General features: G+C 62.7%; 826 protein-coding genes, 6 tRNA genes, 1 other RNA gene, 16 pseudogenes and 2 riboswitches (1 of these 851 cut by a window edge). Of the genes and pseudogenes, 430 read left to right on the top strand and 419 right to left on the bottom strand.

Features of this window, described 5'->3' with window-relative positions:
- The 3 genes in view from MSIL_RS19255 to MSIL_RS19245 are tightly spaced (at most 1 nt apart) and all read left to right on the top strand, a layout consistent with a single transcriptional unit that may run on beyond the window.
- Positions 1-456, top strand: the final stretch of a protein-coding gene (locus MSIL_RS19255; RefSeq protein WP_012592741.1) for an HlyD family secretion protein. Its footprint begins 591 nt before the window's first position; only the last 456 of its 1,047 coding nucleotides appear in the window; its start codon lies off the left edge, out of view; it ends in the stop codon at positions 454-456.
- On the top strand, positions 453-3,191 hold the full coding sequence (gene rbbA / locus MSIL_RS19250; RefSeq protein WP_012592740.1) for a ribosome-associated ATPase/putative transporter RbbA: 2,739 nt from the start codon (positions 453-455) through the stop codon (positions 3,189-3,191). Before MSIL_RS19255 ends, rbbA (MSIL_RS19250) begins: the two co-directional genes overlap by 4 nt.
- 1 nt (position 3,192) lies before the next feature.
- Positions 3,193-4,365, top strand: coding sequence for an ABC transporter permease (locus MSIL_RS19245; protein WP_012592739.1), 1,173 nt, complete (start codon positions 3,193-3,195; stop codon positions 4,363-4,365).
- Between the two features lie 28 nt (positions 4,366-4,393).
- Here MSIL_RS19245 and MSIL_RS19240 read toward each other — a convergent pair whose 3' ends face one another.
- Complete coding sequence (locus tag MSIL_RS19240) at positions 4,394-5,827, bottom strand: helix-turn-helix domain-containing protein (protein ID WP_012592738.1); 1,434 nt, start codon at positions 5,825-5,827, stop codon at positions 4,394-4,396.
- A gap of 225 nt (positions 5,828-6,052) precedes the next feature.
- Between MSIL_RS19240 and MSIL_RS19230 the strand changes: the two genes are divergently transcribed.
- Genes MSIL_RS19230 through scpA form a run of 4 tightly spaced genes read left to right on the top strand, consistent with a single transcriptional unit; the run spans position 6,053 to position 13,671 of the window.
- Positions 6,053-7,585 (top strand): acyl-CoA carboxylase subunit beta, encoded by a 1,533-nt coding sequence (locus MSIL_RS19230; RefSeq protein ID WP_012592737.1) that lies wholly within the window; start codon positions 6,053-6,055, stop codon positions 7,583-7,585.
- 7 nt (positions 7,586-7,592) lie between these two features.
- Positions 7,593-9,599: an acetyl-CoA carboxylase biotin carboxylase subunit gene (locus MSIL_RS19225; protein ID WP_012592736.1), complete on the top strand. Its 2,007-nt coding sequence runs from the start codon at positions 7,593-7,595 to the stop codon at positions 9,597-9,599.
- Positions 9,596-11,461, top strand: a complete 1,866-nt coding sequence (locus MSIL_RS19220; protein WP_012592735.1) for a methylmalonyl-CoA mutase family protein — start codon at positions 9,596-9,598, stop codon at positions 11,459-11,461. The genes MSIL_RS19225 and MSIL_RS19220 overlap by 4 nt, the downstream gene beginning before the upstream one ends.
- Positions 11,458-13,671, top strand: a complete 2,214-nt coding sequence (scpA, locus tag MSIL_RS19215) for a methylmalonyl-CoA mutase (protein WP_049768223.1) — start codon at positions 11,458-11,460, stop codon at positions 13,669-13,671. The genes MSIL_RS19220 and scpA overlap by 4 nt, the downstream gene beginning before the upstream one ends.
- Positions 13,672-13,853: 182 nt before the next feature.
- Here the strand turns inward: scpA and MSIL_RS19210 are convergent, their stop codons facing one another.
- Positions 13,854-14,249: a VOC family protein gene (locus MSIL_RS19210; protein ID WP_012592733.1), complete on the bottom strand. Its 396-nt coding sequence runs from the start codon at positions 14,247-14,249 to the stop codon at positions 13,854-13,856.
- Between the two features lie 244 nt (positions 14,250-14,493).
- Here MSIL_RS19210 and MSIL_RS19205 point away from each other — a divergent pair, with 244 nt between their 5' ends.
- The 3 genes from MSIL_RS19205 (at position 14,494) to MSIL_RS19195 (ending at position 17,047) form a co-directional block, all read left to right on the top strand.
- The gene (locus MSIL_RS19205) at positions 14,494-15,171 is read left to right on the top strand and encodes a TetR/AcrR family transcriptional regulator (protein ID WP_012592732.1); all 678 of its coding nucleotides are present in this window, start codon (positions 14,494-14,496) and stop codon (positions 15,169-15,171) included.
- Positions 15,172-15,360: 189 nt separating this feature from the next.
- Positions 15,361-16,110 (top strand): electron transfer flavoprotein subunit beta/FixA family protein, encoded by a 750-nt coding sequence (locus tag MSIL_RS19200; protein WP_012592731.1) that lies wholly within the window; start codon positions 15,361-15,363, stop codon positions 16,108-16,110.
- A 1-nt stretch (position 16,111) separates the two neighbouring features.
- On the top strand, positions 16,112-17,047 hold the full coding sequence (locus tag MSIL_RS19195; protein ID WP_012592730.1) for an electron transfer flavoprotein subunit alpha/FixB family protein: 936 nt from the start codon (positions 16,112-16,114) through the stop codon (positions 17,045-17,047).
- A 23-nt stretch (positions 17,048-17,070) separates the two neighbouring features.
- Here MSIL_RS19195 and MSIL_RS19190 read toward each other — a convergent pair whose 3' ends face one another.
- From MSIL_RS19190 to MSIL_RS19180, 3 genes are all read right to left on the bottom strand, one after another.
- Positions 17,071-17,562: a ferritin-like domain-containing protein gene (locus MSIL_RS19190; RefSeq protein WP_012592729.1), complete on the bottom strand. Its 492-nt coding sequence runs from the start codon at positions 17,560-17,562 to the stop codon at positions 17,071-17,073.
- A gap of 79 nt (positions 17,563-17,641) precedes the next feature.
- On the bottom strand, positions 17,642-18,010 hold the full coding sequence (locus MSIL_RS19185; RefSeq protein WP_012592728.1) for a 2Fe-2S iron-sulfur cluster-binding protein: 369 nt from the start codon (positions 18,008-18,010) through the stop codon (positions 17,642-17,644).
- A gap of 343 nt (positions 18,011-18,353) precedes the next feature.
- Complete coding sequence (locus MSIL_RS19180) at positions 18,354-19,469, bottom strand: NAD(P)/FAD-dependent oxidoreductase (protein ID WP_012592727.1); 1,116 nt, start codon at positions 19,467-19,469, stop codon at positions 18,354-18,356.
- A gap of 192 nt (positions 19,470-19,661) precedes the next feature.
- Between MSIL_RS19180 and MSIL_RS19175 the strand changes: the two genes are divergently transcribed.
- Positions 19,662-20,405: an SDR family oxidoreductase gene (locus MSIL_RS19175; protein WP_012592726.1), complete on the top strand. Its 744-nt coding sequence runs from the start codon at positions 19,662-19,664 to the stop codon at positions 20,403-20,405.
- Positions 20,406-20,442: 37 nt separating this feature from the next.
- Here MSIL_RS19175 and nirD read toward each other — a convergent pair whose 3' ends face one another.
- From nirD to MSIL_RS19135, 8 genes are all read right to left on the bottom strand, one after another.
- Positions 20,443-20,766 carry a nitrite reductase small subunit NirD gene (nirD, locus tag MSIL_RS19170; RefSeq protein ID WP_012592725.1) on the bottom strand — a complete coding sequence of 108 codons (324 nt, stop codon included), beginning with the start codon at positions 20,764-20,766 and terminating at the stop codon, positions 20,443-20,445.
- A 1-nt stretch (position 20,767) separates the two neighbouring features.
- On the bottom strand, positions 20,768-23,209 hold the full coding sequence (gene nirB / locus MSIL_RS19165) for a nitrite reductase large subunit NirB (protein WP_012592724.1): 2,442 nt from the start codon (positions 23,207-23,209) through the stop codon (positions 20,768-20,770).
- Positions 23,210-23,239: 30 nt separating this feature from the next.
- Positions 23,240-23,590: a hypothetical protein gene (locus MSIL_RS21520; protein ID WP_012592723.1), complete on the bottom strand. Its 351-nt coding sequence runs from the start codon at positions 23,588-23,590 to the stop codon at positions 23,240-23,242.
- 11 nt (positions 23,591-23,601) lie between these two features.
- Positions 23,602-25,728, bottom strand: coding sequence for a molybdopterin oxidoreductase family protein (locus MSIL_RS19155; RefSeq protein ID WP_012592722.1), 2,127 nt, complete (start codon positions 25,726-25,728; stop codon positions 23,602-23,604).
- A 5-nt stretch (positions 25,729-25,733) separates the two neighbouring features.
- Complete coding sequence (locus tag MSIL_RS19150) at positions 25,734-26,948, bottom strand: nitrate/nitrite transporter (protein ID WP_012592721.1); 1,215 nt, start codon at positions 26,946-26,948, stop codon at positions 25,734-25,736.
- A 109-nt stretch (positions 26,949-27,057) separates the two neighbouring features.
- The gene (gene cobA, locus MSIL_RS19145; protein ID WP_012592720.1) at positions 27,058-27,960 is read right to left on the bottom strand and encodes a uroporphyrinogen-III C-methyltransferase; all 903 of its coding nucleotides are present in this window, start codon (positions 27,958-27,960) and stop codon (positions 27,058-27,060) included.
- A gap of 271 nt (positions 27,961-28,231) precedes the next feature.
- Positions 28,232-29,455 carry a CmpA/NrtA family ABC transporter substrate-binding protein gene (locus MSIL_RS19140; RefSeq protein ID WP_012592719.1) on the bottom strand — a complete coding sequence of 408 codons (1,224 nt, stop codon included), beginning with the start codon at positions 29,453-29,455 and terminating at the stop codon, positions 28,232-28,234.
- Positions 29,456-29,482: 27 nt separating this feature from the next.
- Entirely contained in the window at positions 29,483-30,070 is a 588-nt protein-coding gene (locus MSIL_RS19135) for an ANTAR domain-containing response regulator (RefSeq protein ID WP_012592718.1), read from the bottom strand.
- A gap of 196 nt (positions 30,071-30,266) precedes the next feature.
- Between MSIL_RS19135 and MSIL_RS19130 the strand changes: the two genes are divergently transcribed.
- The 22 genes from MSIL_RS19130 to MSIL_RS19025 all read left to right on the top strand — a co-directional run bounded on the left by MSIL_RS19130 (position 30,267) and on the right by MSIL_RS19025 (position 49,834).
- Positions 30,267-32,609: a heavy metal translocating P-type ATPase gene (locus MSIL_RS19130; RefSeq protein WP_012592717.1), complete on the top strand. Its 2,343-nt coding sequence runs from the start codon at positions 30,267-30,269 to the stop codon at positions 32,607-32,609.
- Between the two features lie 68 nt (positions 32,610-32,677).
- The gene (locus MSIL_RS19125; protein WP_012592716.1) at positions 32,678-34,123 is read left to right on the top strand and encodes a sigma-54 dependent transcriptional regulator; all 1,446 of its coding nucleotides are present in this window, start codon (positions 32,678-32,680) and stop codon (positions 34,121-34,123) included.
- Positions 34,124-34,132: 9 nt separating this feature from the next.
- A complete protein-coding gene (locus tag MSIL_RS19120; RefSeq protein WP_012592715.1) occupies positions 34,133-34,375 on the top strand; it encodes a hypothetical protein in 243 nt (80 codons plus the stop codon).
- A 226-nt stretch (positions 34,376-34,601) separates the two neighbouring features.
- A complete protein-coding gene (locus MSIL_RS19115; protein WP_012592714.1) occupies positions 34,602-35,564 on the top strand; it encodes an NADH-quinone oxidoreductase subunit B family protein in 963 nt (320 codons plus the stop codon).
- A gap of 60 nt (positions 35,565-35,624) precedes the next feature.
- Entirely contained in the window at positions 35,625-37,223 is a 1,599-nt protein-coding gene (locus tag MSIL_RS19110) for a nickel-dependent hydrogenase large subunit (RefSeq protein WP_012592713.1), read from the top strand.
- An 89-nt stretch (positions 37,224-37,312) separates the two neighbouring features.
- Positions 37,313-37,627 (top strand): hypothetical protein, encoded by a 315-nt coding sequence (locus tag MSIL_RS19105; protein WP_012592712.1) that lies wholly within the window; start codon positions 37,313-37,315, stop codon positions 37,625-37,627.
- Positions 37,628-37,666: 39 nt separating this feature from the next.
- Positions 37,667-37,990, top strand: coding sequence for a hypothetical protein (locus MSIL_RS19100; RefSeq protein WP_012592711.1), 324 nt, complete (start codon positions 37,667-37,669; stop codon positions 37,988-37,990).
- Between the two features lie 10 nt (positions 37,991-38,000).
- Entirely contained in the window at positions 38,001-38,477 is a 477-nt protein-coding gene (locus MSIL_RS19095; protein ID WP_012592710.1) for a hydrogenase maturation protease, read from the top strand.
- Positions 38,474-38,794, top strand: a complete 321-nt coding sequence (locus MSIL_RS20415) for a hypothetical protein (protein WP_012592709.1) — start codon at positions 38,474-38,476, stop codon at positions 38,792-38,794. The genes MSIL_RS19095 and MSIL_RS20415 overlap by 4 nt, the downstream gene beginning before the upstream one ends.
- 101 nt (positions 38,795-38,895) lie before the next feature.
- On the top strand, positions 38,896-39,909 hold the full coding sequence (locus MSIL_RS19085) for a hypothetical protein (protein WP_012592708.1): 1,014 nt from the start codon (positions 38,896-38,898) through the stop codon (positions 39,907-39,909).
- Between the two features lie 49 nt (positions 39,910-39,958).
- On the top strand, positions 39,959-40,171 hold the full coding sequence (locus tag MSIL_RS19080; RefSeq protein ID WP_012592707.1) for a hypothetical protein: 213 nt from the start codon (positions 39,959-39,961) through the stop codon (positions 40,169-40,171).
- Between the two features lie 8 nt (positions 40,172-40,179).
- On the top strand, positions 40,180-40,404 hold the full coding sequence (locus MSIL_RS19075) for a hypothetical protein (RefSeq protein ID WP_012592706.1): 225 nt from the start codon (positions 40,180-40,182) through the stop codon (positions 40,402-40,404).
- 1 nt (position 40,405) lies between these two features.
- Positions 40,406-41,278: a NifU family protein gene (locus MSIL_RS19070; RefSeq protein WP_012592705.1), complete on the top strand. Its 873-nt coding sequence runs from the start codon at positions 40,406-40,408 to the stop codon at positions 41,276-41,278.
- Entirely contained in the window at positions 41,275-42,471 is a 1,197-nt protein-coding gene (locus tag MSIL_RS19065) for an NHL repeat-containing protein (protein ID WP_012592704.1), read from the top strand. Before MSIL_RS19070 ends, MSIL_RS19065 begins: the two co-directional genes overlap by 4 nt.
- A complete protein-coding gene (hypF, locus tag MSIL_RS19060; RefSeq protein ID WP_012592703.1) occupies positions 42,468-44,897 on the top strand; it encodes a carbamoyltransferase HypF in 2,430 nt (809 codons plus the stop codon). Before MSIL_RS19065 ends, hypF begins: the two co-directional genes overlap by 4 nt.
- A gap of 3 nt (positions 44,898-44,900) precedes the next feature.
- A complete protein-coding gene (locus MSIL_RS19055) occupies positions 44,901-45,182 on the top strand; it encodes a HypC/HybG/HupF family hydrogenase formation chaperone (protein ID WP_012592702.1) in 282 nt (93 codons plus the stop codon).
- Positions 45,183-45,247: 65 nt separating this feature from the next.
- Complete coding sequence (gene hypD, locus MSIL_RS19050; protein ID WP_012592701.1) at positions 45,248-46,405, top strand: hydrogenase formation protein HypD; 1,158 nt, start codon at positions 45,248-45,250, stop codon at positions 46,403-46,405.
- Complete coding sequence (gene hypE / locus MSIL_RS19045) at positions 46,402-47,469, top strand: hydrogenase expression/formation protein HypE (protein WP_012592700.1); 1,068 nt, start codon at positions 46,402-46,404, stop codon at positions 47,467-47,469. Before hypD ends, hypE begins: the two co-directional genes overlap by 4 nt.
- Positions 47,470-47,487: 18 nt before the next feature.
- Positions 47,488-47,826, top strand: coding sequence for a hydrogenase maturation nickel metallochaperone HypA/HybF (locus MSIL_RS19040; RefSeq protein WP_012592699.1), 339 nt, complete (start codon positions 47,488-47,490; stop codon positions 47,824-47,826).
- Complete coding sequence (gene hypB, locus MSIL_RS19035) at positions 47,826-48,785, top strand: hydrogenase nickel incorporation protein HypB (protein WP_012592698.1); 960 nt, start codon at positions 47,826-47,828, stop codon at positions 48,783-48,785. The genes MSIL_RS19040 and hypB overlap by 1 nt, the downstream gene beginning before the upstream one ends.
- A 62-nt stretch (positions 48,786-48,847) precedes the next feature.
- Complete coding sequence (locus MSIL_RS19030; RefSeq protein ID WP_012592697.1) at positions 48,848-49,447, top strand: HupE/UreJ family protein; 600 nt, start codon at positions 48,848-48,850, stop codon at positions 49,445-49,447.
- Positions 49,448-49,642: 195 nt separating this feature from the next.
- Positions 49,643-49,834: a hypothetical protein gene (locus MSIL_RS19025; protein ID WP_012592696.1), complete on the top strand. Its 192-nt coding sequence runs from the start codon at positions 49,643-49,645 to the stop codon at positions 49,832-49,834.
- On the opposite strand, the gene MSIL_RS19020 is transcribed toward MSIL_RS19025, so the two are convergent.
- Positions 49,831-50,436, bottom strand: a complete 606-nt coding sequence (locus MSIL_RS19020) for a TetR/AcrR family transcriptional regulator (protein ID WP_012592695.1) — start codon at positions 50,434-50,436, stop codon at positions 49,831-49,833. The two genes, MSIL_RS19025 and MSIL_RS19020, sit on opposite strands and share 4 nt — an antisense overlap.
- Before the next feature lie 528 nt (positions 50,437-50,964).
- Complete coding sequence (locus MSIL_RS19015; protein WP_012592694.1) at positions 50,965-51,708, bottom strand: Crp/Fnr family transcriptional regulator; 744 nt, start codon at positions 51,706-51,708, stop codon at positions 50,965-50,967.
- Positions 51,709-51,970: 262 nt separating this feature from the next.
- On the opposite strand from MSIL_RS19015, the gene MSIL_RS19010 reads away from it, so the two are divergent.
- Positions 51,971-52,279, top strand: a complete 309-nt coding sequence (locus tag MSIL_RS19010; RefSeq protein WP_012592693.1) for a hypothetical protein — start codon at positions 51,971-51,973, stop codon at positions 52,277-52,279.
- Between the two features lie 546 nt (positions 52,280-52,825).
- The gene (locus tag MSIL_RS19005; protein ID WP_012592692.1) at positions 52,826-53,536 is read left to right on the top strand and encodes a Crp/Fnr family transcriptional regulator; all 711 of its coding nucleotides are present in this window, start codon (positions 52,826-52,828) and stop codon (positions 53,534-53,536) included.
- 4 nt (positions 53,537-53,540) lie between these two features.
- Here MSIL_RS19005 and MSIL_RS19000 read toward each other — a convergent pair whose 3' ends face one another.
- Positions 53,541-53,924 carry a response regulator gene (locus MSIL_RS19000; protein WP_012592691.1) on the bottom strand — a complete coding sequence of 128 codons (384 nt, stop codon included), beginning with the start codon at positions 53,922-53,924 and terminating at the stop codon, positions 53,541-53,543.
- A gap of 921 nt (positions 53,925-54,845) precedes the next feature.
- Positions 54,846-55,343, bottom strand: coding sequence for a hypothetical protein (locus MSIL_RS18990; RefSeq protein ID WP_012592690.1), 498 nt, complete (start codon positions 55,341-55,343; stop codon positions 54,846-54,848).
- Between the two features lie 274 nt (positions 55,344-55,617).
- On the opposite strand from MSIL_RS18990, the gene folE reads away from it, so the two are divergent.
- Positions 55,618-56,190 (top strand): GTP cyclohydrolase I FolE, encoded by a 573-nt coding sequence (gene folE / locus MSIL_RS18985; protein WP_012592689.1) that lies wholly within the window; start codon positions 55,618-55,620, stop codon positions 56,188-56,190.
- 6 nt (positions 56,191-56,196) lie between these two features.
- Here folE and MSIL_RS18980 read toward each other — a convergent pair whose 3' ends face one another.
- The 14 genes from MSIL_RS18980 to MSIL_RS21785 all read right to left on the bottom strand — a co-directional run bounded on the left by MSIL_RS18980 (position 56,197) and on the right by MSIL_RS21785 (position 71,021).
- A complete protein-coding gene (locus MSIL_RS18980) occupies positions 56,197-56,724 on the bottom strand; it encodes a chromate transporter (RefSeq protein WP_012592688.1) in 528 nt (175 codons plus the stop codon).
- Between the two features lie 7 nt (positions 56,725-56,731).
- Positions 56,732-57,325 (bottom strand): chromate transporter, encoded by a 594-nt coding sequence (locus MSIL_RS18975; protein WP_012592687.1) that lies wholly within the window; start codon positions 57,323-57,325, stop codon positions 56,732-56,734.
- Positions 57,322-58,161 carry a hypothetical protein gene (locus MSIL_RS18970; RefSeq protein ID WP_012592686.1) on the bottom strand — a complete coding sequence of 280 codons (840 nt, stop codon included), beginning with the start codon at positions 58,159-58,161 and terminating at the stop codon, positions 57,322-57,324. The genes MSIL_RS18975 and MSIL_RS18970 overlap by 4 nt, the downstream gene beginning before the upstream one ends.
- A 138-nt stretch (positions 58,162-58,299) precedes the next feature.
- Entirely contained in the window at positions 58,300-59,013 is a 714-nt protein-coding gene (locus tag MSIL_RS18965) for a substrate-binding periplasmic protein (protein ID WP_187148678.1), read from the bottom strand.
- Positions 59,014-59,089: 76 nt separating this feature from the next.
- On the bottom strand, positions 59,090-59,488 hold the full coding sequence (locus MSIL_RS18960; RefSeq protein WP_012592684.1) for a c-type cytochrome: 399 nt from the start codon (positions 59,486-59,488) through the stop codon (positions 59,090-59,092).
- Positions 59,489-59,652: 164 nt separating this feature from the next.
- The gene (locus MSIL_RS18955; protein WP_012592683.1) at positions 59,653-61,341 is read right to left on the bottom strand and encodes a pyrroloquinoline quinone-dependent dehydrogenase; all 1,689 of its coding nucleotides are present in this window, start codon (positions 61,339-61,341) and stop codon (positions 59,653-59,655) included.
- Positions 61,342-61,390: 49 nt separating this feature from the next.
- Positions 61,391-62,314, bottom strand: a complete 924-nt coding sequence (locus MSIL_RS18950) for a transporter (protein WP_012592682.1) — start codon at positions 62,312-62,314, stop codon at positions 61,391-61,393.
- A 392-nt stretch (positions 62,315-62,706) separates the two neighbouring features.
- Entirely contained in the window at positions 62,707-63,825 is a 1,119-nt protein-coding gene (locus tag MSIL_RS18945; protein WP_012592681.1) for an acetoin dehydrogenase dihydrolipoyllysine-residue acetyltransferase subunit, read from the bottom strand.
- Positions 63,826-63,837: 12 nt separating this feature from the next.
- Positions 63,838-64,860: an alpha-ketoacid dehydrogenase subunit beta gene (locus MSIL_RS18940; protein WP_012592680.1), complete on the bottom strand. Its 1,023-nt coding sequence runs from the start codon at positions 64,858-64,860 to the stop codon at positions 63,838-63,840.
- Positions 64,861-64,880: 20 nt separating this feature from the next.
- A complete protein-coding gene (locus tag MSIL_RS18935) occupies positions 64,881-65,864 on the bottom strand; it encodes a thiamine pyrophosphate-dependent dehydrogenase E1 component subunit alpha (RefSeq protein WP_012592679.1) in 984 nt (327 codons plus the stop codon).
- A 17-nt stretch (positions 65,865-65,881) separates the two neighbouring features.
- A complete protein-coding gene (locus tag MSIL_RS18930; RefSeq protein WP_012592678.1) occupies positions 65,882-66,958 on the bottom strand; it encodes an ATP-NAD kinase family protein in 1,077 nt (358 codons plus the stop codon).
- A 320-nt stretch (positions 66,959-67,278) separates the two neighbouring features.
- Positions 67,279-69,237: a sigma-54-dependent Fis family transcriptional regulator gene (locus tag MSIL_RS18925; RefSeq protein WP_041369526.1), complete on the bottom strand. Its 1,959-nt coding sequence runs from the start codon at positions 69,235-69,237 to the stop codon at positions 67,279-67,281.
- A 439-nt stretch (positions 69,238-69,676) separates the two neighbouring features.
- Positions 69,677-70,606 carry a glutaminase gene (locus tag MSIL_RS18920; protein WP_012592675.1) on the bottom strand — a complete coding sequence of 310 codons (930 nt, stop codon included), beginning with the start codon at positions 70,604-70,606 and terminating at the stop codon, positions 69,677-69,679.
- A gap of 274 nt (positions 70,607-70,880) precedes the next feature.
- Positions 70,881-71,021 carry a hypothetical protein gene (locus tag MSIL_RS21785; protein WP_187148733.1) on the bottom strand — a complete coding sequence of 47 codons (141 nt, stop codon included), beginning with the start codon at positions 71,019-71,021 and terminating at the stop codon, positions 70,881-70,883.
- On the opposite strand from MSIL_RS21785, the gene MSIL_RS22405 reads away from it, so the two are divergent.
- From MSIL_RS22405 to MSIL_RS18895, 4 genes are all read left to right on the top strand, one after another.
- Positions 71,002-73,656 carry an erythromycin esterase family protein gene (locus tag MSIL_RS22405; RefSeq protein WP_012592674.1) on the top strand — a complete coding sequence of 885 codons (2,655 nt, stop codon included), beginning with the start codon at positions 71,002-71,004 and terminating at the stop codon, positions 73,654-73,656. The genes MSIL_RS21785 and MSIL_RS22405 overlap by 20 nt on opposite strands.
- 170 nt (positions 73,657-73,826) lie before the next feature.
- The gene (locus MSIL_RS18905) at positions 73,827-74,357 is read left to right on the top strand and encodes a flavin reductase family protein (protein ID WP_012592673.1); all 531 of its coding nucleotides are present in this window, start codon (positions 73,827-73,829) and stop codon (positions 74,355-74,357) included.
- Positions 74,358-74,595: 238 nt separating this feature from the next.
- Complete coding sequence (locus MSIL_RS18900) at positions 74,596-75,186, top strand: TetR/AcrR family transcriptional regulator (protein WP_012592672.1); 591 nt, start codon at positions 74,596-74,598, stop codon at positions 75,184-75,186.
- Between the two features lie 16 nt (positions 75,187-75,202).
- Positions 75,203-75,928: an MOSC domain-containing protein gene (locus MSIL_RS18895; protein ID WP_012592671.1), complete on the top strand. Its 726-nt coding sequence runs from the start codon at positions 75,203-75,205 to the stop codon at positions 75,926-75,928.
- A 6-nt stretch (positions 75,929-75,934) separates the two neighbouring features.
- On the opposite strand, the gene MSIL_RS18890 is transcribed toward MSIL_RS18895, so the two are convergent.
- Positions 75,935-76,960 carry an ATP-dependent DNA ligase gene (locus tag MSIL_RS18890; RefSeq protein ID WP_012592670.1) on the bottom strand — a complete coding sequence of 342 codons (1,026 nt, stop codon included), beginning with the start codon at positions 76,958-76,960 and terminating at the stop codon, positions 75,935-75,937.
- A gap of 7 nt (positions 76,961-76,967) precedes the next feature.
- Positions 76,968-77,213, bottom strand: a complete 246-nt coding sequence (locus tag MSIL_RS18885) for a DUF3072 domain-containing protein (protein WP_012592669.1) — start codon at positions 77,211-77,213, stop codon at positions 76,968-76,970.
- Positions 77,214-77,305: 92 nt separating this feature from the next.
- Here MSIL_RS18885 and MSIL_RS18880 point away from each other — a divergent pair, with 92 nt between their 5' ends.
- Complete coding sequence (locus tag MSIL_RS18880; RefSeq protein ID WP_012592668.1) at positions 77,306-77,593, top strand: DUF3175 domain-containing protein; 288 nt, start codon at positions 77,306-77,308, stop codon at positions 77,591-77,593.
- An 11-nt stretch (positions 77,594-77,604) separates the two neighbouring features.
- Here MSIL_RS18880 and MSIL_RS18875 read toward each other — a convergent pair whose 3' ends face one another.
- Complete coding sequence (locus tag MSIL_RS18875) at positions 77,605-78,636, bottom strand: bile acid:sodium symporter family protein (RefSeq protein WP_012592667.1); 1,032 nt, start codon at positions 78,634-78,636, stop codon at positions 77,605-77,607.
- 102 nt (positions 78,637-78,738) lie between these two features.
- Between MSIL_RS18875 and MSIL_RS18870 the strand changes: the two genes are divergently transcribed.
- Positions 78,739-79,605 (top strand): LysR family transcriptional regulator, encoded by an 867-nt coding sequence (locus tag MSIL_RS18870; RefSeq protein WP_012592666.1) that lies wholly within the window; start codon positions 78,739-78,741, stop codon positions 79,603-79,605.
- Positions 79,606-79,710: 105 nt separating this feature from the next.
- On the opposite strand, the gene MSIL_RS18865 is transcribed toward MSIL_RS18870, so the two are convergent.
- Entirely contained in the window at positions 79,711-80,736 is a 1,026-nt protein-coding gene (locus tag MSIL_RS18865) for an extensin-like domain-containing protein (protein WP_012592665.1), read from the bottom strand.
- A 105-nt stretch (positions 80,737-80,841) separates the two neighbouring features.
- Here MSIL_RS18865 and arfB point away from each other — a divergent pair, with 105 nt between their 5' ends.
- Positions 80,842-81,264, top strand: coding sequence for an alternative ribosome rescue aminoacyl-tRNA hydrolase ArfB (arfB, locus tag MSIL_RS18860; RefSeq protein WP_012592664.1), 423 nt, complete (start codon positions 80,842-80,844; stop codon positions 81,262-81,264).
- Positions 81,265-81,314: 50 nt separating this feature from the next.
- On the opposite strand, the gene MSIL_RS18855 is transcribed toward arfB, so the two are convergent.
- From MSIL_RS18855 to efp, 3 genes are all read right to left on the bottom strand, one after another.
- Positions 81,315-81,809, bottom strand: coding sequence for a DUF2852 domain-containing protein (locus MSIL_RS18855; protein ID WP_148213148.1), 495 nt, complete (start codon positions 81,807-81,809; stop codon positions 81,315-81,317).
- Between the two features lie 277 nt (positions 81,810-82,086).
- Complete coding sequence (locus MSIL_RS18850; protein WP_012592662.1) at positions 82,087-82,878, bottom strand: inositol monophosphatase family protein; 792 nt, start codon at positions 82,876-82,878, stop codon at positions 82,087-82,089.
- Positions 82,875-83,444 (bottom strand): elongation factor P, encoded by a 570-nt coding sequence (gene efp / locus MSIL_RS18845; protein ID WP_012592661.1) that lies wholly within the window; start codon positions 83,442-83,444, stop codon positions 82,875-82,877. Before efp ends, MSIL_RS18850 begins: the two co-directional genes overlap by 4 nt.
- A 152-nt stretch (positions 83,445-83,596) precedes the next feature.
- Here efp and MSIL_RS18840 point away from each other — a divergent pair, with 152 nt between their 5' ends.
- The 3 genes from MSIL_RS18840 (at position 83,597) to MSIL_RS18830 (ending at position 84,680) form a co-directional block, all read left to right on the top strand.
- Positions 83,597-83,809, top strand: coding sequence for a type II toxin-antitoxin system VapB family antitoxin (locus MSIL_RS18840; protein WP_012592660.1), 213 nt, complete (start codon positions 83,597-83,599; stop codon positions 83,807-83,809).
- Entirely contained in the window at positions 83,806-84,195 is a 390-nt protein-coding gene (gene vapC, locus MSIL_RS18835; RefSeq protein ID WP_012592659.1) for a type II toxin-antitoxin system VapC family toxin, read from the top strand. Before MSIL_RS18840 ends, vapC begins: the two co-directional genes overlap by 4 nt.
- A gap of 245 nt (positions 84,196-84,440) precedes the next feature.
- On the top strand, positions 84,441-84,680 hold the full coding sequence (locus MSIL_RS18830) for an antitoxin MazE-like protein (RefSeq protein ID WP_049768222.1): 240 nt from the start codon (positions 84,441-84,443) through the stop codon (positions 84,678-84,680).
- Between the two features lie 281 nt (positions 84,681-84,961).
- Here the strand turns inward: MSIL_RS18830 and MSIL_RS20410 are convergent, their stop codons facing one another.
- The 3 genes from MSIL_RS20410 to dnaN form a co-directional block, all read right to left on the bottom strand.
- Positions 84,962-85,732 (bottom strand): hypothetical protein, encoded by a 771-nt coding sequence (locus MSIL_RS20410; RefSeq protein WP_049768220.1) that lies wholly within the window; start codon positions 85,730-85,732, stop codon positions 84,962-84,964.
- An 80-nt stretch (positions 85,733-85,812) separates the two neighbouring features.
- Positions 85,813-86,220: a hypothetical protein gene (locus MSIL_RS21515; RefSeq protein WP_148213147.1), complete on the bottom strand. Its 408-nt coding sequence runs from the start codon at positions 86,218-86,220 to the stop codon at positions 85,813-85,815.
- A gap of 109 nt (positions 86,221-86,329) precedes the next feature.
- Complete coding sequence (gene dnaN / locus MSIL_RS18820) at positions 86,330-87,448, bottom strand: DNA polymerase III subunit beta (protein ID WP_012592657.1); 1,119 nt, start codon at positions 87,446-87,448, stop codon at positions 86,330-86,332.
- A gap of 218 nt (positions 87,449-87,666) precedes the next feature.
- Here dnaN and MSIL_RS20405 point away from each other — a divergent pair, with 218 nt between their 5' ends.
- Positions 87,667-88,695, top strand: a complete 1,029-nt coding sequence (locus MSIL_RS20405) for a trypsin-like serine peptidase (RefSeq protein WP_012592656.1) — start codon at positions 87,667-87,669, stop codon at positions 88,693-88,695.
- A gap of 126 nt (positions 88,696-88,821) precedes the next feature.
- A complete protein-coding gene (locus tag MSIL_RS18810; RefSeq protein WP_012592655.1) occupies positions 88,822-90,960 on the top strand; it encodes a transglycosylase domain-containing protein in 2,139 nt (712 codons plus the stop codon).
- Positions 90,961-90,969: 9 nt separating this feature from the next.
- Here MSIL_RS18810 and pyk read toward each other — a convergent pair whose 3' ends face one another.
- Together pyk and MSIL_RS18800 are read right to left on the bottom strand one after the other, a co-directional pair.
- A complete protein-coding gene (gene pyk / locus MSIL_RS18805) occupies positions 90,970-92,463 on the bottom strand; it encodes a pyruvate kinase (RefSeq protein WP_012592654.1) in 1,494 nt (497 codons plus the stop codon).
- A 21-nt stretch (positions 92,464-92,484) separates the two neighbouring features.
- On the bottom strand, positions 92,485-92,916 hold the full coding sequence (locus tag MSIL_RS18800) for a DUF1036 domain-containing protein (RefSeq protein WP_012592653.1): 432 nt from the start codon (positions 92,914-92,916) through the stop codon (positions 92,485-92,487).
- A 268-nt stretch (positions 92,917-93,184) separates the two neighbouring features.
- Between MSIL_RS18800 and MSIL_RS18795 the strand changes: the two genes are divergently transcribed.
- The 3 genes from MSIL_RS18795 to MSIL_RS18785 all read left to right on the top strand — a co-directional run bounded on the left by MSIL_RS18795 (position 93,185) and on the right by MSIL_RS18785 (position 95,586).
- Positions 93,185-94,009, top strand: a complete 825-nt coding sequence (locus MSIL_RS18795) for an N-formylglutamate amidohydrolase (protein ID WP_012592652.1) — start codon at positions 93,185-93,187, stop codon at positions 94,007-94,009.
- A gap of 117 nt (positions 94,010-94,126) precedes the next feature.
- The gene (locus MSIL_RS18790) at positions 94,127-94,381 is read left to right on the top strand and encodes a DUF2312 domain-containing protein (protein WP_012592651.1); all 255 of its coding nucleotides are present in this window, start codon (positions 94,127-94,129) and stop codon (positions 94,379-94,381) included.
- Positions 94,382-94,491: 110 nt separating this feature from the next.
- On the top strand, positions 94,492-95,586 hold the full coding sequence (locus tag MSIL_RS18785) for an alkene reductase (protein WP_012592650.1): 1,095 nt from the start codon (positions 94,492-94,494) through the stop codon (positions 95,584-95,586).
- Between the two features lie 39 nt (positions 95,587-95,625).
- Here the strand turns inward: MSIL_RS18785 and galU are convergent, their stop codons facing one another.
- Complete coding sequence (gene galU / locus MSIL_RS18780) at positions 95,626-96,513, bottom strand: UTP--glucose-1-phosphate uridylyltransferase GalU (protein ID WP_012592649.1); 888 nt, start codon at positions 96,511-96,513, stop codon at positions 95,626-95,628.
- A gap of 295 nt (positions 96,514-96,808) precedes the next feature.
- Here galU and galE point away from each other — a divergent pair, with 295 nt between their 5' ends.
- The 4 genes from galE to MSIL_RS18760 all read left to right on the top strand — a co-directional run bounded on the left by galE (position 96,809) and on the right by MSIL_RS18760 (position 99,937).
- Positions 96,809-97,798 (top strand): UDP-glucose 4-epimerase GalE, encoded by a 990-nt coding sequence (gene galE, locus MSIL_RS18775; RefSeq protein WP_012592648.1) that lies wholly within the window; start codon positions 96,809-96,811, stop codon positions 97,796-97,798.
- A gap of 116 nt (positions 97,799-97,914) precedes the next feature.
- The gene (bufA2, locus tag MSIL_RS18770; protein WP_012592647.1) at positions 97,915-98,199 is read left to right on the top strand and encodes a BufA2 family periplasmic bufferin-type metallophore; all 285 of its coding nucleotides are present in this window, start codon (positions 97,915-97,917) and stop codon (positions 98,197-98,199) included.
- 86 nt (positions 98,200-98,285) lie between these two features.
- A complete protein-coding gene (gene bufB / locus MSIL_RS18765) occupies positions 98,286-99,125 on the top strand; it encodes an MNIO family bufferin maturase (RefSeq protein ID WP_012592646.1) in 840 nt (279 codons plus the stop codon).
- The gene (locus MSIL_RS18760; RefSeq protein ID WP_012592645.1) at positions 99,122-99,937 is read left to right on the top strand and encodes an HvfC/BufC N-terminal domain-containing protein; all 816 of its coding nucleotides are present in this window, start codon (positions 99,122-99,124) and stop codon (positions 99,935-99,937) included. The genes bufB and MSIL_RS18760 overlap by 4 nt, the downstream gene beginning before the upstream one ends.
- On the opposite strand, the gene hemH is transcribed toward MSIL_RS18760, so the two are convergent.
- Both hemH and irrA read right to left on the bottom strand, forming a co-directional pair.
- Complete coding sequence (hemH, locus tag MSIL_RS18755) at positions 99,934-100,980, bottom strand: ferrochelatase (protein ID WP_012592644.1); 1,047 nt, start codon at positions 100,978-100,980, stop codon at positions 99,934-99,936. The two genes, MSIL_RS18760 and hemH, sit on opposite strands and share 4 nt — an antisense overlap.
- Positions 100,981-100,995: 15 nt before the next feature.
- A complete protein-coding gene (gene irrA / locus MSIL_RS18750) occupies positions 100,996-101,472 on the bottom strand; it encodes an iron response transcriptional regulator IrrA (protein ID WP_012592643.1) in 477 nt (158 codons plus the stop codon).
- Between the two features lie 123 nt (positions 101,473-101,595).
- Here irrA and grxC point away from each other — a divergent pair, with 123 nt between their 5' ends.
- From grxC to MSIL_RS18735, 3 genes are all read left to right on the top strand, one after another.
- Positions 101,596-101,859 carry a glutaredoxin 3 gene (gene grxC, locus MSIL_RS18745; protein ID WP_012592642.1) on the top strand — a complete coding sequence of 88 codons (264 nt, stop codon included), beginning with the start codon at positions 101,596-101,598 and terminating at the stop codon, positions 101,857-101,859.
- On the top strand, positions 101,856-102,356 hold the full coding sequence (locus MSIL_RS18740; RefSeq protein WP_012592641.1) for a DUF1178 family protein: 501 nt from the start codon (positions 101,856-101,858) through the stop codon (positions 102,354-102,356). Before grxC ends, MSIL_RS18740 begins: the two co-directional genes overlap by 4 nt.
- 98 nt (positions 102,357-102,454) lie before the next feature.
- Positions 102,455-103,048: a DsbA family protein gene (locus tag MSIL_RS18735; RefSeq protein ID WP_244406183.1), complete on the top strand. Its 594-nt coding sequence runs from the start codon at positions 102,455-102,457 to the stop codon at positions 103,046-103,048.
- Between the two features lie 72 nt (positions 103,049-103,120).
- On the opposite strand, the gene MSIL_RS18730 is transcribed toward MSIL_RS18735, so the two are convergent.
- A complete protein-coding gene (locus MSIL_RS18730; RefSeq protein ID WP_012592639.1) occupies positions 103,121-105,190 on the bottom strand; it encodes a M3 family metallopeptidase in 2,070 nt (689 codons plus the stop codon).
- Positions 105,191-105,473: 283 nt separating this feature from the next.
- Between MSIL_RS18730 and MSIL_RS18720 the strand changes: the two genes are divergently transcribed.
- Complete coding sequence (locus MSIL_RS18720; protein WP_012592638.1) at positions 105,474-107,603, top strand: histidine kinase dimerization/phosphoacceptor domain -containing protein; 2,130 nt, start codon at positions 105,474-105,476, stop codon at positions 107,601-107,603.
- A 3-nt stretch (positions 107,604-107,606) separates the two neighbouring features.
- On the opposite strand, the gene MSIL_RS18715 is transcribed toward MSIL_RS18720, so the two are convergent.
- Entirely contained in the window at positions 107,607-108,602 is a 996-nt protein-coding gene (locus MSIL_RS18715; protein ID WP_012592637.1) for an aldo/keto reductase, read from the bottom strand.
- Positions 108,603-108,703: 101 nt separating this feature from the next.
- Here MSIL_RS18715 and MSIL_RS18710 point away from each other — a divergent pair, with 101 nt between their 5' ends.
- Positions 108,704-109,651: a LysR family transcriptional regulator gene (locus tag MSIL_RS18710; protein ID WP_012592636.1), complete on the top strand. Its 948-nt coding sequence runs from the start codon at positions 108,704-108,706 to the stop codon at positions 109,649-109,651.
- Here MSIL_RS18710 and MSIL_RS18705 read toward each other — a convergent pair.
- The 3 genes from MSIL_RS18705 to MSIL_RS18695 are packed head-to-tail and all read right to left on the bottom strand — an operon-like array spanning position 109,603 to position 112,324.
- The gene (locus tag MSIL_RS18705; protein ID WP_012592635.1) at positions 109,603-110,478 is read right to left on the bottom strand and encodes an SDR family oxidoreductase; all 876 of its coding nucleotides are present in this window, start codon (positions 110,476-110,478) and stop codon (positions 109,603-109,605) included. The two genes, MSIL_RS18710 and MSIL_RS18705, sit on opposite strands and share 49 nt — an antisense overlap.
- The gene (queG, locus tag MSIL_RS18700) at positions 110,475-111,635 is read right to left on the bottom strand and encodes a tRNA epoxyqueuosine(34) reductase QueG (RefSeq protein ID WP_041369514.1); all 1,161 of its coding nucleotides are present in this window, start codon (positions 111,633-111,635) and stop codon (positions 110,475-110,477) included. Before queG ends, MSIL_RS18705 begins: the two co-directional genes overlap by 4 nt.
- The gene (locus tag MSIL_RS18695) at positions 111,632-112,324 is read right to left on the bottom strand and encodes a glutathione S-transferase family protein (RefSeq protein ID WP_012592633.1); all 693 of its coding nucleotides are present in this window, start codon (positions 112,322-112,324) and stop codon (positions 111,632-111,634) included. The genes queG and MSIL_RS18695 overlap by 4 nt, the downstream gene beginning before the upstream one ends.
- A 233-nt stretch (positions 112,325-112,557) precedes the next feature.
- Between MSIL_RS18695 and MSIL_RS18690 the strand changes: the two genes are divergently transcribed.
- Positions 112,558-112,851, top strand: a complete 294-nt coding sequence (locus tag MSIL_RS18690; protein WP_012592632.1) for a GYD domain-containing protein — start codon at positions 112,558-112,560, stop codon at positions 112,849-112,851.
- Positions 112,852-112,878: 27 nt separating this feature from the next.
- Here MSIL_RS18690 and MSIL_RS18685 read toward each other — a convergent pair whose 3' ends face one another.
- The 4 genes from MSIL_RS18685 to MSIL_RS18670 form a co-directional block, all read right to left on the bottom strand.
- The gene (locus MSIL_RS18685) at positions 112,879-113,778 is read right to left on the bottom strand and encodes a transglutaminase family protein (RefSeq protein WP_012592631.1); all 900 of its coding nucleotides are present in this window, start codon (positions 113,776-113,778) and stop codon (positions 112,879-112,881) included.
- Positions 113,775-116,294 (bottom strand): circularly permuted type 2 ATP-grasp protein, encoded by a 2,520-nt coding sequence (locus tag MSIL_RS18680; protein ID WP_012592630.1) that lies wholly within the window; start codon positions 116,292-116,294, stop codon positions 113,775-113,777. The genes MSIL_RS18685 and MSIL_RS18680 overlap by 4 nt, the downstream gene beginning before the upstream one ends.
- A 6-nt stretch (positions 116,295-116,300) precedes the next feature.
- Positions 116,301-116,846, bottom strand: a complete 546-nt coding sequence (mog, locus tag MSIL_RS18675) for a molybdopterin adenylyltransferase (protein ID WP_012592629.1) — start codon at positions 116,844-116,846, stop codon at positions 116,301-116,303.
- A 318-nt stretch (positions 116,847-117,164) separates the two neighbouring features.
- The gene (locus tag MSIL_RS18670) at positions 117,165-117,653 is read right to left on the bottom strand and encodes a hypothetical protein (protein WP_012592628.1); all 489 of its coding nucleotides are present in this window, start codon (positions 117,651-117,653) and stop codon (positions 117,165-117,167) included.
- Positions 117,654-117,887: 234 nt separating this feature from the next.
- Between MSIL_RS18670 and MSIL_RS18665 the strand changes: the two genes are divergently transcribed.
- Positions 117,888-118,703 (top strand): lytic murein transglycosylase, encoded by an 816-nt coding sequence (locus MSIL_RS18665; RefSeq protein ID WP_012592627.1) that lies wholly within the window; start codon positions 117,888-117,890, stop codon positions 118,701-118,703.
- 30 nt (positions 118,704-118,733) lie between these two features.
- On the opposite strand, the gene MSIL_RS18660 is transcribed toward MSIL_RS18665, so the two are convergent.
- Positions 118,734-119,552: a lytic murein transglycosylase gene (locus tag MSIL_RS18660; protein WP_012592626.1), complete on the bottom strand. Its 819-nt coding sequence runs from the start codon at positions 119,550-119,552 to the stop codon at positions 118,734-118,736.
- Positions 119,553-120,212: 660 nt separating this feature from the next.
- Between MSIL_RS18660 and MSIL_RS21510 the strand changes: the two genes are divergently transcribed.
- Positions 120,213-121,802: a hypothetical protein gene (locus tag MSIL_RS21510; protein WP_012592624.1), complete on the top strand. Its 1,590-nt coding sequence runs from the start codon at positions 120,213-120,215 to the stop codon at positions 121,800-121,802.
- An 8-nt stretch (positions 121,803-121,810) separates the two neighbouring features.
- On the opposite strand, the gene uvrB is transcribed toward MSIL_RS21510, so the two are convergent.
- Entirely contained in the window at positions 121,811-124,450 is a 2,640-nt protein-coding gene (gene uvrB / locus MSIL_RS18645) for an excinuclease ABC subunit UvrB (RefSeq protein ID WP_012592623.1), read from the bottom strand.
- Positions 124,451-124,525: 75 nt separating this feature from the next.
- The gene (locus MSIL_RS18640) at positions 124,526-124,714 is read right to left on the bottom strand and encodes a hypothetical protein (protein WP_012592622.1); all 189 of its coding nucleotides are present in this window, start codon (positions 124,712-124,714) and stop codon (positions 124,526-124,528) included.
- 210 nt (positions 124,715-124,924) lie between these two features.
- Here MSIL_RS18640 and MSIL_RS18635 point away from each other — a divergent pair.
- Positions 124,925-125,951 (top strand): annotated as a pseudogene (locus MSIL_RS18635) (cytochrome-c peroxidase).
- A 208-nt stretch (positions 125,952-126,159) separates the two neighbouring features.
- On the opposite strand, the gene MSIL_RS18630 reads toward MSIL_RS18635, so the two are convergent.
- From MSIL_RS18630 to MSIL_RS18555, 16 genes are all read right to left on the bottom strand, one after another.
- Positions 126,160-126,408 carry a hypothetical protein gene (locus tag MSIL_RS18630; protein WP_012592621.1) on the bottom strand — a complete coding sequence of 83 codons (249 nt, stop codon included), beginning with the start codon at positions 126,406-126,408 and terminating at the stop codon, positions 126,160-126,162.
- A gap of 161 nt (positions 126,409-126,569) precedes the next feature.
- Entirely contained in the window at positions 126,570-127,685 is a 1,116-nt protein-coding gene (locus MSIL_RS18625) for a hypothetical protein (RefSeq protein WP_012592620.1), read from the bottom strand.
- On the bottom strand, positions 127,682-127,831 hold the full coding sequence (ccoS, locus tag MSIL_RS18620) for a cbb3-type cytochrome oxidase assembly protein CcoS (RefSeq protein ID WP_012592619.1): 150 nt from the start codon (positions 127,829-127,831) through the stop codon (positions 127,682-127,684). The genes MSIL_RS18625 and ccoS overlap by 4 nt, the downstream gene beginning before the upstream one ends.
- Positions 127,828-130,077: a copper-translocating P-type ATPase gene (locus tag MSIL_RS18615; RefSeq protein WP_012592618.1), complete on the bottom strand. Its 2,250-nt coding sequence runs from the start codon at positions 130,075-130,077 to the stop codon at positions 127,828-127,830. Before MSIL_RS18615 ends, ccoS begins: the two co-directional genes overlap by 4 nt.
- Positions 130,078-130,279: 202 nt before the next feature.
- Positions 130,280-130,789: a FixH family protein gene (locus MSIL_RS18610; RefSeq protein WP_012592617.1), complete on the bottom strand. Its 510-nt coding sequence runs from the start codon at positions 130,787-130,789 to the stop codon at positions 130,280-130,282.
- A 17-nt stretch (positions 130,790-130,806) separates the two neighbouring features.
- Positions 130,807-132,252 carry a cytochrome c oxidase accessory protein CcoG gene (gene ccoG, locus MSIL_RS18605; protein ID WP_041369506.1) on the bottom strand — a complete coding sequence of 482 codons (1,446 nt, stop codon included), beginning with the start codon at positions 132,250-132,252 and terminating at the stop codon, positions 130,807-130,809.
- 119 nt (positions 132,253-132,371) lie between these two features.
- Positions 132,372-133,256: a cytochrome-c oxidase, cbb3-type subunit III gene (gene ccoP, locus MSIL_RS18600; RefSeq protein WP_012592615.1), complete on the bottom strand. Its 885-nt coding sequence runs from the start codon at positions 133,254-133,256 to the stop codon at positions 132,372-132,374.
- Between the two features lie 4 nt (positions 133,257-133,260).
- A complete protein-coding gene (locus tag MSIL_RS18595; protein ID WP_012592614.1) occupies positions 133,261-133,413 on the bottom strand; it encodes a CcoQ/FixQ family Cbb3-type cytochrome c oxidase assembly chaperone in 153 nt (50 codons plus the stop codon).
- A gap of 9 nt (positions 133,414-133,422) precedes the next feature.
- The gene (ccoO, locus tag MSIL_RS18590; RefSeq protein WP_012592613.1) at positions 133,423-134,190 is read right to left on the bottom strand and encodes a cytochrome-c oxidase, cbb3-type subunit II; all 768 of its coding nucleotides are present in this window, start codon (positions 134,188-134,190) and stop codon (positions 133,423-133,425) included.
- Between the two features lie 12 nt (positions 134,191-134,202).
- Positions 134,203-135,876 carry a cytochrome-c oxidase, cbb3-type subunit I gene (ccoN, locus tag MSIL_RS18585; protein WP_012592612.1) on the bottom strand — a complete coding sequence of 558 codons (1,674 nt, stop codon included), beginning with the start codon at positions 135,874-135,876 and terminating at the stop codon, positions 134,203-134,205.
- A gap of 297 nt (positions 135,877-136,173) precedes the next feature.
- Positions 136,174-136,431: a formate dehydrogenase subunit delta gene (locus MSIL_RS18580; RefSeq protein WP_012592611.1), complete on the bottom strand. Its 258-nt coding sequence runs from the start codon at positions 136,429-136,431 to the stop codon at positions 136,174-136,176.
- Positions 136,421-137,278, bottom strand: a complete 858-nt coding sequence (fdhD, locus tag MSIL_RS18575; RefSeq protein ID WP_012592610.1) for a formate dehydrogenase accessory sulfurtransferase FdhD — start codon at positions 137,276-137,278, stop codon at positions 136,421-136,423. The genes MSIL_RS18580 and fdhD overlap by 11 nt, the downstream gene beginning before the upstream one ends.
- On the bottom strand, positions 137,275-140,121 hold the full coding sequence (gene fdhF / locus MSIL_RS18570) for a formate dehydrogenase subunit alpha (RefSeq protein ID WP_012592609.1): 2,847 nt from the start codon (positions 140,119-140,121) through the stop codon (positions 137,275-137,277). Before fdhF ends, fdhD begins: the two co-directional genes overlap by 4 nt.
- Positions 140,122-140,133: 12 nt before the next feature.
- Positions 140,134-141,684 (bottom strand): formate dehydrogenase beta subunit, encoded by a 1,551-nt coding sequence (locus MSIL_RS18565; RefSeq protein WP_012592608.1) that lies wholly within the window; start codon positions 141,682-141,684, stop codon positions 140,134-140,136.
- Positions 141,681-142,166: a formate dehydrogenase subunit gamma gene (locus MSIL_RS18560; protein ID WP_012592607.1), complete on the bottom strand. Its 486-nt coding sequence runs from the start codon at positions 142,164-142,166 to the stop codon at positions 141,681-141,683. The genes MSIL_RS18565 and MSIL_RS18560 overlap by 4 nt, the downstream gene beginning before the upstream one ends.
- A 222-nt stretch (positions 142,167-142,388) precedes the next feature.
- Positions 142,389-142,571, bottom strand: a complete 183-nt coding sequence (locus tag MSIL_RS18555) for a hypothetical protein (protein WP_083772317.1) — start codon at positions 142,569-142,571, stop codon at positions 142,389-142,391.
- A gap of 312 nt (positions 142,572-142,883) precedes the next feature.
- On the opposite strand from MSIL_RS18555, the gene mscL reads away from it, so the two are divergent.
- The 4 genes from mscL to MSIL_RS18535 all read left to right on the top strand — a co-directional run bounded on the left by mscL (position 142,884) and on the right by MSIL_RS18535 (position 145,221).
- Positions 142,884-143,288 (top strand): large conductance mechanosensitive channel protein MscL, encoded by a 405-nt coding sequence (mscL, locus tag MSIL_RS18550; RefSeq protein ID WP_012592605.1) that lies wholly within the window; start codon positions 142,884-142,886, stop codon positions 143,286-143,288.
- A 260-nt stretch (positions 143,289-143,548) separates the two neighbouring features.
- A complete protein-coding gene (gene irr, locus MSIL_RS18545) occupies positions 143,549-144,025 on the top strand; it encodes a Fur family transcriptional regulator Irr (protein WP_012592604.1) in 477 nt (158 codons plus the stop codon).
- A 196-nt stretch (positions 144,026-144,221) separates the two neighbouring features.
- Positions 144,222-144,647 carry a group II truncated hemoglobin gene (locus MSIL_RS18540; protein WP_012592603.1) on the top strand — a complete coding sequence of 142 codons (426 nt, stop codon included), beginning with the start codon at positions 144,222-144,224 and terminating at the stop codon, positions 144,645-144,647.
- Positions 144,631-145,221 carry a hypothetical protein gene (locus MSIL_RS18535; protein WP_012592602.1) on the top strand — a complete coding sequence of 197 codons (591 nt, stop codon included), beginning with the start codon at positions 144,631-144,633 and terminating at the stop codon, positions 145,219-145,221. Before MSIL_RS18540 ends, MSIL_RS18535 begins: the two co-directional genes overlap by 17 nt.
- 192 nt (positions 145,222-145,413) lie before the next feature.
- On the opposite strand, the gene nifA is transcribed toward MSIL_RS18535, so the two are convergent.
- The gene (gene nifA / locus MSIL_RS18530) at positions 145,414-147,144 is read right to left on the bottom strand and encodes a nif-specific transcriptional activator NifA (protein WP_012592601.1); all 1,731 of its coding nucleotides are present in this window, start codon (positions 147,142-147,144) and stop codon (positions 145,414-145,416) included.
- 294 nt (positions 147,145-147,438) lie between these two features.
- Between nifA and MSIL_RS18525 the strand changes: the two genes are divergently transcribed.
- The 14 genes from MSIL_RS18525 to MSIL_RS18460 all read left to right on the top strand — a co-directional run bounded on the left by MSIL_RS18525 (position 147,439) and on the right by MSIL_RS18460 (position 156,255).
- Entirely contained in the window at positions 147,439-148,281 is an 843-nt protein-coding gene (locus MSIL_RS18525; protein ID WP_012592600.1) for a hypothetical protein, read from the top strand.
- A 480-nt stretch (positions 148,282-148,761) separates the two neighbouring features.
- A complete protein-coding gene (gene nifB / locus MSIL_RS18520; RefSeq protein WP_012592599.1) occupies positions 148,762-150,321 on the top strand; it encodes a nitrogenase cofactor biosynthesis protein NifB in 1,560 nt (519 codons plus the stop codon).
- Between the two features lie 137 nt (positions 150,322-150,458).
- Positions 150,459-150,686, top strand: coding sequence for a 4Fe-4S dicluster domain-containing protein (locus MSIL_RS18515; protein ID WP_012592598.1), 228 nt, complete (start codon positions 150,459-150,461; stop codon positions 150,684-150,686).
- Positions 150,683-151,039, top strand: a complete 357-nt coding sequence (locus MSIL_RS18510; protein WP_012592597.1) for a HesB/IscA family protein — start codon at positions 150,683-150,685, stop codon at positions 151,037-151,039. The genes MSIL_RS18515 and MSIL_RS18510 overlap by 4 nt, the downstream gene beginning before the upstream one ends.
- 7 nt (positions 151,040-151,046) lie before the next feature.
- Positions 151,047-151,589, top strand: coding sequence for a hypothetical protein (locus MSIL_RS18505; protein WP_012592596.1), 543 nt, complete (start codon positions 151,047-151,049; stop codon positions 151,587-151,589).
- Positions 151,579-152,430, top strand: a complete 852-nt coding sequence (locus MSIL_RS18500) for a 4Fe4S-binding leucine-rich repeat protein (protein WP_012592595.1) — start codon at positions 151,579-151,581, stop codon at positions 152,428-152,430. The genes MSIL_RS18505 and MSIL_RS18500 overlap by 11 nt, the downstream gene beginning before the upstream one ends.
- Complete coding sequence (locus tag MSIL_RS18495; protein ID WP_012592594.1) at positions 152,427-152,732, top strand: nitrogen fixation protein NifZ; 306 nt, start codon at positions 152,427-152,429, stop codon at positions 152,730-152,732. The genes MSIL_RS18500 and MSIL_RS18495 overlap by 4 nt, the downstream gene beginning before the upstream one ends.
- Positions 152,729-152,968 (top strand): nitrogen fixation protein NifZ, encoded by a 240-nt coding sequence (locus MSIL_RS18490; protein WP_012592593.1) that lies wholly within the window; start codon positions 152,729-152,731, stop codon positions 152,966-152,968. The genes MSIL_RS18495 and MSIL_RS18490 overlap by 4 nt, the downstream gene beginning before the upstream one ends.
- Before the next feature lie 68 nt (positions 152,969-153,036).
- Positions 153,037-153,249: a putative nitrogen fixation protein NifT gene (gene nifT, locus MSIL_RS18485; protein ID WP_041368185.1), complete on the top strand. Its 213-nt coding sequence runs from the start codon at positions 153,037-153,039 to the stop codon at positions 153,247-153,249.
- Position 153,250: 1 nt separating this feature from the next.
- Positions 153,251-153,520, top strand: coding sequence for a DUF6129 family protein (locus tag MSIL_RS18480; RefSeq protein WP_012592591.1), 270 nt, complete (start codon positions 153,251-153,253; stop codon positions 153,518-153,520).
- Positions 153,520-154,668, top strand: coding sequence for a DegT/DnrJ/EryC1/StrS family aminotransferase (locus MSIL_RS18475; RefSeq protein ID WP_012592590.1), 1,149 nt, complete (start codon positions 153,520-153,522; stop codon positions 154,666-154,668). The genes MSIL_RS18480 and MSIL_RS18475 overlap by 1 nt, the downstream gene beginning before the upstream one ends.
- A gap of 35 nt (positions 154,669-154,703) precedes the next feature.
- The gene (locus tag MSIL_RS18470) at positions 154,704-155,000 is read left to right on the top strand and encodes a 2Fe-2S iron-sulfur cluster-binding protein (protein ID WP_012592589.1); all 297 of its coding nucleotides are present in this window, start codon (positions 154,704-154,706) and stop codon (positions 154,998-155,000) included.
- A gap of 95 nt (positions 155,001-155,095) precedes the next feature.
- Entirely contained in the window at positions 155,096-155,320 is a 225-nt protein-coding gene (locus MSIL_RS18465; RefSeq protein ID WP_012592588.1) for a hypothetical protein, read from the top strand.
- A 38-nt stretch (positions 155,321-155,358) separates the two neighbouring features.
- Positions 155,359-156,255 carry an SIR2 family NAD-dependent protein deacylase gene (locus tag MSIL_RS18460; RefSeq protein WP_012592587.1) on the top strand — a complete coding sequence of 299 codons (897 nt, stop codon included), beginning with the start codon at positions 155,359-155,361 and terminating at the stop codon, positions 156,253-156,255.
- A 158-nt stretch (positions 156,256-156,413) separates the two neighbouring features.
- Here MSIL_RS18460 and MSIL_RS18455 read toward each other — a convergent pair whose 3' ends face one another.
- On the bottom strand, positions 156,414-156,848 hold the full coding sequence (locus MSIL_RS18455) for a response regulator (protein WP_012592586.1): 435 nt from the start codon (positions 156,846-156,848) through the stop codon (positions 156,414-156,416).
- A gap of 456 nt (positions 156,849-157,304) precedes the next feature.
- Here MSIL_RS18455 and nifH point away from each other — a divergent pair, with 456 nt between their 5' ends.
- The 20 genes from nifH (at position 157,305) to MSIL_RS18355 (ending at position 175,217) form a co-directional block, all read left to right on the top strand.
- Positions 157,305-158,186 (top strand): nitrogenase iron protein, encoded by an 882-nt coding sequence (gene nifH, locus MSIL_RS18450; RefSeq protein ID WP_012592585.1) that lies wholly within the window; start codon positions 157,305-157,307, stop codon positions 158,184-158,186.
- Between the two features lie 74 nt (positions 158,187-158,260).
- Positions 158,261-159,727, top strand: a complete 1,467-nt coding sequence (nifD, locus tag MSIL_RS18445; protein ID WP_012592584.1) for a nitrogenase molybdenum-iron protein alpha chain — start codon at positions 158,261-158,263, stop codon at positions 159,725-159,727.
- Between the two features lie 72 nt (positions 159,728-159,799).
- Complete coding sequence (nifK, locus tag MSIL_RS18440) at positions 159,800-161,359, top strand: nitrogenase molybdenum-iron protein subunit beta (protein WP_012592583.1); 1,560 nt, start codon at positions 159,800-159,802, stop codon at positions 161,357-161,359.
- 167 nt (positions 161,360-161,526) lie between these two features.
- Positions 161,527-162,975, top strand: a complete 1,449-nt coding sequence (gene nifE, locus MSIL_RS18435) for a nitrogenase iron-molybdenum cofactor biosynthesis protein NifE (protein ID WP_012592582.1) — start codon at positions 161,527-161,529, stop codon at positions 162,973-162,975.
- Positions 162,976-162,986: 11 nt separating this feature from the next.
- Complete coding sequence (gene nifN / locus MSIL_RS18430; protein WP_012592581.1) at positions 162,987-164,381, top strand: nitrogenase iron-molybdenum cofactor biosynthesis protein NifN; 1,395 nt, start codon at positions 162,987-162,989, stop codon at positions 164,379-164,381.
- The gene (nifX, locus tag MSIL_RS18425) at positions 164,378-164,779 is read left to right on the top strand and encodes a nitrogen fixation protein NifX (RefSeq protein WP_012592580.1); all 402 of its coding nucleotides are present in this window, start codon (positions 164,378-164,380) and stop codon (positions 164,777-164,779) included. Before nifN ends, nifX begins: the two co-directional genes overlap by 4 nt.
- Before the next feature lies 1 nt (position 164,780).
- Positions 164,781-165,248 (top strand): NifX-associated nitrogen fixation protein, encoded by a 468-nt coding sequence (locus MSIL_RS18420; RefSeq protein ID WP_012592579.1) that lies wholly within the window; start codon positions 164,781-164,783, stop codon positions 165,246-165,248.
- A gap of 71 nt (positions 165,249-165,319) precedes the next feature.
- Entirely contained in the window at positions 165,320-165,520 is a 201-nt protein-coding gene (locus MSIL_RS18415) for a CCE_0567 family metalloprotein (RefSeq protein ID WP_012592578.1), read from the top strand.
- Positions 165,520-165,837, top strand: coding sequence for a ferredoxin III, nif-specific (gene fdxB, locus MSIL_RS18410; RefSeq protein WP_012592577.1), 318 nt, complete (start codon positions 165,520-165,522; stop codon positions 165,835-165,837). The genes MSIL_RS18415 and fdxB overlap by 1 nt, the downstream gene beginning before the upstream one ends.
- A gap of 4 nt (positions 165,838-165,841) precedes the next feature.
- Positions 165,842-166,537, top strand: coding sequence for a nitrogen fixation protein NifQ (locus MSIL_RS18405; RefSeq protein WP_012592576.1), 696 nt, complete (start codon positions 165,842-165,844; stop codon positions 166,535-166,537).
- A 195-nt stretch (positions 166,538-166,732) separates the two neighbouring features.
- On the top strand, positions 166,733-167,053 hold the full coding sequence (locus MSIL_RS18400) for a HesB/IscA family protein (RefSeq protein WP_012592575.1): 321 nt from the start codon (positions 166,733-166,735) through the stop codon (positions 167,051-167,053).
- Between the two features lie 26 nt (positions 167,054-167,079).
- On the top strand, positions 167,080-168,087 hold the full coding sequence (nifU, locus tag MSIL_RS18395) for a Fe-S cluster assembly protein NifU (protein ID WP_041369492.1): 1,008 nt from the start codon (positions 167,080-167,082) through the stop codon (positions 168,085-168,087).
- Positions 168,088-168,097: 10 nt separating this feature from the next.
- Positions 168,098-169,300 carry a cysteine desulfurase NifS gene (gene nifS / locus MSIL_RS18390; RefSeq protein WP_012592573.1) on the top strand — a complete coding sequence of 401 codons (1,203 nt, stop codon included), beginning with the start codon at positions 168,098-168,100 and terminating at the stop codon, positions 169,298-169,300.
- Positions 169,301-169,308: 8 nt separating this feature from the next.
- Complete coding sequence (locus tag MSIL_RS18385) at positions 169,309-170,481, top strand: homocitrate synthase/isopropylmalate synthase family protein (RefSeq protein ID WP_012592572.1); 1,173 nt, start codon at positions 169,309-169,311, stop codon at positions 170,479-170,481.
- Complete coding sequence (gene cysE / locus MSIL_RS18380; protein ID WP_012592571.1) at positions 170,478-171,233, top strand: serine O-acetyltransferase; 756 nt, start codon at positions 170,478-170,480, stop codon at positions 171,231-171,233. Before MSIL_RS18385 ends, cysE begins: the two co-directional genes overlap by 4 nt.
- On the top strand, positions 171,230-171,586 hold the full coding sequence (gene nifW, locus MSIL_RS18375) for a nitrogenase stabilizing/protective protein NifW (RefSeq protein ID WP_012592570.1): 357 nt from the start codon (positions 171,230-171,232) through the stop codon (positions 171,584-171,586). The genes cysE and nifW overlap by 4 nt, the downstream gene beginning before the upstream one ends.
- Positions 171,587-171,608: 22 nt before the next feature.
- Positions 171,609-172,460 carry an electron transfer flavoprotein subunit beta/FixA family protein gene (locus MSIL_RS18370; RefSeq protein ID WP_012592569.1) on the top strand — a complete coding sequence of 284 codons (852 nt, stop codon included), beginning with the start codon at positions 171,609-171,611 and terminating at the stop codon, positions 172,458-172,460.
- A gap of 10 nt (positions 172,461-172,470) precedes the next feature.
- Positions 172,471-173,577: an electron transfer flavoprotein subunit alpha/FixB family protein gene (locus MSIL_RS18365; protein ID WP_012592568.1), complete on the top strand. Its 1,107-nt coding sequence runs from the start codon at positions 172,471-172,473 to the stop codon at positions 173,575-173,577.
- A 16-nt stretch (positions 173,578-173,593) separates the two neighbouring features.
- Entirely contained in the window at positions 173,594-174,901 is a 1,308-nt protein-coding gene (locus MSIL_RS18360) for an FAD-dependent oxidoreductase (protein WP_012592567.1), read from the top strand.
- A 22-nt stretch (positions 174,902-174,923) separates the two neighbouring features.
- Entirely contained in the window at positions 174,924-175,217 is a 294-nt protein-coding gene (locus MSIL_RS18355; protein WP_012592566.1) for a ferredoxin family protein, read from the top strand.
- A gap of 6 nt (positions 175,218-175,223) precedes the next feature.
- Here MSIL_RS18355 and MSIL_RS18350 read toward each other — a convergent pair whose 3' ends face one another.
- Positions 175,224-176,147, bottom strand: a complete 924-nt coding sequence (locus tag MSIL_RS18350; RefSeq protein WP_012592565.1) for a LysR family transcriptional regulator — start codon at positions 176,145-176,147, stop codon at positions 175,224-175,226.
- Positions 176,148-176,260: 113 nt separating this feature from the next.
- Between MSIL_RS18350 and MSIL_RS18345 the strand changes: the two genes are divergently transcribed.
- The gene (locus MSIL_RS18345; RefSeq protein ID WP_012592564.1) at positions 176,261-177,049 is read left to right on the top strand and encodes an SDR family NAD(P)-dependent oxidoreductase; all 789 of its coding nucleotides are present in this window, start codon (positions 176,261-176,263) and stop codon (positions 177,047-177,049) included.
- A gap of 51 nt (positions 177,050-177,100) precedes the next feature.
- Here MSIL_RS18345 and MSIL_RS18340 read toward each other — a convergent pair whose 3' ends face one another.
- The 4 genes from MSIL_RS18340 to MSIL_RS18325 all read right to left on the bottom strand — a co-directional run bounded on the left by MSIL_RS18340 (position 177,101) and on the right by MSIL_RS18325 (position 180,771).
- Entirely contained in the window at positions 177,101-177,949 is an 849-nt protein-coding gene (locus MSIL_RS18340; RefSeq protein ID WP_012592563.1) for a M91 family zinc metallopeptidase, read from the bottom strand.
- Between the two features lie 142 nt (positions 177,950-178,091).
- Positions 178,092-179,147 carry a dimethylamine monooxygenase subunit alpha gene (locus MSIL_RS18335; RefSeq protein ID WP_012592562.1) on the bottom strand — a complete coding sequence of 352 codons (1,056 nt, stop codon included), beginning with the start codon at positions 179,145-179,147 and terminating at the stop codon, positions 178,092-178,094.
- An 86-nt stretch (positions 179,148-179,233) separates the two neighbouring features.
- Positions 179,234-180,187: a PDR/VanB family oxidoreductase gene (locus MSIL_RS18330; protein ID WP_012592561.1), complete on the bottom strand. Its 954-nt coding sequence runs from the start codon at positions 180,185-180,187 to the stop codon at positions 179,234-179,236.
- Positions 180,184-180,771, bottom strand: a complete 588-nt coding sequence (locus tag MSIL_RS18325) for a dimethylamine monooxygenase subunit gamma (RefSeq protein WP_012592560.1) — start codon at positions 180,769-180,771, stop codon at positions 180,184-180,186. Before MSIL_RS18325 ends, MSIL_RS18330 begins: the two co-directional genes overlap by 4 nt.
- Positions 180,772-180,813: 42 nt before the next feature.
- Between MSIL_RS18325 and MSIL_RS21780 the strand changes: the two genes are divergently transcribed.
- The 7 genes from MSIL_RS21780 (at position 180,814) to MSIL_RS18295 (ending at position 189,527) form a co-directional block, all read left to right on the top strand.
- A complete protein-coding gene (locus tag MSIL_RS21780) occupies positions 180,814-181,203 on the top strand; it encodes a hypothetical protein (RefSeq protein ID WP_187148677.1) in 390 nt (129 codons plus the stop codon).
- On the top strand, positions 181,169-182,884 hold the full coding sequence (locus MSIL_RS18320) for a trimethylamine N-oxide permease (RefSeq protein ID WP_012592559.1): 1,716 nt from the start codon (positions 181,169-181,171) through the stop codon (positions 182,882-182,884). Before MSIL_RS21780 ends, MSIL_RS18320 begins: the two co-directional genes overlap by 35 nt.
- A 171-nt stretch (positions 182,885-183,055) precedes the next feature.
- Positions 183,056-184,192, top strand: a complete 1,137-nt coding sequence (locus tag MSIL_RS18315; RefSeq protein WP_012592558.1) for an aminomethyl transferase family protein — start codon at positions 183,056-183,058, stop codon at positions 184,190-184,192.
- A gap of 41 nt (positions 184,193-184,233) precedes the next feature.
- Positions 184,234-185,589 (top strand): NAD(P)-binding domain-containing protein, encoded by a 1,356-nt coding sequence (locus MSIL_RS18310; protein WP_012592557.1) that lies wholly within the window; start codon positions 184,234-184,236, stop codon positions 185,587-185,589.
- A gap of 52 nt (positions 185,590-185,641) precedes the next feature.
- Positions 185,642-187,927 (top strand): trimethylamine N-oxide demethylase, encoded by a 2,286-nt coding sequence (locus MSIL_RS18305; RefSeq protein ID WP_012592556.1) that lies wholly within the window; start codon positions 185,642-185,644, stop codon positions 187,925-187,927.
- Between the two features lie 66 nt (positions 187,928-187,993).
- Positions 187,994-188,824 carry a TorF family putative porin gene (locus MSIL_RS18300; RefSeq protein ID WP_012592555.1) on the top strand — a complete coding sequence of 277 codons (831 nt, stop codon included), beginning with the start codon at positions 187,994-187,996 and terminating at the stop codon, positions 188,822-188,824.
- 382 nt (positions 188,825-189,206) lie between these two features.
- Entirely contained in the window at positions 189,207-189,527 is a 321-nt protein-coding gene (locus MSIL_RS18295; protein WP_012592554.1) for a hypothetical protein, read from the top strand.
- 384 nt (positions 189,528-189,911) lie between these two features.
- Here MSIL_RS18295 and MSIL_RS18290 read toward each other — a convergent pair whose 3' ends face one another.
- The gene (locus tag MSIL_RS18290) at positions 189,912-191,603 is read right to left on the bottom strand and encodes a serine hydrolase domain-containing protein (RefSeq protein WP_041368184.1); all 1,692 of its coding nucleotides are present in this window, start codon (positions 191,601-191,603) and stop codon (positions 189,912-189,914) included.
- A 280-nt stretch (positions 191,604-191,883) separates the two neighbouring features.
- Positions 191,884-193,611 (bottom strand): carboxylesterase/lipase family protein, encoded by a 1,728-nt coding sequence (locus MSIL_RS18285; RefSeq protein ID WP_012592552.1) that lies wholly within the window; start codon positions 193,609-193,611, stop codon positions 191,884-191,886.
- Positions 193,612-193,856: 245 nt separating this feature from the next.
- Here MSIL_RS18285 and MSIL_RS22110 point away from each other — a divergent pair, with 245 nt between their 5' ends.
- From MSIL_RS22110 to MSIL_RS18270, 4 genes are all read left to right on the top strand, one after another.
- Entirely contained in the window at positions 193,857-194,270 is a 414-nt protein-coding gene (locus tag MSIL_RS22110; RefSeq protein ID WP_341871995.1) for an Arm DNA-binding domain-containing protein, read from the top strand.
- A gap of 442 nt (positions 194,271-194,712) precedes the next feature.
- Complete coding sequence (locus MSIL_RS22105; RefSeq protein ID WP_148213146.1) at positions 194,713-194,946, top strand: hypothetical protein; 234 nt, start codon at positions 194,713-194,715, stop codon at positions 194,944-194,946.
- Between the two features lie 375 nt (positions 194,947-195,321).
- On the top strand, positions 195,322-197,406 hold the full coding sequence (locus tag MSIL_RS18275; protein ID WP_012592551.1) for a catalase: 2,085 nt from the start codon (positions 195,322-195,324) through the stop codon (positions 197,404-197,406).
- A gap of 105 nt (positions 197,407-197,511) precedes the next feature.
- A complete protein-coding gene (locus MSIL_RS18270) occupies positions 197,512-198,768 on the top strand; it encodes a glycosyltransferase family 2 protein (protein WP_012592550.1) in 1,257 nt (418 codons plus the stop codon).
- On the opposite strand, the gene MSIL_RS20975 is transcribed toward MSIL_RS18270, so the two are convergent.
- Genes MSIL_RS20975 through MSIL_RS18255 form a run of 3 tightly spaced genes read right to left on the bottom strand, consistent with a single transcriptional unit; the run spans position 198,674 to position 201,146 of the window.
- Positions 198,674-199,252: a class I SAM-dependent DNA methyltransferase gene (locus tag MSIL_RS20975; RefSeq protein ID WP_012592549.1), complete on the bottom strand. Its 579-nt coding sequence runs from the start codon at positions 199,250-199,252 to the stop codon at positions 198,674-198,676. The genes MSIL_RS18270 and MSIL_RS20975 overlap by 95 nt on opposite strands.
- Positions 199,249-199,989, bottom strand: coding sequence for a PIG-L deacetylase family protein (locus MSIL_RS18260; RefSeq protein ID WP_012592548.1), 741 nt, complete (start codon positions 199,987-199,989; stop codon positions 199,249-199,251). The genes MSIL_RS20975 and MSIL_RS18260 overlap by 4 nt, the downstream gene beginning before the upstream one ends.
- Positions 199,989-201,146 carry an acyl-CoA dehydrogenase family protein gene (locus tag MSIL_RS18255; protein ID WP_012592547.1) on the bottom strand — a complete coding sequence of 386 codons (1,158 nt, stop codon included), beginning with the start codon at positions 201,144-201,146 and terminating at the stop codon, positions 199,989-199,991. Before MSIL_RS18255 ends, MSIL_RS18260 begins: the two co-directional genes overlap by 1 nt.
- Before the next feature lie 652 nt (positions 201,147-201,798).
- Between MSIL_RS18255 and MSIL_RS18245 the strand changes: the two genes are divergently transcribed.
- The 7 genes from MSIL_RS18245 to MSIL_RS18215 all read left to right on the top strand — a co-directional run bounded on the left by MSIL_RS18245 (position 201,799) and on the right by MSIL_RS18215 (position 210,794).
- A complete protein-coding gene (locus MSIL_RS18245) occupies positions 201,799-202,815 on the top strand; it encodes a YihY/virulence factor BrkB family protein (RefSeq protein ID WP_148213144.1) in 1,017 nt (338 codons plus the stop codon).
- 119 nt (positions 202,816-202,934) lie between these two features.
- The gene (locus MSIL_RS18240) at positions 202,935-204,887 is read left to right on the top strand and encodes a hybrid sensor histidine kinase/response regulator (RefSeq protein ID WP_012592545.1); all 1,953 of its coding nucleotides are present in this window, start codon (positions 202,935-202,937) and stop codon (positions 204,885-204,887) included.
- Between the two features lie 188 nt (positions 204,888-205,075).
- Positions 205,076-205,615: a (2Fe-2S)-binding protein gene (locus MSIL_RS18235; protein ID WP_012592544.1), complete on the top strand. Its 540-nt coding sequence runs from the start codon at positions 205,076-205,078 to the stop codon at positions 205,613-205,615.
- Positions 205,612-206,628, top strand: coding sequence for an FAD binding domain-containing protein (locus MSIL_RS18230; RefSeq protein WP_012592543.1), 1,017 nt, complete (start codon positions 205,612-205,614; stop codon positions 206,626-206,628). Before MSIL_RS18235 ends, MSIL_RS18230 begins: the two co-directional genes overlap by 4 nt.
- 26 nt (positions 206,629-206,654) lie before the next feature.
- On the top strand, positions 206,655-208,895 hold the full coding sequence (locus tag MSIL_RS18225) for a xanthine dehydrogenase family protein molybdopterin-binding subunit (RefSeq protein ID WP_012592542.1): 2,241 nt from the start codon (positions 206,655-206,657) through the stop codon (positions 208,893-208,895).
- A gap of 397 nt (positions 208,896-209,292) precedes the next feature.
- Entirely contained in the window at positions 209,293-210,537 is a 1,245-nt protein-coding gene (locus MSIL_RS18220) for a DUF2252 family protein (RefSeq protein WP_012592541.1), read from the top strand.
- Positions 210,534-210,794 (top strand): PQ-loop domain-containing transporter, encoded by a 261-nt coding sequence (locus MSIL_RS18215; protein ID WP_012592540.1) that lies wholly within the window; start codon positions 210,534-210,536, stop codon positions 210,792-210,794. The genes MSIL_RS18220 and MSIL_RS18215 overlap by 4 nt, the downstream gene beginning before the upstream one ends.
- Positions 210,795-210,800: 6 nt before the next feature.
- On the opposite strand, the gene MSIL_RS18210 is transcribed toward MSIL_RS18215, so the two are convergent.
- Positions 210,801-211,304, bottom strand: coding sequence for a cytochrome P460 family protein (locus MSIL_RS18210; RefSeq protein WP_012592539.1), 504 nt, complete (start codon positions 211,302-211,304; stop codon positions 210,801-210,803).
- A gap of 137 nt (positions 211,305-211,441) precedes the next feature.
- The gene (locus tag MSIL_RS18205) at positions 211,442-212,266 is read right to left on the bottom strand and encodes an alpha/beta fold hydrolase (protein ID WP_012592538.1); all 825 of its coding nucleotides are present in this window, start codon (positions 212,264-212,266) and stop codon (positions 211,442-211,444) included.
- 145 nt (positions 212,267-212,411) lie between these two features.
- On the opposite strand from MSIL_RS18205, the pseudogene MSIL_RS18200 reads away from it, so the two are divergent.
- Positions 212,412-212,707: pseudogene (locus MSIL_RS18200) on the top strand (transposase); the annotation flags it as partial.
- Between the two features lie 511 nt (positions 212,708-213,218).
- Here MSIL_RS18200 and MSIL_RS18195 read toward each other — a convergent pair.
- Positions 213,219-213,647 (bottom strand): hypothetical protein, encoded by a 429-nt coding sequence (locus tag MSIL_RS18195; protein ID WP_012592535.1) that lies wholly within the window; start codon positions 213,645-213,647, stop codon positions 213,219-213,221.
- A 74-nt stretch (positions 213,648-213,721) separates the two neighbouring features.
- Positions 213,722-213,988 (bottom strand): NAD(P)H-binding protein, encoded by a 267-nt coding sequence (locus MSIL_RS22415; RefSeq protein WP_012592534.1) that lies wholly within the window; start codon positions 213,986-213,988, stop codon positions 213,722-213,724.
- A gap of 112 nt (positions 213,989-214,100) precedes the next feature.
- On the opposite strand from MSIL_RS22415, the pseudogene istA reads away from it, so the two are divergent.
- The 3 genes and pseudogenes from istA to MSIL_RS18175 all read left to right on the top strand — a co-directional run bounded on the left by istA (position 214,101) and on the right by MSIL_RS18175 (position 216,376).
- A pseudogene (istA, locus tag MSIL_RS18185) lies at positions 214,101-215,446 on the top strand (IS21-like element ISMsi1 family transposase).
- Entirely contained in the window at positions 215,416-216,144 is a 729-nt protein-coding gene (gene istB, locus MSIL_RS18180) for an IS21-like element ISMsi1 family helper ATPase IstB (protein ID WP_012590514.1), read from the top strand. The pseudogene istA and the gene istB overlap by 31 nt, the downstream one beginning before the upstream one ends.
- A gap of 22 nt (positions 216,145-216,166) precedes the next feature.
- Positions 216,167-216,376, top strand: a complete 210-nt coding sequence (locus tag MSIL_RS18175) for a hypothetical protein (protein WP_041368180.1) — start codon at positions 216,167-216,169, stop codon at positions 216,374-216,376.
- 227 nt (positions 216,377-216,603) lie between these two features.
- Here MSIL_RS18175 and MSIL_RS18170 read toward each other — a convergent pair whose 3' ends face one another.
- The 11 genes from MSIL_RS18170 to MSIL_RS18125 all read right to left on the bottom strand — a co-directional run bounded on the left by MSIL_RS18170 (position 216,604) and on the right by MSIL_RS18125 (position 226,900).
- Complete coding sequence (locus tag MSIL_RS18170; RefSeq protein WP_041368179.1) at positions 216,604-216,819, bottom strand: hypothetical protein; 216 nt, start codon at positions 216,817-216,819, stop codon at positions 216,604-216,606.
- 380 nt (positions 216,820-217,199) lie between these two features.
- A complete protein-coding gene (locus tag MSIL_RS18165; protein ID WP_012592532.1) occupies positions 217,200-220,130 on the bottom strand; it encodes a type I restriction endonuclease subunit R in 2,931 nt (976 codons plus the stop codon).
- The gene (locus MSIL_RS22100; protein WP_244406182.1) at positions 220,127-220,486 is read right to left on the bottom strand and encodes a hypothetical protein; all 360 of its coding nucleotides are present in this window, start codon (positions 220,484-220,486) and stop codon (positions 220,127-220,129) included. The genes MSIL_RS18165 and MSIL_RS22100 overlap by 4 nt, the downstream gene beginning before the upstream one ends.
- A gap of 21 nt (positions 220,487-220,507) precedes the next feature.
- The gene (gene darG / locus MSIL_RS22095; RefSeq protein WP_244406181.1) at positions 220,508-221,161 is read right to left on the bottom strand and encodes a type II toxin-antitoxin system antitoxin DNA ADP-ribosyl glycohydrolase DarG; all 654 of its coding nucleotides are present in this window, start codon (positions 221,159-221,161) and stop codon (positions 220,508-220,510) included.
- A 12-nt stretch (positions 221,162-221,173) separates the two neighbouring features.
- The gene (gene darT, locus MSIL_RS18155; RefSeq protein ID WP_012592531.1) at positions 221,174-221,827 is read right to left on the bottom strand and encodes a type II toxin-antitoxin system toxin DNA ADP-ribosyl transferase DarT; all 654 of its coding nucleotides are present in this window, start codon (positions 221,825-221,827) and stop codon (positions 221,174-221,176) included.
- 2 nt (positions 221,828-221,829) lie between these two features.
- Positions 221,830-222,321, bottom strand: a complete 492-nt coding sequence (locus MSIL_RS18150) for a HEPN family nuclease (RefSeq protein WP_012592530.1) — start codon at positions 222,319-222,321, stop codon at positions 221,830-221,832.
- Positions 222,321-223,697, bottom strand: a complete 1,377-nt coding sequence (locus tag MSIL_RS18145; protein WP_012592529.1) for a restriction endonuclease subunit S — start codon at positions 223,695-223,697, stop codon at positions 222,321-222,323. Before MSIL_RS18145 ends, MSIL_RS18150 begins: the two co-directional genes overlap by 1 nt.
- Positions 223,694-225,637 (bottom strand): type I restriction-modification system subunit M, encoded by a 1,944-nt coding sequence (locus tag MSIL_RS18140; protein WP_012592528.1) that lies wholly within the window; start codon positions 225,635-225,637, stop codon positions 223,694-223,696. The genes MSIL_RS18145 and MSIL_RS18140 overlap by 4 nt, the downstream gene beginning before the upstream one ends.
- 34 nt (positions 225,638-225,671) lie before the next feature.
- A complete protein-coding gene (locus MSIL_RS18135) occupies positions 225,672-225,887 on the bottom strand; it encodes a type II toxin-antitoxin system Phd/YefM family antitoxin (RefSeq protein ID WP_244406180.1) in 216 nt (71 codons plus the stop codon).
- A 28-nt stretch (positions 225,888-225,915) separates the two neighbouring features.
- A complete protein-coding gene (locus tag MSIL_RS18130; RefSeq protein WP_041368177.1) occupies positions 225,916-226,353 on the bottom strand; it encodes a hypothetical protein in 438 nt (145 codons plus the stop codon).
- A 471-nt stretch (positions 226,354-226,824) separates the two neighbouring features.
- Positions 226,825-226,900 (bottom strand) — tRNA-Ala (locus MSIL_RS18125).
- Between the two features lie 154 nt (positions 226,901-227,054).
- Between MSIL_RS18125 and MSIL_RS18120 the strand changes: the two genes are divergently transcribed.
- Positions 227,055-227,345 (top strand): YggT family protein, encoded by a 291-nt coding sequence (locus MSIL_RS18120; RefSeq protein WP_012592526.1) that lies wholly within the window; start codon positions 227,055-227,057, stop codon positions 227,343-227,345.
- Positions 227,346-227,386: 41 nt separating this feature from the next.
- A complete protein-coding gene (locus MSIL_RS18115; RefSeq protein ID WP_049768216.1) occupies positions 227,387-227,698 on the top strand; it encodes a DUF167 family protein in 312 nt (103 codons plus the stop codon).
- 16 nt (positions 227,699-227,714) lie between these two features.
- Here MSIL_RS18115 and MSIL_RS18110 read toward each other — a convergent pair whose 3' ends face one another.
- On the bottom strand, positions 227,715-228,710 hold the full coding sequence (locus MSIL_RS18110) for a CE1 family esterase (RefSeq protein WP_012592524.1): 996 nt from the start codon (positions 228,708-228,710) through the stop codon (positions 227,715-227,717).
- A gap of 306 nt (positions 228,711-229,016) precedes the next feature.
- On the opposite strand from MSIL_RS18110, the gene sdhC reads away from it, so the two are divergent.
- The 9 genes from sdhC to MSIL_RS18065 all read left to right on the top strand — a co-directional run bounded on the left by sdhC (position 229,017) and on the right by MSIL_RS18065 (position 241,024).
- On the top strand, positions 229,017-229,427 hold the full coding sequence (sdhC, locus tag MSIL_RS18105) for a succinate dehydrogenase, cytochrome b556 subunit (RefSeq protein WP_049768215.1): 411 nt from the start codon (positions 229,017-229,019) through the stop codon (positions 229,425-229,427).
- A 57-nt stretch (positions 229,428-229,484) separates the two neighbouring features.
- Entirely contained in the window at positions 229,485-229,874 is a 390-nt protein-coding gene (gene sdhD / locus MSIL_RS18100; RefSeq protein WP_012592522.1) for a succinate dehydrogenase, hydrophobic membrane anchor protein, read from the top strand.
- Between the two features lie 68 nt (positions 229,875-229,942).
- Positions 229,943-231,781: a succinate dehydrogenase flavoprotein subunit gene (sdhA, locus tag MSIL_RS18095; RefSeq protein WP_012592521.1), complete on the top strand. Its 1,839-nt coding sequence runs from the start codon at positions 229,943-229,945 to the stop codon at positions 231,779-231,781.
- Positions 231,782-231,841: 60 nt separating this feature from the next.
- Positions 231,842-232,621 carry a succinate dehydrogenase iron-sulfur subunit gene (locus MSIL_RS18090; RefSeq protein ID WP_012592520.1) on the top strand — a complete coding sequence of 260 codons (780 nt, stop codon included), beginning with the start codon at positions 231,842-231,844 and terminating at the stop codon, positions 232,619-232,621.
- A gap of 204 nt (positions 232,622-232,825) precedes the next feature.
- A complete protein-coding gene (locus MSIL_RS21840; RefSeq protein ID WP_012592519.1) occupies positions 232,826-234,112 on the top strand; it encodes a lytic transglycosylase domain-containing protein in 1,287 nt (428 codons plus the stop codon).
- A gap of 193 nt (positions 234,113-234,305) precedes the next feature.
- A complete protein-coding gene (locus MSIL_RS18080; protein ID WP_012592518.1) occupies positions 234,306-235,487 on the top strand; it encodes an efflux RND transporter periplasmic adaptor subunit in 1,182 nt (393 codons plus the stop codon).
- A gap of 26 nt (positions 235,488-235,513) precedes the next feature.
- Positions 235,514-238,657 carry an efflux RND transporter permease subunit gene (locus MSIL_RS18075; RefSeq protein WP_012592517.1) on the top strand — a complete coding sequence of 1,048 codons (3,144 nt, stop codon included), beginning with the start codon at positions 235,514-235,516 and terminating at the stop codon, positions 238,655-238,657.
- Positions 238,654-239,856 carry a lytic murein transglycosylase gene (locus MSIL_RS18070; RefSeq protein ID WP_012592516.1) on the top strand — a complete coding sequence of 401 codons (1,203 nt, stop codon included), beginning with the start codon at positions 238,654-238,656 and terminating at the stop codon, positions 239,854-239,856. The genes MSIL_RS18075 and MSIL_RS18070 overlap by 4 nt, the downstream gene beginning before the upstream one ends.
- Positions 239,857-239,920: 64 nt before the next feature.
- The gene (locus MSIL_RS18065; RefSeq protein WP_012592515.1) at positions 239,921-241,024 is read left to right on the top strand and encodes a linear amide C-N hydrolase; all 1,104 of its coding nucleotides are present in this window, start codon (positions 239,921-239,923) and stop codon (positions 241,022-241,024) included.
- A gap of 33 nt (positions 241,025-241,057) precedes the next feature.
- Here the strand turns inward: MSIL_RS18065 and MSIL_RS18060 are convergent, their stop codons facing one another.
- The 8 genes from MSIL_RS18060 to MSIL_RS18025 form a co-directional block, all read right to left on the bottom strand.
- On the bottom strand, positions 241,058-241,705 hold the full coding sequence (locus MSIL_RS18060) for a glutathione S-transferase family protein (protein WP_012592514.1): 648 nt from the start codon (positions 241,703-241,705) through the stop codon (positions 241,058-241,060).
- Positions 241,705-242,841 (bottom strand): tRNA guanosine(34) transglycosylase Tgt, encoded by a 1,137-nt coding sequence (tgt, locus tag MSIL_RS18055; protein ID WP_012592513.1) that lies wholly within the window; start codon positions 242,839-242,841, stop codon positions 241,705-241,707. The genes MSIL_RS18060 and tgt overlap by 1 nt, the downstream gene beginning before the upstream one ends.
- Positions 242,838-243,923 (bottom strand): tRNA preQ1(34) S-adenosylmethionine ribosyltransferase-isomerase QueA, encoded by a 1,086-nt coding sequence (queA, locus tag MSIL_RS18050; RefSeq protein WP_012592512.1) that lies wholly within the window; start codon positions 243,921-243,923, stop codon positions 242,838-242,840. The genes tgt and queA overlap by 4 nt, the downstream gene beginning before the upstream one ends.
- Positions 243,924-243,966: 43 nt before the next feature.
- Positions 243,967-244,422 (bottom strand): peptidylprolyl isomerase, encoded by a 456-nt coding sequence (locus tag MSIL_RS18045; RefSeq protein ID WP_012592511.1) that lies wholly within the window; start codon positions 244,420-244,422, stop codon positions 243,967-243,969.
- 178 nt (positions 244,423-244,600) lie between these two features.
- A complete protein-coding gene (locus MSIL_RS18040) occupies positions 244,601-245,161 on the bottom strand; it encodes a peptidylprolyl isomerase (RefSeq protein WP_012592510.1) in 561 nt (186 codons plus the stop codon).
- Positions 245,162-245,190: 29 nt separating this feature from the next.
- A complete protein-coding gene (gene coaD / locus MSIL_RS18035; RefSeq protein WP_012592509.1) occupies positions 245,191-245,694 on the bottom strand; it encodes a pantetheine-phosphate adenylyltransferase in 504 nt (167 codons plus the stop codon).
- 30 nt (positions 245,695-245,724) lie between these two features.
- Positions 245,725-246,762 (bottom strand): NAD(P)/FAD-dependent oxidoreductase, encoded by a 1,038-nt coding sequence (locus tag MSIL_RS18030; RefSeq protein ID WP_012592508.1) that lies wholly within the window; start codon positions 246,760-246,762, stop codon positions 245,725-245,727.
- 218 nt (positions 246,763-246,980) lie between these two features.
- Complete coding sequence (locus MSIL_RS18025; protein ID WP_012592507.1) at positions 246,981-247,301, bottom strand: 2Fe-2S iron-sulfur cluster-binding protein; 321 nt, start codon at positions 247,299-247,301, stop codon at positions 246,981-246,983.
- 476 nt (positions 247,302-247,777) lie between these two features.
- On the opposite strand from MSIL_RS18025, the gene MSIL_RS18020 reads away from it, so the two are divergent.
- Entirely contained in the window at positions 247,778-254,761 is a 6,984-nt protein-coding gene (locus MSIL_RS18020; RefSeq protein WP_012592506.1) for an apolipoprotein A-IV repeat region-like domain-containing protein, read from the top strand.
- A gap of 52 nt (positions 254,762-254,813) precedes the next feature.
- Here MSIL_RS18020 and rnpB read toward each other — a convergent pair.
- An RNA gene (rnpB, locus tag MSIL_RS20440) (RNase P RNA component class A) lies at positions 254,814-255,196 on the bottom strand.
- 186 nt (positions 255,197-255,382) lie between these two features.
- Between rnpB and MSIL_RS18015 the strand changes: the two genes are divergently transcribed.
- Together MSIL_RS18015 and MSIL_RS18010 are read left to right on the top strand one after the other, a co-directional pair.
- A complete protein-coding gene (locus MSIL_RS18015; protein WP_012592505.1) occupies positions 255,383-255,721 on the top strand; it encodes a hypothetical protein in 339 nt (112 codons plus the stop codon).
- Positions 255,722-255,740: 19 nt separating this feature from the next.
- Positions 255,741-256,475, top strand: a complete 735-nt coding sequence (locus MSIL_RS18010) for an N-acetylmuramoyl-L-alanine amidase (protein WP_244406179.1) — start codon at positions 255,741-255,743, stop codon at positions 256,473-256,475.
- Between the two features lie 32 nt (positions 256,476-256,507).
- Here the strand turns inward: MSIL_RS18010 and metH are convergent, their stop codons facing one another.
- Genes metH through MSIL_RS17995 form a run of 3 tightly spaced genes read right to left on the bottom strand, consistent with a single transcriptional unit; the run spans position 256,508 to position 262,170 of the window.
- Entirely contained in the window at positions 256,508-260,245 is a 3,738-nt protein-coding gene (gene metH / locus MSIL_RS18005; protein ID WP_012592503.1) for a methionine synthase, read from the bottom strand.
- Positions 260,246-261,166 (bottom strand): methylenetetrahydrofolate reductase [NAD(P)H], encoded by a 921-nt coding sequence (gene metF / locus MSIL_RS18000; RefSeq protein ID WP_012592502.1) that lies wholly within the window; start codon positions 261,164-261,166, stop codon positions 260,246-260,248.
- Complete coding sequence (locus MSIL_RS17995) at positions 261,163-262,170, bottom strand: ArsR family transcriptional regulator (RefSeq protein ID WP_012592501.1); 1,008 nt, start codon at positions 262,168-262,170, stop codon at positions 261,163-261,165. The genes metF and MSIL_RS17995 overlap by 4 nt, the downstream gene beginning before the upstream one ends.
- Positions 262,171-262,348: 178 nt before the next feature.
- Between MSIL_RS17995 and MSIL_RS17990 the strand changes: the two genes are divergently transcribed.
- The 3 genes from MSIL_RS17990 to MSIL_RS17980 all read left to right on the top strand — a co-directional run bounded on the left by MSIL_RS17990 (position 262,349) and on the right by MSIL_RS17980 (position 264,182).
- Entirely contained in the window at positions 262,349-262,600 is a 252-nt protein-coding gene (locus MSIL_RS17990; RefSeq protein ID WP_012592500.1) for a PsiF family protein, read from the top strand.
- Positions 262,601-262,835: 235 nt separating this feature from the next.
- Positions 262,836-263,588, top strand: coding sequence for a lysophospholipid acyltransferase family protein (locus tag MSIL_RS17985; protein WP_012592499.1), 753 nt, complete (start codon positions 262,836-262,838; stop codon positions 263,586-263,588).
- A 102-nt stretch (positions 263,589-263,690) separates the two neighbouring features.
- Complete coding sequence (locus tag MSIL_RS17980) at positions 263,691-264,182, top strand: hypothetical protein (protein ID WP_148213143.1); 492 nt, start codon at positions 263,691-263,693, stop codon at positions 264,180-264,182.
- Positions 264,183-264,260: 78 nt separating this feature from the next.
- On the opposite strand, the gene MSIL_RS20400 is transcribed toward MSIL_RS17980, so the two are convergent.
- Positions 264,261-264,950, bottom strand: a complete 690-nt coding sequence (locus MSIL_RS20400; protein ID WP_012592497.1) for a helix-turn-helix transcriptional regulator — start codon at positions 264,948-264,950, stop codon at positions 264,261-264,263.
- 683 nt (positions 264,951-265,633) lie between these two features.
- Between MSIL_RS20400 and thrS the strand changes: the two genes are divergently transcribed.
- Positions 265,634-267,580, top strand: coding sequence for a threonine--tRNA ligase (gene thrS / locus MSIL_RS17970; protein ID WP_012592496.1), 1,947 nt, complete (start codon positions 265,634-265,636; stop codon positions 267,578-267,580).
- 304 nt (positions 267,581-267,884) lie between these two features.
- Entirely contained in the window at positions 267,885-269,351 is a 1,467-nt protein-coding gene (locus MSIL_RS17965; RefSeq protein WP_012592495.1) for an undecaprenyl-phosphate glucose phosphotransferase, read from the top strand.
- Positions 269,352-269,532: 181 nt separating this feature from the next.
- Here MSIL_RS17965 and MSIL_RS17960 read toward each other — a convergent pair whose 3' ends face one another.
- Positions 269,533-270,585: a DUF2125 domain-containing protein gene (locus tag MSIL_RS17960; RefSeq protein WP_012592494.1), complete on the bottom strand. Its 1,053-nt coding sequence runs from the start codon at positions 270,583-270,585 to the stop codon at positions 269,533-269,535.
- A gap of 70 nt (positions 270,586-270,655) precedes the next feature.
- Here MSIL_RS17960 and MSIL_RS17955 point away from each other — a divergent pair, with 70 nt between their 5' ends.
- On the top strand, positions 270,656-271,180 hold the full coding sequence (locus tag MSIL_RS17955; RefSeq protein WP_012592493.1) for a gamma-glutamylcyclotransferase: 525 nt from the start codon (positions 270,656-270,658) through the stop codon (positions 271,178-271,180).
- A gap of 8 nt (positions 271,181-271,188) precedes the next feature.
- On the opposite strand, the gene MSIL_RS22400 is transcribed toward MSIL_RS17955, so the two are convergent.
- Positions 271,189-271,602 carry a DUF6197 family protein gene (locus MSIL_RS22400; RefSeq protein WP_425277106.1) on the bottom strand — a complete coding sequence of 138 codons (414 nt, stop codon included), beginning with the start codon at positions 271,600-271,602 and terminating at the stop codon, positions 271,189-271,191.
- Positions 271,603-272,015: 413 nt separating this feature from the next.
- Between MSIL_RS22400 and MSIL_RS17945 the strand changes: the two genes are divergently transcribed.
- The 5 genes from MSIL_RS17945 to dksA all read left to right on the top strand — a co-directional run bounded on the left by MSIL_RS17945 (position 272,016) and on the right by dksA (position 277,173).
- Positions 272,016-273,578 carry a CYTH and CHAD domain-containing protein gene (locus MSIL_RS17945; protein ID WP_012592491.1) on the top strand — a complete coding sequence of 521 codons (1,563 nt, stop codon included), beginning with the start codon at positions 272,016-272,018 and terminating at the stop codon, positions 273,576-273,578.
- 122 nt (positions 273,579-273,700) lie between these two features.
- The gene (locus MSIL_RS17940; protein WP_041368175.1) at positions 273,701-274,441 is read left to right on the top strand and encodes a metallophosphoesterase family protein; all 741 of its coding nucleotides are present in this window, start codon (positions 273,701-273,703) and stop codon (positions 274,439-274,441) included.
- A gap of 68 nt (positions 274,442-274,509) precedes the next feature.
- On the top strand, positions 274,510-275,259 hold the full coding sequence (locus tag MSIL_RS17935; RefSeq protein ID WP_012592489.1) for a hypothetical protein: 750 nt from the start codon (positions 274,510-274,512) through the stop codon (positions 275,257-275,259).
- A 101-nt stretch (positions 275,260-275,360) separates the two neighbouring features.
- Complete coding sequence (locus MSIL_RS17930; protein WP_012592488.1) at positions 275,361-276,584, top strand: NADP-dependent isocitrate dehydrogenase; 1,224 nt, start codon at positions 275,361-275,363, stop codon at positions 276,582-276,584.
- A gap of 181 nt (positions 276,585-276,765) precedes the next feature.
- Positions 276,766-277,173: an RNA polymerase-binding protein DksA gene (gene dksA / locus MSIL_RS17925; RefSeq protein WP_425277120.1), complete on the top strand. Its 408-nt coding sequence runs from the start codon at positions 276,766-276,768 to the stop codon at positions 277,171-277,173.
- 84 nt (positions 277,174-277,257) lie between these two features.
- Here the strand turns inward: dksA and MSIL_RS20395 are convergent, their stop codons facing one another.
- On the bottom strand, positions 277,258-278,586 hold the full coding sequence (locus MSIL_RS20395) for a flagellar biosynthetic protein FliO (protein ID WP_187148675.1): 1,329 nt from the start codon (positions 278,584-278,586) through the stop codon (positions 277,258-277,260).
- Between MSIL_RS20395 and MSIL_RS17915 the strand changes: the two genes are divergently transcribed.
- Both MSIL_RS17915 and cckA read left to right on the top strand, forming a co-directional pair.
- Positions 278,561-278,842, top strand: coding sequence for a hypothetical protein (locus tag MSIL_RS17915; protein WP_187148674.1), 282 nt, complete (start codon positions 278,561-278,563; stop codon positions 278,840-278,842). The two genes, MSIL_RS20395 and MSIL_RS17915, sit on opposite strands and share 26 nt — an antisense overlap.
- A gap of 106 nt (positions 278,843-278,948) precedes the next feature.
- Positions 278,949-281,468 (top strand): cell cycle histidine kinase CckA, encoded by a 2,520-nt coding sequence (cckA, locus tag MSIL_RS17910; RefSeq protein ID WP_012592485.1) that lies wholly within the window; start codon positions 278,949-278,951, stop codon positions 281,466-281,468.
- 49 nt (positions 281,469-281,517) lie between these two features.
- Here the strand turns inward: cckA and MSIL_RS17905 are convergent, their stop codons facing one another.
- Positions 281,518-281,832 carry a hypothetical protein gene (locus tag MSIL_RS17905; protein WP_012592484.1) on the bottom strand — a complete coding sequence of 105 codons (315 nt, stop codon included), beginning with the start codon at positions 281,830-281,832 and terminating at the stop codon, positions 281,518-281,520.
- 92 nt (positions 281,833-281,924) lie between these two features.
- Positions 281,925-282,422: a hypothetical protein gene (locus MSIL_RS17900; RefSeq protein WP_012592483.1), complete on the bottom strand. Its 498-nt coding sequence runs from the start codon at positions 282,420-282,422 to the stop codon at positions 281,925-281,927.
- 405 nt (positions 282,423-282,827) lie between these two features.
- Between MSIL_RS17900 and recA the strand changes: the two genes are divergently transcribed.
- From recA to MSIL_RS17865, 7 genes are all read left to right on the top strand, one after another.
- Positions 282,828-283,895 carry a recombinase RecA gene (gene recA / locus MSIL_RS17895; protein ID WP_012592482.1) on the top strand — a complete coding sequence of 356 codons (1,068 nt, stop codon included), beginning with the start codon at positions 282,828-282,830 and terminating at the stop codon, positions 283,893-283,895.
- 184 nt (positions 283,896-284,079) lie between these two features.
- Positions 284,080-286,767, top strand: coding sequence for an alanine--tRNA ligase (gene alaS / locus MSIL_RS17890; protein ID WP_012592481.1), 2,688 nt, complete (start codon positions 284,080-284,082; stop codon positions 286,765-286,767).
- Positions 286,768-286,851: 84 nt separating this feature from the next.
- On the top strand, positions 286,852-287,247 hold the full coding sequence (phaP, locus tag MSIL_RS17885) for a phasin family protein (RefSeq protein WP_012592480.1): 396 nt from the start codon (positions 286,852-286,854) through the stop codon (positions 287,245-287,247).
- 151 nt (positions 287,248-287,398) lie between these two features.
- Entirely contained in the window at positions 287,399-287,926 is a 528-nt protein-coding gene (locus tag MSIL_RS17880; protein ID WP_012592479.1) for a SixA phosphatase family protein, read from the top strand.
- Positions 287,927-287,982: 56 nt separating this feature from the next.
- Complete coding sequence (locus tag MSIL_RS17875; protein ID WP_012592478.1) at positions 287,983-289,032, top strand: hypothetical protein; 1,050 nt, start codon at positions 287,983-287,985, stop codon at positions 289,030-289,032.
- Between the two features lie 128 nt (positions 289,033-289,160).
- Entirely contained in the window at positions 289,161-290,663 is a 1,503-nt protein-coding gene (locus MSIL_RS17870) for a YcjX family GTP-binding protein (RefSeq protein WP_012592477.1), read from the top strand.
- Positions 290,664-290,854: 191 nt separating this feature from the next.
- Complete coding sequence (locus tag MSIL_RS17865) at positions 290,855-291,922, top strand: YcjF family protein (protein WP_012592476.1); 1,068 nt, start codon at positions 290,855-290,857, stop codon at positions 291,920-291,922.
- Positions 291,923-291,961: 39 nt separating this feature from the next.
- Here MSIL_RS17865 and MSIL_RS17860 read toward each other — a convergent pair whose 3' ends face one another.
- On the bottom strand, positions 291,962-292,417 hold the full coding sequence (locus MSIL_RS17860) for a hypothetical protein (RefSeq protein WP_012592475.1): 456 nt from the start codon (positions 292,415-292,417) through the stop codon (positions 291,962-291,964).
- A 157-nt stretch (positions 292,418-292,574) separates the two neighbouring features.
- Between MSIL_RS17860 and MSIL_RS17855 the strand changes: the two genes are divergently transcribed.
- Together MSIL_RS17855 and MSIL_RS17850 are read left to right on the top strand one after the other, a co-directional pair.
- The gene (locus tag MSIL_RS17855) at positions 292,575-293,567 is read left to right on the top strand and encodes an AraC-like ligand-binding domain-containing protein (RefSeq protein ID WP_012592474.1); all 993 of its coding nucleotides are present in this window, start codon (positions 292,575-292,577) and stop codon (positions 293,565-293,567) included.
- Between the two features lie 92 nt (positions 293,568-293,659).
- On the top strand, positions 293,660-293,863 hold the full coding sequence (locus tag MSIL_RS17850) for a hypothetical protein (RefSeq protein WP_012592473.1): 204 nt from the start codon (positions 293,660-293,662) through the stop codon (positions 293,861-293,863).
- 43 nt (positions 293,864-293,906) lie between these two features.
- Here the strand turns inward: MSIL_RS17850 and MSIL_RS17845 are convergent, their stop codons facing one another.
- On the bottom strand, positions 293,907-294,941 hold the full coding sequence (locus MSIL_RS17845; RefSeq protein WP_041369466.1) for an aspartate-semialdehyde dehydrogenase: 1,035 nt from the start codon (positions 294,939-294,941) through the stop codon (positions 293,907-293,909).
- A gap of 299 nt (positions 294,942-295,240) precedes the next feature.
- On the opposite strand from MSIL_RS17845, the gene MSIL_RS17835 reads away from it, so the two are divergent.
- Both MSIL_RS17835 and MSIL_RS17830 read left to right on the top strand, forming a co-directional pair.
- On the top strand, positions 295,241-296,101 hold the full coding sequence (locus tag MSIL_RS17835; RefSeq protein WP_012592471.1) for a hypothetical protein: 861 nt from the start codon (positions 295,241-295,243) through the stop codon (positions 296,099-296,101).
- Between the two features lie 49 nt (positions 296,102-296,150).
- The gene (locus MSIL_RS17830) at positions 296,151-296,507 is read left to right on the top strand and encodes a hypothetical protein (protein ID WP_012592470.1); all 357 of its coding nucleotides are present in this window, start codon (positions 296,151-296,153) and stop codon (positions 296,505-296,507) included.
- A 184-nt stretch (positions 296,508-296,691) separates the two neighbouring features.
- Here MSIL_RS17830 and MSIL_RS17825 read toward each other — a convergent pair whose 3' ends face one another.
- From MSIL_RS17825 to acnA, 3 genes are all read right to left on the bottom strand, one after another.
- Complete coding sequence (locus MSIL_RS17825) at positions 296,692-297,261, bottom strand: cytochrome P460 family protein (RefSeq protein WP_012592469.1); 570 nt, start codon at positions 297,259-297,261, stop codon at positions 296,692-296,694.
- 257 nt (positions 297,262-297,518) lie between these two features.
- Positions 297,519-298,631 carry a 3-isopropylmalate dehydrogenase gene (leuB, locus tag MSIL_RS17820; protein WP_012592468.1) on the bottom strand — a complete coding sequence of 371 codons (1,113 nt, stop codon included), beginning with the start codon at positions 298,629-298,631 and terminating at the stop codon, positions 297,519-297,521.
- 277 nt (positions 298,632-298,908) lie between these two features.
- Positions 298,909-301,635 carry an aconitate hydratase AcnA gene (acnA, locus tag MSIL_RS17810; RefSeq protein WP_041369464.1) on the bottom strand — a complete coding sequence of 909 codons (2,727 nt, stop codon included), beginning with the start codon at positions 301,633-301,635 and terminating at the stop codon, positions 298,909-298,911.
- 138 nt (positions 301,636-301,773) lie between these two features.
- Here acnA and ccmA point away from each other — a divergent pair, with 138 nt between their 5' ends.
- From ccmA to MSIL_RS17770, 7 genes are all read left to right on the top strand, one after another.
- Entirely contained in the window at positions 301,774-302,379 is a 606-nt protein-coding gene (ccmA, locus tag MSIL_RS17805; protein WP_041369462.1) for a heme ABC exporter ATP-binding protein CcmA, read from the top strand.
- Entirely contained in the window at positions 302,376-303,095 is a 720-nt protein-coding gene (gene ccmB, locus MSIL_RS17800) for a heme exporter protein CcmB (protein ID WP_012592465.1), read from the top strand. Before ccmA ends, ccmB begins: the two co-directional genes overlap by 4 nt.
- 134 nt (positions 303,096-303,229) lie before the next feature.
- Positions 303,230-303,886: a hypothetical protein gene (locus MSIL_RS22215; protein WP_012592464.1), complete on the top strand. Its 657-nt coding sequence runs from the start codon at positions 303,230-303,232 to the stop codon at positions 303,884-303,886.
- A 470-nt stretch (positions 303,887-304,356) separates the two neighbouring features.
- Complete coding sequence (locus tag MSIL_RS17785) at positions 304,357-305,121, top strand: heme ABC transporter permease (protein WP_012592463.1); 765 nt, start codon at positions 304,357-304,359, stop codon at positions 305,119-305,121.
- On the top strand, positions 305,118-305,288 hold the full coding sequence (gene ccmD / locus MSIL_RS17780; protein ID WP_012592462.1) for a heme exporter protein CcmD: 171 nt from the start codon (positions 305,118-305,120) through the stop codon (positions 305,286-305,288). Before MSIL_RS17785 ends, ccmD begins: the two co-directional genes overlap by 4 nt.
- Entirely contained in the window at positions 305,285-305,881 is a 597-nt protein-coding gene (locus MSIL_RS17775) for a DsbE family thiol:disulfide interchange protein (protein ID WP_012592461.1), read from the top strand. The genes ccmD and MSIL_RS17775 overlap by 4 nt, the downstream gene beginning before the upstream one ends.
- A 192-nt stretch (positions 305,882-306,073) precedes the next feature.
- Positions 306,074-306,463, top strand: a complete 390-nt coding sequence (locus MSIL_RS17770; RefSeq protein ID WP_012592460.1) for a PRC-barrel domain-containing protein — start codon at positions 306,074-306,076, stop codon at positions 306,461-306,463.
- A 132-nt stretch (positions 306,464-306,595) separates the two neighbouring features.
- Here the strand turns inward: MSIL_RS17770 and MSIL_RS17765 are convergent, their stop codons facing one another.
- From MSIL_RS17765 to MSIL_RS17695, 15 genes are all read right to left on the bottom strand, one after another.
- On the bottom strand, positions 306,596-308,392 hold the full coding sequence (locus tag MSIL_RS17765; RefSeq protein ID WP_012592459.1) for a sulfatase family protein: 1,797 nt from the start codon (positions 308,390-308,392) through the stop codon (positions 306,596-306,598).
- Complete coding sequence (locus MSIL_RS17760; RefSeq protein WP_012592458.1) at positions 308,389-309,408, bottom strand: amidohydrolase family protein; 1,020 nt, start codon at positions 309,406-309,408, stop codon at positions 308,389-308,391. Before MSIL_RS17760 ends, MSIL_RS17765 begins: the two co-directional genes overlap by 4 nt.
- Before the next feature lie 157 nt (positions 309,409-309,565).
- Positions 309,566-311,668, bottom strand: coding sequence for an NAD-dependent DNA ligase LigA (gene ligA, locus MSIL_RS17755; RefSeq protein WP_012592457.1), 2,103 nt, complete (start codon positions 311,666-311,668; stop codon positions 309,566-309,568).
- Between the two features lie 61 nt (positions 311,669-311,729).
- A complete protein-coding gene (locus MSIL_RS17750) occupies positions 311,730-313,352 on the bottom strand; it encodes a YncE family protein (protein WP_012592456.1) in 1,623 nt (540 codons plus the stop codon).
- Between the two features lie 341 nt (positions 313,353-313,693).
- Positions 313,694-315,355, bottom strand: a complete 1,662-nt coding sequence (gene recN, locus MSIL_RS17745; RefSeq protein WP_012592455.1) for a DNA repair protein RecN — start codon at positions 315,353-315,355, stop codon at positions 313,694-313,696.
- Between the two features lie 151 nt (positions 315,356-315,506).
- Positions 315,507-316,373: an outer membrane protein assembly factor BamD gene (locus MSIL_RS17740; RefSeq protein ID WP_012592454.1), complete on the bottom strand. Its 867-nt coding sequence runs from the start codon at positions 316,371-316,373 to the stop codon at positions 315,507-315,509.
- Between the two features lie 249 nt (positions 316,374-316,622).
- Complete coding sequence (gene ftsZ, locus MSIL_RS17735; protein WP_012592453.1) at positions 316,623-318,332, bottom strand: cell division protein FtsZ; 1,710 nt, start codon at positions 318,330-318,332, stop codon at positions 316,623-316,625.
- A gap of 194 nt (positions 318,333-318,526) precedes the next feature.
- Complete coding sequence (gene ftsA, locus MSIL_RS17730; protein ID WP_012592452.1) at positions 318,527-319,843, bottom strand: cell division protein FtsA; 1,317 nt, start codon at positions 319,841-319,843, stop codon at positions 318,527-318,529.
- A complete protein-coding gene (locus MSIL_RS17725) occupies positions 319,840-320,760 on the bottom strand; it encodes a cell division protein FtsQ/DivIB (RefSeq protein WP_341871978.1) in 921 nt (306 codons plus the stop codon). Before MSIL_RS17725 ends, ftsA begins: the two co-directional genes overlap by 4 nt.
- A gap of 26 nt (positions 320,761-320,786) precedes the next feature.
- Entirely contained in the window at positions 320,787-321,710 is a 924-nt protein-coding gene (locus tag MSIL_RS17720; protein WP_012592450.1) for a D-alanine--D-alanine ligase, read from the bottom strand.
- Between the two features lie 124 nt (positions 321,711-321,834).
- Positions 321,835-322,212, bottom strand: coding sequence for a GIY-YIG nuclease family protein (locus MSIL_RS17715; RefSeq protein ID WP_012592448.1), 378 nt, complete (start codon positions 322,210-322,212; stop codon positions 321,835-321,837).
- A gap of 15 nt (positions 322,213-322,227) precedes the next feature.
- Positions 322,228-323,175, bottom strand: a complete 948-nt coding sequence (gene murB, locus MSIL_RS17710) for a UDP-N-acetylmuramate dehydrogenase (protein WP_012592447.1) — start codon at positions 323,173-323,175, stop codon at positions 322,228-322,230.
- Between the two features lie 40 nt (positions 323,176-323,215).
- Entirely contained in the window at positions 323,216-324,622 is a 1,407-nt protein-coding gene (gene murC / locus MSIL_RS17705) for a UDP-N-acetylmuramate--L-alanine ligase (RefSeq protein WP_012592446.1), read from the bottom strand.
- Positions 324,619-325,734 (bottom strand): undecaprenyldiphospho-muramoylpentapeptide beta-N-acetylglucosaminyltransferase, encoded by a 1,116-nt coding sequence (gene murG, locus MSIL_RS17700; protein WP_012592445.1) that lies wholly within the window; start codon positions 325,732-325,734, stop codon positions 324,619-324,621. The genes murC and murG overlap by 4 nt, the downstream gene beginning before the upstream one ends.
- Positions 325,731-326,927 carry an FtsW/RodA/SpoVE family cell cycle protein gene (locus tag MSIL_RS17695; RefSeq protein WP_012592444.1) on the bottom strand — a complete coding sequence of 399 codons (1,197 nt, stop codon included), beginning with the start codon at positions 326,925-326,927 and terminating at the stop codon, positions 325,731-325,733. Before MSIL_RS17695 ends, murG begins: the two co-directional genes overlap by 4 nt.
- Before the next feature lie 246 nt (positions 326,928-327,173).
- On the opposite strand from MSIL_RS17695, the gene MSIL_RS17690 reads away from it, so the two are divergent.
- Positions 327,174-327,395, top strand: coding sequence for a FitA-like ribbon-helix-helix domain-containing protein (locus MSIL_RS17690; RefSeq protein ID WP_244406177.1), 222 nt, complete (start codon positions 327,174-327,176; stop codon positions 327,393-327,395).
- Positions 327,392-327,784 carry a type II toxin-antitoxin system VapC family toxin gene (locus tag MSIL_RS17685; RefSeq protein ID WP_012592442.1) on the top strand — a complete coding sequence of 131 codons (393 nt, stop codon included), beginning with the start codon at positions 327,392-327,394 and terminating at the stop codon, positions 327,782-327,784. Before MSIL_RS17690 ends, MSIL_RS17685 begins: the two co-directional genes overlap by 4 nt.
- Before the next feature lie 61 nt (positions 327,785-327,845).
- On the opposite strand, the gene murD is transcribed toward MSIL_RS17685, so the two are convergent.
- From murD to MSIL_RS20385, 10 genes are all read right to left on the bottom strand, one after another.
- Positions 327,846-329,231, bottom strand: a complete 1,386-nt coding sequence (murD, locus tag MSIL_RS17680) for a UDP-N-acetylmuramoyl-L-alanine--D-glutamate ligase (protein ID WP_012592441.1) — start codon at positions 329,229-329,231, stop codon at positions 327,846-327,848.
- A 2-nt stretch (positions 329,232-329,233) separates the two neighbouring features.
- Entirely contained in the window at positions 329,234-330,316 is a 1,083-nt protein-coding gene (mraY, locus tag MSIL_RS17675) for a phospho-N-acetylmuramoyl-pentapeptide-transferase (RefSeq protein ID WP_012592440.1), read from the bottom strand.
- A 1-nt stretch (position 330,317) separates the two neighbouring features.
- Positions 330,318-331,814 (bottom strand): UDP-N-acetylmuramoylalanyl-D-glutamyl-2,6-diaminopimelate--D-alanyl-D-alanine ligase, encoded by a 1,497-nt coding sequence (locus MSIL_RS17670; protein ID WP_012592439.1) that lies wholly within the window; start codon positions 331,812-331,814, stop codon positions 330,318-330,320.
- Positions 331,811-333,283: a UDP-N-acetylmuramoyl-L-alanyl-D-glutamate--2,6-diaminopimelate ligase gene (locus tag MSIL_RS17665; protein WP_012592438.1), complete on the bottom strand. Its 1,473-nt coding sequence runs from the start codon at positions 333,281-333,283 to the stop codon at positions 331,811-331,813. Before MSIL_RS17665 ends, MSIL_RS17670 begins: the two co-directional genes overlap by 4 nt.
- Positions 333,283-335,082: a peptidoglycan D,D-transpeptidase FtsI family protein gene (locus MSIL_RS17660; protein WP_012592437.1), complete on the bottom strand. Its 1,800-nt coding sequence runs from the start codon at positions 335,080-335,082 to the stop codon at positions 333,283-333,285. The genes MSIL_RS17665 and MSIL_RS17660 overlap by 1 nt, the downstream gene beginning before the upstream one ends.
- Positions 335,083-335,104: 22 nt before the next feature.
- On the bottom strand, positions 335,105-335,485 hold the full coding sequence (gene ftsL, locus MSIL_RS17655) for a cell division protein FtsL (RefSeq protein WP_012592436.1): 381 nt from the start codon (positions 335,483-335,485) through the stop codon (positions 335,105-335,107).
- Positions 335,486-335,499: 14 nt separating this feature from the next.
- Complete coding sequence (gene rsmH, locus MSIL_RS17650; protein WP_012592435.1) at positions 335,500-336,540, bottom strand: 16S rRNA (cytosine(1402)-N(4))-methyltransferase RsmH; 1,041 nt, start codon at positions 336,538-336,540, stop codon at positions 335,500-335,502.
- Entirely contained in the window at positions 336,537-337,031 is a 495-nt protein-coding gene (locus MSIL_RS17645) for a division/cell wall cluster transcriptional repressor MraZ (RefSeq protein WP_012592434.1), read from the bottom strand. Before MSIL_RS17645 ends, rsmH begins: the two co-directional genes overlap by 4 nt.
- A gap of 369 nt (positions 337,032-337,400) precedes the next feature.
- Entirely contained in the window at positions 337,401-337,574 is a 174-nt protein-coding gene (locus tag MSIL_RS21770) for a hypothetical protein (protein WP_012592433.1), read from the bottom strand.
- A gap of 63 nt (positions 337,575-337,637) precedes the next feature.
- On the bottom strand, positions 337,638-340,148 hold the full coding sequence (locus MSIL_RS20385; RefSeq protein WP_012592432.1) for an ATP-binding protein: 2,511 nt from the start codon (positions 340,146-340,148) through the stop codon (positions 337,638-337,640).
- Between the two features lie 229 nt (positions 340,149-340,377).
- Here MSIL_RS20385 and MSIL_RS17630 point away from each other — a divergent pair.
- Positions 340,378-340,454 (top strand) — tRNA-His (locus MSIL_RS17630).
- Positions 340,455-340,962: 508 nt separating this feature from the next.
- Here MSIL_RS17630 and MSIL_RS17625 read toward each other — a convergent pair.
- From MSIL_RS17625 to MSIL_RS17610, 4 genes are all read right to left on the bottom strand, one after another.
- Positions 340,963-342,057, bottom strand: a complete 1,095-nt coding sequence (locus tag MSIL_RS17625; protein WP_012592431.1) for an ABC transporter substrate-binding protein — start codon at positions 342,055-342,057, stop codon at positions 340,963-340,965.
- A gap of 15 nt (positions 342,058-342,072) precedes the next feature.
- On the bottom strand, positions 342,073-343,113 hold the full coding sequence (locus tag MSIL_RS17620; protein WP_012592430.1) for a hypothetical protein: 1,041 nt from the start codon (positions 343,111-343,113) through the stop codon (positions 342,073-342,075).
- An 8-nt stretch (positions 343,114-343,121) separates the two neighbouring features.
- Complete coding sequence (locus tag MSIL_RS17615; RefSeq protein ID WP_012592429.1) at positions 343,122-345,308, bottom strand: TonB-dependent siderophore receptor; 2,187 nt, start codon at positions 345,306-345,308, stop codon at positions 343,122-343,124.
- A gap of 134 nt (positions 345,309-345,442) precedes the next feature.
- Positions 345,443-346,903, bottom strand: a complete 1,461-nt coding sequence (locus MSIL_RS17610) for a nitrogenase component 1 (protein ID WP_244406176.1) — start codon at positions 346,901-346,903, stop codon at positions 345,443-345,445.
- A gap of 385 nt (positions 346,904-347,288) precedes the next feature.
- Between MSIL_RS17610 and MSIL_RS17605 the strand changes: the two genes are divergently transcribed.
- Both MSIL_RS17605 and MSIL_RS17600 read left to right on the top strand, forming a co-directional pair.
- The gene (locus tag MSIL_RS17605) at positions 347,289-348,308 is read left to right on the top strand and encodes a FecCD family ABC transporter permease (protein ID WP_012592427.1); all 1,020 of its coding nucleotides are present in this window, start codon (positions 347,289-347,291) and stop codon (positions 348,306-348,308) included.
- On the top strand, positions 348,301-349,098 hold the full coding sequence (locus MSIL_RS17600; protein WP_012592426.1) for an ABC transporter ATP-binding protein: 798 nt from the start codon (positions 348,301-348,303) through the stop codon (positions 349,096-349,098). The genes MSIL_RS17605 and MSIL_RS17600 overlap by 8 nt, the downstream gene beginning before the upstream one ends.
- A gap of 28 nt (positions 349,099-349,126) precedes the next feature.
- Here the strand turns inward: MSIL_RS17600 and MSIL_RS17595 are convergent, their stop codons facing one another.
- Positions 349,127-350,044, bottom strand: a complete 918-nt coding sequence (locus MSIL_RS17595; protein WP_041368166.1) for a TonB-dependent receptor domain-containing protein — start codon at positions 350,042-350,044, stop codon at positions 349,127-349,129.
- Between MSIL_RS17595 and MSIL_RS22265 the strand changes: the two genes are divergently transcribed.
- The gene (locus tag MSIL_RS22265; protein ID WP_341871977.1) at positions 350,031-350,459 is read left to right on the top strand and encodes an iron chelate uptake ABC transporter family permease subunit; all 429 of its coding nucleotides are present in this window, start codon (positions 350,031-350,033) and stop codon (positions 350,457-350,459) included. The genes MSIL_RS17595 and MSIL_RS22265 overlap by 14 nt on opposite strands.
- Here the strand turns inward: MSIL_RS22265 and MSIL_RS17590 are convergent.
- The 10 genes from MSIL_RS17590 to MSIL_RS17545 form a co-directional block, all read right to left on the bottom strand.
- On the bottom strand, positions 350,426-351,409 hold the full coding sequence (locus MSIL_RS17590; protein ID WP_012592424.1) for a GlxA family transcriptional regulator: 984 nt from the start codon (positions 351,407-351,409) through the stop codon (positions 350,426-350,428). The two genes, MSIL_RS22265 and MSIL_RS17590, sit on opposite strands and share 34 nt — an antisense overlap.
- Positions 351,410-351,604: 195 nt before the next feature.
- The gene (locus MSIL_RS17585) at positions 351,605-352,363 is read right to left on the bottom strand and encodes a CbtA family protein (protein WP_012592422.1); all 759 of its coding nucleotides are present in this window, start codon (positions 352,361-352,363) and stop codon (positions 351,605-351,607) included.
- An 11-nt stretch (positions 352,364-352,374) separates the two neighbouring features.
- Positions 352,375-352,596 carry a CbtB domain-containing protein gene (locus MSIL_RS17580; RefSeq protein WP_012592421.1) on the bottom strand — a complete coding sequence of 74 codons (222 nt, stop codon included), beginning with the start codon at positions 352,594-352,596 and terminating at the stop codon, positions 352,375-352,377.
- Positions 352,597-352,667: 71 nt separating this feature from the next.
- Positions 352,668-353,015 (bottom strand): nitrile hydratase accessory protein, encoded by a 348-nt coding sequence (locus MSIL_RS17575; protein WP_012592420.1) that lies wholly within the window; start codon positions 353,013-353,015, stop codon positions 352,668-352,670.
- A 7-nt stretch (positions 353,016-353,022) separates the two neighbouring features.
- The gene (gene nthA / locus MSIL_RS17570) at positions 353,023-353,640 is read right to left on the bottom strand and encodes a nitrile hydratase subunit alpha (RefSeq protein WP_012592419.1); all 618 of its coding nucleotides are present in this window, start codon (positions 353,638-353,640) and stop codon (positions 353,023-353,025) included.
- 17 nt (positions 353,641-353,657) lie between these two features.
- Positions 353,658-354,395 carry a nitrile hydratase subunit beta gene (nthB, locus tag MSIL_RS17565; RefSeq protein ID WP_012592418.1) on the bottom strand — a complete coding sequence of 246 codons (738 nt, stop codon included), beginning with the start codon at positions 354,393-354,395 and terminating at the stop codon, positions 353,658-353,660.
- A gap of 28 nt (positions 354,396-354,423) precedes the next feature.
- Positions 354,424-354,924: a DUF1097 domain-containing protein gene (locus MSIL_RS17560; protein ID WP_012592417.1), complete on the bottom strand. Its 501-nt coding sequence runs from the start codon at positions 354,922-354,924 to the stop codon at positions 354,424-354,426.
- A gap of 32 nt (positions 354,925-354,956) precedes the next feature.
- Positions 354,957-355,925: a CobW family GTP-binding protein gene (locus MSIL_RS17555; protein ID WP_012592416.1), complete on the bottom strand. Its 969-nt coding sequence runs from the start codon at positions 355,923-355,925 to the stop codon at positions 354,957-354,959.
- A gap of 262 nt (positions 355,926-356,187) precedes the next feature.
- The gene (gene xth, locus MSIL_RS17550) at positions 356,188-357,099 is read right to left on the bottom strand and encodes an exodeoxyribonuclease III (RefSeq protein ID WP_012592415.1); all 912 of its coding nucleotides are present in this window, start codon (positions 357,097-357,099) and stop codon (positions 356,188-356,190) included.
- A 46-nt stretch (positions 357,100-357,145) separates the two neighbouring features.
- Complete coding sequence (locus MSIL_RS17545) at positions 357,146-357,883, bottom strand: TetR/AcrR family transcriptional regulator (RefSeq protein ID WP_012592414.1); 738 nt, start codon at positions 357,881-357,883, stop codon at positions 357,146-357,148.
- Positions 357,884-358,074: 191 nt separating this feature from the next.
- Between MSIL_RS17545 and MSIL_RS17540 the strand changes: the two genes are divergently transcribed.
- Together MSIL_RS17540 and MSIL_RS17535 are read left to right on the top strand one after the other, a co-directional pair.
- Positions 358,075-359,217, top strand: coding sequence for an HlyD family secretion protein (locus MSIL_RS17540; RefSeq protein WP_012592413.1), 1,143 nt, complete (start codon positions 358,075-358,077; stop codon positions 359,215-359,217).
- On the top strand, positions 359,204-360,763 hold the full coding sequence (locus tag MSIL_RS17535; protein ID WP_012592412.1) for an MDR family MFS transporter: 1,560 nt from the start codon (positions 359,204-359,206) through the stop codon (positions 360,761-360,763). The genes MSIL_RS17540 and MSIL_RS17535 overlap by 14 nt, the downstream gene beginning before the upstream one ends.
- Positions 360,764-361,027: 264 nt before the next feature.
- On the opposite strand, the gene MSIL_RS17530 is transcribed toward MSIL_RS17535, so the two are convergent.
- The gene (locus MSIL_RS17530) at positions 361,028-362,134 is read right to left on the bottom strand and encodes a calcium:cation antiporter (protein ID WP_012592411.1); all 1,107 of its coding nucleotides are present in this window, start codon (positions 362,132-362,134) and stop codon (positions 361,028-361,030) included.
- Between the two features lie 635 nt (positions 362,135-362,769).
- Between MSIL_RS17530 and MSIL_RS20960 the strand changes: the two are divergent.
- Positions 362,770-362,970: pseudogene (locus MSIL_RS20960) on the top strand (ATP-binding protein); the annotation flags it as partial.
- Between the two features lie 347 nt (positions 362,971-363,317).
- Here the strand turns inward: MSIL_RS20960 and MSIL_RS17520 are convergent.
- Together MSIL_RS17520 and MSIL_RS17515 are read right to left on the bottom strand one after the other, a co-directional pair.
- On the bottom strand, positions 363,318-363,686 hold the full coding sequence (locus tag MSIL_RS17520) for a hypothetical protein (RefSeq protein WP_012592410.1): 369 nt from the start codon (positions 363,684-363,686) through the stop codon (positions 363,318-363,320).
- Between the two features lie 17 nt (positions 363,687-363,703).
- Positions 363,704-364,828, bottom strand: a complete 1,125-nt coding sequence (locus tag MSIL_RS17515; RefSeq protein WP_012592409.1) for a hypothetical protein — start codon at positions 364,826-364,828, stop codon at positions 363,704-363,706.
- A gap of 727 nt (positions 364,829-365,555) precedes the next feature.
- Between MSIL_RS17515 and MSIL_RS22075 the strand changes: the two are divergent.
- Positions 365,556-365,866, top strand: a pseudogene (locus tag MSIL_RS22075) (IS3 family transposase); the annotation flags it as partial.
- A 195-nt stretch (positions 365,867-366,061) separates the two neighbouring features.
- On the opposite strand, the gene MSIL_RS17510 reads toward MSIL_RS22075, so the two are convergent.
- The 19 genes from MSIL_RS17510 to MSIL_RS17425 form a co-directional block, all read right to left on the bottom strand.
- Positions 366,062-367,942, bottom strand: coding sequence for a S53 family peptidase (locus MSIL_RS17510; protein ID WP_012592408.1), 1,881 nt, complete (start codon positions 367,940-367,942; stop codon positions 366,062-366,064).
- 364 nt (positions 367,943-368,306) lie between these two features.
- Entirely contained in the window at positions 368,307-368,711 is a 405-nt protein-coding gene (locus MSIL_RS17505; protein ID WP_049768210.1) for a DNA-3-methyladenine glycosylase family protein, read from the bottom strand.
- A 76-nt stretch (positions 368,712-368,787) separates the two neighbouring features.
- Positions 368,788-371,013, bottom strand: coding sequence for a helix-turn-helix domain-containing protein (locus MSIL_RS17500; protein ID WP_012592407.1), 2,226 nt, complete (start codon positions 371,011-371,013; stop codon positions 368,788-368,790).
- Between the two features lie 87 nt (positions 371,014-371,100).
- The gene (locus MSIL_RS20380; RefSeq protein WP_012592406.1) at positions 371,101-373,593 is read right to left on the bottom strand and encodes a pyruvate, phosphate dikinase; all 2,493 of its coding nucleotides are present in this window, start codon (positions 373,591-373,593) and stop codon (positions 371,101-371,103) included.
- Positions 373,586-374,206, bottom strand: coding sequence for a hypothetical protein (locus MSIL_RS17490; RefSeq protein WP_012592405.1), 621 nt, complete (start codon positions 374,204-374,206; stop codon positions 373,586-373,588). The genes MSIL_RS20380 and MSIL_RS17490 overlap by 8 nt, the downstream gene beginning before the upstream one ends.
- Before the next feature lie 3 nt (positions 374,207-374,209).
- Positions 374,210-375,619 carry a hypothetical protein gene (locus tag MSIL_RS17485; RefSeq protein ID WP_012592404.1) on the bottom strand — a complete coding sequence of 470 codons (1,410 nt, stop codon included), beginning with the start codon at positions 375,617-375,619 and terminating at the stop codon, positions 374,210-374,212.
- Positions 375,620-375,663: 44 nt separating this feature from the next.
- Positions 375,664-376,080, bottom strand: coding sequence for a PEP-utilizing enzyme (locus tag MSIL_RS17480; RefSeq protein WP_012592403.1), 417 nt, complete (start codon positions 376,078-376,080; stop codon positions 375,664-375,666).
- Between the two features lie 50 nt (positions 376,081-376,130).
- The gene (locus MSIL_RS17475; RefSeq protein ID WP_012592402.1) at positions 376,131-376,934 is read right to left on the bottom strand and encodes an HAD family hydrolase; all 804 of its coding nucleotides are present in this window, start codon (positions 376,932-376,934) and stop codon (positions 376,131-376,133) included.
- Between the two features lie 5 nt (positions 376,935-376,939).
- Positions 376,940-377,932: a DUF7064 domain-containing protein gene (locus tag MSIL_RS17470; RefSeq protein ID WP_012592401.1), complete on the bottom strand. Its 993-nt coding sequence runs from the start codon at positions 377,930-377,932 to the stop codon at positions 376,940-376,942.
- Positions 377,933-378,068: 136 nt separating this feature from the next.
- Positions 378,069-378,905, bottom strand: a complete 837-nt coding sequence (locus tag MSIL_RS17465) for an HpcH/HpaI aldolase/citrate lyase family protein (RefSeq protein WP_012592400.1) — start codon at positions 378,903-378,905, stop codon at positions 378,069-378,071.
- Positions 378,902-379,351: a MaoC family dehydratase gene (locus tag MSIL_RS17460; protein ID WP_012592399.1), complete on the bottom strand. Its 450-nt coding sequence runs from the start codon at positions 379,349-379,351 to the stop codon at positions 378,902-378,904. The genes MSIL_RS17465 and MSIL_RS17460 overlap by 4 nt, the downstream gene beginning before the upstream one ends.
- Positions 379,351-381,231 (bottom strand): acetyl/propionyl/methylcrotonyl-CoA carboxylase subunit alpha, encoded by a 1,881-nt coding sequence (locus MSIL_RS17455; RefSeq protein WP_012592398.1) that lies wholly within the window; start codon positions 381,229-381,231, stop codon positions 379,351-379,353. The genes MSIL_RS17460 and MSIL_RS17455 overlap by 1 nt, the downstream gene beginning before the upstream one ends.
- 49 nt (positions 381,232-381,280) lie before the next feature.
- The gene (locus MSIL_RS17450) at positions 381,281-382,876 is read right to left on the bottom strand and encodes a carboxyl transferase domain-containing protein (RefSeq protein ID WP_012592397.1); all 1,596 of its coding nucleotides are present in this window, start codon (positions 382,874-382,876) and stop codon (positions 381,281-381,283) included.
- Positions 382,877-382,920: 44 nt separating this feature from the next.
- A complete protein-coding gene (locus MSIL_RS17445; RefSeq protein WP_012592396.1) occupies positions 382,921-384,345 on the bottom strand; it encodes an aldehyde dehydrogenase family protein in 1,425 nt (474 codons plus the stop codon).
- A gap of 12 nt (positions 384,346-384,357) precedes the next feature.
- Positions 384,358-385,881 (bottom strand): class I adenylate-forming enzyme family protein, encoded by a 1,524-nt coding sequence (locus tag MSIL_RS17440; RefSeq protein WP_012592395.1) that lies wholly within the window; start codon positions 385,879-385,881, stop codon positions 384,358-384,360.
- A 9-nt stretch (positions 385,882-385,890) separates the two neighbouring features.
- Positions 385,891-387,015 (bottom strand): NAD(P)-dependent alcohol dehydrogenase, encoded by a 1,125-nt coding sequence (locus MSIL_RS17435; protein ID WP_012592394.1) that lies wholly within the window; start codon positions 387,013-387,015, stop codon positions 385,891-385,893.
- 371 nt (positions 387,016-387,386) lie between these two features.
- Positions 387,387-388,325, bottom strand: a complete 939-nt coding sequence (locus MSIL_RS17430) for a transporter (protein WP_012592393.1) — start codon at positions 388,323-388,325, stop codon at positions 387,387-387,389.
- A gap of 448 nt (positions 388,326-388,773) precedes the next feature.
- Entirely contained in the window at positions 388,774-389,019 is a 246-nt protein-coding gene (locus tag MSIL_RS21495) for a hypothetical protein (protein WP_148213138.1), read from the bottom strand.
- Positions 389,020-389,193: 174 nt separating this feature from the next.
- Positions 389,194-389,796: an outer membrane protein gene (locus MSIL_RS17425; protein ID WP_012592392.1), complete on the bottom strand. Its 603-nt coding sequence runs from the start codon at positions 389,794-389,796 to the stop codon at positions 389,194-389,196.
- 192 nt (positions 389,797-389,988) lie between these two features.
- Between MSIL_RS17425 and MSIL_RS17420 the strand changes: the two genes are divergently transcribed.
- The 4 genes from MSIL_RS17420 to MSIL_RS20375 all read left to right on the top strand — a co-directional run bounded on the left by MSIL_RS17420 (position 389,989) and on the right by MSIL_RS20375 (position 393,155).
- Positions 389,989-390,639, top strand: a complete 651-nt coding sequence (locus tag MSIL_RS17420) for a TetR/AcrR family transcriptional regulator (protein ID WP_012592391.1) — start codon at positions 389,989-389,991, stop codon at positions 390,637-390,639.
- Between the two features lie 383 nt (positions 390,640-391,022).
- On the top strand, positions 391,023-391,559 hold the full coding sequence (locus tag MSIL_RS17415; protein ID WP_012592390.1) for a DUF2147 domain-containing protein: 537 nt from the start codon (positions 391,023-391,025) through the stop codon (positions 391,557-391,559).
- Between the two features lie 123 nt (positions 391,560-391,682).
- Positions 391,683-392,378: a DUF3313 domain-containing protein gene (locus MSIL_RS17410; RefSeq protein WP_012592389.1), complete on the top strand. Its 696-nt coding sequence runs from the start codon at positions 391,683-391,685 to the stop codon at positions 392,376-392,378.
- A 216-nt stretch (positions 392,379-392,594) separates the two neighbouring features.
- Positions 392,595-393,155, top strand: a complete 561-nt coding sequence (locus tag MSIL_RS20375) for a cupin domain-containing protein (RefSeq protein ID WP_049768208.1) — start codon at positions 392,595-392,597, stop codon at positions 393,153-393,155.
- On the opposite strand, the gene MSIL_RS17400 is transcribed toward MSIL_RS20375, so the two are convergent.
- Positions 393,143-394,348: a M14 family metallopeptidase gene (locus tag MSIL_RS17400; RefSeq protein WP_012592388.1), complete on the bottom strand. Its 1,206-nt coding sequence runs from the start codon at positions 394,346-394,348 to the stop codon at positions 393,143-393,145. The two genes, MSIL_RS20375 and MSIL_RS17400, sit on opposite strands and share 13 nt — an antisense overlap.
- Before the next feature lie 229 nt (positions 394,349-394,577).
- On the opposite strand from MSIL_RS17400, the pseudogene MSIL_RS22395 reads away from it, so the two are divergent.
- Positions 394,578-394,815 (top strand): annotated as a pseudogene (locus tag MSIL_RS22395) (hypothetical protein); the annotation flags it as partial.
- 108 nt (positions 394,816-394,923) lie between these two features.
- Here MSIL_RS22395 and MSIL_RS17395 read toward each other — a convergent pair.
- Both MSIL_RS17395 and MSIL_RS17390 read right to left on the bottom strand, forming a co-directional pair.
- Positions 394,924-395,112 (bottom strand): hypothetical protein, encoded by a 189-nt coding sequence (locus MSIL_RS17395; protein ID WP_041368161.1) that lies wholly within the window; start codon positions 395,110-395,112, stop codon positions 394,924-394,926.
- A gap of 14 nt (positions 395,113-395,126) precedes the next feature.
- Positions 395,127-395,744, bottom strand: a complete 618-nt coding sequence (locus MSIL_RS17390) for a TetR/AcrR family transcriptional regulator (RefSeq protein ID WP_012592387.1) — start codon at positions 395,742-395,744, stop codon at positions 395,127-395,129.
- Positions 395,745-396,281: 537 nt separating this feature from the next.
- Here MSIL_RS17390 and MSIL_RS20370 point away from each other — a divergent pair.
- Positions 396,282-396,974: pseudogene (locus MSIL_RS20370) on the top strand (molybdopterin-dependent oxidoreductase); the annotation flags it as partial.
- Between the two features lie 161 nt (positions 396,975-397,135).
- Positions 397,136-397,822, top strand: a complete 687-nt coding sequence (locus MSIL_RS17375) for an alpha/beta hydrolase family protein (RefSeq protein ID WP_148213137.1) — start codon at positions 397,136-397,138, stop codon at positions 397,820-397,822.
- 444 nt (positions 397,823-398,266) lie between these two features.
- On the opposite strand, the gene MSIL_RS17370 is transcribed toward MSIL_RS17375, so the two are convergent.
- The 3 genes from MSIL_RS17370 to MSIL_RS17360 all read right to left on the bottom strand — a co-directional run bounded on the left by MSIL_RS17370 (position 398,267) and on the right by MSIL_RS17360 (position 403,552).
- Entirely contained in the window at positions 398,267-399,208 is a 942-nt protein-coding gene (locus MSIL_RS17370) for a hypothetical protein (protein ID WP_012592384.1), read from the bottom strand.
- Positions 399,209-400,334: 1,126 nt separating this feature from the next.
- The gene (locus MSIL_RS17365) at positions 400,335-401,804 is read right to left on the bottom strand and encodes a sensor histidine kinase (protein ID WP_148213136.1); all 1,470 of its coding nucleotides are present in this window, start codon (positions 401,802-401,804) and stop codon (positions 400,335-400,337) included.
- A 98-nt stretch (positions 401,805-401,902) separates the two neighbouring features.
- The gene (locus MSIL_RS17360) at positions 401,903-403,552 is read right to left on the bottom strand and encodes a hypothetical protein (protein WP_012592382.1); all 1,650 of its coding nucleotides are present in this window, start codon (positions 403,550-403,552) and stop codon (positions 401,903-401,905) included.
- A gap of 344 nt (positions 403,553-403,896) precedes the next feature.
- Here MSIL_RS17360 and MSIL_RS17355 point away from each other — a divergent pair, with 344 nt between their 5' ends.
- The 5 genes from MSIL_RS17355 (at position 403,897) to MSIL_RS17335 (ending at position 410,590) form a co-directional block, all read left to right on the top strand.
- Positions 403,897-408,285 carry an efflux RND transporter permease subunit gene (locus tag MSIL_RS17355; protein WP_012592381.1) on the top strand — a complete coding sequence of 1,463 codons (4,389 nt, stop codon included), beginning with the start codon at positions 403,897-403,899 and terminating at the stop codon, positions 408,283-408,285.
- Positions 408,286-408,508: 223 nt separating this feature from the next.
- Positions 408,509-409,219 carry a response regulator transcription factor gene (locus tag MSIL_RS17350; RefSeq protein ID WP_012592380.1) on the top strand — a complete coding sequence of 237 codons (711 nt, stop codon included), beginning with the start codon at positions 408,509-408,511 and terminating at the stop codon, positions 409,217-409,219.
- A 202-nt stretch (positions 409,220-409,421) separates the two neighbouring features.
- Positions 409,422-409,739, top strand: coding sequence for a hypothetical protein (locus tag MSIL_RS17345; RefSeq protein ID WP_012592379.1), 318 nt, complete (start codon positions 409,422-409,424; stop codon positions 409,737-409,739).
- Positions 409,740-409,890: 151 nt separating this feature from the next.
- Positions 409,891-410,160, top strand: a complete 270-nt coding sequence (locus MSIL_RS17340; protein WP_012592378.1) for a hypothetical protein — start codon at positions 409,891-409,893, stop codon at positions 410,158-410,160.
- Between the two features lie 148 nt (positions 410,161-410,308).
- Positions 410,309-410,590, top strand: a complete 282-nt coding sequence (locus MSIL_RS17335; protein WP_041368156.1) for a hypothetical protein — start codon at positions 410,309-410,311, stop codon at positions 410,588-410,590.
- 377 nt (positions 410,591-410,967) lie between these two features.
- Here the strand turns inward: MSIL_RS17335 and MSIL_RS17330 are convergent, their stop codons facing one another.
- The 7 genes and pseudogenes from MSIL_RS17330 to MSIL_RS22390 all read right to left on the bottom strand — a co-directional run bounded on the left by MSIL_RS17330 (position 410,968) and on the right by MSIL_RS22390 (position 416,523).
- Positions 410,968-411,492, bottom strand: a complete 525-nt coding sequence (locus tag MSIL_RS17330) for a GFA family protein (RefSeq protein ID WP_041369426.1) — start codon at positions 411,490-411,492, stop codon at positions 410,968-410,970.
- A 550-nt stretch (positions 411,493-412,042) separates the two neighbouring features.
- Positions 412,043-412,753 carry a cation efflux transmembrane domain-containing protein gene (locus MSIL_RS17325; protein WP_012592376.1) on the bottom strand — a complete coding sequence of 237 codons (711 nt, stop codon included), beginning with the start codon at positions 412,751-412,753 and terminating at the stop codon, positions 412,043-412,045.
- Positions 412,754-413,205: 452 nt separating this feature from the next.
- Entirely contained in the window at positions 413,206-413,547 is a 342-nt protein-coding gene (locus MSIL_RS21490) for a hypothetical protein (protein ID WP_148213135.1), read from the bottom strand.
- A gap of 1,468 nt (positions 413,548-415,015) precedes the next feature.
- Complete coding sequence (locus MSIL_RS17315; protein ID WP_012592373.1) at positions 415,016-415,300, bottom strand: hypothetical protein; 285 nt, start codon at positions 415,298-415,300, stop codon at positions 415,016-415,018.
- On the bottom strand, positions 415,284-415,511 hold the full coding sequence (locus MSIL_RS21485) for a hypothetical protein (RefSeq protein WP_012592372.1): 228 nt from the start codon (positions 415,509-415,511) through the stop codon (positions 415,284-415,286). The genes MSIL_RS17315 and MSIL_RS21485 overlap by 17 nt, the downstream gene beginning before the upstream one ends.
- A 341-nt stretch (positions 415,512-415,852) precedes the next feature.
- Positions 415,853-416,047, bottom strand: a complete 195-nt coding sequence (locus MSIL_RS20365; RefSeq protein ID WP_049768207.1) for a carboxylesterase family protein — start codon at positions 416,045-416,047, stop codon at positions 415,853-415,855.
- An 81-nt stretch (positions 416,048-416,128) separates the two neighbouring features.
- A pseudogene (locus MSIL_RS22390) lies at positions 416,129-416,523 on the bottom strand (carboxylesterase family protein).
- Between the two features lie 236 nt (positions 416,524-416,759).
- On the opposite strand from MSIL_RS22390, the gene MSIL_RS17300 reads away from it, so the two are divergent.
- On the top strand, positions 416,760-416,939 hold the full coding sequence (locus tag MSIL_RS17300) for a hypothetical protein (protein ID WP_148213134.1): 180 nt from the start codon (positions 416,760-416,762) through the stop codon (positions 416,937-416,939).
- Positions 416,940-417,051: 112 nt separating this feature from the next.
- Here the strand turns inward: MSIL_RS17300 and MSIL_RS17295 are convergent, their stop codons facing one another.
- The 3 genes from MSIL_RS17295 to MSIL_RS17285 form a co-directional block, all read right to left on the bottom strand.
- Complete coding sequence (locus MSIL_RS17295) at positions 417,052-418,203, bottom strand: DSD1 family PLP-dependent enzyme (protein ID WP_012592371.1); 1,152 nt, start codon at positions 418,201-418,203, stop codon at positions 417,052-417,054.
- On the bottom strand, positions 418,200-421,169 hold the full coding sequence (locus MSIL_RS17290) for an FAD-binding and (Fe-S)-binding domain-containing protein (RefSeq protein ID WP_012592370.1): 2,970 nt from the start codon (positions 421,167-421,169) through the stop codon (positions 418,200-418,202). Before MSIL_RS17290 ends, MSIL_RS17295 begins: the two co-directional genes overlap by 4 nt.
- A 135-nt stretch (positions 421,170-421,304) precedes the next feature.
- Positions 421,305-422,075: a GntR family transcriptional regulator gene (locus MSIL_RS17285; RefSeq protein ID WP_012592369.1), complete on the bottom strand. Its 771-nt coding sequence runs from the start codon at positions 422,073-422,075 to the stop codon at positions 421,305-421,307.
- Positions 422,076-422,226: 151 nt separating this feature from the next.
- Here MSIL_RS17285 and MSIL_RS17280 point away from each other — a divergent pair, with 151 nt between their 5' ends.
- The 3 genes from MSIL_RS17280 to MSIL_RS17270 all read left to right on the top strand — a co-directional run bounded on the left by MSIL_RS17280 (position 422,227) and on the right by MSIL_RS17270 (position 425,668).
- The gene (locus MSIL_RS17280) at positions 422,227-423,435 is read left to right on the top strand and encodes a pyridoxal-phosphate-dependent aminotransferase family protein (RefSeq protein ID WP_012592368.1); all 1,209 of its coding nucleotides are present in this window, start codon (positions 422,227-422,229) and stop codon (positions 423,433-423,435) included.
- A gap of 38 nt (positions 423,436-423,473) precedes the next feature.
- Entirely contained in the window at positions 423,474-424,256 is a 783-nt protein-coding gene (locus MSIL_RS17275; RefSeq protein ID WP_012592367.1) for a 2-keto-4-pentenoate hydratase, read from the top strand.
- 131 nt (positions 424,257-424,387) lie between these two features.
- Positions 424,388-425,668 (top strand): MFS transporter, encoded by a 1,281-nt coding sequence (locus MSIL_RS17270; RefSeq protein WP_012592366.1) that lies wholly within the window; start codon positions 424,388-424,390, stop codon positions 425,666-425,668.
- A 50-nt stretch (positions 425,669-425,718) separates the two neighbouring features.
- On the opposite strand, the gene MSIL_RS22385 is transcribed toward MSIL_RS17270, so the two are convergent.
- Positions 425,719-425,916: a helix-turn-helix domain-containing protein gene (locus MSIL_RS22385; RefSeq protein WP_187148671.1), complete on the bottom strand. Its 198-nt coding sequence runs from the start codon at positions 425,914-425,916 to the stop codon at positions 425,719-425,721.
- A gap of 266 nt (positions 425,917-426,182) precedes the next feature.
- Here MSIL_RS22385 and MSIL_RS17265 point away from each other — a divergent pair, with 266 nt between their 5' ends.
- The 3 genes from MSIL_RS17265 (at position 426,183) to MSIL_RS17255 (ending at position 431,408) form a co-directional block, all read left to right on the top strand.
- Complete coding sequence (locus MSIL_RS17265) at positions 426,183-426,827, top strand: carboxylesterase family protein (protein ID WP_148213133.1); 645 nt, start codon at positions 426,183-426,185, stop codon at positions 426,825-426,827.
- A gap of 172 nt (positions 426,828-426,999) precedes the next feature.
- Positions 427,000-428,277 carry an efflux RND transporter periplasmic adaptor subunit gene (locus tag MSIL_RS17260; protein WP_210160576.1) on the top strand — a complete coding sequence of 426 codons (1,278 nt, stop codon included), beginning with the start codon at positions 427,000-427,002 and terminating at the stop codon, positions 428,275-428,277.
- The gene (locus MSIL_RS17255) at positions 428,274-431,408 is read left to right on the top strand and encodes an efflux RND transporter permease subunit (protein ID WP_012592364.1); all 3,135 of its coding nucleotides are present in this window, start codon (positions 428,274-428,276) and stop codon (positions 431,406-431,408) included. Before MSIL_RS17260 ends, MSIL_RS17255 begins: the two co-directional genes overlap by 4 nt.
- 43 nt (positions 431,409-431,451) lie before the next feature.
- Here MSIL_RS17255 and MSIL_RS21475 read toward each other — a convergent pair.
- A pseudogene (locus MSIL_RS21475) lies at positions 431,452-431,680 on the bottom strand (IS3 family transposase); the annotation flags it as partial.
- Positions 431,681-432,055: 375 nt separating this feature from the next.
- Between MSIL_RS21475 and MSIL_RS21470 the strand changes: the two are divergent.
- The 9 genes from MSIL_RS21470 (at position 432,056) to MSIL_RS17205 (ending at position 440,272) form a co-directional block, all read left to right on the top strand.
- Positions 432,056-432,307, top strand: a complete 252-nt coding sequence (locus tag MSIL_RS21470) for a hypothetical protein (RefSeq protein WP_148213132.1) — start codon at positions 432,056-432,058, stop codon at positions 432,305-432,307.
- A gap of 475 nt (positions 432,308-432,782) precedes the next feature.
- Positions 432,783-433,865, top strand: coding sequence for a type III polyketide synthase (locus tag MSIL_RS17240; protein WP_012592362.1), 1,083 nt, complete (start codon positions 432,783-432,785; stop codon positions 433,863-433,865).
- On the top strand, positions 433,865-434,584 hold the full coding sequence (locus MSIL_RS17235) for a methyltransferase domain-containing protein (protein ID WP_012592361.1): 720 nt from the start codon (positions 433,865-433,867) through the stop codon (positions 434,582-434,584). The genes MSIL_RS17240 and MSIL_RS17235 overlap by 1 nt, the downstream gene beginning before the upstream one ends.
- Entirely contained in the window at positions 434,581-435,759 is a 1,179-nt protein-coding gene (locus tag MSIL_RS17230; protein WP_012592360.1) for an NAD(P)/FAD-dependent oxidoreductase, read from the top strand. The genes MSIL_RS17235 and MSIL_RS17230 overlap by 4 nt, the downstream gene beginning before the upstream one ends.
- Before the next feature lie 42 nt (positions 435,760-435,801).
- Entirely contained in the window at positions 435,802-436,134 is a 333-nt protein-coding gene (locus tag MSIL_RS17225) for a hypothetical protein (protein ID WP_041368152.1), read from the top strand.
- Positions 436,135-436,427: 293 nt separating this feature from the next.
- Positions 436,428-438,233, top strand: coding sequence for a methanol/ethanol family PQQ-dependent dehydrogenase (locus tag MSIL_RS17220; RefSeq protein ID WP_012592359.1), 1,806 nt, complete (start codon positions 436,428-436,430; stop codon positions 438,231-438,233).
- On the top strand, positions 438,214-439,032 hold the full coding sequence (locus tag MSIL_RS17215; RefSeq protein ID WP_012592358.1) for a substrate-binding domain-containing protein: 819 nt from the start codon (positions 438,214-438,216) through the stop codon (positions 439,030-439,032). Before MSIL_RS17220 ends, MSIL_RS17215 begins: the two co-directional genes overlap by 20 nt.
- 131 nt (positions 439,033-439,163) lie before the next feature.
- A complete protein-coding gene (locus MSIL_RS17210) occupies positions 439,164-439,472 on the top strand; it encodes a c-type cytochrome (RefSeq protein WP_244406171.1) in 309 nt (102 codons plus the stop codon).
- Positions 439,469-440,272 (top strand): cytochrome c oxidase assembly protein, encoded by an 804-nt coding sequence (locus MSIL_RS17205; RefSeq protein ID WP_244406170.1) that lies wholly within the window; start codon positions 439,469-439,471, stop codon positions 440,270-440,272. The genes MSIL_RS17210 and MSIL_RS17205 overlap by 4 nt, the downstream gene beginning before the upstream one ends.
- On the opposite strand, the gene MSIL_RS17200 is transcribed toward MSIL_RS17205, so the two are convergent.
- The 8 genes from MSIL_RS17200 to MSIL_RS17165 form a co-directional block, all read right to left on the bottom strand.
- The gene (locus tag MSIL_RS17200) at positions 440,269-440,631 is read right to left on the bottom strand and encodes a c-type cytochrome (protein ID WP_012592355.1); all 363 of its coding nucleotides are present in this window, start codon (positions 440,629-440,631) and stop codon (positions 440,269-440,271) included. The two genes, MSIL_RS17205 and MSIL_RS17200, sit on opposite strands and share 4 nt — an antisense overlap.
- Positions 440,631-441,098, bottom strand: a complete 468-nt coding sequence (locus MSIL_RS17195) for a hypothetical protein (protein WP_012592354.1) — start codon at positions 441,096-441,098, stop codon at positions 440,631-440,633. The genes MSIL_RS17200 and MSIL_RS17195 overlap by 1 nt, the downstream gene beginning before the upstream one ends.
- 4 nt (positions 441,099-441,102) lie before the next feature.
- On the bottom strand, positions 441,103-441,717 hold the full coding sequence (locus MSIL_RS17190) for a cytochrome c oxidase subunit 3 (protein WP_012592353.1): 615 nt from the start codon (positions 441,715-441,717) through the stop codon (positions 441,103-441,105).
- A complete protein-coding gene (ctaD, locus tag MSIL_RS17185) occupies positions 441,710-443,641 on the bottom strand; it encodes a cytochrome c oxidase subunit I (protein WP_244406169.1) in 1,932 nt (643 codons plus the stop codon). The genes MSIL_RS17190 and ctaD overlap by 8 nt, the downstream gene beginning before the upstream one ends.
- Before the next feature lie 49 nt (positions 443,642-443,690).
- Complete coding sequence (coxB, locus tag MSIL_RS17180; RefSeq protein ID WP_244406167.1) at positions 443,691-444,572, bottom strand: cytochrome c oxidase subunit II; 882 nt, start codon at positions 444,570-444,572, stop codon at positions 443,691-443,693.
- Positions 444,573-444,752: 180 nt separating this feature from the next.
- Positions 444,753-447,299 (bottom strand): malto-oligosyltrehalose synthase, encoded by a 2,547-nt coding sequence (gene treY, locus MSIL_RS17175; protein ID WP_012592350.1) that lies wholly within the window; start codon positions 447,297-447,299, stop codon positions 444,753-444,755.
- 788 nt (positions 447,300-448,087) lie between these two features.
- Positions 448,088-449,401, bottom strand: coding sequence for an alpha/beta hydrolase (locus MSIL_RS17170; RefSeq protein WP_148213131.1), 1,314 nt, complete (start codon positions 449,399-449,401; stop codon positions 448,088-448,090).
- 71 nt (positions 449,402-449,472) lie between these two features.
- On the bottom strand, positions 449,473-451,086 hold the full coding sequence (locus tag MSIL_RS17165) for a carboxylesterase/lipase family protein (protein WP_244406166.1): 1,614 nt from the start codon (positions 451,084-451,086) through the stop codon (positions 449,473-449,475).
- 403 nt (positions 451,087-451,489) lie between these two features.
- On the opposite strand from MSIL_RS17165, the gene MSIL_RS17160 reads away from it, so the two are divergent.
- Genes MSIL_RS17160 through MSIL_RS17150 form a run of 3 tightly spaced genes read left to right on the top strand, consistent with a single transcriptional unit; the run spans position 451,490 to position 455,474 of the window.
- A complete protein-coding gene (locus MSIL_RS17160) occupies positions 451,490-451,957 on the top strand; it encodes a (2Fe-2S)-binding protein (RefSeq protein ID WP_012592347.1) in 468 nt (155 codons plus the stop codon).
- A 9-nt stretch (positions 451,958-451,966) separates the two neighbouring features.
- Positions 451,967-454,162, top strand: coding sequence for a xanthine dehydrogenase family protein molybdopterin-binding subunit (locus tag MSIL_RS17155; protein ID WP_012592346.1), 2,196 nt, complete (start codon positions 451,967-451,969; stop codon positions 454,160-454,162).
- Positions 454,163-454,208: 46 nt separating this feature from the next.
- Positions 454,209-455,474: a cytochrome c gene (locus MSIL_RS17150; RefSeq protein ID WP_012592345.1), complete on the top strand. Its 1,266-nt coding sequence runs from the start codon at positions 454,209-454,211 to the stop codon at positions 455,472-455,474.
- A 325-nt stretch (positions 455,475-455,799) separates the two neighbouring features.
- Here MSIL_RS17150 and MSIL_RS21760 read toward each other — a convergent pair.
- A pseudogene (locus MSIL_RS21760) lies at positions 455,800-455,970 on the bottom strand (FAD-dependent oxidoreductase); the annotation flags it as partial.
- A 163-nt stretch (positions 455,971-456,133) separates the two neighbouring features.
- Positions 456,134-457,272, bottom strand: a pseudogene (locus tag MSIL_RS17140) (IS3-like element ISMsi5 family transposase).
- A gap of 50 nt (positions 457,273-457,322) precedes the next feature.
- Here MSIL_RS17140 and MSIL_RS17130 point away from each other — a divergent pair.
- Positions 457,323-457,505, top strand: a pseudogene (locus tag MSIL_RS17130) (nuclear transport factor 2 family protein); the annotation flags it as partial.
- A gap of 142 nt (positions 457,506-457,647) precedes the next feature.
- On the opposite strand, the gene MSIL_RS17125 reads toward MSIL_RS17130, so the two are convergent.
- Positions 457,648-458,544 (bottom strand): LysR family transcriptional regulator, encoded by an 897-nt coding sequence (locus MSIL_RS17125; protein WP_012592342.1) that lies wholly within the window; start codon positions 458,542-458,544, stop codon positions 457,648-457,650.
- A gap of 228 nt (positions 458,545-458,772) precedes the next feature.
- Here MSIL_RS17125 and MSIL_RS17120 point away from each other — a divergent pair, with 228 nt between their 5' ends.
- From MSIL_RS17120 to MSIL_RS17090, 7 genes are all read left to right on the top strand, one after another.
- Entirely contained in the window at positions 458,773-459,507 is a 735-nt protein-coding gene (locus tag MSIL_RS17120; RefSeq protein WP_012592341.1) for an SDR family NAD(P)-dependent oxidoreductase, read from the top strand.
- A 48-nt stretch (positions 459,508-459,555) separates the two neighbouring features.
- Positions 459,556-460,308: an SDR family NAD(P)-dependent oxidoreductase gene (locus MSIL_RS17115; protein WP_012592340.1), complete on the top strand. Its 753-nt coding sequence runs from the start codon at positions 459,556-459,558 to the stop codon at positions 460,306-460,308.
- Between the two features lie 29 nt (positions 460,309-460,337).
- Positions 460,338-460,940 carry an NADPH-dependent F420 reductase gene (locus MSIL_RS17110; RefSeq protein ID WP_012592339.1) on the top strand — a complete coding sequence of 201 codons (603 nt, stop codon included), beginning with the start codon at positions 460,338-460,340 and terminating at the stop codon, positions 460,938-460,940.
- Positions 460,941-461,022: 82 nt separating this feature from the next.
- Positions 461,023-461,436 (top strand): nuclear transport factor 2 family protein, encoded by a 414-nt coding sequence (locus MSIL_RS17105; RefSeq protein WP_012592338.1) that lies wholly within the window; start codon positions 461,023-461,025, stop codon positions 461,434-461,436.
- Between the two features lie 107 nt (positions 461,437-461,543).
- Positions 461,544-462,176 carry a class I SAM-dependent methyltransferase gene (locus tag MSIL_RS17100; protein WP_012592337.1) on the top strand — a complete coding sequence of 211 codons (633 nt, stop codon included), beginning with the start codon at positions 461,544-461,546 and terminating at the stop codon, positions 462,174-462,176.
- Between the two features lie 990 nt (positions 462,177-463,166).
- Positions 463,167-463,586 carry a CopG family transcriptional regulator gene (locus MSIL_RS17095; RefSeq protein WP_012592335.1) on the top strand — a complete coding sequence of 140 codons (420 nt, stop codon included), beginning with the start codon at positions 463,167-463,169 and terminating at the stop codon, positions 463,584-463,586.
- 49 nt (positions 463,587-463,635) lie between these two features.
- Positions 463,636-464,895, top strand: coding sequence for an extracellular catalytic domain type 1 short-chain-length polyhydroxyalkanoate depolymerase (locus tag MSIL_RS17090; RefSeq protein ID WP_012592334.1), 1,260 nt, complete (start codon positions 463,636-463,638; stop codon positions 464,893-464,895).
- Between the two features lie 213 nt (positions 464,896-465,108).
- Here the strand turns inward: MSIL_RS17090 and MSIL_RS22380 are convergent, their stop codons facing one another.
- Positions 465,109-465,483: an Arm DNA-binding domain-containing protein gene (locus MSIL_RS22380; protein ID WP_083772263.1), complete on the bottom strand. Its 375-nt coding sequence runs from the start codon at positions 465,481-465,483 to the stop codon at positions 465,109-465,111.
- A 439-nt stretch (positions 465,484-465,922) separates the two neighbouring features.
- On the opposite strand from MSIL_RS22380, the gene MSIL_RS17085 reads away from it, so the two are divergent.
- Positions 465,923-466,366, top strand: coding sequence for a BA14K family protein (locus MSIL_RS17085; RefSeq protein ID WP_012592333.1), 444 nt, complete (start codon positions 465,923-465,925; stop codon positions 466,364-466,366).
- Positions 466,367-466,450: 84 nt separating this feature from the next.
- The gene (locus tag MSIL_RS17080) at positions 466,451-466,957 is read left to right on the top strand and encodes a DUF1993 domain-containing protein (RefSeq protein ID WP_012592332.1); all 507 of its coding nucleotides are present in this window, start codon (positions 466,451-466,453) and stop codon (positions 466,955-466,957) included.
- 48 nt (positions 466,958-467,005) lie between these two features.
- Here MSIL_RS17080 and MSIL_RS17075 read toward each other — a convergent pair whose 3' ends face one another.
- Positions 467,006-467,248, bottom strand: a complete 243-nt coding sequence (locus MSIL_RS17075; protein ID WP_012592331.1) for a hypothetical protein — start codon at positions 467,246-467,248, stop codon at positions 467,006-467,008.
- Positions 467,249-467,491: 243 nt separating this feature from the next.
- Between MSIL_RS17075 and MSIL_RS17070 the strand changes: the two genes are divergently transcribed.
- A complete protein-coding gene (locus tag MSIL_RS17070; RefSeq protein ID WP_012592330.1) occupies positions 467,492-468,085 on the top strand; it encodes a hypothetical protein in 594 nt (197 codons plus the stop codon).
- Positions 468,086-468,147: 62 nt separating this feature from the next.
- The gene (locus MSIL_RS17065; protein ID WP_012592329.1) at positions 468,148-468,702 is read left to right on the top strand and encodes a hypothetical protein; all 555 of its coding nucleotides are present in this window, start codon (positions 468,148-468,150) and stop codon (positions 468,700-468,702) included.
- A gap of 96 nt (positions 468,703-468,798) precedes the next feature.
- Here the strand turns inward: MSIL_RS17065 and mtnA are convergent, their stop codons facing one another.
- Together mtnA and MSIL_RS17055 are read right to left on the bottom strand one after the other, a co-directional pair.
- Positions 468,799-469,899 (bottom strand): S-methyl-5-thioribose-1-phosphate isomerase, encoded by a 1,101-nt coding sequence (gene mtnA, locus MSIL_RS17060; RefSeq protein WP_012592328.1) that lies wholly within the window; start codon positions 469,897-469,899, stop codon positions 468,799-468,801.
- Positions 469,900-469,969: 70 nt separating this feature from the next.
- A complete protein-coding gene (locus tag MSIL_RS17055; protein WP_012592327.1) occupies positions 469,970-470,212 on the bottom strand; it encodes a hypothetical protein in 243 nt (80 codons plus the stop codon).
- A gap of 256 nt (positions 470,213-470,468) precedes the next feature.
- Between MSIL_RS17055 and MSIL_RS17050 the strand changes: the two genes are divergently transcribed.
- From MSIL_RS17050 to MSIL_RS17040, 3 genes are all read left to right on the top strand, one after another.
- Positions 470,469-471,518 carry a hypothetical protein gene (locus tag MSIL_RS17050; protein WP_012592326.1) on the top strand — a complete coding sequence of 350 codons (1,050 nt, stop codon included), beginning with the start codon at positions 470,469-470,471 and terminating at the stop codon, positions 471,516-471,518.
- Positions 471,519-471,988: 470 nt separating this feature from the next.
- The gene (locus tag MSIL_RS17045; RefSeq protein WP_012592325.1) at positions 471,989-472,492 is read left to right on the top strand and encodes a hypothetical protein; all 504 of its coding nucleotides are present in this window, start codon (positions 471,989-471,991) and stop codon (positions 472,490-472,492) included.
- Positions 472,493-472,530: 38 nt separating this feature from the next.
- On the top strand, positions 472,531-473,319 hold the full coding sequence (locus MSIL_RS17040; protein WP_012592324.1) for a bestrophin-like domain: 789 nt from the start codon (positions 472,531-472,533) through the stop codon (positions 473,317-473,319).
- Positions 473,320-473,893: 574 nt separating this feature from the next.
- Here the strand turns inward: MSIL_RS17040 and MSIL_RS17035 are convergent.
- On the bottom strand, positions 473,894-474,610 hold the full coding sequence (locus tag MSIL_RS17035; RefSeq protein WP_012592323.1) for a helix-turn-helix transcriptional regulator: 717 nt from the start codon (positions 474,608-474,610) through the stop codon (positions 473,894-473,896).
- A 213-nt stretch (positions 474,611-474,823) separates the two neighbouring features.
- Between MSIL_RS17035 and MSIL_RS17030 the strand changes: the two genes are divergently transcribed.
- From MSIL_RS17030 to MSIL_RS21755, 3 genes are all read left to right on the top strand, one after another.
- Positions 474,824-475,069: a hypothetical protein gene (locus MSIL_RS17030; RefSeq protein WP_012592321.1), complete on the top strand. Its 246-nt coding sequence runs from the start codon at positions 474,824-474,826 to the stop codon at positions 475,067-475,069.
- A 351-nt stretch (positions 475,070-475,420) separates the two neighbouring features.
- Positions 475,421-475,687: a hypothetical protein gene (locus MSIL_RS17025; RefSeq protein ID WP_012592320.1), complete on the top strand. Its 267-nt coding sequence runs from the start codon at positions 475,421-475,423 to the stop codon at positions 475,685-475,687.
- Between the two features lie 265 nt (positions 475,688-475,952).
- A complete protein-coding gene (locus MSIL_RS21755; protein ID WP_187148670.1) occupies positions 475,953-476,117 on the top strand; it encodes a hypothetical protein in 165 nt (54 codons plus the stop codon).
- Positions 476,118-476,358: 241 nt separating this feature from the next.
- Here MSIL_RS21755 and MSIL_RS17015 read toward each other — a convergent pair whose 3' ends face one another.
- From MSIL_RS17015 to MSIL_RS16990, 6 genes are all read right to left on the bottom strand, one after another.
- Positions 476,359-478,425 carry an FUSC family protein gene (locus tag MSIL_RS17015; protein WP_012592318.1) on the bottom strand — a complete coding sequence of 689 codons (2,067 nt, stop codon included), beginning with the start codon at positions 478,423-478,425 and terminating at the stop codon, positions 476,359-476,361.
- Positions 478,426-478,505: 80 nt separating this feature from the next.
- On the bottom strand, positions 478,506-478,745 hold the full coding sequence (locus MSIL_RS17010) for a hypothetical protein (RefSeq protein WP_012592317.1): 240 nt from the start codon (positions 478,743-478,745) through the stop codon (positions 478,506-478,508).
- An 87-nt stretch (positions 478,746-478,832) separates the two neighbouring features.
- Entirely contained in the window at positions 478,833-479,069 is a 237-nt protein-coding gene (locus MSIL_RS17005; RefSeq protein ID WP_012592316.1) for a hypothetical protein, read from the bottom strand.
- A gap of 293 nt (positions 479,070-479,362) precedes the next feature.
- Positions 479,363-480,262 carry a LysR family transcriptional regulator gene (locus tag MSIL_RS17000; protein ID WP_012592315.1) on the bottom strand — a complete coding sequence of 300 codons (900 nt, stop codon included), beginning with the start codon at positions 480,260-480,262 and terminating at the stop codon, positions 479,363-479,365.
- Positions 480,263-480,514: 252 nt separating this feature from the next.
- Positions 480,515-481,459, bottom strand: a complete 945-nt coding sequence (locus tag MSIL_RS16995) for an efflux RND transporter periplasmic adaptor subunit (RefSeq protein WP_012592314.1) — start codon at positions 481,457-481,459, stop codon at positions 480,515-480,517.
- A 4-nt stretch (positions 481,460-481,463) separates the two neighbouring features.
- Positions 481,464-481,664 carry a DUF1656 domain-containing protein gene (locus tag MSIL_RS16990; protein ID WP_012592313.1) on the bottom strand — a complete coding sequence of 67 codons (201 nt, stop codon included), beginning with the start codon at positions 481,662-481,664 and terminating at the stop codon, positions 481,464-481,466.
- 447 nt (positions 481,665-482,111) lie between these two features.
- On the opposite strand from MSIL_RS16990, the gene MSIL_RS16985 reads away from it, so the two are divergent.
- The 8 genes and pseudogenes from MSIL_RS16985 to MSIL_RS16955 all read left to right on the top strand — a co-directional run bounded on the left by MSIL_RS16985 (position 482,112) and on the right by MSIL_RS16955 (position 490,809).
- A complete protein-coding gene (locus MSIL_RS16985) occupies positions 482,112-482,678 on the top strand; it encodes a DUF308 domain-containing protein (RefSeq protein WP_012592312.1) in 567 nt (188 codons plus the stop codon).
- 132 nt (positions 482,679-482,810) lie between these two features.
- Positions 482,811-483,791: an aldo/keto reductase gene (locus MSIL_RS16980; RefSeq protein WP_012592311.1), complete on the top strand. Its 981-nt coding sequence runs from the start codon at positions 482,811-482,813 to the stop codon at positions 483,789-483,791.
- A gap of 139 nt (positions 483,792-483,930) precedes the next feature.
- Positions 483,931-486,015, top strand: coding sequence for an ATP-dependent helicase (locus MSIL_RS16975; RefSeq protein ID WP_012592310.1), 2,085 nt, complete (start codon positions 483,931-483,933; stop codon positions 486,013-486,015).
- A gap of 169 nt (positions 486,016-486,184) precedes the next feature.
- Positions 486,185-487,594, top strand: a complete 1,410-nt coding sequence (gene selA / locus MSIL_RS16970; protein ID WP_012592309.1) for an L-seryl-tRNA(Sec) selenium transferase — start codon at positions 486,185-486,187, stop codon at positions 487,592-487,594.
- Positions 487,581-488,357 (top strand): tetratricopeptide repeat protein, encoded by a 777-nt coding sequence (locus MSIL_RS16965; protein WP_012592308.1) that lies wholly within the window; start codon positions 487,581-487,583, stop codon positions 488,355-488,357. Before selA ends, MSIL_RS16965 begins: the two co-directional genes overlap by 14 nt.
- Positions 488,354-490,186: pseudogene (selB, locus tag MSIL_RS16960) on the top strand (selenocysteine-specific translation elongation factor); the annotation flags it as partial. The gene MSIL_RS16965 and the pseudogene selB, both read left to right, overlap by 4 nt.
- 114 nt (positions 490,187-490,300) lie before the next feature.
- Positions 490,301-490,396: transfer RNA gene (locus MSIL_RS21460), tRNA-Sec, on the top strand.
- Between the two features lie 29 nt (positions 490,397-490,425).
- Positions 490,426-490,809 carry a hypothetical protein gene (locus MSIL_RS16955; protein WP_012592306.1) on the top strand — a complete coding sequence of 128 codons (384 nt, stop codon included), beginning with the start codon at positions 490,426-490,428 and terminating at the stop codon, positions 490,807-490,809.
- Between the two features lie 6 nt (positions 490,810-490,815).
- On the opposite strand, the gene selD is transcribed toward MSIL_RS16955, so the two are convergent.
- Positions 490,816-491,862, bottom strand: a complete 1,047-nt coding sequence (selD, locus tag MSIL_RS16950) for a selenide, water dikinase SelD (protein WP_012592305.1) — start codon at positions 491,860-491,862, stop codon at positions 490,816-490,818.
- Between the two features lie 168 nt (positions 491,863-492,030).
- Here selD and MSIL_RS16945 point away from each other — a divergent pair, with 168 nt between their 5' ends.
- Positions 492,031-493,083 carry a permease gene (locus MSIL_RS16945; protein ID WP_012592304.1) on the top strand — a complete coding sequence of 351 codons (1,053 nt, stop codon included), beginning with the start codon at positions 492,031-492,033 and terminating at the stop codon, positions 493,081-493,083.
- A 9-nt stretch (positions 493,084-493,092) separates the two neighbouring features.
- On the opposite strand, the gene fdhE is transcribed toward MSIL_RS16945, so the two are convergent.
- Genes fdhE through fdnG form a run of 4 tightly spaced genes read right to left on the bottom strand, consistent with a single transcriptional unit; the run spans position 493,093 to position 498,725 of the window.
- A complete protein-coding gene (gene fdhE, locus MSIL_RS16940) occupies positions 493,093-494,022 on the bottom strand; it encodes a formate dehydrogenase accessory protein FdhE (protein WP_012592303.1) in 930 nt (309 codons plus the stop codon).
- Between the two features lie 22 nt (positions 494,023-494,044).
- Positions 494,045-494,731 carry a formate dehydrogenase subunit gamma gene (locus tag MSIL_RS16935; RefSeq protein WP_012592302.1) on the bottom strand — a complete coding sequence of 229 codons (687 nt, stop codon included), beginning with the start codon at positions 494,729-494,731 and terminating at the stop codon, positions 494,045-494,047.
- Entirely contained in the window at positions 494,728-495,636 is a 909-nt protein-coding gene (gene fdxH / locus MSIL_RS16930) for a formate dehydrogenase subunit beta (protein WP_012592301.1), read from the bottom strand. Before fdxH ends, MSIL_RS16935 begins: the two co-directional genes overlap by 4 nt.
- An 11-nt stretch (positions 495,637-495,647) precedes the next feature.
- The gene (gene fdnG, locus MSIL_RS16925) at positions 495,648-498,725 is read right to left on the bottom strand and encodes a formate dehydrogenase-N subunit alpha (RefSeq protein WP_210160574.1); all 3,078 of its coding nucleotides are present in this window, start codon (positions 498,723-498,725) and stop codon (positions 495,648-495,650) included.
- Between the two features lie 572 nt (positions 498,726-499,297).
- On the opposite strand from fdnG, the gene MSIL_RS16910 reads away from it, so the two are divergent.
- Positions 499,298-501,535 (top strand): TonB-dependent siderophore receptor, encoded by a 2,238-nt coding sequence (locus MSIL_RS16910; protein ID WP_012592299.1) that lies wholly within the window; start codon positions 499,298-499,300, stop codon positions 501,533-501,535.
- 86 nt (positions 501,536-501,621) lie between these two features.
- Entirely contained in the window at positions 501,622-502,236 is a 615-nt protein-coding gene (locus tag MSIL_RS16905; RefSeq protein WP_012592298.1) for a sigma-70 family RNA polymerase sigma factor, read from the top strand.
- A 20-nt stretch (positions 502,237-502,256) separates the two neighbouring features.
- On the opposite strand, the gene MSIL_RS16900 is transcribed toward MSIL_RS16905, so the two are convergent.
- From MSIL_RS16900 to MSIL_RS16890, 3 genes are read right to left on the bottom strand one after another with little or no spacing between them, the layout of a single operon-like run.
- Complete coding sequence (locus MSIL_RS16900) at positions 502,257-503,435, bottom strand: PLP-dependent transferase (protein WP_012592297.1); 1,179 nt, start codon at positions 503,433-503,435, stop codon at positions 502,257-502,259.
- On the bottom strand, positions 503,435-504,904 hold the full coding sequence (locus MSIL_RS16895) for an MATE family efflux transporter (protein ID WP_012592296.1): 1,470 nt from the start codon (positions 504,902-504,904) through the stop codon (positions 503,435-503,437). The genes MSIL_RS16900 and MSIL_RS16895 overlap by 1 nt, the downstream gene beginning before the upstream one ends.
- On the bottom strand, positions 504,901-506,043 hold the full coding sequence (locus tag MSIL_RS16890; RefSeq protein WP_012592295.1) for a GNAT family N-acetyltransferase: 1,143 nt from the start codon (positions 506,041-506,043) through the stop codon (positions 504,901-504,903). The genes MSIL_RS16895 and MSIL_RS16890 overlap by 4 nt, the downstream gene beginning before the upstream one ends.
- A 266-nt stretch (positions 506,044-506,309) precedes the next feature.
- Between MSIL_RS16890 and MSIL_RS16885 the strand changes: the two genes are divergently transcribed.
- From MSIL_RS16885 to MSIL_RS16865, 5 genes are all read left to right on the top strand, one after another.
- Entirely contained in the window at positions 506,310-510,341 is a 4,032-nt protein-coding gene (locus MSIL_RS16885; RefSeq protein WP_012592294.1) for a non-ribosomal peptide synthetase, read from the top strand.
- A gap of 66 nt (positions 510,342-510,407) precedes the next feature.
- Positions 510,408-511,733: a lysine N(6)-hydroxylase/L-ornithine N(5)-oxygenase family protein gene (locus MSIL_RS16880; protein WP_012592293.1), complete on the top strand. Its 1,326-nt coding sequence runs from the start codon at positions 510,408-510,410 to the stop codon at positions 511,731-511,733.
- A gap of 718 nt (positions 511,734-512,451) precedes the next feature.
- Positions 512,452-513,747, top strand: a complete 1,296-nt coding sequence (locus tag MSIL_RS16875) for a PepSY-associated TM helix domain-containing protein (RefSeq protein WP_049768296.1) — start codon at positions 512,452-512,454, stop codon at positions 513,745-513,747.
- 147 nt (positions 513,748-513,894) lie between these two features.
- Complete coding sequence (locus MSIL_RS16870; RefSeq protein WP_012592291.1) at positions 513,895-514,410, top strand: RNA polymerase sigma factor; 516 nt, start codon at positions 513,895-513,897, stop codon at positions 514,408-514,410.
- A gap of 167 nt (positions 514,411-514,577) precedes the next feature.
- The gene (locus MSIL_RS16865) at positions 514,578-514,922 is read left to right on the top strand and encodes a FecR/PupR family sigma factor regulator (protein WP_012592290.1); all 345 of its coding nucleotides are present in this window, start codon (positions 514,578-514,580) and stop codon (positions 514,920-514,922) included.
- A gap of 178 nt (positions 514,923-515,100) precedes the next feature.
- Here MSIL_RS16865 and MSIL_RS16860 read toward each other — a convergent pair whose 3' ends face one another.
- Positions 515,101-516,063, bottom strand: coding sequence for an SDR family NAD(P)-dependent oxidoreductase (locus tag MSIL_RS16860; protein WP_012592289.1), 963 nt, complete (start codon positions 516,061-516,063; stop codon positions 515,101-515,103).
- A 146-nt stretch (positions 516,064-516,209) separates the two neighbouring features.
- Here MSIL_RS16860 and MSIL_RS16855 point away from each other — a divergent pair, with 146 nt between their 5' ends.
- The 6 genes from MSIL_RS16855 (at position 516,210) to MSIL_RS16835 (ending at position 522,551) form a co-directional block, all read left to right on the top strand.
- Positions 516,210-516,839: a TetR/AcrR family transcriptional regulator gene (locus MSIL_RS16855; protein ID WP_012592288.1), complete on the top strand. Its 630-nt coding sequence runs from the start codon at positions 516,210-516,212 to the stop codon at positions 516,837-516,839.
- Between the two features lie 210 nt (positions 516,840-517,049).
- A complete protein-coding gene (locus tag MSIL_RS16850; RefSeq protein ID WP_012592287.1) occupies positions 517,050-517,412 on the top strand; it encodes a response regulator in 363 nt (120 codons plus the stop codon).
- A 100-nt stretch (positions 517,413-517,512) separates the two neighbouring features.
- Positions 517,513-519,657: a PAS domain S-box protein gene (locus MSIL_RS16845; RefSeq protein WP_341871993.1), complete on the top strand. Its 2,145-nt coding sequence runs from the start codon at positions 517,513-517,515 to the stop codon at positions 519,655-519,657.
- Between the two features lie 12 nt (positions 519,658-519,669).
- Positions 519,670-520,287, top strand: coding sequence for a response regulator (locus tag MSIL_RS21830; RefSeq protein ID WP_341871992.1), 618 nt, complete (start codon positions 519,670-519,672; stop codon positions 520,285-520,287).
- 382 nt (positions 520,288-520,669) lie between these two features.
- On the top strand, positions 520,670-521,752 hold the full coding sequence (locus tag MSIL_RS16840) for a Dyp-type peroxidase (RefSeq protein ID WP_012592286.1): 1,083 nt from the start codon (positions 520,670-520,672) through the stop codon (positions 521,750-521,752).
- Positions 521,745-522,551 carry a family 1 encapsulin nanocompartment shell protein gene (locus tag MSIL_RS16835; protein WP_012592285.1) on the top strand — a complete coding sequence of 269 codons (807 nt, stop codon included), beginning with the start codon at positions 521,745-521,747 and terminating at the stop codon, positions 522,549-522,551. The genes MSIL_RS16840 and MSIL_RS16835 overlap by 8 nt, the downstream gene beginning before the upstream one ends.
- A gap of 14 nt (positions 522,552-522,565) precedes the next feature.
- Here MSIL_RS16835 and MSIL_RS16830 read toward each other — a convergent pair whose 3' ends face one another.
- From MSIL_RS16830 to MSIL_RS16815, 4 genes are all read right to left on the bottom strand, one after another.
- A complete protein-coding gene (locus MSIL_RS16830) occupies positions 522,566-522,997 on the bottom strand; it encodes a nuclear transport factor 2 family protein (protein ID WP_012592284.1) in 432 nt (143 codons plus the stop codon).
- Between the two features lie 39 nt (positions 522,998-523,036).
- Entirely contained in the window at positions 523,037-526,186 is a 3,150-nt protein-coding gene (locus tag MSIL_RS16825; protein ID WP_012592283.1) for an efflux RND transporter permease subunit, read from the bottom strand.
- A gap of 3 nt (positions 526,187-526,189) precedes the next feature.
- A complete protein-coding gene (locus tag MSIL_RS16820) occupies positions 526,190-527,320 on the bottom strand; it encodes an efflux RND transporter periplasmic adaptor subunit (RefSeq protein WP_012592282.1) in 1,131 nt (376 codons plus the stop codon).
- A 160-nt stretch (positions 527,321-527,480) separates the two neighbouring features.
- Positions 527,481-528,068, bottom strand: coding sequence for a hypothetical protein (locus tag MSIL_RS16815; protein WP_012592281.1), 588 nt, complete (start codon positions 528,066-528,068; stop codon positions 527,481-527,483).
- 167 nt (positions 528,069-528,235) lie between these two features.
- Between MSIL_RS16815 and MSIL_RS16810 the strand changes: the two genes are divergently transcribed.
- On the top strand, positions 528,236-528,967 hold the full coding sequence (locus MSIL_RS16810) for a Crp/Fnr family transcriptional regulator (RefSeq protein WP_012592280.1): 732 nt from the start codon (positions 528,236-528,238) through the stop codon (positions 528,965-528,967).
- Positions 528,968-528,980: 13 nt separating this feature from the next.
- Here the strand turns inward: MSIL_RS16810 and sthA are convergent, their stop codons facing one another.
- Positions 528,981-530,369, bottom strand: coding sequence for a Si-specific NAD(P)(+) transhydrogenase (sthA, locus tag MSIL_RS16805; protein ID WP_012592279.1), 1,389 nt, complete (start codon positions 530,367-530,369; stop codon positions 528,981-528,983).
- A gap of 305 nt (positions 530,370-530,674) precedes the next feature.
- Here sthA and MSIL_RS20355 point away from each other — a divergent pair, with 305 nt between their 5' ends.
- Together MSIL_RS20355 and MSIL_RS16795 are read left to right on the top strand one after the other, a co-directional pair.
- On the top strand, positions 530,675-531,427 hold the full coding sequence (locus tag MSIL_RS20355; RefSeq protein ID WP_012592278.1) for an extensin family protein: 753 nt from the start codon (positions 530,675-530,677) through the stop codon (positions 531,425-531,427).
- 328 nt (positions 531,428-531,755) lie between these two features.
- Entirely contained in the window at positions 531,756-532,445 is a 690-nt protein-coding gene (locus MSIL_RS16795; RefSeq protein WP_012592277.1) for a Crp/Fnr family transcriptional regulator, read from the top strand.
- A 23-nt stretch (positions 532,446-532,468) separates the two neighbouring features.
- Here MSIL_RS16795 and MSIL_RS16790 read toward each other — a convergent pair whose 3' ends face one another.
- The 3 genes from MSIL_RS16790 to MSIL_RS16780 all read right to left on the bottom strand — a co-directional run bounded on the left by MSIL_RS16790 (position 532,469) and on the right by MSIL_RS16780 (position 535,501).
- Positions 532,469-534,289 (bottom strand): AsmA family protein, encoded by a 1,821-nt coding sequence (locus MSIL_RS16790; protein WP_041368143.1) that lies wholly within the window; start codon positions 534,287-534,289, stop codon positions 532,469-532,471.
- 344 nt (positions 534,290-534,633) lie between these two features.
- Positions 534,634-534,969 carry a response regulator gene (locus MSIL_RS16785; RefSeq protein WP_244406163.1) on the bottom strand — a complete coding sequence of 112 codons (336 nt, stop codon included), beginning with the start codon at positions 534,967-534,969 and terminating at the stop codon, positions 534,634-534,636.
- Between the two features lie 136 nt (positions 534,970-535,105).
- Positions 535,106-535,501 (bottom strand): DUF423 domain-containing protein, encoded by a 396-nt coding sequence (locus MSIL_RS16780; protein WP_012592274.1) that lies wholly within the window; start codon positions 535,499-535,501, stop codon positions 535,106-535,108.
- Between the two features lie 230 nt (positions 535,502-535,731).
- Here MSIL_RS16780 and MSIL_RS16775 point away from each other — a divergent pair, with 230 nt between their 5' ends.
- Positions 535,732-536,364: an invasion associated locus B family protein gene (locus MSIL_RS16775; RefSeq protein ID WP_012592273.1), complete on the top strand. Its 633-nt coding sequence runs from the start codon at positions 535,732-535,734 to the stop codon at positions 536,362-536,364.
- A gap of 46 nt (positions 536,365-536,410) precedes the next feature.
- Positions 536,411-537,334 carry a penicillin-insensitive murein endopeptidase gene (gene mepA / locus MSIL_RS16770; protein WP_012592272.1) on the top strand — a complete coding sequence of 308 codons (924 nt, stop codon included), beginning with the start codon at positions 536,411-536,413 and terminating at the stop codon, positions 537,332-537,334.
- A gap of 35 nt (positions 537,335-537,369) precedes the next feature.
- Here mepA and MSIL_RS16765 read toward each other — a convergent pair whose 3' ends face one another.
- The 3 genes from MSIL_RS16765 to MSIL_RS16755 all read right to left on the bottom strand — a co-directional run bounded on the left by MSIL_RS16765 (position 537,370) and on the right by MSIL_RS16755 (position 539,007).
- A complete protein-coding gene (locus tag MSIL_RS16765; RefSeq protein ID WP_041368142.1) occupies positions 537,370-537,597 on the bottom strand; it encodes a hypothetical protein in 228 nt (75 codons plus the stop codon).
- A gap of 183 nt (positions 537,598-537,780) precedes the next feature.
- On the bottom strand, positions 537,781-538,431 hold the full coding sequence (gene msrA / locus MSIL_RS16760; RefSeq protein ID WP_012592270.1) for a peptide-methionine (S)-S-oxide reductase MsrA: 651 nt from the start codon (positions 538,429-538,431) through the stop codon (positions 537,781-537,783).
- A 261-nt stretch (positions 538,432-538,692) separates the two neighbouring features.
- On the bottom strand, positions 538,693-539,007 hold the full coding sequence (locus MSIL_RS16755) for a hypothetical protein (RefSeq protein WP_012592269.1): 315 nt from the start codon (positions 539,005-539,007) through the stop codon (positions 538,693-538,695).
- Between the two features lie 284 nt (positions 539,008-539,291).
- Between MSIL_RS16755 and MSIL_RS16750 the strand changes: the two genes are divergently transcribed.
- The gene (locus MSIL_RS16750; protein WP_012592268.1) at positions 539,292-540,011 is read left to right on the top strand and encodes a DUF1013 domain-containing protein; all 720 of its coding nucleotides are present in this window, start codon (positions 539,292-539,294) and stop codon (positions 540,009-540,011) included.
- A gap of 161 nt (positions 540,012-540,172) precedes the next feature.
- Positions 540,173-540,583, top strand: a complete 411-nt coding sequence (locus MSIL_RS16745) for a hypothetical protein (RefSeq protein WP_012592267.1) — start codon at positions 540,173-540,175, stop codon at positions 540,581-540,583.
- A gap of 291 nt (positions 540,584-540,874) precedes the next feature.
- On the opposite strand, the gene MSIL_RS16740 is transcribed toward MSIL_RS16745, so the two are convergent.
- Positions 540,875-541,384 carry a DUF2244 domain-containing protein gene (locus MSIL_RS16740; RefSeq protein WP_012592266.1) on the bottom strand — a complete coding sequence of 170 codons (510 nt, stop codon included), beginning with the start codon at positions 541,382-541,384 and terminating at the stop codon, positions 540,875-540,877.
- 62 nt (positions 541,385-541,446) lie between these two features.
- On the opposite strand from MSIL_RS16740, the gene nth reads away from it, so the two are divergent.
- Positions 541,447-542,169 (top strand): endonuclease III, encoded by a 723-nt coding sequence (gene nth / locus MSIL_RS16735; protein ID WP_012592265.1) that lies wholly within the window; start codon positions 541,447-541,449, stop codon positions 542,167-542,169.
- 12 nt (positions 542,170-542,181) lie between these two features.
- Here nth and MSIL_RS16730 read toward each other — a convergent pair whose 3' ends face one another.
- Positions 542,182-542,595, bottom strand: a complete 414-nt coding sequence (locus MSIL_RS16730) for a hypothetical protein (protein WP_148213127.1) — start codon at positions 542,593-542,595, stop codon at positions 542,182-542,184.
- A gap of 405 nt (positions 542,596-543,000) precedes the next feature.
- Here MSIL_RS16730 and MSIL_RS16725 point away from each other — a divergent pair, with 405 nt between their 5' ends.
- The 3 genes from MSIL_RS16725 to MSIL_RS16715 all read left to right on the top strand — a co-directional run bounded on the left by MSIL_RS16725 (position 543,001) and on the right by MSIL_RS16715 (position 547,180).
- Entirely contained in the window at positions 543,001-545,094 is a 2,094-nt protein-coding gene (locus MSIL_RS16725) for a PHA/PHB synthase family protein (RefSeq protein WP_012592263.1), read from the top strand.
- A gap of 207 nt (positions 545,095-545,301) precedes the next feature.
- Positions 545,302-546,192 carry a tRNA glutamyl-Q(34) synthetase GluQRS gene (gene gluQRS / locus MSIL_RS16720; protein ID WP_012592262.1) on the top strand — a complete coding sequence of 297 codons (891 nt, stop codon included), beginning with the start codon at positions 545,302-545,304 and terminating at the stop codon, positions 546,190-546,192.
- Between the two features lie 280 nt (positions 546,193-546,472).
- Positions 546,473-547,180: a DUF6134 family protein gene (locus MSIL_RS16715; RefSeq protein WP_012592261.1), complete on the top strand. Its 708-nt coding sequence runs from the start codon at positions 546,473-546,475 to the stop codon at positions 547,178-547,180.
- A 35-nt stretch (positions 547,181-547,215) separates the two neighbouring features.
- On the opposite strand, the gene MSIL_RS16710 is transcribed toward MSIL_RS16715, so the two are convergent.
- Positions 547,216-549,213: a M23 family metallopeptidase gene (locus MSIL_RS16710; protein WP_012592260.1), complete on the bottom strand. Its 1,998-nt coding sequence runs from the start codon at positions 549,211-549,213 to the stop codon at positions 547,216-547,218.
- A gap of 724 nt (positions 549,214-549,937) precedes the next feature.
- Between MSIL_RS16710 and rplU the strand changes: the two genes are divergently transcribed.
- The 5 genes from rplU (at position 549,938) to proB (ending at position 553,911) form a co-directional block, all read left to right on the top strand.
- Positions 549,938-550,315, top strand: coding sequence for a 50S ribosomal protein L21 (rplU, locus tag MSIL_RS16705; protein ID WP_012592259.1), 378 nt, complete (start codon positions 549,938-549,940; stop codon positions 550,313-550,315).
- Positions 550,316-550,470: 155 nt separating this feature from the next.
- Positions 550,471-550,746 carry a 50S ribosomal protein L27 gene (gene rpmA, locus MSIL_RS16700; protein WP_012592258.1) on the top strand — a complete coding sequence of 92 codons (276 nt, stop codon included), beginning with the start codon at positions 550,471-550,473 and terminating at the stop codon, positions 550,744-550,746.
- 180 nt (positions 550,747-550,926) lie between these two features.
- Complete coding sequence (locus MSIL_RS16695) at positions 550,927-551,571, top strand: GNAT family N-acetyltransferase (protein WP_012592257.1); 645 nt, start codon at positions 550,927-550,929, stop codon at positions 551,569-551,571.
- Between the two features lie 139 nt (positions 551,572-551,710).
- Positions 551,711-552,751 (top strand): GTPase ObgE, encoded by a 1,041-nt coding sequence (obgE, locus tag MSIL_RS16690; RefSeq protein ID WP_012592256.1) that lies wholly within the window; start codon positions 551,711-551,713, stop codon positions 552,749-552,751.
- Positions 552,748-553,911: a glutamate 5-kinase gene (gene proB, locus MSIL_RS16685; RefSeq protein ID WP_012592255.1), complete on the top strand. Its 1,164-nt coding sequence runs from the start codon at positions 552,748-552,750 to the stop codon at positions 553,909-553,911. The genes obgE and proB overlap by 4 nt, the downstream gene beginning before the upstream one ends.
- A 6-nt stretch (positions 553,912-553,917) precedes the next feature.
- Here proB and MSIL_RS16680 read toward each other — a convergent pair whose 3' ends face one another.
- Complete coding sequence (locus tag MSIL_RS16680; protein ID WP_012592254.1) at positions 553,918-554,901, bottom strand: aliphatic sulfonate ABC transporter substrate-binding protein; 984 nt, start codon at positions 554,899-554,901, stop codon at positions 553,918-553,920.
- A 130-nt stretch (positions 554,902-555,031) separates the two neighbouring features.
- Complete coding sequence (locus MSIL_RS16675) at positions 555,032-555,589, bottom strand: gamma-glutamylcyclotransferase family protein (protein ID WP_148213126.1); 558 nt, start codon at positions 555,587-555,589, stop codon at positions 555,032-555,034.
- 94 nt (positions 555,590-555,683) lie between these two features.
- Here MSIL_RS16675 and MSIL_RS16670 point away from each other — a divergent pair, with 94 nt between their 5' ends.
- Positions 555,684-556,973 carry a glutamate-5-semialdehyde dehydrogenase gene (locus tag MSIL_RS16670; protein ID WP_012592252.1) on the top strand — a complete coding sequence of 430 codons (1,290 nt, stop codon included), beginning with the start codon at positions 555,684-555,686 and terminating at the stop codon, positions 556,971-556,973.
- Between the two features lie 133 nt (positions 556,974-557,106).
- Positions 557,107-557,769, top strand: a complete 663-nt coding sequence (locus tag MSIL_RS16665) for a nicotinate-nucleotide adenylyltransferase (RefSeq protein ID WP_012592251.1) — start codon at positions 557,107-557,109, stop codon at positions 557,767-557,769.
- Here the strand turns inward: MSIL_RS16665 and cobD are convergent.
- On the bottom strand, positions 557,766-558,824 hold the full coding sequence (gene cobD / locus MSIL_RS16660; protein ID WP_012592250.1) for a threonine-phosphate decarboxylase CobD: 1,059 nt from the start codon (positions 558,822-558,824) through the stop codon (positions 557,766-557,768). The two genes, MSIL_RS16665 and cobD, sit on opposite strands and share 4 nt — an antisense overlap.
- A 66-nt stretch (positions 558,825-558,890) precedes the next feature.
- Here cobD and cbiB point away from each other — a divergent pair, with 66 nt between their 5' ends.
- A complete protein-coding gene (gene cbiB / locus MSIL_RS16655) occupies positions 558,891-559,871 on the top strand; it encodes an adenosylcobinamide-phosphate synthase CbiB (RefSeq protein WP_148213124.1) in 981 nt (326 codons plus the stop codon).
- Here the strand turns inward: cbiB and MSIL_RS16650 are convergent.
- Complete coding sequence (locus MSIL_RS16650) at positions 559,855-561,297, bottom strand: cobyric acid synthase (RefSeq protein WP_012592248.1); 1,443 nt, start codon at positions 561,295-561,297, stop codon at positions 559,855-559,857. The genes cbiB and MSIL_RS16650 overlap by 17 nt on opposite strands.
- Before the next feature lie 35 nt (positions 561,298-561,332).
- On the bottom strand, positions 561,333-561,950 hold the full coding sequence (gene cobO, locus MSIL_RS16645) for a cob(I)yrinic acid a,c-diamide adenosyltransferase (protein ID WP_012592247.1): 618 nt from the start codon (positions 561,948-561,950) through the stop codon (positions 561,333-561,335).
- A 188-nt stretch (positions 561,951-562,138) separates the two neighbouring features.
- Between cobO and MSIL_RS16640 the strand changes: the two genes are divergently transcribed.
- The 7 genes from MSIL_RS16640 (at position 562,139) to cobJ (ending at position 570,948) form a co-directional block, all read left to right on the top strand.
- Entirely contained in the window at positions 562,139-562,654 is a 516-nt protein-coding gene (locus tag MSIL_RS16640) for a c-type cytochrome, methanol metabolism-related (protein ID WP_012592246.1), read from the top strand.
- A gap of 35 nt (positions 562,655-562,689) precedes the next feature.
- A riboswitch (cobalamin riboswitch) is annotated at positions 562,690-562,896 on the top strand.
- 110 nt (positions 562,897-563,006) lie between these two features.
- Positions 563,007-564,056, top strand: coding sequence for a cobalamin biosynthesis protein CobW (cobW, locus tag MSIL_RS16635; protein WP_012592245.1), 1,050 nt, complete (start codon positions 563,007-563,009; stop codon positions 564,054-564,056).
- Positions 564,057-567,404 (top strand): cobaltochelatase subunit CobN, encoded by a 3,348-nt coding sequence (cobN, locus tag MSIL_RS16630; protein WP_012592244.1) that lies wholly within the window; start codon positions 564,057-564,059, stop codon positions 567,402-567,404. It begins immediately after the preceding gene.
- Positions 567,398-568,669 (top strand): precorrin-3B synthase, encoded by a 1,272-nt coding sequence (gene cobG / locus MSIL_RS16625; RefSeq protein ID WP_012592243.1) that lies wholly within the window; start codon positions 567,398-567,400, stop codon positions 568,667-568,669. Before cobN ends, cobG begins: the two co-directional genes overlap by 7 nt.
- Positions 568,670-568,784: 115 nt before the next feature.
- A complete protein-coding gene (locus MSIL_RS16620) occupies positions 568,785-569,432 on the top strand; it encodes a precorrin-8X methylmutase (RefSeq protein ID WP_012592242.1) in 648 nt (215 codons plus the stop codon).
- Positions 569,429-570,172: a precorrin-2 C(20)-methyltransferase gene (locus tag MSIL_RS16615; protein ID WP_012592241.1), complete on the top strand. Its 744-nt coding sequence runs from the start codon at positions 569,429-569,431 to the stop codon at positions 570,170-570,172. Before MSIL_RS16620 ends, MSIL_RS16615 begins: the two co-directional genes overlap by 4 nt.
- The gene (gene cobJ / locus MSIL_RS16610) at positions 570,169-570,948 is read left to right on the top strand and encodes a precorrin-3B C(17)-methyltransferase (RefSeq protein WP_012592240.1); all 780 of its coding nucleotides are present in this window, start codon (positions 570,169-570,171) and stop codon (positions 570,946-570,948) included. The genes MSIL_RS16615 and cobJ overlap by 4 nt, the downstream gene beginning before the upstream one ends.
- Here cobJ and MSIL_RS16605 read toward each other — a convergent pair.
- A complete protein-coding gene (locus MSIL_RS16605; protein ID WP_012592239.1) occupies positions 570,915-571,676 on the bottom strand; it encodes a cobalt-precorrin-6A reductase in 762 nt (253 codons plus the stop codon). The two genes, cobJ and MSIL_RS16605, sit on opposite strands and share 34 nt — an antisense overlap.
- A gap of 32 nt (positions 571,677-571,708) precedes the next feature.
- Here MSIL_RS16605 and MSIL_RS16600 point away from each other — a divergent pair, with 32 nt between their 5' ends.
- From MSIL_RS16600 to MSIL_RS16560, 10 genes are all read left to right on the top strand, one after another.
- Positions 571,709-572,950: a bifunctional cobalt-precorrin-7 (C(5))-methyltransferase/cobalt-precorrin-6B (C(15))-methyltransferase gene (locus MSIL_RS16600; RefSeq protein ID WP_012592238.1), complete on the top strand. Its 1,242-nt coding sequence runs from the start codon at positions 571,709-571,711 to the stop codon at positions 572,948-572,950.
- Positions 572,947-573,330: a cobalamin biosynthesis protein gene (locus tag MSIL_RS16595; RefSeq protein ID WP_012592237.1), complete on the top strand. Its 384-nt coding sequence runs from the start codon at positions 572,947-572,949 to the stop codon at positions 573,328-573,330. Before MSIL_RS16600 ends, MSIL_RS16595 begins: the two co-directional genes overlap by 4 nt.
- 10 nt (positions 573,331-573,340) lie before the next feature.
- Positions 573,341-574,102 carry a precorrin-4 C(11)-methyltransferase gene (gene cobM / locus MSIL_RS16590; protein WP_012592236.1) on the top strand — a complete coding sequence of 254 codons (762 nt, stop codon included), beginning with the start codon at positions 573,341-573,343 and terminating at the stop codon, positions 574,100-574,102.
- Entirely contained in the window at positions 574,099-575,436 is a 1,338-nt protein-coding gene (locus MSIL_RS16585; RefSeq protein ID WP_012592235.1) for a cobyrinic acid a,c-diamide synthase CobB, read from the top strand. Before cobM ends, MSIL_RS16585 begins: the two co-directional genes overlap by 4 nt.
- 383 nt (positions 575,437-575,819) lie before the next feature.
- Complete coding sequence (locus tag MSIL_RS16580; RefSeq protein WP_012592234.1) at positions 575,820-576,434, top strand: GNAT family N-acetyltransferase; 615 nt, start codon at positions 575,820-575,822, stop codon at positions 576,432-576,434.
- 154 nt (positions 576,435-576,588) lie between these two features.
- The gene (locus tag MSIL_RS16575) at positions 576,589-577,959 is read left to right on the top strand and encodes an ABC1 kinase family protein (RefSeq protein WP_012592233.1); all 1,371 of its coding nucleotides are present in this window, start codon (positions 576,589-576,591) and stop codon (positions 577,957-577,959) included.
- Positions 577,960-578,082: 123 nt separating this feature from the next.
- Entirely contained in the window at positions 578,083-578,232 is a 150-nt protein-coding gene (locus tag MSIL_RS20925) for an aa3-type cytochrome c oxidase subunit IV (RefSeq protein ID WP_012592232.1), read from the top strand.
- A 79-nt stretch (positions 578,233-578,311) separates the two neighbouring features.
- Positions 578,312-579,658 (top strand): Re/Si-specific NAD(P)(+) transhydrogenase subunit alpha, encoded by a 1,347-nt coding sequence (locus MSIL_RS16570; protein ID WP_012592231.1) that lies wholly within the window; start codon positions 578,312-578,314, stop codon positions 579,656-579,658.
- An 81-nt stretch (positions 579,659-579,739) separates the two neighbouring features.
- On the top strand, positions 579,740-580,177 hold the full coding sequence (locus MSIL_RS16565; RefSeq protein WP_012592230.1) for an NAD(P) transhydrogenase subunit alpha part 2: 438 nt from the start codon (positions 579,740-579,742) through the stop codon (positions 580,175-580,177).
- Positions 580,178-580,180: 3 nt separating this feature from the next.
- Positions 580,181-581,584 (top strand): NAD(P)(+) transhydrogenase (Re/Si-specific) subunit beta, encoded by a 1,404-nt coding sequence (locus MSIL_RS16560; RefSeq protein WP_012592229.1) that lies wholly within the window; start codon positions 580,181-580,183, stop codon positions 581,582-581,584.
- 67 nt (positions 581,585-581,651) lie between these two features.
- On the opposite strand, the gene hisN is transcribed toward MSIL_RS16560, so the two are convergent.
- Positions 581,652-582,449, bottom strand: a complete 798-nt coding sequence (hisN, locus tag MSIL_RS16555) for a histidinol-phosphatase (RefSeq protein ID WP_012592228.1) — start codon at positions 582,447-582,449, stop codon at positions 581,652-581,654.
- Positions 582,450-583,724: 1,275 nt separating this feature from the next.
- Between hisN and MSIL_RS16545 the strand changes: the two genes are divergently transcribed.
- From MSIL_RS16545 to MSIL_RS21105, 4 genes are all read left to right on the top strand, one after another.
- Positions 583,725-584,666 carry an EamA family transporter gene (locus MSIL_RS16545; RefSeq protein ID WP_012592227.1) on the top strand — a complete coding sequence of 314 codons (942 nt, stop codon included), beginning with the start codon at positions 583,725-583,727 and terminating at the stop codon, positions 584,664-584,666.
- A gap of 295 nt (positions 584,667-584,961) precedes the next feature.
- Positions 584,962-585,273, top strand: coding sequence for a septal ring lytic transglycosylase RlpA family protein (locus MSIL_RS16540; RefSeq protein WP_012592226.1), 312 nt, complete (start codon positions 584,962-584,964; stop codon positions 585,271-585,273).
- A 439-nt stretch (positions 585,274-585,712) separates the two neighbouring features.
- The gene (locus tag MSIL_RS16535; RefSeq protein WP_012592224.1) at positions 585,713-589,132 is read left to right on the top strand and encodes a helicase-related protein; all 3,420 of its coding nucleotides are present in this window, start codon (positions 585,713-585,715) and stop codon (positions 589,130-589,132) included.
- Positions 589,133-589,215: 83 nt separating this feature from the next.
- A complete protein-coding gene (locus tag MSIL_RS21105) occupies positions 589,216-589,776 on the top strand; it encodes a hypothetical protein (protein WP_012592223.1) in 561 nt (186 codons plus the stop codon).
- 204 nt (positions 589,777-589,980) lie between these two features.
- Here MSIL_RS21105 and hpnN read toward each other — a convergent pair whose 3' ends face one another.
- Entirely contained in the window at positions 589,981-592,629 is a 2,649-nt protein-coding gene (gene hpnN / locus MSIL_RS16525; RefSeq protein WP_012592222.1) for a hopanoid transporter HpnN, read from the bottom strand.
- A gap of 750 nt (positions 592,630-593,379) precedes the next feature.
- On the opposite strand from hpnN, the gene hpnH reads away from it, so the two are divergent.
- On the top strand, positions 593,380-594,528 hold the full coding sequence (gene hpnH, locus MSIL_RS16520) for an adenosyl-hopene transferase HpnH (protein ID WP_012592221.1): 1,149 nt from the start codon (positions 593,380-593,382) through the stop codon (positions 594,526-594,528).
- Here the strand turns inward: hpnH and MSIL_RS16515 are convergent.
- The 6 genes from MSIL_RS16515 to hpnA all read right to left on the bottom strand — a co-directional run bounded on the left by MSIL_RS16515 (position 594,418) and on the right by hpnA (position 601,444).
- A complete protein-coding gene (locus tag MSIL_RS16515; RefSeq protein WP_012592220.1) occupies positions 594,418-595,179 on the bottom strand; it encodes a phosphorylase family protein in 762 nt (253 codons plus the stop codon). The two genes, hpnH and MSIL_RS16515, sit on opposite strands and share 111 nt — an antisense overlap.
- A gap of 2 nt (positions 595,180-595,181) precedes the next feature.
- Positions 595,182-597,200 carry a squalene--hopene cyclase gene (shc, locus tag MSIL_RS16510; RefSeq protein ID WP_012592219.1) on the bottom strand — a complete coding sequence of 673 codons (2,019 nt, stop codon included), beginning with the start codon at positions 597,198-597,200 and terminating at the stop codon, positions 595,182-595,184.
- A gap of 218 nt (positions 597,201-597,418) precedes the next feature.
- Entirely contained in the window at positions 597,419-598,678 is a 1,260-nt protein-coding gene (gene hpnE, locus MSIL_RS16505; protein ID WP_012592218.1) for a hydroxysqualene dehydroxylase HpnE, read from the bottom strand.
- Positions 598,679-598,692: 14 nt separating this feature from the next.
- Complete coding sequence (hpnD, locus tag MSIL_RS16500; RefSeq protein ID WP_012592217.1) at positions 598,693-599,577, bottom strand: presqualene diphosphate synthase HpnD; 885 nt, start codon at positions 599,575-599,577, stop codon at positions 598,693-598,695.
- Positions 599,574-600,449 (bottom strand): squalene synthase HpnC, encoded by an 876-nt coding sequence (hpnC, locus tag MSIL_RS16495; RefSeq protein WP_012592216.1) that lies wholly within the window; start codon positions 600,447-600,449, stop codon positions 599,574-599,576. The genes hpnD and hpnC overlap by 4 nt, the downstream gene beginning before the upstream one ends.
- Positions 600,446-601,444 carry a hopanoid-associated sugar epimerase gene (hpnA, locus tag MSIL_RS16490; protein WP_012592215.1) on the bottom strand — a complete coding sequence of 333 codons (999 nt, stop codon included), beginning with the start codon at positions 601,442-601,444 and terminating at the stop codon, positions 600,446-600,448. Before hpnA ends, hpnC begins: the two co-directional genes overlap by 4 nt.
- Before the next feature lie 222 nt (positions 601,445-601,666).
- On the opposite strand from hpnA, the gene MSIL_RS16485 reads away from it, so the two are divergent.
- Both MSIL_RS16485 and MSIL_RS16480 read left to right on the top strand, forming a co-directional pair.
- A complete protein-coding gene (locus tag MSIL_RS16485; RefSeq protein ID WP_012592214.1) occupies positions 601,667-602,962 on the top strand; it encodes an aspartate aminotransferase type Ic in 1,296 nt (431 codons plus the stop codon).
- A gap of 162 nt (positions 602,963-603,124) precedes the next feature.
- Positions 603,125-605,020 carry an ABC transporter transmembrane domain-containing protein gene (locus MSIL_RS16480; RefSeq protein ID WP_012592213.1) on the top strand — a complete coding sequence of 632 codons (1,896 nt, stop codon included), beginning with the start codon at positions 603,125-603,127 and terminating at the stop codon, positions 605,018-605,020.
- 82 nt (positions 605,021-605,102) lie between these two features.
- Here MSIL_RS16480 and MSIL_RS16475 read toward each other — a convergent pair whose 3' ends face one another.
- The 4 genes from MSIL_RS16475 to MSIL_RS16460 all read right to left on the bottom strand — a co-directional run bounded on the left by MSIL_RS16475 (position 605,103) and on the right by MSIL_RS16460 (position 608,917).
- On the bottom strand, positions 605,103-605,405 hold the full coding sequence (locus MSIL_RS16475) for a hypothetical protein (RefSeq protein WP_012592212.1): 303 nt from the start codon (positions 605,403-605,405) through the stop codon (positions 605,103-605,105).
- Between the two features lie 169 nt (positions 605,406-605,574).
- Positions 605,575-606,063: a GNAT family N-acetyltransferase gene (locus tag MSIL_RS16470; RefSeq protein ID WP_012592211.1), complete on the bottom strand. Its 489-nt coding sequence runs from the start codon at positions 606,061-606,063 to the stop codon at positions 605,575-605,577.
- Positions 606,064-606,086: 23 nt separating this feature from the next.
- Positions 606,087-607,937, bottom strand: coding sequence for a dihydroxy-acid dehydratase (gene ilvD / locus MSIL_RS16465; protein WP_012592210.1), 1,851 nt, complete (start codon positions 607,935-607,937; stop codon positions 606,087-606,089).
- Between the two features lie 59 nt (positions 607,938-607,996).
- Positions 607,997-608,917 carry a LysR family transcriptional regulator gene (locus MSIL_RS16460; protein WP_012592209.1) on the bottom strand — a complete coding sequence of 307 codons (921 nt, stop codon included), beginning with the start codon at positions 608,915-608,917 and terminating at the stop codon, positions 607,997-607,999.
- 130 nt (positions 608,918-609,047) lie between these two features.
- Between MSIL_RS16460 and MSIL_RS16455 the strand changes: the two genes are divergently transcribed.
- Entirely contained in the window at positions 609,048-610,196 is a 1,149-nt protein-coding gene (locus tag MSIL_RS16455) for a TDT family transporter (protein WP_012592208.1), read from the top strand.
- Between the two features lie 14 nt (positions 610,197-610,210).
- Here the strand turns inward: MSIL_RS16455 and cobF are convergent, their stop codons facing one another.
- Entirely contained in the window at positions 610,211-610,969 is a 759-nt protein-coding gene (gene cobF, locus MSIL_RS16450) for a precorrin-6A synthase (deacetylating) (protein WP_012592207.1), read from the bottom strand.
- Positions 610,970-611,103: 134 nt separating this feature from the next.
- On the opposite strand from cobF, the gene MSIL_RS16445 reads away from it, so the two are divergent.
- The 3 genes from MSIL_RS16445 to MSIL_RS16435 all read left to right on the top strand — a co-directional run bounded on the left by MSIL_RS16445 (position 611,104) and on the right by MSIL_RS16435 (position 612,785).
- Positions 611,104-611,532, top strand: a complete 429-nt coding sequence (locus tag MSIL_RS16445; protein ID WP_049768201.1) for a nucleoside deaminase — start codon at positions 611,104-611,106, stop codon at positions 611,530-611,532.
- A 475-nt stretch (positions 611,533-612,007) separates the two neighbouring features.
- On the top strand, positions 612,008-612,382 hold the full coding sequence (locus MSIL_RS16440; RefSeq protein WP_012592205.1) for a hypothetical protein: 375 nt from the start codon (positions 612,008-612,010) through the stop codon (positions 612,380-612,382).
- A 61-nt stretch (positions 612,383-612,443) separates the two neighbouring features.
- Positions 612,444-612,785, top strand: a complete 342-nt coding sequence (locus MSIL_RS16435; RefSeq protein WP_041368137.1) for a hypothetical protein — start codon at positions 612,444-612,446, stop codon at positions 612,783-612,785.
- 103 nt (positions 612,786-612,888) lie between these two features.
- Here the strand turns inward: MSIL_RS16435 and MSIL_RS20350 are convergent, their stop codons facing one another.
- Both MSIL_RS20350 and MSIL_RS16425 read right to left on the bottom strand, forming a co-directional pair.
- Entirely contained in the window at positions 612,889-614,229 is a 1,341-nt protein-coding gene (locus MSIL_RS20350) for a S53 family peptidase (protein WP_012592203.1), read from the bottom strand.
- Positions 614,230-614,359: 130 nt separating this feature from the next.
- Positions 614,360-615,253 carry an alpha/beta fold hydrolase gene (locus tag MSIL_RS16425; RefSeq protein WP_012592202.1) on the bottom strand — a complete coding sequence of 298 codons (894 nt, stop codon included), beginning with the start codon at positions 615,251-615,253 and terminating at the stop codon, positions 614,360-614,362.
- A gap of 150 nt (positions 615,254-615,403) precedes the next feature.
- Here MSIL_RS16425 and ispH point away from each other — a divergent pair, with 150 nt between their 5' ends.
- A complete protein-coding gene (gene ispH / locus MSIL_RS16420) occupies positions 615,404-616,363 on the top strand; it encodes a 4-hydroxy-3-methylbut-2-enyl diphosphate reductase (protein ID WP_012592201.1) in 960 nt (319 codons plus the stop codon).
- Between the two features lie 31 nt (positions 616,364-616,394).
- Complete coding sequence (gene miaA, locus MSIL_RS16415) at positions 616,395-617,306, top strand: tRNA (adenosine(37)-N6)-dimethylallyltransferase MiaA (protein WP_012592200.1); 912 nt, start codon at positions 616,395-616,397, stop codon at positions 617,304-617,306.
- A gap of 3 nt (positions 617,307-617,309) precedes the next feature.
- On the opposite strand, the gene ftsY is transcribed toward miaA, so the two are convergent.
- The 4 genes from ftsY to MSIL_RS16395 form a co-directional block, all read right to left on the bottom strand.
- Positions 617,310-618,761, bottom strand: a complete 1,452-nt coding sequence (ftsY, locus tag MSIL_RS16410; RefSeq protein ID WP_012592199.1) for a signal recognition particle-docking protein FtsY — start codon at positions 618,759-618,761, stop codon at positions 617,310-617,312.
- 103 nt (positions 618,762-618,864) lie between these two features.
- Positions 618,865-620,061, bottom strand: coding sequence for a DNA replication/repair protein RecF (gene recF, locus MSIL_RS16405; protein ID WP_012592198.1), 1,197 nt, complete (start codon positions 620,059-620,061; stop codon positions 618,865-618,867).
- Between the two features lie 101 nt (positions 620,062-620,162).
- Complete coding sequence (locus tag MSIL_RS16400; protein ID WP_049768200.1) at positions 620,163-620,975, bottom strand: CDP-diacylglycerol diphosphatase; 813 nt, start codon at positions 620,973-620,975, stop codon at positions 620,163-620,165.
- Positions 620,976-621,062: 87 nt separating this feature from the next.
- Positions 621,063-622,589, bottom strand: coding sequence for an FAD-dependent oxidoreductase (locus tag MSIL_RS16395; RefSeq protein ID WP_012592196.1), 1,527 nt, complete (start codon positions 622,587-622,589; stop codon positions 621,063-621,065).
- Between the two features lie 220 nt (positions 622,590-622,809).
- Between MSIL_RS16395 and MSIL_RS16390 the strand changes: the two genes are divergently transcribed.
- Positions 622,810-623,808, top strand: a complete 999-nt coding sequence (locus tag MSIL_RS16390; RefSeq protein WP_187148669.1) for a DUF58 domain-containing protein — start codon at positions 622,810-622,812, stop codon at positions 623,806-623,808.
- Positions 623,809-623,886: 78 nt separating this feature from the next.
- Here MSIL_RS16390 and MSIL_RS16385 read toward each other — a convergent pair whose 3' ends face one another.
- The 4 genes from MSIL_RS16385 to MSIL_RS16370 form a co-directional block, all read right to left on the bottom strand.
- A complete protein-coding gene (locus MSIL_RS16385) occupies positions 623,887-624,204 on the bottom strand; it encodes a DUF2853 family protein (RefSeq protein ID WP_012592194.1) in 318 nt (105 codons plus the stop codon).
- Positions 624,205-624,335: 131 nt separating this feature from the next.
- Positions 624,336-624,737 carry a DoxX family protein gene (locus MSIL_RS16380; protein ID WP_012592193.1) on the bottom strand — a complete coding sequence of 134 codons (402 nt, stop codon included), beginning with the start codon at positions 624,735-624,737 and terminating at the stop codon, positions 624,336-624,338.
- A 36-nt stretch (positions 624,738-624,773) separates the two neighbouring features.
- The gene (gene wrbA / locus MSIL_RS16375) at positions 624,774-625,373 is read right to left on the bottom strand and encodes an NAD(P)H:quinone oxidoreductase (RefSeq protein ID WP_012592192.1); all 600 of its coding nucleotides are present in this window, start codon (positions 625,371-625,373) and stop codon (positions 624,774-624,776) included.
- A gap of 82 nt (positions 625,374-625,455) precedes the next feature.
- The gene (locus MSIL_RS16370; RefSeq protein ID WP_012592191.1) at positions 625,456-626,157 is read right to left on the bottom strand and encodes a pirin family protein; all 702 of its coding nucleotides are present in this window, start codon (positions 626,155-626,157) and stop codon (positions 625,456-625,458) included.
- Positions 626,158-626,273: 116 nt separating this feature from the next.
- Here MSIL_RS16370 and MSIL_RS16365 point away from each other — a divergent pair, with 116 nt between their 5' ends.
- From MSIL_RS16365 to MSIL_RS16335, 7 genes are all read left to right on the top strand, one after another.
- Entirely contained in the window at positions 626,274-627,173 is a 900-nt protein-coding gene (locus MSIL_RS16365; RefSeq protein WP_012592190.1) for a LysR family transcriptional regulator, read from the top strand.
- Between the two features lie 81 nt (positions 627,174-627,254).
- The gene (locus MSIL_RS16360; protein ID WP_012592189.1) at positions 627,255-627,731 is read left to right on the top strand and encodes a membrane protein; all 477 of its coding nucleotides are present in this window, start codon (positions 627,255-627,257) and stop codon (positions 627,729-627,731) included.
- A gap of 13 nt (positions 627,732-627,744) precedes the next feature.
- Positions 627,745-628,206 (top strand): group III truncated hemoglobin, encoded by a 462-nt coding sequence (locus tag MSIL_RS16355; RefSeq protein WP_012592188.1) that lies wholly within the window; start codon positions 627,745-627,747, stop codon positions 628,204-628,206.
- Positions 628,207-628,386: 180 nt separating this feature from the next.
- Positions 628,387-628,767, top strand: a complete 381-nt coding sequence (locus tag MSIL_RS16350) for a tautomerase family protein (protein ID WP_012592187.1) — start codon at positions 628,387-628,389, stop codon at positions 628,765-628,767.
- Positions 628,768-628,919: 152 nt separating this feature from the next.
- The gene (locus tag MSIL_RS16345) at positions 628,920-629,948 is read left to right on the top strand and encodes an aldo/keto reductase (RefSeq protein WP_012592186.1); all 1,029 of its coding nucleotides are present in this window, start codon (positions 628,920-628,922) and stop codon (positions 629,946-629,948) included.
- Between the two features lie 78 nt (positions 629,949-630,026).
- Positions 630,027-630,485: a MaoC family dehydratase gene (locus tag MSIL_RS16340; protein WP_012592185.1), complete on the top strand. Its 459-nt coding sequence runs from the start codon at positions 630,027-630,029 to the stop codon at positions 630,483-630,485.
- 139 nt (positions 630,486-630,624) lie between these two features.
- On the top strand, positions 630,625-632,493 hold the full coding sequence (locus MSIL_RS16335) for a CHASE3 domain-containing protein (RefSeq protein ID WP_012592184.1): 1,869 nt from the start codon (positions 630,625-630,627) through the stop codon (positions 632,491-632,493).
- A 39-nt stretch (positions 632,494-632,532) separates the two neighbouring features.
- Here MSIL_RS16335 and MSIL_RS16330 read toward each other — a convergent pair whose 3' ends face one another.
- The gene (locus tag MSIL_RS16330; RefSeq protein ID WP_012592183.1) at positions 632,533-633,159 is read right to left on the bottom strand and encodes an HdeD family acid-resistance protein; all 627 of its coding nucleotides are present in this window, start codon (positions 633,157-633,159) and stop codon (positions 632,533-632,535) included.
- A gap of 378 nt (positions 633,160-633,537) precedes the next feature.
- On the opposite strand from MSIL_RS16330, the gene MSIL_RS16320 reads away from it, so the two are divergent.
- Positions 633,538-633,993, top strand: a complete 456-nt coding sequence (locus tag MSIL_RS16320) for a universal stress protein (RefSeq protein ID WP_012592182.1) — start codon at positions 633,538-633,540, stop codon at positions 633,991-633,993.
- Between the two features lie 25 nt (positions 633,994-634,018).
- Here the strand turns inward: MSIL_RS16320 and MSIL_RS16315 are convergent, their stop codons facing one another.
- Together MSIL_RS16315 and MSIL_RS16310 are read right to left on the bottom strand one after the other, a co-directional pair.
- Positions 634,019-635,791 carry a bifunctional protein-serine/threonine kinase/phosphatase gene (locus tag MSIL_RS16315; RefSeq protein ID WP_244406159.1) on the bottom strand — a complete coding sequence of 591 codons (1,773 nt, stop codon included), beginning with the start codon at positions 635,789-635,791 and terminating at the stop codon, positions 634,019-634,021.
- 121 nt (positions 635,792-635,912) lie between these two features.
- Positions 635,913-636,836, bottom strand: a complete 924-nt coding sequence (locus MSIL_RS16310; protein ID WP_012592180.1) for a LysR family transcriptional regulator — start codon at positions 636,834-636,836, stop codon at positions 635,913-635,915.
- 114 nt (positions 636,837-636,950) lie between these two features.
- Between MSIL_RS16310 and MSIL_RS16305 the strand changes: the two genes are divergently transcribed.
- From MSIL_RS16305 to MSIL_RS16285, 5 genes are all read left to right on the top strand, one after another.
- Positions 636,951-637,568 (top strand): YceI family protein, encoded by a 618-nt coding sequence (locus MSIL_RS16305; protein WP_012592179.1) that lies wholly within the window; start codon positions 636,951-636,953, stop codon positions 637,566-637,568.
- Between the two features lie 15 nt (positions 637,569-637,583).
- Complete coding sequence (locus tag MSIL_RS16300; protein ID WP_012592178.1) at positions 637,584-638,177, top strand: cytochrome b; 594 nt, start codon at positions 637,584-637,586, stop codon at positions 638,175-638,177.
- On the top strand, positions 638,174-638,734 hold the full coding sequence (locus MSIL_RS16295; RefSeq protein ID WP_012592177.1) for a YceI family protein: 561 nt from the start codon (positions 638,174-638,176) through the stop codon (positions 638,732-638,734). Before MSIL_RS16300 ends, MSIL_RS16295 begins: the two co-directional genes overlap by 4 nt.
- Before the next feature lie 4 nt (positions 638,735-638,738).
- A complete protein-coding gene (locus MSIL_RS16290; protein WP_012592176.1) occupies positions 638,739-639,551 on the top strand; it encodes a DODA-type extradiol aromatic ring-opening family dioxygenase in 813 nt (270 codons plus the stop codon).
- A gap of 89 nt (positions 639,552-639,640) precedes the next feature.
- The gene (locus MSIL_RS16285; RefSeq protein WP_012592175.1) at positions 639,641-640,063 is read left to right on the top strand and encodes an OsmC family protein; all 423 of its coding nucleotides are present in this window, start codon (positions 639,641-639,643) and stop codon (positions 640,061-640,063) included.
- A 223-nt stretch (positions 640,064-640,286) separates the two neighbouring features.
- Here MSIL_RS16285 and MSIL_RS16280 read toward each other — a convergent pair whose 3' ends face one another.
- From MSIL_RS16280 to madL, 5 genes are all read right to left on the bottom strand, one after another.
- Entirely contained in the window at positions 640,287-640,799 is a 513-nt protein-coding gene (locus MSIL_RS16280) for a hypothetical protein (protein WP_012592174.1), read from the bottom strand.
- An 830-nt stretch (positions 640,800-641,629) separates the two neighbouring features.
- Entirely contained in the window at positions 641,630-641,773 is a 144-nt protein-coding gene (locus tag MSIL_RS21750; protein WP_187148668.1) for a hypothetical protein, read from the bottom strand.
- Positions 641,774-641,919: 146 nt separating this feature from the next.
- Positions 641,920-642,633 carry a GntR family transcriptional regulator gene (locus MSIL_RS16270; RefSeq protein WP_012592172.1) on the bottom strand — a complete coding sequence of 238 codons (714 nt, stop codon included), beginning with the start codon at positions 642,631-642,633 and terminating at the stop codon, positions 641,920-641,922.
- Positions 642,634-642,647: 14 nt separating this feature from the next.
- Positions 642,648-643,412 (bottom strand): malonate transporter subunit MadM, encoded by a 765-nt coding sequence (gene madM, locus MSIL_RS16265; protein ID WP_012592171.1) that lies wholly within the window; start codon positions 643,410-643,412, stop codon positions 642,648-642,650.
- 5 nt (positions 643,413-643,417) lie between these two features.
- Positions 643,418-643,867 carry a malonate transporter subunit MadL gene (gene madL / locus MSIL_RS16260; protein ID WP_012592170.1) on the bottom strand — a complete coding sequence of 150 codons (450 nt, stop codon included), beginning with the start codon at positions 643,865-643,867 and terminating at the stop codon, positions 643,418-643,420.
- Between the two features lie 531 nt (positions 643,868-644,398).
- On the opposite strand from madL, the gene mdcA reads away from it, so the two are divergent.
- The 10 genes from mdcA (at position 644,399) to MSIL_RS16205 (ending at position 652,619) form a co-directional block, all read left to right on the top strand.
- On the top strand, positions 644,399-646,045 hold the full coding sequence (mdcA, locus tag MSIL_RS16250) for a malonate decarboxylase subunit alpha (RefSeq protein WP_012592168.1): 1,647 nt from the start codon (positions 644,399-644,401) through the stop codon (positions 646,043-646,045).
- A gap of 11 nt (positions 646,046-646,056) precedes the next feature.
- Positions 646,057-646,374 (top strand): malonate decarboxylase acyl carrier protein, encoded by a 318-nt coding sequence (mdcC, locus tag MSIL_RS16245; protein ID WP_012592167.1) that lies wholly within the window; start codon positions 646,057-646,059, stop codon positions 646,372-646,374.
- Positions 646,371-647,300, top strand: a complete 930-nt coding sequence (locus tag MSIL_RS16240; protein WP_012592166.1) for a biotin-independent malonate decarboxylase subunit beta — start codon at positions 646,371-646,373, stop codon at positions 647,298-647,300. The genes mdcC and MSIL_RS16240 overlap by 4 nt, the downstream gene beginning before the upstream one ends.
- Complete coding sequence (locus MSIL_RS16235) at positions 647,287-648,024, top strand: biotin-independent malonate decarboxylase subunit gamma (RefSeq protein WP_012592165.1); 738 nt, start codon at positions 647,287-647,289, stop codon at positions 648,022-648,024. Before MSIL_RS16240 ends, MSIL_RS16235 begins: the two co-directional genes overlap by 14 nt.
- Positions 648,017-648,754, top strand: a complete 738-nt coding sequence (gene mdcG / locus MSIL_RS16230) for a malonate decarboxylase holo-[acyl-carrier-protein] synthase (protein ID WP_012592164.1) — start codon at positions 648,017-648,019, stop codon at positions 648,752-648,754. Before MSIL_RS16235 ends, mdcG begins: the two co-directional genes overlap by 8 nt.
- On the top strand, positions 648,751-649,680 hold the full coding sequence (gene mdcB / locus MSIL_RS16225; RefSeq protein WP_012592163.1) for a triphosphoribosyl-dephospho-CoA synthase MdcB: 930 nt from the start codon (positions 648,751-648,753) through the stop codon (positions 649,678-649,680). Before mdcG ends, mdcB begins: the two co-directional genes overlap by 4 nt.
- Complete coding sequence (locus tag MSIL_RS16220) at positions 649,677-650,615, top strand: ACP S-malonyltransferase (protein WP_012592162.1); 939 nt, start codon at positions 649,677-649,679, stop codon at positions 650,613-650,615. The genes mdcB and MSIL_RS16220 overlap by 4 nt, the downstream gene beginning before the upstream one ends.
- Before the next feature lie 140 nt (positions 650,616-650,755).
- Complete coding sequence (locus tag MSIL_RS16215; RefSeq protein ID WP_012592161.1) at positions 650,756-651,586, top strand: quinoprotein dehydrogenase-associated SoxYZ-like carrier; 831 nt, start codon at positions 650,756-650,758, stop codon at positions 651,584-651,586.
- Positions 651,561-652,163 carry a rhodanese-like domain-containing protein gene (locus MSIL_RS16210; protein ID WP_012592160.1) on the top strand — a complete coding sequence of 201 codons (603 nt, stop codon included), beginning with the start codon at positions 651,561-651,563 and terminating at the stop codon, positions 652,161-652,163. The genes MSIL_RS16215 and MSIL_RS16210 overlap by 26 nt, the downstream gene beginning before the upstream one ends.
- A 42-nt stretch (positions 652,164-652,205) precedes the next feature.
- Positions 652,206-652,619, top strand: coding sequence for a thioredoxin family protein (locus MSIL_RS16205; RefSeq protein ID WP_041369351.1), 414 nt, complete (start codon positions 652,206-652,208; stop codon positions 652,617-652,619).
- 71 nt (positions 652,620-652,690) lie between these two features.
- Here the strand turns inward: MSIL_RS16205 and MSIL_RS16200 are convergent, their stop codons facing one another.
- Complete coding sequence (locus MSIL_RS16200; protein WP_012592158.1) at positions 652,691-652,972, bottom strand: DUF427 domain-containing protein; 282 nt, start codon at positions 652,970-652,972, stop codon at positions 652,691-652,693.
- 75 nt (positions 652,973-653,047) lie between these two features.
- Positions 653,048-654,790: a di-heme-cytochrome C peroxidase gene (locus MSIL_RS16195; RefSeq protein WP_012592157.1), complete on the bottom strand. Its 1,743-nt coding sequence runs from the start codon at positions 654,788-654,790 to the stop codon at positions 653,048-653,050.
- A 209-nt stretch (positions 654,791-654,999) separates the two neighbouring features.
- Here MSIL_RS16195 and MSIL_RS16190 point away from each other — a divergent pair, with 209 nt between their 5' ends.
- Positions 655,000-656,088 (top strand): catalase family protein, encoded by a 1,089-nt coding sequence (locus MSIL_RS16190; RefSeq protein ID WP_012592156.1) that lies wholly within the window; start codon positions 655,000-655,002, stop codon positions 656,086-656,088.
- On the opposite strand, the gene MSIL_RS21100 is transcribed toward MSIL_RS16190, so the two are convergent.
- From MSIL_RS21100 to MSIL_RS16160, 5 genes are all read right to left on the bottom strand, one after another.
- The gene (locus MSIL_RS21100; RefSeq protein ID WP_148213123.1) at positions 655,997-657,946 is read right to left on the bottom strand and encodes an ATP-binding protein; all 1,950 of its coding nucleotides are present in this window, start codon (positions 657,944-657,946) and stop codon (positions 655,997-655,999) included. The genes MSIL_RS16190 and MSIL_RS21100 overlap by 92 nt on opposite strands.
- Positions 657,883-659,169: an ATP-binding protein gene (locus MSIL_RS21095; protein ID WP_049768196.1), complete on the bottom strand. Its 1,287-nt coding sequence runs from the start codon at positions 659,167-659,169 to the stop codon at positions 657,883-657,885. Before MSIL_RS21095 ends, MSIL_RS21100 begins: the two co-directional genes overlap by 64 nt.
- 1,155 nt (positions 659,170-660,324) lie before the next feature.
- Positions 660,325-661,797 (bottom strand): undecaprenyl-phosphate glucose phosphotransferase, encoded by a 1,473-nt coding sequence (locus MSIL_RS16170; protein WP_049768195.1) that lies wholly within the window; start codon positions 661,795-661,797, stop codon positions 660,325-660,327.
- Between the two features lie 72 nt (positions 661,798-661,869).
- Positions 661,870-662,628 (bottom strand): DUF7007 domain-containing protein, encoded by a 759-nt coding sequence (locus MSIL_RS16165; protein WP_012592152.1) that lies wholly within the window; start codon positions 662,626-662,628, stop codon positions 661,870-661,872.
- A 266-nt stretch (positions 662,629-662,894) separates the two neighbouring features.
- Entirely contained in the window at positions 662,895-664,274 is a 1,380-nt protein-coding gene (locus MSIL_RS16160; protein ID WP_012592151.1) for a hypothetical protein, read from the bottom strand.
- A gap of 244 nt (positions 664,275-664,518) precedes the next feature.
- Between MSIL_RS16160 and MSIL_RS16155 the strand changes: the two genes are divergently transcribed.
- The gene (locus tag MSIL_RS16155) at positions 664,519-664,920 is read left to right on the top strand and encodes an Hsp20/alpha crystallin family protein (RefSeq protein ID WP_012592150.1); all 402 of its coding nucleotides are present in this window, start codon (positions 664,519-664,521) and stop codon (positions 664,918-664,920) included.
- Between the two features lie 11 nt (positions 664,921-664,931).
- Positions 664,932-667,364, top strand: a complete 2,433-nt coding sequence (lon, locus tag MSIL_RS16150; protein WP_012592149.1) for an endopeptidase La — start codon at positions 664,932-664,934, stop codon at positions 667,362-667,364.
- 25 nt (positions 667,365-667,389) lie between these two features.
- On the opposite strand, the gene MSIL_RS16145 is transcribed toward lon, so the two are convergent.
- Together MSIL_RS16145 and MSIL_RS16140 are read right to left on the bottom strand one after the other, a co-directional pair.
- Entirely contained in the window at positions 667,390-668,346 is a 957-nt protein-coding gene (locus MSIL_RS16145; protein ID WP_012592148.1) for a D-2-hydroxyacid dehydrogenase, read from the bottom strand.
- Positions 668,347-668,396: 50 nt separating this feature from the next.
- On the bottom strand, positions 668,397-669,773 hold the full coding sequence (locus MSIL_RS16140; protein WP_012592147.1) for a phospholipase D-like domain-containing protein: 1,377 nt from the start codon (positions 669,771-669,773) through the stop codon (positions 668,397-668,399).
- A 336-nt stretch (positions 669,774-670,109) separates the two neighbouring features.
- Here MSIL_RS16140 and MSIL_RS16135 point away from each other — a divergent pair, with 336 nt between their 5' ends.
- Positions 670,110-671,357: a L,D-transpeptidase family protein gene (locus MSIL_RS16135; protein ID WP_012592146.1), complete on the top strand. Its 1,248-nt coding sequence runs from the start codon at positions 670,110-670,112 to the stop codon at positions 671,355-671,357.
- Between the two features lie 138 nt (positions 671,358-671,495).
- Here MSIL_RS16135 and MSIL_RS16130 read toward each other — a convergent pair whose 3' ends face one another.
- The 3 genes from MSIL_RS16130 to MSIL_RS16120 form a co-directional block, all read right to left on the bottom strand.
- Positions 671,496-672,065 carry a hypothetical protein gene (locus MSIL_RS16130; protein ID WP_012592145.1) on the bottom strand — a complete coding sequence of 190 codons (570 nt, stop codon included), beginning with the start codon at positions 672,063-672,065 and terminating at the stop codon, positions 671,496-671,498.
- A 1,272-nt stretch (positions 672,066-673,337) separates the two neighbouring features.
- A complete protein-coding gene (locus MSIL_RS16125) occupies positions 673,338-674,198 on the bottom strand; it encodes a transglutaminase-like domain-containing protein (protein ID WP_012592143.1) in 861 nt (286 codons plus the stop codon).
- Between the two features lie 139 nt (positions 674,199-674,337).
- Positions 674,338-674,685, bottom strand: coding sequence for a c-type cytochrome (locus MSIL_RS16120; RefSeq protein ID WP_012592142.1), 348 nt, complete (start codon positions 674,683-674,685; stop codon positions 674,338-674,340).
- 371 nt (positions 674,686-675,056) lie between these two features.
- Between MSIL_RS16120 and MSIL_RS20335 the strand changes: the two genes are divergently transcribed.
- Complete coding sequence (locus tag MSIL_RS20335) at positions 675,057-675,653, top strand: FecR family protein (RefSeq protein ID WP_049768194.1); 597 nt, start codon at positions 675,057-675,059, stop codon at positions 675,651-675,653.
- On the opposite strand, the gene MSIL_RS16110 is transcribed toward MSIL_RS20335, so the two are convergent.
- The gene (locus MSIL_RS16110; protein WP_012592140.1) at positions 675,640-677,571 is read right to left on the bottom strand and encodes a CHASE2 domain-containing protein; all 1,932 of its coding nucleotides are present in this window, start codon (positions 677,569-677,571) and stop codon (positions 675,640-675,642) included. The genes MSIL_RS20335 and MSIL_RS16110 overlap by 14 nt on opposite strands.
- 230 nt (positions 677,572-677,801) lie before the next feature.
- Between MSIL_RS16110 and MSIL_RS16105 the strand changes: the two genes are divergently transcribed.
- From MSIL_RS16105 to dinB, 3 genes are all read left to right on the top strand, one after another.
- Positions 677,802-678,401: a hypothetical protein gene (locus tag MSIL_RS16105; RefSeq protein WP_012592139.1), complete on the top strand. Its 600-nt coding sequence runs from the start codon at positions 677,802-677,804 to the stop codon at positions 678,399-678,401.
- A 195-nt stretch (positions 678,402-678,596) separates the two neighbouring features.
- Positions 678,597-679,289, top strand: a complete 693-nt coding sequence (locus MSIL_RS16100) for a Crp/Fnr family transcriptional regulator (protein WP_012592138.1) — start codon at positions 678,597-678,599, stop codon at positions 679,287-679,289.
- A gap of 161 nt (positions 679,290-679,450) precedes the next feature.
- On the top strand, positions 679,451-680,530 hold the full coding sequence (gene dinB / locus MSIL_RS16095; RefSeq protein ID WP_012592137.1) for a DNA polymerase IV: 1,080 nt from the start codon (positions 679,451-679,453) through the stop codon (positions 680,528-680,530).
- Between the two features lie 25 nt (positions 680,531-680,555).
- Here the strand turns inward: dinB and MSIL_RS16090 are convergent, their stop codons facing one another.
- The gene (locus MSIL_RS16090; protein WP_012592136.1) at positions 680,556-681,323 is read right to left on the bottom strand and encodes a fumarylacetoacetate hydrolase family protein; all 768 of its coding nucleotides are present in this window, start codon (positions 681,321-681,323) and stop codon (positions 680,556-680,558) included.
- 100 nt (positions 681,324-681,423) lie between these two features.
- Positions 681,424-682,842 (bottom strand): helix-turn-helix domain-containing protein, encoded by a 1,419-nt coding sequence (locus MSIL_RS16085; RefSeq protein ID WP_012592135.1) that lies wholly within the window; start codon positions 682,840-682,842, stop codon positions 681,424-681,426.
- Positions 682,843-683,029: 187 nt separating this feature from the next.
- On the opposite strand from MSIL_RS16085, the gene MSIL_RS16080 reads away from it, so the two are divergent.
- Entirely contained in the window at positions 683,030-684,658 is a 1,629-nt protein-coding gene (locus MSIL_RS16080; protein ID WP_012592134.1) for an isocitrate lyase, read from the top strand.
- 79 nt (positions 684,659-684,737) lie between these two features.
- Here MSIL_RS16080 and MSIL_RS16075 read toward each other — a convergent pair.
- The 7 genes and pseudogenes from MSIL_RS16075 to MSIL_RS16045 all read right to left on the bottom strand — a co-directional run bounded on the left by MSIL_RS16075 (position 684,738) and on the right by MSIL_RS16045 (position 692,134).
- A pseudogene (locus MSIL_RS16075) lies at positions 684,738-686,067 on the bottom strand (MFS transporter).
- A 45-nt stretch (positions 686,068-686,112) separates the two neighbouring features.
- The gene (locus tag MSIL_RS16070; RefSeq protein WP_012592133.1) at positions 686,113-686,511 is read right to left on the bottom strand and encodes a MarR family winged helix-turn-helix transcriptional regulator; all 399 of its coding nucleotides are present in this window, start codon (positions 686,509-686,511) and stop codon (positions 686,113-686,115) included.
- A gap of 185 nt (positions 686,512-686,696) precedes the next feature.
- Positions 686,697-686,891 (bottom strand): hypothetical protein, encoded by a 195-nt coding sequence (locus MSIL_RS16065; RefSeq protein ID WP_012592132.1) that lies wholly within the window; start codon positions 686,889-686,891, stop codon positions 686,697-686,699.
- Positions 686,881-687,198: a hypothetical protein gene (locus tag MSIL_RS16060; protein WP_012592131.1), complete on the bottom strand. Its 318-nt coding sequence runs from the start codon at positions 687,196-687,198 to the stop codon at positions 686,881-686,883. The genes MSIL_RS16065 and MSIL_RS16060 overlap by 11 nt, the downstream gene beginning before the upstream one ends.
- A gap of 391 nt (positions 687,199-687,589) precedes the next feature.
- Positions 687,590-687,874, bottom strand: a complete 285-nt coding sequence (locus tag MSIL_RS16055; protein ID WP_012592130.1) for a hypothetical protein — start codon at positions 687,872-687,874, stop codon at positions 687,590-687,592.
- Between the two features lie 359 nt (positions 687,875-688,233).
- Positions 688,234-689,595: an ATP-binding protein gene (locus tag MSIL_RS16050; RefSeq protein WP_012592129.1), complete on the bottom strand. Its 1,362-nt coding sequence runs from the start codon at positions 689,593-689,595 to the stop codon at positions 688,234-688,236.
- A 115-nt stretch (positions 689,596-689,710) separates the two neighbouring features.
- On the bottom strand, positions 689,711-692,134 hold the full coding sequence (locus tag MSIL_RS16045) for a TonB-dependent receptor (RefSeq protein WP_012592128.1): 2,424 nt from the start codon (positions 692,132-692,134) through the stop codon (positions 689,711-689,713).
- A gap of 565 nt (positions 692,135-692,699) precedes the next feature.
- Here MSIL_RS16045 and MSIL_RS16040 point away from each other — a divergent pair.
- From MSIL_RS16040 to MSIL_RS16020, 5 genes are all read left to right on the top strand, one after another.
- Entirely contained in the window at positions 692,700-694,595 is a 1,896-nt protein-coding gene (locus tag MSIL_RS16040; RefSeq protein WP_012592127.1) for a methanol/ethanol family PQQ-dependent dehydrogenase, read from the top strand.
- Between the two features lie 133 nt (positions 694,596-694,728).
- Positions 694,729-696,435 (top strand): quinoprotein dehydrogenase-associated putative ABC transporter substrate-binding protein, encoded by a 1,707-nt coding sequence (locus tag MSIL_RS16035; RefSeq protein ID WP_244406157.1) that lies wholly within the window; start codon positions 694,729-694,731, stop codon positions 696,433-696,435.
- A 64-nt stretch (positions 696,436-696,499) separates the two neighbouring features.
- Positions 696,500-697,072 (top strand): c-type cytochrome, encoded by a 573-nt coding sequence (locus tag MSIL_RS16030; RefSeq protein WP_012592125.1) that lies wholly within the window; start codon positions 696,500-696,502, stop codon positions 697,070-697,072.
- A 62-nt stretch (positions 697,073-697,134) separates the two neighbouring features.
- Positions 697,135-698,322, top strand: a complete 1,188-nt coding sequence (locus MSIL_RS16025) for an ABC transporter substrate-binding protein (RefSeq protein WP_244406156.1) — start codon at positions 697,135-697,137, stop codon at positions 698,320-698,322.
- Positions 698,304-699,287: a PQQ-dependent catabolism-associated beta-propeller protein gene (locus tag MSIL_RS16020; protein ID WP_012592123.1), complete on the top strand. Its 984-nt coding sequence runs from the start codon at positions 698,304-698,306 to the stop codon at positions 699,285-699,287. Before MSIL_RS16025 ends, MSIL_RS16020 begins: the two co-directional genes overlap by 19 nt.
- 61 nt (positions 699,288-699,348) lie before the next feature.
- On the opposite strand, the gene MSIL_RS16015 is transcribed toward MSIL_RS16020, so the two are convergent.
- Positions 699,349-700,047: a response regulator gene (locus tag MSIL_RS16015; RefSeq protein WP_012592122.1), complete on the bottom strand. Its 699-nt coding sequence runs from the start codon at positions 700,045-700,047 to the stop codon at positions 699,349-699,351.
- Positions 700,048-700,662: 615 nt separating this feature from the next.
- Here MSIL_RS16015 and MSIL_RS16010 point away from each other — a divergent pair.
- Positions 700,663-701,364, top strand: coding sequence for a septation protein A (locus tag MSIL_RS16010; protein ID WP_012592121.1), 702 nt, complete (start codon positions 700,663-700,665; stop codon positions 701,362-701,364).
- Positions 701,365-701,573: 209 nt separating this feature from the next.
- On the opposite strand, the gene MSIL_RS16005 is transcribed toward MSIL_RS16010, so the two are convergent.
- From MSIL_RS16005 to MSIL_RS15990, 4 genes are all read right to left on the bottom strand, one after another.
- Positions 701,574-702,296: an outer membrane protein gene (locus tag MSIL_RS16005; RefSeq protein ID WP_012592120.1), complete on the bottom strand. Its 723-nt coding sequence runs from the start codon at positions 702,294-702,296 to the stop codon at positions 701,574-701,576.
- A 55-nt stretch (positions 702,297-702,351) separates the two neighbouring features.
- Positions 702,352-704,799, bottom strand: coding sequence for a TonB-dependent receptor (locus MSIL_RS16000; RefSeq protein ID WP_012592119.1), 2,448 nt, complete (start codon positions 704,797-704,799; stop codon positions 702,352-702,354).
- A 473-nt stretch (positions 704,800-705,272) separates the two neighbouring features.
- Positions 705,273-705,914, bottom strand: a complete 642-nt coding sequence (locus MSIL_RS15995; protein ID WP_244406154.1) for a helix-turn-helix domain-containing protein — start codon at positions 705,912-705,914, stop codon at positions 705,273-705,275.
- A gap of 240 nt (positions 705,915-706,154) precedes the next feature.
- Complete coding sequence (locus tag MSIL_RS15990; RefSeq protein ID WP_012592117.1) at positions 706,155-706,589, bottom strand: RrF2 family transcriptional regulator; 435 nt, start codon at positions 706,587-706,589, stop codon at positions 706,155-706,157.
- 254 nt (positions 706,590-706,843) lie between these two features.
- Here MSIL_RS15990 and MSIL_RS15985 point away from each other — a divergent pair, with 254 nt between their 5' ends.
- The 5 genes from MSIL_RS15985 to MSIL_RS15965 all read left to right on the top strand — a co-directional run bounded on the left by MSIL_RS15985 (position 706,844) and on the right by MSIL_RS15965 (position 710,409).
- Positions 706,844-707,620 (top strand): TonB family protein, encoded by a 777-nt coding sequence (locus MSIL_RS15985; protein ID WP_012592116.1) that lies wholly within the window; start codon positions 706,844-706,846, stop codon positions 707,618-707,620.
- A gap of 51 nt (positions 707,621-707,671) precedes the next feature.
- Positions 707,672-708,415, top strand: a complete 744-nt coding sequence (locus MSIL_RS15980; protein WP_012592115.1) for a MotA/TolQ/ExbB proton channel family protein — start codon at positions 707,672-707,674, stop codon at positions 708,413-708,415.
- On the top strand, positions 708,396-708,836 hold the full coding sequence (gene tolR, locus MSIL_RS15975; RefSeq protein ID WP_012592114.1) for a protein TolR: 441 nt from the start codon (positions 708,396-708,398) through the stop codon (positions 708,834-708,836). The genes MSIL_RS15980 and tolR overlap by 20 nt, the downstream gene beginning before the upstream one ends.
- A 71-nt stretch (positions 708,837-708,907) precedes the next feature.
- The gene (locus MSIL_RS15970; protein WP_012592113.1) at positions 708,908-709,426 is read left to right on the top strand and encodes a c-type cytochrome; all 519 of its coding nucleotides are present in this window, start codon (positions 708,908-708,910) and stop codon (positions 709,424-709,426) included.
- 185 nt (positions 709,427-709,611) lie between these two features.
- Entirely contained in the window at positions 709,612-710,409 is a 798-nt protein-coding gene (locus MSIL_RS15965) for a cytochrome b/b6 domain-containing protein (RefSeq protein ID WP_012592112.1), read from the top strand.
- A gap of 274 nt (positions 710,410-710,683) precedes the next feature.
- On the opposite strand, the gene MSIL_RS15960 is transcribed toward MSIL_RS15965, so the two are convergent.
- The 3 genes from MSIL_RS15960 to MSIL_RS15950 all read right to left on the bottom strand — a co-directional run bounded on the left by MSIL_RS15960 (position 710,684) and on the right by MSIL_RS15950 (position 715,084).
- On the bottom strand, positions 710,684-711,091 hold the full coding sequence (locus MSIL_RS15960) for a hypothetical protein (RefSeq protein ID WP_012592111.1): 408 nt from the start codon (positions 711,089-711,091) through the stop codon (positions 710,684-710,686).
- A gap of 136 nt (positions 711,092-711,227) precedes the next feature.
- Positions 711,228-712,676 (bottom strand): DUF1501 domain-containing protein, encoded by a 1,449-nt coding sequence (locus tag MSIL_RS15955; RefSeq protein ID WP_012592110.1) that lies wholly within the window; start codon positions 712,674-712,676, stop codon positions 711,228-711,230.
- Between the two features lie 29 nt (positions 712,677-712,705).
- Positions 712,706-715,084: a DUF1549 and DUF1553 domain-containing protein gene (locus tag MSIL_RS15950; RefSeq protein ID WP_012592109.1), complete on the bottom strand. Its 2,379-nt coding sequence runs from the start codon at positions 715,082-715,084 to the stop codon at positions 712,706-712,708.
- Positions 715,085-715,527: 443 nt separating this feature from the next.
- Here MSIL_RS15950 and MSIL_RS15945 point away from each other — a divergent pair, with 443 nt between their 5' ends.
- The 5 genes from MSIL_RS15945 (at position 715,528) to MSIL_RS15925 (ending at position 718,455) form a co-directional block, all read left to right on the top strand.
- Positions 715,528-716,418 (top strand): dienelactone hydrolase family protein, encoded by an 891-nt coding sequence (locus MSIL_RS15945; RefSeq protein WP_012592108.1) that lies wholly within the window; start codon positions 715,528-715,530, stop codon positions 716,416-716,418.
- Between the two features lie 55 nt (positions 716,419-716,473).
- Positions 716,474-716,950, top strand: a complete 477-nt coding sequence (locus MSIL_RS15940) for a rhodanese-like domain-containing protein (protein ID WP_210160570.1) — start codon at positions 716,474-716,476, stop codon at positions 716,948-716,950.
- A 130-nt stretch (positions 716,951-717,080) separates the two neighbouring features.
- Entirely contained in the window at positions 717,081-717,635 is a 555-nt protein-coding gene (locus MSIL_RS15935; protein WP_012592106.1) for a peroxiredoxin, read from the top strand.
- A gap of 35 nt (positions 717,636-717,670) precedes the next feature.
- Entirely contained in the window at positions 717,671-718,168 is a 498-nt protein-coding gene (locus MSIL_RS15930; protein ID WP_012592105.1) for a GlcG/HbpS family heme-binding protein, read from the top strand.
- 122 nt (positions 718,169-718,290) lie between these two features.
- A complete protein-coding gene (locus MSIL_RS15925; RefSeq protein WP_187148667.1) occupies positions 718,291-718,455 on the top strand; it encodes a hypothetical protein in 165 nt (54 codons plus the stop codon).
- Positions 718,456-718,567: 112 nt separating this feature from the next.
- Here the strand turns inward: MSIL_RS15925 and MSIL_RS15920 are convergent, their stop codons facing one another.
- Together MSIL_RS15920 and MSIL_RS15915 are read right to left on the bottom strand one after the other, a co-directional pair.
- Positions 718,568-721,993, bottom strand: coding sequence for a tetratricopeptide repeat protein (locus MSIL_RS15920; RefSeq protein WP_012592103.1), 3,426 nt, complete (start codon positions 721,991-721,993; stop codon positions 718,568-718,570).
- 167 nt (positions 721,994-722,160) lie between these two features.
- Entirely contained in the window at positions 722,161-722,910 is a 750-nt protein-coding gene (locus MSIL_RS15915) for a DNA-3-methyladenine glycosylase family protein (RefSeq protein ID WP_012592102.1), read from the bottom strand.
- Positions 722,911-723,533: 623 nt separating this feature from the next.
- Between MSIL_RS15915 and MSIL_RS15910 the strand changes: the two genes are divergently transcribed.
- The 5 genes from MSIL_RS15910 (at position 723,534) to MSIL_RS15890 (ending at position 729,992) form a co-directional block, all read left to right on the top strand.
- The gene (locus MSIL_RS15910) at positions 723,534-725,183 is read left to right on the top strand and encodes an arylsulfatase (RefSeq protein ID WP_012592101.1); all 1,650 of its coding nucleotides are present in this window, start codon (positions 723,534-723,536) and stop codon (positions 725,181-725,183) included.
- Between the two features lie 157 nt (positions 725,184-725,340).
- Positions 725,341-726,240 (top strand): SphA family protein, encoded by a 900-nt coding sequence (locus MSIL_RS15905; RefSeq protein ID WP_187148666.1) that lies wholly within the window; start codon positions 725,341-725,343, stop codon positions 726,238-726,240.
- A 93-nt stretch (positions 726,241-726,333) separates the two neighbouring features.
- Positions 726,334-727,278, top strand: a complete 945-nt coding sequence (locus tag MSIL_RS15900) for a formylglycine-generating enzyme family protein (RefSeq protein WP_244406153.1) — start codon at positions 726,334-726,336, stop codon at positions 727,276-727,278.
- A complete protein-coding gene (locus MSIL_RS15895; RefSeq protein ID WP_012592098.1) occupies positions 727,275-728,339 on the top strand; it encodes an HAD family hydrolase in 1,065 nt (354 codons plus the stop codon). The genes MSIL_RS15900 and MSIL_RS15895 overlap by 4 nt, the downstream gene beginning before the upstream one ends.
- Positions 728,340-728,708: 369 nt before the next feature.
- Entirely contained in the window at positions 728,709-729,992 is a 1,284-nt protein-coding gene (locus MSIL_RS15890; RefSeq protein WP_012592097.1) for a tyrosine-type recombinase/integrase, read from the top strand.
- Positions 729,993-730,630: 638 nt separating this feature from the next.
- Here MSIL_RS15890 and MSIL_RS21745 read toward each other — a convergent pair.
- Positions 730,631-731,452: a hypothetical protein gene (locus MSIL_RS21745; protein ID WP_187148665.1), complete on the bottom strand. Its 822-nt coding sequence runs from the start codon at positions 731,450-731,452 to the stop codon at positions 730,631-730,633.
- 188 nt (positions 731,453-731,640) lie between these two features.
- Here MSIL_RS21745 and MSIL_RS15875 point away from each other — a divergent pair, with 188 nt between their 5' ends.
- Complete coding sequence (locus MSIL_RS15875; RefSeq protein ID WP_012592094.1) at positions 731,641-734,166, top strand: AAA family ATPase; 2,526 nt, start codon at positions 731,641-731,643, stop codon at positions 734,164-734,166.
- Between the two features lie 275 nt (positions 734,167-734,441).
- On the opposite strand, the gene MSIL_RS21445 is transcribed toward MSIL_RS15875, so the two are convergent.
- Positions 734,442-734,684: a hypothetical protein gene (locus MSIL_RS21445; protein ID WP_148213116.1), complete on the bottom strand. Its 243-nt coding sequence runs from the start codon at positions 734,682-734,684 to the stop codon at positions 734,442-734,444.
- Here MSIL_RS21445 and MSIL_RS22375 point away from each other — a divergent pair.
- The 3 genes from MSIL_RS22375 to MSIL_RS15860 all read left to right on the top strand — a co-directional run bounded on the left by MSIL_RS22375 (position 734,568) and on the right by MSIL_RS15860 (position 736,123).
- Entirely contained in the window at positions 734,568-735,098 is a 531-nt protein-coding gene (locus MSIL_RS22375) for an HGGxSTG domain-containing protein (protein ID WP_041368124.1), read from the top strand. The two genes, MSIL_RS21445 and MSIL_RS22375, sit on opposite strands and share 117 nt — an antisense overlap.
- Complete coding sequence (locus tag MSIL_RS15865; protein ID WP_012592092.1) at positions 735,095-735,439, top strand: hypothetical protein; 345 nt, start codon at positions 735,095-735,097, stop codon at positions 735,437-735,439. The genes MSIL_RS22375 and MSIL_RS15865 overlap by 4 nt, the downstream gene beginning before the upstream one ends.
- A gap of 132 nt (positions 735,440-735,571) precedes the next feature.
- Complete coding sequence (locus tag MSIL_RS15860) at positions 735,572-736,123, top strand: hypothetical protein (RefSeq protein WP_210160569.1); 552 nt, start codon at positions 735,572-735,574, stop codon at positions 736,121-736,123.
- Here the strand turns inward: MSIL_RS15860 and MSIL_RS15855 are convergent.
- Together MSIL_RS15855 and MSIL_RS21740 are read right to left on the bottom strand one after the other, a co-directional pair.
- Positions 736,093-736,647, bottom strand: a complete 555-nt coding sequence (locus MSIL_RS15855) for a recombinase family protein (protein WP_012592090.1) — start codon at positions 736,645-736,647, stop codon at positions 736,093-736,095. The genes MSIL_RS15860 and MSIL_RS15855 overlap by 31 nt on opposite strands.
- Before the next feature lie 1,257 nt (positions 736,648-737,904).
- Positions 737,905-738,582 (bottom strand): hypothetical protein, encoded by a 678-nt coding sequence (locus MSIL_RS21740; RefSeq protein WP_187148663.1) that lies wholly within the window; start codon positions 738,580-738,582, stop codon positions 737,905-737,907.
- Between the two features lie 79 nt (positions 738,583-738,661).
- On the opposite strand from MSIL_RS21740, the gene MSIL_RS15835 reads away from it, so the two are divergent.
- The 5 genes and pseudogenes from MSIL_RS15835 to MSIL_RS22365 all read left to right on the top strand — a co-directional run bounded on the left by MSIL_RS15835 (position 738,662) and on the right by MSIL_RS22365 (position 745,029).
- Positions 738,662-740,599, top strand: coding sequence for a hypothetical protein (locus tag MSIL_RS15835; RefSeq protein WP_012592087.1), 1,938 nt, complete (start codon positions 738,662-738,664; stop codon positions 740,597-740,599).
- Positions 740,596-741,090 carry a hypothetical protein gene (locus MSIL_RS15830; RefSeq protein WP_012592086.1) on the top strand — a complete coding sequence of 165 codons (495 nt, stop codon included), beginning with the start codon at positions 740,596-740,598 and terminating at the stop codon, positions 741,088-741,090. Before MSIL_RS15835 ends, MSIL_RS15830 begins: the two co-directional genes overlap by 4 nt.
- Before the next feature lie 68 nt (positions 741,091-741,158).
- Entirely contained in the window at positions 741,159-741,848 is a 690-nt protein-coding gene (locus MSIL_RS15825; RefSeq protein ID WP_012592085.1) for a hypothetical protein, read from the top strand.
- A pseudogene (locus tag MSIL_RS22370) lies at positions 741,793-743,370 on the top strand (NACHT domain-containing protein); the annotation flags it as partial. The gene MSIL_RS15825 and the pseudogene MSIL_RS22370, both read left to right, overlap by 56 nt.
- Positions 743,371-744,024: 654 nt before the next feature.
- Positions 744,025-745,029 (top strand): pentapeptide repeat-containing protein, encoded by a 1,005-nt coding sequence (locus MSIL_RS22365; protein ID WP_425277119.1) that lies wholly within the window; start codon positions 744,025-744,027, stop codon positions 745,027-745,029.
- Positions 745,030-745,312: 283 nt separating this feature from the next.
- On the opposite strand, the gene MSIL_RS15810 is transcribed toward MSIL_RS22365, so the two are convergent.
- The 7 genes from MSIL_RS15810 to MSIL_RS15785 form a co-directional block, all read right to left on the bottom strand.
- Positions 745,313-745,564: a hypothetical protein gene (locus MSIL_RS15810; protein ID WP_012592083.1), complete on the bottom strand. Its 252-nt coding sequence runs from the start codon at positions 745,562-745,564 to the stop codon at positions 745,313-745,315.
- Entirely contained in the window at positions 745,552-745,761 is a 210-nt protein-coding gene (locus tag MSIL_RS15805; protein ID WP_041368118.1) for a hypothetical protein, read from the bottom strand. The genes MSIL_RS15810 and MSIL_RS15805 overlap by 13 nt, the downstream gene beginning before the upstream one ends.
- A 210-nt stretch (positions 745,762-745,971) precedes the next feature.
- Positions 745,972-746,982 carry a non-homologous end-joining DNA ligase gene (gene ligD, locus MSIL_RS15800; protein WP_012592081.1) on the bottom strand — a complete coding sequence of 337 codons (1,011 nt, stop codon included), beginning with the start codon at positions 746,980-746,982 and terminating at the stop codon, positions 745,972-745,974.
- Positions 746,983-747,301: 319 nt separating this feature from the next.
- The gene (locus tag MSIL_RS21430; RefSeq protein ID WP_012592080.1) at positions 747,302-748,021 is read right to left on the bottom strand and encodes a hypothetical protein; all 720 of its coding nucleotides are present in this window, start codon (positions 748,019-748,021) and stop codon (positions 747,302-747,304) included.
- A 141-nt stretch (positions 748,022-748,162) separates the two neighbouring features.
- Complete coding sequence (locus MSIL_RS15795; RefSeq protein WP_012592079.1) at positions 748,163-748,756, bottom strand: SOS response-associated peptidase; 594 nt, start codon at positions 748,754-748,756, stop codon at positions 748,163-748,165.
- A 108-nt stretch (positions 748,757-748,864) separates the two neighbouring features.
- Complete coding sequence (locus tag MSIL_RS15790; RefSeq protein WP_012592078.1) at positions 748,865-749,470, bottom strand: ImmA/IrrE family metallo-endopeptidase; 606 nt, start codon at positions 749,468-749,470, stop codon at positions 748,865-748,867.
- Positions 749,471-749,539: 69 nt separating this feature from the next.
- Entirely contained in the window at positions 749,540-749,740 is a 201-nt protein-coding gene (locus MSIL_RS15785; protein WP_012592077.1) for a hypothetical protein, read from the bottom strand.
- Positions 749,741-750,380: 640 nt separating this feature from the next.
- Here MSIL_RS15785 and MSIL_RS15780 point away from each other — a divergent pair.
- The 5 genes from MSIL_RS15780 (at position 750,381) to MSIL_RS15760 (ending at position 754,294) form a co-directional block, all read left to right on the top strand.
- The gene (locus MSIL_RS15780) at positions 750,381-751,667 is read left to right on the top strand and encodes a tyrosine-type recombinase/integrase (RefSeq protein WP_012592076.1); all 1,287 of its coding nucleotides are present in this window, start codon (positions 750,381-750,383) and stop codon (positions 751,665-751,667) included.
- Positions 751,668-751,758: 91 nt separating this feature from the next.
- Positions 751,759-752,292 carry a hypothetical protein gene (locus MSIL_RS15775; protein WP_148213113.1) on the top strand — a complete coding sequence of 178 codons (534 nt, stop codon included), beginning with the start codon at positions 751,759-751,761 and terminating at the stop codon, positions 752,290-752,292.
- 62 nt (positions 752,293-752,354) lie between these two features.
- Positions 752,355-752,561: a hypothetical protein gene (locus MSIL_RS15770; RefSeq protein ID WP_012592075.1), complete on the top strand. Its 207-nt coding sequence runs from the start codon at positions 752,355-752,357 to the stop codon at positions 752,559-752,561.
- 204 nt (positions 752,562-752,765) lie between these two features.
- Entirely contained in the window at positions 752,766-753,056 is a 291-nt protein-coding gene (locus MSIL_RS15765; RefSeq protein WP_012592074.1) for a hypothetical protein, read from the top strand.
- On the top strand, positions 753,053-754,294 hold the full coding sequence (locus tag MSIL_RS15760) for a virulence-associated E family protein (RefSeq protein ID WP_012592073.1): 1,242 nt from the start codon (positions 753,053-753,055) through the stop codon (positions 754,292-754,294). The genes MSIL_RS15765 and MSIL_RS15760 overlap by 4 nt, the downstream gene beginning before the upstream one ends.
- Positions 754,295-754,301: 7 nt before the next feature.
- Here MSIL_RS15760 and MSIL_RS15755 read toward each other — a convergent pair whose 3' ends face one another.
- Both MSIL_RS15755 and MSIL_RS15750 read right to left on the bottom strand, forming a co-directional pair.
- A complete protein-coding gene (locus MSIL_RS15755) occupies positions 754,302-754,781 on the bottom strand; it encodes a hypothetical protein (RefSeq protein WP_012592072.1) in 480 nt (159 codons plus the stop codon).
- Positions 754,778-755,089 (bottom strand): hypothetical protein, encoded by a 312-nt coding sequence (locus MSIL_RS15750; RefSeq protein WP_012592071.1) that lies wholly within the window; start codon positions 755,087-755,089, stop codon positions 754,778-754,780. The genes MSIL_RS15755 and MSIL_RS15750 overlap by 4 nt, the downstream gene beginning before the upstream one ends.
- A gap of 614 nt (positions 755,090-755,703) precedes the next feature.
- Between MSIL_RS15750 and MSIL_RS15745 the strand changes: the two genes are divergently transcribed.
- The 9 genes from MSIL_RS15745 to MSIL_RS20330 all read left to right on the top strand — a co-directional run bounded on the left by MSIL_RS15745 (position 755,704) and on the right by MSIL_RS20330 (position 762,887).
- Positions 755,704-756,048 carry a hypothetical protein gene (locus MSIL_RS15745; RefSeq protein WP_244406151.1) on the top strand — a complete coding sequence of 115 codons (345 nt, stop codon included), beginning with the start codon at positions 755,704-755,706 and terminating at the stop codon, positions 756,046-756,048.
- Positions 756,045-757,517 (top strand): hypothetical protein, encoded by a 1,473-nt coding sequence (locus tag MSIL_RS15740; RefSeq protein ID WP_012592069.1) that lies wholly within the window; start codon positions 756,045-756,047, stop codon positions 757,515-757,517. The genes MSIL_RS15745 and MSIL_RS15740 overlap by 4 nt, the downstream gene beginning before the upstream one ends.
- Positions 757,518-757,530: 13 nt before the next feature.
- The gene (locus tag MSIL_RS15735) at positions 757,531-757,998 is read left to right on the top strand and encodes a hypothetical protein (RefSeq protein ID WP_012592068.1); all 468 of its coding nucleotides are present in this window, start codon (positions 757,531-757,533) and stop codon (positions 757,996-757,998) included.
- On the top strand, positions 757,998-758,609 hold the full coding sequence (locus tag MSIL_RS15730; RefSeq protein ID WP_012592067.1) for a DUF2213 domain-containing protein: 612 nt from the start codon (positions 757,998-758,000) through the stop codon (positions 758,607-758,609). The genes MSIL_RS15735 and MSIL_RS15730 overlap by 1 nt, the downstream gene beginning before the upstream one ends.
- Positions 758,610-758,644: 35 nt before the next feature.
- Complete coding sequence (locus MSIL_RS15725; protein ID WP_012592066.1) at positions 758,645-759,298, top strand: hypothetical protein; 654 nt, start codon at positions 758,645-758,647, stop codon at positions 759,296-759,298.
- A gap of 159 nt (positions 759,299-759,457) precedes the next feature.
- On the top strand, positions 759,458-759,742 hold the full coding sequence (locus MSIL_RS15720) for a hypothetical protein (protein WP_012592065.1): 285 nt from the start codon (positions 759,458-759,460) through the stop codon (positions 759,740-759,742).
- On the top strand, positions 759,739-760,677 hold the full coding sequence (locus MSIL_RS15715; RefSeq protein WP_012592064.1) for a phage protein: 939 nt from the start codon (positions 759,739-759,741) through the stop codon (positions 760,675-760,677). Before MSIL_RS15720 ends, MSIL_RS15715 begins: the two co-directional genes overlap by 4 nt.
- Complete coding sequence (locus MSIL_RS15710; protein ID WP_148213112.1) at positions 760,670-761,014, top strand: OTU domain-containing protein; 345 nt, start codon at positions 760,670-760,672, stop codon at positions 761,012-761,014. The genes MSIL_RS15715 and MSIL_RS15710 overlap by 8 nt, the downstream gene beginning before the upstream one ends.
- Before the next feature lies 1 nt (position 761,015).
- Complete coding sequence (locus MSIL_RS20330) at positions 761,016-762,887, top strand: transglycosylase SLT domain-containing protein (protein ID WP_012592062.1); 1,872 nt, start codon at positions 761,016-761,018, stop codon at positions 762,885-762,887.
- A gap of 8 nt (positions 762,888-762,895) precedes the next feature.
- Here MSIL_RS20330 and MSIL_RS20905 read toward each other — a convergent pair whose 3' ends face one another.
- Positions 762,896-764,071, bottom strand: a complete 1,176-nt coding sequence (locus tag MSIL_RS20905; protein WP_012592061.1) for a retropepsin-like aspartic protease family protein — start codon at positions 764,069-764,071, stop codon at positions 762,896-762,898.
- 831 nt (positions 764,072-764,902) lie between these two features.
- Here MSIL_RS20905 and MSIL_RS22055 point away from each other — a divergent pair.
- Complete coding sequence (locus tag MSIL_RS22055; protein WP_012592060.1) at positions 764,903-765,142, top strand: hypothetical protein; 240 nt, start codon at positions 764,903-764,905, stop codon at positions 765,140-765,142.
- A gap of 150 nt (positions 765,143-765,292) precedes the next feature.
- On the opposite strand, the gene MSIL_RS15695 is transcribed toward MSIL_RS22055, so the two are convergent.
- From MSIL_RS15695 to MSIL_RS15685, 3 genes are all read right to left on the bottom strand, one after another.
- Positions 765,293-765,574, bottom strand: coding sequence for a hypothetical protein (locus tag MSIL_RS15695; RefSeq protein ID WP_187148662.1), 282 nt, complete (start codon positions 765,572-765,574; stop codon positions 765,293-765,295).
- Positions 765,575-765,912: 338 nt separating this feature from the next.
- Positions 765,913-766,125 carry a hypothetical protein gene (locus MSIL_RS20895; protein ID WP_012592058.1) on the bottom strand — a complete coding sequence of 71 codons (213 nt, stop codon included), beginning with the start codon at positions 766,123-766,125 and terminating at the stop codon, positions 765,913-765,915.
- A 26-nt stretch (positions 766,126-766,151) separates the two neighbouring features.
- A complete protein-coding gene (locus MSIL_RS15685) occupies positions 766,152-766,409 on the bottom strand; it encodes a helix-turn-helix domain-containing protein (RefSeq protein ID WP_041368110.1) in 258 nt (85 codons plus the stop codon).
- A 91-nt stretch (positions 766,410-766,500) separates the two neighbouring features.
- Between MSIL_RS15685 and MSIL_RS15680 the strand changes: the two genes are divergently transcribed.
- The 3 genes from MSIL_RS15680 to MSIL_RS15670 are packed head-to-tail and all read left to right on the top strand — an operon-like array spanning position 766,501 to position 767,546.
- Positions 766,501-766,968 carry a hypothetical protein gene (locus MSIL_RS15680; protein ID WP_012592056.1) on the top strand — a complete coding sequence of 156 codons (468 nt, stop codon included), beginning with the start codon at positions 766,501-766,503 and terminating at the stop codon, positions 766,966-766,968.
- Positions 766,968-767,216, top strand: coding sequence for a hypothetical protein (locus MSIL_RS15675; RefSeq protein ID WP_012592055.1), 249 nt, complete (start codon positions 766,968-766,970; stop codon positions 767,214-767,216). Before MSIL_RS15680 ends, MSIL_RS15675 begins: the two co-directional genes overlap by 1 nt.
- A gap of 3 nt (positions 767,217-767,219) precedes the next feature.
- Positions 767,220-767,546 carry a hypothetical protein gene (locus MSIL_RS15670; protein ID WP_012592054.1) on the top strand — a complete coding sequence of 109 codons (327 nt, stop codon included), beginning with the start codon at positions 767,220-767,222 and terminating at the stop codon, positions 767,544-767,546.
- Positions 767,547-768,210: 664 nt separating this feature from the next.
- Here MSIL_RS15670 and MSIL_RS15665 read toward each other — a convergent pair.
- The 26 genes from MSIL_RS15665 to MSIL_RS15545 all read right to left on the bottom strand — a co-directional run bounded on the left by MSIL_RS15665 (position 768,211) and on the right by MSIL_RS15545 (position 791,263).
- Positions 768,211-768,471, bottom strand: a complete 261-nt coding sequence (locus MSIL_RS15665; RefSeq protein ID WP_012592052.1) for a PepSY domain-containing protein — start codon at positions 768,469-768,471, stop codon at positions 768,211-768,213.
- 192 nt (positions 768,472-768,663) lie between these two features.
- A tRNA-Glu gene (locus MSIL_RS15660) sits at positions 768,664-768,739 on the bottom strand.
- A 92-nt stretch (positions 768,740-768,831) separates the two neighbouring features.
- The gene (gene recJ, locus MSIL_RS15655; protein WP_012592051.1) at positions 768,832-770,643 is read right to left on the bottom strand and encodes a single-stranded-DNA-specific exonuclease RecJ; all 1,812 of its coding nucleotides are present in this window, start codon (positions 770,641-770,643) and stop codon (positions 768,832-768,834) included.
- Between the two features lie 80 nt (positions 770,644-770,723).
- Positions 770,724-771,179 (bottom strand): arsenate-mycothiol transferase ArsC, encoded by a 456-nt coding sequence (locus MSIL_RS15650; RefSeq protein ID WP_012592050.1) that lies wholly within the window; start codon positions 771,177-771,179, stop codon positions 770,724-770,726.
- A gap of 40 nt (positions 771,180-771,219) precedes the next feature.
- On the bottom strand, positions 771,220-771,708 hold the full coding sequence (locus MSIL_RS15645; RefSeq protein WP_012592049.1) for a UPF0262 family protein: 489 nt from the start codon (positions 771,706-771,708) through the stop codon (positions 771,220-771,222).
- A complete protein-coding gene (hisD, locus tag MSIL_RS15640; RefSeq protein ID WP_012592048.1) occupies positions 771,705-773,006 on the bottom strand; it encodes a histidinol dehydrogenase in 1,302 nt (433 codons plus the stop codon). Before hisD ends, MSIL_RS15645 begins: the two co-directional genes overlap by 4 nt.
- A gap of 661 nt (positions 773,007-773,667) precedes the next feature.
- Positions 773,668-775,548 carry an MOSC and FAD-binding oxidoreductase domain-containing protein gene (locus MSIL_RS15635; protein ID WP_083772254.1) on the bottom strand — a complete coding sequence of 627 codons (1,881 nt, stop codon included), beginning with the start codon at positions 775,546-775,548 and terminating at the stop codon, positions 773,668-773,670.
- A gap of 211 nt (positions 775,549-775,759) precedes the next feature.
- The gene (locus MSIL_RS15630) at positions 775,760-776,044 is read right to left on the bottom strand and encodes a hypothetical protein (protein ID WP_012592046.1); all 285 of its coding nucleotides are present in this window, start codon (positions 776,042-776,044) and stop codon (positions 775,760-775,762) included.
- Entirely contained in the window at positions 776,031-776,258 is a 228-nt protein-coding gene (locus tag MSIL_RS15625) for a hypothetical protein (protein WP_012592045.1), read from the bottom strand. The genes MSIL_RS15630 and MSIL_RS15625 overlap by 14 nt, the downstream gene beginning before the upstream one ends.
- A gap of 3 nt (positions 776,259-776,261) precedes the next feature.
- Entirely contained in the window at positions 776,262-776,714 is a 453-nt protein-coding gene (locus MSIL_RS15620; protein ID WP_012592044.1) for a hypothetical protein, read from the bottom strand.
- Entirely contained in the window at positions 776,711-777,079 is a 369-nt protein-coding gene (locus tag MSIL_RS15615; protein ID WP_012592043.1) for a hypothetical protein, read from the bottom strand. Before MSIL_RS15615 ends, MSIL_RS15620 begins: the two co-directional genes overlap by 4 nt.
- 21 nt (positions 777,080-777,100) lie before the next feature.
- The gene (locus tag MSIL_RS20325) at positions 777,101-777,883 is read right to left on the bottom strand and encodes a glycoside hydrolase family 108 protein (protein ID WP_012592042.1); all 783 of its coding nucleotides are present in this window, start codon (positions 777,881-777,883) and stop codon (positions 777,101-777,103) included.
- Between the two features lie 110 nt (positions 777,884-777,993).
- Positions 777,994-779,106 carry an SGNH/GDSL hydrolase family protein gene (locus tag MSIL_RS15605; protein ID WP_187148661.1) on the bottom strand — a complete coding sequence of 371 codons (1,113 nt, stop codon included), beginning with the start codon at positions 779,104-779,106 and terminating at the stop codon, positions 777,994-777,996.
- A 151-nt stretch (positions 779,107-779,257) separates the two neighbouring features.
- Complete coding sequence (locus MSIL_RS15600; RefSeq protein WP_012592040.1) at positions 779,258-780,265, bottom strand: hypothetical protein; 1,008 nt, start codon at positions 780,263-780,265, stop codon at positions 779,258-779,260.
- 14 nt (positions 780,266-780,279) lie between these two features.
- A complete protein-coding gene (locus MSIL_RS21825) occupies positions 780,280-780,753 on the bottom strand; it encodes a hypothetical protein (protein ID WP_012592039.1) in 474 nt (157 codons plus the stop codon).
- Between the two features lie 78 nt (positions 780,754-780,831).
- A complete protein-coding gene (locus MSIL_RS20320; RefSeq protein ID WP_012592038.1) occupies positions 780,832-781,755 on the bottom strand; it encodes a hyaluronate lyase N-terminal domain-containing protein in 924 nt (307 codons plus the stop codon).
- Positions 781,752-783,887 (bottom strand): phage tail protein, encoded by a 2,136-nt coding sequence (locus MSIL_RS15590; RefSeq protein WP_012592037.1) that lies wholly within the window; start codon positions 783,885-783,887, stop codon positions 781,752-781,754. The genes MSIL_RS20320 and MSIL_RS15590 overlap by 4 nt, the downstream gene beginning before the upstream one ends.
- Positions 783,884-784,231: a hypothetical protein gene (locus MSIL_RS15585; protein WP_244406150.1), complete on the bottom strand. Its 348-nt coding sequence runs from the start codon at positions 784,229-784,231 to the stop codon at positions 783,884-783,886. The genes MSIL_RS15590 and MSIL_RS15585 overlap by 4 nt, the downstream gene beginning before the upstream one ends.
- A gap of 113 nt (positions 784,232-784,344) precedes the next feature.
- Positions 784,345-785,250, bottom strand: coding sequence for a DUF2163 domain-containing protein (locus MSIL_RS15580; protein ID WP_244406149.1), 906 nt, complete (start codon positions 785,248-785,250; stop codon positions 784,345-784,347).
- On the bottom strand, positions 785,208-785,816 hold the full coding sequence (locus MSIL_RS15575) for a DUF2460 domain-containing protein (RefSeq protein ID WP_012592034.1): 609 nt from the start codon (positions 785,814-785,816) through the stop codon (positions 785,208-785,210). Before MSIL_RS15575 ends, MSIL_RS15580 begins: the two co-directional genes overlap by 43 nt.
- On the bottom strand, positions 785,813-788,077 hold the full coding sequence (locus MSIL_RS15570) for a baseplate megatron protein TIM-barrel domain-containing protein (protein ID WP_012592033.1): 2,265 nt from the start codon (positions 788,075-788,077) through the stop codon (positions 785,813-785,815). The genes MSIL_RS15575 and MSIL_RS15570 overlap by 4 nt, the downstream gene beginning before the upstream one ends.
- Before the next feature lie 4 nt (positions 788,078-788,081).
- Positions 788,082-789,344, bottom strand: coding sequence for a hypothetical protein (locus MSIL_RS15565; protein ID WP_012592032.1), 1,263 nt, complete (start codon positions 789,342-789,344; stop codon positions 788,082-788,084).
- 68 nt (positions 789,345-789,412) lie between these two features.
- Complete coding sequence (locus MSIL_RS15560) at positions 789,413-789,715, bottom strand: hypothetical protein (RefSeq protein WP_244406148.1); 303 nt, start codon at positions 789,713-789,715, stop codon at positions 789,413-789,415.
- Positions 789,712-790,017 (bottom strand): hypothetical protein, encoded by a 306-nt coding sequence (locus tag MSIL_RS15555; RefSeq protein ID WP_012592030.1) that lies wholly within the window; start codon positions 790,015-790,017, stop codon positions 789,712-789,714. The genes MSIL_RS15560 and MSIL_RS15555 overlap by 4 nt, the downstream gene beginning before the upstream one ends.
- On the bottom strand, positions 790,017-790,754 hold the full coding sequence (locus MSIL_RS15550) for a hypothetical protein (protein WP_012592029.1): 738 nt from the start codon (positions 790,752-790,754) through the stop codon (positions 790,017-790,019). Before MSIL_RS15550 ends, MSIL_RS15555 begins: the two co-directional genes overlap by 1 nt.
- 62 nt (positions 790,755-790,816) lie before the next feature.
- Entirely contained in the window at positions 790,817-791,263 is a 447-nt protein-coding gene (locus MSIL_RS15545; RefSeq protein WP_012592028.1) for a hypothetical protein, read from the bottom strand.
- Between the two features lie 145 nt (positions 791,264-791,408).
- Here MSIL_RS15545 and MSIL_RS21420 point away from each other — a divergent pair, with 145 nt between their 5' ends.
- Positions 791,409-791,729 carry a hypothetical protein gene (locus tag MSIL_RS21420; RefSeq protein ID WP_148213110.1) on the top strand — a complete coding sequence of 107 codons (321 nt, stop codon included), beginning with the start codon at positions 791,409-791,411 and terminating at the stop codon, positions 791,727-791,729.
- 5 nt (positions 791,730-791,734) lie between these two features.
- Here MSIL_RS21420 and MSIL_RS15535 read toward each other — a convergent pair whose 3' ends face one another.
- From MSIL_RS15535 to MSIL_RS15500, 7 genes are all read right to left on the bottom strand, one after another.
- Entirely contained in the window at positions 791,735-792,553 is an 819-nt protein-coding gene (locus tag MSIL_RS15535) for a phage head-tail connector protein (RefSeq protein ID WP_012592026.1), read from the bottom strand.
- A gap of 592 nt (positions 792,554-793,145) precedes the next feature.
- Complete coding sequence (locus MSIL_RS15525) at positions 793,146-794,660, bottom strand: hypothetical protein (RefSeq protein ID WP_012592025.1); 1,515 nt, start codon at positions 794,658-794,660, stop codon at positions 793,146-793,148.
- Positions 794,661-794,828: 168 nt separating this feature from the next.
- Entirely contained in the window at positions 794,829-795,914 is a 1,086-nt protein-coding gene (locus MSIL_RS21735) for a hypothetical protein (RefSeq protein WP_012592024.1), read from the bottom strand.
- A gap of 73 nt (positions 795,915-795,987) precedes the next feature.
- Entirely contained in the window at positions 795,988-797,337 is a 1,350-nt protein-coding gene (locus MSIL_RS15515) for a phage portal protein (RefSeq protein WP_012592023.1), read from the bottom strand.
- A 43-nt stretch (positions 797,338-797,380) separates the two neighbouring features.
- Positions 797,381-798,688, bottom strand: coding sequence for a phage terminase large subunit (locus MSIL_RS15510; RefSeq protein WP_012592022.1), 1,308 nt, complete (start codon positions 798,686-798,688; stop codon positions 797,381-797,383).
- 1,098 nt (positions 798,689-799,786) lie between these two features.
- The gene (locus MSIL_RS15505; RefSeq protein WP_012592021.1) at positions 799,787-800,302 is read right to left on the bottom strand and encodes a hypothetical protein; all 516 of its coding nucleotides are present in this window, start codon (positions 800,300-800,302) and stop codon (positions 799,787-799,789) included.
- A 2-nt stretch (positions 800,303-800,304) separates the two neighbouring features.
- Positions 800,305-800,646 (bottom strand): hypothetical protein, encoded by a 342-nt coding sequence (locus MSIL_RS15500; protein WP_012592020.1) that lies wholly within the window; start codon positions 800,644-800,646, stop codon positions 800,305-800,307.
- A 116-nt stretch (positions 800,647-800,762) separates the two neighbouring features.
- Between MSIL_RS15500 and MSIL_RS15495 the strand changes: the two genes are divergently transcribed.
- The 5 genes from MSIL_RS15495 (at position 800,763) to MSIL_RS15475 (ending at position 805,172) form a co-directional block, all read left to right on the top strand.
- Complete coding sequence (locus MSIL_RS15495; protein ID WP_012592019.1) at positions 800,763-801,398, top strand: S24 family peptidase; 636 nt, start codon at positions 800,763-800,765, stop codon at positions 801,396-801,398.
- An 89-nt stretch (positions 801,399-801,487) separates the two neighbouring features.
- The gene (locus MSIL_RS15490) at positions 801,488-801,811 is read left to right on the top strand and encodes a hypothetical protein (protein WP_012592018.1); all 324 of its coding nucleotides are present in this window, start codon (positions 801,488-801,490) and stop codon (positions 801,809-801,811) included.
- 232 nt (positions 801,812-802,043) lie between these two features.
- Positions 802,044-803,333 (top strand): ergothioneine biosynthesis protein EgtB, encoded by a 1,290-nt coding sequence (gene egtB, locus MSIL_RS15485; protein ID WP_012592017.1) that lies wholly within the window; start codon positions 802,044-802,046, stop codon positions 803,331-803,333.
- Positions 803,333-804,304 carry an L-histidine N(alpha)-methyltransferase gene (gene egtD / locus MSIL_RS15480; protein WP_012592016.1) on the top strand — a complete coding sequence of 324 codons (972 nt, stop codon included), beginning with the start codon at positions 803,333-803,335 and terminating at the stop codon, positions 804,302-804,304. The genes egtB and egtD overlap by 1 nt, the downstream gene beginning before the upstream one ends.
- Positions 804,305-804,503: 199 nt before the next feature.
- Positions 804,504-805,172: a sterol desaturase family protein gene (locus MSIL_RS15475; RefSeq protein ID WP_012592015.1), complete on the top strand. Its 669-nt coding sequence runs from the start codon at positions 804,504-804,506 to the stop codon at positions 805,170-805,172.
- Positions 805,173-805,193: 21 nt separating this feature from the next.
- On the opposite strand, the gene MSIL_RS15470 is transcribed toward MSIL_RS15475, so the two are convergent.
- On the bottom strand, positions 805,194-806,357 hold the full coding sequence (locus MSIL_RS15470; protein ID WP_012592014.1) for a glycosyltransferase: 1,164 nt from the start codon (positions 806,355-806,357) through the stop codon (positions 805,194-805,196).
- Positions 806,358-806,596: 239 nt separating this feature from the next.
- Between MSIL_RS15470 and mutM the strand changes: the two genes are divergently transcribed.
- Entirely contained in the window at positions 806,597-807,475 is an 879-nt protein-coding gene (gene mutM / locus MSIL_RS15465) for a bifunctional DNA-formamidopyrimidine glycosylase/DNA-(apurinic or apyrimidinic site) lyase (RefSeq protein WP_012592012.1), read from the top strand.
- 67 nt (positions 807,476-807,542) lie between these two features.
- Here mutM and MSIL_RS15460 read toward each other — a convergent pair whose 3' ends face one another.
- A complete protein-coding gene (locus MSIL_RS15460) occupies positions 807,543-808,292 on the bottom strand; it encodes a L,D-transpeptidase (protein ID WP_012592011.1) in 750 nt (249 codons plus the stop codon).
- Positions 808,293-808,534: 242 nt separating this feature from the next.
- Between MSIL_RS15460 and MSIL_RS15455 the strand changes: the two genes are divergently transcribed.
- A complete protein-coding gene (locus tag MSIL_RS15455) occupies positions 808,535-809,104 on the top strand; it encodes a PadR family transcriptional regulator (protein WP_244406147.1) in 570 nt (189 codons plus the stop codon).
- A 19-nt stretch (positions 809,105-809,123) separates the two neighbouring features.
- Here MSIL_RS15455 and MSIL_RS15450 read toward each other — a convergent pair whose 3' ends face one another.
- Both MSIL_RS15450 and typA read right to left on the bottom strand, forming a co-directional pair.
- Entirely contained in the window at positions 809,124-810,116 is a 993-nt protein-coding gene (locus MSIL_RS15450; RefSeq protein ID WP_012592009.1) for a phosphoribosylaminoimidazolesuccinocarboxamide synthase, read from the bottom strand.
- Positions 810,117-810,136: 20 nt separating this feature from the next.
- A complete protein-coding gene (gene typA, locus MSIL_RS15445) occupies positions 810,137-811,954 on the bottom strand; it encodes a translational GTPase TypA (RefSeq protein ID WP_012592008.1) in 1,818 nt (605 codons plus the stop codon).
- A gap of 399 nt (positions 811,955-812,353) precedes the next feature.
- Here typA and MSIL_RS15440 point away from each other — a divergent pair, with 399 nt between their 5' ends.
- The 3 genes from MSIL_RS15440 (at position 812,354) to MSIL_RS21090 (ending at position 815,424) form a co-directional block, all read left to right on the top strand.
- Positions 812,354-812,944: a gluconokinase gene (locus MSIL_RS15440; protein ID WP_012592007.1), complete on the top strand. Its 591-nt coding sequence runs from the start codon at positions 812,354-812,356 to the stop codon at positions 812,942-812,944.
- 3 nt (positions 812,945-812,947) lie between these two features.
- A complete protein-coding gene (locus MSIL_RS15435) occupies positions 812,948-814,300 on the top strand; it encodes a GntP family permease (protein ID WP_012592006.1) in 1,353 nt (450 codons plus the stop codon).
- Positions 814,301-814,581: 281 nt separating this feature from the next.
- Positions 814,582-815,424, top strand: coding sequence for an SH3 domain-containing protein (locus tag MSIL_RS21090; RefSeq protein ID WP_012592005.1), 843 nt, complete (start codon positions 814,582-814,584; stop codon positions 815,422-815,424).
- Between the two features lie 155 nt (positions 815,425-815,579).
- On the opposite strand, the gene MSIL_RS15425 is transcribed toward MSIL_RS21090, so the two are convergent.
- Complete coding sequence (locus MSIL_RS15425) at positions 815,580-816,905, bottom strand: TAXI family TRAP transporter solute-binding subunit (protein WP_012592004.1); 1,326 nt, start codon at positions 816,903-816,905, stop codon at positions 815,580-815,582.
- Between the two features lie 92 nt (positions 816,906-816,997).
- Complete coding sequence (gene cysG, locus MSIL_RS15420; RefSeq protein WP_049768289.1) at positions 816,998-818,458, bottom strand: siroheme synthase CysG; 1,461 nt, start codon at positions 818,456-818,458, stop codon at positions 816,998-817,000.
- 72 nt (positions 818,459-818,530) lie between these two features.
- Here cysG and MSIL_RS15415 point away from each other — a divergent pair, with 72 nt between their 5' ends.
- On the top strand, positions 818,531-819,415 hold the full coding sequence (locus tag MSIL_RS15415) for a transporter substrate-binding domain-containing protein (protein ID WP_012592002.1): 885 nt from the start codon (positions 818,531-818,533) through the stop codon (positions 819,413-819,415).
- On the opposite strand, the gene MSIL_RS22205 is transcribed toward MSIL_RS15415, so the two are convergent.
- Both MSIL_RS22205 and MSIL_RS22200 read right to left on the bottom strand, forming a co-directional pair.
- Complete coding sequence (locus tag MSIL_RS22205) at positions 819,409-819,657, bottom strand: SCO family protein (protein WP_049768188.1); 249 nt, start codon at positions 819,655-819,657, stop codon at positions 819,409-819,411. The genes MSIL_RS15415 and MSIL_RS22205 overlap by 7 nt on opposite strands.
- Before the next feature lie 97 nt (positions 819,658-819,754).
- A pseudogene (locus MSIL_RS22200) lies at positions 819,755-820,003 on the bottom strand (SCO family protein); the annotation flags it as partial.
- A gap of 231 nt (positions 820,004-820,234) precedes the next feature.
- Between MSIL_RS22200 and MSIL_RS15405 the strand changes: the two are divergent.
- From MSIL_RS15405 to thiD, 4 genes are all read left to right on the top strand, one after another.
- A complete protein-coding gene (locus tag MSIL_RS15405) occupies positions 820,235-821,311 on the top strand; it encodes a CobW family GTP-binding protein (protein WP_012592001.1) in 1,077 nt (358 codons plus the stop codon).
- A gap of 32 nt (positions 821,312-821,343) precedes the next feature.
- The gene (locus MSIL_RS15400) at positions 821,344-822,342 is read left to right on the top strand and encodes a WD40 repeat domain-containing protein (protein ID WP_012592000.1); all 999 of its coding nucleotides are present in this window, start codon (positions 821,344-821,346) and stop codon (positions 822,340-822,342) included.
- A gap of 73 nt (positions 822,343-822,415) precedes the next feature.
- Entirely contained in the window at positions 822,416-822,931 is a 516-nt protein-coding gene (locus MSIL_RS15395; protein ID WP_012591999.1) for a DUF2937 family protein, read from the top strand.
- A gap of 32 nt (positions 822,932-822,963) precedes the next feature.
- On the top strand, positions 822,964-823,776 hold the full coding sequence (gene thiD, locus MSIL_RS15390) for a bifunctional hydroxymethylpyrimidine kinase/phosphomethylpyrimidine kinase (protein ID WP_012591998.1): 813 nt from the start codon (positions 822,964-822,966) through the stop codon (positions 823,774-823,776).
- 9 nt (positions 823,777-823,785) lie between these two features.
- Here thiD and MSIL_RS15385 read toward each other — a convergent pair whose 3' ends face one another.
- Positions 823,786-824,220, bottom strand: coding sequence for a DUF1810 domain-containing protein (locus MSIL_RS15385; RefSeq protein ID WP_012591997.1), 435 nt, complete (start codon positions 824,218-824,220; stop codon positions 823,786-823,788).
- A 169-nt stretch (positions 824,221-824,389) separates the two neighbouring features.
- Here MSIL_RS15385 and MSIL_RS15380 point away from each other — a divergent pair, with 169 nt between their 5' ends.
- The 5 genes from MSIL_RS15380 to MSIL_RS21410 all read left to right on the top strand — a co-directional run bounded on the left by MSIL_RS15380 (position 824,390) and on the right by MSIL_RS21410 (position 828,841).
- Positions 824,390-825,982: a peptide chain release factor 3 gene (locus tag MSIL_RS15380; RefSeq protein ID WP_012591996.1), complete on the top strand. Its 1,593-nt coding sequence runs from the start codon at positions 824,390-824,392 to the stop codon at positions 825,980-825,982.
- 417 nt (positions 825,983-826,399) lie between these two features.
- Complete coding sequence (locus tag MSIL_RS15375; RefSeq protein WP_244406146.1) at positions 826,400-827,230, top strand: hypothetical protein; 831 nt, start codon at positions 826,400-826,402, stop codon at positions 827,228-827,230.
- The gene (locus MSIL_RS15370) at positions 827,230-827,505 is read left to right on the top strand and encodes a hypothetical protein (protein WP_012591994.1); all 276 of its coding nucleotides are present in this window, start codon (positions 827,230-827,232) and stop codon (positions 827,503-827,505) included. Before MSIL_RS15375 ends, MSIL_RS15370 begins: the two co-directional genes overlap by 1 nt.
- A gap of 140 nt (positions 827,506-827,645) precedes the next feature.
- Positions 827,646-828,575 carry a hypothetical protein gene (locus MSIL_RS15365; protein ID WP_012591993.1) on the top strand — a complete coding sequence of 310 codons (930 nt, stop codon included), beginning with the start codon at positions 827,646-827,648 and terminating at the stop codon, positions 828,573-828,575.
- A complete protein-coding gene (locus MSIL_RS21410) occupies positions 828,572-828,841 on the top strand; it encodes a hypothetical protein (RefSeq protein WP_148213109.1) in 270 nt (89 codons plus the stop codon). The genes MSIL_RS15365 and MSIL_RS21410 overlap by 4 nt, the downstream gene beginning before the upstream one ends.
- A gap of 406 nt (positions 828,842-829,247) precedes the next feature.
- On the opposite strand, the gene ilvC is transcribed toward MSIL_RS21410, so the two are convergent.
- The 3 genes from ilvC to MSIL_RS15345 form a co-directional block, all read right to left on the bottom strand.
- A complete protein-coding gene (gene ilvC / locus MSIL_RS15355) occupies positions 829,248-830,285 on the bottom strand; it encodes a ketol-acid reductoisomerase (protein ID WP_341871975.1) in 1,038 nt (345 codons plus the stop codon).
- Between the two features lie 88 nt (positions 830,286-830,373).
- On the bottom strand, positions 830,374-830,937 hold the full coding sequence (ilvN, locus tag MSIL_RS15350) for an acetolactate synthase small subunit (RefSeq protein ID WP_012591990.1): 564 nt from the start codon (positions 830,935-830,937) through the stop codon (positions 830,374-830,376).
- Between the two features lie 5 nt (positions 830,938-830,942).
- The gene (locus tag MSIL_RS15345) at positions 830,943-832,700 is read right to left on the bottom strand and encodes an acetolactate synthase 3 large subunit (protein WP_012591989.1); all 1,758 of its coding nucleotides are present in this window, start codon (positions 832,698-832,700) and stop codon (positions 830,943-830,945) included.
- A 325-nt stretch (positions 832,701-833,025) separates the two neighbouring features.
- Here MSIL_RS15345 and MSIL_RS15340 point away from each other — a divergent pair, with 325 nt between their 5' ends.
- From MSIL_RS15340 to MSIL_RS15330, 3 genes are all read left to right on the top strand, one after another.
- On the top strand, positions 833,026-833,772 hold the full coding sequence (locus tag MSIL_RS15340; RefSeq protein ID WP_012591988.1) for a haloacid dehalogenase type II: 747 nt from the start codon (positions 833,026-833,028) through the stop codon (positions 833,770-833,772).
- 196 nt (positions 833,773-833,968) lie between these two features.
- Complete coding sequence (locus MSIL_RS15335; RefSeq protein WP_012591987.1) at positions 833,969-834,793, top strand: RMD1 family protein; 825 nt, start codon at positions 833,969-833,971, stop codon at positions 834,791-834,793.
- A 429-nt stretch (positions 834,794-835,222) separates the two neighbouring features.
- Positions 835,223-835,504: a hypothetical protein gene (locus MSIL_RS15330; protein ID WP_041368102.1), complete on the top strand. Its 282-nt coding sequence runs from the start codon at positions 835,223-835,225 to the stop codon at positions 835,502-835,504.
- Between the two features lie 95 nt (positions 835,505-835,599).
- Here the strand turns inward: MSIL_RS15330 and MSIL_RS15325 are convergent, their stop codons facing one another.
- Positions 835,600-835,995, bottom strand: a complete 396-nt coding sequence (locus MSIL_RS15325; RefSeq protein WP_012591985.1) for a hypothetical protein — start codon at positions 835,993-835,995, stop codon at positions 835,600-835,602.
- 274 nt (positions 835,996-836,269) lie between these two features.
- Between MSIL_RS15325 and MSIL_RS15320 the strand changes: the two genes are divergently transcribed.
- Together MSIL_RS15320 and MSIL_RS15315 are read left to right on the top strand one after the other, a co-directional pair.
- Entirely contained in the window at positions 836,270-836,662 is a 393-nt protein-coding gene (locus MSIL_RS15320) for a CidA/LrgA family protein (RefSeq protein ID WP_012591984.1), read from the top strand.
- On the top strand, positions 836,659-837,372 hold the full coding sequence (locus MSIL_RS15315) for an LrgB family protein (protein ID WP_012591983.1): 714 nt from the start codon (positions 836,659-836,661) through the stop codon (positions 837,370-837,372). Before MSIL_RS15320 ends, MSIL_RS15315 begins: the two co-directional genes overlap by 4 nt.
- Positions 837,373-837,406: 34 nt before the next feature.
- Here MSIL_RS15315 and MSIL_RS15310 read toward each other — a convergent pair whose 3' ends face one another.
- The 3 genes from MSIL_RS15310 to MSIL_RS15300 all read right to left on the bottom strand — a co-directional run bounded on the left by MSIL_RS15310 (position 837,407) and on the right by MSIL_RS15300 (position 840,391).
- Positions 837,407-838,414, bottom strand: coding sequence for a zinc-dependent alcohol dehydrogenase family protein (locus MSIL_RS15310; RefSeq protein WP_012591982.1), 1,008 nt, complete (start codon positions 838,412-838,414; stop codon positions 837,407-837,409).
- A gap of 70 nt (positions 838,415-838,484) precedes the next feature.
- Complete coding sequence (locus MSIL_RS15305) at positions 838,485-838,922, bottom strand: nucleoside deaminase (RefSeq protein WP_012591981.1); 438 nt, start codon at positions 838,920-838,922, stop codon at positions 838,485-838,487.
- A complete protein-coding gene (locus MSIL_RS15300) occupies positions 838,919-840,391 on the bottom strand; it encodes an acetyl-CoA hydrolase/transferase family protein (protein ID WP_083772253.1) in 1,473 nt (490 codons plus the stop codon). Before MSIL_RS15300 ends, MSIL_RS15305 begins: the two co-directional genes overlap by 4 nt.
- 214 nt (positions 840,392-840,605) lie before the next feature.
- A riboswitch (TPP riboswitch) is annotated at positions 840,606-840,705 on the top strand.
- Between the two features lie 69 nt (positions 840,706-840,774).
- On the opposite strand from MSIL_RS15300, the gene thiC reads away from it, so the two are divergent.
- Entirely contained in the window at positions 840,775-842,604 is a 1,830-nt protein-coding gene (gene thiC / locus MSIL_RS15295) for a phosphomethylpyrimidine synthase ThiC (RefSeq protein ID WP_012591979.1), read from the top strand.
- Positions 842,605-842,716: 112 nt separating this feature from the next.
- Here the strand turns inward: thiC and MSIL_RS15290 are convergent, their stop codons facing one another.
- From MSIL_RS15290 to MSIL_RS15280, 3 genes are all read right to left on the bottom strand, one after another.
- Positions 842,717-844,543 (bottom strand): PDZ domain-containing protein, encoded by a 1,827-nt coding sequence (locus tag MSIL_RS15290; protein WP_012591978.1) that lies wholly within the window; start codon positions 844,541-844,543, stop codon positions 842,717-842,719.
- 124 nt (positions 844,544-844,667) lie between these two features.
- Positions 844,668-845,393: a beta-ketoacyl-ACP reductase gene (phbB, locus tag MSIL_RS15285; protein ID WP_012591977.1), complete on the bottom strand. Its 726-nt coding sequence runs from the start codon at positions 845,391-845,393 to the stop codon at positions 844,668-844,670.
- Between the two features lie 185 nt (positions 845,394-845,578).
- Entirely contained in the window at positions 845,579-846,757 is a 1,179-nt protein-coding gene (locus MSIL_RS15280; RefSeq protein ID WP_041368100.1) for an acetyl-CoA C-acetyltransferase, read from the bottom strand.
- Between the two features lie 382 nt (positions 846,758-847,139).
- Here MSIL_RS15280 and phaR point away from each other — a divergent pair, with 382 nt between their 5' ends.
- Complete coding sequence (phaR, locus tag MSIL_RS15275; protein ID WP_012591975.1) at positions 847,140-847,736, top strand: polyhydroxyalkanoate synthesis repressor PhaR; 597 nt, start codon at positions 847,140-847,142, stop codon at positions 847,734-847,736.
- Between the two features lie 27 nt (positions 847,737-847,763).
- On the opposite strand, the gene MSIL_RS15270 is transcribed toward phaR, so the two are convergent.
- The 6 genes from MSIL_RS15270 to rpsM form a co-directional block, all read right to left on the bottom strand.
- Complete coding sequence (locus MSIL_RS15270) at positions 847,764-849,077, bottom strand: replication-associated recombination protein A (protein WP_012591974.1); 1,314 nt, start codon at positions 849,075-849,077, stop codon at positions 847,764-847,766.
- A gap of 48 nt (positions 849,078-849,125) precedes the next feature.
- On the bottom strand, positions 849,126-850,556 hold the full coding sequence (locus MSIL_RS15265; protein ID WP_012591973.1) for a Do family serine endopeptidase: 1,431 nt from the start codon (positions 850,554-850,556) through the stop codon (positions 849,126-849,128).
- A gap of 148 nt (positions 850,557-850,704) precedes the next feature.
- Positions 850,705-851,133, bottom strand: coding sequence for a 50S ribosomal protein L17 (gene rplQ / locus MSIL_RS15260; RefSeq protein WP_012591972.1), 429 nt, complete (start codon positions 851,131-851,133; stop codon positions 850,705-850,707).
- Positions 851,134-851,233: 100 nt separating this feature from the next.
- A complete protein-coding gene (locus MSIL_RS15255; RefSeq protein ID WP_012591971.1) occupies positions 851,234-852,250 on the bottom strand; it encodes a DNA-directed RNA polymerase subunit alpha in 1,017 nt (338 codons plus the stop codon).
- Positions 852,251-852,393: 143 nt separating this feature from the next.
- Positions 852,394-852,783 (bottom strand): 30S ribosomal protein S11, encoded by a 390-nt coding sequence (rpsK, locus tag MSIL_RS15250; RefSeq protein ID WP_012591970.1) that lies wholly within the window; start codon positions 852,781-852,783, stop codon positions 852,394-852,396.
- A gap of 79 nt (positions 852,784-852,862) precedes the next feature.
- Positions 852,863-853,231, bottom strand: coding sequence for a 30S ribosomal protein S13 (gene rpsM, locus MSIL_RS15245; protein ID WP_012591969.1), 369 nt, complete (start codon positions 853,229-853,231; stop codon positions 852,863-852,865).
- Positions 853,232-853,819: 588 nt separating this feature from the next.
- Between rpsM and MSIL_RS15235 the strand changes: the two genes are divergently transcribed.
- A tRNA-Gly gene (locus tag MSIL_RS15235) sits at positions 853,820-853,894 on the top strand.
- 352 nt (positions 853,895-854,246) lie between these two features.
- Here the strand turns inward: MSIL_RS15235 and MSIL_RS15225 are convergent.
- The 6 genes from MSIL_RS15225 to MSIL_RS15195 all read right to left on the bottom strand — a co-directional run bounded on the left by MSIL_RS15225 (position 854,247) and on the right by MSIL_RS15195 (position 864,570).
- Positions 854,247-855,260, bottom strand: coding sequence for a dihydroorotate dehydrogenase-like protein (locus MSIL_RS15225; protein WP_012591968.1), 1,014 nt, complete (start codon positions 855,258-855,260; stop codon positions 854,247-854,249).
- 9 nt (positions 855,261-855,269) lie between these two features.
- Positions 855,270-858,923, bottom strand: a complete 3,654-nt coding sequence (gene nifJ, locus MSIL_RS15220; protein WP_012591967.1) for a pyruvate:ferredoxin (flavodoxin) oxidoreductase — start codon at positions 858,921-858,923, stop codon at positions 855,270-855,272.
- Complete coding sequence (locus MSIL_RS15215) at positions 858,920-860,578, bottom strand: NAD(P)-binding protein (RefSeq protein WP_012591966.1); 1,659 nt, start codon at positions 860,576-860,578, stop codon at positions 858,920-858,922. Before MSIL_RS15215 ends, nifJ begins: the two co-directional genes overlap by 4 nt.
- 19 nt (positions 860,579-860,597) lie before the next feature.
- Positions 860,598-861,872, bottom strand: coding sequence for an MFS transporter (locus tag MSIL_RS15210; protein WP_012591965.1), 1,275 nt, complete (start codon positions 861,870-861,872; stop codon positions 860,598-860,600).
- An 804-nt stretch (positions 861,873-862,676) separates the two neighbouring features.
- Entirely contained in the window at positions 862,677-864,272 is a 1,596-nt protein-coding gene (locus MSIL_RS15200) for a Na+/H+ antiporter (RefSeq protein WP_012591964.1), read from the bottom strand.
- A gap of 221 nt (positions 864,273-864,493) precedes the next feature.
- Positions 864,494-864,570 (bottom strand) — tRNA-Arg (locus MSIL_RS15195).
- A 338-nt stretch (positions 864,571-864,908) separates the two neighbouring features.
- Here MSIL_RS15195 and ffh point away from each other — a divergent pair.
- From ffh to MSIL_RS15175, 4 genes are all read left to right on the top strand, one after another.
- Positions 864,909-866,531, top strand: a complete 1,623-nt coding sequence (ffh, locus tag MSIL_RS15190) for a signal recognition particle protein (protein WP_012591963.1) — start codon at positions 864,909-864,911, stop codon at positions 866,529-866,531.
- Between the two features lie 72 nt (positions 866,532-866,603).
- Entirely contained in the window at positions 866,604-866,972 is a 369-nt protein-coding gene (rpsP, locus tag MSIL_RS15185) for a 30S ribosomal protein S16 (RefSeq protein WP_012591962.1), read from the top strand.
- Positions 866,973-867,065: 93 nt separating this feature from the next.
- Positions 867,066-868,049, top strand: coding sequence for an asparaginase (locus tag MSIL_RS15180; protein WP_012591961.1), 984 nt, complete (start codon positions 867,066-867,068; stop codon positions 868,047-868,049).
- A gap of 74 nt (positions 868,050-868,123) precedes the next feature.
- Complete coding sequence (locus tag MSIL_RS15175) at positions 868,124-869,800, top strand: SulP family inorganic anion transporter (RefSeq protein ID WP_012591960.1); 1,677 nt, start codon at positions 868,124-868,126, stop codon at positions 869,798-869,800.
- Positions 869,801-869,829: 29 nt separating this feature from the next.
- On the opposite strand, the gene MSIL_RS15170 is transcribed toward MSIL_RS15175, so the two are convergent.
- The 5 genes from MSIL_RS15170 to fabI all read right to left on the bottom strand — a co-directional run bounded on the left by MSIL_RS15170 (position 869,830) and on the right by fabI (position 876,334).
- Complete coding sequence (locus MSIL_RS15170) at positions 869,830-870,354, bottom strand: DUF4142 domain-containing protein (protein WP_012591959.1); 525 nt, start codon at positions 870,352-870,354, stop codon at positions 869,830-869,832.
- A 148-nt stretch (positions 870,355-870,502) separates the two neighbouring features.
- Positions 870,503-871,717 (bottom strand): acetate/propionate family kinase, encoded by a 1,215-nt coding sequence (locus tag MSIL_RS15165; RefSeq protein WP_012591958.1) that lies wholly within the window; start codon positions 871,715-871,717, stop codon positions 870,503-870,505.
- Positions 871,714-873,126 (bottom strand): bifunctional enoyl-CoA hydratase/phosphate acetyltransferase, encoded by a 1,413-nt coding sequence (locus MSIL_RS15160; protein ID WP_012591957.1) that lies wholly within the window; start codon positions 873,124-873,126, stop codon positions 871,714-871,716. The genes MSIL_RS15165 and MSIL_RS15160 overlap by 4 nt, the downstream gene beginning before the upstream one ends.
- Positions 873,123-875,501 (bottom strand): DUF3141 domain-containing protein, encoded by a 2,379-nt coding sequence (locus MSIL_RS15155; RefSeq protein ID WP_012591956.1) that lies wholly within the window; start codon positions 875,499-875,501, stop codon positions 873,123-873,125. Before MSIL_RS15155 ends, MSIL_RS15160 begins: the two co-directional genes overlap by 4 nt.
- Before the next feature lie 59 nt (positions 875,502-875,560).
- The gene (gene fabI, locus MSIL_RS15150; RefSeq protein ID WP_012591955.1) at positions 875,561-876,334 is read right to left on the bottom strand and encodes an enoyl-ACP reductase FabI; all 774 of its coding nucleotides are present in this window, start codon (positions 876,332-876,334) and stop codon (positions 875,561-875,563) included.
- Between the two features lie 429 nt (positions 876,335-876,763).
- On the opposite strand from fabI, the gene MSIL_RS15145 reads away from it, so the two are divergent.
- The 4 genes from MSIL_RS15145 to MSIL_RS15130 all read left to right on the top strand — a co-directional run bounded on the left by MSIL_RS15145 (position 876,764) and on the right by MSIL_RS15130 (position 879,657).
- On the top strand, positions 876,764-877,054 hold the full coding sequence (locus MSIL_RS15145; protein ID WP_012591954.1) for a hypothetical protein: 291 nt from the start codon (positions 876,764-876,766) through the stop codon (positions 877,052-877,054).
- 188 nt (positions 877,055-877,242) lie between these two features.
- Positions 877,243-877,878 carry a TetR/AcrR family transcriptional regulator gene (locus MSIL_RS15140; RefSeq protein WP_012591953.1) on the top strand — a complete coding sequence of 212 codons (636 nt, stop codon included), beginning with the start codon at positions 877,243-877,245 and terminating at the stop codon, positions 877,876-877,878.
- A 130-nt stretch (positions 877,879-878,008) separates the two neighbouring features.
- Complete coding sequence (locus tag MSIL_RS15135; protein WP_244406145.1) at positions 878,009-878,854, top strand: aminotransferase class IV; 846 nt, start codon at positions 878,009-878,011, stop codon at positions 878,852-878,854.
- Positions 878,851-879,657 carry a ComF family protein gene (locus MSIL_RS15130; RefSeq protein ID WP_012591951.1) on the top strand — a complete coding sequence of 269 codons (807 nt, stop codon included), beginning with the start codon at positions 878,851-878,853 and terminating at the stop codon, positions 879,655-879,657. Before MSIL_RS15135 ends, MSIL_RS15130 begins: the two co-directional genes overlap by 4 nt.
- Before the next feature lie 6 nt (positions 879,658-879,663).
- On the opposite strand, the gene MSIL_RS15125 is transcribed toward MSIL_RS15130, so the two are convergent.
- Together MSIL_RS15125 and MSIL_RS15120 are read right to left on the bottom strand one after the other, a co-directional pair.
- Positions 879,664-880,326: a 3-oxoacid CoA-transferase subunit B gene (locus MSIL_RS15125; RefSeq protein ID WP_012591950.1), complete on the bottom strand. Its 663-nt coding sequence runs from the start codon at positions 880,324-880,326 to the stop codon at positions 879,664-879,666.
- Between the two features lie 28 nt (positions 880,327-880,354).
- Positions 880,355-881,062 carry a CoA transferase subunit A gene (locus MSIL_RS15120; protein ID WP_012591949.1) on the bottom strand — a complete coding sequence of 236 codons (708 nt, stop codon included), beginning with the start codon at positions 881,060-881,062 and terminating at the stop codon, positions 880,355-880,357.
- 166 nt (positions 881,063-881,228) lie between these two features.
- Between MSIL_RS15120 and MSIL_RS15115 the strand changes: the two genes are divergently transcribed.
- A complete protein-coding gene (locus MSIL_RS15115) occupies positions 881,229-882,128 on the top strand; it encodes a class I SAM-dependent methyltransferase (protein ID WP_012591948.1) in 900 nt (299 codons plus the stop codon).
- A 5-nt stretch (positions 882,129-882,133) separates the two neighbouring features.
- Here MSIL_RS15115 and MSIL_RS15110 read toward each other — a convergent pair whose 3' ends face one another.
- A complete protein-coding gene (locus MSIL_RS15110) occupies positions 882,134-882,886 on the bottom strand; it encodes an SIMPL domain-containing protein (RefSeq protein ID WP_012591947.1) in 753 nt (250 codons plus the stop codon).
- 121 nt (positions 882,887-883,007) lie between these two features.
- On the opposite strand from MSIL_RS15110, the gene rlmN reads away from it, so the two are divergent.
- Positions 883,008-884,207, top strand: a complete 1,200-nt coding sequence (rlmN, locus tag MSIL_RS15105; RefSeq protein ID WP_012591946.1) for a dual-specificity RNA methyltransferase RlmN — start codon at positions 883,008-883,010, stop codon at positions 884,205-884,207.
- Here the strand turns inward: rlmN and MSIL_RS15100 are convergent.
- Entirely contained in the window at positions 884,173-884,688 is a 516-nt protein-coding gene (locus MSIL_RS15100; protein ID WP_012591945.1) for a disulfide bond formation protein B, read from the bottom strand. The two genes, rlmN and MSIL_RS15100, sit on opposite strands and share 35 nt — an antisense overlap.
- A 7-nt stretch (positions 884,689-884,695) precedes the next feature.
- A complete protein-coding gene (locus tag MSIL_RS15095) occupies positions 884,696-885,277 on the bottom strand; it encodes a YqaA family protein (RefSeq protein ID WP_012591944.1) in 582 nt (193 codons plus the stop codon).
- Between the two features lie 274 nt (positions 885,278-885,551).
- On the opposite strand from MSIL_RS15095, the gene MSIL_RS15090 reads away from it, so the two are divergent.
- A complete protein-coding gene (locus tag MSIL_RS15090) occupies positions 885,552-886,193 on the top strand; it encodes a hypothetical protein (protein ID WP_012591943.1) in 642 nt (213 codons plus the stop codon).
- On the opposite strand, the gene MSIL_RS15085 is transcribed toward MSIL_RS15090, so the two are convergent.
- Positions 886,172-886,573, bottom strand: coding sequence for a DUF2237 family protein (locus tag MSIL_RS15085; RefSeq protein WP_012591942.1), 402 nt, complete (start codon positions 886,571-886,573; stop codon positions 886,172-886,174). The genes MSIL_RS15090 and MSIL_RS15085 overlap by 22 nt on opposite strands.
- Before the next feature lie 119 nt (positions 886,574-886,692).
- Entirely contained in the window at positions 886,693-887,895 is a 1,203-nt protein-coding gene (locus MSIL_RS15080) for a pyridoxal phosphate-dependent aminotransferase (RefSeq protein WP_012591941.1), read from the bottom strand.
- Between the two features lie 332 nt (positions 887,896-888,227).
- Between MSIL_RS15080 and MSIL_RS15075 the strand changes: the two genes are divergently transcribed.
- Positions 888,228-888,488, top strand: a complete 261-nt coding sequence (locus MSIL_RS15075) for a hypothetical protein (protein WP_012591940.1) — start codon at positions 888,228-888,230, stop codon at positions 888,486-888,488.
- 155 nt (positions 888,489-888,643) lie between these two features.
- Here MSIL_RS15075 and dapB read toward each other — a convergent pair whose 3' ends face one another.
- The 5 genes from dapB to dnaK all read right to left on the bottom strand — a co-directional run bounded on the left by dapB (position 888,644) and on the right by dnaK (position 894,611).
- Positions 888,644-889,462: a 4-hydroxy-tetrahydrodipicolinate reductase gene (dapB, locus tag MSIL_RS15070; protein WP_012591939.1), complete on the bottom strand. Its 819-nt coding sequence runs from the start codon at positions 889,460-889,462 to the stop codon at positions 888,644-888,646.
- A gap of 12 nt (positions 889,463-889,474) precedes the next feature.
- Positions 889,475-890,209, bottom strand: coding sequence for an orotidine-5'-phosphate decarboxylase (gene pyrF, locus MSIL_RS15065; RefSeq protein ID WP_012591938.1), 735 nt, complete (start codon positions 890,207-890,209; stop codon positions 889,475-889,477).
- The gene (locus MSIL_RS15060; protein WP_012591937.1) at positions 890,206-891,060 is read right to left on the bottom strand and encodes a class I SAM-dependent methyltransferase; all 855 of its coding nucleotides are present in this window, start codon (positions 891,058-891,060) and stop codon (positions 890,206-890,208) included. The genes pyrF and MSIL_RS15060 overlap by 4 nt, the downstream gene beginning before the upstream one ends.
- Positions 891,061-891,203: 143 nt before the next feature.
- A complete protein-coding gene (dnaJ, locus tag MSIL_RS15055; RefSeq protein ID WP_041369281.1) occupies positions 891,204-892,331 on the bottom strand; it encodes a molecular chaperone DnaJ in 1,128 nt (375 codons plus the stop codon).
- Positions 892,332-892,706: 375 nt separating this feature from the next.
- Complete coding sequence (dnaK, locus tag MSIL_RS15050; protein ID WP_012591935.1) at positions 892,707-894,611, bottom strand: molecular chaperone DnaK; 1,905 nt, start codon at positions 894,609-894,611, stop codon at positions 892,707-892,709.
- Between the two features lie 416 nt (positions 894,612-895,027).
- Between dnaK and MSIL_RS21080 the strand changes: the two genes are divergently transcribed.
- Positions 895,028-895,912: a hypothetical protein gene (locus MSIL_RS21080; RefSeq protein WP_012591934.1), complete on the top strand. Its 885-nt coding sequence runs from the start codon at positions 895,028-895,030 to the stop codon at positions 895,910-895,912.
- Between the two features lie 150 nt (positions 895,913-896,062).
- Here the strand turns inward: MSIL_RS21080 and MSIL_RS15040 are convergent, their stop codons facing one another.
- Entirely contained in the window at positions 896,063-898,195 is a 2,133-nt protein-coding gene (locus MSIL_RS15040; RefSeq protein WP_012591933.1) for a molybdopterin-containing oxidoreductase family protein, read from the bottom strand.
- Positions 898,196-898,547: 352 nt separating this feature from the next.
- Here MSIL_RS15040 and MSIL_RS15035 point away from each other — a divergent pair, with 352 nt between their 5' ends.
- The 7 genes from MSIL_RS15035 to MSIL_RS14990 all read left to right on the top strand — a co-directional run bounded on the left by MSIL_RS15035 (position 898,548) and on the right by MSIL_RS14990 (position 908,504).
- Positions 898,548-898,760 carry a hypothetical protein gene (locus MSIL_RS15035; RefSeq protein WP_012591932.1) on the top strand — a complete coding sequence of 71 codons (213 nt, stop codon included), beginning with the start codon at positions 898,548-898,550 and terminating at the stop codon, positions 898,758-898,760.
- A gap of 825 nt (positions 898,761-899,585) precedes the next feature.
- Positions 899,586-900,725 carry an HlyD family secretion protein gene (locus MSIL_RS15020; RefSeq protein ID WP_148213108.1) on the top strand — a complete coding sequence of 380 codons (1,140 nt, stop codon included), beginning with the start codon at positions 899,586-899,588 and terminating at the stop codon, positions 900,723-900,725.
- Positions 900,722-903,553, top strand: a complete 2,832-nt coding sequence (gene rbbA, locus MSIL_RS15015) for a ribosome-associated ATPase/putative transporter RbbA (RefSeq protein WP_012591930.1) — start codon at positions 900,722-900,724, stop codon at positions 903,551-903,553. Before MSIL_RS15020 ends, rbbA (MSIL_RS15015) begins: the two co-directional genes overlap by 4 nt.
- 15 nt (positions 903,554-903,568) lie before the next feature.
- On the top strand, positions 903,569-904,717 hold the full coding sequence (locus tag MSIL_RS15010) for an ABC transporter permease (RefSeq protein WP_012591929.1): 1,149 nt from the start codon (positions 903,569-903,571) through the stop codon (positions 904,715-904,717).
- A gap of 634 nt (positions 904,718-905,351) precedes the next feature.
- The gene (locus MSIL_RS15000) at positions 905,352-906,998 is read left to right on the top strand and encodes a Na/Pi cotransporter family protein (protein WP_012591928.1); all 1,647 of its coding nucleotides are present in this window, start codon (positions 905,352-905,354) and stop codon (positions 906,996-906,998) included.
- A 250-nt stretch (positions 906,999-907,248) separates the two neighbouring features.
- Positions 907,249-907,407 carry a hypothetical protein gene (locus tag MSIL_RS14995; RefSeq protein ID WP_425277104.1) on the top strand — a complete coding sequence of 53 codons (159 nt, stop codon included), beginning with the start codon at positions 907,249-907,251 and terminating at the stop codon, positions 907,405-907,407.
- Positions 907,408-907,511: 104 nt separating this feature from the next.
- Positions 907,512-908,504, top strand: coding sequence for an alpha/beta fold hydrolase (locus MSIL_RS14990; RefSeq protein WP_012591927.1), 993 nt, complete (start codon positions 907,512-907,514; stop codon positions 908,502-908,504).
- On the opposite strand, the gene MSIL_RS22045 is transcribed toward MSIL_RS14990, so the two are convergent.
- Complete coding sequence (locus MSIL_RS22045) at positions 908,438-909,007, bottom strand: manganese catalase family protein (protein ID WP_041368091.1); 570 nt, start codon at positions 909,005-909,007, stop codon at positions 908,438-908,440. The two genes, MSIL_RS14990 and MSIL_RS22045, sit on opposite strands and share 67 nt — an antisense overlap.
- Positions 909,008-909,241 lie beyond the last annotated feature (234 nt).

Below are 909,241 nucleotides of genomic sequence, written 5' to 3'. Positions count from 1 at the left end.
CTGCAATCGATCCTGGTCGATCTCGTGCTGGTGTCGCCGCGCAGCGGCCGCGTGCAATACAGGCTCGCGCGCGCAGGCGAGGTGGTGGCGCCCGGCCAGCGCATCCTCACCATCCTCGATCTCAACGATGTTTATATGACGATCTATCTGCCAGCGTCAGAGGCCGGCAAGCTCGCGCTCAGCGACGAGGCGCGCATTATCGCCGATCCCATTCCGCAATATGTGATTCCGGCCTCGATCAGCTTTGTCGCGACCGACGCGCAGTTCACGCCGAAAAGCGTCGAAACCGAGGATGAGCGGCAAAAGCTGATGTTCCGCGTCAAACTACAGGTCGATCCCAAGGTGCTGGAGAAATACCACCGGCAGGTCAAGACCGGCGTGCGCGGCATCGGCTTCGTGCGCACCGCATCCGGCGCCGATTGGCCCGACGATCTCAAGGTGAAACTGCCGCAATGACGCAAGATGTCGTCGCCGCGCTGAGGGGCGTCACCCATCGCTACGGCAAAAGGGTCGCGCTCGACGACGTCAGCCTCGATATTCCCGCCCGCTGCATGGTCGGCATGATCGGACCGGACGGCGTCGGCAAATCGACGCTGCTCGCGCTCGTTTCCGGCGTCCGCGCCATCCAGAGCGGCGGGGTCACGGTGTTCGGCGACGACATGGCCGACGAACGCCTGCGCTTTTCCAATTGTGGACGCATCGCCTACATGCCGCAGGGGCTCGGGCGCAATCTCTACCCGACGCTCACTGTTTTTGAAAATGTCGATTTCTTCGGCCGGCTGTTCGGGCAATCTGTTTCCCAACGTCGCGCGCGCATCGACGAATTGTTGCGCGCGACGGGTCTCGACCCGTTCATGGACAGGCCGGCGGGGCAGCTCTCAGGCGGCATGAAGCAGAAGCTTAGCCTTTGTTGCTCGCTGATGCATGATCCGACGCTGCTCATTCTCGACGAACCGACGACCGGCGTCGATCCGCTCTCGCGCCGCCAGTTCTGGGATCTTATCGCTTCGATGCGCGCGCGCCGCCCGGACATGAGCGTCATCGTCGCGACAGCCTATATGGACGAGGCGGCGCGCTTCGACTGGCTTGCGGCGATGGACGCGGGAAAAATCATAGCGCAGGGCCCGCCGCGGGACATTCTGGAGCGGGCGCATGAGACCTCTCTCGACAGCGCCTTCATCGCGCTTCTGCCGGAGGAAAAACGCGCGCAGCACAAGAAGGTTTTGGCGCGACCACGCCCCGACGGCGCTGACGAGCCGCCGGCGATCGAGGCCGAGGGGCTGACGCGGCGGTTCGGCTCCTTCGTCGCCGTTGACCATGTGAGCTTTCGAATCGCACGCGGCGAAATCTTCGGCTTTCTCGGCTCGAACGGCTGCGGCAAATCCACCACAATGAAGATGCTGACCGGCCTGTTGCCGGCGACCGAAGGCTCCGCGAAACTATTTGGCAAGCCGATGGCCTCCGACGATATGGCGATGCGGCAAAACGTCGGCTACATGTCGCAGGCCTTCTCGCTCTACGTCGAGCTCACCGTGCGCCAGAATCTCGAGCTGCACGCGCATCTTTATCATTTGCCGGCGAACGAGATCACAGGGCGCATCGACGAATTGTTGCAGCGCTACGATCTTCGCGAGTCCGTAGAGCAGCGGCCCGACAGCCTGCCGCTCGGCGTCAAGCAGAGACTGCAGCTTGCCGTCGCCGTGCTGCACCGGCCCGCCATATTGATCCTTGACGAACCGACGTCCGGCGTCGACCCGATCGCGCGCGACGCCTTCTGGCGCACGCTCATCGATCTGTCGCGCGACGATGGCGTCACCATCTTTATCTCGACGCATTTCATGAACGAGGCCGAGCGCTGCGACCGGATTTCGCTGATGCACGCGGGCAAGGTGCTTGCGGTTGGAACGCCGCGCGAGCTGGTTGAGAAGCGCGGCGCCGCGACGCTCGAGGACGCCTTCATCGGCTATCTCATCGACGCCGAAGCGACGACCCGACCTTCCGCGCCCGCAACAACTGAGGCGGCGGCGCCGCCGCCGACCGCGGACCATTCCGGCAAGACGAGGCGCTTCGATCCAAGGCGCCTTTGGGCCTATGCGCGGCGCGAGACCATGGAGCTTCTGCGCGATCCGATCCGGCTTGCTTTCGCTCTTGTCGGCCCGCTGATATTGATGATGGCTTTCGGCTATGGCATTTCCTTCGACGTCGAGAATCTCAAATATGCCGCCTTCGATCAGGACCGGACGCCGGAAAGCCGGCGGCTGCTCGAAAGCTTCTCTGGATCGCGCTATTTTTCCGAACAGCCGCCGATCGAGTCGCCGGCCGAAATGGAGGAGCGCTTCAAGCGCGGCGAGCTGAGCCTCGTCGTCGAAATTCCCGCAGGCTTCGGCCGCGATCTGCAAAATTTGCGCGCGCCCGAAGTCACCGTGCTGATCGACGGCGCGATGCCGTTTCGCGGCGAGACGGCGCGCGGCTATGTGAGCGGGCTCGCCGTGCAATATCTGAAGGAGCGAGCAGTCGAAAGACTTGGCGCCAACGCGGTCGTCTCCACCGTGAACATCGAGACGCGCTTTCGCTATAATCAGGCCTTTAAAAGCGTCAACGCCATGGTTCCCGGCGTCATCGTGCTGATGTTGATTCTCATCCCGGCGATCATGTCGGCGGTCGCCGTGGTGAAGGAAAAAGAGACGGGCTCGATCGCCAATTTCCGCGCGACGCCGATCAGCAAGTTTGAATTTCTGTTCGGCAAGCAGCTGCCCTATGTCGGCGTCGCCATGGCGAGCTTTTTTCTGCTCGTGCTGCTGGCGGCCCTCCTGTTCGGCGTCGAGGTCAAGGGATCCTTCGCGACGCTCGCGCTCGCGACCCTCTGCTATGTCTTCGCGACAACCGGCTTCGGCCAGCTCGTCTCGACTTTTACGCGCACGCAGGTCGCGGCCGTTTTTGCAACCGCCATCCTCTGCTTCATAACGGCGGTGAATTTTTCTGGCCTCTTGACGCCGGTCGCCTCGCTGTCCGGCGGCGCGCGGCTGATTGGCCTCTCCTTTCCGGCCGCCTGGTATCACCCCATCAGCATCGGCGCCTTCACGAAATCGCTCGGCCTGTCCGAACTCTGGTTCAACATCGTCGTGCTTCTCGGATTTGCGCTCGCCTATCTCGCCGCCGCTCAATTCCTTCTGAAGAAACAGGAGCCCTGACGTGAAGGCGGCCGCCAAGACTGGGTCGGGATCGGACACGGGCGGGCTCCGCGCGCGCCTGTCCACGATCTACCGGCTGATGGTGAAGGAGCTGCGCAGCATCAAGGCCGATCCCGTGATGCTGATCCTCGTCGTCTATGCCTTCACCGTCGCGATCTATACCGTCGCGAATGGCGCGACGACCGAGGCGACCAATCTGTCGGTCGGCATCGTCGACGAGGATCGCTCCGAGCTGTCGCGCCGGATCGCCGACGGGCTGACGCCGCCGCTGTTCCAGCGCGCGGTCGAAGTTTCGGCCGGCGGCATCGACAAGGTCATGGACGAGGGCCAGCTCGTCTTTGTGATCGAGATTCCACCGCGATTCCAGGCCGATATCCTCGCCAGCCGCGCGACGTCCGTGCAGGTCAACATTGACGCCACCGCCATCACGCAGGCGGGCAATGGCGCCGTCTACATTCAGAACATCATCGCGACCGAAGTCGCCAATTTCCTCTCGGGGCGGGAAGGAACCACCGAGATCCCTGTCAACGTCGTCACCCGCGCAAAATTCAATCCGAACTTGAAATCGAGCTGGTTCACCTCGGTGATGCAGGTCATCAACAATATCACGCTGCTCACCGTCATCCTGACCGGCGCGGCGCTGATCCGCGAAAGGGAGCAGGGAACCGTCGAGCATCTTCTCGTCATGCCGGTGACGCCCTCCGAAATCATGCTCGCCAAGATCCTCGCCAACGGGCTCGTCATTCTCGCCGCCGCCGGCCTGTCGCTGGCGCTCGTGGTGCAGGTGGCGCTGTCCGTGCCTATCGCCGGCTCGATTCCGCTGTTTCTCGGCGGCTCGTGTTTCTACGTCTTCACCGTGGCTGCGCTCGGCATTCTGCTCGGCACCATCGCCTCGTCGATGGGGCAGTTCGGCCTGCTTGCGATTCCCGTGCTGCTCATCATGCAGCTTTTATCTGGCAGCAGCACGCCGATCGAAAGCATGCCCGTCTGGTTGCGCTATGTGATGGAGACGATCAGCCCAACGCCGCATTTCGTCGCTTTCGCCCAGGCTGTTCTCTACCGCGGCGCGGGCCTCTCCATCGTCTGGCCGCAACTTGTCGCCGTCGCGGTGATCGGGGGGGTCTATTTTGTGTTCGCGCTGCGCCGCTTCCGCCGCGTGATCTTCGGCGCGTAAACAAGCGCCCACCCAGCACACCAACGTCTCACCCGCCGCTTCTGAGCCGGTAGGGCACCATGCCGCGTTCGTTGGCGTCGACCTCGATTGCCGCGTCGAGCGGCGGCACGGCGCGCTGCAGGCAGTCTTGCCGTTCGCAGACGCGGCAGGCGACGCCGATCTTGGCGACCGTTGCGGAGCTGCGAAGATCGATCGCGTCGGAATAGACGAGATCTTGCGCATGATCGATCTCGCAGCCAAAGCCGATCGCGTAATTGCGCTGCGGCGAGCCGAACGAGCCACCCTTCTTGGCGATCGAGCGCGCCACCGAAAGATAGCGCACGCCATCCGGCATTTCGGCGACCTGCACGAGGAAGTGGTTGGGCCGCTCGAACGCCTCATGGATGTTCCACAAGGGACAGGCGCCGCCATAGCGGGCGAACTGGAAACGCGTCGCGCTGTGGCGTTTGGTGATGTTGCCGGCCCGGTCGACCCGCAGAAAATAGAAGGGCGCGCCCTCGCGGCCGGGTCGCTGCAGCGTCGAGAAACGGTGGCAGACCTGTTCGATGCTGACGCCGAACTGCCGCGACAGGCGCTCGACGTCATGGCGGGCCGCGCGCGCTTCGCCGGAAAAGCGCGCATAGGGCATCACAAGCGCGCTGGCGAAATAATTGGCGAGCGCGAGTTTGGCGATCTCCGCCGAGGCCGGGCTCTTGAACCGCGCGGCGCCGGCGAGCTCGTCGATTTTTTCGTGCTGCGTGCGCGCCGCGATGTGGCAGGCGAGCAGGAATTTCTGCGTCGCCGGCTCCTGATCGCCGTCAAGGAACAGGGCGCCGATGGCAGGGTCGTAGCGGCTGATCGGGCCGCCGGCCGTCTTCGGAGTCGAAACGATCACGCGCGCGCCGAGCTCGCGCGCGGAATAGTCGGCAAGGCTCTGATAGGAGACGGCGTTCTCGCCCCAAAGCCGCTCGGCCAGCGCCTCGGCGCTGCGGTCCAGCGCATCGCAGTAATTGCCCATGAAATGGAAGAAATCCCGCACTTCGTCGAAGGCGAAGGGACGCCTTTGCGCCTCGATCGGGCCCTCGCCCTGGCGCAGGGCGTCGTCGAGCCCGCGATAGCGCTCCTCCATGCGGCGATAGGAGGAATGCAGATCGAGCATGGCGCGAACGAGATGGGGCGCTGCGGCCGAGATCGCCTTCAGTTCGCGGCCGCTGACGCTCGCGTGCTCGAACAGGGGATCGGACAGCATCTCGCGCAGATTGGCGGCGAGTCGTTCCGGCCCATCGTCGTAAAGATCGGCGACCTGCAGCTTCAGGACGCGGGTGACCTCGACGAGGATCGCTGCGGTCAGCGGGCGCTGATCGCTTTCGATCTGGTTCAGATAGCTTGGCGAGATCCCGAGGCGCCTGGCGACGAGCGCTTGCGGGAGGGAGAGCTCCTCGCGGCGGCGCCTCAGGATCTGGCCGGCGAACAATTTCTTCATTTTGTAAATCCATTTGATTTACAGATTTGCAAATTTGCCCGATTTGCATTGATCGCGCCGCTCACTGCAGTAGAACGCAAGGGCCGGATCGACAACAAAAATCGGCTGCGCGCCAGCCGAAACAGGCAAAAGCCGCGTCCCTTTCAAATCGGCTGAAAATTTGTGAAGATTGCGCACGTCCGCTTCGCCAAATGCGGCGGCGGCCGCAACAGGAGACGTCTCGCCATGCGACATGTCATTGAGGAGCTTGAACGCCGCCGCGACGAGGCGCTGGCCGGCGGCGGCGCGCGGCGCGTCGGCGCCCAGCACGCCAAGGGCAAGCTGACCGCAAGAGAGCGCGTCGAGCTTTTGCTCGATAAGGGCTCCTTCGAGGAGTTCGACATGTATGTCGAGCATCGCTGCTCCGATTTCGGCATGGAGAAGCAGAAGATCCCGGGCGATGGCGTCGTCACTGGCTGGGGCACGATCAACGGCCGCGCCATCTTCGTTTTTTCCAAAGATTTCACGGTGTTCGGCGGCTCGCTCAGCGAGGCCCACGCCGCCAAGATCATCAAGATTCAGGACATGGCGCTGCGTATGCGCGCGCCGATCATCGGGCTGTTCGACGCCGGCGGGGCGCGCATCCAGGAAGGCGTCGCGGCGCTCGGCGGCTATGCCGAAATTTTTCGCCGCAACGTCGAGGCCTCGGGAGTCATTCCGCAGATCTCGGTGATCATGGGCCCTTGCGCCGGCGGCGACGTCTATTCGCCGGCGATGACCGATTTCATCGTCATGGTGCGCGACACGAGCTATATGTTCGTGACCGGGCCCGACGTCGTCAAAACCGTCACCAATGAATCCGTCACCGCGGAGGAGCTCGGCGGCGCGCGCATCCACACGACGAAATCCTCGATCGCCGACATCGCCTTCGACAATGACGTCGAAGCGCTGCTGCAGTTGCGCCGCCTGATCGATTTTCTTCCCGCCAACAACACCAGCGGCGCGGCGCATTGGCCGAGCTTCGACGACGTCGATCGCGTCGAGCCGAGCCTCGACACGCTGGTTCCCGACAACGCCAACAAGCCCTACGACATCAAGGAGCTGATCGAGAAGACGGTCGACGAGCGCGACTTTTTTGAGATTCAGGGCGCCTTCGCCGGCAATATCGTGACCGGCTTCGGCCGCATCGACGGGCGCACGGTCGGCTTCGTCGCCAACCAGCCGATGGTGCTCGCCGGCGTGCTCGACTCCGACGCTTCCCGCAAGGCGGCGCGCTTCGTGCGCTTTTGCGATTGCTACGATATTCCGATCGTCACTTTCGTCGACGTTCCGGGGTTCCTGCCCGGCGTCGCGCAGGAATATGGCGGACTGATCAAGCATGGCGCGAAATTGCTGTTCGCCTACTCGCAATGCACCACGCCATTGATCACCGTGATTACGCGCAAAGCCTTCGGCGGCGCCTATGACGTCATGGCCTCAAAGCATATCGGCGCCGACGTCAATTACGCCTGGCCCTCGGCGCAGATCGCAGTGATGGGCGCAAAGGGCGCGGTCGAGATTATTTTCCGTCAGGACATGGACGATAAGGATAAAATCGCGGCGCTGACCAAGAGCTATGAAGACCGCTTCCTATCGCCCTTCGTCGCCGCCGAGCGCGGCTATATCGACGAAGTGATCAAGCCGCGGGAGACGCGGTTGCGGATCGCGCGGGCGCTCGCCATGCTGCGCAGCAAGACAGCCGAAAAGCCCTGGCGCAAGCACGACAACATTCCGCTGTGAGGACGTAATGTTCGGAAAGATCCTGATCGCGAACCGCGGCGAGATCGCCTGTCGCATCATCAAGACGGCGCGCCGGCTTGGCATTGCGACTGTCGCCGTCTATTCCGACGCCGATCGCGACGCAAGGCATGTCGAGATGGCCGACGAGGCGGTTCATATCGGTCCGGCGCCGGCGGCGCAAAGCTATCTCATGATCGACAACATCCTTGAGGCCTGCCGCAAAACGGGGGCCGAGGCCGTGCATCCCGGCTATGGCTTTTTGTCGGAGCGGGCGGCTTTCGCCGAGGCGCTGGCGACGGAAAATATCGCCTTCATCGGCCCGAATGTCGGCGCCATCGCGGCGATGGGCGACAAGATCGAATCGAAGCGCTTCGCGCGCGCCGCCGGCGTTTCGACGGTCCCGGGCAATCTCGAAATCATCAAGGATGGCGCGGACGCCGCGCGCATCGCCGCCGACATCGGCTTTCCGGTCATGATCAAGGCGTCGGCCGGCGGCGGCGGCAAAGGCATGCGCATCGCAAGATCGGCAGGCGAGGTCGAGGAAGGATTTGCGCGCGCCAAATCGGAAGCCAAATCCTCCTTCGGCGACGACCGCATCTTCATCGAGAAATTCATCGAAAATCCACGGCACGTCGAGATTCAGATCATTGGGGACAAGCATGGCCATGTGATACATCTCGGCGAACGCGAATGTTCGATCCAGCGGCGCAATCAGAAGATCATCGAGGAAGCGCCCTCCCCGCTGCTTGACGCAGCGACGCGCGAACTCATGGGCGCGCAGGCGGTGGCTCTCGCGCAAGCGGTCGGCTATGATTCGGCCGGCACCGTCGAATTCGTCGCGGGCCAGGACCGGAGCTTCTATTTTCTCGAGATGAACACCAGGCTGCAGGTCGAGCATCCCGTCACCGAACTGATCACCGGCCTCGACCTCGTCGAGCTGATGATCCGCAGCGCCGCCGGCGAGCCGCTGCCCCTCGCGCAGGAAGATGTGCGCCTCTCTGGCTGGGCCGTCGAAAGCCGCGTCTATGCCGAAGACCCGACCCGCGGCTTCCTGCCCTCGATCGGGCGGCTCACAACCTACCGTCCCCCGGCCGAAGGCAAATTCGGCGAGCTCACCATCCGCAACGATACGGGCGTCGCCGAAGGCGGCGAGATCGCGATCCATTATGATCCGATGATCGCCAAGCTCGTGACGCACGCGCCGACGCGGAGCGAGGCGATCCACGGCCACAGCGCCGCGCTCGACGCCTTCGCCCTCGACGGCATCCGCCACAACATCCCTTTTCTTTCGAGCCTCATGTCCCATCCGCGCTGGCGCGAGGGGCGGCTCTCGACGGGGTTCATCGCCGAGGAATATCCGGAAGGCTTCGCCAATCCGGCGCCTGCCGGCGCGATCGCCCTGCGCCTCGCCGCAATTGCGGGGGCGATCGACCACCAGCTCAATCAACGCAAGCGCCGGATTTCCGGGCAGATGCCGGTCGCCAAAGCGGTCACTTTCGAGCGCCGCCGCCACGTCGTCGTCGGCGCGGAAGACTTCGCCTTCGAGATCGACGAAACGCCAAAAGGCCTCAACCTTGCCTTTGAGGACGGACGGCTGGTTTCGGTCCTCTCCTTGTGGAAACCGGGCGAACCGGTGTGGCGCGGCGTGGTCGACGGCGAACGCATCGCCGCGCAGGTCCGCCCCATTTTGAACGGCGTCCTGCTCGCACATGGCGGATTTTTTGCCGAAGCGCGCGTCTATACCCAGCGTGAAGCCGAACTCGTGCGGCTCATGCCGGAAAAACGCGCGGCGGACAGCGGCAAGCATCTGCTCTGCCCGATGCCCGGCCTCATCCGCGAGGTTCTGGTGAGCGAAGGACAGGCCGTAAAAGCCGGCGAAGCGCTGGCGATCGTCGAGGCGATGAAGATGGAGAACATCCTGCGCGCGGAACGCGACGCGACAATCGGCAAGGTCTATGCGGCGGCCGGTCAGAGCCTTGCGGTCGACGCCGTCATCATGGATTTTGCGGCGTGACGGCGCTCGCTTTTTCCGACGCCGCGGGCGAAGCCGCCTGGCGCGCCGCAGTCGCGCGCATCATAGCGAAATCGCCCTCCGGCGCGCTTCCGGCCTTCCAAACCGATGACGCGATTCCGATCGCGCCGCTCTATCCGAAAGCCGACCCCGCGCCACAGCCCTGGCGCGCCGGAAACGCCTGCCGGATCATCGCCCGCCTCGATCATCCCGATCCCTTCGCGGCGAAGGCGCTCGCGACCGCCGATCTCGAAGGCGGCGCCGGCGGATTGACGATCAGCTTCGAGGGCGCCGCTGCCGCGCGCGGTTTCGGCCTTCACGCCCAGAGCGCCGAGGACCTCAACCAGGCGCTCGGCGGCGTTCGTCTCGATCTGATTTCCATTCGCCTCGAACCGGCGCCCGGCGGCGTCGGAGCCGCGCTGCAATTCGCCGATCTCATCGAGCGGCGCAGCCACGATCCGGCCTCGATCGACGTTGACTTCGGCTTTGATCCGATTGGCGTGTTCGCCGCGCGGGGCGGCCCCCCGACCAATTGGAAGAATGAGGAAGCCGCCGTCGCCAACGCCTGCGCCACGCTGCGCGAACATGGCTTCGCCTCCCCTCTCATGCGCGCGGACGCGCGGCCCTACAACGAGGCGGGCGCGACCGAGGCCGAAGAGCTCGCCTCCGTGCTGGCGACAGGCGTCGCCTATCTGCGCGCCCTCGCCGGCGCCGGCCAGCTGGCCAAAGCGTCGACCGCGCTCAGCTTCGTGCTCGTCACGGAAGCCGACGTGTTGACGGGAATCGCCAAACTGCGCGCCCTGAGGCAACTTTGGGCGCTTGTCGAAAAATCATGTGGCGTCCCGAGCGCGCCGCTGCGGCTTCATGCCGAGACGTCATGGCGGATGCTGACGCGGCGCGACGTCTACGGCAATCTGCTGCGCGGCGCGCTCGGCTGCGCCGCGGCGATGATCGGCGGGGCCGACAGCGTGAGCGTGTCGCCCTATACGGCGGCGCTTGGCCTTCCGGATGAATTCGCGCGGCGGCTCGCCCGCAACACCGGCGCGATCCTCTTGGATGAAAGCTATTTGACCCGCGTCGCCGATCCGACCGCGGGATCTGGCGCGATCGAGGCGCTGACTGTCGGCCTCTGCGAAAAAGCCTGGGATCTGTTTCAGAGAATCGAGACGGCGGGCGGCTTCCCGAAGGCGCTCGCCTCGGGCTTCTGGCAGGATACGCTCGCTCTCTCGCGCGCCCGGCGCCGGCAGGATTTCGCCTCGCGCGCGCGCGCGCTCACCGGCGTCAGCATCTTTCCGGATCTTGGCGAAATCGTTCCGCCCGTGCTGTCGTCGAACCGGCGCCCGGCCGCCGCTTCGCGATCGGCGCGCGGGGCGCTCCCGTGCCAGCGCGACGCCGAGCCGTTCGAACGTCTGCGCGACAAATCGGATGCCTGGCTCGCCGCCCATGGCGCGCGTCCGCGTATTTTCCTGGCAAGGCTCGACGCCAACGCCGAATCCGGGGCGCGCCGCGACTTTGCGCGGGGCGTGTTCGAGGCCGCCGGCTTCGAGACCGCCGAGCTTGAGATTTTCGCCGATCTCGAAACGCTGACCGACGCCTGCCTCGCCTCCGGCGCGCTCGCCGCATGCCTCTGCCCGAGCGAAGCGGCCTATGCCGCGAGCGGCAATGGCCATGAACATGTCTCGGGCAGCCGCCTTGAAGCAGCCGCGCGCGAACTTTCCGCGATCGGCGTCCGGGTCGTGGTCGCCAGTTGGCCCGGCGAGTTCGAGGGCGCGCTGCGCCGCGCCGGCGTCGAGGATTTCATCTTCGCCGGAAGCAACGCCGTTTCCTTCCTGCGCCGGATCTGGAACAAAAAGCCGAGGGCATGATGCGGATTCCTGACTTCGCCAAGATCCCGTTCCATTCCGTGGCGACCAAGGCGCCGGCCGCGGAGGGCGAGCGCGCCGAGCCGGCGTGGCTGACGGCGGAGGGCGTCGCCGTCAAGCCCGCCTATTCGCCGCAGGACCGCGCGGGCCTTTCGGCCGTCGACAGTTTTCCCGGCCATGCGCCCTATCTGCGCGGCCCCTACCCGACCATGTATGTCAATCAGCCCTGGACGATCCGGCAATATGCCGGCTTCTCCACTGCGGAGGATTCCAACGCTTTCTACCGGCGCAATCTCGCGGCGGGGCAGATGGGCCTCTCCGTCGCCTTCGATCTCGCGACGCATCGCGGCTATGATTCCGATCATCCGCGCGTCGCCGGCGACGTCGGCATGGCTGGCGTTGCGATCGATTCCATCTACGACATGCGCACGCTGTTCGACGGCATCCCGCTCGACCGCATGTCGGTGTCGATGACGATGAACGGCGCGGTCCTGCCGATCCTCGCCCTTTACATCGTCGCGGCGGAAGAACAAGGAGTGAAGCCGGAGCAGCTGCAAGGCACCATTCAAAACGACATTCTCAAAGAATTCATGGTGCGCAACACCTATATCTATCCGCCCGGCCCGTCGATGCGGATCGTCTCCGACATCTTCGCCTACACATCGGCGCGCATGCCGAAATTCAACTCGATCTCGATCTCGGGCTACCACATGCAGGAGGCCGGCGCGCCGGCCGATCTCGAACTCGCCTACACGCTCGCCGACGGCGTCGAATATGTGCGCGCCGGGCTTGCCGCCGGCCTTGACATCGACGCTTTCGCACCCCGCTTGAGTTTCTTTTTCGCGATCGGCATGAACACCTTCATGGAGGTCGCAAAGCTCCGCGCGGCGCGTCTGCTGTGGAGCCAGCTTATGGCGCAGTTCGCGCCGAAATCGGAAAAGTCGCTGATCCTGCGGACGCATTGCCAGACGTCGGGATGGTCGCTGACGGCGCAGGATGTTTTCAACAACGCAATGCGCACCACGATCGAAGCGCTGGCCGCGGCGCTCGGCGGCGCGCAGTCGCTGCACACCAATTCGCTCGATGAAGCTTTGGCTCTGCCGACCGATTTTTCGGCGCGGATCGCGCGCAATACACAGATCATGCTGCAGCTGGAAAGCGGGATAACGCGGACGATCGATCCTCTCGGCGGGTCCTATTATCTCGAACGGCTGACGGCCGATCTCGCCGCGCGCGCGCAAAGCCATATCGCTGAAATCGAGACGCTCGGCGGCATGACCAAAGCCATCGAGGCCGGCGTGCCGAAACTGCGCATCGAAGAGGCCGCGGCCAAGACCCAAGCGCATATCGACGCCGGGTTGCAGACCGTCGTCGGCGTCAATCGATTCAAGCCCGAGAGGGAAGCTCCGCTCGAGGTGATGAAGGTCGATAATTCGGTCGTCCGCGCGGCGCAGATCGCCAAGCTCGAGCGGCTGCGCGCCGAGCGCGACGCGGAGGGAGTCGAACGCGCCCTGGCGAGGCTGAAGGAAGCGGCCGCGTCGGGGACCGGAAATCTTCTGGAGCTCGGCGTCGAGGCGGCGCGCGCCAAGGCGACCGTCGGCGAGATCTCGGCCGCGCTCGAAAGCGTCTACGGGCGCCACGCCGCCTCGACCAAGGTGATTTCCGGCGTCTATCGCCGCGAGGCTGGCGCCGCCAATGAGGCCGTTCACCGGGTCGCGGACCTGACCGAGGGATTCAGCCACAATGAGGGCCGCAAGCCGCGCATCCTCGTCGTCAAGCTCGGCCAGGACGGTCATGATCGCGGACAGAAGGTGATCGCCTCGGCCTTTTCCGATCTCGGGTTCGACGTCCGCATCGGGCCGCTGTTCGCAACGCCCGCCGAAGCGGCGGCGCAGGCGATCGACGAAGAGGTCCATATCATCGGCGTCTCGTCGCTCGCCGCGGGCCATATGACGCTGTTGCCTGAGCTCAAGGCCGAACTTGAAGCGCGCGGCCGCGGCGACATCATGCTTGTCGTAGGCGGCGTCATTCCGCCAGCCGACGTCGACCCCTTGCTCGACGCAGGAGTCGCCGCCGTGTTCCTGCCGGGGACGGTTATTCCGGAGGCGGCGGAGCGCCTCATCAACGAACTCAGCATACAGCGCGGCTATGCGCAAAAGCTGCCGTCCGCCTATATGGAGAAGCCGGCCCGCGGCGCGCGGCCGGCGCCCTGAACTCGGATAGGAGCGCCGCCTACCGCCTGATCACGTGCGGCGCCGGGCAGCGCCGCGAAATCCGCAAGGCTTTCGAGCGTCGATCGACGCGGATGTATCGATGAAGCCGTCCGGCCTGTGTTGATGAGGATGGCGTCCCCAAACACAATCGCCCTGACGCCGACTCGCTGCGGCTGGCTCGGCTAACGGTAGCGCCCATGGCGTTGCAAGACTTCAATCTTGTAGCCATCCGGATCCTGAATGAAGAAAAACCGCGCCATCAGAGCGCCGTCGTGAAACATTTCCTTGATCGGATTAGGGGTCAATCCGCGTGACGTTATCAGGTCACGTTCGCGCTCCAGATCATCGACGACAAAAGCGAGATGGCCATAGCCGTCGCCAAGCGCATAGGGCTCGGTCCGGCCATGGTTGACCGTCAGTTCGAGTTCAAAATCAGCGTCGGCGTTGCGCAAATAGATCAGCGTAAAGTCGTCGAAGGGGATTCGATCGGCGATCTTCAGCCCGAACGCGGCGTCGTAGAACGCCACCGAGCGCTGCTCCTCCAACACCCGTATCATCATGTGAATGGCTTTTGTCATACGTCTGTCGAGCTCCCTCGATGAATGGGCGTGTGCGATCCGGCGGCGCCGCGCCGGCTCAGGATCAATATAGCCGGCGCAAAGCGTAAGCTTCGCTGCTGCCGATGTGTAAGACAAACTATGCTTAGTCGAACGGCTCTTAAGTCGCAATCAGGCCACACAAAGGCGTCATAGAAGGTTGAGTTAAGTCTTATACGGAGTTATGTCGTTTGAGGTTTAGAAACACGCAGGTAACGGTAACGCCATGACGACGTCCCCGGCCCGGAAATACCGCGCTTCGGAAAAGCGCGAATGCACGCGCCAGCAAAACAGCGCCGACATTCAGGCCGCGGCCTGGCGCGTGTTCTGCAACGTTGGAATGGACGCGGCGAATGTACGCGACATCGTCAAGCTGAGCGGTCTCTCTCCCGGCACCTTTTACAATTATTTCCGCACGAAAGAGGCGATCTTCGAAGTGATCGCGCAGGATCTATTTGAGCGGTTGCGGATCGAGACTCGCGCCGTCCGCGCGCGGGCGACGAATGCGGAAGAGTTGCTGTTTCTTGCCTATAGTTCTTATCTCGATTTCGTCCAGTCGATCGACGGCGCAATGGATTTCATCCAGCGCAATCAGCACTACATCCGCTCGGAGGTCTATCCGTCGACGGCGATCCACAGCCTCTCGACCGATCTCGAACGGGATTTGCGGCGCTTCATCCCCCCGTCCGCCATGTCCGACGAGGAAGCCGGGCTGTTCGCCGCCATGATTATCGCGGCCGGCGCCGAGGCCGTTTTTCGCGCGACACAGCCGCCAGAAATCCGCATCGAAACGCTGCGCGCGTTCCTGACGAAATTTATGCTGGGCGGATTGAACGCATGGCGGCCGGCGGAGGCGCAAGCGGCGTCGCCCGATCGTCGGCCTTCGGTCGCCAACGACGCGTGAACTGTCTTTATAATCCGCGCCCGCGTCCCCTGGCGCGATTTGACGCGCGCGTGATGTCGCCAGCGTAATCGACGCCGCGCCGGCTGTCGCTGTATAGTGCGCCCGAGCGACGTTGACGTTTGACATGCTGCGGCGGCTGCGCTCCTTATTCTGCTGCGCGCAGAATTCCAGGAAAGGTTACGCATCGCGATGAAAGCCCTCGTGGCGGTGAAGCGGGTCATCGACTACAATGTCAAGATCCGCGTGAAGGCCGACAATTCCGGCGTCGAGACGGCGAATGTAAAATTCTCGGCGAACCCCTTCGACGAAATCGCCGTGGAAGAAGCGGTGCGGCTTAAGGAGGCCGGGATCGTCTCGGAGATCGTTGTGGTGACGATCGGCCCGGCGGCGGCCCAGGACGTGCTGCGCTCGGCGCTGGCGATCGGCGCCGACCGCGCAATCCTCATCGAGACCAACGAAGAGATACAGCCGCTGGCTGTCGCTAAAATCCTCAAGGCGCTCTGCGAACGGGAAGCGCCGCAGATTGCGATTCTCGGCAAGCAGGCGATTGACGATGATTCGAACCAGACCGGACAGGCGCTCGCCGCCTTGCTTGGCTGGCCGCAGGGAACCTTCGCCTCAAAGCTGGCAATCGCCAACGGACGCGCCGAGGTGACGCGGGAAATCGACGGCGGCCTCGAGACGCTGTCGCTGGCGCTCCCGGCCGTCGTCACAACCGACCTTCGCCTCAACGAGCCGCGCTACGCAAGCCTCCCCAACATCATGAAGGCGAAGAAGAAGCCGCTCGACATCATCGCCGCCGCGACGCTCGGCCTCGATCTCGCGCCTCGTCTCGCCACGTTGCGGGTGGAGGCGCCGCCAAAGCGCAGCGCCGGAATCAAGGTGAAGACCGTCGCCGAACTCGTCGACAAATTGAAGACCGAAGCGAAGGTGATCTGATATGGCTGCATTGGTGCTCGCCGAACATGACGGCCATCATCTGAGAGCCGCGACGCTCAGCGCCGTCACGGCCGCCTTGCGCCTCGGCGGCGAGGCGCATCTTCTCGTCGCCGGACATAATGTTCGCGAATTGGCCGAAGCCGCCGCCGCCGTCGCCGGAGTCACGAAAGTGCTTACCGCCGACGATCCGCTCTATGCTCACCCGCTGGCGGAGACGCTGGCCCCGCTGCTGATCGCACTTGCCGCGGATTATGCGGCGATCGTCGCCGCCGCTACAACATTCGGCAAGAATATCCTGCCGCGCGTGGCGGCTAAATGCGACGTGCAGCAGATTTCGGAGATCGTTGCGGTTGTGTCCCCCGACACATTTGTGCGCCCGATCTATGCCGGCAACGCCCTCGCCACGGTCCAGTCGAAAGACAAATTAAAGGTCATCACGATACGCGCGACCGCTTTCGAGCCCGCGGCGACCGCTGGCGGCGCCGCGCCGATCGTGACGACGCCTGCGGCGCCTGCGGAGGCGGACGCAAGCTTCCTGCGCGATGAGCTCTCCAAATCGGAACGCCCGGAACTGACCTCTGCTCGGATCGTCATCTCGGGCGGCAGGGGCATGCAAAGCGGCGATAATTTCAAGCTGATCGAGCCGATCGCGCAATCCCTTGGAGCGGCGATCGGCGCCAGCCGCGCCGCCGTTGACGCTGGCTTCGTATCAAACGATCTGCAGGTCGGCCAGACCGGCAAGATCGTGGCGCCCGACCTTTATATTGCAGTCGGCATATCAGGAGCCATACAGCACCTCGCCGGCATGGGAGAGTCGAAAATCATCGTCGCGATTAACAAGGATGAAAGCGCGCCGATCTTCGATGTCGCCGATTATGGCCTTGTCGCGGATTTGTTTCAGGCGCTGCCTGAACTCGCGGCCGCCCTGAAATCTTGATGGTTGAAGCGCGAGCCGCCGCTTCAGAAAACGCGCAGGCGATCAACAGGCAGCGGCCCGCCGGCCTTATGCGCGGCGATCCATTTGTTGATCTCGGCGACGTGCTGGGTTTCCTCCTCAACAAACTCCTTGGCGAGAACGCGAACCTCGGAATCGTTGGTCGTCTGATAGATCTTGGTGTAATAATCGAGGCTCGCCTGTTCCGCGTCGCGCGCGATCTCCAGCGCCTGATCGCGGCCGATGAAGGGGTCGGCGGCCCAGATCGCCGCGGATTCCGGACTTTCGAAATCAGGCCACGCGAATTCATTCGGCCTCATCTCCGGGATGTCGCGAAAGCCCGACCGCGCCTTTGCGTCGGCAAGATGCAGTCTTGAATAATCGGAGAGGCGCCGGAACAGCTTGCCGACATCGCCATTGCCGCAGCTTTGCATGACGTCCGCAAGCTCGCCAAATCGAATCGCCGCCTCTTCCTCTAGCTTGACAGCATAGGCAAGAAACTCTTCGACGGTGTGCATGTGACTGCCCCTTATGCGTTACGCGACGCGCGGTTTGTGTTCATCCTACCTGGCGAGGCGGTTTAGCGCCACGCAAGATTCAGGCTCCAGCCGGCTCGCCGGTGAAGTGGATGATAATCTCTTCTTCGCGGACGATGAACTGGCAGGCGAGCCGGTAGGGCGGCGCAATATCGTTGGTTTCAGCGTCTTGAATTTGCTGAGCGGTAATCTTCCCAAGCTCGCGGAGCTTGATCTTCTCCTTCTCCGTCAGCGCGATCGCCATTTTCGGCTTGCCTTCAACATATTTGACCTCGATCAGGCAGGAGCCGCATTCGCCGTCACGGCAATCATGCGGGATTTTGACGCCCTGCGCGAGAGCGACGCTGAGCACCGTGCTGGTGTCGCCCGCTGTGGCGTAAGCCCGCACGTCCCGATGCAGCGTCTCCGAAGTAAAAGTTACAACCGGCATAATTTAATCCCCATCTTGTAAGCATCGCCTGACTTGTTACGGCGTCTTTGCGCTTGTCTGTCAGTTTCAAAACATTTCAGCGTCCGTTTTGTTGTAAAACGACCCTTCTTTGGATCATTTTACAACAAAACGGCCTGTCTGATTTGGTCACATTGCCAACTCAGCAAGGCCTATGCCATTTGATCTGCCTCAACTTGGCAGTCAATGCGCGAAACAATTAACGAATTCTCGAATAATCCGCGGCGTCCCACACGACATTGTTCTGGCTCAACCGGCCGCGCCGCTCATTGAAAAATTCGTCTCCGGCGCCGTTGGAAAGGAAGAACGAAGCGTCGCCGTCGGCTCACGCCGCTTGGGGTTCGTCGATCAGCCGGACGACATGATCGGCGATGGCCAGCGCCGCCGTGAGGCCGGGGGACTCGACGCCAAACAAATTGACCAGCCCGCGAACGCCATGCTCGCGCGGCCCGCTGATGCGAAAATCCTGCGCCGGCGCCCCTTCCGGCGCGAGTTTGGGCCGGACGCCGCAATAGGCCGGCTGCAGCGCGCCATCCTGCAAGCCGGGCCAATAGCGCCGGATTGCCTCATAAAAGCCGCGCGCGCGGTCCGGGTCGACCGTGTAACTCTCCTGCTCGATCCATTCGACGTCGGGGCCAAAGCGCATCTGATGCGCGAGGTCGAACGTGAGATGCACGCCAAGACCTCCCGGCGCGGGCACGGGGTAAATCAGCTGGGCGAATTGCGGCCGCTGGCCGGAAAGTGAGAAATAATTGCCCTTGGCGAGATAGGTTTCGGGAACATGGGCCGCGTCCAACCCCTCGAGGCGACGCGCCAACGCGCTCGCGCCGAGTCCGGCGGAATTCACCACCGACCGGCAGTTGAGGCGCATCGGATCGGCGCCGCCGATCTCGAGTTCGATCCCCTCGTCCCGCAGCCGCCCGCCGAGCGCCGGGCTCTCCAAGGCGAGGACGCCCCCATGCGCCTCCATCTCCGCCTGAAGCGCGAGCATGAATCCGTGGCTATCCAATATGCCGGTCAAAGGCGAAAACAGGGCGCCGACGCAGGCGAGCTCCGGGTTGAGCCGCCGCGCTTCGTGAGACGCCAAATAAGTCAGTTCCACGCCGTTCAAGGCGGCCCGCTTTTGAATGGCGCCGAGCGAGCCGGCTTCCGCCTCATTCGTCGCCACGATCAGCTTGCCGCAGGTCTCGAACGCAATGCCCTGGGAGCGGCAATAGGCATAAAGCGCCTGCCGGCCGGCGACGCAGAATTTCGCCATCAAGCTGCCCGGCGGATAATAGATACCCGCATGGATGACTTCACTGTTGCGCGAGGAATTGCCGGTTCCGATCCCGCGCGCAGACTCCACGACAATGACCTCGCGGCCGCGCATCGCCAGCGCGCGCGCGATCGCAAGACCGACGGCTCCTGCCCCGATCACGACACAGTCAACGGTTTCCACAGCGACAGGCTCCTGCAAACGGGGTGAGGCGGTGAGGATCCGGCGGCGCGACGCACTAATCCGGCGAGTTTGGCGCATTCCGATCGACAAGAATACTATTGAGCGCGGCGCCAAGAAAATCCGGGGCGGGCGCCATCCTCCCAGCGCGCCAGCCAGCGCGGATGTCCCGCGCGAAATGAATGAGAAGCCGATATGACCGACAGCAGCAGCAACAAAATTGCGATCGTGACGGGCGCCTCGCGCGGCATTGGCGCGGCGGTGGCGACCCGGCTCGCCGCCGACGGCTTCACCGTCGTCGTGAATTATTCCAGCGAAGCCGCGCCAGCGGAAGCGCTAACCCGTGAGATCGAAGCCAGGGGCGGCCGGGCTCTAAGCGTCAGAGCCGACGTCAGCGACGCGCAAGCCGTGCGGAGCACGTTCGACGCCACGGAGGCGGCCTTCGGCGGCGTCGACGTGCTCGTCAACAACGCTGGAATCATGGCGCTTGCCGCCATCGCCGATACGGATGACGCCAGCTTCGAGCGCCAGATGAACGTCAATCTCAAAGGGACGTTCAATACGCTGCGCGAGGCGTCGCGGCGGCTGCGCGACGGCGGCCGCATCATCAATTTATCGTCGAGCGTCGTCGGCTTGCTGCAACCGACCTATGGCGTCTATGCGGCCACGAAAGCAGCCGTCGAAGCAATGACGAGCGTCCTCGCCAAGGAGCTCCGCGGACGCTCCATCACGGTCAACGCCGTGGCGCCGGGTCCGACCGCGACCGATCTCTTCTTGAACGGCAAACCGGAAGAACTCGTTGAACGTCTGGCGAAGCTCGCGCCGCTCGAAAGGCTCGGCCAACCCGCCGACATCGCTGCGGCGGTCTCTTTTCTCGCGGGTCCCGACGGCGCCTGGATCAATGGCCAGACATTGCGCGCCAATGGCGGAATTATCTGAAGCTCAGCCCTTGCGCGCGCCGAGCCCCTCGAAGCGGCTAAGTCGCCGCTTCGACCTCCATCGCGATGCGTCCATCCTCCGTCAAACTGACGGGATAGATTTGGATATCGGTACAATCGCCGCTCAGATTCTGTCCGGTGCGAAGGTCGAACAGGCGATCATGCAGGGGGCATAGAATCGTCGCGCCGCCGATGAGGCCGTCGGCCAGCGGCCCCTGCTTGTGCGGACAGCCGGGTTGCGTTGCATACACTTCGCCGGCATGGGTGTGGTAGACAGCGATCTCCCTGTCGCGCACGATGAAATTGCGCGCCTCCCCCTTGGGGATCTGATCGAGGCTGCCGATAAAGATTTTCGTCGTCATGTTAAGCCTCCGCCGCTTCGATCACCGAAGCAAATTGGTTTGCGGTCTTTGGCGCGAGCGCCTCTTTCCACGGATCATAGGCGGCGTCGACGGAGGCCTGCATCGCCGCGTCAAGCGCGTCGGCAATTCCGTCGCTGTCGTCGACGATGACGGCGCGGATTCGTTCGATCCCGATCCGCGGCACAAAGTCATAGGTGCGCTCGCGCCATTTGGCGTTTTCGCGATAATATTGCATGAAGCGGCCGCCGAGAGCGATCGCGTCTTCCTCGCTATCGACCGTGCACATGAGATCGCCCTTGCGCACATGCGCGCCGCCGGCGCCGCCGATGTAGAGCTCCCATTTGCCGTCGCCGACGGCGACAAATCCGACGTCCTTGATCAAGGCTTCCGAGCAATTGCGCGGACAGCCCGTCGTCGCCAGTTTCAGCTTTGCCGGGCTGTCGATGCCGCGGAAGCGCTTTTCGATCTTGGCCGCGAGCCCCATGCTGTCGCCAAGGCCGAAACGGCAGAATTCCGTGCCGATACAGCTCTTGCAGGTACGGTAGCTCTTGCCCCAGGCGGAGCCCGCCGGCATGCCAAGATCGCTCCAGACCCCGGGCAGCTGATCCTTCGGAATGCCGACAAGATCGATGCGCTGGCCGCCGGTCAGCTTCACCAGCGGAACATTATATTTCACGGCGACGGAGGCGATCCGCATGAGTTCGTCGGGCGTGCAGACGCCCCCCGGCATTTCCGGCACAACCGAGAACGTGCCATCTTTCTGGATGTTGCCGTGCACGCGATCATTGATGAAACGGGCGTCGCGCTCGTCGTCATATTCATCGGCCCAGATCGTCGCCAGCAGGGAGGCGAGCGCCGGCTTGCTCGCCGCGTCTTCGACGCCGCCGGCCAGCGCCTGAAAAACGGAGGACACCGACTTCAGCCCCTGTTCGCGCGCGGCCGCGATCAGCTGCGGCTTGGTGAGCGGAACGCCGGGAACGTAATAATGGACGGAGGGATCTTCCTCGATCGCGCCGCCGCAGAACCATTCGACCACTTCGCCGACGAGACTTTTGCAGGAGCCACAGCCCTTGCCGGCTCTCGTTGCGTCCATGACCGCCTTTGTGGTTTTCGCGCCGCTGGCGACGCAGCCGCCGATGGCCGATTTGGTGACGCCGTTGCAATTGCAGACCTGCATGTCGGCCGGCATTTCATCGATCGTCACCTTCTGACTTGGGGCGCCGAAATCGAACAGCAGAGACAGGCGCTCCTCCGGCAACGGCGAGTCGCGATCGAAGGCCTGCATCAGAAAGGCGGCCTTCGAAATATCGCCCATCAATATGCCGCCGACGAGCCGTCCGTCGCGCACGATGAGTTTCTTATAGGTGCCTTTTTTGGGCTCGCTAAACTGGATGAGCTCGTCGCCCTCAAGCGGCTCGGTAATGCCCATCGAGGCGAGTTCGACGCCCATGACCTTCAGCTTGGTGGCGAGCTTTGAACCATGATAGGCGGCGTCGAGATTGCGCTGCGTGATATGGTCGGCGAACACTTTTCCCTGCTCCCACAGCGGCGCGACGAGCCCATAAACCTTGCCGCGATGCTGCGCGCATTCGCCGACGACATAGACGTCGGGATCGTCGATCGCGCGCATATGATTGTCGACTACAATCGCCCGCTCCACCGTGAGGCCGGCGCTGCGGCCGATTTCCGCGTTGGGACGGATGCCGGCAGCGACCACCAGCATGTCGCATTCGATCGTCGAACCGTCCTTGAAGGCGAGCCCGCTCACATGCCCGTCGCCGAGCACTTCGGTCGTGCTTTTTTCAAGATGCACGTTAACGCCCATCTTCTCCATGCTCGCCTTGAGCAAGGCGCCGCCTGGCGCGTCAAGCTGCATCTCCATCAGATGTTTGGAGAGATGAACCACATGCACTTCGCAGCCATGATTGAGGAGGCCGCGGGCGGCCTCGAGCCCAAGCAGGCCGCCGCCGATGACAGCGGCGCGCGCGCTTTTTTGCGCCTGCGCGACGATGCCATTGCAATCGTCGATGTTGCGGAAGCCGAACACGCCCGACTTCAGCTTCTGGTCCGGTCCGAAGACGCCTGGAATCGGCGGAATGAAGGCGCGGCTACCCGTCGCGATCAATAATTTATCGTAAGGCTCCTCGACGCCGGCCTCCGACGTAACGATGCGCGCGGCGCGATCGATCTTGACGACGGGCGAGCCGGCATGCAGCGTTATATTGTTCTCGGCATACCAGTCGAGCGGATTGATGAAGATCTCGCTCGCGTCCTGGGCGCCGCTGAGAATATTCGAGAGCAAAATCCGGTTGTAATTGCCATAGGGCTCATCGCCGAACATCACGATGTCGAACTGATCGGCGCCGCCACGGCTCAAGACTTCCTCGACCGCCCTCGCGCCCGCCATGCCATTGCCGACAACTACGAGCTTCAGTTTTGTCATGGGGTCATTCCTCTTCTTTGCGCCGCGCAATCAGATCTCGACGAAGCCGACGTCGAGCACGATCGACCCGGCGGCGCCGGCCGGCGCGCCAAGAAAAACATCGAGCTTCGTCGTCGGATCGAGATCTTCGACGACGGCGAGCGAGACGTGAATCCCGGAGGCCGCGCCGACGGGAAAATAGCGCATCGGCGCGCCGTCCTTCATAATGATGACATAGATCATGTCATCGGACGAATTGCCGGCGCGAAAATAGGTTAGCTGGCTCCGCCTGTCCGGCGGCACGGAATAGGAGAGCTTGTCGCTCAGCAGCAGGGGCTTTTCATAGCCGGCGCCCGTAAAGGAATAGACGCCGTTGAGAAACTTCGGAATCGACTCGCGCATAATGCTTCCTCTCAGTTGTTGGATATTGGGTTGAGGCGCCGGGCCGCATCGGCGCCGACTTTCTCGATCCGGACGGCGCAGATCTTGAATTCGGGTATCTTCGACACCGGATCGAAGACGGCGTTGGTCAAGGCGTTCACCGAGCCCGCGCCCCAATGAAATGGAACGAACAGCGTGTCGAAGCGGATGTCGGGCGTCAGCCGCGCCTTGAAGACGATGCGGCCGCGGCGCGTCGTCAGCGCGACGAGATCGCCGTCCCCGACGCCAAGCGTTCTCGCCGTCTCGGAATGAATCTCGACGAAGGGTTCGGGCGAGGCGGCGCGCAATTCATCGACGCGCCGGGTCTGCGCGCCCGAATTATAATGCTGGAGCACGCGCCCGGTCGTCAGCAGATAGGGAAAGCCCGCATCCGGACTTTCCGCCGACAGCCTGTGCTCGACGGCGTGAAACCGCGCCTTGCCGTCCTCGGTCGCGAAGCGGTCGAGAAAAAGGCGTGGCGTGCCGGGATGGCCGGGCGAAGGACAGGGCCAGAAGACGCCGTCCTCGGCGTCGATCCGCTCATAGGTGACGCCGGCGTAATCGGCGCCGCCGCCGCTGCTGGCGCGGCCCAGTTCTTCAAACGTTTCGCGCGCATCCGACGTAAAATAGCGCCCCTTGCCGAGGCGGTCGGCCAGCCCTTTCAGAACCTCATTGTCGGTCCTGACGCCGTCCGGCGGCGGCCTTACCGGGCGGCGTAACAGAATGCGCCCTTCGAGATTGGTCATCGTGCCTTCCTCCTCCGCCCATTGGGCGACGGGAAGCACGACGTCGGCGAGCGCCGCCGTCTCTGACAAAAACATGTCGGCGACAACAAGAAGATCAAGCTTCCCCAGCCGGTCGAGGAGACGGGACGAATCCGGCGCGGCGACGACAATGTTGGAGCCCATCACCAGAAGCGCCTCGACGCCCCCCGGCTGTCCAAGCGCGTTCAGAAGCTCGACGGCGGACAGGCCGGCCTTTGGCAGGTCGGCTGGATCGACGCCCCAGACGGCGGCGACCTCGTCGCGATGCTGTGGATTATCGATCCGGCGATAGCCCGGAAGCTGGTCGGCCTTTTGGCCGTGTTCACGCCCGCCCTGGCCATTGCCCTGCCCGGTCAGGGCGGCATAACCGCAATGGGGCTTGCCGGCTTTTCCCAGCGCCAGCATAAAATTGACGAACGACAGCACATTGTTGACGCCTTGGCTCTGCTGCTCGGGGCCGCGCCCGGTCAGCAGCATGGCGGTTTCCGCCTCGCCGATCATATGCGCGGCCTGCTCGATCTGCCGCGCGGGCACGCCGGTGATGCGCTCGACCCGGTCCGGCCAGTAGCGTGAGGCCGTGCGCCGCGCCGCCTCAAATCCGCTCGTGCGCGTCTCGATAAAATCGCGGTCGATCAGCCCGTGCTGGATCGCAACATGCAACAACCCATTGGCGAGCGCGGCGTCGGTTCCGGGCGTCAGCTGCAGGTGCAGGCTGGCGCGTTTCGCCGTTTCCGAGCGGCGCGGATCGACGACGATCAGCGTTCCGCCCGCTTCGCGCTGCGCATCGAAATATTGCATCATCACCGGCAGGGTTTCGGCCGGATTGCCGCCGATCGTCAGGATCGCCTGCGTCCTGCTGATATCCTCCATCGGAAATGGCATGCCGCGATCGAGGCCGAACGCCTTGACGCCGGCCGCGGCGGCCGAAGCCATGCAGAAGCGTCCATTGTAGTCGATATTGGCCGTCCCAAGCCCGATGCGGGCAAACTTGCCGAGCATGTAGGCTTTTTCATTAGTGAGGCCGCCGCCGCCGAAAATTCCGATCGCGTCCGGCCCGGAGCGCTCAGAAATCTCCTCGAGTCTTGTGACGACATGATCCAACGCTTCATCCCACGACGCCGGCCGAAGCTTGCCCCCCTTGTGATCGCGCATGAGCGGCGTGCGCAGACGATCGGGGGCGTCAAGCAGCGCCGCAGCGGTCCAGCCCTTGCGGCAAAGTCCGCCCCGGTTGGTCGGAAAGTCGCGCGAGGCCACAGACCAGCGCTCGCCGTCATTGACGAGCGCCATGCCGCATTGCATGGCGCAATACGGGCAATGGGTGAGCACCGTCGTCGCTTTCGGCGTGGCGTCGTGCATTCGCGTCAAATCCGCGCGACGCCCATGCCCGCCGCGCCCCATGTGGTGCGCCAGCGACGCTTGATGCTGGTCAATCCGATCAGCGCCGAGACGGCGAGAATGGCGAAGACAAGCAGGCCAAGCTGATAAGTTCCGGTGAATTGTTTCGAATAGCCAAGACTGGAGGCGAGATAGAAGCCGCCGACGCCGCCCGTCATGCCGACAAGCCCGGTCATGACGCCGATTTCATGCCGGAAACGCTGCGGCACAAGCTGAAACACCGCGCCATTGCCCATGCCGAGCGCCAGCATGGCGACGACGAAGACGGCGAGCGCCGCGCCCATTTGCGGCAGCCGAAAGCTAACGATCGTCAGCGCGGCGGCCGCGACGCAGTACATGATCGTCAAGGCGCGAACGCCGCCGGTGCGATCGGCGAGCGCGCCGCCGATCGGCCGCACCAGCGATCCGGCGAAGACGCAGGCCGCGGTCGCATAGCCAGCCGCAACAGGGCTCAGCCCGTATTCGCTGTTGAAATAGATCGTCAGCGACGAGGCAAGGCCGGAGAAACCGCCGAATGTCACGAAATAGAAAAACATGAACCACCAGGCGTCGGGCAGTTTAAGCACCGCCGCATAGTCAGCGAAGGACTTCGGCGCAGGCTGGTTCGGGGCGTCCTTGGCGAGCAACAGATAAACGACGAGCGCGATAGCGACCGGAATGGCGGCGAGGCCGATGACGTTGATCCAGCCAAAATGGGCGGCGAGCGTCGGCGCAAACAGGGCCGCGAGGACCGTGCCGGAATTGCCGGCTCCAGCGATGCCGAGCGCGACCCCCTGATATTGCGGCGGATACCAACGTGAGGCGAGCGGCAGGGCGACGGCGAAGGATGCGCCGGCGACGCCCAGCACCACGCCAAGGGCCAGAACGCCGCCAAAGCTCGAAATTCCCAAAGACCAGGCGACGAGCAATCCGGCGATGACGATGAGCTGGCCGATCACGCCCGTGAGCTTTGGCTTGATGCGATCAACCATCACGCCCATGACGACGCGAAGCAGCGCGCCGGCCAGGATCGGAATTGCGACCATCAACCCCTTCTGACCGGCGTTCAGCCCGAGATCGCCGGCGATCTGCACCCCGAGCGGTCCCAGCAGAACCCACACCATGAACGCCATGTCGAAATAGAAAAAGGCGGCGAATAGCGTCGGGGGGTGTCCTGCCTTGAAGAATTCCTTACCGATCATCCCGTTGTCTCCATTGAATGTTATTTGTCATTAAATGCCGCGGATGGCGCCTTGCCCGCGCCTGAGTGTGACTCGCGTAGCCAGATCGTCGGGAGCGACGGTTCTTTCTCTATCCGCGCATCACGGCGCGCGCGTCTGACTGCGGATGAGCAGCGATCGACGCCGCGGCTGTCGCCTCGCCGACGACAATGATGAGGGGGACGCCTGGTGGAAACAGATCGACCGCGGGCTGTAGTTCGCAAAGGCAGGCGCGCAGGCGCATTTGACTTGGACGACTGACGTCGCTCATCAACAGGACCGGCGTGCGCGCGCCCAGCCCATGCGCCATCAGCCTGGCGGCGATCTGCGCGGCGGCCTCGCGCGCCATGTAAAAGACGGTTGTCGCTTTGTCGTCGGCAAGGCTTCGCCAGTCGAGCGCGAGCTCCTCGCCGGCCCGCGCGTGGGCCGTGACGAATTGCACGCGGCGCGCTTCTCCGCGTGTCGTCAAAGAGACGCCGGCGGCGGCCGCGGCGGCTGAGGCGGCGGTGACGCCGGGAATGATTTCAAAGGGGACGCCGGCGGCTTCAAGCGTGGCGATCTCCTCGCCAAGCCGCGCGAAGATCAGCGGATCGCCGCCCTTGAGCCGTACGAGCTTTCGCCCCGGACGCGCGAGACGCACAAGCATGCGGTTGATGTCGCTCTGGGCGATGCAGGGCGCGCCGGCGCGTTTTCCGACGGCGATGCGCTTTGCGCCGCGCTTGATCAAACGCAGGACGTCGTCGCTGACGAGCGCGTCATAGAGAACGACGTCGGCCGCGCCGAGCAGCTTCAGCGCGCGAACCGTCAGAAGATCGGGATCGCCCGGGCCTGCGCCGACGAAGAAGACCGATGGCGTTGCGGCCTCGGGCCTGACGCCAACAGGCTCAAGCGCCATTGAGACAAGCGCGGGCGATGCGTCATCCGAACGAGTAGGGGCAGGAAAAAACAGCGTCGGGCCGACGTCGGCCTGCGCCGAGTCTCGCGGTAGCTTCATTGGGGGTTCGCTCGTTGCTGCAGCGCTGAAGCGCGGCCGGACATCATCCGGAACGAACCGCCATTGGCTCGCGAAACTATTCGAGGACGATATACACGCCCGCTATGAAAACGCGCCCTTCTTTGGACGATTTCCAGCCGCGCAAAACAGGCGCAGCGATCATACCATGCAACTTGGAGGCCAACCCGCCGGGGGAGCCGCTACAGATAGGAGAAATCTATAAGCGGAGCGGCGCGGGCAATGCGATGCTTAAACGCGCCGCATCATCTGATCAAAAATTGCGCCGCGCAGCGTCAATCAAGGCGCCTGGGTCGAATATAGCCCCATCGCAAAACAAATCGGCGCTCATCGAAATCGGCGCGGGCGAAGCATCCAGCAGCCAGGGGGCGGCATGGGCGCCTTCCCTCTTCGCGTCGACGAGCGGCGTCGGAATGTCGAGCGGCTTCACGGCCGATCTGTAAAGATCGGGACGATAAACCCGCGCGGCCAACGCCGGAAGGTCGAGGCCGGCCTCGATCAACCCCCAGCGCGTCATCTCGCGCAGAAACCACAAGGCATGCGACCGCCAAGGAAAGGTCGCGGCGTTGCGATAAAAGCTCGACAGATTGTCCCGCGCGATGCCGCCGCCGGGCAGCGAGGGCAAGATCGCATGACTATCGACATTCAGATATTTCTGCCGTGAGAGAAGCGAGGCCGTATAGGATGCGTTTTCCGGCGCGTCGCAAAATTGCGCCGCGCGAACCAGCGCGCGGACGGCGCCGCCCAAAGCGTCCGGACGCTGATCGATCCAGGATTCGCGGACGGCGAAGGCCTTCTCCGGCGCGTTCTGCCAAATATCCCTTGAGGTCGCGACTGTGACGCCAACACCCGCGCGCGCCGCGATTTCGCCCCACGGCGCGCCGGCGCAAAAGCCGACAATCTGGCGCGACCGCAAAGCGTCGACGGCGAGGGCCGGCGGCACGACGGCGAGCGTCGCCTCGCGCCCGATATCGACGCCGGCCGTCGCCAGCCAATAGCGCATCAGGAGATTATGCGTCGAATAGGCGTGGACCACGCCGAAGGGCGGCGGCGGCGCGCTTTGCGCGCGCAGCCAGCCGGCGAGCGCATCGGCCGTCGATCGCCCGTCTCGCTTGACGAGGGCGCGAACCTCCGCGGCCACATCCCGCGCGAGCGTAATCGTATTGCCGCCGAGGCTGATCGCGCAGGGAACGATCAGAGGCTGCGCGACGCCGCGAAGCCCGAGTTCGATGGCGAAGGCAAGCGGCGGCACGATCACCGCGGCGTCAAGAAATCCATAGACCAGCTTGTCGGCGATATTCGCCCAGGACGGCTCCGGCGCGAGCTCGGCGTCGATGCCCTCTTCGGCGAAATAGCCGAACTCCTGCGCGACGATCAGCGGCGCGGCGTCGGTCAGCTGCAGGAAGCCGATCCGCATCCGCGCCGGACCGGCGCCGCGCGCGGCAGCCGGCGCAGTTTCTGGCTCCCCCCGACTCATTGAACGGGACTCCGCGCCACGGACGAGTCATTTGCCCCGCGCATCGGCTTCTTCCTTCTTTACGAACGCGGCGGCGACCAGAAACAATTTGCTGTTCTCGTTCATCGCCTTGCGTTGAAGCCAGCGATAGGCCTCGGGCTCCGTCATTTTCCGGCCTCGCATCAGCGCCGCCTTGGCCCGTTCAATGAGCCGGCGCTCGTCAAGTTGAGCTTTGGCGGCGGCGAGTTCGCTTTCGACATGCCGATAGCGCTGGAACAGCGCGATTGCGGAAGCGACAATTGGCTTCACCTCCCGGTTTGCGACGCCCGACAGATTGTAGGAGCACACGCCCGCAGCGATCGCCTCGCCGACGAACGCCGGATCGTCCTCATCAGAAAACATCACGATCGGACGCGGCGCATTGGCGGAAAGATGGCGGAGATCCTCGAGAGCGTCGCGGTCCGGCAGGGCCATGTCGATAATGATGAGATCGGGCAAGAGCCGCTCGACCGCCGCAATCAGGTCGCCCCCGCTCGGCGCCCGCGCGACATCGACGAAGCCCGCTTCGGAAAATTTCTTTTCCAAAGCCTCCGCGCGCTCGGAATCCGTGTCGATGAGCAGAATTTTCAGGGACATAATCTGAGTCTTGCGCGAAAAATCGCCCTTTTGCAAAGCCGGACCGCGGCTTGCCGAAGACGCTCCCTTGCAGTTTGGCCCATCGTCGTCGCTGGATCGGCCCGCATTGCGCGAGCTCAACGACAAGTTTCAAATAACATTTGTTCTGCTGGGATAGGCTATCGTTTTTTCGGCGTGATTACGGAGATCGTCTGGCATGTTCAATGAACGGCTGGCCCGGCGCGCTCTGATCGGGATCGCCTTGCTCGGATTGGCCGGAGGCCTTGCCGCCGCGCTGTTGAACCGCGCCGAGCTCGCGCAATGGATTTGGGCCGCCGGCGCCATTCCCGTGGCGGTCAGTCTCGCCGTCTCCATTGTTCGGGACTTGCGCGCCGGCCGCGCCGGGGTCGATTCGGTTGCATTCATCTCCATGACGGCGGCGCTCGCGCTCGGCGAGCCGCTGGCTGGCGCGGTCGTGGCGGTCATGTATGCCGGCGGAAGCGTGTTGGAGGATTTCGCGGTCGGGCGCGCCGAGCGGGAGTTGAAGTCGCTGGTCGACCGCGCGCCGCGCATCGCCCATCGCCGCGTGGCGGACTCCGTCCAGGACGCGCCGATTGATGAGGTCGCGATCGGAGACCGGCTGCTTGTGCGGGCGGGCGAGATCATCCCGGTCGACGGTTTGATCACGAGCGAAAGCGCATCGATCGACGAATCGGCGTTGACGGGCGAGCCGATGCCCGTCTCGCGCCATGCCGGCGAAGCGGCGCGCAGCGGCACAGTCAACGCCGGCGAGACGTTTGAGATGCAGGCTTCGGCGACGGCGGGCGCAAGCGCCTACGCCGCGATCATCGGCCTCGTCACCGCGGCGCAGACCGCCAAAGCGCCTTTCATCCGGGTCGCGGACCGCTTCGCCCTGCTGCTTTTGCCGGCAGCGCTGGCGCTGGCCGGCGCCGCCTGGGGCTTTTCGCACGATCCCCTTCGCGCGCTCGCCGTCCTCGTCGCGGCGACGCCCTGCCCTTTGATCCTCGCCGCGCCCGTCGCCTTCATCGCCGGAACATCCCGCGCTGCGCGCCGCGGCATTCTGATCAAGGGCGGCGGTCCGCTGGAGGCGCTGGCGCGCGCGCATACAGTCATGTTCGACAAGACCGGCACCTTGACGGTCGGCGGCGCGCGGCTGGTTTCGATCGAAGCGGCTCCCGGCGCAAACGCCGATGAAGCGCTGCGGCTCGCGGCTTCGCTCGAGCAGGCCTCGCACCATGTCGTCGCCGCCGCCATCGTTGCGGCGGCGCTGGAAAAGGGCCTCTCCCTCGAGATCCCTACCTCCGTCCGTGAGACGATGGGATCGGGACTTCAAGGCGTGATCGAGGGGCGAAAGATCTGCGCCGGCTCCTATTCGCTCGTCTCCGGCGACCGTCGGCCAGAGGACTGGGCGGCTCGCGCGCTGCGGCGCGCCTCCTGGCGCTCAGCCCTCAGCGTTTTCGTCGCCATCGACGGGCGCGTCGTTGCAGCCTTGCTGCTGGCGGACGAGCTGCGGCCCGAGACTCCGCGGGCGATCGCCGCCCTTCGCGCCGCCGGCGTGAAGCGGATCGTCATGGTCACCGGCGACCGCAGGGACGGCGCCGAAACGATCGGCGCGGCGCTTGACCTCGACGCCGTGCTCGCCGATCGGGCGCCCGCCGACAAGGTTGAAGCAGTCGCCGCTGAGCGGCGGCTGAACCCCACCGTGATGGTCGGCGACGGGATCAACGACGCTCCGGCCCTGGCGGCGGCAGATGTCGGCATGGCCATGGGCGCGCGCGGCGCGAGCGCCTCCTCGGAAGCGGCCGACGTCGTCATCCTGGTCGATCGGCTGGACCGCGTGTCCGAGGCGGTCGCCATTGCGCGGCGCACCCGCGCTATCGCCCTGCAAAGCATCATCGTCGGCATGGGACTCTCCGCTGTGGCGATGGCGGCCGCGGCGCTCGGCTTTTTGCCTCCCGTCGCCGGCGCGCTGACGCAAGAGGCGATCGACGTGGCGGTGATCCTCAATGCGCTGCGAGCGCTCGGGGGCGGCCGCGCTTCCGAACGAGCCCTGATGCCGACCGCAACCGCAAGCAGCCTGCGGCAAGGCCATCAGGACCTCAAAACGCGCCTCGACCGCGTGCGCCAGATTGCCGACGCTCTCGACGACGCGACGGGGAAGACGGCGGCGGAGCTGATCGTCGAGGCGAACCGCATTATCGAAACCTATATTGTCGCGCATGAGCGCGACGACGAGGGCGCCGTCTATCCGCAGCTTGCAAGCATCCTTCCTGACGCGCGGGGCCTTGCCGCCATGAGCCGCGCCCACCGCGAGATCCTTCATCAGGGGAGGCTGCTCAGCCGCCTCGCGGCAGAGCTTCAGCCGGAGGAAACCGACGGCGCCCTCGTGCGGGATGCGCAGCGCATCATCGATTCGATCGATACTCTGGCGCGGCTGCACAATGCGCAGGAGGAAGACATTTATCAGAATGTCGTCGCCGATTGGGACGCCGACATTGCGCCGCGGACAGACGGAGCCGGCGCGAATCACGGCGCATAAACGCCTGCTCGATTGAAGTCGCCCGCACATCTTGCTAACCAAGTAAGCAAAGTGGAAGGCGTCATTGCATGGAAGAGCCCGGCACAGTCGTCATCATCGCGCGGCCCGGCAGCGACTGGAGCTCGTCGCTCGAGGTGCTCTCCGAGCGCTACGCCTATCGCGTCGTGCTCGCCGGCTCGGCTGCGGAAGCGTTGACGACGCTGTCTTCGATTCACGTCGATCTCGCCATCGCCGAGGACAATGAAAACGAAAGCGGCGGCCTCGATTTCCTTGCCGGCCTGCGCGTCTCGCACCCCGATATCATCCGTGTTTATGTGACGCCGAAGTCTGGATCGATGTTGGAGCAGACGCTGGCGAAGGCGGCGATTTTTCAGTTCCTGCTTAAGCCGCTCGACGCCGCGCAGCTTGGCCTCGTCGTCGAGCGCGCGCTTGAAACTCGCGAACTCGCGCGGCGCCACCGCATCCTCTCGCGCGAGTTCAAGATTTCCGGCGGCGCGCTGATGTTCGCCGAGCGCAAGACCGCATTGTTCCGGCCGGAAAGCCAGCGCTTCGAGAAGCTCGTCTATGTCAGCGAGCAAATGGCCGAGATGTGCGATCTGGCGCGGCAGGCGGCGCAAACCGAATTGCCCATCCTGATCCAGGGTGAGACCGGCACGGGAAAAGAACTGCTGGCGCGCGCGATCCATTATAATTCGCTGCGCCGCGGGAGCCCGCTTCTGGTGCAAAATTGCGGCGGGATGCCGGACGAGCTGCTGCAATCGGAATTGTTCGGGCATAAGCGCGGAGCTTTCACCGGCGCGATTTCGGACCGGCTCGGCCTGTTCCGCGCGGCTGACGGCGGCACGGTGTTTCTCGATGAGATATCGGAGGTCTCGCCCTCGTTCCAGGTCAGCCTGCTGCGGTTCCTGCAGGAAGGAGAGGTGAAGCCGCTCGGCTCCGACAAGGTGCTCCATTGCGACGTCCGCATCATCGCTGCGTCGAACCGGCCGCTGAAGGCGCTGGTTGAGCGCCGCGAATTCCGGCAGGATCTCTATTTCCGGCTGAAAGGCTTCGAGTTCGAAGTGCCGCCGCTGCGCGCGCGCCCGAACGACATCGCCCCGCTCGCCGAGTTCTTCGCCGCCAAACATGCCGACGCGCTCGGCCGGAAGATCCTTGGCGTCAGCGCCAGCGTCATCGACAAATTGAGCAATGGCGAGTTTCCCGGCAATGTGCGCGAGCTGGAAAACGAGATTCGACGCATGGTGGCGCTCGCCCGGGACGGCGAATATCTGACGACCCGCAATATGTCGCCGGCCCTGCTGGCCGCTGCGCCCCGTGAGAGGCCCGGCGCCGGCGGCTTCCAGCCCGAAGGCGTAACGCTCAAGGACCAGGTCGAAAGCCTGGAAAAGCAGATCGTCGGCCGGGCGCTCGCCCGCAACCACTGGAACCAGAGCCGCGCCGCGACCGAGCTCGGCTTGTCGCGCGTCGGCCTCGCCAATAAGATCAAGAGATACAATCTTGTTCCAAGCGGTTGAGATCCAGCGATGAGCGACGGCGACGAATCCGAGGCGGACCCCGACGCAAGCGTGCTCCGTTTTCCGCAGTCGCGCACTTCGCCCGCGGGCGCCGGCAAGCCAACCAGATATCTTGGCCTCGGCGCGATGGCGAAGATCCTCGGCGTTCCGGAACAACAGGCGACCGGCCATTGGTGCAGCCGCTGCCGCGGCCTTTGGTACGGCTATCTGCTCGAAGTGACCTGCCCGGCATGCGGAAACCGCCACGGCTAGGCGCGCAACATGCCCGCCGGTCGCGCCCGAAACTTACTTTTCACCTGCATACAAAGTATACGCAAAGACGCGCCTGTATTGTTGCGGCGCGGCATCTTGGTATTTAAGCAAGTCATTGTAATATCATAGTAATTTCTGGCCGTCAAAAGATGGCGCCGCCATTGCGTCTAAGCTTCCAAAGCGCGCCGCACACAAAATTGCGGCGCCGAATCGGAGGGAGGACTTTATGGCCAATCTGTTGTGGCTCCAGGGCGGAGCCTGTTCCGGCAACACGATGTCGTTCCTGAACGCAGAGGAGCCGAGCGCCTGCGACCTAGTCACGGATTTCGGCGTCAACGTCCTGTGGCATCCCTCCCTCGGCATGGAGCTCGGCGACAATCTGAAGAAGCTGCTGCGGGCGCTGACCTCAGGCGAGATCGCGCTCGATATTTTTGTCTTCGAAGGCACTGTGGTCAACGCGCCGGACGGCACAGGCGAATGGAACCGCTTCGCCGGACGGCCCATGAAGGACTGGGTCGCCGACCTCGCCAAGGTCGCGAGCTTTACGGTCGCGATCGGCGATTGCGCGACATGGGGCGGCATTCCGGCGACCGCGCCCAATCCGTCAGAGAGCCAGGGCCTGCAATTTCTCAAGCGCGCCCATGGCGGCTTCCTCGGCAAGGACTATAAATCCAAGGCCGGTCTGCCGGTCATCAACATCCCTGGCTGCCCGGCGCATCCCGACTGGATCACGCAGATCGTCGTGGCGGTCGCCACCGGCCGCGGCGGCGATTTGACGCTCGACGAATTTCAGCGTCCCAAAACTTTCTTCACCTCGTTCACCCAGACCGGCTGCACGCGCAACATGCATTTCGCCTACAAGGTGTCGGCAACGGAATTCGGCCAGCGCAAGGGTTGTCTCTTCTACGATCTCGGCTGTCGTGGACCGATGACCCATTCGCCGTGCAATCGCATCCTGTGGAACAGGCAATCGTCGAAAACTCGCGCCGGCATGCCGTGCCTTGGCTGCACCGAGCCGGAGTTCCCCTTCTCCGAACTCGCGCCCGGCACTGTGTTCAAGACGCAAACGGTGATGGGCGTGCCAAAAGACATGCCGAGCGGCGTCGACAAGACCGGCTACGTGAAGCTGACCGCGGCCGCCAAGGCCGCCTCGCCGCGCTGGGCCGAGGAAGACATCTTCGTCGTCTGAGCCCGCAACAAGATCATCGCCGTCGCGAACCCAAGCTCATTGCAGAAAGGTCATGAGGCCATGCCCGCCGCTGTACAGACACTCGATATTTCGCCGGTCGGCCGCGTCGAAGGCGACCTCGACGTCCGCGTCGACGTTCAGGATGGCGTCGTCGTCAACGCCTGGACCCAGGCCGAACTCTTCCGCGGCTTTGAGGTGATCCTGCGCAACAAGGACCCGCAAGCCGGGCTCATCGTCACGCCGCGCGCCTGCGGCATTTGCGGCGCCTCGCACCTCACCTGCGCGGCCTGGGCGCTCGACACGGCATGGGGGACAACCGTGCCGCGCAACGCCATCCTTGCGCGCAACCTCGGTCAGGTGGTCGAAAGCATACAGAGCCTGCCGCGACACCACTACGGGCTCTTCATGATCGACTACACCAACAAGAATTATGCGAAGTCGAAATATTATGAGGAGGCCGTCAAGCGCTGGGCGCCCTTTACCGGAACAAACTATGAAATCGGCGTGACGATTTCCGGCCGCCCTGTCGAAATCTACGCCTTGCTCGGCGGTCAATGGCCGCATTCAAGCTATATGGTGCCCGGCGGCGTGATGTGCGCTCCGACGCTGACCGACGTGACCCGCTCCTGGGGCATTCTCGAACATTTCCGGCGCAATTGGATCGAGCCGATATGGCTTGGCTGTTCGCTGGAGCGTTACGAGGAGATCAAGTCGCTTGACGATTTCAAGGCCTGGCTCGACGAACGGCCGGAACACGCCAACTCCGATCTTGGCATGTTCTGGCGCATGAGCGAGGATATCGGCCTCGACAAATACGGACAGGGGCATGGTCGCTTCGTCAGCTGGGGCTACCTGCCGCACGAAGACAAATACAACAAACCCACCATCGAAGGCCGCAACGCGTCCTTGTTCATGAAGAGCGGCGTCTATGATTCCAAGACCGACGCCCATCAATTGATGGATCAATCCTTCACGCGCGAAGACACGATTCGCGCCTGGTACGACGAACCCAGCGGAAAGCATCCGTTCGACCGCACGACCGCCCCGACCCGCAAGAATACGGTTGATGCGGAAGGCAAATATTCCTGGGCGACGGCGGTGCGGCATGCGCAGGCGGGCCGATTGGAGGCGGGACCCCTCGCCCGTCAGTTGATCGCAGGCGGCCCGCATGGCGAGGAGTGGCAGCATTATGATCCGCTCGTGCTCGATATGTTCAAGAAGCTGGGCGGCGCGAGCGTGATGCTTCGCCATTTCGCGCGCATGCATGAATGCGTGAAACTGTACCGCCGCGCGGAATATTATCTGAAGGAATTCAGACTGAACGATCCCTGGTATATCAAGCCGACGGAGCGGGACGGTCGCGGCTGGGGCGCGACGGAAGCGATCCGCGGCGCGCTGTGCCATTGGATCGAGATCGAAGGAGGCAAGATCAAGAATTATCAGATCATCGCCCCGACCACATGGAATGTCGGCCCGCGCTCGGACGATGGCGTGCGCGGACCGATGGAGGAGGCGCTGATCGGCGCGCCAATCGCCGATCCAAGCGACCCAGTCGAGATCGGCCATGTCTGCCGGTCCTATGATTCATGCCTCGTTTGCACGGTGCACGCCCACGACGCCAAGACAGGAAAAGAGCTCGCGCGTTTCAGAACCGCTTGATCGAAGACGCTTGTCGTTGGACATTTGGAGCTAGATATCCAGGGGCGGTTGGGGCCGCGCTCCGACGCGAACCCGGACGAGGCGGCGCAATGAATAGCGAGCAGCAACGCGCTCAGCTGAAAAAAATAGCCGGCCTGATGCGGAACGGGCTGAAGACGCAGACCGAGCCCTTTCCGGAAACGGAACGGGAGTTCGCGGCGATCCTTGATCAGCTGCGCACCCTCGATCCGGAAGATCTCGAGGCGAAGCTGGTGATCAGCGGCTTTGTCGATCACCCCTACGGCCCCGACAAGCAGCGCTGCATGGAATGCATGTATTATCTCGTGCATCGCGAATGGTGCGACCTGCCCGAACTTGCGGTTCCGGTCGATGCGGATTGGTGGTGCCGGCTGTGGCGAATCTGAGACGAAAGCTGACTTGAAACGGCGGCTAACGGAGGCGACATGAGTCAAGCAGCAACCCTTGACGCCGAAGTCCTGGAGCGCATCCGCTCCCTGCTGGCGAGCGGCCTCGAGACCGAGGCGTTCCCGCGCGCCGACACACAGGAAATGACGCGCGACATCATCAACAGGCTGGCGGCCGCCGGGGACGATCTCGAAGCCAAGCTGGCGATCTCAGGCTTCACGCTCCAACCCGTCGAATATGGCGGTCTGGAGCAGGCTTGCGAGACCTGCATGTATTATCTCGTGCATCGGCAATTCTGCGAACTTCCCGAGCTCGCGGTACCCGTCGAGCCACAATGGTCGTGCCGGCTCTGGCGAATCTGAGGGCGACGCGATGATCGCCATTATCGGCTGCGGAAACGCCAACCGGCGCGACGACGGCGTCGGCCCGGAAGTCATTCATGCGCTGCGCGCGCGCGGATTGGAAAGCGCTGGCGTCAAACTGTTCGACGCCGGGACCGACGGCATGGCGGTCATGTTCGCTGCGCGCGGATGCGCCGCCTTGATCATCGTCGACGCTGCGAATTCGGGGAGCGAGCCCGGCGCGCTTTATGAGGTCCCGGGGCATGAGCTCGAACGGCCCTATACGCCCAGCCTCAACCTGCATGATTTTCGTTGGGACGCGGCGCTCCACGCCGGCCGGCAGATCTTCCGCGACGCATTTCCGCAAGACGTCACGGTTTTTCTGATCGAGGCGCAAGAGCTCGGCTTGGGAATTGGCTTGTCGCCTGCTGTCGCGGCGGCCGCCGACAAGGTCGCGCAACGCATCGAGGCGTTGATCGGCGCGCGCGTCGAGCAATTTCAGACATGAGCGACCCGCCCGGCATCGTGCAGTTGAGGCGCGGCGGCCTCTATTTGTCGTCGGCGCTCTGCGCGAAATTTTTCCCGGGTCTTGAGACGGTGATCCTGCTTCGCCGCGATCGCGATCTGCTCATTTTGCCGGTGCGCCATGCCGCTGCGGGCGGCTATTTGTTGAAGCTTCGCAACAGTGCCGGAGACCGCGTGGTCTTCGCGCCGGATTTCTTTCGCGAGCACGGATTTGAGGATCACGTGGCGTGCGAGTTCGCCGTGGATTGGGACCCTGAGGTGGCTGCCTTGACTGTCCGGAACGCGTTTCCTGCAAACTAGGTTTTCAGTTTGTAATAGATGTAGACTGGCGCGCCAAAGCGGATTAGCATTCCAGGCAATCAAGTAAGCTGCATCTCAACGCAGCCGGGGAGGATGCCGAATTGAACGGCGATCGCGTCGACGATGAGTTGCGGGCGGCTTTCGCTGCGGCCGAGGATGACGCCGCAAGCCCGGCCGAACGCGCCGAAATGCTGATGGAGATTGCCATGGGCCTCCAGCAGCGACCCAAAACGCCGCAGCAGATTGCCGCCGCGATTGACCTCTACGATCGGGCGCTGACGCTCGTCCCTTCGAGCGAACCTCTGCTTCTCGCCCGCATCGCCGCGCGCCGGGGAACCGCGCTGCTGGCGACGCCGGGGGATGGCGCCGAGGCTCTCGTCGCCGCCCGCGCCGCCTTCGAGGCAGCCATTCCCCATTTCGTCGATCTCGGCCGCGCGGAGGAATTGGCCGAGGCCGAAATGAACCTTGGCCTCGCCATCCAAAATCTGGCTGGCCTGCAAAAAGCGCGCATCACCGATGCCATTTCCGCCTATCAGCGCGCGCTTCGCACCTTCGACAAGATCCGTTTCCCCAAGGAGTTCGCGATCTTGCAGAACAATCTGGCGACCGCTTTCCTGTCGATGCCATTCACCGACTCCCGCGCCAAAATGCGCGAGGCGCTGGCCGTTCAGGCCTTCGAAGAAGGGTTGAGGATCGTCAACATCATCGATCATCCGGCCGAATACGCCATGCTGCAGAATAATCTCGGCAACGCGCTCCAATACGCCTCATCGAGCCACACGGTCGAGAACAATCTGCGCGCGCTCGACGCCTATGATGAAGCGCTGAAGGTGCGCACCCGTGAGGCCATGCCGCTCGAATACGCCAACACCATCGCCAACAAGGCGAACTGCCGGTGGAACCTGCCGGACGATCTCGAAAAAGCCGATGCAGGCAACCGCGCCAACATGTTGCTGGCGCAGGAGTGCTACCGCGAGGCCCGCGAGATTTTCAGCGGCAGCGGCGAATTCGAAAAGGCGCGCATCGTCACGGAAGCCTGCGATCAGATCGGCCGCGAGCTGCTGTCACTTACCCCGGCGCGCGACGCCGGCAGGCAGGAAAGGACCGCGTCGTGATGATTGCGTTCCCCATTTCTCACCACAGACATCGCAAGGAGGCCAACATATGACGCCAGTGATTCTCACGGCGGGAAGTTTTACGCTCGCGCTGGTCGTCGGTCTGATCGCGTCTTGCATCGGCGGCGCGCTTGGCGGCGTCGCGACGGGCGGGGCCGCGCTCGGCAATGAGCTCGCGGCCATGATGGGCAGTTTCTACGGGCCGCTCGGCGCCGTCGCGGGCCTCGTCCTCGGCCTCGTCGTCCTCGCTCTCATCGGCTGAGGCGCGTCATGCTGGAAATGGCCAAAAGCTCGATCGTCCTTTTCTTCCGCGGCAAGCTCTTTTCCGATCCGTCCAAAGTCTACGGCCAGATTGCTAAGGGGGCCGCGGCGACGGCGATCATCCTCATCGCGCTCGCCAAGATCGGGCTGCCGCTGGCGGTCGCCGCCGGCGTCGCCGGTCTCATCGGCGGAGCGCTGCAACCCTATCTCTTCAAGGATTTGCGGTATCGCTGACATGAACGCAGTCGACATCATTGCAACAAAGCGCGACGATCTTGCTGGCTACGCCGGCGATATCGAGCGGCTTGAAGCAATCTTTTCGACCTGGAATGCGACGCAACGCGGCGCGGTAGAGACGTATCGCCGCGCCATCGAAGATCTGAACGGCGAGGCGCTTCGCCGCCTCGTGCGCATGCTGAAGCAGGAGCCTGCCGCGCTCGCCGCGATGAAGCAGGCGGCGACCGACGAAATTGTCTACGCGGTGCTGCGCCGTCACAACATCTTGAAGCCCAGTCTCAGCGAACGTATCGAGAGTGCGCTTGAGGGCGTGCGGCCCATGCTCGCCGCGCATGGCGGCGACGTCGAACTGGTGAGCGTCCGTCCACCGGCAATCGAGGTGCGTTTCGTCGGTTCCTGCGACGGCTGCCCGGCCTCATCGATGACCTTCCACGCGGGCGTCAAGAAAGCCGTCGCGGAGGCCTGCCCCGAGATCACCGACATCCTTCAGGTCAAGGGCGTGAGCCATGCCGCCGGCGCTGGAAACGTCCATTTCGTCAGCCCCTTCGCGCATGGCGCAGCCGATGGCTGGCGCTTCGTTTGCGGCATCGAAGAGATCCCGCAAGGCGGCGTCAACGCCGTTGTGATCGACGGGCGGAATGTGATCCTCTCGCGCCAGGACGCTGTGCTGTCCTGCTTTGAGAACGCCTGCGCCCATCTTGGCCTGGCGTTGGACGGCGGCGAGATCGCCCACGGCGTCATCACCTGCCCCTACCACGGCTTCCAATATGATCTCTTAAGCGGAGAATGCCTGACCGCGCCGGAAGTAGCGCTACAGCCGCACGCCGTTCGCGTCGTCGGCAATTGCGTCGAGGTGAGGCTGTCGTCATGACCCGCCTCTCGCTCGCGCCCGCCTACCGCCGCAACCCGCCGCCCCACATGGGCCGGCCTGCGCCAATGCTCGATCCAGCAGGCGCGCGCGTGATCCTCGGCGACCATGTGCGCGCGGATGGACTGCCGGTCGAGGTCGCCCCCAGTCCGGCCACGCTGTTTGGACCGCGCGGCCTCTGCCTCGCGCCCGCCGACGGACCATTGGTCGTCGCCGATACCGGCCACCACCGATTGATGATCTGGCGAAACGCGCCGCACGACGACAATGCGCCCGCCGATTTTCTTATAGGCCAACCCGATTTCTTCAGTGAGGGACGCAACGCGCGCGGGGACGTGGGCGCAGCGACGCTGAACATGCCGACCGGCCTCTCGACCGACGGCGAGACGCTCGTGCTTGCCGACGCCTGGAACCATCGCGTGCTGATCTGGCGCGCCCTGCCCGAGCGCTCGAACCAACCCGCCGATCTCGTGCTGGGGCAAGCCGACTTTTGTGGCGGCCTCGCCAATCGCGGCCGGCCGGACGCAGCCGCCGACACGCTGAACTGGTGCTATGGCGTCACCTTGGCGGATGGCCGCCTGTTCGTGGCCGACACCGGCAATCGCCGGGTGCTGGTGTGGAACGCCCTGCCGGAACGCAATGGCCAGCCGGCCGATCTTGTGCTCGGTCAGACAAATACGACGACTCGCGACGACAACGCGTCCGGCGCCGGCGCGGCGATTGGCATGCGCTGGCCGCACAGCATCGCGGCGGCGAACGGCCGAATCCTCGTTACGGACGCCGGCAACAACCGCATCATGGTCTGGAATGCGATGCCCAACGCCGACGGCGCGCCATGCAGTTTTGTGCTTGGGCAAAAGACGTTCGAGACAAATGACCGCAACCGCGCCAGCTACATTCCCGATGATCGCGCGCTCAACATGCCCTACGGGCTTGTTGTCAACGATAACGCCCTTTATTGCGCCGACACCGCCAATTCGCGGCTGCTCGCCTATCCGCTCGGCTCCCTAGCGATGGACGCCGCAGCCGACGGACTGGCGGCGCAGCCCGGCTTTTCCGACGAAGGCGACAATCGCTGGCGCTTCGCCGCGCGCGACAGCGTCTGCTGGCCCTTCGCGCTCGCCGCGCGCGGGACCACGCTAGCCGTCGCCGACACTGGCAACAACCGCGTGCTGTTATGGGAGACGGCGCCATGAACACGCCGCTGCGGACGCCCTTCGCCGAGCCAATTCAGACGGTGGAGATCCGGGTGCGCGGTCGCGTGCAGGGCGTCGGCTTCCGGCCGGCGATCTGGCGCATCGCCCGGAAAATCGGGCTCGACGGCGAAACGTTCAACGACGGCGAAGGCGTGCTGATCCGGGCGCGCGGGGCAGCCTCACAAATTGCCGCGCTGATCGACGACATACGCGCCGCGCCGCCGCCCCTCGCCGAAATCGCCTCCATCGACACGCGCGACTATCATGGCGACGTCGGATCAGGCTTTGTCATCCCGGAAAGCAGCTCGGGCGCCACGCGCACGGAAGTCTCGCCGGACGCCGCGATTTGCGAGGCTTGCGCGGCCGAAATTTTCGATCCTTTCGTCCGCCGTTTCCGCTATCCCTTCACCAATTGCACTCATTGCGGGCCGCGCCTCAGCATCGTCCGCAGCGTTCCCTATGACCGCGCCACGACCTCCATGGCGCCCTTCCCCTTATGCGAGGCCTGCGGCGGCGAATATCGCGATCCCGCCGACCGGCGCTTCCACGCCGAGGCGACCGCCTGCCATGTCTGCGGGCCTCGGGCGAAACTGATCCGCTTCGACGGCCGCGCCTTTTCGTTCGAGCAGCATTCGATGCTCGACGATGTCGATGCGGCGCTGAGCCTCATCCAGAAAGGCGAGATTGTCGCGATCAAGGCGCTTGGCGGCTATCAGCTCGCCTGCGACGCGACCAACGCCGAGGCGATCGCAACGCTGCGCGAACGCAAGCGGCGCGATCGAAAGCCCTTCGCGCTGATGGCGCGCGACCTCGAGGTTGTTCGCCGCTACGCGACGGTCGGCGCTGATGAGGCAGCCGCGCTGACGAGCCGTGAAGCGCCGATCGTGCTGCTCGTCGCAGGCGGAAGCGAAAGACTGCCCGATCAAATCGCGCCGGGTCTTGCCACGCTCGGCTTCATGTTGCCGTCGACGCCGCTGCATCTCCTGTTGCTTCGGCGCATGACGCGGCCGGTGGTCATGACCAGCGGCAATCTCTCCGATGAACCGCAGGTCATAGGAGACGCCGAGGCCGCGCAAAAGCTCTCCGCCATCGCCTCCTACGCGCTGATCCACAACCGCGAGATCGCCAACCGCATCGACGATTCCGTCGTGCGCCGCATGGGCGGCAGGCTGCGCGTGCTGCGCCGCGCCCGCGGCTATGCGCCAGCTTCAATCGCCTTGCCGCAAGGGTTTGAGAAGGCGCCCGAGATTCTCGCCTATGGCGGCGAATTGAAATCAAGCTTCTGCCTTGTCAAGGACGGGCGCGCCGTTCTTTCGCAGCATCAGGGCGATCTCGAAGACGCTTTGACCTATGACGACTACCGCAAAAACCTCGCGCTCTACCGCGAGCTTTTCGACCATCGGCCGACAGCTCTCGCCGCCGATCTGCATCCCGACTATCTCTCGTCCAAACTCGCAAGGATGGCGGCAACAGGCGACGGACTTCCGCTTATCGAGATCCAGCACCATCACGCCCACGCCACCGCCTGCCTGGCGGAGAATGGCCGCCCGCTTGACGCAGCGCCTGTCCTCGCCATCGTGCTCGACGGGCTCGGCTATGGCGCGGACGGCGCCATCTGGGGCGGCGAGTTTTTGCTTGCTGACTACCGCGGCTTCGAACGGATCGGAACCTTCAAGCCGGTCGCCATGCCGGGCGCGGCGCAGGCGGCGCGCGAACCGTGGCGCAATCTCTACGCCCATCTCATGGCCGAGATGGGCTGGCCGGCGTTCGCCATGAATTTTGCCGAGCTCGACGTCTTTGCGGCGCTGTCGGCCAAGCCGCTGGCGACGGTCCAAGCGATGCTGAAATCCGCGTTCAATTCGCCTCAAGCGTCATCTTGCGGGCGTTTGTTCGACGCTGCCGCAGCCAGCGTCGGCCTGTGCTTCGACCGCCAAGCCTATGAGGGCGAGGCGGCGGCGCGCTTCGAGGCTATCGTCTCGTCGAAAACGATGGCTGAGGAAGGCGAAGAACTCGCCTATCCGCTGTCGATCCCCAACCTCAAAAGCTCCGGCCTGCCCTATATCGAGCCGCTTGGCATGTGGAACGCGCTGCTTGGCGATCTGATCTTGAAGACGCCGGCGCCGGTCATCGCAGCCCGCTTCCACAAGGGCCTGGCGCGAGCGATCGCCGCTATGGCGCTAAAGCTCGCCCGCCGCGGCGACGCTGAGGGCCGCCCGCCGCGCTTCGATACGATCGCGCTCTCGGGCGGCTGCTTCCAGAACAAGGTCCTGTTCGAAAAGGTTCTTGGCCGTCTTCAGGCGCTGGATTTCGAAGTTTTGACCCACTCCCGCACACCCGCCAATGACGGCGGGGTCGCGCTCGGCCAGGCGGCGATCGCCGCCGCTCATCTGATCGACGCCGGCGCTGACCGACGGAAAGCGAGCTGACCCATGTGCCTTGGCATTCCCGGACGGATCGTCAAGATCGACGACCCTGTGAAGAAACTGGCGACCGTCGACGTCAGCGGCGTCAGGCGCCAGATCAACATCGCCTGTATCGTCGACGATAACCATTCGGTCGATGACTGTGTCGGCGATTGGGTGCTCGTGCATGTCGGCTTCGCCATGAGCCGCATCGACCAGCGCGAGGCGGCGGAGACGCTGAAGATCCTTGCCGAGCTCGGCGAGGCGCAATCCGAAATCGAGGCCATGCGGCTCTCGGCTGCGCAATAGCTGAGCCGCGCAAACACATTGCTCGCCGACGCGCGCGGTTCGGCCGCGCAGAAGGGACCAGCGCAATGAAATATGCCGACGAATTCCGCGACCGCGAGAAGGCGGCGATTTTGATCCGGGAGATCGACAAGCTCGCCGCCACGATAGAGATCGCCAAAACCCGGCCAATCAACATCATGGAAGTCTGCGGCGGACATACCCATTCGATCTTCCGCTATGGACTGGAAGGCCTGCTGCCCGGCGCCATCGAACTGGTGCATGGACCGGGCTGCCCCGTCTGCGTTCTACCGATGGGCCGGGTCGACGACTGCGTGTCCATCGCCGAGCGGCCGGAGGTCATCTTCGCCACCTTTGGCGACGCCATGCGCGTGCCCGGATCGAAAAAAAGCTTGCAACAGGCCAAGGCCCAAGGCGCCGACGTCCGCATGGTCTATTCGCCTCTCGACGCGCTCGGCCTGGCCCGCAAAAATCCCGGCCGCGAAGTGGTCTTCTTCGGGCTCGGCTTCGAGACCACCATGCCGTCGACCGCCTTGACGGTGCTGCAGGCCGAGGCTGACGGCGTCGAGAATTTTTCGGTGTTCTGCAACCACATCACCATCGTGCCGACGATGAAGGCGATCCTCGACAGCCCCGAGCTCAACCTCGACGGCTTCCTTGGACCCGGCCATGTCTCGATGGTGATCGGCGCGGCGCCCTATCAATTCATCGCCGATGTCTACAAGCGGCCGATGGTGATCGCCGGCTTTGAGCCGCTCGACGTGCTGCAATCGATCTGGATGGTGCTGAAGCAGATCAAGGAGGGCCGCGCCGAGATTGAGAACCAATATGCGCGCGTCGCCCCCGCGGCGGGCAACGCGGCGGCGCTGAACGCTGTCGGCAAAGTCTATGAGTTGCGCGAATTTTTTGAATGGCGCGGCCTCGGCTCCATCGATCATTCCGGAGTGAAAATCCGCGACGAATATGCGCGTTTCGACGCGGAGCGGAAATTCGCCATTCCCAACGTCAAGATCGCCGATCCGAAATCGTGCCAATGCGGCGATGTGCTGAAGGGCGTCATCAAGCCGTGGCAATGCAAGGTCTTCGGCGCAGCCTGCACGCCGGAGACGCCGCTCGGCGCGCTGATGGTGTCGTCCGAGGGCGCCTGCGCCGCCTATTATCAATATGGCGGCGTCAAGCGCCATGGCGCCAGTGAGGCGGCTCCGCAACTGGCGACAGCATCATGAACATGCATCCAATTTCGCCGCGACGCGCGCTGGGGCGCGTTTTCGTGCCGATGGTGACGCTCGCCCATGGCGGCGGCGGCAAGGCGATGAAGGATCTGATCGACGACGTGTTCATCAGCGCCTTCGCCGATGCGACGCCGCAAGTGCTGGAAGATCAGGCGCGGTTCGACCTTGCGGGCCTCGCCGCGCACGGCGACCGGCTGGCTTTCACCACCGACAGTTTTGTCGTCGATCCGCTGTTCTTCCCGGGCGGCGACATCGGCAAGCTCGCGGTCTGCGGCACGATCAACGATCTCGCCGTCGGCGGCGCCAAGCCCCTCTATCTCTCCTGCGCCGTGGTCATCGAGGAAGGGATGCAGGTGGAGCTGCTGCGTCGCATCGCGCAATCCATGGCGCATGCGGCGCGCGAGGCGGGCGTTTCCATCGTCACCGGCGACACCAAGGTGGTGCAGCGCGGCGCCTGCGACAAGATCTTCATCACCACGACGGGCATTGGCGTGATCGCGCCGGGCGTCGACCTTGGCGTCGATCGGGTGAGGCCCGGCGACGGAATATTGGTCAATGGCCTGCTCGGCGACCATGGCGCCGCCATCCTCTGCGCGCGCGGCGACCTCGCGCTGGAGACAGCGATCGAAAGCGACTGCGCCGCGCTGCACGGCTTGATCGCGGCGCTGCTGCGGGCCGCGCCGGGCGCGCGCTGCATCCGCGACGCGACGCGCGGCGGCCTCGCCACGGTGCTCAATGAAATCGCCGACGCCTCCGGCGTCTCGATCGAGATCGAGGAAGCGCTGACGCCGCTGCGCGAGGAGGTGCGTGGTTTCTGCGAAATCCTTGGCCTCGACCCGCTCTATCTCGCCAATGAGGGCAAGATCGTCATCGCCGTGCCGCGAGACGAGATCGCCGCGGCGCTGGCTGCGCTCGGCGCGCATCCGCTCGGCGCGGGCTCCGCGCTGATCGGCTATGCCGGCTGCGGCGAGCCGGGGCGCGTGACCATGCAGACCGTGTTCGGCGGGCGGCGCATCGTCGACATGCTGGTCGGCGAACAGCTGCCGCGAATCTGTTGAGGGCCGAGGGAAACGCCCATGCATGAACTCGGCATCACGCGCAACATCGTCTCGATCGTCGAAGAGGCGGCGAAGGGACGCCGCGTTACCCGCGTCACGCTCGATGTCGGCCAGCTCTCCGGCGTCATGCCCGAGGCGATCCTGTTCTGCTTCGACATCGTCGCAAAGGGAACGCTGCTCGACGGCGCAAAACTCGACATCAACAGCATCGCGGGGCGGGGGCGCTGCCGCGCCTGCGGGAGAGCCTTCGAGACAAGCACGCTGTTCGAGCCTTGCGGCTGCGGCTCGCGCTCGATCGAGCGGCTTGCCGGCGAGGAGTTGAAGATAAGAAACATGGAAATCGAGGAGGCGGCCTGATGTGCGGAACCTGCGGCTGCGGCGCGAAGACGCAAGCGACGATCCTCAATCTCGAGACCGGGGCGGAAACGACATTGGACGGCCATGTCCGTTCGCACACGCAAGACGATGGCTCAGCGCGCCAGCATGAGCATAGCCGCCCTCATGCGCATCCGCACGACCATGGCGCCGACCATGTTCATGCGCGTCATCACAATCACGATCACATGCACGATCACGAGCACCTGCACGATCATGAGCATGGCGACCACGATCATCAACATGATCACCGTCATGACCATGACGACGGCCATGCCCGCTCTTCGGTGATCGAACTCGAAGCGCAGATCCTCGCCAAGAACGATGCGCTCGCCGCCAAAAATCGGGGCTGGTTTCTGGGCCGCGAAATTCTGGCGCTGAACCTTGTCTCCTCGCCGGGCGCGGGCAAGACGACGCTCTTGGAGCGCACCATCCGCGACCTCAAAGACAAGATTCCGATCTCGGTCATCGAGGGCGATCAGGCGACCTCGAAAGACGGCGAGCGCATTCGCGCGGCGGGCGCCGCCGCCGTTCAGATCAACACCGGCGCCGGCTGCCACCTCGAAGCGGATATGGTTGAAAAGGGTCTCGCCGAATTGAAGCCGCCCTTCGGCTCGATGGTGATGATCGAGAATGTCGGCAATCTTGTCTGCCCGGCGCTGTTCGATCTTGGCGAAAGCGCCAAGGTGGTGATCCTCTCGGTCACCGAAGGCGACGACAAGCCGCTGAAATATCCGCATATGTTCAAAGCTGCCGAGATCATGATCGTCAACAAGGTCGATCTCCTGCCTCATGTCGATTTCGACGTCGGCGCGGCGATCGACAATGCGATGAAGGTCAATCCGGCCATTCTGGCGCTGCGCGTTTCGGCAAGAACCGGCGAAGGGTTGGACGATTGGTACGCGTGGCTCGATCGCCGCGCGCGGGCCTGCCGGCTTTGAACGACGTTCGCGCGCTGCGCGATTCCAGGCTGGGAATGAGGGTTTTTTGGAGGATTGGACAGATGAAACCGACTCTTAAATTGGCGCTTCTGGCGCTCGCGCTCGCCGGACTTCCAATCAGCGCGGACGCCCATGTCGGGCTCGGCGACGCCCATGGCTTCATGCATGGGTTCAGCCACCCGCTCGGCGGCCTCGACCACGTCCTTGCGATGGTCGCCGTGGGCATGTTCGCGGCCTATCTCGGCGGACGCGCGCTTTGGCTGACGCCTGCCGCCTTCTTTCTGATGATGGGCGTGGGCGGCGCGCTCGGCCTTGCCGGAGTGGCGTTGCCCTTCGTCGAAATCGGCATCGCCGCCTCCGTCATCGTGCTGGGGCTTGCCGTCGCCCTGCAATGGAGCTTGCCGACCGTCGCCGCGATGGCGCTTGTCGGCTTTTTCGCAATTTTTCACGGCCACGCCCATGGCGCGGAAATGCCCGCTGACGTATCCGGGCTCGACTATGCGCTGGGCTTCATGCTGGCCACGGCGTTGCTTCATGTCGCCGGCATCGGCATCGGGCTCGGCGTCGGCCGGATCGGCGCGCAAACATCCCGCCTCGCCTTTCGGGCCAGCGGCGGCCTGATGGCGCTGGCCGGAGTCGGCCTCCTGACCGGCTATCTCTAAGCCCTGCAATCGGCGCGACGGGGCGGAACCGAACGCTCCGTCGTGCTCATCATGCCCGGCGGAAGGGATCAAAGCGATTGAAATTCCTCTCCGCCCAGCTTGTCTGAGAAGCCGCCAGTGGGCATTTCTTGCTCGGTCAGTTTATATGAGGGCATGCCGTGTTCCGGCGCCTCCGAATCGAGCAAGGTACAAATCATGGAAATCGTCGCCACCCTCTCTGAGATTGACCAACGCATCGCCGATATAAGGGAGAATATCCGCGTGCTCACCGAGCAGGCAGCGGCGTTTTCCGGCGCGGCCGACGAGGATCGCACATCGGACAGGATCGCCGAGCAGGAAGCGCTGCTCGCCGAGCTCCTGAAACATCGCGAAACCCTGACGCATTAATCGGTGATGGCCGCGAGACAAAAATCCATCATTTGGTCGAGCGTTGGCGTCGTCTTCCTGCGGCGCTCCTCAATTAAGCGAGGATGAGGGAATCGAACGCAGGCGTTGTGCACGAGAATCGCCGCCAAATCGCTATCGTTGACGCGGAACTCCCCCGTGTGGGCGCCCTGCGAGATGATCCCGGATAGCGTTTTCTCGATTGTCTGAACGTGATCGGCGGCGCTCGGCCAGCTTTCGTCAAATGCGATTTCGATCAGCTCATGCAACGCTGGGTCGAAAAGGAAGCGTCGCGCATTGCTTTCCTCAATGGCGGTGATGCACGCTCGCAATCTATCGCTCGCTGAAGCCCGGCGTTTGGCAATGGCGATGACGGACGCTTCCATTTCATTCAACAATCGGCGTCCAACGGCGTCGTTAAGCTCCGCCTTCGTGCCAAAAAAGCGATAGATATTTGCCGGCGACATACGAAGCTGGCGGGCGATGTCCTTGATGGTTGTTTTTTGAAATCCAACCCGTCCGAATAATGTCAATGCAACGTCGATAATTGCGTCTCGAGTGCCATTTTGGGTGCGGCGAGCGTCGATTGAGGCGGAATGTGTCATCTTCGATCCCAAAGAGATAGGTTAGCCACATGGCTATCTCTCGACGCCCGTGATGGTTAGCGACATTGTCATCGTAAAATGAGCTGAAAGAATCCCTTTCTTATTATTAAGATGACACGCTTTTTCGACACTGAACAGCAAAAAACATCCCGATTGCGCGAGGTTTGACCTTTGCGTGGGTAGAGTTGGCTAAGCCAGAACTTAATTGGCCTATTATAAAACTTGACGACCGTGTCGCCCTATCTATGGCAGACAATTTCTTTATAATACTTATCGCGTTATATATTGCCCGCATAAGCGACAAAGCCTTGCAACCGAGCGATCGTAGAAAAAGCTGCGGTTTATTCAAATATTTCTTAAATCGATGTTTTCTGGACCAAGCTATTGGAATAGAATTTGTCTCGGAATAAGCAAATATAGCAAAAGTCGTAACTTAAGGAATATACTTGGTTTTACGTGTACAATCTCGCCTCGAGGCCTTAGCCGAGCAGGTTCGTCGCCAAGCTTGCGCCGGCTTCCGACAGCGCGTCAGGCGCATTCCCTTGTCGAAGGGGGTTTGTTCAACTCGGGCGTCCAGCCCGTCAGACGCTGGTAGTGTGAATTGATCGCGTTATAGCACTCGCAAGTGGCCTCACGGAGCCCTTCCAGGTCGAGAATTTGGATGTGGCCTCTTCGATAGCTGATCAAGCCCGCGCTCTGAAGGCTGCGGGCCACCAATGTGACGCTGCTGCGCTGAACGCCGAGCATCTCGGACAAAAACTCCTGCGTCAGCGGCAAGCTGTCGCTCTGGATCAAGTCTCGCACTTGCAAAAGCCAGCGGCAGAGCCGCGCCTCTAATTCATGTACGGTGTTACATGCGGCGACCTGTTGCACATGCGCGAATATCGCCTGCTCGTAGGCCGCAAGCAATTTGCGAAGCGTTTCGCTTCGATCCACCAGGCCTTTGAGAGCCGACCGCTCGCCGACCATTCCTGAGCCTTCGGCCTGGCCTATTGCCTGATTGAGCGCAACTGAACCATCCAGCAATGCGCTGGCGCCGATCACGCTGTTTCTGCCAAACATCCCAGCTTCCACGAATTGTCCGCTGCTTACGCCTACGATAAGCGAGACCACGCCGCTGGACGGGAAATAGACGCGATCGATGATGTCCTCAGCCCTGTAAAATATGACCCCCAGGGGCAATTTCATCGGCCTCAAATGAGTGCGCAGCAATTCGCCGTCTTTCGACGACAGGGACGCGAGAAAATGATTGGGCGAGTTCGAAAAAGGCATAATGGCTCTCCGCACCAAATGGGAGGGGAGCACAGGAATGTCTCTCAGCCGCCGGCGCGTTTAAGAGGTCTGCTGCCAACGATAATGCTAGAATAGCATGAAACGGCGTCAGTGGCTACGCAACATTATTTCTTCGCTCTGTCGTGCGCCCGACGGACGGTAACCCATATAGAGTGTACTAATACTTTTCAATGGTCACGGCTCTTGGCAATATTCTCAACCTTTGGTTGGAAGATGCAGTGCATGAGGAAGATGTGAACTTATGGATAGCCATACGCTTTCGATTTTAAGCGAAGTTCTTCAGCAAGCGGAAGCTAAGCTTTCGACTGAAGGCCTGACGGATGAAGTTCGGACTGGCCTTGCCACACGGATTCTGATTGTGGCTCAAACTGGCGAACGCGATCCAAAGCGATTGCTAACGGCGGCGCTTTATTGGGCCAGAGCTCGCACAAACGATGCTGAGGCGGCCGCGCTCGCGCTTGCCGAAACAGAAACTCAGAACGCTGCCGACCGTCGCCCAGGGCTTCCCAATTATTCAGAGCCGCTCAGCGAGAGACTCGGGCTCGTCTGAAGCTAACGAGTTCAAAGCCGACGTCCGACGGTTTGGAACGACGGCTATGGACGCTCTATCAAATATTTTCGCCGACGCGTCCCTCGGTCGATTAACAGCGTCGCTCAACTTCCGGCAAGGGCGCGCCGCGCATCTCGGCGCGATGATCCCCCGCCAACGCGCGCCACAAGGCGGCCGGGAAGACTGAAGGCGCCAACCGGAAGTTATCGTCGCGCTTTGGCCGTGTTTGGCGATTTCAGAGAGCTGCGAGTCAAAATCCTCATCCGACTCGTCAAGCGAAACGTGGCGACCCCGCGATGATGGGCATCCGTCAATATGATAGACGCCATTTGGCTGGGGCGACAGCCAAAGCCAATTGGCGAGCCGGCGAATATAAGGCTTGGACTAGGCCACTCCGTCGGATAGCCGACCGACAAACCGAAGACCATCGGTTAGGGCTTTGCATCCTTTGGTGCTATCTTCGAATGATCGTCGGCAGCTGGACACAGGACGCCGACGGCTGAGAGACATTTCCGTGCTCCCCGCCATGCTTTGCGGAGAGCGCTCTTGTCAGCATTTTCGGATTCGCCGAATCATTTTCTGTCGTCACTTTCCGAGAGCGACAGCGCGCTTTTTCAGCCGCATTTGCGGCCGATGGAATTGCCGCAAGGCGCCATCCTGTTCAGCGCGGAGCAGTCGATCAGCCGCATCTATTTCCCGCACGGCGGCGTCGTTTCGATCGTCATTGGGCTTAGCACCGGCCAATATATTGAAGCTGGCATGTTCGGCAGAAATAGCGTGATCGGCGTCGGGGCGTTGCTGGGTGAGCCCTTCGCTATTAATCAGGCGATCGGGCAAGTTGGGGGAAGCGGCCTCGTCGGCGAAACAACGACGCTGAAGCGCCTCGTCGAGCAAAGCGAAACGCTACGCCCTTTGATCGCCAAATATGAACAAAGCACGGTGGCGCAAATCCAGCAGGTGGCCGCCTGCAACGCCGTGCATACGTTGGAAGAGCGCCTCAGCCGATGGCTGCTTCAGGTGCGCGATCTGATCCAGAGCGAGGATCTTCCTTTGACGCAGGAATTCCTGTCCCAGATGCTCGCGGTTCAACGCAGCAGCGTCACGCTCGTCGCCCGCTCGCTGCAGGAAGTCGGCTTGATCACCTATCGGCGCGGCCGAATCCATATCGTCGATGGCGACGGCCTGAGCGAGACCTGCTGCGAATGCCACGGCGCGATCAACGCGCATTTCCATCGGCTGATCGGATGGAAGCCCTAACTAGCTAGGCGGCCATTTGCTGCAAGGCTTCCACGACGTCCGCCGGCCGATACGGTTTGGCAAGAAACCGGCCTCGAACAGGAATGTCCTCGGGCGACACCAGGCGCCGTCCCGAGGTGAGGATCAGATCGATCGGAGGCCAACGGCCTCGAATGGCGCGCGCGAGCTTCACGCCATCCATGGAGCCCGGCATTTCGATGTCGGTAAAGACCACTCGTATGTCGGTCCTTTGCTCCAGAATCAGGATCGCCTCGTCGGCGTTTCCTGCAACAAGAGCGGTAAATCCGGCATCTTCGATAATGCAAACCGCATTCATTAAGATCAACGGCTCGTCTTCGACGATCAGAACGACTGTCCCGGATTGAAAATACTTGTAAGGAGACATCATGGGGCCCGAGCGTTCCTGACGAGGGCGGTGCAGCGTCCCCAACTGTAAAGGTTCGCCTGCTCAATGTACGATACCCGACATAGTTCCTCGGGCCCTCGCCGTTCTTTTTGATTCGCCGGCTGACGCTTGGAAGGTCGACGAGCGAATCGGCTCTGGCCTATCTATCCTTCGCGGGGCGCTCGCCTCCCAGCCTCGCGCTGGTCTCAAGCCGTTTTCGGCGATGAACTCGATGCGGCCCTCAATGCGGCGGCGATTGCCGATCGCTTCATTCGAAGCCGAAACGTCGCGCGCTGGCTTTCAGCCGCTTGGCGGCAGCGGATGAAGCGAAATCAAGCGGGCAAAGAGCGCGTCCGCGCTCGCGTCGGGAGTCGAAGGACGCCTGCTCTCGCGACTTCGCCGGCGTCATTGGGCGCGCGACGTGAAAGGCGCCCCGGAAAGGAAGCCAGGTTTTGAGCCTGGCTTCCATCCGTGCAATGCGGGCTGACGTCGGGAGCCCCCCGCTCGCCCGGAGCGCATCTGCCTCGGTCGTCTACGCTCCCCAGATATCCACTTCTGGACAATTGATAGATATGCCCATTTTTCATTTTACGATAGAGTTTTGTCGGGTACCAGACATAATTATTGGTGACCAGAGGCTCTTGGGCCACATCCATCCACGGGGTCGATCCGCGCACGCCGATCGGCGCGCCGACGGATGCATAAAAACTTTCCAAATCGGAAACGCAGCAGCGGAATTACACGTGACAATGCGTCACGCATCGGCTATTTAGCCTCACGCTAAATGCGCGCGCTGTTCTGTAAATCGGCGCTATGTCCAAGTCCTGGGAGGACGCCGATTGCATGCTTGCGCCGCTCCGCGGCGCTTCTCATGACGCGGTCGTCTTCGGACGGCTGATCTGCAGGCAAAGCGCGCAAGAGGATTTAAGGGTAGAAGCCGGACTGGGGCGGGAATGCCATGCATTCTCGCCCCTTTCTGTTGGAGCTTTTCCGCTTGGCTTTCGTGGCGCTTATTTTGGCGTCGTCGCGGCGTCGGGCGGGACGGCCGGCGCGTCGGCCCGGCGCCGCCCCCCCGAGCGGGCGCGTCTGTTCGCCCCGCCGATTCAGCGCGCCGACATTGTCGTACATCTCGATGCAGGTCAAAATCTCGACATAGCTCGGCATGGGCGAAATGCCCTGGGCGATGCAGGTCGAGCGGGTCTCCGGCTTGTAGCGCGACCAGTCGCGTTGCAGCTGCGCATAGGCGTCGTTTTCATCCTGCATGCAGCCTTTGAAGGCGAGCTTGGCGTCGCCGCCGCCGCCAAAATCACCGGCTTCCTTGCAGGATCGCGCGACATCGAGTTTTGGCGCGCCCTCGGCCATCGCGCGGCCGGCAGACAAAGAGAGCAACGCCAAAGCCAGCGTCGCAGACAGGCGTTTCATGCAAATCTCCTGCGCGTTCGATTGCGCGGGGGCGAGCCTTGCGCGACTCGACGCGCAATCGCCAAAACCTTCCGACGCGTGGCGCAATCTGGACTGACGCCTCGCGTTCTGCAAGCCGCGCCGGTTGTCGCAGCCGCCCGCGGCGGCGCGCTCCTGTCCCTAGCCCGTTCTTTTGTCGACGCTTTCGGTCTCAAACCGGCAATCTCCCCTTTCGCATCGGGGCGCGGCGCAGCATAAAGATCGACGCGGGTCTGGCTGCAAGGGAGAAACAGGAATGGCGAAACCGACCGAGGCCGACGCCGAAGCCGCCGTGAGAGTGCTCATCGAATGGGCCGGCGACGATCCCGATCGGGAGGGGCTGCTCGACACCCCGCGGCGGGTCGCGCGCTCCTATCGGGAACTGTTCTCCGGCTATGTCGCCGATCCGCGCGCCTATCTCGAACGGACGTTCGAGGAGGTCGGCGGTTATGACGAACTGGTCGTCTTGCGCGACATCCGCGTCGTCAGCTTCTGCGAGCATCACATGCTGCCGGTGCTCGGCCGCGCCCATGTCGGCTATCTGCCGACCAACAAGGTCGTCGGCATCTCCAAGCTGGCGCGCGTCGTTCATGGCTTCGCGCGCCGCCTGCAGATTCAGGAAAAACTCACTGCCGAGATCGCCGACGCCATTCAGGATATTCTGGAGCCGCAGGGCGTCGGCGTCGTCATCGAGGCCGAACATAGCTGCATGTCGCTGCGCGGGGTCAATACGATCGGCGCGACGCTGATCACCAGCCGCCTGCTCGGCGTCATCCGCGACGATCCCCGCACCCGCGAAGAATTTCTGCGGCTGACGCGGGGGACATAAAAATCTTCAGCGCAGGGCGGCGAGGCCGATCAGACCGCCGGCGAGAATGAACAGAGATGGATTGACCCGCTTGACGAAGGCGACGCCAAGAAACGCCCCGACGGCGAGCGCAATCGTCGCCCAGCCGTCGATCGCCGTCCGCGCGATGGCGATCACCCCGGCGATCATCAGCCCCACCACCAGCGGCGCCATGCCGTCCTGAAGCGCGCGGCGCCAGGGCGAGCCCTCGAAATGGTCCCAGAGCCGGGATCCGACGAAAGAGATGAGGCCCGCAGGCAGGAAGAAGCCGAGAAACGCGAGGAAGGCGCCAAGAAAGCCGGTGACGTGATAGCCGATCACGATGACCATCAGCATATTCGGACCCGGCGCCATCTGGCCGAGGCCATAAATGTCGCGGAACTGATCGTCATTCAGCCAATGATGGGTCTCGACCACCAGCGTCTTCATTTCCGGCAGCACGGCCGAGCCGCCGCCGACCGCCAGCACGGACAACAGGGCGAAGACCCCGAATACGCCGAGATTTTGATCCTGCATGCGGCTGCTACTCCGGCGGCTGCGCGCCGCCGCCCCGCCGCGGCCGGTAGATCAGAACGGCGAGCGGGCCGACCGTCAGAAGAACGATCACCAACGAGATGTGGAAGAAGCTCACCATCGCGACGGTGACAAGGATGATGGCGAGGTCGACCGGCCGCCGCAGCTGCTTGCGCCCGATCTGAAAGGTCACGGCGCTCAGCATGCCGACTGCGGCGGCGCCGACGCCGATCAGTCCCGCATTGACGTAAGGATTTTCGGCGTTCGAGGCATAGAGCACGCCGAGCGTCATCACCAACGCGGCGCCCGGCGCCGTCATGCCAATAAAGGCGAGCGCGGCGCCTGGCGGACCGCGCAGCCGGTCGCCGACGATGACGCTCATATTGGTGGCGTTGAGCCCCGGCAGAGCCTGCGCGATCTCCAGCGCCGACAGAAACTGCTCCTCGTCGAGCCAGCCGCGGCCGATCACCAGCGCATTGCGCAGATAGGCGACGACCCCACCGCCAAAACTCGTGGCGCCGATGACGAGAAAGGCCAAAAATATCTCAGGCAGGGAAGCCCGCCCCGCCGCCCCGGAGCGGTCGGCCTCGCGCGCTTTTGTCATTCGCGCCCGCACGCGTCTTTATGGCCGAGGCCATAGACCACCGCGGTCTTGGTCGCGCCGAGCGCCACCCAATCCGGGGCTCTCGTCTGAACATCCTTGAAGAAGTCTTCCGAACGCGCCTTGGCCTTTATATGCAGGGCGTCATAATTGTCGAACTTCACCTGAAACGCGAACTCGCCGATGAGCGATGTTTCCGTGGCGCGGTTACGCCAGATCGCGATGGTGGCCTTGGCTTCGAGGCCATGGCCGAAGTCGAAGGATCCGACATTGACCTGCACCTCCTGCACGGGAAGGTTGTTGACGAGGCTGACCTTCGCATTTCCGGAGGGGCCGGTCAGGCGGCCGATGCAGGGGAACACCGCCGCGATGTGCTCCAGCCCCTGGTTGATCTCGAGCGCCGGAGTCATCAGCACGCAATTGTGCGAATAGAGGCTGCGCATGCCGCCAACCTGATCCTTCAGAGGCAGGACCTCTTCCTTGAATTTGATGGCGGCATTGGCCTCCATATAGGGGGTCACGTCGACGTCCGCGGCGGTCTTCATGTCAGCGTGGCGAAATTTGAACGTGAGCTCATGCTCCGGATCTGGCCAGCCATCTGTGTAAAAGGTGCGCTTGCGCAGGATGAAAGCGTTTCGATAAAGGTCGCAAGTCTCGGTGTCGTAGAACAGCACTTCCCGCACATGGCGGTGAAACGCGTCCTTGTTCGTCACCGCGCCGACTTTGTGGAGTTCAGCGACCGCGCAAAGCTTCTTCCAATAGACCTCGAACTGGGTCGGGTTGAAGAAGCGCTCCGGCCGCAGCAGAATTTTGTATTCGCGATAGTGGATATCGTCCATTCCCGCCCTCTCGCCCTGCCTTCCCGGCAGCGGTCGCGCCGCGCGCATATCCTATGGCGCGTTCGCAGCGGATGGGCAATTGGCTTTGGACGTTTTGATTGCGCCCCCGGAAAAGCGGAAGCGCGCCAATGTTCAGCGCTAGTCGCGCCGCGCCTTTTCGGCGACGGGGATTGATTGCGGCGGCTCGTAACTGAGGCCGTAGCGGGCAAAAATCTCGGCGATGCGTCCGTCCCGCATCATCTCCCGTAGAATGTCGTCGATCCGATCGACCGCAGCATTGTCGGCGCGCCGAAGACCCATCGAGGCCGGATAGTCGAAGCTCGGATCGAGCTTCACCGCCTCCTCGACCCGCAGCGGCAAGGCTGGATCTTCGCGCAAGCGCGTTTGGAACGCGAAAAGCGGAACGACGCCCGCGTCCGCGTCGCCTTTCGCCACCGCATCGAGAATCTCGTCATTGGTGAGGAAGCGCACCCAGAGATTGTATCCTTCGCCGTTCAGCACATGCCTCGCCCAGGATGTAGCGAGCACCGCAATATGGCCGTCGCGCAATTCGGAGAGGTCGCCGATCGGCGGATGATCCCTGGCCACGGCAAGGACGGAGCGCACCTCCATATAGGGAATGGTCTGCCGCAACGGATCGTCGCCCTCGATCTGCGCGACGGCCGGAATGAGATCGCAGCCGGTCTTGCGGATGTATTCCGCCGAAAACAGCCAAGTGTATTTTACCTCGACCCCGAGACGCTTGCCGATTGCGTCGCCAAGATCGATGAAGACGCCGGCAGGCTTCGGACGCTCGCTGGAGAACGGCGCGTTGTCTTCCTGAACGCAGATCTCAAGGCTTTTCGAACTCAATATGTCTTCGAGCGGCCGGGCGAAAGACGGACCGGCGAAAACGCAGAACGCGGCAGCCACGATGCCGGCGAGCAGCTTACTTCGCCGCTGCCTCGGGCTTTGCCTGCAAAGACACGACATAGGCGACAAGCTTCCAAATCGTCGGCTCATCAAGGGAATCCTTCCACGTCGGCATGACCAGGGAGCCGGCCCTCTTGCCATTCGAAATCGTCGTAAACAGATAGTCTTCGGTCAGGTCCGTGCGGCCGGCGATCGGGCCCGCCTTGCCGCCGCTGCCGGCATTGCCGTGACAATAGACGCAGGTCTGCGCGAATTGAACGCGGCCTTCATCGACGATTGCGGGATCGGCAAGATCGAACGGCGGCTTCGGTTCGCTCTCTTCCGCCCAGAGCGTCGCGGCGCCGAGACAGCCTGTGACGGCAAAGAAAAGCCCCGCGCCAGCGTTAAGACCGCGCCTGTAGACGCAATCAATCATTCAACATCTCCTCTTGAAGACCCCGCCATCAGGCGGCGGCGTCTGAGGCCCAAAGACCCCGACGCGACGAAATCGGCCGCGCGGGCGTAAAGAAAGAGCATGATCGATCCGGAGGCCAAACGATCATGCCAAGTTGGGAGGAGGCGGCTTTCCGGCCGATAGGTTTATTCCAGCACGAACGTCACGATGGCGGCGCCGCCTTGCAGCTTGCTCACATCCGGGAAGGCGCTCGCCATGAAGCCCGGCGCCAGCGATCCCCACCCAGCCGGCACGGAGATATATTGCTTGCCGTCGACGGCATAGCTGATGATGCCTGCGCGCACGCCCGACCCGACGTTGAAGCGCCACAGATCCTTGCCGGTCTCCGCATCATAGGCGTGCACCAGCCCTTGCGGATCGCCGTTGAACACAAGGCCGCCTGCTGTGGTCAGCACGCCGCCAAGGCCCGGGATCGAATAGGGCACGCTCCATTTCAGCTTGCCGGTCAGCGGATCGCGGGCGTCCAGCCTTGCGCTTGCCGGAGCGTTCGGCGGCGCGACCGCCTCAAGCTTCGAAACGCCGAGATAGAGCCCGGCGATGCCGATCTTGGAGACGTCCTGCTTGGCCGGGACCAAGGTCTGGCAGACCTCCATCGCATTGGTGTACCAGAGCTTGGTCTTGGGATTGTAGGCGCCCGCGTTCCAGCTGCGCACGCCAAGCAGATAGGGACAAAGCACCGTCTCCTTATCAAGCGGAAAGTCGCCAAGCTGGCCGACAAGTTCGCCCGTCTTCGGGTTGATGCTTTTCACCCAATTGTAGTTTTCCGCAAGTGGCCACACATTGAAAAGCTTGCCGTCCTCCTTGTCCATCACGAAGACGAAGCCGCTCTTGCTCAAATGCATGATGAGCTGCTTGCCCTCGTGGTCGATGACGACGGCCTCATAGGAGGCGTCGTAGTCGTAGTGATCGCCCGGCACTTCCTGGCGGTGCCATTTGAGTTTGCCCGTTTTCGGATCGAGGGCGAGGAGCGAGGCCGAATAGAGATTGTCGCCGTGGCGGTCGTTCCAATAGAAATCCGGCGCGGCGTTGCCGACCCCGATGAACACCGTGTCGGTGGTCGGATCATAGGTGCCGACATTCCAGGCCGTGCTGCCGCCGACTGCGCCCGTATCCCCCGGCCAGCTCTTCGGATCGTCCTTGGTCGTCTTGAACGTCCAAAGCAATTTGCCGGTGTGCGCGTCAACGCCGAAAATCTGGCCGGCGATCGGCTGGTCGCCGCCCGTCGTGCCGCCGACGAGCACATCGCCCGCGAGGACCGGCGTCGACGAGAAAAGACAGCCATAGCATTTCTTGAGATCGACCAGCGGGACAGAGGACCACGCCTCCTTGCCGGTCTTCTGGTCGATCGCGACCACCCGCCCGTCAAGCGTGCCAAGATAGATGAAGCCATGCCCCATCGAAATATTGCGAATCTGCGAGGCGTAGAAACTCTGGCTCGCCACCGGAGCAAGCTTTGGTTGATAATGCCACAGCTTCTCGCCTGTCGCGCCATTCAACGCGAACACATTGTCGTTGGCGGCGACATAGTAGAAAATACCGTCCGCGACGAGCGGGGTCGACAGCAAGCCGCTGGTAATATCGCCCGGCTGATGGATCCAGGCGACGCGCAGCTTGCCGACATTCTTGGCGTTGATCTGATCCAGCGGGCTGTAACGCCAGGCGTTCCAGGTGCGATGATATTCCGGCCAATCGTTCGGACGGGCGTTCCCGGCGCTCAGCGAATCCGCCGCGCGCGACGGCAGAGTCGCTGCGCAGACAATCGCGGCCATGGCGACGCCCGCAAACGCGAGGCGGCGCAACACATCATGTCCCATTTTCTTTCTCCTTTTTTGCGTCATGATGGCGCGCCGGTTGACGGAGGCGTCACCACACATAGGCGAGTTTGAAATAGCCGGCGTTGGTCATGGTGACGGCCTTGCCCTCTACCGAATGCGAGTAGCGCACCGTCAGCGACATCGTCGGCGAGAATTTGAACATTACGCCCGCGCCGAGCGCCGTCTCTTGGCTATGGGGCGCGAGAATGAGGCCGTTTTCCACCTGATAGGCGCTGCTCTGCGTCTGCCAGTCGAGCGCGAGGAACGGCTCGAAAATCGTTGCGTTGACCCAGCCAAGACGGACGTTGAAATGATACGTCGTGCCGGGCACGGCCTCCGGCGAGCCGTTCGGCAGATATTGATTCGAGCGCGTGACGACGCCAAGGTTTCCGGTGAGGCTGGCGATCGGCCATTGCGCGTCAAAGAAGATGCTCGCGTAATTGGCCCAATAGCCGTTGGTGACGTCCTTCATGCCCACGGGAACCTGTACGAAGTTCTGCACGCCAAGGGTCGAGTTCGGCGTTGGCTTGAACCACATGGCGGGTCCCGTCAGCGTGTCGCCGACGCCTCGGACGCCGCTGCCGGTGCCCGGACCAGTCACGCCAACTTCCGGCGTGATCACTTCATAAGCGAAGCCGATGTCGGTGATGTTCGGAAAGCACCAGAAGTAGACATATTTGGACAGGCCGACGAACTGATTCTGCCCGCTGCCCGGAACGGAGTTTCCGTATTTGTCGAAGGCGCGGTTACCGGTGTTGTTCTCGCCATATTGCACAAACACGTTGAACGGCTTGAAGTCGACCGGAAGATCATATTCATGCGGCCCGATGACCGCGAAGGTGATGTTGTCGGCGAGAGCCGGCGACGCGCCGAGCCCGACCGCGAAGGCCGCAGCGAGCAGCGCCGAGGTCCCGCTTGAAACCTTCTTATGAGCTCCATCATCAGCAAGATCTTCGTATGATTTTTCCGACATTTCCCCTCTCCCTCTTTCGACGCTTTCAACATGTAAGATCGGTCGTGCCTCGACAACGAGCGCAGCCGCTAGTTTTGAAGCGCCGACGAAGCTTTCCATGAAGATCCGCGTGGGGAAAGCAGTAAAGGCGAAAACATACTTGAATCTCCACGTAAGTGTCTGAAATACAACAATTTTCATCGTCTTGTATTGAGCTCGCGCTCCATCGGCCACGCTGGCGTTACGCCGGCGCGGAGTGCTTTGATCGGGGTTACTTGCTGTTGCTTTGCAGAGGCTTCGCCGCGCGGCCGAAAGGACGCGCAGCGGATGTCTCGATCTACCTCGGCCGCGGCCGCCGCATTAACTGACTGTTACGCATCATATTCACTTGAAAACCCGCCCGCGCCTTCCTGCTACACGCCAACGCCCTGACGAATCAGCGCGTTCACAGCAGCCGCTTTCTCCATCTGAACCATGTGGCCTGCCCCATTGATCACTTCGGCGCGCCAGCCGGCCGGCAGCGTCGCCGCGTGGGAAGCCGGAATGATCTTGTCCGACGCTCCCCAGATGACGGTGACGGGGCGCTTCGTCCTGGCCGCCTCGTCGGCGAGCACAGAAGTCTGTTTGCCGCCGGGGAACATGCTTTTGGCCAAAGCATTCAAGGCTTCGCTGACCCCGTCGAGCCGCTTGTATTTGAGCAGATCGTCGATCAACTGCCGGCTGACAAGATTTGGATCCTCAAACAGCTGTTCAAGCGCGGGCTTCAGCTCGCGCCGCGAGGACGCGCCGGCGAATCTTTCGATATAATCGATGTTGATATCTTCGCCGATTCCCGCCGAGCTGATCAGCGTCAGAGATTTGACAAGGTCGGGGCGATCGATCGCGGTCCGCAAACAGATCGCGCCGCCCATGGAATGACCGACAAGGTGGGCTGCCGAAACGCCGAGTTTGTCGAGAAAATCGGCCAATGCCTTCGACATTCCGCTCAATGAGGCGTCTGCGAGCGACTTGGTCGATTGACCATGTCCCGGCAGATCGAGCGCATAGACCGTCGCATGTTCGGCGAGCGCGTCGATGTTGAACAACCAATTGTCGAGATCGCCGCCAAAGCCGTGGACGAGAACGATCGTCTCCGGCCCGCTCCCGCGCTTGGCGTAGCGGAGCGATCCGGCGGGCGTCTCCGCGAACTCATATTGCGGGCCGGCGTCCTCATCCGAGCCTTCCTCGGCTGCGGGGGTGACATAGCCCGCGACGAAGGCGTCGATCTCGGCGTCCGGCACATCCGAATCGGCCAGCACTCCGATCAAAGCCTTGACCGGGTAGATAGTGTCCGGCTCGCCCAGAATGCGGCGCAGGACGCCGGCGTCGCCGGCTTCGACGACATTGGTGATTTTGTCCGTTTCCACCTCGAGAAGTTCGTCGCCGACCTTGATGGCGGCGCCGGGCTTCTTGAGCCAGCCCGTGACCTTGCCTTCGGCCATGGAGAGACCCCATTTCGGCATCACCAACGGCTTTATGCGTTCATCGGTCATTACGCTTGATCCTTAGGCTGCGACCATCTTCTGGACGATGGTTTTCTTGACGGCGCCCGCAATGGTTTCTGCGGACGGGATGTAGATGTCCTCAAGCGTCGGCGAGAACGGCACCGGCGAATGCGGCGCGGTCACCATTTGCGGCGCCGACTTCAGCGCCTTGAAGGCGTGTTGCGCGACGAAGGCCGTAATGTCGGAGGCGATCGAGCAGCGCGGGTGCGCTTCGTCGACGGCGATCAGCCGGCCGGTTTTCTCGACGCTTTCGATGACGGTGTCCCAGTCCATCGGCGACAGGGTGCGCAGGTCGATGACCTCGACGTCGACGCCCTCCTTGGCGAGCTTCTCGGCGGCCTCGAGCGAGCGATGCACCATCAGCCCGTAAGTCACGATCGTCGCATCCTTGCCTTCGCGGGGGATCGCGGCCTCTCCGAAGGGAATCGTGTAGGATTCCGTCGGAACGTCGACCTCATGCGCGTAGAGATTTTTGTGCTCGCAGAAGATCACCGGATCATTGTCGCGGATCGACTGGATCAGCAGTCCCTTGACGTCATAGGCGTTTGAGGGGCAGACGACCTTCAGTCCCGGAATGTGGGTGACGAGCGGCGTCAGCATCTGGGAATGTTGCGCGGCGGCGCGATAGCCCGCCCCGATCATGCAGCGGATCACGACCGGTGTTTCAGCCTTGCCGCCGAACATATAGCGGAACTTCGCCGCCTGATTGAAGATCTCGTCGAAGCAACAGCCGATGAAGTCGATGAACATCAGTTCGGCGACCGGCCGCATGCCGCAGGCGGCGGCGCCTATCGCAGCGCCGACATAGGCCGACTCCGACAGCGGCGTGTCCATGACGCGCGCGCCGTGCTTGGCGAAGAGCCCCTTGGTGACCCCGAGCACGCCGCCCCAGGCGTCGTCTTCGCCGGGCGCGCCGGCGCCCCCGACAATGTCCTCGCCCATCAAAATGACGGTTGGGTCGCGCGTCATTTCGAGGTCGAGCGCCTCGTTGACGGCCATCTTATAGCTAAGCTTGCGAGCCATAACTCCGTTTTTCCTTCTAATCAATACGAGACGTAGACGTTGGACATCAGATCTTTCGGCGACGGCAGCGGCGCGGCTTTCGCGCTGGCGACCGAATCCTCGATCAGCTCCGCCACTTCGGCGTCGATGGCGTCGAGCTCCGCATCGCTGACGACGCCGGCCTCCGTCACTTTGGCGCGGAAAATTTTCAGGCAATCGCGGTTGGCGCGGTTGTATTCGTTTTCGCCCTTGGCCTTGTAGGTTTGCGCATCGCCCTCGAAATGGCCGAAGAAGCGGATGACCTCGCACTCCAGCAGCGCCGGGCCGCCGCCCTCGCGCGCGCGCTTGATGAGTTCGCCGACCACCTCGTAAACCGCGAAGAAATCCGTTCCGTCCGCAACGACGCCGGGAATGCCGAAACCCGCGCCGCGATCGACATAGGATTTGACGGCCGTTCCATAGTCGCGCGAGGTCGCTTCCGCGTAGCCATTGTTCTCGCAAACAAAGATCACCGGCAGGTTCCACACCGCCGCAAGGTTCATGCTTTCGAGAACCATGCCCTGGTTCGCGGCGCCGTCGCCGAAGAAGGAGATCCCAACGCCGCCGTCGCCGCGAAACTTCGCCGCAAGGCCGGCGCCGCAGATCAGCGGCGCGCCGGCGCCAAGAATGCCGTTCGCGCCCATCATGCCCTTGGACAGATCGGCGATATGCATGGAGCCGCCGCGGCCCTGGCACGAGCCCGTCACCTTGCCGTAGATTTCGGCCATCATTCCATGAACGTCGACGCCCTTGGCGATGCAATGCCCATGTCCGCGATGGGTCGAGGCGATCCGGTCGCGATCATTCAGATGCATCATGATTCCGGTCGCGACCGCCTCTTCGCCGGCATAAAGATGGACGAAGCCGGGTATGTCGCCTTTGGCGAAATCGATGTGCAGCCGCTCCTCGAACTCGCGGATGGTCTTCATCATGCGGTAGGCTTCGAGAAGCCCGGCCTTGTCGATTGGAAAGGGATTGTCGCTCATTTCTTTCTCCGTGATCCTTATGGCGAGGCGGACGCCGCCATCAGCAGCGGTCCGTCGCCGGCGTCCTCGTTCGTCGTGTCTTCGCGCAACAGGCCGTGTGTCGCGGCGGCGCGCATGCAGGCGGCAATATCGACGCTGCGAAACGCCCCCTCGCGCAGCGTGATCGAAACCTTGTCCTTGTGTGAAAAGGCGATCTCGCGCTCTCCGTCAAAGGCGAGCGAACCCGCCTCGAGACGCGGAACGATCGCCTCGCCGGGCGCGATCCTGCGCCAGTCGGCGACGCCGATCGGCGCGATCAACCCCGGAGCGATCGGGGCGCGCAGCCGCGCGCGCGCCGCCCTGCCCTCGCCGGCGAACAGGATCTGGAGGCCGAAAGCCTCCCGCCGGGACACGGGTTCGATCAGACCGGCGATGGCTGACATTCCGATCAGCGTCGGATCAGCGAAAGCGACATATAATTCGCGGAAGGTTTCGGGACGCCACAGCGCTTTCGCGCCGACATGGCGGTCGCTGACCAGCGCAATATCGACGAGGGCGATATGCGTCTGCCCGCCGATCACGGCGTCAAGGCGCTTGTTGGCGCGAAAGGCGAGCGCGGCGGGGAGTTGGCCCGTTACGGCGAGGCCGACGGCAAGGCCGACGACGGTCGGCTCGCATTGTTCGGCGTAAGCGTTGTTGGTTCCTGTCGAGATCGCCGCGATCGGGGTCGCGCCGCAGGCGGATATGACGGCGCGGTGGGTGCCGTCGCCGCCGAGAGCGACGATCGCCCCGGCGCCCCCCGCGCGCATCAGGGCCGCCGCCGTGCGCGTATCTTCGACAGTTCCGAAGAGCGGCATATCGAGAGGCGAGACCTCCGGATAGCGTTGCAGACCTTGATTTCCCGCCCGGGCTATTCCGCGCAGCACGTGCTGCATCAACCCGGCGCGATCCGGCATCATGACCGCGTGGCGGACGCCGCATGCAAAAAGCCCGGCGAGCACGCGCAGCACCGCATTGGCGCGGTCGGCGATTTGCACGCCCGACGCATCGGCGACAACGCGGCGAATGTCGCGCGCCGAAAACGGATTGGCGATGATGCCAACGGTGAGCGTCAAATCCTGTCCCTCAATCCCGCTTGCTTGTTGTCGGGCGCAGAGGGAACAGCAAGGGTGATGCCAAGGCGGCTCTTGACGACAAACTCTAATAAAAACAGACAACTAGAAAAGTCTGTCTGTTGCATGAATTTATCTTCGCCGCCTCGCCTGTGGCGGGCGGCGCAACAGGTGTGGCGCCTGCCGCAACGTCGCTTTGCCGATTGGGGCTTCGCCCTGTTGCGACGCAACACAGCCCGTTTTTGTGCAAACGCGTTGCCTAATTCAAGCGACTGGAGCTTTTCACGCGGCCGAATAAAGTCTCGATGCCATCGAGCCGCCGGTCAGAAATCCCGCTTTTGCGGCGGCACAAGGCCAAGCCGCCGCATCCGCCGATGCACCGTCGAGCGATCCACCGCAAGCGCGCGCGCGACCGCGGAGACGTTCCAATGATGCTCGCGCAACGCCTCCTCGAGCCCGTTCAAAGCGTCGGACTGCGGACTCTCGTCTCCGGCGCGATCCGCCGCCAGCGCAGCTGGGCCGGCGCCGTTGAGGCTCTTGATGATCGATTCAGGCAAATCCTCGACCTCGATCTGCTGCTCGGAGCAGACGGCGCTGGCGTAATCGAGACAATTGACCAGTTCGCGGACATTGCCGGGCCAGGAATAGGCGCAGAGAGCGGCAAGGGCCGCGTCGCTCAGATGGCGGCGCGCGCCATCCCGGTTCGACCCTCGTTGCAAGAGACGCTCGATCAGCCATTTGACGTCGATGCGGCTGCGCAGCGGCGGCAGAGTCAGAACAGCGCCGTTGAGCCGGAAATAAAGATCCTCGCGAAAACTCTTGGCTTTGACGAGTTCGACGAGGTCCCGGTGGGTCGCAGCGATCACCCTTATGTCGATCGGGATCGGCTTGACCTTGCCGAGCGGCGTCACCTCGCGCTCGGCAAGCACGCGCAAAAGACGCGTCTGCGAGGCCAGCGGCATGTCGCCGATCTCGTCGAGGAACAGGGTGCCCCCCTCGGCGCCAAGCACCAGTCCCTTCTTGCCCTTGCTCGCCGCTCCGGTGAATGATCCCGCCTCGTAGCCGAACAATTCGCTCTCGATCAGGCTCTCCGGCAGCGCCGCGCAGTTTACCGCAACGAATGGCTTGTCGGCGCGGGGCGAGGCCGCGTGCAGCGCCTTGGCGAGATGCTCCTTGCCGGTCCCTGTCTCGCCCTGGATGAGGATGCTCATTTGCGTGCCGACGATCTTGGCAGCGCGCCGCAACGCCTCGAACATCATCGGATCGCCGGAAAACATTTCGCGCAGCGGCAACGGCAGATTGGGGCCTGGCGTCGCCGGCTGGCGCGGCAGAGAGGCGAGCGGCGGCGGCATCGCCTGCGCGAACAACATCGCGCCGCCGCTGACAAGCCGCATGGTGCGCTGATCGCTTGGGCGGAACCGGGCGAATCGCGGCAAGGTCGAGACGTCGCATTCAAAAAACGCCGACAGGGGTTCGCCGATGAAACGATCCTTCTCATCGCCGAGCCGACGGGATTCGCGGGCGAGCAGCTCTCGCGTGCGGCTGTTATGGCCGATGATGCAGCCGTTGGCGTCGACCGCGAGGATGTATTCGGGATCGATGTCGAGGAATTCCTGGGCTTTCGACAGCTTCAAAATCCACTCGCCGCGAAAGCGATTGAGCAAATTCGCATTTTCGATCTTATGCGTGAAGCTTCGCACGAGCTGCAGCGCCAGATGCTGGCTAAGCTTGGGCTCGGGCGAATGAAGCGCCGAGATATCGAGCGCGGCGGCAAGGTCGCCATTGGTGTCGAAGATGGGCGCGCAGGTGCAGGTCAGCGAGATGTGCGAGGCGTCAAAATGATCGCTTTGATGCACGATGAGGGGTTCGCCGGTGGCGATGCAGGTGCCGACCGCGCATGTCCCTGCAAGCTCCTCGTGCCAATCGGAGCCGAGATAGAGGCCCGCCTTGCGCAGATAGCCGCTATAGGTCGGATCGCCCATGAAATCGACGGTGACGCCCTTGGCGTCCGTCAGCAGCATCACATAATCGAGGCAGGACACTTGGCGATATAGCGTTTCGAGGCCGAATCGCGCCGTGTGCAGAAATTCTTCCATCGCGTCGCGATGTTCATTGAGACGCTCCTGCGGCAGGATATAGGCGTCGCGCGAGGCGATCGGATCGAGCCCGTGCTCCGTCACGCAGCGGCGCCAGGATTCGTGAATGACCCTGTCACGCTCCGAAGTCTGGCCCATCATGAGGCCGAGCACTTCATCGATATGAGCGACGCGGCTTTGCCTAATCAAGGGCGTCCTCCCGGCAAAGAATGCTGATTCTTATTTTCGCCAAGACGTAAAAGCGTTTGCGTAAATGTTCAAGTGTAAAAGACAGCTCTTGCGCGGCCTACAAGAGAACTTGATGGCTTTCGTCTTTGGCCGCATTGAAAACACGAGGCGCCCTTGTTCCTGGAGCAGAACTATTGCTATCTAAGTCGTAGTTCGCCTTACGGCCGCTCCGAATTCGTCCAAGGATTCACTTTCGTTCATTTGGCGCTCGATCTCGAAGGCTGAATCTCAAGAACATGCTCCGAAAGAGCTGCAGCTTTTTCCAAGAAAGTTCATGCGATAAAACAAGGGATTAAGAGGGGAGGCGATTCAGCCTGGACCCATCCCGCTCGAGACGTCAGGCGGCTTTGAACGCGGGCGGCGGCTCCCGCAAGGCGGGCGCCGCGCCGCCGCTTTGTCAATCTCCAAAAACCGACCAGCGCATGGCCTTCGCCAGCTGCTCCAGCGCGAGCGAGCCCAGCACAGAATTGCCGTTCTGATCGAGACCTGGAGACCAGACCGCAATGGAAGCCTTGCCGGGCGCGACGGCGAGGATGGCGCCGCCGACCCCGCTCTTTGCCGGCAGGCCGACCCGGAACGCGAAGTCGCCCGAGCCGTCGTAATGTCCGCAGGTCAGCATCAGCGCGCTAATGCGCCGGGCCCGTTCGCTGGAGACGACCGAAACATTCTGGCCCGGCAGCCGTCCAGAAAAAGCAAGATAGCGCCCCGCCATGGCCAGCTGGCGGCAAGTCATGGCGATGGAGCAATGGTGAAAATAGACGCCAAGCACATGGTCCACCGGATGTTCCAGCACTTTGAACGCGCGCATGTAATTGGCGAGCGCCGTGTTGAGGAAGCCGGTCTGCTTTTCCGAACGGGCGACATGCTCATCAATCGAGATCGTATCGTCGTCGGCGATAAAGCGGACGAAGTCGAGGATCTCCCCCAACGCTTCCTTCGGCGCGTGTCCCGCGAGCAGCGTGTCCGTGACCGCGATCGCGCCCGCATTGATGAAGGGATTGCGCGGCTTGCCTTTCTCATATTCCAGCTGAACGATGGAATTGAAGGGATCGCCCGAAGGTTCGCGGCCGACCCGGCTCCACAGCCGGTCGCCGACTTTCCCGAGCGCCAGAGTCAGGGTGAACGCCTTGGAGACGCTCTGAATGGAAAAGGGCGTCTCGGCGTCGCCGGCGACGAACATTTTGCCGTCGGCCATGAACACAGCGATGCCAAACTGATCAATGGGCACCCGCGCGAGTTCGGGAATATAAGTCGCGACCTTGCCGCGGTCGGTGCGGCGCGACAGGCTTTCCGCGATCTCCGCGACGACGGATTCGATGTCAGGCAAATAAGCTTCTCCCGGATCGGATTGGGTCTTCGCCCGACTATAGCCGAAAACTTATCCCTCATATGCTGCGGGCCAAATTCGGCGCCTGATCGGCCAAGGGCCGCCGCAACGGAGCTGAACTCTGGCGGCGCCTCAAGTCGCTCGGCGTCCGGGCTCGCGAGGGAAGCAGGCGAATGGGCGACCCGACGACGACGCGCCGAGCGCGCCAGCCGCCAACATTTGCAGACAGCGCTTTTGCGCAAACGATCGCCGGACCGTTGACCATCGCGCGCGATCATCCATGCAACGCGGAAACCAGCGCCATCGCGGCGCGTGAAGCCGGCGCGCCGATGCGCGCCGGGATCACATTGACCTGAATCAATGCGGCGCCCAGACCGATGACTGGTAGTAACTCAATGGCTGGCTTGCCCTTCAAATTTCTCGACCGGGCCGACGCTGGCCGCCAGTTGGCGGCCAAATTGGTCACGATGCAGCTTGATCGCCCGGCAGTCTACGCGTTGCCCCGTGGCGGCGTGCCGGTAGCTCTCGAAATCGCGCGCGCCCTGCGCGCCCCTCTCGATCTCATTCTGGTGCGTAAGATTGGCGCTCCGGGCGCGCCGGAATTGGCGCTTGGCGCCGTCGTCGAAGGCGAAATTCCGCAGACCGTGATCAACGAAGACGTGCGGCGAGCTTCCGGCGCGGACGACGCTTATCTTGAGCGCGCGCGGCAGCGTGAACTGGCGGAGCTCGAACGCCGGCGCGTCCGATATTTGGGCGACCGCGCGCGACTGCAGCCAACCGGACGCACCGCCATCATCGTCGATGATGGGCTTGCCACCGGGGCCACGGCGAAAGCCGCCCTCATCGCGATCAAACGCCAGGGCGCCGCCAGGATCATACTCGCCATTCCCGCCGCGCCGGAGGAAACGCTGGCCGAAATGCGCCAGTATGCAGATCTTGTTGTGTGTCTACATCCCGCCAGGCATTTCCAGGGGGTCGGCGCATTCTACAGCGATTTCCACCAACTCACCGATGAAGAGACAATCGGGTTGCTGCGTCAGGGCTGGGCGGAGACCGGCGAGGCCGAGTCCGGTTCAGCCAGGCGTCAGATCGCGGTCCCGCCGCTCGGTTTGGTCGGCGATCTCTACGTGCCGCCGGACCCGCGCGGCGTCATTCTGTTCGCCCATGGAAGCGGATCGAGCCGCCTCAGTCCGCGCAACGCCGCCGTCGCCCACACTTTGAACGCACAGGGCTTCGCCACGCTTCTGCTGGATCTGTTGACCGAGAAAGAGGCGAAGGACCGCCGTAACGTCTTCGATATTCCACTGCTCGCGGAGCGCCTGCTGGAGGCGGCGATATGGATCCGCGCCGAGCCCGACATCGCCGATCTGCCGCTGGGCCTGTTTGGCGCGAGCACCGGCGCGGGGGCAGCTATGCTGGCCGCGGCGGAGCTTCTGGGCGGCGTGGCGGCGGTGGTCTCGCGCGGCGGACGCCCCGATCTGGCCGGCCCCCGGCTGGCGGAAGTCCGCGCGCCGAGCCTGCTGATTGTCGGCGGCGACGATCGGCAGGTCCTCGCGCTGAACCGGCAGGCGCTGGCTGCGCTGAAATGTGAAAGGCTGCTGAAGATCGTTCCCAACGCCACCCATCTGTTTGAGGAGCCTGGCGCGCTGGAGCTGGCGACCGACATGGCGAGCGCCTGGTTCCAGCACTATCTGACGCCCCCGGCGCCCAGCCGCGCGCCAGCGCCCCCAGCGGCGCGGCCGACGCCACAGATATCGACAGCGGCCGTGCTGCGCGCCGCCGCCGAGCCGTTGCTTTCGTTGGACGACCCGACCTTCGCCGCCGCCTTTGACCGCTTTGCCCAGTCCCGCGTGGTGTTGCTTGGCGAGGCTTCGCACGGGACCTCGGAATTCTACCGCGCCCGCGCCGCCATCACGCGGCGCCTGATCGAGCGGCACGGTTTTACGATCGTGGCTGTCGAGGCGGATTGGCCGGACGCCGCTGCAATCGACCGCTATGTGCGGCGCAGCCCGCATCAGCCGATGAGCTCAACGCCATTCGCCCGCTTCCCAAGCTGGATGTGGCGCAACAAGGATGTCGACGCCTTCGTCGGCTTTCTGCGCGGCCACAACGCCGCGACGTCGCCCGGCGACGAGGTTGGGTTCTATGGCCTCGACCTGTACAACATGACGGCCTCGATCGCCGCCGTGCTTGCCTATCTCGATCGCATCGATCCCAAGGCTGCGGAGGCGGCGCGGGCGCGCTACGCCTGCCTGTCGCCGTGGTCGCGGGAGCCGGCGGCCTATGGACGGGCCTCGCTCACCGAAGGCTATGCGCTGTGCGAACAGCCGGTGACGCGTATTCTCGTTGATCTTTTGGAGAAGGAACTCCAATACGCGCGCCTCGATGGCGGCCATTTCTTCGACGCAACGCAGAACGCCCGACTGGTGGCCGACGCGGAGCGCTACTACCGGGCCATGTATTACGGCGCCCACGAATCCTGGAATCTGCGCGACCGGCACATGTTCGACACACTGCAGAACATCCTCGCGCAGGCCGGTCCAGACAAGAAGGCGGTTGTCTGGGCGCATAATTCCCACATCGGGGACGCGCGATTCACGGACATGGGCGCGGAGCGCGGCGAGCTGAACATCGGCCAGTTGTGCCGCCAGACATATGGACGCGGCGCGGCCTTGATCGGCTTTGGCACGCATACCGGCACCGTCGCGGCTGCGTCCGAATGGGACGCGCCGATGGAGGTCAAGGCCGTCAGGCCATCGCGTCCGGACAGTTACGAGGCCTTGTGCCACGAGGTAGGCTCCGAACGATTCCTGCTGGACCTACGAGCGGGGCAGCATGACGATCTCCGCCGCGTCATGGCCGAACCACGACTTGAACGCTACATTGGCGTCATCTATCGGCCCGAGACCGAGCGCTGGAGCCACTACAGCTACGCGACGCTTCCCGACCAGTACGACGCCTTCGTGTGGTTCGACGAGACTCATGCGGTGATCCCGTTGCCGACGAAGGTAACCGCCGGCGAGGATGAGACCTATCCCTTCGGCCTCTGAAACAAAATCAACAGACTGCGCCGCATGTCATGTTCCCGCGCGCCTGTCGTTAGGAGCGCAACCGACGGACCAGGATGCGCGCCTGGAAATCGACCTGACGCGTTGGTTCTTTGGAATGCATAGACGCCCGCGGCTGAACCCCAAGCGACCGATGATTGGAGACCCGCGCGATGAGAGACCTGCCGCTGTCGAAGGTCTACCAGTTGCTCGAACCGGGCCCTGTCGTCTTGCTGACGACCGCCGCCAAGGGCCGCGCCAACGTCATGACGATGTCCTGGCATATGATGGTCGAATTCGAGCCGCCGCTCGTCGCCTGCGTCGTCAGCAGCGCCAATCACAGCTTTGCCGCGTTGAAGGCGACGAAAGAATGCGTGATCGCCGTTCCGGCGCTGGAGCTGGCGTCCAAGGTCGCGGAAGTTGGAAACTGCTCGGGCTGCGACGTGAACAAATTCGAGACGTTCGGACTGACGCCGACGCCGGCCGGGCGCGTCGCTGCCCCTCTGATCGCCGACTGTTTCGCCAATCTCGAATGCAAGGTGGTCGATACGCGGCTCGTACGCTCATACAATCTCTTCATTCTTGAAGTGCTGAAGGCCTGGAGCGATCCGGCGCAGAAGCAGCCCAAGACGATCCATCATCATGGATATGGCCGGTTTGTCGTGGACGGCGAGACGATCAAGCTGAAATCCAAGATGCGATAGGCGGCGGCCCCGAGGAGTTCGGCGAACAGCGTCGGATTGCACGAACGATACGAGGCGCGAGCAATTTCCAAGATTTAAATGTTAATATGACTAGTCATATTAATTTCGATATAATCCTGTCGGCGACTTCAATTTCGCTTCGCTCTCCGCCAAATTGACGTTTTCGGCAATTCTTTCCTTGCAATTAATCAGACCGGTCATATTATAAAGCAATAGAAAATAAAATCGGGAGAAGAGGATGGCCAGAGCCAGCCTACGCGAAAACATCGTCGACGCCGCGCTGGAGCGTTTTCACGCCCAGGGCTTTAATGGCTGCAGCGTGCAGGACATCACCGAGGCCGCCGGCGCGCCCAAAGGATCATTCTACAATCATTTCAAGACGAAGGAGCTGCTGGCGCTGGAGGCGCTCGCGCGCTATCGAGACGACAGCCGGATGGGCATGCTGTTCGAGGGCGACAAGCCGCCGCTGAAGCGGCTGCGGGCGCATTTCGAATTTCTGGCCGCAAGACTGAAAGGCTGGAATTTCGAGCGCGGCTGCATGATCGGCAATTTTGCGGCGGATATGGCCGATGACTATCCCGTCATGCGGGAGGCGTTGAACGAGACGCTGGCGCGGTGGAGCGGCGCCGTCGGCTCGCTGTTGCGCCAGGCGCAGGCCGAGGGCCAGCTCGCGCAAGACCGAGACCCGGAGGTTCTGGCGCGTTTCTTGGTCAACTCCTGGCAGGGCGCGGTGACGCGATCCCGGCTGACAAAGAGCCGCGCGCCGCTCGATGATTTTTTAACCTGCGCCTTCGACCTCATTCTGGTTCGACCGCTGATCGACGCCTGAAACGAGGTTCGCGCCGATGAATGTCGCCGAACCGCAGCCGCCGCCAAAATCCAGCGCGCGAATCGATCATCTGCTGATCGGCGCCATCGGGCCGCTTGGCGACAAGCGCGCTCCGAGCGGCATCGACAAGCATCCCGTCACGCGTCGCTTAAGGCTCGGCCGGGAGGGATTCGAGGGCGACTTTCAGGGCGACCGCAAGAATCACGGCGGCCGCGACAAGGCGGCGCATCACTATCCCTTCGAGCATTATGCGGCGTGGCGCGCGGAGATCGGCGGCCTGCCGCGTCTCGACCAGCCGGGCGCCTTCGGCGAGAATTTTTCCGCGCGCGGTCTCGATGAAGACAGCGTCGCGCTTGGCGACGTCTTCCGGGTCGGTTCGGCCGTGATCGAGGTCGCGCAGGGGCGCCAGCCCTGCTGGAAGCTCAATGTCCGCTTCAGCGTCCCCGACATGGCGATGCGGGTGCAAAAGAGCGGGCGCACCGGCTGGTATTACCGCGTGCTGGAGGAGGGATTTGTCGCGCCCGGAGACGAATTGCGCCTCATCGATCGCCGCTCGCCCGACTGGCCGATCAGCCGTCTGTGGCGCGCGCTCTATGTTGACGCCCAGAATCCCAACGAACTCGCCGCGATGGCCGCGCTCGCCCGGCTCCCCGAGGGGTGGCGGCGCATCGCCGAGCGGCGCCTCGCGACGCGGACCGTCGAGGACGCGTCCGCGCGGCTCACCGGCGCCGATCGGGCATAAGCCGTTTCAGTTCAATTGCGCCATCTTGCATTGGCGCGGCGATTTATCGGGCCGCCAGCGCATGAGCCTTGTCCCATGGCGAAAGCGCCCATCGGTGACTTGATCGAAACATACTTCGACCACCAGTTCCGGCCGCAGCGGCTCCCATTTGGAGCTCCGCTCCGTGCTCCAACGGCTGGGGCCGCCGGGCGCGCGGCCGGTGAAGCCGGGCGGCCCGCGCAACGCTTCGAGCTTCTCTGTTAAAGCTTGCCGCTCCGCCTCGCTGATCGCGGAGGTGAAGCCGACATGATCGAGCTTCCCGGCATCGTCGTAGAGGCCGAGAAGCAAGGAGCCGACCTTGCGCGAATTGGCCGCGTAGCGAAATCCGCCGACGACGCAATCGGCCGTGCGCTTGCGCTTGACCTTGATCATGGCGCGCGCGCCGGGCTCATAGAACCCGTCGCGGCGCTTCGCCATCACGCCGTCGATCGCGCCGCGCCGCGAGTCCTCGAGCCATCGATGCGCCTTCTTGGGGTCGAGCGTGACGGGCGAAAGCTCCAGCTGACGCGATGGCGCGCCGGCCCGCGCCATAAAAGCTTCGAGCGCCCGCCGCCGCGTCAGTAGAGGCTCGCCGATCAGAACGGCGCCCTCGGCGTCAACCAGCATGTCGAATAGAATGAAGCGGGCCGGCGTTTCGCCGGAGAGCCTTCGAATACGGGAGGCCGCCGGATGCAGCCGAGCCTGCAGGGCCGCGAAGGAAAATTCGCCGTCTATTTCGATGATGAGTTCGCCATCGACGACGAAGCGCCCGGCGGGAATCTGACGCAGATAGGCGGCGACCTCCGGGAAATATCGTTGCAGCGGCTTTCCCGATTTCGCCCTGAGTTCGAGGTCTTCGCCCGCCCGGAAGGCGAGACAGCGAAACCCGTCCCATTTCGGCTCATATTGCCAAGCCGAATCTTCCGGCAGCAGGTCGGCGAGGCGAGCCTCCATCGGGGCCGTCTCGACGGGAATGCCAAACACCGGCCGGTCATCTGGCGATGTTTGCGTCATGCGGTTTTCACGCGCCGCGCTCCCGCTCCAGTTGATGCTTCAGCGCGTCGATCCGCCTGCTCGCCTCCGCCTTTGAAAGGTCCGGCTCGAATTGCTCGGGCGCATGCGCCTGTTCCGACAGGGTTTTCAAATAGGAAGATTGCGCGCCGGTCATTGGATCATCGCCTGAAACCCATTCGTCGGGGTCTTTTTCAAGATTTGTCGGCGGGTCGGGATCAAGCTTTGGATTGTCGGTGTGCAGTTGTTTTGTCATCCGTCCTCCGTTCGCCAATTGTTCCGGTCGAACGCCGAGGCCCGAGAAGCGTTCCAGCGCCAGTCGAAGCCGCGCCGGCAAGGGAGAAGCGCATGACCCGTCAACGCAAATGGTCGAACGACGTGACGCAAAACAGCGACGCGCTCGATCTTGAAAAGGATATCTTCGCCTCGGACAGCCCCGAGGCCATCGCGCAATCGCTCAAGCGATCCGTCGAACAGAGCCACAGGCGCAAAGCGGAGCCATTTCGCTCGGCGATGTCGATGCTGACTTTCTATGTCAACCGCGCCGGCCGCAATCTGTCGCAACGCCGGCGAAAGATCCTCGAAGCCGCGAAGACAAGGCTTCGCGCTGCCTTCGGCCGACCGCAGCCGAAGTAGAGCCAGGATTTCTATTCGGCGGCCAGACGCTGCTCTGGCGGCGTAATCTGCGCGTCGGCGCGCACGGGCGCCGCGGGACGGCGGGCATAGCGCTGGGCCAGAATGGCGCAGGCGAACAGCTGCACCTGATGAAATAGCATCAGCGGCAGCACGATGAGGCCGAGCGGCTGCCCCGGAAACAGGATGCTCGCCATCGGCACGCCGCCCGCCATGCTTTTTTTCGAGCCGCAGAAGACGATGGCGATCTCATCCTCTTTCGAAAAACCAAGCCGGCGGCTGAGGAGCGTCGACGCGACGAGGACAAGCGCCAGAATGAGGCAGTCGAGCGCAAGAATCAGCGCCAGTCCCTGCCAGCTGAGCTGCGCCCAGACGCCGGCGGCGGTCCCCTCGGCGAAGGCGACATAGACGATCAGCAGGATCGAGCCGCGATCGACGATCGACGTCATCACCTTATGCGCCAGGAGCCAGCGGCCGATCAGCGGCCGGGCGAGCTGCCCGAGGGCGAAAGGCAGAAGAAGCTGCAAGGCCACATCCTCCACGGCCGCGACGTTGAAGCCGTGGCTCTGCGTCGACAAAAGCAAAGCGACAAGCATCGGGCTGATGAAAACGCCGAGCACGTTGGAGGCCGAAGCGCTGCAAAGCGCCGCCGCGACATTGCCGCGGGCAATTGAGGTGAAGGCGATCGAGGACTGGATCGTCGAGGGCATCAGGCAAAGGTAAAGCAGGCCGACCGCAAGCGGCGGCGACAGGAAGGGGCGCAGAGCCGCCGTGAGGGCGATACCGATCGCCGGAAACAGAACAAATGTCAGGAACAGCACTGTCGATTGCAGCCGCCAATGGGAAAATCCCTCGATGACGGCACGCGGCGCGAGGCGCGCGCCATAAAGGAAGAACAAGAGCGAGACCGCGCCATAGGCCGCGTAGCCCGCCACTTCCGCCGCGGCGCCGCGCGCGGGAAAAATCAGCGCGAGCGTCACCGTGGCGATGAGCGCGAAAAGATAGGGATCGATCCCCAAGCGGGACAAGAGCTGCCGGTCGAACATGGCGTCACCGAAATTAAGGAGAATGTTTTTCTAACATGTGCGCCGTTATGAACAAACGTGATAAATTAGATAATAGTCATTTCGAACCGTGATGAAGAGTCCATGGCCGATCCGATCGATCCCATCCTCCTGCGCAGCCTGGTCGCGGTCGCCGAGGCAAAAAGCTTCACCCTCGCCGCCCGGCAACTCGGCCTCAGCCAGTCAACCGTGAGCCAGCATATCAACAGGCTCGAATTGAAAACGGCGCGGCGTCTGCTGGCGCGCGACACCCATTCCGTGAGCCTGACCCCGGATGGGGACGCCGTGCTGCCTTTCGCGCGGCAGGCGCTCGAAGCCAACGCGCGCATCGCCAGCCTGCTCGCGGGCTCGGATCTGCGCGGACATGTCAGGTTTGGCACGTCGGAGGATTTCGTCGCCACCGCTTTGCCAAAGGTGCTCGCGGAATTTACCGAACAGCATAGCGCCGTCGATCTCGAATTGACGGTCGGCCTCAGCGGCAATCTCTATGAGCGCTATGACGCCGGCGAACTCGACCTCATTTTCGTGAAGCGGCGGCGCGGCGACGAGCGCGGCCGCTTCGGCTGGAAGGAAGAACTGGTCTGGATCGGCCGCCCGGGTTTCGAGATGAATATGGATGCGCCGCTGCCGCTGATCGCACTGCGTCCGCCGAGCATAACCCGCGCCCATGCGCTCGCGGCGCTGGAAAAGGCCAAGCGGAGCTGGCGCATCGTCTGCACCGCCGACAGTCTGAGCGGGATCAGGGCGGCGGCTCTCGCGGGGCTCGGCGTCGCCGCCCATTCGGAGCGGCTGATTCCGGAAGGCCTGACGCCGCTGCCGGCTTCCCGCGCCTTGCCCGCCTTGGGACATATCGAATTCGTGGTCGTCGGCGGCGGGCGCGGCAATGCGGCGGCCGAAGCGCTCGGCCGCGCGATCCTCGACAATGCGAGCCGCATCCGCACGGCCGCCTGATAGCTAGAGCAAAAGCCGATCAGATTGAAGCGGGCTTTTGCTCTAACTCATTGTTCCAACACATCTGCTCTACGCGAAAAGTCCACAACTTTTCGGGCGGATGCTCTAGCGGCGCGGCGCGACGGTCGAGGTCAGATCCCATTGCGACGGATCGCCCTCGGGGAGCTCGCCTCTCGGCGGCGCGGAGGAAGGCCGGCCCATTGGCGCGACTGGCGCATAAGCGCTGGCCACGGCAGGCCGCGTCGGGATCGCCGCGGGCGGACGCATCGCCGCGGCGAAATAAGCGTCCGGGATGCGCGCCGTCGGCCCTGGTCCCGGGCCGACCTGGAGCGCTTCGGCGTCCTGCTTCAGAACATTATTATGGGCGACGTCGAGGTCGTCGTCGATGTCGGGCGCCTCGGGCAGTCCGTCGGAGGGCGCAGCCGGCGGCGGCGCAACGGCAGGATTGAGCTGGAGGAACGGCTTGCAAATGCGGCGCGGTCCGGTCGAAGTCGCGCCATGCATCGCAAGATCGACGTGAATATGATTGTAGTGAAAGACGTTGGAGCCCGGCCCCAGCACCGTCGTGAAATGCGAGCAGGCGCCCATATGGACCTCCTGCAAAAAAGCGCGGGCCTGCTCGTCGCCGCGCGTCCAGTCGCGCACCACGGTGATCTCGCGTCCATCGGCGAGGCGAAAGCCGCCGATGTCGAGGGCGTTGCCGAACGCATGTTCCGACAGGCGCCCATAGGCGGACCCGTTGATGCCGCGGCAGGAATAGGAGCCCATGCCGATGATTTCGATGATGCGCTGGCCGAAGCGGGCCTGCGCCGTCGGCTGCACGACCTCGCGCACCCATTCGTTCAGGCTCGCGACCATCGGACAATCCAGAGTATAGCCAGTCTGAAAGCCGACCGTCCCATTGTCGAGGGCGTAGACTTTTAGAGGGCGGGTCAGCCCGCAAATGCCGGGGCCGCTGATTTCGCGCGCCGGCTGGATATAGGATGAGAGCTCGAACGGACGCCGCGCAAAACAGGCGTTTTCAGCCTGCTCGCGCCAGACCGGCCGGCGCGCGCGCTCATAGTTGGAGCAGCCGGCCAGCGATCCAATCAGGGCTGCAGCAAAGGCGAGGAGCAGGATCCGGCGCGCCATCGCGGCAGATTGGCTGCGATTCTTTAACCTCGGCTAAAGCAATTAGGTTAACCAGTGCTGAAAATCGAGGCCGGCCCCCAGCGCCAGCAGTCGAGAGAAGGTTAAATGGCAAAAATCGCGGCGGGGCCGGACCTCTTCATCGACGAGGATGAGATCGCGCTCTCCTATGCGCGCGCCTCGGGGCCGGGCGGGCAGAACGTCAATAAGGTCGAGACGGCGGCGCTGCTGCGCTTTGATGTTGCAAATTCGCCCTCGCTCGAGGCGCCTGTGAAGCGCCGGCTGCTGCGCCTTGCCGGAGCGCGCGCGACCAAGGACGGCGCGATCGTGATTTTCGCGCAAAGCTTTCGCTCGCAGGAGATGAACCGCAAGGATGCGATCGGCCGGCTTTTGGCGCTGATCGCCGGCGCGGCGAAACCGCCAAAATTCCGGGTTAAAACCCGCCCCTCGATGACGGCGCGGAAGAAACGCGCGGACGAAAAGACGGCGCGGGGCGCGGTGAAGAAGCTCCGCCGCGCCCCGGACGATTGATCGCGCATAAAAAAGGCGCCGCTCTTGTGCGGCGCCTTTCGACGGGGTTGTCAGACCGAGGTCGTATTGTCGCGCGAGTGGCGCTCCTGCATGAAGCGATCGAACTCTTCGCGGTCACGCGCGCGGCGCAGAGTCTCCATAAACTCCGTAAATTCGCGCTCCGCGGCGACGAGCTTGCGGCGCTCCTCCTCGAGACGGGCGAGTTCGCCGTCGCGCCATTCGTCAAAGGCGCGATTGCCGCTCGAGCCGAAGCCCGCGCTGCGCCAGCCGCGCTCGGCAAAGCCGCGGGCCGAACCCGAAAACCGCCAATTCGAGGCGCTTTCCCATTTTTCGCGGCCGAAGGAGAACAGATCGCCCTGGTAGCCGCTCCGCTTCTGCCAGAATTTAAAGCCAATCACGGCGACGCCGAGCGGCCAGTACAAGGCAAAGCCAAACACCATCGCGGCGATCTCAAGAGGCTTCCATCCAGCGCCGCACACAGCCGCGCGGGCGCTGGCGCGGGAAAAGCCCGGATCATAAGGTTTTCTTCCCAACTCTTCGCTCATCGACAAAAGCTCCAAAGGCTCGCCGGGACGCCCGCTTCGCGCGGACCGGTGATGGGCAAGATGTAAGAGGCCTTTTGCTTTCGTCGAGATTTGGCGCTCAAAATTAATATTGAGCGCCTCCCCTTGTCCTGCCGGCCCTCCCCTCATCGTGGGGAGGCCGCGGGTCCGTCTCGAAGGACGAGGGGCGCGTTATTGCCTCCCTCGTGGTTCGAGACGGCCCTGCGGGCTCCTCACCATGAGGGATTTCAGGACAACAACGCATTATAAAGTCAAAGGCTTACGCCTGCTTTACCAGCGCGAGCAAAGCGCGGTGGATGAGGTCGTTGCCGGCGCAGACCGTGCCCTTCGCCAGCGGATCCGGGCCTCCGTCGGCGTCGGTGATATAGCCGCCGGCTTCCTTGACCATGATGATTCCGGCGGCGATGTCCCATTGCTGCAGGTCGCGCTCCCAGAACCCGTCGTAATTGCCGGCGGCGACATAGCAGAGATCGAGCGCCGCCGAGCCGAGCCGGCGGATATTGGCGACATTCGCCATCACGGCGGAAAACTCCTGCTTGAAGCGGGCGTGGCCGTTCGCCTTGCCGATATGGGGCGTGCCGCAGCCGATCAGCGCCTCACCGAGGTCGCGGCGGGCGGCGACGCGCAGGCGCCGGTTGTTGAGATAGGCCCCCTGCCCCTTTTCGGCGACGAACATGTCGTCATTGGCGGGATTATAGACGAGCCCGGCGACGACCTGTCCCTCGCGCACGAGGCCGATCGAGATCGAGAAGATCGGCAGGCCATGCAAAAAATTGGTGGTGCCGTCGAGCGGATCGATAATGAAAGTGTGGCTCTTGTCGGAGCCCTCGACCGCGCCCGATTCCTCCATGAGGAAGCCATAGCCGGGGCGCGCCTTGGACAGTTCCTCGAACAGCACTTTTTCGGCGCGCTTGTCGGCGGCGGAGACGAAATCGCCCGGCCCCTTCACCGAGACCTGCAGATTTTCAACCTCGCCGAAGTCGCGCTTCAAACCGCGCCCGGCCTTTAAGGCCGCGCCGGTCATCACATTCATGAGGGCGGAGCGGATCATGCTTCGGCCCTGCGCAAATAGGCGACCTCATTGGTGTCGACGACGATTTTCTCGCCGACGCCAATGAAGGGCGGCACGAGCACGCGCAGACCGTTTTCGAGAATGGCCGGCTTATAGGAGGAAGCCGCCGTCTGGCCGCGCACGACGGGATCGGCCTCGACGATTTCGAGCGTGACCTGCTGCGGCAGGCGGATCGAGATCGCGCGCGCCTCATGCATCTGCAGCGTGACCTTCATGCCGTCCTGCAGAAAAGCCGCGCGCTCGCCGACAAAATCCTTGGGGAGTTCGATCTGGTCGTAGGATTCCAGATCCATGAAAACGAGATTGTCGCCCTCGGCATAAAGAAAGCTGAAGTCCTTCAGCTCCAGATCGACCGTATCGACCGTCTCATCGGCGCGAAATCGCTCGTTCAGCTTGCGGCCGTCGATCAGGTTCTTGAGCTCGACCTGATTGAAGGCGCCGCCCTTGCCGGGCTTGACGCTATTGGTCTTGACCGCAACCCAAAGGCCGCCGTCATGGCTGACGACCGCGCCGGGCGTGATCTGGTTTCCGTTGATTTTGGGCATTTGCTTTCGAAGGTTTTCTTTTGGCGCGCGCGCGGCGTCTTGTCAGGCGCTTCAATGCCCGCCGGGGGGCGATGCGTCAACCGGAGCGACTCCTATTGCCTCTCGTTGCGGGAATGTGTATTGATTTGTAATAATATACACATCAAGACATCATGCGCACCAATATCGAGATCGACGACGAACTGCTCGCTGAGGCCATGGCGGCGACGGGGCTTTCGACCAAGAAAGCCACCGTCGAGGAGGCTTTACGCGCCCTCGTGCGGCAAAAGCGTCAGCGCCGCGCCATCGCCGATATGATCGGCCTTGGCTGGCAGGGGGATCTTGACGCGTCGCGGCAAGGCGGCTCCGACCATCCAAAATCTTGATCGTCGTCGATAGTTCGGTGTGGATCGCCAATCTGCGCGATCTCGACACGCGAGCGGTGCGCGCGTTGCGATCGATCGAAGACCCCAACGAAATTTTGATCGGCGACCTCATTTTGCTGGAAGTGCTGCAGGGCGCGCGGAGCGAGGCGCATGCGGCGCGGATCGAGGCCAGTCTGCGCCAGTTCCGGATCGAGCCCCTGCTCGATGCCGAGCTTGCCGTTCACGCCGCGCAAAATTATCGCGCGCTACGCGAAAAGGGCGCGACCGTGCGCAAGACCATCGACCTCATCATCGGAAGTTTTTGCCTCGCCCGAGGCCACGCCCTGCTCCACGACGACCGCGATTTTGCGCCGATGGCGGAGCATCTTGGGTTGCGGGTGATCTGATTGGGTTCGCCATGTTCTGACAAGCAAACCTACGACATGTAACATGTCACGAGATTCGAGGGCTTAGAGACCATTTGAAAATGCTGGCGTCCTCCAAAGCCCTCATGGTGAGGAGGGCTCGAAGAGCCCGTCTCGAACCACGAGGGCGTCAAGAGAGCACACTGAACACATCCTTCGAGACGCCATTTCTCACGAAATGGCTCCTCAGGATAGGCGAAACGAATTTTCAAACGGTCCCTTAGAATATGCCACGCCGACCCGACCAATTCAAAAGCCCCGCGTCGCCGCCAAAGCGAATGGCAAGCTATCGCCAGAGGATGCGCGCGGCGGGTTTGCGCCCCGTTCAGATCGGGGTTCCGGACAGCCGTGCGCCGGATTCTGCCGATAAATGCCGCGCTCAGGCGCGCGCCGTCGCCGGCAGCGATCCGGCCGGCGACGAGATCATGCGTTTTGTCGCCGGCGTTTATGAATGGCCGGATTTTTAGTCCGGCGCGGGCAATGCGTGGTGCTTACGACCTCTGGCGATTACGGCTGGCCGCGCATCGTGCAAAGCGATCTGTTCGCCGAATTGCCTTCCGCCGTTATCTCTCCGTTAACGACAATGCTTCGCGACGACGCCGATCTGTTCCGGCTCGAAATCGCGCCTTCCCTGCTCAACGGGCTGCGCGAGGCGTCTCAATCGCCATCGACAAGACACCGTCGTTCCCGTCGTCAAAATCGGCGAGGCGATCGGCGACGCCGACGGTAGCCCATTGATTCTGCGCATTTACGGACTGAACAGATGTCCAAATTTCCTTTGCTGTTCCTTGAAACGATCCGACGAATACATTTCTAGCCGAAGTGCAGTTTCTCTTTCAAAGAGCGAGCGGAACCGTGATTCAAAATCGTCGCACCACACAATCGCATTTATGTCGTTGTTCACACCGTAAAATAAGTCGATAAGTGAAATTGCGATTCCTGCAGCCATTAATAGCTCGCCTTGCTCGAAATACCCATCCTCAATGTCAAAAAACGGCACGATAAATTCGCTGCCATTATCAGCTACGCGAAAATTTTTCTGGGTGTAGACAATGTTTGCATGAGCGGCAGAACTGTTGATCTTTTCCTTCGTTGCCTTTATATACGATGACTCTTTCGGGAAATTCTCGTCAAGCCATTTGTAACGCTTCGCGGTCAGTTCTTGTGATGCATCGAGTGTTCCTCCGGGTGCGGGCTTTGCGAAGTGATCTTGATGTGGATTCGCGATCGCGAATGCCGCGCAAGCCCCAGCTTCAAGCACTTGACGCAGATTCATCATCGCCTGAGTTTGGTGTAAACGAACGATCGCAAATATGGCGAGCAAGTGGTGGTTTTTGACTTGCGACAGAAAGCGGCCGAAAATCTCGTGCTCTCGATCTAACGACTTTACAGCTACGGAAAGGAAAGCTGAAACATCAAGTGCAACGGCATAATAAGCACCATATCGTCGAGGCGCAGCCAAGATCATCAAATGCTCGCTCTCAACGATGTCCTCGATTGTTTCTTGTTTGAACGCCATTGTTGCATTACTGTGTTGTTTAACTGAATAGACCAGTATTTTACTTCTTTATCCACTTGCCTTGAGCACGGAGGACACATTCACTGTTGCGCGCTACGCTTTTTTCGCGGGCCGCATAGTAGCGATAGGCCAAAAACGCCCACAAAAAATATAGCGACCGCGGCGAGAGCATCGCGCCACCACGGTTGTCCAAGTGCAATCCCAGCGGCCATCACCGTCGCCGAGAGAAGCTGTCCGACATTGACGAGGTTTCTGAACCAAACTTGTCTGTCAAAAAACTCATCATCTTCTCCTGTCTCGGGAGTATTGGCTAGCCGCCTTATCGAAGCTCCAATTACGCCGTTGAAAAATCCTGCTGCCAACCAGACAGCCGCGAACAACCACTCCTGACGAACGATTCCGACGATAATTCCAGAAATACATATGACAAAAAAGAATATGAGAATGCGATCCAGTCGTCTGTGAGCTTCAGAATAGGCGGAGGTCATTTAGCGGCGCTCTCTATGGCAGGCGCGAAGCACCACGTGTGCTGCCCTGTTATTGAACCGCACATTTTCGTCTTTGGCGTCGCTTATCGCTGCTCCTTCCCCGCTAAGTCTACACCCGCATCGGCATCAGCACATAAAGCGCGCTGGCCCCGTCGCGGTCCTGCACCAGCGTCGGCGAGCCGGGGTCGGCGAGTTTGAATAACGCCGTGTCGCTGTCGAGCTGTTCGGTGATGTCGAGCAGATATCTCGCGTTGAAGCCGATATCGAGCGGCGTCGAATCATAATCGACGTCGAGTTCTTCCTGCGCCGAGCCGGAATCGGGGTTTGTGACCGACAAGGTCAGCTTGCCGTCGGCGATCGCCAGTTTCACGGCGCGGCCGCGCTCGGAGGAAATCGTCGAGACGCGGTCGACGGCGGCGGCGAAGGGTCCGCGCTCGACGATGAGCCGCTTGTCATTGCCGGCCGGAATGACCCGCATATAATCCGGAAAGGTGCCGTCGATCAGTTTTGTGGTCAGCACCACATCGCCAAATGTAAAGCGCGCCTTCGTCGTCGACAGTTCGACGCGGATGTCGGCGGAGAGATCCTCGATCAGCTTCTGGACCTCCGTGACCGCCTTGCGCGGCACGATCACGCCCGGCATGCCGGAGGCGCCCTTCGGGCAGGCGATTTCGACGCGCGCCAGCCGGTGGCCGTCGGTCGCGACCGCCCGCAGCACCGAGGCGCCCTCCGCCTCCATCGAATGCATGAAAATGCCGTTGAGATAATAGCGCGTCTCTTCATTCGAGATGGCGAATTGCGTCTTTTCGATCAGGCGCTTGAGATCGGCCGGGGGCAGCAGGAAATCATGGCTGAAATCGCCCGCCGCAAGGTCGGGAAAATCGCTGTCGGGCAGGGTCTGCAGATTGAAGCGCGAACGGCCCGAGCGCAGCAGCAGCTGGCCGCTGTCCCCGGCGATCTCAAGCGAGACCTGCGAGCCGTCAGGCAGCTTTCGCACAATGTCATAGAGCGTATGGGCCGGCAGCGTCGTCCCGCCGGCGACGCCGACGTCGGCGGCGAGGCGCTCGGTCACCTCAAGGTCGAGATCGGTCGCCTTCAGGAGCAGCGACTTGCCTTCGGCGCGCAGCAGCACATTGGACAGGATCGGAATGGTGTTGCGGCGCTCGACCACGCGATGAACATGGCCAAGCGATTTGAGCAGGGCCGCTCGCTCAAGGGTGACTTTCATAGCGCGTCCATCCATTCAGTTCTTGCCGCGCGCAAGCCAGATCGCCTCCCGCCGGGGGCGAGACTTTGGCGCGGCGCTGCAAAATGCGCAAGCGCCGAGGCGGAGTTTTCAAGGGCTTCCGCACCGCTTGTCGCCCGCGTGACCATTGGCACAGGCCCGGGTCGCCCGGCCCTCTATGCTTGTCGCTCTATTTTGATTTTCAAATAAGGCGGACGCCAATGTCGATTGAAGAGTGCTGCTATACTAAGAAAGTCGCACGCCGGCCAAGGGGCGGCGACGCCATTCCCGATATTTCGGCCGTCATGCCGATGCCCGAGGAAATGCTGCGCCTGCTAAGAGCGGGGCGCGAGCCGCGCGGCGGCCAAAGCTCCGGCTTCATCGGCCCACGCGATCTCCATGGCGTTGCGCGCGAAGGCGACGCCGGGCCGATGCGCCACGCCTGGCTCGCCCAGACCGGAGCGCCGCGGGCGCGCGCCGCCGCCGCCGAAATGACGGCGAGCCGCCTGCGCGATCTCTCCAGCATCGCTCTGCCCCCGGCCGGAGCCATGCGGCTGATGCGCCAGGAGCTGCTCGATGCCGGCTATCCATGGTGCACGGTCGGGCGCGTCTTTGTCGGGATCAATGAGGATTACGTCAACTGGACGCAATCGGGCACGGGCGTGCTCATCGGTCATAATATCATCCTGACGGCGAGCCATGTCGCGCCCTGGGATCAGGCGAGCTGGTGGATGCGCTTCGTGCCGGCCTATCGCGACGGCGCCGCCCCGCTCGGCCAGAGCTATGTCCAGCAATTCCGCGGCTACAAGAATTCCGACGAGATCAAGGGCAGCGACTATATCGTCGCCAAACTCTACAATCCGCTCGGCGACGCGCTCGGCTGGATGGGGACGCACAGCTTCGGCGACGAGGACAATTACAAGGACGTGCCCTGGCAGAGCATCGGCTATCCCGGCGATTTCTTCATGGCGCAGCGGCCGGCGCTGCAGCCCTTCGTCGCGGTCGAGGACATCGACGATGACGATGGCGGGCTGGAGCTGGAGACGACGCCCTTCACCAGCAACGGCTGGTCGGGCGGCCCGCTGTTCGGCTGGCCGCGCGGCGTGACCGGGCCGCGCGTCGCGGGCGTCTGCTCCGGGCGCGAGGAGGAATTCTCCTTCTGGGATTTCTTCACCGCGACGCATAGCGTCTTCGCCGGCGGCTCGCAGATGGTCGATCTCGTCAAATGGGCGATGGCCAATTGGGGGTGAGCCACAAAATCGCCGCGCCCGCGCGATTTACGGCCCGTTAAGCTTAAACCCTCTAGATCAGCTTCATGATTTTGGAGCCTTCAGCTCCAAAATCGCTGTTCTGATCGGATCGACGCGGGACCGCCGATGGCCACTCAAGGCTCCAGCCGCGGAGAGCGCGGCCCCGCCCGCAGCGGCCCGGCGCGCAAGAAGCCGCGGCGCCGCGGCTGGAGCCTCGCCGGCGCCGCCTCGCTGCTGCTGACGCTCGCGGTCTGGGCCGGCGTCGCGGGCGCGGCGATCATCGCCTTCTACGCGACAAAGCTGCCGCCGATCGACCAGCTCGCGGTGCCGAAGCGCCCGCCCAACATCGCGATCCTGGCCGACGACGGCAGCCTCATCGCCAATCGCGGCGACACAGGGGGCGCGAGCGTGCGGCTCGCCGATCTGCCGCCCTATCTGCCAAAGGCCTTCGTCGCCATCGAGGACCGGCGCTTTTATTCCCATTGGGGCGTCGATCCGATCGGCATCTTGCGCGCTTTGACCCGCAACGCCGCGGGCGGGGCGACGCAGGGCGGCTCGACGCTGACACAGCAACTTGCAAAGAATCTGTTCCTGACGCAGGAGCGCACGGTTTCGCGCAAGATCCAGGAGGCGATCCTCGCGGTCTGGCTCGAACATAAATATTCGAAAAACCAGATCCTCGAACTCTATCTCAACCGCGTCTATTTCGGCTCCGGCGCCTATGGCGTCGAGGCGGCGGCGCAGAAATATTTCGGCCATGGCGCGCGCAATCTGACGCTGGCCGAATCGGCGACGCTGGCTGGCCTCATGAAGGCGCCGACAAAGCTCGCGCCCAACCGCAACGCCGCCGGCGCGCGCGAGCGCGCCGCCCAAGTCATCGCCGCCATGGTCGACGAGGGCTTTATTACCGACGCCATGGGAAAATTCGCTCTCGCCCATCCGGCGGAAGCGACAAAATCCGATGGCGCGGGCACGGCCAATTACGCCGCCGATTATGTGATGGACGTTCTCGACGACACCATCGGCGCGATCGAGGAGGATATCGTCGTCGCGACGACGATCAGTGCGGCGCTGCAAGCCAATGCCGAAAAGGCGCTGACCGAGGAACTCGACCAGAAGGGCGCGAAATTCGGCGTCGGCCAAGGCGCTTTGGTGTCGCTCGATCCGACCGGCGGCATCAAGGCGCTGGTCGGCGGGCGCAATTATGCCGACAGCCAGTTCAACCGCGCGACCGCCGCAAGACGCCAGCCGGGATCGGCGTTCAAACCGTTCGTCTATCTTGCGGCGCTCGAACATGGGCTGACCCCGGCGAGCGTCCGCGAGGACGGCCCGATCAACGTCCGCGGCTGGCAGCCGGAAAATTACTCGCGGCAATATTTCGGCCCCGTCACGCTGACCAAGGCGCTCTCGCTGTCGCTGAATACGGTCGCGGTGCGGCTCGGCGTCGAGGTCGGCCCGAAAACCGTCATCGCCACGGCGCATCGGCTCGGGATCGGCTCGGAACTTAGCCCCAACGCCTCGATCGCGCTTGGAACGTCGGAGGTGAGCCCGCTCGAACTTGTGGCCGCCTATGCGCCCTTCGCCAATGGCGGCATCGGCGTGCAGCCGCATATCATCGTCCGCGTCAAGACGGCCGCCGGAAAGCTGATGTATGCGCGCAAAGGGTCGAGCAACGGCCGCGTCATCGACGGCGCCTATCTGCCGATGATGAACGTCATGATGCAGGAGACTCTGCTGACCGGCACGGCGCGCAAGGGGGATGTCCCAGGCTGGCAGGCGGCGGGCAAGACCGGCACCAGCCAGGATTGGCGCGACGCCTGGTTCGTCGGTTACACGAGCCATCTCGTCACCGGCGTCTGGCTCGGCAATGACGACAGCTCGCCGACGAAAAAAGCGTCGGGCGGCACTCTGCCGGTGGAGATCTGGTCGCGTTTTATGCGCGCGGCCCATCAGGGAATTCCGCCCCAGCCGCTGCCGGGCGGCCTGTGGCAGGCGCCTCTCGTCGCGCCGCCCTTCTGGCCGGATGCGCCGACGTCCGTCGGCGCTCCCCCGCCCGTGGCGGACGCGGGCGGGCCCGCGGCACCGACCGGCTATCCGGCTTTTCCAGGAGCGCAGCCGCGCCGGACCGAGGCCGACGCTTCCCCGCGCGGACGCAGCGGCGGGCTCGTGCCGCCCGGGCTTATTCCCAACCCGGGCGATTCCGCGACGGCGCGGCCAGCGCCGCGCGAGCGCAATTTTTTTGAAAATCTGTTCGGCGGCGGTTAGGCGAAGGTTTTATTGCTGCTGCTGCTGCGCCTGCGCCGCCTGTTCCAGCGGGACCGCGGTTGAATCGCTTGAACTCATCGTCGCCGCTTCTTCGACGAAATCGATCCGAACCATATTGGTCGCGCCCGGCGTGCCGAAGGGCACGCCGGCGACGATAATGATGCGGTCGCCGACGAAAGCGAAGCCCTCGCGAAAAGCAAATTTCGAGGCGCGCGCCGACATGTCGGCGATGTCGTTCGCGTCCTTGGTGACGACGGCGTGAACACCCCAGGCGAGCGCAAGCCGGCCGGCCGTCTCGGGAAAGGGCGTCAGCGCCAGGATCGGCGCGGCGGGCCGCTCGCGCGCGATCCGCAGCGCGGTCGATCCCGACGCGGTCCAGGCGACGATCGCCTTGAGATCGAGCGTTTCGGCGACGTTGCGCGCCGCCACCGCGATGGCGTCGGCCCCCGTCGCCTCGGGAGTCGTGCGCTGCGCATTGATGATGCCGCGGAAATAAGCGTCGCGCTCCACCTCTTCGGCGATGCGGTTCATCGTCGAGACCGCCTCGACCGGATAATGGCCGGCGGCGCTTTCGGCCGAAAGCATCACGGCGTCGGCGCCCTCGAACACCGCCGTCGCGACGTCGGACACTTCGGCGCGGGTCGGAACCGGCGCATTGATCATCGATTCCAGCATCTGCGTCGCGACCACAACCGGCTTGCCGAGACGGCGGGCGGTGCGGCTGATGCGCTTTTGCAGGCCGGGCACCTTTTCCAGCGGCATCTCGACGCCAAGATCGCCGCGCGCGACCATCAGCCCGTCGGAGATTTCGACGATCTCTTCGAGCTTGGCGATCGCCTGCGGCTTTTCGATCTTCGACATCACCGCCGCGCGGCCGCGGGTCAGTTTCTTGACCTCGGCGACGTCTTCTGGCCGCTGCACGAAGGAGACGGCGACCCAGTCGACGCCGGCCTCGAGCCCCGCCTCCAGATCCGCGCGATCCTTATCTGTCATCGGCGAGACCGGAATTTCGGTATCCGGCAGGCTGACGCCTTTGCGGTTCGATATTTCGCCGGCGACGTCGACAACGGCGACGGCGTGCGACGCATCGGCGGTCACCACGTGGAGGCGCACCTTGCCGTCGTCGATCAGCAGCGTATGGCCGGGCACGAGGGCGCGCAGGATTTCCGGATGCGGCAGGCAGACGCGGGTCTCATCGCCGGGCTCCGAATTGGAGTCGAGCGTAAAGGTCGCGCCGCGCGCGAGTTTGACGGCGCGGTCCTTGAACAGGCCGATGCGCAGCTTCGGACCCTGAAGGTCGAGCAGAATGCCGATCGGCCGCTTGAACTCCTTCTGCACGGCGCGGATCATCCGCACCTGCTCGCGCATGGCGTCGTGAGAGGCGTGGCTCATATTGATGCGGAAGACGTCGGCGCCGGCCTTGAACAAGGCCGCCAGCGTCTCCTGCTTCGCCGAAGCCGGTCCTATCGTCGCAATGATCTTGCACCGTCGCAGTCGCCGCATGACAGCCTCTTCGTAAAAAAGTCAGGGAGTTGGCTTTTGAGGCGCGGGATCGGTCAGTTGCACCGTCCAGTTCTTGGCTTCCTTGCCCGTATCGACCTCAAAGAAGCCGGTCCGGTCGAAGCCGCGGACGTAACAATCCTCGCGTCCCAGGATGCGGAATTCACGGTCGCGCGTGCACATGAAAGCCTTACCCTTCCATTCGCCGCCACGCTCATCCATCGCGTAGACATAATAGAATTCAGCCGCAAGCGGCCCGCGAACGAGGGTTTCACAGGCGCCGGGCTTCAAATTCCACCAACCCTCGCTCACCCAAATCTCGCCGTCGGTATAGGCCAGCGAAATGCTGGTCCTGCTCGCGGTGTTATTGCAGAGACGAAAGTCGGCCGACGCAGGGAGGGCCGAGGCCAGAAAAAGCCCAAGCCCTATCGTCGCGGGAGTAATCGCTTGTTTCATCGCCGTCAAGGTCGTGGTTGAAATTGGCCGGACATGGGCTCTTTTCTGGAATGATTTTCTTGTCGCCGCTTCGGCGCTTCTAACCCGGCGGCCGGGGATTGACTAGCAAACCGCGCCCGCGAGAGGGCGACGCCCGCCGGCAAATCAGCCGCCGCAACGCCGATAGACGCAAATCCGGGCAAAAACGGGTTGCGGCGGCGCGCCTGCGGGTTATTTTCGCCGCCCTGAGCGCAAGACGCCGCGCCTCTTTTTTGAAGGAGCCGCACCTATGACCTTGACCAAGCGCGCATCGGCCCAGGAGGCCGCCGCGTTCGAGCCGGTCGAGCGGATCGAGGGCGCGCGCGACGGCGGCGTGCTTTTCATCTGCGATCACGCCTCGAACGCGCTGCCGCCCCCCTATGGAACGCTGGGCTTGCCGCAAAGCGAGCTCGAACGCCATATCGGCTATGATATTGGCGCGCGGGCTCTGACGCTCCGCCTCGCCTCGCTGTTCGGCGCGCCGGCGGTTCTGTCGCGTTTTTCGCGGCTGCTGATCGATCCGAATCGCGGCAGCGACGATCCGACGCTGGTCATGCAGCTGTCCGACGGCGCAATTGTCCCGGGCAATGCAGCGATCGCCGCGGAGGAAATCGAACGGCGCATCGCGCTCTATTGGCGTCCCTACCGCGACGCCGTCTCGGTTGCGGTCGATATGATGACAGCCGCCGGCCCCCTCCCCGTGGTCCTGTCGATCCATTCCTTCACGCCATGCTGGCGCGGCGTAACGCGGCCGTGGGAGATCGGAATTCTGTGGGACAGCGATGCGCGTCTTGCCGCGCCGCTGATCGCAGCCCTCGACGAGGCGGGATTTTGCGTCGGCGACAATGAGCCTTATGACGGCGCCCTTGTCGGCGATACGCTGGACGAGGAGGTGACGCGGCGCGGCCTCGCCGGGTTGCTCGTCGAGGTTCGCCAGGATCTGATTTCGACAAAGGAGCAGGCGGAGCGCTACGCCGATCGCCTTGCGCCGATCTTCGCATCCGTGCTGGCGCTGCCGGAATTGCGGCAGCTCGCCTTTTTGCCGAGCCGCACAGGGCGGCACGCGGAGCGCTGAGGGCGACGCCGTGAGCCGGAAGCGCAAATAGCGGGGATTACCGCGCCTCGCGCCTTGACGCGCGCGCCGCAACGCCACATGGCGGACGCGAGAACCAATCCTGAAGGACCTTCGCCAATGACGAAAGATATCGCCGAAAGCGGCGTCGCCGCCGCCGAACTCACCCAGTTCGTCGAGCGCGTGGAGCGGCTCGAGGAAGAAAAGAAGGCGTTGTCCGACGATATCCGCGACGTCTATGCCGAGATGAAAGCCCGCGGCTTCGACGTCAAGGTCGTCCGCCAGATCGTCCGGCTGCGCAAGCAGGATCACGCCGAACGGATGGAGATGGAGGCGATCCTGGAACTTTATATGTCCGCGCTCAACATGAAATAGGACCTTTTTCCGACGCCGGACGCCTATGCTGCTTTGCGGCAACGCAAGGGGCGTTCATGCGTTTTCAGTCATCCTGCGCCCCCGTTCGCCACCGAAAGTTGGAGCAATCGATGACCGCTGACGCCAATGTTCTGTTTTCGCCTTTCACGCTCGGCGACCTTCGCCTGCCGAACCGGATCGTGATGGCCCCGCTGACACGCAGCCGCGCTACGAAGGGCACGCTGGCCCCCTCGGATCTCAATGCGACATATTACCGCCAGCGCGCTTCCGCGGGCATGATCATCAGCGAGGCGTCACAGATTTCGCAGGAAGGCCAAGGCTATTTCGCAACGCCCGGCATTTATAGCGAGGAGCAGGTCGAGGGATGGAAAAAGGTGACGGACGCCGTCCATGAGGAGGGCGGGCTGATTTTCATCCAGCTCTGGCACGTCGGCCGGTACTCGCATGTGTCGCTGCAGCCGGGCGGCGGCGCGCCCGTCGCCCCCTCCGCGATTGCGGCGAAGGGCCAAACTTTTATCGAAAGCGGCCTCGCGCCCGTCTCGGCGCCGCGCGCGCTCGCCCTCGATGAAATCCCGCGCGTCGTCGCGGACTATCGCCGCGCCGCCGAGAACGCCAAGCGCGCCGGCTTCGACGGCGTCGAGATCCACGGCGCCAATGGCTATCTGATCGACCAGTTTCTGAAGGACGGGACCAACAAGCGCGACGATTCTTATGGCGGATCGGTAGAAAACCGGACCCGTTTCGCGCTCGAAGTCACCGACGCGATCCTTGCCGTTTGGGACAAGTCGCGCGTCGGGATCCGGCTCTCGCCGGTCAGCCCCGTCAATGACGCGGTCGACAGCGCACCCGAAAAAGTCTTCTTCCCGCTCGTCGCGGCGCTGAGCCAGCGCGGCCTCGCCTATATCCACGTGATCGAAGGCGCGACGGGCGGCGCGCGGGATAATGCGCCATTCGATTTTCCGGCGTTTCGCAAATCCTTCAGCGGCGCCTATATCGCCAACAACGCCTATACGCGCGACCTCGCGATCGAGGCGCTGGAAGCCGATCGGGCCGACCTGATCGCCTTCGGCAAATTGTTCATCTCCAACCCCGATCTCGTCGAGCGGCTGCGCGAGAATGCGCCGCTCAATGCTCCCCATGTCGAGACTTTCTATGGCGGCGCAGCCGAGGGCTATACGGACTATCCGGCGCTCGACGACGCGTAAGACGGGGCGAGGCCGGCCGCCGCCGGCCTCGCGAAACTGCTAGAAAGGCCCGAATTTCTTCAATTCGGCCTTGAAGGCTCCGGCGATATCGGGATTGGACAGCGCGAAGGCGACATTGGCCGAAAGAAAGCCGAGCTTCGAGCCGCAATCATAGGTCTTGCCGTCGAAGCGCACGCCGTGAAAGCTCTGCGTCGCGGCGAGCTCCTTCATGCCGTCGGTCAGCTGGATCTCGCCGCCTGCGCCCTTCTCGACCTTTTCCAGAATCTTGAAGATTTCCGGGCCGAGCAGATAGCGGCCGGAAATGATGCAGTTCGACGGCGCGGTTCCCTGCGGCGGCTTCTCCACCATGCCGGTAATCTCGAAAGATGAGCCGAAATCCCTGCCGATCGATACGATTCCATATTGGTGCGTCTCTTCCGGCGCGACTTCCTCGACGGCGATGATGTTGCCGCCGTGCTTTGCATAGGCTTCAATGCATTGGGAGAGGCAGCGGCCTGAACTCTGCGGGCCGGCCATCGTCACCATGTCGGGCAGCAGCACGGCGAAAGGCTCGTCGCCGACGAGCTCCCGCGCGCACCAGATCGCATGGCCAAGGCCGAGCGGCGCCTGCTGGCGCGTAAAGCTCGTCGCGCCGGCGGCTGGCAATTGCTCCTTGAGGGCGTTGAACTCTTTCAGCTTGCCGCGTTTCTGCAGCGTGTCGTCAAGCTCATAGGCGATGTCGAAATGATCTTCGATGACCGCCTTGCCGCGTCCGGTGACGAAGATGAAATGCTCGATGCCGGCCTCGGCCGCCTCCTCGACGACATGCTGAAGCACGGGACGATCGACGATCGTCAACATTTCCTTCGGGATCGATTTGGTCGCCGGAAGAAACCGCGTGCCGAGGCCCGCGACCGGAAAAACAGCCTTGCGAATCCGTTTCGTCATCGAGTGTCCCTGAGATGAGCGCCGTCCCGTGGAAAGGCGCCGAATGAACGGCGGCGCGATCATAACCAAGATCGGCCTGTCAAACTAGCGAGCGCAACCGCAGCATTATGTCGTATGGCTGAGCCGCGCATTATCGAGCAGGACTAAAGCTTGGGGGCGGCCACAAGTTCCGCAATAATTCCGTCATGAGGCGGCGGAGAAGCTTGCTCGACGGCGCCGGGCTATCACGATGGACTATGATTTCCACTTCGCGGCAAATTCATTAAATGGCGGCTGCGTCTTAGAGGGGTAATTCATGACGGTGCTCGTTACGGGGGGAGCCGGCTATATCGGCGGCCATATGGCGCTGGCGCTGCTCGATCAGGGCGAGGAGGTCGTCGTCCTTGACAATCTCTCGACCGGTTTCGCCTGGGCGGTCCCGCCGGCGGCCAAGCTGATCGTGGGAGACTTCGGCGACAGCGCGCTTGTCGATCAGATTTTCGCCGACCACCGCATCGATGCGATCGCCCATTTCGCGGCGAAGATCGTCGTCCCGGAGTCCGTCTCGGACCCCCTCGCCTATTATCTCAACAACACCGCCAAGGCGCGCAACCTGCTCGAATGCGCGGTCAAGGCCGGCGTCAAACAGTTCATCTTCTCCTCGACCGCGGCCGTCTATGGCGAGCCGGCGGAAAATCCGGTCTTCGAGAATGTCGCGCTCGCGCCGATCAACCCTTATGGCCGCTCGAAGCTGATGGTCGAATGGATGCTCGCCGACGTCGCGGCGGCGCATCAGCTGCGCTATGTGGTCTTGCGCTATTTCAACGTCGCTGGAGCCGATCCCGCCGGGCGGCTCGGCCAGTCCTCGCCGGTCGCGACCCATCTCATCAAGGTCGCGGTGCAGGCCGCCCTTGGCCATCGCGACGGCCTTGACGTGTTTGGAACCGATTATCCGACGCCCGACGGCTCCTGCGTGCGCGACTACATTCAGGTGACCGATCTCGTCGACGCACATTTGCTGGCGCTGGCGCATCTGCGCGCGGGCGGCGGCAGCCTCACCTGCAATTGCGGCTATGGCCGCGGACTATCCGTGCTCGAAGTGGTCGAGGTTGTAAAGAAAGTGTCGGGCGTCGATTTCGAGGTGCGGCTGAAGGGGCGGAGGCCCGGCGATCCGGCCTCGCTGGTCGCCGGCGCCGACCGCGTCAGGCAGGAGCTCGGCTGGACGCCGAAACACGACAATCTCGCCGAAATCGTCGAGCAGGCTCTGTCCTGGGAGCGCCGCCTGCACAACCGCAAGGCCGGGTAAACCGATCACAATCGCGTGATCGCGTAACCATCCGCATCGCCCCGCGTAAAGCTTGTGTGGGCCGCAAGGGCTCGCGCAACGCCCGCGCCGCCGCGGGTTTTTCTGGGGAGAAAACCATGACCAGCAGCCACGATTTGGGCGTTCGGACCAGCAAAGTCGCCTCTGGCGCAAGCCTCGCCATCGCCGCCATCGCGCTTGCGATGAATGGGGCCGCCTTGAGCCCGGCCGCCGCCAAATCGGCGAAAACGGTTCATTGCATGGGGATCAACTCCTGCAAGGGCACAAGCGCCTGCAAGACGGCGGAAAACGCCTGCAAGGGCCAAAACAGCTGCAAGGGCCATGGCTGGCTGCCGGCGAAGTCAACCAGCGCCTGCACGTCGAAAGGCGGCACGGTTATCTGATATAACCGCTCAACTTTGCGGGGCGCGGCGGCGTGATCGAACCGCCCGCGCCTCGTGCGATGCGCCGACGGATACCGGGAGCGACGATGCAAAAGCCTGCCCCTCTTGGCTTCGGTCTTGGCCTCCGGCATCGCTACTATGCCGAAATCATCGAACAGCGGCCCGACATCGACTGGTTCGAGATCATTTCAGAAAATTACATTGGCCGCGGCGGTCGCCCGCTGGCGATCCTCGACGACATACGCGCCAATTACCCGATCGTGATGCACGGCGTCTCAATGTCGATCGCATCGACCGCGCCGCTCGATTTCCACTATCTCGGCAAATTGCGGGATCTCGCCCGCCGCTGCGAGCCGGAATGGATTTCCGACCATTTGTGCTGGACCGGCGTCCATGGCGTCAATCTGCACGACCTCTTGCCGATCCCTTACACGCGCGAAGCCCTGCATCATGTCGCCGAGCGCATTTTGCGCGTTCAGGATTTTCTGCAACGCCGCATCGCCATCGAAAATGTGTCGAGCTATGTGACCTTCGCCGAATCCGAGATGACCGAAGAGGTCTTCTTGCGCGAACTCGCCGAAAAAGCCGATTGCTGGCTGCTTCTCGACGTCAACAATGTCTTCGTCTCGAGCTTCAACCATGGCTTCGACCCGGCCCGCTTTCTCGACGACATTCCGCAAGAGCGCGTGCTCCAGTTTCACCTTGCCGGACATTCGGACCATGAGACGCATAAGATCGACACCCACGACCAGCCGGTGATTGAAGAGGTGTGGTCTTTGTTTGAACGCGCCTGCCGCCGCTTTGGCGCAATCTCGACCATGATTGAGCGCGACGACAATTTCCCGCCGCTTCAGGAGCTCGTCGCCGAACTCGATCGCGCGCGGGCCGTCGCCCTGTCGGCGTCCGCAAAGCAGGCTGCCGAATGACGCTGAAGCAATCGCAGAGCCTATTTCAGAGCGCCATTCTTTCCGGCGGCGAGGCCGCCCCGTCAGGCGTCGAGGACGGGCCAAGGCTCAATGCGGCGGCGCGCTTCAAGATCTATTCGGACGCCTATCGGCTGCGGCTGGCGGAATGTCTTTCCGCCGAATATCCCGCCTTGCGCGAAAGGCTCGGCGACGAGGCCTTCGGCGCGCTGTTTGAAGCCTACCTCGAACAGCGCCCCTCGCGCGCCTTCGCGGCGCAGGATTATTGCCGCGGTCTGCCGGATTTCATGCGCGAGGATCCCGATTGGCGCGAACGGGACGAGGCCCTCGGCCTTGCCGAATTCGAGCGCGCTTTGTCGCATGCCTTCGACGCGCCGGACGCGCCCCAGCTTGCGATCGAGGTTCTCGCAGCGCATTCCCCCGAGGAATGGCCGGAGCTGACATTCGCCTTGCACCCTTCGGTGCGCATGATCGCGCTGCCGCACGCCGCGCGCCGCGCTTATGAGCTCAGCCAAAGCGAGCCGATCGAGGCGGCCGACGCCGCGAATGCGAATGACCTTGAGTCTTCCCCGATGGAGACGATGCTGTTCTGGCGCCAGCGCGATCTGTCTTTCTACCGCGCGCTCGGCGGCGAGGAGGAGCTTGCCCTGGCCACCTTGATGCGCGGGGCTGATTTTGGGCTGATCTGCGCCGTTCTGGCGCAAAATCGCGGCGTCGAAGACGTCGCGGGCGAGGCCGCGGGGTTTTTGGCGCGCTGGTTCGCCGACGGCCTCATCGCCGGCGTCGGCGCAGAGCCGGCCGGAAGCCGTGCCTAAATCCATCCTTCGAGTTCGCGCGAGACGATATGACGGATGACCTTCATCCCAAGCGCGCTGTCATTGAGGCAGGGGATCAATGCGAATTGCTCGCCGCCAGCCTCGATAAAGAACTCGCGATTCTCGACGCCGATCTCGGAGATGGTCTCGAGGCAATCGACGGAAAAGCCCGGCGTTAGCACCGCCATGCGCCGGACGCCCTTGCGCGCCAGCTCCTTGACAGTCTCGTCCGTGTAGGGCGAAAGCCATTCGGCGCGCCCGAACCGCGACTGGAAGGTGAGCGGACAGCGCTCGGGCGAAAAGTCGAGGCGCTCGCGCAGCAGCCGCCAGGTCTCGACGCATTGGTCGTAATAAGGATCGCCCGCCTCGACATAGGATTTCGGGATGCCGTGGAACGACACGAGGACGACTTCGGGCTCGAAATCGAGCGCGGCGAGCCCCGCGCGAACCGACTGCGCCAGCGCGTCAATGTAGACAGGGTCGTTATAATAAGGCGGGACGCTGCGCATGTCAGGACGCCAATTCATCCGCGCCAGCGACTCTTCCACCTTGTCGGCGACGCTCAAAGTCGTCGCGCCGGCAAATTGCGGATAGAGCGGGACGATGAGCACGCGCCCGCATCCCTGCTCCCTCAGGCGTTGCAGGGACGAAAGGATCGACGGATTGGCGTAGCGCATCGCCCAGTCCACGACGATGTCTCCGCCGGCGCCGAATTCACCGGAAACAATTGAGCCGGCAAGTTGCTCCGCCTGCGACCGCGTGACGGTCTTCAGCGGGCTCTCATTGCGCTGCGAGTTCCAGATCGTCTCGTAATTCTTGCTGCTTCTTTGCGGCCGCGTCGTCAGGATGATGAGATTGAGAATCGGCCACCAGATCAGGCGGGGCGTGTTGACGACGCGCCTGTCGGACAAAAACTCTTTCAGATAGCGGCGCACAGGCCAATAGCCGAGCGCATCCGGCGTGCCGAGATTGACGAGCAGCACGCCAACCCTCTGGGAGCTGGCGACGGGACGCGCGTCGACAGCGGCGGTCTCAGCGGTCATGGCGGGCGTTTTCTCTCAGGCGGACGCGTCGCGAAGATGTACGACCACTTCGATCGCCGCGACGCGTTTTCCCGGCGGCGGCGGCGGCAGATCAAGGGGATCGATTTTCACTTCCGGAATGTCGACCAGCGTCCCATCTATCAGAAAATGGTGGTGGATCAGCGTATTGGTGTCGAAATAGGTTCTGGTGCCGTCGACGGCAACCTCGCGCAGAAGGCCCGCGCCGCTGAACTGGTGCAGGCTGTTGTAGATGGTCGCGAGCGAGACCGGAACGTTGGAGGCCTGCGCCTCTTCGGCCAGATTTTCGGCGGTCAGGTGCCGGTCCCCGCGCGAGAACAAAAGCCAGCCGAGGGAGAGCCGCTGCCGCGTCGGCCGCAGCCCCGTGGCGGCGAATTTGACGCGGAGTTCGTGAAACGGGCACCCGCGAAGCTGTCCCAGCGGCGCCTTCTGCTGGTCTGCGGCGCGGCGCGATTTCGAGTTCAATCTTGGCATCAAGCGCTCTCATGAGAACAGGAAATCAAGAATAGGGCGCCCCCGCCCGATCGGCAACCGCGCGCCGCCGGCGCTTGTGAAACCGATATTTTTTCTTTTATAGTCGGCGAAGAGGATCACCGGATGGCGCAAATTACGATCTATACCACGTCGACCTGCCCCTATTGCATCAGGGCCAAGGCGCTGTTGGAAAAGAAGAAGCTTGAGTTCACCGAAATCTCCGTCGACGGCGACCCAAAACTCCGGAGCGAGCTGGCCGAGCGCACCGGCCGCAGCAGCGTGCCGCAGGTCTTCATCGGCGAAAGCCATGTCGGCGGCTGCGACGATTTGTATGAGCTTCACTACGACGGCAAGCTCGAGCAGCTGATCGCCGATCACGCGCAATGATCAAATTTTCGCTGCGTTGCGCCAATGGTCACGAGTTCGAAAGCTGGTTCAAAGAGGGCGTGGCTTTTGACGCGCAGGCCGAAGCCGGCCTGATTTCCTGCCCGACATGCCAGAGCGCCTCCGTCTCCAAGGCGATCATGGCTCCCGCGCTGGCCCGCCGCGACCGGGTTGAAGGGCCGCCCGCCGCTTCGGCGCAGGGCGCGCCTGCGCAAAGCGCGCCTGCGCCCGATGTGCCGGCGCCTGCCGGCGGCCCGGTCGAGATTTTCAGCGCCGCGGACACAAAATTGCGCGAGATGATCGCCGAGTTCCGCCAGCGCGTGCTCGATAACTCCGACGATCTCGGCGACAAATTTGCCGAGGAAGCGTTGAAGATCCATCACGGCCTGGCGCCGGATCGGCCAATCCACGGTCAGGCGAGCCACGACAACGTTCGCCTGCTGATCGAAGAGGGCGTCAACATCCTGCCGCTGCCGCGCGCGCCAGGCGAATTCAACTGAAGAGCGCGCCGCCCTCCCCGGACGGAAGGCCAAATTCCCGCGCGGAGCTCACTGAAATGCTGAATGTTTCGCGGCGGGGCCTGCTGGCAGGCGCCGTAATGGCTGTTTGCATCGGCGCCGCGTCCGCCGCGCCGCTCTCCGCGGACGATCCCGATCTCAGCCGCGAAGCCCTCTTGAGCGATCCCGCGACCCCCGTCGGCGGCGATCCGAACGGCGACGTCACCATCGTCGCCTTCTTCGATTATAATTGTCCCTTCTGCATGAAGTCGGAGCCGGCGCTGGAGCGGCTGATCGCGTCCGATAAAAATATCCGCCTCGTCTATAAGGACTGGCCGATCTTTGGCGGGGTTTCTGTCTACGCCGCCAAACTCGCGCTCGCGGCGAATTTTCAGGGCAAATATGCCGCCGCGCATCACGCGCTGATGGCGACGTCCCGCCGCAAGTCGAGTGAGGCCGAAGCGCGCCAACTTGTCGCCGCGGCCGGCGTCGACATGGCCCGGCTCGACGCCGATTTCTCCGGAAAAGCCGCGCAGATCGACGCGATATTGAAGCGCACCGAGAAGCAGGCGACCGGCATGGGCTTTGCCGGAACGCCGGTCTATCTGATCGGGCCCTTCCTCGTCGCGGCGGCGCTCGATTTCGACGGCTTCAAGAAAGCCGTCGCCGACGCGCGGGCGAAGCGCGAGCCCTGAGACTTCATTCGGCGCGCTGTTGCCGCCCTCGTGTCCTGAGCTTGCCGAAGGACGCCCCCGTTTCAAACGGAGCTAACTCGCCGCCGCCGCACTATCCAGGCCGCGCTTTCGCAGCAGCGCCTGTGGCGAGGGCGCCCGCCCGCGAAATCCTGCGTAGGCGTCCTCATAGTCGCGGCTGCCGCCGGCGGCATAGACGAAATCATGCAGCCGCCGCGCCGTCTCCGTATGGAAGATGTCGCCGGTCTCGTGGAAGGCCTCAAAACCGTCGGCGTCGAGAATTTCCGACCAGAGATAGCTGTAGTAGCCGGCCGAATAGGATTCGCCCGAAAAGATGTGCTGGAAATGCGGCGTGCGGTGACGCATGGCGATGGCCTCCGGCATGCCGATGCGCGCCAGCTCCTTCTGTTCGAGCGCGACGACGTCGAGATCCTCCGGCGTCGCGTTCAGATGCAGGCTGAGGTCGACCAGCGCGGAGGCGGCATATTCGAGCGTCGCGAAGCCCTGATTGAATTTTCGCGCGGCGACGAGCTTTTCGATGAGCGCCTCCGGCATCGGCTCACCCGTCTCATAATGCAGCGCGAAGCGACGCAAAATCTCGGGCTGCTCCAGCCAATGCTCATAGAGCTGCGAGGGAAATTCAACGAAGTCGCGCGCGACATTGGTGCCCGAAAGCGTCGGATAGGTCACGTCGGACAGCATGCCATGCAGACCGTGGCCGAATTCATGGAACAGCGTGCGCGCGTCATCGAAGCTGAGCAGGCTTGGCTCGCCCTCGCCGCCCTGCGCAAAATTCATGACATTGACGATGATGGGCAATTGCGCGCCGTCGAGTTTGTGCTGGCCGCGAAAATCGCTCATCCAAGCGCCGCTGCGTTTGGACGGCCGCGCCAGATAATCGCCGATGAACAGCGCGACCGGCTTGCCGTCCCGCGCGACTTCAAAGGCGCGCGCGCCCTTGTTGTAGAGCGGAATGTCGAAGCGTTCGGTAAAACTGAGCCCAAACAGCCGGCCCGCGGCGTAGAAGGCGGCCTCGATCAATTTGCCGAGCTGCAGATAAGGCTTGATCTCGCCCTCATCGAGGTCGAATTCGGCCTTGCGCTGCTTTTCCGCGTAATAGCGCCAGTCCCAGGGCGCGATGCGGAAATTCTCGCCCTCGGCGGCGGCGAGCTTTTGCAGCGCCTGCTCCTCCTCCGCGGCGCGCTGCACCGCTGGCGTCCAGACCGATTGCAGAAGATCGAGCGCCGCCTCGGGCGTCTTGGCCATGGTGTCGGCCAGGCGAAAATGGGCGAAGCTTTCATAGCCAAGAAGCGCCGCGCGCTCGGCCCTGAGCTTGACCATTTCGGCGGCGATCGGGCGATTATCCGTATGGCCGTCGCTTTCGCCGCGCGCAGACCAAGCGCGGAACGCCCTTTCCCGCAGATCGCGCCGGTTCGAGAACTGCAGGAACGGCTCGATGCTGGAGCGCGACAGGGTGATCCCGTATCGGCCGGGATGGCCGCGCTCGGCGGAGATGCGGGCCGCGCTCGCAACCAGGAAATCGGGCAGGCCGCCGAGATCCTCGATGTCGAGAATCAGCAGATAGGCTTTTTCGTCGGCCAGAACATTCTGGCCGAATTGCGCGCCAAGGCTGGCGAGGCGCTCGCCGATATCGGCAAGGCGCGCCTTGGCCTCAGAGGGCAGGCCGGCGCCATTGCGCGTGAAATTCAGATGATAGCGTTCGAGCACGCGCGCCTGCTCGGCGTCGAGCCCCAGAGAATCGCGCTGCGCATGGAGCGCGGCGACCCGCGCGAAAAGCGCCTCATTCAAAAAGAACGCGCTGCGATGACGCGACAGGATCGGCGCCATGTCGCGCTCGACCGCTTCCAGCGTCTCATCGGAATCCGTGCCGACGAGATTGAAGAAGACGCTTGCGACCTTGTCGAGATTCTTGCCGCTGCGCTCGATCGCCTCGATGGTATTGGCGAAGGTCGGCGGCTCGGGATTGGCCGCGACGGCGTCGGTCTCCGCCCGCGCCTCGGCGAGCGCGCGATTGAAGGCCGGACGAAATTCATCGGAGCGGATCAGTCCGAAGGGCGGCGCCTCGAACGGCCCGGTCCAGGGTTCGAGCAGCGGATTCGCCTCGCCCGGGTGCGTCTTGGTCATCGATGGCCTCCAGGTCCAAAATAATTGTCCAAGAATTTGCGGCGATGATAGCCGATCGAGTCGAGCGCGGCCAATGCAGCGCGCGCGAAGCAAGCCGTCTCGAAGGTCCGCCGGAACCGCTCGCGACGATCCCCGTTAAGCGCAGCGTTCCCGCCGGGCCAATGCGTCCGATCCAGCCAGATTGATTCGTTTGCTGAGCCAATTTTCCAAGGTTTCCCCGACCCCGACGTCGCCGCGGCTTCCGCAAGCAGCGCATACGTGCGCAGATGTCTGACGAGGCGCCATGGATCTCATAAATATCACGGCCTGCGACCGCGAACCGATTCACATTCCAGGGGCCATCCAGCCGCACGGGCTGCTTCTGGTCGCCGATCGCGCGAGTTTGAGCGTAAATATGGCGGCTGGCGACATCGAAGGCCGCCTCGGCGCTGGGGATTGGCTGTTTCGCCCCCTCTCTGACTTCATCGGCGTCGCGCTCGCCGCGCGGGCGGCGGGCGCGCCCGAAGGGCCGGCCGGCCTCTTTCTGGGGCGGATCGAAACAGCAGGAGCGGAGCGGCTTGACGTCAGCGTTCACGCCACGGCGGACGCGCTTTTTGTCGAGTTCGAGCCAGCGTCAACGGATCCGTCGCCCGCCGCGTTTGTTCTCTCGGAGCTCGAGGCGGCGACGACAGAGTTTCAAAACACGGACAATATTCAGGAGCTTTGCGACGTCGCGGCTAAAAAATTCCGCGCGCTGACCGGCTTCGACCGGGTGATGGTCTACCGCTTTCTTGATGACGAGTCAGGCCGCGTTGTCGCCGAATCGCGGCGCGAAGATCTGGGGTCTTTTCTGCATCATCACTTTCCCGCCTCCGATATTCCGCGTCAGGCGCGAGCGCTTTACGTCCGCAATCTCGTGAGGACGATCCCAACGATCGACTATCAAGCCGCGCCGCTGCGGCCCCCGGGGCCAGCGGCGGCGCTCGACATGAGCGATTGCGCGCTGCGGAGCGTCTCTCCGATCCATTTGCAATATTTGCGCAATATGGGGGTTTGCGCCTCCGCCTCGGTTTCGATCGTGACGGGCGGCCGGCTTTGGGGGCTGATCGCCTGCCACAATATGCAGCCGCTTGGCCTTCCTCACGATGCGCGCAGCGTCTGCCGGGCGCTCGCCGTCGCGCTCGCGCAGCAGATCAAGGCCAGGGAAGAGAGGGAGACCTATCGCGAGCAGATGCGGCTGACCAATTTGTCCGCCGGACTCGTCGAAGTGCTCGCGCGGGAAGGGCCGCTCCATGAGGCCGTCTCGAACCATCTCGCCGAACTCGCCCGGATGTTGCGCAGCGACGGCGTCGCCATCCTGCGCGGCTCCGATCTGATCGCCAGCGGAGAAGGCCCGAAAAATCAGGAAATATCCGCTCTCGCGCGCTGGATCGCTTCGCGCGGAAAAACGTCCTTTTCCACTGACCGGCTGGCGCAGCTCTATCCCGAGGCCGCGGCCTACCGGGCGCGGGCCAGCGGCGTCGCCGCGGCGGTGCTGTCTTTCGAGGAGCCCTGGCTGATCCTGTGGTTTCGGGCCGAGAAGATCGAAATCGTCAAATGGGCAGGCAATCCGCACAAAGACGCCCAGGCCGGCGCGGCCGGCGAGCTGACGCCGCGCGCCTCCTTCGAGATGTGGTCCGAGACAGTGCTCGGCCGCGCGCGCGACTGGAGCCTCGCCGAGATCGAGGCGGCGGGGCGGCTCGCCAGCGCCGTGCTTGAAGCGCGTCAGAACTGGCGCGTGCGCGACCTCAATCGGCGCCTGACCGATACGCTGAAAGACAAGGATCTGCTGCTGGAGCAGAAGCAATATCTGATCGGGGAAGTGAACCACCGCGTTCAGAACAGCCTGCAGCTCGTCTCCAGCTTCCTGACCCTGCAAGGCATGCAGTCTCAGGACGCCAATCTGCGGGGATCGATTGACGAGGCGAACCGGCGCATCGGCGCCGTCGCCCTGTTGCACAGGCGGCTCTATCGCGGCGACCAGATCGAAATCGTCGAACTGAGCCGCTATTTCGAGGAGCTTGTCGCCGACGCGATTGTCGCCCTCGGATCGGGCTGGGCCGAGCATATCACGCTCGACCTTGCGCCCGTCTCGGCGTCGACCGATCAGGCCGTCGTTCTCGGCCTGATTTTGACGGAGCTTTTGATCAACGCCAACAAATACGCCTATGGCGGCGCGCCGGGCCCGGTGGCGCTCAAACTGGGCGAAGAGCATGGCCGCCTGCGCCTCGTCCTCTCGGACAAAGGCGCCGGCAAGGGTCCGGCCGCGCGCAAGGGATTCGGGGCGCGGATGCTCGAGGCCCTCGTGTCGCAGCTGGGCGGCGAACTCACCTATGAGGACAACAAGCCGGGCCTGCGCGTCACCCTGTCCGCGCCGCTGCGCGGACCGGCCTGAACCCTACCCCCGCTCGCTGTCGAGAAAGGCCATTTGCGGGGCGTCGTAGCGCTCGCCCGCGGCGGCGCCTTTGGGCGCGATCGCCTCGATCGCAGAAATATCCTTCGGCGTCAGCGTGACGTTGAGGGCGCCAAGAGCCTCAGCGAGGCGGTCGCGCCGCCGCGCGCCGATGAGCGGGATGATGTCCTCGCCCTGCGCCAGAACCCAGGCGATCGCAATCTGCGCGACGCTTGCGCCCTTCTCTGCCGCCAGTTTCCGCAGCGCCTCGACGAGCTGGAGATTCTTGTCGACATTGCCCTCCTGGAAACGCGGGCTGCGCGAGCGAAAATCGCCTGGCTCGAGCGGCCCGGGGCGCCAATGCCCGCTGATCAGCCCGCGCGACAGTACGCCATAGGCGGTGAGCGCAATCCCAAGTTCGCGACATGTGGAGAGAACGCCGCCCTCGATGCCGCGCGAGATCAGCGAATATTCGATTTGCAGATCGGCGATCGCATGCACGGCCGCCGCGCGCCGCAGCGTCTCGCTGCCGACCTCGGACAGGCCGATTTCCCTGACATAGCCGGCCTTGACCATATCGGCGATGGCGCCGACCGTGTCCTCGATCGGCACATGCGGATCGAGGCGAGCCGGGCGATAGACGTCAACGTAATCGAGCCGCAACCGGCGCAGCGAATAGGTCAGCGAAGTCTTCACCGCCTGGGGGCGCGCGTCGAACCCGATCCAGGCGCCGGAAGGATCGCGTTGCGCCCCGAATTTGACGCTGACCTGAAAGGCCTCGCGGCTCACCCCCTGCAGCGCCTCGGCGATCAGCATCTCATTATGGCCCATGCCATAGAAATCGCCGGTATCGAGCAGCGTCACGCCCGCGTCGAGCGCGGCGTGGATCGTCGCGATGCTTTCCTCGCGATCGGACGGTCCATAGAAATCCGACATTCCCATGCAGCCAAGGCCAATGGCCGAGACGGGCGGCCCTTTGGCCCCAAGTTGACGCGTTTTCATTGGCAAGCTCCCATGTCTTTTACTCGAAGAAAGATTATGGGGCGTGGCGGCCTGTGCGATAATCCGTTCAATGCTGAACGCAGCGTACGGAGAAACGAACAATGCCTCCCAATCTGTCCGAGCTCGACGCCTTCGTCGCCGTCGCTCAGGCGCGAAGCTTTCGCGGCGCGGCGGCGCTGCGCGGCGGCTCCGCCTCTTCGCTATCGGAGTCGCTGCGCCGCCTCGAAGCGCGGCTCGGCGTGCGCCTGCTCAACCGAACGACGCGTAGCGTGACTCCGACGGAAGCGGGAATGCGGCTGATGGAGCGGCTGGCTCCGGCGCTCGGCGATATCGCGGGCGCGCTCGACGCCGTCAACAGCTTCCGCGACAGCCCGAGGGGCGTGCTGCGGCTCAACGCGCCGGGAATCGTCGCGGCTAAAATCCTGCCGGCGATCGCCTGCCGATTCCTCGCAGCCCATCCGGGCGTCACGCTCGAAGTCGTGGCCAGCGACAGTTTCATCGACGTGCTTGCTGCGGGCTTTGACGCCGGCGTGCGCTATGAGGAGCGCTTGGCGCGCGACATGATCGCCGTGCCGATTGGTCCGCGCGTCCAGCGTTTCGTCGCGGCGGCCGCGCCCGCCTATCTCGCCGCGCACGGCCGGCCGGCGCATCCGAAGGAGCTCGTCGACCATCGCTGCATCCGCCATCGTTTCGAGAGCGGCGTCACGCCGCCCTGGGAGTTCGAACGCGACGGCGAAACGGTGAAGCTCAGCCCCGAAGGCCCACTCCTCGCCAATACGGCCGAGCTCGAAGTCGCGGCGGCGGTCGCAGGGCTAGGGGTGATCTATGGCTTTGAGGAGTTTCTGCGGCCGCGGATCGAGACCGGCGAGCTTGTCGCCATCCTCGAGCCCTGGGGCCAGAGCTTTTCCGGCCCCTTCCTCTATTATGCGAGCCGGACCCACATGCCGGCGCCGTTGCGGGCCTTTGTCGACTTCATCAAGGCGGACGCGGAGTTGCGATCTCAGCGCCCTTCGCCGGCCTCCCATAGCGCCTCGAGCCCGACGCGATAGGTCGGGAAGGCGAGGTCGACGTGGAGCTCCTCCTTGAGCTTGCGGTTCGAGGCGCGCTTGTTCTCGGCGTAAAAACTGCGCGTCATGGGCGAAATATCCTGCGCCTCCTCGATTGCCTGCTCCGGCGGCGGCTCGATCCCCATCAGGCTTGCGGCATAGGCGACGACGTCCTGCGGCGGCGAGGGCGCATCGTCCGAGACGTTCCAGACGCCCCCCGGCCCCTCATGGGCGATGGCGGCGGCGATCGCGCGGCTGATATCCTCGACATGGACGCGATTGAACACCTGATCCGGCTTGATCAGCCGATGCGCCCTGCCCTCCTTGAGGTTCAAGAGCGCGTTGCGGCCGGGGCCATAAATGCCGGCGAGGCGCAGAATATGCACCGTCTTGTCGCGGCTGCGGCCGATCGCGGCCCAGGATTTTTCGGCGTTGAGCCGCGTCTTCGAGCGCTGCGAGGTCGGCGTCGGAACGCCGCTCTCATCAACCCATTCGCCCTGCCGGTCGCCATAGACGCCGATCGTCGATAGATAGACGATGATCTGCGGCGTGCGCAGGCTGGCGATTTTTTGGCCGTAGCGCGCCAGCACCGGATCGACCGAGACTCCGGGCGGGATCGAGATCAGCAGCACATCGGCGGCGAGCATTTTCTCCGTGATGCCGGGGTCCTCGCGGTCGGGACCGAAGACGAAGACCTCGACGGTCTCGCTCGCCAGCTCCTTCGCCTTGTCGGCGCTGCGCACGGTGCCCGAAATCCGATCGAACAGATCGCCGAAGCGCGCGATGAAATCCTGCGCGCAATAGCCAAGACCAAACGCAAAAAGCTTCATGACAGCCGACCCTTTTTAATATCCGCAGCGCTTTGCGCCGCCGCCCATTCCCGGCGCACGTCAACATCCGTTTCGCGCGTCGCCAGAGCGCCATGATCCGCGAGCGAGTCCGGCGCGAGTCGCGACAGCGCCCAGACCGCCATCGCCCGAACCAGCGGCGAGGGCGACGGAAGATGACGCACGACCTCCTCCGACAGTTCAGCGGCGCCCGAATTGCCCGCCGCGATCAGCACGTTGCGCATGAACCGCGCAAAGCCGATGCGCTTGACCGGGCTGCCCGAAAACAGAGTTCTGAAGGCGGCCTCATTGAGCCGCAGCAGCTTGGCGAGCGGCGGCGCGCGCAAATCGTCGCGCGACTGGAGCGCGATCTCGCGCGCGTCCTGCGCGAATTTATTCCACGGGCAGACCGCGAGGCAATCGTCGCAGCCATAGATCCGGTTGCCGATCTTGTCCCGAAATTCTCGCGCGATGTGGCCCTTGTGCTCGATCGTCAGATAGGAGACGCAGCGCCGCGCATCGAGCACATAGGGGCCGACGAACGCCTGCGTCGGGCAAATGTCGAGACAGGCGCTGCAATTGCCGCAATGATCGCGCTCAGGCTCATTTGCCGGAAGATCGAGGCTGGTAAAAATCGAGCCGAGAAACAGCCAGGAGCCGAACTCGCGCGAGACGAGATTGGTGTGCTTGCCCTGCCAGCCGAGCCCTGCCGCCTGCGCCAGGGGCTTTTCCATGACCGGCGCGGTGTCGACGAAAACCTTGATCTGCGGCGCATCGAGCCCGGCGCCGCGCGCCGCGGCCGAGAGAAAACCTGCAAGCTGCTTGAGGCGCCCCTTGATGAGATCGTGATAGTCGCGGTTGCGGGCGTAGACGGAGAGATTGCCGGCGCTCTTTTGCGCAAGGCCCGCGAGCGGATCCTCCGCCGGGCCGTAATTGACGCCGAGCATGATCGCCGAACGCGCCTGCGGGAAGATCCGCGCAGGCTCGGCGCGGCGCTCGGCCGTCTCCGCCATCCAGTCCATTTCGCCGGCAAAACCCGCCTCGACCCATTCGGCGAGGCGCGCCCCCGCGCCGCCGACGGATGGCCGCGTGATTTTCAAGACGTCAAAACCGAGTTCCTTCGCTTTCGCTTCGAGGCGCGCCGCAAGGCGCTGGCTCAGAAGTCGAGATCCGCGTAGACCGGCGCCGGGCTCATCCCCGGCAGGCGATCGGCGAGCAGCGAGCGGAACGCCGGACGTGATTTCACTTTCGAGTACCAAAGCTTCGCCGTTTCATAGTCTTCCCATGGGACGTCGCCCAGAAAATCGACGCAGGACAATTGGGCGGCGGCGGCGAGGTCGGCATGCGACAGCCGCTCCCCGGCGAGCCATTTCCGTCCGCCCGCCAGATATTCAATATAACGCAAATGGGTGCGGATGTTGGCGCGCGCGGCGCGCACGAGATCCATGTCCGGCGCGCCGCCGCCGCGCTCGCGCGGCCGAAAGCGCTTATAGACTTTTTCGGTCACGAGCCAATCGGTGACCTCGCGGAAGAATTTTTGGCCGAACCAGTCGGAGAGACGCCGCACTTCGACGCGCGACAGCGGATCCTCCGGCAGCAGCCTGTGCTTACCGAGCGACACGCCGCGCGTCTCGTCGAAATATTCGGCGATTGTCGCCGCCCCCGGCACGACGACGGACGGATGCTCGATCAGCACCGGCGTCTGGCCGGCGGGGTCGAGGATCAGAAAATCGCGGCGGCGCTCGAAGGAATCCTCTTCGATCAGGCGCGGCTCGATCCCATATTCCCCCAGCAGCAGCCTGACGAAACGCGAATGGGCGCAGAGGGGATGATGATAAAGGGTTATCATTCAGCTTTCGGGATCGGGGTGGGACGGCTGTCCTCAGCAGATCGGATCTTTGCGGCGGAATAAATTCGCCGGGACAGGCTTCCCAACTTAGGGTGAAGAATTCGTTAAGAACGAATTTGTGGAGGAGGCGTCTTCGTCGTCGGGCGCGGCCCGCGCAGTGAAGTCGGCGGTCCAAGCCCAAAATGTAGAGCCGGCGCGCGAAAGACGCCGGACGTACAGCCGGGAGGTCTGCAATGACTACCTATGTTCTGTTGATTAACTGGACCGATCAGGGCGCTGCTCAGGTCAAGGATTCGCCCCGGCGTCTCGACGCCGCCAAACGCGCGCTGAAGGACATGGGCGGCGAATTCAAACATATCTTCCTGACGATGGGGGCGTACGACCTCATCGGCGTCTACGAGGCGCCAGACGACGCCGTGGCGGCGCGCTTCGCCATGCAGCTCGGCATGCTCGGCAATGTCCGAACGCAAACGCTGAAGGCGTTCCCCGAGACGGCCTATCGCGAGATCATCGCCTCGCTCGCCTGAACGGCGGCTCGGCGAGGCGGATGGCGCCTATTCGACCTCGACCTCGACTTCCTCGCGCGGAATGACGTCGACCTGCACGTCGACGTCCTGCTCCTTGGCGCCGAGGATGATGCCGGCGACGGGCGAGATGTCGGCGTAGTCGCGCCCCTTGGCGAGGGTGATGTGGTCGTTGCCGATCATCATCGAATTGGTCGGATCGAGATCGACCCAGCCGGCCTTCGCGCCGCACCAGACCGAAACCCAGGCGTGCATGGCGTCGGCACCTTCGAGCCGCTTTTTGCCCGGCGGCGGAATGGTGCGGATATAGCCGCTGATATAGGCCGCCGGCAGGCCGAGGCCGCGCAGCGCCGCGATCATGATATGGGCGAAATCCTGACAGACGCCGCGGCGCTTTTCGAACGCCTCGGAAATCGGCGTCGAGACGACGGTCGCCTTCGGGTCATATTTGAAGTCGCCGCGAATGCGCCGCATCAGCTCCGCCGCGCCTTCCAGCACCGGCCGTCCGGGCGTAAAGCTCTCCCGCGCATAGTCCACCGCGGGGGCGAAGCGCGGCACATAGCGGCTCGGCTGCAGGAAATGCACCGGCGAGTCCTTGTCGAGCGACTCGCTGTCATAGGCTTCTTCGCGGACGTCCTCGAACGGCGGCGTCGACGACGGTTCGGGCGGCGGCGGACGATCGACGTCGACGCTGGTGTCGACCTCGACGACGAGTTCGCTGTGCTCGGTCGAAATCGTCATCGACGAGACGCGATTGCCGAAGAAACAGAGCCGCTCGATCATCTGCGAGGGCGTCGGATCGATCGTCAGCCGGTTCGAGAGGACTTTCTGACCCGGCAGATCGATCGGCGATAGCCGCAGCGAGCAATGCGCATAGCGCACCGGCGTGCCATATTCATAGGTCGTCACATGGTGAATGTCGTAGATCAAGCGAGGCCGCTCCAGCGGTCCGCGCGGGCGTTGTGCGGACCTTGCAGGAAATAGCGCGCCGCGACAGCTTCCGCCAGTTCAAGAAGACGTTTTTCGAAGCTGAGAATGAGATCGGTGTCGAGATCGGCGGCGACCGCCGTCGTGACCTCGGCCGCGATCTTGATGATCTGCCGGCGCGGTTTTTCCAGCATGCCGTCATCGCTGAGAACGGGGAGATTTTCGAGATGCTCGCCGAGCCGCTCCAGCTGGAAGGCGACCGAGCGAGGGTTGAACGGATCGAGCACGACCATGTCGCGCACCGTATTGAGCTCGACTCCCATCAGATAGCGCGAGCGGTAGGTGATCTGCGAATCCGCGAGGTCGAGCAGCACCTCAAGATCGTCCGCCGGCGCATTGGCGCCTGAGAACTGGCGGGCGAAACGGCAGGAATTGATCGCCCGCTCGAGGCGCCGGCCAATATCGAACAGACGCCAGCCGGCGCCCCGGTTCATGTTTTCCTGCGCAAGTCCCGACAGCGCGGCGATGGTCCGCAGCGCAGCGTCGGCCTGCTCATAGGCGTCGGCCTCGCTGAGCACCGGCTTGCGGTTCTCGCCGATCGATTGATGCAGTTCGTCGATCAGCCGCAGCGTGTCGGGCGAGAGCCTTTCGCGGATGACCGACGCGGCGCGGCGCGCGTCCCGCACCAGCGACAGCGCGGAGCCGTAATCCGTCTCGCTGTGCAAAGCGATGCCGCAAAGTTTCAGGAGATCGCGCGCCGCCGCTTTCGGCGCGGCGTGCCAGGCGACGAGAAGCCCCGTCACCTTCTTGATGGTCCAGCCGGCAAGGCCGGTTTCGGCGTCGATATTGATCATCCGGCCGGCGAGGCAGCGGATCAGGCGCAAGGTCGCCTCGACCCGCTCAAGGTATCGCCCGAGCCAGAACAGATTGTCCGCGGCCCGGCTCGGCAGATTGCCCATCAGGCGCCGGATGCGCGCGGTCTCATTGGTCGGCAAAAGGGTGATCATTTCGACCGGCTTGTCGGCCAGCACCCAGACATCCGCCGATTGCACGCCGGCGCCCATCGACACTGCGCGCGCGTCGGCGCGATCGGAGATGCGGCAGAAGCCGCCGGGCATGATCGACCAGCCCTTGGCCGTACGCGCCGCATAGACGCGCAGCACAAAGGGCCGCGGCGTCAGACGGTCCTCGTTCCAGACCGGGGTGGTCGACAGATTGACGACCTCCTGCCCGACATAATCGATGCCGCGCTCCTTGATCGCGGCGATTAGCCTTGTCTTTTCGTCGGCGTTGAGAAGCCCGGCGATCACCGGCTGATTCTGCGGGAAGCGCAGCACGGGATTACCGAAGGCGCCGGCGATGGCGAGGTCGTCGAGATCCTCGATGACCGAGGCGCGCTCCTTCTGCTGGCCGCACCACCAGGTGGCGATGTTCGGCAAAAGCAGATCCTCGCCAAGCAGCTTGCGGCAGAGCTTCGGTATGAAGCTCAGCATGGCGGGACCTTCAAGAACGCCGGAGCCGAGCGCGTTGGCGAGCACGACGCCGTTCTCGCGCAGGGCGTCGACGAGCCCCGCGACGCCGAGGCGGGACTGGCTGTTCAGCTCCAGGGGATCGGCGAAATCGCCATCGATGCGCCGCCAGATCACATCGGCGCGCTTCAGCCCAGCGATGGTGCGCACATGAACCTTGCCATCGCGCACGGTGAGATCGCCGCCTTCGACAAGGATGAAGCCGAGGTAGCGGGCGAGATAGGCCTGCTCGAAATAAGTCTCGTTGAGAGGCCCCGGCGTCCACAGGCAGATGCGCGGATCGGAGCGCTCCGAGAGCGCCGTCAGGCCGTAGCGGAACGCCTGAAAGAAGGGCGCGAGCCGTTCGACGTTCATGTCGCGGTAGAGCGCCGGAAAGGCGCGCGACAGCACCAGCCGGTTGGCGAGCGAATAGCCGGCGCCCGACGGCGCCTGGGCGCGGTCGCCAAGAACCCACCAGCGCCCGTCCGGGCCGCGGCCGAGGTCGACGGCGATGAAGTGCAGGAATTTGCCGCCGGGCGGCGTCACCCCATGCAGCGGATGCAGAAAATCGGCCGAACTCGCCACCACTGCCGCGGGCAGATCGCCGGCGGTGATGAGTTCGCCCGGTCCATAGATATCGGCGATGATCCGCTCGAGCAGTTCGGCGCGCTGCTCGACGCCGCGCGCAATCTGGTCCCATTCGGTCGCCTCGATCAGCAGCGGCAGATGCGACAGCGGCCAGGTGCGCTCGCGCGTGTCGCCATAGCTGCGGTAGGACACGCCGACGTCGCGGATATGGCGGTCGGCTGCGGCGAAACGGCGGCCGATGTCGTCTTCGCCAAGGCCCGTCAGCGAATTCAGATAGCGCAGCCAATAGTCGCGCGGGCGCCCGTCGGCGCCGATGAATTCGTCGGGAATGCCGGGCAGCGGCTTATAGCCGGCGATCATCGCCGTCAGCCGCTCGGCTGCCGTCGTCTCTTGGGTGTTCGTGGGGGCGTCGCTGATGCTCATGCCAATCTATTGCTTCGGCCGAAAGGATTTAAGCACTGCGGCGTCCGTCTCGAGCCTCGCCGCGCCGATGAGATCGAGGCAATAAGGCACCGCGGGAAACACGGCGTCGAGACAGGTTGCGATTGAGGCGGGTTTTCCCGGCAGATTGATGACGAGGCACGCCCCCCGCAGCGCCGCGATCTGACGCGACAAAATGGCGGTCGGAACCTGCTTCAGGCTTTCCTGCCTCATCAATTCGCCAAAGCCCGGCAGCACGCGGGGCGCCGCCGCCTCGGTCGCTTCCGGCGTCAGATCGCGTGGCGAGGGGCCGGTCCCGCCCGTCGTCAGAATGAGGTCGCAGCCGGCCGCGTCGACAAGATGAATCAATTCGTCGCGCACGCTTTCAAACCCATCCGGAACGGTGCGGCGGACCAGCTCGAAGGGCGAAGTCAGGATTTTCGTCAGATAGGCGGCGATGGCAGGTCCGCTCAAATCCTCATAGATCCCGGCGCTGGCGCGATCGGAAATCGTCACGACGCCGATTATGGCCGCGCGCTTGTCCTCACCCGCCATTGCGTTTCCTCATGGCGCTCCGCCCGTTCCAGCGCCGGCCTTGTTATAGCTCAAAGCGAACAGATCCCCCCGGCAAAAAGACAGGCGCCGCCCAGCTTATGTCGGCTATCCACGAAATTTAATTTACTAGTGGTCATTTTCGCGCGGGCGCGGCAATACGTCGTTTGACCGCAGGCGCGAGCGCGACGCAGCCATTTCGCAAGGTTCAATACTGTCTCTGGATTGAAACAGGCGCCGCTTTAAGCAAAACGCCTATATTTTGCGCAATGGCGGCGCGATTTCCCTGGCGAAGCCGATCGGCGCCCTAGGCGCGCGGCCTTAGTCCTTGGCCGCCGGCGCGAAAATCTGGTTGCCGAAGGGCGAGGATTTCGGCGGAGCGATCGTTATGAAGCCAACGCCGGCGGCCTGATGGCAGGCGTTGCACGCCGTCGTTAAGTTGGCGAAGGCGAGCTTCGCTTTGGCCGGATCCTTTTGCGCGGCGGGATCCTGCAACGCGACAAGCGGCTTTGCCGCCGCCTCGACGAATTCGATCGGAATCGCCTGATAGAGCATCGCCGAAGCGACCAGATTATCCGCCATCAACCGCGCCTCGAAGGCGGCGAGCGGCGCATTTCCCGCCGAAATCGCCTCGCCGAGCTTGATGTGGCGAAGCTGCACGAAGGTCATGATGTCGGCAAGGCTCATGAGGTAGGATTCGCCCGGCCGCACGGACCGCGCGAAAGGCACGTCATCCGCCAGCGCCAAAGCCCCCATCGAGACCGCCGCCAGCGCAGCAAACCCCCATCGCATTCTATTGGTCCGATTCATCGCGTCCTCTCTGCAAAGCCAGCATTCCGCCCGCAAGCTATAGAGTTTTTAGCCCCGCGCGAATGCGGCAGAACATGCCAGGACGCGCCGATTGTTTGGCGCAGCGCTTCAGTTCGCCCCCTCAATTCTTCGGGAGCGCGGCGGGCGCAGCGATTGTCCGGCGCGGCCGGCGCCCTTAGAGAGGGGTCGCCGCGCTTGTCCCGCCTTGTCCAATCCCGCCCCGGAGCTGATCGCATGCGATCGATGATTCGTCTTATGATCCTCGCCCTCGGCCTGTCGGGCTTTTGCCTCTCCTCCGCCTCAGCAGCGACCTGCCGCGACCCGGCGGGATTTGCCGCCTTTATCGCGGCCATCAAGAGCGAGGCCGCAGCGCAAGGCATTTCAAGCGGTGCGATTGCCGCGCTCGACGGCGTCGCCTACAGCCCGAGCATCCTCGCCAAGGATCACGGCCAGCGCGTCTTTCAGCAGAGCTTCGAGCAATTCTCGGCGCGGATGATCAGCCCCAATCGCCTGCGCCGGGGCTCTACGCTCTTGAAAACATATGCGTCCGCGCTGAGCCGGATCGAGGCCGCCTATGGCGTGCCTGGCCCCGTCATCGTCGCGCTGTGGGGGCTCGAAACGGATTTCGGCGCCGATAGCGGCGGCGAGGCGACGCTGCAGGCGCTGGCGACGCTCGCCTTCGACTGCCGCCGCACGGAAAAATTTCAGGCCGAATTGCTCGACGCCCTGCGCCTCGTCGAGCGCGGCGACCTTGCCCCCGCGGCCATGCGCGGCGCCTGGGCGGGCGAACTCGGACAGACCCAGTTCATGCCCTCGTCCTATCTGAAATACGCCGTCGATTTCAACGGCAACGGGCGCCGCGACCTGATCCACGACCCGCTCGACGCGCTCGCCTCCACCGCGAATTATCTGAAAGCCCATGGCTGGCAGGCCGGCGCCGGCTGGGAGCCGGGACAGCCCAATTTCGCGGTCATTCAGAAATGGAATGAATCGGAGGTCTATGCGAAGACCGTCGCGGCCTTCGCTACAAAGCTGGCGGCGACGCTTTAGGTCGCAGCCCCATCGCGATATTGATTGGCGTCAGCGCCGCGCAGCCGCGTCGCCGCCATCGATCTTCTGGCCGACCATTGCGATCGCCTGCTGATAGACGCTCGCCGCGTTCCAGGCCTGAAGCGCCGCGAAATTGGCTTCGCCCGGCTGATAGCCGGCGCCCGGCGACCATCCATGCGCTTTCAGGAATGCTGCAGTCGCATTCAGGGCGCCGGACGGGGTGTCGAGGTTTGCCCCGCCGCCATATTCCAGAATATTTTTCGGCAGGAACTGGGTCTGACCGATTTCGCCATGCATCGAGCCGCGCTCATTGGCCGACATCAGCCCGCGATCGATCAGGGTCAGCGCCGCATAGAGCTGATCCGTGAAATAGGCGGAGCGGCGGCAGTCATAGGCGAGCGTCGCCACCGCCGAAAGAGCGTGCTGATTGCCGTGAACCGCGCCGAAGCCGGTCTCAAAGCCCCAGATCGCGATCAGCGGACCCGCCGGCACGCCATAGCGCTGCTGGATGGAGGCGAACAGCCCGGCATTGGACTGCTTCAAGGCGCGTCCGCGCGCGGCGATGGTATTGCCGCCGCGCTTGGCCATAAACTGATCGAGCGAGAGGCGGAAGCCATGCTGGCCGCGGTCGGCGCCTATTGTCGCCCCATTGTAATGCGTCCCCTGGATGGCGGCGATTCCGGCCGCGCCGACGCCCCGGCCTTTCGCTTCATTGGCGAACTGGGACTTCCACGCCTCAAAACCTGCGGCGGAATTGCCGCATTGCGCGGCGCTCGCCTGCCCCGGCGCGATTGCGAAGGCCATCATGGCCGCGACGACGACTGTCCTGAACTGCCCGCCCTTGGTCATCTAAAATCCCCCTGCACGCCCTTTGGGTCAGACGAAAGCCTGTCCGCCATCCTTCCCGGGATGAGGCGTGAATCCGCGCTCCCGCGCATAGCCTTCCGCGCCCTCCGTGTCAAAATGTAGCGGCGCAGGCTGGAGCGGATAGCGCGATCGCCAAAGACCCGACGGGACCGCCAATCCCCCATCCAGAGGAGCGCCCGAAAGGCGCGTCTCGAAGGATGAGATGACGCGCAGCGAAGGATGCCGATTCGGCCGCTCGAGACTGCGCCTATCTCGGGAATTGGTGATACTGCCGCCAATATGGCGTTCGCAGCAGTCGCTGATGTTTCCGAACGCCGCCCGTCTCCGGATTGCCAAGCGCGTTCGGCCCCAGCGTTTGCGGGACCGGATCGGGCTTCAGATGCTGATGCCTTGAGACCCGCGGCGCCCCTTCCGGCAGGATCGCCGTGCTGCCGAATGATTCGGGATAGGGCGCGGGGATGAGAGTTTGGGCGGCGCTGGCGGGATACCAAGCGAGGATGAGTGCCGCCCATATCAACGCTCTAGCGTTCATAACAAACCTGTATATTTTGTATTCAATTGGCATGATAAATTGTGGCGTCCCGAGAAAATGTATTTAAAGTTGCGTAGTTCAATTATCGAATCTTTTTAAGCGGAATTTCAATGCCAAAAGCAGAAGTTTATCTAATTCAAAGCGAGGCAGCTACGAAATTAGCCACACTCGTTGAAGCATCAACGCGCTCATCCGAGGAAGGGACAAAATACTTTCTGGAGCCTGCGCCCGGAGTTCTAAGTAGAGCTGTAAATAAGCGTCATCATATAATTTTTGGACGACGCGGCTCTGGAAAATCAAGCCTGCTAAGAAAGGTTGTCGCCGATTTAACTGTAAATCGCACACCCGTTGGATACGTTGACCTTGAGGAGTTCAAGGGACACAGCTATCCTGACGTACTCATAAGTGTTTTGATTAAGACACTCAAAGAATTCAAGATTTGGCTCGATACCGCTGCTGTCAATTCCGCCAATAAAAAATCGTTTTGGGGCAAGTTTTTTGGTGGAAAACCAAAAAGAGGTAGCCTCAACAAGAAAATAGCCAAACAACTTTCAGATGAAATCGGGGCAATGCTTTCAGAACTGCATACTATCCTTACTCAAGCTGATAGCAGACAATTCACGCAGACAGAAAAATCCGATTCGGAAAATGAAAATAAGATGCGCGCCGGAGCTAGCGCTAAAGCTTACCTGTCGGAACTTAATGCATCGGTGGAGACATCTGAAACAGATAAAAAATCTATAGAGACAAAAACGGAATATATACATCGAAAAATTGAAATTCTCCATCAGAACATAATGAGATATAAGGATTTATTTAAACGTATCTCGGATATCTCCGGTGGAGAAAGCTATTTGCTTCTGGACGATCTTTATCACATCCGCCGATCAGACCAAGCAGAAGTTGTTGACTACTTTCACAGAATTGCCAAAGGGTCAAATCTTTGGCTTAAAGTAGGAACTATTCGGCACCGCTCTCGATATTACTTCTTAGGTGATCCGCCAAAGGGCATGAAGCTCGGCGATGATGCTGACGAGATAGATCTAGATATTACGCTAGAGAAGTTTGATTCGACAAAGAAATTTTTAATGCAAATTATTGAGGGTTTTGCTAGCGAATGCAAAGTAGAGATTGACGAGATATTGACGGACGGAGGCAAAGAAAGACTTATTCTCGCAAGTGGAGGGGTCGCCCGAGACTTTTTGACAATTTTTAGGCGAGCGGTTGACGTTGTTAGGGAGCGTATTGACCGTAACGATTTGGGCCGAGGAGGCAAGATCGGAGCAGAAGATGTAAACGTTGCCGCAGGGACACTAGACGATTTTAAAAGAGAAGACTTCAATAGAGATACCGATTCCAACGAAGACCGAGACAGTTTAACGAAATCGTTTACGAAGATAGTTGAATTTTGTACAAACGACGCCAGAGCAAATTGCTTCTTAATTGAGAAGGACCACGCGAGTTATGATACAAAGGCAATACCTGATCTCGTAGATTTTAAGTTTTTACACAGAGCCAGATCGCGGGTTACAATTCGAAATCGAAAAGGGCGTCTCTACGATGCTTACATGCTAGACTTGAGTCAGTACACGGGTGAAAGAGCGCGTAAAAACTTCACAATTGTCAAATTTTGGGGGAGCGACGGTGACGAGTCCCTGAGAAAATTGTCGTATGTGTTCTCAGAAAAGGATGGTGAGTAAGTCCGGTCTCACCGCGCCTTCCCCTTGAAAACCCGCGTTCCCCCCTTCCCTCCCGTACTTCTTGGCGCCGGCCGCGCCCCGGCCCGCGGCTTGGCTTCCCCTCCGCCGAAATTATGCGGCCCCATCTCGTTGTCGGTCGGCTTGTGCGGCCGATTGGCCGGCATGTTCGCCGCTGCGCCATATTTGCGCTCGCCGGCATAGGAGCCGGCTGAGGCCTCCACGTCGCGCTGGCTCGTCATTGGATCGGCGCTGATCGCGAGCTCCACCGCCTGCAGCCGTTTCAACTCGTCGCGCAGACGGGCCGCCTCCTCGAAATCGAGGTCGGCGGCGGCGGCGCGCATGCGCTTTTCGAGGTCCGTGACCGTCGCCTTGAAATTATGGCCGACGAGCGACTGCGCCCCGACCAGGCCGGCGTCGACCGTCACATGGTCGCGCTCATAGACCGAGCCCAGAATGTCCTGAATGCCGCGCTTGATCGAGGCCGGCGTGATGCCGTGCTCAAGATTATAGGCCGTCTGCTTGTCGCGCCGCCGCGAGGTTTCGGCGATGGCGCGCTGCATCGATCCAGTCTCGCGATCGGCATACAAGATAACCTTGCCGTCGATATTGCGCGCGGCGCGGCCGATGGTCTGCACCAGCGAGGTCTCGCTGCGCAAGAACCCCTCCTTGTCGGCGTCGAGAATGGCGACGAGGCTGCATTCCGGGATGTCGAGCCCCTCGCGCAGCAGATTGATGCCGACCAGCGCGTCGAAGGCGCCGAGCCGCAGATCGCGGATGATCTCGATGCGCTCGATGGTGTCGATATCCGAATGCATGTAGCGCACGCGCACGCCATGCTCATGCAGATATTCGGTGAGGTCTTCGGCCATCCGCTTGGTCAGCACGGTGATCAGGCTGCGATAGCCGCGCAGCGCCACTTCGCGCACTTCGCCAAGCAGATCGTCGACCTGGCTGCGGGCGGGACGGATCTCGACCGGCGGGTCGATGAGGCCGGTCGGGCGGATGATCTGCTCGACGAAGACGCCTCCCGTGCGCTCCATTTCCCATGAGCCCGGCGTCGCCGAGACATGGATGGTTTGCGGCCGCATCGCCTCCCATTCCTCGAAGCGCAGCGGCCTGTTGTCGAGGCAGGACGGCAGGCGAAAGCCATATTCGGCCAGCGTCGCCTTGCGCCTGAAATCGCCGCGATACATGGCGCCGATCTGCGGCACCGTCACATGCGATTCATCGGTGAAGACGAGGGCGTTGTCGGGTAGGTATTCGAACAAGGTCGGCGGCGGCTCGCCGGGGCGGCGGCCGGTGAGATAGCGCGAATAATTCTCGATGCCGGCGCAGGAGCCCGTCGCCTCCAGCATTTCGAGATCGAACATGCAGCGCTGTTCGAGCCTTTGCGCCTCGAGCAGGCGCCCGCCCGCGTAAAGCTCGGCGAGACGCTGCTTCAGCTCGATCTTGATGCCCTTGATCGACTGCAACAGGGTCGGCCGCGGCGTCACATAATGCGAATTGGCGTAGATTTTGACGAATTCGAGATCCTGCGTTTTTTTCCCGGTCAGCGGATCGAATTCCGAAATCGTCTCGATCGAATCGCCAAAGAAATTAATGCGCCAGGCGCGGTCCTCATAGTGGGCGGGAAAGAGGTCGATGGTGTCGCCGCGCACGCGAAACACGCCGCGCGAAAAATCGCCGGCCGAGCGCTTGTATTGCAGCGCGACGAGATCCGCGATGAGCTGGCGCTGGTCGATCCGCTCGCCGGCCTTCACCGTAAAGGTCATCGCCGTATAGGTTTCGACCGAGCCGATGCCATAGATGCAGGACACCGAGGCGACGATGATGACATCGTCGCGCTCCAGCAGCGCGCGCGTCGCGGCGTGGCGCATGCGGTCGATCTGCTCGTTGATCGAGCTTTCCTTCTCGATATAGGTGTCGGAGCGCGGCACATAGGCTTCCGGCTGATAGTAATCATAGTAAGAGACGAAATATTCGACGGCGTTGTCCGGAAAGAAGCTTTTGAATTCGCCGTAGAGCTGCGCCGCGAGGGTCTTGTTCGGGGCGAGCACCAGCGCCGGGCGGTTGGTCCGCTGGATCACCTGCGCCATGGTGAAGGTCTTGCCCGAGCCTGTGACGCCGAGCAGAACCTGATCGCGCTCATGCGCCGCAATGCCCTTGACCAGCTCTTCGATGGCCGCCGGCTGATCGCCCTTCGGCTCATATTCGGAGACGAGCTTGAACTTGACGCCGCCTTCGCTCTTGTCGGGGCGGTCGGGCCGATGCGGCGTCCAGGGCGTTTTCTCGCGCAGATTGGGGTCGCCGCGCTCCAGCAGATCTTTCAAGGATTCGACGGTGGCGACGGCGCCGCTGAGGCCCGGCGGCTGATAGAGCGGAGCCGAAGATCCGTTCGCGCCACGGTCGGGAGAACGGCCAAGCGATTCGGCAAGCTGCGCGTCGATGCGGGAGACCGGGCTCGCTTCATAGGCGGCGGGCGCCTCGGCGAAACCCGGCTGCTTCTGGTTCAGCGCCGGGTTCAGCAAGGCGGCAAGATGTTCGCCGAGCGGCTTGACCTCGGGCTTCGAGGCCTTGGAGCGCGGCGTTTTCGTCGCCTTGGCGGCGGCGCGCTTGGCGGGGACGGAAGATTGGGGCGGCTTCGACATCGTCCCAATATGGGGCGAATCGGCCGGCGTTGGAAGGGCGCCAACCGGCCGGAAAGGCGGGCGCGGCTGCGGTGGTTACAACCCCTCGACGATCACGCCGAGCAGCAGCGCCAGATAGGCGCCCGCCAGAACCCAGAAGCGGTGCGAGCTGACATAGGCGCCCACCACCGGCACGCGCCAATAGAGCGTCGCAATGGCGAGCCCGGCGAGAACGACCGAAACGACGAAAACGGGAAAGCCCGGAGGAGACAGTCTGAAGCGCATGGGAATCCCGAATCGGCGAGGTCGCGGCAATTTACCCGAAGGCGCCGCGGCTTTGAACGATTCGCTGGCGGCTTCAAGACGAAGATGACCGCTCGTTTGCGCGGCTACATAAAAACAACATCGGATTAATTTAGATCAAATCTAAGACAGCTCTGAAAGCGCTAGCTTTAGAGCGATCTAGATTTTAGATTGGGTCTAAAGGAGTTGACAATGAAGCGCTTGGCAGTTGCGGCGGCGGCGATCCTTTGTGCGCAAATCGCCTCAGCGGATGACTTGCGCAAGGACGCGCTGGCGGTTTTCAAGCCCATTCCATCCACGGTTCCGGAGGTTCGGGGCAATCCGGTCACCCCCGAAAAAATCACTCTCGGCCGAAAGCTCTTTTTCGATCCGCGGCTCTCGGGCAGTCAGGCGCTCAGCTGCAACAGCTGCCATGATGTTGGCGCGGGCGGTTCCGACGCCGGCCCGACCTCGGTTGGGCATGGCTGGCAGCGCGGTCCGCGGCGGGCGCCGACTGTGTTCAATTCCGTGTTCAACATCGCCCAATTTTGGGATGGCCGCGCTGCGGATCTTGCGGCGCAGGCGAAAGGGCCGCTGCAGAATCCGATCGAGATGAACGCGACCGCGGATGTCGTTCTGGCGGTGCTGAAATCGATGCCGGAATATGTCGCTGACTTTCAGCGCGCCTTTCCCAAAGACGCGGACCCCGTGACGTTCGACAATGTCGCCAAGGCGCTTGAAGCGTTCGAGGCGACGCTGATCACGCCGGCCTCGCCCTTCGACCAGTTTCTCGCGGGCGACGACAAGGCTCTCACCGTCACGCAAAAATCCGGCTTGCGTCTGTTCATGGATAAGGGCTGCTCGGCCTGCCACAATGGCGTAAACATCGGCGGCGACGGCTATTTCCCATTTGGCGTGATCGAAAAGCCCGGCGCGGACGTCCTGCCGCGCGACGACCACGGCCGCTTCATGGTCACCAAAACCGCCTCGGACGATTACGTGTTCCGCGTCGCCCCGCTGCGCAATGTGGCGCTGAGGGCTCCCTACTTTCCATTCGGGCCAGGTCTGGAGCCTTGAACAGGCGGTCGCCGTCATGGGCGTCGCGCAGCTTGGAACAGAATTGACGCCGCAAGAGGTGAAGGACGTCACAGCTTTTCTGGGCAGCCTGACCGGAGAACAGCCCCGGATCGAATATCCGCTGCTGCCGCCGCGCACGAAAGAGACGCCGATCCCGCACTGAGCCTGTCTGGATCAGATCGGGTCAAACCGATCCAAGAGGATATGCTCGAAGCTGGAGCGATGTCTTATCGATCGCATGATTCCATTCGGTCGATAAGCGCTTTAGATCACGACGCCTTTGGATGGACACATCCAAGGGCTCCGAACGCCGCCGGCGGCCGGAGCCGCCGGCGAGGAAATCAGCACCGGCTCTTTCAATTGGAGCCCGTTCAATTGAGGCCAGGCGCCGGATTTCTGCCTTCCAGAATCGCGCCGAGGCTGCCGCTCGCGCCACGCGGGTTCGAGATGACGCCATATTGCACCGCGAAGTCCGGCGCCCCGCCCGCGGCGGGGCCCTGATACAGGCCATAATATTGATCAGCGCGGGCGGGCGGCGGCGCGCGGCGCATATCTTTCCCCACGGCTGCTCCGTAAATCAAAAGCCCGCAGCCAATCAGCGCTATATTGAGAAATCTCATTGTCGTCTCCTTCGTTGGGGCGAGCCGGCGACGCGCCGGCGGTGTCGCGCCTTGTGCGGAAGAGACATCCGGACGAGCGCTTTTATTCCGACCGATCGCCGGGCGCCGGCTCAAAAACAGGTGATGCAGGGGGACGACGCTCGATCAAACCGCCGCGGTAACTAGACGATGACGGCGCCGAGCAGCGCGCCGGCGACAGCCGCCGCGAACAGAATGAAATCATGGAGCGCAAGCATCGCCCGCGGCGCGCCGCGCTGATGCAGCCATTGCGTCGCGCCGAGGGTCGCCAGCGACCAGCCGCATCCGCCAACGATCAGCGCCAGGTCGAAACCGACGGCGCTGTTTTGTCCGCGCGCCGCGAGAATGCCAATGGTCAAAAGAGCCAGCCCCGCAAGGGTCGTCGCCGCGGCGGGCGGGCGCCAGCCGGAGGCGGCGATGGCGGCGGCGGGCGCATACATGGCGAGCAAATGCCAGGCGATCCCGCCCGACGCTGCGCCGAGGCCAAGGCCGCAGCCCGCCATCGCCAGCGGCGCGCCGGCCATCAAGGCCATCATGCCGAACCAGGCGAGCGCGGCCGCGCTGGTGATCGCGGCGAAGCGTCGGGCGAAATCCGCCGCCGCGGAATCGCCGGCGCTATCCGGCGGCGACAGCTCGACCGTCGCCGGCAGCGGCGCGGCGAGCATCAGCACGCCCAATTGCGCCAGCGCCGCGCCGATCAGCGCGCCGGCCGGCGCGAGCGGCCCCGCGACCGCCTGAGAGAGGCCGACGACAGCCGGCGCGGCGAAAGCGGCAAGGCTCGCCGATCCGAGCACAATGGCGGCGGCGCGGGCGCCGCCCCCGACGGCGTGGCGGTAGAACAGCCCAAAACCCTGCGCGACGCCAAGCCAGAACGCGCCAAGGCAGAGCGCCGCGAACTCGCCGGCGACGAGGCCGAAGGCGGCGAGCGCGGCGCCGGCGACGCCAAGACTGGCGCCGAGCGCGAAGGCCGAGCGGCGGCCGAACAGCCCGGTCAGAAACGCTGCGGGAAAGGTCGCCGTCGCCGCTCCCGCCAGCATCAGGGCGACCGGCGCCGTCGCGGCCTCCGGCCGCGGCGCAAGCACGGCGCCGGCGATCGGCAAAACGGCGAAGGCCAGCGCCTGCGCCAGTACGGAAAAGGCGAAGCCCGCGGCGATCAGCGCGAGCGGCTGCGCCCGCGCATCGAGAGCCGATTCATCTGGAACGTCAAAGTCGCAGGCGCAGCTGAGCAGGCCGGCCCGGCGCTCGCGCAGGGCGGTCATGGCGGCAAATCGTCGTCGGATAAAACCCGCACGGCTGCGCCGTCGAGATCCTCATACTGGCCGTTGCGCAACGCCCAAAGAAAGGCGGCGAGGCCAAGAAATCCGAGCGCAAGAGCGAGCGGCAAAAGAAAAAGCAGGATCGTCATGGCCTTGCCTCATTGAGACGGCTTGCGCCGCGCGCCGCGGCGGAGGCGGCGCCCGGCGAGACGGGTCTTGCGGCGCCCCTCGCCCGCAGCGAATTGAGGGTGACGACGATCGAGGACCCGGACATCGCCGCAGCCGCAATGAGCGGCGTCGCCAGTCCAGCCACGGCGAGCGGCACGGCGACCATATTATAAATCACCGCAAAGGCGAGATTCTGCCGCATCAGGCTTTTTGCGCGGCGCGAGATATCGAGCGCCGCATCCACGGGCGCGAGCAGATCGCCGAGGAACAGCGCGTCCGCCGCTGCCTGAGCAAGGCCCGAGGCGGTGATCGGCGATAATGAGGCATGGGCCGCGGCGAGCGCCGGGGCGTCATTCATGCCGTCGCCGACCATCAGCGGCTTGCGCCCGTTTTTCTTGAGTTCGGCCAGAAACGCGAGTTTCTCGCCCGGCCGCATATCCGCGCGCCAATCGGCCACCCCAAGCGCCTGCGCGCAGGATCGCACGGCTGGGGCGGCGTCTCCCGACAGGATGACGATTTCGAGTCCGCGTCGGCGCAACGCCGCGACGACGCTCGCGGCGTCCGCGCGCAGCTTCTGCCGGATGCGAAAAATCGTCGCTTGGCCGCCGTGCCGAAAGGCGATCAGCGAGGCGCCGGGATGAGTTTCTCGCAGACGCGCCGCCTCGGCCTCAAGGCCGCAAAAACCGGGCGAGCCAAGGCGCGCCTCCGCTCCGTCGATCATCGCCCGCACGCCGGAGCCCAAAAGCTCCTGCGCATCCGCGACAGGCGTCTGCTCCCGCGACAGGCGCGCGAGCGCGACGGCGAGGGGATGATGCGAGGCGAGCGCAAGGCGGGCCGCGCGTTCGACAAGGCCGGACGGCGCATCGTCGTCGGCTTCGACGCCCAGCTCCGGCAGGGTCAGCGTGCCGGTCTTGTCAAACACAACCATGTCGACGTCGGCGAAGCGTTCGATGGCGTCGCCGGCGCTGAGTATGATTTTCGCGCGAAAAAGCGCGCCGGCGGCGACGACCTGCACCGCCGGAACGGCAAGAGCGAGAGCGCAGGGGCAGGTGATGATCAAAACCGCGATCGCCGCGATGATCGCGTCATGGACGGAAGCGCCGGCGACGAGCCAGAAGATCACGGTCAGCGCGGCCATCGAATGGACCACCGGCGCATAGAGACGGGCTGCCCGGTCGGCTAGGCGGACATAGGCGCTTTTCTGCTGAATCGCGCCATCGAGCAGCCGTTCGATCTCGTCGAGAAAGGTCCCCGCGCCGGCTGTCTTGACGCGAATGCTGAGAGCGCCGCCGAAATTCAGCGAGCCGGCATAGACCTCATGACCGGCGCCGACGGCGACCGGCGCGGTCTCGCCGGTGACGAGGCTCTGGTCGATCTCGGATCTGCCCTCGACGATGATCCCGTCGACCGGCGCGCGTTCGCCGGGGCGGAGCAGGACGATTTCGCCCGGCCGCAGCGCCGCCGCCGGCACGAGCGCGACAGTTCCGTCGGCGTCGATGCGCGAGGCGGTCGGCGCGCGCAGGGCGGACAGATTGGCCGCGTAGGAGCGCGTCTTGCGCCGCATCGCCTGATCGAGATAGCGGCCGGCAAGGAGGAAGACGAGCAGCATGATGGCGCTGTCGAAATAGGCGTGCTCGGCGTGTCGCAAGGTTTCGAATACGGAAATCGCCAAAGCGAGCAGCACGCCGAGCGAGATTGGCACGTCCATATTGAGCGAGCGCCGGCTGAGCGCCCGGATCGCGCTGCGAAAGAAGGGCTGCCCGGCGAAAGCCGCGGCGGGCAGCACGACGAGCGCCGAGACCCAATGGAAGAAATCGCGCGTTTCCGGCGTGATGTCGCTGACATTGCCGGCCCAGACCGAGATCGACAGCAGCATGATGTTCATCGCCGCGAAAGCCGCGACGGCGAGGCAGCGCAGCAGCCAGCGCGCCTGCGCGGCCTCGAAATCCTCCTCGCGCAGACGCGGCGAGAAAGGATAGATGCGATGGCCGAGCGCGCGGACCCGCTCGACGATTAACGCCGGTTCGAGGCCGTCCGTCCATTCGACGAGAAGGCGCTGTTCGGAAAAATTGACCCGCGCCCTCGTCAGTCCGGGCAGAGGGCGGAGCGCATGTTCGATCGCATGGATCGCGGCGGCGTCCTTGACGCCCTCGACGGCGAATTCGATCCGGCAGCCGCCTTCCTCGAGGCGCTGCACAAAAGCGGAAAGATCGAGCGCCTCGGTCATGATCGCCTTTCGGCGGCGATCGTCCCGACGGATTCTTCCCCGGGAGGTTGCGCCAACCAAATCCAATGGATTGCGCGGCGTGCGGCTTCAGCGCCGCCGCCGGCAAGGCCATCGCATAATTTCATCTATTTACCGCGCGCCGCGCCGCCGCGTCTATGCGATGACGCAATAATGACGGGCCGCCTATCCCCTCTTAAGAGGGCTAGCGTATCTCGACGCGGTTGTTGGATTTGAACACGCGCTCTCCGTCGCGGCGCGCGTCAATCAAGAGATCCCATTGGCCCGGCCTTGCCGCAACGAGGCCAAGATAGACGCCGGGTTCGATTTCTTTCAGCGTCAGATCGGCGTCGAGCTTTATGTCGGCGGGCGAGTCAAATCCTGCAGAGACCGCAAGGCCCGGCACCGGAGCGCCGCCACGATCCTTGAAGCGCGCCTCGATCGCCTCCTTGCCGCTGGCGTCGCGCGTCAGATGGGCGGAGACGTCCCAGCCGAGCGCGTCCTGGGCCTTGGCGGCAAGGATATCCTTCTCATAGGCGAGCCCATGCTCATAGGGGCTCGGGTCGGCGAGCCCCGTAAAGGTCGAGACGGCGTAATAGGCCATCAACCCATTGACCGCGAAGACGACTCCGAAAGCAGCGAGCGTCATCGCGAACACCATCCAGCCGGTGAGCGGCCCACGGATTTCGGGGAACGAAAGATCCCGCTTTGACATAGGCCGTCCTCCAGCTTTCAGGGCGCGAAGAAATTATCCGTCGCTGTCGTCGATGCGCCGCTCGCGGCGTCCTTCAATTTGAGGACCAGCTCCTGGCTCGGCGGCAGCGCGTCGTTGCGCGGCACGATGACGAAGACGCGCACTTCCCGAACCTGGTCCGGCCCGACCTCGATGATCGGCGCGGCCTCAGCGTTGTCGACGCCGACGACGACCACCTTGGCTCCCGCCGGCCGTTCGACTTCGATCGAGAAGCTGCGTGGGGTCGAGTGGCGGTTGACGATATGCGCGGTGACGGCGTTGCGGATCGATCCATCTGACGTCTTGACGAACATCGGATTGCGGTCATGCATGACCGAAAGGCTCATATCCTTGCGGCTGAGCAGCGTCGCCAGCATGATTCCGCTAACGGCCAAGATGACGACGGCGTAAAGGATTGTGCGGCCGCGAATAAATTTGAACGCATTGGGCTTGCCCGAGAGGCGCCGCGCAACATTGAGGTCGGTGTCATAGGCGATGAGGCGCGGCGGCCGATCGATCTTGGCCATCACCGTATCGCAGGCGTCGATGCAGAGCCCGCACTGAATGCAGCCGAGGCTTGGCCCCTGGCGGATATCGACGCCGGTCGGGCACACCGCCACGCACTGACCGCAATCGATGCAATCGCCGACCTTCTGGCCTTCGCCGCGCAGCAGCTTCGACTTCTTGAGCGATTCGCGCGGTTCGCCGCGATCGTAGCGATAAGTGACGTTCAGCGCGTTTTCGTCGGTGAGCGCAGCCTGGATGCGCGGCCAGGGGCACATATAAAGGCAGACCTGCTCGCGCATGAAGCCGGCGAGCACATAGGTCGTCGTGGTCAAAATCGCGATCCAGATCAGCGCCGTCGGCGGCGCCTCGAAGCGGGCCATCTTGCCGACGAGCGTCGGCGCGTCGGCGAAATAGAGCACCCATGCGCCGCCTGTCCACCAGGCGACCGCGAGCCAGACAACATGCTTTAAGGTTTTCTCGCGCACGCGCTGGAAGGTCCAGGGCCCGGCGTCCTTGAGCATCCGCTCCCGGCGATCGCCCTCAAAGAGGCGCTCCGTCCAGAAAAACAGATCGGTCCAAACGGTCTGCGGGCAGAGGTAGCCGCACCAGACGCGCCCGGCGAGAGCGTTCATGAGGAACAGAGCCATCGCCGCAAGGATCAGAAGCCCAGTCAGATAATAGACTTCCTGCGGCCAGATCTCGATGAAGAAGAAGTAGAATTTTCGATTGGCGAAATCGATCAGAACGGCCTGGTTCGGCGCATCCGGCCCGCGATCCCAGCGTACGAAAGGCAGGAAATAATAGATGCCCAGCGTGACGACGAGGAGGATCCATTTGATCCGCCGATAAGTCCCCGCCACCTTCTGAGGGTAGATTTTGGGAGCTGAAGCGTAGAGCCGTTCGTCGTCTGCGAGCTCGCTCGCATGTGCTTGCGTCATGATGAAGCTTCGGCCTGTCGGAGCGGGCGCCATATGCGCCTCGCGCCTCTTGTTTCAATGCGTGATCTTTACTCCAAAACGTAGTTTGGTTCTAAAAATCATGCAGGCTTGGCGAGCGGCTATTTGCCGCCGCCAAGCGTATGGACGAAGACAGTCAACGCCTTGATCGTGGTTTCGTCGATGCGGCCCTTCCATGCGGGCATCACGCCGCCGCCGCCAACCTCGATGCGGTGCATGATATCGGCCTTGGTCGGCCCGTACAGCCAGACCTGGGTCGTGAGATTCGCCGCGCCCATCTCAACGTTGCCTTTGCCGTCCTCGCCATGGCACGGGGAGCAATTGTCAATGAACAATTGCTTGCCCTTGGCGAGGTCGGCTCCGGCGTCCGGAGCGTTGCCGGACAGCGTGCGGACATAATCGGCGATCGTGGAGATTTCCTCCTTATTCAGGAGTCCGTCGCGGCCGAAAGACGGCATGACGCCGGCATGGGTGTCGGGATCGGCGGTCCATCGCGCGCCATGGGTGATCGTCGTGTGGATCTGATCGAGCGTGCCGCCCCACAGCCAGCGATCGGCGTTGAGGTTCGGATAGCCGCGCGAGCCCTGGGCGCCGGCGCCGTGGCAGGGCGAACAATTCTGCGCAAAGGCGGCCGCGCCCTCGGCGCGCGCGAAAGCGAGCAGTTCCGGCGTTGCTTCAATCTGCTGCAGCGAGGCGGCGGCGAGCTTCTCGTTCATGGCGCTGCGCGAAGCCCTGAGCTCGTCCATTTCGCGTGCGACGACCGTGCGTGAATTCCAGCCAAGGAGACCTTTCGTCGCGCCGCCGAACCATGGCCACGCCGGAAACAGCACCCAGTAGATCATCGCCCAGACGATGCAGCCGTAAAGCGTGTAGAGCCACCACCGCGGCAGGGGCGTGTTCAGCTCCGAGATGCCGTCCCAGCTGTGGCCCGTGGTTGTCTTTCCGGTCGCGGCGTCATAGTCGCCGCCGTGAGCATTGTCTGCCACGGGATCAATCCTCTCTGAGGGGAATGCGGGCCGCTTCGTCGAAGGCGGCGCCTTTCGAGGGCCAAAGCGCATAGACGACGACGATGATGAAGATCACTCCGAAATAGAGGAGGCCCCAGGTCGCCGCAAACTGCCGCATGATTTCATAGGTGGACATTAAAGCGCCTCACCGGATGTTGGCTTTGTTGTCGTATATCTTGAAGTCGATTTGCGTGCCGAGTTGCTGCAGATAGGCGATCACCGCGTCGGCTTCGGTCAGCGGCCGCTTGTCCGCGCCGAACTCATGCGCGCTCGCCTTGGGATAGCGCGCCTGCAGATCGGCGACACCCGGCGAATCCGGCGAGCCCTGGGCCGAAAGATCTTCCTGCGCCTTGTCGATCATATCCTGCGTGTAGGGGACGCCGACGAGGGCGAGCGTCTTCATATTGTCGGCGATATGGGCGCCATCGAGCGGCGTCTCCTCGAGGAATCCGTAGCGCGGCATAATGGAGGCCGGCACCACCGCCTGCGGATGGCGCAGATGGTCGCGATGCCAGTCGTCCGAATATTTGCCGCCAATGCGGGCGAGATCCGGGCCGTTGCGTTTCGATCCCCATTGGAAAGGATGATCATACATGCTCTCGGCGGCGAGCGAGTAGTGGCCATAACGCTCGACCTCATCACGCAAAGCGCGAATCTGCTGCGAATGGCAGAGATAGCAACCCTCGCGCACATAGATGTCGAAGCCGGCGAGCTCCAGCGGCGTCTTGGGACGGACGCCGTCGACCTTTTCAATCGTGGCCTTGAGGAAGAACAGCGGGACGATTTCGACGAGGCCGCCGATCGAAATAGCGATCAGAATGCCAATGACCAGAATGATCGAATTCTTCTCGAAGATCGCATGGTAATCCCACAGCGAGCGCTTCGGCGTCGGAGCTTGGTTTGTCGCGGACACGCTATAAGTCTCCTACTCGGCAGGGGCGAGACGCGGTTGCGGCGAGGGCCGCGATTCCGGCACCTCTGCGGCGTCCGGCGAGACGATGGTCATATAAAGATTGTAGGCCATGATCAGCGCGCCGACGAGGAACAGGAAGCCGCCGAGCGCGCGGATCACATACATCGGATGCATCGCCTCGACCGTCTCGATGAAGGAATATTCGAGAAAGCCGAGCGAAGTATAAGCGCGCCACATCAGACCCTGCATGATGCCGGCGACCCACATCGAGCTGATGTAGAAGACGATGCCGATCGTCGAAATCCAGAAGTGCCAATTGACGAGCTTGAGCGAATAGAGGCCGCGACGGTTCCACAGCCAGGGCACGATGCAGTAGAGCGCGCCGAAGGAGATGTAGCCGACCCATCCGAGCGCGCCGGAATGGACGTGGCCGATGGTCCAGTCGGTGTAATGGCTCAGAGAATTGACCGTCTTGATCGACATCAACGGACCTTCGAACGTCGACATTCCGTAAAAGGCGATCGAGACGACGAGCAGACGCAGCACGGGATCGGTGCGCAGCTTGTCCCACGCTCCGGACAGCGTCAGCATGCCGTTGATCATGCCGCCCCAGGAGGGCATCCACAGAATGATCGACATGGTCATGCCGAGCGTCTGCGCCCAATCGGGAAGCGCCGTGAAGTGGAGATGGTGCGGGCCCGCCCAGATATAGATGAAGATCAGCGCCCAGAAATGGATGATCGACAGGCGATAGGAATAGACCGGCCGCCCTGCCCGCTTGGGCACGAAATAATACATCATGCCGAGGAAGGAGGCGGTCAGATAGAAGCCGACCGCATTATGCCCGTACCACCATTGGATCATCGCGTCCTGGACGCCCGACCACACCACGTAGGATTTCGACGAGAACAGCGAAACGGGAATGGCCGCATTATTGCCGAGAACGAGGACCGCAATGGTGACGATGAAAGCGAGGAAGAACCAGTTCGCGACATAAATATGCGGCTCGGACCGCTTCATGATCGTGCCGAGGAAGATGCCGAAATAGGATAGCCAGACGGCGACGAGGAGAAGGTCGGCGTACCATTCCGGCTCGGCGTATTCCTTTGAATGGGTGATGCCGAGCAGATAGCCCGTGCCGGCGATGACGATGAAGAGATTGTAGCCGAGCGCGACGAACCAGGGCGTCAGATCGCCGGGAAGCCGGGCGCGCGAGGTGCGCTGGACGATATAGAGCGAGGTTGCGAGCAGGATGTTGCCGCCGAACGCGAAGATGACCGCCGAGGTGTGCAGCGGCCGCAACCGTCCGAAGTTGACCCAGCGCGCGAAATTAAGGTCGGGAAAAGCCAGTTCGAGCGCAATGTAGAGGCCGACCGTGAAGCCTGCGATGCCCCAGAAAACCGAGGCGAGGGTGCAGAATTTGATCGCGCCAAAATTATAGTTGGGAACGCCATCCAACTCCTGCGGCGGCCAAGCGGCGTCGCGGGTCTGATAGCGCTGATAGATCGCATAAATGCCGGCGACGCTGGCGAGACAGATCACCACCATGTGGAAGGCATAGCCCGGCGTCCACGCCTTGACCGCGATAAAGGCCGTCAGCAGAGCGAGAACAGCAAGCACGCCCGCGAGGCCAATTTCGCCGAACCTTGGGGTTTTGGCGACGGCGGGAGAAAGCGTTTGTGACATGAAAGGCGCCCCGTTCGCAGCGTTCAATGTGTGAGATTATCGAGACAGCACAGACGCTGCCAAGCGGAGAGAAGCGGAACTTGGACGAATCAATGGGACGAAGCAATGCGTTAAATCAATTCAAAATTGCGCCAAAACGTCGCCGAGACAAGGCAATACTCCAACAGTCGCAGACCGTGGATGTAAAATGGCGGCTGCATCGGCTGAGCCGCGGCGCACAAAAAAGCCGCCGCAAGCTGAGAGCTGCGGCGGCGTCTGGGCGCGAATGGTAAAGGCGTTAGAGGCGCTTTGGCGGCGCTATTTCGCGACGCTTTCGAGAGCGCCAGCTTGTTCGACGCGGCTTGCCGGCTGAAGCAGGCCGACCGCCTGCCGGACGTCGGGATCGAGATCCGCGCCGCCTTCCTCGAGATGCTTGATGATCTTCGCCCGCATCGCCGGATCCCAGAACTTCCGCAGATGATCGGCGATGCCGGCGGCCGGGTCGGCGTGCTTCTGCGAGGAAAAATATTTCCCGATCTGATTGGCCATATAGACAAGTTTATTGCTAGGCGACATTGACGGCGACCCGATCGATAATGCGCGCGTGATGCGTGAAGACCTCGAAATCCCTGCCGCGCGCGACGGCGACGAGGGTGACGCCGCAGGCGTCGGCGAGCCGGATCGCGGCTGCGGTGGGGGCCGAGATGGCGACGACGGCGGGAGCGCCCATCCGGGCGACCTTCTGAATCAATTCGACCGAGACGCGGCTGGTCAGCAGCACGAGCCCCTCCCCCGCCGGGACTCCCTCTCGCAGCAACGCGCCGGCGAGCTTGTCCAGCGCATTATGACGGCCGACATCCTCGCGCGCCGCGACAAGGCCGCGCGCCGGCGTCCAGAACCCCGCCGCATGAACCGCATGTGTTTTTTCGTTCAAAAGCTGCCCCGCGGCGAGCGAGGCGATCGCCTCCGTAACGTCGCGGCGGTCGAAGCTCAGCGCGCTCGAGACGCGCGGCGCGGCGCGCATGGCCTGTTCCAGACTTTCGATGCCGCATAAGCCGCAGCCGGTCGGACCGGCCATGGCGCGGCGGCGCGCCGCATAAGCGTTGGCGCGCTCGGCCGGCAGCCACCCGCGCAATTCGACGCCGAGATTGGTCGGAATCATTTCAAACCCGGACAGGTCCGAGACTTTGTCGATGAGGCCTTCCGTAAATGCAAAGCCGATCGCAAAATCCTCAAAATCGGCCGGCGTCGCCATCATGACGGCGTGCGTCGCGCCATTGAAGGATAAGGCGATCGCCGTCTCCTCCGGCACGTCTCGCGCCGCAGGCGCGAACATCGCCCCGCGCTGCGCGACGCAGGGCGCCCGCACGACCGGAGCGGGCGCTTCGGACGCCAATGCGCCGTCGCAGTCGAAATCGCTCATTCCGCCGCGTCCGCCTCCTGCAGGATGCGGCGGCTCTGCTCGGCCTGCTGGCGATAGCTTTCCTGCCATTCGGACGGGCCGTTCGAGGGCGAAATCTGAACCGCCGTCACCTTGAATTCCGGACAATTGGTCGCCCAGTCGGAAAAATCCGTCGTCACGACATTGGCCTGCGTCATCGGGTGATGGAAAGTCGTATAGACGACGCCGGGCGCAACGCGATCGGTAACCAGCGCGCGCAACGTCGTTTCGCCGGCGCGGCTATGCAGCCTCACCCAGTCGCCGTCCTTGACGCCCCTCAGCTCCGCGTCATGGGGATGGATCTCAAGAAGATCCTCCGGATGCCAGGCGACATTGGCGGTCCGCCGCGTCTGCGCCCCGACATTATAATGGCTGAGGATGCGTCCGGTGGTCAGCAGCAGCGGGAAGCGCGGCCCCGTCCGCTCGTCGGTGGCGACATATTCGGTGATGACGAATTTGCCCTTGCCGCCGGCGAAGCCGCCGATATGCATGACTGGCGTACCTTCGGGCGCCGCCGCATTGCAGGGCCATTGCACCGAGCCCATCTCGTCGAGCTTGGCGTAGGAGACGCCAGCAAAGCTCGGCGTCGACAGCGCAATCTCGTCCATGATCTCGCTTGGATGCTTGTAGGACATCTTGAAGCCCATGGCGTTCGAGAGCAGCATGGTGATCTCCCAATCGCCATAGCCGTTCTTCGGGCTCATCACCTTGCGCACGCGCTGGATGCGGCGCTCGGCGTTGGTGAAGGTGCCGTCCTTTTCGAGGAAGGTCGAGCCCGGCAGGAAGACATGGGCGTAATTCGCCGTCTCGTTCAGGAAAAGATCCTGGACGATGACGCAGTCCATCGCCTTGAGGCCCGAGGCGACGTGATGCGTGTCGGGGTCCGACTGCAGAATGTCCTCGCCCTGGATGTAGATGCCGCGGAACGTCCCCTCGACGGCGGCGTCGAGCATATTGGGGATGCGCAGGCCCGGCTCGTGCTCGAGTTCGACGCCCCAGAGGCTTTCATAAACGTCGCGCGCGGCCGTGTCCGACACATGGCGATAGCCCGCGAATTCATGCGGGAACGAGCCCATGTCGCATGCGCCCTGAACATTGTTCTGGCCGCGCAGCGGATTGACGCCGACGCCCGGCCGGCCGAGATTTCCGGTCGCCATGGCGAGGTTTGCGATCGCCAGCACGGTCGTCGATCCCTGGCTGTGCTCCGTGACGCCGAGGCCATAGAAGATCGCGGCGTTGCCGCCGGTCGCGTAAAGCCTGGCGGCGCCGCGGATGAGACCGGCGGGCACGCCTGAAATCTTCTCGACCTCTTCGGGGCTATGGCGCGGCTCGGAGACGAAAGCCGCCCAATCCTGAAATTCCGACCAGTCGCAGCGCTCGCGCACGAAGGCTTCGTTGACGAGGCCTTCGGTCACAATGACATGGGCGAGCGAGGTCACGACTGAAACATTGCAGCCCGGCTGCAGCGGCAAATGGAAATCCGCCTTGACATGCGGCGTTTCAACCAGATCGATGCGGCGCGGATCGATGACGATCAGCTTCGCGCCGGCGCGCAGACGCTTCTTCATGCGCGAACCGAACACCGGATGCCCGTCGGTCGGATTGGCGCCGATCACCAGCATCACGTCCGTCTCTTCGATCGAATCGAAATCCTGCGTGCCCGCCGAGGTGCCGAAGGCGGTCTTGAGGCCATAGCCTGTCGGCGAATGACAGACGCGCGCGCAGGTGTCGACATTGTTGTTGCCGAAGCCGGCGCGGATCAGCTTCTGGACGAGATAGGTCTCTTCATTGGTGCAGCGCGAGGAGGTGATGCCGCCGATCGCCTGCTTGCCGTGTTCCGCCTGGATGCGCCTGAACTGTGACGCGGCGTAGCCGATCGCCTCGTCCCAGGACACCTCCCGCCACGGATCCTCGATCGACGCGCGGATCATCGGCTTCAGGATGCGATCGCGATGCGTCGCATAGCCATAGGCGAACCGTCCCTTGACGCAGGAATGGCCGTGATTGGCCTTGCCGTCCTTATACGGGACCATGCGGACGAGCTCCTCGCCGCGCATTTCCGCCTTGAAGGTGCAGCCGACGCCGCAATAGGCGCAGGTCGTCACCGCCGAATGCTCCGGCAGGCCGATCTCGATCACCGATTTTTCCATCAGCGTCGCGGTGGGGCAAGCTTGAACGCAGGCGCCGCAGGAGACGCATTCCGACTCAAGGAAAGGCTCGTCCTGGCCGGCGGCGACGCGGCTGCCGAAGCCGCGCCCGTCAATGGTCAGCGCGAAGGTGCCCTGCACTTCCTCGCAGGCGCGCACGCAGCGGTTGCAGACAATGCATTTGGCCGGGTCATAGGCGAAATAGGGATTGGACAGATCCTTGACGCTGTCGAAATGATTGGCGCCCTCATAGCCGTAGCGGACGTCGCGCAGACCGACCGCGCCAGCCTGCGTCTGCAATTCGCAGTCGCCATTGGCCGAGCAGGTTAGGCAGTCGAGCGGATGGTCGGAGATATAAAGCTCCATCACGCCCTTGCGCAGGGCCTTCAGCCGCGGCGTCTGCGTCTTGACCGACATGCCGGGCGCGACCGGCGTCGTGCAGGAGGCCGGCGTGCCGTTGCGCCCCTCAATTTCGACAAGGCAGAGCCGGCACGAGCCGAACGCCTCAATCGAATCGGTCGCGCAAAGTTTTGGGATTTCCGTGCCCATCTCCATCGCCGCGCGCATGATGGAGGTCCCCTCGGGCGCGCTGACTTCGACCCCGTCGATCGTCAGCGTGACCATTTTCTCGGATTTTGGGGCGGGAGTGCCGAAATCGATCTCGGTGATCAAAGCCATCGCTATCTTCCTTCACTCAGCCGCGATTGCGTGCCGCGGGGCAAAATCTTCCGGGAAATGACGCAACGCGCTCGTCACCGGATAGGGCGCAAAGCCGCCGAGGGCGCAGAGCGAGCCAAATTTCATCGTGTTGCAGAGGTCTTCCAGCAGCGCGATGTTCTCCTGGACTTTCACGCCGGCGCGGATGCGGTCGACCGTTTCGACGCCGCGCGTCGAGCCGATGCGGCAAGGCGTGCACTTGCCGCAGCTCTCGATAGCGCAGAACTCCATCGCGAAGCGCGCCATCTGCGCCATATCGACGGTGTCGTCGAAGACGACGATGCCGCCATGGCCGATGAGCGCGTCCTTTTTGGAAAAGGCCTCATAGTCGAAGGGCGTGTCGAATTGCGACACGGGCAGATAGGCGCCGAGCGGACCGCCGCATTGCACCGCCCGGATCGGACGCCCGGAGCGCGTTCCGCCGCCGATATCCTCGACGATCTCGCCAAGCGTCAGGCCGAAGGCCGTCTCGAACAGGCCGCCGAAGCGGACGTTGCCGGCGATCTGCAGCGGCATCGTCCCGCGCGAGCGTCCCATGCCGAAGCTAGCGTAAAATTCGCCGCCCTTAGCCAGAATATGCGGCACGGCGACGAGGGAGAGCACATTATTGATGACTGTCGGGCGGCCGAACAAGCCCTTATGCGCCGGCAGCGGCGGCTTGGCGCGGACAATGCCGCGCTTGCCCTCGAGGCTGTCGAGCAGCGCCGTCTCCTCGCCGCAGACATAAGCGCCGGCGCCGACCCGCATTTCGAGCTCGAAGGCGAAGCCGGAGCCAAGAATATTCGGCCCGAGATAGCCCGCGGCCCGCGCCAGGACGATCGCCTCGTTGAAGGTCTTGACCGCATGCGGATATTCGGAGCGGCAATAGACATAGCCCTTGGTCGCGCCCACGGCGACGCCGGCGATGGCCATGCCTTCGATCAGGGCGAAAGGGTCGCCCTCGAACATCATGCGGTCGGCGAAGGTGCCGCTGTCGCCCTCATCCGCGTTGCATACGATGTAGCGGCGGTCGGCCGGAGCGTCGGCGACCGTTTTCCACTTGACGCCAGTCGGAAACCCTGCCCCGCCGCGTCCGCGCAGGCCTGATTTTGTGACCTCGGCAATGGTTTCCGCCGGCCCGACCTCGATGGCGCGGGCAAGGCCCTTCCATCCGTCGTGCGCGGCGTAATCGACGAGCGAGACCGGATCGATTATGCCGCAGCGGGCGAAGGTCAGGCGCGTCTGGCGCTTGAGATAGGGATGATCCTCGACCCGGCCGACGCCAAGGGCGTGCGCGCCGCCGGAGAGGAGGCCCGCGTCGAATAGCGATGCGACGTCGCGGGCCTTCACCGGCCCGTAGCCGATGCGGCCGTCAGCCGTCTCGACCTCGATCAAAGGCTCAAGGAAAAGCATGCCGCGCGAACCGGTGCGGACGATCTCGATGTCGAGCCCGCGCGCCTTGGCCTCGGCGGCGATTGCCGCGACGACCTTTTCGGCGCCCAGCGCCAGCGCAGCGGCGTCTTTCGGGATGAAAAGCCGGGTCATGCGCTCACCGTGTTAACCGCTTCGGCCAGCGTCTCCTCATCAAGCGCGCCAATCAGTTCATCGTCCAGCATGGCCGCCGGGGAGCAGGCGCAAAGCCCGAGGCAATAAATCGCCTCGACAGTGAGATCGCCGTCCGCCGTCGTCCCGCCCCATTCGATCCCGAGACCAGTCAGGAATTTGCGCGCAAGTTCCTCGCTGCCCATGCTCTGGCAGGATTCGCCGCGACAGAGTTTCAGCACATGCCGTCCAGCGGGCTCGTGGCGGAAATCATGATAAAAACTTGTGACGCCATGCACTTCGGCGCGGCTCAGATTGAGCGCTTTGGCGATCATCGGCACGGCGTCGCCGTTCACATAGCCGAACTCCTCCTGCAATGCATGCAGGATCGGCAGCATCGGCCCCTCAAGGCCGAGATGTTCGTGTATGATTTCCGCGGCCCGCTCGGCGTTCCAATAGGACGCCCCAGACAATGTTCCACCCATGTCGCCTACTTTTCCTTATTATAGGCAAAAGGTGGCCTGCCGGCCCCGAAAGATCAATGGGCTTGTTTCATCGGTTGATAGAAGGCTTCTATATATACGGGCTTTGCAACGCCCTTTCAGCAGTTAATCATCGCCTGAAGCCGACCGAGGGCGCGGAAACGCCGCCAGCGCTTTAACGCCGGCGGCAAAGGTCGAGTCAGCCGCGCTGCGGCGGCCGGCCTATCAATAGCGGCGATAGACGCCGCGCGGCGCATAGACCCTGCGCGCGCCATAGACCGGGCGCGCGTAGACGCCGCGGCGGGCGACGACCGCGCCATTTGGCCCGGCGCAGCCGGCGCGATAGACGCCGCGCGCGCAAACGACGGCGCCGGCCTCCTCCACTGACGCCGCCATGGCGCCCATCATGACCAAAGCGGTCGACGCCGCGAGAATGAATCGTTTCATTGTCAGTCCCCCTTGAACAGCCGCCCCCAAATGGGCCGCCGATGCATCGTCAGGCGCTTGCCTGCGAATTGACTCGCAACACATTTTTCACATTCCGCGTGTCCGGAATCATGCGGCGTTTCCCCTTTAGTTGAGCGCTGTGTACCAGTCTTTGCGATACGTTGCATCCGGCTTCGCGGCGCGCAAACGCTCCGCCGCCGGCCGGCTTGAAACGGCGCGCCCCCTCCAGCGGGCGGCCGCGCTCACGCGATCCATTCCAGCGGGAGAGCCGCCATGCTCAAGGAATTCAAGGAATTCGCCCTCAGGGGCAATCTGATCGACCTCGCCATCGGCTTCATCATCGGCGCCGCCTTCAGCGGGTTGGTGCAGTCGGTGGTCAATGACATCATCATGCCGATCGTCGGCCGCATCACCGGCGGCGTCGATTTTTCCAATCTCTATTGGCAGCTGTCCGGCGCGCCGCAGCCGACCCTGGCGCTGGCCCGCCAGGCCGGCGCGACCATCGCCTATGGGAATTTCATTACGCTTCTGATCAATTTCCTGATCGTCGCCTTCGTCCTGTTCCTTGCCGTTAAGGCCCTGAACAAGGTGACGCCGAAGCCGGACCCGGCGTCGACCCAGCCGCCGAAGCAGGAAGTTCTGCTCGAACAAATTCGCGACCTGCTGGCGCGGAAATAAAGCCATAGGCTCCGCGTCGAGGTTTGTGTCCATTTCCCGACACTCCCCTATGTCGAGAAAACGACGCCGCCGCCGCGCCGTCGCCCGCCGGGCCAATTTCCTAGAGGGAAGCCCGCTCTTGCGGTGGATCAATGCGGGATTGGCACGGCCCGTGCTGTTCTGTCTGGAAGGCCTTCAGTCGACGCCATTTTTGAGCGAAATGCGACGGGAGGCCAGGGGCGCGCGGCGCGCCCGTAGCGTCGAACCTTGAGACAGGCCAAATGACATCGCAAGCCACGCCCCAGCCATATGGAGGACCGGACTTCGCTCCGAAGGGACGCGATTTCCAGGCGGCCATGCGCGCCAAGCTGCGGACGGCCGGACTGCGGCCGACCCGCCAACGCCTGACGCTGGTCGCGCTTTTATTCGCGAACGGCGATTGTCACGTGACCGCCGAGACGCTGCACGCCAGGTCGAAGCAGGCGCGCCCGCCGATTTCGCTTGCCACCGTCTATAATGCGCTGAACCAGTTCACCGAAGCCGGGCTGCTGCGCGAGATCGCCGTCCAGGGCTCGCGAACCTGGTACGACACCAATACGGGGCCGCATTATCATTTCCTGCTCGAGAACGAAGAGGATCTCCTCGATATTCCTCCGGAAGCTGTCGGCGTGCTTGGCCTGCCGCAGCCGCCTGAAGGCATGGAGATCATCAGCGCCGACCTCATCATCCGGGTTCGCAAGATCGATCCGCGCCGCTGAGCCTGACTGTTCGCCGGCCCCTCCGCTTTGATCCGCAAGGGGCTCGGCAGCGCAGGCATGACGCAAAGTAAAGGCCTTCGGCCAAGCGTCATAGGTCGATAAAAAGCTTGAAACAACGAAGCGGCCAAGCGTCGTTTCCGCCGCCGGTTCATTACCCGCGCCGACGATCGGCAGGGCCTGGGATCAGACTGTCGCTATGGTTGACCAAGAGTTGCAAACCGCAGTCCGGGACTTCGATCTCATCGGAGGCGCCGCCGCTGTCGACCATCTGGTCGAATCTTTCTACCGCAACATGGACGAGCGGCCCGAGGCGCAGGCCATTCGCGCCATACATGCAGAAGACCTCGGATCGACGAAAGCGATCCTGAAACTTTATCTCGGCGAGTGGCTTGGCGGACCGGCATTATATTCGCAAAAGCGGGGACATCCGCGTCTGCGCATGAGGCATGTCCGTTTCTCCATCGGTCCCCGCGAGCGCGACGCCTGGCTCGCCTGCATGAACGCGGCGCTGGATGAGGTCGTTGCGGAGGTAAAACTCCGCGACCGGCTGAAGAGCGCCTTCCTTAAACTGGCCGACTGGCTTCGCAACGATCCGGAAAACGCACATGACAAGCATCACTGAAACGCCTTTCGCCTCTCTCGAAGCCGAAGGCCGGCTAATCAACGCGGTCTTCAAGGGCGCCACGGAAAAGCCCGGCCGCTTTGGCTATCGCGGCGGGATCGCGCTGAAATTCCAGCAGTCCTACGCCGACGAGAAGCGCCCGCCGGAACTTGCCTGCGAACAGGTGATCGCGGTCGCCGACGCCGGCGCCGAGACGATCCCCTTTCTGACCGCCAATTTCCTGTCGTTCGAACATCTGCAAAGCTTTGCCGACGTCCTCAAGGGCAAGCTCAGCCCGACCGGCAAATATTTCGCCTTCTGCAACAACATCGATCTGCTCGCGAAATACCACGTCGAGATCGACGGCATTCCCTTCTATGTGCTGCCGCTCGACGAATCGACCGTTTACAATGAAGTGCTGGAGCTGCTGCGGCTCGACAAAACCGATCTGAAGAAACTTACGATCGGCGGCAAGACGGATGCGGTGGCGGACGCGGCCCTGGCTTTCGACGATTCCTTCGACGCCATCAGTTTCGCGCAGGGGCTGGAGCGGATGGGGCCGGTCAAGAACCGTTACGAGCATCGTCCGGTTTGATCCGCAAGGATTTCGCGCAAGTCGCGACGCAACGCGCCGCGCTCATCAAAGTTTGAGTGTCGATGAATTCGAAAAGGCGGCGCCGCAAATCTTGCGGCGGCGCTTTTTTTCTTTGCGCCAAGGCCTTCGTCGCTTGCCCGACCTTGCGCGGGCCGCGAGACCCGCCCGCGCATGCTGTTCAGGCCCGACCTTTTAGAATTTCTTCACGCGTATATTGTGCTTTCTCAGCGCATAGCCGATCTGCCTTGGCGTAATACCCAGCACGCGCGCGGCTTTGGCCTTGACCCAGCCGGCGCGCTCCATAGCGTCGACGATCCGCTCGCGGTCCGACCGGAACGCCCCCTCTCCCGCCGGCGGCAAGGCGCCATCGGCCAAATGGGGAGGCGCTGCGGCGTCGTCGGGCGGGCGGATGTCGCGCGCCGTCTCGACCGGCGGCAGTCGCGCCGGGCCTACAGGAGCCTCGACGTGCCTGTGGCTGACTTGCGGCGCGTCGGACCCTTTCCACAAGATCGCTGACAGGCAACCATCATTGTGGCAGGCGAAATCGTTTTGCTCGATCTCGTCGCCCGGCGCCATCGTCGCCGTCCGGCGCACGCAATTTTCGAGTTCGCGAATATTGCCGGGGAATTTGCATTCCTTCAGCACGGCGATCGCAGAGGCCGTCAACACAAGGTCGGTTTTCTGCTCGCTGTTGAAGCGGTGCAGAAACTCATTGGCGAGCGGCAGAATGTCGCCTTCGCGCTCGCGCAGCGGCGGCAGAAAGATCGGAACCACCGTGATGCGATAATAAAGGTCGGCGCGGAATTCGCCGCGCTTGACGGCGTCCTCGAGGTTTTTGTTGGTGGCGCAAACCAGCCGCACATCGACCTTCAGCGGACGCGCGCCGCCGACCCGTTCGAATTCGCCCTCCTGCAGCACGCGCAGCAATTTGACCTGGAACGCGGGTGAAATATCGCCGATCTCGTCGAGGAACAGCGTGCCGCCGTCAGCCAGTTCGAACCGGCCCTTGCGCGTCGCGAGGGCCCCCGTGAACGCGCCGCGTTCGTGACCGAACAGCTCCGACTCCAGCACGCTCTCCGGCAGAGCCGCGCAATTGAGCTTGATGAAAGGCTTGCCGCTGCGCGGCGACAGATTATGGATCGCGGCCGCAAAAAGCTCCTTGCCGGTGCCGGATTCGCCGCGCAGCAGCACGGTCGAACGGCTCTTTGCGACGATCCGGATCTTCTTGACGACGGCGCGCACGGCCGGGCTGTCGCCGACGATGCCCTCGATGCCGCTGAATCGCGTCTCGGGCGAGCGAGGACGGGCGCTTTTTTCGAGCCGCGCATTTTCCTGCATCAGCCGCTCGCGATCGCGCGCGACGAGCTTTTGCAGGCGGAGGGTCTGGCCGACCAGATTGGCGATCATGGTCAAAAAACGCACATCATGATCGAATCTGACGCTGGTGCGGTTTGTATTGTTACGATCGACAGTCAAGGCGCCTATAACTTCATCGCCATCCTTGATTGGAACGCCGATCAGAGCGAAGGGCTCGCCATCCGCCCGTCCCCAGCCGGTGAGGTCCGACCCTTCGAACAGGGGCGAAGCGTAAACATTTTCAACGACCAGCGGCATTTTGGTGGTGACGATCTGGCCGATCGCCCGTTCCGGCAGGCGGTCGAAATAAAGCTTCGCATTCTGTTCCGACCAACCGGAGCCGACGACGATTTCCGGCTTGCCGTTTTTATCCAGGAGGGCAATCAGCCCATGCCGCATCTCGAGAAAGCTGGAAAGCAACGTCAACACGCCGGCCAGGGACACCTCAAGCCTGTTTACCGACGCAAGAAGCTTCGAAATTTCGTAAATGCCGACGAGAGTCGTTTCCCCCGGATCGGCGGCGCGGCCGATCGGCTGTGGCGCCGTAGGTGTCTGTGCATGAATCATCGAGAGCCTCGTTTTTGAGGACCGTTAAGCGACAATCCAAGCAAGCTCCATGCCGATTGTTCGGAATCCTACAAAGCAATCGGATCGAAACGAACAAAAGGCAAAACGGCCGCCACGATCCAATTGTCAGCTTCCGCCGCCGTTCTGTTGCGAAACAGACAAAGCAGACCACCCTCGCAAGCTATTCCTTCATAGATATAGCTATAACCTCCCGTTTTCGGCCCGCTTCAGAGGAAAATCATAGCTTTGCGCCACTGGCCCGCCGCTTGCTATTCGGTCGCTGGAGGGCTTGGCATGGTCGATTACTCACATTTTTCCTCGGGTCGTTCGAGCAGACCCTTTGCCGTCATTCTGGGAGTGAACGAGGTCGCCTCGGCCATCGCCGTCCATCTTGACAGAAGCGGATGGAGCGCCGCACTCTCCCGCGATTCCAATCCGCCGGTGTACAGGCGCGGCATGTCGTTTCACGACGCTCTGTTCGGCGACCGGGCGATGATCGCCGCGATTTCCGGCGAACGCGCCGAAACCGGCCTCGAAGTGCTCGCCGCCGTCTCGCGGCCGGATTGCGTCGCGGTGACGACGCTCGGCCTGCTCGACCTTCTCGTGCTGCGTCAACTCGATCTTGTCATTGACGCGCGGCTGCAGCCCTTTGCATTGCGGCCGGACCTGCGCAATCTCGCCAGACTGACAATCGGCGTTGGGCCCGGGTTCGACGATAAACTCAACTGCGACGTCGCGGTGCCGCTGGGCCAGCCCGCCCCCGTCAAGCTTGCCGGCGGCGCGACAGAGGACTCCGCCGCCGGATCAAAAAACTTCGTCTTCGCGCATCGGCGCGGCTCCTGGCGAACGGCGGTCGATCTCGGCTCACGCGCCTTCCGCGGGTTCGTCGTCGGCCATGTCGGCGGCGAGCCGCTGGCGGCGGCGGCGGACGGCATTCTCATCGGCATTGTACGGGATGGAACGGAAGTGGTTGAAGGCGACGTTCTCGCCGAAGTCGATCCGCGCACCCGTCAGGCCGCCTGGACCGGAATGGACGCCACAGGGCGCCTCACCGCCAAGGCGGTCATGCGCGCCCTTCAGAAAAACGCGGCGCCCGCGCCAAAGCGATCGGCCGTCATCGTTCAGGAAGCCCGCTAGATCATTTTGATTGTGGATCCGATCGATCCACAATCATGCGTGCGACTGTTTCGGACTAATCGGAGCGTGATGTGGCCCGGAAACGCTGCAATTCTTCAATTTCGCCAGCCTCGCGGGCCGGCTTTGTGGATGTCGTCCGGGCGCGCCGCAAATTGATTGAGATCATTGCCGCGCGATCGCAGCTGTGAGTTTATCGCGCCGTCGGCAAGGTCGCGGCGCGGATTTTCGGAACTTGGGCCTTAATTTCCGAAGTGTCGATTAACTGACATGGCGGCATTCGCTTTCCGACAGTGTCAGCATCGCGACATCGCCCCATCCAATCTAAAATCTCTCTAAATATCAGCTGCTTGCTTGGTTCAACAGCGATGGCACGGTTGTTGCCGAACTCTCCCTGCACGGTGCTTTGCTCGGCTGGTCAAACCGCAAAGTCGAGCCGCGATCCGAGAGTTCTGGCGCAGAGCCTACCCGCGAGGAACTGATATGGAAGAAGCCTATCAAAACATTGAACATGACGCCGGCGACCCCGAGGCGCTCGACGATCTGATGCAGAAGATCGCCGACCACAAGGGATGTGGAACGTCCGGCGGCAGCGGCAAATCGAGCTGCGGCACAGGAGCCGGGGCCAATGACCTCGCCCCCGAAATCTGGGAAAAAGTCAAAAACCATCCCTGCTACAGCGAAGAAGCCCACCATCACTACGCGCGCATGCATGTCGCCGTCGCGCCGGCCTGTAATATTCAATGCAACTATTGCAACCGCAAATATGATTGCGCCAATGAATCGCGCCCCGGCGTCGTCAGCGAGAAGCTGACGCCGGAACAGGCGGCCAAGAAAGTGCTGGCCGTCGCCTCGACGATCCCGCAGATGACGGTGCTCGGCATCGCCGGCCCCGGCGATCCGCTCGCCAATCCGGAAAAGACGTTCAAGACCTTCGAACTGATTTCCCGGACCGCGCCCGACATCAAGCTCTGCCTGTCGACCAACGGCCTCGCCCTGCCCGATCACGTCGACACCATCGCCAAATTCAACGTCGATCATGTGACCATCACGATCAACATGACCGACCCGGAAATCGGCGCCAAGATCTACCCGTGGATCTTCTGGAAACACAAGCGCATCACCGGCTATGAGGCGGCCAAGATCCTGACCGATCGCCAGCTGCAGGGCCTCGAAATGCTGACGGAGCGGGGCATCCTCTGCAAGATCAACTCGGTGATGATCCCCGGCGTGAACGACAAGCATCTCGTCGAAGTCAACCGGGCGGTCAAATCCCGCGGCGCATTCCTGCACAACATCATGCCGCTGATCTCCGCCCCGGAGCACGGCACGGTATTCGGCCTCACCGGCCAGCGCGGCCCCTCGGCGCAGGAGCTGAAGGCGCTGCAGGACAGCTGCGAAGGCGAAATGAACATGATGCGGCATTGCCGCCAGTGCCGCGCCGACGCCGTCGGACTGCTTGGCGAAGATCGCAGCGCCGAGTTCACCACCGACAAGATCATGGAGATGGAGGTCAACTACGACCTTGAATCGCGCAAGGCCTATCAGAGCAAGGTCGAGGAAGAGCGCATCGCCAAGGTCGAAGCCAAGAACGCCGAGCTCGAAACTCTGGCTGGCGCTTCCAGCGACATCCAGATCCTGATCGCCGTCGCGACCAAGGGCAGCGGCCGCGTCAACGAGCACTTTGGCCACGCCAAAGAGTTCCAGGTCTACGAACTCAGCACCAAGGGCGCGAAATTCGTCGGCCACCGCCGCGTCGATCTCTATTGCCAGGGCGGTTACGGCGAGGAAGACGCGCTCGAGACGGTCATTCGCGCCATCAATGATTGCGCGGCTGTCTTCGTCGCCAAGATCGGCGGCTGCCCGAAAGATTCGCTGCGTGCGGCCGGCATCGATCCGGTCGATCAATACGCCTTCGAATTCATCGAGCAATCGGCGATCGCCTACTTCAAGGATTACCTCGCCAAGGTGAACAGCGGCGAGATCGCGCATGTCATCCGCGGCGACGCCGACATCCGCCAAGGCGCTTACGTGCCGGTCTGACCGGGGCGAAGCATCTTGTCGCGGACGTTGCAAACGTCGGCGACAAGAAGATGCGTCACATCGAAAGAGATCGAGCGCTTTCACAAGCCGATGGCGAAAACGCTCGATCATAAAGTCCGTCAGGAAAGGAGTGAGCCATGACCTACAAGATCGTCGCCTCGCAATGCACGTCATGTTCGGCGTGTGAGGCTGAATGCCCCAATGTCGCGATCAGCGAGAAAGGCGGCACCTTCGTCATCAACCCGAAGAAATGCACCGAGTGCATCGGCTATTTCGATATCCCGCAATGCGTCGCCGTCTGCCCGGTGGACAACACCTGCGTCATCGACAACTCGCTGCCGCGCTACCAAGGGAATGCGGCATGAACATCACCCTGACCCCCGCCGCTCATAAATTCGTTCGCCGCCTCGTCATGTTCGACGGGGGTCCCGGCAGCGGTCTCCGGCTGCAGGTGACGCCGGGCGGGTGCTCCGGCCTCAGCGCCGAGTTCAGCGTGCAGCCGGCGCCGGCCGCCAACGAGCAGGTCTTCACGCAGGACGGCGTCAGCCTGTTTCTTGGCGCCGAAGCCCGGCTTCTTCTCGACGGCGTGACGATCAATTTCGTCGATACGCCGGCAAAGACCGGCTTCGACTTCATCGATCCGAAAAAGGCGTCATGCGGCTGCAGCAGCACCGCGCCGGCGGCTTTGGAAGAGCCGGCTCTCTCGTCGGCGAAATAGGGCCAGAATGTTCGCGAGCGACGACATAGACGCAAAGGCGCCCCCCGCGCTCGAGATCGACGCCATTGCGGCGTCGATTCTCGGGGAGGGGCTGCCCGCCGCCGCGGAGCGCCGCCTCCGCGAAGCGGCGGCGTCTTATCATCTCGACGACGTCGCCGAGACATTGCTGCTCGAAGCGCTCGCAGCGGCGCCGCAACATCCTGCGGTGCTGATCGGGCTCTACCGTTTCTATTTCTACAAGGGGCGCCTTTTTGACGCCATCGGGGTGGCGCGCGCCTGCCTCGACAAGGCGCTGAGCGAGCTTGGCCTTGCCCGCGACTGGCGCGCCGTGCAGCCGGACGACGCCGATTTCGGCTCCTATTCCGCGGTGCTGCCGCGCTTCTTCACCTTCACGTTAAAAGGCTACGCCTATTTGCACATGCGCGTCGGCGAAATCGACGAGGGCCGCGAAGCCGTGACAAAACTCCTGGCGCTCGATCCCTCCGACAAGATCAACGCGGGACTGCTGCTCGACATCGCCGACAGGATGGGAGCTGAAGATGAAGACTGACATCGACGAAGCCCTTGACTGGCGCGGCGAGGCGGTCATTTGCGCCAATTGCGCCCATATCGAATTGTTGAATTCCCGCTGCCAGCCGCTGAAGGCCTGCGTGCACGACCGCTATGCGCGGCGCATCGACCGCTTCTTCGACTGGAATCCCAGCCTCGCCAACAGCTATCTTGAGCATCCTTATTTCGAGGTGCGCGCCTGCGGCGCCAAAGCGGCTGACGTGTTCCATCTGCCGCCCCTGCTCGACGATCCCGAGGAAGCCGTCCGCTGGAGCGCCGCGCGCCGCCTGCCGAACCGTTATCTTCTGCGGCTGCGCAACGATCCGCACCGCGAAGTGCGCATCCGCGTCGCGCAGCGCCTCGAAGGCGCCGACCTGATGGCCATGATCGCCGACCCGGACTATTACGTGCGCCAGACGGTCGCGCGAAAAATCCCGGCCGACCTCCTCGTCTTGATGATCGGCGACGCCGATGTCGAAGTCCGGCGCGTCGTCGCTGTGCGCATCGGCCTCGAGCATCTTTCGCGCCTTGCCGCCGACCCCGAGGCCGGCGTTCGGCTCGAGGCGGCGCGACGGCTCGAGCCCGCCAATCTCGCAAAACTGACCGGCGATCCCGACTGGCGGGTCCGCTACGAAATCGTGCTGCGCGCGGACATAGAGGTCGTGCGCGGGCTCGCCGAGGATGAAGATCCGCTGGTGCGCGCCGCCGCGCAGGACCGCATTTCGGCCGGCCGGCGCGACGGCGATCCGCACGCCGGGGATGGCGTCTTTCCCGTTCTTGCGCCGCTCGGCAGCGCCTCGCCCGAGGCGCTGGAGCGCCCAACCGCTGAGGATTTGAGATGACAAACATCAGTCGCGATAGCGAAGTCGTCGAGCTCAATCAGCCGCCGCTCTATAATTACGGCCAGAAGGTGCGGGCGAAGAAAACCGTCCGCAACGACGGCACCTTCATGGGCAAGGAGATCGGCGAGGTGCTCTGCAAGAAGGGCGACGAAGGTTATGTCGTCAGCATCGGCACCTTTTTGCAGCAATTCTACATCTATGGCGTCGAATTCGTCGCTACAGGCTACCGTGTCGGGATGAAGCGCAAGGAGCTCGATCCCGTCGAAACCATCACCACAACAGCTAGCGGGGCTTCATCATGAGCGCTTCTTCGCCCGGAAAATTCGAGTGGGGACAAAGGGTCCGCGCCACAGCCGATCTGTTCAACGACGGCTCCTATCCCGAGCAGCCGGAGAACGCTCTGCTGGTCCGGGCCGGCGACGCCGGAGAAATCGTCCAGGTCGGCTCGCATGTCGAAACCGAGACCCCCGTCTATCTCGTCGAATTCGGCGAGCATCGGGTCGTCGGCTGTCTCGAAGACGAGATCACGCCGCTCTAGTTGCCTGACGGACCGGCGGCGTCGCCGCCGGCCGTCCTTTTTATAAACATAACCCATAAAGGCGCCCCGTGAAAATCATGATCCGCAGAAGCTCGGAAGGCATCCTCTCCGCCTATGTGCCGAAGAAGGACCTCGAAGAGCCCATCGTCGAGATGGAAAAGCCGGACATGTGGGGCGGCACGATCACGCTGCAAAACGGCTGGCTGTTGGCGTTGCCGGAAATGGGTCCCGAAACGACGCTTCCCATCACGGTGGAAGCGCGGCGATTGAGCGGCGATTAATATGACGCTTGACGAACAAAGTCTTGGCGCGATCAGCGCTTTTCTGGCGACGGCGGAGCTTGATCCGGCGGCGCTCGCCGAATTGCGCCGCCGTTTTCCCGGCCTCCCGCTCAGCCGTTGCGACGCCTCGGACGTCGCCGACGAGACGCCCTACCGATCGTTCGAGCGCTGCAATCTCTATCTGCTCGACGGCCGCGATCATTGCGTCAAGCTGACAACCGATCCGAGCTGCGCCACCGGAGTCGTGCTGGCGTCGAAAGGAGCGAGGTGATGGATACGACCTGGCTGACCCTGTCCGACCCCGACATGTCGGAGATCGAAGCCGCGGCCGCACGTGACGTGCTGGTCTCGGCCAGGATGTCGTCTGGGCCGGTCACCGAGGGATTCGAGGAGGCGTTTGCGCAATATCTCGGGCGCAAGCACGCCATCGCCGTGTCGAGCGGCATCATCGGTCTTTATCTCACCCTGCAAGCCTATGGCGTCGGCCCCGGCGATGAAATCGTCGCGCCCTCGCATTCCTTCCGCGAAACCGTCCACGCCATCGCGCTGACCGGCGCGCGGCCGGTGTTCGCCGATGTCGATTACTGGACCGGAGCCTTGGCGCCCGACAAGGCCGCGGCCTGTCTCACCGAGCGCACGCGCATGATTGTCGCCGGCAATCCCGCCGGCCACCCGGCGCCCTGGGCGCCGCTGCGCGAACTCGCCACAGGCGCGGGCGTCGCCTTGATCGAGGATTCCACCGAGGCGATCGGCTCGGTCTACAAAGGCGCGCGGGTCGGCTCCTTCGGGGATTGTTCGATCTTCGATTTCTCACAGCCTGGCGCGCTGATCTGCGGCGAAGGCGGCATGATCGTCACCGACGATGACGACCGCGCCCTGGCGATTCGCCGGCTGCGTTCGCGCAAGCTCGAAGAGCGGACTTCGGTCGTGATCGGCGCCGTCGCGCCGCTACAGGCGTCCCTGAGCGACCTTGCGTCGGCGGTTGGCCTTGCGCAATTGCGCCGCCTCGACGTTCTGCTGGCGCGGCGCAAGACCATCGAGGCCTATTATGGCGATTATTTCCGGTCGTTCGAAGGGATCAAGGATCCCTACATCGCGCCGGACGTGGACGAGGTTCACTGGTTCCTTTTCGTCGTCCATCTCGGCACCCGCTTTTCCCGGTCGAGCCGGGATTCGATCATCGACGATCTGAAGACCGAAAAGATTGAATCGGCCGCCTATTCTCAGCCGCTTCATCTCCAGCGCCGATATTTCGACATGGGATATCGCCGGGGCGATTTCTTCGTCACGGAGAAAGTGGCGGACCGGGCGGTGGCGCTGCCGTTCCACGCTCATCTCACAGAAGAGCAGATCGCGTTCATCGTCGGCACGATGAAGGACGCTTCCATCAACAACGGCGCCGGCGCCGCGATCTATTGACGCGCCCCGAGGCCATTCATCAACAGGAGAAGACAATGCCGCTTTTAACCATTCAGCCATCCGGAAAAACAATCGAAGCCGCCGAAGGCACCTCGCTGCTCGACGCCCTGCTCGCCGCCGGCGAAAAGATCGTCTCGAAATGCGGCGGCAACGCCAAATGCGGCCAATGCCACGTCTTCGTTCAGGAAGGTCGCAAGACCATCTCGAAGATGACCCGCGTCGAGAATGAAATGCTCGACACCATCATCGGCGTTGGTTCGAAGTCGCGCCTCGCCTGCCAGGCGATGTTCGGGACCGAGCCGGTCACCGTCGAAGTGCTGAGCTTCGTCTGAAAGCGGACGAAGAGCAATTCCCTGATCCGATCGGGCGCCTTGTACGCGTTGTAAATGCGACATTGCCTGATTGCATTCAATGAAAGGCCGAGACAATGAGCGAAGAGAAAAAAGTTATCCTTCACGTCCGCTTCTATCCCGATGGCACCGTCAGCGAAATCCAGGATCGGCCGGCAGGCCTCGCGCCGCAGGAATGGTTCGACCGCTTGATCAACATCAACAAGACCGGCGAGAGCTTTGAAGCGCTTTCCGGCGGCCGCGGCGTCTTCCGCTACCCCGCGGCGGAAATCGAAGCGCTGAAAGCCGCCGCCCTTCAATAGGCTGACGTCGCCAGCGACCCTCCGCAGGAGAAGATAAAATGATTGACCAGATTCTCGCGGCGATGGATCGCGGAGACGTTGTTCCCTATCTCGGGCCGGGGGCCCTTGCCCTCGCCGGCGAGGCCGCCCCGCCGCATTCGCCCGAAACGCTGGTGACCCAATTGACCGCGGCGGCGACGGTGCCGCACAAGATTCGCAACAATCTGACGGCGGCTGCGCAGTTCATCGAAAATTTCAAGCACCGCAAGACGGTCGCTCAGACGATGACGAAAGCGTTCACCAATGCGACGCCACCGACCGCGCTGCATACGTGGCTCGCCAGCCGCGCGAAACTGCCGGTCCTCGTCAACGCCTGGTACGACGATCTGCTGCAAAAGGCGTTCGCCGGCCGCGCCGACTGGGGCATGGCGCAAGGCGTCAGCCAGGCGGAGCATTTTGGCGAATGGGTGCATTATTTCCGCGCCGACGGCTCACAGGTGCCGGGCGTCTCACGCATCCAGGACGGTTCGGGCGCAAAAGCGCCGGCCGATGCGCCGGACGAAACGCTGAAATGGACGACGCTGATCTATCAGCCGATCGGCTCGGTTTCTCCAGCGGCCAACTACATCATCTCGGATTCGGACTATGTCGAGGTTCTGACGGAAATCGACATTCAGACGCCCATTCCCGAGGCGGTGCAGTCGATCCGGCGCGGCAAGAGCTTCCTCTTCGTCGGCTGCCGCTTCTCAAGCCAGATCGAACGCAGTTTCGCGCGGCAGATCATGAAACGCTCGTCCGACCGCCACTGGGCTGTGATGGCGGGGCCGCTCACGCGCAATGAGGAACGCTTCCTGCGCGAGCAGAACATCGAATGGATCGACCAGCCGCTTGACGTTTTTGTCGCGAAACTGACCGACAGCGCCGCGAGCCGCCCGGAAATGGCCTCGATCGCCTGACGCAAACAGATCCCGGACGGCGGCGCCTTCCGGGATCGACTTTTTGATCTGAATCTCTCGCCTCGTGCAGGATGACCCTGGATTTCCGTAAATCCTGGATTACAAGGCTGCGCCTGCCGCCTTCAGCTGTTCCCCAGCGACCAGTTCCCCCGGCGGAGTCAGGACGTCTTCAGGACGCTGAGCGGCAAAGCAAAGCCAGCGCGCCGTCCAAGCAGCACGTCGACCCTCTCGCGCACCGTCTCGAGCTTTAACGGCTTCGCAAGCAGGCTATGCGCGCCGGCGGCAAGACATTGCTTGCCAAATTCATCGCCGGCCGACTCGACGATCACAAGGATCTTGGCTCCCGGGATCTTCTGCTTGATATCCGACAAAACGCCGACGCCTTCGCTGCGCACGATCGACGACGCGAGCAGGAGGAGATCCGGCTTCCCATCCGGCAATTTCTCGAACGCCCGCTGCACCGATCCGACTTCATGCGTCTCATTTTCGTCATGGAGCATGAATTGCAGGGCGGCGCGGATGATTTCGTCATCGTCGACGACGAAAATGCGCTTGTTTTCAACCGCTCGCGACGTCTCTACGCCGATCTGCATGATGTTGTCTCCATGATTTGAGCTCCGTCCCAGATTGAGCTCCATCCCAATTAGCAATTTACATACCGATGGCGGCTGCAACCCGCATGCGGGAACTCCAACGACCAGCCGGCGCGCGGCGGCGGCGCGGCGGCGGAAAAACGTTCCGAATGCTCCATTTAGCGCTGTTCGTTTCCGCCGAATTGAGACAGCAATGTCGGCTTTGGGACACGGCCATCAATGCCCGCCCTACATCTTTTTATTCGTTTAAAATCAGTAAGTTGATTGCCTAATTTGGCTCTGGCACGGTGTTTGCGGAATAGGGTCTGCGTGGGGCGGGTTGTCGCCGTTTAGGCACTTCTCGGGAAAGCGCACCCTCGGCGCCTGCGCCCGGCGCCGCACGGCTTAGGCAACATTCCAGATAGTCGGCCGACGTTAGGGGCGCCGAGGCAAATTAACGGGATCAAGGAGCAAGCAATGTCAGATCTGCGGCAAATCGCATTCTACGGCAAGGGAGGCATCGGCAAGTCGACGACCTCCCAGAACACCCTCGCGGCTCTCGCCGCCATGGACCAGAAAATTCTCATCGTCGGCTGCGACCCCAAGGCCGATTCGACCCGCCTCATCCTCCACTCCAAGGCGCAGGACACCATCCTGAGCCTCGCGGCTGAAGCTGGCAGCGTCGAGGACCTCGAGCTCGAAGACGTCATGAAAGTCGGCTTCCGCGACATCCGTTGCGTCGAGTCGGGCGGCCCGGAGCCGGGAGTCGGCTGCGCCGGCCGCGGCGTCATCACCTCGATCAACTTCCTCGAGGAAAACGGCGCGTACGAAGGCGTCGACTATGTCTCCTATGACGTTCTCGGCGACGTGGTCTGCGGCGGCTTCGCGATGCCGATCCGTGAGAACAAGGCGCAGGAAATCTACATCGTCATGTCCGGCGAGATGATGGCGATGTATGCCGCCAACAACATCTCCAAGGGCATTCTGAAATACGCCAATTCCGGCGGCGTGCGCCTCGGCGGTCTCGTCTGCAACGAGCGCCAGACGGACAAGGAATATGAGCTGGCGGAAGCGCTGGCCGAAAAGCTCGGCACCAAGCTGATCTATTTTGTCCCGCGCGACAATATTGTCCAGCACGCCGAACTGCGCCGCATGACAGTCATCGAATACGCGCCCGATTGCGCGCAGGCCGAGCATTACCGCACGCTGGCGACGAAGATCCACGCGAACAAGGGCAATGGCGTTATCCCGACCCCGATCACGATGGACGAACTCGAAGACCTGCTGATGGCTCACGGCATCATGAAGGCCGTCGACGAATCCCAGGTCGGCAAGACCGCCGCCGAACTGACGGCCTAATCAAACCGGCCGGACGCCGGCTCCGTCAGGAGCTGGCGTCCTCCTCCGATCAACCGATTTTGAAAGGTGCGACCATGAGCCTGGCGCCTGCTGAATCCATCGAAGACATCAAAGCCCGGAACAAGGCCCTCATCAAGGAGGTCCTCGAAGTCTATCCGGAGAAAACAGCCAAGCGACGCGCCAAGCATCTCGGCACGTTCGAGGAAGGCAAGCCTGACTGCGGCGTTAAGTCGAACATCAAATCGATCCCCGGCGTCATGACGATCCGCGGCTGCGCTTATGCCGGCTCGAAGGGCGTCGTGTGGGGTCCGATCAAGGACATGATCCACATCAGCCATGGCCCCGTCGGCTGCGGTCAGTATTCCTGGGCCTCGCGGCGCAACTATTACATCGGCACCACGGGCGTCGACACCTTCGGCACGATGCAGTTCACCTCCGATTTCCAGGAGAAGGACATTGTGTTCGGCGGCGACAAGAAGCTCGCCAAAATCATGGACGAAATTCAGGTCCTGTTCCCCCTGAACAAGGGCATCACCGTTCAGTCCGAGTGCCCGATCGGCCTCATCGGCGACGACATCGAGGCGGTCTCCAAGGCCAAGTCGAAGGAATATGAAGGCAAGACGATCGTTCCCGTCCGCTGCGAAGGCTTCCGCGGCGTGTCGCAGTCGCTCGGCCACCACATCGCCAACGACGCCGTCCGCGACTGGGTGTTCGACAAGCAGGAGGGCAAGCCCGCCCGCTTCGAGCAGACCGACTATGACGTCGCGATCATCGGCGACTACAACATCGGCGGCGACGCCTGGTCTTCCCGCATCCTGCTCGAGGAAATGGGTCTTCGCGTGATTGCGCAATGGTCCGGCGACGGCACCATCGCCGAGCTCGAGGCGACGCCGAAGGCGAAGCTGAATGTGCTGCACTGCTACCGTTCGATGAACTACATCTCGCGCCACATGGAAGAGAAATACGGTATACCGTGGGTCGAGTATAATTTCTTCGGGCCGACCAAGATCGAAGAATCGCTGCGCAAGATCGCCAGCCATTTCGACGACAAGATCAAGGACGGCGCCGAGCGCGTCATCGCCAAATATCGCGCGCTGACCGACGCCGTCATCGCCAAATACCGGCCGCGCCTCGAAGGCAAGACCGTTATGCTGTTCGTCGGCGGCCTGCGTCCGCGCCACGTGATCGGCGCTTACGAGGATCTCGGCATGGAGATCGTCGGGACGGGCTACGAGTTCGGCCACAACGACGACTATCAGCGCACCACCCACTATGTGAAGGACGGCACGCTGATCTATGACGACGTGACCGGCTACGAGTTCGAGAAATTCGTCGAAAAGATCCAGCCCGATCTCGTCGGCTCCGGCATCAAGGAAAAATACGTCTTCCAGAAAATGGGCGTGCCTTTCCGCCAGATGCACTCGTGGGACTACTCGGGCCCCTATCACGGCTACGATGGCTTCGCGATCTTCGCGCGCGACATGGACATGGCGATCAACTCGCCGGTCTGGAAGCTGGCCAAGACCCCCTGGGCGGCCTGATCGGCTTCTTAAATAACGCGCTCTCCTCCGGGAGAGCGCGCCCCCCGGCTTCGGAACCAAAAGGGTTTAACTATGCCACAGAATCCTGACAACGTTCTCGACCATTTCAACCTGTTCCGGCAGCCGGAATATAAGGAAATGTTCGAAAACAAGAAAAAGAACTTCGAAAATCCCGTCGCTGACGAAGAGCTCGAACGCGTTCGCGAATGGACCAAGACGGAAGAATATCGCGAGAAGAATTTCGCTCGCGAAGCGCTGACCGTCAATCCGGCGAAAGCCTGCCAGCCGCTCGGCGCCGTGTTCGCCGCCGTCGGCTTTCAGGAGACGATCCCCTTCGTCCATGGCTCGCAAGGCTGCGTCGCTTATTATCGCAGCCATTTTTCTCGCCATTTCAAGGAGCCGACCTCTTGCGTCTCCTCCTCGATGACGGAAGACGCGGCGGTGTTCGGCGGCCTCAACAACATGATCGACGGCCTCGCCAATACCTACAATATGTACAAGCCGAAGATGATCGCGGTGTCGACGACCTGCATGGCGGAAGTCATCGGCGACGATCTCAACGCCTTCATCAAGACGGCCAAGGAAAAAGGCTCGGTCCCGGCGGAATATGACGTTCCCTTCGCCCACACCCCGGCTTTCGTCGGCAGCCACATCACCGGCTACGACAATGTGATGAAAGGCGTCGTGGAGCATTTCTGGGACGGCAAGGCCGGCACCGCGCCGAAGCTTGAGCGCGTTCCGAATGAGAAGATCAATTTCTTCGGCGGGTTTGACGGCTACACGGTCGGCAATCTGCGGGAGATCAAGCGAATCTTCAACTCGATGAATATCGAGTACACGATTATGGGCGACAACAGCGACGTCTGGGATACGCCGACCGATGGCGAATTCCGCATGTATGACGGCGGCACCACGCTCGAAGACGCCGCCAACGCGATCCACGCCAAGGCGACGATTTCGATGCAGGAATATTGCACCGAAAAGACCCTGAAGTTCATCGAGACGACGGGCCAAGAGGTTGTGTCCTTCAACCATCCGCTCGGCGTCAAAGGCACCGACGAGTTTCTGATGGCGCTTTCCCGTATCACCGGCAAGCCAATCTCGGCGGAGCTGACCCGCGAGCGCGGACGCCTCGTCGACGCCATCGCTGATTCGAGCGCGCATATCCACGGCAAGAAATTCGCCATCTATGGCGATCCCGATCTCTGCATCGGCCTCGCCTCCTTCCTGCTCGAGCTCGGCGCCGAGCCGACCCATGTTCTGTCGACCAATGGCGGCAAGGCCTGGGAAGCGAAAATGCAGGGCATCCTCGACGCCTCGCCGTTCGGCAAGGGCTGCCACGCTTATGGCGGCAAGGATCTGTGGCACATGCGTTCGCTGCTGTTCACGGAGCCGGTCGACTTCCTGATCGGCAACACCTACGGCAAATATCTCGATCGCGATACCGGCACCCCGCTGATCCGCATCGGCTTCCCCATCTTCGATCGTCACCACTATCACCGCTATCCGGTGTGGGGCTATCAGGGCGCGATGAACGTCCTCGTCTGGATCCTCGACAAGATCTTCGACGAAATCGACCGCAACACCAATGTCGTGGCGAAGTCCGACTACAGCTTCGACATCATCCGCTAACAGCGTCGGCGCCTTCCGGGGCGCCGCGTCCGGCTCCGCCGCGCCACGCCTTGACCGTGGTCGCGGCGAACCGCCGCCAATATAATACGCATGCAACTTGTCTGATCGACTGGCGCAACCCGGGGGCCACCCACTTAGCGCCATGGCTCGTAGTCGAAGAGGTAGGCATGACCAGTTTAGCGAACAAGATCCAGGACGTTTTCAACGAGCCAGGCTGCGACAAGAATCAGGGCAAATCCGACAAGGAACGCAAGAAGGGCTGCACCAAGCAATTGCAGCCGGGGGCCGCTGCCGGCGGCTGCGCCTTCGACGGCGCCAAAATCGCGCTGCAGCCGATCACCGACGTCGCCCACCTCGTTCACGGCCCGATCGCCTGCGAGGGCAATTCATGGGACAACCGAGGCGCCAAATCCTCTGGATCTCAGCTTTACCGAACCGGCTTTACGACCGACATCAACGAGACGGACGTCATCTTCGGCGGCGAGAAGCGGCTGTTCAAAGCGATCAAGGAAATTATCGACAAATATGATCCGCCGGCCGTGTTCGTCTATCAGACCTGCGTGCCCGCGATGATCGGCGATGATATCGGCGCCGTTTGCAAGGCCGCCGCCGCCAAATTCAACAAGCCCGTCATCCCCGTCATTTCGCCAGGTTTCGTCGGCCCGAAAAATCTCGGCAACAAGCTCGCCGGCGAGGCCATCCTCGATCATGTGATCGGCACGATGGAGCCCGAGTACACGACGCCCTACGACATCAACATCATTGGCGAATATAATCTCTCCGGCGAATTGTGGCAGGTGAAGCCGCTGTTCGACGAACTCGGCATTCGCATTTTGTCCTGCATCTCGGGCGACGCCAAATATAAGGAAGTCGCCTGGTCGCATCGCGCCAAAGCCTCGATGATGGTCTGCTCCAAGGCGATGATCAACGTCGCCCGCAAGATGGAGGAGCGCTACGACATTCCCTTCTTCGAGGGCTCTTTCTACGGCATCGAGGACACCAGCGACTCGCTGCGCGAGATCGCCCGTCTGCTGATCGAAAAAGGCGCCCCGGCCGAGCTGATGGAGCGCACCGAGGCGGTGATCGCCCGCGAGGAAGCGCTCGCCTGGAAGAGCATCGAGCCCTATCGGGCGCGGCTCGCCGGCAAGCGCGTGCTGCTCATCACGGGCGGCGTCAAATCCTGGTCGGTCGTCGCCGCGCTGCAGGAAGCCGGATGTGAAATCGTCGGCACCAGCGTCAAGAAGTCGACCAAAGAGGACAAGGAAAAGATCAAGGAGTTGATGGGCCAGGACGCCCATATGATCGACGATATGACGCCGCGCGAAATGTACAAGATGCTGAAGGACGCGAAAGCCGACATCATGCTTTCCGGCGGCCGTTCGCAGTTCATCTCGCTGAAGGCGAAAATGCCCTGGCTCGACATCAACCAGGAGCGCCACCACGCCTATATGGGCTATGTCGGCATGGCCGAGCTCGTCAAGGAGATCGACAAGGCGCTCTACAATCCCGTGTGGGAACAGGCGCGCCGCGCCGCCCCCTGGGAGACGAAGCCTTCGGAAATGTTTTCGGAGCCCGAGCCGGAACTTGCGGCGCCAACAGCGCTCGCGGCGGAATAGGGGCGAGAGCCATGGCGACAGTCCAGAAACCCAAAAAGGCCTGCACGGTCAATCCGCTCAAGATGAGCCAGCCGATGGGCGGCGCCATGGCGATGATGGGCGTCCAGAACTGCATGCCGATGCTGCACGGCTCGCAGGGCTGCACCTCTTTTGGCCTCGTCCTGTTGGTGCGTCACTTTCGCGAAGCCATTCCGCTGCAGACGACGGCGATGAGCGAGGTCGCGACCGTCCTTGGCGGTCTCGACAATGTCGAACAGGCGGTGCTGAATATCGTCAAGCGCGCCAAGCCCGCGATCATCGGCATCTGCTCGACCGGCGTCACCGAAACCAAGGGCGACGATGTCGAAGGCTTCATCCGGCTGATCCGCGACAAACATCCTGAGCTCGATGGCGTCGAAATGGTCTATGTTTCGACCCCTGATTTCAAGGACGCCTTTCAGGACGGCTGGGGCAAGACCGTCGCCAAGCTTATCCAGGATCTGACGCCGGAGCGGGCCAAGAGCGCGCCGCGCGACCTGAGCCGCCTTAACATCCTCGTTGGCTGCCATCTCACCCCGGGCGATATCGACGAGCTGCGCGGCATCGTCGAGGACTTCGGCCTGACGCCGGTCTTTTTGCCCGATCTTTCGGGCTCGCTCGACGGACATATCCCGGACGATTTCACGCCGACGACGCTCGGCGGCACGTCGCTTTCCGAAATCGCGACGCTCGGCGAGGCCGCCATCACGCTCGTCATCGGCGAGCAGATGCGGCTCGCCGCAGAGACGCTCGAAGCCAAGACGGGAACGCCCTTCGTTCTGTTCGACCGTTTGACCGGCCTTGCGCCCAACGATGATCTCATCTCCTTTCTCGCCAAAACGAGCGGGCGGGAGGTTCCGGCGAAATATCGCAAGCAGCGCGGCCAGCTCGTCGACGCGATGCTCGACGGACATTTCTTCTTCGGCGGCAAGCGCGTTGCGATCGGCGCCGAGCCTGACTTGTTGTGGAACATGGCCGGCTGGCTGACCGATCTTGGCGCCGTGATCGCGACGGCGGTGACGACGACGGAATCGCCGCTGCTGGCAAAGCTGCCGGTCGAGACCGTGCTGATCGGCGACCTCGAGGACCTCGAGGAGCGCGCCAAAGACTGCGACTTGCTGATCACCCATTCGCACGGACGGCAGGCGGCCGAGCGGCTTCACATTCCCTTCTTCCGCGCCGGCGTGCCGATGTTCGACCGGCTTGGAGCCGGCCACGAGACGTCGATCGGCTATCGCGCGTCGCGCAATCTGATTTTCGAAATCGGCAATCTTTTCATCGCGAATGCGCATGAACCGGATCCCGACAGCTGGCGGACGGATCACGGCGCGGCCGCGCAAACGAGGCCAGAGACGTTAAGCGAACCTGCAAGAATGGAGGCGTTATGAAAGTTGCATTTGCAACCCAGGATCTGAAGCGGGTCGACGCTCACTTCGGCTGGGCCAAGAACATCATGGTCTATGAGCTGACGCCCGAAAGCGCCTCCCTAGTCGAGACCTTCGAATTCCAGGGCGATCTGCAGGAAGACGGCAATGAGGACAAGCTCGGGCCGAAGCTGGATGCGATCAAGGATTGCGCGATCCTCTATGTCGCCGCCATCGGCGGCTCGGGCGCGGCCCGTGTGGTCGCGGCGAACATCCATCCGATGAAGGTCAATCAGCCGGAGGAAATCGACGATCTCCTCGACAAGCTTAAGGCCGTGCTGAACGGCGTGCCCCCGCCATGGCTGCGCAAGGTCATGATGAAGGGCCAGGAACGGAAAATCGAGTTCGAGGAAGAGGTGTAAGATGGTTGAGACCGTAGACGTCGCGGAAGTCCCCGCAGTCGACTCCCCGTTCGTCAAGGAGTTGATCAAACAGTGGCGCGCGCAGGACACGCATGGAAGCTGGGACAACAAGAGCGATCTTGATCTCATCGCGCCCTATATCGTCGACAAGGAAGCGCGCAAGCAGCTCCCGATCATCGGCGATCCCGACCCGGAAATTCTGTGGCGGGTGGAGCTTTTCTTCAACGCCGTCGGCCTCGCCATCGAGCGCGCCACCGGCTGCATGGTCTCGCCGATGATGAAGATGAGCCATGAAGGCTTCGGCCGTCAGGTGCTCATGGCCGGGCGGCTCATCGTCGTCAACAAGCAGCTGCGCGACGTGCATCGCTTCGGCTTCCTCACACTTGAAAAGCTTGCCGAGGAAGGCACGAAATATGTGCAGCAGGGCGTCGAGATGATCGAAAAATTTCCGGAAGTCGCAAAATACTGAACCGGACTTTTCGCAACAGCGCCTCCGGGGCGAGCGCCCCGGAGCCCGCGCTCAACCCTTAGGAGGACGATTTGAGCTCCATCGACGAAGTCAAGGCCGAGATCAGGAAGCTCTCGTCCAAGGCGGTCAATATGAAAATGGCGCTTCACGATCTATCGGAAGATCTGCCGATCAACTGGACGACCATCAACGACGTCGCCCAGCAGACTTATGACGCTTACAAGGCTCTCGAAGACGCCCGCGCGCGGCTCAAGGCTCTGGAGGACGCGTGATGTCCGAGTTCAAAACCCGCGGCGGCGCCGCATGGACGCCGCTATATCTCACCGAAATCGATCCCGTCACCTGCATCGGCTGCGGCCGCTGCTTCAAGGTGTGTCCGCAAAACGTCATGACCCTCTATGGCGTCAATGACGAGGGCGAGATTCTTGGCGCCGTGACGCAGGACGACGACGATGATTTCGACGGCGATCTCAACCGCAAGATCATGGCGGTGGAGCACCCGGATTCCTGCATTGGCTGCAACGCCTGCTCCAAGGTCTGTCCGAAAAATTGCCAGACGCACGTAAGCGCCGACGCTTTGTCGGCCTAGCGCGATGATAATTGCTGCGGCTCACGGATCGACGCCGGCGCCCAGCCTTAACGCGGTCGGGCGCGGCGAGCGCGCGCCCGATCCCGCCGCGTTCTACGACGCCCTGCGCGCCGCGCCCGCGCCAGCCGCGGCGGCGGATCCTTTTACCGCCCATGTCCTGGCCTGTATCCTCGCGGTCGGCCTTCACGAGGCGGCGCTGGACGGCTCCTCGCTTGGCCGCGCCGTCGGACTTGATCGCGATCAACTCGCGCAGCTGTTGCGGGATTGGCTTCCCGCGGGCCTTGCCCAAATCGACCTTGCCGCCGAGCCGTCGACAGCCGCCTTCGACGATGAAGAAGAACAGCTGCTGCAGCTGCTGCAAAGCCACCAGGCGGATCAATCCGCGCCGGCGCGCTGGTTGACCGCGATGGTCGTGCGCCGCTCCATGTCTGACAATCATCTGTGGCAGGATCTCGGCCTCATCGAACGGGCAGAACTTACGCGGCTCATGGACGAGCGTTTTCCGCATCTTGCCGGCCGCAACGTCTCCAACATGAAATGGAAGAAGTTCTTCTATCGCTCGCTTTGCGAGATGGAAGGCTTCACGCTCTGCACGGCGCCAAGCTGCCGCGAATGCGCCGATTTCGACAATTGTTTCGGCGAGGAGACCGGCGAAAGCGCCCTCGCCCGCATCAGACGCGACGCCCCCCGCGCCGGGTGAAGCCTTTTTCCGGCTTCGCGCGCCCGCTCCGGCTTATTTTAGAACCTCCTTCGTTTGTCCTTTTCCAGACATTTGATGGAATTCAGACACGGCCCCCGCCGTGACGCAATCCTCTATTTTTCAATATGTTAGCTAATGGCACGGCTATTGCGAAACAGGGTCTGAGGCAGGTCCAAAAATTTAAGGAATTTCACCATGATCCAGCTAACGGACGGCGCAGTGGACGCGGTGCGCCAGGCGATCGAAGGAGCGGGCGCGCAGGTCGAGGGCCTTCGCATCATGGTCGAGGCGGGCGGATGCGCGGGCCTCAAATATATGATGGGCCTCGTCAGCGACATTAACCCCAACGACATCCTCGTCGAGCGCGACGGCGTCAAGGTCTATGTCGACGAGGCGAGCCTGCCGCATCTTTATGGCACGACCGTCGATTTTGTGTCGGGCCTCGAAGGCGCTGGCTTCACCTTCAACAATCCGACAGCCACCAATAGCTGCTCCTGCGGCAAATCCTTCAGCTGATGACCGAAAGCGCCGGGACCCCCGCCATGTTGGACTACAGCGACAAAATCAAGGATCATTTCTTCAATCCGAAGAATGCCGGTCCCCTCGCCGACGCCAATGCGGTCGGAGAAGCTGGGGCGCTCTCATGCGGCGACGCCTTGAAGCTGATGCTGAAAGTCGACCCGCTGACAGAGGTCATTCTCGACGCCCGCTTTCAGACATTCGGCTGCGGCTCGGCGATCGCTTCCTCTTCGGCGCTGACCGAGCTCATCATCGGCAAGACAATCGTGCAAGCCGCCGGACTGACCAACCAGCAGATCGCAGAGTCCCTTGGCGGCCTGCCGCCGGAAAAAATGCATTGCGCGGTCCTCGGCCATGACGCGCTGCAGGCGGCGATCGCGAATTTTCGCGGCGAAGCCTGGACGGCCGGCGACGCGCCCGGCGCCCTGATCTGCAAATGCTCCGGCGTCGGCGAAGGCGCGCTGAAGCGCGCCATCCGGATGAACAGGCTGACAAGCGTCGACCAACTCACCGCCTTTACCAAGGCCGGCGCCGGCTGCTTCACCTGCTACGACAAGCTTGAGGCCGTCCTCGCGCAAACCAACGCCGAGTTGGTCGCCGAAGGATTGATCGCCAAGGAGGCCGCCTTTTCTCTGCAAACCCGCGCGCCAAGGCCGGCGCCGGCCGCAGTCGCAGCGGCGCCCGAGACCCCAGCGCAGCCGGTCTCGCGCCCCAGAGTGCAGATTTCGCCGCTCGCCCCTTCGGCGCCCGCGGGCGAACCGGCGATGACGAATTTGCGCAAGATCAAGCTGATCGAGGAGACGATCGAGGAGCTGCGCCCGTTCCTGCGCAAGGATGGCGGCGATTGCGAATTGATCGACGTCGACGGCTCGAATGTCCTCGTCAAAATGTCGGGCGCCTGCGTGCTCTGCAAACTCGCCAGCGCGACGATCTCCGGCATTCAGGAAAAACTGGTCGAAAAGCTAGGCGTCCCGCTACGCGTCATCCCGGTCGGCAAGACCCCTTTCGGCAAAGTCGCCGGCGGACATTGAGGAGGCGCAGATGAAGCCGATCTATCTCGACAACAACGCCACGACCCGGGTCGATCCCGCCGTCCTCGAGTCGATGCTGCCGTTTTTTACCGAGCAATTCGGCAACGCCTCGTCGACGCATTCCTTCGGAGAGAGCGTCGCCGGCGCGATCAAGACCGCGCGCAAGCAATTGCAGGAGCTCCTCGGAGCCGCCCATGATCACGAGATCATCTACACCTCGGGCGGAACCGAAAGCAACACGACCGCGATCATGGCGGCGCTCGAAGCCATGCCCGGCCGCGATGAAATCATCACGAGCGCCGTCGAGCATCCCTCCGTGCTGCAGCTTTGCGAGCATCTGGAGAAGACCGGCCGCGCGAAAGTTCACGTCATCGGCGTCGATTCTTACGGGCGGCTCGATCTTGACGGCTACCGCGCCGCTCTGTCGGACAAGGTCGCACTCGTCTCCATCATGTGGGCGAACAATGAGACCGGAACGATCGTTCCCGTCGATGCGCTCGCCGATCTCGCCAAGGCGGCCGGCGCCCTGTTTCATACCGACGCCGTGCAGGCGATCGGCAAGCTTCCGGTCGCGCTGAAAGATACGGCGATCGACATGCTGTCCCTCTCCGGCCACAAGCTGCATGCGCCGAAGGGAATCGGCGCGCTTTATGTGAAGCGCGGCGTTCGGTTCAAGCCGCTGATCCGCGGCGGCCATCAGGAGCGCGGACGGCGCGCCGGAACGGAGAATGTTCCCGCAATCGTCGGCCTCGGCAAGGCGGCTGAGCTCGCCATCCAGAATTTCGCCGACGAGCAGGGGCGCGTCAGGGCTTTGCGCGATCGGCTCGAGCAGGCGATCTTGGCCAGCGTGGCGAATTGCGCGGTCAACGGCGATCTGCATGATCGGCTGCCCAACACGTCCAATATCGCTTTCGACTACATCGAGGGCGAGGCCATTTTGTTGCATCTGACGCGAGCCGGCATTGCCGCCTCGACCGGATCGGCCTGCACCGCGGGATCGACCGAGCCAAGCCATGTTCTGCGGGCGATGAATGTCCCGGAAGCGGCGCTCCACGGCGCGATCCGTTTTTCCCTATCGCGCGACAACAACGCGGCGGACGTCGATCGGGTGATCGAAGCGCTGCCGCCGATCGTCGACAAGCTCCGCGCGCTGTCGCCGTTCTGGTCCGATGGAAAGTCGCCCTCCGGCGACGCCACGCCACTTTACGCATGAGGCGCAAGATGTCGGACGAGAACCCCCTGATTTCGATCAACGACACCACGCTGCGGGACGGCGAACAGGCGCCCGGCGTCGCCTTCTCGGCGCGGGTGAAACTCGCCATCGCGCGTGAGCTCGCCGCCGCCGGCGTCGATGAGATCGAGGCCGGCACGCCGGCGATGGGCGCCGATGAGATCGACTCGATCGGCGCCATCGCCGCCGAGGGTCTGCCCTGCCGCGTCGTGGCCTGGTGCCGCCTGAGCAAGGGCGACGTCGACGCCGCGCTCGCCGCCGGCGTCAGCCATGTCAACATTTCCGCGCCCATGTCGCGCGTTCAGATGACGGTGAAGCTGAACGCCGACGTCGCCGAGATCGCCGCGCGCGTGCGCCGCGTGGTAGGCTATGCGGTCGAACACGGACTGACCGTCGCGCTGGGCGGCGAGGATTCCTCCCGCGCCGATCCCCGCGACATCGGCGAGATCGCCCGCGCCGCGGCCGGCGAAGGCGCGACGCGGCTTCGCTTCGCCGACACGATGGGCATGCTCGACCCGTTCTCGACCTTCGAAGCGGTGCGCCGCGTGCGCGAGGAGACCGATCTCCCGCTCGAGTTTCACGGTCATGACGATCTTGGCCTCGCCACCGCCAACACGCTCGCGGCGCTGCGCGCGGGGGCCTGCCACGCCAGCGTCACGGTTCTGGGCCTTGGCGAACGCGCCGGCAACGCCGCCCTCGAGGAAGTGGTGATGGGTCTTGGCCACGCCGTCGCCGGCCGCTCCAACGTCGATCCGCTGCGGTTGCGCGCGCTGGCCCGTCTCGTCGCGCAAGCGGCGAACCGTCCGATCGGACGCGCGAAAGCGATCGTTGGGCCCGATATATTCACGCATGAATCCGGCATCCATGTCGCCGCCTTGATGAAGGATCCGCGGACCTATCAGGGCCTCGATCCGGCGATCCTCGGGCGGCGCAACAAAGTGGTCATCGGCAAGCATTCCGGCCTGTCGGCGATCACCGGACTTTGCGCTGAACTCAGCATGGAGATCGATCGCGACGAAGCGGCCGAAGTGCTGCTTCTCGCCAAGCGCCGCGCCTTGATCGATCATCGTCCGCTCGGGCGCGGCGACGTCATCGAACTCGTCGCGCAGGTTCGCAGGGCGCATCAACCCGCAACGACGCCAGTTCCGGGAGCCGCCTCATGAGCGTCGTGGCGATCGAACACACAACAGCGGCGCCAAAATCGCTGTGGCGCATGATCCGCGACGATGTCGCCTGCGTGCACCAGCGCGATCCGGCGGCGCGCAACACGGCAGAGGTCGCGCTCCTCTACCCCGGCGTGCATGCGATCGTGCTGCACCGCATCTCGCATGGTCTGTGGACGGCAAAGCATAAATTCCTCGCCCGCCTGCTGTCGTTTACGGCGCGGTTTCTGACCAACGTGGACATTCATCCGGGCGCCAGCATCGGCGAGCGATTCTTCATCGATCATGGCGCCGGCGTCGTGATCGGCGAGACGGCGATCGTCGGCGATGACGTGACGCTCTATCATGGGGTGACGCTCGGCGGCTCGTCCTGGTCGCCCGGCAAGCGGCATCCCACTCTCGAAGACGGCGTGCTGGTCGGCGCCGGCGCGAAAATTCTCGGCGACATCACGGTCGGCCGCAACGCGCGGATCGGCGCGAATTCGGTCGTCATCGAGGATGTCGCGCCGGAAGCCACCGTCGTCGGAATCCCTGGCCAGATCGTGCGCAAGGCGCGGCCGCGCTCGGGACCTGGCGGCCGCATCGATCTTGAGCATCATCTCATTACCAATCCCGTCGCCGATGCAATGTCGATCATGATCGATCGCATCGACTTCCTCGAAACACGCCTCGCACATTTGCAACAGAAGGTCGGCGCAAGTCTTGCCGACAAGGGGCGTCCGCAGATTCAAACGGAGGATCAAACGTCATGAGCGCAATCGACCAACTTCGCTCGCTCTCTTCCGCCGAAGATTTCTTCGACACTCTCGGCGTCGCCTATGACCCAACCGTCCTTCGGGTGGCGCGGCTGCACATCCTGCGCCGCATGGGCGAATATCTCTATACCAACGAGGCGGTCGGCAGCGACGACGACATCTGGCTCGCCTGCCGCGCTTTTCTCGAAAACGCCTACAATGATTTCCTCGAGTCCTCGCCCATCGAGCAACGCGTGTTCAAGGTGCTGAAGGACGCGGTGAAGCCAAAGGAAGAGCCCAAACCATCCTTCGTCTCGCTGAGCCCGGTTGTCGTGAGCTCGCACGACATGGAGCGGCAAAACTCGGTCTGACGGATTTTAAAGGACATTTATCATGCATATCCTCGTCTGCATCAAGCAGGTGCCAGATAGCGCGCAGATCCGGATCAATCCGGTCACTCAGACGATCATGCGTCAGGGCGTGCCGACGATCATCAACCCCTATGATCTGTTCTCGCTCGAAGAAGCCTTGCGTCTTCGCGATCAGTTCGGCGGCGAGGTGACGGTTCTGACCATGGGTCCGCCCATGGCCTCGGATTCGCTGCGCAAGGCGCTCGCTATCGGCGCAGACAGGGCCGTGCTTCTCACCGACCGGTTTTTCGCGGGCTCCGACACGCTGGCGACAAGCTTCGCGCTGACGCAGGCGATCGTGAAAATCAGCGAGACGTTCGGCGCGCCGGACATCGTGTTCACCGGCAAGCAGACGATTGACGGCGACACCGCCCAGGTCGGGCCGGGCATCGCCAAGCGGCTCGACCTGCTGCAGCTGACCTATGTCGCCAAGATCGTCGAATGCAATCCGGACAAGAGGGAGATCATCGTCGAGCGGCGGTCCGAAGGCGGCGTGCATGTGCTCAAGACCAAATTGCCCTGCCTCATCACCATGCTCGAAGGATCGAACGAGGTGCGTCGCGGCGCCATGAAGGATGCTTTGCGCGCGGCCCGCGCCGAGATCGTCACCTGGAGCGCCAAGGACGCCGGCATCGCCGACATCACCAAATGCGGCCTTAAGGGATCGCCGACGGTCGTGAAAAAGGTCTTCGCTCCGCCGCCGCGCTCGGAGCGCGCTTTCTTTGTGCCGACCGCGGATGTGGCTTCGCAGGAAGCGGAAAATCTGATCACGACCCTGTTCGAGCGGCAACCCGCTCTGGAGCAGGATCTCACAACCACCGCCGCCGGATTCTGAGGAGATCGATATGTCGGACAAGCCCGCCGCCCCCGCATCGGCTCCCAGCCGGGCCTCAATGAAGAAAGAGCTGCCCGAACATTTCCGCGGCTATAAGCACGTTTGGGTTTTGATCGAGATCGAACGCGGAACGATCCATCCGGTCTCCTTCGAGCTGCTTGGCGCGGGACGCAAGCTCGCCGACTCGCTTGGCGTCGAACTCGCCGCCGCCATTCTCGGCGCGCCGGGCGGGGCGATGCGCGAGGCGGCCAAGGAAGCCTTCGCCTATGGCGCCGATCTCGCCTATCTCGTCGAGGACGAGACTCTCGCCGACTATCGCAACGAACCCTATTCCAAGGCGATGACGCAGCTCGTCAACGCGCATAAGCCCGAGATCCTGTTGCTTGGCGCGACGACGCTCGGACGCGATCTTGCCGGCTCGGTCGCAACCACCCTTTTGACCGGTCTCACCGCGGATTGCACCGAACTTGCCGTCGACGCCGACGGCTCGCTCGCCGCGACGCGCCCGACCTTCGGCGGATCGCTGCTTTGCACGATCTACACGCTGAACTACCGGCCGCAAATGGCGACGGTGCGGCCGCGCGTGATGCCCATGCCGCCGCGCGTCGAGGGCCGCGAGGGCCGCATCATTTCCTTCAAGCCCGATCTCGACGAGGAGCAGATCCTCACCAAGATCCTGAAATATGTGCCCGATCGCGACAGCGCCAAATCGAATCTCGCCTATGCGGACGTCGTCGTCTCCGGCGGCCTCGGACTGCAGAGCCTCGAGAACTTCCAGCTCGTGCGCAATCTCGCCAGCGTCCTCGGCGCGGAATTCGGCGGCTCGCGTCCATTGGTGCAGAAGGGCTGGATCACCTCGGACCGCCAGATCGGCCAGACGGGCAAGACGATTCGCCCAAAGCTCTACATCGCAGCGGGCATTTCGGGAGCGATCCAGCATCGCGTCGGCGTCGAAGGCGCCGATTGCATTGTCGCGATCAACACCGACAAGGACGCGCCGATCTTCGATTTCGCTCACATCGGCATCGTCACCGACGCCATCCGTCTTCTGCCGGCTCTCACCGAAGCCTTCAGAAAACGTCTTTCGCCCCATAGCCGCGACCGGCTTGCAGGCTAAGCTCAAGGGGATTGAAATGATCGAGGAAAGATTCGACGCGATCGTGATTGGCGCCGGCATGGCCGGCAACGCGGCCGCTCACACCATGGCCTCGCGCGGCCTCAAGGTGCTCCAGCTCGAGCGCGGCGAATATCCCGGCTCGAAGAATGTGCAGGGCGCGATTCTCTACGCCGACATGCTCGAGAAGATCGTGCCTGAATTCCGCGAGGAGGCGCCGCTCGAGCGCCGTCTGATCGAGCAGCGCATGTGGATGATGACCGACAAGTCGCATACCGGCATGCATTATCGCTCGGATGAATTTAACGAAGAGAAAGCCAATCGCTACACGATCATAAGGTCGCAGTTCGATCGCTGGTTCTCGAAAGAGGTTCAGGCCAAGGGCGCTCTCGTCATCTGCGAGACGACGGTCACGGAACTCGTCAGCGACGCCTATGGCAAGGTGATTGGCGTGCGCACCGACCGCGACGCGGACACGATCTTTGCCGACGTCGTCGTGCTCGCCGAAGGCGTCAACGCCTTGCTCGGCACGCGAGCCGGCCTGCGCCCGGCGCCGAAGCCCGAGAATGTCGCGCTGGCTGTCAAGGAAATGCACTTCCTGCCCCAGGAGACCATTGACGCCCGCTTCAATCTGCGCGGCGACGAGGGCGTCGTCATCGAAGCCGTCGGCACGATCTCCAAGGGCATGACCGGCATGGGCTTCATCTACACCAACAAGGAGTGCCTCTCGCTCGGAATCGGCTGCCTCGTATCCGACTTCGCTGAAAAGCAGCAGACCCCGTACGGCCTGCTCGAAGCCTTCAAGAAGCATCCTTCGGTCGCTCCGCTGATTCAAGGATCGGAAGTTAAGGAATATGCCGCGCACCTCATCCCGGAAGGCGGATATAAAGCGATTCCGGATCTCTTCGGCGAGGGCTGGGTCGTCGTCGGCGACGCGGCGCAGCTCAACAACGCCATTCACCGCGAAGGTTCGAACCTCGCGATGACCTCTGGTCGCCTCGCCGGCGAGGCGATCTTCCAGATCAAATCGCGCCGCGACCCGATGACGAAGCAAAACCTGTCGCTCTACAAGACCTATATCGACGACAGCTTCGTCATGAAAGACCTCAAGAAATACAAGGATATGCCGCATCTGCTGCATACCAATTCGAAGAATTTCTTCCTGACCTATCCGGAGCTCATTTCGACCGCGATGGATAATTTCCTGCGCGTCGACGGGAAGCCGAAGCTCGAGAAGGAAAATGCCTCGATCCGCTCCTTCGTGAAGCAGCGCTCGCTGATGGGGCTCTTTGGAGACGCCTTCAAATTCGCACGCGCATGGCGTTGACGCCAAGTTTTAGGAGGATGACATGGCAAAGGAACTCGGACGGGTAGAGGAAAAACTCTACCAGAACCGCTACATCGTAGACGCCGGCAAGCCGCATATTGCGATTGAGCCGCATACCATCCCTTCGCGCAATCTGTTAGCGATGACGAAAGTCTGCCCCGCGGGCTGCTATGCGGAAACCGACACGGGACAGGTGGAAATCGTTTCGGACGGATGCCTCGAATGCGGCACCTGCCGCGTTCTTCTTGAGCCGACCGGCGAGATCACCTGGAGCTATCCGCGCGGCGGCTTCGGCGTGCTGTTCAAATTCGGCTGATCGAGCTCAGCTCCATCCGGCGCCCAATGGTTCGCGCAACGTTTCGCGCAGTCGCGGCGTCATGAAATCGAGAAATGCGCGCACCCGGCGGGGCGCGTGCTCGCGGCCCAGATAAAGGGCGTGGACCGCCTCGCTATCCACCAGCGCATCGTCGAGGACCGTAACAAGACGTCCGGCCTTGAGATCCTCCTTGATGTGGAATTCGGCGAGCCGAGCAAGGCCGAGCCCGAGCGTCGCCAGACAACGCAGAGTCTCGCCATTATTGGCGGTGATCGCGCCCTGCGCCTCGCGATCGGTTAACCGGCCGCCGGCCTGCAGCGGCCAGACCGCCGCGGCCCGGCGAAAGTTGAAGCCGAGACATTTATGGCGATCGAGATCGGCCACGGTGCGCGGGATTCCATATTCCTCAAGATAGGTTTTTGAAGCGACGATACGGCGGCGCGCATCGCCCAGCCGAATCGCCAACAGCTCGGAATCCGCCAATTGGCCAATGCGGAACGCAATGTCGGCGCCCGTCGCATAGAGATCGACGACGTCGTCTGTCAGCGTGAGGTCGAGGCGAATCTTCGGAAATTCCCGCGCGAACGCCGGCAGCTGCGGCATCAGGCAATGCTGGCCGAAGGGAACCGAGACATTGATGCGGATCAGCCCGGTCGGCGCGCGCGCCTCGCCGACGACCTCCGCGTCAAGCGCATCGAGATCGCCAAGGATCGCCTCCGCGCGTTCGCGGTAGAGCTCGCCTTCGGAGGTCAGCCGCAACGAACGGGTCGAGCGTTCGATCAGCCGCGCGGCGAGCCGGCCCTCGATCCGGCCGATCAGCTTGGCGGTCGATGAGGGCGTCATGCCGACGATGCGTGCGGCGGCGCTGAAACTGCCGGCGGCGACGACCTGAAGGAAGACCCGCATTTCCCACGCACGCTGATCGCTCATCGCATCATCCTGTCATTCAATGACAAGATGATAGGCATGTCTGCGCCATTCAACCCTATCGGATGAAGGCTTATTGCTTGCCCATGACGCTAAATTCAAACAGGAGCAGCGCGGTGGATCTGCAATTGCACGGAAAAACAGCTCTCGTCACCGGCTCGACGGCCGGCATCGGGCTCGAAATCGCGCGAAAACTGGCGGCCGAGGGGGCGGACACGATCATCTGCGGCCGGACGCAGGCCAAGCTTGATTCAGCGCTTGCCGATCTCGCCGCATCTGGCGGCAAAATCCGCGCGATCCTGGCGGATCCCGCAACGGCCAAGGGCGCGGCGACGCTGACGGCGGTCGTCCCCGCCGTGGATATTCTGGTCAACAACCTTGGGATCTATGAATCGAAGCCATTCGCCGATATTTCCGACGAAGACTGGCTCAGATTGTTCGAAGTGAATGTGCTCAGCGGCGTCAGGCTGGCGCGGCAGTATTTTCCGGCCATGCTGCGGCAAAATTTCGGGCGCATCATCTTCATCTCCAGCGAGTCCGCTCTGATGACCCCCGCCGAGATGATCCATTACGGCATGACGAAGACGGCGCAGCTCGCCGTCTCGCGCGGTCTTGCGCAACTCACAAAAGGCACGCGGGTGACGGTCAATTCCGTCCTGCCCGGCCCGACCCGCTCCGAGGGCATTGTCGATTTCCTGAAAAGCGTCGCCGCCGACCCGAGCGCCCCGCCGGCGGAGCTCGAAGCGCAGTTTTTCCGCGACCATCGCGCGACCTCGCTGATCCAGCGCATGATCGAGCCGGACGAGATCGCGAGCCTTGTCGCCTTTGTGGCGAGCCCGCTTTCGGCCGCAACGAATGGCGCTGTCCTGCGCGCCGACGGCGGCATTACGCCGACCGCCGTTTAGAGCCTGATGAGTCGGTAGACGCAGCGGCGATCCGCCTGAGCGCGCAGTCGCCTACCCGCGCTCGATTTTTGCGATCAACGCCTTCTCTTCCACGTCGACCTGCGCGATCGGGTTGAAACTCGCCTTCACATGGGCGAGCGCGGCAAAGAGCGTCGGCTGAGTCTTCCGCATGAGGCCGAGCAGGAGACGAGGCGACGTGCTGAGTTTCAGATCCAGAAACGTCGCCGAGTCGATATAATGACCATGGTAATCAATCGGCCTCTTGTGGTCCTCCGACCTGTAGATATTCTCGACGACCTGCGCGTAAAATTCTTCAAAATTCTTGTAGCCTCCGTCCAGGCGAACGAGGCTATTCACGCCCTGGATATCGCGCGAGGCGTGAAGAAGTTCGTGCAGCAGAATCTGGTCGGCGGTTTCCTTCGACGTGACGCGGGTCGTGCTGTAGTAAATCAGCGCGTTGCTGCCGGTCCCCTCGCCGAGCAACAGGTCGCCGTCATCATCCGTTGCATAGGCGAGGCCCTTCATCGTCGCCTTGCGCTCGCTCTTAAAATCCTCCACCGCGATTTCGTCAAAATCCCAAGGCATGTCCTGAAAGACATAGGGGAGAATTGTCACCGAAGGCGACTTCGCCTTCATCTGCCCGAGCACAGCCCTGCCCGTGGCGTGGTGATGGATGAGATCCAGCTGCCGCGTCACGGAGCGCTCGTGAGCGTCTCTCATGTCGGCAAATTTTTCCCGGTTGGCTGGCTCGACCTTCATTTTGTACGGATCGTACAGGCGGCGCCAATCGCGGAAGACGGGATAACCGATCAAAACGCCGGCAGCGGTCGCATAGGGCGTTGTGTGGACCGGCCGCGTGATGGGTTTGACCGGCAGGCCAAACATCGTCTTGTCAACCATCCGGCTCTCCCGCACCCCTCCCAGTTACCTCCCCCTTTGTGCCCTCAAATTCCTTGCCGCGATGTGCGCCGTCGTACAGCGGCCAACCGCGGACCGCTATTATCCTGCCTTGCTTGCTTGTTGCGTCGCGGCGCGCGCCGCCTCAGAGCGTCGACTGGCCGGGCGCGATGCCGCTCGGCAGCATGGCGCCGTCGTCAAGCGGCGCCAGATAATCGACGACCGTCTGCCGGTAGCGGGTCAATCCCTTATAGTCCTGCAGTTCGGTTGGCAGATCGCGCAACACGCGATGAAGCCGTTTGCCCCATTTCTCGACGCGGGCGATATCGCCGACGCTGAGCAAATAGCAGCGGATGCCGAACAGAATCGCATTGGACCGCGGCAGTCGAAACAGCGTCTGCAATTCGACGCGCAAGAACGCCTTTTCGGCAACATTTTCCGGGGTGAGGGTCGTGCGGTCCGTTCCCCACAACGGATAGTTCTCGGGGCTTGTATCGAGCCGCGGATTGATCGTCATCGTCCAGTTGAGTCGCCGCACCGGCTGGCCATATTGCAGCCTCATCAGAAATTTGAGCGCGCGATCGAACACGCCGAGCTGATGGGCGAGCGGCACCGGTCCGTGCCACTCATGGAAGGTCATGCCGATGTTGAATTCGAGCGACCAATCGGCCTGCGTCGTGACCATGCCGCCATCGACGAAGAGATTGTCTTCGCGCTGATCCTGTAATGTAAAATCGCCCTGCGCCTGCCGGGTGATATATTCGAACGGCTCACAGGGCAGGGTTTTGGCGTCGCCAAACACAAAGGACTGCTTGATCCCGAGCGGGCGATTCTCCCAGACCCAGTTCGTTCCCTCCTTTGTGAGGGAGAAATCCTGCGGATAGTCGCGCGCCAAGCTCTCCATGATCAATTCGAGCGTGTCCCACTGCGCCGCCATCATATGCGGCAGCACCTTGCAGCGGCCCGGGTCTTCCTCGAGCACGATCGCCCGCTCCGCGCATTCGGCGACATAATGCTCATCGACGTCGAAAGCGGCCTGAAAGGCTGCGGTCGGGCCGCCCGGCGTATGCGGCTCGATGTTGACCGAATACATGTAGGAATCTTCCGGAAACGGAAACGGGAAACGCAACACCGCCTCGTCGCTGTTGCGGAAGGTGAAGTCGCGCCGGAACGTTTCCGCCGGCTTGAATCGCTGGTTCATCCGAATCCTCCGATTGACTCCGGCCTCAAGTCCTTCGGGCGTCCCGCGACGCCAGCGAAGCGTGAGGTCCGGTTCTGGGTCCAGTCCTACAGGTCGAGCACGATGGTTTGCGTCTTCGCCCGCGACACGCAGATCATGATCGAGCGATTGGACGCCCGTTCGGCGCCGCCCAGAAAATGATCGCGGTGATCCGGCTCGCCCTCGAGCACATTCGTCAGGCAAACGCCGCAGGCGCCGCCGCGGCAGAGGCAGTCGGGCTCGAGCCCCGCCTCCTCGATCGCCTCCAAAAGGGTCTGGTCGTCGCGCACGGCGACCTGCAGACCCGATTTCTTCAAGATGGCGGTGAAGGGGAGGCCGCCGGCGTGAGCGCCGCCGAAGGATTCCGAATGCAGCTTCGAGGCCGGCCAGCCGTGATCGCGCGCAGCCGAGAGCACCAGCTCCATCAGCGGCTCCGGACCGCATGTATAAAGATGCGTTCCAAGCGGCTGCGCGGCGAGCGCCTGCGACAGATCGAAGGGCGCGGAGGCCGGATGGATCGTGATCTTGCCGGCGTCGAAGCCGGACAGCATCCGCTCGAAGGTCGGAATTTCCTCATCGCGGCAGAAATGGCGCAATTCAAAGTCGGCGCCGGTCGCTTCGATGGTCTTGAGATAGGCGAGAAAGGGCGTCAGTCCGATGCCGCCGCTGACCATCAGATGCTTGCGCGCGATATGCGACATCGGAAAGAGATTGCCCGGCTCATGCGCCGCGATAACCGCGCCTGGATGGACGGTTTCATGCAAAAAGGCGGAGCCGCCGCGGGACTGCGCGACGCGACGCACGATGATCGCCAGATGGCTGCGGTCGGCGGGAGCGGAAACAATCGAATAGGCATTCTTCCAGCGCCGTCCCTCTCCCTCAAGGGTCAGGCGCAGATGGGCGCCGGCGCCGGCCGGCGGCAGCGCGCCGCCATCGGCCGCCTCAAATACGAAGCGCTTCAGCAGCGGCGAAATCAGCTCGGTTTCGCGCACGCGCAGGGGAAGATGGTCGGCGCCGCTCATGGAAAGGCCTCTTCGATCGGGGGAACCTCGCCGGGAGCTTCCGCATCGATCTGGAAGCCCATGAAAGCGGCGAGCCGGCGCGAGAAATGATCGCGGACAAACAGATTTGCGCCACAGCCGCTGCAGGCGACGACATTGGTCGCGACATTCTCGGTGATGGCGCGGCAGTGAACGCAATAGACGCGGCGGCGGTTTGAGCCGACATGCGACAGCCGATATTCGCTGCTGTCCATGCCAAGTTCGCGGGCGAGCCTCGCGACGTCCCAGACGAAAGATTCGAGGCCAACGGCGTAGAGCCTCAGACCGACGCGCTCACGTTCCAGACGATAGACAAGCGCGTCAAGAAGCTGCGTCGTCGACCGAAAATCGCGCGAGAGGGCGTTGGCCCGGGGACTGGCGCCAGAGCCGATGCGAGCCTCGCCAAGCGCGCGCCAGAGCTCGACCGGCGCCTCGGCAGGGAGCGCGGCAAAGACGCTCGGATCTGGCTCGAAGGCGTGATCGGCGACAAAAAGGTGACGCCGGCCGGCGGGGTCGATCGTCAGCGGCCCATAGGTCGGCCGGCTGACAATTCCGGAAACGGGCATATCGGACTCCTTGACCGTCGTTGCGATCGTGGGAAACTGAATTTGCGCAGCGGCGCAGGATCGGATGTTTTGTCGCCCGCCGGCAAGGATAGTGCGTCGCGATTGCTCACGGCGCCCGCCGCTGGAGCCGAGCGACGTCATCCTATGCGCCCGGCAATGCTTGTCAATATTATTTCGTACGAAGAAACATACCGTTCTTTCGGCTGCAGCTGCCTCGGATCCGTCTTTTCCGCCTATATCGCAGGCATTTTGCCGAAAGGAGTTTCTTTAAAAGAAAATCTTTTGACTTTTAATTCTCGTCGATGTTTCGTCTGGACATTCGCCGCGCTCATCCCATGGGCCGCGATTTCTTATTTCACTCAACGTTCCCGTGAAATCCGCAAGGAGGGAAAGCGCCATGACAAGCATAGCCGAGGCAAAGGCAGGAATTGAGACGGAAGGAACGCTTCATCGAACGATCGATTGGCGCGGCGCCTTTTGGGTAGCAAGCGGCGTTCCGGCGCTTGTTCTATTTTCTATTGGCGGAATCGCGGGAACGACCGGAAAGCTTGCCTTTCTGATCTGGACCATTTCGATTATTCTTGGGTTTCTACAGTCCTTTACTTATGCCGAAATCGCGGGATTGTTCCCGAATAAATCAGGCGGCGCCTCCATCTATGGCGCCGCAGCCTGGGTGCGCTACGCCAAACTCGTCGCTCCGCTCTCGGTGTGGTGCAACTGGTTCGCCTGGAGCCCCGTCCTCTCGCTCGGCTGTTCGATTGCGGCAGCCTATATTCTCAATGCTCTAGCCCCCGTTCCGCTGGCCGCCGGCCCCGAAGTGGCGCAATGGATCGCGGCCCATGGCGCGAGCATCGCGGGTTCGGACGCCGATAAGACAGCGGCCGCCGTCGCGGCGCTGACCCCGGCGATCCGCGAGTGGACCGCCTTCACCCATAGCATCGGCCCGGTCAGCTTTTCGTTCAACGCCTCCTTCTTCGTCGGCGCCGTCCTGATGCTTCTGGTTTTCGCCATCCAGCATCGCGGCATTCTTGGCACCGCGAATGTCCAGAAATGGATCGGCCTCACCGTCATCATTCCGATGGTCATCGTCGGTCTCGTCCCGCTGCTGACCGGCAAGGTGGATTGGAGCAATTTCTCGCCGCTCGTTCCTCTCGCCGCGGCCTCTGCGCCAGATCCCGGCAGCTGGAACATCGCGGGCTGGACGCTCGTCCTGGGCGGCATGTTCATCGCGGCCTGGTCGACCTACGGTTTTGAGACCGCCGTCTGCTACACCAGCGAATTCCGCAATCCCGGCACGGATACGTTCAAGGCCATTTTCTATTCCGGGCTGCTCTGCATGGGCCTGTTCATCCTGGTCCCGTTCACCTTCCAGGGCGTGCTTGGCCTGACCGGCATGCTTGATCCCACAATCGTTGACGGCTCTGGCGTCGCGCAGGCCATGGCGCATATGGTCGGCGGCGGCAAATTCATCGAAAGCATCCTTGTGATGCTGATGATTCTGGCGCTCATCCTCTCCATCATGACCGCCATGGCGGGCTCGTCGCGCACGCTCTATCAGGGCTCGGTCGACGGCTGGCTGCCGCGCTACCTCAGCCATGTCAACGAGCACGGCGCGCCGACGCGGGCGATGTGGACCGATCTCACCTTCAACCTGATCCTTCTCGCCATCGCCTGCGCCGACGCCACCAGCTTCTTCTTCATCCTCGCGGTGTCGAATTGCGGCTACATCATCTTCAACTTCCTGAACCTCAACTCCGGCTGGCTCCACCGCATCGATTCGGGCCATGTGCCGCGTCCCTACAAGGCTCCGAACTGGATCATCGGCCTCGCCGCGATTCTCGCCTTCGTCAACGTCGTCTTCATGGGGGCGGGCGCCAAGGTGTGGAATCCCATCGCACTCTGGGCCGGCCTAATCACCGCCGCCATGATCGTTCCGGTGTTCTGCTACCGGCATTACATTCAGGACGGCGGCAAGTTCCCGCATGAGACCTTTGAGGATCTGCAGATCGGCGACGGAACCGCTACTGTAAAAAGGGCCGGAGCGCTGCCCTATCTGACCCTCGCCGGCGGATTGGTCGTTTTGTTGCTGTCGAACTGGTTCTTCCAGCTCTGACTTTTGAGGCCCCGGGGAACGCCTTCCCGGGGCCATGCAATGCAACATAATATTCTTTAGAAGAAAGTTTCTTGACGCTTACGATGCTAGGCGCCATTGTCCCGCGGAAATGGAGAGCGGACGCAACGATCTCTCCTGACGCGGACGGAACGCCACCAAGAAGGCACTGCGATGAACACTCACGTCTATTCCCGACAATCCATCTTGAATGATCGCCACAGAGCGCTTGGGACCCAGTTCGAAGCCTCGTGGAACGACATGCCGATCCCGCAGAACTATGCGGCCGACCCCTATGTCGAGACCGAAACCGTGCGCAATAACGCAGGCCTGTTCGACGTCAGCGCGCTGCGCCTCATTGACGTATCGGGCCCTGACTCGCTCGCCGCGCTGAACGCGATGCTGACCTCCGACATCGCCAGGATCAAGCCCGGCCAATCCTCAATCAGCAACATCGTCGACGACGAAGGCTCGCTCATCGACGACGTGCTCGTCTATTGCGACGGTCCGAACGCCTACCGCATCTCGCATGGCGGCGGCGCGCTGGAAGACGTTCTGCCCGCCTTCGCGGAAGGCCGCAACGTGCAATTCCGCAAGGATAATGACACGCATATCCTCTCCTTGCAGGGGCCGAAGGCGCTCGAAATCCTGGCGCCGCATACGCCAATGAACCTTGCCGATCTGCGCTACTTCGAGCATCAGCGCACGACCCTGTTTGGCCGCGACGTGTCGATCGCCCGCGGCGGCTATTCGGCAGAGCGCGGCTATGAGGTCTTCTGCAAGGCCGCCGACGCCGTGTTCCTGTGGGATCAGATCCTCGAAGCCGGCAAGCCGTTCGGCGCGACGGCTGTCTCCTGGTCCTGCCTCGACATCGTTCGCGTCGAAGGCGCCCTCTTGTTCTTCCCCTTCGACATGCCGGAAGGCGACACCACGCCATGGGAGGCGGGCGTCGATTGGTCTGTCGATCTTTCCAAGCCCGCGTTCCGCGGCAAGCAGGCGCTGGAGCGCCGCCGCGCCGAAGTGCGGACCGCACAGGCCGGTATTGAGATCGACCATCACGAGGCGGTCGAGCCCGGCGCCAAGATTTTCAAAGACGGCCGCGAAATCGGCGTCGTCAATTCGACGACCTATAGCCGCCATCTGATGCGTTCGCTGGCGCTGGTTCATATCGCGCCAGAATTCAAGTCATTTGGAACAGAGGTTGAAGTCCGCGGCGATGGCGGCAGCTTCAAGGCCCGCGTCGTCAAGACGCCGTTCTACGATCCGCTGCGTCTTCGCACCCACCCGCTCGAAGAACGCGCTCCGCGCTGAGCCTTACGATTGACATCCTATTTGATTGACGAGGTTTTCTCATGACTCGTGTTGCAATTATTGGCGCAGGACCGAGCGGCCTGGCGCAGCTTCGCGCTTTCCAATCCGCCGGCAAAAAAGGCGCCGCAATTCCCGAACTCGTCTGCTTCGAAAAACAGTCCGACTGGGGCGGTCTGTGGAACTACACCTGGCGCACCGGCGTCGACGAATATGGCGAGCCCGTCCACGGCAGCATGTATCGCTATTTGTGGTCGAACGGCCCGAAGGAATGTCTCGAATTCGCCGACTATTCCTTCGAGGAGCATTTCGGACGCCCGATCCCGTCTTATCCCCCGCGCGCAGTGCTGCATGACTATATCATGGGCCGCGTTGAAAAAAGCGACGTGCGCAAATTCGTGCGCTTCAGCACGGTCGTTCGCTGGATCGATTTCGATGAAACGACCCAGTTGTTTACGGTGACGGTCAAGGATCTGAAGAAGGACGAGCTCTACTCGGAAACCTTCGATTATGTCGTCGTCGCCAGCGGTCATTTCTCGACCCCGAACGTGCCGCATTTTCCTGGCATCGAAGTCTTTCCCGGCCGCGTTCTGCACGCGCATGATTTTCGCGACGCCAATGAATTCGTTGGCAAAAATCTGCTTGTGGTCGGCAGCAGCTATTCGGCCGAAGATATCGCCAGCCAATGCTATAAATATGGCGCGAAGTCGATCACCTTCAGCTACCGTTCAAAGCCGCTGAATTTCGACTGGCCGGAGTGTTTTACGGTAAAGCCGCTGCTGACGAAACTGACCGGCAAGACGGCTCATTTCAAGGACGGCAGCGAAGCCGTGGTCGACGCCGTGCTTCTTTGCACCGGCTATTTGCATCATTTCCCCTTCCTTGCCGATAATCTGCGCCTCAAGACAAACAACAGGCTCTATCCGGCCGGGCTCTACAAGGGCATTTTCTGGCAGGACAATCCAAAGCTGATCTATCTTGGCATGCAGGATCAGTATTTCACGTTCAACATGTTCGACGCGCAGGCCTGGTACGCCCGCGACGTGATCCTCGGACGCATCAAACTGCCCGCGGCGGAGGAGCGGCAGGCGGATATCGACCATTGGCGCGGGCTCGAGGAGAAACTCGAGACAGCCTTCGACGGCATCGATTTTCAGACCGAATATATGCGCGACCTCATCCCCGCCACCGACTATCCGATGTTCGATCTCGACAAGGTGGCCGCTCTGTTCAAGGAGTGGGAGGAAGACAAGGTCAAGAGCATCATGGGATATCGCGATAATTCCTATGTCTCGATCATGACCGGCAACAAGGCTCCGCCGCATCACACAAAATGGATGGAGGCGCTCGACGATTCCTTCGACGCCTTCCAGAACCGTCCGGAAGCCGCCGCGGAATAAAGCGTCGTCGCGGGCGAGGATGCAATCCGACAGGCATTGAAAAGGCTCGGCCATGAATGTTAATGCGGCGGCCCCAAAGGGGTCGTTCGACCTGGACGCGCCCCGGCGCGTCCAGACCCTTTCGGCGGCGGGCGGCGGCGGGGTTCAGTTCGACCTTTCGGCCGGCGACGAAGCGATCATTACAAATCTCGAGGGGGGCCAGGCCGGCGAATTGCTGACCGCCTCCGGCGAGCCACTCCGGCTCACGCCGGGGTCGGCGCCGACCGACGAGGCCGGCGTCCGCGCCGTCGCGGGCGATCTCGCCGCCGCGTTCCTCGCCGCGCGGCAGGGAACCGAACGGTTTCTGGCGACGCCGCTTTTTCATGCCGCCGCGGAGCCGGGCGAAACCTTCCGCTTCAAGGCCGAGGCCGATATGCGCTGCCTTCTATTGGCGCCCGGCGAGCCGATGGCCCCCGACGCGCAGAATCCACCGACGGAACTGCGCCTCGATATTTTCTCAAGCCGGCCGACGGGCGGCGCCGCGCCGCCTTCGCTTGCCCCAGTAAAGCTCGATCTCAGGGTCGACGCCGCAACCGCGCGCGCTTATCGCGTCAGCGCCGGCGATTATATCCAGATCATCGACGTGGACGGCCGGCAATGCTCCGATCTCGTCGCCTTCGACGCCAGGGCCCTGGCTGAGGGCCGCGAGCTTGGCGTCGATCCGACAGTAACGCGCACGCTGATGGGCTCGGCGACGCCGGGCCCCGGCCTCCACGCGAAATATTTCGACCAGGACATGAATCCTCTCTTTGAGATCGTCCGCGACACCGTCGGGCGGCACGACACATTCATGCTCGCCTGCAACGCGAAATATTACGACGACATGGGCTATCCCGGCCACGCCAATTGCACCGACAATTTCAACGCCGCGCTTGCGCCCTTTGGCGTCGCGCCGCGTCGCGGCTGGCCGGCAATCAATTTTTTCTACAACACCTTCGTCGCCGAAGACAACACGATCGGCCTTGACGAGCCCTGGTCGCGACCGGGCGACTATGTGTTGCTGCGCGCTTTGACCGACCTCGTCTGCGCGTCCTCGTCCTGCGCCGACGACATTGATCCGGCCAATGGTTGGATGCCGACCGACATACATGTGCGCGTCTATGACGCCGCCGCCAGCTTCTCCAAAGGGATCGCTCATCGCATGACCGCTGACGCCGCCCCCCGATTGACGCGTGAATCCGGTTTCCATTCAAGGACTTCCGCGCTGACTCGGTCCTTCGCCGACTATCGCGGCTTCTGGACGCCGCAATGCTACGCCTCCGAGGGACCCATCGCCGAATATTGGGCCTGTCGCGAGCGCGCCGTCCTCATCGATCTGTCGGCGCTGCGCAAGTTCGAGATCACCGGACCGGACGCCGAAATCCTGTTGCAAAGCGCCGTCACGCGCAACATTCGCAAGCTTGCGGTGGGTCAGATCGTCTACACAGCGATTTGCCACGAACATGGCGGCATGCTGGATGACGGAACGGTGTTCCGTCTCGGCGACAATAACTTCCGGCTCGTCTGCGGCGAGGATTATTGCGGCGTCTTTCTGCGCGAGCTCGCGGCGCGTCAGGGTTTGAGGGCCTTTGTCAGATCCTCGACCGATCAGCTGCATAATGTCGCCCTGCAAGGCCCAAAATCGCGCGACATCCTGCGCGAAATATTGGTCACGCCGCCCCATCGCGCCTCAGCCGACGAGTTAAAATGGTTCCGCTTTACCGTCGGCAAGATCGCGGGCCTGCCTGTGCTTGTTTCCCGCACGGGCTACACCGGCGAGCTCGGATATGAGATCTGGCTGCACCCTGGCTCCGCCGTGGCGGTCTGGGACGCGCTTATGGCGGCGGGGAAGCCCTATGGGATCGCGCCCTTCGGTTTCGCCGCGCTTGACATGGTGCGCATCGAGGCCGGCCTGATCTTCGCCCATCACGAGTTTTGTGACGAGACCGATCCCTTCGAGGCCGGCATCGGCTTTGCCGTTCCCGCCGAGAAGGCGGACCCCTATGTCGGGTCGGAGGCGCTGGCGCGCCGGCGCGCCAGCCCGATTCGCCGGCTCGCCGGGCTCGACGTCGCCGGCAATGAAGCGGTCGCCCATGGCGATCCGGTCTTTGCCGGCCGCGCCCAGGTGGGAGTCGTCACCAGCGCGATGCGCTCGCCTGTCCTCGGCCGCACCATCGCCCTCGCCCGCCTCGACGCCGCTTGCGCCTCGATCGGGACCGACCTCGAGATCGGCAAGCTGGACGGACGTCAAAAGCGCATCGCCGCAACTGTGGCGCGATTCCCACACTATGATCCAGAAAAGGCGCGAGTCAGGGCATAGGGCCGCTTTGACTGTAGGCATGGCGCGGACTTCGCTTTAGATTTAGTCGAAAGGGGAGTCTCGAATATGACGAACATGATTAAATCTGTGATGACCGCCGCTGCAGGCGTTCTGCTCGCAAGCGCTGCTTCCGCTGCTGACCTTGCGGTGACTCCTGCGGCCCCGCCGCCGCCGCCGATCGATCTCGGCTTCGGCATGAAGCTGGCCAACGACTATGTCTTCCGCGGCATCGATAATTCCAACGGCCATTTCGCCGCGCAAGGCTATCTCGAACTGCGCGCGATCGACTGGATCTACGCCGGCGTCTGGACGTCGAACGTCAGTTTCCCGACCGCCTATGGCCTCAACAACCCGTCGGCTGAGATCGATCTCTACGGCGGCCTTCGCCATACCTGGGGCGCACTGACCCTCGATCTCGGCGGCCTCTACTACGAATATCCCAGCCAGACGATTCCGGCTGGCGGCTTCACGATGAACTACTACGAGCTGTATTTTAAGCCGACCTATGTGATCAACGATACGTTCACAATCGGCGGCAATGTCTACGGCACAACGAACTTCGCCAACTCGGGCTCGTCGGGCATCTACGCCAGCGGCACCTTGAAGGTTAACTTCCCGACCTTCCTTCCCTGGAAGGGAGTCGCCACCTACGCTTCCGGCGAATTCGGCGGACAGTTCCTCGATGACAACCGTTTCGGGGTCAAGCTGCCCACTTACGCGACCTGGAATGTCGGTCTGGGCGCGACCTATGACATCTGGACGCTCGACGTGCGTTATTCAGGGTCGAGCCTGTCGCAGAACAGCTGCGCGCTCCTGTCGGGCGTTCGCAACTGGTGCGGCAATCGCTTCATCGCCAGCATCGCCGTCGATACGTCGATCCTGTCGCTCATGAAATGATCTAGCTCGCGAGATCTCCCCGACCGCCTCCGGCCAAACAATCAACCGGCACGGCGATCCTCGCGACACAGTTTCGACTTCGGACCTAAGAGGATGTTGATCTAACGATCATCATCCTCTTTTTTTGTGCGCACATGAGCCGATTTGCGCATATCCGGCCCTGGCGTGGCCGGATGCGGGGAGCGCGCAGGGCAAAATGAAGACCAAGCCCGCGACCTCGCAGGGCGGTTTTCCGACGAGGTCATGCGCCAACTTGTCAATCAGGGAAGGATTTGGGTTGGGCGAAGTTTCAAGGCAATTCTGTCAAAAATCATCCGGCTCTGGCGTTTGCGGTCCGCCCGGCGTTCAATCGCTGGGACCGCGCCATCGGAGGAGAGAAAAAATGCTCAGTTTCATCAAAAGCAGCGCCCTCTTTTTCAGCATAGTGACCGCCGCCTCCGCAGCCGATAGCGGGGCGACTTATCTCTTTCGCGTGGATTGCCGCGACGAAGCCTTTCTTGCGCGCTGGATTCCGGTCCCCGGCGATCCGGACAAAGACTATTTCCGCAGCGCGACCGGAACGCTCAATCTCGATTGCTCGATTTCTGATTACAATCCGAAGACGGACAGGGGGCTGCCGCAGCGGATCTGCAGCGACCCCGGCGGGATCATTAACGGCTTTCCCCCTGCCCTGATCGTCGCTGGCCTTACGCACTGCAACTGATCGCGCGCTTTGGCACGGCCCTTGGGAGGCCATCTGCGCGCGATGGCGGCGCCTCTGTTGAGGCGCTTCGCATAGTATCGAGGCGGCGCCCGATCAATGAGGCAGCAGACCCGCCTGAGCGCTCCCCGAGCAAGCTGAACGGGGCGTTCCCAAGGCGAAGGTTCGGCCCGGCGGATGGGAGCTGGGGCCGCATTCGGCGATCGGCGATCAACCGATTCGTCGGGTGTCAAACGCTCACCAATTGGGATGCGAGTCGCCGTCGCGGCGCGCGCCGGCGCCAAGGGAACAGGGCCCGCTTGCGTTGCTCCGACGCTCTTCCGGAACTGTTAGACGGCGCGCTCAATCATTTTTCGGAGCGGCGTGACGGCGCGGACCCGTTTGGATTCACCTTGGCGGGGAGGCGCCGCCCCCGCCCAATTCGTAGAACAGCGCATAGAGCGCCCCGCGCGCAATCAGGGGCGCTTCTCCGGTCGATTTATTATCTGAAACCTCATTGCCGTTCGAGTTCGCAAAAACCACTACGCCCAGGCCACGGGCAGGCATCAACATGACTTCGGTCGAAAAGCCCGTTAAGCCGCCGTTCTTCAAAACGATCGCGGGAACATGATTGATTTTATCCTCCGGGATCGTCGCCCAGGCGAGGTCGGACAGCCAAATGTTCGCCGGACACTTTGGGAGAGAGGGCTTTGGACCGGTGCACGCCCGAGGGGTCTGCGCGATTTTGAATCCGGCCGCAAGGGCGGGCGGAACGAAGACTCCGGGAGAGCCGAGCGCAGCTTGCGCAAAGATCGCCATGTTCTGCACCGTGGAATGCAGCGCTCCGGCCGGCGCCCAGATTGGAACGACGTTCGTGAAGCCGTCGCCGGGATCCACGACGACGCTCAGCGGCGGCGCATATCCAGCGCCGCCGTCGGCGATTCCGACATAGGCGACTTCTCCGCTCGCGATCTGGACCGTGCCGGTTGCGTTGCGCCCGACGCCGCCGCCAAAGCCCCCTGAAAAAACCACTGTAGGGGCCGCGGCGTAGCCAGCGCCATGCTCGATGATGCTCACGCCGATGATTTTTCCGCCGGAGACGACCGCCTGCCCGCTCGCTGACGCGGCGGGAGGGGGAAACCCGGGCGCCGGGACGAATGTGACCTTCGGCGGAGCCACATATCCTTGTCCGCCCTGCACAACAGTAAATCCGGTCACGGAGCCGTTTGCGCCGACCTTCGCCGTCGCCTGCGCCCCCACGCCGGCGCCGCCGGAAATGGCGACCTTTGGCGGATCTGCCGCAGAGCGGTACCCTGCCCCGGCCACGACCAGATTGATCGCGCTCAGCGCGCCGTTGACGAGGACCGGGGCGCCAATCGCCTGTTGGTATCCAAGCGCGGAACTCGAGCTCGTCGGAGGATACAAAGCGGTATCGCGCATGTTGAGCGGACCAAGAATCTGCTTTTGCAGCATGCCTTCCCACCCTTTAAGGGCCGCATTGCTGAGCGGCGCATTCGGACTGGCGCCGAGGATCAGGCCGAGCAGCCCGACGGTGAAATCGGAATAGAAATAGGGCGCTGGAAGCGCCTTCACCGACGGCGGCGGCGGCTGAAAGTTTTGCGGCGCCGCATTCTGAAAATAACGCAGAAAGTCCTGCGCGGTATACTCGCTCGTCGGAGGACGATCCGTCTTTAGACATCCAGGCGGTTGATTTTTGTCGTTGCAGATCGGCGCGAGGCTCGGAAATCCCGCCGTGAAATCAGCGAGCTCGCCAAGCGTGACTTTTGCGGTGAGGGCCTTGAACGAGCCGAGCATACGGGGAAAAGCCGAGATCGGCTGGTTGAGGGCGAGCCGGCCGCCGTAAATCGCCTGGCCGAGCAAATTCGTGGTGAAGACCTTGGTGACGGAGCCGATTTCAAATGAGACATCGGAGCCAAACAGCACTTTGTCCGCCTTGTTGGCGTAGCCATAGGAAAAATAGGCCGGGGCCTCGCCCGGCGCGATGAGCGCGAGCCCAACGCCGACCGCCGCTCCGCTGTCGACCGCCGATTTGCCGAATGTCTGGGCGATGAGGCTCAGCAGCGCGGCGTTGTCGGCCAAAGCGGGGCTCGCGCCGCAAGAGATAAGCAAGGACGCGACGAGGCTATGCCAAGCGGACCCCATCATCATTCTCCTCAAAAAGACTTGGATCGACCGGGTGAGCGAGGAAATTGGCGAACTTAAGGGAGCCTGACAAGCCCCCAAACGGGACGCGCGCAGCCCAGTTCGATGGCAGCGGGAACGCTCCGAATGGAAATCCGAACGGAAACATGGCCCCAAAGAAAAAGGGAGGCCCCTGGCCCCCCTTTCTTAATCCTCAGAGTTTGCAAATTGGCCGCGATCAATCCGGAATGATCAGGGTCTTTTCCCAGAAGTCGCATTTATGCGCAGCGGAGAATTGCGCATCCGTCATCGTCGTCAAAACCGGGATATTTTGCGACAGGATGACAGGCTTGCTTCCGGTCGCTTTGTAGACCGGCCACGGGTTGTTTCCCTGTCCATTGGGATTGCCGGTCCAGGCAAAATTCGTCCAGGCGTCAACAAGCTGATCGGAAAGCGCCGCCTGCTTCTTGTTCAATTCGTGAATCTTGCCCTGGGGGCCGCCATGCCAAAGCGGGAACAGATATTGGATGTCGGACGTGTGGTAGGCAAGGAACTGGAAGCCTGGAAGCTTGGGATAATAGGTCGGCGCCGTGCGCTCATCGAATTCATAAGCGTAGTAAGGCACCTGCGGACCGAGGATCTTCGTGTAGTGACGATCCCTACATGCGCCCGGATCGGTCTGGACTGCATCCAACGCCAATTGTGGCGACGCATAGGCGTAGAGCGGATATTTGGCGAGGACTTTGTTGACGGTTCCGGCCGGATAGGTCGGAGGCGTATTGACCGGGCCAGCGTTGCCCGAGTAGGTCGTCGTGACGTAGCTGGTAAAGTCAGCTTCCGTATAAGGAACTTGCGGATCCTTGAAATATTCGGTGTTGGCGAGGCCGAAATTCGCCTCGTCCTGCACGCGACCGTCCATCATCGGGATATGCGCGAACTGCCCGTTTGACCAGGCCTGCCACGGTTGCTGCGTGATGACCGTCCCATCGACGAATGGTCCGGTGATGTAGGCGCTCGTCGCGCTTTGCGTTCCCGCCAGCGTCTCGACCTGCTCGGGCGTCAAATTGCGCAGGCATTGCGCAGTGGCTTTGTCCGCCCCCGAACCGCATCCCGCCGCGACCGACATGGCGATGCCCCGCGCCAACGCGATCTCTGCCGTCGGTATCGTGCTCGGCACGCTGCTTTCGTAAATCGCCCGATGTAATAAGCCTTGCGAGAGCGGCGAAATCACATGCATGCCGGTGTCTTGCGCGCCTGCGGATTGACCGCCGACAGTGACGTTATTTTTGTCGCCGCCAAACCGGTCGATGTTCCGCTGCACCCACTTAAGGGCAAGCTGCTGGTCCATGATGCCGTAGTTGCCGAAAACCCCCTTGTTCAGGGCCGGGTGCGACAGCCATCCCATCAGGTTCAGGCGATAATTGATCGTCACCACGACAGTGTGGCCGTCGGCGGCAAGCTTCGTTCCATCGTAGCCGGTGCTCGCTCCGTCAAAATTTCCGCCGCCGTGAATCCAGAAGATGACAGGCAGCTTTCCTTTCCCCGTTGGAGCGACGTTCGGGGTGAAGACGTTGAGATACAGGCAGTCTTCGTTTGCATTGGGAGGCCCGGCGAAGGGGCCAAGGGTGGTCACCTGAGCGCAGATGGGACCGTAATTTGACGCATCGAGCACATTCGTCCACGGCGCCTTGCGCTTCGGCGGCTGCCAGCGAAGATCGCCTACCGGCGGTTCCGCGTAAGGAATGCCATAAAACACCGACACGCCGTTCTGAATGACGCCCTTGACCGTCCCGTCCTGGGTTGCGACCTTCGGGCGGTTCGCCGCGCTCGCTGACGTTACCTCCGCCGCGCTCGCTGGCGTCGCTGCCGCTGCCGCGCCGAGCGCGAGGCCGATTGCGCAGGACAATTTCAGCAAGGATCGTGATCTGACCGCGCTGAGCTGCGCGGTTCGGGATAGCTTATACATAAATCCCCCCAAGTATTTTTTTTCTGCCTGGGTCGTATGGCAGTGGGGGCGTTTTTATGACTTCGTTTGACCCCAATCTTCCATGAAGTTCCGATTTTTATCACAATCTAGATTTCGGCTGCCTGAAGGCCCGTTCGCATGCGAACCGCGCTCTCGGAAACAACGTGCCAACAATCTCCGAAAAGAATCTCGTCAGGCCGGCATGAAGCTCACCGGCATGGTCGTCGTGAGCCAAGGCGCACTCGATCCGGCTTGCGGCCGAGCTTTCGGCGCCAGGCGTCGATCGAGAAAGTGCCTTTCTTCCTGGTTCTTCCCCAAGTCCCGCGCTCCAATGGGAAGCCTTAACTGAGCTGACGGCTCGGGCCGTCGCAAGCCTCAAGGAGCCGGGGCGTCACGCCGATGGCGGCGGCCTCTGTCTTCAGATCCGACCCACAGGCTCGAATTCATGGCTCTTCCTTCTCCGGCAGGACGGGAAACGGCGGGAGATGGGAATGGGCGCAGCGCCGGACGTGGGCCTCGCTGAAGCGAGAGAGAAGGCGGAGGAAGCTCGACGCGTCTTCGCCGACAGCCGAGACCCTATCGAAGCTGACATGCCGCCCATCCAGCTCGGAAAGAAACCGATGCGGCCCCGACCTTCGGCGCATTCGCCGACAAGCTGATAGAGAGCATCAAGGGAACCAATGGAAGCAGACGTTCGGGCCACGCTATTGCTCAACCATTCGCGACGAAAAACTAGCCGACCTCGATATCGATGCCGTTCCTGCGATGCCGAAGCCTATTTGGCTGGAAAAGAATCAAACGGCGTCACGCCTGCGGGGCCGCATCGAAAGGGTTTGACGCGGCCACAGCCAAAGGCCTGCGGTTGGAAGAAACCCAGCCCGCTGGCGGGGCCATCTCAGCACACTCTTGCCACAGCGCCAGAAACTCCAGCGCGGCGATCAAAAGGCTATGCCATATCTAGGCATTCCAGCTTTCTTCGGGCATTTGCGCGCCCTCCCGGCGATCGCGCAAGAGCTTTGGAGCTCGCAATCTTGACAGCCGCGCATACAGCGAGACGTTAGGCGCGACTTAGGGGAGATCGACCTCAAGGCGAAGGTTTGGATGGTGCCAGCCTGCAGCATAAAGGCGGGGCGTGGGCATCGCGTCCCGCTCTTCCACACGGCCATGGCGGTTCTGGCGGCGACGGCGGCGAAACGCTCCGATGCAAACGACGCTGGCGCTTACGTCTTTCCTGGCCAGCGCGCCGGCAAGCCGCTTAGCAATATGGCGATGGAGATTCTCCTATGCCGCCAGAAGCAGGACGCCACCGTGCATGGCTTCCGGTCCAGCTTCTGAGGTCGGTCGGAAGCGACTGATGTTCGGCGCGAGATCGCCGAGGCCGCGCTGGCTTATGTTGTGGGAGACGCGACCGAACGCGGCTACCTGCGCGGCGACGCTGGAGAAGCGGCGTTGATGAAAGCGTGAGCCGCCTATTGCACGTCGAAAGTCGCCAACCTGTCGCAGGGCTGATGTGCGCGCCCATGCCGCCCACTTGCATCGCCGCGCTTTAGACAGAACATACGACCAATCGGCATGCGCGCCGCCAGGGCGGACCTCGTGCAGTTAGCGCGCCTTGGCGGGATGATCAAGCCGAAGACGCGCATCCGTGGTCACGCAGGAACTATTGGCCGCTGCCTCAGTTGATCCGCGCGTTTCGAACGGAGCAGGGTTATGGCCGAGATTGAGTATGAGGAAGGACTAGGGGAGGGCGGCGAGGTTCACCAGCAGGTTCCTACCGGCGGCCCGCATGGTTCTGAGGGGCATTTGACCACCAATCAGGGCATTCGGATTTCCGATAATCAGAATCAGCTCAAAATCGGCGCGCGGGGTCCGGTCCAGCTCGAAGATTTCGTGCTTCGCGAAAAAATCTTTCACTTCGATCATGAGCGAATTCCGGAGCGCATCGTTCACGCCCGGGGCACGGCCGCGCATGGCTTCTTCGAGACCTATGATTCGCTGTCTGACTTGACCAAGGCTGATCTGTTTCAGCGCGCCGGCGAGCGCACGCCTGTCTTTACGCGCTTCTCGACCGTAGCGGGCGGCGCCGGTTCTGTGGACACGCCGCGGGACGTCCGCGGCTTCGCCGTCAAATTCTACACCAAGGAAGGAAATTGGGATCTTGTCGGCAACAACATCCCGGTTTTCTTCATCCAGGACGCGATCAAATTCCCAGACCTCATCCACGCGGCCAAGATGGAGGCTGATCGCGGCTTTCCGCAGGCTGCGACGGCGCATGACACCTTCTGGGACTTTATCAGCTTGATGCCTGAATCGACCCATATGATCATGTGGGCGATGTCGGACCGGACCATTCCGCGATCGCTGCGAACCATGGAAGGCTTCGGGATTCACACCTTCCGCTTCGTCAACGCAGAGGGAAAATCGACCTTCGTGAAATTCCACTGGAAGCCGAAGCAAGGCCTGCAATCGACCGTCTGGGACGAGGCGGTAAAGATCGCCGGAGCCGATCCGGATTTTCAGCGGCGCGACCTTTTTGAGGCGATCCAGCGCGGCGAATTTCCTGAATGGGAGCTTGGCGTTCAGGCTTTCGACCAGAAGTTTGCGGATTCGCTTCCCTTTGATGTTCTTGACGCCACAAAGATCATTCCGGAGGAGATTCTTCCCGTTCGCCTTATCGGGCGCATGGTTCTTGACCGTTATCCGGACAATTTCTTCGCCGAGACGGAGCAGGTCGCCTTTTGCCCGGCCAACATTGTGCCGGGCGTTGACTTCACCAATGATCCGCTGTTGCAGGGCCGCCTGTTCAGCTATCTCGACACGCAAAAGAGTCGGCTTGGCACGGCGAATTTCCACCAGCTGCCAATCAACGCGCCAAAATGTCCGGTGATGAATTTCCAGCGCGATGGTCAAATGCAAATGAATGTGCCGAAGGGCCGCGCCAATTATGAGCCAAACAGCCTTGCGGACGCCGGGGAAATTGGCGGTCCGCGCGAGTGTCCGATGACCGGTTTCACCAGCTTCCCTTCTCCCGAAGGCGGGGAGAAGTTGCGTATCCGGCCTGCGAGTTTTGCCGATCACTATAGCCAAGCGCGATTGTTCTTCCGCTCGCTCGATCCCGCCGAGCAAGCGCATCTTGCCTCAGCGATCGTGTTTGAGCTGTCTAAGGTTTCAAACGAGGCAATCCGCACGCGCATGCTGTCCAACCTGGTCAATGTCGATCCCGCGCTGGCCCGCCGCGCGGCGGGAGGCCTCAATATGCCCTGTCCGGAAGCCTCAGCGGCGGCGCCAATACAGGATCTCGAATTGTCGCCGGCGCTTCGCATCATTCGCGGACCGCTGGAGATCCATACGCTGAAGGGCCGATCCGTCGGCATTCTGATCGCCGACGGATCGGACGGCAGATCCATCGACAAGCTACGGAGCGCGATCGAAAAGGCAGGCGGGCGCGCCGTCATTGTCGCGCCAAAGGTGGGGGGAGCGACGCTGGAGGATGGCTCCGTTCTGAAGGCCGATGCGCAGCTCGCAGGCGCGCCGTCCGTCATCTTCGACGCCGTGGCTCTCGCCTTGTCCGACAAGGGCTGCGAGATGCTGCTTAAGGAGGCCGCCGCGGTCCAGTTCGTCATGGACGCTTTTGGACATCTCAAAGCGATCGGCGCGAGCGAGGGAGCCCAGCCGCTTTTGAAGAAGGCGGGCGTTAAACCGGATGAGGGCGTGACGGGTCTCGATAACGCCTTTGTCAAAGCGGCCGCAAAACGCTTCTGGGATCGCGAGGCCAGCGTCCGCACTCTGGCCTGAGATGTCCTTCCCAAATGCTCCGTTCTGGCCGCGGCGTCCCTTCCAAACGCGGCGCGAGTTGTCTTGCGGTTATTCGCGCTTTGCGCCGCGCCGCCTGGAGAAGACATGAACGCGATGGTAGAGAGTCCGGCCGAATTGCGATGGATCGAGCGCCGCTACCACGCGTCAGCTCAACGAACGCCGCCGCGGATCGTCGTCGCGATCCCCGCACGCAATGAGGCGGATCGAATTGGCAATTGTCTTCGCTCTCTCGCAGAGCAACGCTCGACGCCGGATGGACCCGCGCTCGACGAATCGTTCGGCGTCCTCCTCTTCGTCAACGGATCGTCGGACGAGACTTTTGAAATCGCCGCTGCGCTGGCTCCACGGCTTGGCTTTCCGATCCGAATTTATGACGCGGTTCTATCGGCAAACGTCAACCACGCTGGCGGGGCGCGCCGCATCGCCATGGATCTTGCAGCGGGATGGCTTGAGGAGACCGAAGCTGGCGCGGCATATCTTTTGACGACGGACGCTGATAGCCGACCCGCGTCGGATTGGATCGCCGAAAACCTGCGCGCCTTTGCGCGGGGAGCCGACGCGGTCGCCGGCCGCATCGAACTTGACGCCGCGGACGAGGCGAGGCTCTGCGACGAACTCCGCGCGCGCGGCGCGCTTGAAGCGAGCTACGAGGATCTGCTGACGGAAATCTTTGCGCGGCTCGATCCGCGTCCGCATGATCCGTGGCGGCGCCATGCCGCCGAGCCGGGGGCCAGCTTTGCGCTCTCACTCTCCGCCTATCGCAGCACTGGCGGATTGCCCGCGATCCCGTCCGGCGAAGACCGCGCGCTCGCGTCGCTCATCGAAACGCGTGAACTAAAGCTCCGCCACGAGCCGGCAGTCGTGGTCGTGACCTCCGGCCGACTTGTCGGTCGCGCCAACGGCGGCGTCGCCGACGCGCTATGTTTCAGGACCGCGCATCCCGACGCCGAATGCGACCCCTATCTCGAGCCAGTCTTACGGGCCATCGTCCGCGGCTTTTGGCGCGGCAGACTTCGCCGGCTCCACGCCGCAGGCGAACTGACAAAAAACGAAAGCTGGACGCAATATTTGAAAATCGACGCTGTCGCCGCGTGTGGCGTGGCGCGACTCACTCCGTTCAGCCGCTTCTGGGAGTTGGCCGAATCCTTGAGCCCTTCGCTGCGGCGCCGCAGCATGCGTCCCCACGAATTGCCGCTGCAAATTATGCTTGCTCGGCTTGCGCTTGGGGTGATCAGGCGCCTTTCCGTCAACGCGCTTGAAGGAGGTCCAATCGATATTCTATCTGGCGCTGTTGCAGACGAAGCGAAGCAAAGTCTTGAGCCGCGACAAGAAACGCAGTGACGGCGTCATCGCCGCTGAGCGGATAATCCGTGTCACCCAGCCAGTGAACGAGGATGATGTGGCCGCCCGGCCTGATTGACGCCTTGACCCGCTGAACAAGCAAGTCGAGCATCGCGGGGGCGAAGTAATAAACGACCTCCGATAGGACGACGAGATCGAACGACCCAGCAGGCCACTGCTCAGGCGCGGCGATCTGCGCGAATTCCACATTTGGCAAATTGGCGCAGCGCTGACGCGCGGAGTCGAGCGCCTGCTCCGCGCAATCGATCGCCAGCAGGCGCCCGCATCGCCTGGCGAGGCGCTCGGTGAAAACGCCAATCGAACATCCGACTTCGAGCGCCGACGGATATATTGGAATGGGCAACGCCTCGAGCGTCGCTTCATATTTCGCCAGCTCGTAGGCGCTTGATTCAAATCGCCACGGATCCCGGGCTTCAGCGTAGAGCTTGTCAAAATAGCTTGGCTCAATCCGGGTTCGCCTCATGGGCTTCCTCTAAGGAAAATCTCATAGGTCCGTTTGAAAGGCTCCAGCGCCGATTCGGGGAGGATCAACACGGGCGGATCATTCTCGACGATGTCTGTCACCTGCGAGCGATGCGCCGCGATCGCGCGTTGCTTTAGCGCCAGCACGTCGTCGATGGCGAGCCGCCACCCCTCCGGCGCCGCGCCAACCTCAGCGTCCGGCGGCAGGCTCCAGCCCCAGATCGGATAGGCGAGCAGCGCTCGATCGGTCTGGAGACGGCGATGCGCCATGGCCGCGATGCGCCAGGCCGCCTGATGGTCGCAATGCGGATCATGCGCCCAGGTTGCAAGAATGGCGGAAGCGTCAATGTTGCGGGCGACATCCGCGATCGCGTCCGCCGCCTCTTCCGCCGCCGCGCCGTCCTGCGGCACAGAGCGGTCCGGCAGCCCCAGAAACAAAACGCTCGATGATTCGAGGCCGAGCGCGGTCGCCGCCTCACGGGTTTCTTCCTGGCGAAGCGCGCGCAATCGTTCCGGCGGATGAGATCGCGAATTCGGATGCGAGCCGCAACCGTCGCTGACGATGATAACGACGACGGCGCGCCCCTGCGCTTGCGCCAGCGCGATCAAGCCGCCGCAACCGAGCGATTCATCATCGGGATGCGGCGCGACGACGATGACGCCGCCGGGCCCGACGATGTGATCTAGCGGCGCGATCGGCAGGCCTTGAGCAGCCTCAAAGAAATCTTTCGCGCGCATCAGTCCGGGGCGTCCTCATTTTCCCATATCTCCGCAATCGGTCGCGGCGATGTAACGAGAAAGTTCGCGGCCTCGCAGAGCGCTTCGTCGGGCGCAGGCTGGCGCAAATAGGTCGCAAGATCGCGGCTTAAACGCTCAATCGGGTGCGGCCGCAAGAATGCGGCGAGACCCACCGAACGGTGCGCAAGTTCGAGCGCCTCAAGACCGGCGCGTTCGACGGCGAGCCGGGCGAGGTTGACATAAGCGACGCTGGCCGCCGGATCGCCAGAACCGTGCGACCGGGTAGCCGCTTCAAAAACCCAGAGCCTTGCCGTTTCGACCGCGATTGCGGCCGCGCCCAATCGCGCCAGCTGATGCGGGTCTCCAGCCCTGTCCGCCTTGACGAGATGAGCGCGCGCGAGATCGAAAAGGGACGCGACGGCGCCATATTGGACCGCGGCGAAACGCCATGCGCCCGTCGAAAACATCGGCTGGCGGTGGAAATCATCGGGACCGCCGATGATTGAGTCATCGCCGACCCCGAGATCCGAGAAATCGACAGCGCCAGAGGCCGAGGCGCGCATGCCATGCGCGCGCCATTGCGAGAGATCGACGCGGGCGTTGGCGGCGTCGGGGATCACCATCAAAAGGTCGCCCGCCTCGGTCCTGGCGGTGATCAGCGGATAGCGAACGAACCCGGCGCCGGATGCGAAGATTTTAGCGCCCTGAAGCCGCCAGCCCGCGCCTTGCGCCGCGAGACGCACGCCCGGCTCCCGTTGTGTGTTCCACACCGCGAAGAGATGGCCCTCGCGCGATTTTGCGGCAAACATCTCCTGTTGCTCGATGCGGCCGTAGGCGAGAATCAGCCCTATTGCGTTGACGTGGCCCTCATACAATCGTCCGAGCGGAAGGCTCCCGGCGCCGATCGCGGAAAGAACGAGGGCGAGCGCCTTGCTTCCGTCCCGCTCAAGCAGGCCGGCGCCGCCCCATCGCACTGGCAAGGGCGCCGCAAGCAGACCATGTTCGGCCAAGGCGCGAACCTCGGCCGCCGGAAATGCGCCGTCGACGTCAAGCTCCTGCTGCGTGCGTCGCGCGCTGGCGGCGATAAGCCGTGCCGCGGCGACAGCCGCCGCCCGCCGGGAAGAAGCAGAGGCGAGATCATCGTGCAATTGGGTCAATAATACAGCCTTACGATCGCAATCGCTTCTCAGTTGATCAGCCCGCCGCCCGTAGCGGCGATCATCGCGCCGGACATTCATCGCTCGCGGTCATGACGCGGGCCGAAGCGAGCTCCTTCGGCTGCGCCGTTTGGCCAATTGCCGAACGCCGCGGGGGTTCCGCAACGCAAGTCGAATCGACAATAACGAAACGGCGGCAGCGAACTTTTTTCACCAGAGTTGGTTCAGGGCGCGAACGTCGCAGGCTAAAGGGATCGCAGATGAGACTTTGCGCAATCATATGTTTGACGGTTCTTTTCGTTTCTCCTGTCGCCTTCGCGCAAAATCCCGGAGGCGCGGCGGGTAACGCGGCTGCTCTGCCTGCGTCAGGGAATTCGACGACGACGGCAGGAACGAAAAAGGACGAGATGGAAAAGCAGTGGACCACCCACCCCGCTGCAAGCGATTCATCGAACGGGACCCAGGGCGCAAGCGAGCATCGAGAGCCTGGCAGCAAATAAAGCGCTCAAAGGCGCAGCTCTCGATTGCGAACCTGGATAGAAGCTTCGCTACGCTATTTGTCCGAATTGGTTAGGGAGAGGAAAACGTGGGGTTTAGACGCAGCGGATCCACGTTTGAAGGCGCCCCGTCTCGCTGGTGGCCCGACCGGCAAATGCAAAGCGCGCTCATCGTGGCGCTTGGGATCGCTGTTGTCGCGATCGCCGATCGGCGCAGGCCAAACGCCGCGCTGGCGCTATCAGCTACCCCCTCTCCATTGCACCGCAGGGCTCTGCCCGACTCCCCTTCGGTTGAACCAACGCCGGTCACGCATCCCGGCGAAATCCCGGCGGAAGGCTGGAAGGGCGTCTTGCAGCGCACATGGCGCGGTTTCAACACGGACCGGATTCTTCTCGTCGCCGCGGGCGTAACCTTTTATCTCCTCCTCGCGATATTTCCGGCTGTGTCAGCGCTGGTTTCATTATACGGCTTTTTCGCCGATCGTAGCGGCGTCGGAGCGCAGATCGACCTTCTTGTAGGGCTGCTTCCAGCCGGCGGCCTCGACCTTCTTCGCGACGAGGCGACGCGCATCGCAACAAGCGGCCAGAGCACATTGAGCGCGGTCTTTCTTTTCGGACTGGCGGTCTCGATCTGGAGCGCAAACGCGGGCATGAAGGGACTCTTCGAGGCGATGAATGTCGTCTATGAGGAACAGGAAAATCGCAGCTTCATTCGGCTCAATGCGTGGTCGCTCGCCTTTACCTTTGGCGCTCTTCTTTTTGCGCTCGCTGCGCTTGGCGCGATCGTGTTGGTGCCGATCATTCTTGATTACGTCGGACTCGAGCGTAGCGGCGCGGCGATCCTGTCTCTTGCGCGTTGGCCGCTGCTGTTTTTCAGCTTGGTGCTGGCGCTCGCAATTCTTTATCGCTACGGCCCCAGCCGCAATCCTGCGCCGTCATGGCGATGGATCACCTGGGGCAGCGCCGCCGCCTCAGCTCTCTGGCTCGTCGCGTCGATCCTGTTCTCGTGGTACGTCGCAAATTTCGGCAGTTACAATGCGACTTACGGGTCGCTCGGCGCGGCGATTGGCTTCATGACGTGGATATGGATTTCGATCACCGTCGTGCTTGTCGGCGGCGAGCTAAATTCGCAAATCGAGCGCCAGGCTGGGCGGAAGACAACGCCGGATTGACCCTCGGCCGCCGAACTTGGAAAATCGCCTCTTGCTCAAGGCCCGCAGAATCTACGACGCGATCCGGAACTCTGGCGGATCCGGTTATTTTCAGGCCAGGATCGAATAGTGGGACCGTTATGAACCAGGACGAGCGATTGAGCGGATCGGAGGCCGAAGAGGGGCGGTTCCGACTCCTGCTCGACGCCGTAACCGACTATGCGATCTATATGCTTGATCGTGATGGCGTCGTCACAAGCTGGAACACGGGCGCGCGGCGGTTCAAAGGGTACGAAGAATCCGAAATTCTCGGGCGGCATTTCTCGACGTTTTATACCGAGGAAGACCGCAAGGCTGGATTGCCCGCCAGAGCGCTCGAGACTTCGGCCAGGGAAGGGAAATTTGAAGCCGAGGGTTGGCGTCTGAAAAAGGACGGTTCGCGCTTCTGGGCGCATGTCGTCATCGATCCCATCCGTCAGTCGGGAAAACTTGTGGGATTCGCCAAAGTCACGCGCGATCTCACGGAACGGCGCGCCGCGGAGGCGGCGCTTCGGCGCACCGAGCATATGTTTAAGCTGCTCGTTCACGGCGTGACGGACTATTCAATCTACATGCTCGATCTGGATGGGCGCGTGGCCACCTGGAATCAGGGCGCACAACGGATAAAGGGCTATCTGCCGGACGAAATCATAGGCGAACATTTCTCGCGCTTCTATACACAGGAAGATCTCGCTACGGGCGAGCCGCGGCGCGCGCTTGAAACAGCATACCGAGAGGGACGATTCGAAAAGGAGGGATGGCGGGTCCGAAAGGACGGCAGCCGTTTTTGGGCCAATGTCGTCATGGACGCCATCCGCGACGAAAGCGGCGCCGTGCTGGGTTTTGCTAAAATTACGCGCGATATCACGGAGCGGCGCGACGCCCAGCGCGCGTTGGAACTGGCGCGGGAGGCGTTGTTCCAGTCACAGAAATTGGACGCCATAGGGCAGCTTACGGGCGGCGTGGCGCACGACTTCAACAATCTCCTGATGGCGATCTTGGGTAGTCTCGAGCTCGTTCAGAAGCGTCTTCCCGCCGATCCGAAAATCGCGTCCCTGATCGATAATGCAATCTTGGCGGCCCAGCGTGGCACATCGCTGACACAGCGCATGCTCGCTTTTGCGCGGCGCCAAGAGCTGGAGCTCGAGCCGGTGGACGTATTGGCGCTCGTGCGTGGAATGACGGATCTTCTCCAGCGCTCCATTGGCCCCTCTGCGCCGATCGAGGTGCGATTTCCGCTGGCGCTCGAGCCTGTTCAGGCGGACGCCAATCAGTTGGAGCTGGCGCTGCTCAACCTCGTCGTAAACGCGCGGGATGCGATGCCGAACGGGGGCGCGATCATCATTGCTGCCCGACAGGAAGCGATCGTCGAGCAAGCCGCCGTGGGCCTCGCCCCGGGCCGCTATATTTGTCTGTCGGTCCAGGATACGGGCGAAGGCATGGATCAAGCGACGCTGGATCGAGCAAAAGAACCGTTTTTCACAACCAAGGGGGTCGGCAAGGGCACGGGTCTGGGATTGCCGATGGTTCACGGCGTCGCCGAGCAGTCGGGCGGGCGCCTGATTTTGAAGAGCCAGAAAGGCGCCGGCACGACGGCAGAGATTTGGCTGCCTGCTGCGACAACGGCGTTGCAGCCTTCGCTCGCCAAACTTACGCCTTCAGAGAGTTGCCCGGTCACTCATCCGCTAACGGTGTTGGCCGTCGATGATGATCATCTTGTTCTGACGAATACCGCTGCGATGTTGGAGGATCTTGGGCACAAGGTCTTTACCGCGCTGAGCGCTGAGCAAGCCCTTAACGTTTTGAGATGCGAGAAAACGGTCGATCTTCTCATAACGGATCAGGCCATGCCGTTCATGACAGGCACGCAACTCACCGACGCAATTCGCGAAGAGCGGCGAGATTTGCCTGTGATCTTGGCGACCGGCTACGCCGAGTTTCCGCCAGGAACGGCGGAGGATCTGCTACGGCTTGCAAAGCCATTCGGTCAAATGCAGCTCGCGCGCGCCATCTCAAGGGTGATTGGGACGCGTGGCCAAAGGCGGGAGCCTTAACGCGATTTTTCGAGGGCCGGCGCTGCGTGCGAGCGCCCAGCCGAGCGACGCCTGCCTCGCGCGAGAAACAAATCCCGCCAATAGGACGTGAGGTCTTTAAGCGGCTGGAACGCGGTTTGAGGCGATGGAACGACTCCGCAAGAAGTTCGTTGGCCGCCCGTCCCGACCGGAACGCCCGGAGTCGCCTTATGCATTCACGCGCCGAGTCCGTCGCCCCTGCGACGGCCACACGCACCACACGCCTTACAATCAACGGAACGGTCCATGAGCTCAGGATCGAGCCATGGGTCTTCCTCGTTGATCTGCTGCGCGAAACGCTGGGCCTGACCGGCACGAAAAAAGGCTGCGATCACGGCCAATGCGGCGCCTGCACGGTTTTGATTGGCGGCAAGAGAATCAATTCCTGCCTGGCGCTCTCAGTGATGCAGGATGGCGCCGAGATCACAACCATCGAGGGGCTTGGCGCGCCCGGCCGGCCGCATCCGCTGCAACAGTCCTTCATCGCGCGCGACGCCTTCCAGTGCGGCTATTGCACGCCCGGACAGATCTGTTCGGCGGCCGGGATGATCGCGGAAGGCCGCGCCCACAGCGATGAAGAGATCCGCGAGGCGATGAGCGGCAATCTCTGCCGTTGCGGCGCCTATCCGAACATCGTCGCTGCGATCAAGGATGTTTTGACGCCGGCGTCGAGGGATGTTTCGACCCACGCGGCGGAGGCGGCGGAATGAACCGATTTTCCTATCTTCGCGCCGAGAGCGTCGATGAAGCGGTGCGCGCCGTGGCCGCCGACCCCGCGGCGCGGTTCATCGCCGGCGGCACCAATCTGCTCGATCTAATGAAATATGACGTCGAGCAGCCGGGCCTGCTGGTCGACATCACCCGTCTGCCGCTTCGCGGCGTCGAAGAGACGCCTGCGGGCGGATTGAGAATCGGCGCGCTGGTTGGCAACGCGGAGCTTGCTTTCGATTCTCGCATTGAGGCCGGCTACCCTTTGCTGGCGAGCGCTCTGCTTTCGGGCGCCTCGGCGCAATTGCGCAACGCCGCAACGGTCGGCGGCAATCTGCTCCAGCGCACGCGCTGTTATTACTTTTATGATGCGGCGACACCATGCAACAAGCGGGAGCCGGGGACTGGATGTCCCGCCATCACGGGGGTCAATCGCATCCACGCCATTCTAGGCGCGAGCGAGCATTGCATCGCGACACATCCGTCCGACATGTGCGTGGCGCTGACGGCGCTCGAGGCGATTGTGCATGTCACGGGTCCGGACGGCGAACGTTCCATCGCCTTCGACGCTTTTCACCGGCTGCCAGGCGATCGACCGGACATCGACAACACGCTGGCTCATGGCGAAATTGTCACCGGGATTGAACTGCCGCCGCCACGCTTTGGCCGGAACTGCACCTATCTGAAACTACGCGACCGCCTCTCCTATGCGTTTGCCCTCGTGTCGGTCGCCGCCGCGCTTGAGCTTGAGGGCGGGCGCGTCGCGAGCGCGCGACTTGCCCTTGGCGGGGTGGCCCATAAGCCGTGGCGCGACAGATCGGCGGAGCAACTGCTTGAAGGAGCTCCGGCGTCGGCAGAGTCGTTTGGGCGCGCTGCGGACCACCTACTCGAAGCGGCTCGCGGCTACAAGGATAACGCTTTCAAGATTGAGTTGGCGCGGCGGGCGATTGTACGCGCGCTGGCGCAGGCCGCTGGCGAAACGCCGCAGTCGCAGAACGTCAAGAGCGTGAATTAGGCGACGCCATAAAAAGGAAAGCCGGAATGTCGATTGCCGCAGCAAAATCTCATGTTGGCGCGGCGCGTCCGCGCGTTGACGGGCCTTTGAAGGTTTCAGGGCTCGCTCGCTACGCAGCCGAATTTGCGACGGATGACTGCCTTTGCGGCTATGTCGTTTCAGGCGCCATCGCCAAGGGCCGTATCACGAAAATCGACTGCGCCGAAGCGCTCGCCGCGCCTCGCGTTATCGCCGTCTTTACGCATGAGACGAGGCCGCAGGGATCGACCTCGGCGTCGAAGTATCGCGATCAGGTCGCCCCGCCCGGCGATCCGTTCATGCCTCTCCTCAACGAGCGGATCTTTTTCAGCGGCCAGCCCGTCGCGCTCATCGTCGCCGAGGATTACGAAAGCGCGCGCGACGCGGCTTCGCTTATCAACATTGCTTATGAAGAGGAGGCGGCCAGCATCGACGTCGCTGCGCGTAAGAGCGCCGCCTATACGCCGCCGAAAAAGCGCAGCGGCATCGAGCCGCCGCCAAAGCCGCGCGGCGACGCCGAGGGCGCCTTTGCGTCTGCGCCAGTCCGGCTCGAGAACCAGTATCGCGTCGCCGTCGAATTTCACAACCCGATGGAGATGCACGGCTCCACAGTCATTTATGAAGGCGACGGCAAGCTGACCATTCATGACAAGACGCAGGGCGCTCAGAATACGCAAGGCTATGTCGCCAGCGTCTTCGGCCTCTCGCCGGAGAATGTGCGGGTGATCAGTCCCTTTGTCGGCGGCGCGTTTGGATCGGGCCTGCGTCCGCAATATCAGCTTTTCCTCGCGGTCATGGCGAGCCTTGCGCTGGAGCGATCAGTCCGCGTGACGCTCACCCGTGATCAGATGTTCACCTTCGGCTACCGCCCGGACACGATCCATACGGTCGGCCTTGCCTGCGGCCATGACGGGCGACTGCTGTCGGTCATGCATGACGCAGTGGCTGGCACGTCGGCTTTCGAGGATTATCAGGAGAACGTGGTCAACTGGTCCGGCCTGCTCTATGCGTGCCCGAACGCCAAATTGAGCTATTCGCTGACGAAGCTCGATGCCTATACGCCGGCCGATATGCGAGCCCCTGGCGCGACCCTCGGCGTTTTTGCGCTTGAATCCGCAATGGACGAACTCGCCTACGCCGCCAGGATCGATCCGTTGGAGTTGCGCTTGCGCAATTACGCGGAGCGTGACGCCGCGGCGGACAAGGACTTCACCAGCAAGGCGTTGCGCGACTGCTATGAGCAGGGCGCCCGGCGTTTCAACTGGGCAAAGCGTCAGCCCGATCCGCGCTCGATGCGCGAGGGCCGAGACCTTATCGGCTATGGCATGGCGACGGGCGTCTGGGAGGCGTTGATGCGGCCGACGACCGCAAGGGCGCGGCTGGCGGCCGGCGGGCGGCTCGAGGTCGCGACCGCGACGGCCGATATCGGGACCGGAACCTACACGATACTTAGCCAGATTGCGGCCGACGCTTTGGGTATTCCGCTCGAACGAGTGACAGCGCTGGTTGGCGATTCAGCGCTTCCGAAATCTCCGGTCGAGGGCGGCTCCTGGGCCGCCGCCTCGGCGGGGGCGGCGGTTCAACTTGCCTGTTTCCGACTGCGGCGCGAATTGCTGGCGATCGCCCGGGCGATGGAAAATTCGCCTCTCGCCAATGCCGATCTGCAGCATGTGACCTTCGCCGATGGGGCGATCGCGCTTGCCGCCGAGCCGTCACGCCGCGTCTCCATCCTCGAGGCGATGCGCGCCTCGGGCGCCGAGTTTCTCGAGGCGGAAGAGACAGCGAAGCGGGACGCGTCGGTTGACAAAAGCTATTCAGCCTACACCCATTCGGCCGTATTTGCGGAGGTGCGGGTAGATGAGCAGCTCGGGGTCGCGCGCGTGACGCGCGTCGTCAGCGCGGTCGCCGCCGGCAAAATCCTCAATCCGCTCACGGGGCGAAGCCAGATCATTGGCGGCGTTGTGATGGGGATCGGCATGGCCCTGCATGAGGAAGCTCTGCCGGATCTGCGCCTTAGCCGCTTCATGAACCGCAATCTTGGCGAATACCATATTCCGGCGCACGCCGATATTTGCGACATCGATGTGATTTTTGTCGACGAGCGCGACGACAAGGTTAGCCCGATGGGCGTAAAGGGGCTCGGTGAAATCGGTATTGTCGGAACGGCGGCGGCTGTAGCCAATGCGATTTTTCACGCCACAGGAAAGCGCGTCCGCGAATTGCCTATTACGATCGACAAGCTGCTTTGAGCCATATGGCCGGAACGCTTGTCGCCACGACCTTGGGAATGCAGCGATCGTAACTGGCCGGGCAATCACTCGCCTTCATCGTTTGACGACCGACTCTTCTACGCCCATCGAGCCATTTGCAGCGTCGGCCGTCATCAAGGGCTAGCGCTATTCTCCCAGGCGATTGCGCTCGATATGGGATCACCCGTCGACGCGTTGATCCCTGGCCCGTTCGATGCCCGCCTCTCTCTGCCGCCGCGCCCAGACGACATGCCGTAGGGCCATAAGAACTTGAATCCGCTAGCATTTATCAGAGCTTGGCGGCCGAAGCGGAAAGCGCGCGTCCCATGCAACCGTAGACGCCAACTTTCGTTTCAGCACCAGCGATCGCAGCCTGCGCCCGCCGACAGGACGCCGCATGAAATCGAAGTTTTTCCAAATTCCGGGGGTCGACGAGCGCGATCCGCCGTTGACCGTCGCGCGCAATCTCAAAATGGCCCGGTCCGCGCACGCCTACGTTCGTGGCAATACGATTCAGTTTTATGAATGGCTCGACGGGCTGGACGTGGGCGCGTTGCCGGAAGGACCGGCGATCTGGATTTGCGGCGATTGTCACGTCGGCAATCTCGGCCCCGTCGCCGATGCGAATGGAAAGATCGAGATCGAAATCCGAGATCTCGATCAGACTGTGATCGGCAATCCAGCGCATGATCTCGTTCGGCTTGGCCTCTCGCTCGCTTCCGCGGCGCGCGGCTCCGATCTGCCGGGCGTCACGACGGCGCAAATGCTTGAGCAGATGATCGAAGGCTACCAGCAGGCTTTCGACGCGCCCGACGGGCAACTCACGGCCGATCTCCCGCAAACGGTGCATTTTGCGATGAAGCAGGCGGCCCGTCGGTCCTGGAAGCATCTGGCGCGCGAGCGCATCGCCGATGCCGATCCAATCATCCCGCTCGGCAAGCGATTCTGGCCCATTTCCGGCGCGGAGAAACGCGATATCGTGCGGCTCGTCGAGGCCGCGCCAGTTCGCCGCCTCGCGACGATGCTGAGATCGCGCGATGATGACGCGACGGTCCAGTTGCTCGACGCAGCCTATTGGATGAAAGGATGCAGCTCTCTGGGGCTGTTGCGCTATTGCGCGCTGCTTGGCGTTGGGGGGCCCTCATTCGCCGACATGGAGATGTGCTTGATGGACGTCAAAGAGGCCGCAAAGGCCGCGGCGCCCCGGTCCGCCCATGCCGACATGCCTTTGGATGACGGTGAGAGGGTCGTCGAAGGAGCGCGGCGCTTGTCGCCTTTTCTCGGCCAGCGCATGCGCGCCGCCCATTTGCTCGATCGCCCCATCTTCATCCGCGAACTGCTGCCACAGGACCTCAAGCTCGAGATCAGCGCCATGTCGCACGGCGAGGCGATGAGGGCCGCGCGCTTCCTCGCGGCCATTGTCGGAAAGGCGCATGCCCGGCAAATGGACGAGGGGACGCGGAGGGGGTGGCGAACGGAATTGAGCAAGAGCCGATCAAGAACGCTCGAAGCGCCGTCGTGGCTCTGGTCGAGCGTCGTCGACCTGCTTGTCAGCCATGAGCGCGGCTACCTCGAACATTGCCGCGTTCATTCGTCCGCGGCCGGCGCCGGCGCCGCGCCGCCGCCCCGGAGCGCTCCATGACGGAACTCGTCGGGTGGTCGGCCGCGGCGATCCTGCTTCTGACGATTTGTCGGCAGGTATACACCCAATGGCGCGACCGCAGTTCTGAAGGCGTCTCTCGCTGGCTGTTCATCGGTCAAATTACGGCGTCGATCGGCTTCGTTATTTATAGTTGGCTTCTCGGAAGCTGGGTCTTTGTTGCGACCAACGCCGCGATGTTGCTCACCGCTGTGGCGGGTCAGGCCATCCATTCCCGAAACCGGCGATTGTCGAAATAGTGGTCGTCAAGGCGCATAGCGGGTGAAGACAAAGTCGCGTGCTTCAACGGGCGCGTGGCAGGCAAAGCAGCCGCCGAGCATCGTATCGTCGACGGGTTTGCCGTCGTTAAACTGCGCGAACCCCCAGCCGCCGGTCGAGGCGAATTTTTTTGAGTCCTTGACCATGAACTGAACATTCGTGGGCGCGCCGGCGACGAAGGATTGCTCGCGGCCGAAGACTGCGTTGTTTTCTTCCGAAGGAAGGTAGCGCCAGGCGAGCCGGGCGATGATCGCGCCATCTGGAAACGGAAGCGTCCCCTCTCGATAGGCCTCGATCGCTATGTCGTTGCCAAGAACGGCGCGTAGGTCGTTGAGGTCGCCCGCTTCATGGGCCACGGATATCAGCTTCCAGTCGCGGTATCCGGGCGGGATTTTGACGCCAAAGAGCGGAGGCGCCGCCCCTTCGGACTGTCCGGATGCCGGGGCCAGGGCGGCGAGGGCGCCGGACAGCGCCGCAATTGCGGCAAGCACGAAAACAATCCGTTTCAGGCAGTCCTCCTTCAGCTCCCTGCGGTCTTCTGCAGGACCGCGGTCAAGACCTGTTGATGTTCTCCGAGCGAGGCGGCGGTGACGAAGGCGCGCTGGCCCGCAGCTCCTGGACTATGCCGTTACGACTTCAGGAAGGCCAGCAGATCGGCGTTGACCGTCTCCGCCTGGGTGGTGATCATGCCGTGGGGGAAGTCCTTGTAGGTCTTTAGCGTTGCGTTCTTCAACAGTTTGGCGCTTAGCGGGCCGGCAGCGACATATGGCACGATCTGATCGTCCTCGCTGTGCATCACGAGCACCGGCACGTTGATCTTTTTGAGGTCTTCGGTGAAGTCCGTCTGCGAGAAGACGACGATCCCGTCATAATGCGCCTTGGCGCCCCCCATCATGCCCTGTCTCCACCAATTGGTGATTGCGGACTCCAGCGGTTTCACGCCCGGCCGGTTGAAGCCATAGAACGGGCCTTCCGGCAGGTCGCGATAGAATTTCGACCGGTTTGCCGCGAGCTGCGCCTGCAGATCGTCGAACACCGCCTTGGGCAGGCCGAGCGGGTTGGCCGGCGTCTGCACCATCAGGGGCGGAACCGCGCTGATGATCGCCGCTTTGGACACCCGGCTTTCGCCGTGCCGGGCGAGATAATGGACGACCTCGCCGCCGCCCGTCGAATGCCCGACATGGATCGCGTCCTTCAGGTCGAGATGCGCCGTCACCGCCGCCAGATCGTCGGCATAGTGATCCATGTCATGGCCTTCGCCCGTCTGGGTGGATCTTCCATGGCCTCGGCGGTCATGGGCGATGACGCGATAGCCATTGTTGAGAAAGAACAGCATTTGCGCGTCCCAGTCGTCGGCCGAAAGCGGCCAGCCGTGGCTGAAGACGATCGGCTGTCCCGCTCCCCAGTCTTTGTAGAAGATCTCGACGCCGTCTTTGGTTGTAACCGTGCCCATGTGATGACTTCCCTGGATTTGCGGACGAGCTAATACAAGCTATTGTGGCTTCGAAAATCCTTGTGCGCCAGAGCCGTCTGCGCCGCGCCCCTTGAAGTGATCCATCCCGTATGTTGGTCCGCGGACCCTTTGGAGGGATGGAGCGATGGGAATAAAGCGGCACAAGCCGGAGGAGATCGTCGCCAAGCTGCGTCAGGTTGATGTCCTGACGGCGCAAGGCAAGTCGATTGCCGATGCGGTGAAAACGATCGCTGTGACGGAGGCGACGTACTTCCGCTGGCGCGCGGAGTATGGCGGCCTGAAGAGCGGCCAGGTCAAGCGGCTGAAGGATCTGGAGCTGGAGAACGCCCGGCTGCGGCGGGCGGCGTCGGACCTGACCCTGGACAAGCTGATTTTGACCGAAGCCGCGTGGGGACACTTCTAAGCCCCTCCCGTCGCCAGATCCGCTGCACCCGCTTGGCGTTCACGACCCAGCCAGGATGGCGCAGCAAAGCCGTGATCCGCCGATAGCCGTAGCGGCCATAAGCCAAATCGACCGACCACGTCGTCGATCGATCCGCCTCCCACCAGTGTCGATAAGGCCTCAAATCCGCCGTCGATCTTCTCGCCGATCATGAGGCTGGTTTCCGCGTCGTTGCGGGGCCGTCCATCGCCAGTTTCAAAAACCGAAGCCCAATCACGGTGTTTGATTCGATGAGCAGTGAGATCAAGGCGCTCAAGGTTCTCAGCATCCAGCAGCTCCGATAAGACGACATGGTGCAGTGCATCAATTGCTCCATGCCGCAGAGGTTCAGTCGTGTCACGCCGACTGGTCGGGCCCGTCAGCCGTTGATCATGAGACGATCTGTCTAATGGGCTTTGCCCGGCTCCGGACAAATGCACATTTCTACACGTCACAAGGTGGCTTCGGGCCCCCGCAACCAACTTTGTATACTGAACCGGAAGGTCGCTCTCACCGAGCGGCCTTTTGGCTTTTGTAGCCAGCGACAAAATGCGCGCCAAATGGCCGTGCGTGGTCGATGGACAGGCCCTTTGCGCCTTCCCCGGTTTCCGGCGTCAGGACGATCTTTTCGACCAGCTTGCGGATTAGGTCCGACGCCTGCGCGTGTTCGTCGGTCAGGGCCTCCCGCAGGGCGGCAATCTGGTCGTGGTAGTGATGCGCCATGTTCGGATGGATCAGGACCGGGATTTCCGCCGCGTCGTTCAGCCGCGCCTCGGCTTCCGCCTTGCGGCCCTCAAGTTCCGTCATCTTGTCCTTGACCCGGCTGGCCGGGACGCCGTCCATGATGGCCTGTACGAGCCGGTCCAGCTCGCGGTCGATCTTTACGAGCGCGGCTTTGTCCGGCAGGAACGTGCAACAGCAATGGGCCCTTGGGGCCATCTGGTTCTACGAAATGGCGGCGCCAATGCAAGGCGCTAAAGTTCTGAGGACGGAGAGCGCAGGCCAGTTGGATGTCAATGGCAACCGATTTGCGCCTCGACGAACGGCAAGGTGAGCGCGTCCTTTTCTTCAGCGGCCTTGGTGAGCACCGTTTCGGGGAGGAACAGAAGTGGTCTGCGACCCTGGAAGGGCTCGCCCTCCTGTGTGATGCGGTATGGCCTTCCGATTTGCGCTTGAACCAGCCGGCCGCACCGCAGGATCGTGTAGTTAAGATCGGATGCCTCGATCAGCGCCGCGGAATGGGTGAAGATGAGCACGCCGCGGTACGTTTCGCCCGGCACCTCTGTGAGATCGCGTGGAATGTTGTCCCCTTGAGGGGCTGATTTCGCGTTGAAGATTGTCCCCCTAGTTCGGCTTTCAGCGATCCTTCCGGCTTTGCGGAGGGCTCTGGGGATGATGGGCGTGGAGACGATCGCGCGGATCCGGTTCGAGCATTTCCAGAACGGCAAAGGGATCAAGCGGATCGCGCTGGAGCTGGGGATTGCGCGCGACACGGTCCGCAAAATTCTGCGCTCCGGCGTGACGGAGTTCGCCTACAAGCGCACGGTTCAGCCGCAGCGCAAGCTGGGCGACTGGGTGGAGACGCTGACAGCGATCCTGGAGGCGGAGGCCAAGCTGCCGCGACGCGAGCGGCGCTCGACCATCCGTTTATTCGAGGAACTCCGCGGCCGGGGCTATGACGGCGCGCATGACAGTGTGCATCGGTTCGTCAAGAGCTGGCGCGCCGAACGGGCCCGGGCGCCGGCGCAGGCTTTCAGTCCGCTGCGGTTCGATCCGGGCGAAGCCCATCAGTTCGATTGGAGCCATGAGGCGATAGAGCTTCAGGGATTGCCGCTGACGGTGAAGCTGGCGCAGATGCGGCTCGCTTACAGCCGCATGCCTTTCGTGCGCGCCTATTTCCGCGAGACGCAGGAGATGGTGTTCGACGCGCACGATCGCGCCTTCGCTTTTTATGGCGGCGTCTGCCGGCGCGGGATTTATGACAACATGCGCACGGCGGTGGAGGCCGTCTTCGTCGGCAGCGCCCGCACGTATAACCGGCGCTTTCTCCAACTTTGCTCGCATCATCTCGTCGAACCTGTAGCCTGCACGCCTGCCGCCGGTTGGGAGAAGGGCCAGGTCGAGAACCAGGTCGGCACGATGCGCGACGTGTTGTTCCGGCCAAAGCCAAAGGTGAAGTCGCTGGATGAGCTGAATGCTTGGCTGGCCGAGCAATGCGTCTCCTACGCCAAACGGGTCAAGCACCCCGAGTTCAGGGATCGGACGATCTTTGAAGTGTTCGAGGAAGAACGGCCGCGCCTCATGCCCTTCCTCGGCCCGTTCGCGGGTTCATCGAGAAGCCGATGCGCGCGACGACAACCTGCCTGATCGCGCATGATCGGAACAAATACAGCGTCGACGCCAAGGCGGCGGGGCGCGCTGTGCTGGTGCGCGTCTACGCCGATCGCATTGTGGCTCTCCTCGGCGAGGAGATTGTCGCGGATCACCCACGCAGCTTCAAGCGCGATCAAGTTGTCTACGAGGCTTGCGCCGAAGCCTTGGAGGCCGGCGTCGCCAATGGCGACGTCGTTGTGGCGATCCTCGCCCGCAACCGCCAACCTCCGGCGCCGCCAAGCATCACAACGCCCGAGGCGCTCAAACTCAAAGCCGAGCCCGTCGCCGACTGCGCCCGCTACGACAATCTGCGCAAAAGAAGGGAGGATGCGCTATGGAGCGTCATCAGATCATCGACGCCATGACCGGATTGAAGCTTTACGGAATGCGCGCCAGTTTCGACGAGATCGCCGGCAAAGGGCTGGCGCGGCGCGAAGAACTCTACCCGCTGCTCGGCAGCCTGATCCGCGCCGAACTGGCGCATCGCCAGTCCAGATCGATCAACTACCGCATCAGCGGCGCCAAGTTCCCCGTGCTGAAAGATCTCGACGCCTTCGTCTTCAAAGACACGCCTGCCGACGAAGGCCTGATCCGCGAACTCGCCACCGGAGACTTCATCGACGCCAAGTGTAATCTCATCCTGATCGGCGGCACAGGCACAGGCAAAACCCATCTGGCGATCGCCATCGCCGCCGCCGTCATTCGCGCCCGAGCGCGCGGCCGTTTCTTCAACCTTGTCGACCTCGTCAACAAGCTCGAACAGAAAAAGGCCGCCGGAAAAAGCGGCAGGATCGTCGAAGCCATGCTGCGTCAGGATTTGATCGTCATCGACGAACTCGGCTATTTGCCGTTCAGCCACGCCGGCGCGCAGCTGTTGTTCTATCTGATCAGCAAGCTCTATGAAAACACCTTGATCATTATCACGACCAATCTTGCCTTCGCCGATTGGCCGCAAGTCTTTGGCGACGCCAAAATGACCACCGCCATGCTCGATCGGCTCACGCATCACTGCGATATCGTCGAGACCGGCAACGAGAGCTGGCGCTTCAAGAACCGCGTCTGACCATCAACCAACAAAGCGCCCCATGGCCGGCGAAACAGCCGCGGCTCTGCAACCCCGACCAGCGACGCCGCCGCTGTTCCCGCTCTCCCGGGCTCTAACCGAGGGGGCTAACATTCAAAGCGAAAGCGGGGACAGCTTTCAAAGCGAATTGACAATCAAGGCGGTGCAAGGCACGTCGATCAAGCCCGTTCAGACGCCGCCAGACAGCTTGCCGCCGCAAATGGTGAACTGAGTCGATGCCTACCTTTCAGACGCGCTCAGCGCCGCGATGCGTCGTGGGCAGCCGCTCGGCGTCGCAAGGCTGAGACCCGGCCCGCTATGGCGCAAGGTTGCGGCTTCGTTGGAAGCGCGGTCGCCTTGGAAGCCGCTCATAGGCCCTTAACTATGTGCTTCTTGCCGATCCGGCTGAAGCCTTTGGGCAGATCGGGCCGGCTCGCCCCGCCCATCCTCCGCACAACCTCAGAATTCCAGTCCCATCCCGGATCGGATGCCTATCGGCGGTGCCGGACCGATTCCTGTGGGCAACGGATATCCACTGAGCAACCATGCGATCTCAGCCTTGCGCTTCTCCACCGGAACGGCGTCGAGCAGCACCGTGGTGAAGGCGAGCATCCCAGCGTCAATCTCTTCGCGTGTTGGCGATGTGAAGTCTTCCGACTCGGCAAGTCGGGCCATTTGCAACGGTGCCAGTCGGAGAACAGTAGGCGATCGGCTTCCTCTTTGCCGATTTCGCCGCATATCGACCAACAGCGCCGACCCCAGAGCTCGCCGCGAGCGTGTGGCTCTTCCGTCTGCATGAACTCGCAGTAAGGGTTCGGGCCGGACAGGGTGCGCAAATAGCGGCGATCAAGCCCGTGGATCACGAGCGAGGCGCATTTGCCGACGATCGGCCAGTCCTTAAAACTGCAGCTGAAAATATTCACCGAGGCTTTCCAAGATTGCGATATAAATGTGGTGCGACGGCTCTCAATCTTGCCTATTAGGGAGCAGGCGGCGTCGGCCGGTCATAGGTCAATGAAAAGATCGTGTCGGTCAGCCAGCGCTTGAATTCCTGGTTATCGCTGAACTGCTTGAACAGTTCGGTGTCGTCCTTCATCAGCCCGATGATTACGCCAGCCAGCGCTTTGTCGTGTTCGATCCGGGCGTTCTGTTTGTCGGAGTTTAACTTCGCGTTCTGATAGGCCGCGTTGGCCGCAACCTTGTCGGGGATCTCGATGGCGATCAGGCGACGAATACGATCGGTGTCCGCCCATGTGATGTTGCCGAAGAGATCGTTGAAGCTTCGAATGATATTTGACAGCCGATTGAGTTGGGGTTCGGCCTTGTGGCCGCCGCCTTCGGCTGGGATGGGATCGATTTCCGCGTCTTGATCGGACAATTGCACTCTTTGCGCGGCCTGCTTCTCCACGCGGTAGCTGTCCATATCGATGGCTTCGAGAATTCCCTTGGAGAGGTCTTCCTCGCGCGGCGCCGGCAGCTTTGGCAGCAAGAAGTTCAATAAGATCGAGGGCTTTTCCCATTCCGGTCGTGTAGGGAAGAATCGCGGAAATGAATGCGTAGGTCCGTGCGAATGCCTTTGCTTTGCCCTTGAAGTCAACCTGCCCGTCCTCGTCGAGGCTGTCGTTGTAAGTGGTGACGCAAGCATCGAGGATCGGATCGAGCTGATCGCGATCAGCGCCCGAGAGATACAAACCAACGAGCTGGTCAATCTGGGCCGGATCGTAGACCTGATACCCGTCCAGCGTGGCCTTGAGATCGTGAAGCCGGTTTGGATCGGTTTCGTCGCTCAGGATCGTTGTTCGATAGAACTTGTCGAACGATGCGCGGATCGTCTCGGTATCGTTCATGAAATCCAGAACGAAGGTGTCGTACTTCTGGGGGTGTGCGCGGTTGAGACGCGACAGGGTCTGAACCGCTTTGATGCCCGACAGGGCCTTGTCCACATACATGGAATGCAGAAGCGGCTGGTCGTACCCGGTCTGAAATTTGTCGGCGCAGATCAGGAATCGATACGGATCGGTTTCGATCTGATCGACGATATCCTTCGAGGGAAACCCGTTGAGGCTGGCCTCGGAGACTTTCACTCCGCAGAATTCATGCTCGCCCGAAAAGGCGACGATCGCACGATAAGGGCTCTTGCGTTCGACCAGATAGGCGCTCACCGCCTGATAGTACTGGATCGCGCGTTCGATTCCTGAAGTCACCACCATCGCCCGCGCCTGGCCACCGATCTTGTTCAACGCGAGCACCTGCTCGTGGAAGTGATCGACCATGATCTCAGCCTTGAGCCTGATGGCATGGTCGTTGCTCTCGACATAGCGGCGAAGCTTCCTTGTCGCGCGTTTCGTATCGAACTCCGGATCCTCGTCGACCGTCTTGACCAGCCGATAGTAGCTGTTAACGGGCGTGTAATAGCGAAGCACGTCCAGAATGAAGCCTTCCTGGATCGCTTGCTTCATCGTGTAGCTGTGGAACGGGCGGTGTTTGACGACATCGCCTTCGGGGAACGGCTCGCCAAATATCTCAAGCGTCTTGTTCTTCGGCGTCGCTGTAAACGCGAAATAGCTTGCGTTCGGGAGCATCTTCCGTTGCTCCATGATCGCATTGATCTTGTCTTCGACGGTTTCGTCCTCGTTGCCGTCTTCCGCGCCGGTCAACGCTGCGTTCAAAGCCGCCGCCGCTTTGCCGCCCTGGCTGGAATGCGCCTCGTCGATGAGGATCGCAAAGCGTCTGTCTTTGTGCTGCGCGCCGATGTCATCGAGGATGAACGGGAACTTCTGAACCGTGGTGATGATGATCTTCTTGCCGTCGGCGATGAAGCGGCGAAGATCGCCGGAATGCTCGGCATGCCCGACCGTCGCGCCAACTTGGGCGAACTGCTTGATGGTGTCGCGGATTTGCTGATCGAGAATTCGGCGGTCGGTTACAACGACCACGGAATCGAAGACCTGACCTCCGCCATTCGCCAACCGCACGAGCTGGTGCGCCAGCCACGCAATTGAATTTGATTTCCCTGATCCCGCCGAATGCTGGATCAGCACGCGCCGGCCAGCGCCCTTCGCCTTCGCATCCGCGAGGAGCTTGCGCACCACATCGAGCTGATGAAAGCGCGGGAAAAGCTGATCCCGCTTGGTCCGGTTGGTCTTCGGGTCTTTGCGCTCAACGATCTGGGCATAGTTCTCGATGATGTCCGTCAGGCTGAGCGGCGTGAGGATATCCTTCCAAAGATAGTCGGTCTTGATGCCTGTGGGATTCGGCGGGTTGCCGGCGCCATCGTTCCAGCCCTTGTTGAAGGGCAGGAACCACGATGCCTTGCCCTTCAGCTGGGTGCAGAACTTCACCTGCGCGTCGTCCACCGCAAGATGCACGATACACCGGCCGAATTCGAAGAGCTTCTCACGCGGATCGCGGTCGCGTTTGTATTGCTCAACGGCGTCTTCGACTGTCTGTTTCGTCAGGCTGTTCTTCAGTTCGAACGTTGCGATCGGCAAGCCATTGATGAACAGCGCGAGATCGAGCGCATGGGCGGTATCGTCACGGCTGTAGCGAAGCTGGCGCGTGACCGAGAACCTGTTCAGCGCAAAGCGTTCGGCGGCCTTGGCGTTGCCCGGGGACGGAGTGCCATAGAACAGGTCCACATCATGCGCGCCATGCTTCGCGCCGTGGCGCAGAACGTCGATGACGCCGCGCTTGCCGATTTCGCCTTGAAGCCGGGCAAGGAATTTCTGCCGCGCCGGGCTGTCGTTGTCGAGATCGAAGGCTTCCACCAACGGCCGTTGCGTGGAGCCCACAAAGGCGCGCAATTGCACAAGATCGACCGTCCATGCCCGATCATAGTCCTTCGGATTTCCGAGCAACCAGTTATGCAGGCCGACGAAGGGCTCCGGCTCCTCGGAGAATCCGCCGCCGGACGGCGCCGAGGTGCGGCCCGTCATTCCAGCGACGATCAGGGCCTCGAGTCCCTTTTCCGAGGTATCTGTTTTCATGCGGCCGCCAGCCACCCTTTCGCACGAAGGGTTTCGAACGCGATGCCGATTTGGCGCGGCGAGAAGCGCTTCTTACGTTCGTTCCAGGCATAAACCTTGGCGATGGCATCTTCGGGGCTTGTCGCGCTCTCGCGACTTGCCACCCAATGGACTGTCGCAAGCAGTTCCAGGCCGAAAGGAGTTTCGAAGCCTTCAACCAGCTTTCCGACCCGGTCAAAACGGGTCTTGGTGTCGCCGTCATCGCTCAAGAAGGCTTCCGCGTCCTTCACAGCGCCGGGCACGAGTTCAAGTTCCTTCTCGGGAGCGTCGCCGCCATCGTGATAGCCGGACACGAGGTGGCCATCGATCTTGGTCAAGACGTGCCGCAGGTTGTCGGCTTAGGGGCCGTAATGGTGCTTGATATAGTTCAGGCGCAGCGGCTCCCCCGCCTCCTGCATGAAGTACATGAGCTTCTGAACTTCGATGAGCGTCACGAACGGGTCCATCAATCCGCCGAGATAGCGGTGCATCAGCACCACGAGCGCGGCGCGGCCCGCCGTCATGTTTGGAACATCGCACGACTTGGTGGCGACTGGTGCGCTGTTCGGTTCGAATACCATCACCTTCAGATCGTTGAGGCTGCGCAATGCCTCGACGATGCGCGGGCGCACGTCGGCCCAGTTGAGCCCGCCGAGCCCGCTGCCAAGCGGCGGGATAGCGATGGAACGAATGCCCCGGACGCGGATCTCCTCGACCAACGCCTTCAAGCCGGAATCGATATCTTCCATCCGGCTCTTGCCGCGCCAATGGCGCTTGGTCGGGAAGTTGATGATGAATTTCGGGTTGGTCATCGTCCGTGTCTCGAACACGAACATCTCGCCCGGCTGCACCTCTTCGCGCTTGCAGGCGGCCTCGTAAGCCTTGAAATTCTCCGGGAAGTCGTTCTTGAACTGAAGGGCGATGCCGCGGCCCATGATGCCGACGCAGTTGACGGTGTTGACGAGCGCTTCCACGTCCGCCCTCAAGATGTCACCTGTTATGAATTCGATCATCGCCATCCTCCCTCAATAGTACCAATCTCTTCTTATTTCGATCTCCGGCCTGTGGGCTGCGCCTTGCATCGCCTGTGATACGGGTTGCACGTATCCCTGCGAGAAGACGCCAATCCGCTCAACGAGGCGCCATGGGAACGCCCTTTCGATCAGGAATTCTGCTTGCTTGCCTTCCTTCACCGACCGGGAAACGGCATTCCCGGACCATTGGCGCGCTTGAACGGCGTCCCAATTGATCGCCAAGCTGCGCAGTGTCCGACCGGTCCTCAAAGTAATACGCACCGGCATTCGACAAAGTAAACGCCCAGCGCCGATTGTTCTGTTGCGCCCAAGTAATCGTCGCGTGGAGATCAACTTCCAAATGGACGATCGGCTCTTGCCGCCTTTGTAGGTGAGCTCCTCATTCCTTCGATAGATCAGGTACAACATCACTGATCTAGAACAAAAATAGAACGGAGTGCAATGCCCAACGCGCAAGTGCGGGTGGCAGCTCAAGGTAAGCTCGTTCAAACGGCGGGCCTTGATGTTGCTCATGCCGATTGTCGTGCCGACGCCCTGGCGCTGAGCCATTGCCGCATCCGGCCACAGGAAACCGTCCGCGATGATTGATGCCAGGCGGTCGGAGTGGATAATGTGGTAGATTTTTGGCTGGGCGGGAGCGGGCATCGTCAGGCGACCCCTCGTTCATACCAGCCGAAATCGCTGTGGCGGCGCTCGATCAAATCCACGAACAAGCCGAGGAATCGCCGCACATCGGCAATAGGAACAACCGTTCCCCATGTGCGCGCGCCTGTCCTCGGATGGGTATTCCAGACGCGCAGCGCGTGAATCTGGCCCTTGCCGTCAGACAGGTAATCCAGATTGCCGTGCGCCATGCCGTTGCGCATCAGGCGAATCAGATCACCCAGCGAGGCGGGTTCTCTATCGGAAGGGCGCTCCTTGTTGATCGTCGGCCAGCCCAGCACAGCCGCGTCGGCAAGCGGGAGCGCCATGAGATCATCCCGCATGGCCTCGAAGGGGTGCGCGAGCGCCCCGAGGAATGTGTTGATGAGTTGCGTCACCTCGTAAGGGCCGGCCGGGCCAGCATGCGTTTCGACGAAGGCGAGGTTCGCCATCGATCGGCGCATGATGACGAGTAGTGGCTCGGTCGGCATACCCATCAGGCGGCAACCTCCTTATTTTCGGCATCGTCAATGGCTTCGTCGAGATCGTCGTCCTCAACAAGCTCTTCGGTGGCCTCAAGTTCGGCGGATTCAGGCAGGCTGGCCGCAGCGGCCCTCACGTCGAGCTTACCGGTAACGACATCGGCTATCAGGCGGGTGCGGAATTCCTGAATAAAGATAAGCTCTTTACTTGCCACGTTTATCGCGCGGACCAGTTCGGACACTTCCTCATCGCAGCTTTGAATGATTTCTAGCTGCTTGTGCCCAGGCGGAACTGCGATTGCGATCCCCATAAGGCGATCCTGAGTTAGTTTTGGTTGTGCTGCGCCGGATATCCATGGAAGGAAATTCAGTCCCTCAAGAATTGCGGCGAGAAATCGAATGTCCCCACGACGAGGCTTCAAAATATGAGCGTGGTTGTTTACCCAAAACTTTCCTTCGGCGATGATCGCTAAAGGGAGGTTTCTAAGGACCAAATTTGCGCCATCTTCCGCTATCAGCAGAAGTTTGTCGTCGAACAAAAATTCGTCGACCTTATCGATTACTCCTGATGCCCCGTAGTAATCGTATTGGCGAACAGTCATTCGTCCCCGCTCTGTGCCACTTAACGGAACTCGTCGGTAGTTGAGGCACTGAAACTCAGTCTTTACGCGCGAAACCTCCCAATCTTCAGGGATGTCGCCGAGCCAAGGGATGCCTGAGGGCTTGAGGCGGACATTGGGATCGAGGCCGCGGGTGACGGCGCGGTGGATGATCGCCTGCTTCTGCTCGTTCAGAAGCGCGATGATCTTCTTCTTCGCGCGGATCAGCTTCGCCGTCTGCGCCCCATGCCAATCCAGAAACCGCACAATCAGCCGCTGCTCATCGAGCGGCGGATAGGGAACAGGGATCGGGCCGAACCTATCTGTGTAAAGGCGAAGGAACCCGGATTCTCCGGTGCCTAAGCCCTTCGATTCCGCTCGGAACACCGCTGACAGTGACGGCAATCGGAATGCTTGAAGGAGGTAGGGATTGAACGCTTCGGGCAATGGTTCGAAGACGGCGTAGTCCGGGCTCACCAATCCGCGCACATTCGCAACGCCGAACAAACCGGCAGCGGCCCTCATGCGGTTCATGACCACCTGTCCGGGCTCGACGATCTTGAAATTAACCAGTGACTCCGGCGGGATCAGCTTCCCGCCCGCATCGATGTGATCGACAAGCCCTTGTCTCATTCTCAGCGACAGAAGCCGTTCTTCTCCTGTCTTGCTGCGACTATCGACCTCCCTAAGCAGCGTTTTGATACGCCGAACATTCCAATGCGCCGGCACGTCACCGAGCCATGGCAGACCGGTCGGATTTGTGTCGGCGTAAGGGCGAAGGCCATCAATCATCGCCTCGCCCCGATGATGTCCGCCATCAGACCGTCGGTTTCACGTTCCAGCGCAAGAATATCGGCGCGGATGGCGTCCAGCGGGCGCAGCGGCTGCGGTTTATAGAAATAACGGGTGAAGCTGACTTCATAGCCGATCGTGGTCTTGGCCTCGTCGATCCAGGCGTCGGGTGCATGCGGCAACACCTCCCGGCGGATGAAGGCCTCGATGCCGCCCGGCTCCTTCAACGGCACTGTCTCGGTGTCGCGCAAGTCGCTATCGGGCTCGTATTCCACAACACATCGCTTGCCGTCGATGGTGAGCGGGAAAAGCCCGCGCAGCGGATCGGCCTCAACCTTGCCCGGCTTGTGAATGCGGCGGATGACCGGCGCGCCGTCCTCGGCGGTCCGGCCGTCATCCTTCAGCGCCTTGATCTCCTTCGGCGCATACGCGCGAGTGGTGTCGATTCCGCGCGCGCGCAAGGGCCGCTCGACCGTGACCTTCGAATAACCGAACTCCGCATTGTCGAAGATGCGGGATTGCTCGGTCGGTTGGAAGGCGATGAAGGCTTGAAGAATGCGCTCGATATCGGCGTCGGCCAGTTCGCAGTTCTTTTTGCCGAGGTTCTTGCGCAGCGGTCGGAACCACGCGGTCGCGTCTATCAGCTGCACCTTGCCGCGCCGGTTGCCTGGCTTACGGTTCGACAGCACCCAGACATAGGTGGCAATGCCGGTGTTATAGAACATGTTAAGCGGCAGGGCGACGATGGCCTCACACCAGTCGTTCTCGATGATCCAGCGCCGCACATTGCTTTCGCCAGAGCCCGCGTCGCCGGTGAACAGCGACGAGCCGTTGTGCACCTCGGCGATGCGCGAGCCCAGCGGCGTGTTGTGCTTCATCTTCGACAGCATGTTCGCCAGGAACAGCATCTGTCCGTCGCTGGAGCGCGTGACGAGGCTATATTCGGCATCGCCCGCGTGCTCGATCACGAAGCGCGGATCGCGCATGCCGGACTTGCCGCCCATGCGCTCTTGGTCGGATTTCCAGCTCTTCCCATAGGGCGGGTTCGACAGCATGAAGTCGAATTCCTTCGACGGGAAGGCATCATTCGCCAGCGTCGACCATTCCGGCCCGCCGACGATATTGTCGGCCTCCTCGCCTTCGCCCTTGAGCAGCAGATCGGCCTTGGCGATAGCGTAGGTCTCGCCGTTGATCTCCTGCCCGAAGAGGTGAGTCGAGACCTGCTTGCCGTGCTTTTCGGCAAGTTCGTTCAGTGTTTCTTCGGCGACCGTCAGCATGCCGCCGGTTCCACAGGCGCCGTCATACAGGAGGTAAGTGCCGGATTGAATTTGATCGGCGATCGGCACGAAGATCAGCTTCGCCATGAGTTTTACGGCATCGCGCGGCGTCCAGTGCTCGCCCGCTTCCTCGTTGTTCGCTTCGTTGAAGCGGCGAACCAGCTCCTCAAAGATCGTCCCCATCGCATGGTTATCGAGACCGGGATGCTTCACCGAGCCGTCGCCGTTTAGCACAGGCTTCGGGCCGAGATTGATCGAGCTATCTAGGAACTTCTCGATCAGCGTTCCGAGCACGTCGGCCTTCGAAAGCTTCGGCAACTGATTACGGAACTCGAAGTTGTCGAGGATCTCCTGCACGTTCGGCGAGAAGCCGTCCAGGAAGGCCTCGAAATCGGCCTTCAACTGGGATTGCGACGCGCGATTGCGAAGATCGCGAAGTTTGAAGCGCGACGTGTTATAGAAAGCCTGCCCCGCCGCCTGGCGAAGCGCGGCGTCCTGATTGGTGATGCCCGCTTTGTCGAGGTTGTCCTTCATCGAAAGGACGGCGGCCTTGGTCGGTTCCAGCACCGCATCCAGACGGCGCAGAACCATCATCGGCAGGATCACATCGCGGTATTTGCCGCGCACATAGAGATCGCGCAGGGCGTCATCGGCGATCCCCATATGAAGTTTGTGATCCAGTTGAGATCGCCGTTGCTCATGCCCGTTCCGTTCTCGTACGCTTCGCCGCCGGCTTGATGGGCGCCGCAACCGATGGCGTTGCGGCGCCGCTCGCACCGTCGCGCAGGCGCGCATATTCCTCGATCGCCAGCACCACCACGACGGGACGACCATGCTTTTCAACCACGACCGGCTCCGAACGCGCGAGATCAATCAGGCGTCCGAAGCCGTATTTGGCGTCCTTCGCCGACATGCTTTGCATGGCGTGGCCCTTGTCCGAATCAAAGGTTACTTTTGGCCATTTTGGCCCCTTTATCAAGTTGGCTTTGGACGGGTCCTCCAGGCCCGCGCCTGATCCCGCGGGCGGGCATAGTCCGGCATCGCCTGTTCCAGCGCCGCGCCGGGTGGCTGGCGCTGGATTTCGTCGGCGCCGTCGCGCGGACGGTCAGCGAGAGCGTCGCGTCACGAGGGGCGGCAGCCCCCGCTTCAAGCATCCGGTCCTTGGCATCGGAAGGCTTCTTTCGCGATTTGCGTTCAGCCTCGCGGGCTTTCGCCGTTTTGGCGGCGGTGTTCGCCTTTCGGCCGGCACGGGCATCGCTGTAATCCCGCGCGCTTTCCCTTGACCCATCTTCGCCCGTCAAAATGGAGCGCAGGTCCCGATATTCGCCATCCTCGAGTTCAGTGAGATTGGCGCAGGCCCGAAATCGAACGAACGCCACGCCCCAGCGCCGTCAGACCGAGAGGACATGAGGCCATCGACGCGGGCCAGATATGCAGCAAGCCAGGCTCCAAGCTCACGCCACTTTCTGGAAATGTCATCCGTCCAGAAAATAGATCCCTCTAACATATTGAAAAATATTCATGTTCTCCAATTAAGGAATAGGCTTCCTTATTTTCTGGATCTCGCCATTTCAGAAAACAATCTCTTAAAATCATTTAAATACATACACTTACTTAATTCTGGATTATCAGGATTTTCTGACGCCCAAATGAAGCATAGAAAAAATTAAGAGACCCGAAATCATCGGAGAGCGGGCGGCGCGCGACGGGCGCGAGCATGGCGGCCCATTTGGGGCAGAGCCCAAAGCCAAAGAGGATAAATGGATTGGTAGATAGTGGGGCTAAAAGTGGGGTCGAAGACCAGCGCCAATAAAAATAGCCCACAATATCAATCTATTAGACATGATACTTGGTGGAGCTGAGGGGAATCGAACCCCTGACCTCTGCAGTGCGATTGCAGCGCTCTCCCATCTGAGCTACAGCCCCGGCCAGCCGCTGTTTACGCGACTGCGCGGTGAGGCGCAAGGGTCTGCCGCGCGCTCCGTTACGCCTTGCCGAATAGGCGGTTTCAGCGGCCGTCTTGCCAGTTCGGCTCAAGCCGCGTAAACGGGACACGCGGGCTCAAGGCTTCGGAGATCCAATGCGCGCTCTTCTAGATGTTATTCTGCTCGTTCTCGACCTTTATACTTATGTCGTGATCGCCGCCGTCATTCTGTCCTGGCTCGTCGCCTTCAACGTCATCAATACTTATAATGACGTCGTGCGCGCCATCGTTAACGCGGTCAATGCGTTGACCGAGCCTGTGCTGCGTCCGATCCGGCAGATGCTGCCAAGCTTCGGCGGCCTCGATATTTCGCCTATCGTCCTGTTTCTGATTATCTTCCTGATCCAGCGAATCATCATTCAATATATCTATCCGAACGTCTTTTGAGCGCTTGCGCCAACCCGGGCGAGGCTACGCCGATTCCCTGGATGCGGCGCGGCTCCGACGTCGTTCTGACGGTGCGGCTGACGCCCAAAAGCGCGCGCGACGAGATCGAGGGCGCCAGTCAATTGTCCGATGGGCGCGCCGTGCTCAAGGCCCGGGTGCGCGCGGCGCCGCAGGACGGCGAGGCCAACGCCGCGCTGATCCGGCTCGTCGCCAAAGCATTGCGGCTCGCGCCCTCCGCTGTGCGCGTTGAGGCCGGCGCGACGGCCCGCCTCAAAACCCTATGTCTCACCGGCGATCCTGAAACGCTTCAGCAAAGCCTTGCGGAATTGGCGGCGCGCGCGGTTCGGGCTTAAGCGCCGCGCAAGACCGTCAGCCCCCAGCCTTGCGGAAAAAGTCCCAGATCAGCCGCGCGGCTTCAAGGTCGTTATTGTGGGGCCCCGAGCGCGGCGCATCGCCCGTGAGCGGACGCCCCGGAAGCGAATGACCGCCGCCTTCGACGCGCAGCAATTCGACCGGAACTTTGCAGCCGTTCAGCCGGTCGACATAGGCCCGCGTGCCGTCGCGCGGGTCGCGGTCGGGGATCGCCGTGGTCGTGCGGCTCTCGCCGCAACCCGCGGCCTTTCCAAAGATCGCCAAAATCGCATCGACCGAGGCGACGTCGCTTTTTTGATCGGTAAGACTGCTCTTGCCGCCGGCAAAGGGAATCACGGGATCCGCCGTGCCGGCGATGATCATGAAAGGAACCGGCCGCGACGGTTTGCAGGCCGCGGCAACATCGACAGGCATGGCGCTGATCGCGGTCGCAACGCCGGCCAGACTCGGCGCATTGTCGCAGGCGAGCTGGAGAGCGGGAAAGCCGCCGTCGCCGATTCCGACCAGGAAAACCTTGCGCCGATCGACAAGCCCGTCGGACACCAGCTGTGCGATCAGATCCCGGATGAAGGCGGCGTCGGCGCCGGGCCCTGAGCTCCAGCGGCCGCCGAGCGGATCCGGATAGACGAGAATCGGGCCGCCGGACCCGGACATTTCCTCAAGCCCGAACAGCCGTCGCTGATGCGGCCCTTTCTCGCGGGCCTGCCGCAGGATGACGACCAGCGGGCGGCGGGCCTGTTTCAGCCTGCGCTGCTGCACGAGCAGCGCCGTCCGCGCAACTCCGCCCGACTGGACGGTGATTCGCCCGGAAGCGGCCGCGGCCGGCGGCGCGCCGATGGCGAATAGCGACACGACACACGCGAGCCCGACGGCGAGCGCGCCGCGGCGCTCGCGACAGATCCGCGCGCGAAAAATCGGCGCAAGATCGAGCGGCGAGCCGAAGGGCGGACGGGGAAAGCCTCCGTCGGGCGCGTTGCTCGTCTCTTTAGCCATCGCCCGATCTCTTAAGGAGGACAATCTCTCACCCGCAATCTCCGCCACGCCCCGACGCGCGTACGACGCGGCAGGGCGACAAGGAGGCGGCTCCCGATCGCGGCAAGACCGCGGCCGAAACGCTTCTGGCGGCGTCATATTCTTCTACTGCGGCGCGCGCTTTGGCAACAAGCAAAGCCGTTGCTGCAGGCGCCCGAAGAGGCGCGAGCCGCCCGCCATTTTCGCGCCTCGATTAGGTTTGCCCGCCATCCGGGTTTGCGATAAGGAAAGGCGAAGCTTAGCTCATGACAATCGGGTGCAGCGTAAATGACCGAGGTCGAGTTGAAATCCGGCGGACCCGCGAGCCGGCCCTTATCGCCGCATCTGCAAATCTATCGGCCGACCCTGACCATGATGATGTCGATCGTCCATCGCATCACCGGGGCCGCGCTCTATGGCGGAACCTTGCTGCTGGCCTGGTTTCTGATCTCCGCCGCCTCCGGCCCCGGAGCCTTCGCCGCGGCCTCGCACGTCGTCAGCTCCTTTTTCGGCAAGCTCGTTCTGTTCGGCTTCACCTGGGCCCTGTTCCACCATTTGCTCGGCGGCGTCCGCCATCTGATCTGGGATCTCGGCTATGGCCTCGACGATCCGGAACGCGAATGGCTGGCCTGGGCTACGCTCATTGGCGGAATTGCGCTGACCCTGCTTGTGTGGGTATGCGTGGCGTTGCGCGCCTGACCGGCGCGCCGCAGCGCGCCGTCCCCGCGTGGCCGACGCTTCAGGAGCCGCATTCTCATGGCGCATGACAAATCATCTTCCCGCAGCCCCGTGCGAAAGGGCTTTCTCGGCTCGGCCAAGTCGGGCGCGAGCGACGCCTGGAGCATGCATGTCACTTCCGTCGCGCTGCTGCCGCTGGCCATCGGCTTCGTCTGGGTCATGCTTTCGCTGATGCATAAAGACTATGCCGGCGTGAAAGCCGAACTTGGCCATCCGCTGCCGGCGATTGTGCTGCTTCTCTTCATCCTCGCCGGATGCTGGCATATGAAGCTCGGCATGCAGTCGATCATCGATGATTACATTCACGCCCCGCACGCCAAGGAATGGGCGCTCGTCGGCAATTTCTGTTTCAGCGCGGCGATCGCCCTCGCCTCCGTTTTCGCGGTCGTCAAGCTCGGGCTGAGCTGAGCCCGAGCTGGCGCAGCGCCGAACAATCTGACAGCCGATAGCAAAAAAAGAAGTGGAAAGGCGATAGAATGGCGTTAGGCAGCACGTCGAACGGCGCCGCCGGACCGGCGCGGCTTGGAGCCGCTTATCCGATCATCGATCACAGCTTTGACGTGATCGTCGTCGGCGCCGGGGGCGCCGGCCTTCGCGCCACCGTCGGCTGCTCGCAGGCCGGACTTCGCACGGCCTGTATCAGCAAGGTCTTTCCAACCCGCTCGCACACGGTTGCGGCGCAGGGCGGCGTCGCCGCATCGCTCGCCAATATGGGGCCGGACAATTGGAAATGGCACATGTACGACACCGTCAAGGGGTCGGACTGGCTGGGCGATCAGGATTCGATCGAATATCTCTGCCGCAACGCGCCGGCCGCCGTCTATGAACTCGAACATTGGGGCGTGCCGTTCTCCCGCACGGAAGACGGCCGCATCTATCAGCGCCCATTCGGCGGCATGACCACCGATTTCGGCAAGGGCCCGCCGGCGCAGCGCACCTGCGCCGCCGCCGACCGCACCGGCCACGCCATGCTGCACACGCTGTATGGCCAGGCGCTGCGCTATAACACTGAATTCTTCATAGAATATTTCGCCATCGACCTCATCATGGAGGACGGCCGCTGCCGCGGCGTCGTCTGCCTGAAACTCGATGACGGCACCATCCACCGCTTCCGCGCGCAGCTCGTCATTCTCGCCACCGGCGGCTATGGCCGCGCCTATTTCTCGGCGACCTCAGCGCATACTTGCACCGGCGACGGCAACGCCATGGTTTTGCGCGCCGGACTGCCGCTGCAGGACATGGAATTCGTGCAATTCCATCCGACTGGCATCTATGGCGCAGGCTGCCTCATCACCGAGGGCGCGCGCGGCGAAGGCGGCTATCTGACCAATGGCGCCGGCGAGCGCTTCATGGAGCGCTACGCGCCCTCCGTCAAAGATCTCGCGCCGCGCGACATGGTCTCACGCGCCATGACGATGGAAATCCGCGAAGGCCGCGGCGTCGGCAAGAACAAGGATCACATCCACCTCCATCTCGATCATCTCGACCCGAAAATCCTGCATGAGCGTCTGCCCGGCATTTCCGAAAGCGCCAAGATTTTCGCTGGCGTCGACCTCACCAAGGCGCCGATCCCGGTGCTGCCGACGGTGCATTACAATATGGGCGGCATCCCGACCAATTATCACGGCGAAGTCGTCATCAAGAAGGACGGCGACCCGGACGTGATCGTGCCCGGCCTGATGGCGCTTGGCGAGGCCGCCTGCGTCTCCGTGCATGGCGCGAACCGGCTCGGCTCCAATTCGCTGATCGATCTTGTCGTGTTCGGCCGCGCCGCCGGCATCCGCGCCGCCGAGATCGTCACCGCCGGCGCGAAACAGGCCGAATTGCCGGCCGACTCGGCCGATAAGGCGCTCGCCCGGCTCGACGGGTTGCGCTTCGCCAAGGGCTCGATCCCGACGGCGGAGCTGCGGCTGCGCATGCAGAAGGTGATGCAGGACCATTGCGCCGTTTACCGCACCGGCGAGGTTCTGGAAGAGGGCTCGAAACGGATTCATGAGGTATGGCGAGCGAAGGATCAGGTCGGCGTCACCGACCGTTCGCTGATCTGGAATTCCGATCTCGTCGAGACGCTGGAATTCGACAATCTCATCATTCAGGCCGTCGTCACCATGGACGGCGCCGTCAACCGCACCGAATCGCGCGGCGCCCACGCGCGTGAAGACTACACACAGCGCGACGATGTGAACTGGATGAAGCATACGCTGGCCTCGATCGATCCGGACGCACATTCGGTCTCGATCGATTACCGCCCCGTGCACAGCTACACCATGACCAATGAGATGCAGTACATCGAGCCGAAGGCGCGGGTGTATTGATGCGGGTCGCGTCCGCCCGTCCATATAAAGCCCCGCACGTCTGACACCGGGAACGCAATAATGGTTGAATTCGCTCTCCCCAAAAACTCGCGTCCCGTTTCTGGCAAGAGCTGGCCAAGGCCCGGCGCTGCGACGCGGACGACCGAGTTCAACATCTATCGCTGGAGCCCGGACGACGGCGCCAACCCACGCATCGACACTTATTATGTCGATCGCGACGATTGCGGGCCGATGGTGCTCGACGCCATCATCTGGATCAAATCCAAGATCGACCCGACGCTGACCTTCCGCCGCTCCTGCCGCGAGGGCATTTGCGGCTCCTGCGCAATGAACATCGACGGCGCCAACACGCTCGCCTGCACCAAGGCGATCGACGACATCAAGGGCGCGGTGAAAATCTACCCGCTGCCGCATATGTCGGTGGTGAAGGATCTCGTGCCGGACCTCACCAATTTTTATGCGCAGCACGCCTCAATCGAGCCTTGGCTGCAGACCAAATCACCGACGCCCGAAAAAGAATGGCGTCAGGCGCCCGAGGATCGCGCAAAGCTCGACGGCCTCTATGAGTGCATCCTGTGCGCCTGCTGCTCGACCTCCTGCCCCAGCTATTGGTGGAACGGCGATCGCTATCTCGGCCCCGCCGTGCTGTTGCAGGCCTATCGCTGGCTGATCGATTCGCGCGATGAAGCGACGGGCGAACGGCTCGACAATGTCGAGGATCCGTTCCGTCTCTATCGCTGCCACACCATCATGAATTGCGCGAAAACCTGTCCGAAGGGGCTCAATCCGGCGAAAGCGATCGCGAAGATCAAGAATATGATGATCGAGCGCCAGCTCTGATCCGAATTTTCGCCGAACCGCCTTTGCCTCAGGCCGCCGCACAAATTTCTTGCGCAAGTCTTTCGTCTTGCCGCCCTCGCGCGCGAATGAAGGGGACCGAGACCTATTTGCAACAGGTTTCGCGCTTCGCGAATCCTGCGCTCAAGCCGCCACTTTCCCGCCATACTCGGGCAGCAACGTCCGCGCGTTGGGGGAATCTTAACCATGCGGCGTCTCTGTCTCAGCCTGTATTTTGTAACCTTCGCCTCGGCGTCGGCGCTCGCCTACAACGAGAATCACCCCACGCTCTATGATGATTTCATTGCGCGTCAGGCGCAAAAGCATGGCGTGCCGGAGCGGCTGGTCCATCGCATCGTCCAGCGCGAAAGCCGCTACAATCCCCGCGTGACGCACAACGCCTGCTTCGGACTGATGCAGATCAAAATCGGCACGGCCCGGTCGATGGGATACAAGGGCGACGCGCGCGGTCTGCTCGATCCGCATGTCAATATGACATACGCCATTCCTTATCTCTCCAACGCCTATCGCGTCGCCGGCGGCGACGAGGATCGCGCCGTGCAGCTGTTCGCCGCCGGCTATTATTTCACGGCGAAGAACAAGCAGATGCTGTCGGAATTGCGCACCGCGGAATCGCCGCCGCTGACGCCCGAGCCCGCCGCCCCCCCGGCGCCCGAGCCGCCGAAAACCTCCGTCTCCGGCCTTCTGGCATTTTTGGGCGGCGCTCCGTCGCAGCCCGCGCCAAGGACCGATTATCCGCAGGGCAGCGCGGTCGCCGCGATCGCCGCGGCCTCGCCTGCCGCCGCGCCGCAGACCGCAGACGCCCAAACCGTTTCGGCTGGCGCTGCGCCCGGCCAAGCCGCCGCCACAGCCGCGAGCGCAGCTTCAACGGCGCCGGCGCAAGACGCCCAGGCCCAGGCCCAGGCAGCGCAAATCTCTTCGACAACCGCCGCCCCGGCCGAAGAACCCGCGCCGGACCATCAGCCCGCAAAGACGCATAGGGACGGCAAAAAGGCCTCGGCAAAGACGGCGACGAAAATGGCGGCAAAGGCCGTGAAGCAGCCCGACTCCGCCAGGACCGTCGAAACGGTCCCCGCCCCCAAGCGGCAAATGGCGCTCGCCAACTCCCAGCCCTCTGCCGCGCTCTCGCCTTCGACGCCCTCCAACGCGACGCCGACGGCCCTCCCCGGCGCGAGCACGGAAGAGAACGCCCCGCTTCCGCCGGCAAGGCCCGCGGCCGAGCGGAAATTGCCGGCGAAACACGCGGGCGCCAAAACGGCCCCCCATACGCCGACCAAAGCCGCTGCGCCCGCGATCGACGTCGCCTCGACAGAATCGACCGAGGCCCAGCCGGCGGCGACGCCAAAGCACGCGGCTCCCCACCGCGCAAGCCACGCGAAATCCAAAGCGCCGTCCACCTCCGGGCATGTCGCGGTCGCCGCCGTCGATCCGCGCGCTCCAGCCGAGACGCGCGACGACGCCGCGTCGAAATAGCGGCGTTCCTCGCTCGCGGCGCGTTCGGCTACAAGATTGTGTTTCGCGTTGCGCCGCGAACAAAATCCTCTAACTTCTCACGCGTTCCTGGCTTCGATGGGAAGGCGCCTTGTATCGATCGACGCAACTCCTGAAGCCCCCGCGTCAAATTGGGACGGCCGATAGCCTCCTGAAATCCGGAGCGCATTTGCCCATGCGTCAGCGCAACGCCGGCAGCCTTGCGGCAGGCGGGATCGCGGCATGTCTCGTCGCGATTTTTTCGGTCGCCGCGCAGGCGCAGGCGCCGGGCGGCGCTCCGCCGAGCGTCGGCGTCGTACGGGCCGAACTGAAGCCGATCACCCAGACAAGCCAATTCATCGGCCGCGTGCAGGCTGTCGACCGGGTCGACATCGTCGCCCGCGTCACGGCGTTCCTCGACAAAGTGGAATTCCGCGACGGCGCCGAGGTCAAGAAAGGCGACGTGCTTTACCGGCTGGAGCGCGGTCCGTTCGAAGCGGACCTTGCGGCCAAGACGGCCGTCGCCCAGCAATTCCAGGCGCAGCTCGAAAACGCCAATATTCAGCTCCAACGCGCGCAAACCCTGCTGCAGACGCAATCGGGCGCGCAGGCCACCGTCGACACGGCGCTGGCGACGCAGCGCAGCATCACAGCGCAGCTTCTTGGCGCGCAGGCCAACGTCAAGCAATCGCAGATCAATCTCGACTACACGACCATCGCGTCGCCGATCGACGGCAAAAGCGGCCGCACTGCGATGACGCCAGGCAATGTCGTGACGCCGACCAGCGGCGTCCTCGTTACCGTCGTCAGCCAGGATCCGATGTATGTGCTGTTTCCGGTTTCGGTGCGCACGCTGCTGTCGCTGCGCGAGCGTTACGCTCCGCTCGGTGGCTTCAGCGCGGTCTTGATCAGGCTCGGTCTGCCGGATGGACGCATCTATGATCAGCCCGGAAAAATTGATTTCGTCGACAATACGGTGCAGACCTCGACCGACACCATCATGGTGCGCGCGGTCATTCCAAACCCGCCCTTGCCGGTCAAATTATCGTCAAGAGCCACGCTGCGCGAATTGACGGATACGGAATTCGTGAGCGTCTTCTTTGAAGGCGTAAAGCCCGTCGAGTTTCTTGCCGTTCCCCGCGCCGCGCTCCTGTCGGATCAGCAAAGCGATTATGTCTATATCGTCGATGCCGACGGCAAGGCGCAACGGCAGAATGTGAAGCTGGGCCAATCGACGCCGACGACGGCGGCGATCGAATCGGGCCTCAAAGCCGGGGATCTCGTCATCGTCGAAGGATTGCAGCGCGTGCGGCCGGGCATCGCGGTTCAGGCCTCGCCGGCGACGCCCGGACCGCCGGCTCCCGAGCCGCCAAGATAGGCGGCGCGCAAACCTAAGGCTGGCGCATGATTTCCTCGGTTTTCGTCGATCGGCCCAGGCTCGCCATCGTGATCGCGATCGTCATCACGATCGCCGGCGCGCTGTCGCTGCTGCGCATCCCCTTGTCGCAATTCCCCGACATCGTGCCGCCGCAGGTGCAGGTGACCGCCTCCTATCCCGGCGCCTCGGCCGAAGTCGTCGAAGCCTCCGTGGCGCAGCCGCTCGAAGCGCAGATGGTCGGAGTCGACAAGGCGATTTATATGAAGTCGTCGAGCGGCAATGACGGCAGCTACAATCTGACCGTCAGCTTCGAGCTCGGCACAAACCCCGACATCGCCACCGTCAACGTCAACAACAGGGTCCAGACCGCCCTCGCGCAATTGCCGGAGACGGTGACGCATCAGGGCCTGACCGTGCAAAAGCGCTCCTCCGCGATTTTGCAGTTCATGATGCTCTATAGCGAGAATGGCGCGCAGGACCCGCTGTTCATCACTAATTTTGCGACGATCAACGTGCTCGACGAACTGGCCCGGACGCCCGGCGTCGGCCAGGCGATGCTGTTCGGCAAGCTCAAATATTCGATGCGGATCTGGTTCGACGTCGAACGGCTGATCAGTCTCAATCTCGCGCCGTCCGACGTCATCGCGGCGGTGCAGTCGCAGAACACCCAAGCCGCGATCGGCCGCATCGGCGCGCGCCCGATCGAATCCGACCAGCAATTTCAGATCAATCTGCAAACCCAGGGACGCCTGACGACGCCGGAGCAATTCGGCAATATCGTCATCCGCGCCAATCCCAACGGCTCGCTCGTCCGCGTCAAGGACGTCGCGACGGTCCAGCTGGGCGCGCAGAATATGGATAATGAAAGCCGCCTGTCCGGCAAGCCGGCGGTGGCGATCGGCATCTATCTGTCGCCGGGCGCCAATGCGGTGCAGACGGCCGCTGCGGTTCAGGCGAAGCTCGACAAGCTTCAGTTGCGGTTTCCGGAAGGGTTGAAAACGAAGGTCGTCTATGATTCGACCACTTTCGTCTCCGACACGATCCACGAAGTTCTGAAAACGCTGATCGAAGCCTTCGTCCTCGTCGTCTTCGTCGTGTTCGTCTTCCTCGGTTCGATGCGTGCGACAATCATTCCGGCCATCGCGGTCCCCGTCAGCCTCATCGGCACATTCGCAGTGCTGCTGGCGGTTGGCTTTTCCGCCAATACGGTGTCGCTGCTGGCGCTCGTGCTGGCGATCGGCATCGTGGTCGACGACGCCATCGTCGTCGTCGAGAATGTCGAGCGCGTCATGGAGGAGGAGCCCGAGCTCTCGCCGGCCGACGCCACCAAGAAAGCGATGGCGCAGATCACCGCCCCGATCATCGCGATCACTTTAGTGCTGCTGTCGGTGTTTGTGCCGGTGGCCTTCATCCCCAGCGTCTCCGGCCAGCTATTCCGCCAGTTCGCGGTGACGATCAGCGTCGCAATGCTGATCTCGGCGGTGAACGCCCTGACGCTGTCGCCGGCGCTTTGCGCGATCGTGTTGCGGCCGGGCCGCCACAAGGGACGGATCATGTCCCGCGTGCTCGGGGCGATCGACAAGACGCGCGACGGCTATGCCCATATCGTCTCGCACATCGTGCGGCGGGCGCTGGTCTCGATCCTGCTCGTGCTCGTCGTGGGAGCGGCGATCTACGGTCTTTCGCTCAAGACGCCAGTGGGCTTTCTGCCGGAAGAAGATCAGGGCGTGTTCTTCACCGTGGTCCAACTGCCGGACGGCGCCTCGGTCGACCGCACCAGCGAGGCAATGAAAAAAGTCGAGAAGATCGCGCTCGATATGCCGCAGGTCGACGCCACCTTCTCCATCATCGGCTATTCCTTCCTCGACGGCGTCAGCCAGTCGAACGCCGGCTTCATCGTCGTGAAGCTGAAACCCTTCGCCGCGCGGCCGACCGAGGCCGATTCGGCGCAGGCGCTGATCCGGAAAATCACCGTAGAGGCCGCGGCGATCCGCACCGCCTCGGTGATCGCCTTCAATTTGCCGCCGATCATCGGCCTCTCGACGACCGGCGGCTTCGAATATCAGCTCGAGGCTCTGGAGGGGCAAGATCCGGCGTCGCTCGCAAGCGTGATGCGAGGCATGATCGCCGCCGCCAACGCCGACCCGGCGCTGACCCGCGTGTTCTCGACCTTCACCGCGACCAATCCGTCGATCTTCCTCGATATCGACCGCGAAAAGGCTCAGGCGCTCGGAGTGGACATCGGCCAGATTTTCACCGCGCTACAGGCGACTCTCGGCGGAACCTATATCAACGATTTCAATCTCTACGGCCGCACCTGGCAGGTCAATCTGCAAGCCGACGAACAGGACCGGCGCGACTATTCGTCGATCTGGCAGATCTACATCCGCAACAAATCGAACACGATGGTGCCGATGGCCTCGCTCGCCGCGATGCGCACGATCGTCGGGCCGCAGGTCATCAGCCGTTACAACAACTACCGCGCGGTGACGATCAACGGAACGCCGGCGCCAGGCGTGTCTTCGGGCGCTGCGCTCGCGGCAATGACGGCGCTTTCGGCCAAGACGCTCCCCCCGGGCTATTCCTTCGAATGGACCGGCACGGCCTATCAGGAGGCGCAGGCGTCGGGGCAGACCGGGACCATCCTCGCCCTCGCGCTTTTGTTCGCATTTCTCTTTCTCGTCGCGCTTTATGAAAGCTGGGTCATTCCGGTTCCGGTGCTGATGTCCGTCTCCGTCGCGGTGCTCGGGGCCTTCGCCGGCGTGTTGATCGCGCAGCTGTCGCTCGATCTTTACGCGCAGATCGGCCTCGTCGTGCTCATCGCGCTCGCCGCGAAGAACGGCATTCTGATCGTCGAGTTCGCCAAGGAGCAGCGCGAACAGGGCATGGACATTCGCGAAGCCGCGATCCTTGGCGCGCGCATGCGGTTTCGCGCCGTGATGATGACCTCGATCGCTTTCGTGCTCGGCCTCGTCCCGCTGGTTTTCGCGCATGGCGCCGCGCAGGTCAGCCGGCGCGGCGTCGGCACGCCGGTGTTTTCCGGCATGATCGCGGCGAGCGCGCTCGGCATCTTCCTGATTCCCATGTTGTATGTGGTGTTTGAAACGGCGCGGGAATGGAAATGGAAGGGCAAGGAGAAGCCGCAACCGGAAGCCGGCGGCGCGGAATGATGCAGCTTCTTACGCGGCGCCGGTTTGCCGGCTCAGCCCTGGCGGCCGCATTGCTCATCGACGTCGCCGGCGCCCTGGCGCAGGGCGATCCGGCGTTCCAGCAATTCCTGCTGGCGCTCTGGCCGCGCGCCGAGGCCGCCGGCGTCAGCCGGGCGACGTTTGACGCGGCGATTTCGGGGCTGACGCCAGACCCATCCGCGCCCTCCGCCGCGGCGAAACAGGCGGAGTTCGACAAGCCGCTCAAAGACTATCTCGCCTCCGCTGTCTCCAAGGCGCGGATCGCCCGCGGCCGCGCGGCGCTGCAGAAATGGGGCGGCGAACTGACGCGCATTTCCCAGCGCAGCGGGGTCCCGCCTGAAATCATCCTCGCCGCATGGGGCATGGAGACGGATTTCGGCGCGGCGCGGGGCGGCAAAGACATCATCCGCACGCTGGCGACGCTCGCCTATCAGCGTCAGGACCGCGAGCTGTTCCGCGACGAATGGATTGCGGCGCTGCTCATCCTGCAAAAGGATTCCGTGCCGCGCGAAAAACTCAAAGGCTCTTGGGCCGGGGCGATGGGCGACCCGCAATTCATTCCCTCCGCCTATCTCAAATATGCGGTGAGCTATGACGGCGCCTCCTTCGCCGATATCTGGGACAGGCCGCAGGACAGCCTTGCCTCGATCGCCAATTTTCTGCGCCAGTCCGGATGGAAGCCGGCTCTGCCATGGGGCATGGAAGTCAGGCTGCCGCAAAGCTTTGCCTTTTCCTCGCTGCATGGCGGCTTTGGCGCCTTCGCGGCGCAGGGCGTCGTCAACGCCGACGGCAGCCCGCTGCGGGCGCAGGGCGACGCCACCCTATTCCTGCCCTCCGGCGCGGCGGGTCCCGCTTTTCTGCTATCCGACAATTATTGGGTGTTGAAGGCCTATAATAATTCAGATTCCTATGCGCTGTCCTTGAGTCTGCTCGCCGACCGGATTGGCGGCGCCGATGGTCTGCGCGGGCGCTGGCCAATGGGCGAGGTGTTTCTCAGCCGCGCCGAGAAATCGACGATCCAGCGTGAATTGCAAAAGCGGGGGTTCTACAAGGGAACGATCGACGGACGCTTCGGGCAGGCCTCACGCGACGCCATCCACGCGTTCCAGCTCGCCGAAAAGATCGCTCCGGCAGATGGTTTTGGAACGCCGGATGTGTTGCGGCGACTGGCGCAGCAATAGGGCGCGCGCCACCTCCAGGCTTTGTTTCAAGAAAACGCCAAAACAATGAAAAAGGGGGAGAGCCATGATCCAGAACCGGATACACAGAACCATTCTTTCGACCGTCGCGGCCTGCGCGCTGCTGCTCAGCAGCGTTGCGCCATCGGCGGCCTGCACCGGCATCCGCCTCACCGCGCAGGACGGCTCGGTCATCGCCGCGCGAACGCTGGAATTCGCCATCGATCTCCATTCCGATGTGCTCGTGATTCCGCGCGGCTATGCGCGGACCGGAACGACGCCCGACGGCAAGGACGGAATGAAATGGACCGCCAAATACGCCAGCGTCGGCGCCAATGGCGTCGGCATGCCGGTGCTGTTCGACGGATTCAATGAGAAGGGCCTTTACGCCGGGCTGTTCTATTTCCCGACCTCCGCCGGTTACATGCCCTATGCGCCGGACGATGCGAGCAAGACCCTCGCCCCCTGGGAGCTCGGCTCATGGATGCTTGAGAACTTCGCCAGCGTCGAAGAGGTCAAGGTGCACATCGGCGATATCGTCGTCCCCACCGTCGTCTTCGCGCAATGGGGCTTTGCGCCGGAAGTGCATTTCCGCGTGCAGGACGCTTCGGGCGGCAGCATCGTCATCGAATATCTGGATGGCAAGCTCAAGGTTTTCGAGGCGCCTCTCGGCGTGATCACCAACTCTCCGGCGTTCGACTGGCACATGACCAATCTGCGCAATTATGTGAATTTCTCGATGACCAACCATCCGCCGATCCAACTCGGGCCGGTGACGCTGGAGCCGTTCGGACAAGGAACCGGAATGCTCGGCATGCCGGGCGATTTCACGCCGCCGTCGCGCTTTGTCCGCGCCGTCGCCTTCAGCCAATCCGCCTTGCCGTCAAAGACCGGCGACGACGCCGTGCTCGACGCCTTCCATATTCTGAACCAGTTCGACATTCCCAAAGGCTCAGCCCGCGATCAGGAGAAAGACGCGCACGGCAATATCCAGGCCGACTACACGATCTGGACCGCAGCCAGCAACCTCAAGGCGCTGCGCTATTATTTCCGCACTTATGACAACAGCCAGATTCGCGTGCTGGATCTTACAAAGATAAATCCCGACGCGAAGGACATCGCGACGTTCTCGATGAAGGGGGAAGAGATCATCAAATCTCTGAACCCGTAAGCGCGATTTGAGAGATCAATTCATGATCGTCATCTAATAATCGAGGCGCCCGCGCATTTCATCAAACGGGACCATCACATGCTCGCGATAGGCCGGGCGCTGCTGCAGCCGGTGGCGCCAGGCCTCGACGTTCGGAAGGCTCGGGCGTTCGATCTCAAGTTCAAAATAGCGATACAGCAAGGCGCCAGCCGGAATGTCGGCGAGCGAGAGGTTGTCGCCGGCGAGATACGGCCGCGTCGCAAGGATATCGTCAAGAATCTTCCAATAGCCGGCGCATCGGGCGAGGCTTTTTTCGATCGCCGACCAGTCGCGCTGCGCTTCGGGCGTGCGATAGAATCCATAAAAGACGCCGTTGAGAAATTCGGGCTGCAGCGCGCTCTGCGACCAATCCATCCAGCCGTCGATCCTCGATCTAACAGCGGGTTTCTCGTCCCAGAACCGGCCTTGCCCATATTGCGCAGCCACATATCTGAGGATCGCATGGGACTCCCAGGCCCCAAGATCGCCATCTTCGAGCACCGGCACACGGCCGTGCGGCGTCAGCGCAAGAAAGCGCGGGTCGTGCATGCGCCCGAACGGACCCCCCGCCGGGATGTTCTCATAAGAGAGACCCAGCTCGCCGATCAGCCACAGGACTTTCTGAACATTGAGCGAATTGCGCCGTCCCCACACGACAAGCATCAGAACTCCTCCCCCGCAATCATGCCGCCGCGCCAGCTTTCTTTCGTCTCAGCGCGAAACGCATCGAAGCAACCGGCCGCAATTGCGGCGCGCATGCCCGCCATCAGCTCCTGATAATAGGCAAGGTTGATCTCGGTCAGCAGCATCATTCCGAGAATTTCGCCCGACTTCACGAGATGATGAAGGTAGGCGCGCGAATAGGTTCGCGTCGCCTCATTCGGCGAATTGGCGTCGACGGGGGCCGGATCGCCGGCGTGGCGCGCATTGCGCAGATTGAGTTTTCCCGCGCGCGTGTAAGCCAATCCGTGCCGCCCTGCCCGCGTCGGCATCACGCAATCGAACATGTCGATCCCCCGCGCGACGCTCTCGATCAGATCGTCGGGCGAGCCGACGCCCATAAGGTAGCGCGGCTTTGGCGACGGCAGCTGCGGCGCCGTGCAATCGATCATCGCCAGCATGACGTCCTGCGGCTCGCCGACGGCAAGGCCGCCCAGCGCGTAGCCGTCAAACTCCATTTCGACCAGGGCGCGGGCGCTCTCCCGCCGAAGCGACTCGGAGGCGCCGCCCTGCACGATGCCAAACAGCGCCCGGCCCGGCTGACGCGCAAACGCTTGCTTCGACCGCTCGCCCCAGCGCAGCGACAGCTCCATGGCGCGGCGCGCCTCAGCTTCCGTGCAGGGCAGCTTCACGCATTCGTCGAATTGCATCTGGATATCGGCGCCGAGCAGATCCTGGATCTGCATCGAACGCTCCGGCGTCAGCACATGGCGCGAGCCGTCGATATGCGATTGGAATGTGACGCCGTTCTCGTCGAGCTTGCGCAGCTTGGCGAGCGACATGACCTGAAAGCCGCCGGAATCGGTAAGAATCGGCCCCGGCCAGTTCATGAAGCGGTGCAGGCCGCCAAGCTCGGCGATCCGTTCAGCGCCGGGACGCAACATGAGATGATAGGTGTTGGCGAGCACGATATCGGCGCCGAGCGCCTTGACCGCTTGCGGATGCATCGCCTTGACCGTCGCCGCCGTGCCGACCGGCATGAAGGCCGGCGTGCGGATTGTTCCGCGCGATGTGGAGATCGCGCCGGTACGCGCGGCGCCGTCCACGCCGAAAATCGCGAAGGCAAACTCCTCGCTCATGCGGCGCCTCGCGGCGCAGCAGGATAGAGCAGGCAGGCGTCGCCATAGCTGTAGAACCGATAGCCGGCCGCGATCGCGTGGTTGTAGGCGTCGCGCATGGTCTGAAGTCCGCTGAAGGCGCAGACCAACATGAATAAGGTCGAGCGCGGCAGATGAAAATTGGTCAGCAGCAAATCGACGGCCTTGAAACTGTAGCCTGGCGTGATGAAGATCGACGTATCGCCGGAAAAAGCCGCAACAGCGCCGTCCGGCCCCGCCGCTGATTCAAGGATGCGCAGGCTTGTGGTGCCGGCGGCGACAACGCGTCGCCCCGCGCGGCGCGCCGCATTCAAAGCCCCTGCCGTCTCGGCGCTGACTTCGCCCCATTCGGCGTGCATCCTGTGATCGTCGGTATCCTCCGCCTTGACCGGCAGGAAGGTGCCCGCGCCGACATGCAGCGTGACGCGCTCGATTTGGACGCCCTTTGCGACAAGCGCCGCAAGCAACGCGGGCGTGAAATGAAGGCTCGCGGTTGGCGCCGCGACGGCGCCCGGGCGATCCGCGAACAGCGTCTGGTAGTCGGCGGCGTCGCTTTCGTCGGCGCCGCGCTTCGATGAAATATAGGGCGGAAGCGGCATGCGTCCGACGCGTTCGAGCGCAAGGTCGAGCTCGGCGCCCGACAGCTCAAAGCCAAGAAGAACCTCGCCGTCCTCGCCCTTTTCGACGACGCGGGCGGCCAACTTGGCATCGCCTGACGAAAACAGGATGGTCTCGCCGGCTCTCAGCTTTTTCGCCGGACGCAGGAAGGCGCGCCAAAGATCGCCGCCCTCGCGCTTGTGCAGCGTCGCCTCGATCCGCGCCAAAGCCTCGCCCCGGGCGCGAAACCCGTCGAGTCGCGCGGGAATGACGCGCGTGTCATTGACGACGAGCACATCCCCGGCGGCCAGCAATTCCGGCAAATCGCGAATGAAGCGGTCGTCGAGCGCAGCCGGAGACAAGCGGCCGGGGCGCACGACAAGGAGGCGGGCAGCGTCGCGTGGATGCGCCGGACGCAAGGCGATGGAGGCGTCCGGCAGATCGAAGTCAAACTGATCGACGCGCATGCGCGATGGCCGTCAGGCCGCGCTGCGCCGGGCGGCCAAAAACTCAGCTCAAGGCAGCGCTGATGATTTTGTCCGGATCGCGCACGGGTTCGCCGCGCTTGATCTTATCGACATTCTCCATGCCGCTGACGACCTTGCCCCAAACCGTATATTGCTTGTCGAGGAAGCGGGCGTCGTTGAAGACGATGAAGAATTGCGAATTGGCGGAGTTCGGATCCTGCGCCCGCGCCATGGAGACGACGCCGCGAACATGCGGCTCGGCGTTGAATTCCGCCTTGATGTTCGGATATTTCGATCCGCCCGTGCCGGTCCCATGCGGGCAGCCGGTCTGGGCCATGAAACCGTCGATCACGCGATGAAATACGACGCCGTCGTAAAATTTTTCTTCGACCAGTTTCTTGATATGGGCGACGTGACCTGGCGCGAGATCCGGCCGCATCTCGATGACGACCGGACCTTTGGTGGTCTCGAGGGTGAGGGTGTTGCCGGCTTCCGTCATGGGAAACTCCTGCATGAGAAATGAGAGGCGCGACGGCGACAGGAAATCGCCTGATGATGGCGCGGCGGGTGAAGAGAGCGGCGGCCGCGCGAAGATTTGGCGGCGGCCGCCTTTGGCGATCACATAGCCGATGCGCTCGCCAAGGTAAACCGGCGCCAAAGGCAAACCGGCGCGCGCCTTATTTCTTGGCGGCGTCGCTCGCCATCTGCATCTTGACGATCTTGTCGGGCGCGGTCACGGCGCCATTGTCGGCTTTCGAGCCCTTCTTGATCTTGTCAACGACGTCCATGCCGGAGACGACTTTGCCGACGACGGTGTAATTCTTGTTCAGGAAAGAGGCGTCGGCAAAGGTGATGAAGAATTGCGAATTGGCCGAATCCGGGTCCTGCGAGCGCGCCATTCCGACCGTGCCGCGCACGAAGGGCTCGTTGGAGAATTCAGCCTTGATGTTCGGCAGCTTCGAGCCGCCCGCGCCGGTGCCGGTCGGGTCGCCGGTCTGCGCCATGAATCCATCGATCACGCGGTGGAACACGATCCCGTCGTAAAATCCCTGTTTGGTCAGCGCCTCGATCTGCGCGACATGCTTTGGCGCAAGATCAGGGCGCAACTGGATCGTGATCCGCCCATCCTTGGTGTCGAGGTAGACAGTGTCCTTGAGGTCTTGCGCGCGCGCGGGAGCGCCCGCCGCCAGAAGCGTCAACGCCAGGCTGAGGCCTGCAATCAATCGGTTCAGCATCATTGGATTCCGGTCCCTGTTTTTGACGAACGTCAGCCGTCCGTTTTGCTTTTTGCCTCGAGCGCGCGCAGCACGGGCTGCGGCACGAAATGCGAGACGTCTCCCCCCATCGCGGCGATCTGGCGCACCAGTGTCGCCGTAATGTGGCCGACCCCCGGCGAGGCCACGAAAAACACAGTCCGGATCTCCGGCGCCATCGCCGCGTTCATGCCGGCCATCTGCGCTTCGTAGTCGAAGTCAGAGCCATTGCGCAGGCCGCGGATCAATATCCGCGCCCCAGCCGCCCGCGCCGCCTCGACGGCGAGGCCGAAAAACGGCTGCACGGACAGGCGGCAGGAGCGCTCTTTGAGAAAATCCCGGCACGATCGGTCGATCAGCGCGGCGCGCTCGTCGACGCTGAACAAGGGCGCCTTGGACGGGTGCGCGCCAATGCCGACGACGAGTTCGTCGCAGATGGAGGCGGCGCTCGTGATCACATCAAGATGGCCGTTGGTCAACGGATCGAAGGAGCCGGTATAAAGCGCGATCCGGTTCATGGCGGCCCCTTCGGCGTAACGCCCGCGGCGTCAATGGACTCCGAGCTTCTTCTGCAGATTGGTTGAGGACGTCGTGTACTGGAAGGTCAGCTTCTTGTCCGGATAGACGTAGCGGTGAATTTTCTGAGCCGCCAGCGCCCCCTCATGGAAGCCGCACAGTATCAGCTTCAGCTTGCCGGGATAGGTGTTGATGTCGCCGATCGCGAATACCCCCGGCACATTGGTTTCGAATTTCTCGGTGTCGACCGGAACCAGATTTTCATGCAGGTTCAGTCCCCATTCGGCGACCGGCCCGAGCTTCATGGTGAGGCCGAAGAAGGGGATGAGCCGCTCGCAGGCGATGTCGCGCAAGGCGCCGTCGGCGCCCTTCAGCGTCAGCCCGCGCAATTGCCCGCCCTCCCCCGCGAGCGAGGCGACCTGGCCGATATGAAGATCGATGAGGCCGTTGGCGACCAGTTCGCGCATCGCCTTGACGGAATGCGGCGCGCCGCGAAAATCATCGCGGCGATGGATCAGCGTCAGCCGTTCGACGATCGGCTGGAGATTGAGCGTCCAGTCGAGCGCGGAATCGCCGCCGCCGACGATGACGACGTGTCTGCCGCGGAAATCCTCCATCTTGCGCACGGCGTAGAAGACGGAGTTCCCCTCATAGGCCTCGATGCCTTCGATCGGGGGTTTCTTGGGCTGGAACGAGCCGCCGCCCGCCGCGACGATGATGGATTTGCACTCGAATATCTTGCCGCCGGTGGCACTCACTTTGAAGAGCGGAGCCTCTGCCGTTCCAAGCGGTTCGATCGCCTCGACCATCTCGCCGTAATGGAACGTCGGATGGAACGGCTCAATCTGCTGCAGCAGATGGTCGACGAGGCCCTGGCCGGTGACGATCGGATAGCCCGGAATGTCGTAGATCGGCTTTTCGGGATAGAGCTCGCTGCACTGGCCGCCAGCCTTCGGCAGGATGTCGACGAGATGGCACTTGATGTCCAGCAGACCGAGCTCGAAAACCGCGAAAAGCCCGGCCGGCCCGGCGCCGACGATCAGCACGTCGGTCTTGATGGTCTCACTCATAAAATGCTCCTTGCGCCGGTCGCGAATGGCGATCCCGCCTGCGCCGCGGCGGGCCTCCACGGAGGCGCAATCCTCTCTTTAAACATCAGAAATTCGGCGCGTGATCCTCTTTGAGGCATGCTCTAGCCGCAGCTTGCCCGCGTTGCAAATCGCCACGTGGCGGCGGCTTCGGCCGGCGCAGGTCTTTCAAGAGCACGCCGCCAATCCGCAAATCGGGGCTAACCCTGACGGTCGGGCGTCGTCACATGCAGGCCGTCGAGCTCTTCCGTCACCGTGATCTGGCAGGAAAGCCGCGAATTCGGCTGCACCGCATAGGCGAAGTCTAGCATGTCTTCTTCCTGATCGGAGGCCTTGCCGGTCAGCTTCCCCCAAGGGTCGTCGACATAGACATGGCAGGTCGCGCAGGCGCAGCCGCCGCCGCACTCGGCGGCGATCTCGGGAATGGCGTTGCGGATCGCGGCCTCCATCACGGTCGAGCCCACTTCCGCGTCGACGGTGCGGGCTTCGCCGAGCGAGTCGACGAAAGTTATTTTCGGCATGAATGTCGCTTAAGCTCTGTTGCGGCGGAGAAATTCCGGACGCCAGCGGCGTCCCGCAAATGATCCGGCCTCGGACAAGGACTAAGGTCTAATCTTTCAGCCGCAGTTCATGGCCGAAGTTCGCCGATCCTGCAAGGCCGGAATAATCGATCCTGCAACAGCCGAATAAAGGAAGCGCGCCGCCCCGGCAGTCAAGGCTCAGGCAGCCGCTCAGCGGCGGCGACCGTCCAACCGCATCGTCGCAACAACGCCACAATCAGGCCGACGCATGGCGATGGCGGCGCGCCCCTTTTCATGCCCTCGCCCGAGGGTGGCGGCTGCCGCGTTAACGATGTTTTCAGTCGCTTTCGAGCTTCGGTTTGAATCCATCGGATGTGGATGTAAAGTAAGACTTAATTAACTTTACGCCTGCGTTGCGCTGCTCGACCGCCGCTAGACCTTAAACGCCCTCGTGAATGTCTTAGAAGAGGAACCAGATGGCGCGCTCTCCCAAAATCCACGATCCGGCTGCGGAGGCGCTTCTTGCCATCGAAGAAGCGCTGAACCTGCGCGGCGGCGATCCCTTTGGAGCTTCGGAGGAGCCCTCGGTCGATGCGGCTGCGGAGGCAAGCCACAGCGAAAAGCCAGCCCTTCGCGGCAATGGGCCGCGCATGCCTTCAACCAGCGAAGACCCGCTGCTGCCCTCGCCGGGATCGAGCTTTGCTGCGGCCGTCGCCGAAGCCTCCTCCGGCCAGATCCGGCGCAGCGCATCGCCCGCCAATGACGACCGCCATTCGGCCGGCGAGATGCTGCGCAAGCTTCAGGCGCGGCCGAGCCGGACCCCGACCATCGTCGCCGCGATCGCGTCGCTCGCCTGGGTCGCGCTGACTCTCGGCTATCTGCTGGCCCACCGCGAGGCGCTGTTTGCCGGCCCGGAGGGCTCGACCCTTCCGGTCGGCGCGCTTTATTTCCTGACAATTGCCGGACCGGTCGTGTTCTTCTTCATCACCGCGATGATGATCCGACGCGCCCAGGAGATGCGGGTCACCGCCCGCTCTATGACCGAAGTCGCGCTGCGGCTCGCGTCGCCGGAGACGGCGGCGACCGAACAGATGGTGACGCTGTCGCAGGCGATCCGGCGCGAGGTCGCCTCGATGGGCGACGGCATCGAACGGGCGCTGGCCCGCGCCGGCGAGCTCGAGACGCTGGTGCGGTCCGAAGTCTCCAATCTGGAACGCTCCTATTCCGATAATGAGCGGCGCGTTCGCGCCCTGATTGACGAGCTCGCGGCGGAGCGGGACTCCGTGCTCGCCAACGCCGACCGCGTCCGCGGGGCGATTTCCCAGACCCATGAGGCCGTCTCGCGCGATATCGAGACGGTCTCGACGCGGTTTTCCGAGCGCGTCGGCGCGGCGGCGGCCGAAGTCGGTGCGTCGCTGAACGCCAAGGGCGAGGAGATCACAAATGCGCTCAGCCGCGGCCGCGACGATCTGATCGAGAGCCTCTCCAACCACGGCAACGACCTCGTCGGCCGGCTGACCCAGCGCGGCGAGGCGGCGACCGCCGATCTTGCGCAGGCGAGCGCCAGCGTCGCGCAGACGCTCGACCAGCGCCTCGCCGAGATCAACGCCCGGCTGAGAGACGCTCAGGAAGCGCTCGCCGCCGATCTTGGCGCGCGGGGAGATTCCCTCTCCCAGCGGCTCGCCGTCGTCGGCGCGGGCATTGCCGACACCGTGTCCTCGCGCGGCGACAGCCTCGCAGCGCGGCTTGAGGAAACAAGCGGGCGCCTGCATGAGGTGGTGGCGGTTCAGGGCGGCGCGCTCGGCGACCACCTCGCGGAAGCCGGCGAACGCTTCAGCCGAATGATCGCGGAACGCGTCAGCTCCGCGCGCGAGACGCTCGACCAGTCGGGCCAATCCCTGGTCGCGCTGTTCGAAGCGGGCGGCGGCCGCCTGCAGTCGGAATTCGACCGCAACGGCGGCGACTTGCAGCGAAATCTTCTAACGGTCGCCGAATCGACCGCTGCGACCCTGTCAGCGCATACCGAGAGCCTGCGCGGAAGCCTCGCCCATTCGGTCGAGGAAACGGTCAGGCGTCTCGACGATCACGCCAACCGCGTCCATACGCATCTGTCATTGACTGCCGATGACGCCATCGCCGCTTTTGCCGGCCGCAGCGAGCAGCTGAGCGAGCAGCTCGCCTCGACGCTCGAAAGCACGCTTGGCGCGCTCAACGATCATTCGGCGTTCATGAGCGAACGGCTGGATTCTGCCGCCGAACAGGCGGCGACGGATTTCGCCGGCCGCTCCGAAGCGCTGCATGAAAGGCTGACCGCGACGATCGACGACACGCTCGGCGCACTCGCCGAACGCTCCGAACAAGTGGCCGCCGGACTAGACGCCTCCTCGCGCCGCTCGGCCGCCCTGTTCGGCGATCAGACCGAAGGATTGCAGCAGCGGCTTTCGGAAACGCTGGACACGCTGCATACGCGGCTGGCGGCGACGGTCGAGGAAACCCTCGGCGCGCTCGCGGACCGCTCCGGGCTGGTCGCCGAAGAGCTCGACGCGTCCTCGCGCCGCTCCGCCGCCCTGCTCGGCGATCATGCGGAGAGCCTGCAGCATCAGATCGGCGCGACGCTCGAAGCGCTGGACCGCCATGCCCAGGATCTCGGGGGACGGCTCGGCGCGTTGAGCGAGCATTCGCTCGACGCTTTCGTCAGTCAGACCGAATCTTTGCACGAACGTCTCAACGCCGCGATCAACGCCCTCGACGATCATTCGAATTCGATCAGCCGCCGCCTCGCCGCCAGCGCGCAGGAATCGGCCGGCGCACTCGCCGCCCAAACGCAGACGCTGCAGGAGCGCCTCGCCGCCGCCGTCGACACGGCCAGCGAACGGTCGGACGAAATTGCCCGCCGCATCGCCGACAGCACGCGCGACCAGACCGAAACCCTCGCCAGCCGGACCGATGAGTTGCATGCGCAGCTCGGCGCGACCATTGACGCGGTCGACGCGCATCTGGAGGAGATCAGCCGCCGCCTGGCCGTGGTTTCGGAAAGCTCCGTCGGCGCCCTCGCCGAACAGACAGCGGCTTTGCAGGACCGGCTCAGCGCGGTTGCAAGGACGGTCAACGAACACGCCGGCGAGATCAGCCGCCGACTGGCTTCGAGCGCGCGCGACTCGGTCGGAACCCTGGCCGAGCGCACGCAGGCGCTGGAGCAGCGCATCGAGGCCGCGCTGAGCCTCCTCAACGAAAAATCGGACGCCATCGGCGAACGGCTCGCCTCGACTGCGGAACAGTCGGCTGACGCCGTCGCCGGCCAATCCGAGGCGCTGCGCGAGCGGCTCGGCGCCGCCATCGCCGCTTTGACGGCGCATAATGAAGAGATCGCCCGTCGCGTCGAGGCCGCTGCGCAGCAATCGGCCGGCGCGCTTGCCGGCCAGGCGGATTCGCTGCAGGAGCGCCTTGGCGCCGTCGTCGCCGCGATCGACGAGCATTCCGACGCCATCGCGGGGCGCCTCGCGGCCACCGCGGATCTGTCGGCGGGCGCGCTCGCCGAACGGACGGACGCGCTGCACGAAAGACTCGGCGCCGTGGTCGGCGCGCTCGACGAGCATTCCATCGAGATGAGCGAGCGCCTCGAGGCGACCGCGCATTATTCCATCGGCGCCTTCGCCGAACACAGCGAAGCGCTGCATCAGCGCCTCAACGACACGCTCGCCGAGACGCTCGGCGCCCTGACGCAGCATACGGAATCGATGAGCGGCCGCCTCGAATCGACGGCGCAGTTCACGGTCAACGCCTTCAGCGGCCACGCCCAAAGCGTGCATGAACGGCTCGAGGCGACGCTGTCCGAGGCGCTCGCCAGCCTCACCGCACATACCGACGACGTCAGCACGCGCCTGTCCGAGACCGCCCGCCAGTCGGCCGACGCGCTGACCTCTCCGGTCGAAGCGTTGCGCGAGAGGCTTGCAGGAGCCGTCGCGGCGACGCTCGGCGCGCTGAGCGACCACGCCGCCGAAATCAGCGAGAAGCTCGCAGCGACCGCCGCCAATTCCGCCGGCGCGCTGACGAGCCAGACCGACGCCCTGCGCGCGACGCTCAGCGAATCGCTGGCGGCGCTCGACGCCCACCTCGCCGAGATCGGCGCGCGGCTAACGTCGAGCGCGGATATTTCCGCGAACGCCCTGGGCGCCCGCACCGAGGCGCTCAGCGAGCGGCTCGCCCTCGCTGTCGGCGAGACGCTCGGCTCCCTGACAAAGCATGCGGATGATGTAAATCAACGCCTTAACGCGACTGTCGGCGAGACGCTGCTCACCCTCGGCGCCCAGACCGACCGCGTCAACGAACGCCTTGAGGCGACGACGCAGCGCTCGCTCGGAGCCCTCGCTAGCCACACCGAGTCGTTGCAGACAAGGCTGGCTTCGACGCTTGGCGAGACGCTCGGCGCGCTGTCCGGCTATTCGGATGAGATGCAGGATCGTCTGCAAGGGATCGGCAGCCAGTCGCTCGCCGCCTTCGCCGACCATACGTCGGGCCTCGAGGAGCGCCTGACGCTGATGTTGGGCGAAGCCTTCAACACGCTGACGATCCAGGCGAGCCAGTTGACCGAGAACCTCTCGGCGCGCAGCCAGGAGGCCGTGCAGGCTTTCGCCGGCGAGACCCAGGCGCTGCAGGAAAGCTTCGACGCCACGGCGCAGCAGGCCGCGGCCGCCATCGGCTACCATGCAGGCGACCTCAACGACCGCTTCACGGAAACGGCCTCGCAGGCGATCGACGCGATTGCCGTCCATAGCGAGCGCATCAATGAGGCGCTGTCCTCGCGCCTCGCGATGTTCGAGGAGACGTTCCTTGGTCATGGCGGCGCGGTGGCCTCGAATCTGAGCGACCAGACCGAGCGCTTCACGGCGACGCTGTCCGACCGTCTTGGCGCGATCGAGAACACGCTGACTGTGCGCGGCGGCGATCTCAACGAACGGCTGGCCCGGCGCGCCGGCGAAACGGCGCGGGCGCTCGAAGGACAGATCGGCGACTTCGAAAATCGGACCGCAGCGCGGGCGCAAGAAATCGGACAGACGCTGCAGGCGCTGACCGAACGCTTCGACGCCGGCTTCGAATCGCGCGCCACGGCGCTCGACGCCGCCCTGAGCGCGCGCGCCGGCGAACTCGCCCGGATGCTGGGCGAAGGCAGCGACAATGTGATCCGCGCCCTCGACGGCAAGGCGAGGGAGATCCAGGCTACGCTCGCCTCCAGCGCCGCCGCTCTGGCGCAAAGCCTGGCGGATCGCGCAGCGGAGATCGACGCGACCTTCGCGGCGCAGGCGCGTTCAATCGCGACGGCGCTCGATACGCGCGTGTCGGAATTTGAAACGCTGATCGCAGGCCGGCTCGACCTCACCGCGAGCGAGCTCGAATCACGCGGCCGCGCTGTGGCTGAAGCGATCGCGGCCCGCACGAGCGAAATCGGCGATACGCTCGGGCAGCATGCAAGCGACATCAATGCGGCGCTCGACCGCGAGCACGGGCACGTCGCCGCCTCGCTGTCGGGACGGGCGGCCGAAATCCGCGATCTGCTCACGCAGGCGACCGAGGATCTCGACGCGACCCTTGCCGGCCGCGCCGGCGAGATCGGCGACGCGCTCGGCGTGCGCGTCAATGAGATCAGCCTGGCTCTGGCCGATCGGCTCTCCGATATCGAGGGCGCGCTCGGCGGACGCGGCGAAGCTCTGCATCAGGGTCTGCTCGAAAGCGCCGAGAGCCTGCGCGACCTGTTCGACCGGCGCGGCTTCGATCTCGTCGCAGCGCTCTCCGCGCGCGGCGGCGAAATCGCCGAAGAGATGACGAATGTCGGCGATCTTGTGACGCAGACGATCGAAAGCCGCGGCTCGGCCATCGTGCAGCATCTTGGCGCCAAGCAAGAGGAGCTCGCCGAGGCCATCGACCGCTCGGCGGCGCATCTGCGCGACGCTTTCGAGGCCGGCGCCTCCGCATCGCTCGGCGCGCTGATCGACGCCAATGGCAAGCTCGGCGCGGAAATGAATGAAGTGATCGACCGCCTCGTCGCCGGCAGCGCCTCGCTGCAGGAGCAGATCTCGAGCGCAAACCTCAATTTTGCCGGCGTCGAGACGACGCTCGGCCGGCGCATGGATGAATTCCGGACCGTGCTCGCCGCCGTTTCGGGCGAAGTCGCGCGGCTGAACGAAGCCGCCAGCGAAACGGTGCGCGAGGCGGGCGGCCTTGCCGAAACGATCGCGGCGCACCGGGACAGCATCGCTTCTTCCGCAGACGATCTCGTCCGCTCGCAGGACCAACTCGATCAATCCCTCGGCGCGCGCCGCGCCTCGCTCGAAACGCTGATCGGCGCGCTGGATCTGCGCCGTCGCGATTTTGAAACGATGCTGAGCGCCTTCTCGGGATATATGGAGCAGGCCTTCGAAACGGTCGAAGGCCGGGCGCGCGACGTCAGCGCCTTTATGTCCGAGAGCATCGGAGCCGCCGCCAGCGAGGCAGACCAGCAATTGGCCAGCGTCCGCGCCAGTGTCGTCGAGGGCCGCGAACGCGCCGCTGAGGCGATGCGGCTCGCCTGCCTGGAGGCCAACGCCGAAATCGACGGCTTCTTCAGCCAGAGCTCGGAGCGCTTCCAGTCGGCGGTCAGCGACCTGCGCGACATGGCGCGGACCATCCAGGACGAACTCGCGACGACGCGCGAACTCTTGAAGACGAGCGTCGCCGAACTGCCGCAGGAAACGGCGCAGCAGGCCGCGTCGATGCGAAAGATCGTCGCCGACGAAATCAAGGCGCTGAAGGAATTGAGCGACATCGTCACCCGCTCCGGCCGTTCGCTCGACGTCTCGGCGGCGCCTGCGCCAGCCGAACGGCCCAGCGTCGCGCCGGCGCGCCGCCCGTCGCCGCCAGTTCGTCCGGAAGAGCCCGCGCGGGCATCCGAGCCGCCGGCGCCGATCGAGCCGCGCCGCCCGCAAAATCCGGCGCCTACTGAGCGCAGCGGATGGCTCTCGGACCTGCTCGCGCGCGCCTCGACCGAAGAGACCGCGCCCGCGCGCCCTCTGCGTGATCTGCGGCCGAAGGCCCTCGCGCCGGCGCCGATAAGTTCTCCGCCCGCGACCACAACGCAAAACACCAGGCCGCTCGAAGCGATCTCGCTCGACATCGCCGGAATGATCGACCCCGACGCCTTCGCCGAGGCGTGGGATCGCTATCGCCGCGGCGAGCCGCGACCCTTCTTCGAGCAAATCTATGTCGGCCGGGGCCGCCAGACCTTCGATGAGGTGCGCCGGCGCTACCGGCTCAATCCCGAGTTCCGCGCGACGATCGACCGTTATGTGCAGGAATTTGAACGGCTGCTCAACGAACTCGATCGCGACGGCGCCGACGCCGCCATGACGCAGAACTATCTCGCCTCCGAAACCGGCATGGTCTACACCATGCTGGCGCATGCCTCGGGCCGGTTCGGTCAGGGATAAAATCGCGAAACATTGGAGCCGCGGCCGCCGCGGCTCCAATCTCGCCGTGAGGGGCGCCAGCCGGCCTTTAAGCCGGGTTCTGTAAGGCGCCGCGGAGTCCGCGGCGCGCGATGGCCATTCCTCTGGGACGGCCGTTACCGGCCGCCTCGAGCAACCAACCCGGGCGACGATCCAGAGAAGGATCTGGGGCCTGCGCCCCGCGTCGCCCCTATTCGGTTTTGCTCCCGGTGGGGCTTGCCGTGCCGCTCATGTCGCCATGCGCGCGGTGCGCTCTTACCGCACCGTTTCACCCTTACCTCCGGCGCAAGCCGGATGGCGGTCTGTTTTCTGTGGCGCTTTCCCTAGGGTCGCCCCCGCCGGACGTTATCCGGCACCGTTTCTCTGTGGAGCCCGGACTTTCCTCCGCCCTGAGGCGGCGGCCATCCGGCCGACTGGCTCCTTGCGGATAGGCTTGAAGCCGCTTCCCGTCAATGCGCTTCGCTTTTCTGTCGCAGCCGAAGCCCGATGTGCCGAAAAAGGCGCATGACCGTAGCAAATCCTTAATAAAACCGGGTTCTGACTTGACCCTCTCGCCTTCGTCGGGAGATTGGCGCGACGATTCACGCAATGCTAGGATCAGGTATGAAGAACACCCTTCCCTTCGTCGTCGCCGTCGCCGCCTCGATGGCGCTCGCGGGCTGCGGCTACACGCCAGAACAACGGGCGCTCAGCGGCGCCGGCCTTGGCGGCGCGACCGGCGCTGCGATCGGCGGCCTTGCTGGCGGGAATGTCGGTTCCGCGGTGCTTGGCGGCGTGCTTGGAGCCGCGACCGGCGCGATCGTCGGCGCCAATACGCGTCCGCCCAACCCGCCGCCGCCGCCGCCCGGCTATTATCCGCCGCCGCCGCCGCCGCCCCGTTGCGCCCGCGTCGTCTGGGACGCTTATGGCAACCCGTTCTGCCAGGGCTATGCTGGTTACTAAGACTCATTCCGCTCTGCCGATGACGCTTCGCGCTTCGCCCAACCACGGCGAGCGCAAAGGCGGCAAGACGCCGAACTCGCTCATCCTGCATTACACCGGCGTGCCGACGGGCGAGGCCGCGGTCGCGCTGTTGTGCGACCCGGCGAGCGAAGTCTCAGCCCATTACGTCGTCATGCCGGACGGCGAGATCATGCTGCTGGTGCCGGAGGCGCGGCGCGCCTGGCACGCCGGCCGCGGCATCTGGGCCGGCGAGACCGATATGAACGATGTCTCGATCGGCATCGAAATCGCCCATCCGGGCCACAAGAACGGCCGCGCCGCGCATCCCTATCCTGAGGCGCAGATCGCCTCGGTGACAGCGCTTTGCGGCGATATCGTCGAACGCTGGCGAATCGCGCCCGACCGCGTGCTCGCCCATTCAGACATCGCGCCCGACCGCAAAATCGACCCCGGCGAGTTTTTCCCCTGGGATTGGCTCGCCCACGCGGGGATCGGCCATTATGTCGCCCCCTGCCCAATCTCCGCCGGACCTCGCCTCGACCATAATTCACGCGGGGCCGAGGTCGAGGAATTGCAGGCGATGCTCGGCGCCTATGGTTATGGCGCGCCGGTCAGCGGCGCCTATGACGCGCGGACGCAATGTGTCATTCGCGCCTTCCAGCGCCATTTCAGGCCGGCGCTGGTCGATGGGATCGCCGATTTTTCGACGGTCGCAACTTTGCGAAAATTGCTGGCGATGCGGCCGGGCGTCTAACAGGCGGTCTTCGCCGATTTGGCGCGTCGCGCCTATTCCGCCGCGGCCGCCTCCGCGACGCTCGCCGGATCATAGTTGAGGATCGGCGCCAGCCAGCGCTCCATCTCGGCGACGCTCATCCCCTTGCGCAGCGCGTAATCCTCGACCTGATCGCGCTCGATCTTGGCGACGCCGAAATAATGCGCCTGCGGATGCGCGAAATAGAGCCCCGACACAGAGGCGCCCGGCCACATCGCAAAGCTTTCCGTCAGCGAAACGCCAATCCGTTTTTCTGCCGCCAGCAGTTCGAACAGCGTCGCCTTTTCCGTGTGGTCGGGCTGAGCCGGATAGCCGGGCGCGGGACGAATGCCGCGATATTCTTCGCGCAAGCGGTCATCCTCGGAGATCGCCTCGTCCGGCGCATAGGCCCAGAATTCGCGCCGCACGCGCTCGTGCATGCGCTCGGCCAAGGCTTCGGCGATGCGGTCGGCAAGCGCCTTGACGAGGATCGAGCCGTAGTCGTCGTTGGCTTTGGCGAAGCGGTCGGCGATCTTGCCTTCCTGCGCGCCCGCCGTGACGACGAAAGCGCCGATGTAGTCGGGTTTGCCGCCCGCGGGCGCGATAAAATCCGACAGGGCGATGTTGGGTTTTCCGTCGCGGCGCGTCAGCTGTTGCCGCAGAGTATGGAAGGCCGCAAGTTTTTCCGAACGCGATTCACCTGTGTAGAGCGCGATGTCATCGCCCACGGAATTGGCCGGCCAGAAGCCGATCACCGCCTTCGGATCGAGCCAATGCTCCTCGACCATGCGCTTCAGCATCGCCTGCGCGTCGTCAAAGAGGCTGCGCGCCGCCTCGCCCTGTTTGGGATCGTCGAGGATGGCCGGATAGCGGCCGCGCAGCTCCCAGGTCTGAAAGAAGGGCGTCCAGTCGATGTAAGGGATGAGCTCGGCGACGTCATAGCTGCGAAACACGCGCGAGCCGGTAAAGGTCGGACGCGGCGGCGCATAGTCGTCCCAATCGATCTTGAGCGCATTGGCGCGCGCCTTGCCGATCGGCAGGCGCAGCTTTTCCGCTTCGCCGCGGCGATGCGCCGCCGCCACCTTTTCATATTCGGCGCGGAAGGTCTCGGCCGCATCGCGCGCGCTCTCGCCAAGCAGCGACTGCACGACGCCAACTGCGCGGCTGGCGTCATTGACATAGACGGTTTGTCCGCGCGTGTAGTTGGGGTGGATCTTGACCGCCGTATGCACGCGGCTTGTTGTGGCGCCGCCAATCAACAAGGGCAGATCGAAACCCTCGCGCTCCATTTCGGCGGCGACATAGCACATCTCGTCGAGCGAAGGCGTGATAAGGCCGGACAGGCCGATGGCGTCGACTTTTTCCGCCCGCGCAACGCTGAGAATCTTCGCGGCGGGAACCATGACGCCAAGATCGATGATCTCGTAATTGTTGCAGGCAAGCACGACGCCGACGATATTCTTGCCGATATCGTGCACGTCGCCCTTGACCGTCGCCATCAAGATCTTGCCGGCGGTGGAGCGCTCCGAGCCGCCATTCTTGCGCTTCTCCTCGTCCATATAGGGAAGAAGATAGGCGACCGCCTGCTTCATCACGCGAGCCGATTTGACGACCTGCGGCAGGAACATCTTGCCGGCGCCGAAGAGATCGCCGACGACATTCATTCCGGCCATCAGCGGGCCTTCGATCACGTCGAGCGGGCGCTTGGATGCGGCGCGCGCCTCTTCGACGTCGAGCTCGACAAATTCGGTGATGCCATTGACCAACGCATGTTCAAGCCGCTTGATGACCGGCTGCTCGCGCCAGACAAGGTCTCTTTCGGCTTTTTCGACTCCATGGCCGCGAAACCCTTCGGCGATCGCAAGCAGGCGCTCGGTGGCGTCGGGACGCCGGTTGAGCACGACGTCCTCACAGGCCTCGCGCAGCCCCGGCTCGATCTCGGCGTAGACCGCGAGCTGCCCCGCATTGACGATGCCCATATCCATGCCGGCCTGGATGGCGTGGTAGAGAAACACGGCGTGCATGGCCTCGCGCACCGGCTCATTGCCGCGAAACGAGAACGATAGATTGGAGACGCCGCCGGAAATGTGCACGAGCGGGAAGCGCTTGCGAATCTCCCGCGTCGCCTCGATGAAGTCGACGCCGTAATTATTGTGTTCCTCGATGCCCGTCGCGATGGCGAAGATATTCGGATCGAAGATGATGTCTTCGGGCGGAAAGCCAGCCTCCTGCGTCAGGATCTGATAGGCCTTGGCGCAGATCTCGACCTTGCGTTCAAAGGTGTCGGCCTGGCCCTTCTCGTCGAAAGCCATGACGACGACGGCGGCGCCATAGGCGCGCACCGTGCGGGCGTCGGCGATGAATTTTTCGACCCCCTCTTTCATCGAGATCGAATTGACGACCGACTTGCCCTGCACGCATTTCAGCCCGGCCTCGATCACCGAGAATTTCGAGGAATCGATCATCACCGGCACGCGCGCGATGTCCGGCTCGGCGGCGATGAGATTTAGGAATTCGACCATCGCCTTTTCGGAGTCGAGCAAGCCCTCGTCCATATTGACGTCGATGATCTGCGCGCCGGCCGCGACCTGATCGCGCGCAACGTCGAGCGCCGCGGCAAAATCGCCCTGTTTGATCAGCTTCCGGAATTTGGCCGAGCCGGTGACATTGGTGCGCTCGCCGACATTGACGAAGGGAATTTCAGGCGCGAGCACGAAAGGCTCGAGGCCGGACAGGCGCAGCAAGGGCGCGATCTCCGGGATCTCGCGCGGCGCGACCCCCTCGATGCGTTTGGCGATCGCATGGATATGGGCGGGCGTCGTGCCGCAGCAGCCGCCGACGACATTGACTAGCCCCGAGTCGGCGAATTCGCCGACAAGGCTCGCCATATATTCGGGGCTCTCGTCGTAAAGGCCGAATTCGTTCGGAAGACCGGCGTTTGGATAGGCGCAGACGAGCGTATCGGCGATGCGCGAGAGTTCGGCGAGATGGGCGCGCATTTCCCGCGCGCCGAGAGCGCAGTTGAGCCCGATCGTCAAAGGATCGGCGTGGCGCAGGGAATGCCAGAAGGCTGTCGGCGTCTGGCCGGACAGGGTGCGGCCGGAGAGATCGGTGATCGTGCCGGAAATCATGACCGGCGCTTCGACGCCAAGCTTGGCGAAAGCATCGCGCACGCCGGCGAGCGCAGCCTTGGCGTTCAGCGTGTCGAAGATTGTCTCGATGATCAGAAGGTCGGCGCCGCCCTCGATCAGCGCCCGCGCGGCCTCGTCATAGGCGTCGCGCAATTCATCGAAGCTGACGGCGCGAAAGCCCGGATTGTTGACGTCCGGCGAAATCGAGGCCGTGCGGCTCGTCGGACCAAGCGCGCCGGCGACAAAGCGGCGCTTGCCGTCGTGTTTCTCCGCGGCGTCGGCGGCCACCCGGCACAGCCGCGCCGATTCCCGATTAAGCTCGAAGACAAGCTCCTGCATGCCATAGTCGGCCTGCGAGATGCTTGTCGAATTGAAAGTGTTGGTCGCGATGATGTCGGCGCCAGCGTCGATATAGGCGCGATGGATCTGTTCGATCGCCTTCGGCTGGGTCAGGCTCAAGAGATCATTGTTGCCGCGCAGATCGCTCGGCCAATCGGCAAAGCGCTCGCCGCGAAACTGCTCCTCGGTGAATTTATGCTGCTGGATCATCGTCCCCATGGCGCCGTCGAGCACCAGGATTCTTTTCCGCGCAGCGTCAAGGAAGGCGGCTCGGGTTTCTGCTCCGTCAAAGCGATGGGTCATTCAGGCGGCCTCTTTTTGTTCAGGTTTCGGCCGCAGCCCGAGGAGATGGCAAATGGCGTAGACGAGATCGGCGCGATTGTTGGTGTAGAAATGAAAGTCCCGCACGCCGTGATCGACAAGATCGAGCACCTGCTCCGCCGCGACGGTGGCGGCGACGAGCCGCCTTGTCTGAGGATCGTCATCCAATCCCTCGAAGCGGTCGGCGAGCCATTGCGGCACGCTGGCGCCAGCCTTCTTGGCGAAGCCCGCGGTCTGCTTGAAATTTTGCATCGGCATGATGCCCGGCACGATCGGAATATCGACGCCCGCCGCGCGCAGCCGGTCGAGATAGCGCAGATAGATTTCGTTCTCGAAGAAGAACTGGGTGATTGCCCGGCTCGCGCCGGCATCGACCTTCGCGCGCAGGAAGTCGATGTCGGCGTCAAGCGACAGGCTTTCCGGATGGCGCTCCGGATAGGCCGAGACGGAAATCTCGAAATCGCCGATGCGCTTGATGCCGGCGACGAGCGCGCAGGAATTCTTATAGCCCTGCGGATGCGGCTCGAAGGTCGCCCCAAGCCCGTCCGGCGGATCGCCGCGCAAGGCGACGATATGGCGAACGCCGGCGTCCCAATAGCCTTGCACGATGCCGTCGATCTCTTTCATCGAGGCGCCGACGCAGGTGAGGTGCGCGGCGGGCCGCACAACCGCTTCCTTGGCGAGACGCGCGACAGTCTGATGGGTGCGCTCGCGGGTCGATCCGCCGGCGCCATAGGTCACCGACATAAAGCTCGGCCCGAGCGGGGCAAGGCGATTGATCGATTCCCAGAGCAGCGCCTCCATGGCGACCGTCTTCGGCGGGAAAAACTCAAACGAGACGCGGATATCGGGGCAATGCGTGCGGCTCGCGCGCGGCAATTCACAGCTTGGATGTTCGCTCATGCGACTTCTCGCGCGGTCAAAGGAAGTTGATCGGTGATGATTCGTCGGTCTTGTCCGAGCCAGATCGACACGGTGAGCTTGCCGCCCTCGCTGAGGTTGGGGGCGAGATCGCGGCGCAGCGCGACGTCGAGGCCGGACGCCTGCATGAAGCCCGCGATCTCCTCGGCCGCAAAGCCGAGGCGGCGATGCGCATGGGCGGCGCGCAAATGCTCCTCATGATGCGGCGCGAAGTCGACGATGAGGAGACGCCCGCCCGGCCGCAGCGCCCGCGTCGCCTCGCGGATGGCGCGCAGCGGATCGTCAAGATAATGCAGCACCTGATGCATGACGACGAGATCGTAATGGTCGGGCTCGACCGGAAGCGCGTAAATATCGCCCTGCCGCAATTGCGTGTTGCGCAGGCCTGCGCGCTCAAGGCGCGCGCGCGCGACGGCCAGCATCTGCGGCGACTGATCGACGCCGACGGCGCGCGCGGCGAGCGGCGCGAGAAGTTCAAGCATCCGCCCCGTGCCGGCGCCAAGGTCGAGCAGCGCATGGATCGGCGATTTGCCGACGATGTCGACGATCGCCGCCTCGACGCGCTCCTCGGGAAGATGCATCGCGCGCAACTCGTCCCAATTCGCCGCATGGGCTGCAAAATAGCGCGCCGCCTGCTCGGCGCGCGCCTGGCGCACTTCGGCAAGGCGCGCCCGGTCTGCGCCGAGGAGAGGCTCCCCGGGGGCGAGCCTCGCGACGATGTCGCGCGCAAAGCCGGCGGCCGGTCCGTGCTGGCTCATCAGAAAGAACACCCAGGAGCCCTCGCGATGGCGCTCGACGAGGCCGGCTTCGGCGAGCAGGCGAAGATGCCGCGAGACGCGCGGCTGAGACTGGCCGAGAATGGTGACAATTTCGGTGACGGTCAGCTCCGCCTCGGCGAGAAGCGCCAGCAGGCGCAGGCGGGTCGCCTCCCCGGCGGCGGCAAGCGCGTTCAAAACGACGTCGAATGGAGCGTGAAATTGAGTCATGGCGTCCACGTGCGAAGACAGCTACATATATATGCAGATATCTTTATATGTAAAGGCAAAAATACTCGCGCACGTAACAAGAGCGCCCTGCCGCCTTTCTTTTGCCGCCAGTGCGACCTTAAGGTCGCGGCCGCCTGTTCGACCGCGGGCGAATCGTTATAATTGGAAAGGCGCTTCCATGAAGCTCATGCTTTCTTCTCTCCTTGCCGGCTCGCTCATTTTGTCGTCCGTCGCAGTTGGCTTCGCCCAGCAAACGCCCGCGGCGGCGCCCGCAAGTCCCGCCGCAGCTCCTGCCGCGGCGAGCAAGCCGAGCGGCCTCTCCGATGACGCCAAAAAGGCGAAAGCCAAGGAATGTTCGACGCAGGCTGACGCCAAGGGGCTGCACGGCAAGGAGCGCAAGGCCTTCCGGCAGAAATGCAAACAAAGCTGAACCGAGGCGGGTTTTGCCCAAACGGTTATTAGCGCGTCGGCCGATCCGGCTCGGCGCGCACCGCCTTAGAGAAAACGGAAACCGCTTTGCGGGCGATCCTCTCTAATTAATCCATGAGAGTCATGTGGCGCGGCGCGGCTTTCGGACAGGGCGCTGCGCCTGTATAAGATCCGCCCGTCGCCTCCCCCGGATCGCAACGCGCCAGCACGTTTAAGGCGCGACCCAACAAAGACCCATGACCGTCATCCGCTCGATCCTTTTCAACATAGCGTTTTACGTCAACATCACAGTGTTGGCTTTCGCCGGCCTGCCGACCCTCTTCATGAAGCGCGACGCCGTGCAGGACCTTGCCCGTCTGTGGGCGCGCAACTCACTGTGGCTGCTCGACAAGCTCTGCGGCGTGAAAGTCGAGTTTCGCGGCCGGGAGAATTTGCCCCCCGGCGCCTGCATCATCGCAGCGAAACATCAGTCGGCGCTGGAAACCTTCGCGCTGACCACGCAGATGAATGATTTCACCTTCGTCCTCAAGCGCGAACTGATGGCGATTCCGTTTTTCGGCTGGTACCTGAAAGGCGCCGGCCAGATCGGGATCGAACGGGCAAGGCGCGGCCAGGCGCTGGCGGAACTGACCCGGCAGGTTCGCGAAGCGATCGACGAGCAGCGCCAAGTCTTCATCTTTCCGGAGGGAACGCGAACTCTCCCCGGCGCCGCGCCGGACTATAAGTCGGGCGTCGCCCATCTGTGCGCCGCAACGGGGGCAGTCTGCGTGCCGGTCGCGTTAAATTCCGGTCTGTTCTGGCCGCGTCAAGGATTCCTGCGGCGGCGCGGGCGCGTGGTGATCAAATTTCTGCCGCCGCTCGCCGCCGACGTCGACAAGCAGAAGTTCATGCGCGTTCTGCAAAGCCGCATCGAGGCGGCGACGGAAGAATTGATCGCCGAGGCGATCGCCGCCGATCCCTCCCTGTCTGTGGAGCTGGCGACCGTTTGATTTTGGCGCGACGTCAAGGGACTCGCGCAGAAATCAAGAACAAAACCGCATATAAGGTTGACAAAATCCCGCTTTGTTCTATGTCTGTTCCGAATGTTTTTGATGGAGCTGGAACAGATGGGCGTCGTCCTTCGTCTTTCGCAAAAAGGCCAGCTCCCCGAATGCGCCGAGACGCTTGCGCCTTTCTGGGGCGCAGAGAGCAGCTCCGATCGCCGTCAGCCCTTGCGAAACGCGCCGCTGCATTGCCTTGCGGGGGGCAACCTCGCCGGTCGCTTTCATAAATGGCGCGCCGCCTCCGGCCGCTCCTATATTTTCTCCGTCTTTCCCGTTTCCGCCGCCCATGATTTTGACGACAGCGATCTTGGCGGTCTTCCGGCGTTTGAAAGCGCGGTCGTTCTCGCCATGGGATTCAACGCAGTCGGCCAGCGCCGCAGGCTCGGCGCTTTTGAGCTCTGCTGTTCGGGAGGGGCCTCTGCCGACGCAAGCGAGACAGTCGCGGCGCTGATCCGCCTCGGCGCGCGTGAGTGGCATGTCCATCTGCTGGCGGAGGGGAGCAAGGCGCGGCGGGCGCTCCTCGCCGATTTGACAGATTAGCGCATGTTCAAACGCCGCAGAGCTTAGGCCTTCGCGGCGCGGCCCCGCCGTTCGCGATAAGACCGAAACCCAGCCGCGTCAGACTTGCAGCAGAAGCGCGACCAGTTCGCCTTGCCGGTGGGTTCCCGTCTTGGCGAAGATCGACTTCAACTGGTTGCGGGCCGTCTCGCGCGAAATGTTGAGTTCGATCGCGGCCGTGTCCGGGCCGACGCCTCGCGCGATGATCGCCGCGAGCTTGGCTTCGGACGGCGTCAGCGAGAAGATCTTGGCGAGCAGAGCGGCGGGCGGCCCCGGACGGGGCCCGAGGGAACTCAAGGTCAAAAGCGCCCGAACGTCCGAAGACGGCCAGCGCGCGCCGCTGTCGATCGGCCAGATCCGCACCAAGACCGGCAGCTTGTCCTGCCGCGGCACAATGATCGGCTCGATCGACGGGGCAAAGCGCGGCGTCGCATATTCGAATTGATCGACATAGATGCGCAGCTTGTTGCGCGCTTCCAGATCGCGGATAAAAAGCCGGCGCTGGCGCACCCTGATGTCATTGTCGAACAGGGCTCCCGCCGCGGTGTTGCTCTCGACGACGCAGCCGTCAAGGTCGAGCAGAAGCGCCGGCAGCGACAGAATATTCAGCGGATCGGTTGTGTTTAGATCGCCGACCGGCGAACGCGAGAGGAGCCCAATCTCGGCGACGCGCCGCGTCAAGCCGGCGTGCGCGCGCTTTTCCTCGCATTCCAGGTTGATTTCGTCCAAATACATCGCGAAGGGAGTCATGATCTAATTCTACGCCTGTAAGGAAGCGCAAACGCGCGGAATACGAATGATCGTTGGACCGTCGACGCTTCGAGCGCCCAAACAATTTCGATAAAAACCGAATGACTCTGCGCTAAAAAAGCTCCGTAGCTCATTCAAAGCGCGGCTGATCGGTCTTTATCGCTCCTGTTTCTCTAAAGTGATTTAATACTTGCCTGCGGGCCGCGGTGTGCGACAACGCACACCGGCCTTGTTATTACAGGAATTTCACTTCACGACCGTAATATTGCGGCCGCTTAACCTACATTAAGTTTAGTTTAGGCGGACCCAAAACAATGATTCCCCCGTAGACGCCAAGCATAGCGCCCGCTCTCGTCCCCGCTGACTTGCGGCTAAAGTGTGGCACAACACCGCCGGCCTGTCATCCGAACGCGACGCCATTCCGGCGACTCCATGCTGATTATGGCGAAGCTGTGTTGAAAAAGCGACAGAAGCTGGACGGGTTCAGTCGAGGGCTTGAGCCGCGCGGGCAAACCGCTTATGTCCAGCGTCCGGGACGAGATCGCCCGAGCGCAAGCGCCGGCGCTCGTCCCGTCCCGACCACAAACGGAGCGGCGAGGGACGCGGCCCCACACCGGGCATTCTGAAGCTGCGCATTCGCTTACGCCGATTGGTTTCGGCGACTGAGCCGAGGAGTTCACGATATGATCGATGTTACCTTTCCCGATGGCGCCACGCGTCAGTTTCCCGCCGGCGCAAGCGGGTTCGACATCGCCAAAGCCATTTCCCCCTCGCTCGCCAAACGCACGGTCGCCATGATCGTCGACGGCTCCCTAAGCGATCTCGCCGATCCCGTCCGCCACGGGGCGCGCGTGGAGTTCATCGGCCGCGAGGATAAGCGCGCCCTTGAGCTCATCCGCCACGACGCCGCGCATGTCCTCGCCGAAGCGGTGCAGACGCTCTATCCGGGCACGCAAGTGACGATCGGTCCCGTCATCGAGAACGGGTTCTATTACGATTTTTTCCGCAACGAGCCGTTCACGCCGGACGATTTTGCCGCCGTCGAAAAAAAAATGGCCGAAATCATCGCGCGCGACAGGCCCTTCACGAAGGAGGTCTGGAGCCGCGATCAGGCGCGCTCCTTCTTCGAGACAAGGGGCGAGGCGTTCAAGGTTGAACTCGTCGACTCTATTCCGGGCGACGAGGATCTGAAGATCTACCGGCAGGGCGACTGGCTCGACCTCTGCCGCGGCCCGCATATGACCTCAACCGGCAAGATCGGCGACGCATTCAAGCTGATGAAGGTCGCCGGCGCCTATTGGCGCGGCGATTCGAACCGCCCCATGCTGCAACGCATCTATGCGACGGCCTTCGCCACGCGCGAGGAGCTCGCGGCCTATCTGAGGCAGATCGAGGAGGCCGAGAAGCGCGACCATCGGCGGCTCGGGCGGGAAATGGACCTGTTCCATTTTCAGGAGGAAGGCCCCGGCGCGATCTTCTGGCACCCCAAGGGCTGGACCCTGTTCCAGACCCTCATCGCCTATATGCGGCGACGCATGGAGGCTGACGGCTATCTCGAAGTGAATACGCCGCAGGTGCTCGACCGCGCCCTCTGGGAAACCTCCGGCCACTGGCAGACTTTTCGCGAACACATGTTCCTTACCAAGACCGAGGACGAGCGGATCTTCGCGCTGAAGCCGATGAACTGTCCCGGCCATGTGCAGATCTTCAAGAACGGCCTCAAATCCTATCGCGACCTGCCGCTGAAGATCGGCGAGTTCGGCGTCGTGCATCGCTATGAGCCGTCCGGCGCGCTGCATGGGGTCATGCGGGTGCGCGCCTTCACGCAGGATGACGCGCATATCTTCTGCACGGAAGATCAGATCATGGCTGAGAGCCTCAAGGTCAATGATCTGATTCTCTCGATCTATCAAGACTTTGGCTTTGACGACGTCATTATCAAGCTCTCGACGCGCCCCGAAAAACGCGTCGGCTCGGAAGAGGCCTGGGACAAGGCGGAGGCGGCCCTCGGCCGGGTCGTCGACATGCTGGCGGCTGGAGGCGCGAAGACCGGCGTCAATCCCGGCGAGGGCGCGTTTTACGGTCCAAAGCTCGAATATACGCTACGCGACGCGATCGGCCGCGAATGGCAATGCGGGACGACGCAAGTCGATTTCAATATGCCCGGCCGCTTCGGGGCCTTCTATATCGACGCCGACAGCGACAAAAAGACGCCAGTCATGATCCATCGCGCGATCTTCGGATCGCTCGAACGATTCACCGGCATTCTGATCGAGCATTTTTCAGGCAATCTGCCTTTGTGGCTGGCGCCGGTGCAGGTGATCGTCGCGACGATCACCCAGGACGCCGACGACTATGCGCTCGAAGTGGCGGCGGCGGCCCGCAAATACGGCCTGCGCGTCGAAGCGGATTTGCGCAACGAAAAGATCTCCTACAAGATTAGGGAGCATTCCCTCGCCAAGACGCCGGTGCTGATCGTCGTCGGCAAACGGGAGGGGCTGGAGCGCACTGTTTCGATTCGGCGGCTCGGCGCTTCCGATACGACAAGTCTGAGCCTCGAGACGGCGCTGGAGCGCCTCGCGGACGAAGCAACGCCGCCAGATCTCAGGCGCCTTCGCAGCGCAGCATGAATATTGCTTCGCGTCAGAACGAACCCTGCAACCGCGCTGTCGCGAAGATTGCGCGCTTGCTACCGTAGGATGTACTGTGAGAGGACTGCGGCGGTCGCTAACGTTCTTCAATGAAGGAACGATGAATACTCGCATTCGTAAATAGTTCAGACGCGTTTGGCGGAGTGATATTTTCGTGAATACGACGTGCTGTCGCGCACATAGCGGGCAGAATGACCACTCCAAGGCTGGCTTTTAGGTTGATTTTTCGGGGTTACCGTAGCCTAATGCTAACAGAGACCAGCGGAACATTGCGAGTCTGGGAATGTACTTTAATCGCTTAAGCCAGATTGCTGAATCCGAGATTGACGGGGACGTGGTAGCCGCTTCCTCTGCAAAACTTTATGTATCCTATAAAAACATTGAGGTGATCGCGGGCTGCGTCGATATATTCTTGATTACCCTGTCCAGCGTATTGGGCGTCCTTTTCTATCAGTATATTTGGTCGGGCGAGAGCGCCCCTATCGAAATAAGCCTCGGCGTCGGGCTGTCTCAGGCGTTGCTCTATACCTATGTCGCCAGCTCCCGCGGTCTTTACCGCCTGCCGGTTTTACTTGCGCCCTCGCGATATTTAGGCCGCATCTTCATGACCTGGGCGGTCGTCGTGCTGTTTGTGGCGATCTTTCTGGTTTTCCTGCGCGGCGAGACCGTGCTGCCGCGCGGAGCCATGACGGCCGCCGCCGTCATGCAGATTTCTCTGCTTCTCGTCGCGCGCTGGCTCGCCGAGAAGACGTCGCGGTCGCTGATGGCCAGGGGCGGCCTCGCCGGCCGCCGGGTCGTCACGCTCGGCGAGCCCTCCGAACTGCTGCGGCTCTCGACGGCTGTCCTGTTCCGTTATTTCGGCCTCACCGAAGTCGCCCGCGTCTCATTGGCGAGCGGAAGCGGGGCATCCGCGGAGGATGTGCTGGTGGATCTCGACCGCGCCTTGCACGAGGCTCGTGAATCTCACGCCGATCAATTCGTGGTGGCTCTGCGCTGGAACAACGCCGCGCTGCTCGAAACGGTGCGGGAAAGATTGCGCGCGTCGCCGCTGCCCGTGGAGCTTCTTCCCGATTATACGATTCGTTCGGTTCTGGGACGCCGCCTGCTGTCGACCAGCGGGCCTGGCCTGACGCTCGAAATCCAGCGGGCGCCGCTGACCCGCGTCGAGCAGACGATCAAGCGCACGCTCGACATCGTCTGCTCCTCAATCGGCATTGTGCTCCTATCGCCGCTGTTCGTCATGATCGCCGTTTTGATCAAGCTCGACAGCAAAGGTCCCGTCATCTTCAAGCAACGCCGCAACGGCTTCAACGCCCGGCAGTTCCAGATTTACAAATTCCGTTCGATGACGGTGCAGGAAGACGGCGACAAGATTGTGCAGGCGAGACGCAACGACCGCCGCGTGACGCGCGTGGGTCAGTTTCTGCGCCAGTCCAGCATGGATGAGCTGCCGCAGCTGTTCAATGTGTTGAAGGGCGATATGTCGCTGGTGGGCCCGCGCCCGCACGCCCTCGCGCATGACAATGAATATAAGGTGCTGATCGCGAAATATGCGTTCCGCCATCACGTCAAGCCGGGGATCACCGGCTGGGCGCAATGCAATGGCCTGCGCGGGGAAACCGGCCAGCTCGAGCAGATGATCGAGCGCGTCAAACTCGACCTCTGGTACGTCAACCATTGGTCGATCGCGCTCGACATCAACATCCTGCTGCGCACCTGCTTTGAAGTGCTGCGCAACCGCGCCTATTGAACGTTTCCTCTCCCAATTCTCTCCCTTGGCGCAAACGAAGCCGATAATTTTGCACAAGGATGATCCTTCAAAAAGAGGGTCATCCTTTTTGCTTGTGCGGACCTGACCTCCCCGGAAGCAAGGCGCCGAAAAGCGCCCGCCTTCCGAATCCGTCTGAGATCGTCCGGCCTTCGTCGCGCAGTCAATAGAGCGCTGGCAGACGCAACGGCGTGCGGATCGGTCCGATCGACACATAGCCGTCGGCGATGCGCAGGGGCAAATGGATCGCCTGCGGCCCCTCCTCCTTGCCGGGCGACCCTTTCAGGAAGTTTGTCAGCAGCGAGCCGGCGGCAATCAACCCGGGGTTGACGCCAAAGCGGCGCAACGTCGGATCGAGCCCACGCAAGGACGCGTCGAGTTCGCCGCGCGGCCGCCGCCCCTCGTCGAGATAAAGGCTTCCCGTCGCCTTGAGCTCCGCGGCCCCGCTGACGAGCCGCGCCGATTTGACGTCGATCCTGCCGCCGTTGGCGCGCCAGCGCTCGACCCGGTCCAAAAGCGGTCCGGAGCCGGGAAAATCGGCCCCGACGACCACCGCCGAGACAGTTGCGTCAAGCGGCGCCTGCAACGCCAGCACATTGCTCAGCAGCGGCGCGGACGCCCCCTTGAGCATGATCGAGACATCCTGCGCCGCCTGAGCGCCCGGCGTCGGCGCCAGCGTCGCCTGCGCGGTTTCCGCCGCCGCTTCGATCGGCGCGCCGGCCGCGGTCGCCCCTGTCAGCGCTAGCCCGGCGCCATCGAGCGTCAGCCGCGGCGCCTGTTCGGAGCCGCCCTCAACCTCGAGCTGCAAACTCCGCCACTGCAAAGCAAAATGATCGCCCTCATGCGTCCGCGCCGTGAATGGCGGCTCGATTCGAATGTCGATCCGCCGCGGCTGGAAGACGTTCGAGGCGGCGCGGAATCCTCCGACCGATCCCGAAAAGCTGCGGTCGAGGATCATTCCCTCAAAATCCAGCGCCGGGCAGATCACCTCGACGGCAAAGGGATAGCCGCCGATGTGGCGCTTGGGGCAGCTCCATTGACGCCCCGCTTGCGCCTCCTCCGTGATCCAGGACGTCAGCACCGCGTCGGTCTGGCTGGCGGCAAGGCTCCAGAAATAGTACCAGGCGGCCAGGCCAGCGGCCACGCCCAGCGCCAGAGCGACGCCGACGAGCCGCGAGGCGCCGGAGCGCCGCGGCTGCGGTTTTGTCATCAGCATTATGCGCTTCCCATCTTTTCGCGCCGGCCCTCATCGTTTATAGCGCGGGTTCGCCAGGAGCAAATCGAGGATGAGCGTCGCACAGGATCTGTGGGTCTTTGGCTATGGCTCGCTGATGTGGCGGCCCGGCTTCGCCTTCGTCGAACGGCATGGCGCTCTCGTGCGCGGCTACCATCGCTCGCTTTGCGTCTATTCTCATGTTCATCGCGGGACCGCCGCAGTTCCGGGGCTGGTGCTTGGCCTCGATCGCGGCGGCTCATGCAAGGGCGTCGCCTTTCGCGTCGGAGCAGGTGACGCCGCGCAAACGCTCGCTTACTTGCGCGCGCGCGAGCAGGTGACCGCCGTCTATCGCGAGGTTTCTCTCTCCGCGCGCCTTTCTGACGGCCGCCTGGTTCCCGCGGTCTGCTATGTCGCGGACCGTGGACACCTCCAATATGCGGGGCGGCTGGAACGGGAAGAGCTCTTGCGCCTGACGCGGCAGGGCGTCGGCCTGTCCGGCGCAAACGCCGACTATGTGCGCAACACGCACGCCCATCTCGCCGAATTGATGATTTCCGACGACACGCTGGATTGGCTCGTCGGGCGGTTCGACTGAACGTCGCCTCAGGCGGAGATTTCCTTGGACTTTGGCCGCCGCTGAAGAAAACTCGGGATCGCCGCCGCATCCTCGCCGGCGACGTCCACAATGACGAGATCGATCAGGCTCAGCACGTCTTCGCAGGAGGTGGCGACGTGGTCGTTCCACTGCGTCAAGGTGCGATCATAGCCATATTGCTTGCGCAGCACCGTCGAAAATTTTCGTTCGAAATATTGGAAATAATATTCCTCATGGGCGGCGTCGAGCATTCGCCACGCCTTGCAAAGCGCCCCGGACAAACAATAGCGGCATGCCGACCCGCTATTGGCGTCAACCACATTGCCGGTTTCGTCGCGGGCGATACAAAACTGATTCCAGCCGCTGCGCTGGAGCAACGACCGCGCCTCTAGAAGAATTTCAACTATGATTTTCTTTTCCACGCGTCATCTCTTGAGAATCACAGCAGCTACTTCCAGACAATGCGACGATCTATTAGCAACCCAAGCCCTTTAGTGGACGCCTTCCATTCTGTTTGGCTATTTAATAACATTAGATTCGCAGTCTGGATTAAATTGTGAGTCCGCTCCAGTCTACGACGCCGCCTCTATTGAATTACGAAATTCGTCATTCATCATAACGAAAATTTCGCTAATATTCGACAACCTAGATGAGCCCTATCCCCCGCACAAGCAGCGATATCCAGCGGCGCGGCCGCGTTATATTTGGATACACCTGATTGCGCCCACGATAACGTTGATTTTACGCTGATTTCAGTCTTGCAGCCGGGCGCGGCGCGGATGGCCGCATGCCCGGACCGTCGACCCGTCGCCGCCAGCCATGTTAAGCTCTCGCCATGACCGAAATCGAACTGAAGCTCGCCGTTTCGGCCGATCCCGCGGCCCGCGCCCAAACGCTGGACGCCCTGAAGGACGCGATGGCCCGCGCCCGCGCGCAAACGCTCGACTCCTGGTATTTCGACACCGCCGATGAAGCGCTGCGCGATGGCGGATTCACTCTGCGGGTCCGGCGAGCCGGAAAACAGCTGCTGCAAACGATCAAGCAGGACAGCGGATCGGTTTCCCAGCGTGGCGAGTGGGAGCGCCCCATCGACGGCAAGGCGCCGACGCGCAGACAAGGCGCGAGCGCCGCCTGCGTCGATTTTGCGATGATTAGCGAGACGCCCCTTGCCGAATTGGCCGAGGCGGCGCGTCCGGATCTGCGCCAGGCGTTTCACATCTCGGTCAAACGCGCCTTTCTCTCGCTCAGCGAAGAGAATGCGCAGATTGAGGCTGTCCTCGACAGCGGCGAGATCACGGTCCCCGGACCAACCGCCGCCGAGGCTATCTTCGAGGTCGAGCTCGAACTGAAAAGCGGCGGCAAGAGCGCCGTCTACACCTTGGCGCGCCGGCTGGCGGCGAGGGCCCCCTTGTCGATCAGCCTGATCAGCAAGGCCGAGCGCGGCTATCGCCTAGCGGCCGGAGCGTCGATGCGTCCGGCCAAGGGATCGCAGCCGCGCCTGGGCGACGCGATGACGGCCGGCGCCGCGTTCGAGGCTATCTGCAATGTCTGCCTGCACGACTTCATGTTGAATGCGCGCCTCCTTACGGCGCGGCCCGCGCCGGCCCATCCCGTCGAGGCAATCCATCAGGGCCGCGTCGCGCTGCGGCGCCTCAGGGCCGCGCTCGCTCTGTTCCAGCCCATTGCTGGCGACGAATATTTTGCTGCGGCGAACGACGAATTGAAACGCATGGCGCGATTGTTTGGCGCTGCGCGAGATCGCGACGTCATGCATGAAGCGGAAATCAAGGCCGCCCGCGGCGAGCTCACAGGCGAGGCGCGCGAATTTGCCGCTTGGCGCGACTCCAAACGCCTGGCCCTGCGCGCCGCCCTGATCGAGGCGATCGAAGCAAAACCCTGGCGGATCTTTTTGATCGATTTCTGCGAATGGCTGGGAAGCGGCGGCTGGCGGGCGAAAAAGGCCGAGCGCGCCGACACGGCGAAATTCATTCGCAAGCGGCTCGCCAAGCGGCGTAAGGCGCTCCTGCAACAGGGGGAAAACCTCGAGGGCCTCGATCCGGAGGCGCGCCACAAGGTGCGGATCGACGCCAAGAAGCTGCGCTATATGGCCGAGTTCTTCATCGACTGCCCGGAGGTCGCTGACAAAAAGAGCCTCGGCGCGCTTTTGAAGCGCCTTGAGACGATCCAGTGGTCGCTCGGCGAGATGCATGACGCCGAAACGAGGCTGGATGCGGACGAAGCGGATCTTCGCCTTTGGCGTCAAGAAACCGGTCGAGTTGAATCCGGCGAACTCGCTCTCGCCGACGCGCCCCTCGCCGCGCCGGCCGAGGACGGCCAGAAATGGCTCGGCGAGGCGCTGCGGGCCTTCGCCAAACTCGCGAAGGACGACCCGTTCTGACTATCTCTCGTGTTGAAAATGCTCTAACACAAAGGCCTGCGGCTGGATTGCGCGGCGCCTTGGCGCCTTGACGGCGGAACCCGGTCAGGATTTTATTGAGCGCGCAGGCAAAACTCGCACGAATGTGGAAACCGCGTCTATTCGGAGCCGCGCCGGCGACGCCGACTCTTCCCGCCGGCGTGCGAATTTACGCGATCGGCGACATTCATGGCCGCGCCGACCTGCTCGATCAGGTTTTTTCGCGGATCGACGCGGATCTGGCGCGTTATCCCATCGCCCATCCGCTGCAGATTTTCCTTGGCGACTATATCGATCGCGGCTCGCATTCCGCTGACGTCGTGACCAAACTCATCGACCGCGCAAGGCATCACAAGGTCGTCTGCCTCAAGGGCAATCACGAGATCTATGTCCTGGAGTTTCTGCGCAATCCGCCGATCCTGAGATCTTGGGGACAATATGGCGGTCTTTCGACGCTCCTGTCCTACGGCCTCGCGCCGAGCTTTTCTCCCACCCCCGAGGAGGAAGACGAACTCGCGCGGGAGCTCGCCCGAGTTCTGCCAAAAAGCCATTCGCATTTTTTCAGCTCTTTGCCGGTTTCCTTCGCCTGCGGCGACTATTTCTTCGCTCATGCAGGAATCCGTCCGGGCGCGCCGCTCGCGCGCCAGAGCGAGGAGGATCTGCTCTGGATCCGCGAAGAATTCCTCTCCTGCGAAGAGTCCTTCGAAAAGGTCATCGTCCATGGCCATACGCCGGTGATGGAGCCGGAGGTTCGCCGCAACCGCATCAATGTCGACACCGGAGCCTACGCCACGGGACGGCTCTCCTGCGTCAGGCTGGAAGGCGATCAGATCAGTTTCATCTAGATTTTTTTGCGTCAGAGTCTATTCAATCGCAAAGCGAAGCTTTACGGCAAGACCATGGGGAGTGAGCGATGAGCCTCGAACCGCCTCGACCGAACTTCATGTTCGAGCGAGAACCCGGCCCCGCCGCCCTCGAAGAACCTTTAAAGCTACGCATCGGCCTTATCGTTTTCGCCGGCGTCCTCGCTGTCGGCGCCGTCTGGATGCTGCTTGTGGCGCTGATCGCCCCGCCGGCGATCGCCCTGCCGTCGGACCGGCAAAGCGCGAGCGCGGCCGCGGCGCACAGGACCAGCGCGCAATGGGCCGCCTGGCTCGGCCTCATCAGGGGCGATCTCTATGCGCAGGCCGCCTTCGCCGACGCCGAGCTTGCCTATCTCGACAAGGCGGGCGCGGAAGACCCAGCCAATGCGGCGCGCATCGCCCGGGCCCGCTCCAACGCGCTCACGGCGACGTCCCTGTCGCCCGTCAATGGCGCAGCGTGGCTTTTGCTGGCCGAGTTGCCGGCGGCCTCCGGAAAAGGCGCCGACGCAAATCCGGCCGCGCCACTTTTTATGTCCTATTTCACCGCCCCGAACGAGCCGACGCTGGCGCGGGCCCGCCTCGACCGCGCGCTCGCGACGCGCGCAGGCCTCGACAAGGACCTGCAGGAATTCATGAAAAGCGATCTACGCCAGATCCTCGCCGACGGTCCGCAGGGCAAGGCGGCGATCTTCGCGGCCTATAAGGCTGCGTCGCCGCAAACCCAGGCCGTTCTCGAATCCCTCTCGGCCGACGTCGATCGCGATTTCGCGCGGTCCCTCCGCGGCGAGCCGCCGAAATGAGCAGGCTTCCTCGCCTCCCCTCGCGAGCTGCGCCTCGTCGATTGTCCGCAGCGGCTGGCGAGCGAAATTTTTCATAAACTCCAGATGAAAAGGTCGAACTAATGAGCAAGATCAAGGTCGCAAATCCCGTCGTCGAACTTGATGGCGATGAGATGACCAGGATCATCTGGCAATATATTCGCGATAAACTCGTTCTCGCTTATCTCGACCTCGACCTCGAATATTACGATCTTTCTGTCGAAAATCGAGACGCTACCGCCGATCGGGTGACGGTGGACGCGGCGAACGCCATCAAGAAGCACGGCGTCGGCGTCAAATGCGCGACGATCACGCCCGACGAAGCGCGCGTGAAGGAATTCAACCTAAAGCAGATGTGGAAGTCGCCGAATGGCACGATCCGCAATATTCTCGGCGGCGTCATTTTCCGCGCGCCGATCATCTGCAAAAACGTTCCCCGCCTGGTGCCGGGCTGGACGCAGCCGATCGTGATCGGCCGCCACGCCTTCGGCGATCAATATGCGGCGACCGATTTCAGGGTGCCAGGCAAAGGCAAGCTCACTATCAAATTCGAAGGCGACGACGGAACGGTCATCGAAAAGGAAGTCTATAAATATCCAGGCGCCGGCGTCTCGCTGTCGATGTACAATCTCGACGATTCCATCCGCGATTTTGCGCGCGCCTCGCTGAATTATGGCCTCGACGCCAAATATCCCGTCTTTCTCTCGACCAAGAACACCATTCTCAAGGCCTATGACGGGCGCTTCAAGGATCTGTTCCAGGAGGTGTTCGAGGCCGAATTCAAGGAAAAGTTCGACGCCGCCGGCATCATCTACCAGCATCGTCTGATCGACGACATGGTCGCCTCGGCCCTCAAATGGTCCGGCGGCTACGTCTGGGCCTGCAAGAACTACGACGGCGACGTGCAGTCCGATACGGTGGCGCAGGGCTTTGGTTCGCTCGGCCTCATGACCTCCGTGCTGCTCAGCCCCGACGGCCGGACTGTCGAGGCCGAGGCCGCCCATGGGACGGTGACGCGCCACTATCGCGAACACCAGAAAGGCAAGGAGACCTCGACCAATTCGATCGCCTCGATCTTCGCCTGGACGCGCGGCCTGTCGCATCGAGCCAAGCTTGACGACAATCCGGAACTCGCGGCCTTCGCGCAGACGCTCGAGAAGGTCTGCGTCAAGACCGTCGAATCGGGCTTCATGACGAAGGATCTCGCCCTGCTCGTCGGCGCCGATCAAAGATGGCTTTCGACCACCGGCTTCCTCGACAAGGTTGACGAGAATTTGCGCAAGGCGATGTCTGCGCCCAAAGCGTGAGTCTGGCCGCTCCGGAATCGCGCCTTCCATCGCAGAGGCAATGGCCCGCTCGCCTATCGTCGCGCGGAGGAGCGAGGGGGGAATAACTCAAGGCGGCGGCGTGACTTAGATTGAACAAGCGCGCCGCGATATGTATAAGGCAGCCATTCATCACGACGGAGGCTTTCCGGTGGCTGCCGATATGGTCGATGACGGCTATACGCCTTCCGAATCAGAGACGTTCATGAATGAACGCCAACGCGATTATTTTCGCCGCAAATTGCTCGCCTGGAAGGAAGACATCCTGCGCGAGAGCCGCGAAACCCTGGTCGCGCTGCAAACCGAAAACGAGAATCATCCCGACGTCGCCGACCGCGCGTCGTCGGAAACGGATCGCGCCATCGAACTTCGCGCGCGCGACCGCCAGCGCAAGCTCATCGCCAAGATCGAATCGGCGTTGGGACGGCTCGACGACGGCACTTATGGCTATTGCGAGGAAACCGGCGAGCCGATCAGTCTGAAGCGCCTCGACGCAAGGCCGATCGCGACGCTGTCGGTGGAGGCGCAGGAGCGCCACGAGAAGCGCGAGCGAGTCTATCGCGACGGATAGCGAAATCCACGCCGATTGCGCGCTGACGCGCAAGAAACGGCAAAGTCAGAAATTTTGAGCGGGAATGTCGGCGCCTGCGATGCTTCAGACGCCGCCCGACCCACGCCCCAGCAGCTTGGCCAGCTCTTCCTCAAGCGAATCGTCCGCAGGCGTCGCGGCGAAGCTTTTCACAAGGTTGACGCGTTTTTCGGCAGGCGGCGGTGGAACGTCGATCGGATTGTCGGTTTCCGCCCGCCTCGTCGAAACATTGGCCTCAGCTAGCGGCGTCCCCACGAGATCCGGAAGCCGGGGCGGCGCAATCAGCGGCGCCTCTTCGGGCTGCTCCAGAGCGGCGGCGACGGCCGCGACGAAGTCGAACGGCTCGCTCGCCCGCGCAGGCGCCGCCGGCGTGATCGGCGGCGCGGGTTGTTTGGCGCCCGCCTCGACGACGTCGCGCCGCGGCTGCCGATCGCTGCCTTGCAAAGGCTCAGTCGCCGACGCTGGATCGGCGCCCTGCCCGATTTGCGGCATATCCGCCTCGGCCGGCCCGGCCGGCTTGGCGGGCTGCGCGCCCTCGATGGCGCCGACAAGGGTCGTTTGCTCGGAAACCGGCGGCTCCGTTGGCGGCGTCTGCGCCGGCGCGCCCGCCGGCGGATTGATCTGCCGCGCAAGCGTCTCGGCAAGCTGGCGCGGCGGCGGCGGGCGCAGGAAAGGCGTCGCCAGCGAGGCGCGCTGGAAGGAATTCGGCGCCGCGCCCTCAGAAGAGCGCAGAGGTGGATCGGCGCGAAGCAGCGGTTCGCGCGGCGGCCTCGGCGCAACGGCTGCGGCCGGCGCCGGGCGGCGCGCCAGCGAAAAAGCCGGCGTCCGCGCCGCCGGCGCGAGGCCGGGTTCGCTCAAGGGCGCGCCCGCCTCATTCGCCGCAGCGGCGGCTGGAAGCTCGGCGCCGCTCGTTGCAGCCGCCGGCGCGGCGATTGGCGAGAGCGGAGCCTTCCACGCCGGCGGCTGATTCGCCGTCCGCGCCGCGACGGTTTCGGTATCGGGCTGCCACGCCGGGGCCGGCGCGGCGCCCGACCCGAATGGGGCCGCGACGGGCGTCAGAGCGGGCTCTTTTTCGCGCAAGTCCTTTTCGCGCGGCTCCTTCTCGCGATGCCGCTCGCGCGCCTCGGCTCGGATGATCTCCGATTCGATGACAAGGTCGTTGGGGCCGCCGATCATCAAGAGATGCTCGACGTTGTCGCGTCTGATGATGACGAGCTGGCGCTGACGGTCGAGGTCGAAGGCGTCGACGACGCCGAGCCGGGGCAGCCGCGTCCGCCCGCCGCCCGGCGCCCTGACCCGCCGGCCGAAGGCGAGCCGGATCGCGAACAGAACCAGCGCGCCGGCCAGAAGGAGGGCGACCGCCGCCGCAATGAAGGTAAGCGGCTTGTTTTCCAAGATTTTGTCGATAAGGCCCTGCATCGGCTCGGCTCGCTGGGGAAAAATCTGCGCCAATGGGATCGTGATTCGTTCGATCGCGGGCGAGCAACAAAAGATGGCGCACACAATAGAAAATGCGCTCCCGCCAATCAAGGCGCACTGTCGCCGCGCGTCAGAAAAGCAGCATATTCAACTATTTTATGTCGTGGCCCTGGGGCCTGCGCGTAATGCGGGCGCGATCGGCCGCGATTTCGAGCCCAGCGCCGCTGAATGACATTTGCGCGCGACGCGTTTATTGAGAAAATTGACGGCGCAACCCTAGCGCCGGGCGAGTCGGCCAAACGACAGGGCCGGACGCGCGCGGCGCGCGAGGATTAAACATGATGATCGATCATCGGGGCGCCTTCGGCAGGACGGGCCGCGCCGGGCGCCCGGCGTTGATCCTTGCGCTTGTGATCCTCATTGGCGGCGCGGCCGCGCTGGTCCTGCTCGCGCCGCCGCAGACCGCCGCCATGATCGCCACAGCCGCGCTTGCGCTGTTCGCCGCGATCGGCGTCTTCGCCGCCTTCGCCCTCTCGGCTGGCCTGCTTCGGGTCGCGGGGCGGGAGGCCGGCGGCGACGATTTGCCAAAACGGATCTGCGACGAAAATCCGGACGGGCTGATCGCGACCCAGGCGAACGGCGGGATCCTTTACGCCAACCCCGCCTACCGGGCATTTTGCGCCTCTTCCAGCCTCGCCGAATTGCGCCCGGTCGAGCGGCTCATTGGCGGCGGATCGCCGGAGGCGTCCGAGGCGGTCTACAGGCTCGCGCAGGCCGCGCGCGAGGGCCGCGCCCACGTCGAGGAGACGCGCCTTAAGCCTTCGGCCGGCGGCGCAGCGGGGTGGCGGCGAATCGAGACGCGCCCGCTCCAATTTCCAGGGGCAAAGCGCGCGACCCTCTGGACCGTCGCAGACATCACGCGCGACCGCGAGCGGCAGGAGGCCGCCTTCCAGGAGCTCCGCCGCGCGATCGATTGTCTCGACAATGCTCCCGCAGGTTTTTTCTCCTGCCGCGGGGACGGGACGGTCGACTATGTCAATGCGACGCTGGCCGCCTGGCTTGACTATGATCTGGCGGAGATTGGCTCCGGCGGACTGACGCTCGGCGCCTTTCTTTCCGGCGATGCGGCCCAGCGAGTCGCCGCGCTTGCCGGGGCGCCGGGCGAGGTAAAAACCCAAATTCTCGATCTCGAGCTCAAACGGCGCGGCGGCCAAACTCTGCCCGTCCGCCTCATTCATCGCGTCACTTTCGACGCCGATGGCGCGGCCGGCCCCTCTCACAGTCTGGCGCTGGATCGCGCCGGCATCGCGGAGCGGTCCGACGATCCGCGCCGCGCCGAAACGTGGTTTCCGCGGCTTTTCGAGGCGACGCCGATCGCCATCGCCCTGCTCGATGGGCAGGGTCGCATCGTTCGCTCGAACGCCGCTTTCGCGCGCGTCATGCCCGACGCCGCTAAGCCGACGGACGGCGCGGAGCGCGGCGCCATCTACGCGGGAGTCGCCGCACGGGATCGCGCCGCGCTGGAATTGGCCCTCGCCGCCGCCGCCAAAGCGCGGCGCGACATCGCGCCCGTCGACGTCGCGCTGGCCGGCGAAGGCGACCGCTCGGCGCGCCTGTTCATTTCCGCCTCGGAAGAGGGAGACGGCTCGGGCGCAGCCATTTTCGCCCTCGACACCACGGAGCAGCGCGCGCTGCAGAGCAATTTCGCGCAGTCGCAGAAGATGCAGGCGATCGGTCAGCTCGCCGGCGGCGTCGCCCATGATTTCAACAATGTCTTGACGGCCATCATCGGCTTCTCCGATCTCTTGCTCGCCAATCATCGTCCGACCGACCCCTCCTTCCGCGACATCATGCAGATCAAGCAGAACGCCATCCGCGCCGCCGGACTGGTGCGTCAGCTGCTCGCCTTTTCCCGCCGCCAGACGCTACGGCCGCAGGTGCTGCAACTCGGCGACGTTCTGTCCGAATTGCAAATGCTGATGCGCCGCCTCGTCGGCGAAAAGATCCATCTCGAATTGCGCCACGGACGCGATCTCTGGCTGATCCGGGCCGATCTCAACCAGTTCGAGCAAGTGATCGTCAATCTCATCGTCAACGCCCGCGACGCCATGCCGGACGGCGGCGAAATTCTCCTGAAAACCCGCAATGTCGCGCCACATGAATGCGATGGCTTCGAGGAGAAATCGCTGCCTGCCGCCGATTATGTCGCGATCGAGGTCGAGGACTGCGGCCATGGCGTCCCGCCCGAGGTGAGGGACAAGATCTTCGAGCCGTTCTTCACCACCAAAGAAGTCGGCAAGGGAACAGGCCTTGGCCTCGCCATGGTCTATGGCATCGTCAAGCAGACCGGCGGGTTTGTGTTCTGCTCGAGCCCGCCCGGAAAGGGCGCGACCTTCACCGTGCTGCTGCCCCGCTATATTCCCGAGGCGGCCGAGACCGAGGCCCCTGCACCGGCCGAGCGGGGGAAGCCGGCGGCGGACCTCACCGGACGCGGCGTTATCCTGCTGGTCGAGGATGAGGAGGCCGTGCGCGCCTTTGCGGCGCGGGCGCTCGCCTCGCGCGGCTATAGCGTGCTGCAAGCCGGCTCCGGGATCGAGGCGCTCGAGGTCGTCGACCGCAATCCCGGCAAGATCGACCTCGTCGTCTCGGATGTGGTCATGCCCGAAATGGACGGGCCGACCATGTTCGGCGAATTGCGCAAGCGCGGCGTCAAGGCGAAGGTGATTTTCGTGTCCGGCTATGCCGAGGAGGCCTTTTCGAAAAACCTGCCGGAAGGGGAGGATTTCGCCTTCCTGCCAAAGCCCTTCTCGCTGAAGCAGCTGATCGAGGCGGTGAAGGGAACGGCGGCGGCGAGCTGAACCGCGCCGCCGCGCCGCCGGCCTTTCGTGCCGAAGCCTTTTCGACGGCCTACTCTATGCCCGCCGCCCGGGCGCGCGAATTATAGGCGTCGCGAAAGCGCTTTTCGATCGCCGCCTTGTCGGTTTCGGCCTCCGTCGCCATGGCGAAGGCGCCGCGCACGAGCGAGGCCTCCTCGACCGTCAGCACGATCGGCCCGGCCATGAAAGCGGCGTTCGGAAGCGCGTGCAGGATCGCCTGCTTGTTGGGATGCGAGGCGACCTCGACAAGCTGGTCCGCGACTGGGTCGCGGTCGACGCAGACATAGGGGCCGATCACTTCGATCTTGCGGCCGTCGGAGGTTTCTCTGATGAATGTCGCTTGCATCTTCGCCTCACAGTCCTTTCACTTTACGATCACTTCTGTCGCAACGCCTGGGTCCGATCGCAGGACGCCGCCGCGTTGCGAAAGAATCCGTCTTAATCCACGCCTGCCGCGAGCGCCGCGATGACGCTGCCGCCAACCGTCTCCATCGCGCCGAGCTCGGCTATCTTGTCGAGGCAGCGCTGCGCCCGCGCTTTCTCGTTGCGGCGCAAATGGATGAAGGCCAGCGCTTTCAAGGTATAGAGCGCGAAATGGCCCGGTCCGTTGACGTTGCTTGCAATGTCGCCGCGCCGCCACGCCGTCCAATCCGGGTCGATCCCGGCCTGGCGCGCCGCCTCGGCAAGGCCCGCCCGCGCGATCGCCAGCGATTCGTCGAGATTGCCCTGATAGGTATGGATCTTATACAGGCAGAGATAGGTCGGCAGGGCGTCAGGGCGCAGCTCGAGCGCGGCGCGGAAGGCGAGATCGGCCGCCGCCCGGTCTCGACGGTACAGCGCGACGCCGCGTTGCAGCATCGCATTGACCTCGGGAAGGACCTCGCCGAAATCGACAAGATCGTCCATCCGGACGAGATTGTCCGTTTCCTGCCGCATCGAGTGTCGCGTCTCCGACATGCCTTGCGCCGCCGCCGGGAAAGAGGGCCGCGCTCCCTTCGCCGCAGCAAGAGCCGTGCCCGCCCTCGCCGGCGGCGCTGCCCCATTGGCGCTGCGGCGCCGCATATTAACCATCCGTGATTTTTTTCGGCGGCTGCGGGGCGCATCCGATTCGCGCCGATTTCGTCCTTTCTCCCGTCACGCGCGCTTTGTCGCGCCCGCGCCGGTTGCAGGCTCCTCTAAGGCCGCTTCGCGCGGCGGTATTGACTGAAAATTGTGCGCCGAGAATAGAACATAAAAAGAACTTGCGAGTGAGAACAAACCAGATACATTTATCAGCAACGCGGCTCGCCAAGCCGATTGCATTGCACATTTCGCCAAGCCTGTGTCAGAAGGATCAATCCAATGAGCCAAGCCAAACTTCGCCTTGTTGAAGGAACATCCGTGGACAAGACCAAGGCCCTCGACGCCGCCCTGTCGCAGATCGAACGCGCCTTCGGCAAAGGCTCGATCATGCGGCTCGGCAAGAATCAGAAGGTCGTCGAGATCGAGACGGTGCCGACCGGCTCGCTCGGCCTCGACGTCGCGCTTGGCGTCGGCGGCCTGCCGCGCGGACGCGTCGTCGAGATCTATGGTCCGGAATCTTCCGGCAAGACGACGTTGACCTTGCATGTCATCGCCGAAGCCCAGAAAAAGGGCGGCGTCTGCGCCTTCATCGACGCCGAACATGCGCTCGACACGATTTACGCGCGCAAACTCGGCGTCAATCTGGAAGATCTCCTCGTCTCGCAGCCCGACACCGGCGAACAGGCGCTCGAAATTACCGACACTCTGGTGCGCTCGGGCGCGGTCGACGTGTTGGTGATCGATTCCGTCGCCGCTCTGACCCCGCGCGCCGAGATCGAGGGCGAGATGGGCGACAGCCAGCCGGGCCTGCAGGCGCGCCTGATGAGTCAGGCGCTGCGCAAGCTCACGGCCTCGATCTCGCGCTCGAACACCATGGTGATCTTCATCAATCAGATCCGCATGAAGATCGGCGTGATGTATGGCAGCCCCGAGACGACGACGGGCGGCAACGCGCTCAAATTCTACGCCTCGGTGCGGCTCGACATCCGCCGCATCGGCTCGATCAAGGACCATGAGGAAGTGATCGGCAATCAGACCCGGGTCAAGGTCGTCAAGAACAAGGTCGCGCCGCCCTTCAAGCAGGTCGAATTCGACATTATGTATGGCGAAGGCATCTCGAAAATCGGCGAATTGATCGATCTCGGCGTAAAAGCAGGCGTCGTCGAGAAGTCGGGCGCGTGGTTCTCCTATGACAGCCAGCGGCTGGGTCAAGGCCGCGAGAATTCAAAGGCCTTCTTGAAGGCGCATCCCGAGATCGCCGACAAGATCGAACTGGCGATCCGCGAGAATGCGGGGATGATCGCCGACAAGATCCTTGATGTCGGCGAGGAGGAAGCCGAGGATTGAGGCGATCGAGCGAGTCGGCGCGCTCGCTGATCGTCGGGCGCTGACCCGAGCGATCCCGCTGCCTCGAAGCCGCGCGCGTGACGCGCCCGCGCGCTTGCGTTTTGACTTCGCGCCACGCATTTTGCGTTGACACATGATTAAAGGCGCGGCGCGGAAAAAACGCGGCCTTCAAACGGAATAGCGAATGAACGGCGTTAACGAAATACGGGCGGGTTTCCTCGATTACTTCAAGAAGAACGGCCATGAGATCGTGGCGTCTTCGCCGCTCGTGCCGCGCAATGACCCCACCCTAATGTTCACCAACGCCGGGATGGTCCAGTTCAAGAATGTCTTCACCGGCCTCGAAAAGCGCCCCTATACGCGCGCCGCGAGCGCGCAGAAATGCGTCCGCGCCGGCGGCAAGCACAATGATCTCGACAATGTCGGCTATACTGCAAGGCACCACACCTTCTTCGAGATGCTCGGCAATTTCTCCTTCGGCGATTACTTCAAGCCGCTGGCGATCGAGCTGGCCTGGAAGCTGATCACGCAGGAATTCGGTCTGCCGAAAGATCGTCTCCTCGTCACCGTCTATCATACCGACGACGAAGCCTTTGATTTATGGAAGAAAATCGCCGGCTTTCCCGATTCGAAGATCATCCGCATCGCCTCTTCCGATAATTTCTGGGCGATGGGCGACACCGGCCCCTGCGGCCCCTGCTCCGAAATTTTTTATGACCAGGGCGAAAGGCTGAAGGGCGGCCCGCCCGGCAGCCCCGACGAGGATGGCGACCGGTTCCTCGAATTCTGGAACCTCGTCTTCATGCAGTTCGAACAGCTCGGGCCAGGCGAACGGATCGATCTGCCGCGCCCCTCGATCGATACCGGCATGGGGCTCGAGCGCATCGCCGCGCTGCTGCAGGGCGTCACGTCGAATTATGACATCGACCTCATGCGCGCGCTGATCGTGGCGATCGCCGCGGCGACCGGCGTCGATCCCGACGGGCCGCAGAAGGCCAGCCATCGCGTCATCGCCGACCATTTGCGCGCCTGCGCCTTCCTCATTGCCGATGGAGTGACCCCCTCCAACGAAGGCCGCGGTTATGTGCTGCGCCGCATCATGCGCCGCGCCATGCGCCACGCGCAGCTGCTTAGCGCGCGCGAGCCATTGATGTGGCGGCTCGTCCCCGTGCTCTCGCGCGAGATGGGGCAGGCCTATCCCGAGCTGATCCGCGCCGAGTCGCTGATCGTCGAGACCCTGCGGCTCGAAGAGGCCCGCTTCATCGACACGCTGGCGCGCGGCCTCTCGATCCTCGACGAAGCCGTGCGCGACTTACCCGAGGGCGCCCCCCTGCCGGGGCAGGTGGCGTTCAAGCTCTATGATACCTATGGTTTTCCGCTCGACCTGACGCAGGACGCGCTGCGGGCGCGTTCGCTCGCCGTAGACGTGGACGGCTTCAATACCGCGATGGAGCGTCAGCGCGCCGACGCGCGCAGGGCTTGGGCCGGCTCCGGCGAGGCTGCGACCGAAACCCTCTGGTTCGCGATCAAGGACGAGGCGGGCGCGACAGATTTCCTCGGCTATGAAGCCGAACAAGCGGAAGGCGTCGTCGCCGCGCTCGTCAAGGACGGCAAGCCGGTCGAACGCCTCAACAAGGGCGAGACCGGAGCCATTATCCTCAACCAAACGCCGTTCTATGCCGAATCAGGGGGACAGGTCGGCGACACGGGCGTGATGAGCGCCGCCGGGGTTCGCTTCCGCGTCACAGACACCAAGAAGAAGCTTGGCGATCTGTTCGTGCATGAGGGAATCGTCGAGGAAGGCGAGATCACGCCCGGCCTCGCGCTCGAACTGTCGGTCGATCACGCGCGCCGCTCGGCGATCCGGGCCAATCATTCGGCGACCCATCTCCTGCATGAATCGCTGCGGCTCGTGCTCGGAGATCACGTCGCGCAAAAAGGCTCGCTCGTCGCCGACGACCGTCTGCGGTTTGACTTCACCCATCTGAAGCCGATCTCGCCGGAAGAGCTCACGCGCGTCGAGGACATCGCCAATCGCGCGGTCACCGACAATGCGCCCGTCGTCACCCGGCTGATGGCGGTCGACGAGGCGATCGCCTCCGGCGCGCGCGCTTTGTTCGGCGAGAAATATGGCGACGAGGTCCGCGTCGTAACGATGGGCTATGCGCAGGACCGCGAGGACAGCGGAGACGGCGGCGCCAACAGGGCCTTTTCCGTCGAGCTCTGCGGCGGCACCCATGTTGCGCGCACGGGCGACATCGGCCTTATTGCGATCACGTCGGAATCGGCCGTCGCCGCCGGCGTGCGGCGCATCGAGGCGAAGACGGCGGCCGCGGCGCGGCGCCATCTCAACGCGCGCTCCGACAAGCTTGAGCACATCGCCGTCCTGCTCAAATCCTCCGAGGACGACGCCGAAAAACGATTGGCCGCTCTCCTGGAGGAGCGGCGCAAGCTCGATCGCGAGCTGGCCGATGCGCGCAAGAAACTGGCCATGGGCGGCGGCGAAAAAGCCGCGGCCGAGGCGCAAGAAATCGGGGGCGTTAAATTTTTTGGCCGCGCCGTTTCGGGCGTCGATCTGAAGGATCTGAAATCGCTCGCCGACGAGGCCAAACAGACGGTTGGTTCGGGCGTCGTCGCCATCGCCGGCGTCGATAGCGACGGCAAGGCGGGTGTCGTCGTCGGCGTGACCGCGGACCTCGTCGAGCGGTTCGATTCTGTCGCGCTGGTTCGCCTCGCCGCCACGGAGCTCGGCGGCAAGGGCGGCGGCGGCCGGCGCGACATGGCGCAGGCGGGCGGCCCGAACGGCGCTGGCGTCGACGCGGCCCTGGCTGCGATCGCCAACGGACTGCGCGGCGCTCAAAACGCCGCCTGACGCCCCTTTCGGAGCTTTATTTGCGGCAGGTCAAAACCGGACCGCGGGGCTGGCAGTTAACTCCAGACCTGTGGAGGAGACGACATGTCAGACACCAACCAGAAGACGACCGATCAAGCGGCGCAGGTCAGCAATGCGGCGGCATCTATCGCCACCAAGAATTTGCAGGCTTTCGCCGCCGAATGTGCGGAGATATCGCGTCAGTCGATCGAGCACACGACTGAGACGGTCGAAAAGCTGCGCCACGCCAAAGGCCCGGCCGAAGTTCTCTCGATCCAGTCCCAATTTCTGCGCGAGGCCTTTGAAAATTTTACGCAGCACTCGCGCCGGTTTATCGAACTCGTGGCCGCATTTCCGCTGGAAATGACCAAGACTTACACCGAAGCCTGGACCCAATCCATGAACGCCGCGGCGGACAAGACGCGCGAGGCCGGCGAAAAAGTCGCCTCCAACGTCGAGCGGCTGACGAAGCCATCCTGAGAGCAACCGGCTGAGCTGAGGGCGCGGAAGATGTCAACACGGCCCGTCGATTTTGGCGGCTGGCATGGGAGGCTGCGTCGTCGCGGACCGAGACGCCTGTTTTTTTCCGTGTCATAACTCCGCGTCTCGTCGCTGCAAAGTTGCCTCGTCCATGCTTCGGCTTCTTCTTCTTCGCCACGCCGAAGCTGCGCCCGCCGCGGGAGGGGGCGATATCAACCGGCGCCTGACGGCGGGGGGTCGCGCCGCAGCCTCGCGCATCGGCGCCTATTTGCACAAAGCGCAACTTGTGCCCGAGCTTGCGCTGGTCTCTCCGGCCCGGCGCACGCTCGAAACATTCGAGGAGCTTCAGTTCGGCGCCGCATGCGAAATCCCCCGCATCGTCGCGCCCTCGCTTTACAACGCGAGCATGGGGACAGTGTTCGCGCTATTGCAGGAAACCCCCGCCAATATCGAGCGCCTTCTCTTGATTGGCCATAATCCAGGCTTGGCTGAGGCGGCGGTTTTGTTGTCGCGGGAGGGCGAGCGGGCGGTGCTTGCCCGGCTTCGCGCCCAGTTTCCGGCGCCGTCCCTGGCGATTATCGATTTCGACGCTGTCGACTGGAGGCAGGCCAGTCAGGACGCGGGCCGCCTCGATATCTTTCTCACTTTGACGTCGAACGAGTTGCAGGGCGGCGCATAAGCTGCAAAATCCGCTTGCCCGCAGCAAGCGCGCCGCCGCCTCGCCCGGGAACGCCCATGCTTCTCGAAATGCTGAGTTTACTCGCGCTCGCACTTGCCCCCAACGCCTCTCCGGGCGGCGCGCTAAGCCTTGGCCCGGAATTTATCGCAGCGATAGCGGAGCGACCGCTACAGGCGCCCTTCCCCGCCGCGACATTTCAGCCGGCTCCGCGCGCCGTATCGAACTGGCGGTTCGAGGCGGCCCGGAATCTTGACGCGCCCGTCGCCCAGCTGGCGAAGCTCGTCGCCCCGGACGCGTCTTCCCCGCGATGCGTAAAACTTAACAATTACTGGTGCGTCAAAAAGGCGGGATGGGCCGGCGAGATCGCCGCCGACGCCGATGGACATGTGGCCTTCGCCTCCGCCACGGAAGGCGCCGTCGTCGCGGCGATGCTGCTGCGGCGCTACTATCTTGTCTATAATTTGCGCTCGGCGCAGGCGATCCTGTCGCGCTGGGCGCCGGCGCAATGCGGCGGTGGAGCGCTGTCGCGCGGCCGGGGCGGCGGCTTGCTGCTTGGCGCGCTGGCGCCGCGCGGGATCGGCAATACGCTGCGCGCGCGCTGGCTGGCCGCGCATCGGCCCGGATCGGCGCTGAAGAAAACCGCCAAAGGCGCCGGGCCCGGCGCGCCTGCGCCAAAAATCCGGGTCTCGATCATCGCCGACCGAAAGATGCGGATGATCGAAGCGCCCGAAATCGCCGTCGGCATGGGCGAGCGAAGCGCCACGCCGCAGCAGCCCTTCAAATTGGCCTTGCTCGAAATGCCGAGCCTTGCGCCGCTGCTTGCCGCGCCGAGCTGCGTCGACGAGACCGCGCGCATCCGCCAATATGCGCTGCGCGCGATCGAGGGGCGTCGTCTCCAGTCCCGACGACGATCTGATGCTTTTCACGGCCGAGGGGCGCCCCCGGCCCCCAATTTGCCGCTGGTGATGCAGAATATGGCGAAGGTCGAGATCGGCCCGCTTGCGGCGCGATTCGATTTGATCTCGGCCGCGGTCGAAACCGAAGCGAGGCGGGAGGCGCAGGCCCGCGGCGTCCCTTCGGCCGCCGCGCCGGCCGAAGGGAAATAGGCCGGCACTGAGCTAGGACTCAGGCGCCGCTTGCGGGCGGCTTGATTCATACCTATCCCTTTGCCAATCCCTCCGCTTTATCTTCCGCGCGGGCGCGCAGACGCCCGCCAACGCCGCCTGGACCTCAATTGGCTCTCTTTTCCGATCTCCTTTTCGAAGCGCGCGCCGTCGCCCAAAGCCTCGTCAATCTGTCTGCGGGAACGCATATCAGGCTGGGGGTCACCGGGCTTTCGCGCGCGGGCAAGACCGTTTTCATCACCGCGCTGATCGAGCATCTGACCAAGGCGACAAGCCCCAGCCTGCGCGGCCGGAAGAATACGCTGCCTGTTTTTCGCGTTCACGCCGAAGGCCGCCTGATCAGCGGCGCGCTGGAGCCGCAGCCGGACGATAATGTGCCGCGCTTTGCCTATGAGGAGCATGAAGAGGCGCTGAACGGCGAGGGCGGCAAGGCGGAGCGCCGCATCTGGCCGCAATCGACCCGCCGCATCTCCGAGGTGCGGCTGCGGCTGCAATATCAGCAGAAGGGCGGCATGAACCCAGGCCGGCGCGCGCTGACGCTCGACATCGTCGATTATCCCGGCGAATGGCTGCTCGATCTGCCGCTGCTTGAGAAATCCTTCGCGCAATGGTCGCAGGACTCGCTCGCCGCCGCCTCCGGCGCCGCGCGGGCGCCGCTCGCAGCGCAATGGCGCGGCTTTTGCGCGCAAAGAGACCCGAGCGCGAAATTTTCCGAGGACGACGCGCGCCGCGCGGCCGAGTTGTTCACGGCCTATCTGCGCGCCTGCCGCGGCGAGGAATTCAGCTTTTCAAGCCTGCCGCCCGGCCGCTTCCTGATGCCCGGCGATCTCGCCGGCTCGCCCGCGCTGACCTTTTCGCCGCTGGCCATCGATCCAAACCGCGCCTATCCGCCGGATTCGCTGGCCGCCATGATGGAGCGGCGCTATGAGGCCTATAAGTCGCATGTCGTAAAACCGTTCTTCCGCGATCATTTCTCACGGCTCGACCGGCAGATCGTTCTCGTCGACGCACTGGCTGCGCTGAACGCGGGCCCCGCGGCGATGCGCGATCTCGAAACCGCGCTCGGCGACGTGCTGACCGCCTTCCGCGCCGGCCGCAGCAATATTATCTCGACCGTGTTCCGGCCGAAGATCGACCGCATCCTGTTTGCGGCGACCAAGGCCGATCATCTGCATCACACCAGCCATGACCGGCTGGAGGCCATTTTGCGCCATCTGACCGCCAAGGCCATCGAGCGCGTGAAGGGCGTCGGCGCCGAGGTCGACGTCATCGCGCTCGCCGCCGTGCGCGCGACGCGGGAGGCCAAGGTCAACGGCCATGGCGGCCCGGCGCTAGAGGCCGTGATCGGCACGCCGCTCGACGGCGAGCGGATTGGCGACGAGGTCTTCGACGGCAAGACGGAGGCCGCGATTTTTCCCGGCGAACTGCCGCAGGACCCCAAAGCCGTGTTTCGCGACGCCGGCCGGAACGCGGCGCCGGGCGAGGTCGACTATCGCTTCGTGCGCTTCCGGCCGCCGATGCCGATCCGCGCCGCCGACGGCTCCGCTCTGCCGCCGCCGCATATCCGCCTCGACCGCGCCTTTCAATTCCTGTTCGGCGACAAGATGACGTGACGCAGGAGCATGATGCCGAAAAGTTGCAGACTTTTCGGATCGACATCATGCTTCAAACTCTTGGGATCGATCACGTTCACGATTTTGGATCGATTCGATCCAAATCATCGTGATCTGAAGGCGATCGCCGCAATACTGATCCGCGTCCCGAAGAGCGCGCCAAAAACAGCAAGCCGTAAAGAGCCGCCCCGATGTCCGAAGACCAGAAGCGACCGCGCGCGTTTCGCCTGCAAGACCTCAACCTCGAGGAAACCGAGGCGCGGGAAAATCCGCGCGGGCCGATCCTGATCGAGCCCACGCGCGATCCATTCGAGGCCGAGGCCGAAGCGCTGACGGGCGCGGCGCCCGCCGACGCTGAAGAAGCCGCGATCGAAATCGCCCAGCAACAGGGCCTGCGCCGGCACTGGCTGATGTCCTGGGCGGGCGTCTTCTGGTCCGCCGCGAGCGGCCTGATCGCGCTCAGCTTCGGCGTCTGGATCAACAACCTCATCGACGATCTGTTTTCGCGCGCCCCCGCCCTTGGCGTCGTCGGGCTCGTTCTCGCTGGGCTCGCCGGGCTGGCGCTGCTCGTTCTTGGCGCGCGCGAGGCGGCCGGCGTGTTACGCCAGCGCCGCATCGCCGAGCTCCACGCCGGCCTCGCCGCGGCGCGCGAAGCGGACGATTTCAAGGAGGGGCGTCGGCTGGTGCAGGAACTCAGCGCGCTTTATGCGGCGCGCGCCGAAACCGCGCTCGCGCGCGACCAGTTGCGCGACCTCGCGCAGGACATCGTTGACGGACGCGACCTCATCGATATCGCCGAGCGCACGCTGATCCATCCGCTCGACCTCAAGGTGAGGCAGGAGATCGCCGACGCGGCAAAGCGCGTCTCGATGGTGACGGCGATCGCGCCGCGCGCCATCATCGACGTGGTCTTCGTCATCGCCCAGGCGATCCGGCTGATCCGGCGCATCTCGACGATTTATGGCGGCCGGCCCGGTTTGCTTGGATTCTTGAAGGTGTTGCGCTCAATCGGCGCCCATATCGCGATCACCGGCGGCATGGCGGCCGGCGACAGCATCGTGCAGCAGGTGCTCGGCCATGGCATCGCCGCCAAATTGTCGGCGCGGCTCGGCGAGGGCGTGCTGAACGGATTGCTCACAGCACGAGTCGGCCTCTCGGCGATGGCCGTCTGCCGCCCGATGCCCTATGCGGTCTCGCGCGCGCCGGGCATACGCGACGTCGCGCCATTTTTGTTCAGCAAGAACGAGACGAAGGCGTAACGTCTCGCCCGATCCAGATACGGACGGACAGCCGTCGGGTCATTTGATGGGTCTGGCGTCGAACGTCGAGCGGAACACGATGACCGCCGCCTTGCCAAAGCCGTAGCTTGTTACGACGAGGCTTGTCAGGAGATAGACAAGAAAGATTTTAGGAAACACGCCCTCCGGCGGCGTCGGACTGTCCAGCGCGGGAAACATGGCCTGCAACAGAAACAGGCTCGAATTGGTGAAAGCGCCGACAACCATCGCCCAGCGCACATGCCATGGCAATGGCGTCTTCGCCGCGTAAAGGCCGAGGATCAGCGCCGTCATCAGCAGGAAGTCGATGTGGGCCTGAAGCACTCTCGTCGTCTTGCCCGGAAATATATCCTTGATGAGGGGCAGGCCGAAATTAAGCGCGACGAGAGACCAAGCCAATATTAGCGCTGCCAACAGCCAGAGGCAGCCTCCCCGCAGCAAGACGACGTTGCCGGCATGTCTTGGATCTTCCTTCATCGCTTCGGTCCTCAAATGAGCCGGCATTTGGCGTAGCGAGTCCAAGACAAAATCGGCAGGGACGAGGCGGCGCAAAAAATTGACTGTGACGGCTGTTCTCTGAAAAAAAGGAGCAAGATCCCTCCTCAAGGGGCGGCTCGGGAGGCGATATCGCGCAATGGATGCTCTCCAAACGTCGAACCCGGCGGCGAGCCGGGACCAGCGGCGCCCGCTGCGGCTGTCCACGAATGACATCGCGCCCGCTGAGCGATCTGGCTGGCTGCGCGATGTGATTTGCCGCGAATACGCGAATGTCGAAGTGACGTCGCCGACCTGCCAGATTCTGTCACAGGATCTGACAATCTACCCTTGGGACCGTTCTCGACTGTCCGTTATCCGGTCATCCGCCGTCGGCCTGAGGCGCCTGCCGCGCGAGCCGCTGCTCGCCGGTCAGGACGCCTATTTCGTGGTCGTGCTGCTTTCAGGTGATTACGTGCTTGAGCAAGAGGGCAAGGAGGTTGTCCTGCAGCCCGGCGATATGACGATCTATGACGCGACTCGGCCGCACAAAATCCATTGCCCACGGGACTTTTCGAAGCTCATTCTAGCGATCCCCCGTTTGCTGCTGCGAGAGCGGATGGCGGGCGTCGAACATTGCGCCGCTCTGCGAATTCCGGGCTCCGGCGGGATCGGTTCGGTCGCCTCGCGTTTTTTGCAGTCCTGCGGCAAGAACGCCGACGAATTTGCGCCAAACGAAATTTTGGCGCTCGCCGACCAGGCCGTCGATCTTGTCACCCTGGCGGCGGCGTCGGTCCGGCCCGGAGGCTTTTCGCTGTCGAGAAGCCGCGCGCTTTCGATGCGTCGCGTCAAGGCTTTGGTTGAAGAGCGCCTGGCCGATCTCGAACTCGACACGGCCAAAATCGCCCGTCTCGCCGGGCTCTCGGCGCGCTATCTCAACGGCCTTTTCGGCGATGAAGGGACTTCGATCATGCGCTATGTCTGGTCCCGCAGGCTGGAGAATTGCGCGAAGGATTTTTCGGATCCCCGTCGGGCGGGCGATCCCCTGTCCGAAATCGCCTTTCGCTGGGGGTTTAGCGACGCGTCCCACTTCAGCCGCGCATTCAAGCAGCGCTTCGGTTGCGCGCCAAGGGAGTTCAGGCGACGCCGCTAGCCCACGGAATGGATCGGGTCGATTGACGCGTCTGCGGAACCCGCAGCGCCGCCGTGAATTTCCCCCCGAAATCTTGGTGAAAGGGGAAGACCATGGCGAAACTGACGAGCAAACAGCGGGACAAACTGCCCGAGGACAAATTCGCAGGGCCCGGCCGGACCTATCCAATTCCCGATAAGGCGCATGCTGCGGACGCCAAGGCTCGCGCCTCCCAGGCCGTCAAAGCCGGCCGTATGGGAAAAGCGCAGGAAGCCAAGATCGACGCCAAAGCCGATCGCGTGCTGAAGAAGGGCTGAACCACCATCCTGAAAAGCGCTACTTTTCGGATGATGGTCAGACTCACGCCGCCTTTTGCTTCGGAACGATCAGCTTGCGGTTGATTAGCGTTTCGGCGATCTGCACGGCGTTGAGCGCCGCGCCCTTGCGCAGATTGTCGGCGACGCACCAGAGGATCAGGCCGTTTTCGACCGTCGGATCCTCGCGGATGCGCGAGATATAGGTCGCGTCCTCGCCCGCAGCTTCATGCGGCGTGATGTAGCCGCCGGGCTCGCGCTTGTCGATGACAAGGCAACCGGGCGCCTCGCGTAGAATATCGCGCGCCTCATCCGCGCTGATCGGGTTCTCGAACTCGATATTGACCGCTTCGGAATGGCCGATGAACACCGGCACCCGGACGCAGGTGGCCGAGAGTTTGATCTTGGGATCGAGGATTTTTTTCACCTCGACCATCATCTTCCATTCCTCCTTGGTCGAGCCGTCTTCCATGAAGACATCGATCTGCGGAATGACGTTGAAGGCCATGCGCTTTGGGAATTTGTTCGACTGCACCGGGTCGGATACGAAGATCGCGCGGGTCTGGGCGAATAATTCGTCCATCGCCTCCTTGCCCGCGCCCGAAACCGACTGATAGGTCGACACCACGACGCGCAGGATCTTCGCCTTGTCGTGCAACGGCTTCAGCGCCACGACGAGCTGGGCCGTCGAACAATTCGGATTGGCGATGATGTTCCGCTTCGAAAATCCGATGATCGCGTCGGCATTAACCTCGGGCACGATCAGCGGCACATCGGACTCATAGCGCCACGCCGAGGAATTATCTATGACGACGCAATGTTGCGCGGCAATCCGCGGGGAGTACTCCTTGGAAATCGCGCCGCCCGCCGACATCAGGCAAATGTCGACGCCGCTGAAATCGTAATTTTCGAGCGACTTGCATTTCAGGGTCTTGTCTCCAAACGAGACTTCCGTGCCGATCGAGCGAGAGGAGGCGACCGCGATCACCTCATCGACCGGGAACCGCCGCTCAGCCAGAATATCGAGCATCTCGCGGCCGACATTTCCTGTCGCGCCGACGACTGCAACCCTGAAACCCATGATCGTCTCCACGCGGCGGCGCATCGCCGCCGCCCTCATTTGCGCTGCGCCTCCGCAAAAGCAAAGGCGATCGAATATAAATTGCTTGGCCTGAACATAGGCGATGCGGCGCAGCCCCGCAATGCGGCTCAGCCGGCGGCAATTTCGGTCAAGCTCAAGAAGCGGTTAATGCCGGGGCCAATCGTAAAGGCCGCGATAAGCCTATTCCCAAACAGGCGGCACACGTAACGTTTGGCGTAAGCCTCGGCTTCTATAGTTGCGCCGAAGCCGCCGCGGGGGGCGGCGAAGGGCAGCTCTATATGGCGCATGTAGCTATCGACGACGACGGGGCGGCGACGGGGTTTTCTCCGCGGGAGCGGCGGCGCGCCATAATACAAGCAAAAGGGCGCGGATGGACGCGCTTCATCGCCGTGGCGGCGCTCGCGGCCATCGCCTTCGGCTGTCTCGTCGCTTTTTACGATCAGGAGAAAGAGGGCCCCCGCCCGCGCGAGGCCCGGATCGCCGCGCAGGCCGGTTGGGTCGTCAATCGCGCCGCTCCGGCGATGTTCAGGGTCGCGGCGCCAGACGGGGCGCGTGAACCGACATCGCATGAAATTCGCGTCCGGGCTGGCGGCGGCCGTCAGGACATCTTCGTCTTTGGCGACATAAACGGCGACGGCCCTATCGCGCGGCTGACGCTCATCCAACAAGGCGAGGCGAACGCCTCCGCTTCGCCTTTCTTCGTCGCTCTGGCGCGCATGGCCGCGGAAGCCGGGCGAAGCGTCGCCCTCGCGGCGCAGCCCGCCGCCCTTCCGACGCGGCTCGGGGTATTCGAGGCGGCGGAAGCTTCGCTTAGCCGCAGCGGCGGCGGCGCGTCGAAATGTGTCGGCTTCCGCAATATTCGAGAGGCTGCATCGCCGCAGGAGGCCTCGCTTAGCGTCGCGGGATTCGCCTGCGCCGCATCGGAGCCCGACGGCGCCGCGCCAGCCATGGGAGAGACCGCGGCCTGCCTCATCGACGCCATCGAGCTCTTGCCGGGGATTGACGATCCCGGCCTCGCCGCCGCCTTCGCCGAGCGGGATTTGCGCCAGACCACTGCCTGCGCCGGCCAAGCCGAGGAATTTGGCGCGCCCGTCTTACGAAAATCGCTGGATCATGGATTTTCTTTATCTGCGCGATGAACGAAAACGCAGCGGCTGCGTTGTAAGCGTAGCAATAGAGGGTTTTTCCATGGCCATTGGCGCGTCTTTCAGATTTGCTTCGCTCTTTCTCGCCGCCGCGACGCTCGCTGCATTCTCGGGTTCGGCGTCCGCGGAGACGAAAACCCGCCATCGTCAGGCGACTCCTGCCGCCTATGCTGACGAGCGCCCGCCGCTGACCGTCAACAAGCGCAGCTTTCTCGATCCCGGCCCGGTCGTGCCCGTCGGCAGCATGTCGAACTATGTGACGGCGAATACGATCTTCAACCGCACGCCGGATCAGGTCGCGCAGCGCTCGAAATACGGCAATGAAATCCTGCCGGCGCCGCTCGAAGTGCCCGGCCGTCAGACGCCGATCTTCGAATTCGATTCGCCCCGCATCGACTAAATCGGGCTGAACCGAGGGGCCTGAGCACTAGCTGGCCTTCGACAGAAGGCGCGTTGTTGCGTCAGGCAGAACAGATGAGCCAAAAAAGCGGCGCTTCTCTACGGAGAGGCCGCTTTTTTTTGTGCCGTCTGGGGAAATCGCCGTCTGCGGATCAATGCCGCAAGTTAAAAACCAGGGTGCTCGGTTACCGCTTCCCATAGGCCGTGAAGACGTAATCCTTCGCCTTCACGATCGTATGGCACGCGAAGCCGCAATCAGCGCCGCTTCCAACGGGCGTGAACGAACCGGAGGCGGGGTCAGAGTCGAACTGGGCGTATCCCCATCCGCCGATGTCCGGAAATCTCTTGCTGTCCCGCACCATGAAATCGACGTCATGCAGCGCGCCCGGCACAATCGTCGGAGAGGGGGCCTCCTCGCTCTTTTTCGCGTTCCAATGGATCTTGGCCAGTTTGGAGCCGTCGGGAAAAGGCTGGCCATTTTCGGGCGCGCCGGCCCGATAGGCCTCAATCATCACGGGGTTGGCGAGGATCGCCTCGATCAGATCGCCGCTCTGACTCACGGCGACAGTCGCCCAGTCTTCGAATCCCCTGAATTCAGAGAATGCGAGCCCGTCCGGGACTGCCAGGCTGTACTTGTCCTGCGCGGCGACGGCGCCGCCGCCGAGGTTGGCGACCAATGCTGCGATGGCCGCGCAAATTGCCGCGGACGCAGTCAGAACGCTGCGCTGGGCCCGGAACGACGATTTTTGGCGCATGATCGTCTCCTCGGCTGGCGTGAGCGAAGCTGAAGAACTTTTCAGAGCCGGTCACGCAACCACAGGCGGCTTGGCTCTCAAAACTATTCTAGGGTGAGCCGACCGCTGCGAGGCCGCCGCCGGGCAGAGCTCTTGATTTCGCCGCTTCCGCCCGATCTGCGCCGCTTTCGGCCAATCGCTCGCGCATTCAAAAACGACGAATTCGCAAGCCATGTTAAAAAATCTCAGGACACGATCAAGCTTAAAATCATCCCGTTCTAATGCACGGCGATCTTCAATTCTTCCAAAATGGCGTCGCCCATTTGCGCCGTCGAGATCGTATTTTGCGCGCCTCCGGCGATGTCCCCGGTCCGCAAGCCTTTTTCCAGCACGGCCGCGATCGAGCGGTCGATGCGGTCGGCAAGATCCTCCAAATTGAAGGAATAGCGCAGCGCCATCACCAGCGACGAGATCATCGCGATCGGATTGGCGATTCCCTTCCCCGCAATATCCGGCGCTGAGCCATGCACCGGCTCATAGAGCGCCTTGCGCGCGCCGGTCGTCGCGTTGCGTTCGCCAAGCGAGGCCGACGGCAGCATGCCGAGCGAGCCCGTCAGCATCGCGGCGACGTCCGACAGCATGTCGCCGAACAGATTGTCGGTGACGATGACGTCGAACTGCTTCGGCCGGCGGACGAGCTGCATGCCGAGGGCGTCCGCGAGCTGATGCTCAAGCTCCACGTCGGGGAATTCGCGTGTGTGCAGCGCCGAGATGACCTCATGCCAAAGCACGCCCGACTTCATGACATTGCGCTTTTCCGACGAGGTCACCTTGTTGCGCCGCTTGCGCGCAAGCTCGAAGGCGATGCGGCCGATGCGCTCGATCTCGTAGGTGTCGTAAACCTGCGTGTCGATTGCGCGCTTCTGCCCGTTGCCGAGATCGATGATCTGCTTCGGCTCGCCGAAATAGACGCCGCCGGTGAGTTCGCGAACGATCAGAATGTCGAGGCCGTCGACCACTTCCCGCTTCAACGAGGAGGCGTCGGCGAGGGCGGGATAGCAGATCGCGGGGCGAAGATTGGCGAAGAGCTGCATATCCTTGCGCAGGCGCAGGAGCCCCGCCTCCGGCCGATTTTCGTAAGGAACCTGATCCCATTTCGGGCCGCCGACCGCCGCCAGCAAGACGGCGTCGGCTTCCTGCGCCCGCGCCATATCGTCTTCGCTGATCGCCGCGCCATAGACGTCATAGGCGCTGCCGCCGACCAGACCTTTCTCGATCTCAAATTTGACGAGACCCTCATAGGTTAAAAAGGCGGCGATCTTCTCGACCTCCGCCATCACCTCGGGGCCGATGCCGTCTCCGGGAAGGACGAGGAGCTTATATGTGGTCATTGGTCTAAGGCCCCGATTTGTTTTCTTTTTGCGTCCGGCGCAACCGGGGCCGACCAGGCTCCGGCGCAAGCCTACGCATTGCTGCTTTAACGCTGAAACGGGCAAAAGGTCAGCAAATTTTCGCGGCCCCGCGCCGGATCGATCGTCGGGACGGGGCGCGCCAAATTCACAATCCTTCGCTCGATTCCGATCTTAAAAATTGGACTTGAAGCGCGGCGCGTCCGAAGGCGCGTCGGTCCAACTTTTTGACTCTCACGCCGGCCCGAAGGCTGACGCGTCACGCCACGGCGAGCTGGCGCAGCACGAAGGGCAGGATGCCGCCATTCTTGAAATAATCGAGCTCGTCGAGGGTGGCGATCCGACACAGCAAAGGCGTCTTTTTCTTTTTGCCGTCCGGATAGGTGATCTCCATCTCCATCATCTGACGCGGCTGCAGCGAATCGCCGAGGCCGTGGATGGTGACGAGTTCATCGCCCTTGAGCTTGAGGCTCTTCCACGACGTGCCGGGCTCGAAGGTCAGCGGCAACACGCCCATGCCGACGAGGTTCGAGCGATGGATGCGCTCGAAGGATTCGGCGATCACCGCGCGCACGCCGAGGAGACGTGTGCCCTTGGCCGCCCAGTCGCGCGAAGAGCCATTGCCATATTCGGCGCCGGCGAAGATGACCAGCGGCGCGCCCTCGGCCTGATATTTCATCGAGGCGTCGAAGATCGACATTTCCTCGCCATCCGGCCAATGCTTGGTGTAGCCGCCTTCCGGCACCGCGCCGTCCTTCTCGCGGATGAAGTTCTTGATGCGGATATTGGCGAAGGTGCCGCGCATCATGATTTCATGATTGCCGCGCCGCGTGCCGTATTGGTTGAAATTTTCGGCCGAAACCTGACGTTCGAGCAAATAGCTGCCGGCGGGCGAGGCCGCCTTGATCGAACCGGCCGGCGAAATATGGTCGGTTGTGATCTTGTCGCCGAAGATGGCGAGAATCCGCGCGCCGTCGATCTCCTTGACAGGCTCCGGCTCGGCCGTCAGCCCGTCGAAATAGGGCGGGTTCTGCACATAGGTCGAGCCCATGTCCCATTTATAGGTTTCGCCCGCCGGCGCCTTCACCTTGCGCCAATTGACGTCGCCGTTGAACACGTCGGCGTAGCGCTCCTTGAAGACCTTGCGCGTCACATATTGCTCGGTGACTTCGGCGATCTCTTCATCGGAGGGCCAGATGTCTGAAAGATAGACCGGATTGCCCTTCTTGTCGTGGCCGAGCGGCTCGATCTTCAGATCCTTCGCGACGGTGCCGGCCAGCGCATGGGCGACGACGAGCGGCGGCGAGGCGAGATAATTCGCCTGCACATCGGGGCTGATGCGGCCCTCGAAATTGCGGTTGCCGGACAGGACCGCCGACGCGACGATTCCGTTTTCGTTGATCGTCTTGGAAATCTCGGACGCGAGCGGACCCGAATTGCCGATGCAGGTCGTGCAGCCGAAGCCAACGAGATTGAAGCCGAGCTTGTCGAGCGATTTCTGCAGGCCCGAGGCGGCCAGATATTCGGCGACGACCTGGCTCCCGGGCGCAAGAGAGGCCTTGACCCAGGGCTTGACGCTGATTCCCTTTTCGACCGCGTTGCGGGCGAGCAGGCCCGCGCCGATCAGGACGCTGGGGTTCGAAGTGTTCGTGCAGGAGGTGATGGCGGCGATGACGACGTCGCCGTGGCCGAGCGTAAAATCCTTGCCCTCGACCTTGAAGCGTTTATCGGCTTCGCCCGGCTTGCGGTATTCGGTCTCGAGCGCCGTCTTGAACCCGGCGCCGACGCTTTCGAGCGCAATGCGGCCTTCCGGCCGCTTCGGCCCGGCCATCGACGGCTTCACCGTGGTCAGATCGAGTTCGAGCGTATCGGTGAACACGGGATCGGCCGCGTTGCGGGTCCGGTAGAGACCCTGCGCCCGCGCATAGGCTTCGACGAGCGCCACCCGGGCGGGGGTCCGGGCCGAGGTGGTGAGATAGGCGAGCGTTTCCGAATCGACCGGGAAGAAGCCGCAGGTCGCGCCGTACTCCGGGCCCATATTGGCGATCGTCGCGCGGTCCGCGAGCGAAAGGTGGTTGAGGCCGGAGCCGTAGAATTCGACGAATTTACCGACGACGCCTTTCTGACGCAGCATCTGCGTCACGGTGAGGACGAGATCGGTCGCCGTCACGCCTTCGTCGAGCTCCCCGACCACCTTGAAGCCGATAACTTCCGGCAGCAGCATGGAGAGCGGCTGGCCGAGCATGCAGGCCTCGGCCTCGATGCCGCCGACGCCCCAGCCGAGCACCGACAGGCCGTTGACCATTGTGGTGTGCGAATCGGTGCCGACCAGCGAATCGGGATAGGCGACCTCGACCGTCTCGGCCTTGCCGCGCGCGGGCTTGTATTTTTCCTTCCGCGTCCAGACCGTCTGAGCGAGATATTCGAGATTGACCTGATGGCAGATGCCGGTGCCCGGCGGCACGACGCGGAAATTATCGAACGAGCTCTGGCCCCATTTCAGAAAACGGTAGCGCTCGCCGTTGCGGGAATATTCGAGATCAACATTGGCCTTGAGCGCCTTGCTGCTGCCGGCGACGTCGACGATGACGGAATGGTCGATGACGAGATCGACCGGCACCAGGGGATTGATCTTCTGCGGATCGCCGCCGAGCTTGGTCATCGCGTCGCGCATGGCGGCGAGGTCGACGACGGCGGGAACGCCAGTGAAATCCTGCATGAGCACGCGGGTCGGGCGGAAGGCGATCTCGCGCTCCGTCTTGCCCTTATTGTCGAGCCAGGCCGCGACCGCTTCGATGTCTTCCTTGGTGACAGAGCGTCCGTCCTCGAAGCGCAAAAGATTCTCAAGCAGGATCTTCATCGAGAAGGGCAACTGCGAGATTCCGGCAAGCCCATTCTTCTCGGCGGCCTTCAGGGAATAATAATGATAGGTCTTGCGGCCGACGGTGAGTTTCTTGCGGCATTTGAAACTGTCGAGCGAGGCCATGAGCATTTTTCTCCGCAAGTCGGACGAGAACAGGAAAAGGAAAAAGCCGGAGGGCTTATAGGGGATATGTACGCTGAGAGCCATGCGGATGCTAGACAGTTCGCCTAAGCAATTTGGGCAATATGAGGACGCTTTATGATGCGGCTTTCGGCATCGCGCCTAACGATCGAACGCGGCGGCCGCACCATCCTTCGCAATCTCGATTTCGCCGTCGACTCCGGCGAAATGCTGATCGTGACCGGCCGCAACGGCGCCGGCAAATCGACGCTGTTGCGCGCGCTCGCCGGCCTCCTGCCGCTGGCGTCGGGCGCGCTTGCGTTGAGCCCTTCGTCCGAAGACAGCATCGCCGAACAGACGCATTACATCGGCCACGCCGACGCCCTGAAAAATTCGCTCACCGCCGCCGAGAATCTTGAATTTTTCGCCGCCCTGCTCGACCTCGGGCGCGGCGGCCTTGAGCCCTATGCGGCGCTGGACTCCTTTGGCCTCCGCCATGTCGCCGATCTTCCGGCGGCCTATCTTTCGGCCGGTCAAAAACGCCGCGCCGCCCTCGCCAAGCTGCTTGTCGCGCGCCGGCCGATCTGGCTTCTCGACGAGCCGACGACGGCGCTCGATACAGCCTCGCAAGCGCTGATCCTGTCGGTCATCGGCGCGCATCTGGCGGCCGGCGGACTTGTCGTCGCCTCGACCCATGCGCGCCTCGATCTGCCGGCGCGCGAACTGCAGCTTGGGGCAGCCGCTTGAGCGCCGGCGCGGCCAACCCCGCGGCCGACGGTGAAGCCGCGCGGCGCTCGCCGCTGCGCGCGCTTTTTATGCGCGAATTGCGAATCAGCCGGCGCATCGGCGGCGGCGGAAGTCTTGGCGTCGTCTTCTTCCTGATGCTCGTCGTGCTGACGCCCTTCGCGGTCGGCCCCGATCTCGCTTTGCTCGGCCGCATCGCGCCGGCCATGCTGTGGATCGCCGCCCTGCTCGCCACCCTGCTCGGCCTCGACAGGCTGTTCCAATCCGATCACGACGACGGCTCGCTCGATCTTCTCTTGATGAGCAAGGCGCCGCTCGAACTGATCGTCCTCGTCAAATGCCTCGCCCATTGGCTCGTCACCGGCCTGCCGCTGGTCGCCGCGGCGCCTTTCTTCGGCTTGATGCTGGCGATGCCGGCGGGTCAGCTGTGGAGCGTCACCCTCTCGCTGATGATCGGCACCCCGGCGCTGACGCTGATCGGCGCGATCGGCGCGGCGCTGACGGTCAGCCTGCGCCGCGGCGGCCTTCTTCTGCCCGTGCTGATTTTGCCCTTCTGCACGCCGGCGCTCATTTTCGGCGTCGCCGCCGCGGCGGCTGGAGCGGCGGTCTCTCCCGCGCCGGCCGCGCCGCCATTCTTGATTCTCGCCGCGATCAGTCTCCTCGCGCTGGTCGGGGCGCCGATCGCCGCCGCGGCGGCGTTGCGCCAGATGAGCGAATAGAGCCGCGCCGGCGCCGCGAAGCAATCATCCACTCATTTGCAATTTTATGCATTGATTTTGCAGAGCTTTCAGGCCTCGAGCGCATCAATCCAGAGCACCTTGCTCCAATTTGCTCTGTCTTGAGGGTTCCAGCCATGAATCGCAGTCTCGTCGCCGGCGCAGCCATATTGACCCTCGCGCTTTTGCTCGGCGCGGCGACGTCCGCGGGAGCCTTCGAGGGCGGCTTTCGCGGCGGCGGCAGGGGCGGCGCGGGCGGAGTTGGCGGCGAAGGCGGCGTCGGCGGCGCTGACCGCGGCGGCTTCAACGGCGGCGCCGCTGACGCCAAAGGCGGCGAATATCACGCGGGCGGCGCCGAAGGCGGCGCTTGGCATGGCGCCGGAGCGGCCGCCGGCGGCGCCTGGCATGGCAGCGGATGGAGTCGCGACGCCTGGCAGGCTGGCGAGGAGACAGCCGCGAGCATTATCGGCGCGGACGCCATCCTCGGCGGGACCGCCGCCGGGGGCGCAGGCGCCTCTTATGGCGGCTCAGGCGGCGCGGCCTATGGCGGCGGCGCGGCCGCAACGGGCGGCGGCTATTATTCCGGTCCGGGCGGCGAAGGGTGGAGTTCTGGCGCCGCGGCGGCCGGCGGAACTTGGAGCGGAGCCGCCGCTGCTGGCGGGGCGGCCTCTGGCGCCGGCGCCGCGGGCGGCGAACGCCACGCCGAAGGCGGCTTCGACGACGGTCGGAGCGCTGGCGGATTCGGCGGCGGGGCGGGACGCGGCGGGGCCGGCGGCTTCGGCGGGCGCCGCTAGACGGTCATTGCAATTCGTTGATCGCTGTCGGCCCGCTTCCCTTGGCTCTTGGCGTCGATGCTTTGAGGAGGCTGAAACTAGCCGGCCTGCTCGATGGCGGGCAAAGTTGAGAATTTGAGGCGGTCAACGTTGACGCGCAGGAGCCCTCATTCCTGACGCCTCCGTCGAGCCGCCTCAAATCCTCGTTGTCGCAAAGCGATGCGACGGAGAGGACTCTAGCGTGATGGATCCGCCGCGATCTTCCATGAACTTCCGCTCCTTATAAAGATCTGGATATTAAATGAGCCGCAGCCAATCCAAAGCTTGGCTCAAGGCGAGCGCTTTGGACGCCTGCGACGATCGAGGCGAGAGGCGCAGGCAAAGCCGCGCCAACGGTCGGCAATTGCGTTTCAAGAGAGGGCGGAATAGAGAGTTTCTCGCGATCGTCCGGCAAAACAAGGGCCCGGATCGCGGCAGCGCGATGGAAAAACATGCGGAACTACGCCAATCCGACGAATTTCCTGGCGGCGGCCCGCGTGGCGACGCCGATCCTCGCGACGCTGACCGGCGCGCTCTTGGCCGTCGGTCTTTACCTCGCATGGTTTGTCGCGCCGCCGGATTATCAGCAGGGCGAGACCGTCCGCATTATGTATCTGCACGTGCCCGCCGCGTGGCTGTCGATGTTCATCTATGTGACGATGACGTCGGCGGCGCTTGGCAGTCTCGTCTGGCGCCATCCGCTCGCCGACGCCGCGCAAAAGGCCGCCGCGCCGCTCGGCGCGGGCTTCACTTTTCTCTGCCTCGTCACCGGCTCGCTGTGGGGCAAGCCGATGTGGGGCGCCTGGTGGGTCTGGGACGCCCGGCTGACCTCCGTGCTGGTGCTTTTTCTGATTTATCTGGCTCTTGTCGCGCTCTGGCGCACGATCGAGGACCCCGGCAAGGCGGCGCGGGCGGCGGCGATTTTCACGCTTGTCGGCGCTGTCAATATTCCGATCATCAAATTCTCGGTGGATTGGTGGAACACGCTGCATCAGCCAGCTTCGGTCTTCCGCATCGGCGGCCCGGCGATCGCGGGCTCGATGCTCTGGCCGCTGCTCGTGATGGCGCTGGCCTTTACCCTGCTGTTCGTGACCCTGCATGTCATGGCGATCCGCAATGAAATCTTGCGCCGGCGCCTGCGGCGGCTGTCCATCCAGACGGCGGACGCCGATCGCGGCGAATTTTCCGCGCCCGCCTCGCTCGGGACGGCGCAATGACGCAGGACCCGCATTTCCTCTACGTCGTCGCGGCCTACGCCCTCGGCTTTGTCGTCATCGGCGCGATGATCCTGTCCATCCTGCTTGATTATTCCAGCTTGAGGCGGGCTCTGGCGCGCTTTCCGCAGCGCGCGAGCGCGGACGATCCTGAGCGTCCGGCGCGATGACTTCGACCGATCATCCCGCGGTCGCGCCCAGAAAACGGCGTTCATGGCTGGTGTTCCTGCCGCTGCTTTTGTTTGCCGCGCTCGCCGGGCTGTTTCTGCTGCGGCTGTTTGCGGGCGACGCCTCGCGCCTGCCCTCGGCCCTGGTCGGCCGCCAGGTTCCGGCCTTCGCTCTGCCCGGAGTCGAGGGCCTGCCCCGCGCCGACGGCTTTACCGACGCCGATCTGCGGCAGGGACATGTCACCGTCCTCAATGTGTTCGCCTCCTGGTGCGTCCCCTGCCGCGAGGAGCATCCGGTGCTTACGCGCATCGCCGACAATGCGGCGCTGAAGGATCAGGGCGTGCGCCTCGTCGGCCTCGCCTATAAGGACGCGCCGGACAATGTCCGGACGTTTCTCGGCAAGCTCGGCAATCCTTACGCGACCATCGGCGCCGACGAGAAAGGCCGCGCGGCGATCGACCTCGGCGTCTATGGCGTTCCGGAAACCTTCGTGATCAAGGGCGACGGAACCGTGGCCTATCGGTTTGTCGGCCCGCTTTCCGACGAGGATGTCGCCAAGACTCTGCTACCAGAGATCGAGAAGGCCGGGCGTTAAGCTGCCCGCCTGGAGCATTGTCAGCGCAAGCGCAGACTGTAAATTCCCATGCGCTGAAAGCCGCAAAGACCAGCAGCCCAGTGGCGTGGTTCACCCGCCAAAAAAACTTCCGAACACGCTAGAGCGCGGCGCGAACGATTTCGTCGCGCGCCCGTTCGCGTTCCATCTAACAACCAACAAGATGGAGGCATTATGGGACAGTTTGACACGCCGCGGACCGATCTCGCCGACTCGGAAACGGCCAGTCTGATCGCAGCCAGCAAAGTCAACGGCACCCATGTCTATAATTCAGCCGGCGACTCTCTGGGCTCGATCCATGACGTCATGATCGACAAACAATCCGGAAGGGTGGCCTACGCCGTCATGTCCTTTGGCGGTTTCCTTGGCATCGGCGAAGAGTATCATCCCCTTCCCTGGAATGTTCTTCATTACGACGAACAAATGGGCGGCTACGTCATCAATGTCGCCCCAGAGCGTCTGAAGGAAGGCCCGGCCTTTTCGGCGAATGAGTCGCCCGACTGGTCGACCGGCTACGGAAAGCGGGTTGACGATTACTATGGGTCGGGACAGGCGATCATGTAGCCTATAGCCCATATCGGGCTCTGCAATCGAAGCGGTCCGCGCGGCGCGCGGACCGCCCTTCGCTGCGCCTGACCCGCTTTAGCAAGTCCGCTACACCCTTGACCGCGCCGGCCTAAGGCCGGTGTGACCGCGCTACCGCTCGCTGGCGCTCGGAAAGCGCCACTTGCTGTCCCGCAAGGGCAAGAAGGCGCCGTCGTCCGCGCCCACTTCTTGCGCGATTCGGGCGTTGAGCTTTTCATTCATCGCCATGATCAACTCCGCATTGGCCTTCGGCTTCGCCGCCAGATTAGTAACCTCGTCTTCGTCCTCCTGAAGATCGTAGAGTTCGAGGTCGTTCTGGGCCAAAAGCTCCTCAAAACTCGCCGGCGTGTTGAACGCCAATGGCGAGAAATAGCGGCTGAAGCGGTAGCGCCCGTCGAAGACGCTGCGGATCGCGCAGCGATTGTGGAAATCCGGCTCCTCTTTCAGCAGAATCGCGATTTTCTGTGCGAGCGGCATGTCCGAGTGCTTCAAAAACTCGTCCATCCTCTTGGCCCATTTCGCATCCTGAAACGACAGCATGTTGTAATTGTACAATGAACCCGGCCGCAGGGAGTCAAAACTCGCCTTCTCCGGAGCAGCCAACAACCTCGAGAAATCGCGGCCGACCAGATCCGCCCCGGCTGCCTTTAGGCTCGGCGCGCCGGCGCCGGTCAAAGCCATCAGCGTCGGCGTCAAATCGATCTGCGACGTCACCGCCTTGCAGATTCGTCCGCCCGGATAAGCGGGGTGGACGATCATCAATGGCAAATGGTTCTGTTGCCTGTAGGCGGAATTGCCCTTGCCGCGCATTTGATGATTGCCGCCGAGTTCGCCATGATCCGCGGTGAACACGATGATTGTGTTCTTGTCCATGCCATTGGCTTTGAGCGAATCCAGCACGCGGACTACTTGCTGGTCGCAGTCGCGGATGCAGTTGTAATAATAGTTTCGCAGCAGCCTCCAGCGGCGGTCTTCGTCCGGCCATGCGCCGACCAGAACGTCCTGGACGTCCTGATAGATTTTCTGCGCGCTCGGGCGCCCCGGCGCATCAAACGCCTGGCTTCTCGTGGCTGGCAAGGGCGTATCCCACTCGGCCTGATAGATTGCGCTGGCGGGCGGCCGGGCGATCGCCATGGCCGTGTCCTTGCCCTGAACGGTTTCGCCGGGGAGATCCGAATTGACATACATGACGTCATGCGGATTGACGAAATTGACCGCAAGATACCAGGGCTTGCCCGCCTCCCTCAGCTCTTCGCCCTTGGTGCGCAGCCAGCGCGTGACGAAAGCCGAGGTGGTGTCGTCGAAATTATAGCCGCCGAGCGTCGTGTCGTTGATATCTCCGACGCCAAAGAAATCCTTAAAACCGTAGCTCTCGATGATCTGCCTGTATTTGCTGAAGGGCGCATCGATTGCGTGCTTGGCCTGATCGAGGTTGACGCTGAGATGCCATTTGCCCTGATAAGCAGCGTAATATCCAAGTTCGGTCATGCGGTGGCCGATGGTCTTCACCGCCATCGACATGTCGGCCTGCCACAGGGAATTTGCGTTGTCGAAAATGCCCGTGTGCTGAATGTGCAGCCCGGTATAGATCGTCGACCTCGCCGGCGAGCAGACGCAGGACGCCGCCTGATGATTGACGAAGGTGACCCCGTTCGTCTTGATCCACTCGCGGCCGGGGACGGGCATCGGCCAATCCTCGAAGAAATGCTCCTGATCGACCAATATGAACAGGATATTATAGCCGCCCGGGGGCGAATCCGGCGCGATGGGAGAGGAGCCAGCCGCCTCGCCCGTCGACGCGTCAGCCATGGCGGCGCCGGGCAGAAGATTGGCGCCGAGAAGGCCGGCCCCGGAAGCGACGACAGCGCGCCGCGACAGATTGCGGCCGCGGTCGGGCTTCTCTGTCACGCGGACCTCCAGTGAAGCTGACCTTCTTGCTCGTGGGCTGGACTTAGTTTGAATAGCCGCTGCGCATTCAACCGTCCAATTTTCTGGCGATCTTCTTCGCTGATGGCGCAATGGTCGAACCATTCAACCGCCTGCTCCGTCCGCTCATAGGGATAGTCGATCGCAAACATCACGCGATCCGCGCCTATTTCGGCGATGACGTTCAACAAGGTCGGCGTATGAAAATTGCCGCTGGTGGTGATGTAGAAATTATCCTTGAGATATTGCGCGACCGGCTTTTGCAGCCTCCTGCCGAATGAAGCGTAGTCGAAGCGGTTCTGAAAGCGCCACATCATGGGAATAAGGCCCTCGCCAAGATGGCCAATGACGATTGTCAGCTTGGGAAAGCGGTCGAACAGCCCGCTTGTGATCAGCCGCAGCGCATGGGTCGCTGTTTCGACCCCAAAGGCCCAAGCGGGGCCAAGAAGCTCCTTGTGGCCGTCATAGATCATCTGCTGCGAGTCGAGAGGGCCGCGCGGGTGCAGGTAGAATGGAACGCCGAGATCAGCGACGCGCTCCCAGAACGGCAGAAACTTGCGCAGATCGTAATATTCGCCGGTATCGAGATCGCCGATATTGCTGAAGCCATTCGCAAGCGCGCCGACAAATCCCAGCTGCTTGACCGCGCGCTCGAGTTCATCCGCCGCGGCTTTCGGATCTTGAAGCGCGACGGCGGCAAAGCCAGCGAAGCGCGTCGGATGTCTGGCGACAAAGCGCTCCGCGAGCTCATCATTGGCGCGGCTGGCGATCATGGCGGCCTTGTCGCGATCGGGCTCTATCTGGACGCCGTCCGCAGTCAATGACACCAGCTGCATTTCGACGCCATGCGCGTCCATGTCCGGCAACCGATATTGCTCGACGTCGACGAGACCGTCGTCGATCCTTTTCTGGACTTCGGGCCTCACCCCGAGCGCCGGCAAATAGGCCTTCGCGTCTTCCGACACGAAGTGCTCCTCGAGTGCAATTTTTCCGATCATGGGATGGGGGTGGCCGCCGAGAGTGGGGAAGATTTCGGCTGCGATGATAGGCCGCTGACGCAAGTTGTCGAGACAATCGCGAACCGGCGTGCGCCGGCGCGGCTTTTCCCAAATGGGTTGCGCAGCCCGCGCCAAGCTCTCGATCAGGCGCGGCGGACTATGCCCGCCCCACCAGCTTCAGCCAGTCCTCTTCGCTGATCGTCTCCACCCCGAGCTCCGCCGCCTTGGCGAGTTTTGACCCCGCCCCCGGCCCGGCGATCACGAGGTCGGTCTTCTTCGACACCGAGGCCGCCACCTTGGCGCCTAAACGCTCGGCCATGGCCTTGGCCTCGTCGCGCGTCATGCGCTCCAGCGCGCCGGTAAACACCACGGTCTTGCCGGCGACGGGAGTATCCGAGACGATCTCCTCCATCGGCTGCGGGTTCACATGGGCGAGCAGCGCATCGAGCGCCTCCTCGTTGTGCGGCTCGGCAAAAAAATCGGCGACCGCCTCGGCGACGACTTCCCCTACCCCCTCGATATTATTGATCTCGGCGCGCGCCTCCGAGCCGGGCGCCGCGGCGCGGCCAGTCTCCCGCAGCGCCGAAAAGGAGCCGAAATGGCGGGCGAGCCGGCGCGCATTGGTTTCGCCGACATGGCGGATTCCAAGCGCATAGATAAAGCGGTTCAAGGCCGGCGCGCGGCGCTGTTCGATCGCCCGAAACAGATTGCGGGTCGAGGTTTCGCCATAGCCCTCGCGGTCCTTCAGCTTTTTCAGCGCGGCTTTGTCGCGCGCTTCGAGCGTAAAAATATCCGCGGGCTTCGTGATCAGCCCGTCATGATAAAACTGCTCGATCTGCTTGTCGCCCAGCCCTTCGATATCGAGCGCATTGCGCGAGGCGAAGTGTTTCAGTCGCTCGATCGCCTGCGCCGGGCAAATGAGGCCGCCGGTGCAGCGGCGCACGACATCGGCGACGCCGGTTTTTTCGTCGATCTCGCGGATCGCGGCCGAGCCGCAGATCGGACAATGATCCGGAAACACATAAGGCTTCGCCTCGGCCGGGCGTTTGTTCAGAACGACGCCCAGCACCTGCGGAATGACGTCGCCCGCGCGCTGGATCCTGACCGTGTCGCCGATGCGGACGTCCTTGCGCGCGATCTCGTCCTCATTGTGCAGCGTGGCGTTGGCGACGGTGACGCCGCCGACGGTCACGGGATCGAGCCGCGCCACGGGCGTCAGCGCGCCGGTGCGGCCGACCTGGATTTCGATATCGCGCAAAACCGTCGTCGCCTGTTCGGCCGGAAATTTATGCGCCACGGCCCAGCGCGGCGAGCGCGAAACAAAGCCAAGCCGCTCCTGAAGCACAAGAGAATCAACCTTGTACACCACGCCGTCGATGTCATAGCCGAGCGCGGCGCGCTTCTCCTCGATCGAGCGGTATTTCGCGATGAGTTCTTCCGCCGAATGGCAAAGGACCATCAGCGGATTGACCGGGAGCCCGTAGGATTTGAACGCGGCGACCATGCCCATTTGCGTGCCGGCCGGCGGCGCGGGCAAAATCTCGCCCCAGGCATAGGCGAAGAAATGCAGCGGCCGGCCGGCGGTGATATTTGGATCGAGCTGGCGCAGCGAGCCGGCCGCGGCGTTGCGCGGATTGGCGAACAGCGGCTTGCCCGCCTCCTGCTGGCGAACATTCATCGCGGCGAAATCAGCGTGGGTCATATAGACTTCGCCGCGCACTTCGAGGACTTCGGGCGGCTCCCCCTTGAGACGCGCGGGGATCTCCGCGATGGTCCGCACATTGGCGGTGACGTCCTCGCCCTCAAAACCGTCGCCGCGCGTCGCCGCCTGGACAAATTCGCCGTTCTCGAAGCGCAGCGAGCAGGAAAGCCCGTCGATTTTCGGCTCGGCGGTGATCGCCAGCGACGCCTCGGTGGGGAGGCCAAGAAAGCGCCGGACCCGCGCGACAAAATCCTCGACTTCCGCCTCGCTGAACACATTGCCGAGCGAGAGCATCGGAATCCTGTGGCGGATTTTCGCGAATTTTTCCGATGGCGCGGCGCCGACTTTTTTGGTGAGCGAATCCGGGCTCGCGAGTTCGGGAAAGGCGCTCTCCAGTTCGCCGTAGCGGCGGCGCAGCCGATCATATTCCGCGTCGGAAACCGTCGGCGCGTCCTCGCGATAATAGCGCGCATCATGCGCGGCGATCTCGGCGCCGAGCCGCGAATGTTCGCGGCGCGCCTGCGCAAGCGTCATCGCGTCAATAGGTTTTGCGCTCATCTCGCCAGAATTAGCATGGCGCGCGCAGTGAGAGAAGACGGCGGCTGCGCGCCAATCACCCCTATCGGCTGACAGACATCAAAGGCGGCCTGATGATCGCCTGCACCGCATGCACGCCGCTATCGTCGCCGATCGTCTGCTGCACCTGAACCGGATTTGCGAGCGGCGGCAGCTTGAGGCCCGACTGCAGCAAATGCACGACGTAGGACGAAACACCCGCCGGCTTAATGTAGGCGTTGTAGAGGACGCCGTTGATGCGGTCATTGTAGACAAACGAGCCGTCCGACTGTTTCTTGAACTTCCCAGACGCCACCGTCGCGACGAAACCGCCGAAATCGAGCCTCAGCCCTTCGAGGTCCGGACGAATGCCGTTGCTTGCGTTGTTCAGCGTGGTGCTGGAATAAAAACTGAATGCGTCCTCGTTTGGTTTGGCGCCATACGTAAACTCCAGATGCGACATCCTGTAGTCGGTAAACGGCAGACCGGGCGGCGCTGGAACGATGGCGACGTTGCCGGCGAGGTTAACAAGCGTTGCGGCGACCGTGTTGTTGGAGCTGTTGAAGACCCACATTTTCGACGAATCGGTAGCGAACGCCGGGAACAACGGCACGTAGATCTGTTTGCTATCGGGCGTCGCGGCCGCATAGCCGGGAACAGCCGGCACGGCTTTGCCGGCCGTAATCAGGTTCGTCCGCGTGTCGAGGATGGATATAAATCCTTGAGCCTCACCCCATGCAGTAGCATAAAATCCCGTAACATAAACGTATTTTCCGTCCGGGGTCACGGTCATCTGGGCGACGTTCCGTGGAAGACCCACAAAAGCAATGAGCGTATTGATCTTCAGATCAATCACGCCGATTTCACAAATATCGATCCCCGCCACGCATCCGGTAACGTAGACGCGCTGACCATCCGGATTGATCGCGAGATCGTAGGTTTGGGTGAAGTTACTAAGGTCAACCGCCGCCGCCGCCACGTTGAGATTGAGGTCGACGATAACGAGATCTGAGTACGGGCCGAGATTGCGCACGACGACAGCGCGCTTCTGATCTGGCGTCACGGCCAGCCTGTCCGGCGCCCCGCCGAGCGGAATTGTCGTCACCGTCTTGCCGGTTGCCGTATCGATAACTTGAAGGCTATCGGCGGACCCGACATAGATGCGCTTGCCGTCTTGCCCTGCGACCACATTGCGGCCCAGGATCGAGCCCGTCACCCTGTTTGTGGCGGCGTCGATCACCGCTATGTTATCCTGCAGAGGTCCATATTCATTTTTCTTATATGCGACATAGACGCTTTTGCCGTCTGGGCTTATCACGATGCTGTTTGGGATTCCCGCCACCTGCACCCGCGCCGCAACCGCGTTGGTTCTCGTATCGATCGCCGCGATGTTTTCCTTACTGCCAGACTTCTGGCATATGGCGTATACGGTCTTGCCGTCCGGCGAGACCTGGCTATTTGCGGGGAGGCACCCGAGCTCGATCTTGGCGACGACCTTGTTGGTTCCCGTGTCGATCACTGACAGGGAATCTCCGCCGTTCACATAAGCGAAGGGCCCGACTGGCTGCGGCCACGCAGACGCCTGCTCCAGCCATGCCATCGCTCCGAACGCCGCGATGACAATGGCGAGCAATGTCACGACGTTAACCGATGCGAACGCCGACTTGCTGCGGTTTATGATGTGCATAATCATACTCCGTCTGCGCCTCCGCCATATAGACATGGCGCGGCCTCGGCCAATTCGTTTCGTTAAAAAATCTGGGGGAAGCGTAGTGTTGTCGTTTTCTGGCGTCAAGTGGGCCGGTCAAAAGGCTTTGAACGTGGCGTGTCAAGCAAATGACATGAATAGAATCGCAGCAAATCCTCTGCGCAAACGCCAACAACATACTTTTGGAAAGCGCATCGGCAGATCGCCGCCTCTGCACACGAAATGATCCAAAGTCTCCGCAATTTTTGAGCGGCCGTTCCAAGGACGCCTGCAAGGTCACAGCTGCGGCGGCAGACTTCAAGCAGGCAGCGCGTCCCGGCTCACTTCGCGCGCTGCATCAGCCGCGCCGCGGCGGCACGAGCCTCATTGGTGATGGTTGCGCCGGCGAGCATGCGCGCGACTTCCTCGCGCCTAGCGTCCGCCGCCAGCGCCATGACGCGAGTCGCCACGCGGCCGGGCTCTGCGGCGTCCTTGGCGATGCGGAAATGGCTTTCCGCCTTGGCCGCGACCTGCGGCGCATGGGTGACGGCGAGCACCTGCACGCGGCGGCCGAGCCGCTCAAGCCTTTGGCCGATGGCGTCGGCGACGGCGCCGCCGACGCCGGTGTCGATCTCGTCGAAGACGAGGGTCGGCGCGGACCCCCTTTCAGCGAGCACGACTTTCAGGGCCAGCATGAAGCGCGCGAGTTCTCCGCCGGAGGCGATCTTCATGAGCGGCCCGGGCCGCGTGCCGGGGTTGGTCTGAACCCAGAATTCGATCGCGTCGATCCCTTCGGGGCCGGCCGCCTCTGGCCCAATCGCGGTCGAAAAACGCGCTCCTTCGAGTTTCAGCGGCGCGAGTTCGGCGTTGACGGCGCGATCGAGCGCGATTGCAGCTGTTTTCCGCGCGGCCGACAGCTCTTTTGCAGCCTTCCCATAATCGGCCTCGGCCAGCGCCACATCCTTCGTCAAAGCCTCGAGCCGCGCCTCGCCGGCGTCGAGCTCCTCAAGCGCGGCCGCAAAATTTTCCGCAAGCTGCGGCAGGCTATCGACGGGCGCGGAATATTTACGGCTCGCGGCGCGAAGGGCGAACAGACGCTCCTCGACCTGCTCCAGTTCGCGCGGGTCATAGTCGGCCTCCCGCAGCGCCTGGGCCAGCGCCTCGCCGGCGAGGTCGAGCGCGGTCAGGACCGCGTCCAGCGCCTGCGCCGGCGGCTCGATCAGCTGCGGCGCCTGCGCCTCTCGCCGCTGCAGCCGGCGCAGCGCCGCCGACAAAGCCGACATCGGCGAATGATCGCCTGCAACGGACTCATAGGCGTCGCGGAGATCGGCAGCGACCTTTTCCGATTGCATCATCAAAGTGCGGCGCGCCGCGAGCGCCTCCTCCTCGCCGGGTTCGGGGCTGAGTTTGTCGAGTTCGGCAAAGGCGTGGCGCAGGTAATCGGCGTCCGCGCGCGCCTTGGCGATGCGGACCTCCTCGCGGGCTTTTTGCGCCGACAAATCGCGCCATCTGCCATGCGCGGCGCGGGTTGCGAATAATTGCGGCTGAAGCCCGCCATAGGCGTCGATCAGGGCGCGGTGCGTCGTCGAATCGACCATCGCGCGGTCGTCGTGCTGGCCGTGGATCTCGACAAGTTCGCGGGTGACGAGGCGCAGCGCCTGCGAGGTGACGCGCTGGTCGTTGACGAAGGCCCGCGTTCGCCCGTCGGCGAGTTGCACGCGGCGCAGGATCAGAGAGCCGTCGGTCTCGATATCCTGCGCGTTGGCCGCCTTCAGGGCCGGATGGTCGGGCGCAAGGTCGAAGGCCGCGGTGACCTGGCCCTGCGCCTCGCCTTCGCGGACAAGGGAACCGTCGCCGCGCGCGCCAAGGGCGAGGGAAAAGGAATCGAGCAAAATCGATTTGCCGGCGCCGGTCTCGCCGGTCAGCACGCTGAGGCCGCCGGCAAAACTCATGTCGAGCCGGTCGATCAGGACAATGTTGCGGATGGAGAGCTGAACCAGCATCGCGGCGCCGCTTTTCCCGCCCGGGGACCTTGTGTCAAGCCGCAGGCGGGGAAAGCCGCGCGACATGCGTTCTTAACGCATGGCGCTGAAAAATTGCAGAGATTTCACGCTGGCACAAGGCTCAGCAGCGATCGGGTGCGGACGGTGCGGCCTAGCCGAGGCCCAGTTTCGAGAAGGCCTTGGAGATCCACGAACCCTTGTCCTCGGTCGGCTCCAGCCCATCGGTCCGCAGCAGCGCGTAAGCGTCTTTGTACCAGACCGAATCGGGGAAGTTGTGGCCAAGGATCGCGGCCGCGGTCTGCGCCTCCTGCGGCACGCCCAGGGCCAGATAGGCCTCAGTCAGGCGCATCAAGGCCTCCTCGGCGTGGCGCGTCGTCTGATATTTGGCGAGCACTTCGCGGAAACGGCCGACGGCGGCGACATAATTGCGCTGATTAAGATAGAAGCGCCCGACCATCATTTCCTTGCCGGCGAGCTGATCGCGCGTCACCTGCAGCTTGTAGCGCGAATCGTCGACATATTCGGATTTCGGATATTTCTCGATGATCTGCGCAAAAAGATCGGCGGCCTTGGCGGAGCGGTCCTGATCGCGGCTGATGTCGGGAATCTGGTTATAATAGGACATCGCCTCGAGATAATAGGCGTAGTCGACGTCCGCGGCCTGCGGAAACAGCCCGATATAGCGCTTGGCCGAGCCGATAGCGTCCTCATAGGACCCGGCTTGATACTGGGCGAAGGTGGTCATGATGAGACCTTTCCTCTGCCATTGCGAATAGGGGTATTGCTTGTCGAGCGCGGCGAAGGACTTGGCCGCGGCGGGATAGTCCCTCACCTTCAGGCGGGCAAGCCCCTGATTATAGAGATCCTCGGCCGGCGTATCCTTGAGGATTTCCGGCTTGTATTTGTCGCCGCTGAACCAGTTCATCGGGTTCAGCGAGTCAAGCATGTCGGCGCTGGCGGCGGCGGGCAGCGCGAGCGCGCCGGCAAGTCCGAGCGCCAAGCGCCAAGAACGCCCCATAGAGCGCCTGATGGAGCGCCGCGCGGGGGAAATGCGAACAGCCTTCAATGCATGGGTCATGCGGATCGCTCGATCGTCGTCCGTGAAAAACACTTGTGTCTCACGCCGGACGGCCGCTGAGGGCCATTCCTGCGCGGATTTAGCTGTGCGGCGTCACAAAGGCATTAGTGTGGCGCCGCCGACCCTCGTGAAGCCCCGCGATCATTTTTCCAAAGCGATGGCGCCGTCGCCGACCGGGAGACGCCCCGTTCAGCTCGACTGCCGGCGCAGGAAAGCCGGGATTTCGAGCTGGTCCTCTTCGCTGACGCGGGTCTGATAGGCGGCGCGCGGATCGGGTTGCGGCGGCCGCTGCTGCGGCGCCGGCTGCTGCGGCCGCTTGCCATATTCGGCCTGCACCGGGTTTGGCCCCTGCGGGCGCGGCTGCGGCAGCCGGAGCTGCGGCGCCTGCTGGCGCTGCTCGGGCGAGATGGCGACGCCCGGACCTTCGTCCTGGCGGCCGGCGCCGAAGGAGGCAAGTCGCTCCAGCAGCGAGCGGCGCTTCGCCTCGGGGTGGGGGTGTTGCTGCGCCGGGGCCTCGCCACGCTGGGCGCGAAGCTGGTTTTGCGCCGGCAGCGGCAGATCGTCGATCTGCGGCATTCTTTGCGGCCGCACCACGGGCGATTCCGGCGCCGCGGGGATGAATGGGCCGGGATCGAAATGATCGTCGATTCGCGCCTGCGGCTTGGCCGGCTCGGCGTAGCGATGCTGCGGCGCCTGGGCCTCCTCAATATAAACGCCCTGCGGCGCGGCGGCATATTGCGGGCGCGTCTGCGGCTGCGGAATGCGCTCCTCATAGGCTTCGCGGACTGGCGGCGCATAGACTTCTGGCGCTGCGGCATGTTCGAACACGGGCGCGGGCGCCGTCTCGATCGGCCGCGCCGCAGTCTGCGCGCGCAGCCGGTTGGCGACTTCGGTGATGCGGTTCTCGGCGGCGTTGAGCTCATAGACGCCGGCCGGCTGGTCGATGCCGGTGGCGACGACCGAGACGCGCACGATGCCGTCGAGCGAGGAATCGAAGGTCGCGCCAAGGATGATATTGGCGTCCTCGTCGACTTCCTGACGGATGCGGCCGGCCGCCTCGTCAACCTCGTAAAGGGTGAGGTCATTGCCGCCGGTGATCGAAATCAACAGACCCCGCGCGCCCTTCATCGACACTTCGTCGAGCAGCGGATTGGCGATCGCGGCTTCCGCCGCGAGAATGGCGCGCCGGTCGCCCGATGCCTCGCCGGTGCCCATCATCGCCTTGCCCATCTCGCGCATAATGGCGCGCACGTCGGCGAAGTCGAGATTGATCAGGCCTTCCTTGACCATGAGGTCGGTGATGCAGGCGACGCCCGAATAGAGCACCTGATCGGCCATCGCGAAGGCGTCAGCGAAAGTGGTCCGCTCGGTCGCGATGCGGAACAGATTCTGGTTCGGGATGATGATCAGCGTGTCGACGGCTTTTTGCAACTCGTTGATGCCGGATTCCGCGAGCCGCATCCGGCGCGAGCCTTCAAACTGGAACGGCTTCGTCACGACGCCGACCGTCAGGATGCCCATGTCGCGCGCGGCCCGCGCAATGACCGGAGCCGCGCCCGTGCCGGTGCCGCCGCCCATGCCGGCGGTGACGAAGCACATATGAGCGCCGGACAGGTGATCGCGGATTTCCTCGATCGCCTCTTCCGCCGCGGCGCGCCCAACCTCAGGCTGCGAACCAGCGCCGAGGCCTTCGGTCACTTGCAGTCCCATCTGGATGATGCGTTCGGCGCGCGACGAGGTCAGCGCCTGCGCGTCGGTGTTGGCGACAATGAAATCGACCCCGATCAGCCCCGAGACGATCATATTGTTGACGGCGTTGCCGCCGGCGCCGCCAACGCCGCACACCATGATGCGCGGCTTGAGCTCGCGGAGCTCGGGTGCTTTGAGATTGATCGTCATCGTCTGGCCTCTCGACGTTGGAGCGCCGGTGAAGGTCGCCCAGGATTGGTTTGGTTCATTTGGACGAAGCGCTCGAGGCCGCCACCCCTTGCGTTCCGCTTTCGACTTTTTTGCCCGACCGCTTCGCGCGGCGCTCAGGCGATCCTTTCGATCACAGGGCTTTGGGAGGTCCGCTCCTCCCTAAACCCAAGCGATCAGAAACTGCTCTTCAGCCAGCGCCCGACGCGCCCCATATAGCCCGGCGACTCAGAAGCCGCGATGCTCGGGACCCGCGAAGGCCGGAAATGTTCGTTGCCGCTGACTTGAGGATAGACCAGCAGGCCGACCGCCGCCGAGAAGGCCGGGTTCTTGGCCGATTCCGGCAGCCCTTGCACGCCGAGCGGGCGTCCGAGGCGAACCTGGCCCGACAGGATGCGCTTGGCCGCCTCCGGCATGCCGGAAAGCTGGCTCGCCCCGCCCGTCAGCACGATGCGCCGTCCGGCATGAGCCGGAAACCCCGAAGCCTTCAGCCTGTCGCGCACGACCTCGAGGATCTCCTCGACGCGCGGCTTGATGATGGAGATCAGATTGGATTTCGGCAGATGCGCCGGGTGGTCGCCGTCCTCGCCGACCTGGACGACCGCGACGGTCTCGCGCTCGTCGGAGGCTGAGGTCATGCAGGCGCCGTAAAGCGTCTTCAGCCGCTCGGCGTCGGCGAGCCGGATGCTGAGGCCGCGCGCGATATCGGTCGTGACATGATTGCCGCCAAGCGCGAAGCCGTCGACATAGGTGAGATTGCCGCCGGCGAACATGCTGACGGTGGTGGTGCCGCCGCCCATGTCGATGAGGGCGGCGCCGAGTTCGGCTTCATCGTCGGCCAGCACCGAAAGGCCAGCGGCGTAGGGCGTCGCGACCATGGCGTCGACGCGCAGATGGCAGCGCTCGACGGCGAGCATCAGATTGCGCGCCGCCGCAGCGTCGCAGGAGAGCACATGCATCTCGGCGCCGAGCTCTTCGCCGATCATGCCGCGCGGATCCTCGATATGGCGCGTCTCGCCGATCGAGAAGCCGATCGGCAGGGAATGGAGGACCGCGCGCCCATCGCGCCCGCCGTGCGCCGTGCAGGCTTCGAGCACGCGATGGATGTCGGGCTGCGCGACCGCGCGGCCGCCGATCGCGACCTTGGCGTCGAACAGCTGCGAGCCAAGACGGCCGCCGGTGCCGTTGATGATCACGCTTTCGACCTCGACCCCAGCCATGCGCTCGGCGGCGTCGACGGCGCGCCGGATCGAATCCTCGATCGCGTCCATATCGATGATCGCGCCGCCCTTGACGCCGCGCGAGCGCTGGTGGCCGATGCCGAGAATGCGACAGCGATGCGTGCGCCCCCTTGGAGCCTCGGACGACGTATTGGGATTGAGCCGCGCGATCAGGCAGACGACCTTCGAGGTGCCGATATCCAGCACGGATAAAATCGCGCTTTTGCGTTCCGACAGGGGACGCAGGCGCGGCGGCAGGGTCTCGAAACTCATATCTGGCCGCCTTTCGACTTTGGCTTATGCGCGGCGGCCGCAGCGGCGCGCTCGGCGCTCGCCTCTTCCGTCAGCCGTGCGGTCATGCGGCCCGGCTGGCGCAGGTCGATCGAGAGCACCGCCTTGTCGAGAACGCGTGATTCGCGCTGTAGCCGGACGAGCGTTTCGACCGCCGCGGCGGGATCGGTTTCCGGCAGCAGGACATCGACGCCATCGGCCATCTTGAGGTTCCAGCGGCGGCCTGAAACGAAAACCCCGGCTCTGATTTTTTCGCGCAGGGGGCCAGCCGCCTCCAGAATCGCGCGATAGTCGTCAAGCCTCATATTGGCGTCGTCGCCGACGACGAGCGGCAGATTGGCGAAGCGCTGGTCGCGCAGATCGTCGATCATCATGCCGTCGGTCGCGACGATGTGGACCGTTCCATCTTTCTGCCAGAGCGCCGCGGGCTGGCGCTCCTCGATCTCGATCAGCAGGCGATTGGGGTAGAGCTTGGCGACGCTAACTTCCTTGACGAGGGGAATCGCGCGCAACCTGTCGCGCACCCTGGCGACATCGAGGAAGGGAAGCGAATTGCGCTCGCCAATGCCGGCTGCGGCCAGGATTTCCGCTTCCGTGAGCTCGTTCTGGCCGGCGATCGTCACGGCCTTGATGCGAAAACCGAGCGCCCGCGCCATGATGTCGGCGGGCTCGCCATAGGCCTCGACCATCGCCTGATAATGACCGCCCCTCACCGCGCCATAGACGCCAGTCGCGGCGAACAGCGCTACGACGAAGACGAAGGTCGCGCCGCTCCCGCTCAGCCGCGCGAGCAGACGATGACGCGCGCCCTGCCTTGGCCGGCGCGCCCGCGGCTTCGCCATTTGCGCGCGCCGGGCAGCCGCCGCCGGAGCGGCGAGCGCCGCGCCGAAAGGCGCCATCTGCGCAAATTCGCCCTGCCTCGCGGTTAGCGATCGCAGGAAGCGTCTTCGACCATCCATCGAACAAGCTCACCAAAAGATATGCCGGCATATGCCGCGATCTCTGGCACCAGCGACGTCTCGGTCATTCCGGGTTGGCTGTTGACTTCGAGCACGACGAGCTCGCCTGTCCCTTGAGGCGTATCGTCGTAGCGAAAGTCAGTCCGGCTTACCCCGCGACAGCCGAGCGCTCTGTGCGCCACAAGAGCTAACTCTTGTACATTTTGGTAAACAAATTCTTTAAGATTTGCCGGAAGGATGTGGATCGAGCCGCCAGCCTTGTATTTTGCGTCATAATCGTACCATCCGCCGTCCGCGGCGCGGATTTCGGTGACGCCATAGGCCTTGTCGCCGATGACGGCGCAGGTCAGTTCGCGTCCGGCGACGAAGCGTTCGACCAGAACGAGGTCGCCATAGGCCCAGTCGTCGCGCGTCAGCTCCTGCGGCGGATGCGTCTGATCGGCGCGCACGATGATGACCCCGAAGGACGAGCCCTCGCCGAGCGGCTTGACCACATAGGGCGGCGTCATGACATGCGCCTTGGCCGCCTCGAAGCGCCCGATGGTGACGCCCTCGGCCACCGGCACGCCGGCGGCGCGCAGAACATCTTTGGCGCGATCCTTCTGCATGGCGAGCGCCGAGGCGAGCACGCCGGAATGAGTATAAGGAATGGCGAGCATTTCAAGCACGCCCTGGATCACGCCGTCTTCGCCATAGCGTCCGTGCAAAGCATTGAGGGCGGCGTCGGGCCGCAGCGCCGCGAGCTTTTGCGCGATGTCGCGGTCGACGTCGAGCGTCGTGACCCTAAATCCTTCCGCTTCGAGCGCCTTGGCGCAGGCGGCGCCCGAGCGCAGCGAAACCTCGCGCTCAGCCGAGAGTCCGCCCATCAGAACGGCGACATGTTTGCTCATTGGGACTTCCGTTTTTTGGTGAAGGCGGCATTGCGGAGTTTTAGGAAATCCTCGTCCTGAGGAGCCGCGCCTTCAGCGCTGCTCAGGATGAGGGTTTTGAGAGGGAGCGGGATTGAGGAATGATTCAAGATCCCTCATCCTGAGGAGCAGGCGAAGCCTGCGTCTCGAAGGACGGGGGATCGCTCGTCGGCTGTTCGCTCTTTCCCCTGCGCCGCGCCAAAGCGGACAAAGCGGCAAAATCGCCCCGCATGTATGCTTCCTTCTTGGCGCGCGACCACCCCCTGATGCGGCGCTCAGCGGCGACCGCTTCATCGGCTCGCTCATAAAATTCGTCAAAGACAAGTTCGATTGGCAGTCGGGTTTTTGTGTAACTGTCGTCGATCAATCCCTGCGCATGCTCGCTCACGCGCTCTGCGACCGAACGGCGCGTGACGCCAGTGTAATAGCCGCCGTCCGCGCATCGCAGAATGTAGATTGAGGCGCCTGCATCTGGAATCCCCATCCTTCGAGACGGACGCTACGCGTCCTCCTCAGGATGAGGGATTCGGAGAGGTCCCTCCCCCACCCGCAAAATCTCCCATTCCAGCGACACGCCGCTTGTCGCCTTGACCCGGGTGCGGACCTCCTCGCCGAGGGCTTCAAGATCCGCCGCCGCAGCGGACCCCTGATTGATCAGAAAATTGCAGTGGAGCTGCGAGATTTGCGCGTCGCCGATTGTTAGGCCGCGGCAGCCGGCGGCGTCGATCAGCGCCCAGGCTTTGTGGCCCGGCGGATTCTTGAAGGTCGAGCCGCCGGTGCGGCTGTTCACAGGCTGGGTCTTGCCCCGCTCGGCAGTGATCTCCGCCATCTCGGCCATCAGCTTTTCGGGCTCGCCGGGCAGGCCTTCAAACGTCGCGCCGGTGAAAATGACGTCCGGGCCGATTGCGCTGTGGCGATAGGAAAAGCCCATATCGGCGTTGGCAAATTCGATGATTTTTCCGGCGCGGTCGACGACGCGGCAGCAAATCAGGCGATCCTTGATCTCTGACCCATAGGCGCCGGCGTTCATGCGCAACGCGCCGCCGATCGATCCCGGTACGCCGCGCAGAAAGGAAAGTCCCGCGACGCCTGCGCGGCCCGCGACAAGGGCGAGCTTCATGTCGCGCGCGGCGGCCCCTGCCGTGACGCGCAAACCTTCGATCGCGATTTCCTCGAACGGGCGCCCGAGCCGGATGACGACGCCCTTGATCCCGCCGTCGCGCACAAGCAGATTCGAGCCCGCGCCAAGGGTCATGACATTGAGGTTTGGGTCGAGGCGCTGCAGGAAATAGGCGAGATCGGCTTCATCGGCCGGTTCGAACAAAATTTGGGCCGGGCCGCCGGTGCGAAAGAAGGTCAGTCCCGACAGCGGCGCGTTGGGGCTAATCGCGCCGCGCAGATCCGGCATCGCCCGCCGCAGCTCCGGCGTCAAATCCGGAAACGCCAAGGGGCGAGGCTCCAATAAGTCGGGCTGCGGTCGCAAAGGCTTACGCCGCGCTCGCCGCGAGTTCGCCCGGCAAGGCATAGGCCCATTGGGTGATGTTGCCGGCCCCGAGCAGCACGATGTAATCGCCGGGCCGCGCCAGCTGGCGGACCAGCCGCGACAGATCGGCGGGACGGGCCAGCGGCATGGCGAGGCGATGGCCGCGCGCCTTGATGGCAGCGACGAGGCCGTCGCGGTCGGCGCCTTCGATCGGCGCCTCGCCCGCCGGATAGACGTCGGCGACGATCACCGCGTCGGCGTCGTTGAAGCAGGCCGCGAATTCATTGAACAGCGAATGCAGGCGCGTGTAGCGATGCGGCTGCACGATTGCGATGACGCGGCCCTTGGTCGAGGCGCGCGCGGCTTTGAGCACAGCGGCGATCTCGACCGGATGATGCGCGTAATCGTCGAACACGATGGCGCCGTTCCATTCGCCGGTGCGGGTGAAGCGGCGCTTGACGCCGCCAAACCCCGCGAGCGCGCCCCGGATCTGGTCGGGGCTCATGCCGAGCTGATGCGCGACGGCGATGGCCGCCGTGGCGTTCAGCGCATTATGCAGGCCGGGCATCGGCATGAGGATTTTTTCAATCACGGTTTCGCCGCCGCTCTTGCGGTCGCGCACGACCACCGAAAAGCGCGACATGCCGCCGGCAAGGTCGATATCGACGAGCCGCACGTCGGCGTGCGGATTCTCGCCATAGGTGATGACGCGCCGGTCCTCGATCTGGCCGACGAGCTCCTGCACCGTCGGATGATCGAGGCACATGACGGCGAAGCCATAAAAGGGGATGTTTTCGACGAAGGAGCGGAACGCCTTGCGGATATTCTCGAAGGTGCCGAAATGGTCGAGATGTTCAGGGTCGATATTGGTGATGATGGCGACGTCAGCCGGCAGTTTTAAGAAGGTGCCGTCGCTTTCGTCGGCCTCGACCACCATCCAGTCGCCGGCGCCTAACCGGGAATTGGTGCCATAGGCGTTGATGATGCCGCCATTGATCACCGTCGGGTCGAAGCCGCCCGCTTCGAGCAGCGTGGCGACGAGCGATGTGGTCGTGGTCTTGCCATGCGTGCCGGCGATGGCGACGCATTGCTTCAGCCGCATCAGCTCGGCCAGCATTTCGGCGCGGCGTACGACCGGCAGGCGCAATTCGCGCGCATAGGCGAGCTCGGGATTGTTGCGCTTGATCGCCGTCGACACCACGACGACTTCGGCGTCGCCAAGATTGTCGGCGCGATGGCCAATATGGATGATCGCGCCCTTGCGGCGAAGACGAAGCACATTGGCGTTCTCGGCGGCGTCGGAGCCCTGCACGGAATAGCCGAGATTGATCAGCACCTCGGCGATGCCCGACATGCCGATACCGCCGATGCCGATGAAATGGATCGGCCCGAGTTCATGCGGAAGTTTCATGGCGCGACCCTCTCCTTCTGCCCGGCGACGCTGAGGACGAGATCAGCGAGGCGGTCCGCGGCGTCGGGAATCCCGGCGCCCCTGGCCGCCTCGGCGCGGCGGGCGAGGCCCGCCAGATCTTTTTGCGCCTCGCTCAAGGCATTGGCCAGCCATTGCGGCGAAAATGCGCTCTGCGCGACGACGCTCGCGCCGCCCGAGGCCGCGAATTGCCGCGCATTGGCCGCCTGATCCTGATCCAGAGCATGCGGCAGCGGCACGAGTATGGCGGGACGGCCGATGACGGTCAGTTCGGAGACCGTCGAGGCGCCGGCGCGGCCGATCACAAGATGAGCCGCCGCGATCCTTAACGGCAGATCGGAAAAAAAGGATCTGACCTCGGCCTCGACGCCAAGTCTTTGATAGGCTTCGCGCACCCGCGCCTCGTCCTCGCCGCGCGCCTGCTGCGTGACGATCAGGGCTTTGCGCTCGGCTTCGGACAAAAGTTCGATCGCGGCCGGCACGATGTCCGACATCACCCGCGCCCCCTGCGAGCCGCCGGTGACGAGCAGCCGCAGCCTTCCGTCGGAAAAATCGGGAAAGGGAATTTTCGCCGCCTCGATCACCATCGGCCGCACCGGATCTCCGGTCAGATGGGTTTTTTCAGCCAGCGCGGCGCTGAGGCCGTCGAGCGTCGCAAAGCCTTTGGCGATGGCCTTCACGCGGGGGGCGAGGAAGAGATTCGCCTTGCCGATGACGGCGTTGCCTTCGTGGATCACGGTCGGAACGCCAAGCTGGCTCGCCGCCAGCACAGGCGGCACGCTCGGATAGCCGCCAAAGCCGATCAGCGCCAGCGGACGAATGCGCGCGATGAGCTTTCGCGCCTGCATTGTGCCGCGAGCGAGCGCCAGAGCCGCCGTCGCTCGCGAGATGAGCCCCGAGCCGCGCGGCGAGGCGGAGCTGACGATATGGATCGCTCGCGCCGGAAAATCCTGTCCGTATTGTTGCGCCCGCTCGTCGGTGAAGAGTTCGACCGCAAAGCCGCGCGCGGCGAGCGCCTCGCTGGTCGCCTGCGCCGGAAAAAGATGCCCGCCCGTGCCGCCCGCCGCGAGCAGAATGGGACGATCTTCGCTCACGGATAGATTTCCCGCCGGGCCGCCTCATAGCCTTTGAGCGCGGACATTTGGCTCCCGCGCTGCGCCGCCTGTGCGCTGGCGATGATGCGCTCGCCCGGCCGCTTGCGTGTGACCGCAATCAGGAAGCCGATGCCGATCGCCAGGGAGACCAGCGAGGAGCCGCCATAGGAGATAAACGGCAAGGTCATGCCCTTGGCCGGGATCAGATGAAGATTGACCGCCATGTTGATGGCGCTCTGGATGCCGAACATCATGACGAGGCCGGCGGCGGCGAAGCGGCAGAACGGGTCGTCGTTGCGCGAAGCCTGGAGAAGCCCCCGCAGCACGATAAAGGCGAAGATCGCGGCAATGAACAGGCAGGCGGCGATGCCGAATTCCTCGCCCGTCACCGCGAAGATGAAATCGGTATGCGCGTCCGGGAGGATGCGCTTGACCGTGCCTTCGCCGGGGCCCTTGCCAAACCAGCCGCCGGACAGAAAACTGTCGAGCGCGGTGTCGACCTGAAAGGTGTCGACGATGCCGCCGCCCGAGCCGGGATCGAGGAATTTGAGGACGCGCGAGCGCACATGCGGCACGAATTTATAGGCGAGCAGCGCGCCGCCGAAGCCCGCCCCGCCGATGCCAAAAACCCAGAACCAATGCAGCCCGGCCATGAAGAACAGCGCGCCCCAGACGATCGAGATCAGCAGCGTCTGGCCGAAATCGGGCTGCAGGATCAGCGGCGCGATGGTCATCGGCAGGAGGATGATAGCGAGGAAGTTGCCCGGCACGTCCTTTCGCTTGCCGCCTTCGGAAAAGGCCCAGGCGGCGAGAATGACGAAGGCGGGCTTGAGGAACTCCGATGGCTGGATGCCGAAAATCCAGCGCCGCGAGCCCTTGACCTCATGGCCGAACAGGAGCGCCGCGATAATGAGGCCCATCGCGATCATGAAAATGATCAGCGCGGCGCGACGAACCTGACGCGGACTGAGAAAAGAGACAAGCAGCATCACCGCGATCGTCGGGAAGATGGCGAGCGCCTGACGATGAACGAAATGGAACGGCGGCAGGCCGAGCCGTTCGGCGACAGGCGGGCTGCCGGCCATGGTGAGGACGAGGCCAATGACGATCAACGCGCCAATGGCGGCGAGCATCCAGCGATCGATCGTCCACCACCAATTGGCCAGAGCCGATCGTTCCGTGCGCGCCGCCATGCCTGATCCTCGAAGCCTCGATTGCGAGCGACTTTGTCGCGTTTTGGTTAATGTTTTGCTAGGGGCTTTTGCGATGGGGTTGAAACGACGAGAAATTCACAAGTTTTGAGGCGCAAGCGATCTCCTAACCTGAAGGGCAGTTCGGCGAGACCACCATACCCATCGCTAAGCGAACGGGAGCGACGAACATCGCTTTCGAGCATTGACATGTGTAGAACATGCTTCCATGTGTAAAACATGGGAGTAATGATCCAGATCCGCAATGTCCCCGAGGCGCTGCATCGCGAGTTGAAGTCGCGCGCCGCTCTGGCCGGCATGTCATTGTCCGACTATCTGCTCAGCGAGATTCGTCAGACAGCGGAGCGGCCGACGATTGAAGAGTTGCGGGCGCGCTTGCGCAGCCGCACGGAAACGGATCCTTCCGTGCCCCCAGCCGAAGCGGTTCGCGCCGAGCGCGACCGCAATTGATCGTCGTCGACGCTTCCGCGCTTCTTGAAGCCCTTCTACGCACGCCCTCGGCGAAAACGGTGGAAGATCGGCTGTTCGCCGCTGGTCAAACGCTTCACGCGCCGCATCTGCTCGATGTCGAAGTCGCGCAAGTGATCCGGCGTTACGCGTTGAGCGGCGAGATCGACAGAGCGCGCGGCGGCTTGGCCCTCGCCGACCTGGCGGACCTTCCTTTGCGGCGATATCCGCACGATTTTCTTCTGCCGCGCATTTGGGATTTGCGGAACAATCTGACGGCTTATGACGCCGCCTATGTCGCGCTGGCCGAGGCGCTTGACGCTCCGCTGCTGACGCGTGACCGGCGTTTAGCCGCGGCCGCCGGCCATCGCGCGCGGATCGAACTGGTTTAACTTCATTGCGAAATTGGGAGCCGGGCGTCATCGGACCTGGCCGAAAGCCACGGCCGCCGGCTCAGTATGCCTTGATGAGAGCGCGCGCGATTTCGCAAAAACGGTCGCCGCGTTTTTCGAAATCGGGAAACTGGTCGAAGGAGGCGCAGGCGGGGGAGAGCAGCACGACGGGCTCGGCCCTTGCGCTCTCGATCGCATCGCGCGCGGCGAGCGGCAAGGCGTTTTCGAGCGTCTGACAGAAGGCGACCGGAAAGGCGTCGCCGATGGTCTTGGCGAAGTCGTGGCTCGCCTCGCCGATGAGATAGCCCTTGGCGATTTTGCCGAACAGCGGCTTCAAGGATTCGATGCCGCCCTGCTTGGCGCGGCCGCCCAGAATCCAGAAGATATTGTCGAAGGAGAGAAGCGCTTTTTCGGCGGCGTCGGCGTTGGTCGCTTTCGAATCATTGACGAGCAGCGCCTTGCCATATTTTCCGACCTCCTCCATCCGGTGGGCGAGGCCGGCGAAGGAGCGAAGGCCCTTGGCGAGGCCTGCGCCGTCAAGGCCGATCGCATGCAGGACAGCGACGGAGGCGGCGGCGTTCTGGCCGTTATGCGCGCCGCGCAGCGAGCCGACGCCGGAAAGATCGGCAATGAGGTCGAGGCGCCGGCCGCCGCGCCAATAGAGCGCGCCGCCCTCGAAAACGACGCCGTCTCCTTCGAGCATTCCGGCGGCCGAAACGCCGATGACGTCATGGCCCTCGGCGCGCAGTTTTTTTGCGATCGCCGCGCAAAAGGCGTCGTCGACGCCGATGACGGCATGGTCGGCGGCGGAAACGAGCCGCGCCTTGATCGCCGCATAATTCTCCATTGTCCCATGGCGATCGAGATGATCCGGGGTGACGTTCAAAAGAACGCCGACGGTCGGATCGAGCGAGGGGGCAAGATCGATCTGATAGGACGAGCATTCGACGACATGCACCCGCTCGGAGCTCGGCGGCTCCAGCGCCAGGATCGGCGTGCCGATATTGCCGCCAATTTGAACGTCAAAGCCGAGCGTCGCAAAGAGATGCGCGATCAACGCGGTGGTGGTCGATTTGCCATTGGTGCCGGTAATGGCGATCAAAGGCGCGTCCGGCGCGATGCGCCGCCGCTCGCGGCAGAACAGCTCGATATCGCCGATGACCTCGACGCCGGCCTCCCGCGCCTTGACGACGGTCCAATGCGGCGCCGGATGGGTGAGAGGAACGCCCGGCGACAGCACGAGCGCGCTGAATCCCCGCCAGTCGACGCTCGCAAGATTTTCGATCCTGAGGCCGGCGGCGCGCGCCTTTTCGCGCGCATGTTCATTATCGTCCCAGACGTAGACGCTGGCGCCGCCCGCCACCAGCGCCTGCGCGGTGATGAAGCCCGAGCCGCCGAGGCCGAACACCGCGACGGACTGATCGCGGAACACGCCAACCGGAATCATGTCTACCTCAGCTTCAGGGTCGAAAGGCCGATCAGCGCCAGCACGAAGGCGATGATCCAGAAGCGGACCACGACCTGCGGCTCCGACCAGCCAAGCTGTTCGAAATGGTGATGGATCGGCGCCATCTTGAAGACGCGCCGGCCGGTGAGCTTGAATGAGATCACCTGAACGATCACCGAAAGCGTTTCCAGGACGAACAGACCGCCGACGATGGCGAGCACGATCTCATGCTTGACGGCGACGGCGACGGCGCCCAGCAGGCCGCCAAGGGCGAGCGAACCGGTGTCGCCCATGAAAATCTGCGCCGGCGGCGCGTTGAACCACAGAAATCCGAGCCCCGCGCCGATGACGGCTCCGGTGACGACGGAGAGTTCGCCAGCTCCCGGGACGAAATTAATGCCAAGATAGGTCGAGAAAATCGCATTGCCGGCGAGATAGGCGATGACGCCGAAGGTGCCGGCGGCGATCATCACCGGCACGATGGCGAGGCCGTCGAGGCCGTCCGTCAGATTGACGGCGTTGCCGGCCGAGACGATCACGAAGGGGCCGACGACGAGGAAGAACAGGCCAAGATCCACGGCGAAGCCATTGATCGCCGGAAAGGCGAGCGATGTGGTGTGCGGCGTGCCAAGCAGCATCATCGCATAGCAGGCGGCTCCCGCGATGCCGACTTCGAGCAAGAGCCGGATCCGTCCCGGAAAGCCCTTATGCGATTGCTTCGAGACCTTGAGATAATCGTCATAGAAGCCGATCAGCCCGAAACCGGTCGTGACGAACAGGACGACCCAGACATAATGGTTGCGCAAATTGGCCCAGAGCAGGGTTGATACGATCAGCCCCGAGAGAATCATCAGGCCGCCCATCGTCGGCGTGCCTTTTTTGGTGAGGAGATGCGACTGCGGCCCGTCGAGGCGGATCGGCTGGCCCTTGCCCTGCTTGATGCGCAGCGCGGCGATGATGCGGGGGCCGAAGAAGAACACGAAGAACAGCGCCGTCGCCGTGGCGCCGCCGGTGCGGAAGGTGATGTAGCGGAACAGGTTCAGCGGCTGGAAGTGCGGCGAAAACTGGGTGAGCCAGGTTAGCATGTCAGGCGGTCCGCCCCTCGTTTGAGCCGTTGCTTGCGGCGTGTTTCAGCGCTTCGACGACGGCGCTCATCTTCGAGCCGTTCGATCCCTTGACGATCACGAGATCGCCGGCATGAACCGCGGCCGCCACGGCCGGCGCGATCATCTGCGCGTTTTCGCGCCACTCCCCTCGCATCGCGGCGGGCAGCGCGTCGAACAGATGCTTGCAGAGCGGCCCGGCGGCGAAGACGAGGTCGAAATGATTGGCGGCAAGATCCTGCGCGAGCCCCGCGTGCATGTCGGCGGCGTGGGACCCGAGTTCCAGCATGTCGCCAAGGACCGCGACGCGCCGTCCGGGCGAAGGAGGCGCCAGCGCGCCGGCGAGATCGAAGGCGGCGCGCATCGAAGCCGGATTGGCGTTATAGCTCTCGTCGATCAGCGTAAAGGCTCCATCGGGCGCCTGAAGCTCCAGCCTCTGGCCGCGGCCGGGCTGCGCGGCGAAAGAGGCGAGCGTCTGCGCTGCCTCGCGCGGATCGACGCCAAGCGCCTTGGCGGCGAGCAGCACGGCGAGCGAATTCATCGCAAGGTGTCGCCCCGGTGCGCCGAGGCGATAGGTCAGCAATTGTCCGCAAATATCGGCCTCGACCATGGAATGATCCGCGGCGAGGCGCACGTCCAGAAGACGGGCCTCGGCGTGCTTGTCCGCGCCGAAGCTCGTCACAAGTCCCGCCGCCGAACGCTTCGCTGCAGCGGCAAGCCGCTCGAACTGCGGATTGTCGGCCGGCAGAATGGCGACGCCGCCCGGCTCCAGCCCCGCGAAAATCTCCGCCTTGGCGTCGGCGATCGCCTCGACGCCAGTGAAATTTTCCATATGCACCGGAGCGACGGTGGTGATGATCGCCACATGCGGGCGCACCATGCGCGTCAGCGGCGTGATTTCACCTTGATGGTTCATGCCGATTTCGAACACGCCGAACTCTGTCTGCCTTGGCATGCGGGCGAGCGTCAGCGGCACCCCCCAATGATTATTATAAGAGGCGACCGAGGCGTGGGTTCGCCCCGCCGCGGAAAGGGCGAGGCGCAACGCCTCCTTGGTCGAGGTCTTGCCCACCGAGCCGGTGACGGCGGCGATGCGCGCGCGCGTCCGCGCCCTGGCGGCGACGCCGAGGCGTTCGAGGGCGGCGAGAACGTCGTCGCGCACGACATAAAGCGGGCCGAGGCGCGCAAGCGACTCCGCATGAGCCTCGTCGACGACGGCGGCGAGGGCGCCCTTTTCCAGCGCGGCCGCGACATAATCATGCCCGTCGCTGTTGAAGCCGCTGATCGCAAAGAAGAGATCGCCCGGGCAAAGCGTGCGCGTATCGATGGAGACGCCCGTCGCGCCGCGCCGAGGCGCGCCGCCGCTGATCCGCGCTTCGAGCGGCGCGACAAGGCCAAGCCCGGTCCAGAGCGGCTCCTGCGGCTCGCTCCGGCGCGCAGTTTCGGAGGAGCTTGCTTCGCGGATCGCTATTTCGCTCATTCGGCAAGATCCTTTTGCGCCGCATCCTTCAACGCCGCTCTCGCGCAGTCGGCGTCGGAAAATGGCAGGGTGACGTCGCCTATGATCTGGCCCGTTTCATGACCTTTCCCGGCAATAAGAAGACAATCGCCTGAATTAAGCGCCGCAACCCCCGCGCGGATGGCGCTCGCCCTGTCGCCGATTTCGCGCACCGTCGCGGCGCCGGCGGCCCCTTTCAAGATGGCGGCGCGGATCGAAGCCGGATCTTCGCTGCGAGGATTGTCGTCGGTGACGATGACGAGATCGGCGAGCTTTGCTGCAATCTCGCCCATGATCGGACGCTTGCCCGCGTCACGATCGCCGCCGCAGCCAAAGACGACGAGAAGCCTGCCTGCCACCGCGGGACGCAGTGCGCAGAGCACTTTTTCGAGCGCGTCAGGCTTATGGGCATAATCGACATAGATCGGCGCCCCGTTGCGCTCGCCCACTTTTTCAAGGCGCCCCGGCGCGCCCTCGATATGTTCCAACGCCGTCAAGGCGCGTTCGGCGGAAACGCCGCAGACGATGGCGAGGCCCGCGGCGACAAGGGCGTTCGAGGTCTGGAAGGCGCCGGCCAGCGGCAGCTCCAGTTTATAAATCCGGCCCTCATGGGCGACTTCAATTCCGGTCGCAGCGGCTTTCGGCGTCGCGCGCAGAAGCTTCAGGCTTTCCCCCTTCGATCCGACCGTAAAGATTTTCAGGCCGCGGGCTTTGCAGGCGGCGATCACCTCCGTCGCGACATCGGAATCCGCGTCGATCACGGCCGGCTGGCCCGGATCAAGCAGGCGCTGGAACAGCTCGAGCTTTGCCGCAAGATATTCCGCCATCGTCGCGTGATAGTCGAGATGATCGCGCGACAGATTGGTGAAGGCGCCGGCCTTGAGGCGGACGCCGTCGAGCCGGCGCTGCGTCAATCCGTGCGAGGAGGCCTCCAGCGCAAGATGAGTGACGCCGGAAGCTGCAAGCCCGTCGAGCGTTTCGTGCAGGTTGATCGGGTCCGGCGTCGTTAGAGAGCCATAGACCGAACCATTCGGCGCGACGACGCCGAGCGTGCCGAGCGAGGCCGCGGCAAAGCCGTTTGCCGCGAAGAGCTGCCGGACAAACGCCGCGACGGAGGTTTTGCCGCTGGTTCCGGTGATGGCGACGATCGTCTCCGGCTGGCGCGGAAAAAAGCGCGCCGCCGCCTCGGCCAGCGCCGCCCGCACGTCGGCGACGGCGATGACCGGCGCGCCTTCGATCGAGGCGGCGGATTTTCCTTCAGCGACGATGGCGACGGCGCCCTTTCGCGCCGCCTGGGGCGCGAAGGCGAGCCCGTCCGCTTTCGTTCCGGGCACGGCGAAGAACAGGGCTTTCGGCGCAACCTTGCGGCTGTCGCAGCTGAGCGCGGCGACATCGAGGGAGGCCAGATCGTTTGTGAGGGATGCGCCGGGAAGAAGCTCGGCGAGCCGCATTAATGCTCCCTTCCGCCGCTCTGTGGAATGTTGGCCATCCCATAGCCCAGTTTGGCGAGAAGGGGAAAGGGTTGCGTCGGAAGCTCGAAGCGCGGCGGAAGGCCGAGCAAGGGGCCGACGCGTTCGATGATCCTGCCTGTCACGACGCCGGAATTCCACGCCGCTGTGCGATAGCCGGCGGTTTCCGGCAGGCCCTGCGGCTCGTCCATCAGGGTCAGGATTAGATATTTCGGCTTGTCGGCCGGCATGAGCGCCATGAAAGTCGTAAACACCCGGTCCTTGGCGTAGCGGCCGTGCACGATCTTGTCGGCGGTGCCGGTCTTGCCGCCGATGAAATAGCCCGGGATGTCGGCCTTTTTCGCCGAGCCGATTTCAGCGTTGAGGCGCATCAGATAGCGCAGGGATTCGGACGTCTCGGGCTTGATGACGCGAGGCGCGTTGCGCTTGGCCGCCTGCTCGTCGCGCTTCAGGAAGGTCGGATTGACGAGAAGGCCGCCATTGGCCAGCGCGCCGACCGCCATCATCGCCTGCAGCGGCGACACGTTGAGGCCCTGGCCGAAGGCGATGGTCATGGTGTTGAGCTCGCCCCAATTCTTCGGCACGAGCGGATCAGCGGTCTCCGGCAGTTCGGTGTGCAGCCGCGTCAGCTGTCCGACCTTGCGCAGAAAGGCTTTGTGTCCCTCGACGCCGACCATCAGAGCGAGCCGCGCCGCGCCGATATTGGACGAAAAAGTGAACACTTCGGGCACGGTAAGGACGCGGTTCTGCGCGTGGAAATCATGGATGGTGAAGCGCCCGTAGCGAAGCGAGGATCGCGCGTCGACCCGCGAATTCAAATTGACTTTGCCCTGGTCGAGCGCCATCGCGACAGAGATCGCCTTGAAGGTCGAGCCCATTTCGTAAACGCCGACGGAGACGCGGTTGATGTGGTTCGGGTCGAGCGCATCGGCGGGGGTGTTCGGATCATAGTCGGGCAGCGACGCCAGCGCGACGACTTCGCCGGTATTGACGTCAAGGATCACCACCGCGCCGGCCTTCGCCTTGAATTTGGCGACGCCCTTGGCGAGTTCGTCGCGCACCGCATAGGTCGCCTTGAGGTCGAGCGAGGATGTAATCGGGGCGAGACTTTCGGGCGTCAGGCTGAAGCCCGCGCCATGCAGATCGGCGAGCCCCTGCCCGTCGATATATTTTTCAAGCCCCGAGATGCCGACGCCGTCGAGATTGGCGAAGCCGAGAACATGGGCCGCGATCGGGCCGTTCGGATAGACGCGCTTGTTCTCGGGCAGGAAGCCGACGCCCGGCAGGCCGAGGCGATAGACCTCCTGCTGCTGCTGCGGCGTAACTGCGCGCTTCACCCAGATGAAGCCCTTGCGCGAGCCAAGGCGCTTGCGCAAATCGCTGGCGTCGACGTCGGGCAGCACGGCGGTCAGGAGTTCGACCGCCTCGTCCTTGTCGATGATGCGGCGAGGCTCCGCGAAGACCGACATCACCTTGATGTCGGTCGCGAGCACGTCGCCGTTGCGGTCGAGAATGTCAGGGCGGGCCGCCGCGACGATATCGCCGCTGCGCTTGGAGCCGATCGACTGCTCCTGATGCAGGCCGAAATAGATCAGCTTGCCGGCGATGACGGCATAAAGGCCAATGAAGACACAGGCGACGAGCTTGATGCGGAGCGGACTCTTGCCGAGGTTGGTCGAAAACAGCGTGACCAAATACGCCTTCAGCCGGCCGGACGCCGCTTTTGGCGCGCCGCCTGCGCTCCCCCCCACATTTCGATCCGTCTCGCGCCCGTCTGCCATCTCGTCTCAATCTGGATCTTGTTTATCTCACGGGCGTCACAGGCGCTCCCGCCCCGCCGCCCGGCGTATTGGTCGGCTCGGACAGCCCCAGAGCCTCGAGCTTGTCGCCGATGGCGTCGCCCTTGGCGCCTCGCGCCGGCAGGGCGTCGGCGCTGACGATCTGGCGCAAGCCGAGCGGCTGCAGATCCAGAAATTTATCCGCCAACGCCTGCACCCGTTCCGGCCGCGTCAGATGCGACCATTCGGCCTTCAGCATGGCGATCTGATCCTGCTCCTTCTTGATCTCATGTTTCAGCTTAACGATTCGTTCAGCGTGAAAGATTGTTTCGTATTTGATCGAATAAGCGTAGATCGCCGATCCGATCAGCGCGAAGACGGCGAGGACGTTCAAGAGTCTGACCATGGCGGCGTCCCTGTCTATCTGCCCTTGGCGGCGCGTTGCGGAAGCGCCGCCAGCGCCATGAGATCCCGGCCAGGCGCCCTTGCAGGCGCCGAGGTGCGGACGCCATGGCGAAGCTTGGCGGAGCGGGCGCGCGGATTGGCGGCGATCTCGGCGGCGGACGGCGTCACCGGCTGACGGCCGCTGACCGCAAATGTCGGCGGCGGGGGAATGGGCTCTCCCGGCAGCCGGCGCGAGGGCGCCTCGCCGCGGCCGGATCGACCCGCGAAGAACAGTTTCACGATGCGGTCCTCGAGCGAATGGAAGGTGACGACGGCGAGCCGGCCGCCGGGCTTCAACCTCGCCTCGGCGCCGGCGAGGCCGGCGACCAATTCGCCGAGTTCGTCATTGACAGCAATGCGCAGCGCCTGAAACGAGCGGGTCGCGGGATGGATATCGCCCGGCTTGCCGGGGCAAACGCGCGCGATCATGGCGGCGAGGGCGGCCGTCGAACGGAACGGGGCCTTGGCGCGATCCATGACGATGGCCTTGGCGATGCGCCGCGAGGCCCGCTCCTCGCCGAAGTAATAGAGAATATCGGCCAGCGCCTCTTCGTCCGCGTCATTGACGATATCCGCCGCGCTTGGCCCGGATTGCTGCATTCGCATGTCGAGCGGACCGTCGAAGCGGAAGGAGAAGCCGCGCGCGGCCTCGTCCAGCTGCATTGAGGAGACGCCGATGTCGAACAGCGCGGCGTCGAAGGCGCCAAGCCCCAGCCTCTCCGCGACTGCGGCAAGATCGGAAAAGCGCGCCTCGACCAACGTGAGGCGCCCGTTCGACTCGGCGATGAGGCCCGCGCCGGCGGCGATAGCGCCCGGATCGCGATCGATCGCCAGGACGCGCGCGCCTTGCGTTGCGAGCAGCCCGCGCGAATAGCCGCCGGCGCCGAACGTGGCGTCGAGATACAGGCCGTCCGCTTGGGGAGCGGCGAGCTCTAGAATTTCATCACGAAGCACGGGAATGTGCCGGGCCGGTCCGCCAGCGGCGAGAGAATCCTCATCGCCGCGGCCCGCAGTCATTCCCGTGCTCCATGTGATCGCAGCGGCGGAGCATCCGGCGCTGCGTGCCTGGCGCTGAGCTGTCTTCGTAAATCGCGCACCCGGTTTCTGGCCTCCTCCAGATGCGCGCGAAAACGTCCCGGCTCCCAGATCTGAAACTTGTGTCCATGTCCGACGAAGGTGACCTCGCCGGTAATTCCCGCATAGCTCTTGAGGGTTTCGGTCAGAATTGTCCGGCCCTCGGAGTCGACTTTCAAAATCTCGCTCGTTCCGATGAGCGCGGTTGAAAACAGATCGCGCTCCTCCGAATAGGGCGACAGCCCCGATAGAAGTCCGTCGATCTCCCGCAACAGGGCGTGACCACCACAATCGAGCGCCTCCTGATCGATCGAGGGATGCACGTAGAGCCCATCGAAACCGTCACGCACGAGCACCGCCCGGAAGGGAGCCGGGATCGATACGCGGCCCTTGGCGTCAAGTTTGTTGGTGTAGTGCGAGACATAACCGTCCACCCCACCACCTCAAAACCCTTCGCCCGCGGCCGAAACATTCGCCGCGCGCCGCGACGCATACGCACTTCAAACGGGACAATTTGGGATAACATGGGATGATATGGGGGTCAACGCGATTCACGGGCGCGTGACAGGGATCGCGCGGGACGGCGATCTGGCGAAAGCGGTTTTTGGGAGGAAGACTTCGCCGGTCCAACGCGAGGACGTGGGCGATATGGGATTTGGGGCGCCGGCGCGCTTTAGCCGCCAAGGGGACTTGCCGCGCGAGGCGGAGGCATCACCGTCTAACGCCGAATTTGCGGCGCGCTGACGCCTGTCGTCGCCGCATCAGAAAATGACGCGGCGACTGACGCGATCGGCTTGAAAAAATTACTTTTTCTTATTTTTGTGATCCGGCGCGCCCGGAGCGACATTCGGCTGTGTCTGCGACGGCGGATCGCTGGCAGGAAAGGAGTCTTCGAGCTCCTCGTCGAGTTCCGCGTCCTTTTCCTCGGCCGTCAGCTCTTTTTCGTCTTCTTTGCCGGATTTGGTTTTCTCGATCATTGCATCTGTCCTCAGCCCCAGAGATGCAAGATGAACGGCCGCGCTCGCGAAGCGTTCCTTCGTTCAGCGCTGCGGCCCATGGCGCGCGCCATTCTCCGCCGCAACCACCCGCGCCGGCAAAAAAGCGACTTCGACCAGCGTCCCGTCCTGGACCTTGCTCTTGATCGAGAAGGAGGCGCGATTGGCCTCGACCAGGGCCTTAGTTAGCGGCAGCCCGAGACCCGTGCCTCCGGAGCCGCGCGCGCGCGGCGCCTGACCGAACGGCTCCAGCGCGACTTTGAGATCGCCCTCGGACATGCCGACGCCGGTATCGCGGATGCGCAAGGCGGCGCAATTTTCGTCGTTGAGCGCAGTCGATACGATGACCTGCCCGCCGCCCTGGGTGAATTTGATGGCGTTCGACAGAAGATTCAGCACGATCTGCCGCACCGAGCGCTCGTCGGCGAAAATATGCGGCAGCTGCGGCGCGAGCGACAGCCGGATGACGACGCGCGCGCTGCTCGCCTGCGGCTGCATGATCGACACGCATTCGGTGACGATGCGGTTGGCGTCCACCGCCTCGAAGGACAGATCCATCTTGCCGGCCTCGATCTTGGACAGGTCGAGCAGATCGTTGACGAGGCTCATCACCAGCGAGCCGGAACTATGGATGTCCTTCAGATAATCCTTGTAGCGGGCATTGCCGATCGGTCCGAAGCGTTCCTCCATGATCACCTCGGCAAAGCCGATGATGGCGTTGAGCGGCGTGCGGATTTCATGGCTGACCTTGGCCAAAAAATCCGATTTGAGGGCGCTCGCCCGCTCCGCCTCGCGCCGGGCGTCGTCGAGTTCGCGCTCGACTTTTTTCCAATGGGTCATGTCGCGCAGCAGCGCGCAATAGCGCTGATCGATCCCGGAGGCGGCGCTGGAGCCGATCTTGCCGAGCGTCATGAAAATCGGGATCTGGCCGCCCTGCCGCGTCAGTCCGAGAATTTCGCGGCCGTCGTTGAAAACCTCCGCGACCCCGTTCGACTTCAGCCCCTCGAAATAGGCGAGCGCCCGCTCGCGGCTTTCGGGCGCGACAAGAACCGTGAAGGGTTCTCCCGCAACCTCGGCCTTGTCGTAACAAAACAGCGCCTCGCCGGAGCGGTTAAGGCTTTTGATGCGGCCCGCCGAATCGATGACGGCGACGCCTTCCATCGCCGTATCGAGGATCGCATTGAGTTCGCGGGCCTCACGCTGAAGGCGCTTAAGCTCGGGCTCGGCGCCGGAGCGCGCCGCGGACGGTTGCGGCGCCAGCGAAATCGCCTCCAGCCATTCCGGCCCGTGCGGGAGCGGCGCCCGTGCGACGCGCAGGCGCACGGCGCGGCCGGAGCCGTCGCGAAGCTCGAGATATTCGGCGGAAGCCGGGCGCGTCATCACCGGCTGGATCGCCTCCCGAAATTTGGCGCTGGCGAAATCGGCGCAGCCGAGAAGATCAAGCAGAAACCGGTTGGCGAAGAGCGCCGCGCCATTGCCGCAGACGAGAACGCCGATCGGCAGGACGTCAAACGCCGCCTTTGCTCCGTTCGGTAGCGGATCGGGCTCCGCCGCGCTTTGGCGCGGGTTTGCGCGCGGCGGCGCCGGCCACTCCTGTTCGAGCCGCGAGGCGAGATCGGCGAGCCGCGCCCGGCTGCCCGAGATCGAAGCATCGTCGGCGCCCTGCTCGGGGCCTTGCGGCGCGGACGGCCCGGCGCCGGCCTCCAGGGGCGAGCGCAGCACAATAATTTTGGATTCCGGGATTCTCGAATCCGGTGCAGCGGCCCGGCGCGGATGGATCAGGCCGAAGCCGCGAAAGCCGAGCAATTGGCGGCGATGGTCGAACACTGGCGAGCCGGCGATCGTCACCGGCGCGATAAAATCCTCGCCCGCGACCGGCCAGGCGAGGTCGAGGCCGCTCCAGCTCTCGCGCGCTTCGAACAGCCGGGCCAGCTCCATGCCCTTGTCGGCGTCAAAGCCGGCGACGAGCCGCGCCAGCTTTTGACCCAATAGCTCGGCCTTGGGTTCGCCAATGGCTTCGGGGAGCCGCGGCCCGACCTCGATCAGGCGATCCTCCGCGTCGGTACGCCACAGGAACCGCGCCGGGCCGCCGCGATCCGGCCGTCCCACGCTGGAGATCTCGGCGGGCGCCTCTGGCGGAGCCGCGACGGAGCCGCGCAGATCATGCGGCATATCGAGCGCCGCCGCGAGAAACAGCGGCGGGGCGCCCGCGACGCCAAGCCTGCGGCAGAGAAAGATGATTGGCCGCTTGACCCCTTCAAAGCGCAGCCGCTCCAGCCGGGCCGGCCCGTTGAGCGGCAGCGTTTGCGACAGCTGACGCAGCCGCGCCGCCGCCCCATCGGACACGCCGATCGCGCCCGACAATTCCGGGAGTCCCGATACGCCGAACAGGCGCATGATGGCCGCGCTGGCGAAAACAGCCTCGCCCGCGTCAAGGGCTCCGCGGCCGCCGATCCCCATCGCCGGCGTATCGGGCGCAAGACGCGGCGACAGGCTGCATAACGCCGTCGCGACATCCGCTGCCCCTAATCCGGGGCTGAAGCAAATCTCGGTCATCCCTGCGGCTTTCTTCAAGACGGCTTAACAGAATGCTAACCACGTCCCGACCTGCGGTCCATTAAGAGAGGTATTTTAAGCAAAAATTGATTAATTATCCTTAACCATCGGATCCTATGCGTGGAACCCTCGATCTGGCGCCCGGATGATCTGCGGGCCCGCCGCAGCGGCGCCTTCGCGCTTGCAATCGGCGGGCGTTCCTTTTAGGGTCCGCCGCCTATTCGGTCGCGCCGCCATAGCTCAGTTGGTTAGAGCGCTAGATTGTGGATCTAGAGGTCCCCCGTTCGAGCCGGGGTGGCGGTACCACCTAAGCGATTGTTCTATCTTATGATTTCTAATCGAACTTTATCCAGATATCCTTAGGTTAACCGTCGACTCACCAATAACTCACAACTTCCCTGGGCAACGATAAGACCTTCTTTTCCCGACGAAGCCTTCTCCAAGAGAAGCTTGTGTGCTGAACGCATGGCCGATCTTCGTCTGCATGCGCGTGATCGTCGCGGAAGGAAAGCAGGCCAACACCGAAATCGAGTTCGCGGCTCATCATCAGAGCCTCGAAGCGAGTCGCTGCCGCCGGCCGAGATTTCAAACATTACGACGCCGCTGATCGGCCCGTCCGGACAGGGGGAGGTTGTTCTTGTGAGGGAACGGCGAGCAACCGGTGGAAAAGGCGACGGCCGCTCTCTCCGATGTCGGCGAAAAGCCTGTCCGCAAGGCCGCCGCCGACGAGGCCTGCCGCCGGGCCGCTGGATCAAGTCGCTCGTTCCCGGCGCTCACAACCGCAAAGAAATGCATCAAGTTCTACCGGAACCTTTCATCTTGCCGGCTGCGCCAGGAAAGGCGCATGAGAGGCAGAAGTCGAGTTCTCCACGACATTGAGAACACGATCGATCTCGGCCTCACCGATTCGATAACCCCAGACATCCAGATAGGAAGCGCGAACCAAGTTCCGCAGCTGCCCCGGCGCCGTTTCAGGATGCAGAGTTTCGGCGAGCCACTGGATGAGCAGGGGATCGAAGACGGGGCCTGCAAAGGCCGGAAAATGCGGCTGCAGATAGACTCGTCTTTCGCGCGTTGCACGCAACATGCGCCATTGCTTCTGCCTGTAGAGATCGGCCGGGACGAGATTGGCGAAATTAGTGGATATCAGGATGACATCCGGATCGATCCGGGCGATCTGCTCAATGTTGAACAAAGACGCCCTCGCGGAGGTTGCGACGTTCTCGGCGCCGGCCAAGGCGAGGCGCGTGGTCAGCGAATGGATTCTTGGGCCGATCCACATCCCTTGCAGATTGGACACAAGAATGAGAACGCGCGGCCGCGCCACCGTTTCGCTGGCGAGGCGCGACGCGATGGCGGCCAGCGTCGCATCGCCGCGAGCGCGCAGGGCCTCGGCCGCGGCGGACGCGCCGCTGATCTGGCCCATGAAATCCCAGAGTCTGGCGTCAGCGTCCAGCGTCCCGTCGGTAGCGAAGGCGACAAAGGCCGGAAGCGCAGCAGATTCTATCGCGGATTTCTGGAAGGCCCAGCCGAATATTGCGTCAGGGGCAATTAGCAGCGCTCTTTCAGGATCGAGCGACGTGCCCGCGCCGGCGAAGGCGATGTCGCGCGAGGCCGGAAATATTTGCTCAAGCAGCGCGCCGTCCATTCCGGACCGACCCAGCCATGTCGCCGCTGCGACGCGCCCGACGCCGCCCGCCAGGGTCGCGAAGGCGGGCATGACATTGGCTGAGAAGAGGATGCGGCGTGGCCGGCCATTAAGGGCAACGCGCCGGCCCGTCATATCCTCGACGAATGCAGGCGCGTTGCCGGAACCTGCGTGAGTCCTGGGGGCGGCCAAAGCGAGAGCGAGCGCGAAGGCGCAAATGCAGGCGAGACCCGAGACGCCGTAATCTCTCGCAAAGCGCATCTTCTTCACTTTTTCCTAGCCGAGCTGCAAATGCGTGAGCTGCCGCTCGAAATGCGTTGGATGCTCGGCGAGATGCCGGTCGAGCCACTTCAGCTCGACGCAACGTTCGAGCTCATAGACAAGGCGGCCGTCGCGGTCCGCATAGCGATCGCAAAGCTCGTGAAGGCTAGGCAACGCGGCATAGGCCGCGCGCGTTCGAGTCTCATATTCGGCGACGATCTCCCCGCAGCTCATGCTTTCGAGACGATCGATGTTATCGTCCGTCAGGATCAAGTCGAGGCTAAGCTTTGCCGGCTGCGCAGGCGTATCACGCAGATGCATGATCCACTCGCGTTCGGAACGCCAGACTCCGCTGGCCGCGCCGCGCTCGATCAAGGGATCGAGCCAGTCGGGCAAAGCGTCCCTAAGCTCCTCGTCAAGCCGCTCGTCTTCAAAGCGGGCGCCCCAGCCGAGATAAAAGAAGGGTTGCGCATAGCGCCAGTCGCCTTCGTGCCTTGGCAGACAATCAAGCTTTTCGTTCAGCGCCTCGAGCGAAGATAAGGTGCTCCTGGCGACGAACAGCCTCGCCCCAAGCGCCATTCCAAGCTCTCCGGCAAGACGCAGGGTCATCAAAAGAAAATCGAAATTCCCTTCGCGTCCGTTCCAATGATCATGCAGCGCGCCGACGCCTGCGAGCGAGGCATGGGCGGTGCGGCAGCCAAAGCTTTGCCGCTCGATGAGCCAGGCGCGCATATCGGCCTCTGAGCGTTGACGCAGTCCGCCGAGCGTGATCCCCCCGAGCGGATATTTGGATGGGAAACGTTCGTTCAGGCCGCGCAACATTTCAAGGGTCGCGCGGTCATATTCGTCGCTATAGTTCAGAGAATACTCGACAGCGAAATCGGAACGCTTCCTCTTGTCTCCCCATTCAAGAAAGCGCAGGACGAAGGTGGAGAAGCGCTCATTGGAAATGGATGACAGCTTCTTGTCCCCCATCAGGCAATATTTGCAGCTGTGGGCGCACGCGGATTTCTTCGCATGGATGTTGATCCCCGAAAACGCGACCTCCCGCGCCATTGCCGCCCCTAGAAACGAGTCGCCAGAGAGAAGGAGATTTCGCGCGGCGCGCCGACAAAACGGTTCGACATCCAGTAGCTATGATTGGTGACGTTGCTGACATTGAAGCGGGCGGTGAGCGGTATGCCGTTCAGCTTCGTTTCATAGCGAAAACCAAGGTCGCCTGTGGCATAGCCCGGCAGATACTGGGTGTTGTCCACGGTCGCAGCGTATTTCCCATAATAATACACGCCGCCGGTCAGCGTCAGCCCCGGGACGAAGGGCAGCGCATACTCCGAATACACCTTGGCCATCCGGCTCGACACATTGATGGGCTGCAAACCATCGAGCGTCGGATCATTTGTCACCCGTGGATCGAGAAAAGTGACGCCGCCGAAAACAGTCCACTCGGGCAGAACCTTGCCGGACGCGCCGAACTCCACGCCTTTATGCTCCTCGCGGCCTGCGGACTTGAACACATTGTCCGAATCGAGAAAAGCGTAGGCCTTGTCAATGTCGAAAAAGGCGAGCGTCAGCAGCGTCGCGCCGACATTCGCCTTGGCGCCGACCTCATATTGGCGGTCGAGCGAAGGCGGAAAGGTTTCGCCCGCGTTCAGCGCGCCGACCGGCGCGGTGTCTCCCGCTTCCAAGCCCTCGATATAGGTCGCGTAAGTCGAAAGCCAGGGCGTGACCTTGAACAGGACCGACGCGCTCGGGGTAAAGCGCCCCTCGTCATACTGGCTCTCGAGAGTCCGGGACACGCCGATCGGCGGCAGGTACGTGTAGTCGCTGGTCTGGATCTGGGCGTGCGTCACGCCGGCGATGACGGAGAGCGGGCCGTAATCGATCTGGTCGCCCAGAACGGCATTCTGGTTGCTGCGCGTAAAGAAGAGCGACGAAGGCCGCGTTCCAATGGCGTCGAAGCTGGGCATCGCGGCATAATAGGGGCGGCCAAAATTAAAATTTCCCGTCGTGGAGGCAAAAGACGCCGCGTCCTCGGGAAGCACCGACTGATAGCGCTGCGTAAAATAGCCGCCCGTGACCTTGTGCTTCAGCGGGCCTGTCTCAAAATCGGCGTCGATAAAGCCGTAGCCGGACAGCGTCGTCAAATCGCCCGCCGCATTGTTGTTCAGGCTCTGGGAGTATGTGCCATCGTTGGAGAAAACGAGATTGTTCACGGAGATTTCGGGCTGTGAGCTGTGGATGTAGAGAAATCCGCCGCGCAGCGTCAAGATGTCATTTGGCTTCCAGGTCAGCTTCGCCTCGGCGCCGTTCTGTTCGTTGCGGTAATAGGCCCAGGGCTGGCTCCAGCTTCTTTGCGCGGACGGCGCTTGGCCCTGAATGGCCGTACCGCCATAGAACCAAAAGGGATCCGGCGCGTCCACGCGGTAGTAGCTGTGGAAAACATTGACCTGGGCCAGCGCCTCCGGGGCGACATGCCAGTCGAGCGCGGCGCTGAAATAGCTGCGCTGCAGGCGCTGCTGGTCGACGGCTGTGTCGCCGCTCTGCCCGACGATGTTGATGCGGTAGCCAAAGCGACCTTCCTTGTCGATCGGACCGCCGAAATCGCCATGAACATAGCCGGCTCCGCCAGTAAAAGGTCCAATGCCATAATCGCCCACGGTCAATTGCGCAAAGGGCGCGGCGGTTGGACGCTTGACGACGAAATTGATGAGGCCGCCCGGATCGGCCGCTCCGTAAAGAAAACCGGAAAGCCCGCGCACCACTTCGACGCGCTCCATGCCTTCGATGTCGATGACCGAGGTATTCCACAGCCGCATGTTATCGAGCGTCGTTTCGCTCGTCGCAAAGCCTCGGATATTAACCGAAAAGGGGTTGCCCCGGTTGACCGGGAACACATTCTGCGTGAACGGGTCGAGCTTGAACACATCATCAGTCGATTGCGCTTGCGTATTCTCCAGCAGCTCACGCGAAATGACGTCGATCGAATAGGGCGTGTCGATAATGGGCTTGGCCCCAAGCGGACCGACGCCTGACAGAAACTCGGGCCTGTAGCCCTGCGCAGCCGTGGCGTCCGACTGCAGCACGGCGTCGACATTCAAGGGCGTCAGCGAAATCGGACCCGGACTTGCGACCAACACAGGCGGAAGGTCAGCTGGCGTCTGGGCCAGAGCCGGAGCGACCGCTCCGGCGGCGAAAAAGGAAACGCCGTTTGCGAGGATGCGCATGCGGAGCCGCGCTGCGGATTTAGACATGGATGAAGCTCCTATCGGCGAAACTGAGGGTTATGTTTTTTCCGGCGACCGGCGCGCAAGACAGCATATGGCGCCGCTTCACAGCCGCCAGGGTTGTCAGATCAAATTGTAAGCAAGCTGAGACGCGCGATGCGTCAGTCGGATCGCCGCCAAGGCGGCTTCAGCAGTTTGCGCCATGGCGTATTGAGCGCGTGGTCAAGCGCGGCGGCGAAAAGCTCGAAGCCGTCGTAAGCCCAGTAGGCATTGCCCCGTCGGTCGAAGAGCGGCGTCAGGGACAGCGCATTCTGTCCGCGCTTGCGCCATTCATATTCGTCGCGCTCGAAATGCAGCACGAGATCAGGCCTTGACTCGCGAATGTAGGAATCAACAGCCTTCTCGCTGGGATTCTCCGCGTCGCAGGCGAGCCGCGGCGTTCGCCGCGCTCCGGTCTTCGCTGTCCAGCCTGAGGCGTCGCCGATCCTGAGCCCGAGCAGTCGATAGGGTTCAAGCTGCTCTTGCGACATCGGGGTGAAATGGACGGCCAGCCGGCCCTCGAGGCGCGACCGATACCGTGCGACGATGGCTTCGACTTTTTTGCGGTTTGCGGCGATCACGCGCTCGGCCTGATCGCGGACGCGCGGGCCAAAATGCGCGGCGATCGCCCGCAGCGAAGCGTCCGTCGCAGCTGGCCCCGCGAAACAGGCGGGTTGAATGGGCGTTCCGAACCATTGGTTCAGCAGGCCGGCAAAGCCGCCGAAAAAGCGATCGGGCGGCGCGTCGAGGCTTTCGGCAAAGCCGACGACAAGCTTGCATCCGCTGATGCGGCCCATGTCGCTCACGCTTGATCCCGTGACCTCATGCACGGGCGTCAGGCCGATCTCGCGCAACAATTTGCTGACGATCCACACAAGTCCCGAGGCTTCCCTGTAGAATGGCAGCGCGACGTCATACCGCTGCGCGCGCCGCGGCGGCGCACGGTTTGCGGCCGCCTTCAGAGTCGCCGCCGCCTCGACCACCCAACGCCGCTCCACTCTGATGCTTTCACAAGAGAGCGGCAGGATCAGCCGGCCGAGCGATCTCGCCTTCTCCTTCGCAACGCCTTTGACGTTGGCGTCGATGAGCGCGATCGGATCCTCATTGAGGATGGCGAACCCCTTTGCGAGAGGAAACAGGATGGAGAGCTCGTCGAGCGCCTGCGCCAGCTTCATATCGCCGCCGTCGTCGAGGTCGCCAAAATTGAGATCGGTGCAGGCGTGGATTGCGGCGAAACTTTCGACGCCCTGCACGAAGCCCGGCAGGCTGAGGCGAGACGCGCCCGTGAACAGGCCGCAACCGACGGGCCCATGCGACAGGGCGGCGAGGTCGATCGCCGCGCCCCAGCCCGAGACGCTCTCGCCGAGGAAACTGCCGGCGCAAAAGCTCAGGCGTCCCGCATCGGAATGGGCGCGCCGAACGGGAGGCTGGCAAAGGTCGGCCGAGTTCGCTCCGCGCCGCTCTGCCGCATGCGCCAGACCTTTCGGCTTTCGTCCCCTCGGATCCTTGCGGTAGGTGACGGAGTGTGCGTCGAGCTCCAGCGCGATGGCGGGTTCGGCCGGAGGCAGCGGCGGAACGCCCACGGTCCCCTTGACGGCTCCTGATCGCCATCGGATGCGTTGCTGGGGGAGAAGAGTATTACGCGCCACGCTGTCCTCAAGAACTTGTGAAGCTATATCCTCTTTGGAATAGCAATTTCTTGTCAATAACAATTTATTTGTCCGAAAGCCGCTATAGTTTTGTCAGATATGCGACACCGACAAACCGGTTCTCGCCATTGTCTTTTCGGGCGTCGCGCGGCTTGACGAGCCCGTCGATTCCTCGATACCCCGTGATTGACGAGAAATCTGGTTCGTCCATCCTGGCGATCGTCGGAGACGGGCCTTCCCCGATTCAGGTCGGCTGCGTGCGGACAACCTCCGGGGTCCTTGTTTGACTGCCTTTTTGTCGATGACTGTAGGGAAGAGGATGGACGCGACGAAGATTGTCCCCGCCTTCCTGTTTCTGATCCTCGCCCTGCTGGTATTGTTCTCCCTGACGCTTGGACGCTATCCGGTTCCCTTTCCTGAAGTCGTGCGCATTGTTTTGACGACGTCTCCTCTCGGCGCCCATATCGACGACGCCGACACGCCGCGCATTGTGGTCGAGATCGTGCGCGCGCCCCGCATCCTGCTGGTAACTTTGTGCGGAATGGGCCTTGCGCTGTCCGGGGCCGCGATGCAGGGAGTCTTCCGCAATCCGCTCGTCGGACCCGAGATCGCAGGGGTTTCCTCCGGGGCGGCGCTCGGCGGCGTTGTCGCCATTCTTCTCTCCTGGCCCCCACTTGCGGTGACGGGTCTTGCCTTCGCCTTGGGGCTTCTGGCGCTTGCCGCGGCCTTCGGTCTCGCACGCATCGCCGGACGCGCGAGCACGCTTGCTCTCGTGCTTTCAGGCGTCATCGTCGGCGGCTTCTGCAGTGCGCTCGTCGGCCTCGTCCAGACGCTGGCCGATCCCACTACCAGGCTGCCCTCGATCGTCTATTGGCTGCTCGGCAGCTTCATAGGAGCGACCTCCAGCCAGGTCGTGATCGTCGCTTCCATCACCCTATTCGCTGGCGGGCTACTCCTCGCGCTGCGCTGGCGGATCAATTTGCTTTCGCTTGGCGATGCAGACGCATCCTCGCTCGGCGTCAACATTGAGCTCCTGCGCTGGAGCCTGATGGGCCTCGTCGCCTTGATCGTCGCAGCCCAGGTCTCGGTTTCCGGCGGCGTCGGCTGGGTAGGTCTCATCGTGCCCCATCTTGCCCGCATGCTGGTCGGTCCTGACCATGTCAGGCTGCTTCCAACGGCGGCGTTTCTTGGCGGCATCTACCTTCTTGCGATGGACGACGTCGCCCGTAGCGCAACGGAACAAGAAATCCCAATCGGTCTGCTGACCAGCGTCATCGGCACGCCGATCTTCGCCTTTCTGTTCTGGAAGACACAGTCGAAAGGCTGGACGCGTGAATAGTCCCGCAGTCCTCATCGGCGATCTCGGCTATTTCTACCAGGCCGAGCGCTGGATTCTCCGCCATCTCGACCTGTGCGTCCCCCGAGGATCGATCTTCGCCATTCTGGCTCCCAATGGACGCGGCAAGACTACACTGTTGCAGCTTCTTCTCGGCGCGCTGAAGCCGCGTGAAGGCTCGATCAAGGTCGATGGCCGCTGCGCCTTCGTGCCGCAACTGTTCGAGGTCAGCTTCGATTACTCCGTCCTCGACATGGTGTTGATGGGCCGCGCGCGAAGAATCGGGCTGTTCTCGCAGCCCGCGCGCGAAGACGAGGCGGCGGCCCTCGAAGCCCTTGAGCGTTTCGGGCTGGGAGATTATGCTAGCAGGGCCTTCCATGAGCTCTCGGGCGGCCAGCGCCAGCTCGTCGTCTTCGCCCGCGCCATCGTCGCAGAGGCCGAAATCCTGATCCTCGATGAGCCCACCTCGGCGCTCGACCTCAGGCATCAGGCGCTAATCCTCAAATGGGTCGGGACCCTCTCCCGCGAACATGGGCTGACGATCGTCATGACGACGCATCATCCCCATCATGCTCTGGCCGTCGCCGACGCCGCGCTACTAATGCAGGGCGAAGCCGACTACACAACAGGCCCAGTCTCACAAATCCTGACGGAAGCCTCGCTCGGGCGCCTCTATGGCGCGCCGCTTAAGCGCCTTTCCTTCGAGCATGAAGGCCGACGAATCGAGACCTTCGCCGCCATCCCGCCAGTACGTAGCTCCGCTGGAAAGGACCACTGGGGCGACGCCTCCTAAAGGTTAATAGATGGACCGGGCGCCGCCGTCAGAACTTCATGGCGATCTTGCCCACGACGGCGCGCGGCGCCCCCGGATAGTAGAAGGCGTTGGTCAGAGTCGACTGCTGAAAGTAGGAATTATTCATGAATCCGATGTATTGCGCGTTGAACAGATTGCTGATGGTGAGGCTGGCTTCGAGCTTGGCGGCCGGAAGCTTGAACTGATAGGTGAAGTTGAGGTCAACCGTCGCATAGCCTGAAAGATATTGCGTCCGCGTCGTATCGCGCCAGCGCGAGCCCGTGAAATTGGCGACGGGCGTGAAAGCGAAATCCCCGTAGCGCCACGTGCCGCCCAGAGCCGCGGTCCATTCCGGAACGTTCGGAAGCTGCGTGCCGGTGACATTGGCGCCGGCGACAGTCGCCGCCGATGCGCCGGCAAGCACTGGCGGATTGGAGACGAAGACGTTCCGATCATAGGACATGGAGGCGAAAATATCGAGCGTGTCGATCGGCTTCCAGCGACCGAGCAATTGCGCGCCATAGGCGAGCGACTGGCCGACGTTCTGCGCATATTGGATGCCAATGCCGGGATCATAGGTGACGCCCTTGTCGTCGTTGCGCGAAACATAGCCCGTCGGTTCGATCGAGAAGACGCCGAGGCCGGAGACTTCATGGGTCCAGCGCAGGCCAGCGTCGAGCGCCGCTGACGTTTCGAGCTTGATCTGCTGCCACAGCTGATTGGCGGTGATCCCCTTCGCCGCAAAGGCGGCGGCGTTCATCTGATAGAATACACGACGGGCAAGCTGAATCGCGGACGCATCGATCGCCGGATTCGCCGGCGGCCTTGCCGCGGCTGCGCTCGGCGTCGGCGTCGCCAATCTGGCCAGCCCGGCGTCGACGATCATGTTGGTTCTCGGCTGATTGATCAGCGGCGCCTTATTCGCGGCGCTGTTGACGATCGTCAAGTTTGTCGCCGATCCCTATAATCAGCTGCCGGTGATCATCTACTGGCTAATGGGGAGCCTCGCCGTGCTGACCGCCTGCGGGCGAGGTCTCGACGGGCTCTCGATGGGGGACGACGAAGCGAGGACGCTGGGCGTTCCGGTCGGCCTGTTGCGCTATAGCGTCATCGGAGCGACGACGCTCATCTGCGCGCTCGCCGTCTCGACCGCCGGAATGAAATCGAATTCTCCATGCCATCAATTACATGCGCTCCTGTTTGGCGGGGTCACGCCTGGAGAACCCGCAGCCAGAAACTGTCCACCTCGAGTGGCGCGCCCCATGCGCGCCTGGGCGGACGGTTCCAGTTGCGCGCTTTTTCAGTGGCTCGCTGTGGCGGGTGTGGATCAGCTACAACCGCGTTCAACGCCCTGCTTATAGAGCGCGCTCCGGAATCGCCGCCGGTAGTCGTAAGGACTGACGCCAAGGGTGCGAACGAAAGCTCGGCGCATCGCGTCGCTGTTGCCGAATCCGCAAGCCGTGGCGATGTGCTGAAGCGGCGTCAGCGAATCCTCGAGGCTTCGGCGAGCGGCCTCAAGACGCGCCGCCTCGACGAAATCGGCGGGCGTCATCTTGATCTCGCGCCGGAAAACGCGAGCAAAATTGCGGACGCTCATTCCCGCCTGCTGCGCCATGGCTGTGATCGACAGCGGCGTCGCGAGGTTTTGCAGCGCATATTCCTGCGCCTGCTGGATCGCGCTTTTGCCGGACATCTGCGCGGCCAGATGGGTGCTAAACTGCGACTGGCCGCCTGGCCGCTTGAGAAACATCACCATATAGCGCGCGACGATCAATGCGAGATTGCGGCCATAGTCTTCTTCGACCAGAGCCAGGGCGAGGTCCATGCCGGCGGTGACCCCAGCCGTCGTGCATAGCGCGCCCTCGCGAATGAAAATCTGGTCGGCGTCGACGATGACATCCGGATATTCGCTTTTCAGTTTGGCCGCACATTCCCAATGGGTCGTGACCCTGCGGCCGTCGAGCAGGCCGGCGGCGGCAAGCAGAAATACGCCGGTGCAGACGGAGCCATAACGCCGTATCGTCGGCGCGCGGCGGCGCAGCCACGCCGTTACCTTCGGATCGATTTCGTCGAAGGAAGGGTCGCCTCCTACCAGCAGCGTATCGATCTCTTGGTCCGGATCGTCGATGGTGCAATCTGGCAGAAAGCGGAGGCTTCCGGTTCCTGAGATTGGCTCGGCCGTTGCGCCCATGACGACGACCTCATAGGCGAAAGGATCACCAAGCCGCCGCGCGGCCTCCCAGAACACTTCCGCCGGCCCGACAACATCAAGCGATTGAACCCCTTGGGGAGCAAGGATCACAATCCGCATCGTTCAGCCTCAAACAGCAGGAGACGCGTCGCGTTGAAGAACGCGGCAAAAGGCGGCGTCAAACACGCGCTGGCCGGACGCAACGCCGTTCTGAACGCGTGGATCGACTCCCGCAGCGGCGGCGGCGGATGCCTAGCGCCGTCATGATAAACTGATTTTCCCAATAAGAAAGACTTGCGTCGCTTCAGCGCGCGGTCAGCCGAATTCCCGCGTCCTAAGGGCGGCGACGGCTGACGCGGCGACAGCAATCTGCGCAGAGCCGCGTTCCATCAACCAGCCGAACACAAGGCCGATGGTCGCCCAGAGCAGGGCGTGGAGGCCCAGCGACGCGATGCGGAACCGCCAAAGCAGCGGCGCCGAGAATTGTGCGGGGATTTCATTGATTTCGGGCAGAGCGTAGGAAGCTACCGCGATCGCGCCGATGAACGCCACGCCCGCGAGGATCGCGGCGTTCCAAACGCCAAGCCGCGGCGCCAGTTGTCGCGCGGCCGCAACGGCGCCGGCGAGCGCAGCGACCGAGACGATCACCATGACGAAATAGAGCCCTGTCCGAACGCCGATCGTGTCGGGATCGCCAACCGACGGCGGATTTGCAGGATATTTCAGAAAGGGCGCAATCGAGATCGCGACGAAGGCGGAAATCGCCAGCAGCGCCGATGTCCCGCGGGGTCCCAGCGATCCGATGCGGCCATTGACGAAAGCGAATATGAGCGCAAACAATCCCCCAATCGATGCGCTATAGACCAAGACGCCTGACGCAAGGCCAACCCCGGCCTGGGTCTCCCGAGAAACCAACGCAGGCTCTTGGGCCTCGCTCGTGCCTTGCGCCATCTGCTGTTCGAACGCGATCGCCCGCTCGATCTCCGGCTCGCCGAAGACGCGGGCAAATCCGAAGACGAGCAATCCGGCAAAAAGGCCGGTCAACATGCCGCGCAAAAGAAGGGCTCCAACCATGTTTACCTCCGTCAGTGGCAGGGGAAGCCGAGGAGATGACGCCCGTCATGGAGATATTCATGGACATACATGCCGGGAATGAGGGAGGTTGCGCCCTCTTCCGCGCCGACGAAATATACTGCCAGCAGCAGCAGCAGGCCGCCGAAGACGGCCCATGGCAGGATCTCGCCTACGGGAATCGGCGCAGGACCGACGGTGGGGGCTGCGCCACTGGAAATCATCGATGCGGGCATGGAGTGCTCCTCTGAACGAATTGCGGACTGTAGCGTTTGCGGCGGCGGCGCCCCGGCCTGTAGGGACAGGATCAGACCGGCGAAGCGGTTTGCAGTTCGCTCGCGCGCGCGTCGATTTCCGCTTCGCTCACGAGACCCTTGCCAACAAGCAGCTTCTCGAACGCGGCGAGCCATTGCTCATAGTAGTTCCACGATGGATCATCGAGCGCGTGCGCGCTTTCCCATTCGCCGATCGAGGCGATGAGATTCTGGCGAAACTCCTCCCACTCGAAATGACCGTCCCGCGCCAGCGCGAGCGCGACGCCAAAGGCTTCCCGCTCCCATTGCTGCGAGAAACAAAGGGAGCCATTCGCGCGCGGGGGCGTGTCTTGTGCGCCCATCATGCTCGTGACGGCGAAATGCTCGAAGCGCGTCAGCATTGCGCCCTCACGCCGCCTTGGCTAGCGCGACCCCCATCATCGCTTCCGGGGTCACCAGCGCCGCCAATTGCTCCTCGCTCATCCCCTCGGTTCCGGCCGGGCGCTCCGGCACCACGAACCAGCGGATTTGTGCGCTTGAATCCCAGACCTTGATCAGCACGTCGGGCGGAACATTGACGCCAAATTCGCTCAGCACTGCGCGCGGCTCGCGCGCAGCCCGGCTTCTGAACGTCGGATCCTTGTACCAATAGGGCGGCAAGCCAAGCACCGGCCACGGATAGCAGGAACAGAGCGTGCAGATGATGAGATTGTGCACGTCAGGTCCATTGGCCACGGCCTTCATATGCTCGCCCTCGGCGCCCGCCATCCCGGTCGGAAAGTCGAGCTCCGCGATCGCCGCCGGCGTGTCGGCGACAAGGCGATCCTTGAAACCGGAATCGACCCAGGCCCGAGCAACAACTTTTGCGCCATTGAACGGCCCCATCTTAGTTTCGAAATAGCCAAGCACCGTCTCGACCGTGTCGCCCGTTATGACGCCTTTTTCGATCAGCAGCGCCTGTAGCGCTTTGGCGCGGGCGGCGTTTCTTTTCTCGCGGTCGGGTGGATATCCGAATTGATCGCTCATGTTGCGGCTCCGAAGGTTCACGCGGCCGAGGCCAGTTCGGCGGGCGCGGTCAGATAGGCCGCGTAGAGATCGGCATAGATGAAAAAATTCTTTTCGGCGTTGCCGGGCCACAGCTCTTCCGGATCGAAGCGGACGCAATAGCACGCCATGGCTTCGCCGACGCCGTCCGGACCGGTGTCGCAGAGGTAGACATAAGCGCCCGGATAAACTTCCTCGATGACGCCGGTGTGGTTTCTGAGGAAGCCCGGCAGCCTCGTGTGTTCGACCGTCGGCGGATTGCCGACGCGCACAACATCGCCTTTGGCAAAGAGAGGCTTGGGATCGACGTCGCGTTTCGGCGAGTCGCCGTCGACGAGATATTGTATGACACGCTCGTCGATTTGCGTTGCGCCGCCTGTAGGCAGCGGCTTATCAGGGTCGGCGTAGTATTCTTCCGTCTTCGCGTCGAGCTCCGCCTGGGTGATATAGCCATTGGCGACAAAATAGCCGGAGATGCCGCCAAGCCATTTCTCGTAATAGCGGTATTTGAAATAGTCGAACGGATTCATCGACTCCGCGCCCTTGCGCAGGTCGGCCCATGTCCAGATCGTGCGGAAAACGCTCGGGGTCTTTGGCAACGGCAATTGCGGGCTCAACGCCATCATCGCCGTGTGGATGCCAAATATGCCCTTCTCCCACTCCTCGACGAAGACACGCGTCTCGGTCCAGACCGGGCCGAGCCCTTCGAGTCCTCCAAGCGTATGTTGCAGCTTCATGAACGCGCTCCAGATTCGACGATGTAGTTCAGGCGGTTGCAGTCTTCTTGGCCGTGAGCATGTTAGTCCCCATCTCGGAGAGATATCCGAACGCGGCGCCTACCACCATCGCCACCGCGGCGACGATGGTTGGATGACTGATGTCGCCGGTCAATATGCCCTTGCCTGTCGCAGCCATGGTGCCGACGGTCGATGCAAAGCCGAACACGATCGCCGGCGGGAAAGAAAGGATCGGCAGCGCCGAGGCGGCGACCATCGCCGAGGTGCCTAGTCCGACGCAGATCGCAGCGAAGATCGGATGCGCTGGCAACAGCGCGATGAAAAGCAAAGTGATCGAGGCGATGGCGATGCCGGTCCAGTTGCGCAGAACCGATTTTATAAAGCCGTCCTTGCCCCCTCCGCAGGCAAAGAACGACGCCCAGGCGATGAAGGTGACCCACACCGGCACAGGCAGGATGGTTGCCGTTATGAACGTATCGATCGCGCCGAGCACTCCAAGGCTGATCATTGCGGCGACAAGTGGCGACATGGCGATCTCCGGCGAGAGTGGACGATTTTGCTTCACGCAGCTGTAGCGATGGCTCGACAAGCCTCAAGCCCCTGCAGCAACGCCTCGCGGTCGAGTTGGCGGCCGATGAACACGATCTGGCTGACGCGCCGCTCCTCGTTCAGCCAGGGGCGGCCGGGACGGCCGTCAAGCGTCATGTGCACGCCGTGAAAGACGTAGCGGCGCTTGTCGCCGGAAAAATTCAGCACGCCCTTCATGCGCAAGATATCGGCGCCCCGATCCTGCAACAGGCGGTTCAACCACCGATTGAAGGCGTCCGGATCGAGCCCCTCCTCGATCGTCAGGGCGACACAGCCGATCTCGCTGCTGTGCTCATGCGCGTGATCTGCCAGCAGGTCGGGGTCGAGCGCCAGGAGATTTTTGAGATCAAACGCGCCAAGGTCGAGCACCTGCCGGGCCTCTACCGCGCATTCTCGCGTGCGCAGAAAGCGGGCGAGCGGATTGAGCCGGCGCGCCGCGCATTCGGCCGCCTCGCTGGCGGCTTCGTCTTCAAGGTCAATCTTGTTGAGCAGCAAGATGTCCGCGAAAGCGATCTGCTCCCGGGCCTCGTCATGCTGAAGCTGCCTGGCGATGTGGCGGACATCAACGACAGTCACAATGGCGTCGAGTTGCACATGGGCGCTCATGAGATCGTCGAGGATGAAGGATTGAATGACCGGCGCCGGATCGGCGAGGCCCGAGGTCTCGATGATCAGGCGGTCGATTGGCCGGTCGCTTCTGATCAGATCGCTGATCGCGACGACGAGATCGCCGCGGACAGTGCAGCAGATGCAGCCATTGTTCAATTCGACGATCGCCTCGGCCGTCTCGACGACAAGTTGTCCATCGATGCCAACTTCGCCAAATTCATTGACGATGACCACTATGCGCTCGCCGGCCGCTTGCGCGAGAATTTCATTAAGCAGCGTTGTCTTGCCGGCTCCAAGAAATCCGGTAATAATCGTAGCATTTATTTTTTTCATAAGGCGCTCCGCACGAGTTTTTACTTGTCGACAGAATACATATGCAACACGCCGCCTCAGGCTTGCTGAAAGCTATATTCTGACACTTGCGGAATACTTCCCGATAATCTCGACAACCGCTGCACGTGATCATCAGGCTCGGCTATTGCACCCCAACATCCCGCTCGGCGCAATAGCGCCCGTCCGCCTTTTTCGGCCAAAGAGAGCAAGGAAACGGACAAAATCCGAGAAAACTCCATTAATGCCTAACATTTAGGCGCACTCAATCCGGGCACGCCTCGGCCGACTTCGCTGCTTCCCAGCATGCAGTATGATGAGAGCAATCTGGAAAGTGGGCGCGAAGCGCTGCGGGTCGCGCCACGCCCTTCGAGCTTGCTGACGGGCGGCGCAAAGGCCGTGCGGCATCCGAAAGCTCGATCCAGACAGGCGCGTGGTCGCTGGCCTTTTCCCAGCCCCGGACGGCGCGGTCGACATCGGCGGCGATGAGGCGCTTTGTCACCGGCGGGTTAAGCAGGAGGTGATCGAGGCGCAAACCGGCATTCCGGTCCCAGGCATTTCGGAAATAGTCCCAGAAGGTGTAGACGCGCTCGCCCGGATGAAGCGTGCGCAGCGCGTCCGTCCAGCCCTGGCTGACCAGAATCTGAAACGCCTCCCTCACTTCTAGCCGAAACAGCGCGTCATCGACCCATCGCTCGGGCTTATAGACGTCCAGCTCGGTCGGGATGATGTTGTAGTCCCCGGCGAGGATGACGGGAACTTTCAGCGCAAGGAGCTCCGCCGCGTAGTCGGTCAGGCGCTGGAGCCATTGCAATTTGTAGTCGAACTTCCGACCGGGCGCGGGATTGCCGTTTGGCAGGTAGAGACACGCGACAACGATTCCATCGATGGCCGCCTCAAGATAGCGGCTTTGGCTGTCATCAGGGTCGCCTGGCAGTCCCCGCCGGGTTTCGATGGGCTTGCCGCTAGCGGAGAGGATGGCGACGCCATTCCAGCTCTTCTGACCATGCCAGATGGCGCCATAGCCTGCGTTTTCGAGCTCGCGGATCGGAAAGCGTTCATCGGGCGCCTTCAGCTCCTGGAGGCAAACGACGTCCGGCCGAGTTTCTTTGAGCCAGCGCAAGAGCACGGACAGACGTCCGTTGATGCCGTTAACGTTGAAGGTGGCGATTTTCATCGCTCGGCCCCAGCTCGTGATCCGCTCAGCCCGGGTTGAAACCGCTTCAGATGATCTTGAGATGGTCCCCATCGCCGACAAGGATGTTTCTCGGAGCGCCTGTCAGCCATCGGGCGGGTCGATCAGCATGCCTCTCACGAACAGTCGCACCGCCTCGACGGCGCGACATTCGAGCGTTTCGGACTCGATCGGGACGCCGAGCATGGCGACCCGGGAAATGCGGCCGAGCACGATGCTTCAGGAACAGATCCGCGGCTAACGTCAGATCGCTAAGCGCATAATGATGGCTCGCGGCAAAGCGGAGGAAGACCGCCTCGACAAGTTTGATCTGGCGCTCCGCGCCCTCCTGCATGGCGAGTTTTGCGAGTTCCGGGAAACGCTCCGCCTGCGCCGCTATAATGCGAATGAGGGCGGCTGAATCGGGCGCCGCCGCCTTTTGAAGGAAGCGACGCGCGAGGATCAGAAGGGCTTCCTCCAGGCTCGTTCCGTCGAGCTCCGTTTGAAGCTCGTTCTCCAACTGACCATAGGTCGACATGACGCGTCGGCGCAGGACGTCGGCGAAGAGCGCGGCCTTGTCCGCATAACGCGCATACAGCGTCGCCTTGCCGATCATCGCCGTTTCGGCCAGCCGATCCATCGAGGTGCCATCGAAGCCGCTTTGCAGGAACATGTCGGTTGCGATCTCGAGCAGGCGCTCATCCCGCAAGATCGCCGCCGCCCTGGTCGGGCGGCCGCCTCGCGGTTTCGGCCGCTCGACCGGCGAAGCGTCCAAAGCCTCGTTCATGTGCGCCTCAAAATTTTAACTTGATATTGAACCAAGCCGATTATAGAACAGAACTGTTCAGTTCCCAATAGGCAGGCCCCATGCTCGCCCCATCCAGCTCTCGGCCTCTTGATACAGACGAGGCCAGCGACAATGCCTCAATCATCCCCGCCATAACAGCTCGCTCGCGCCATAATTTTCCGCCGGCGGCATTGGCCCCTGCGACGGAAGGCGACGTCAAGGCCGCGGCGGCGAAAGCGCGCGCGGGGTTCGGCAAACGCACGCTCGGCGTCATCGTTGTTCTTATCGCACTCGCCGCGGGCGGTCATTTTGGATGGCGTTGGTGGGTGACCGGCCGCTTTCTGGAATCGACCGACAACGCCTTTTTGCAGGCCGATAAGGTCGTGGCGGCGCCGAAGGTCGGCGGCTATGTCGCCGAGGTGCTGGTCAGCGACAATCAACGCGTGCAGGCGGGCCAGATTCTGGCCCGCATCGATGAGCGCGATTATCGGATCGCCCTGCTCCAGTCGCAGGCCGATCTCGACAAGGCGCGCGCCAGCATCGACGGCGTCGCCGCCGCGCTGATCCAGCAGGCGGCGAAGATCGAGGAGGCCAAAGCCGACATCGCGACGGCGACGGCGGCGCTCGACTTCGCAACCGAGGAGGAGAGGCGTTACAGCTCTCTTCTGCAAAAGGGCGCGGGCACGACCCAGCGCTCGCATCAGGCCACGTCTGATCTCTTGCAGAGACAGGCTGCGCTGGACAAGGCGCGCGCAAGCTATGACGCCGCCGAGAAACAGACAGACGCCCTGCGCTCGCTGGAAGCGGCCGCGCGCGCGAGCCTGCAACGGGCCGAAATCAATCTCGATCAGGCCAAACTCAATCTCGACTATACCACGATCAAATCGCCCATCGACGGCGTCGTCGGCGATCGGTCGGTGCGCAAGGGCCAGCTCGTGCAGCCGGGATCCAACCTGCTGACGATTGTGCCGATGGGCGAGGCGATTTATCTCGTCGCCAATTTCAAGGAAACCCAGCTCGGCGGAATGGTCGAGGGCCAGACCGCATCCTTCACGGTGGACGCTTACAGCGGCCATGTGTTTCATGGGCGCCTCGACAGCTTCGCGCCGGGAACAGGCGCGCAATTTGCTCTGCTGCCGCCGGAAAATGCGACGGGTAATTTCACCAAGATCGTGCAGCGCGTGCCGGTCAAGATCGTTCTCGACGGCGGCGATCCCATGATCTCGCGGCTGCGGCCGGGGCTTTCGGCGGAAGCGACCGTCGATACGCGCGCTCGCCCCGACAAGGGCTCGCCGCAGTCCGTCGCATTGAAGGCGGACGATGAGCGGCGGTGAATCGAAGGCGAGCGCGGGCGACTGGCTCGCGGTCGCCGGCGCCATTCTCGGCGCCTTCACCGCGATTCTCGACATTCAGATCACCAACGCCTCCCTCGCCAATATCGAGGGAGCGATCGGCGCATCGGCTGAACAGGGCAGCTGGATTTCAACGGCCTATCTGATGGCCGAGATCATCGTGATTCCGCTGACGGGCTGGCTCGGTTCGATCTTCGGCCTTCGCCGCTATCTTTCGGTCAACACGTCCCTGTTCGTCATCTTTTCCATCGCCTGCGCGCTGTCGACGTCGCTTGCGCAATTGATCGTTTTCCGCGCCGGGCAAGGATTTACGGGCGGCGTTCTCATCCCGACCGCAATCACCATCGTGCGGATGCGCCTGCCAAAGTCGCAACAGGGCATCGGCATCGCGCTTTTTGGCCTGACGGCGACTCTGGCGCCGGCGCTTGGCCCGACGATTGGCGGCTGGCTGACGGATCGTTTTTCCTGGCGATATATCTTTTACCTGAACCTGATCCCGGGACCGGCCGCCGTCATCATTCAGCTCAGCTCATTGTCGAAGCAAAAGGCCTTGTGGCGGGAACTGCCGCGCGGCGATTGGTTCGGCATTGGCGCCATGGCGGTCGGGCTGGCGAGCCTCACTTACGTGTTGGAGGAAGGCCAGCGAAAGGAGTGGTTCGAGTCGGATCGGATCGTCCAGTTGTCGCTCCTGGCCGGACTGGGGATTTCCTGTTTCATTCTGCGCGAGCTGACGGCGGCGAAGCCGTTCATCAACCTTCGCGTGCTCGGCAACCGAACGGTCGGCGTCTCGACTGCGCTGATGTCGATTGTCGGCGCCGTCACGCTGGGTTCGACTTATGTGATCCCGCTCTATTGCGCGCAAATCCAGGGCTACAACGCCGAACAGATCGGCTATGTGGTAATGTGGAGCGGCCTGCCGCAACTCGTGCTGTTCCCGGGCATGCCTTTCCTGATGAAAAGGATCGACGCGCGAATTCTGGTCGCTTTGGGCACGCTGCTCTTTGCGGCAAGCTGTTTCATCAATGTGAATCTGACGCATGACGTCGGCATGGATCAGCTCATTCTACCGCAGCTTCTGCGCGCCGCTGGGCAGCCGCTGTTTTCGATTCCCTTGTCGCAGCTTGCAACCGCCAATCTCGCGCCGCGCGATACGGCCGACGCCTCGGCCTTGTCCAATATGATGCGCAATCTCGGCGGATCGGTTGGCATTGCTCTGCTTTCGACGATGATTGAGCGGCGCGAGCAGTTTCATTTTTCGATGCTTTCCGAGGCGATGACGCAAAACGCGACCCGCGTCCAGGAGCGCATTGCCGCGCTCATGGCCGGCATGTATGAGAAGTTCGCCGATCCAGCCATCGCCAAGGGGCATGCGCTTCAGATGATTGCAGCGCAAGTTCGCCGGGAAGCCTACGTCTCCGCCTTCTCCGACGCCTTCTGGGTCGTCGGCGTCGCGCTGATCATCAGCCTTGCCGCGATCACGCTGCTCGGCAAGCCAACGCGCGCCGCCGGCCCACTCGAAGCGCACTGAGTCTGGCGTCGGCGCGGGCCCCCCTCTTCGCAGGATCATGACGTAACACCGCAAAGCGGCAAAACCTCTGGGCTGAGCTGGACGACTCTCGGCGCTGCGGACATTTGGACATGGATCAACTCAGGGAGATCGCGGCGCCGCGCAATGCGATTTTTTTTCCTTTGGCGTTCGCGTCGAGGCCGCCACTTTCCGCTTCGGTAGAAATTCGGCGCGTCGTTCAGCCTGTTCGGCCACACCGTTAACGATGGGCAAGAAGGGCGGAGTTCAGGGAATTGCAGACAGAAGAAGGAAGGTCGCAAAGATCACCAAATGGATGGCTCCTTGCAGAACAGTTGTGCGGCCGGTTCCCAGCGTGAGCGTGCTGACGAACAGGGTCAAAACCAGCAAGACGATGCTCTCGGGGATGAGCCCGAGCGTGAGTTTCGAGCCGGTGATGAGTGAGACGACCGCCACTGCGGGGATCGTCAGACCTATGCTGGCCAAGGCCGACCCCAGCGCAAGATTTATGCTGTTTTGCAGCCGGTTGAACAGCGCCGCGCGGATCGAGGCGATGCCCTCGGGCAAGAGGACGACCGTTGCGATCACGACGCCGACGAAAGTTTTCGGCAGACCGGCTGAGGTGATGGCCGCGTCGAGCGGGTAAGAGAGGATTTTTGCGAGAAGCACCACCGCAGCCAGGGAAACCAGAAGCAGGCCAGCGCTGGCCGCCGCTGTGCTGGTCGTCGGTTTGCCAGGCGCGGCCTGATCGGAAGCAAGCTCCGGCTCTGTCGCGTCGAGAAAATAGTCGCGATGGCGAATGGTCTGGACGAAAACGAAGACGAGATAGAGGGCCAGCGAGACAGCGCCGATAAAGATGAGCTGGACTGGCGAATACTCGGGGCCGGAAATCGCCAGTGTGTAATTCGGCAGAACCAACGCCAAGGTCGCGAGCGTGCCGAGGACGGCGAGCGCCGCCGAAGCTCCGTCGAGGCGGAACGATTGTTCGTAGTGACGCTGGCCTCCGAAAATGAGGCATAGGCCGACAACGCCATTCAGCACGATCATCACGGCCGAAAACACCGTGTCGCGCGCGACCTGGTCGCTGCCTTCGGCCCCTGACACCATGATCGAGACGATGAGCGCCACTTCGATGACGGTGACCGCGAGGGCGAGAAGGATCGAGCCGAAGGGCTCGCCGAGCCGGAGCGCCAGGACCTCCGCATGATGCACCGAGGCAAACACCGCACCTCCCAGAAGAGCAGCGGAAAGCGCCAGCGCGATGCCGGAGCTTACGTCGACGAGGCCGGCAAATTTCGCAAAAAGCAGAATGCTTGCCGCGGCAGGGGCGAGCCAGGTCCACATGGCGTTGGAACCGTGGGATTCTTGAGACATTCGCTCGCGCCGCTCCTATCGATTCGCTTTCGTAGGCGCGCTCCTATGTGTTTGGAACGCGTCAGATCGGCGGCCCCCTCAGTGGCATTGGCGTCAAGGGCCGGAGCTAGCAGCTTCAGCAAGAAGCTCGCGCAGCCGCCTTTTCCCGCTTTTCTGCTACGGCCTCCCGGCCGCCGAGCCGGCGACTCTCGGGTTGCTGCAAGTCCCCTCCCTTTGAGGCGCCTGAACGATTCTCGCCGCGCCCTTATGGCCCACTGCTCGGCAAGCGGTCAAATCTGGGCTCCGCCACTGAATGCGTCGGTTTCATGAAGCTCGACCCTGGCCAGATTGATTACGACCGCTCATACAATCGCGTGGCGGCCACTGCTCCCGACTCGAACGCCGCCCGCCAGCGAGAACAGAACACTTGCGGCCCCGGGGCCTTGGCGCCGCTGACATTCCCGCCGGGCGAGGCTTTTCCGTTCGACTGGTCGGGACATTGGGCGGTCATCGGCGGCGAGCGCATCAAATTGCAGGTCGGCCCACTTCAAGCTCTCCTACAGCCGCGCCTTCATTCTCTGGGCCTATCCGCGACAAGCCCATGAGATGCGGTTCGACCCCAATAATGACGCCGTCGGCGAGCGTGACTATCTGCCTTCAGCGCGTCGGCCGGAGCCTTATTCTTCCACCTCCTCGGCCAACTCTACGAGCGGACAGGCGCCATCATCACGACTAATCTCCGCTTCGGCGAGTGGGCCGTCGTGTTCGGCGACGCCGACATGACGACGGCGCTGCTCGACCGCCGATCACCGCTCCCACATCATCATCTCACCCAGATTGTCGCGCTATATTCTTAGCCAGCTGCGATCATCAGCAAGCGAAAGTATGATGGTGACCATGCTGTGCGTTATCTGGTCTGGCGGCCGCTACGATGCGATCAGCAAACGAAGGCGTTGGTCCACCTCGCGTAAAATTAGAATCCCGTCATCCGACGACAGCAGTCCACCATCGAATTTGACAAGGATTGTCTTGCCGGAGCCAGGTGACAGGCCGGGCGGCAGCACAGGATCGGTCAGGGGGGTATGGTCTCGCGGAAATAGCGTTGATTTGAGTCGGCAGCCAAATCCTACGTTAAATCAGCTGTTTTCACCGCGTCCGTCTACCCGCGCTGCATTATTCGGGTTAGCTGCTTATCCGGCTCCGCCTACTCCAACTTTTCGAGGCAGATCGGCGAGACCGGCAGGTCTTGGGGGGCGGCCTCGGCAAGCGCCATCTCATCGTCAAGGGCCTTGATCGTCATCCTACCGACGATGTCGTCCTCGTGCTGTTGATACGCCTTGTTGATGATCTTTCGCTTCTGCTTGAACTTGAGGACTGCGCCGGCAGTGGACGGCCCATAGGTTTGCGTTGTCAGTTCGGACTCGTCAATGGTGAGATCATCGAGGAAGATCAGCGCTGTCTGAACTTTGCCAACGAAGTCGCCCTTTACCGGCTGGATCAAGTGGGCGCTGTCTTGCACAAGGCAGGCCTCAAGCCGCTCGTCTCCCGCTAGCAAGCTGGATTTCAATGGCACTGGCGTCTCCCTTGTTGTCAGAGATCGAACTGGCGAAGCGACCCCGTGCTCCGATGTAGGTCTTCGACTTGAGCGCCGTTGAGCCGATCGGACACAATAAGGGTTGTCGGGAACATCAGATTGTGGAAGCTTGCATTGAAAAACACCGGATTGATTTCCTTGCCGATAAGCGTCGGGGGCAAGTCCACGATCTCGGAGGGGTGATGTCTGAGCCCTAGCAAATGACCAAGCTCATGGGAAATGGTGTTCCGCAACTGGCGGAGCGGAGAGGGTCGGCGCCCGCCTTGCTTCGCTCTGGGCAGAACGATCTTTGGGCCGAGGAACAGGAAGTTGAAGCGCTGCCCGTCCGCTTTGCGCCATGTTATGCCCATACCCAGGATTTGAGAATTCGCTTCCTTCTTTTTGACCACCAGAGGCACCGGAATTGGCAGAATTATAACGTTCGCATCCCGCCGGAGCGTGGGAAACTTGGCGTTGAGCCCATCGATAATCCGGCCGATCAGTTGATGATCGATCAAGTCGAACGTCTTTCCCATCGTGCCGTTCAAGGTCAGCGTGCGCGCCTGCGTGTTCGCCGCAACGCCATCGATGTTTATGATCCCGAAGTTTGCCTGATCGAGATAAACCTTGTTCGATGCCTCGATGTGGCCGGCGAAGTCCCCGCGCGCCCCGGTGTCTCGATTGACTCGATCGAATAAGTAACAGACCGCCACGCGGCGAATCTGGAGCGTCTTCACGGCAATGAGCAGCTGCAAATCCGGTTTGAGGGGAGGCCCGCCCACGGGCCGATCTCGGCCCTCAAGCACCGTGAGGCCAGGCGCTCGCCCGAAAAGCGTGAACTGCACCACCGACCGCTCAGGCAAGGCGATCCGACGCACCGGCACTCCAGGGCCGGGCAGCGGGAACAAACTCGGACTCGTCTGTCTCAGGATTCGAAAATCCGACATGCTGGAGATGTCGCCCATCGCCAAGTTTAGCTCTGCCTTGAAATCCCCCGTCTGCACGACCATTTCGCGGCTTTTGCCGAGCGGTATCATTTGATACGGCATCAACGGATCGAAGCCGTCCGTGCTATGCATGGTTGGATTGTCGGACGACGGTGGCCTGTCGAGTTCGCCGAGCGGCTTGACGAGGATTGGCATCGTTGGCCTCTGCGGTGCAACTCGTGATGTCTGTAACTGCGCAGATCAGGTAGTTACCACGCTCCAAGAGAGTGGCGCCGCCGCACTATGTGTACGGATAGGGGGGCTAACCATTGAGTATATCGACGGGCGCTTCTCTTTGTCCAGCCTCCTCTGGCATTTATGACACGCAAAGCGCCACGCCCGCGTGGTTTCTCGCGATTTCGTTTCCTCGTAGACGCGCCGGGTCTTTTCCCGCTTCGAGCCGGGCGTGAGGGCGGAGAATGTTTGCCATAGACTCGTATCGATGTCCGCACTGTCGAATGCGAACGGCGCGTCAGTTGAAATAGTTCTGCAAAAGTGATGCTACGCTTTGGTGACAAAGTGCGTCCAAAGCCTGACGGCAGCGATTTGGACGAACCCAAGATGACTTGTTGTATCGGCTCGCCAGGCATCGCACGTTTTTGAGCTTATTGAAGCGGTGCTCAATGCGGTTACACAGGACATAGACGTGGCCATCGACCGGAATTTATGCTTTGCGGTTCCTATGCGCGGAATGACAGCCGCCACACCCTTTTCCTCTGGCGTCTCGCGAATATGATCAGAATCATAGCCGCAATAGGCAAAAACGACTTTGGTCTCCGGGCCGTCCACTTCCATCAAGGGGCTAATAAGTGCTATACAATAGGAGAACACGCTGGTCGAAACGCCACCGATCGCTTTCAGGACGGCGGCGGCCCGGCACGGCGACAATGGCTCCAGCTGCATCACCTACGAACTGGTCGGATATATTAAGGGCCAGCGCATGAGCCATGTCCGCGGCGCCCGTCGTGCCGCCGACCCAGGAGAGGATTGAACTCTTGTATCAGACCCTCAAGAGCCCCGTCCTGCTGGACTTCCTGCCAGGCGACCTTGAGCCCAGATAGCGGCGTTCATCGAGCACTACAACCACCAATGCTACCACAAGAGTCTGGACAATGTGACCCGGCCGACGCCTGCTTCGGCAGAGCCTCAACCATCATCAAGCGACAAGAAAGGATCAAGCGGAAAACCGTCTAACATCGTTGCTTGCAGCCCTGCAAGATCGCGGCTTAACATGAACCTCAGACAAGGCCGACACTCCGCTAATCTACGCCGCGGTCTGCGCCAGCTGTTCTGACGACGGACATAGCGGCCGATTTGTCGGTACAGGAAACACAGCAGGGCGGCCAAAATTAACGTGACCGCCTGCGTGTCCGGTTGCTTTGGCCGCCGCTAGAATCCAGGTTCGGTTGCTAGTTTCGTCACGTCGAGCACGCCGGCCCCGGCGGCCGGGCTATAACCCTGTGCGCCTTTGTAAAACCAATTGTCGCCGGTCGCGATGGATCTTATTGGTCCGCCTGCCTTCTTGCCAGCATTCGCTCTCACTAAACTGTAGAGAGGGTTATTGATCAAACCGAGCCTGCTATTTGCTTTCTGGCAGAGCAGAGCCGTGACGCCATTAAATTGAGGCGCGACGAAGCTGGTGCCGCCATTGAAAGTAGTCGTGCGGAAGCCGTGAATGTTAGAGGTATAATCCATCGAATATCCGGTATTGGGATCGGCATTTGCTGAAATGTCCGGCACGTTGCGCCCCTGGAAACCAGCCGGCAGCCGCGCGCCTTGCACTGTCTCCCCCTTTGCGCTTGTCTTTATCCCCGGAATCGGCACAGCGCCTTTTCTCTTGGTCACTGTTTGATAATCAGGAATGCCAAACACAATGCTGACCCCGCCGCCACCGCCCACGGAGAAGATGCCGCAATCGATTGGGTCCAATTTTCGTTTTTTGCAGACAGGATCAAGATAGTCCCAGCCCCACACGCGCTCCTTGGCGACATTGATGACAAGGGGACGTCCATTGACGGTAAACGCCTGCTTGCCGGCAAGCGTCGTGCCCCCTGCCGCTGTTATGGCCGGATCGCTCGCCGGATAATCGACCGTCACGCCGCCTGCCTGGACGCCGATCGCGCGATCGACGTCGTAGGCGCCATCATCGCCAGCGGCGGCGAAGAAGCTCTGCCCTTGTACGGCAGCCTGAACGAGCAGGCTATGCAGCGAATTGGTAAATCCGGTTGACTGATCAAATCCCTCCCAAGCGCCCCAGCTGACCGATACCGTATCGGCCGTATTATCGTTGACCGCCTTGGCGAAGGCGTCGAAGAAAGCCTGGTTCGTGTTAGGCGCCAAATAAACAATCATCCTGGCCCCCGGCGCCAATCCGCCGGACTGCTCAACATCCAGTGTGGTCTCGTCGGAGCCGGAAACGTCACTCGGGGCGCCCGGGCCGCCATCGATGTTGACGAGGGTCATTCGGTTGGACGCGACCGCAAGCCCGACCCTTGTCCAATAATGGAAAGCGTCGCTCGGAGTGAAATTCGCAAGAGTGATGATTCCCAGCGTCCGGCCGTTGCCCGCGACGCCGGCGGCGTAGAGCGGCTTCACGTCGTAATACTGGGCGAAATCTGCCACCGTAAGCGACCCCAAAGGGTTTATAAGGCTTGGGTTGCCGCTTTGCTGCTGCTGCCCCTCGACGGCGCTTAGCTCCGCCGGAGCCTTCTGAACGTGGGGCCGAAAATGCGGCTTTGTATCCAGACCGACGATGCCGGAGATAAGCCCGGCCACCGCGTCCGGCGCGGTCGGAGGCGTCGCCGGCGCGTGATAGCTGTAGGCGGCCGCGCCGCCCTGCGCCGGAACATCGAACTGGTGCAGGCTTACGTGAAAGGCGCTTTCAATTTTGGCAGGAGTTCCAGTTGCGCGCAGCGTGAAAGGCGTCGCCTGCTCGACCCGAAGGCCATAGCCCTTCAGTGTCGCTATCACCTTCGCGACATCCGCCGCGCTCGGGCCGAATTTCGCGGCGAACTGTTGCGGAGTGAGAAATTTGTGAAACTGAGGGTCATCCGGCGTCGTCAGCGCGCTGAGCAACTCTTCCGCGCCGTTTGGGTCGCGCGGCCGCAGCGCGACCGTCACCGAGATTTCACTGCTGCTCGCCAGGCTTTTCATTAAGCCCCGGTCGATCGCTTTAGGGGTCGCCGCCGTCGGGTAGGGAATCCCGGCTTGCGCCCCCGTCACACCAAAAATCATTGCCGCAGCAAAATAGTTGCGCAGTGATCGGTTCATGATGAGATTTCCTCTTGCAAAAACTGATAATACTTAACATTCATAAGCTGTGTAGAGACTCGGCGAATGCGAGCAGACTGCAAGTTAGCAGAATATAAAACACCTCAGGTCAAGCTCACGCGGCGAACGCTGGCGCGTCTTCTCCCAATCACTATTTGAGGCATAGCGTCTCTCGTCGTTTTATAAACTAGCCCGAACGAGCCTATACCTGACGCCGCCATTTTGGCAACGAACTCTCCGCAAGCGCGGCAGCGGGAAGCAGTTTTATTTTTATGCGATCCCCAATGGCGAGCGACGACACGCTCCGTCCTCGCTGACTTCGACCGCTTCGGTTTCACGGCGATCTGCTTCGACGCACGCGCCGTCACGAGCCTGACGCTATCCGACACGCGGGGGCCCTTCGCGATCTTGTAATGCGCCCGGAGCACCTTGGCGGCGACGGCGCGCCATGGGCGCACTCGGCGAGCGTGACAAGTTCGGTGACGCTCGGCCGCGACGCCATTCCATAGGCGAGACGCGCGGCCTCCTGCAAGGCAAGGTCGCCCAAGGCAAATGCGTCGGAATGGCGAAGGCAGAACATGAGATAGATGTCGGCCGTCCAGGGGCCGATGCCTTTCACCGCCGTCAGCGCGGCATGGGCCACGTCGGCCGGTAAGGCGCCAAGTTCGCCGAGCGGCAGCGCGCCGCTTGTAATCGCCTCAGCGGTCTGAAAGGCCGCAAGCTTCAGTTCTTCATCTTTCGCAGAAGGACGATGCCCTCGGTTCGGCATCGCTCCAGCGTCGGCAAGGGAACGCCTTCGGCGTTTGCGCCATTGTCGGACTATACGCGCCCAAATGCTTGGCGCTTTATTTCGCTTCAAGCGTCAGGCTCAGGCGAATCCCAATATCTGCGAGCAGCCTATCCTGGTGCCGCGCGAGATCGAGGCCTGTAAGGCGGGACACTTTGCCAAGGCGATAGGCGATGGTCTTCTGATGCACTCCGAGCTTGGCGGCTGTCGCAATCTGCGAGCAGTCGCATTCGAAGAATGTCTGCATCGTCTCCAACAGAATTTTGCGCGACGGCTGAGGCTCCGAAGTAAGCTCGCCAAGGATCTCCTCGCTGACGCGCCGGATATCCGTTTTGCCGCGTAAGTTAATCAACAGGCCGAGTACGCCAATGTCGCTGTAGCAGGCGACGGGCTGGCCATGACGATATTGCGCCACCTCGAGAGCGACGGTCGCTTCGCGGAAACATGCCGGCAGCTTGCGCAGATCGCCGCATGGTCCGCTAATGCCTGCCTTGAGCGACACGCCCGAGGCCTCGAGCCTGATGTCGTGGATCATCCGAGCCGCCGCGGCGCAAAGCGACTCCGCGTCAGCGGCCTTGCAGATCATGCGAAGCTGGTCGCCGCGCAAGCCCACCATATGGGCGCTGCGTCCGAGGTCGGCGAGACGGGCGCGGTCAAGCACACGATCATGGGTGGTCCCGTCGGGCAGGCCGGCGCCGCGGTCCTTGCCAGGACCGAAGCTCTCCAGCGTGGCGACAAGCACGCAGACCTTACCCTTGAAAGACACGTTCATTTCCCTTGCGCGATCGAGCGCCGCCGCGCTAACCACTTCATCGCCCTCAAGCAGATCCCAGAGCACCGCCTGGACGGTCTCGGCCCGCGCGCGGGCGGCGCTGCGACGTTCGAGCAGCAGCATCGCGACCGCGAGCGAAACATGGCTCAACGCCAGCCTCGTCGTCTCGGACGGCTCGGCGTCGCCGCGCCAGACAATCCAACCGAGCAATTCGGCGCCGGCGAGAACAGGCTGCGCCAGCACATGATCGTCCCCCGCGCCCATAACGATCGCCTGATCGGGAATGCGGTTGACTTTCTTGATGATGGACCGCGCCAGATCAAGTATCGCGCCCGCGCTTTCTCCCGGGTCAGGCTGCGCCGTCTCGATCGCGAGGTCGCGATCGAGCACCAGCACGGTTCCCTCGACATGCTCCGCCGTCGTCGCCGCCAGGACAGAAAGAGGCCGTCCGCTCAACATCAGCTGTACGATTTTTTCCTGAAATTTGGCTGAATTCTCGATCGTGGCGCAGCGTTGCGCGAGCGTGGCGTTGACGACCGCGAGCTCCGCGGCGGCGCAAGCGCGCGATTGCAAGAGTTCCGCGTTCACAATCGCAAGCGAAGCAAGTCCGGCCAGCGCGAGAAGCAGGTTCGCATCCTGCTCGGTATAGGTCGAAGGACGCCGCCGCCATACTTCAAGGACGCCAATCACCGCGTCACGCGAAACAATCGGCGCCGCCGCCGCCGAGCGCACCTTCTCAATCCGCGCGAGGGGAATGAAATCCGGACTGATCGCGTCGCTTTCGACATAATTAGCGACCGCGAAAGGCTCGCTGGTGGCGAGCACGCGGCCGGCGACGCCCTTGCCGGGCTTCATGCGCAGCTTGGCCAGCTCCGCCGAAAAATGTCCGACACAATTTCGCATCACCACTTCGTCGCCGACGCGCATCAGCACGCCGCAAATATCCGACGCCAGCAACCGCTTGGTTTCGTGGCTGACGAGAAGCAGGATCTCCTCGATATCCGAACTCTGGAGGATGCGACCGGCGACGTTCTGAAGCGCCTGCATCTCCGTCGCATTGCGACTTGAACTGTCTTGGCGCTCACCGGTCGTGATCGCAAGATCGATGCAATTTGCGGCGACGTTCAGCGCCTGCCGGCGCGCTTCGCCGATCGCGGCGTGGTCGATCAATGCAACGATACACCCGGCGCGGATGGTCGCCACGATGCGGTCGTCGGCGAGAAGCGGAGCGCCCGGGGCAAGTTCGGGCGCCGAATCAGAGCGCGGCGTGTCCGGCGTGTCGAGCTGGCGCCACGGACGCCAGCTTCCCGCCGCATTGACGAGGATACGTACGGCGCGAGCCTTGGCAAACTCCGCGAGAGCTCGCTCGGCTTCTGCGAACACCCCATGCGAGCCGCCTTCGACCGACGCCGCGACGCGCTTCGTCAGCGCCTCCAGCGCCATCAGCGGATCGGCGCCGGCGTCCTGCGGCGGCGGCATTGCATGCGCGTGATCCAGCCTGGATGCAGCCACGGCGTTTCCTCATGTTTGCCGCGGCCCAAACCGACCACGGGGGCCCCAGGCTACTTTGAGCCCGTTTGGCGTAATTCTTGTCGGCCACTATAGGTTAAATGCAGCCTCCTGTCCCAGCACCAGGCAAACCACCTCGCGGTTGCAGGGGGGAACGCCGAACGTCCGGAAGCCTTCCCTGTAGAGAGCGCGGAGCAAGCCGAGATCGCAGCCGGCGCCGCAATCGACGCCGACGCGTTCGGCGGCGTCCGACGCATTTGCCAGCCTGTTCAGGAGAGAGGCGAGAAAGGGCTTCAGGGCGCTTCGCGGATTGGCGCTCATGAGGCCTTGATGGACATAATCGTCAAGCGCGGTCGCAACCAGATAATGCTCGGGCACGAATCCATGCGCGGATAAAAGGATCTCATCCATGTCGAGCCACAAGGTCGCGCCTTCTGCGAGCATTGCAGGCGCTGCGTCGAGGCAGGCCACATTCTGCACGGTGACGCCGGCGGCGAGATTTGGAAACGCTTCAGCCTCATTTCGGAAACGGCGCCATTCGCCAACGTCTGTGACGCCGCCAATCAAGACTGTGATGGGAGCGTCCTGATCCAGGGACGCCTGCGACAGCCCATGAAGCAGGGGCCGATAAAACGCCGGGTTGCCTAGCGGCAGAAACAGGCGCGGGTCGAGATCGGACCAGCCGGGTATCAGCGAGCGAGCGCGTTCGGACGCCAGCCTCGGCAGGCGGATATGATTTATCGGCGCGCAAGCGGTCTCGAATATTTTCGCGGCGATCGCTCCTGCAATCTCTCCGAGTTCTATTTCCGTGGCGGCGTTCGGACGCCCGATCCGGCTGACGCAGTCAATCAGTCGTTCGATCGAGCCGGTCGCAAGGGCGAAATCAGTCATGCCCGTCAATGCGCGCGCGCAGCCGGCTCCCCTCATTTGCACGGCCTCGCCGCCATTATGGGTCGCGGTCCAGATCGTCGCGTGCGACAGCGCGTCGGCTTTCTCGAGCAGGCGGGACAAGCGGCGGGCGCCTTGCGCCGGGGCGATAAGATCGATCGCGCCCGCATAGACAAGCCCGCTCGCGCCGTCGATAGCGATCCAGTCGCCTTCACGGTAGCGTTTGCCGCCCGCGACGAACACCTTCTCTTCGGGATCGATCTCGATCGTCTCGCATCCGACGATGCAGGGCTTGTCGAGCGCGCGGGAGACGACGGCGGCGTGGCTCAGCGCGCCGCCACGCGCCGTCAATATGCCGTCGGCCGCGATCATGCCGCGAATGTCGAGCGGACTCGTCGTCGGCCGCACGAGAATGACGGCTTCGCCCGCCGCTGCGCGCTCGGCCGCGCGGTCCGAATCGAAAATCGCGACGCCGCTCGCCTGTCCGGGCGATGAGCCGATGCCTTTTGCGATGCTTCTTGCCTCGGCGAGTTTGGCGGGGTCGAACACGGGACGCAGCAGCCGTTTCACCTGCTCGGCGGAAACCCGCTTGAGGCCGGCGGCCGAATCGACAAGCCCCTCCTCCACAAGATCCGCCGCGATGCGGACGGCGGCCTCGGCCGTGCGCTTGGCGGGGCGCACCTGAAGCAGATAGAGCTTGCCCGATTCGACAGTGAATTCGATATCGACGGCGTCGCCGTAAAGACGCTCAAGCGCGCGCGAATGCTCGTCGAGCTTCGCCCGCAGCTCAGCGTAACCGTTCTCGCATCGGGAGAGATCAATCGGCGTCTTCGCCCCCGAGACGATGTCTTCGCCCTGCCGGCCGGCGAGATATTCGCCATAAAGCGCCGGATCGCCGTCATTGGGATTGCGCGAGAAGGCGACGCCGGAGCCGGAATTGTCGTCGGCGTTGCCAAACACCATCGCCTGAACTGTGACCGCCGTGCCAAGGTCATCGGCTATTCCATGATGCTGGCGGTAGGCTTTTGCGCGCGGGCTGTCCCAAGAGGCGAAGACCGCGGAAATGGTCTGATCGAGTTGCGCGCGCGGATCGGTCGGCGCGGCCTCTCCCTGCGAGAGGATATGCGCGACGACGGCGGCCTCCAGCGTCTCGAGGTCGATCTCTCCCCCGATTGCGGCCGCGCGCTGCGGCGCGATGTCATCAACAAGATCATCGCCGTCGAGGCCGAGCACGATCTCGGCGTACATTTTCCAGAACCGCAGCCAGCTATCGATCACGAATTCGCGCGCGCCTGTGCAGGCAATCATTTTGGCGGCGAGCCCGGCGTCAAGACCGAGATTGAGAACGGTGTCCATCATTCCCGGCATGCTGACCTGCGCGCCCGAGCGGACCGACACCAGCAAGGGCAGTTCGCCCGCGTCGGCGACGCCGAACCGTCGCCCGGCCTGCGCGCCAAGCCGCGCCATGGCTTCATTCACCTGGCGGCGCAAGTCATCCGGCAAGCGCCGCCCGTTGGCGTGGAAGGCGTGGAAGGCGTCCGTGCCGATGGCGAACGCCGGGGGCGCGGGAATGCCAGCCGCGACCATCCGAGCGAGTCCCGTCGCCTTGCCGCCAAACCGTCTGCCGTCGCTCGGATCGAGGGCGCGAATGTCCCAGACGAAGCGGGCCGCCGTCGTTTCAAGCACCTCAGACATCACGCGGGCGTCCTATCAAAGCGAGGATGTCTTCGTGAAATTCGAACCAGATATTGTGCATCGAATCCACTGTCGGCTTGCAGACAAAGTCGTCTTCGCCGCGATCGGCAAGCGCCATCGCCCGCGCAAAGCGATTGGCGTATTTTTCATAACGGGACACGTCGGAGGTGATCTGGCGCAAGGTTCGGATCATGCGTTCGACGAGCTTCGTCATCTTTTCGCGGGCGCGATCGTCTCCCGCGGAGGTCTGCCAGTCGGAAACCGCCTTGATGAACTGCTGGTTGAGGCTTGTTTCGAATTTGTCGTACCAGGCGATGACGCCGGCCTGCGCGCGCAACGGCGCATAGACCTCGCGGTAGAAGGCGAGCACCTTTGCGGTCCCTTTTTCGCCAAGGACGAAAGAGCCGCCAAGATCAATCACCGCCTCCTCGCTCTGCTGCCGCTTCAGGATGCTCTCAACCTGGGGCTCGGCGAGTTCGGAGACCTCGGCGACATGCTTTGGCGTCGCCATCTTGTGCAGATAGATGGCGTTCAAAACGTCGAATGTGTTGTCGTCGATCAAGGGCGCGACCGGCGGCGATACCGTCGATGCGCGATTGCCGGAAACCATCATGGCTCAACTCCAGAAATATTTGGAGCGGCGCAGATCCGTTCCGTCCGGGAACGGAAGATAGCCTTCGCCCGAAAATATCTTCTGTGGCACGACCGCCTGTGCGAAGCCGCGCTTGGTGATGTCATAATAATAATTGGAGACGCGCTGATCGATTTCCCAGAAATCATAGTCGACGCAGGCCTTCTCATATGTCCCGGCGAGACGCAGATGAGGCAGGATCATGTCGATATAATAGGTGTACATGCCATTGGTGATGAGCTGGCGCCGTGACATGCGGGCGAGCTTACTGTAGAGACCCATTGTCGCCTGCTGGATGCCCTCGACGCGCTTCTCAAGATTGTCGATCGCGATCGGATAGATCTCCGACATCGGCGTATTCCACTTCTCGCGCACGAATACGGCGCCGCCGACGATGTGCTCGATATAGTTTTTTGGCCTCGTGAATGTCGTCGAGATGTCGTTAACTCTGATCTCTTCGAGGCTCATCGCCTCCGGATCGATCACCAGCAGCAGGCTGTAGCAATGCGGGACGCCGGCGTTGTCGCAGGCGTCGCTCCAGTGATAAACTTCCTCATTCGTGAAAAGATCGCGAATGATGAGAATTTTGCCGTCCGCGAGCTCATACGGGCCCGTGTCGCCGAGGCCGAGTCGGTTGTCGAAATGGTCCAGGAAGGCGAGCAATTCGGCCGACGCGTTGAACCGCGTGAACTTCTGGTGCTTATCGCTGCCGGGCTCAAAATACTCAATATGCGAGGCGAGCGTCTCGATGACGTCCTTGTCGTGGATCGCACAGCGATACCGGTTCTGAGAATTCAGGATATAGCCGTCCTGACGCTTGCCCCACAGGACGCGCTGCATGAATTTCAGAATTTCATTGCTTTCCTCGACATAGTCGTTCGGCTTGATCGCCTCGAGAGCGAGCAGCCCGCAACGGCCCATACCGAAACCGACGGCGCCGATGCACCAGTCATGGACGGCGTTCACTTTGATTCCGATCTCCCGCCGAGCCGTCGCGCCTATATTGATGACGCCTTCCGCGCCGATCTCGTCGGTCGTCATGCGCAGAATTTCGGGCCAACGATAGAATTCATTCATGAACGCCAGGATTTCATATTCCTGGCGGGGGATCATACCGGATACGCCCTCGGTTGCGCGCATAACCAGAACGTCCCAGATATTCCAGGCGAGATAGTTGTTTAGGTCGTTCAGCTCGTCGAGCGTGAATTGACCTTTAAGGACGTCCTCGCGGCTGACTTTTTCAAGCACTTTCGACTTCGCGCGGGAGCGCATGATACGGTCGCCGACGATGCCGTCGCGCACGGGCTCCTGACCCTTGAAATTGCCGACGTAGGCGAGATCCTGAAACCGGAGCCCATCATCGCCTTCGGAATAACGCTTCTTGTAACTGCTCATTGTTTTTTCCTCGCCCTGTTGCTTTTGCTTATTATATTGTTGTCTCAATCGAGCTCGACGATCTTGCCCTGCTCGACATCGCTACAATCGAGTCGCACGCGTTTGCCTTGAAGACGGCTGATCATCGCTCCAAAATGCGCGTCATTGTCGCCGCCGGTGACATAGCGCGTGTCGCTGTCGACGAGATGAGCCGTCATGACGCAGGGCATTTGAAATTCGCGCGACAGAATTCCCAGATGCGACTCGGGGGCGCCAGACAGGGTGATGACGCCGATCGCGCCCATAGTAAGCGCAGGCGAAAGAAACGTCGTCGTGCCGCCCTGAACGAGTAATATGTGCTCCTTCAGCTTTCCGCTCTGGATTAGCTTGATCACAGATTGTGGATTTGGCAGGTAGACAACCTCGCCTTCGGACGATTTTTTTGTTTCGAAACTGTTGTATCCTTGCGCTATGACTTTCATTGTTTCCTCTCCTTGTTGTTTGTGGCGCTGGACCGCATTTGCTTGCGGCTCTAATCAGCGCGAAGTCCTTTTAGGCGCAGGACGCCGGATTTTTCGAGGACCGGTTCAAGGTCTGTCTCCGGCGGCGGCTCTACCTCGTCCGCGCGTTCCTCGATCACGTTTGACCGCGGCGACAGCGCCCAGGAGATGATCTCCTGCGGCCAGACCGCGACTTTCTCCGCTCCCGCCTCCATAAGGTCGCTCGCCTTGTGCATTCCCCATGAGACGCCAAGCGTTCGGACGCCGCATTCGCGCGCATGTCGAACGTCGCAGACCGTGTCTGTCACAAATGCGACCTCATCGGGCTCGAACGGTTTCGGCGCGCGCTCCTGATAGGCGGGCGAGCCGATGCGCAACGTGGCATATGACGGATCGGCGAGGAATTGGCGGATGCTTTTGCGTTTGTCAGGCTCGATATCGCCTGCGAATACGTGGGCAATGCATTGGGCGATATGGGCGTCGTCGGCGATCCGCCGGATCGCCTCGAGCGCGTTGCTTGAGACGATGCCCAGAACGCAGCGCGCCGCGAGAGTCCTGACGACATCCGCGATGCCCGGCACCAGCGGCGGATTATACTCTTTGCGCAAAAGCTCGAGGAAATGATTGATCGCCGCAAGCCCGCGTTCCTCGTCGCCGCAAGCCTGCGGGACTGCGACAAACAGATTGTCCCGAAAGAGTTTGAAGAACTGCTCGCGGTCATCGATGCCGAGCGCGAATTTCCTGTTGGTCCGTTCGAACAGCACCCAGGACGCGTCCCGGGTCTGCACGAGAGTTCCGTCGAGATCGAACAGAATCGCACGAATTGGCGGCGCCATCGACTTCACGCCGCCGCGGCGATGCGCGTCGCCGGGATGGAGTTCAACCGGGTCAGTTGCGGCAGCTCGAAGAAGTCCTGAATCTCGCCATAGCCGACGAGACCATTCATCTCCCACCGTCCGAGCACGTTAAATGCAACCATATTGGCCCAGCATTGCCACGGAAAGCTCGTCAGCCCTTTTGCGGAAAGATTCCACTCCCGATTGGCGCGATCGACGAGCCAAAGCTCGACGCTGTCGGCGTAACGGTCGCGCGGGCGCACCGCCTGTCCGGAGCCCGCCTTGAGACCGAAGATTTCGCCGCGCTCTACAACATAGCCGTGCGTCAAGGAGAGCTTCAACCCATTCTGCTCGGGATCGAAGCTGAAGATGGCGTGAACCGCGAGATCTTTCGAAAAGTGCGCATGCAGCCAGCTCATGTTGGGGGCGCCGCGCTCCGGCCTTGGACCCCAGCTGTGATCCATGGTGGAAATGCAGTCGATCGGGATCGTACGGCCGCGCAGGGTCACGGCGCCTTGGTAGTGGCCAGTTTGGTCAAAATGGCCATTGTAGGCGGTTCCCCAGGCGAATTCGCCGTCATGGCGGCCAACCATTGGATCCATGACCGGATCGTGAATATCGAATGCGGGCATGATCGATCGGTAGACGACGTCGATCTTAGTGCCTTCGCCGTCGTCGAATTTGATCTCCCAAGCCATGTTTGGCTCAACGCAGCGGATGTGCAGGCCATTGGCGAGCCCGTAGTCGAGCAGACTGCAGTCAGGGGCCATAGGAATGACGGACTGACAGTCGACGTAATCGGCTTCCCAAGGCGCGATTGCGAAGCCGGAATTCATGCAGATGGTCGAATTGACGGTGCGCAGATTGGTCCGGAACAGGGCGTATACGCCAATGTTTAATCTCTCCTCGGCATTATAGAAGCCGAAGAAATTGGTTTCCGCCCAATTTAGCTTGTCCGGATCAGCTGGATGAAATTCGGCGTCCGCAGCCCCAATCATGCATTTCTCCCTTATTTTCAATCTTGCTTCGCAAGTTCGTGGCGATGAAATTAGCGTCGATCCTTGGGCCTGCGCCATATCTTCGACAGATAATAAGGGCGCTCGACTTTATCCCGGCCTGGGGCCGATCGTTCGTTTATTCTCCAGCCGCCGCCAAAATGCGCCTCGCCTGTTTCAGGTGCGGGGCGTCGATCATCCGTCCCGCCAGCTGAAGCGCGCCGGCGTCAGGATTCGCCGCGAACGCGGCGACGATCAGGCGCGCCTCCGCGAGCGTGGCCTCTGGCGGCGTGAAGGCCGCGTTGATCACGGCGACCTGCGTCGGGTGGATCGCCAGCATGCCTGTGAAGCCGTCGCGCGCCGCTCTGGCGGCATAGAGGGACAGCCCGTGCAAATCGCGGAAATCCGGAAAGACCGTTTCGATTGCGGCGACGCCCGCCGCGTGCCCGCCAAACAGGGCGAGCGAACGGGCAAGCTGATAGGGCGCCGTATAGCTTCCATCCGCCTCGCGGCTTGTCGTAGCTCCGATCGCCGCCGGGAGATCCTCGGCGCCCCATGTCAGGCCGCACAGCCTTGGCGTGACGCCGCCATAGGAGCCAAGCGCGAACACCGCAGCCGGCGTTTCGGTGGCGATGGGAAGGATCATGGCGCGATCCGCTCCAAGCCGCCGGTCGAGATCGGCGATCGAGCCCGCACCCTCCGCTTTCGGCAGGACGATCCCATCGGCGCCGCGGGCGGCGGCGAGGTCAAGGTCGGCCATCTCGCCGCCAAGAGGGTTGATCCGCACGAACAGCGTCGCGGATCTCGCACCGCTCGGGGCGAGAAAGGCGGCGACGGCTGCCCGCGCCTCCCCCTTGCGCGAGGCCGCGACGGAATCCTCAAGATCGAGGATCAAGGCGTCGGCGCCGCTGGCCAGCGCCTTGGCAAAGCGCTCCGGCCGGTCGCCCGGAACGAACAGAAGCGAGCGCAGCCTCATGAGGATTTCCGGATCAGCGCCGCCCGCTCGCACTGGCAGACGATCTCATCGCGCTGATTAATCAAACGATGCGCAAAGGTGACGACCCCGGCCTCAGGGCGCGACCGGCTTTCCTTCAGCGCCAGAACCTCCGTTTCGGCGCGCATCGTGTCTCCGATAAAGACGGGCTTTGGCATTTTGACTTTATCATAGCCGAGATTGGCGATGAGCACGCCCAGCGTCGTGTCTCCCACCGACAGTCCGATCATCAGCGCGAAGCTGAATGTGCCATTGACGAGAATGCGGCCGAATTCACTGGCCTTTGCCGTTTCCGCGTCGAGGTGCAGCGGCTGCGGATTATGCGTCATGGTCGAGAAAAGGAGATTATCCGTTTCGGTCACGGTGCGGCGGATATCATGGACGATGCGGTCGCCGACGCGCCATTGGTCGAACCATCGGCCGGCCATCAGTCTTCTCCCTTGACCACGCTCAGCAGGACGTCGCCGTCCGAGACCTGAGCGCCGACCTTCGTCTTCAAATGCGCGATGACGCCATCGAAAGGCGCGGTCATGGCGTGCTCCATCTTCATGGCTTCCAGCACTAGCAATTTTTGACCGCGCGAGACCTTTTCGCCGTCGGAGATTTCCACGGCGACGATCCGGCCGGGCATGGGGGCGACGATCACGCCGGTCGAAACCACTTCGCCGCCGCTTCTGTTGGCGGTGGGCGCCCCAAATGGCCACGCTTCCCCGTGAAAGAACACGATGCGCTGGCCGCCGACCTCTGCAAATCGGGCCGAAGGCGGTGGCCCCTCGACTGCGACGACATGGGAGACGCCGGCGACTTCGACGATAATTCGCCGATCGGGCGCGGCGTTGGCGCGAAATCCGGCAAGCGCGCGCCACGGATCGACCGCGTCTGCGGACAGCATCGCCCGCGCCGCCGCCTGTAGCACCGCGTGCGAAGGATCTTTTGGCGGCAGCAGCCGGTCGCCATGGCGGTCGATGAAGCCTGTATCGACGCGGCCCGCGACAAAATCCGCATCGCTTGCGGCCCGCGCGAGAAAAGCCGCATTGGTCTTGACCGGCCACGCCTCGACGGAGCCGGCCGCTTTCGCCAAGCGCTGCGCCGCCATGGCGCGCGTCGGAGCATGGACGATGAGCTTGGCGATCATCGGATCGTAATGCGGGGTGACTTCGCCATACCGCTCGACGCCGCTGTCGACTCGGACATTATCGGGAAAGCGCAGCCAGTCGAGGGGGCCCGTGGAGGGCAGGAAGCCGGTCGCGGGATTCTCGGCGTAAAGCCTCGCCTCCATCGCCCAGCCGTTGATGGCCAGCGCCTCCTGCTTAAGCGGAAGCGGTTCGCCGCAGGCGACGCGCAGCTGCCATTCGACGAGGTCCTGGCCCGTGATCGCCTCGGTCACCGGATGTTCGACCTGGAGGCGCGTATTCATCTCCATGAACCAGATGCGGTCGGCGCGGACGGCGCCCCGCGCGTCGGCGTCCGATTGGGCGATGAATTCGATCGTGCCGGCGCCAACGTAGTTCACAGCTTTCGCCGCCCTGACGGCGGCCGCGCAGACGGCGGCGCGCGTCTCGTCATCCATCCCGGGCGCGGGGGCTTCCTCGATCACCTTCTGATGGCGGCGCTGCAGCGAACAGTCGCGCTCGAACAGATGGACGACCCCGCCATGGGAGTCGCCAAAAATCTGCACTTCGATATGGCGCGGGTTCAGCACATATTTTTCGAGAAGCACGCGGTCGTCGCCGAAGGCGGCGGCGGCCTCGCGGCGGCAACTCTCCAGCGCCTGCGCGAAGGACCCGGCGGCCTCGACCTTGCGCATTCCCTTGCCGCCGCCACCCGCCACCGCCTTGATGAGAACCGGATAGCCGATCGCATCAGCTTCCGTTTGCAGCCGCGTGAGGCTCTGATTATCGCCGAGATAGCCAGGGGTCACCGGCACGCCAGCCTTCTGCATCAGGCGCTTTGCGGCGTCTTTCAGGCCCATGGCGCGGATAGCGGCCGGAGGCGCGCCAATCCAGACAAGGCCGGCGCCCGCGACGGCTTTGGCGAAGTCGGCGTTTTCCGACAGAAAGCCATAACCCGGATGGATCGCCTCGGCGCCGGTCGTCCGGGCCGCCGACAGGATCTTGTCCGGCGCGAGATAGCTTTCGCGGGCGGATGCGCCGCCGATGCCGACCGCTTCGTCGGCTTCCGCGACGAAGGGCATGGCGGCGTCGACGTCGGAATGAACCGCGACGGTCCGCACGCCAAGCCGTTTCGCCGTGCGGATGATCCGACGCGCGATCTCTCCGCGATTTGCGATCAATATCTTTTCGAACATCGTGCTTTCAGATCCGTAGCCGTTCAAAGGGTCCGGCGATCGGCCGGCTTCACATTCTGAACAGTCCGAAGCGCGGCCGATCGGGGATCGGCGCGCCAAGCGTCACGGAAAGGGCGAGGCCGAGGACGTCGCGAGTCTGAACGGGATCTATGATTCCGTCGTCCCACAGGCGCGCGGTGGCGTAGTATGGATTGCCTTCGTCGTCGAATTTCTTGCGGATGGGCGCCTTGAAGGCCTCGATTTGCTCCGGCGTCCAATGCTCGGCGTCGCGGTTGACGGTGGCGAGCACCGAGGCCGCCTGCTCTCCGCCCATGACCGAGATGCGCGAATTGGGCCAACTGAACAGGAAGCGCGGACTATAGCCGCGCCCGCACATCCCGTAATTGCCTGCGCCGAAGCTGCCGCCGATCAGAACCGTGATCTTCGGCACAGAGGCGGTGGCGACCGCCGTCACCAGCTTCGCGCCATTCTTCGCGATCCCTTCGGCTTCATATTTGCCGCCGACCATGAAGCCGGAGATATTTTGCAGGAATAGCAGCGGCGTGCGCCGCTGGCAGGCCAGCTCGATGAAATGCGCCCCCTTCAGCGCCGACTCCGAGAATAAAACGCCATTGTTGGCGAGAATCGCGACGGGCGCGCCCCAGACGCGAGCGAAGCCGCAGACAAGGGTTGTTCCGTAAAGCGGCTTGAACTCATGAAATTCGGAGCCGTCTACGATGCGGCCGATAACCTCGCGCACCTCATAGGGCGCGCGAACATCGATCGGCACGACGCCATAAAGATCCTGCGGATCGAGCTTTGGCGGACGCGGCGTCATCATTTCGACGTCGACCGCCTTGGGGCGATTGAAGGTCGCGACAATGTCGCGGACAATCAAAAGCGCATGCTCGTCATTCTCCGCCACATGGTCGACGAGGCCGGATTTGCGGCTATGCGTATCCGCGCCGCCGAGGTCTTCGGCTGAAATAACCTCGCCGGTGGCGGCCTTCACCAGCGGCGGTCCTGCGAGGAAAATTGTCGCCTGTTTGCGGACGATCACCGTCTCATCCGACATGGCGGGAACATAGGCGCCCCCCGCAGTGCAACTGCCCATGACGCAGGCGATCTGCGGAATGCCCTCCGCCGACATCTGCGCCTGATTGTAGAAGATTCTGCCGAAATGATCGCGATCCGGAAATACCTCCGCCTGATGTGGAAGATTCGCGCCGCCGGAGTCCACAAGGTAGACGCAGGGGAGACGGTTCGCCTGAGCGATCTCCTGCGCGCGGAGATGCTTCTTGACCGTCATCGGAAAATAGGCGCCGCCTTTCACGGTGGAATCATTCGCAGCAATCATAATCTCGCGGCCCGATACGCGGCCGACGCCGGCGATGATGCCAGCTCCTGCCGCATCGCTGCTATACATGCCGTGGGCGGCGAGCGCGCCGACTTCCAGGAACGGCGAGCCGGGATCGAGCAAGCGATGGATACGGTCGCGAGGCAGGAGCTTGCCGCGCGCCACATGCCGCTCGCGCGCGCTGTCCGACCCGCCTTTCGCGGCGATCGCCACTGTATCCCGTAAGGTCTCGACCAGCCCTCGATTATGCGCGGCGTTGGCCGCGAAAACCGGATCCGCGCGATCGATGCTGCTGGTTAAAACGCTCAAGTAGTTCTCCTCTGATTCAAGCGCAGCTCCGATTTCGCCACGGCTCAGGCCGCGTTGACGACGAGCGTCTTTGCGTTGGTGTATTCAGCAAGCCCCTCAAGCGCGTTTTCGATGCCAAGACCGGATTGCTTATGTCCGCCGAAGGCGACATGCGGCGAGAAGGTATGGACCTCGTTCACCCAGACGGTTCCGGCGTCGATACGCTCGGCGACCCGCCGCGCCGCTTTGATATCTTTACCCCAGACAGAAGCCGCGAGCCCGTATTCGGTGTCATTGGCGCGCGCGATCACGCCGTCAATGTCATCGAATTTTAGCAGGGGCAGGATCGGCCCGAACGCCTCTTCAGCGACAACGCGGCTGTTCTCCGGCGGGTTGTCGATAATCGTGACAGGGACAAAGAAGCCTTTCGCGTCCGTGACGTCTCCGCCAAGTAGAAAGCGCAGACCGTTGGTCTTGGCGTCAGCGAGCAGGTTCTTCAGCTTCTCGAACTGCATCCTGTTTTGTATTGGACCAAGGTCTGTGCCTTGCAGGGAGCCGTCGCCGACCTTCACCGTTTTCGCGTAGGCGACCAGTTCGGCGGCGAGATCGTCGTAAATATCGGCGTGGATATAAAGGCGCTTCGCCGCGACGCAAAACTGCGCGCTATTCTGAAACGCCGCCCAGAACAGCTTTTCGGCTGTTTCCTTCACGTCAACGTCCGGAAGCACGATCGCAGGGTCGTTGCCGCCAAGCTCAAGCGTAATGCGTTTGATGTTGCCCGACGCCGCCGCCATGATTTTTCTGCCGGTTTCGGTCGAGCCGGTAAAACTAATCTTGCGAATGTCCGAGTGGGTCGTCATCCAAACGCCGAGTTCGTTGCCGCCGGAGACGATATTCAGAACGCCGGGGGGAAGCAGCTCGCGAACCAGCTCGCCGAGCTTGAGCGTGCAAAGCGGCGTGTAGGGAGAAGGCTTCAGGACCATCGTGTTGCCGGCGACAAGAGCCGGCGCGATCTTCCAGATGGCGAGCAGGACAGGAAAATTCCAGGGCGTAATTCCGGCGATGACGCCGAGCGGCTCGCGACGTGTCTCCACTCTGCGCGTTTGGCTCTCTTCGCTGATGTGGACGGGCAGCTCCTGTTTGGCGATTTCCCGGCACCAGATCGCCGACCCGAAAATTTCCCACTCGGCGCCCTTGCGCGGCTTGCCCTGCTCGCGGGTCAGCAGCCGCATGAAATCCTCGGCATGCGCCTCGATAAGGTCGCCGATCCGCGCCACCAGCGCCTGGCGCTCTGCGATCGGCCGCGCGCTCCAGGCTGGAAAGGCGCGCTTGGCCGCGGCGACGGCGGCCTCAAGCTGCTCCCGGCTCGCATCGGGAGCCGCCGCGATGACCTCTTCAGTCGCCGGATTGAAAGCCTCGAACGTCGCCGCCGAGGCCGCGGCGGCGCCGTCGATCGACATGGTGTAATTTGAAAAAAAGTCGATGCTCATGGAAACGATCTTTCACGCTTGTGTGGGGATGCAATCGCGAGCCGACTCGCGCAGCTTTCGACGCATGATCTTGCCGGTGCTGGTCTTCGGCAGATCGTCCACGAAGATCACGCGCCGGGGCACCTTGTAGGCGGCGAGATGCTTGCGGCAGTGGATCAACAGTTCCGTCTCGTCAAGCGTCGCATCGGCGCGGCGGACGACGAACGCCTCGGCCAATTCGCCTTTCTCGGCGTCCGCGATCGCCGCCACCGCGACCATCACGACCGAAGGATGCATGGCGATCACCTGCTCGAGCTCGGCTGGATAGACATTGTAGCCCGCGGTGATGATGAGATCTTTCTTGCGATCGACGATGAAGATGTAGCCGTCTGAGTCTGCCCGCGCGACGTCGCCAGTGGCGAGCCAGCCATCCTTGTCGATCGCGTCGGCCGTGGCCTCCGCATCGTTCCAGTATCCGCGCGTCACCATGGGGCCGCGCACCAGCAGCTCGCCCGCTTCGCCTATGGGCTGATCGCGTGTGCGCTCTTCAAGATCAACGATGCGCGCATGGACGCCGGGCGCGGGGAGGCCGATCGAACCGTAACGCGACGGCCAGTAGGGCGAATGGGTGACCGCCGGACCGGCGACTTCGGTCATTCCCCACAGTTCAAGCACGGGGCAGCCAAATCGGTTCGCGACGGCCTCGATCTGCGAAAGGGGCATCGTCTGACCGCCAACCGTACAGCGTACAAGGCTGGTCAAGTCGGCGGACGCAATATCCGGATGCGCGAGCATCTGATAATACATCGTCGGCACGCCTTCAAAGAGCGTCACGCGTTCCTGTTCTATAAGCTTCAGCGCCGCTCCCGCCTCGAAACGCGGAGTCGAAACGAGCCGCATCCCGGTCAAAAATACGGCGTTCATGACGACATTGCCGTAAACATGCGGGAAAGGCAGCGATGACAGCACTATATCGCCGGCGTGACGCACATGCATCGTCGCGGTCGCGGCCATGCTTGCGTAGACGCATCCATGCGTCAGCATGGCTCCCTTTGGTCTGCCTGTGGTGCCTGAGGTGTAGCCGATGGTAAAAAGATCGTCTGCCCCGCGCTCGACCGGATCTATGTAGGCGCCTGCGAGCAACCTCTGAAATTCGACAGCGCCTTCAGATGACCCAAGCGTGATGACGGCAACGTCCTCGCTCACTGCGACCGCGCTTCTGCGCTCTGCTGGCAGGATCAGCGCGAGCGCCTCGGAATCGCGCGCAGCGAATGTCACTTCGGCGGCGCTGAGCAAAAAATTCGCGGGAACGACGACGGCGCCTATCCGCGCGATCGCATGATAGGAAACGATCCACTCCCAGCCATTGGGAAGATGCAGCACGACCCGATCGCCGGCGCGCACGCCAAGGCTGCGAAGGCCGCCGGCGAAACGTCCGGTGAGCTCGTCAAGCTCACGAAAGGTGAAGCTGCGCGCTCCCGGCAGCGTCAATGCGGCGCCGTCGCCGTAGCGCTGCGCCGCAAGCTGCACAAGATTTGAGATGACGCCCCGACGCATCGCGGCCTCTCAGCTCCCGGCCGGGGCGCCGTCCGGGATCAATATGGCTTTCAGCACGTCGCCCGACTCCGAAGCGCGAGCGGCCTCTTCAATCTCGGTCAGCGGATATTTGCGGATCAGCCGATCGAACGGAAAACGCCCCTGCCGCCAAAGCTCGATCAATTGCGGGATGAAAATATCGGGCACGCTGTCGCCTTCGATAATTCCGCGTATGGCGCGGCCGAAAAGAATGCCGTTCATGTCGAGCGTCAGTTCCGTGCCGAGCGGCGCGACGCCGATGAGTCCGCAAAGGCCCGTCAGCCTCAGGCAGTCGACCGCCTGGCGCGCGACTTTCGGCAGCCCTGTGCATTCCAGCGAAAACTGCGCGCCCTCATTGCCCGTCAGCGCCCTGACGGCAAGTATTGGGTCTTCCCGACCGGCGTTGACGACATGCGTCGCGCCAAGCTCCTTCGCCAAATTCAGCCGGCGAGCGTTCAAATCGACAACGATGATTTGGGCGCATCCGACCACTTGCGCCGCCATTGCCGCGGCGAGGCCAACCGAGCCGGCGCCAAAGATCGCGATGCTGGTCCCAGCTCCGGGTTTCAGCGCGTTGATGACCGCGCCAGCGCCGGTCTGGACGCCGCAGCCCAGCGGTCCCATGATCTCAAGGGGGACATCGTTGGGAATTTTGACGACGTTGCGTTCGGTCGCCAGCGCATATTCGCCGAACGACGATTGCGAGAAGAAATATCCGCTGACGCGATCGCCATGCGCGTCGCAGCAGGGGCTCGATCCGTCTGCCCGGGCCCCGCTGAAGTTATGCGCATAAAGGTCGGGGCAATAGCCGTAGCGTCCGCTCTGGCAATTGGCGCATTTGCCGCAACTTGCGAAGGTCAGCACCACATGGTCGCCAACAGCGACTTTGGTCACCTGAGAGCCGATCTTTTCGACGACTCCGGCGCCCTCATGGCCCAGAACGGCCGGCAGCGGCGTCGGGAAATATTGATCGCGGACCACAAGATCCGTGTGGCACATGCCGACGCCAGCGATCCGGACCAAGACCTCCTCGCCTCGCGGATCGTCGAGATCGATCGTCTCAACCAGAAAAGGTCCGCCCTTCTCGCGTACGACCGCAGCTTTCATTCGTAGCATGTTCACGCGCTCCGCTTGTTCATTTTTGTGTCGGCGTGCGGGATTTGCGCGCAGATTTCCTGCGAACAAATGTCCTCCCCATTGCGGATCGCAGAATGAAGCGCGGCCGACGGCCTGACTATTGCCGTTAGAGATAAAAAGGAGCCACGGGCTTATCCTGGTCGGACAGAATCGGAGCCCCGCTTCGTGATCGGCGTTTCGATCGACGCCAGAGTAGCCAGCGCCGACGCTGCCGCGATAGGGCGCCTTCGCGGACGATGCTCTCGAGCCGCGTCCAACAAAAAACGCCGCGCCCCCATTTCTGGAAGCGCGGCGAATGAAGCGGACTGCTGGGGAGTGGCAGCGCCGCGACGAAACAGAAGCAGATTTTCTCAGAAGGCCTTCAGCAGCCTGAGATTGACGCGATTGGCTTCTCTCAGGCCGTTGTCGACCGAGATATCCCGCCCATAGACCGCCATGATATTCCAGCTCGGCGCGAAGTTCCACGCGAAGCCGACTTTGAAGTTGACAGTGCTGAGGCTATCGCTGTTGACGGTCGAATTAACCTTTGTCTGACCGCCGGCATAGTAGGTGGCGCCCATCCGCAAATCGAAATCGGGGGTCACCGCATATTTAAGCCAGCTCTGAAGCGAAACAAGCGGGAGCTGCTGCAGCGTCTGGGCCCTCCCCCCGAACGACGTGTTGTTGCCATAGAACGTAACGTCCCCGACGAGCTGAAGCACGAGTTCCTTGACGAAAACCGGCATAACCCACCCGGCCTGCAACGCGCCTTTCCAACGATTCTCGCCGAGGTTCAACGCATTATTGGAGTTGTAGGTTCCGATGGGAACGTAGAGAACCGGCGTAATGCCGAAAAACAAATTCGACTCTGGCTTGTTATATAGCCAGATCGTTGAAGCGAGGATCAGGTCGCCGACGCCAGTCGTCTGGCCAAGACTGCCAAGATCGCCGATACCCTGCAAATGTCCGAAAGGGAGCAAAAACTGCGGATCGGCGATAAAGGGCCCTATTTCGACGAAATGCGCATAACGGAGGATCCCCACCTCAGAATCGAGCGTTCCGTTTCCGACACGCTGGCTGGCAGAATACGCTGCGTCGCGATTTACGAATTGCCCGTAGAGCAGTGCGAGATTGGTCCCTGCCGGAAGAGCGCCTGCGCTGTAGTCGTCGGCATCGACGTCGAGGGCTCGAGCGCACGGCGCGTATAGGCCGAAAAAGGCAAGCAAAGCCACAAAAGCGCCCAACCGGAATTTGCTTACGGGACACGCTCTTTCATGGGTGATGGCAGATTTCTGAAGTGTCGTCCTCATCGCGTTCTCCCTCAAAATCAGTGTATTATTGTTGACTAGGAATGAGCTTCGAGATGGACAGGGCAGGATCTTCCAACCACGACGAAGTCAGTTATTTTTATTATTGCTGACACGGTCGTACCGGCGGGCCTATAGCAGCTGAGGATAAAAAGAGATGCCGCCTTTCATCCGTTGGCTCACGCCAAAGACGGACGCTCGCTCGGGGCCAATCGTTTGGTCCGGCAATGCGAGAAAGGACAGACGCGCTATTCGCGCTCGCTAAGCGACCGCTCGCAGGCAAGCAGTCATCTTGCTTCGTTCTGGAATGAAGTTACTTTTGGTCGGCGCATGTTGCCTATAGAGGCGCACGCGTTTTTTGCGATCGGCCACCTCGCCCCTCTCTGCTCGTGAAATCTACGGAACTCTACCAATCGCCGCCTGGGCTGCGGCGATCCGGGCGTCGGCTTCGTCAAGCTGCGGCTCGTCGAATTCGGGCATTTTCATGCCTCGTCTGAGGAGAGACGACGGGGACGGCGCGCGAGATCATGCCGCTCGCCGCAACGGCGAGCAGCATCATCAGGATTGGAGCCACATTCTCCATCTTGTAAATCGCTCCATCAATGATTGTGCAAAAAGGATCGGCTAAATTGCCGGACGCCGACGGGCGTTGAGGCGGCCGCCGCCGGGATTTCAGGGAGAGCGCCGCCGCCAGCATCCCAGAGCCTTGTCAGAAACAAACGATCGACAGCTGTCTAGTCTGACGCTTCGTCAAACCGTGATCCTGTGCCGATCGACAGCCCTTGGAGGGAACGCCGGCTAGAACAGGTTGAAATGATAGTTCAGGCCGAGACGGATCGTGTGAAATTTCGCGTGCTGATCAGGCAAATCGTCATTTTTGAGATTTTTGTAGAGATCCGTGCAGAGATATTCGATCTTGGCGGACCAATTGGGCTGAAAAGCCCATTCCAAACCCACTTCCCGCGGTCCAGCCAATTCGAAGCTTGTTGATTCCGGCGTCATTCACCTGGCCGAAAGCCAGACCGCCGGTTCCGTAGACGAGCAAATGTGGATCAAAGACCGTGAATCCTGCGCGGCCGCGAGCGGTTCCAAAGAAGGGAACGGTTACATGCGGTCTGTTCCAATCATTGTTGCTCGTGGAAATACTCGAGCCGAGGAACTCATTTTCTATGCCGACAACAAATAGCGGCGTCAGCTGATAATTATAGCCGACCTGACCACCGCCGACCACTCCGCCTGCCCGGCTGGCGTTTATTCCAGAAAAACTGTTGAAGGCATTTTCGGCGCTTAAGCCGCCGCCGATATTCACGCCGGCATAGAAGCCGGTCCAGGAGAATTCCGGCGGCGGCGTATAGAGGGGCGCTTCCTTAGGATATGGAAGATCCGCCGCATGCGCGGCGCGGGCGACGAGGGCGGCAACGAGGACCAGCGCCGACATCGTGACGTTATTGACGATCGAATTTCTAAGGGTCATGACCCTGCTCCTCCACATTGCAGCTCGATGAGTTTGAAAATGCTCCACGCATTAATCAAACGATCACGTACTATTTATACTCTTTTGAATCAGGCCGCAAGTCGATATGCGTAGATCGTAGGATCAGGCGGTCTGCGGGCGCTGGCGAAGCGGCGTTGAGGCGCATGGGGACGGTTCGGAGAGAAAATCGAAATGAAAGTCGCCAAGGCCAAGCCGGACAAGATCGCGGGACGACGCAGCGGGCGGCCGACGAAAGAGCAGGCGCAGCAGCTCACAGAGCACATCATCGATGTAGCGACGCGGCTCTTCCTTGAGACTGGCTTCGAAGCGACGAGCGTCGATCTTATCGCGGAGACCGCCCGGATATCGAAGCAGACCTTCTACGCCCGCTTCGTCTCGAAGGAAGTGTTGTTTGCCGCCGTGATTCTGAAAAGGATAAGCGATCTTTTTGTGCCGCTCTCCCAGCTCGGGCGCCTGGGCCCCATCGAAACAACCTTGGTGCAGATCGGCGTCGAGCTCTCCAAACGCGCGCTGACGCCAGCGGCCATTGAGCTCGAGCGGCTCATCGCGTCGGAAGCACATCAATTTCGGCAATTGTCCCTCGCCTACCATGAAAGCAGCGTCCACACGCGAGATCTGGTTGCGGATCTTTTTTCGAACGCCATGCGTGAGGGGCAGATACGATCGACCGACGCGCGCTTCCTTGCCGAGCAGTTCCTGTACGCGGTGGTAGATGGTCCCGCCCGCGCGCTGATGCTCAGCGGCAAGGGCGTCAGATCGGAGAGGGAGCGGCGTGAGCGGATCGTCGCCGCCGTCAGACTGTTTCTGGACGGGTGCCGCTAGCGACAGGCGCCGCTTGCCCACGAGCTTTTCCTCATAGGCTTCTGGATCAGCCTCCTCTTCGGCAGAATGAACTGTTTCCGAATGCGGCGGCGTCCAGCGCGCCGGACAGGTCTTTCATTAGCCGTCTCCTATGTGGCCGCCTTTTTCTGTTCGGCCTGCGGCTGGCGACGCACATTTGCGCTTCCGCACAGTCCCAACGCCTTTCGGGGCTGCGCCACGGCGCCGGCGCGCGTCGATTCACCGCGGCTGCGATACCGGCTTGCAAATCCACAAGATTGCGTATAATCGTACTGTATCGTTTGATTAATGAGCTGAAGGCGTCGGTTGCCGTCGCCTACCGCGTGTTGCGGGCTCGTCCGCTTTCGCGCCGTGAAGGACAAGATATGAGACAGAAGAGTTTGGTCCGGCGAGCGCCTGTGTGCGTCATTCTCGCAGGGATCGCATTCGGCGTTGGATCCGGCAACGCAGCAAGCCCCGCCGACCCGAGCGGCGCCTGGCTCACGGAAGACGGCCGGGCTCGCATCCGGATCGAGCCCTGCGGGGCAAAGCAGGGCGAGATCTGTGGCTACGTCGTCTGGATGAAAATTTCGCTCGATGCGAAAGGGCGGCCGCTCCAGGACGAGAAGAACCCGGATCCTGCGAAACGCTATCGGCCTGTTCTGGGGCGCCAGCTGATCGCAGGCCGGAAAACGAGCTCCGAGGGTCATTTCGAGGGTCAGATCTACAATGCCGACGATGGCAAAACCTACGAGATCTCGCTGTGGCGGGAGGCCGACATATTGAAGGTCAGAGGCTGCTTGTTGTCAGTTCTATGCGCCACGCAGAGCTGGACTGAGACGCGCGATGTCCTTCCAGGGCAATTGGCAGGAGCAACCGGCGACCCGACCGGTCCAAGGCCGAACACGGAGCCGGCCAGGTGACTGCCAAGTGTGCCCGGGTGACCGCCAATTGACCGCGGCGAATCGGCTCCGGCGCGAAAGCTTCGCCGGATATTTGGCTGGTCACTCTTGAGCATCGTCCCGCATGCACGACAGGAGCTAGAGATGTACACATCTTGGCGGGGCGATCATATGGCGGCCCTGGCGCTTTGGACCGGCTTTCGCCTGGCGATTTTAGCGCTGACAGTTGCATTATTCGGATGCGCAAGCGTGGAGCCAGCGCTTTATTCGGACGTCGCTTCCTCGCCTCAGCTAACGGCAAATCGATCGGATGCGTCCGGACGCGTCCCCTACCGATACTCCGCTGGAGCGGACTGGCGCGCCTACAACAAAATTATCATCGAGCCGGTGGTGCTCTATCGGGGTCGCGATCACCAATTCGGCGATATGTCGGAAAAGGATAAAGAGTCGCTCGCCAATTACATGCAAACCCGATTCACTGAAAAGTTGGGCAGCCGCTTCGCGCTCGCGGGAGCGCGCGCGCCGAACACCTTGCGTATCAGGCTGACCTTGACGGGCGCCGCGACCAGCACGCCGGTTCTCGCGACGCTATCACGATTCGACGTTGCTGGCGCAGTCTACAACGGAGTGCAAACAGCGCGCGGCGGAGAGGGGCTGATGACAGGATCGGTCATGTATGCCGTCGAAATATTCGATGCGTCAACCTCCCGCCTGCTGAGCGCATATGTCAGCAAGCAATATCCGAGCCCATACGACGTCATGGCCAGCATGGGATCGCTGGCCGCAGCAGAGGCCGGAATAGACAAGGGAGCAGATGATCTCATCGCGCAATTGAGATGATCATAGGCATTCCAAAGCTGTGTTTGAAGACGCCGAACGTCCGAACATATTGCGGATCGGTACTGAACCGCGGGCCCGCTTGTATCGATTTTGAGCGAGCGCTCTGCTTGCACGTCACTTCGGTGTCGGCGACATCGGGATGCGGGACGAAGGCGGTAAGTTTCAGCCGTCCTTAAGATCGGCCTCGACCTTCTGACGGTCGTCCAACACTGCTACGTGCTTCAGGGCGACCTGAAGGTGCAACAGCTTGGATCTTCGGCGCGGATCTATCACGCCGGCGAGTTCATCGCCGAAAGCGTCGATCGCTGGCACGTTGCGGAAACGGTCGGCGAGGTCCCGGTCAAGCTGCTCGTCATCGACCAGTTGCCGCCCGGCCGAAAGGCGACGGTCTTGACTAGCACGCCGGGCGGAGTCGATCGCGGGCCTGACAATTTCGCGTTCGACCGCCGCTCGTCGGGGCTTTGGGCGCTCGCCAGGATCGGAGGATGGCGGTTCTTTCCGGCTCCCGGGCGGCGGCCCCCATCCACGCTGGGCCTCCGCTTCACACCGACCTCGGCATCCTCGATCAATGCGGTCGAGGGGTTCTTCGCCAGCTTGCTAACCGGCGCCGGAGGCGCGGTGGTCTTCCATTCCCTGGTCGACGCACTCCAGTGTGCCGTCAACCGCTTCGTCGTTGCGGTCAGTGCCGAGCCAAGGCTCTCCCATTGGGCCAAGGATCCGGACACAATCATCGCCACCGTCAGAAGCGGGCGCCAAGTGTTGGATTACTCAGGATAAGTCTCATGGTCGCCGGGGGTCGCCTTGTGGAAAAGGATGAATGCCAGGGGGTCCCCGGGTTCGGACATCGCGTCGCTACGCAGGCCTGTGATCTCTCCGGCCACGCTGCTTGTATATTCCGCGACCAGTTCGCCGAAACTGTTGCGCTGGATGGCCACCTTCTGTCCGGCCTCGACCTTGGCGTTGAGCTTGACCAGATGCTCGACGATCCCGCCCTTAGTGGCAAGGATCGGGAGCGCACTATTGCCAATAAAAACGCCCACGTCCTTGCCTGTGCGTCCCATTGGCCCGACGAGGATGCCGTGATGCTTGAGGACGTTCATGGTTCCTTCGACGAACAGTGAGATCATCTCCAGGTTCAGGACGCGCGCAGCGCCGATCTCCGGCGTGAAAGATGGGATGCCGACGTCGACAAATGCGTTGTGCAGAACGCCGGGATACACGTGATTGTCGAAAATCTGGCCCACGGGGTAGAGTTCCGCCATCGCTCTAATCTCGGGCACATCCATGCCGGCGATGTTGAATGCGGTGACATCGAATCCGGTCGTCCCGGTGTGGAAGTCGATCGCTGCGTCGGCGTTCGGCCGCAGCAGCCGGTTGAACAAGAGGCCCGCGTGCCGGCTGGGCGCGGTGGCGCCGTTCTCATTCCCTGGCCATTCCCGGTTCATGTCGATCAGATCGGCGCCCCTGCCGGAATTGGGCCATCGGCGCTGCATGCCTTCCATGGCCGGGCGCGACACGTCCGTGACCGCCATCACCGTGCCCGACATCTGCGCCGGATCGAGCTGGTTCATCACGGTCTGGACCGTGTGTACGGAACTCAGCTCGTCGCCATGCACGCCGCTGACGAGGACGACGCGCTTGCCCGGCTTTGCTCCCTTGGCGACCGTCACGGACACATACCAGTACTGTCCGGTCGGCATTTGAACGCCCTGAAAATACAAAAGATGCTTGCGCCCAGGCTCCAGATCGTTGACGTCGAGCGCGCTGACGACCTTTTTCCCCTGGATTGTGTCGCCGGTATAGACCGTTGCGGATGGACCGCCGGGCGCCAGACTGGCGGAGGAAATCTCGGCCTCCTGGGCGTTCGCAGAACCAGCATTGGCCGCGACAGCTGCCGATGCGCTGATCGTTGCAATCGATGCGACCATAAAGTCGCGGCGATCGATGCGTTCTTCTCGCGTACTTGGCATAGTGGGATCCCGACCGTTCGAAAAGCGACGTTTCGGACGCCAGTATAGACGTCGATCGCAGGTTTGACCCTTCCGACTTAAGCTTGGGATGAGGTCCCGATATGCCGCTAAGCCCACGCCCACGCTCGCCTCCTGCCACCTTCCGTGAGCCGGAAAGAGTTCTCTCTTCACGCTTTATTGGCTTCGGGACGCAGTGCGGCATCCCGGCGTCGTCGCCGCCAACCTCGTCAAGCAATCCGATAAGGAATCGGCCGCCATCATCGGCTTCAGCTCGGCGATCGCGGCGTATGGCGCCTTCTTCATCCCCAAAAGCTTCGGCGCTTCGATCGCCATGACCGGCGGAACGGCTGCAGCGCTTTAATGCGTTCCTGGCCTTCTACGTGAGCTGCATCGCCGTCACCTGGTGGTTCTACACGAGGCGCGGCGGTTTGCTGTTCGACGTGGACCGTGACGTAGCGAAAAAGTGACCATCCGTCACCTCCTCGGGGCACTGCTGGAACCCACCATGTTCGGCCCTCGATCTCCTAGCGAAGCTGGTGAGGTTGGATTTCAGATTCGCGGGCGCTTCTGAGAGATCAACCTCTACTGGCATTGTACTGGAGCGGCTCATTTCGCGAGTTCTCCGTCCCGGCCCATGCCGCGGTGAGCTCGTCGAGCGAGAAGCTATAGGCTCGAGCGGCTCCCGCGCTATCACGCGTCGCGATGACGATCAGCCTCTGGCCCTTCTTCATCGCGTCGGCGGAGGCGGCTGGAAGGGCGCACATGCGCGTTCGCTAGTTCAATCTTCGAAGGCCAGTCGCTCGATCTGGGTGACCGCGACGCGCTCCAGTCCGACGAGTTCATCGTAACGAACCCGCTTCGGACCGATCAGGATCATCAGTCCCTCGATCTGCGCCGTGATCAACGCGGCCCTCAAATCGCGGCTCTCGCGCGAGAGATCGGGTTTGGCCCGCTCGATCATTCCGCTGATCCACGCCCGCATTTTTTGATAGAAGGCGCCGAGCATTTTGGAGACCGCCGGCGAATGGTTCGCCATCGTCCACATCTCCATAAGAAGGCTGACCGTTCGGTCGCGCTGGTTCTCAGAGATCATGAATTCGATCGAAAATTTAAAGATCTCTCTATCGTCTTTCAGCTTTGCGGGCACTCGCCTTCTGAAGCGGTGATCCCATCGATCGAAGATGTAGTGTGCAAGGTCGACCATCAGGTTATCTTTGGATGGATAGTAATAGTTGACGTTACCGACAGCGATGCCGGCGCCTTTAGCGATGTTGCGGTAAGATAGGTTTGCGAAGCCCTGCTTCACCAGGATGTCTTTTGCGGCGATCAGGATCGTCTCGACCCGATCACTGCCTTTCGCCGTTGGCGTTCGAACGCCGGGCTCCGCTTGGACCATCTGAGGCTCCACATCATCCGCATAAGAAGCAGATATTGACCGCGCGACGGACTTCGGTCACGCAAAATCGTACGACCGTACAGAATTATCCAAGGTTGGGCGCGAAAGAGCAAGCGTTCTATATTAGTACGATCATACGAATATCGCTCGGCCAGTGGGCGAGGTCGAGGCCTTGTCGACCAACACCCCGAGGTCGTATGTCCGCGGCGGCGCCATGGCCTTAAAGCATGTCCACGACGCGACCGAATTCGCGACGGCGCCTGACGCCTCGCTGACGATCCGGCGGAGATCATTTCCCAAGATTTGTTCGGAGCATTGTATGCGCCTTGAAAGCTTGTCCTCATCAGTGGCGCCACGAAATTGACCGGCGTCGCATATCATTTTAGCCGCCAACTGTACTAAAATGAACATCATTTAGGCAGTTTAGGACGCCCGTACTATTTACAGCGTTTGGCTCCTTGGTATGGTTACAAGCAATTGTCGCGCCGTCGCCCACGGGCGCCGGCCGCCGCAACGTCTGGAACGACGGAGCTAATCATGAACGCTGAGATCGACACGAGGATTGTGCGGGGCGCGTGCCCGCATGATTGCCCCGACACATGCGCGTTCGAATATCACGTCAAGAACGGGAAGCTTGTCGAGGTTACCGGCGACAAGAACCATCCGATGACGCAGGGGCGCCTATGCGTGAAGCTCAAGGATTTCGCGAGCCACCACTACAACCCCGACCGGATACTGACGCCCATGAAGCGCGTTGGTCCGAAGGGATCGCGTCAGTTCGAGCCCATCATCTGGGATGAGGCGCTTTCGACCATCCGCGACAAGTGGAGCGGCGTCATCGCCGAGTACGGCAGTCAGGCGATCATGCCCCATGCCTATCTCGGACATCAGGGCGTGCTGAACGGCCTGACGGCGGGCGACGCCTTCTTTAATCGCCTTGGCTCGACGATCGCTGAGAAGACCTACTGCGAGAGCGGCTCGTCGACGGCTTGGCTCATGACCGTCGGCCCGTCCGGCGGCCTCGACATCGAGAGCTTCGTCCATGCGAAGTACATCATCGTCTGGGGCATGAACATGACCTCGACGAACATCCACGGCTGGCCGTTCATCGTTCGGGCGCAGGAGGCTGGCGCGAAGGTCGTGGTCATAGATCCGGTCAGGACCCGCACGGCCAAGGCTGCCGACTGGCATGTCCAGATCAAGCCCGGCACCGACGGCGCTCTCGCTCTCGGGCCAAAATAACGAGTGACTATCCGACCGCTGGAGCGAACGGAGCGCCTCCCACTCCTGCTAGTTTCGTCGTCAATCAGATGTATGTTCACTATCGGGTCCCGGTCGCAGTAACCCATAAGCTGCCGATCATCATGGTGCATGGATCCGGCCTAACGGGGATGAGCTGGGAAACCACACCTGACGGCCGGGAAGGATGGGCGACCTATTTTACTCGCCACGGATTCAAGGTTTATGTCGTTGATTTTCCGGGCCGCGGACGCGCCGGATTTAACGTCACTCCCATTAATCAGGCAAAGTTTACGCAGGACGTTTCGGGACAGCCGAGCCTGAGCCGGACCGGCCTAGAGTCAGCCTGGATTGCTTTCCGAATGGGACCGTCAGATTTCGTTCCTTTCCCCGGAGTTCAGGCCCCGGAGGCTACCGCGACGGGGCTCAATGAAGAGATCGCCGAACAATTTAGCGCTCAGGGCGTCCCGAACGGCGAGTCCACCTTGGATCCTGTCAGCAGCGTCACGGTGCCGGCGTCGATCGACGCCTTGCTCGATAAGATTGGGCCATCGATCTTAATGGTGCACTCGCAGGCGGGCACTTTCGCTGATAACGCTGTCGCTGGCCGTCCCGGCCTCGTAAAGATGATGATACATGTCGAGAGCAATTGTGGCGCGCTGAGCGCCGCCGCCATTGCCGCGTATAAGCAAGTACCAAATGTTCTCTACATCCACGGAGACAACGTCGTCGGCAATCCTGCCAGCACTGGTCAACCTCGGCTAACTCTTTGCACCGCAGCTCAGACGGCAATAAACGCTGCTGGCGGCCGCGCGACGCTGAACAGGAATCGCTTTTAATCGCACCGATCCCAGCCCGGAGCCGCTATGTGTATGTGCTATTGGTGATGAAAGAGACCTCCTGCTGAGGCAGGTTGTGTGTGAGAACATAGAGAGCCAGGGCTGAGCTTGTCGGGTATAAAGGGTCGCATTATCAACGATGCGGCCCTTCTTCATGAGTTGCCTTCGGGGTGAGGATCGCGGTCAGATGGCGTTGCGCACTATCAGGCGCTCCGCTGTGGAGACGTTGCAATCGGGTGATCTTTGATCAAAGAACGAACCGGCGATCTCCCAGAGGGGACCGCCGAGAGCCGGGAGCGATCAGCGTCGCTTCATCGGAAAGCCATACAATCTCGCAACCCGCCAGCGACAACCGCAGATGGGCGAGCGGGAACGATTGGTCCCCCATCGCCAGAAGCGCCTCGGGCCGCTGTCGAAACGACGGTCAAATTGCAAAGTGCTTGGTCAGACGAGTGAGAATGGATTAAACCTAATTTCCTTAAACCGGCCCAGCTTTTGGGCGAGCGGCTCGTGCTTAAAGACCTTTTTGATCCTCTCCCGAAGCGTTGCGTCTTTCATGAAACCTTCAGATGTCGTTTGTTCTTTGGGAAGAACAGAACTGTCGTGGCCGCCGCGGAGCAGAAGATCTCTCCGCTCCGATCGATAAATGTTTTCTACAATGATCGAGAAAAACTCCTCGAGATCGTCCCATACGTCCCCGGTTTTGATTTTCTTCAGATACTCGGCTTTAGGCCGAGCGGCATGGACCATCTCGTGTACCAGTGTTGATTCCAGATCGTCCAGCTTGCTCAAACGCTTGTTGGTCTCGCTTAGGCGACATCCCTTCGGATTTTCGGGCGTCACCTTTATCGGTGGGACTTTGTCGTCGCGATTTGTCAAAGAAATATGGGGAATAAGGGAATAGCATTCCCCTACAAATTCGCCTTCCGGAAGCATAACCTTGTCACGCTCTCCCACGGGGAGAATATAGAGATCCGCTGGAAGCGAGAAGGTCGCGGCCAAGACCTGACGCCCCGCTTTATGCTTGGCAACCCTCAATAGAGCTTCGCAGATCGCCTTCTCATATTTTTGAGCCTCCGGGCCCACAGAAGGCTTGCGTTCGATCTCGTTGAGATTTCCTGGTTTTTGAGCGTCGGGATCAATCTGCTTTTCGAGAAGCCACCACTCGTAAAGGAGATCGTCTCGGTTATTTCCGCTGATAACGATCGGAAAGGGCTCAAACCTGATCATCACGTCGCCCCATAGCTCGCGCAGATCGGCAAATTTATCCGAGCGGTATTGATGCAAAAGTATGGTTTGGCACACCATCTCCTCCCGATCCTCCTGCGCGCGCGCCGGCCGCTGATAGCGGAGCGGACCCGAACGATGCAACGGACCAGGCTCCAATCGATCGCGCCTCCCGACGGCCAGCTCTGTGGCGCGGGGGTCCCTTGTGGCGGCCCCTTGGGCATGGCAGGTAGAGGAACGGCGCGGCGTTTCGGAGCGGGCAGAAGTCCCGCAAAATAGTCAAACGCAATTTCCCGAATCGCTGCTCATTTAGAAGTGCTCGAATCGCACTACTCATGCGGCCGTCACCTTTAGCAGCAGCAGAGACATAGTCTCGTTGCGGCGCCCTATTCATCCGCCACGATTGCTCTCTCTGGCCGTCGCGACCTATATTGTGGGTTGATAATCGGCTGTTGATGAGCGATCGCGAAGGATGAAGGGAGCACTCGATCGGCGACGGCTTGCGCGGGTCCTGGACTTCGTGGCGGAGAATCTCGGGCAGGAGCTCGGCATTGTCGAGCTAGCGGCTATCGCTCACCTATGCTCAGGCCATTTTTCGGAAGCCTTTTGCCGCTCCGTAGGAATGTCCCCGCATCGCTATATCCTAAGTCGACCGGTCGCCGTCGCGAAGCGTCTCCTCGCCGACGGGGAAATGTCGTCGCCGAGGTCGCTTCGACGATGGGTTTTTCGAGTCAAAGCCACTTTGGTCGAATGTTTCGGCCCATCACCGGCACGACGCCAAAACGCTACAGCCTTCCTGCTAAGTCCTCTTCATTTGGCAGGCCCTTGTACCGGCGCATGTCGCGCTGTCGCCTTCAGCCGTCCCTTCCTTAGCGTTACTTACGCCCAGCCGTCGCCATTCTTTTGGACGAGGAGTTCGGCTGCTTATCTCAGATCGCGCGCGCTTTGGATAATATACTGTCGGGTCGGCGCGCCGACATAGCCGACGACATGCCGCGGAAATGATGCTGCGCGGAAGGGCTCGCTCAGCCATCGGCTTGCGGGATATCCCACCCATCGTGCAGGTCGTCTTATCGCGTCCATGGCCCTGGCTCACGCCAGATGACAGAACTCGGGGTCGAAGCACGGGCCAGTCGGGGCAATTGCGCGCGCTTTCGGCGCAGCGGTCTACAGCCGATCGTACCAGCGGATAGCGAAGAGAACATGACTGTATGTGCAATTCTTGCACATAGCCCATGCTAGCGCACTGATTTAACTATTCTATCCGTCCAGTCCATCACAAAGATTATGACGAAGTCGGCAAGCGTTGCGAGGCCACAAAGCGGGCGCCGGGGTGATTGTCCGTCACTTTGAGATCAAGCCCATGCAGGCTGAAGATCGTGGCCGCGAGGTTGAGGCCAAGGCCTGTTCCGGGAATGGCGCGGGCCGATTTCGAACGATAGAAGCGCTTGAAGATTTCGCTGCGCTCGCTCGGATCGACGCCCGGTCCATTGTCGCAAACGGCGACCTCGGCGCACCCCGAAACGACAGACGCCGAGAGGCGGACAATGCCATTCTCCGGCGCGAATTTCAGCGCGTTGTCGAGGAGATTGGCGATGGCTTCGACGAGCAGATCGTGATCGCCGGACAGCGGCGCGGGGCGCCCTGCGTCGAGCGTGAAGGAGATTGATCTTGCTTCCGCCAGCGGCTCGTAGAGCTCGAAGGCCGTCGCGCAGACCTCGGCGAGATCGATGGGGACAAATTCATGCCGTCGGCGTCCGAGCTCGATTTCCGAAATCCGCAACAGTGCAGACACGGTCGTGAGGGCGCGGTCGAGCTCGGCAAGAGCGCGTTCCGTCGCGAGGCGAAGATCCTTCTCGGCGGCCGCCGCGAGACCGCGTTCAAGGCTGAGCCGCGTGATCGCGAGGGGCGAGCGCAAATCATGCGCGATGTTGTCGCTCACGCTTCTGATCTGATCGAGGAGACGGACGATCTCGTCAAGCATCAGATTGACGCCGTTCGCGATATTGTCGACGTCGTCCTTCCAGGGGCCGACGGGCAACCTGTCCTGCAGATCGCCCTGCATGATGCGGAAAATCGCCTCGTTGACGCTGCGAAGACGCCTCACCGTGCGCAGGCTGAAGATTAGCCCGATGATCAGCGCCGAAAGGATTGTTGGCGCGATGCCGAGCGCAAGGGCGCGAACGACAAGCCGCCGCAGGGCGTAGACCTCATAAAGGCTGCGGCCGATCAGGACGACGCCGCCGTTCGCGCGCCGACGCGCGGCGAGCAGGGCCGGCTCGGTTCCCGAACGGCCGCTGAGCGGCGCGACCTCGATCGGATGCGGCTCGCCGTCGATCGGAAGCGCCTCCGGCAAGGCGCCGACATTGCCGAAGACGGGCTTTCCCTGCGCGTCGAACAGCCCGACGTAGTCGAGCTTTCGCAGATCGCTCGTAAGGCGCCGCCTAAGCTGGCGGCGCAGCTGATCGTCCGGCTCCGCCGCGGCCCGAGCGACCTCCTCCGAAAGTCGCACATCGACTCGGCGGACGTCGAAGGTCGCGACATGCCAGTAGATGAAGAGAAAGACGACCGTTGTCGCGGCGGTCACCGCGAAGGCAAACAGCACCGCGAGACGAAACGACGCGGTGCGGAAAAGATCCGAAATGCGCATCGGCATTGCCGCCGCTCCCGTCTCCGCCTCGCGGGAAGGGAGAGCTCTCCCCCCAAGGCCGGCGTCGCCGACTCCTTCAGGGGCCGGGCGGATGAGTTGGATCATGATGTGACGACTCTGGTAAAGAGCGGACCGCGAAGGACGGGAGCGGCCGACCAAAAGGGCGCCGCGTCCACGATCCTTCGCTGCGCTTGCCCGTCCGATCAGAACGGGTAGTAGCGAATGCTGAACAGCCCCATGTTCTCCTGCGCCTTGGCGCCGCCGCCGATGCCCTGGAACGAATATTTCTGCGTGAAAGAATATTGCAGTCCGGCGCGCAGCTGTCCGAAGGCCCCTTGATAGATCTTCTGCCAGAAGCCGCCAGTGAGCTGGCGGATCAAATGAATGTTCCCATTGCACACGGTCGATCCGGGAACTGAGCAGCCTGCGTTCGAGAACAGTGGGTTGCCGAGGCCGAACGCGTTGACGGCGGCTCCCGTCTGCGTCGTGCTGAAGGTCGCCGTCTGGAACTCCTCGCCTCCGTAAGCATAAAGGTCAAGATCGGACGTCGGATGCCAGACGAGGCCCGCCAGCAGCATGGTCTCCGGGATCGGATCGATCGTCCCATTCCAGTTGAAGGTCACGTCAGGCAATTGCGCAGAGCCATAGCGTCCGATCCCTCTGCCGGTCATCCCCGAGAACTGCGCCTCGAGCTGCTTTGGCAGGAGAGACACGAGCGCCGAGCCGCCCGTGCCCCATCCGGGCGTATCCTGATTGGAGTTGTTGACCTGGCTGTAGAAGTCGCGGAAGAGGCCGAACCCTTCGAGATGAATATTGTGGCCGTCAACCGCAGTGTCCCAAGCGGCTTTTCCTATAATGTCTGGCATGTGGTTAAGCGACACCGCGTTAAGCGAATTGAACAGGGAGCCGCCCGGAGGCGCAACGTTATAGACGAGCGTGCTCGGAAGCGTCGCCGCCGTTGCGCCGACTGTGGTGAAGCCGCCAAAAGTCGTTTGTGGATTTTCGACCGACAGCGCCGCCCAGAAAGTCTTATCGAAATCCTTGACGATGCGAATCTGCGGATTGCGCGCCCATACGAAGCCCGGAACATATTGCGCGTCGATCTGCAGCGGAAGGTTCTCCTGCCGTGGAATAATGCCTTTGGCGTTCATGGTGACGAGAGACCAGCTTTGGCCGGCCAGAAGATGGGCGCCAAAATCGTCCTGGTCCACGGTCGCGTAGAGGTGCCGGATGCGCGGATTGAACGAGTTGCTCTCGTTGGAATTGGCGGTCTGCGCCGCCCCGAGGAAATCCATCTCGACGAAGGCCGCAAGGTGTGTCGTCGGATTGACGCTTCCCTCGACGAGGACGTTGACCCGGCTCTGCCGCGCGCTCATGCGGAATTCGTTGGCGTTTCCAGATCGTACATTGCCGAACGGAATGTTCTGGAAGGGAGTTCCAATATCGGCGCCGATGAAGCGATCGCGGAATACGCCTTCGAGCGCGATAAACCCGCCCGGCGTGATGCTGACGCCATTGATGTAGAGACTGGGCGCTCCCGCTACAGGCAGGCCACGGATCGCGGATTCCGTCGCGACGATCGCGCCCGGCGCCGGACCGCCCAGCGGAGCGATGGAGACGGCTGGCGTCGCGCCGTTAGCCACTGCTGCGGGATGAGTCCGCACCTCATGAATCTCGACCTGCGTCTGCTTTTGCTTCTGCGCCTGCTGCTCGACTTTCGTCTCGAGGCGCTTCAACTGCGCCTTCAGCGCCCGAATTTCGTCGGACGTGTCATCCGCTCGCGCCCCCTGACAACCGGCGAGCACGCCGAGACCGAGCGCCAGAGCCGCCTTTTTGCTCACGAGTTTATTCATTGATTCCGCCCCCTTATTGATCGAGGCGGCGAGACAGGCCTTCGGCGGCGCGAAATGTGCTCGCGTCGCGCGCATGTCTCCGGTCGTTAAATAGGATAGCCCGTCTGGCCGCTCTCTATGTATAGCTTTAGCATTGAGCGCCAGAGTAGAAGCGTAAAACAATATTTATTTAATATAAAAGATATTTTAGATTTTATTCCTGTGGATGCTGCGCCCCCTCCACACGCAAATCCGGAAGCTAAAACATAAGTTACTTTTTCAACTGCTTCGCCAATGTTACGAAAAGGCGTGTCGGCTGCGCTTCGCCAGCAATCGCTTTACTGCAAGGGCTTGCATTCTAAAACATGATGATCGGCATCGTCAGGCTGGCGCTTTCACGTCCTTTGACCTTCGTCGTGATGGCGATTTTGATCGCCATTTACGGGGCACTCGCCATATTGAAGACCCCGACGGATATTTTCCCGAATATCGGCATCCCGGTCGTCAGCGTCATCTGGACCTATAACGGCCTGCCGCCCGGCGACATGGCCGGGCGCGTCATCTCGAACTATGAGCGGGCGGTGTCGACGACGGTCAACGACATCGAGCACATCGAGTCGCAATCCTTCGTCACCTACGGCGTCGTCAAGATCTATTTCCAGCCGACGGTCGACGTCAGCGCGGCGCAGGCGCAGGTCACCGCGATCTCCCAAACGATCCTGAAGCAGCTTCCCGCGGGGATCAACCCGCCGCAGATCCTCGTCTACAACGCCTCGAGCGTGCCAATCATTCAGCTCGCCCTGTCGAGCGACTCCCTGCCGGAGGCGCGGCTGAATGATCTTGCGGCCAATTTCATTCGTCCGCAGCTTGCGAGCATTCCCGGCGCGCAAATGCCCTCGCCCTATGGCGGCGCAGCGCGGCAGGCGCAAATCGACCTCGATCAGAAGGCGCTGCGCGCGCATAATCTTTCGGCGCAGGACGTCGTCGACGCGCTCGTCCGGCAGAACATCATCACCCCCGTCGGAACCCAGAAGATCGGCCGCTACGAATATACGATCGACCTCAACGATTCGCCGAAGCGGCTTCAGGAATTCAACGACATCCCGATCAAGGTGGTGAACGGCGCTGTTGTCTTCATGCGCGACGTCGCCTTCGTCCATGACGGCTCACCGCCGCAGACCAACATCGTACAGATGGACGGCGCAAAGGGGGTGCTCATCTCAGTCGTCAAGAACGGATCGGCCTCAACCCTCGACATCATCGACGGCGTCAAGACGGCGATTCCCGCGATCGAAGCCTCGCTTCCGCCCGGCGTCCGGCTGAGGCTCGTCAACGACCAATCCGCTTTCGTCAAATCCTCCGTGACAAATGTCGTGAGAGAGGGCGTCATCGCGGCGAGCCTCACCGGCCTGATGATCCTCGTCTTTCTCGGCAGCTGGCGGTCGACGCTGATCATCACGATCTCGATCCCCCTCGCGATCCTGAGCTCGCTCGTCTTTCTGTCGCTGACCGGGCAGACGATCAACGTCATGACGCTCGGCGGCCTAGCCCTCGCCGTCGGCATTCTCGTCGACGACGCGACCGTCACCATCGAGAACATCAACCGGCATCTTCATCGCGGCGAAGACATCGAGACGGCCATCGTCGAGGGCGCGCGGGAGATCATGCCGCCCGCCACGGTCTCGCTGCTTTGCATCTGCATCGCCTTCGTCCCGCTGCTCTCGCTGGACGGCGTCGCCGGCTATCTGTTCCGGCCGCTCGCCACTGCCGTCGTCTCGGCGATGGTCGCCTCCTACGTTCTCACCTACACGCTAACGCCGACGATGGCGCGCGCGCTGCTGAGCCACGCATCGCCGGCGCATGGAGACGGAGCGCCGCAATCGCGGTTCGAGCGCGCGTTCGAGGCCGTGCAATCGCGCTACGCCGCGTTGCTCAGCTGGGCGATCGACAATCGCAAAGCGTTTGTCGCCGGCTTCCTGTGTTTTTGCGTCGCCTCTTTGCTTCTCATTCCCTTTCTCGGCCAGGAGTTCTTCCCTTCCGTCGACGCCGGGATTCTGCGCATCCACATGCGCGCCCATGCGGGGACGCGGATCGAGGAGACTGCGCGCATCGCCAGCGAGGTCGAACAGGAAATCCGCAAAGCGATTCCGAGGGACCAGCTCGAGTCGATCGTCGATAACATCGGGATGCCGAACAGTGGCATCAATCTGTCCTACGCAAATTCGGGGACGATCGGCGTGAGCGACGCGGACATATTGGTCACGCTCGCGCCCGGCGAAGAATTGGTCGCGACCTATGAGACGGCCTTGCGGCAGCGGTTGCGGAACGCCTTTCCGGGCGTGTCCTTCGCGTTTCTGCCCGGCGACATGGTCACACAGATTTTGAATTTCGGCGCGCCCGCACCGATCGACGTACAGATCGCCGGCTTCGACGCCGCGGCCGACAGGGCGTATGCGGACACCCTATTCGAGCGCATTAATCACGTGCCCGGCGCGGCCGACGCGCGCGTGCAGCAGGTCTTCGCGGCGCCGGCGCTCAAGGTCGATTTCAACCGCGATCTGGCCGGCGTCGTCGGGCTGACCGAGCATGACGCATCGACAAGCCTGCAGGACACCTTGTCCGGCAGCAGTCAGAGCACGCCCGTCTACTGGCTGAACCCATCGAACGGCGTATCCTATCCCGTTTCGATCCAGACGCCGCAATATGCGATCGACACCTTGCCGGGCCTTCAGAACGTCCTTGTCTCTGGACCCAGCGACTCGCAGCTCCTCGGCGCCGTCGCGACCTTCACCCCGGAGCCGGCGCCAAGCGTCGTCACTCACTACAACATCCGGCCAGCGATCGACATTTACGCTTCGGCGGCAGGCCGAGATCTCGGCGCCGTCAGGGCCGATGTCGAAAAGATCATCGCGGAAACCCGCGCGGAGGCGCCAATGGGCGCAACCGTCACAATCCGCGGCGAGGCCGCCACAATGACGAGCGCCTATCGCCAGCTGTTGTTCGGCCTTGGCTTCTCGATCCTGCTCATCTACCTGTTGATCGTCGTCAACTTCCAGTCGTGGCTCGATCCTCTGGTCATCATTCTCGCCCTGCCGGCGGCGCTCGCCGGCATCGTCTGGATGTTATTCATCACGCGGACGCCGCTATCTGCGCCGGCGCTGACCGGCGCCATCATGTGCATGGGCGTCGCCACCGCCAACAGCATTCTCGTCATCAGCTTTGCCCGCGAAGAGCTCGCACGCGGCGTCGAGCCGGCGGCGGCGGCGCTGGCGGCCGGGGCGGCGCGGTTTCGCCCTGTTCTGATGACGGCCCTCGCCATGATCATCGGCATGGCGCCGATGGCGATCGAACCCGGCCAGAACACGCCGCTCGGACGCGCCGTGATCGGCGGACTGATGCTCGCGACCTGCGCGACGCTGGTGTTCGCGCCTGTCCTTTTCGCCCTGCTGCGCGCGCCTCGCGCTTCCTCCACTACGGCCGTCGCGAAGGCCGCCGCGGAGGCATTCCGCCTTCTTGAAGGAGATCCAATGCCGCTTTTCGCCATAGCTCCGCCGTCGTCCGGACGCCTGCGGGTTCTGCTCCTCGGCTTTGCGCTCGCGGCTGTGGGGATCGCCGTTTCGGGCGTGATGGTGCGCGCAAAAGGCGAGCAGGAAATCGCCGCGCGGACCGAGGAGCTCGCCGTCCCCCGCGTGCGCCTCAAGACGCCGACGCCCGGTCCAAAGGAGACCGAGCTGACGCTGCCGGGCGACGTCGCCGCCTTCAATACGGGTTCGATCTACGCCCGCGCCAGCGGTTACGTGACCGCCTGGAAGAAGGATATCGGCGACCACGTCAAGAAAGGCGACGTCCTCGCGACAATCAACTCGCCTGAGGTCGACCAGCAGCTGGCTCAGGCGCGCGCCGTCCTCGTCAGCGCGGAGGCGGACGCAAAACTCGCCAAGGTGACCTCCGAAAGGTGGAGCAGCCTCGTTGGCCGCAACATCGTCTCGAAGCAGGCGGATGACGAAAAGCAGGGCGCGCTCGCCTCCAGGAACGCCTCTGTGGTCGCTGCGCAGGCGAATGTCGCGCGGCTCGAAGCGCTCGCCTCCTTCGAGCGGCTCGAAGCGCCGTTCGACGGCGTCGTGACGGCGCGCAATGTCGAGATCGGCGATCTTGTCGACTCCGGCCAGAAGTCCGGCCAGCCCTTGTTCAAAGTCTCGGACATCCATGCGATGCGCATCTACGTCAACGTCCCGCAAGCCTATATCGGCTTTATGCAGCCGGGGCTTGAGGCGACCCTCGATCTACCGGGCCGGCGGCAAAAATTCGAGGCGAGCCTCGTTTCGACGTCGGACTCCATCGCCAAGAGCTCACGCACTGCGCTCGTCGAGCTTGAAGCCTCCAATCCCGACGGCAAGCTGTGGCCGGGCGCCTTCGTCGAGGTTCAATTTCATCTGCCGGGCGATCCCCGCGCCTTGCGGGTGCCGGCGACGGCGCTGATCTTCGGCCCTCACGGAATGAGCGTCGCGACCGTGGGAGCCGGCGACAAGGTCGTGATCAAGCCCGTGCAGCTCGGCCGCGACCTTGGCGAAGACGTCGAGGTGAGATCCGGAATTAACGCCTCCGACCGAATCATCGACAGTCCGCAGGAAACGCTTGCCGCCGGCGACATCGTTCGCCCCGTTGAAATGGCCGACGCAGCCTCCGCGCCGCCAGAGGTGGGCGGCGTGAAGACCGCTCCATTGGGCGCTCCGGTCCGGCAGGGCCGATTATGAAATGCGTGGGGCCAGCGCCTCGCCGAGGCGAGGCGTCCGCGGCTTACGAAGCGTCGCTCAAGCGATTTTTACCTGCAGCGACCTCAAATCAGCCGAATGCGAACGATTTATGAATGTACGGCGATGCGCGAAGCAAAGCGTCTATCGCAGCGGCGGTAAGGAAGCCGGTCTCGCAAGCGCCAATCTGCGGCGCGTTGTGGGTTGAGAGAAAGTGGCCAGAAGCATGGAAACGGACATCAAAACCGCAGCGCGCTGGCAAAGGCCGATCCTGATCGTCGAGGACGAATCCTTCGTCGCCAAGGCGATCGAGGACGAACTGCGGGCGAACGGCTATGAGTCCGTCGCCGTCAGCACGGCCGAGGATGGGTTTGAGGCGGCGCGCGCGCTGGACCCGATGTTGATTATCGCGGATCGCATGTTGGCGGGAGTCGACAGCCTGTCGATCATCGAGCGGCTTCGGCGGGACGACGCCCATCTCCCTGTTCTTTTCGTCAGCGGGCTTACGGCGGTCGATGAGCGCATACGCGCGCTCAAGGCGGGCGGCGATGACTATCTCACGAAACCCTTCGCGCTGGGAGAACTCGCCGCCCGCGTCGACGCGTTGCTGCGCAGGAGCCAAAGCGCGCAGGACACGGCCCTCGTCGTGGGGCCGCTCATGCTCGATCGCATTTCGCGCATGGCGCAGCGCGGCGCGCGGGCGATCGCGCTTCTTCCGGCCGAATTCAAGCTGCTCGAATATATGATGCGCCATGCTGGACAGACGCTCTCGCGCGCCATGCTGCTGGAGGACGTCTGGGGCTATCGTTCTCTCCCCAACACCAACCTCATCGACGTGCATATCGGAAAGCTGCGCCGCAAGATCGACGCCGCAGGCGAGACGCCGCTTATTCACAGCGTGCGCGGCGCCGGGTTCACCCTGCAATGGCGGCAGTGACCCGCAGGCTTATGCCGAAAACGCAATCATTGCGCGGCGCTCGAGAGCATGGCGTTTTTAAATTTATATTTAATCCAGAGACGAAGACGGTAAATCATCATTTATACTATACTTGTTTCGAAAACGACCCGTAAGATCTATATTCACTTCATTCAGAGCCGCCGGAAAGATATCCTTGAGCGGCTCGTGAAAGGAGCACTCCATGCATAGTCTCGATGCGCGCCGCCCACGCGGGGCATTGCGCGCGGCCATGATCGTTCTTGTCGTCGGCGCCGCCGGCTCGGCAGGGGCAGTCGAAACCGACGGCCATCACACGGCGAAGGCTCGCCACCATGTGGCGCAAACGATCAAACCCAACAAATGGTACGGCCTTGCCTCAGGCGGCGTCGATTCGGGCGGCGCGGGACCCAGCCTTTCGCGGCTTGACCGCGCCAATTTCGATCACTCGGGCACGCGGGGCCGAGAGGGTCTCGGCGAGAGTCCTTTCCACCCTGAAGGCCCAGGCAATGTGAGCGACTGACAACCTCGGTTGTGGAGCGTGCGCTGTTGGCCCCCTGCGCGCTCCATGCCAGGCGATTCCGCCCTCCGACGGGATCGCCTGGCGCCTTTTGCTACGCGTGGCTCTCAAACATTGCTTGTACTGTTGCATGCGGTAGATGACAGGAATGCCCATGGCGAAGATGTTTATCTGCGCGGGCGCCACACTGCTTTGCGCCGCGGTGTGCGCGGGCATCCAGCCCGCCGCCGCCTTTCAGGCGCCTCACAGGCATAGCGCGCATTGGCGCAGAAATATCGGCGGCCGCGCAGGGCTCGCGCCGCAGCCGCTGCGCGCGCCGACGGTCCCCGATTGGACCGTTCAATATGGCGAAATCAAAGGCGGCGCAAGCGGCAGCCTCGGCGCGATGCTCGAGGGCAGGAACCCTGCGAACGGGCTCCCATAGCTCACAAAGATTTGGCGTGGAAACATTGCGCAGGAAAGCCGGAGATCAATCTTTCGAGCGTGGACGCCCTCAAGCGCGCCCGGGCGGCTCGCGCTTTTTCGCAATTCCTTCCGCGCCAGATTCTCTTGTCTTCCGACCAGCGCCTCTTGTGACGTGGCTCGCGGCCCTTGTGGCGATGTTTTGCCTGGGCGGCGGGGCGCAGGCGCGCAGCCTACAACAGCGCAGCGCAGCGGCCTGCGGCCACAATGTTCCAGCCTGTAGCTATCCGCCAGACGTCGATCGCTGGGCCGAAACGCCGCCGCATCTTCGACCCTGCTTTTCCCGCGACGATTGCGACCGCAAGGCCTTCGATGAATCCGGAACGCGCGGCCGTATGGGCCTCGGCGCCGACCCCGCCCATCCCGAAGGCCCGGGCAACTTCTCGGATTGAGCGGACGCCGCGGCGAGGCCATTCCCAAGGACGACGGCGATAATGAGGGGCGTCCTACCAAGAGGCGCGCCCGAAAGGATCGAACTCCTGAAACATTCGGGCGCGGTCGCGCACGTTGCGCGGCAAAAGCCGCCCATTCACGCCCATGCGCAGCTGCGTTGAGTGCCGATTTACCCAGTAGTGGTCAGGCCGCACACCCCGCCTTAGGGAAATTCCAACTTCCGTGCTCCGCGCAGATAAATAGCCGTCGCGTCGGAGGCTGCGACGGCAAGACGGACAGGACCACCTCGTGGACGGCGTTGTATTTAGCGGCCTCTACCCTCAACACTCGCCAGGATGATTGACGTTTTCCATGCCGATCATTTCGGGGACAGCCATCACCACTCAACCTTCGGCTTACGAAATCCCATGGCCGCCCAGGCCGCCAGCAGCTTCAGCATGGCCTTGCCCGAATGGGTCGCAAAGCTAGGAGCATCGTTGGGTAGGGGCGTTTTGTCGATCCGATCGCCGGTCATGATCCGCACCTCGAGCGGGGTGACGTTTCCAGGTACGCGGCCGGCATAAACGCTAAGCCAATGGCCGCGGGTGAATTCAAGGAACATCGGGGTGTTGCAGCACGCGGCGACGAGGCGCCGCGTGGGCGAAGTCGGCGTCAGGCGATGCTCGCGCAGCAACTCGCCGCCCGTAAACCGGCCAACCCGATCCTTGCGGTAGAGCAGGAGATCGGTCCCGCCGTCACTGCCGACGACAGACGGCGCCCCCGACTTCAGGGCGAAGGCGAGCCCTGCCGTCCGGCAACTCGTGCAGTAGCACATGGCGTGCAGGATCGGCTTGCCTCTGACCGTCGCCGCGACGCGCCCGCACGTGCAAGAGCATCTCCCGCCGGCTTGTTCCTCAGTCATGAAAACGCCCCCTGGGCAGGCCGCACTCGTCGATTGCCACTGCTTCGCCATCCTTCGCCTCGCCCGCATATCCGCAATTTCTTCGACGAAGTGGTGCTGCCAAATTATTCGTGGTCGTTTGAATTTAGTTTGGCAACCGGGATGAAAGGTCGTCGGATCGAGCATCCAGTCCCAGTCATCGCTCGCCCTCAATAAATTTCTCAAGGGCGGCAGCGGTTCTTGCAGGATTGCCGCCGATTCCAGGCGAGAATTTGGCCGTCTTCAGCCCTTGGCACGCACCGCCTGGCTGCCTCGACGAGAGATCTAAGATCATCCGTTTCGTGCCTCTTTGCTCAGTGGCGCGCCTGATCCGGCGCCGTCGTCGTCATGCTACCAGATCACCGCGTCTTGGTTAGGCGGCTCCAGCGGCTTCCTCGATCCCTCGCGCTCCGCTCGCATGATCCTAATCAACCCTTCCGGGGCGATCTCAATCAGCATGTCGGCGCCCATCTGCTGGAGGGTGCGGATCCCGGGGCAATGTCGGCTCGCGTGATGCGGGCAAGGAGACGGCTCATTTTGGGGCCGATAACTGCCTGACCAAACGTTGCGCTACATTCTTGCGGCGTTGCTCGCTGCTGGAGGAGTAATCGCCGTCTTCGTCGAGCTCGCTATGAGCATGCCGCGCGATTTGCACTCCGCCGCTCACGCCGAGCGCGGCCATGACGCCGGCGACGATCAAATCGGGCCAGCCGAAGCCTGTGCCGAACACGCCAGCGGCCGCCGCGAGCACCGCCACATTGCCGATGGCATCATTGCGCGAGCAAATCCAAACCGAACGCATATTGGCGTCGCCGGCGCGAAAATGATAGAGCATTAACGCGACGCCGGCATTGGCCGCGAAGGCGAGGAAGCCCACAACGCCCATGACGTCAGCGCGCGGCAAGGCGCCGGCGGCGGCATGCCAGACAGTCGAGCCGATGACCCACAGCCCAAACACGATCAGCGCCCAGCCTTTGAGAAGAGCGGCGCGGGCGCGCCACGACAGGCCAAGGCCGGCGACGCCGAGGCTGATCGCGTAGTTCGCCGAGTCGCCGAGAAAATCCAGGGCGTCGGCTTGCAGCGACGCGGAGCCCGCCGCAGCGCCTGCCGCGATCTCCGCGAAGAACATCAGGGCGTTAGTTGCGAGCGCGATCCACAGCGCGCGCCGCCAGTCCGGGGAATTGTTAGCCCTCGCGCCTCCGCCAGCTGAGCCACAATGTTCGTCTACGCAGCATCCCGCCATTCGTTCGATCCCGTGGACGGGGAAAGCGCCCTCTGAACATTAAGAGTATCACATTTTGGCGTTCCGCGCGCCTTTGCGGAGCCTGGCGGCTGGTCAAGCCGTTCTCGGGGTGAAGACAGGACGCAGTGGATTTGAGGCGGTTGGTTCGCGGGCGAATTGGCGGCACGCGCGCGTCTCACCCAAGGCTCGCCACGCCTCTGGCGGCCACGCACGCTTAAGGCCTTTGCGCGACCTAGATTTGTACACACTTAAGCGGCCCGCCGGCCCGAGGCCGATCAGATCGCAGCGCTGCCTTCGAAGGTAAGAGCCCCCTTGAGCGCGGCGCGCGGCTCATACCGCAGATCTCTTCCTCCAGCCGCATGCGTGGCCTTTCACCGTTTTCCTTGATGAAGATTACGCCGGCAGCGTCGGTGGCGGCACGCCTTGGGAGATAGCGCACGATTCGGCTCGGCTCATAGGCTTTTGCCTGCCCGGACGGCCGATACCAAAGCGGCGGAGGAAAGCAGGACCGTGGCGGCGGCGATGGCGTCAAACGCGCCAAAGCTTTCATCGCAAAGCTGTGGCTCGGGGATTTCAGCGCGGCCACCGCCGATCGTCGGCCGCCGCGTTTCGAGAGTAAGGCTCATGACTTGCCCTTCCTTAATCTCACCCGATCCCTCGCGTCTCCGAACCGAACTCGCGGCCGGTCTGCCGGCACGGAATATGCCTGCTGAATTCGACATGACGGACGTTTTGATAAAGCATGTCAAATCGTGGAAGATCGAGACGAAGCCGCCGCTGGAGTGGTTGGTCATTTGGACCGATTTCCCCTGTGATCCCTCTTCGCCGGGCTTCGACGCTGCCGCCAAGCAGCAGCTGATCGACGGCGCCTTAAAGCTTATGACCAAGCTCAAGGGCCCGGAGCGTTGCTTTATCTGTTCGCCGGACTGTCCGGACGGACAATTGATCTAGCCTTCGAGAGCGGAATGAGGAGATCCGAAGGATTGGTCCGGCAGCAAGGTTGGCCTGCGAGTCCTTGCTTTAGTAAAATTGGAAGTGATGATTGAAGGCCATCGTCCGCCGCTACCGCGGCCTCGGCTTCCACGGGTGAAAACCAGCGCTGGCGCCCTTTCCGAGATCAGGCCATTTCTTAGTCTGTTGCTTTAAAGCAGCGCCTACACCTTGACCTGAATCCCAAGGGCTTATCGCCTATGGTCGGGAGTAGCCCGGTAGAGGGACGTGACGCGTCCTTTTATGTCCGCCATTTGTTCTACCTTCGTCGAGGGTTCAAACTGACGTCAGGTTTCTAGCCGTTAGCGCTTGGACGCGTCAGCGGTGCGAGTGCATTCGCGCCCTTCCTCCGCCCCACGCCAGTTCGATCCCGTTCTCAGCGATCAAGGAGATTAGGAATCAGTTGCGGCTCGAGAACTTCTTGACGCTCGGAAACGCCGAGCCTTCCGAACGTAATGTCTGAATTGCTCGCGGTCGCATTCGGCTAGAATGCTCCATAGGCCTATGGAGACGGCTTCCGCGACGCCGAGGGCGGCCGTTTCGATCTCGGCCGCTACGCTTCGCGCTGCTGTCCGGCCTTTAGCGCCTCGACCGGGTTTTTGCGACATAAGCCTTTCGTCGGCCTCGCCGCCGTTCCCGGCACTTAAATCCGCGGAAGGGCGATGGTTTTCTGTTCGGCATCGCTCTGGCGGCGGCGTAGACGGTCGAATTTCAGAACGCTCGTCGAGAGATACACCCCTCACCGCGAGTTCGCGGAGCAACGGCGTCGTCCGCCTCTCTAGCTTTGCGCGACCCGTCGCGGCGTACAGGGCGGCGCGACAAATTTTCTCTCCCGAAGCGTCAGGATGCACGGCCAAAAATTGAATGAGCAAATCCTCACAATCAGCACTGTAGCGCGCGACCGTTTTCAGCGTTCGCGCGAGTTCCTCAATACGCCGGTCCATGTTTTCTTCCGGGCAATCTCCGGCCGAGCAGCATTGAAAAATCAATCATAAGTTGTAAGCCAAAAACGTGCTCGTGTCCCGGAAAAGTTGCCATTGGCAAAAATCTCAATTTCCTTGGCTTGACGCGCTGTTCGCCGCTTCCGGCGTAACGTCTATCCAGCTGAGCTGACCGCTTTCGCTCTCGCGATCGCCGTTCTTGAGCCTCACTCCCCGGCCGCCGCCGTCTCGGCGATGAACTCGACGCACGCGGCTTCGGGGGCAGCGCGCTCCAATTGTAATGGAGTGGCCGTGGTCATTTTCTCTCCTTCTGAACGGAGTCGCGGCGTCCTCATAGCCATTCAAACGGAATGCCTAAATTCGTGAGGCGTTCGATGAACCGCTTGTCGACCGGCTTAATGATGCTCTCTCTGAAGCCCACGCCTGCTAATCGCCGAGGCATATTGCGGCTTTCATCGTCTGCGGGGAGATGAGCCTGCCATTCCTGGTAAGCCCTATCGACTTGTTCCCTTAAGCTTTGGTCAAAGCGAATCAACTGCACGGACGCTTCGCGGCCCGGCTTCACGGCGCCGGAGGAAAACGGCTCAAAACTGCTTAGTTTACGTCTCGAACGCAAGTTGCCCTCCCCTGATGACGCAGCGTAGGTCTCGCGGCCAAGAGAGCGCCGCCCGCATCAGGCGCTCGGGGTCGCGCTCGCCGTCCTCCGCCAGTCTAACGAGGTGGTAGGCGAGCGCCAATCGCCCTTGATCGGTCTGCTGAGAGAGAGGGACCAGCGTCATCCGGCGCTCAAACTCCGCCTGCAAAAGGGCGATGGTTTCCGGGTCCATGAGCCGCCTCCCTGAAGGGGCGAATTGCTCGACGAACTTGAAACCTATTACGCTCGGCAAGGTTGCGTCTGTCGGCTTTCCGACAGATCGATCGCTTAGTTTGACGTCGGGCAAAATGATCGGCCTGGCCGAATTCACATCGCGGAAATTTCCGGCAGGAAGAACGCCTGCTCGTCGGCCACAAGGCCGGTCAGGATCGGCACGCGGTTGAAGCGGCCGCTCTTGAATGCCTCATAGGTCGGCTGCGTTATGATGTGGCCATCGACAATGTAATAGCTCGACGGCGGTGGCCAAGATCCCCGATCTGTTGAGGCGTGAGCGCACGCAGGCAGGTGGCGATATTATGTGCAGCGGGCCTTCGACGCAATGGTCTGCCCTTGCGTTTCCCCCGTCGCCAGCGGCGTCGTTATGATGTGTGTGCCGCTCTCAACGATCACCCTCTGGAATCGGCCGGCCGCAGTCGGTGATACAAGATCGCCCATCACCGCCGTCGCGCCGCCCGACTGGCCGAAGATCGTTATGTTTCTGGGGATCACCGCCGACTCCGGCTATGTTCCGCTGGACCCATTTGAGTGCGAACTGTTGGTCCGTGAAGCCGTAATTGCCGAGGTCGTGACCTACAGCGTCAAGCGTGGATGGGCGAAAAAACCAAGCGTTCCGACCCGATAATTAACCGTCACGAGAACGACGTCGCCCTGTCCCGCGAGTTTGCTTCCATCGTAGTCGTTTGTTTCGCCAGCAACGAGACCGCCGCCGTAGAACCACACTATCACGGGTCGCGGCCGGGATTTCTCCGCATAGTCGCTAGGCGTAAATATGTTGAGGTAAAGACAATCCTCGGTCAGGCTGGGCTTGGCGAACTCTCCGCCTGATTTTGTACGCACGTGCCGCCGAACGTTTTCGCCTTCAGCGCTTGTGTCGACTTTGCCGGAGGCTGGGGCGGCCGCCAGCGAAGATTTCCGAGCGGCGGAGTGGCGAAGGGAACGCCAAGGAATTCTACTTCGTCCGCCACGGGTATTGCGTCATTCGCGTTCGTGGGCAGTAATTCTTATATTCGCCCGAGTCTTTTCCACAACCGTCGCACGTGCGATGACGTCAAGAATTGGACAGCGCTAGGAATATCACGGCTCGGTGCAATGCGAGGTTGATATCGTTTTTTCACGCCTGATATGATTTGGATTCCCTCAAAAATCGGAAAGTAGACTTCGTCTTTTCCCTGAAACGTGGTTGCTCCCCGAAGTTTGGCGCTTGAGGTCGCAAACGCATGTGCTGTGCCGCGCCGCCGCGGCGAAAGGCCGATCGGAACTCCGCGACAAGGTCGCCGCATTCGCCCGGATGAAGGGCGTCGCCGCCTATTGCGCCACTCGGGCGGCGCCGGCCGAGGTTCCGGGGATGCGCAGCGTCGTTGGAAGGGCGGAGAGTCGATGATGGTGAATGCTAAGCGGGTCCAGCAAGTCTGGCGACCCAGACAAGTGCACGTGGTCTGCGCTGCCGAGGGTATGCGTGACATGCGCGCTCGTCGTCGGACCGTCGCCGTTCTCTATGCCCGCCCGCGCGCGTCGATTTTCCAGACATCGACGACCTTTTGCCCGCGCACACAGACAAAGTAGTCGTAGAGGCACACTGTGGGATCGCAATGCGATACGATGCATTCGAGTCGTTCGCCGATTTGCGGGCGACCCATGCCGTGCTCCAGCATGACGCGCCCGTGTTCGTCGCCCGCAAAGCCGTAAGCCGCGCCGTGTAGAGAAGCGGAGACGATCCGTGGCGGCGGCCCGTTCAGGGCGAAGGATTTTGTGCCGGCGTCGGTGGTGACCTGCGTTGGAAGGTTGGCGCTGAGAACGCTGGTCTGCACGAACAGGGAGAAGCCGAAGGGCCAATCGCCGCCTTCATAATTGATCGTGGCATATTCGGCGTCCATGAAAATATAGGAGCCCGCCTGAATTTCCGTGAAGACGCCGGACGATCCGTCGAGTCCGTGGGTGCCCGTGCCAGCGCCGGTGACAATCCCGGTCTCAAGCTGCGCGTCGCGCATCAGGGCGAGGAGAGCTTTGAGCTGCTCGCGCCCCTGCGCCGCCGCCGCGCCGCGCTTCGCGGCGTCAGGGATGTGCTGAAAATGGCCGCCATAGGCCTGAACGCCCTGCAAAGTGAGATTGGGCGTCGCGGCGATCATACGCGCCAGTTTGAAAGCGGCCGCCGGATCAACGGCGCCGGTGCGGTGATGGCCGATATCGAGATCGACGAGAACGTTTAACGCCGGCCGGCCGGCGAAGGCCGCAGACAAGGCAAGTGCGTTATCGGCGTTGTCGATCACCGCCATTGTGTCCGGCGCCCTCGCGCATAGATCGCAGAGGCGCGAAATCTTTACGTCGGTGACAAGAGGCGCGGTGATCAGCAGTCCGCCGACGCCCGCCACGGCCATCGCTTCCGCCTCGTTGATAGTGGCGCAGCAGACGCCGATCGCGCCGGCCTCACGTTGCGCCTGCGCGATGCGGGAGCTTTTGTGACTTTTCGCGTGCGGACGCAGATTGACGCCATTGGCGTCGCAGATCGCCTGCATTCTGGCTACATTCGCGTCGAAAACGTCGAGATCTAGGATGAGCGACGGCGTGTTCAGCCGCTTGCGTCCGTCCGGCGCGCCGATCAGCGCAGCGAAAGGGCCAAGGGCTTTTTGTTCTATTTCGGCGGTCATTGAACTGCCGCTTTCGCCTTGGTTGCGGTCCGTTGCCCTGCCTTGAGGCTCGCCTCGAAGAGACGCGCGACATGCACGGCCTTGCGTGGCGCGCCGTCCCTGATCTGATGACGACAGGATGTTCCGTCGGCCACCAGAAGAGCGTCGAGTTCAGCCTTGCGGACCGCCGGCAGCAAAGACAGCTCCGCCATGGCTAGAGAGACGTCCATCGTCTCCGCCTGGTAACCAAAGGCCCCCGCCATGCCACAGCAGCTTGACTCGATCGTCTCGACCGTAAGACCGGGGACGAGGCGCAGCGCGGTCTCGACCGCGCCCATGGCTCCGAAGGCCTTTTGATGACAATGGCCATGTAATAACGCCTTCTTCCCGACCGGACCAAGGACGGGCGGAAATCGACCCGCCTTCGCCTCGCACACGATGAATTCCTCGAACAGCATTGCGTGGGCCGCGACGCGCCGCGCGTCCTCACCGGGCAGAAGAGCCAGCGCCTCGTCTCTGAAGGAAAAAAGACAGCTCGGCTCCAGGCCGACAACGGCGAGGCCACGCTCCAGGAAGGGACGCAAGGCCGTCAGCGTGCGAGACATTTCCGCGCGCGCCGCCGCAACATTTCCAATCGACAGAAAGGTCCTGCCGCAGCAAAGCGGACGCGCCGATCCGTCAATCGGGCCGGCGATATGAACGCGGTAGCCGGCTGCGGTCAAAGTCGTGATCGCCGCCTCGATATTTTCGGGCTCGAAAGCGGCGTTGAAACTGTCCACCCAAAGAACAAGCTCTCGGCCGTCAACTGGCCCCAGCGTCTGCGCGCGCGCTGAAAATCGATCGGGCCGCCAAATCGGCAGATCGCGGCGAGCGCTGAAGCCGACGATCGTTTCCATCAGCCGCCGCAGAAAGGGACTGCGATTGCGCAGATTGAGCAAAGGCGCGAGGCGAGCTGCGAAGGGCGCATAGCGCGGCATATAGGCGATGAGCCTGTCGCGCAGGGAAAAACCATGTTTTTGCGCCCGGGCCGCCATGACCTCGATCTTCATGCGCGCCATGTCGACGCTCGTCGGACATTCGCGCTTGCAGGCTTTGCACGAGACGCAGAGCTTCATCGTCTCGGCCATGGCGTCGGAGGCGAAGGCGTCGGCGCCAAGCTGACCAGAAAGCGCCAGCCGCAGGCTGTTGGCGCGTCCGCGCGTCACATGCTTTTCGTCACGTGTGGCGCGATAGGACGGGCACATCGCGCCCCCCTCGAGTTTTCGACAGGCGCCATTGTTGTTGCACATCTCGACAGCGCCTTGCAGGCCGCCGACGGCGCCGGGATATCCGGCCCAGCTGAGCTGTGGGGCAAAGTCGCGAACCTCATAGCCCGGCGCGTAGCGCAGCAGACTGCGGTCGTCGAAACGCGGCGATCGCACGATCTTGCCCGGATTGAGGATTCCCTTCGGGTCGAAAACCGACTTCACCTCTTCGAAGGCTTTGACCAGCCTCTGGCCGAACATCGGCTCGTGGAACTCGCTGCGCACCAGTCCGTCGCCATGTTCGCCTGAATGCGATCCCTTATAGGCGCGCACGAGAGCGAACGCCTCTTCGGCGATGGCCCGCATCGCCTTGACGTCTTTATCGAGCCTCAGATTGAGCACCGGACGCACATGCAGACAGCCTTCGGAGGCGTGCGCGTACCAGGTGCCGCGCGTCCCGTGTTTCTCGAAGACGCTCGTGAGCTTCTCGGTGTAATCCGCAAGATGCTCCAGCGGAACGGCGCAATCCTCAACAAAAGAGATCGGCTTCGCCTCGTCCTTCATCGACATCATGATATTGAGGCCGGAGGTGCGCAGATCCGTGATGTCCGCCTGCAGAGACGGATCGAGCGTCTCGACGACGCCGCCCCAATGCGCGCCCTCGCGATCGAAACCGAAGCCGAGATCACCCATCAGATCGCCCAGCTGTTTCAGACGCCGGACATTCTCCGCGTCGTCTTCGGCGAATTCGACCAGAAGCAGGGCCTGGGGCTCGCCGCGCACGACGGCGTCGAGCGTCGGCCGGAACATCGGGATTTCGCTCGCCAGCGAGATCATGGTCGCATCGACGAGCTCGACGGCGATTGGCTCCAGCTTGACAATATGCTGGGCGCTGTTCATCGCGGCGTGGAAGGAGCCGAAATGACAGACTCCGACCGCACGGCGCCCCAGAAGCGGCGAAAGCTTCAGTTCGATCGCGGTGGAATAGGCGAGCGTGCCTTCCGAGCCGACGAGAATGTGGGCAAAGTTGACACGGCCGCGCGCTGGATCGAGAGCGTCGATATTATAGCCGCCGACGCGCCGCTGGACCTTTGGAAAGCGCTCTGCAACTTCATCCGCCTCGCGCGCCCCGATGGCCAGCAGCTTCTCGGCGAATTGTTTGAGATGGGCGTCGCGCAGTTCGGAAAGATCGGTGGCGGTCTCGCCGAAATGGGCCGCCGCGCCATCGGCCAGAACCGCCTCGATCGAGATCACATTGTCCCGCGTGGTGCCATACCGCAGCGAGCGGCCGCCGCAGGAATTGTTCGCGGTCATGCCGCCGATCGTCGCTCGCGAGGCTGTCGAGACATCGACCGGAAACCACAGACCGTGTGGTTTCAGCTGGCGGTTCAGGTCATCGAGCACGATGCCCGGCTCGACCACGCAGCGGCGGCCGGCAACGTCGAGAGAGAGAATGCGGCGCAGATATTTTGAGCCGTCGATCACCAGGCCGCGATTGATGGTCTGTCCGCATTGCGAGGTGCCGCCGCCGCGCGCTGTGACGGGGACGCCTTCCTCGCGCGCCAGCGCGAAGGCCCGGACCGCCGCTTCGACAGTTTTGGGGACGGCCACGCCGAGCGGGATCATCTGGTAATGCGATGCGTCAGTCGCGTAGCGGCCGCGGCTGAACGCGTCGAAGAGAATGTCGCCCGCGATCTCGGCGCGAAGCCGTCCTTCGAATCCCGAGCGCGTCGCCCCGACCATCTGGATGCTCCCTTTGCCGCTAATTTCTTCGCCGCGTATTTTTCGGGAGTCTTATCAGCGCCCTTATTTGAATTCAAACCATAAAATAACACATCACAAAACGCACTCAAATCAGGCGATTGGCCGCTGCAGCGCTTAAATCCTGGCCTCCCCTTCGGCGCGCGCCAGCTCCGGACCGAGTTCAGCGGCTGCGACTTGCTTGTTGCGTAAATGCAGAAAGAGGATGTCGCTCAGTTCAGGGCCGGCGCGGCGGCGCAATGCGTCGAGAATGGCCTCGTGCTCGCGCATCGCCTCCCCCCATCTGTCGTGCTTCCGGCTGAGATTGGCGCAAAACCGGACCCGCCTTAGGCGATCCGAGAAGCTTGCATAGGTGGCCGAGAGCACGGAGTTATGAGCGGCGTCGGCGATCTTCTGATGGATGGCCTGGTTGCACTGGAAATAGCTGTGCAGATCGCGGCGCAGATAAAAGCCATACATTTCATGGTGCAGCCGCTCGATTTCATCGAAGGCGTCCCCAGTAATGTTTTCACAGGCAAGACGGCCGGCGAGAGCTTCGAGCCCGCCCATAACGTCGAAGAGCTCAACGAGGTTTTTGGCGCTCAGCTCGCGGACCCGCGCGCCTCTGTTGGGCAGGAGATCAACCAGCCCTTCGGAGGCCAGCACTTTCAGCGCCTCACGCAGCGGCGTGCGGGAGATGCCGAACATTTCGCAAAGCTGACGCTCGGGAATGCGCGCTCCGCCGACAAGATTGCCTTCGACGATGTAATCGCGCAGGCGCACGAGAATTTCGCCATGCAATGATACGGCATGCGCCGGCCGACCCGATGCAGAAGCGTCGGCGCCGTCTTCCGGCCGGCGGGCATCGCTCGCAGGGGGCGCAAGAGCCCTCCCCCCATCTCCATCCATTGAGTCCATATGAATCAAATAACGTGTTTGCCCGGTTGGGTCGAGACGGTATTTTGAATTCAAAAATTCATTGCATCATGAAAAAATTAATGCACTAATCTGGGTTAAGAGAATTCCGGGCCAATCCCGGCCGCTGCATACGGGGATGGAAATGACAGAGCGCCACGGGCAACATTTCCTGCAGATTCCGGGGCCGAGCCCCGTGCCCGAGAGAGTGCTTCGGGCGATGAACAAACAGGTCATCGATCATCGCGGTCCGGAATTCCAGCTTCTTGGCGAAGAGGTTCTGGCGGGCTGCAAAAGCGTCTTCAAGACCTCCGGTCCGGTCGTCATTTACCCCTCATCTGGAACCGGCGCCTGGGAAGCCGCGATCGTCAACACCTTGTCGCCTGGCGACAAGGTGCTCATGGCCGAGACCGGTCATTTCTCCACCCTATGGCGTCAGATGGCGGCGAAATGGGGCCTTGACGCCGACTTCATGCCGGGCGACTGGCGCCGCGGCGCTGATCCCGTCGCCATCGAAGCGAAGCTGGCCGAAGATCGCTCCCACGCGATCAAGGCCGTGATGGTCGTCCACAATGAAACCTCGACCGGGGTCACCAGCCGAATAGGCGAAATCCGCACGGCGATCGACAGGACCGGCCACCCGGCTTTGCTCCTTGTCGATACGATCTCCTCCCTCGGTTCAGTCGATTATCGCCACGACGAGTGGGGCGTCGACGTCACCATTAGCTGCTCCCAGAAAGGTTTGATGCTGCCGCCGGGCCTCGGCTTCACGGCCATCTCCGACAAGGCGCTCGCCGCGTCAAAGACCAACAAATTCCCGCGGTCCTATTGGGACTGGCAGGAGATGCTGAAACCCAACGCTGCGGGCTTCTTTCCCTACACTCCGGCGACCACCCTGCTTTACGGGCTGCGCGAGGCGATCGCGATGTTGCTGGAAGAAGGTCTCGATCAGGTGTTTGAGCGTCACCATCGCCTCGCAGCCGCGACGCGCGCGGCTGTCCGCGCCTGGGGCCTCGAAGTGCTCTGTGAAGAGCCCTCCGAATATTCGCCGGTCCTGACGGCTGTGTTAACGCCCCCCGGTCACGACGCCGATCATTTCCGCAATGTGGTGCTCGAAAAATACAATATGTCGCTCGGAACGGGGCTGAACAAGCTGGCTGGAAAAGTATTCCGCATCGGGCATCTTGGCCAATGCAACGAGCTTGTCCTTATGGCGGCCCTGAGCGGCGTTGAGATGGGTCTGTCAGCGGCGGGAATCCCGCACCGCGCAGGCGGCGTAATGGCGGCCATGGCCGAGCTTGAAAGCCGCGACGGGACCAATGCCTCGCCTTTGCTCAAACTTGCCGCGGGCTGATCGCAATTCAGCGCAAACCTGCTGTCGGTGAGGAAAAAATGGTTGCGCGAGTGGCTGCGATGGAATGCGATGAGGCGACCGCTCTCGCGGCATTGCTGATCGACGCTCAGGAAACCGGCGCGAGCATAGGCGAGCTGCCCGTCAATGCGCGGATTTCCTCTCGCGAGGAGGCTTATCGCGTTCAATCCGCGTTAGCCCGGCGTCTTGGCCCTATTGTGGGCTGGAAGGTTGGACGCAAAGCTGCCGACGCTCCGGCCTCTCGCGCGCCTCTGTTCGCAAATCGAACGCATCCCTCCGGCGCCAAATTCGAGCGCGACGCCTTCCGGCTCTTTCTCCTTGAAGCCGAATTGGCGTTTCGCTTCCGCTCCGGCCTTCCGCCGATCGGGCGTCCTTATGCGCGCGATGAAGTCCTGACCGCGATCAGCGAAGTGGTTGTCGCGTTCGAGATCATCGACAGCCGCTTTCGCGACTGGCCTACGGTCGCTCCCGAGCTTCTCCTCGCCGACCTTCTGTCGCATGGGGCCATGGTGGTCGGCTCCGGGGTTCCTATGCCGGACCATCCCTCATTCATCAACACCAGCGTCAGCCTCGCCGTTGACGATCGCATGATTATCAGCCGCGACGGCGGCAATCCCGCCGGCGACGTCATCGACCTTGTCGTATGGCTGGCCAATGATCTCCTAGACGTTGGGGCGGCGCTCCGCGCCGGTGATCTTGTAACCACCGGCTCCTACACCTGTATGGAGCGTCTGGCTCCCGGCAGCAGCGCAGAAGCGTCATTTGCCGGCGTAGGGACTGTAACTGTCGCCCGGGACGCTTGATGCGTCGGCGCTCAAAGACCGGGCCGTCCGCTCTTTTGAAAAACATAAAATTAGTCTCGTAAAGGCGGCGCCAATCTAGAACCGCTTAGACGATCGGTGGGCCAAAAGAAGACATTCGGGAGGGTGTGAAGATGCCAAAGTTCAAGGCGACGCATGTCGTTCTGGCGCTTCTCTGTATCATGTATTTCATAACCTACATCGATCGCGTCAATATCGGCACGGCTGCGGGCGCCATACAGCGCGAGCTAAATCTCACGAATACGCAGCTCGGGCTCGTGTTCTCCGCCTTCGCCTATCCCTACCTCGTTTTTCAGGTTTTCGGGGGCTGGGTCGGAGACCGTTTCGGCGCGCGTCGGACGCTGTTCGCATGCGGGTTGATCTGGGCGGTGGCGACCATTCTGACGGGTCTCGTCAACGGTCTCTTCACATTGTTCCTCGCGCGCCTACTGCTTGGCTTCGGCGAGGGCGCAACCTTCCCAACGGCCACCCGGGCCATGCAATATTGGACGCCCCCGAGCCGTCGAGGCTTCGCCCAAGGGCTGACCCATGCTTTCGCCCGACTCGGCAATGCGGTCACGCCGCCTTTCGTCGCGCTCTTGGTGATCGCCTTCAGCTGGCGTGGCTCTTTTGTCCTGCTCGGCCTCATCAGCCTGGTGTGGGTGCTGGTCTGGGTTTGGTACTTTCGGAATGATCCGAAGGATCACTCCGGCATCACGGAGGAAGAACTCGCGCAGCTGCCCGTTCGCAAACCGGGCGCCAAGCTTCAAATTCCGTGGAAGCCTCTGCTGGCCCGGATGTGGCCGGTGACGCTCACTTATTTTTGCTATGGCTGGACGCTTTGGCTTTACCTCAACTGGCTCCCGCTGTTCTTCAAGAACAATTTCGGCCTGGATCTCAAGAGTTCCGCTCTTTTTGCGTCGGGTGTGTTTTTTGCGGGCGTCGTTGGAGACACGCTCGGCGGAGTCATCTCGGATCACATTCTGCGTCGCACGAACAATGTTCGACTTGCGCGGCTGAGCGTCACGATCGGAGGATTTCTCGGCGCCTTCCTATCGCTTCTGCCACTGCTCTACATCCACGACGTCACGTTGGTCGCGCTCTGCTTGTCGGCGGGCTTCTTCTTCGCGGAATTGGTCATCGGCCCGATGTGGTCAATCCCCATGGATATTGCGCCGAAATATTCCGGGACGGCTGCCGGGCTCATGAATACCGGCTCCGCCGCTGCGGCGATCGTGTCCCCACTGGTCGCCGGGTTTGTGATCGACGTCACGGCAAATTGGTTTCTACCGTTCCTCATGTCGATGGGATTACTTCTCGTCGGAGCGGCATGCGCCTTTATGATGCATCCTGAGAAGCCGTTCGAGGAACATGAAATGGTGGGTGGAACGGCAAAACTGGCGCCCGCCGAATGAATTAACAATTGGTTGCCTCTCACACGCGAAGTACGCGGCTACGAACCAACTTAGGAGCAAGACTGGTAGCGTTTTGGCGTCGTGCCGGTGATCTGCCGAAACATTCGACCAAAGTGGCTTTGACTCGAGAACCCCATCGTGGAAGCGACCTCGGCGACGGACATTTCTCCGTCGGCGAGGAGACGCTTCGCGACGGCGACCCGTCGGCTTAAGATATAGCGATGCGGGACATTCCCACGGAGCGGCAAAAGGCTTCCGAGAAATGGCCTGAGCTCAGGTGAGCGATAGCCGCTAGTTCGACAATGCCGAGTTCCCGCCCGAGATTTGCCTCCACGAAGTCGAGGACCCGCGCAAGCCGTCGCCGATCGAGTGCTCCCTTCATCCTTCGCGATCGCTCATCAACAGCCGAGTACCGACCGACAATATAGGCTGCGACGGCCAGAGAGAGCGATTCCCCATACAGGCGCCAGATGACAGCCAGAACGGATTTCTGTTTCCATACCCATCAAGAGACTTGCAAGATATTCGTCGTGGAGACCCGCCGCAGGCGCCCCTGACGCCGGCTCAATATGAGGCCGGCATGAGCGCCTCGTGGGGCGCCAATGCTGGCGCCGTTTTGGCTCAGTATCCGCTCAGCAACTATGGAAACGATACCGAACTGGCCTACAACCGGGTCGCGAGCGATCCGAAGAAATGCGGTGGTCTTCACGTCCTTAAATTATGGGCCGCCAAGGTTCCGACGTATGGATGGGACTTCACCTATACCAAGGCGCCCTTTTACTTCCCCAAAATGCCCTATCCAATGTCGCCCACGGGCAGCTTCCAGCCTCTGGCATCCCACACCACCGACATCCAGTTCCTGTTTCCGGGGTATCACGGCGGCCAGTTGGGAGTGAATTTGGACCAGACCACCGGGCTGCCGCGCGAACTTGAGGGGGCCGAACTTACCTTGTCCGACCAAATGGTGGCGGCGTGGACACTTTTTGCGAAGAACGGCGACCCGAACGGACCGAGAGCCGTCAGGTGGCCGGTATTTCCCCGATCGGGAGAGGCGACGTTCCTCAGACAGGATATCCCCAATGGCTCGGAAAGCGAAAAGCAGTTTAGAGCGAACTATAAATGTGATCTCTGGGATTCTGTCTTGACCTATCCCTTGTAGGAAACACTCAGGGCTGCGGCCGCCAGTTGGGCGTAGCCCGTTGTTCACAAAACTCGCATGCCGTAAGGCGCATGCCACGTGTTGCCGATTTCCGGGCCCAAATATAAGCAGATCCAAAACTCACACGTTTGATTACAGCGAGTATATTGTTCGATCAAATACTCAACTTATCGTGATTATTGTTCACGAACATCTTATCGGCTTTTTAGCTTTAGGCCAAAATCAAGCCATCAAAAGGCGTACCCTCCTGAAACAGGGCTCCGTGTTGCAAAAGGCTTTCATGTTTCGGCTTCGACTTATGCTGGCATTGCTTGGCGCAGCGGGCCTGGGCGCCGCGCTTTATTTTTCTTGGCCGGAAAGGACGAAAGCTGCCCGCCCCGTACCCGGCCCGGTCCCGGTGATGGCGGCCAAGGCCGAGGCGAAGGATGTCCCAATCATCCTGCGAGGTCTTGGAATCGTCACTGCATTCAATACCGTTGCGGTCACTAGCCGCGTCGAAGGCGCCATCACAAAGATCAACTTCAAAGAAGGCCAATATGTTCGCACAGGCGATCTGCTGATCCAGCTTGACCCGCGGCCCTTTCAAGCCGCGCTCGATCAGGCCAGCGCCAATCTCGCAAAAGATCAAGCCACATTGGCGAACGCAAAGGTCGACCTGTCCCGTTACTCCAGTCTTTTGACGCATAGCTTCGCGCCCGAGCAGCAGGTGGCTACCCAAAAAACGACGGTGCAGCAAACCGAGGCGGCCGTGCAAAGCGATGAAGCCGCGATCAAGGCGGCTCAGCTCAACGTCGATTATGCAGCTCTGAGGTCGCCGATCGACGGCGTGACCGGTATTCGTCACGTCGATATCGGCAATTTGATCCAAGCGAACAATCAGCAAAACCTCGTCACAATCACGCAGATCGAGCCTATCTACGTCATCTTCACGCTCCCGGAAGTCGACATCGACCGGGTTCGGCAGGCTATGAAAGAGGGTTCGCTAAAGGTCGAAGCTTATGCTTCGGACGACAAACGCAAACTGTCGGAGGGCGTGCTCGATCTCATCGACAACGCCGTTGATCCAACGACAGGAACAGTCAAACTTAAGGCGGAATTCGAAAATGCTGATCAGACGCTTTGGCCGGGCCAGTTCGTCAATGCGCATGCCGTCCTGCGCACGGTAAAGGATGGGGTGACGATTCCAGCAGCCGCGGTGCAGACAGGGCCGAACGGCGCCTTCACCTACAAGATTGACGATGAGTCGAAGGCGGTTATGCAGCCAATAACGGTCGTGCAAACGGAAGAGAACCTAGCGCTTGTGAGCGGCGCCCTCAAGGCTGGAGATCAGGTCATAACAATCGGACAATTCAGGCTTCAGCCTGGCGTAAAGGTTCGAGTCGAAGATCACATCCTGGACGCGGGACAGACGCTGAGCGACGCGCCGGTCGGAACCGACGGCGTCCAATGAATATTTCCGCTCCTTTCATACAGCGTCCAATCGCCACCATCCTGGTCATGGTCGCGCTCCTGGTCGCGGGGCTGATCGGCTACATTCTTCTTCCTGTCTCTGCGCTTCCGAGCGTCGATTTTCCGACTATCTCTGTTAGCGCCCAGCTTCCCGGCGCCGATCCAAAGACGATGGCCTCGGCCGTAGCGCAGCCGCTAGAGCGTCAATTTGCGCAGATCCCAGGCGTCAATCAGATCACCTCAGCGAGCGTGCTTGGAACGACCAACATCACGTTGCAGTTCGATCTCTCGCGCAACATCGACGGCGCCGCCGGCGATGTGCAGCAGGCCATCAATGCGGCGCAGGGCTTTCTGCCGAAGAACTTACCCAATCCGCCGACATACAGGAAAGTCAATCCAGCCGATCAGCCGATCCTGATCCTCGGCCTCACCTCCGACTCCATGCCATTGACGCAGGTCGATCAATTTGCCGACCTCGATATTGCGCAGCGTATTTCCACACTCGACGGCGTCGGGCAAGTCTCAATCTTCGGACAGCAGAAATACGCGCCAACGGTCCTGATCAATCCGCTTTCGCTTGCCGCCCGCGGGATCGGCCTCGACGAAATAGCCAGCGCCGTGATGGCTACGACGGCGAACCTTCCGGTAGGTTCATTGCAGGGGCCGACGCAAGCCTATCAAATCGCCACCAATGGGCAGCTCTTCCTCCCGGCTCAAATAGCCAAGGCGATCGTCACCTATCGCAACGGGGCCCCAGTCCGTATTGGCGACGTCGCGCAAGTCGTCGCCGGCGTGGACAGTCCGTTGCAGGCGGCATGGGTCGGCGAGCATCGCGGCGAAATGATCGGGATCTGGCGACAACCCGGCGCGAACACGCTGGAACTCGTCGATCGGCTGAAGAGCATGCTGCCGACCTTACAAGCTGGCGTCCCCCCGGCCATCAAGCTTTCGATCGTCAGCGACCGCTCAATCTCGATCCGCGACAGTTTCTCGGACGTCAAGATCACCCTCATGGGTACGATCGCGCTAGTGATTGTTGTGATTTTCGTCTTCCTGCGAGAGTTTTGGGCGACAATTATCCCAGCCCTCACGGTTCCACTCTCACTTGTCGGCACGTTCGCTGTGATGTTCGGGCTCGGCTACAGCCTTGACAATCTTTCGTTGATGGCTCTGACGCTTGCCGTCGGGCTGGTCGTCGACGACGCCATCGTGATGCTGGAGAACATCTTTCGTCATATGGAAATGGGGAAGGACAGGGTCACGGCGGCGCTCGATGGATCGAAGGAAATTGGCTTTACGATTGTGTCGATCACGATTTCGCTGATCGCCGTGTTCATTCCGCTGCTTTTCATGGCTGGCATTGTCGGTCGCCTATTCCGCGAATTCGGCGTGACCGTCACGGTCGCGATCGTGCTGTCGGCATTCATCGCATTAACATTATCTCCGATGATCGCGGCCCTCGTTCTTAAGAATCCGCACAGCGTCAAACATGGGCGGCTTTACCAGATGAGCGAGCGCGGTTTCGAAAAACTCGTCTCAGGATATGAGCATATTTTAAAACTTTCGCTACGATATCGCGCCCCCGTGATGATTTTGAACGTCGCGCTTATTGCGATTTCAATTTATCTTTTCATGAGCATGCCCAAGGGATTCTTTCCCCAGGAAGATACCGGAATGTTGACCGGCTTTATGCAAGCCGATCAGGATATTTCATTCGACGGCATGAAAGGGCGGCAAGAAGCTGCATTGCGTGTCCTTATGCAGGATTCTGATATCACCGCCGTGGGCAGCTTGATCGGCGGCAACGCCAGCTCGGGTTTCAATACGGGCCGCGCATTCATTCAGCTGAAGCCGGTTGGAGAGCGTCATGCGACCGCTGACCAGATCATCCAGCGGTTGAGACTGAAGCTCGCGGAAATTCCTGGGATCTTAACCTATCTCCAGTCGGTTCAGAACATTCAGCTGGGGGGTCGAATTTCACGCACCCAATATCAGTACACTTTACAAGACACCGACATCAACGAGTTGGACGTCTGGGCGCCTAAGCTGCTCGAAAAGCTGAAAGGATCGCCGCTGCTGCAGGATGTGGCCAGCGATCAGCAGACGGGAAGTCCAATGCTCATGATCGACGTCGATCGAGACGCCGCATCGCGGTTGGGCGTTAACATCTCCACGGTGCAACAGACCTTATCGGATGCTTACGGGCAGGCTTATGTGACGCAGATCTACGCGCCGCTGAACACCTATCATGTGGTGATGGAGGTCGAGCCAGAATTCCAGCGAGATGTCACCGCCCTCAGTCAACTCTACGTCCGCGGGAGCGGCGGAGCGATGGTCCAGGTGAGCCAATTTGCGAGGCTGAAGCCGATTCCCGGGACGATCGCGGTTAACCATCAGGGGCAGTTTCCGGCGGTGACTCTCTCGTTCAATCTTGCGCCAGGGACTGCGCTTGGCGAAGCCGTCGAAGCGATTAGACAGATCGAATCTTCTATGGGCAAGCCTACGACGCTACAGACGTCGTTCCAGGGCACGGCTCAAGAGTTTCAAAGGTCACTGGCGACGCAGCCGCTTCTGCTCGCCGCCGCTCTCTTCGCTGTTTATATCGTGCTCGGAATTTTGTATGAGAGCTTTATCCACCCCTTCACAATCCTCCTCAGTCTGCCTTCAGCATCCGTCGGCGCGCTCATCTCCCTCAAGCTATTTGGCTTGGACCTCAGCATGATGGCGATTATTGGCCTCATCATGCTGATCGGCATCGTCAAGAAGAATGCAATCATGATGATCGACTTCGCCTTACAGCGCGAACGTATCGACGGGCTCTCGCCCGAGCAATCCGTCTTTGAAGCCTGCGTGCTTCGGTTCCGACCGATCATGATGACGACAATGGCGGCGTTGTTCGGAACCTTGCCTATCGCATTCGGCATAGGCGCCGGCGCCGATTTGCGCCAGCCGCTCGGCGTCTCGGTCGTAGGCGGCCTGATTGTCTCGCAGGCGCTGACGCTTTTCACTACTCCCGTAACCTATCTTTATATGGATCAATTCAGTCGCTGGCTCGGCAAAGGCCGACGCAACAAGACGCCGCCAGACGCGCCGCGCTTGACTGAGCGTCACGGGGCGGACCAAGCGGCTTGAGAGGCTTCAGTCTCGTCGCCCTCCGGCTCTCACCGCCCCATGGCGCGCGTGCCTCGCTCATCTCGAAGGCCGATCGAAGATGCGCGACGGCCTCTCGCTTGGCAGCGGGCGTCACCATTTTTTTCCCAACATATCTTTCAGCGCGGCATTGTCGAGCATGGCGTCCGCCAGAGGCGCTTCCAGCGCGTGTTCTCGTCCTCCAGCGTCTTCAGCCGCTTGGCCTCCGACACGTCCATGCCGCCGTAACAGGCCTTTCACTTGTAGATGCTGGCGTTACAAGCCAGCGTTGAAGATCGCCGGGCGCCATCCGCGACGTCACCAAGCGCAATGACATCCTCCTCCACCCGTTCAGCAGATCGGGAGCCCGACTCTCGAAGGACCTCGAAAGGCTGGCAGCGGTCCGGTTCGCGGCGGCTCCCCCGCGACAAGCACGATTGGCTTGAGCTACGGAAGGGCACCTCGGCGTGAACCGAAATGATAAGAGGATGTGAACGATAATTTCTCGAAACACGGCTCCAATAGCAAGGATCGTTTGCATCAATCACGGATTGCTTCAGCGGGAGCGTGAGGGCGCCTGAACTTACGCTCAAGGAACGAAAGCCAAAGCAATTGGTTAGCTCTGCACAGAACAAAAAGGGAGAAAACCAATGAACAGACGACTAATGACTTTCGCCGCTGTCGCGACCGTATTTATAGGCGGGACGGCTCTTGCGGATTCCACGACCAAAACTTCTCCATCTGCTGCCAGCAGCGATACGAACGCTACGGATAAAGGCGCAAAGGGTAACGGTGGAATGGCAGGGTCGCCGGCAGCCGCCGAAACGCCCAATGTCGAAGGGAAGACCGGTTCGCAAAGCGGGGCTCATCCAAGCGACAAAATGGCGCCAGAGAAAAAATGAGACGTCGTCATTGGGCCGGGCAATCTCTGCCCGGCATCTGTTCGTGAACGTGCCGTCGTGGGAGGCCTTGACCTTGCGCCCTGAGGCTTATCCAGTTTGAAGTTCGCTCTGGCCCAAGGCGAGGACCAGAAAATGAAGCGCAGCTGTTTCAGCGAAGAGCAGATCATCGGAATCTTGAAGGAGCACGAGGCCGGTGTTTCGTGCGATCTATGCTGCAAGCATGGCGTCTGTATATCGAGACCCGCGGCGCGGGCGGAAGCCGTTGACCCCGGCGTCGGTTCAGACTTCGTGCGCGAGCGGTAAATGTTCTGTCGTTTCCGCTCCGTTCGCGGAGTTCCCAGGCGAGACGCGGGTTCGGCGCGCATGAAAATTGCGTGAAGACGCAGCCGGAAGTGGCTTAATTCGGCCAGACGGCCAATAAACGGTAAAGCCTTCAATATTGGCAGCAGCGTTCAAGGTCGGAGGACACATCCGAATGCCGTCGCATGCTTACATCAACACGATCGCGACCGCGGTTCCCGTCCATGACGTCCACAGCTTCTTTCTCCGCTTCGCGAGCTCGCAACTGGCGGGCGATTCCCGCTTGCGCGAGGCTTTCAACCGCATGGCGGAAAAAGGCGGCATCGAGCATCGCTTTTCCTGCTTCGCGCCCGCCGCCGATCCTGACGGGGCGAGCCTTGATGCAGCCGGCATGTTTAGGCGGGGCGCGTTTCCATCGACGGCCGGACGGATGCAGTTGTTCTCCGCGCAGGCGCCCGCTCTGGCGCAAAAACCGGTCGAACGGGCCCTCCTGGGCGAAGATCGGGAGCGCATCACGCATCTGATCGTCACCACCTGCACGGGCTATTCCGCCCCCGGCCTCGATCTAGACATCGTCGCCCGATGCGAGCTTCCGGGTTCGATCGAACGCACCATTGTCGGATTCATGGGATGCTATGCGGCGATCACGGCTCTGAAGCTGGCGCGGCACATAGTGCGGTCGCAGTCAGAGGCGCGGGTGCTGATCGTCAACGCCGAGCTCTGTACGCTGCATCTCAAGGAGAGCGCAAACCTCGAAGAACTGCTGTCATTTTGCCTGTGGGGCGACGGCGCCGCGGCGGCGCTGGTAAGCGCGCGGCCCGTCGGCATCGGTCTTGACCGCTTCCACGCCGTCGCCATCCCTGACACGCGCGCGCTAATGACTTGGGACATTGGCGACCATGGCTTCGATATGGTGCTGTCCGGCAGGGTGCCTGGCGCAATTCATCACGCGCTTGGCGCCGCCATCGGCGACATTCTTGACGGCAGATGCGTCGCCGACATCGATCTCTGGGCGATCCATCCCGGCGGCCGCTCCATACTCGGCGCGGTGGAGCGGGCGCTGGATCTGGCGCCCGACGCCCTGTCGCACTCACGCGACGTTCTGCGCGCGTATGGCAACATGTCGTCGGCGACCATCATGTTCGTGCTTGAGCGGATGCTGGGCGGCTCCAACGGAAATTGCTCTGGTTGCGCCATGGCCTTCGGCCCAGGCCTGACGGCGGAAACGATGCTGTTCCACACGGCCGGCGCGGCTTGATGGCGACCTCTCTCGCCACCCGCCGGATCGAAGCGGAGTTGCTCGATAGCCTGCCCGCCGACGATCCGCGCGCGATCCGCTCGCGCCGCGACCTCGCGCTGATCAATGCGCTGATGTTTCAGGCAGCGATCATGGCGGGATTTTTGCGCGCGCAGATACCGGCGGGGCGCGCGCGGATCCTGGAAATCGGCTGCGGCGACGGTTCGTTCATGCTGTCGGTCGCACGGCGTTTGCGTCATAGTGCGGCCGATGTCGATCTCGTCCTGCTCGACCGGGTCGATCTCGTCGCCGCGCCGCGCGTTGCGGCTTTCGCAGCGCTGGGCTGGCGCGTCGAAACCGTGACGGGCGATGTTTTCGCCTTTGTCGACAAACCCGGCATCGGCGGTTTCGATATTGTTTCGGCCAATCTGTTTCTGCACCATTTTCCGGACTGCGCCTTGCAGACCCTGTTTCAATCGCTCCGCCGGCTGGCGCCGGCCGTCGTTGCCACAGAGCCCCGCCGGACGCGGATTGCGGTCTGGGCGACAGCCCTGTTGCGCGCGATTGGCGCCAATGCGGTAAGCCGGCACGACGCCGCAGCTAGCGTACGCGCCGGGTTTTGCGGCCGCGAGCTGTCAGGGCTTTGGCCGCGGGATTGCGCCGACCGGATCGAGGAGCGCGGGATCGGCCCGTTCACCCATATTTTCTGTGTCACGCGCGCCGGCGAGCAGGGGTCATGAGCTACGACGCCATCGTCATTGGCGCGGGTCCGGCCGGCTGCTCGGCGGCGCTGGCTTTGGCCGGCATGGGGCGGCGGGTGGCGATTGTCGAACAGAGCCGCTTTCCGCGCAAAAAAGTCTGCGGCGAATACATGTCGGCCGTCAATCTTGATCTGCTCGACCGGCTTGGCGCGGGCGCGTCCGTGCGGGCGAGGGCGGGGCCCAGCGTCCGCCGCGTCGCGCTTTTTGCTTCGGGGCCCGCGGTCGAGGCCGGCATGCCGCGCGCGCCGGGCGACGCCTTTGGCTGCGCGCTTGGCCGCGACGTGCTGGACAGCGTGTTGCTGCAGGCGGCGACTGACGCTGGCGCCGCGGTGTTTCAGCCCTGGCGGGCCGTCGATGTCTGCGCCGGCGGCGCTGCAGCCGCGGTGCGGATCGAAAGCGCCGGCGAGAGCCGCGTGCTGACCGCCGACGCGGTGATCGCCGCGCACGGCTCGTGGGCGCGCGGGCCACTGGCAAGTCAACTCGAACGGAAAAACCGGCGGCAGGATTTCTTCGGCTTCAAAGCTCATTTCAGGGGAGCGTCGCTCGCCCGCGATCTGATGCCGTTACTCGTTTTCCCGGGCGGTTACGGCGGTATGGTGTGGGCCGATCAGGGCCGCCTGTCGCTGTCGTGCTGCCTCCGCCGCGATGCGCTGGCGCGCGTTCGGGATTTATATCGCGCCCCGGCGGCGCAGGCGGTCTTTGCGCATATCCGGGCCTCGTGTCCGGCGGCGCGGATCGCGCTCGGCGGCGCCGCGCTCGACGGCGCGTGGTTGGCCGCCGGCCCGATCCGGCCGGGCGTCCGTGCGTGTTACGCCGCCGATATCTTCCGCGTCGGCAACATCGCCGGCGAATGCCATCCGATCATCGCCGAGGGCATTGCGATGGCGCTGCAATCGGGCTGGCTGCTCGCCTGCGCGCTGGCGCGCCACGACGTCTGGGACGCGAGATCGCGCGCCGCCGCGGGGCGCGACTATTCGGAGGCGTGGCGGCGGCAGTTCTCGACCCGCATCGCCGCCGGCGCGGTGCTGGCGCGGCTCGCAATCCTGCCGCAGACGGCTGGCGCGATGCAGGCTGTCGTCCGCGCGCTTCCGTCGAGCCTTTCCTTCGGCGCGCGGCTGAGCGGCAAGACGAGGGCTGTGCCCGAATGTCGATGATGATCCCAGTCGCAGCAGAGCCAGCGAACATGACTTCGCAGGATGCTCAAAACGATGACGGCAGTGGGGAGCCAGCCCATCCATTTCAACGGCGCGCCGATCCTATTGCTTTGCATTATCCTTTCGCTGTTGGCGATGACCAGCATCATCGTCATGACGGGGACGGCAACAACGCCATTGTTGACGGCGCTCCACAAAAGCGCCTTGAGCGGGATTATCGGCGAGAACGCGATGGCCGCGCCAAGAACCGTGGTCATGGCGATTGTCGCGTCGAACGCTTACGCCGGGACGGCGGCGGCGGTGGCTAATAGGATTTGTCACGCCAGCGGAAAACGCGTCCGTCAATTGCCCATTGCGATCGACAAACTGCCTTGAACCCTCTGGCCGGAACGCTTGTCACGACATTTGCCGAGGTCGGGCCGGCGGCGCGGAGTTCATGGCCCTTCAAAAGGGATGCCGAGGCGCCGACAATAACCGATGAAACGCTGATCGAGCCAATCTCGTAAATGCCTCATCGGAAGTTGGCCCTCTCGCCAGGCCCGCTCTCGGGATTTACGGATCGCAACGAGCCTTTAGAATCGAGTCAATTATCGGTGAACGCGGCGTCGCAGCTTGCTCGGAACCAAGCAACGCGAAATGGCTTCTACTGCGGATTTGTGGAGCCTCTCATGGTTCATGTCGATAGCTGCCTGACACAACGTGCGCTAGCGGTGGCCGCGTTCCTCGGCGTGACCTCTGCCGCTTTTCTTGCAGAAGCGCAAACGCCGCCTCCTTTCGTCAAAGCCGATGCTGCGAAAGAATGGACCATGCCGGCGAAAGACGTCGCCAGCACGCGTTACAGCTCTCTCGATCAGATCAACGCCGGGAACGCTCGGGATCTTAAAGTCGCCTTTAGCTTTTCGCTTGGGACAGACCGAGGCGCGGAAGCCGCGCCGCTGGTCGTCGGCGATACGATGTATGTCGTAACGCCCTATCCCAACACCCTTTTCGCCCTGGATCTGAAGCAGAGCGGGGCTTTGAAATGGCGCTACGATCCTTTGCCGAGCGCGGCGTCGCAAGGAGAAGCTTGCTGCGACGTGGTCAATCGCGGCGCAGTCTTCGCCGATGGAAAGCTCATCTATAACACGCTCGACGATTATACGATCGCCGTTGACGCCGCTTCGGGCAAGGAGGTCTGGCGAACCAAAATGGGCGACATCAACATGGGGGAGACCATGACGATGGCTCCTCTGCTTATGAAGGATAAGGTGCTTGTCGGAGATTCGGGCGGCGAAATGGGCGTGCGCGGCTGGGGCGCTGCGCTTGACGTCAAGACGGGAAAGATCGTCTGGCGCGCCTACAGTACAGGCCCCGACTCCGACGTCCTGATCGGCGCCGCGTTCAAGCCGTTTTACGATTCGGATAAGGGCAAGGATCTGGGGGTCACAACCTGGCCCGCCGACATGTGGCGGCAGGGCGGCGGTTCTGTCTGGGGCTGGGCGTCGTACGACCCGGAGCTCAATCTCGTCTATTACGGCGTTTCAAATCCCGGCCCTTGGAATTCCTCGATGAGGCCTGGCGACAATAAATGGACTTCCGGCATTTTTGCGCGCGACGCTGACACCGGGCAGGCGCGGTGGTTCTACCAATACAGCCCACACGATCTCTACGATTACGACGGGGTCAACGAAGAGATCCTGCTCGACATGCCGTGGAAAGGGCAGCCGCGAAAGGTGCTGGTTCATCCAGACCGCAACGGTTATGTTTATGTCCTTGACCGCGTAAACGGCGAAGTCCTTTCCGCTGAGCCATTTCAGAAAATCACGAGCTCCACGGGCGTCGATTTGAAGACCGGAAGGCTTCAATATGTCGCCGCCAAGCAACCGAAGCTTGGTGAAACTGTCCGGGATATTTGTCCGGCGCCGCCCGGCGCCAAGGATTGGCAGCCCTCCGCATTCTCGAACAAGACAAAGCTGCTCTATCTTCCGCACAACAATCTATGTTTCGATACCGAGGAAGAAGACGTCGGCTATATCGCCGGCACACCCTACGTCGGAGCAAGCATTCATATGCATGCAGGCGAAGGCGAAAATCGCGGCGAATATGCCGCCTGGGATATTCTGAACGGCAAGAAAGTCTGGGCGATACAGGAACGATTTCCCGTCTGGAGCGGAACCGTAGTCACGGCCGGGGACGTCGCCTTCTACGGCACGATGGACGGATGGTTTAAGGCGATCAACGCCAATACGGGCGAACTCCTCTGGCAGTTCAAGACGGGTTCCGGCATCATCGGGCAGCCAGTGACCTATCTTGGTCCGGATGGGAAGCAATATGTCGCCGTCCTATCGGGCGTTGGCGGATGGTCCGGCGCGATCGTGGCCGGCGGCATCGACAAGCGCGACGGCACCGCCGCGCTCGGTTTCGTCAACGCAATGAAGGATCTGCCCGAGGTGACCACCAAGGGAGGCGAGCTGTATGTCTTCGCGCTTCCTTAGGGCCTGCATGGCGGGGGCTGCGCTGGCGGCGGCGCCGCTTTCCCTGCAGGCGCTCGAGCTCCGCGTCTGCGCCGATCCCAATAATTTGCCATTCTCGGATCGCAGCGAGGCTGGCTTCGAAAATAAAATCGCTGAAGTCATCGCCTCCGACATCGGCGCAAAGCTCAGCTACTTTTGGCTTGCGCAGAGGCGCGGCTTTCTGCGCAAGACATTGAACGCCCATGTCTGCGACGTCGTCATCGGCATCCCGGTCGACATGCATATGTTGCGCACGACAAAGCCCTATTACCGGTCCGGCTACGTATTCGTACAGCCGGGTGACGCACCCCGCGTAACCGGATTCGACGACCCGAAGCTGGCGCGGCTGGAGATTGGGGTGCAGCTGGTCGGCAATGATGGCGTGAACACGCCGCCGGCGCACGAGCTGGCCGATCGCGGCATCGTCGCGAATGTCCGCGGCTATATGGTTTATGGCGACTATGGGCAGCCGGCTCCGCTTCGCGGCATCATCGACGGACTCCTCTCAGGCCAAACGGATGTCGCCATCATGTGGGGACCGGAGGCCGGCTGGTTCGCCAGCCAGCAGGACGCGCCTTTGCGGCTGACGCCGGTCGGCGCCGGCGCCAAACTCCCCATGGCCTTCGACATCGGCATGGGCGTGCGCAAAGAGGACCCCAAGCTTGCGGCCGATCTCGAGGCGGCGATCGATCGGCGCCGCTCAGAGATCGAGGCAATCCTCGCCGATTACCATGTTCCGCTCCTGCCAATTCCGGCGCAAAAGGCGGAGGCTGCGCCATGAAAGGTCCATGTCTGCTGCTATTCGCCTCAGTCTTCCTTCCCGCCGTGGCTGACGCTCAGCCCTCCGGCGCCGAGAAAGCGAATTCCGCTCTCCCGCAAGTCTCGCTTGTTCCAATCGCGCCAGGCGGCGGAATGCCGGTGAACGAGAAAAGCGCGTTAGGCGACGAGTACGCCCGGAGTCCGGAGCATATTGAGGCGGGCCGACAGCTCTTCAAGGCGATGAATTGCTCCGGTTGCCACTCCAGCGGCGGCGGCGGAATGGGCGCCAATTTGATGGATCAAAGCTGGATCTACGGTGGGAGTGTGGAGAACATTGCGGCGACAATCGTGGAAGGGCGGCCAAACGGTATGCCGACGTTCCGAGGCCTCATTCCCATGGAACAGATCTGGGAGCTCGCCGCTTACGTCAAAACTCTGTCCGAGCGTCCGACGGAGAAATGATGGTGACCAACACATATATTCCCTATTGCGGGGCAGCGCCGACGCCTACTTCAATTGCCTGGAATTTTGATCCCGCGCTGCTGGCCATTCTCGCCGCAGGCGCGCTGCTTTATGCTTTTGCTTTGCGACCCTGGGACGAGCGGAGGCGCGATGAATTCGCCCTGCGTCCCTTCGCATTTGCGGCTGGCTGGGCGTGCCTGGCCATGGTTTTCGTTTCACCGCTGTGTAACCTCAGCGTGGCGCTGTTTTCGGCGCGCATCGGTCAGCATATGATTCTGGCGTTGCTCGCGGCGCCTTTGCTTGTCCTTGGCGGCGTCGACGTCCTTGTGGCCCGCGCGCTGCGCCTGGACAGCGAGAGGCGCGGCCGCTTGGAAGCTGTCGCCGCTCCCATCGTCTTCGCCGTCGCCCTGTGGCTTTGGCACGCGCCTCAGCCCTACGATGCGGCGTTGCAAAGCCATTTCATTTATTGGATTATGGAAATCAGCCTGCTCGCCGCCAGCGTCCTGCTCTGGCGCTGTTTGCTGCGCGGTCTCTCGCTCAATCCTGGCGCAGCGCTAGCCGCGAGCTTTTTCACCGCCCTGCAGATGATGGGACTCGGAGCGCTGCTTACGTTCGCGCCGCGCGTTCTCTTTGCCGCGCATTTGACGACGACGGAGTCCTGGGGCCTGTCGCCTCTGCAAGACCAGCAGCTGGGCGGTCTCGTGATGTGGTTGCCGTTCGGATTGATTCTTACGCTTCACGCCGTTGCCGCGCTCGCCGCCTGTATGCGGGAGGCCGGTCGGCGTGCTCACACCGCCTAGCGCAAGGTCTCGAGATAAGCGACAATCTTGCGGGCCGATGCGTCGTCAATCGGCAAATCGGGCATCGCGTTGTTTGGGACGACCTCTTGCGGATGCTGGATCCAGCGCTGCAAATTCTCTGGCGTGTTACGCAAGACGCCGGCGACGTAAATTCGTGATCCGATCCCTTCCAGCGACGGGCCAACATTTGCGCTCGCGCCATCAATGCCCGGAATTGTGTGGCAGCTGCCGCAGCCGAGAGCCGAAATAAGCGTTGCGCCCTGTCGCGCCTCGCTCGCCCGCTCAGGATGTGTAAGGTCGCAAGCCGAGCATAGCAGCGCCAAGGCGCAGGCCCCGAGGCTGGATCGCGCGGCTCGCATCACTGGCCGCAGGCTGGGGTGACGATGGCGGGAAGGGTATCGAACAGAATGGCGACAATAAAGACGCTGCTCATCAAGATTCCTCCGAGCGCTATGAATCGCGTCCGCCCCTCCCCGACTTCGGCGGCGTGCTCCGGTCTTGATCCATGCCGTTGCTTCGCTGCCTTTTCGTGCGCCGTCGAGCGCCAGGCAAGATAAGAAATCGCCAGCGCGGCGCATGCAGTCAGCGTCGCCAATCCGTCGATCGTCAAAATTAGCGCGTGAGCGAGCGCGGCCGCGCTCGCCAAGGAGGACGGCTGCGAGCCCGGAAAGCAGGCGCGGCTGGCGATGGTTACATTCATTAGGAAATGTGCGGCCCAACTCGCCGGTGCGCCAATAAGGCCGAATGCGAGCGCGGCTACGCCGATCTCGCCTCGCGCTGGAGCCGGATGTTCTATCGGCGACGTCGCCGTCTGATTTTGCGCCATCGCGTCATCTCCACCGGGGCAGCAGGTATAATGTGGCAAAAATGCACAGCCAGACGATAACGGTGAAATGCCAATAGATCGCGACGATCGAGACGTTCGGATCATCCGCATCCTGGACGCGTCCTCTCATCGACCAGAATAGCAACGCCGCGAGAGCAACGACCCCGGCGCCCGCGTGCAGCAGGTCCAGACCGGAGAGCAGCACATAATAGGAGTCGGAGGCGCTAGCCGCCACCGTCGCGCTGTTTGCAATGAAGTCATACGACTGAACGCCGACGAAGGCCGCGCCAAGAACGAGAGCGAGCGCAAGCCCTGTGGATAGGCGCGCATTTTTTGCGGGACCTCGCTGCAACCATAGCAGCGCGGCGCTGCTGCCCGCCAAAAGACTCGTACCCAGGCTGGCCAGCGTCAGCGAAGGCGGCCCGCTCCGGGGCCATGCGTCCCCCGCCTGCAGCAGGCTGCAAGAGTAGCTGAACAGAAGATAGGCGAAGAGCGAGCCCTCGGTTACGACAAGGAGCCATACGCCATACCAGCCGGAGGCGCGAGCGACGCCGCTTCGATTTCCTGAAGGAGACCCCGCGGCGGCCGCGTTTGGCGCTCCCAACGCGATGTTAGACATGCTCCGCCTCCGCGATCAATTGCATCGGCGGCAGCGGCGCCGGCTGTAGCCATGCGGCCAGAACGAGAAAGCAGCCGATGAGGGCGATTCCCGCCAGTATCCACAAGTGAGTCAGCATGCCGATAAACACGCCGGTCGAAGCAAGGCCGAGCAGGAACGGAAGCCAGCTGTCTCCAGGCATGCGCAGGATGACATCCGGCTCGCCGTCCAGCACGGTAACTCCGATTGTCTCGCGTCCATCATCGAGCGCGAGGCCGCGATCGATAATCGACGCTCCAGCGTCGTCTAGATGGTCTTCCCACAAGGGGTGGCGGCTTCCGATTTGTGGAATTACCGTGAAATTATGGGGCGGCGGCGGAGAAGCGGTCAGCCATTCGAGCGTGCCGGCGTCCCAGGGATTTGCGCCGGCCGGCGCGCCGCGGCGCAGACTTATCGCAACATTGAGGATGAAGAGAAGCACGCCGGCGGCGAACAGAAACGATCCGATCGACGTGATGAGATTGAGCGTCGACCATCCCATATCGGGCCCATAGGTGTAGATCCGGCGCGGCATTCCCCGCAGACCGGAAATATGCATCGGCAAAAAGCCGAGGTTGAATCCGACGAACATCAGCCAAAAATTCCATTTGCCCAATCTTTCGTCGAGCATGCGGCCGGTTATTTTAGGGAACCATGTGTAGAAGGCGCCGATCACTGGAAATACGTTGATGCCAATCAGCACGTAGTGGATATGTCCGACAATAAAATAGGTGTCTGTAAGCTGCCAATCGACGGGAACCGACGCCGTCATGAAGCCAGAGACGCCGCCAATGACAAAGAGCCCGATCATGCCGGCATAAAAATGGAACGCCGCGGTGGCGACGGGTCGACCTGACCAGATTGTCGCAATCCAGCAGAAAACTGCAATCGCGCTCGGCACGGTTATCACAAGGGAGGCGCCGCTGAAGAAGGACAAAGCCAGGTTCGAAATGCCGGTCGCAAACATATGGTGGACCCAGACGCCGAAGCCAAGCGCCATGGTCGCAACAGTCGATAGCGCCACAAGCGTGTAGCCGACGATCGGCCTGCGGCAGAAAATCGGCAGGCCGTCGGAAACAAATCCCATCGCCGGCAGGACAATCGCATAGACCCACGGATGGCCGAACATCCAAAACAAATGCTGCCAGAGAATTGGCTGGCCGCCGTCGCCGACGGTAAAGAAATGCGAGCCGAAATTGCGATCGAGCCATAGCATCAAGAATGCGAGGCTGACGCTTGGCACGACGACTATATTCGCGATGGAGGCGGTCAAAGTGCCCCAAACCAGCACCGGCAAGCGATTGACGGACATGCCAGGGGCGCGCATGCGCATCAGGGTAACGACGAAGTTGACGGAGCCAACGGTCGTTGAAATGCCGAGCAGGATCATGCCCAACGCGTAAAAATCGATGTTGATCCCAGGGTTGGCGTTTTGCCCGGACAACGGGACGTAATTGAACCAGCCGGCGTTGGGTGCGACGCCGAGCATGAAGCTCGCATAGATAAACAAACCGGCGAAAATGTAGGTCCAGTAGGAAAGCGCGTTGACTCGCGGAAACGCCATGTCCCGCGAGCCAAGCAGGAGCGGCCACAGATAATTGCTAAAACCCGACAGGATCGGCATGGCGTACAGAAAAATCATCGAGACGCCATGCATTGTGAAGAGCTGATTATATTGCTCCGGGGTGAGCAGGCTCATATTCGGCGCTGCCAACTGCAGGCGCATCACCAGCGCCTCCAGGCCGCCGATAATGAGAAACGCGAAGGCGGTGACGATGTAGCGAAGGCCGATCTCCTTATGATCGACGGTCGTGAAAAAGCCGCGCCATCCCGGCTCCGTTTTCCATGCCGCGCGCAGGCGGCCCTCAAGCTCCGGAGAGGGTGCGACCAGAGGGGGCATATTCATTGTCAAATGCCGGCTTGCCATCGGATCTCCAGGCGCTCTGACGAAAGGGTTAGTTCAGCGTGGCAAGATAAGCTGTGACACTATGGATCTCCGGCCCCGACATCTCCAGGACGGGCATTTTTGCGCCTGGCTTCAAATGCTGCGGATCCGCAACCCAGCCGGCGAGCGAACCCAGCGTGTTGGGCAGAGTTCCTGCGGCGATGGTTCCCCGGCTCATCACATGCGTGAGATCGGGCCCAACGCGGCCTCCGGCGCTCGTGCCGCGCACTGTATGGCAGGCTCCGCAACGGGTCTGAAAAGTCGCACGGCCTTCCGCGGACGCGGACGGCTCCGGATCCGCCGGCGCGACGCTTCGCAGTTGCGCCGTTCGCCATGCTTCAAACTGCGCCTCGCTCTCCGCAATTACGGTGAAGGCCATGTGCGCATGCTGCTTTCCGCAATATTCGGAACACTGGCCACGATAGCTTCCGACTTTATCTGCCTGCAGCCAGGTCGTGTTGACCTGGCCCGGAATCATGTCGGTCTTGCCGCCCAAGGCGGGAACCCAGAATGAGTGGCTCACGTCGCCGCCACGCAGATCAACGCGGACGAACTTACCGATGGGAATATGAATTTCATTGGCGGTCGTAAAGATGTTTGACGGATGAGCCCTGTCAAGGTAGCGGACTTCCCACCACCATTGCCGCCCTGTGACCTCGAGCGACAGCGCCGCCTCCGGTCCCGTGCGCACGGCCGCAGCCATGGTGGTCATGGTCCAGACAAGCACGCCGGCAAGCGCCGCGACGGTCAGGGCCGCGCCTAGATAGACCCATCGAAGCGGCCCCGTGTCCTGGACAAGACCGCGCGGGTCGAAAGCGGCGCGGGATCGGAATATGGCGCCGAGCAGCAATAGAGCCACGACGAGCGTCACGATCGACGAAATTGCGATCATCCCCTTCGTTAGCGGCAGGATAGCGAGAGCCCGGGCTCCGTATCCCGTAAGGTAATTCAAGGGGAAGTCGCTCATGAGGCACGGCTCTATCTGCGAACGGCCGATAAACGTCGCCTTACCAGCTTGGTTCCGAACGTCGAGCGGCAGGGGCGGATGCGACCTGCTCCGCCAGGATCAATATCAAAGCGCGAGCGGCGGGGAGCGGTTGACAAGAACCGCAACCGGCAGAACGGCGAAGAGCTCCGCGAGCGCAACCGACCCTCCGCCCGTGAAATGGCACGCGGTAAAGATGTCCGCCCATTCGCCCTCGGGCAGTAGCGCTGCGGCATCGTCCCAATTCGGCTCGGCTGCGCGGCGCCCTGGAAAGCGGGCGGTCAGCACTGCGACCGCTACGTCGCCCGCCGCCCTGACAAAGCCGACCGCAAAATCGGACTTTTCGCCATGGATCGACAGCGCCTCGTAACTTCCATTCTCAAACAGGGTTTGATTCTGCTTGCGCAAATCAAGAAGCGCCGCCGTCACGGCAAGCTTGATGTGGCCGTCCTGCCATTGGTCGAGCAGCCCGCGCATCGTGGCCTCGGGCTGCTTCGCCAGCATCGGGCGGATGGCGCGCAAGGCTTGCTGACCGGCCTCGAAATTGACCGGGCGCCGATTGTCCGGATCGACAAGGCTCAGGTCCCATGTTTCGCAACCCTGGTAAATGTCCGGAATCCCCGGCGCCGTCAGCTTGAGGGTAGTTTGCGCCAGGCTGTTGTCGACGCCGAGACGAGCGAGTCGCCGAATGAATGGCAGGAAACTGGTCAAGAACGCGGCGTTGCCGGCGTCGAGCGCGGACGAAGCGAAGGATTGCATCGCTTGTTCATAGTCTGCGTTCGGAGCAGTCCAGGATGAATGCGTCTTGGCTTCGCGCAGTGATTTGGTAAGCGCGGCGGCGACACGCAGAGCGTAGCTTTCGAGCGCCGAAGCATTGGGGGCTTCCAGAAGCTCCGTCGGCCACGATCCAGCCAGAAGCTGGTAGAGCAGATATTCGTCGTTTCGATCCGGGGGCGCGTCGCCCTCGACGTCGCCGCGGCGGGCCCGCAGCAGCCGGCTCCATATCTGGACCTGGCGCGTCCATTCGTCAGGCGCGTCCGAGAGCGCTGCGAGTCGCGCCCGCGCGTCTTCGCCCCGCTTCGTGTCGTGCGTCGCCGTCGCGAGCATGGCGCGCGGCCATTTCCTTGCCCTTTCGGCGTTGGCCTTGTGGAATGCCGCCGGCGTGACGCCAAAGCGTTGCGGATCGCCTCCAACTTCGTTGAGCGCCACAAAGCGATTGTAGCGATAAAAGGCGGTATCCTCGAGCCCCTTCGCCATGACGGGGCCGCTATATTGCTGCAGCTTCATCGCGAAGCGAGCGACTGCAGCTCGGCTGAAGCCGCTATTAAGCTCCCTCGTCAGCTCGCCCGAAAGCGCCGCGCCGAGGAAATTAAAGACCGATGGGTCGAGGGCATGATCCAAACGACGCGCCTGAGCAACGGCCCAATCCAGATATCTACGATCGGCTTCGTCGCTTGCGGAATTGAAGTCGACGTAAGTGCGATAGACCGGAAAACAGGCGACGATCTGCTTAATAGCGCGCTGCAGGATCGGTTTCGTGAAATCGACGGTCTCCGGATTTTGCCGAGCGATGCGCGCTGCGTCCTGGCCGAGCGTGTTGAGTTCGCTCGACATTTCATTTTCCATGATGCGAATCTTCGATGCGTAAGCGATCTTGGAAAACGGCGCGTCAACGCCCGCGAAGCTCTTATAGGTTTGGGTGAAGCCTGCTTCGCCGGCGGGATTGATCAAAATGCCAAGAACCAAATTGGCGAAGTCATATCCGGTGGTTCCGTCGACCTGCCAATCGTCGCGCAGCGCTTCGTACGGAGCGAGGATTTTTTCGACAACAAGATAGAACGGCCTTTCGACCGAGGCTCGTAGACGATCAAGATAGGCTTTAGGATCGAGCAGGCCGTCGATGTGATCGATGCGCAGCCCGTCGATCACGCCCTCTTCGATCATTGGCAGGACCCGCGCATGCGCGTGGCGAAAGACCACAGGAAGCTCGATGCGCAGGCCGGCGAGATCGTTAATATTGAAGAAGCGACGGTAGTTTATGTCGTCCCCCGCGACGCCGAAATAGGCGATGCGCCAGAACTGACGCTGGATCAGCGCGTCGAGAGCACGCCAATCCGCATTCAGAGCGGCGACGGTTTGATCGAGAATAAGTCTCGCTTCGGGGCGTTCGCGCGCAAGAGCCGCAAGTTTCGCCTTCAATGCGAGAGTCCGCTCCCGGATCTCCGGACGCCACTGTCTTAGATCGCCAAACATATCGCCGAGACGGTCGAGTTCAGCGTCATCACGTCCGAGCACAAGCTGGTAATGCAACGGACACAGCGGCAGTTTGTGCGCACCATAGGCCCAGACGGCAAAACTGCCTTCATCCGGATCGAACTTGACTTGAAGTTTGCCGGCTTTCAGCTCGACGCCATATTGCCCGCCAAGGAAGGGGGCGAGAAGCTTATCCTTTAGATAGCGATTCTCTGAGTCCCAGTCGATATCGAACCAACCGGCGTGATCTGCGTCCGGGCCCCATTCCAGTACGTCGAGCCAAAGCGGGTTGTCGGCGCCGAGCCTTTTCTTTTTTCTGCGATTTCCAGGGCGACTTTGCCGACGCAGTTCGCAGCGGTCGTCGCGCGGAATTTGGTCCATCTCTTGGGACCCTCAAACGCTGTCTCCATGGTAATGATGCCGCGCGCCCGATATCGCGATCGACGGCGGCGATTCCAAAGGCGCGTGATGAGCTAAATTAAGGCGGGCATGGTATTTGGAATTGTGATCCGGTCGTCATCTCGATCCCTATCGCGGCGCTGCTCGCATACGCCTTCGCAACCCGCCGCGACATGCGGCGGGAGTCGGCGAGGGAGCGCGGCGCCATTAAATCTCCAAAATGTCGCCTCGCCGCGGGCTCGATCGTCCTTGCCGCCGCGTTTCTCTCGCCGCTTGCAAGGTATGATCTCGACACGGAGCGGATTTGGAGCGGCAGCTTATGCGATGTGGAGCGTCGTCAACACGAAGCCGCTGTTGTAACTCAATGTGCCGGTCAGAGGTCACTCACGCGAAGGGCACGAGTGTACGCAAGTAGTCGCGATCGCCCACGGGCAACCATGAGCCGCCAGTGGTTCGGCAAAATATCGGCGTTATCGTAAGTCCCTCGACGAGTAAAGAATCGCGCCTCTTACTTCCGGGAGAGCGCCGAGCCGCCGGCAAGCGACCGCCCAAGTGACCTTTTGAAGCCACGCGTAACAATCCGTCATGTCGCCCTTCAACAGCGTGAACGCAAAAAATGAGTCTTTCCAGCCTCCCCGCGCCGTCGTTCTCGGCAATCCGAGAGTGCCGATAACCGATAATTCCACGCCCGACTCGAATACCGCACGCGGCGGCCTAAATACCGCCGCGCGCTATTTAGGTGACTCCGAAGAGCAGCGTGTCCAGCCCAGCTAGCGCGCAAGACCCTGCGCGTCTAGGTAATCTTGTATGAGACCAGCAACTTGCACATTGTTGACATCGGTAAATGCAAAATGGGTATTCCCCTTAATGCCCCTCTGCGTCAATTCCAATAAGGTCACATGCCCACCCATCGCGTTAACTGCCTTCTTAAATTCCAGGTCTATCGCGTGCATTCTGTACCAGAAGTCCAGACCGAAGTAATTGCTGGGTCCGCTCGGGATATTGTCGCCGAACTCCATCAGGATCGGGATTTTTGCCAGATTCCTAAAGAGAGCTGGGTCCACCGGCGTGCAGGTGGTAGTGCCGAAATTGCCGACTACCGGAGGGAACGGATGGTCTGATGGGCAGGGAACGCCGGTGGATTCTAGACCGATGATGGCCTTTATGTTCGGATTTTGCATTGCGGCTTGGTACCCTGAGAGCGAACTGGCCGAATGTGTGACGAGTACCGTCGGTCCGATCTTGTCTACAATTGCCAGGAGGTCATTTAGTGTCAGGGCCGGATCCCCCGGACCTACGCTCTGCGTAAGCCAACGATTGAACTGATCAAGCGCGGTCGGGCCAGGCGGAAACTTCGACCCCCGGTACAAATTGCATTGAACAGGAGGCGAGCCGGCGGCGCAGAGGCCAAGACGGAATTGAATAAAGAACCCTTGCTCACCCGCCGTTGGCGTTATGGTAGCGCCGACCGTCGTGCGCGCAGCCTCGCCCATGCGCGGCCTATCTGCAAGGAAGACGCTCCAGTTTTGACGCAGAAAGATCTGCTCGAAGCCGTCACGCCCGTCAGGTGTCGTTTCCCAGGGCGTTTTCACCAACGAGCCCCACATCAGCATCGAGTTCCTGTTGGCGCCTCTTGGTATTTCAAACTGTACGTAGGCATGATCGCCGCTGAGCGTTTGGCCCGCGGGTGTAGGACTCATTGGAGTAAAGTCGCCGGGCGTAGTCACCACAGCGCCGCCAACCATGAAGCTCCCCATTCGCTTGAGCACTATGGGCTCGCCGCCACTGTCTCGCCAGGGCAAGGGGTCGGCAAAGGCGCCGGAACCACAGCCCGCGACCAGGAGTCCAAGCAGAACGGATGCTTTGGCGGAAGGCTTGTTTCTGCGTCCGTGAAGAGAGGACCAAAGGCGTGATAACTTGGACATGATTTCTCCCATTTGTACAAAATTCAACGATTGCAATTTTCCAAGGGCCGTTTTTCGAGAAGTCGAATTTTCCTCCCATTGGGATGGAGGCGGCCCTTCACGCAGCGCGCCTCCTTCAGGATTGATTCGAATCTGGGGGCTAGGATCGGATTTCATCAATGTTAAGTCCGACGACCGGGTTTTCCCTTATCGGGCACTCCAAAAGTCAGCGTCCGCTCGGGAACAAGGGCCTAGAATGGCGAGACCGAATCCCAGAAGTCGCAGTTATGCGTTTGCGAGAATTCATGGTCCGTGAACGTCGACAAAGCCGGAATGTTTTCCGAGAGAATCGCAGGAGCTCTCTCCGAAGCGGCTGAAGGTCTGTTCTTGTAGCGCGGCCAGGGGCTGTTGCCGACGCCGTTCGGATTTCCTGTCCAAGCGAAGTTCGTCCAGGCCGCGACCATCTCGTCCGACAGCTTCTCCTGCTTTCTATTCAGCTCATGCACGATGCCCAACGGGCTACCGTGGTAGAGCGGGAAGAGATACTGTATGTCGCCTGTGTGGTAGGCCAGCAATTGGAGACCTGGCATCGTGGGGTAGTAGGAAGGCGCCGTGCGATCGTCGAATTCATAAGCGTAGACGGGCACCTTGTCGGCCAGCAAACTATTAATTCCCCTTTGCTTGCACGCCCACGGATCTGTGCCGATCGCGTCCATCGCCAGGGCCGGCGTGACAAAAGCGTTGAGAGGATAAAGCGCCTGCAGCTTGGCGGCCGTTCCGGAAGGATAACTGGCGGAAGCATAGGAATTGACCATGTTCTGATAATCGGCTGCGGTGAACGGATGCCTTGGGTTTTCGGAATATTCGGTCCCGGCAAGGCTGAAGGTTTCCTCGTCCTCTGTCGTTCCGCTCATCACCGGCACATGGTTGAAACGCCCCTGCTGGATCAACGTCCGGAACGATGCGTTCGGCACGACCTGCCCGTCGCCAATGATTTCGGAATGGTAGGGTCCCGAATCGAGAGCAAAGATCTTCGAAGCAGGGAGAGCGCGAAGACATGCTGCAACCGCCGGCGATGCGCCGGCGCCGCACCCGGCGGCAACCGCAAAGGCGGCGCCCTGCGCCTCCGCGCTCGCTAAGGGCGTCGGCTCGTAGACGTGACTTTCCAAAATTGCTCGTTGCAGAAGACCCTTTGCCAGTGGCGACATGACGCTGGCTTCCGTGTCCGCAGAGCCGCCCGATTGGCCGGCAAGCGTGATATTGTTCGGATCGCCGCCGAAGTTTATGATATTCTTCTGAACCCATCTGAGGGCAGCCTGCTGGTCCAGGATATCATAATTGCCGAAGGGATGGCCTTCGGCGTCGATCGCTGGATTGGCCATGTCGCCAAGCAAGCCCAGGCGATAATTCAAGGTGACCACAACCGTGTGGCCCTGGCCGGCGAGCTTGCTTCCGTCATAGCCAGTGCTTTCGCCCGAGCTGTTGCCGCCGCCATGGATATAGACAATCACCGGAAGCCTTTGCCTTGTTCCCGTGTGGATTTCCGGTGTGAAAATGTTGAGGAACAGGCAGTCCTCGTTCATGTTGGCCGGTCCAGAGTACGGGTTGGAAGCGGTCTGCAAGCAGATAGGACCAAAATTCCTCGCATCCAAGGCTTTCTGCCAGACCTCATGCGGCTGAGGCGGACGCCAGCGCAGATCTCCGACAGGGGGGGCGGCATAGGGAATGCCGAGGAACTCTGCCACCCCATTCGCGATGAAGCCCTGGACCGGACCCTTATTGGTTTGCACTTTCGGGCCGCTGGCCGCCTGCGCCTGAATTGGCGCGACCAGCGACCCGATTGAAAGCGCCAAACCAACCGCCAATGAGATCCTTGAGGGCGAATAACGGCGCGCTCTTCTTGAATACGACGAGACAGTCCGCCTGAGTGACTTAGACATCGTTCTCCCCTGCTTTATTGCCGGCCCGCAAGCTACATGGCGCGCAAAGCTGGAGGCGAAGCCACGAAACTGTCTTCCATGAACTTCCGCTTATTGCAGAGAACTCCGATCAATGTTGCGTGATGACCCGTCGCCAGAAAAGACTTCAAGCCAATCGGGTCGCATTCACTGTGAAGCTGAATTGATCTTCCGCCATCACGATTACGTTGCCGAATGGCCGTGATCGACGTACCTATAGGCGCTCACCAAATCCGACGAGGATCATTGCCGCGCCGGATCCAGCAAGATCCGGCGCCGCGCGACATCGCTCGGAGAGGAGATTGTATTCATGGCGAAATCCCTTTCGCTCAACGTTAACGGACGTGCGGAAACAATCAGCGTAGACGACCCTAACATGCCGCTGCTCTACGCGCTGCGCAACGACCTGAAGCTGCACGGGCCACGATTTGGCTGCGGGCTTGGCCAGTGCGGCGCCTGCACGGTTCATCTCGATGGTCAGGCGGTGCGCTCCTGCCTGATGCCGGTCGCATCAGTGGGCGACCGTCACATTGTCACGCTTGAGGGCCTCGGCTCGATCGACCGTCCCCATCCCATGCAGCAGGCCTTCATCGATGAGCAGGCCGTGCAATGCGGCTATTGCATCAATGGCATGATCATGGAGGCTGCGGCCTTTCTCGCCAGGAACAAGAACCCGAGCGATACGCAGATCCGCGAGGCGCTTGCCAGCAACCTCTGTCGCTGCGGCACGCATCTTCGCATTCTACGTGCGGTGAAGCGCGCCGCCTCCACGACCTGAGGAGCCCCCATGCTGATGAATCCAACGCGCCGCGAGGCTTTGCTGGCCGCCGGCGCCCTTATCGTCACCTTTTCACCCTTCCGGCATTCGCTCGCCATGGCCGACGCAGCGCCTTCAAAGTCGGTCTCAAAGGATGAGGTCGACGGCTTTCTCAGAATCGACGAGAGCGGGGCCGTGACCCTATATTCCGGCAAGGTCGATCTTGGCACCGGCGTGCGCACAGCGCTAATGCAAATTGTCGCCGAGGAACTCGACGTTCCCATGAGCTCCGTCGCCGTAATAGAGGGCGACACGTCGCTGACTCCCGATCAAGGTCCGACCTATGGCAGCAATTCGATCCAGATCGGCGGCATGCAGATCAGGCAGGCCGCTGCCACGGCCCGGCAGGCCCTGCTGCAGGCGGCGGCGGCGCAGCTCAATGCCGACATTGGCGATCTTTCCGTCGCCAATGGCGTGATTGCATCCAGGACCGGCGGCTCAGTCGACTATGGCGACCTCATCGGCGGCAAGGCGTTTTCGCTCAAGCTTGATCCCAAGGCGCCGGCTAAGGATCCAACGCTTTACAAAATCGTCGGCCGGTCCGCCCCTCGGCTGGACATTCCAGCCAAGGTCACGGCCGCCTTCACCTATATGCAGGATTTTTACATCGAAGGCATGCTGCACGGCCGGGTGGTGCGCCCGCCCGCCATCGGCGCCAACCTCGAGAGTGTCGACGAGAGTTCGATTCGTGACCTGCCCGGATTCGTGAAAGTGGTGCGCGAGGGCAACTTTCTTGGCGTCGTCGCCGAGAGTGAATGGGGCGCCATTCGGGCCTCGCGCGGGCTCAAGGCGCGATGGACGGCGTGGGAGGGCCTGCCGGACCAGGCGAAGCTCTGGGAGCACATACGCGCCACCAAAATCATCAAGGACGACGTCACCAGCACCGTCGGCGACGTCTCGGCGACGCCGCCGGACGCTAAGCGCCTGAAGGCGACCTATGATTTCGCCATTCACACGCATGGATCGATCGGCCCGTCCTGCGCCATCGTCGAGATCAGCGACGGGCAGCTCACCTGCTGGACGGCCTCTCAATCGACACACGTGCTCCGCAAGCAGCTCGCAGCGATGCTGTCGATGCCAGAGGACAAGGTTCGTTGCATCTACATCGACGGCTCCGGCTGCTATGGCCGCAACGGCCACGAGGACGCCGCGGCCGACGCGGCGCTGCTGGCGCGGGCAGCCGGACGCCCGGTCCGCGTGCAGTGGATGCGCCAGGACGAGCATGGCTGGGATCCGAAAGGCCCCCCGACGCTTGCCGATCTCGAGGCCGCGATCGACGCCGGAGGGCAAATCATATCATGGTCATCATCGTTTTTCATCCCGCAGGGCGCAGCCGGCACTGTCGAACTGGTCGCCGCCAACCTTGCGAAGCTGCCGCCACACGATGTTCCTTTATCGCCGGGCGGAATCATCGGCAATTCGGCAATCCCTTATTCCATTCCAAACATCCACACCGTCGCCCACCGGCTCGAGACGACGCCTTTCAAGCCAAGCTGGATCAGGACGCCGGGACGACTGCAGAACACCTTCGCCAACGAGTCCTTCTTCGACGAGTTGGCGGCGGCCGCGGGCGCAGACCCGCTCGAATATCGCCTGCGCTATCTGAAGGATCCGCGCGGCGTCGAACTGTTGAACCGTCTGGCGCGGTTGGCGAAATGGGAGAAGACGGCGCCAACGCGCGACCAGAGCGCGACTATCGCGACAGGACGCGGCCTTGCCTATGTCAAATATGAGCTGGTGCGCACCTATGTCGGCGCTGTCGCCGATGTCGAAGTCAATCGCGCCACCGGCGAGATTCGCGTCGTGCGCTTCTTCGTGGCGCAGGATTGCGGCCAGATTATCAACCCCGACGGCGTCAGAAATCAGATCGAAGGAAACGTGGTGCAAACGGTCAGCCGCACGCTCATGGAGGAAGTCACCTTCGACCGCTCGCAGGTGACGAGCCTCGACTGGGGCAGCTACCGGATCATCGGCTTTCCGGAGGCGCCTGATGTCGTGATCGAGCTGATCGATCGGCCGGACGAGAAACCGTGGGGGAGCGGCGAGCCCTCGACCTCGGTGGTGCCCTCGGCGGTGTCGAACGCCGTGTTCAACGCCACAGGTGCCAGGCTGCGCTCGGTTCCATTTACCTTCGACAAGGTTAAAGCGGCGCTCGGCCGAGCCTAGACGCGGCGTCGGTCGGCAGCACTGAGGTCGAAGGAGACTTGGCGTCATGCGCAATATTCTGGCCGCCGTCATATCATCTCTTCTTGCGCTGCCCGTTCTTGCGTCAATGGCCGCGATGGCGGATTCGCAATTGGACGCCGTCGCGTACGGGCGCTATGTCACTGATGCTGCCGACTGCGTCGCGTGCCACACGGCGCCCGGCGGCAAGCCCTTCACGGGCGGCCGCGCATTCATCCTGCCGTTCGGCGTGCTCTATTCCCCAAACATCACGCCGGATGCGGCCACGGGAATTGCCGGCTACACCGATGACGAGTGGGTGCGAATGCTGCACGAAGGCGTCGGCCGGGGCGGCAAGCATCTTTATCCGGCGATGCCCTATCCCTCCTATACAAAAATGACGCGTGACGACGCGCTGGCGATCAAGCGTTATCTTATGAGCCTCGCGCCGGTCGAGGCCGCGCCGCCTGAAAACAAGATCAGCTTTCCGTTCAACCAGCGTTGGGGGATGTTCTTCTGGAACCTCATCAACAATCCGAACAGGCGGCTTGAGCCCGACGCTTCCAAATCGGCAGAGTACAACCGCGGCGCCTATCTCGTTGAGGCGCTGGGTCATTGCGGCGAGTGCCACACGCCGCGCAATTTCATGATGGCGCTGAAGGACAGCCGGAAATTCGCCGGCGCGGAACAGGACGGCTGGGTCGCTTATAACGTCACGGCCGACCGCACGAGCGGCATCGGCGGCTGGACCGACGCCGCGCTCGAACAATATCTGTCGACCGGCCATGCCGAAGGCCACGGCCCCGCCTCCGGCCCGATGGCCGAGGCGGTCGGGTTGAGCCTGCGCTTTCTCAAGCCCGAGGACATCCACGCCATCGCGACCTATTTGCGCGGCGTTCCAGCGCAACCCGATGGGCCGCCCGCGGTCGAGGCCGGGCTGCCTGCCGCATCCAGCGGCTCGCTCGGCTCGCGCCTGTTCGCCCAGCAATGCGCTGGCTGCCATTTGACGAACGGAGACGGCCGCCAGTCACCCTGGGCGGCTTTGCGCGGCGCACATTCGGTCGGCGATCCGGCCGGCACGAATCTCGCGCAGGCGCTGATGAAGGGTACGCAGATCGAGACCAGCCAGGGCGTGATCTTCATGCATCCCTACATCGGCCCCTACAGCGATGAGGAGCTGGCCGCATTGGGCAATTACGCAATCGGCCAGTTCGGTTTTCGCAAGGGCACAATAACGGTCGAGCAAATCCGCGCGCTGCGCAAGCGGGGAGTCGACGAGCCCGCTGCCGACAAGTCGGGCAAGCCGGCATCGTGACGCCTCAGCCGCCCGCGGCTTATTCTTCAACATGCCTTGGCGGCTCATGCCCGCCCCTTCATTATCGGCATGGCCTCGCAGGCGGGGCGATGGGAACTACTGCAGCATAATGCAGCCTGCAGCTCGGCGCATTCGCGGCAGCGCTAATCGTGGGCGCCAACCATCGCGCCACTTCCCCATCATCTCCGGTTACCATTCGCTACCTCCACGTTCGCCGCCGTGGTCTCTATGATGCCTGGGGCATGCATGTCGAGGCCGCGTCCGCCACGCTGGCCGCGATCGATTTTGGGGCCGAGGCGGATCCCGCCTCATTGCTGCCCATCGTCCCCAACCGCGCTACCGCCGTGCTCGTGGTCGTCGTGATGGCGGCGGGGCTAAGATCGCCCCGCTCGCACAGCAGGACCGAGAAGCCGCGGCCCGCCGCGTCCCGAGCGATTCCCGCTCCATTGACGCCGCCGCCGATGATGAGAAGGTCGACGTTAGCCTCCGGCGTCATCGGTCCTTCCTGTTGCTTTGGAGATCGCGGCGGCTGACGCCGGAAGCTGGCGCCGTCGAACCGATAGGCGAGCCGCCAACGCCTGGCGCCATCCGGCTCTATCCACAATCGCAGGCCGCCGCCATCTGGACTTGCCGCGAGAAAGTGGAAAGCCTTTTCGACTCTACGCGGCCCGCCTCTCAAATTGGAGCGGGTTGATGAAGTCGAGTGCCAAATGTCGCCGGACGGGGTTGTAGAACCCGTCGATATAACGACCGATTGCGGCGGTTGCCTCTGTCCTGGAAGACGGTGCGCCAGACGAGTTCGGTCTTCAGCGTCTTGAAGAAGGTTTCGACCATCGCATTGTCGTAGCAGTTTCCCTTGCCCGACATCGAGATCAGGATGCCCCTGCGGCGCAGCTCAGCCTGGTAGTCGATAGCGCAGTGCTGCCGCGATCCGCGTGATGGATGAGCCCGGCGCCGGGTCGCCGCCAAGCAATGGCGCGACGCAGCGCCGACAAAGCCAGTTCCTTATGGAGGCGGTCGCTCGTCGCCCAACCGACGATGCGCCGGGCGAAGAGGTCGATAACGACGGCAAGGTAAAGCCATCCCGCCCGCGTCCAAACGTAGGAGATATCGGCGCCCACTTCTGGTTCGGCCTGCCGCGGCGAAGTCCTGATCCAGGAGATTTGGAGCGACCGGGAAGGCGTGGAGGCTATCGGTGGTGCGCTTGAAGCGCCGTTCTGCCGCGCCTCTAGCCCGTTCTCTCGCATCAGCCGGGCGACGCGCCGACGCCCGATCGACAGACCATTGTCGCGCAGTTCGCGCAGCATGCGGGGGCTGCCGTAGGTCTCATTCGATAAGGCGAAGGCCGAGCGGACATGGGCGAGCAACACCATGTCGCCCTTCTGCCGGCGGCAGGCCGGGCGCTCCCTCCAGGCGAAATACCCGCTGGCGCTGCCGCCGAGCACCTTGCACATACGCAGGACGGGGAACTCTTCCTTCGCCGCATCGATGAGCTCAAATCTCATCGACTTCCCTCCTTGGCGAAAAAAGTCGCGGCCCTCTTCAGGATCCCGCGCTCCTGGCGCAGAATTTCGTTCTCACGCCGCAGACGCTTCAAATCGGCCGCAAGATCCTCCTGCCGCTCGGGAGGCGGCGCTTCGAAATCATGCTCCCGACGCTTGTCGAGCCAACGGCGCAAGGTCGACAGCCCGATACCGAGATCCTCGGCGATCTCACGCTGCGTTCGGCCGCTCGTCTCGGCCAGACGAATGGCTTCCGCCTCGAATTCCTTCCCGAACCGGCGCTGCGGCTTGCCCATAAAATGCTCCTCTTTTCCTCAGAAGAGCTTCCCATTTTTCGGAGCAAGTCCAGGGTGACCGGGTTCTGATGGTCGGCTTCGCTAGAGGGAGAATCAAAACCTCGAATAGGACGTGGGAGGACCATTGGGTCTTCGTCATTACCGTTCGAAACGGCAAAGTGACTAACATCCGGGAGTATATCGACACGCAAGCACTGGCGCGGGCCTCCGAGATGGCCGCGAGTTCCACATAGTTGACCTTCGCGTCTCGGATGACCCGATGACGGCTTTTGGCGAGAGCAGATGCTCGCGCGCTAATGATTGAACGTCCCGAATTGGTCGGCTGCCGCAAGACAGTTCATGCCCCGGCTCTTCGCCGACCTGCCGGACGTTAGACTAGTTGCGCGATATGGACAGCCCCGCGAGAAGCGGCGCGTACGCGGCGAGCCTGCGGGATACGAACTCCGTGAAAATCCGCACGCGCTTCGTCTTGCGTGTTTCCCCCTGTGTGAGGAGCCAAACCGTTCCGTACATGTGCAGGTCGGCGCCCGGCGTCCTTACCAGCAGGGGGTCGGCATCGCCAATGAAGCACGGCAGTGTCGTCATCCCGATCCCTTGCCGTACAGCAACGATCTGCGCCTCGGCGTCCGTCGTCCTGAATGGAACCCCCGTGGCGCGAACCTCACCCTCGCTGGCCCAATCCGGAATGCCATGCATGCTTATGACGATCCACCGGATGGGATCAGGCGCGCCCTCGCGCCACGCGGCCAGTCGATCGCGAGATATGTAGACGCCGCCGAACAGCTCCGGTCCCTTCAAGCCGTGAAGGTTGAGCGGCAGGGTTTTGCGGTCGTAGACGACGCGGAGCGCGACGTCGGCCTCTCGGTTGGTCAGATTCGCCAGCTCGCCGGACGACAGGATTTCCATCTCGATGTCCGGATGCAGGCGCGTGAAATCGGCGAAATCCGGCATGAGCAGGTGTGTCGCGAGAGGCGGCGCCAGCGTCACCCGCAAAAGCCCGCGCACGCTCTGGTCGCGCCCGAAGACGCGCGTCTCCAGCTGGTGCGACGACGCTTCCATCTGGTTCGCGAGTTCGAGGACCTCCTCCCCCGCAGCCGTCAGTCGGTAGCCCGAAGGCAGCTTTTCAAACATCTGCGCCCCGAGGCGTTCCTCGAGCTGGGCGATGCGTCGCAGCACGGTTGAATGATTCACCCCGAGGCGCCCGGCGGCGGCCCGCACTGAGCCTCCGCGGGCGGCTGCAAGAAAGTAGCGAACGTCATCCCAATCGATCATGGTGCATTCCCGCGCCGCAAGCTGCGCCTTCCGAAGCCCATTCTAACACGCTCAGCCGCAGTGCGCGCGAACGCCGCAGCATTCAACCGTCTGACCGGATCGTTTTCGCACCACCGATGTGCGCGATTCCGCACTCACCGCCTGACTCCGGCGAACCCATGTTGAGGCTGTCGGGGGACCTCCCCGCACAGTCAAAGACCCGAGACGGCGAAACAAGGACCGCACGACATGACCCGATTGAATGGAAAGACCGCCGTCATCACGGGCGGCGCCACCGGCATCGGCCTCGCCGCAGCAACGCGCTTCATCGAGGAGGGCGCCTTTGTCTTCATCTTCGGCCGCCGGCAGGAAGCGCTCGACACGGCTGTGGCCGAGCTGGGGCCCAATGCCCGGGCGGTGAAGGGCTCGGTCTCGAATGAGGCCGACCTCGACCGACTTTACGCGGCGGTGAAGGCCGAGCGCGGAACCCTCGACATCGTCTTCGCCAATGCCGGGGTGGGAAGCCCGCTCAAGCTCGGCGAGATCACCGCCGAGCACATCGACGAAACCTTCGACGTCAATGTGAAGGGTACGATTTTCACCGTCCAGAAGGCGTTGCCCCTCATGGGCATGGGCGGTTCGATCATCCTGACCGGATCGAGCGCCGGCGCCACGGGCGCCCCGGGATTCACCGCTTACAGCGCGAGCAAGGCGGCGGTGCGCAACCTCGCGCGGACCTGGGCGGAGGACCTCAAGGGCACAGGCATCCGGGTCAATGTGCTGTCGCCCGGGGCGACGGCGACCGAACTCGCGAAGGAAGCGCTGGGCGAGGAGGGCCAGAAGGCCTTCGCCGTGATGACTCCGCTGCAGCGCATGGCTGACCCATCGGAGATCGGGGCCGTGGCCGCCTTCCTCGCATCGTCGGACAGCAGCTTCATGACCGCCAGCGAGGTCGCGGTCGACGGCGGCCTGGCGCAAATCTGACCTGGGCGCGGACCCGGGCCTGGGCCACACAACGAAGGATAGAAGATCATGAAAAAGCTAGAAGGTAAGGTCGCTGTTATCACCGGCGGCAGCAGCGGGATCGGGTTGGCCACGGCCAAGCGCTTTGTCGAAGAAGGCGCGCACGTCGTGATTACCGGACGACGAGAGAAGGAGCTGAAGGAGGTCGCAGCCCTTATTGAAGGAAACGTTGCGACGGTCGTCGGCGACGTGTCGCGTCTGGAAGACCTGGACCAGCTCTATGCCGTTGTGAAAGAGAAACATGGTCACATCGACATTCTCTTCGCGAACGCAGGCGCCGGGACAATCGCACCGCTCGCGGCAGCGACTGAGGCCCATTTTGATCAAACCTTCGACGTAAACGTAAAGGGGCTGTTTTTCACAGTACAGAAGGCCCTTTCGCTATTCAGAGACGGCGGCTCGATTATCCTGAACTCTTCAGTCTCGAACGTATTGGGGCTGCCGGGGTTCAGCGCCTACGCCGCGAGTAAGGCGGCGGTGCGAAACTTCGCGCGCGCTTGGACACTGGAACTCAAAGACCGCAAGATCCGCGTGAATTGCATGAGCCCCGGAGCAATCGATACCCCCGCCCTAGCGACGACGACGGGTCTTACGGCTGAACAGGCCGAGCAAGCAATCGAACAGTTCACCACACAGATTCCGATGGGTCGCAGGGGCAAGCCGGAGGAGATTGCGGCTGCCGTCACGTTCCTCGCCTGCGATGAAAGTTCTTACATCACCGGTGTGGACCTCGCGGTCGATGGAGGCATGGCTCAGGTCTGATCCCGGCAACACAAGATCGGAGAAACACTATGAGCTACGCAATTATAGGCTTCGGCAATATCGGGCGAGCCTTGGCCAAGGCGTTTGCCCGCAAGGGCATCGAAGTATCCGTGGCGACCACACGCGACCCGGAAAGCCTCGCAGCCGATGCGGCCGCGATCGGGCCTACGATCATTCCCAAAAAGCTGACGGACGCGGTCAAGGCGGATGTCATCTTTTTGGCCGTTCGTTTCGAGTCGCATGCGGAGGTCGCCAAGGCGCTCCACACCTGGCAGGGGAAGACCATCGTCGATGTGACCAACGCCTACGGCGTGCCCCCTGAGGAACTGGGAGGACAGCCTTCCTCCAAGTTCATCGCGCAAGCTTTCTCTGGTGCAAGGCTGGTCAAGGGCTTCAACCATTTGATCGCTGCCACCCTTGACCAAGATCCGACCGTGCATGGTGGCAGGAGAGTCGTGTTCCTGGCGAGCGACGATGACGCTGCCGCAGTGGAGATTGGTACGCTCGCGGAAAATCTCGGTTTCTCGCCGATCAAACTTGGCGGGCTTTCCGAAGGTGGGCTGCTAATCCAGGCGCGCGGAAATAGTTGGGGGCGGCTGATCTTCAAGGACCTGGTCAAGTTCGACGGATGAACACGACGTGCCAACCGACCGGGCCGCGACGCACGCAACCGGATCGAGCGCGATCCGATCCGCGCGAAATGGAGTAGATCCTATGAGCATTGAGAAGAACATCCAGACCGTGAAGGACTTCTTCGCCGCGATCGGCCGCGGCGACAGGGAGGCTCTGCTGGCGCTGGTCGCCGAAGACATCGAGTGGATCATTCCGGGCGTGGACTGGCCGCTGGCCGGAACGCGCCACGGACACGCCGGGCTGGCGGATTTGCTTGAGACCGCATCCAAGTCGATGGAAACATCCACGGAACCCCGGGAATTCGTGGCCCAAGGAGACCGGGTGCTCGTCGTCGGCTTCGCGAGGGGAAAGATCAAAGCTACGAACAAGACGTTCCAGGACGACTGGATCTTCGCCATCACGGTCCGGGACGGCAGGCTGACCAACATCCGGGAATACGTCGACACGCAGGCGCTGGCCCGGGCCTCGCAGATGGACGCGTCCGGGCCGGCGTAGCGCCGGCCAACTGCGGTTCTCGGTTCGGCGTCGAAGGTGAATGAGCCGTAGATCGCCGCCTCGCACGCCGCGCGCCCGTCGAATGCTCAACCGTAAAGGAGATCCCCGTGTACAACCAATCCAAACAATCCGAGTTGATCCGGTTCGCACGCGTCGTTGCGGGCTCCACCGTGATCGACGTTTACCCAGGCGCCGGCGACTGGACGCGCCTCTTCTCCGACGCCGTGGGCCCCGAAGGACGGGTCTACAGCTTCGTGCCGGCCGAAGTCGCCCACTTCAAAAACGATCCGCTCGGCCTCATGCGAACGCTCGCGAGCGAGCCGGGCCGAGAGAATGTCGAAGCCGTCTCGGCCGATCTCGTGGCGATGCCGGAGGTCACGCAACCAGCGGATGTCCTGTGGTTGCATCTGTTCTACCATGATCTCCACACCGCGTTGATCCAGGCCAAAGGCGCGACGGCGGCCGACTTCAATCGAGCCGTCTACGAGCGGCTAAAGCCCGGTGGGTTCTACGTCATCGTAGACCACACCGCCGACATCGGGACTGGCACGAGTGCTGCCCAATCGCTGCATCGGATCGACCCTGCATCCGTGCGCAAGGAGGTGGAGGCGGCCGGCTTCGTGCTGGACGCGGTAGGCGCCATGCTCGTGAACAAGGACGACCCGCACTTGATGAAGGTGTTCGACTCCTCGATCAAGGGCGAGACCGATCGCTTCGCCTACCGCTTCTTGAAGCCCTGACAGGTCCCGGCGCCGACTTCACGTCAACCTCTGCAATGGGTGCAAACAAGCATCGAAGACATCGAGACAACCCTGCTTGCCGCCCAACCCTTAAAGCATTTAAAAGCGCAGACGACCTTCGATCTGCCTCAAGGGACATTCCGCGCGTCAGTGACGTCATCTTGCCGGTGCCCACAGTCAGCTCTTGAGATGGGACCTCTGAGACACAGTTGGATGCCGCTGGCGTCGAACGGCGGGTGAGGGCCCAGAAGACGAAGGCGATATTGGCATTGCCGCGTCGGCAGCCGTCCACGCGATACAACCGACGTTCTCAGGAATGCTATGCTGCGAGCTTAGGAATGCCCGCTCGACCAATCGCAAGAATCGGGTGTTGCAGGGCCCCCGCAACGACTCCACAGCGCGCCGCGCTACGACCGACGCCTCCCTGGGCCCATGCCATTTTCGATCGCTTCGGGAGATGCTAAAAGAGCGGCCGGATAGCCCCGCCGGTGGTGTGGCGCTCTCGCGTTCGGAACGTCGCGGCCTCGTTGCGCTGAGTGTGATTGTGGTGCCGGTTAAGACCTCTGCATGTCGACCGTCCAAACCACCGCACGGATGTCGAAATGATCGCTCAATCGGAAAACAGTTCTCGTTGGTCGCCTCGGTCGAGGTCACCGAGATGTCTTAGAGCCCGTCGAAATCTTTGACCGGGAATCCCTTGATCGCGTCGAGATGTTCGAGCATCTTCGAAACACTCACCAACGTTCCCGGACAACGAAGGCGGGGGCCGCGACCAGAATCAGATTCGGCCACACCGCTTTCGCCGTCTCTTTGCGTATCGTGTGCAGGACGATTGCGGAAACCTGGACCAGGATCATGCCGAGAGCGCCGCCAGCGGAACAAGGATAGGCAAGTACTGCCGTTTCTCGCCGGTCCAGCAGCCCCTTGTATTCCGAGCACCGTGCGCCATCTGTAGACCATCCAACTGGATGGCGTGGAGGAGTCAGTGGGATGGCGAACAAAATTCAGGAGCTTCGGCAAAAAGTGCCCGACAGCGAAAAAGTCACCGTCAACCTGGGCTTCATAGATCTCGGTCGCGTCGACCTAATGGTGCGCGACGGCTTCTACGCAAACCGCGCCGACTTCATCCGCGCCGCGGTGCGGAGCCTGCTCGAACGGCAGGATGAAGCGGTCCGCCATTCCGTGGCCCGCAAGCAGCTTAGTCTCGGCTTGTCGCACTTCACCAGGCGAGACCTTGAGGCGGCGCGCGACGCTGGAGCGCCACTGCACATCCAGGTTCTCGGACTGGCCCTCATCGACGACGACGTTACGCCCGAACTCGCCCGGGCATCCATCGCCTCGGTTGAAGTGCTTGGCGCTTTCCAGGCCAGCCCTGCGGTCAAGGCCGCGCTCTCCGACCGAACCGTTTGATCTCCCACCGCAAAGCAGGGGCTTCCCCCGTCAACGAAAGATCACAACCATGAACGCATTCAGCAAGATCGATCTGGGCGAGGTGACCCGTCTCACCAAGGCCGGTAAGCTCACCGAGGCCATGGGGCTCCTGCAGGGCTCCAAACTGCCCGGCACAACGAACGACGAGCCACATCGGACGGCGCAAGGGCAGGCATGGCGCGCCAAGCGTTCATGGCCGACAATCGACATGGCGGCTCCCTCGTCTCCAGGCGGGGCCTGGACAGCGCCGGGTTATGCCGCCGGGCCGATCGCTGGCGCATCCGCACCGCTCGGCAAGGCCTCCGGCTTCCCCGACGTCTCCGCGACGATGCAGGCGTTTCGCAGCCGTGTCGCCGGGCAGGCTTCCTTCTCCAGCCTTGGCGAAGGTCTCGCAACCGGAGGGCAGGCGCCCCTGCCGATGGCCGATGGCGCTCGCTTCGAGGAGCGGACCTACTCCAACAGCGCGGGCAGCCGGACCTACAAGGTGTTCATCCCGAGCGGCTATGCCGGCCAGGCTCTCCCGGTCGTGATGATGTTGCATGGCTGCACCCAAAATCCGGACGATTTTGCGGCCGGCACGCGGATGAATGATCTGGCCGAGAAAGAGACCTTCCTGGTCGTCTATCCGCGTCAACCGCAGTCGGCAAACATGCAGAAGTGCTGGAACTGGTTCAAGGCCGAAGATCAGCGCCGCGAGGGCGGTGAGCCCTCGCTGATCGCGGGCATCGCGCTGGCGGTCGTCGACGAATTTTCGGCCGACCCGACCCGGGTCTACGTGGCGGGTCTCTCGGCCGGGGGCGCCGCCGCCGCCATCATGGGAGCGACCTATCCCGACCTGTTTGCCGCGGTCGGCGTGCATTCGGGACTAGCCTGCGGCGCCGCCAAGGACATGCCATCGGCTTTCGCCGCTATGAACGGAGGCGGCGTGACCCGCGCGCGGGGTGACGGGCCCGCGGCGCCAACCATCGTATTTCACGGCGACAGTGATCGAACGGTCAACCTGGTCAATGGGGATCAGGTCATTGCCCAGGCGAGGCCGCAAACAACCTTGGCCACAGCAGTAACTCGCGGCGAGGCGCAGGGCGGAATGGCCTATACCCGCACGGTGCATTCCAACGATGCCGGACAGGAGGTCCTCGAGCAGTGGGTCCTGCACGGCGCAGGCCATGCGTGGTCCGGCGGTAGCGCGAGCGGTTCTTACACGGATCCGCGCGGTCCTGACGCCAGTCGGGAAATGCTGCGCTTCTTCCTGGCGCAGGTGAGCACGAAGGCCACGACCCGACACTAGTCTCAGCGGGCTAACGTGTGACGCCGCGCACCGGATTGCTGTGCTCTGGTCTATAGCCCCCGAGTTCGGCGAGCGAGAGCGCCTTGGATAAGACCGACAGAGTAGAATTCGCGTGTCGAGGCGTATCCTTCATCCCAACGTGAACGCGCGCGACATCTGCGCGAGTCAGGGCGTTCACCTTAACGGTTCCGACCCTTGGACGAAGATGATTTTTCAATACCTGCATAACGGTCGCGCGCGTGCTCGCAGCGTTGTGAAGCGCGTTTCGGAAACATAGCGGTTGAAAAGATCGTTCATGGTCGGGGCCGCGCGCGTTTCTCTCCGCGCGGCGAGGGGATCCTCCCCCTTCGCGACCCTGGCTAGGACATCCAGGGCCGCTTTGCAAGCTTGCTCGACCGTTAGAACGCCAAAGCGGCCAAGTGTTAATTCTCTTGAGCGCCCCATGCAATTTCGATAGCGTACGATACACGAGCGAGCTCCACCAGACGATATCGCTATGCCAAATCCTTTAAGCTCCGCGTCCCAAGTAATTTGGCGCTTGCCGGTGATCGTCAATTCGTCGATGACGCGTTTGGTAATCTTCGGCACTCAAACAACTCCTCTCCGACTGATTCGAAATTGCGCGATTACGGATCTGAAAATCTGCAAAGCTGCTCCAGCCCCGCGCCGCTAAGTTGGTTGCGTTTTGCCCGGCGATGGGCGACGAGGAGTGAACCAGCCTTGAATTTGACTCACCAATAACTCACCAGAACAGAGCGAAACCCGCACAAGCCCAGCCAAGGATATCGCACTATGAATGCAGTCGAATCAAGGGGTTATCGCGACCTGGCGCAGAACGTCGTACACGGTGCGTTCTTTGGCGTCTAGATTGTGGATCTAGAGGTCTCCCGTTCGAGCCGGGGTGGCGGTACCACCAGACCCTGCGGTTCCACGACTTTTGGCGTTCGCGACCCCGAGGCCGGCGCAGCGGCGACGTTCGCCTGATGTCGCCAGGCAGGCCCTCCACTCATCACCCAAGAGGATCTTGATGCGGTCATTCCCCTGCATGCAACTCGCCGCCTTCGCAGCCGCCGCGGCGGCGACCTCCGCGACGCCAGCGGCCGCTCTCGGACCGATCGCCGGCGGCATGAACGATGCGATTGCGTCGATGGAACAGCCGCTGATCCAACAGACGCAATATCAGCGCTATGGTCGCGGCGGCTATCGCGGCGGCTATTACAGGGGCGGCCGCTATTACGGCGGCGGTTATTACAACAATGGCGGCAATGTCGCCGGAGCCGCCATCGCCGGCGGCATTTTGGGGTTGGCGACGGGCGCGATCATCGCCGGATCGGCTGCCAACGCGGCGCCGCCGCCCCCTCCCGGCGCAGACCCGAACTGGGTCGCTTACTGCGCGCGAAAATACCAATCCTTCGATCCGGGGAGCGGTACCTATCTCGCCTATGACGGCAATCGTTACGTCTGCCAATAGGGCGCAAACTTTCCGCTTTGAGCCGCGACGCGGCGGCTCGACGCTGGGAGGTTAGGGCCGATCCTCCCAAACCAGAGCCGAGCCATGACCCTTTCGATGTATCAAGCCTCCGTCCCTGTCTTCGCCCGCACGCTCGGCAATCTGGCGAAAATTATGGAGAAGGCGGAGGCTTACGCCGCGGCGCGAAAGATCCATCCCTCCGTCCTGATTACAGACCGGCTCGCGCCAGACATGCTGCCCTTCTCAAGCCAGGTGCAGCTTGCCGCCGATACGTGTGTGCGCGGGGCCGCGCGGCTGGCTGGCGTCGACTTTCCCAGCAATCCGGATGTTGAAACGACCTTTGGCGAATTGCAGGAGCGGCTAGCCAAATCCGCCGCTTTTCTCAAATCCCTCTCAGAGGCGCAGATCGATGGCGGCGAAGAGCGCATCGTGACGCTAAAATTGCGCGACGGCGAAATGACCTTTACCGGCCAGGACTTTCTCCTGAATTTCGCCTTGCCGAATTTCTTCTTCCACGTGACGGCCGCCTATTTGATCTTGCGCCACAATGGCGTCGACCTCGGCAAGATGGATTATCTCGGCCTGCGCTGAGCGCCATCCCGCCGAGGGAGCATCCCGCGGGTCCCAGCTGCCCATGACTCAAACCATCTTCCCCTCGCGGGCGTCGAGAACCTGCTTGTCCCGTCGCACGATCATGCGGCGCGCCACCAGCCATGCAATCGGCAGAGCCAGAACGAAGCTTGCCGCCGCAACGGCCATATAAGAGCCGAACGCCAGGTCGAAATGGTGCAAGAGCGTTGGCGAAAGGGCGAGGCCGATCGACATCAATCCAAACAGGACGGCCGCCGTCGGCAGGAAAGCGACGAGAGCGATTTTAAACATGCGAAGCTCCTTTCACGCCTCTGATATCCGATGCTTGGCGCCGGACGCCCCTCGCCGAGGCGACGCGGGCGCGCAAACCAGCATGGAGGCGTCAACTCTCCCTTCCGAGCGAGGTTCCCCTGGCCGCGACGATCGCCTCGGCTAGGCTTTCATCCTGTTTCGCTATATCAATGCGGCGTCGGGGGATCTGACCGAATCGGAGCGCGCGGCTCCGATTGGCCGCTGATTGGCTGGGGATCGATCATGAGCGAACTGGACGCGAGCGGACCCGTCGTCGAGCGGGTCGTGCCCTCCCCCAAAGACAGTTTTTGGATGCGCGAGCTGCCCTATGTGGTCGTGCTGGGACTCATGCTTCTTGGCGTCGCCTATACGAGCGTGTCGCGGCGCAATCTCGTCGGCTATTGGGAATTTATGGCGCTGGTCGTCTGCGTCGCCGTGATCGCGACGGGCTGGGCCGAGACGCCAGGACGCAAGGCGCGCCTGCGGCTGGTGATCACGCAAGGACTGCATTGGCTGTCCTTTCTCATCGCCATGAATCTCGCCTTGCTGCCCGGCGTGCAAAGGCTGCTCAATCCGGAAGCCACGGGCCTCACCGTGCTTTTGCTGCTTGGGCTCGGGACGGTCACCGCCGGCATCAACATTCTATCCTGGCAGATCTGCTTTATCGGCGTCGTCATGGCTCTCGCCGTGCCCGGCATCGCCTGGCTCCAGCAATCGGCGATCGCCGTGGTCCTTGGGCTGATCGTCGCCCTGCTCGGCCTCGGCGTCGTTTACTCCTGGCACCGCGGCGCGCAACGCGAGGCGCCCGCCGCGCCGAAACAGTCCAGCGCCGACTGATCGGGCTTCCACCGGCGCCATGGACGCAACCTCATGGACAGCGGCTAAAATGAGCGAGCGAGATGACTGAGTTTGACGATGCATACCCTTCGGAGCCGTCGAGCCTCAAGGAATTCTGGCTGCGCGAACTGCCCTATCTGCTGATTCTCGCGCTGACGCTTGGCGGCGTGGCCTATATCAGCATGTCGCGCCAGCCGCTGGTCGGCTATTGGGAGTTCATGGCGCTGGTCATCGCCGTAGTCTGCATCGCCGCGGGCTGGTCCTCGGCCGGCGAGGGCGCCGGCCGCTGGCGGCTGATCTGGACGCAGGCGCTGCATTGGGGCGCTTTCCTCGTCGCCATGAATCTCGTGCTGCTGCCGAGCGTTCAGGCAATCGCCGACACAGATACGACAAGCCTCACCATCCTGCTTCTGCTGGCGCTTGGCGCCTTTATCGCCGGCGTGCATATCGGCTCGTGGCGGATGTGCGCCAATGGCGTCGTCATGGCGCTTTGCGTCCCGGCGATCGCCTGGCTCGATCAGTCGGCGCTGTTCATCGCGCTGGTCGTCATCGCGCTCGCTGGAATTGGCTTCGCATTCCTCTGGTGGCGGCGGGAGAAGCGAGTCGACGCGATCTAAGCATTTTCGCGAATTATGGATTCGTGAGGATTCCCGATCTCTTTGAAATCATGCATTTTCTCATCGCAAAAGGTCGCAGTCTTTGCGGAAAATACTCTAGCCGGCGACGCGCTCGCGAAAGGCGGCGGCGAGAGCCGATGCATTGGCCTTGATCACCCCGCGTTCGGTGATCAGCCCCGTCACCAGCCGCGCCGGCGTGACGTCAAAGGCCGGATTAAGGGCGCGGCTGCCCTCAGGCGTCAGACGCACGCGCGTGATTTCGCCGTCCGCTGACAATCCGGAAATATGCGTCACCTCGGCTTCGGACCGGATCTCGATCGGGACCTCGCGAACGCCGTCGGCGATCGAAAAATCGATCGAGGGAGACGGCGCGGCGACATAAAAGGGGATGTTGTTGTCCCTGGCGGCGAGCGCCTTCAGATAGGTGCCGATCTTGTTGCAAACGTCGCCGGAGGCGGTCGTGCGGTCGGTTCCGACAATCACCATGTCGATCCCACCATGCTGCATCAGATGGCCGCCGGCATTGTCGACGATCACCGTATGGGGGACGCCGTGCTGGCCGAGCTCAAAAGCGGTGAGCGCGGCGCCCTGATTGCGGGGACGCGTTTCATCGACATAGACATGGACGGCCAGCCCTGCGTCATGGGCCTTGTAGACCGGCGCCGTCGCCGTGCCCCAATCCACGGTGGCGAGCCAGCCCGCGTTGCAATGCGTCAGCACATTGACCGGCGCGCCGGGAGGCTTGCCGGCGGCGATGGTCTTGATAAGGGAAAGCCCATGCATGCCGATCGCCTCGCATAGGGCGATATCGTCGCGCGCGATGACGCCCGCCTCGGCGAAGGCCGCCGCGAAGCGCTGCGGCGGCGGCGCCGATTCGATCAGCCGCCGCACGCGATCGACGGCCCATTGCAGATTAACGGCGGTCGGACGCGTCGCCTTGAGATGGGCAGAGGCGCGCTCGAGATTGGCGTCCGACGGATCCGCCCGCATGGCCAAAGCGAGGCCATAGGCGGCGGTGACGCCGATCAGCGGCGCGCCGCGCACCCACATCTCCGCGATGGCGCGCGCGGCCGCCTCGACGTCCGAAATCGCGATGATCTCGAACCGGTGCGGCAGCCGCGTCTGATCGATGATCTTGATGCTTGCGCCGTCCTCGCCAGTCCAAATGGTCGTGTATGGCTTGCCCTCGACGCGCATGCCTGTGCCTTGCCGAAATGAAGGGAAGTTCCTCGATCAAAAGAGCCGGAAGCCGGACGCGAGGCCGTGCTCAGCAATTGCTGCAGATGCTCTTGTCGATCTTGTCGTCGCGGTGCTGGATGGAGCGGTCGAGCTTGGTCGGGCCCGAAGCCTGGGGCACGCCCGGACGCGGCACCACTTCGCCGGTCGAGGTCAGATAGTCCCTATCAAGCAGTTGTCCTGGCTTCGGTTGCGACAGCTCCGGAGCGGTCTGGGCCAGCGCCGCGCCTCCGACGAGCGCAGCCAGGAGGGTCGTAAGAACAATCGCTTTCATCCTCGTCGTCCTTGTTGATCAACCCGGACGATCGCAGAGTTGCGCAAGCCGTGGTTGATCTGGATCATTCGCTTCAAATCAAGTTGAGGATGGCCCTACTCTCTCGCAGAAAGCAACCTATCGGGAGGGGAAAGGAACGCCATAAGCGCCGCCTTATCACGCAAAAGCGATCCCCTTCGCCTAATTCTTAACGCAGATTTAAGAGTAGAGGTTCAATCGTCAATCGGGAATTGACGAGCCTTTAAGGACGAAACCTATGGACCACGAACCAGACGTTCCGCCGCCGGGCGATGGCCCCGAGGAACGCCCCCATGGCTTTGAGCCCGGCGCGTCTGACGCAAGCTCCAGAAATATCGTTCCAGCTGACGGCGGCGCCCCGCATGATGGCGATGGCGACGCCGAGGGGGAGATCCGGGCGGACGACGCCGGGGAGGACGCCGAACATTCTACGCCCGGCGGGGAGCATGGCGGCGGCCTTCGCCCGGTGGACGCCGGGCTATCCGACCTCGCGCCGTTTTTCGCCACGCGGGAGCAAGAGCCGCCGCCCGAACCGCCGGCCGGCAAGCTCGCCGCCTTCATCAATTACGGCTCCAGCGCGGCCTTCGTGCTTGCGGTGCTTGGCTTTGCCTTCGCCGCCGGAACTTATTTCTTCGGCGGCAATCCGGGGACGGGGTCCGAAAGGGCGGCCTCGGACATCGCCTTGCGCGAGAGCGCGGACCGCGCCGAATTGCTGCGCAAGACGCAGGCCATGGTTACAGAGATCGGCGCCCTCAAAGCCAATGTTGAGGCGTTGCGCGTCTCCGTCGCGCAAGCCCAGTCTGGCAAGGATCAGCGCGGCGTGGAGAAAAGCGTCGACGCCCTGAAGGCGAAAGTCGATTCGATCAAGACGGATACGTCTGCCGCGCTCGCCGAACTTTCCACAAAGGTCGACAAGCTTCAGCGCGATCCGGGGTTGAAGCAGGTCGCCGATCGTCTGAACCGGATCGAAAAACAGACGGCCCTGCCGACGGGATCGATCGCGCCGATCGTCAAGGCGGCGACGCAGGAGCAGAAGAACGCGCCGCCGAAAAGCCAGCCAGCCGCCGACGCCGGCGCGCGACTGCAGTTGATCACGAGTTGGGTCGTCCGGGAGGTCTATGACGGCGTCGCGCTGATCGAGAATGCGCGCGGCTCGATGGAAGTCGCCATCGGCGATCAGATTCCGGGCGCGGGCACCGTCAAATCGATCGAGCGGCGCGGCGGCGGCTGGATCGTCGTAACGAGCCGCGGCCTCGTCGATTACGACCATAGCATCCTGGTCCCCTGAGCAAGGCGTCGCGTGCGGCGTTCATAGCGCTCTCCCATTACGGTCGGCGCGCTGTGAACGACGGCGCCGCCGCGATCTCCTCCCGATCTGAGGCCCTGGCAGCAACGTCGAACGGACGCGAGTCGCGTCAGACGAGATCGAGGGCCGCCGTTTCCCAACAGGGATCGTCTGGCAGAACTGCGCAGGCGGGCGCGACGGCGCATCGCCGTGCGCGGCTGGCTGTTCGATGGGACACACGCTACAAGCAAAAAATTCCGGCTTCGCGCATCCGTTGAAAAACGCATGATGCCGACGTGATGGCGAGCATATACCGCACGCTCGCCGGCAAGAGCGCCCATTTCCTCGGGTGCTTTATGACACTTTTCCTTGATGCTGGCGTTGTTACGAGTGAGGGATTGAAAAATCCGTCAGCCTTCGGCTTGAGCCGCGGGCCGCTCGGAACGTCCGCCATGAAGGAGCGCCGAGCGCCAATGACCACGCAATGCCGGCGCTCCGCCCCCGGCAATTTCGGCTCCAGATCCCGCGCGCGCCTTTTCGGCTCGAGCGCGCGCGCTCACCGCGCCGCCGCAAACATCTTCGTCATGATGCGTTCCGATGGCGCCGTCATGATCAGCCGAGCCCCGTCTCCCGCCGGCGGGCCATCCGTGGGCGTGGCGACGCCGGTGGTCTTCGCGTTTCGATCGGTCGAAGAAGCGGACGCCGTGATGGCGGGAACGCGCCAGCGGCTGGAGACGCCGCAAGCGGATGGCTGGCTTGCCGGCGTCAGCGCCGGACAGGCCGCAACCGGCGTCAAGGCCGAAGCCAAAGGCCTCTCTTATTCCTTTGAGGTGATCCACCCAAATCTGAAGGGAGCGCCGATCATCGGAGGGCGCAGACGCGGTCGGGCGTGGCGCTTGGCGGTCGCAGCTTTTTACGCCATCGTCCTGTCCGCAGTCGCGTTGACCGGTCTTGTTATCGGCCTAGAGCTGACCTGATCCCGGGTTTCGCGCAACGCCGCAGAAAGATTGGCCCGATGAGTTACGCCGTTGCCATTTCGATTGTCTTGGCCGCAGCCCTGTTGGCGGCCGTCGTGACGGCCATCATCCAGCGATGGATCGACTTTGACGTTCGGCGGCAGCACCATGAAGTCGGCTCGGTGGTCTTTCTGCAGCTTGGCGTTGTGTTCGCCGTCCTTCTCGCCTTTGTGTTTAGCGGGACCTGGAACGAATATAACGACGCCGCGCAGGCCGCCAATCTGGAAGCCGGCGCGCTGCATGGCGCCGCGCTTCTGGCGGCCACGCTGCCCGCCGCGGACGCTGCCGCAATTTTGTCCGCCGAGCAAAGCTACCTGCAAACTGTTGTCTCCGACGAATATCCGGTAGTTGCAAAAACGCGCGGGGAAGATACCGGCTCCGATCAGAAACTGCAGATGCTGATCAAGGCGGCGCTCAATGTCCGGACGACGGATCCCGATCAACACGACACAAAGAATGCGATCCTTTCACTTCTGACCCAGGCCCATACGCAGCGTGGGATCCGGATCTATGAAGGCGGAAGCGGCGTTCCGATCGCGCTGTGGTGCGTGCTGATTGGGTTGGCGCTCGTGCTGGCGTTATCCGTATCGTTTTCGGCTCTTCAATATGCATCGACGGCCGTCGCGGTCGCCGCCTGTTTCTCAGCCGGAATCGCCAGCATCCTGATCGTCGCGCGCCTGCTCGATTATCCGTTCGAGGGCGCCCTGGCTCAGCCGCCGAATGATTTCGTGAATCTGGGCGGCAAGGTTTCGGCGCTCCTTAACGCAACAAGCGCAGCGCCGCGCTGACAAAGCCCCTATTTCTCCAAAGCCCTCATGGTGAGGAGACCCCCAGATCAGGGCTGCTGCCGAGATCAGGTTCCTTGATGTCAAAGTCGGGAAAGCCCGACTTTGACGGCCGTGTCGTCCTTCGACAAGCTCAGGACACGAGGGCGTCAACAATACGCCCTGACCGCATCCTTCGAGGATGAGGAAAACGTATTTCCAAACGGCCTCTAACGAGCGTCGCGCAGCCGTTTCCGCTCAACTGGCGTCGCCAACGTTATAGCGAAAATGGCGATAAGAGCATCAGACGTTCAGAACGAGCGCCTGATGCTCTCCCGTGACGGCAATGACGCCGCCACAACCATAAGTTGTGGAATTTAAGCTTTGCCCGGAACCAAATTAGAAAATTGACGCATACTAAAGTAAATAAATACTCTTACCTTTTGCTTAAATGTCCAGTAACAAAAAATTACACAAGTCCTAAATACTAGTAAATGTTAAATATCGAAATCTATCCGTTCGCTTCTTTCGTAAAGAAAAGAGCGCCTTTCAAGCATAGGCGACAGCAAGCCGCTCTGTAGCCGAGCCCCCTGCCCCTTCATGAAATGAGCCCGGCTCGCAGCGCCTTTGCGGCCGCATGTACGCGATTGAGCGCCTGTAGCTTGTCGCGGGCCGAATCGAGATGCGCCTTGACCGTGTCGTTCGAAATTCGCATGAGCATTGCGATCTCGCCAGGCTTTTTGCCTTGCGCCACAAGCGCGAGCGCCTCGATCTCGCGGCGCGTGATCGTGCTGAGATCGATCGTGTGCCCCTCGCCATGTATGTCGCATGCGCGCTTATGGACATAATGCGCGATATGAGCCAGGTCGATCATCAGCTCATGCCGACGTGACGCCCAGCAAATTTCGCTTTCGTTCGATGTAGCGATGAAAAGCCCCCAAACACTGTTCGAGGGACCACGCACAGGGATCGTCAGGCCTTGCCGCAGAGCGCCATCCTCGCCCGGCAGGAAGTGAATTCCGGTTTCGTGCGCGCTCTTTTGCCGAAGAGCGGCCCAGTCCATCGGCAGCACAGTGCGCGACATCGCCCGAACCATCGGATCCGTCGACAGGAGCGACTGGATTTTTTGCTGATCGGCCCAACCTCGGCAAGGCGGTTGAACAATAAACGGAGCGGAAAGACTGAATCCGATGAAAGACGGGCAGATATATATGACGGAAAACAGATCATAGCTGCGGCAGACGAGCTCCAGCAGCTCTTCTAATCCGCCATCGGCCCAACAGCCCTCAATTTGCTCGATCAGATCATGATTCACGTCAGCAAATCCCATTCACGAGGGAGCGGACGACAAACGCAAGTTTATATTGGCTCAAGATAAACGCAACGATGGATTGATCCCGGCCGGCCCCCTCGCGCATCCCTCGCCGCCGTATCACCGCGATGGATCGACAGCGCCTGTTTGTTACGACGGTCGTGGACCTTTTCAAGCCGCGGGTCGTTACAAATGCTGTTCGCCAGGGAGGAATCAATGAGGCTCGCCATCGTATTTTCAGCCGCCTTACTCGCTCTGTCCCCGCTCGCCATGGCTTCCAATACGAACCCGACCGGTCAAAGCCGGAATGACGCCGGCGCTGGCGGCAACGTGACGCCGGGAGGCCAGTCGAAGGAGAGCGGAGCAGCCGCAGGCCAGGACGGAATGCCCTCGCCGACCCCGCCGAGCGGTGAAAAGCCGTCAGGCGATCGCGACAAAGGCAAAGCCTCTGGCGACAACTGACCGGCGCGGAACAGAATGCGTCGGCGTTCGCCGTTCGCGCGCATGCTTTCGCACAGCTCTGACGCCCACCCGATTTACCGACGCCGAACGCTGAGCCCGTCAAGGGCGCACAGCCAATGGGCCAACGCTCACTGGGCGGCCGTCAACCCGATCTCATTCATCGGCCAAGGCTTCCCTTGCCCGGAGCGCGTCAAGTGGGCGACTCGCTATTGAATCCGGAATACTGAATTGCAAGACTAACAAGTATAAACCATGTTTAGCGCTACGCGAAGTTGCCTGATTGTACTATATAGCTCTCATGAGCCGCGGATATATTTATATGATGGCTCGATTGCTTATAGGAGCATTCCCGTGCGCAGCCTCGCAAAACATTCCGTCCGCGTTAACAGCGTCATGATCGCCGCCACGCTCCTCGCCGCTTCAGCCGGCGCGGTCGCGGCGAAGGACAAATACCCCGCCGACGCGAACAGATACTATGGGATCTACCAGAGCCCGGCGCGCAGCCTGACGCCGGAAGAGTCCGATCATCTTTCCTATCAGGAGTCCGGGGCCCGCGGACGCCAGGGCCTGGGCGGCAGCCCGGCTCATCCGGAAGGACCCGGCGGCGTCGCCGATTGATCGCCGGCTCAAGCGGGCGTTTCGAACACCCCAAGCCTTTGGCGTCACGCTCGCCCCTCCCCGGCCCCCCGGCGAGCGTCGCCTTGGCGGATCTGCGCGAAGTCTCCTTCACAGGTAGATCCGCCATTTTCTTTTCATGTGGGCGACAGGAACTTCCGGTGTCGCTAGGACGACAATGCACAAGATCATCACATTCTGCGCGCTTTCTCTCGGTGTTTCTCTTGGCATTGCGCTTGTGAGCCCCGCTCACACGGATCAAGATCACATGCGTCGGCGCTCTCTGCATGAAAGCCAGGCGCCAGCCGCCTCAGCAGCGCATGAGGCGCCCGATTGGACGGTTCAATACGGCGTCGTCGCCAATCCGCGCGGCGTCAGCGGCAGCTTCGGAGCCGTGCTCGAAGGCCGCAATCCCGCCTCCAACATCCCCTGAATTTTCATTCCGAAGACACATCGCCGAACGCCGGCGCAGACGTCCGCGGACGCGTGCGCCGGCCTGGATTCCCCCCGCACTCCGGGCCGGCCCCACCTACCATGTTGGGCGCGGCGCCGCCTGTATGTCTCGAGCCTGATGGCGGTCCGCAAAGTCGGTAACTTTTTGGCGCCGGGCTCGAACATCGCTCCCGCTATTCCCGGTGAAAGTGGTGTCGTGGCAGGCTTCCGTTTTGGCCTGTTCACTGGACCCGCCGCGCGAAAAACATGTCAAGCGTGAGCACTCTCGCGACCGACATAGCGCCGGGCTCGGGCGCCGTCGCAAACAGCGTGTAGCGAACGCCGCCCGCGCCAAGCAGGGCGGCGCGCCTGTGTTTGCCTGGAGGCGACGAAGCGACGGCATGGAGCGCGTCATCGATCAGCGCAAGCAAACGGGGAGCGGGCGGCGCGCTCCGCCCACGGAAATATCGGCCGAGCTCAATCAGCATGGCGTCGACTTTGATGACGGCGGTGGAGGGAAGGCCATGACGGGCATAACGCAATTCGATGATGTTGAGGCCCACCCGCAATTCGGCGAGAAGAGCGACGGCCGTAGCATCCATTGCGCCGGACGATGCGAGGAGCGAGGCGGCAAGCCCCAGCCGGTCGAGCATGATGGCTGCAAAATGCGCGCGGTCGCGCTTTCCCCTTCCCGTCGCGGCGGAGGCGAGGTCCGCGCGACTCGCCTCGACCAGCCGGCGCAGGCGCCAGTCGGCCCGGGTGACGCGCATGAGTTGGAACGCCAGGGTCGAAATCCATATGCCGGCAAGGAGTGCGGCGCCCGAGTTGGCGACAGCGGAGAAATCGGCGCTGTAATTGTCCTGCAAGGCGAGCAGAGTCGCAGTCCAGAGCGAAAGCGCGACGCTGGCCTCCGCAGTTTTCGGCCGCGTTGCGAGCAGGCCGAACAAGATAAAGGCCGGACTCAGCGCGATAACCAGCATCTCGAAAGTCTGAATACGCGGAAGAATGGCGAAGAGATAGAGCATCGTTACGCCAACCGCGACGACGGACCAGACGGCAAAGGCGCGCAACACCGCCGCGGGATCGGCCTGCGAAGCGAAAATGCAGCAGACGATCGCAGCGATCATCGCCGCCGTCGCGCCGTCCGGCCACGCCGTCGCGATCCAGAAAAGGCAGACCCCGCCGACGCAGACGAAGGCCGTCAGGGCGGAAACCGCCGCGCCGAACCGGTCGCGATGACGCGCGTCAACGACCCCCGCCGGCGACTGGAAGGCGAGCGGCCGTTTCAATTGCCGCGCCCCTGTCTCGATCTGTCCACAAAGGAGCCGGCAGTCGCGTCTAATGTTGACGAAATCCCTGAGACGCAGCAGCAGACCCGCCTCGACGATCTCCCGCGCGCAGGAGCCCGCATCGAGCCGCCGCTCGTAAGCGGCGATCAAATCGTCCGTCTGCGCTTCCTGTTCCGCGCTGATGTCGGCGTCATCGCGCAAGGTCGCGCAAATGCTGTCGACAAGCGCCTGCGTCTCCGCGAGAGCCAGACGTCCGCCGCCGGCGATCGTGCGCATTCGTTCCTCGATCGAGGAGATGACCGGCAGCAGCATCAAGAGCCGGAGCCGCAACAGCCGAATGGCCCGCGCCGCATAGCTCTGGATAGAGGCGTCGAAAGCGAGATGAATCGACAGAGCGTCGAGTTGTGTTGCGTCTGCTGCTAGACGCAGGCGCCGCGCGCTCAACACATCATCGCCGATACGCGCCTCCAGAGCATCGCAGGCCCAAAGGTCGGCGTCCGTGAACCAGGCCTTCAGCCGCCCGGCGGCAAGCGGACCGACCTGACGCGGAAAGAAGACCGTGGAAAAGACGGTGGCGCAGGCGATGCCGACGAGGATTTCCTCAACCCGCGCCACAGCGACGTCGAAAATCATGCCCGGCGCGTCGACGCTCGGAAATCCGATCAGCGCAGCGGTATAGCCAGCCAGGATAAACATGTAGCCGCGCGGCGTTCGGTCAAGCAGCGAAAAATACAGACAACACGCGATCCACAGCGCGATCGCAAGGCTCAGCAGTTCGGGGGCGTTGACGAGATTGGGGACGAGCGCGACGCTCATCGCGGCGCCGAGAACTGTCCCGCAGGCGCGATAAAACGCCTTTGAGCGCGTCGCGCCGGACAGCTGCTGCGAACAGATATAGACGGTCGCGACGGCCCAGTAGGGACGCTGCAACTGTAGCCAGAAACAGAGATAGAGCGCCGCCGCCGCGGCGGCGAAGGTCTTGAGCGCGAACAACCAGTCGCGAACAGTATAGGGAGTCATCGCCTAACGCCTTCCGCGCGCGGGATCTATCTTTGCGCGTCGACTTCCGGTTCTGCCGCCATCGGTAATGGGGCGTTCGTTCAGGATTGACAACGGCGGGCGCGATCGGGCGGCGCGCTCGCCGCCGCATTCCAATTATTTGCCTCATAGATGTTTTTTGGCTCGTAAGGCTTTCGCCGTGGCGGCAGTTCACGCAGCTGCATCTCCATGAAGGGGAGAAAGCAGACTCGCGCGCCGCCCGACGCCGGAACTTTGGCGATCGCGGCGCCGAGGCAAACGAGCGGCGCCATCAGGACCACGCTCACGTAAAGGGATTTCATGATCCAGCATCCTCAGCCGAGGTTGGCGCGCGTATTCTTCGATCCCGGGCTTTCGGCTTCGGCGCCGTTGCGGGGATTCAAACGCAATCAGTCCGAAAAATTAGCCGGTGCGGCCGGATCCCGCATGATGACGCCGGCGTAGCTGTCCGTTGATGGGACCTGGCGCAGCGCTTCGTTCTGCCAGCCGACGGAGCGGCCGATCTCAACAGGATGATGGACAGAATATTTCTTCTGTAGCGACTGCGCGCCCGCATCCTTCGCCACAATCATGGAGGCAGAAGAGACAACAGCAAACGCAGCCATCGCCAATCGAAACGCTTTCATATTCGCATCTCCCTAAAACCGAGAGCCGCGGCTCTCTTCGTTTCATGAGAGACATTTAGTCTATTGAAGGGCTTGCGATAATGAGCTGACTTTGCATCATAGAATATTGGCGGAGCCAACAATTAACCGTGGGGCGAGCGTCAAGCCCATGGCCTCGGCCTGCCTCCAGATCAAGCCAATATGCCGACCACAGGCGTTTCGCGCGAGGGCCGGAGCCCTTGCGACGAAGGCGCCTGAATCCGAGCCCATTTGCCGGGAGATACCGCTTGCATCCGCAGATGCGAAAAGCAGCCTCAAACGAGATGGCGCGACGATCCGCCCAGAAAGTCGATAAACATCCTGATCTTCGGATCGCTCGTCGCATGACGGGGGAAAATGAGCGAGGCGCAAAGATCCTCCGCGCTGTGCCATTGCGGCAGAACGACTTTCAGCGCGCCATCCTCAAGATGAGGGCGGACATAGAATTCGGCGAGAATGGCGAAGCCCTCGCCATTTAACGCATGATTGAGCGCAACGGATGGTTCGTTCGAAGCGATGCGCGGCGAGAGCGTCAATTGTTTCGCCTCGGCGCCGTTCGAGAAATTATAGGCGGCCGCCCCGCCAGACGAATCGATGCTGGCCGCCAGAAAGGCGTGCGTCTCAAGATCCTCGATCGATTCAATCGGCCCATTCGCTGCGAGATAAGCGGGCGAGGCGACGATGCGGCGTTCGCCATTCAGAAGATGACGTACGACATATCCTGAATCCTTCAAGGCTCCGATTCGCAGCGCGACATCGAAGCCGTGCTCAATCAGATCCAGAGGCTCATTGTTCAAGGTAAGCTGGATCTGGACCTCGGGACAAAGCTTTTGAAAGTCGGAGAGCATGCGGTCGATGAGGAGCCCCCCGATCGCATAGGGCGCCAGCACCCGCAGCACGCCCGAAGGCTTTGAGGTATGCGTCTTGGCGACGAGCTCCGCCTCATCGATGAGATTGAGCCCCTGCGCGGCGCGTTCATAGACTTCGCGGCCGGCGTCGGTCACGACAAGCCGCCGCGTGGTGCGGCGCAGGAGCTCCGCGCCGAGGCGGCTTTCAAGATCTTGAACCTTGCGGCTCGCGGTCGCGGGGGGAATGCCGAGCTGGCGCGCCGCCGCGATGAAACTTCCGCGCTCGACCACACGAACAAAGGTGATGAGGTCATCAAGCTTTTGCATTTTGGGACTATCGATCCTTTATGGACTTCTCGTCTTGCTGCGGAAAACGGACCGCAGGCGGAATAGAAGGGACGGGGCCAAGTCTGCCCCGCCGGCGCGTGTGAATCAGCGCTCTGGCGATGATTGTAATATAAGCATCACATTAGCGTCATACTAGAGCGGGACGCGTTCGAAGGATCGTCGCGCGGCTCATATCCTCTTGTTTTCAAATGTCAAATCTGAAAAAGCCGCGGCTCTTTTGCCCGTTCGATTTTACACGCTCGGCCAAAAGCGAAGCGGATTGATGCGGGCGAGCAGCCTCAGGGTCGTCTCCCATCGCGACGGATGCTGCGGCTCATCAACGGACACGGTCGCCGTGCGGCCAGGCAGAAGACGAACCTCCTGCGGCGTCTCGTCGAGCGCGATCCGAACCGGGACCCTTTGCGCAAGCCTAACCCAGCTGAAGGTCGGATTGACATTCGCGACAAGCGAGGCGCCGGCGCTGCGCTCCCGATCCTCGATCGCGCCTGCAATGCTCTCGACGCGGCCGGTCAGCATCCGCGACTCGCCCATCAGCCGCACCGAAACACGGTCTCCAGCGTGAATGCGCGGCAGCTTGGTTTCCTCGAAATATCCCTCGATATGGAGGCTGTCGCTGTCGACCAGCGCAAAGACGCCCTTGCCCGCGGAGACATAGGCGCCGGGACGCAGGTCAAAATTGGTGACCGCTCCATTGACCGAAGCGCGCACATCGCTCCGATCGAGATTGAGTTTCGCCACATCGCGCTGGGCGACGGCCTCCTTATAGGCCGCGTCGGCGAGTTGCTGCGTCGCCAACACCTGCTCAAATTTCTGCTGCGAGACAACCTTGTCGCTCAATTGCTTGTAGCGCGCGAGGTCGCTGTTCGCCTCGGTCAGCGCGGCGAGCCGTCCCTCGGCCACGGCTTGCGCCTGCTGAAGCGCCAGTGCGAAACGCTCCCGGTCGATCCTGAACAGCAGGTCGCCGCGCCGGACGATCTCATTGTCCTGAACGAGCACATCCGTCACCAGCCCCGAAACATCGGGCGCGACGGCGACGATGTCGGCGCGCACGCGCCCGTCCCGCGTCCACGGCGCGTCGACGTAATAGGCCCAGAGCTCCGAGCCGAAGAGCGCGCCGACCGCGACCATCAAGGCTGTGATCGCGAAACGGCCAAGCCAAGAAAACAGGATTGTCATCACATCACTCAAGATGAAGCAGCGTCAGGGCGCCAAGGATCGTGACGAAGGCGGAAAACTCGAACAATGGCGGATGCCACAACAACTTATGCGCTCCGCACAGGGCCAGGATGCGGCGCAGGAGAACGCTGAGCGCGAGCGCTCCAAACATCCAAAGGGCAAGAGCCGGGACGAAGATTCCGTAGATATCGACTTCCTGCATCATTGGTCAGCGTTCTCCAGGACGCCGCAGGTCCTACCCACGCGCCTCTTCTCCGGCGGGATCAAACAAGCCTGACGTTGCTCTTGATTTGCGGGCGCCTCGCGTCCCGCCGTCCGATAGCCAAGATGGCGCGGCGGGGAGCCGCCGACTAGCTGATCTAAATCAAAAACATTATTCCATTAATGCCGCCAATTTACGATTTGGTAACGCCAGACCGCGGTAATCGCGAAACATCCGCAAGGAGAGCCGCCCGTCTTGGGGCGCCTCCGCGATCACGCTTGCTTGAGCGGAAAGCGCTGCGCCGGCGCAGGCGTCGCCTTATGCTTGCCGAGGCCGCTGGCGGCAGGATCGCGACATTGCCAAAACCCGCCGAAAGCAGCAATCTCCGCCCGCCAAGCTTGGCGCTGGCCGAATATGAACCAAAGCGCGCCAGCTGAGTCGGGGGACGCTATGGAAAAACAATTCGACATCTTCGTCGCTGAGGCGCCTGGCAGCCTCGCGGTCCATTGGGGCTGGCTCGTCGCGCTGGGGCTGGGGCTCGCCCTTCTTGGCGCCCTGGCGATCTGGCGGGCGAGGACGGCGACGCTGGTTTACGTCATGTTTCTTGGCGCGATCCTCCTGGTCGCGGCCGCGGCTGTTCTGGTCGTTGCGTTTTCGCTCACCGGTTATTGGACCGCGTTTTTCGTTCATGTCCTGTGGGCTATTCTGCTTGGAATCATCGGGCTTATCCTTGTGAGCCGGCCGGCGATCAGCGCAGAAGCGATTACGCTGGTGATGGCCTTCTATTTCTTGATTGCAGGCGTTTTCAGCATCGGTTTTGCTCTGTTTGCCCACGTCCGCGGCGAATGGCTGCCCATTCTGGACGGCGTCGTGAGCGTTGCCCTCGGCGCGATTCTCCTGTCCGGCTGGCCCATCACCGGCTTGTGGGCGATCGGTCTCTTTATCGGAATCAACCTCGTCCTGAGGGGCGCTGAGATTGCCACCCTGGGCCTCGGCTTTCGCGCGCTTTCCAATTGACGCCTTGCGCCAAGGGCGCAGGCAAGAGGCTCCCTTCTGGCAGGACGCGTCCGCGGACTTCTGGCCCTCCGGTCTGAAGCGGCAGGATGGCGCGCGCCATGGCGCTCTTCGAATGACTTGAAGGAACGAGATATGAAATACGCCCGCCTCGGCCGCACCGGCCTCGAAGTCTCACGGATCTGCCTCGGCTGCATGACCTATGGCGTTCCGGGTCGCGGCCCGCATCGCTGGACGCTCGACGAAGACGCCAGCCGGCCTTTGATCCGCCAGGCGTTGGAGAGCGGCGTCAACTTCTTCGACACCGCCAATGTCTATTCTGACGGCACGTCCGAAGAAATCGTCGGCCGCGCGCTGAACGACTTCGCCAGGCGCGACGAGGTCGTGCTCGCCACCAAGGTCCATGGCCGCATGCGGCCCGGGCCGAACGGGAGCGGCCTGTCGCGCAAGGCGATTTTTCACGAGATCGACGCCAGCCTGACCCGGCTCGGGACGGACTATGTCGATCTCTACCAGATCCATCGCTGGGACTATCGGACGCCGATCGAGGAGACGATGGAGGCGCTGCACGATATCGTGAAAGCCGGCAAGGCGCGCTATATTGGCGCGTCGTCGATGTTCGCCTGGCAGTTCGCCAAGGCGCTCCATGTCGCCGAGGCGAAGGGCTGGACGCGCTTTATCACCATGCAGAATTATCTCAACCTGCTTTACCGCGAGGAGGAGCGCGAGATGCTGCCGCTTTGTCTGGATCAGGGCGTCGGCGTCATCCCGTGGAGTCCGCTTGCCCGCGGCCGTCTCACCCGCGACTGGACCGAGACCAGCGAACGGCAGGAAAGCGACGAGTTCGGCAAGACGCTCTATGCGAAGACCGGCGAGGCGGACCGCCGCGTGGTCGAAGCAGTCGCGGCGGTCGCAGCCAAACGCGGCGTCCCGCGCGCGCAGATCGCCCTCGCCTGGCTGCTCGGCAAGGCTGCCGTCACCGCGCCGATCGTCGGCGCGTCGAAGCCGCGCCATCTCGACGACGCCATCGCAGCGCTCGACATTGCGCTGTCTGCGGAAGAATGCGCGGCGCTGGAAGCGCCTTACATTCCTCACGCCGTCACCGGCTTCGAATAGCGGATGCTGGCCGGCGCCGGGCGCAGACCGCCCGCGCCGCCAAAGAGCCACGCGCCAAATATGCCGGATCGCTCGATATCGTCGCCGGCGGCGTTGCGAACAAAACAGGAATCGACGATCGTGCTGTCGGTCCTCTCAAATGATTCGCAACGTGTCAGCAGCCCCCTACCTGGAAACCCTCAATCCGGAACAGCGGCGGGCGGTCGAGCACGGCGTTTGTGAAAACGACGCGTCTCCTGCCGCGCCGCTCCTCATCATTGCGGGCGCCGGCTCCGGCAAGACCAATACGCTCGCCCATCGCGTCGCGCATCTCATCGTCAACGGCGCCCATCCGCATCGAATCCTGCTGATGACGTTCTCGCGCCGCGCGGCGGCGGAGATGACGCGGCGCGTCGAGACGATCGCCCGCAAGGCGATGGGCGATCGCGCGGGCCAAATGACGCAGGCCCTGCGCTGGTCGGGCACATTCCACGCCATCGGCGCCCGGCTGCTGCGCGACTATGCCGATCAGATCGGGCTCGATCCGGCCTTCACGATTCATGACCGCGAAGACTCTGCCGATTTGATGAATCTGGTTCGGCATGAACTCGGCTTCTCCAAAACGGAAAGCCGCTTTCCAACCAAGGGAACATGTCTTTCCATCTATTCCCGCTGCGTGAACGCCGAGCTGGCGATCGAACCGGTCCTCGGCGCGTCGTTCCCGTGGTGTTCGGCGTGGGCGATCGAACTAAAGCAGCTCTTTGCCGCCTATGTAGACGCCAAGCAGCGGCAGAACGTGCTTGATTACGACGATCTGCTGCTCTATTGGGCCCAGGCCGTCGGCGAGGCCGCCCTCGCCGATGATATCGGCGACCGCTTCGATCATGTGCTCGTCGACGAATATCAGGACACGAACAGACTCCAGGCGTCGATCCTGAAAGCGCTGAAGCCGAGCGGTCGTGGTCTGACGGTGGTCGGCGACGACGCGCAATCGATTTATTCCTTCCGCGCCGCCACAGTCCGCAATATTCTGGAGTTCCCGCAAGCGTTCAGCCCTCCGGCCAAAATTATCACGCTTGATCGAAACTACCGCTCGACGCCCGCCATTCTGGCGGCCGCCAATGGCGTGATCGATCTGGCCAGCGAGCGCTTCACCAAGAATCTCTGGACCGAACGGAAAGCGGCGGCGCCGCCACAATTGGTCGGCGTCCGCGACGAGGCCGACCAGGCTCGCTACATTGTCGAGCGCGTCCTTGAAAATCGCGAAGGCGGATTGACTCTGAAGCAACAGGCGGCGCTATTCCGCGCCTCGCATCACAGCGGCTCCCTCGAGGTCGAACTCACCCGTCGCAATATCCCATTTGTAAAATTCGGCGGGCTCAAGTTTTTGGACGCCGCTCACATCAAAGACATTCTGGCGCTGCTGCGCTTCGCCGAAAATCCGCGTGACCGCGTCGCCGGATTTCGCGTGATGCTGTTGATGCCAGGGGTCGGCCCGGCGTCGGCGCAGCGCGCCCTCGACTTTATGGCTCAAGCTTCCGATCCGATCGGCGCCCTGGCCGACGCCCCCGCCCCCCGTCGCGCCGGCGAGGAGTGGCGGAGCTTTGTCGAGATCGTCGCTCAACTTGGATCCGGCCGCGCCGGATGGCCATCCGAGATCGAGCGAGCCCGTCTTTGGTATGAGCCGCATCTTGATCGTATGCACGAAGATGCGGCCGCCCGGCTCGCCGATTTGATCCAGCTGGAGCAGATCGCAAGCGGATATGCGTCACGCGAGCGATTTTTGACTGAACTGACGCTCGATCCGCCCGACGCCACCAGCGACCACGCCGGCGCACCCTTGCTCGATGAGGATTATTTGATCCTGTCGACGATCCATTCCGCGAAGGGTCAGGAGTGGGCGTCCGTATTTATCCTCAATGTCGTCGACGGTTGCATTCCCTCCGACCTCGGCGCCGGCACGACGGCCGAACTTGAGGAGGAGCGGCGCCTGCTTTACGTCGCAATGACGCGCGCCAAGGATGACCTTCACCTCGTCGTGCCGCAGCGCTTCTTTACGCACGGCCAGGCCGCGCAAGGCGACCGGCACGTTTACGCCTCGCGCACCCGCTTCATCCCGGCCAGTTTGCTGGGCCTGTTCGAAAAGACAAGCTGGCCAAAAATCAGCGCTGAAACTGCGGCCCGAACTTTTGATCAGAGCCGACGATTCGATCTCGGCTCCCGCATGCGGGGCATGTGGCGATGAGAAGGCAACGCGGCTTCAGGCGCATCCGGGCCGCCGCGTTTTAAGCTCGGCCTGACCTTGCCGGTCCGCCCGGGCGGACGTAATTTGGCGGGACGCATCACCGGGAAGCGATCTATGCGCGGCCCGTTTCTCATGTTTGGCGCAGATCGTTTCGGCGCCTGAGGCTCTGATGGAAGGATCCAGCTCCGGCCGCCTGCGCGATCTCCCGTCCGTCGACGCCGTTTTGAAGGCGCCCGCAGCGCTCGCGATGCTGGAGCGTTTTGGGCGCGCCGCCTCGACCGACGCCGTCCGCGCCGCGCTGGCGGATGCGCGCGCGGCCATCGCCGGCGGCGCCTCCCACGCGCCCGACGCCGCCGTGCTGGCGCGGGCGGCGGAAGCATCGCTCGAGGCGGACGAGCTCTCCAACATGCGGCCGCTGTTCAACCTCACCGGCACGGTGCTGCACACCAATCTCGGCCGCGCGGTGCTGGCTGAGGCGGCGATCGAGGCCGCCGTCGCCGCGATGCGCGATCCGGTCGCGCTTGAGTTCGACCTCGAAACCGGCAAGCGCGGCGAGCGCGACGATCATGTCCGCGCCCTGCTCTGCGAGCTCACCGGCGCGGAGGATGCGACGCTCGTCAACAACAATGCGGCTGCCGTGCTGCTCTGTCTCAACACGCTGGCCGCCGGCCGCGAGGCGATCGTGTCGCGCGGCGAACTGATCGAAATCGGCGGCGCCTTCCGCATGCCGGACATCATGGCCCGCGCCGGCGCGAAGCTTGTGGAGGTCGGCACGACGAATCGCACCCATCTTAAGGATTACCGCGTGGCGCTCAGCGCGCAAACCGGGGTGATCCTGAAAGTGCACACCTCGAACTACCGCATCGAGGGCTTTACCGCCGAGGTCGGCGCAGCGGAGCTCGCCGCCCTGGCGGGACAGGCGAATGTGCCGCTGATGAACGATCTCGGCTCGGGCACGTTGATCGATCTGTCGCGTTACGGGCTGCAAAGAGAGCCGACAGTGCGCGAGGCGGTGCGGGAGGGCTCCGGGCTCGTGACCTTTTCCGGCGACAAATTGCTCGGCGGTCCGCAGGCGGGCTTCATCGTCGGCGCCCGCGCGCTGATCGAGGCCGTCAACCGCAATCCGATGAAGCGCGCGCTCCGGGTCGACAAGATCCGGCTGGCGGCGATCGAGGCGACGCTGAAACTCTATCGCGATCCGGATCGGCTCGCGGAGCGGCTGCCGACCCTGCGGCTGCTGGCCCGGCCGCTGGCGGAGATCGAAGCGCAGGCGCGCCGTCTCCTGCCTGCCGCGGCGGTGGCGGTCGAGCCGGCCTATCAGGTCGCGCTTCGCCTTTGCCGCAGCCAGGTCGGTTCCGGCGCGCTTCCGCTCGATACGATCGAGAGTGCGGGCCTGATCATCCGCCCCACCAATGGAAGCCGTTCGCTCGAGCGGCTAGCGGGCGCCTTGCGGGCGCTCGCAAGGCCCATAATCGGTCGCATCGAGGATGGCGGCCTGTTGCTCGATCTGCGCTGTCTCACCGATGAGGCGGGGTTTTTGTCGTCCCTTTCCGCGCTTGACGCCGATGCGCTGGCTTGAGCGACTGACAAGGGGCCGCGAAGACGTCGCCGCCGTGATGGCCAAGGCGCGCGCGGCCGCCGACGCCGGCGATTACGCGGCCGCGCTGGCGATATGGGGACCGCTCGCCCACGCTGGAGTGGCGCGCGCGCAAAACAATATCGGCGCCTGTTTTTCTGAAGGACTCGGCGTCGCGCGCGACTCTGCCCTCGCGCTGAAATGGCTGGCCCTTGCCGCGGAAGCCGGCGATCCGGTGGGGCAGCGGAACCTCGCCACCGCCTATTTCAAGGGGAGCGGCGTTGAGAGCGACGGCGTGAGAGCCGCCGAACTCTACCGCGCCGCCGCCGAACAGGGAGATGGGCCGGCGCAGGACATGCTGAGCTGGATGTTGCTCGAGGGCCGGTTGATCCCGGCCAATCTGGACGAATCGCGGCGCCTCGCGCTCGCCGCCGCCGAAAACGGCGTCGCCGCAGCGATGGCCCGACTAGGCATGTTCTACCACAACGCAACCGGGGTCGAGCGGGACGCGTCGGCCGCCGTCGCCTGGTGGCGGCGCGCCGCTTTGCTCGGCGAAGCCGATGCGCAGGCGATGCTGGGCGCGGCGCTCCATCTGGGCGCCGGCGCGCCGGCTGATCAGAGCGAGGCGCTGATCTGGCTGCTGCGCGGAGAGACCGGCGGCAGCGCGCTGGCCGCGCCTTTCGTCGGGGCCGCCCGCGCGGCGCTCTCGCCGCAGCAGATCGCAGACGCCGAAGGGCGGGCGCGGCAGAAGCTCGAGGCGGCATGATTATTGGCGTCGCCGGCCATATCGACCATGGCAAGACCGCCCTCGTCAAGGCTCTGACAGGGGTCGAGGGCGATCGCCTCGCGCAGGAAAAAGCGCGCGGCATGACCATCGATCTCGGCTTTGCCTATCTGCCGGTCGAGGGCGGACAAACGCTCGGCTTCGTCGATGTTCCGGGCCATGAGCGCTTCGTGCACACGATGCTGGCCGGCGCGAGCGGGATCGATTTCGTTCTTCTCGCGGTCGCCGCTGATGATGGGATCAAACCGCAGACGCTGGAGCATCTCGCCATCATCGATCTGCTCGGCATTGCGCGCGGCCTTATCGTCATCACCAAGGCTGATCTTACGGGCCCCGGTCGGCTCGCGGAAGTGGAGGCCGAGATCCAGCGGGCGGTCGCCGGAACCGCGCTGGAGGGCGCCGATGTCGCAGCGGTCTCGACGCTGACCGGCGCGGGGATCGACCAACTGCGCGCCCGGCTTGTCGCCACAGCGATTGCGGAGACCACGCGACCGGCGCAAGGCCGCTTCCGGCTGCCGGTCGACCGTTCCTTTACGCTGCAGGGCGTTGGCGTGGTGGTGACTGGCGCCGTTCTATCGGGATCGGTGCATGTCGGCGACCATGTCATGATCAGCCCTTCGGGCGTCCCGGCGCGCGTGCGCTCGCTGCATGCGCAAAACAGACCCGCCGAGAGCGGCAGGGCGGGCGATCGCTGCGCGCTCAATCTCGCCGGCCCCGACGTGTCGAAAGAGACGGTTCAGCGCGGCGATATCGTGCTTGACCCCGGGCTGCATGCGCCGACGGACCGTATCGACGCCCGACTACGGATTTTGGCTCATGAAGCCAAACCGATCGGCCAATGGTTTCCGGTGCGGCTGCACCACGCCGCCGCCGAGGTCGGCGCGCGCATTGTTCTGCTCGGCGACGAGCCGATCCGGCCGGGCGCCTCGGCTGACGTCCAGCTTGCGCTCGACGCGCCGATCGCCGCCGCGGCGCAGGACCGCTATGTGATCCGCGACGTGTCGGCGCAGCGCACCATCGGCGGGGGCGTCTTCATCGATCTGCGTCCGCCTTTGCGACGCCGGCGAACGCCCGAGCGCGCAGCGCAGCGCGCCGCGCTTGCGCTTGAAGATCCGCGCTCGGCCTTCGGCGCTCTTTTGGAGACGGCGCCGTTTACCGCGGACCTCGCGATTTTCGCAGGCGACCGGGTTTTGAGCGAGGCGCAGACGGAGGAGCTGGAAAAGGCGTTGAGCCTGGTCGTTCTGCCAGCGGGCGCGACCCGCTTCGCCATTTCTGCCGCAAGGTGGCGAGATTTCATGACGAGCATCATGGAGAGACTCTCCGCCTTTCATATCGAAAATCCGGACCTTCAGGGAATCGGACGGGAAAAGCTTCGGCTCTTTTTGCTCCCGCGCCTGCCCGCGCCCGCCTTCCTCGCGGCGCTGCAAAAGGCGGCGCGGGAGATGGCGATCGCCCTCGACGGCTCGTTTGTCAGGCTCGCCGCGCATGAGGCGCGTTTCGCGCCGAAGGATGAAGCGGCGTGGGAGGCCATTGCCCCGTTGCTTGGCGGCGATGCGCGGTTTCGTCCGCCAAGGGTGCGCGATATCGCAGCGGCGACAGGACGGCTGGAGGGCGACGTGCGCCGCCTGTTGAAGCTCGCCGGGCGGATGGGCCTCGCGGATGAGGTCGCGCACGACCATTTCTTCTTGCGCCCCATCGTCCATGAAATGACGGACATCATCGCTAAACTCGCGGGCGCCCAGCCGGACGGCGCTTTCACGGCGGCGCAATTTCGCGATCTGCTCGGCAATGGCCGCAAGGTGGCGATCCAGATCCTCGAATTTTTCGATCGCCATGGCGTCACTGTGCATAAGGGCGATCTTCGCCGGCTGGATCCCCGCCGGCTGGACTTGTTTGGCGCCCCGAGGCCATCATCGGGCGCGGACGGAGGAGAATCGTCCCCGGTGGGGCGTCCGGACTTCAAATCCGGGTGGGGCAGCGAGACTGTTTCAGGTGGGTTCGACTCCCATTCTCTTCCGCCAAATTCCCTGTTCCCTCCACGGGGTGGGACATGAGCGCGCCGCCTCGCCTCGTTGATTTCGATGACTGGCTCGCTGGCGTCTTCGAACGGACCGGCGCCTTCACCATGCTGATCGTGCTCGTGGAGATTGGCGCGACTTCGGTCGATCTCGCCGCCTCGTCCTATCTCCATGTCATCGGCGATGCGACGCGATGGCCGGATATGACCGCCCTGTTCGCCGCCTCCGGCGCGCGCTGGAACGGCGCGGCTTTTTTTCAGGCGGACCGGGCGGGGCTGGTGGACGACGCGACCGCGGGACGGCGGCTGGCGGCGCTCGGACGCCATCTCGCCAAGGACCGGTCGCTCCTGAACGAGGGCGCGTTTTTCAACGCGCAGGGTTTGCGGCTCAAGCTTGAGGAAATAGCCAAACAGTAATGGGCGTCAGCCGATCCGGACGGCTGGCTCGCCCGCGGCGACGGCGCCGATGATCGTCGCGCGAGGAAAGCCCGCAGCCTCGATGGTCCCGCGGATCGCTTCGGCGCGCTCCGGAGCGCAGGCGATGAGGAGCCCGCCGGAGGTCTGCGGATCGGTCAGCAGCGCGCGCCGCCAGTCCGGCGTTTCAGCCGGCAGCACAACGGCGTCGCCATAGCTCGCCCAGTTGCGTCCGGAGGCTCCGGTAATTAGGCCGGCCTCGGCCAGCTCCTGAGCCTCCTTCAGGAAAGGGATGCGGGCGAAATCGATGTCGAGCGCGACGCCTCCGCCGCGCGCGAGCTCGACGCCATGGCCAAGCAGGCCGAAGCCGGTCACATCCGTCATGGCGTGGACGTCGTCGTCCTTCGCCAGCTTGTGGCCGACGCGGTTCAACAGCGTCGTCGAGGCCATCATCTCTTCATAGGCCGCATTACTCAGCGCCTGCTTCTTGAACGCCGCCGAATAGACGCCGACGCCGATGCCCTTGGTCAGGATCAGCGCGTCGCCGGGGCGCGCGCCCGAATTGCGGCGGATATCGCTGACGGCGCAAAGCCCGACGACCGCAAGTCCGTAGATCGGCTCCGGCGAGTCGATCGAATGGCCCCCCGCGACAGGAATGCTGGCCTCGGCGCAGATCGAGGCGCCGCCCGCAAGGATCGCGCGCACGGTTTCAATCGGCAGCTTTCCGAGCGGCATTCCGAGAATGGCCAGCGCCATGATCGGCGTTCCGCCCATGGCGTAAATATCCGACAGCGCATTGGCCGCCGCGATGCGGCCGAAATCCCGCGGATCGTCGACCATCGGCATGAAGAAGTCGGTCGTGGCGATGACGCAGCGCTCCTCGTCGATCTGCCAGACTGCCGCGTCGTCGCCGGTCTCCGTGCCGACCAGAAGCTGCGCATAAGGCGCAGCCTGAGGTTGATTGGCGAGGAGCTGCTGCAGAACGGAGGGCGCCAGTTTACAGCCGCAGCCGCCGCCATGGGCGAGATCGGTGAGGCGCACGGGAGCATCGAGCATTGCGGACCTTTCTGCGGCGGCGGCGCGCGGCGACGAAAGCTTGATCAGCAGTATATCGACATCCGTCGCATGTCGATCAAGCGCGACGATTGCAGGCGTCGACAAAGCGAAGGCCTGTGAGTTACGCTGTGCAAGCCACAACGCGTCCACACACGACGAGACACGGTCATGACTACGCGGCAAGAGGTTAATCCGGTATTCGGATGGATGACGTTTCTGCTGATCGCCATTGCCGGGCTTTTTTATGTAAAATGGTTCCCCTATTACAACAGGGCCTTTGTCGCGGCGGAAACGCATTCGATCGGCCAGTCGATCCTGATGGGAAAGGCGAGCGGCCCGCCAGCGCCTTCGCTCGACGCCGCGCTTGGCTACGCTTTCGCTTACGGCAAAGCGATCTGGCAAGCGATGGTGCTTGGCCTTCTGCTTGGTTCGGCGGTGCAGGCGCTGATCCCACCAAATTGGGTGGCGAGGGTGCTTGGCCGCACGGGATTTGGCAGCGTCGCCGCCGGCGGCCTGTTGTCGATTCCCGGCATGATGTGCACCTGCTGCGCAGCGCCCGTCGTCGTTGGCCTGCGCGAACGGCAGGCGTCGCCCGGCGCCGCCATCGCCTTCTGGCTCGGCAATACGGTGTTGAACCCGGCGGCGCTCGTCTTCATGGGCTTCGTGCTCGGCTGGAATTGGACCGGGCTCCGACTCCTGCTCGGCGTTCTCATGGTGTTCGGGCTTGGCTATCTCGCCAACCGGCTGGCGAGCCCCCAGGAAATCGCGGCAGCCGAGGCCCAGCTCGCCGCCTTCAAGGAGACAGAGCCCGACACAGGCCCCTTCCTGCGCTGGATGCAGATCCTGTGGCGCATGACGCTGCGGCTTGTCCCGGAATATATCGTGCTGATCCTGCTTCTCGGGGCTGCGCGCGCGTGGCTGTTTCCACAGATCGGCCCTGAGATCGACAATAGCCTTTTCTGGATCGTCGCCTTTGCCGTCGCGGGAATGATCTTCGTCATTCCGACCGCCGGCGAAGTGCCGATCATCCAGGCGATGCTTTCGCTCGGCATGGGCGTCGGTCCCGCAGGCGCCCTGCTGATGACCCTGCCGCCGATCAGCGCGCCCTCGCTGGCGATGCTCGCGCGCTCATTCCGGCCCGTGACGCTCGCGCTGGTCACGGTCTGTGTCGTCGGATTTGGCGTCGCCGCGGGATTGCTGGCGGTCTGGCTGAAATTTTAGGGGTGAGGCCTACGCGCTGAGCAGCAGCGGATTTGGCGCGTGGCGCGCCCAGCCCGCTTCCGTGACAAGGAGATCGAGCCCGAGCGTCGCAAGGTCGTCCGCATAAGGATCGACCTCCATGTCTCGGGCGGAATAAAGCATCTTCGCGTAGCTGTGGCAGGCGTCGCAAACCTCGGCCTTGATCGCGCCGGAATCGCCTTCAATTCCCTTCAGAGAAAGGGAACGCGACTCGCCGCAGGTGATGCAGATGGCGCGCACATGGTTCCAGGCGGTCGAGCACAGCGAACAATAGAGATAGCGCGTTCCCGGCGTCGTCCCCGACGCGGTGATGACGCCCGCGACGGGCGTCGAACCGCAACAGGGGCAAAGCCCGCGCTGCGGCAGCAGCCGCAGCGAAGCCGCAGGGAGCGCGGCGGCCGAAAGCGTGAAATAGACCTGCAGCGCGGCGGCGATATAGAGCGTCGCGCCGATCTGCTGCGGCTCGATCTCACCATGCAGAAAGTCATCGGCATGGGCCTCAATCGCGCCAGCGTCGCATTGGCGCAGAGCCGCCATGAGCGAGAGCGCCGGCTCGGGCGCGGCGGGCTGGTCGAGATGGCCCAGCAAGACGGCGAGGCCTTCGCGCCATATCGGATTGCGGCGATGCCCGTCGGCGGCGAGCGGCGGCATGCGGGCGTCGACCGCCCGCTCCACGGCCATAGCATCCGGCGCGGCGAGCGGACCCAAGGCAAGGGCCGCGGCGTGCTGGGCGTCCGACAGCTGAGCCATGAAGCGCAGCCATTCCATCAGCGGATGGCCGTCCGATAGATGTCGCAGCCGCGCGGCGCTGCGCGTAAACCGAGTCAAAGGGTTGGGCAGCAGCAGCGGCTCCGGCGCCTTGACGCCGCCCTGAGGATCGCCGATCCAGGCGCCTTTGGGGGCGACCTCGCCCTGCCTCACTTAGACGCCCTTATGCGCGATCTCATGGGCGCTCCAATGGCCTTGGCGAATCGTCGCCGGTCCGCGGCCGCGGCCCGATCGAGTTCGTCGCGATGAGGCTGCGCAGCCATTTGCGGTGATGCCGGAACGCCCAGCCCGGCGTAACATAGCCTTGCGTCATCGCCCGCATCGAGCCCCTGACCCAGATCGCGGCATAGACATGAATGATCCAGACAATGATCGCGGCGAAGGCGGCGAGGCTGTGGATCAGCACGGCCGCGCGCTGCAGCTCGATTGTAGTGTAGGTTGAAAAATAATATTCCCAGATGACGAGGCCGGTCAAGAAAAGCACAGGCACCAACAGCGCCATCGACCAGAACACGAATTTCTGGCCGGCGTTGAAGCGGCCGACTTCGGGAACCCCCTCCTCCTCATTGACGAGGACCTTGTCGATCGCCTTCATCCAGGCGAGATCGTCGCGATTCCACATATTGTCGCGCCAGAACTGGATCATCAGACCGAGGTAGCTCACGAGAAGCACGCAGCCGATCCACGGATGGATCGCGCGCGCCGACTGGCCCCCGCCGAACAGGCCCGACAGAAAGAACAGCATCGGGTCGAACATCGAGAGGCCGGACAAGACCAGCAGCACGAAACAGCCGCCCGTGAGCCAGTGATTTATCCGCGTCACGGTCGTATTGCGGATGAATGTTCCCTTGGGATAGGTCATTGCGGCTCGTCCGCATGTATCAGATGTTTCGCTTCCGCCTCATCGAGCGGCTGCACTTCGTTCGGTCCGGCGACGATCCAGTGCAGGAATCCCGCGACCGCCGCGAAGGCGACGCCGGCCACCGCGACGGGTTTGAAGAGGCCTTTCCAAACGGAGACAAGCGCGCTGATGTGCGGATCGTCCGGCAGGCCGGCATAGAGCGACGGACGGTCGGCATGATGCAGAACATACATCACATGCGTGCCGCCGACGCCGGGCGGATCGTAAAGCCCCGCCTTGGCGAAGCCGCGCGTCTTCAGCTCGGCGACCCGCTCTCCGGCCCAGGCCGTCATGTCGGTCTTGGAGCCGAACATGATCGCGCCGGTCGGGCACGCCTTGACGCAGGCGGGCTCCAGCCCGACCGCGACACGATCCGAGCACAGGGTGCATTTATAGGATTTATGGTCGACCTGACTGATGCGCGGGATATTGAACGGGCAGCCCTTGACGCAATAGCCGCAGCCGATGCAGGCCTCGCTGATGAAATCGACGATGCCGTTGGCGTATTGCACGATGGCGCCCGGCGCCGGACAGGCCTTGAGGCAACCGGGGTCGGCGCAATGCATGCAGCCGTCCTTGCGGATCAGCCATTCGAGATTGCCCTCGTCATTGTCCCATTCGGTGAAGCGCATCAGGGTCCATGTGTGCGGATCAAGATCGAGCGGATTGTCATAGGTCCCCTCGAAATGCCCGATCTCCCCGCGCAGATTGTTCCACTCCATGCAGGCCGCCTGACAGGCCTTGCAGCCAATGCATCGGCTGACGTCGATCAGCTTGGCGACCTCTATCTCGTGGCTGCGGGCCGATGGCGGCGTCATCGTCGACGCCGAACGCCTGACATAATCCTGAGACTGAAGATCGGCCATCGACTGCTCCTTCAGGCCACAGGGGCGGTTGTTCTTTCGATACTGACAAGGAACGCCTTGAATTCCGGCGTCTGCGTATTGGCGTCGCCGACGGAGGGCGTCAGCGTATTCGCGCCGTAGCCCTTACGGGCCTGCCCCGTGAAGCCCCAATGGATGGGCACCCCGATTACATGCGTTGGTTTTCCGTCGACCAGCATCGGCTTGATGCGTTTGGTCACATAGGCCTTGCAAACGACGACGCCGCGCTTCGAGGCAAGACGGACCCAGCCGCCCTGCTCGATGCCTTTTTCCTTCGCCAGAACTTCGCCGATTTCGATAAACTCTTCCGGCTGCAGGATGGCGTTGATCAGCGCATGTTTGGTCCAGTAGTGGAAATGCTCCGTCAACCGGTAGGTGGTCGCCACATAGGGGAACTCCGAAGCTTCGCCGAAGGCGGCCCTGTCGTCGGCGAACACCCGCGCCGCCGGGTTCGAGCGCACCTTCGGATGCAGAATATTCGGCGAAGGCGATTCGAAGGGCTCGTAATGCTCCGGGAACGGTCCCTCCGCCATCTGGTCGCGCGCAAACAAGCGCCCAACCCCTTCCGCATTCATGATGAACGGACCGACGCCGTCCGACGGCTTCACCGTCGGGCCATAATCGGGCACGTCGATGCCCGCCCATCGGCTGCCGTTCCATTCGATGATCGGCTTTTGCGGATTCCACGCCTTGCCGGCGACGTCGGCGCTGGCGCGATTATAAAGAATGCGCCGGTTGGCCGGCCACGCCCAGGCCCAGTTTGGCGCAATGCCCTGCTCGCGCGGGTCGCTCGCGTCGCGGCGCGCCATCTGATTGCCCTTCTCGGTATAGCACCCCGAAAAGATCCAGCAGCCAGACGCCGTCGTCCCGTCGTCGCGCAATTGCGCGAAGCCGTCGAGCAGCTGCCCGGCCTTCAGCGTGACGGCGCCCGACGCATCCTTCACCTCGGTCAGCGCCTTGCCGTTCATCTCCTTCGCAAGCTCTTCCGGATTCGGCTCGACCGGATCGACATAGTCCCATGTCAGGTTCAAGATCGGATCCGCAAATGCGCCGCCGTCCTTGCGGTACATTTCGCGCATGCGATGGAAGATGCCAGACATAATCCAAAGATCGGATTTGGCCTCGCCCGGGCCGTCCGCCGCCTTCCAGTGCCATTGCAGCCAGCGCGCCGAATTCACGAGCGAACCGTTTTCCTCGGCGAAGCAGGTCGTCGGCAGCTGGAACACTTCCGTCGCGATGCTGGCCGGGTCGGACGGGTTCTGCGGACCGAAATTCTCCCAAAACCGCGACGTCTCGGTGTCGAGCGGATCCATCGTCACGAGGAACTTCAGCTTGCTCAGCCCCCTGCGGATCTTGCCCTTGTCGGGGAACGCCTGCAGCGGATTGAAGCCCTGGCAGATGTAGCCGTTCATCTGACCGTTCGCCATCATCTCGAAGGCGCGGATGATGTCATACATCGGCACGTCGAGCTTCGGCAGCCAGTCATAGGCCCAATCATTGTCGGCGCGCGCCGCCTCGCCATAGACCGCCTTCTGGAAGCTCACAAAGAATTTGCGGTAGTTCTGCCAATAGCTGGTCTGGGCCGGACGCAGCGGCTTGAACTGCCGCGTTTTCATATAGTCTTCGAAGGTGAGCTCCTTGTCGCTCGGCAGCGTCATATAGCCGGGCATCTGGTTCGACAGCAGGCCGACGTCGGTCAGGCCCTGAATATTGGAATGGCCGCGCAAGGCGTTCATGCCGCCGCCGGCGACGCCAATATTACCGAGCAGCAGCTGGACCATCGCCATCGCCCGGATGTTCTGGGCGCCAACCGAATGCTGTGTCCAGCCGAGCGCGAACAGGCTGGTCAGCGCCTTGTCCGGCGCCGCCGTCGCGGCGATCATTTCGCAGACTTTCAGATATTTGTCCTGCGGCGTGCCGCAGATTCGCGACACCGTCTCGGGCGTATATCTGTCGACATGCTTGCGCAGCAGATTGATGACGCAGCGCGGATCCTGCCACGTGTCGTCGATCCGGGCGAAGCCCTGCTCGTCGAGATCATAGTTCCAGCTCGATTTGTCGTAGCTGCGCGTCTCCTCCTTATAGCCGGTGAAAAGCCCGTCCTCGAAGCCAAAGCCATCCTTCACGATCAGGCTGGCGCTGGTGTAGGCGCGCACGTAATCGTGCTGGATCGCATCCTTTTCGAGCAGATAGCGGATGACGCCGTTGAGGAAGGCGATGTCCGTGCCGGGCCGGATCGGGGCGTGGAAATCCGCGACCGAGGCCGTACGCGTAAAGCGCGGATCGACGACCACCAGCTTGGCGTTGTTCTCAAGCTTGGCTTCGATCACCCATTTGAAGCCGCAGGGATGCGCTTCGGCCGCATTGCCTCCCATCACCAGCACGACATCAGCGTTCTTGATGTCCTGCCAGGTGTTCGTCATTGCGCCGCGACCAAATGTTGGAGCCAGACTGGCCACCGTTGGTCCGTGTCAGACGCGCGCCTGATTGTCGAAGACGAGCATTCCGAACGATCGGGCGACTTTCCACGTCAGCATCGCCGTCTCGCTCGACGACGCGGACGCCGCCAGCATGCCGGTCGTGAGCCAGCGGTTGACCGTGGTTCCCGCCGCATTCTTGGCGACGAAATTGGCGTCACGGTCCTCTTTCATCAGCGTGGCGATGCGGCCGAGCGCGAAATCCCAAGAAACCGGCCTGAAGGCGCTGGCGCCGGGGGCGCGATATTGAGGCGATGTCAGGCGTCCCGGCGAATGCACGATATCGAGCAGCGCCGATCCCTTGGGGCAGAGCGTGCCGCGATTGACCGGATGATCCGGATCGCCCTCGATGTGCATGATCTCCGAGCGCGCATTCTTGGCGCGGTCGCCCATGCTATAGATGAGAATGCCGCAGGCGACCGAGCAATAGGTGCAGGTGTTTCGCGTCTCGGTCGTCGCCGTGAGCTTGAACGGCCGCACTGCGGCGGCGAGCGCTGCGCCGGCGAGGTCGAAGCCAAGCGCCCCGAGGCTTGACGCCGCTAGCCCGGCGCCGGTGAGCTTGATAAAGCCGCGACGACTGACGTTCATTGCCATCCGCTCCGTCAACTGAGCCAAACCGGGGCACACGCGCCGCGGATCCGTCCGACAAACGCCGAGTATAGCCAAGCCGGATCGCGGCACAAGCCTGTTCTAGCAGTGGCTTTGCCGCTTGCTGGAGTGATTTGAAGTTCAGCTTGGGAGATCTGGCCAAGTTGCGGCGAGGTGAATGCTACGATCCTCTGGCTGAAATATCGCTTTGCTTGCCGCAACGCGTCCCTTTGCCCGCCCACCCGACGATGTTTATGCTATATCATACAGGGAATATCTTGTTTCATCGAAACGACTGGCGCGCGCGGCGTATGAAATCGGACGTCATATGTCAGCGTTACAACTCTTAATTTGTGCTTTGGCGGATATGCGCGCTCCGCGCAATCGCCAGGGACGCCAAACCGTCGGCGCCGTCCAGACGCATGGTGTAGTAAATCTGCAACAGCCGAGCGCGACGCCAAATAATTCGGACGGCTTTGGTGCGGATCGGCGCGGGACATTCGTCTTGAGTCCTGACGAGCCCGGCGCCCATACATTGGAATCAGTCCGCCTCGTCGAGACCGAGGGGGATTTCTGGAATGTGGATTGGACGAAAGAGCGGACGCTCCCGCCTGATCGCGAGCGTCATCGGCATATTCGCGCCTCTCGCAAGCGTCCATAGCCAAGAAACGCGAGAGGTCGTGCAGGCGCAGCCTCCGCTTCCCGCCCTCGATTTCTCGGCAAAGCCGTCGTCGGACGGCGTGACGATCGCCGGGCGTTCAGCCGCAGAATCGATCCAGCTTGACGCTGTCGACGTTCAGGGGCCGGGCGCAGGCGAGGGGGCCGACCGCGACGCAAAGGGTTACGTCGCCACCGACAGCGCCGCCGCGACAAAGACCGATACGCCCTTGATCGAAGTCCCGCAATCCGTTTCCATTGTCACCCAGCAGCAGATGCAGGATCGCAACGTTCAGACGGTCACAGAAGCTGTCAACTACACAGCGGGCGTCGAGACCGGCATGTTCGGCTTCGATCCGCGATTTGATTCATTCTATATCCGCGGCTTCGACATGACCTACACCGGGGTATTCCGCGATGGATTGCGCGAACCTGCGGGGAGCTTCTCGATCTACAGAAACGAGCCATATGGGCTGCAAAGCATAGCCGTCGTCCGGGGGCCGACCTCGGCACTCTACGGGCTCGGATCGCCCGGCGGTCTTATCGATCTCATAAGCAAGCGGCCGCCTTCGACCTCTTTGCGCGAAGCGGAGTTTCAGATCGGCAATTTCGAGCGCTATCAAGGCCAGTTCGACTTTGGGGGCCCGCTCGACCCGCAGGGGATCTATTCCTATCGCCTGACCGGCCTTGTCCGCAACAGCGGCACACAGTTGCTTGACGCGCCAGACAATCGTTATTTTATCGCCCCGGCCTTCAGCTTTCATCCGGACGCGGCGACTTCCCTGACGATCCTGACGGCCTTTCAGAATCAGCTGACCACCGGAAATCCCGGATTTTACCAGACGCCTGGGGGCCAGCTGACGAACATCTATAGCGGCGATCCGGCATTTCAGAATTTCAATCAGACGCAGTTTCGAATTGGCTATATTTTTGAGCACGCGTTCAACGAAGCGGTGACCTTCCGGCAAAACGCCCGCTATTCCTATGTCTTTGCGGACGTACGATATACGCAGATCGATTTCGTCGACCCGGAAACGTATAACGCCTCGCGCTCGACCGGACGCGTCATCGATCATCTCAACACTTTCGGCGCCGACAATCAGGCGCTTGTAAAATTTAATACGGGGCCGGTCAGCCATTTCGTTCTTTTCGGATTCGAATACACCAACTCGGCCTTCAGCGACAAAACCGGCTTCGGCTGGGCGCCGGACCTGAACCTTGCAGCGCCGCAGCCCAATTACGGCGGTCAATTTATCCCGTCCCCATTGTTCACCTACAACACCTATCAGTCGCAGCAGGATATGGCCGTCTATCTGCAAGATCAGATCAAATTTGGTCCGTTCGTCCTGACCCTCAGCGGACGCAACGATTGGGTGAGCACGAGAACGGACGACGTCATCGGCGCGACCAGCACCGTTCAGAACGACGAGGCATCCACAGGACGGGTCGGACTGACCTATCTCTCGCCGATCGGGCTTGCGCCTTATGTCAGCTATGCAACCGCCTTTACGCCGACGCTCGGAACCGGCGCCAATGGCGCCGCATTCGGGCCAGTGACGGGCGATCAGAAAGAGGTTGGCGTCAAATATCAGCCCCCTGGAATCAACGGACTGATCACGGCTTCGCTGTTCGATATTCACCAGTTTAACAGCTTGAGCATGGATCCGAACAATCAGGCGTTCCAGATCCAGACCGGGGAGATACGCTCGCGCGGCTTCGAACTCGAAGGCGTGCTCAACCCCTTGCCGGCTTTGAACGTCACGCTCGCTTACACCTATCTCGATCAGAAGATCCTCGATGGCGACGCCGATACGATCGGAAAATCGCCCTCGGGAATTCCGGCCCAGAGCTTTTCCGTTTGGGGCGACTACACCTTGCAACCGGATACGTTCGCACCCGGGCTTGGCGGCGGATTCGGCATGCGTTTCATCGGCCAGAGCTACGGCAACGATCAAAACACTATGATAAACCCGCAGACGACGCTGTTCGACGCGGCGCTGCACTATGATTTCGCAAACCTCGATCGAAGCCTCGCCGGCGTGAGGCTTCAGGTCAACGCCACCAATCTGTTCAACACCAAATATCAAGTTTCGCAAGCGGGCTTTGGCTATTGGGGCCAGGACCGCACCATCGTCGCGTCGCTTCGCTACCGCTGGTGAACGGCGTTGCAGGACGGCTCATCCGTTCGCGCGGTCCGCGAACGATCCCCGAATCGAACATGCGGACCCTAAGGACTTTCTACGTCATGTCTCTTTCCACGCACGCTGAAACGCGAGATGCGCTCCTGCGCGTTATGATCAGTGAACGGCGCCAGCTGATCACCGTCGCCAAACGCATTTTACGTTGCCCCCATCTCGCCGAGGACGTCGTCCAGGACGTCGCCGTGAAAGCAAGCCGCATGGAAGACTGTGCGGTTGGATGTCCCGCGCGTTTCGCCAAATGCATGGTCCGCAATCTCGCGATCGACCATGCGCGCCGACGCCGGCGCGAAACGACTTACGCCGCGCCGGACGCCGATGTTGACTCGATTGCGCGTCTTGCGCCCGATTCATTGTCGGAAATCGAGGCGCGCGACGCGCTGAGGCGCGTCTTCGCCGCCCTTGAGGAATTGCCGGATCGTACGCGCGACGTATTCTATCGGGTCCGGATCGAAGGCTGCGCGCAAAGAACCGTGGCGTCGGACCTTGGCGTATCTCCGACGCTGGTCAATTTCATGGTTCAGTCAGCCCACCGCCATTGCCTCGCGCGGCTGCAGGAATCGGGGGAGGCCCTTCTGGATGGCCCGGAGGCGTTTGCCCGAAAGCGCAAGGAGCTAAGCAAGAGAAAGCGCCAGAAGCCGCCGAGCGCTCTCGCGAGTTGAGCCCGCCAAAGCGCGCGGCTTCAGCTGCGCGCCAGCGCCAGCGCGCGTTCGAGATCGTCCCAAAGCGCCTCCGCATCCTCAAGTCCGACATGAAGACGGATCAGGCGCGGACTTACGCCAAAACGCGCGAAGCAATTGGCCGTTCGAAGCTGCAGCGGCGCGAGGGCGGGGACAACGAGGCTTTCGGGACCGCCCCAGCTCACGCCGAGGCGAAACAGTTTGAGCGCATTGGCGAAGGTCCGCACGTCGATGTTTTCGCCAACCTCGATTGAAAAGAGCCCCGAAAATCCCGATAGCGTAGCCTTGCCGGGGTGATCGGAATAGGCCGGGTGACGGACGAGCGAAACATTGGGGTGGGCCTTCAACCGTCCTGCGATCAAAAGCCCGCTCTGCATATGGCGAGGCAGACGCAACTCCAAGGTGGCGAGCCCGCGCAACAAGAGCCAGGCCTCGAAGGGAGAGAGCTTGGCGCCAAGATAAGCGTAGGCCCCGGCGTTGATGCGAGCGACATGTTCAGCTGAGCCCGACACGACGCCAGCGACGGTGTCGCTGTGGCCGCCAAGATATTTCGAGGCGGCATGGATGACGAGATCGACGCCATGGGCGATCGGCTTTTGAAACTGCGGCGTCGCCCAGGAATTATCGATGACGCTGACGACGCCCTGCGCGCGCGCGAGCGCGGCGAGCGTCGCGATATCCTGCAGCTCGAATGTCAGTGAAGTCGGCGTTTCGAGATAGAGCAGCTTGGCGCCCGGCAGAGCCGCAGCGATCGCGCCAGCGTCGGCGCCATCTAAATAATCGACCGTAACGCCGAATTTCGCGAGCACGAGTTCGAACAGGCGATAGGCGTCGCTGTAGACGTTTCGAACCGTGACGATACGATCGCCAGCCGAAACAAAAGCGATGATCGTCGCCGCAATCGCGCCCATGCCGCTTGAAAAAGCGCGGGCCGCCTCGGCGCCGTCGAGCTCGGCCATCACGCGCTCGAACTCCATAACGGTCGGATTGTCGCCGCGCGAATAAATGAGCCGGCGCGACCGGCCCGCATAGACATCCGCCATATCGTCGAAATTGTCGAAGAAGAACGATGATGTCTGAAATATGGGCGGGGATGCGGCGTCGAGCGCATAGGCGCGCGTCCGCCCGGCGCTTCCCGTCGCGGGCTCTGAACCTGAGGGGGGAATGAAAACGCGGTTCATTAAGCCTCCGCCATAAGAGTAGATCCGCTCTGAGCGGACGCCTGATCAGCGCCGCCCTTATCCTCCGCCGCCTCGCGCCGAAGCGACCCGATGCGCCGCCACAGCAGCACAGCGGACAGAACCGCAGTCAACGCCATGGCGATCGGCTGACTTAAAATGACTCCAGTCATGCCAAAGGCCGGCGGCAAGGCGACGAGGAGCGGAATTAGGAGATAGCCTTGCGGAGCGAGCCCCACCGCTCCGGCGAGGCGTCCTTCATCGAGCGATTGCAGCAGCACAAGGGTGACAAGCTGCAGCCCGCTGAGAGCGAAAACAGCATGGAAGGCGACCACCGCCTGTACGGCCATCGCGCGGGTTGGCGCGTCATCTGTGAAGAGGCTGATCACCGTATGGGGAAAGGCCAATATGACAAGCGAATAGGCGGCGGCGAAAGTCGTCGTGACCACAAGCATGAAACGCGTCGCCGCGACGACGCGCGCAGGCTGCCCCGCCCCAAAAGCATAGCTCAGCACCGCTTGAGCCCCGAGGCAAAAACCGACCAGCGGAAGTTCTCCGAAGGTGAGAAGGCGCAACGCTATGCCCGCGCCGGCGATCGCCGCGTCGCCGCCGTGGTTGGCCGCGGCGCGGTAGATCAGGACGAACGAAACCGCCGCGAGCGCCGTGCTGAGGGAAGTTGGCGCGCCGACGCTGAAGATCGGGCGCAGGATTGCAAACCGCGGGCGCAACCACTTCGCGCCAATTCGAAGCCGGCCGACGCGATTGGCGAAATAGAACGCAAATGCGGCGAGCGCCGCGAGCTCCGACGCGATCGTCGCGGCGGCGGCTCCAGCGACGCCGAGATGAAAGCCGAAAATCAGGATCGGATCGAGGATGATGTTGAGCGTAAAGGCGCCGACCAGCGTCCACATGCTGAAGCGGGTGTTGCCTTCCGCTATAGCGATGAAGTCGCAAAGAATCTGCAACAGCATGAAGGGCGCGCCGAACGCCAAAACGCCGATATAGGCGCGCGCGAAGGGCGCGCTCGTCGGCGTCGCGCCGAAGAGCTCAAGAATAGGCGTAAGCCATAAGAGGAGCGCGGCCGCGCAGGCGACGCCAAACGGGGCCGCAAGCGCCAGCGCGACTGTCGCGGTCGCATTGGCTTCCTCGGGTTCATTGGCGCCGAGCAAGCGTCCGATCGAGGCGGCGGCGCCGACGCCAAGACCATGCCCGACAGCAGAAATGAAGATGAAAATCGGCAAGGCGAGCGTGACGGCGGCGATCGCCTCGGCGCCAAGAGCGCCGACGAAAGCCGCGTTTACGACTTGATGCAAGGCGTTGATCGACAGGCCGAACACCGAGGGCAATGCAAGTCTCATGATAAGCGAACGCAATCGCGGATCGCCGAGATCGACCGGCTTTGGTAGGAACAAATCGGATGCAGGCGCCTGCTCCGGCGCGCGCGGCGCATCGACCGGGAACGATTCATTCATTGGACGCGCTCGACCTCGATCGAGGCGCCCGCGATGGCGTCTACGCCTCCGCCAGCGTCGGCTTGCGCTCTGTCTCTGCGTCGGTCGAGAGGCGGGCCCGCCTCATTCGGCATCCACAGCCGATCATTGAAAAACCTCTCGCGCAACAGCATGACCAGCAGCGCGCGCTTGTGCGGAAAGTTGAAGTGTTTGACCTTCGCAAAGCCGGATCGCTCCAGATTGCGTATTTGTTGCGCATGCGCCGCGGCAGGTTCGCCAAGGATGCGCTGCGTGCGCGGATCATCGAGAAACATGAAATGCATCAGGGAGGGCAACCACGCCGTGATCCACGCCTTGCCTCTGAACGCCGGCTCGCCGATCGCCACATGCCAACCGCGGTCGTAATCGTCGGCGTCGTAATAGGGGCCGAGCCGATTTTCTTTGGCCCAATAGATTTCGAAATAGCCAAATGGCGCATCATCGAAACAGCCGATGACAGGCAATGTGTGCGGATCGGCCAGCCGCTCCAGAAGATAGGCGCGATGATGGTCGATGTCGCCGGTTTCTTCCCAGATCCTCGCAACTTCCTCTTCATTCATCCAGCGATTGAAGGCGCAAAGATCCGTCCGCGGGAAAGCCAGACGAAAAGATAACACCTGATCCAGCCAAGGGATGTATCGCGCGTAGAGGACGCCTTCGCGTTTTGGCCGACGGATGGGATGCCGCTTCCCGTTCGTCATTGTATACAGCAGCGGAAAAGGCTCGGCGGCAGCGCCCGCCAGCCAGGGCGCCCGCAACTGCCAGAACATTGCCGGCGCGACTACGACGGCCTCGCCCTCCCTTATCGCGACCCCCTGGGCGAGAAGCTCAGCGATCAGCGCCTCGGCGCCCTCGAGCCGGAGCGCCAGACGGTTAATATCCGGCCTGTTTGCCAGAAGCGCTTCGATGCCGGCGAGGAGAATGTCGAGGCTCATTGGCGGAGCGCCGGCAGGATAAATCAAAGCCGGCGGATTGTCCTGAACCTGAAGCGCAAAGCGCGAGCCGTCGTCGCCATCCACGAACAATGCATCGGCCGCCGCGGCAATTTCAAGACGAGACGCACGATCGGCGTTGAACGCGCTGTAGCCATGAAGGTACGACGCTTGCTGCGGCCCTGTCATTCAATGTCTCCGTTGGCGGCAGCGGATTGAGCTCGATCGTCGAGGCCCCTCGCACTGAACGTCTGCCGTTAAGACGAACCTCGATCCCGACTGTTTAGTCCTTCGGCTAAAAATGATGACAGTGAAAATTTTTCAATCGGACGGCTAAATTTCGCCAACGCCTGTCCGTCCTATCTGCAAAGCTTCACGCGGCGCCAAATAAACAACGCGCTTTCGCGGGCGCCGCGCGCTGCCTTGGCGTTGGTTCAAAACTCGGGAACGAAATTGTGAATCTTGCAGCCTCAATTCGCTTTGCCGCCGATGACAACCCGCATGCGTCTTGCAGCGGCGCGCCTCTGACGCTCGCGCAAAGGCGGATCTGGTCGCTGGACCAGATCGGCAATGATTCCGTCGTTGGTCCCTACAGGCTTGTGCTGCGCTTGCGTGGCCCACTCGACCTCGACCTCTTTCGGCGCGCCTACCGCGTGTTGATCGAGCGTCATGGCGCCTTGAGCACGCGCTTCATACGCTCCGCCGGGGGGCGGATCGACCAGATCGTCGATTCCCAGTCGACGGCGGATTTGAACCTTGACGATCTCACCGGTGCGGACGATCAGCAGCAGGAGCGCGAGAGCGCGCGTCTTCTTGAAGACGATCTGTCCTTCGATCTCACCGAAGGTTTGCCCGTCCATCTTCGGCTGATCCGCCTCACATCCGGCGAATATCTCTTCGCGATAACCATTCATGCGATCCTCTGCGACGGCGGCTCTCTGTTCATTCTTGCGCGCGATTTCATCGAGATCTATGCGGCGCTCGCGAACGACCGCCTGCCGGCGCCCTCGGCCCTTCGCGACTTTGCAAGCTTTGCTAGCAATGAGCAGGCTTGGCTCCGCTCGGACGCCGTCCGGCAGCGGCTGGCCTATTGGCGCGAGCGGCTCGCGACGGAAGGCGGCGGATCGCTGCTGCCGACGCGTCCGGGCGACGCGCGCGCATCAACAACGTCGCAAGGATCTGTCGGCTTTCATCTTGATGCGGATCTTTGCGCGAGGCTGCGCCGGCTTGAGACCGCGGCTTGCCCAATGGGCATTCTCCTGTTGGCGGCTTTCAATGGGTTGATCTGCCGTTATGGCGGCGGCGCCGGCGTGACGCTTGGCGTCGTCGTCGAAAACCGCGCGGGCGAGGACTGGGCGAATGTCGTCGGCCGTTTCGAGAACGTCGTCCCGCTGAGGACGAGCATCGCGGCGAGCATGAGCTTTTCGGAAGCGGCGACGCATCTGGCGCAACAGCTCGAGGACGCCGTCTGCAATGCGGTTCCGTTTGAACGCCTGGCTCAGGAATTTTCCGAACGCGACGGCGAGGTTGGGAAAAATTTCCTGGAAGCGATCTTCGAGCATCATTCCGGCGCGGCCGATCTTTCGCGCGACGTTGAAGATTTGCGTATCGATGTTGCAAAGATGACTGCGTCGCGCTGCGATGCGAATCTCGTCTTCAAGACCGTGGAGACCGCGCAAGGATCGATCGAGGGACGCATCAATTTCTCGGCGCGCTTTTTTGAACCCTGGCTGATCGAGCAGGCCGCCCGGCATTTTGTCAGGATCGTCGCCGCTGCCGCGGCCGATCCCGATCTTGAATTTCGCGCAGTCGCGCTGCTTGACGGCGTTGAGCTCGACCGGCTTTCGGCGCCTTACGAGGATTTCGAGACAGACGACGAGCGTCCAATCCATGAGCTGATCGCCGCGCAGGCCCAGAAGCGGCCCGACGCCCCCGCGGTTTTTCAGGCAGATCAATGCTGGACGCATGGGCGGCTGGACGGCGCCGCAAATCGCATCGCCGGCCGGCTGATGCAGCTTGGGGCAGGCCCGGAGGTCCGCGTCGCCATCGCCTTGCGACGGTCCCCTGAGGCGGTCGCGGCAATTCTCGCCACGCTCAAAGCCGGCGCGGCTTTCGTTCCGATCGAGCCCGATCATCCGGCGTCCCGCAATCATCACATTCTACAGGACGCTGGCGTCGCGATCATCGTCACGGACAGCCGGCTACGAGCCTGCCTGCCCTCCGGCGTCGAGGCCGCGGTGGTTGAGATCGATCGCATCGATCTCGAAAGCGGGCCGGCCGCGCCGCCACACGCCCGCCACGCGCTCGATCAGCTCGCCTATGTGATTTACACGTCGGGCTCGACGGGTCTGCCCAAGGGCGTCGCGGTTGAGCATGGCGCCTTGACGCGACATTGCCAATGCACGGCGCGCGTCTATGAGATGAGCGCGCTGTCTTGCGAACTGGCCTTTCTCCCGTTCAGCTCTGACGGCGGTCACGAGCGCTGGATCGTCCCGCTCCTGGCCGGCGGCAGCGTGGTTCTGCCCGACCGTCTGTGGACGCCCGAAGAGACCTTCGCCGCGATACGGCGCTACGGCGTCAACAATGCGAGCTTCCCCACCACCTACCTCCAGCAGCTCGCGGAGTGGGCCGAGGCGACCGGAGACGCCCCGCCGATGCGGCTCTATTCGTTCGGCGGTGAGGGCCTTCCGCAAAAAACCTTCGATCTCCTGTCCGAAGCTTTGCGCGCGGAATGGCTCATCAACGGCTATGGCCCGACTGAAACGGTCATGACGCCCATGGTCTGGAAGGTTCGGCCCGGAGCGCGGTTTGACGGAACCTACGCGCCCATCGGCCGGGCGGTCGGGCGGCGCAGGATCTATATTCTCGACGCGGACGGAAATCTGGCGCCGGCGGGCGTGACGGGCGAGCTGTTCATTGGCGGCGACGGAATCGCGCGCGGCTATCTCGGCAATCCCGCGCTGACCGAGGATCGCTTCATCCGCGATCCCTTCGCGGCCGGAGGCCGGCTCTACCGCTCCGGAGATCTTGCGCGCTGGCGCGAGGACGGCGCCGTGGAGTTCATGGGCCGCGTCGACCATCAGGTCAAACTACGCGGCTTTCGGATCGAACTTGGCGAGATCGAGACGGCGCTTGGCAATGAGCCTGGCGTCAGCGCTTGCGCGGTCGTGATGCGCGCCGAGGCTGGGCAGGCTCCGATTTTGGCCGCCTACGCCGTGCCGGCGGAAGGCGTCGTACTTGACGGCAAGGCGCTGCGCCGCGCGCTCGCACGCCGCTTGCCGGACTACATGCTGCCAAGCGCAATTCTCATCCTGGACAGGCTGCCGCTCAACGCCAACTCAAAGCTCGATCGCGACGCGCTGCCATCGCCCTTGACGCAGATGATGGACCTCGAGCCGCCGGCGACGCCCTGGGAAGAGAAGCTGGCGGCGATCTGGCGGGACGTTCTGGGATTGGCGAGCGTCGGCGTGACGCAAAACTTCTTCGAGATCGGCGGCAACTCCCTCGCCGCATTGAGAATGCTGAGCCGCATCAAAGCGCTCGATCCGCAAAGCGGCATCGAGATCGTCGATCTCTTCAACCATCAGGACATTCGCTCGCTGGCGCCTCTTGCCGGAAGGCGGCGTGAGAAGCCGTCCGGCGCGCAAGTCGTGCGTCTGCGCGCGCGCGGCGCGAACCCGCCGCTCTACTGCTTCCCCGGCCTGCTTGTCAGCACCCGCGAATATATCAAACTCGTCGATTATCTTGGCCCGAACCAGCCCGCCACCGGCTTTCTTTGCTATTCGCTTTCGGAAGAGAAGAAAGTCGACGCATCGGTTGAGGAAATCACGGCGCGCTACGCCGATCGCGTTCGGGACGAAAGCAAGGGCCAGCCCTGCTTCTTCCTCGGCTGGTCGTGGGGCGGACTGCTCGCATTCGAGGCCGCGAAAATGTTGAAGGACGACGTCGACGTACGTCTGATCGGCATGGTCGACGTCTGCGACATGGACACGGACTTTGCAGTCGGCGCCGAGCCTGCGTTCCATCCGGGCGAACGCGACGAACTCTACCGGCGCGTCATGGCGTGGCTCGAACGAACGCAAATGCGCGCCGATTGGGACCGCTTGCTGCAGGCGATGGACCGGCAGGCCTTCGAACAGTTCCTCCACTACGTCGGAAACAGCGAAGAGGACCTGCCGACGGACGGCCCCGAGGTCGGCAGCCGCGAGCACACATTCTGGATCCTCATAGATAACGCGCTGATTTTCCGTCGATACCAGATGCGGCCTTTCGATTGTCCAATTCACTCATGGGCGGCTGAGGATTCGCTCAATCGCGGATTGAACCTGATCGACTGGCGATCGCTTTCCCGGCAGGCGGGCGCCGCCGAAATCGTCGCGGGAACCACGCATCTTCACATTATCGGCGCCGCGGCGTTCCACGCCCGCCTCGCCCTGCGTATCGAAGAAGCAGTCGGCGCCATGGGGCGAGGCGCAGCCTTCCGCTGATCCCGATTTCAGCGCGGCGAGCGCGTCGGCTACAATGCATGTTGACCAAACGATGGAGCTTAAGTTGTGACGACGGAACAGACGCTAGATCTTGCCGGCATCGGGGTTGGTCCTTTCAATCTGAGTTTGGCGGCTCATCTCGATTCCATCCCCGAGCTCGACGTCCGCTTTTTCGAGCAGCGAGACAGGCTCGATTGGCATCCAGGCTTGATGTTGCCAAACGCCGATTTGCAAACGTCCTTCCTCAAGGATCTCGTCACGGCGACCCATCCGACAAGCCCCTGGTCGTTCCTCGCCTATCTTGTCGCCCAGAAGCGCTTTCTCAAATTCCTCAACGCCGAATTCGAGGCGACGCCGCGAAGGGAATTCGCGAATTATCTCGAATGGGCGGCGAATGGATTGCCGAATCTGCAATTCAACACGCGCGTCAGGGAAATCTCATTCGACCGATCGGCGTTCAAGGTGCGGTTTGACGAAGACTCCTGCAGCGCTCAACATATCGCGCTGGGCATAGGCCTATCGCCCTTCCTGCCGGCATGGGCGGATGAGCAGATCGGCGACGATTGCTTTCATTCGTCAACGACCACGCGCCGTCTCGACGGCATGACAGGCGAGCGCATCGTGGTGGTTGGCGGAGGCCAGAGCGGCGCCGAAATCATGCTTCACCTGCTATCCGAAGGCCGACATACGCCGGCTGAAATCAGATGGGTGAGCAGACGACCCAATTTCGAGCCGCTCGACGCAACGCCCTTTACCAACGAGCTGTTCACTCCCGAATATGTGGACAGCTTCCGTCGCCTGGGCGAGGATCGACGGCACGCTCTCGTCGCCTCGCAGAAACTCGCCGCCGACGGCGCGTCGGCTTCGACTTTGCGAGCGCTCTACCGGCGCATATACGCGATGAAATATCTGGAGGACAATGATGTCGATATCGGCCTTCTGCCGCATCGCGACGTGATCGAGGTCGATCGGCAGGGCAAGGAATTCAAGCTCGTCATGCGCAACGGATTCGATGGCGGCATTGAAGTCATCACAGCGCGGACAATCATTCTCGCCACCGGATACACATTCAAATTTCCAGAGTTTCTGGCGCCGCTCAAGGATCGGATCAGCATCGATCGCCACGGCAATTTTATTCTTGGCGACGATTTCTCGGTGAAGTGGGATGGGCCGCGGCGTCATCACATCTTTGCGCTCAATGCCGGAAGGTCAAGCTATGGCGTCGCCGAGCCGCAGCTCAGCCTGACAGCCTGGCGCAGCGCCGTCATCGTCAATGCGCTTCTCCGCAAGCCTCATTTCGATTTGTCTCTGCCACCATCCCTCATGCGCTGGTCGACAGGCGACGATGTCTATGTAAAATCAGCTGGCGGAGCCGTATCGATCGCGGGCTGACGGCCTGGCTGGTCTTACGAGTCCCGAAATCCCGAAAGGAAAGGCGCTCGGATTGCACAACGCTCAGTTTTGGCGCGCGAGAGAGCTTTGCAAGAACGCGCTCCAGCGATCGGTCAAGGCGCTGCATTCCGCGAAAAATCATCCTTCTGTCCAACGCGCTTTCCTTTGGCTGCATTGCCAGAAGCAAGCGATCGATTCGCGCTTGTCGCCCTTCGTTGCGTCCGGCCGGCGGCGCGCTGTAACATTGGCCAGAAATGCGTCCCGGCCTGAATGGCGCCTCGCCCGCGGCCAACAGCTTCGCGCGCTGTTTACACGGTGGACCGCCAGCGCCGCCCGGCGGCTCGTGGCGCTGACCGAACGCTTGTTTGTATGGACAAGCCAGCAAGCGGCGACAACAGCCTCCCGGGCCCAAATTCGCCGACGCTCGCGCGCCGCTCGCGCCCAATTCATGCTCTGGGCCGGGCGCGCCGCCGCGCAATTCGACAGGCTGATCGTGGCCGCGCAAAGTCAGGCGCTGGCGCGCGCCGGACTGGCCTCCGATACGGCGTGGCGGAAGAGCGTCGTCGAAAGGGCGACGGCGCGGCTCGATGATTGCGTCCGGTTCGCCGCCACGCTGCGCGTCTCGCTCACCGAAGCGGCTCTCCTGCGCTTGCGGGCGCGAACGCCAAACGTCTTGTCATCGCAACACAAGAAATTCTCCCTTCGGCCGACGATCGTCATGCTTCATCGCTGGGCCGGCCTCACAATGGCGGGCTTTTTGATCGTCGCAGGGCTAACGGGCGCTGTGATTTCCTGGGATCATGAGCTCGACGAGTGGCTGAACCCGGAGCTCTGGCGGGCCAGCCAAGGCGCGCCGCTATCGGCCTTTGAACTTGCCCGCCGCGTCGAGGCGGACGATCCGCGCGCGCTTGTCACCTATCTACCGCTCCACGCCAAGCCCGGCGAAGCCTTGTCAATATTGGTCGACGCGCGAGTCGATCCTGCAACCCGGCAACTTTATAATCTTGGCTACGATCAGGTTTTCGTCGACCCCATCACGGGACAGATTCTGGGGCGCCGCGAATGGGGCGAGATCGGGATCGATCGGCGTCATCTTGTCCCCTTTCTGTACAAGCTCCACTACAGCCTGTGCGCGCCTCCGTTTTTGAACTTCGACCGCTGGGGCGAGGTGCTGATGGGCTCCATCGCTCTGCTCTGGATGGCCGACTGTTTCTTTGGCCTCTTTCTGACCTTGCCGCCAGGAGCTCGCGGGCGCGACGCCTCCGCGAGCGGCGTCTGGGTCCGCCGCTGGGAGAAAGCCTGGCGGATCAAATTGCCGAGCGCGCCCTATCGCCTCAACTTCGATCTTCACCGCGCCTCTGGACTGTGGCTCTGGGCGCTGCTTTTTCTGCTGGCGCTGACGGGCGCTTCACTCAATCTTTCCAAAGAGGTCGCGGAGCCGGTCGTCAATTTCTTTTCCAGCATTACGCCGTCGCCGGTCGATATTCGCGAGGAGCGCCCGATCAACGAGCCGATCATGCCCCGGCTCGGCCTCGCGGACATCGCCTCACGCGCTGAGGCGGAAGCCGAGCGCCGGGGTTGGGAGGAGCCGGCCGGCGCCGTCGGTTATCGCCAACAACATGGAATCTACAGCGTCTATTTTTTCAGGCCGGGAGACGATCACGGCGTGGCGGGCGTAGGCCCCGCCGAACTCTTCCTTGATCACGAAGAGGGACGCGTTCTTGGCGACCGATTGCCCTGGCGCGGCACAGCAGGCGATCTTTTTCTGCAGGTTCAATTTCCGCTGCATTCGGGGCGGATCGCCGGCTTTTTCGGCCGCGTCCTCATTTCCGCGATGGGGCTTGCCGTCGCGGCTCTGGCCGTCACCGGCGTCGTCATATGGCTGCAAAAGCGCAACGCGCGAAGAAAAAAGACCGCGACGGCGCGCGCCGCCTGGCCGAGGGACAACAACATCATTGCGGTCTCGGATTCGTCAGCTCTGCGGAAACAGAGCCATACTCAATATAAGACTTAAACTTAGTCTAAGTATAAATCATTTTGATTGCTCTCTGCGCAGGGAAAAGTAACTTGACGACCGATCTTCACCTTGACTTGGCTCAATGCCGCGATCCAGCGACTACTCTACAGAACGCTTTGCGCGGGTGCTCGACATCGCGTCCCGATGAGCACGTGGCCCGATGCAATCGGCAGGCTCTTTGCCCGGCACAGGGCGAAGCTGGAGGCGATCGTCGTCCGGCGCATTCGCGATCGCGACGCGGCCGCCGATATCGTGCAGGACGTCTTCGCCAACGTCCTTGCCTCCGGCACCAAGGGTTCGCAGGACGCTGACACGCGGGTGCTCTTTGCGGCCGCCCGCAACGCCGCGATCGATCGCGGCCTTATGACAGCGCGTCGAACGCGTTTGCTTTCAAGCGTGTTGCCGGAACAGATCATGCCGGCGCCCCCGTCGGCGGACGCGGAGCTTGAATCCCGGCAAGCGATCGCAGCGCTTGATCGCGCGCTCGAAGAGCTGACGCCGCGCGCCCGGCAGATTTTCTTGATGCACCGGGTTTACGGCGCATCGAACATGGAAATCGCGCGCCGGCTCGGGATCAGCGTCAGCGCGGTGGAGAAGCAGCTGGCTCGGGCCCTGCGCCATTGCCAGAATCGCCTCCAGGATTATCTCGGCCCCCCTTGAATTGCCCGGCTGTCGAATTCGTCGGGCGATGTGCGGTTTTTTGCCGCCGATTCGTTTATTAGAATGGATATAAGTTATTTCCCTGGCGCGGCTCGGCGCCCCACGACGGCTAAGGTGACGAAGTGCCATCGCAAGACGAAAGGGCGCCGGACGACAGACAGCGAAACATGGCGGCGCTTTGGCTCGCACGCTGCGCCGGCGGTTCGCTTGGCGAGGCGCAAAAGGCGAAACTGGCGCGTTGGCTGCAAACGGATCCTCGCCATCAGACGGCCTTCCGGGACGCGGTTCACCTTTGGAATGATTTGGAGCGGCCGGCGCTGACGCTGGCTGCTCGCGCGAAGCGGCCGCCGCTCGGTTTGCGTCGGGAAGTTTGGCTTGGATTTGGCGCCGCCGCCGCAGGATTTGCAGCCATTTTCGCGCTGTGGCTGAAAGTTGGAGGCGCTCCGGTCCAGCCGGACGCCGCGCGAGAGGGGAAGAGCTTCAGCATGACAGGCTGGATGCGCGATCACTGACTTCAGGGCATAAGACCGGGCCGGGCGCGGAGAGATCGGCGTTAGAGCTGTTTGATCCCGACTTCCCGGCCCCATCCATCCGGCGTCATCGAACGCCGCGATAAATCTCCAACAGGCTCCCCAGGCAAGGCTCCCGCGGCGGATCGCCGCGAGATCCCGCCCGACGCGATCCCGGCTGTCAGAACTGCTCGCCGACCATCTGCTCGCTCTTGGCCCAGAGCGCCTTGGCGTGATCCGGGTCGAGCGCGTAGGCGCGCACGCCGCCGCGGATGCCCTCGCCTTCCGCGAGCTCGGCCACGTGGCAGTCTTCGCAATAGAGGCCGCCGACCTCGTCGGCGGACGCAACCACGCCGCTCCAGACCGTCGTCGCCGCTCCCTGCGGGATCGTCTTCCAGGCGAAGGCCGGCTGACCGGAAGCCGCGGCCGCCGCAGTGATCTGATCGACAAGGTTCTGCATGGCCTCAGGAGTCATGTGGCGACCGAGTTCGGTCTGGATGCCGCCGGGATGCACGGCTGTGGCTCGCACGCCATTCGCCTTGTGCCGCCGATCGAATTCGACGGCGAACAGGATATTGGCCGTTTTGGAGCGGCCATAAGCGCCGAACTCCGTATAGGGCGTATGTTCGAAGTTCGGATCCTCGAGGTCGACATCGGAAAACCGGTGGCCCGCCGAAGACAGATTGACCACCCGCGAGCCGGGTTTCAGCAGCGAGGCGATCCGGTTCACCAACACGAAGTGGCCGAGGTGGTTGGTGCCGAACTGGGTCTCGAAGCCGTCTGCCGTCTGGCTCTTCGGGCAGGCCATGACGCCCGCATTGGCGATGACGAGGTCAAACGGCTTCCCGCTCGACACCAGGGCGTCGCCGCAGGCGCGCACGCTGGCGAGGGACGCCAGATCGAGCTCAACCAGCTCCAATCCGCCGCCTTTGGCCGCCCCTGCGCGAACCTGCTCGGTTGCGGCCTTGGCCTTGCTCAGGTCGCGCGCGGCGCCGACCACCAAGGCGCCGTGAGCGGCCAATGTGCGGGCGGTCTCGACGCCGAGCCCGGCGGAAACGCCCGTTACCAGAATGCGCTTGCCGCTCAGGTCTACGCCTTCAAGCACCTCGTCTGTGGTGGATGTCGCTCCAAATATCTTGGCCATGATTTTTTCCGATGTTTGGGGTCAATTCAGCTCCGTCCGCTTCGAGGCTGGGCTTGAACATTGCCAAAATCCCGCAGAACCTGTAAACGGAGGGCGCCTCCGGCTTATATGCGGAGGGTTCCTCCGTTTATCAAGAGCGCGACATTGTGAGCGTCGACCCCAAGGGGCCGGGCCCTCGGATATCCAAAGAGAAGCGGGCGCCAGCCGCGGGGTCCCCGCGGAAACCGCGCGCGGACGCAAAGCGGAACCACGAGCGGCTGGTCGAAATGGCGAAGGCCGCCTTTGCCGATGTGGGCGTGGACGTCGGCCTCGACGAGATTGCGCGCCGCGCCGGCGTCGGGATCGGCACGCTGTACCGGCACTTTCCAAACCGCGACGCGATTGTTGAGGCGGTCTACCGCCGCGAAGTGCAGCAATTGGCCGACTCGGCGGCGAGCCTCCTTCAGTCGCTGTCTCCTGGCGAGGCGCTCCGCGAATGGATGCGGCTGTTCGTCGACTATATCGCCACCAAAAAGGTGATCGCGCCGGCGCTGGGGTCGATTGTCGGCGGGGCATCGGAGCTTTACGCGTCCTCGGGCGCGCGGATCACAGCGGCGATGTCATTGCTGGTGGAGCGGGCGGGCGCGAGCGGCGACATACGCGCTGACGTCGATCCGAACGACCTTCTGCGCGCGCTCGTGGGCTTTACCTATGGCAATGCCGCTCCGGGCTGGGAGGCCAGCGCAAGGCGTCTGATCGACATTCTGATGGATGGGCTGCGGCCGCCTCGCACCTAGGATAAAAGGCAAACCGACCATCTCGTTGCCGGAGCCGGGACGTTCTACTTTGGCGTGCAGAGTGACGCACTCGCCATCGGCGCGTTTGCGAAAAGATCTCACTTCCAGGGGGAACCTTCCCCCCTTATGGGGATTGAGTTAAGCGTCGGGAATCCGAAAAACGGCGCAAAGGTTGTTTGAAGTGCCGAATTCTCAGCCGCTGAATCTCTGATGGCAATTATTCTCATCGTCGAGGATGAGATGTTTATTCGCCAGAGCGCGGAGTGGACGATCGAGGATATGGGCCACACGATCCTGTTAGCGATGGACCTCGACAGCGCGCTTCTGCACCTTTCCGGCTCTCGGCAAATCGACGCCCTCTTTGTCGATATTCGGCTCGCTGCATCGATTTTCGGCGGATACGACGTCGCCAACCAGGCCATCAAGCTTCATCCTGCATTGCGCGTGCTCTACACGTCTGGCAGTTGTCTGTCGGCCGATATGACAGAATTATTCGTTGGCGGCGGCCAATTCCTTCAGAAACCCTATTCTCCCGCTCAGCTTGAACATTCGATCGGCGAGCTTTTGCACTGATATCGCCTCGTTGTTTCCGAATAAAAAGTGTAAGGTCGCGCGGATTTCAAATATTAAAAGCCTGGATCGCACCCTTACCGGCGGATAAGTCACGAAGAAACTGCCCTCCCACGATAAGGCGGCGCATCGCCAGACGGAGGAGTCGATCGTTAAGACGGGCGCCCTGCAGAGCGCGATCTTCAACAGCGCGAATTTTTCCAGCATAGCCACGGACGCCAACGGCGTGATCCAGATCTTTAACGTCGGCGCCGAGCGGATGCTCGGCTACACGGCGGCCGAAGTGATGAACACGATCACCCCGGCCGACATCTCCGATCCGCAGGAGTTGATCGCGCGCGCTCAAGCCTTGAGCGCGGAGCTTGCGACCCCCATCACGCCGGGCTTCGAAGCCTTGGTGTTCAAGGCCTCGCGCGGGATCGAGGACATTTATGAGCTGACTTATATCCGCAAGGATGGGAGCCGCTTTCCTGCGGTCGTCTCCGTCACGGCGCTGCGCGACGCGCTGGGCGCCGTCATCGGATACCTCCTGATCGGCACCGACAATACCGCGCGGAAGGAAGCCGAGGAGGCGCTGCTCAAGGCAGGCGCGTTGCAGAGCGCGATCTTCAACAGCGCCAACTTTTCCAGCATCGCCACCGACGCCAGCGGCGTGATCCAGATCTTCAATGTCGGCGCCGAACGCATGCTCGGCTACACGGCGTCCGAAGTGATGAACAGAATTACCCCAGCCGACATCTCTGATCCGCAGGAGCTCATCTCGCGCGCTCTGGCGTTGAGCGTCGAGCTCGCGACCGCGATCGAACCAGGGTTTGAGGCCCTGGTGTTCAAGGCCTCGCGCGGAATCGAAGACATTTACGAGCTGACCTACATCCGCAAGGATGGCACGCGCTTCCCTGCGGTTGTATCGGTCACGGCGCTGCGAGACGCGCAGGGCGCCATCATCGGATATCTGTTGATCGGCACGGACAACACCGCGCGCAAATTGGTCGAAGAAGAGCAAAAGAAGTCCGATCAGCGCCTGCGCGATCAGCAATTCTATACACGCTCCTTGATCGAATCGAACATCGACGCCCTGATGACCGTCGACCCGGCCGGCATCATCACCGACGTCAACAAGCAGACGGAGGCCCTCACCGGCTGCACCCGGGACGAGTTGATCGGGGCGCCGTTCAAAGACTGCTTCACCGACCCGGAGCGGGCGGAAGCGGGAATCAAACGTGTGCTGAGTGAAAAGTCGGTGACCGACTATGAGCTCACGGCGCGCGCCCGCGATGGCAAGCAGACAGTGGTGTCCTATAACGCCACCACCTTTTACGACCGGAGCCGCACGCTGCAGGGGGTCTTCGCCGCGGCGCGCGACGTCACGGAACGCAAACGGGTGGAAGTGGAGCTGCAACGGGCCAAGGCCGATGCAGAAAGCGCGAGCCGAACCAAATCGGAGTTTCTCGCCAGCATGAGCCATGAGATCCGCACGCCCATGAATGCGATCATGGGCATCGCGGACCTGCTCGCAAAGACCCCGCTGTCTCCAGAGCAAGACAAATACGTGCAGATCTTCCGCCGTTCCGGCGACAATCTGCTGAATCTCATCAATGACATCCTCGACCTCTCCAAGGTTGAGGCCTCTCAGCTCGACCTCGAACGAACCGGCTTTTCGTTGAGCGACCACCTCGAGAAGATGATCGAGATGGTGGCGCCTCGGGCCCACGAAAAAGCGCTCACTCTGCTGTGCGAGATTGCGCCCGGCGTCGGCAATAGCCTCGTCGGCGATCCGACCCGGCTGCGGCAAGTGCTCCTCAACCTGCTTGGCAATGCAATCAAATTCACGCCGTCAGGCGAGATATCCCTGAAGGTCGAGCTGGATGGGGACTGCTCAGTTCCAACCGCCTTGCGGTTCACCGTCTCGGACACCGGGATTGGCATTCCGCGCGCGAAATTGGGCCGTGTGTTTGAACGCTTCACTCAAGCCGATTCATCCACCACCCGCAGGTTTGGAGGATCGGGGCTGGGTCTCACGATTTCGAAGCGCCTGGTGGAGTTGATGGGCGGGCGCATCTGGGTTGAAAGCGAAGTCGGGAAGGGGAGCGTATTCGGCTTCGCCGTACCCTTCGAGGTCTGGCGCGACGCGAACCGGCCGGCGGCCGCGCCCGTGGGCGCGGGAGCAGAGGCGCCGTTGCGCCCGCTGCGAATTCTTCTCGCCGAGGACTCGCCCGACAATTGCACGATCGCGCTCGCCTACCTGTAGGATACGCCCTACCTGATCGACGTCGCCGAGACTGGAGCGGTCGCCTGCCAAATGTTTACGGCGGGCCAATACGACCTTGTCCTGATGGACCGGCAAATGCCGGTCATGGACGGCTTGACCGCGACGCGGACCATCCGCGCGTGGGAGAAGGCGAATAATCGGCCGCCGACGCCGATCATCGCCGTAACCGCCTCTGCCCTGAAGGGCGATCGCGAAGTTTGTCTCGCGTCGGGATGCACGGCCTATTTGACCAAACCGATCAAACAGAACGTGCTTCTGCAAGCGATAAAGGACTATTCCGTGATTGCGCCGCCGCCGTCCCAACAGGATCGCGAGCCGCCGGATAAGAGCTTCCGGGCCAACCGGAAATTAGCGGAACGCACCCCCGCCTATCTGAAAAATTGTCGGCAGAATGTCGTTGCGATGGATGAGGCCCTTGATCGCGCTGACTTCGAGGCCGTTACGATCCTTGGGCACAATATGAGGGGTTCTGGCGGCGCGTTCGGATTCCAGGCCATTACGGACATCGGCGCCGGCCTTCAACAGGCGGCCGAGCGCGCCGACGTCGACGCGTCGCGAAAATGGGTGACGGAATTGTCCACCTATCTGGATCGCGTCGAGGCCATCTGACCGGCCAGTCGATCCCGACGCGCGAGTAGCTCGTCCGACGCGGGAAAACTCCCGCTCAAACTGCAAAAATCCGGAGCACGGCGCCGCGCGTCAATAGCGCTGCGGGCGCATGCGCGTAGCGCGCCGCGACGGCCGACGCAGCAAGGAGGGGCGGCAAAACGCCCCTTCCCTCCCGCAGCGGAGGCCGGCGAGAGCTTTACCCTTGCTTTATAATCGATGATTATGCGATTTGCCCGTGATCGAGGCGATGAGCCTTGATCCAACAAATTGCCCGCGGTCTTTTCCTCCTTGCGGGCGGCGCCGGGGTTTTCCGGCTATGCGGCGTCGGCGCGCAAATCTGCCGATCCGGCGCGGTTCAACTCTGGCGTGGAGATGGCGATTCGTGTTCAAGGAATATAAGCTTGGCGGCGGGAGCGCCGCGCCGTCGGGCGAGACCGCTCCACCCCCGATTCCGCAGCCTGTCGTCGCCCCGCTTACTCGAGCCGCCATCTTCATAGTGGTTGCGATCAACCCCGGTCCGGACAGCCGGGCCGCGCTGCGGTCATTTTGCGGCGATCTTTCCGGCCTCATCCGGGCGGTCGGCTTTCGCGATATCGAAGGCGGCCTGTCCTGCGTCATCGGATTTGGCTCCGAGGCCTGGGACGCGCTTTTTGGCGCGCCGCGGCCCGCGGAGCTGCATCCTTTCCGCGAGATCCGCTCCGGCAGCCGCGCCGCCATAGCGACCCCGGGCGACATCCTGTTTCACATCCGCGCCAGCCGCATGGATCTTTGTTTCGAGCTGGCCGCGCAGATCATGGAGCGCATCGGCGCATTCGTTTCTCCGGTCGATGAGGCGCAAGGTTTTCGCTACTTCGACGATCGCGATCTGCTCGGCTTCGTCGACGGCACCGAAAATCCAGTCGACGCCGCCGCCGTGGAGGCCGCCCTCATCGGCGGGGAAGACGCAGATTTCACCGGCGGCAGTTATGTCATCGTGCAAAAATATCTGCATGACATGAAGGCGTGGAACGCGATCCCAACGGAGATGCAGGAGCTCATCGTCGGCCGCAAGAAATTGTCCGACGTTGAACTCGACGAAAGCGTCAAGCCAAGCTGGGCGCACGCCGCTTTAACGATCATCGAAGAGGGCGGCAAGGAAATCAAGATCCTGCGCGCCAACATGCCGTTCGGGAGCCCGACGCAGGGCGAATTCGGCACCTATTTCATCGGCTACAGCCGCTCGCCGCGCACCATCGAGCAGATGCTGGAAAATATGTTCATCGGCCGCCCGCCCGGCAATTACGACAAGCTGCTCGACGTCAGCCGACCTGTCACGGGCAATCTGTTTTTCGTGCCCACCGCGACCTTTTTGGACAATGTCGCGGACGAGTCAGCGGCGGCGCCCGAGCCGGCGCCGGCCGCCCCGCGGACAAAAAATGAATCCCTCGCCATCGGGTCCCTCAAAGGAGAAAAAAGGCATGAATAATCTTCATCGCGAGCTCGCGCCAATTTCCGACGCCGCATGGGCTCAGATCGAAGAGGAGACGACCCGCACCCTCAAGCGATACCTCGCGGGCCGGCGGGTCGTCGACATGCCGCAGACCGGCGGCGTCGCGCTTTCCGCCGTGGGCACGGGCCATCTTCTATCGATCGCCGCGCCGGCGGAGGGCGTGTTGGCGCGCCAGCGCGAGGTCAAGCCGCTTGTCGAATTGCGCGTGCCCTTTGAACTTTCGCGCGCGGCGATCGACGACGTCGAGCGCGGCGCCGACGATTCCGACTGGCAGCCGGCCAAGGATGCGGCAAAGACCATCGCCTTCGCCGAAGACAGGGCGATTTTCGACGGTTATGCGGACGCCGCCATTACCGGCGTGCGGCAGGGAACCAGCAATCCGATCATGACGCTCCCGGCCGACGTCCGCGATTACCCCGACGCGATCGCGCACGCCTTGAGCCAATTGCGCCTCGTCGGGGTCAATGGCCCCTATGCCGTCCTGTTCGGCGCAGAGGCCTATACCGCGCTCGCCGAGACCAGCGATCACGGCTTCCCAGTGCTGGAGCACGTCAAGCGGTTGGTCGAGGATCAGATCTTCTGGGCGCCCGCCATCGCCGGGGCCTTCGTGCTGACGACGCGCGGCGGCGATTTCGAACTGACGCTCGGCCAGGACGTCTCGATCGGCTATCTGAGCCACACCGCCGAAACCGTTCAGCTTTATCTTCAGGAAAGCTTTACGTTCCGCTATTTGACGAGCGAGGCGGCGGTCGCCCTCGCGCCTCCGGCGAGCTGACGGCGGCCCTCGGGCTAAGCCGAAGCCAACAGCGCGCCCGGCCCCGCGATCGCCGCCAGTTTCGCCGTATCGGTATGTTGATACAGCGAGGCGAAAAGGCCATCGCGGAAGGTGACCAGATCGACGACGTCGAACAGGCTTGAGGCGCCGGTCTTTGTGCTTTTCACCGTCGCCCGCCAGTGCAACACGGCCCTGTCGCCCTCTGCCGTCAGGCTGATTTCGGTCCAATCCTCAATCTTGAAGGCGGCGACGAGAGCGGTGAAAATCGCCTCCAGAGCCTTGCGGCCGCGGACCGGCGCGCCGTCGCCGGTCAGGTTCAGGCCCTCGACGTTGAACGCAAATTCCGCGTCCTCCGTAAAAAAGGACAGCATCTTCGGCACGTCTTCTGCGAGACGCGCAGCATAGCCGGCCCGGATCGCCGCTTTCATGTCGGCTTCAGCGGTCATTTCGCATTCCCCCTGCTTGCCGCCGGAAAACGCCGGCGGCTATTTCGCAGCTTCGGCCGGGACGGCGTCCTTCTTGCCGAAGCCGCCCTTGATGCGTTCGCGCATCCCTTGAAATAAGACATACAGCGCGGGAATGGCAAAAATGCCAATGAAGGACGCGGCGATCATGCCGCCGAACACCGGCGTCGAAACATTGCGCCGCGCCAGCATCGCGGCGCCGCTGCCGAACACCAGCGGCGCGAGGCCGAGAATGAAGGCGAAGGACGTCATCATCACAGGCCGGAAACGCAGCCGCGCGCCCTCCGTCGCCGCCTCGAGCAAGGGAACGCCATGCTCGCGGCGCTCCTTGGCGAATTCGACAATCAGAATACCGTTCTTGGCGGCGAGCCCGATCAAGACGATGATGCCGATCTGGCCATAAAGATCGAGCGTCAGATGAGCGACGACGATCGCCGCAAAGGCGCCCAGAATGCCAATGGTGACCGAGAGCAGCACCGGCACCGGAATCGTCCAGCTTTCATAGAGCGCCACGAGGAACAGGAAGGCGAACAGCACGGCGAAGCCGAGGATAGCGCCCATCTTGCCCTCGGCGCGCTTCTCCTGGAACGAGATGTCCGTCCACTCGCCGCTATAGCCGGACGGCAGCGCCTTGGCGGCCACAGCCTCCATGGCGTTCAGCGCCTGACCGGATGAGACGCCCGGCGCCGGCGCGCCCTGCACCGTCACGGCGAGACGGTTGTTGTAGCGGATCAGCGCCTGCGGGCCGATCGCGATCTTCGTCTCGACGAGGCTGCGCAGCGCGATCATCTTGCCGTCCTTGCTCCGGACGTTGATGCGGTTGATGTCGTCGATGCTTTTGCGGTCGCTCGATTCCGCCTGCGCCTGCACTTGCCAGGTGCGGCCGAACAGATTGACGTCGTTGATGTAGGAGCCGCCGAGCGAGGTCTGCAGCGCCTGGAAAATATCGCTGATCTCGACGCCGAGGATTTTGGCCTTGTCGCGATCGATGTCGAGATAGATCGATGGATTGCTGGCCGAGAACGTGCTGAACACGCGCGAGAGCTGCGGATCCTGATTGGCGGCGACGAGGAGCCCGCGCAGAACCCGCGCCAGCGCTTTCGGATCGCTGCTGTTCAACGCTTTCAGCACGTAGCTGAAGCCGCCGCCGCTGCCGAGACCGATGATCGGCGGCAGGCCGAGCGGGATCGCTTTGGCTCCCCTTACGCCCGCAAACTTGGGGCCGAGCCGTTCAATGATCCCCGGAGCAGAATCAGCTTTATTCTTGCGCTCGTCGAACGGCTTGAGCGAGACAATCACAAAGGCGGCGTTCGGCTGCGAGTAATTGTCGATGAAATTGAGGCCGATGATCGAGGAATAATCGGAGATCGCGCTTTCCTGCTTCAAGATCTCCTCGACTTGACCGACCGCCTCGCCGGTGCGGCCAATCGAGGCCGCGTCCGGCAATTGGACGACGACGAAGAAGGCGCCTTGATCTTCCTCGGGGAGGAATCCGGTCGGGGTGATCTTGTTCAGCGCGATGATTCCGAACACCGAAACGGCGACCATCGCCAATCCGATAATCGAGAGTCGCACCAACCGCGCCACCACCGCGCCATAGGAGTCGCGCACATGATCGATGCCGCGCATGACGGCCCCGATCGGGCCGCGGCGTGGGCCGTGGTGAGGTTTTAGCAGTATCGCGCAAAGCGCCGGCGACAGCGTCAAAGCGTTGATCGCCGAGAGGGCCATCGCCGTCGCGACCGTCACCGCGAACTGGCGGAACAATTCGCCCGTGATGCCGGGAAGGAACGCCACCGGCACGAACACCGACAGCAGCACCAGCGTGATGGCGATGATCGGCGCGGTGATCTCCTCCATCGCCTCTTTGGTCGCCTGCGCCGGCGTCAGTTCCGGCTTGCTCGCCATCTTGGCTTCGACCGCCTCGACGACGACAATCGCGTCGTCAACGACGATGCCGATCGCCAGGATCAGGGCGAGCAGCGAGACGGTATTGGCCGAATAGCCGATGGCGTTCAAAACGACGAATGTGCCGATCAGGCTGACCGGCACGGCGATGGTCGGGATCAGCGTCGCCCGCAGGCTGCCGAGGAAGAGAAAGACGACGAGCACGACGAGGATGAAAGCCTCGACCAGCGTGTGCTCGACGACCTCGATCGTCGCCGACACGAACACCGTCGGATCGTATGTGACCTTCCAGGCAAGGTCCTCGGGAAAGCGCTCGGCGGCGTCCGCGAGGCGCTTCTTGACCGCGGCGAGCGTCTGAAGCGCGTTGGCGCCCGGCGCCTGATAGACGCCGATCAGCGTCGCCGGAGCGCCGTTAAGGCGCGTGTCGCGGTCGAGATTGGCGGCGCCAAGTTCGATGCGCGCGACATCGGACAGCCGGAGCACCGAACCGTCGGCGTTGGTTCGGATGATGATCTTGTTGAAATCGTCGATCGACGACAACCGGCCTTTGGTCTCGATGTTCAGCTGCAATTGCTGGTCGTCGGAGACGGGCCGCGCGCCGATGCGCCCGACGGCGGCCTGAACATTCTGGCTCTTGATCGCGGCGATGAGATCGGCGGAGGTGAGGCCGAGGCCGGTCAGGCGGTCGGTCTGCACCCAGACCCGGATCGAATAGTCCTGGGCCGCGAAAAGCTTGGCGTCGCCGACGCCCGCCGTGCTCCTGATGTCGTCGACAAGATTGATCGTCGCGTAATTGGAGATGAAAAGTTCGTCATGCGTGCGCTGGGGCGAATAGAGGGCGATAACGCCGAGCAACGCCGAGGACTGCTTTTTGACCGTCACGCCTTGCCGTTGCACGTCCTCCGGCAATTTCGACAGCGCGACCTGCACCCTGTTGTTGACGTTGACGGTGTTGATGTCGGGATTGGTGCCAAGCTCGAAGGAAACAAGAAGCGAATAGCTGCCGTCATTGCCGCTGACGCTCTTCATATAGATCGCCTTGTCGACGCCGACGACCTGGCTTTCGAGCGGCTGCGCGATGGTCGATTCAACGACCGCCGCGGAGCCGCCGGGATAAAAGGTCGACACCGAGACCTGCGGCGGCACGATATCGGGATATTGTGCGATGGGGATCGACAGCAGCGAGACGAGGCCGGCGACCACGGTGACGAGCGCAATGACGATTGCGAATCGTGGGCGATCGACGAAGATCGACGAAATCATCGTTCAGCTCCGGCCGAGCGTCTTGACGGGCGAGGCGATCACCGGCGCGCCGGCGCGCAGGACCTCCATGCCTTCGACGATGACCTGAGCGCCGGCGTCGAGCCCTGAATCGACGATGGCGTTCGCCCCGCTTTCGCCGCCGAGTTTCAGACGTTTGACGGCGGCTTTGCCGTCCTCGACGACAAAGACATAAACGCCCTGCTGATCGGCGATCAGCGCCGCCTGCGGGATCAGGATTTTTTCTTCCGGCTTGTCGCCCGTGATGGAAAATCTGACCAATTGGCCGTCGATCAGTCGCCCCTGGGGATTCGGAAAGCTCGCCCGCACCAGCACGCTGTCGGTCGCCTTGTCGACCGAGACATCGATGAAATTGATCTTGCCAGGAAACTCATAGGCCGAGCCGTCGGAAAAACGCAGGGTCACGGTCAAAGCGCCGCCGCCGCCGCCAGGGCGACGCTGTTCGCCGTTCAGCTGAAGGAATTCGCGCTGGCTGACCGGGGCTACGACATACATCGGGTCCTGGCTGACGATCGTCGTCAGCACGCCGCTGTCTGGGCCGACCACATTGCCCTTGGTGACGCTGGTGCGGCCGATGACGCCGGATATCGGCGATTTGATCTCGGCATAGCTGAGATTGATCTTCGCGGCCTGCACATTGGCTTCGGCGACGAGCACATCGCCTTTCGTCGTCTGGAATTCGGCGGTCCGTTGGTCGCGCACGGCGACGGAGCCGGACTGCGTCTTCAACAGCGTTTCGGCGCGATCGAGTTGGACGGCGGCGTTCGCCTCCTGCCCCTGCGCTTTGACGAGGGCGCCTTGCGCCTGCTGCAGCGCAGCCTGGAACGGCTCCGGCTCGATGCGGTAGAGAAGTGCGCCTTGCTTGACGAGGTCGCCTTCCTTGAACAGGACCTCCTGCAAATAGCCGGTGATGCGCGCGCGCACGCTGACGCGCTCGATCGCCTCGACGCGGCCGACGAACTCCTGCGCCGGGTTAACGGGCTCCCTCGCGGCCAGAATTGTGCCGACACGGGTCGCCGCCGGGGCTTGCGCCGAAACAGAAGTCGCACAGAAGGCGGCGGGAAGGGTCAGCGCGAGCCGGAGGGCGATTCGCGCGCAAGCGATCGAAAAAGGCATCGCTATTCTCCGAGGTCCGCGAGCGCCGGCGCAAGGCGCTTCCATTGGCAGGGCGTGAGGTCGGACGGAAAATGTCTTGATTTAGAAGAGGCGTAGACCGTCGCAGCCTGCGCGGCCAAGTTTCGAAAGTCAATTCGTCGGCATCGTCTTTGGCGCTCGTTCAAAGGATCGCGGCGATCGCCGAACCCGCCAGCGTCGATGCGAAAATGAGAAGGATGAGAGCGGCGCCCCGCGCGATCAGCGCCGGCGTCAGCGCCCCGCCCGTGGACCGGGCCAGAAAAGCGCCAAGGACGATCCAAATCCCTCCGACAAGGATGACAAGCGCGGAAAAGCCGGCAAGCCAAAGGGATAAGGCGGCGGGCGCCGGCGGGATGATGACGAAGGCGAAGATCAGGGCCTTGGGATTGAGGAGCGTCGTGACAAAGACGCGCGTCGGCGTCGCCGGCGCCTGCGTCGGCCGGACGCTTTGGCCCGCGTTTCGCCAAAGCGCCGCCGCCGAAGCGGCAAGCCAGAGGCCCGCGGCAATTTTCAGCGTCGCGGCGGCCAAGGCGTTATGTTCGATCTCGCGGCCAATGACAAAGATGAGGGTCGCAATCGAGATCAAATAGCCGCACAATTCAGCCGGAATCAGCCGCAGCGACCGCCATGGCCCGACGCTCGCGCCCGAAGCGGCGAGCAGCGTATTGGTCGGCCCGGGCGTGGCCAGAAGAGCGAGAACCGCAAGGGCGAAGGCGAAAGGGTTTTCCATGGCGGGCGGGACATTAATGCGCTTTGACGATTCATGGAATTTTTAAAGCGCTCGATGCGAAATGGCGCGGCCGGGACGCAGGCTGGGAAGGATCGAATGAAAAATCGCCCCACGCAGCCAAGCTGGCGACGCAGCCTTCTCCGCGCGCGCAAGAAAGCCGCGAGCGCATGACGACCAGCCGGCCGCCTGAAACGCTTGCCCGCGTCGGGCTTTTTCGCTCGCTGACGCCGGACGAAATCACTCGCCTCAACGCGCGCTGCATTTTCCGGCGCGCCCACGCCAAAGACTGGATCATCGACTATCAGGACGAAAGCACCGACGTCTTTTTCCTGATCAGCGGCAGCGCCCGCGTCATGATTCGGGCGATTTCCGGCCGCGAGACCATTTTGCGCGAAATCGACGGCGGCGCGTTTTTCGGAGAGTTCTCCGCCATCGACGGGCGGCCGCGTTCGGCGAGCATTCTTGCCGTCACTGATGTGACGATCGCCAAAATGAGCGCCGCGGTCTTTCTCGAGACTGTGACGCAGCACGCCGACGTCTGCCTGCAGCTGCTGCGCCTCATCACCGGACAGGTTCGCATGCTGTCGAACCGGGTCAATGAATTCACCACCCTCGCGATCCGCGAGCGGCTGATCATGGAGCTGTTGCGTCTCTCGCGGGCGAACCCCGCCGATCCTGAACAGGCGATCGTGTCGCCGCCGCCGCTCCACGCCGATCTCGCCGGCCGCATCAGCACCCGCCGCGAGACCGTGACCAAGGAGCTGAGCGCCATGGAGCGCGAGGGGCTGGTGCGGCGCGGCCGCCGCGCCCTGACCCTCGTCGATATGCCGCGGCTCATGGGCGCGATCCGCGCCGCGGAGGAGGCGGAGGATTTCGGCGCCGCCTCGAAGCTGAAATAATCGCTGCGCCAGATTATTGCCGGACCATGCGATTCCAGGCGTCGAGGCCGGCGATCTTGTAGGCTTCCGCCAGCGTCGGATAGTTGAAGGTGTTTTCGATGAAGTAGTCGATCGTGCCTTTGAGGTTCAAAACCGCCTGGCCGATATGGATCAATTCGGTCGCGCCCTCTCCAACGATATGGGCGCCGAGCAGACGCCGCGTCTTGGTCGAAAAGATCAGCTTCATCATGCCGCTGTTCAGCCCCATGATATGGCCGCGCGAGGTCTCGCGGAAGCGCGCGATCCCGCATTCATAAGGAATTTCGCGCTTGCGCACTTCTTCCTCGGTCATGCCGACGGTCGAAATCTCCGGCACTGAATAGATGCCATAGGGAAAGAATTCGGGCGGCGGCGACGGCTGCAGCCCAAAGGCATGGCATGCGGCGACGCGCCCCTGCTCCATCGAGGTCGAGGCGAGGCTCGGAAAGCCGATCACATCGCCGGCGGCGTAGATGTGGGGGACGGAAGTCTGCAGCGTCTCGGGCGTCACGGTGATGCGGCCGCGATGATCCGTCTCGATGCCCGCCGCTTCGAGATTGAGCACGTCGGTGGCGCCGACGCGGCCGGCGGCGAACAGCAACGTCTCCGATTTGACGACGCGGCCATTGCCCAGCGTCGTCGTGACCGAGCCGTTGACGGCGATCGACGTCACCGGCGAGCCAAGCCTCAGCGCGACATTGCGGTCGCGCAGATCATGCACGAATTCCTCGATCACCTCCTTGTCGAGAAAATCGAGGAAAGTCGGGCGCGGCTCGATCAAGGTCACGGCGACATCGAGCGCGCTGAAGATCGTCGCATATTCGACCCCGATCACCCCTGCGCCGATGACGGTGAGGCTGCGCGGCACTTTCTTCAGATCGACGATTTCGTCGCTATCGAAGACGTTAATTTCATTGAAGGGCACATAATCCGGCCTGAACGGCCGCGTGCCGCACGCGATCAGGAAATGGGCCGCGGAATAATTTTGCGTTTCGCCGCTCTCGCCTTTGATCTCGACCTCATGCGGGCCGACAAAGCGGGCGTGGCCGCGCTTGGTCCGGACGGCGTTGCGGCTGAACTGATGTTCGAGCACCTCGACCTCATGGTCGAGCGTCTTGCTCATGCGCGCCATCAAATCATCGGCGCCGATCTGCTCCTTGACGCGATAGGATCGTCCGTAAAATCCGCGCTCCCGCCAGCCGGCGAGATTGAGCACGGTCTCGCGTAGGGTTTTCGACGGAATGGTCCCCGTGTGCACCGAGACGCCGCCGACGCGCCGCCCTTTTTCCACGACAAGCACGGATTTGCCGAGCTTCGCCGACTGAATCGCGGCCCGTCGCCCAGAGGGACCGCTCCCGATGACGATCATATCGTAGTCATGCATGGGATGAACTTCGAAGGAGGGAGCGCGGGGTCATCTGGCCGGCGCATTTGGGACCGGCCCCTCAAGATGAGCAAATATCACGCCAAAGTCGCGCTTCGGCTCCGACCTCTTCTCCCCAGATCAGCGACGACCGCAGGGGGGAGGCCGGAGAGCGAACCTTTTCATGCGGGCGGGATTGCACAACGCCCGGAGGACGCGCCATCGGATCGAGATTGCGACAATTTTTGAGCGGCGTCCGCGCCAGAGCCCGTCGAGAACGACGTGCAAAGACGCAGCGGCGACGCTTTTTCGAGCGTGGCCAGCTCATGCTCGCCGTCGTCGCGGCGATCAACGCAAATTGCGGCCGGGCGGCCGCGATGGACGATGGTGGCGGACCGCCGCTGCCGCCGAGGCGCCCGCCGGCGGCCTCAGCTTTCCCCTCGGCGCCCGCCGCCCCGAGCGCCCCTCCGGCCGCTCCGGCGCCGCCTCCTCCGCCCGCAGCGGCGAATCAGCCGCCAGCGGCGGACGATTGCCGGGTGGGCCTTGCCTCCCGCGGCGTCACCCTAAAGCCTGTGGAGCAAGCATCACCGGCCGATCCTCGCTGCGTGATCGCGACGCCAGTCCAGCTCATCTCCTTGACGCTGCGCAACGGCCAGCGCGTCGATCTGCCCGATCGCCCGACGCTCGACTGCCCAACTGCTGCAACTTTCGCGGATTTTGTCGACGAGTTGCTGGCGCCTCTCGCCAAGGGGTCTTTCGACGCGACCATCATAGCCATCGGAACCGGCCCCGGCTTCGATTGCAGATCCCGCAACCACATCGCCGACAGCAAGCTGAGCGCTCATGCAAAGGGGCTAGCGATCGACATCGCGGCGCTGCATTTCGCGGGCGGACGCCTTTACGAAGTCGGCCGATTGGCCGATGCGCCGGAGCGCGCCTTCGATCATGCCGCCCGCGCCGCCGCCTGCGGTTATTTCCACACGGCGCTCGGGCCCGGCGCCGACGCCTTTCACAGCTCGCATTGGCATTTCGACCTCGAAACCCGGGGCTCCGACGGAAAAGCGAAATTCTGTCAGTAGCGCCAGAACTTGCCGCCGCGCGCGCCGGCAAATGTGGGGCAACTCATTGACAGTTCCGCCGCCGCAGCCTTAATCGACGCTTTAGCGGGAATAATTGCGCAAGATCATCGTCGAATCAGGCTTCACGAGGATCGCGACGATCTGCCTCGCCAGAGCATGACGCCAAAATGCGGACTTTCGCGCTGCCGGCATGCTCTAAATGCTTTGAAACGATGGTCGGCCGATTTCCGCGGTCCGCGGACGGTCCGGACGCCGTGCGGACCCTGCTGCCGCGACCGGACCAGCGTCCAGCGTTCGGTCGTGATCGCCGCCTTCCACCGAGAGAGCCATGCAAAGCCTAAGGCGCGTCTCATTCTTCAAGGATATCGACGATCTCGATTTCGACCGCTTCGACCGGCTCTGTCTCTGGCGGCGCTTCGATGACGGGGAACTCGTCGTCGATTACGAGGACGAATCCTCCGACGTCTATTTCATCGTCACCGGCGAGGTTCGCGTGCTGATCCGGACCGTCGCGGGAAAGGAGATCATTCTGGGCGAAAGCCGCGCCGGCCAGTTTTTCGGCGAGATGACGGCGATCGACGGGGCCAAACGGTCGGCCAATGTGACGGCGCTCACCAAATCCGAGCTCTGTATCATGCCGGCTCATGTCTTCCGCGAAGTCATTTTCTCCTCAAACACTGCCTGCGAGCGAATCCTGCGCCTCTTGACTGGCCGCATCCGCGAACTCAACTCTCGCCTTGCCGAGCATTCGATCTTCGATCTGAAGCACAGGCTCTATTCCGAACTGCTGCGCATGGCGCATCCAAGGCCCGGCAAGCCCACCGAACGGGTGGTGACGCCGCCGCCGTTCCATCACGTCCTCGCTGCGCGAATCGGCTGCCGGCGCGAGCAGGTCACACGCGAACTTTCCGCGCTGGCGCAGGAACATATCATCGAAAAAACGCGCGGCGCCCTGGTGCTGGTCAAGCCGACCGTGCTCGAGACGCGTCTTGAGGAAGCGATGCGCGAAGGCGGCTAGAGAATACCACCTAAACGCCCAGCTCAGTGCTGCGGCGGCGCGGGGGCGACCTTGGCGCCTGTCGAGAACAAAGGCGCCGCGGCGCCCGACTGCCGGATCAGGCTGCGCGCGTCCGGGACCAGCGCAAGTTCGTCCCAGGACCCGGCGACGTCGAAGGCGAATTGCGGCCGCTCCGACTTCGAATTCGGATCTGGCGCGGCGCTCATCACTGTAGCGTGCACGTCGACGGTCCTGTCGCCAAAATCGATGGCGCCATTGAAATTGAGATCGATGGCGCGGCTGCGCATTTCGCCGTGCTCGATCGTGGCGACGCCCTTGGCGAATTGAAGTCCAAACCCCGCCGAGCCAAAGCTTGTCGCGCCATAGCGAATATCGTCGGCGAGGCCGAGCGGGCGCTTGTCGACCGAGCGCAGCGCCTGCCCGAGATTGACGCCGTTGATCTCGCCGTTCTGCATGGCGATTTGCGCGCGGCCCTCGAGATTGCGCATCATTTCGCTCATGTTGAGCCCGGCGGCCTGCAGGTTGGCGGTGGCGTTCACGGTCCCGGTGATGCGAATGGATTCGACGCCGCCCGGCCACATCGCGGCGGCGTCGACGCCGGCAAGGGCGGCCGTGACATGGGTCTCGAGCCCGCCGGCCGCTTTGATGAAAGACGCCCGTCCCCGGACCTCGCCCTGAGCGGCCTTGGCCCGGATCAGCGCCAGATCGACCCGGCGGTCGCGCTTCATCACGGAAAAGGCCGCGTCCCGGAAATCGACGCCGGGCAAGGACAGACGCTGAGCCGAAATCCGGATGTCGAGATCGGCGAAATTATCCTCGTCGAGATCGAAGGCGTCATGGCTCCATTGCCCGTCGCGCCCGTGGATCGGCGACAGATTGGCGAAGAAGGGGCGCAGCGACAGCTCGTTCGCCGCCAGCGTCCCCGCCAGAGTCGGCCGGCCTTCCCCCTGCAAAACGGCGAGAGCGCCCTCATAATCATTGCCGTCGAGTTGCAATCGGAGATTGGAAAAGCTCGCGCTCGGCGCAGTGGCGTTGACGTCAGCCTCGAGCGCGAAATTCTCGAAGGGCGCTGGCAGCGCGATGAAATAGCCGCCTGTTTCGACGAGGCGGCGCAGGGACGGCGCCGAAGCCGTGACTCGACCGGCGAATTGAGCCTGCGGCCCGCTCGCCAGGCTGCCCTCCGCCGCCAGCGACAGGGCCGGACTGTCAATCTTCAAGAGAAGGCCCGATGCGCCGCCGCGCATCAGATCCGCCGGATGCTCAATCGCCGCGGAGATGTCCGCGCCCTGGTCGCGAAAGCGCGCCGTGCCATTGATGTTCGCCGAGGCGCCGAGCTTACGCCAGTCGACCGTGACATTGATGGCCTCGACGATGGCGTCGCTGTCGCCGAAGCTGTTAGTGAGGCGGGCGCGGCCATTGACCAGGGTGAGCACGCCGAGCCGCGTTTCATCGGCGGAGCTTGCCTGGGGCGTCGCCGATTTTGCATTGGCGGCGCGTCCGATCGCGCTATCGGACCGCATCGGCCGGCCGGCGAGGTCGATCACCATCTGCGGCTCGCCCAAAGTCACCGAGGCGATTTCCAGCTGCCCGCGCAGCAGCGCGGAGACGCGCAGATAGCCCTTGAGATAGGCGGCGTCGATGCGAAGCGCGCCGGAAGGATCGGCGAATTGAATCGCGTCGATGCTGATATGCGGCTGCGGCAGCACGACGAACACGGCCTTGCCTTGCGAGAGCGTGCTAAGGCCGGTGATCTGTCGGATTTGCGCGGTGATCCCGTCGCGCAAGGCGCTGGTCGAAAACAACCAGGGGACGGCGGCCGCGGTCATGCCGAGGAGAATGGCCAACAGACAAAGGGAGCCTAGAAGAATTCTGCCGCGCTTTCGCGGCGGACGGGAAGAAACGGTAGGAATTGACGCCATTTCATCCACGGCCTGAAAAGCCCCCGCTCCCATCCGCTCGTCCCGCGCACACGCTTCGGCAAAGGACCGAGGCCGCAAAACCGCTCGAGCTTCGGTCTTCGCCCCTTCGTCAATCCCTTCGGGCGACATCGAACGCCGATTTGCGCGAGAGTTTGATGTGTTGCTTGTCGTTGCCGACTATGTCGCGATCAAGGCGGGAAACGCCATGCCGACGCATGCAATTTTACAGAAAATCAAACGCTTTCCTGAAAAAAAACTTTAATCAGCAGCTAACGGCCAAAGACGCTGTCCAGCATCGAGACGAGCGCCGCGGTGCCAAACGGCTTTTGCAAGATAGCCCTGTTGGCATATTCCGGCGGAATGTCCGCCTGCCCCAGTCCCGTCGTGAAAATGAACGGGCAGGCGCGCTGGTCCAGCATTTCAGCGACGGGGTCGATGCGCTCGGAGCCCAGCCGGACATCAAGCAGGGCGCCGTCGAGATGCTCGCGACGGATGACTTCGAGCGCGCCGCGAACGTCCGCGACGCAGGCGGCGATGTCGAAACCGAGTTCAGAGAGCGTGTCAACAAGGGAGAGCGCGACGAACGGTTCGTCCTCAACGATCAAAATTCGTTTCGATGGCGGTTCGCCAGCGCGCGTCATCTCAAACCCGGGTTGAAGCTAACGCCGACTCTGCCTTGAGCCCCGGGCAATGTCCAGACAATCGCGCCTGATCACCCGATGTTCATCATAATAGCAGATTTCAGCCGCGTTTTGGCCGCAGGGCCGCCAGCGCGGCGACACTGATCGCGGTCCAACCGCAGATCAGCATCGATCCGCCGATCGGAGCCGCCATCGGAAACAGCCGCGCCTCGACGAGCGCCCTGACAGCGAGATCGCCGCAAAAGAGACAGGCGCCAAGAAACAACAGCGCCGCCGCGATGAGAAATCCGCCCGCGCGCGCAGGAGCGGCGAGGGCGATCCCGGCTAGCGCCAAAATGGCGAGCGCATGGATGAGCAGAAAATTGGCCGCGGTCGCCAGAAGGGGATTTTGGACGGCGTGCGCGCCGACGGCCGAAAGGATTACGCCGGCCGCGCCCAAAACTCCGGCCAGAGCCGCCGCGATGAAAATTCTGTTCGGTCCTTCGGGCATTCGCATCCAGCGCGGCTCCTCATGGAAAAGGACACCATCTACGGCTCGGCTGCTGAAAAGGAAATGCAGCTTTCGCTCCGCGCTTGGCGGCCCCCTGTTTCCGAATCGCGGCCCGTGATATCTGGCGTTCCGGGTCGAATGCGAACCTGCAAAAATTCAAACGGTCCCGCCGGGACCGATCGGGAGGGCCGGGGTCTCAGCGATCTGCGGCGCAAGCAGAGGTGCAAGGCAGTCTTATGCGGAAATTATCAACGCTCGCGGCGCTCGCGCTCATCGTCTCCCCCGCCGCGGCAATGGCGGAGGCGCGTCCGGCGGCGTCCGCGGCGGACAATATCGCCGCCTTCGGCGATTGGAAAATGCGCTGCGGCGAGGGGTCCCCCGGCGAATGGGCCTGCGAGGTGATCGCCTCGGTCGTCCCGCCCGGCCAGGCCGAGCCGATCGCCCAGGTTGCTTTCGGCCGAAAGATTCAAGCTCCGGACGCCCGAAAAGACAAGCCGGCGGCGAGTAAAGCGGGCGACAAGGACAAGCAAACGGCCGATAAGCCGGCCGAAAAACCAGCGTCGAAGGATGAGAAACCTGCCGAAACGACGACGCGGCTCGTCATCCTCGTGCCGGTCAATGTGACGATCGCCCCCGGCCTTGAAGTGCTGGCCGACCCGGCTCAGCCTGCGCTCAAGATCCCCCTGAAAACCTGCATCCAGGCCGCCTGTTTCTCGGAAATTGAGCTGAATAACGACCAGCTGCAGCTATTCCGCAACCGGTCGCAGCCGGCCCAGATCACCTTCACCGATCCCAGAGGCAACCCCGTCAAGATCGCATTGTCGCTGAAGGGGCTCGATCAGGCGCTCGACGCCTTGGCGAAACGCTGAGGCGGCCGCATTGTTTGCTGTCCGGCGCTGACGCCAAGGAGGCCAGATGCGATCGCTGTCCCTGATTTTGGCCGCTCTGCTGGGCATGGCGGCGGCTCGCGGCGCAGAGGCTCAGGAAAAGGGAACGCTCGGCGCGAATATCTTGCCGCCGCTCGCCAACGCATCCTCCCCCTCGACGCCGGCGAAAGAGTTGTTCGGACGCGAGCGGGGGCCAGCGCCGCTCAGCGCGCGCACCATTGGTTTTTATTCGCGCGGCTGCCTGGCCGGCGGCCGCAATCTGGCGGTCAACGGCCCCGCCTGGCAGGTGATGCGCCTGTCGCGCAACCGCAACTGGGGTCACCCGAAACTCATCGCGTTTCTGGAAGAGTTCGCGCGCAAGGTTCCGCGCGTCAGCAACTGGCCCGGCATCCTGGTCGGCGACATGTCGCAACCGCGGGGCGGCCCTATGCTGACGGGCCACGCCTCGCATCAGATCGGCCTCGACGCCGATATCTGGCTGACGCCAATGCCCGGCCGCGAATTGTCGCGAGCCGAACGTGAGGAAATGTCGGCGACAATGGTGGTCCGCGCCGACCGGCTCGACGTCGACCCGGCGCGATGGACGCCCGACCATCTCGCGGTCATCAAGGCGGCGGCGCAGGACAATCAGGTGCAGCGCATTTTCGTCAATGCGGCGATCAAGAAGGCGATCTGCCGGGAAGCCGTCGGCGATCGCTCATGGCTGACCAAGGTGCGCCCCTATTACGGGCACGACTACCATTTCCACATCCGCCTCGCTTGCCCTCCGGGAGAAGAGTCCTGCCGCGATCAGGATCCCGTTCCTCCCGGCGACGGCTGCGACGCCTCGCTGAACTATTGGTTTTCCGACGCCGTGCTGCATCCGAAGCCCGGGCCGCCAACGCGCCCAAAGCCGCCGCTGACGATGGCGCAGCTTCCGGCGGAATGCCGCATGGTGCTGAACGCAAAATAAACGACCGCCGCAAGCGGCCTAAAGCTGGACTGAACTCAATCGTTTTGCGACGGCGCCTCATCGGAGAAGATTTCATCCGGCTTCAGGCGAACATGATGCATTTTGGTCTTGTGACGAACGCCGATGCTGCGGCCCAGCACAATCGGCGCTTCATGCCTCTCCGGATAGGCGGCCGGCGCGACCCCCTGATCAGGCGCAGGGGCCGCCGCGAGCGGATTAGCGGACAGCCCCCCAGACGCCATCACGAAGAGGGCGGCGCTCAAGGCATATACTCTCAGACAATTCATTTACGGCTCCCAACGCCCGACGCAAACCGCGCCAGCCTAGAATAAGGCGCTTTTACGCCACTTTCATAACACAAAGCTTGCGCCTTCAAAATCGGCTTCCGGCAACCTAGACATCCGGTGTTAACGGATGATGTCGACGCAAAGGATCAGCATCTTCGCTCAGGCGGCGACGCTGATCCCGATCGGGCAGGACACGCCAGTGCCGCAAACGCCGCAATATCCGTTTGGATTCTTGGCGAGATATTGCTGATGGTAGCCTTCCGCATAATAGAACGCCGGACGGTCGATGATTTCCGTCGTGATCGGCCCATAGCCTTTTCGCGCCAGCGCCCTGGAGAAGGCGTCGCGGCTTGCCTCCGCGGTCGCGCGCTGCGTGGCGTCGGCGACGTAGACGCCAGAGCGATATTGCGTGCCGACGTCATTGCCCTGCCGCATGCCCTGCGTCGGGTCATGACTTTCCCAAAAACTCTTGAGCAAGGTTGCGTAGGAAATGCGTTTCGGATCGAAGGCGACCAGCACAACCTCATTATGACCGGTGAGGCCAGAGCACACTTCCTCATAGGTCGGATTCGGCGTCACGCCGCCCGCATAGCCGACGGCGGTCGTGTAAATTCCCTCGTCCAACTGCCAGAACTTGCGCTCGGCGCCCCAAAAACAGCCAAACCCGAAGAGAGCGGTCTCGACGCCTTCGGGAAACGGCGGAGAAATCGGGCGCCCATTCACGAAATGCCTTTCAGCGGTCTTGGTGGGCTCGGATCGGCCCGGCAGGGCGTCGGCGGCTGACGGCAAGGTCAGGAGTTTGCGGAACATGCCCTTCCTTTCAGGAAATATTTTGCCGAGCATCGGCCCCTTTCCGTTCAGATGAGGCCTCGATCCGCCAATACAATGGTTATGGCTAGGTCAAAGTTGCGTAATCTCATTAATTTCTGATCAATTCCGCGCGCGCAGCTACGCGTTTTCTCGCAGCAGCCGAAGCCTATCCGCGGTATAAAGCTGCGTTGAAACAAACAGATACAGCATGTCTGCAATTGGCTAAAGCATGAAAAACCTTCAGCATGACGTGAAAAGCTTTCAGCGGCTGGAATAGCCGATCTTCGGTTTCGGCTTTTGCGCAAGCCACAGAGCGATGAGGCCGATCAAGGCGAGCAGAACAAAACTCGGCAGCCGCCCAAAGGCCTCCAACGCCGGCTCGAGCCATGAGGGCGCGCGCCGGGCGACCGCGTCGTGCAAGGCGTCGAGTTTCGACGGTGCAAGAGCTGCGGCGGCGGCGAGCTGCGTCAGAAGCACGCGTCCGGCCGCAAAGGAGCGCCAGCCGTCGATCATCAGGAGGGCGAAGGCGCTTGCGAGCGAAAACAGGCCGATGAATTGCAACACGCGTCGGATCATCGAACGAGACAGCTCCAAACTGGGTTAGCATAGCGCCGCGCCGGTTAAATTTTTCGAACCCGCCCATGCTGGATCGACCTGCCGCGCGCCGTTTTCCATGAGCCGAGCGGATTGCCTTCGTCGCCGGGGGCGCCTATATTACGGCAATTCCCGTCATGGCTAACATTCAGCCTCGTCTCGTGAGCTTCGTCTCGTGAGCCTCGCCCCTGCGCGGCGGGCGTTCCAGGCGTCGCCTCTTCGCCGTCTGGGGCAATTTCCGTTTTGAGCGCAAAGGAGAAGCAAACATGAACACCGCGCCGCTCATGCCCAAGGCAACCGCCGTGTGGCTTGTCGAGAACACCTCGCTGACCTTCGATCAGATCGCCAATTTCTGCAAATTGCACCCGCTTGAGGTCAAGGGCATCGCCGACGGCGAAGTCGCGAGCGGAATCAAGGGGCACGATCCAATCACTTCGGGCCAGCTGACCCGCGAGGAGATCGCCGCGGCGGAAAAGGATCCGAGCCGCCAGCTGCAGCTCGCCGTGTCCAAGGTGCGGTTGCCGGAGCCGGCGCGCAAGCGCGGCGCGCGCTACACGCCCCTGTCGCGCCGGCAGGACCGTCCCAACGCGATTTTGTGGCTTGTGCGCAATCATCCGGAATTGAAGGACGCGCAGATCATGCGCCTCGCCGGCACGACGAAATCCACCCTTCAGGCGATTCGCAGCCGCACGCATTGGAATTCCGCCGCTCTGACGCCGGCCGATCCGGTCACGCTTGGCCTCTGCTCGCAGATGGATCTCGATTTCGAGGTCAACCGCGCCGCCAAGGACCGGCCGCATGTCGAGGAGAGCCATGGCGACACGCTGTTGCCGGCCGAGACCACGACGCGGGCGCCCTATCGCGAGGAGCCAAGGACGGAAGCCGAAGTTTTCGGCGCGGCCGCGCCGAAGGCGGCAGAGGTCGAGGACAATGTCGACGTGCATTCTGTCTTCGCCAGCCTGAAGGGGCTCAAGGTTAAGGAATAATTACTTAAAATTGTAATTTTCGCGTAATGATTGATTTTTGCTTCTTCCGGCGCGCTCGCGTGATATGATATCGGCGCGAATCGGAATGGCCGATTTGCGCCGGCGCGCTCGACGCATAGCGCCCGGCCGTTCGGCTCATCCTTGCCTGCCGGGAGAAGCTTATGAAGCTGTTGGCTGCGTCTGCCTCTGGCGCGGGAGCGGCGGGGCCGCCCGAGCGTCCGGCTCGCGCGCATCCGGTCCACGGGCGGGCCGGGCTCGCGACGCTTGGCGGCGCTGCCCTCTGCCTGTTTGGGGTCTGTGCTCTTGTCCTCAGCGGTCCCGGCATGGCGGCGGACCTTGGCTATGCGCCGCGACCCTATTTGGTGCCGCAGCCTCCGGCTCCCCCGCCCTATGCTTTCGCGGTCGATCCGCGCTGCAGCATCGTGCCGATGCCGCAGGCCGATCTTGTTGGCGACACCGCGCGTTTTCGCGCCACTGCAGTCTGTCAGTCGCGCGGCCTCTACGCCGATTCGCTGATTTTTCCGGGGCCCCCGGTTTTGTACCGCGGCTATCATTACGGCCGGGAGCCATAGGCTTGCAGCCGCCGCGCGCAAAAGGCTTCGCCGAAAGGTTGCGAACAGGCGTCGGAGACGCGCCGGCCTTGCAAAATCTTCTGCGGTTTCAACTCTTTTTTATGTTTTCTTAACGTGTTTGGGTCAAGCACAGGCCCCGTCAACGGGAGTAGTGACACCGCGCGAGGTTCGATGCCTTCGCGACTTTCGGACGGTTTCGCGCCGATTTTCTTGAAATAGCAGGCGCCGCCTTGTCTGGCCGGCCGTTTCACAGGTTGAAACGGCCGGGCTTTCTCAGATCATTTTTCCGTCTCAGGAATAGCGCGGACCGCGCCGCGCTTCCGCGAGCGCGCGGGACAAAGCCCCTGCAAAATTCGCCTTTTCGCCGGGCCCGAGAAAATCCGCGACCTCAAGGCTCATTCCCCGCGACACCAGCGCCAGCCGCAATGTGCCGAATTCCTCATGCTCCTCGCGCTCCAGCCGCACAAAAGCAGGATTGAAGCGCCATTCCGCCCGCTCGCCCGCCGCGCTCACCTTGACGACGAGCAGATCGAAGGGCGTCAATGCAAAATCTTCATAAGCCCGCGCGGCGCGGAAATTCGCCTTGAAGGCGACATAGAGCAGCGCGACGTCTAGGCCGCAGAAGCCGGCGACGGGCCAGGCCCCCAAAAAAATGAACGGCAGGCTGGTGATTATATTGGCCGCCAAAAACGCCATCAGCAGCAGTCTGAAATGAGCGGCGCGCAGCGAGCGATGCGGCTGCAGCCGCGTCGCGAAAAGGGCGGGGTCGCTTGGGAGGGTGGCGGACTCGGCGGTCGGCATGAGGCGCGGCTCTTCTCTCTCGCTCCTTGCCAAACTATAACGCGCCTATGGCGAAAAGAACCATGGCAAAATCCGCGGGCCCGCGCGCGGCGGCCGGCCTGTCGGTGGCCGGCGGCGCTCCAGCGGCCTCCGCAAAAGCGCGGGCGGCGCAGGCCGGCCGAATCGCCGCGATTTTCGCCCGTTTCGAAGCCGCCTCGCCGCATCCCGAAGGCGAACTCGATTATATCAATCCCTATACTTTGCTGGTCGCCGTGACGCTGTCGGCTCAGGCGACCGACGTCGGCGTCAACAAGGCGACGAAGGCGCTGTTTGCGCTCGTCGACAGCCCTCAAAAAATGCTGGCGCTCGGCGAGGATCGCCTGCGCGAAATGATCAGGACCATCGGCCTCTACCGGACCAAGGCCAAACATATCATCGAAGCGTCGCGCCAATTGGTCGAACGCTTCGGCGGCGAGGTCCCGCACGACCGGGCGGCGCTCGAAACCCTTCCCGGCGTTGGGCGCAAGACCGCCAATGTGGTGATGAACATCGCTTTCGGCGCGGCGACGATCGCCGTCGACACGCATATTTTTCGCGTCTCGAACCGCATCCCGCTGGCGAAAGGCAAGACTCCGCTCGAAGTCGAGCTTGGCCTCGAACGCGTCATCCCGGACGTCTATAAACGCCATGCGCATCACTGGCTGATCTTGCACGGGCGCTATGTGTGCAAGGCGCGCCGGCCCGAATGCTGGCGCTGCCTGATCGCCGATCTTTGCAACTTTCCCGATAAGACGCTTCTGCCCTGACGCGGGAAACGCCTATTGCTGCGCGCCGGCGGGGGGAACGACGCCGCGCGCCTTGTTGCTAGCCTCCGCGCCGCTGAGTTCGCGCCGGAGCGTGTCGAGCTCTGCCGGATTGCGCGGCTTCGGCCGGGTCGGCTCGGCGCCCCAAGTCGGCTGATAGCTGAGGGTGTCGGGATCGGGGCGCGCTTCCTTCACGAAGTCCTTGGCTTCCGGCACATCGGGCCAGATCTTGGTGTTCAGCAGCGTATCCAGCGGCGAGCCGGCCGGATTGCGTTTCTCGACCGCGGTCTTCTGTCGCGCGGGGGCGGGAGCAGGGGCGGCCGAAGGATCGGGCGCAGGGGTGGGCGAAGAGGCGGACGGCTGGGCCGGCGTCTGTGCGGCGAGCGGCGGCGCGGCGAGGCTCGAGGCCAAGAGGGCCGCCAGCGCCATCGCGACGCGCGGCGTTGGGCGAGCCGACGCAGAGGCTAAGGCAGTCGGAAGAAAGCGCGCGCATTTGGCCATATCTAGGGTCTCGTCAGTCGGGACGCCGCTTGGACGTCGCTATTGGATTTTTTGAGCATGATCCGAAAAATTGCCGGCAGTTCGGATCGCACGATCGTTAAAACGGAAGCTTGAAGAGCGAAAGGCGCGCATCCGCCCCGTCGCGTGATTAAGACCTAGGGAGAATAGCGTCACAACATGGTTTTCCGGCGGCGCAAAACCATTATGATGACGCCAAACCGGCCGCTTGCCCGACGCGTTTGCTCTCCTATCTTACGATGCATCTTAGACAAGGCGCCTCAATCCAAAGAACCCGCAGTCGAAAACAAATAAGAAACCTCAGAGGACAACGCCATGAGCCCGACAGGACCCCGCCGCGCGCCAGAAACCGCACAGGTCAACAAGGCCAAGGTTGCGGCGCGCAAGAAACGGGCGCTGGCGCAGGCCTCGGCGCAGGAGAAGCGGCGCGCCGAGGCGCCCGCGGCGCAGGCTCCATCCGGCAATGGCGCGGAGGCGAAGGGCGCAGGCGCGAACGCCGCTCCGACCGCCGCGCCGCCCGCGACACCCGCTTTCCCCGTCGGCTTTCCGGCCGGATTTCCCGCCGTGCCGCCAGCGCTTGCGGCGCTGTCTCCGATCTTTGCAAATCTCGCAAATCCGAGCGGCGCGGCGGGCGACGCGCCCAAACCCGATTTCGAGCGGATGGCCTATAACATCGCGCGCCTGTTCGAACAGGGCGGCAAGGCGCTCGCGGCGAGCCTCAAGCCGCCGGAGCCCGGCGAAATCAAGAGCGAACTTGCGACCGAGCTCTCAAATGCGGTGCGCTCGATCAGCAAGGTGACCGAACTCTGGCTCAGCGACCCGAAAAAGACCGCCGAGGCGCAGACCGCGCTGATGATGAGTTTTCTCGGCCTCATGTCGAACACGGTGCGCCGGCTCTCCGGCGAATCGGGCGACCCGCTCGTCCCCTATGATCCATCCGACAAGCGGTTCGCCGCTCCGGAATGGCGCGAAAGCCCGTTCTTCGATTTTCTGCGGCAGGCGCATGCGATCAGCGTCAATTGGGCGAACGGCCTGATCGAACGCTCCGAAGAGCTCGATCCGCGCGCGCGCGAGAAAGCCAAATTCTATTTCCGGCAGCTGTCCAGCGCCTTGTCGCCGTCGAATTTCTTCGCGACCAATCCCGAGGTGCTGAAGGAAACCTGGCAGTCGAGCGGCGAAAACCTGGTGCGCGGCGCCTCCATGCTCGCGCGCGACCTTGAGGCCGGCAACGGGCGCCTGAAAATTACCCGCTACGACGCGTCGAAATTCGAGGTCGGCGTCAATCTGGCGACGACGCCGGGAAAAGTCATTTTCCGCAACGAACTCATCGAACTCATTCAATATGCGCCGACCACCGAGACCGTCTACAAACGGCCGCTGCTGATTGTGCCGCCCTGGATCAATAAATTCTACATCCTCGATCTCACCGCCGAAAAAAGCTTCGTGCGCTATGCGGTTTCGCAGGGGCTGACCGTCTTCATCATCTCCTGGGTCAATCCCGACGCGCGCCATCGCGACAAGGGGTTCGAGGACTATATGCGCGAGGGCATTTTCGCCGCGCTCGACGCCATCGAGAAAGCGACCGGCGAAACCGCCGTGACCCCCATCGGCTATTGCATCGGCGGGACGTTGCTCGCGATGACGCTCGCCTATATGGCCGAGACGGGCGACAAGAGGATCGACAGCGCCTCCTTCTTCACGACGCAGACCGATTTCAGCCAGGCCGGCGATCTGAAACTGTTCGTCGACGAGGAGCAATTGCGCGATCTTGAGGAGAAAATGGCCGGCCCCGGCTATCTCGAAGCGGCGTCGATGGCGAATTCCTTCAACATGCTGCGGCCCGAAGATTTGATCTGGTCCTTCGTCATCAACAATTACATGAAAGGCAAGGCGCCGCTCGCCTTCGACCTGCTCGCCTGGAACTCCGACGCGACGCGGATGACGGCGGCCAACCACATGGCCTATCTGCGCGACTGCTACCTCGAAAATAAATTCGCGCGCGGCCTGTCCTCCTTTGGCGGCAAGCCTCTCGACCTGCACAAGGTGACGATTCCGATTTATCACCTCGCCGCGCGCGAGGATCATATCGCGCCGGCGCGCTCCGTCTTTATCGGCGCGCAGCTGTTCGGCGGCGAGGTTCGCTATGTGCTTGCGGGGTCCGGCCATATCGCCGGCGTCATCAATTCGGTCGCAAAACCCAAATATCAATATTGGGTCGGCGAACCGCCCTCCGGCGCGTTCGAGGACTGGCTGGCCAAGGCGACGGAGCATCCCGGCAGTTGGTGGCCGGACTGGATCCAATGGGTCACGGCGCAAGCGCCCGAGCGCGTGCCGGCGCGCATTCCCGGCGAAGGCGCGCTGAAGCCGCTTTGCGACGCGCCGGGCGAATATGTGAAGGTGCGCTACTGACGCCCGATCAGGCTCCTGCGCGCGCGAAACCGGCCGGGCCGGAGGGCTTTTCACGCCTTTTTGACCCGCCGCACGATTTTTCGCGCGAATCGAAGCGCCGCATTATGCTTGATAAATACGGGGTGAAATTCTCGATTTTCGAACCGAGACTGAAGCGCCGGCGCGCGCGCCGCGACTTGATCGACATTCCTTCGGACGCCTGAAAGCATGACGCGGAGCTTCTCGAATCAGACCTTCCGCTTCGCGCCTTCCTCGAACGGATTGCTTCATCTTGGCCATGCCTATTCGGCCGCGCTGAACTTCGATCTGGCGCAATCGACCGGCGGCCGCATGCTGCTGCGCATCGAGAATATAGACGTCGAACGGTGCCGCCCGGAATTCGAGCAGGCGATCTATGACGACCTTCGCTGGCTGGGCCTCAGCTGGGAGCTGCCGCCGCGGCGCCAATCTGAACATTTCGCCGATTACGCCAATGCGCTGGAGCGGCTTCGCGCGCTCGGGGTTGCATATCCGTGTTTTTGCTCGCGCGGCGAGATCATGGCCGCGGTCGCCTGCAAGCCGGATTGGCCGCGCGACCCCGACGGATCGCCGCTCTATCCGGGCCTGTGCAAACATCTCTCGCCAAGCGAGCGGGCCAGGCGATTGGCCGGCGGACGCTCCGCGGCGATGCGCATCGATATGGCGGCGGCGCTGGCCCATGTCGGGTTTCAGCTCGACTGGCTCGAGCGCTCCCCCTCGGGCGCCGGCGCGTCGCGCCGCCCGGCGACGCCTGCGATCTGGGGCGACGCGATCATCGCGCGCCGCGACATCAAGACGAGCTACCATATCGCCGTCGTGACCGATGACGCGCTGCAGGGCGTGACCGACGTCGTCCGCGGCGAGGATCTCTACATGGCGACGCATCTCCACCGCCTGTTGCAGACGCTGCTCGATCTGCCGGCGCCGACCTATCGCCATCATCGCCTGCTTCGTGACGCATCGGGACAGAAACTGTCGAAAAGCCTGCGCGCCAAATCGCTGCGAGCGCTGCGACAGGAAGGCCTGTCGCCGCAGGCGGCGCGCGAATCCCTGAAAGTCGAGGCGACTGCCGCCTCATGATTTCATTGGCGAAGATGAAGCAAGATTAACCCCGGTAATGTTGACGCGATCGAGAGAATGGGAATAGCTGCGGGCTCGCCAACAGTTGATCACGATGATTTTGAATCGAATCGGTCCAAAGTCATGCGCGGGATCGATCTAAGCGTTTAGAGTGGGATGCGGGCGGAAACCGGGGCCCGCTTTTCCTGATCCCGCTCGGGACGCCGCCGAGTTCGCTCGGGACTAAAATCCGACGCTTTTGTGATTTAGATGATTTCGACCGCAATTTACGGGTGCTGACATGAAAATACTTGGCGTTATGCTTGCTTTGACGACCGCATTGGTCGCTGTGACCCCGGGTCGCGCCGATCCAGCGGCGCCGAAAGGCGAAGCTGCCCCGCATGCGCCCGCGTCGAAACCCCCGGCGAAAGCGCAGCAGACCTTCGATATCGTCCGCAAAGGCGACAAGATCGGCTCGAATGTGATCGACATCGAGCGCAAGGGCGATACGACCACAGCCAAGAACAAGACCAATATTTCGGTCAAGATCATGTATATCGAAGCCTATCGCTACGAGCACGCCTGCAGCGAAACCTGGAAAGCCGGTCAGCTCACCGCCTTCAAATCGCAGACCGACGATAATGGAACGAAGCACACGATCGAAATCGCCCCGTCTGCGACGCCGGACAAGATCACGCTGATCGTCGACGGCAAGTCGTCGGAGGAGCCGAAATCGATCGCGCCGGCGAGCCTGTGGAGCCGGGATCTTGTTACGCGGACCGAGCTGTTCGATCCCGCCGACGGCAAGAGATATACGGTGAAGGTCAAGGATCTTGGCGAAGAGACGCTGACGATCGGCGGCGTGGCGCGCAAGACGCAGCATTTTCAGCTGTCAGCCAAGCCCCCCGAGGATTTCGACCGCGACCTCTGGTTTGACGGCGACGAGTTGGTGCGGATGAAACTCGTCGGGTCCGACAAGTCGGTTGTCGTCTCCGATCTTGTAAAATAGGGTTTTGGCGGGCGCTCAGCCGCTCGCCACAGACCCTATTTGGAGCGCTGTTCGGCGACGACGCGCTCCGCCGCCGGCGCTTCGGCAAGCAAAGAATCGATGCGGTCGCGCTCGCGCTTGAAATTGGCCAGCATGCGCCCGTCGAACTCACGCGTGCGCGACAGTTTCACCTTCATCGGATCGACGAAATGGCCGTTGACCAGCACCTCGTAATGGAGATGCGGCCCGGTCGCGAGGCCGGTCTGGCCGAGATAGCCGATGACCTGACCCTGCTTGACGCGCGCGCCCTCGCCCGCCCCGCGGGCAAAGCCCGACATATGGTTATAGGTCGTGACATAGCCGTTGGCGTGTTCGATCTCGACGCGGCGGCCATAGCCTGAATCCCATCCCGCCTTGACGATCACGCCATTGCCGGCGGCGACGATCGGCGTGCCGATCGGAGCCGCCCAGTCGACGCCGGTGTGCGGACGCGTGTAGCCGAGGATCGGATGGAACCGCGACCCGAATCCCGAGGTGAATTTGGCGTTGAGGATCGGCGTGCGCACGAGGAATTTTCGGGTCGACCGTCCGTCCTGATCGTAGAAATCGACGACGCCATCGTCCGGCGTCTGGTACCGATAATAGCGGTACGTCTCGCCGCGCGCCGTGATCGTCGCATAAAGGAGCTGATTGCGCGCCTCGCCCTCGTCGCTTTCGTCGTAGAAGGCCTCGAACGAATCGCCGCCGCTAACGGAGCGCTGAAAATCGACGTCATTGGCAAAGACGCGCACGAGATCATCGATGATCGGACGCGGGATTTCCTGTTTCAACGCCGTTTCATAAAGCGAATCATAAAGGCGCAGGCCGTCCTCGTCTTCGCTGTCGTCGGTCTGACGCTTGGCCGGACGCGCGGGCGCCGTGACGCGCACATAGTCGCCGCGATCGTTGATGGCGACGGCGCTCTCGAGGCTCTCCTCCTGGTAGACGGAAAGCCGCGCCAGCGTCGTTTTCTCCTCGGCGCCCTCGAGGTCGGCGAACAGCAGCTTAATGCGACGTCCCTCCGGGGCCGCCGATTCGCCGGCCTTCAGTTTGAACGCGGCGATCACCAAGGCGGCCTTATCCCTGCTGAGCCCCGCCGCGCGCAGGACGTCGTCGAGCGTCTCGCCATGGCGCACCACAACGAGCCGCTCCTCGGTTTGCGCCGGCTTTGCCGGCTGCGGCGCGCGCGCGACATTGGTCACGTTTTCCGGCACCATGCGCACTTCGATCGCGGAAAAGGGCGTCGTCTTGATTTGCTCGGCGGGATTTGCGTAGGCGAGCATGCCGGGCAGATTGGCGCGCGCCGTGCGCATCAAGAGCAGTTGCGGCGGCAGGGCGATCTGTCTTGAACCAGCGGTCGCGCTGTTCTTGACGTGTTCGGCGACCTGGGCGCGAACCTCTTCGTCACTGAGGCTGGTCGCAGCGAGATTTTCCACCGAGACGTCGCGCATCGTCCAGGACACTTCGGCGTCGTCCTGCACCGGCTCCGGCGCGACGTCGATCGGATTGCGCGCGTCCGCGAGAATTTTCAAGGGGTTAAACGCCGGCACATCGGCAAAGCCGCTGCTGCTGGTCAGCAGCGTAGTCTCGACGCGGGTGAAGGTGTGGGTCTTCATCACCTCCTTGTCGCCGACCTTGATCGTCGTCGGCGCGCGAAAGCTCTGCTTCGCCGCGACAATGTCGACCGCTTTGACGAGCCGATCCGCCTTGTGCTGGTTCACCCCGAAATCGACATTGATTTCCTTGCGCGGCGCAAGCGACGGCGGTTCGGGAATAAAGGCATGATTGCCGAGCGAGGCGTAGATCGCGGCGCCGATCAGCGCGCCGCCCGAGACGCCGGTTAAAATCGTGCCGGATAACCATCGGAAGGAAATACGCCGCCGGTCGAAGGACGAATGACGCTTGCCGTCCGCCTCGATCGCGGGTTCATGCCCGAGATCGACGCCGCCCTGAAAGCGGCCGAGCCAGAGCCCCGGGACGAACTGATGACTGCGCAAAGGCGCATCCATGGTCATGCGATTTTCTGGCCCTGATCGATGTCTTCGTCGTTTCCATCCGGCCGCCGCTGCGCGGCGCTTGCGGGAAAGCGCGCTGATGGTTTTTTTAGGATGATTGCAGCCGAAAGGGGCACTTGAGAAACCGAAACCTGGCGGGAAGCTGGCGGAGTGCGGCTTTACCGCGGCGGCCCGAAGGCCGACAAGGCCGACGCCGAAAGCGCCGCAGAGCCTGCTTGACCGAAAAACCGACACTCCTCAAACAGGGCGCGTCAGTTTAGCGTTAAGTCTCTTAATATTTGCGAGCAATCCTTTCCCAAGGGCGCCGTCGCTGCGGTCCCGCTTTCACGAAAGACAGGATGAGGCGCGCGCAAACGTTGCATACAAACGACAAAGCCTGCCGAACATGGCCCAAATTGGGCGTTGCGCGCGGGTGGGCCGACATCGAATGATTTGACAAGAGCGGCCAGCTTTTGTAATTGATCCTCCGCAGCGCGGCGCTCTTTCGTCCGCGCTTTTTCTATTCGCGCCTCAGCCGCTTCAGCAACCGGCCGAACGCGGAAAGCCCGACATTCAAATTTGCGTCGGGCGAAGAGCCCCGTCGTTGCGCAATGGCGGGCAATCATCGAGGGGACGCGGGCGGTTTCTCAGGAAGCGGCTCCCGTCCCGACCGGATTTCGACAACTGCAAAGAAGATGGCCCGCGGTTTCACCCGTAAGAGCCGGATCGAACACAAGGAAAAACGATGTTCGCAGTCATCAAAACCGGCGGCAAGCAATATAATGTTTCCGCCGACGACACCATTACGGTGATGGCCCTGCCCGGAGAAAAGGGCGACGCCGTCAGCTTTGACACGGTCCTGATGTTTGGCGGCGAAGGCCAATCGACGCTTGGCGCGCCCTTTATCGAGGGCGCCAGCGTTGTCGGCGAGATCGTCGAGCAGAAGCGCGGGCCGAAGGTGATCTCCTTCAAGAAGCGCCGGCGCCAGAATTCAAAGCGCAAGCGCGGTCATCGGCAGGATCTGACCCTCGTGCGCATCACCTCGCTCGGCGCCGGCGGCGCGTCACCCGCGGCGGCTGCGGCCTCAAGCGAGACGCCCGCAGCCAGCGCCCCGGAGGCCTAGGCGCTTTCGGCGCCGGCCCTCGCGAATCGGAACAAATTTTGCTTCACGGCTAGGGTCGTTTGCGCCCTAACCCCGTGAGGCTCCGCCCAATCAGTAGTCCGCGGCGAGCGATGTGCGCTTTAGCGCCTCCGCCGCACCAATTTGGAGCCAGATCGATGGCGCATAAAAAAGCAGGCGGTTCATCCCGCAACGGCCGCGACTCCGCCGGCCGACGTCTCGGCGTGAAGAAATTCGGCGGCGAGCGCGTCGTCAGCGGCAACATCATCGTCCGGCAACGGGGCACCAAATGGCATCCCGGCGCCAATGTCGGCATCGGCGTCGACCATACGCTGTTCGCCCTCGCCGATGGCGCGGTCAAATTCCTTACTAAAGACAAAGGCCGGTCTTACGTATCGGTCGTTATCGAGCAGCAGACCGAAGCAGCGGAATAAGGCGGAGCGTTCTGGAAACCTCCGCCGGATCCCAAAGACCCAGGCGGACGCGTTTCCATGTTTGACAGACTCTCTGAGACCCGGCGAGCAGACAGGGGATTGAGTGACGCGTCCGGATCGGCCGATGGGATCATGCCGCTCTTTTTGCAGAGCCCCTCGGTTCTCCGTTCCGGAGCTGAAATGTTCCCTGATCTGACAAGCGACGATATCTTCCGCCTCGAGACAAAGAGGCTTTGGCTGCGCTGGCCGCGCGCCAGCGACGCCGGAGCGATCAAGTCTTTTGCGAGCCTTGAAGAGACCGCCCGGATGACGGCGGCGATCCCGCATCCCTATCCGGCGGGAGAGGCCGAGCGCTTCATCTTCAAAGCGCGCGCCGACAACGCCAATGGCCGCGCCATGGTTCTGGTCATCAGCCAGAAGGGCGAAGGCCGGCCGGTGATCGGGCTGACCAGCGCGACCCTGACCGACAGCGGGGCGATCGAACTCGGCTTCATGGTTTCGCCATCGGCATGGGGCAAGGGCTACGCCGCCGAAGCGGCGCAGGCGCATATCGAGGCGTTGTTTGCGCTGACGCGGGCCGATTATATCTGCGCCAACGCCCGCGCCCATAACCCGGCCTCGCGTCGCGTTTTGGAAAAATGCGGCTTCGCCTATGTCGACTCCGGCCTTGATCTTCTGCCGGCGCGCGGCGGTTTGCATCCCTGCGACCGGTTCCGGCTCAGCCGCAAGGCCTGGGGCGCGCAGCGGCTCAGCCCGCAATTGCCGCCGATGCTGCATCAGACGCCGGACTCGATGCTGGCCCATCTGACGATCGCCGGCGAGTAGCGCGGCGCGGCCAACGCAGACCTGACGACCGATTAAACATTGCGCGCCGCCTTGACGGCGCGCAACATTTCCACTGAAGCCGTTAGGCTTGAAAGCGCCCCGTCTTCCCCATATTGCTGTGCTGACAGGCGACAGGGCTATGAAATTTCTCGATTCCGCGAAAATCTATATCCGCTCCGGCGACGGCGGAGCCGGCTGCCTGTCGTTCCGCCGCGAAAAATTCATCGAATTCGGCGGCCCTGACGGCGGCGACGGCGGTCGCGGCGGCGATGTCGTCGTCGAATGCGTCGGCGGCCTCAACACGCTGATCGACTACCGCTACCAGCAGCATTTCAAGGCGAAGACCGGCGTTCACGGCATGGGCAAGAACCGCGCCGGCGGCCGTGGCGCCGACGCCGTCCTCAAGGTTCCCGTCGGCACGCAGATCCTGGATGAGGACGGCGAGACCATGATCGCCGATATGACCGAAGCCGGCCAACGCCTCGTGCTTGCGCGGGGCGGCAATGGCGGCTTTGGCAATGCGCATTTCAAATCGGCGACGAACCAGGCCCCGCGCCGCGTCAATCCCGGCCAGGAAGGCGTGGAGCGCACCGTCTTGTTGCGGCTGAAGCTGATCGCCGACGCCGGCCTCGTCGGCCTGCCCAACGCCGGCAAATCGACTTTTCTTGCGACCGTCAGCGCAGCGCGGCCGAAAATCGCCGACTATCCCTTCACGACCCTTAATCCGCAGCTCGGCGTCGTCGGCTGCGACGGGCGCGAATTTGTGCTCGCCGACATTCCCGGCCTGATCGAGGGCGCGCATGAGGGAATTGGCCTTGGCGACCGGTTCCTTGGCCATGTCGAGCGCTGTCGCGTGCTGCTCCATCTCGTCGGCGCCGACACCGAGCACGCCGGCAAGGCCTATAAAACCGTACGGCGCGAACTCGAGGCCTATGGCGGCGGCCTGGCCGACAAGCCCGAGATCGTCGCTCTGTCGAAAGTCGACAGCGTCGACCCGGACACCTTGAAACAACAGGCGATGCGTCTGAAGCGCGCCGCCAAGCGCGCGCCGCTGCAGCTGTCGGCGGCGACGAACCTCAATGTGCAGAAGGCGCTGCGCGCGGTTCTTGCCGAGATCGACGCCGCAGCCGTCGCCGACGCCGCGGGGACGGCCGCCGACGCCGTCGTCTGGGCGCCATGACGCGGTCCTCGGCGGCGATGCTGGCGAGCGCGCTGCCGAGCCTTGAACGCTTCCGCCGCATCGTCATCAAGGTCGGCTCGTCGCTGCTGGTCGACCGCGCGGAGGGGCGCGTCAAGCGGGAATGGCTCGTCTGCCTCGCCGAGGATATTGCCGCGCTGCATCGGCTGGGCGCGGATGTGCTCGTGGTCTCGTCGGGGTCGATCGCGCTCGGGCGCACCGTCCTCGGCCTGCCGGACGGCGCTCTAAAACTTGAGGACAGCCAGGCCGCCGCAGCCGTCGGCCAGATTGCGCTCGCCCGCATCTGGGCCGAGACGCTCGCCTCGCATGAGATCACGGCCGGGCAGATCCTCGTCACCTATGGCGATACGGAGCAGCGCCGGCGCTATCTCAATGCGCGCGCGACCATCGGCCGCCTGCTGGATCTTCGCGCCGTGCCCGTCATCAACGAGAACGACACGGTCGCGACCTCGGAAATCCGCTATGGCGACAATGACCGGCTCGCCGCCCGCGTCGCGACGATGGCCAGCGCCGATCTGCTCATTCTTCTGTCCGATGTTCCCGGCCTCTATACGGCGCCGCCAAGCGAGGATCCGAACGCTTCGCTCGTCCCGGTGGTGCCGCGCGTCACCGCCGAGATCGAGGCGATGGCGGGAGGAGCCGCGTCACATCTGTCGCGCGGCGGCATGCGCACCAAGATCGAGGCGGCCAAGATCGCGACCACCGGCGGCGCGCATATGCTGATCGCCGACGGGCGCATCGCCCATCCGATCGAGCGGATCAAGCAAGGCGCGCCCTGCACCTGGTTCCTCACCGGCTCCAGCCCGATCACGGCGCGCAAGAAATGGATCGCCGGCTCGGTCGAGCCGCGCGGCGCACTGCATCTCGACGCCGGGGCGGAACGGGCGATCCGCGCCGGCGCCAGCCTGCTGCCGGCCGGAGTCGTAAAAGTCGAGGGCGACTTCTCGCGCGGCGATTGCGTCATCATGCGCAATGTTGCGGGCGGCGAGATCGGACGCGGCCTCGTCGCTTATGATTCTGGCGACGCGGTCCTCATCGCCGGCCATAATTCGCAAGATCTCGAAGCGATCTTGGGCGGCCCACAGCGCCCGGTCCTCATTCATCGCGACGACATGGTGGTCGCGGGCGAAAGAATGGGGTGAGTTGGCCTATTTCGCCTCGCCGCGCCATATCTTCACGTCGCTCGCGTCAAGTTTGGCGGGGATCAGCCCTTCTCGCGTAAATGCGTCCGCGATGATTTGCTGCTCCGTCAGCCCCTCGCGCGTCACGAGACCGACGGCGTAGCTGCGGTGGCTATTGGCCTCTTCCACAGCCGCGGCGTCGATGTTCCAGATGCCGGACAGGAGCGCCGCCGCCTCGGCCGGGTGGCTTTTCACCCAAAGTCCGGTCTCCTGCAGTTTGGCGAAGACAATTTTGAGCGCATCGCCGTGATTTGCGACAAAGCCGTCGGACGCCAGATAATAGCGCTTGTAGCTCGCGAGGCCGGCGGCGTCAGCTAGAACCCGCGACCCCTCCTTCAGCCGGGCGCTCGTCAGGAATGGGTCCCAGATCACCCAGGCGTCGACCTTGCCGCCGATAAAAGCGGCGCGCCCGTCGCCCGGCGCGAGATAGGCGGGCGAAATATCCCTGAACGTCAGGCCAGCCTTCTGAAGCGCGGCGAGGAGAAGAAAATGACTGCCCGCCGCCTTGGTCACCGCGATCTTGCGTCCGCGAAGATCCCCAAGGGTTTTGATGTCCGAAGCGGCCGGCACCAGAATGGCCTCAGCGCCCGGAGAAGCAGCTTCGTCGGCAACATAAACAAGCTTCGCGCCAGCCGCCTGGGCGAAAATCGGCACGGTATCGGCGACGTCGGCGCTGAAATCGAGGTGGCCCAGATTCAACGCTTCGACCAGAGGCAGGCCGCTCGTAAATTCGTGCCATTTGATTTCGACGCCAAGCGGCGCCAGCGCTTTTTCCAGTTCGCCGTTCGTCTTGAGAATCACCGAGAGCGTCGAGGATTTCTGATAGCCAAAATTCAAGATCCAGGGCGCGCTTTCCGCGGCTGCTGGAGCGCAGGCGAAAAGCGACAAGCCCACAATCCCAGAAAGGATGCGCGCCAAGAGAGTTAAGGTTCGGATCAGACGGACAGGCATAACCACCTCATGGACGCAATAATTCCATAAAGACTATAGAGTAAAAAACGAAATGCAACGTCCGGTCGCGCCGCGAACCGATAAGGAGCGTCACGACCGGCGCGACTCCGTCGAGGATTCGCGCCCCGCCTCACTCGGCCGGCGCGACGCCGTCAAGGAATCGCAGCCATTCATCGGGCAGGCCATGCGCGCGGGCACCCTCGCGCAACAGCGTGATGTAGCGCAGCGAGGGACGTCCGTCCTGTGGATTGCCCTCGGCGACATAGGTCATCGCGCGCAGCGGACGTCCGTTGGCGTCTTCGACGTCGAGCCACACCGGCCTATATCTCCGCCCCGGCACGCCTTCGGAAAAGTTGAGGCGCAGCATGTCACGAGCGGTGATCGAATAGAGAACGCCCCAGATTTCGGCGCTCCCGTCGGCACAGATATTGGCAGGCGCCGCTTTGCCTTTCGGCCGGCCGTCGAGATTGAAGCGCAGCCGGTAGCCGCCGAGCCGCCCGGGACGCCAGTCGAGCGGCCGCATCCCGCGGCGCTCGACAAAGGCGCTCTCATGCATGTTCGCGCCATAGGCGAAATACCAGACGGCGTCAGACGCGCGCCCGGCAAGTTCGAGCCCGTGCAGCCGGTAATAGAGGCGCGAGGCGAACCAGGATCGCGCCGTAAGCCTGCGCCATTCAATCCGCATCATTACCCCGCGACCCGCCGGCGTCGAAAGCTTCCATTGCGCCGCTTCCAAGGATTGAATAAATCATGGCGCTCGAACAGCTTTGAAGCGAAGAGCGATGGACAATCTAAATCGTGTGGCGTCCGGCCCCGACGTCCGGACCCTGATGGCGGAGATCGGGCGCGAAGCCCGCAAAGCCGCCCGCACGCTGTCGCTCGCCTCGACGGAAACGAAGAACAGCGCGCTTCTCGCCGCCGCCGCGGCGATCCGCACGAAGGCCGGCGCGATCGCGGCGGCCAATGCACAGGACTACGCCGCCGCGCAGGCGAAAGGCGTCGCCGGCTCCTTTCTCGACCGCCTGAAACTCGATCCCAGCCGCATCGAGGCCATGGCGCGCGGGATCGCGGAGGTCGCCGCTTTGCCCGATCCGGTCGGGCGCGTGCTGGCGCGCTTCGAACGGCCGAACGGTCTTGTGATCGAGCGGGTCGCCGTGCCGCTCGGCGTCATCGGCATCATCTATGAGAGCCGCCCGGCCGTGACCGCCGACGCCGGCGCGCTCTGCCTCAAGGCCGGCAACGCCGCGATTCTGCGCGGCGGCTCCGAGAGCCTGCGTTCGGCCGCGCTGATTCATGATTGCCTTGTCGCCGGGCTTTTGGAAGCCGGCCTGCCGGCGGCGGCGATTTCGCGCGTGCCGATCGCCGATCGCGCCGCGGTCGGGGAAATGCTGTCCGGGCTCAATGGCGACATCGACGTCATCGTGCCGCGCGGCGGCAAAAGCCTTGTCGCCCGCGTTCAGAATGAGGCGCGGGTTCCGGTCTTCGCCCATCTCGAAGGCGTCGTGCATATCTATATCGATCGCGCCGCCGACCTCGCCAAAGCGACAAAAATCCTCCTCAACGCCAAGCTGCGCCGCACCGGCGTCTGCGGGGCCGCCGAAACGCTGCTCGTCGACCGCGCCTGCGCGGCGACTCATCTCGCCCCGCTCGTCAAGACGCTGCTTGACGCCGGCTGCGCCGTGCGCGGCGACGCCGCGGCGCTCGAGGCCGATCCGCGCGTGAGCCCGGCAAGCGAAGCCGACTGGAGCGCCGAATATCTCGACGCCATCATCAGCGTGCGGCTGGTCGACGGGATCGACGGCGCCATCGCCCACATCGAAGCCTATGGCTCGCACCATACCGACTGCATCGTGACGGAAGACCCTGCCGCCGCCGACCGCTTCCTCGCCGAGGTCGATTCGGCGATCGTCATGCACAACGCCTCGACGCAATTTGCCGATGGCGGCGAGTTCGGCTTTGGCGGGGAAATCGGCATCGCCACCGGCCGCATGCACGCCCGAGGCCCGGTCGGCGTCGAGCAATTGACGACCTTCAAATACAGGGTGCATGGCGACGGGCAGATTCGTCCGTGAGACGGGATGCGCCGCCCCGCTCCAGGCCCTCATGGTGAGAAGGCCCGCAGGGCCGTCTCGAATGACGAGGACGTCTCAAGCCCCCCCTGAACGCATTCTTCGAGACGCCATTTCTGATGAGATGGCTCTTGGGATGAGCGACGGCGTGATTGAAACGGTCAACCTTGCGTCGCCGTCGCCCCGCGCCGAGCCGCGGCCTTTCCCGACGCTGCCGCCGCATCCGCCGGGGCTGCGCATCGGCCTGTTCGGCGGCAGCTTCAACCCCCCGCATGCCGGCCATCTCGCCGTCAGCCTGATCGCTTTGAGGCGATTGGGGCTGGATAACGTCTGGTGGCTGGTGAGCCCCGGCAATCCGCTGAAGGATAGGGACGAACTTGAGCCGCTCGCCGCGCGCCTCGCCGAAGCGAGGCGGCTCGCCAGAGACCCACGCATAAAGGTGAGTGCGATCGAGGCCGCGCTCGGCTCGCCGTTCAGCTTCGATACGGTGAGCTATCTGAAACGCCGCTGCCCCGGCGTTCACTTTGTCTGGATCATGGGCGCCGATAATCTGTCTTCGTTTCATCGCTGGAAGCGCTGGCGCGATTTTTTGATGCTGACGCCGATTGCGGTTGTCGACCGTCCGGGCTCGACCCTGAAAGCGATGGCGTCGCGCGCGGGCCGCGCGCTCGCGCCCTATCGCATCAGCGAAAGCGCTGCGCGCCTCCTGCCTTGCGCCAAGCCGCCTGCTTTCGTCTTCTTGCACGGGCCGCGTTCGCCCGCCTCCTCGACGGCGCTGCGCGCGGCGCGCCAGCGCTAAATAAGCGCCGAACGCAGCCTTGCCCGATCCGCCTCGCTCCCCGGAATGGCGAAGCGAAGCCAGTGCGGACGCTCAGCGAATCGGCGCGTCAAAATCCCCGCCTCGCCAAGCCGGCTGAAGCAGTATTGCGCATCGCCCGCCTCGGCCAGCCGGAACAGCGCGGTGCCGCCCGCGAGCGTCAAACCGGCTTCGATCAGGATAGCGTCGAGCTTTTCCGCATCGACCTCTAGTGTTCTGCGCGTTTCCCCGAGCCAGGACGCATCGCCCAGCGCCTGCGTCCCGATCGCCACGGCCGCGCCGGAAACCGGCCAACATCCGAGGGCGGCGCGAAGCTTTGCGGCAAACTCAGGCGCCGCCACGGCAAAGCCGAGCCGGACCCCCGGCAGGCCAAAAGCCTTGCCGAAGGAGCGCAACACGACGGCGCCGGAGGGCGGCAGATGCGGCGCGAGACTGGCGGAGGGGCCCTGAAAATCGCCGAACGCCTCATCGACAATGAGAAGCCGGCCGCTGCGGTAAAAGCGGTCGGCCAGATCGCGCAGGCGATTGATGGAGACGAGTCGTCCGTCCGGATTATTCGGATTGACGATGATCGCGACGTCGAATTTTTCCAGCGCGTCAATGTCCTCAACCACGCTGGTTTGCGCGCCAACCCGCCCCCAGGCGCGGGCGTGCTCGAAATAGGTAAAACCCAAAAGCCCGACGCGCTGCGCCGGGAGGAGATGCGGCAGCCAATTGATGATCGCCTGCGTGCCCGGCGCCGCGACGACGCTCGCCGCCTCCTCTACGCCATAGGCGGCGGCGGCGGCGCCCTCAAGCCCGGCGAGGGCCCGAGGGTCCGGCAGACGCGTAAAACTTTCGGAAGGCGGGGCGCGGAACGGATAGCAATGGGGATTGACGCCGGTCGACAGGTCGAGCCAAGGCTCGGGCGCCGCCGGAAAGATTTGTCGGGCAGTGGAGAGATCGCCGCCATGCGCCGGTTCCGCTTCGGTTTGTTCAAAGCCGCGGCCTACGCTTTCCGCGCCGGCTCCCTCGTCCAGAAAAAGCTCGTTTCTCAATCGTCTCCACTCTCAGCAAGGGGCCGCCTGTCATAAAGCGCGGCCAGACCTAACATGAATTTCCCGATGTTTTTCGCGCTGGCAAGCGTTGCGGCTGGGATCGAAGGCGCGATCGGCTACCCCAGGTCGCTTTTTGCGGCCATCGGCCATCCGGTCACCTGGATCGGCGGCCTGATCGCGTTCGCCGACCGCAGGCTCAACCGGGACGATCTGCCTTTTGGCCAACGTCGTCTTCTCGGCGCGGCGGCGCTGGTTCTCGTTCTCGGCGTGGCCGGAGGCTGCGCCTTTCTCATCGAACAATTCATTCTTCATGCCGGGCTGGCGCCCATCCTCTCGCTTATTCTCCTCGCGCTTGCCGCCTCAACCCTGATCGCGCAAAAAAGTCTTGACCAGCATGTTCGCGCCGTGGCGTTGGCGCTGGAGGAGTCTGGGCTTCAGGGCGGGCGCGTCGCGGTCGGCGCCATTGTCGGGCGCAATGTCGATCAACTCGACGAAGCCGGCGTCTGCCGCGCCGCGATCGAAAGCCTCGCCGAGAATTTTTCCGATGGCGTCGTCGCCCCAATCTTCTGGCTGGCGCTCGGCGGCCTGCCGGGCGGGGTCGCCTACAAGGCGCTGAATACAGCCGACAGCATGATCGGCCATTTGACGCCAAGACATGAAGCTTTCGGTTTTGCAGCCGCAAAGCTCGACGATCTCGCCAATTTTCTGCCCGCGCGCCTTTCGGCCGTTCTTATCGTGATCGGCGCCGCCCTCCTGCGGGGCGGGGATCCCGCAGCCGCCTGGCGCGCCATGCGCCGCGATGCGCGCGGCCATCCCTCGCCAAACGGCGGCTGGCCGGAGGCGGCTTTCGCCGGCGCCCTCGGCCTGAAGCTTGGCGGACCCCGGCAATATGGCGAGAAGCTGGTGGCGGACGGCTGGATGGGGGCGGGCTCCGAAGCCGCTGCCCCCCAGGACATTTTTCGCGCGCTGGCGCTCTATTGGCGCGCATGCCTCGTCAATCTCGCCTTGGTCGGGCTCGCCGCGCTTTGCCTCAACTGGCCAGGGTAAGCAGATGGTCGAGGTCCATATGGGACTCGAGATGGTTGGCGACGGCGTCAAGCGCGCGCTCGATCGACGCCTCATAGGACAGCCCCGATCCTTCGCCCCCCAACCGCGCCAGCAGACTGGCGCGTTGCGCCAGTTCGCTGAAGAGGCCGTGGACATAGGAGCCGCTGACCCGCCCGTCCGCCGAAACGGCGCCCTCGCGCCGGCCATCGGCCAAAATCAGCAGCGGCGCCGCGCAGCCCGGCCCAAAGGTGCGGCCAAGATGCATTTCATATCCCTTGAACGGCGCGCCATCCGCCGCCGACGCGCCCACCGCCGGAGCCAGGGTTTTGTCGCCCGTCAATTCGGTCTCGACATCGAGCAGCCCGAGCCCCGCCGCCTCGCCGGAAGGCCCTTCGACGCCGGCGGGATCGCGCAACGTCCTGCCGAGCATCTGATAGCCGCCGCAAAGGCCGATGACATGACCACCGCGGCGCACATGCGCGGCAAGATCGATGTCCCACCCCTCGCGTCGGAACGCTGCGAGATCGGCGATCGTCGTTTTGGAGCCGGGCAACAGCACGAGGCGCGCTTCGGCCGGCAGAACCTCGCCTGACCGCACCATCGCGATTTCGACGTCGGGCTCGAGCCGCAGCGGATCGAGATCGTCGAAATTGGCGATTCCCGGCAGAATTGGAACGGCGATGAGAATTTTGCCGCGGCCTTTCGGTCTTGCCGTCGAAAGGCCAAAACTGTCCTCAGCCGGCAGAAGCGCCGCCTCGGCGCAAAAGGGAATGAGCCCGAGCGCGGGCCAGCCGGATCTTTGCGCGATGAAGGCCATGCCGTCGGCGAACAGCGTCGGATCGCCACGGAATTTATTGATGATAAAGCCTTGGATCATCGCGGCGTCCTCAGGCGCGATCACGGATTTCGTGCCGACGATCTGGGCGATGACGCCGCCGCGGTCGATATCGCCGACAAGAATCACCGGAACGCCGGCGGCGCGCGCAAATCCCATATTGGCGATATCGTTCTGGCGCAGATTGACTTCGGAGGCGCTCCCCGCCCCTTCGACAACAATGAGATCCGCCTTGGCCGCAAGCTTTGAGAAACTGTCGAGCACGGCGCCGAGAAGTTTCGGCTTCCACTGCTGATAGTCGCGCGCGGCGGCGGTTCCAACGACCTTGCCCTGCACGACAATCTGCGCGCCATTGCCGGTCTGCGGCTTCAGCAGCACTGGATTCATATCGACGCTGAGGGGCGCGCCGCAGGCCAGCGCCTGCATCGCCTGGGCGCGGCCGATCTCGCCGCCGTCCGGCGTCACGGCGGCGTTGTTCGACATGTTCTGCGGCTTGAACGGCAGCACCTTCAGGCCGCGATTGCGGTAGGCGCGGCAAAGCCCGGCGACGATGAGCGACTTGCCGACGTCGGAGCCAGAGCCCTGAATCATCAGCGCGCGCGCCCTTGGCCGCCCGCCCGAAGGAGTCAAAATTCGACGCCCGCCTGCGCCCGCACCCCGGCCGCGAAATGATGCTTCACCAGCGTCATCTCGGTAACGAGATCGGCGGCGGCGATCAGCTCCGCTTTGGCGTTGCGGCCGGTGACGACGACATGGAGATCGGAGCGCCGCGCGCTAAGCACCTCGACGACGCGCGCGACCGGAAGATGATCGTAGCGCAAGGCGATGTTCAGTTCGTCGAGCACGATCAGTTTCAGGGCGGGATCGCGCATCAGGCTTTCCGCCTTGGCGAAGGCGGCCTCGGCGCTGGCGACGTCACGAGCGCGATCCTGCGTCTCCCACGTAAAACCCTCGCCGAGCGCATGAAATTCGACAAGATCGGCAAAAAGCGAGAGCGCCGCCCGCTCCCCGCTGTCCCAGACGCCCTTGCCGAACTGGACCACGGCGCAGCGCCAGCCATGACCCAGCGCGCGCAACAGAAGCCCAAACGCCGCGGTGGATTTCCCCTTGCCCGATCCGGTGTGGACCATCAGCAGGCCCTTGTCCGTGATCGTCTTGCCGGCGACTTTGGCGTCCTGAACGCGCTTGCGATTGGCCATCTTCTCGCGATGGCGCAAATCCGTCTGGTCCAGCAGTTCGTTCATCACCCTCTCCTCCCTCGGAGTGTAGCGGCCTGCGGGGCCGCGGGCAAAAGGTCAATGCCCGCAATGATTTGTGACGGAGAAAATCAACTCCGCTCTTGCGCGCGCTTTCATCGCCCATGACAATCCGCGCGCGGCTTTGACGCAAGCGTCCATGAAAAAATGCGCCCGATCGTTAGGAGAACAAGAAAATGAAGCTTGCCGCATCTCTCGCCTGCCTTGCCGCAGCAAGTCTCCTCGCAGCGGCATCGGCGCGCGCCGATGGCGCCGGGGACCCCGCGCCGGTCACCTCGACAAACGGCGAATATTTCGACAAGGACGGCAACCCGACCTATAAGATCGGGAAGGACGGCATGGTCGATTGGTATACGTTCATCGGCTACCGCATGTATGGCGCAAACTGCCTGCAGTGCCATGGCCCCGACGCGCTCGGCTCATCTTATGCGCCCTCTCTCGTCGATTCGCTCAAATCCCTGACGACGCAGCAGGTGCAGGGCACGATCATCGGCGGCAAGCGTAACATCAGCGCCTCGCAGGAGCTGGTCATGCCGAGCTTCGGCGAGAACAAGAACGTCATGTGCTATCTCGATCCGATCTACGTCTATCTCCGCGCGCGCTCGGACGGAGCGCTGAACCGCGAACGGCCGAGCAACCACGAGCCGAAGCCGGCGGATTGGGAAAAGACCATCGACGCCTGTTTTGGGTGAGTCTGACGTCGCGATTGACACGACAGCCACAGGGTCTACTCTCGCGCCCGTAACGGTCCCTCTGCCGAGGGTTTAAAGGGAATGTGGCGCGCGCTTTCCAAAAGCGCGCAATCCACAGCTGCCCCCGCAACTGTAAGCGGGTAGCCGCGCGCCATAAGCCACTGGAAGCCATAAGCTTCTGGGAAGGCGGCGAGCGGCGCCGATCCGCGAGCCAGGAAACCTGCCGTTCGATCGAGTTCTGGCCGGCGGGGCGCTCCGGCCATGATCGATGCCGGCTATTGCGCCGGCAGAAGGGGCGCTCGCAGCGCCCCCCTTTCCTCAGCGCCCGCGTCGAGCGGAGACCCCGGGCCTGATGAATGATCTCTCCAGCGCGCGCCTGTCGCGGATTCCCGCCACCATCATCACCGGCTTCCTCGGCGCCGGGAAGACGACGCTGATCCGTCATCTCCTAGCCCATAACGCGGGGCGGCGCCTCGCTTTGATCATCAATGAATTCGGCGATATCGGCGTCGACCGCGACATTTTACGCGGCTGCGACGATCTCGGCTGCGACGCGGACGCCATCGTCGAACTCGCCAATGGCTGCATCTGCTGCACTGTCGCCGATGATTTCCTGCCCGCGATCGAGCGCCTGCTCGCGCTCGATCCGCCGCCCGAGCACATCGTCATCGAGACTTCGGGCCTCGCCCTGCCAAAGCCGCTCGTCAAGGCGTTCGACTGGCCGCAGATCCGCGCGCGGCTCACGGTCGACGGCGTCATCGCCGTCGTCGACGGCGCAGCGGCGGCCGAGGGACGCTTTGCCGACGATCCCCTGAAACTGGCGCGCCAGCGCGAGGCCGATCCCTCGATCGCGCATGATAATCCGCTGGAAGAGGTTTTCGAGGATCAGCTGCTCTGCGCCGATCTCGTCATTCTCAACAAGACCGATCTCATGTCGGCCGAGGACGAGGCGCGGGTGCGCGCCGACATCACGGCCGTTCTGCCGCGCGCCGTTCGAATCGTCGGCTCGGAGCAAGGGCGCATCGACGCCAAAATTCTTCTCGGCCTCAACGCCGCCGCCGAGGACGATCTTTTGAACCGGCGCTCGCATCATGATGACGAGGCCGATCACGACCATGATGATTTCGAAAGCCTCATCGTCGAAGCGCCGACGATCGACGACCCCGCCTCCTTCATCGGCCGCCTCGCCAGGATCGCGGAGGCTCACGACGTGCTCCGCATCAAGGGCTTCGTTGATGTGCGCGGCAAGCCGATGCGGCTTCTGGTGCAGGGCGTCGGCGCGCGCTTCAAGCATAGTTTCGACCGCCCCTGGGCTTTGGGCGAGGCGCGCGAGGGGCGGCTTGTGGTCATCGGCGAAAAGGGCCTGAACGCCGCCGCCATCCGGCAGGCGCTGGAGCGCTGAATGCATCTGCTCCGTACAGAGAGCCGATCGGTCGACGAAGCCGAGGTCGCCGTCGATCTCGCGCAGACGCCGGCCGATCTCGTCTTTCTGTCCTTTTCGGACAGCGATCTGTCGTCCTTCGCCGACGCCGCGCAAAGGCGCGGCCTGAGCATAAGGCTCGCCAATCTCGCCGATCTGAAGCACCCCTATTCCGTCGACCTCTACGTCGAAAAAGTCATTGCGAAGTCCCGCTTCGTTCTCGTGCGCCTGCTCGGCGGCCTCGACTATTGGCGCTATGGCGTCGAGGAGATTTCACGCGCCGCTCGCGTGAATGGAGTGGCCCTCGGCATCATCCCTGGAGATTCCGTCGCCGACCTGCGCCTCAGCGAGGCCTCGACCGTCGCGCAAGCCGATCTTGACGAAATTTCCGCCCGGCTGCAGGCCGGCGGGGCCGCCAATATCGGGACTGTTCTCGACTGGATCGAGGCGACGCTGAACGGACCGGCGGCGTGGACCGCGCAAGGGATGGAGCCGCCCGCTGGCCTCTATGATCCAGCCCGCCGCCGCGCCGCCAAAGACGCGCCCCGCGCGGAAATCATATTTTACCGATCATATCTCCTGGCCGGCGACACCGGGCCGATCCTGGCGCTCGCCGACGCGCTGAGCCTCCGGGGATTTGGCGTCGAGGCCGTTTTCGTGTCGAGCCTCAAGGACCCGCAAGCGATCGGTTTTCTTCGCGCGCAGTTCGGCCGGGAAAAACCTGACGTCATTTTCAATGGGACGGCGTTTTCCGCCCGGATTGAGGATGGCGCAAGCGTGCTTGACGAGGCCGACGCGCCGGTCCTGCAAATTATTTTCGCGAGCGCGACCGAGGCGCAATGGGCGGATGATCCAAGGGGCTTGCGAGCGGCCGACCTCGCCATGAATGTCGTGCTGCCGGAAATGGACGGACGGCTGATTACGCGCGCGATCGCCGTGAAGGCGGAAACGGCGCATCGCGCCGATCTTGAATTCACGCCGCTGACCCATGTCGCCCTCCCCTCGCGCATCGACTTCGTGGCGGACCTCGCGGCGGCCTGGGCCAAATTGCGCAAGACGCCGCGCTCCGAGCGCAGGATCGCTTGCATCCTGTCGGACTATCCGGGCAAGGCGGGACGCGGCGGCTATGCGGTGGGGCTCGACACGGCAAAAAGCGTCGGCGCGATCGCGCGCGCCCTGGGCCAATCCGGCTATAACATCGGCGCCTTGCCGCCGGACGACGAACTGATGCGGCTCCTCGAAGCGCAGGCGTTCGCGGTTTGCTACCCCTTGTCCGATTATAAGGAAGCGCTCGCCGCCGCGCCGCGCGCCTTCTCGGAGCAGGTTTTCGCGCAATGGGGAGATCCCGCAGGCGAAGCCGGCGCGGACGGCATGTTCCGTTTCTCGGTCATTTCGGCGAACCGTTTCTTCGTGGCGCTGCAACCCGGACGCGGCGCGGCCGCCGACCACAAGGCGAACTATCATGACGTGACGCTGGCGCCGCGCCATGCCTATATCGCCTTCTACATGTGGCTGCGGCATGCAGCGAAAATGGACGCGCTCATCCATTGCGGCGCTCACGGCACGCTGGAATGGCTCCCCGGCAAGGCCAATGCGCTCGGTCCCTCCTGCGCCCCCGAAGCCGTGCTAGGGCCGACGCCGGTCGTCTACCCGTTCATCGTCAACAATCCGGGCGAGGCGGCGCAGGCGAAGCGCCGCATCGCCGCCCTGACCATCGGCCATCTGACCCCGCCGCTGATGAGCGCGGGCAGTTTTGGCGCAGCGCAGGACATCGAATCGCTGCTCGATGAATATGCGAGCGCTGAATCGCTCGACCCGAAGCGGGCAAAGCTGATCGGCGCCGCCATCATCGCCCGCGCGCGCGAAACTGGCCTCGCTCAGGATTGCGGCATAAAGGATGACGAAAATCATCTTGACGCTCTGGCGCGCCTCGACGCCTTCCTCTGCGACGTCAAGGATATGCGCATCGGCGACGGGCTTCATGTGTTCGGCGAAGCGCCCGATCCCGGCCGTCGCGAGTCGTTGATTGCAGCTTTGCCGCACGAGGCTCGCCCCGGCGCGGGCGAACTCATCGCGCGTTGCGGCGCAGCCGAGCTCGCTGCGCTGATCGCCGCGCTCGACGGGCGGTTTGTCGCGCCGGGACCAGGCGGCGCGCCCTCTCGCGGGCGCATCGACGTGCTGCCGACAGGGCGCAATATCTACAGCGTCGATCCGCGCTCTGTCCCCACACGCACGGCCTTCGAAATCGGCAAGCGCGCGGCGGAAGAAGTGCTGCGCCGCCATGCGCGGGATCACGGCGATTGGCCAAAGCGCATCGTGATGGACATTTGGGCGAGCGCGACCATGCGCACCGGCGGCGACGATCTGGCCCAGGCCATGGCGCTGATCGGCGCCGCGCCCGTCTGGGACGCCGCAACCTCCCGCGTCAGCGGCTTCGACATCATCCCGCTCGCGAAACTCGGGCACCCGCGCGTTGACGTCACGCTGCGCATTTCCGGGATGTTCCGCGACGCCTTTCCGGCGCAGATCGCGCTCTTCGACCAGGCCGTTCGCGCCATTAGCCAGCGTGATGAAGATGACGATGATAATCCTCTTGCGGCGTTTGCGCGCAAGAGCGGCGAGGCGCCGCTGCGCATCTTCGGCGCCGCCCCCGGCGCCTTCGGGCTCTCGCTGTCGCGGGCGATCAATGACAACGCGTCGATCACGCGTGAAGAGCTAGGGCAGCTCTACATCGAGGCGACTTCGTACGCTTATCGCGGCGCGCGGGGCGAGGCGACCCAAACGTCGGCTTTCGCGGGGCGCATCGCCAGCGCCGATGCGATGATCCATGTTCAGGATCAGGTCGAGCAGGACCTTCTTGAATCCGACGCCATCGTCGATCACGCGGGTGGATTTTCCGCCGCCGCCGAGATGCTTGGCGGGCGTCCCGCGATCTACCATGTCGCGACAAGCGACGCCCAAAAGATCACAGTGCGGACCATGCCCGAGGAGATCGCCCGCATCATGCGCGGGCGCGCCGGCAATCCCCGCTGGATCAGGGGCCAGATGCAACACGGCCATCGCGGCGCGGCCGAGATCGCCGAGACCGTCGATCATCTCTTCGGCCTTGCCATCATGACCGATGCGACGCAAAGCCATCACTTCGACCTGATGTTCGACGCGACCTGCGGCGACCCTGAGGTCGCAGCGTTTCTCGCGAGCGCCAATCCGAAAGCCGCCGGGGCGATCCTATCCCGTTTCGAGGAGGCGGCGCGGCGCGGCTTTTGGCGCAGCCGGCGCAATTCGACGCATGAAGATATCAGATCGATGCGCGAGCGCCTGGCATGTTGACGCGCGCGGAGCTTCGCAAGGGCTGGTGTCCCGGCGCGCTCGCGCCGATGCAGGCGCGCGACGGGCTGATCGCGCGGCTCCGCATCAGCGGCGCCCGCCTGCCGACGGAAACGGCGCGCGCGATCGCCGCCGCCGCAAACAGGTTCGGCAATAGTCAATGCGAGCTGACGTCTCGCGCAAATCTACAGTTGCGCGGTGTGACGCTGGAGCGCCTGCCGGATCTTCTCGCCGAACTCGATCGGCTTGGCCTGATCGACCGCGACGCCGCCGCGGAATCGGTGCGCAATGTCATGATCAGCCCGCTCTCCGGAGTTTGCGGCCGGGTGGATGTGACGCCGATTGGCGCCGCGCTCGAAGCTGCGCTCATCGAAGCAACAGGCCTCCACCGCCTGCCCGGAAAATTCGGCTTCCTGATCGACGACGGCGGCCCGCTTTCGCTCTGTGATGAGATAACCGACGTTCGCTTCGCCTTCGACGAGCCGCGCGAAAAATTCGACATCGCGCTCGGCGCCGACGCCGTCGGCATTGGCTCCTGCGCGCGGGACGAAATTGTGGCGACAGCGCTCAAGATCGCCCGCGCTTTTTTGGACGTCGGCGGCGCGATGCCCGAGCCGCCGCGAAGAATGATGGACATCATTTCTGGAGGCGGACTCGCTGCGCTCGCCGCCGCCGCAGGCCGACCGGCCACGCAGCAAGCATGGGCGCCGCCCCGCCCTGCGCCGGCGCCGCCGGTCGGGCTATTGCGCTTCGGCGATCTTTTCTGCTTCGGAGCTGCTGCGCCGTTCGGGCGCCTCTCCGCAAATATGCTGGCGGCGGCGGCCGACGCGGCGCAGGTACATGGGCGCGGCGAGATCCGTCTGACGCCATGGCGGGCGCTCGTTCTGCCCGGCGTTGCGCCCAAAGGCGCAGACGCGCTCGCAGAATATTTTCACGCGGCCGGCTTCATCGTCTCCCCCGACGACAAGCGGCTCGGCGTCGCGGCCTGCGGCGGCGCGCCGGCCTGCACGCGGGGCACGACGGCAACGCATACGGACGCGCTGGCGCTCGCGGCGCTCGCGCGACAGCTTTACCCCGACGGCCTCGCCCTGCATGTCTCGGGCTGCGCCAAGGGCTGCGCCCGGCCACGCGAAGCGCCGCTGACGCTGGTCGCCCATGACGGGCTTTACGATCTCGTTCTCGACGGCTCGCCCTTTGACGCGGCGTCTAGCCGAAATCTCTCATTGACGGCCGCGCGGGATTTGTTGCACGCCATGGCCAGCACATGACGCCGGCATCATGCTCCGGACTTTTTAAATCGATCGCGTTTCGCGGTTTTGGTCCGAATCGGTCCAAAATCATCGTGATCTCGAGCGCCGGCGCGCGCGCAGCAGCAGCGAGCAGATGAGCGCAGAGCAACAGCAAGGCCGCTTCGACTATCTGCGCGACGGCGCGGAAATCTACCGCCGCTCCTTCGCGACGATCCGGGCCGAAGCCGATCTTTCGCGCTTTTCCGCGGATGAGGAGATCGTCGCGGTGCGGGTGATCCATGCCTGCGGCATGGTCGAGATCGCCGCCGACCTTGTCTTTTCGCCGGGCGCCGCAACCCGCGCGCGGGCCGCCTTGCGCGAGGGCGCGCCGATCCTGTGCGATTCGAAAATGGTCGCCGAAGGGGTGACTCGCGCCCGGTTGCCCAACCGCAATGAGGTGATCTGCACGCTCGATCATCCGTCTGTCGCGATGCTGGCGAAAAATCTCGGCGATACGCGCAGCGCCGCCGCAATCGAACTCTGGAGCGACCGCCTCGATGGCGCAATCGTCGCCATCGGCAATGCGCCGACTGCCCTGTTTCGCCTCTTGAACCTCCTGGAGCGCTTGCCGCTGCGCCCGGCCTGCATCATCGGCATGCCCGTCGGCTTCGTCGGGGCGGCCGAATCGAAAGAGGCGCTGATCGAGACGGCGCAGGCGCCCTTCATCACGGTGCGGGGACGCAAGGGCGGCAGCGCCATGACGGCGGGCGCCCTCAACGCGCTGGCGGGCGAGGCCGAATGACCACAAGCTCGCCTCCCATTGGCCGGCTGTACGGCGTCGGGCTCGGGCCAGGCGACCCGGACCTTTTGACCGTCAAGGCCGTGAAGATTTTGAAAGCCGCGCCGGTCGTCGCCTATTTCGCCAAAAAGGGCCGGCGCGGACAGGCCCGCGCGATCCTCGAAAGCTGGCTCAGCCCCGCCTCGACGGAGCTCGCCCTGCTCTATCCCATGACGACGGAGCGCCATTTCCAGGACCCCGTCTATGTCGAGACGCTGGGCGCCTTTTACGCCAACGCCGCCGAGGAGATCGCCGGCCATCTTTCGGCCGGCCGCGACGTGGCGCTGGTCTGCGAGGGCGACCCGCTGTTCTACGGCTCCTTCATGCATCTTTATGTGCGGCTGAAGGACCGCTTCTGCGTCGAAGTCGTGCCGGGCGTCACCGGCATGTCCGGCTGCTGGAGCGCGGCGAAACTGCCGATCACCTGGGGCGACGATGTGCTGAGCGTGCTGCCGGGAACGCTCGGCGGGCCGGATCTCGCCCGGCTCCTCGGCGCCTGCGACGCTGCGATCATCATAAAACTCGGCGCGAATCTCGGTAAGGTCAGGGCCGCGATTCTTGAGGCCGGCCGTTCGAGCGCGGCGATCTATGTCGAGCATGGCACGCAAGCCGCCGAGCGGATCATTCCGCTGGACGAAAAGACCGACGATCTCGCGCCCTATTTCTCGATGATCCTCATTCCCGGCGAGGGACGGCGGCCATGACCGCGGCTTCGCCATCGTCCGGTTCGCTGAGCGTCGTCGGCATCGGCCCTGGGTTTGCGGATTGGGTGACGCCGGAGGCGGCGCGCCTCATCCATGCGGCCTCCGATCTCGTCGGCTATGCGCCCTATCTCGATCGCTGCGAGCTTGTGCCCGGACAAGCGCGCCATGCGAGCGACAACAGGGTGGAGCTCGATCGCGCCCGCGCCGCCCTTCGGCTGGCGGGCGAAGGCCGGCGCGTCGCCGTGGTCTCGGGGGGAGATCCCGGCATTTTCGCCATGGCCGCAGCGGTGTTTGAAGCGATCGAGGATGGCGAGCCGGGCTGGCGCGAGATCGACGTCACCGTCTCTCCCGGCATATCGGCGATGCAGGCCGCAGCCGCCCGGCTCGGCGCCCCGCTCGGCCATGATTTCTGCGCCATCTCCCTCTCCGACAATCTAAAACCCTGGGCGCTCGTCGAAAAGAGGTTGGCGGCGGCCGCCGACGCCGATTTCGTCATGGCGCTCTATAATCCTGCCTCCCACACGCGGCGCGAGCAGATCCGCGGCGCCTTCGCCCTTTTGCGCAAGCTGAAGTCGCCGGCGACCCCGGTGATCTTTGCGCGGGCGATCGGACGGGCGGATGAGCGCATCACCCTCTGCGACCTTGGCGACGCGGACCCGGATCTCGCCGATATGGCGACGCTGGTCATCGTCGGGTCGAGCGGAACGCGCCTGCTGCGCCGCCCGAACGGCGCGCCTTTTGTCTATACGCCGCGCGGCGCGAGGGCGGCCTCATGAATCGCGCGATGGCGAAGGATCAGATCCAGAGCCTCGGCCGGAGTTTTGACCTCGACCTGCTGGGGCGGGCGCTCGACCATGACGACGGGCAGTCCCAGCTCACGCGCCGCTTCGATCTTGCCGTAAACCGATTGGGAGCCGCTGTTCTTGGCGACCACGATGTCGATCCGCTCTTGCTTCAGAAGCCGCCGCTCCGCCTCCGCCTCAAACGGCCCGCGCGCGCTGATGAAGCGGTAGTCCGGCAGCTTCGGCGAAATGGGCTCGATGCCGCGGATCAGATAGAAATGCTGCGGCGCCGCCTCGAAGGCGGCAAGCTGCAGCCGGCCGATGGCGAGAAAAACGCGCCGGCGGGTCGCGCCGAGGAGAGCGGCGGCCTCCGCCATATCGCCGGCCGCAATCCAGCGGTCGCCGGGCTGCGCGATCCAGGGCGGGCGGCCCACGACGACCAGCGGAATTGTGCGCGCCGACGCCGCGCTGGCGGCATTGCGCGATATCTCGGCGGCGAAAGGATGAGTGGCGTCGACCAAAAGATCGACGCACTCTTCCGCGATGTAGCGCGCGAGGCCGGCCGCTCCGCCGAAGCCGCCGATTCGCATCGGAATCGGCGCCTTAACGGGGGCGGCGGTGCGCCCGGCGAGCGACAGGATCGGCGCGATGTCGGGCAGTCCGGCGAGCAGAGCCGCAAGGGCGCTCGCTTCAGCCGTGCCGCCGAGAATAAGAACGCGCATCCTTCTCTCCGCAGTCCTGGCTTCGCTACGCCATGACCTCCTCGCCCGACGTCGCCGCGCCCTGGCTCGCTCTCATTGGCATCGGCGAAGACGGGGCCCCAAGCCTCATCCCTGCCGCGCGGGAGAAATTGGCGCAAGCCTCATTCGTCATCGGCGGCGCGCGCCATCTGAAACTCGCGGGGCCGCTCAAAGCGCAAACCATGGCCTGGCCCTCGCCAATCGAGGCGGCGCTGCCGGAGATTCTCTCCCGGCGCGGCCAAAGGATCTGCGTGCTCGCCTCCGGCGACCCCTTCTTCTATGGCGTCGGCGCGCTGCTTTCGGCGCATGTCCCGCGCGGCGAGATGATCTGCCTCCCGGCGCCGTCCTCCTTCAGCCTCGCCGCAGCCCGCCTCGCCTGGAGCCTGCAGGATTGCGCGCTCCTCTCCCTGCATGGCCGGGATTTCGAGCGGATCATTCCGGCGCTCCAGCCGGGCGCAAAAATCCTCTGCCTTTCCTGGGACGGGTCGACGCCGGCAAAAATCGCCGCGCTTTTGCGTGAGAGGGGTCTTGGGCGCTCCATGATCCATGTACTGGAAGCGCTCGGCGGGCCGCGTGAAAAAATCCGCGCCGTCGAGGCAGATCAATTTGACCTTGTCGACATAGACCCGCTCAATCTCGTCGCCGTGGAGCTCACGTCAGAGCCGCGCGAAAATTTTATTCCGATATCGAATGGACTCGACGATTCGCTGTTTGAGCATGACGGCCAATTGACCAAGCGCGAAATCCGCGCGGCGAGCCTGTCGGCGCTGGCGCCGAGACGCGGCGATCTGCTTTGGGATGTCGGCTCCGGCTCCGGCTCGGTGGCGATCGAATGGCTGCGCCTCGATCCGGCCAATCGCGCCATCGCCATCGAGGCCCACGCCGAGCGCGCGGCGCGGATCGGCCGCAACGCCAAGACTCTCGGCGCGCCCCAGATCAAAATCGTCGAAGGCAAGGCGCCGGCGGCCTTCGATGGTCTGCCGCGGCCGCACGCGATTTTTGTCGGCGGCGGATCGAGCGACCCGAACCTCCTCGATGAAGCTTTCGCCGCGCTGGAGCCCGGCGGACGCTTCGTCGTCAACGCCGTCACGCTCGAAGCCGAAGCCGAGCTTTTGGCGCGTTTTCAGGCGATGGGCGGCGAACTGACGCGGCTGAGCGTAACGCGTGCCGAAAAACTCGGCGGCTTTTTCGGCTGGCGGCCGTCCATGCCCATCACACAATGGGCGATCACAAAAGTTGAGGGAATGGCGACATGACGCTCGCGATCGGCGTCGGCTGCAAAAGAAACTGCCCCGGCGAGGCGATCGAGACGCTGGTCCGCCGCGCCATCCTGCGGGCGGGATGCGCGGAAGCGCCAGCGGCCCTCTTTACTCACGCCGCCAAGAACGGCGAGCCCGGCCTTTTTATCGCCGCGGCGAGGCTCGGCCTGCCTCTGGTGTTTCTTCCCCCGCAGCTTTTACAGGAGGCCTCGCCTCGCGCACAAACCCGTTCCGTGAAAGTCGAGGCGCTGTTCGGCCTGCCGTCGCTCGCCGAAACGGCGGCGCTCGCAGGGGCGGGCGCCGGCGCGCGACTTGTGCTCCCCCGCATCAGCGAGGCGGGCGCAAGCTGCGCCATCGCCAGCAACGAGCCGCGATGAGCGCCGCGCCATGACCGTGCATTTCATCGGCGCCGGGCCCGGCGCGCCGGACCTCATCACCGTGCGGGGCCGCGATCTCATCGCCCGCTGTCCGGTCTGCCTGTTCGCCGGCTCGCTGGTGCCCCGCGCGATCCTCAGCTATTGCCCGGACGGCGCCCGGATCGTCGACACGGCCGAGCTCGATCTCGATCAGATCGCCGAGGAATTCCTGCGCGCGCAGAAGCGCGGCGAGGATGTCGCCCGGCTGCATTCCGGCGACCTCTCGATCTGGAGCGCGATGGGCGAACAGCTTCGCCGCCTGGAGGAACTCGAAATTCCTTATACGATCACGCCCGGCGTGCCGGCTTTCGCCGCAGCCGCCGCCGCGCTTCAAAGCGAACTGACCCTGCCGGAAGTCGCGCAATCGCTGGTCTTGACGCGAACGCCGGGGCGGGCGTCGTCGATGCCGGAGCGTGAGAAGCTGAGCGCCTTCGCGGCGACCGGGGCGACGCTCGCCGTACATCTGTCGATCCATGCGATCGAACGCGTGTGCGCTGAATTGACGCCCTTCTATGGCGCCGATTGCCCCGCCGCCGTCGTCTATCGCGCCTCCTGGCCGGACGAGCGCGTGCTGCGCGCAACGCTGTCAACCATCGCGCAAGCGGTCGCCGCGGCGCCGATGGAGCGCACCGCGCTGATCCTCGTCGGTCCGGCGCTGGGGGCGCGCGATTTTCGCGACAGCGCGCTTTATAACCGCGATTACAGGCGCCGTTTTCGCGGCGGGCCGCCATGAGCGCGGGCGCACCGGTCCCAGGCCTGATGATCGCCGCGCCGCGCTCGGGCAGCGGCAAGACGCTGCTGACGCTCGGCTTGATGCGGGCGCTGAGGAGCAAGGGGCTCGCCGTCGGCGCCGCCAAATGCGGGCCGGATTACATCGACCCTGCCTTCCATGCCGCCGCGACGGGACGGAGTAGCGTCAACCTCGATAGCTGGGCGATGACGCCGGAGCTTTTGCGCGGGCTGGCGGGCCGGGCGGCGGAGAACGGAAACGGCGCCGCTGACCTCGTGCTGTGCGAGGGCTCGATGGGGCTGTTCGACGGCGTTCGCGGCGCGCCCGGCCGCACCGGATCGTCGGCCGACGTCGCCGCCGCGCTCGGCTGGCCAATCCTGCTTTGTGTCGACGTGAGCGGGCAGGCGCAATCGGCCGCGGCCATTGTAAAGGGCTGTGAAATCTACGATTCGCGCATAAGAGTGGCGGGCGCGATCCTCAACCGGGTCGCAAGCGAGCGCCACCGGCGCCTCGCCACAGATGCGATCGAAGCGACGGGAGTTCCCGTCCTCGGCGCCTTGCCGCGCGACAAAAAAATCGAGCTGCCGGAGCGCCATCTCGGCCTTGTGCAGGCGCAGGAGATCGCAGGGCTGGAGACGCTTCTTGAGGAGATCGCCGGCTTTGTCGCGGGCCATTGCGCTCTCGACGCAATCGTCGCGCTTGCGCGCGCGGAGGGCGCGGGCGCGTCAAAGAAAATCGCCGCTTTGCCGCCGCCGGCGCAGCGGATCGCCATCGCGCGCGACGCCGCTTTCTCCTTTCTCTATCCGCATATTCTGGAAGGCTGGCGCGCGCTCGGGGCCGAGATCGTCTTCTTCTCGCCGCTCGCGGACGAAGCCCCGCCGGATTGCGATCTTTGCTGGCTGCCCGGCGGCTACCCGGAGCTTTACGCGGGGCAACTCGCCGCGGCGGAGCGATTCATGGCGGGGCTGCGCGCCTTCGCGCAATCGAAGCCGGTCCACGGCGAATGCGGCGGCTACATGATCTTGGGGCAATCGCTCATCGATGCGAAGGGCGCGAGCCATGCGATGGCGGGGCTTCTGGCGCCGAGCTTCAGCTTTGCCAAACGGTCGCTGCATCTTGGCTATCGCGAGGCGAGGCTGGCGGCCCCCCACCCGCTCGGCGAGGCAGGCGCGCGGCTGCGCGGGCACGAATTTCATTATGCGACCGTGCAAACGAACGGCGGCGAGGATCCGCCCTTTGCCCATGTGATCGACGCGCATGGCGGATCGGAGCGCGCGGAAGGGTCTCGCCGGGCCGATGTCAGCGGCAGCTTTTTCCATTTGATCGCCGCAGCCTAACGAAACATTAACCATCTCGAAACTGCTGCGACGTTCCGCCGCTTTTTTACGTTGAATCAAGAGGGTGGCGCACGCGCCCGCCGTCGCGGCCGATGTCCGTTCGGTAAATGCTGCACTTGCGAAGTGAGCCGCGCGGGGGCATATTCGCGTAGAGACCGGAGAAGGCCGCCCGATCCAATCGACCGCGAGTCGAGCGCGGGCCGGAACGAGGACGCGACAAAAGTCGTGAGCCCAGCCTGAGACGCAAAGGCGGGGCGCCGTGACGCCTTCCGGGTCCAAAGTACATCAAGCCAATGCGCTGAAGACGCCGCTTGATGCCGCCAAGATGCGCCTGTTGCGTCTTGCGGTTTGGAATCAGACAGGTCAAATCGAGGCCCAACTCCATGAATATGCCGATCAGACAGTCAGAGCGCCAGCACATCATCAGGCTTCCAGACGGCGAACGCTTTCAGCTACGCTACGTCCGGCCAGACGACCAAGCGCGTCTGGAGGAAATGTTCTCGCACGCCTCGCCTGAGGACATCCGCTTCCGGCTGCTCGGCGCCGTGCGCGGCTTCGCCGCTCACATGGCGGAGCGGTTCGCCCATCTCGATCCGGAGAGGGACGCCGCCATCGTCGCGACCAGCCTGCCGGACTCGGGCCCCGAAGAGATCTACGGGATCGTGCATATCGGCCAGGACACGCCGCAATCCGACACGGCCGAATATGACGTGATGGTGCGCTCGGATTTCAAGGCGCACGGCCTCGGCTATCGGCTGATGACGGAAATCCTGCAATGCGCCCGCCGCCGCGGCCTTCGCGCGGTGACCGGATATATCTCGCCGGACAATGGGAAAATGCTGCTCATGGCCGAGGAGCTCGGCTTCGTCGCGCGCCGGGGCGAGGGCAATGTCGTCGAGGTGCGGCTGGACTTCGCCGAATTCGACAAAAGGCTCGAAGAAGGGCTCGCGAGCGGTCAGCCGACTGTTCTTGAGCCGGGGCGCGTCCCGGAGAGTTGAGCCTTGCGCGCATTGACAGCCGCATAAGCGATAGCCCCTAGATCGCGATGAGTTTGGACAGGATCGATCCAAACTCATGAACATGATCGATTCGCATGGTTTGGAGCGCGGAATCCGCCGCGCTCAGACGCGAAAAGATCCGCAAGGGGCGCGCATGAAGGATCAGGAAGCCAATCGCTTTTCCGCCCGCGCGGCGCGCTATGCAAGGGTCGGCGCGAATGTTGGCGGCGTCGCCGCCCGCATCGCCGGCGCAAGGCTCTCCGGCGCGCGCAATGCCGACGCCTCGAATGCTGCGGCGTTGGCGCAGGCGCTCGGCGGCCTCAAGGGGCCGATGATGAAAGTCGCCCAGATGATGGCGACCATTCCGGATCTCCTGCCGCAAGAATACGCCGACGAGTTGCAAAAGCTGCAATGCGACGCGCCGCCGATGGGCGCGGCCTTCGTCAAGCGGCGCATGCAGGCCGAGCTCGGCCCCGACTTTTCATCAAAATTCAAAAGCTTCGACTTCAAGCCCGCGGCGGCGGCCTCGCTCGGGCAGGTGCATCGCGCTGAAGCGCTCGACAGCGAGGCGCTCGCTTGCAAGCTGCAATATCCCGATATGAAATCGGCGGTCGAAGCCGATCTCAGCCAGCTCGCAATCCTGTTCGCCCTGCACCGCCGGCTCAATCCGGTGATCGACACGCGCGAGATCACGCAGGAGATCGGCGAGCGCGTGCGCGAGGAGCTGGATTATCAGCGCGAGGCGCGCCACGCCGCCCTCTATCGCGACATCCTCGTCGACTTCGCCGACATCCGCGTTCCGGCGATTCGCCCCGAATTGTCGACGGCGCGGCTCTTGACGATGCAATGGCTCGACGGCGGCAAGCTGCTTGATTTCAAATCGGCGGATGGGGCTGCGCGGGCGCGCATCGCCAGCGCCATGTTCAAGGCGTGGTGGATCCCCTTTAACCAATACGGCGTCATCCATGGCGATCCGCATCTTGGCAATTACACCGTTTTCGGCGGCGGCGACGGAAGCGGCGACGCCGCCGGCATCAATCTGCTGGATTATGGCTGCGTGCGGATCTTCAGGCCCGACTTCGTCCAGGGCGTCGTCGATCTCTACGAGGGCCTGCTGCATGATGATTTCGCGCGCACCTTTCACGCCTATGAAAGCTGGGGCTTTCAGGGCCTGACGCGCGATCTCGTCGAAATCCTCAACATCTGGGCGAAATTCATCTACGGGCCGCTGCTCGACGACCGGGTGCGCACCATCGCCGACGGCGTCTCGCCCGGCAGCTATGGACGCAAGGAGGCGTTTCGCGTGCATCAGGCGCTGAAACAGAAGGGGCCGGTGCGGGTGCCGCGCGAATTCGTCTTCATGGACCGCGCCGCCATCGGCCTTGGCGGGGCGTTTCTCCATCTTGACGCGCAATTGAACTTTTATCGCCTGTTTAATGAGGCGATCGGCGACTTCTCGGTCGAAGCGCTGCGCGCGCGCCAGGGCGCGGCGCTCATGAAGGCCGGCTTGCAGCCGCCGGATTGACCCGTCCCTACTCCAAAAGTCGAGGGGACTATCGACGTTGACGAGGACGCGAAAAGTCTTTTGTTATCTTACGCGGCGCGCTATTCATTGCCGCGCTTGCGAACCGTCAATCGGAGGAACGCCATGGCGCATGATCTCGCCGACCCCGTCAGCCATCCTGATATGGACTATGCCGCGCATGTCCGAACCTACCGGCTTTTCCTGAAATTCGCTCTCTATGGCACGATTGGCGTCGCCGGAATCGTGATTCTTCTCGCATTGATCACCCTCTGACTTCGCACGGCGCCGCAGAGCGCCGGGAACGCTGAACGCGCCCTCGCCCCGGGGGCGCGATCTTCTTTCGGAGAGCCAAATGCGCATCGCGGTCCAAGCCGAAACCGACCCTCATGAAAGCCGCGTCGCGGCGACGCCCGAGACCGTAAAGACATTCATCGGCCTCGGCGCGGAGGTCGCGGTCGAAACCGGCGCCGGCCGGAAATCGGCCATCGCCGACGACGCCTATGCCGCGGCTGGCGCGACGATCGCGCCGACCGCCGCCGCAGCAGCCGCGGGAGCCGATGTCGTGCTGCGGGTGCGCCGCCCGGCCGCCGCCGAACTTGCCGGCGTCAAGCCCGGCGCCGTCGTGCTCGCTATCCTTGATCCTTATGAAAACCTCGCCGCGCTGCAATCGCTCGCCGGCGCCGGCGTCAGCGCCTTTGCGATGGAGCTCATTCCCCGCATTACGCGCGCGCAGTCGATGGACGTGCTGTCGAGCCAGGCCAATCTTGCCGGCTATCGCGCCGTCATCGACGCCGCCGCATCCTATGATCGCGCCATCCCGATGATGACGACGGCGGCAGGCTCGATTCAGCCGGCCCGAATCTTCATCATGGGCGTCGGCGTCGCCGGCTTGCAGGCAATCGCGACGGCGCGCCGCATCGGCGGCCTCGTCACCGCGACGGACGTCCGGCCCGCCACCAAGGAGCAGGTTTTGTCGCTCGGCGCGAAATTCATCGCCGTCGAGGATGAGGAATTCGCCGCCGCCGAGACCGCGGCCGGCTACGCCAAGCCGATGTCGCCCGAATATCAGGCGAAACAGGCTGAGCTCACCGCCTCTCATATCGCCAAGCAAGACATCGTCATCACCACCGCGCTGATTCCGGGCCGCAAGGCGCCGGTCCTGATCACGGCGGAGATGGTCGCCTCGATGCAGCGGGGGTCGATCATCATCGACCTTGCCGTCGAGCGCGGCGGCAATTGCGAATTGTCGCGGCCGGGCGAGACGGTGATCAGCGACAATGGCGTCAAGATCACCGGCAATCTCAATGTCCCCGGACGCGTGCCGGCGTCGGCCTCCGCGCTTTATGCGCGCAACCTCGTCAATTTCCTGAAGCCCCTGATCGACAAAGAGACGCATGAGCTCGCCATCGATTGGGACGACGAGATCATCAAGGCCACAGCGCTGACGCGGGATGGCGCGCTGCCCCATCCGAATTTTCAGGCCCCCGCGCCAGAACCTCAGACCGAAGCCCCGGCTGAATCTCGGCCTGTGGCCGAGGCTCAACCCCCGGCGTCCGAGAACGCCGCGGAGCCCGCCGCCGAAACCCCCGCGCTGGTCGACGACGAGCCGCCTCAGCCTGGCGCCGAAGGACCGGAGCCCGCGGCAAAGCCGCGCCAACGATCGAAATCAGGCAGGGGATCGGGTCAAGGCAAGGCCTGACCTTTCACAGCGCGCTCACGCGCTCACGCCGCCCCGAGATCAACGGTCCGGGACCCCACAAAAAATCCGAGGGAGAGAGTGATGGCGAACGAAATCGACCCACTAGCGCTGCAACGGCTTCACGATGCGGTGACGGCGGCGAAACAGGCCGCGCAAAACGCCGAAACCTACGCCGACCAGCTCGCCGGAAGCGGCCACGCGATAAGCGGCGGAGTCATCGACCCGATCATCTTCCGCCTGGCGATTTTCGCGCTCGCCGTCGTCGTCGGCTATTACGTCGTCTGGTCGGTCAAGCCGGCGCTGCATACGCCGCTGATGTCGGTCACCAATGCGATTTCATCGGTTATCGTCGTCGGCGCGCTTTTGTCCGCCTCCGTCGGCATTGGCGCGCATGGCGATCCGGGCGCCGTCGCCGCGAAGATTTTCGGCTTTATCGCCCTCGTGCTCGCCTCGGTGAATATTTTCGGCGGCTTCCTCGTCACCGAGCGAATGCTCGCGATGTATAAGAAGAAGGGCTGACCGATGAACGCCAATCTCGCGGCCATCCTCTACCTCGTCTCGGGCCTTCTCTTTATCTTCGCGCTACGCGGCCTGTCGTCGCCGGAAACGTCGCGCCGCGGCAATCGCGCCGGCATGATCGGCATGGCGATCGCGATCGTCACGACGCTCTTCTATCAGCCCCCGGCGGGCGGCCTTTCCTATCTGATCATCTTCGCCGGCATCGCGATCGGCGGCGGCATCGGCGCCTGGCGCGCCCGTACGATCCAGATGACGGCCATGCCGCAGCTCGTCGCGCTGTTTCACGCGCTCGTCGGCCTTGCCGCCGTGCTGGTCGCGGCGGCCGCCCTGCATGCGCCGCGCGCTTTCGGCCTCGGCTCGCCGATCCACACGAGCAGCCTTGTCGAAATGTCGCTGGGGGCCGCGATCGGCGCCCTGACCTTCACCGGCTCCGTGATCGCGTTCCTGAAGCTTGACGGCCGCATGTCGGGCAAGCCGATCATGCTGCCGCATCGGCATCTGATCAATATCGCGCTCGGCGTGCTGCTGCTCTTGTTTATCGTCGCATTTTCGACGACCGCCAATCACATTGTCTTCTGGGCGATCGCGCTGGTGTCCTTCGCGCTCGGCGTGCTGCTGATTGTGCCGATCGGCGGCGCGGACATGCCCGTCGTCATTTCGATGCTGAACTCCTATTCCGGCTGGGCGGCGGTCGGCATCGGCTTCACGCTCAGCAATCTCGCGCTGATCATCACCGGCGCGCTCGTCGGCTCCTCCGGTGCGATCCTGTCCTACATCATGTGCAAGGGCATGAACCGCTCCTTCATTTCCGTCATTCTCGGCGGGTTCGGCGGCGAAGTGGCGGCGCCCGCCCCGGGAGCCGGCGGCCATGTCGAAGATCGCCCCGTCAAGCAGGGCACGCCGGAAGAGGCCGCGAAACTGCTCAAAGCGGCCAAGCTCGTCATCATCGTGCCGGGCTATGGAATGGCGGTGGCGCAGGCCCAGCACGCCCTGCGCGAAATGGCCGATCAGATCAAGAAAGCCGGCGGCGAAGTGAAATATGCGATTCATCCTGTCGCCGGACGCATGCCGGGCCACATGAACGTTCTCCTCGCCGAGGCCAATGTGCCTTACGACGAAGTGTTCGAGCTCGAGGAGATCAACGATCAATTCGCCAAGGCCGACGTCGCCTTCGTCATCGGCGCCAATGACGTCACCAACCCGGCGGCCAAGACCGATCCGAAATCGCCGATCTACGGCATGCCTGTCCTCGACGTCGAGGACGCCAAGACCGTGCTGTTCATCAAGCGCGGCATGGGATCGGGTTATGCCGGCGTCGAGAACGAACTGTTCTTCCGACCGAACACGACGATGCTGTTCGGCGACGCCAAGAAGGTTGTGGAATCCATTCTGCGCGCCATGGAATAGGCGGCGACGCCTCGATCATCTCAAGGGCCGCGTCCGCGTAAGCGCGGCCCTTTGCTTTATGCGCGGCTCAACCCTCGAGCAGCTTGAGCGCCCGCACATGCAGCTGGGCGCAGCCGGTCGCGACGATGTCGCCGCCCTGAACCGCGCTTCCTCCGGCCCAGTCGGTGACGACGCCGCCAGCTCCCTCGATAATCGGAATCAGCGGCGCAATATCGTAAGTCTTGAGACCCGATTCGATCACGCAATCGACATGGCCGGCGGCGAGCATGGCGAAGGCATAGCAATCGCCGCCGTAGCGCGACAGCCTGACCACCGCCTCGACGCGCCGGAATGCGGCGAGCTTGTCCTCCGTGTAAAGCAGCGGCGAGGTGGTGAGCAGGGTCGCTTCGGCAAAACTGTCGCAAAGGCGCGTCGTCAGCTTGCGCTCGACCAACTCGCCGCCCTGCCCCGGACCGCGCCAGACCGCGCCGCCGCCATCGCCGATGAATCGCTCCCGCGTGAAAGGCTGAACGAGCACGCCGTAGGTGGGAGCGCCATTGTGCAGGAGGCCGATAAGGCTGCCCCAGGTCGGCAACCCGGCAATGAAGCTTTTGGTGCCGTCGATCGGATCAAGAACCCAGACGAATTCCGCGTCGCTGCGGATCGATCCGAACTCCTCGCCGATGATGCCGTGGCTCGGAAAGGTCGTCATGATCAGGCGCCGCATGGCCGCTTCGGCGGCATGGTCGGCTTCCGTCACCGGGTCGAAGGCACCTCCGACATTCTTGTCGGCGGCTCCGAGCGCGGTGCGGAAAAACGGCAGGATCGTTTCGCAGGCGATCTCGGAGAGACGCTCGACGAACGCGGCAAAATCCACAGCTGTCATAATGAGGCTTTCTTATCGAATCGCGTTTTCGGCAAAATCGCAGTTTTGCCGCGCGGATCATACGCTGAAAGCCGAATCTGAGCGGAAGAACGTCAGGCGGGGCAAACGGAAAGGACCGTCTTGGAGCGGCGAATAGCCGGCAGCCATCGACGGGATCTGGAACGGACACGAAAATACAAATTAAAACAATGAGCTAGATCAAATTGACGCAGCCGTCACAAAATAGGTCAGCGGCACTTGCTTTTTGTGCGTCGCACGTGCATATTATTGCGGTGCGACAACGCTTGTTGTCGCCGATGCCCTCCTTGGGCGTTTCCTCCCTAGACTTGGGCCGCTTGCGGAAACGCGAGCGGCCTCTTTATTTGGCTGGATCCATCTGGCCTGCAGTCCGGCGGGTTGCAAACCAACCCCGCGCCGGCCCTGCCAATCCAACTCCGCGCAGGTTTCGACTCTTGCTTTTTGTGCGCTGCACGCGTATATTTTTGCAGTGCGGCAACGCTTGTTGTCGCCGATGCCCTCCTTGGGCGTTTCCTCCCTAGACTTGGGCCGCTTGCGGAAACGCAAGCGGCCTCTTTAGTCTTAAGGCGATGCTTCATGCTTTTCATGACGCCTGCCGGACGCGCGTTTTCGCGTCGTCTCTCAGGCCTCGTGGGAAACGCTGCGTCGAGGCCGCGCTCCAGTCGGAATAACGAGAGGCCGCAGGAGCTGCGGCCTCATAAGTCGTCCAGACAATCAGACCAAGGCGCTGCGCCCGATCAAAACCAAAATGGCGGCCCTCCGATCGGACAGCTCCGCAACCTGATGGTCGAATTCCCTGGATCTAGCTTGACCGCGCCTTTCAGCTTTTTTGCTTTTCTTGCGCTTCCCTAAACGAGCCGCGGCAATGGGATTGTCGCGAAACTCTCTTGGGCTTCCCCCCTAGACTTGGACCGCTTCTGGCAATGCCGTCGGCTCTTTATTGTTGGCCGACGCCCCCTGTTTTTCTTCACTCGTGGGTTCGCGCCTGCTCATTTAGAAAGGCGACGTAAAGGAAATTTCCCCCTCCGCCGTATCCCCTTCCGTATTTCTTACGCTAATGCATTTTTTTGTGAATGAAAAGACTTGCTGCGACAAATCGACCTTTTTTTCCCGGTTGCAACCCCCGGCTGTCGCCGACGTCGTTGACGCTCGCCAACAGCTTGAGTTGATTGAAGCTTCGGTCCATTGTCCGCGCGGCGGCGACCGCCGCAAAACGTCGCGAGGCAGCAATACATTCCTCTTTTTTCTTGATGCGGCGTGAATTTTTCCTGGATCTGGATCCCCGCGACTCTGATCGCGGCAGCGGCGCAGACCGCGCGCAACGCGGCGCAGCGGGAGCTCGTCGGCGCGGCAGGCCCATTCGGCGCCGCCTCGGTCCGCTTTCTCTATGGCGCGCCCTTCGGCGCGCTTTTTCTTCAGATCTTTTGCATCATATCGGGATCGGCGCCCAACGCGCTGACGCTTAAGGGCGCGGCGTGGATCGCGGCTGCTTCGCTGGCGCAGATCGCGGCGACCGGCTTGATGCTTGCCGCCATGCGCAGCCGCTCTTTCTTCGCGACGATCGCCTTGACCAAGACCGAGCCGCTCCAGGTCGCGGCCTTCGGCCTCGCCTTTCTCGGCGAACGGCTGAGCTTTGTCGCCGTAACGGCGATTTTGCTATCGACCGCAGGCGTCGCCATCCTGTCGCTGCCGCCGGGACTCTTCCAAAGGCGCTCGACGGATCGGACGATCCACGCGCCTGGCGCCCCGGAGCGAACAGCCGGCGGCCGGGCGATCGCGCTGGGGCTTGGCGCGGCGTCCTGCTTCGCGATCTCGGCGATCGGCTTTCGCGCCGGCATTCTCGAATTTAATGGCCCGACATTTCTGATCGCCGCCGCCGCCGCGCTGGCGGCCAGCCTTCTCTTTCAAGCGGCGCTGATTTTGGCGCTGATGATCCTGTTCGACCGCCCGTTGCTGCGCGCGATCGCCGCGCAATGGCGCCCATCGCTTTTTGCCGGATTCATCGGCGCCTTCGCTTCGTTGTTCTGGTTTGTCGCCTTCGCGGTCCAGTCGGCCGCGCCCGTGCGCACGCTCGGCCTGGTCGAGGTCGTGTTCGCCCGCATCGTGTCCCGCCAGATTTTCAAGGAAGGCGCCTCCAAGGCGGAGCTTTTGGGCGCAGGCCTGATCCTCTGCGGCGTCGCGCTCCTGCTCAACGGCTGAAGCGTCGTCCCCTCGGCGCCATGTCTGTTGCCGCGGATTTAGGCGTAGCGAAGGCAGGCCGCGCCATCCTTACCAATCCAAAGAGAAACTTTGCTCTCTACATCGCCAAATCAATCGCAGCGACGGCGTCAAATAGGCGGGGAGCGTAAAACATAGACTGTTTATTAAGGCGTCGATGTAGACAGCATAAGTAGTATATAAAAATACATCGCCATTTTTCGATCACATACTCTGGGCATAAGCCGCGCCCCGTTCGCCAGTTGAATGGGATCAACGCATTTATGGAGTTGTGATATTGAAGAAAACCATCATGGTCGCTACGGCATTGCTTTCCATTTCAGCTACAGCCCAGGCGCAAAGCTGGACGGGTAAAGCGTCATATTATCGCGGGCGCGGCCATATGACTTGCGCTCATCGCTCATTGCCTTTCGGCACGCATGTTCGCGTCACCAACCTCTCCAACAAAAGATCCGTTCTGCTCGTCGTCAATGACCGCGGGCCTTTCATTGCCGGCCGCATCGTCGATGTCTCGACCGGCGCCGCCGATGCGCTCGGCTTCCGCCATCAGGGCGTCGCCAGGGTGGCGCTCGAAACCGTCTTGAATTGACGGGGCGAGACCGCTTGACAGGGGAGCGAAGCTCGAGTCCGCACGAAATCGGCGACGGCGCCGCAAAAATCGCCGCGCTGACCTTGCGAAAGCAGTCAAAACGACCAGATCGAGTATGACCTTCGCAATAGCCCTCAGCATGTTGTGGGGAACAAAGCGGAATTTGGTAACGGCGCCGATTCGGGCGCGATTCGTTCCACTCCCGTTCGAAGCGTAAACAATGCTGCGCGCGCCGGCCCCATTATGATACAGGAGGATCGATGGACCTCGGCCTCCAGCCTGCTCGCTTGAACATCCCGTTGCGGACGCTTGGCCAAGACCTTGGCGGGGAGAGCGTCGCGCCGGGTCGTCTGGCCGAAGGAACCCACGGTTCCGGCGCCCGTTCGAAGCGTGAAGCGCGACGGATCCGGCGCGCCATCCGCGCAGGCGGCGATTAACCATGAACGTCACCTTTCCTGCCGGAGCCTCGCGCCGGTCCGCCTCAGCGACCGGCGTGAGCGCTGTTCTCGGGCCCACCAACACCGGCAAGACGCATTACGCGATCGAGCGCATGCTCTCCCATCCGAGCGGCATGATTGGGCTGCCGCTGCGCCTGCTCGCGCGCGAGGTCTATAATCGCGTCGTTGAAAAAATCGGGGCCGGCGCGGTCGCCCTCATCACCGGCGAGGAGAAGATCAAGCCGAAGGGCGCGCGCTATTTCGTCTCCACGGTCGAGGCGATGCCGCGCGACCTCGATCTCGACTTCGTCGCCGTCGACGAAATCCAGCTCGCCGCCGATCTCGACCGCGGCCACGTCTTTACCGACCGCCTCTTGCACCATCGCGGCCGCTCCGAGACGCTTCTGATCGGCGCCGCCACCATGCACCGCCTGGTGCGCGAGCTGCTGCCCGGCGTCAGAATCTTCGAGCGCCCCCGGCTGTCGAAATTGAGCTTTGCCGGCGAACGCAAAATGACGCGGCTGCCGCGGCGCAGCGCCATCGTCGCCTTCTCCGCCGAGGACGTCTACGCCATCGCCGAATGGATCCGGCGCCAGCGCGGCGGCGCCGCCGTCGTGCTCGGGGCTCTCTCGCCGCGCACGCGCAACGCCCAGGTCGATATGTTCCAGAACGGCGACGTCGACTACATCGTCGCGACGGACGCCGTCGGCATGGGACTGAACCTTGACGTCGAGCACATCGCCTTCGCCTCCGACCGCAAATTCGACGGCTGGCAGTTCCGCCGCCTGACCCCGGCGGAATTCGGCCAGATCGCCGGCCGGGCCGGGCGACACATGCGCGACGGGACCTTCGGCACCACCGGACGCTGCCCGCCCTTCGACGAAGATCTCGTCGAAGCGCTGGAGGAGCATCGCTTCGACAGCGTCAGAATGCTGCAATGGCGCAACGCCAGCCTCGACTTTTCCTCGATCCACAGCCTCGCCGCCTCGCTCGACGTGCTCCCGAACGCGCCAGGATTAACGCGCGCGCCGCTCGCCGAGGACCAGATGGTGCTCGACATCGCCTCGCGCGACGAAAAAATCATGCGCGAGGCGGCGACGAAAGCCGACGTCGCCCGGCTGTGGGACTGTTGCCAGATCCCGGATTATCGTAAGCTGTCGCCCGCTGCGCATGCGGAGCTTGTCCTGTCGGTCTACGGGTTCATTGTGCGCGCAGGGCGGATTCCCGACGATTGGTTCGCCCGCCACATCAGAGCTCTGGACCGGATCGACGGCGACCTCGACGCTTTGTCCGCGCGGATCGCGCAGGTCCGCACCTGGACCTTTATCGCCAACCGATCCGACTGGCTCCTTGATCCTGACCATTGGCAGGGGGTCGCGCGTCAGGTAGAGGACACCTTGTCGGACGCTTTGCACGCCCGTCTCGCCCAGCGGTTCGTCGACCGAAGGACGAGCGTGCTGATGCGCCGCCTCAGAGAGAACGCCATGTTGGAAGCGGAAGTCACGAATAGCGGCGATGTGATCGTCGAGGGCCAGCACGTTGGCCAGCTCAACGGCTTTCGCTTCACCCCCGACCCGCAAGCGGTCGGGGAAGCCGCCAAGGCGCTCAACGCCGCGGCGCAGAAAGCGCTCGCCAGCGAGATCGAAGGCCGCGCCACGCGCGTGCATGAGGCTGTCGACGAGGCGTTTGTCCTCGCCAATGACGGGATAATCCGCTGGCTCGGCGAACCGGTCGCGAAAATCTCCGCCGGTCCGCATGTCCTCGAGCCGACGCTGCGCATCCTGGCCGACGAGCAGCTCACCGGCCCGGCGCTCGAAAACGTCCAGCGGCGGCTCGAACTCTGGCTGGCGCAGCACGTCAAGAAGCTGCTCGGCCCGCTCGTCGATCTCGAAAAGGGCGAGGGTCTTGAGGGGCTTGCGCGCGGCGTCGCGTTCCAGATCGCGGAATCGCTCGGCGTCCTCGACCGCGCCAAGGTCGCCGAGGACGTCAAGGCGCTGCCGCAGGAAGCGCGCGGCGCGCTACGGAAATTCGGCGTCCGCTTCGGCGCCTATCATCTTTATCTTCCGGGCCTCGTCAAACCGGCGCCGCGCGCCCTTGCGGCCCAGCTCTGGGCTTTGACCAATGGCGGCGTCGAGGAGATCAAGGGCATCGACGACGTGCCTCATCTCGCCGCTTCCGGCCGCACCTCCTTTGTCGCGGACAAGGACGTTCCCAAGGGATTTTACCGCGCCGCTGGTTTTCGCGTCTGCGGCGAGCGCGCCGTCCGCGTCGACATCCTTGAACGCCTGGCCGATCTGATCCGGCCGGCGATCGCCTATCGCCCGGGCGCCACCGCCGGCGACCCGCCGGCCGGCGCCGCCGACGGCGACAGCTTCATCGTCACCGTCGGAATGACCTCTCTTGCCGGCTGCTCCGGCGAAAGCTTCGCCTCCATCCTGCGCTCGCTCGGCTATGTCGTCGAGCGGAGGCAGGGACCGGCGATCACCGTTCCCCTGCTGCCAAAAGCCGCGACCGAACCGCTTACGCCGCAGGCGGCCGAGGCCGCGCCTTCAGCCGAGCCGGATGGAGCGATCGAAACCGACCATTGCGCCCTTGAACCGGCAGAAGCCCATGAAGACGCCGCCGGCGTCGATACAACCGAGACGGAGACGGCGGCGGCGGAGCCGGACAGCGGCGAGACGAATCTGCAGGACGACGTCGCGGCGGTAGGGGCGCCGGAGCCGGACGCTCCGGTCGCTGAGGCCGCGCCCGACGCCACGCCAGAACTCCAGGCTGTCGCCGAGGCGGAGCACATCGCCACGCCGGAGCAACTCGTGGAGCCGCAGGCCGACGACGAGAACGCCGCTCAAGCGTCGGGCGACGCCGCTGACCCGACCGCAGAACTGGCTCCCGATCTGGCCGGGACCGAGGCGGAGCCGGCGGAAGCAGAGCCCGTTCTGATCGAAGTCTGGCGCCCCCACCGGCAGCATTTCCATGCGCGCCGGCCCGAGGCCCGCGCCGCCAAGCGCCCGGAGCGGCGCCGCGCCGCGCCGCAAGGCGAAACGCCCGAACTGGCGGCTGCTGCGCCGGAAGCGGGCGCCGCCGAGCCCCGCGCCAATCATTCCCGGCCGCGCAACGGCCGCGGAGGCGCCAATCCGGAACAGGGCGGGCGGGAGCGCCAAGGCGGCGGCCCTTCCGGCGCTCATGCGGGCGGCCCCGGAAAGCCCAGCCGCGGCCAGGGACGTCCCAACGACCGCGACCGGCGCGAGAGCCAGGGCGCGGCGAGCAGCCGGCCGCAGGATAATGACCGCCGGCCGCAGCGCGGCTCCTTTGCCACACCACAGAAGAAATCCTACGATCGGCCGCCCGATCCCAATTCCCCCTTTGCGAAGTTGCTTGTGCTGAAAGCCAGCATGGAGGAAAAAAACAAGCAGGATAGCTGAAGCCTGCGCCCGATTTTGCGACGGGGCTGCGGCGCGAGTCGCCGCGCGCGGGATGGGCGGCAGCCGGGATGAGGGCCAATCACATGCGTTTGATCCCTTGGCGGACGCCGCTCTTTGTTTGGGTCGCCCTTTGCTTTGTCGTTCCCACCGCTGGCCTGGCGCAGACGGCTCTTACGCGAAACGGCGGCATCGCTGGCACGGCCATCAACGCCAATGCGACCGCCGGAGCGACGAGTTCCACGACGTCGATTACGACATCCTCCGCGACGGCCTTCAGTGGGGCTCGGGCGGCGACGGTGATCACAGGCACCGGCCATATCGGCGCTGGCACGAGCGGGCTTGGCCTCGGGGTGGGCAACGCGGTCGGGGGCGTCCGCGATAATGCGGCCGGAGCCGGGACCGGCGGCTTATTGGATCTCGTCACGCGCGGCGGCGGGACCGGCGGCGTTACGGGAGCGGGCCTTGGCTTGAACGCCCAAACCGGCGGGGTGAAAGACGCTGCCCAAGGCATTGGGACGGGCGGGATCGTCGCCTCCGCCATTGGCGCCGGCACGGGCGGCCTCAAAGATCTGAACAGTCTTGGCGCCTCCACCGGTGGAACCAGCGAAGGCGATAACGCGCCGCGATTCCGGGTTGTTCAGTAGGCGCTCCGCTTCCGGCAAGACACCGAAAAGCAGCAAGATTTTTGCCCTGATCGATTCCGTCCAAAATCACCGGCGTCTGGATCGCTTTCCGATCGAATGGGATCGGTCTGCCGACAAGACCATCGAGCTTCAAGCGCAGGCATAGTCTTTTGCCGATCAGATCTAAAATCTGATCGACAGAGGCTCCCAGGGCGACGGCGAGGTTCAGTCGTCCTCGCCGGTATCCGCCACCTTGCGCGGCGGCCCCATCAGCGCGGGCTGGAACAGGATCGCCGCCGCCAGCGTACAGAGCAGCGACAAAGCGAGCAGCTTGCCCATGCTCGACGTGCCGGGATGTTTCGACAGCCACAGGCTGCCGAACGCCGTCGCCGTCGTCATCGCGCTGAAGAAGACCGCCCGCGTCAGGCTCGATTGCAGGAGATTGGTCGTTCCCGCCCGCCAGGCCATCACGAAATAGATCTTGAACGCGACGCCAAGGCCAAGCAGCAGCGGCAGCGCGATGATATTGGCGAAATTCAGCGGCAGCCCGATCAGCACCGTGATCTCAAGGGTGACCACGCCAGCAAGCAACAGCGGAACGAGGGTGAGCAGCACGTCGCTGAACCGCCGCAGCACGATCCAGAGCAGGATGCTGATCGAGAGCAGCGCCCAGATCCCTGCCTCGATGAAGGCGCGCACGACGGTATTGCCTGATTCCTGAATGGCGATCGGCTCGCCGGTGGCCTCTGGATCGATCTGCTGCACGGCGGTGGTGAAGCGGGCCAGCGTCGCATTGTCGTTGCCGTCGCCCTTCGGCGAGACAGCGATGCGCGCGCGCCCGTCCGCGGCGACCCAATCGCTCTTGAGATCGGCGGGGATCGATTCAATCGTCGTCCTTTGCGCCGAGAGCGAATCGCGCAAAAGCGAGAGCATGGTGGCAAGGCCGGGCAGCAGCGCCTTGCGCGCCGCCTCCCGCGTCGCGGGCGGGGCGGCCGCCATCTTGCGCAACAATTCGCCCAGGCGACGCGCGTCATCGGCGCCCTTGCCCTTGGCGTCGCCGGCGGTCGCCTCAAAGGCTTCGGCCGCCTTCAGCATCGCGGCGACGTCCTCGGCGTCGGTTGGCGGCTGGCGCATTCGCGTCGGATCGAGGATCGGCGCGAAAGCCGCAGCGGCCTTTTCGATGAGCGGAAGCTTCTGGTCCTGATCGACCGGGACGAAGCTTTCGATCGTCACCACCTGCGCGACTTCCGGCAGCGCGCTCAATCTTGCGGCGAGGCCACGAGAGGCTTCGATCGAGGGCGCCAGCACGTCGATCGTATTTGTGTCGGTCGCCGGGTCCTTCATGAGGTCGAGCAAGGTCGACACCGATTCGACGTTCGGGCTGCGCAGATTGATTGGATTGAAGTCGAAGCGCAAATGCGCCAGCAATGGCGTCCCGGCGAGGGCGACCGCGAGCGTGCCGATCACCACGGCATGGCGGTGACGCGACAGAAATTCATCGGCGGGCGCGAGGAAGAGATAGCCGACGCCCTCCTCTTCGGCCGGCGGCTTGAACACCGCCAGCAGCGCCGGCAACACAGTGATCGACGCGAAGAAGGCGATGAACATGCCGGTGCCCGCGATCAGCCCAAGCTCGGACACGCCGCGATAGTCGGTCGGCAGGAAGGAATAAAAGCCGGCCGCCGTCGCCGCCGCGGCGAGCGCGAGCGGACGACCGATTTTCGCCGCGGCCTGGTTCAGGGCGAGGTCGAAATCGCCGACCTTGTGGCGCTCGGCGCGGTAGCGGACGCTGTACTGGATGCCGAAATCGACGCCTATGCCGACAAAAAGGACGGCGAAGGCGACCGAAATCAGATTGAGAGCGCCGACCATCCAAAGGCCGACCGCCGCTGTCGCGAACAGGCCGACGACGACGCTGACCGTCACCGCAAGGACGATGCTCGGCGACCGGAGCGCGCGCCAGATGATGAAAAGTACGATCAGCCCGGTGATCGCCCCGTTCAGCCCCGCGCCGTCCTCGACCGTGGCAAATTCCTCGTCGGCAAGCGGCACGAGGCCGGTCAGCCGCAGCCGCAGCCCAGGCGTCGCCGCATAGCCCATTTCCGCCCACGCCTGACGGATAAAATTGCTCGGCGCCGCGCCTGGCTGCAGGGCCGAATAATCCAACACCGCCTTGACCTGGATGAAGCGCCGCAGTTCGCGGGGATCGGGCGCCTCGCCGGTTAACAGGCCGCGCCACGAAAAGAAGGTCGGGCGGTCCGCCAGCAGGGAGTCGAAGGCGTCGCCAAGGGCGACGAGCGGCCGATCGAAGTCGTCATAGGTTCCGGCCTTGGTCCGCACGCCCCTGTTGATGAAGGAAAAGGCGTCAGTGACGCCGCGCAGGCTCTGATCGGAAGCGAGAACAGAGAGGAAGGGCTGCGCCTTGAACAGGCCGTCGATGGTATTCTTGACCTCGTCGACCGGCAGGTAAAGAAGGCCGTTCTTGTTGAAGAAGGGGCCGCCATCGGGGCGCAGCACGAAAGTGAAGAGGTCGGGCTTAGTCCGCAGTTTCTCTGCAAGGCGCTGCGTCGCCTCCTCCGCGAGTTCCGGCGTCTTGCCGTCGATGACGACGACGATCTGATCCGCGCGCTGCGGAAACGCCTTGTCCATGGCGATGAGATTTTGCCGCCAGGGCAGTTTCGCGGAGATAAAATCGTTGGTGTTGGTGTTGATGTCGAAATGGGTCGCGGCATACCAGCCGGAAAAAACCGTGATCGCAGCGGCAAGGGCGAGCACGCCCCATTTGAAGCGCCGGCAGAAATCGACGATCGCCGTCACGATTTGCGAGATGATCGGTTCGGCAGTCGGCGCGCCGTGCGGAAGGGGTGAGATCATGCGGTCCTATCGCCAATCGAAAGAGTCACGCCGCAGCGGATCGGGCATGGAAGCGGATTTACGAGGGAGTTGGAAACGTCAAAGAAGATCAGAACGCTTCATCCCGGCGGACCGGCGCGAGAGCATCCTCGGCGACCGGCTGGAGGTTGTCACTGTTATAGCTTGATCGCAAAACAAAACGCGCCTTGATCGGTTCTAAAGGCACATTGCGGCGGTTGCTAGAGCCGGATGATTTCCGACGAAATCGCCCGCTATCCGAACGTAAGTTTAATTCAAACTTCTTATCAATAAGTTAGCATATTTCTCCCTCCAAAGCGGCTTCCTCCTTTCGGCATTCGGTTTCGCAACACGATACAATTTTGCGAGCGCGTCCCGCTCGGCCCCTCCGCATGCGGCGCCTTTCCTGCTTCGCCGGCGGCAGATCGCCGCGATTTGTTCAGACCGGGCGCAATGATTCGCGCTGAAATCCGCAGGGAGCCGGCCCGCAGTTCACGTGCGCCTGTTGAAATGGAGACGCTTTTCATATGATATCGTCTGACGGCCTAAGCTTGGCGCGGGTTTGGCCCGGCTTCAAAGCAGCGGCGCCATTTTGTGAATCGACGTCACGGGTCTAAATAGGCCGCCCGCGAAGGCGGAACGGGACGGAAAGCGATTGGAAGCGATCACGTTGGCGGGTTTGATCGAGCCGCATCGTGATCCAGGACCTACGGCGCCGCCGGGCGTCGCCGGCCATTGTATTGGGAGCACGCATTGGGAATTTCAGTCCTTCAGATGGCTCAGATCGGCGGCTATGTCGTCCGCCAGCGCATCGCCGGCCGCAAACGCTTTCCGCTGGTGCTGATGCTTGAGCCGCTGTTTCGGTGCAATCTCGCTTGCGCTGGCTGTGGCAAGATCGACTATCCCGACGAAATCCTGAACCAGCGCCTACCCCTCGCCGATTGCCTCGGCGCGATCGACGAATGCGGCGCCCCTGTCGTCGTCATCGCCGGCGGCGAGCCGCTCCTGCATAAGGAGCTGCCGCAGATGGTTGAAGGCGCCATCGCCCGGCGCAAATTCGTGACGGTGTGCACCAATGCCCTACTGCTCGAGAAGAATCTGCACAAATACAAGCCGAACCGCTACTTCAACTGGTCGATCCATCTCGATGGCGACAAGGAGATGCACGACCATTCGGTCTGCCAGACCGGAGTTTACGACCGCGCGCTGAAGGCGCTGAAACTCGCCAAGGAGGCGGGATTTCGCGTCACCATCAATTGCACGCTGTTCAACAACGCCGAGCCCGCGCGCGTCGCCGCCTTCTTCGACGAGGTCGCCGCGATCGGCATCGAGGGCATCACCGTCTCGCCCGGCTATGCCTATGAGCGCGCGCCCGACCAGCAGCATTTTCTCAACCGCGAGAAGACCAAGACGCTGTTTCGCGACATCTTTTCACGCGGCAAAGGGGGAAAGGCCTGGCCCTTCTTCCAGTCGACGCTTTTCCTCGATTTCCTCGCCGGCAACCGCACCTATCATTGCACGCCCTGGGGCAATCCGACCCGGACCGTGTTCGGCTGGCAGCGGCCCTGCTATCTTCTCGGCGAAGGCTATGTCTCGACCTTCAAGGAATTGATGGAGGGGACCGACTGGGACCGCTACGGCACCGGTAATTATGAAAAATGCGCCGACTGCATGGTCCATTGCGGCTTTGAGGCGACCGCGGTCGACGAAGCGTTCAAGAATCCGCTCGCGGCGCTAAAAGTCGCCATCGGCGGCATCCGGACCACGGGGCCGATGTCGCCCGACATCGCGCTAGACCGGCAGCGGCCCGCCGAGTTCGTCTTCAGCCGGCATGTTCAGCACAAGCTCGACGAGATCCGGCAGGGCAAAGCCGAGGGCGAGCATCTTTCGGCCGCGGAGTAGGCTCTGAAACGCCGCCCGCGCGTCGCGGGCGGTGTGAATTAGCTGCAGGATCTGGCGCGGATCGCGCGCGAGCGAGCGCGTCAGCGCGCCGAGGGCGAGGCCGCCATCCGGCCGCATGGCGACGAGCGCCGCATGCGGCAATTGCCGTTCCGCCGGATCGGCGACTGCCCGCACCGCTGCGAAAGGAATGCCGAGCCTCGTCGCGACATCCGCGGCGATGTGGGATTCCATGTCGACGAGATGGGCGCCCGTGCGCAGATGCAGGGCGCGCTTGGCGTGCACCGCCGCGACCGCCTCGTCGACGCCGGCAAAATCGGCCAGCGCCGCGCCGAGCGCCGCGCCTAGCGCCAGCGACCAATCGGGGTCCGCGTCGAAAAGCGCGCCATCCGCGGCGATGATCTTACGCGCGACAAAGAGCGAGCCGCGCTGCAGCCCCGGCGCCAGGCCGCCGGCGACGCCGAAGCTGATGATCGCGCGCGCGCCAGGCGCCGCCGCCTCGATATCCCGGCGAAGCCGTGCCCCGTCGCCCCCGCCAGAAATAACATGGACGTTTTGGCCGGCGGCGATCTTCGCTTCCGCCTTGAGGCCCGTCACGGCGATGATCCGCCCCGACCCATGGGCTCGCCGTCGGTCGGCGCAAGAGAGGACCATGGTCACATCCCAAACTGCGTCTTGAGCCGATTGCCGCTTTTCAGATTGCGGTAGCGCGCCATCGCCCAGAGGGGAAAGAATTTGGCGTAGCCGTGATAGCGCAAATAGAACACGCGGGGAAAACCGGTGGCGGTAAAGCGCGCCTCATCCCAGAACCCATCGTCCGCCTGCGTGCTGACGAGATAGTCGAGGCCGAGGGCGACTTCCGGCGCGTCGACCTCGCCGGCCGCCATCAGCGCCAGCAGCGCCCATGCCGTCTGCGAGGCGGTGCTGGGCGCCGGATTATAGCCCTTATAGCCGAGCGCATAGCTCTCGCCGTCTTCGCCCCAGCCGCCGTCGGGGTTCTGGATGCGCTTCAGCCACGCCGCCGCCTTCCGCGTCGCGGCGCAGTCGGCCGGACGTTCAACGGCGTTGAAGGCGCTCAGCACTGACCATGTGCCATAAATATAATTCATGCCCCAGCGGCCGAACCAGCTGCCCTCCTCCTCCTGCTCGGACAAAAGGTAGTCAATGGCGCGGGCGAGCGCCGGGCTCGTCTCCGGCCTCTCGCCAAGCTGGCCAAGCATCGAGACGCAGCGGGCCGTGACGTCGGCGGTCGGCGGATCGAGCAGCGCGCCGTGATCGGCGAAGGGGATATAGTTCAGATAATCGCGGTCATTGTCGGCGTCGAAGGCGCCGAAGCCGCCATTGGCGCTCTGCAGCCCAAGAATCCATTCGCGCGCGCGCGAGATCGCCTCGACATAGGCGGTCTCTTCCTCCCCCGCGATCAGGGGCGAGGTCTTGACGGCGCGATCCATCGCCAGCACGACGACGGCGGTGTCGTCGAGATCGGGATAATGCGGATTGGCGTATTGAAACGCCCAGCCGCCCGGCCGTACGTCGGGGTTTTGCGTCGCCCAGTCGCCCTTGACGTCAAGCACCTGCAGCGGCTTCAGCCAATCCAGCGCTTCGAAGACAGCCGCCGCAGCCGGGGCGGTTCTCGCCTCGGGCCGCTGTCCGGCGCTCTCCATCAGAGCGTGGCTTGCGAGCGCGGTGTCCCAGACGGGGGAAACGCAGGGCTGGCAATAGGCTTCACCGTCCTTGATGACCAGCAGACGGTCGATCGCCTTTCGGATCTGCACGATCCGCGGATCGGATAGCGGCGCGCCGAGCGCGAAAAACATCATCGCGGAATAGGCCATCGCCGGATAAATCGCGCCAAGCCCGTCCTCGCCGTTGAGGCGCGCGGTGACAAAGGCGACCGCCTTATCGATGGCGGTTTGATGCGAGCGGGCCGGCAGCAACGGCTCGGTCTTATGCAGCACGCGGTCGATCGCGCCGAAGATGGTCGTCCAGGGAAAGGACTTGTGCGGCGCCCCAGGCCACCGCGAAACGGTTTCGGCCGGCGCGACGAAAAGCTCCGAAACCGAAATCTTGCGCGGATTCTTCGCGCGCGGCTTCAGGGCATGGACCACGATCAGCGGCGCGATGACGGTGCGGCCCCAATAGGAAACCTTGCTCAGATGGAACGGGAACCAGCGCGGCAGATGCATGATCTCGACCGGCATCGCCGGCACGGCGCGCCAGGGGACTTCGCCATAGAGCGCGAGCAGCGATCGGGTGAAGACATTGGATTGGGCGGCGCCGCCATGAGCGAGAATGGCGTTGCGGGCCTTCGCCATATGCGGGGCGTTGGGATCGTCGCCGATGATTTTCAGCGCGAAATAGGCTTTGACCGAGCTGGAGACATTAAAAACGCCCTCGGCGAACAGCGGCCATCCGCCCGCCGCCGTCTGACGCCGGCGCAGATAGACGCCGATCTTTCGCTCGATTTCCGTCTTGGCCGGATCGCCGAGAAAATGCCGGAATAGAATATATTCGGCCGGAATCGACACATCGGCTTCGAGCTCGAAGACAAAATGGCCGTCCGGCTTCTGCACCGCCAGCAAAGCCTCGCGAGCTCGGGAAATCGCGGCCTCGACCGATCCGAACCCGGCGCGCGGCTGAGCTTCGAATGTCGCGGCGCCAACTCTATCGTCCACTGCAACCTCTTGGGAAAAGCCAGATCAGGGATTGAACCAATCCAAAATCATGAAACGTGATCGATTCCAATTGTTTGGAGGGTGATGACGTCCGAAAACTCTTGTTGCTTTCGGCGTCATGCTCTTGAATAAGCCGCAAAGCCTTTCGCCGAGATCATGCGATAAAACAAGAGGATGCACAACATGACCGGCGCCGTTCGGCGAAGACCTGTGGCAAATTAGCCGCTTTTTAGAGGCCGCGCCGCGACCACGGCTGCGGCGCGATGGCCCGAGCGGACGGCCCCTTCGATCGTCGCCGGCAGACCTGTCGCGGTCCAGTCGCCGGCGAGCGTCACATTGGCAAAACCCGTCGCCGCGCCGGGGCGGCGGGCGTTCTCAACCGGCGTCGCGGCGAAGGTCGCCCGCTTTTCCTTGATGATCTGCCACGGCGGCAGCGGCTGATCGAGGCCGCAGGCGCGCGCCGTCTCGGCCCAGATCGTAGCGGCGAGCTCCTCGCGGCCGATGTCGAGCAGGCGGTCCGCGCCACTGATCGTGATCGAGATCCGATCCTTGAAAGCGAACACCCATTCGATCGTCCCATTGACGACCCCAAGGATAGGCGGCAGATTTTTCGGCCCATCGATCTTGAAATGCGCGTTGACGATGGCGCGGAATTCGACGGGCGCTTCAAGTCCCGGCAGCAGATCCTGCGCGACCGGCGCCGGCGCCGCCAGGATGAGTTCGTCATCCGGTCCGAGCTCCGTGCGCGCGTCGCCGAAATCGAGCGCGCTGGCGCGCGCGCCGTCGAAAGCGATCTTGCGCAGGCGGTGGTCAAGCCTCACGTCGGCGCCGCGCTTGACGAGATAAAGCAGTGCGGGCTCGATAAAGGCGGACGAAAGCCCATGCGCGATGATCGGCCGGCAGGCGCCGCCGCCCCGCGCGAGCGTCCCCCGGACGACCGCGCCGGCGAGCTGCGCCGAGCCTTCCTGCGGATCGGTGTTGAGCGCAGCCAGGAGAAAGGGCCGCCACAGCCGCTCATAGAGAGTTCCTTGGCAGGCGATGGCCTCATCGATGCGCCTGTCGCCGCGCGCAAAAAGGAGACCGGCGAGCCCGAAATAGTCGCGCCAGCGCGTGTCCGGAACGCGCCGGCTCTTCAAGAAAATCCACCAGGGCGCCGGCCCGGCGTTCGGGCGCAGGCGCCAGCGCGCGCCGGTGGAGAGATCGAGGAAGGGAAAATCCGCCTCGTCCGCCTGCCAGACCGATTTCAGGCCGTCGATGGTCTTCAGGAAACCCAGCGCCTCGGCGTTCCCCGACAGCAGCAAATGATTGCCATTGTCGATGACAAGGCCGAGCGACGCGTCGAAATAGGAGCGGCAGCGGCCGCCCGCCTGTCGCGCGGCCTCATAAACGATGATATCGCGCGGGCCGCCGGCCAGACGAACCGCCGCGGCGAGGCCGGCGAGCCCGGCGCCGACGATATGAACGGTTGGCCTAGCCATTTAGCGCGCGCGCATCAGATCAGGCCGTGACGCAGGATGGCGACGAGGACGCGCCATTTCGACGTCCGAATGCGCTTGCGCGGCGGGGCGAAGCCACGATGGGCGAGCCCCGCAAGGATCGGCTCATAGGCGTCGGCCATGATCATTGGCGCGCGGATGGATTGGCGCGGACAGCGCGCCATGATTGCGCGCGCCTCATGAAAATGATCCTTCGCGCGAAGGATCACGGGCGCGCAGGCGGCGTCGAGCCCGGGATCGGCCAGCGCCGCCTCGGGCGTTGCGAAAGAAACGCCGGCAGAGGCCAGCGTCTCGCGCGGCAGATAGAGCCGGCCGATCGCGGCGTCCTCGTCGAGATCGCGCAGGATATTCGTCAATTGCAGCGCCCGGCCAAGGTGAAAGGCGAGCGGGCGGCCTTCAGCCTGCGGAACGCCGAAAATTTTGACGCTGAGCCGCCCCACGGCGCTGGCGACGCGGTCGCAGTAAAGATCGAGCGTCGCGAGATCGGGCGCGCGGATGTCGCCGGCAAGATCCATCTCCATGCCGTCGATCACCGCATGAAAATCGTCGCGCTCCAGCCGGAACGTCGCCACGGCGTCAATGAGGCCAGGCGCCATCTCCGGCGGCGGCGATCCGGCATAGAGGGCGTCGATGTCGCGCCGCCATTTCGCCAGCGCCGCGCGGCGGGGCGCCAGCGGGCCACCGTCATCGGCGATGTCGTCGACGGCGCGGCAGAAGGAATAGATCTCGAACATTGCGTCGCGCTGCGCCTGCGGCAGCATGCGCATGGCGAAATAGAAGGAGCTGCCGCGCGATTGCGCGGCGGCGGCGCAGTCTTGCGGCGCACGGACCGCGGCGACGGCCGCTTCGATCGCCTTATCCTTTTCGATCTGCACGCTCACGTCGCCGCCTTCGGCGCGGGGGCGAGCGAGCGGCGCGCCAATCCGGACAGCGCGGAGACGACGCCAACGCAGGCAAGGCCGAGCGCAGCGGGCTTCGACAGATGCGTTTCCTCGCTGAGGGGATCGCGCTGCTTGAGGATCAGATTGAGCCGCCTCGCCAGAGTCGCAATTACGGCGGTCTCCAGGCTCAGGCGGAAGTCGCGCACCTGGCCAGGAAGTTTTCCCCCCTGCTCGATCAAAACCTCGGTCTTGGCCACGAGCCGGTCGAGCGCCGCCCGCAGATGCGGCGTCGCTGAGGGCGCCGCGAGCTCCTCGACGGGCGCGCAGCAGGATTTTAGAAGATCCTGCGGGAGATAGACACGATCGAGATTGCGGTAATCGGCTGCGCAATCCTGCATATGATTGATGATCTGCAGCGCGCTGCACAGCGCGTCGGAGGCGGTCCAGGTCGTTTCGCTCTCGCCGTGAACGTCGAGAACGAAGCGTCCGACCGGAGCCGCCGAATAAGCGCAATAGGTCATCAGTTCGTCAAAGCTCGCATAGCGCGTCTTGACCGCGTCCATCCGGAAGGCGGTGAGCAGATCCAGCGCATGACGCGCCGTGAGCCGCCTGTCGGCGGCGAGCGCGGCCCGCAGCGGCTTCGCCGCGGGGACCGCCTCGCTTTTGCCGAGCAGCGTCGCCTCGAACAGGTCGAGACCGTCGAGTTTCTGCTGCGGCGTCAGCGCGCCATTGTCTGCGACATCGTCGGCGCCGCGGGCAAATTGGTAATAGGCGAGAATCGGCGCCCGGCGCTCCGGCGCGATCAAGAACGAGGCGACGGGAAAATTTTCGCCCTTATGCGTCTTCGAGGGAGCCTGTTCGACCGCGCTCATTTCAGCCGTCCGTTTTCGGTGAACCAGTTCAGGGCGTCGTTCAGCGCTTCGCGATAGGGCCGCGCCACATAGCCAAGGCAACGCTCGGCCTTGGCCGAGCTGAAGAACATGGTGTGGCGCGACATGCGCAGACCGTCGATCGTCACGAAGGGTTCTTTGTGGGTGAGATGCGCCGCCGCCTCGGCGGCAAGGGCGAAGGGATAGACGAGCGCGCGCGGCAGCCGCAGCCACGGCGGATGGCGCCCGCAAAGCTCGGCAATATCCCTCAACATGCCGGCGAGCGGCACGTCCTGCCCGCCCAGAATATAGCGTTCGCCGATCTTGCCGCGGCGCAGCGCTGCGACATGACCCGAAGCCACGTCGTCGACATGGACGAGATTGAGGCCGGTGTCGACATAGCCCGGCATGCGGCCCATCGCCGCCTCGAGAATGATGCGCCCGGTCGGCGTCGGCCTGACGTCGCGGGGGCCGACCGGCGTCGAGGGATGGACGATGATCGCCGGCAGTTGATCCCGCACGATCATGTCTTTGACGATCTGCTCCGCCAGCACCTTGCTGCGCTTATAGGCGCCGACGGCGTTGCATTCGGCGAGCGAGCTGGATTCATCCGCGGGCGCGCCATTGTCCCGGCAGGCGATCGTCGCCACGCTGCTCGTATAGACGATCCGTTCGACGCCTTCGCGCAGAGCCGCCTGCATCAGAACGCGCGTGCCGTCGCGGTTGGTGCGCACGATTTCGCCGGGATCGCGCGCCCAGAGACGATAGTCGGCCGCGACATGAAAAAGAAAGCGCGCGCCGGCCATCGCCTTTTCGACCGAGCGCATTTCGCACATGTCGCCTTCGACGATTTCGGCATCGAGCCCGTACAGATTCTCACGCGTCGCCGTCGGCCGCAGCAGCGCCCTGACGCTATAGCCCGAATGCGTCAACGCGCGCGCGACCGCCGATCCGACGAAGCCCGAAGCTCCTGTGACCAGAACCGTGTCCGCAGTCACGCCGCCGCGCTCCCTTCGCCGGATTCTCGCATCGTCCCTCTAGGGTTCGTCTCGCGGCAATATCACCATGGCGGGCGATTGGGCAACAGCCTTCGTTTGAGCCGAGGCCCCGGCGCCGCGCAGGGCTGCGGCGACGACGCTCTGGCGCTGACGCAGCCGGGAGGCTATGTACGTCGAAAATCTTGCCCCCGCCTTAACCCACGCTGCCCAGACGACGGCCTCATGACCCCCATCGACCAACTTTCCAAAGCCGAGCTTGCGGCGCTGCGCGCCAGCGTTCAGGCAAATTATGACGCCTTTCGCGCGCAGGGCCTGAAGCTCGACATGACCCGCGGCAAGCCGGCGCCCGATCAGCTCGACCTCGCCAATGCGATGCTGTCGCTGATGGGCAACGCCGATTATCGCAGCGAGGCGGGGGAAGACGCCCGCAATTACGGCAATCTGCAAGGGCTTGCCGAGGCGCGCGCGCTCATCGCGCCGATCCTTGGCGCGCCGCCGGAGCAGATCGTCGTCGGCGACAATTCGAGCCTTGCGCTGATGCATGACAGCCTCGTCTACGCCTTGACGAAAGGCGTTCCGGGTTCGGCGCGGCCTTGGGCGAAGGAGGAAAGCGTCGCCTTCATCTGCCCGGCGCCCGGCTATGACCGCCATTTCGCGATATGCGAGGAATATGGCGTGCGCATGTTGCCTGTGCGCATGACCGGCGAGGGCCCCGACATGGAGGAGGTCGAGCGGCTCGCCGCGGACCCCGCCGTCAAGGGCATATGGGCCGTTCCGAAATATTCCAATCCGACCGGCGACATCTATTCCGACGCGACGGTCGCCCGGCTCGCCGCCATGCGCACGGGCGCGCGCGACTTCAGGATTTTCTGGGACGACGCCTATTGCGTTCACCATTTGACGGCGCAGCGCAACGCCGTCGCCAACATCCTCGAGGAATGCGCGCGGGCCGGAAACCAGGACCGGGCGTTCATCTTCGCCTCGACCTCGAAGATCACCCTCGCCGGAGCGGGGCTCGCCTTTTTCGCAAGCTCGCCGGCCAATGTGAAATGGTATCTTTCCAGCGCCTCGAAGCGCTCGATCGGTCCCGACAAGCTGAACCAGCTGCGTCATGTGCGCTTTCTGCGCGACGCCGAGGGGATCAACGCGCATATGGACGCCCATCGCGCGCTGATCGCGCCCAAATTCGCCGCCGTGATCGAGGCGCTGGATCGCCATCTCGCCGGGACCGGCGCGGCCAACTGGAGCGTCCCGCAGGGCGGCTATTTCATCAGCGTCGAGGCGAGCGCGGGAACGGCGCGGCGCGTCGTCGAGCTGGCGAAGGCCGCAGGGGTCGCCCTGACGCCTGCTGGCGCGACCTGGCCCTATGGCAAGGATCCCGACGACAGCAATCTGCGCCTCGCCCCAACCTTTCCGACGCTCGCCGAGGTGCGGGCGGCCTCGGAGGGCATCGCCCTCTGCATTCTTCTCGCCGCGCTAGAGGCGAGGACGGCGCAGGCGGCGGAGAGCGCCGCCTGACAGCAACATCAAGCGCGGACTGGATTTTTACGCGTCTTTTGAAATAAACAAAAAATTGACGCCGGTCGGGCTCGCTATCGCGCTCCGGCCATGCCACGGCCTTAAAAGGCCGCAACATCCGCCGACGCCGCCAAGAAGCACAAGCGGAGCGGATCGAGATCAATGATGACCGTGACGACAGACCCCGCCGTTTCCCGCAAGCGCTTTTTCCGCAAAGCTTCTGCCGCCGCCCCCGCCGACGGCGCCGGCGCCGACGAGACGGCGGCCTCCTCCGGCGAAGCCAAGGCCTCGCCGCGCGCGCTGCTGCCGCTCCTGCCCTATGTGCTGCGCTACAAAGGCCAGATCGCCGGCGCGCTCGCGGCTGTGATGGCCGCGGCGGTCTCGACCCTCGCGGTCCCGCTGGCGATCCGCCGTATGATCGACTTCGGTTTTACGTCCGAAAGCGCCGGGCTGATCAACCAATATTTCTTCGCGCTCGTCGGCGTCGCGGCGGTCCTCGCGCTGGCCTCGGGCTCGCGCTATTATTTCGTGAATTCGCTCGGCGAGCGTATCGTCGCCGATCTTAGATCGAAGGTGTTCGAGCATCTGTGCCGGCTCGACGCCAGTTTTTTTGACACGGCGCGCATCGGCGAACTGATGTCGCGGCTGACCGCCGACATGACGCAGATGCGGGCGGGATTTACGACGACGGCCGCGGCGGCGCTGCGAAACTTCCTGCTCTGCGTCGGCGCCATCGCCATGATGATCTACACGAGCCCGAAACTTTCGGCCTTCGTGCTGATCGCCATTCCCGTCATCGTCCTTCCGCTCGTCGCCTCGGGGCGGCTGGTGCGCAAGCGCTCGCGGGCGGCGCAGGACACGCTGGCCGACGCCACCGCCTACGCCAGCGAAAATCTGTCGGCGGTGCGGGTCATGCAGGCCTTTGGCGCGGAAACCGCGACCGCGCATCGCTTCTCGGCCTCGACGGAAGACGCGTTTCAGGCGGCGCGCAAAGCCGCCTTCGCCCGCGCGCGGCTGACCGGCATCGTCATTTTTCTGGTTTTTTCGAGCATCGTCGCGGTGCTCTGGTTCGGCGCCCATGACGTGCTGGCTGGCCGCATCAGCGGCGGCGCCCTGTCGCAATTCCTGCTTTACGCACTGCTCGGCGCAAGCGCCCTGAGCGAACTCAGCCAGGTCTGGGGCGAGATCGCGGCGGCGGGAGGAGCGGCGGGACGGATTTCCGAAATTCTCGCGATTCAGCCGGTCATCACCGCTCCGCCCACGCCTATCCCCTTCCCCTCCCCCGCCCGCGGCGAGATCCGCTTTGAAAACGTCGTGTTTTCCTATCCGAGCCGGCCGGACGACGCCGCGCTGAACGGTCTTTCCTTCGCGATCGCGCCCGGCGAAACGGTGGCGATCGTCGGCCCGTCAGGCGCTGGCAAGACCACCTTGTTCCAGCTCATGCAGCGCTTCTACGATCCTTCGGCCGGACGCATCCTGCTCGACGGCGTCGACATCAAGACGGCTGACCCCGCCGAACTGCGCAAACGCATCAAGAACGTGCCGCAGGATCCGGTGATCTTCGGAATTTCGATGGCGGACAATATCCGCTACGGCAAGCCGGACGCGACCGATGAAGAGGTGCGCGCCGCCGCGCGCCGCGCCGCCGCCGATGAATTCATCAGCGCCCTGCCCCAGGGCTATGAGTCGCGCGCCGGAGAGCGGGGCCTCACCTTCTCCGGGGGACAGCGCCAGAGGATCGCCATTGCGCGCGCGATTCTTCAGGACGCGCCGGTGCTGCTGCTGGATGAGGCGACTTCCGCGCTCGACGCGGAAAATGAGGTGCTGGTCCAGACCGCGCTCGAACGGGTGATGTCGGAACGCACCACCCTCGTCATCGCGCACCGCCTCGCCACAGTTCTGAACGCCGACCGCATTCTCGTTCTCGACGGCGGACTGGTGGTCGAGGAGGGCACGCATGCGAGCCTCGTCGCCCGCAACGGTCTTTATGCGCGGCTCGCCAAGCTTCAGTTCGAAACCGGCGCCGCGGCCCTGAAGCCCGAACAGGCTGCAGAATAAGCGAAGTCATAAAGGGAATGGGCATTAAAAAAGCGCCCGTCCACGAAGGAGGGCGCTCAAAGCCTCGACCGAAAGCCTGCGGCTAGTCGTCGCAGTCGAGGTCGTCCTCGTCTTCGTCCATGGGCTGGAACTGGCCGAGCTTCGCCCAGGTCGTCGCGCAAGTCTGCTTTTCAGCTTGCCATTGCGCCAGAAGATCGTCGAAAATCGGCGGATCGAAATTGTAGACTTGTTCGGGACTGACCGCGATCGGATTGGAGACGCCGAACCGGATGGCATAGAGCATGCCGGGCTCAGCGACGTGGACGCCTTCGTCCGAAGTCGTCATCAGAACGCGCTTAAGCGGCTTGCCGCCAAAACCCTGTACCGTGACAAACTGTTGAAGCATTGAAATTCCTCATGCGCTTATACGCGCGGGCGTCTTTCGACAGCCGCGTCGCCATGCGCGCGTTACATGCATTGAATGACGGAATTTCTCAAGTCCCCCCGGCAAATTTTTTTGTAACTGGCCGCGGCGGGAGAATTTTCACCGCCCTGCAAAGCCATTCCATACAAAATCATCCGGCTTGCAGCCGCCAGGTTTTGAGCCCGGACATCGGGTTGACGCCCTCCGCTGCCGTCACGAACCCCTCGCGCCGGTAAAAGGACAGGGCGCGCGGATTATCCTGATTGACCTCGAGAGAGAGCGGCGCCGCGCTGGCGCGCCGGGCGGCGTCAAGGAGAACGCCCGCGACGCCCGAGCCTTTCGCCTGCGCGGCGACGGCGATCTGGTCGAGGTAGCCGGTTCGCGGATCGATCGTTACAAAACCAAGGGCGCGGCCGTCGCGGTCAAAGGCGCAGATCGTCTCGCCTCCGGCCGCTTCAAGCGCGTCGAGATGGGCTCGCAGCCAGTCCCGCCGCGCCGAAAAATCGATGGCCGGCATCGCCTCGGTCCAGCTTTCGATCCAGAGCGCGGCAAGCGCGTCAAAATCGCCGGGCGCCCGCGGCCGCAGATGAACCTCGGCCGGCGCGGATTTTGGCCCGGGCGGGATTGCGGCGGCGGTCATGCGAAACGCTGCGTCTCTCGGACTTAGTGAAACAGCTGATCGACGTCGCGCACGGCGCCCCGCGCGGCGCTGGTCGCCATCGCCGCGTAGGCCCTGAGCGCGGTCGAGACTTTTCGCGTCCGATGCGCCGGCTTCCATGCGCCCTTGCCCTTTTCCGCCATGGCGGTGCGGCGATGGGCGAGCGCCTCATCGGAAATGTCGAGATGCAGGCGCCGGTTCGGGATGTCGATCTGGATCGAATCGCCCTCCTCGACGAGGCCGATCAAACCGCCTTCCGCCGCTTCCGGCGACACATGGCCGATCGAGAGACCTGAAGTGCCGCCGGAAAACCGCCCGTCGGTGATCAGGGCGCAGGCTTTGCCAAGGCCTTTCGATTTCAGATAGCTGGTCGGATAGAGCATTTCCTGCATGCCGGGTCCGCCGCGCGGCCCTTCATAACGGATCACCAGGACGTCGCCCGGCTTGATCTGATTGGCGAGAATCGCCTCGACGGCGGCGTCCTGACTCTCGAACACGCGCGCGGGGCCGGAAAAGACGAGGATGGACGCGTCCACGCCGGCCGTCTTCACGATTGCGCCATCCTCGGCAAGATTGCCATAGAGCACGGCGAGGCCGCCATCCTTGGAAAAGGCGTGTTCGACGTCGCGGATGACGCCGCCTGCGCGGTCGACATCGGTCTCTTTCCAGCGCGCGTTCTGGCTGAATGCGACCTGGGTCGGCACGCCGCCCGGCGCGGCGCGGAAAAATTCAGTGACGGATTCGCTGGACGTGCGCCGGAGATCCCAGCGTTCCAGCGCCTCCTTAAGGCTCGGCGCGTGCACCACAGGCAGATCGCCATGGATCAGCCCGGCGCGTTCGAGTTCGCCGAGGATCGCCATGACGCCGCCGGCGCGATGCACATCCTCGACATGCACGTCGGCGACCGCGGGCGCGACCTTGCAAAGGACGGGAACGCGCCGCGACAGTCGGTCGATGTCGGCCATGGTAAAGTCGATCTCGCCTTCATGCGCGGCGGCGAGAAGATGCAGGACGGTATTGGTCGAGCCGCCCATCGAGATGTCGAGCGTCATCGCATTCTCGAAAGCGGCAAAGCTCGCGATCGAGCGCGGCAGCACCGACGAATCGTCCTGCTCGTAATAGCGCCTGGCAAGGTCGACGATGAGATGACCGGCCTCGACGAAGAGGCGCTTGCGATCGCCATGCGTCGCCAGCATCGAGCCATTTCCCGGCAGCGCAAGACCGAGCGCCTCGGTGAGGCAATTCATCGAATTGGCGGTGAACATGCCCGAGCACGAGCCGCAGGTCGGGCAGGCCGAGCGCTCGATCGCCGCGACATCGGCTTCAGACACTTTGTCGTCGGCGGCGGCGACCATGGCGTCGACGAGATCGAGCGCCTTCGTCTTGCCGCCGAGCAACACTTTGCCGGCCTCCATCGGGCCGCCGGAAACGAACACGACCGGGATGTTCAGACGGAGCGAGGCCATCAGCATGCCGGGCGTGATCTTGTCACAATTCGAGATGCAGACGATCGCGTCGGCGCAATGGGCGTTGACCATATATTCGACCGAGTCGGCGATGATCTCGCGCGAGGGCAGGCTATAGAGCATGCCGTCATGACCCATGGCGATGCCGTCGTCGACCGCAATGGTGTTGAATTCCTTAGCGACTCCGCCCGCCGCCTCGATCTCGCGCGCGACCAGCTGGCCAAGGTCCTTCAGATGGACGTGGCCCGGCACGAATTGCGTGAAGGAATTGGCGACGGCGATGATCGGCTTGCCGAAATCGCCGTCTTTCATGCCGGTGGCGCGCCAAAGTCCGCGCGCGCCGGCCATATTGCGTCCATGCGTCGTGGTGCGAGAGCGATAGGGAGGCATTGGCGGCGTCCGATGCGATTTGGAAGGATTCGAGCTTATAGAGAGGCTCGGGGCGATCGTCATCTTTTTCGAGGCAAAGAGTTCATTTGGGCCGGGGTCGCGGCATTTGCAATGACTCCCAACAGCGCGTCGGCCGCCCGGCTGCGCCGCCGCTCGCGGCTTGCGACCTCGTAAAAGGGGCGGTCGCTGAGGCGCAAAGGCGCCTCGCACAGGAGGCCGGCTTCAAGGCTTGGGGCGGCGACGGAGGCGGATAGAGCGCTGACGCCGAAGCCGGCCTCGACGGCGGCGCGCACTGACTCGTTTGAGGGCATCTCCACGACGACATTGAGCGCTGCCGGCTCGACGCCGAGCCTCGCCAGCGACGCCTCGAAAGCGGAGCGCGTGCCGGAGCCCAGTTCGCGCATCACCCAGCGGGCCCCGGCGAGATCCTCGCGCCCGAGCGCCTTGCGCGCCATCCATTCATGCTGCGGCGGCACGATCAGAATCATCTGGTCCCGGGCCACCGGAGAAAGGATGATGCGTCGGCTCTCGACCATGCCTTCGACGAAGCCGATATCGGCCGTCCCGTCTTCGACCGCCGCGGCGACTTCGGCGCTGTTGCCGATCGACAGTTTGAGCAAGACCTGCGGATAGTCGCGCTGAAAGGCGGCGAGATGGCGCGGCAGCCAATAATTGGCGATCGTCTGGCTGGCTTTCACCGACAGCGCGCCGCGCCGCAATCCGGCGATGTCGGCAAGCGCCCGCTCGGCCGTCTCCGCACAAGAGAGCACCGTCCGCGCTTCGCCCAGAAAAAGCCGCCCCGCTTGCGTGAGTTCGATCCGTCGCCCGACCCGATCGAACAGCTGCGTTCCATAGCGCCCCTCGAGCGCCGCGATCGCGCTGCTTGCCGCCGATTGCGTCAGATTGAGAGCGCGGGCGGCCTGCGTCACATGCTGGCGCTCTGCGACCGCGACAAAGATGCGAAGCTGTTCCAGCGTCATGACCGATTTGTCCCGTGATCTGCCCAGGGCAATTAATCATAAAAATCGATCATTATCACAACTACAATCAATTTTCGTGAACGATTGCGCCAGAGTACAAAGCTCTCGAACAGAGATGAGGAGCAAGGTGATGGGCGTGGGCCTTTACACATTACGCCGCGGGACTTTCCCGCTTGAACAGCGCATTCGCCAGTTCACGCCGAACTGGTTTGCGGCGACCATGGGCACTGGCGTCCTCGCGCTCGCGCTGAACCAGCTTCCCTGGCCGGTTCCCGGCGCTCACGCCGTCGCCGTCACGCTGTTTTTCCTGAATATCGCGCTCTTTCTCGCGTTCAGCCTTCTTTACGGCGTGCGCTGGATTTTCTTTTTTCACGAGGCGCGGCGCATCTTTGCGCATCCGGTCGCCTCGATGTTCCTTGGAACGATTCCCATGGGCCTTGCGACCATCGTCAATGGGATCATGGTTTTTGGCGTTCCGCTCTGGGGCGAGCGGGCTATCGCCGCCGCCCAAGGACTCTGGCTCGTCGACGTCGCCCTCTCGATGGGCTGCGGCCTGCTCGTCCCGTTCCTGATGTTTACGCGCCAGCAGCACAGCATGGAGACCATGACGGCGGTCTGGCTGCTTCCGGTCGTTGCGGCCGAAGTCGCCGCGGCGAGCGGCGCGCAGCTCGCCCCGCTCGTCGGCGGACAGGAGGGTTTCGCCATCGTCATGGCTGGCTATGCGCTTTGGGCCTTCTCCGTGCCGCTCGCCTTAAGCTTTCTCGTGCTTTTGTTGATGCGGCTGATCCTGCACAAGCTGCCGGAGCGCGAAATGGCCGCGACGGGCTTTCTGGCGCTTGGGCCGATCGGCACCGGGGCGCTTGGCCTCTTGCTCCTCGGCGCCGACGCGCCGCGCGCTTTCGCCGGAGCGGGTCTTGCCGGCGTCGGCGACGTCGCTTTCGGCTTCGGGATTTTGGGCGGCGCGATGTTTTGGGGCTACGGACTTTGGTGGCTGACGCTCGCGCTGATGAAGACCGGTTTTTATCTGCGCCGCGGCATTCCGTTCAATATGGGCTGGTGGGGATTTACATTTCCGCTCGGCGTCTATGCCCTCGCGACGCTGGCGCTCGGCAAGGCCACGCATCTTGAGGCTCTCTCGGCGTTTGGCGGGGCGCTTGTGCTCTGCCTTGCCGGGCTCTGGCTGCTTGTCGTCTCGCGCACGATCATCGGCGCCTGGCGCGGCTATCTGTTCGTCTCGCCCTGCCTTGCCGCCTTGCCCGGTGAGCGCGCGGCCGCGTAAATCCGATGAGCCAGTCAACGCATCGGTTTACGCAGCAGATAGACGTCCATGACCCAGCCGGCGGCGGCGCGCACTTTTGCTCGCAGCTCCTTGATGCGGTCCTTGACGTCGCCAAGCCGGCCCGACGCGAGCGCCTGTTCCGGACAGCCGATGTTGGCGCCCCAAAAAATCTCGAGATCCTCGTCGTCGAGCGCGGCGAAGGATTCTTCGCCATCGAGCATCACGACGACGCTATCGGCGTTTTCGGGGACGTTTTCGCGGAGCTTGCGGCCCGTGGTGATATGCACCGGCTCGCCAATGCGGTTCAGCGCGATTTTGTGCTGCGCCGCCAGAGCCTGCACGCTGCTGATCCCCGGAATGATTTCATAGTCGAACGTCACGGCGCCTCGCGCGTGCAGGGTCTCGACGATGCGCAAGGTCGAATCATAAAGCGCCGGATCGCCCCAGACGAGAAAGGCGCCGCACTGGTCCTCCGTGAGTTCGCGCGCAAAAAGCGCCTCGAAGGTCGCGGCGATCGCCTCGTGCCAAGCGGCGACGTCGGCTTTGTAGTCCGGCGTCTTGGCGCGCGATGGCGTTTTATATTCGACGAAGCGATGCGCCGCAGATTTCAGATAGCGGTCGCAAATTTTCAGCCGCTGCTGGCGCAGGCCGGATTTTTCCGCGCCCTTGTCCGGAATAAAGAAGACATCGGCGCGATTCAGCGCCTCGATCGCCTGGATCGTGATCTGCGCCGGATCCCCCGCGCCGACGCCAATAATGAGAATTTTCCGCAAAACCGCGTCCTTAAAGGGTTGGGCGATCGTCGGCGCGAGAGGTCGTGGCTGGATCGAAGGCCGGCAGAACGGTTACATGGGCGCGCGATGATTTTCAAAACGCGCCGCTGCGGAGTCTAGAATTGACCGATCCCATGTCCGCCGCCTTTGAAGAGGCCGAGGCCGCCTTCGCGCGAGGAGAAGTGCCCGTCGGCGCGGTCATCGTCCGGGACGGCGCCATTCTGGCGCGCGCGGGCAATCGGACCCTCGCCGACGACGACCCAACCGCGCATGCCGAAATGCTAACAATCCGCGCGGCGGCCAGGGCGCTCGGCTCGCAGCGGCTCGCGGGCTGCGATCTTTACGTGACGCTGGAGCCCTGCGCCATGTGCGCGGCGGCGATCTCTTTCGCGCGCGTGCGCCGGCTTTATTTCGCCGCCCTCGATCCGAAAGGCGGGGCGGTCGAGCACGGCCCGCGCTTTTTCGCGCAACCCACCTGCCACCACGCGCCGGAGGTCTATGAGGGATTGCGCGCGAGCCAGTCGGCTGACTTGCTGCGGCGGTTTTTCGCGGAGAGGCGGTAGGGGGCGCCCCCGCCGTTCAGGGGAATGTAGACGCCGAGACGGCGCATTTGCCGCCCATCCTGATCTTGGACAATTTGTTCGACAACAGCCTGCTTGAGGCGGCGAACAGGAGCAACTCTCTGCGCGCTGCGCGACGCGACCGTCCAATAAGACATAAAATGCGATGAGCCGCGCGAAGCCAAGCCGAAAATAACCGCTGAGTCCCCTTTATTCTATCCTGCAAGGATGCCGAGTTGAGATGAAGTCGCGACGAGGCGTTACTTTCAAAATACCTTGACAGTTTCTTATATTTGTAGTATTAAGCGCCCCCAATAAAGGTCAGCGACGCGCTCCTCAAGGGTCCGCGGGAGGCAGTTTGCGGACAGCAACGCCGCCAAAAGCGCATCGTTTCCGCGGAATATGGCGTCGCCCCACAGGCGCCGGAATATAAGACACAGCTGATCAGAGCCCTTCGCTCCTTCACAGGGAGACGATCATGCGCGTCTATCAAATCCCCATCGCCGTCTTATGCGCCCTCAGCACGCTGGCTCCTGTCGCCACACATGCTCTCTCCACAACCGGCGTCTGTCGCGGCGATCCCCCGACAAAAACCGATCCGCCCCCCACCTATGCGCCGGAGGGCGGCAATCCGCAGAACTGCCTTGCGCTTGCGACAAAGGTCAGCGGCGGCAGGGTCTGCAGCGGCGACAATGCCGGCGTGGTTTGTCACCAGCATGTGGTGCAGCTGCCGTTGCAAACGTTCTTTTACATCTATTCGGCAACGAGCCGCCTATGTGAAGAATCCGCGCGAGGCTACGTTGGAGTCGATGAACTCGACGACTGCCATAACCCCCCGGCCGCGCGCCGCTGATTTGTGAGTGAGGGCCATCGTCATGTTTGCCAGCCGTATAGCGCCAGTTGCGCTCGTTCTAATGAGCGCTCTCACGGCTCCGATGGCCAGGGCGCATGATGGAACCTGCGAAGGCCGGATCCATGTGTTTGTTCCGAACGGAAAATTCGACGTCGACTTCAATGGCAATTGCCCCGCGACCATCGATCGCGAGACAACCTCCGACAAATCATGCAACCCTTTCAAACCGCTAAAGTCTTTCTTTTGCGAGAATCAACCGCAAGGCTATCGAGTCGAGGCGGGCGCGGATGTGCGCTATCCTGTGGCCAAAGTAGGCAATAGCTGCATCGTCAATCTCAACAGGGGGACGGGCCTGCCGGCCCACTTCCTCAAGAGCTGCAAGCAGGTGCTGAAGAAACTGTGAGGCATCCGGAAAGAAGACCTGACCCGTTGGGGGCGAGAGGAGCGAGATTGGCGACGGCAAACGGCTCGCCCCCTCTCCCACAATGCGAGCGGCTCAGGAAAGGCTATTGCTCCGCATCCACCACCGGCAGGACATTTGCGGTTCCCGTTCCCTTGATCGTCCCGACCCCGAGGCAGATGTTCCACTTCGCGGTAGGTTGAGACGCCGCATAAGGGCCGCAATAGCCGATGGTGGCCGTCGCGAAGGCTTTGGCGCTCGCCTTTTTCGCCTTGTAGATCGCGGTCAGCTCGGTCGCCGTGTTGGCGCGGAAATTATTATGCGCGTTGGTGATCGCCGCCACCAGCGGCGCAGCGACGCTGGTGCCGCCGAACACATACCAGCCTGCGCCGAAAGAGGGATTGCTGTCATAGACCCACACGCCGGTGGCGGGGTTGGCGACAGCCGAGATGTCAGGCGTCAGCCGGGCGGTTCCCGCTATTCCGGGGCCGCTTTGGTAGGCCGGGCGCGGAAAAATCAAGCTCGCGCCGCCGCCCGCCTCGCTCCAGCTTGCATAATGCAGGAATTTATAGGTTTGCGGGTCGCGGGCGATGCTCGTTCCGCCAACCGACACGACATTCGGCGAGGTCGATGGCCAGCTTGGCCCCGGGGCGTCGCCGCTCGACGCGAAATAGACGACGTTGTTTGCGCTGAAGGCGCTTTCGTAGGTTGAGACTTCGCTTCCGCCCCAGCTCATCGAGACTTCACCGCCCCCGCTCGCCTGAAGCAGGCTGTTGGCGCAAACGATCGCCCCCGCCAAATTGGCGTTGGAGTTGTCTTGCGCCTCGACGAGATAAAGGGTCGCCTGCGGCGCCATGGCGTGCGCCATTTGAACGTCGAGCGCTTCCTCGCCCTCCCATCCCGGATCATTCGCCGGCTTTGGTCCGTTGCACGCGCCTCCCGCCGTAGCGTATTTCACGATCAGATTGGGCAAGGGAAGGCCAAACTGAACGCTGAAGGTTTGCAGATCGCTGAGGGCGGTCGGGTAATCATAGGCGTCCACCAAAGCTATCGCCTTGGAGCCCTTGGCGGTCGGCACGGCGGAGGCGACGTTCGGATTGCATCCGGGGGAAGCGGCGACCAGCCCGTAGAGACAGGCGAGCGAAGCAGGCGTTTCATACCCATAGTCCGCGTAAGGCGGGCTTCCGGCCGGCGCAGCCCCGGATCGCGGCCCGGCCGCGTTCGGCGGAGCAAGACCATTCGGGCCTATGAATTTTGTATTCGTATGCGCCGCCTTGCCTGCATCGGCGGGTTTGGCGACGCTCGAGGAAGGGGTCGTCACTGACGCTTTCGGCGCATGAATGAAGCGCCCTGTGGCTGGCGCCTCGACCTCTTGCGCCAAGGCCTGCGCCCCATAAGAAAGCGCGACGGCGAACGCCGCAACGGATGCTATTGTCGCCCTCTTCATTGGCTTCCTCCTGTTCGGGAGCCAATAAAATCAATTTGTTGGCGACACCAAGGCTGACGCTGTGGTTTTCGAAGGCAAAATGGATTTCTAGCGCAGACGAAAGGCGCGGCGACGGGAGACCGCTTGGCTCTTACAGAAACGCCAGCAGCGCCTCCAGCACCGTCTGGGGATTCTCCTCCGGCAGGAAGTGGCCGCCGTGAATCGCCTGACCCGTGACATTTGTCCCCCATTGCCGCCAGATGTCGAGGGTCGAGGCGTCGCCGCCGCCCAAGCCGCGCCCGCCCCACAGCACGCAGAGCGGCGTCGTAATTTTCTTGCCGGCGGCTTGATCCGCCTCATCGTCGGCGCGATCGATCGTCGCGCCGGCGCGATAATCCTCGCAGGTGGCGTGAATACGCGAGGGCTCGTTGAGGGCGGCGCGGTAATGCGCCAGCGCGCGCGGATCGAAGGCGGACAGGTTTTTAGCGAGGGTCCAGCTGGCGAGCGTGTGATCGAGAAAATAGATCGCAGCGCCGCCGATCAAGGTTTCAGGCAAAGGCTCCGGCTGCGCCAGAAACAGCCAGTGATAGCCCTTCATCGCCTCCTCGGCGTTGAGGCTCGCCCAGCGCGCCGCGGTCGGGATGATGTCGATCAGAGCGAGTTTTTCGAGACGTTCGGGATGATCGAGCGCGAGCCTGTAGCCGACCCGCGCGCCGCGGTCATGGCCGACAAGGCTGAAGCGGATATGACCGAGTTGCTCCATCACCGCGATGGCGTCCTGCGCCATGAGGCGCTTGGTATAGAGCGCGCCCTTCTTGCTCGCCGGCGCGCTCGACCAGCCATAGCCGCGCATGTCCATCAGCACGACCGTGAAGCGCTCCGCCAGCGCCGGCGCGACCTTGTGCCATTCGACATGGGTCTGCGGATAGCCGTGCAGCAGCAGAAGCGGCGGCCCTTCCCCATGTGCGCGCACGAAAAAGCGACCGGATTCAATATCGATCCAATGGGTGGCGAAGCCAGGAAAAAGATCCGCAAGATCCGACATTGACCATCCTTTCGCGCCGCAAAACCCATTATTTGCAAGCACGGATGGGCCCCGGTGACAAGCCGGGGCTCAATGCCCGAGGCCGCCCCGCGCTTGACACGCAATTGCGCGGGCGCCTAAACCTCACCTTGTGCTCAAGGCGGGAACCGCATGACAGTCAAGCCGAAGCTGAACGTCCTCCTCTGCGCGCCGCGCGGTTTTTGCGCCGGCGTGGTCCGCGCCATCGACGCCGTCGAGGAGGCGCTGCGCATCTATGGCGCCCCCGTTTATGTGCGCCATGAGATCGTGCACAATAAATATGTGGTCGAGACGCTCAAGTCCAAAGGCGCCGTCTTCGTCGAAGAGCTCGACGAAGTGCCAGACACCTCTCAGCCCGTTATCTTCTCGGCCCATGGCGTGCCGAAATCGATTCCGGTCGAAGCGGCGACGCGCAATATTTTTGCAATCGACGCCACCTGCCCGCTGGTGACCAAAGTGCATCGCGAGGCCGAACTGCACCACAAGAGGGGCCGGCAGGTTCTTCTCGTCGGCCACGCCGGCCACCCGGAAGTCGTCGGCACAATCGGCCAATTGCCGGCGGGATCGATCCTTCTGGTCCAGACGATCGAGGACATCGCCTCGCTGCAGGTCGAGGACGAGCATAATCTTTCCTATGTGACGCAGACGACGCTTTCGGTCGACGACACCCGCAGCATGGTCGAGGCGCTGACCCGGCGTTTCCCCGACATCGTCGGGCCGCATCGCGAGGATATTTGCTACGCCACCACCAACCGTCAGGAAGCGGTGAAGCAGGTCGCCCCGATCGTCGACGCGCTGATCGTCGTCGGCTCGTCCAATTCCTCGAATTCGCAGCGGCTGAAGGAAGTCGCCGAACGCTCGGGCTGCAAGCTCGCCCGCCTCGTGCTGCGCGCCGAAGACGTCGAGTGGGAGTTGTTCGCGAACATCTCCTCTCTGGCGATCACGGCGGGCGCCTCGGCGCCGGAAATCCTGGTCGAGGAGATCATGGACGCTTTCGCCGAGCGCTTCGATCTGCATGTCGAGGAGGTTTCGACCGCCAATGAGGGCGTCTTCTTCCCGCTGCCGCGCGAATTACGCCGGGCGACCGTATAGAGCTTACGGGGCCCGATTCGGCCTGATCTAAATGGCCGCTGCAAAATTCACGGCCCTTCTCATCGCCGGCCCGACGGCGAGCGGCAAATCCGCGCTGGCGCTGCGCCTCGCCGAAAAACTTGGCGGCATTCTCATTAATGCGGATTCCATGCAGGTCTACCGCGACCTGCGCATCCTCAGCGCCCGCCCGAGCGCAGAGGAAGAGCTGCGCGCGCCTCATCGCCTGTTCGGCGCGATCGACGGCGCCGTCAACTTCTCGGTCGGCCTGTGGCTGGAGGCGGCGCGAAATATCCTCGAAGAGGCGCGCCAGGCGGGCGCCCTGCCGATTTTCGTCGGCGGCACCGGACTTTATTTCAAGGCGCTGACGCAAGGCCTGTCCGACATTCCGGCCGTGCCGGACGACATCCGCGCGAAGCTGCGGGCGCGGACCGAGGGCGTCGCCGCCACGGAGCTTCATGCCGAACTTTCCGCGCGCGATCCGTTGATGGCGGCGCGGCTGCGGCCAAGCGATCCGCAGCGGCTTTTGCGCGCGCTCGAAGTGCTGGAAGCCACAGGACGCAGCCTTGCTTCATTTCAGAGCCGGCGCGGGCCGCCCGTGCTCGATCCCGCCGCGACGCGAGCGATCTTCCTCAGTCCGGAGCGCGCCGCGCTGAATCTCCGCATCGACGAACGCTTTGAGGCGATGCTCGCCTCCGGCGCGTGGGCGGAAGTCGAGGCGCTGCGCCGCCGCGGCCTCGATCCGGCGCTGCCGCTGATGCGCGCGCATGGCGTTCCGCATCTCATCGCCCATCTTGAGGGAAAGATCCCGCAAGATGAGGCGATCCGCCTCGGCAAGCGCGACACGCGGGCCTATGCGCGCCGCCAATTCACCTTCGCCCGGCATCAGCTGCCGGGTTTTGTCTGGGCCGAACCGCGCGAGGCCGAGGCGCTGGCGCTCGCCTGACGATCAATGTCTTGGCGCGTCCGTTTCGTCGAGACCGGCGATGGCCCTGGCGAAATCCCTGGCGGCGAAGGGCGCGAGGTCGGCCGCCGTCTCGCCGACGCCGACATAATGGATCGGCAGTTGGAATTTCTCGGCCAGCGCCACAAGGATGCCGCCACGAGCGGTCCCGTCGAGCTTGGTCATCACCAGGCCGGTCACCCCCGCCACCTTGCTGAAAATTTCGGTCTGGCTCACGGCGTTCTGCCCGACCGTCGCGTCGAGCACGAGAAGAACAGCGTGCGGGGCGGCCGGCTCGACCTTTTTCATGACCCGCACGATTTTCTCAAGCTCGGCCATGAGTTCGGCGCGATTTTGCAAGCGTCCGGCGGTGTCCATGATGAGAATGTCGGCGCCGCTCTCGCGCGCGGCGCGGATGGCGTCGAAGGCGAGCGCCGAGGCGTCCGACCCCTGATTGCCGGCGATCACCGCGCAATTCAGCCGATCCCCCCAGAGACGCAGCTGCTCGATCGCCGCGGCGCGGAACGTGTCTCCGGCCGCGAGCAGAACTTTCCGCCCCTCCTGGGAGAATTGCGCGGCGAGCTTGCCGATGGTCGTCGTCTTGCCCGACCCGTTGACGCCGACGACGAGGATGACAAAGGGTTTTATCGCCGGATCGATTTCGAGCGGGCGGGCGTAGGGCGCAAGAACGCGCTCCACCTCCTCGGCAAGGATCGTCTTCACCTCGTCGACCTCGATCGATTTGTCATAGCGGCCCTTGCCGACAAGTCCGGCGATGTGAGTTGCGGTCGCCACGCCGAGATCGGCGCGGATCAGCACCTCTTCGAGTTCGTCGAGCATCGCCGCATCAAGCTTGCGCTTGGTGAAGATCGCCTTGAGCCCGGAGCCGATCGAATCGGACGAGCGCGCAAGCCCCTGGCGCAGCCGCGTCCACCAGCCCTTCGGCGCGGACTCCGGCGCCGCGAGATCGGCCGGCGGTTCGGCAATGGCCGGTTGCTGCGGCGCGGGCGCGGTTTCGACAACAGGCGGGGCCGCGCCCTCGGCGCCAAGCGGAGGCAGCAGCCGCTCCCACCATTTTGGCGCCGCGGGCTCCGGGGCGTCGACCGCGAGCCCCGCTTGCGGCTCGTCCACAGCCGCCGAGGGAGCCGGCTCGAGGGCTAGGCTTTGCCGAGGCGGCGGCGTCGGGGCCGATAGCCGCGCCCATAAATCTGCGCTTGACGCGGCGGCGGAGAGGGACGGCTTAGGCTCGCCGCCGCCAGGCCCGATGGACGCCAAATCTTCCGCCGCCGCCTCGACGCCCGGCGGAGACGCCGGCGCCTCCGGCCCGGAAGGCGGCTGCGGCGGTGCGGCCGGCTCCGGCTCCACGATCGATTCATCTTTCCGGCCGCCGAAAACCCGGCTGAAAAGATTGGAGATCTTCGCGCCGCTCGCGCCCTCGCGTTTGTCCTCGTGTTCCATCAAAACGTCCCGTTCCCGACGCTGAGGCGCGCAGACGCCGCTCTCAAAAGGGGCTCAAGCCTATATAGGGCGCCGCCGCGCCGCGCAGGCGTTTTTCCAAATCTCAATGCAGCTCACGGATCGCGCCGGGCGTGACCTGCAGCATTTGCGCCTTGCCTTCGAGCTCGGCGAAAGCGCTGGGGTCCGCCCCGGTCAGCCAGACCTGAGCGCCAAGCGCGCCGAGCAGCTCATAGAGCGCCGCGCGGCGCTTCGGATCGAAATGGGCGGCGATCTCGTCGAGGAGCACCAGCGGCGCCAGCCCGCTCATCGCCTTGATGAGGCGCGCCTGCGCCAGAATCAGCCCGACCAGCAGAGCTTTCTGCTCGCCGGTCGAACTGTGCGACGCCGCAGCCTGTTTGCGCGCGTGCCGAACGGCAAGATCGCTCGATTGCGGGCCGATCAGCGTGCGGCCCGCGGCGGCGTCGCGGCCGCGGTTGTCGCGCAGGATTTTGCGATATTCGTCCTCGGCCTCAAGCGCCGGCCGCGTCTCGATCAGACGATCGATATCGCCATCGAGGCTCAGCTCCGCGAGCGGAAAGCCGCCCTCCGTCTCCGGGCCGGCCTGGGCGATCAGGGCTGCGAGCTTGCTGACCGTCTCGAAGCGCGCGGCAGCCACGGCGATCGCAAGCTCGGCGACCTCGCGCTCCACCGCGTCGAGCCAGAGCCGCTCATTGCCGGCGCCGCGCTCTTCAAGCAGCCGGTTGCGGCTGCGCAGCGCGCGCTCCAGCGCATTGACCCGCGCGCCATGATCCGCGTCGAGCGACAGCACCAGCCTGTCGAGGAAGCGCCGGCGGTCGCCGGGAGAGCCGACAAAAAGCCCATCCATGGCGGGCGTCAGCCAGACGACGCGAATATGGTCGCAAAAGGCCCGGATCGAAGGAGCCGGCTCGCGATCGATGCGAAATTTGCGCGCCAGCGCCGCTCCGCCGTTCGGCTCGACGCCGGTCCCAAGCTGCAGCCGTCCGCCCTCGGCGTCGATTTCGATCGAGACGGCGAAGCCTCCGCCGCCAAAATTCCGCGCGCAATCGGAAAGCTCGGCGCGCCGCAGACCCCGGCCGGGGGTCAGCAGCGACAGGGCCTCGAGCACATTCGTCTTGCCGGCGCCATTGTCGCCGGTGAGCACGACCGTCTGCGCCAGGATTTCCATGTCGAGCGAGGCATAGGAGCGGAAATCGGCCAGCGTCAGACGCCGGACGCCCCGCCGCGCCTGTTTGGCCGGCGGCGCGGGCGACGATTCGGTTGCGAGGGCTTCAGTCTGCATGGATCCAGAGTTTGTCAGGCGCGCTCTCGCCGCGGGAACAGTTTAGGGCAGAATCCGGCGCGGCGGAATCGCCCGACTTTGCGCTTTTCCCGGGAAAGAAGCTATTGCGCCGCAACCTTGCAGAAATGGTCCTGCAGATCTTCAAGATGCGTCGCGCCGCCCGGCGCCTGTTGCGCGATCGCGATAAAGCCGGGGGCTCCGTCGGCGAAGCTTGCGCCGATCACGGCCAGCGAATTATCGCGCAGCGGCAGCGAGCGCGGGTCCTCCGCGAGCAGGCGGAACGGGTCCGGCTGCGGCTCCTCCCCCTTCATTCGCCGCGCGCGGTAGTTCTGGCCGAACATGCGGAAATCGGCCCAATCCGACCCGATCTCCGGCGCGCGTTTGCGAAGCTCGTCGCGGACGTCGGACCGGACGCAATCGACATGAATGTGCAACTGGTCCTGACTGCGCGCGCCGGCGCCGTTGATCGCCATGGCGATATCGTCGCGCGCCAGCTCTTTTTTGGCGTTGTCGGCGACCAGTTTGCGCGTCGCCCAGGCTGGAATCCAGTAATTCGGCAATTCGCCGCCGCCGAGCAGCGGATCCTCCATCCCCGAGAGGCGCCGCGTCGGGATGAGCAGGAATTGCGTGCGGCCGACGATATCCTTCAGCACCGCCCAGCCGTCGGCCTCGCCGTTCTTGAGATTGATCCTGGCGCAAGGCGCAGGGCTGTTGAAATGCGTCTCATTGAAGGTGCAGGGGCCATGCACGATGGTCCAAAGCGCATTGCTGTCGACGGCGGCGACGGCGCCGACGGCCAGCACCCAAAGCGCGCAAACGCCAAAGGCGAGCAGCCTGATGCGCCCGCGAAGGGCGTCAGAACGGGTCGTCTTCGAGGCGACGGCCACGAAAGCTTTGGGCGGTTCGGAGAGCACGGGTAGAGATCAATCCTTTGACCGCAATCCCTAAACCGGAGCCGACCCTTTCGTAAAGCTTAAGCGAGCGGTTGCAGCCGCGGCAGATCAGCTTCCTGCAAGCGCGCGCTCCATCCGCTCCCGCTCTTCGAGGCATTCGCGCTCGCGTCCGATCATCACGCTGGCCATCACGCGGCCGGCGCGAATATAGCGAACGGCGCAGTCGCGGCGCTCGATGTCGCCGTCGATTTTGATCTCGTCCCATTCCGTCGCATGGCCGAGATAGAGCGGCGAAAAATCGAACTGCCGCGTCCAGAAGAACGGGACGTCGCGATAGGGGATTTCGCCGCCGAGCATGTTTTGCGCCGCCACTTGGCCCTGCCGCACTGCAACGTTCCAATGTTCGACGCGCAGCCGCTGACCGCTGTGCGGATCGGGCCATGCCGCGACATCGCCGGCGGCGAAGATGTCGGGGTCGCTCGTCGTCAGGAACTGGTCGACGACGACGCCCTTTTCGACGGTAAGCCCTGCCTCTTCGGCGAGATCGAGCCGCGGCGTGACGCCGATGCCGATGAGAAGAAAATCGGCGGGAAGGTTGGCGCCGTCATCGAGCGTCGCCGCCGCGCCGTCGAAATTCTTGATTTGACGTCCAAGATGCAGGCGCACGCCGTTCTTTCGATGCGTCGCGACCATGGCCGTCGAGATTTCGGGTCCGAATACGCGCTGCATCGGCGCCGTATCCTGACTGACGACATCGACCTCAAGGCCGCGCGCGCGCAGGCTCGCCGCCGCCTCAAGGCCGATAAAGCTCGATCCGAGAATGACGACGCGGCGCGCCTCTTTGGCGGCGGCGACGATCGCCTGGCAATCGGCGAGGGTGCGCAGCACATGCGTCTGCGGCAGGCGCGCGCCGGGAAAATCCGGCCAGCGCGGCGCCGCCCCCGGCGCGAGCAGCAGCTTCTGGTAGGAAAGCTCGCGTCCATCGTCGAGCCGGACGACATGGCGGTCCCTGTCGACGCGCGCGACCTTCGCGCCGAGTTGCAGCGTAACGCCGCGCCGGTCGAGCGGCTCCGCGCCAAGATTGATGCGCGGATCGTCCCATGAGCCGTCGAGAAAATCCTTGGTGAGCAAAGTGCGTTCATAGGGCGGCGACTGATCTTCGGAGACCAGAGTGACGCCCCTCCCGGCGCTGTGGCGGCACAGCATATCAGCCGCTGCGAATCCGGCCGCGCCGCCGCCGATAATGACGAAGACCCCGGAAGCATTCTCTTGGACAGGCGCGGCGGGTTGCGGAGCTTCAAGATGGATCATTTCTCCCTCGCGGCGCACGTCAAAGCGCTTCAGGGCCGCAAAGGCGGGCGCGGCGGTCGCCTCGCCGGTTTTTATGTCGAAACAGGCTTGGTGCCAGGGGCAACGCAGGCGATCGCCGGAGAGCAAGCCTTCGCTGAGCGGCGCGCCAAGATGGGTGCATGTTCCACGAAAGACCCGGATATCTTCGCCGCGGCGCAGCACGAGGATTGTCTTTCCGCTATATTCGCCCTCTATCAATTGGCCGTCCCGCAGGGCCTCTATGTCCACCCCATGGTTGAAATCAAGCCGTCCGCCGTCGCCTTTTGTGGTTTCGTTCGTCGCCATAGCCAATCCCCCGCTCGACAAGCGCAAGAGTTAACGCTTTGGGAGCCCGCGCGTTGCCGAGGACCGGCGACCTGGGAGCCGACAAGCGAAATCCTCTAAAGTTTTAAATGCTTGCGCAAAATCAATGCGCCTTCTATTTTGAATAAACGCCATCGGACGTCGCCTGACTTCGGTTTGGGCCGCCTCCTTTCTGCAGCGACCAACCCTCGATCAAGGATAAATGATGGCAGTTTCCTACGCCGCTATAGGCCGCTCGTCTGGGCCGCGCCGCGTTCGTGAAACCTCTTCCTCTTCAAGGTTTGGTCGTTACATTTCCGTCGCCGATCTCGTTGCGTTGCACGCGGCGGCGCGGGACATTGGCTTCTTGTCGCGCCAGCGCACGCAGAGCGTGCTGTCGAGCCGGCGCCATCGCGGCTCCAATCTGCCGCCGACGTCCGGCGTTTTCGGCCCGCTGATGTCCGGCGATTTGTCGGGGGCCGACCACCGGCGGCGCTTTGGGCGCTCGGCCGCGGACGTCACCGCGTACGACGAGACGCCGCCGAGGCCGATTTTTATCGTCGTCGACCAACGCCAATGCATGTTTTACGGATCGCGCCGTTCGCTGAAATCCGTCGCAGCGGCGGAAGCCGCCGCACTTTGCATCTGGCGCGCCCTCGACGACGGCGCGCCGATTGGAGGCGTGGTTTTCAACGACGCCATTATTGAAGCCGTCGAGCCGTCGACCGGCAGTTCCGCGGCGATGGCCATCATCAAGGCCATAGCGGGGCAAAACGCCGAGCTTCGCGCCAGGCCGGCGCAGCCGCGCGCGCCTTCGCAGCTCGAAAAAGCGCTTCGATCCGAACGGCTGGAGCAGGCGAGCGGCAGCCTCATCGTCGTCATCAGCGATTTTCAGGGCCATGGCGCACACACGCGCGCCGCGCTGCAAAAGCTTGCCGAGGCCAATGAGGTCGTCGCCGTCTGCGCCTATGATCCTTATCTGTTGGACCTGCCGAAAACGGGCGAGATCATCGTCACCGGCGGCGAGGTGCAGATCGACCTCGAATTCGGCCAAGGCCGCATCCGCAGGCGGCTGTTCGACTATGCCGACGCGCAGGCGCAGGGGCTGTTGACGATCGAAAGGGAGATTGGCGTGCCGGTGCTGTCCTTATCGGCGGCCGAGGACACCTCGCTGCAAATGCGCCGCCTGCTGGACGAGAACGTCTGGCGCGTGCGCCAATAGCGCGGCTCCGCCCCGGCGTTTCAGCACGTCGATTGGGAGCGGAGAAAGCGGAGCGGGGAAGCGTCCGCCCCGAAAGTTCTAGCCCTTGAACGTCTCGAGCTTACCGAAATGCTCGGCCAGCAGATAATAGAAGGTCAGCCGCGACTTGGTGCGGTCGTCTTTCATCGCGGCGCAGACGGATTTGATCGCGCCGTCGAGATCTCCCTCGGTGAGCCCCAGCTTCTTCTTTAGGAAGTTTTCCCGCACCCGCTCGACTTCGGCTGGATCGGAACAAGCGACATAGCGGGAGTCGGCATTGCTCAACACGAGCCTGTAGTTTTTCTCGAGGCCAGCCACAGCGGCCTCATCCACCGGCTTGGCGGCATATTTCTTGACGTCTGCGAGATGATCCGTCATGGCGGCGCGTCCTCGTTTCGGGGGACGGAAAGCGGCGCGCCGCTCTCCGGTCTTTCGCGAGCCAACTGATTCGGCGGCCCGCTCAAGCTTGACGAATGCTCCCCACAGAACCGGCGCGCCGTCAAGCTCCGCTACAGCGCGCGCATAGGCAGCCGCGAATCGAGACTATAAACGCCGCCGCCGAAAGCGAAGACCTGCAGAAAGCCGCCGACGATCGCAATATCCTTGAGGAAGGACAGCCATTGCGCCGGATCCGCAAAATCATGGTGAAAGATCACCGCCGTCAGGACTGAGTAGAAAGCAAGCGCGAGGGCGGCAAGCCGCGTCTGATAGCCGAGTAGAAACAACAAGCCGACGCCAAGCTCCATGGCGATCGCGCCAATATAGAAAAGATCGATAAGGGGCATGCCTGCGGACGCCATATAGGCCTTGGTCGCGGCCGGCGCCGCCGCCTTGCCGGCGCCGCTGATGAGGAAGAGGGCGACCAGCAGCAGGCGCCCGAGCGCCGCCGCATAATCTCGATAATTGCTCATGAAACCCGACCTCTCCTGGAAAAGGGGCGTCCCCGCTCAGCCTTTGAGTTTGCCAGCGACCTCGGCGACCCTGCGGCCCTGATAGCGCGCGCCGGCAAGTTCGGTCTCGCTCGGCTGGCGCGATCCGTCGCTGGCCGCGATGGTGGTCGCGCCATAGGGCGAGCCGCCGGTTATCTCGTCGAGCCTCCCTTGCCCGGCAAACCCGTAGTCGAGGCCAACGATCACAAGTCCGAAATGCAGCAGATTGGTGATGATTGAAAACAGCGTAACTTCCTGGCCGCCATGCTGCGTCGCCGTCGAGGTGAAGGCCGCGCCGACCTTGCCGTTGAGGGCGCCGCGCATCCAAAGACCGCCGGCCTGATCAAGAAAATTCGCCATCTGCGAACTCATCCGGCCAAAGCGCGTCCCCGTGCCGACGATGATCGCATCATAATGCTCAAGATCGGCGATGGTCGCGACCGGAGCCGCCTGATCGAGCTTGAAATGCGATTTCTGCGCGATCTCGAGCGGCACGAGTTCCGGCACGCGCTTGATGTCGACCTCGGCGCCGGCTTCGCGCGCGCCTTCCGCGACCGCCTCCGCCATTTTTTCGATATGCCCGTAGGCGGAATAGTAAAGCACAAGAACTTTGGCCATCTCTTACCCCTCTTAAAAGCTCTGTTTGGACGTTGCGAAAAGACTGGCCCGGGCCGCCGCGCTTGGCCGCCCGGCGCCCGTTTTAGGCGGCGGCGTCGACCATCACCACCTCGGAATCCTCGATCGCAGTGATCGTCAGCCTGTCCTCGTTCTCGATCGCGCCGCCGTCGCGCGCCTCGAGCTTCACGCCATTGACCTCGACCGCGCCTTTGGCCGGCACGAGATAGCCCTTGCGGCTGGCGCCAAGCTCATAAGTGACGCTCTCCCCGGCCTTCAGCGTCGCGCCAAGGACGCGGGCGTCGGCGCGGATCGGCAGCGCGTCGGCGTCGCTCTCAAAGCCGCTGGCGAGCGGCACGAGGCGTCCGTCGCGCTCGGCCTTCGGGAAAGGCTTTGCGCCCCAGGCAGGCGAACCGCCGCTGCGCGTCGGCTCGATCCAGATCTGGAAGATCCGCGTCGCCTTCGGCTCGAGGTTATATTCCGAGTGGCGGATGCCCGTTCCGGCGCTCATCACCTGCACGTCGCCGGCCTCGGTGCGGCCCTGATTGCCGTAATTGTCCTTGTGGGTGATCGCGCCCTCGCGGACATAGGTGATGATCTCCATGTCCTTGTGCGGATGCGGCGGAAAGCCCGTGTTGGGGGCGATCTCGTCGTCGTTCCACACGCGCAGGGCGCCGACGCCCATGCGGTCCGGATCATAATAGCTGGCGAAGGAGAAATGATGCTTGGCCTTCAGCCAGCCATGATCTGCGCCGCCCAGTCCCTTGAAACTTCTGCGTTCGATCATTTGCGTTCTCGGTTGAGAGATTTTGCGAGCGCCTCGCGCTCGGCTGCTGGGCAAAAGATAAAGCGTCGGTTAGAATAAAAAACAGAAAGTCTCGAAAGGCATGATTTCTAAATCTTATGTCGAAGCTACCCGATTTTGAAGGCCTCGCCGTCTTCGCCAAGGTCGTCGAGATGCGCTCGATCGCGGGCGCCGCGGCCGAGCTGGGCCTGTCCTCGCCAACCGTCTCAAAGGCGCTGACCCGGCTTGAACGCCGGCTCGGCGCGCGGCTGTTCAACCGTACCTCGCGCCGGCTGGCCTTGACCGACGCCGGGCGCGAACTCACCGACCGGGCGCGCCAGCTCGTCGCCGACGCGGAGGCGGCGGAGACCGCTCTCATCGCGCAATCCTCGACCCCGCGCGGCCTCGTGCGGCTGGCGGCGCCGATGTCCTTCGGCCTGCGCGAGGTCGCGCCGATCCTGCCCGACTTTCTGACGCGCTACCCCGACGTCTCGATCGATCTCCATCTCAACGACGCCCTTGTCGATCTCATTGGAGAAGGCTTTGACGCCGCCTTGCGGGTGGGCCTATTGCCGGATTCCTCGCTTGTCGCGCGGCGCCTCTGCGCCACGCCGCGCTATACGGTCGCAGCGCCGTCCTATCTCGAGCGCCATGGACGGCCGACGCACCCGGCGCATTTGTCCGACCATGTCTGCCTCGGCTACACCTATCTCGCCGCCCCCGACGTCTGGCGCTTCAAAAATCAAAAAGGTGAGGAGGCCTCGGTCCGGCCGAAGGGGCAGCTTCGCGCCAACAATGGCGACGCGCTGATGCCCGCCCTGATCGCAGGCCTTGGCGTCGGCGATCTGCCGGAATTCATCGTCAAGGAGGCTCTCGCCGATGGACGGCTCGAGCGGGTGCTGGCCAATTGGCTGACGCCGCAGGGAAGCCTGTTTCTGGTGACGCCGCCCGGCGGTCCACGCCCGGCCCGCGTCGAACTTTTGGGCGATTTTCTCGCTGAACGACTTTCGCGCCGATGAAGCGCCACGCTTTGCGCCCGCGCATTGATGGAACCGCCGCGAGCGCTCATGCTGGCGCTGAGAGCAAAATCGGAAATTTTGATGAACGACGTCATAGCCGCGCGGGCAATCCATGTTCTATCGATCGTCATCTGGATCGGCGGGGTCGCCATGATCACCTTCTCGATCCTGCCGGCCGCGCGCAACCGCGAGCTTGGTCCCGACCGGCTCAAAGCCTTTGAGGCGATCGAGCGTCGCTTTGCCTCCATTGCGCGCATCGCCGTGCTTCTCGCCGGCCTCAGCGGCCTCTACATGGTCCACCGCCTCGATCTCTGGTCGCGATTTTCACAAGGCGAATTCTGGTGGATGCACGCCATGATCTTCGTGTGGCTCGTCTTTGCCTTTCTGCTGTTCATCGCGGAGCCGCTGTTTCTGCATCGCATCTTCCATAATTGGGGCCGCAGGGACCCGGACGCCGCGTTGAAGGCTTTGCAACGCGGCCATATCGTCCTGCTCGCGCTGAGCCTCGTGACGATCTTTGGCGCGGTCGCGGGCGCACAAGGCTGGAGCCTGTTTTGAAACGGGATATCATATGATGAACGACATCGAAGACCCCGCCGCGCGCCGCGCGCAAATTGTCGCGCGGCTCCGCGTCGAGACTGGCGTCGACGAGGAGATGATCGAGACGCTGATCCGCGCCTTCTATGCGCGCGTGCGCGACGATGAATTGATCGGACCCATCTTCGCTGCGCGGATCGACGATTGGGAGCCGCATCTGCAAAAAATGTTCGCATTCTGGTCCTCCCTGATCTTGATGACCGGCGCCTATCACGGCCAGCCGATGCGGCTGCATGCGCCCTTGCCGATCGACGGAGCGCATTTCGACCGCTGGCTCTTACTCTTCGAGCAAACCGCGCGCGACGTCTGCCCGCCGGACGCGGCCGCGATATTCGTCGATCGGGCGCGGCGGGTCGCCGAAAGCCTCGAACTCGGCGTCGCCGTCTCCAACGGCGCCCTCCTCGGCAAGGGCGAGCGCTACAAGCGGATCGCCTGAAGTCCTCCGCGCCGGTCCCTCGACTTCCGGGGCAAGGCGCCTTAGAGCATGACGGATTCCCCTGAACGGAATCGATCATGCGCTCAACCGAGGCCCCGACGCAGGGCCATCGAGGGAGGCCTGCCGCATTCCGGAGGCGCGCTCCGGGCGGACGGCTGATGCAACATCGGAGGGTCCGCCATGCCGCTCGTTCGAATCGATCTTGCCCGCGGCAAGACCGAACATTATCGCCATACGATCGGCGAGGTTATCTATGACGCGATGGTCGCAACGCTCAACGTGCCGGCCAATGATCGCTTCCAGATCATCGCCGAGCATGCCGACAACGACTTCATCATCGACCGCACTTATCTGGGCATTGAGCGAACGGATGACGTCATCGTCATACAGGTGACGCTCAACGCCGGACGCACGGTCGAATTGAAGCGCGCCTTCTACAAGGCCGTCGCCGACGGCTTGCATGAACGGCTCGAAATACGCCGCGAAGATGTGTTCATCAGCCTGATCGAGGTCGTCAAGGAAAACTGGTCGTTCGGCAATGGCGAGGCGCAATACGCCTGAGCTAGTCCGCCTTGAGAGATCGCAGAAAATTGCAGCGCGCGCCCCGGCCCGCGGGCGTAAAATCCCAGATGAGACGCGTCATCAAAAGACGCGAAGACCCCCGCCGGGCGGCGCAGGGCCCCCGGACAGATAAATCTTAAAGGAGGTCCGCGATGGACTACAGGCGTCTTGGACGATCCGGCTTTAGCGTGCCGGTTCTCAGCTTCGGCACCGGCACTTTCGGCGGCAAGGGCGAGCTCTTCGCCGCCTGGGGCGCGACCGACGTCAAGGAGGCGAGCCGGCTCGTCGATATCTGTCTCGACGCGGGGCTGACGATGTTCGACAGCGCCGACATCTACTCGTCGGGCGTTGCCGAACAGGTGCTCGGCGAGGCCATCAAGGGCCGCCGCAATCAGGTCCTGATCTCGACCAAAGCGACCTTTCGCTCCGGCCCCGGCCCGAACGAGGTCGGCTCGTCGCGCTTCCATTTGATCGAGGCCGTCGAAGCCGCTCTAAAGCGCCTGCAGACCGACCATATCGATCTCTTTCAGCTGCATGCCTTCGACGCCATGACTCCCGTCGAGGAGACGCTGTCGGCGCTCGACGATCTGATCCGCGCGGGAAAAATTCGCTACATCGGCTGCTCGAACTTTTCGGGCTGGCATCTGATGAAGTCGCTCGCCACAGCAGACCGCTATAATCTGCCACGCTACATCGCGAATCAGGCTTATTATTCGCTGGTCGGGCGCGACTATGAATGGGAGCTGATGCCGCTCGGGCTTGACGAAGGCGTCGGCGCGATGGTCTGGAGCCCTCTTGGCTGGGGCCGGCTCACCGGCAAGATCAGGCGCGGGCAGCCGCTGCCCGAGGTCAGTCGGCTGCACAAGACCAAGGACATCGGGCCGCAGGTGGAGGACGATTATCTCTACGACGTCGTCGACGCCCTCGATGAGATCGCCAAGGAAACCGGCAAGTCGGTTCCGCAGATCGCGCTCAACTGGCTGTTGCAGCGTCCGACCGTGTCGAGCGTCATCATCGGCGCGCGCGACGAGGAGCAGCTGAAGCAAAATCTGGGGGCGGTCGGCTGGTCCCTTGCCGCGGAGCAGATCGCAAAGCTCGACGCGGCAAGCCAGCGCGAGCCCGCCTATCCCTATTGGCACCAGCGCGGCACCTTTGTGGAGCGCAATCCTCTGCCGGTCTGACCCCGGACGCGACTTCGTCATAGAAGACGGCCATGAGACGCGAGTTGCATTTCTATCGTCATATGACGGAGATTTTCCATGCAAAGCGATGGCGACCATCTGTTTCTTGACGATCTCAAAGTCGGGCAACGCTTCCTGAGTGGAAGCTGCGAGATCGAGGCGAGCGAAATCAAGGCGTTTGCCGCGCAGTTCGATCCGCAGCCCTTTCACCTCGACGAGGAAGCGGCGAAAGCATCGCTGTTCGGCGGACTTGCGGCCAGCGGCTGGCATACGGCGGCGATCACCATGAAGCTTCTCGTGCAGGGCGGCGCTCCGATCGCAGGCGGAGTCATCGGCGCTGGCGGCGAATTGCGCTGGCCGCTGCCCGTGCGGCCGGGCGACCGCCTCGAAGTCGAGAGTGAGATCCTCGACATTGCGCCGTCGCGCTCAAAGCCCGATCGCGGCATTGTGACGATCCGCAGCTGGACGCGCAACCAGCGCGGCGAAGTGGTGCAGGATATGACAGCCAAGCTCGTCGTGCCGCGCCGGCCGGCGTAAGGCCGCGCTGCGACATTAATCGAGGGCGCAAAAGCTCAGCTTGTGACCCGCGGCGTCGGCGGCTATCGTCAGAGCCGCCTCCTGCTTTCGGGACGATCCTCTCGCGTAGGCCCCGAGAGGTCGCGTCCAAGAGATATCCATGCCGATTTTCTTGCGGAAACGCTCGATCGTTTCGCTTTCCGTCGTACTCATTCTGCTCGTGGGAATTATCGGCGCCACCCTGTTCCTCGTGGCGCGGCTGCAGGAAGATCAGGCCAATCTGCAGCGCTCTCTCGCGCTCGAACTGCGTGTCGCGCGTCTGTTTTCGCTGCTTCAGGACGCCGAGACGGGCCAGCGCGGTTTTCTTCTCACGCAAAAGCAGAGCTATCTCGATCCATACGACAGAGCCGTGCGCGAGATCGGCGGCGAAATGGATGCGCTCCGCGAGAATAATCGCGACGATGACCGGCTGCGCCAGCCGCTGGCCGCGCTGGACGAGGTCGCGAAGGCGAAACTCGCGGAATTGCGCAAGACCATCGATCTCGTGCGGGAGGCAAAAAGCGACGCGGCGGCGGCGCTCGTCCAGACCGACGAGGGTAAGAAGCTGATGGATCGCGCTCGCGAAATCGTCCGGTCCATCGACGCCTCCGAGCAGCAAGTGCTGGCCGAGCGGCAGGCCTATATTTTGCGGACGGCCCATCTCGTCCGTTCGGGGATAATCCTCGCCCTCCTGCTTTCGATCCTGCTCGGCGCGCTGACGATTCGCGACAGCCAGAAACAATTTGCCGCCGCCGACGACGCCAATGCGGCGCTACAGCTCGCCAATCGAAAAATTCAGGATGAGATGGCGCAGAAAGAGCGGCTGGAGCATCAGCTGCGTCAGTCGCAAAAGCTCGATGCGATCGGCCAGCTGACCGGCGGCATCGCGCATGATTTCAACAATATGCTGGCCGTAGTGATCAGCAGCCTCAATCTTCTCAAGCGGCGCGTCGAGCGCGGCGACACGGATTTTATGAAGTTCGTCGATGGCGCTCTCGATGGCGCCCAGCGCGCCGCCACGCTGACCCATCGCCTGCTCGCCTTCGCGCGCCAGCAGCCGCTCGCCCCGCAGCCGGTCGATTGCAACGCCTTCGTCGGCGGCATGTCGGACCTCCTGCGCCGGACGCTCGGCGAGACGATCAAGGTCGAGACCGTTCTCGCCGGCGGCCTGTGGCGCACCTTCGCCGACCCGAGCGAGCTTGAAAGCGCGATCCTCAATCTGGCGGTCAACGGCCGCGACGCCATGCCGAACGGCGGCAGGCTCACGATCGAGACGGGCAACGCCAGTCTCGACGAGGATTACGCGGCGCGCCACGTCGGCGTGCCGGACGGCCAATATGTTCTGGTCAGTGTGAGCGACACCGGAACCGGCATGACGCCCGAGACCGCCGCCAAGGCGTTCGACCCGTTCTTCACGACCAAAGGCCCCGGCAAGGGCACGGGCCTCGGCCTTAGCCAGGTGTTCGGTTTCGTCAAGCAATCCGGCGGCCATATCAAGATCTACTCGGAGATCGGCCAGGGCACCTCGATGAAAATCTACCTGCCGCGCTTCTTCGGCGACGATCTCGAACCGGTCCGCACGCCGGCCGCGTCTGCGGCGCCGATCCCGACCGGAACCCCGGACATCGTCGTCCTCGTGGTCGAGGACGACGAACGCATGCAGCGCCTGACCGCCGAGGCCTTCCGCGACCTCGGCTACAGCGTGCTTCAGGCCGATGGCCCGAAGATGGCGCTGCAAATCATCGCCGAGCGGGCGGACATTGATCTCTTGTTCACCGATGTGGTGATGCCCGACATGAACGGACGCCAGCTCGCCGAGGCCGCGCTCAAGGCGCGGCCCGGTCTTAAAGTCGTCTATACGACGGGCTTCAGCCGCAACGCCGTCATTCATAACGGCGTGCTTGATCGCGACGTCAATTTTCTCGCCAAGCCCTTCACGCTGGAACAGCTCGCGCGCAAGGTGGCCGCTGCGCTTTCCCGCGCCGGATGAATCGGGTTCTCAACCCGGAGCCAGAGGCGGCTTGTCGCGTTACGCGCTGGCCGCCTTTCGCGCCGCCAAAGCGATGCTGATGATCGAGGCGCCGGCGAAGGCGAGGTCGATGCCGACGAGCAGGCCGACCGCCCAAAGGAACGAGCCCGGCAGGCCGGAGATCACCAGCGCGGCGAGGATCAGATCGACCACGCCGCTGAAGACCACCCATTGCCAGCCGCCCGACAAATGGCGGCGCTGCTCGAGGCCAAGCATGATGGTCACGACGCCGTCGACGATGAAATAGGCGATCAGAACGAAGGTCAGGGAAAACAGGCCGCCAACCGGATTCGCCAAAAGGGCAAGACCGGCCAGAACCGCGACGGCGGACGACAGCAGCGCCCACCAGAAGCCCGGATCGCCGCGTGACTGATAGGTGAAGATGAGGCCGGCGACGCCGGAGAAGAGAAACAGCCAGCCGAGGAACAGCGCGGTGGCGACTCCGGCGACAAAGGGCGTCATCACGGCGAGAACGCCGAGCACGAGAAGCAGGATTCCTTCGGCGAGGATCAGCTTCCAATGCGCTCCCATGGCGCGGCCGAGCGAGCCGGCGAGTAGTCGGCTCCCTGGCGCCAGCGGATCGGGCGGGATGGGGGTCGGCGAATTGGTTGCGGGATTGTTGCTCATGGCTGTTCCTTATGTTTGGCGGCGCCGCTGGCGCTTGACGCGACTGGATCATCGGACCTTCAGGCCGTAACGTCCAATCATCTCAATCGACGCCTTTATCGCATTTTGACGACGCCAAGTGGTCGCCATGATTTCATAATGCTGCGGCGAAGCAACCTTGCCCCGGACGGGTCCGCGCCTCGCCCGCCGATCCAGACGAAACGCTCGGCGCTCTCCGGCGCTCCGCCCGGCCGCCAACCCCGTTTCGGCAAAATATCGCCCGAGCCTTGCCTCATGCTGACCGGCGCGCCCGTTCCCGCATTGATCAACCTCAACGCTTAGGCCATGTATCGAGGATAAGCCGATCAGGCGACGCACGCCGCAAGGCTTTAATCAAAGATGATCGAGGAGGAACGCGTGTACACCAATATTCTCATCCCGACCGACGGCTCCGAGCTTGCCGGAAAGGCGGTGATCCACGGCGTCGAACTCGCTCAGAAGATCGGCGCGAAGGTGACCTTCCTGATGGTCACCCTGCCGTTCCAGGTCTTTTCGGCCGAAGCCGCCATGATCGAGGATACGCCCGCCGATTATACGGCGCGGCTGACCGAGCTGGCGCAGAAGACCCTCGACGCCGCCGCGGCGATCGCCAAGGCGGCCGGCGTCGCCGTGGAAACCGTGCAAGTCGAAAACGACCGCCCCTATGAGGCCATCATTTCGACCGCCTCGGACAAGGGCGCCGATCTCATCATTATGTCCTCGCATGGACGCAAGGGCATTTCGGCGCTGATCCTCGGCAGCGAGACAGCCAAGGTGTTGACGCATTGCAAGATCCCCGTCCTGGTGCATCGCTGAGCGGCTTGCGGAGAGGCTTGCCGCCTCAACGATGCGGCGCGGCTAGCGTCGCGAGAAGCGCGAGGGCGAGCAGCGCCGCGACGGCTTTCCAGAACATCAGCGGATTGCGCTCGTAAAGCGGCAGCCGGACATCGTCGGCGGGACTGGCCCGGTCGGCGCCGTGCTCGAACTCATAAATGAGCTCGAGCACATCGTTAAAGCGATCTTCCCGCTTGACCGCAAATGCGCGCGACAGCGCACGGTCGATCCAGGCGGGCAGATCGGGCCGCAGCTTCGACAGCGAAACCGGACGGCCAAAGCGCGGGCGCGAGAATGGCTCGATCTCGCCATAGGGATAGGCGCCTGTGAACATCCGGAAGATCGTCACGCCCAGCGCGAATTGATCGGAGAGTTCGTCTCCCGGCGCGCCCTCGAACAGCTCCGGCGCCATGAAGCTCGGCGTGCCTGGCGCCGCCGCCTTGGCGACGTCCTCAAGCTGCGGCAGGCGGGCGACGCCGAGATCGACGAGCTTCAGCCCGCCCTCGCTTTGCAGGATCACATTGTCGGGTTTGATATCGCGATGAATGACGCCGGCGCGGTGCAGCGCCGCGACGCCCCGCGCCAGCCGGATCGCGATTTGAAGGCCGGAGGCGATCCGGATGGTCGGCGCCCGGCCAAGGCGCCGCTCCAGCGTTTCGCCTTCGTAAAACGGCATCACCGTATAAAGGCAAGAGCGCCGACTCGGCGGCACGTCGATACATTCGCCGACGAAAGGGCTGCGGATCCGCGTGGTGATCCAGCTTTCCCGCAAGAACGCCTGGCGCAACACGGCATCGCCCGCAACCGAGGGTTTCGGCAATTTGACCACGACCTGCTGGCCGGTGGTCTCGTCGAGGCCGCGAAACACGCGGCTATAGGGTCCGTCCGCGAGAATGGCGCTTAGAGAATAATCATCCACGCGCTCGCCGGCCGACGGAGTCGCGATGATTGGCAGGGCGGCGGCCGTGCGCTGGAGATCGGCCAGATTGGCGACGGGAAGGCCCAGCACGTCGAGTACGATCGCCGTCATATTGTCGGCGCTGCGCGCGTCGGTCGCGGCGTCGACTATGTGCGACGCGGTTTCCTCGGGCGAGGTCCGGCGCGCCAGCTCTTCCGCGAGGGCGCGGTCCGGCAGCACGCCATGAACGCCGTCGCTGCAGATGAGATAGCGGTCATGCGTGCGCGCTTCTTCTTTGAGATAATCGATCTGCAGCGCGGGAGAGGGGCCGATCGCCCGCGTCAGAATGTGGTTGCGGCCGGCGCCCCGCAACGTGTGATCATTGGTGAGCAGCGTCAGCCTGCCGTCGCGCAGCCGGTAGAGGCGCGAATCGCCGACATGCAGCACATGCGCCTGGCGACCTTGCAGGATCAGACCGGTGAAGGTCGATCCCATATCCTGCAGGGCGGCGTCGGCGCGGCCGATCGCATGGGCCCAGCGGTTGATCGCCTCGAGGCTCCGGGCTCCGGCGACCCGGACGCCGCGCAACGCAGCTTCGCTGACATAGCCGTCGATAAAGCTGCGCACGGCAAGTTCGGCGGCGACGCGGCCGCCCTTGGCGCCGCCCATGCCGTCGGCGAGCGCGGCGACAATTCCAAGCGTCGCCCGCTCCTCGGGAGCGCCGAGATAGACGCCCGCATAATCCTCGTTGCGCTCTCGTTTTCCGATGCGCGAGCAAAGACCGAATTCGATCTCGAGCCTATCGCCCTCGCCCATCGTGGTCACAGGCGTTTTCTGCGCAGCGGCAAGGACACGGCTGGAGAGATCCGGCGGCATAGTCATTGCTTTTCCGATAAGGGGAAGCGCCCGGAATCTGGCGGACTGATTTCATTATAGAGACATGAGAGGCGTAATGATCAAGCGGGAGTTCCTGGACGCCGACCGCCGTTGAAGCCTTGATCCTTCAACCTTCCATCGCGGCCGCCGCGGACGCCACTGACAGATGGGCAAGCAAATGCCGGCCTGCCGGCCCCGGCGGACGATCGCGGCGAAACGCGGAGCAGAGCGGCAGTCGCACCGCTTCGCTTAAGCCCGCCTCATCCAGAATCTGGATGCGCCGCAAGCGCCCATTGGCTAGATCCTCCGCGACAAGATGCGCCGGCAGGCTGCCCCAGCCAAGCCCGGCCTTGAGCATGGCGTGCTTCGCGCCAAGGTCGGCGATGCGCCAGGTCCGCGTCGAATACACCCCATAATCGCGGTCGCCGGAGAGGCCGGACCGATCGGATAAAACCAGCTGCACATGCGGGCGCAGCTCCTCGATCGACACCGGGCTTTCCGCGCCGCCGAGCGGATGGATTGGCGCCGCCACCGGGATCATCGCGATGTCTATGAGCTTGTCGCGTTGGAGCTGCTCGAAGCTGCTGCTGAATTCGAGCAGGAGGCCAATGGCGCAGACGCCGTTCAGCACGAGCTCGGCGGCCGCTCCCATCGAGTCGACATAGATGCGCGGCGGCGAAAAGGGAAAGCGCGCGCTGACAAGACGCAGCGCCTCGACCAGCCTGTCCATCGGGAACATGGCGTCGACGACAAGCCGGAGCTCCGGCTCCGCGCCGGCGGCGATCGCGTCGGCGTGGCTGCGCAGCGCCTGCATCTCGTCCGCGACCAGCCGTGCGCGCGGCAGCAAGGCGCGTCCGGCTTCGGTAAGCGCGGGCCGGTAGGCCGCGCGGTCGAACAGCCGCACGTCGAGCTGTTCTTCCAGCTTCTGGATCGCGTAGGTGACGGCCGATTGCGCTCTTTTCAAACTCCGCGCGGCGGCCGAAAAACTGCCTTCGTCGACGACGGCGAGAAAGACCTGCAATTGGTCATAGGAAGGGGTTAGCGCGGGCATGATCGAATGTTTCGATAGAGTCGATCAAATCTTTATCAGTTTTCCTGCGAAAGAAACGCGCTATTGATCGCCCAACCGGGCCATGCGCCCCGAAATTCAGGAAGCGAGCCTCGCATGTTGAACAAAATTCCGTCCAAGGCGGCCCTGCTGGCGGCCCTTCTCGCCGCGCCTTTCCTCAGCGCTCCGGCCAAAGCCCAGACGGCCCCCGCCGCGGTTGAAGCCGGAAGCTATGCCGTCGATCCGACCCATACGCGCGTCCTTTTCAAGGTCTCCCATATGGGCTTCACCAATTGGTACGGCGAATTCACCGACGTGACCGGGCAGTTGACGCTTGACCCCAAGGCGCCGGAAAAAAGCGCAGTGGCGATCCATATTCCGGCCAAGACCATTTCGACCACCAACGCCAAGCTCGACGGAGAACTGAAAGCCGACGATTGGTTCGACGTCGCCAAATATCCCGACATCGCCTTCAAATCGACCAAGCTCGTCGTCACGGGGGCCGGCTCCGGTCAACTCACTGGCGACCTCACCTTCCATGGCGTGACGAAGCCGGTGACGCTCGCCGTCACCTACAACGCCGCCGGGCCCAATCCGCTGAACAAGAAATATACGGTCGGCTTCGACGCCACGGGTTCGATCAAGCGCAGCGATTTCGGCGTCACCAAATATGTGCCGCTGATCGGCGACGAGGTCGGCCTCATCATCAGCGCCGGCTTTGAGCGCAAGGAATAGGCGGGCAAATCGGCCATGAGCGGCGCGCGTTTTGAGCCAGGATATGACGGCGTCGCCATCGCCCTGCACTGGCTGATCGCGCTTGGCGTCGTCGCCCTTGGCGTCATCGGCTTTTCGATGACGCGGCTGACGCTTTCGACGCTGCAGCAGTTTCAACTCTATCAGCTGCACAAGTCGATCGGCGTCACGGTGCTGCTCGCTATCCTGCTGCGCATCTTATGGCGGCTCTCGCATAGGCCGCCGCCGCTTTCGGCCGCTATACCGGAGGCCGAACGGCGCGTCGCCAAGGCCGCCCATATCGGCCTTTACGCCGCGATGCTGCTTGCGCCGCTGACCGGCTGGGCGGTGGTCTCGGCCTCGCCCTACAACATTCCGACCGTGCTGTTTGGCGTCCTCCCCTGGCCGCATCTGCCTTTTTTCACTGAGATCGAAAACAAGGCGCCCGTTGAAGCAGCTCTGAAGCTCGCGCATCATCTCGCCGTCTATGCGCTGTTCGCGCTGGTCGCGGTTCACGCGGCGGCGGCGCTGCGCCATCATTTCGTGCTCCGCGACGGCGTCCTGGCGCGCATGCTGCCGGCGTTGCGCAATGTCGAGAAATCGAACTCATGAGAGTCCTGAAACTAGCGATCGCGCTGGCTGCTTTGACGCTGGAGCCTGCCCATGCGGCGAATTGGATCGCCGATCCGCATAAAAGCCGGATCGGCTTTTCCGGCATGCAGACGGGCGTTCCCTTCCAGGGCAGCTTCGGCAAGTGGAGCGCCGAGATCGCCTTCGATCCGGCCCATCCGGAATCCAGCCACGCCAAGGTGACGATCGATCTTGCGAGCGCAAGCACAGGCGACGGGCAGCGCGACCGCGCGCTTCCCGAACCTGAATGGTTCGCCGCCAAAATATATCCAGAGGCGATTTTCGAGACGACCCGCTTCATCGCCAAGGGCGCCGGAGCCTATGATGCGCCGGGCAGGCTCACCATCCGGGGCGTGTCCAAGGATGTCGTACTGCCCTTCACCTTGACAATCGACGGCGACGCCGCGACGGCGAAGGGGCGCCTTGACCTGATCCGCACCGACTTCGGCGTCGGTCAGGGCGCCTGGACGTCCGGACAATGGGTGGCGCTTGAGGTCGGCGTCGACGTCGACCTCAAGGCGACGAAAGCAGGAGACTGAAAACATGAGCGCCAATCGTCTGCCGGTCTGGTTCATTCCGCATGGCGGCGGTCCCTGCTTTTTCATGGACCCGCCGCCGAAAGCCCCCGACGCCTGGAAGAAAATGGAAGCCTATCTGCGCGGGATTTCGGCTGCGGCCGGCGCCCGCCCGCGCGCGATCCTGATTATCTCCGGCCATTGGCTTGAGAAGCGCCCGACCGTGACGGCAGGCGCCAATCCGCCGTTGATCTATGACTATCAAGGCTTCCCGAAACACACTTATGAGCTGCGCTATCCGGCGCCGGGCGACCCTAGGCTCGCCGCGGAGGTTGTCGCGCGGCTGAAACAGGCCGGGATCGAGGCCGGCGAGGACAAGGAGCGCGGCTTCGACCACGGCGTCTTCATTCCGCTGCTGCTGCTCTATCCGCAGGCGGACATCCCGGTCGTGCAGCTCTCCCTCGTCGACTCGATGGATCCGAAAACGCACATCGCCATCGGCGAGGCCCTTGCGCCCCTGCGCGACGACGGCGTGCTGATCATCGGCAGCGGCATGAGCTTCCACAATTTGCAGAATTTTTACGGCGCCGATCCGCGCCTTTTGCAGATTGCGGAAAAATTCGACGCCTTCCTCCATGAGGCAATCGGCCTTGACCCGGCCCCGCGCGCACAGGCGCTGGCCGGATGGGACAACGCGCCGGGCGCGCGCATCAGCCAGCCGCATGAGGACCATCTGATTCCGCTGATGGTCGCCGCCGGCGCCGCCGGCGCCGACAGAGGCGTGCGCGATTATTACGACCATGTCTTCGGCGCGCCGATTTCCGGCTACCGCTTCGGGTAGCAAAACAATTGCTGGCGAGCGGAGCTTTGCGCGGCTGAAAACGTTACCGTGGCGCCGGCTCAGCCGGCGTGGCGATGAAGAGGAAATCCATGAAAAGAACAGCATCGGCCGCCTGGCAGGGCGGGTTCAAGGACGGCCAGGGTTCGATCACCACACAGAGCGGCGCGCTCAAGGCCTATCCCTATGGCGTTGCGAGCCGCTTCGAGGACCAGCCCGGCACCAACCCGGAAGAATTGCTTGGCGCGGCCCACGCGGGCTGCTTCACCATGGCGCTCTCGCTGATCCTCGGCGAGGCGGGGCTGACGGCGGACCAGATGGACACCCATGCGGAGGTGACGCTGGAAAAACAGGGCGAAGGCTTCGCCATCACCAAATCGCACCTGACCTTGCGGGCGAAAATTCCCGGCGTCGACGCCGCAAAATTCGCCGAGCTCGCCAATAAGGCGAAGCAGGGCTGTCCGGTCTCGAAGGTCCTGAACGCCGAGATCACCCTCGACGCCGCGCTAGTCTGAAGTCGGGCGACATCGGGGCGCATGATCCCGCCGGGTCTTCTGCTTGCCCTGGCCGGACAGGCGCCCCGAGTTAGCGCCGCAGCGCGCTCCTGCCCATCTCAAACGGCGTCGCCGCAGGCGCGCGGCGTTCCGCGTCGTCCTGGTTGATCTTGCGGAGGCCTATCTGAGCGAGATTGGTGGCGCGAGCGCCGTTTCGCAAGAGCGCTGATGTTATGCCGCCGCCCTATGGCTTATCGACCACCCTGTAGCTGTAAACGATCTTAATATCGCCGGCCTTCTCGATGCGCGAAGAAACCCATGAAACGTCGCCGAGATCGACACTGAGGGTTTTTTCGTCGATCCAGCGCAGGATGGGCTCCCTTGAGTATCCGACCGATTCGAAATCGATCAGGACTTTCCTTGGCCAAAGGCGGGGGTATCGGTGTATCTGCAGCGTGACGGATTCGTTAATGACTGTGCCAATCCAAGTGCAGGCCTCGAACTGTCCCTCTGCCGTATCTCCGCTCAAATTGCGAACAACAGGCGAAGGGATTGCCTCATCGCACGTATCTCGGGACAGATAACCGATCAAGGCGAATAGGCCCAAAAATAGAAAAATGGCGCAAGAGCAAACGATGCCAATCGTCCATTTGACGATGCGGATAACCAGCCGCCTCAATGTCTGCCGATCTTTTCCATCCACGGCGGAAGTCGGAATGTGGTCACCGTCCTTGACGTTGGTATCGGGCAAACTCACCGCCATACTCCTTTCTGAGCGTCCTCCCACCTTTGAGTCGTCCATTCGCGCGATTTGTAGCTGTATCCGTTGCTCGAACTCCATAGAGCATATCCGCGAGCAATAGCGTGAGCGCCAGCCAGACTATATCCGGCCCCCGCCATGTAGACACCGACAGCATAGTTGGATGCCTGAATATACTGAGTGTAAAAAGTGTTCGTCGCCCTGTCCTGTTGAAAATCGTAAGTTCCAAAATGGCCGAGAGCCTCTCTGCCGAACACGAATTGCTCTGAAAGCGGCCTGGCAGAGATCTCCTTGCCTGCGGCATAGATCTCTTGAAAATTGGCGCGGCGGGGCCATAAGCTTTCCGGTTGTAGACTCGGAATCCTCCACTGCGGAGCCGTCCGGCCGTTTGACCACGACCGCGTCCTTCGGAAGATCCTTGACGCGGTTAACGCCGCCGACAGCTCGCCACCTCCCGCTGATCGCCGACCGCCCCTCAACAACCGGAGCCTCGCCGGCGCCTCCCTCGCCCGACGCCCACTGCCCGCTGGCGCGGCCGTTGCCGGCCGGCACGCGCGGTTGATCGTCGCTGTATTTCCTTGCCCCAGACTGGACGTTCAGCCCGAGTTCGCGCGCCAGCTCCCGCGCGCTCATACCCGCGTCAACCAGCGCCGCCGCAAGCGCCAGACGTTCGGCGTCGTCTTCGTCAATTTTTCGCAGGCCGATCTGCGCCAGATGAATGGCGGCGAGCGCCCTGTCGCCCGAGCGCCAATGTTTTGCCGCCCGCTTTACGGCGAGACCCGCCGTTTGCGGGATATCGTCACGCCGGGCGATGGCGAGCAGCGTGATCAGACGGTCTTCCCCGACGCAAGACCCGCATCGTCCCATTTGGCGAGAAGAACGCCGCGCCCGAGTTCAAGACCCTCGTCAGTGAGCCGCATCTGAGGGGAAAACGCCCCACCGCGGGGGCCTGCCTGATCTCCCGTCTTCATGATTTCGCCTCCAGAGAAAGAGCCGGAATCATGCCTGCGGCGAGCCGTAAAGGCGAGGGGCGGCATGACGCCGCCGCCGGTCGGGCGCGCGAGGGGAAACGGTCGAATCGCGCCACGGGGATGCAAACCGCGTCATTCGCGGCGGCTCACGCCTCCGGCGGCAGGCCGGCGAAATAGGCGCCGAGCGCGCTTGCCGCATTCAGCATATGGGCGCGCATGCGGCGGGCGGCTTCCTCGCCGTCGCCCTGCGCGATCGCGTTCATGATGCCGTCATGCTCGTCGCGAGAGCGGATGATCCGATCGGCCTGGCGCAATTGCGTGCGGCGGAATGATTTCAGCCGCGCGCGGATCGCCACCGCCTGCTCGGCCATGAAGCCATTGTGGGTCGCCAGATAAATGGCCTCGTGGAAGCGCGTGTTGAAGGCGTCATAGCCGTCGATGTCGCGCCTCTCGACGAGCTTTTTCGAATGTTCGTGCATTTCCAGCAGACGGCTGCGTTCGAGCGGCGTGATGCGATAGGTCGCGAGACGCACGCACATCGCCTCGATCTCGGCCGTCGTCTCGAACATGTCCATGATCTGCTCGGGCGTCAGGCGGGTGACGATGACGCCGCGCCGCGGCCGCATCTCGACGAGGCCGCTGACCGACAATTGACGAAGAGCCTCCCGCACGGGCGTGCGGGAGGCTCCAAATCGATCGGCCAGATCCTGCTCGTCGAGGGCCGCCCCCGCCGGAAGACGGCCGGAGGCGATTTCATCGGTGAGCGCATTGCGGATCTGCTCGGAGAGAAGTCCCGGATCCTCTCCAACCACTCTCAAAGACGCCAGCGTTCCAGCGCCGATGCGCACGCCCTTGGCCATTATGCCCCTGCCCCTCATCCCGTGATGGCGCGAACCGCCAGAAAGAAGACCGACGGCGCGACAAGGCAACCGATGCCCGTATGGAAGGTGGCGGTCAATGCGCCATAAGGAACCAGCTTGGGGTCAGTTGCGGCAAGACCGCCGGCGACGCCGCTGACCGTTCCCATCAAGCCGCCGAAGGCCATCGCCGACCGCGGATTGTCGAGGCCGATGATTTTGGCGAGCATCGGCGTGAACACCATCACCATCACCGCCTTCAACACCCCGGTGGCGATGGAAAGAGCGATCACGGTCGAACTCGCGCCGATCGCCGCTCCCGTCACCGGACCGACGATATAGGTGATCGCGCCGGCGCCGATCGTCGTGATGCTGGCCGCATCCGTGTAGCCGAAGGCGACGGCAAAGCCAGCGCCGATAAGGAAGGGCAGGACCGTGCCGATGGCGAGGGCGGCGACGCCGAGCAGCCCGGCCTTGCGCGCCTCAACGGCGTCGACCTCGAAGGCGGTGGCGACGATGGCGAAATCGCGCAGCATGGCGCCGCCGAGAAGGCCGATGCCGGCGAAGACCGGGATATCGGCGAGGCCCTTCTGACCGCCGCTGACGACGCCGCCGATATAGGCGAGGCCGAGACCGATGAGAATTGCGATCGCCGAGCCGTGAATGCGTCCGGCGGTTAGGCGTTTCGAGATGATGAGGGAGATCCACATCACAGCGCCGATGACGAAGAAGGCGGCGACGAGACTCTGCTCGGTGAAGACGTGCTCGATCATGTGCAACATGGTTTTCAGACCTTCCTGGCCGGGACGTCGGGAACGAGGTCGCCGGAGATAATGTCGCCGCCGCGTTGGATCTCTTCTGGGTCATGCACGTCGGAAGGCCGCTCGCGGCCGATGCGTCCGAGCAGCGCGGTCGCCGCGAAACAGGCGGACACCGCCGTCACCGCGGTGACGAGCACCAGCGGGCCGCCGCTCAGCGCCTTGACCACATTCTGCTGCGCCGCCATAGCGACGACGATGGGGATATACATCGTGCCCCAGAACTCGATGCCGAGCTTGACGCCGTGAGAGAGGTGGCCGGATTTCTGCAGCCAGATCCGTACGGCGATCAGCAGCATCATGGCGATGCCGACGCCGCCGACATTCGCTTTGACGCCAAGCGCGACGCCGAGAAGATCGCCAAGAAACACCCCGATGAGGGTGCAGAGGGAGAGAAGGGCGACGCCGAAGATCGTCATGATCCTGCGCCCTCCCTGACGACCGGGCGCGATGCACCGGCGAGGAGATAGGGTCTCATTGCGCGTTTCTCCAATCAAAACCGCCGCTCTTGTTGGCGACAGGTAAAGTATACGTGATCAAACCATAAAGGCAACTGTGTATACAAAAAATATTTTCGGCGGCGCCTTGAGGAGCCATAATCGTACGAGAAAACGAAAGCCGAGCGGGTTGGTTGCGCTTTAGCGTATCGGCGGCAGATCTTCAGCTTTGCCAGTATCCCCTTGCGTCTACGTCATTTTACAAAACAAAGAGCACTGATGGCGCCAAACTGGGAAGAGGCACGGATGGCCTCGCCGCAAAAGCCGCGCTTCCGCCCGGTCGAATTTAATGTCGGCGATGTGTATGCGCGATATTGCATCTTAGATTTTTTTGTATACACAAGGGTGAAGCGAAAGCTGCCCGGCCGGATGGCAGGCGCCAGCAAATCGCAGTCGCCGCGCCGGCCAAGGGCGGTTAATGTCGCGGCTAATATGCTTTAGGGGGAGCGAAGCATGAGGCGTTGGAACGCTGAGCGGGAAGCGCTGGCGCAGCGGATCGCGGCGGGGTCCGCCTTCGCGCGCGGGAAAATCGTCGCCGCCGCCGACGCAGGCGCCCTGATCGAGGCGGTGATCCGGCCCTTCGACCGCGTCTGCCTCGAAGGCGACAATCAAAAACAGGCCGATCTCCTTGCCCGCGCGCTGGCCGGCGTCGATCCGGCCAAAATCCATGATCTTCACATGGTGCAGTCGGGCGTCGTGCTGCCGGAGCATCTCGACGTCTTCGAGACGGGCGTCGCCAAAAAACTCGACTATGCTTATTCCGGCCCGCAGGCCGGCCGCATCGCCAAAATGCTGTTTGGCGGAAAGATCGAGCTTGGCGCCGTCCACACCTATCTCGAACTGTTCGCGCGCTACTTCATCGACCTGACGCCGAATGTCGCGCTGGTCGCCGCCGTCAGCGCGGACCGCGACGGCAATCTCTACACCGGCCCCAACACCGAGGACACGCCAACGGTGATCGAAGCGACAGCCTTCAAGAGCGGCGTCGTTATCGCGCAGGTCAATGAAGTGGTCGACAAGCTCCCGCGCGTCGACATCCCCGGCGATCGCGTGCATTTCGTCGTCGAGGCGAAAAAGCCCTTCTATGTCGAGCCGCTGTTCACGCGCGATCCCGGCGCTATCACCGAAACGCAGATTTTGACCGCCATGCTGGCGATCAAGGGGATCTACGAGCCCTATGGCGTCAAGCGGCTGAACCACGGCATCGGCTTCAACACGGCGGCAATCGAGCTCTTGCTGCCGACCTTCGCCGAGCGTCTTGGCCTCAAGGGCAAGATCTGCACCCGTTTCGCGCTGAACCCGCATCCGACGCTGATTCCCGCGATCGAATCGGGCTGGGTCGAGCAGATCCACTGTTTCGGCTCCGAGGTCGGCATGGACGACTATATCGAAGCGCGCCCCGATATCTTCTTCACCGGTCCGGACGGATCGCTGCGCTCGAACCGCGCCTTCTGTCAGACCGCCGGCCTCTACGCTTGCGATATGTTCATTGGCGCGACGCTGCAGATCGACCTTGCCGGCAACTCGTCGACCGTCACCGCCTCGCGCATCGCCGGCTTCGGCGGGGCGCCCAACATGGGCTCCGACGCGCGCGGACGCCGCCACCCGGCCGAGCCCTGGCTGAAAGCCGGCCGCGAGGCTGACCCCGACGGATTGCCGGCCCTCCGGCGCGGCCGAAAACTCGTCGTGCAGATCGGCGAGACATTTGGCGAAGGCAATGCGCCGACCTTCGTCGAAAAACTCGACGCGCTGGCGCTCGCCGAAAAGCTCGGGCTCGAACTCGCCCCGGTGATGATCTACGCCGACGACGTGACCCATATCGTCACAGAGGAAGGGATCGCCAATCTGCTGCTTTGCCGCGACAAGGACGAGCGCGAACAGGCCGTGCGCGGCGTCGCCGGCTACACGGAGGTCGGGCGCGGCCGCGACGCCAAAATGGTCCAGCGCCTGCGCGAGCGCGGGATCATCAAGCGCCCCGAAGACCTCGGCATTAACGTGCTCGACGTCGACCGCAGTCTGCTCGCCGCACGCTCGATCAAGGATCTCGCGCGCTGGTCCGGCGGCCTCTACAGGCCGCCGTCGAAATTCCGCAACTGGTGAGGAGGCCGGCCATGGAAAATCTTTCCTTTGAACTCAAGGCGCAAAAAGCGGCCGGCGGCGCCAAACGCGAGGCCCTCGTCGGCGTCGTCGCCTCCGGCAATCTGGAAGTGTTGGTGGAGCGCGTGCTGCCGGAGCTCGATTGCCGCATCGATATCGCCACAGCCGCGCATGGCTTTGGCGAGGTGTGGTCGGCGGTGGTGCGCGATTTCGTCGAGCGCTATTCGCCAGGCGGACTGCGCCTCTCCATCAATGACGGCGGCGCGCGGCCGGATACGGTGGCGCTACGGCTCGCCCAGGGGGTCAGAACCATCGAGGAGGTTGAGTCTTGAGCGCGCTCCTGAACGAACATCCGGCGGACGTCAGTTGGTATGAGGCGAGCGCCCGCGCCCGCGTGGCCGGATTGCTCGACCCCCGCTCCTTCGTCGAATTCATTGGGCCGGCCGAACGTCAGTTCAGCCCGCATCTCGATATTTTCGACCTGCCGAAGCAATTCGACGACGGGCTCATCGCCGGACGCGGAACGCTCAATGGCGAGCCTCTATTCATCGCCGCGCAGGAAGGCCGTTTCATGGGCGGCGCCTTTGGCGAGGTGCATAGCGCAAAGCTCACCGGATTGTTACGCGCCGCGAAAGCGTCCGGCGGCAAAATCAAAACCGTGCTGATCCTGTTCGACACTGGCGGCGTCAGGCTGCAGGAGGCGAACGCCGGCGAACTCGCGATCGGCGAGATTATGCGCGCCGTGCTTGATTTTCGCGCCGACGGCGGCCGGGTGATCGGCCTCATCGGCGGGCGCGCCGGATGCTATGGCGGCGGCGGCTTGATTTCCGGCTGTTGCAGCGGCCTCGCCGTCTCCGAGGAAGGCCGCATCAGCGTCTCCGGCCCCGAAGTCATCGAGACCAACAAGGGCGTCGAGGAATTCGATTCAAGGGACCGCGCGCTGGTCTGGCGCACCATGGGCGGCAAGCACCGCAGGCTGATTGGCGTCGCGCAGGAATTCGCCGACGATACGGTCGCAAGCTTTCGCGCCGCCGCCCTGAGCCTCATCGCCAAGGCGCCCCGCTTCGACCTCGCCGCGATGCAGAAGGAGCAGGATCGCCTCGAGGCGAGATTGCAACGCTTCGGCGCCTTCAAGGACGCGAAGGAGATCTGGGCGGCGCTCGGCGCCAATGATCCCAAAGCCATTCCCGACATGACGACGGATGATTTCATCGCGCTCGCGAGACAGATTGCGGAGAATTCAGATGACGCTCGATGAAATTCTCGTCTCCTTGTTTCCGGCGGGCCATCAGATTGCAATCGACGCTGACGGGCTGATTTCGGGCGAAGGGCCGCTGCCGGATGGCGGCAAGGCGCTGGTCATCGGCGTCGCCAACGGGACCGCCCTCGGCGTCGAGGGCGCGGCAAAACTCGCGCGCGCGGCGCTCGGCGCCGTCGCCTCCGGCCACAAGGGCCCGCTGATCGTTCTTGTCGACAGCGACAGCCAACGGATGAGCCGGCGCGACGAATTGCTCGGCCTCTCCGAATATCTCGCCCATCTCGCCAAAAGCCTGATCCTTGCCGACATCAGCGGGATCCACACCATCGGCCTCCTCTACGGCCATACGGCGGCGGGCGCCTTTATCGCTACGGCGCTGGCGACGCGCACGCTCATCGCCCTGCCCGGCGCCCATCCCGAGGTGATGGATCTGCCGTCCATGTCGCGCGTCACGAAACTGTCGATCGACCTGCTGCGGGAAAAGGCAAAATCGACGCCTGTCTTCGCGCCCGGCCTCGATAATCTGGCGAAAACCGGCGCGGTGCTCGAGACCTTCGATCCAGCCAAACCCCTCGCCACGCAGATGGCCGAACTTCTGCAGCGCAAAAGCGCGGACCGCGACGACCGCGACGACCGCGACCTCATCGGCAAGGAGCGCGGCGGACGGCCGAAAGCCTATGACATCGCGCGCGAGATCGAACGCCTGGCCGCGGCCGATGCCTGAGCCGGTTTTCGCGTGGGGAACGCCGTCCGCGCCTCGGCGCCACGCCCTGCTGCAAGTCTGCCCCGAGGGTTTCGCCATCGCGCTGGCAGGATTTGCGCAGGCGGAAAGCCCCGCCGGCGCGCCGGTCAAGATTCCGCCCATCGTTACGGAGTGGGCCGCGCGGGGACGCCCGCTGATCGCGCGGCGGCGCGGCCCCGGCGATCCGGCAGGCGCCGTCCCTGCCGGCCTGCCGCTGCCCCCTGCTTTCGGCAAGCTGCGCCTCGCGCTGGCTCTGGCGCCCTCGGCGATTCGCCGCATCGAGCCGCCGCCGCGCCTTGCTGACTGCGTGGACTTTGCGCCCGAAACCTGGCGCGGGGCTGTCGCCGCGATATTGCAGCTTTCCGCCCGCCTCGGCGTCGAGGCCAGAACCTTCGGCTCGCTCGCCTGGTCGAAGCTGACCGGCCTCGCCTATCTTGGCCCGGCCTCCGATCTCGACCTCCTTTTCATCCTGCGGCCGCAGACGGACGTCGACGCGCTTCTCGACGGTCTCGGGCAGATCGACCGGCAAGCGCCGGTGCGGCTCGACGGCGAATTTTTGCGACCCGAGACCGGTCACGCCGTCAATTGGCGCGAGCTTTCGGGCGGCGCCGCGGAGGTTCTGGTCAAGGCGGACGACGGCCTAGCGCTGCAGCGACGCGAGCCGTTCCTCTATCCGGATCAGGCCGCCCTCTTGACGCAGTGCGCCTCATGAGCGAGGCGCTGGCTGTTCGCACGGATGCGGCTGAGCTCGCTCCGCCCCTTCATCCAAACCCCTCGCCGCGAGAACTCGGCGCGCTCGCCGTCTCGTGCCTGCAACTCGAGGTCGAGACCTATCCGAAACCGGGCCTCGTCAGCCACATCGACAATGGCAGCCATGGCGACATGGACGCCGCTTTGCTCCATCGCAGCGCGCGCGCTCTGGAGCCGTTTTTCGTCAGCCTCGCCGAAGCGGGCGCCGCCGGCGCCGGCATGGATCGTTTGCGCGCCATTGGCGTCGCGGCCGAAGCCGTCATGCTCAAGGCGACCTCAGGCGTCAACACGCATCGCGGCGCGATTTTTGGCCTCGGCCTGCTTTGCGCCGCCGCGGGCGCCGCTCGGGAGGAATCGCTCGGCCTCACCGTGCGCCGCCGCTACGGACGCGCGATCGCCGAGGGCCCCGTCCCGCTGCGCAGCCATGGCGCCGAGGCGCGCCGCAACTTCGGCGCGAGCGGCGCGCGGGGCGAGGCGGCGGCCGGCTTTCCAACCGTCTATCAGACCGGCGCGCCGGCGTTGATCGACGGCTTGAAACGATCGGGCGGCGATTTCGAAGCCGCCCGGGTGCAAGCAATTTTCGCGCTTATCGCCCGCGTGACAGACACCAATCTGCTGCACCGAGGCGCCGCCGCGGGGCTCGTCTTTGCGCAAAGCGAGGCGCGCGGCTTTCTCCAGAGCGGCGGCGTCGGCGCCGCGGATTGGCGCGATGAAGCGGCGCGCATCCATGCGGCTTTCGTGGCAAGACGGCTCAGCCCCGGCGGTTCGGCCGACCTTCTTGCTTTCAGCCTGTTCGTTCACGCGCTTGAGCACGGCGATCCAGCTTTTGAAGCAGAACCGATTTCCTGTCGGCCGCATGATTTCAGCCGGCTGGAAAGTCTTCTATGACGCTCGCCATCCTCTGCTCGGGCCAAGGAACGCAGCACCCCGATATGTTTGCGCTGACCGGCGACGCGCCGGAGGCGGCGGATATTTTTGCCGCCGCGACGCAAGCGCTGGGCGGGCGCGATCCGCGCCGCTTTGTCAAAGAGGCCGACGAGGCCGAATTGCACGCTAATGCAGCCGGACAGATTCTCTGCGTAACGCAGGCGCTGGCAGCCTTCGCGGCGCTGAAGGATGCGCTTGTCGTCGCAGGCGCGCGTCAGATGCTGGCCGGCTACAGCATCGGCGAGCTTGCCGCTGCGGGCTGCGCTGGCGTCTTTCCCGAAACGACGACAATCGATCTCGCCCGCTGCCGCGCGCTGTTCATGGATGAGGCGAGCGGGCCCGACGATGGGCTTGCTTTTGTCCGCGGCCTGCCGCGCGCGGTCGTCGATACGCTTTGCCTTCGCTTCGACGCCAGCGTCGCCATCGTCAATCCGGACGCGCTGTTCGTGCTCGGCGGTACGAAGGAGGGACTTCGCGCGCTCTGCGCCGAGGCCTTAAATCTTGGCGCGGCGAAGGCTGGCCCGATCAAGGTCAATGTCGCCTCGCACACGCCGCGGCTCAAACCGGCGAGCGCCCGTTTTGCCGAGGCGCTCGCCGCGACGCCCGCGAACCGGCCGTCCGCCGCTCTGCGCCTCTTCAGCAGCATCGACGCCGCGCCCGTGCTGAGCGTCCCGGTCGCGCTCGAAAAGCTTGCGGCGCAGATCTCGCAAACGATCGACTGGGCTGGATGCCTTGAGGCCTGCGTCGAGGCCGGCGCCACGAACTTTATCGAATTTGGGCCTGGCCGGGCGCTGGCCGCCATGGCGGGAGACGCGTTTGGCGCGCCGGCGCGCAGCCTCGACGATTTCCGCACGCTCGCGGGAGCGAAGGAGTGGCTCGCAAAGGCTGCCTCCTGAAGCGCCTCGCCGCTGGCCCGGACAACTGCGGCTTGCCTTTTGGCGCGCCGCGCCACATCTGATAGGTTGATTTCGGAACGTCGGCGCTGGCAGATCGTAAGAATCCGGCCCGCGAAAAAATTGCCGTGGAGGAAAAGACGATGCGGACATCTTTCGCGCTCAAGGCTGCGCTTTCGCTTGGCGTCGTTTTCGCGGCTCTGACCGCGGCCCCATTCGTCGCTCCATCAGCCCGCGCGGCGGCCGGCGACGATCCGGCCCAGCGCGAGGCGCGCTGGCAGGATATCGCCAAGACGATGTTCCAGGATCGCGCCCGGCAGAATGGCGAAGCGATCATTTCCCTCGACGCGCCGCAGCGCGCGCTCGACGCCTCGCTGGTGCCGATGACGGTGACGCTCTCCGACAAGATTCCCATGAAGGGCATGTATCTCATCATCGACGACAATCCGTCGCCGGTCGCCGCGCATTTTACGTTCGGCCCTGCCGCCGATCCGCATCAGATCAATCTCAGGGTGCGCATCAACTCCTACACCAATGTGCACGCCATCGCCGAGGCGGCGGACGGGACGCTTTACGAGACCGTGCAATTCGTCAAAGCAGCGGGCGGCTGCTCCGCGCCGATGGGCATGTCGGATGAAGAGGCGATGAAGGGAATGGGCGAGATCAGGCTGAAGCTTGCCGATGAGTCCTCCGACAAGCCGGCGCGGGCGACGTTGATGGTGCGCCACCCCAATTTCAACGGCATGCAGATGAATCAGGTGACGCGAGACTATACGCCGGCGCGCTATATCCAGACCATCAGCGTCACGAGCGGAGACAACAAGGTCTTCGATCTCGAAACAGATATTTCGCTTGCGAGCAACCCGGTGATCGGCTTCGGCCTGAAGCCGCGGGGAGAGATCAAGGTCGCCGTAACCGACAGTGAAAAAGATCATTGGGAAAAGAGTTTTGCCGCGTCCCATCTCAGCAACTGAAACAGCGGCGCGTAGCGTTGCGGCGATCGCGCTCGGACTGTTGCTGATCGGCGCCGCGGGCAGCCCCGGTCATGTGCCAGAGCCTGACGGTCTGTGGCAGGGCGTTATGCGCGGCTATACGCCAAACAGCGTCAAGGGCGCGCGCGTTCTCGATACCGCCGCCCTTGTGAGGCTGATCGAGGAGAAAAACCCGGTGCTGCTGGATGTCGGCCCCGCCGACAAAAAGCCTGCCTCGATTTCGCCGGCGACGCCCTGGATGCCGGCGCATCGATCCATTCCGGGAGCGGTGTGGATGCCGGGCGGCGGCAGCGGCACGCCCAATCCACAATTTTCCGAATCGTTTCGCAGCCGCGTCACATCCTTGACGGGGGGCGACATCGAGCGGCCGATCGTCACCTTTTGTCACCCGGAATGCTGGGGCAGCTGGAACGCCGCCAAGCGGCTGGTCGGATATGGCTACAGCAATGTCTACTGGTATCCCGAAGGGCTGGAGGGATGGCAGGCAGAGCGCGAACCTGTGACTGTCGCGCCCGATCCGGCATGGGCGCTGGCGGCGCCCGCAGACCAACCGAAATGACTCAGTTTACGGTGCGCACGCTGTTGTCGAAGGAATGATATGATGATCGCCCGGCGGCCCCTGCTCGCTTGCGTTCTCGCAACGGCTGGCGCGTTCTATGTTGGCGCTGCGCTGCCGGGGACGGCGCGCGCCGGAGAGCCGCCGACGCCCTTCGACGCAGAGGCCTTCGAGGCCGCGCAGAAAACCGACAAGCCTATTCTCGTTGAGATTACGGCGCCCTGGTGTCCCGTCTGCGCCGCGCAAAAACCGATCCTCGAACGGCTCCGCGCCCTGCCCCGCTTCAGCGAATTGCAGATTTTCACAATCGATTTCGATACGCAAAAAGAGCTGATGCGGCGCTTTCATGCAACCCTGCAAAGCACCCTCATTGGCTACAAAGGACGCCAAGAGGTCGGCCGATCGACCGGGGAAGCACAGGCCGAATGGATCGAAACCCTGCTCGACAAGACGCTGTGAGTCGTTGTCCCAACGCATTTCCTTAACGCAAAAGTCTGCAACTTTTGCTGAAAATGCTCGAACGCCTGGATTCAGCTGATCTTCACGCCCTTCCAGAAGGCGATCCTGTCCTTGATCTCGGCCGCCGCCGGTTTTGGATCTGGATAATACCAGGCGGCGTCCGGATTTTCGGCGCCGCCGGCGACGATCGTGTAGTAATGCGCGACGCCTTTCCAGGGACACATGGTGGTGGTCGCGCTCGGTTTCAGAAACTGCGCCGGGACATCCTCTTTCGGAAAATAATGATTGCCTTCGACGATGACGGTGTCGTCGGTCTTGGCGATCGCCACGCCATTCCAGATCGCTTGCGGCATTTCGAAACTCCCAGGCACAGACGCCTCGCGCATTAATTGGCGACCGCAAGCCGACTGCGCAAGGAGTCCGCAGGGTCAAAGCGTCTTGAGATATTCCAGCAGCGCCTTCTTCTCGCTCTCGTTTAGATCGACGCCAAAGACATGGCCGCAGCGGCTGTCGCCGGAGTTAAGATCGCTGCAATCCGTCGTCTGCAATATCGAGGCGCCCGCCGGCTGCTCGCCGGCAAGGCCGACCGCCTCAATGTCATAGGCCGGCCCGACCTTAAAGCTCGCCTTGCGCTTCTCCGGCCGTTCGAGAAGATCTTGCAGCGTCGCGACGGAGCCATTGTGCAGATAGGGCGCGGCGGCCCAGATTCCCTGTAGCACGCGCGCCTCATATCCTGGCGACGCGTCGGCCAGATTTTTGCTCAAATTGCGAATATTCTGAAGCGACTGGAACAAGCCGTCGAGGCCCGCGAGCGAGGGTCGGAGTTTCAGCAGTTCGATCCATTGGCCGAAGCCCGCCACCGAGTTGGCGGGGAATTTGACGTAATTTTGCGCGATCGAGCCAAGCACCGAAACGGCGAGAACGTCTACTGCATAGCCGTCCGCCTTGAGCGGCTTTACGAGCCCCGGAATTTCGGCTCCGGTCAGGACGCCGGGGTCGGCCGTGCGGCGCAAAACGTCCCATTCGCGCCGATCGGTGCCGGCGTCTTGCAGCGTCGTATGCCAGGTGGGCTCGTTCGGGAACTGCACCTGCCCGTCGCGTTTACCGTGGCACTTCGCGCATGTGGCCTCGAACAGGGCCGCGCCTTGGCTGACCAGAGCTTGGTCGACTTTCCAAGGCCAGCGCGGCGGCCCGATCGTCTTCATATAGGTTTCAAGTTCGGTCAGACCGTCAAAATTCGTGGAATTATTCGCGACATAATCATATTTCAGGAATCGCGGCGCATTCGGCTGCGGGTGAAAGATGGCGAAAACGCCAAAGACTTCGCCCAGATTGCGCGGCAGGCCAAGAAGATCGCTGCCATTGTCGGAAAATCCCGGCCATTGCGTCTTGTCCTGTTTCGCCGCGTTCCACAGGAAGGGATAGCGCACCGGCGCGTCGGCCTTTTTGATGTTGTCTTTGATCACATAGTGTGGCGAGGCCCCGAGATCGAGCCCGGTCAGGCGGTTGAAAATCATCGAGACGGCGTCGAGACGGCCATAGCCCCAGTTCACGTCCTTCAGCGCGATCGACATCAATGTATGATAGGAGTAATACCAATCGGTGACTTGCGCGCGCAAGGCGGCGATCGCCTCGGCGCGCGCGCCGGGGCCGAGCGCCGCGGCGGCAAATTCGGCGAAGGCCGGCTCGTTTGCAAGTACAGCGCCCACCGCCGCATCAACGTCCATCAGAAAACTCTGAAAATCGACGATCGCTGGTCCGCCGTCGATCCGGTAATCCTTCTCCCCGACGGAAATCTGCCGCGTGTGGCACGCGGCGCAAGTCATCCCTACATAATTTACGTGATCGAACTCGGCGGTGTGGAATCCAACCGGCAAACCATCGGCATTTTCAGGATTTGGCAGATAGCCATAGCGCGCCAGGCCACCTTCCAGAAACGAGCCGCCGTCGGCGCGCTTCAACGCCTTGATCCAGGCGAGCGGGATCATCCGTGAGCCCTGATCTTGGCTGTAGAAAGCGGTTCTGACCTGCTCCCAATCCTTGCCCTGGTCGATCCAGACTAGGGGACGATCCTTCGCCTGAGCCGCGTAGGGGCCGGCAAGACAGGCGGAAATCGCCGCAACGAAGCGAAGGATGTGAACGGGCGCTAAAATGCGCGCTGACAGGCTCATGGCGATACCTTGAAAATGTGCGCGCCCGATCGGCCGCCTCCGTTTGATCGCCCCGCTCGCTCAGGTGGCAGATTTCCCGGAAGACGGGCCAGCGACAGCGCTGGTTGATTCAAAATGGATTCGGTGGTGAAATACATGCAGGCGTTTTGACGCTTTTGAGTTGCTATGACCTAGCTATTGTCGATCTCTTTTTTTCAACTGGCAAGCCCATGCCGAACCCTCCCTATGTTCCTTACAGTGACGGCGTTGAGGTCGTCGCTGGTGACGAAGACGCCGTGATCGGGCAGATCCTCGAGAAGGCGGCGGCCGCCGGCCAAGCGACCTTCGAGAGCTATCGCCATGCGGTGCGGCAGGCGCACGCCAAGAGTCATGGCGTGCTGAAGGGCGAGCTGAAAGTCTATGATAATCTGCCGCAGCATCTGCGGCAGGGCCTGTTCGCAGAGCCGAAGACCTATCCGATCATCGTGCGCTTTTCGACTGCCCCCGGCAAAATTCACAGCGATCGCGCGCCGTCCAATTGCGGCATGGCGATCAAGGTTTTGGGAGTCGAAGGACCAAAGCTCGATGCCGCGGACGCGTCGCGCAATCAGGACATTCTGCTCGTCAACAGCACCACCTATTTCGGCACTCCGGCGCAATATCGCAGCGTGCAAGGCTTGATCGAAAAAGCGGACAATTCGCCAGATGAGTTTTTGAGAGTGTCCAATGAGATTGGGCGCCTCCTGAAATCCGCATGGACGTCCGTCGCCGGGCCGCCGCCAACTCTATTGAAGGCGATGGCGGCGCCGCCGAACCACATTCTGGGTGAAACCTTCCACTCCATGGCGGCGCTCCGTTTCGGCGACTATATCGCCAAGCTAAGAGCCGCTCCTTTGTCCGAGTCTGTTCGCGCGCTGACCGGCGTGCGCGCCGATAGCACCGACTCGAACCTTCGCGATCTTGTTGTCGAGTTCTTCAAGACCAAGACCGCCGAATATGAGCTGCAAGCGCAGCTTTGCGTCGACCTTGCGCAAATGCCGGTGGAGGACGCTTCGGTCGAATGGTCCGACGCGCTTTCGCCGCCGCAGGGGGTCGCAAAGATCACGCTTGGACCGCAGGACGCCTATAGCGCCGATCGGCAAGTCTACGCGGATGATTTGCTCTCCTTCACGCCGTGGCGCGGACTTGCTGCGCACCGGCCGCTCGGCGCCATTATGCGGCTTCGCCTCAAGGTTTATGAGGACTCGAGCCGTTTCCGCCACGAGAAGAATGCGCGTCCGCGCGTCGAGCCGGCAGATTTGGCGGAACTTCCGGATTGAGCGGCGCGCGCCGCGCTTCCGCCTCGTAATTTTCAAGCAGGCTGGCGCGCAGCGGATGGCGCTCGTCGAACATGCCGGCAAGGCGATTGACGATGGCCTCGCCCTTCGCTTTCAGCGCCGCCGCCGCGCCGGCGTCGCCGGTCGTCTGATGAAAGCCAGCGAACGCCAGATAGAGCCGCCAGGCGGCGAGCGGCGCCTCCCCGGCTTCGACGATCTCGACGCCCTTGGCGAAATGCGCCGCGGCCTCCTCCGGCGCGTTTTCGAGCGCGGCGATTTCACCAAGAATACTGTGAGACAGCGCGAGGTAAGTCTGCTCCCGCTGCGGCGAGGCGTAAGCGTTGAGCCCTAGCGCCTCCTCCCGCGCGCGCGGCAGATCGCCGATTTCCAGCCAGTAGCGGCAGACGCAGAAATAATGATGCGGATAAAACGAGGTGTCCATCGAGACGCCCTCGACGTCGATCTTGCGTTGGATCGCTTCGAGCTGGGCCTTCGCCTCGTCATAGTCGCGAAGGCCAACCGCGGCCTTGAGCAGCAGATTCCGCCCCAAAAAAAAGTTGAAGGGATTCTTTTCGATATCGGCGTCGATGACCGCCTCGGCGCGCCGTTTTGCCCCGGCGAAGTCGAGCGCCTCCGCGTGCAGCCATGCGATCGAAAATTCGCCCAGCGCCGCCGCCTGTTTATTGGCGTTCCTCTGGCTCATCGCCAACGCCGCGCTGGCGCTCTGCAGCAATTGACGCCATTCGCCAAGGTGAAGATAGGCGAAGGCCTCCAGCATATTATAAATGGCGAAGAGATAGACGTCGCCGATCGCCTGGGCCATCGCCTGAGCGACCGCGGTTCCGGCGCAGCAAGCCCGATAGTTCGAGGTGAGATACTGCAACACCATATCGATTGAGCATCGCCGCAGGACGATGCGCGGATCCTTGGAGCTTGCGGTGATCCGCATTGCCTCATAGCAGATCTCCGCCTGCTCGGCGCTCCAGCCCTCCAGCAGAAGACTGAGATTGGAGCTGTTGCCGCGGATAAGGGCTTTCATGACTTCGTCGTCCAGCGCCTCGCTCTTGACGACAGCCTGCCGCGCCAGATCGAGGCAGCGGCTGCGCTCGACATAGAGGCAGAAACGGCTGAGATCCATCAGTCCGGCGACTTCGACAGCGGGCTGACCCGCCTCGGCAGCGCAGACGACCATGACTGAAATATCGGCGAGCGAGCCCGGCAGATCTCCGGCCGAACGGCGCGCCCAGCCGCGCTTGTTAAGAAGATCGAGGCGGGCCGACAGGCGATCCTCGCCGGCGGGCAGGCGCTCGACGAGACTCAGCGCGCGCGTCAAATAGGTCGCCGCCTCCTGGTTGCTGAAGCGCCGGGTCGAGCCGTCGGCGGCTTCGGCGAGATAGCGCACCGTGCGCGCGAAATCGCGGCCTTCTTCGAAATGCAGAGCAAGCACGGGAGCGATTTCCGAGGTCCGCGCGCCATATCCGCGTTCGAGCGTCGCCCCCAATTGCCGGTGCAGCATGACGCGGCGGGCCGGCGAAAGCCGGTCGTAAAGAACTTCCTGGTAGAGGGCGTGCAAAAAGGCGTAGCGCCCGGCGACCGTCCCATCGGGCCATTCGGAGATCCCGTCCGCGCTCAGCGCCTGGCCCTTCCGCGCAAGCTCTTCGAAGGCGAGTTCGACCTCCTCAGGCTCCTTGCCCATGCCGCCGGCGACCGCGGCGGCGGAAAATTCCGCGCCGATCGCGCTCGCAGCTTCCAGCAGACGCTGCTCGTTGGCGGGCAGGCGGTCGATCTGCCGCGCGATCATTTCATGCAGGTCGCGCGGCATGCCCTCCTGCGAGACGGTCTTGCCGGGGCGAGCCGCCAACCCTCTGGCGCCGCGATGAGCTCGCCCTGATCGATGAAATAATCGACGAGCGACACGACAAACAAAGGATGGCCGCCGGTGCGCCGTAGCACCATCGGCGCCAGCGAGCGCGCGAGTTCGGCGTCGCCGAGCCGCAGGGCGAGATAGCGCTCGACTTCGGGGTGAGACAATTTGTTAAGGGCGATTTCCGAGCAGCGGCCGTGAATCTGCAATTCCTGATGGACGGCGCGCATCGGATGACCGCCGACAGCGACGTCGATCGGCCGATAGGTCGCGACGACCATGACCGCCGCGTCCTGGCCGCGCTGGGCGAAGCGAGACAGCACGTCCAGCGTCGCGTAGTCGCTCCAGTGCAGATCCTCAAGCACGATGAGCCAGGGGCGATCCTTGCTAAGCTCTTCCATCAGCTCACAGAATTCGCGCAGCATTCGCTCGCGCGAGGCGCCGAAGGTCTCGCTTTTCAGGGCGGCGGGATCGCGGCCTTCGATCTGCCCCGGCAATTGGGCGAGCCAGGTCGGCGCATAATCCCGCAGCGTTTGCAGCAGAAAATCGCCGTCCGGGCCGGCGCAGCCGTCGGACAACGCCTCATTTAGCGGAAGAAAGGCTTCATCCGTGCCGAAATGCTCGATGCAGCGGCCGATTAGAACTCCAACCTCCCGATTGGCGAGTCGGTCGACCAGCATTTCCGCAAAGGTGGTCTTGCCGATGCCGGCCTCGCCGGTAATGAAAACGGTCTGGCGGCGCCCCCACACCGCTTGCTCGAACCATTGCTCCATGCTTGCGAGCGCGCTTTCGCGGCCAACCCACCAATGCGGACGCGGCGGCCGGATCGGCGCCGGAGCTCTTGCGCGCGGCGCCTCCTGCGGCTCGACCGAGGTCTCGACGGAGACCGGCGCGATAAAGCGATAGCCGCGCCGCGTCACCGTCTCGACAAAACGCGGCGCCTTGCTATCGTCGCCGAGCGCCAGGCGCAAGGCGTTGATGGACACGCTCAAACTCGATTCGGTGACGTGAAGATTGTTCCAGACGGTGTCGAGAAGCTCGTCCTTGGTGACAAGTTCGCCAGCGCGTTCAACCAGATAGCACAGCACGCCGAAAGGCTTCGGAGCCAGCGCGACGCGTTCCTGTCCGCGCCAGAGCAAAGCGTTCGCGGCGTCGAGAACAAACCCATCGAAGGACAGCCGCGGCACCTTCTCCCCTTTCTGACGCCTTTCGATCCGCACCTACGTCCCGCCTGCAAGTTAAGAATAAGGTAAGGACGTCCTAAGGACGCATGGCGGCCGCGCAGTTACGATCTGAATTGTCGCCGTCAAGCGAGCCCTGCGGGGCGGCGAATGGCCTGCTGGTCCTCGATCAATAGAAACAATGACACGCCTCTCTGCATACGCAAGCGGGGCGTGAACGGCAAGGGTTACGCTCGCCGAGGTTCTGTTGATCGGCGATTGTCTCGTCCTGCGGGAGCGCCCGGTCTCGTCAGGTGAGATTTCGCACAAAGACTTCGACGTCGACCGGTCATAAGAATGAAAGAAGATCGATAGGCGACTTCAAGGGTTGCGACGCCGCCCGAGTCGTCTGCCGGTTCTCTTGATTTCGAAATGATCACTGGCGTCGATGCAGGCGATTACTGGATTTTTTGATCGCGAGTGCTGGAACAAATATGCTCGCAAATCGCTTTTAATACCTCCCGATGTTCTCGTTCCTGCGCATTTTCCAGCAGATGCGCAGGAATTTTTTTATCTAATTACTGAATACAATCTTGTTTGTTTTGCATTTATTTTGGCTGATCTGCAAAATATATGGCCTGTAAGTCGACGAAGACGGCTTTTGGAGTGCAAAGCATGAATCAGCGCGCACAAATAATCGCAGGGCCTTCTTTTGCGAGCATTCTATGCTGGCGCGAAGCCTGCGCCTGGCTGGCCGCCTTCGGCGCCGTCGTCGCCATCATGAGCGGCCTTCTTTATGCCGGCGTGGGGATCCAACATAAAAAATTCGGAGAAAGCGCCAGGGTCGAGATGTCGCCGCCGCGCTGATCGGCGCGGAGATGAAACGATACGGAGCAGATTCCGATGAGAGCAACCATTCGTTTCGAACGTCAGCGCCAACCGCTGGACAATGCAAGGGGCCGCGCGCAGGCGCAGTTCCCGGTGAGCGCCCGCGCCCTGAATGCGGGATCTTCAAATTTTCGTTTTGATGCATCGCCGAACGCCGCCCAGACGAAAGCAAGGGCCCCTGCGGCTTTCGTCCAGCGCCCGCTCGTTCTCCTGATTCCAGCAGATGAAGGCGCGGCGTCCACGCAGGCGCTCACCATCCGCTGGCGGGTCGAGGCCGCGGCGCGACTCGCGCCGGCCCCGCCGACCTAACGTCGGCGGCATACACCGTCAAAACGCATTCTGGCTGCGGATTTCCCTTAAAACAGTCATGACGGCGATTTTGAGATCGAACACCACCGACCAATTGTCGATATAAAAAAGGTCGCATCGCACGCGATTTTCGACCTGCTCCACGGTCGCCGTCTCGCCGCGCCAGCCATTGACCTGCGCCCAGCCCGTGATGCCGGGCTTGACCCGATGCCGCAGGGCGTATTTCTGCACCACATCGGCGAAAAGTCGGTCGGCCGCCTTTGTGTTCGGCGCGTGCGGCCGCGGTCCGACAAGCGACATGGTGCCGTTCAACACATTGAGCAGCTGCGGCAATTCATCGAGACTAAGCTTGCGCATCCATCGCCCGACGCGGGTGATGCGCGGATCGTCGCGGGTCGTCTGCTTGTCGGCCATGACATCCGTCATATCTGCATACATTGTTCTGAATTTGTAACAGACGAACATGCGGTTGTTGAAGCCAAGACGCGGCTGCCGGAACAAGATCGGCCCGCGGCTGTCCAGCTTGACGGCAAGAGCGAGAACGGCGAGCAGCGGCGATAAAATGACGAGCGCAATAATCCCCGCCGCATAGTCGAAGCACATCTTCTTGGCGGCGCTCCAGTCCTTCATCGGGTTTTCGCCGATGGCGATCACCGGATTGGCGCCGACGGCGCCGAACTGATGTCCGTGGTAGGCAAGGCCGGCGAGATCTGCCGTCAGGCAGACGTCGGCGACCGTGCTGCTCAATTGCTCCAGGACATCGGCGATCCGCTGCGCCGCGCCGAGCGGCAAAGCGACGGCGATCACGTCGATTCGCTCCGCCCGGCTGTCGCGGACGAGATCGGCGACGGAGCCACGCACGACGACATTGGCGTGAACGCCGGGCACGCGGCCGGAGCGTAGACGATCGTCATAGACGCCCGCAATCTCAAAATCATCCGGCTCCGCCCGCAGCCGCTCAATGAACTCGCGGCTGAACTCGCTGACCGCGACGACGGCTATCCGCCGACGAAAGCGGCCGGCGAGAGTCCAGCGCGTCATCAGCATGGCGAGGCCGACGCGGCTCCCGGCCAGCAGCAGCAGCGCTGCAAAAGCGAAAACGAAGGGAAAGGCGCGCGGCGCCTGCGTCTCCGCGCCGACGAAAAAGATGCCGATGATCGCCGCCGCCCCGGCAAGGGTCCCCGCCTTCACAATCGGCCAGAGTTGCAATCTGAGCCGGCGCAGGCGCTCGATGGCGTAGACGCCCTCGGATGTGAGAACCATGCTTCCCGCGCCGGCGCCGATGATGGCCGCCAGCATCAGCGGCCCCTGCAATTGCGTCTCAAAGACGCCGCCAAGCCAGGTGTCCGCAATCGCCGCGGCGACGAGGAAAAGCAACACGTCGAGCGTCCGTACCAGCCCGGTGAAGACCGGCGCCGAGATCGTCGGGGCGTCCCTTGTCTGCGTGATATGCGAGGCGAGACTGGCCATGAATTGATCGGTTCCAGACATGAGGTGACGCTTGACGTGTGGTTCAATTTTTGGAGCGCAGCTTCCGGCAAAGAGCCAGGCGGCGCGCGCGGATCACGCCAAAACCGCGTCTTCCTCAATGGCGATTTCCGCGTGGCGGTCGGGATCGATCAGAAAGGGTTTGCCGCGTCCCTGATGAAGTTCGCCGACCTCGACGGCGAAGCGGCGGATTTCCGCGCGCGGCAAACCTGTGACCGCGCCATAAGGCGGATCGCCGCCGCGTTTGGCGCGCACATGAGGGCGCGGACCGCCGGCCTCGATCACATAGCCGTATGACGCATGGAAGGAGCCGAGCGCCATCCAGCGATCCGCGTGCAGCCGGTGAAACCGCATGACCGGCAAGGACCAGATCTCATCCATGTCAAGGCTGGTTTCGAACCAGCCCTCAAAGGCTTCCGGCCTCCAGTGCTTGAGGGTTTCTTTGCCAAGTTCATAGAGAGAGCGGCCGCTCGCCTCGCCGCCCGCAGGCATCTCGTCAAAGATGTTTGCGAAAACGACTGCGACGGCGGCCCATTCGGTGGTGTCTTCATACCAGCCGTCTACGGTCCGCATCGACCGCGGCAGCGCCTTCTGCCGGCGGGGCGACAGCCTGTAGCCGCTCCGCGCGTTGGCGCGAAACCACATGACGCCCGGCGCGATCTCATGGGCCTCGGTGATCGTCCCCCAGGGGGAAGCTGACGGCGCCGGCGCGGGCCGGCGCAGCAATTTATCCCACAGCGAGGGTTGCGGACCCACTCTCGGGCCGCGCATGTCCCTGGGGCTTGACGCCGGAACGGCGAACAGATCACCTGGATCCAATGTAATATGACTCATCGCAAATCTCCGCGTCGCCTGTCAGGCGGCGCCAATGCCAATTCTTCGCGCGTTAAAAAAGGGCGGCCCCGCTTAATCGGCCGGAGCGCGCCCATGCTTAACGCCGCCGAAGCATAAATCGGCGCCGCCTAAGCGCAGCTTTCTCGCCTCGCTCGAATTTAATGCGATTGCCGGGAGCGTTTCGGATGGCAGGGGCGACGCGCCCCGAAGCGCTTTCCGACCGAACGCACATTCGGGCGACAAAAAATTGCTGCAAATTCAAAATGTTACTGACAGGCTGCGGCAAGCGTGAAATCGATCGGCGCGCCACCGTCTTTTGGCGGGATATGGCTCAAAGCGATTTTGAGCGACCCCGCGCCGACCCCCGCCTTCAGCGGGACAATCATGACATTCGACCAGACTTGTGGCGGCCCGTCGGATTTGGCGACGCCTTCGACGCTCGCCTCGCCCGAGACAATGGCGCGGTCGAATGCGATCAGGACCGCCCCCGTCCCGGCGGGCGCGAGATCGCACCGAAGCCGCTCGATCGGGGCCGCCCCGCGCGCTGGCTCGGAAAAAGGCGGAAGACGCATGTCGTGCTTGCCGTTCTTGACGTCGTCGCCGGGGCGAAGGAAAGCATCGGTCGCCGTCAAGGGCCGGTCTGGCTCGCGCGGCGGCAAAACGCCCTCGACCGCATAGGTTCGCCAGATTTTTGCAGCGCGCTCGCTCGGCAGCCAGATGAACGGACGATCGCCCGAGTAATCCGCGCGCGGCGCTATCTCGACATTGACCATGCGCTCATCATCACCCCATGGCAAGCTCGCGGTGTTCGTCGCGACGTCGTAGGCGCCAAGCCAGCCCGAATGGCCGCGCCAATTTGGCGCGAGCGCCGGCGCGGCGACCGGCGGCTCCGGCGGCAGCCGCGCTTTGAAAACCTCCTCGAGCCAGATCCGCATGAAGCCGTAGTCGACCCTGTTGCGGTAGCGATAGCGCGCGCCGCCGTGAAAATGGCCCGGCTCATTGACCACGGTGATCGGCGCCCCGCCATTCGCGCGTTTGCGCACATAGGCGTCGTGCGAAATCGGCGGATTTGACGATTCGACCGGGGTCAGGAGTCCGCCGAACTGATCGCCTGCATCCGACAAAAGCAATTGCGGCGTCGACATCGGCGCCTCATAGGCCCCCCCGTCGATCTCGTCGAGATTGATCACCGCCAGGACGCGCTGCGGCGGTTTGTCCGGATCGGGATTGGACAAAAGCGGGCTTGAGGCCGCGCGCGCGGCGCCGGCCGAGCCCGCCGAAAAGCCAAACAGCACAACGCCGAGATTTTTCATCTCCGGATGATCGACGAACAGGCGCGATCCGGCCGCAAGCGTGTCGAGGATTCTTTGCGCGCCGGCGTCGGGCTTCGTGTAATCGATCGGAATCGACAGGACGAGCGCATTGAATTGCGCCGCAAGGGCGAGCCAGTCGGAATCCTCGTTTGTCGCCGCCGCCGGGGTCGTGTTGATGATGAAAGCCGCGCGCGCCGGCTTGTTGAGGTCGGGAATATACGCAGCCGCGCCATATAGTGCGCCCCGCCACGGTTTGGGCGCAGAAGCGGCGACGGCTGCGAAAGCCGTCGCCGCGATGAAAAAAAACAAGATGAGGGAGCGAAGCGGCGTCATGAGGTGCGGCGGCTCCCTTAACGGCCGGCAGGATTGCCGCATTGGACCACACCAGCGCGCGCGCCGAAAGCGCATGAAAACGCCGCGATCGACGATTTCTGGCGGCCGCGGCCCGGGCACCGCAGGGCTCCCGCCATGGCCCCGCCGCCGCTTGGTTTGCGCCAAAGGCGCGCGCGGCGTAATACGTCCTCATGCAAGGCGAAGGCGGGCCGCTCTCCTCGGCCGCGCCGATGGAGGATTTCGCATGAAGGACGCGCGGGCATGGATGTGGTCCGACGCGGTCGACGTTCTCACCCGGGCCGACCGCCTGCACCGCCAACTGTTTCAGCTGGCGTCCAGCCAAAGCCGCCGGCCGAATTGGGAGCCGCCGGTCGATCTCGTCGAGACGGAGCGCGAAGTGCTTGCGCTCGCGGCGCTGCCCGGCGTCGATCCGAAAGACATAAGGGTGACGATCGAGAATGGCGCATTGGTGATCGCGGGCGAACGCCTGTTGCCGCCGGAGTTCCGGACGGCCGAAATTCACCGGCTGGAACTGCCGCAGGGGCGCTTCGAACGAACAGTGCCGCTGCCGCCAGGGCGCTATGAAGTCAGGCAGCCTTCGATGCAGAACGGCTGCCTCGCCATCGTGCTACGCAAAATCATCTGATAGAGGATCGCATGGAAAGCTTCGCGCCGACGCGCAAAGGGCGCGCCGTTTTTTCCGCCGACGCCGCCGCCACGGCGGCGCCGGGCTCCGCCGGCGCCGGCGAGACGCTCGATCCGGCGAAGGACGCGCTGATCATCGTGCCGGTTCGCGGCTTCGTGCTGTTTCCGGGCATCGTCATGCCTGTCGTCTTGAACGGCCCCGCCGCGATCGCCGCGGCGCAGGAAGCCGTGCGGCAGCAGCGGTCGGTCGGAATTTTGATGCAGCGCGAGTCCGGCGCGGAGGAGGCAAGTCCGCTCAACATGCATCGCTTCGGCGTCGTCGCCAATATTTTGCGCTACATCACCGCGCAGGATGGCGGCCATCATCTGATCTGCCAGGGCGAGCAGCGCTTCCATGTCGAGGAGTTTTTGCGCGAGCGCCCCTACCTCGCCGCGCGCGTCAAGCGCATCGAGGAGCCGGACGAGCGCTCGCCCGACATCGAAGCGCGCTTCGTTCATCTTCAGGGGCAGGCGTCGGAGGCGCTGCAGCTGCTGCCGCAGACGCCGCCGGAACTGATCGCCGCCGTCAACAGCGCGCCCTCGCCCGGCGCTTTGACCGACCTCGTCGCCGCCTATATGGACGCGAGCCCGGCGCAGAAGCAGGATATTCTTGAGACCATCGATCTGCGGGCGCGCATGGATATGGTGGCCAAGCTGCTCGCCCAGCGCATCGAGGTGCTGCGCCTGTCGCAGGAGATCGGCCGCCAGACCAAGGCGAGCCTCGACGAGCGCCAGCGCGAGATGCTGCTGCGCGAACAGATGGCCTCGATCCAGCGCCAGCTCGGCGAAGGCGACGGCAAGGCGCAGGAGATCGCCGAACTCACCGAAGCGATCGCCAAGGCGAAGATGCCGGCGGAGGTTGAAGAAGCCGCGCGAAAAGAATTGCGCCGGCTTGAGCGCATGCCCGACGCCTCTGCCGAATATGGCATGATCCGCACCTATATCGACTGGCTGATCGAACTGCCATGGAGCCTGCCGGAGGAAGCGCCGATCGACATCGCGGAGGCGCGCCGCATCCTCGACGCCGACCATTTCGGGCTCGACAAGATCAAGCAGCGCATCGTCGAATATCTCGCCGTGCGCAAGCTTGCGCCACAGGGCAAGGCGCCGATCCTTTGCTTCGTCGGGCCGCCCGGCGTCGGCAAGACCTCGCTCGGCCAGTCGATCGCGCGCGCGATGGGCCGCAAATTCGTGCGGGTCAGCCTCGGCGGCGTTCATGACGAGGCCGAGATCCGCGGCCATCGCCGCACCTATGTCGGCGCGCTTCCCGGCAATATCATTCAGGCGATCCGCAAAGCCGGCGCGCGCAATTGCGTCATGATGCTCGACGAGATCGACAAGATGGGCGCAAGCGCCCATGGCGACCCCGGCTCGGCCATGCTCGAAGTCCTCGATCCGGAACAGAATTCAACCTTCCGCGACAATTATCTCGCCGTCCCGTTCGACCTCTCCCGCGTCGTGTTCATCGCCACCGCCAACATGCTCGACACGGTGCCGGGGCCGCTGCGCGACCGCATGGAGATCATCGCCCTCACCGGCTATACAGACCGCGAAAAACTCGAGATCGCGCGCCGCTATCTCGTGCGGCGCCAGCTCGAGGCCAATGGCCTTAAGCCCGACCAGGTCGAAATCGACGACGATGCGCTGATCGAAATCATCCGCGGCTATACGCGGGAGGCCGGCGTGCGCAATCTCGAGCGCGAAATCGGCCGTGTGCTGCGCCATGTCGCCGTGCGCATCGCCGACGGCTCGGCGAGCCATGTGCATGTCTCCCGCGCGGAGCTGACCGAGCTGTTGGGGCAGCAGCGTTTCGAGGACGAGGTCGCGATGCGCCTCAGCGTGCCGGGCGTTGCGACGGGCCTGGCCTGGACTCCCGTCGGCGGCGACATTCTGTTCATCGAAGCGACGCGAGCGCCCGGCCACGGCAAGCTGACCCTGACCGGCCAGCTTGGCGAAGTGATGCGCGAAAGCGTGCAGGCAGCCTTGAGCCTCATCAAGAGCCGCGCCGCAGAGCTCGGCGTTGATCCCGAGTCGTTCGACAAGACCGACATTCATGTGCATGTGCCGGCCGGCGCGACGCCAAAGGACGGCCCGAGCGCCGGCGTCGCCATGTTCATCGCGCTGGTGTCGATCTTGACCGGTAGACTCGTGCGCAACGATACGGCGATGACCGGCGAGATCAGCCTGCGCGGCCTCGTGCTGCCGGTCGGCGGCATCAAGGAGAAGGTCGTCGCCGCGGCCCGCGCGGGTTTAACGCGCGTGCTGCTGCCGGCGCGCAACCGGCGCGACTACGACGAAATCCCGCAGGACACGCGCGAAAAACTTGAATTCGTCTGGCTGGAAAAAGTCGACGACGCGATGGCGGCGGCGTTCGAGGGGATGGCGGCGACTCCCGCGCCGAACTGACCGCCGGCAGGGGACTGCGTCGGCGTCAGTCCTTCGCCGAAACGCGATGCTCCAGCTCCTCGCCCTTCATGAAGTGAACGAGGTTGCGCTCGATGATCGCCGCGAGCCGGCGCGAAGGAAGCGCACCGCCCATCGCGGCGACATGCGGCGTGATGATGACGTTGGCGCGCGCCCATAGCGGATTATCGGACGGCAGCGGCTCTGGATCTGTAACGTCGAGGCCGGCGCCGGCGATGACGCCCCGTTCCAGCGCGTCGAAAAGGGCGTTCGAATCGATGATCTCGCCGCGGGCGATATTCACGACCACGGCGTGAGGCGGCAGCGCAGCGAGTTCCATAGCGCCAATCGTACGGCGCGTGCTCTGCGTCAAAGGCGCAGCAACAATGAGCGCGTCGCTGATTTTTAGCGCTTCGACAAGTCTTTCGTCGGAGAGCATTTCGTCGGCGAGCGGCTCGGGCCTTCCCGCCCGATCGACCGCGATGATGCGCGATCCGAAAGGGCGCAGCCTCGCGGCGATCTGCCGGCCGATCTGGCCAAAACCGAAAATCGTCACCGTAGCCTCGTCGAGCAATCTCATCTGCGAGCCGATCGCCTGATCCCATTCATGTCGGGCGCCGCGCGCAAGGGCGTCGGGCAAGCGGCGAAACAGCGCCAGCAGCAAGGCGAGCGCATGTTCGGCGACGAAGGGCGCATAGGCGTCCCCCGCGTTGGCGACGACGACTCCCTCCGGCGCGCCGAAACGCTCGATCGCGTCAAACCCCACGCTCTTCAATTGAATCCATTTGAGCGGCCCGGCGTTGCGCTTGAGCGCTTCGGCACGGTCGGCGTCATAAACAGTGGGGTCGGTCCACAGCGCATCGGCGTCCGGTAGCTCCCGAATAAATTCCGCGAGGCTGTTGGCCACGACCAACTGGACGTTGTGGCGGGCTGCGACAGCCTGCAATTCGTCCTGAAAGGGTTTCCCCTCAAGGATCATTTTCATCGATAGCTCCTTGCTCCGAAGATGTGGCCTCGCGCGGCGCCGGCTCGCCCTTACAGCAGCGGATCGAGCGTGCGGGCGAATCCCTCAATCGCGTCGCGGAAGGCCGAGACCGGCGCGACGCCTTTTCTCGTCTCGTCGCCCAGCATCTCGATCCAGGTGGCGACCGCCAGCACCTCCGCGCGGCCATAGACGACAGCGTTCGCCTCGAAATTCAAAAACAGGCTGCGCGGATCGATATTGACCGAGCCGACCATGGCGAGCCCGTCGTCGACGACCAGAATCTTGGCGTGCACCATGCCGCCGACAAAGCGGATGACGCTGACGCCCGCCGCCGCCGCATCTCGCAGCGGCTGGCCGCGCGCCAGATCGGCGATGAAATGGTTCGACGGGTCCGGCACGTAGATCCGGACGTCGACGCCTCGATGCGCGGCGAGCGCGAGCGCGCCGGCCAGACCGTCTGGCGGGATGAAATAGGGGGTGACGATCCACAGCCGCCAGCGCGCGGAGAAAGCGGCGGAGACGATCGCCGCATAGACCGGATCGCCCGGCACGTCAGGGCCCGAGGCCGCGATCTGCACCACCGCCTCGCCCGCGGCGGCGGCGGGATGGGGCGGCGGATCGACGGCGCGGCCGGTGACAAAGCGCCAGTCGGCGGCGAAAATCGACGCATAGTCGCGCACGGCCGGCCCCTCGATCAGAAAGGAGAGATCGCGCCAGCGCTTCGGGTCGGGCTCCGGCCCCATATAGGCCGTCGCCACATTCGCCCCTCCCGCGATCGCGCGAGAATCGTCGGCGATAAGCATCTTGCGATGATTGCGCAGATTGGTGCGCGTGAAGGTCTTCAAACCGACAGGCAGAAAAAACACCGCCTCGCCGCCGGCGCGCAGGAGCGGATCGAGCGCCCGCTTCGAGGTCGAGAAGGAGCCAAAGCCGTCGAGCAGCAGCTTCACCTCGACGCCGCAGCGCGCGCGCTGCGCGAGCGCCTCGATGACGGCTGTCCCGACCCTGTCAGTGTGGAGGATGAAGCTCGCCATATGGACGCGCCGATTGGCGCTCTCGATCACCTCGATGAAATTTCGATAGATTTCGACGCCGTCGGCGCAGAGCGCGAATTTGTTGCCCCCCCGTGCCGGCGGAAGTCCGTAGCTCTGCAGCAGAAGGTTCGCTCCAGCCTCGCCCGGCGGAAGCCTGACGGCGGGCGCGGCAGTCGCGAGCGGCGGCTTCAGCATCAGAGCGGCGCCGAGCTTGCGGCCGCCGAACAGGAGATAGGCCGGAATGCCGACCCAGGGAATCAGCAGGACGGCCATCAGCCAGGCGGTGGTGCTCGCCGCCGAGCGCCGCTGCCGCGCCAGCTTCGGCACGATGACGATGGTCATGACGACCCCGACGATCATCGCCAGATGCGACGCGATTACTGAACCAAGCATGCGACCCGCCAAACCCGAACTTTGCGCCTTTGACCACGGACGCCCGCTTGCCCGCAAGAGCGCCGGTCGCGGCCGCCCGCCTGACGCGCTGCGATTGTCGAGGGATTCGGGCCGGCGCGGAAGGGCGCCGGCAGTGAAATTCGCTGTTTTCTCGCGATCCGCGGGATGGCGCGAGAGGACAGCCTAGGGCCGGCCCGTTATCGGACGATTAACCATGGGGCGGCTAGATTTCATCGGTTTGCGGCCTCCGGTTGTCCGCATTGCCGCCGCAAAGATGAACCAAGTTTTCGATTGGCGGGCGCAGCGGCGCGGGATGGAAAAGCGGCGGGTTATCGGATGCAATCGCGCCTCGGAACGAAGTACCTTGCGGCTCTGAGCGCGCCGCCGCTCGGCGCCCTCCCCGCCGCTGTTCGGGTCTTGCTCCTATTGGCTGCGCTACTTTTTGCCGCCCCGCCCGCCGGGGCGTCCCCCAAGAGCGAACAGCCCATTCCGGCCGCGACCCTCGCGCTGATGGAGGCGCGCGACACAACGCCGGATGCGCCAATCCTGATGCGGGCCTTCAAGAAAGAATCGGAGATCGAGGTCTGGAAGCGCAATCGCAGCGGGCGCTATGTATTCTTAAAGAGCTTTCCGATCTGCCGCTGGTCGGGCAAGCTCGGCCCGAAGGTCGCCCAGGGCGACCGCCAGTCGCCCGAAGGGTTTTATTCGGTCGGACCGCGGCAGATGAATCCCAATTCGGCCTATTATCTATCCTTCGATACGGGCTTTCCCAACGCCTATGACAAGGCGCATGGCGCCTCTGGATCGGCGCTGATGGTGCATGGCACCTGCTCTTCGGCCGGTTGCTACGCCATGACCGACAAGGGCGTCGCCGAGATTTTCGCTCTCGCGCGCGAGGCGCTGCGCGGCGGACAGAACGCCTTCCAGTTCCAGGCCTATCCGTTCAAAATGACGGCGCAGAACTTGGCGCGCTATCGCGCCGATCCCAACATCGGCTTCTGGCGCCAGTTGAAGGAGGGTTTTGACCGTTTCGAGGCGACGGGCGAAGAGCTCGGCGTCGGCGTCGTCAACGGCCGCTATGTCTTCGCGCCCTCAAGCGATCCGGCGAATGAGGCGCTCGCCCTCGATCGCCGCACGCGCGAACAGGAGCGGATCGCCTCCTATATCGGCCTCGGCAGCGCCGCGGTCCGCACCGTCTATTCCGACGGAGGACAGAATCCTTATTTCACGGCGCTGCTGCGCAAAGGCGCCGATCTGGGCATGGTCAGCCGTCCGGAAACGCTGGCCTATGCCGGAATCGACGAGGTTTTGACGCCCGCCCGGGGCCTTTGCGCCCGCAAGGGCGGCTGCCCGGATATGGTGCTGCGCGGTCAGGCCGCGTCAAAATCGGCGGACGCGCAAAAACCGGCAAGCCCGCCGCCGGAGGCTCGAATCGTTTTCTCGGCAGGGCGCGTGATCGCGATCCGCACGACGGAGCCGATCACTTTGATGCCGATGCTTCTATCCTACAAATTATCGCTGCCGATGCCGCCGCAAACAATTATCGCGGGAGCGATGCCGATTTTACCCGACGCGTGGTTTTAGCGGGAGAAGAAAACGCAGCGGCTCGGTTTTCCGCCTGCATTGCCGCGCCAGTTTTTTAGAATCGACGGCATTTTTGATTTTGAACTCGATTCATTCCGAAGAGCGTTGCAACAAAGCGAGAGAGACTGTTCGCGATCGTTACGACATTGATTTATGACTTGCCGCCACCTTCGTTATTGCTTCCAGTCTTCTCGCTCCTGATAGGAAGACAGCGAGATGCTTCTCGGTGAAAGCCAGTTCGTATCGATGTGACTCATCTTCGATATCGAGCATGAATTGGCCCCACGCATCGATGAAGTCTTCGAATGTCAGCCCCAGAGGCGCATTAAACTTGGCGATCAGCACAATCCGGGCGCCCGGAGGAATGGGCGAGCTGGCCGCCCCTGCCCAGGAGGCGGAAACCAGCTTCGACGAGGCTGACGCAACAGGATCGCCGACGACGGGCCGCGTTTCTATTTCGAGGGGAAGGGAAGTTTCCGTGAGCGCCGATGTGATGATCGCGCATTTGATCTGCACATGCTTTGCGGACGCGTTGACCCCATAGAAAGTCAAGGACCGAACATGGCTGCCGCCCTCCACGTTCATGGTCAATTTATCTGGGAACAGGGTCAGCGGCTTCTCGCCATCGGCGCGAAGGGGGCCGCTTCGACGATAGTATAGATACGATCCGACGCCGATCGATCCCGCCAGGATCGCTAGATAGATCAAGCCGCTCCCAGCATCGGAAAACAATAAATGCCAGATTTGCACGGAGATAGACCCATTCTAAAGATTGGCGCACGGCCTAGACTATCACGACGAAAGGTGAATGCATCGTTTTAGCTTCTGCTGGCCGTCTTGCTTTCCAGCGAGGCGCCACCGCGGATTGTTGCTGAACGATGGGGACAGATTTGAGTTGCAGAACAGATCGCAGGCGACGCCCCCCGCATTCATTGAGCTTCGTGTGAACATAAGTCGACAAAACGGCGGATCAGTGGCCTTCGCATGAGGTTATTATATAGCGCTTAGCTGGTATTGACAATAAATGCTTGCCATAGATGAAAATTACAACCTTGTGTAGCTACTCCTGATGGCGCTCCCTTTTGCGCGTCACTCCGATTTGATCGGAAGCTCACCCCCTGCCAATCGCGCGCGTGAGTTCGTTCCGCTGGAATATTGTGATCCAGATTGAATCAAGCGGCGGGATGTAGCGCCGGCAAAGCTGCGCCCTTCCCGCGCCGCCAGAGATCTACTAAACCCCTTACGGACAAGGCGCTCCAAGCTTTTCAAGACCCCGCTTTCGATACAGCTCCGGAGTAAGCGACGAATTATTCTAACTATTGAATGTCCATATTCGTCAATATTGCAGCAGACCTATGTCTATATAATTTCCTGTTGCTTATTTTAGCGTTTTGATTAACTATAGAAAAGTCAACACGAGAACATATATTATTGCGGGAGATTTTCAACCTCCCCACAGGAGACGATTATTGACAAGGCCCGCAGCGATGACAGTTCCTCCATTTATCTTGAGGAAACTCTCCATAAAGATGGATCGACTACAGTATCTTTATGATGCAGGCCTGATCGCTCCAGGATCAGCCGAATGTCTCGACTTATTTGCGCTCAAGGAACTGCAAACGCAGCTTCTGGAGACCGCTGACTTCGTCAAGTCATGGGGTTCGCGGACGTTCGTTTCGGCAAATGAAACGCATCACTAGCCAGATCGCGATGATTTTGAATTGACTCAATCCAGATTGTAAAACGCAATTAATTCAAACTATTTCGGACGCTGGGCCGACTTGAGGTTCCCGCTCTTAGCCGACCGGCATGCAGAAGCTGAAGCGCGTTTCTGTAGCCGACGAGGCGCCCGTCTGCCCTCGCAGCGGATCCGGCGCCATCAGCGTCAGATCGACGCAGGGCGTCTGTGCAAAAGCCAAGTCCGCCGCTGGCCGCCGGTCTCCTCCGGCGGTGGCCCTCACTGGACGGCGCGGCAAAACGTCACCCGGCGCCGGCATGAGGGGCGTCCTCTTCGGTGCGGATGGCGTCCGTCGTTCGCGGACCGGTTTCCATCATCCCATCGGTCCTCTCGATCCAGATTTTGATCGGGCCAGGCTCAATCAGCCCGAACGGCGTCGCGAAAGCGACTTCGGCGGCGTCGCGGCCGATGCCGATGCGCACGAGGCCGTCGAGCGCGGCTTGCCTTGTGCCGTCGAACAGCCACCAGTGGCCATCGAGATAGGCCTCGAACACGGCGTGGAAATCGGACGGCGAAAGACCGTAAGCGTAACAGGTCACGTAGCGCGCGGGAATGCCAAGGGCCCGGCAAAACGAGATGCCAAGATGGGCGAAATCGCGGCAGACGCCAGCGCGCTGGATGAGCACTTCGGTCGCCGTCGTTTTGGCGTCGCTGCTGCCGCGACGATATTCAATGTTGTTGTAGATCCAGCCGCAGATCATCTCGACGCGGAGGTGGCCATGCGGAAAGGCGCCGAATTCCCGCATCGCAAAGGTCGCCAGTTCATCGGACGGCACAAAGCGGCTTGGCAGCAGATAGGGCAGAATGTCGAGGGGCAGATTCTTGACCGGCATTTCATGCACGCCTGCCGGGTCGACGCGGCAGATGTCGAGTTCGACCTCGGCCGAATAGGACAGATGAAGATCGCCGACGGGCGCGACGATCTGCGTATAGCGATTCCTGAGATCCGGGACTTGATAAGTCCGGTACGGAAGAGGCGGGTTGAACAGCAGCTGATCCTTGAGATTCAGATGCCGCTGCAGAAAAGCGACCTCGACGTTGAAGATAAACACCGTCTCCGCGAGGACCTTATAGGCCAGCTCGCATCCGAGCCTCAGCTTCATTCGTCTCTCCCCCTCCTGGCAATCGCAGGGCCGCCGGCGTGAACGCCGAACCGAAATGGCAACGCCTACGGTCGCATTTCGATGCAAAGATTTTTAGAAGGATGAAGGCTGACGGTTCCGACGCGCGCCAAACGGGGCCTCACGGCTGGCGCTGACTCATCAGATAGGCGACGATGTCGGCGATCTCGTCCGTGGTCAGACTCATATTTGGCATTCTTGGGTGCGGATCGGCAAGGAACGCCTTGAGTGAGTTCGGCGAAGTCGTCCGCGCGGCGATCGAGGCGAAGCTTGGCGCCTCCGTGTTCGACGTCGTCTGGTCGGGCGCGGTCACATGGCAGGTCGCGCACCAGCGCTTGGCGATGATCTCGCCCTTCGCCGCATCCGCCGCAAAGGCCGGAGGAATCGGCGCGCCGCAGACCGCCATCAGGAGTGCAAAGCCGGCGACAGCGCTGCGCCCAAGGCGCGATGGCGGCATAGAAACGAGCATTGAGATTTCCTCCAATTAGCGGCTTTGAGATTTACGGCGAAGGACGATAGGCGGCTCGGACCGGCGTAAGCTTGAGCGCGATCAAGGCAATCGCGGTTTAAGCTGTGGCCAGCCTTGCGCCCGGTGAAATCGCGCCTTCGGCCGCAACACCAAAGAAGGCCGCGACGCCCTCGCTTATATCCTAACTTTTCGCGGAGGCCATTTCGGCATCTTGGCGGACCTTCATGAGGATTGATCGGCGCCGGGACGACGCCGGATCGTCATGCCCCGGCGAATCGGGCGGATCTATTGACGCCTAATACCGCGTTCGATAGGTTTTTGCGGTGAAGACCCTCTCAACGCGCCCGTCGCAACGATCTTCCGCATCGCTTTTGGCGGATCGCCGCAGCTTTTTGGGAGGGCTCGCCTGCGCAAGCGCTTGCGCCTCGGCCGCTTTCGCCGCCGGTTCGGTCGGCCTCGTTGAAACTTCCGTCGGCGAGGCCAATGCGCAGATTCGCGGCGCAACGCGTCCGCTCACAGCCGGCGCCGATATTTTTGTCGGCGATCTTGTCAGCACCAGCGCGACGGCGCGGCTCGTCATGCTGCTCGGCAGCGCGACGCGCGTGCGTCTCGGCTCAAATACGCGGCTGCGCGTCGACAAGTTTCTCGCCAATGCCGGCGGCGAACTGACCTTCGATTCCGGGCCGGTGGTCGTCGACCATGATGAAAAAGCGGGCCCGATCGACCTGCGCCTGCGCTCTCCATTCGGCCTTATCGCCGTGCGCGGAACGCGATTTTTCGCGGGGCCGAGCAATGGGACATTCGGCGTCTTCGTCGAGCGCGGAATCGTCGATTTTACCGCGGGCGGCGTGACGCTGCGGCTGACCGCCGGCGAAGGAACCGACGTCAAGCGGCCCGGCGACAAGCCTTCGGCGATGCGGCGCTGGCCTTTCGAACGCGCCAATGACGCGATGCTCAGCACTTACTAGGCGCCGGCTCAAACACCTCGATCTCTTCGCTGCGGCCGCGAATCTTCAGCCGGCCGATCGAACGCACGGTTCCGGGCGCGAGCCGCGCGGCGGCGATCGGACCGATACAGATCGTCGTTCCGAGCTCCTTATTCGCCGCTTCAAGCCGGGCCGCCGTGTTGATCGCCATTCCATGCGCCGTATAGTCAAGTTTACGCTTGCCGCCGACGTCGCCAATGATCACGGGACCCGTCTCAAGCCCGATCCGCGTGCGGCCAAGACCGAGCGCTCGCGCCTCCGGGCGGATCCGAAACGCCGCGCAGGCTTTGCTGAGCGCGACCGCGCATGCGACGGCCCGCTGCGGATGATCGGGCAGATCGAGCGGCGCATTGAATAGCGCGTGTATCGCGTCGCCGACGATCTTGTCGACCATGCCGCCATGTTCGACGATGATGTCGGCGAGCATCTGGAAATAGGCGTCGAGAAGGGCGATCAGATCGCGCGGCGCCGCTCGCTCCGACATGGCCGTAAAGCCCTCGATGTCGGTGAAAATCGCCGTCACTTCGCGCGTTTCGCCCTCAAGGCGCAAGGCGTCGGGGCTGGCGACGATGCGCGCGACGATGGCGGGGGCGAGATGCTGTTCAAATCGGCCGCGCAGGCGCCGTTCGCGGCGCTCCGTTCGGATGGCGCCGGCCAGAGCGGAAACTGTAAAGAGCAGCGCCGCCAAGGCCGGCGGACCCGCCGGATCCATCGCCAGATTCCCCCAGTGCAGGAGCGCTGCGGCGAGGCCGATCCAGCATGCGAGCAATCCAGCGACCACGGCGAGCCCGCGCATCGGCCGGAGCCAGGCTCCGGCGGCGATCGCAAGCAGCCCGAGCAATGCCGCGCCGGTCGTCTCGATCGGCGCGAGAATGGAGGGCCTCGTCGCAATCGCTCCCGACATCAGCGTCGTGATTGCGTCGGCCTCGATCTGCACGGCCGGCGCGGCTTCGGCCTCGGCGGTGCGGCGGAGAATACCGACTTCCGGCGCGCTGCTGCCGACAAGAACGATCGCGTTTCGAATCCGCTCGGCGTCAAAGCGCCGATCCAGAATATCGACGGCCGACAGCGTGCGCCGCTTCCAGACCTCCGGCGGCGATGCGCGAAAGCGCAGGCTGGCGTCCGGCCCCAGCGCGACGGCGCGATCGCCTATCTGCAGGCGCATCGGCGCAGCTTCGATGATCAATGTCGACGCTTCGCGCACGACCCGCGTGGCCTCGACGGCGAAGCCGGGCGCGAGCGAGCCGCCGGCGAGCGCCAGCAGTGGCGTGCGGCGCGCGACGCCGTCTGGATCATTTTCGAAGACGATGAGCCCGACGCCGGCGGCGGCGGCGGCCAGCGCCGGCATCGGACCGATCATCGCCGTGGCGCGCCAGATGTCCGGCAGACGCGGCGCGCCGCGCGCCAGAACGGGCGCCCCGCCCCGGTAGGGCGCTCCCGGCTCCTGCGACAAGACAGCGCCCAGCACGGAGGGCGCAAGCGTAAGCGCCCGCTCGAGTTCGGCGTCGCCATCGTCGAGCTCGCGCGCGATCGCGGCAAGGTCGGCGCGGCCTGTCTCAGCGGCGAGACGCCGGGCGACGGCCGCCGGCGATAACCTGTCCTCGCCGTCCAGCAGCATGTCGAGCCCAATGACGGTCGGCCCGGCGCCGGACAGCGCGTCGACAAGGCGGGCAAGCAGCGCGCGGCTCCATGGCCAGGGGCCGTATCGGCGCAACGCGTCGCTGTCGATGTCGATGACCACAAGGGGTTGACCCGGCGTCGCATCCGAAAAGGGCAGCTCCAGATCAAGCGCGTTTTCGCGCAGGACGCTCCGGACGCCGCCGACGTCGATCGCCCAAAGCGCCCCGACGGCGAGGAGGACGACGGCGCCGGCGATCTGCGCGGCGGAGGCGAACGACATGCGCTTCATGTCTGCTGAATAGCATCGCCGATTGGGCGCGTCGGAATTTTATGACGCCGACGCGAGCGCGCCAGGCCAACGCAAACAGATAAAGCCCGGCGATTAGTTCGATTTGAGAGCGCGCGAACAGCAGAGAATGGTGAATTTTCAGACCTGTTCCCGGGGGAACAGCGGCGCGGACCAGGGCGAGGGATGATCAGGGCCTCGATACCCAACACTGGAGACCTGATATGAAAACCCTTGGATTTGCCGCCGCCGCGGCGCTTGCATTGCTCACTCCTGCCGTCGCCGCCCCGGCGTCGCAGACAATCACCTTCACCATGGAGCCCTCGCCGGGCGCCGCGACCTGCCTGAAAAATGCGCGCGCCACCGTCATCGACCACAGCTTTGGCGATTTCGAAAATCTTGAAGTTCTCGTTCGCGGCCTGCCGCCGAACACGGATTTCGACCTGTTCACAATTCAGGTCCCGAACGCGCCATTCGGATTAGCCTGGTATGTCGGCGACATCGTCACCGACGACAAAGGCGTCGGCGTCGGCAATTTCGTCGGTCGCTTCAATGTCGAGACCTTCATTGTCTCGCCCGGGGCCGTGACGCCGCCGCCGCAGGTGCATTTGACGCCTCCCTTCCCCGACGCGACGGTGGGAGTCAAGACCGCGCCGATCCACACCTATCATCTCGGCCTGTGGTTCAATTCGCCGCAAGACGCCAAAAAGGCCAATTGCTCCGACGCCGTCACTCCGTTCAACGGCGTCCACAAGGCTGGGATTCAGGTTCTGAACACAGACGCCTTCCCGGTCGCCAAGGGCCCCTTGTTCCAACTCAAATAAAGGCGGCGACAGCGGCCGGAGCGTCTTTGCGTCCGGCCGCTTGCCATTGTTCAAGAAGCAATTGTCGCCAGAGCTTCGGCGCGATGCAGAGGCTCTAGCGAGTGATGAAGGTTTTGCTATAATTTCCGCCTTCCACCGTCCTGCGATCCGCGTGACGGCAAGGGTCGAGGCGCCCGTCTCAGTTTGAGAGCCATCATGGTTCCGCCGCCTCCACCCGACACGGCGCGTTTTTCCCTGTTCGGTCTTCTCGACGCCGCCGACAGCGCCGCGCTCGCGCCCTTGCTGCGCCGACGGCGCTTTGACGCCGGGCGGCTCGTTTTTCAACGCAACGACCCGGCGGACGAAGTGTTGCTGGTGACCGCTGGCCAGCTGCGCATTTCGGTCTGTTCGGTCGAAGGACGCGAGCTTGCATTCCGGATCGCCGTCCCCGGCGACACGATCGGCGAGATCGGCGTCCTCGACAATCGCCGCCGCAGCGCCGACGTGACCGCTCTTTGCGCTTCGGAAGCCTTCGCGCTCGGCCGCGCCGACTTGAACCAATTGTTGATAAGCCGCCCCCCGATGGCGATGGGCGTTATCCAGTTTCTCTGCGGGCGCCTGCGCGACACAAGCGAGCAATTGGAGACGCTGGCCTTGCAACGGGTCGAGGCGCGGCTGGCGCGGCTTCTCCTGCGTCTCTTGACCGCCGGCGGACCGGTTTGCGGCGAAATGCAGCTGACGCTGCAGATCACGCAGTCCGAGATCGGCGGATTGATCGGCGCCAGCCGGCCGAAAGTGAACGTCGCCTTTGGCGTTCTTGAGGAGCATGGCGCGATCCGGCGGTGCGGCAAGACGCTTGTCTGCCGTCTGCAAGTTTTGAGCAGAATCGCGGAAACCGCCGACGCCTGAAACTCCGAGTCACCCGATCAAAGTGGATTCGACAGTCGATTTTGCGGGGTCGAACGCTCCGTTCGGCCATAGCTCGCAAAAGGCTCGGCCGCCGGCTCCCGGTTGATCGGGCCGGCTCATCATCTAAAATGGCGGCCGGCCTGCCGATTCAGGATCTGATCATGGAGCCCGCACAGCGACGCAAGATCATCCATATCGACATGGACGCCTTTTTCGCATCGGTCGAACAGCGCGACAATCCGGAGCTTCGCGGCAAGCCGGTCGCCGTCGGCGGTTCGAGCCAACGGGGCGTCGTCGCCGCGGCAAGCTATGAGGCGCGCGCATTCGGCGTGCGCTCGGCGATGCCCTCGGTCACGGCGCGACGGAAATGTCCCGAGCTGATTTTCGTCAAGCCGCGTTTCGACGTCTACCGCGCGGTCTCGGACGAGATGCGCGCGATCTTCGCCGAATATACGCCGATCATCGAGCCCCTATCGCTCGATGAAGCCTATCTCGATGTGAGCGAAACTCTGAATGGCGCCCTGTCGGCGACCGAGATCGCGCAGCAGATCCGCGCGAAAATCCGCGAGCGGACGAATCTCACAGCGTCCGCCGGCGTCTCCTACAACAAGTTTCTGGCCAAGCTCGCCTCGGATCATCGCAAGCCCGACGGATTGTTTGTGATCACGCCGAAGATGGGGCCCGCCTTTGTCGAGCCGTTGCCGGTGCGAAAATTTCATGGCGTCGGTCCGGCGACCGCGGCCAAGATGAAGCGGCTTGGGATCGAGACCGGGTTCGATTTGAAGGCGCAGTCTCTGGCCTTCATGCAACAGCAATTCGGCAAAGCCGGACCCTATTATTATGGCGTCGCGCGCGGCGTCGACGAAAGGCCGGTTCGCGCCCATCGCATTCGGAAATCCGTCGGCGCCGAAAACACATTTTTCGCCGATCTCTTCACCTTTGAAGCGGCGCGCGAGGCGATGGAACCGATCGTCGACAAGGTCTGGCGCCATTGCGAGACCGCGGGCGCGCATGGCCGCACGCTGACCCTCAAAGTCAAATATGCCGATTTTCAGCAGATCACCCGGAGCCGGACCGGCATGACGCCGTTTGCGACGCGCGCCGAGCTCGAACGCCAAAGCCTCGATCTCCTCGCCCCGCTGTTTCCCTGCGACAAGGGCGTCCGGCTTCTCGGCGTGTCATTGTCCTCGCTGGATTTCGCGCAGGAGAGCGAGACGCTCCAATTGAGCCTCGGCTTGTAGGCGGCGCGATCGATCCGTGTAGCGTTTACACATATTGATTGCGCAACACGCCGACGCCGTCGATCGCAACCTCGATCGTGGTCCCGGATTTCATCGGCAACACGCCAAGCGACGTGCCGCAGGCGATGATGTCCCCCGCCTCCAGAGTCATGTCATGCGAGATGCGGCTGACCAGCTCCGCCGGCGCAAAGATCGCATCATCTAATCCATAGTTCTGCCGCTCGCGTCCATTGACCAATGTGCGGACCCTCAAGGCCATCGGATCGAGCCCGGTCGCCACTACAGGGCCAAACACGCCAAAGGTGTCGAAGTTCTTGGCCCGGGTCCATTGCGGAAAGGACGGGTCGCGTTGCAGCAGCTCCAGCGCAGTGACGTCGTTGACGCAGGTGTAGCCAAAAATATATTCGCCGGCGGACTCAACAGGGACAGCCGTGCACGTCTTTCCGATGACGACGCCGAGTTCGCCCTCGTAGAAGACGCGGCCGTCATAAGCGCCAGGCGCCCGGATCTGCTGGCCATGGGCGTTGAAGGAGTTGGGCGTCTTGATGAAATAGAGCGGCTCGGCCGGAATCGCCCAACCGTTCTTTTCCGCCGCGGCGTGAAAATTGTTCCACAGCGCCACCATTTTGGTTGGCGAGGTCGGCGTCAGCCAATGCGCCTCGGCCACAGGCACGATCTCGCCGGTCGCCGCGCCGCTGTCGAACAGATCGCCCTCATGGAGAAAGATGGCGTCTCCCTCGACGACGCCGATGCGGGCCTGGCCGCCATAGTCGATCCGCGCCCAAAGCGTCATTCGCGCCTCCCCATAAAATTTTCGCGTCGCGAAATCACCGATAGTGACGAAAACGCCGGCTGTCACGTCACGGTTCAGCTTGCCGCCGAACAGCGGCGCGTCAACTGTCCGAAAAGCCGAAAGGCGCGCTGGCGCGACGGTAATCGTCGGGGAGCACCTGCCGGCCGATCAGCGGCGCCGATCGCGCGGTGCAATTGGTGCGGTGGCAGAGACGGCAGGTGACGCCGATTGGCGTCGCCGCAACGGCGCTGAAGTCCGGCTGGTCCTGCGTATAAATCAGCTGGCCGGCGTGTTCGGCGGCGCAGCCAAGCGCGATGGCGCGCTCGACGCGCTGCGCGCCATAGGCGCCTCCCCCGGCCGTCACCGTGCGGGCGATCGAGAAGAACCGCTGACCGTCGGGCAATTCCAGCCATTGGGTGACGATCTGGCGCGGCGTGCGGAACACATTGTGGATCGACCAGAGCGGGCAGGCGCCGCCATGGCGGGCAAAGGGAAAGCCGGCGCCGTCCAGCCGCTTCGACACATTGCCGGCCGGATCGACCCGGATAAAAAAGAACGGCACCCGCTCCTGCCCCGGCTTCTGCAACGTGGTCAGCCGATGCGCGGTCTGCTCGAAGCTAGCGCCGAACTGGCGCGCCAGCGCCTCGACATCGTAGCGCCGCGCTTCGACCGCCCTGGCGAAGGCGGAATAGGGCATGATCAAAGCGGCGGCGGCGTAGCTCGCCAGCGCCCGCCGCGTCAGGCGCTCGCCGCTTTGCGTGGCGAAGCTGCCTTCCCGCAGCACGGCGTCGATCTCGTCCGACATTTCGAGATAGATCAACTGAAGCGCCAGCTGGAAGGTCTGGCTTGCCGCGTCCAGCGAATCGTCGAGCAGGATCTCGTCGCGATGGCGGTCGAGCCGCCGCGTTGAACCGACCATGACCTCGGAGGGCAGACGCCGGACGCCCAGATGGTGCCGGGCGCGCAAATGGCCGATGACGCCGGCGCGTCCGCTCACGGTCTGGGCGAGGCGCTCGGCGGCGTTGTCGAGGCCCGGAAAACTATTGCGGCGGGCAGCGAGAAAGCGCCTGGCTTCAGCGACAGGGTCCGGCGCATCCGCGCCCCGGTCTGCGCCGCCACGGCTCTCGGCGCCGCGATCGGCCAGCGCCAGCTGTTCTTCCTTATAGGCCGAATAAAGCCGCAGCAGCGCTTCCGTGACGCCGGGGTAGCTGGTGGCGACGTCCTCGGTTTCGAGCGGGGGCAGATCGATGTCCGAGAACATCGGATCTTTCAGGACGGTTTGAAGACGGCCGGTATATTCGGCGGCGCTGTCTCCGGCGAGATCGCTCATGTCGATCTTATAAGTGCGGGCGAGGCGCAGCAGCATGTCGGCGGTCAAGGGGCGCTGATTGCGCTCCAGCAAGGCGACATAAGAGGCTGAAATATCGAGATCCGTAGCCATATTAGCCTGAGTGAGGCCAAGATCCCGGCGCAGCCGGCGCAGGCGGGGCCCCATAAAGACGGGGCGGACATTGGGCATTTTAGAGGCTCCGCGCTGTTTCGAAGGCTCTGCGTTTGCTGGCCTCGCGCTCCATGTACAATCTTTACATCATTACAATCATTTTTTGTAAAGTATGACATCTTTGCTTCGCTCCCTCTGCACAGAGAGGGATTTGCTGTGGTAGGGGTGCCTCACAAATGTCTTCGACTGAACAAGGCAGACGCAAATGACCTATCAAGGCCCGATCAAGACGGCGCAACCGGGTGATTATCAAAAAAATATCACAGAGGTGAAGCAGCTCATCGAGAGCTATAAGGGAACCTGGGACGGCATCGATCCCGAAGCTGTGGCCCGCATGCGTCTGCAGAACCGCTTCCAGACCGGCCTCGACATCGCCAGATATACCGCCGCGATCATGCGCAAAGACATGGCCGCCTATGACGCCGATTCGGCCCTTTACACCCAGTCGCTAGGCGTCTGGCACGGGTTTATCGCCCAGCAAAAGATGATTTCGATCAAGAAGCATTTCGGCACGACGGATCGCCGCTATCTCTATCTGTCCGGCTGGATGGTCGCTGCGCTGCGGTCGGAATTCGGCCCCCTGCCCGACCAGTCGATGCATGAAAAGACCTCGGTCCCGGCCCTGATCGAAGAGCTTTACACCTTCCTGCGTCAGGCCGACGCCCGCGAACTCGGCGGCATTTTCCGCGCCCTCGATGCCGCCCGCAAGGCTGGCGACAAGGCCAAGGCGCAGGAGCTGCTGGCGGCTGCGGAAAACCATCAGACGCATGTCGTCCCGATCATCGCGGATATCGACGCCGGCTTCGGCAACGCCGAGGCGACGTATCTCCTCGCCAAGAAAATGATCGAGGCGGGCGCCTGCGCGCTCCAGATCGAAAATCAGGTGTCCGACGAAAAGCAGTGCGGCCATCAGGACGGCAAAGTCACCGTGCCGCATGAGGTCTTCCTCGCTAAGGTGCGCGCCTGCCGCTACGCCTTCCTTGAACTTGGCGTCGAAGACGGCATCATCGTCACCCGCACCGATTCGCTCGGCGCCGGCCTCACCCAGCAGATCGCCGTCAGCCATGCGCCGGGCGATCTGGGCGACCAGTACAATTCCTTCCTCGACTGCGAGGAAGTCGCGCCCGGCGACGCCCATAATGGCGACGTCATCATCAACCGCAACGGCAAGCTGCTGCGGCCGAAGCGCCTCGCCAGCAACCTCTACCAGTTCCGTTCCGGCACGGGCGCCGATCGTTGCGTGCTCGACTGCATCACCTCGCTGCAGAACGGCGCCGACCTTTTGTGGATCGAGACCGAAAAGCCCCATGTCGAGCAGATCGCCAGCATGGTCGACCGCATCCGCGCGGTGATCCCCAACGCCAAGCTCGTCTACAACAATTCGCCGTCTTTCAACTGGACGTTGAATTTCCGCTGGCAGGTCTATGACGCCTGGAAGGCGGAAGGCAAAGACGTGTCGACCTATGATCGCGCCGCTCTCATGAGCGTCGATTATGACGGCACGCCTCTGGCCAGCGAAGCCGATGAGCGCATCCGCACCTTCCAGGCGGACGGCGCGAAGCGGGCGGGCATTTTCCACCATCTCATCACGCTGCCGACCTATCACACCGCCGCTCTCTCCACCGACAATCTGGCGAAGGAGTATTTTGGCGCGCAGGGCATGCTTGGCTACGTCCTCGGCGTTCAGCGTCAGGAGATCCGTCAGGGCATCGCCTGCGTCAAACATCAGAACATGGCGGGCTCGGACCTCGGCGACGATCACAAGGAATATTTCGCCGGCGAGGCGGCGCTGAAGGCCGGCGGCGCGCACAACACGATGAACCAGTTCGGCTAACAAGCCGGCTCTAAAATCGAGACGAGCGATTTGCGGCCCGGAGCTTCACGCTCCGGGCCGCTTTGCGTTGAGGACCGCCTCAAGCCGCGACACGCGCGCGCATCGACAGGCGGGCGTCGCGCAGGGTGAGCACGAAACCCGAGGCGACGAGGCAGAGCGCGCCAGCGACAAAGAACGCCGGCAGATAGCTCGCATAAGCGGTGCGGCTGAAACCCGCGCCATAAGCGGCGGAGGCCGCGCCGAGCTGGTGGCCGGCGAAAATCCAGCCGAAGACGAGGTTGGCCTTGTCGCCGAAGCGATCCGCCGCGAGCTTGATCGTCGGCGGCACCGTCGCGACCCAGTCAAGGCCGTAGAACACGGCGAACAGCGACAGGCCGTAAAAGGTGAAATCGGTAAAGGGCAGATACAGCAGCGAAAGGCCGCGCAGGCCATAATACCAGAACAGCAGCCACCGGCTGTCGTAGCGGTCGGAGAGCCAGCCCGAGCCTACGGTGCCTGCGAAGTCGAACACGCCGATCATCGCGAGCACGCTCGCCGCCGTCACCGCAGCCATGCCATAGTCGCCGCACAGTGAAATAAAATGCGTCTGGACGAGGCCGTTGGTGCTGGCGCCGCAGACGAAGAAGGCGCCGAACAGCACCCAGAATGTGTGCGAGCGCGACGCTTCCTTCAGCGCGAGCAAGGGCGACGCTAGCATGAAGCCGAGACTTGCCGGCTCGGCGGGCGGCGGGGACGACGGCGCTCGCCCCATAGGGAGCAAGGCCGACGTCGGCGGGCCAGTCGCGCATCAGCACGAGCGCCGCGAGCGCCGCCAGCAGCAGCGCCGCGAGCACGAAGACGAGCGCGCCGCGCCAGCCGATCGTTTCGGTGAGCTCGGCAAGCAGCGGCAGGAACGCCAATTGTCCTGTCGCGGCGCTGGCGGTCAGCAGGCCCAGCACCAGCCCCCGGCGGGCCGAAAACCAGCGCGTCGCCACGGTCGCGGCGAACACCATGGCGGTGAGGCCTGTGCCGACGCCGACCATCACGCCCCAAAACAAGAGAAGATGCCAAAGCTTTGTCATCACGAAAGAGCCGAGGACGCCGACAGCAATCAGCGTCAAGGCGGCGGCGGCGACCCGCCGCAGGCCGAAATGGTTCATAAAAGCGGCGGCGAAGGGGCCAATGAGCCCAAACAGGATGAGCCGGACGGCGAGCGCTGTGGAGATGTCAGCGGTCGCCCAGCCGAACTCCTTTTGCAGTGGCCCGATCAGCACGCCCGGCGCGCCGACGGCGCCCGCAGTCACCAGCATCGTCAGGAAGGTCGCCGCGGCGACGGCCCAACCATAGTGGACGCCGCGCCGCGCAAGCGCCGCCGCCAGGGGCGATGTTGCCGCGGGCGGCGGCGCAGGCGTCTCATTCGCGAGGGTCATTCTTCAGCCTCCGTCTGCGGGCAGATACCCGTAATAGGACAAAAATTAGAGATTGTTCAGGACAGACCGCAATTCGCGCGCCGCGCCGTCACCGATACGATCCTCGAGCATGCGCTGCACGCCGCCCCACAGCGGGGCGCCGTCCTCCAGCACGCGGCGCCCGTGCTCCGTGATCGACACGCTCGCCTCTCGCTGATCCTCGCCACGCCCGAGTTGCAGGAGCCCCATTCGCTCCAGCACCCGCACATTGCGGCCGATCGTCGAGCGATCGAGCTCGGTGCGCCGGGCAAGCTCGGTCAGATCGACCGGCTCGCTGCGGGCGACGGAGCGCAGAAGCGCGAATTGGGCGATGTTCACGCCGACCGGCTCCAGCGCCGCGTCATAGAGCGCGGCGACCTTTCGCGTCGCACGGCGAAGAGATGTGCAGTAGCATTCCGAAGCCATAATACGGGCATATACCCTTTATATCGCCGACGCAAGCCGGTCACCCTGCTTTCGCGGCCTCACCTCGCTTGAGGTCGGCGCTAGGCGGACTGAATGCCGTCAGTCAAGATAAGATCATTTTATCGGGACCGCCTCGATCAATTCATCGGAGGCAGGCGGCCACAGCGTCTGGATGACTATGACGCTCAATGCGCCGCGATGGTGATCTCGGCTGTCTCAACGCCGGAAATCGATATGACCTCACGAAGCATGATCTCGGACCGGGCGACGCCTCTGAGACGGCAGAAATCGCGGATGCAGGCGTTCAGCACGCCGTCGCGCGCGTCATCGTCGAACGCTGAGAGAGGAATGATGATGCGGGTCGGCTGGTTAGACTGCATGGCTTCTCTCCGAAACTAGAACTCGAGCCGCTTGAAACTTGGCCATCGAAATCACGTTGAGACCCGCGCCAACCAACTTAGCCCTGCGGCTTTTTCTGTTTCGCTTGCGGCATAAAGCGGCGACCCAGGCGGTCATGGCGCTGGCGACTTTCGCAGCATCAGCGTCGCCATTCTCGGCTTTGATCCCGATGCTGACGAGAGCCTGGCGCCAACCCGGAATCAAATGGTCGTCAAGGTAACTCTGTAAATCGGGGTCGATTGCCAAATTCGGTTTGCGCGCAATGAATTGGATCAAGTCCTGAGCCATTTTATTTCCCATCGACAGCTTTCGACGAGCAGGCCCTAGGCGCTGCGAGCGAGGCGTCATCATGATATGTGATGAATAAACGCACTTCGTAGTTGTTAGTTGCGCGTGTTTGGCTCTATTTTTCGCGGACGCGGCGAAAATGACGGCTGATCTCGACTGAGCTCAGCAGCGCTCACGGGCACAGCGGCGGAGCGCTTGCGAATGACCTCATGATTCGCGCCAACCTCGCCTAAACCGTCCATCCAGGACCCTATCGCATCGCGGCCGCGCGCCGGCTGCTTTGGCTGGCGGGCGCGCAATGCTTAAACGGGAGCCGGTTGTACGGCTCCCGTTTTGCAAAAAGGGATGGGGTATGTCGGGGAACGCCGCGCCCCTCCGGGAGGCCTGACCGCTAAGCTGCAGGCGCATTCAGCGCGGGCAATGCTCGTTCAGACCTGCGCCTCTGGAGCTTTGCAGCGGTGGACCAGCCAACGATTCCGATGAGATAACCAATCTGCAGGAGCGTCAGAAAGAGCGCGGCGTATAATGCAGCGTGAGAAAAACGTTCTCCCGCGAAAGTGGCGGCCAAGACCGTGGCGATGGCTACGAGCGCGCATGACGGAACGAGGATGTAGGCTTTAAAATTGCAACCGAGGATAATTCCAAATATTAAAGCTGCAAGTGAGAGAATATACATTGAAGCCGCCCTTCAGGGGTTCATAAATATTTCTAAACCCACTCGGTCGGGTTGTAGTAGCTCAATAACGTCGCCAAAGTTAATCTGGTTCCTTTTTGTTTCATCGCGGCACAGTTTTATTTGATTTTTACTGCACTGCAAAAATATTTGCCCGTATTGGTTGTGATTTACATGAGATTTCGCTTGGACAGCGCCCAAGCTTTGCTACGGTTAGGAAGTAAATTAGCCAGCAACGGCCTGTTGGCTTTGACGCCGTGAGGGCCGCAAGTTCTGCTTCCGCTTGACTTTCGCTGGCTCCCGACAGCGCTCGCGGTCCCTGTCTGGCTCGTTTGACGGCGGACCCTTATCGACCAGCGCCTTTATGCCGAAATGCTCGATGCCTCCGAGCGCTCCAGGCTCGATTTACCGCCAATCGGAATGTCGGCCTCGACAATCACGCCTTGGCGGGATGCGCGATTGCGAATGGTCACAACTCCGCCGACCGAACGGACACGCTCCTGCATGCCGGCAAGTCCAAACCCGTTCGGCCCCCGATCCTTCGAAAAGCCGCTGCCGTCATCTTCCACGACGATTCGGATCCGCTGCTCAAGGATCTTTATCCGCACATCGATCCTTGCCGGCTGGCCATGCCGTATCGCATTGCTGAGACTTTCCTGAACGACGCGAAAGACGACAGCGTCGAGCGGCAGCCCTATTCGCTCTTCCGTGACGTCTACGCCGAAGGATAATTCGGGGCGCCGCGCTTTCCAGAAGCCGATCAGATTGTCAATCGCGCCGGCAAGGCCGAGATCCAGCAAGGCGCCGGGGGCAAGGCGGCGCAGAACGTCCCTTAAATGCCTCTGCATATGACGCACCGCGTCGGAGATCGCGTCCGCGCGGGGGCCGACCTGGTCGCCCATCCCCGTCTGAAGAAACTGCCGGATCATCGCGGCGTCCGCGCCGACCGAGAATAGAAACGGCGCGACCTCGTCGTGCAGATCGCGCGCCAGCTCCGCGCGCTCTTCCTCCTGCACATTGACAATCTGCTCATGCAGCGCGCGGTTCTGCGTGGTCATCCCCTCAAGCCGCGCCGCCATGATATTGAATCCGTATCGAAGCGGCTCAAGCTCTCGATAAGCCAAAGGCGCGACGCGCGTCGCATAGTCGCCGCCGCCAATCCCGGAAAAGGCGTCGCATACGTCGCGCAACGGGCTCAGCGCCGTCCGGATGGTCCAGAACGCCAGCGCAAGGACCAGGGTAAAGAAAACCGCCATGATGATCAGGGTGAGGCGGAAATCGCTCCAGGCCTCTGCCACCTCATTATGGGGGTCGGCCTCAAGCGTCATGCCGCCGATGGAATGAAACGCGAACGGCAGGTCGAGCTGCGTCCGCAGCGGCTCTGCCGCTGTGACGAGACGGTAGAACCAGCTTGGCGCCGGGTCATCTGGCGCCAGCAACTGCGAACGCGCGAGGACCTCGCCATGAGGCCCGAAAAGCGTCGCGCGCAAATGCCGGTCGCCGTTGAAATCATCAACGACCAGCCGCAGCCGCTTCGCGGGATCAATCGCCTCCTCGCGATCGTCGACGGCGTTGCCGGCCGTATGCAAGCCGACCGACATGGCCGCCTGCATCTCCGTGCGAACCTTATCGAGGACATGCTCATAGGTGAGCGCAGAGCCAAAGGCGAGGCTCACAATCAGGACGATGGTAAGGGATGCGACCAGGCGGCTTTGGATCGACATGGAAAGCCTCAGAGCGGGCCAGACAATCGCAGCACATCTTTAAACATCGAACTGAGCGCAGACCCTCTAACACGGCAATTGCGACGCGGCCCCAGAGCCGCGCCGCAGACCAGGTTCAAAAAGTAACTTTGAATCCGCCGTAGACCGACAGAGGTTGCGCCACAGTCACCGCTCGCGCGTCGCCGATGCCGCCATTTTCCGGATTATTGTTGAACAGAGTGGCGTTGACATTCCCGCCGCTCGTGTCGGTACCGTAAAACGTTCCAAATGTCGCGTATCTGTGATTGGTCACATTGTTGATCAATCCGAACAGCTGGATTTGCTCGGTCGCCTGATATGTGGCCCGCAGATTCACATAATAGTAAGCGGGAAGCTTCGGATTGAGATTGGAATCATCGCCCGTGTAATACTGGTCCCCGACGACGACCGCCTCCGCCGTCACCTTGAATTGCGGGGTCACGGCATAGGTCACGCCAAACTTGCCGAGATTGCTCGGAATGCCGGGAATGCGATTGCCCGGCCGGACGAAAATATTACCGTCGTCGTCAGCGAAAGGATTATTCGGAGACGAGAAGGTGCCGTTGAATTGATAAGTCGCGTCAACATGGGCGTAATTGGCGTAAAGGCTCACCGGCCCATAGTTATACTGAAGGCTAAGTTCCGCGCCCTGCCGCAAGGTTTCCGGCACATTGGTAAAGAATCCCTGCCCCGAGATTTCGCTCGCCTCGTTGACGATGTCATTGGTGCTCGTGATATGAAATACGCCGGCGTTGTAAACCAATGTGCCGTAGCCATTTGGTATCGTCAGCGTGCCGCGGGCGCCTCCTTCGAAGGTGTGCGAGACGACCTGCTGCAGCGGCGGGTCTGATACAAGCGCGGTCTCGAGAACGCAAGGCAGCGCCGGGTTGGAGCACTGGCTTTCGAGCGGCGTCGGCGCCCTGTTTGCTTCAGAGTAGCCGCCATAGAAGGTCAAGGCCGGCGAGGCCGTGTAGGTGAAACCCACGACCGGGTTGATGCGATTATAGCTGGCATTGGAGTTGAGGTCGGGAGACTGGCCGCTGACGTCCGAAAGCCCGATATTGGCGACGTTGAACCTTGCTCCAGCCGTTACGGCGAATTCATTGGTGATGTTCAGGGTGTCGAGGGCAAAAAGGCCAAAATAGGTCGCCGATCCATGCACCCAGACCGGCGCGAAGCCGACATTGCCTTCGGTCTGGAGAACGGCTTGCGAGCCCGGAAAGCCCGTGAACAAATTCTGGAAACTCGGATCAAGCTGACCGAGCGTCGTCGTCGACGAGAAATGCGTATAGCTCTGGTCGACGCTGCCGCCGACAACAAAATAATTGGTGTGATCGAAGAGCTTGTCCTTGTTTGTCAGCTGCTCCTGCGCGCCAAATGTCTGCGTATGCGTGGCGGTGAAGGCGGTCGTTCCATAGGGGAAGTCGTCGCCGAGGAACGGGATCGGCTGGCCGTGATTGGTGAATTGATAATCGTTCGGATTGTGGCCGAAGAATGCGCCATCGTTGGAAAGGCAGGCGTTGCCGTCCGTGCCCCCCTGATCGCCGCAGTTCGCGATATCGGCGTCGTTGCCGTCGACGTGATACTGGTCGAACTGACGGTAATAGAAATTGCTCGCCAGGGACCATGTCGGCGTCAGGTCGAAACGGCCGGTAATCTGAACCAGACCCGCCTGATTATTGGTCGTCTGCGGCGTCGTGAAAACGGAGTTATACTGCTGGTCTACGAGCACCAGGGGCGTGGTGCCCTGAACGCCGAGCCAGGTGCGGCTGAAGGCGCCAATCGCATGGAATTCGGAATCCTGCGTGCGGTAGCCGAGATCGGCGTAAGCGCGTTGCAGATTTTGCGCTCCGAAGGGGCGATAGCCATCATCGCGCAAAGCGTCGGTCGCGAAATAAATACTGTAGTCGCCGACCTGCTTGCCATATTGCACGCTGCCGTAAAGGCGCCCGTATGAGCCGCCGAGAACCTGAGCCTCGCCGCCATGATAGGTGAAGCCGTTCTTCATCGTAAAATTGATGGCGCCGCCGAGCGCGTTCAATCCGAAGATCGGATTGTTTGTAAAGACGTCGACGCGGTCGATCGCGATCGGAGAAATAAGATCGAGATTTGTGCTGTCTCCGAACGCCTCGTTGATGCGCACGCCATTCTGATAAACAGCGAGTCCTTGCGCCGTCCCCGATATGCGGGACGTGTCGAAGCCGCGATAAAACAGATCCGGGGAGAGGTCGGTCCCGTCGACGTTGATCCCTATCGCCGCCGGCACATGGGCCGTGATCGCATCCGCGACAGCGGGAGATTTCTTATCCTCGAATTGCTGCGACGTCACAGTCGATACGAATGCGGGAACCTTGTCTTTGTCGATGCTGCTCGCGCCTGGCACCGGCGTCGGCGACACAACAATAACGTCCGGCAATACAAGGGTGTTTCCGTCGCCGTCCTGGGCTTGAGCCGCGCCGATAATCGCAGCGCCGCCGACCGCCGAGGCGACAATGAACGACCTAGCTGTTCTGGCGTCCACGAGACTTTCCTTCCGGTTTCGTTCTGGCGCCAGCATTGTGGAAGAAGGCTTTCCTTGCCGGCGCTTGATAGGGCGATAGAACGTTAATGCAGCGTCTTTCAAGCGCAACGCCGAAAAAGACGATTTCAAATTCTGGATAAAGGGAGTTGCAATTATATTACGATCAAAACGTATAGGCGTGGACAAGTCATTCATGCGCGAGATGTTGGCCCGCGCAGCGATGGAATAATCCTTCTCGCCGCAGGATTATTCCCTTCCGGACCGGGTAGCATACATTGTTGATTGATATCGATCTTAAATGACTGCCTTTGATCAGATCGGGCGCCCTTTTTGGATTCGGCTTGGCCATTGTTTTCGTGCGAGTTGGGTCCGAGCGCGTCCCTTGTCAGAAAAGCAACCGTGGTCTTGCCGGCGGGAATATTTTCCCGATTTTTCGGGAAAACCGGCTCTATCGCCCTTGTTGGATTGCGCTACTGTTCCGGTCGTTCGGATCGAGGGCAGCAAAGCGAGAGAGTCGCTTTGATAAAACAATGCCGATGATTTCGTGACGCCTTGGGAGGAGCTAATGAATTTACGGAAAAGTTTACCGTGGCGCGCGGCCTTCGCCGGTTTGGCGATGGCGTCGCTGTCGGGCGCCGCCTGGGCCGGCTCCGATGAAGAAATCATAAAGAACAGCAAGAATCCGGATCTCTGGCCGGGGATGGGGCAAAATCTCGGCCTGCAGCGTCACAGCGAATTGAAGGACATCAACAAGGACAACGTCAGCAATCTTCAGATGTCCTGGTCGCAATCCTCGGGAGCTCTGCGCGGACACGAAGGGCAGCCAGTCGTTGTCGACGTCGGCGGAAAGCCGATGATGTTTTTCGTCAGCGCTTGGCCGAACATCGTGCAGGCGCTCGATCTTTCGGACCCCGACAATCCGGTTCAGGTCTGGTCCTACAACAAGGGGACCGATCGCGATGTGTCCGCCGTGCCGCGCGCCTGCTGCGACGTGGTCAACCGCGGCGTGAACTACGCCGATGGCAAGCTGCTGTTCAACACGCTGGACGGCTTCCTCATCGCGCTCGACGCCAAGACCGGCCAAGAATTGTGGGTCGTCAAGCACGCCTTTCCCGAACATGGCGAGACGGTGACGAGCGCGCCGTTGATCGCCAAGGACAAGGTGATCGTCGGCTTCGGCGGCGATGAATTCGCTGCGCGCGGACGGCTCGAAGCCTATGACCTCGCGACCGGCGACCTCGCCTGGCGGTGCCAGAGCAATGGGACGGACAAGGACGTCTGCCTGACCCCCGACACCAACAAGGCGCATCCCGAACATGGGACTTATGGCCACGATATCGGCCTCTCGAGCTATCCCGGCGACGAGTGGAAGCGTGGCGGCGGGTCGCCCTGGGCCTGGTACAGCTATGATCCCGAGCTCGGCCTTGTTTACGCCTCCACCGGCAACCCGGGGAACTGGAGCCCGACGACGCGTTGCGGCGCCGACACGGATGCGGAATGCAATTCAGGCAAATGGGACAACAAATGGTCGATGACGATCTTCGCCCGCAAGGTCGACACCGGCGAAGTCGTCTGGGCCTACCAGATGACGCCTTTCGATCAATGGGACTATGACGGCGTCAACGAGAATATCCTTGTCGACATGCCGAATGTCGACGGCAAGCCCGTCAAGGCGCTTGTGCACTTCGATCGCAACGGCTTCGCCTATGTCCTCGATCGGACAGACGGCAATCTCCTGCGCGCCCACAAATTCGTCACCGTAAACTGGGCCGAAAAAGTCGATCTCAAGACCGGACGGCCGGTCAAGGTGCCGGAGCACTCACCCTTCAAGATCGGCGTCAACACGCAGGCCTGTCCCTCGGCGATGGGCGGCAAGGATCAGCAGCCGGCTTCGGTCGACCCCAAGGATCCAACCAATTTCTATGTGCCGACGAACAATTGGTGCATGGAAGATGAGCCCCAGGCCCGCACCCATACGCAGCAGGGCACGGTTTATGTCTTCGCCAATGTCTACATGTATCCGGAAAAGCCGGGAGTGACGGGCAAGCTCAAGAAGTTCGACGTGCTGACCGGCAAGACCGCCTGGGAGGTCCCGGACGCCTATCCGAACTGGAGCGGCACGCTGAACACGGCGGGCGGCCTCGTCTTCTACGGAAGCCTTAACGGCGACTTCCGCGCCGTCGACCGCGATAACGGCAAAGTGCTTTGGCAGCGCAAGCTCGGCTCCGGCATCATCGGCAACCCGATCGCTTACAAGATCAAGGGCCATGAATATATCTCGGTGTTCGCGGGCATCGGCGGCTGGATCGGCCTGCCGGCGGTGGCGGGCCTCGATCTCGAAGACAAGTTCGGCGCGATCGGTTCGACGGCTCTGACCAAGGTCATCGGACTGAACAAGATCCCGCAGGGCGGCGCCCTCTATACGTTCCGAGTGCCGGACAAGGAGGCCACAGCCCACTAGCACACATCCCGTTCCTCCTCCGGACACCCTGCTCGCTCCCCGAGCACTGAGCAGGGTGTTTTTTCTTTTTCAGTGGCGAACGGTTCTCTCCGCGATGAAAGCTTTGATCTCTCCCGCCCTTGTTGGCGCGTTGTTGGCGGGCTTGCCAGCGTCGCGCGCGCTGGCTCAGGCGGCGCCCAACAACAAGCCTTTCGAAGAATTCAGCCAGATCGAGCGCGACGCCGCGAAAGCCGCCGCGCGCAAGGCGCATTTCTCGTCGTTTCGAGTCTGCGGCGATCCGGGAAACATGCCATTCTCGAATCTGGCGGAAGAAGGACTCGAGAATAAAATCGCAAACGTCATCGCAAAGGCGCTTGGGACGAGGGCGACCTACTTCTGGCGCCCCTATATCGAACGGGGCATGACGCGCCAGACCTTCGACACCAATGACTGCGATATATTGATGAATGTGCCGGCGGGCTATGAATCCGCGCTGACGACCTTTCCGCTGTACCGGAGCACTTATGTCTTCGCCTCGCGCAAGGATCGCGCTTATGACTTCAAAGGCCTCTCCGATCCGCGGTTGAAGACGCTTCAGATTGGAGTCTACGAACTCTCCGCGGCGCGTCAGTCGCTCGCCGATCATGGCGTCGTCAACAATGTCCACGTTCATGAGGTTTCTCATGACGGCGATCTGACGCCGGAGCATCAGCCGTGGCGTCAAGTCCAGGAGGTCGCCGACGGAAAGCTCGACGTCGCGGCGGTGTGGGGACCCTTTGCGGGCTGGGCGCTCGCGCAAGGCGCGCCGCTGGCGATCCAGCCGACCAATCTGATGGACGATGTCATTCCGATGGAATTCGATATCGCCATTGGCGTGCGCAAGACAGATGCGATCGCCAAATACGCTATCGAAAACGCTCTCAATGCGCACAAGGATGAAATCCGGAAAATCCTCGAGGATTATCGCGTGCCCCTCGTGGAATGCTCGGATTGCCTCGTGCCGGGAACGATAAAGGCGCATGGAATCTATACCGCGCCGATGGTTTCCGCCGAGGAGATGGAGAAACTGCGCCGGGAGAGGCCCGCAGTCACGCGCAAACAGCTCGACGATTGGCTGGCCGACGGCGCCGACGTCGACGGCGAATTCGATAATGCTGTGTTGGCGTCGGACAATAAGCGGCTGGAGTATTTGCTCGGTAAAGGCGCCGACATAAACAAGCGGGATCCTCAGGGCTACACGCCATTGACCGCGGCCGTTCGCCTCGGAGCGCTTTCGACGACGGAATTTCTTCTCGATCATGGCGCCGATGTCGAGGCGGCGGACAGCGACGGATGGACGCCGCTGCTGCACGCCATCCTGCGCAACGACGCGCCCGGGATCCAATTGCTGCTGTCGCATGGCGCAAATGTGGAGGCGTCGGCGCCCGGCGGGTTCACGCCGGTTGCTGTCGCGATCGAGGAAAAGAAATATGATGCGGCCAAAGCCCTGGTCGATAGCGGCGCGAAGGTCGATCAACCTGTCGGCGCCAAGAAGATAACGCCGTTGATGATCGCGGCGAGCGAGCCGCCGCCGGAGAGCCGCGTCCAGAAACTGACGCAGTCCTTGAATTCGGTCGAGATCGCGCGCGCGCTCATCGCCAAGGGCGCAAATGTGAACGCGGTCAGCGTCGATGGCGTGACGGCGCTAATGATCGCGGCTGCGCGCGACAATGCGCCGATGATCGGCCTTTTGATTCAGGCCTCGGCTGCCGCCGACATGAAAAGCTCAGATGGCGAAACAGCGCGCGAGATCGCGGTCAAGAACGGCGGGACGTCGGCGGCGCGGATGCTCGATCTCTTCGCCAAGACCTCGACGAAATGAGACGCCGGCGCCGCGTCTTACCGCCGGGTCGCTTTACCAAACTCACCGGAGAGGAGGATTGTAAATGATGAGGCAGCTGTTGCTTGTCGCCGCGACCTTGGCGTTCGCTTGCGCGGCGTCCCGAGCTGATCCAGCGGCGCCGGCGAGCGAGGCCGCGCCTGCAGGACCTGCGAACCAGCGTCAGCCTTCCTTAGCCGATCCCGAGAAGAGCCCCTCCGCGCTTCTTCCGAAATCAGAGGTCACGGGAAAAACGCCGGCGGACGTCGTCGCGGCGGCGCCGTTGGCTACCATCAACAATCCTTATACCGGGCAGGCCGATAAGATCGAAGCCGGCAAAGCCGTATTTCAGGGTATGGGCTGCCCAGGTTGCCATGGCGGAAATGGCGGCGGCGGCATGTGTCCGCCCCTGACCAATGAAACCTGGGTGTACGGAAGCGACGATGACACGCTGTTTCGTCTAATCACGCTCGGGTCGGACGGCTTACAGAAAAAAGGATTTATCCGCGTCGGCATGGAGAATATTGTTGGTCCGATGCCGCCCTTCGGCCAACTCATCCAAAGTGATGAACAGCTCTTCGAGCTGTTGGCCTATCTTCGCACATTGTACAGAGGGTCTCAAAAACGGGTGAATTGGTGAGGCTTCGGCGCTTGCGTTTAGAGGGCGCCTTTGTCGCGGCGCTGCTTTGCGGAGGGCTTTGCTTGTCAATCGACATAGGACCTGCTTTTGCGCTTGACCAGCCGGAAAACGCCAGCGCGCCGCCTGCCTCCAGCGAGATAAAGATCCTGTACCTGGCGGGGGATTATCCGAAGGCCGAATATTTGTCTTTATTGCAGAGTCAGCCTGGAGACGATGGCAAAGCGGGCGCGCTTCTGGCGCTAGGCGAGATCAACATCACCGGAAAATTCCTCGGATTTTCATTTGCCATGGACGTCGTCACGCTTGAGCGAGGCGCCGACGTCACGGGAAAGGCGCATGGCCTTCTAGACAAATATAGCGTGGTGGTCGCCGACCTCAACGCGCCGGATCTTCTAGCGCTGGCCAATGCTCCCGCCGCCCAGCATGCGCTTATCTTCGACATACATACCAGCGACGACGCGTTGCGGCAGGGGAAATGCGCACGGAATGTCTTTCACATTCTGCCAAGCACGGCGATGCGAGCCGACGCCCTGGGGCAATATCTGGCGAAGAAAGGCTGGCGGCGATGGTTTGTTCTGCACGGGCCGAGCGCCGAAGACGCCGCCTTTGCCGCCGACATCCATCGTGCGGCGTCCCGCTTCGGCGGCAAGGTCGTCGAGGATCGGGCCTATAATTATGACGCCGGGTCGCGCCGCGTGGACACCGGCTACCAACAGATCGCGACACAAATGCCGCTGGCGACGCAGGGCGCGCCGGCTCACGATGTGGTGATTGTCGCTGACTCGGCCGACCTCTTTGGCGATTATCTCCCTTACAACACATTTGAGCCGCGGCCGATCGTCGGCACGCAGGGACTATCTCCGGTCGCCTGGCATCCGGCGTTTCAGGAATATTCGGCGTTGCAGATGCAGCATCGCTTTGAACTCGCGGCGCATCGCAAAATGACCGAGCGCGACTATGCCGGATGGCTGGCGGTTCGCGCCATCGGCGAAGCGGTCATTCGCTCCGGAAAAGCAAATCCGGTGGATCTGGCCGAGTTCCTACGCTCCGACGCGTTCGGAGTAGCGGGTTTCAAGGGGCAGGCGCTGACATTCCGTCGCTGGGATCAGCAGCTGCGACAGCCGGTCCTTCTGGCCAGCGCTCTAATGGTAGTCACGATATCGCCACAGGATGGCTTCCTGCATCCAAAATTCTTCACTGACACCCTCGGATATGACGAGCCGGAGACGAAATGTCATTTCGCTCAATAAGGCTTCTTTGCGTTGCCGGCGCCTTTATCTGCCTCTCGGCCGCAAGCAGCGCGGCGTGGGCCAGCCGGATCTTCGTGAGCAACGAGCGCGATAACACGATCACCGTCCTCGACGGCGTCAGTTTGTCGACGATCAAGACGATTCCGGTCGGACAGCGTCCGCGCGGCATTGTCATTACCCCTGACGGGCGTGAAGTGCTCGTCTGCAATGGCGATTCCGGCGACATCTCGGTCATTGACGCGGATAAGCTCGAAGTATCGCGCACGATCGATGCCGGACCGGATCCCGAGACGCTGGCGCTGTCGCCAAAAGGAGACATCATTTACGTCTCTAATGAAGATGATTCCATGGTGACGATGCTGGAGCGCGAGACCGGAAAAGTTCTAGCGAAGGTTCCAGTCGGCATCGAGCCTGAAGGCCTCGCCGTCAGCGCCGACGGCAAAACCATTGTCGATGTCTCGGAGTCGACCAGCATGGCGCATTTCATCGACGCGTCGGCGCGGATGGTCGTCGCCAATGTCCTTGTCGATACACGTCCGCGCATTGCAGAATATACCCACGACGGCAGAGAGGTGTGGGTGACGTCGGAGGTGGGGGGGACGGTCGCGATCATTGATTCCGACGAGCATGTGGTCAAGCACAAGATCAATTTCGAAGTGGCCGGAATACGGAAGGAGCTGATCTCGCCTGTGGGTCTTCGGTTCAGTCTCGACGGCAAGCTTGCGTTCGTCGCGCTCGGCCGGGCCAACCGGGTCGCGGTGATCGACGTAGCGAGCTTGAAAGTTATAAAATATCTGCTGGTCGGCGATCGCGTCTGGCAGCTCGCGCTAAACCTGGACGGCAAGACGCTTTACGCTGCAAACGGACTGACCAACGATCTGTCGGTGATCGACGTTGATAATCTGAAAGTCGTGCGATCCGTTCCCGTCGGCCGTTTGCCTTGGGGCATTGCGATCAGCCCTTGAAGCGAACGAGGGCGGATCGGAGGAGTTTAAAAGGAGTCGCCTGCCGCTCCTGAAGATCACGCTAAGAAGCGTGCATCTCAACGGCGAGTCGGATCAAATCACTGGTGCGCTGAACGAGAAGCTTGTGCTTCATCGCCGTGCACGTGTTGGCGATGGTCTTGTAGGAAACGCCGAGCGTGTCGGCGATCGCCGAAAGGCTTTTGCCTTTGGCGAGAAGGCGCATGATGTCAAGTTCACGCGCCGAAAGCGACTTGCCCGGATCTTGCGAGCCAAAAACATTGAGCGCGAGATCGGCCGCAAGTTCGCGTTCGATATAGCGGCCGCCTCCCATCACCTGGTGAATTGCCTCGACGAACTCCTCGGCGCTGGCGCCTTTGCTGATATAGCCTCTCGCGCCGGACTGCAGCGCGCGCGCAACATAGAGCGTCACGGTGTGCATCGAGAAGATCAGCACGCGCGCTCTTGGATCTTCGATCAGCAGCCGCTTCAGCAGCTCGAGCCCGCCAGTTCCCGGAAGATTGAGATCGAGAATGACTATATCGGGACGCGTGGAGCGATAGATCGACAAGGCCTCGAGCGTCGTTCCAGCTTCGAGCAGCTCGACCGACTCCACGAAGACCGACAGCAAGCGACGCACGCCTTCGCGGACGACAATATGATCATCGACAAGCAACACTTTCATCGCCGGATCACGCGACAGTTGCAGGTCCTCAAGCCAATGAGCGCCGCCGATTGCGATCGACCAAGAACGCGAGGACAAACCATGCCAGCCTCCTTGAGGCGCCGGGTTGGGCCAATGTCGCCTTTCTTCAGCGGCTGTTTGGAAATTGGGTTCTCCTCATCCTGAGGAGCCATCTCGTGAGGGATGGCATGTCGCCCTTCGACAAGCTCGGGATGAGAGGATGCTTTCAGGGGGAGCCTCCTCACCATGAGCGCTTTGCAAGAAATCGGGTTTTTTCCAAACGGACACTCAGCGAGGTAACGCCAACAGCGCCGCCTATAAGGTAATACGCTTCATATTAACGCTAGACGCTCCCGGTTCAAGTCTCACAGGACTTGCAAATCTAACGGGGACTTAATTTTGGCCAGCTTAACGAAAGAGCACAGGAACAAATCTATGTTTCCTGGAAGACTATTGGACTATTATTTGAGAGAATTTCCTTACGAGAGCGTCTGACGAAACTCCCGAAGGGCGCCGTCAAGCCGCTACGCGCCATGATCGCCGACGGTTCTGCGCTGGCTTTTCCAAACTGGCGGTGCCTGCTGAAACCGTAAGCTCGCTTGCGCTGCAAATCAGACGATAGGAAAAAACTCCTTTTTTTCGCGCGCATGCTCTAAATTGCAGCCAGTGTGAAATTCAATGGATCCCGGACGTATGAACGAAATGCCCAAGCCGCTTTCCGATCAGCGCCATCCAAAGGCTGGCGCGACGCGCCCCGCGCATCCAAATCCGTGGCTGAAGCTCGGCCTCGAAATCGGGCCCTTGGCTCTGTTCTTCTTCGCCAATGCGCGGCCGCAGCTGTTTCATCCCCTGGTCGCGCCGTTTTTACCGCCCGCGCTGCTGGCGGGCGAGCAGGCGGGTCTTTTTACCGCAACCTTGGTGCTGATCGTCGCCGTTCTCGTGGCGCTCGTCATTTCCTATGCAATGACGCGGCGCATTCCGGCCGTTCCGCTGATCACCGCGGCGCTGGCCATCGCCTTCGGCGCGCTGACGCTTTATTTGCACGACGCGACCTTCATCAAGATGAAGCCGACGATTCTTTACATCTGCTTTAGCGCCGCGCTGCTGATCGGAATGGCGATCGGCCGCCCCGTGCTGCCGATCCTGTTCGACCATGCCATGAGCCTCAGCGAGCGTGGCTGGCGGCTGCTGACCTGGCGCTGGGCCGGATTTTTCCTCGTGCTGGCTGGCCTCAATGAGATCGTCTGGCGCACGCAATCCACCGACGTCTGGGTCGCCTTCAAATTCCCGGGCCTGTTCATCCTGGTGCTTTTGTTCACCTTCGCCCAGCTGCCTTTCATCATGCGCAACCGGCTCGACGAAGAAGAAGCCGCCAAAGCCCCCGAGCATTTTTGAGGAAACAGGCTCGCTCGGCAGGATGCTTCGAACACCGGGAATTGATCGCCATTTATGATTTTGGATAATTTCAATCCAAAATCATCGTAATTTAACTTGAGACGAACGCCGCAACTTTGTCTGGAGTTCGCCGATTCCGCAGTGCAGCAAAGGTTAGGCCCTCCTGCCGCCGCGCGTACTCACGCTTGATGCTCTGGGCAATGTCCCTTTCAATATTTGGCGACGACGGCTGCGGGCGCGAGGGGCGGCCATTTGTAGCTGAAGCCGACCTGAAGCTGGTTCTGCGTCGAGCTATGACTCTGGGATACCGTCGGATAGGCGATCGGCCCATCGCTAAAATAGCCGAACCTTGTGTAGCGATACTCTGCCCTCACCGACCAATTGTCATTGACGGCGAATTCGACGCCTCCGCCGATCGTCCAGCCCGCCTTGGTCGTCGAAAAACTGCTCCTGCTTCCAAAGATATTGTAGTCGTTGTGAATCCAACCGTAAGCGAGACCTCCCGTCGCGTAGAGCAGCGTGCGATCCAAGGCGTAGCCGAGGCGACCGCGAACCGTTCCCTGCACCGGCGATTGCGTATAGGGAAAGTACAAATTGTTGAAGAGCGGCGTCGACATCTTCGACAGCGTCGTTCCGTTGACGTCTCCTTCAAGGCCAATCACGAAATTCTGGATCTGCCAATTGTTGCCGATATGCGCGCCGCCGATCGCTCCTTGCGTCTGCGTCGAAGTTGAGGCGGTCTGTATCGTCGGCGATAGGGGGAAGCCGCCGGTCACATTGCCGGAATCGGAACCCCAACCGTAGCCGACCTGACCGCCGAGATAAAATCCGGCCCAGGTCAAGGGCGGAGGCGATGGCGGCGGCTCAGCGGCAAGGGAGGGACCAGCGAGCGCGAGCAGACCGGCCAAAGCCGACAAGGGAGTCTTAAACATTTCTATTCTCCAGGGATATGAGAGTTCGAAAGAGGAAATTGCGGCTTGGGGCCTATCAAAGCTTGGCCCGCAAGGTGACGCCCGCTGTGAGAGGGTCGCCGACATTGCCGCCGATCAGCCCGCCCGGCAGAACCGTCGCGGAAACATTGGTCCAGTAGTGAAGGTTTGCCGCGTTATGGACCCAAGCCGCCAGATCCCAGCTGCCGTCGTCGAATTTGAAACCGGCATGCAAGTTGAGCAACGCATAGGACGGCACGACGCTGTAGATCGAATCGTCCGTGTTCGAGTAGGTGCTGGTCTGAAACGTGACATCCGCGCCGATATAGCCGACCAGAGGTTTTGGAAGAATTTCGAGAACCTGACCGAGATTGCGGCTGTATTCTGCGCCGCCTGCGGCCGCCCATCTTGGCGTCAGGGAAAGACGCCGTCCTGTCAGACTGCAGGTGGTCTGACTGGTGAGAGCGAGTTCATAAGGGCATGGCGCCTTGTCGAACGATCCATAATAGGCGTCGTCATAGGTGACCGACGCATAGGTGCTGAGGCCCTCAAAGGGCTGGTAGCGGATATCGGCCTCGAAGCCGCGCGAGATCGCGCTGTCGGCGTTGGCAAGATAGCTTATCGTCGATCCGGAGGCCGACAAGCGGGAGAAATTCGTGATGTAATTGTGGTTGACCATCGCAAAGGCGGCGACGTTCGTCAGCAGGCGGCCATCGAGGAACTGGGCTTTGACGCCTGTTTCAAAACTATCGACCGACTCCGGAAGCACGGTCGTCGGCGTACCCGTCGGTAAATTGGCTGAAGGGTTGGGGCCTCCGTCGCGGCCGCCCCTCGCATAAGTGACGTAGCCGTAGACGTCCGGCGTAAACTTGTAGCTTGCCGATGCGAGCGCCGAGAAGAAGCTGTGATTCGTATCGGCGCTGAATTGATTGTCGGCGCCGATGAATGAATTTAGCGCGGAAATCGCCGTCGCGCGCTGCGCGGCGGTAAATCCGGACAGATTGAGGCTGCTGAAACGATACTGGCGAAACAAGGAGGTCTTGTCGTAGTAGGAATAGCGCGCGCCGCCGGTTATATCGAGCTCTGGCGTTGCGTGCCATGTCCCCTGAACATAGGGAGCGACCTCGTTCGTTTGCGGATTGTCGTAGGTCTGCCGTCCGAGCAAATTATATATTGCGTTGTTGAGCGCCCTTGAATTGCCGGGAGCCCCGTAAAAGGCGCCCGCGTTAGAGCCATAGGTCGTCAGGCCCCAATCATAAAGCTGCTCATAGAGATAGAATACGCCAAAGAAGCCATCGAAAGTGTCTGATTTTGGCAGCGTGAGCTTGAGATCCTGCGTCACCGACCGTTGAGTGATATGTCCGTTGGTATTCGTAATGAGATCCATCGTTCCGACATTGCTTCTGTTGTTCGGATGAAAATCCCATCCGCGGAACGAGGTGATGGAGCTGAGGTTAAATCCGTTGAATGTGTAGTTGATGTTGGCGGCGGCGCCATAGGTTTCCTGCGCAGTCTGCTGATATCCGTTGCGCGCCAGCAAATAGTCCTGAGGCCCGGCAAAGGGAATCGGCAAGGTGAAGCCGACTGCGCCCGCGCGCTGGAAGAAATTGTTCGCGACGATTGCGCCATTCGCGCGCTGCGTCGCGACGCCCGCCAGCACTTCGCGGCAGCACACCTGATTGACGTGTGAATAGTCGAAGATCAGCCGAACCGAGAGATTCTCGTCGGGCTGGTAGAGGATTTGGCCGCGCGCGCCCTTGGAATGCCAGTCATTGTAGTTCTGACCGCCATATCCGCCGTAATTCTGGACATAGCCCTCGTGGTCATTGCTGAAGACAGCCAGCCGGAACGCGAATTTGTCGCTTCCAGCGATCGCGCCGGTGGCGCTGCCTTTGAACTGCACCTGGTTGTAGCTGCCATATGAGGCCTCGACGAGCTGCTGTGTGACGAAGCTCGGCAGCGCCGTCGTCAGTTTGACCGCGCCGCCCGTGCTGTCCTGGCCGCCTGAGGTTCCTTGCGGACCTTTCAGCACTTCAACGCCGACGAGATCTGGCACGTCGAAAACCGCCTGGCCCGGACGCGGCTGATAGACGCCGTCTATGTAGATCGGCACGCCGCCGAAGATGGCGTCCGTGGCGTCGGAGGAGGCGGCGCCGAAGCCGCGGATATTGATGGTCAGATTGCGAACATTGCTGAACTTGTAGTTCAGGCTCGGCGCGAGTTTTTGCGCGCCCTGCAAATTGGTAATCTGAAGATTTTGAAGCTGCTGTTCGGTGATGACCGTCACAGCCTGAGGCGTCTCCTGATATTTCGTCGCCTGCTTTTCGGAGAAGGCTGCGACATCGCTCGACTCGGGTTCCGCTGGAGCTGTCACCACGACGTCTTCGACATGGGCTTCGGCCGCGGGCTGCGCCGTTTGCGCGAACGCGCCTGACGACGCCGCGATGGCCAGCAACAGGGGAATGCCGACGCGCGACACAGGCGGCGGTAGGGTTGTTGTCTTCATTATTGCGCTCCGTTTCGCTTACGCGGCCGTGTTGGCCATAGCGAAGCTCCGGGCTAGAAACTGATAAAGTCTACCAATTTTGTCAATTTATAGTGTCCCTTCCGGCTGCGTTGGAAAGGGGCTCTTGCAAAAAAGTCACAGCGCTGTTGCAGGCCGACCGAAACCTTCTCCAGAATCCGCCTCCGCGAGAATTTAACTGCGGGCGCATTCCTTGCCGGTCTCGGAGGTTCCATATCGTCAGACGGCGGGGAAGGGAGTCGGGGGCTCGCGCAGGGCGCCGGATTGAACACGAGAGCTGAATATGAGGTCGGTCATCCACGGCTTCGGCGACGCGAAGCCAATTGCAATCGACCGCCTGCCGCCGGACGAATCGACCTTTGGCCGGCTTGGCGCGGTGCGCGGGCCAGATGATCCCGATTTGTTAATTTGCGCATCTTGGCGAGGAAAATGCGTCCGCTTGGCTGCACGACGCTCTAGAAACTCGCCAAATTAACGTAGGACATGACGAGATAAAGAAGCGCCTCGGTCGATCCGAGGTTGTGATAACTGTGGGGAACATCGGCCTCAAAGGTCATGGCGTCCCCTTCTTTAAGGCGTTGGGAGGCCTCTTTTCCGACAACGATCGCCACCTCTCCGCGAACGACGACGAGGCTTTCGAGCGTCCCCGCGCCATGGGCCTCCGACCGCGCCACATAATCGGGCGCGATCGTCATCTCGTAGAATTCGACGAGCCGCTTGCAGTCATGCGGAAGCAGCGGGCGCGAGGTGAGACGCCCATCGTTCGAGAAATAGACCTTCTCCGTCGCTTTGCGCAGCACGATGTTTCCGCCCCGCTTGCGCGCGGCGACCAGGCTGCCGAACGGGACGCCGAGCGCATTCGCGATCTTCCACACAAGGTTGATGGTGGGAGCGGCCTCCCCCGCAGCGACCGCGTCGAGCTTGTTTCTGGCAAGGCCAGAGGCGGCGGCGAGCGCTTCGATGGAGCGGCCCTTGCGCTGCATGAGAAGGCGCAGGCGCTCGCTGATGCTCAATCCGAAATCCGTCGGGGGAGACGGAGCGCGGGCGTCGGCGGCGGAGCGGCGTTTGACCTTCATTTCATCTGGCGCGCTATTCATTATATATAGTCAATCGATTTTATGGACTAATCGAATAAAGGCTGATCAATGACGGCCGGTCAAGCTCGCAAACGCCTCGACCTATGAATTTTTGGCTTGTGTGTCGGGCGCTCCAAGCCTTTGCGCGCTCGATCACGGCGCCGAAAAGCATCAAGGCTTTTCAGGACGACATCACGCTCCAATGTGTTCGATCGATCACATTCACGATTTGGATCGCTTGGATTCCAAGATCATCGTGATCTAGCGAAGCGGCAAGTTGTCGCGATTTCCCCGCTTGCTCAGGGCGGCGATGCTCGTGCGGTCAAGAATGAGCGCCATCGAGTCGCGCACGTCCAGCATCAGATCGCGCACGGCGCAGGCCTCTTCGTCCGGGCAATCCAGACATTTCCGATAGGCCGTGCGGCTGGCGCAGGCGATCGGCGCCAGCGGCCCGTCGAGGATACGGATGATCTGGCCAGCGGTGATCTTGTCTGCCGGGCGCGCGAGATGATAGCCGCCGCCCTTGCCCTTCTTGCTGTTAAGGATGCCGGCTTTTCGCAGCTCAAGCAAAATGGCGTCGAGAAATTTGCGTGGAATTTGATTGTGGGCGGCGATATCGGCGGCAAGGCATGGCCCCTCAAAGACCGCCAAATGTATCAACGCCTTCAGGCCATATTTTCCTTTATTCGACAGCATATGGCGCCCTGGAAGGGGTTAGTGCGCCGCTGGCGCAGCGGGACGCCGGCCCCTGCCGCCACGCCTCGGCGGCGCGCGATAACCCTTAAGAGATATTGGAAATTCCTGCAAATTCAGCCCTGTCGCCGCGGCTCCCGCCGCGCCGGCCAAGGCCCCGATTCAGCCTGCGGCTCAAAAATAGCTTGACCATCAAACTACTAGATTTATAGACTATTGAACTGCCCCGAGCGGGCCCGGACAGGATCATCACCGATATGAGCTCAGCTCTCGCAACAGCCCCTCTAGGTTTTGACGCATTCGAACCATCGCCGCAGGACAACGCCAAAGGCGCCCAGTCCATTCTGACCCTGCGCCCCGCCAGGCCGTCATATCCTGCGCAGGCGGCGGCGATCGCGCTCTACGCGTTGGCTCTTGGCTCCGTCGCTCTCTACACCGCGCGTCCGGCGCCGCCCGTGCAGGAGGACGCCGTCGAACTGGTCATGCTGCCGCCGGAAGTTCCGCCTGCGCCGGTTGAGGAGCCGCCGCCTGTGGAAGAGCCGCCGGTCGCGGCTGAAACGCCGCCCGAGCCGCCCCCGCCCGACGAACCGCCCCCGCCCGTCGCCGAGGAGCCCGCGGTCGCGCCTGTGGCGCCAAAGCCTCCGCCGCCGAAGCCAAAGCCAAAAACGGTCGAACGCAAGCCAGTCGAGCGGCCGACCCATGTCGCTCAACCGCCGGCGCCGGCCCGCGCGGGGCCGGCGATCGTCCCGCCCAACGCGATCGCGTCGGGCTACGCCAATCAGGTTCACGCCCGCATCTCCCGCGCGGCCGCCGGCGTCGTTCCCCGCGCCGCTCTCGCGAGGCATGAATCGGCCCGCGTCGCCTATCACATCGTCATATCGCCATCCGGCGCCGTGATGTCGCAAAGCCTCTCACGTTCGGGCAACGCGGCGTTCGACACGGCGGCGGCGCAGGCGCTGTCCCGCGCGGCGCCATTCCCCGCCACGGGCCTGGCGCGTCCCGCATCCCTCTCCGGCGCCATCGTCTTCCGATGAGCCGCAGGCTTCATTCATCACCCTTGCCCAAATATTAAGGAGAGCTTCACGATGGCGGATCCAATCGACGCCGCGGCCGCCGCGGCGGCCTCACACGGCCTGTCCCCGATCGAATTATTCTCACAGTCAGACACGATCGTGAAGAGCGTCATGATCATCCTCATCTTGGCTTCGGCCTGGGGTTGGGCGGTCATTTTTGACAAGCTCATTCGCCTGCATCTGCTGCAAAAGCGCGCCGACAAACTGATCGCGAGCATACAGGCTGGATTGCCGATCGCCTCGGTCGCCGAAAGCTTCCAGCAGGCTGCGGGAACCGACCCCTTCGTAACCGTCTACAAGGCGATGGTGGAGGAGCATAGCCGCTCCGCCGAGCTGACCCAATCGGAAGGACAGCGCGACAGCCTTCAGGAGCGGGTGCACCGCGTCGGACAATTGGCCAGCATCAATGCGCTCGATCATCTGCAGAGCCGCCTGCCGGGTCTCGCGACGATCGGCGCCGTCGCGCCTTTCGTCGGCCTGTTCGGAACGGTTTGGGGCATCATGACCTCGTTCCAGGGCATCGCCGCGTCGAACAACACGAGCCTCGCCGTTGTGGCGCCCGGCATCGCCGAGGCCCTCTTCGCCACCGCGCTCGGTCTCGTCGCAGCCATACCGGCGGTTGTCTTCTACAATCGCATCGGCGCCGACATCGGCAGATATGGCAAGCGCCTCAACGCATTCATTGGCGTGTTCGAGGTTGAGCTTTCCCGTCAACTCTCCAAGAAAGGAGACCGCAATGGCCTTCGCGCTGCGTAAGAACGACGGCGACTTCGATGCGCCGCCCATGAGCGACATGAATGTGACGCCCCTCGTCGATGTGATGCTCGTCCTGCTGATCGTCTTCATGGTGGCGGCGCCGATGATGGCGACAGGCGTTCCGATCGACCTTCCAAAGGCGCAGACGAAGCCGCTGGTCGATCAGAAGCAGCCGATCGCCGTGAGCATCAACTCAGAGGGCAAATATTTCGTCGATCAGCGGGAAGTCGCAGCCGACGAGCTCATTCTGGTGCTCGGCGAAAACGCGGAAAGCAAGGAGCGCCGCATTCACGTGCGCGGCGACAAATCCGTTTCCTATGGCAAGGTTATCGAAATCATGGGGCTCATCAATTCGGCGGGCTACGTCAAGGTCGCGCTGGTGTCGGAATCGTCCGGCGCCGCAATCAAAGCGACGCCTTAAGAAATCGTTTTCACAACGGGATGCGGATCATCAGGCGCCGCATAACTTCAGACAACAAGGATACAACCGGGATGAGCCCGAAGTTCGGATTAACCTCAAAGATAGCCGCGGCAGGCGTAACGCTTGCTCTTGGCGTCAGCTTCGCCCTGTCGGCGAATTCGCAGACGGCGCCAGCGGCGGGAGCGGCGGCGGGCCCCAGCCCGGGCCGGCAGGCCGTCGAAACGCGCAAAGCCATTTTCACGCTGGTCGGCGCCAGCTTCCGGCCAATTGGCGCGATCCTCAAAGGCTCGACGCCCTACGACGCCGCATTGGTCGACAAGAGCATCGCGCGCGTCGTCTTCCTCTCAAAATTTGCCGATGACGCATTCCCGGAGGTCTCCAATCTCGGCGAGCCGGAGACCAAGGCAAAACCGGAGATCTGGACCGAGCGCGCCGACTTCGAGACAAAGCTCCAGAACTTCCAGACCCATATCCTTGCCCTGCAAAAAGTGAATGAACAGGATAAGGGACCGACGGACGCGTTCAAAACCGCCGCCGCCGCGGTTGGACAGGATTGCAAGGCTTGTCACGACGCCTTCAAGGTCAAATAGCGCGCCGCCGGACACGCCGCCGTGTTTTGCCCGGGCGGGCCCCCAAGCTTGTATTCACCATAACGTCTAACTCGGCTCGCCGCGCGGCCCCAGGCAAAATTCAGAGCTGCCGGCGAAGCCCCTCACACCGCGCTTCCTGACGTTGGGATCAGCGCCGGTCCGAAGCGCCCGGTCAGAGATCAGCTATGAGCGCCAGCAATCAATTCGTCGAAACGCCAGACGTCCTTGACGCGCCAGATCTCCTCGGCGACCAAGGCCTCATCGCTCCGGCCGCTGAGGCCATCGAGCAGCGGCCGCGGAACGAGCGGCGCGTGTGGGATTTTCCCGTGCGCGTGTTCCATTGGACGCTCGTGGGCGCAATCGTCGGCGCCTTCGTCACCAACAGACTTGGCGTCTCCTATTTCAAATATCATGTCTGGTTCGGATACACGGTCCTCGTGCTCGTCGCGTTCCGCATTGTTTGGGGATTCGTCGGCACCAAACACGCGTTGTTTCGTAGCTTTCTCAAAGGTCCGGCGGCCACGGTCCGCTACGCCGCCAATCTCGCGCGCGGAAGCGGGGCGCGCTTTGCCGGTCACAACCCGCTTGGCGCCTGGATGGTCATTCTGTTGTTGGGTGGTCTTGGCGCCCAGGCTGTCGCCGGGCTGTTCAGCAATGACGAAATCTTCAACACGGGCCCGCTGGCCGGCTATGTGACCAAGGACTTAAGCCTTCTCCTGACGTCCGCGCACAGGCGCATCTTCTATTGGATCGCAGCCGCCATCGGTCTTCATATTCTAGCGGTCGTCATTCACAAACGGTTTGAGCAGCCGGACATCATAAAGGCGATGTTCACGGGAAAGAAAGCTCGCGACAACGTCGCAGCGGATGAGGAAATCGCGACGTCGCGCGGCTGGCTCGCAGCGATCCTCATCGTATCCCTTGGCGCCGCGCTCGCCTTGGTCGTCAGCTACGCCCCTGCGCCGATCGACGACGCGTTCTAGAAGAACGGCGGCGGCGGCGCCTGATCCTGCAGTCCTGAGCTGCGAACGTCTCTTCCGATATATTGCGGCCGGCCTAAACCGCGCTTGCGGCCCCAGCCTGTTGGCTCCAAAATTCAGGAAGATCTGCGCGAACACCCGGAAGGCTCCGCGCAGGGAGAGTGGCGCAAACCACAGCTCCAGATCAAATTCAACATATGAGCGCGGCCGTTACGCCAGACATGCAGCGGCGCAAATGCTGGCGGTTGGCGATCGCCGGCGCCCGCGATCGCGGCTTCTATTTCTTGAGAGGCTTGTAGATGTCGTGGCACGCGCGGCAAGTCGCGGCCGCCCCGCGCGCGGCCTCGGCCGCCGCCGCAAAATCATTCTTCTGAAGCGCTTTCATGGCGGCTTCGATGTAGGCGAGACCGTCCCGTGAGATCTTCACCGCATCCTCCGCATCTCCTTTCTTTGCAAAGTATTTTTCGGTATATTTGAACCCGTCTTGAAGAATGCCGGCGTCTTCGAGCGCGCCATCGGCGTTGCCCGCCGTGATGTCTGGCTCGAAATATTTGATTGTCTTGTCGAGATCGCGCATCAGATCGTCGTCATAATCTTTCAGATCGATGTCACGATGTGCAGCGTATGCAGACGCGCTCACAATCGCCGCGCACGCCGCAGCGAAAATAATCAACCTACGACTCATTCATTGTTTCCTTCACAACGCCGGAGGGCACTCGACGTCTCTGCAGCGCGCGCCGGCGCATCCTCTCTAAAGCGAACGCCGGAAGACATCGCTTCCGGCGCCGCGTCAACGAACAGCAAGTCTTGAAATCGAACCGCTAGGCGAGCAACTCCTTGACGACCTCGCCATAGACGACCGTGGGGCGCTCCGCGCGGCCGGCCCTCAGGAAGATCGTCTTCAGATGATCGAGGCCAAGCAGCTGGAGAACGGTCGCATGGAGATCATAGGTGTCAACCTTCTTGCCGACCGACTGCAGGCCGATTTCATCCGTCTGGCCGAAGGTCGAGCCCGCCTTGACGCCGCCGCCGGCCATCCATTGCGTGTAGCCCCACGGATTGTGGTCGCGCCCATTGCCGCTCTGCCCATAGGAGGTGCGTCCGAATTCGGACGTCCACACCACTAGAGTGTCGTCGAGCAGCCCACGTGATTTCAGATCCGCGAGCAAGCCGGCGATTGGCTTGTCGACCGTCCGCGCGTGAGCGGAGTGATTCTTCTCGAGATCGCGGTGGGCGTCCCAATTGATCGGCTGTTCCTCGCCGGGCAGTTCGAGCGGCCCCGAGACCACCTGGACGAATCGCACATTGCGCTCCACCAGGCGGCGCGCCCGCAACAGGCTGGTGCCGTAATCCTTGGTGACGGGATCGTCGAGCCCATAGAGCGCTTTCGTCGCGTCGCTCTCCTTGGCGAGATCGACGGCCTCCGGCGCCGTCGCCTCCATGCGGTAGGCGAGCTCGTAGGATCGGATACGCGCCTGGAGTTCAGTGTCTTCCGGATGAAGCGCCGCGCGCTGTTCGTTGATCCGCTTCAACAGATCGAGATCATCGCGCTGCTCGGCGAGTCCGATCAATTCGGGACGGTCCAAATGGAGAATTGGCGATCCGCCCGGCCGGAATGCGGTGCCTTGATACACCGCCGGGAGGAAGCCTGAGCTCCAGTTGACCGACCCTCCTGTCGGCTCCTTCTTGCCGTTGTAGAGCACGACATAGGCTGGCAGATCCGGATTGGCCGAGCCGAGCGCATAAGTGACCCAGGCGCCGAGGGAAGGCCTGCCGGGACTCGTATCGCCGGTGTTGAGCTTCAGGATCGAAATATCGTGGGTGGCGCCGATCGTCGTCGAGGATTTGATGAAGGCGATCTTGTCCGCATGTTCGGCGAGATTGGGCACAAGATCGGAGAACCATGCGCCGCTGTCGCCATATTGCTTCCAGCTCCGATTTGAAGCGAAGAGCTTGCCGACGCCGCCCTGCGTGCTCGTCTTGATGCCCTGAAGGAAGGACGGAGGCGGCTCCTGGCCCGCCAGTTTGATGAGATCCGGCTTGTAGTCGAAAAGATCGATCGTGCTTGGCGCGCCGTCCATATGCAGCCAGATCACCGACTTCACCTTCGGCGCGAAATGGGGCTGCTTCGGCGCAAGGGGATCGCCCAGCGTCGCGGCGAGCGCCGGCGTCGCGAAGATGCCGCCCCCCGGCATGTAGGCGGCGAGCGTCAGCCCGCCTGCGCCATAGATCGTGTTGAAAAGCAGCTCCCGCCGCGAATGGTTTCTCATGACTCTATTCCTTCCTAAACTGCGGCTGCTCAGAACCGGTAGATGAAATCGTTGGAATTGACGACGACGTGGACGAGGTCGACGAAAGTCGCCGCGCGTATAGGATCAAGCGTCTGCGTGTCGGTCAGGCCGATCGGAATCGCGACCGAGAACTTCCCGTCTTCCGCCTTGGCCCTGATAACCTTTTCGTGACTGATCAGAAACGCGAGGAGGGTCGCCTTCTCGGCCTCGTCCGGATTGCGCCCGAACAGGATTTGATAGAGGCGATCTATGCCGGCAAGGGGATCTGTTCCGGCCTCCCGCATCACCCGGCCCGCCAGCATTTGCGACCATGAAAACACAATGTCGCTGTTGAACAGCGTGAGCGCCTGCAGCGGCGTCGTGGTCACGTCGCGCTTGCTGTGGACCTGCTGGGACGAGGCCATGTCGAATGAGGACAGGAGGGGGTAGGGAACGCTGCGGCGCGTGAAGATGTAGAGGCTGCGTCTGTTGAAATCACGCGGATCTTTCGAGACCTCCCAGAGGTTTCCAGCGTTGAGGTTCGCCGGCGCTGGCGGGAATACGCTGGGACCGCCCACCGTCTCGTCAAGCTTGCCCGCAGCGACAAGGATCGAATCGCGAATGACTTCCGCCTCAAGCCTTTTGCGCGGAAATACCGCAAGAAGCTTGTTATCAGGATCGACCGCATGCGCATCTTCGCGATAGGCGGACGACTGCCGGTAGACGCTCGAAAGCAGAATCTGCCGATGCAGCTTCTTGACGCTCCAGCCCTGCGCATTGACGAAATTATTCGCGAGGAAATCGAGCAGCTCAGGATTGGTCGGTTTTTCCCCCGCCTTGCCGAAATCGCTCAGCGTGACGACGATGCCCTTGCCAAAATATTCGTTCCAGACGCGATTGACGAAAACGCGCGCGGTCAGCGGATTTTGCGGGCTGACGAGCCAGTTGGCCAGCGCCGTTCGGCGCCCCGAGGAGGCTGTCGTCGGAACGATCGTCGGATTTTGGTCAGTCAGCGCCGCTGGAAAGGCCGGCTGAACCTCGGACACCGGTCGCTCATGATTGCCGCCGAACAAAATGAAGGTGGGCGGCGCATCAGCGTGTCCGAGCTCGGACACAGTCGTGTAGGTGTCAGAGCCCTTCGCCGGCTTGAGTTTCTGGAATTTTTTCAAATCCTCCGAAAGCTTCTTGTATTTTTGCCAGCGCTCTTCGGCTTCCTGGTTGTGATCGGGGTTGTCCTTGTTCTCCGCCGCGTCACGCAGATAGGCTGCGTAGTCGGCTTCGGTCGTGACATTGGCGAGGCGATGATTGATCCAGCGATCCAGCGGCGTCCACTCGCCCTCCGGCTTGAAGATCGCATCGCGGCTGTCGGTAAGGTAACGCTCCTTATGATATTTCCAGGCTTTGTCCTTGACGGGATCAAGCAGCGCCGCCTGCTGCGCCCGGATGTCCTTGGTCGCCTCGTCCCATTTGGCCTGCTGGGCCTGAAACTCTTGCTCGATTCGCCCCTTCGCGGCCGGAACCTTGTTGACTTCATTCGTATTGGCGAAGAACGCCTGGAGAGAATAATAGTCCTTCTGCGAGAACTTATCGGTCTTGTGGTCGTGGCAGCGCGCGCAGCCGACTGTCGTTCCAAGAATGGCTTGCCCGACCGTGTCGGTGATGTCGGTGGTGATCTGATACTTTCTTTGAACCAGATCGCGTGAATTGTAATTGTCTGGATAACCCGTCAGGAAACCTGCGGCGACGAGGACGTCCTGATCGCCGGGCGCCAATTCGTCTCCCGCCAGTTGCTCCTGAACGAAGCGCGAATAGGGCTTGTCCTGATTGAACGCGTTGATCACGTAATCGCGATAGCGCCACATCTCCGAACGGGTCTGGTCTGTCTGAAAGCCGGCGCTGTCGGCGTAGCGCGCAAGATCGAGCCAGAAGCGCGCCTGCCGCTCGCCGTAGTGCGGCGAGGCGAGCAGCCTGTCCGCCAATTTCTCATAAGCGTCAGGGGCGGGATCGTTCACAAACGCCGCAACCTGTTCGGGCGTGGGGATCAGTCCCCAAACATCGAGCGTCGCGCGGCGTATGAAGGCGGCGCGATCGGCGTCGGGCGAAGGCTTCAGGCCCTTGTCTTCGACCTTCGCGAGAATGAACGCGTCAATCGGCGTACGCGCCCATCCGGCGTCCTTCACGGCTGGAATCGCCGGAGGCTGAATCGGCCGCCAACCATAGGGCAAACGGGAGACCGGCGCTGGAGCGCTCGCCGCCACTGTCTCCGGACTGGCGGCCGGCGGCGCCGGCGCCGCTTCGCCCGCCGCCCGTTGCTCGTTCTGGATCGGCTTGTCATCCGCCGCCGCGGCTGCGGCCGAGAGGCCGATCACCAGCGCCAGGGACGCCTTCTGCAAAGTCACTTTCTTCATTGCTTACCTCGATAGAGACTGTTTCGGAGCGCCTTGCGAGCTGTTCCCAAATGCGCGGCGCCGAGGCGTCACGCCGGACCATCGCCCGGGCGTCGTCTTCTGGGACATCCGGCGTCGCTTCAAAGCCGCCGGCGAACGAAGGGATCAAACTGAGCTTGCACGAATCACCCGACTCAGTTGATCGATTGTTGAGAATATTTCCCGCAGCAAATCCGCTCTTGGTAGAACAGTATTCCCGCGCTTTTGCCGAGGCTATATTCCTACTAAAATTATCGAATTGTCAATTGACGCGCGGGACGCGTCGTCCTAAAAAAATGGGACGCGGCGCCGACGTCACACACGTTCAGCCGAGCAGGCTCCGCTGCTTTTGACCCGTCTTGCCACAACCCGCTTCGACGCAAACGCAATCCGATGCGCGCGATCCGATACGAAGGAGAGATTCCGTGACCCGGCGCACCGCAAGCGACTTTCATCCGGAGGTGTTGAGATTATTCGATCTCTATGTGCACGGTCTCGCCAGCCGCCGCGCCTTTCTGGTGGGCGCGTCGAAATACGCCGTCGCGGGCGTTGGCGCGGCGGCGTTGCTCGAGGCGCTGAATCCACGCTTCGCCGAGGCCCAGCAAATCGCCAAGGACGATTCGCGCATTGCGACGAGCTTCATCGACATCGCGTCTCCCCAGGGCTACGGCACCATTCGCGCTTATCTTGCAAAGCCGGCCCATATCAATGGCAAGGCGCCGACAGTTCTTGTGGTTCACGAAAACCGCGGCCTCAATCCGCATATAGAAGATGTTGCGAGACGGCTCGCTGTCGACGGCTTCATTGCGCTCGCTCCCGACGCCCTGACGCCTCTTGGCGGTTATCCCGGCGATGAAGACAAGGCGCGCGACCTCTTCCAGAAGCTCGATCAGGCCAAGACGCGCAATGATTTCATCGCGGCGGTCGCCGCGCTGAAGGCCCTGTCCGACGGAAACGGCAAGGTGGGCGTCGTGGGATTTTGCTACGGCGGGGGCGTCGCCAATTTTCTGGCCGCGCATGAGCCGGACGTCGCCGCCGCGGTGCCATTTTATGGAGCGCAGCCCCCTGCGGAAGACGTCGCCAAGATCAAGGCGCCGCTTCTCATCCATTACGCGGGCGCGGACGAACGAATCAATGCGGGATGGCCGGCCTTTGAGGCTGCTCTAAAAGCCAACGCGATCAACTATCAGGCTTTTATCTACGCAGGCGTCCAACATGGATTCAACAATGATACCACGCCGCGCTACGACGCCGCCGCCGCAAAGCTGGCGTGGGATCGCACCATTGCTTTCTTCCACGCCCACCTGGCGGGCTGACGCAAGCGGAGCTCTCGCCTTTTTCGCCGGCGCTTTTAACCACAGGATCATGATGATGCGAAAGCTACTTCTTCCCCTCGTATTGACCGCTACTTTCGGATCGTCGCTCGCATGGGCGGCCGAGGACGCCAAGACCGCTCCTGCCGCAAAGCCGGCGCCGGCGGCCGAGTACAAATCCAAATCGCCGCAGTTGAAAAGAGCGGAATTCGAGGCGCTCCTGGCGCAGCCCGAGAGCCTGCTCATTATCGACCTTCGGCGACCGGACGAGTTGACGGCGATCGGCGGGCTGCCAGTCTATCTCAGCATCCAGGCGAAGGATCTTGAGAAAAGTCTCGCCTACATCCCGAAGGATCGAACCATCGTTACGGTCTCGAACCATTCGGGCCGGTCTGGCGTCGCGGCGGATTTTCTTACCGCCCATGGCTTCAAGGTCGCGGGGGCGCTGGGCGCGCAAACTTATGAGGCGGAGGGCGGGAGTTTGACAAAGATCGAACCGCGCCCCTCAAACACCGCCGAGGCCGAAAAGCGCTAGGGCGGAATTCATAGGCAGCCTCCGGCCGCTACAAGACTTCGCGTGTAGACAGGCGATGGCCCATCGTTAGGCGGCATCTTTGAACCTACGGCGCGAGCGAGCGGCGGCCAGCAAGAGAGGGAAACGATCCATGAAGCGCATATTGGCGTGGGCGTTGGTGTTGACGGGCCTGTTCGCGACGCCCGTTTTCGCGGCCTTGAAGGCGGGCGATTCCGCGCCGGGCTTTACAGCCAAAGCCGCCGTTGGGGGGAAGGATTTCACCTTCTCCCTCTTCGAGGCGCTCGGCAAAGGTCCGGTCGTTCTCTATTTCTACCCGAAATCCTTCACGCGCGGCTGCACCATCGAGGCGCATGATTTCGCGGAAGCGGCGGAGAGTTTCGCTGAGGCGGGGGCGACTTTGATCGGGATGTCGAAAGACACGATCGAGACGCAGCGCAAATTCTCCACCGAGGAATGCCGCGACAAATTTCCGGTCGCGGCCGATCCCGATCTCGCGGTCATTCGCTCCTACGATGCGGTCCGCACAGCGCCGACGGCGTCAGGCGAGACGGTGTCCGACCGAATATCCTATGTCATCGATCCGGACGGAAAAATCATCTACGCCTACTCCGATTCCGCGCCGGAAAAGCACATCGAGAACACGCTTGCGGTCGTGCGCAAATGGCGTGAGCAACACGCCCAGTGATGAACAATCAGAACAGCTGTGAAGCAGGGGAAATCATGACATCAAGATTGTTAAAGCACGCTGCGGCTGCGGCTCTCGTCGGCTGCGGGCTCGCGGCTCCGGCGCATGCCGAGCTCCTCACCGAAAAGAGCCTTTCGACGCAGGTCGCCCTCGAGATCGCGCAAAGCGCCTATGAGAGCTGCGCGAAGCAGGGCTACCACGTCTCGGTCCATGTGGTTGGCCGAGAAGGCCAGCTTCTTGTCGCGATCCGCGGCGACGATTCCTCGCCTCACACGCTCGAGAACAGCTTGCGAAAAGCCTACACGGCGCGCACCTTCAGAACGTCTTCGGGCGAGATCGCACAACGTCTCAAGGACAATCCGGCTCTTGGGCTCGTGCATCTGAACGGAGTCATCGCAGCGCAGGGCGCGCTGCCGATCAAGGTCGGCGACGAAATCATCGGCGCAGTCGGCGTCTCCGGCGCGCCCGGCGGCGACAAGGACGAGAGCTGCTCCAAGGCCGGTCTCGACAAGGCGGCGGCCGAACTCAAGTAAAAGGCGGCTCTCCCAGCATGTATTGTTGGGATGGATTACAACGGGTGCCTGTGAAGCGTGGCGACACCTGCGTTTTGGACCTGCAGCATAACCAGGACACACACGCCGGGGAGGGTTGGGATTTGGCCGGATCGCTCGCCGACGGCTTGGGCGGCATTAGCGTAAAAGCAGGGCTTGACGATGGCGGAAAAAAGTTCCGCAACTCATCCGCGCTAACTTCCCTGTTCAACTATGACCCGAAAGACGTGCCGCAATCCGCCGGCAGCCACAACCTGCCCTTCGTGTAAGGCGAATGGGCGATCCGTCGCGCATGAAATCAAACGGTCTCGACACGCTCGGCGCGCTATCTCACTACAGCGCCATCGCCGCCTTCCATTCCGGAACGCACCGCGCTCGCCGTTATCCGCCCCGCGAACTGAGATGTTCGGCGACGCTTTTGGCTCTCGGCAAACCCGCCTCGAACTCCGCCGCGGTCCAGGCGTCGCCGTTGTCGCGCGCGGTTTTGGCCGCCGTCGCGATTTGGTTTAGCGCCGTCTTTGCCATTGCCTTGTCGCTGGTCCGCTCAGCGATCAGCGACAGCGTGACCCCGCTTCCGCCCAGGGCCTTGACCCAATATTGCGGCCCGCGCTCCGGCCCCAACTCCTGCAGCGCCTCGTGATAGGCCGCGGCGGCGCGCTCCAGGGCTTCCGTTCCGGTCTCGCCTTCGCCCAGCGCGCGCAACGCGTCGCCGAGACCTGTTTGCGTTCTGGCCCAAAGAATTGGCAAGCGCTCGCGCGGGCGTTCCTTCAGAGCCTCGCGGAAGGCCGCGACCGCCTCCTCGAACCGGGCCGTCGCCTTTTCGCGCTGGCCCAGCGCCGCCAGCGCCGCGCCAAGGGCGTCCTTGGCCCCAGACCAGTCGAACGGCGCACGCTCCCTCGTCCATATGTTGAGAGCGTCCCGCTCTGCGGCGATCGCCTCCTCGAGCCGCACGGTTCCGCTCTCGCGTTGCCCGAGCGCTGTCAACGCCTTGCCGAGACCGTGCTGGATCGCCGCCCACCTTGGCGGCGCGCGCTCGAGGGTCCATTGCGTCAGGGCGTCGCGATAGGCGGCGACGGCTTCTTCGAGCAGCGCGGTCCCGGTTTCCGCTTCGCCCGCAGCGCGCAGCGCGTCGGCGAGATTGCCACGCGCATTGGCCCATTCGAGCGGGCTGCGCTCGCGCTGATGTTCAGTCAGGGCCTCGCGGAAGGCGGCGGCGGCCTCAATATAGCGCGCGGAGCCCTTGTCTCTCGCGCCAAGGCCCATCAGCGCCAGGCCGAGATTATCCTGAGCGACGACCCACTTCTGCGGCGCCTGCTCGTGGGTGAACACTGTCTGCGCCGCGCGCAAGGCTGAGACCGACTGTTCGAGATTGGCAGATGCGATCTCGCCGAGGCCGAGCTTTTCGAGCGTTATGCCCAGATAAAGCTGAGCCATCGCCCAATCCGCCGGCCGGCCCTCGCGGGTCCACAGCTTCAAGGTCTCGTCGTAGGCTGCAACAGCCTGTTGCAGCCGCGGCGCGCCGCCGCCGCGTACGCCAAGCGCCGAGAGCGCCGTGCCGAGATCATAATGGGTCATCGACCAGCCGCCGGGATTGCCCTCAGGCGTCCACTCGCTAAGCGCCTCGCTGAAGGCTGCAACCGCCTCCTCGAGCCTCCCTCGGCCGTCCTCGCGAAGCCCAAGCCGCAACAGCGCCGCGCCGAGATTTGCCTGGATCGCCGCAAAGTCCCGCGGCGCCCGCGCCCGCGTCTGTTCCTGCAAGGCGCCGCGATAGGCGTCAATTGCCTCGACCAGCGCCGCCTTGTCGTTCTCACGGTGGCCGAGGTCCGACAGCGCTACTCCAAGATTGTTCTGCGTCTGCGCCCAATCGAGCGGCGCCCGCTCGCGCGTGCGCTCCTTCAGCGCGTCGCGATAGGCGGCGACGGCCTCCCGCAGCCGGTCCGATCCGCTCTCGCGCTGACCGATCGCGGCGAGCGCCGCGCCGAGGCTCTGCTGCGTCATCGCCCATAGCAAGGGAGCCCGCTCGCGGGTGCGCTCCTGCAGCGCCTCGCGATAGGCCTCGACCGCTTGCTCGAACTTGTTCGTTCCGCTCTCGCGTTGGCCGAGTCCGAACAGCGCATTGCCGAGCGTGTTCTCTGACGCGGCCCAATCCATGGGCGACCGCTCGCGCAGATTCTCCTTCAGCGCCTCGCGCGCTGCGGCGGCCGCCTCTTCGAGCCTGCCCGGCCCGCTCTCGCGCTGCCCGAGGATAAACAGCGCAACGCTGAGATTGTTTTGCACTTGCGCCCAGTCGAGCGGCGCCCGCTCGCGCGTCTCGACTTTCAGCGCCTCGCGAAAGGCGGCGATCGATTGTTCGAGCCGCCCAGGCGACGCGTCTCGGCTGCCTTGAATGCGCAGCAGATTGGCGAGGTTGGCCTGCGTTTGCGCCCAATCGAGTGGCGTGCGCTCGGGGGTCCGCTCCTTCAGCGCCTCGCGATAGGCTTCGGCTGCCTCGTCGAGCCGGGCCAGGTCGCCGCGGCGATCGCCAATGGCAGTCAGGGCATTGCCGATCGCATTCTGAATCGTCGCCCATGCCAGCGGAACCCGCTCGCGGGTTTTTTCCCGCAGCGCCTCGCGGTAGGCTGCGACCGCCTGCTCGAACGGCGCCGCATCGCCGACGCGCCAACCGATGATCATGAGCGTATCGCCCACGTCTTTTTGCGTCATCGCCCAGCTTTGCGGATCGCTCTCGCGCGTCCACTCCTGCAACGCCTCGCGATAGGCGCCCACGGCCTCGTCGAACCGCACTGTTCCGGCTTCGCGCCGGCCGAGCGCAACCAGCGCGTCGCCGAGGTCGCTTTGCGTCGTCGCGTAGTCGCGCGGCGTGTCTTTGCGAGAATAGGCCTTGAGCGCGTCGCGATAGGATGCGACCGCCTCCAGAAGCCGGGTCGGGTCGGCCTCGCCTTCACCCAGCGATTTCTGGGCGCGCCCAAGCGCCTGCTTGAGATTGGCCCACGGCTCCGCGCCGGGCTCGCGCGTCGTCTCCTGCAAGCCGGCGCGATAGGCTTCGACCGCCTGCTCCAGCCTCGCCTTGCGGGTTGTCGCCGGCCCGAGGTCCGTCAGGGCGTTGCCGAGCGCCAATTGGGTCCAGGCCCATTGGCCAGGGTCCTTGTCGCGCGAATATTCCTGCAACACCTCGCGAAAACAGGCGGTGACCTCATCTGGAGGCGCGAACTTCTGTTCGAGGTCGGCAAGGTCCCGCATGGTGTTGCAGAGGTTTCTTTTGCTGTAGGCCCAGTCAGAAGCGTTGCGCGCGCGAGTGCGTTCCTCCAATGCCGCGCGGAAGGCCGCGGCGGCCTCCTTGTAGGCGTCGGCGTCGTCGAGATTGCCGCCGCGCCGATGCAGCGTTTCGCCAAGCTTGTCCTGCGTCTGCGCCCAATCCAGAGGCCGTGTCGCCCGAGGCGCGGCGAGAAGCGCGCGCCGGAACGCGTCGGTCGCTTCGGCCAGCGCCGGCTCGTCGACAAGCTTGTCGGTTTGCTCGAACAGAGCGTCGCCTTCGGCAATCAGATAGTTCCACTGCTGGCGCTGGTCGAAAACCGCCACGAGGCGCGCCGCCTGCTCAAATTTGGCTGCGGCCGCGCGATAGGCGCCGCGATCGTCTTCCGCGCGCGCGGCGCCCGCCAGCGCCTCCGCCGCCTCTCGCGACGCCAGCTTTGCGCCGCCGTCTACGCCGCGAATTTCCTCGGCGCAAAAACCGCTCTGGCTTGCGACCAGCATGCAAAATGCGCCGACGACGGCGCGGCGTTTCAACCAAACGAAAACATGCGACATGACGAGCCTCGCGTGGAAGCCGCAACATCGCCCAGACGACAGGCTCTGCAAAGCGCGTTTTGGCACGTCGGGAATGTCATCTTGACCCAACGAGGTCCGACGGAGGACAATCTCGGGCGTAGTTTCAACTGTCCGGCGCGCAGTAATCTCTGCGCATGATCTACTCATCATTTCAGCTTTGCGTGGATGCGCTTCGTCGCCTGCCTCGACAGCTTTGGTTTGGGAGCGGCCTTCTTTTTCGGCGGGCTCGCCTTCGCAGGCTTGACGCTCTCCGACACGCCCGGCCGGCCCTTCGCGATCCTGTAATGCGCCCAGAGCACCTTGGCGGCGACGGCTCTCCATGGGCGCCACTGCTCGGCGAGCGCGACAAGTTCCGGGGCGCCCGGCCGCGCCGTCATTCCATAGGCGAGACGCGCGGCTGCCTGCAAGGCAAGGTCGCCGGCGGCGAAGGCGTCAGAATGGCCAAGGCAGAACATGAGATAGATGTCGGCCGTCCAGGGACCGATGCCTTTCACCGCCGTCAGCGCGGCATGGGCCGCGTCGGCCGGCATGACGCCAAGTTCGTCGAGCGGCAGAGCGCCGCTTGTAATCGCCTCGGCGATCGCCCGCAACGTGCGGATTTTTGGCGCCGACAGCCCGCAAGCCTTCAGCGCCTCATCCGTCGCCGCCTCGATCACTGAGGGCGTCAAAGGCCCAAGACGATCGATCAGCCGCCGCCAGATGGCGTCGGCGCTTGCGACCGAGAGTTGCTGCCCCATGATGATCCAGGCAAGGCCGTGAAAACCTGGCTCGCGCTTGCGCAGCACCGGCTGTGCGCCCTCGGCGACGAGGCGCGCCATCACCGGATCGAGGCGGCCAAGCTCCGCGAGCCCTTCGGCCAGCGCTTGGTCAGAGTCCAGAATTCGTATCGTCGCCATGCCGCCCCAAACTTTCTGGTGGTCTCGCCGCTCCGGCGCGATGGTCCGAGATATTGCTCGGACCAGCATTCGACCGCGCGTAAGAGGTCGGAGAAAGCCGCGGCCATCGCCGGCCGCGTTCCCATGTTGCCGGCCGATCAAGCGCGTCTCAAATCACTTTGAAGAGGCGAGCGCGTCCGCTGGGGCGCCGGCGCGCATGACGCCCAGCTCACCTTCGACCGGGTGCCGGATAGTATTTGCATGCAAAAATCCGCGCCTTTATAGTGACTTCGCTCCTCGTCGTAGCCAGCACGCAAGCGCAAGCGGAGCTGAACGTCTACGTTCACGTCAAAGACCACATAAATGTCAAGATTATCACGTGATATCATCTGCAAAATACACATGAACAAGCTGATAACGTCACGCATTTGTATAGCGTGAAATATAACTTGGTAGCTAAGAAAGCTTGTTCAATCGATCTATGCTGCACTGAAGCGAAAATATTTGCAGTGCAAAAAATGAATGAAGTGACTTTCAACGTTATCCTTGATCCAGAAAGGCCGTCTCCATTCATATAATGCAAGCGGCCGCCGCGCATCGCTGATCCTTAACGCCACGTACTCAAGAAAAGCAAAGGAGCGAAGATGTCTGCCAGCGACAAGAAGCGACAGATGGCGGGGAAAAGTATGTCGCCGAATCGACGCAGCCTCCTGGTCGGCGCCACGGCTCTCGCGGCCGGGACGCTTGCGGCCAGCCGTTCCCTTATGGCGGCGCAAGATCAAGCGACACCCTCTGCGCCGGCGGGCCAAGCGCCGGGGCGACGGCCGAACATTCTCGTCATCTGGGGCGATGACATAGGGCTTTGGAACATCAGCCACAACAGCCGGGGCATGATGGGCTACCTGACGCCAAACATCGACAGAATCGCTCGCGAGGGACTCGGCTTCACGGACTATTACGGCCAGCAAAGCTGTACAGCGGGTAGAGCCGCCTTTCTCGGCGGCAATGTCCCGGTGCGCACAGGCATGACAAAGGTAGGTCTGCCGGGCGCCACTCAGGGCTGGCAGAAGAGCGACGTCACCGTGGCTACCGTGCTGAAGAGCCAGGGCTATGCAACAGGCCAGTTCGGCAAAAATCATCAGGGCGATCGGGACGAGCATTTGCCGACGATGCACGGCTTCGACGAGTTCTTCGGCAATCTCTACCACCTCAACGCGGAGGAAGAGCCGGAAAACGAGGACTATCCGACGAATCCGGATTTCCGCAAAAAATACGGTCCGCGCGGCGTGCTTCACAGTTGGGCGAACCCGGACGGAACGCAGAGGATCGAGAACACTGGCCCACTCTCCAAGACGCGCATGGAGACGATCGACGACGAAACCCTCGCGGCCGCGAAGGATTTCATCACGCGCCAGGTCAAAGCCGGCAAGCCGTTCTTCACCTGGTGGAACGCCACCCGCATGCATTTTCGCACCCACGTGAAGGCGGAGCATCGCGGCATATCGGGCCAGGACGAATATTCGGACGGCATGGTCGAGCACGACGGTCAAGTCGGCGAACTGCTCAAGCTGATCGACGATCTCGGCCTCGCAAACGATACGATCGTCATGTACTCGACCGACAATGGGCCGCATTTCAACGCTTGGCCGGACGGCGCCACGACGCCGTTCCGAAGCGAGAAGAACTCGAATTGGGAAGGCGCCTATCGCGTGCCGGCGTTCGTGCGCTGGCCAGGCAAATTTCCAGCCGGGATCACGCTCAACGGGATCGTTGCGCATGAGGACTGGCTGCCGACCTTCGCGGCGATCGCCGGCGTCCCCGACATCAAGGAGCAATTGCTCAAGGGCGTCGAAATCAACGGGCGCAGCTATCGCAACTACATCGACGGTTACAATCTGCTCGACTATCTCACGGGAAAGACGAAAGATTCGCCTCGCAAGGAGTTTTGGTATGTAAATGACGAGGGCCAGGTCGTCGCGGCGCGCTATTCGGCTTGGAAAGTCGTTTTCCTTGAGAACCGCGCCGAGGGGCTTCAGGTCTGGCGCGAACCCTTCGTCGAATTGCGAGCGCCCCTCCTGTTCAATCTTCGGCGTGATCCATTCGAGTTGGCGCAACATAATTCCAACACATACAACGACTGGTATTTGAGCCGCGTTTTCGTGATCGTTTCGATCCAGGAAATGGCGGCGAAATTTCTCGCAACGCTCAAAGATTATCCTCCAAGTCAGTCCCCAGGCTCTTTCAATCTCTCGAAGATCGAGGCGCAAATCAGAAACGCCACTGGCGGCGATTAAGCTGCGTCCAAAGCAAGGCAACGGGCCGCTGCGGAAGCGGCCCGAAGGCTCCGTCCAAACGAGGGGAGGCAGACGAATGGTCTGGAGCGTTTCCGAGCTCCGAGGGCGCCGGCCGAGATGGGCGCTTGTAGCTTTGGCGCTCGGCGCGGCGATGTCAATGACCACAGCCGGGGCGGCGGAATATGGTCTCGGCAATTATCTTCTCGGCTATCAGATTCCGCTGAGCGGCTATACGCCGCCGCCCGGATTCTACTATTCAAACACGTTCTATCTCTATGAGGGCAGCGCCGGCGCAAATCTCAGGATTCCGCGCGGCAATATTATCGGGGCGGGCCTTCAATATCAGTTCGTCATGAACATTTCCCAGTTTTCGTGGGTGACGGACCTCAAGGCGCTCGGCGGCGCGATCGGCTTTGCCGCGCTCATCCCGCTTGGCGGGGAAACCACCAAGGCCAGCGTCGCTTTTACGGGCCCGCGCGGCGTCAGCAGACAGCTCGGCGTGAGCGATAGCGTCAACGCCCTGGGCGACACCGCCTACGCCGCCTTCATTGGCTGGGAGGCCGGCGAGCATCATTGGAACCTAACCCTGACCGGCTTCGCTCCGACCGGATCATATGATCCGAACGCTCTCGCCATCACGAGCCTCAACCGGCCTGGCGTCGACCTCAAGGCCAGCTACACCTATCTCAGCCTGACGACGGGAATTGAGGCCTCGGGCGGCGTCGGCATGACCTTCAACGCCGTCAATAGCGCGACCAACTACCAGAGCGGCGAAGAGCTTCATGTCGAATGGGCGCTGAATCAGCATTTGCCGTTCGGTCTCGCCGCCGGCGTCGGCGGCTATTTCTATCAGCAGGTCACCGCCGACGGCGGGCAAGGCGACGAGCGGCTTGGCGCCTTCAAGGGCCGGGTCGCCGCCGTCGGGCCGCTGCTCTCTTACACCATCAAGGCCGGCGAGCAGGAGGTGATCCTCAGCAGTCGCTGGTTCCATGAATTCGCGACGCAGAATCGTGTGCGCGGCAACTCGATTTTCGCATCCATGGCCTTCAGACTGTAATCGCGGATAAGCACAATCGACAAAGAGAACTATATGGAAAAACGCGTTCGGAGCGCGGCGTCCAGCCGGAGGGGGTCAACCCACCCTACGGCAATGATCTACCTAGACGGCGGAACCTTTCTGATGGGATCGGACAGGCACTATCCCGAAGAGGCGCCGGCGCATCGGGTTGCGGTAGACGGTTTCTTCATGGACGAGACGCCGGTCACAAATGCGCAGTTTCGCGCGTTTGTCGAGGCGACCGGCCACAGGACTTTCGCCGAGATCGCCCCGAATTCGAAAGACTACCCCGACGCCCTGCCGCACATGCTGAAGCCCGGTTCGCTCGTCTTTTCCCCGCCCGATTATCCTGTCGATCTGCGAGACTGGAGCCAGTGGTGGACGTTCCGCTTTGGCGCGAGCTGGCGCAAACCCTATGGCCCCGGAAGCTCCATCAAAGGGCTCGACGACCACCCGGTCGTCCATGTCGCCTTCCGCGACGCCGAAGCCTACGCCCGATGGGCAGGCAAGGAACTGCCGAGCGAAGCGGAGTGGGAATTTGCAGCGCGCGGCGGCCTTGAGCGCGCCGAATTCGCCTGGGGCGACGAGTTCACGCCCGGGGGCCGCCATATGGCGAACACGTGGCAGGGCCAGTTTCCGCTGCAAAATCTCGCTGAAGACGGATTCGAGCGCACCTCGCCGGTGCGGACCTTCCCACCCAACAACTATGGACTCTACGATCTGATCGGCAACGTCTGGGAGTGGACGACCGATTGGTGGTCACAACGCCATGCTGGCGATGCTCCGAAAGCTTGCTGCGTCCCGCGCAATCCGCGCGGTGGTTCGATGGAGCGCAGCTACGCGTCGCTTCAGGCTGGCGCAAGCATTCCTCAGAAGGTCCTGAAAGGCGGCTCGCATCTCTGCGCGCCAAACTATTGCCGCCGCTATCGGCCGGCTGCGCGTCACGCGGAGGCGATCGACACGTCGACCAGCCATGTGGGCTTTCGCTGCATAAGGCGGCCCTCGCACGCGGAACAAAAGGAAGGCTCCTTGGAATGACTGATCTTTGGAGCCGCCGTCGGGTCTTTGGGCTCCCCGGCTCTTTTTATCTCGCGTTCGGAGCCACACCGGCTTTCGCGCAAGCCGAGTTGAGACCTCGGCTGCCGAGCGGCGAAGGCTTCGATGGCGATGCGCCCGATGATCCGCTGCCCTCCTGGGCAGAGGGCCACGCCAAGGCGGCGATCGTCGCATTTGTTGACCGGGTGACGCGGGACGGCGGGGCGGATTTCGTACCGCCGCCGGAGCGCATCGCGGCTTTCGACAACGACGGCACGCTCTGGTCGGAACAGCCTTATTACTTCCAGCTCGCTTTCACTGTTGACCGCGTACAGGCGCTGACGAAGAACCACCCTGAATGGCGGCAGAAGCCCGTTCTGAGGGCGCTCATCGGCGGAGACAAGGCGGCGCTCGCGGGGATTGGCGAGAAAGATATCCTGGAAGTCGTCGCGCTCACCCATGCGGGCGTCACCGTCGATGAATTCACGAAGGAAGTCGCCGCGTGGACGGCTTCCGCGCGCCATCCGCGCTTCGATCGTCCCTATACCGAGCTGATATTTCAGCCCATGCTTGAACTCCTGACATATCTGCGCGCGAATGGCTTTAAGACTTTCATCGTGTCTGGCGGCGGCGTCGACTTCATGCGTCCCTGGGCGCCCGCGGTCTATGGCGTGCCGCCGGAACAGATCGTCGGCTCGAGCATCAAAGCCAGTTTCACGCTTAACGGAGACAAGGTCTCAATCGAAAAGCTGCCGCAGATCGAGTTTGTCGACGATGGCCCCGGCAAGCCGGTTGCGATTAACCGCTTCATCGGCCGCAAGCCAATCTTCGCCGCCGGCAATTCCGATGGCGATCTTGAAATGCTGCAATGGACGACGCTCAATCCCGGCCCGAGGTTCGGCCTTATCGTGCGCCATACCGACGCCGAGCGAGAATGGGCCTATGACCGCGGCAGCAAGATCGGCCGTCTCGACAAAGCGCTCGACGAGGCGCCGGCGCGCGGCTGGCTTGTCGTCGACATGAAGGAAGACTGGAAGCGCGTTTATCCTGACAGAAAGCAGTAGCGAGCAAAAAAGGGCCACTTGGCCGCGCCGCCGGCGCGCTACTTCAGATTGTCGGCGCGCCGAAAGGCGGCGCGAAACGGCAATAAGCTGTGCGCTATCGTTCGGGGAAACTCAGGGCCGTTCGCCCCATCCTTATTGGACAGGAGTCGGGAATCAGCCTCGTCTCGGGGACCGGATGACACCTAAGTCTTTGATTTCATTGGCGCATCCAAGGGGAATCGAACCAATGTTTTCGCCGTGAAAGGGCCGCTCAAGCCACTTTTTGACTGTCCAGACAAAACCTAAGTTACTGTAATATAACGATTTCGCTATCTTCTATCTCCTGGGCAGTCCATACCACTGTGTGAGACGCTCTGTGAGACGGAAATCATGGCGACCGAGAAAGCCGCGTTCGATACGGCGGCCAAGCGCACGAAGTTGCCGGCGAACCGCAACCCCTATTGGCATGGCATTTCCGGCGGCCGCGGCGGCGTCTCGCTTGGCTATCGGAAGCCCGCCCGCGGCGCCGGATCATGGGTTGCAAAGATCGTGGTTGCTGGCGTCCGCATCGAAGAACGGATTGCGCCGGCAGACGACGCCGGAGCTCCGGCCGGCGGCCTGCCCTACCCTCAAGCCGTTTCAGCGGCGCTCAGCTGGGGCCGTCAGAAATTTGCCGGGATCGAGGCGCGCGAAGACGGCGACTTCGGCGCCGAAGTTCCGACGGTTCAATCCGCGATCACGGCCTATATCGCCGAGCGCGAGGCCAAATCGGCGAGCGGAAATGACGCCAAATCGCGGCTGACGAAGCACGTCCTCAGCGACGAGCGCTTTGCCAAGCTGACGCTGGCCCGGCTGACGGCCGCAAGCCTTCGGCGTTGGCGTGAGGGCCTTCCGAAGACGCTTCGTCCCTCGACGGTCAATCGGCTCCTGAACGATCTGCGCGCCGCGCTCAACGCGATGGCTGAACGCCATCGCCGCGAGCTTCCCGCCCATGTCGCCGGCGATATCAAATCCGGCACAAAGGCTTTGCCGTCGGCGACAGAGGCCCGCCGACAGGTGCTTTCAGATGCAGACGTGCGCGGCGTCGTGTCCGCGGCCTTCGCAGTCGAGGAGAGCGGCGACTTTGGCCGGCTCGTGCTGCTCGTCGCGTCGACCGGCGCCCGGTTCTCTCAGATCGCCGCCCTGACGGTTGCAGACGTGCAAGTCGGCAAGCTTCGCATCATGATCCCGGTTTCAAAAAAGGGCCGCGGCGCGAAGCAGGCGGCGCGCATCGCCGTGCCGATCGGCGAAGACGTGGCGGAAAGGCTCAAGCCCGCGCTGAACGGCCGGCGCGGCCATGAGCCGCTCTTGCTTCGTTGGCATGTCAAGCAGACCGGCCCCTTCGTTTGGGAGCGGACCAGCCGGCAGCCGTGGAAGACGGCGAGCGAAACCGATCGCCTCTGGGGCGCGGCGATCAAGTCGGCAGGCCTCCCTGCCGGGACGGTGATGTACGCGCTGCGCCATACCTCGATCGTGCACGGCTTGAGCTGTGGCCTGCCGGTACGCCTCGTTGCGGCGCTTCACGATACGAGCACGGCGATGATTGAGAAGCACTACGCCGCCTATATCGTCGACGCGACCGAAGAGCTCGCCAGGCGCGCCGTGATGACGCTCGCGCCGGCGTCTCATCTGTAACAATTCGTGATAGGTTCTTGACGGTCCACGCCGACAGTTCACCATGAACTGTTTCAATCAACAGCAACTCAGATACTTATGAGTCAGATGGGCGCAAATGCGCCCAATTAATATAGACATACACTTGGCATACATCTGACATACATCATTGATTTATATGGCGTTTCTTCCAAACGCGGCGTTGCCCCATCGTCTTGCTTGACATAGCTTTCCTATACAGCCGCAAGGAAAGTCTAGGTCATGAGACGCCCTACCAACCAAGCCACACCGGACAAAGCAGTCACAACCCGAACGCGCCGCGGCGTTGTCGGCGACAGGGATGCGCTACCATGGACCGACCGTCAGTTCGTAACGGTCAGCCTCGCAAGCCAGGTCTGCGGCATTTCGCCGACCTCTGTCTATCGCATGGCAGAGCAAGGCCGGCTTGTACTGCGCCGCCTCGCCGGACGTGTGCTGGTAGAGACGCCGGGCCTCATCAAGCTCATTGAGAGCGCGGAGCCATGGGCGCCATCGAATCGCGGCAAGGCGGCGCGTGCGAAGCGCTCAGAACTCGCGCGGGCGAATTGGCGCGCTAGCGGCGGTGCGGTGTGATCGATCGCGCGCAGGCCTTCGGCACGCTGCAAGCGACGATCAAGCGCCTAAGCCAATCCAACGCGCCAGCACGGTTTGAAGCCGTTTTCGGTCGATCCATCGCCTTGCGGACGTTCGCGCTGCTCGTCGCCTGTTGCGACACGCCGAAGCGCTTTGGCGCCCGAGCTCGCGTTGAGGTCGTCGCAGGGCGCTTCACGCTCCCGTTTGCTGACGCCGGCGCTGCCGAGGCCGTCGATATCTTCGAGGGCCTGTTGATGGCTGTTGCCGAGGATGACGTCGAGCCAAGCGAGCGGCGAAGAAATAAGTGGGCAAAGCGAGCGCTGGGCGTGTTGCTGTCCTGCCTTGCGATCGAGGAAGCCGAGCAAGACCTCGAGCTGGCGCTCCTCGTGCTGACCGGCCCTGAGCAACAACAGCGCTGCAGACCGGCGCCAACGCATATGGAGGATTGAAATGTCTACGCGGCAAAGATTGTGGGAAGAATGTAGAGCCGGACACTTGAGGCCCGGAGCGCAAGAAAAATCCCTGCAGCGCACGAAGCGCTCGGAACTCGCGCGGGTGCGTCGGCTTACGAGGACAGCCCTATGAAAACGACCCGGCCTCAGGTGCCTCCCCGGAGTGGCGTCGTAGATGCGCTTGCTTCGAAAATCTCGAACCTCGACCCAGGAGCCTTTATCTTCGAAATCGGTCCGGACGGGACAAACGTCCGCGTCGATTTGCGTGTTGAACGATCTGTGCGCGTCCGAGGCAAAGAGCCGGCGCTGTTCAGCACACGGCGTGCGCGGCGGATGGCACAGGCAGGCCTCCGGAAACAAGAGCGAAAAGAACGGAAGGTTTCTGCGTCGATCGCGCAAGGCGTCCCGGCCGACCACCGTCAGGGCGCTTCCGCCGCGACGTCGCCAATGATGGAACGCCGCGACGACCGGCGCTGATCGACGCCGGCGGCGAAAAAATGAACGGAGCGCGCTTGTTGTGCGCTGCCGACACAACCAAAGAGCAGACAAGAAAAATCCCTGCAGCGCGCGACTGATGCAGGGATTTTCCGAAAGGCGATTTAGTAATGGGTCATCACTCTATACCGCCAAGCGTTGGCGAAGACAAGTCGTCTGCCGACGAACCAGCGGCGCCGGCGGCCCCGCCGCAGCACGGCTCGCCTTCGTCCAATCGCTTCAAAGAGCTATGGGATCGCGGATATCGCGCGCTAAGGCCGCTTATCCCGCATGACGCGACGATGAGCGAGAGCTCCAACATCCGGCCAGAGCTCATTGGCAAGATACCGGGCAAGCGCCTGGCAAACGGAACCTGGGTTGGCTTCCACGACTGGCAAACACATAGCACGACGGACGCCGATCTTGTCGAATGGGCGTCCTGGGGCGCCGGCGTCGGCCTTATGACAGGCCTTGTGTCAAGCGTGCTGGCTGTCGACATAGACACGCTCGATCACGGCCTTTCAGCGCGCGCGGCCGAACTCATGCGCGAGATGCTCGGGCCGGCGCGGCCCCGCGTCGGCCGGGCGCCGAAGGCGCTTTTCCTCTACCGCTGTGCGCAGCCTGTCCCGTTCCTAAAGGTCAAGTTCGACGGCCCCGAGGGAAAGCGCGAGCTCGTCGAGCTCAGCACAGACCGACGCCAGATCGTCATGCGCGGGACGCATCCAAAGACGGGAAAGCCTTACAGCTGGCCCGAGGGGCTACCGCCGTTCAAAGAGCTGACAGAGGTAACGCCCGAGCAAGTCGAGGCGTTCTTTCTTGAGCTCTCGCACGTCATGCCGAACGCAGAGTTCCGCGGGCGCAAGCTATCGGCAGGATCGGGCTCGGGCGGCGACCAAACGAAGTTCACAGGGTCGGCGGAAGCCGTTGCGCGCGCCGTGCGCAGCCTGCCGAACACAGAGGCGCTCTACCCGACGCGCGATAGCTGGCTAGACATGCTTTACGCAATCAAGGCGGCGCTGCCGGACGATCCAGGCGCTGCAGAGGCGCTGGCGCAAGAGTGGTCTGAGAAATACGACGGGCCCGACGGAAACGATCCAGATTACGTCGCGCAAGAATGGCGCAAAATGGTTCCGCCATTCCGCCGCGGCGCAAGCTGGCTTTACGAGCAGGCAGAGCTGCACGCCCCGAACGACTTCGCTCGCGTCTCTGTCTATTTCGACGTGATCGATGAGGACAAAGACGACGCAATAGAGAGCCTTAGTTTGACGACCGGCGCCGACCGCGACGTGCTTCGGGGGGCGCTGGAGGGATTTGACGTCAAAGCCAAGTCGCCGCAGGCCGTTGAGGCCTTTGGCCCCGATGATGTCTGCGAAATAACTGAGGCGATAGACCCGAAACATCTTCCAACGCGCAAGTGGATCGTCAGCCCGTGGCTTATGGCCTGCACCGCGAGCCAGGTTGTCGGAGCATCGAAGTTAGGCAAATCCGCATTTATGCTGCGCCTCGCTTTGGCCGTCGCGACCGGAAAAGAAAGCATCTTGCGCGGCCCCGGCAATATATCACCGGAGCGCTTGCACAAGTGCGGACCGGTTATCGTTTACAACGCCGAAGACCCGCAGGCGGAAATGCAACGGCGGCTGAGTGCCGTTCAGAAATTTCATGGCGTTATCGGCCGGGTGAAGCATGGAATAACACTCTGGTCGGGGAGCTCCCGCAGGCTAATTGTCGCCGAACGCAAAGACGGCAGAACAAGCGCTGTCACTGAAGGGCCAGGCTTCGCGAAGCTTAGAGAAATGATCAGGCGGAAAAAGCCCACGCTCGTGATCCTCGACCCGCTTGTATCGCTAGTGGCCGGCATCGGCGAAAACGAAAACGACGCGATGGATGCGGCATTCCGACTGCTCATCACTATCGCGGCCGAAGAAAATACTGCGATATTAATCGTACATCACACAGGCAAAACCGAAAAAGCCGTCGACGACATACATGCGGGGCGCGGCGCCTCAGCCAGTGGCGGCGTCGTGCGCGGCAGTCTCAATCTCAACGAAGTATCGGAGAAAGACCCCCTACGGGGAGGGCTTCCCCCTGGCCGATACATGCGCGCTGACATGGGCGGAGCGAATTACGGCCCCAAGATCGGCGGTCTGGTCTATCGATTGAAAGTCGTACCGGTCGGCAACGGGACTGCGGATTGGTCACCAGAAACAGCCGACGCACTCTTCAACGAAGAAGACGCCGAGGCGTCGCTCCGGCGCCGCGGAGACACCGTCATAGTTCACGAAATAATCGATGCGAGGAAAGCAGCCGCGGAGGCGAGCGCCGTTCGATCAGGTGAAGAAGATGTGATGCGCCGCAGCGTGGCGAGCGCAGCGTTGGAGGTTATGGGGGGAAGCGCCCAGCTGAAAATCAGCGGAGCGTATCTTGAATTGGGCAAGGCGCTAAAGCTTGCGGGAATAGCTAAAACCGACCGCGAGCAAACAATCAGAAACACGCTCACAGACAATTTGTCGGGGGATGGTGTTATCGTCGTCAAAGACCACAAACGTATTCGCGTTTGGGCCGAAAAAGAAGGCGCAGATAAGGCTTCGCCTTGGCTCCTAAGACATACAAGCGATGTCAACGACGAGACCATAGACGATGACTTGGCCGGGGCTTGAACAAATGACGCCTGTTCGAGCCGACAAGATTGAAATCATTCGGCTTTCGTCTGCTCCCAAGGCGTTAAACAGCTTGAACAGTTGTTCAAGCTGTTTAATCCAGAAAAAGCTCAATGATTTCAAAGGCTGCCGCTTGAACAGCTTGAACACTCTAAAGAGGTCGCTGGCGCTGTTTAAGCGCGCCCTCTTCAGAGGCCTGCGACTTCGGCCGCGCGGATTTAGCCGCGGAAAGACCCGTCCAACTAAAATCACGAAAAGCCGTCGGCGGCCGATCATCAGCGGACGCGGATCGGATTTAAGTTCGCACGTTCTTTTAGATAAAACAGCACCGGCAGGCGCGCATGGATAATCCCTACACTTTCCAACGGTCGCCGGCGTGGCGAAAGACTTGCTCCGATCGCATGAAGAAGATCAACGCCGAGCGCCTCGCCGGACCGCGCTGCGGCGCCCGCCGCAAGCGCGACGGCGAGCCATGCCAGCAGCTCGTGCTCTATCCGAATGGGCGATGCAAATTTCACGGCGGAAAGACGCCTAAGGGAAAAGACTGGCACAAAATTCAGCTTCCGGCAGCAGACGCAGGAGCCGACGCCTTGGCGCGCAAAGAACGGATGATTGTCCAACGCCAAAAAAAGCGCGCAGCCACTCGCGCGGCAAAACTGACGGCCATGACGCCGGAGCAGCGAGCCGCCTACGACAACCAATTCGCCAAGCGCGTGATGAACCCCGGCCCGGCGACGCGTCGCGCCAGCATTCGCAAACAGCGGGCCGACGCCAAAGCCTTCCGGGAGATCGTCCTGGCGACCGAGGCCGCCTTCGAAGCCAGAAACCACGCCCAAGCTGACCGCGGCGCCGAAAGCCAGCCAGCGGCCTCCCCTGGCGATCCAAGCCCCATCTCGTTTTCGCCCGAAACGCTGAGGAAACTATTTCCATGACCAAGAAACAGTCCAACGCAACACCGATCGAAGCGCTCGCCGATCTCCGTAGGAAAATCCGGCGCGAAGGCGCTGAAGAGGCGTTCGCAGCCTTGCGCGAGATTTGCAACAACCCGAAAGCCCCCGCTCCGGCTAAAGCAACCGCGGCAACTTCGATCTTCCGCGCCGCTGGCTTGTTTGATAAGACGGAAGGCACGGCCGACGACAAACCGCTGTCCGAAATGACTGCCGCAGAGCTGGATCAAATCATCCGCCGCGGGCAAATGTCGCCCGACGCCAGCGCGCCGAAAGCAAAGCGGCGTAAATCGAGGGACGCGCCGCCGATCGATGTTTTCGAGTGATTGCGGATGACCATTGCGGCGTTTCCCGGCGCGCTCGTTAGCGGCCAAACCGCGCCGCCTCTGTGAACCGAAGGAAATCAGATGCTCGCAATTCCAAAGATAGCATTCGAGCGAACTATACAGGCCCTTGCGTTGCTGACGTTTTGGGGCGCCGTGGTTCTTTTACCGGTCCTGATCGTCGTCGGCATATACCAGGGCGCGAAAGAGCTTCCGGGCGCCGTAGCGCGCATAGTGACGGGCGTGGAAGAAATCAGGGGTGCCATCGCAGGCGCCATAGGGAGCACGATGACCCTCGAACGCCAGGAAGCTCAGGTGGTCGCGTGCGCTCCCTGCTATTACGCGCTTGTCGCCCTTCTCAACGCCGTACGGCCCGACGATGAGCAGATCACGCCGCTCGACGCGGCTTTCGAAGCGAGGCAGGCGGCAGAGGCCAAAGCGGCCGAGGTTGATAGGCGTTACGCCGAATACCAAGCGGCCCGCCCGGTTCGCGAATACAAGATGCTTGATTTGATCGAACGCGACTATGAAAAATCATTCGCCGCATCGCAGGTCAGTGATCCCTCGCAAAATCCCTTTGCCGCCGAGCTCGAGCGACGGAAATTCCTTGCGGCGATCGCGGAGCAGAAACATTCGGCGATGTCCCGCATGCAGTTTCAGCCAGCCGCTGCCCCCAAGACCCGATAGACACTTGCGCGGCCGATGCCAAGCCGCTCGGCGATCTCTGTTGGGCCAAGCCCGTCGACGTCGCGCAGGCGCCGCACAGCAGCCGCATCGATCGAAGGCTTGCGGCCCTTATAGACGCCCTCAGCCTTCGCTTTGGCGATGCCCTCGAGCTGGCGTTCCTTACGGATGTTTGTTTCGAACTCAGCGAACACTCCGAGCATTCCCAGAAACGCCTTGCCGGCCGCCGTGCTTGTGTCGATCGGCTGTTCTGTCGCCTTGAGCGCCGCGCCCTTGGTTTCGAGCTCGCGCACAATGCCTGCAAGATCGCCGATTGAGCGCGCCAGGCGATCGATGCGCGTCACCATGAGAACGTCGCCGCCGCGAATGAAATCCAGCAGCGTGCGCAGCTCCGTACGGCCGGCGAGCTTCGTTCCTGTCATCTTCTCGGCCCGGATGATCGCGCAGCCTGCGGCCTTGAGAGCTTTCTTCTGCAAGGCGAGGTCTTGGTCTGTCGTCGAAACCCGCGCATATCCGTAAGTCGCCATGTCACCCTCAACTGTCTCGATAGCCTCTAGACCCTCTTCTTATCCCGTCTTATAAATGCAAAGTCAACCCTATTAAGACGCGAAATATGTCTCACGGCGATGTTTCGTAGGGGTGTACCCAAATTGGACGGTATCGCTGCGCATAAGGCTTTGAGCGCCGCGCGATCCATGCGCAAAATCCAACCGGCCCGATTGGTCCGGCGGTTGAGCCGCTTGAGGGGTCGTAAATTATTTTCGGACCTAAGCATTCCAGTTCGCTGGTTGGCGCGCCGACCGCAGATCGAATTTAATCAACAGCATGCACACTGACAATGACAATCGTCGCCGCTCTCCGTATGTCAACAGTATGCTAACATACTGTAATATCAGCCGTTTTAGAATTTTTCTGGCTTGACAACTTAGAAGCATGCCGCGCACCATAGGGCCTGATCTTTTGGAAAGGTGGTTGCGGTATGAGCAAATCTCTCAACGCAGGAAACGACTGCACAACGGCTGAGACGCGGAGCAAGATGTCCCGCTTGGAATTCTACACGAATTATTATTGGACCACGCGCCGTGAGCTGGCCGAGCTGCGCGCGAGGCCGAATATCAGAGCGGCAACCTATAAGCGCGAGACGGAAGGTTTGCTCGGCGACCTGGCGCACATTGCGCTAGGAACGAAAAACGTCGCTCTACTTCGCCTAGTTCACGCAACCGAGTGTGAAATTTGCGGGGCGTGATCGCATAGACGAGCGACGACGATCGCGCGCGGAGCTCGTCGCGCGGAGTTCGCCCGGATCGACCTCGGCGGCGCGCCCAAGCTCTTTGACCGCGGCTTAATGTCCGGCCGCACCGCCGCATAAGCGCCAGCGCCTATCACGCTCCGCTCCGACGCCTTTACACGGGCCGCGCGCCTGTTCCTCTGCTCTCAACGCATGCCTGCACAGCGAAACGCAGAAGTCACGGCGCCTTCCACGGTGGCGGATTGCCGGCCGCTCCGGGCGGCAGCGGCCGGGAAGCCCGATGCCACCCCTAGTATACAGTCAGACTGCATGGCGATTTCTAGCGGGGAGCGCGAAAACAAAATTGTCCCGAGCTGGAAATTTGCCGCTTTCGATTTGGCGTCCCCACGCGTCACACCGGACCGCCTTCTCGATAAGAAGAACGCCGAGTTGATGTGACCAACAGGCGCCGGCCCGACGCGCTCTACACGCCGAGGCATTTCATCGCCGCGCCAACAGGGCCGTAAAAATACCGTGCGACGCTTGACAAAACCAATTAATTGCCTCTACGCTCACCACGCGAGCGAGTTAGGCAAAGGCGGAAATCATGAACGTTCAAGTTGAGGCCATAGACAAGGCGCTTTGCGCTATCCCTCGCAGCAAAAATCCGCTTGATGCAACAATCGTCGCGATCGATGCTGCCGTTGCCTATAATGGGCCATTCATTGGAGGCGCCGATCTTGAGCTGTTGTTCCTCCGCTTGCTTGATGCGCGGGGAGCGTTGGAATGCGCCTGCCCGGAGCGCGCACCGCTGTTCGATCTCGGCGCGAAAGCGCTGAAGGCGTTGTTTGCTATCCGCGGCGTTCCTGTAGAAGGCGCCGAATACATGGTTGCCTTGGACTTCCAAGCCGGATTGATCGACGAAGAGCCCGCCACTGAAAATTTGGAAAAATGCGCCGTCGTCGACAGGCTCGCGGCGTCGATGCTGGACAAGACCCTGGCCGAGCTTCAGTTTTTCAAAACCGGCCTCATGCATGAGCTTGCGGCGCGAGACGCTGTCCAGAAATGCGACGCGTTCGACAAAGCCTGCGCCGGCTACGTCGTGGCGAAAGTCAGGGACGAAATGAGCCGTCGCGACCGCGTCAGGATCAACGCCGCCGCTCGGGAGGACGAGGTAAGAGCGCGCGCTTACTACAACGAACTCGGCGCAATGGCCGCGAGCGAGACGCTCCAATGACGCCGACGCGCGGACTGGCGGCGCCGACGCCGTGTATGCAAATTCTCATGGCGTCGCTGAGCATTGGCGAGAGGAAATGACTGACAATCCATTCGCCGCAGAGCTCGCAGCGCGCAAAGCTGTGGTGCCCGCTCCGGCGCCTGTTGATCCTGTCGCAGCCAAGATTGCCGCTCGCCGGGCTGAGCTCGCGGGCGCTCCCAAGGCCTCGGCCGAGAGGGGCAAAGACGTCTTAGCGGCGACGAACCCGTTCGCCGCAGAGCTGGCCTCGCGCAAAGCCGCGCCAGCAAACCCCTTCGCCGCAGAGCTCGCGGCGCGCCAGAGCGCGCCTGCCGATCCGGCGGCGCCCAAGACCTGGGCCGACACAGCGAAAGATGCAGCTGCCTCGTTCGGAAGCGGCGTCAGCCTCGGCTCGTCTGAGCTCCTGCAGCTGCCCGTCACGGCGCTGCGCGGGATAAAAAACGGCTTGAACTACGGCGCCGACAAGATCGAAGACGCGGCCCGCTCGGTTGTCGGTGCGCCGCTGTCCGATCAGGCGCGCGCCGATCGTGAGAGCACGCGGCAGAGCCATGACCTTGTCGGCCAGGCTCAGGACGCCGCGCGCGGCGCGCTGACGAGCGCCTTGCACAAGCCGGAGACGAAGACCGGAGAATATGCGGCCTCCGTCGGGGCGGCGCTGCCCGGCGTTGCTCTCATGCCGGCGCGCAGCGCCGCAGAAACGGCCTTGAACGCCGTCCGCTTCGGCGTGCCGTCCGGGCTTGGTTCCGAGGCCGGCGGGCAGATGGCGAAAGGCTCAAAATATGAGCCGGCCGCGCGCGCCGCCGGCGGGGCTATCGGCGCGCTCGCCGGCCCCGTTCTTGCCGAGAGCGCAAGCCGCATTGTCAGCCCGATCGACACGCCGGCCTCGCGCCTGCCGGCGATCGACGTCATGCGCCGTGAGGGCGTCCCGCTCACAGCAGGCCAGGCGACCGGCAGCAAGCCGCTTAAATGGATGGAAAGCGCCATAAGCGATCTGCCTTTCGCAGGAGGCGGCGCGAACCGCATCACTGAGGCGCAGCGCGAGGCGTTCACGCAAGCGGGGCTTCGGCGCATGGGCGTTGCTCCTGTAGAAGGCCAGCTGGCGACGCCGGAAACCATGCGTCAGGGCGCGCAGGCGTTGCGGGACGAATTTAACGACCTCTCGAGCCGCAACGTCATGGTCAATGACGCGCAGCTCCGCAGCGATCTGCGGGGCGCGCGCACGGCTTACGATCAGGCTGCAATCCCGGCGCAGCAGCGGCCCGTCGTCGGAAACACGATTGGCGATCTGCTTGCCGAGCCTTGGGGCGTCCATGGCGAGCGCTATCAGAACACGCGCTCGAGCTTGTCAAAGCAGGCTGAAGGGCTGCGCTTCGCCAATCCGCCGTCGGCGGACGCGTTGCGCGCCGTTCGCGACGCCATGGACGCGGCTATGCGGCGCTCGATCTCACCACAGGACGCTCGCGCGTGGGACGACGCCAGGCAGCGATACGGCGACATGAAGACGCTTGAAAAGGCCATGGGCGGGGCCGGCGAGCAGACAGCGCAGGGCGTGCTTTCGCCCATGAAGTTGCGCGCAGCCGCCTCGGCCGGCAACGCCAAGGCTGGCTACGTCCGCGGCAATAGCGATCTCGGCGAGCTGGCGCGCGCCGGCGAAACGGTGCTCGCGCCACTCCCGCAATCAGGCACCGCTCCGCGGCAAGCGGTGATGCATTCGCTTCAGAGCGGCGGCGCCGTCGGAGCCGCGCTGAGCGGCCATCCGATCGCCGCGGCTGCCGGCGTGATCGGGCCGGCAGTCGCCGGGCGCGCACTTATGTCGCCTGTCGTGCAGGCCTATCTGCGCAACCGCGTCGCAAGCGGCGTCCGCGGCATTCCGACAGCGCCGCAGCTCGCCGCCGGCGTCGCCAACGGCGCCGTCGCAAATAGCGCGCTCACCCCTTCCGGGCTTTCCAGCCTGTCCGACTTGTTCGCTCCGCAACGCAAGGCATACGCGCGATGAGAATTGAAACCGACCTGCCGCAAACGGTCTACGACATTGCGTTGAAAATGCGTGCGCGAGACTTCGAAGAGCTCGAAGCCGTTTCGCATATGAGCACGCGCGAGGACCTGGCGCGCCTGCTCTCCGATCGCTACGGATCGCGCGACGACGTCTTCGCCGTCGGGCTCGACGGCAAGCCGATCGCTATTTGCGGACTTATCGAGCTCAGGCCGAACGTGCTGTCGCTTCTGTTTTTCGCGACCGACGAATTTTCCTCCATCGCTCTGCCGCTCACGAAATACGTCAAGCGCGAACTCTTTGCGCCGCGGATCGCCGCCGGCGTTCATCGGATCGAATGCGCGTCCATGTCGAGCTATCGCGCGGTGCATAATTGGATCGAAGCGCTCGGGCTTTCTTTCGAAAGCACGATCCGGAAATGCGGCAAGGCGGGCCAGGATTTCGATTATTACGCCTGGGTTTCCGGCGCGGACGCGCCGCGCACGATTAACTGACGACAGCGGCGGCGCCCTTTCGGCGTCGGCGTTCCAAATCCAACGCCCGCGACTTGGGAGAGGCCTAAATGTGCGATCCGATCACTATTGCAGGAATTGCCCTCGGCGGCGCCGGCGCCGCGGCCAATGCGATCGGCGCCGGCAAGGTCGCGGACGCGACGGCGCGGACGCTCGCCGCAAACTTGGCGCGGCAGCAGGAGCTCGACGCGCAAGCCTCGAAACTCAATGACCACTCGCTTGGGCTTTATGGCGATTTCGCCGGCCAGACAGAGGCCAAATCGAAGTCACTCGGCGATTATTTCGGTCAGGCTGTACAGCCTGTAGCCACTTCCGGCGCGAATGTCGCGCCGGGCGGCTCGGCGAACACGCAGGCAGCCGAGAGCGCCGCGCGCGGGGCGGCGCAGAAATTCTCGAACCAACAGGCAGCGGCCGGGGCCAAGGTGCGCGCCTTTGGCGACGTGCTCGGAAACGACGCGCTGCTGCAGGGCCGTGACGCTTCGCAGCTCGGACAGCTCGCTGATTTCAAGCGCGGCGACACCGGCGTCATGGGCCTGCAGCTCAATCAGGACACGCACGCAGGCGACGGCTGGGATTTGGCCGGATCGATCGCCAGCGGCCTCGGCAACGTCGGTATCAAGGCCGGGCTTAGCGATGGCTGGAAAAAGCTTCGCAACTCGTCCCCGCTAACCGCCATGTTCGGCTATGACCCGAAGGATGCGCCGCAACCCGCCGGCAGCTACAACTTGCCTTTCGTCTAGGGCATCGCGGGCAGTTCTAGTGGCCCGCCGTTCAAGCCTATCTCGCCAATCAGCTCGCGGCGGGCGCGCGCGTCACGGCGCCAGCGGGACAGCGAGCCGCGGCGGCCGGCGCAGGGGCGATCGGAAGCCGGGCGCTCTCGGATATGTTCGCGCTGGGAGCGCTTGTCAAAATCACTCGGTCGGATCAGAGTTAAAAACGCGAATGGCGACAAAAAGAATGTCGATAGACGTCAGGGGGAGGATGATGGCGCGTACTCGTAAACCCGTTGCCCGCGCCGAGACTGGCATTTTGTTGGTCCGGGACTCTACATTGAAGGCCGAATGGCCGAAATTCGTGGCCAACATCGTCAAGGTGGTTGGCTCGGGCTTTGCGATTTTCCACGGCCACCTTGATCATATCCCTGAAGGTATCTCTAGCTTGGTCGAGGCTGCTGGTGCCATCTCTATAGATGCGCCGCCTGGAGAGCGCGGTTGGTTATTGTTCGCGTTAGGATTTGCCTGGGCTTTTGACGAGCTTAGAGCTCGCGGTCAACTTGACGACATCGGTGTCGAAACGGCCGTGCGCGATGCGCTCGCCGAAGCGAAGGAAAGAGTGGATCAAGGCGAGCAGATCATCCCGACGTCATTCCTTGACCAACCCACTACGCTACCCCTCTACCGACTGGTGCGAGACTCATTTGTCGAACGGAAGGGCGCGTTCCGAGCGGCAGGGGGCGAGAAGGACGACATATTGCGGGCGCGTTTCGACGCGGCGTTCGATCGTGCAATATTCCTGCTTTGGTCACAGTCGCCGGAACAATACCAACCGCTGGCAGCCGCCCTGAATGCTCCGGGAGCAGCCGCCCATGCGTTCCGTCTGGAATGGGACGCATATCGAAAAGGCCTGATCCACGAATTCGAGGTTAAGCCGGTTTTTGGGCAAGAAACCCTCAAGATTGCACTATCGCAAATTTATGTTCCGCTTCGGGGAGTCTGGCGTGAAGAACACGACGATCCACGACCTCCGTCCCGAAGCGTCAAGACGCGGGCGCTTACACTCTCCCCTTCACGTTGGAAGGCGTCTCATTTTGTCTGGTTGGACGACGAACTTGACGCTTGGGCGACTGGTGGCCACGAGGAATACGAGTTGAAACTGTTGGGCGGTGGCCCCGGCAGCGGAAAGTCGACGATCGCGAAAGCTCTCGCGCGTAGGCTCGCGGCACGCGACGACTGCCGACCTCTTTTCATCTCCCTCGCTAACATCGACGCAGCTATTGATCTGCGTGAGGCGATCAACGCCCACTTCACTAAGCGCACGGCAAATCCATTCAGACAGCCGCCCCTTGCCCGCAATGTGGTAGAGGATGGGCCCCCGCTTGTTCTCATCTTCGACGGCCTCGATGAACTGGCCCGACCGGGGGAGGCTGCTAACGACATCGCTCGCGACTTCATGGGCAAGCTTGGGCAGCTTACGTCCGAATTGCGCGGAGATAAAAAGAGCCGTCTTCGGGTCATCGTCACGGGGCGAATGCCGTCCTTCCAGGCCGCTCAGCGCTTTGCGGGCGCGGTCAATAGGAAAAGCTACGAGGTCGTGGGCTTTCTTCCCATTAAGGGGGCCGAACTTTTTCAGACGAGCGAGGAATTCGGCGGTAAGGGCCTAGACGTCGCTTCAGGGGTGCTAGAGTCTGTTCTGACTGTTGCACCCCCTCAAAAAGCAGCGCCTGAGCAGCAGAGCGACATTGCCCGCATCGATCAGAGGGAAACCTGGTGGAAAGGTTATGCAGCAGCGGTCGGACTTTCCTTAAAACCACCCCATGCCTTATCCGCCCCCGCCCTGACAGAACTCACTCGCGAGCCCTTGCTATGCTACCTCCTCGTGCTCTCGGGATATCTTACCGAAGGAGCGCAATTAGCTGCCGGGAACCTGAACTTGATCTATCGTGAACTGATTGACGAGGTGTGGCGACGTGGTTGGGGAGACGACCCTGATAACGGGCGGCGCCCAGGTGCCGGGAGATTTCTAAGCCAGGAGGGCTTCAATAGACTGATGGAAACCATTGCTCTGGCCGGATGGCAGGGAGGCGACACGCGAGTGTGCAGCGAAGCTCGATTTCATAATGCGGCAAGGTCTCTGCGAACTGGCAATGCCTGGGATGACTTCGTTCGAGACAACGGCTCCGATATTACTAACCTCGCAATGAACTTCTACCTCAAGAACGCTGAGATTGAGACGCGTGGTTTTGAATTTACACATAAGAGCTTTGGCGACTATCTCGCCGGTCGAGCGCTTCTGGAAGTAGCGTTAGATCTGATCACTCTTATTGATCGCCGGCCCGAGACGGCGATGAAGGAATGGTTCGATGTCACGGCCACCGGCAACCTCACCAACGAATTATTGGACCACATGCGGCGCGAATTGCAATTACGTGCCAGCAGTTCTGAGGGATTAGAAGAAGTTCGCGCACTAAAATCTGGATTCGAACGTTTGGCTTCCGCGGTCATCCGTGATGGTTTGCCGGCGAATGGCAATGCGGATCAGCCCTGGAGAGTGGCGGAAGCAAGGCAGCGCAACGCCGAGGTCATGGTATGGGCGGTGCTCAATGCATGCTCATTAGCCATCGCCGCCACTGATCCTGAGCGCGCAAAAATTGAGGTTGCGTGGCCCGATAAGGCCGCTTTCGGCAACCTTCTGCGACGAGTTGTAGGACAGACCGATCTCACCACAAGCTTCGGCCCGAAAATGTTCTATAAAATTTTGTTTTTTCAATTTCAATTTGCCATTGCCACGGCAGCTGCCCCGGTCATGAAATGCTTCGCTTATCTCGTGGCTCCTGAAGCAGACTTGACAGGGCAAGCACTCTTTGCTGCTGATCTGCAACACGCCGATCTGCGCCGCGCGCGCCTCGAGTTAGCCTCGTTGCGCACATGCAAGTTGAAAGGGACCAACCTCTCCAACGCAAATTTCAGCGGGTCGGTGATCGAAACCACCGACTTCGAAGACGCTAATCTGGAGGGCGCTCAATTCAATGATGCTAAGCTGCTAGTTTCTCCTCTGGATAAGGCCAGTGTAAAGGGAGCTACGCTTCTAAGGACGCTCATTCTCCCCGGCAAGGGCGACCGCGGCGCCGATCTCAAAAGGAGAGGAGCGAACGTTACAGGTGTTCAAATGGCAGATATGCTGCGGAAACCTGATTCAGTTTGAGGCGAACTTGACGCCGGCGACGAGATTGTCGGTGCCTCTGTCGCGGGGCATGGCCCGGCGCGATGGTGTTTTATTTTGTTGAAGAAGCGTTCGAGAAAATCTGTAGTGACAAAGATACAAACTGGACGCTGGACGTTTTGCGGTAGTGTATCGGCTTGATGTGCTCACCGCCTGCCGCGGCGGCGCCAACCCTTATCAGCCGGTCCATCCACGATGATACCAATCGCGTCCTTAGCGGCGCGGCACCTTCCTTGGCAAGGCGTGCGTTGGCGGCGCCTTGGCTTCAGCCGCCCAGGAGCTGCTCGTCATTCGGCACGTTGCCAAACCGCTGGATAACGACGGCGTCTTCAAATTCGCCTGAAGCGGGATCGCCGTGGCGCTGGAAAGCGACGGCGCCGGCGGCCTTGAGCGCCATGCGTTGCGCCTCGCCCACAGCCGCGCCGGCGGACTGAAACTCTTTGGCGTCACCTGCCACAAGCTCGCCATCCTCGGTCCAGACGAACGGCAGAGCGACATAGTACGTCACCTTCGCCATGGGATGTCCCCTCTCTCCCGCGCCGCCTTTTCCTCCATCACTCGCCGCTGATCGGCTGAAGCGCCAGCGCCAACGCTCCAAAAATACTGGTTATCGCCTGTCAGTTCGGCGGCAAGCGCATCGATCGACACCAAGACCATGTGCGCGAGCTTGTCCACGTTGCCGCCAATCGCGACTTGCATGGAGAGGCGGATCATCGCATCGCGACACTCGCGGAGCGCTCGCACAGTGGCCGCAGGATCGGCCGGAAGCTCCGGCCGCTTACCTCGCTTCGACATAGCCCGCCCTCAGGTTTGTTCCTGATATGTTCTAGTCTGCCGCGCGCAGCGAGTCCAGCGGCGGCAAGCGGGTCGCAATTTCCTATCCGGATGACCTGCCGTTTCGGCCCCGCCTGCGTACGGCGGCGCTCATTCTGCGATCCCGCGAAAGCTCGCATGGCGAAGCTCGCCGTCCGCAGTGAGGCCGCGATAATCAATCTCAACGATGAGATCGGGCTTCGTCCAAACTGCGCCCCCAACCTTGAGCCTTGGGATCGCACAGCGCGGCGTCCTGAGGCCGTCAAGCCTGTCGCGCAGCATCCTGGCGACGCGCTCGCTGAAGCCTGTTCCCACTGCTCCCGCGTAGCGCAGCGCGCCTTCTTCCCATCGCGCGACCTTGATATTGGCCAGGGGCGCCCGGACCGCGCCGGACGAGGGCTGATAGCCGATCACGACAAATTCCCCGCTCTGCACGCATTTGGTCTTCAGCCAATCCTTGCTGCGGCCGGATCGGTAAGGCTTGTCGAGGCGCTTCGAGACGATCCCTTCGAGCTCATGCTCGCAAGCGACCTTGAAAAAATCGACGCCAGTTCCGGCATATTCCTGGCTGAGAAGCAGCGGCGGCTTTTTCTTGATCAGGCCGGCCAAGGCCCCGCGCCGCTCGTCTAGCGGCCGCTGGCGCCAGTCTTCCCCATCGAGGAAAAGCAGATCGAAGGCGTAAAGCACGGCTCGTTGCGCGCCGCCCGTTGCAAGGTCGGCTTGCAGCTCGGCGAAGCTCGAACGGCCTTTCTCGTCGAGCACGCTCGCCTCGCCGTCGATAACCAGCGACCGCACCTTCAGCTTGCCGAGCGCAGCGGCGATCGTCGGAAATCTCGCCGTCCAATCATAGCCGTTGCGCGTGCGGATCGTGACGGCGCCTGGCTCGACGTAAGCTGAAACCCGATAGCCGTCCCATTTGATTTCGTGAACCCATTCTTCGCCGGCCGGCGGCTTGGGGACGAGCGTCGGCAAACAGGGCGCGATCCAGCCCGGCAGCGGCGCATCGAAGAGCTGGGGGACTGTCGGATCAGCCGAGACAAGCGGCCGACTCCTCAACCCATCCGCGACGACATCTGTCTTGCAGCTGATCGAGCGCGGCTTTGCTGGCGGGGACTTGGCCATGCTGGCCAGAATACGCTCTTAGGTCGGTTCGCCGTAAAATCTTCAGATTTTGGTTAACGGCGAGAGCATTCGTGGAGGGCAGCGCGGGGCACGCCAACACCCCTGGCGTCGATTTTCTCGCCGTTGATATGCCGAACGGCAATCGCTTGACTGTCGGAATTATGGTGTTGGTCATTGAGCAAGCGCGCGAGGCAATCTCAGCCGCACAGCCGAGGCCGGACGGCGCGGCACCGCGTGCATCGAAATGCGCGACGGCGTCAGCACAGAGCTTGTGGTTTGCCGCGAATTGGAAGCGAAGGGAATGCAGTGGGAGGCTTTCTCAATCGCCGAAGTTGGCGATATTACAAATACTTAAGTGCGTCGGGCTCGGCGTAACTCCAGACTGATAGTAGAAACAAAACGATGCGTGATTTATGTTTACAATAGAGGGCTCGTGAAAGCCCACATACGCTATGCAGCCAACGAAGGCTATTACGCTGTTGCCGTCGATCATAGCTTGACTAGTTGAAAATTTATCGGTTTCTTGCAATTTTTCTGAATCGAATAATAGGGAATAATTAATTGACGGGTAGGCAAGTTTCGAGCTTTCAGGAATTGAGCTGAAACACTGCTGTTGCAATTTACGAAGAGGATCGCCTGATCTTTGGTCTAACCATTCCTCTTTACTAAAAATTAAGCCCTTCACTCCGATGGAGTGAAGGGCTGGTTGATGGCCCCCGTTTTGATAAACAAATACGCCCCGAACTGGCTGCTTTAACTGCAACGGCTCAATTGCCGCATCAGATGGGCCAAGCCATGCTCTCTGGCCGGCAACAAATGCGTCGCGAGCGAGGGATAATTGCTTCTCTCCAGCGGTCCACAGTTTTTCCGTCGACCACCAGAGGCCGAGAGTGAAGAATGCCAGCGCAATCGTTGATGTTGCTGTGAATAGACCGTCGTTCTCCCTTGCGAAACGGACCACCCGCTGTCCGAGCAAAAAGCAGCAGTTCAAAAACGCCCTTACGCGGGCGAGCGCCGTACAGAAGAAATACTTAATCACTTTTGCCCTCTCCAATAAAGGATCATCACGCACTGGCGAGTTGAGAGTCTAAACCGACCCGGCAGTTGTTGGCGCCTTGTCTTGGCACCCTGTCCCAAGAATTGGCACGCCGATATAGCGCACTCTACACACAGCCTGTTGCTATCCCCGCCCGACTCGCACCGTCTCGACGCTCAGCGAGCCCGCCGGCAGCGGTTGCAGGAGTTCAGCCTCCGGCCTTTGCAGATAAATCCACGCCTTCCAATCTGCCGGGTGAAGCACGACGATCTGGCGGTTATGGATGGATTCAACGTCGGCTCCCGGCGCGGTCGTAAGCATCGAAAAGGCCGGCGGCTGATTTCCCTTCTGCTCGCGCCATATGCCGGCAATGGCCATGAACGGAGCGTCTCTCAGCGTGAAGCGATGCTTGGTCTTCGGCGACTTGCTCCCCGTAAACTCGAAGAACGCCGACGCGGGGATGAGGCATCTGTTGGTGTTCGCAAAGCTGCGCCCCTCCGACCTGAAATTGAAAACGGGTCCGCCGCGCGGCGTGGCAGGCGGAAACCCGAAACTCATTGGGACAAGCTCGACGTCGGCGCCGGCCGCTCGCACGACGGGGGCTAAGTCGGTGATCCGCACGTCGTCGGCCTGCGGCAAGTCTGCGTCGCTCTGGCGGGCGGGTATGCCCCACTCAAGCAACTGCATCATCTGGCAATACGCCTTCCAGGCGACATGTTGCTCATAGTCGTTGCACATGATCAGATCGAAGCTGTTTAGGCGACCGCGTCAAAGGCGCCGACGTCGAGGTCCGATTGCCGATCGTTGCCCGGGCACTTGCTTCGCTTGATGTCGGGAGGACAAGGTCTACTCTGATCCAACGAGGCCCCAAATCTCAGCCACCGTACCGTGATAACCTTCGAGGAGGGATCGACTCACAATCAGCTCGGGAAGGTGGTACCACCGCGCAATTTCGGCAATGGGTTTACCTGAGCCGCCGTTAATGTCTATCGCTCGCTGTTCGAAGGGGTACAAGAGTTCGACGGCGGCGATTTCCGCAAAGATTTCTGATTGAGATGCACGCGACGCCGCGGAGTCTTGGTGCAAAGTGTACTCCGTCAGTAGATTCTTTAAGGTGTTTACGCCCTCATACGACCAATCGTCCGGCTCATCATTCATAACATGGCAGAGCTCTTTCACGACTGTGAAGCGCTTCCAATATTCATCTAAATCTTCTTTAACATAGATTGTTACGCGATCAATGTAACGCTCCATGAGCCCTTTCACACGGTCGCTTTTATAGGGAAGCTCATGAACATTGATGGCCAGGTGATACATTTGGCCAACGATTCTCTTAAGTTCCCCAAGCGGGATGACTGGTTGATCTGGCGCTATACAATACGCTTTGATCTCATGACGCGCTTGGCGGACTTTTTTAAATACCGTTACCGCAATCTTGCCGTCCAAAACCATTACTGAATCCAACAAAAAAGGCCTCGAATGAACGAGACCTTTTATAGAACGGTAACTTATTTGGAAAGGCTATTTATCACAACCTTCAAGAGAAAGCAGCTTCGCTTTCCCTCCATCGACGGCTTCATATAAAGCGTTGACGTCAGCGCAGAGCCCTTCAGCCGTCAACTCATGCGGATCACTGACGTAAAATTTCACGTCCAGAAGCCCAGCCGCCGCCATCTTTTCAAAGCGGGCAGCGAGCTTTTTGCATTCCGGATATCGTTCCATTGCTCGCTCCTCAACAAACACAATTCGAGCTCCCAACCTGAACTCCAGACGGGAGAGAAAGTTTCCGAGTCAAACTGCGCCGTGCGCTCTATCAGAAAAATATCTGCTGTCAACCCTCGAAAGCGTACCTACGATAGGGGTAGGCGTAGTATGACGCAAGAGGGTATTTCATTACCTTTGCCTAAACTTTTACCGTGTGACGTGTCGCACACGATCGCGTTTTGGGCCAAAGAGTCCCATCTTGGGCGGGCATCCACGCGCATTTGTGCTCGCGATCTGGCGCTCGTCAAGATGCAGCCAAGCGCAATATGCGTCGACTCCCCTTATCCGTCACGCTCAAAAGTAAGGTTCAAGCGCACGGGGTTGGAAGCCTGCGACGCTCAAGGAAGCAAATTCCCTGTGTGAGACGGCTGTGTGAGACGAAGCTCAAAAACAAGCTAACTGATTGATTTCGTTGGCGCGCCCAAGGGGAATCGAACCCCTGTTTTCGCCGTGAAAGGGCAAAGAAGCGCTCCATTTCGGTCCATTGCGCTTCAATAAGTCGTTGTTATCACGTATATCTAATGCACACCGCTGCACCATTGTCTATTGGACATTTCCCCGATATATTGGACAGACTTTGGACAGGCAGGTTTTCGCCATGGCAAAAAACGTTCGCGACAACGCCCTCGGGTCCCGTGCTTCGCGTGAAAAACTGAAGGCTTCCGGCAAGCCCTATTATCGCTCGCTCGACGCCGGGCTTCTGCACCTCGGCTATCGGAAAGGGCGGCACGGCGGCAAATGGGTTATGCGGCGCTATCTCGGAAACGAGAAGTACGAGGTGGAGACCATCGCCGTTGCGGACGATCGCGACGACGCCGATGGAAAAGACATCCTCACCTTCAATGAGGCCCAGGCCAAAGCGAGAGAGATCGCCAAAGCCCGGCGTCAGGAAGCCAGCGGCGCGGCGCCGATCACGATCTCGACGGTCCTCGACGCCTATCTCAAGCAAGCCGAGGCTCAGCATTCGAAATCGGTTTCCGACTCTCGCAATCGGATCGAAAACCATATCCGCCCGGCTTTCGGCGCCATGCTGGCATCCGATCTGACACAGGAAGCGATCCAGAAATGGCTGAAGGCCCTCGCCGACAGTCCGCGCAATGTCCGCGGCAAGGCCGGAACAGTGTCGAGAGCACTGGCCAAGCCGAAGACCGATGATGAAAAGCGTCGACGCCGCGCCAGCGCCAATCGGACGCTGACGATCCTGCGAGCCGCGCTCAATCAAGGTTTCCGTTCGGGCAAGATCACTTCGGACACCGTATGGCGGACCATCCAGCCTTTCCGCGAGGTCGATGCGCCGAGGGTGCGCTATTTCACCCAGGATGAGGTCCGGAGGCTTGTTAATGCGGCTCAGGGCGAGTTTCGATCGCTGGTCAATGCCGCGCTGTTCACCGGCTGCCGATACGGCGAGCTATGTCGCCTGCAGGTCGGCGATTTCAATCCAGACGCCGGGACCGTCTTCGTCGGGCAGAGTAAATCGGGCAAGGCGCGGCACGTCGTCTTGACCGAGGAAGGACAAGGTTTCTTCCGTCAGCTAACTGCCGGCCGGCCGACCAACGCTTTGATGCTTTCGAGGGCCGATGGCGCTCCATGGGGCGCGTCGCATCAGATCCGGCCGATGGCTGAGGCCTGCAAGGCCGCCAAGATCGCCAAGGCGGGCTTTCATATCCTCCGCCACACCGCGGCGAGTCACAATGTCATGGGCGGCGTGCCGATGCCGGTCGTGGCGAAGAACTTAGGTCACGCTGATTCGCGGATGACGGAGAAGCATTACGCGCACCTCGCGCCGTCCTATGTCGCCGATCAGATCCGGCAATTTGCGCCGACGTTCGGAACGGTGCAGCAGACGAACGTGGCGTTACTTCATAAATCGACCAAGGCGAACTGATCCGATGGTAACGAAACCGACCGGACGGCCACGAGGCCGTCCCCGAAAAGCGGGGAACACGGAACAGCCGAAGAAAATAGGACGGCCTTCCTTGCGTGTGCGAGACGATCCCGACCGGTATCTGATAGCTCTCTATCGAGCAGCGGGCGCGATTGTCCAAAATGAAAAGAGTATGTCGCGAAGAAAAGTTGCAAAGACCTTGGCGACCATCCAATTCGGTATGCCGATTAATGACCCTGCAAACCTTAGGTCCCTGCACGCCGGAGGAAAAGTCCTTGTCGCACTAGCTGTGCCCCCGCGCGGCAGAGAGAATATCGAACAGCGAGATGCGTTTGCACCGTTTGCTGCCGACATAAAGCGCAAGTCACACAGAATATCAAAGGCGCAAGACTTAGACGATACGACTTGGCTAGCGAGCATGGCGTTCGCGATTGGAGTCGCCATAAAGGGCGATGCCGCGCAGATCGACGTTGCGGCTCAAGCGGCAAGCTTCGCTGGTGAGGCCGAATATTTCGAAAAGCGGCTCCTACCGTATTTCAAGGCACGGCGGGCAGATATGGATACCAATAGAGCAGACGCCGTACGATGGCCCGAATTTATCGGCCTTTTAATCCCCATTTCTTGAGGTCGGAGCCGTGGCACTATCCACCCACATTCAATGAAGAGTGTATGGGTGGAGCTAAACTTATGGAACAACAGGACGTCTACGACATCGAGCAGTTTTGCGACCGCCATCGCATCTCGAAGTCAACCTATTTCAATCTTCAGAAAGCAGGCGTTGGCCCGCGCGTGATGCACGTCGGCAAGCGCGTGCTAATCACCAAGGAAGCCGCAGCCGACTGGCGGCGGGCTCGCGAGCAGGCGACCGCTACTGAAGCGGAGGCCGCAGCGTAAATAAATGGCTTCAAAAACATCGAGAGCTCCAGCCGGTGCGAACGGCGGAGCCCTCGGGAATGTTGCTCACGGCCAAGCGATCAACACCCGAGATCTAACATCATCGCTCTCTGATTTCCAGAGCTTTTTTGTCGCGAGTCGCTTCGGAATAACTTCGAGCCGCGCTCGACTGATTGCCGCTCTCGCCTTCGAGAGGAGGCCGGCATGAACGCGCCCTCACCTCAGCTGCCGCGCGACCCCACCATGGTCGCGCGCGTCACTCGCGTTCTGCATTTCGATGAGATTGCCAACCAGCTTGAGCAAGCGGCGATCCAGATCAACATCGCGTTGATGTTCGCCGAGACCGGCGACGCCTTTGGTTTGGGCTACGCCCTGAAGGGTGGCGTCGGTCACTTCAAGGCCGCGGTTCGGTTCGCAAATGATCTAACCGAGCTTGAGCGCGCCGCCTGCGCCGCAGAGCATGAACAGTCCGACGTAACGGAGGCCGCCGAATGACCGTGGCCGCCCGCGCGTTTCCTGCCCGCGAGGAAGATTGGCTGACACATGCCTGCCGCGATGAGAATGGCAAGATCGTCCCGAACCTTGCGTCCGCGATGGCCGCGCTGCGCAATGCGCCGCAGATCGCCAATTGCTTCCATCTGGACGAAATGCTGCGCGCCGTGGTGCTCGTCAAACCTCTGCCTGTCCTTGGCGGATCGGCGCCCGCAAACGGAGACGATACCCTCCCCCGGCCAGCGCGTGATGCGGACGTGTCACAGGTGCAGGAGTGGATGCAGCGAACCGGCCTGCCAAAGATCGGAAAGGACACTGTTCATCAAGCGGTCGACCTCCGCGCGGAAGAATGTGCGTTTCATCCGGTGCGTGACTATCTGTCCGGTACGATCTGGGACGGGCGCGCCCGCGTCGACAAATGGCTATCGTATTATCTCGGCGTTGAGCCATCGTCCTACATCGAGGGCATCGGCCGGCTGTTTCTCATCGCCATGGTCGCGCGGATCTTTCAGGCAGGCTGTAAGGCTGATTATATGGTCGTGCTGGAAGGTCCGCAGGGGGCACGCAAATCGACCGCCTGCGCCATCCTGGGCGGCCCGTGGTTTTCCGATAGCCTCCCCGACGTTACGAGCGGTAAGGACGTCGATCAGCATCTTCGCGGAAAGTGGCTCATCGAGATCGCCGAAATGTCGGCTATGAGCCGCGCCGAGAGTGCGGCGTTGAAGGCGTTCATCAGCCGACAGACGGAGCGCTACCGTCCGGCCTTCGGTCGGAAGGAAGTCGTCGAGCCGAGGCAGTGTCTTTTCATCGGCTCTACAAACAAGGCGGCTTATCTCCGCGATGAAACCGGGGGGCGACGCTTCTGGCCAGTCAAGGTAGGCGCGATCGACACAGAAGCGCTCGCCCACGACCGCGACCAGCTCTTCGCCGAAGCCGTCCATCTCTACCGAGCAGGTGCGAAGTGGTGGCCTGACGCTCAATTCGAACTTCGGCACATTAAGCCGCAACAGGAAGCCCGATTCGAAACAGACGCTTGGGAGGAAACCATAGCGGCATGGCTGCGCGATAAGCGATCAGTCTTGGTCGGCCAGATCGCCAGAGAGGCGCTGGGCATCGAGACACAGCGAAATAGTCGGGCCGATCAAAACCGCATCACCGCGATCCTGGAGCGCATGCAGTGGTCACGCGGACCTAAAGATTGGAAGGGCAACATGCCTTGGACTTTCACCGGCACGCGTTGACGAAATTTCAAGCCGCCAGCGCAAACGGATTAAATTTAATGCCTTTCAGACGCCCCAATCTTTGCGCGAGGGGCTCTGCCTTATGGAGCTTTTGAATCCTCGCGCGAAGTGTTGAGTCTTTCATAAATCCCTCGGATGTCGCGAGATCATGAGACAAAATGCTCGCGTCATGACCGCCTCTGAGGACGAGATCGCCGCGTTCCGATTTGTAAATGTTTTCCACGGTGGTCGCAAAAAACTCCTCGAAGTCCTCCCATGGGTCGCCAGTTTGAATCTTTTTCCAGAGGGGAACGGATTTTGGCCGCACCCCATGGGTCATCTCATGCACGAGCGAGGTGTCGAGTTCATTCTGCGGATCGGTTTCCGCGCCGCCAGCCTTCAGCGGCTTGCAGGTGCTCGGATCGCGCGGGTTAACCTTCACCGGGGGGACTTTATCGTCGGGATTTGTTCGCGATACATGAGCCTCATCGGCAAAGCATTTGCTCATATGCCCCCCATCATGACTGCATCGCGCTCTCCGATCGGCAAGACATAAAGGGGCTCAGGAAGCCGCATTGCCGCGCCAAGGATGGCTGCACCAACTCTCGACTTCGCGATGCGCATCACCGCACGGCAGATTTGCCGCTCATATTCGTCAACCTTTGGCCCGATTGCCGGCGCGCGCTCAACTTTATTGAAATCAGCCGGTCTGATCGTCTCAGGATTCTCCGCCCTCTCGTTCAGATACCATTCGTATAGAAGATCGTCGCGGTCATTTCCGCTAATGATAAGATTCAAGGCTTCCAGCTTGATCATGGCGCACCTCGTCTGCTTACAGGACCGGCGATAGTAATTGCGAGGCAATCGGCAACGATGTGCTTCTACGCACTTCCTGCGGAGGAGAGCAGCCCTCCTTGCCAAGATTGCGCTGAGACATCGTGAGAGGAAGCTCATGCGGGGCAACTTGCACCGCATCGTGACACATACCGCCAGCCAAGCCGATCTTCCGCACCCCTAGACCACGGATGACCACGGACGACACGGACGACTTTTCATAAGAGTCCTATATGCGCGCGCACGTAGGGGTCTATAGGAAAGTCATCCGTGGTCGTCCGTTATCCGTGGTCTGGTTTTTTCTTACGGCGGCCGGTTTGACACGTACCCCGACCGCCATAGCGCTCAACGCAACTTCGCCATCGATTTGCCGACGACTTCGCTCGCTCAAGGCGAAAATAAGATTGCAGTGGATTTAGATACAGTTGTGTAAACAGTGACTTACTGTGTAGCTCGTAGTACAATGTCCAATGTTTGTTCAAGATCACATGTTTGGACCATAGGTTAGAATGCAAACCGTCACTCAACCGAAAGCCCTCGAAAAGCCTATGGCCGCCAACGTAGCGCCGCCGAGCCGGAAGCGTTCGGCGTCGGCCGTGACGAACGGATCGAAAGCCTTCATCCAGGGCGATGGCAACAGCCCGTGGTATCGGCGTTTCAAGGACCTGCTCGCTTTGCACGTCGATGACCTCGGCGGCGAGCCCGCTTTGTCGGAAGCACAGATGAGCCTTTGCCGGAGAGCCGCAACTCTGGAGGTTGAGCTGGAACGGATCGAGGGGCAATTGAGCCTTGGCAACGCCGCTGATCTCGATGCTTACAATCGCCATGCCGGCGGCCTGCGTCGCATCCTCGAATCGCTTGGCATCGAACGCCGCAAGCGAGACATCACGCCGGACTTTAAAGCCTATGTCGCCGCCAAGACGAAGGGCGCGCAGGCTTGAACATCATCGACGCTATCGACGACCCGCACCTGCTCGGTTCTGCCATCCGTGACCATGAGTCATGGAAGCCTTGGCGAGCCATGCTGGCAGCTGTCTTTGGCCTGCCGCTTGATGATTACGGCGCAGAGCTATTTCGCCAGTGTACGGGCCGCGCTGAGGCTCAGGGAGCGGCGTTCGGCTTCCTGTGGCTGGTCATCGGTCGCAGAGGCGGGAAAACATTCGCGATGGCGTTGCTGGCGTGCTTCCTCGGGCTGTTCCGGGATTGGACATCGAGGCTGGCGCCGGGCGAACGCGCGGTCGTGCTTCTTGTCGCCGCTGATCGCGAGCAAGCCAAGATCCTGCGGCGCTATATCAGTGGCATTCTTGAAGCGCCGATGCTGGCGAAGATGGTCGAAGCGGAGACCGCCGACACCATCGAGCTCAAGGGCCGTGTCGTCATCGAGGTGGCGACGTGCAGCTATCGGACGGTGCGTGGTCGCTCTGTCTGCGTTGCGCTGCTCGACGAGGTGGCGTTCTGGCGCCGCGATGACAGCGTATCGCCAGACACGGAAGTCTTCGTCGCGATCAGAGCCTCTATGGCGACCTTTGGCGACGACGCCATGATGGTTGTCGCGTCATCTCCCTATTCCAAGAGCGGGCTGCTCTGGACGAACTATAGGAAGTACTTCGGCAAGCCGGACGCGCAAAATCTAGTGTGGCAGGCCGCGACGCGCACGATGAACCCATCGGTGCCGCAGTCCTTCATCGACGCCGAGATTGAGCGCGACCCCGTTTCCGCCGCCGCCGAGTACGGCGCGCAATTCAGGACCGATGTCGCGGCTTTCGTTGACCGCGAGGCGATTGAGGCATGCGTCGCTTCCGGTCGTCGCGAATTACCGCCCGCGCCGGGGGTCCGTTACGTCGCCTTTGCCGACCCCTCGGGCGGCTCATCTGATTCGATGACGCTCGGCATCTGCCATGCTGAAAAAGACAAGCGCATCGTGCTTGACGTCATCCGCGAGATCCGCCCGCCCTTCTCGCCTGACGCCGTCGTCAGTGAGTTCGCTGAAACACTGAAGGCTTATCGGCTGGCGTCTGTCACCGGCGATCGGTACGGCGGGGAGTGGCCACGCGAGCGCTTCCGCGTGCATGGGATTCGCTACGATCTGTCTGAGAAGGTGCGCAGCGAAATCTATCTCGCGATGCTGCCGCTGATCAACAGCGGGCGGGTTGAGCTGCTCGATAACAGCCGCTTAGTGGCACAGCTTGCGGGCCTTGAGCGTCGCACGGCCCGAAGTGGGCGTGACTCGGTCGATCACGGGCCGGGTGGTCATGATGATGTAGCGAATAGCGTCGCTGGGGGCCTCGTGCTGGCGTCGCAGACGCGCGCCCCAATGATCATCACCCCGGAGCTCCTCGCCTTATCTGCAAGGCCATCCAATTCCCGTTCCGCGCCGCTTCACCTCGGCACGTTTCGCTCACGCCCTTAGAAAGGACACCTACATGACCAGAACGCCTATGCCTTCCCCTCGCGGCACGAACCACGCGGGCCTCTACCTTCGTTCCGGCTCCGGCCTCGCGCAGGACGCGTCGGCAGAGCTCCCCGACGCCAGCAGCGTTTGCGACTGGATCCAGGAAAATCTATCGGTTGAAGACATCGCCCAGCTTTTGGAATCGCTCAAGGCCCATGTCGACGGTGCCGCTGGGGCCACTGTCGAAGATGACGACCCTGAGAATGATGATCCCGAGGCCGTCGCGGCGGCGAAGGAGAAGCGTAACCTCGCTGGCGATGCTGCCAACGACAAGGACCTCGCCGAGGCCGTGAGAAGGCACTACGCGACCGACGCCAGCGTACGGGCTCGCTTACGTGAGCGTGAGATGGGGCGCGATCCGCATGCTAGGCCGCAGACGGCGAAAGAGCGCGCCGCTTATGAGAAGCAGTTCCCCAACGCGAATAGGCTCAATCGCTGATGTACGATCGTCCGCACCTCGCCTTCGATCGGGAAAGCCTGCGCAGCTATGACGCAGACGGTCGCTTGCGCGTCGCGCGGGCGAACCTTTCGAGAGCGGCTGTGAACCCCTATTACGGGCGCGAAATACCTGGATGGCGCAAGCTCGGTCTCGATTCTGAGCGCATTTATCAGATGTGGCGTCATCCTGACGAGCTGGCGAAGGCGGCGGCGACCTTCGCGCAGCTTCCATTACTTGGCTGGCATGTTCCGGTCAACGCAGAGGATCATCGTCCCGCCGCGGTCATCGGCTGCGTTGGCAGCGAGATCAAATTTGACGGTGTTCACCTTTACGCGCCGCTGATTGTGTGGGCGCAGGATGCCATTGACGACATCGAGAGCGGCGACAAGCGCGAGCTGTCATCCGCCTACCGCTATGATCCCGACATGACGCCGGGACGCACTCCCGCGGGCGAGGCCTATGACGGCGTCATGCGCAACATCATCGGAAATCATGTCGCGACGGTAGAGATGGGACGCGCCGGCCCGAGTTGCTATGTCGGAGACCACAAACTTGTGGCCCGCATGGATTACAGCAAAATGTTTCCAGATTATCACAGGCTTAGAGGTTAACAGTGGCAAAGAAGCGAAGCGAGGAGCGGCAGGCATTGGCTGAGGCCATCATCCTGCGAGACGATGGCGAAGCGGCCTTTGATAAGCACAACGCGGCCTATGAAAGGGCGCGCGCCCTGGTGATCGAAGCCGAGAGCGCCGTCGCCGCAGCGGACGCTGCAGTCGAACAGTTTACGGCCGCGGCCCATGTCCGGCTTGTCGATTGCCTGTATAGCTGCGACGCCGATGTCGGCGTAGTTGATGAGGTAAGCGAAGCGCGGGTCCGGCTCGTTGCTGCGCAGGACAATCTTCGGATTCGCTCGCAGGCGCTCGCCACCGTCGAGGCTCGCAAATCGCAAGTCGGCGATGCGCTGGGGAAGCTGAACAAGGATGTAGACGCCGCCGCCAAGGACGTCGTCCGGCTGCTTGGCGACGCCGCCGTCGATGCAGCGCTGGAGGCCGAACAGCGCGCGCTTCAGGCGAAGATCGCCGTATCCTCGATTGTGCGCTGCACGCCGTCAAATATTCCATCGCAGACAACGAGTCGCGCCGCCCGGTATCTTGGGGGCGCCATGTTTGAACCGTGGCCGGCGGAAGGCGTCCGCAGCGGCGACGAAACAAAGCGCCGGAAGGATCAGTCCGACCAGCATTGGAAGGCTGTCCTTGACGCTCTCAAGCGCGATCCGGACGCGCCGCTTCCGGCGATCTGACTTTGCATTCCCTGCGGGCGCCGAACTCTCGCGGGATAGCCGGTGTGGGCCTCACGGCGCTCCATCCACGCATGGCTGCGCCCCCCAGTCGTTATTCCTTGCGGCCGGGGGGCGCGAATTTGTCATATACGTCATCAGGAAAAGCAAGGACGTCAAGAAGTGAACACGGAAACGGAGTTGATGTTTGCGCGCCGCGATGTTCTCTCCGCTGCGATAGTTGCCTACCGCAGGGCGGGCGCATCCGACAAATCTGGCGCGAGAGACGTGCTGGCGCAGGCCGTGGCGGCTCTAATGGCCGCGCTAGATGATGGCGCTCCCCCGGCGGACGATAGGCAGCTTCGGGTCCGGTTAGCGACTCTCGGCAGCGTCTTCGTTCCTGATGCCGATGGCAGTCTCGCCCACGTCAAGATCGCCGATATCGTCACGGAGGCGCTACAGGCATGACGCGCCAGTGGATCAGAGATTGCCGCCTCACGGTTGGGGACGGCAAGACGGCACTCGACCTGTCGAATATGAGGATCAGGTTCCAAGTTCATCAGGACACCCTCCAAAGCTGCAACATAGCTGACATCTTCGTGACCAATCTCGCGGAGACGACGGCCCAAAAGCTCATGGCTAAGGAATTCACCAGAGTTGTTCTTGAGGCTGGCTATAAAGGCAATCGAGGGGTGATCTTTCAAGGCACGCTGATCCAGCCGCGCAAGGGCAGGGAGAACCCTGTCGATACCTATCTCGCTCTGCGATGTTCGGATGGCGACCAAGCGTATAACTATGCATTTGTCTCGAAGACACTCGCGGCTGGGGCAACGCCGAAGGACATTCTCCGCACATGCACGGATGCAATGAAGGAGCACGGCTCATCTATAGGGTACTTCCCCGACGATTTCGGGGGGAACCTGAAATATCCGCGCGCCGTGACTATGTTCGGTCCGGCGAAGCAATACCTTCGCACGCTCGCGCAATCAAACGATTGTCAGTGGAGCATCCAGGGCGGCAAGGTTGATATGGTCCCGAACAATGGTCATAAGCCGGGCGCCGCGTTCGTGCTGAATACGACCACGGGCCTGATCGGAATGCCGGAAGAAACTACAGACGGCATCTATGTCAAATGCCTGTTGAACCCGGCCATCCGCGTGAACACGCTTTTGCAGATCAACGAGAGTTCCATCAATCGTGCCGCCCTCGATCTATCTAATCAGGGGTATCCCAATAGCGACAAGCTGTTGATGCAAACCGGCGTGAAGGACGGCATCTATAAAGTGCTGTCGATCGATTGGGAGGGCGATACACGGGGCAACCCCTGGTATTGCGATATTGTCTGCATCGGGGCGAAAACGGGCGATCCGAGTCCCGGCCAAATCGGAAAGGGCCGTGGCTGACATGCGCGATGATCAATCAATAAGCCATGTATTGAACTCACTCGGCGAGCACGGAAATAAGATGGCCAACGCCATCGGAGGCGTCGAAGAGCACGTCGTCGAATTGTGTGATTCGATGTTCGCTTTTGGCGTTGAGACCGGCGTCGATCGCGTTGAGACGTGCCGACAGGCTGTCATGGCGCCGGTCGAGGCCATGGCGAAGGACGCATTTCGCGCCACTGGATGGCCGCGTCAACAACGGAAACGCATGGTGCAGACGGTTACAGACCTGGCGCGCAAGACATTCGATCGCCGCTGGGCGGAATTGATCGCCGCGCAGAAGCAGGGAAGCGCATAAAATGACGGACGTGCTCAAAGAATTTCTTGTTAGGATCGGCTGGGACGTTGACGAAGCCGGCTTGCGCAAGTTTCAAACAAATATCGAGACTGTTACGACGCGGCTGGCGACGTTCGCGGCTGGCGCCGTCGCCGCCGTCGCAGCGCTCACGAAGGCGGTAGAGCATTCGGCGGACGGGTTCGAAAAGCTCTTCTATCAGATGCAACGGACCGGCTCCAGCGCGGGCTATCTCAAGGCTCTGGGCGCCGCGGCCGAGCAGTTCGGGTCAAGCGCGGACGAAGCAACCTCGGCGGCCGAAAACCTCGCCAAGAAGATGCGTGACGCTCCGGGGTGGGCGCACCAATTGCAGCGCATGGGCGTCGATACTGCGCACGGTTCCGGCAAGACATTACAATCATTTCTCGATGTTGTGGCCGCGATGCCCACAATGCGACGAAACGCTTGGCTCGAAAATTATGGCATCTCCGAAAAGCTGTTCTACGCGCTGGAAAATCCGGGCGCCAAGAAGGCTATGGCGGATCGCGCCGAATGGATGAAGAAGGCCGGGCTAGACCCTGACAAGGCTGCGGCTGACGGCGCCAAGTTTATGCAGGTCTGGCGCGATCTTTGGGACAAGGTCGGCTATATCTGGGATGGCGCCCTGTCGAGTCTCTTCGACAAATACGGTCCAATCCTCCAGAAATTCGGCGACTATCTCCTCGCACATTCCGGCGAGATTCGAGATTTCCTCGTCAGGCTCGCCGACGCGTTTGTGAAGATCGCGACAGAGATCGGCAAACTGTTGCCGCAGATTGATAAGTTCGTCGAGTGGATCGGCGGGTGGGACAAGGTCATCGCGCTCTTTGTTGCGGGCTCGCTCTTCAAGCTCGTCGGCTCTCTCGCGCGGGTGACTACCCTGCTTCTCGGGCTGACGGCGATAAAGCCGCCGGCATGGCTTCTGTCGCTTCTCGGGGTTCCTGCGGCCTTGGCTGGTGCGGCTTACTTTGGTTCGACGAGCTCCCTCAATGCTGGCGAAGACGAAGCCGCGCGGCAAAGAGATATCGCGGGCGGCGGGAACGGCCTGGCGGGCGCAGATCACCGCAATTGGTGGCAGCGGAATATGCCGTCGTGGCTCGGGGGACAAGATGCGCCGGCGGGCGGCAATCCAGGCGGCGGCAAGGTCAACGTGAAGGCGGCCTATGATCTGATTAAGAAGGCCGGCGGGACAGATGACGAAGCGCGCACCCTTGCGGCTATCTCTGCGGCCGAATCCGGCGGCAATCCAGGCGCGCACAACATCCGAGGCAGAGATAATTCGTACGGGCTTTGGCAAATCAATATGCTCGGCGGCATGGGGCCGGAGCGTCGCGCGAAGTTCGGGCTGAGCTCCAACGAGGATCTATTCGACCCCGCGACAAACGCCCGCGTCGCTCTGCAAATGCACCGCAACGCCGGCGGCTTCCGCGATTGGACAACCTTTACGTCGGGCGCCTATCGCAAATTTCTCGGGCGCGAGAAGATCGGCGCCGCGGCTCCGACGCAGGAAAAGACCGCGGAGAGACTTCCGCCAGGCGTTCCGAAGGCCGGAACGGGATATCGCGCCGTGCCCGGCATGAAGAACTTTGGGATCGGCTCTGCGAACGCAGCGGAAGCGCCAAAGAACCCGTTCGGCGACCCTGCTCGTCTGCATGAAATGTTCAAGACAGCGCCGCTGGGCGTCTCGCCAGTCCACAACTCATGGAAGACGACGACGAACAATTATTCGCCATCACAAACGGTGACGGTTCACGTCGACGGATCGGCGAGTCCCGTCGACACGGCGAACGCGATCGGTGGAAACCTGAGGCGAGCGGGGAGCGATCTGGTGCGGAACATGAGGCCGGTGGCGCAATAATATTGGCTTCAATTCAGAATCAAGCCGTGCTTCTGATTATCAATGGACCATGACTTAAATCGGCTCAGGAAGCTCTGCCCCAAAAGAATTTGCGCGTTTACAGATGCGATACTGGCGGCCACATTTTCTAATGTTCGGTTGCCGACTCTCAGCGATCTGATCACGAAACGCTCGGATGGCACTTTAGAGCCATCCGCAAGAGTGTAGGTTTTGGATTCTAGGAAATCGTCTGCTGAAATCGTCTTAGAGCGCATTAGCGTCATGACAACATCAGCGGGGACGCTTACATCGCTTGCGCCGCTGTCTACGATTGCATCCAAAGTTATAGTATCATTGATGCGGATGGGAACTTGATAGATGCCGCCGACACTCTCCATCGCGACCATAAAGGCGGGACGTTGACTGGTTTCCTCTGAGGGCGGCGTTATCTGCGGATGCGTCTCAAGCGGAGTCATCACGTTGCCCGCTCGCTCTGGATCGGACGAAGAGTCTTCCGAGGCGCCACGCTTCATATGGGACGGGTCGGCGGCGAAAAATCGGAGCGACCCCTTGCCCTCCTGATCGTAGTTAGCGATCCATGCGAAACCTTCGCTTCCCCCGAGCCTATAGACAGGCAAGCGGCTTGCGGCGGAGCGACGAAAATCGTTGAGAAAGTCTACCAATATCCCCGCCTTGGGACTTTTCCCCTGCGCAAGTATCGACAACTCTCTCACGTTTAGCGGCTGTAGCTTGATTCCACCAAATGTTACAATAACCGCAGCTGGAAATTCAGAATTGTCAGGCAATCGGTAAATTTGAGGAGCTACGCCAAACCGCCTCGATAATCTCTCGATTTCTGTCTCGACCTCCGAAGGAGTGAAGTAAGCTGGAGTGACTTGTTTATTGACGTACCAAGCCAGCAGATTGGAGCCGTGCAATATTGTCCCAGAAACGCGCACCCCGTCCTTAATGTTAGATTGATTACACCTAGTAAAGTCTAGATATTGTTCACTTGGCGTGCACCTATAGCGGCGATAAGCGGCGGAGTTCGGGGCTACAGGCCCTCCAACAACTAATCCGTCAACCGCAAAATTTGGATTGGGGTGGATTGTAACGATCCTGTCTTCGGCAGAACATACTGCCGGCGGGAGCAGGAGGGTCACGGTTAGAAGGACGGAAGCAAGGCTAGAACGTTTCTCGCTCATTGTTTCGGTCCGATATTCAAAGTCGCCATGGGCTGCACGAGTTTTTCAAACCAGGTCGCCATCGGTCTTCCCCCGCCTCACGATCTCGACGTCGAGCGACCCCGCCGGAAGCGGGCGCAGAAGTTCGCTCTCGGGCTTATCCAGATAGATCCAGCTTTTCCAGTCTTCCGGGCGCAGTGCAGATCGGCGCGGACTTCTGCAAAGCTGACGATTTCAGCGGTCACGGGCCATACCTCCGCAAAATATGAATTAGACAAAGCAATCAATCTGGGGGGCCTAAACTTCGCCTCAGCGCTAAATCACGTAGCAACGAGATCATCTTTTTCTCCAATTTTTGGCGCCTTGTGGCGGCGAAAAGGGCCGCGCGGTAAATCTCTTTTTCTGACGCGTTGGGGTGCTCAAACCGAAATTGGATAAGCAAATCATCGCAATCTCTACTATACGCCGCGACGGTTTCGAGCGTGCGGGCTAAATCTTCAATGTAGCAATCCATAAAATAAGCGTCCGCAATACCACAATATCAATCATAGGTTGCATAACGCTATAGCGAAATTGTGGCTTGAACGGAACGCGATTTCAGTTCTGAGGCTTCCTCCTTAACCTAACGCCAGGTCCGCCGCCGTTTTCCGCGGATGTTGATCCCACATTGACCGAATTTTGCTATGGGCGTTTTTACTTGAGTCGAAAAATGGTCAAAGATATGCTGCGGGCGGTTACTGCCGTCGCACTCAATCCAAGACTTTTGAAAAGATATTCGACCAAAACTCCCCAATCGATGAGTCGCCGTTTTTTCGGCTGCTTATAAGATAATAAAAATAATGGAGGTCCAGGATGAAACGCTCAACTGCATTTGCAACTGCACTACTATCACTTTCGTTCGGCGCCGCGATTACCGAGAACGCCAATGCTGTAGTGTACTGCCAATATGTGTCTTACCCCGCCAATTGCGTTGTGAGGCCTGGGGTCGTTCTACGGCCGCGGCCGGTTGCGCGAGCCGCAGTGCGAGAGGCGGTGCGGCCGGGAACGCCGATGAATCGGGGCGGTCCCGTTGATCGCGTCGGCAGGCGCTAACCCACGCAGGTTCCGCCGAGCGCCTTTCTCAGCGTGAACCCTCGTCTCCCGCCATTCTCGGCGATGAACTCGACGCCAGCGGCTTTAGGGCATCGTGCTCCACTGGTAATTGAGAGGCCGTGGTCATTTCTGAAGGAGCTCCCGGCCTCCTCACAGCCATTCAAACGGAATGCCCAAATTCGTGAGGCGTTCGATGAAGCGCTTGTCGACCGGCTTAATGATGCTCTCTCTGAAGCCCACGCCCAATAATCGCCGAGGAGTGCGGCTTTCATTGTCCGCAGGGAGTTGAGCCTGCCATTCCTGGTAAGCCCTATCGACTTGTATCTTTAAGCTTTGGTCGAAGCGAATCAACTGAACGGCCGCCTCGCGGCTCGCCTTCGCGGCCCCGAAGAGGAGCGTTGCAGAATTGCTTAGTTTACGTTTCGAGCGCAAGTTCCTACCCCGTGTGACGCAACGCAGGTCGCGCGGCCAAGAGAGCGCCGCCCACGTCACGATCGGCGTCGCGCTCACCATCCTCCGCCAGTCTAACAAGGTGGTAGGCGAGCGCCAATCGCCCTTCACCGGTCTGCTGAGACAGAGGGACCAGCGCCATCCGGCGCTCAATCGACGAAATGAAATGCTATTACGCTTGGAAGGGTTGCGTCTGTCGGCATTCTAACAGATCGGTCGCCAAGTTGGCGTCGGGCTATGGATCCTTTGTGCCACCTCCGAGCAGCCGACGGCAGCTGACGTCAGACAATAATGGGCTTCGCAGCGATGAACTCGCCCAGTTAAGGACGCTCGAAGGGAACGCCGATTGCGGCTAGGTGATCAATGAAGCGCCTATCGACCAATCTGGCGACGACCGCGCTATTTTTTGGTCCCTCGACGACCTGATCCTGATTAGCCTCTTTTGCGTCATGTGTCGCGAGGTTGGCTTTCCATTCCTGGTAAGCTTTCTCGATTTTCTCTTCGAGGCGTGCGTTAAACCGAATCCACTGCATGCATTGCCGCCGGCCGACAGCGCTCCCTAATTCTGAATGTCCTTCCTGAGCCTTACGCCGGCCCCTGAGCCGTTTTCCGGGATGAATTCAACCCCCGCAGCCTCAAGAGCGCGAGCGATGGCATCGACGTTGTTCCCCATTCCCGCGGCAGGCCCATCGGTGGCTTCCATTCGCTTCAGGGTAGGAATGGAAATATTCGCCTGCGCGGCAAGCTGTGGCTGTGTCATCCCCAAGAGGGTGCGAGCCGCAGCAATCTGCCTTCCAGTTGGCCTTTTTTGATCCATATAGATCACAAATATCCAAACGTATTGACAGCTCCAATTAGCTGATCTAATTGTATCACACTGATATGTTAGATCAAGTGGAGCAACCACAATGCCGAACGACACCGTTCCGGCAGCCGCTAAAGGCTTGCCAAATTCAGACATCAATCCGCCGTCAGGCCTCGCAGAAACCGCCTCCGGGCTGGCCGTCGTGCGCTCGAAGGACTTCAGGGCGCTGCGGCCGTCGGTGCTTTCAGGAGAGGAACTAGCCAAGTTCCTGAAGGATCTGGACGCTTATGTCGCGGCCGATCAGCAGGAGGAGCATCTGGACAGAACCGTGTCTCCCCGGCGCCCGAGGGAAGAGTATGTCGCCGCGCGCCTGCGGATCAGAGGCCTGCGTCGTGTGCTGAACAAGCCCCTCAAGAAGATCCGGGCAGCGAAGTCCACGACCATCGACGACATCCTGTTCAAAGCGTCTCTCGCTGAGATCGTCGACAATTACGAATGCTGGGGAAGCACAACGTTGGGTCATTCCATCGTCAACGATCTCCTGTCCGCCGCCTGTGAATGGAGGGCGTGATGGCGATCACGAGCGCAGATGTTCTTCACGCCCTTATCCGCGAATGTACCGAGAAAGCCGCCGAGGCAGAAGCGGCCGGAGATAACGCAAAAGCGAGCGTCTTTCACAGGCTGATCGGAAAGTTCACCGCCCAATTGGATTCCTTAGGCGGTCCGCGAAAAACGCTGCCAGTGACTCGCGAAAGGCCGTGGTGGCTTCGGCGGCGGTCAAACGACTTCGACATGAGCCGCAATTATCAGAGGATGTGAACGATGATCTCTCCGAACACCCCTGCGGGGACCAAGGTTGTCTGCATCAATACTCGCGACAGGTTTCTCGCTCGTCCGCGCATCACGACGGGAACGCTGGATGGCCTCACGGAAGGTTGCGTCTACACGGTTCGCTGCTTCCATCCCGACGAAGACGTGATCGGCGGCTTCGTCGTCTATATCGACGAAATCCTCCGCGGACGGGATGGGGTCCGGCGCCATGAATGTGGCTACGCCCCGCAACGCTTTCGAGTGCTGCAAACAACGCAGCATCGAGCCGATACGCCAGAGCGTGCGCCGGTTCGCGTCAGGGAACTTGAGGACGCCTGACGCTTCTGCGCCACCGCTTGGTGGAAAGAGCGGACCATCGAGATTTGCTTCCGTTCCCCCAGGGTGATGGTCCACTCTCTCGTTGCGGAGAGTGGACCGACCGTCGCGGTAAGCAAACATCGAATCGGAATGGCGGGTCGCTTTACCAAGAGCTGTGTCATTGGCGTCACGGCGAGGGCGGCGGATATCCATGCCCAAAAAGAAACCGGACCAAAGCCCGGTTTCTAGTCATATTGGGAGGTGATTCACGTAAAGGCGCCGTGGCGCCGTAGGTGTCGCCCGAGCGCATGAAATCGGGCGACGTCTCGCTCTAGCAATTAACGAGCCGAACCCGTGGAATATAGCGCAGGCTAAGGTCGCAGCCTACCAGCAGCGGGTGATCCGACGTCCATTAACCCAATGCGTCCGGCAACGATGGCGTCCGCTCTAGCCACCTGTGACCATGCCAGCCGCTATTATTCCAGCCGCTGCCGTTCCAGCGTTGCGCAGACGCCGGCTCTGGCGCCAGGAGCGCAAAGCCGAGAATCGTGGCTATTAGGCCAACCATAAGCTTATGCATTCGTTTCTCCCTGATCCTTGGCGCATGGATTAGCAGCTGGACTTACAAAAATCTGAAACTGCTCTTTAGTCCGGCGCCACGAATTCCGCGGATGCGGCAAGCGCGTTAGTCTCCGTCATCGGGCTCAGACTTTGTGATTTCTCCCGTCTTAGGGTCGGCGTTGAACTCGATGATTTTGCCGTCCTTGACGGCCTTGCCTTCCCAATAGCCATCGTCCGCCTCGGCTTTGATGGCGCTGTAGCCTTGGCCTTCCAGTTTTTTGATGAGGGCTTCTTTGCTGATCCAATCAGGACCAGGCGTGTCGCCAAAAGCGAAGGTAGCGCTGGCTGCGACAAGCACAGAAGCGAGAAGGATCGTGCGCATCATGAGGCGTCCTCCAGTTCAAAGGTCGGAGGAAACGCGTGCCTTGGACTTTCGTTCAGTTCGCCACGCCCGGCGCCGGCAGCTGTCCAATTAAGTGCGCCACACTCGCGTCAAATGCGCGCTGCTACATGCCGGTATATTGGACGGATATTGGACAGGCCGGCGGTGAGTTTAGCGCTAACTGATTGATTTCGTTGGCGCGCCCAAGGGGAATCGAACCCCTGTTTTCGCCGTGAAAGGGCGACGTCCTAGACCGCTAGACGATGGGCGCGGGGCCGGGGCGCACATCTGTCGTCGACGCCGCCCTCAGCGGCGCGACATATAAAGCGCGATCGCCAGACTGGCAAGTTCGCAAAAAGCAAGTCATGACGCGCGCGGTCCGCTTGCGGGGGCGAGGTCGATCAGCCGCAGCCGCACCCGCTCGGTCCCGCCCCAGCTGTCGAGCGCCAGCGCGCCAGCCAAATGGACGGATGAGCCGACCGCCGCGCGAAGCGCTTTTTCCAGCGGTTGCGCCGCCGCCCGGAATGCTATTCCGTCGATCGTCGAGCCGTCGCCAGCTTGCGCGCGCAGCTGCAGATGGCCATTGCCCACCTCATTGACGCGCATCAGCCTATGCGCCGGGAGAGCGAAGACCGGCTCAGAATTGCCGGCGCCATAGGGACCTGCCCGCTCCAGGGATTTGACGAGAGTCGCGGTCGCGCCGGCGGCTGTCACTGCGGCGTCGACCAGGAGCGCGTGGGCGTCGCCGCCTTCGGTTCGTTTGTCAGCAAGTTTTGATTCGAGAAAGCCTCGGAAGTCCTCCAGCCGGTCCTTGGCGATCGTAATTCCAGCCGCCATCGCATGGCCGCCGCCCTTGACCAGAATTCCCGCTTCGACCGCCGCGCGCACGACGGCGCCGAGATCGACGCCCGGAACGGATCGCCCCGAGCCGACGCCAAGATCCGCGGAAAAGGCGATCGCGAAGGCGGGCTTGCGCTGTCTTTCCTTCAGCCGTGATGCGACGAGACCGACAACGCCCGGATGCCACCCGTCCGAGGCGACGACGATGGCCGCGGCGTCAGGCGAGAGCCCGCCGGCGATCGCCTGCGCCTCCGCTTCGTCAAGCGTTCCGCTTTCGATCACCTGCCGCTCGCGATTGAGACGGTCGAGCTCTTCGGCGATGCGCTTGGCCTCGATCGGGTCGGCGATGCTGAGCAGACGCGCGCCAAGCGCCGCGTCGCCGATTCGCCCGCCGGCGTTGATGCGCGGGCCAATCAGAAAGCCAAGGTGATAGGGGGTCGGCGGACCCTCCAATTTCGCGACGTCGAACAGAGCGCTCAGGCCCGGGCGCAGCCGCTGGCGCATCACCGCGAGGCCCTTGGTGACAAAGGCGCGATTCAGCCCCCCGAGAGGCGCAACATCCGCCACCGTCGCGAGCGAAACCAGATCGAGCCCGCTAAGGAGATCGGGCTCCGGGCGGAGATTGAAAAATCCCTTTTCTCGGAGCCTCCGATTGACGGCGATCAGGGTCAGGAAGACGACGCCCGCGGCGCAGAGCGCGCCAAGACCAGATAGATCATCCTGCCGATTGGGATTGACGATGAGCGCGTCCGGCAGGTTTTCTGGCGCTTGATGATGGTCGAGGACGATCGGCTCCAGGCCAAGCGCGGTCGCCTCCGCCAGGGGACCATGGCTCATCGTGCCGCAATCGACGGTGATCAAAAGGTGACAGCCGGCCGCGGCGAGATTGCGGATCGCGCCGATATTCGGACCATAGCCTTCGAAGATGCGATCGGGGATGTAGACGAAGGCCTCGACGCCGCAGGCGGTGAAATAATCGGCAAGGAGCGCCGAAGACGCCGCGCCATCGACGTCATAATCGCCAAAAATCGCAAGTTTGCGCGAGCCTTCGACGGCGGCGGCGATCCGTTCCGCTGCGGGCTCCATGTCCTTGATGCAAAACGGATCGGGGAGCAGGCGCCGCAGCGTCGGATCGAGATATTCGTCGCATGTCTCGGGCCCGACGCCGCGCCCGGCCAGGATCCGCGCCAGAATATCGCCGTGGCCGCGCAATTGCGTAATCGCCGCGGCCCTGGCCTGACCGCCGGCGTCGAGCCGGTCGCGCCAGCTGACGCCGAGCGCCGAATGTTCGACGCCGAGGAAGGATCGGGGCTTGGGGAGAGGCGATTCGCTCATGCCCGAAGTCTAACGTGAGGAGCGCGCGGGCGCGAGCCGGCAAAACTGCGCGCCGCCGCGCAAAGAAGCTCAAGTATAAATCAAAGATTTCCCATCGGCCGATAGTCCAGCAATTTTTCAATTCGCTCCAACAGCCCGTCCCGCGTGCCGCGATAGGCTTCGAGCATCCTTTCGCGCGACCCTTCGACCGCCGTCGGATCGATCGTCGGCCAATAGACCACGTCGATCGCCAAGGTGCGCGTGAGGTCGAGAACCTTGTGATGGGCTTCCGGCGATAGGGTGACGATGAGATCGAAGGACATATCTTCCAGATCTTCAAACGTCTGCGGGCGGTGTCTGCTGATGTCGACGCCAAGCTCATCCATCGCGGCGATCGCGAAACCGTCTTGTTCTCCTTGCTTCAGGCCGGCGGACGCGAAATAGATTTCCTTGCCGAAAAAATGCCTCCCCAGCGCCTCGGCCATCGGCGATCGCACCGAATTCTGCGTACAGGCGAAAAGGATGGATTGCGGACGGTCTTTGATTCCGGCCTTCATCCTGGCGGCGCCTTGGCGTCCCCTTTCGCGGGCATCGACGCTAGCCCTTCCAGTGCAATGCGGCGACGAGGGTGAAGATGCGCCTCGCGGTGTCGATGTCGCAATCGATCTTGCCTTTGAGCCGCTCGATCAGCATTTGCGCGCCCTCGTTATGAAGGCCGCGCCGTCCCATGTCGATCGCCTCGATTTGGCCAGGCATCGCGGTCCTGATCGCCGCGTAATAGCTTTCGCAGACGAAGAAGTAGTCTTTGAGCAGTCCGCGCAACGGCGTCAAAGACAGAATATGCGTAACCAAGGGGGCATTGTGCTCGTCGAGGATCTCGAGCACCAGCTTGGAGTCCTGCAGGGCGATTTTGAGGCCATAAGGACCCGCATCATGCCCCGGAACGCCGAAACTATTTTCCTCGATCAGATCGTAGATCGCGATCTGACGCTCATGCTCCTTATCGGCGGTGCTGCGGCCGATCGACGCCTCGTCCAGGGTGACGGAAACAAGTCGATTACGGGCGGCTGGATCCGTTCCGCTCATGACGCTCCCTTTTCGAGACGAAGCGCGACTGACCGCGCGTGAGCATCCAAACCCTCCGCGCGACCGAGGGCGACCGCTGCGGGGCCAAGAACGACGAGGCTATCCGGGCCGCATTTCAGGATTGACGTCTTCTTCATGAAGTCCAGCACGCTCAAGCCGGAAGAAAAGCGCGCCGAGCGCGCGGTTGGCAACACATGGTTGGACCCGCCGACATAATCGCCAATCGCCTCCGGCGTAAAGCCGCCGAGGAAAATTGCGCCGGCATTGCGGATTTGATAACTGAGCTCTTCGGCCCCAGCCGCCATGATTTCAAGATGTTCCGCAGCCAGCCGATTGGCCAGGGGAACGCTGTCCTGAAGATTTTGCACGACGATGATCGCTCCAAAATCGCGCCAGCTTGCCGCCGCGATCTCCCGACGAGGAAGCGACGCCAATTGATCCTCGAGGGCCGCCGCGACGGCGTCCGCGAGAGCCGGCGCGTCTGTAATCAGAATCGATTGCGCCGCAGCGTCATGTTCGGCCTGAGCCAGAAGGTCGGCGGCGATCCAGCTCGGATTGGCGTCGCCGTCGGCGATGATCAGCACCTCGGACGGTCCGGCGATCATATCGATGCCAACCTTGCCGAATACGCGACGTTTGGCCGCCGCGACATAGGCGTTCCCCGGTCCAACGATTTTCGCCACCGGCTGGATCGTCTGCGTTCCATAAGCAAGCGCAGCGATGGCCTGAGCGCCGCCGATGCGGTAAATCTCATCGACCCCCGCCAGCTTGGCGGCCGCTAGCACCAATGGGTTCAGTTTGCCGTCCGGAGCGGGAGCGACCATGACGATGCGCTCGACGCCCGCAACCTTGGCGGGCGCCGCATTCATCAGCACGGACGATGGATAGCTCGCCGTGCCGCCGGGGACATAGAGGCCAACCGCCTCGATCGAAGTCCAGCGCCAGCCAAGCTCCACACCCAAAGCGTCCGTGAAGCGTTCGTCCTGCGGATATTGCCGCTTATGGAAAGCCACAATGCGCGCGTGAGCCAGTTTCAGCGCGTCGAGGGCCTCGGGATCGCAAAGATCGCCAGCCGCGTCGATCTCGCCGGCGGAGACTCGTAGCCCAATCCGGTCAAGATCTACCCGATCGAATTTCTTCGTCGCGCGAACGAGGGCGGGGTCGCCTTCGGCGACGACCTCGGCGATGATCTTCCTCACAACCTCATCGACGTCGTCCGCGGACTCCCTTTTGGCGCCGAGAAGCGCTTCGAAAGCCGCCCCGAAATCCGCGCGCCTCGTATCCAGCCTCAACGGCATGGCTCGTCTCCAAATCTGAGGTCCGACGCTGCACCGTGTAGCCGCCTGGGCCGGGGGTGGCAAGATTTTGGCGTCTGGCCTCCGACGAAGGCGTGCGAAGCCGCCCGCGACGCCGGCGCCAAACCGCCGGCGCGCGAATAAAGCAAGAAGATCAGGGATATGATTGTGTATTGACTCATCAATTATAATACTTTCAACAGCGGCCTTATGCGTCCACAATCCATTAATTAATACAAATATAGTCCGTCAAAAAAAAATTCTTATATTAGTCTTTTGCTGTTTATTCATGAATTTGATGCGTCCGCTCAAGAACGAGTCTTTGCGGCTCTTTGTTCAGGGCTTGCAGAGGAAATCCGCGCCGTGCGATTTGTGTTCAGCCGTTACGCACCTTAAGGGCTGCCCCCGCGCGGCGTAGCTATGCTTCGTTCGCCCCGTCCAGCGATCCAGGCGGCAATGGCTGGGTGTTCCGAGCGCCTACCGTGCGATTGTCCGGGACGACTGAAGGCGTGCGGTCGCCGCGTGCGGCGAACACGAGCAAAGATCGGCCAGGGGAGCCGGACCGGTACGCCAAGTATCTTGTCCGAGAGCAGGCCGGAAAACCGCTGCTATTGCGAACCGCGGTTCCGAGGTCATCGTGATAGGCGCCGATCGCAACTCGATTTCAAAGGTCGATGACGAGGTCGCCTTGGGGCTGGCAGCAGCAGATCAACACATTGCCGCCGGCGGGCGCGTCGATTGGCTCGGGCCGATATGTCACGGCCCCGGCCACAAGCCCCGTTTCACAGGTGTGGCAAACGCCCGTGCGGCAGGACCATCGTACGGGCACGTCGCACGCTTCGGCGAGATCGAGCAGGCTCTGGCAATTCGCCCCCCAGTAAACGTCTATACCGCTCCTGGCAAACGAGACGCGAGGGCCATTGCCAGGAGCCCCATGCGGCAGATGAGGCCGAGGGCGCGGCGACGCGGCGAGGCCTGGAGTCATGGGTGGACCCGAGCCGAAAATCTCGGTGTGGATGTTGCTTGAAGCGACCCCCCATTCGGCAAGACCAGCGCTCAGATCGCTCAAGAAGGTAGACGGCCCGCAAATGTAAAAATCAGCATTTCGCGGCGTTCCGAGCTCTCGCACGCCGCCCATATCCATATGCCCGCGAGCGTCGAAATCGACTCCCAACTGATCTTCGGCCGCAGGCAAACTGTAGAAAATGTGGCGGCGGCTGTAGGCCAATTTTTGCAGGAGGGCGTCCGTCTCAGCGGCAAACGGGTGATCGTGATGGTCACGAGTTCCGTACAGCCACCAGATCTCCCGTGCCGAAGCCTCCGCCGCCAAAGCGTGGAGCATTGCCAGCAGAGGGGTCGCGCCAATGCCCGCGCTTAGGAATACAACAGGTCCATCACCGGGCCGAAGCGTGAAGCCGCCCCGGGGCGCGCTCACCTCGAGCACGTCGCCAACCCGCAGTTCATCGTGGATGTATGCGGTGGCCGCTCCATGGGGTTCGCGCTTTACGCTTACACGATAGCGCTCAGCGCTGGGTTCGCCTGACAACGAGTAGCTTCGCAAGAGCGCGGGCGCATCGGCCACAGCCTTCAGCCGCAGAACGATAAACTGACCCGGCAGGGCTTTGGTCAGAGAGGATCCGTCGACAGACTCGAAAGTCAGCGAGACGACGCTGCTGCTTTCGGGAAGCTTTCGTGAAACCCGAAGCGGCCGAAATCCCGGCCATGCCGGAGCAGGTCCCGACGGCCGAGCAAGGCCCGCGTTTCCTGTTTTGGCGCCGCCGCTTTGGTCCTGCTGGAGCAGCGCCTGGAAAGATGCGTTCCAGCCGGGGCTCAGCGCCGGGATGCGCAGCGCGCGCTCGAGCTGGCCGCGAGGGTGACCGGGCATATACAGCAGAGCGTTGATCTCGAAGACGCTCATGCGTTCGGGCCCCGCGGCGACCTGCACGATCTCGTCGCCGGCTCCCACCTCGCCTTCCTGCAAAACACGAAAGTAGAACCCCGGCCGGCCATGCGCCACCAGCAGCGCGGCCATCTGCGGTTCGCCCATTCGGATGCCGACCCGGTAACAGGTGACGCGCGGCTGCGCCACCTCCAGCAACGCGCCGCCGACGCGATATTGATCGCCAATGCACACGTCTTGGTCGGACAGGCCATCAATGGTGAAGTTCTCGCCGAACTGCCCATGAGTGAAATCGTCTCGACCGAGCTGGATTTGCCAGTAGCGATAGGAGTCGATCTGATAGACGAAGACGGCGCGGTGCTCGCCGCCGTGTCCGGCGATGTCTCCCTGCCCATCCCCGTCAATGTTGAGATGACGCACCATGCGTCGCCCTCCCACGGGCGCCTTCCAGATGGCAGTGTGGACGGTCTTCCCGCGCCAGTCGATATCGCGCGGTAGGCCGACGTTCACTGAAAGCAAACGCGCCGTCACCTCCGCCTCCGGCGCCGACAAGAGGACTGCCCATCGCCAGACATCTGCACGCGATCCCTCTGAGCGACCGATACGAGCTTTCGGCTCGATTGTTGGCGCATAATCCTTGTTCATGCAAGCCGCACGAGACCAATTTCGCACCACACAGCATTGTATCATGCCTTTCATGAATCGAACTCGAAACAGCAAAAAAGCCCCCGCCTCGCCGGAGCGAGACAGGGGCACAAAATGAGGTAGACGCGGCTCTTCCGGAGTCTTCAGATAAAGCGCGGCATGAAACGTGGTCCTCCGATAGGCGCCGTCTCAGCTTCGCCGAGATTTTGCGTCAAATATCGTCGATCTTTCCTGGGAAGCGATAGGCGTGAGCGGCCGCAAGCGCCCGCGTCAAAGTATCGACTTTAGCCTCGAGCTTCCGGATCTCGCGCTGCAAATCGTCGACGTGCTTCTCATATCCCTCGATAAGGGTGCGAATACGCGCGTCGACGATCGTCGCCATCGAAGGCTGGCGGTTGAGAACCGCAACGATGATTGTTCCAAGCACGCCAAGCGCCGTCCCGACGCCGCCCGGGAGGACATTCGACCAGAAATCCGGGGCGTCAGGAACCGCCATTTGCTGTCTGCTCCTCTCGCGCGGGGCGGCCGCAAATGATCTTGACGCGCAGTCCGTCGCCGCCGCGCGGATCGGCCGCTGCGGTCGCCATACCGGCCATCGCGCATTCGCCCGCGGACGCCATCACCTCGCGGACATCGAGGGCGGTTTCTCGCGTGCATGCCTCCTGCGGCGCCGAGGCCAAGCAGGTCAGGATGAGGACGACGATTTTCATGAGTCACGCGCCCTTTCGGTTAAGCCAGGCCGATACATTGCCGGCGCCTAATGCGACAGCGTGAACGAGGAAAAAGCTGGAGACGATCGCCCATTCGAAGGTGTCGTAGGGCGCGGGGAGTTTCGGCACGCCGAGAGGGCCCGGCGCGCCGAAGATGAATTTCGAGGCGAGAATTGTGTCGAGAAAAACGAGCCCGAAATGGACCGCCGGCGGCACGCCGGCGATCAGCATGATCAGCCGATTGACCGGCTGGCCGTAGACCTGGACTTTTAAGGCGTTGAGCTCGATGTCGGATTTGAGCGCCTGGCTCATCACGGCTGCATCAGACGACGCGGCGGCCTCAAAGCCTCTTTCCGTCGTCGCGAATTTATCCCGCTCGTAATTTATCCAGGCGGCGACGAAGGGTTTGATGAGGCTGCCAAACAGCGCGTTGAGAATTGGCAGAAGCGCTATCATTCGTCAGCCTTCTTCGGTTCGATCTGCGCCGCCCTGACGATCCCGAAGATATGCGTCACGGTCATCAGCAGCATTATCGCGCCCGAGATCTTCAGCGCGACCTCTTCCGCGAAGAAAGCCGAAAAATCCACGAGATGAAGATTGTCCAGGGCGCCCGGGAGCACTGTCACAAACACGCCAATGGCGCCGGAAAGCCAGGTCTTCTGCCCGAGCAGGCGCAGCTTGAACTTCTGCCAGCCGGACAGCCCCGCCTCATCGATCTTGTCGAGGATGCCCGCGATGACGCGAAATTCCTTCAGCTTCGGCCGGATGAAAAGGAAGTAGACGGCAAGGCTTGCCGCAGTCAAAAGCGCAAACCACAACATTGGGATCTCCGGATTGAAGCGTCAGGATTTTGGTTGCTGACCTGCGGCTTGGGACACAAATTTGGTTGCCAATTGGGCTGCTGCGGCGGCTTGAGCTGCAGCCGCATTATTGAGCGTTGCGGCGCGCTGGCTCTGCCGCCACGCCGCGTAGGCGGCGGCGGCCGCCGCGACCAGCATCGCTGCGAAAATGAGCGCCGCGACGGAGGCTGGGGCCTCGAGAAAATGATGGGCGCCGGCGGCGCCCGCCGGCGCGGCGGCGGCGCTCCCCTTTGCCGCAGTCGCGCTCGCCTTTTGTCGAGCCTTGGCCGCCACGGCGTGTGGGGCGATCGGCAGACCGGCCATCTTCAAACTCGCGGCCTCGATCCGCGCCACGCGCGCGCCCCAGCCCTTGCCGAAGGCGCTCCAAGTCACAAGCGCGTGGAGAAACGAAAGTCGAATGGCCGCGATGTTTTCGATGACCTTGGTGATCGGCGGCGATCCCAAATTGGCTTTGCCGAGCGCGGATGTGGCGCGCGCCGGGCCCGAATTTACGGCGAAATCGAAGGCGGACAGATCCTCGCCCGGCCGAAGTTTCTCGCCTTTGACCGCATCCCAATAGGAGTGACGGTAGATATCCTCCAGCTCGGTATCGGAAATCCTTGACACGCTTTGGCGCGGCATGCGTTTGGCGCTACGGTATTGATCGTAGCGAGTCTGGGTCACGCCCTTGTTGGTGTGGCCCCCGGGATCACGCGGATCATTCGATTCGCCGCCCTCCTCCCGCAGCGTATAAGGCAGACAAACGGAAAATCCCCCGATGGCCATGGCGATCTCCAGAAAAGAAAAAGCCCGCGCGAGGCGAGCCAATATGGTGCAGGAACTAGGCGGTCGATTTTTTTCGTTAAAGCAACAGTGGCGAACCCGCCCAAGCCTGCCTAAGCCTTGCCGGCGATAGCCGCCAGAACGCCAGGAGCGTAGCGCAGACCGAGATATTGATGGCCGATCGTCGGCGGGTGCGGACCGCCCGAATCGTAGTACACGTCGCGATTGCCGTTGCCGGCAGGCGCGGCGGAGTTGCCGGCGCCCGTGATCCACGGACCGTTAGCGTCTGTCGTGATCGGGATGAAAAATAGGTTGGGATCGTTCAGCGACGCGACATAAGCCGCCTGGGCGATCTCCCATGCCAATGCCGTAGCATCGTTGACCGACGCCAGGATGCCGGTGACGAAAATCGGCATGCTTGCGGAATAGGCCCGCGCCTGAGCGATGCAGGACGCAAGGCCGGGCTGCGCAAGCGGGAAGCCGAACGTCGCGTCGTTGACGCCGCCAGCCAGCGAGATCACATCCGGATTGTAGTTGAGCAGATCGAACATGTGTTCCTGCATCCGGTAATTTACGCCGCCATTATTTGCATAATAGCCGACGCCGCCAATGCCGGCCGCGCGGTAGTCCGACACGCCAAGGTGATCGGCCATGATCTCGCTGTAGCCGTCGCCGGGACCTCCGGGCAGGTTTCCTGCCGATTGCGTGAGGCTGTCGCCATTCTGGATCCAGCGCAAATTGTCACCAGACGCCGGCGCCCATATCGTCTCTGCAGGACCAACCCACACGCCGTAGAACGAGGTAGCCGTGATCATTTCGATTTCGACCTGGCGCATTTGCCGGCCGCCGACTGCGGTGAAGTCAACCAGGGTGTAGGCCGGGACGGTTCCGGACGCAGCATAGGGCGCCAGCGAGACGTAGCGGCCATTGACTATGAGCCGGAACGTCCCAGTGACGCCCAGCACAAATTTTTGGCTGTCGGTAACGAATTTGATGCGAGGCGCAAGCGCCTGCAACGGCGGATTGCTGCCCGCGTTGCCTGCGCCTGTCGACCATGTCGTGCCGGATGGCAGTACGAGATAGACTGTAGCGTTAAATCGCGGCCAGCCGCCGGTGCAGTAATAGACGGAATTGACGCCGCCGTTTTTCAATGCCTGCTCAAGATGAGAATAGCCCGCCGCGACGACGGCCGCATTGTTGGCAAACTGACCCGCGGTCGTCGTCACTGTCGGTGGATTCGCCATAAGCGCTGGCAGACCCGTCAGCGGGTCGATAAAATGAGGGTTGCCGACCCCGGAGCGGGCGCGCAGCGCCAGTCGTTTGATTTTTCCATAAATCGTTTCCCCCGATTGGGGACGCCCGCGAAGATCCATCGATTTAGCCCTCCCAAGCTGTGAATTGCTGGAATGCGGCCTGACCAATGAGGCTCAATGCATTGCTTGGAACGCGGCTCCCGCCCCACTCGTAGCCATATCCGCCTGGATCGAATGACGTGGTTCCGAGCGTACCGAAACCTGCCGATCCGGTGAGCGAGGCGCCAAGGCCCAACGCCTGACTATCGTTACGAAAGGCAAGATATTGACGCGACGTATTCGTCCCTGCTACCAGCGTCGCGAGCGGCGCAAAAGCCGTCAGATTGAAAGTCGCCCCCAATCCTGAGCCGGAAGCGGATCCTTGAGACACTGGATTTGTGACAGGCGCCGTATAGACGCCCCCAGTCGCGACGGACAGCGTCAACGGAGCCATTTTGACGCTGACGGTCGCGCCGACGAGCCCGCCGCCGGTAACCGGCTCGGCGGTCAATGTGGCCGGGTTAACGCTATAATTTCCTACTGTCGTGATGCTGTTGATAGAGGTGATAACTCCGCCTGCGATCGTCGCAGCGAGCGTAAATTTAGTGCCCGTCCCCGTTGTTCCGGTTAGCGTCTGCGCGCCGGCAGCGCCCCCGCTGCCGGCGTTGACAATTGTGGGGATTGCCGCGAGCTGCGTTGCTACAATCGTGAGAACGGCCGGAGCATTTACGCCGGTTCCGGTCGGCAGCGTAATCGTGTCGTTCGGCGCATAGCCCCCTGTTGACCCGGTTGTCGCAACAGCCGCTGCGGAGACGGCGCCCCATATATAACCCGATCGACTGCTAACCGCGATTGTGGTGTCGGTCGCCTGAATCGCCGCAAGGATCGAGGCGAGCGTCGACACTTCCGTCGCTTGATTTGCCGCGGTTGCGGCGCCCGCTGGAAGCGGCAGTGCTGCAGCAGATATCGGCACCGCAGCATGGTCAGTAGCCAGCGCGACAGCAACGCTATTCGCGGTCGCCTGCGGCGCATTCGGCAACGTATTAATCGTCGCCCCTGAGCCAGGGGTAACGCTAAGGGTCGGCAAAGCCATTGCTATACTCCGTTCTACGCAGCGATTGCGGCAATCAATCCGCTATTCAAAGCTGTACTGAAATCCATGACGCCGCTCGAAGCGCCACCGCTGCTCACGAAAACGCCAGCGCCTTCGTCGATCTCGATGCTGAAACTATGCGATCCGGCCGACAACGCTCCCGTCATGATAGACCAAGCCCCGCCTACGTCTGCCGCCGTTACGCCTACAGGGCTTGCTGACCCGTCCAGATAGAGTCGGACCCCCAACCCCGCGGCGCTTCCGCCGGGACTTGTCACTACGCCACTGACAGACCCGGAGGAATAACTGGCTGTGGTGATAGGCGAAGCAGCGCCGACGAATATTTGCCACCCATTAGCCTCGAGGATCGCAACGTCGAAGGGCGGGATTGGAACGGCCACGCCGGGAATGCTCTGATACCGACGGCCGTTGATCGACATGCCATTCCGATTGCCATCGTCTGGCGGAGACATAAGTTGTGTCTTCATTGGCTTAGACTCCGGCGCAGCTGAAACAAGCGCCCGCCATGCCCGGCTAGATGTCTGGAAGGGGAGGCGGATCAGCGATTAGTTGAGGGCTTCCACGACAAGCTGGCTGAGCTTGATCTGATTGACGCCTGTTCCTGCCGACCCCCACAAGGTGGAGATCTTGAGGGGCAGAGCAGCGTTCGTCGCAATAGTCACCGGCATGGCAATCGTATTCTGGAATGACGATGCGCTGACATTTGCCGCTGCGGCCAAGACAGCGCATTCCAGGGGCGCCGATGCGCTTGGAGCGCCAATTGCCTGAAATATCCAGGAAAGCGCCAGTTGCTGGTTCGTCACGGAGGCCACAGGCGTTACCGCGCCAACGGCGCAAATGGCAGTTGCTCCAAGCTTGACCTTGGTAACAAGCGTCGGCGGCGCTGAACCAGTCGTAAGGCGCATAGCGGCCGTCAAGCGAAGAGCCCGTCCATTGATCAAGAAATTGGCGGGAATCACAAAACTCAGCGAATGATCATGATCCAAACCGGGGCCAGATGAGGCGTCGTTCAAATCGCCACTATTCTGCACTGAAAGCGTGCGCTGCACAATTCCATCGACCCATGCCGAGCCGTCAGCAGAGGTCTTCAGATGGAATTGATCGTCCCCGCAAAGACCCGCTTCAGCTCGTCCAGAATAATTCGTCTGATAAAGCAACGACGCGGTATCCGATACGCCATTCTTGTTGACCTTAAACTGGACCCCGGCGCCAATGTGATCGAAAAGCAACGCCGGTGATTTTACGACGACCCTGTTGATACTGTCGTATGACGCATTCACCCCCAAACCCGAGACATTCTGCAAGTTCGGCGGGTCTGAAAGAAGAGCCAGAGAATGGCCCCCCGGTGTTGCGCCGTCGTGGACCTGGACGCGCCAGGACGTCGTATCCACAAGTAATTCACCGGTCGCGCCGACATAAGTCGAGAGAAAGCTTGCCGTCTCGCGTCGGCTTTTTACTTGAACGCTCATTCTGATGCCAATCCCAGATCGATAATGGTCACATAGGGATCGGACGCCATGCCGAAATCGTCCGACTCGTTGACGCCTGAGCTCGCCAGGCCAAAGTCGAGATCGGCTCCCACCGACATGGTTCGGGCGACGGAGCCAAACAATCCGGATCCCCGCGATCTATAAGTGTAGACAGCACAGGTTGAGAGATCTTCAGCCTGTTCGCCAAAGATATTGAAGCTCTGAAACTTCAGATAAACATTCGCGCCGACATAGGCGTCTGGGATTTGATATTTGAAGATGGCGTCGTCCAGCCGCGCAAAAGCCGCCATCGCGGGATGCGCGCTCGGCGCTGAACCATAAAGGCCGCGTTCGAGGTAACTCAAAGCGTATTTGTTCGCGTCCGTTAGACTAGCGGACGCATAGCTCAGTAACTCATTATCGACGATACATAACGTGATGGCGCTTGCCGCATCAGCTTCGCTTACGGATACAAGGGGAGCGCCGCTTCGCGACATGTCGACAGCAAGGATATTTGACGTATCGGGATTTGATCCGGCCTGAGCAGAAAGAGCCGCCGACGTTACGCCCTGCCGCGCGGCCCCCGAGATCTCGCCAATCTGTCCGTATGTAACATTGTCCATAGAGACGTAAACGATTGCGCCCCCCCAATTTGGGTCTCTCGTCCCATCCGTTCCGCCGGAAAGCGCAATCCACACCTCAGCCTTGCCGCCCGTCAGCACGGCGGGCGGCTCAAAGATGATCGGCGGATTGACGGCCGCGGGGGCAACATTGCGGTCCGGCGGCGAACTTGCGCCGGACTCCACCGGATAAGCGACCGCCGTCGCGGCCCCGGCGGGATACTCTTCCGCGGTTATCGTCAGCGTTCCCGCGTCATCTTCCTCGATGGCGATAATTCGAACGACGGCATTGTTCAGGCCAAGCGCGGCATCGTTTAGCTCCACGAGGTCCATGGGCTCAAGCAAGCAATATTCGAACGACAATTTGAAGGTAAAGGTATTGCGAACATAGAGGCCGCGTTGGAGGGTCAATTGGGCGACGCGCTGCGCCACGGAGACATCACAAATCTCATGCGCAGTAATTGATTGGGCTTTGTGTAAACCGAAGCTTTCAATGTGATTTTGATCCCATGCCTCCACGGGAGTCGCGTCGTAATGATTGGATCTCTGCAGGATCTCGATCGACACCCAGTTCTTCGCATCGTAGGGATCAGCCCTCGTCACTTCGACGGGGTCTTGATCCCCAACGACGATATAGTCATCGTCCGTAAGGCTGTAAATCGGCGTGACGTTCGGCGCAAAGGAGGAGGATCCGCTCGGAACGAGGGCGCCGACAATTGTCGCATCCCCATAAGGAATAAACTTCAATTGACCGCCCGACCACACCGCGGCGGCGTTCGTCAGTTGAAGCCATCGGGTGAGAATGCTGTTGGCGCTTTCCTGGTTTGATAGCACGGGAGACAACGCAATTCCCGCCGCTTTACAGTAAGCCTGGTAGGACGAGCCACCGGAGGAGCCAAGCAGCGACGTCGCATTAATGCTTGCGGCAGGAAATCCAACGCCGTACTGAGGATTCGTCAGTAAATCTTGAATGATCAGGGCCGGATCGGAATCGAAGAACGTGACGCCCGAGTGGAAAGAAAGTTGTCCATACACTTCGAACGCCAGTGGCGGCAACGTTGCGCTGGACCCGAGGTCAAACGCGGGAGCGGCCGCATAGGCGAGGCCGCCATAAGGAAGCGCTTCAGCAGGATATGCGGCGGCCACATAGCCCCATGGCGCCTGCGGCGTCGCGCCATACATTAGGCCAAGCCCGAGCCACGATAAATCGGTTTCGCCTTTACCTTGCCACACCTTTTCAACGGAGTAGACCGGCCCCTCGCAAATTCCGAGAATGAAGGCCGCGCGATAATCATAGCCGCTAAGAGTTTTGCCTCCCCCTCCTTTTCCAGCCTTCTTTGTGTATTGCGGCGTCGACTGGAAGCCGCCGGTCCACACGATGTTCGGCGCGATCTTGTTCACGCCCCACATTATCTGAATCGGGACGGAATTGCTGGATGTCTGGACCTGCAATCCGGTGTAACTTGGAATGGCCGAGGCGGACGAGCTTCTGGCCGATCGAAGAAAGCTCATCGTTCGCCCTCGCGCCAGAGGCTAAAGGCTCGGGGACGACGCGTGGGCTTCGCAAGTTCTGCGTTGTGAGCGACCATCTCCTCGTAGACAAGCCCCGCCGGCTGGAAGGCATGCACCATGGAGAGCGGATCGGAGCTGGTCACGATGCCTCCGTGGCTGTAGCAACGGCCGTAGCGAAAGACCACGATGTCGCCTGATCGCGGCCGCTTAACTTCCGTGCAGCGATCGGTTACAAAACCGAGATAGCGCTCCTCGCTCCGATGCAGATGCCAATCCTCGGTATAAGGTCGTGGATCGAATGCAGGAATCAATCCGGTGTCCACGAAAACCCGGACGATAAGCATGCCGCAATCGACGCCCGCGCCGCGCACGTCAGCACAGCTGTGGTATGGCGTTCCAATCCATTTTCGCGCCTCCGCGACGGCGGCCGCTCTTTGCATATCGTATGGATGCATGATCAAAGCGCTGTGGTAGGAGGTGGGACATAGGGGAAGCCGCGAAAATTCGCCAAATTGTTAAATCTGGAAGCGCATGTCGTTCTGGTGTGGTCGCAGCCTCGATAAACGCGGAAAGCGTCTCCCGGCGCTGGAGCATTCGGGAGGGGATAGGCGACAGTCAGCGCTGTGGACGTTGCGCGTTTGACATTGGCGCTAACGCCCGTATTGAGACCCGAAATGAAAGTTAGGGTGCCCTGCGCGTATACGGATGAAGCGCCGCTCCAGTTTATGACGAGATTCGTGGACCCAGCCTCGGCGGCGCCGTTTGTCCCAAACGCGTTTCTGACGAGCGAACATCCGCTGTCATACAGAACATGTTGGCAATTGGGAGCATAGAGATTGCGCGGCATGTCAATGTCGAGTAAAATGAGGTCAGAATTCACCATGATTTGCGCGGTTGTCCTTCCTACGCTATCAATGGCGCCAACACGCCCTTTGAATAGCGTGACCGTGCCGACCGGCTCCTCGCTCCATGACGTCAGAAAAGAGCGATCACGTTGGATTTCCGCTCCGTCGAGCGCTCCGTTTCGAATGGCCTGCGGGAACGGAATGCCACCGATCGTGTCACTTTGCCTGGCGCTCAGCGTGATCTGTTGCTGATCGACATTGAAGCCGACCTCGCATTTAAAGCGCAGTCCCTCGACCAGAATGGAATTCGCGGCGAACACGACGCTGTTCAAGGTGATTGGCACATCCGCATTCGTGTAGTTGAGAATGAGGCCAGTGCGCAAAGTGAACGTATAGCAGTCGGCGATAATTCCCTGCGCATCGCGTCGGGTCCGAAGGCCGTTCAGATGAGCGATCAATTCCTGCGATGCGGCTCTCATGGTTTCACCGAGCGAAATTTCAACGACTGAACCTGCCACAGGCCAGCCATGAAATTCTCAAAATCAGTCTCGTCGTCAACGAAGCGACATTCGTAAGCAAAAGTGAAATCCGCGGTAATATTGACGTTTGGCAAAGGAGGCGTCGAGAACGCCAAAGCGTTGGGCGCAGCAATCGTCCACCCGCTGGTTTGCGGGGCACCATTCAAGTAGATATTCTGGACGGTAAGCACCCATCCAACCGGCTCGGTGAACCCGCCTAGAGTGCGCACAAAAGGAAAGGTGACCGCGGTCCCGTCACCGATGCCCAGCGCCTGGCCGATCGCATAATTGTCGCTCGGATCTGTATAAAGAAACGTTCCAAATTGACCCTGGCATTGCAGATAGAGCCCAAGCAGACTCTGGAGCGAATTGACGCCGACCCCCGGAAAGTCGTGTGTGGACGCCAATCCTTCGAAGCTCAATTCGAATTCATAGAGCGGGTAAGCATAGTTCGGCGTTCGCGCCTCTCGTCCGGAAGTGTGGCTCACGACCCGAGTGGAGAAGGTCGGGCGTTTGTGAACCGACCAGCTTTGTCCGGGAAGTGATGGAAACACAAGAGTCGTCATGGCTTGACGGTCCTCAGCGTGACTGTCTCTGCGCTCCACAGCCTGCTCATGAACTCCTCCAGATCTTCCTGATCATCTGCAAATCGGCACAAGACCTCCGGTCCGAGGCCGAGTTCAACAGGGACAGGAAAGGTGAACGCCGCCGCCTGGCCCCGCACGCCGGCATAGAAGCCGATTAGCTTTGGCACGTCGCCGTTGGTATCGGCGAAGCGCAGGCTGTCAAAGGAAAGCTCTATGTCCCATGTAGCCGTCGCCATTTTCGGGCTTCGGGCGCTTCTTCCGGATGCGGTTTCGTTGATGATTGTGTCGAACGATGGTTTGTACTTCACTGACCACCCCCTGCCTGACAGCAGCGGGAAGGCTGGTACACTGACCGGATCTGGCGGGGCGTCAGGTTGCGGCAGAGGAATGAACGGTCCCTTGCCCCCGAGCCAGGTGCCTGAGCTCCAGTTGCCGGCGTCGCCCCAAACATCGCCTCTGACGGGAAACACAGGGAAGGGGCGCGCGTCCCAGTTCCAGACCGACATGAAGGCGGTTTCTATCATATTTACGCCGGTCGCGGATGTCTCATTATGCCCATCCGTCACCCAATATTCATAAATCGCCTGCAGGGCGAGCAAGGCAAGATTTCCGTCTACACGCGGGGCGAACCCGGCCCCTTCAACTGGACGCCAGACCGACCAAAATGGCGTGGCGCTCTCGCTCGACTTTGTATCAAAAAAGACATTGGGCTGATTTGTCGCACGATCACATGTCGGGAATCCATATTCCGTAAATGTTATGGGCTTGGACCGGGCCGCCCATGCGGTCGCCTGTCCATGCGGCGCATATCCGTTCCCATCCCCATTATCGTAGACAGCCTTGTGGATATTGTTCCACCACCACCGCAGCTGCTTATTTCCCAGTATCTGTTGGTCTGGATAATAGCGTTGACGGCTCTGATCCAGCCTGTCCCCCCGCGGCCTTGAAACCTGAAGATCGCTGCCACTCGGATCGAGGCCGCGCCCGAGATTTTCACTATCCCTGTAGAACCAATTGAATTTCTCTCCGCCTTCGATATTGGCTTTGAGATAGGCTTTGCTGGCGAGGCGCGGCACCCCTTCGAGGCCGAGGCCTAGAGTCGCGACATCTGCCTGCGGCCACGCGGTCGCGGCCGGCGCCGACCAATTGCGAAAATCAACGCCGCCATCGCCCGTTGTCCAGTCGCTCAGAGGGAGATAATTGTCGAAACAAACGAGATCGACATTTGCATGACCCCAGAGCTGATCGAGATGTGGCCATTGTCCCTTGGCCTCATCGTGCTGGAAACCCATCCAGGAAGACCAGTCGGCGGCATAGGAGATAAGATTGTGGAGACCAACCGGATCCCGAGTCAGGCCGGCCGCATCAAACAGAGCTCGGACGTCGTCGCAGAGGGACACGAGACCCGCGACGAAGGGATAGTCCCAAATTGCCGCTCCGGAGGCGTCGACGGCTCCCGCCTTGGTCCATGCGGGGCCGCGAATGGTCTCAAGGCCGCGAAGTTCGGATCCAAGCAGGAATAAATCAACGCCGCCGGCCAGAATGCAAAGATTTGCGTAATGAAGGATCATCCTTCGAAAAGAATAATCGTCGGGAGCTCCCGCATAGCTGACGGTCAGGTCTGTGGCGTCCTGCGTGAACTGCCACGGCGCCGCCGAGCCAAGAAAATGCTCGACCGCCGACGCAGCGTCGGCCGAAACATCCGATGATTGGTACGAGATGCGGCCCCTCCACGGAAATCCGGGCGCGTCCATCAAAATGAAGGGGTAAAAGACGACCCGCAGACCGCGCGCCTTGAGGCTGCGGATACATCTCACGACGGACGGATCGGAAGGCGTTCCTCCGTAGTTGAAGGATTCGCCGCTCGACGAGATCGGGATGAGCTCCGGCGATTGTTGCGTCAGGCCGGAGCATCGCCAGTGGTCGACGCTCCAGGCTCCACCATCCCAGCTTTCGAAAGAGCCCCCAATGTAGGTTGTTGATGGATAGATCTTGCAGGTCGCCGCGTCCACCGAATTGCCGAACCAGGCGATGACCAGGGCGACCGTCTGGCACGCCGGAAACTCAGCCTGCAATTGATCGATCGCGAAGTCGAGATCCGTCCGAACTCCCGCAGGCGAGAAATAAGTATTGATCGCGACCGACTCTGGCTCTGTGACGCGCTTGCCCCGGTGCGGCGCGACGTCATAGGTAAACTCTCCCGTCGCAGGAAGAAGATTGACCCCGTTGACATAACTCATCCGACTAAAGCGCGCGCCCGAGCTTGCTCAGGGCAAGATGAGAGCCCGTGCGGACGCCGTCGTTGATCGTGCGCAAAATCTGCTTTCCGTTGGTTTTGAAGAATTGCTTGACGCCCGCTGCGTCAATGGATTGCACGTTGAAATTGGTCGAGTGATGAACATGGACCGCGCCGCCGCCACCGGTTGCGCCGCCCGATAGCGCGCTTCTAACAGCTGCCGCCTGCCCTGCTGGAATGATCATTTCACCCTGATGGACCTGCGCCACCATATCGCTTGGCAAACTCCAGGCGCCCACCGCGAAAGAAGCGATTCCTGCGCCCGCGCCGAGCACAGTCGCCTCCCCTCCTGCGGCCGGCCCGGCGGCCGCAGGGCCCATAACCGGGGACAGGAAGCCGAAAATCCCGGCAAAGGTCTCAGCCGCTGAGGCGGTGATGCTCTTCAACACGTTTGCGACAATATTCGCGTTCGAGGCCGCCGCCGCCGTCGTCTGAAGGCCCGAGCGTGTTGCTACGCCGGCCGCGACTGCGCTTGTCTGTGTAGCCTCGGCTGCAGTCGTCGCCGCAGTGTTTGTGGCGAGTCCGGCAAGCCAGTCGGCGACAAATCGCACCCGGGCGGCGATGAAGGATTGGACGATCGACGCCGCGATCCGCTGAGCTGCCTGCCCCAGCGTCTGTTGGCCCTGGATCAACCCCATCACGGACTGCGTCATGCTTGAGCCGATTTGTTCGAATGTGCGCTTGTAGTCGGCATAGATTTGCTGGTTGACCTCTCTGTCGATTTCCTGGCGCCGAAGCACGGACTGGCTTGCGAGTTCGTCGATTTGCCGTTGCACGTTCGCGTAGGCCGCGCTCCCCTGCGCATATAGACCCTGCAAACTCTGGAGATGCAGCGCCTCGATATCTTCCCGTTGCTTCTCGGAAGCAAGCAGGCCTGCAAGCTCTTCCTGGCGCGATATCTGGCCTGTCTGCGCTTGCTCCCGGATGAGCGCTGTATTCAGCTTTGCGCCGTTCAATGCAATATCGAAGCGCGCCTGCTCCGTCTGTCGCGCGATGGCGATCTGCGCCTCGCTCGCTGCGCGCGCGCTTGTTATTTCCTGCCCCGAGCTGCTGACATACGCCTGCGTCAGATTGGCGAAGGACGCATTGATCTGACTTGCTCCCGCATTGAGCGTCGTCGTCGTTGCGGCCAGGGCACTGTTTGCTTGCTGTATGCCACGCTGCAGGTCGGAGACGTCGGCGGTAAACCGAATAGTGACGTCATCTGCCATTGACAAATTTCCTCAAGGTTGATCGCCCCCACGACTTTAGCGCAACAAGAGGCGTCTTACCCAGCGAACTAACGGCCGCCTTCGATCGCCCGTACAAACCCGTCGGGAAATCGCGCGATCAGGCCGCCGATACCGCTTGGATCATATCCGCACTTGGGATTTGCCGCTTCAGGCTTGCGCTGGACGCCATACACGCATTTCAGGATCTCGTGGGTCGGCGGGTAGTCGCGCCAATAGGCGAACAGCCCGAGCACGTCATGCAGCGTCATTTCATCGATCTCAGCCGGCGTGTATCCGCAAGCCGACATCAGCCTTGAATAGATGAAGCCAAAATCAATGCGGGCGTCAGCTATGCCAGCGCGCCCGCTCACGCTTCCCCCGGCGCGCACTCTCCTTCGACGGCCGGCAAGAATCCGCCAAGACGCAGAACCGCAGCCATCGCCGCCGCGATCTCGGGCGCCGTCGCTTCAACATCGTCAAGCGCCGATGCGGCCTCGGCGTTGTCGCGCTGAAGGGCAATCGAGACGATCGCCATGGCGGCCGAAACATTGCTCTTTGACTCTGATGCTCCCGCCATCAGAATGGGTTCAATCTCCTGAACCTGACGCAAAGTCAGCGGCCGGATCGACCATTCGCGCGCTCCGAGCCGGATCGTCTCCGAAGTCGGCCTCATCACGATGCCTCCGCGAAAGACCAGGTCATCACATTTCCGGCGGCGTCGGCGAAGCAGGAGAAATCGAACTCCGGCATAACGAAGTCTTCGAGCTTGGTGTGAAAGCTCAGCTTGTTTGAGGTGCAATTGTTGAGCTTCAGCGTCACGGCCTGTCCCTGGAAGGTTGTGTAGAACACGGCCTGAAACGTCGGGGTCACGCCAAGCAGCTGATTGGCGACGGTAAATTTCTGGCCCGAACCCGTGACGGAATAGGTGTAGCTCATCAATACCGCCTTTCCGGCGTCGCCGGCGTTGAACGTCAAGACGCCCGAGGAAATGGAATATTGCCCGACGGCGGGAGTCGAAGCAACTTTTGTGAAAGGCAGGCCCGTCGCGGCATAGAGAACGCCCTCATCATCGGCAATCGTCGCGGCGTTCGCCACAGTCACGGTGTAGGGAGACGTAGCCGGAACGGCCGCGGCTTCGGCAAAGGATGTCGCGATTTGACCCGAGGTCGGCGTCACGCCGTAGAAAAGGCTGGCGAAAGCCAATCCAGAGATACGCGCGACCTTGGCTTTTCCGGTGGTCTTGATCGTGCCCCTGGCGATCGCCACAGGACGCTGGAACTGGCCGGTCAACTCCTTGATGGTCGCGGTTTCCTCGATCGTCACTTCCTGGACCAGACCGAAATTGATCGGCGTCGCATTCGCGATATCTGTGCGGGTTCCGAGCAACACGCCCGAGCCGAAACTATACATGAGTGACCTCGCTGGTTCGTTCAAAGCCGATGTCGCGGGCACGCGACGGCTCGTAAAGCGCGTTAGGGAAGGATGAGTTTGACCGGAACGATCAACAGCGCGTCGCCGTCGAGATCGCCGGGATCTTTAAGAGTTTTCCCGTCGATGCGGCAATGGTGCACGCCGCCGCCGAGCGTATTGCGGCCACGCGTAAAATCTGCCCCGGAAATGGAAAGCGCGCCGTCAAGCGCGTCCATCACATCGTTCAAAAGCGCAGCGCCTGTGATCGATGGGTCTTTGGCGTTGAGATAAATGAAGAGCTTGACCTCCATCACACGCTTCGCCGTTGCGCTCTCGCTCCAAATATATGTTTCCTGGCCGCCCTCATACAGGAAACACGCCGGCCGCATCGCTGAAGGAACATCGCTCCAGAGCTTAAGCCGGCGCGAGGGGCCGAGTTTCCACCCATAGGCGCCGGCGATGACGCTTTGCAGCGCCGCCAACGCAGCTTCCCGCTTTGTCGTAGCCATGGCCGCTCCTTGATCTGGCGCGTCGGGATCAGTCTTTCCGGAGACTTTCCAGCGCTGCCTCCTTGAGACCCGCAGCGATGTCGTCGCTCATCTCGGACATCGATCCGCGGAAAAAGGAGCGGGCCGGAATGTTCGAGCCCGGGTGATGGACGCTTTTGGCGAAGACTTCTCCGCCGCCGCCATTAAAATTCAACGCCCGAGCTTTCACGGCCACGATGTCATGCGCCGCGGTTTTTCCGCCAAACTCCTGGATGGCCGCATAAGCCACCCCAACGCTCGACGCGATGATCGATATTGCGCCGCCATCATCCGCGATCGACGAGCGGATCGAAGCGGCCAGGGCCCCCGACTGTTTTTGCAAGGCTTCGCCAGACAGTTTTCTGACAATCCTCTCTTCAAGCGCCGTTCGCGCTGTGTCGGCGCGCTGAAGCAGCGCCTGATGCAACGCATCGGGATCGAGCGTTAGCCCACTCATAGTGCGACGCGGCGGTAAGGCTGCAAGGCGGCGGCTACGAAATCGGGGATGTCCTTCACAAGATAAGCCATCGTCTCTTGGCCGCCGAGTGATTTCGATTGTTGCCCGATGCGCGACCGATAGGAGTAGCGCTCAGCGACCCAATCCATGCAACCGATCGCAAGATCTGCCGGCACATAGCCATAGGTGACGGCAGCCGCCGATCCTGCGTTTGCCCCGTTGAATGTGTAGACTCCATCGGCCACCGAATATTGACCGGCCGCGGGACTTGCCGCTACGCGCGCCATTGCAAGTCCGTTCGAAATGACGCCGCCGTCACTCGCCCAATCGCCGTAGGGCGACAGAGCTGTGACCGAATAGGGCGCCTCCAGCGGGATCGTGATCGCCTCGTCGGCAATTTGGTAGCCTGCCCAATAGGACACAGACACATTCTGTACGCCGCAATCGAAGCGCCGCCCGCGAAGCGAAAGGCGCTGACGGCGTCCTGGAGGAGCGATGTCGCCCTGATCCAGAACAAATCCCGGCCGGAGTGAATCCGGCGCGATCGCCGGCGCCGCGGGAATCGGCAGGCCGTTCACAGCGCAGCCCAGCACCGCGTTGACCGGCCACTGACCCAGCAGGAGAGATCGCTCGCCGCCGCCGTCAAATGTTTCGGAGAAATTCGTCGGCAGGATCGATTGCCGATCGAGATAATTCAAGATCCCGCGGCTGAGTCTCGTGATGAGCCGCGAAAGCAGGGCGTCGTCGTCCGCCCCTGAAATATCGAGCCAGTCTTTGACGTCGGCGAGCTTGGCGAGATCGTAAGTAGACGCCATCGAGCGATACCCTTCTATGCGGCTGTCCCTCGAAGCGAGGACTCCATCAGTCACGAATGCGGGTGATTCGCGATCAGATCGCGTCTAGACGAACTCAATCGCGCGCAGAGCTAGCGCGCGGAGTTTCTCGTTCGTGATCGGAATACTCACGCCAATCCGGCGCTCTTTGAGAAAGGAGAACAGTTGACGACGATTGAGTTGTGCTATTGCGTTCGCGTCGACGTCGTTGGCGGCGTCAGCATGTTGTGGCGTTTCGACTGCCGGTCGCGGCGCCGGCGCGCGCACGAATAAATTTGCGAGGCTTCGCGTTGCGGGAGCTGCGGCTTGGCGTCTTGCCGCCCCCGCCGCGGATCTGCTTCCTTGCGGCGAGGGGCCCGTTTCCCAAAGACGGAAGCCATGCGCCGCCAGCGCCTGCCAATCCGCGGCCTCAACCTCCAACGATCCGTCTGCAGCAATCTCAAGAGCCCGTCCCTTATGTGTGACGGCCTCGCAACTTGCCGGAGCGCGAAGCTTCATAGACACAGCCCTTCGTCGTTGCGCTCTTGGAGCTTCTGGAAAATGGAGCGATCGCAGGCGATCGCCCCATGATGGCTCAGACGTTGCCAATATTCGTGATCAACCCCATTGAGGGCGGAAAATAGTTCTGCAGAACCTGATCGGAGTAGACGCCATATTCATATTTGCGCGTCCGCAGCGGCCATTCGATCTGATAATAGTCTTGCCGGGTGCGGATCTGAATGACGTTGCCGACGCCCGCAAGCGGATAAGGCAAAGTCTTGGTGGTGAGGAGGATGGTTCCGGCCGGCATATTGGGATGCACCCTGATATCGATCACATTGCCGCCCTGCATCGAAAACCGGTTGAGGTAAGTGCGGACCATAATGCCGCCGCCGATAAGGTCTTGCGCGGTTTCGAAAACGAAGCGTTGCGCAGCGGTCTGCGAGCCCTTGAGGATGATTCTCGAAATGTTGAGCGCTTCTTGCGAACTGACCCACATGGTGTCGGGGGAGAGACGATAATTGTCCCACATGGATTTCAGCACCGCGTCAATCTCCATGACGCCGCCGGCGCTGTCGGTTGTCAGGCCGACTCCGACGCCCGCTGATCCGGTCCCCATGGTGTAGAGCGTCGCGCCGGATCCGGGTTTCGTCGCCTGGTAGATCAGCCCGTCAAAGGCGAGCGCATTGGCCGAATTGTCGCTGGCGCCAAGCGACGCGGCAGTCTGCGTTCCAGCGGCGGCGGCGGTGATGACGAGCGAATTGATCGTCGTGATCGCGCCGAGAATTTCAGAGCCCGCCGCACCCCAGAACCAGGCGTATCCCATCGCGCCCGACACCGGAGCGACGGTCGCATTCACAAGGCCTGCCGCCCCCGTGGTCGCGACCGTCGCATTGGCGCTTTTCTTGGCGACCCCGCCGCCGAAGGTGTCCGTTGAGCCATCGGCATTCGTGCGTGTGATCGAGCCCTGAACCCCGCCTGCGACCGAGCCGTTCATCAATCCGTCGAGCGTCAGAGCTGCGCAAACGATCGACCAGGTCTGCGCCGGAAGCGATCCGCCGGTCGCCTGCGCCGTGAGAGTCGGGGTTGGCGTCGCTGCGATCGCAGAGGAACAGCCGCCGAGGATCATCGCCTCCTCGCCGATCATCAAGGCCTCGAGGCCGGTCTTGGCGCCGATCGCACGAATGTCGTCGAATTCCTGACCGGCGAATTGGGCCTCGAAATCGACGCTGGTTTCAACGCCGATTCCCTTGTAATTTGCCGCGTAGTCCTGCGTCGCAACGGCAAGCACGCCGCCGCGATTGGCGGAAGATACGCCAAAGCGCAGCCCGGTCGTGTTGATCGCGGTTATCGCGCGCCAGGACGCCTGTATGCCGCCCTTGCCGGAAACTCTCGGAATAGAGTTGCGAAGCGGCGTCATGACCGGGTAAAGAAACTTCGCGCCAAGCTCGAGATCGTAGAAGGTGAGCCCCGAACCGGCGCTGTTGCTTTCAGAAAAAGTGCTCTTCTCAAGACCCATCAGACTCCTGAAGCGCGGATCGCCAAGCGGCTTCGATTGAGCCGTCTTGAGCCGGTCGAGAATGTCCTGAGACTCGGTCTGCATGGTCATGATTTACTCCTGACGGAATTGCTTTGGCGTGATGAGCCCGAAGTGCGCCCGTCGCGAACGTGAGGTCGACCACCGCCAATTCACCTGCGCGGCGCGCAGCGAAAGTTGAGTTGAAGAAATCGTCGCGCCGATTGGCGGGCGCGTCAGGCGGACCCGCCGGCGTCCCGATTAGCGGAGCGGCGACCTGGCGTTACGCTGGGCGAGCTTGATGGCGAGAATTGATAGCGTCTCCGGATCGGCAAGAAGCTTCTCCACTTCATCGCCGCGGCCGTCTTCGTATTTCGCAATCGCGCGCACTGGCCCGTAGAAAGGCAGAGGCAGGGGCTGCGCCTCGATCTGCTTCACACGCTCCAGCACATCGGCAAGCGTCGATGCGAGGGCGTCGAAGCGCTTTTCCAGATTGGCGGAGACGTCGTCGTGTAATCCATAGCCGCCCTCGACGGCCGTTGCGGTGGCGCGGCTTTGCCGGCCGCTTTGATATGCTTTGAGTCCCTGCGCGCGCTTCGCGGCGGCGCCGGTCGATTCGCCTGCAAATGCAGATTTGTCTTGCGCCGCCGCGTCAGGCGTCGATCCTTCCTCCGCCACGTTATCTTGTGGCGCCTCACGTAGCAGCGCGGCCGCCCTTATCAGGATATCGCTCAACTGAGCCGCCAGGCCGGGCGCGCCGGCCTCGCCTTCCGCGCTTTCCGCCACGTCACCGTCAAGAGCCCGCAGCTCATCAAGGAGGTTTTGCACTTGCGCCGCCGCGTCAACCGTCTTTCCGAAGCGCCGCAATTCTCGCGATCCGTCGAGCTTGATCATTTCAAAATGCGCCTGTGGGAGGCAGGGTAGATCGACCAGCGAAATTTCATTCGGGTCCGCTGCATAGCGCGTCAGCCCTTGATCGTCTGTCCAACGCCGCGCGTAGGCGCCGCCTTGCGAAAAACCGGTGTAGACGCCTTCCACGACTTTGTTCCACTCCGCGTCATCGATCACTTTCGCGCAGATCTCAATCTGCTTTTGCTCATCATTGAAGTTGATCTGCGTCACCTTGCCCGCCGCGACGGGGCCGTGCATCGCGCGCAAATTGCCGAGCGATTTGCCGCCGGTCGCAGCGGCGATCTCGGCCGACCATTTCTCATAAAGCGGTTTGGTAGAGGCGTAGTCGCAGATCTCTCCCGAGCGATCCTCCGCTTCGGCCGTGGCGAGGCCATAGACCAGGCGCTGCGCGGCGTCGACCTTGGTAATCGGGATGAACATTCGCAACGCGGACATACGTCCTCCTTGACAGTTTGCAATTGAGAAGGCGTCTCGCCGGCCCAGAAGAGATCAATTGAGGGGATCGACCTCAATCCGGGAGGGGCACGTACCCGGCCGCCGTCAAGGTCATCGGCATGTTTGCCGAAGCTTCTCGCAAGGGGATGCGGCCAAGCGCGGCGCGCGCTTCGTTGATCGTCAGGATCCCTTTCGACGTGAAATTCGAAAGGATTGTTTCCTGCGTCAGCGGATCGGTCTCGTGTCCGGAGGTCCAGACGAATTCGAGATCTGGCGCCTCCAGATCATCGGCCAGCACGCCGTCGATCAGCGCCTTGATCCAGGCGAGGATCGGCGCCAATCCTTCCTCGGCGGCAAGCTCCTTTTGCGTCTCCGCGGTGGCCCTGTTCATTGTCTGCGTCAAGCCTTGCGGCGAGATCGAAAAGGCGAAGCAAACGATGCGCGCGAGCCATTCGTCGAAAGGCCCTTTGAGCTCCGGCTCTTTTGTCTGGATAAAGGTCTTCGCAACGCCGCCGGGGACAAATTTCGCGCGGCGGCGGCGTCCGACATCTCCGTCGAAATAGGCGTCCCAATATTTTTGGTAGGACGCAATTTGGTCCGGCGTCCAATTCTCGGGAACGCCAATCAGACTGTCTGGAATATTGCCTTCCGTAAAATAGTCGAGCAGATACATCTGGCGGCGGAGCGCGATATTGACGGTCGTCACGATCTGCTCGACCGGGCTCATGCCGTAAACCCGGTTGACGCGCAGATTGCGCGGCCTGTAGATCAAGTCGCGGATGGAATAATCAATCGCCGGAAACCCTTTCAGCACCTGCTGATAGGCGGTCGGATAGACGAGCTGCCCATCCTTGAAATAGGGTTCCGGCGTGCGGCCAAAGCCGTCGATGACAGGCTTGATGGTAGCGCCGTCGAGAGGCGTCAGCGCCATCAGTCGGCCGGCCCGATCCCGCCGCTTGTAGAGCGCTGCGGCGTCCGTGACGAAGACCTCTTCGAGCAGCATGCGCAGCCAGTCGGCAAAGCAGCGGCTGCCGTCCGGGCGTGCGAAAAAGCGCGTCGCCGCGCCGATGCGATCTCCGAGGCCAGCAGAGGTTCCGATCTTGTCGCGCCCGGCGATTGTCCAGCATTGCCGCGCGGCCTGATCCTTCCGCGTTTCTATGATAAGCCGCAACAGATCATAGCCGTCGGCAAGACCGCGCAAGGTCGCGAATGTGACCGGTTCGGTATTGCGCGGCGTGGTCGAAAGATTATAGCCAGCCGGAAAATCCCACTGCCGCCCGGCGATGTCCGGCGGCCCCAGAGGGGTCATCGGCCGCTGCGGCCCGAACCAGCCATCCTCGCTCGCCGAGGGGGCGGTAAAGCGGATATCGACCTCATAAGGATTGAGCGACCAGCTTCTCGTCCCGGCGCTGCGATCGACCATGCTGCCTCCTTCGCTTTTTTTCGAATGCGTCGCGGCCAGCGGGTCAGGAGCGACGCTTGATTTCAGCTTCGCGGCGATAAAACTCGATGATTCCGGTCCCGTCGTCTGCGCCAAACAGATGCGTCAGCGCCCAGATCGCCGCATCGGCATGATCGGGGCTGCCGCCGCCGTTATAGCCGGCGCTTGAAAAGGCGCAGAGCTGGTCTTCCAGCTTGGGAAATCTACCGACATGATGGACCTGTCCTTGAGCGTAGCGCACCGAGATCGGTTCGGCGCGCACGGCCTTGCCGCGACTCGCAGTGACGAGCTTTACCGGAACATTCCGATCCGCCGCCTGTATCGTCGCCCGGACCATTTCACCGCCAAAATTGCTTTCCGCGACGATGCTGTCGGCTTGATATCTATGGAAGGCCACCACTGCCCGCCTGCCCCAAACGGCTGGCGCATCCCTGCACGATAGATCCTCCAGAATATAGGCGTCGCCATCGACGCCCCTGGCGGCGACGATTATGCCGATCTCATCGGCTCCAAGATCGTCCCGGCCCGCCGCTCCCGATGGGTCCACAGCGACAACGACCGCAGCTCTTTTATCCACGGATATGCGCTCAGCCGCGCATCGTCCTGCATCGATTCCGGCATAGGTCCAAAGCGCGCCGTCGACTTCATCCACATACACGCCGTCAAGAAAGCGCTTGCGTTGCTTTTCCGGCAAATGAGAGAGACTTGCCAGAAATTCGCGCGATAGATTCGCTTTGTTGTCGGGCGGGTTGAGGAAGGCGCGGCGGTAGCTCTCCGGGTCTGGCAGCGGTCGTCTCGACACCGGGTCGCGCTTTTCTCCAAACAGCTGATTGGTCCAATGTGTCTTGCCGACAGGGTTTAGATCGACGAAAGCCCGTTGATCAATCCGCGGCGCGACCTGCGCGAGCCGCGTGAAAGCGATCAAAGCCGACGAATAGGGGATCTGTGACGCCTCATTCAAAAAAATTGTCGCATATTCCAGTCCGAGTATTTTCTCCACGCGGTCTTTGTCGTCGAGGCCGCCGATCCAGATTCGCGATCCATTCCCAAGTTCGAAATATCCGTCCTGCCGCCGCTCGCGCAACGTCGCGTCCGGAAAGCAGAGGCGCATGACGCGCGGCAGCGTGTCCAGCGCTATGGATGCGCGAGCCGCATTGGCATGGAAGCGCAGAACCGCGTGCCGGGTCTCTTCAGCCTGGAGAGCGCGTATAATGATTGCGCGGATGATCAGAAAAGTCTTGCCAGAGCGCGTGCCTCCGGCAAGACAAGTGTAACGCTGCGGTCCCTCCAGCAAGCGGCGCGCCGCATCCTGGCCCGGGCTGAATGTCACCATGCACGATCCGTCTCGTCGTTGAAAATTCAAGTCGAAGGGCGGCAAGGCGCGCCGGCGCGATGATTTCGCGCTGCGGAACGGCAAGACGGGCGTGCGATCGCTAGAGTTCTATAAGCTGCCGCTGCCGGAACAAATTGCTCATAGCGTCGTGACGCAACAGGGGCGCTGCATACGCGCATATTTGCGTTGCATTTGATTGCAAGTCAATGCATCCAAGCTGTAGCGGAAAAGCGCATCTTACGTATTCAGCTACATGAATGATGTGGCGCGATGGCGCGCCGTAATGAATGCTCGGCGATGCTGTCGACAACAGGGGCGTCGGCGAACATCGTTCACCTTATCGACATCATCGCAAAGCGGCGTCGGAACACCGCAGAGCGAACTGAAAGCGTTCGACGCAAGTGTGGCTCGGCATGCGCGCATATTGCCCTTGCAAATCGTTGCAAGTCAATGCATCGGGGCCGTAGCAGAGAGGCGCATCTTACGTATTCAGCTACATGAATGATGTGGCGCGATGGCGCGTCGTAATGAATGCGCGGCGGCGCGATCGACAGCAGGGGCGCCCGTGAACATCGTTCACCTTATCGACATCATCGCAAAGCGGCTACGAAACACCACAGAACGAAGTGAAAGCGTTTGACGCAAGTGTGGCTCGGCATGCGCGCATATTGCCCTTGCAAATCGTTGCAAGTCAATGCGTCGGCCAAGCTATCATATGAAGCATCTTACAGGATTTGCTGTGACGCGATCTGACTCTCTGAGTTTCTACAGCATCCCCGCCGGCCTTGCGCCTGCTATTCAAACGCGGCACATCAGCGGCGGCGCCCCAGCGCCGCCTGATCGCGATCATGATGTTGGGATGGGTTTGATTTATCGACGCAATAATGGCGCTGCACATGCGCGCATAGAGCGCTCACATTTCCTCGCGCGTCAAGGCTTTCGCACAGCCTGCGTCGCCGTGATCTTACGGCTTAACATCGCAGTGTGATGGGTTCATCCTGTGGTGCGTAGAACTTGCGCCGCGCTTCACATCAGCGAGCGCGCCGCGTCCAAGAGTTGCATTCGTCACGTTTGACGAATGCGCAAAGCCCCCCCCCGTTAGAACACAAGCATGTTGCGTTCATTGAGCCATGACGCCAGATAGGAAAGGGCTTTGGCTCTTTTGCGGTAGAATGTGTGGGGCGCCCATTTTTTCTCCTTGCATAAGGCTTTGACCGATCTGCCCCGCGCCGTGCGCGCCGCCCAAAGGCTAGTGACGAGAGCCATGCCGCTGTCGACGAGCCGCAAATGACGGAGCCAATCGATGACTGCGTCCATCTGGGCTATTTCGGCGCTGGTTGGACGAAGCTCGGTCCGGTTTAGAGCCGCGGCGCGCTCCCGGCGCTCAGCCTCGCCAAGTTCGGCTTGCGCCAGCTGGTCCGCCCATTCGACCTGGTGGAGCGGCCAATGACCTCCCGGCTGCCTCGGCCCGCGCGACCGCGGCAGCCGATCGAGGGTGACGAAGGCCTTGATAAGCGCTTTTGCCACCTGCTCGGCATCCCAGCGCTCCGGCAGACCGTTTCGCTGTGACGGGAAAGGCGCCTCGAGGGCGTTGATCTTCGCATCCGGCTCCATGATCAAAATCCATCGTCGAGAATATTGTCGAGAAGGGCGGGATCGGCGGCGACGACGAGGAGAAGCAACCGGATCATCGCTTCCCGGGTCAGGCTGCGCTTGGCCGCCGCGGCGTCGAAATGCTGGGTCGCCTCGGGCGGCAGGCGCAGGGCGAGAGCGGCGGCGGCGGCGCGAAAGGCGAGGCCAAAGCGCTGCGCCTGACGATGCACATTGTTCGGCGTCGATGAAATCAGCGGATCTTCGGCGATGCGGCGGGCGTCCCAGCCCATGCCGAGGAGAAAGCCCAATCTCGCGATGCGTTCACCCGTCCAGCGGGATTTGCGGATTTCAGTATGGATCGTCATAGCCACTTTTCCTTCCCTTTGTCCTGCGGCGAAACGAGAGATACGGTAGCATTACCTTATATGTCAAGGTAATGTTACCTGATGCATGCGCGGCCGCGTACGGTTATTCTACCGCCATGGAGCTGGAAGACGTTCTCACCCGAATCGAAAGCCGCCTCGCCGTCGTCGGCCTGTCGGCGCATGCGGCCTCGCTTGCCGCGCGAAAGCCCGACGCCATCCGCAATTTGAAACGGGCCGTGAAAAGCGGCGACCGACGCGGCGTCACCACCGAAACGCTCACGGCGCTCGCGCCCGTTTTGAAGACGACGGCCGCCTGGCTGCTTGAGGGCGTCGGCGATCCAACCCCTGGCAATCGGGTCCATGTCGTCGGGCGCATCGGCGCCGGCGCGGAGATTTTTCCCGAATTCGAGCAGACGCCCCCCGAGGGACTTTATGAGATCGAGGTGCCCTTCCCCATCGCGACGGACGCGATCGCCTTCCAGGTCGAAGGCGACAGCATGTGGCCGCGCTACGATCCCGGCGACGTCATCATCTGCTGGCGGGAAGGGGCCGACGCCGAGGAGGTGGTCGGCTGGGAAGCGGCCGTCCGCACCGCCGATGGCAAGCGCTATCTCAAGCGAATCCAGCGCGGCGCGAAGGCTGGCACTTTCGATCTCGAGAGCCACAACGCCGCGCCGATTCGCAGCGTCAAAATCGAATGGGCGGCGGCGATCCAGGGCGTCGTCCGGGCCGGTCAGTGGCGCAGGCGGTAGCGGTAAGATTGCTTGTCATTAGGCCTTAATACCGATTTATAGGTAATAATACCTGCTATCTTGCTTCGGTCAATCGCCGGAGCGTCCCCATGTCCCCTCGCCTTTCCGTCCCCACATCCTCCCCCCGCGTGAACTTGGCGGCGTCGCTTACCGCTCAGGCCCATCGAACCGTCGCCCATCTCGTCAAATGGCGCGCACGCGCCTATGCGGATCGTCGGGCCGATCTCGACGTCATCGCTCCCGGCCTCTCAGAGGCCGCGCCGCAAACGCTGATTGCAGTGGGCAAAGATCTGCTGGCGCTCGAGCGGCTCCTGCCGCGGCGCTGGTTCGGCTTCGGCGGCGAGACCCCCGCCATCAATGCGAAGGCCTTGATCGTGCTTGGCCGCGCCTTGCGACGGCGCGCGGCATCATGACGCGTCTTCCGCCTGTCGCTGGCTGACCATGATCGACCAGGCTTGTTCAGCGCGCGCGCCGCCCTACATCTGTCGCGATAGCCAGTCCACGCCGCCGCTCCTCATTCGAGGCATTGAAAGATCGTCGGCGCAGCTCCGCGCTGTCCGCAGGTAAAGCACGAAGCGGAACCCGCTCCGTGATTTTGTCGTTATTACTGGCGCCGATGGAAAATCGCGCTTCGGAGACATTGCAATGAGCGCGTCCGCCCTATCGTCTCCTGAGCCGCACGCACGGCCGCCCCTTGCCAGCCTGGTTGACGATTTATTCGCCGTTCGGCGTCAAACGCTTGCGCTTGCGTCGCATCTCGGGCCGGAAGACCAAGCGGTCCAAGCAAACGAAGACGCAAGCCCGACCAAATGGCATCTTGCGCATACGACCTGGTTCTTCGAGACCTTTGTGCTGCAGCCCTTTGTTCCGGCCTATCGCATCTTCGACGAGCGCTTCAACTTCTGTTTCAATTCCTATTATGACCATCAGGGGCCGCGTCAGCCGCGGGCGCTGCGCGGTCTTCTGACCCGGCCGACGGCGCCGGAGGTTTTGGCCTATCGCGCCTATGTCGACGAACAGCTCCACACGCTCTTTGCCTCGGCGCGGTCGGAGGATTCGGACCTTTTGAGGACAGTCGAAATCGGCGTCAATCATGAGGAACAGCATCAGGAGCTGCTGCTCACGGACATTCTTGCGCTGTTTGCGCAAAATCCGCTGCGTCCCGCCTATCGGGAAAGCGCCAAACCTTCCGTCCGCCAGGATCTCGACGACATGGTCTTTCTGTCGTTTGAGGGCGGGCTGCGGTTCGCCGGACATGAGGGACACGGCTTCGCCTTCGACAATGAATCCCCGCAGCATCAGACCTTCCTGCGGCCCTTCAAACTTTCAAACCGCCTTGTCGCCAATGGCGAATGGATGGAATTCATGGCGGATGGCGGCTACCTTACGCCCACGCTCTGGCTCGCCGATGGATGGGCGAAGGTGACGAAGGAAGGCTGGCGCGCGCCGCTCTATTGGGAGCAGAACCAGAATCATTGGGAGGAGATGACGCTTTGGGGCTTGCAGACGATCGATCCGGCAGCTCCGGTCGCCCACGTCAGCTATTATGAGGCGGACGCTTTTGCGCGCTGGGCCGGCAAGAGGCTTCCGACTGAATTCGAGTGGGAGGCCGCCGCCGAGGGGGTCGCCGTCGCTGGCAATATGCTGGAGCACGATGCGTTGCGTCCGCTCCCCGCCGGGCCGCGCGGCGCCTTGCGTCAAATGTTCGGAGACGCATGGCAATGGACCCAGAGCGCTTATTCGCCGTACCCGGGCTATCGGCCGCAGCCGGGCGCGATCGGCGAATATAATGGCAAGTTCATGTGCAGCCAGCAGGTGCTGCGCGGATCGTCCTGCGTAACGCCGAAGAGGCATGCGCGTAAAACCTATCGGAACTTCTTTTACCCGCATCAGCGCTGGCAATTCAGCGGGTTGCGACTGGCAGATGAGGCGTGATGTCCCAGATCGCAGAAAAAAAGCTAGGCGGCGTTCAGGACGCAGCGACGAGTCCAATTGCGCAGATCGTCCTGGACGGACTCTCGCGCCCGCAAAAATCCCTGCCGAGCTTCCTCTTCTATGACGCGCGCGGCAGCGACCTGTTCGAAGAGATCACGCGTCTGCCGGAATATTATCCGACCCGCACCGAGGCGGCGATCCTCGCAGAAGCGGCGCCCGCGATCGCCGCTCATACGCCGCCCGGCGCGGTGCTGGTCGAATATGGCTCTGGATCGAGCCGCAAGACGGAAATTCTTCTTGACGCGTTGCCAAATCTGGCCGCCTACGCGCCGATCGACGTGTCGCAAAGCGCGCTCGCCGAAGCCTCGGCGCGGCTTGGCCGCCGCTTCCCGACTCTCCGCGTCATCCCGACGCTCGGCGATTTTTCGGCGCCCCTGATCCTGCCCGCCAGCCTTTCGCGGCGGCCGCGGACGGGCTTTTTCCCGGGCTCCACGATCGGTAATTTCGCGCCGGCGGACGCCGCCGCCCTCCTGACGCATATGGCGCAGGGTCTAGGCGATGGCGGAAGGTTGATCATTGGCGTCGATCTTTTGAAAGACGTCTCGATCCTCATTCCGGCCTATGACGACGCCGCGGGCGTCACCGCGGCGTTCAATCTCAATATTTTGGCGCGCCTCAATCGAGAGCTCGGGGCCGATTTCGATCTGCAAAGCTTCCGCCACGAAGCCCGCTTCTACGCGGCGGAAAGCCGGATCGAAATGCATCTCGTCAGCCGGCGCCGGCAAAAAATCGGCTTGCTCGGCTGCCTGTTCCCGCTCGAAGCGGGCGAAAGCATCCACACGGAAAACTCTTACAAATATTCGATCGCGCAATTTCAGGCGTTGGCTGAGCTGGCGGGATGGTCTTGCCGGCGAGTGTGGACGGACGACGGCGATCTATTCAGCGTCCATGAATTAGATCGCGGCATTTGACCTCTTCTCTCGCTTGCGCCGAGCCTATTCCAGTCGGATCGATTCGATTGCAAAGAGAAGGCGGTGGGCGAACGCATAAATCCGGCGCGATCTATCGACGCGGATAGCCCATCCAGCTGAGCGATTTGATCTGAATCTTTGGATTTGCAGCAAATTGCTTTAAGAAGCTGGCTTAAGGGCGCGCGGGAGCCATGCCGATATGACGCAGACCAAAAACAATTTCGATTACACGATTCCCCAGCATGTCGACCGCCTGAAGGCTTCGCCGCGGCTTTTCGAGAACGCCTTGCTGGACAAGCTGTCCCGCGTCCATTGGTCGACGCCGCTTTTCGTCTATACGCCGGTGATTATCCTGCTCGCGGTCTGGAGCCTTCAGGCTTTCAGTCTTCCCGTGGTCCTGATTGCGGGAGCGTCCGGCTATCTTCTCTGGACGTTGACGGAATATTTCGGCCATCGCTTTCCATTCCACTACAAGCATCCGAGCAAATTCGGCGAGCGCCTGCATTTCCTGATCCACGGCGTGCATCATGATCATCCAAACGATCCGCTGAGGCTCGTCATGCCGGTGTTGCTCAGCATTCCGATCATGCTGATCGCCTTTCTGGTCGTCCGGGTGCTGTTCGGCCTCCCCTACGGCTATCCGGTGCTGATGGGCTTCATCATCGGCTACCTCGCCTATGACATGGTGCATTATTATACGCATCATGCGCATCCGACGACGCGCCTTGGCCAGACGCTGCGCCGTCTCCATCTGATGCATCATTTCCGCGATCCGACGCGCGGCTTCGGCGTCAGCGCGCCGTGGTGGGATTATGTGTTCGGGACGCAGCACGAGAAGCAGAAGCGCGAGCGCGCCGCCGCCGACTGAACGCGCGGCGCCCGAACTTTTCTAGACCTCCTCGCGGGATGATCTGTTTTGCCGGGGCGCCGGAGCGCCGCTGCGCGCATCAAACTTATGGCTCGCCCAGATGACCTCATGCGTGGTCCAGCCGCGCAGCCAGGCGGCGAGCGCGAGCGGTTCCCGGCCGAGATAAGCCAGGGGGGACCACAGAGAGATCTCCCAGCCCTTAGCGGCGGCAAAAGCGATTTCGGCGCAAAACCATCCGCCGAGCGTGACGCCAAAGGCCGCCGGAGCCGCCCATCCGGCAAGCGGCGCGGCGAGCGCGGCTGCGAGCGCAGCCGGCAAAGGACTCGCAAGCGGCTCCAGCGCATAGGACAATTCATTGGCGCGGCGAATCACGGCCCAGCGCGCCTGCCGTTGAAAAACGGCTTTGAGGCTGCGCCCCCCAACCTCCTGCCGGATCGTGCGGTGCGCGAACACGGTTTTAAGGCCGATCCCCGCCATGGCCATCGAGAGCGCCGTATCCTCCGCCAGATTCTGGCTCATCGCCTTGACGCCGCCGGCGCGTTCGAGGTCGCCGCGCCGAAAAACCATCACCTTGCCGACCCCAAAACCAATGCCCAGCGCCGAGGCTGAAAGCAGGAGGCGGGCGTGGGCGTTCAGAAGGCTCGCCTCGATCCGGGCGGCAAAACTTTCCGGCCCGACGGCGACCGGGATGCCGACCACGAGCCCGACATCCGGCGTCAGATTTCGCAGGAATGCGGTCATGGCGTCCGGGTCGAGCGCGATGTTCGAATCCTTTGTCATAACGACATCATGGCGCGCTTCGGACAGAGGCGCGGCGATATTGTTGAGCTTCGGGCTGATGGCAAAAGCGCTGGACGAATGGATAAATCGGCAGGGATGGGAGGGATTGCTCGCCGCAATTCGCCGCGCCGCAGACAAGGCCGGAGAATCCGCCTCAGCCGCGCTGATCAGAATTTCATAGTCGGGATAGTCCTGCGTGAAGATCGAGCCCTGCGTGATGTCAAAGCCGGGATCGACATGTTTGATTGGCAGGATCGCCGAGACCGCAGGACGAGCGGTCGCGCTCGCGCGCCGCCTTTGCACATAGGGCTGGGCAAGGCCACAGACGAGCGTCATCAAAAGCAGCGCCACGGCGACGCAAAGCCAAATGGCTCCGGCAAAACTAAAGACTGTCGCGATCATCATCAAAAACCCAAGCGCGCCTGCGCGATCCGCGGAAATCAGCCGATCCCGCGCTGATTCGCCTTGACCCAAAGCCTTCTGAACACGAGACAAATGGCCGCGCGCCAGCGGTTAAAGCATTTCGGCGCCGCAAGCGCCATCTGAGGCTCACGACCCTCTGCGCCAAACGTTGCCTTCTGCTCTTCCTAAGGTTTGACGCGAAAACCTTGCAGAGTGTTCGGCGTCATGCTCATGGATGCCCGATGCCCGAATTGCCCGAAGTCGAAACCGTGCGGCGCGGACTTGAGCCTGTGATGGTCGGAGCGCGCATTCTGAGCGTCGATCAGCGGCGGCCCGATCTCCGCTTTCCCTTTCCAGACCGCTTTCCCGAGCGCCTCGCCGGCCGGCGCATTCTGGCGCTCGGCCGCAGGGCAAAATATCTTCTGGCCGATCTCGATGACGGCGATGTCCTGATCATGCATCTTGGCATGTCGGGCTCCTTTCGCGTTGAGCAAGCCGGCCCCGCCAAAACCCTCTCGCCCCGCGGGGCGCCGCCAAAAAACGCCGCGCATGACCACGTCGTCTTCACCCTCACCAGCGGAGGGCGAATTGTCTACAATGATCCGCGCCGATTTGGCTTCATGCAGATCGCAGCGCGCGCCGATCTTGCGGCGCATCCGCTGTTCCGATCGCTTGGCGTCGAACCTCTTGGCAATGAATTGAGCGGCGCCGCGCTCGCCCGGCTATTCGCCGGGAAAACAACGTCGCTAAAAGCCGCGCTGCTCGACCAAAGCCTCGTCGCCGGGCTGGGCAATATTTATGTCTGCGAGGCCCTGCATCGCGCCGGCCTATCGCCGCTGCGGCAGGCGGGCAGCCTCACCAAGAAATCGGGGCGGCCAACGGAGCGGGCGAACCGGCTCGCCGACACGATCCGCGAGGTGCTTGAAGAGGCGGTCGCGGCCGGCGGCTCCTCGCTGCGCGATCATCGCCAGACCAATGGCGCTCTGGGTTATTTTCAGCACAACTTTCGGGTCTACGACCGCGCGCTGCATCCTTGTCCGACGCCCGGCTGCAAAGGCGAAATCTCGCGAATCACGCAAGGTGGCCGGTCGAGTTTTTTCTGCAGCATGTGTCAAAAATAAAACGCCTGGCTCATGAGCCAGGCGCCGTTGCATTCAGCTTACCGCGCCACAGCGGGCGCAGGCCGGATCAGGAATGCGCCACCTTGACCGGCTGCGCCGAGCCAAGGACGACGACCTTGGTCCCAACGCTTGTGCGCTGATACAAATCCATCACGTCCTGATTGACCATGCGGATGCAGCCTGAAGAGACGCTCTGGCCGATCGTCGCCGGCTCGTTGGTGCCGTGGATTCGATACAGCGTATCGACCTTGCCCTGATAGAGGTAGTGGGCGCGGGCTCCGAGCGGGTTGCTTGGGCCGCCGGGCATGCCGGTCCCGCTCTGCAACTGGCTCATCTGCTTCAGCAATTCGGGGCGGCGCTCGAGCATTTCCTTCGGCGGATACCAGTCCGGCCATTCCTGCTTGCTGTTGACGGTCGAAGCGCCCGACCAGGCAAAGCCTTCCCGGCCGACGCCGATGCCGTAACGCATCGCCTTGCCGCCCGACTCGACGAGGTACAGATAATGCGCCGTCGGATCGATGACGATGGTTCCAGGCGCCTCAGAACCGGAATAGGCGACTTCCGAACGGCGGAATGCGGGGCCAAGATCGGATTGTCTGACCGCGGGAACGACGAATTTGCCGTCCTTTACCTCGCCATACATCGAATTGAAGTCGCCTGCCTGGGACAGGACCGCGCCCGCGGGCGCCGAGGAGGGAGCTCCGGCGGGCACATTCGCGGCGATCTGACTTTGTTGGCCGCCGACGCAGCCGCCAAGGCCTAATGCTGCAGCGGAGGAGACGCCAGCGAGAAGAGAACGGCGATTCAACTGGGGCATGGGGCGATTCATTGGTTAAGGGAATGGAATTTCAAGCACCGTAAAACAGAAAAACGCCCCGCGATATTGCATAGAAGTCACGCCTTGAAATTGTTTCGGTTCAATGCTTGCGGCCAAGCTCGCCGGGCGCGCCGCCAAATTTCTCAAAAAATCGCTTGCAAACGATAAAGTTCGATATATCTTTCAACTCAGATATATCGAGATACAGTTTTTCGATAATCTCCAAACCGAAAGTAACACAATTGAGATTTCACCCTTATTTCCACGCCTTCGCCCATCGCGAAGAGGCCTCGCGCCGCGAGGGATGCGGCCCTGAGGGGCTGTTTCGCCGCCACGGCCGCCCCGGCGGGCGGCAACGCATGTTCGAGCAAGGAGACCTTCGCTTCGTCGTCCTGAAATTGATCTCTGAGAAGCCTTCGCATGGCTATGAGATCATCAAAGCGATCGAGGACCGGCTCGGCGGCGCTTATGCGCCGAGCCCGGGCGTTATCTATCCGACCTTGACGCTTCTCGAAGAAATGGGCGCGATCCGGGTCCAGGAGACCGACGGGCCCCGCAAGCTCTATGCGATAACGCCGGACGGCGAGGCGCTGCTGCGCGACAAGGAACCAACCGTCTCGGCGATTTTCGAGCGCATGGCCGACATCAACACGCGCCACGGCGGCGGCCCGGCGCCGCAGGTCATCCGCGCAATGGAGAATGTCAAGACGGCGCTCCGTCTCAGGACGTCGCGCGGCCCGCTCAGCGCGGAGGAGCTCGCCCGAATCACCGCCATTCTCGATGAGGCGGCGAAGGCGGTCGACGCTAGCTGAGCAGCCGGATCCCGAGCGCCTATCGCGTCCAGTAAAAGGCGAGATTGGCGCGGATCCGGTCGAGCGGGGCGGACTGATCCTCGGGAAACACGAAGCTTCTGCCGGAGATGGTCTCGAAGGTGCGGATATAGGTCGCCGCAGCCTCGAGGATCACATCCGGCGGGATTTGCGGGATCGGATCGCGATAGGGATCGCAGCGGGCGCTGACCCAGTTGCGAATGAAATCCTTATCGAGACTATCCGGCGCGCCGCCGCTTTCGAGCCGCTCTGGATAGGTTTCCTCCAGCCAATAGCGGCTGCTGTCTGGCGTATGGATTTCGTCGGCGAGAACGATATGGCCTTCGGCATTGAAACCGAACTCATATTTCGTATCGGCGAGAATGAGGCCGCGCCCGGCGGCGATCTCGCGCCCACGCGTAAAGAGCGCCAGGGCTTTCTCGCAGACGTCTTCCCACTGCCGCGGCGTCAACAGCCCGGAATCAAGAATTTCGTCCGCCGTCAGCGGCGCGTCATGCGAGCCATGTCCCGCCTTGCTGGTCGGCGTGACGATCGTCTGCGGCAGCTTCTCATTGGCGCGCAAGCCGTCGGCAAAGTCGAGCCCGTACATCCGCCGCGCGCCGGCCTTGTACATGGTGAGGATCGACGTCGCCGTGGAGCCCGCGAGATAGTCCCGCACAATGATTTCAACCGGCATCATCTCGAGCCGCTCGACGACCACCACATTGGGGTCGGGATTGGCGCGGACGTGATTGGGGCAGATATCGGCGGTCGCCTCGAACCAGAAGCGGGCGATATCGGTCAGCACCTGCCCCTTGAAGGGGATCGACGCCAGATTCTGGTCGAATGCGCTGACGCGATCGGTCGCGATCAGGATGCGCTCGCCATTCGGGAGATCGTAATTCTCCCGCACCTTGCCGCGATAATAATTCGGCAGCTCGGGGATGAAGGCGTCCTCGAGCAGATAATCGCGGTAAGGAGCAAGGCTTGCGGCGTCGATGCGCGAGCGGTTCATCGCCCCCTCTCCGCTCTGGCTCAGGCGCTTTCCTTGGTCCGGACCGCGCGTTTGCGGTCGTTCGGATCAAGGAACAGCTTGCGCAGCCGGATCGACTTCGGCGTCACTTCGACGAGTTCGTCCTCCTCGATATAGGCCAGCGCGCGCTCAAGCGTCATCTTGATCGGCGGCGTCAGGCGCACGGCCTCATCCTTGCCGGCGGCGCGGATATTGGTCAGCTGCTTGCCCTTCAGCACATTGATTTCGAGATCGTTTTCGCGCGTATGCTCGCCGACGATCATGCCGCGATAGACCTTCCAGCCGGGCTCGATCATCATCGGGCCGCGATCTTCCAGCTTCCACATGGCGTAAGCGACGGATTCGCCGGTGTCGTTGGAGATGAGGACGCCGTTGCGTCGGCCGGCGATCTCGCCCTTCCACGGCGCATATTCATGAAACAGCCGGTTCATGATCGCGGTGCCGCGCGTGTCCGTCAGAAGCTCTCCCTGATAGCCGATCAGGCCGCGCGTCGGCGCGTGAAACACGAGCCGCAAGCGGTTGCCGCCGGAGGGGCGCATCTCGATCATCTCGGCCTTGCGCTCGGCCATCTTCTGCACGACGACGCCGGAATGCTCCTCGTCGACGTCGATCACCACCTCTTCGATGGGCTCCAGAATGGAGCCGTCTTCCGCCTTCTGGAACACAACTTTCGGCCGCGACACGCTGAGCTCGAAGCCCTCGCGGCGCATAGTCTCGATCAGGATCGAGAGCTGCAATTCGCCGCGCCCCGAGACGATGTAGGAATCCGATCCAGGCGAATCCTCGATCTTCAGCGCGACATTGCCTTCGGCCTCCTTATAGAGGCGCGCGCGGATGACCCGGCTCGTGACCTTGTCGCCTTCGGTGCCGGCAAGCGGCGAATCATTGACCGAGAAGGTCATCGACAGGGTCGGCGGATCGATCGGCTGCGCCTGCAGCGGCTCGGTGACTTCCGGCGCGCACAGCGTGTCGGCGACGTTGAATTTTTCGAGCCCCGCGATGGCGATAATATCGCCCGCTTCGGCTTCATCGATGGGCGTCCGCTCGATGCCGCGGAAGGCGAGAATCTTGGAGACGCGGCCCTGCTCGACGACATTGCCCTTACGGTCCAGCACCTTGACGGCCTGATTGGGCTTGATCGAGCCGGCAAAGACGCGCCCGGTCACAAGGCGGCCGAGATAGGGATTGGCCTCGAGCAGCGTGCCGAGCATGCGGAAACCGCCCTCTTCGACGCGGGGCTCCGGAACATGCTTCAAGACAAGATCGAACAGCGGCGCCATGCCGTCTTTCGGCCCGTCGGGACTGTCGGCCATCCAGCCCTGCTTGGCCGAACCATAGAGAATCGGAAAATCGAGCTGTTCGTCGGTAGCGTCAAGCGCGGCGAAAAGATCGAATACCTCATTGACCACTTCCGTGATGCGGGCGTCGGGCTTATCCACCTTGTTGACGGCGACGATCGGCTTCAAGCCGATTTTCAGCGCCTTGCCGACCACGAATTTGGTCTGCGGCATCGGCCCTTCAGAGGCGTCGACGAGCACAATCGCGCCATCGACCATCGACAGAATGCGCTCCACCTCGCCGCCGAAATCGGCATGGCCGGGCGTATCGACAATATTGATGCGCGCGCCTTCCCAAGCGATCGACGTCGCCTTGGCCATGATCGTGATGCCGCGCTCTTTTTCGAGATCGTTCGAATCCATGACGCGTTCGGCGACGCGCTGGTTTTCCCGGAAGGAGCCGGACTGTTGCAGCAGACGGTCGACGAGAGTCGTCTTGCCGTGGTCAACGTGAGCGATGATAGCGATATTGCGCAGCTTCATAGGTGCAGTGTCTCGATCGAGCGCCGGGTTTTGCTCCGGCGCGCTAAGGCATGAGAGCAAACGCCAATAAGGCGAGCCTATGCGCTCAGCGGCATAAAGCTGAGCCGGCCCGCCAGCGATTTGGGATAATTTTCCGCGTTGCAACAATTCAATATACGAAATGCCGCGATTTGAAAACCGATATAATCGACGCTCCCATTTCCGCCAGACCGGCATGATCTCTTAAATGGCGATGCGGAGCGGAGATCTCAAAGAAATGGCTGTAAGCCAAGGCCTGGGTCCGGCGTGGAGGCGCATGACTTTTGTCTTCCGGCAGGCCCCTTTCAAGGGCTAAATAGAGCCGAGCGCCATCGGGTTTTTGCCCGCATAGAATAAAGCGCCGCTTCCATCGGGGGAAATATGGACCGCGCAATCTCCGCCCTTGTCGTCATGGGCGTCGCCGGCTGCGGCAAGAGCTGCGTCGGCGCCGCCATCGCCGATCTAAGCGAGGGGCGTCTGGTCGAAGGCGACGCCTTCCATCCGCCCGCAAATATCGCCAAGATGAGCGCGGGCGCGCCGCTGACGGATGAAGATCGCGCCGGCTGGCTCGTCCGCCTCGGCGAGGAACTCGTCGCCTGCCTTGGGGCCGGCGAACGCCCGGTCCTCACCTGCTCCGCGCTCAAGAAACGCTACCGCGACACGCTGCGCCATGCTGTGCCAGGGCTCGGCTTTGTCTATCTGGAGTTGACGCCAGAGATCGCGGCGGCGCGCGTCGCCAACCGGCCGGGGCATTTCATGCCGGCCAGCCTCATCAAAAGCCAGTTCGACGCCCTCGAACCGCCGGATCGCGAAGCAGCGACCTTGACGCTCGACGCAACGCTTCCCCTCGCGCTCCTGGCCGAACGCGCCAGCCAATGGTGGCGCGCCTCCGTCACTGCGGGCGGCGCCAATTCAGCGCAGCCGGAGGGCGGGGAAGCCTATCGCTCGTTGCGCGACGCGAGCGGGGGCTAACGCATGTCGGAGATGACGCGCGAGACCTATCTGCTTCTCGACGCCGCCGTTACCATCGTCGGCCTCGTGTTGCTGATCACCAAGTTCAAGGTTCATCCCTTTGTCGCCCTGATTCTGGCCTCGGTTTTTCTCGGGCTCACCTCCGGCATGGCGGCGGACCTGATCATGAAATCCTTCCAGGAGGGATTTGGCGGCGTCCTTGGTTTCGTCGGGATCGTTCTTGGCCTTGGCACCATGCTCGGCAAGCTGATGGCCGAGTCGGGGGGCGCCGATCAGATCGCACAGACCCTGATCCGCTCCTTCGGCCGGGAAAGAGTGCATTGGGCGATGATGCTGGCGGCTTTTCTCGTCGGCATTCCGCTGTTCTTCGAAATCGGTTTCGTATTGCTGATCCCGCTGGTCTTCATCGTCGCGCGCCGGTCCGGCGTCCCCCTGATCAAAGTCGGCATTCCGCTGCTGGCTGGCCTTTCGGCTGTGCATGGTCTGGTGCCCCCGCATCCGGGGCCGCTCCTTACGATCAGCGTCTTCGGCGCCGATATCGGCAAGACGATTCTCTACGGCCTTATCGTCGGCCTGCCGGCGGCCGCTGTGGCCGGGCCGATCTTCGGTTCGTTCATTTCGCGAAGCATACCGGGGCATGCCGCGCCGGATCTCGCCGATCAATTCGTGCAGGACACAAAATACACGAACCTGCCTAGCTTCAGCGTGACGCTGACGACGATCCTCCTGCCTGTCTTTCTGATGCTCCTCAAAGCGCTGGCCGATGTTCTGTTCGCGACCGGCAGCCCTGTCCGCGTCTGGATGGATCTGATCGGTCATCCGATCACGGCGCTTCTGGCGGCGTTGCTGCTGGCGTTCTACACTTTTGGCTCGGCGCGCGGCTTTTCGCGCGAGCAGCTCGGCAAGCTTCTCGACGCCAGCCTGACGCCGATCGCCGCCATCATGCTGATCGTCGGCGCCGGCGGCGGCTTCAAACAGATGCTGGTCGCGAGCGGCGTCGGCGACGTCATCGGCCATCTCGCCGTCCGAGCGGAAGTCTCGCCGATTCTGCTCGCTTGGCTGGTCGCCGCCGTCATCCGCATCGCCACCGGGTCGGCGACGGTCGCCACCATCACCGGAGCCGGCATCGTCGCGCCGGTCGTGGCGCTGGCTCCAGGGGTCAACCGGGAGCTTCTGGTCCTCGCAACGGGCGCAGGATCAGTGGTGCTGTCTCACGTCAATGACGCCGGGTTCTGGCTGGTCAAGCAATATTTCAACATGACCGTCGTTGAAACCTTCAAGACCTGGACAGTCATGGAGACGATCCTTTCGGTCGTCAGCCTCGGCCTAATCCTGCTGCTGGCGCATTTTGTCTGACGGACGCCGCCGCAACGAAGCGCCAGAGCCTGTTTTGCGTTTTCCGATTCGATCGCGATTCCCGAATCGTTGAAAGGCAAATTCCTTGCGTCATACCTTTGGCGGAGGAAAAATGGCGCGCGCTTACAGTTAGGATTTCCGTTGACCTTGCGCCCTGTAAATTCGAGGGGCAAAACGCCGCAGCGAACAGTCAAAATCCGCCGCGGGAAGATGTCCGGTGGAGGGGGCGTACTCCGTTGACACAATTTCTGGCGGCTCAAATTCGGAATAAGGATAGAGGGATGAAAAGTGGTATTGGGCGAGCCGCTCTAACTTTGCTTGCCGCAACGACATTTGCCCACGCCGAATGTATTGTCGCCGATCCGACGCCAACACCGTTGAACGCCCGCACAGCACCAAACGGGCGCATAAGTACGACGCTTAACAATGGCCAACCAGTGGTCATAATCGATCAAGTAGACGACGAACAAATGCGCCCTTGGGTGTATGTCTCCGACCCCGAAACAAGTCAACCTATCGGTTGGGTATTCAAAGACTACATCTTGTGCAAAGGGGACACAAAAAAAGATTGTCTTACGGATGGGCGCGTTTTAACGATGCGAGGAACCGTCGTTCAGAAGACTTTCACGGACATCGATCAAGGCAAGCCGTTCGCGCATCAATACATTGCATTGGAGTTTTACCGCGCTCGCTGTACAACTGAAAACGAGTCGTCGCTGTTCGAGCTTCTCGACGGTGCCCCTCAGTACTGGATTGGACGCCACGTTATCGCAAAGGTCAAAGTGAGCGAGAATGGGGGAACAATCCACTATCCTACATCAGTGGTCTTGACGCCTATCAATATTCGAGAAGAGGCGCCCCGCAGTGCCGCTGTCCAAGACCCACCTATAGAGACTGTCTGCCGTAGCGGGAATGACTGCTCATACGTACGCAAGGTGGACAATTGTCCCGCTCAATTCGTGACTCTTTCAACGGGTCGGAAGGTTTGGTTTACCGGTACCTTCGGACAAGATGGGACCGATGGGCCGTCGATTTATATTTTCAACGGAGATGGAAAGGATCACGATCTAGCCGTCGAGGCATTGCAGAAGGTTTGCCCGACGGCAGGGATATTCGAGGAATAGAAGTCTTAAGGAACTAGTGCCCGTTTTGCGTTTTCCGATTCGAGCGGGATTCCCGAATCGTTGAAAGTCTGATTCCTTGCGTCATGCATATGACGGAGGGAAGCGCAAACTTCTTCGCCGCTGCTGGAGATAACCCGGATTAAGCCAAATCCGCGCTAATCGCCGACGAGGCGCGGCGCGAAGGTCCCGCGCGGCGAAGCCAGATAAAGCCGGCGGTCGGTGATCGCCTGACGCGCCTGATTCAGCGCCAGATCGGTCGCCGCGACGCGGCTGCCGCTCATCGCATGATTCCAGTCATGGGCAAGCGCCTGGGCAAGCAGATCGTCGGCTTCTTTTTCAAGATCGTCCAGCATGTCGGTCCGTGGGGCGGTTCGCGCCGCGGCAATGATCTGCAAGAGGCGATGCAATATCTCCTCGAGATCGGTGTTGCGCTTGCGGTTGAAGCGCGCCGCGAGCGTTGCGATCGCGGTGCCGAACAAGCTCGCCAGCATCGCCCCGATATAGATGAAATCGCTGTATTTATCGAAGAAGCTCTGCTCTTCGTCGCCAAGATAGGCCAGCGCCCCCGGATGCACGGGAAGCGCCGCGCCCTTATCGGTCGGGGGCGGTTCGATACGATTTGCGATCGGCTCCTGCGCCGCCAGCAATGGCCGCGCCGTCAGCAAGAGCTCCGTCAGCGCGGCGACAACGTCATTGCCGAGGCTGTGGCGGGCGATCAGCCGTGTGCTCACGCCAAGAGTCTCAAAACTCGCCGCGGGCTTGGGCTGAGCGCCGCCGAAGACGCCGCGCAGGACTTCGATCGATTCAAAATTCGGGCTGCGCTGGGCGATCGCCTTGGCGTCGTCGATCGAGATGAAGACAGGCGGCCCGCGACCCGCCTGCGTCACGGCGGCCACGGCCTCGTTGAGGGTTTCGGCGCCGGGCGTATCGATCACGAGCGCAACGTCGACATCGCGCCGTTCGATCGCGTCGGGCAGTTCGGCCGGCGTCAGCGGCACGCGGCGCACCGAGGACGCCGCCACATCATATTGCGCCAGAGCCGCATCGAGCAGAGCGTTCACGCCCGACCGCCCGGTGCGCGCCGCTTCCACCACGCCGATCCGACGACCTTTGAGATCGCCAAGCTGGCGAATCTCCGATCCGGCCGGGGCCATGAGCACGGCGGCGTTGCGCCGCATGATCAGCACGGTCTGTCCGCTGACCGGCATGGCGACGTCGCTGCGCACGATCGCGAGATCGACGCGCTCATCCTCGAAGGCGCGCGCGCTTTCGGCAAGAGAATCGACCAGAACGAGCTTCAGCCGCACCTGATCGCGCGCCTGCGCGAATTCATGCGCCGCGACGGCGAGCACATGTTGATCGTCGCTTTCGCGGGTGACCGCAACGCGCAGAACGGTCGGGCGCTCGTAAAGATAGAGAGAAAGACCGGCGGCGCCGAGCACGCAAGCGACGCCGACCGCGACAAGGGCGATGCTACGCAAGCCTTCCTCCCTGCTTCACGCGCCGTCTCAGGCGGCGATCACTAAATGCGACATCAAAACGAGGCGGCGTCATGACGTCCGGGCGACCGGAATCAGGCGATCGCAATATCGGCCGCCTCCCGAATCTGCTCTGCCTCGACGCCGCCGGCGAAGACGGCGCCGATCAGGATCAGGCAAGGCCCGGACGGCGACAGCGCGGCGGCTTTCGCGGGCAGGCTCGCCAGCGTTCCCCTGATCACGCGCTCGTCCGGGCAGGTCGCGCGCTCGACGAGAAGCGCGGGCGTCGAAGGGTCCGCCCCATGCGCCGCCAGACGCTCGACGAGGGAGTTGAGCGTTCGCGCGCCCATGTAAATGACGCTGGAGGCGCAGGGATCGGCCAGCGCGCGCCAGTCGATGTCTTCCGGCAGCCTTCCGTCATGGGCGTGAGCGGTGATGAATTGCAACCGCCGCGCCCGCACGCGTTCGGTCAGCGAGAGTTGCAGCGAGGCGGCGGCGCCAAGGGCCGCCGTAACGCCGGGCGTAACGCTGGTCGCGATTCCTGCGGCGTGAAGGGCGGCAAGCTCCTCGCTGGCGCGCCCGAAAATCATCGGATCTCCGCCTTTGAGCCGCACCACCCGCTTGCCTTCCGCCGCGAGCTTGATCATCAGATCGATGATGTCGTCCTGCTTGCAGGACGGCCGATAGCCGCGCTTGCCGACCGGGATTTTTGTCGCCTCGCGGCGGCCCATATCGAGAATCTCGGGCGCGACAAGATCGTCATAGAGCACGACATCCGCCGCTTGCAGCAGGCGCAAGGCTTTCAGCGTCAGCAGTTCCGGATCGCCGGGGCCTGCCCCGACGAGGGCGATGGAGCCCTTCGCCGCGCGCGGACCCTCAGCCGTCGCCTCCGCCAGCAAGGATTTAAATTCATCGGGGCCTGGCGGCACGGCGCTCGCCGTCAAAGCCCGCTCGTTGAAGAGCTCCCAAAATCGCCGGCGCAATTTTGGAGCGAGCTCCAATGCCTTTAGCGGCGCGCGCCAGGATTTCGCGGCGCCGGCCCAAAGCCGGATCGCCGCTGGCAGCATGGCCTCGATGCGGCCGCGCAAAGCCTGTCCGAGAATGGGCGAGGCGCCGTCGGTCGAGATGGCGATGACCAAAGGCGAGCGGTCGACGATTGCGCCGAACTGAAAATCGGAGGCGGCAGGCTTGTCGATCACATTCGCCGGAACGCCGCGCGCCCGCGCGGCGGCGTGAAACTGCTCCGCCTCTTCGGCGATATCGCAGTCGGCGAGTGCGAGAACCGCGCCGTCCAAATCGCCAGGCTCGAAGCGGCGGCGCACTAGCGCGACCGAAGCGCCTCGGCGCTCAAGCTCCGCCAATCCGTCGCAAGGGGCGGCGGCAAAAACCACCACAGACGCTCCCGCCGCCTGAACAAGCTCGGCTTTCCACAAGGCGGCCTCGGACCCGCCAGCGATAACGACGCGCCTGCCCCTCACGTTGAAGAACACCGGCAGCGACGCCAGCCCGGTCATGATCGGGCGGCCCGGCTCGGGAGCGGCCGACGTCCTGTTCATGGCGACGCTTTCGTCATAGTCTTCGCTCGAAACATCTTTTGAGCGCCGGTTTCGCATGCGGGCGATGGGTTCATGTCCTGTCAGAAGTCAAACATCCAATATATCAGACGATTTCCGTTTCGCGCCATAGTTCGGCGCGGCGCTCTCCTTGTCGTCGCCGCGCCCCTCGTCTGGTGCGCTCCGGCGCTCGGCGATCCGACCTTTGCGCCGAGTTTCTTCGATCCCCACGCGCGGCCGACCAAACCCGATCTCGGCAATCTGCACAGCCTGCGCTTTCTCACCGACAGCGATTATCCGCCGTTCCATTTCGAAATGCCGGACGGCGCTCTGGCGGGGTTCGACATCGATCTCGCCCGCGCGATTTGCGAGACGTTGAAGCTCTCTTGCACAATTCAGGCCCGCCGCTTCGACACGCTGGTCGACGCCCTCAAGGCCGACGAAGGCGACGCGATCATCGCCTCGCTCCGGATCGACGCCAAGGCGCGGGAAACGCTGGATTTCACGGTTCCCTACGCCAAGAATCCGGCGCGTTTCGTTCGCTTGCGGCAGACGCAGCTAGGCGAAGCGAGCCCGGAGACGTTGCGCGGCAAATTCATCGGCGTGGTCGCAAAAACGGCGCATGAGGCCTATCTCGACGCGTATTTCAAAGGCTCCACGCGAAAAACCTTCGACTCGCAGACAGCGCTCACCGACGCGCTGAAGAATGGCGACGTCGACGTCATCTTCGGCGACGGCGCAGCCCTCAGCGTCTGGCTGCAAGGGCCGGCCCGGGATTGCTGCGCTTTTTCCGGCGGCTCTTTCCTCGAATCGCATTTTTTCGGCGATGGAGTCGGCATCGCGCTAAAAAAGGACAATCCGGCGCTGCGGCAGGCGCTGGATTACGCCCTCGCCGACCTTTGGGCGCGAGGCGTCTATACGGATCTCTATCTCAAATATTTCCCGCTGGGATTTTATTGAATATAGCGCCGGAGTTCATCGGCGACCTTGGCCGCCGGCCGTTCAAGATTCAGCGCATTAACGAAGCGCCCGTCGGCGTCCATCAGATAGACGACGCCGGTGTGATCCATGGTATAGGCGCCGCCCTCGCCGTCCTGCTTCTTGAAATAGACTTTGTAGGCCTTGGCGATGGCGCGGATCTGCGCGTCGCTTCCCGTAACGCCAATGATGCGCGGATCGAAGCTTTCGAGATACTCCCTCATCGCCTGCGGCGTATCCCGCTGCGGATCGATCGAAGACGAACAGCGCGCCTATCTTCGCGTCCGCCCCGAGTTCCCCGAACACAGAGGAGATTTGCGTCAGGGTCGTCGGGCAGAAGTCGGGACAATGCGTATAGCCGAAGAAGACGATGTGCGGACGTCCCTTCAGCCTGGCGTCGGTAAAGGGCTCGCCATTCTGCGCGACGAGGTCGAATGGACCGCCGATCCGCGCGACGCCCTGACCCTCCGCTCGATCGGAAAGTTCGCGCAGGGCGAAAGCGCCAAACAATGCGAGGCCGAGCCCCAGCGCTGCGACGATAACGAGGAATTGACGGGACGCCTTGGTCATGCGCTTTGCGTTACCAGATCGCACCGTCCGTTCCAACTCACGAAAACCGGCCCCGAGCCGCGCTACGTCATAGCGCCGCACTGCGAGATTTGCCGGCCGGCCCCGGCGAAAGGCCAAGGATCCGGCTGACCGCCGGGTCCAAGGCTTGGCGTTGGTCTCTGCGCCCCCTATTTTGAGGCCAATCCCGCCGCCGAGGCGGCGCGTCTAAAGTCAGCTCCCCCGGAGGATCGAATGGCCGATAAAATACCCGTCACCGTGCTCACTGGCTATCTCGGCGCCGGCAAGACGACGCTTTTGAACCGCATTCTTTCCGAGGACCATGGCAAGAAATTCGCCGTCATCGTCAATGAATTCGGCTCGATCGGCATCGACAATGATCTTGTCGTCGGCGCTGACGAAGAAGTGTTCGAGATGAACAATGGCTGCATCTGCTGCACGGTGCGCGGCGACCTCATCCGCATCATCGAGGGGCTGATGAAGCGCAAGGGCAAGTTCGACGCGATCATCGTCGAAACAACCGGCCTTGCCGATCCGGCGCCTGTCGCGCAAACATTTTTCGTCGACGCCGACGTCCGCGAGGCGGCCCGTCTCGATGCGGTGGTGACGGTCGCCGACGCGAAATGGCTGGCGGAACGGCTGAAAGACGCGCCCGAGGCCAAGAGCCAGATCGCCTTCGCCGACGTCATTATTTTGAACAAGATCGACCTCGTCAGCGCCGAGGAGCTCGCCGATGTGGAAGCGCGCATTCGCGCCATCAATCCCTATGCCCGGCTGCACAAGGCGCAGAATTGCGCGGTTTCGCTCGAAGACGTTTTAAACCGCAACGCCTTCGATCTCGACCGCATTCTCGAAATCGAGCCGCAGTTCCTGGAAGCGGACGAAGAACATGATCACCACGGCCACGATCATGATCATGATCACGGCCACCACGATCATGGCCGCAAGCACGAGCATCATGACCATGACGATCATCATGCCAAAAACGGTCATGGCCTGAAGCATTATCACGATGAGGAGATGCAATCGGTCGCCCTGACGATCGAGGGCGACGTCGATCCCGATAAATTCCTGCCCTGGATCAATTCCTATATCCAGACCGAGGGCGCGGCGATCTTGCGCTCCAAAGGCATCATCGCGCTGAAGGACGAGCCGAAACGCTTTGTCTTCCAGGGCGTGCATATGATCCTCGACGGCGATCTGCAACAAGACTGGAAGCCGGGCGAGACGCGGCGCAGCCGCCTCGTTTTCATCGGCCGTCACCTGAAGGAAGATGAAATCCGGACGGGCTTCCTCGCCTGCGCCGCTTGAGCCATCCCGTCGAGACTCCCGCGAGACCCAACATGGCCGCTGCGCCAACATCGCTGACTGCCAACGTCACGGCGCTCGACGCCGGCGCGCCGGTGACGGCTGCGGCTTTTATCGGCGGCGCGCCTGCTTTCGCGCTGGGCGACGGGCAAATTCTGCTCGGCGGCGGCGATGATGCAAGATTGATCGCGGCGCATCCGGACGCCGCCATTCTCATCGCCGTCAAGGCGGGCGAGCGCCTGATCACAGGCGGCGACGACGGCCGCGTGGTCGAAATCGCGGGCGATGGCGCAATGCGCGAACTCGCGCGCGAAAAAGGCAAATGGATCGATGCGCTCGCCGCGCGCGCTGACGGCGCCGTCGCCTGGTCGACCGGACGGCAGGTCTTCGCCCGCGACGCAAAGGGCGACGTTAAGGCCTTCACGGCGCCGTCAACCGTGCGCGGCCTCGCCTTTCTGCCCAAAGGCTACCGGCTCGCCATCTCGCACTACAATGGCGCAAGTCTGTGGTTTCCAAACGCCGCAGCGGAGCCCGACGAATTGCACTGGAAGGGCTCGCATCTCGAAATCACCGCCTCCCCCGACGGAAAATTCATCGTGACCTCGATGCAGGAGAATGCGCTGCATGCGTGGCGCCTCTCAGACAAGAAGGATCTGCGCCTCAGCGGCTATCCGGCAAAGCCGCGCTCGACGTCATGGTCGCATGATGGAAACTGGCTTGCGACCTCGGGCGCCGAAGCCGCCATCGTCTGGCCGTTCAATTCCAAGGAAGGCCCTGTCAACAAGGCGCCGCGCGAATTGGGCGTACGTTCCGCGAAGGTCACGATGGTCGCCTTTCACCCCAAAAGCCCGATCCTCGCGCAGGGCTATGAGGATGGCATGATCCTGCTTTGCCGCCAGGCCGATGGCGCCGAGCTTCTCGTGCGCGCCGAAGGCGCCGGCGCGATCACCGCGCTTGCCTGGGACCAGGCCGGACGCAGGCTGCTGTTCGGCGGCGCCGATGGCGCGGCGGGTTTGCTGACAATGCCAGCGTAATTCTAATCATCCGAGGCCGCCAAATCGATAGAATTCAATACAACAGGCGAGGATCACAATCGAGGGCGCTGCAATGCTGAGGTCACGGCTCGCTCTTTTCTTCGGGATTGTGACCGGCGTCGCCGCGTCGCAAATCCCAGAATACGCCCAGCAATACCGCCAGCGGCTTGGCGGCGCGATCGACGAATTGCAGACGATCGTCACAACCTTCGACGACGACAGCGCGCGTCAGGGGCTCAGCGAGGACGAAGGGATCGCGCGGCTGCTCGCCAGCAAAGACGAATTCGTCAGCGGCCGCGGCGTCCAGATGAAGGATGTCTCTGCGCGACTCCAGAAGCTGACCCGCTCCAATGAGGCCATGGCGCAAGCAGGGCCGATCGGACGCTTGACGGCGCTTGCGGCCGACTTCGATCCCTTGATCGCACGCCGGGCCTATGCCAGCTTCGAGCCTGCGGTTCCGGTGACGGGCGAAGGCTTTGCGCTCGGCGGCCTTGGCTTCGTCGCCGGCTTCGGCGTCTGGCAAATTCTGTCCGCGCCGTTCCGCCGCCGCGGACGCAGCCGCCCGAAGTCAGCCGCCCTGCAGCGCTGACGCCTTGCCCGGCAGTCGGCAGAGAGCACAATATGACGCCCAACATCCTCTCGATCGCCGGCTCGGACCCAAGCGGCGGCGCGGGGATTCAGGCCGACCTCAAGACATTTTCGGCGCTCGGCTGCTACGGCATGGCGGCGATCACGGCGCTGACGGCGCAGAACACGCGCGGCGTCGGGGCGGTCCATGTTCCGCCCGCCGATTTCGTTGCGGCGCAAATTGACGCGATTTTTGACGATATCACCGTCGCGGCGGTCAAAATCGGCATGCTCGGCTCGGCGGCCGTCGTCGAGGCTGTGGCCGACAGGCTGGCTTTTTACAAGCCGCCGGCCATCGTGTTGGATCCGGTGCTCGCCGCGACGAGCGGCGACACGCTCGCCGGCGAGGGAGTCGAACAGGCGATCGTCGCCCGCCTGTTTCCGCTGGCCACGCTTGTGACGCCAAACCTCAACGAAGCATGGCGCCTCTCCGGCGCGCCGCGCCCGTTCGGTCCGGCTCAGATGCGCGAGGCGGCGGACCGCCTCGTTCGGCTCGGCGCCAAAGCCGTGCTGATCAAGGGCGGCGACGCCGGAGGCGAGACATCGGAGGATTTTTTCCTCGACGGCGCGACTGAGGAAATCCTCTCCGCCCCCCGCGTCAACACCCGCAACACCCATGGCACGGGGTGCACGCTGTCTTCTGCGATCGCCGCCTTTCTCGGCCGCGGCCTGCCGCTTCTCGACGCCGTCGCCGCCGCCAAAGCCTATCTCACCGGCGCGCTCGGCGCCGCCGCCGCCCTGAATGTGGGAACGGGACAAGGCCACGGGCCGACCCACCATTTCTTCGCGCTCTGGCCGAAAGCCTGAGGCCACGCGTCAAAGCCGCTCCAGCGTCGCCTGATCCCGTTCGCCGCCGAAATATTTGTCCAAAGCCTCGCGGAACACGCGATTTTCCTCCGCCGTTGCGGCGAATAGCGTCATCGACGACTGGAATTTCAGCGTGTCGGGATAGCCGAAAATCTCCGCCGCCGAACGCCCTTCGACCACGTTGACGATTTCGGCGCAGCTTTTGAGCCTTGGCCCCAGAATCACGTCGCGCAGATAGGCTTGCGCCTCCGCGCGCCCGGAGACCGCATAGCGCTGCGCCATCGCGCTCGATCCGAGCCCGGCGATCTGCGGAAAGATGAACCACATCCAATGCGTCGCCTTGCGCCCGCGCCGGAGCTCGGCGCAGGCCCGCTCGAAGACGCCCTCCTGCGCCTCGACGAAACGGCGCAGATCGAACGGATCGTCGGGATCCGGTTGCGCCATGGCCGCTCTCCTCGATTTACGCCGCGTCAATGCCCGCTTCGGCGGCTCCGTTCGGGCGCCCCGAAACAATTGACATCGCCGCCGCCCCTTGCGACGTAGCGTCTGGTTTACGCCATGACGTTGGTCCGAAAAGTCTTGCTGCTTTTCGGCGTCATGCTCAAACAGGCTCATGAACGCTTCCGATCCCCAGCTTAAAGACCCCGTGGCGCGGCGGCGCACCTTCGCCATCATCTCCCACCCTGACGCCGGCAAGACGACGCTCACCGAAAAGCTGCTGCTGTTCGGCGGCGCGATCCAGCTCGCCGGCGAGGTGCGCGCCAAGGCGAACCGCCGCCAGACCCGCTCCGACTGGATGGGCATCGAGCGCGAGCGCGGCATCTCGGTCGTCACCTCCGTGATGACCTTCGAATATGGCGGCTGCGTCTATAATCTGCTCGACACGCCGGGCCATGAGGATTTCTCCGAAGACACCTATCGCACGCTGACGGCGGTCGATTCCGCCATCATGGTGATCGACGCGGCCAAGGGCATCGAGGCGCGCACGCGAAAACTGTTCGAAGTCTGCCGCCTGCGCGACATCCCCATCATCACCTTTATCAACAAGCTCGACCGCGAGACGCGCGACCCGTTCGATCTCATCGACGAGATTGAAAAGACGCTCGCCCTCGACGTCGCGCCGATGACCTGGCCGCTCGGCTCCGGCCGCGGTTTTAGGGGAACCTTCGACCTTGCGCGCAATCTCGTGCGCCAGATCGACCGCGACGGCGAGCCTGTCTCGGTCAATGGCCCCGACGATCCTTTCATCAAGAATCTCCTCGGCGAGACGGAGTTCGAGATCGTGCGCGAGCAGATCGAACTCGCGCGCGGCGGGCTCAAGCATTTTGACCGCAAGGCGTTTCTCGAAGGCCATTTGACGCCGACCTTTTTCGGCAGCGCGCTGCGCAATTTCGGCGTGCGCGATCTCATCGACGCGCTCCGCGACTTCGCGCCGCCGCCGCAGGGGCTCGAGACCGCCTCGCGAAAAGTCGACGCCCGCGAAGACAAGATGACCGGCTTCGTCTTCAAGATCCAGGCGAACATGGACCCGAACCACCGCGACCGCATCGCCTTCATGCGCGTCTGCTCGGGGAAACTCCGGCGCGGCATGAAGGCGAAGCTGGTTCGCACCGGCAAGAACATCGCGCTCAATGCGCCGCAATTTTTCTTCGCGCAAGATCGTCAGTTGGCCGAAGAGGCCTATGCCGGCGATGTCGTCGGCATTCCGAACCATGGCACGCTGCGCATCGGCGATACGCTGACAGAGGGCGAGGATCTCATCTTTCGCGGCGTGCCGAGTTTCGCCCCGGAAATTTTACGCCGCGTCAAAATCAGCGACGCAATGAAGGCGAAAAAGCTGCGCGAGGCCCTGAGCCAGATGGGCGAGGAAGGCGTCGTACAGCTGTTTCTGCCGAACGACGGCTCCGGCGCCATCGTCGGCGTCGTCGGCGCGCTGCAGCTCGACGTGCTGGCCGAGCGGCTCGAGGCCGAATATGGGCTGGGCGTCAGCTTCGAGCAGAGCCGCTTCGACTCCTGCCGCTGGATCGCAGCCTCCGCCGCCGAGCTCGACAAATTCGTGCGGGCGCATCCCTCGAGCATGGCGGTCGATCTCGACGGCGCCCCCGTCTTCATGGCCGCGTCGGCGTGGGATCTGAAATATGAACAGGACAAATGGCCCGAGGTGATTTTTTCGGACATCAAGGATTACCAGAAGGCCGCGGCCTGAGGCGCAAGTGAGAGCGCGCTGCCTCATCCTGAGGAGCGCCCGAAGGGCGCGTCTCGAAGGATGTCTGGAGCGCTGCATCCCGAGCCTGTCGCAAGGTGTGCGCCGGTCTTAGAAGGCCGCAGCCCGAGCCGGCCTCCCGCCCACGAAGCGTCGATCGCACAAGATTCGCTCCTGTTTTTGTTCATGGTTTGTTTTTGACACCCCGCCCCTGCGCGCTCACCCTGTCCGCCGGTGCAGGAGGGGATCTTGGTGGACGCGATCGAGCGGTTCGAGGCAGAATTTTGGGCGTTCAAGCGCCCCTTGCGCCGCCATCTGGAGATTGCCGAGGCCGGCGTCGTGCTTGGGGCGGACACCGTCCTCGCCCCTATGCGGCCTGGCGGCGAGGGCGCAGCGCTCGATCTTTCCGGCGAGGATCGCATGCTGGCGCTGCTGTGCGCCGGCTTTTTCACGCCGGTCGACGCGCGTATCCTTACAAAATTGCGCCGCGCCGGAGAGTTTTTCGCGAAGGGCGAAAAAGCGCTCGCACAGATTCATCTGGCGCAGCTCGGCCTGCCGCCGCTCCGCGCGGAACAGGCGCTCCGGCTCGCTCTCGCCGACCGGCTGATCGAAACCGGCTTCGACCCCGGCGCCCTGTGCAAAAGCCTTGGCTTCGACCTGCCGGCGGGACTGAAGAAATTCAACCCGGACCAGCCGCGCGACGAGCATGGCAGATGGACGAGCGGCGGCGCGGGCGTCGCCGAAGGCCGCTCGATCTCGCCCGGCGGCCCGCATGGCGGCGACAAGAGCGAAGAGGATAAGCTCGAAGATTTCAAGTCGAAATTCGAGGAGGATTCGCCGCAGGAGGATATCCAGCACGGCCGTCCGATCAACCCGCTGGGTCCGACGCCGGCGCCATTCGCCGGGCAACGGTCGGCGGGGGCGTCGGGGCCGAAGCCGGCCGACTTTGTCGGGCGGGATTTCGGAAAGTATGGGGTAGGAGTTGAGAAGCCGGACCTGAAAATCGGCTTTTGGAATGACCATGCAAAAGATCAAGCAAGGGAACGTATGTTGTCCGTAGATGAAATAAGAGATATTGTTGCCAATCCCCTGTTAGTTACGCGTCAATCAAATAGCAGATTTCTCTTTCTGAACGACAATGGCGCAGCAATTGTTGATGATAACGGACGCCTCGTGAGAAACTATGGTTCTTCAAATTTCAAACAAGGAATTCTAGATATCCTCAAGCGCATCCATTCTGGAGAAAGATAATGCAACATACGGATGACTCCGTGCTTGTTAGAAAAGTTCTTTTAGAAAATTGGGAGCCTATTGTATGCAATGAAATCCTTCCCGACGACGAATATGACATCTACATCCCGAAGCTTATTGCGTTTCTTGAAGCTGGCGCGTCGCGCGAGCGAATTATAGATTATCTGTTGTTTGTAGAGGGCGTCAGGATGGGCGTGGAAACGGATCACGAACGCGTTGCGAAAGTCGCTCACAATCTGATCGTGGCGTGGAAGCAGAGACATGCGGCAGCTTGATCTTTCACTTGGGACTCATGATCGGACGCTCCGTAGCCTCCCTGAGTTCCTGAAGAATTAGAAGCCGTTCCGCTCGCTCACTGTTGCTGAGCGACAAATTTGATTGCATAGGCAGGATATCGTCAAACTTCCGGGACGCGATGCCGAGGGTCTTGGCGCGGGTGCGGGAAACCGTTCTCACCCCGCTGCGGCGCGAGGGGCGTGGCGCAAGTCTAGATGTATCCGGCGAGGATCGCGCGCTGGCGCTACTGCGCGTCGGCTTTGCAGCGCCAGTCGACGCGCGCATCCTGTCAAAATTGCTCCGCGCCGGCAGACTTTTCGCCAAGGGCGAAAAAGCGCTCGCACAGATTCATCTGGCGCAGCTCGGCCTGCCGCAGATCAGCGCGGAACAGGCGTTCCGGCTTGCTCTCGCCGACCGGCTGATCGCAAACGGCTTCGATCCCGACGCGCTGTGCAAGAGCCTCGGCTTCGACCTGCCGGCGGGACTGAAGAAATTCGGCCCGGACCAGCCGCGCGACGACCATGGCAGATGGACGAGCGGCGCCGCGGGCGTCGCCGAAGGCCGCTCGATCTCGCCCGGCGGCCCGCATGGCGGCGACAAGAGCGAAGACGACAAGCTCGATGATTTCAAATCAAAGTTCGAGGAAGAATCGCTGCAGGCGGATGTGCAACACGGCCGCCCCATCGATCCGCTCGGCCCGCCGCCCTTCCCGTTTGCGGGGCCGCGGCCGGTTGGGGCGTCGGGGCCGAAGCCGGCGGACTTTGTCGGGCAGGATTTTGGGAAACTAGGAATAGGGGTTGAGAAACCAAACCTCAACATGGGACATTGGACAAGTCATGCCGAAATAAGGGTGCAAGGCCGAGGCGTATCGATGAACGATCTACAAGAGACAATTTCAGAACCTCTTTTAGTCCTGCGCCAATCACACGGCGGATTTTATTATCTTTCTGATAAAGCAGCCGTTGTTTTGGATAGGCAAGGCGATTTCGTTATGACCTATCCAGCGTCCCATTTCGATGAAAGAATCAAGAGCATTCTAGAAATGATTCACGGAAGGGCAGGAAAGTGAACGATAGCGAAAAATTCTCGATTGTTCGTACAATTCTGTTACGGGACTGGGATCCGATCATTGTGGGAGACAACCCGCATCTCATCGACGAATATGATCATTATATTCCGGGGATCATAGAACTTCTTGATAGGCGTTGCAGCGCCGAGAGCATTGAAAGACATCTTCGGCAAATTGAAGCAAATGCAATGGGCCTAACTCCTCCGCTGGAGCAAGCTCACCGGGCGGCCCGCAATCTCGTTTCCTTCTGGAATGCAGCGGCGTAGGAACAGCCGTTCCGGCTCACTCTCGCCGACCGGCTGATCGCAAACAGTTTCGATCCCAGCGCGCTGTACAAGAGCCTCGGCTTCGACCTGCCGGCGGGACTTGGGAAATTCAACCCCGACCAGCCGCGCGACGAGCACGGCAGATGGACGAGCGGCGGCGCGGGCGGTGTCGAGGAAGGCCGCTCCGTGTCGCCCAGCGGCCCGCATGGCGGCGACAAGAGCGAAGACGACAAGCTCGAGGATTTCAAATCGAAGTTCGAGGAAGACTCGCCGTAGGCGGATGTGCAACACGGCCGCCCCATCGATCCGCTCGGGCTCGGCGCCGGTTCCGTTCGCCGACACACGGCTCGCCGCCTGGGCAACGCAACAAGGCGTCGCGCCGTTACGCGCGCCGCCTTGCCAACCCTCAGTTCTTCGCTTTATCCACCAGCTTGTTGGCGCCGATCCAGGGCATCATGGCGCGGAGCTTTGCGCCGACTTCCTCGATCTGATGCGAGGCCGCCTTGGCCCGCGTCGCCTTGAATGAGGTCTGGTTGACCTTGTTCTCCAGCATCCAGTCGCGTGTGAATTTGCCGGACTGGATGTCGGTCAGCACTCGCTTCATTTCGGCTTTCGTCTCCGGCGTCACGATGCGCGGGCCGGTGACATATTCGCCATATTCTGCGGTGTTGGAGATCGAATAATTCATGTTGGCGATGCCGCCCTCATAGATGAGGTCGACGATAAGTTTTACTTCGTGCAGGCATTCGAAATAGGCCATTTCCGGCGCGTAGCCGGCCTCGACCAACGTCTCGAAGCCGCCGCGGATCAGCTCGACAAGGCCGCCGCAGAGCACGACCTGCTCGCCGAACAGATCCGTCTCGCATTCTTCGCGGAACGTCGTCTCGATGATGCCCGCGCGTCCGCCGCCGATCGCTGAGGCGTAAGACAAGGCGATGTCATGGGCGTTGCCGGACGCGTCCTGCGCAATGGCGATGAGGCAGGGCACGCCCCCGCCGCGCTTATATTCCGAGCGCACCGTATGGCCGGGCCCTTTTGGGGCGACCATGGCGACGTCGAGGTCCTTGCGCGGCTCGATCAGGTTGAAGTGAATGTTGAGGCCATGCGCGAACAACAGCGCCGCGCCCTGCTTCAGGTTCGGCGCCAGATGCTCGCTGTAGATGTCGCCCTGCAATTCGTCGGGGGTCAGCATCATCACCACATCGGCCCATTTGGCGGCGTCGGCGACGCTCAGGACTTTCAGCCCTTCTCCAGCCGCCTTGGCGGCAGTCGCGGACCCTTCGCGCAGCGCGACGCTGACGTCCATGACGCCGGAATCGCGAAGGTTCAACGCATGCGCGTGACCCTGGCTGCCATAACCGATAATGGCGACCTTCTTCGACTTGATGAGATTGATGTCGGCATCCCGATCATAATAGACGCGCATGACGTGACGTTTCCTCAAAAACTGCCGCAAACGTTGCGGACGATGTACGAATAGGATGAGGGGCTTTTTAAGCGCCCGCGCCGCTTTGTCAAAGCAACCGCAAAGCTCACATCGCCTGCGGTCCGCGCGCGATGGCGGCGACGCCCGTGCGCGAAACCTCGACGAGGCCGATCGGCCGCATCAGCTCGACGAACTGGTTGATTTTCGCGGCGGCGCCGGTGAGCTCGAATACAAAACTTTCGATCGAGGCGTCGACCACCCGCGCCCGGAACGCGTCGGCGAGCCGCAGCGCCTCCTCGCGGTCCTGGCCCCGTCCGGCAACCTTGATCATCGCCAGCTCGCGCTCGACGGAATCGCCGCGCAGCGTCAGATCGGTCACCTTGTGAATCGGCACGAGCCGCTCCAGCTGATGGCCGATCTGCTCGATCGCAACCGGCGTCCCGGAGGTGACGATGGTGATGCGCGAGAGATGCTCCGACTGCACCACTTCGGCGACGGTCAGGCTCTCGATGTTGTAGCCGCGGCCGGAAAACAGGCCGACGACGCGGGCGAGCACGCCCGGCTCATTGTCGACCAGCACCGAGAGCGTATGCGTCTCGATGTTGGATTTGCCGATGGCCGAGGAATAGGGCGAAAGAGGCGCGGAGGGGGGGACGGTCACAGCGTTCATGTCTCTCAAACCAGCATCTTGCCGGCCGCGTCGATCACGGCCTCTATATCGTCTTCGTCGGGCATCAGCATTTCATTATGGGCCTTGCCCGAGGGAATCATCGGTAGGCAGTTTTCGGTCTTGTCGACAATGCAGTCGAACACCACGGTACGCGGCGAATCGATCATCTCGATGATGGCGTCATCGAGACTTGCGGGGTCCGAGCAGCGGATGCCTTGCGCGCCATAGGCTTCGGCGAGCTTGACGAAATCCGGCAGCGCCTCCGAATAGCTCTGCGACAGGCGTCCGCCATGCAGCAGCTCCTGCCATTGCCTGACCATCCCCATATATTCATTGTTGAGGATGAAGATCTTGACCGGCAGGCGGAATTGTATGGCGGTCGACAGCTCCTGGATGTTCATCAGAATCGAAGCTTCGCCCGCGATGTCGACGACGAGCGCGCCCGGATGGGCGATCTGCGCGCCGATCGCCGCCGGCAGGCCGTAGCCCATCGTGCCGAGCCCGCCGCTGGTCATCCAGCGGTTCGGCTCCTCGAAATGATAATGCTGCGCCGCCCACATCTGATGCTGGCCGACTTCCGTCGTAATGTAGGTGTCGCGATTCTTCGTCAGCTCATACAGGCGCTGCACCGCATATTGCGGCTTGATCACCGCGCTCGACTGCTTGAAGGAGAGCGACTTGCGCGCGCGCCATTTGTTAATCTCCTGCCACCAGCGGGTCAGCGCCGCTTCGTCGGGCGCCGATTTCCGCGCGCGATAGGCGTCTAACATCTGCCGCAGCACATGGGCGCAATCGCCGATAATGCCGAGATCGATCTTGACGTTCTTGTTGATCGAGGAGGGATCGATGTCGATGTGGATCTTCTTCGAGCCGGGCGAGAAAGCGTCGAGCCGGCCGGTGATGCGGTCGTCGAAACGCGATCCGACGGCGATCATGAGATCGCAATCATGCATGGCGTTATTGGCCTCGAACGTCCCATGCATGCCAAGCATGCCGAGCCATTTGTCGCCCGAAGCCGGATAGGAGCCGAGGCCCATCAGGGTAGAGGTGATCGGAAAGCCGGTCAGCTCGACGAGCTCGCGCAGGAGGCGCGAGGCTTCCGGCCCCGAATTGATCACGCCGCCGCCCGTGTAAAAAACCGGCCGACGCGCCGCAAGCATCATGGTGACGGCGTGCTCGATCTTCTCGGCGTCGCCGTCGAGCCTCGGCTTATAGGTCTTGTGCTCGATCTTGTGCGGGCCGAAGTAATCGCCAAGCGCGAATTGAACGTCCTTCGGGATGTCGATGACGACGGGACCGGGGCGGCCCGTCTGCGCGACGTAGAACGCCTCATGCAGAACGCGCGGCAGGTCCTCGATCGAACGCACGAGGTAATTATGCTTGGTGCAATGGCGAGTGATGCCAACCGTGTCGCATTCCTGGAACGCGTCGGAGCCGATGAGATGCGTCGGAACCTGTCCGGTGATGCAAACCAGCGGGATCGAATCCATCAACGCGTCGGTGAGGCCGGTGATGGCGTTGGTCGCGCCGGGCCCCGAGGTCACGAGAACGACGCCGACCTTGCCGCTCGAGCGCGCATAGCCCTCCGCCGCATGGGCCGCGCCCTGCTCATGGCGCACCAGCACGTGAACGATCTGGTTCTGATGGAACAGGGCGTCATAGATCGGCAGCACCGCGCCGCCCGGATAGCCGAAGATACTGTCGACGCCCTGGTCCTGCAGCGCCCGGACGACCATCTCGGCTCCGGTGATCAAATTCGACATGCTCAGCTCCGGAATGCTTATCCGATCTTCGGTCGATCGGATCCTCGACAAGGCCTCAAGCCCTTGAACGCCTCCCGCGCGGCGCAGGCTTGCGGACAATAAAAAAGGCCCCTAAGGGCCTCGGACGCGCGCCAGCTCGGGAACTCGGAGTTATCTCCGTCCCAACCCCGACGCGCAAGTTACGATGAGAGAAAATTTCACGTTTATTCCTCAAATAGGAGGCCGGTTCTATAGCCGAGGGCCGGCTTGGCGTCAATGATCTTTCCGCGGCCGGCCGATCCGCCGCGGCGAAAGGTTCGAAGCCGCCTGCTGTGGGGGATCTTTCATGCCTGATGCGTCGCTGCTTGGCGCGAACGTCAAAGCGCTCTTTTTCGACGTCTTCGGCACGCTGGTCGATTGGCGCAGCGGCGTCGCGCGCGAGGCCGAGGCCATCCTGGGTCCGCTTGGCTATCGCCTCGATTGGCCGGCCTTCGCGGACGCCTGGCGCGGCGAGTACCAGACCGGTCTGGAGGACGTCCGCTCCGGGCGGATCGCCTTCGCCAAGCTCGATGTGATCCATCGCCGCAACCTCGATCGCATCCTGCCGCGCTTCGGCCTGGAGGGCGCTCCCGAGGCCGCGCTGGGAGAACTCAATCTCGCCTGGCGCCGGCTTGACGCATGGCCGGACGTCGCGGCTGGCCTTGGAGTGTTGCGCGAGGCGTTCCTGATCGCGCCCGTGTCGAACGGCAATATTTCGCTTCTCGTGGCGCTGGCGCGCCGCAATGGCTTTCCCTTCGACGCCATCCTCGGCGCGGAGATCGCCCGCGCTTACAAGCCGGCGCCCGAGGCTTATCTTGCGGCCGCCGCGGCGTTTGACTTGCCGCCGTCGGCCTGTTTGATGGTCGCGGCCCATAGCGATGATCTGTCTGCTGCGGCCGCCTGCGGCCTCAGGACCGCGCATATCGCCCGACCGCTCGAATTCGGGCCCGGCGGGGAGGGCGAGAGTGCGCCAAAGACGCGGACAGACCTCGCCGCCGCCGACATCGGCGATCTCGCGCGGCTTTTGAGGGCGACGGAAGAAAGCAAGCCTTGAGCGGCTGCGTGCGGGGCGCCGCACAAAAATGTCATGGAATGCGGCTATGCATTCGGCCCATCGCGCTGCCCCAGCTAGAGCGGACGGCGTCTTTTCGGCCTGCGCCGGGGCAGGCCCGCTTCAAACTATTGATCTGGCGTCATTTCTGATTCGTCGGACGATTTCATCCGGCCGGAAAGAGCGCTAGGCTCAAGTCATGACCAACGCTGATCGACCCCTCCCTACTGCTTCAGACGTGCGGCGCGTCACCGCCCGAGCGCTCCTGCTCGGCGACCGCATCGACGCCGCAGGCCTCGAACGCTCCGACACGATCTCGACCAATCCGCTCGCCTTCCACGCCGGGAGCAACGGCCTTGTGGCGCTCTACCGGTTCGGCGTCGCCGTCATGATCGGCCTCTCCCCGCTGGAAGAAGACGACGTCCTGACGCAGGTGAAACTGCGCGTGTCGGGACGCCACGAACATATTGACGATGAGATGGTCGTCCTCGAAATCGCCGCCCAGTTCGACGACAGGATCGACCCCGAAGGCTCGATCTTGATGAAGGACGGGGCGCCCGAGCGCCTTCTCGTCGTCGCCGACGCGCTCGCCAAAAGCGTCTCGCTCGGGCGCGACGAGCGCGAGGTCAACGCCGTGTTCGATATTGTCGAACCGTTTGCGGCGAGCCTCGCCCGCACGGGGCGCCCGCCCTGGAAGCGCCGATCCATGCTGAAGCTGATCGGACAGACGCTGCTGGTGCAGCATCGCGTCTCAGGCCGGGTCGCCGTCGAGGAAAAGCCCGACGTTCTTTGGGATCGCCCCGATCTCGAGCGTCTCTATGCCCGCCTCGAAGACGAATATGAGCTGAAGGAACGCGCCGAAACCTTGAAGAACAAGCTCGACATGATCGTCGAGACCGCGCGAATCCTGACCGACATCCTCGACGCCGACCGCGCGACTCGGCTCGAGGCGACGATCGTGATCCTGATCGTTGCTGAAATTCTTCTCACCATCGGCCAGTTGATCTTTTTCAGGCCGCACTAGTTTCACATAAAAGAGCCGGCCGGCGTCCTTCCTTGTTTCATGAACCACATGAACAATCAGGCGGAACATTTGAGGCTGCGCATAGCGCTGTGACGCGTTTGCCGGATCGGCGCGAGCCATACGTTGGTATGATGCGGCAAGCCAAAAAAATCTGGCGTCTTCATGCACAGGGCGACGCCTCTCCTCGTCCAGCCTAGCAGCGATCCGGATGAATGATAGCCGAGGCCGTATGGCGGTCTGTTGGCCGTTTGGTCAGTCCGGCGCGTTGGTTCGACCCAAACACATTCCGGGGATCACGGCACTAAACCTATGTATGAGTTGATGACTTTGCGAAATGCCGGCATTCCTTACTACACAACAAGCGCATGGGCGTAGCTTAAATTCCTTAGCGCTTGCTGCATCAACAGCAACACGGTCAAACGGAGAACGATGATGAACATCAACAAGGGTTTATTTGTAGTCGGATGCCTGTTCGCCTACGGCGTCGCGGCTCCGCTCGCCAGCGCCGCCCCCGGCCAGCGTCTGATTGACAGGCTTGACGGGAATTCAGCGCCGGTTGTCGCGGCGCCCGACATTTCGCAGGCGGAGCAGAGCCTCATCTCGCGCAGCGAGCGGACCGGCAGTTTCGGCCCCTACCGTGGCCAGGACAACATCTCGAAGATTTTTCGGCAGACCGAAGGTCTGAGCATGAGTGAAATGGCCGGTCTTTGACGCCCCAGTAAAGTTGGCGGCGCGCCGATCCTCAGCGACGCCGCCGACCTTCAGCCTCACCCGCCATGCTCGACACACAATTTCTTGTCGAGCAATCAACTGCGGCCATAGCGGGCGTCATAATCGGTGAGGCGCCTGGCGACGATCGCGGACCGATCAAGCGCCGCGGCGTAAGCCTCTCCGCGCCGCGCGGTCACCGCGGCGGCGGCGCCTGCGCTCTCGGCTTCCCCGACGTCACGCGCCGCGTCTTCAACCGCCTCCCAGGCGGCGGCGGCTTCCTCCATCAAATCGGCCCTTCGGCGTTTCGATCGCTCGCGCGCAAAATAGCCGTAGACGAGCGCGCCGAGAAACGCCGCAGGCGCCGAAAAGACGATCGGGACGGCAAACCATCGATCGGCGATCGCGAAAGCCGCGATCCAAAGCGCGATCGGCCCCCAGTCGCGCCAGGCCGCCGAAAGGGAGGCGATGGATTTCGGCTTCATAGCGATCAACCCGGTCGCTCCAATTTCGTCACGGACAGCCTTTTCAAGGCGCAAGCGCCGGCGTCGAGGCCTTTTGAGACGCCCGCGCAAGACCTGCAAGCCTATCGGCAAGGGCTGGCGTTGCTGCTATCGTTCGAGGGTCCCGGATCGAGGCCGCCCTCACATGCGGCGCGACGTGTCTCCCGCTTCTTACGGCGACACGTGCCCGCGAGGCAAGGCGGCTCGATTTACGCATCGCCAAAGGTCCCGCTGATCGCGGCCCCGGAAAAGGAGCGCTAAAGCCATGGTGCGCGGCTTCGTCCTGCTCCTTATGTGCCAGCTTGCGGGCGAAGCGTTTTCGCGCGCGCTGGGGCTGCCGGTGCCCGGCCCGGTGCTCGGCCTCGTTCTTCTTTTTCTTGGGCTGCAATATTATCAGCGGATCAGCGGCCTCGATCGGACGGAGGTCGGCGAAAGCGACGTCGGGCGTGTCGCTGACGGCCTTTTGCAAAATCTCGCGCTGTTATTCGTCCCGGCGGGGGTCGGCGTGGTGCAGCACCTCAAGCTCATCGAGGACCACGGCCTCGCCATCGCGGTGGTTCTGATCGGATCGACGGCGATCACGCTCATCGTCACCGTTCTTGTCTTTGTCGCCGTCGCCCGCTGGGTGAGCGAAGCCTCCGGGGAGTCAAAGCCATGACGGCGCCCTTCAGCCTTTGGGTCTATCTTTCAACCACGCCTCTTTTGTGGCTGACCGTGACCTTGCTCGCCTGGCTTGCAGCGGACGCGCTGGCGCGTCTTTCGAAACGCAATCCGCTGGTCAATCCCGTGCTGATCGCCGTCATCTTCGTGGCGGCGCTGCTGATGCTGACCGGGACCGACTACAAGGTCTATTTTAACGGCGCGCAATTCGTGCATTTCCTGCTCGGACCGGCGACGGTGGCGCTTGCCGTGCCGCTCTATCGCAACTGGCCGCTGGTGCGGCGCTATCTGCTGCCGATGGCCGCCGCTCTCCTCGTTGGATCGGCGACAGCCCTCGCCTCGACGCTGACGATCGCGCTCGCATTCGGATTGCCGCGGGATATTCTTGCCTCGCTCGCGCCAAAATCGGTGACCGCGGCGGTCGCCATGGCGATCTCCGAGCAACTCGGCGGGGTTCCGGCCCTCACCGCCGTGCTGGTGATCTCCACGGGGATTATCGGAGCGGTCATGGTGACGCCCCTGATGAATGCGATGCGCATCCGCAATTTTGCCGCGCGAGGGTTTGCCGTCGGCCTCGTCTCGCATGGCATAGGCACAGCCCGCGCATTTGCGGTGGATTCCGTCGCCGGCACGTTTTCGGGCATAGCGATGGGGCTCAACGCAGTGATGACCGCGCTGATCGCGCCCATTTTTCTTCTTCTCATGTAAATGCCGAGCGGCGGCGAATCGCCGCTCGGCGCGATCAAAAGCTCAAGCAGATCTTGCCGAAATGCCTGTTGCTTTCCTGATGGCGAAAGGCCGCGACGATCTCCTCCAGCGCAAAGCTTTTGTCGATGATCGGCTTCATGCCGGCAGCGTCGATGGCGCGGATCATCTCGATTTGATGCTTGCGGCTGCCGACGATCAATCCTTGCAGGCGCAATTGCCGGACCAGCGCCGGCAGCAGCGGGATCTCGCCGGCGACGCCGGTCAGAATGCCGATCACCGAAATATGGCCGCCCACGCGCGCCGCCGTCATAGATTGTTCGAGCGTCAACGGGCCGCCAACCTCGACGACATGGTCGACGCCCCGCCCGCCCGTGAGCCGGCGCGCCGTCTCTCCCCAGGCCGAGTCGGTCTTGTAATTAATCACATGGTCCGCGCCCATCGCCTTGAGCCGTTCGAGCTTTTCATCACTCGACGAGGTTGCAATGACGCGCGCGCCCGCGAGCTTTGCAAATTGCAGCGCAAAGATCGAGACGCCGCCGGTCCCCTGCACGAGAACGACGTCGCCAGGTTTGAGCGAGTCGTCGACAAAGAGCGCGCGCCACGCTGTCAGGCCGGCGGTGGTCAAGGTCGCCGCTTCGACGTGGCTGTAGCCTTTCGGCGCATGGGTGAAGGCCGTCGCCGGAAGCGTGACGATCTCGCGCGCGTAGCCGTCGACGCCGTCGCCGGGAACCGTGGCAAAGCTGTCGACGATCGGCTCGTCCTCGAGCCAGGTCGGGAAGAAGGTGCTGACGACATGATCGCCGACGGCGAATTCGGTCACATCGGGGCCGACCGCGGAGACTTCGCCGGCGCCGTCCGCCATGGGGATGCGCCGCTCGGACGGCCCCCAAACGCCGCTTACAACCACGTAGTCATGGTAGTTCAGCGAGCAGGCGTGCAGCTTTACGGTGATTTCGCCGCTTTTTGGCGCGGCGGCCTCGGTTGCGCCGACCACCACGTGGTCAAACCCGCCGCCGATTTCGACGAATATGGCTTTCGCCATTTGATGCTCCTCCCAGCTTGTCTTGTTGATTCGTCCCGTTCCCGCTCTTGCGGGACCGCGTGAATTTGATCTAGTCGAACAACGCCATCGCCTCGTCGGCCAACAGGCCGCCCTCGATGCAGATCTCCGTGAAAGACGCGCGGCGAGCAAGATCGCGGCACGGCGTCTCGATCTGTCCGATCCGCTGCGCCAATTGCTCGATCGAGGCGGCGTAGACCAGCCGCCCGACGCCACACCAGATGATCGCGCCCATGCACATCGGGCACGGCTCGCCGGTGGCGTAAAGCGTCGAATCCCGGAGCCGCGCGGCGCCATAGGCGGCGATGACGCCGCGCAGCGCCACCATTTCCGCATGCGCCGTTGGATCATCATTGGTCTCGCCGAGATTGCGGCCGGTGGCGATGGTTTCGCCATCTTGCGCGATCAGCGCGCCAAAGGGAAAATCGCCCAGCGCCGCTTCTTTCAGCGCCGCGCGCATGAAGCGCTCGTCGGTCGCGCGCGAAATCATGCGCGCATCGTCCCGGTTTTGATGAAGCGCTGATGCCAGGACAGCGCCTCATCAAGCAAACAGGGAGCATGTCGCCCGTAGGAGGACTCCCCGGCCCGGGCAAAATAGTCGAAAAGTCCCGGCCGGTAGTCGGGATGGGCGCAGTTCTGAATGATGACGCGGGCGCGCTGCCTCGGCGAAAGACCGCGCAGATCGGCCAACCCCTGCTCCGTGACCAGGATCTGCACATCCTGCGGGATATGATCGACATGGCTCGCCATCGGCACGATCGAGGAGATCGCGCCGCCTTTCGCCGTCGATTGCGTCATGAAGATCGATACATAGGCGTTGCGCGCGAAATCGCCGGACCCGCCGATGCCATTCTGGATCCGCGATCCCATGACATGGGTCGAATTGACCGAGCCGTAGATATCCGCCTCGATCAACCCATTCATCGCGATACAGCCGAGGCGGCGGACCAGCTCGGGATGGTTGCTGATTTCCTGCGGGCGCAGCAGCATCTTGTCGCGGAACTTCGCCAGATTGGCGTTGAGGAAAGCCGCTGCGTCCGGGCTCAGCGAGAAAGCCGTCGCTGAGGCAAAGCGAAGCTTTCCAGCGGCAAGGAGGTCCAGCATGCCGTCCTGGATCACTTCCGTAAAAGAGGTCAAATCCTCGAATGGGCTCTCGAGCAAGCCTGTCAGCACGGCGTTGGCGACATTGCCGACGCCGGACTGGATCGGCAGCAAGGACGGCGGCAGACGCCCCCGCGCGACTTCGTGCCGGAAGAATTCGAGCAGATGGCCGGCGATCGCGCGGGCCGCGTCGTCGGGCGGCGCAAAGGGAAGATTGCGATCCGGCGCGCTGGTTTCGACGATGGCGACGACTTTGTCGGGATCGCAGCGGAAATAGGGCTCGCCGATGCGATCGTCTGGACGCAAAAGCGGAATGGGGACGCGATGCGGCGGCAGCATCGTTCCATAATAGACGTCATGCATCCCGTCGAGCGCTTCATTCTGCCAGGCGTTGACCTCGAGAATGATCTTCTGCGCCCGGTCGAGCCATGTCTTGTTGTTGCCGATGGAGGAGGACGGAATCAGCGAACCATCCGGGCGCACGCCCGAAACCTCGATAATGGCGAGATCGAGCGGGCCGAGAAAACCCTGCCAGGCCATGGGCGCGACCTGACTAAGGTGCATGTCCATATAGTCCATCTCGCCGCGGTTTATTTTTTCGCGCAGGACCGGATCGGAGTTGAACGGCAGGCGGAATTCGATCGCGTCAGCTCTGGCGAGGGCGCCGTCCAGTTCCGGCCCCGTCGAGGCGCCAGTCCAGACGCTCACGCGAAACGGATCGCCAGCACCCCGGGCGGCGGCGGCCCGCTCGGCCAGAGCGGTCGGAACGGCCTTGGGATAGCCAGAGCCGGTAAAGCCGCTCATGCCGATCACCGATCCGGAGGGGATCAAAGACGCCGCGGCCTCAGCGCTCATCATTTTCGAACGCAGCTTTTGACACTCAATTCGCCCAAACCCGCTCAACGTCTCGCACTCCCGACAGATGCTTGAATTTCATTCGGCTTTATCCGCCGCTGGAGTCCTTGGCCATCAGCCCTATTGCATAGATCACGATAAAGTTCCCGTCGACCGCCTACGACTTTTGCGCCAGATCAAATCATCTTGCCGTGGACGGCGAGGCGCGCTAGGTTTGCAATTCGCCTTGGGGTGCTGCCGGAAACGGCGGCTGAGATCACACCCATTGAACCTGAATCTGGATAATGCCAGCGCAGGGATCGGCACTTCAGCAACGAGCGCCCCGTCTATCGCTCCGAGCGTCCGCCTCCTGCCAAAAACGTCAATCAATAGCGCGGAGGAGCGAAATGAACATCCACGACAAGCCGAAGAGCCTTCGTCCGGAAAGCGTGACCCAAGGGCCCATGGCCGGCTCGCGCAAGATCTATGTGCATCCGGACGGTCGCTCCGACATCGCCGTGCCGCTGCGTGAGATCACCCTCAATCCGTCCGCAAACGAGCCGCCGGTGCGCGTCTACGACGCCTCGGGACCCTATACGGAGTCCGAGCCCGCGATCGACCTTTCCGCCGGCTTGCCGCGCATCCGGGACCCTTGGCTGGCGAGGCGCGCGGGGCTCGACTTCTACTCCGGCCGCCCGGTTCAGCCGGAAGACAATGGTTCGGTGTCGCCGGACCGGCTCGCCCCGCCCTGCCCCGCCAACACCTCGCCGCGCAAGGGCCGGGACGGCGCGCTGGTGACGCAATATGAATTCGCCCGCGCAGGCGTGATCACCGAAGAAATGATCTATGTCGCGGCCCGCGAAAACCTTGGCCGAGAGGCGGTGCTGGAGGGCGCCGAAGCGAAAATCGCCGACGGCGAAAGTTTCGGCGCGTCGATCCCGGCCTTCATCACGCCGGAATTCGTGCGCGACGAGATCGCCCGCGGCCGCGCCATCATCCCCGCCAACATCAACCATCCCGAACTCGAGCCGATGATCATCGGCCGCAATTTTCTCGTGAAGGTCAACGCCAACATCGGCAATTCGGCGGTGACGTCGTCCGTCGCCGAAGAGGTCGAAAAGATGGTGTGGGCGATCCGCTGGGGCGCCGATACGGTGATGGATCTCTCGACGGGACGCAACATCCACAACATCCGCGACTGGATCATCCGCAACTCGCCAGCGCCGATCGGCACCGTGCCGATCTACCAGGCGCTGGAGAAGGTCAATGGCGATCCGACCAAACTGACATTCGAATTGTTCCGCGACACGCTGATCGAACAGGCCGAACAGGGCGTCGATTATTTCACGATCCACGCCGGCGTGCGGCTCGGCTATATTCCGCTGACGGCGAAGCGGACCACGGGCATCGTCTCGCGCGGCGGCTCGATCATGGCCCGCTGGTGCCTTGCCCATCACAAGGAAAGCTTCCTCTACGAGCGCTTCGACGAGCTCTGCGACGTCATGCGCGCCTATGACGTCTCCTTCTCGCTCGGCGACGGCTTGCGCCCGGGCTCGATCGCCGACGCCAACGACCGCGCCCAATTCGCCGAATTGGAGACGCTCGGCGAGCTGACCAAAATCGCCTGGGACAAGGGCTGCCAGGTGATGATCGAAGGGCCCGGCCATGTGCCGATGCACAAGATCAAGATCAACATGGAAAAGCAGCTGAAGGAATGTCACGAGGCGCCGTTCTACACGCTCGGGCCGCTGACAACGGACATTGCGCCAGGCTATGACCACATCACCTCCGGCATCGGCGCTGCGATGATCGGCTGGTTCGGCTGCGCGATGTTGTGTTATGTGACGCCGAAAGAACATCTCGGCCTGCCGGACCGCGACGACGTCAAGACAGGCGTCATTACCTACCGCATCGCCGCCCATGCCGGCGACCTCGCCAAGGGCCATCCGGCGGCGCAGCTGCGCGACGACGCGCTGTCGCGCGCGAGATTCGATTTCCGCTGGGAGGATCAGTTCAATCTCGGCCTCGATCCCGACACGGCGCGGCAGTTCCACGACGAGACGCTGCCGAAGGATGCGCATAAGACTGCGCATTTCTGCTCGATGTGCGGTCCGCAATTCTGTTCGATGAAGATCACGCAGGATATTCGCGACGAGGTCGCCGCGATGGAACGCGAGAAGGGCATGGCCGACAAGAGCGCCGAATTCCTGGACGGCGGCGGCAAGCTTTACGTTTAAGGCGCGACGCCGAAAGCCGCTGAAGTTCCGGATCGACGCCATGCAATGCAACAATGCCTAAAAGGCGCGACGCGATCGGTTCATCGCGTCGCGCTTTGATTTCGGCGCGCGATCAGCATCCGGCCTGGGACGCCGGTTTTGCATTGATCGGCGCCTGCGCCTCGAGCGCCGCGATTTGCGTTCTCAGCGCCTCGCGTTCGACCCCTGCATAAGCGGCGGCCGCGGTCGCGGCGAGCTTTTCGAGAGCGCGGCGGTCGGCGCCGTCGAGATTGGCGCCGGATGTCTGCGCGCCGTAGAGCGCGACGGCGAAGCAGCGCAGCGCGTCGCCGATGGGCGCAGCAAGCGTAGGCTGCTGCGGCCCCTCCGGAAATTCTCCCCTCCGCATCAACGCGGGGTCGATCTCGAACAAGGATCCGGCCGTCTTTTGCGCCAGCAAAGGGTCTTCCGGGTCGAGCGCGGCCGTCATCGCCGGGGTCCACCCGACGCCGTTCTCATAGCGCCTCAATTGGGCGCCGTCGCTGCGAAACACGGCGGCCGACGCAATGCCAAGCGCGCGCGCTGGACCCTCAACCAGAAGCCGGTCGATTTCCGCGGCGTTTTTTGCGGCGAGGACCGCGGCTCCGATTTGCGCAAAGCGCGCCTCCGCGCCGCGGCGGTCAGGATCGAACAAGCCTTCGAGGAGGCGCACGGCGTGTTCGTGCAGGCGCGAGATCGCAAACAGCAGAATAGACGCAATGACGACCGACGCCCACGCCGGAAAGTGGATCCATTCGTGCAGCTCTTCGATCTGGCCGTGCAGGAAAAGCGCGGGCGCGCTCAGCAAAAGTCCGAGCACGGTGGCGCGCCGTAGCGGAATCGAAACATTGATCACCCTCGGCCGGCGGATCGCCTCGACGACGAAGATGCCGAGAACGCCATTGACCAGGAAAAGCAGGCCGATCGCGTCTTCGGTGAGGGAAAATTCCATCAATGACGTCGACTGCGCAAGCGACGCGATCACGCAGGCCGGAAGGCCGATGAGACAGCCCCAGATCACCCAGCGCAAGCGCTGAAATTCCTGCGGCTCCAGATCCTTTCGCCGTTTAAGCAGGATGGCGAGCACGAGAAAGCTTACAAAAAGACCCGCGATGAGAACCGTCCGGGACAGCGCCTCCGTCCGGTAGCCGAAAGCGCTTCCGACGGCGAGAACAGAGACTAAGCCGAAGCCGACCGCCAGCGCCGGCAGCGCGCGCTCAAGCGGACGCCACGACGCCCCGATGCGACCCGTCGGCGCGCGCAGCGCGAAGAGGATGAAGCCGGCATATCCTGCCGCCTGAAACAAGCCGTTGGCCGCTTCTTGCGCGAGCAGGGCCGCGGGCCATTGTTGCAGCCTGGCGTAAATTTCGAATTCCTGCCCCGGATTGAACTGGACCGCATAAAGAAAGAAGCCCCAGGTCATGCGTCCCGGCCGGATCCATACCAGCCATGCCGCGCCGAGGAGAAAAAGCACGCCGGCGCTCTGGTCGAGAAAGACGATGAGGTCGAGCAGCCAGTCCGATGGCGGGACCTGCGCGGCGAGTGCGATTTCATCTCCCGATCGGGGAGATCCCTCCGCGAGCCAGAGCGCGCCGACGCGGCCGGGCATGACCCGTTGCTGGCCGCCCCGCACCGCGAGCATCGTCGCGCAAGTGATCGTATCGACCGGAACGCAGCGCATCTTCGGCAAATCGATGCGATCGCCGACGCGCAATCCCGCCTGCCACGCGGGCGACAAGGACTCCTGGGCAAAGGGTCCCTTGACGTCGAAGATCAGGCCGTCGTTGTTTGCGAAAAAGCCAAAAGCGCCGAGCGGCCGGACGAGACGATAATAGTCCGGAACGATCAGCGCCAGGCCATACAGAGTCAGCACGACGAGTAACAGGCGCTCAACAAGGCCCCGGCTGCGGCCCGCTGCTTTCATCAGGCCGCCAAAACGGCGAATTCTGGCCTTCCACGCTGCATCGACGCCTCTGCGGCCGAATAAACTCGTCGGCTGCCGCCGCAGGCGCCGTCCTGTCGCGGCGCCCCGGCGGCGTCATTTCATGTCAGGCCATATACTGGCCGCCGTTGGCGCTCAGCGTCGATCCGGTGATGAAGCCCGCATCATCCGACACGAGGAACAGGACGCAGCGCGCGATCTCCTCGGGCTCGCCGAGACGACGCACCGGGATCTGCGGCAGGATTGATTTTTCCAGCACTTCCTTCGGCACGGCCTTGACCATTTCCGTCGCGATGTAGCCGGGGCAGATCACGTTGACCGTGACGCCCTTGCCGGCGCTTTCCTGCGCCAGCGCCTTGGTGAAGCCGATATCGCCGGACTTCGCCGCGGAATAATTGGTCTGGCCGAACTGACCCTTCTGGCCGTTGATCGAGGATATATTGACGATCCGTCCGAAGCCGCGATCGCGCATGCCCTCGATGACCGGACGGGTCATGTTGAACAGCGAGTTCAGATTGGTGTTGATCACCTCGAACCACTGCTCCGGCGTCATTTTGTGGAACGCCGAATCGCGGGTGATGCCGGCGTTGTTGACAAGGATGTCGACCGGACCCAGATCCGCTTCCACCTGCTTCAATCCCTCGGCGCATTGCTTGTAGTTTGAGACGTCCCATTTGTAGACGGGGATGCCCGTCTCCGCCTTGAATTTCGCGGCGGCGGCGTCATTGCCCGCGTAGGTCGCCGCGACCGAATAACCGGCCGACTTCAAAGCCGTGCTGATAGCCGCGCCAATGCCCCGCGATCCGCCGCTCACTACTGCCACTCGCGCCATTTTCGTTCTCCCCAATCCAGCTTTCGCGCTGTTTTTCTTGAAAGCGTCGCTTTAACAGCCGCCGCCTGTTAATTGTATCGTCCTCATTGCAAAATGCAAAAAGCCGCCCTGCTTTTTCATGGATGAAGCGCGGCCTGATCCAAAACAGAGCCGGGCGCTCCTTGAAGCGCCCGGCGAAACTTTGCCTAGCGTTCGATCGTGAGCGCGATGCCCATGCCGCCGCCAATGCAAAGCGTGGCGAGGCCCTTCTTGCCGTTGCGCCGGCGCAATTCATACAGAAGGGTGACGAGGACGCGGGCTCCCGAAGCGCCGATCGGATGGCCGATCGCAATCGCGCCGCCATTGACATTGACCTTGTCGGGATCGAGAGCGAGATCCTTGCAGACCGCGAGCGACTGCGCGGCGAAGGCTTCGTTCGCCTCGATCAGATCAAGATCGCCGACCTTCCAGCCGGCCTTTTCCAGCGCCCGGCGCGAAGCCGGAATGGGGCCGGTGCCCATGATCGCCGGATCGACGCCGGCCGTCGCCCAGGAGGCGATGCGGCCCAGCGGCTCAAGGCCGCGCTTGGCCGCCTCGGCGGAGGTCATCAGCACCACCGCCGCCGCGCCGTCATTGATGCCGGAGGCGTTGCCGGCGGTCACGCTGCCGTCCTTATTGAAGGCCGGGCGCAGCTTGGCGAGCGCCTCAAGCGTCGCGCCCATGCGGATGAACTCATCCTTGTCGACGACGATATCGCCCTTTTTGGTGCTGATCGTGTAGGGGATGATTTCGTCGCCGAACTTGCCGCCCTTCTGCGCCGCCTCGGCCTTATTCTGCGAGGCGACGGCGAAACGATCCTGCTCGTCGCGGGTCAGCTGCCATTTGGCCGCGATATTCTCGGCCGTCTGCCCCATGTGGTAGTGGTTGAAGGCGTCGGTCAGCCCGTCGGTGATCATGGTGTCGGCGAATTTGAGGTCGCCCATCTTGACGCCCGAGCGCAAATAGGCGCTGTGCTGCGCCTGCGACATGCTTTCCTGACCACCCGCGACGATGATATTGGCGTCTCCGCTGGCGATCTGCTGCAGGCCAAGCGCGACAGCGCGCAGTCCCGAGCCGCACAACTGATTGATGTTAAAGGCGGTCCGTTCCTGCGGCACGCCGGCTTTGATCGACGCCTGACGCGCCGGGTTCTGGCCCTGGCCCGCCGTCAGCACCTGACCGAGAATGACTTCGTCGACTTCGCCGCCTTCGACGCCGGCCCGCTCCAACGCGCCCTTGATGGCCGCGGCGCCAAGCTCATGGGCCGGGACCGCGGCAAAGCCGCCGTTGAATGCGCCGACGGCCGTGCGCGCCGCGCTCACGATAACAATATCAGACATGGGCATCCTCCTTGGGGCGGCCGTTGCGGAGCGTCCAAACTCCAAAGGCTCTTGCCCGCGTGATTCCTACGACAACAGACCGCCGTCAAAATCAATTATAGTGGCCACAGCGAAAAAGGGAGCAAAAAATCGCCGCAGAAGTCAGTTCTCGCCCTCATCCAAAAGTCATATTTTGGAGAGAGGCGTTCTGGCCTGCCCGGCGTAAAGCTTAAGCGCCGCTGCGCTTTTGTTGGTCTTACGCACGTTTCGCTCGAATGAAGGCTTGACCGCGCCGCGCCATTTTGGGATCGATTCATCCAAACAAGAAAAGGTGAGGTCGGCCGCGACATCCATGGAGAAAGCGAAGCAGATGGCTCACGTAGCGACTTCCGGAGGTGGACGACCGGCCATGGCACATGACAAACAGCCTATTACTATCAAGAAATACGCGAACCGGCGGCTCTATAACACCGGCACAAGCGCCTATGTCACGCTCGAAGACCTTGCGGGGATGGTCAAGAAAGGCGAAGATTTCGTCGTTTTCGACGCCAAGAGCGGCGAAGACATTACGCGATCGGTGCTGACGCAGATTATCTTCGAGCAAGAGGGCAAGGGCGGCCAAAGCTTGCTGCCGATTGCTTTCCTGCGCCAGCTCATCCGCTTTTACGGCGACAGCATGCAGATGCTGGTGCCGACCTATCTCGAATTCTCGATCGACAAGCTGACCAGCGAGCAGGGCCGGTTCCGCGACAAGATGGCGGGCGGCATCGGTCCCCATGCGCTCGCGCCGAGCTTCGCCTCGCTCGAGGAGCAGGCGCGCAAGAACATGGCGCTGTTCAACCAGGCGCTGGCCATGTTCACCCCCTTCGTCGCCCCGCTGGCGTCGCCGGAAGCCCTGCCCGAAGCGGAGCCGGCGCTGCCCACGACGAAAAGCGATATCGAAGACATGAAGCGCCAGCTCGACGAGATGCAAAAGCGCATCGAGGGGATCGCGCACAAAGAGTGATCTTTGCGCGCCGCGAGCGCGACGCCGTCAGGGCTCCTGCTCGCGCGCCTTGCGCAGCTTCGCCCAATAGGCGAGCCGCTCACGCAAGTCGCGCTCAAAACCTCTCGCCGTCGGCGCATAGAGCTTTTGCCGGCCGAGCGCCTCCGGCCAATAGTCCTGGCCTGAGAAAGCGTCCGGCTCGTCATGGTCATAGGCATAGCCGGAGCCATAGCCTTCGCTTTTCATGAGCTTGGTCGGCGCGTTCAGGATGATTTTCGGCGGCATCAAAGAGCCATGCTCCTTGGCGAGACGCATTGCGCGCTGGTAGGCGACATAGGCCGCGTTCGACTTCGGCGCCGTCGCCAGATAAATCACCGCCTGCGCGATGGCGAGTTCGCCCTCCGGGGAGCCGAGAAAATCATAGGCGTCCTTGGCGGCGTTGGCGATAACCAGCGCCTGCGGATCGGCGAGCCCGATGTCCTCTGTCGCCATGCGCACCACGCGCCTTGCCAGGAAGAGCGGATCCTCGCCGGCGTCGAACATGCGCGCGAGATAATAAAGCGAGGCGTCCGGATCCGAGCCGCGCACCGCCTTGTGCAGCGCGCTGATCAGATTGTAATGACCCTCCTGCGCCTTGTCGTAGATTGGCGCCCGGCGCTGCACGATCTCGGCAAGCTGTTCCGCGCCGAAGATTTCGCCGGGAGAGGCGGCGCGCCAGACCTCCTCGGCGAGCGTCAGGGCCGCGCGGCCGTCGCCATCGGCCATGCGGATCATCGCGGCGCGGGCCGCCGGCTCCAGCGGCAAGGGACGCGCCTCGTGCGTTTCCGCGCGCGACAGAACTTTTTCGATCGCCTCTTCGTCGAGGGCGCGGAAGGTCAGCACGCTGGCGCGCGAGAGGAGAGCGGCGTTGAGCTCAAAACTCGGATTTTCGGTGGTCGCGCCGATCAAAGTGATGGCGCCGTCCTCCATCACCGGTAGGAAACTATCCTGCTGCGCCCGGTTGAAGCGATGAATCTCGTCGACGAACAGCAGCGTGCCCTGGCCGATCGCGCGCCGTCCGCGCGCCTCCTCAAACAATTTCTTAAGCTCCGCGACGCCGGAAAAAATAGCCGACACCTGGACGAAGGCGAAATTCGTCTCATGCGCGAGCAGGCGCGCGACCGTGGTCTTACCTGTGCCGGGCGGTCCCCAGAAGATCAGGCTGCCGAGCGATCCGGAGGCGATCCGCCGCGTCAGCGCGCCCTCGGGACCGACGAGATGATCCTGCCCGACGACTTCGGCCAGCGTTTTCGGGCGCAGGCGATCGGCGAGCGGATGCGGCGCCGTTGTCTCAAGCCCCGCAACCGCGAAGAGATCGCTCATGGTTCAACCTTGCCGATTCTGCCGGGCGAAGACCGCGCGGCGCAGGACTCAGCCCCCGAGCACCGTCGTCTCCACCTGTCCGCCGCGTAAAATGGTCAGCTTCCAATAGGTATGGCGGCCGTTGACCGCCTTCTCAAGATCGCGGGTCGTCTGGATCTTGACGTCATTGATGAGAAGAATGACGTCGCCCTTTTGGAAATTGACCTCCGCAGCGGTCGATCCGTCCTCGATATCGCCGATCACGACCCCATCGTTGACGCCGTGGACCGACATTTCCTCGATGACAGCCGGGGATAGATTGATCACCGTCGCGCCGGAAAAAGGCGACGGACCTTTCAGTTTGACCGGATCGCGCGCCGGGATTTCAGCCGCGGGGGATAGCGCCAGCTTGACGTTCAGCGGCTTGCCGTTGCGCACCAGCGAAAGCGAGGTCTCGCCGCCGAGCGCTTTGGTCGACAGGCGATATCCGAAGCTTTCGGGATCGTCGATGGTCTGGCCGTCGACAGCGGCGATGATGTCGCCGCGCTTGACTCCGGCCTTGTCCGCCGGACCTCCGTCCGTCACCTCGGCGACCAGGGCGCCCGACGGGCGGTCGAGGCCGAGCGAATCGGCGATTTCACGCGAGACCGCCTGCAGGCTTGCCCCTAACCAGGGCCGCCGCACCCGCTGGCCGGATTTGGCCGCCGCGATGACGACCCGCACCATATTGCTCGGGACGGCGAAGCCGATGCCGACCGAATTGCCCGTCTGCGAGAAGATCGCCGAGTTGATGCCGACGAGACGGCCCCTCATATCGACGAGGCCGCCGCCGGAATTGCCGGGATTAATCGCCGCGTCGGTCTGGATGAAGAAGCCGGAATCGGAAATGCCCGCCTGGGTGCGGGCGAGCGCCGAGACGATCCCCTGCGTCACGGTCTGGCCGACTCCAAACGGATTGCCGATGGCCAGCACGAAGTCGCCGACTTCGAGCGCGTCGGAATCGCCAAGCTCCATCACCGGAAAATTGGCGCCGCCCTTCAGCCGCAGCACAGCAAGATCGGTGCGCTGGTCGCGCAGCACAATGTCCGCGTCAAACTCGCGCTTGTCGGCAAGCGCGATCTTGACGTCCGTCATGCCTTCGATGACGTGGTAATTGGTGACGACGAGGCCCGAGGAATCGACCAGCACGCCGGACCCAAGCGAGCGCGAGGTCGAGCCGCCGGGACGGCCGCCGCCGCCAAAAAACCGCTCGAAAATCGGATCGTCGTAGAGTGCGCTGCGCGGCCGCTTCTCCGTCCGCGACGCATAGACGTTGACGACCGCAGGTTGCGCCTTTTTCACCACGGGCGCGAAAGAGAGCATCACCTCGGCTGGGGCCTGCGGCGCCTGACGCGCCGTCTCCGCCTGGGCGGGAAGGCCAAGGCAGCAGACAAGCGCTAGCGCGACGCCGTAAGCGCGGCGCAGGCGAGACGCGCCCCTTGCGAAAAATTCCGTCGTCATGGACCGCTCCATGGCAGGGACCGGCGCCATGGGTTTGCGCCATGGCGCGCGGTCCGTTGAAACAACGTCCACGCTGCCGTCCTGAAGCCCCGCAGGCCCGCCGCCAACTTGGCGTCAAGCTGCCGCCGAGAGCAGCGCCCGGCTGGCGTTAAGACGCGAGAGCCGCCTCGTCCTGGTCGGCGCCGAATACGGGGCCAGAATCCTTGCCCTTGGCGTCGACGTCGCGGTCGACGAATTCGATCACCGCCATCGGCGCATTGTCGCCGTAGCGGAAGCCGGCCTTGAGCACGCGGGTGTATCCGCCGTGCCGCTCCTTGTAGCGCGGGCCGAGCACGGCAAACAGCTTGCCGACAAGCGCGACGTCCTTGATCTGGGCAATCGCCTGCCGGCGCGCATGCAGATCGCCGCGCTTGCCGAGAGTCACCAGCTTCTCGACCACCGGGCGCAGATCTTTCGCCTTCGGCAGAGTGGTGACAATCTGCTCATGCTTGATCAGAGCCTGGCACATGTTGGCGAACATCGCCTTGCGGTGCTCGTGAGTGCGGCCGAAGCGGCGGTGCGCATTGCCGTGATACATCTGGCTGTCTCCGTTATTGTTGCGGCCGCCGTGCCAAGGTACGGCCGCTGCTTCGCCCCGTTGCGGGGCCGTAATTTCGCTCTCGCCGAGCCGCCAGGGCTCAGTAATGCTCCTCGAAGCGCTTGGCGAGGTCGTCGATATTGTCCGGCGGCCAGCCATTCACCTCCATGCCGAGGTGCAGGCCCATCTGCGCGAGCACTTCCTTGATTTCGTTCAAGGATTTGCGGCCGAAATTCGGCGTGCGCAGCATCTCGCCTTCGCTCTTCTGGATGAGGTCGCCTATATAGACGATATTGTCGTTCTTCAGGCAGTTCGCCGAACGCACCGAAAGCTCGAGCTCGTCGACCTTTTTCAAGAGCGCCGGATTGAAGGCGAGCTCCGGGATCGACGGCGTCGCCTCGACGCGGCGCGGCTCCTCGAAATTGACGAAGACGTTGAGCTGATCCTGCAGGATGCGGGCGGCGAAGGCGACGGCGTCTTCCGGCGTCAGCGCGCCATTGGTCTCGACCTGCAGCGTCAGCTTGTCGAGGTCGAGGTTCTGACCCTCGCGCGTGTTTTCGACGCGGTAGCTGACCTTCTTTACCGGCGAATAGAGGCTGTCGATCGGAATGAGGCCGATCGGCGCGTCCTCGGCCCGGTTGCGGTCCGCTGCGACATAGCCCTTGCCGGTGTGGACCGTGAACTCCATGCGGATCTCGGCGCCCTCGTCGAGGGTGCAGATCACTAGGCCGGGGTTCAGGATCGAAATGTCGCCGCTGGTCTGGATGTCGCCGGCGGTGACCTTGCCGGGCCCCTGCTTCTTGAGCACGAGCCGCTTCGGCCCGTCGCCCGGCATCTTGATCGCGATGTCCTTGATGTTGAGGACAATGTCGGTCACGTCCTCGCGCACGCCGGGAATCGACGAAAATTCATGCAGCACGCCGTCGATATGGACGGAGGTGATCGCCGCGCCCTGCAACGACGACAGGAGGATGCGGCGCAGGGAATTGCCAAGCGTGAGCCCGAAGCCGAGTTCGAGCGGCCCGGCGACGATGGTCGCAAAACGCTTCGGATCGTCGCCCGAAATGACTTCAAGCTTGTTGGGTTTGGTGAGCTCTTGCCAGTTTTTTTGAATCACGAACAGAGCCTTTCTGACGGTGCGGCGCCGGATGGCGCCCGGACTTCGACGCGCGGAGGGTCCGGTCGGCGGACTCTGGCGCAGCGCAGATCGAGTAACAAAGCAGAGCGTTCCGGATTGGCGACAGGCCGACCGGGAGGCGCTCAGACGCGCCGGCGCTTGCGCGGACGGCAGCCATTATGCGGGATCGGCGTCACGTCGCGGATGGATGTGACGGTAAAGCCCGCCGCCTGCAGCGCGCGCAGGGCCGATTCACGGCCCGAACCCGGACCCGAGACTTCAACCTCAAGCGTGCGCATGCCGTGCTCGGCCGCCTTGCGGGCGCAATCCTCCGCCGCCATCTGCGCGGCGTAGGGCGTCGATTTGCGCGAACCCTTGAATCCCATCGTGCCGGCCGACGACCAGGAAATGGTGTTTCCCTGCGCGTCCGTGATGGTGATCATCGTATTGTTGAACGTCGAATTCACATGGGCGACGCCGGAAACGATGTTCTTACGCTCGCGGCGGCGAACGCGGGTAGCTTCTTTTGCCATAGGTCCAAATCCTTCGGGCGCGCCCGTAATGCCAGGCGCTCGGGAGCTTTATTGACTTTGTTTCGCCAGAGGCGCTCGGCTACTTCTTCTTGCCGGCGATCGGCTTCGCCTTGCCCTTGCGGGTGCGCGCATTGGTATGCGTGCGCTGACCGCGGACGGGCAGCTGGCGACGGTGCCTGAGGCCCCGGTAGCAGCCAAGATCCATGAGGCGCTTGATGTTGATCGCGACTTCGCGGCGCAAATCGCCCTCGACGAGATAATCGCGGTCGATCGTTTCGCGGATCTGTAAAACCTCGGCGTCGGTGAGCTCGGAGACGCGGCGCGCGTCCGGAATATTCACCTTGGCGCAGATTTCTTCGGCTTTCTTGGAGCCGATGCCGTGGATATATTGAAGCGCGATCACGACGCGCTTGTTGGTCGGAATATTAACGCCAGCTATACGTGCCAAAACCTGTCTCCATATCGGCCGCGGCGGCGGCAAGGCGCGCAGCGGCGAAATAAAATAAATGCCCGCGTCCGGTGGAGGCCGGCCCATGCGGGGCGCCTAACTCAATCGAAAACGCAATAAGCGGCCCCGGAAACATGCGTTTCAGGCTGAAGAAGGGGCGATAGACGATTTGCGCCAGCCCGTCAAGCGCAAACAATGACTCGCACAACGATGATAGTCCGTGAGGTGGGATGCGGACGCCGTCCCCGCAAGACGGCTGGGGCGGACGCGCTGAAAAGCGGCGGCGCGACGAGCGTTCCTGACGCTTCTGTGTTGGCGGAACGTTTCTCGGCCGAGCGTTTTTGGCAAGGCGTAGTCTTGGCGAGGCCTTGGCGGAGCATTTCTTGGCGAGACTCCTGTTTTGCGCGCCCCCTCGGGCCTGAGGCGTACAGCGGCCCCGCGCCGCTAACTCGGCGCGACGTCTTTTCGCGGCGGCCGCGCCGGAAAAGCGCAGGCTGCGGCCGCCGAATTGGCGAAACCGGCTGTTGCAATCGCAATTCGTTTGCGCCATATAGCCGAAACCGTCGGCTCCGCAGCCGCCGGATGGATGCGGGTGTAGCTCAGGGGTAGAGCACAACCTTGCCAAGGTTGGGGTCGAGGGTTCGAATCCCTTCGCCCGCTCCAGATTTTCTCTGCCCGGCTTGTTTCTTGGCGAGACGCTTGAGGGGATGGATCCTTCGGTCTGCGCGATCGAGCCCCGAGGCCGGCGCGGCGTCGACCGCGTCGCAGCTAGCCCGGACGTTATGATTGCCGATGCACAATCGCACGAGAGATGCGACGTCTCCGCCGTCGCGCTCATCCCCGCGCTGGCCGTTTCGGCGCTTTTTTTCTCGTACTGGATGTGGAGCGCGTTGAGGGCCTTGCTCGCCGCGCCGATGTTGGCGACCGCCCCGATTATTTCGAAGGGCCTAATCTCTAGGCTCTTGGCGATTTTCTCGAGGCGTGGGGCTGTGGGGCCCCAGATGCCCTTAACGCGTCAATGGCGAACATACGGACCCTGATAGCTCGACAAACTCTCGATGTAGCTGCCGCGCTCGTCCGCCTCGGCCTCTGAGTCCGGATGAGAAGGCCGCATCAATCCCGTGATCGCGCTGACCGAAGCAAAGCCTCTTGTGCTCAGCCACGTCTCCAAACCCGAGACAAGCGTGCGCAGATGCCCGGGTCCATGCCGCAGTAGCGACGAGGCCGTCATCACGGCATTCGCGCCCGCAAGAATGTATTTAATCACCTCCTCGGCGGTATCGACGCCCGTGCCCGCGGCAAGCGAGGCATGCGGCAACCGGCCCGAGAGAACGGAGAGCCAGAGCAGGCCAAGCCGGATCTCGCCCGCGCCGCTCAGCGTCGCGTCATTTTTCCAGGCCAGGCGAAGGAGGTCGATATCGGGCTGGTAGAGGCGATTGAAGAGAACCAGCCCGTCGGCGCCTGCGTGATCGAGCTGCTGGGCGAAATCGCCGAACGCCGAGAAGTAGGGATGCAGCTTGACGGCCACGGGAAGTTTGACCCGGCTGCGGACGGCTTCGAGCAGCGCCACGCAATCGGCCTCGGCCTGCCCGCCCGTCACGCCGGGCCCGGACGCGATCCGATAGATGTTGAGTTCGAGGGCTGTCGCTCCGGCCTGTTCGATCAGCCTTGCATAATCGACCCAGCCGGCAACGGTTGTTCCATTGAGACTTGCAATAACGGGGATGTCGACGGCGGCGCGCGCTCGGGCGACGAGATCGAGGTAGCCGTGCGGTCCCGAATTATACGTAACGACCGCCGGAAAATAGGAGCTTGCTTCCGGAGAGCTGTCGGCGCCGATTCTTGCGAGCTCATCGGCTGCTCGCGCCTCCTCCTCGATCTGCTCCTGGAACAGCGATGGCAGCACTACGGCGCCTGCGCCCGAATCTTCCATTTGTCGAATGAGTCCGACATCGCCCGAGAGCGGCGACGCCGACGCGATCAGCGGGGTGCGCAGAGAAAGGCCGAGATAGCGGGTGCGGAGATCCATGCGCCTGTCCTAGCTTTTCTCTGCGCCGAGCGCGCTGACGTCGGGGTGGAAACGGCTGCCGTCGCGGCTGGCGAGCGCCTCATATTGCGCATATTTTTCGGTTGCTGCGGTCTGCGCGTGGGCGAGCAGCTCGGCCGCCTCGCGCGGCCTGATGTTGGCGAGGCTGCGATAGCGCAGTTCATTGTAGGCGTAGTCCTTCAGCGGGATCGTCGGGCGCGGCGAATCGAGCCTGAACGGCGCTTCGTCGGCATTGCGCATCGCCGGATTGAAGCGGAACAGCGGCCAGTAGCCCGAGGCGGCCGCCAGATCCTGCTGGCGCATTCCGTGGCGCAGATCGAAGCCATGCGCGATGCAGTGGCTGTAGGCGAGGATCAGCGACGGTCCTGGCCACGCCTCGGCCTCGCGGAACGCCAGCAGGGTTTGTTGCGGATTGGCGCCCATCGCCACCTGGGCCACATAAACATTCCCATAGGCGATTGCCTGCAGGGCGAGGTCCTTGCGCCCCACGCGCTTGCCCGCGGCGGCGAATTTGGCGACAGCGCCGAGCGGCGTCGCTTTCGAGGCCTGGCCGCCGGTGTTTGAATAGACCTCGGTGTCGAGCACCAACACATTGACGTCGCGGTCGGACGCGAGCACGTGGTCGAGACCGCCATAGCCGATGTCATAGGCCCAGCCGTCGCCACCGACCAGCCAGATGCTGCGACGAACGAGATGGTCCAGCACAGATAGGAGATCCAGCGCGCGGGGATCCTCGCCCATCTCGGCGAGGCGCCGTTTCAATTCGGCGACGCGGCTGCGCTGCGCGAGGATCTCGGATTCGCGGATCTGCGGCGCCTCCAGGATCGCATCGACCAGTTGCTGGCCAAGCGTCGGCGCGAGATCGCGCAACATCTTCGCCGCCATTGCGCTGTGCATGTCAGCGGCCAGCCGAAAGCCAAGGCCGAATTCGGCGTTGTCTTCGAATAGCGAGTTGGACCAGGCGGGCCCGCGTCCTTCGCGGTTGGCGGCCCAAGGCGTGACCGGCAGATTGCCGCCGTAAATCGAAGAACAGCCAGTCGCATTGGCGATCTGCAGCCGATCGCCGAACAGTTGCGAGAGGAGTCGAAGATAGGGCGTCTCGCCGCAGCCGCCGCAAGCGCCCGAGAACTCAAACAAGGGCTCGAGGAACTGGATGCCCCGCACATTGGCGAAATCGACCAGGGCGCGATTGTTTTCCGGGAGCGATTCGAAGAAGGCGATATTGCTCCGCTCAGCCTCGAGCAGCGGCGCCTTCGGACCCATGTTGATCGCTTTGGTCCCGGGCCGGCTCGGACTGTGGGCGGGACAAACCTCGACGCAGATCCCGCAACCGGTGCAATCCTCGACGTAGAATTGCAGGGTGAAGCGGCTGTCGGGGTAGCCGCGCGCATTGACCGGCGCCGATTTGAAGGTCGGCGGCGCGGGCTCGTTCGGATCGGCGAGCCGCGCTTCATCGTAGAATCGCGCGCGGATGACCGAATGCGGGCAGGCGATCGAACACTGGCCGCACTGGATGCAGAGATCTGTTTCCCAGATTGGAACTTCGTCCGCGATATTGCGCTTTTCCCAGGCGGCTGTGCCCAAGGGGAATGTACCGTCGATGGGCATGGCGCTGACCGGGAGCGCGTCGCCTCGCCCCGCCATGACCGCAGCCGTGAAATTTTGCACAAAGGCCGGCGCCGACGCCGACACGATCGGCGGCCGCTCGAAAGCGCTGCTCGCCGATGTCGGGACGGCAACCTCGCTCAAATGGGCGAGGGTGTGGTCGACGGCCTCGAAGTTCTTGGCGACGACGTCGCCGCCCTTTTCGCCATAGCTTTCCTCGATCATATGCTTGATGCGCTGCACCGCTTCATCGCGCGGCAGCACGCCCGAGATCGCGAAGAAGCAGGTCTGCAGCACCGTATTGATCCGGCCGCCAAGCCCGGTGTCGCGCGCGACTTTCGATGCGTCGATGACGAAAAACCGCAGGCGCTTGTCGATGATTTCCTGCTGGACCGAGCGCGGCAGGCGGTCCCACGCCTTGTCGGCGTCATATGGACAGTTGAGGAGAAAGGTCGCGCCGGGCGCCGCGAGCGACAGGACGTCGATGCGGTCGAGGAACACGAACTGGTGACAGGCGACGAAGCTCGCTGCGGCGATCAGATAGGGCGCGCGGATCGGGCGCGGCCCGAAGCGAAGATGAGAAACCGTCTGGGCGCCGGACTTGTGCGAATCATAGACGAAATAACCCTGCGCATAGCGGTCGGCGTCCTCCGCCAGGATCTTGACGCTGCTCTTGTTGGCGCCGACCGTTCCATCCGATCCAAGCCCGTAGAAGACGGCGCGCACCACCTCGTCCGGCTCGATCATGAATCCTTGGTCAACATCTAGGCTCGTCCCCGACACGTCGTCGGTGATGCCGACGGTGAAGCTGTTGCGCGGCGAAGGATTTTCCAGTTCGTCGAAGACGGCCTTCACCATCGCGGGCGTAAAATCTTTCGACGACAGCCCATAGCGGCCGCCGATCATGCGCGGCATGATCGCCCGGCGGCCCGCGCCGACGGCGTGGGCGAGCGTGGCGACGACGTCGAGATAGAGCGGCTCGCCGGTCGCGCCCGGCTCCTTTGTGCGCTCCAGAACGGCGATGGATCGCGTCGTGTCAGGCAGGGCGGAGAGAAAATGATCGGCGGAGAATGGGCGATAGAGGCGCACCTGCAGCACGCCCCGTTTCCGCCGCCCGTCGGTTCGATTCAACACGGCGGCGGCGTCGCGCGCGGTCTCAGCCGCCGAACCGATCAACACGACCACATGCTCCGCGTCGGGCGCGCCGTCATATTCGAACAGGCGATAGCTTCGCCCGGTGATGTTGGCGAAATCCGCCATCGCCTTTTCGACGATGCTGGGCGTGCGCGCGTAAAAGGGGTTCACCGTCTCGCGCGACTGAAAAAACGTGTCGGGATTTTGCGCCGTTCCGCGCATCACCGGCCGCTCCGGCGTCAGAGCGCGGGCGCGGTGCGCCCGGACGAGATCGTCGCGGACCATCATGCGGATTTCGTCATCCGACAAAAGCGTGAGCTTGTTCAGCTCGTGCGAGGTGCGAAACCCGTCGAAAAAATGCAGGAATGGAACGCGGCTTTCGAGCGTCGCCGCCTGGGCGATCAGCGCCAGATCATGCGCCTCCTGAACAGAGCCCGACGACAGGAGCGCGAAGCCGGTGGCGCGGACGCCCATCACGTCCGAATGGTCGCCAAAAATCGACAGCGCCTGCGTGGCGACCGAGCGCGCCGCGACATTGAAGACCGTCGCCGTCAGCTCCCCCGCAATCTTGTACATGTTGGGGATCATCAGAAGCAGGCCCTGCGACGAGGTGAAAGTCGTCGTCAGCGCGCCGGACTGGAGCGCGCCATGCACCGCGCCGGCGGCTCCGCCCTCGCTCTGCATCTCCTGCACGACAGGTATGTCGCCCCAGATGTTGCGGACCCCGGCCGAGGCCCATTCGTCGGCCAGTTCCGCCATCGTCGAAGAGGGCGTGATCGGATAGATCGCGCAGACCTCATTAACCCGGTAGGCGATGTAGGCGACGGCGGTATTGCCGTCCATGGTCGCGGTCTTCTGCGTCGCGGCCTTGTCGATCGCGGTCTGCTGTGTCACGGCGACGTTCATGCCACTTGCTCCGGCGCGGCTTTGGCGGGTTCGGGGATCATCTCGATTGCGTGGCAGGGACACTGCTCGTAGCAGACGGCGCAGCCCGTGCAGCGATCAAAATCATAGCGGTAGCGCAAGCCCGGCCCCAGCTTGACGATCGCCTGTTCCGGGCAGGCGGCATAGCATTGGTCGCACTCGAAGCAGTTGCCGCAAGAGAGACAGCGCCGCGCCTCATAGCGCGCTTCGGTTTCGCTCAACCCGGCTGTTGTCTCTTCGAAGCCATGGCTGATCCGCTGATCCGCTTCTGTTTCAGTTTGCACCGAGCGGGGCGCGTCGGCGTATATGGGCAAGTTGAGCAGAGCGAAGTCGACGATCGGGTGTTTCGCGGAGGTTTGCACCGGCTTTCCGCGCAGCCACGCGTCGATGTGGCGTGCGGCCTTCTTCCCGTGGCCTACCGCTGCTGTGACGGTTCGTTCGCTCGGCACCATGTCGCCGCCGGCGAAAAGTCCCGGCCGGCCGGTCATCATGGCGTCGTCCACCTTGACTGTGCCTCCAGCCAGGAAGGCGACTCCGGGCACATTGCGCAGGAAGCCGCTATCGGTCTGCTGACCCAGGGCCAGGACGACGGAATCGGCGGAAAGGGTCTCGAGGCGCCCGCTCGGTTGCAGATGGCCCTGCTCATCCATCTGCATCACTTCGACGGTGAGTTCGCCTTCTCCGATATCTTTAATCGTACTGAGCCATTTGATCTTGATGCCTTCCGAGAGCGCCTCGTCGGTCTCGAACGCCTGTGCGCCCATGTGGGCGCGGTCGCGATGGTAAAGGATGATCGCCTCCTCGGCGCCAAGCCGGCGCGCGGTGCGGGCCGCATCCATCGCCGTATTGCCGCCGCCATAAATCACAACGCGACGGCCAAGGCGCGGCGGCTCGCCTGTTTCGACCTGATGAAGCAGCGTGATGGCGTCGATCACGCGCGCCGCGTCGCGCGCCGGGATGTCGATGCGCTTTCCGATCTGGGCTCCGATCGCAATGAATACGGCGTGAAATTTACCCTCGGCCTGTTCGGCGAGCACGTCTTCGACCTTGTGATTGAGCGTGATCCTCACGCCCATGGATTCGATGCGGCGGATCTCCGTCATCAGAACGTCGCGTGGCAACCGATAGGCGGGGATGCCGAAATGCAGCATGCCGCCGGGCAGCGGCCCCGCTTCACGAATTTCAACCTCATGACCCAAGCGCGTAAGATGATAGCTCGCCGACAATCCGCTCGGGCCGCCGCCGACCACGAGGATGCGCTTGCCGGTCGGCGCCGCCGTCACGGGCAGGGTCCAGCCCTGCGCCGTCGCCAGATCGCCGAGGAACCGCTCCACCGCGTGAATGCTGACCGCGCTGTCAAGCTGAGCGCGGTTGCAGCCTGTCTCGCAGGGATGATAGCAAACGCGCCCATGGACGGCGGGGAACGGATTCTCGCGTAAAATCGTCTCCCAGGCGTCGCGGTATTTTCCAGCCTGCGCCAGATCGAGCCAGGCCTGCACATTCTCGCCAGCCGGGCAGGCGTTGTTGCAAGGCGGCATAAGGTCGACGTAGTGCGGCTGACGCGTGCGGACAGGACCGGCGCCTTTTTCGTGTAGAAGGTCGACGACCGGGGTGAAATCGGACTTCAGCGCTGTCATGTGCGATCTCGATCCTTCTTTAGGATGCGCTTGCGGCGGGCGTCTGCCGGGCGGCGGCCCCGGTTTCGCGCAGGAAAAGCGTCAGAATGAATGACAGCACGATGGCGCCGCCCCAGATGTAGTCAGCGTGGTGAAAGTGATCCAGCGTCAGCGGCCTGCCGCCGGACAATCGCATGAGGGCCAAGCCGAAGACCGGCGCGAGAAAAGCGCTCAGGCTGAAGACCAGGAAATTCATGGCGCCTGTCGCGCTGCCTTTGACGTTGTCCGGATTGGCTTCCTTGATCATCGAGTAAGGGATCATGGCCGCGCCGGACCCTATCCCGAAGAGAAGGCCGCCGAAATAGGGAGGGATAAACGCCTCAAGATATGAAATGCCGAGACCCGATATCATCATAAGCGCGATGCCCGCGATAAGGACGGGCTTGCGGCGGCCAATCCGGTCGGCAAGGTAGCCGAGAAGCGGGGCCCCGATCACCCAACCGAGCGGCACCATCGATGATCGCGCGACCGCTTCTTCCGTCGCGATCCCGAAACCCTGATGCAGCAACGGGACTCCCCAGATCATGTCGCCGATTGTCGTCGGCATGAACAGAAGGCCGCCAATGATTCCGCAGAGGTAGGATTGCGGGTTCGTCAGCACGACCTTGTAAGGCGCGAACATGGTCAAGAGAGAGCCATGAACTTTGTCATGGCTTGCAGGCGTCGCTACCAGCATCAGAACCGCTAGCGCCGTCAGCGCAGCGCCTGCGTAGAACCAAAAGGACTGCCAGCCGATCGAGCCATGCACCAGGGGACCGACCGCGAATTGCCCGGCGAAGCCGCCGAGCATGCCGCAGAGCTGCGTGACGCCGATAGCGGTCGCCAGCCATTTCCCCGAAAAGCCATGCACGGCGAGATAGACGGCGCCGGTGAAGGCGAAGGCCGAACCCGCGCCCTGCAGCAGCCGTCCGCCTTCCACTGTGGTGATTGCGCCGAAGCCGAACAACACGCTGCCGATGGCGGTGGACAGAACGCCGATGAAGATCGGCAGCTTGGCGCCAAATCGATCCAGCGACGCGCCTGAGACAAGCGCAAAGGCGGCGTAGGTATAATAATACATGCCGAGCAGCGCGCTGACGCCCAGCGTCGTGAGGCCGAATGCGGCCGTCAGTTCCGGGATCATCACGCCCGGCGCAGAACGCAGCGCATATTGCAGGAAGTAGAAAATGAGGCAGAGCGCCCACGCAATGATGAATGCGGTCCGCGACGCTTCCGGTTTGGCGGGCGCCTCGATGCTTGCAGCGATCACCGTCATGGCTGATCCCTCCAGGGGACCGCAGCTCTTTTTTCAGCCGGCCCAAAGCCGCGCCGTATCCTCCCCCTGAAGGATGTCACGAGCCAAATCTCCTGTGGTCAATTCGTGTGGGCGGCGAGAGGGAGCCTTTGCTCCACAAGACCTCTCATGCGCGGCCGGCCCCTTAAATCCCGGGCGCGCTTTCCTGATACCATGGCGAGAGATGGAGCGATAGGCTCGGAAACTACTTAGGTGGTTTGCGGGAAAGCGGTTCAACGCCTGCCACGGCAGAGCTTCGCCGCGGCGCCGAGCTACACTCCGAAGGCAAGGCTGACCAAGTCCAAGGGCCCAACATGGTCGAAGGCCTCAAAGAGGCGCTGACGGGCGAATAAGCCCGATCGCGTCATCTCTTTGTCAAATACGCGGAGGCTGTCGCTGGCGTCGCCGGGCCGCGGCGCAATGTTGCAAGGAAAGCGATTGCAGTTCGGCAAGCAGCGGCGCCCAAGCTTCCGCTTGCCGACCAACCTACAATACAAGGATAGGGTGAGGATTAGGGCCGCCGAAAACCGGCGGCTGCAAGGCGCGAGGTTTGGGCCATCGGCGGGGCTCGATGGAACGTTCAGTTGTGCGTCTGCAATCCTCGATTCGCGGCCGGGCGGAGTCCTGATTTGCGCCAAGCCTGATCAACCCGGCGTGATCGAATGATTGGATAGTCGCAGACCGGTTAGCTGCAGGCGGCGCTACGACGGCCGACGAGGATGATTCAGGTCGCAGATCGGCGCTGGCGCAACGTCCGTTTCTGAAAGGAAGCGAAGTCCCCCGCCCTCAACGATCGAGCATTTTCCGCGCGCCGAGTTCCTCGATGTCGATCTCGGCCTCGAGCGCATGCAGCGTCGAATCGTGAATTTCACCGGCGCGGTGAAGCCGCAACAATTCGGCGCGCCCGGCGCGGTTCGCCTCGAGAACCGCCTCGTAATGCGCCCGCCGATCGGCGGCGAGGGTCTCTCCCGCCTCGACAAGACGCTGCGCGACGGAGGCGCGGCGACGGTACTGATCGAGTAGGCGGGGGTGCCGCTCGGTCCCGTCCGGCTGGCGCGAGATGGCCTCGATCGCATTCGCCTCCGCAGCGATGATTCGCGCGTGAGCCTCATGTTGCGAGAGGTTGCGGCCGTCGCCCTTCAGCGCGAAGCCGTCGCCGAGCCGCAGCGCTGTGACGAGCGCCCGCAAAGTTGTCCCTTGAATCAGGATCGAGGCGAGGATCGCCGCCATGGTGGCGGCCATGATGAAGTCGCGACCCGGAAAGCCTGCCGGCACCGAGAGGGCGACGGCGAGGCTGACGACGCCGCGCATGCCGGCCCAGCTCATCACGATCGGCACGGCGAGAGGCGGATAAGGGTCCCGCGCCCGCAGCGACGGGATGAGAAAGCGGGGGACATAGGCCGTCGTCAGGATCCACGCGAAGCGCGCCGCGGTCATGGCGAGCAGAATGACGCCGATCGCCGGAGCGAACTGGCTCGCCTCGACGCCCGCCTCGGCGAGACGATGCAGGACAGGACGCAGGGACAGGCCGATCAGGATGAAGACCAGCGATTCCAGAAGGAAGACGGCGACCTGCCAGACCGCCGTCGCCTGGAGGCGCGTGAGCGCGGGGAAAACACTGTGCTGGCGCTGGCCGAGGACGAGGCCGCAACAGACCGTTGACAGCACCCCCGAGACATGGAGTTGCTCGCCGATAATATAGGACGCGAAGGCGCCGAGGAATCCGGCCACGATGTTCAAATGGACGTTGTCGAGCCGCCCAAGCAGGCTCGATCCCAGAAACCCGAGAGCGACGCCGACGGCGACGCCGCCCGCTGCGAGAAAGGCGAACTCCGCCGCCCCCGACCAGATATTGAAGGCTCCGGTCAGTCCGGCCGCGATGGCGAGCCGATAGAGCACGAGTCCGGTCGCATCGTTAACGAGGCTTTCGCCTTCGAGAAGCGTGACAAGCCGGCGCGGCAGGGAAAGGCCCTGCAGCGCCGCCTTCGCCGCCACCGCATCGGGCGGCGACACGATGGCGCCAAGCGCGAAACAGGCGGCCCAGGGCAGGCCTGGAACGATCGCATGGGCGGCGAGGCCAACGGCGAGCGTCGTGAAGGCGACCGCCCCGACCGCGAGTTGAAGGATGACGCGCAGATCGGCTTTGAAATCGCGCCATACGGTGAAATAGGCGCTCGAGAAGAGAAGCGGCGGCAGGAACAGGATGAGCATCAGATCGGGATCGACGTTGATCTCCGGCGCGCCCGGGACGAGGGCGATCGCGATCCCTCCGAGCGTCAGCATGGCGGAGGGCGGAAAGCGCAGCCGCCGCGCCGCGAGCTCAAGCGGGATGACGGCGGCGATCAGCATAAGAAGGATTTCAAAACGTTCGGCTGGCGGCATGGGGAGCTTGGTCTTGGGTCAGCCCTCCGCGCGGATCGGCGTCGGGGATGACGAAGGCTGTTTTGCCTGAACCTAGCGGCTTTCCCACGCTTTGGAAGCCCGCCTACGATGATGCGGCGCCTGCCGCTTTCCGCTCAAGACGGAAGGCGGCGTGCTCGATAATGTGTCCGCCTTGAAGAAGCCGCGGAGGCGCAAAAGCGATCGAAGGATCTGATTTTATTTGGCGTCCCGGAAGGGATTCGAACCCCTGACCTACGGTTTAGGAAACCGTTGCTCTATCCTGCTGAGCTACCGGGACGCGCGCCCGGCTTTGCCGCGGGCTTTGGCGAGATCGATTTATCATGTTCCGCCCGGCCGGCAAATGGCGCCCGCTACCGCGCCGCGCCCGCCTATTCTTGACTTTCGGGGCGGCGCGCTTCAGAAAAGGCGCTCTGTCTTCCCGACGAAGGCATGTTTGCAGCAGCCGGCCGCTCTTGGACGCGGGCGGCGAACGTCCGGCAGCGCGTTGCGCCCCCGGGCGCGTTTTGTGTTGGCCGCGCGCGAAAAAGATGTTTCTTGCGGGGGCTTTGGCTCCGGCCTCGTGTTTGATGATCGGTTCGGGCGCAACGGGCGCCGCGAAGTTTTGAGGATGACCGCATGTTCGAAGGGCTTTCCGAAAAGCTCTCATCCATTTTCGACTCACTGACGCGGCGCGGCGCGCTGTCGGAGGAGGACGTCAATCTCGCGCTGCGCGAGGTGCGCCGGGCGCTGCTCGAGGCCGACGTCGCGCTCGACGTCGTGCGCTCCTTCGTCGACAAGGTGCGCGCGCGGGCGATCGGCGCGAATGTCGTCAAGTCGGTGACGCCCGGCCAGATGGTCGTCAAGATCGTCAATGACGTGCTGATCGAGACGCTCGGCTCAGACGCCGATCCGATCAATCTCGACGCCGCGGCCCCCGTCGCGATCATGATGGTCGGGCTTCAGGGCGCCGGCAAGACGACGACCGCCGCCAAGATCGCCAAGCGGCTCAAGGAGCAGATGGGCCGCAAGGTCCTGATGGCCTCGCTCGACGTCAAGCGGCCGGCCGCGCAAGAGCAGCTCGCCGTGCTCGGACGTCAGGTCGGAGTCGATACGCTGCCGATCGTCGCCGGCCAGACGCCCGTGCAGATCGCCGTCAGGGCCGAACAGGCGGGGCGCCTGCAGGGCTATGACGTGGTGCTGTTCGACACGGCCGGCCGCACCCACATCGACGAAGCGCTGATGCAGGAGATGGTCGAGATCAAGGCCGCCTCGCGCCCGCATGAGATTTTGCTCGTCGCCGACAGCCTCACCGGCCAGGACGCCGTGCATCTGGCGAAAAACTTCGACGACCGAGTCGGCATCACCGGCATCGTCCTGACCCGCGTCGACGGCGACGGCCGCGGCGGCGCGGCGCTGTCGATGCGCGCGGTAACCGGCAAGCCGATCAAGCTGCTGGGCTCCGGCGAAAAAATGGACGCGCTGGAGGATTTCCATCCCTCGCGCATCGCCAACCGCATTCTCGGCATGGGCGACATTGTCTCGCTCGTCGAGAAGGCGGCGCAGACCATCGACGCCGAGAAGGCGCAGCGCATCGCCGACCGCATGCGCAAGGGCAAGTTCGACCTCGAGGATTTGTCCGACCAGCTGGCGCAGGTGGAAAAGATCGGCGGCCTCGGCGGCATCATGGGCATGCTGCCCGGCATGGGCAAGATCAAGGATCAGCTCGCCGCCGCCAATCTCGACGACCGGATCATCAAGCGCCAGCGCGCCGTCATCTCCTCGATGACGCCGAAGGAGCGGCGCAACCCGGATATTTTGAAGGCCTCGCGCAAGAAGCGGATCGCGGCCGGCTCCGGCATGAAGGTCGAGGACGTCAACAAGCTTCTAAAACAGCATCGCCAGATGGCCGACCTCATGAAGTCCATGGGCGGCGCAAAGCGCGGCGGCGGCGCGATGGGCAAGATGGCCTCGATGTTCGGCTTGCCGGCCGGGGGGATGGGCGGAGCGATGGGCGGCATGCCGCAGCCCTCGCCGGAGCAGATCGCCTCGCTGCAAAAGCAGTTTGGAGCGGCGCCCGGAGCGTTTTCGGGCGGCAAGCCGGCGCCGCAGCTTGCGCCGCCTCCGGCCTCCGGCGCGCCGAAGCCGCCGGGATCAAATCTTCCCGGACTTGGCGCAGGGCCGGCCAAGCTGCCAGGCCTTGGCGGCGGCGCGAGCGGCGGATTTTTGAGCGGGCTCAACCCGTTCGGAAAAAAGAAATGAGCTTTGGCCGGCGGGAGCCGGCTTTGACTCTTCGATGAACCACACGGAACCAACCTTTGGAGAACCAATAAAATGCCATTGAAAATTCGTCTGTCGCGCGGCGGCGCCAAGAAGCGCCCGTTCTATCGCGTGGTCGTCGCCGACTCGCGCATGCCGCGCGACGGCCGCTTCATCGAGCGCCTCGGCGTGTTCGATCCGCTGAAGGCCAAGGATTCCGCCGAGCGCGTGGTGCTCGATGCGGAAAAGGCCAAGGAATGGATCGCCAAGGGCGCGCAGCCGACCGATCGCGTCGCCCGCCTGCTCGACGGGCTCGGCGTTCTGACGCGCGAGGCGCAGAGCAACCCAAAGAAGGCGCTGCCGAAGAAGAAGGCGCAGGAGCGCGCGGCCGCGTCTGCCGCAGCGGCCGAGAAAGCCGCCGCCGCGGCTGCTCCCGAGGCCTGACCCTCGGCGCAGGAGAGGGAAGCGGCTCCCTGGAGCCGCCTCTCGTTTTCGCCGGTCCGGCTGTGACGTCTCAAGCAAGGCGCCTCTTTGCAGATGCCGCAGCGACCCCGCGTAATCATTCTGTCCACCGGCGGCACCATCGCCATGATCGCGCGCGGCTCGGACGCGGGCGCGCTGCGGCTGGGAGCGAAGGCGCTTGCCGCCGCCGTTCCACAGCTCGAAGCCATCGCCGACTGCGAGACGCGCGACATCCTCGCCAAACCTTCGGCGAGCCTGACCCTTGCCGATCAGGCGCTGATCGGGGAGGCCGCCGTCGCGGCCGCGCAGACGGCCGATGGGGTCGTCATCACTCATGGCACCGATACGCTGGAGGAGACGGCTTTCGGGCTGGCGCTACTGACCCGCATTGAGACGCCGATCGTGTTGACCGCCGCCATGCGGCGCGCGGACCAGCCCGGCGCGGACGGCCCAGCCAATCTTCTCGCCGCCGTTCGGGTCGCGGCGTCCAAGGCTGCCCGCGGCGCCGGCGTCCTCGTCGTGATCGACGACGAGATCCACGCGGGCCCGTTGATCCGCAAGTCGCATAGTTTTCGCACACACGCGTTTTCATCGGCGCCCTTCGGGCCCATCGGCTATGTCGCGGAGGACCGGGTGCGTTTTGCCCTTGTCCCCGCCGCCCCGCCGCCCCTGATGCGTTTTGGCGGAGGCCGGCCGCCCATCGTGCCAATCGTGGAGGCCGGCCCCGGCCTCGAGCGCGAAACCGTCGCCGCGCTTGCGGCGGGGGGCTTTGATGGCGTCATTCTCAGCCTGCCGGGCGCCGGCCATGTCGCCGCCGAGGCTGCGCCCGATCTCGGCCGCCTCGCCGAGCGCATGCCGGTCGTCTTCGCAAGCCGCACGGGCGCCGGCGAGACCCTCTGCGCGTCCTACGCCTATGCAGGAAGCGAGATCGACCTCATCGCGCGGGGGCTCATCCCCGCGCGCTGGCTCGACGCGCGAAAATCCCGCATTGCGCTTCAACTGGCGCTGGCGCAGGGCGCGGACCTCGCGCAAACGCGTGCGATCTTTGACGGGTTCTGAACGCGGCGGGGCGCCGAAGCGGGCGGCCGGCGGAATAAAGGACACGACGCCATGCATGCCAATGGTTCTGGCGAATGGAGCTGAAGCTTTTTGCAGGCCTGCGGCCGTTCAAGGCGGCCGATGCGGCGCGCGACATGTTGGCCGGCGTCTCGCTCGCGACGATCAATATTCCGCAGGTGCTCGGCTATACGCGCATCGCGCAAACGCCGGTCGTCACCGGCCTTTACACCGTGCTGTTGCCGCTTGTCGCCTTCGCCATTTTTGGCTCGTCGCGGCAGCTCGTCGTGTCGGCGGATTCGGCCACCGCCGCGATCTTCTCGAATTCGCTCAGCCCCCTCGCCGCGCCGATGAGCGAAAAATATATGGCGCTGGTCGCCCTGACCGCCCTGCTCGCCGCGGGTCTTCTGCTGGCGGCGCGGCTGTTCCGGCTGGGGTTTCTCGCCGATTTCCTCTCGCGAACCGTGCTTGTCGGATTTCTGACGGGCGTTGGCGCGCAGGTGGCGATCGCCATGCTCCCCGACATGTTCGGGATTGCGGCGCCGTCCGGCGGCGCGCTCCGGCAACTCTGGCGCCTTGCGCCACGCCTGGCGGAAATCAACGGTTCGAGCCTCGCGCTTGCCGGCGCGACCGCCGCCGCGATCCTGATCGGCCGCCGCCTCCTGCCCCGCTTTCCCGTCGCAATGATCGCGGTCCTTGCGGCGATCGGCGCCAGTTGGCGATTCGACTTCGCCGGCCACGGCGTCTCCTCGATCGGCCCTGTGCCCGGCGGACTGCCGGCGCTCGCTCTGCCTCCGGTCAGTGTCGACGACATGTTGGCTGTCGCGCCGATCGCCGTGTCCTGCGTCTTCGTGATTATCGCGCAAAGCGCCGCCACCGCGCGCGCCTTCGCGGAGCGGCATCATCAGCGTATCGACGCGAATGCGGATATTTTGGGCCTCGCCGCGGCGAACGCCGCCGCCGGCCTCAGCGGCGCTTTTGTCGTCAACGGCAGTCCGACGCAAACCGCCATGGCGGAGAGAGCCGGCGCGCACAGCCAATTCGCGCAGCTGACCTTTGCGGCGATCGTCCTTCTGGTGCTGTTGTTTGCGACGGGCCCGCTGCAATATCTGCCACGTAGCGTGCTTGCGGGCGTCGTCTTCGCCATTGCGGTCGGAATGATCGATCTCCAAACCCTCCGCGCCATCCGCCGCGAAAGTCCGGGCGAATTCTGGCTCGCCGTCGTGACGGCGGCGACTGTTGTCGCGATCGGCGTCGAGGCCGGCATTCTGATCGCGATCACGCTATCTTTGTTCCGGCACGTGGGTCACAGCTACAGGCCGCACACGATGGTGCTGACTCCCGACGCCAATGGCTGGTGGACGCCGATCGACGCTCTGCCGGGCGAGCAGACGGAGCCGGGACTGATAGTCTACCGCTTCGGCTCCGATTTGTTTTACGCCAATGACCACATTTTCGTGGACGAGGTGAAAGCTCTGATCGACGCCGCGCCCGACAAGGTGCGCTGGCTGATTGTCGACGCTGGCGCCATCACCGATATCGATTATTCGGCGGCGACGACGCTGCGCGATTTTCTGGGCGATCTGACCGCATCCGGCGTCACCGTGATGTTCGGTCGCGTCCGCTCCTATCTACAGGCCGATTTCGATCGGCATGGCGTCACCGCTGCGTTGGGACAGGGGCGGCTTTTCCGCACGTTGCACGAGGCGCTGACGGCCGCGCGCGGCGTTCCGCCGCCGCCTTCGAACCTATAGCTCGGCCGCCGCCCCGTCACGGGCGCGCGTCAAAGCTTCTCCGCCATATCGAGATGAGCGCGCAATTCCGGCAGCGTGGTCGCCGCCCATTGCTTCACCGAATCATTGTCGCCGCTCTTGGCGTAGCGTTCAAAAAGGTCGACGGCGGTCCGATGCGCCTTGATCTGTTCGTCCTTGTAGCTTTTCGTAAAATCGCCGCCCGAAAGCTTTTTGAGGTCGTCGAGCGTGCCCTCGTGTGATTTGTCGAGTCCCGCGGGCAAATCCACTTTCAGGCCGCGCTCGCTGACCAGAGTCTTAAGCTGGTCCGAGGTCTTTTCGTGAGCAGAGATCATATGATCGGCGAAGGCGGTCGCGGCGACGTCGCCCTTTTCTTTGGCGAGCCTGCTGGATTTGATTTCAAACATGTCGCTGATCGCGACCTGACGAACAAAATCAGACGTGCTTGGGCTCACGCCCAAGACCGAGTTGATTCCTGTCTTTTCCGCCAAAGACTCTGCATTGGCGAAGCTCGTGAAGGCGATCAGCGCAGCCCCGACCATGATGACGCGTTTCATGATTGCTCCCTTTTCCGCAAAGGATTGTCATGGCGCCACAACCCGGCCGCGTCGCACGGGTTCCAACTCAAGATGTAGGGTTGTTGTCTTAGGAAGACGCGAGCCGCAGCGGCTCAGTTCGAGCGGAGGCGCGGCTTTCCCGCCATTTTCAGGCGGCGGCCATCTGATCGAGCAGCGCCAAGGTGTGCCTTGCGATCATGCCTTCCTCGTCGGTCGGGATGACGAAAACCCGCGTGCGCGAACGCTCGGAGGAGATGACTTCCGCGTTGGCGCTGTTGGCGCTGCGGTCGAGTTCGACGCCGATCCACTCCATGCCTTCAAGCACGCGCTCGCGCACATGGCGGGAATTTTCGCCGATGCCGCCGCAGAATACGATGGCGTCGATCCCCTTGAGCACGGCGGCCAGACCGCCGAGCTCACGGCGGATGCGGAATACGAAATATTCGATCGCCTGCTGCGCTTCCAATGTGTCTGCGGCTTCAAGTTCGCGCATGTCATGCGAAAGGCCGGAGAGCCCTTTAAGGCCTGACTCGCGATAGAGGAGATCTGTGATCTCCGCCGCGCTCATCTTCTTTTCCTGCATCAGATAGAGCACGACGCCGGGGTCGAGCTGACCGCAACGCGTGCCCATCGGCAGGCCGTCGAGCGCGGTAAAACCCATCGAGCTCGCGACCGACAGCCCATCGCGGATCGCGCACATCGAGGCGCCATTGCCAAGATGGGCGACAACGACGCGTCCGGCAGCGTGAAGCGGCGCGATCTCGCGCAGGCGCCGGACGATATATTCATAGGAAAGCCCGTGAAAGCCGTAGCGCCGCACGCCCTCATCGTAAAAACGGCGCGGCAGCGCGAAGACGTCATTGACGAATGGATGGGTGCGATGGAAGGCCGTGTCGAAACAGGCGACCTGTTCAACATGAGGCCAGGCCTCGCGCGCGCCCAGAATGCCGGCAATATTATAGGGCTCATGCAATGGCGCGAGCGGGATCAGCGTGTGGAGATATTTGAGCACCTCGTCGGTGACGATCACGGGCGCCGAATAATGGACGCCGCCATGGACGACGCGGTGCCCCGCCGCGACGACCTCGGCGTCCGGGAAGGCGCTCTGGCGCCAAGCGAGAATGCGCCGCAGCGCCTCGGCATGGAACGGCGCGTCGACGTGCTCCGTTCGTTTGACTTCGTAGATTTTGGCGCCGGCGCCGTCATGGACGGTGATGCGGCGCTCCTCGCCGACCATCTCGGCGAGGCCGATCGCCATCGGCGTCAGCTCCTTCGCCGAGCCCTCTTGCGTCAACCCTTCCCGGAACAGCGCGAATTTGATCGAGGACGATCCGGCGTTGAGGGTTATGACGCAGCGGCTCATCTTCCGCTCTCCTCGGTGGTCGCGACCGCGCTCTTGCCGGTCGCCAGCCAATGCGCATAGAGCACGGCCACAGCGCAGGAGAATAGCCGCGAGGCTTCATCATCCGCCCGGCTGGTGAGCAGCACGGGAACCTTCGCGCCAATGACAAGACCCGCTCCCTCGGCCTGCGCGGCGTAGGTCAGCTCCTTGGCGAGGATGTTGCCGGATTCAAGATTCGGCGCGACGAGAATGTCGGCGCGCCCGGCGACCAGCGAGGTCAGCCCCTTGGTCCGCGCGGCGGAGATGCTGATTGCATTGTCCATGGCGAGCGGGCCGTCCACCACGCCGCCGGTGATCTGTCCGCGCTCGCTCATTTTCGAGAGCGCCGCCGCATCCAGCGTCGATTGGATCTTGGGGTTGACCAGCTCGACCGCCGACAGAATCCCGACCTTGGGCTTCGCCAAGCCGAGCGCAAGGCCAAGGTCGATCGCATTTTGCACGATGTCGACTTTTTCTTCGAGTGTCGGGGCGATGTTGATCGCCGCATCGGTGACGAGGATCAGCTGCGACAGGGAGGGCGCGTCCATGACGAACACATGGCTGATGCGCCGGCCGGTGCGAAGGCCGCCCTGCGACTTCACGACATGGCGCAGCAATTCATCGCTGTGCAGATGCCCCTTCATCACCGCCTGCGCCTTGCCAAGATGGACGAGTTCGACCGCTCGCGCCGCAGCCGCGTCGTGGCTCGGCAGATTTTCGATTTCAACCCCGGTCAGATCGGCGCCGCGGCTGGCCGCAATAGCACGAATCTTCGCCTCGTCGCCGATCAGGATCGGGACGATCAAATGCTCCCTGCCCCCGGCGAGCGCGCCCATCAGCGCATTCTCTTCCTCGGGCGCGACGACCGCTGTCGGCATCGCCGGCAGATTGGCGCAGGCGGCCAGCAAACGCTGCACATGGCGATGGCGCTCGACCCGCAGTTCCGGGAGCTCGACGAGCTCGAATGTCTCCTTGGTCTCAGGCGCGCGGACCTCCGCCGTCCCGTCGACCAAGAGTTCTCCGTCGCGCTCGACCCTGGTTTGCAGCACGACAGTCGCGGGCGGCCGCAGCGCCTCGACCCGCACCGATATCGTCAGCTTATCGCCGACGCGGGCCCTGGCGTGGAAGCGCAGGTTCTGCGCCTCATAGATCGTGCCGGGGCCGGGCAATAGATTGCCGAGGACCGCGGAAAACAGCGAGGCGACCCACATGGAAGGCGCCGCCGGCGGCGCGGCGGGCGCGTTCTCGCCAGGCGCCGCCGGCAAATTGAGCGGGTTGAGATTGCCGCTCACATGCGCGAACACATAGAGGTCGTTCGGAGTGACGATACGGGTGATCGACGCCTCCTCGCCGACCGCCAGTTCCGAATATAGCCGGTTCGAATGCGTCATTGCAGCGTCTCAAGCACTTCGTGCTCGCGGAACTGACGCGCCGAATCGCTGCGGACGAGGGCGCCGTCGTCCGGCGCGCCCAGCCGTTGGCGCAGCCGCGCGAACATGGCGATGGTCGGTTCGCTCATTTCCCTGACGTCGCCAACGATATCCTTGACGAGTTCGAGCGCGCGCCGGCGGTCCGCGTCAATGGGCAAAAGATCGGGCAAGGTCGCCAGCGCCGCCTCCGGTTCGAAGTCGATAATCAGCGTTTGCTCATGGATGATCCGCGTGCGCTCGCTCTCGCCAAGGCTTTTGAACGGCTCTGCATTCTGCAGCGTGGCCCTGGATCGTTCAAGGCGGGTCTGGCGCACTTCCCCGCGCGAGCGCGCGAGCAGGACCAGCATGCGGATCACCGCCTCGGCGAAGCCGCCGCGCGACAGATTCGCCAGCGCTTCATTCACGAGCGGCAGTTCGCGCAACCCATCGGCCGGATCGCTCGCGGGCGGCGAGCGATCGCGGTCCGTCAGGCGAGACAGCAGCGGATTGGAATAGATCGCGAAGAAGGCGAGTTCGTCGAACGCGCCGCGCAGATCGCTCCAGAAATTCATCGACTGCTCGATCATCGCCGCGGTCAGCTTTTCCGTGGCGAAGAAGGGATTGCCCGCCGCGACGGGCTTCCGCGCTTCCCGCGCCGCGGCGGCGAGCGGCGCGACAAGCGGCATCACAGGATTGCGGTCCGACAGAATCACGCGGCGGGCGCGCAGCGGATGCGCCCGCGCCATTGCCTGCGCGGAGGCCGGGGTCGCCAATGCCTGGATTGTCGGCCGCAGCAGCATTTCGTAAAGATCAACGCCAAATTCGGAAAGACGCGCGACGGCCTCGAAAGCCTCGTCCTCGGCGCCGTCGTCGAACGCATTGAGATCGGCGAGGGTGCGCTCCTCGAAACCGACGAGATAGCTCGGCTCGGTAGCGTCCGAGACGAGCTTTTCGATCTGCATTTCATAGAGGCCCGGCGCCAGCGCCTCGATCGCGTCGAGCGTCGAGACGATGCGGTCGTGCTCCTTCAGCGCCACCTTGGCGGACACGAAGATGCCAAGATGGCCGATATCCTCATGCACGATGTAGAGGATCTTCTGGCCGCGCGCGCGTATCTCGCGTTCGTCGCCATAGACTTTGGCGATCCAGGCGAGCGCCTGCGGCGGCGGCGTGATATCGTCGCCCTTGCTGGCGAAAATGATGATGGGCGATTTGATCTTCCGCAAATCCACCGCGCCACGACCGCCGAGCATGGCGTCGCCGCGCTCCAATTTGTCGCCGATGAAGAGATTTTCGACGATCCAGCGGATCTCCGCTTCGTTCAAATCATAAAATGACGACCACCATTTTTCGAACGCCTTGAAGCGCGGCCCCTCGCTGTCGACATTGGCGAAGACGTTGTAATATTTGCTCCACCATGTGTTGCCGGGATTCATGGATTCGAAGTTGAAGACGAGATTGGCGCCGTCGAAACGGCCATTGCCAAGATCCGACAAAAGCAGAACCGGCATCGCGCCGCCCTTGAGCCCGCCCTTGTAGCGGAGCGGATTCTTGCCGCGTTCGCCGGCCCAATAGCTGAGCGGCGCGCCATTCAGCACGATCGGGCCGGTGACATAGGGGTTCGAGGCGGCGACGAGCGCAGCGGCCCAGCCGCCCTGGCAATTGCCAAGGATCGCCGGCTTGTCGGCGCCGGGATGACGCCGCGACACTTCCCGCACGAAGAGGCCTTCCGCCGCGCAGACATCGGCAAGAGTCTGGCCTGGCTCGGGATCGGGAAAGAAAATCACGAAATAGACGGCGTGGCCATGCGCGAGGGCGACGCCAACTTCGCTGTCGAGCTTGAAACCACCGATGCCGGGGCCGTGCCCGGCGCGCGGGTCAATGATCATGAAGGGCCGGCGCATCGGATCGACCGGCGTTCCCTCCGGCGGAATGATGCGGACCAGCGCATAATTCACCGGCCGGCTCATCTTGCGGCCGTCGAGCGCCATCTCATAATCATAGACGAGCACAGGAGTGCGCTCGCCCGCCATTTGCTCGTTGAACGCATTGCCGACGTCGCGCATGATGTCGAGAAACAACACGGAGCGCTGCGCAAAGTCGACCGCATAATCCGTAAACTCGCGCAACAGCTCAGCGCCGTCGCGGCGCGGCGACCAGATCTCGCGGAGTTTGGCCGCGTTTTCCTTGCGCGCCTCCCCTTGCGCCGCCCCGATGCGCGCAAGGTGGCCGGAGCGCAGCTTCTGCAGCGATTGCGACAGCGCCGTGACATCGCTCAGACGGCGGTTCAGACTTTCGCTTTTCTGGGCGAGGCCGAAACGCTCCAGCGTCCCAGCGGATTGCGCTATAGGCTTCATCGGATTGTCCTTAATCGTTGCAGCGGAATATGTGGGCGCGGCGGCGGGCCGACGTCAGCTCAGGCGACGATATTGAGGCCCGCATCCACATAGATTGTGTCGCCGGTCATGCCCGACGAAGCGCCGCTTACAAGAAAGGCGACAACGCGTCCGACCTCGGCGATATTGACGATCCTTCGGCTCGGGGCGCGTTCGATGGCGTCGTCGATCAGGTCCTTGAATTCGGCGATGCCGCTCGAGGCGCGCGTCAGCAGAGGCCCCGGCGAAACCGCATGGACGCGGATGCGCTGCGGCCCGAGTTCGGCCGCCAGATAGCGCACGCTCGCCTCCAGCGCCGCCTTGACCGGCCCCATCATGTTGTAATTCTGAACGACCTTGTCGGCGCCATGATAGGTCATGGTCAGAAGCGCGCCGCCGTCGGTCATCAGCGGCTCGGCAAGCCGGGCCATCGCGATAAAGGAATGGCACGACACCGCCATCGCCTGCTGGAAGCCGGCAAGCGAGCAGTCGACGACGCGGCCGTGCAGATCATCGCGCGGGGCGAAGGCGATCGAATGAACGAGGAAGTCGAGCCGGCCCCATTTGGCCCGGACCGCGTCGAACACGGCCTCCATCTGCCCGGGCGTCTCGACGTCGAGCGGAAGGATCAGCTCAGCGCCCAGCGCCTCCGCCAGCGGCCGGACGAAAGGCTCCGCCTTTTCATTGAGATAGGTGACGGCGAGATCGGCCCCTAGCTCGCGCAACGTGGCGGCCGAGCCAAAAGCGATGCTGTCCGCATTGGCGACGCCAACGATCAGCCCCTTGCGCCCGCGCAACATGTCGCCGATGCGCATCGAGGGGTCCCAGATTGGCGCAGGGAAATCACGGCTTGCGGGCTGCTCCGACACAAACGCCTCTGGGAACATATGTGCAACGCCAGAAGCGCCGCTTCAGTTGTTCATAAATAAATCTTATCGCAGAATTATGACGCAGCGCAACATAAACCGCCTGATCGGTCGGATCGCGGCGCAGGGGAACTCCTAAAAAACCGAAGCCAGGCACGTCGAAAAAGGAATCGGGGCGAGCGGTTCTTGACCGCGAATTCATAGGCCAGACCGCCGAGGAAGCCTTCCTCTCGCCCTCGATCCGGCCGCCGGGCGAAGTTGATTGACCCGCCGGCCGGCATCGGACCGGGCCTGATTTCACACCGCTGCAAGGCGGGGTGGCGCCGGATCGGCTTCTGGTTATGATAGCGGGAATCCTTGGGTTTCCGGGTGCAGACAATGCTGACAATAGGCTATCAACTTGCCGCAGCGCGGGCGCTGATCGGCATGGATCGGACGACCTTGGCCAAATTGGCGAAAGTCGGCGAAGAGACGATCACGACCATGGAATCCGCCAAGGACAGCGCGATAGCGGGTCATCTTGAGGCTCTCGCCGCGGTTCAGCGCGCGCTTGAGGCGGCGGGCGTCGCGTTTCTCGGCGACGGCTATCCGGGCGTCCGCCTGAAGAACGGATCACAAAACGGCGGCTCGATCGACGTCGAAGACCTGACCAGCGAAAACGACGAATAGAGCCGCCGCGCCCCATTCCTCCGCGCCGCACATATGACGAACGTCCCGCGCCTGTGGTTTGGCGCAACGGACGCTTTTGCGCCGCGGAACAACTTTGCGCTTTGCCCGCACAGACATTACTCATATCATTTTATGTAGTGAATTTCGATTCGAATATTATGCTGCAACCGATTTGCTGTGAGGCTTGAATGTCAAGATATGAGAAGGGCCATAAGGCTGATACGCATCGCCGCGTCGTCGAGATCGCCGCTCAACGGTTTCGGGCGGAAGGAGTTGACGGCGTCGGCGTCGCCTCGCTCATGGCCGACGCAGGGCTGACCCATGGCGGGTTCTACGCCCATTTCGCCTCGAAGGAAGCCTTGGTCAAGGAAGCGCTGATTCTCGCGCTCAGCTCCTCCTCCGCCTATGCGAAGGGCGTGACCGCCGACCCCGCGTCGCCTCTCGATTTGCGCGCCTATGTCGATTTTTATCTATCTCCAGCGCATCGCGATAAGCCCGCGACCAGCTGCGCCATGGCGGCCCTCGCGCCCGAGGTGACGCGCCGTCCAAAAGCCACCCGCGCCGCATTCGGCAAGGAGCTGCAACGCCTCATCGCCCGGATTTCGACAGGCCTGCCGGAAAAATTATCTCCCGAGCATCGTCTCGGTTTGGCCTATGGGATCTTCGCCCAATTGATGGGAAGCCTGCAGCTCGCCCGTGTGATCGCCGATAAGGCGCTCTCCGATCAGGTGCTTGCGCTCGGCCGCAACAACGCGCTCGCTTTCGCCGGCCTCGCACAACAGCCCGCAGGAGAAAAGGCGGCGGCAGTTTCAAAAAAGCGCTGAACCGGCAGTCGCGAGCGCCTCGACGCCAACACAACAGGAGTATAATTTTCCCTGTCAATGATCTGGATCATATTTTGATGCAATACTTTGAGACTTGCGTTCGCGCGCGGCGCCCGTCGAACGAAGGCGCATGATGTACTGGCTTGACGGCGCCCTCTACCCGGACGCCCGCGCGCCGTTCGATCTTGGCGACCGGGGGCTGACGCTCGGCGACGGCGTGTTCGATACCGCGCTCGTGTTGAACGGCCGCGCGTTCCTCGCAGAGGCGCATCTTGCGCGTCTCATGAACGCGTTGCGCGAACTTGGGATCGACGCCGACGAAGGCTCCATCCGCCAATGTATCGGCGCGCTCGCGGCCGGCGGGGAGCGGCATGTGCTGCGCGTCACCGTCACGCGCGGCGCGGGGCTGCGCGGCCTTGTTCCCACCGGCGTTCAGAAGCCGGCGATCTTTGGCGCCCTTTCGCCCTTCACGCCGGCCTTCTTCGGGCCGCCGCTTGCGATCGACGTCGCGGAAATCCGGCGCAATGAAACCTCGCCGACCTCGCGCCTGAAAACGCTTTCCTATCTCGACGCCATCCTCGCCATGCGGAGGGCAGCCGCGCGCGGCTGCAATGAGGCGCTGTTTCTCAACGGCGCGGGACGCGTCGCCTGCGCCTCGATCGGCAATCTGTTTGCGCTCTATGGCGACGAACTCGCGACCCCGCCGCTTGCAGACGGCGCGCTGCCCGGAATCATCCGGGGGTTTCTGCTGGAGCAGGGGCCGGCGCTCGGCCTCCACTGCCGGGAACGCGCGCTGACCCTTGAGGAATTCTGCGCCGCCGATGCCGCCTTCATGACCAACAGTCTCCGGCTGATCGCCCCCGTCGAGCGGATCGGCGCCGTTGCAATCGGCGCGAAAGGCGCCAAGATCGTCGAAGCGCTGCAAGATCTCCTGCGGCGCGCCATCGCCGCCGAATGCGGGGTTGAAATCCGATGATTCGCGCGCGCCGCGCCAGCGATCCCTTCACTGTCGCGGGCGCCATGCTGCGCTCGGCCTTCGGCTCGATCGCGCCGCCGTTGCGCCTCGCCGGGCGCGCCGCCGCCGACCTCGTCTTTCCGCCCTCCTGCCTCAGCTGCCGGCAGGCGACCGCCGCGCATGGCTCGCTCTGCGCCGCCTGCTGGTCGAAAGTGCGCTTCATCGAACGGCCGTTCTGCGAACGTCTCGGCGTCCCCTTTGCCGTCGATCTCGGCGACGAAGGCCTGCTCTCGCCCGACGCAGTGGCGAACCCGCCCGTCTATGAACGCGCCCGCGCCGTCGCGCAGTTCGAGGACGGGCCCGTCCGCCACCTCATCCACCGGTTGAAATATGGCGACCGGATGGAGCTCGCAAAGCCGCTCGGGGCCTGGATGGCGCGCGCCGGCGCCGATATCCTCAACGACGCCGACTGCCTGATGCCGATCCCGCTCCACCGCGGGCGGCTGTTTTCACGCCGCTTCAATCAGGCGCAGGCGATGGCGCAGGCGGTCTCGGCCGCGAGCGGCGTCCCGGTCGATCCGCTTTGTCTCGAGCGAGTAAAGCCGACGCAATCGCAGGTGCGCCTCACGAAGTCGCAGCGCGCCCTCAACATGCAGGGCGCCTTTCGCGTCAAGGAAGAGACGATCGCGCAGGTTGAAGGCCGCGCCATCGTGCTGGTCGACGACGTCATGACCTCGGGCGCGACGGTGAACGCGGCCGCCCGCGCGCTGCTACGCGCCAAGGCGGAGCGCGTCGACGTTCTGGTGTTTGCGCGCGTTATCTAGGAAAGCCTACGCCGCCTTGACCTCCAGGTCGGGCGCGACCGTGAATTTCGCTTCCGTCTTGGCCTTGATTTCGTCGACCGTGACGCCATCGGCGAGCCGCACCAGAACCATGCCGGTCCCACCCGCCTTGTCGATGTCGAACACGGCGAGATCGCTAATCACGCGGTCGACGACCGCCGAGCCCGTCAGCGGCAGCGTGCAATGATGCAGCAGCTTCGATTGCCCCTTGGCGGTATGCTCCATGACGACGACGACGCGCTTGACGCCGGCGACAAGATCCATCGCGCCGCCCATCCCCTTGACCATTTTGCCGGGGATCATCCAATTGGCGAGATCGCCCTTTTCGGTGACCTCCATCGCGCCAAGGATGGCGAGATCGATGTGGCCGCCGCGGATCATGCCAAAACTGTCGGCGGAGGAGAAAAAGCTGGTTGTCGGCAGTTCGGTGATGGTCTGCTTGCCGGCGTTGATAAGATCGGGGTCTTCCTCGCCCTCAAAGGGGAAGGGTCCCATGCCGAGCATGCCGTTTTCGCTCTGCAACTGCACATTCATGCCGGCCGGAATATAATTGGCGACGAGCGTCGGAATGCCGATGCCGAGATTGACATAAAAACCGTCGCGCAATTCCTTGGCGGCCTCGGCCGCCATCTGATCCCTCGTCCAGGCCATCGATTTCTATCTCCTTGAATGGGGTCGCTCAGGCCGCTGCGCGAGGACGCGTCGTCCGCTTCTCGATCAGCTTGGCGATGTTTGGCGTATGCACGATGCGCTGGACGAAAATGCCGGGGGTATGGATCTGGTCGGGGTCGATCTCGCCAGCGGGCACGAGATGCTCGACCTCGGCGATCGTCATTTTGCCGGCGCTCGCCATCATCGGATTGAAATTTCGCGCGGTCTTCCGAAACACAAGATTTCCCTCCGTGTCGCCCTTCCAGGCATGCACGAGGGAAACGTCGGCGACGATGCCGCGCTCCATGACATAGGTCGCGCCGTCGAAGTCGCGGATTTCCTTGCCGTCGGCGATCACCGTGCCGACGCCCGTCTTGGTGAAGAAGGCCGGAATGCCCGCCCCGCCCGCCCTGATGCGTTCGGCCAGCGTGCCCTGCGGATTGAATTCAAGTTCCAGCTCGCCCGATAAAAACAGCTGTTCGAACAGCTTGTTTTCGCCGACATAGGACGACACCATCTTTCTGATCTGCCGCGTCTCAAGCAGCAGGCCGAGCCCTGCGCCGTCGACGCCGGCGTTGTTCGAGACGACGGTCAAATTCTTGACGCCAGTATCGCGCAGGGCATGAATGAGTTCGGTCGGAATGCCGCAGAGACCAAAGCCGCCGCACATCATGATCATGCCGTCCTTGACGGCATCCGCCAGAGCCGACTTTGCGTCTGGAAAAACCTTATTCATGCGCGGCGCCCGCCTCCGATTGATTTCGGCGGCGGGTCATTTCGACGCAGCCGCGCGCCCAATATAGCCAAGGCGAAAAAATGATCCAGCAGGTTTTCGCAATGCAGAAGAGCGTTTTGCGCCCGCCGCCAGAGGGACCAAGGGCGGCGCCTTACGGCGTCGCGCCATGCTCGGGATGGCGGCCCCATTGAGCGCGAACGCCATCTTCGACCGCGCTTTGCTGCGCCGCAGGTTTTTGCGCGCGGCGCGCTCCGGCTTCGAGGATTTTTTGCTCCAGGCCGTGATCGACGGCGTCTGCGAACGCCTCACGCTGGTAATGCGGCCATTCCCCACCGCCGCCGACATCGGCACGCCTTCGCCGGAACTGGCGCGGCGCCTCGCGGGCGAAGGACGCGTCGTGACGCGCATGGCGCCCATCGCGGCGGCGCTTGGCGGCTGCGGGCTGCGGCTCGTCGGCGATGAGGAGGCGCTGCCCTTTCAGGAGGCGAGCTTCGATCTCGCCGTCTCCGCGCTCAATCTGCAAAGCGTCAATGATCTGCCGGGCGCGCTGATCCAGATCCGCCGCGCGCTCAAAGCCGACGGACTTTTCCTCGGCTGCCTCCTTGGCGGGCGCACCCTGCATGAATTGCGCAGCGCGCTTGCTGTGGCCGAAACCGAGGTCAGCGGCGGGACCAGCCCGCGCGTCGCGCCTTTCGCTGATGTTCGCGATATGGGCGGCCTGCTGCAACGGGCCGGCTTCGCCCTGCCCGTCGCCGACAGCGAAACGACGATCGTGCGCTATCGCGATCTATTCGCCCTGATGGCCGATCTGCGCGCCATGGGCGCAACCAATGCGCTGGTTGCGCGGCGACGCCTGCTCGCCCGCCGAGCTCTGTTCCACCGGGCGGCAGAAATTTACGCCGAACGCTTCAGCGATGCCGACGGGCGCATCCGCGCGACATTCGACCTCGTCTTCATCTCCGGCTGGGCGCCGCATGAAAGCCAGCAGAAGCCGCTGCGGCCGGGGTCGGCGCAAATGCGTCTCGCCGACGCGCTTGGCGGGGCCAAGCCGCCCGAGACGCAGTAGCAGACCTACTGCGCCAGCTCCCAGGCGACCTGCACCTCGACGCGCAGCGTCTGCACGCCGGGCTCGATCGGGATCGCAACGCTGGCCGCGTCGCTCTTGGCCGCCCGCGCCGCCATCGCCATTGGCATCGGGCGCTCGCCGCCATCGGGCCGGGAGATTTCGAGCACGCGCCCGAGCCTTATTCCGAGGCCGCTCGTAAATGACGTCGCCTTGCGCAGCGCGTCGCGCACGGCCTCGCCGCGCAGTGCGTCGTATTTCGCCTCCTTCTGATCGACGTCGAATTCGACGCCGCCAAACTGATTGGCGCCCTTCTCGATCCATTGCCGCGCCAGCGCGCCGGCCTTTTCGATCTGCCGGACCCGGACGGAGAGATCATTGCGGGCCTGATAGCCGCGCAAGGTCCGCTTGGTCACGCGGCCATTGGCGTCGGTCGTCTCATCATAGACGGGCATGAGCGTCACCCCGAGGGTGCGAATGTCGCGCGGGTCGATCCCCGCGGCCTTGATGTCGGCGATCACCGCCTGCGCCGCTTTGGCGTTTTCATTGGCGGCCTCAGTTGCGGTTGGCCGCTCGGTTTCGACGCCAAGCGAGAGGATGGCGATGTTGGGCGCGACTTCGAGGGTCGCCTCGCCCGTCATGGCGATCGAAGGCACCGTGTCCTTCAGGGTGAGAAATTCCTGCGCAGAAGCGGCGCTTGCCCCGGAGGCCAGGACCGCGGCGAGCGCGAGGCGGGTGGGCAGCGAACGAAAAATTGGCATGTTGTGTCCCGGATTCAGGTCGAGCGCCGATCATGCGCCTTTCATGCGCCTTGCTTTGTGAACGGGTGATCAACGCGTCGGGATTGTGGAGAAATCCCGCCTTCCATGGTAAGAGGCGCGGATGACCTCGTCCACTTTGCTTGAAACGCCGGCCGCCGCGGCCGATCACGATTGCGCCAGCGCGCCGCGCTCGCTCGCCGGACTGACCCGAGACGGGCTCGCCGCCGCACTTCTGGAGATCGGCGCCCCCGAGCGGGAGCTGCGCATGCGCACGGCGCAGCTCTGGCACTGGATCTATCATCGCGGCGCCGGCTCCTTCGACGACATGCTGAACGTCAGCAAGGTTTTACGCACGCAACTCGCAGAAAAGTTCACGCTGGCGCGGCCGCAGATCGTGACCGAGCAAGTTTCAACAGACGGCACGCGCAAATGGCTGATCCGCTTTGCGCCATCTGCCGAGAGCGATCGCCTCGCCGAAGTCGAATGCGTCTATATCCCGGATGTGGACCGCGGCACGCTCTGCGTCTCGAGCCAGGTCGGCTGCACGCTGACCTGCTCCTTCTGCCACACAGGCACACAGAAATTTGTGCGCAATTTAACAGCGCAAGAGATTATCGCTCAATTGATTATAGCCCGCGACAGGATTGGCGATTTCCCGGGGCTGGCGCCGCGGGACGGCAAGGGCTCGAACAGCGGCTCGCGCCTTGTCACCAATATCGTTTTCATGGGCATGGGCGAACCGCTCTACAATCTCGACAATGTCGTCGACGCGGTATCCGTCCTGTCCGACGGCGACGGGCTGTCCCTGTCGCGGCGGCGAATCACGGTTTCGACCGCCGGGGTCGTCCCAAAGCTTCCGGAGCTTGGTGAAAAGACCGGGGCCATGCTGGCGATCTCGCTGCACGCCGTGCGCGACGAATTGCGCAACACGCTTGTGCCGCTCAACAAGAAATATCCGATCGCCGCGCTTCTGCAAGCCTGCCGCGATTATCCCGGCGCCTCCAATGCGCGGCGGATCACCTTCGAATATGTCATGCTGAAGGGGATCAATGATTCTCCGTCCGACGCGCGCGAGCTGGTGCGCCTATTGAAAGGCATCCCGGCCAAGATCAATTTGATCCCGTTCAATCCATGGCCCGGAACGGCCTATGAATGTTCGGACGACGCCGTGATCGAGAAATTTTCGGATATCGTCTTCAACGCCGGCTATGCGAGCCCCGTACGCACGCCGCGCGGGCGCGACATTCTCGCCGCCTGCGGCCAGCTGAAAAGCGAGACCGAAAAACTCAGGGCCCGCGCGCTTCTGGTCGCCGGAGACTGAGCGCGAGGCCCATTGCCGCCAGCGCCGTAAGCCCCACGGAGATCACTGCGTTCCAGACCGCGAGCGAGAAGCCGAGGACGCGCAACGATACCTCATCGCAGCGCACCACCTTGACGGTTTGCAGCTGCTTTAGAAAATCATTCACCGAGCTGGCGTGATCGAGCGGGCCTGTGCAATCACTCGGCCCCGGCCAAAAGCGCCACTCGACGCCGGCGTGATAGACGCCAAGCGCGGCCCCCACCGCGAAGATGAGGGCGATCGCGGCAAAGCAGGCGGCCAGCAGCCCCGGCCGGCTGCGCCCGGCAAGCCACGCGGCGAGAGCCGCAAGCGGCATTGCGACATAATAAGGGATGCGCTCCTTGAGACAGAGCTCGCAAGGCGCATAGCCCAGCGTCTGGAACATCCACGCTCCGCCAATCGACCCCGCGGCTACAAGGAAAATGACGGCGGCGAGCCGCAAGGGCGTCAGAAACTCTGACATAGCGCTCTCAAAGGGAATGGCCGGCGATCCAGAAGCCGAGCACGATAATGACGGCGAGGATCAGGATGAACCAGCCGAAGTAGCGGTCGAGCAGCTTCTTGATCGGCTCGCCATAATATTTGAGGACCAGCGCGAGGGCGAAAAAGCGGGCGCCGCGCGTGATCATGCACAGCAGGACGAACAGGGGCAAATTATAGGCGAGGAGGCCGCTGACGATCGTCACAAGCTTGAACGGGATCGGCGTAAATCCTTTGATCAGAATGACCGCCCAACCCCATTTGGCGTAAAGCGCTCGCATTTCATCAACGCGCGCGCCATAGCCGTAAAGATCGATCAGCCATTTGCCGACCGTCTCATAAAGCAGCGCGCCAATGGCGTAGCCAAGCAGGGCGCCGAGCACGGAGCCGACCGTGCAGATCAACGCATAGGTCCAGGCCCGTTTCGGCTGGGCGATCGACATCGGCACCAGGATCGCGTCGGGCGGTACGGGAAAGAACGAACTCTCGGCGAAGGCGATGAGGCCGAGCGCGAGGGGCGCATGCCGGCTCTCGGCGAGCTGCAGGGTCCATCGATACAGTTTTTGAAACATCGTTCCCCTGGCCGAAAGCGCCGGGCGCGAAAGGTCGCGGCTACGGCTGTCGGAAGATGCGGCCGCCCGTGACGCGGTCGAAGCGAGGCTGCCGCTTGTCGGCGTCATGCTCCAGGGGCCAGCTGAGGTTTAGCCTCTTTTGCGCGGCGATGTCCACAAACCGCGCCGCGGCGGATGGTCCCCTTTTGGGATTTGCCGCGGCGATCGGCTATGCTGGCCGCGCGGCCGATGCGTGCCGCCGCTTGCCCGCCGGAAGGCTCTCGAAGAGGATTTGATGCCGCGCCGCGACAGTTTTGGACGATCGGGGACGGCGGCTGCCGAAGAGGATGCGCGCGCGCCGGCGCAATTGCGCCTTCTGCCGGCCGAGGCCCGCGCGCGGCTGCAAGGCTTCAACGCCGCGCTCCTCGCCTCCCATAGCGCCACTGCGACGCTTGAGCAGTGGCGCCGCGGCGCCGCAGCGGGCGGCCCGATCCGCGCGCGGCGGATCGCGGGCCCGGACAAGGCCCCGACCCGCGAGCAGCGCGAGCGGCTCGAAGTCGGCCGCGACGAGATCGTGCTTTACCGTCGCGTCGAACTTGGCTGCGGCGGCGCCGTTCTCTCGGAAGCCGAGAACTGGTATGTGCCGAGCCGCCTCAGTCCCAGCATCCGAGCGTTGCTGGAGGCGAGCGATACGCCGTTCGGCCGCGCGATCATCCCGCTCCATCCGGTGCGAAAGACCTTCGCCGTCGAAATGTTCTGGCCCCCTGCGGAGGATGCGCAGCCCGCGATATCGGCAATTCCCTGGCGGGTGCTGCAGCATCGCGCGCTCGTCCATGGCCCCGACGGGCGGCCCTTTTCCGAGGTGAATGAATTTTACACGCGCGAGATTCTGGCCTTGGGCGAGGATGAGCTGCCTCAGGACAAATCGACCGCGTAGCGCTTCAGATCCGCCAGCGCGCAGGATTCGAGCGCGCCTTCATGCGTCGCCTGCAGCACCACACGCGGGGCGGCGTCGGCCTCCAGCGCCTCGGCCCAGCGCGGCGCGCAGAGGCACCAGCGATCGCCGGGCGTAAGCCCCGGAAAGCCATATTGGGGCAGCGGCGTCGAGAGATCATTGCCGCGCGACTTCGAGAAGCGCAGAAATTCCGCGTCGACGACGATGCAGACCGTGTGGCTGCCGACATCCTCGGCGGCGGTGTCGCAGCAGCCGTTGCGGAAGAAGCCGGTCAGGGGATCATCGGAGCAGCCGGCAAGCGGCTGTCCCAGAACATTGCGTGACGGGCGCCGTCCGCCGCCGCCCGTATCGTCCCTCAACATGACATTCTCCGCGATGGAGAGAGGCAAGCCGCCGCCGCCGATGAAATCAGAGTTTCGCGCCGCCAGCAATGCGCAGCCCCTGCCCATTCCCCTGCGCCGAAACGGCCTGAGGCATCCACTTAGACGAGGCTGGCGCAGAACCGCTGGATCTTGATGCAGGCGTCCTCGAGCATCGGCGTCGAGGTCGCATAGGAAATGCGGAAATTCGGCCCGAGCCCGAAGGCCGAGCCCTGCACCACCGCGACCCCTTCGGCGTCGAGCAGCGCCGAGACGAAATCCTCATCGGATTCGATCAGCCTGCCGTCCGGGGCGCGCTTGCCGAGCGCCCCGGCGCAGGACGGATAGACGTAAAAGGCGCCTTCAGGCATCGGGCAACGCAAATATTTCGCCTGATTGAGCATCGAGACGACAAGATCGCGGCGTCCCTCAAACACCTTGCGCCGTTCGGGGATGAAATCCTGCGGCCCGTTCAGCGCCTCGACCGAGGCCCATTGCGCGATCGAGCAGGCGCCCGAGGTTTGCTGGCCCTGGAGCATCTCCATCGCCTTGATGAGCTCAGCAGGACCGGCGGCGAAGCCGATGCGCCAGCCCGTCATGGCATAGGATTTCGAGACGCCGTTCATGGTCAGCGTGCGCGAAATCAGCCGCGGCTCGACCTGCGCCGGCGTCGTGAAGGCGAAATCGCCATAGACGAGATGCTCATAAATGTCGTCGGTCAGGACCCAGACGTGCTCGTGCCGCAACAGCACCTCGGTCAGGGCCTTGAGTTCGTCCTGGGTATAGGCGGCGCCGGAAGGGTTCGACGGCGAGTTCAACAGCAGCCATTTGGTGCGCGGCGTGATCGCCCGCTCGAGCGCGTCGGGCTGCAGCTTGAAGCCGTGCTCGATCGTCGTTTCGACCGCGACGGGGCGACCGCCGGCGATCAGCACCATATCGGGATAGCTGACCCAATAGGGGGCGGGGATGATCACCTCGTCGCCCGGATTAACCGTGGCGAGGAAGGCGTTGAACAGGATGTGCTTGCCGCCGGTGCCGACGATCGTCTGCGCGGGCTTGTAGTCGAGCCCGTTCTCGCGCTTGAATTTGGCCGCAATCGCCTCGCGCAGCGGCGCGATGCCGGCGACCGGCGTATATTTCGTCTCGCCCCGGCGGATCGCGGCGATCGCGGCCTCCTTGATGTTGTCCGGCGTATCGAAATCCGGCTCGCCGACCGAAAGCGAAATGATGTCCCGTCCGGCGAGCTTCAGATCGCGCGCCTTCTGGGTCACCGCGATGGTGGCCGAAGGTTTTACGCGAAGCAGGGCGTCGGCGATGAAGGGCATGAGTCAATGCTCCGGCTGGTTCAAAGGATCGAGAGTCTTAGCGCGCTTGTCCGGCAGAGGGAATGACCGGAGGGTCCGGAAACGGAGCCGGACAAATTCGTCCCGCCGATTCAGGCGCCCGCGCAGGAGTTTAGGATAAGCTATTAACCTTGAAACCTTTTTCGACAGCGCACGTTAGCGCGCCAAATGCTTTCTTTACCGGGGACGGGGCAAAAAGCCCCTTCAGCTAGCGGTGCGCTAGCGCACAGGCAGGCTGTCTCTAACGCTGCATTGCTACAATCAGCAAGCGCCTGATCGTTTTTGCCGCGGCGGCGCGGCGAGGGAGTTGCGGCATGTCGATCGCCGATCATTTCGACCCGAGGCCCGACGCCGGCTTCGTCCGCAGCTACGATCTGCAGGCGGCGCGGCGGCAGCTTCAGGTCTCCCTGTTTCTGGTCGTAGTATTGGGCTGCGCGGCCATTGCGCTGGCTGTGATGTCTCGTCTTGAAACAGGCGCCAATCCGCAACATCCCGCAGCATTGCGCGGCGGAACCTCGCTTGTCGCTCAATCGTTACTGGACAAAAGAAACGAAAGTCATCAGATTGTCATCTGAACTTCCCAGAGGCCCCCGGGAAGCTCGCATGATGGCCGCGCTTCAGCTCCGCTGTGGCGCGGCCTATCTTTTAGTAGACTTGGCTGCGGCGCCCCTCATCTTGCTATATATTTAAAAATATAGGTCGGCGGGAACGGACGCTGCGGTCGTGGGCGTCAGATTTTATCCCCAAGGCCCAGCACGTCGGCCATCGAATAGAGGCCGGATTTGCGGCCCCGCCCCCACAGCGCCGCCTTGACGGCGCCCCGCGCAAAAATGCTGCGGTCCTCCGCCACATGCGCGAGTTCGAGCCGCTCCCCCGCCCCCGCGAAATACACTTTGTGCTCGCCGACGACGCCGCCGCCGCGCAGCGAGGCGAAGCCGATCGCGCCCTCCGGTCGCGCGCCGGTGTGTCCATCGCGCGCGCGCAAGGAGTGGGAGGGGAGATCGATGTTCCGGCCCTTCGCCGCCGCCTCGCCGAGAAGGAGCGCCGTCCCGGACGGCGCATCGACTTTGGCGCGGTGATGCATTTCGGCGATTTCAATGTCGAATTCGGGTCCGAGCGTTCGCGCCGCTTTCTCGACCAGCGCCGCGAGGAGATTGACGCCGAGACTCATATTGCCGGATTGCACGATGACAGCATGCCGCGCCGCGGCGTCGAGCCTTGCCAGATGCTCCGGTGAAAGTCCCGTCGTGCCGATCACGTGAACGACGCGCGCCTGGGCGGCGAGGGTCGCAAGGACCATGGTCGAGGCCGGCGAGGTGAAATCGAGCACGCCGTCGCAATCGGCGACGGCGCGCAAGGGATCTGTGCTGATTTTGACGCCGATTTCGCCGCAGCCTGCCAGAACCCCGGCGTCCTGACCGATCGCAGGCGAATCGGCCCGCGCGAGCGCGCCCGAAACCATGGCGCCGGGCGTTTGCTGGACGATTTGAACGAGGACCCGGCCCATCCGGCCGGCCGCCCCGGCGACCACGAGGCGCATGTCGCCCATTCCAAGTCTCCTTTAGATCACGATGGCGCGGCCTTGCGCCGCCGCGATATCGGCAAGGATCGCCTCCGCCGCCGCGCGCGGATCGGCCGCGCCGGTGATCGGGCGCCCGACCACAAGATAATCGGCGCCGGCGCCGATGGCTTCGCGCGGCGTCATCGTCCGTTTCTGGTCGCCGGCTGGCGCGCCCTCCGGCCGGATGCCGGGCGTCACCAAAAGGAAGTCCGGCCCGACTTCGCGCCGCGTCGCTTCCAGCTCGCGCGCCGAGAGGATCAAGCCATCGACGCCGGCCAGCCGCGCCTGCCGCGCGCGGAGCGCCACAAGCTCGCTGACGCCAAAAGCGTATCCGGCCTCAGTGAGATCGTCGTCGTCGTAAGAGGTCATCACAGTGACGCCGAGAATGCGCAATCCCGAGCTCGAGGCGCCGCGGACGGCCGCCGCCATGGTCTGCGGATAGGCGTGGACGGTCAGAAAAGCCGCGCCGAGCCGCGCCACATTGGCGCAAGCTTTTTCGACCGTGGTGGGAATGTCGTGCAGCTTGAGGTCGAGAAAAAGCTTCTTACCCGCGTCGATCAGGTCGCGCGCAAGCGGAAGACCTCCTCCATAGGCGAGCTCCATGCCGATCTTGTAGAATGAGACGCTTTCACCCAGCGTCGCGATCATCCGCCGCGCCTCTTCGGGCGTCGCAAAATCAAGCGCGACAATAAGAGCTTCGCCGCGGTCCTGCTCGGCAAGCTTCCCGGGCTTCATGGCCGCAGGGATTTGCCGCCCCTGCCTGTATGGGATGACGGCGCGCACGGACGCCCCGTCTTGCGGGCGGCCTCCGTGAGCCGCGCCTTGGGCGACAGGCGCGCGCGCGCGCCGTCGAATTCACGCTTGAGGTCGATCTGGATCCGCTCGGCGCCGCTCCTCAACCGCTCGAAAAACTCCTGCGCCGGATTGGGACGCCCCCGGCTTTCAAGCGACCGACCCTGCCGGTAAACCCAGACGCGCGCGGGCGGCAGGTTGAGCCAGACAGGCGGCGACGGTTCGGCGCGAAACGCCGGCCCCTGCGCGGAATCGCGCGGGATCGGCGAGACCACCCCATAAGTGAACTGAATGAATGCGCCATCCTCCGCCATGCAGTCGAAGGCGTCGCCAAGCAAACCGAACCGCTGCTTCTCGGATTTGACGAGCAGCGGCAGGCTCGAGACGACAGCGGTCACGGCCTCATCGAAACGCCCCGCGAGCAGTTCGCGAAAACGGTAGGCGTCGCCCTCGATGACATGCACGCCGGGAAAGCGGCGGCGCAGATGGCGGCAGAAATTCGGGTCGAATTCAATCAGGTAAAGCCGGTCCGGGGCGACGCCCCGCGCGAGCAGCGCTTCGGTGATCGCGCCCGTGCCCGGCCCGAGTTCGATGACAGGCCCGGTCTGATGCGGATCGACGTAGCGCGCCATCATGCGCGCGAGAAAGCGCCCCGAAGGCGACACCGCGCCAGCGCGCAGCGGATTCTCGAACCAGGATTTGATGAACCGGGCCTCGTCGGCGAGGCCCGTCTCAATCGGCTTGCGTTTTTTGGGAGAGGGATGCTTTGGCCCACGCGAGAGATCGCCTAGCACATGAATTCTCCCCGAATTCGAAATTAAGCGCGCCGAGAAGCCGCACGCGAGGTTCGGCGCGAAAATAGCGACAATCGGCGGTCCGTCAAGGAAGCTGCGTGCGGCGATGGCCGCGTCGCCGCCGCCGGGGATTTTGCCTAAATCTACTGTCCGCCGAGATTTTCGAAGAAATCTTTCATCTTGGCGAAGAAACCGGAGGCTTCCGGATGGGTCTTGTTCGATGATTCAGCCTCAAACTCGGCCAGAAGCTCGCGCTGGCGCTTGGTCAGATTTTGCGGCGTTTCGACGTCGACCTGAATATAAAGATCGCCCATGTCGCGTGAGCGCAACACCGGCATGCCCTTATGCCGCAGCTTGAACTGCCGGCCGGACTGCGTCCCTTCCGGAATTTTGACCTTGGCCGACCCGCCGCCGAGCGTATGAACCTCGACGTCGCCGCCGACCGTCGCCTGCACCATCGAGATCGGCACGCGGCAGAACAGATCGGCGCCGTCGCGCTTGAAGAAGGGATGCGGCTGCGTCGAGATGAAAATATAAAGATCGCCCGCAGGGCCACCGCGCTGTCCCGCCTCGCCCTCGCCGCTGAGGCGAATGCGGGTGCCGTCCTCGACGCCCGGCGGCACATTCACCGAAAGACTGCGCTCGCGCGTCACGCGGCCGGTCCCGCCGCAGGGCTGGCAAGGATCGTCGATGATCTCGCCGCGGCCGTGGCAATTCGGGCAGGTGCGCTCAATCGCGAAAAATCCCTGCTGCGCGCGCACGCGGCCATGGCCCCCGCAAGTCGGGCAGCCGCGGGGCTTCGCCCCGGACTTTGCGCCCGAGCCGGAGCAGACATCGCAGGTGACGGAGGCCGGCAAAGTCAGGGTCGCGACCTTGCCCTGGAACGCCTCCTCCAGCGTAATTTCCATATTATAGCGCAGATCCGAGCCGCGCACCGCGCCGCTGCGGCCGCCGCCGCCGCGGCGATTCATGACGTCGCCGAACAGATCGTCGAAAATATCCGACATCGAGGCGGCAAAGCCGTCGCCCGAGCCAAAGCCGCCCTGCTCGAAGGCGGCATGGCCGTAACGGTCGTAGCTCGCGCGCTTCTGCTGGTCGGACAGCGTCTGATAGGCTTCGTTGACTTCCTTAAATTTGAGCTCCGCTGTGTGGTCGCCCGGATTGCGATCCGGATGATGCTCCATCGCGGCTTTGCGGAAGGCGGCCTTCAGGTCGATTTCCGTGCAACTTCTGGAAACGCCCAACACCTCATAATAGTCGCGTTTCGCCATTTCCGCTTCGTTCCAGTTCATTGCTTTGTCTTGCCTTCAGGCGCGGGGCCCGCGCTTCGCGCCAAGGCCGGCTCGCTCGCGCGGCCGGGCCAACGCCGCCTCCAGATCAAAATGATTTTGGATTGAAAATCCAAAATCATGAATGGGATCGATCCGAGCGTTCGGAGCGCGCCGCCGCCTCATTCCGCTCTCGAAGTTGTCTGAAACCAAGCCCCCGCTTTTGTCAGACAAGGCTAAAGCAAAATATGTGCTGCGAGGCAACCTGCCGCGGCAATTCGCTTTAGCCCAAAAAGACCGCCTCCAGACCGCGAGATTTCAAGATCCCTCGAGGTCCGGAGGCGCGTCGTCACACTAGCCTGCCTCCGGCTTGTCCGGTCAGGCCGATTTCTTCTTGTCGTCGGGGCCGACTTCCTTGAAGTCGGCGTCGATGACGTCGTCCTTCTCGGCGCCGCCGCCCTCCTGCGGGCCAGCCTCGGCGCCTGCCTTGTACATGGCCTCGCCAAGCTTCATCGAAGCCTGCGCGAGATCATTGGAGCGCGCCTTGATCGCTTCGACATCTTCGCCTTCGAGCACGCCCTTCACCGAGGCGATTGCGGCCTCGAGGGCGCTCTTGTCGGCGTCCGACACCTTGCCGGCGAATTCCGTCAGCGACTTCTCCGCCGAATGGACCATCGCTTCGGCCTGATTGCGCGCGTCGACGAGTTCGCGCCGCTTCTTGTCCTCTGCGGCGTGAACCTCGGCGTCCTTCACCATCTTGTCGATATCGCCCTCGCTGAGGCCGCCCGACGCCTGGATGCGGATCTGCTGCTCCTTGTTGGTCGCCTTGTCCTTCGCCGTCACATTGACGATGCCATTGGCGTCGATGTCGAAGGTGACCTCGATCTGCGGCACGCCGCGCGGCGCGCCCGGAATGCCGACGAGATCGAACTGGCCGAGCAGCTTATTGTCGGCCGCCATTTCACGCTCGCCCTGGAAGACGCGGATCGTGACCGCCGTCTGATTGTCCTCCGCCGTCGAGAACACCTGGCTCTTCTTGGTCGGGATTGTCGTGTTGCGGTCAATCAGGCGCGTGAACACGCCGCCTAACGTTTCAATGCCGAGCGAGAGCGGCGTCACGTCGAGCAGCAGCACATCCTTAACGTCGCCCTGCAGCACGCCGGCCTGAACCGCCGCGCCGATGGCGACGACCTCATCCGGGTTGACGCCTTTGTGCGGCTCCTTGCCGAAGAAGCTTTTCACGACTTCCTGAACCTTCGGCATGCGGGTCATGCCGCCGACGAGGACAACTTCGTTGATTTCGCCAGCGGTGAGGCCGGCGTCCTTCAGCGCCTTGCGGCAGGGCTCAACGGTCTTCTGGATCAGATCGTCGACAAGCGCTTCGAATTTGGCGCGGGTGAGTTTCAGGGTGAGATGTTTCGGCCCGGTCGCGTCGGCGGTGATATAGGGCAGGTTGATCTCGGTCTGCGTCGCCGAAGACAGTTCGATCTTGGCCTTTTCGGCGGCTTCCTTCAGCCGCTGCAGGGCAAGCTTGTCCTTCTTCAGATCGATGCCGTTCTCTTTCTTGAATTCATCGGCGAGATATTCGACGAGGCGCACATCGAAATCCTCGCCGCCGAGGAACGTGTCGCCATTGGTCGACTTCACTTCGAACACGCCGTCGCCGATCTCGAGGATCGACACGTCGAAGGTGCCGCCGCCCAGATCGTAAACTGCGATGACGCCGGCGCCTTTCTTGTCGAGGCCATAGGCGAGGGCGGCCGCGGTCGGCTCATTGATGATGCGCAGCACCTCGAGCCCGGCGATCTTGCCGGCGTCCTTGGTCGCCTGGCGCTGGGCGTCGTTGAAATAGGCCGGCACGGTGATCACCGCCTGCGACACCGGCTGGCCGAGATAGGCCTCGGCGGTCTCTTTCATCTTTTGCAGGATGAAGGCGGAAATCTGCGAGGGGGAATATTGCTTGCCGTCGGCCTCGACCCAGGCGTCGCCGTTCGAGGCGCGAATAATTTTGTAAGGAACGAGGCCCATGTCCTTCTTCGTCATGGGATCGTCGTAGGTGCGGCCGATCAGGCGCTTGATCGCGAAAAAGGTCCGCTCCGGATTGGTGACGCTCTGGCGTTTGGCCGGCTGGCCGACGAGGCGCTCGCCATCGTCGGTAAACGCGACGATCGAGGGCGTCGTGCGCGCGCCTTCCGCGTTCTCGATCACTTTTGGAGTCGTTCCCTCCATGACGGCCACGCAGGAATTGGTGGTGCCAAGGTCGATTCCGATTACTTTCGCCATGTTTTTTCTTCCCTTCGATACGCAAGACCAGCGGACCCCGAAGCGATCCAGCTTATGGGCGGACGGCTTTCCGCCCGGTCCCCGATAGTCAACAAATTGGCATTACAAAGCAGGAGCGCAAGATGGCGCACGAGATCGCCCGTATATAAGAGGAGCCTTGGCGCGCGCAAGACGAAGCAGCCGCGCTATAGTCACGCCGTGCCGGCATAGCCGTGACATCGGCTTCCAGTGACATCAGAAGGAACGGATCTGCAAGGTTCTGATCTTGCGGATAAAACGATCCCGACGCCCGGGACCAGGCGTCAGCTTTTTCCGCTCCGCCGGGACCCCGCCTCCGGCAGCGATTTCCTTCGGGCGCGCGAGCCGCTAGACTGAACCCCCAGTCCACCGCCCCTGCCCTTGCCTCGAGGCCCTCTTTGAAACTCCATTTACCGGCCGCCCTGCTCGCCGCGCTTCTGGCCGGCTCGCAGGCGCGCGCGCAAATGATGCTGCCCGGCGCCTTGCAGGCGACGCCGGAAGGCGCGGCGAAGCCCACGGGCGCGCCGCCAGCAGAGGGGACTTTGGCGCCGGCAAAGCCAAAACCCGTGATCGAAAAGCCGCCCTCGGAAGAGTCGATCGTCGACCGCGACCTCCTGCGCGACGGATCGCAGGGGCGGATCGCCCTGCGGCGCGGCCCCGGCGGCGGCCCGCTTGAAATCACCGCCCTGTCGCTCGAAGGCGAGCAGATCTCCCATCGCGGCGAAACCTGCCGCGTCGACGTCGTCGCCGGCGCGCCGATCGAGGCGACGCCGGCCGTCAAGACGCGCGGGCTGCTTCGCTTCGAGGTTGGCGTCGAGGCGTGCCCTTTTTCCTTCGACGTGCTCGACGGCGCCATTCTCGTCACCGGCGGAGCCGCATCCTGCACGTTCACGGCCGCCGACTGCCGGGTCAATCCCGCTGGCCTCTGGGGGCCCGCCGGCGCCACGATCGACGACAAACAGATCAAGCTGTTCGAGAAGGCGCGCGGACGCGCTGAATCCACCATGCGGGATAATTTTCGCGCGCTGCTTTCAAGCCCCGGCAAGGATAAGGACGCGGTGAAGAAAATCGCCGCCGAACAGGCGGGCTTTTCATCGGAGCGGGAAGTCGTCTGCCGCACTTATGCCAAGGAGGAGACGCACGGGTTCTGCGCTCTCAAAATGACGCAAGGGCGCGCCTTCGCGCTCAAGGCCGAATTGCAGGACGCCGGCAAGGCTGCGGGTCCGGGCAGGAAGGGCAAGAGCGCGCGCGTCGACGCGGCAAAGGAGCCGAAACTTCAGTAGTCGTCGGATGGCTTGCGCGGCGGACCGCCCGCCGACGGCGGCCTGGGAAGACGCTATGCCTCCGCGCGACAAGGCGTGAACCCCGCCGCGCAGGGATTGTTGCTCGCGGCGCAGCGTTCGACGCCGCGCCGCTGGGCCGGTCAAAAAGATTCAGTTCGCCCGCCTCACCTCGACGAGATTGTCCGAAAACGTCGGCGCCCGCCCAAGCCCGCTCCAGGCGTCGGACGAAATGCAGTTCACCGATCCATCCGAACGATTGAGCGAGCGCCAATAGCCGAGCGTCGCGACGACGACGCCTAGAGGTGAATCTTCGCTGACGCGGGCGACTCCCTGGAAATCGCCCCGATCGTTGAACACGCGGACCGGGTCGCCATCGCGGATGTCGCGATTTTGCGCGTCGCCCGGATTGATGATGACGAATTGCTCGCCCTGCCCTTTGATCTTGTGCGGCTCATTGGCGTAGCAGGAGTTGAGGAAGCCGTGGCTTTTCGGCGAGATGATATTCAGCGGGAAAAGCTGCGCGCGGACCGGATTGGTTTGCGGCGTCTCGCGCGGCGCCGCATAGCCCGGCAGCGGATCGATCGGCTCGCCGGATTGCTCGGCCTCATACATCATGCGGAACGGCGGCGCGACGAAGTTTTTCGCCTCATGCAACAGGAATTCGACCTTGCCGGACGGCGTCGGGAAATTGCCATGCGCATGCGGCGCCCGCTCGTCCGGAGTGCCGACGTTGATCCGCAAAAAGCCCCGCTCTTTAAGGTGGGCGAAGTCGGCCCCGCCCAACTGCGGCGCATCCCAATTGATATATGCGGCGCAGAGCTCTTCATCGGTCTTCGAGAAGATTTCATCGTCAAAGCCCATTTCGCGCGCAAGTAGCCGCCACATCTCGGAGGACGGCTTGCATTCGCCGCGCGGCTCGATCGCCTTCTGATTATAGGTCAAATAGAAATGACCCCAGGACCACATCATGTCTTCATGCTCGCCGGCCATGGTGGCGGGCAGGACGATGTCGGCATATTTTGCGGTGTCGGTCAGAAAATGCTCGGAGACCACAGTAAACAGATCTTCGCGCTTCAGACCTTCGACGATCCTGTTGGTTTCCGGCGCCTGACTCACCGGATTGGTGCAGTAGACGAACAGGCTCTTGATCGGCGGATCGAGCGGCATGCCGCCAGTCAGCGCGGCGCCCAGCTTGAGATTGTTGACGACGCGGGTGCCGGGCCTAATCCAGTCGGGCCGCGACGCCTTGACCCAATCGATTGGAAATTCCCACAGCGGCATCTGCAACAAACCGCCGCCGACATGGCGCCATGAGCCGACCAATGCCGGCAGGGCGCATACCGCGCGGATCGCCTGCGCGCCGCCGGCGCTTCGCTCGAGCGCGACGCCGATGCGAATGACGGACGGCTGGATGGTGGCGAATTCCGTCGCGAACCGCTTGATGTCCGCCGCCTTCACCCCGGTCAGCCCCTCGACATAGTCGGGCGTAAAATCCGCGGCGCGCTGCTTCAGCTCCTCGAAACCATACGCATGCTTGCCGACATAATCTTCGTCGACTAGGCCCTGTTCGATGATGGCGTTGATGAATCCGAGCGCCAGCGCGCCGTCGGATCCGGGCTTTGGCGCGATGTGCCAATCGGCCGCCTTCGCCGTCCGCGAGCGGCAGGAATCGATCACGACGATCTTCGCGCCGCGCCTCCTCGCCTCGAGCACGAAGGGCCAATGGTGCAGATTGGTGGAGATGGAATTCGCCGCCCAGATGACGATATATTTGGCGTGGACGAAGCTTTCCGGATCGACGCCGCCGGTCGGGCCGACCGAGAGCAGCCAGGCGGTTGAGGATCCGGAGGCGCAAAAGGTCTTTTCATTGACGGTCGAGCCGAGCCGGTTGAAGAAGGGATCGCCCGAGTTGATGCCCTGCACGAGCCCCATATTGCCGAGATAGCTGTAGGGCATGATCGCCTGCGAGCCGAATTCGGCGATGATGTTGCGCCAACGCGCGCCAATCGTCGCGATCGCTTCATCCCAACCGATGCGCTCAAATTCTCCGGACCCCTTTGGACCGGAGCGGCGCAGCGGGTAAAGCAAGCGCTCGGGATTGTAATGATGGGCGTGAAAATCCTTGAGTTTCACGCAAAGGCCGCCGCGCGTGAACGGATGCTCCTTGTTGCCGGCGACGCCGACGAGCGCCCCATCCTTCGCCTCATAGACCATCGCGCAAGTATCGGGACAATCATGCGGACAGGCGCCGTGGAAAAACTGCGAGCCGGACTGTTCGTTCATCTTTTCCTCCCGGCGCTAAAGCTTGAGCCGTGCTTTTTAGCGAGCGCCTGCGCAAGATTAGGCGGGATTCGTATTTTGGGAAAGACTGGCCTTTCCGTTGCAGCGCAACCGACGCGGGGCAAGGGCCCCAGTCGGACGAAGCTTCGCCTTTCTTCGTGTTCTGGCTCGGGCTCGAAAAGGCGCCCATGTCTGGTGCGCCGCAGCATGGGCCTGTGACCTCAACACTGCCCTTCCGCCGCCACGAAGGGATGAGCGCGAGCCGGCGCGCGCCATTGGCGCAAACGATTTCGGGGCTGGTTTTCACCGGCGTCAATGCTAGGATAATGGCGCGAGCCGCTTGAAAGGGTATTTGATGACCGATCCACTGCCCATCCACCACTTAAGGTCCGCCCTGGAGGCGCAACGACTAACGGCCATTGAAGAGCTGGCCGCAAAAGGCGGCGCTCCGACGCTCGACTCTCTTCAGAAACTTGCGATTATCCAAGGCGCCTTGCAGGCGATCGACGACGAGATCAAGGCGCACCAAGTCAAAGTTGGCGGCGGTGGCGAAAAGCCCTTGGCGTAAGGATCAGCCAAATATTCAAGCTAGGCCCAATGTTCTTTGCTCTGCGGAATTGACGAGCTAGCTCTTCGGCCCGTCGTGAGGTTGCGCCTCGCTGTTGCGGTGACGCAGAGACGTTGCGTCGCTCAGCGCGCGGAATCGCGCTTTTCTGACGGCAAGAAATGTTGAGCTTATCTTCGCCATTCAATTCTGATTTGCCGGACCAAGAGCCCTGCGGCCCGGCATTCAGCCCGAGCCAAGGCGAACCGGCTCCCCGTCCAGCCATCCCTGCCGCAACGGCGCGAGCCGTCCGCTTCGCGCATCGCCCCTTCTGTTCAATTTCGCAGCAGCGGCGCCGTCAATCTGATGATCATAATACCATTCCAAGTGGGACCGGGGCGGCGGCGCCAACATCGCCAAGCCCGGCAGCATTTTATCCCACTCTTTGCTAACGCTCTGCGCGCGCGTGACGCGCAAGCAGACCAAGAAGACAGAGCCGATCCGCGGCGTCATCGACACGGCCACGCGAAGCGTCGCGGGTCGCCAGTGATAAAAATCCCCGGCGGAACAGCGATGCGCGACGCCGCGCGGCGGGAGAGCGCGAAACGCGATCACGCGTTCTTGAGTGCCCAGACAGCGCCCGTTCGTCGCTCTGGTGGCCTGGCATGATATATCGCAAGGCTCGCCGGCGTTGATCCAAATCAAACCGCCGGCGCGACCCGCAAGCCAAAATAAACGCCAGCTAAGGCTTGAGCTTCAGCGCGACGCCCGCGAGGCGGCCGGCGCTGTGCTGGCGCGCCTATCATAAAGGGCGCAAGCTGCGCCAACCCGTGTCAAGCAGGAAAACGTATGTCTGCGGAACCGATTGACAGGCCGGACGCGCCCGGACCCGTGAAGCACGATCTGATTGAGCTGGGCGAGGCCCCGACGTCCGGCTCCACGGCGCTCGTCCCTGCGCCTGAAACGCATCTGGTCGCGCCTGTTGAGCATCTGCCTGCCCGCCGAGGGCCGCGCTGGCGGACCTTCGTAATCTTCGTTCTGCTTGCCGCCGGCATGATAGGCGGCGGCGCCTATTGGTGGCTTCGGCGTCAGCCCGGCCTTCCCGCTGGAATCGTCTCGGGCAATGGCCGGATCGAGGCGGAGGAAATCGACATCGACGCCAAATTTGCGGGGCGCCTCATTGAGCGGCTCGTCGACGAAGGCGATATGGTCACGGCCGGCCAGGTCGTGGCGCGCATGGACACTCGCGACCTTGAAGCGTCGCTCAAAAAGGCCGAGGCGCAGGTTCAGCTGGAGCAGCACGCTCTCGATGAGTCTCGCGCCAACGTCGAGCAGCAGAAAACGCAGCTGCTTCTCGCTCAGCAGCAGTTCGACCGCACCGCTGCCCTTGTCAACCGCGGCAACGCCACTTACGAACTGCTCGATCAGCGCCGGCAAACCTTGAGCGGAGCGAGCTTCGCATTGAGCGCCGCCAACGCCCGGGTCGCGCAGGCCGAGCGCGCGCTCGACGCGGCCACCCACGACGTCGAGCTCTATAAGGTCAATATCGCCGATAATACGCTGGTGTCGCCGACGGTCGGCCGCATTCAGTATCGCGTCGCCAATGTCGGCGAGGTGCTGCCTGCCGGCGGCAAGGTGTTCACGCTTCTCGACATTTCAGACGTCTATATGGACGTCTATCTGCCGACGGCTTACGCCGGCCGCGCGCGGGTCGGATCGGAGGCGCGAATCGTGCTTGACGCCTATCCGAACTTCATTGTGCCGGCCCATGTCTCCTTCATCGCCACGCAGGCTCAGTTTACCCCCAAGGCGGTCGAGACCGAGAGCGAGCGCGAGAAGCTGATGTTTCGCGTCAAGGTGCGGGTCGATCCTGCGCTCTTGCTGGCGCACCCGGCCGAAGTGCGGACCGGACTGCCCGGCAGAGCCTATGTCCGCGTCGATCCCAAGGTGGAGTGGCCGACCCAGCTGCGAGGGTCTCCCTCTTCATGATCAGGCCCCAGGACGCGGTCGGGGAGCTTTATGGGGTTTCCCTCCGCTACGGCGCCCGGGTTGCGCTCGATGATGTGACGATCTCCCTTCCCGCCGGCCGCATGGTCGGCTTGATCGGTCCGGACGGCGTCGGCAAATCGTCGCTGCTTAGCCTGATCGCCGGCGCGCGGCGCATTCAATCCGGACAGGTGCATGTGCTCGGCGGCGATCTCGGCGATCCCCGCCATCGCGCCGACGTCTGTCCGCAAATCGCCTATATGCCGCAGGGACTCGGAAAAAACCTTTATCCTGACCTCAGCGTGCGCGAGAACATCGAATTTTTCGGACGACTTTTCGGCCAGTCGAAGGATGAGCGGGACCGTCGAATCGCCGCGCTCCTGACGGCGACCGGGCTCGATCCCTTTCCCGATCGCCCGGCGAGCAAGCTCTCGGGCGGCATGCGCCAGAAGCTCGGCCTTTGCTGCGCTTTGATCCACGACCCGGACCTTTTGATCCTCGACGAGCCGACGACCGGCGTCGACCCGCTGTCGCGTCGGCAATTCTGGAGCCTTATTTCCCGCATGCGCGCAGAGCGTCGCGGCATGAGCGTGATCGTCGCCACCGCCTATATGGAGGAGGCCGATCAATTCCACTGGCTGGTGGCGATGGACGCCGGCCGGATTCTCGCCGCCGGGTCGCCGTCCGATCTGAAAGCAAAGACAAACTCGTCTTCTCTCGAGGAAAGCTTCATCGCGCTTTTGCCGGAGGAGCGCCGCCGCGGACATAAGGCTTTCACCATTGGTCCGCGTCCGCCGGGCGACGACGGCGAGCCGGTGATCGTGGCGCGCGACCTGACGCGCCGCTTCGGCGAGTTTGTCGCGGTCGACCGCGTGAGCTTTTCGATCAAGCGCGGGGAGATATTCGGCTTCCTCGGCTCGAACGGCTGCGGCAAATCGACGACGATGAAGATGCTGACGGGGCTTTTGCCGGCGAGCGCTGGCGAGGCCTTTTTGTTTGGCGAGGCGGTCGACGCTTCGGACATGAAAGCCCGCTTTCGCGTCGGCTACATGTCGCAATCTTTCTCGCTCTACTCCGAGCTCACAGTCCGCCAGAACCTCGATTTGCACGCGCATCTGTTCCACATCGCGCGCGAGAAGGCCCGCGCCCGGATCGCCGATCTCACCGCCCGCTTCGGGCTCGAGGATTTTCTCGACCAGCGGACCGCCGATTTGCCGCTCGGCATTCGCCAGCGCCTGTCGCTCGCCGTCGCCATCGTGCATGAGCCCGAAATTCTCATTCTCGACGAGCCGACTTCGGGCGTCGATCCGCTCGCGCGCGACCGGTTCTGGGACCTTCTCGCCGACCTCTCCCGCGGGGAAGGCGTCACCATTTTCATCTCGACGCATTTCATGAACGAGGCCGCCCGCTGCGACCGCATCGCGCTCATGGACGCGGGGCGGGTTCTCGCGACGGGAACGCCGGCTGAACTCGTCAAGGCGCGCCAGCGCACAAATCTGGAAGACGCTTTCATCGACTATCTCGAGGAGGCGAACGCCGCCGAGGCGCGCAGGAGCGGTCCGCGTCCGGAAACTGCCGCGCGGCCTGCGGAAAAGCCGGGGATGGAACGGGAGCGCCGGGCCCCGAACCGATGGTTCAGCCCGCGTAGATTGTTTGCCTACACGATTCGCGAGGGACTCGAGCTGTTGCGCGATCCCATCCGCCTGGGGTTCGCGCTGCTTGGGACGGCTTTCCTGATGTCCGTTTTCGGCGCGGGCATTTCAACCGACGTGAACAATCTGACGTTTGCTGCGCTCGACCGCGACAATTCACACGACAGCCGGACCTATCTCGAAGAACTGCGCGGCTCGACCTACTTCATCGAGAAAAAGCCAATCGTCGATCAGGCGGATCTCGAAAGGCGGCTCCAATCGGGAGACATCAAGGCGGCCATCGAGATCCCTCCGGACTTCGGCCGCGACATCAAGAAGAACCTGCCAACCTCTGTCGGCGCATGGGTGGACGGCGCCATGCCGTTCCGGGCGGAGACGATCCGGGGATATCTCCAGAGCGCGCACCAGCAATTTCTTTCAGATTACGCGGTGCGCGAGGGCCAGGCCGCCGATAACACCCCGGACGATGTGCGCCAGGCCTTGCGCAACAAGGACGTCGCCATGCTCGGCTACGCGCATTCAAACCCCGCGGTGCAGGCGCGGATCGAAACGAGGTTTCTCTACAATCAGGATTTCGAGAGCATTTATGCGCAGGTGCCGGGCAGCATCGCGCTCCTGCTCGTCGAGATCCCCGCGATTCTGATGGCGCTCGCCATCGTGCGCGAGAAGGAACTGGGCTCGATCACCAATCTCTACGTGACCCCCGTCACCCGCATTGAGTTCCTGCTCGGCAAGCAGATTCCCTATATCGTCATCGCTATGGTCAATTTTGCCATTTTATGCCTGATGGGGCTCCTCGTCTTCGGCGTGCCGATCAGGGGCAGCTTTCCCGTGTTGCTGTTGGGCGCCCTGCTTTATGTGACAGCGACGACCGGCATCGGCATGTTGATTTCGACATTCTGCCAGACGCAGATCGCGGCTCTTTTCGGGGCTACGATCCTTACCATGCTGCCCGCCACGCAATTTTCTGGGATGCTCACGCCGGTTTCGTCTCTGGTCGGAGCTCCGGCCATGCTCGGGCGAGGCTTCCCGATGACGTATTTTCTGAAGATCAGCGTCGGGACGTTCACCAAGGCGCTGGGCTTTCAGGATCTCTCCATGACCCTGCTTCAGCTCGCCGCCTTCATTCCCATCCTGACCCTGCTCAGCCTCATCTTTCTGCGCAAGCAAGAAAGCTAGCGAGACCATTCCAGCATGAACGCGCTCAGCAATATTTTCTGGCTTGGAACGAAAGAGCTGCGGAGCTTCTTTCGCGATTTCGTGCTTCTCGGTCTCGTCGTCTACACATTTTCATTTGCGATCTATGTGCAGGGACACAGCAACGCCCAGGAGCTGCACAATGCTTCGGTCGGCGTGGTGGATGAGGACCATTCCGCATTGTCGCGCCGTATGATCGCCGCCCTACTGCCCCCCTACTTCAAACCGCCCGCGCGGATCGCCGAAGGAGACGTCGACCACCTGATGAACACCGCGGCCTATACCTTCGTCATCGTGATCCCGCCGAACTTCGAGAAAGACGTCCTCGCCGGACGCAGCCCCGCGGCGCAAGTCAACATAGATGCGACTGCGATGGTGCAGGCAGGCCTTGGCTACGGCTATATCCAGCAAATCCTGATGACCGAGATCGATAATTTCGTGTCCCGCAACGAGGGGCAATTTCAGTCTCGATCGCAAAATGTCCCAAGGTCGCCAATCACGCTCGCCGTGCGCGTCGCCTTCAATCCCAATGTCACCACAGCCTGGTTCACGGGCGTCATGGGCATCGTCAATAATGTCACCATGCTGGCGATCATTCTGGCCGGCGCCGCCATCATTCGCGAGCGCGAGCACGGCACCATGGATCACCTGCTCGTTATGCCCGTCACGCCCTTCGAGATCGCAATGGCCAAGATCTGGGCCAATGGGCTTGTGATCACCGTCTCAGCCGCCTTGTCGCTCGAGATCGTGGTGCGTCATTTTCTCAAGATCCCTATCGCCGGTTCGGCGACTTTATTCGTAGGCGGCGTCGCCATCTATCTGTTCTTTGCGACGGCCATCGGCATTTTTTTAGCCACGATCGCCCGCACCATGCCGCAGCTCGGCTTGCTCTACCTCCTCGTCGCAATGCCGATGAACATTCTTTCCGGCAGCAGCACGCCGCTCGAGTCGATGCCGCCGATCCTGAGCTCCATCATGATGTTGTCGCCCTCGACGCATTTCGTGTCATTCGCACAATCGATCCTCTTTCGCGGCGCGGGGTTCGCTGTGGTGTGGCCGCAATTTCTTTTTGTGGCCGGCGTCGGCGGTCTTTTCCTGCTGCTCGCTTTGCTGCGCTTTCGCGCCGTGGCGATCCAGGCTGGTTGAGGAGCTCTCCAACTGATGCGTGGGGCCGTCAAGCCGACGACGCGAACGGCGCGGCGCGGGATTTTCACCTGCATGGGCGATTGTTCGCGTATCGTTCCGGGTCGACCGCCCGTGACGGGCTCTAGCTGAAACCGTTAAGTATCTGTTTTATTTTTATTATTGGAGTGGCATTCATCCTTTTCCACAAGGCGACCCCCGGCGACCATGAGACTTATCCTGAGTAATCCAACACTTGGCGCCCGCTTCTGACGGTGGCGATGATTGTGTCCGGATCCTTGGCCCAATGGGAGAGCCTTGGCTCGGCACTGACCGCAACGACGAAGCGGTTGACGGCGTACCGGAGTGCGACCAGGGAATGGAAGACCCCGCGCTTCCGGCGCCGGTTAGCAAGCCTGGCGAAGAACCCCCTCGACCGCATTGATCTAGGATGCCGAGGTCGGTGTGAAGCGGAGGCCCAGCGTGGATGGGGGCCGCCGCCCGGGAGCCGGAAAGAACCGCCATCGTTCGATCCTGGCGAGCGCCCAAAGCCATGGCGAGCGGTGGCCGAACCATTCCGCTCCGGTCTTGAGCCTCGATGGCGTTTGAGGCCATTTCTTGTTGCGGACAGCCTGGCGCAGGACGAGGGAGCTGACGGATGGCGACGGCGATAACGGTTCTCGGCGGCGTCGGCCTCTTTCTGCTCGGCATGACTGTCATGACTGACGGGCTGAAAGCTATGGCCGGCTCGGCTCTGCGCACGGTGCTGGGAAAAGCGGCCGCGACGCCGCTTTCAGGCGTCGCCTGGGGCGCGATCATCACGCTGCTCGTGCAATCGTCGAGCGCAACGACGATGACCACCATTGGCCTTGTCAGCGCCGGGCTCCTCACCTTTCCGCAAGGTCTCGGCCTCGTTTTCGGAGCGAACGTCGGGACGACCGGCACCGGCTGGCTCGTCGCCCTAATTGGTCTGCGCGTGTCGCTCTCCTCCTATGCGCTGCCTATGATCTTCATCGGCGCGCTGACGAAGCTGCTTGGCGGCGGGCGCATCGCGGCTGCGGGCGCGGCGCTCGCCGGCTTTGCCCTCGTGCTTTACGGGCTGGCGACCCTCCAGCAAGGGATGGGCGGCCTCGCCGAGCGGCTGCATCCCTCGGACCTGCCCGCCGTCATCGGTGCGCCGGGCGTTGGCCTGATCGCGGGCTGGAGCGGCCTGCTCACGCTGGTGGCCGTGGGTCTAGCGATGACCGCCGTGATGCAGTCCTCGACCGCGGCGATCGCAGTGACGCTCGCGGCTTTCGGCGCTGGCGCCATATCGCTCGACCAGGGCTGCGCGCTGATCATCGGGCAGAACATTGGCACGGCGACGAGTTCGGCTCTGGCTGCGATCGGCGCGAGCGTGATGGCGAAGCGGCTTGCATTGGCCTATGTGCTGTTCAAGTTGATCGCCGCGCTGTTTGCGCTCGCCGCATTTCCTCTCGCCATGCCGCTGATGCAGGGCTGGCAAAGCTGGGTCGACGGCCTCACGCTGCTCGCGGCCTACCATACAGCGTACAATGTCGTTGGGGTCGGCGTGCTGCTGCCAGCCATCGGCTGGTTCACGCGGATCGTCGAGCGGCTGCTTCCGGACAAGGCTTCTCCGATCGAGCGCGGTCTCGACCCAGCGGCTCTCGTTAATCCGGTCGTCGCGGTCGAGGCGGCGCGGCGCGCAATCGCATCGGTTTTGCAAGGACTCAGTGCGTCGGTCGAAGCGTCGCTCCTCGGGGGCAAGCGGCTGGATGATCTTGTCGATGGGAGCGAACGCGTGCTGGAAAAAGCGCGGGAGTTTCTGTCGGAATTGAAGACGCCGCCCGCCTCGGAAGAGGAGCAACAGCGGCTCACCAGCACGCTGCACGCGCTTGATCACGCCTCGCGGCTGGCCGAGTTGGCGGCCGAGTGTGTCGCAGCGCGGCCAGCGAAGGGCGATCCTGACGCCCTCCTCGCTGCCCAGCTTTGCGCGGCTGCCATGCGCAGCGTAGGCACGATCGCAGATGAGATCACCGACGAATCCGCGCTCAGCAGCCACGCAGAGCCCATTGGCTGGGGCGTCTCGCCCGAGGCTGAGGAGGCACTGGCCGAACTCGAGGGTGCGACAAAGGCGCTTGGGGTCCTGCAGCGGGCCTATCGTACCGAAACGCTCGCAGCGGTCACGCCAGGGCGGCTCACGGCCGTTGAGGCGTTCGCCCGCGTCGACGCTGCTCGCCGGCTCGACGTATTGACGCATCACGGATGGCTTTCGGCAGCCTATCTCCTGGGCCGCGGCGAATAGCCGGGAAAACTTCGGCGGCCCTGGAGGCAGACTCTCGATCCTTGCGTCGCGGCGGCAGCGGGTCCATGCGCGCAGGGTCAGGGGATCCGCCCCGACCGAGGATTCCGCGCGCGCTGGGCGTCGGCGGCCAACGCGTCCGCCATCCATGCGGCCTCGAAGCGGCGGGCGTCGAGTTCATCGCCGAGAATGGCGGGCGCCGACGGTGAGGTCGAGGAAGAGCGAGCCGAAATGCGCTGGCCCGGGGGGAGATTTGAACCAGTTGAACCCCATCCATAACCGCCAGATCGCCGTGCTGCGCCCGGAAGATTGGAAGGCGTGGATTTATCTGCAACAGGCGCAGGGCGAGCTCCTACGACCGCTGCCGGCGGGTTCACTGAACGTCGAGACAGTTCAAGTCGGCCGGGGATAGCCGGACATCTTATTCTGGCCAACGGAGGGGAACGAATGTCCCTTGCGCGAGGTTGCACCGCAACATTCGTCCAGCGCGGCACCCGCTTGCATGCAAGGAACCTCATGAAACTTCCCGAAGCTCTTTTGCCAGCGCGGCGCCATTCCAGTGTCGCGAATTATGCCCTTATTGCTGCAGGAGCCAGTATCGCGTTGGGAGCCATGGCGCTTTTGGCCCACGAGCAAAAAAAGGTGGCGGAGCGACGTCATCCGCCGGAAGGCAAATTCCTGGACGTGGATGGCGTTCGCCTGCACTATTTGGAGCGCGGCGCCGGCGAGCCGCTGATCCTCTTGCACGGGAACGGGACGCAGATCGAGGACTTCGAGACGAGCGGGCTGCTCGACTTGGCCGCCAAAAGTCATCGTGTGATCGCGATCGATAGACCGGGCTTCGGCCATAGCTCCAGACCGAGGGGCACAATCTGGACGCCGGCCGCACAATCGGATCTTATCCATGAAGCAATGATTCAGCTCGAGGTCGAGCAGGCAACGGTCCTCGGACACTCTCTTGGGGCGTCGATCGCTGTTGCGCTCGCCCTGCGTCATCCGGCCTCGGTGAAAAAGCTCGTTCTTGTTTCAGGGTATTTCTATCCCAGCGACCGCTTCGACGCCGCACTGCAATTCATCGGAGCCCTTCCGGTTGTCGGCGACATCATGCGCTACACGATTTCTCCTTTGCTGGCGCGCCTGGCCTGGGGCGGCGTGATGAAGAAAATATTCGCGCCGGCCGAAGTGTCGAAATCCTTCTCGGCAGCAATCAAAGAGATGGCGCTGCGTCCCTCGCAGCTTCATGCAAGCGCCGCCGACTCGGCGCTGATGATCCCAAACGCGGCAGCCACGCAGAAAAGTTACGGTGATCTAGGTATGCCGGTAAGCATCGTTGTTGGGGGAAATGATCGATTGATTAAAGCCAGCTCTCAATCGATGCGGTTGCATCGCGAGATTGTAGGCAGTGAGCTGCGCGTCGTCCCGCGCCGCGGACATATGGTTCATCACGAAGCCGCCCCTGAGATCATGCGAGCGATCGGCCCGGCGCTCTCGACAATGGGCGCGGAGTGAGCCGGCCAACTCCAAAGCGATAACCGAGGCGGCGAAGAGCCGCCTCGGCGTCGGAGACCGACTTTCTTATCGTCCTTTCTCCACCGGCCGAGCTTTGCCCTTCGGGATGGCCTTGCTCGCCGGCGAACGCTCGTCATCCGGATTGACCGGTGGGGCCGGCATGCCGCCTTCGGGTTAAGGATCTGCGATTTATTCGAAATCAGGCTCTTCATTCCAGGGGCCGCGCGCATCGTCGCCTGAGACAGATTGAACACCAGCTTTACAGTTTCGTCCGGCTCGATGTTGCCAAACAGCGCGTCGTGCAGCTTGCCCATTTGGTCCAGGGCTTTCATGAACATGTTGGCGTGCGTAATCTCGCGCGTAGCCAAATGAACGAGGACCTTTTTTGTCCCTTCGTCCTCGCAAGCATTGATAAGCGCTTCATAGGTTTGGCGGGCGATCCCGCGCATGACGCTTTCGGAGACGACTTTTCGCTTACAAGCATATTCAAGCACGGCGCCCAAGACGATGATCGATCGAGACGCGGCGCCCCGCCCCGCCCCGCCCCGGCCATTAAAGCCACGCCTCCGCGACCGTCCCGCGGCCGCGCTGTGTTGCCTGCTATGATGTTTGCTAGAGCTTTGCAACTTCGGCATGCGTAAGGCCGGCGACGCTGCGATTGCCTATCAGCGGCTCTACGTGCCGATCCTGATCGCTTTTGTTGCTGCAGAATGTCGTGGGCTTCGCCCGCCCGTCGG

It is taken from the genome of Methylocella silvestris BL2 (genome assembly GCF_000021745.1).
Taxonomy (GTDB): Bacteria; Pseudomonadota; Alphaproteobacteria; order Rhizobiales; family Beijerinckiaceae; genus Methylocapsa; species Methylocapsa silvestris.
This window is presented reverse-complemented; position numbering and strand designations above follow the sequence as displayed.

Excerpts from the sequence above, each read along its gene's own strand:
- rbbA (WP_012592740.1), top strand. The coding sequence starts at position 453 with ATGACGCAAGATGTCGTCGCCGCGCTGAGGGGCGTCACCCATCGCTAC.
- MSIL_RS19240 (WP_012592738.1), bottom strand. The coding sequence starts at position 5,827 with ATGAAGAAATTGTTCGCCGGCCAGATCCTGAGGCGCCGCCGCGAGGAG.
- MSIL_RS19230 (WP_012592737.1), top strand. The coding sequence starts at position 6,053 with ATGCGACATGTCATTGAGGAGCTTGAACGCCGCCGCGACGAGGCGCTG.
- MSIL_RS19225 (WP_012592736.1), top strand. The coding sequence starts at position 7,593 with ATGTTCGGAAAGATCCTGATCGCGAACCGCGGCGAGATCGCCTGTCGC.
- scpA (WP_049768223.1), top strand. The coding sequence starts at position 11,458 with ATGATGCGGATTCCTGACTTCGCCAAGATCCCGTTCCATTCCGTGGCG.
- MSIL_RS19210 (WP_012592733.1), bottom strand. The coding sequence starts at position 14,249 with ATGACAAAAGCCATTCACATGATGATACGGGTGTTGGAGGAGCAGCGC.
- MSIL_RS19205 (WP_012592732.1), top strand. The coding sequence starts at position 14,494 with ATGACGACGTCCCCGGCCCGGAAATACCGCGCTTCGGAAAAGCGCGAA.
- MSIL_RS19200 (WP_012592731.1), top strand. The coding sequence starts at position 15,361 with ATGAAAGCCCTCGTGGCGGTGAAGCGGGTCATCGACTACAATGTCAAG.
- MSIL_RS19195 (WP_012592730.1), top strand. The coding sequence starts at position 16,112 with ATGGCTGCATTGGTGCTCGCCGAACATGACGGCCATCATCTGAGAGCC.
- MSIL_RS19190 (WP_012592729.1), bottom strand. The coding sequence starts at position 17,562 with ATGCACACCGTCGAAGAGTTTCTTGCCTATGCTGTCAAGCTAGAGGAA.
- MSIL_RS19185 (WP_012592728.1), bottom strand. The coding sequence starts at position 18,010 with ATGCCGGTTGTAACTTTTACTTCGGAGACGCTGCATCGGGACGTGCGG.
- MSIL_RS19175 (WP_012592726.1), top strand. The coding sequence starts at position 19,662 with ATGACCGACAGCAGCAGCAACAAAATTGCGATCGTGACGGGCGCCTCG.
- nirD (WP_012592725.1), bottom strand. The coding sequence starts at position 20,766 with ATGACGACGAAAATCTTTATCGGCAGCCTCGATCAGATCCCCAAGGGG.
- nirB (WP_012592724.1), bottom strand. The coding sequence starts at position 23,209 with ATGACAAAACTGAAGCTCGTAGTTGTCGGCAATGGCATGGCGGGCGCG.
- MSIL_RS21520 (WP_012592723.1), bottom strand. The coding sequence starts at position 23,590 with ATGCGCGAGTCGATTCCGAAGTTTCTCAACGGCGTCTATTCCTTTACG.
- MSIL_RS19155 (WP_012592722.1), bottom strand. The coding sequence starts at position 25,728 with ATGCACGACGCCACGCCGAAAGCGACGACGGTGCTCACCCATTGCCCG.
- MSIL_RS19150 (WP_012592721.1), bottom strand. The coding sequence starts at position 26,948 with ATGATCGGTAAGGAATTCTTCAAGGCAGGACACCCCCCGACGCTATTC.
- cobA (WP_012592720.1), bottom strand. The coding sequence starts at position 27,960 with ATGAAGCTACCGCGAGACTCGGCGCAGGCCGACGTCGGCCCGACGCTG.
- MSIL_RS19140 (WP_012592719.1), bottom strand. The coding sequence starts at position 29,455 with ATGAGTCGGGGGGAGCCAGAAACTGCGCCGGCTGCCGCGCGCGGCGCC.
- MSIL_RS19135 (WP_012592718.1), bottom strand. The coding sequence starts at position 30,070 with ATGTCCCTGAAAATTCTGCTCATCGACACGGATTCCGAGCGCGCGGAG.
- MSIL_RS19130 (WP_012592717.1), top strand. The coding sequence starts at position 30,267 with ATGTTCAATGAACGGCTGGCCCGGCGCGCTCTGATCGGGATCGCCTTG.
- MSIL_RS19125 (WP_012592716.1), top strand. The coding sequence starts at position 32,678 with ATGGAAGAGCCCGGCACAGTCGTCATCATCGCGCGGCCCGGCAGCGAC.
- MSIL_RS19120 (WP_012592715.1), top strand. The coding sequence starts at position 34,133 with ATGAGCGACGGCGACGAATCCGAGGCGGACCCCGACGCAAGCGTGCTC.
- MSIL_RS19115 (WP_012592714.1), top strand. The coding sequence starts at position 34,602 with ATGGCCAATCTGTTGTGGCTCCAGGGCGGAGCCTGTTCCGGCAACACG.
- MSIL_RS19110 (WP_012592713.1), top strand. The coding sequence starts at position 35,625 with ATGCCCGCCGCTGTACAGACACTCGATATTTCGCCGGTCGGCCGCGTC.
- MSIL_RS19105 (WP_012592712.1), top strand. The coding sequence starts at position 37,313 with ATGAATAGCGAGCAGCAACGCGCTCAGCTGAAAAAAATAGCCGGCCTG.
- MSIL_RS19100 (WP_012592711.1), top strand. The coding sequence starts at position 37,667 with ATGAGTCAAGCAGCAACCCTTGACGCCGAAGTCCTGGAGCGCATCCGC.
- MSIL_RS19095 (WP_012592710.1), top strand. The coding sequence starts at position 38,001 with ATGATCGCCATTATCGGCTGCGGAAACGCCAACCGGCGCGACGACGGC.
- MSIL_RS20415 (WP_012592709.1), top strand. The coding sequence starts at position 38,474 with ATGAGCGACCCGCCCGGCATCGTGCAGTTGAGGCGCGGCGGCCTCTAT.
- MSIL_RS19080 (WP_012592707.1), top strand. The coding sequence starts at position 39,959 with ATGACGCCAGTGATTCTCACGGCGGGAAGTTTTACGCTCGCGCTGGTC.
- MSIL_RS19075 (WP_012592706.1), top strand. The coding sequence starts at position 40,180 with ATGCTGGAAATGGCCAAAAGCTCGATCGTCCTTTTCTTCCGCGGCAAG.
- MSIL_RS19070 (WP_012592705.1), top strand. The coding sequence starts at position 40,406 with ATGAACGCAGTCGACATCATTGCAACAAAGCGCGACGATCTTGCTGGC.
- MSIL_RS19065 (WP_012592704.1), top strand. The coding sequence starts at position 41,275 with ATGACCCGCCTCTCGCTCGCGCCCGCCTACCGCCGCAACCCGCCGCCC.
- hypF (WP_012592703.1), top strand. The coding sequence starts at position 42,468 with ATGAACACGCCGCTGCGGACGCCCTTCGCCGAGCCAATTCAGACGGTG.
- MSIL_RS19055 (WP_012592702.1), top strand. The coding sequence starts at position 44,901 with ATGTGCCTTGGCATTCCCGGACGGATCGTCAAGATCGACGACCCTGTG.
- hypD (WP_012592701.1), top strand. The coding sequence starts at position 45,248 with ATGAAATATGCCGACGAATTCCGCGACCGCGAGAAGGCGGCGATTTTG.
- hypE (WP_012592700.1), top strand. The coding sequence starts at position 46,402 with ATGAACATGCATCCAATTTCGCCGCGACGCGCGCTGGGGCGCGTTTTC.
- MSIL_RS19040 (WP_012592699.1), top strand. The coding sequence starts at position 47,488 with ATGCATGAACTCGGCATCACGCGCAACATCGTCTCGATCGTCGAAGAG.
- hypB (WP_012592698.1), top strand. The coding sequence starts at position 47,826 with ATGTGCGGAACCTGCGGCTGCGGCGCGAAGACGCAAGCGACGATCCTC.
- MSIL_RS19030 (WP_012592697.1), top strand. The coding sequence starts at position 48,848 with ATGAAACCGACTCTTAAATTGGCGCTTCTGGCGCTCGCGCTCGCCGGA.
- MSIL_RS19025 (WP_012592696.1), top strand. The coding sequence starts at position 49,643 with ATGGAAATCGTCGCCACCCTCTCTGAGATTGACCAACGCATCGCCGAT.
- MSIL_RS19020 (WP_012592695.1), bottom strand. The coding sequence starts at position 50,436 with ATGACACATTCCGCCTCAATCGACGCTCGCCGCACCCAAAATGGCACT.
- MSIL_RS19015 (WP_012592694.1), bottom strand. The coding sequence starts at position 51,708 with ATGCCTTTTTCGAACTCGCCCAATCATTTTCTCGCGTCCCTGTCGTCG.
- MSIL_RS19010 (WP_012592693.1), top strand. The coding sequence starts at position 51,971 with ATGGATAGCCATACGCTTTCGATTTTAAGCGAAGTTCTTCAGCAAGCG.
- MSIL_RS19000 (WP_012592691.1), bottom strand. The coding sequence starts at position 53,924 with ATGATGTCTCCTTACAAGTATTTTCAATCCGGGACAGTCGTTCTGATC.
- MSIL_RS18990 (WP_012592690.1), bottom strand. The coding sequence starts at position 55,343 with ATGAAACGCCTGTCTGCGACGCTGGCTTTGGCGTTGCTCTCTTTGTCT.
- folE (WP_012592689.1), top strand. The coding sequence starts at position 55,618 with ATGGCGAAACCGACCGAGGCCGACGCCGAAGCCGCCGTGAGAGTGCTC.
- MSIL_RS18980 (WP_012592688.1), bottom strand. The coding sequence starts at position 56,724 with ATGCAGGATCAAAATCTCGGCGTATTCGGGGTCTTCGCCCTGTTGTCC.
- MSIL_RS18975 (WP_012592687.1), bottom strand. The coding sequence starts at position 57,325 with ATGACAAAAGCGCGCGAGGCCGACCGCTCCGGGGCGGCGGGGCGGGCT.
- MSIL_RS18970 (WP_012592686.1), bottom strand. The coding sequence starts at position 58,161 with ATGGACGATATCCACTATCGCGAATACAAAATTCTGCTGCGGCCGGAG.
- MSIL_RS18960 (WP_012592684.1), bottom strand. The coding sequence starts at position 59,488 with ATGATTGATTGCGTCTACAGGCGCGGTCTTAACGCTGGCGCGGGGCTT.
- MSIL_RS18955 (WP_012592683.1), bottom strand. The coding sequence starts at position 61,341 with ATGGGACATGATGTGTTGCGCCGCCTCGCGTTTGCGGGCGTCGCCATG.
- MSIL_RS18950 (WP_012592682.1), bottom strand. The coding sequence starts at position 62,314 with ATGTCGGAAAAATCATACGAAGATCTTGCTGATGATGGAGCTCATAAG.
- MSIL_RS18945 (WP_012592681.1), bottom strand. The coding sequence starts at position 63,825 with ATGACCGATGAACGCATAAAGCCGTTGGTGATGCCGAAATGGGGTCTC.
- MSIL_RS18940 (WP_012592680.1), bottom strand. The coding sequence starts at position 64,860 with ATGGCTCGCAAGCTTAGCTATAAGATGGCCGTCAACGAGGCGCTCGAC.
- MSIL_RS18935 (WP_012592679.1), bottom strand. The coding sequence starts at position 65,864 with ATGAGCGACAATCCCTTTCCAATCGACAAGGCCGGGCTTCTCGAAGCC.
- MSIL_RS22405 (WP_012592674.1), top strand. The coding sequence starts at position 71,002 with ATGGCTGGCTTGCCCTTCAAATTTCTCGACCGGGCCGACGCTGGCCGC.
- MSIL_RS18905 (WP_012592673.1), top strand. The coding sequence starts at position 73,827 with ATGAGAGACCTGCCGCTGTCGAAGGTCTACCAGTTGCTCGAACCGGGC.
- MSIL_RS18900 (WP_012592672.1), top strand. The coding sequence starts at position 74,596 with ATGGCCAGAGCCAGCCTACGCGAAAACATCGTCGACGCCGCGCTGGAG.
- MSIL_RS18895 (WP_012592671.1), top strand. The coding sequence starts at position 75,203 with ATGAATGTCGCCGAACCGCAGCCGCCGCCAAAATCCAGCGCGCGAATC.
- MSIL_RS18890 (WP_012592670.1), bottom strand. The coding sequence starts at position 76,960 with ATGACGCAAACATCGCCAGATGACCGGCCGGTGTTTGGCATTCCCGTC.
- MSIL_RS18885 (WP_012592669.1), bottom strand. The coding sequence starts at position 77,213 with ATGACAAAACAACTGCACACCGACAATCCAAAGCTTGATCCCGACCCG.
- MSIL_RS18880 (WP_012592668.1), top strand. The coding sequence starts at position 77,306 with ATGACCCGTCAACGCAAATGGTCGAACGACGTGACGCAAAACAGCGAC.
- MSIL_RS18875 (WP_012592667.1), bottom strand. The coding sequence starts at position 78,636 with ATGTTCGACCGGCAGCTCTTGTCCCGCTTGGGGATCGATCCCTATCTT.
- MSIL_RS18870 (WP_012592666.1), top strand. The coding sequence starts at position 78,739 with ATGGCCGATCCGATCGATCCCATCCTCCTGCGCAGCCTGGTCGCGGTC.
- MSIL_RS18865 (WP_012592665.1), bottom strand. The coding sequence starts at position 80,736 with ATGGCGCGCCGGATCCTGCTCCTCGCCTTTGCTGCAGCCCTGATTGGA.
- arfB (WP_012592664.1), top strand. The coding sequence starts at position 80,842 with ATGGCAAAAATCGCGGCGGGGCCGGACCTCTTCATCGACGAGGATGAG.
- MSIL_RS18855 (WP_148213148.1), bottom strand. The coding sequence starts at position 81,809 with ATGAGCGAAGAGTTGGGAAGAAAACCTTATGATCCGGGCTTTTCCCGC.
- MSIL_RS18850 (WP_012592662.1), bottom strand. The coding sequence starts at position 82,878 with ATGATCCGCTCCGCCCTCATGAATGTGATGACCGGCGCGGCCTTAAAG.
- efp (WP_012592661.1), bottom strand. The coding sequence starts at position 83,444 with ATGCCCAAAATCAACGGAAACCAGATCACGCCCGGCGCGGTCGTCAGC.
- MSIL_RS18840 (WP_012592660.1), top strand. The coding sequence starts at position 83,597 with ATGCGCACCAATATCGAGATCGACGACGAACTGCTCGCTGAGGCCATG.
- MSIL_RS18830 (WP_049768222.1), top strand. The coding sequence starts at position 84,441 with ATGCCACGCCGACCCGACCAATTCAAAAGCCCCGCGTCGCCGCCAAAG.
- MSIL_RS20410 (WP_049768220.1), bottom strand. The coding sequence starts at position 85,732 with ATGGCGTTCAAACAAGAAACAATCGAGGACATCGTTGAGAGCGAGCAT.
- MSIL_RS21515 (WP_148213147.1), bottom strand. The coding sequence starts at position 86,220 with ATGACCTCCGCCTATTCTGAAGCTCACAGACGACTGGATCGCATTCTC.
- dnaN (WP_012592657.1), bottom strand. The coding sequence starts at position 87,448 with ATGAAAGTCACCCTTGAGCGAGCGGCCCTGCTCAAATCGCTTGGCCAT.
- MSIL_RS20405 (WP_012592656.1), top strand. The coding sequence starts at position 87,667 with ATGTCGATTGAAGAGTGCTGCTATACTAAGAAAGTCGCACGCCGGCCA.
- MSIL_RS18810 (WP_012592655.1), top strand. The coding sequence starts at position 88,822 with ATGGCCACTCAAGGCTCCAGCCGCGGAGAGCGCGGCCCCGCCCGCAGC.
- pyk (WP_012592654.1), bottom strand. The coding sequence starts at position 92,463 with ATGCGGCGACTGCGACGGTGCAAGATCATTGCGACGATAGGACCGGCT.
- MSIL_RS18800 (WP_012592653.1), bottom strand. The coding sequence starts at position 92,916 with ATGAAACAAGCGATTACTCCCGCGACGATAGGGCTTGGGCTTTTTCTG.
- MSIL_RS18795 (WP_012592652.1), top strand. The coding sequence starts at position 93,185 with ATGACCTTGACCAAGCGCGCATCGGCCCAGGAGGCCGCCGCGTTCGAG.
- MSIL_RS18790 (WP_012592651.1), top strand. The coding sequence starts at position 94,127 with ATGACGAAAGATATCGCCGAAAGCGGCGTCGCCGCCGCCGAACTCACC.
- MSIL_RS18785 (WP_012592650.1), top strand. The coding sequence starts at position 94,492 with ATGACCGCTGACGCCAATGTTCTGTTTTCGCCTTTCACGCTCGGCGAC.
- galU (WP_012592649.1), bottom strand. The coding sequence starts at position 96,513 with ATGACGAAACGGATTCGCAAGGCTGTTTTTCCGGTCGCGGGCCTCGGC.
- galE (WP_012592648.1), top strand. The coding sequence starts at position 96,809 with ATGACGGTGCTCGTTACGGGGGGAGCCGGCTATATCGGCGGCCATATG.
- bufA2 (WP_012592647.1), top strand. The coding sequence starts at position 97,915 with ATGACCAGCAGCCACGATTTGGGCGTTCGGACCAGCAAAGTCGCCTCT.
- bufB (WP_012592646.1), top strand. The coding sequence starts at position 98,286 with ATGCAAAAGCCTGCCCCTCTTGGCTTCGGTCTTGGCCTCCGGCATCGC.
- MSIL_RS18760 (WP_012592645.1), top strand. The coding sequence starts at position 99,122 with ATGACGCTGAAGCAATCGCAGAGCCTATTTCAGAGCGCCATTCTTTCC.
- hemH (WP_012592644.1), bottom strand. The coding sequence starts at position 100,980 with ATGACCGCTGAGACCGCCGCTGTCGACGCGCGTCCCGTCGCCAGCTCC.
- irrA (WP_012592643.1), bottom strand. The coding sequence starts at position 101,472 with ATGCCAAGATTGAACTCGAAATCGCGCCGCGCCGCAGACCAGCAGAAG.
- grxC (WP_012592642.1), top strand. The coding sequence starts at position 101,596 with ATGGCGCAAATTACGATCTATACCACGTCGACCTGCCCCTATTGCATC.
- MSIL_RS18740 (WP_012592641.1), top strand. The coding sequence starts at position 101,856 with ATGATCAAATTTTCGCTGCGTTGCGCCAATGGTCACGAGTTCGAAAGC.
- MSIL_RS18735 (WP_244406183.1), top strand. The coding sequence starts at position 102,455 with ATGGCTGTTTGCATCGGCGCCGCGTCCGCCGCGCCGCTCTCCGCGGAC.
- MSIL_RS18730 (WP_012592639.1), bottom strand. The coding sequence starts at position 105,190 with ATGACCAAGACGCACCCGGGCGAGGCGAATCCGCTGCTCGAACCCTGG.
- MSIL_RS18720 (WP_012592638.1), top strand. The coding sequence starts at position 105,474 with ATGGATCTCATAAATATCACGGCCTGCGACCGCGAACCGATTCACATT.
- MSIL_RS18715 (WP_012592637.1), bottom strand. The coding sequence starts at position 108,602 with ATGAAAACGCGTCAACTTGGGGCCAAAGGGCCGCCCGTCTCGGCCATT.
- MSIL_RS18710 (WP_012592636.1), top strand. The coding sequence starts at position 108,704 with ATGCCTCCCAATCTGTCCGAGCTCGACGCCTTCGTCGCCGTCGCTCAG.
- MSIL_RS18705 (WP_012592635.1), bottom strand. The coding sequence starts at position 110,478 with ATGAAGCTTTTTGCGTTTGGTCTTGGCTATTGCGCGCAGGATTTCATC.
- MSIL_RS18695 (WP_012592633.1), bottom strand. The coding sequence starts at position 112,324 with ATGATAACCCTTTATCATCATCCCCTCTGCGCCCATTCGCGTTTCGTC.
- MSIL_RS18690 (WP_012592632.1), top strand. The coding sequence starts at position 112,558 with ATGACTACCTATGTTCTGTTGATTAACTGGACCGATCAGGGCGCTGCT.
- MSIL_RS18680 (WP_012592630.1), bottom strand. The coding sequence starts at position 116,294 with ATGAGCATCAGCGACGCCCCCACGAACACCCAAGAGACGACGGCAGCC.
- mog (WP_012592629.1), bottom strand. The coding sequence starts at position 116,846 with ATGGCGGGTGAGGACAAGCGCGCGGCCATAATCGGCGTCGTGACGATT.
- MSIL_RS18670 (WP_012592628.1), bottom strand. The coding sequence starts at position 117,653 with ATGAATCGGACCAATAGAATGCGATGGGGGTTTGCTGCGCTGGCGGCG.
- MSIL_RS18665 (WP_012592627.1), top strand. The coding sequence starts at position 117,888 with ATGCGATCGATGATTCGTCTTATGATCCTCGCCCTCGGCCTGTCGGGC.
- MSIL_RS18660 (WP_012592626.1), bottom strand. The coding sequence starts at position 119,552 with ATGACCAAGGGCGGGCAGTTCAGGACAGTCGTCGTCGCGGCCATGATG.
- MSIL_RS21510 (WP_012592624.1), top strand. The coding sequence starts at position 120,213 with ATGCCAAAAGCAGAAGTTTATCTAATTCAAAGCGAGGCAGCTACGAAA.
- uvrB (WP_012592623.1), bottom strand. The coding sequence starts at position 124,450 with ATGTCGAAGCCGCCCCAATCTTCCGTCCCCGCCAAGCGCGCCGCCGCC.
- MSIL_RS18640 (WP_012592622.1), bottom strand. The coding sequence starts at position 124,714 with ATGCGCTTCAGACTGTCTCCTCCGGGCTTTCCCGTTTTCGTCGTTTCG.
- MSIL_RS18630 (WP_012592621.1), bottom strand. The coding sequence starts at position 126,408 with ATGAGATTTCTCAATATAGCGCTGATTGGCTGCGGGCTTTTGATTTAC.
- MSIL_RS18625 (WP_012592620.1), bottom strand. The coding sequence starts at position 127,685 with ATGACCGCCCTGCGCGAGCGCCGGGCCGGCCTGCTCAGCTGCGCCTGC.
- ccoS (WP_012592619.1), bottom strand. The coding sequence starts at position 127,831 with ATGACGATCCTGCTTTTTCTTTTGCCGCTCGCTCTTGCGCTCGGATTT.
- MSIL_RS18615 (WP_012592618.1), bottom strand. The coding sequence starts at position 130,077 with ATGACCGAGGCGCTCGATCTTTCCGCTTTTGTGCAGCGCCTCGAGGAA.
- MSIL_RS18610 (WP_012592617.1), bottom strand. The coding sequence starts at position 130,789 with ATGTCAAAGCGGGATCTTTCGTTCCCCGAAATCCGTGGGCCGCTCACC.
- ccoG (WP_041369506.1), bottom strand. The coding sequence starts at position 132,252 with ATGACGCAAGCACATGCGAGCGAGCTCGCAGACGACGAACGGCTCTAC.
- MSIL_RS18595 (WP_012592614.1), bottom strand. The coding sequence starts at position 133,413 with ATGTCCACCTATGAAATCATGCGGCAGTTTGCGGCGACCTGGGGCCTC.
- ccoN (WP_012592612.1), bottom strand. The coding sequence starts at position 135,876 with ATGTCACAAACGCTTTCTCCCGCCGTCGCCAAAACCCCAAGGTTCGGC.
- MSIL_RS18580 (WP_012592611.1), bottom strand. The coding sequence starts at position 136,431 with ATGTCGCCTAGCAATAAACTTGTCTATATGGCCAATCAGATCGGGAAA.
- fdhD (WP_012592610.1), bottom strand. The coding sequence starts at position 137,278 with ATGAGCGATTTCGACTGCGACGGCGCATTGGCGTCCGAAGCGCCCGCT.
- fdhF (WP_012592609.1), bottom strand. The coding sequence starts at position 140,121 with ATGGCTTTGATCACCGAGATCGATTTCGGCACTCCCGCCCCAAAATCC.
- MSIL_RS18565 (WP_012592608.1), bottom strand. The coding sequence starts at position 141,684 with ATGACCCGGCTTTTCATCCCGAAAGACGCCGCTGCGCTGGCGCTGGGC.
- MSIL_RS18560 (WP_012592607.1), bottom strand. The coding sequence starts at position 142,166 with ATGGGTGGAACATTGTCTGGGGCGTCCTATTGGAACGCCGAGCGGGCC.
- MSIL_RS18555 (WP_083772317.1), bottom strand. The coding sequence starts at position 142,571 with ATGATGGGCGCCATGGCGGCGTCAGTGGAGGAGGCCGGCGCCGTCGTT.
- mscL (WP_012592605.1), top strand. The coding sequence starts at position 142,884 with ATGCTCAAGGAATTCAAGGAATTCGCCCTCAGGGGCAATCTGATCGAC.
- irr (WP_012592604.1), top strand. The coding sequence starts at position 143,549 with ATGACATCGCAAGCCACGCCCCAGCCATATGGAGGACCGGACTTCGCT.
- MSIL_RS18540 (WP_012592603.1), top strand. The coding sequence starts at position 144,222 with ATGGTTGACCAAGAGTTGCAAACCGCAGTCCGGGACTTCGATCTCATC.
- MSIL_RS18535 (WP_012592602.1), top strand. The coding sequence starts at position 144,631 with ATGACAAGCATCACTGAAACGCCTTTCGCCTCTCTCGAAGCCGAAGGC.
- nifA (WP_012592601.1), bottom strand. The coding sequence starts at position 147,144 with ATGATTCATGCACAGACACCTACGGCGCCACAGCCGATCGGCCGCGCC.
- MSIL_RS18525 (WP_012592600.1), top strand. The coding sequence starts at position 147,439 with ATGGTCGATTACTCACATTTTTCCTCGGGTCGTTCGAGCAGACCCTTT.
- nifB (WP_012592599.1), top strand. The coding sequence starts at position 148,762 with ATGGAAGAAGCCTATCAAAACATTGAACATGACGCCGGCGACCCCGAG.
- MSIL_RS18515 (WP_012592598.1), top strand. The coding sequence starts at position 150,459 with ATGACCTACAAGATCGTCGCCTCGCAATGCACGTCATGTTCGGCGTGT.
- MSIL_RS18510 (WP_012592597.1), top strand. The coding sequence starts at position 150,683 with ATGAACATCACCCTGACCCCCGCCGCTCATAAATTCGTTCGCCGCCTC.
- MSIL_RS18505 (WP_012592596.1), top strand. The coding sequence starts at position 151,047 with ATGTTCGCGAGCGACGACATAGACGCAAAGGCGCCCCCCGCGCTCGAG.
- MSIL_RS18500 (WP_012592595.1), top strand. The coding sequence starts at position 151,579 with ATGAAGACTGACATCGACGAAGCCCTTGACTGGCGCGGCGAGGCGGTC.
- MSIL_RS18495 (WP_012592594.1), top strand. The coding sequence starts at position 152,427 with ATGACAAACATCAGTCGCGATAGCGAAGTCGTCGAGCTCAATCAGCCG.
- MSIL_RS18490 (WP_012592593.1), top strand. The coding sequence starts at position 152,729 with ATGAGCGCTTCTTCGCCCGGAAAATTCGAGTGGGGACAAAGGGTCCGC.
- MSIL_RS18480 (WP_012592591.1), top strand. The coding sequence starts at position 153,251 with ATGACGCTTGACGAACAAAGTCTTGGCGCGATCAGCGCTTTTCTGGCG.
- MSIL_RS18475 (WP_012592590.1), top strand. The coding sequence starts at position 153,520 with ATGGATACGACCTGGCTGACCCTGTCCGACCCCGACATGTCGGAGATC.
- MSIL_RS18470 (WP_012592589.1), top strand. The coding sequence starts at position 154,704 with ATGCCGCTTTTAACCATTCAGCCATCCGGAAAAACAATCGAAGCCGCC.
- MSIL_RS18465 (WP_012592588.1), top strand. The coding sequence starts at position 155,096 with ATGAGCGAAGAGAAAAAAGTTATCCTTCACGTCCGCTTCTATCCCGAT.
- MSIL_RS18460 (WP_012592587.1), top strand. The coding sequence starts at position 155,359 with ATGATTGACCAGATTCTCGCGGCGATGGATCGCGGAGACGTTGTTCCC.
- MSIL_RS18455 (WP_012592586.1), bottom strand. The coding sequence starts at position 156,848 with ATGCAGATCGGCGTAGAGACGTCGCGAGCGGTTGAAAACAAGCGCATT.
- nifH (WP_012592585.1), top strand. The coding sequence starts at position 157,305 with ATGTCAGATCTGCGGCAAATCGCATTCTACGGCAAGGGAGGCATCGGC.
- nifD (WP_012592584.1), top strand. The coding sequence starts at position 158,261 with ATGAGCCTGGCGCCTGCTGAATCCATCGAAGACATCAAAGCCCGGAAC.
- nifK (WP_012592583.1), top strand. The coding sequence starts at position 159,800 with ATGCCACAGAATCCTGACAACGTTCTCGACCATTTCAACCTGTTCCGG.
- nifE (WP_012592582.1), top strand. The coding sequence starts at position 161,527 with ATGACCAGTTTAGCGAACAAGATCCAGGACGTTTTCAACGAGCCAGGC.
- nifN (WP_012592581.1), top strand. The coding sequence starts at position 162,987 with ATGGCGACAGTCCAGAAACCCAAAAAGGCCTGCACGGTCAATCCGCTC.
- nifX (WP_012592580.1), top strand. The coding sequence starts at position 164,378 with ATGAAAGTTGCATTTGCAACCCAGGATCTGAAGCGGGTCGACGCTCAC.
- MSIL_RS18420 (WP_012592579.1), top strand. The coding sequence starts at position 164,781 with ATGGTTGAGACCGTAGACGTCGCGGAAGTCCCCGCAGTCGACTCCCCG.
- fdxB (WP_012592577.1), top strand. The coding sequence starts at position 165,520 with ATGTCCGAGTTCAAAACCCGCGGCGGCGCCGCATGGACGCCGCTATAT.
- MSIL_RS18405 (WP_012592576.1), top strand. The coding sequence starts at position 165,842 with ATGATAATTGCTGCGGCTCACGGATCGACGCCGGCGCCCAGCCTTAAC.
- MSIL_RS18400 (WP_012592575.1), top strand. The coding sequence starts at position 166,733 with ATGATCCAGCTAACGGACGGCGCAGTGGACGCGGTGCGCCAGGCGATC.
- nifU (WP_041369492.1), top strand. The coding sequence starts at position 167,080 with ATGTTGGACTACAGCGACAAAATCAAGGATCATTTCTTCAATCCGAAG.
- nifS (WP_012592573.1), top strand. The coding sequence starts at position 168,098 with ATGAAGCCGATCTATCTCGACAACAACGCCACGACCCGGGTCGATCCC.
- MSIL_RS18385 (WP_012592572.1), top strand. The coding sequence starts at position 169,309 with ATGTCGGACGAGAACCCCCTGATTTCGATCAACGACACCACGCTGCGG.
- cysE (WP_012592571.1), top strand. The coding sequence starts at position 170,478 with ATGAGCGTCGTGGCGATCGAACACACAACAGCGGCGCCAAAATCGCTG.
- nifW (WP_012592570.1), top strand. The coding sequence starts at position 171,230 with ATGAGCGCAATCGACCAACTTCGCTCGCTCTCTTCCGCCGAAGATTTC.
- MSIL_RS18370 (WP_012592569.1), top strand. The coding sequence starts at position 171,609 with ATGCATATCCTCGTCTGCATCAAGCAGGTGCCAGATAGCGCGCAGATC.
- MSIL_RS18365 (WP_012592568.1), top strand. The coding sequence starts at position 172,471 with ATGTCGGACAAGCCCGCCGCCCCCGCATCGGCTCCCAGCCGGGCCTCA.
- MSIL_RS18360 (WP_012592567.1), top strand. The coding sequence starts at position 173,594 with ATGATCGAGGAAAGATTCGACGCGATCGTGATTGGCGCCGGCATGGCC.
- MSIL_RS18355 (WP_012592566.1), top strand. The coding sequence starts at position 174,924 with ATGGCAAAGGAACTCGGACGGGTAGAGGAAAAACTCTACCAGAACCGC.
- MSIL_RS18350 (WP_012592565.1), bottom strand. The coding sequence starts at position 176,147 with ATGAGCGATCAGCGTGCGTGGGAAATGCGGGTCTTCCTTCAGGTCGTC.
- MSIL_RS18340 (WP_012592563.1), bottom strand. The coding sequence starts at position 177,949 with ATGGTTGACAAGACGATGTTTGGCCTGCCGGTCAAACCCATCACGCGG.
- MSIL_RS18335 (WP_012592562.1), bottom strand. The coding sequence starts at position 179,147 with ATGAACCAGCGATTCAAGCCGGCGGAAACGTTCCGGCGCGACTTCACC.
- MSIL_RS18330 (WP_012592561.1), bottom strand. The coding sequence starts at position 180,187 with ATGAGCGGCGCCGACCATCTTCCCCTGCGCGTGCGCGAAACCGAGCTG.
- MSIL_RS18325 (WP_012592560.1), bottom strand. The coding sequence starts at position 180,771 with ATGCCCGTTTCCGGAATTGTCAGCCGGCCGACCTATGGGCCGCTGACG.
- MSIL_RS18320 (WP_012592559.1), top strand. The coding sequence starts at position 181,169 with ATGACAAGCATAGCCGAGGCAAAGGCAGGAATTGAGACGGAAGGAACG.
- MSIL_RS18315 (WP_012592558.1), top strand. The coding sequence starts at position 183,056 with ATGAACACTCACGTCTATTCCCGACAATCCATCTTGAATGATCGCCAC.
- MSIL_RS18310 (WP_012592557.1), top strand. The coding sequence starts at position 184,234 with ATGACTCGTGTTGCAATTATTGGCGCAGGACCGAGCGGCCTGGCGCAG.
- MSIL_RS18305 (WP_012592556.1), top strand. The coding sequence starts at position 185,642 with ATGAATGTTAATGCGGCGGCCCCAAAGGGGTCGTTCGACCTGGACGCG.
- MSIL_RS18300 (WP_012592555.1), top strand. The coding sequence starts at position 187,994 with ATGACGAACATGATTAAATCTGTGATGACCGCCGCTGCAGGCGTTCTG.
- MSIL_RS18295 (WP_012592554.1), top strand. The coding sequence starts at position 189,207 with ATGCTCAGTTTCATCAAAAGCAGCGCCCTCTTTTTCAGCATAGTGACC.
- MSIL_RS18285 (WP_012592552.1), bottom strand. The coding sequence starts at position 193,611 with ATGTATAAGCTATCCCGAACCGCGCAGCTCAGCGCGGTCAGATCACGA.
- MSIL_RS22105 (WP_148213146.1), top strand. The coding sequence starts at position 194,713 with ATGGTGCCAGCCTGCAGCATAAAGGCGGGGCGTGGGCATCGCGTCCCG.
- MSIL_RS18275 (WP_012592551.1), top strand. The coding sequence starts at position 195,322 with ATGGCCGAGATTGAGTATGAGGAAGGACTAGGGGAGGGCGGCGAGGTT.
- MSIL_RS18270 (WP_012592550.1), top strand. The coding sequence starts at position 197,512 with ATGAACGCGATGGTAGAGAGTCCGGCCGAATTGCGATGGATCGAGCGC.
- MSIL_RS20975 (WP_012592549.1), bottom strand. The coding sequence starts at position 199,252 with ATGAGGCGAACCCGGATTGAGCCAAGCTATTTTGACAAGCTCTACGCT.
- MSIL_RS18260 (WP_012592548.1), bottom strand. The coding sequence starts at position 199,989 with ATGCGCGCGAAAGATTTCTTTGAGGCTGCTCAAGGCCTGCCGATCGCG.
- MSIL_RS18245 (WP_148213144.1), top strand. The coding sequence starts at position 201,799 with ATGCAAAGCGCGCTCATCGTGGCGCTTGGGATCGCTGTTGTCGCGATC.
- MSIL_RS18240 (WP_012592545.1), top strand. The coding sequence starts at position 202,935 with ATGAACCAGGACGAGCGATTGAGCGGATCGGAGGCCGAAGAGGGGCGG.
- MSIL_RS18235 (WP_012592544.1), top strand. The coding sequence starts at position 205,076 with ATGCATTCACGCGCCGAGTCCGTCGCCCCTGCGACGGCCACACGCACC.
- MSIL_RS18230 (WP_012592543.1), top strand. The coding sequence starts at position 205,612 with ATGAACCGATTTTCCTATCTTCGCGCCGAGAGCGTCGATGAAGCGGTG.
- MSIL_RS18225 (WP_012592542.1), top strand. The coding sequence starts at position 206,655 with ATGTCGATTGCCGCAGCAAAATCTCATGTTGGCGCGGCGCGTCCGCGC.
- MSIL_RS18220 (WP_012592541.1), top strand. The coding sequence starts at position 209,293 with ATGAAATCGAAGTTTTTCCAAATTCCGGGGGTCGACGAGCGCGATCCG.
- MSIL_RS18215 (WP_012592540.1), top strand. The coding sequence starts at position 210,534 with ATGACGGAACTCGTCGGGTGGTCGGCCGCGGCGATCCTGCTTCTGACG.
- MSIL_RS18205 (WP_012592538.1), bottom strand. The coding sequence starts at position 212,266 with ATGGGCACGGTTACAACCAAAGACGGCGTCGAGATCTTCTACAAAGAC.
- MSIL_RS18195 (WP_012592535.1), bottom strand. The coding sequence starts at position 213,647 with ATGGCCCCAAGGGCCCATTGCTGTTGCACGTTCCTGCCGGACAAAGCC.
- istB (WP_012590514.1), top strand. The coding sequence starts at position 215,416 with ATGGAGCGTCATCAGATCATCGACGCCATGACCGGATTGAAGCTTTAC.
- MSIL_RS18175 (WP_041368180.1), top strand. The coding sequence starts at position 216,167 with ATGGCCGGCGAAACAGCCGCGGCTCTGCAACCCCGACCAGCGACGCCG.
- MSIL_RS18170 (WP_041368179.1), bottom strand. The coding sequence starts at position 216,819 with ATGGCCCGACTTGCCGAGTCGGAAGACTTCACATCGCCAACACGCGAA.
- MSIL_RS18165 (WP_012592532.1), bottom strand. The coding sequence starts at position 220,130 with ATGAAAACAGATACCTCGGAAAAGGGACTCGAGGCCCTGATCGTCGCT.
- darG (WP_244406181.1), bottom strand. The coding sequence starts at position 221,161 with ATGATCGAATTCATAACAGGTGACATCTTGAGGGCGGACGTGGAAGCG.
- darT (WP_012592531.1), bottom strand. The coding sequence starts at position 221,827 with ATGCCCGCTCCCGCCCAGCCAAAAATCTACCACATTATCCACTCCGAC.
- MSIL_RS18150 (WP_012592530.1), bottom strand. The coding sequence starts at position 222,321 with ATGGGTATGCCGACCGAGCCACTACTCGTCATCATGCGCCGATCGATG.
- MSIL_RS18145 (WP_012592529.1), bottom strand. The coding sequence starts at position 223,697 with ATGATTGATGGCCTTCGCCCTTACGCCGACACAAATCCGACCGGTCTG.
- MSIL_RS18140 (WP_012592528.1), bottom strand. The coding sequence starts at position 225,637 with ATGGGGATCGCCGATGACGCCCTGCGCGATCTCTATGTGCGCGGCAAA.
- MSIL_RS18135 (WP_244406180.1), bottom strand. The coding sequence starts at position 225,887 with ATGTCGGCGAAGGACGCCAAATACGGCTTCGGACGCCTGATTGATCTC.
- MSIL_RS18120 (WP_012592526.1), top strand. The coding sequence starts at position 227,055 with ATGCGCGCTCTTCTAGATGTTATTCTGCTCGTTCTCGACCTTTATACT.
- MSIL_RS18115 (WP_049768216.1), top strand. The coding sequence starts at position 227,387 with ATGCGGCGCGGCTCCGACGTCGTTCTGACGGTGCGGCTGACGCCCAAA.
- MSIL_RS18110 (WP_012592524.1), bottom strand. The coding sequence starts at position 228,710 with ATGGCTAAAGAGACGAGCAACGCGCCCGACGGAGGCTTTCCCCGTCCG.
- sdhC (WP_049768215.1), top strand. The coding sequence starts at position 229,017 with ATGACCGAGGTCGAGTTGAAATCCGGCGGACCCGCGAGCCGGCCCTTA.
- sdhD (WP_012592522.1), top strand. The coding sequence starts at position 229,485 with ATGGCGCATGACAAATCATCTTCCCGCAGCCCCGTGCGAAAGGGCTTT.
- sdhA (WP_012592521.1), top strand. The coding sequence starts at position 229,943 with ATGGCGTTAGGCAGCACGTCGAACGGCGCCGCCGGACCGGCGCGGCTT.
- MSIL_RS18090 (WP_012592520.1), top strand. The coding sequence starts at position 231,842 with ATGGTTGAATTCGCTCTCCCCAAAAACTCGCGTCCCGTTTCTGGCAAG.
- MSIL_RS21840 (WP_012592519.1), top strand. The coding sequence starts at position 232,826 with ATGCGGCGTCTCTGTCTCAGCCTGTATTTTGTAACCTTCGCCTCGGCG.
- MSIL_RS18080 (WP_012592518.1), top strand. The coding sequence starts at position 234,306 with ATGCGTCAGCGCAACGCCGGCAGCCTTGCGGCAGGCGGGATCGCGGCA.
- MSIL_RS18075 (WP_012592517.1), top strand. The coding sequence starts at position 235,514 with ATGATTTCCTCGGTTTTCGTCGATCGGCCCAGGCTCGCCATCGTGATC.
- MSIL_RS18070 (WP_012592516.1), top strand. The coding sequence starts at position 238,654 with ATGATGCAGCTTCTTACGCGGCGCCGGTTTGCCGGCTCAGCCCTGGCG.
- MSIL_RS18065 (WP_012592515.1), top strand. The coding sequence starts at position 239,921 with ATGATCCAGAACCGGATACACAGAACCATTCTTTCGACCGTCGCGGCC.
- MSIL_RS18060 (WP_012592514.1), bottom strand. The coding sequence starts at position 241,705 with ATGCTTGTCGTGTGGGGACGGCGCAATTCGCTCAATGTTCAGAAAGTC.
- tgt (WP_012592513.1), bottom strand. The coding sequence starts at position 242,841 with ATGAGCGAGGAGTTTGCCTTCGCGATTTTCGGCGTGGACGGCGCCGCG.
- queA (WP_012592512.1), bottom strand. The coding sequence starts at position 243,923 with ATGCGCGTCGATCAGTTTGACTTCGATCTGCCGGACGCCTCCATCGCC.
- MSIL_RS18045 (WP_012592511.1), bottom strand. The coding sequence starts at position 244,422 with ATGACGGAAGCCGGCAACACCCTCACCCTCGAGACCACCAAAGGTCCG.
- MSIL_RS18040 (WP_012592510.1), bottom strand. The coding sequence starts at position 245,161 with ATGATGCTGAACCGATTGATTGCAGGCCTCAGCCTGGCGTTGACGCTT.
- coaD (WP_012592509.1), bottom strand. The coding sequence starts at position 245,694 with ATGAACCGGATCGCGCTTTATACCGGCTCCTTCGATCCGTTGACCAAC.
- MSIL_RS18030 (WP_012592508.1), bottom strand. The coding sequence starts at position 246,762 with ATGAGTGAGACCATCAAGACCGACGTGCTGATCGTCGGCGCCGGGCCG.
- MSIL_RS18025 (WP_012592507.1), bottom strand. The coding sequence starts at position 247,301 with ATGCCGAAAATAACTTTCGTCGACTCGCTCGGCGAAGCCCGCACCGTC.
- MSIL_RS18020 (WP_012592506.1), top strand. The coding sequence starts at position 247,778 with ATGGCGCGCTCTCCCAAAATCCACGATCCGGCTGCGGAGGCGCTTCTT.
- MSIL_RS18015 (WP_012592505.1), top strand. The coding sequence starts at position 255,383 with ATGAAGAACACCCTTCCCTTCGTCGTCGCCGTCGCCGCCTCGATGGCG.
- MSIL_RS18010 (WP_244406179.1), top strand. The coding sequence starts at position 255,741 with ATGACGCTTCGCGCTTCGCCCAACCACGGCGAGCGCAAAGGCGGCAAG.
- metH (WP_012592503.1), bottom strand. The coding sequence starts at position 260,245 with ATGACCCATCGCTTTGACGGAGCAGAAACCCGAGCCGCCTTCCTTGAC.
- metF (WP_012592502.1), bottom strand. The coding sequence starts at position 261,166 with ATGAGCGAACATCCAAGCTGTGAATTGCCGCGCGCGAGCCGCACGCAT.
- MSIL_RS17995 (WP_012592501.1), bottom strand. The coding sequence starts at position 262,170 with ATGACTCAATTTCACGCTCCATTCGACGTCGTTTTGAACGCGCTTGCC.
- MSIL_RS17990 (WP_012592500.1), top strand. The coding sequence starts at position 262,349 with ATGAAGCTCATGCTTTCTTCTCTCCTTGCCGGCTCGCTCATTTTGTCG.
- MSIL_RS17985 (WP_012592499.1), top strand. The coding sequence starts at position 262,836 with ATGACCGTCATCCGCTCGATCCTTTTCAACATAGCGTTTTACGTCAAC.
- MSIL_RS17980 (WP_148213143.1), top strand. The coding sequence starts at position 263,691 with ATGGAGCTGGAACAGATGGGCGTCGTCCTTCGTCTTTCGCAAAAAGGC.
- MSIL_RS20400 (WP_012592497.1), bottom strand. The coding sequence starts at position 264,950 with ATGACTCCCTTCGCGATGTATTTGGACGAAATCAACCTGGAATGCGAG.
- thrS (WP_012592496.1), top strand. The coding sequence starts at position 265,634 with ATGATCGATGTTACCTTTCCCGATGGCGCCACGCGTCAGTTTCCCGCC.
- MSIL_RS17965 (WP_012592495.1), top strand. The coding sequence starts at position 267,885 with ATGTACTTTAATCGCTTAAGCCAGATTGCTGAATCCGAGATTGACGGG.
- MSIL_RS17960 (WP_012592494.1), bottom strand. The coding sequence starts at position 270,585 with ATGCTGATGACAAAACCGCAGCCGCGGCGCTCCGGCGCCTCGCGGCTC.
- MSIL_RS17955 (WP_012592493.1), top strand. The coding sequence starts at position 270,656 with ATGAGCGTCGCACAGGATCTGTGGGTCTTTGGCTATGGCTCGCTGATG.
- MSIL_RS17945 (WP_012592491.1), top strand. The coding sequence starts at position 272,016 with ATGACCGAAATCGAACTGAAGCTCGCCGTTTCGGCCGATCCCGCGGCC.
- MSIL_RS17940 (WP_041368175.1), top strand. The coding sequence starts at position 273,701 with ATGTGGAAACCGCGTCTATTCGGAGCCGCGCCGGCGACGCCGACTCTT.
- MSIL_RS17935 (WP_012592489.1), top strand. The coding sequence starts at position 274,510 with ATGAGCCTCGAACCGCCTCGACCGAACTTCATGTTCGAGCGAGAACCC.
- MSIL_RS17930 (WP_012592488.1), top strand. The coding sequence starts at position 275,361 with ATGAGCAAGATCAAGGTCGCAAATCCCGTCGTCGAACTTGATGGCGAT.
- dksA (WP_425277120.1), top strand. The coding sequence starts at position 276,766 with ATGGTCGATGACGGCTATACGCCTTCCGAATCAGAGACGTTCATGAAT.
- MSIL_RS17915 (WP_187148674.1), top strand. The coding sequence starts at position 278,561 with ATGAAGGTAAGCGGCTTGTTTTCCAAGATTTTGTCGATAAGGCCCTGC.
- cckA (WP_012592485.1), top strand. The coding sequence starts at position 278,949 with ATGATGATCGATCATCGGGGCGCCTTCGGCAGGACGGGCCGCGCCGGG.
- MSIL_RS17905 (WP_012592484.1), bottom strand. The coding sequence starts at position 281,832 with ATGCAAGCGACATTCATCAGAGAAACCTCCGACGGCCGCAAGATCGAA.
- MSIL_RS17900 (WP_012592483.1), bottom strand. The coding sequence starts at position 282,422 with ATGCGGCAGGAAACGGACAATCTCGTCCGGATGGACGATCTTGTCGAT.
- recA (WP_012592482.1), top strand. The coding sequence starts at position 282,828 with ATGAGCCAAGCCAAACTTCGCCTTGTTGAAGGAACATCCGTGGACAAG.
- alaS (WP_012592481.1), top strand. The coding sequence starts at position 284,080 with ATGAACGGCGTTAACGAAATACGGGCGGGTTTCCTCGATTACTTCAAG.
- phaP (WP_012592480.1), top strand. The coding sequence starts at position 286,852 with ATGTCAGACACCAACCAGAAGACGACCGATCAAGCGGCGCAGGTCAGC.
- MSIL_RS17880 (WP_012592479.1), top strand. The coding sequence starts at position 287,399 with ATGCTTCGGCTTCTTCTTCTTCGCCACGCCGAAGCTGCGCCCGCCGCG.
- MSIL_RS17875 (WP_012592478.1), top strand. The coding sequence starts at position 287,983 with ATGCTTCTCGAAATGCTGAGTTTACTCGCGCTCGCACTTGCCCCCAAC.
- MSIL_RS17865 (WP_012592476.1), top strand. The coding sequence starts at position 290,855 with ATGTCCGAAGACCAGAAGCGACCGCGCGCGTTTCGCCTGCAAGACCTC.
- MSIL_RS17860 (WP_012592475.1), bottom strand. The coding sequence starts at position 292,417 with ATGAAGGAAGATCCAAGACATGCCGGCAACGTCGTCTTGCTGCGGGGA.
- MSIL_RS17855 (WP_012592474.1), top strand. The coding sequence starts at position 292,575 with ATGGATGCTCTCCAAACGTCGAACCCGGCGGCGAGCCGGGACCAGCGG.
- MSIL_RS17850 (WP_012592473.1), top strand. The coding sequence starts at position 293,660 with ATGGCGAAACTGACGAGCAAACAGCGGGACAAACTGCCCGAGGACAAA.
- MSIL_RS17845 (WP_041369466.1), bottom strand. The coding sequence starts at position 294,941 with ATGGGTTTCAGGGTTGCAGTCGTCGGCGCGACAGGAAATGTCGGCCGC.
- MSIL_RS17835 (WP_012592471.1), top strand. The coding sequence starts at position 295,241 with ATGGCGCATGTAGCTATCGACGACGACGGGGCGGCGACGGGGTTTTCT.
- MSIL_RS17830 (WP_012592470.1), top strand. The coding sequence starts at position 296,151 with ATGGCCATTGGCGCGTCTTTCAGATTTGCTTCGCTCTTTCTCGCCGCC.
- MSIL_RS17825 (WP_012592469.1), bottom strand. The coding sequence starts at position 297,261 with ATGCGCCAAAAATCGTCGTTCCGGGCCCAGCGCAGCGTTCTGACTGCG.
- leuB (WP_012592468.1), bottom strand. The coding sequence starts at position 298,631 with ATGACCACATATAAGCTCCTCGTCCTTCCCGGAGACGGCATCGGCCCC.
- acnA (WP_041369464.1), bottom strand. The coding sequence starts at position 301,635 with ATGGCCTCGCTCGACAGTTTCAAATGCCGCAAGAAACTCACCGTCGGC.
- ccmA (WP_041369462.1), top strand. The coding sequence starts at position 301,774 with ATGCGGCTTTCGGCATCGCGCCTAACGATCGAACGCGGCGGCCGCACC.
- MSIL_RS22215 (WP_012592464.1), top strand. The coding sequence starts at position 303,230 with ATGAATCGCAGTCTCGTCGCCGGCGCAGCCATATTGACCCTCGCGCTT.
- MSIL_RS17785 (WP_012592463.1), top strand. The coding sequence starts at position 304,357 with ATGCGGAACTACGCCAATCCGACGAATTTCCTGGCGGCGGCCCGCGTG.
- ccmD (WP_012592462.1), top strand. The coding sequence starts at position 305,118 with ATGACGCAGGACCCGCATTTCCTCTACGTCGTCGCGGCCTACGCCCTC.
- MSIL_RS17775 (WP_012592461.1), top strand. The coding sequence starts at position 305,285 with ATGACTTCGACCGATCATCCCGCGGTCGCGCCCAGAAAACGGCGTTCA.
- MSIL_RS17770 (WP_012592460.1), top strand. The coding sequence starts at position 306,074 with ATGGGACAGTTTGACACGCCGCGGACCGATCTCGCCGACTCGGAAACG.
- MSIL_RS17760 (WP_012592458.1), bottom strand. The coding sequence starts at position 309,408 with ATGATCGGAAAAATTGCACTCGAGGAGCACTTCGTGTCGGAAGACGCG.
- ligA (WP_012592457.1), bottom strand. The coding sequence starts at position 311,668 with ATGAGCGCAAAACCTATTGACGCGATGACGCTTGCGCAGGCGCGCCGC.
- MSIL_RS17750 (WP_012592456.1), bottom strand. The coding sequence starts at position 313,352 with ATGCACATCATAAACCGCAGCAAGTCGGCGTTCGCATCGGTTAACGTC.
- recN (WP_012592455.1), bottom strand. The coding sequence starts at position 315,355 with ATGCTGGTTCAGCTCTCCATCCGCAACATTGTCCTGATCGACCGGCTC.
- MSIL_RS17740 (WP_012592454.1), bottom strand. The coding sequence starts at position 316,373 with ATGGGGCGTTCTTGGCGCTTGGCGCTCGGACTTGCCGGCGCGCTCGCG.
- ftsZ (WP_012592453.1), bottom strand. The coding sequence starts at position 318,332 with ATGACGATCAATCTCAAAGCACCCGAGCTCCGCGAGCTCAAGCCGCGC.
- ftsA (WP_012592452.1), bottom strand. The coding sequence starts at position 319,843 with ATGAGTTTCGAGACCCTGCCGCCGCGCCTGCGTCCCCTGTCGGAACGC.
- MSIL_RS17725 (WP_341871978.1), bottom strand. The coding sequence starts at position 320,760 with ATGGCGCCTTTCGGCGCGGCGCTCGCCGCTCCGGCGGCGGCTGCCCGG.
- MSIL_RS17720 (WP_012592450.1), bottom strand. The coding sequence starts at position 321,710 with ATGAGCAAACATGTCGCCGTTCTGATGGGCGGACTCTCGGCTGAGCGC.
- MSIL_RS17715 (WP_012592448.1), bottom strand. The coding sequence starts at position 322,212 with ATGGGGATTCCAGATGCAGGCGCCTCAATCTACATTCTGCGATGCGCG.
- murC (WP_012592446.1), bottom strand. The coding sequence starts at position 324,622 with ATGAAACTTCCGCATGAACTCGGGCCGATCCATTTCATCGGCATCGGC.
- MSIL_RS17695 (WP_012592444.1), bottom strand. The coding sequence starts at position 326,927 with ATGGCGGCGCGCACGGAACGATCGGCTCTGGCCAATTGGTGGTGGACG.
- MSIL_RS17690 (WP_244406177.1), top strand. The coding sequence starts at position 327,174 with ATGATCCAGATCCGCAATGTCCCCGAGGCGCTGCATCGCGAGTTGAAG.
- murD (WP_012592441.1), bottom strand. The coding sequence starts at position 329,231 with ATGATTCCGGTTGGCGTGTTCCGCGATCAGTCCGTCGCGGTGTTCGGC.
- mraY (WP_012592440.1), bottom strand. The coding sequence starts at position 330,316 with ATGCTAACCTGGCTCACCCAGTTTTCGCCGCACTTCCAGCCGCTGAAC.
- MSIL_RS17670 (WP_012592439.1), bottom strand. The coding sequence starts at position 331,814 with ATGAGCGAAATAGCGATCCGCGAAGCAAGCTCCTCCGAAACTGCGCGC.
- MSIL_RS17665 (WP_012592438.1), bottom strand. The coding sequence starts at position 333,283 with ATGCGGCTCGCCGAGCTTCTTCCCGGCGCATCCCTCACAAACGATCTG.
- MSIL_RS17660 (WP_012592437.1), bottom strand. The coding sequence starts at position 335,082 with ATGGCAGACGGGCGCGAGACGGATCGAAATGTGGGGGGGAGCGCAGGC.
- ftsL (WP_012592436.1), bottom strand. The coding sequence starts at position 335,485 with ATGGTCAGACTCTTGAACGTCCTCGCCGTCTTCGCGCTGATCGGATCG.
- rsmH (WP_012592435.1), bottom strand. The coding sequence starts at position 336,540 with ATGACTGCGGGCCGCGGCGATGAGGATTCTCTCGCCGCTGGCGGACCG.
- MSIL_RS21770 (WP_012592433.1), bottom strand. The coding sequence starts at position 337,574 with ATGATCGAGAAAACCAAATCCGGCAAAGAAGACGAAAAAGAGCTGACG.
- MSIL_RS20385 (WP_012592432.1), bottom strand. The coding sequence starts at position 340,148 with ATGACCGAGATTTGCTTCAGCCCCGGATTAGGGGCAGCGGATGTCGCG.
- MSIL_RS17625 (WP_012592431.1), bottom strand. The coding sequence starts at position 342,057 with ATGCGCTTTGCGAGAGATTACGGCGTCTCGGGTCTCGCCTGCATTTGC.
- MSIL_RS17620 (WP_012592430.1), bottom strand. The coding sequence starts at position 343,113 with ATGGCGCGGGAGGTCGCGTTTTCGGGGATCAACATCCATGCGAAGAAA.
- MSIL_RS17615 (WP_012592429.1), bottom strand. The coding sequence starts at position 345,308 with ATGTCTAAATCCGCAGCGCGGCTCCGCATGCGCATCCTCGCAAACGGC.
- MSIL_RS17605 (WP_012592427.1), top strand. The coding sequence starts at position 347,289 with ATGGACGCGACGAAGATTGTCCCCGCCTTCCTGTTTCTGATCCTCGCC.
- MSIL_RS17590 (WP_012592424.1), bottom strand. The coding sequence starts at position 351,409 with ATGCGGATTGTGATCCTTGCTCCCCAAGGGGTTCAATCGCTTGATGTT.
- MSIL_RS17585 (WP_012592422.1), bottom strand. The coding sequence starts at position 352,363 with ATGGTTGGAGCCCTTCTTTTGCGCGGCATGTTGACCGGCCTTTTTGCC.
- MSIL_RS17580 (WP_012592421.1), bottom strand. The coding sequence starts at position 352,596 with ATGCCCGCATCGATGATTTCCAGTGGCGCAGCCCCCACCGTCGGTCCT.
- MSIL_RS17575 (WP_012592420.1), bottom strand. The coding sequence starts at position 353,015 with ATGCTGACGCGCTTCGAGCATTTCGCCGTCACGAGCATGATGGGCGCA.
- nthA (WP_012592419.1), bottom strand. The coding sequence starts at position 353,640 with ATGAGCGATCAATTCGGATATCCACCCGACCGCGAGAAAAGAAACGCC.
- nthB (WP_012592418.1), bottom strand. The coding sequence starts at position 354,395 with ATGAAGCTGCAACATACGCTTGGAGGACTCGAAGGGCTCGGCCCGGTC.
- MSIL_RS17560 (WP_012592417.1), bottom strand. The coding sequence starts at position 354,924 with ATGTCGCCACTTGTCGCCGCAATGATCAGCCTTGGAGTGCTCGGCGCG.
- MSIL_RS17555 (WP_012592416.1), bottom strand. The coding sequence starts at position 355,925 with ATGAAAAAAATAAATGCTACGATTATTACCGGATTTCTTGGAGCCGGC.
- xth (WP_012592415.1), bottom strand. The coding sequence starts at position 357,099 with ATGAAAATCGCCACCTTCAACGTTAACGGCATCAACGGACGTCTGTCC.
- MSIL_RS17545 (WP_012592414.1), bottom strand. The coding sequence starts at position 357,883 with ATGAACGAGGCTTTGGACGCTTCGCCGGTCGAGCGGCCGAAACCGCGA.
- MSIL_RS17535 (WP_012592412.1), top strand. The coding sequence starts at position 359,204 with ATGAGCGGCGGTGAATCGAAGGCGAGCGCGGGCGACTGGCTCGCGGTC.
- MSIL_RS17530 (WP_012592411.1), bottom strand. The coding sequence starts at position 362,134 with ATGTCTCAAGAATCCCACGGTTCCAACGCCATGTGGACCTGGCTCGCC.
- MSIL_RS17515 (WP_012592409.1), bottom strand. The coding sequence starts at position 364,828 with ATGCCAATCCTCGTCAAGCCGCTCGGCGAACTCGACAGGCCACCGTCG.
- MSIL_RS17510 (WP_012592408.1), bottom strand. The coding sequence starts at position 367,942 with ATGAACCGATCACTGCGCAACTATTTTGCTGCGGCAATGATTTTTGGT.
- MSIL_RS17505 (WP_049768210.1), bottom strand. The coding sequence starts at position 368,711 with ATGCCGAACCGAGGGCATCGTCCTTCTGCGAAAGATGAAGAACTGAAG.
- MSIL_RS20380 (WP_012592406.1), bottom strand. The coding sequence starts at position 373,593 with ATGTCTGAGGTGCTTGAAACGACGGCGGCCCGCTTCGTCTGGGACATT.
- MSIL_RS17490 (WP_012592405.1), bottom strand. The coding sequence starts at position 374,206 with ATGATGGTTTCCGGCAATCGCGCATCGACGGTATCGCCGCCGGTCGCG.
- MSIL_RS17485 (WP_012592404.1), bottom strand. The coding sequence starts at position 375,619 with ATGAGCAGTTACAAGAAGCGTTATTCCGAAGGCGATGATGGGCTCCGG.
- MSIL_RS17480 (WP_012592403.1), bottom strand. The coding sequence starts at position 376,080 with ATGAAAGTCATAGCGCAAGGATACAACAGTTTCGAAACAAAAAAATCG.
- MSIL_RS17475 (WP_012592402.1), bottom strand. The coding sequence starts at position 376,934 with ATGGCGCCGCCAATTCGTGCGATTCTGTTCGATCTCGACGGAACTCTC.
- MSIL_RS17470 (WP_012592401.1), bottom strand. The coding sequence starts at position 377,932 with ATGATTGGGGCTGCGGACGCCGAATTTCATCCAGCTGATCCGGACAAG.
- MSIL_RS17465 (WP_012592400.1), bottom strand. The coding sequence starts at position 378,905 with ATGAGGCTGCGCTCGCTTCTGTTCGTTCCGGGCGACCGGCCGGAGCGC.
- MSIL_RS17460 (WP_012592399.1), bottom strand. The coding sequence starts at position 379,351 with ATGGCCGGCCGATGGTTCGACCAATGGCGCGTCGGCGACCGCATCGTC.
- MSIL_RS17455 (WP_012592398.1), bottom strand. The coding sequence starts at position 381,231 with ATGTTCGAAAAGATATTGATCGCAAATCGCGGAGAGATCGCGCGTCGG.
- MSIL_RS17445 (WP_012592396.1), bottom strand. The coding sequence starts at position 384,345 with ATGAGCATCGACTTTTTTTCAAATTACACCATGTCGATCGACGGCGCC.
- MSIL_RS17440 (WP_012592395.1), bottom strand. The coding sequence starts at position 385,881 with ATGCGTCGGGGCGTCATCTCAAATCTTGTGCAGCTTGCGGCGCAGCGC.
- MSIL_RS17435 (WP_012592394.1), bottom strand. The coding sequence starts at position 387,015 with ATGCTACGAATGAAAGCTGCGGTCGTACGCGAGAAGGGCGGACCTTTT.
- MSIL_RS17430 (WP_012592393.1), bottom strand. The coding sequence starts at position 388,325 with ATGAGGACGACACTTCAGAAATCTGCCATCACCCATGAAAGAGCGTGT.
- MSIL_RS21495 (WP_148213138.1), bottom strand. The coding sequence starts at position 389,019 with ATGCTGGCGGCGGCGCTCTCCCTGAAATCCCGGCGGCGGCCGCCTCAA.
- MSIL_RS17425 (WP_012592392.1), bottom strand. The coding sequence starts at position 389,796 with ATGACCCTTAGAAATTCGATCGTCAATAACGTCACGATGTCGGCGCTG.
- MSIL_RS17420 (WP_012592391.1), top strand. The coding sequence starts at position 389,989 with ATGAAAGTCGCCAAGGCCAAGCCGGACAAGATCGCGGGACGACGCAGC.
- MSIL_RS17415 (WP_012592390.1), top strand. The coding sequence starts at position 391,023 with ATGAGACAGAAGAGTTTGGTCCGGCGAGCGCCTGTGTGCGTCATTCTC.
- MSIL_RS17410 (WP_012592389.1), top strand. The coding sequence starts at position 391,683 with ATGTACACATCTTGGCGGGGCGATCATATGGCGGCCCTGGCGCTTTGG.
- MSIL_RS17400 (WP_012592388.1), bottom strand. The coding sequence starts at position 394,348 with ATGCCAAGTACGCGAGAAGAACGCATCGATCGCCGCGACTTTATGGTC.
- MSIL_RS17395 (WP_041368161.1), bottom strand. The coding sequence starts at position 395,112 with ATGTGCGCCCTTCCAGCCGCCTCCGCCGACGCGATGAAGAAGGGCCAG.
- MSIL_RS17390 (WP_012592387.1), bottom strand. The coding sequence starts at position 395,744 with ATGGTCCAAGCGGAGCCCGGCGTTCGAACGCCAACGGCGAAAGGCAGT.
- MSIL_RS17375 (WP_148213137.1), top strand. The coding sequence starts at position 397,136 with ATGAGCTGGGAAACCACACCTGACGGCCGGGAAGGATGGGCGACCTAT.
- MSIL_RS17365 (WP_148213136.1), bottom strand. The coding sequence starts at position 401,804 with ATGATCCAACTCATCCGCCCGGCCCCTGAAGGAGTCGGCGACGCCGGC.
- MSIL_RS17360 (WP_012592382.1), bottom strand. The coding sequence starts at position 403,552 with ATGAATAAACTCGTGAGCAAAAAGGCGGCTCTGGCGCTCGGTCTCGGC.
- MSIL_RS17355 (WP_012592381.1), top strand. The coding sequence starts at position 403,897 with ATGATGATCGGCATCGTCAGGCTGGCGCTTTCACGTCCTTTGACCTTC.
- MSIL_RS17350 (WP_012592380.1), top strand. The coding sequence starts at position 408,509 with ATGGAAACGGACATCAAAACCGCAGCGCGCTGGCAAAGGCCGATCCTG.
- MSIL_RS17345 (WP_012592379.1), top strand. The coding sequence starts at position 409,422 with ATGCATAGTCTCGATGCGCGCCGCCCACGCGGGGCATTGCGCGCGGCC.
- MSIL_RS17340 (WP_012592378.1), top strand. The coding sequence starts at position 409,891 with ATGGCGAAGATGTTTATCTGCGCGGGCGCCACACTGCTTTGCGCCGCG.
- MSIL_RS17330 (WP_041369426.1), bottom strand. The coding sequence starts at position 411,492 with ATGACTGAGGAACAAGCCGGCGGGAGATGCTCTTGCACGTGCGGGCGC.
- MSIL_RS17325 (WP_012592376.1), bottom strand. The coding sequence starts at position 412,753 with ATGGCGGGATGCTGCGTAGACGAACATTGTGGCTCAGCTGGCGGAGGC.
- MSIL_RS21490 (WP_148213135.1), bottom strand. The coding sequence starts at position 413,547 with ATGACCAACCACTCCAGCGGCGGCTTCGTCTCGATCTTCCACGATTTG.
- MSIL_RS21485 (WP_012592372.1), bottom strand. The coding sequence starts at position 415,511 with ATGGACCCGGAAACCATCGCCCTTTTGCAGGCGGAGTTTGAGCGCCGG.
- MSIL_RS17295 (WP_012592371.1), bottom strand. The coding sequence starts at position 418,203 with ATGACCGCCGAAATAGAACAAAAAGCCCTTGGCCCTTTCGCTGCGCTG.
- MSIL_RS17290 (WP_012592370.1), bottom strand. The coding sequence starts at position 421,169 with ATGGTCGGGGCGACGCGCTCGGGATTCGAAGGACGGCTTCGCGCCGAG.
- MSIL_RS17285 (WP_012592369.1), bottom strand. The coding sequence starts at position 422,075 with ATGGATGGAGATGGGGGGAGGGCTCTTGCGCCCCCTGCGAGCGATGCC.
- MSIL_RS17280 (WP_012592368.1), top strand. The coding sequence starts at position 422,227 with ATGACAGAGCGCCACGGGCAACATTTCCTGCAGATTCCGGGGCCGAGC.
- MSIL_RS17275 (WP_012592367.1), top strand. The coding sequence starts at position 423,474 with ATGGTTGCGCGAGTGGCTGCGATGGAATGCGATGAGGCGACCGCTCTC.
- MSIL_RS17270 (WP_012592366.1), top strand. The coding sequence starts at position 424,388 with ATGCCAAAGTTCAAGGCGACGCATGTCGTTCTGGCGCTTCTCTGTATC.
- MSIL_RS17255 (WP_012592364.1), top strand. The coding sequence starts at position 428,274 with ATGAATATTTCCGCTCCTTTCATACAGCGTCCAATCGCCACCATCCTG.
- MSIL_RS21470 (WP_148213132.1), top strand. The coding sequence starts at position 432,056 with ATGAACAGACGACTAATGACTTTCGCCGCTGTCGCGACCGTATTTATA.
- MSIL_RS17240 (WP_012592362.1), top strand. The coding sequence starts at position 432,783 with ATGCCGTCGCATGCTTACATCAACACGATCGCGACCGCGGTTCCCGTC.
- MSIL_RS17235 (WP_012592361.1), top strand. The coding sequence starts at position 433,865 with ATGGCGACCTCTCTCGCCACCCGCCGGATCGAAGCGGAGTTGCTCGAT.
- MSIL_RS17230 (WP_012592360.1), top strand. The coding sequence starts at position 434,581 with ATGAGCTACGACGCCATCGTCATTGGCGCGGGTCCGGCCGGCTGCTCG.
- MSIL_RS17225 (WP_041368152.1), top strand. The coding sequence starts at position 435,802 with ATGCTCAAAACGATGACGGCAGTGGGGAGCCAGCCCATCCATTTCAAC.
- MSIL_RS17220 (WP_012592359.1), top strand. The coding sequence starts at position 436,428 with ATGGTTCATGTCGATAGCTGCCTGACACAACGTGCGCTAGCGGTGGCC.
- MSIL_RS17215 (WP_012592358.1), top strand. The coding sequence starts at position 438,214 with ATGTCTTCGCGCTTCCTTAGGGCCTGCATGGCGGGGGCTGCGCTGGCG.
- MSIL_RS17210 (WP_244406171.1), top strand. The coding sequence starts at position 439,164 with ATGCCGGTGAACGAGAAAAGCGCGTTAGGCGACGAGTACGCCCGGAGT.
- MSIL_RS17205 (WP_244406170.1), top strand. The coding sequence starts at position 439,469 with ATGATGGTGACCAACACATATATTCCCTATTGCGGGGCAGCGCCGACG.
- MSIL_RS17200 (WP_012592355.1), bottom strand. The coding sequence starts at position 440,631 with ATGCGAGCCGCGCGATCCAGCCTCGGGGCCTGCGCCTTGGCGCTGCTA.
- MSIL_RS17195 (WP_012592354.1), bottom strand. The coding sequence starts at position 441,098 with ATGGCGCAAAATCAGACGGCGACGTCGCCGATAGAACATCCGGCTCCA.
- MSIL_RS17190 (WP_012592353.1), bottom strand. The coding sequence starts at position 441,717 with ATGTCTAACATCGCGTTGGGAGCGCCAAACGCGGCCGCCGCGGGGTCT.
- ctaD (WP_244406169.1), bottom strand. The coding sequence starts at position 443,641 with ATGAATATGCCCCCTCTGGTCGCACCCTCTCCGGAGCTTGAGGGCCGC.
- coxB (WP_244406167.1), bottom strand. The coding sequence starts at position 444,572 with ATGATCGCAATTTCGTCGATCGTGACGCTCGTCGTGGCTCTATTGCTG.
- treY (WP_012592350.1), bottom strand. The coding sequence starts at position 447,299 with ATGGACCAAATTCCGCGCGACGACCGCTGCGAACTGCGTCGGCAAAGT.
- MSIL_RS17160 (WP_012592347.1), top strand. The coding sequence starts at position 451,490 with ATGGCGAAATCCCTTTCGCTCAACGTTAACGGACGTGCGGAAACAATC.
- MSIL_RS17155 (WP_012592346.1), top strand. The coding sequence starts at position 451,967 with ATGCTGATGAATCCAACGCGCCGCGAGGCTTTGCTGGCCGCCGGCGCC.
- MSIL_RS17150 (WP_012592345.1), top strand. The coding sequence starts at position 454,209 with ATGCGCAATATTCTGGCCGCCGTCATATCATCTCTTCTTGCGCTGCCC.
- MSIL_RS17125 (WP_012592342.1), bottom strand. The coding sequence starts at position 458,544 with ATGATCGATTGGGATGACGTTCGCTACTTTCTTGCAGCCGCCCGCGGA.
- MSIL_RS17120 (WP_012592341.1), top strand. The coding sequence starts at position 458,773 with ATGACCCGATTGAATGGAAAGACCGCCGTCATCACGGGCGGCGCCACC.
- MSIL_RS17115 (WP_012592340.1), top strand. The coding sequence starts at position 459,556 with ATGAAAAAGCTAGAAGGTAAGGTCGCTGTTATCACCGGCGGCAGCAGC.
- MSIL_RS17110 (WP_012592339.1), top strand. The coding sequence starts at position 460,338 with ATGAGCTACGCAATTATAGGCTTCGGCAATATCGGGCGAGCCTTGGCC.
- MSIL_RS17105 (WP_012592338.1), top strand. The coding sequence starts at position 461,023 with ATGAGCATTGAGAAGAACATCCAGACCGTGAAGGACTTCTTCGCCGCG.
- MSIL_RS17095 (WP_012592335.1), top strand. The coding sequence starts at position 463,167 with ATGGCGAACAAAATTCAGGAGCTTCGGCAAAAAGTGCCCGACAGCGAA.
- MSIL_RS17090 (WP_012592334.1), top strand. The coding sequence starts at position 463,636 with ATGAACGCATTCAGCAAGATCGATCTGGGCGAGGTGACCCGTCTCACC.
- MSIL_RS17085 (WP_012592333.1), top strand. The coding sequence starts at position 465,923 with ATGCGGTCATTCCCCTGCATGCAACTCGCCGCCTTCGCAGCCGCCGCG.
- MSIL_RS17080 (WP_012592332.1), top strand. The coding sequence starts at position 466,451 with ATGACCCTTTCGATGTATCAAGCCTCCGTCCCTGTCTTCGCCCGCACG.
- MSIL_RS17075 (WP_012592331.1), bottom strand. The coding sequence starts at position 467,248 with ATGTTTAAAATCGCTCTCGTCGCTTTCCTGCCGACGGCGGCCGTCCTG.
- MSIL_RS17070 (WP_012592330.1), top strand. The coding sequence starts at position 467,492 with ATGAGCGAACTGGACGCGAGCGGACCCGTCGTCGAGCGGGTCGTGCCC.
- MSIL_RS17065 (WP_012592329.1), top strand. The coding sequence starts at position 468,148 with ATGACTGAGTTTGACGATGCATACCCTTCGGAGCCGTCGAGCCTCAAG.
- mtnA (WP_012592328.1), bottom strand. The coding sequence starts at position 469,899 with ATGCGCGTCGAGGGCAAGCCATACACGACCATTTGGACTGGCGAGGAC.
- MSIL_RS17055 (WP_012592327.1), bottom strand. The coding sequence starts at position 470,212 with ATGAAAGCGATTGTTCTTACGACCCTCCTGGCTGCGCTCGTCGGAGGC.
- MSIL_RS17050 (WP_012592326.1), top strand. The coding sequence starts at position 470,469 with ATGGACCACGAACCAGACGTTCCGCCGCCGGGCGATGGCCCCGAGGAA.
- MSIL_RS17045 (WP_012592325.1), top strand. The coding sequence starts at position 471,989 with ATGACCACGCAATGCCGGCGCTCCGCCCCCGGCAATTTCGGCTCCAGA.
- MSIL_RS17040 (WP_012592324.1), top strand. The coding sequence starts at position 472,531 with ATGAGTTACGCCGTTGCCATTTCGATTGTCTTGGCCGCAGCCCTGTTG.
- MSIL_RS17030 (WP_012592321.1), top strand. The coding sequence starts at position 474,824 with ATGAGGCTCGCCATCGTATTTTCAGCCGCCTTACTCGCTCTGTCCCCG.
- MSIL_RS21755 (WP_187148670.1), top strand. The coding sequence starts at position 475,953 with ATGCGTCGGCGCTCTCTGCATGAAAGCCAGGCGCCAGCCGCCTCAGCA.
- MSIL_RS17015 (WP_012592318.1), bottom strand. The coding sequence starts at position 478,425 with ATGACTCCCTATACTGTTCGCGACTGGTTGTTCGCGCTCAAGACCTTC.
- MSIL_RS17010 (WP_012592317.1), bottom strand. The coding sequence starts at position 478,745 with ATGAAATCCCTTTACGTGAGCGTGGTCCTGATGGCGCCGCTCGTTTGC.
- MSIL_RS17005 (WP_012592316.1), bottom strand. The coding sequence starts at position 479,069 with ATGAAAGCGTTTCGATTGGCGATGGCTGCGTTTGCTGTTGTCTCTTCT.
- MSIL_RS17000 (WP_012592315.1), bottom strand. The coding sequence starts at position 480,262 with ATGCAAAAGCTTGATGACCTCATCACCTTTGTTCGTGTGGTCGAGCGC.
- MSIL_RS16995 (WP_012592314.1), bottom strand. The coding sequence starts at position 481,459 with ATGACAATCCTGTTTTCTTGGCTTGGCCGTTTCGCGATCACAGCCTTG.
- MSIL_RS16990 (WP_012592313.1), bottom strand. The coding sequence starts at position 481,664 with ATGATGCAGGAAGTCGATATCTACGGAATCTTCGTCCCGGCTCTTGCC.
- MSIL_RS16985 (WP_012592312.1), top strand. The coding sequence starts at position 482,112 with ATGGAAAAACAATTCGACATCTTCGTCGCTGAGGCGCCTGGCAGCCTC.
- MSIL_RS16980 (WP_012592311.1), top strand. The coding sequence starts at position 482,811 with ATGAAATACGCCCGCCTCGGCCGCACCGGCCTCGAAGTCTCACGGATC.
- MSIL_RS16975 (WP_012592310.1), top strand. The coding sequence starts at position 483,931 with ATGATTCGCAACGTGTCAGCAGCCCCCTACCTGGAAACCCTCAATCCG.
- selA (WP_012592309.1), top strand. The coding sequence starts at position 486,185 with ATGGAAGGATCCAGCTCCGGCCGCCTGCGCGATCTCCCGTCCGTCGAC.
- MSIL_RS16965 (WP_012592308.1), top strand. The coding sequence starts at position 487,581 with ATGCGCTGGCTTGAGCGACTGACAAGGGGCCGCGAAGACGTCGCCGCC.
- MSIL_RS16955 (WP_012592306.1), top strand. The coding sequence starts at position 490,426 with ATGAGCGCGCCGCCTCGCCTCGTTGATTTCGATGACTGGCTCGCTGGC.
- selD (WP_012592305.1), bottom strand. The coding sequence starts at position 491,862 with ATGCTCGATGCTCCCGTGCGCCTCACCGATCTCGCCCATGGCGGCGGC.
- MSIL_RS16945 (WP_012592304.1), top strand. The coding sequence starts at position 492,031 with ATGACTACGCGGCAAGAGGTTAATCCGGTATTCGGATGGATGACGTTT.
- MSIL_RS16935 (WP_012592302.1), bottom strand. The coding sequence starts at position 494,731 with ATGACCTATCCCAAGGGAACATTCATCCGCAATACGACCGTGACGCGG.
- fdxH (WP_012592301.1), bottom strand. The coding sequence starts at position 495,636 with ATGGCCGATCTTCAGTCTCAGGATTATGTCAGGCGTTCGGCGTCGACG.
- MSIL_RS16910 (WP_012592299.1), top strand. The coding sequence starts at position 499,298 with ATGTGGATTGGACGAAAGAGCGGACGCTCCCGCCTGATCGCGAGCGTC.
- MSIL_RS16905 (WP_012592298.1), top strand. The coding sequence starts at position 501,622 with ATGTCTCTTTCCACGCACGCTGAAACGCGAGATGCGCTCCTGCGCGTT.
- MSIL_RS16900 (WP_012592297.1), bottom strand. The coding sequence starts at position 503,435 with ATGAACCGCGTTTTCATTCCCCCCTCAGGTTCAGAGCCCGCGACGGGA.
- MSIL_RS16895 (WP_012592296.1), bottom strand. The coding sequence starts at position 504,904 with ATGAATGAATCGTTCCCGGTCGATGCGCCGCGCGCGCCGGAGCAGGCG.
- MSIL_RS16890 (WP_012592295.1), bottom strand. The coding sequence starts at position 506,043 with ATGACAGGGCCGCAGCAAGCGTCGTACCTTCATGGCTACAGCGCGTTC.
- MSIL_RS16875 (WP_049768296.1), top strand. The coding sequence starts at position 512,452 with ATGCTTCATCGCTGGGCCGGCCTCACAATGGCGGGCTTTTTGATCGTC.
- MSIL_RS16870 (WP_012592291.1), top strand. The coding sequence starts at position 513,895 with ATGAGCACGTGGCCCGATGCAATCGGCAGGCTCTTTGCCCGGCACAGG.
- MSIL_RS16865 (WP_012592290.1), top strand. The coding sequence starts at position 514,578 with ATGGCGGCGCTTTGGCTCGCACGCTGCGCCGGCGGTTCGCTTGGCGAG.
- MSIL_RS16860 (WP_012592289.1), bottom strand. The coding sequence starts at position 516,063 with ATGGCCAAGATATTTGGAGCGACATCCACCACAGACGAGGTGCTTGAA.
- MSIL_RS16850 (WP_012592287.1), top strand. The coding sequence starts at position 517,050 with ATGGCAATTATTCTCATCGTCGAGGATGAGATGTTTATTCGCCAGAGC.
- MSIL_RS16835 (WP_012592285.1), top strand. The coding sequence starts at position 521,745 with ATGAATAATCTTCATCGCGAGCTCGCGCCAATTTCCGACGCCGCATGG.
- MSIL_RS16830 (WP_012592284.1), bottom strand. The coding sequence starts at position 522,997 with ATGACCGCTGAAGCCGACATGAAAGCGGCGATCCGGGCCGGCTATGCT.
- MSIL_RS16825 (WP_012592283.1), bottom strand. The coding sequence starts at position 526,186 with ATGATTTCGTCGATCTTCGTCGATCGCCCACGATTCGCAATCGTCATT.
- MSIL_RS16820 (WP_012592282.1), bottom strand. The coding sequence starts at position 527,320 with ATGCCTTTTTCGATCGCTTGCGCGCGAATCGCCCTCCGGCTCGCGCTG.
- MSIL_RS16815 (WP_012592281.1), bottom strand. The coding sequence starts at position 528,068 with ATGGAAAACCCTTTCGCCTTCGCCCTTGCGGTTCTCGCTCTTCTGGCC.
- MSIL_RS16810 (WP_012592280.1), top strand. The coding sequence starts at position 528,236 with ATGACGACCAGCCGGCCGCCTGAAACGCTTGCCCGCGTCGGGCTTTTT.
- sthA (WP_012592279.1), bottom strand. The coding sequence starts at position 530,369 with ATGCATGACTACGATATGATCGTCATCGGGAGCGGTCCCTCTGGGCGA.
- MSIL_RS20355 (WP_012592278.1), top strand. The coding sequence starts at position 530,675 with ATGCTCGCCGTCGTCGCGGCGATCAACGCAAATTGCGGCCGGGCGGCC.
- MSIL_RS16795 (WP_012592277.1), top strand. The coding sequence starts at position 531,756 with ATGCAAAGCCTAAGGCGCGTCTCATTCTTCAAGGATATCGACGATCTC.
- MSIL_RS16780 (WP_012592274.1), bottom strand. The coding sequence starts at position 535,501 with ATGCGAATGCCCGAAGGACCGAACAGAATTTTCATCGCGGCGGCTCTG.
- MSIL_RS16775 (WP_012592273.1), top strand. The coding sequence starts at position 535,732 with ATGCGGAAATTATCAACGCTCGCGGCGCTCGCGCTCATCGTCTCCCCC.
- mepA (WP_012592272.1), top strand. The coding sequence starts at position 536,411 with ATGCGATCGCTGTCCCTGATTTTGGCCGCTCTGCTGGGCATGGCGGCG.
- msrA (WP_012592270.1), bottom strand. The coding sequence starts at position 538,431 with ATGTTCCGCAAACTCCTGACCTTGCCGTCAGCCGCCGACGCCCTGCCG.
- MSIL_RS16755 (WP_012592269.1), bottom strand. The coding sequence starts at position 539,007 with ATGATCCGACGCGTGTTGCAATTCATCGGCCTGTTTTCGCTCGCAAGC.
- MSIL_RS16750 (WP_012592268.1), top strand. The coding sequence starts at position 539,292 with ATGAACACCGCGCCGCTCATGCCCAAGGCAACCGCCGTGTGGCTTGTC.
- MSIL_RS16745 (WP_012592267.1), top strand. The coding sequence starts at position 540,173 with ATGAAGCTGTTGGCTGCGTCTGCCTCTGGCGCGGGAGCGGCGGGGCCG.
- MSIL_RS16740 (WP_012592266.1), bottom strand. The coding sequence starts at position 541,384 with ATGCCGACCGCCGAGTCCGCCACCCTCCCAAGCGACCCCGCCCTTTTC.
- nth (WP_012592265.1), top strand. The coding sequence starts at position 541,447 with ATGGCAAAATCCGCGGGCCCGCGCGCGGCGGCCGGCCTGTCGGTGGCC.
- MSIL_RS16730 (WP_148213127.1), bottom strand. The coding sequence starts at position 542,595 with ATGGCGCTGGCGGCCCTCTTGGCCTCGAGCCTCGCCGCGCCGCCGCTC.
- MSIL_RS16725 (WP_012592263.1), top strand. The coding sequence starts at position 543,001 with ATGAGCCCGACAGGACCCCGCCGCGCGCCAGAAACCGCACAGGTCAAC.
- gluQRS (WP_012592262.1), top strand. The coding sequence starts at position 545,302 with ATGACGCGGAGCTTCTCGAATCAGACCTTCCGCTTCGCGCCTTCCTCG.
- MSIL_RS16715 (WP_012592261.1), top strand. The coding sequence starts at position 546,473 with ATGAAAATACTTGGCGTTATGCTTGCTTTGACGACCGCATTGGTCGCT.
- MSIL_RS16710 (WP_012592260.1), bottom strand. The coding sequence starts at position 549,213 with ATGACCATGGATGCGCCTTTGCGCAGTCATCAGTTCGTCCCGGGGCTC.
- rplU (WP_012592259.1), top strand. The coding sequence starts at position 549,938 with ATGTTCGCAGTCATCAAAACCGGCGGCAAGCAATATAATGTTTCCGCC.
- rpmA (WP_012592258.1), top strand. The coding sequence starts at position 550,471 with ATGGCGCATAAAAAAGCAGGCGGTTCATCCCGCAACGGCCGCGACTCC.
- MSIL_RS16695 (WP_012592257.1), top strand. The coding sequence starts at position 550,927 with ATGTTCCCTGATCTGACAAGCGACGATATCTTCCGCCTCGAGACAAAG.
- obgE (WP_012592256.1), top strand. The coding sequence starts at position 551,711 with ATGAAATTTCTCGATTCCGCGAAAATCTATATCCGCTCCGGCGACGGC.
- proB (WP_012592255.1), top strand. The coding sequence starts at position 552,748 with ATGACGCGGTCCTCGGCGGCGATGCTGGCGAGCGCGCTGCCGAGCCTT.
- MSIL_RS16680 (WP_012592254.1), bottom strand. The coding sequence starts at position 554,901 with ATGCCTGTCCGTCTGATCCGAACCTTAACTCTCTTGGCGCGCATCCTT.
- MSIL_RS16675 (WP_148213126.1), bottom strand. The coding sequence starts at position 555,589 with ATGATGCGGATTGAATGGCGCAGGCTTACGGCGCGATCCTGGTTCGCC.
- MSIL_RS16670 (WP_012592252.1), top strand. The coding sequence starts at position 555,684 with ATGGACAATCTAAATCGTGTGGCGTCCGGCCCCGACGTCCGGACCCTG.
- MSIL_RS16665 (WP_012592251.1), top strand. The coding sequence starts at position 557,107 with ATGAGCGACGGCGTGATTGAAACGGTCAACCTTGCGTCGCCGTCGCCC.
- cbiB (WP_148213124.1), top strand. The coding sequence starts at position 558,891 with ATGTTTTTCGCGCTGGCAAGCGTTGCGGCTGGGATCGAAGGCGCGATC.
- MSIL_RS16650 (WP_012592248.1), bottom strand. The coding sequence starts at position 561,297 with ATGATTCAGGGCTCTGGCTCCGACGTCGGCAAGTCGCTCATCGTCGCC.
- cobO (WP_012592247.1), bottom strand. The coding sequence starts at position 561,950 with ATGAACGAACTGCTGGACCAGACGGATTTGCGCCATCGCGAGAAGATG.
- MSIL_RS16640 (WP_012592246.1), top strand. The coding sequence starts at position 562,139 with ATGAAGCTTGCCGCATCTCTCGCCTGCCTTGCCGCAGCAAGTCTCCTC.
- cobW (WP_012592245.1), top strand. The coding sequence starts at position 563,007 with ATGAATGATCTCTCCAGCGCGCGCCTGTCGCGGATTCCCGCCACCATC.
- cobN (WP_012592244.1), top strand. The coding sequence starts at position 564,057 with ATGCATCTGCTCCGTACAGAGAGCCGATCGGTCGACGAAGCCGAGGTC.
- cobG (WP_012592243.1), top strand. The coding sequence starts at position 567,398 with ATGTTGACGCGCGCGGAGCTTCGCAAGGGCTGGTGTCCCGGCGCGCTC.
- MSIL_RS16620 (WP_012592242.1), top strand. The coding sequence starts at position 568,785 with ATGAGCGCAGAGCAACAGCAAGGCCGCTTCGACTATCTGCGCGACGGC.
- MSIL_RS16615 (WP_012592241.1), top strand. The coding sequence starts at position 569,429 with ATGACCACAAGCTCGCCTCCCATTGGCCGGCTGTACGGCGTCGGGCTC.
- cobJ (WP_012592240.1), top strand. The coding sequence starts at position 570,169 with ATGACCGCGGCTTCGCCATCGTCCGGTTCGCTGAGCGTCGTCGGCATC.
- MSIL_RS16605 (WP_012592239.1), bottom strand. The coding sequence starts at position 571,676 with ATGCGCGTTCTTATTCTCGGCGGCACGGCTGAAGCGAGCGCCCTTGCG.
- MSIL_RS16600 (WP_012592238.1), top strand. The coding sequence starts at position 571,709 with ATGACCTCCTCGCCCGACGTCGCCGCGCCCTGGCTCGCTCTCATTGGC.
- MSIL_RS16595 (WP_012592237.1), top strand. The coding sequence starts at position 572,947 with ATGACGCTCGCGATCGGCGTCGGCTGCAAAAGAAACTGCCCCGGCGAG.
- cobM (WP_012592236.1), top strand. The coding sequence starts at position 573,341 with ATGACCGTGCATTTCATCGGCGCCGGGCCCGGCGCGCCGGACCTCATC.
- MSIL_RS16585 (WP_012592235.1), top strand. The coding sequence starts at position 574,099 with ATGAGCGCGGGCGCACCGGTCCCAGGCCTGATGATCGCCGCGCCGCGC.
- MSIL_RS16580 (WP_012592234.1), top strand. The coding sequence starts at position 575,820 with ATGAATATGCCGATCAGACAGTCAGAGCGCCAGCACATCATCAGGCTT.
- MSIL_RS16575 (WP_012592233.1), top strand. The coding sequence starts at position 576,589 with ATGAAGGATCAGGAAGCCAATCGCTTTTCCGCCCGCGCGGCGCGCTAT.
- MSIL_RS20925 (WP_012592232.1), top strand. The coding sequence starts at position 578,083 with ATGGCGCATGATCTCGCCGACCCCGTCAGCCATCCTGATATGGACTAT.
- MSIL_RS16570 (WP_012592231.1), top strand. The coding sequence starts at position 578,312 with ATGCGCATCGCGGTCCAAGCCGAAACCGACCCTCATGAAAGCCGCGTC.
- MSIL_RS16565 (WP_012592230.1), top strand. The coding sequence starts at position 579,740 with ATGGCGAACGAAATCGACCCACTAGCGCTGCAACGGCTTCACGATGCG.
- MSIL_RS16560 (WP_012592229.1), top strand. The coding sequence starts at position 580,181 with ATGAACGCCAATCTCGCGGCCATCCTCTACCTCGTCTCGGGCCTTCTC.
- hisN (WP_012592228.1), bottom strand. The coding sequence starts at position 582,449 with ATGACAGCTGTGGATTTTGCCGCGTTCGTCGAGCGTCTCTCCGAGATC.
- MSIL_RS16535 (WP_012592224.1), top strand. The coding sequence starts at position 585,713 with ATGAACGTCACCTTTCCTGCCGGAGCCTCGCGCCGGTCCGCCTCAGCG.
- MSIL_RS21105 (WP_012592223.1), top strand. The coding sequence starts at position 589,216 with ATGCGTTTGATCCCTTGGCGGACGCCGCTCTTTGTTTGGGTCGCCCTT.
- hpnN (WP_012592222.1), bottom strand. The coding sequence starts at position 592,629 with ATGATCTCACCCCTTCCGCACGGCGCGCCGACTGCCGAACCGATCATC.
- MSIL_RS16515 (WP_012592220.1), bottom strand. The coding sequence starts at position 595,179 with ATGGTCCTCTCTTGCGCCGACCGACGGCGAGCCCATGGGTCGGGGCGG.
- hpnE (WP_012592218.1), bottom strand. The coding sequence starts at position 598,678 with ATGGCTAGGCCAACCGTTCATATCGTCGGCGCCGGGCTCGCCGGCCTC.
- hpnC (WP_012592216.1), bottom strand. The coding sequence starts at position 600,449 with ATGAGCGCGGTCGAACAGGCTCCCTCGAAGACGCATAAGGGCGAAAAT.
- MSIL_RS16485 (WP_012592214.1), top strand. The coding sequence starts at position 601,667 with ATGACCCCCATCGACCAACTTTCCAAAGCCGAGCTTGCGGCGCTGCGC.
- MSIL_RS16480 (WP_012592213.1), top strand. The coding sequence starts at position 603,125 with ATGATGACCGTGACGACAGACCCCGCCGTTTCCCGCAAGCGCTTTTTC.
- MSIL_RS16475 (WP_012592212.1), bottom strand. The coding sequence starts at position 605,405 with ATGCTTCAACAGTTTGTCACGGTACAGGGTTTTGGCGGCAAGCCGCTT.
- MSIL_RS16470 (WP_012592211.1), bottom strand. The coding sequence starts at position 606,063 with ATGACCGCCGCCGCAATCCCGCCCGGGCCAAAATCCGCGCCGGCCGAG.
- ilvD (WP_012592210.1), bottom strand. The coding sequence starts at position 607,937 with ATGCCTCCCTATCGCTCTCGCACCACGACGCATGGACGCAATATGGCC.
- MSIL_RS16460 (WP_012592209.1), bottom strand. The coding sequence starts at position 608,917 with ATGACGCTGGAACAGCTTCGCATCTTTGTCGCGGTCGCAGAGCGCCAG.
- MSIL_RS16455 (WP_012592208.1), top strand. The coding sequence starts at position 609,048 with ATGGGCGTGGGCCTTTACACATTACGCCGCGGGACTTTCCCGCTTGAA.
- MSIL_RS16445 (WP_049768201.1), top strand. The coding sequence starts at position 611,104 with ATGTCCGCCGCCTTTGAAGAGGCCGAGGCCGCCTTCGCGCGAGGAGAA.
- MSIL_RS16440 (WP_012592205.1), top strand. The coding sequence starts at position 612,008 with ATGCGCGTCTATCAAATCCCCATCGCCGTCTTATGCGCCCTCAGCACG.
- MSIL_RS16435 (WP_041368137.1), top strand. The coding sequence starts at position 612,444 with ATGAGCGCTCTCACGGCTCCGATGGCCAGGGCGCATGATGGAACCTGC.
- MSIL_RS20350 (WP_012592203.1), bottom strand. The coding sequence starts at position 614,229 with ATGAAGAGGGCGACAATAGCATCCGTTGCGGCGTTCGCCGTCGCGCTT.
- MSIL_RS16425 (WP_012592202.1), bottom strand. The coding sequence starts at position 615,253 with ATGTCGGATCTTGCGGATCTTTTTCCTGGCTTCGCCACCCATTGGATC.
- ispH (WP_012592201.1), top strand. The coding sequence starts at position 615,404 with ATGACAGTCAAGCCGAAGCTGAACGTCCTCCTCTGCGCGCCGCGCGGT.
- miaA (WP_012592200.1), top strand. The coding sequence starts at position 616,395 with ATGGCCGCTGCAAAATTCACGGCCCTTCTCATCGCCGGCCCGACGGCG.
- ftsY (WP_012592199.1), bottom strand. The coding sequence starts at position 618,761 with ATGGAACACGAGGACAAACGCGAGGGCGCGAGCGGCGCGAAGATCTCC.
- recF (WP_012592198.1), bottom strand. The coding sequence starts at position 620,061 with ATGCAGACTGAAGCCCTCGCAACCGAATCGTCGCCCGCGCCGCCGGCC.
- MSIL_RS16395 (WP_012592196.1), bottom strand. The coding sequence starts at position 622,589 with ATGGCGACGAACGAAACCACAAAAGGCGACGGCGGACGGCTTGATTTC.
- MSIL_RS16390 (WP_187148669.1), top strand. The coding sequence starts at position 622,810 with ATGATGGCAGTTTCCTACGCCGCTATAGGCCGCTCGTCTGGGCCGCGC.
- MSIL_RS16385 (WP_012592194.1), bottom strand. The coding sequence starts at position 624,204 with ATGACGGATCATCTCGCAGACGTCAAGAAATATGCCGCCAAGCCGGTG.
- MSIL_RS16380 (WP_012592193.1), bottom strand. The coding sequence starts at position 624,737 with ATGAGCAATTATCGAGATTATGCGGCGGCGCTCGGGCGCCTGCTGCTG.
- wrbA (WP_012592192.1), bottom strand. The coding sequence starts at position 625,373 with ATGGCCAAAGTTCTTGTGCTTTACTATTCCGCCTACGGGCATATCGAA.
- MSIL_RS16370 (WP_012592191.1), bottom strand. The coding sequence starts at position 626,157 with ATGATCGAACGCAGAAGTTTCAAGGGACTGGGCGGCGCAGATCATGGC.
- MSIL_RS16365 (WP_012592190.1), top strand. The coding sequence starts at position 626,274 with ATGTCGAAGCTACCCGATTTTGAAGGCCTCGCCGTCTTCGCCAAGGTC.
- MSIL_RS16360 (WP_012592189.1), top strand. The coding sequence starts at position 627,255 with ATGAACGACGTCATAGCCGCGCGGGCAATCCATGTTCTATCGATCGTC.
- MSIL_RS16355 (WP_012592188.1), top strand. The coding sequence starts at position 627,745 with ATGATGAACGACATCGAAGACCCCGCCGCGCGCCGCGCGCAAATTGTC.
- MSIL_RS16350 (WP_012592187.1), top strand. The coding sequence starts at position 628,387 with ATGCCGCTCGTTCGAATCGATCTTGCCCGCGGCAAGACCGAACATTAT.
- MSIL_RS16345 (WP_012592186.1), top strand. The coding sequence starts at position 628,920 with ATGGACTACAGGCGTCTTGGACGATCCGGCTTTAGCGTGCCGGTTCTC.
- MSIL_RS16340 (WP_012592185.1), top strand. The coding sequence starts at position 630,027 with ATGCAAAGCGATGGCGACCATCTGTTTCTTGACGATCTCAAAGTCGGG.
- MSIL_RS16335 (WP_012592184.1), top strand. The coding sequence starts at position 630,625 with ATGCCGATTTTCTTGCGGAAACGCTCGATCGTTTCGCTTTCCGTCGTA.
- MSIL_RS16330 (WP_012592183.1), bottom strand. The coding sequence starts at position 633,159 with ATGAGCAACAATCCCGCAACCAATTCGCCGACCCCCATCCCGCCCGAT.
- MSIL_RS16320 (WP_012592182.1), top strand. The coding sequence starts at position 633,538 with ATGATCGAGGAGGAACGCGTGTACACCAATATTCTCATCCCGACCGAC.
- MSIL_RS16315 (WP_244406159.1), bottom strand. The coding sequence starts at position 635,791 with ATGACTATGCCGCCGGATCTCTCCAGCCGTGTCCTTGCCGCTGCGCAG.
- MSIL_RS16310 (WP_012592180.1), bottom strand. The coding sequence starts at position 636,836 with ATGCCCGCGCTAACCCCTTCCTATGACCAATTGCAGGTCTTTCTCGCC.
- MSIL_RS16305 (WP_012592179.1), top strand. The coding sequence starts at position 636,951 with ATGTTGAACAAAATTCCGTCCAAGGCGGCCCTGCTGGCGGCCCTTCTC.
- MSIL_RS16300 (WP_012592178.1), top strand. The coding sequence starts at position 637,584 with ATGAGCGGCGCGCGTTTTGAGCCAGGATATGACGGCGTCGCCATCGCC.
- MSIL_RS16295 (WP_012592177.1), top strand. The coding sequence starts at position 638,174 with ATGAGAGTCCTGAAACTAGCGATCGCGCTGGCTGCTTTGACGCTGGAG.
- MSIL_RS16290 (WP_012592176.1), top strand. The coding sequence starts at position 638,739 with ATGAGCGCCAATCGTCTGCCGGTCTGGTTCATTCCGCATGGCGGCGGT.
- MSIL_RS16285 (WP_012592175.1), top strand. The coding sequence starts at position 639,641 with ATGAAAAGAACAGCATCGGCCGCCTGGCAGGGCGGGTTCAAGGACGGC.
- MSIL_RS21750 (WP_187148668.1), bottom strand. The coding sequence starts at position 641,773 with ATGAAGACGGGAGATCAGGCAGGCCCCCGCGGTGGGGCGTTTTCCCCT.
- MSIL_RS16270 (WP_012592172.1), bottom strand. The coding sequence starts at position 642,633 with ATGGCCAAGGGCGTGCGCATCGGCGCTGGAACGCTGGCGTCTTTGAGA.
- madM (WP_012592171.1), bottom strand. The coding sequence starts at position 643,412 with ATGTTGCACATGATCGAGCACGTCTTCACCGAGCAGAGTCTCGTCGCC.
- madL (WP_012592170.1), bottom strand. The coding sequence starts at position 643,867 with ATGACGATCTTCGGCGTCGCCCTTCTCTCCCTCTGCACCCTCATCGGG.
- mdcA (WP_012592168.1), top strand. The coding sequence starts at position 644,399 with ATGAGGCGTTGGAACGCTGAGCGGGAAGCGCTGGCGCAGCGGATCGCG.
- mdcC (WP_012592167.1), top strand. The coding sequence starts at position 646,057 with ATGGAAAATCTTTCCTTTGAACTCAAGGCGCAAAAAGCGGCCGGCGGC.
- MSIL_RS16235 (WP_012592165.1), top strand. The coding sequence starts at position 647,287 with ATGACGCTCGATGAAATTCTCGTCTCCTTGTTTCCGGCGGGCCATCAG.
- mdcG (WP_012592164.1), top strand. The coding sequence starts at position 648,017 with ATGCCTGAGCCGGTTTTCGCGTGGGGAACGCCGTCCGCGCCTCGGCGC.
- mdcB (WP_012592163.1), top strand. The coding sequence starts at position 648,751 with ATGAGCGAGGCGCTGGCTGTTCGCACGGATGCGGCTGAGCTCGCTCCG.
- MSIL_RS16220 (WP_012592162.1), top strand. The coding sequence starts at position 649,677 with ATGACGCTCGCCATCCTCTGCTCGGGCCAAGGAACGCAGCACCCCGAT.
- MSIL_RS16215 (WP_012592161.1), top strand. The coding sequence starts at position 650,756 with ATGCGGACATCTTTCGCGCTCAAGGCTGCGCTTTCGCTTGGCGTCGTT.
- MSIL_RS16205 (WP_041369351.1), top strand. The coding sequence starts at position 652,206 with ATGATCGCCCGGCGGCCCCTGCTCGCTTGCGTTCTCGCAACGGCTGGC.
- MSIL_RS16200 (WP_012592158.1), bottom strand. The coding sequence starts at position 652,972 with ATGCCGCAAGCGATCTGGAATGGCGTGGCGATCGCCAAGACCGACGAC.
- MSIL_RS16195 (WP_012592157.1), bottom strand. The coding sequence starts at position 654,790 with ATGAGCCTGTCAGCGCGCATTTTAGCGCCCGTTCACATCCTTCGCTTC.
- MSIL_RS16190 (WP_012592156.1), top strand. The coding sequence starts at position 655,000 with ATGCCGAACCCTCCCTATGTTCCTTACAGTGACGGCGTTGAGGTCGTC.
- MSIL_RS16170 (WP_049768195.1), bottom strand. The coding sequence starts at position 661,797 with ATGTCTGGAACCGATCAATTCATGGCCAGTCTCGCCTCGCATATCACG.
- MSIL_RS16165 (WP_012592152.1), bottom strand. The coding sequence starts at position 662,628 with ATGAGTCATATTACATTGGATCCAGGTGATCTGTTCGCCGTTCCGGCG.
- MSIL_RS16160 (WP_012592151.1), bottom strand. The coding sequence starts at position 664,274 with ATGACGCCGCTTCGCTCCCTCATCTTGTTTTTTTTCATCGCGGCGACG.
- MSIL_RS16155 (WP_012592150.1), top strand. The coding sequence starts at position 664,519 with ATGAAGGACGCGCGGGCATGGATGTGGTCCGACGCGGTCGACGTTCTC.
- lon (WP_012592149.1), top strand. The coding sequence starts at position 664,932 with ATGGAAAGCTTCGCGCCGACGCGCAAAGGGCGCGCCGTTTTTTCCGCC.
- MSIL_RS16145 (WP_012592148.1), bottom strand. The coding sequence starts at position 668,346 with ATGAAAATGATCCTTGAGGGGAAACCCTTTCAGGACGAATTGCAGGCT.
- MSIL_RS16140 (WP_012592147.1), bottom strand. The coding sequence starts at position 669,773 with ATGCTTGGTTCAGTAATCGCGTCGCATCTGGCGATGATCGTCGGGGTC.
- MSIL_RS16135 (WP_012592146.1), top strand. The coding sequence starts at position 670,110 with ATGCAATCGCGCCTCGGAACGAAGTACCTTGCGGCTCTGAGCGCGCCG.
- MSIL_RS16125 (WP_012592143.1), bottom strand. The coding sequence starts at position 674,198 with ATGAAGCTGAGGCTCGGATGCGAGCTGGCCTATAAGGTCCTCGCGGAG.
- MSIL_RS16120 (WP_012592142.1), bottom strand. The coding sequence starts at position 674,685 with ATGCTCGTTTCTATGCCGCCATCGCGCCTTGGGCGCAGCGCTGTCGCC.
- MSIL_RS16110 (WP_012592140.1), bottom strand. The coding sequence starts at position 677,571 with ATGTCGTTCGCCTCCGCCGCGCAGATCGCCGGCGCCGTCGTCCTCCTC.
- MSIL_RS16105 (WP_012592139.1), top strand. The coding sequence starts at position 677,802 with ATGAAAACCCTTGGATTTGCCGCCGCCGCGGCGCTTGCATTGCTCACT.
- MSIL_RS16100 (WP_012592138.1), top strand. The coding sequence starts at position 678,597 with ATGGTTCCGCCGCCTCCACCCGACACGGCGCGTTTTTCCCTGTTCGGT.
- dinB (WP_012592137.1), top strand. The coding sequence starts at position 679,451 with ATGGAGCCCGCACAGCGACGCAAGATCATCCATATCGACATGGACGCC.
- MSIL_RS16090 (WP_012592136.1), bottom strand. The coding sequence starts at position 681,323 with ATGACGCTTTGGGCGCGGATCGACTATGGCGGCCAGGCCCGCATCGGC.
- MSIL_RS16085 (WP_012592135.1), bottom strand. The coding sequence starts at position 682,842 with ATGCCCAATGTCCGCCCCGTCTTTATGGGGCCCCGCCTGCGCCGGCTG.
- MSIL_RS16080 (WP_012592134.1), top strand. The coding sequence starts at position 683,030 with ATGACCTATCAAGGCCCGATCAAGACGGCGCAACCGGGTGATTATCAA.
- MSIL_RS16070 (WP_012592133.1), bottom strand. The coding sequence starts at position 686,511 with ATGGCTTCGGAATGCTACTGCACATCTCTTCGCCGTGCGACGCGAAAG.
- MSIL_RS16065 (WP_012592132.1), bottom strand. The coding sequence starts at position 686,891 with ATGCAGTCTAACCAGCCGACCCGCATCATCATTCCTCTCTCAGCGTTC.
- MSIL_RS16060 (WP_012592131.1), bottom strand. The coding sequence starts at position 687,198 with ATGGCTCAGGACTTGATCCAATTCATTGCGCGCAAACCGAATTTGGCA.
- MSIL_RS16055 (WP_012592130.1), bottom strand. The coding sequence starts at position 687,874 with ATGTATATTCTCTCACTTGCAGCTTTAATATTTGGAATTATCCTCGGT.
- MSIL_RS16050 (WP_012592129.1), bottom strand. The coding sequence starts at position 689,595 with ATGTCGATCCAAAGCCGCCTGGTCGCATCCCTTACCATCGTCCTGATT.
- MSIL_RS16040 (WP_012592127.1), top strand. The coding sequence starts at position 692,700 with ATGAATTTACGGAAAAGTTTACCGTGGCGCGCGGCCTTCGCCGGTTTG.
- MSIL_RS16030 (WP_012592125.1), top strand. The coding sequence starts at position 696,500 with ATGATGAGGCAGCTGTTGCTTGTCGCCGCGACCTTGGCGTTCGCTTGC.
- MSIL_RS16020 (WP_012592123.1), top strand. The coding sequence starts at position 698,304 with ATGTCATTTCGCTCAATAAGGCTTCTTTGCGTTGCCGGCGCCTTTATC.
- MSIL_RS16010 (WP_012592121.1), top strand. The coding sequence starts at position 700,663 with ATGAACGAAATGCCCAAGCCGCTTTCCGATCAGCGCCATCCAAAGGCT.
- MSIL_RS16005 (WP_012592120.1), bottom strand. The coding sequence starts at position 702,296 with ATGTTTAAGACTCCCTTGTCGGCTTTGGCCGGTCTGCTCGCGCTCGCT.
- MSIL_RS16000 (WP_012592119.1), bottom strand. The coding sequence starts at position 704,799 with ATGAAGACAACAACCCTACCGCCGCCTGTGTCGCGCGTCGGCATTCCC.
- MSIL_RS15995 (WP_244406154.1), bottom strand. The coding sequence starts at position 705,914 with ATGAATAGCGCGCCAGATGAAATGAAGGTCAAACGCCGCTCCGCCGCC.
- MSIL_RS15990 (WP_012592117.1), bottom strand. The coding sequence starts at position 706,589 with ATGCTGTCGAATAAAGGAAAATATGGCCTGAAGGCGTTGATACATTTG.
- MSIL_RS15985 (WP_012592116.1), top strand. The coding sequence starts at position 706,844 with ATGAGCTCAGCTCTCGCAACAGCCCCTCTAGGTTTTGACGCATTCGAA.
- MSIL_RS15980 (WP_012592115.1), top strand. The coding sequence starts at position 707,672 with ATGGCGGATCCAATCGACGCCGCGGCCGCCGCGGCGGCCTCACACGGC.
- tolR (WP_012592114.1), top strand. The coding sequence starts at position 708,396 with ATGGCCTTCGCGCTGCGTAAGAACGACGGCGACTTCGATGCGCCGCCC.
- MSIL_RS15970 (WP_012592113.1), top strand. The coding sequence starts at position 708,908 with ATGAGCCCGAAGTTCGGATTAACCTCAAAGATAGCCGCGGCAGGCGTA.
- MSIL_RS15965 (WP_012592112.1), top strand. The coding sequence starts at position 709,612 with ATGAGCGCCAGCAATCAATTCGTCGAAACGCCAGACGTCCTTGACGCG.
- MSIL_RS15960 (WP_012592111.1), bottom strand. The coding sequence starts at position 711,091 with ATGAGTCGTAGGTTGATTATTTTCGCTGCGGCGTGCGCGGCGATTGTG.
- MSIL_RS15955 (WP_012592110.1), bottom strand. The coding sequence starts at position 712,676 with ATGAGAAACCATTCGCGGCGGGAGCTGCTTTTCAACACGATCTATGGC.
- MSIL_RS15950 (WP_012592109.1), bottom strand. The coding sequence starts at position 715,084 with ATGAAGAAAGTGACTTTGCAGAAGGCGTCCCTGGCGCTGGTGATCGGC.
- MSIL_RS15940 (WP_210160570.1), top strand. The coding sequence starts at position 716,474 with ATGCGAAAGCTACTTCTTCCCCTCGTATTGACCGCTACTTTCGGATCG.
- MSIL_RS15935 (WP_012592106.1), top strand. The coding sequence starts at position 717,081 with ATGAAGCGCATATTGGCGTGGGCGTTGGTGTTGACGGGCCTGTTCGCG.
- MSIL_RS15930 (WP_012592105.1), top strand. The coding sequence starts at position 717,671 with ATGACATCAAGATTGTTAAAGCACGCTGCGGCTGCGGCTCTCGTCGGC.
- MSIL_RS15920 (WP_012592103.1), bottom strand. The coding sequence starts at position 721,993 with ATGTCGCATGTTTTCGTTTGGTTGAAACGCCGCGCCGTCGTCGGCGCA.
- MSIL_RS15915 (WP_012592102.1), bottom strand. The coding sequence starts at position 722,910 with ATGGCGACGATACGAATTCTGGACTCTGACCAAGCGCTGGCCGAAGGG.
- MSIL_RS15910 (WP_012592101.1), top strand. The coding sequence starts at position 723,534 with ATGTCTGCCAGCGACAAGAAGCGACAGATGGCGGGGAAAAGTATGTCG.
- MSIL_RS15905 (WP_187148666.1), top strand. The coding sequence starts at position 725,341 with ATGACCACAGCCGGGGCGGCGGAATATGGTCTCGGCAATTATCTTCTC.
- MSIL_RS15900 (WP_244406153.1), top strand. The coding sequence starts at position 726,334 with ATGATCTACCTAGACGGCGGAACCTTTCTGATGGGATCGGACAGGCAC.
- MSIL_RS15895 (WP_012592098.1), top strand. The coding sequence starts at position 727,275 with ATGACTGATCTTTGGAGCCGCCGTCGGGTCTTTGGGCTCCCCGGCTCT.
- MSIL_RS15890 (WP_012592097.1), top strand. The coding sequence starts at position 728,709 with ATGGCGACCGAGAAAGCCGCGTTCGATACGGCGGCCAAGCGCACGAAG.
- MSIL_RS15875 (WP_012592094.1), top strand. The coding sequence starts at position 731,641 with ATGGGTCATCACTCTATACCGCCAAGCGTTGGCGAAGACAAGTCGTCT.
- MSIL_RS22375 (WP_041368124.1), top strand. The coding sequence starts at position 734,568 with ATGAAGAAGATCAACGCCGAGCGCCTCGCCGGACCGCGCTGCGGCGCC.
- MSIL_RS15865 (WP_012592092.1), top strand. The coding sequence starts at position 735,095 with ATGACCAAGAAACAGTCCAACGCAACACCGATCGAAGCGCTCGCCGAT.
- MSIL_RS15855 (WP_012592090.1), bottom strand. The coding sequence starts at position 736,647 with ATGGCGACTTACGGATATGCGCGGGTTTCGACGACAGACCAAGACCTC.
- MSIL_RS15835 (WP_012592087.1), top strand. The coding sequence starts at position 738,662 with ATGACTGACAATCCATTCGCCGCAGAGCTCGCAGCGCGCAAAGCTGTG.
- MSIL_RS15830 (WP_012592086.1), top strand. The coding sequence starts at position 740,596 with ATGAGAATTGAAACCGACCTGCCGCAAACGGTCTACGACATTGCGTTG.
- MSIL_RS15825 (WP_012592085.1), top strand. The coding sequence starts at position 741,159 with ATGTGCGATCCGATCACTATTGCAGGAATTGCCCTCGGCGGCGCCGGC.
- MSIL_RS22365 (WP_425277119.1), top strand. The coding sequence starts at position 744,025 with ATGAACTTCTACCTCAAGAACGCTGAGATTGAGACGCGTGGTTTTGAA.
- MSIL_RS15810 (WP_012592083.1), bottom strand. The coding sequence starts at position 745,564 with ATGGCGAAGGTGACGTACTATGTCGCTCTGCCGTTCGTCTGGACCGAG.
- MSIL_RS15805 (WP_041368118.1), bottom strand. The coding sequence starts at position 745,761 with ATGATCCGCCTCTCCATGCAAGTCGCGATTGGCGGCAACGTGGACAAG.
- ligD (WP_012592081.1), bottom strand. The coding sequence starts at position 746,982 with ATGGCCAAGTCCCCGCCAGCAAAGCCGCGCTCGATCAGCTGCAAGACA.
- MSIL_RS15795 (WP_012592079.1), bottom strand. The coding sequence starts at position 748,756 with ATGTGCAACGACTATGAGCAACATGTCGCCTGGAAGGCGTATTGCCAG.
- MSIL_RS15790 (WP_012592078.1), bottom strand. The coding sequence starts at position 749,470 with ATGGTTTTGGACGGCAAGATTGCGGTAACGGTATTTAAAAAAGTCCGC.
- MSIL_RS15785 (WP_012592077.1), bottom strand. The coding sequence starts at position 749,740 with ATGGAACGATATCCGGAATGCAAAAAGCTCGCTGCCCGCTTTGAAAAG.
- MSIL_RS15780 (WP_012592076.1), top strand. The coding sequence starts at position 750,381 with ATGGCAAAAAACGTTCGCGACAACGCCCTCGGGTCCCGTGCTTCGCGT.
- MSIL_RS15770 (WP_012592075.1), top strand. The coding sequence starts at position 752,355 with ATGGAACAACAGGACGTCTACGACATCGAGCAGTTTTGCGACCGCCAT.
- MSIL_RS15765 (WP_012592074.1), top strand. The coding sequence starts at position 752,766 with ATGAACGCGCCCTCACCTCAGCTGCCGCGCGACCCCACCATGGTCGCG.
- MSIL_RS15760 (WP_012592073.1), top strand. The coding sequence starts at position 753,053 with ATGACCGTGGCCGCCCGCGCGTTTCCTGCCCGCGAGGAAGATTGGCTG.
- MSIL_RS15755 (WP_012592072.1), bottom strand. The coding sequence starts at position 754,781 with ATGAGCAAATGCTTTGCCGATGAGGCTCATGTATCGCGAACAAATCCC.
- MSIL_RS15750 (WP_012592071.1), bottom strand. The coding sequence starts at position 755,089 with ATGATCAAGCTGGAAGCCTTGAATCTTATCATTAGCGGAAATGACCGC.
- MSIL_RS15735 (WP_012592068.1), top strand. The coding sequence starts at position 757,531 with ATGACCAGAACGCCTATGCCTTCCCCTCGCGGCACGAACCACGCGGGC.
- MSIL_RS15730 (WP_012592067.1), top strand. The coding sequence starts at position 757,998 with ATGTACGATCGTCCGCACCTCGCCTTCGATCGGGAAAGCCTGCGCAGC.
- MSIL_RS15715 (WP_012592064.1), top strand. The coding sequence starts at position 759,739 with ATGACGCGCCAGTGGATCAGAGATTGCCGCCTCACGGTTGGGGACGGC.
- MSIL_RS20330 (WP_012592062.1), top strand. The coding sequence starts at position 761,016 with ATGACGGACGTGCTCAAAGAATTTCTTGTTAGGATCGGCTGGGACGTT.
- MSIL_RS20905 (WP_012592061.1), bottom strand. The coding sequence starts at position 764,071 with ATGAGCGAGAAACGTTCTAGCCTTGCTTCCGTCCTTCTAACCGTGACC.
- MSIL_RS22055 (WP_012592060.1), top strand. The coding sequence starts at position 764,903 with ATGAAACGCTCAACTGCATTTGCAACTGCACTACTATCACTTTCGTTC.
- MSIL_RS20895 (WP_012592058.1), bottom strand. The coding sequence starts at position 766,125 with ATGCAGTGGATTCGGTTTAACGCACGCCTCGAAGAGAAAATCGAGAAA.
- MSIL_RS15685 (WP_041368110.1), bottom strand. The coding sequence starts at position 766,409 with ATGGATCAAAAAAGGCCAACTGGAAGGCAGATTGCTGCGGCTCGCACC.
- MSIL_RS15680 (WP_012592056.1), top strand. The coding sequence starts at position 766,501 with ATGCCGAACGACACCGTTCCGGCAGCCGCTAAAGGCTTGCCAAATTCA.
- MSIL_RS15675 (WP_012592055.1), top strand. The coding sequence starts at position 766,968 with ATGGCGATCACGAGCGCAGATGTTCTTCACGCCCTTATCCGCGAATGT.
- MSIL_RS15670 (WP_012592054.1), top strand. The coding sequence starts at position 767,220 with ATGATCTCTCCGAACACCCCTGCGGGGACCAAGGTTGTCTGCATCAAT.
- MSIL_RS15665 (WP_012592052.1), bottom strand. The coding sequence starts at position 768,471 with ATGATGCGCACGATCCTTCTCGCTTCTGTGCTTGTCGCAGCCAGCGCT.
- recJ (WP_012592051.1), bottom strand. The coding sequence starts at position 770,643 with ATGAGCGAATCGCCTCTCCCCAAGCCCCGATCCTTCCTCGGCGTCGAA.
- MSIL_RS15650 (WP_012592050.1), bottom strand. The coding sequence starts at position 771,179 with ATGAAGGCCGGAATCAAAGACCGTCCGCAATCCATCCTTTTCGCCTGT.
- MSIL_RS15645 (WP_012592049.1), bottom strand. The coding sequence starts at position 771,708 with ATGAGCGGAACGGATCCAGCCGCCCGTAATCGACTTGTTTCCGTCACC.
- hisD (WP_012592048.1), bottom strand. The coding sequence starts at position 773,006 with ATGCCGTTGAGGCTGGATACGAGGCGCGCGGATTTCGGGGCGGCTTTC.
- MSIL_RS15635 (WP_083772254.1), bottom strand. The coding sequence starts at position 775,548 with ATGAACAAGGATTATGCGCCAACAATCGAGCCGAAAGCTCGTATCGGT.
- MSIL_RS15630 (WP_012592046.1), bottom strand. The coding sequence starts at position 776,044 with ATGGCGGTTCCTGACGCCCCGGATTTCTGGTCGAATGTCCTCCCGGGC.
- MSIL_RS15625 (WP_012592045.1), bottom strand. The coding sequence starts at position 776,258 with ATGAAAATCGTCGTCCTCATCCTGACCTGCTTGGCCTCGGCGCCGCAG.
- MSIL_RS15620 (WP_012592044.1), bottom strand. The coding sequence starts at position 776,714 with ATGATAGCGCTTCTGCCAATTCTCAACGCGCTGTTTGGCAGCCTCATC.
- MSIL_RS15615 (WP_012592043.1), bottom strand. The coding sequence starts at position 777,079 with ATGTTGTGGTTTGCGCTTTTGACTGCGGCAAGCCTTGCCGTCTACTTC.
- MSIL_RS20325 (WP_012592042.1), bottom strand. The coding sequence starts at position 777,883 with ATGGCCATCGGGGGATTTTCCGTTTGTCTGCCTTATACGCTGCGGGAG.
- MSIL_RS15600 (WP_012592040.1), bottom strand. The coding sequence starts at position 780,265 with ATGGCTTTGCCGACCCTTAGCGTTACCCCTGGCTCAGGGGCGACGATT.
- MSIL_RS21825 (WP_012592039.1), bottom strand. The coding sequence starts at position 780,753 with ATGAAGACACAACTTATGTCTCCGCCAGACGATGGCAATCGGAATGGC.
- MSIL_RS20320 (WP_012592038.1), bottom strand. The coding sequence starts at position 781,755 with ATGAGCGTTCAAGTAAAAAGCCGACGCGAGACGGCAAGCTTTCTCTCG.
- MSIL_RS15590 (WP_012592037.1), bottom strand. The coding sequence starts at position 783,887 with ATGAGCTTTCTTCGATCGGCCAGAAGCTCGTCCGCCTCGGCCATTCCA.
- MSIL_RS15585 (WP_244406150.1), bottom strand. The coding sequence starts at position 784,231 with ATGCTTATCGTCCGGGTTTTCGTGGACACCGGATTGATTCCTGCATTC.
- MSIL_RS15575 (WP_012592034.1), bottom strand. The coding sequence starts at position 785,816 with ATGACGACTCTTGTGTTTCCATCACTTCCCGGACAAAGCTGGTCGGTT.
- MSIL_RS15570 (WP_012592033.1), bottom strand. The coding sequence starts at position 788,077 with ATGAGTTATGTCAACGGGGTCAATCTTCTTCCTGCGACGGGAGAGTTT.
- MSIL_RS15565 (WP_012592032.1), bottom strand. The coding sequence starts at position 789,344 with ATGGCAGATGACGTCACTATTCGGTTTACCGCCGACGTCTCCGACCTG.
- MSIL_RS15555 (WP_012592030.1), bottom strand. The coding sequence starts at position 790,017 with ATGAGGCCGACTTCGGAGACGATCCGGCTCGGAGCGCGCGAATGGTCG.
- MSIL_RS15550 (WP_012592029.1), bottom strand. The coding sequence starts at position 790,754 with ATGTATAGTTTCGGCTCGGGCGTGTTGCTCGGAACCCGCACAGATATC.
- MSIL_RS15545 (WP_012592028.1), bottom strand. The coding sequence starts at position 791,263 with ATGGCTACGACAAAGCGGGAAGCTGCGTTGGCGGCGCTGCAAAGCGTC.
- MSIL_RS21420 (WP_148213110.1), top strand. The coding sequence starts at position 791,409 with ATGGACGCTTTTGGCGAAGACTTCTCCGCCGCCGCCATTAAAATTCAA.
- MSIL_RS15535 (WP_012592026.1), bottom strand. The coding sequence starts at position 792,553 with ATGGCGTCTACTTACGATCTCGCCAAGCTCGCCGACGTCAAAGACTGG.
- MSIL_RS15525 (WP_012592025.1), bottom strand. The coding sequence starts at position 794,660 with ATGACCATGCAGACCGAGTCTCAGGACATTCTCGACCGGCTCAAGACG.
- MSIL_RS21735 (WP_012592024.1), bottom strand. The coding sequence starts at position 795,914 with ATGTCCGCGTTGCGAATGTTCATCCCGATTACCAAGGTCGACGCCGCG.
- MSIL_RS15515 (WP_012592023.1), bottom strand. The coding sequence starts at position 797,337 with ATGGTCGATCGCAGCGCCGGGACGAGAAGCTGGTCGCTCAATCCTTAT.
- MSIL_RS15510 (WP_012592022.1), bottom strand. The coding sequence starts at position 798,688 with ATGGTGACATTCAGCCCGGGCCAGGATGCGGCGCGCCGCTTGCTGGAG.
- MSIL_RS15505 (WP_012592021.1), bottom strand. The coding sequence starts at position 800,302 with ATGGAGCCGGATGCGAAGATCAACGCCCTCGAGGCGCCTTTCCCGTCA.
- MSIL_RS15500 (WP_012592020.1), bottom strand. The coding sequence starts at position 800,646 with ATGACGATCCATACTGAAATCCGCAAATCCCGCTGGACGGGTGAACGC.
- MSIL_RS15495 (WP_012592019.1), top strand. The coding sequence starts at position 800,763 with ATGGAGCTGGAAGACGTTCTCACCCGAATCGAAAGCCGCCTCGCCGTC.
- MSIL_RS15490 (WP_012592018.1), top strand. The coding sequence starts at position 801,488 with ATGTCCCCTCGCCTTTCCGTCCCCACATCCTCCCCCCGCGTGAACTTG.
- egtB (WP_012592017.1), top strand. The coding sequence starts at position 802,044 with ATGAGCGCGTCCGCCCTATCGTCTCCTGAGCCGCACGCACGGCCGCCC.
- egtD (WP_012592016.1), top strand. The coding sequence starts at position 803,333 with ATGTCCCAGATCGCAGAAAAAAAGCTAGGCGGCGTTCAGGACGCAGCG.
- MSIL_RS15475 (WP_012592015.1), top strand. The coding sequence starts at position 804,504 with ATGACGCAGACCAAAAACAATTTCGATTACACGATTCCCCAGCATGTC.
- MSIL_RS15470 (WP_012592014.1), bottom strand. The coding sequence starts at position 806,357 with ATGATGATCGCGACAGTCTTTAGTTTTGCCGGAGCCATTTGGCTTTGC.
- mutM (WP_012592012.1), top strand. The coding sequence starts at position 806,597 with ATGCCCGAATTGCCCGAAGTCGAAACCGTGCGGCGCGGACTTGAGCCT.
- MSIL_RS15460 (WP_012592011.1), bottom strand. The coding sequence starts at position 808,292 with ATGCCCCAGTTGAATCGCCGTTCTCTTCTCGCTGGCGTCTCCTCCGCT.
- MSIL_RS15450 (WP_012592009.1), bottom strand. The coding sequence starts at position 810,116 with ATGAACCGCTCGCGCATCGACGCCGCAAGCCTTGCTCCTTACCGCGAT.
- typA (WP_012592008.1), bottom strand. The coding sequence starts at position 811,954 with ATGAAGCTGCGCAATATCGCTATCATCGCTCACGTTGACCACGGCAAG.
- MSIL_RS15440 (WP_012592007.1), top strand. The coding sequence starts at position 812,354 with ATGGACCGCGCAATCTCCGCCCTTGTCGTCATGGGCGTCGCCGGCTGC.
- MSIL_RS15435 (WP_012592006.1), top strand. The coding sequence starts at position 812,948 with ATGTCGGAGATGACGCGCGAGACCTATCTGCTTCTCGACGCCGCCGTT.
- MSIL_RS21090 (WP_012592005.1), top strand. The coding sequence starts at position 814,582 with ATGAAAAGTGGTATTGGGCGAGCCGCTCTAACTTTGCTTGCCGCAACG.
- cysG (WP_049768289.1), bottom strand. The coding sequence starts at position 818,458 with ATGAACAGGACGTCGGCCGCTCCCGAGCCGGGCCGCCCGATCATGACC.
- MSIL_RS15415 (WP_012592002.1), top strand. The coding sequence starts at position 818,531 with ATGTCCTGTCAGAAGTCAAACATCCAATATATCAGACGATTTCCGTTT.
- MSIL_RS22205 (WP_049768188.1), bottom strand. The coding sequence starts at position 819,657 with ATGAGGGAGTATCTCGAAAGCTTCGATCCGCGCATCATTGGCGTTACG.
- MSIL_RS15405 (WP_012592001.1), top strand. The coding sequence starts at position 820,235 with ATGGCCGATAAAATACCCGTCACCGTGCTCACTGGCTATCTCGGCGCC.
- MSIL_RS15400 (WP_012592000.1), top strand. The coding sequence starts at position 821,344 with ATGGCCGCTGCGCCAACATCGCTGACTGCCAACGTCACGGCGCTCGAC.
- MSIL_RS15395 (WP_012591999.1), top strand. The coding sequence starts at position 822,416 with ATGCTGAGGTCACGGCTCGCTCTTTTCTTCGGGATTGTGACCGGCGTC.
- thiD (WP_012591998.1), top strand. The coding sequence starts at position 822,964 with ATGACGCCCAACATCCTCTCGATCGCCGGCTCGGACCCAAGCGGCGGC.
- MSIL_RS15385 (WP_012591997.1), bottom strand. The coding sequence starts at position 824,220 with ATGGCGCAACCGGATCCCGACGATCCGTTCGATCTGCGCCGTTTCGTC.
- MSIL_RS15380 (WP_012591996.1), top strand. The coding sequence starts at position 824,390 with ATGAACGCTTCCGATCCCCAGCTTAAAGACCCCGTGGCGCGGCGGCGC.
- MSIL_RS15375 (WP_244406146.1), top strand. The coding sequence starts at position 826,400 with ATGCTGGCGCTGCTGTGCGCCGGCTTTTTCACGCCGGTCGACGCGCGT.
- MSIL_RS15370 (WP_012591994.1), top strand. The coding sequence starts at position 827,230 with ATGCAACATACGGATGACTCCGTGCTTGTTAGAAAAGTTCTTTTAGAA.
- MSIL_RS15365 (WP_012591993.1), top strand. The coding sequence starts at position 827,646 with ATGCCGAGGGTCTTGGCGCGGGTGCGGGAAACCGTTCTCACCCCGCTG.
- ilvN (WP_012591990.1), bottom strand. The coding sequence starts at position 830,937 with ATGAACGCTGTGACCGTCCCCCCCTCCGCGCCTCTTTCGCCCTATTCC.
- MSIL_RS15345 (WP_012591989.1), bottom strand. The coding sequence starts at position 832,700 with ATGTCGAATTTGATCACCGGAGCCGAGATGGTCGTCCGGGCGCTGCAG.
- MSIL_RS15340 (WP_012591988.1), top strand. The coding sequence starts at position 833,026 with ATGCCTGATGCGTCGCTGCTTGGCGCGAACGTCAAAGCGCTCTTTTTC.
- MSIL_RS15335 (WP_012591987.1), top strand. The coding sequence starts at position 833,969 with ATGACCAACGCTGATCGACCCCTCCCTACTGCTTCAGACGTGCGGCGC.
- MSIL_RS15330 (WP_041368102.1), top strand. The coding sequence starts at position 835,223 with ATGATGAACATCAACAAGGGTTTATTTGTAGTCGGATGCCTGTTCGCC.
- MSIL_RS15320 (WP_012591984.1), top strand. The coding sequence starts at position 836,270 with ATGGTGCGCGGCTTCGTCCTGCTCCTTATGTGCCAGCTTGCGGGCGAA.
- MSIL_RS15315 (WP_012591983.1), top strand. The coding sequence starts at position 836,659 with ATGACGGCGCCCTTCAGCCTTTGGGTCTATCTTTCAACCACGCCTCTT.
- MSIL_RS15310 (WP_012591982.1), bottom strand. The coding sequence starts at position 838,414 with ATGGCGAAAGCCATATTCGTCGAAATCGGCGGCGGGTTTGACCACGTG.
- MSIL_RS15305 (WP_012591981.1), bottom strand. The coding sequence starts at position 838,922 with ATGATTTCGCGCGCGACCGACGAGCGCTTCATGCGCGCGGCGCTGAAA.
- MSIL_RS15300 (WP_083772253.1), bottom strand. The coding sequence starts at position 840,391 with ATGATGAGCGCTGAGGCCGCGGCGTCTTTGATCCCCTCCGGATCGGTG.
- thiC (WP_012591979.1), top strand. The coding sequence starts at position 840,775 with ATGAACATCCACGACAAGCCGAAGAGCCTTCGTCCGGAAAGCGTGACC.
- MSIL_RS15290 (WP_012591978.1), bottom strand. The coding sequence starts at position 844,543 with ATGAAAGCAGCGGGCCGCAGCCGGGGCCTTGTTGAGCGCCTGTTACTC.
- phbB (WP_012591977.1), bottom strand. The coding sequence starts at position 845,393 with ATGGCGCGAGTGGCAGTAGTGAGCGGCGGATCGCGGGGCATTGGCGCG.
- MSIL_RS15280 (WP_041368100.1), bottom strand. The coding sequence starts at position 846,757 with ATGCCCATGTCTGATATTGTTATCGTGAGCGCGGCGCGCACGGCCGTC.
- phaR (WP_012591975.1), top strand. The coding sequence starts at position 847,140 with ATGGCACATGACAAACAGCCTATTACTATCAAGAAATACGCGAACCGG.
- MSIL_RS15270 (WP_012591974.1), bottom strand. The coding sequence starts at position 849,077 with ATGAGCGATCTCTTCGCGGTTGCGGGGCTTGAGACAACGGCGCCGCAT.
- MSIL_RS15265 (WP_012591973.1), bottom strand. The coding sequence starts at position 850,556 with ATGACGACGGAATTTTTCGCAAGGGGCGCGTCTCGCCTGCGCCGCGCT.
- rplQ (WP_012591972.1), bottom strand. The coding sequence starts at position 851,133 with ATGTATCACGGCAATGCGCACCGCCGCTTCGGCCGCACTCACGAGCAC.
- rpsK (WP_012591970.1), bottom strand. The coding sequence starts at position 852,783 with ATGGCAAAAGAAGCTACCCGCGTTCGCCGCCGCGAGCGTAAGAACATC.
- MSIL_RS15225 (WP_012591968.1), bottom strand. The coding sequence starts at position 855,260 with ATGGATCTCCGCACCCGCTATCTCGGCCTTTCTCTGCGCACCCCGCTG.
- nifJ (WP_012591967.1), bottom strand. The coding sequence starts at position 858,923 with ATGAACGTCGCCGTGACACAGCAGACCGCGATCGACAAGGCCGCGACG.
- MSIL_RS15215 (WP_012591966.1), bottom strand. The coding sequence starts at position 860,578 with ATGACAGCGCTGAAGTCCGATTTCACCCCGGTCGTCGACCTTCTACAC.
- MSIL_RS15210 (WP_012591965.1), bottom strand. The coding sequence starts at position 861,872 with ATGACGGTGATCGCTGCAAGCATCGAGGCGCCCGCCAAACCGGAAGCG.
- MSIL_RS15200 (WP_012591964.1), bottom strand. The coding sequence starts at position 864,272 with ATGCCGCCAGCCGAACGTTTTGAAATCCTTCTTATGCTGATCGCCGCC.
- ffh (WP_012591963.1), top strand. The coding sequence starts at position 864,909 with ATGTTCGAAGGGCTTTCCGAAAAGCTCTCATCCATTTTCGACTCACTG.
- rpsP (WP_012591962.1), top strand. The coding sequence starts at position 866,604 with ATGCCATTGAAAATTCGTCTGTCGCGCGGCGGCGCCAAGAAGCGCCCG.
- MSIL_RS15180 (WP_012591961.1), top strand. The coding sequence starts at position 867,066 with ATGCCGCAGCGACCCCGCGTAATCATTCTGTCCACCGGCGGCACCATC.
- MSIL_RS15175 (WP_012591960.1), top strand. The coding sequence starts at position 868,124 with ATGGAGCTGAAGCTTTTTGCAGGCCTGCGGCCGTTCAAGGCGGCCGAT.
- MSIL_RS15170 (WP_012591959.1), bottom strand. The coding sequence starts at position 870,354 with ATGAAACGCGTCATCATGGTCGGGGCTGCGCTGATCGCCTTCACGAGC.
- MSIL_RS15165 (WP_012591958.1), bottom strand. The coding sequence starts at position 871,717 with ATGAGCCGCTGCGTCATAACCCTCAACGCCGGATCGTCCTCGATCAAA.
- MSIL_RS15160 (WP_012591957.1), bottom strand. The coding sequence starts at position 873,126 with ATGACGCATTCGAACCGGCTATATTCGGAACTGGCGGTCGGCGAGGAG.
- MSIL_RS15155 (WP_012591956.1), bottom strand. The coding sequence starts at position 875,501 with ATGAAGCCTATAGCGCAATCCGCTGGGACGCTGGAGCGTTTCGGCCTC.
- fabI (WP_012591955.1), bottom strand. The coding sequence starts at position 876,334 with ATGCGCATCGGCGACATGTTGCGCGGGCGCAAGGGGCTGATCGTTGGC.
- MSIL_RS15145 (WP_012591954.1), top strand. The coding sequence starts at position 876,764 with ATGCTGACAATAGGCTATCAACTTGCCGCAGCGCGGGCGCTGATCGGC.
- MSIL_RS15140 (WP_012591953.1), top strand. The coding sequence starts at position 877,243 with ATGTCAAGATATGAGAAGGGCCATAAGGCTGATACGCATCGCCGCGTC.
- MSIL_RS15135 (WP_244406145.1), top strand. The coding sequence starts at position 878,009 with ATGATGTACTGGCTTGACGGCGCCCTCTACCCGGACGCCCGCGCGCCG.
- MSIL_RS15130 (WP_012591951.1), top strand. The coding sequence starts at position 878,851 with ATGATTCGCGCGCGCCGCGCCAGCGATCCCTTCACTGTCGCGGGCGCC.
- MSIL_RS15125 (WP_012591950.1), bottom strand. The coding sequence starts at position 880,326 with ATGGCCTGGACGAGGGATCAGATGGCGGCCGAGGCCGCCAAGGAATTG.
- MSIL_RS15120 (WP_012591949.1), bottom strand. The coding sequence starts at position 881,062 with ATGAATAAGGTTTTTCCAGACGCAAAGTCGGCTCTGGCGGATGCCGTC.
- MSIL_RS15115 (WP_012591948.1), top strand. The coding sequence starts at position 881,229 with ATGCTCGGGATGGCGGCCCCATTGAGCGCGAACGCCATCTTCGACCGC.
- MSIL_RS15110 (WP_012591947.1), bottom strand. The coding sequence starts at position 882,886 with ATGCCAATTTTTCGTTCGCTGCCCACCCGCCTCGCGCTCGCCGCGGTC.
- rlmN (WP_012591946.1), top strand. The coding sequence starts at position 883,008 with ATGACCTCGTCCACTTTGCTTGAAACGCCGGCCGCCGCGGCCGATCAC.
- MSIL_RS15100 (WP_012591945.1), bottom strand. The coding sequence starts at position 884,688 with ATGTCAGAGTTTCTGACGCCCTTGCGGCTCGCCGCCGTCATTTTCCTT.
- MSIL_RS15095 (WP_012591944.1), bottom strand. The coding sequence starts at position 885,277 with ATGTTTCAAAAACTGTATCGATGGACCCTGCAGCTCGCCGAGAGCCGG.
- MSIL_RS15090 (WP_012591943.1), top strand. The coding sequence starts at position 885,552 with ATGCCGCGCCGCGACAGTTTTGGACGATCGGGGACGGCGGCTGCCGAA.
- MSIL_RS15085 (WP_012591942.1), bottom strand. The coding sequence starts at position 886,573 with ATGTTGAGGGACGATACGGGCGGCGGCGGACGGCGCCCGTCACGCAAT.
- MSIL_RS15080 (WP_012591941.1), bottom strand. The coding sequence starts at position 887,895 with ATGCCCTTCATCGCCGACGCCCTGCTTCGCGTAAAACCTTCGGCCACC.
- MSIL_RS15075 (WP_012591940.1), top strand. The coding sequence starts at position 888,228 with ATGTCGATCGCCGATCATTTCGACCCGAGGCCCGACGCCGGCTTCGTC.
- dapB (WP_012591939.1), bottom strand. The coding sequence starts at position 889,462 with ATGGGCGACATGCGCCTCGTGGTCGCCGGGGCGGCCGGCCGGATGGGC.
- pyrF (WP_012591938.1), bottom strand. The coding sequence starts at position 890,209 with ATGAAGCCCGGGAAGCTTGCCGAGCAGGACCGCGGCGAAGCTCTTATT.
- dnaJ (WP_041369281.1), bottom strand. The coding sequence starts at position 892,331 with ATGGCGAAACGCGACTATTATGAGGTGTTGGGCGTTTCCAGAAGTTGC.
- dnaK (WP_012591935.1), bottom strand. The coding sequence starts at position 894,611 with ATGGCGAAAGTAATCGGAATCGACCTTGGCACCACCAATTCCTGCGTG.
- MSIL_RS15040 (WP_012591933.1), bottom strand. The coding sequence starts at position 898,195 with ATGAACGAACAGTCCGGCTCGCAGTTTTTCCACGGCGCCTGTCCGCAT.
- MSIL_RS15035 (WP_012591932.1), top strand. The coding sequence starts at position 898,548 with ATGACCGATCCACTGCCCATCCACCACTTAAGGTCCGCCCTGGAGGCG.
- MSIL_RS15020 (WP_148213108.1), top strand. The coding sequence starts at position 899,586 with ATGTCTGCGGAACCGATTGACAGGCCGGACGCGCCCGGACCCGTGAAG.
- rbbA (WP_012591930.1), top strand. The coding sequence starts at position 900,722 with ATGATCAGGCCCCAGGACGCGGTCGGGGAGCTTTATGGGGTTTCCCTC.
- MSIL_RS15010 (WP_012591929.1), top strand. The coding sequence starts at position 903,569 with ATGAACGCGCTCAGCAATATTTTCTGGCTTGGAACGAAAGAGCTGCGG.
- MSIL_RS15000 (WP_012591928.1), top strand. The coding sequence starts at position 905,352 with ATGGCGACGGCGATAACGGTTCTCGGCGGCGTCGGCCTCTTTCTGCTC.
- MSIL_RS14990 (WP_012591927.1), top strand. The coding sequence starts at position 907,512 with ATGAAACTTCCCGAAGCTCTTTTGCCAGCGCGGCGCCATTCCAGTGTC.